General features: G+C 38.5%; 791 protein-coding genes, 1 tRNA gene, 1 other RNA gene, 3 pseudogenes and 2 riboswitches (1 of these 798 cut by a window edge). Of the genes and pseudogenes, 425 read left to right on the forward strand and 371 right to left on the reverse strand.

Features of this window, described 5'->3' with window-relative positions:
* The 5 genes from SJY45_RS00470 to SJY45_RS00490 all read left to right on the forward strand — a co-directional run.
* On the forward strand, positions 1-179 hold the final stretch of the coding sequence (locus SJY45_RS00470; protein ID WP_400072882.1) for a SusC/RagA family TonB-linked outer membrane protein. It extends 2671 nt beyond the left edge of the window; only the last 179 of its 2850 coding nucleotides appear in the window; its start codon lies beyond the left edge, outside the window; the stop codon is at positions 177-179.
* A 19-nt stretch (positions 180-198) separates the two neighbouring features.
* Entirely contained in the window at positions 199-1926 is a 1728-nt protein-coding gene (locus tag SJY45_RS00475; protein WP_400072883.1) for a RagB/SusD family nutrient uptake outer membrane protein, read from the forward strand.
* A 62-nt stretch (positions 1927-1988) separates the two neighbouring features.
* Entirely contained in the window at positions 1989-3014 is a 1026-nt protein-coding gene (locus tag SJY45_RS00480; protein ID WP_400072884.1) for a DUF5627 domain-containing protein, read from the forward strand.
* 9 nt (positions 3015-3023) lie between these two features.
* Entirely contained in the window at positions 3024-4613 is a 1590-nt protein-coding gene (locus SJY45_RS00485) for a carbohydrate binding domain-containing protein (protein WP_400072885.1), read from the forward strand.
* 211 nt (positions 4614-4824) lie between these two features.
* On the forward strand, positions 4825-6015 hold the full coding sequence (locus SJY45_RS00490) for a glycoside hydrolase family 5 protein (protein ID WP_400072886.1): 1191 nt from the start codon (positions 4825-4827) through the stop codon (positions 6013-6015).
* Here the strand turns inward: SJY45_RS00490 and SJY45_RS00495 are convergent.
* The gene (locus tag SJY45_RS00495) at positions 6012-7400 is read right to left on the reverse strand and encodes a DUF2225 domain-containing protein (RefSeq protein WP_400072887.1); all 1389 of its coding nucleotides are present in this window, start codon (positions 7398-7400) and stop codon (positions 6012-6014) included. The two genes, SJY45_RS00490 and SJY45_RS00495, sit on opposite strands and share 4 nt — an antisense overlap.
* Before the next feature lie 424 nt (positions 7401-7824).
* On the opposite strand from SJY45_RS00495, the gene SJY45_RS00500 reads away from it, so the two are divergent.
* Together SJY45_RS00500 and SJY45_RS00505 are read left to right on the forward strand one after the other, a co-directional pair.
* Positions 7825-9645: an arylsulfatase gene (locus SJY45_RS00500; protein WP_400072888.1), complete on the forward strand. Its 1821-nt coding sequence runs from the start codon at positions 7825-7827 to the stop codon at positions 9643-9645.
* A gap of 36 nt (positions 9646-9681) precedes the next feature.
* Positions 9682-10944 carry a glycoside hydrolase family 117 protein gene (locus SJY45_RS00505; protein WP_400072889.1) on the forward strand — a complete coding sequence of 421 codons (1263 nt, stop codon included), beginning with the start codon at positions 9682-9684 and terminating at the stop codon, positions 10942-10944.
* Positions 10945-11326: 382 nt separating this feature from the next.
* On the opposite strand, the gene SJY45_RS00510 is transcribed toward SJY45_RS00505, so the two are convergent.
* The 11 genes from SJY45_RS00510 to SJY45_RS00560 all read right to left on the reverse strand — a co-directional run bounded on the left by SJY45_RS00510 (position 11327) and on the right by SJY45_RS00560 (position 22075).
* The gene (locus tag SJY45_RS00510; RefSeq protein WP_303407317.1) at positions 11327-11545 is read right to left on the reverse strand and encodes a hypothetical protein; all 219 of its coding nucleotides are present in this window, start codon (positions 11543-11545) and stop codon (positions 11327-11329) included.
* A gap of 96 nt (positions 11546-11641) precedes the next feature.
* Positions 11642-12823 (reverse strand): putative Ig domain-containing protein, encoded by a 1182-nt coding sequence (locus tag SJY45_RS00515; protein ID WP_400072890.1) that lies wholly within the window; start codon positions 12821-12823, stop codon positions 11642-11644.
* A gap of 418 nt (positions 12824-13241) precedes the next feature.
* On the reverse strand, positions 13242-13772 hold the full coding sequence (locus tag SJY45_RS00520; RefSeq protein ID WP_400072891.1) for a DUF4269 domain-containing protein: 531 nt from the start codon (positions 13770-13772) through the stop codon (positions 13242-13244).
* A gap of 126 nt (positions 13773-13898) precedes the next feature.
* Positions 13899-14651, reverse strand: a complete 753-nt coding sequence (locus SJY45_RS00525) for a YoaK family protein (RefSeq protein ID WP_400072892.1) — start codon at positions 14649-14651, stop codon at positions 13899-13901.
* Positions 14652-14870: 219 nt separating this feature from the next.
* Positions 14871-15647, reverse strand: coding sequence for an agmatinase (gene speB, locus SJY45_RS00530; protein WP_400072893.1), 777 nt, complete (start codon positions 15645-15647; stop codon positions 14871-14873).
* A gap of 95 nt (positions 15648-15742) precedes the next feature.
* Positions 15743-17392 (reverse strand): amidohydrolase, encoded by a 1650-nt coding sequence (locus SJY45_RS00535; protein WP_400072894.1) that lies wholly within the window; start codon positions 17390-17392, stop codon positions 15743-15745.
* Positions 17393-17499: 107 nt separating this feature from the next.
* On the reverse strand, positions 17500-18639 hold the full coding sequence (locus tag SJY45_RS00540) for an amidohydrolase (RefSeq protein ID WP_400072895.1): 1140 nt from the start codon (positions 18637-18639) through the stop codon (positions 17500-17502).
* A 373-nt stretch (positions 18640-19012) separates the two neighbouring features.
* Entirely contained in the window at positions 19013-19528 is a 516-nt protein-coding gene (locus tag SJY45_RS00545; protein ID WP_400072896.1) for a hypothetical protein, read from the reverse strand.
* Positions 19529-19531: 3 nt separating this feature from the next.
* On the reverse strand, positions 19532-20443 hold the full coding sequence (locus tag SJY45_RS00550; RefSeq protein WP_400072897.1) for a helix-turn-helix domain-containing protein: 912 nt from the start codon (positions 20441-20443) through the stop codon (positions 19532-19534).
* Positions 20444-20451: 8 nt separating this feature from the next.
* Complete coding sequence (locus SJY45_RS00555) at positions 20452-21114, reverse strand: NAD-dependent epimerase/dehydratase family protein (protein WP_400072898.1); 663 nt, start codon at positions 21112-21114, stop codon at positions 20452-20454.
* Between the two features lie 10 nt (positions 21115-21124).
* Positions 21125-22075, reverse strand: a complete 951-nt coding sequence (locus SJY45_RS00560; protein ID WP_400072899.1) for an SDR family oxidoreductase — start codon at positions 22073-22075, stop codon at positions 21125-21127.
* Between the two features lie 353 nt (positions 22076-22428).
* Here SJY45_RS00560 and SJY45_RS00565 point away from each other — a divergent pair, with 353 nt between their 5' ends.
* From SJY45_RS00565 to SJY45_RS00580, 4 genes are all read left to right on the forward strand, one after another.
* Positions 22429-22683 carry an autorepressor SdpR family transcription factor gene (locus tag SJY45_RS00565; RefSeq protein WP_400072900.1) on the forward strand — a complete coding sequence of 85 codons (255 nt, stop codon included), beginning with the start codon at positions 22429-22431 and terminating at the stop codon, positions 22681-22683.
* A 2-nt stretch (positions 22684-22685) separates the two neighbouring features.
* Positions 22686-23339: an SdpI family protein gene (locus SJY45_RS00570; RefSeq protein ID WP_400072901.1), complete on the forward strand. Its 654-nt coding sequence runs from the start codon at positions 22686-22688 to the stop codon at positions 23337-23339.
* 55 nt (positions 23340-23394) lie between these two features.
* Positions 23395-23643, forward strand: a complete 249-nt coding sequence (locus SJY45_RS00575; protein ID WP_400072902.1) for a hypothetical protein — start codon at positions 23395-23397, stop codon at positions 23641-23643.
* Positions 23644-23715: 72 nt separating this feature from the next.
* Positions 23716-24141 (forward strand): type II CAAX prenyl endopeptidase Rce1 family protein, encoded by a 426-nt coding sequence (locus tag SJY45_RS00580; RefSeq protein ID WP_400072903.1) that lies wholly within the window; start codon positions 23716-23718, stop codon positions 24139-24141.
* Positions 24142-24512: 371 nt separating this feature from the next.
* Here SJY45_RS00580 and SJY45_RS00585 read toward each other — a convergent pair whose 3' ends face one another.
* The 4 genes from SJY45_RS00585 to SJY45_RS00600 form a co-directional block, all read right to left on the reverse strand.
* Positions 24513-25055, reverse strand: coding sequence for a GNAT family N-acetyltransferase (locus SJY45_RS00585; protein WP_400072904.1), 543 nt, complete (start codon positions 25053-25055; stop codon positions 24513-24515).
* An 8-nt stretch (positions 25056-25063) separates the two neighbouring features.
* On the reverse strand, positions 25064-25540 hold the full coding sequence (locus SJY45_RS00590) for a GNAT family N-acetyltransferase (RefSeq protein ID WP_400072905.1): 477 nt from the start codon (positions 25538-25540) through the stop codon (positions 25064-25066).
* 443 nt (positions 25541-25983) lie between these two features.
* A complete protein-coding gene (locus tag SJY45_RS00595) occupies positions 25984-26532 on the reverse strand; it encodes a hypothetical protein (RefSeq protein ID WP_400072906.1) in 549 nt (182 codons plus the stop codon).
* 541 nt (positions 26533-27073) lie between these two features.
* Positions 27074-27835 carry a hypothetical protein gene (locus SJY45_RS00600; protein WP_400072907.1) on the reverse strand — a complete coding sequence of 254 codons (762 nt, stop codon included), beginning with the start codon at positions 27833-27835 and terminating at the stop codon, positions 27074-27076.
* Between the two features lie 417 nt (positions 27836-28252).
* Here SJY45_RS00600 and SJY45_RS00605 point away from each other — a divergent pair, with 417 nt between their 5' ends.
* Positions 28253-28516 (forward strand): hypothetical protein, encoded by a 264-nt coding sequence (locus SJY45_RS00605; protein WP_400072908.1) that lies wholly within the window; start codon positions 28253-28255, stop codon positions 28514-28516.
* Positions 28517-28661: 145 nt separating this feature from the next.
* Here the strand turns inward: SJY45_RS00605 and SJY45_RS00610 are convergent, their stop codons facing one another.
* The gene (locus SJY45_RS00610; RefSeq protein WP_400072909.1) at positions 28662-29753 is read right to left on the reverse strand and encodes a Fic family protein; all 1092 of its coding nucleotides are present in this window, start codon (positions 29751-29753) and stop codon (positions 28662-28664) included.
* Positions 29754-30210: 457 nt separating this feature from the next.
* On the opposite strand from SJY45_RS00610, the gene SJY45_RS00615 reads away from it, so the two are divergent.
* Positions 30211-30756, forward strand: a complete 546-nt coding sequence (locus SJY45_RS00615; protein ID WP_400072910.1) for a DUF4442 domain-containing protein — start codon at positions 30211-30213, stop codon at positions 30754-30756.
* Between the two features lie 61 nt (positions 30757-30817).
* Here SJY45_RS00615 and SJY45_RS00620 read toward each other — a convergent pair whose 3' ends face one another.
* Positions 30818-32476 carry a sulfatase gene (locus tag SJY45_RS00620; protein ID WP_400072911.1) on the reverse strand — a complete coding sequence of 553 codons (1659 nt, stop codon included), beginning with the start codon at positions 32474-32476 and terminating at the stop codon, positions 30818-30820.
* A 261-nt stretch (positions 32477-32737) separates the two neighbouring features.
* Here SJY45_RS00620 and SJY45_RS00625 point away from each other — a divergent pair, with 261 nt between their 5' ends.
* The 5 genes from SJY45_RS00625 to SJY45_RS00645 all read left to right on the forward strand — a co-directional run bounded on the left by SJY45_RS00625 (position 32738) and on the right by SJY45_RS00645 (position 43713).
* On the forward strand, positions 32738-36652 hold the full coding sequence (locus SJY45_RS00625; RefSeq protein WP_400072912.1) for a two-component regulator propeller domain-containing protein: 3915 nt from the start codon (positions 32738-32740) through the stop codon (positions 36650-36652).
* 117 nt (positions 36653-36769) lie between these two features.
* Positions 36770-37825, forward strand: coding sequence for a 6-bladed beta-propeller (locus SJY45_RS00630; protein WP_400072913.1), 1056 nt, complete (start codon positions 36770-36772; stop codon positions 37823-37825).
* Between the two features lie 3 nt (positions 37826-37828).
* Entirely contained in the window at positions 37829-40132 is a 2304-nt protein-coding gene (locus SJY45_RS00635; protein WP_400072914.1) for a PSD1 and planctomycete cytochrome C domain-containing protein, read from the forward strand.
* Between the two features lie 16 nt (positions 40133-40148).
* Positions 40149-41603, forward strand: a complete 1455-nt coding sequence (locus tag SJY45_RS00640; RefSeq protein ID WP_400072915.1) for a DUF1501 domain-containing protein — start codon at positions 40149-40151, stop codon at positions 41601-41603.
* Positions 41604-41607: 4 nt separating this feature from the next.
* Positions 41608-43713: a c-type cytochrome domain-containing protein gene (locus SJY45_RS00645; RefSeq protein ID WP_400072916.1), complete on the forward strand. Its 2106-nt coding sequence runs from the start codon at positions 41608-41610 to the stop codon at positions 43711-43713.
* 3 nt (positions 43714-43716) lie between these two features.
* On the opposite strand, the gene SJY45_RS00650 is transcribed toward SJY45_RS00645, so the two are convergent.
* Positions 43717-44748 carry a LacI family DNA-binding transcriptional regulator gene (locus SJY45_RS00650; protein WP_215438845.1) on the reverse strand — a complete coding sequence of 344 codons (1032 nt, stop codon included), beginning with the start codon at positions 44746-44748 and terminating at the stop codon, positions 43717-43719.
* A gap of 333 nt (positions 44749-45081) precedes the next feature.
* Between SJY45_RS00650 and SJY45_RS00655 the strand changes: the two genes are divergently transcribed.
* From SJY45_RS00655 to SJY45_RS00690, 8 genes are all read left to right on the forward strand, one after another.
* On the forward strand, positions 45082-46566 hold the full coding sequence (locus tag SJY45_RS00655) for a xylulokinase (RefSeq protein WP_400074279.1): 1485 nt from the start codon (positions 45082-45084) through the stop codon (positions 46564-46566).
* Position 46567: 1 nt separating this feature from the next.
* The gene (gene xylA, locus SJY45_RS00660; protein ID WP_400072917.1) at positions 46568-47893 is read left to right on the forward strand and encodes a xylose isomerase; all 1326 of its coding nucleotides are present in this window, start codon (positions 46568-46570) and stop codon (positions 47891-47893) included.
* Positions 47894-47898: 5 nt separating this feature from the next.
* Complete coding sequence (gene fsa, locus SJY45_RS00665) at positions 47899-48552, forward strand: fructose-6-phosphate aldolase (protein WP_400072918.1); 654 nt, start codon at positions 47899-47901, stop codon at positions 48550-48552.
* A gap of 302 nt (positions 48553-48854) precedes the next feature.
* Positions 48855-52994, forward strand: a complete 4140-nt coding sequence (locus SJY45_RS00670) for a two-component regulator propeller domain-containing protein (protein WP_400072919.1) — start codon at positions 48855-48857, stop codon at positions 52992-52994.
* Between the two features lie 113 nt (positions 52995-53107).
* Positions 53108-53590, forward strand: a complete 483-nt coding sequence (locus SJY45_RS00675) for a hypothetical protein (protein WP_400072920.1) — start codon at positions 53108-53110, stop codon at positions 53588-53590.
* Positions 53591-54537: 947 nt separating this feature from the next.
* On the forward strand, positions 54538-55677 hold the full coding sequence (locus SJY45_RS00680; RefSeq protein WP_400072921.1) for an endo-1,4-beta-xylanase: 1140 nt from the start codon (positions 54538-54540) through the stop codon (positions 55675-55677).
* Between the two features lie 5 nt (positions 55678-55682).
* Complete coding sequence (locus tag SJY45_RS00685; RefSeq protein ID WP_289063445.1) at positions 55683-57140, forward strand: MFS transporter; 1458 nt, start codon at positions 55683-55685, stop codon at positions 57138-57140.
* Positions 57141-57165: 25 nt separating this feature from the next.
* The gene (locus SJY45_RS00690) at positions 57166-58188 is read left to right on the forward strand and encodes a glycoside hydrolase family 43 protein (RefSeq protein WP_303406035.1); all 1023 of its coding nucleotides are present in this window, start codon (positions 57166-57168) and stop codon (positions 58186-58188) included.
* Positions 58189-58220: 32 nt separating this feature from the next.
* On the opposite strand, the gene SJY45_RS00695 is transcribed toward SJY45_RS00690, so the two are convergent.
* The 4 genes from SJY45_RS00695 to SJY45_RS00710 all read right to left on the reverse strand — a co-directional run bounded on the left by SJY45_RS00695 (position 58221) and on the right by SJY45_RS00710 (position 67948).
* Positions 58221-61547, reverse strand: a complete 3327-nt coding sequence (locus SJY45_RS00695; protein WP_400072922.1) for a VCBS repeat-containing protein — start codon at positions 61545-61547, stop codon at positions 58221-58223.
* A gap of 123 nt (positions 61548-61670) precedes the next feature.
* A complete protein-coding gene (locus tag SJY45_RS00700; RefSeq protein WP_289063454.1) occupies positions 61671-63158 on the reverse strand; it encodes a RagB/SusD family nutrient uptake outer membrane protein in 1488 nt (495 codons plus the stop codon).
* Positions 63159-63168: 10 nt separating this feature from the next.
* The gene (locus SJY45_RS00705; protein WP_246560442.1) at positions 63169-66195 is read right to left on the reverse strand and encodes a TonB-dependent receptor; all 3027 of its coding nucleotides are present in this window, start codon (positions 66193-66195) and stop codon (positions 63169-63171) included.
* A 508-nt stretch (positions 66196-66703) separates the two neighbouring features.
* Entirely contained in the window at positions 66704-67948 is a 1245-nt protein-coding gene (locus tag SJY45_RS00710) for an MFS transporter (RefSeq protein WP_400072923.1), read from the reverse strand.
* 499 nt (positions 67949-68447) lie between these two features.
* On the opposite strand from SJY45_RS00710, the gene SJY45_RS00715 reads away from it, so the two are divergent.
* From SJY45_RS00715 to galK, 3 genes are all read left to right on the forward strand, one after another.
* Positions 68448-69788: a Gfo/Idh/MocA family protein gene (locus tag SJY45_RS00715; protein WP_400072924.1), complete on the forward strand. Its 1341-nt coding sequence runs from the start codon at positions 68448-68450 to the stop codon at positions 69786-69788.
* Between the two features lie 144 nt (positions 69789-69932).
* Positions 69933-71075, forward strand: coding sequence for a formylglycine-generating enzyme family protein (locus tag SJY45_RS00720; RefSeq protein ID WP_400072925.1), 1143 nt, complete (start codon positions 69933-69935; stop codon positions 71073-71075).
* Between the two features lie 12 nt (positions 71076-71087).
* A complete protein-coding gene (gene galK / locus SJY45_RS00725) occupies positions 71088-72215 on the forward strand; it encodes a galactokinase (RefSeq protein WP_400072926.1) in 1128 nt (375 codons plus the stop codon).
* Between the two features lie 52 nt (positions 72216-72267).
* Here the strand turns inward: galK and SJY45_RS00730 are convergent, their stop codons facing one another.
* Positions 72268-72969, reverse strand: coding sequence for a LytTR family DNA-binding domain-containing protein (locus SJY45_RS00730; protein WP_215914708.1), 702 nt, complete (start codon positions 72967-72969; stop codon positions 72268-72270).
* A 261-nt stretch (positions 72970-73230) separates the two neighbouring features.
* Here SJY45_RS00730 and SJY45_RS00735 point away from each other — a divergent pair, with 261 nt between their 5' ends.
* Complete coding sequence (locus SJY45_RS00735; RefSeq protein ID WP_400072927.1) at positions 73231-74076, forward strand: universal stress protein; 846 nt, start codon at positions 73231-73233, stop codon at positions 74074-74076.
* Between the two features lie 14 nt (positions 74077-74090).
* On the opposite strand, the gene SJY45_RS00740 is transcribed toward SJY45_RS00735, so the two are convergent.
* On the reverse strand, positions 74091-74789 hold the full coding sequence (locus tag SJY45_RS00740; protein ID WP_400072928.1) for a LytR/AlgR family response regulator transcription factor: 699 nt from the start codon (positions 74787-74789) through the stop codon (positions 74091-74093).
* A 257-nt stretch (positions 74790-75046) separates the two neighbouring features.
* Between SJY45_RS00740 and trxB the strand changes: the two genes are divergently transcribed.
* Complete coding sequence (trxB, locus tag SJY45_RS00745; RefSeq protein WP_215438869.1) at positions 75047-76012, forward strand: thioredoxin-disulfide reductase; 966 nt, start codon at positions 75047-75049, stop codon at positions 76010-76012.
* Between the two features lie 60 nt (positions 76013-76072).
* On the opposite strand, the gene SJY45_RS00750 is transcribed toward trxB, so the two are convergent.
* The gene (locus SJY45_RS00750; RefSeq protein WP_215438871.1) at positions 76073-76522 is read right to left on the reverse strand and encodes a hypothetical protein; all 450 of its coding nucleotides are present in this window, start codon (positions 76520-76522) and stop codon (positions 76073-76075) included.
* 71 nt (positions 76523-76593) lie between these two features.
* A complete protein-coding gene (locus SJY45_RS00755; protein ID WP_215438872.1) occupies positions 76594-77040 on the reverse strand; it encodes a hypothetical protein in 447 nt (148 codons plus the stop codon).
* 265 nt (positions 77041-77305) lie between these two features.
* Between SJY45_RS00755 and SJY45_RS00760 the strand changes: the two genes are divergently transcribed.
* Together SJY45_RS00760 and SJY45_RS00765 are read left to right on the forward strand one after the other, a co-directional pair.
* Positions 77306-80401, forward strand: a complete 3096-nt coding sequence (locus SJY45_RS00760) for a SusC/RagA family TonB-linked outer membrane protein (protein WP_400072929.1) — start codon at positions 77306-77308, stop codon at positions 80399-80401.
* A gap of 4 nt (positions 80402-80405) precedes the next feature.
* A complete protein-coding gene (locus tag SJY45_RS00765; RefSeq protein ID WP_400072930.1) occupies positions 80406-81905 on the forward strand; it encodes a SusD/RagB family nutrient-binding outer membrane lipoprotein in 1500 nt (499 codons plus the stop codon).
* Between the two features lie 17 nt (positions 81906-81922).
* On the opposite strand, the gene SJY45_RS00770 is transcribed toward SJY45_RS00765, so the two are convergent.
* The 7 genes from SJY45_RS00770 to SJY45_RS00800 all read right to left on the reverse strand — a co-directional run bounded on the left by SJY45_RS00770 (position 81923) and on the right by SJY45_RS00800 (position 88384).
* The gene (locus SJY45_RS00770; RefSeq protein WP_400072931.1) at positions 81923-82966 is read right to left on the reverse strand and encodes an aminotransferase class I/II-fold pyridoxal phosphate-dependent enzyme; all 1044 of its coding nucleotides are present in this window, start codon (positions 82964-82966) and stop codon (positions 81923-81925) included.
* A complete protein-coding gene (locus SJY45_RS00775) occupies positions 82963-83976 on the reverse strand; it encodes a dipeptide epimerase (protein WP_400072932.1) in 1014 nt (337 codons plus the stop codon). The genes SJY45_RS00770 and SJY45_RS00775 overlap by 4 nt, the downstream gene beginning before the upstream one ends.
* 162 nt (positions 83977-84138) lie before the next feature.
* Positions 84139-84870 (reverse strand): head GIN domain-containing protein, encoded by a 732-nt coding sequence (locus SJY45_RS00780; protein ID WP_215914700.1) that lies wholly within the window; start codon positions 84868-84870, stop codon positions 84139-84141.
* Positions 84871-84989: 119 nt separating this feature from the next.
* The gene (locus SJY45_RS00785; RefSeq protein ID WP_400072933.1) at positions 84990-86846 is read right to left on the reverse strand and encodes a PspC domain-containing protein; all 1857 of its coding nucleotides are present in this window, start codon (positions 86844-86846) and stop codon (positions 84990-84992) included.
* A 62-nt stretch (positions 86847-86908) separates the two neighbouring features.
* Positions 86909-87238, reverse strand: coding sequence for a PadR family transcriptional regulator (locus SJY45_RS00790; protein WP_215439474.1), 330 nt, complete (start codon positions 87236-87238; stop codon positions 86909-86911).
* Between the two features lie 214 nt (positions 87239-87452).
* On the reverse strand, positions 87453-87905 hold the full coding sequence (locus tag SJY45_RS00795; protein ID WP_400072934.1) for a nuclear transport factor 2 family protein: 453 nt from the start codon (positions 87903-87905) through the stop codon (positions 87453-87455).
* Positions 87905-88384, reverse strand: coding sequence for a DUF4870 domain-containing protein (locus SJY45_RS00800; RefSeq protein WP_215438886.1), 480 nt, complete (start codon positions 88382-88384; stop codon positions 87905-87907). The genes SJY45_RS00795 and SJY45_RS00800 overlap by 1 nt, the downstream gene beginning before the upstream one ends.
* 133 nt (positions 88385-88517) lie before the next feature.
* On the opposite strand from SJY45_RS00800, the gene SJY45_RS00805 reads away from it, so the two are divergent.
* From SJY45_RS00805 to nudK, 5 genes are all read left to right on the forward strand, one after another.
* Positions 88518-88973, forward strand: coding sequence for a DUF4442 domain-containing protein (locus SJY45_RS00805; RefSeq protein ID WP_289063489.1), 456 nt, complete (start codon positions 88518-88520; stop codon positions 88971-88973).
* Between the two features lie 72 nt (positions 88974-89045).
* Positions 89046-89843: a TIGR00266 family protein gene (locus tag SJY45_RS00810; protein ID WP_215914698.1), complete on the forward strand. Its 798-nt coding sequence runs from the start codon at positions 89046-89048 to the stop codon at positions 89841-89843.
* Between the two features lie 58 nt (positions 89844-89901).
* Entirely contained in the window at positions 89902-90558 is a 657-nt protein-coding gene (locus tag SJY45_RS00815; protein WP_400074282.1) for a DUF2461 domain-containing protein, read from the forward strand.
* Between the two features lie 95 nt (positions 90559-90653).
* A complete protein-coding gene (locus SJY45_RS00820; protein ID WP_400072935.1) occupies positions 90654-91073 on the forward strand; it encodes a two-component system response regulator in 420 nt (139 codons plus the stop codon).
* 54 nt (positions 91074-91127) lie between these two features.
* A complete protein-coding gene (gene nudK / locus SJY45_RS00825) occupies positions 91128-91712 on the forward strand; it encodes a GDP-mannose pyrophosphatase NudK (RefSeq protein WP_215438892.1) in 585 nt (194 codons plus the stop codon).
* A 15-nt stretch (positions 91713-91727) separates the two neighbouring features.
* Here nudK and SJY45_RS00830 read toward each other — a convergent pair whose 3' ends face one another.
* A complete protein-coding gene (locus SJY45_RS00830; RefSeq protein ID WP_400072936.1) occupies positions 91728-92996 on the reverse strand; it encodes a D-alanyl-D-alanine carboxypeptidase/D-alanyl-D-alanine-endopeptidase in 1269 nt (422 codons plus the stop codon).
* A gap of 153 nt (positions 92997-93149) precedes the next feature.
* Here SJY45_RS00830 and SJY45_RS00835 point away from each other — a divergent pair, with 153 nt between their 5' ends.
* A complete protein-coding gene (locus SJY45_RS00835; protein WP_215438895.1) occupies positions 93150-93347 on the forward strand; it encodes a hypothetical protein in 198 nt (65 codons plus the stop codon).
* A 90-nt stretch (positions 93348-93437) separates the two neighbouring features.
* On the opposite strand, the gene SJY45_RS00840 is transcribed toward SJY45_RS00835, so the two are convergent.
* Positions 93438-94376: a hydrogen peroxide-inducible genes activator gene (locus tag SJY45_RS00840; protein WP_215438897.1), complete on the reverse strand. Its 939-nt coding sequence runs from the start codon at positions 94374-94376 to the stop codon at positions 93438-93440.
* 107 nt (positions 94377-94483) lie between these two features.
* On the opposite strand from SJY45_RS00840, the gene SJY45_RS00845 reads away from it, so the two are divergent.
* Complete coding sequence (locus tag SJY45_RS00845) at positions 94484-94963, forward strand: Dps family protein (protein ID WP_215914695.1); 480 nt, start codon at positions 94484-94486, stop codon at positions 94961-94963.
* Positions 94964-95022: 59 nt separating this feature from the next.
* Here SJY45_RS00845 and SJY45_RS00850 read toward each other — a convergent pair whose 3' ends face one another.
* Positions 95023-95388, reverse strand: coding sequence for a TfoX/Sxy family protein (locus tag SJY45_RS00850; protein ID WP_400072937.1), 366 nt, complete (start codon positions 95386-95388; stop codon positions 95023-95025).
* A gap of 179 nt (positions 95389-95567) precedes the next feature.
* Here SJY45_RS00850 and SJY45_RS00855 point away from each other — a divergent pair, with 179 nt between their 5' ends.
* On the forward strand, positions 95568-96551 hold the full coding sequence (locus SJY45_RS00855; protein ID WP_400072938.1) for an NAD-dependent epimerase/dehydratase family protein: 984 nt from the start codon (positions 95568-95570) through the stop codon (positions 96549-96551).
* Positions 96552-96557: 6 nt separating this feature from the next.
* Here the strand turns inward: SJY45_RS00855 and SJY45_RS00860 are convergent, their stop codons facing one another.
* Complete coding sequence (locus tag SJY45_RS00860) at positions 96558-97166, reverse strand: FMN-binding negative transcriptional regulator (RefSeq protein WP_400072939.1); 609 nt, start codon at positions 97164-97166, stop codon at positions 96558-96560.
* A gap of 140 nt (positions 97167-97306) precedes the next feature.
* Between SJY45_RS00860 and SJY45_RS00865 the strand changes: the two genes are divergently transcribed.
* Complete coding sequence (locus SJY45_RS00865) at positions 97307-98140, forward strand: alpha/beta fold hydrolase (protein WP_400072940.1); 834 nt, start codon at positions 97307-97309, stop codon at positions 98138-98140.
* Between the two features lie 138 nt (positions 98141-98278).
* Entirely contained in the window at positions 98279-99379 is a 1101-nt protein-coding gene (locus tag SJY45_RS00870) for a peptidoglycan DD-metalloendopeptidase family protein (RefSeq protein WP_400072941.1), read from the forward strand.
* Here the strand turns inward: SJY45_RS00870 and SJY45_RS00875 are convergent, their stop codons facing one another.
* From SJY45_RS00875 to metE, 4 genes are all read right to left on the reverse strand, one after another.
* Positions 99380-100222 (reverse strand): endonuclease/exonuclease/phosphatase family protein, encoded by an 843-nt coding sequence (locus SJY45_RS00875; RefSeq protein WP_400072942.1) that lies wholly within the window; start codon positions 100220-100222, stop codon positions 99380-99382. It abuts the gene before it with no gap.
* Between the two features lie 187 nt (positions 100223-100409).
* Positions 100410-101723 (reverse strand): DEAD/DEAH box helicase, encoded by a 1314-nt coding sequence (locus SJY45_RS00880; RefSeq protein ID WP_289040424.1) that lies wholly within the window; start codon positions 101721-101723, stop codon positions 100410-100412.
* Positions 101724-101781: 58 nt separating this feature from the next.
* Positions 101782-103335: an NAD(P)/FAD-dependent oxidoreductase gene (locus SJY45_RS00885; protein WP_400072943.1), complete on the reverse strand. Its 1554-nt coding sequence runs from the start codon at positions 103333-103335 to the stop codon at positions 101782-101784.
* Between the two features lie 84 nt (positions 103336-103419).
* Entirely contained in the window at positions 103420-105744 is a 2325-nt protein-coding gene (gene metE / locus SJY45_RS00890) for a 5-methyltetrahydropteroyltriglutamate--homocysteine S-methyltransferase (protein WP_400072944.1), read from the reverse strand.
* A gap of 159 nt (positions 105745-105903) precedes the next feature.
* On the opposite strand from metE, the gene SJY45_RS00895 reads away from it, so the two are divergent.
* From SJY45_RS00895 to SJY45_RS00915, 5 genes are all read left to right on the forward strand, one after another.
* A complete protein-coding gene (locus SJY45_RS00895) occupies positions 105904-106365 on the forward strand; it encodes an Lrp/AsnC family transcriptional regulator (protein WP_215914851.1) in 462 nt (153 codons plus the stop codon).
* A gap of 124 nt (positions 106366-106489) precedes the next feature.
* Positions 106490-107833: a 2TM domain-containing protein gene (locus SJY45_RS00900; RefSeq protein WP_400072945.1), complete on the forward strand. Its 1344-nt coding sequence runs from the start codon at positions 106490-106492 to the stop codon at positions 107831-107833.
* Between the two features lie 146 nt (positions 107834-107979).
* The gene (locus tag SJY45_RS00905; RefSeq protein ID WP_400072946.1) at positions 107980-108273 is read left to right on the forward strand and encodes a 2TM domain-containing protein; all 294 of its coding nucleotides are present in this window, start codon (positions 107980-107982) and stop codon (positions 108271-108273) included.
* Between the two features lie 23 nt (positions 108274-108296).
* Entirely contained in the window at positions 108297-108632 is a 336-nt protein-coding gene (locus SJY45_RS00910) for a 2TM domain-containing protein (protein ID WP_400072947.1), read from the forward strand.
* 30 nt (positions 108633-108662) lie between these two features.
* Positions 108663-109418, forward strand: coding sequence for a LytR/AlgR family response regulator transcription factor (locus SJY45_RS00915; protein WP_400072948.1), 756 nt, complete (start codon positions 108663-108665; stop codon positions 109416-109418).
* Positions 109419-109496: 78 nt separating this feature from the next.
* Here SJY45_RS00915 and SJY45_RS00920 read toward each other — a convergent pair whose 3' ends face one another.
* On the reverse strand, positions 109497-110684 hold the full coding sequence (locus SJY45_RS00920; protein WP_400072949.1) for an LETM1-related biofilm-associated protein: 1188 nt from the start codon (positions 110682-110684) through the stop codon (positions 109497-109499).
* Positions 110685-110975: 291 nt separating this feature from the next.
* On the opposite strand from SJY45_RS00920, the gene SJY45_RS00925 reads away from it, so the two are divergent.
* From SJY45_RS00925 to SJY45_RS00935, 3 genes are all read left to right on the forward strand, one after another.
* On the forward strand, positions 110976-111656 hold the full coding sequence (locus SJY45_RS00925; RefSeq protein WP_400072950.1) for a DUF4331 family protein: 681 nt from the start codon (positions 110976-110978) through the stop codon (positions 111654-111656).
* A gap of 24 nt (positions 111657-111680) precedes the next feature.
* Positions 111681-112490 (forward strand): DUF4331 family protein, encoded by an 810-nt coding sequence (locus SJY45_RS00930; protein ID WP_246560448.1) that lies wholly within the window; start codon positions 111681-111683, stop codon positions 112488-112490.
* A gap of 93 nt (positions 112491-112583) precedes the next feature.
* On the forward strand, positions 112584-113867 hold the full coding sequence (locus SJY45_RS00935; protein WP_400072951.1) for a tetratricopeptide repeat protein: 1284 nt from the start codon (positions 112584-112586) through the stop codon (positions 113865-113867).
* Positions 113868-114376: 509 nt separating this feature from the next.
* Here the strand turns inward: SJY45_RS00935 and SJY45_RS00940 are convergent.
* A complete protein-coding gene (locus SJY45_RS00940; protein ID WP_400072952.1) occupies positions 114377-116620 on the reverse strand; it encodes an RND family transporter in 2244 nt (747 codons plus the stop codon).
* 96 nt (positions 116621-116716) lie between these two features.
* Between SJY45_RS00940 and SJY45_RS00945 the strand changes: the two genes are divergently transcribed.
* Positions 116717-117817: a BamA/TamA family outer membrane protein gene (locus SJY45_RS00945; RefSeq protein WP_400072953.1), complete on the forward strand. Its 1101-nt coding sequence runs from the start codon at positions 116717-116719 to the stop codon at positions 117815-117817.
* Between the two features lie 9 nt (positions 117818-117826).
* Here SJY45_RS00945 and SJY45_RS00950 read toward each other — a convergent pair whose 3' ends face one another.
* The gene (locus tag SJY45_RS00950) at positions 117827-118615 is read right to left on the reverse strand and encodes a DUF547 domain-containing protein (protein ID WP_400072954.1); all 789 of its coding nucleotides are present in this window, start codon (positions 118613-118615) and stop codon (positions 117827-117829) included.
* A gap of 164 nt (positions 118616-118779) precedes the next feature.
* Between SJY45_RS00950 and SJY45_RS00955 the strand changes: the two genes are divergently transcribed.
* Positions 118780-119490, forward strand: coding sequence for a TIGR04283 family arsenosugar biosynthesis glycosyltransferase (locus SJY45_RS00955; protein ID WP_400072955.1), 711 nt, complete (start codon positions 118780-118782; stop codon positions 119488-119490).
* A gap of 88 nt (positions 119491-119578) precedes the next feature.
* On the opposite strand, the gene SJY45_RS00960 is transcribed toward SJY45_RS00955, so the two are convergent.
* The 11 genes from SJY45_RS00960 to SJY45_RS01010 form a co-directional block, all read right to left on the reverse strand.
* Complete coding sequence (locus SJY45_RS00960; RefSeq protein ID WP_289063524.1) at positions 119579-120382, reverse strand: anti-sigma factor; 804 nt, start codon at positions 120380-120382, stop codon at positions 119579-119581.
* A complete protein-coding gene (locus SJY45_RS00965) occupies positions 120373-120921 on the reverse strand; it encodes an RNA polymerase sigma factor (protein WP_400072956.1) in 549 nt (182 codons plus the stop codon). The genes SJY45_RS00960 and SJY45_RS00965 overlap by 10 nt, the downstream gene beginning before the upstream one ends.
* A gap of 77 nt (positions 120922-120998) precedes the next feature.
* Positions 120999-121610 (reverse strand): superoxide dismutase family protein, encoded by a 612-nt coding sequence (locus tag SJY45_RS00970; protein ID WP_400072957.1) that lies wholly within the window; start codon positions 121608-121610, stop codon positions 120999-121001.
* Positions 121611-121808: 198 nt separating this feature from the next.
* Positions 121809-122444: a hypothetical protein gene (locus SJY45_RS00975; RefSeq protein WP_215914674.1), complete on the reverse strand. Its 636-nt coding sequence runs from the start codon at positions 122442-122444 to the stop codon at positions 121809-121811.
* A gap of 129 nt (positions 122445-122573) precedes the next feature.
* On the reverse strand, positions 122574-123794 hold the full coding sequence (locus tag SJY45_RS00980; protein ID WP_400072958.1) for an alpha/beta fold hydrolase: 1221 nt from the start codon (positions 123792-123794) through the stop codon (positions 122574-122576).
* Positions 123795-123830: 36 nt separating this feature from the next.
* Positions 123831-124529: a DUF2490 domain-containing protein gene (locus SJY45_RS00985; RefSeq protein WP_400072959.1), complete on the reverse strand. Its 699-nt coding sequence runs from the start codon at positions 124527-124529 to the stop codon at positions 123831-123833.
* Positions 124530-124800: 271 nt separating this feature from the next.
* Entirely contained in the window at positions 124801-125817 is a 1017-nt protein-coding gene (locus SJY45_RS00990) for a transporter (RefSeq protein ID WP_400072960.1), read from the reverse strand.
* Positions 125795-126847, reverse strand: coding sequence for a cytochrome-c peroxidase (locus tag SJY45_RS00995; RefSeq protein WP_400072961.1), 1053 nt, complete (start codon positions 126845-126847; stop codon positions 125795-125797). Before SJY45_RS00995 ends, SJY45_RS00990 begins: the two co-directional genes overlap by 23 nt.
* Before the next feature lie 73 nt (positions 126848-126920).
* Positions 126921-127721 (reverse strand): MbnP family protein, encoded by an 801-nt coding sequence (locus SJY45_RS01000; RefSeq protein ID WP_400072962.1) that lies wholly within the window; start codon positions 127719-127721, stop codon positions 126921-126923.
* A 196-nt stretch (positions 127722-127917) separates the two neighbouring features.
* Complete coding sequence (locus SJY45_RS01005; protein WP_289040385.1) at positions 127918-128295, reverse strand: hypothetical protein; 378 nt, start codon at positions 128293-128295, stop codon at positions 127918-127920.
* 77 nt (positions 128296-128372) lie between these two features.
* Positions 128373-128981: a methyltransferase domain-containing protein gene (locus SJY45_RS01010; RefSeq protein ID WP_400072963.1), complete on the reverse strand. Its 609-nt coding sequence runs from the start codon at positions 128979-128981 to the stop codon at positions 128373-128375.
* A 163-nt stretch (positions 128982-129144) separates the two neighbouring features.
* Here SJY45_RS01010 and SJY45_RS01015 point away from each other — a divergent pair, with 163 nt between their 5' ends.
* Positions 129145-132177, forward strand: coding sequence for a ThuA domain-containing protein (locus SJY45_RS01015; RefSeq protein ID WP_400072964.1), 3033 nt, complete (start codon positions 129145-129147; stop codon positions 132175-132177).
* A gap of 66 nt (positions 132178-132243) precedes the next feature.
* On the opposite strand, the gene SJY45_RS01020 is transcribed toward SJY45_RS01015, so the two are convergent.
* From SJY45_RS01020 to SJY45_RS01035, 4 genes are all read right to left on the reverse strand, one after another.
* Positions 132244-133860, reverse strand: a complete 1617-nt coding sequence (locus SJY45_RS01020; RefSeq protein ID WP_400072965.1) for a M1 family metallopeptidase — start codon at positions 133858-133860, stop codon at positions 132244-132246.
* A 138-nt stretch (positions 133861-133998) separates the two neighbouring features.
* Positions 133999-134574: a hypothetical protein gene (locus tag SJY45_RS01025; RefSeq protein WP_400072966.1), complete on the reverse strand. Its 576-nt coding sequence runs from the start codon at positions 134572-134574 to the stop codon at positions 133999-134001.
* A gap of 381 nt (positions 134575-134955) precedes the next feature.
* Positions 134956-135894, reverse strand: coding sequence for a nuclear transport factor 2 family protein (locus SJY45_RS01030; protein WP_400072967.1), 939 nt, complete (start codon positions 135892-135894; stop codon positions 134956-134958).
* A gap of 448 nt (positions 135895-136342) precedes the next feature.
* A complete protein-coding gene (locus SJY45_RS01035; RefSeq protein ID WP_400072968.1) occupies positions 136343-137266 on the reverse strand; it encodes an NAD(P)-dependent alcohol dehydrogenase in 924 nt (307 codons plus the stop codon).
* Between the two features lie 317 nt (positions 137267-137583).
* On the opposite strand from SJY45_RS01035, the gene SJY45_RS01040 reads away from it, so the two are divergent.
* Complete coding sequence (locus SJY45_RS01040; RefSeq protein WP_400072969.1) at positions 137584-138081, forward strand: hypothetical protein; 498 nt, start codon at positions 137584-137586, stop codon at positions 138079-138081.
* Between the two features lie 311 nt (positions 138082-138392).
* Here SJY45_RS01040 and SJY45_RS01045 read toward each other — a convergent pair whose 3' ends face one another.
* The 5 genes from SJY45_RS01045 to SJY45_RS01065 form a co-directional block, all read right to left on the reverse strand.
* A complete protein-coding gene (locus SJY45_RS01045; protein ID WP_252735992.1) occupies positions 138393-138869 on the reverse strand; it encodes a hypothetical protein in 477 nt (158 codons plus the stop codon).
* A 157-nt stretch (positions 138870-139026) separates the two neighbouring features.
* Positions 139027-139827, reverse strand: a complete 801-nt coding sequence (locus SJY45_RS01050) for a DUF3667 domain-containing protein (RefSeq protein ID WP_400072970.1) — start codon at positions 139825-139827, stop codon at positions 139027-139029.
* 138 nt (positions 139828-139965) lie between these two features.
* Positions 139966-141138 carry a nitrate/nitrite transporter gene (locus tag SJY45_RS01055; protein ID WP_400072971.1) on the reverse strand — a complete coding sequence of 391 codons (1173 nt, stop codon included), beginning with the start codon at positions 141136-141138 and terminating at the stop codon, positions 139966-139968.
* Between the two features lie 6 nt (positions 141139-141144).
* The gene (locus SJY45_RS01060; protein ID WP_400072972.1) at positions 141145-142332 is read right to left on the reverse strand and encodes a nuclear transport factor 2 family protein; all 1188 of its coding nucleotides are present in this window, start codon (positions 142330-142332) and stop codon (positions 141145-141147) included.
* A gap of 17 nt (positions 142333-142349) precedes the next feature.
* The gene (locus SJY45_RS01065) at positions 142350-144560 is read right to left on the reverse strand and encodes a bifunctional alpha,alpha-trehalose-phosphate synthase (UDP-forming)/trehalose-phosphatase (RefSeq protein WP_400072973.1); all 2211 of its coding nucleotides are present in this window, start codon (positions 144558-144560) and stop codon (positions 142350-142352) included.
* A gap of 102 nt (positions 144561-144662) precedes the next feature.
* Between SJY45_RS01065 and SJY45_RS01070 the strand changes: the two genes are divergently transcribed.
* Positions 144663-146465: a glycoside hydrolase family 15 protein gene (locus SJY45_RS01070; protein WP_215438937.1), complete on the forward strand. Its 1803-nt coding sequence runs from the start codon at positions 144663-144665 to the stop codon at positions 146463-146465.
* A 79-nt stretch (positions 146466-146544) separates the two neighbouring features.
* Here the strand turns inward: SJY45_RS01070 and SJY45_RS01075 are convergent, their stop codons facing one another.
* From SJY45_RS01075 to SJY45_RS01100, 6 genes are all read right to left on the reverse strand, one after another.
* Positions 146545-148341: an acyl-CoA dehydrogenase family protein gene (locus tag SJY45_RS01075; RefSeq protein WP_215914658.1), complete on the reverse strand. Its 1797-nt coding sequence runs from the start codon at positions 148339-148341 to the stop codon at positions 146545-146547.
* 31 nt (positions 148342-148372) lie between these two features.
* Positions 148373-149563, reverse strand: coding sequence for an acetyl-CoA C-acyltransferase (locus SJY45_RS01080; protein ID WP_215438939.1), 1191 nt, complete (start codon positions 149561-149563; stop codon positions 148373-148375).
* Between the two features lie 50 nt (positions 149564-149613).
* Positions 149614-149949 carry a four helix bundle protein gene (locus SJY45_RS01085; protein WP_400072974.1) on the reverse strand — a complete coding sequence of 112 codons (336 nt, stop codon included), beginning with the start codon at positions 149947-149949 and terminating at the stop codon, positions 149614-149616.
* Between the two features lie 44 nt (positions 149950-149993).
* The gene (locus SJY45_RS01090) at positions 149994-152399 is read right to left on the reverse strand and encodes a 3-hydroxyacyl-CoA dehydrogenase NAD-binding domain-containing protein (RefSeq protein WP_400072975.1); all 2406 of its coding nucleotides are present in this window, start codon (positions 152397-152399) and stop codon (positions 149994-149996) included.
* Positions 152400-152421: 22 nt separating this feature from the next.
* Positions 152422-152904, reverse strand: a complete 483-nt coding sequence (locus SJY45_RS01095) for a MarR family winged helix-turn-helix transcriptional regulator (protein ID WP_215438942.1) — start codon at positions 152902-152904, stop codon at positions 152422-152424.
* Positions 152905-153088: 184 nt separating this feature from the next.
* Positions 153089-154864: an AMP-dependent synthetase/ligase gene (locus tag SJY45_RS01100; protein ID WP_400072976.1), complete on the reverse strand. Its 1776-nt coding sequence runs from the start codon at positions 154862-154864 to the stop codon at positions 153089-153091.
* 254 nt (positions 154865-155118) lie between these two features.
* Between SJY45_RS01100 and SJY45_RS01105 the strand changes: the two genes are divergently transcribed.
* Complete coding sequence (locus SJY45_RS01105) at positions 155119-157716, forward strand: DUF6923 family protein (protein ID WP_400072977.1); 2598 nt, start codon at positions 155119-155121, stop codon at positions 157714-157716.
* 23 nt (positions 157717-157739) lie between these two features.
* Here SJY45_RS01105 and SJY45_RS01110 read toward each other — a convergent pair whose 3' ends face one another.
* The 4 genes from SJY45_RS01110 to SJY45_RS01125 form a co-directional block, all read right to left on the reverse strand.
* Positions 157740-158192 carry a GNAT family N-acetyltransferase gene (locus tag SJY45_RS01110; protein ID WP_400072978.1) on the reverse strand — a complete coding sequence of 151 codons (453 nt, stop codon included), beginning with the start codon at positions 158190-158192 and terminating at the stop codon, positions 157740-157742.
* 144 nt (positions 158193-158336) lie between these two features.
* Positions 158337-159170: a hypothetical protein gene (locus SJY45_RS01115; RefSeq protein ID WP_400072979.1), complete on the reverse strand. Its 834-nt coding sequence runs from the start codon at positions 159168-159170 to the stop codon at positions 158337-158339.
* A 95-nt stretch (positions 159171-159265) separates the two neighbouring features.
* Positions 159266-162949: a phosphoribosylformylglycinamidine synthase gene (gene purL / locus SJY45_RS01120; protein ID WP_400072980.1), complete on the reverse strand. Its 3684-nt coding sequence runs from the start codon at positions 162947-162949 to the stop codon at positions 159266-159268.
* A gap of 201 nt (positions 162950-163150) precedes the next feature.
* A complete protein-coding gene (locus tag SJY45_RS01125) occupies positions 163151-164365 on the reverse strand; it encodes an RsmB/NOP family class I SAM-dependent RNA methyltransferase (protein WP_215914650.1) in 1215 nt (404 codons plus the stop codon).
* Positions 164366-164437: 72 nt separating this feature from the next.
* On the opposite strand from SJY45_RS01125, the gene SJY45_RS01130 reads away from it, so the two are divergent.
* Positions 164438-165466, forward strand: coding sequence for a WD40/YVTN/BNR-like repeat-containing protein (locus SJY45_RS01130; RefSeq protein ID WP_400072981.1), 1029 nt, complete (start codon positions 164438-164440; stop codon positions 165464-165466).
* Positions 165467-165472: 6 nt separating this feature from the next.
* On the opposite strand, the gene SJY45_RS01135 is transcribed toward SJY45_RS01130, so the two are convergent.
* The 7 genes and pseudogenes from SJY45_RS01135 to SJY45_RS01165 all read right to left on the reverse strand — a co-directional run bounded on the left by SJY45_RS01135 (position 165473) and on the right by SJY45_RS01165 (position 172338).
* Positions 165473-165937 (reverse strand): hypothetical protein, encoded by a 465-nt coding sequence (locus tag SJY45_RS01135; RefSeq protein WP_400072982.1) that lies wholly within the window; start codon positions 165935-165937, stop codon positions 165473-165475.
* Positions 165930-166445, reverse strand: coding sequence for a hypothetical protein (locus SJY45_RS01140; protein ID WP_400072983.1), 516 nt, complete (start codon positions 166443-166445; stop codon positions 165930-165932). Before SJY45_RS01140 ends, SJY45_RS01135 begins: the two co-directional genes overlap by 8 nt.
* An 11-nt stretch (positions 166446-166456) precedes the next feature.
* Positions 166457-167011, reverse strand: a complete 555-nt coding sequence (locus SJY45_RS01145; RefSeq protein ID WP_215438951.1) for an RNA polymerase sigma factor — start codon at positions 167009-167011, stop codon at positions 166457-166459.
* 58 nt (positions 167012-167069) lie between these two features.
* Entirely contained in the window at positions 167070-168896 is a 1827-nt protein-coding gene (locus tag SJY45_RS01150; protein WP_400072984.1) for an ABC transporter ATP-binding protein, read from the reverse strand.
* On the reverse strand, positions 168896-170605 hold the full coding sequence (locus SJY45_RS01155) for a phospho-sugar mutase (protein WP_400072985.1): 1710 nt from the start codon (positions 170603-170605) through the stop codon (positions 168896-168898). Before SJY45_RS01155 ends, SJY45_RS01150 begins: the two co-directional genes overlap by 1 nt.
* A gap of 63 nt (positions 170606-170668) precedes the next feature.
* Positions 170669-171620, reverse strand: a pseudogene (locus tag SJY45_RS01160) (glycosyltransferase family 2 protein).
* 196 nt (positions 171621-171816) lie between these two features.
* The gene (locus SJY45_RS01165) at positions 171817-172338 is read right to left on the reverse strand and encodes a DUF4199 domain-containing protein (protein ID WP_400072986.1); all 522 of its coding nucleotides are present in this window, start codon (positions 172336-172338) and stop codon (positions 171817-171819) included.
* 175 nt (positions 172339-172513) lie between these two features.
* Here SJY45_RS01165 and SJY45_RS01170 point away from each other — a divergent pair, with 175 nt between their 5' ends.
* The 3 genes from SJY45_RS01170 to mtaB all read left to right on the forward strand — a co-directional run bounded on the left by SJY45_RS01170 (position 172514) and on the right by mtaB (position 175648).
* Positions 172514-172801, forward strand: a complete 288-nt coding sequence (locus SJY45_RS01170; protein ID WP_215438956.1) for a type B 50S ribosomal protein L31 — start codon at positions 172514-172516, stop codon at positions 172799-172801.
* A gap of 117 nt (positions 172802-172918) precedes the next feature.
* Positions 172919-174094 carry a GlmU family protein gene (locus SJY45_RS01175; protein ID WP_400072987.1) on the forward strand — a complete coding sequence of 392 codons (1176 nt, stop codon included), beginning with the start codon at positions 172919-172921 and terminating at the stop codon, positions 174092-174094.
* A 222-nt stretch (positions 174095-174316) separates the two neighbouring features.
* Positions 174317-175648 (forward strand): tRNA (N(6)-L-threonylcarbamoyladenosine(37)-C(2))-methylthiotransferase MtaB, encoded by a 1332-nt coding sequence (gene mtaB, locus SJY45_RS01180; RefSeq protein WP_400072988.1) that lies wholly within the window; start codon positions 174317-174319, stop codon positions 175646-175648.
* Between the two features lie 57 nt (positions 175649-175705).
* On the opposite strand, the gene SJY45_RS01185 is transcribed toward mtaB, so the two are convergent.
* Entirely contained in the window at positions 175706-175999 is a 294-nt protein-coding gene (locus SJY45_RS01185) for a GNAT family N-acetyltransferase (protein ID WP_215438959.1), read from the reverse strand.
* 169 nt (positions 176000-176168) lie between these two features.
* Between SJY45_RS01185 and SJY45_RS01190 the strand changes: the two genes are divergently transcribed.
* From SJY45_RS01190 to cls, 3 genes are all read left to right on the forward strand, one after another.
* Positions 176169-176831, forward strand: a complete 663-nt coding sequence (locus SJY45_RS01190; protein WP_400072989.1) for an alpha/beta fold hydrolase — start codon at positions 176169-176171, stop codon at positions 176829-176831.
* Positions 176832-177017: 186 nt separating this feature from the next.
* Entirely contained in the window at positions 177018-177983 is a 966-nt protein-coding gene (locus SJY45_RS01195) for a lytic transglycosylase domain-containing protein (RefSeq protein WP_400072990.1), read from the forward strand.
* A gap of 122 nt (positions 177984-178105) precedes the next feature.
* Positions 178106-179578, forward strand: coding sequence for a cardiolipin synthase (cls, locus tag SJY45_RS01200; RefSeq protein WP_400072991.1), 1473 nt, complete (start codon positions 178106-178108; stop codon positions 179576-179578).
* A gap of 47 nt (positions 179579-179625) precedes the next feature.
* Here the strand turns inward: cls and SJY45_RS01205 are convergent, their stop codons facing one another.
* Together SJY45_RS01205 and SJY45_RS01210 are read right to left on the reverse strand one after the other, a co-directional pair.
* The gene (locus SJY45_RS01205; protein ID WP_215914641.1) at positions 179626-180141 is read right to left on the reverse strand and encodes a DUF2892 domain-containing protein; all 516 of its coding nucleotides are present in this window, start codon (positions 180139-180141) and stop codon (positions 179626-179628) included.
* Between the two features lie 5 nt (positions 180142-180146).
* A complete protein-coding gene (locus SJY45_RS01210; protein WP_400072992.1) occupies positions 180147-181052 on the reverse strand; it encodes a DUF6263 family protein in 906 nt (301 codons plus the stop codon).
* Between the two features lie 185 nt (positions 181053-181237).
* Between SJY45_RS01210 and rpmH the strand changes: the two genes are divergently transcribed.
* Both rpmH and carB read left to right on the forward strand, forming a co-directional pair.
* Positions 181238-181405 carry a 50S ribosomal protein L34 gene (gene rpmH, locus SJY45_RS01215; RefSeq protein WP_072991142.1) on the forward strand — a complete coding sequence of 56 codons (168 nt, stop codon included), beginning with the start codon at positions 181238-181240 and terminating at the stop codon, positions 181403-181405.
* Between the two features lie 119 nt (positions 181406-181524).
* Positions 181525-184380 (forward strand): carbamoyl-phosphate synthase large subunit, encoded by a 2856-nt coding sequence (gene carB / locus SJY45_RS01220; protein WP_400072993.1) that lies wholly within the window; start codon positions 181525-181527, stop codon positions 184378-184380.
* A gap of 111 nt (positions 184381-184491) precedes the next feature.
* On the opposite strand, the gene SJY45_RS01225 is transcribed toward carB, so the two are convergent.
* From SJY45_RS01225 to gndA, 4 genes are all read right to left on the reverse strand, one after another.
* Positions 184492-184842 (reverse strand): ribose-5-phosphate isomerase, encoded by a 351-nt coding sequence (locus SJY45_RS01225; protein ID WP_400072994.1) that lies wholly within the window; start codon positions 184840-184842, stop codon positions 184492-184494.
* Between the two features lie 15 nt (positions 184843-184857).
* Positions 184858-187086 carry a response regulator gene (locus SJY45_RS01230; RefSeq protein WP_400072995.1) on the reverse strand — a complete coding sequence of 743 codons (2229 nt, stop codon included), beginning with the start codon at positions 187084-187086 and terminating at the stop codon, positions 184858-184860.
* A 145-nt stretch (positions 187087-187231) separates the two neighbouring features.
* Positions 187232-187789, reverse strand: a complete 558-nt coding sequence (locus SJY45_RS01235) for a DUF3124 domain-containing protein (RefSeq protein ID WP_400072996.1) — start codon at positions 187787-187789, stop codon at positions 187232-187234.
* Positions 187790-187837: 48 nt separating this feature from the next.
* Positions 187838-189250: an NADP-dependent phosphogluconate dehydrogenase gene (gndA, locus tag SJY45_RS01240; RefSeq protein ID WP_215438969.1), complete on the reverse strand. Its 1413-nt coding sequence runs from the start codon at positions 189248-189250 to the stop codon at positions 187838-187840.
* A 173-nt stretch (positions 189251-189423) separates the two neighbouring features.
* Between gndA and zwf the strand changes: the two genes are divergently transcribed.
* Together zwf and pgl are read left to right on the forward strand one after the other, a co-directional pair.
* Positions 189424-190956, forward strand: coding sequence for a glucose-6-phosphate dehydrogenase (zwf, locus tag SJY45_RS01245; RefSeq protein WP_215914637.1), 1533 nt, complete (start codon positions 189424-189426; stop codon positions 190954-190956).
* Positions 190957-191010: 54 nt separating this feature from the next.
* Positions 191011-191736, forward strand: a complete 726-nt coding sequence (gene pgl, locus SJY45_RS01250; protein ID WP_400072997.1) for a 6-phosphogluconolactonase — start codon at positions 191011-191013, stop codon at positions 191734-191736.
* On the opposite strand, the gene SJY45_RS01255 is transcribed toward pgl, so the two are convergent.
* The 7 genes from SJY45_RS01255 to SJY45_RS01285 form a co-directional block, all read right to left on the reverse strand.
* Positions 191717-192262 carry an acyl-CoA thioesterase gene (locus SJY45_RS01255; RefSeq protein ID WP_215438972.1) on the reverse strand — a complete coding sequence of 182 codons (546 nt, stop codon included), beginning with the start codon at positions 192260-192262 and terminating at the stop codon, positions 191717-191719. The two genes, pgl and SJY45_RS01255, sit on opposite strands and share 20 nt — an antisense overlap.
* The gene (locus tag SJY45_RS01260) at positions 192262-192627 is read right to left on the reverse strand and encodes a 6-phosphogluconate dehydrogenase (protein WP_215438973.1); all 366 of its coding nucleotides are present in this window, start codon (positions 192625-192627) and stop codon (positions 192262-192264) included. The genes SJY45_RS01255 and SJY45_RS01260 overlap by 1 nt, the downstream gene beginning before the upstream one ends.
* The gene (gene rmuC, locus SJY45_RS01265) at positions 192624-193970 is read right to left on the reverse strand and encodes a DNA recombination protein RmuC (RefSeq protein WP_400072998.1); all 1347 of its coding nucleotides are present in this window, start codon (positions 193968-193970) and stop codon (positions 192624-192626) included. Before rmuC ends, SJY45_RS01260 begins: the two co-directional genes overlap by 4 nt.
* A 66-nt stretch (positions 193971-194036) precedes the next feature.
* Complete coding sequence (locus SJY45_RS01270) at positions 194037-194819, reverse strand: ABC transporter ATP-binding protein (RefSeq protein ID WP_400074284.1); 783 nt, start codon at positions 194817-194819, stop codon at positions 194037-194039.
* Between the two features lie 12 nt (positions 194820-194831).
* Positions 194832-195704 (reverse strand): DUF1080 domain-containing protein, encoded by an 873-nt coding sequence (locus tag SJY45_RS01275; protein ID WP_400072999.1) that lies wholly within the window; start codon positions 195702-195704, stop codon positions 194832-194834.
* 133 nt (positions 195705-195837) lie between these two features.
* A complete protein-coding gene (locus SJY45_RS01280; RefSeq protein ID WP_215914633.1) occupies positions 195838-196869 on the reverse strand; it encodes an iron ABC transporter permease in 1032 nt (343 codons plus the stop codon).
* Entirely contained in the window at positions 196870-198018 is a 1149-nt protein-coding gene (locus SJY45_RS01285; protein ID WP_400073000.1) for an ABC transporter substrate-binding protein, read from the reverse strand.
* A 220-nt stretch (positions 198019-198238) separates the two neighbouring features.
* On the opposite strand from SJY45_RS01285, the gene SJY45_RS01290 reads away from it, so the two are divergent.
* The 4 genes from SJY45_RS01290 to SJY45_RS01305 all read left to right on the forward strand — a co-directional run bounded on the left by SJY45_RS01290 (position 198239) and on the right by SJY45_RS01305 (position 202885).
* Positions 198239-198688 carry an FKBP-type peptidyl-prolyl cis-trans isomerase gene (locus SJY45_RS01290; protein WP_215438978.1) on the forward strand — a complete coding sequence of 150 codons (450 nt, stop codon included), beginning with the start codon at positions 198239-198241 and terminating at the stop codon, positions 198686-198688.
* A gap of 87 nt (positions 198689-198775) precedes the next feature.
* Positions 198776-199004: riboswitch (cobalamin riboswitch) on the forward strand.
* A gap of 30 nt (positions 199005-199034) precedes the next feature.
* Positions 199035-200879, forward strand: a complete 1845-nt coding sequence (locus tag SJY45_RS01295) for a TonB-dependent receptor plug domain-containing protein (protein WP_400073001.1) — start codon at positions 199035-199037, stop codon at positions 200877-200879.
* Between the two features lie 15 nt (positions 200880-200894).
* Positions 200895-201953 (forward strand): YncE family protein, encoded by a 1059-nt coding sequence (locus SJY45_RS01300; protein WP_400073002.1) that lies wholly within the window; start codon positions 200895-200897, stop codon positions 201951-201953.
* 5 nt (positions 201954-201958) lie between these two features.
* Positions 201959-202885, forward strand: coding sequence for an ABC transporter substrate-binding protein (locus SJY45_RS01305; protein ID WP_400073003.1), 927 nt, complete (start codon positions 201959-201961; stop codon positions 202883-202885).
* 71 nt (positions 202886-202956) lie between these two features.
* Here the strand turns inward: SJY45_RS01305 and SJY45_RS01310 are convergent, their stop codons facing one another.
* Together SJY45_RS01310 and SJY45_RS01315 are read right to left on the reverse strand one after the other, a co-directional pair.
* Complete coding sequence (locus tag SJY45_RS01310) at positions 202957-204444, reverse strand: S41 family peptidase (protein WP_400073004.1); 1488 nt, start codon at positions 204442-204444, stop codon at positions 202957-202959.
* Between the two features lie 83 nt (positions 204445-204527).
* Positions 204528-206042, reverse strand: a complete 1515-nt coding sequence (locus tag SJY45_RS01315) for a S41 family peptidase (protein ID WP_400073005.1) — start codon at positions 206040-206042, stop codon at positions 204528-204530.
* 235 nt (positions 206043-206277) lie between these two features.
* Here SJY45_RS01315 and SJY45_RS01320 point away from each other — a divergent pair, with 235 nt between their 5' ends.
* From SJY45_RS01320 to SJY45_RS01345, 6 genes are all read left to right on the forward strand, one after another.
* On the forward strand, positions 206278-206787 hold the full coding sequence (locus SJY45_RS01320; protein ID WP_400073006.1) for an RNA polymerase sigma factor: 510 nt from the start codon (positions 206278-206280) through the stop codon (positions 206785-206787).
* A complete protein-coding gene (locus SJY45_RS01325; RefSeq protein ID WP_215914623.1) occupies positions 206774-207223 on the forward strand; it encodes a hypothetical protein in 450 nt (149 codons plus the stop codon). The genes SJY45_RS01320 and SJY45_RS01325 overlap by 14 nt, the downstream gene beginning before the upstream one ends.
* A gap of 16 nt (positions 207224-207239) precedes the next feature.
* Entirely contained in the window at positions 207240-207782 is a 543-nt protein-coding gene (locus SJY45_RS01330) for a DUF4252 domain-containing protein (RefSeq protein WP_289040293.1), read from the forward strand.
* Between the two features lie 58 nt (positions 207783-207840).
* Positions 207841-208386, forward strand: a complete 546-nt coding sequence (locus SJY45_RS01335) for a DUF4252 domain-containing protein (RefSeq protein ID WP_400073007.1) — start codon at positions 207841-207843, stop codon at positions 208384-208386.
* A gap of 54 nt (positions 208387-208440) precedes the next feature.
* A complete protein-coding gene (locus tag SJY45_RS01340; protein ID WP_400073008.1) occupies positions 208441-208977 on the forward strand; it encodes a DUF4252 domain-containing protein in 537 nt (178 codons plus the stop codon).
* 143 nt (positions 208978-209120) lie between these two features.
* Entirely contained in the window at positions 209121-209936 is an 816-nt protein-coding gene (locus SJY45_RS01345; protein WP_215438989.1) for a mechanosensitive ion channel family protein, read from the forward strand.
* Between the two features lie 82 nt (positions 209937-210018).
* Here the strand turns inward: SJY45_RS01345 and purB are convergent, their stop codons facing one another.
* From purB to SJY45_RS01360, 3 genes are all read right to left on the reverse strand, one after another.
* The gene (purB, locus tag SJY45_RS01350; protein WP_400073009.1) at positions 210019-211362 is read right to left on the reverse strand and encodes an adenylosuccinate lyase; all 1344 of its coding nucleotides are present in this window, start codon (positions 211360-211362) and stop codon (positions 210019-210021) included.
* Between the two features lie 125 nt (positions 211363-211487).
* A complete protein-coding gene (locus SJY45_RS01355; protein ID WP_400073010.1) occupies positions 211488-212054 on the reverse strand; it encodes an adenylosuccinate lyase in 567 nt (188 codons plus the stop codon).
* Between the two features lie 12 nt (positions 212055-212066).
* Positions 212067-212759 (reverse strand): SIR2 family NAD-dependent protein deacylase, encoded by a 693-nt coding sequence (locus SJY45_RS01360; protein ID WP_400073011.1) that lies wholly within the window; start codon positions 212757-212759, stop codon positions 212067-212069.
* A gap of 35 nt (positions 212760-212794) precedes the next feature.
* On the opposite strand from SJY45_RS01360, the gene SJY45_RS01365 reads away from it, so the two are divergent.
* Both SJY45_RS01365 and SJY45_RS01370 read left to right on the forward strand, forming a co-directional pair.
* Complete coding sequence (locus SJY45_RS01365; RefSeq protein ID WP_400073012.1) at positions 212795-213466, forward strand: TrmH family RNA methyltransferase; 672 nt, start codon at positions 212795-212797, stop codon at positions 213464-213466.
* A gap of 101 nt (positions 213467-213567) precedes the next feature.
* A complete protein-coding gene (locus tag SJY45_RS01370; protein WP_400073013.1) occupies positions 213568-214095 on the forward strand; it encodes an SRPBCC family protein in 528 nt (175 codons plus the stop codon).
* A 65-nt stretch (positions 214096-214160) separates the two neighbouring features.
* On the opposite strand, the gene SJY45_RS01375 is transcribed toward SJY45_RS01370, so the two are convergent.
* The 4 genes from SJY45_RS01375 to SJY45_RS01390 form a co-directional block, all read right to left on the reverse strand.
* Complete coding sequence (locus SJY45_RS01375; protein WP_400073014.1) at positions 214161-215876, reverse strand: alpha-amylase family glycosyl hydrolase; 1716 nt, start codon at positions 215874-215876, stop codon at positions 214161-214163.
* A gap of 50 nt (positions 215877-215926) precedes the next feature.
* The gene (locus SJY45_RS01380; protein WP_215438996.1) at positions 215927-216703 is read right to left on the reverse strand and encodes a carboxypeptidase-like regulatory domain-containing protein; all 777 of its coding nucleotides are present in this window, start codon (positions 216701-216703) and stop codon (positions 215927-215929) included.
* A gap of 102 nt (positions 216704-216805) precedes the next feature.
* Positions 216806-218590 carry a DEAD/DEAH box helicase gene (locus SJY45_RS01385; protein ID WP_400073015.1) on the reverse strand — a complete coding sequence of 595 codons (1785 nt, stop codon included), beginning with the start codon at positions 218588-218590 and terminating at the stop codon, positions 216806-216808.
* Between the two features lie 140 nt (positions 218591-218730).
* Positions 218731-219300 carry a non-canonical purine NTP diphosphatase gene (locus tag SJY45_RS01390; protein ID WP_303405945.1) on the reverse strand — a complete coding sequence of 190 codons (570 nt, stop codon included), beginning with the start codon at positions 219298-219300 and terminating at the stop codon, positions 218731-218733.
* An 87-nt stretch (positions 219301-219387) separates the two neighbouring features.
* Here SJY45_RS01390 and SJY45_RS01395 point away from each other — a divergent pair, with 87 nt between their 5' ends.
* The 5 genes from SJY45_RS01395 to serA all read left to right on the forward strand — a co-directional run bounded on the left by SJY45_RS01395 (position 219388) and on the right by serA (position 224053).
* Entirely contained in the window at positions 219388-219840 is a 453-nt protein-coding gene (locus SJY45_RS01395; RefSeq protein ID WP_400073016.1) for a methyltransferase family protein, read from the forward strand.
* Positions 219841-219922: 82 nt separating this feature from the next.
* Positions 219923-220531, forward strand: coding sequence for a SatD family protein (locus tag SJY45_RS01400; protein WP_215439000.1), 609 nt, complete (start codon positions 219923-219925; stop codon positions 220529-220531).
* A complete protein-coding gene (locus tag SJY45_RS01405; protein ID WP_215439001.1) occupies positions 220532-221230 on the forward strand; it encodes a DUF3307 domain-containing protein in 699 nt (232 codons plus the stop codon).
* Positions 221223-222017 carry an alpha/beta fold hydrolase gene (locus tag SJY45_RS01410; RefSeq protein ID WP_400073017.1) on the forward strand — a complete coding sequence of 265 codons (795 nt, stop codon included), beginning with the start codon at positions 221223-221225 and terminating at the stop codon, positions 222015-222017. The genes SJY45_RS01405 and SJY45_RS01410 overlap by 8 nt, the downstream gene beginning before the upstream one ends.
* Positions 222018-222160: 143 nt before the next feature.
* The gene (gene serA / locus SJY45_RS01415) at positions 222161-224053 is read left to right on the forward strand and encodes a phosphoglycerate dehydrogenase (RefSeq protein ID WP_215439002.1); all 1893 of its coding nucleotides are present in this window, start codon (positions 222161-222163) and stop codon (positions 224051-224053) included.
* Between the two features lie 166 nt (positions 224054-224219).
* Here the strand turns inward: serA and SJY45_RS01420 are convergent, their stop codons facing one another.
* Both SJY45_RS01420 and rlmH read right to left on the reverse strand, forming a co-directional pair.
* Positions 224220-225254, reverse strand: coding sequence for a bestrophin family protein (locus SJY45_RS01420; RefSeq protein WP_400073018.1), 1035 nt, complete (start codon positions 225252-225254; stop codon positions 224220-224222).
* A 102-nt stretch (positions 225255-225356) separates the two neighbouring features.
* Positions 225357-225830 carry a 23S rRNA (pseudouridine(1915)-N(3))-methyltransferase RlmH gene (gene rlmH / locus SJY45_RS01425; protein WP_400073019.1) on the reverse strand — a complete coding sequence of 158 codons (474 nt, stop codon included), beginning with the start codon at positions 225828-225830 and terminating at the stop codon, positions 225357-225359.
* Positions 225831-225960: 130 nt separating this feature from the next.
* Between rlmH and nadC the strand changes: the two genes are divergently transcribed.
* The 4 genes from nadC to priA are packed head-to-tail and all read left to right on the forward strand — an operon-like array spanning position 225961 to position 230697.
* Positions 225961-226818: a carboxylating nicotinate-nucleotide diphosphorylase gene (nadC, locus tag SJY45_RS01430; protein WP_400073020.1), complete on the forward strand. Its 858-nt coding sequence runs from the start codon at positions 225961-225963 to the stop codon at positions 226816-226818.
* The gene (locus SJY45_RS01435) at positions 226819-227787 is read left to right on the forward strand and encodes a YihY/virulence factor BrkB family protein (protein WP_215439006.1); all 969 of its coding nucleotides are present in this window, start codon (positions 226819-226821) and stop codon (positions 227785-227787) included.
* Positions 227784-228224, forward strand: a complete 441-nt coding sequence (locus SJY45_RS01440; RefSeq protein WP_215439007.1) for a DUF2147 domain-containing protein — start codon at positions 227784-227786, stop codon at positions 228222-228224. Before SJY45_RS01435 ends, SJY45_RS01440 begins: the two co-directional genes overlap by 4 nt.
* Positions 228225-228240: 16 nt before the next feature.
* Positions 228241-230697: a primosomal protein N' gene (priA, locus tag SJY45_RS01445; protein WP_400073021.1), complete on the forward strand. Its 2457-nt coding sequence runs from the start codon at positions 228241-228243 to the stop codon at positions 230695-230697.
* Positions 230698-230761: 64 nt separating this feature from the next.
* On the opposite strand, the gene SJY45_RS01450 is transcribed toward priA, so the two are convergent.
* The gene (locus tag SJY45_RS01450) at positions 230762-231454 is read right to left on the reverse strand and encodes a LytTR family DNA-binding domain-containing protein (RefSeq protein ID WP_215439009.1); all 693 of its coding nucleotides are present in this window, start codon (positions 231452-231454) and stop codon (positions 230762-230764) included.
* A gap of 228 nt (positions 231455-231682) precedes the next feature.
* Between SJY45_RS01450 and rpsF the strand changes: the two genes are divergently transcribed.
* From rpsF to hisS, 6 genes are all read left to right on the forward strand, one after another.
* Positions 231683-232021: a 30S ribosomal protein S6 gene (gene rpsF, locus SJY45_RS01455; protein WP_215439010.1), complete on the forward strand. Its 339-nt coding sequence runs from the start codon at positions 231683-231685 to the stop codon at positions 232019-232021.
* Between the two features lie 6 nt (positions 232022-232027).
* Entirely contained in the window at positions 232028-232324 is a 297-nt protein-coding gene (gene rpsR, locus SJY45_RS01460; protein ID WP_013991412.1) for a 30S ribosomal protein S18, read from the forward strand.
* Positions 232325-232336: 12 nt separating this feature from the next.
* Positions 232337-232789, forward strand: coding sequence for a 50S ribosomal protein L9 (rplI, locus tag SJY45_RS01465; RefSeq protein WP_289040253.1), 453 nt, complete (start codon positions 232337-232339; stop codon positions 232787-232789).
* Positions 232790-232891: 102 nt separating this feature from the next.
* Positions 232892-236029, forward strand: coding sequence for a carboxypeptidase regulatory-like domain-containing protein (locus SJY45_RS01470; RefSeq protein ID WP_400073022.1), 3138 nt, complete (start codon positions 232892-232894; stop codon positions 236027-236029).
* Positions 236030-236094: 65 nt separating this feature from the next.
* The gene (locus SJY45_RS01475) at positions 236095-236568 is read left to right on the forward strand and encodes a DUF6495 family protein (RefSeq protein ID WP_215439013.1); all 474 of its coding nucleotides are present in this window, start codon (positions 236095-236097) and stop codon (positions 236566-236568) included.
* A gap of 115 nt (positions 236569-236683) precedes the next feature.
* Positions 236684-238060 (forward strand): histidine--tRNA ligase, encoded by a 1377-nt coding sequence (hisS, locus tag SJY45_RS01480; protein WP_400073023.1) that lies wholly within the window; start codon positions 236684-236686, stop codon positions 238058-238060.
* Here the strand turns inward: hisS and SJY45_RS01485 are convergent.
* Positions 238055-238603, reverse strand: coding sequence for an NUDIX domain-containing protein (locus SJY45_RS01485; protein WP_400073024.1), 549 nt, complete (start codon positions 238601-238603; stop codon positions 238055-238057). The two genes, hisS and SJY45_RS01485, sit on opposite strands and share 6 nt — an antisense overlap.
* Before the next feature lie 43 nt (positions 238604-238646).
* The gene (locus tag SJY45_RS01490; protein WP_400073025.1) at positions 238647-239735 is read right to left on the reverse strand and encodes a M42 family metallopeptidase; all 1089 of its coding nucleotides are present in this window, start codon (positions 239733-239735) and stop codon (positions 238647-238649) included.
* A gap of 102 nt (positions 239736-239837) precedes the next feature.
* Here SJY45_RS01490 and SJY45_RS01495 point away from each other — a divergent pair, with 102 nt between their 5' ends.
* Positions 239838-240521 (forward strand): DUF4294 domain-containing protein, encoded by a 684-nt coding sequence (locus SJY45_RS01495; protein ID WP_215439017.1) that lies wholly within the window; start codon positions 239838-239840, stop codon positions 240519-240521.
* Positions 240522-240523: 2 nt separating this feature from the next.
* Here SJY45_RS01495 and SJY45_RS01500 read toward each other — a convergent pair whose 3' ends face one another.
* From SJY45_RS01500 to SJY45_RS01545, 10 genes are all read right to left on the reverse strand, one after another.
* The gene (locus SJY45_RS01500) at positions 240524-240766 is read right to left on the reverse strand and encodes a DUF6095 family protein (protein WP_400073026.1); all 243 of its coding nucleotides are present in this window, start codon (positions 240764-240766) and stop codon (positions 240524-240526) included.
* Between the two features lie 26 nt (positions 240767-240792).
* Positions 240793-241650 (reverse strand): hypothetical protein, encoded by an 858-nt coding sequence (locus tag SJY45_RS01505; protein ID WP_400073027.1) that lies wholly within the window; start codon positions 241648-241650, stop codon positions 240793-240795.
* Between the two features lie 4 nt (positions 241651-241654).
* The gene (locus SJY45_RS01510; protein WP_400073028.1) at positions 241655-244054 is read right to left on the reverse strand and encodes a carboxypeptidase-like regulatory domain-containing protein; all 2400 of its coding nucleotides are present in this window, start codon (positions 244052-244054) and stop codon (positions 241655-241657) included.
* 124 nt (positions 244055-244178) lie between these two features.
* Positions 244179-246398 (reverse strand): NADP-dependent isocitrate dehydrogenase, encoded by a 2220-nt coding sequence (locus tag SJY45_RS01515; RefSeq protein ID WP_400073029.1) that lies wholly within the window; start codon positions 246396-246398, stop codon positions 244179-244181.
* Positions 246399-247104: 706 nt separating this feature from the next.
* The gene (rplS, locus tag SJY45_RS01520) at positions 247105-247455 is read right to left on the reverse strand and encodes a 50S ribosomal protein L19 (RefSeq protein ID WP_215439022.1); all 351 of its coding nucleotides are present in this window, start codon (positions 247453-247455) and stop codon (positions 247105-247107) included.
* A gap of 142 nt (positions 247456-247597) precedes the next feature.
* The gene (gene trmD, locus SJY45_RS01525) at positions 247598-248272 is read right to left on the reverse strand and encodes a tRNA (guanosine(37)-N1)-methyltransferase TrmD (protein WP_215439023.1); all 675 of its coding nucleotides are present in this window, start codon (positions 248270-248272) and stop codon (positions 247598-247600) included.
* Positions 248273-248283: 11 nt separating this feature from the next.
* Complete coding sequence (locus tag SJY45_RS01530) at positions 248284-248727, reverse strand: GNAT family N-acetyltransferase (protein WP_400073030.1); 444 nt, start codon at positions 248725-248727, stop codon at positions 248284-248286.
* 42 nt (positions 248728-248769) lie between these two features.
* On the reverse strand, positions 248770-249390 hold the full coding sequence (locus SJY45_RS01535) for a tRNA (guanine-N1)-methyltransferase (RefSeq protein ID WP_215439025.1): 621 nt from the start codon (positions 249388-249390) through the stop codon (positions 248770-248772).
* 148 nt (positions 249391-249538) lie between these two features.
* Positions 249539-250987, reverse strand: coding sequence for a glyceraldehyde-3-phosphate dehydrogenase (locus SJY45_RS01540; protein WP_400073031.1), 1449 nt, complete (start codon positions 250985-250987; stop codon positions 249539-249541).
* 114 nt (positions 250988-251101) lie between these two features.
* The gene (locus tag SJY45_RS01545; RefSeq protein ID WP_303405902.1) at positions 251102-252493 is read right to left on the reverse strand and encodes a S1C family serine protease; all 1392 of its coding nucleotides are present in this window, start codon (positions 252491-252493) and stop codon (positions 251102-251104) included.
* A gap of 190 nt (positions 252494-252683) precedes the next feature.
* Here SJY45_RS01545 and dapF point away from each other — a divergent pair, with 190 nt between their 5' ends.
* The 4 genes from dapF (at position 252684) to SJY45_RS01565 (ending at position 255797) form a co-directional block, all read left to right on the forward strand.
* Entirely contained in the window at positions 252684-253460 is a 777-nt protein-coding gene (gene dapF / locus SJY45_RS01550) for a diaminopimelate epimerase (protein WP_400073032.1), read from the forward strand.
* On the forward strand, positions 253454-253978 hold the full coding sequence (locus tag SJY45_RS01555; RefSeq protein ID WP_215914597.1) for a GNAT family N-acetyltransferase: 525 nt from the start codon (positions 253454-253456) through the stop codon (positions 253976-253978). The genes dapF and SJY45_RS01555 overlap by 7 nt, the downstream gene beginning before the upstream one ends.
* A complete protein-coding gene (mltG, locus tag SJY45_RS01560) occupies positions 253978-255021 on the forward strand; it encodes an endolytic transglycosylase MltG (RefSeq protein WP_400073033.1) in 1044 nt (347 codons plus the stop codon). Before SJY45_RS01555 ends, mltG begins: the two co-directional genes overlap by 1 nt.
* A 146-nt stretch (positions 255022-255167) precedes the next feature.
* Positions 255168-255797 carry a hypothetical protein gene (locus SJY45_RS01565; RefSeq protein WP_215439031.1) on the forward strand — a complete coding sequence of 210 codons (630 nt, stop codon included), beginning with the start codon at positions 255168-255170 and terminating at the stop codon, positions 255795-255797.
* A 135-nt stretch (positions 255798-255932) separates the two neighbouring features.
* Here SJY45_RS01565 and SJY45_RS01570 read toward each other — a convergent pair whose 3' ends face one another.
* The 5 genes from SJY45_RS01570 to dnaA all read right to left on the reverse strand — a co-directional run bounded on the left by SJY45_RS01570 (position 255933) and on the right by dnaA (position 259856).
* The gene (locus tag SJY45_RS01570; RefSeq protein ID WP_215439032.1) at positions 255933-256322 is read right to left on the reverse strand and encodes a RidA family protein; all 390 of its coding nucleotides are present in this window, start codon (positions 256320-256322) and stop codon (positions 255933-255935) included.
* Between the two features lie 140 nt (positions 256323-256462).
* A complete protein-coding gene (locus SJY45_RS01575) occupies positions 256463-257026 on the reverse strand; it encodes a Crp/Fnr family transcriptional regulator (RefSeq protein ID WP_215439033.1) in 564 nt (187 codons plus the stop codon).
* A 213-nt stretch (positions 257027-257239) separates the two neighbouring features.
* Positions 257240-257965, reverse strand: coding sequence for an SAM-dependent methyltransferase (locus SJY45_RS01580; protein ID WP_215439034.1), 726 nt, complete (start codon positions 257963-257965; stop codon positions 257240-257242).
* 13 nt (positions 257966-257978) lie between these two features.
* Positions 257979-258425, reverse strand: coding sequence for a low molecular weight protein-tyrosine-phosphatase (locus tag SJY45_RS01585; RefSeq protein WP_303405895.1), 447 nt, complete (start codon positions 258423-258425; stop codon positions 257979-257981).
* 6 nt (positions 258426-258431) lie between these two features.
* A complete protein-coding gene (dnaA, locus tag SJY45_RS01590) occupies positions 258432-259856 on the reverse strand; it encodes a chromosomal replication initiator protein DnaA (protein ID WP_215439036.1) in 1425 nt (474 codons plus the stop codon).
* Between the two features lie 207 nt (positions 259857-260063).
* On the opposite strand from dnaA, the gene SJY45_RS01595 reads away from it, so the two are divergent.
* Positions 260064-260471, forward strand: a complete 408-nt coding sequence (locus SJY45_RS01595) for an acyl-CoA thioesterase (protein WP_400073034.1) — start codon at positions 260064-260066, stop codon at positions 260469-260471.
* A 255-nt stretch (positions 260472-260726) separates the two neighbouring features.
* Entirely contained in the window at positions 260727-265247 is a 4521-nt protein-coding gene (locus SJY45_RS01600) for a gliding motility-associated C-terminal domain-containing protein (RefSeq protein ID WP_400073035.1), read from the forward strand.
* 6 nt (positions 265248-265253) lie between these two features.
* Here the strand turns inward: SJY45_RS01600 and SJY45_RS01605 are convergent, their stop codons facing one another.
* From SJY45_RS01605 to ribD, 4 genes are read right to left on the reverse strand one after another with little or no spacing between them, the layout of a single operon-like run.
* On the reverse strand, positions 265254-265871 hold the full coding sequence (locus SJY45_RS01605; protein WP_400073036.1) for an IMPACT family protein: 618 nt from the start codon (positions 265869-265871) through the stop codon (positions 265254-265256).
* The gene (locus tag SJY45_RS01610; protein WP_400073037.1) at positions 265871-266734 is read right to left on the reverse strand and encodes an EamA family transporter; all 864 of its coding nucleotides are present in this window, start codon (positions 266732-266734) and stop codon (positions 265871-265873) included. Before SJY45_RS01610 ends, SJY45_RS01605 begins: the two co-directional genes overlap by 1 nt.
* Position 266735: 1 nt before the next feature.
* Positions 266736-267341, reverse strand: a complete 606-nt coding sequence (locus SJY45_RS01615; RefSeq protein ID WP_400073038.1) for an HAD family hydrolase — start codon at positions 267339-267341, stop codon at positions 266736-266738.
* Positions 267334-268419, reverse strand: coding sequence for a bifunctional diaminohydroxyphosphoribosylaminopyrimidine deaminase/5-amino-6-(5-phosphoribosylamino)uracil reductase RibD (gene ribD, locus SJY45_RS01620; RefSeq protein WP_400073039.1), 1086 nt, complete (start codon positions 268417-268419; stop codon positions 267334-267336). The genes SJY45_RS01615 and ribD overlap by 8 nt, the downstream gene beginning before the upstream one ends.
* Before the next feature lie 88 nt (positions 268420-268507).
* Here ribD and SJY45_RS01625 point away from each other — a divergent pair, with 88 nt between their 5' ends.
* From SJY45_RS01625 to ligA, 3 genes are read left to right on the forward strand one after another with little or no spacing between them, the layout of a single operon-like run.
* Positions 268508-268993 carry a GNAT family N-acetyltransferase gene (locus SJY45_RS01625; RefSeq protein WP_400073040.1) on the forward strand — a complete coding sequence of 162 codons (486 nt, stop codon included), beginning with the start codon at positions 268508-268510 and terminating at the stop codon, positions 268991-268993.
* An 18-nt stretch (positions 268994-269011) separates the two neighbouring features.
* A complete protein-coding gene (gene prmC / locus SJY45_RS01630) occupies positions 269012-269872 on the forward strand; it encodes a peptide chain release factor N(5)-glutamine methyltransferase (protein WP_400073041.1) in 861 nt (286 codons plus the stop codon).
* Positions 269873-269929: 57 nt separating this feature from the next.
* The gene (gene ligA / locus SJY45_RS01635; RefSeq protein ID WP_215914583.1) at positions 269930-271927 is read left to right on the forward strand and encodes an NAD-dependent DNA ligase LigA; all 1998 of its coding nucleotides are present in this window, start codon (positions 269930-269932) and stop codon (positions 271925-271927) included.
* A gap of 22 nt (positions 271928-271949) precedes the next feature.
* On the opposite strand, the gene SJY45_RS01640 is transcribed toward ligA, so the two are convergent.
* Positions 271950-273191, reverse strand: coding sequence for a hypothetical protein (locus SJY45_RS01640; RefSeq protein ID WP_400073042.1), 1242 nt, complete (start codon positions 273189-273191; stop codon positions 271950-271952).
* Between the two features lie 72 nt (positions 273192-273263).
* Here SJY45_RS01640 and SJY45_RS01645 point away from each other — a divergent pair, with 72 nt between their 5' ends.
* Positions 273264-273566: a hypothetical protein gene (locus SJY45_RS01645; protein ID WP_215439047.1), complete on the forward strand. Its 303-nt coding sequence runs from the start codon at positions 273264-273266 to the stop codon at positions 273564-273566.
* On the opposite strand, the gene SJY45_RS01650 is transcribed toward SJY45_RS01645, so the two are convergent.
* The 3 genes from SJY45_RS01650 to SJY45_RS01660 are packed head-to-tail and all read right to left on the reverse strand — an operon-like array spanning position 273567 to position 275668.
* A complete protein-coding gene (locus SJY45_RS01650; RefSeq protein ID WP_215439048.1) occupies positions 273567-274019 on the reverse strand; it encodes a GNAT family N-acetyltransferase in 453 nt (150 codons plus the stop codon). It lies immediately after the preceding gene.
* A 2-nt stretch (positions 274020-274021) separates the two neighbouring features.
* Positions 274022-274933 (reverse strand): bifunctional metallophosphatase/5'-nucleotidase, encoded by a 912-nt coding sequence (locus tag SJY45_RS01655; protein WP_400073043.1) that lies wholly within the window; start codon positions 274931-274933, stop codon positions 274022-274024.
* 15 nt (positions 274934-274948) lie between these two features.
* Entirely contained in the window at positions 274949-275668 is a 720-nt protein-coding gene (locus SJY45_RS01660) for a 5'-nucleotidase C-terminal domain-containing protein (RefSeq protein WP_400073044.1), read from the reverse strand.
* Positions 275669-275817: 149 nt separating this feature from the next.
* On the opposite strand from SJY45_RS01660, the gene SJY45_RS01665 reads away from it, so the two are divergent.
* The 13 genes from SJY45_RS01665 (at position 275818) to SJY45_RS01725 (ending at position 288360) form a co-directional block, all read left to right on the forward strand.
* Complete coding sequence (locus SJY45_RS01665; RefSeq protein ID WP_215439051.1) at positions 275818-276351, forward strand: DUF6913 domain-containing protein; 534 nt, start codon at positions 275818-275820, stop codon at positions 276349-276351.
* Positions 276351-277238 (forward strand): 4-hydroxy-tetrahydrodipicolinate synthase, encoded by an 888-nt coding sequence (gene dapA, locus SJY45_RS01670; RefSeq protein ID WP_400073045.1) that lies wholly within the window; start codon positions 276351-276353, stop codon positions 277236-277238. The genes SJY45_RS01665 and dapA overlap by 1 nt, the downstream gene beginning before the upstream one ends.
* A 121-nt stretch (positions 277239-277359) precedes the next feature.
* Positions 277360-278184, forward strand: coding sequence for an outer membrane protein assembly factor BamD (locus tag SJY45_RS01675; protein ID WP_246560469.1), 825 nt, complete (start codon positions 277360-277362; stop codon positions 278182-278184).
* Between the two features lie 12 nt (positions 278185-278196).
* Positions 278197-278529: a DNA-directed RNA polymerase subunit omega gene (locus SJY45_RS01680; RefSeq protein ID WP_197057960.1), complete on the forward strand. Its 333-nt coding sequence runs from the start codon at positions 278197-278199 to the stop codon at positions 278527-278529.
* Between the two features lie 3 nt (positions 278530-278532).
* Positions 278533-279738, forward strand: coding sequence for a bifunctional phosphopantothenoylcysteine decarboxylase/phosphopantothenate--cysteine ligase CoaBC (gene coaBC / locus SJY45_RS01685; protein WP_400073046.1), 1206 nt, complete (start codon positions 278533-278535; stop codon positions 279736-279738).
* Positions 279731-280618 carry a DUF4835 family protein gene (locus SJY45_RS01690; protein ID WP_400073047.1) on the forward strand — a complete coding sequence of 296 codons (888 nt, stop codon included), beginning with the start codon at positions 279731-279733 and terminating at the stop codon, positions 280616-280618. The genes coaBC and SJY45_RS01690 overlap by 8 nt, the downstream gene beginning before the upstream one ends.
* A gap of 55 nt (positions 280619-280673) precedes the next feature.
* Positions 280674-282326 (forward strand): DNA repair protein RecN, encoded by a 1653-nt coding sequence (gene recN / locus SJY45_RS01695; RefSeq protein WP_400073048.1) that lies wholly within the window; start codon positions 280674-280676, stop codon positions 282324-282326.
* Positions 282327-282479: 153 nt separating this feature from the next.
* Entirely contained in the window at positions 282480-283292 is an 813-nt protein-coding gene (locus tag SJY45_RS01700; protein ID WP_215439057.1) for an enoyl-ACP reductase, read from the forward strand.
* A 124-nt stretch (positions 283293-283416) separates the two neighbouring features.
* Positions 283417-284418: a glycosyltransferase gene (locus SJY45_RS01705; RefSeq protein WP_400073049.1), complete on the forward strand. Its 1002-nt coding sequence runs from the start codon at positions 283417-283419 to the stop codon at positions 284416-284418.
* A gap of 123 nt (positions 284419-284541) precedes the next feature.
* On the forward strand, positions 284542-285387 hold the full coding sequence (locus SJY45_RS01710) for a CdaR family protein (protein ID WP_400073050.1): 846 nt from the start codon (positions 284542-284544) through the stop codon (positions 285385-285387).
* Positions 285384-285971 carry a dephospho-CoA kinase gene (coaE, locus tag SJY45_RS01715; RefSeq protein WP_400073051.1) on the forward strand — a complete coding sequence of 196 codons (588 nt, stop codon included), beginning with the start codon at positions 285384-285386 and terminating at the stop codon, positions 285969-285971. Before SJY45_RS01710 ends, coaE begins: the two co-directional genes overlap by 4 nt.
* 83 nt (positions 285972-286054) lie before the next feature.
* Positions 286055-287638, forward strand: a complete 1584-nt coding sequence (locus SJY45_RS01720) for a sensor histidine kinase KdpD (RefSeq protein ID WP_215439061.1) — start codon at positions 286055-286057, stop codon at positions 287636-287638.
* 11 nt (positions 287639-287649) lie between these two features.
* Positions 287650-288360, forward strand: a complete 711-nt coding sequence (locus SJY45_RS01725; protein ID WP_215439062.1) for a response regulator transcription factor — start codon at positions 287650-287652, stop codon at positions 288358-288360.
* A 53-nt stretch (positions 288361-288413) separates the two neighbouring features.
* Here SJY45_RS01725 and SJY45_RS01730 read toward each other — a convergent pair whose 3' ends face one another.
* From SJY45_RS01730 to SJY45_RS01760, 7 genes are read right to left on the reverse strand one after another with little or no spacing between them, the layout of a single operon-like run.
* On the reverse strand, positions 288414-288908 hold the full coding sequence (locus SJY45_RS01730; RefSeq protein ID WP_400073052.1) for a gluconokinase: 495 nt from the start codon (positions 288906-288908) through the stop codon (positions 288414-288416).
* Positions 288898-289839, reverse strand: a complete 942-nt coding sequence (gene miaA, locus SJY45_RS01735) for a tRNA (adenosine(37)-N6)-dimethylallyltransferase MiaA (protein WP_400073053.1) — start codon at positions 289837-289839, stop codon at positions 288898-288900. The genes SJY45_RS01730 and miaA overlap by 11 nt, the downstream gene beginning before the upstream one ends.
* The gene (locus SJY45_RS01740) at positions 289839-290687 is read right to left on the reverse strand and encodes an ion transporter (RefSeq protein WP_215439064.1); all 849 of its coding nucleotides are present in this window, start codon (positions 290685-290687) and stop codon (positions 289839-289841) included. Before SJY45_RS01740 ends, miaA begins: the two co-directional genes overlap by 1 nt.
* A 3-nt stretch (positions 290688-290690) precedes the next feature.
* Positions 290691-292061 (reverse strand): exonuclease domain-containing protein, encoded by a 1371-nt coding sequence (locus tag SJY45_RS01745; RefSeq protein ID WP_400073054.1) that lies wholly within the window; start codon positions 292059-292061, stop codon positions 290691-290693.
* A gap of 52 nt (positions 292062-292113) precedes the next feature.
* Positions 292114-292770, reverse strand: coding sequence for a YggS family pyridoxal phosphate-dependent enzyme (locus tag SJY45_RS01750; protein WP_289040674.1), 657 nt, complete (start codon positions 292768-292770; stop codon positions 292114-292116).
* A 42-nt stretch (positions 292771-292812) separates the two neighbouring features.
* Positions 292813-293700: a 3-hydroxyacyl-CoA dehydrogenase family protein gene (locus tag SJY45_RS01755; RefSeq protein ID WP_400073055.1), complete on the reverse strand. Its 888-nt coding sequence runs from the start codon at positions 293698-293700 to the stop codon at positions 292813-292815.
* 17 nt (positions 293701-293717) lie between these two features.
* Positions 293718-294677: a Gfo/Idh/MocA family protein gene (locus SJY45_RS01760; protein ID WP_303405851.1), complete on the reverse strand. Its 960-nt coding sequence runs from the start codon at positions 294675-294677 to the stop codon at positions 293718-293720.
* A gap of 161 nt (positions 294678-294838) precedes the next feature.
* On the opposite strand from SJY45_RS01760, the gene SJY45_RS01765 reads away from it, so the two are divergent.
* On the forward strand, positions 294839-295480 hold the full coding sequence (locus SJY45_RS01765) for a protein-L-isoaspartate(D-aspartate) O-methyltransferase (protein ID WP_215439068.1): 642 nt from the start codon (positions 294839-294841) through the stop codon (positions 295478-295480).
* 11 nt (positions 295481-295491) lie between these two features.
* Here SJY45_RS01765 and smpB read toward each other — a convergent pair whose 3' ends face one another.
* Together smpB and SJY45_RS01775 are read right to left on the reverse strand one after the other, a co-directional pair.
* Positions 295492-295956: an SsrA-binding protein SmpB gene (gene smpB / locus SJY45_RS01770; protein WP_215439069.1), complete on the reverse strand. Its 465-nt coding sequence runs from the start codon at positions 295954-295956 to the stop codon at positions 295492-295494.
* 113 nt (positions 295957-296069) lie between these two features.
* Positions 296070-296627, reverse strand: coding sequence for a histidine phosphatase family protein (locus SJY45_RS01775; RefSeq protein WP_215439070.1), 558 nt, complete (start codon positions 296625-296627; stop codon positions 296070-296072).
* 99 nt (positions 296628-296726) lie between these two features.
* On the opposite strand from SJY45_RS01775, the gene SJY45_RS01780 reads away from it, so the two are divergent.
* Positions 296727-298529, forward strand: coding sequence for a PorP/SprF family type IX secretion system membrane protein (locus tag SJY45_RS01780; RefSeq protein ID WP_400073056.1), 1803 nt, complete (start codon positions 296727-296729; stop codon positions 298527-298529).
* Positions 298530-298654: 125 nt separating this feature from the next.
* On the opposite strand, the gene SJY45_RS01785 is transcribed toward SJY45_RS01780, so the two are convergent.
* Together SJY45_RS01785 and clpB are read right to left on the reverse strand one after the other, a co-directional pair.
* Positions 298655-299251 carry a TetR/AcrR family transcriptional regulator gene (locus SJY45_RS01785; RefSeq protein WP_215914568.1) on the reverse strand — a complete coding sequence of 199 codons (597 nt, stop codon included), beginning with the start codon at positions 299249-299251 and terminating at the stop codon, positions 298655-298657.
* A gap of 118 nt (positions 299252-299369) precedes the next feature.
* Entirely contained in the window at positions 299370-301970 is a 2601-nt protein-coding gene (gene clpB, locus SJY45_RS01790; RefSeq protein WP_400073057.1) for an ATP-dependent chaperone ClpB, read from the reverse strand.
* Positions 301971-302136: 166 nt separating this feature from the next.
* Here clpB and ytxJ point away from each other — a divergent pair, with 166 nt between their 5' ends.
* Complete coding sequence (gene ytxJ, locus SJY45_RS01795; RefSeq protein WP_215439075.1) at positions 302137-302532, forward strand: bacillithiol system redox-active protein YtxJ; 396 nt, start codon at positions 302137-302139, stop codon at positions 302530-302532.
* Positions 302533-302592: 60 nt separating this feature from the next.
* Here the strand turns inward: ytxJ and fahA are convergent, their stop codons facing one another.
* A complete protein-coding gene (gene fahA, locus SJY45_RS01800; RefSeq protein WP_215914565.1) occupies positions 302593-303885 on the reverse strand; it encodes a fumarylacetoacetase in 1293 nt (430 codons plus the stop codon).
* A gap of 112 nt (positions 303886-303997) precedes the next feature.
* Here fahA and glyA point away from each other — a divergent pair, with 112 nt between their 5' ends.
* Positions 303998-305272 carry a serine hydroxymethyltransferase gene (glyA, locus tag SJY45_RS01805; RefSeq protein WP_215439494.1) on the forward strand — a complete coding sequence of 425 codons (1275 nt, stop codon included), beginning with the start codon at positions 303998-304000 and terminating at the stop codon, positions 305270-305272.
* Between the two features lie 146 nt (positions 305273-305418).
* Here glyA and SJY45_RS01810 read toward each other — a convergent pair whose 3' ends face one another.
* The 8 genes from SJY45_RS01810 to SJY45_RS01845 form a co-directional block, all read right to left on the reverse strand.
* Positions 305419-306075, reverse strand: a complete 657-nt coding sequence (locus tag SJY45_RS01810; protein ID WP_303405843.1) for a hypothetical protein — start codon at positions 306073-306075, stop codon at positions 305419-305421.
* A gap of 148 nt (positions 306076-306223) precedes the next feature.
* Entirely contained in the window at positions 306224-306895 is a 672-nt protein-coding gene (locus SJY45_RS01815) for a response regulator (protein ID WP_400073058.1), read from the reverse strand.
* A gap of 41 nt (positions 306896-306936) precedes the next feature.
* Entirely contained in the window at positions 306937-308997 is a 2061-nt protein-coding gene (locus tag SJY45_RS01820; protein ID WP_400073059.1) for a tetratricopeptide repeat protein, read from the reverse strand.
* A gap of 72 nt (positions 308998-309069) precedes the next feature.
* Positions 309070-309594 carry a hypothetical protein gene (locus SJY45_RS01825; protein WP_400073060.1) on the reverse strand — a complete coding sequence of 175 codons (525 nt, stop codon included), beginning with the start codon at positions 309592-309594 and terminating at the stop codon, positions 309070-309072.
* Positions 309595-309736: 142 nt separating this feature from the next.
* Entirely contained in the window at positions 309737-310468 is a 732-nt protein-coding gene (locus SJY45_RS01830) for a LytR/AlgR family response regulator transcription factor (RefSeq protein ID WP_400073061.1), read from the reverse strand.
* A 287-nt stretch (positions 310469-310755) separates the two neighbouring features.
* The gene (locus SJY45_RS01835; RefSeq protein ID WP_400073062.1) at positions 310756-312294 is read right to left on the reverse strand and encodes a hypothetical protein; all 1539 of its coding nucleotides are present in this window, start codon (positions 312292-312294) and stop codon (positions 310756-310758) included.
* An 82-nt stretch (positions 312295-312376) separates the two neighbouring features.
* Positions 312377-312772, reverse strand: a complete 396-nt coding sequence (locus tag SJY45_RS01840) for an acyl-CoA thioesterase (RefSeq protein ID WP_400073063.1) — start codon at positions 312770-312772, stop codon at positions 312377-312379.
* Positions 312773-313825: a glutaminyl-peptide cyclotransferase gene (locus SJY45_RS01845; protein ID WP_400073064.1), complete on the reverse strand. Its 1053-nt coding sequence runs from the start codon at positions 313823-313825 to the stop codon at positions 312773-312775. It lies immediately after the preceding gene.
* 139 nt (positions 313826-313964) lie between these two features.
* On the opposite strand from SJY45_RS01845, the gene ffs reads away from it, so the two are divergent.
* The 3 genes from ffs (at position 313965) to fsa (SJY45_RS01860) (ending at position 315716) form a co-directional block, all read left to right on the forward strand.
* Positions 313965-314063: signal recognition particle sRNA small type (ffs, locus tag SJY45_RS01850), an RNA gene on the forward strand.
* 115 nt (positions 314064-314178) lie between these two features.
* Positions 314179-314988, forward strand: coding sequence for an SDR family oxidoreductase (locus SJY45_RS01855; protein ID WP_400073065.1), 810 nt, complete (start codon positions 314179-314181; stop codon positions 314986-314988).
* Between the two features lie 74 nt (positions 314989-315062).
* Positions 315063-315716 (forward strand): fructose-6-phosphate aldolase, encoded by a 654-nt coding sequence (fsa, locus tag SJY45_RS01860; RefSeq protein WP_400073066.1) that lies wholly within the window; start codon positions 315063-315065, stop codon positions 315714-315716.
* A gap of 84 nt (positions 315717-315800) precedes the next feature.
* On the opposite strand, the gene SJY45_RS01865 is transcribed toward fsa (SJY45_RS01860), so the two are convergent.
* The gene (locus SJY45_RS01865) at positions 315801-317183 is read right to left on the reverse strand and encodes a transaldolase (protein ID WP_215439098.1); all 1383 of its coding nucleotides are present in this window, start codon (positions 317181-317183) and stop codon (positions 315801-315803) included.
* A gap of 179 nt (positions 317184-317362) precedes the next feature.
* Here SJY45_RS01865 and SJY45_RS01870 point away from each other — a divergent pair, with 179 nt between their 5' ends.
* On the forward strand, positions 317363-318994 hold the full coding sequence (locus SJY45_RS01870) for an ABC-F family ATP-binding cassette domain-containing protein (protein ID WP_400073067.1): 1632 nt from the start codon (positions 317363-317365) through the stop codon (positions 318992-318994).
* A 143-nt stretch (positions 318995-319137) separates the two neighbouring features.
* Positions 319138-320277 (forward strand): hypothetical protein, encoded by a 1140-nt coding sequence (locus SJY45_RS01875; RefSeq protein WP_400073068.1) that lies wholly within the window; start codon positions 319138-319140, stop codon positions 320275-320277.
* A gap of 74 nt (positions 320278-320351) precedes the next feature.
* Here the strand turns inward: SJY45_RS01875 and SJY45_RS01880 are convergent, their stop codons facing one another.
* Positions 320352-321065: a hypothetical protein gene (locus SJY45_RS01880; RefSeq protein WP_400073069.1), complete on the reverse strand. Its 714-nt coding sequence runs from the start codon at positions 321063-321065 to the stop codon at positions 320352-320354.
* A gap of 195 nt (positions 321066-321260) precedes the next feature.
* Here SJY45_RS01880 and SJY45_RS01885 point away from each other — a divergent pair, with 195 nt between their 5' ends.
* Positions 321261-321824 carry a fasciclin domain-containing protein gene (locus tag SJY45_RS01885; protein ID WP_400073070.1) on the forward strand — a complete coding sequence of 188 codons (564 nt, stop codon included), beginning with the start codon at positions 321261-321263 and terminating at the stop codon, positions 321822-321824.
* A 50-nt stretch (positions 321825-321874) separates the two neighbouring features.
* Here SJY45_RS01885 and pheT read toward each other — a convergent pair whose 3' ends face one another.
* A complete protein-coding gene (pheT, locus tag SJY45_RS01890) occupies positions 321875-324301 on the reverse strand; it encodes a phenylalanine--tRNA ligase subunit beta (RefSeq protein ID WP_400073071.1) in 2427 nt (808 codons plus the stop codon).
* 130 nt (positions 324302-324431) lie between these two features.
* On the opposite strand from pheT, the gene SJY45_RS01895 reads away from it, so the two are divergent.
* Positions 324432-325655, forward strand: a complete 1224-nt coding sequence (locus SJY45_RS01895) for a TlpA disulfide reductase family protein (RefSeq protein ID WP_400073072.1) — start codon at positions 324432-324434, stop codon at positions 325653-325655.
* Positions 325656-325658: 3 nt separating this feature from the next.
* Here SJY45_RS01895 and leuB (SJY45_RS01900) read toward each other — a convergent pair whose 3' ends face one another.
* Positions 325659-326777: a 3-isopropylmalate dehydrogenase gene (gene leuB / locus SJY45_RS01900; RefSeq protein ID WP_400073073.1), complete on the reverse strand. Its 1119-nt coding sequence runs from the start codon at positions 326775-326777 to the stop codon at positions 325659-325661.
* A 142-nt stretch (positions 326778-326919) separates the two neighbouring features.
* Positions 326920-328092 carry a 2-isopropylmalate synthase gene (locus SJY45_RS01905; RefSeq protein ID WP_215914550.1) on the reverse strand — a complete coding sequence of 391 codons (1173 nt, stop codon included), beginning with the start codon at positions 328090-328092 and terminating at the stop codon, positions 326920-326922.
* A 306-nt stretch (positions 328093-328398) separates the two neighbouring features.
* Here SJY45_RS01905 and SJY45_RS01910 point away from each other — a divergent pair, with 306 nt between their 5' ends.
* The gene (locus SJY45_RS01910; protein ID WP_215439117.1) at positions 328399-329943 is read left to right on the forward strand and encodes a hypothetical protein; all 1545 of its coding nucleotides are present in this window, start codon (positions 328399-328401) and stop codon (positions 329941-329943) included.
* 3 nt (positions 329944-329946) lie between these two features.
* A complete protein-coding gene (locus SJY45_RS01915; protein ID WP_400073074.1) occupies positions 329947-330810 on the forward strand; it encodes a DMT family transporter in 864 nt (287 codons plus the stop codon).
* Positions 330811-331129: 319 nt separating this feature from the next.
* On the opposite strand, the gene SJY45_RS01920 is transcribed toward SJY45_RS01915, so the two are convergent.
* From SJY45_RS01920 to panB, 6 genes are all read right to left on the reverse strand, one after another.
* Positions 331130-331438, reverse strand: coding sequence for a DUF3817 domain-containing protein (locus SJY45_RS01920; protein ID WP_303405818.1), 309 nt, complete (start codon positions 331436-331438; stop codon positions 331130-331132).
* Positions 331439-331440: 2 nt separating this feature from the next.
* Positions 331441-331899, reverse strand: a complete 459-nt coding sequence (locus SJY45_RS01925; protein WP_400073075.1) for a hypothetical protein — start codon at positions 331897-331899, stop codon at positions 331441-331443.
* A gap of 71 nt (positions 331900-331970) precedes the next feature.
* A complete protein-coding gene (locus SJY45_RS01930) occupies positions 331971-332561 on the reverse strand; it encodes a TetR/AcrR family transcriptional regulator (RefSeq protein WP_400073076.1) in 591 nt (196 codons plus the stop codon).
* Between the two features lie 191 nt (positions 332562-332752).
* Positions 332753-333295, reverse strand: a complete 543-nt coding sequence (locus tag SJY45_RS01935) for a DUF4252 domain-containing protein (RefSeq protein ID WP_400073077.1) — start codon at positions 333293-333295, stop codon at positions 332753-332755.
* A gap of 33 nt (positions 333296-333328) precedes the next feature.
* Positions 333329-334027, reverse strand: coding sequence for an RluA family pseudouridine synthase (locus SJY45_RS01940; protein WP_400073078.1), 699 nt, complete (start codon positions 334025-334027; stop codon positions 333329-333331).
* Positions 334028-334059: 32 nt separating this feature from the next.
* Positions 334060-334878 (reverse strand): 3-methyl-2-oxobutanoate hydroxymethyltransferase, encoded by an 819-nt coding sequence (gene panB / locus SJY45_RS01945; RefSeq protein WP_215439130.1) that lies wholly within the window; start codon positions 334876-334878, stop codon positions 334060-334062.
* A 147-nt stretch (positions 334879-335025) separates the two neighbouring features.
* Here panB and SJY45_RS01950 point away from each other — a divergent pair, with 147 nt between their 5' ends.
* Positions 335026-335484, forward strand: a complete 459-nt coding sequence (locus tag SJY45_RS01950) for a nuclear transport factor 2 family protein (RefSeq protein WP_215439132.1) — start codon at positions 335026-335028, stop codon at positions 335482-335484.
* Between the two features lie 50 nt (positions 335485-335534).
* Here the strand turns inward: SJY45_RS01950 and SJY45_RS01955 are convergent, their stop codons facing one another.
* A complete protein-coding gene (locus tag SJY45_RS01955; protein ID WP_400073079.1) occupies positions 335535-337001 on the reverse strand; it encodes a Gfo/Idh/MocA family protein in 1467 nt (488 codons plus the stop codon).
* Between the two features lie 170 nt (positions 337002-337171).
* Here SJY45_RS01955 and SJY45_RS01960 point away from each other — a divergent pair, with 170 nt between their 5' ends.
* The gene (locus tag SJY45_RS01960) at positions 337172-338041 is read left to right on the forward strand and encodes a cation diffusion facilitator family transporter (RefSeq protein WP_289040673.1); all 870 of its coding nucleotides are present in this window, start codon (positions 337172-337174) and stop codon (positions 338039-338041) included.
* 147 nt (positions 338042-338188) lie between these two features.
* Complete coding sequence (locus SJY45_RS01965) at positions 338189-339121, forward strand: DUF1080 domain-containing protein (RefSeq protein ID WP_400073080.1); 933 nt, start codon at positions 338189-338191, stop codon at positions 339119-339121.
* Between the two features lie 62 nt (positions 339122-339183).
* Here SJY45_RS01965 and SJY45_RS01970 read toward each other — a convergent pair whose 3' ends face one another.
* The 3 genes from SJY45_RS01970 to SJY45_RS01980 all read right to left on the reverse strand — a co-directional run bounded on the left by SJY45_RS01970 (position 339184) and on the right by SJY45_RS01980 (position 342449).
* The gene (locus SJY45_RS01970; protein ID WP_400073081.1) at positions 339184-339981 is read right to left on the reverse strand and encodes a DNA/RNA non-specific endonuclease; all 798 of its coding nucleotides are present in this window, start codon (positions 339979-339981) and stop codon (positions 339184-339186) included.
* A 106-nt stretch (positions 339982-340087) separates the two neighbouring features.
* Positions 340088-340879 carry a DUF3050 domain-containing protein gene (locus tag SJY45_RS01975; RefSeq protein WP_400073082.1) on the reverse strand — a complete coding sequence of 264 codons (792 nt, stop codon included), beginning with the start codon at positions 340877-340879 and terminating at the stop codon, positions 340088-340090.
* A gap of 142 nt (positions 340880-341021) precedes the next feature.
* Positions 341022-342449 carry an L-serine ammonia-lyase gene (locus SJY45_RS01980; RefSeq protein WP_400073083.1) on the reverse strand — a complete coding sequence of 476 codons (1428 nt, stop codon included), beginning with the start codon at positions 342447-342449 and terminating at the stop codon, positions 341022-341024.
* Positions 342450-342725: 276 nt separating this feature from the next.
* Between SJY45_RS01980 and dnaK the strand changes: the two genes are divergently transcribed.
* Positions 342726-344633 (forward strand): molecular chaperone DnaK, encoded by a 1908-nt coding sequence (dnaK, locus tag SJY45_RS01985; protein WP_215439144.1) that lies wholly within the window; start codon positions 342726-342728, stop codon positions 344631-344633.
* 122 nt (positions 344634-344755) lie between these two features.
* Entirely contained in the window at positions 344756-345688 is a 933-nt protein-coding gene (locus SJY45_RS01990; protein WP_400073084.1) for a hypothetical protein, read from the forward strand.
* A 4-nt stretch (positions 345689-345692) separates the two neighbouring features.
* On the opposite strand, the gene SJY45_RS01995 is transcribed toward SJY45_RS01990, so the two are convergent.
* Together SJY45_RS01995 and SJY45_RS02000 are read right to left on the reverse strand one after the other, a co-directional pair.
* Positions 345693-346121, reverse strand: a complete 429-nt coding sequence (locus SJY45_RS01995; protein WP_400073085.1) for a YybH family protein — start codon at positions 346119-346121, stop codon at positions 345693-345695.
* A 91-nt stretch (positions 346122-346212) separates the two neighbouring features.
* Positions 346213-346920 carry a Bax inhibitor-1 family protein gene (locus SJY45_RS02000; protein ID WP_215914537.1) on the reverse strand — a complete coding sequence of 236 codons (708 nt, stop codon included), beginning with the start codon at positions 346918-346920 and terminating at the stop codon, positions 346213-346215.
* Between the two features lie 289 nt (positions 346921-347209).
* Here SJY45_RS02000 and SJY45_RS02005 point away from each other — a divergent pair, with 289 nt between their 5' ends.
* Both SJY45_RS02005 and SJY45_RS02010 read left to right on the forward strand, forming a co-directional pair.
* Positions 347210-348250, forward strand: a complete 1041-nt coding sequence (locus SJY45_RS02005) for a sugar kinase (RefSeq protein ID WP_215439152.1) — start codon at positions 347210-347212, stop codon at positions 348248-348250.
* A gap of 25 nt (positions 348251-348275) precedes the next feature.
* On the forward strand, positions 348276-348944 hold the full coding sequence (locus SJY45_RS02010; RefSeq protein WP_400073086.1) for a bifunctional 4-hydroxy-2-oxoglutarate aldolase/2-dehydro-3-deoxy-phosphogluconate aldolase: 669 nt from the start codon (positions 348276-348278) through the stop codon (positions 348942-348944).
* 2 nt (positions 348945-348946) lie between these two features.
* Here SJY45_RS02010 and uxuA read toward each other — a convergent pair whose 3' ends face one another.
* Entirely contained in the window at positions 348947-350149 is a 1203-nt protein-coding gene (uxuA, locus tag SJY45_RS02015; protein WP_400073087.1) for a mannonate dehydratase, read from the reverse strand.
* 50 nt (positions 350150-350199) lie between these two features.
* A complete protein-coding gene (locus tag SJY45_RS02020; RefSeq protein ID WP_400073088.1) occupies positions 350200-351006 on the reverse strand; it encodes an SDR family oxidoreductase in 807 nt (268 codons plus the stop codon).
* A gap of 378 nt (positions 351007-351384) precedes the next feature.
* On the opposite strand from SJY45_RS02020, the gene SJY45_RS02025 reads away from it, so the two are divergent.
* The 7 genes from SJY45_RS02025 to SJY45_RS02055 all read left to right on the forward strand — a co-directional run bounded on the left by SJY45_RS02025 (position 351385) and on the right by SJY45_RS02055 (position 367043).
* Complete coding sequence (locus tag SJY45_RS02025; RefSeq protein WP_289062901.1) at positions 351385-354465, forward strand: TonB-dependent receptor; 3081 nt, start codon at positions 351385-351387, stop codon at positions 354463-354465.
* A gap of 17 nt (positions 354466-354482) precedes the next feature.
* Positions 354483-356039: a RagB/SusD family nutrient uptake outer membrane protein gene (locus SJY45_RS02030; protein ID WP_400073089.1), complete on the forward strand. Its 1557-nt coding sequence runs from the start codon at positions 354483-354485 to the stop codon at positions 356037-356039.
* Positions 356040-356116: 77 nt separating this feature from the next.
* Positions 356117-358390, forward strand: coding sequence for a VCBS repeat-containing protein (locus tag SJY45_RS02035; protein ID WP_400073090.1), 2274 nt, complete (start codon positions 356117-356119; stop codon positions 358388-358390).
* Positions 358371-359624 carry an FG-GAP repeat domain-containing protein gene (locus SJY45_RS02040; protein ID WP_400073091.1) on the forward strand — a complete coding sequence of 418 codons (1254 nt, stop codon included), beginning with the start codon at positions 358371-358373 and terminating at the stop codon, positions 359622-359624. The genes SJY45_RS02035 and SJY45_RS02040 overlap by 20 nt, the downstream gene beginning before the upstream one ends.
* 28 nt (positions 359625-359652) lie before the next feature.
* Positions 359653-363885 carry a two-component regulator propeller domain-containing protein gene (locus SJY45_RS02045; protein WP_400073092.1) on the forward strand — a complete coding sequence of 1411 codons (4233 nt, stop codon included), beginning with the start codon at positions 359653-359655 and terminating at the stop codon, positions 363883-363885.
* 8 nt (positions 363886-363893) lie between these two features.
* Positions 363894-365717, forward strand: coding sequence for an arylsulfatase (locus SJY45_RS02050; RefSeq protein WP_400073093.1), 1824 nt, complete (start codon positions 363894-363896; stop codon positions 365715-365717).
* Positions 365718-365720: 3 nt separating this feature from the next.
* Positions 365721-367043, forward strand: coding sequence for a Gfo/Idh/MocA family protein (locus SJY45_RS02055; RefSeq protein ID WP_400073094.1), 1323 nt, complete (start codon positions 365721-365723; stop codon positions 367041-367043).
* A 3-nt stretch (positions 367044-367046) separates the two neighbouring features.
* On the opposite strand, the gene SJY45_RS02060 is transcribed toward SJY45_RS02055, so the two are convergent.
* Positions 367047-367910: an AraC family transcriptional regulator gene (locus SJY45_RS02060; protein ID WP_215439191.1), complete on the reverse strand. Its 864-nt coding sequence runs from the start codon at positions 367908-367910 to the stop codon at positions 367047-367049.
* A gap of 231 nt (positions 367911-368141) precedes the next feature.
* Here SJY45_RS02060 and SJY45_RS02065 point away from each other — a divergent pair, with 231 nt between their 5' ends.
* From SJY45_RS02065 to SJY45_RS02095, 7 genes are all read left to right on the forward strand, one after another.
* Positions 368142-371390 carry a DUF1553 domain-containing protein gene (locus SJY45_RS02065; protein WP_400073095.1) on the forward strand — a complete coding sequence of 1083 codons (3249 nt, stop codon included), beginning with the start codon at positions 368142-368144 and terminating at the stop codon, positions 371388-371390.
* 25 nt (positions 371391-371415) lie between these two features.
* Positions 371416-372930: a DUF1501 domain-containing protein gene (locus SJY45_RS02070; protein WP_215439196.1), complete on the forward strand. Its 1515-nt coding sequence runs from the start codon at positions 371416-371418 to the stop codon at positions 372928-372930.
* Between the two features lie 64 nt (positions 372931-372994).
* Entirely contained in the window at positions 372995-374098 is a 1104-nt protein-coding gene (locus SJY45_RS02075) for a 6-bladed beta-propeller (RefSeq protein ID WP_400073096.1), read from the forward strand.
* 151 nt (positions 374099-374249) lie between these two features.
* On the forward strand, positions 374250-375929 hold the full coding sequence (locus SJY45_RS02080) for a sulfatase (protein ID WP_289040101.1): 1680 nt from the start codon (positions 374250-374252) through the stop codon (positions 375927-375929).
* Positions 375930-376125: 196 nt separating this feature from the next.
* Positions 376126-376617: a heme-binding protein gene (locus SJY45_RS02085; RefSeq protein ID WP_215439201.1), complete on the forward strand. Its 492-nt coding sequence runs from the start codon at positions 376126-376128 to the stop codon at positions 376615-376617.
* A 7-nt stretch (positions 376618-376624) separates the two neighbouring features.
* Complete coding sequence (locus tag SJY45_RS02090) at positions 376625-378160, forward strand: Dabb family protein (protein WP_400073097.1); 1536 nt, start codon at positions 376625-376627, stop codon at positions 378158-378160.
* 22 nt (positions 378161-378182) lie between these two features.
* Positions 378183-378902 (forward strand): 3-ketoacyl-ACP reductase, encoded by a 720-nt coding sequence (locus SJY45_RS02095; protein WP_400073098.1) that lies wholly within the window; start codon positions 378183-378185, stop codon positions 378900-378902.
* Positions 378903-378943: 41 nt separating this feature from the next.
* On the opposite strand, the gene SJY45_RS02100 is transcribed toward SJY45_RS02095, so the two are convergent.
* The 9 genes from SJY45_RS02100 to SJY45_RS02140 form a co-directional block, all read right to left on the reverse strand.
* On the reverse strand, positions 378944-379285 hold the full coding sequence (locus tag SJY45_RS02100; RefSeq protein WP_215439207.1) for an L-rhamnose mutarotase: 342 nt from the start codon (positions 379283-379285) through the stop codon (positions 378944-378946).
* Positions 379285-380631 (reverse strand): L-fucose:H+ symporter permease, encoded by a 1347-nt coding sequence (fucP, locus tag SJY45_RS02105; protein WP_215439209.1) that lies wholly within the window; start codon positions 380629-380631, stop codon positions 379285-379287. The genes SJY45_RS02100 and fucP overlap by 1 nt, the downstream gene beginning before the upstream one ends.
* Positions 380632-380656: 25 nt before the next feature.
* Positions 380657-381451 (reverse strand): SDR family oxidoreductase, encoded by a 795-nt coding sequence (locus SJY45_RS02110; protein WP_215439211.1) that lies wholly within the window; start codon positions 381449-381451, stop codon positions 380657-380659.
* An 87-nt stretch (positions 381452-381538) separates the two neighbouring features.
* Entirely contained in the window at positions 381539-382366 is an 828-nt protein-coding gene (locus SJY45_RS02115; protein ID WP_400073099.1) for an amidohydrolase family protein, read from the reverse strand.
* 22 nt (positions 382367-382388) lie between these two features.
* Positions 382389-383837 carry a tagaturonate reductase gene (locus SJY45_RS02120; protein WP_400073100.1) on the reverse strand — a complete coding sequence of 483 codons (1449 nt, stop codon included), beginning with the start codon at positions 383835-383837 and terminating at the stop codon, positions 382389-382391.
* 39 nt (positions 383838-383876) lie between these two features.
* Complete coding sequence (locus tag SJY45_RS02125; RefSeq protein ID WP_400073101.1) at positions 383877-385529, reverse strand: UxaA family hydrolase; 1653 nt, start codon at positions 385527-385529, stop codon at positions 383877-383879.
* 47 nt (positions 385530-385576) lie between these two features.
* Complete coding sequence (locus SJY45_RS02130; protein WP_400073102.1) at positions 385577-386593, reverse strand: zinc-binding alcohol dehydrogenase family protein; 1017 nt, start codon at positions 386591-386593, stop codon at positions 385577-385579.
* Between the two features lie 173 nt (positions 386594-386766).
* Complete coding sequence (locus SJY45_RS02135; RefSeq protein WP_215914518.1) at positions 386767-388308, reverse strand: alpha-L-fucosidase; 1542 nt, start codon at positions 388306-388308, stop codon at positions 386767-386769.
* Between the two features lie 170 nt (positions 388309-388478).
* On the reverse strand, positions 388479-389318 hold the full coding sequence (locus SJY45_RS02140; RefSeq protein ID WP_400073103.1) for an AraC family transcriptional regulator: 840 nt from the start codon (positions 389316-389318) through the stop codon (positions 388479-388481).
* Between the two features lie 186 nt (positions 389319-389504).
* Between SJY45_RS02140 and SJY45_RS02145 the strand changes: the two genes are divergently transcribed.
* From SJY45_RS02145 to SJY45_RS02190, 10 genes are all read left to right on the forward strand, one after another.
* Positions 389505-390668: a cytochrome P450 gene (locus tag SJY45_RS02145; protein ID WP_400073104.1), complete on the forward strand. Its 1164-nt coding sequence runs from the start codon at positions 389505-389507 to the stop codon at positions 390666-390668.
* Positions 390669-390673: 5 nt separating this feature from the next.
* Positions 390674-390982: a 2Fe-2S iron-sulfur cluster-binding protein gene (locus SJY45_RS02150; protein WP_400073105.1), complete on the forward strand. Its 309-nt coding sequence runs from the start codon at positions 390674-390676 to the stop codon at positions 390980-390982.
* A 6-nt stretch (positions 390983-390988) separates the two neighbouring features.
* A complete protein-coding gene (locus tag SJY45_RS02155; RefSeq protein ID WP_400073106.1) occupies positions 390989-392245 on the forward strand; it encodes an NAD(P)/FAD-dependent oxidoreductase in 1257 nt (418 codons plus the stop codon).
* Positions 392246-392266: 21 nt separating this feature from the next.
* Positions 392267-393385, forward strand: coding sequence for a Zn-dependent alcohol dehydrogenase (locus tag SJY45_RS02160; protein ID WP_400073107.1), 1119 nt, complete (start codon positions 392267-392269; stop codon positions 393383-393385).
* A gap of 6 nt (positions 393386-393391) precedes the next feature.
* Positions 393392-394186, forward strand: coding sequence for an alpha/beta hydrolase family protein (locus tag SJY45_RS02165; RefSeq protein WP_289062931.1), 795 nt, complete (start codon positions 393392-393394; stop codon positions 394184-394186).
* A gap of 64 nt (positions 394187-394250) precedes the next feature.
* Positions 394251-395135, forward strand: a complete 885-nt coding sequence (locus tag SJY45_RS02170; RefSeq protein ID WP_400073108.1) for a phytanoyl-CoA dioxygenase family protein — start codon at positions 394251-394253, stop codon at positions 395133-395135.
* 174 nt (positions 395136-395309) lie between these two features.
* A complete protein-coding gene (locus SJY45_RS02175; RefSeq protein ID WP_252735942.1) occupies positions 395310-396914 on the forward strand; it encodes a sulfatase in 1605 nt (534 codons plus the stop codon).
* 658 nt (positions 396915-397572) lie between these two features.
* Entirely contained in the window at positions 397573-400590 is a 3018-nt protein-coding gene (locus SJY45_RS02180) for a SusC/RagA family TonB-linked outer membrane protein (protein WP_400073109.1), read from the forward strand.
* Between the two features lie 31 nt (positions 400591-400621).
* Positions 400622-402235 carry a RagB/SusD family nutrient uptake outer membrane protein gene (locus SJY45_RS02185; RefSeq protein ID WP_400073110.1) on the forward strand — a complete coding sequence of 538 codons (1614 nt, stop codon included), beginning with the start codon at positions 400622-400624 and terminating at the stop codon, positions 402233-402235.
* 144 nt (positions 402236-402379) lie between these two features.
* Complete coding sequence (locus tag SJY45_RS02190) at positions 402380-403840, forward strand: FG-GAP-like repeat-containing protein (RefSeq protein ID WP_400073111.1); 1461 nt, start codon at positions 402380-402382, stop codon at positions 403838-403840.
* Between the two features lie 2 nt (positions 403841-403842).
* Here the strand turns inward: SJY45_RS02190 and SJY45_RS02195 are convergent, their stop codons facing one another.
* Positions 403843-404427: a transglycosylase domain-containing protein gene (locus SJY45_RS02195; protein ID WP_400073112.1), complete on the reverse strand. Its 585-nt coding sequence runs from the start codon at positions 404425-404427 to the stop codon at positions 403843-403845.
* Positions 404428-404618: 191 nt separating this feature from the next.
* On the opposite strand from SJY45_RS02195, the gene SJY45_RS02200 reads away from it, so the two are divergent.
* From SJY45_RS02200 to SJY45_RS02260, 13 genes are all read left to right on the forward strand, one after another.
* Positions 404619-407999 (forward strand): VCBS repeat-containing protein, encoded by a 3381-nt coding sequence (locus SJY45_RS02200; RefSeq protein WP_400073113.1) that lies wholly within the window; start codon positions 404619-404621, stop codon positions 407997-407999.
* A gap of 73 nt (positions 408000-408072) precedes the next feature.
* The gene (locus tag SJY45_RS02205) at positions 408073-409647 is read left to right on the forward strand and encodes a hypothetical protein (protein ID WP_400073114.1); all 1575 of its coding nucleotides are present in this window, start codon (positions 408073-408075) and stop codon (positions 409645-409647) included.
* A 90-nt stretch (positions 409648-409737) separates the two neighbouring features.
* Complete coding sequence (locus SJY45_RS02210; RefSeq protein WP_289062936.1) at positions 409738-410529, forward strand: IclR family transcriptional regulator; 792 nt, start codon at positions 409738-409740, stop codon at positions 410527-410529.
* A 253-nt stretch (positions 410530-410782) separates the two neighbouring features.
* Positions 410783-411472: an AraC family transcriptional regulator gene (locus SJY45_RS02215; RefSeq protein WP_215439250.1), complete on the forward strand. Its 690-nt coding sequence runs from the start codon at positions 410783-410785 to the stop codon at positions 411470-411472.
* A 45-nt stretch (positions 411473-411517) separates the two neighbouring features.
* Positions 411518-412741 (forward strand): family 43 glycosylhydrolase, encoded by a 1224-nt coding sequence (locus SJY45_RS02220; protein ID WP_215439252.1) that lies wholly within the window; start codon positions 411518-411520, stop codon positions 412739-412741.
* Positions 412742-412756: 15 nt separating this feature from the next.
* Positions 412757-413773: a zinc-binding dehydrogenase gene (locus tag SJY45_RS02225; RefSeq protein WP_400073115.1), complete on the forward strand. Its 1017-nt coding sequence runs from the start codon at positions 412757-412759 to the stop codon at positions 413771-413773.
* Positions 413774-413803: 30 nt separating this feature from the next.
* Positions 413804-414568 carry an SDR family NAD(P)-dependent oxidoreductase gene (locus SJY45_RS02230; protein ID WP_215914840.1) on the forward strand — a complete coding sequence of 255 codons (765 nt, stop codon included), beginning with the start codon at positions 413804-413806 and terminating at the stop codon, positions 414566-414568.
* Between the two features lie 42 nt (positions 414569-414610).
* A complete protein-coding gene (locus SJY45_RS02235) occupies positions 414611-416005 on the forward strand; it encodes a sulfatase (RefSeq protein ID WP_400073116.1) in 1395 nt (464 codons plus the stop codon).
* Positions 416006-416009: 4 nt separating this feature from the next.
* A complete protein-coding gene (gene aldA / locus SJY45_RS02240) occupies positions 416010-417464 on the forward strand; it encodes an aldehyde dehydrogenase (protein WP_252735937.1) in 1455 nt (484 codons plus the stop codon).
* Positions 417465-418559 (forward strand): mandelate racemase/muconate lactonizing enzyme family protein, encoded by a 1095-nt coding sequence (locus tag SJY45_RS02245; RefSeq protein WP_289062941.1) that lies wholly within the window; start codon positions 417465-417467, stop codon positions 418557-418559.
* Positions 418560-418590: 31 nt separating this feature from the next.
* Positions 418591-419634 (forward strand): aldose epimerase family protein, encoded by a 1044-nt coding sequence (locus SJY45_RS02250; RefSeq protein ID WP_400073117.1) that lies wholly within the window; start codon positions 418591-418593, stop codon positions 419632-419634.
* Between the two features lie 59 nt (positions 419635-419693).
* Positions 419694-420710, forward strand: coding sequence for an L-rhamnose/proton symporter RhaT (locus tag SJY45_RS02255; protein WP_215914498.1), 1017 nt, complete (start codon positions 419694-419696; stop codon positions 420708-420710).
* Between the two features lie 115 nt (positions 420711-420825).
* Positions 420826-423363, forward strand: coding sequence for a glycoside hydrolase family 2 TIM barrel-domain containing protein (locus tag SJY45_RS02260; RefSeq protein WP_400073118.1), 2538 nt, complete (start codon positions 420826-420828; stop codon positions 423361-423363).
* 70 nt (positions 423364-423433) lie between these two features.
* On the opposite strand, the gene SJY45_RS02265 is transcribed toward SJY45_RS02260, so the two are convergent.
* Together SJY45_RS02265 and SJY45_RS02270 are read right to left on the reverse strand one after the other, a co-directional pair.
* On the reverse strand, positions 423434-424711 hold the full coding sequence (locus SJY45_RS02265; RefSeq protein ID WP_400073119.1) for a glycoside hydrolase family 117 protein: 1278 nt from the start codon (positions 424709-424711) through the stop codon (positions 423434-423436).
* Positions 424712-424797: 86 nt separating this feature from the next.
* Complete coding sequence (locus SJY45_RS02270; protein ID WP_400073120.1) at positions 424798-428178, reverse strand: VCBS repeat-containing protein; 3381 nt, start codon at positions 428176-428178, stop codon at positions 424798-424800.
* Between the two features lie 282 nt (positions 428179-428460).
* Between SJY45_RS02270 and SJY45_RS02275 the strand changes: the two genes are divergently transcribed.
* The 4 genes from SJY45_RS02275 to SJY45_RS02290 all read left to right on the forward strand — a co-directional run bounded on the left by SJY45_RS02275 (position 428461) and on the right by SJY45_RS02290 (position 436174).
* Positions 428461-431661 carry a SusC/RagA family TonB-linked outer membrane protein gene (locus SJY45_RS02275; protein ID WP_400073121.1) on the forward strand — a complete coding sequence of 1067 codons (3201 nt, stop codon included), beginning with the start codon at positions 428461-428463 and terminating at the stop codon, positions 431659-431661.
* A gap of 20 nt (positions 431662-431681) precedes the next feature.
* Entirely contained in the window at positions 431682-433433 is a 1752-nt protein-coding gene (locus SJY45_RS02280; RefSeq protein WP_400073122.1) for a RagB/SusD family nutrient uptake outer membrane protein, read from the forward strand.
* A gap of 248 nt (positions 433434-433681) precedes the next feature.
* Positions 433682-434986: an MFS transporter gene (locus tag SJY45_RS02285; protein WP_400073123.1), complete on the forward strand. Its 1305-nt coding sequence runs from the start codon at positions 433682-433684 to the stop codon at positions 434984-434986.
* A gap of 27 nt (positions 434987-435013) precedes the next feature.
* Entirely contained in the window at positions 435014-436174 is a 1161-nt protein-coding gene (locus SJY45_RS02290; RefSeq protein WP_400073124.1) for a mandelate racemase/muconate lactonizing enzyme family protein, read from the forward strand.
* A gap of 7 nt (positions 436175-436181) precedes the next feature.
* On the opposite strand, the gene SJY45_RS02295 is transcribed toward SJY45_RS02290, so the two are convergent.
* From SJY45_RS02295 to SJY45_RS02320, 6 genes are all read right to left on the reverse strand, one after another.
* The gene (locus tag SJY45_RS02295; RefSeq protein WP_400073125.1) at positions 436182-436970 is read right to left on the reverse strand and encodes a carbohydrate-binding family 9-like protein; all 789 of its coding nucleotides are present in this window, start codon (positions 436968-436970) and stop codon (positions 436182-436184) included.
* A 1-nt stretch (position 436971) separates the two neighbouring features.
* A complete protein-coding gene (locus tag SJY45_RS02300; RefSeq protein WP_400073126.1) occupies positions 436972-440274 on the reverse strand; it encodes a DUF5107 domain-containing protein in 3303 nt (1100 codons plus the stop codon).
* A 112-nt stretch (positions 440275-440386) separates the two neighbouring features.
* Positions 440387-442108 (reverse strand): phytoene desaturase family protein, encoded by a 1722-nt coding sequence (locus SJY45_RS02305; RefSeq protein WP_400073127.1) that lies wholly within the window; start codon positions 442106-442108, stop codon positions 440387-440389.
* A 106-nt stretch (positions 442109-442214) separates the two neighbouring features.
* Positions 442215-442901 (reverse strand): SGNH/GDSL hydrolase family protein, encoded by a 687-nt coding sequence (locus tag SJY45_RS02310; protein WP_400073128.1) that lies wholly within the window; start codon positions 442899-442901, stop codon positions 442215-442217.
* A gap of 13 nt (positions 442902-442914) precedes the next feature.
* Entirely contained in the window at positions 442915-443388 is a 474-nt protein-coding gene (locus SJY45_RS02315; protein ID WP_303405745.1) for a hypothetical protein, read from the reverse strand.
* A gap of 73 nt (positions 443389-443461) precedes the next feature.
* Complete coding sequence (locus SJY45_RS02320) at positions 443462-443746, reverse strand: hypothetical protein (protein ID WP_400073129.1); 285 nt, start codon at positions 443744-443746, stop codon at positions 443462-443464.
* Positions 443747-443893: 147 nt separating this feature from the next.
* Here SJY45_RS02320 and SJY45_RS02325 point away from each other — a divergent pair, with 147 nt between their 5' ends.
* The 8 genes from SJY45_RS02325 (at position 443894) to SJY45_RS02360 (ending at position 452832) form a co-directional block, all read left to right on the forward strand.
* Complete coding sequence (locus tag SJY45_RS02325) at positions 443894-445033, forward strand: Gfo/Idh/MocA family protein (protein ID WP_215914489.1); 1140 nt, start codon at positions 443894-443896, stop codon at positions 445031-445033.
* A 268-nt stretch (positions 445034-445301) separates the two neighbouring features.
* Positions 445302-446840 carry a hypothetical protein gene (locus tag SJY45_RS02330; protein WP_215439289.1) on the forward strand — a complete coding sequence of 513 codons (1539 nt, stop codon included), beginning with the start codon at positions 445302-445304 and terminating at the stop codon, positions 446838-446840.
* Between the two features lie 87 nt (positions 446841-446927).
* The gene (locus tag SJY45_RS02335) at positions 446928-448775 is read left to right on the forward strand and encodes a cytochrome-c peroxidase (RefSeq protein ID WP_400073130.1); all 1848 of its coding nucleotides are present in this window, start codon (positions 446928-446930) and stop codon (positions 448773-448775) included.
* Positions 448776-448889: 114 nt separating this feature from the next.
* Positions 448890-450005: a fasciclin domain-containing protein gene (locus SJY45_RS02340; RefSeq protein ID WP_400073131.1), complete on the forward strand. Its 1116-nt coding sequence runs from the start codon at positions 448890-448892 to the stop codon at positions 450003-450005.
* A 219-nt stretch (positions 450006-450224) separates the two neighbouring features.
* Positions 450225-451088 (forward strand): helix-turn-helix domain-containing protein, encoded by an 864-nt coding sequence (locus SJY45_RS02345; RefSeq protein ID WP_400073132.1) that lies wholly within the window; start codon positions 450225-450227, stop codon positions 451086-451088.
* A gap of 97 nt (positions 451089-451185) precedes the next feature.
* Positions 451186-451635, forward strand: a complete 450-nt coding sequence (locus tag SJY45_RS02350; protein ID WP_400073133.1) for a MoaF-related domain-containing protein — start codon at positions 451186-451188, stop codon at positions 451633-451635.
* Between the two features lie 129 nt (positions 451636-451764).
* Positions 451765-451962, forward strand: a complete 198-nt coding sequence (locus SJY45_RS02355) for a hypothetical protein (RefSeq protein WP_289040064.1) — start codon at positions 451765-451767, stop codon at positions 451960-451962.
* A gap of 21 nt (positions 451963-451983) precedes the next feature.
* The gene (locus SJY45_RS02360) at positions 451984-452832 is read left to right on the forward strand and encodes an NAD(P)H-binding protein (protein ID WP_400073134.1); all 849 of its coding nucleotides are present in this window, start codon (positions 451984-451986) and stop codon (positions 452830-452832) included.
* A 26-nt stretch (positions 452833-452858) separates the two neighbouring features.
* On the opposite strand, the gene SJY45_RS02365 is transcribed toward SJY45_RS02360, so the two are convergent.
* The 4 genes from SJY45_RS02365 to SJY45_RS02380 all read right to left on the reverse strand — a co-directional run bounded on the left by SJY45_RS02365 (position 452859) and on the right by SJY45_RS02380 (position 456329).
* Positions 452859-453953 carry an aldose epimerase family protein gene (locus SJY45_RS02365; RefSeq protein ID WP_400073135.1) on the reverse strand — a complete coding sequence of 365 codons (1095 nt, stop codon included), beginning with the start codon at positions 453951-453953 and terminating at the stop codon, positions 452859-452861.
* Between the two features lie 122 nt (positions 453954-454075).
* Positions 454076-455065 (reverse strand): type I glyceraldehyde-3-phosphate dehydrogenase, encoded by a 990-nt coding sequence (gene gap, locus SJY45_RS02370; protein WP_289040061.1) that lies wholly within the window; start codon positions 455063-455065, stop codon positions 454076-454078.
* 202 nt (positions 455066-455267) lie between these two features.
* Entirely contained in the window at positions 455268-455714 is a 447-nt protein-coding gene (locus SJY45_RS02375; RefSeq protein WP_215439303.1) for a DUF1348 family protein, read from the reverse strand.
* Positions 455715-455768: 54 nt separating this feature from the next.
* The gene (locus SJY45_RS02380; protein WP_400073136.1) at positions 455769-456329 is read right to left on the reverse strand and encodes a TetR/AcrR family transcriptional regulator; all 561 of its coding nucleotides are present in this window, start codon (positions 456327-456329) and stop codon (positions 455769-455771) included.
* Between the two features lie 367 nt (positions 456330-456696).
* Here SJY45_RS02380 and SJY45_RS02385 point away from each other — a divergent pair, with 367 nt between their 5' ends.
* From SJY45_RS02385 to SJY45_RS02395, 3 genes are all read left to right on the forward strand, one after another.
* Entirely contained in the window at positions 456697-457959 is a 1263-nt protein-coding gene (locus tag SJY45_RS02385; RefSeq protein ID WP_400073137.1) for a cell envelope biogenesis protein OmpA, read from the forward strand.
* Between the two features lie 172 nt (positions 457960-458131).
* Complete coding sequence (locus tag SJY45_RS02390) at positions 458132-459991, forward strand: PorP/SprF family type IX secretion system membrane protein (protein ID WP_400073138.1); 1860 nt, start codon at positions 458132-458134, stop codon at positions 459989-459991.
* Positions 459992-460715: 724 nt separating this feature from the next.
* Positions 460716-461357, forward strand: coding sequence for a response regulator transcription factor (locus SJY45_RS02395; RefSeq protein ID WP_215439307.1), 642 nt, complete (start codon positions 460716-460718; stop codon positions 461355-461357).
* 139 nt (positions 461358-461496) lie between these two features.
* Here SJY45_RS02395 and lpxD (SJY45_RS02400) read toward each other — a convergent pair whose 3' ends face one another.
* Together lpxD (SJY45_RS02400) and rlmF are read right to left on the reverse strand one after the other, a co-directional pair.
* A complete protein-coding gene (gene lpxD, locus SJY45_RS02400) occupies positions 461497-462492 on the reverse strand; it encodes a UDP-3-O-(3-hydroxymyristoyl)glucosamine N-acyltransferase (RefSeq protein ID WP_400073139.1) in 996 nt (331 codons plus the stop codon).
* A 282-nt stretch (positions 462493-462774) separates the two neighbouring features.
* Positions 462775-463728 carry a 23S rRNA (adenine(1618)-N(6))-methyltransferase RlmF gene (gene rlmF, locus SJY45_RS02405; protein WP_400073140.1) on the reverse strand — a complete coding sequence of 318 codons (954 nt, stop codon included), beginning with the start codon at positions 463726-463728 and terminating at the stop codon, positions 462775-462777.
* Positions 463729-463900: 172 nt separating this feature from the next.
* Here rlmF and SJY45_RS02410 point away from each other — a divergent pair, with 172 nt between their 5' ends.
* From SJY45_RS02410 to SJY45_RS02455, 10 genes are all read left to right on the forward strand, one after another.
* A complete protein-coding gene (locus SJY45_RS02410; RefSeq protein WP_400073141.1) occupies positions 463901-465199 on the forward strand; it encodes a DUF2254 domain-containing protein in 1299 nt (432 codons plus the stop codon).
* 152 nt (positions 465200-465351) lie between these two features.
* Positions 465352-465984, forward strand: a complete 633-nt coding sequence (locus SJY45_RS02415; RefSeq protein WP_400073142.1) for a nitroreductase family protein — start codon at positions 465352-465354, stop codon at positions 465982-465984.
* 71 nt (positions 465985-466055) lie between these two features.
* A complete protein-coding gene (locus SJY45_RS02420; RefSeq protein ID WP_215439317.1) occupies positions 466056-467246 on the forward strand; it encodes a DegT/DnrJ/EryC1/StrS aminotransferase family protein in 1191 nt (396 codons plus the stop codon).
* A gap of 121 nt (positions 467247-467367) precedes the next feature.
* On the forward strand, positions 467368-468153 hold the full coding sequence (locus SJY45_RS02425) for a DUF1080 domain-containing protein (protein WP_215439319.1): 786 nt from the start codon (positions 467368-467370) through the stop codon (positions 468151-468153).
* Positions 468154-468531: 378 nt separating this feature from the next.
* Positions 468532-471576 (forward strand): SusC/RagA family TonB-linked outer membrane protein, encoded by a 3045-nt coding sequence (locus tag SJY45_RS02430; protein WP_400073143.1) that lies wholly within the window; start codon positions 468532-468534, stop codon positions 471574-471576.
* Between the two features lie 17 nt (positions 471577-471593).
* Positions 471594-473129: a RagB/SusD family nutrient uptake outer membrane protein gene (locus tag SJY45_RS02435; RefSeq protein ID WP_400073144.1), complete on the forward strand. Its 1536-nt coding sequence runs from the start codon at positions 471594-471596 to the stop codon at positions 473127-473129.
* Positions 473104-473244: a hypothetical protein gene (locus tag SJY45_RS02440; protein WP_400073145.1), complete on the forward strand. Its 141-nt coding sequence runs from the start codon at positions 473104-473106 to the stop codon at positions 473242-473244. Before SJY45_RS02435 ends, SJY45_RS02440 begins: the two co-directional genes overlap by 26 nt.
* 106 nt (positions 473245-473350) lie before the next feature.
* The gene (locus SJY45_RS02445; RefSeq protein WP_400073146.1) at positions 473351-475405 is read left to right on the forward strand and encodes a glycosyl hydrolase 115 family protein; all 2055 of its coding nucleotides are present in this window, start codon (positions 473351-473353) and stop codon (positions 475403-475405) included.
* A gap of 13 nt (positions 475406-475418) precedes the next feature.
* Positions 475419-477728: a GH92 family glycosyl hydrolase gene (locus SJY45_RS02450; RefSeq protein WP_400073147.1), complete on the forward strand. Its 2310-nt coding sequence runs from the start codon at positions 475419-475421 to the stop codon at positions 477726-477728.
* 63 nt (positions 477729-477791) lie between these two features.
* Positions 477792-481829, forward strand: a complete 4038-nt coding sequence (locus tag SJY45_RS02455; protein ID WP_400073148.1) for a two-component regulator propeller domain-containing protein — start codon at positions 477792-477794, stop codon at positions 481827-481829.
* Between the two features lie 20 nt (positions 481830-481849).
* Here SJY45_RS02455 and ribB read toward each other — a convergent pair whose 3' ends face one another.
* The 10 genes from ribB to nhaC all read right to left on the reverse strand — a co-directional run bounded on the left by ribB (position 481850) and on the right by nhaC (position 492227).
* Positions 481850-482980, reverse strand: coding sequence for a 3,4-dihydroxy-2-butanone-4-phosphate synthase (gene ribB / locus SJY45_RS02460; protein WP_400073149.1), 1131 nt, complete (start codon positions 482978-482980; stop codon positions 481850-481852).
* Between the two features lie 8 nt (positions 482981-482988).
* Complete coding sequence (locus SJY45_RS02465; RefSeq protein WP_289063051.1) at positions 482989-484542, reverse strand: LptF/LptG family permease; 1554 nt, start codon at positions 484540-484542, stop codon at positions 482989-482991.
* A 31-nt stretch (positions 484543-484573) separates the two neighbouring features.
* Complete coding sequence (locus tag SJY45_RS02470; RefSeq protein ID WP_400073150.1) at positions 484574-485218, reverse strand: outer membrane lipoprotein carrier protein LolA; 645 nt, start codon at positions 485216-485218, stop codon at positions 484574-484576.
* 26 nt (positions 485219-485244) lie between these two features.
* Positions 485245-487635 carry a DNA translocase FtsK gene (locus tag SJY45_RS02475; RefSeq protein WP_400073151.1) on the reverse strand — a complete coding sequence of 797 codons (2391 nt, stop codon included), beginning with the start codon at positions 487633-487635 and terminating at the stop codon, positions 485245-485247.
* Positions 487636-488174: 539 nt separating this feature from the next.
* Positions 488175-488543 carry a diacylglycerol kinase gene (locus SJY45_RS02480; RefSeq protein WP_215439339.1) on the reverse strand — a complete coding sequence of 123 codons (369 nt, stop codon included), beginning with the start codon at positions 488541-488543 and terminating at the stop codon, positions 488175-488177.
* Positions 488536-489042: a thiol peroxidase gene (tpx, locus tag SJY45_RS02485; RefSeq protein WP_400073152.1), complete on the reverse strand. Its 507-nt coding sequence runs from the start codon at positions 489040-489042 to the stop codon at positions 488536-488538. Before tpx ends, SJY45_RS02480 begins: the two co-directional genes overlap by 8 nt.
* A gap of 175 nt (positions 489043-489217) precedes the next feature.
* Positions 489218-489475, reverse strand: coding sequence for a DUF6952 family protein (locus SJY45_RS02490; RefSeq protein ID WP_215439343.1), 258 nt, complete (start codon positions 489473-489475; stop codon positions 489218-489220).
* Positions 489456-489770, reverse strand: coding sequence for a co-chaperone YbbN (locus tag SJY45_RS02495; RefSeq protein ID WP_215439345.1), 315 nt, complete (start codon positions 489768-489770; stop codon positions 489456-489458). Before SJY45_RS02495 ends, SJY45_RS02490 begins: the two co-directional genes overlap by 20 nt.
* 93 nt (positions 489771-489863) lie before the next feature.
* Positions 489864-490508, reverse strand: coding sequence for a peroxiredoxin (locus SJY45_RS02500; RefSeq protein WP_215439347.1), 645 nt, complete (start codon positions 490506-490508; stop codon positions 489864-489866).
* A 237-nt stretch (positions 490509-490745) separates the two neighbouring features.
* Positions 490746-492227, reverse strand: coding sequence for a Na+/H+ antiporter NhaC (gene nhaC, locus SJY45_RS02505; RefSeq protein WP_289062983.1), 1482 nt, complete (start codon positions 492225-492227; stop codon positions 490746-490748).
* Between the two features lie 131 nt (positions 492228-492358).
* On the opposite strand from nhaC, the gene lpdA reads away from it, so the two are divergent.
* Positions 492359-493765 (forward strand): dihydrolipoyl dehydrogenase, encoded by a 1407-nt coding sequence (lpdA, locus tag SJY45_RS02510; protein WP_400073153.1) that lies wholly within the window; start codon positions 492359-492361, stop codon positions 493763-493765.
* A gap of 53 nt (positions 493766-493818) precedes the next feature.
* Here the strand turns inward: lpdA and SJY45_RS02515 are convergent, their stop codons facing one another.
* Positions 493819-494046 carry a CDGSH iron-sulfur domain-containing protein gene (locus tag SJY45_RS02515; RefSeq protein WP_215439353.1) on the reverse strand — a complete coding sequence of 76 codons (228 nt, stop codon included), beginning with the start codon at positions 494044-494046 and terminating at the stop codon, positions 493819-493821.
* Positions 494047-494259: 213 nt separating this feature from the next.
* On the opposite strand from SJY45_RS02515, the gene mgrA reads away from it, so the two are divergent.
* Complete coding sequence (mgrA, locus tag SJY45_RS02520; protein ID WP_400073154.1) at positions 494260-495270, forward strand: L-glyceraldehyde 3-phosphate reductase; 1011 nt, start codon at positions 494260-494262, stop codon at positions 495268-495270.
* A 100-nt stretch (positions 495271-495370) separates the two neighbouring features.
* Here mgrA and SJY45_RS02525 read toward each other — a convergent pair whose 3' ends face one another.
* Positions 495371-496555, reverse strand: a complete 1185-nt coding sequence (locus SJY45_RS02525) for a heparan-alpha-glucosaminide N-acetyltransferase domain-containing protein (RefSeq protein WP_400073155.1) — start codon at positions 496553-496555, stop codon at positions 495371-495373.
* Positions 496556-496773: 218 nt separating this feature from the next.
* Here SJY45_RS02525 and SJY45_RS02530 point away from each other — a divergent pair, with 218 nt between their 5' ends.
* Genes SJY45_RS02530 through SJY45_RS02545 form a run of 4 tightly spaced genes read left to right on the forward strand, consistent with a single transcriptional unit; the run spans position 496774 to position 501949 of the window.
* A complete protein-coding gene (locus SJY45_RS02530) occupies positions 496774-497307 on the forward strand; it encodes an NADPH-dependent FMN reductase (RefSeq protein WP_289040037.1) in 534 nt (177 codons plus the stop codon).
* A gap of 12 nt (positions 497308-497319) precedes the next feature.
* A complete protein-coding gene (locus SJY45_RS02535) occupies positions 497320-498615 on the forward strand; it encodes an anthranilate synthase component I family protein (RefSeq protein WP_400073156.1) in 1296 nt (431 codons plus the stop codon).
* 59 nt (positions 498616-498674) lie between these two features.
* Positions 498675-499982 carry a tRNA lysidine(34) synthetase TilS gene (gene tilS / locus SJY45_RS02540; RefSeq protein WP_400073157.1) on the forward strand — a complete coding sequence of 436 codons (1308 nt, stop codon included), beginning with the start codon at positions 498675-498677 and terminating at the stop codon, positions 499980-499982.
* Positions 499982-501949, forward strand: a complete 1968-nt coding sequence (locus tag SJY45_RS02545) for a cytochrome c biogenesis protein CcdA (RefSeq protein ID WP_400073158.1) — start codon at positions 499982-499984, stop codon at positions 501947-501949. The genes tilS and SJY45_RS02545 overlap by 1 nt, the downstream gene beginning before the upstream one ends.
* An 82-nt stretch (positions 501950-502031) precedes the next feature.
* On the opposite strand, the gene SJY45_RS02550 is transcribed toward SJY45_RS02545, so the two are convergent.
* Positions 502032-503189: a hypothetical protein gene (locus SJY45_RS02550; RefSeq protein WP_400073159.1), complete on the reverse strand. Its 1158-nt coding sequence runs from the start codon at positions 503187-503189 to the stop codon at positions 502032-502034.
* Between the two features lie 266 nt (positions 503190-503455).
* On the opposite strand from SJY45_RS02550, the gene SJY45_RS02555 reads away from it, so the two are divergent.
* Both SJY45_RS02555 and SJY45_RS02560 read left to right on the forward strand, forming a co-directional pair.
* Positions 503456-505849 (forward strand): penicillin acylase family protein, encoded by a 2394-nt coding sequence (locus SJY45_RS02555; RefSeq protein ID WP_400073160.1) that lies wholly within the window; start codon positions 503456-503458, stop codon positions 505847-505849.
* A gap of 42 nt (positions 505850-505891) precedes the next feature.
* On the forward strand, positions 505892-507427 hold the full coding sequence (locus tag SJY45_RS02560; protein ID WP_400073161.1) for a YifB family Mg chelatase-like AAA ATPase: 1536 nt from the start codon (positions 505892-505894) through the stop codon (positions 507425-507427).
* Positions 507428-508311: 884 nt separating this feature from the next.
* On the opposite strand, the gene SJY45_RS02565 is transcribed toward SJY45_RS02560, so the two are convergent.
* Positions 508312-508872 carry a hypothetical protein gene (locus tag SJY45_RS02565; protein ID WP_215439373.1) on the reverse strand — a complete coding sequence of 187 codons (561 nt, stop codon included), beginning with the start codon at positions 508870-508872 and terminating at the stop codon, positions 508312-508314.
* A 17-nt stretch (positions 508873-508889) separates the two neighbouring features.
* A complete protein-coding gene (locus SJY45_RS02570; RefSeq protein WP_353889258.1) occupies positions 508890-509234 on the reverse strand; it encodes a hypothetical protein in 345 nt (114 codons plus the stop codon).
* 380 nt (positions 509235-509614) lie between these two features.
* On the opposite strand from SJY45_RS02570, the gene pxpA reads away from it, so the two are divergent.
* The 10 genes from pxpA to SJY45_RS02620 all read left to right on the forward strand — a co-directional run bounded on the left by pxpA (position 509615) and on the right by SJY45_RS02620 (position 521774).
* A complete protein-coding gene (gene pxpA / locus SJY45_RS02575) occupies positions 509615-510361 on the forward strand; it encodes a 5-oxoprolinase subunit PxpA (RefSeq protein WP_400073162.1) in 747 nt (248 codons plus the stop codon).
* Positions 510354-511091: a 5-oxoprolinase subunit PxpB gene (gene pxpB / locus SJY45_RS02580; RefSeq protein WP_400073163.1), complete on the forward strand. Its 738-nt coding sequence runs from the start codon at positions 510354-510356 to the stop codon at positions 511089-511091. The genes pxpA and pxpB overlap by 8 nt, the downstream gene beginning before the upstream one ends.
* The gene (locus SJY45_RS02585) at positions 511084-511926 is read left to right on the forward strand and encodes a biotin-dependent carboxyltransferase family protein (RefSeq protein WP_400073164.1); all 843 of its coding nucleotides are present in this window, start codon (positions 511084-511086) and stop codon (positions 511924-511926) included. Before pxpB ends, SJY45_RS02585 begins: the two co-directional genes overlap by 8 nt.
* 435 nt (positions 511927-512361) lie before the next feature.
* Positions 512362-514038, forward strand: coding sequence for a dihydroxy-acid dehydratase (gene ilvD, locus SJY45_RS02590; protein WP_215439383.1), 1677 nt, complete (start codon positions 512362-512364; stop codon positions 514036-514038).
* 88 nt (positions 514039-514126) lie between these two features.
* Positions 514127-515860, forward strand: a complete 1734-nt coding sequence (gene ilvB, locus SJY45_RS02595) for a biosynthetic-type acetolactate synthase large subunit (RefSeq protein ID WP_400073165.1) — start codon at positions 514127-514129, stop codon at positions 515858-515860.
* Between the two features lie 44 nt (positions 515861-515904).
* Positions 515905-516486, forward strand: coding sequence for an O-methyltransferase (locus SJY45_RS02600; RefSeq protein ID WP_400073166.1), 582 nt, complete (start codon positions 515905-515907; stop codon positions 516484-516486).
* Positions 516487-516615: 129 nt separating this feature from the next.
* Complete coding sequence (gene ilvN, locus SJY45_RS02605) at positions 516616-517143, forward strand: acetolactate synthase small subunit (protein ID WP_215439386.1); 528 nt, start codon at positions 516616-516618, stop codon at positions 517141-517143.
* A gap of 97 nt (positions 517144-517240) precedes the next feature.
* Positions 517241-518716 carry a ketol-acid reductoisomerase gene (gene ilvC / locus SJY45_RS02610; RefSeq protein WP_400073167.1) on the forward strand — a complete coding sequence of 492 codons (1476 nt, stop codon included), beginning with the start codon at positions 517241-517243 and terminating at the stop codon, positions 518714-518716.
* 76 nt (positions 518717-518792) lie between these two features.
* Complete coding sequence (gene ilvA / locus SJY45_RS02615) at positions 518793-520043, forward strand: threonine ammonia-lyase (protein ID WP_400073168.1); 1251 nt, start codon at positions 518793-518795, stop codon at positions 520041-520043.
* Positions 520044-520193: 150 nt separating this feature from the next.
* On the forward strand, positions 520194-521774 hold the full coding sequence (locus SJY45_RS02620) for an NADP-dependent glyceraldehyde-3-phosphate dehydrogenase (RefSeq protein ID WP_400073169.1): 1581 nt from the start codon (positions 520194-520196) through the stop codon (positions 521772-521774).
* 80 nt (positions 521775-521854) lie between these two features.
* On the opposite strand, the gene SJY45_RS02625 is transcribed toward SJY45_RS02620, so the two are convergent.
* Positions 521855-523204, reverse strand: coding sequence for a hypothetical protein (locus tag SJY45_RS02625; protein ID WP_400073170.1), 1350 nt, complete (start codon positions 523202-523204; stop codon positions 521855-521857).
* 308 nt (positions 523205-523512) lie between these two features.
* Here SJY45_RS02625 and SJY45_RS02630 point away from each other — a divergent pair, with 308 nt between their 5' ends.
* Complete coding sequence (locus SJY45_RS02630; RefSeq protein ID WP_400073171.1) at positions 523513-524712, forward strand: MFS transporter; 1200 nt, start codon at positions 523513-523515, stop codon at positions 524710-524712.
* 107 nt (positions 524713-524819) lie between these two features.
* Here the strand turns inward: SJY45_RS02630 and leuB (SJY45_RS02635) are convergent, their stop codons facing one another.
* The 5 genes from leuB (SJY45_RS02635) to leuC form a co-directional block, all read right to left on the reverse strand.
* Positions 524820-525875 (reverse strand): 3-isopropylmalate dehydrogenase, encoded by a 1056-nt coding sequence (leuB, locus tag SJY45_RS02635; protein WP_215914444.1) that lies wholly within the window; start codon positions 525873-525875, stop codon positions 524820-524822.
* A 71-nt stretch (positions 525876-525946) separates the two neighbouring features.
* Positions 525947-526294 (reverse strand): four helix bundle protein, encoded by a 348-nt coding sequence (locus tag SJY45_RS02640; protein ID WP_303405653.1) that lies wholly within the window; start codon positions 526292-526294, stop codon positions 525947-525949.
* A gap of 55 nt (positions 526295-526349) precedes the next feature.
* Entirely contained in the window at positions 526350-527864 is a 1515-nt protein-coding gene (locus tag SJY45_RS02645) for an alpha-isopropylmalate synthase regulatory domain-containing protein (RefSeq protein WP_400073172.1), read from the reverse strand.
* A gap of 137 nt (positions 527865-528001) precedes the next feature.
* Positions 528002-528598 (reverse strand): 3-isopropylmalate dehydratase small subunit, encoded by a 597-nt coding sequence (gene leuD / locus SJY45_RS02650; protein WP_215439400.1) that lies wholly within the window; start codon positions 528596-528598, stop codon positions 528002-528004.
* Positions 528599-528637: 39 nt separating this feature from the next.
* Positions 528638-530053, reverse strand: coding sequence for a 3-isopropylmalate dehydratase large subunit (gene leuC / locus SJY45_RS02655; RefSeq protein ID WP_400073173.1), 1416 nt, complete (start codon positions 530051-530053; stop codon positions 528638-528640).
* Between the two features lie 302 nt (positions 530054-530355).
* Here leuC and SJY45_RS02660 point away from each other — a divergent pair, with 302 nt between their 5' ends.
* Positions 530356-531351: a hypothetical protein gene (locus SJY45_RS02660; protein WP_400073174.1), complete on the forward strand. Its 996-nt coding sequence runs from the start codon at positions 530356-530358 to the stop codon at positions 531349-531351.
* Positions 531352-531506: 155 nt separating this feature from the next.
* Here SJY45_RS02660 and SJY45_RS02665 read toward each other — a convergent pair whose 3' ends face one another.
* Entirely contained in the window at positions 531507-531971 is a 465-nt protein-coding gene (locus SJY45_RS02665; protein ID WP_400074287.1) for a DUF3592 domain-containing protein, read from the reverse strand.
* 69 nt (positions 531972-532040) lie between these two features.
* On the opposite strand from SJY45_RS02665, the gene SJY45_RS02670 reads away from it, so the two are divergent.
* Complete coding sequence (locus SJY45_RS02670) at positions 532041-533471, forward strand: right-handed parallel beta-helix repeat-containing protein (RefSeq protein WP_400073175.1); 1431 nt, start codon at positions 532041-532043, stop codon at positions 533469-533471.
* A gap of 172 nt (positions 533472-533643) precedes the next feature.
* On the opposite strand, the gene SJY45_RS02675 is transcribed toward SJY45_RS02670, so the two are convergent.
* The 15 genes from SJY45_RS02675 to SJY45_RS02745 form a co-directional block, all read right to left on the reverse strand.
* The gene (locus SJY45_RS02675; protein WP_400073176.1) at positions 533644-533997 is read right to left on the reverse strand and encodes a hypothetical protein; all 354 of its coding nucleotides are present in this window, start codon (positions 533995-533997) and stop codon (positions 533644-533646) included.
* A gap of 10 nt (positions 533998-534007) precedes the next feature.
* Positions 534008-538204, reverse strand: a complete 4197-nt coding sequence (locus tag SJY45_RS02680) for a DUF6531 domain-containing protein (RefSeq protein ID WP_400073177.1) — start codon at positions 538202-538204, stop codon at positions 534008-534010.
* Positions 538205-538357: 153 nt separating this feature from the next.
* Positions 538358-539692 (reverse strand): hypothetical protein, encoded by a 1335-nt coding sequence (locus tag SJY45_RS02685; RefSeq protein WP_400073178.1) that lies wholly within the window; start codon positions 539690-539692, stop codon positions 538358-538360.
* A gap of 11 nt (positions 539693-539703) precedes the next feature.
* Positions 539704-541479, reverse strand: coding sequence for a type VI secretion system Vgr family protein (locus SJY45_RS02690; protein ID WP_400073179.1), 1776 nt, complete (start codon positions 541477-541479; stop codon positions 539704-539706).
* Positions 541480-541719: 240 nt separating this feature from the next.
* Complete coding sequence (locus SJY45_RS02695) at positions 541720-542769, reverse strand: hypothetical protein (RefSeq protein ID WP_400073180.1); 1050 nt, start codon at positions 542767-542769, stop codon at positions 541720-541722.
* Positions 542766-544982 carry a DUF4280 domain-containing protein gene (locus SJY45_RS02700; RefSeq protein ID WP_400073181.1) on the reverse strand — a complete coding sequence of 739 codons (2217 nt, stop codon included), beginning with the start codon at positions 544980-544982 and terminating at the stop codon, positions 542766-542768. The genes SJY45_RS02695 and SJY45_RS02700 overlap by 4 nt, the downstream gene beginning before the upstream one ends.
* Before the next feature lie 10 nt (positions 544983-544992).
* Positions 544993-546786, reverse strand: coding sequence for a type VI secretion system Vgr family protein (locus SJY45_RS02705; RefSeq protein ID WP_400073182.1), 1794 nt, complete (start codon positions 546784-546786; stop codon positions 544993-544995).
* 311 nt (positions 546787-547097) lie between these two features.
* Entirely contained in the window at positions 547098-548957 is a 1860-nt protein-coding gene (locus SJY45_RS02710; RefSeq protein WP_400073183.1) for a hypothetical protein, read from the reverse strand.
* Positions 548958-549019: 62 nt separating this feature from the next.
* A complete protein-coding gene (locus SJY45_RS02715; RefSeq protein WP_215439424.1) occupies positions 549020-549451 on the reverse strand; it encodes a GPW/gp25 family protein in 432 nt (143 codons plus the stop codon).
* Between the two features lie 58 nt (positions 549452-549509).
* Positions 549510-551975 carry an AAA family ATPase gene (locus SJY45_RS02720; protein ID WP_400073184.1) on the reverse strand — a complete coding sequence of 822 codons (2466 nt, stop codon included), beginning with the start codon at positions 551973-551975 and terminating at the stop codon, positions 549510-549512.
* Between the two features lie 7 nt (positions 551976-551982).
* Positions 551983-552492, reverse strand: coding sequence for a type VI secretion system TssO (tssO, locus tag SJY45_RS02725; RefSeq protein WP_215439428.1), 510 nt, complete (start codon positions 552490-552492; stop codon positions 551983-551985).
* A gap of 8 nt (positions 552493-552500) precedes the next feature.
* Positions 552501-553643: a hypothetical protein gene (locus SJY45_RS02730; RefSeq protein WP_400073185.1), complete on the reverse strand. Its 1143-nt coding sequence runs from the start codon at positions 553641-553643 to the stop codon at positions 552501-552503.
* Between the two features lie 10 nt (positions 553644-553653).
* On the reverse strand, positions 553654-554520 hold the full coding sequence (locus SJY45_RS02735) for a TssN family type VI secretion system protein (protein WP_400073186.1): 867 nt from the start codon (positions 554518-554520) through the stop codon (positions 553654-553656).
* A 6-nt stretch (positions 554521-554526) separates the two neighbouring features.
* Positions 554527-555432, reverse strand: a complete 906-nt coding sequence (locus SJY45_RS02740) for a hypothetical protein (RefSeq protein ID WP_400073187.1) — start codon at positions 555430-555432, stop codon at positions 554527-554529.
* A gap of 2 nt (positions 555433-555434) precedes the next feature.
* A complete protein-coding gene (locus SJY45_RS02745) occupies positions 555435-556061 on the reverse strand; it encodes a C40 family peptidase (RefSeq protein ID WP_215439436.1) in 627 nt (208 codons plus the stop codon).
* 55 nt (positions 556062-556116) lie between these two features.
* On the opposite strand from SJY45_RS02745, the gene SJY45_RS02750 reads away from it, so the two are divergent.
* The 10 genes from SJY45_RS02750 (at position 556117) to SJY45_RS02795 (ending at position 565080) form a co-directional block, all read left to right on the forward strand.
* Complete coding sequence (locus SJY45_RS02750; protein WP_289064254.1) at positions 556117-557136, forward strand: PKD domain-containing protein; 1020 nt, start codon at positions 556117-556119, stop codon at positions 557134-557136.
* 430 nt (positions 557137-557566) lie between these two features.
* Positions 557567-557956, forward strand: a complete 390-nt coding sequence (gene tssD / locus SJY45_RS02755) for a type VI secretion system tube protein TssD (protein WP_215439439.1) — start codon at positions 557567-557569, stop codon at positions 557954-557956.
* Between the two features lie 312 nt (positions 557957-558268).
* On the forward strand, positions 558269-558721 hold the full coding sequence (locus tag SJY45_RS02760; protein ID WP_215439441.1) for a hypothetical protein: 453 nt from the start codon (positions 558269-558271) through the stop codon (positions 558719-558721).
* A 6-nt stretch (positions 558722-558727) separates the two neighbouring features.
* Entirely contained in the window at positions 558728-560086 is a 1359-nt protein-coding gene (locus tag SJY45_RS02765; protein ID WP_215439443.1) for a DUF5458 family protein, read from the forward strand.
* Between the two features lie 139 nt (positions 560087-560225).
* Entirely contained in the window at positions 560226-560615 is a 390-nt protein-coding gene (tssD, locus tag SJY45_RS02770) for a type VI secretion system tube protein TssD (protein WP_215439445.1), read from the forward strand.
* Positions 560616-560619: 4 nt separating this feature from the next.
* Positions 560620-561666 (forward strand): hypothetical protein, encoded by a 1047-nt coding sequence (locus SJY45_RS02775; RefSeq protein WP_215439447.1) that lies wholly within the window; start codon positions 560620-560622, stop codon positions 561664-561666.
* Positions 561663-562049 (forward strand): hypothetical protein, encoded by a 387-nt coding sequence (locus SJY45_RS02780; RefSeq protein ID WP_215439449.1) that lies wholly within the window; start codon positions 561663-561665, stop codon positions 562047-562049. Before SJY45_RS02775 ends, SJY45_RS02780 begins: the two co-directional genes overlap by 4 nt.
* Before the next feature lie 12 nt (positions 562050-562061).
* Positions 562062-563009, forward strand: a complete 948-nt coding sequence (locus tag SJY45_RS02785; protein WP_215439450.1) for a hypothetical protein — start codon at positions 562062-562064, stop codon at positions 563007-563009.
* Between the two features lie 524 nt (positions 563010-563533).
* Positions 563534-564547 (forward strand): DUF4138 domain-containing protein, encoded by a 1014-nt coding sequence (locus SJY45_RS02790; RefSeq protein WP_215439451.1) that lies wholly within the window; start codon positions 563534-563536, stop codon positions 564545-564547.
* The gene (locus SJY45_RS02795; protein WP_215439452.1) at positions 564544-565080 is read left to right on the forward strand and encodes a conjugal transfer protein TraO; all 537 of its coding nucleotides are present in this window, start codon (positions 564544-564546) and stop codon (positions 565078-565080) included. Before SJY45_RS02790 ends, SJY45_RS02795 begins: the two co-directional genes overlap by 4 nt.
* 165 nt (positions 565081-565245) lie before the next feature.
* On the opposite strand, the gene SJY45_RS02800 is transcribed toward SJY45_RS02795, so the two are convergent.
* Positions 565246-565617, reverse strand: coding sequence for a hypothetical protein (locus SJY45_RS02800; RefSeq protein ID WP_400074375.1), 372 nt, complete (start codon positions 565615-565617; stop codon positions 565246-565248).
* A gap of 444 nt (positions 565618-566061) precedes the next feature.
* Here SJY45_RS02800 and SJY45_RS02805 point away from each other — a divergent pair.
* Positions 566062-566478, forward strand: a pseudogene (locus tag SJY45_RS02805) (Ig domain-containing protein); the annotation flags it as partial.
* A 543-nt stretch (positions 566479-567021) separates the two neighbouring features.
* Complete coding sequence (locus SJY45_RS02810; protein ID WP_400074289.1) at positions 567022-570510, forward strand: PKD domain-containing protein; 3489 nt, start codon at positions 567022-567024, stop codon at positions 570508-570510.
* Between the two features lie 381 nt (positions 570511-570891).
* Here SJY45_RS02810 and recG read toward each other — a convergent pair whose 3' ends face one another.
* Positions 570892-572997 (reverse strand): ATP-dependent DNA helicase RecG, encoded by a 2106-nt coding sequence (gene recG / locus SJY45_RS02815; protein ID WP_400073188.1) that lies wholly within the window; start codon positions 572995-572997, stop codon positions 570892-570894.
* A 78-nt stretch (positions 572998-573075) separates the two neighbouring features.
* On the opposite strand from recG, the gene SJY45_RS02820 reads away from it, so the two are divergent.
* Positions 573076-575139 carry a M1 family metallopeptidase gene (locus SJY45_RS02820; protein WP_400073189.1) on the forward strand — a complete coding sequence of 688 codons (2064 nt, stop codon included), beginning with the start codon at positions 573076-573078 and terminating at the stop codon, positions 575137-575139.
* Positions 575139-576059 (forward strand): patatin family protein, encoded by a 921-nt coding sequence (locus tag SJY45_RS02825; protein ID WP_215442076.1) that lies wholly within the window; start codon positions 575139-575141, stop codon positions 576057-576059. Before SJY45_RS02820 ends, SJY45_RS02825 begins: the two co-directional genes overlap by 1 nt.
* Positions 576060-576121: 62 nt before the next feature.
* Here the strand turns inward: SJY45_RS02825 and SJY45_RS02830 are convergent, their stop codons facing one another.
* The 4 genes from SJY45_RS02830 to SJY45_RS02845 form a co-directional block, all read right to left on the reverse strand.
* Positions 576122-576643 carry a hypothetical protein gene (locus SJY45_RS02830; protein WP_400073190.1) on the reverse strand — a complete coding sequence of 174 codons (522 nt, stop codon included), beginning with the start codon at positions 576641-576643 and terminating at the stop codon, positions 576122-576124.
* A gap of 74 nt (positions 576644-576717) precedes the next feature.
* Entirely contained in the window at positions 576718-577488 is a 771-nt protein-coding gene (locus tag SJY45_RS02835) for a hypothetical protein (protein WP_400073191.1), read from the reverse strand.
* A 66-nt stretch (positions 577489-577554) separates the two neighbouring features.
* Positions 577555-579129, reverse strand: a complete 1575-nt coding sequence (locus SJY45_RS02840) for an FMN-binding glutamate synthase family protein (protein WP_215442079.1) — start codon at positions 579127-579129, stop codon at positions 577555-577557.
* A gap of 53 nt (positions 579130-579182) precedes the next feature.
* Positions 579183-580457, reverse strand: coding sequence for an amidohydrolase (locus SJY45_RS02845; protein ID WP_400073192.1), 1275 nt, complete (start codon positions 580455-580457; stop codon positions 579183-579185).
* Positions 580458-580717: 260 nt separating this feature from the next.
* On the opposite strand from SJY45_RS02845, the gene SJY45_RS02850 reads away from it, so the two are divergent.
* From SJY45_RS02850 to SJY45_RS02865, 4 genes are all read left to right on the forward strand, one after another.
* Complete coding sequence (locus SJY45_RS02850) at positions 580718-582580, forward strand: DNA topoisomerase IV subunit B (protein WP_400073193.1); 1863 nt, start codon at positions 580718-580720, stop codon at positions 582578-582580.
* Positions 582581-582605: 25 nt separating this feature from the next.
* A complete protein-coding gene (locus tag SJY45_RS02855; RefSeq protein ID WP_400073194.1) occupies positions 582606-585338 on the forward strand; it encodes a DNA gyrase/topoisomerase IV subunit A in 2733 nt (910 codons plus the stop codon).
* Positions 585339-585352: 14 nt separating this feature from the next.
* The gene (mscL, locus tag SJY45_RS02860) at positions 585353-585784 is read left to right on the forward strand and encodes a large conductance mechanosensitive channel protein MscL (protein WP_215442083.1); all 432 of its coding nucleotides are present in this window, start codon (positions 585353-585355) and stop codon (positions 585782-585784) included.
* 110 nt (positions 585785-585894) lie between these two features.
* Complete coding sequence (locus SJY45_RS02865) at positions 585895-586851, forward strand: sterol desaturase family protein (RefSeq protein WP_289042252.1); 957 nt, start codon at positions 585895-585897, stop codon at positions 586849-586851.
* A gap of 236 nt (positions 586852-587087) precedes the next feature.
* Here SJY45_RS02865 and SJY45_RS02870 read toward each other — a convergent pair whose 3' ends face one another.
* Together SJY45_RS02870 and SJY45_RS02875 are read right to left on the reverse strand one after the other, a co-directional pair.
* Complete coding sequence (locus SJY45_RS02870) at positions 587088-587465, reverse strand: DNA topoisomerase IV (RefSeq protein ID WP_400073195.1); 378 nt, start codon at positions 587463-587465, stop codon at positions 587088-587090.
* Positions 587466-587490: 25 nt separating this feature from the next.
* Complete coding sequence (locus SJY45_RS02875) at positions 587491-587874, reverse strand: helix-turn-helix domain-containing protein (protein ID WP_400073196.1); 384 nt, start codon at positions 587872-587874, stop codon at positions 587491-587493.
* 290 nt (positions 587875-588164) lie between these two features.
* On the opposite strand from SJY45_RS02875, the gene SJY45_RS02880 reads away from it, so the two are divergent.
* From SJY45_RS02880 to SJY45_RS02890, 3 genes are all read left to right on the forward strand, one after another.
* Entirely contained in the window at positions 588165-589274 is a 1110-nt protein-coding gene (locus tag SJY45_RS02880) for a M14 metallopeptidase family protein (protein ID WP_400073197.1), read from the forward strand.
* A gap of 115 nt (positions 589275-589389) precedes the next feature.
* Entirely contained in the window at positions 589390-589869 is a 480-nt protein-coding gene (locus tag SJY45_RS02885; RefSeq protein ID WP_013995861.1) for an Lrp/AsnC family transcriptional regulator, read from the forward strand.
* Positions 589870-589939: 70 nt separating this feature from the next.
* Entirely contained in the window at positions 589940-590458 is a 519-nt protein-coding gene (locus tag SJY45_RS02890) for a DinB family protein (RefSeq protein ID WP_400073198.1), read from the forward strand.
* A gap of 9 nt (positions 590459-590467) precedes the next feature.
* On the opposite strand, the gene SJY45_RS02895 is transcribed toward SJY45_RS02890, so the two are convergent.
* Positions 590468-590794, reverse strand: coding sequence for a hypothetical protein (locus SJY45_RS02895; RefSeq protein WP_215911907.1), 327 nt, complete (start codon positions 590792-590794; stop codon positions 590468-590470).
* A 130-nt stretch (positions 590795-590924) separates the two neighbouring features.
* Positions 590925-591989 (reverse strand): 3-dehydroquinate synthase, encoded by a 1065-nt coding sequence (aroB, locus tag SJY45_RS02900; protein ID WP_400073199.1) that lies wholly within the window; start codon positions 591987-591989, stop codon positions 590925-590927.
* 127 nt (positions 591990-592116) lie between these two features.
* Between aroB and SJY45_RS02905 the strand changes: the two genes are divergently transcribed.
* Positions 592117-593283, forward strand: a complete 1167-nt coding sequence (locus tag SJY45_RS02905; RefSeq protein ID WP_400073200.1) for a proline dehydrogenase family protein — start codon at positions 592117-592119, stop codon at positions 593281-593283.
* Positions 593284-593323: 40 nt separating this feature from the next.
* Here SJY45_RS02905 and SJY45_RS02910 read toward each other — a convergent pair whose 3' ends face one another.
* From SJY45_RS02910 to SJY45_RS02935, 6 genes are all read right to left on the reverse strand, one after another.
* Complete coding sequence (locus SJY45_RS02910; RefSeq protein ID WP_400073201.1) at positions 593324-593704, reverse strand: DUF4258 domain-containing protein; 381 nt, start codon at positions 593702-593704, stop codon at positions 593324-593326.
* Positions 593705-593846: 142 nt separating this feature from the next.
* The gene (locus SJY45_RS02915; protein ID WP_215442093.1) at positions 593847-595046 is read right to left on the reverse strand and encodes an alanine dehydrogenase; all 1200 of its coding nucleotides are present in this window, start codon (positions 595044-595046) and stop codon (positions 593847-593849) included.
* Between the two features lie 106 nt (positions 595047-595152).
* Complete coding sequence (locus SJY45_RS02920) at positions 595153-595536, reverse strand: hypothetical protein (RefSeq protein ID WP_400073202.1); 384 nt, start codon at positions 595534-595536, stop codon at positions 595153-595155.
* Positions 595537-595914: 378 nt separating this feature from the next.
* Entirely contained in the window at positions 595915-596175 is a 261-nt protein-coding gene (locus tag SJY45_RS02925) for a hypothetical protein (protein ID WP_215442095.1), read from the reverse strand.
* Between the two features lie 193 nt (positions 596176-596368).
* Positions 596369-596779 carry a tRNA (adenosine(37)-N6)-threonylcarbamoyltransferase complex ATPase subunit type 1 TsaE gene (gene tsaE / locus SJY45_RS02930; protein ID WP_400073203.1) on the reverse strand — a complete coding sequence of 137 codons (411 nt, stop codon included), beginning with the start codon at positions 596777-596779 and terminating at the stop codon, positions 596369-596371.
* Between the two features lie 13 nt (positions 596780-596792).
* Positions 596793-598334, reverse strand: coding sequence for a PglZ domain-containing protein (locus tag SJY45_RS02935; RefSeq protein ID WP_400073204.1), 1542 nt, complete (start codon positions 598332-598334; stop codon positions 596793-596795).
* Positions 598335-598478: 144 nt separating this feature from the next.
* Here SJY45_RS02935 and SJY45_RS02940 point away from each other — a divergent pair, with 144 nt between their 5' ends.
* From SJY45_RS02940 to hisIE, 20 genes are all read left to right on the forward strand, one after another.
* Complete coding sequence (locus SJY45_RS02940) at positions 598479-599708, forward strand: HD domain-containing protein (RefSeq protein ID WP_400073205.1); 1230 nt, start codon at positions 598479-598481, stop codon at positions 599706-599708.
* 23 nt (positions 599709-599731) lie between these two features.
* Positions 599732-600781, forward strand: coding sequence for a UDP-3-O-(3-hydroxymyristoyl)glucosamine N-acyltransferase (lpxD, locus tag SJY45_RS02945; protein WP_400073206.1), 1050 nt, complete (start codon positions 599732-599734; stop codon positions 600779-600781).
* The gene (locus tag SJY45_RS02950; RefSeq protein ID WP_400073207.1) at positions 600762-602147 is read left to right on the forward strand and encodes a bifunctional UDP-3-O-[3-hydroxymyristoyl] N-acetylglucosamine deacetylase/3-hydroxyacyl-ACP dehydratase; all 1386 of its coding nucleotides are present in this window, start codon (positions 600762-600764) and stop codon (positions 602145-602147) included. Before lpxD (SJY45_RS02945) ends, SJY45_RS02950 begins: the two co-directional genes overlap by 20 nt.
* Before the next feature lies 1 nt (position 602148).
* Positions 602149-602934: an acyl-ACP--UDP-N-acetylglucosamine O-acyltransferase gene (lpxA, locus tag SJY45_RS02955; protein WP_215442101.1), complete on the forward strand. Its 786-nt coding sequence runs from the start codon at positions 602149-602151 to the stop codon at positions 602932-602934.
* 82 nt (positions 602935-603016) lie between these two features.
* Complete coding sequence (efp, locus tag SJY45_RS02960) at positions 603017-603583, forward strand: elongation factor P (protein WP_215442102.1); 567 nt, start codon at positions 603017-603019, stop codon at positions 603581-603583.
* Positions 603584-603641: 58 nt separating this feature from the next.
* Entirely contained in the window at positions 603642-604574 is a 933-nt protein-coding gene (locus SJY45_RS02965) for a UDP-3-O-(3-hydroxymyristoyl)glucosamine N-acyltransferase (RefSeq protein WP_400073208.1), read from the forward strand.
* 70 nt (positions 604575-604644) lie between these two features.
* Positions 604645-605517, forward strand: a complete 873-nt coding sequence (gene sucD, locus SJY45_RS02970; RefSeq protein WP_215442104.1) for a succinate--CoA ligase subunit alpha — start codon at positions 604645-604647, stop codon at positions 605515-605517.
* Between the two features lie 116 nt (positions 605518-605633).
* Positions 605634-606380 (forward strand): 3-oxoacyl-[acyl-carrier-protein] reductase, encoded by a 747-nt coding sequence (fabG, locus tag SJY45_RS02975; protein WP_215442105.1) that lies wholly within the window; start codon positions 605634-605636, stop codon positions 606378-606380.
* Positions 606381-606450: 70 nt separating this feature from the next.
* Positions 606451-608478 carry a VWA domain-containing protein gene (locus tag SJY45_RS02980; RefSeq protein WP_400073209.1) on the forward strand — a complete coding sequence of 676 codons (2028 nt, stop codon included), beginning with the start codon at positions 606451-606453 and terminating at the stop codon, positions 608476-608478.
* A 10-nt stretch (positions 608479-608488) separates the two neighbouring features.
* Positions 608489-609304, forward strand: a complete 816-nt coding sequence (locus SJY45_RS02985) for a prohibitin family protein (protein WP_215442107.1) — start codon at positions 608489-608491, stop codon at positions 609302-609304.
* Between the two features lie 249 nt (positions 609305-609553).
* A complete protein-coding gene (hisG, locus tag SJY45_RS02990; RefSeq protein WP_215912128.1) occupies positions 609554-610411 on the forward strand; it encodes an ATP phosphoribosyltransferase in 858 nt (285 codons plus the stop codon).
* A 9-nt stretch (positions 610412-610420) separates the two neighbouring features.
* A complete protein-coding gene (locus tag SJY45_RS02995; RefSeq protein ID WP_400073210.1) occupies positions 610421-610858 on the forward strand; it encodes a GNAT family N-acetyltransferase in 438 nt (145 codons plus the stop codon).
* Between the two features lie 5 nt (positions 610859-610863).
* The gene (gene hisD, locus SJY45_RS03000; RefSeq protein ID WP_400073211.1) at positions 610864-612153 is read left to right on the forward strand and encodes a histidinol dehydrogenase; all 1290 of its coding nucleotides are present in this window, start codon (positions 610864-610866) and stop codon (positions 612151-612153) included.
* 679 nt (positions 612154-612832) lie between these two features.
* Positions 612833-613882 (forward strand): histidinol-phosphate transaminase, encoded by a 1050-nt coding sequence (hisC, locus tag SJY45_RS03005; RefSeq protein WP_400073212.1) that lies wholly within the window; start codon positions 612833-612835, stop codon positions 613880-613882.
* 25 nt (positions 613883-613907) lie between these two features.
* Positions 613908-615044 carry a bifunctional histidinol-phosphatase/imidazoleglycerol-phosphate dehydratase HisB gene (gene hisB, locus SJY45_RS03010; protein WP_400073213.1) on the forward strand — a complete coding sequence of 379 codons (1137 nt, stop codon included), beginning with the start codon at positions 613908-613910 and terminating at the stop codon, positions 615042-615044.
* Between the two features lie 83 nt (positions 615045-615127).
* Positions 615128-615715, forward strand: a complete 588-nt coding sequence (hisH, locus tag SJY45_RS03015) for an imidazole glycerol phosphate synthase subunit HisH (RefSeq protein ID WP_215911927.1) — start codon at positions 615128-615130, stop codon at positions 615713-615715.
* Positions 615716-615805: 90 nt separating this feature from the next.
* On the forward strand, positions 615806-616573 hold the full coding sequence (hisA, locus tag SJY45_RS03020) for a 1-(5-phosphoribosyl)-5-[(5-phosphoribosylamino)methylideneamino]imidazole-4-carboxamide isomerase (protein WP_215911928.1): 768 nt from the start codon (positions 615806-615808) through the stop codon (positions 616571-616573).
* 74 nt (positions 616574-616647) lie between these two features.
* The gene (hisF, locus tag SJY45_RS03025; protein ID WP_400073214.1) at positions 616648-617403 is read left to right on the forward strand and encodes an imidazole glycerol phosphate synthase subunit HisF; all 756 of its coding nucleotides are present in this window, start codon (positions 616648-616650) and stop codon (positions 617401-617403) included.
* Positions 617404-617431: 28 nt separating this feature from the next.
* Positions 617432-618124: an aspartate/glutamate racemase family protein gene (locus tag SJY45_RS03030; protein ID WP_400073215.1), complete on the forward strand. Its 693-nt coding sequence runs from the start codon at positions 617432-617434 to the stop codon at positions 618122-618124.
* A 10-nt stretch (positions 618125-618134) separates the two neighbouring features.
* Complete coding sequence (gene hisIE / locus SJY45_RS03035; protein WP_400073216.1) at positions 618135-618734, forward strand: bifunctional phosphoribosyl-AMP cyclohydrolase/phosphoribosyl-ATP diphosphatase HisIE; 600 nt, start codon at positions 618135-618137, stop codon at positions 618732-618734.
* A gap of 5 nt (positions 618735-618739) precedes the next feature.
* Here the strand turns inward: hisIE and SJY45_RS03040 are convergent, their stop codons facing one another.
* The 4 genes from SJY45_RS03040 to SJY45_RS03055 all read right to left on the reverse strand — a co-directional run bounded on the left by SJY45_RS03040 (position 618740) and on the right by SJY45_RS03055 (position 620813).
* Complete coding sequence (locus SJY45_RS03040) at positions 618740-619465, reverse strand: head GIN domain-containing protein (protein ID WP_400073217.1); 726 nt, start codon at positions 619463-619465, stop codon at positions 618740-618742.
* 56 nt (positions 619466-619521) lie between these two features.
* On the reverse strand, positions 619522-619716 hold the full coding sequence (locus tag SJY45_RS03045) for a hypothetical protein (protein WP_215442118.1): 195 nt from the start codon (positions 619714-619716) through the stop codon (positions 619522-619524).
* Positions 619713-620378 (reverse strand): hypothetical protein, encoded by a 666-nt coding sequence (locus SJY45_RS03050; protein WP_215911932.1) that lies wholly within the window; start codon positions 620376-620378, stop codon positions 619713-619715. Before SJY45_RS03050 ends, SJY45_RS03045 begins: the two co-directional genes overlap by 4 nt.
* 117 nt (positions 620379-620495) lie before the next feature.
* Positions 620496-620813, reverse strand: coding sequence for a helix-turn-helix domain-containing protein (locus SJY45_RS03055; RefSeq protein ID WP_215442120.1), 318 nt, complete (start codon positions 620811-620813; stop codon positions 620496-620498).
* A gap of 119 nt (positions 620814-620932) precedes the next feature.
* Here SJY45_RS03055 and SJY45_RS03060 point away from each other — a divergent pair, with 119 nt between their 5' ends.
* Together SJY45_RS03060 and SJY45_RS03065 are read left to right on the forward strand one after the other, a co-directional pair.
* Positions 620933-621445 (forward strand): lactoylglutathione lyase family protein, encoded by a 513-nt coding sequence (locus SJY45_RS03060; protein ID WP_215442121.1) that lies wholly within the window; start codon positions 620933-620935, stop codon positions 621443-621445.
* A gap of 199 nt (positions 621446-621644) precedes the next feature.
* Entirely contained in the window at positions 621645-622655 is a 1011-nt protein-coding gene (locus tag SJY45_RS03065) for a hypothetical protein (RefSeq protein ID WP_400073218.1), read from the forward strand.
* A gap of 73 nt (positions 622656-622728) precedes the next feature.
* On the opposite strand, the gene SJY45_RS03070 is transcribed toward SJY45_RS03065, so the two are convergent.
* The 3 genes from SJY45_RS03070 to SJY45_RS03080 are packed head-to-tail and all read right to left on the reverse strand — an operon-like array spanning position 622729 to position 624882.
* Positions 622729-623817: a hypothetical protein gene (locus SJY45_RS03070; protein WP_400073219.1), complete on the reverse strand. Its 1089-nt coding sequence runs from the start codon at positions 623815-623817 to the stop codon at positions 622729-622731.
* On the reverse strand, positions 623801-624340 hold the full coding sequence (locus SJY45_RS03075; RefSeq protein ID WP_400073220.1) for a hypothetical protein: 540 nt from the start codon (positions 624338-624340) through the stop codon (positions 623801-623803). Before SJY45_RS03075 ends, SJY45_RS03070 begins: the two co-directional genes overlap by 17 nt.
* Positions 624340-624882 carry an RNA polymerase sigma factor gene (locus tag SJY45_RS03080; protein ID WP_400073221.1) on the reverse strand — a complete coding sequence of 181 codons (543 nt, stop codon included), beginning with the start codon at positions 624880-624882 and terminating at the stop codon, positions 624340-624342. The genes SJY45_RS03075 and SJY45_RS03080 overlap by 1 nt, the downstream gene beginning before the upstream one ends.
* 244 nt (positions 624883-625126) lie before the next feature.
* On the opposite strand from SJY45_RS03080, the gene SJY45_RS03085 reads away from it, so the two are divergent.
* A complete protein-coding gene (locus SJY45_RS03085; protein ID WP_400073222.1) occupies positions 625127-627535 on the forward strand; it encodes a TonB-dependent receptor domain-containing protein in 2409 nt (802 codons plus the stop codon).
* A gap of 4 nt (positions 627536-627539) precedes the next feature.
* Complete coding sequence (locus SJY45_RS03090; RefSeq protein ID WP_400073223.1) at positions 627540-628385, forward strand: DUF4249 domain-containing protein; 846 nt, start codon at positions 627540-627542, stop codon at positions 628383-628385.
* A gap of 186 nt (positions 628386-628571) precedes the next feature.
* On the opposite strand, the gene SJY45_RS03095 is transcribed toward SJY45_RS03090, so the two are convergent.
* Positions 628572-629378 carry a DUF1853 family protein gene (locus SJY45_RS03095; RefSeq protein WP_400073224.1) on the reverse strand — a complete coding sequence of 269 codons (807 nt, stop codon included), beginning with the start codon at positions 629376-629378 and terminating at the stop codon, positions 628572-628574.
* Between the two features lie 151 nt (positions 629379-629529).
* Here SJY45_RS03095 and SJY45_RS03100 point away from each other — a divergent pair, with 151 nt between their 5' ends.
* From SJY45_RS03100 to SJY45_RS03110, 3 genes are all read left to right on the forward strand, one after another.
* Positions 629530-630927 (forward strand): Gfo/Idh/MocA family protein, encoded by a 1398-nt coding sequence (locus SJY45_RS03100; RefSeq protein WP_400073225.1) that lies wholly within the window; start codon positions 629530-629532, stop codon positions 630925-630927.
* 119 nt (positions 630928-631046) lie between these two features.
* Positions 631047-632204: a VWA domain-containing protein gene (locus SJY45_RS03105; protein WP_215911940.1), complete on the forward strand. Its 1158-nt coding sequence runs from the start codon at positions 631047-631049 to the stop codon at positions 632202-632204.
* A 63-nt stretch (positions 632205-632267) separates the two neighbouring features.
* Positions 632268-633737 (forward strand): AAA family ATPase, encoded by a 1470-nt coding sequence (locus SJY45_RS03110; protein ID WP_400073226.1) that lies wholly within the window; start codon positions 632268-632270, stop codon positions 633735-633737.
* Positions 633738-633811: 74 nt separating this feature from the next.
* Here SJY45_RS03110 and SJY45_RS03115 read toward each other — a convergent pair whose 3' ends face one another.
* On the reverse strand, positions 633812-635176 hold the full coding sequence (locus SJY45_RS03115) for a hypothetical protein (protein WP_215911942.1): 1365 nt from the start codon (positions 635174-635176) through the stop codon (positions 633812-633814).
* Positions 635177-635490: 314 nt separating this feature from the next.
* Between SJY45_RS03115 and SJY45_RS03120 the strand changes: the two genes are divergently transcribed.
* The 4 genes from SJY45_RS03120 to SJY45_RS03135 all read left to right on the forward strand — a co-directional run bounded on the left by SJY45_RS03120 (position 635491) and on the right by SJY45_RS03135 (position 640877).
* Positions 635491-637809: a chondroitinase-B domain-containing protein gene (locus tag SJY45_RS03120; RefSeq protein ID WP_215911943.1), complete on the forward strand. Its 2319-nt coding sequence runs from the start codon at positions 635491-635493 to the stop codon at positions 637807-637809.
* A 32-nt stretch (positions 637810-637841) separates the two neighbouring features.
* Entirely contained in the window at positions 637842-638900 is a 1059-nt protein-coding gene (locus SJY45_RS03125; protein WP_400073227.1) for a polysaccharide lyase family 7 protein, read from the forward strand.
* Between the two features lie 73 nt (positions 638901-638973).
* Positions 638974-640095, forward strand: a complete 1122-nt coding sequence (locus SJY45_RS03130) for a polysaccharide lyase family 7 protein (protein ID WP_400073228.1) — start codon at positions 638974-638976, stop codon at positions 640093-640095.
* A gap of 11 nt (positions 640096-640106) precedes the next feature.
* Positions 640107-640877, forward strand: coding sequence for an SDR family NAD(P)-dependent oxidoreductase (locus SJY45_RS03135; RefSeq protein WP_400073229.1), 771 nt, complete (start codon positions 640107-640109; stop codon positions 640875-640877).
* 113 nt (positions 640878-640990) lie between these two features.
* On the opposite strand, the gene SJY45_RS03140 is transcribed toward SJY45_RS03135, so the two are convergent.
* On the reverse strand, positions 640991-642484 hold the full coding sequence (locus SJY45_RS03140; protein ID WP_400073230.1) for an ATP-binding protein: 1494 nt from the start codon (positions 642482-642484) through the stop codon (positions 640991-640993).
* Positions 642481-643179 (reverse strand): response regulator transcription factor, encoded by a 699-nt coding sequence (locus SJY45_RS03145; RefSeq protein WP_289042167.1) that lies wholly within the window; start codon positions 643177-643179, stop codon positions 642481-642483. Before SJY45_RS03145 ends, SJY45_RS03140 begins: the two co-directional genes overlap by 4 nt.
* Before the next feature lie 238 nt (positions 643180-643417).
* On the opposite strand from SJY45_RS03145, the gene SJY45_RS03150 reads away from it, so the two are divergent.
* The gene (locus SJY45_RS03150; protein ID WP_400073231.1) at positions 643418-645781 is read left to right on the forward strand and encodes a T9SS type A sorting domain-containing protein; all 2364 of its coding nucleotides are present in this window, start codon (positions 643418-643420) and stop codon (positions 645779-645781) included.
* Between the two features lie 103 nt (positions 645782-645884).
* Here SJY45_RS03150 and SJY45_RS03155 read toward each other — a convergent pair whose 3' ends face one another.
* Both SJY45_RS03155 and SJY45_RS03160 read right to left on the reverse strand, forming a co-directional pair.
* Complete coding sequence (locus SJY45_RS03155) at positions 645885-646367, reverse strand: hypothetical protein (protein ID WP_215911950.1); 483 nt, start codon at positions 646365-646367, stop codon at positions 645885-645887.
* 201 nt (positions 646368-646568) lie between these two features.
* Entirely contained in the window at positions 646569-647006 is a 438-nt protein-coding gene (locus SJY45_RS03160; protein ID WP_215911951.1) for a hypothetical protein, read from the reverse strand.
* A 74-nt stretch (positions 647007-647080) separates the two neighbouring features.
* On the opposite strand from SJY45_RS03160, the gene SJY45_RS03165 reads away from it, so the two are divergent.
* The 3 genes from SJY45_RS03165 (at position 647081) to SJY45_RS03175 (ending at position 649882) form a co-directional block, all read left to right on the forward strand.
* Positions 647081-647878 carry a tRNA pseudouridine synthase A gene (locus SJY45_RS03165; protein ID WP_400073232.1) on the forward strand — a complete coding sequence of 266 codons (798 nt, stop codon included), beginning with the start codon at positions 647081-647083 and terminating at the stop codon, positions 647876-647878.
* 40 nt (positions 647879-647918) lie between these two features.
* Positions 647919-649010 (forward strand): magnesium/cobalt transporter CorA, encoded by a 1092-nt coding sequence (gene corA, locus SJY45_RS03170; RefSeq protein WP_215440245.1) that lies wholly within the window; start codon positions 647919-647921, stop codon positions 649008-649010.
* A 74-nt stretch (positions 649011-649084) separates the two neighbouring features.
* The gene (locus tag SJY45_RS03175; protein WP_400073233.1) at positions 649085-649882 is read left to right on the forward strand and encodes an alpha/beta hydrolase; all 798 of its coding nucleotides are present in this window, start codon (positions 649085-649087) and stop codon (positions 649880-649882) included.
* A gap of 19 nt (positions 649883-649901) precedes the next feature.
* Here the strand turns inward: SJY45_RS03175 and cysM are convergent, their stop codons facing one another.
* Positions 649902-650786, reverse strand: coding sequence for a cysteine synthase CysM (cysM, locus tag SJY45_RS03180; protein ID WP_400073234.1), 885 nt, complete (start codon positions 650784-650786; stop codon positions 649902-649904).
* Entirely contained in the window at positions 650776-651570 is a 795-nt protein-coding gene (epsC, locus tag SJY45_RS03185) for a serine O-acetyltransferase EpsC (RefSeq protein WP_215440251.1), read from the reverse strand. Before epsC ends, cysM begins: the two co-directional genes overlap by 11 nt.
* Positions 651571-651663: 93 nt before the next feature.
* Between epsC and SJY45_RS03190 the strand changes: the two genes are divergently transcribed.
* A complete protein-coding gene (locus tag SJY45_RS03190) occupies positions 651664-652344 on the forward strand; it encodes a DUF2461 domain-containing protein (protein ID WP_400073235.1) in 681 nt (226 codons plus the stop codon).
* On the opposite strand, the gene SJY45_RS03195 is transcribed toward SJY45_RS03190, so the two are convergent.
* Positions 652336-652743 carry a glyoxalase gene (locus SJY45_RS03195; RefSeq protein ID WP_215911955.1) on the reverse strand — a complete coding sequence of 136 codons (408 nt, stop codon included), beginning with the start codon at positions 652741-652743 and terminating at the stop codon, positions 652336-652338. The genes SJY45_RS03190 and SJY45_RS03195 overlap by 9 nt on opposite strands.
* Positions 652744-652901: 158 nt before the next feature.
* Here SJY45_RS03195 and SJY45_RS03200 point away from each other — a divergent pair, with 158 nt between their 5' ends.
* The 4 genes from SJY45_RS03200 (at position 652902) to SJY45_RS03215 (ending at position 656563) form a co-directional block, all read left to right on the forward strand.
* Positions 652902-654257, forward strand: a complete 1356-nt coding sequence (locus tag SJY45_RS03200; protein WP_400073236.1) for an NAD-dependent succinate-semialdehyde dehydrogenase — start codon at positions 652902-652904, stop codon at positions 654255-654257.
* A 240-nt stretch (positions 654258-654497) separates the two neighbouring features.
* Entirely contained in the window at positions 654498-655097 is a 600-nt protein-coding gene (locus SJY45_RS03205) for a hypothetical protein (RefSeq protein ID WP_400073237.1), read from the forward strand.
* 114 nt (positions 655098-655211) lie between these two features.
* Positions 655212-656108, forward strand: a complete 897-nt coding sequence (locus SJY45_RS03210; RefSeq protein ID WP_400073238.1) for a DUF72 domain-containing protein — start codon at positions 655212-655214, stop codon at positions 656106-656108.
* 56 nt (positions 656109-656164) lie between these two features.
* Positions 656165-656563 (forward strand): acyl-CoA thioesterase, encoded by a 399-nt coding sequence (locus tag SJY45_RS03215; protein WP_215440262.1) that lies wholly within the window; start codon positions 656165-656167, stop codon positions 656561-656563.
* On the opposite strand, the gene SJY45_RS03220 is transcribed toward SJY45_RS03215, so the two are convergent.
* Positions 656560-657849, reverse strand: a complete 1290-nt coding sequence (locus tag SJY45_RS03220) for a dipeptidase (protein ID WP_400073239.1) — start codon at positions 657847-657849, stop codon at positions 656560-656562. The two genes, SJY45_RS03215 and SJY45_RS03220, sit on opposite strands and share 4 nt — an antisense overlap.
* A 197-nt stretch (positions 657850-658046) precedes the next feature.
* Here SJY45_RS03220 and SJY45_RS03225 point away from each other — a divergent pair, with 197 nt between their 5' ends.
* The 6 genes from SJY45_RS03225 to SJY45_RS03250 are packed head-to-tail and all read left to right on the forward strand — an operon-like array spanning position 658047 to position 667182.
* Positions 658047-658781 (forward strand): Hpt domain-containing protein, encoded by a 735-nt coding sequence (locus SJY45_RS03225; protein WP_289062756.1) that lies wholly within the window; start codon positions 658047-658049, stop codon positions 658779-658781.
* 10 nt (positions 658782-658791) lie between these two features.
* The gene (locus SJY45_RS03230; protein WP_289042044.1) at positions 658792-659163 is read left to right on the forward strand and encodes a PleD family two-component system response regulator; all 372 of its coding nucleotides are present in this window, start codon (positions 658792-658794) and stop codon (positions 659161-659163) included.
* Between the two features lies 1 nt (position 659164).
* Positions 659165-662047, forward strand: coding sequence for a HEAT repeat domain-containing protein (locus SJY45_RS03235; RefSeq protein ID WP_400073240.1), 2883 nt, complete (start codon positions 659165-659167; stop codon positions 662045-662047).
* Positions 662040-663470, forward strand: coding sequence for a glycosyltransferase (locus SJY45_RS03240; RefSeq protein ID WP_215440272.1), 1431 nt, complete (start codon positions 662040-662042; stop codon positions 663468-663470). Before SJY45_RS03235 ends, SJY45_RS03240 begins: the two co-directional genes overlap by 8 nt.
* 8 nt (positions 663471-663478) lie before the next feature.
* A complete protein-coding gene (locus tag SJY45_RS03245; protein ID WP_400073241.1) occupies positions 663479-665866 on the forward strand; it encodes a sulfatase-like hydrolase/transferase in 2388 nt (795 codons plus the stop codon).
* 2 nt (positions 665867-665868) lie between these two features.
* Positions 665869-667182, forward strand: a complete 1314-nt coding sequence (locus SJY45_RS03250) for a YaiO family outer membrane beta-barrel protein (RefSeq protein WP_400073242.1) — start codon at positions 665869-665871, stop codon at positions 667180-667182.
* Between the two features lie 13 nt (positions 667183-667195).
* Here SJY45_RS03250 and SJY45_RS03255 read toward each other — a convergent pair whose 3' ends face one another.
* Both SJY45_RS03255 and SJY45_RS03260 read right to left on the reverse strand, forming a co-directional pair.
* Positions 667196-668488 carry an interleukin-like EMT inducer domain-containing protein gene (locus tag SJY45_RS03255; RefSeq protein WP_400073243.1) on the reverse strand — a complete coding sequence of 431 codons (1293 nt, stop codon included), beginning with the start codon at positions 668486-668488 and terminating at the stop codon, positions 667196-667198.
* 827 nt (positions 668489-669315) lie between these two features.
* Positions 669316-670179 (reverse strand): RNA polymerase sigma factor RpoD/SigA, encoded by an 864-nt coding sequence (locus tag SJY45_RS03260; protein WP_194527398.1) that lies wholly within the window; start codon positions 670177-670179, stop codon positions 669316-669318.
* Positions 670180-670349: 170 nt separating this feature from the next.
* Here SJY45_RS03260 and SJY45_RS03265 point away from each other — a divergent pair, with 170 nt between their 5' ends.
* The 4 genes from SJY45_RS03265 to SJY45_RS03280 all read left to right on the forward strand — a co-directional run bounded on the left by SJY45_RS03265 (position 670350) and on the right by SJY45_RS03280 (position 674815).
* Positions 670350-670859, forward strand: a complete 510-nt coding sequence (locus tag SJY45_RS03265) for a DUF6155 family protein (protein ID WP_400073244.1) — start codon at positions 670350-670352, stop codon at positions 670857-670859.
* 2 nt (positions 670860-670861) lie between these two features.
* Positions 670862-671791, forward strand: coding sequence for a 2-hydroxyacid dehydrogenase (locus tag SJY45_RS03270; protein ID WP_400073245.1), 930 nt, complete (start codon positions 670862-670864; stop codon positions 671789-671791).
* Between the two features lie 196 nt (positions 671792-671987).
* A complete protein-coding gene (locus SJY45_RS03275) occupies positions 671988-673499 on the forward strand; it encodes a DEAD/DEAH box helicase (protein ID WP_215440283.1) in 1512 nt (503 codons plus the stop codon).
* A 68-nt stretch (positions 673500-673567) separates the two neighbouring features.
* Positions 673568-674815, forward strand: a complete 1248-nt coding sequence (locus tag SJY45_RS03280; RefSeq protein WP_400073246.1) for a glycosyltransferase — start codon at positions 673568-673570, stop codon at positions 674813-674815.
* A gap of 1 nt (position 674816) precedes the next feature.
* On the opposite strand, the gene SJY45_RS03285 is transcribed toward SJY45_RS03280, so the two are convergent.
* The 3 genes from SJY45_RS03285 to SJY45_RS03295 form a co-directional block, all read right to left on the reverse strand.
* Entirely contained in the window at positions 674817-677051 is a 2235-nt protein-coding gene (locus SJY45_RS03285; protein ID WP_400073247.1) for a PAS domain S-box protein, read from the reverse strand.
* A gap of 106 nt (positions 677052-677157) precedes the next feature.
* A complete protein-coding gene (locus SJY45_RS03290) occupies positions 677158-677565 on the reverse strand; it encodes a response regulator (protein WP_215911969.1) in 408 nt (135 codons plus the stop codon).
* A 5-nt stretch (positions 677566-677570) separates the two neighbouring features.
* Positions 677571-680192, reverse strand: coding sequence for a PAS domain S-box protein (locus tag SJY45_RS03295; RefSeq protein ID WP_400073248.1), 2622 nt, complete (start codon positions 680190-680192; stop codon positions 677571-677573).
* 326 nt (positions 680193-680518) lie between these two features.
* Here SJY45_RS03295 and SJY45_RS03300 point away from each other — a divergent pair, with 326 nt between their 5' ends.
* Positions 680519-681361: a 1,4-dihydroxy-2-naphthoyl-CoA synthase gene (locus tag SJY45_RS03300; protein ID WP_400073249.1), complete on the forward strand. Its 843-nt coding sequence runs from the start codon at positions 680519-680521 to the stop codon at positions 681359-681361.
* Positions 681362-681635: 274 nt separating this feature from the next.
* Here SJY45_RS03300 and SJY45_RS03305 read toward each other — a convergent pair whose 3' ends face one another.
* Positions 681636-682964 (reverse strand): serine hydrolase domain-containing protein, encoded by a 1329-nt coding sequence (locus tag SJY45_RS03305; protein ID WP_400073250.1) that lies wholly within the window; start codon positions 682962-682964, stop codon positions 681636-681638.
* Between the two features lie 97 nt (positions 682965-683061).
* Here SJY45_RS03305 and SJY45_RS03310 point away from each other — a divergent pair, with 97 nt between their 5' ends.
* From SJY45_RS03310 to SJY45_RS03325, 4 genes are read left to right on the forward strand one after another with little or no spacing between them, the layout of a single operon-like run.
* Complete coding sequence (locus SJY45_RS03310) at positions 683062-684021, forward strand: 2-hydroxyacid dehydrogenase (RefSeq protein ID WP_400073251.1); 960 nt, start codon at positions 683062-683064, stop codon at positions 684019-684021.
* A 34-nt stretch (positions 684022-684055) separates the two neighbouring features.
* Positions 684056-684472 carry a 3D domain-containing protein gene (locus SJY45_RS03315; RefSeq protein WP_215440297.1) on the forward strand — a complete coding sequence of 139 codons (417 nt, stop codon included), beginning with the start codon at positions 684056-684058 and terminating at the stop codon, positions 684470-684472.
* Positions 684469-685155: an N-acetylmuramoyl-L-alanine amidase gene (locus tag SJY45_RS03320; protein ID WP_400073252.1), complete on the forward strand. Its 687-nt coding sequence runs from the start codon at positions 684469-684471 to the stop codon at positions 685153-685155. Before SJY45_RS03315 ends, SJY45_RS03320 begins: the two co-directional genes overlap by 4 nt.
* A gap of 8 nt (positions 685156-685163) precedes the next feature.
* Positions 685164-686630 carry a M14 metallopeptidase family protein gene (locus SJY45_RS03325; protein WP_400073253.1) on the forward strand — a complete coding sequence of 489 codons (1467 nt, stop codon included), beginning with the start codon at positions 685164-685166 and terminating at the stop codon, positions 686628-686630.
* 18 nt (positions 686631-686648) lie between these two features.
* Here the strand turns inward: SJY45_RS03325 and SJY45_RS03330 are convergent, their stop codons facing one another.
* The 3 genes from SJY45_RS03330 to SJY45_RS03340 all read right to left on the reverse strand — a co-directional run bounded on the left by SJY45_RS03330 (position 686649) and on the right by SJY45_RS03340 (position 689165).
* The gene (locus SJY45_RS03330; protein ID WP_400073254.1) at positions 686649-686825 is read right to left on the reverse strand and encodes a hypothetical protein; all 177 of its coding nucleotides are present in this window, start codon (positions 686823-686825) and stop codon (positions 686649-686651) included.
* A gap of 210 nt (positions 686826-687035) precedes the next feature.
* Positions 687036-687863 (reverse strand): OmpA family protein, encoded by an 828-nt coding sequence (locus SJY45_RS03335; RefSeq protein ID WP_215440303.1) that lies wholly within the window; start codon positions 687861-687863, stop codon positions 687036-687038.
* A gap of 216 nt (positions 687864-688079) precedes the next feature.
* Positions 688080-689165: a VWA domain-containing protein gene (locus SJY45_RS03340; protein WP_215440305.1), complete on the reverse strand. Its 1086-nt coding sequence runs from the start codon at positions 689163-689165 to the stop codon at positions 688080-688082.
* 407 nt (positions 689166-689572) lie between these two features.
* Here SJY45_RS03340 and SJY45_RS03345 point away from each other — a divergent pair, with 407 nt between their 5' ends.
* The 8 genes from SJY45_RS03345 to SJY45_RS03380 all read left to right on the forward strand — a co-directional run bounded on the left by SJY45_RS03345 (position 689573) and on the right by SJY45_RS03380 (position 697133).
* The gene (locus tag SJY45_RS03345) at positions 689573-690034 is read left to right on the forward strand and encodes a (2Fe-2S)-binding protein (protein ID WP_400073255.1); all 462 of its coding nucleotides are present in this window, start codon (positions 689573-689575) and stop codon (positions 690032-690034) included.
* 186 nt (positions 690035-690220) lie between these two features.
* The gene (locus SJY45_RS03350) at positions 690221-692320 is read left to right on the forward strand and encodes a molybdopterin cofactor-binding domain-containing protein (RefSeq protein ID WP_400073256.1); all 2100 of its coding nucleotides are present in this window, start codon (positions 690221-690223) and stop codon (positions 692318-692320) included.
* 48 nt (positions 692321-692368) lie between these two features.
* Entirely contained in the window at positions 692369-693379 is a 1011-nt protein-coding gene (locus tag SJY45_RS03355; RefSeq protein WP_400073257.1) for an XdhC family protein, read from the forward strand.
* Positions 693379-693987, forward strand: coding sequence for an NTP transferase domain-containing protein (locus SJY45_RS03360; protein ID WP_400073258.1), 609 nt, complete (start codon positions 693379-693381; stop codon positions 693985-693987). Before SJY45_RS03355 ends, SJY45_RS03360 begins: the two co-directional genes overlap by 1 nt.
* Positions 693971-695056 carry an amidohydrolase family protein gene (locus tag SJY45_RS03365; RefSeq protein ID WP_400073259.1) on the forward strand — a complete coding sequence of 362 codons (1086 nt, stop codon included), beginning with the start codon at positions 693971-693973 and terminating at the stop codon, positions 695054-695056. Before SJY45_RS03360 ends, SJY45_RS03365 begins: the two co-directional genes overlap by 17 nt.
* A gap of 98 nt (positions 695057-695154) precedes the next feature.
* The gene (locus SJY45_RS03370) at positions 695155-696171 is read left to right on the forward strand and encodes a M4 family metallopeptidase (protein WP_400073260.1); all 1017 of its coding nucleotides are present in this window, start codon (positions 695155-695157) and stop codon (positions 696169-696171) included.
* Positions 696171-696437 carry a protealysin inhibitor emfourin gene (locus SJY45_RS03375; protein WP_400073261.1) on the forward strand — a complete coding sequence of 89 codons (267 nt, stop codon included), beginning with the start codon at positions 696171-696173 and terminating at the stop codon, positions 696435-696437. The genes SJY45_RS03370 and SJY45_RS03375 overlap by 1 nt, the downstream gene beginning before the upstream one ends.
* Before the next feature lie 24 nt (positions 696438-696461).
* Positions 696462-697133, forward strand: a complete 672-nt coding sequence (locus SJY45_RS03380; protein WP_400073262.1) for a haloacid dehalogenase type II — start codon at positions 696462-696464, stop codon at positions 697131-697133.
* Here the strand turns inward: SJY45_RS03380 and SJY45_RS03385 are convergent.
* Positions 697130-697273 (reverse strand): hypothetical protein, encoded by a 144-nt coding sequence (locus SJY45_RS03385; RefSeq protein WP_215440314.1) that lies wholly within the window; start codon positions 697271-697273, stop codon positions 697130-697132. The genes SJY45_RS03380 and SJY45_RS03385 overlap by 4 nt on opposite strands.
* Positions 697274-697543: 270 nt before the next feature.
* Positions 697544-698170: a GntR family transcriptional regulator gene (locus SJY45_RS03390; protein ID WP_246560609.1), complete on the reverse strand. Its 627-nt coding sequence runs from the start codon at positions 698168-698170 to the stop codon at positions 697544-697546.
* Between the two features lie 174 nt (positions 698171-698344).
* Here SJY45_RS03390 and SJY45_RS03395 point away from each other — a divergent pair, with 174 nt between their 5' ends.
* On the forward strand, positions 698345-699139 hold the full coding sequence (locus SJY45_RS03395) for a hypothetical protein (protein WP_400073263.1): 795 nt from the start codon (positions 698345-698347) through the stop codon (positions 699137-699139).
* Positions 699140-699197: 58 nt separating this feature from the next.
* On the opposite strand, the gene SJY45_RS03400 is transcribed toward SJY45_RS03395, so the two are convergent.
* Both SJY45_RS03400 and SJY45_RS03405 read right to left on the reverse strand, forming a co-directional pair.
* A protein-coding gene (locus SJY45_RS03400) for an IS3 family transposase (protein ID WP_400073264.1) occupies positions 699198-700426 on the reverse strand; the annotation gives its coding sequence in 2 pieces (ribosomal slippage) (positions 699198-700078 and positions 700078-700426; 1230 coding nt in all).
* Positions 700427-700531: 105 nt separating this feature from the next.
* Entirely contained in the window at positions 700532-701992 is a 1461-nt protein-coding gene (locus SJY45_RS03405) for a hypothetical protein (protein WP_400073265.1), read from the reverse strand.
* 411 nt (positions 701993-702403) lie between these two features.
* Between SJY45_RS03405 and SJY45_RS03410 the strand changes: the two genes are divergently transcribed.
* Together SJY45_RS03410 and SJY45_RS03415 are read left to right on the forward strand one after the other, a co-directional pair.
* Complete coding sequence (locus SJY45_RS03410) at positions 702404-702859, forward strand: cold-shock protein (protein WP_215440318.1); 456 nt, start codon at positions 702404-702406, stop codon at positions 702857-702859.
* A gap of 73 nt (positions 702860-702932) precedes the next feature.
* Positions 702933-703616 (forward strand): DUF1080 domain-containing protein, encoded by a 684-nt coding sequence (locus tag SJY45_RS03415; RefSeq protein WP_400073266.1) that lies wholly within the window; start codon positions 702933-702935, stop codon positions 703614-703616.
* Between the two features lie 12 nt (positions 703617-703628).
* On the opposite strand, the gene SJY45_RS03420 is transcribed toward SJY45_RS03415, so the two are convergent.
* Entirely contained in the window at positions 703629-704225 is a 597-nt protein-coding gene (locus SJY45_RS03420) for a pseudouridine synthase (RefSeq protein ID WP_400073267.1), read from the reverse strand.
* 144 nt (positions 704226-704369) lie between these two features.
* Here SJY45_RS03420 and SJY45_RS03425 point away from each other — a divergent pair, with 144 nt between their 5' ends.
* From SJY45_RS03425 to SJY45_RS03455, 7 genes are all read left to right on the forward strand, one after another.
* Positions 704370-704999, forward strand: coding sequence for an SDR family oxidoreductase (locus tag SJY45_RS03425; RefSeq protein WP_400073268.1), 630 nt, complete (start codon positions 704370-704372; stop codon positions 704997-704999).
* Positions 705000-705134: 135 nt separating this feature from the next.
* Positions 705135-705995 carry a sugar phosphate isomerase/epimerase family protein gene (locus SJY45_RS03430; RefSeq protein WP_400073269.1) on the forward strand — a complete coding sequence of 287 codons (861 nt, stop codon included), beginning with the start codon at positions 705135-705137 and terminating at the stop codon, positions 705993-705995.
* A gap of 18 nt (positions 705996-706013) precedes the next feature.
* Entirely contained in the window at positions 706014-707216 is a 1203-nt protein-coding gene (locus SJY45_RS03435; protein WP_400073270.1) for a PQQ-dependent sugar dehydrogenase, read from the forward strand.
* A gap of 79 nt (positions 707217-707295) precedes the next feature.
* The gene (locus SJY45_RS03440; protein ID WP_400073271.1) at positions 707296-709032 is read left to right on the forward strand and encodes a DUF262 domain-containing protein; all 1737 of its coding nucleotides are present in this window, start codon (positions 707296-707298) and stop codon (positions 709030-709032) included.
* A 120-nt stretch (positions 709033-709152) separates the two neighbouring features.
* Complete coding sequence (locus tag SJY45_RS03445) at positions 709153-709953, forward strand: alpha/beta fold hydrolase (protein WP_400073272.1); 801 nt, start codon at positions 709153-709155, stop codon at positions 709951-709953.
* A 167-nt stretch (positions 709954-710120) separates the two neighbouring features.
* The gene (locus tag SJY45_RS03450) at positions 710121-710846 is read left to right on the forward strand and encodes a siderophore-interacting protein (RefSeq protein ID WP_400073273.1); all 726 of its coding nucleotides are present in this window, start codon (positions 710121-710123) and stop codon (positions 710844-710846) included.
* A gap of 129 nt (positions 710847-710975) precedes the next feature.
* Positions 710976-711731: a DUF4405 domain-containing protein gene (locus SJY45_RS03455; RefSeq protein ID WP_400073274.1), complete on the forward strand. Its 756-nt coding sequence runs from the start codon at positions 710976-710978 to the stop codon at positions 711729-711731.
* A gap of 20 nt (positions 711732-711751) precedes the next feature.
* Here SJY45_RS03455 and SJY45_RS03460 read toward each other — a convergent pair whose 3' ends face one another.
* Positions 711752-712126 (reverse strand): Fur family transcriptional regulator, encoded by a 375-nt coding sequence (locus SJY45_RS03460; protein WP_215440328.1) that lies wholly within the window; start codon positions 712124-712126, stop codon positions 711752-711754.
* A 106-nt stretch (positions 712127-712232) separates the two neighbouring features.
* Between SJY45_RS03460 and SJY45_RS03465 the strand changes: the two genes are divergently transcribed.
* Together SJY45_RS03465 and SJY45_RS03470 are read left to right on the forward strand one after the other, a co-directional pair.
* Entirely contained in the window at positions 712233-713141 is a 909-nt protein-coding gene (locus tag SJY45_RS03465; protein ID WP_400073275.1) for an NAD(P)/FAD-dependent oxidoreductase, read from the forward strand.
* 20 nt (positions 713142-713161) lie between these two features.
* The gene (locus tag SJY45_RS03470; protein ID WP_400073276.1) at positions 713162-713770 is read left to right on the forward strand and encodes a class I SAM-dependent methyltransferase; all 609 of its coding nucleotides are present in this window, start codon (positions 713162-713164) and stop codon (positions 713768-713770) included.
* Positions 713771-713924: 154 nt separating this feature from the next.
* On the opposite strand, the gene SJY45_RS03475 is transcribed toward SJY45_RS03470, so the two are convergent.
* Positions 713925-714527, reverse strand: coding sequence for an NAD(P)H-dependent oxidoreductase (locus SJY45_RS03475; protein ID WP_400073277.1), 603 nt, complete (start codon positions 714525-714527; stop codon positions 713925-713927).
* A 93-nt stretch (positions 714528-714620) separates the two neighbouring features.
* On the opposite strand from SJY45_RS03475, the gene SJY45_RS03480 reads away from it, so the two are divergent.
* Entirely contained in the window at positions 714621-715535 is a 915-nt protein-coding gene (locus SJY45_RS03480) for a LysR family transcriptional regulator (protein ID WP_400073278.1), read from the forward strand.
* Between the two features lie 92 nt (positions 715536-715627).
* Here the strand turns inward: SJY45_RS03480 and SJY45_RS03485 are convergent, their stop codons facing one another.
* From SJY45_RS03485 to SJY45_RS03505, 5 genes are read right to left on the reverse strand one after another with little or no spacing between them, the layout of a single operon-like run.
* Positions 715628-716305 (reverse strand): type 1 glutamine amidotransferase domain-containing protein, encoded by a 678-nt coding sequence (locus SJY45_RS03485; RefSeq protein WP_400073279.1) that lies wholly within the window; start codon positions 716303-716305, stop codon positions 715628-715630.
* Positions 716306-716331: 26 nt separating this feature from the next.
* A complete protein-coding gene (locus SJY45_RS03490; RefSeq protein WP_400073280.1) occupies positions 716332-717492 on the reverse strand; it encodes an iron-containing alcohol dehydrogenase in 1161 nt (386 codons plus the stop codon).
* Positions 717493-717520: 28 nt separating this feature from the next.
* Positions 717521-718516 carry an NADP-dependent oxidoreductase gene (locus tag SJY45_RS03495; protein ID WP_400073281.1) on the reverse strand — a complete coding sequence of 332 codons (996 nt, stop codon included), beginning with the start codon at positions 718514-718516 and terminating at the stop codon, positions 717521-717523.
* 18 nt (positions 718517-718534) lie between these two features.
* Positions 718535-719167, reverse strand: a complete 633-nt coding sequence (locus tag SJY45_RS03500) for a nitroreductase family protein (protein WP_289041965.1) — start codon at positions 719165-719167, stop codon at positions 718535-718537.
* Positions 719168-719195: 28 nt separating this feature from the next.
* Complete coding sequence (locus tag SJY45_RS03505; RefSeq protein WP_400073282.1) at positions 719196-719774, reverse strand: TetR/AcrR family transcriptional regulator; 579 nt, start codon at positions 719772-719774, stop codon at positions 719196-719198.
* Between the two features lie 186 nt (positions 719775-719960).
* Between SJY45_RS03505 and SJY45_RS03510 the strand changes: the two genes are divergently transcribed.
* Positions 719961-720437 carry a GAF domain-containing protein gene (locus SJY45_RS03510; protein ID WP_400073283.1) on the forward strand — a complete coding sequence of 159 codons (477 nt, stop codon included), beginning with the start codon at positions 719961-719963 and terminating at the stop codon, positions 720435-720437.
* A gap of 10 nt (positions 720438-720447) precedes the next feature.
* On the opposite strand, the gene SJY45_RS03515 is transcribed toward SJY45_RS03510, so the two are convergent.
* Positions 720448-721209 carry a DUF481 domain-containing protein gene (locus SJY45_RS03515; protein ID WP_400073284.1) on the reverse strand — a complete coding sequence of 254 codons (762 nt, stop codon included), beginning with the start codon at positions 721207-721209 and terminating at the stop codon, positions 720448-720450.
* Positions 721210-721445: 236 nt separating this feature from the next.
* Between SJY45_RS03515 and SJY45_RS03520 the strand changes: the two genes are divergently transcribed.
* On the forward strand, positions 721446-722660 hold the full coding sequence (locus tag SJY45_RS03520) for an ATP-binding protein (RefSeq protein WP_400073285.1): 1215 nt from the start codon (positions 721446-721448) through the stop codon (positions 722658-722660).
* Positions 722661-722671: 11 nt separating this feature from the next.
* On the opposite strand, the gene SJY45_RS03525 is transcribed toward SJY45_RS03520, so the two are convergent.
* The gene (locus SJY45_RS03525) at positions 722672-724132 is read right to left on the reverse strand and encodes a pyridoxal phosphate-dependent decarboxylase family protein (RefSeq protein WP_400073286.1); all 1461 of its coding nucleotides are present in this window, start codon (positions 724130-724132) and stop codon (positions 722672-722674) included.
* A 115-nt stretch (positions 724133-724247) separates the two neighbouring features.
* On the opposite strand from SJY45_RS03525, the gene SJY45_RS03530 reads away from it, so the two are divergent.
* Together SJY45_RS03530 and SJY45_RS03535 are read left to right on the forward strand one after the other, a co-directional pair.
* A complete protein-coding gene (locus SJY45_RS03530; RefSeq protein WP_400073287.1) occupies positions 724248-725132 on the forward strand; it encodes a LysR family transcriptional regulator in 885 nt (294 codons plus the stop codon).
* 563 nt (positions 725133-725695) lie between these two features.
* Positions 725696-726283 carry a thioredoxin family protein gene (locus SJY45_RS03535; protein ID WP_215440342.1) on the forward strand — a complete coding sequence of 196 codons (588 nt, stop codon included), beginning with the start codon at positions 725696-725698 and terminating at the stop codon, positions 726281-726283.
* A gap of 10 nt (positions 726284-726293) precedes the next feature.
* On the opposite strand, the gene SJY45_RS03540 is transcribed toward SJY45_RS03535, so the two are convergent.
* Positions 726294-727190, reverse strand: a complete 897-nt coding sequence (locus SJY45_RS03540; RefSeq protein WP_400073288.1) for an AraC family transcriptional regulator — start codon at positions 727188-727190, stop codon at positions 726294-726296.
* Between the two features lie 430 nt (positions 727191-727620).
* Here SJY45_RS03540 and SJY45_RS03545 point away from each other — a divergent pair, with 430 nt between their 5' ends.
* The 19 genes and pseudogenes from SJY45_RS03545 to SJY45_RS03635 all read left to right on the forward strand — a co-directional run bounded on the left by SJY45_RS03545 (position 727621) and on the right by SJY45_RS03635 (position 749492).
* Positions 727621-728295: an NAD(P)H-dependent oxidoreductase gene (locus SJY45_RS03545; protein WP_099192878.1), complete on the forward strand. Its 675-nt coding sequence runs from the start codon at positions 727621-727623 to the stop codon at positions 728293-728295.
* Between the two features lie 27 nt (positions 728296-728322).
* On the forward strand, positions 728323-729330 hold the full coding sequence (locus SJY45_RS03550; RefSeq protein WP_400073289.1) for a zinc-binding alcohol dehydrogenase family protein: 1008 nt from the start codon (positions 728323-728325) through the stop codon (positions 729328-729330).
* A 28-nt stretch (positions 729331-729358) separates the two neighbouring features.
* On the forward strand, positions 729359-730195 hold the full coding sequence (locus SJY45_RS03555) for a DUF4437 domain-containing protein (RefSeq protein WP_400073290.1): 837 nt from the start codon (positions 729359-729361) through the stop codon (positions 730193-730195).
* Positions 730195-731304 carry an L-dopachrome tautomerase-related protein gene (locus SJY45_RS03560; protein ID WP_400073291.1) on the forward strand — a complete coding sequence of 370 codons (1110 nt, stop codon included), beginning with the start codon at positions 730195-730197 and terminating at the stop codon, positions 731302-731304. The genes SJY45_RS03555 and SJY45_RS03560 overlap by 1 nt, the downstream gene beginning before the upstream one ends.
* A 263-nt stretch (positions 731305-731567) precedes the next feature.
* Positions 731568-733121, forward strand: coding sequence for a DEAD/DEAH box helicase (locus SJY45_RS03565; RefSeq protein WP_400073292.1), 1554 nt, complete (start codon positions 731568-731570; stop codon positions 733119-733121).
* 79 nt (positions 733122-733200) lie between these two features.
* Positions 733201-733470, forward strand: coding sequence for a UBP-type zinc finger domain-containing protein (locus tag SJY45_RS03570; RefSeq protein ID WP_400073293.1), 270 nt, complete (start codon positions 733201-733203; stop codon positions 733468-733470).
* 12 nt (positions 733471-733482) lie between these two features.
* On the forward strand, positions 733483-735126 hold the full coding sequence (locus SJY45_RS03575; RefSeq protein WP_400073294.1) for an FAD-dependent oxidoreductase: 1644 nt from the start codon (positions 733483-733485) through the stop codon (positions 735124-735126).
* 14 nt (positions 735127-735140) lie between these two features.
* Positions 735141-736007, forward strand: a complete 867-nt coding sequence (locus tag SJY45_RS03580; protein ID WP_400073295.1) for an AraC family transcriptional regulator — start codon at positions 735141-735143, stop codon at positions 736005-736007.
* 122 nt (positions 736008-736129) lie between these two features.
* Positions 736130-736975 carry an enoyl-CoA hydratase/isomerase family protein gene (locus tag SJY45_RS03585; RefSeq protein WP_276472470.1) on the forward strand — a complete coding sequence of 282 codons (846 nt, stop codon included), beginning with the start codon at positions 736130-736132 and terminating at the stop codon, positions 736973-736975.
* Between the two features lie 170 nt (positions 736976-737145).
* Positions 737146-738129: a zinc-dependent alcohol dehydrogenase family protein gene (locus SJY45_RS03590; RefSeq protein WP_400073296.1), complete on the forward strand. Its 984-nt coding sequence runs from the start codon at positions 737146-737148 to the stop codon at positions 738127-738129.
* A 207-nt stretch (positions 738130-738336) separates the two neighbouring features.
* On the forward strand, positions 738337-739299 hold the full coding sequence (locus SJY45_RS03595) for a 2OG-Fe(II) oxygenase (RefSeq protein WP_400073297.1): 963 nt from the start codon (positions 738337-738339) through the stop codon (positions 739297-739299).
* Positions 739300-739392: 93 nt separating this feature from the next.
* Positions 739393-740178, forward strand: a complete 786-nt coding sequence (locus SJY45_RS03600) for an SDR family NAD(P)-dependent oxidoreductase (protein WP_400073298.1) — start codon at positions 739393-739395, stop codon at positions 740176-740178.
* An 80-nt stretch (positions 740179-740258) separates the two neighbouring features.
* Positions 740259-740858 carry an NAD(P)H-dependent oxidoreductase gene (locus SJY45_RS03605; protein WP_215440354.1) on the forward strand — a complete coding sequence of 200 codons (600 nt, stop codon included), beginning with the start codon at positions 740259-740261 and terminating at the stop codon, positions 740856-740858.
* Positions 740855-742748 (forward strand): annotated as a pseudogene (locus SJY45_RS03610) (monovalent cation:proton antiporter-2 (CPA2) family protein). Before SJY45_RS03605 ends, SJY45_RS03610 begins: the two are co-directional and overlap by 4 nt.
* 238 nt (positions 742749-742986) lie before the next feature.
* Positions 742987-743946: a beta-agarase gene (locus tag SJY45_RS03615; protein WP_400073299.1), complete on the forward strand. Its 960-nt coding sequence runs from the start codon at positions 742987-742989 to the stop codon at positions 743944-743946.
* 358 nt (positions 743947-744304) lie between these two features.
* A complete protein-coding gene (locus SJY45_RS03620) occupies positions 744305-745423 on the forward strand; it encodes an alkene reductase (RefSeq protein WP_400073300.1) in 1119 nt (372 codons plus the stop codon).
* A 36-nt stretch (positions 745424-745459) separates the two neighbouring features.
* Positions 745460-746851, forward strand: a complete 1392-nt coding sequence (locus SJY45_RS03625) for an NAD-dependent succinate-semialdehyde dehydrogenase (RefSeq protein ID WP_400073301.1) — start codon at positions 745460-745462, stop codon at positions 746849-746851.
* A 242-nt stretch (positions 746852-747093) separates the two neighbouring features.
* Positions 747094-747819, forward strand: coding sequence for a phosphatase PAP2 family protein (locus tag SJY45_RS03630; protein WP_400073302.1), 726 nt, complete (start codon positions 747094-747096; stop codon positions 747817-747819).
* A gap of 197 nt (positions 747820-748016) precedes the next feature.
* Entirely contained in the window at positions 748017-749492 is a 1476-nt protein-coding gene (locus tag SJY45_RS03635) for a CotH kinase family protein (RefSeq protein ID WP_400073303.1), read from the forward strand.
* A gap of 91 nt (positions 749493-749583) precedes the next feature.
* On the opposite strand, the gene SJY45_RS03640 is transcribed toward SJY45_RS03635, so the two are convergent.
* Complete coding sequence (locus SJY45_RS03640; protein ID WP_400073304.1) at positions 749584-750081, reverse strand: hypothetical protein; 498 nt, start codon at positions 750079-750081, stop codon at positions 749584-749586.
* 383 nt (positions 750082-750464) lie between these two features.
* On the opposite strand from SJY45_RS03640, the gene SJY45_RS03645 reads away from it, so the two are divergent.
* The 7 genes from SJY45_RS03645 to SJY45_RS03675 all read left to right on the forward strand — a co-directional run bounded on the left by SJY45_RS03645 (position 750465) and on the right by SJY45_RS03675 (position 757145).
* Positions 750465-750905 carry a KTSC domain-containing protein gene (locus SJY45_RS03645; RefSeq protein ID WP_400073305.1) on the forward strand — a complete coding sequence of 147 codons (441 nt, stop codon included), beginning with the start codon at positions 750465-750467 and terminating at the stop codon, positions 750903-750905.
* 131 nt (positions 750906-751036) lie between these two features.
* A complete protein-coding gene (locus SJY45_RS03650; RefSeq protein ID WP_400073306.1) occupies positions 751037-752365 on the forward strand; it encodes a DEAD/DEAH box helicase in 1329 nt (442 codons plus the stop codon).
* Between the two features lie 6 nt (positions 752366-752371).
* Positions 752372-753685: a DEAD/DEAH box helicase gene (locus SJY45_RS03655; RefSeq protein ID WP_400073307.1), complete on the forward strand. Its 1314-nt coding sequence runs from the start codon at positions 752372-752374 to the stop codon at positions 753683-753685.
* Between the two features lie 201 nt (positions 753686-753886).
* A complete protein-coding gene (locus SJY45_RS03660; RefSeq protein ID WP_194527301.1) occupies positions 753887-754078 on the forward strand; it encodes a cold-shock protein in 192 nt (63 codons plus the stop codon).
* 228 nt (positions 754079-754306) lie between these two features.
* Positions 754307-754606, forward strand: coding sequence for a hypothetical protein (locus SJY45_RS03665; protein ID WP_400073308.1), 300 nt, complete (start codon positions 754307-754309; stop codon positions 754604-754606).
* 201 nt (positions 754607-754807) lie between these two features.
* Positions 754808-755395: a DUF6515 family protein gene (locus SJY45_RS03670; RefSeq protein ID WP_400073309.1), complete on the forward strand. Its 588-nt coding sequence runs from the start codon at positions 754808-754810 to the stop codon at positions 755393-755395.
* A 199-nt stretch (positions 755396-755594) separates the two neighbouring features.
* Positions 755595-757145 carry an SDR family oxidoreductase gene (locus SJY45_RS03675; protein WP_215440373.1) on the forward strand — a complete coding sequence of 517 codons (1551 nt, stop codon included), beginning with the start codon at positions 755595-755597 and terminating at the stop codon, positions 757143-757145.
* A gap of 11 nt (positions 757146-757156) precedes the next feature.
* On the opposite strand, the gene SJY45_RS03680 is transcribed toward SJY45_RS03675, so the two are convergent.
* A complete protein-coding gene (locus tag SJY45_RS03680; RefSeq protein WP_400073310.1) occupies positions 757157-757768 on the reverse strand; it encodes a DEAD/DEAH box helicase in 612 nt (203 codons plus the stop codon).
* Positions 757769-758112: 344 nt separating this feature from the next.
* Here SJY45_RS03680 and SJY45_RS03685 point away from each other — a divergent pair, with 344 nt between their 5' ends.
* The gene (locus SJY45_RS03685; RefSeq protein ID WP_400073311.1) at positions 758113-758934 is read left to right on the forward strand and encodes a class I SAM-dependent methyltransferase; all 822 of its coding nucleotides are present in this window, start codon (positions 758113-758115) and stop codon (positions 758932-758934) included.
* A gap of 60 nt (positions 758935-758994) precedes the next feature.
* Here the strand turns inward: SJY45_RS03685 and SJY45_RS03690 are convergent, their stop codons facing one another.
* Together SJY45_RS03690 and SJY45_RS03695 are read right to left on the reverse strand one after the other, a co-directional pair.
* Positions 758995-760032, reverse strand: coding sequence for an alpha/beta hydrolase family protein (locus SJY45_RS03690; RefSeq protein WP_400073312.1), 1038 nt, complete (start codon positions 760030-760032; stop codon positions 758995-758997).
* Between the two features lie 153 nt (positions 760033-760185).
* Complete coding sequence (locus SJY45_RS03695) at positions 760186-761088, reverse strand: EamA family transporter (protein ID WP_400073313.1); 903 nt, start codon at positions 761086-761088, stop codon at positions 760186-760188.
* Between the two features lie 221 nt (positions 761089-761309).
* Between SJY45_RS03695 and SJY45_RS03700 the strand changes: the two genes are divergently transcribed.
* The 3 genes from SJY45_RS03700 to SJY45_RS03710 all read left to right on the forward strand — a co-directional run bounded on the left by SJY45_RS03700 (position 761310) and on the right by SJY45_RS03710 (position 764784).
* Complete coding sequence (locus tag SJY45_RS03700) at positions 761310-762527, forward strand: patatin-like phospholipase family protein (RefSeq protein WP_400073314.1); 1218 nt, start codon at positions 761310-761312, stop codon at positions 762525-762527.
* A 117-nt stretch (positions 762528-762644) separates the two neighbouring features.
* The gene (locus SJY45_RS03705; RefSeq protein WP_400073315.1) at positions 762645-763892 is read left to right on the forward strand and encodes a hypothetical protein; all 1248 of its coding nucleotides are present in this window, start codon (positions 762645-762647) and stop codon (positions 763890-763892) included.
* 10 nt (positions 763893-763902) lie between these two features.
* A complete protein-coding gene (locus tag SJY45_RS03710; protein WP_400073316.1) occupies positions 763903-764784 on the forward strand; it encodes an esterase/lipase family protein in 882 nt (293 codons plus the stop codon).
* Positions 764785-764955: 171 nt separating this feature from the next.
* On the opposite strand, the gene SJY45_RS03715 is transcribed toward SJY45_RS03710, so the two are convergent.
* The 5 genes from SJY45_RS03715 to SJY45_RS03735 all read right to left on the reverse strand — a co-directional run bounded on the left by SJY45_RS03715 (position 764956) and on the right by SJY45_RS03735 (position 770926).
* Entirely contained in the window at positions 764956-765648 is a 693-nt protein-coding gene (locus SJY45_RS03715; protein WP_400073317.1) for a nitroreductase family protein, read from the reverse strand.
* A 174-nt stretch (positions 765649-765822) separates the two neighbouring features.
* Positions 765823-766683 (reverse strand): RNA polymerase sigma factor RpoD/SigA, encoded by an 861-nt coding sequence (locus SJY45_RS03720; protein ID WP_303406590.1) that lies wholly within the window; start codon positions 766681-766683, stop codon positions 765823-765825.
* A gap of 230 nt (positions 766684-766913) precedes the next feature.
* Complete coding sequence (locus SJY45_RS03725) at positions 766914-767477, reverse strand: DUF4494 domain-containing protein (RefSeq protein ID WP_215440382.1); 564 nt, start codon at positions 767475-767477, stop codon at positions 766914-766916.
* 157 nt (positions 767478-767634) lie between these two features.
* Positions 767635-768765 carry a glycoside hydrolase family 26 protein gene (locus SJY45_RS03730; protein WP_400073318.1) on the reverse strand — a complete coding sequence of 377 codons (1131 nt, stop codon included), beginning with the start codon at positions 768763-768765 and terminating at the stop codon, positions 767635-767637.
* Positions 768766-768847: 82 nt separating this feature from the next.
* Positions 768848-770926: a helix-turn-helix domain-containing protein gene (locus SJY45_RS03735; protein WP_400073319.1), complete on the reverse strand. Its 2079-nt coding sequence runs from the start codon at positions 770924-770926 to the stop codon at positions 768848-768850.
* Positions 770927-771147: 221 nt separating this feature from the next.
* Between SJY45_RS03735 and SJY45_RS03740 the strand changes: the two genes are divergently transcribed.
* Positions 771148-771735: an ankyrin repeat domain-containing protein gene (locus SJY45_RS03740; RefSeq protein WP_400073320.1), complete on the forward strand. Its 588-nt coding sequence runs from the start codon at positions 771148-771150 to the stop codon at positions 771733-771735.
* A gap of 28 nt (positions 771736-771763) precedes the next feature.
* Positions 771764-772873 (forward strand): acyltransferase family protein, encoded by a 1110-nt coding sequence (locus tag SJY45_RS03745; RefSeq protein WP_400073321.1) that lies wholly within the window; start codon positions 771764-771766, stop codon positions 772871-772873.
* Between the two features lie 128 nt (positions 772874-773001).
* Here the strand turns inward: SJY45_RS03745 and SJY45_RS03750 are convergent, their stop codons facing one another.
* The 6 genes from SJY45_RS03750 to SJY45_RS03775 form a co-directional block, all read right to left on the reverse strand.
* On the reverse strand, positions 773002-774342 hold the full coding sequence (locus SJY45_RS03750) for a DUF3526 domain-containing protein (RefSeq protein ID WP_400073322.1): 1341 nt from the start codon (positions 774340-774342) through the stop codon (positions 773002-773004).
* The gene (locus SJY45_RS03755; protein WP_400073323.1) at positions 774343-775779 is read right to left on the reverse strand and encodes an ABC transporter permease; all 1437 of its coding nucleotides are present in this window, start codon (positions 775777-775779) and stop codon (positions 774343-774345) included.
* A gap of 2 nt (positions 775780-775781) precedes the next feature.
* Entirely contained in the window at positions 775782-778280 is a 2499-nt protein-coding gene (locus SJY45_RS03760; protein ID WP_400073324.1) for a TonB-dependent siderophore receptor, read from the reverse strand.
* 5 nt (positions 778281-778285) lie between these two features.
* Positions 778286-778975 carry an ABC transporter ATP-binding protein gene (locus SJY45_RS03765; RefSeq protein ID WP_400073325.1) on the reverse strand — a complete coding sequence of 230 codons (690 nt, stop codon included), beginning with the start codon at positions 778973-778975 and terminating at the stop codon, positions 778286-778288.
* A 260-nt stretch (positions 778976-779235) separates the two neighbouring features.
* Positions 779236-779508 carry a hypothetical protein gene (locus SJY45_RS03770; RefSeq protein WP_400073326.1) on the reverse strand — a complete coding sequence of 91 codons (273 nt, stop codon included), beginning with the start codon at positions 779506-779508 and terminating at the stop codon, positions 779236-779238.
* A 174-nt stretch (positions 779509-779682) separates the two neighbouring features.
* Positions 779683-780984, reverse strand: coding sequence for a Na+/H+ antiporter NhaC family protein (locus tag SJY45_RS03775; RefSeq protein ID WP_400073327.1), 1302 nt, complete (start codon positions 780982-780984; stop codon positions 779683-779685).
* Positions 780985-781032: 48 nt separating this feature from the next.
* Positions 781033-781131: riboswitch (SAM-I-IV-variant riboswitch) on the reverse strand.
* 232 nt (positions 781132-781363) lie between these two features.
* On the opposite strand from SJY45_RS03775, the gene SJY45_RS03780 reads away from it, so the two are divergent.
* On the forward strand, positions 781364-782707 hold the full coding sequence (locus SJY45_RS03780) for an ATP-binding protein (RefSeq protein WP_400073328.1): 1344 nt from the start codon (positions 781364-781366) through the stop codon (positions 782705-782707).
* A gap of 44 nt (positions 782708-782751) precedes the next feature.
* On the opposite strand, the gene SJY45_RS03785 is transcribed toward SJY45_RS03780, so the two are convergent.
* A complete protein-coding gene (locus SJY45_RS03785; protein WP_400073329.1) occupies positions 782752-786138 on the reverse strand; it encodes a hypothetical protein in 3387 nt (1128 codons plus the stop codon).
* 304 nt (positions 786139-786442) lie between these two features.
* Here SJY45_RS03785 and SJY45_RS03790 point away from each other — a divergent pair, with 304 nt between their 5' ends.
* The 4 genes from SJY45_RS03790 (at position 786443) to SJY45_RS03805 (ending at position 789721) form a co-directional block, all read left to right on the forward strand.
* Positions 786443-787033, forward strand: a complete 591-nt coding sequence (locus SJY45_RS03790; protein ID WP_400073330.1) for a 2'-5' RNA ligase family protein — start codon at positions 786443-786445, stop codon at positions 787031-787033.
* A 198-nt stretch (positions 787034-787231) separates the two neighbouring features.
* The gene (locus SJY45_RS03795) at positions 787232-787831 is read left to right on the forward strand and encodes a DUF6642 family protein (RefSeq protein ID WP_400073331.1); all 600 of its coding nucleotides are present in this window, start codon (positions 787232-787234) and stop codon (positions 787829-787831) included.
* Between the two features lie 485 nt (positions 787832-788316).
* Positions 788317-789348, forward strand: coding sequence for a S1 family peptidase (locus SJY45_RS03800; RefSeq protein WP_215440402.1), 1032 nt, complete (start codon positions 788317-788319; stop codon positions 789346-789348).
* A 160-nt stretch (positions 789349-789508) separates the two neighbouring features.
* A complete protein-coding gene (locus SJY45_RS03805; RefSeq protein ID WP_400073332.1) occupies positions 789509-789721 on the forward strand; it encodes a hypothetical protein in 213 nt (70 codons plus the stop codon).
* Between the two features lie 13 nt (positions 789722-789734).
* Here the strand turns inward: SJY45_RS03805 and SJY45_RS03810 are convergent, their stop codons facing one another.
* Positions 789735-790091, reverse strand: a complete 357-nt coding sequence (locus SJY45_RS03810; protein WP_400073333.1) for a hypothetical protein — start codon at positions 790089-790091, stop codon at positions 789735-789737.
* An 18-nt stretch (positions 790092-790109) separates the two neighbouring features.
* Positions 790110-790622 carry a LysR family transcriptional regulator gene (locus SJY45_RS03815; RefSeq protein WP_400073334.1) on the reverse strand — a complete coding sequence of 171 codons (513 nt, stop codon included), beginning with the start codon at positions 790620-790622 and terminating at the stop codon, positions 790110-790112.
* Between the two features lie 126 nt (positions 790623-790748).
* Between SJY45_RS03815 and SJY45_RS03820 the strand changes: the two genes are divergently transcribed.
* The 4 genes from SJY45_RS03820 (at position 790749) to SJY45_RS03835 (ending at position 796056) form a co-directional block, all read left to right on the forward strand.
* The gene (locus SJY45_RS03820; RefSeq protein WP_400073335.1) at positions 790749-791450 is read left to right on the forward strand and encodes an aspartate/glutamate racemase family protein; all 702 of its coding nucleotides are present in this window, start codon (positions 790749-790751) and stop codon (positions 791448-791450) included.
* Between the two features lie 22 nt (positions 791451-791472).
* On the forward strand, positions 791473-792069 hold the full coding sequence (locus SJY45_RS03825) for a hypothetical protein (protein ID WP_400073336.1): 597 nt from the start codon (positions 791473-791475) through the stop codon (positions 792067-792069).
* A gap of 12 nt (positions 792070-792081) precedes the next feature.
* The gene (locus SJY45_RS03830) at positions 792082-792330 is read left to right on the forward strand and encodes a hypothetical protein (protein ID WP_400073337.1); all 249 of its coding nucleotides are present in this window, start codon (positions 792082-792084) and stop codon (positions 792328-792330) included.
* A gap of 270 nt (positions 792331-792600) precedes the next feature.
* Complete coding sequence (locus tag SJY45_RS03835; protein WP_400073338.1) at positions 792601-796056, forward strand: FG-GAP-like repeat-containing protein; 3456 nt, start codon at positions 792601-792603, stop codon at positions 796054-796056.
* Between the two features lie 504 nt (positions 796057-796560).
* Here the strand turns inward: SJY45_RS03835 and SJY45_RS03840 are convergent.
* From SJY45_RS03840 to SJY45_RS03850, 3 genes are all read right to left on the reverse strand, one after another.
* Complete coding sequence (locus SJY45_RS03840) at positions 796561-796884, reverse strand: hypothetical protein (protein ID WP_400073339.1); 324 nt, start codon at positions 796882-796884, stop codon at positions 796561-796563.
* A gap of 131 nt (positions 796885-797015) precedes the next feature.
* On the reverse strand, positions 797016-797354 hold the full coding sequence (locus tag SJY45_RS03845) for a hypothetical protein (RefSeq protein ID WP_215440420.1): 339 nt from the start codon (positions 797352-797354) through the stop codon (positions 797016-797018).
* Positions 797355-797783: 429 nt separating this feature from the next.
* Positions 797784-798110, reverse strand: a complete 327-nt coding sequence (locus tag SJY45_RS03850; RefSeq protein ID WP_400073340.1) for a hypothetical protein — start codon at positions 798108-798110, stop codon at positions 797784-797786.
* 142 nt (positions 798111-798252) lie between these two features.
* Between SJY45_RS03850 and SJY45_RS03855 the strand changes: the two genes are divergently transcribed.
* Positions 798253-798774 carry a YceI family protein gene (locus SJY45_RS03855; RefSeq protein WP_400073341.1) on the forward strand — a complete coding sequence of 174 codons (522 nt, stop codon included), beginning with the start codon at positions 798253-798255 and terminating at the stop codon, positions 798772-798774.
* Positions 798775-798879: 105 nt separating this feature from the next.
* Positions 798880-799842: a TerC family protein gene (locus SJY45_RS03860; RefSeq protein ID WP_400073342.1), complete on the forward strand. Its 963-nt coding sequence runs from the start codon at positions 798880-798882 to the stop codon at positions 799840-799842.
* 23 nt (positions 799843-799865) lie between these two features.
* On the opposite strand, the gene SJY45_RS03865 is transcribed toward SJY45_RS03860, so the two are convergent.
* From SJY45_RS03865 to SJY45_RS03915, 11 genes are all read right to left on the reverse strand, one after another.
* Positions 799866-800297 carry a hypothetical protein gene (locus tag SJY45_RS03865; protein WP_400073343.1) on the reverse strand — a complete coding sequence of 144 codons (432 nt, stop codon included), beginning with the start codon at positions 800295-800297 and terminating at the stop codon, positions 799866-799868.
* A 1-nt stretch (position 800298) separates the two neighbouring features.
* Positions 800299-800553 carry an acyl carrier protein gene (locus tag SJY45_RS03870; protein ID WP_400073344.1) on the reverse strand — a complete coding sequence of 85 codons (255 nt, stop codon included), beginning with the start codon at positions 800551-800553 and terminating at the stop codon, positions 800299-800301.
* Positions 800554-800589: 36 nt separating this feature from the next.
* Complete coding sequence (locus SJY45_RS03875; protein WP_400073345.1) at positions 800590-801864, reverse strand: beta-ketoacyl-[acyl-carrier-protein] synthase family protein; 1275 nt, start codon at positions 801862-801864, stop codon at positions 800590-800592.
* Complete coding sequence (locus tag SJY45_RS03880; protein WP_400073346.1) at positions 801857-802309, reverse strand: 3-hydroxyacyl-ACP dehydratase FabZ family protein; 453 nt, start codon at positions 802307-802309, stop codon at positions 801857-801859. The genes SJY45_RS03875 and SJY45_RS03880 overlap by 8 nt, the downstream gene beginning before the upstream one ends.
* Positions 802310-802322: 13 nt before the next feature.
* Positions 802323-803102, reverse strand: a complete 780-nt coding sequence (locus tag SJY45_RS03885; RefSeq protein WP_400073347.1) for an SDR family oxidoreductase — start codon at positions 803100-803102, stop codon at positions 802323-802325.
* A 20-nt stretch (positions 803103-803122) separates the two neighbouring features.
* Positions 803123-804178 carry a type III polyketide synthase gene (locus SJY45_RS03890; protein ID WP_400073348.1) on the reverse strand — a complete coding sequence of 352 codons (1056 nt, stop codon included), beginning with the start codon at positions 804176-804178 and terminating at the stop codon, positions 803123-803125.
* 16 nt (positions 804179-804194) lie between these two features.
* The gene (locus tag SJY45_RS03895) at positions 804195-804899 is read right to left on the reverse strand and encodes a methyltransferase domain-containing protein (RefSeq protein WP_400073349.1); all 705 of its coding nucleotides are present in this window, start codon (positions 804897-804899) and stop codon (positions 804195-804197) included.
* Positions 804899-806023 (reverse strand): NAD(P)/FAD-dependent oxidoreductase, encoded by a 1125-nt coding sequence (locus SJY45_RS03900; protein WP_400073350.1) that lies wholly within the window; start codon positions 806021-806023, stop codon positions 804899-804901. The genes SJY45_RS03895 and SJY45_RS03900 overlap by 1 nt, the downstream gene beginning before the upstream one ends.
* 85 nt (positions 806024-806108) lie before the next feature.
* Entirely contained in the window at positions 806109-806804 is a 696-nt protein-coding gene (locus SJY45_RS03905; protein WP_400073351.1) for an OmpA family protein, read from the reverse strand.
* Positions 806805-806811: 7 nt separating this feature from the next.
* Complete coding sequence (locus SJY45_RS03910; protein ID WP_215912091.1) at positions 806812-807294, reverse strand: lipocalin family protein; 483 nt, start codon at positions 807292-807294, stop codon at positions 806812-806814.
* A gap of 143 nt (positions 807295-807437) precedes the next feature.
* On the reverse strand, positions 807438-809414 hold the full coding sequence (locus SJY45_RS03915) for a thiamine pyrophosphate-dependent enzyme (protein WP_400074291.1): 1977 nt from the start codon (positions 809412-809414) through the stop codon (positions 807438-807440).
* A 129-nt stretch (positions 809415-809543) separates the two neighbouring features.
* Between SJY45_RS03915 and SJY45_RS03920 the strand changes: the two genes are divergently transcribed.
* The 7 genes from SJY45_RS03920 (at position 809544) to SJY45_RS03950 (ending at position 816322) form a co-directional block, all read left to right on the forward strand.
* Complete coding sequence (locus SJY45_RS03920) at positions 809544-810494, forward strand: isopenicillin N synthase family oxygenase (protein WP_215440434.1); 951 nt, start codon at positions 809544-809546, stop codon at positions 810492-810494.
* A gap of 2 nt (positions 810495-810496) precedes the next feature.
* Positions 810497-810826, forward strand: coding sequence for a translation initiation factor (locus tag SJY45_RS03925; RefSeq protein ID WP_215440435.1), 330 nt, complete (start codon positions 810497-810499; stop codon positions 810824-810826).
* A gap of 119 nt (positions 810827-810945) precedes the next feature.
* Positions 810946-811878: a DUF1835 domain-containing protein gene (locus SJY45_RS03930; RefSeq protein WP_289062645.1), complete on the forward strand. Its 933-nt coding sequence runs from the start codon at positions 810946-810948 to the stop codon at positions 811876-811878.
* Between the two features lie 4 nt (positions 811879-811882).
* The gene (locus SJY45_RS03935) at positions 811883-812755 is read left to right on the forward strand and encodes a nucleoside phosphorylase (RefSeq protein ID WP_400073352.1); all 873 of its coding nucleotides are present in this window, start codon (positions 811883-811885) and stop codon (positions 812753-812755) included.
* Positions 812756-812810: 55 nt separating this feature from the next.
* Positions 812811-814883: a polyphosphate kinase 1 gene (ppk1, locus tag SJY45_RS03940; protein WP_400073353.1), complete on the forward strand. Its 2073-nt coding sequence runs from the start codon at positions 812811-812813 to the stop codon at positions 814881-814883.
* 71 nt (positions 814884-814954) lie between these two features.
* Positions 814955-815812, forward strand: coding sequence for a substrate-binding domain-containing protein (locus SJY45_RS03945; protein WP_400073354.1), 858 nt, complete (start codon positions 814955-814957; stop codon positions 815810-815812).
* Positions 815813-815890: 78 nt separating this feature from the next.
* On the forward strand, positions 815891-816322 hold the full coding sequence (locus SJY45_RS03950; protein WP_400073355.1) for a hypothetical protein: 432 nt from the start codon (positions 815891-815893) through the stop codon (positions 816320-816322).
* Here the strand turns inward: SJY45_RS03950 and SJY45_RS03955 are convergent.
* Positions 816312-816977 carry a uracil-DNA glycosylase gene (locus SJY45_RS03955; RefSeq protein WP_400073356.1) on the reverse strand — a complete coding sequence of 222 codons (666 nt, stop codon included), beginning with the start codon at positions 816975-816977 and terminating at the stop codon, positions 816312-816314. The genes SJY45_RS03950 and SJY45_RS03955 overlap by 11 nt on opposite strands.
* Positions 816978-817103: 126 nt before the next feature.
* On the opposite strand from SJY45_RS03955, the gene SJY45_RS03960 reads away from it, so the two are divergent.
* From SJY45_RS03960 to SJY45_RS03975, 4 genes are all read left to right on the forward strand, one after another.
* Complete coding sequence (locus SJY45_RS03960; RefSeq protein WP_400073357.1) at positions 817104-817616, forward strand: DUF3124 domain-containing protein; 513 nt, start codon at positions 817104-817106, stop codon at positions 817614-817616.
* Between the two features lie 79 nt (positions 817617-817695).
* Positions 817696-819870, forward strand: a complete 2175-nt coding sequence (locus tag SJY45_RS03965; protein WP_400073358.1) for an endonuclease MutS2 — start codon at positions 817696-817698, stop codon at positions 819868-819870.
* A gap of 77 nt (positions 819871-819947) precedes the next feature.
* Positions 819948-820355: a DCC1-like thiol-disulfide oxidoreductase family protein gene (locus SJY45_RS03970; protein WP_215440444.1), complete on the forward strand. Its 408-nt coding sequence runs from the start codon at positions 819948-819950 to the stop codon at positions 820353-820355.
* A gap of 99 nt (positions 820356-820454) precedes the next feature.
* Entirely contained in the window at positions 820455-821240 is a 786-nt protein-coding gene (locus SJY45_RS03975; RefSeq protein WP_400073359.1) for a DUF1206 domain-containing protein, read from the forward strand.
* 12 nt (positions 821241-821252) lie between these two features.
* On the opposite strand, the gene SJY45_RS03980 is transcribed toward SJY45_RS03975, so the two are convergent.
* The gene (locus SJY45_RS03980) at positions 821253-822578 is read right to left on the reverse strand and encodes a dicarboxylate/amino acid:cation symporter (RefSeq protein ID WP_215440446.1); all 1326 of its coding nucleotides are present in this window, start codon (positions 822576-822578) and stop codon (positions 821253-821255) included.
* Positions 822579-822677: 99 nt separating this feature from the next.
* Positions 822678-823748, reverse strand: coding sequence for a chorismate synthase (gene aroC, locus SJY45_RS03985; RefSeq protein ID WP_400073360.1), 1071 nt, complete (start codon positions 823746-823748; stop codon positions 822678-822680).
* A gap of 349 nt (positions 823749-824097) precedes the next feature.
* On the opposite strand from aroC, the gene SJY45_RS03990 reads away from it, so the two are divergent.
* Positions 824098-824961, forward strand: coding sequence for a UDP-2,3-diacylglucosamine diphosphatase (locus SJY45_RS03990; protein ID WP_215912104.1), 864 nt, complete (start codon positions 824098-824100; stop codon positions 824959-824961).
* Between the two features lie 4 nt (positions 824962-824965).
* Here SJY45_RS03990 and SJY45_RS03995 read toward each other — a convergent pair whose 3' ends face one another.
* Positions 824966-827878, reverse strand: a complete 2913-nt coding sequence (locus SJY45_RS03995; RefSeq protein WP_400073361.1) for an FAD-binding and (Fe-S)-binding domain-containing protein — start codon at positions 827876-827878, stop codon at positions 824966-824968.
* Positions 827879-827965: 87 nt separating this feature from the next.
* On the opposite strand from SJY45_RS03995, the gene SJY45_RS04000 reads away from it, so the two are divergent.
* On the forward strand, positions 827966-828484 hold the full coding sequence (locus SJY45_RS04000; RefSeq protein ID WP_400073362.1) for a hypothetical protein: 519 nt from the start codon (positions 827966-827968) through the stop codon (positions 828482-828484).
* Between the two features lie 104 nt (positions 828485-828588).
* The gene (locus SJY45_RS04005) at positions 828589-829719 is read left to right on the forward strand and encodes a DUF4369 domain-containing protein (protein ID WP_400073363.1); all 1131 of its coding nucleotides are present in this window, start codon (positions 828589-828591) and stop codon (positions 829717-829719) included.
* A 56-nt stretch (positions 829720-829775) separates the two neighbouring features.
* Here SJY45_RS04005 and SJY45_RS04010 read toward each other — a convergent pair.
* The 3 genes from SJY45_RS04010 to SJY45_RS04020 all read right to left on the reverse strand — a co-directional run bounded on the left by SJY45_RS04010 (position 829776) and on the right by SJY45_RS04020 (position 833579).
* A protein-coding gene (locus SJY45_RS04010) for an IS3 family transposase (protein ID WP_400073264.1) occupies positions 829776-831004 on the reverse strand; the annotation gives its coding sequence in 2 pieces (ribosomal slippage) (positions 829776-830656 and positions 830656-831004; 1230 coding nt in all).
* 102 nt (positions 831005-831106) lie between these two features.
* Entirely contained in the window at positions 831107-832747 is a 1641-nt protein-coding gene (locus SJY45_RS04015) for a hypothetical protein (protein WP_400073364.1), read from the reverse strand.
* Between the two features lie 181 nt (positions 832748-832928).
* A complete protein-coding gene (locus SJY45_RS04020) occupies positions 832929-833579 on the reverse strand; it encodes a rhomboid family intramembrane serine protease (RefSeq protein WP_400073365.1) in 651 nt (216 codons plus the stop codon).
* A 57-nt stretch (positions 833580-833636) separates the two neighbouring features.
* Between SJY45_RS04020 and SJY45_RS04025 the strand changes: the two genes are divergently transcribed.
* Positions 833637-834524 (forward strand): lysophospholipid acyltransferase family protein, encoded by an 888-nt coding sequence (locus tag SJY45_RS04025; protein ID WP_400073366.1) that lies wholly within the window; start codon positions 833637-833639, stop codon positions 834522-834524.
* 274 nt (positions 834525-834798) lie between these two features.
* Here SJY45_RS04025 and glmM read toward each other — a convergent pair whose 3' ends face one another.
* Positions 834799-836187, reverse strand: a complete 1389-nt coding sequence (gene glmM, locus SJY45_RS04030) for a phosphoglucosamine mutase (protein WP_400073367.1) — start codon at positions 836185-836187, stop codon at positions 834799-834801.
* 74 nt (positions 836188-836261) lie between these two features.
* On the opposite strand from glmM, the gene SJY45_RS04035 reads away from it, so the two are divergent.
* Genes SJY45_RS04035 through SJY45_RS04045 form a run of 3 tightly spaced genes read left to right on the forward strand, consistent with a single transcriptional unit; the run spans position 836262 to position 839334 of the window.
* Positions 836262-836846 (forward strand): ACP phosphodiesterase, encoded by a 585-nt coding sequence (locus tag SJY45_RS04035; protein ID WP_400073368.1) that lies wholly within the window; start codon positions 836262-836264, stop codon positions 836844-836846.
* A gap of 55 nt (positions 836847-836901) precedes the next feature.
* Positions 836902-838605: a gamma-glutamyltransferase gene (gene ggt / locus SJY45_RS04040; RefSeq protein WP_400073369.1), complete on the forward strand. Its 1704-nt coding sequence runs from the start codon at positions 836902-836904 to the stop codon at positions 838603-838605.
* A 9-nt stretch (positions 838606-838614) separates the two neighbouring features.
* Entirely contained in the window at positions 838615-839334 is a 720-nt protein-coding gene (locus tag SJY45_RS04045; RefSeq protein ID WP_400073370.1) for a hypothetical protein, read from the forward strand.
* A gap of 26 nt (positions 839335-839360) precedes the next feature.
* On the opposite strand, the gene SJY45_RS04050 is transcribed toward SJY45_RS04045, so the two are convergent.
* The 12 genes from SJY45_RS04050 to SJY45_RS04105 form a co-directional block, all read right to left on the reverse strand.
* Positions 839361-840494 carry an MBL fold metallo-hydrolase gene (locus SJY45_RS04050; RefSeq protein WP_400073371.1) on the reverse strand — a complete coding sequence of 378 codons (1134 nt, stop codon included), beginning with the start codon at positions 840492-840494 and terminating at the stop codon, positions 839361-839363.
* 58 nt (positions 840495-840552) lie between these two features.
* Complete coding sequence (locus tag SJY45_RS04055) at positions 840553-840999, reverse strand: hypothetical protein (RefSeq protein ID WP_215440460.1); 447 nt, start codon at positions 840997-840999, stop codon at positions 840553-840555.
* Between the two features lie 73 nt (positions 841000-841072).
* On the reverse strand, positions 841073-841450 hold the full coding sequence (locus SJY45_RS04060; RefSeq protein WP_289062625.1) for a PH domain-containing protein: 378 nt from the start codon (positions 841448-841450) through the stop codon (positions 841073-841075).
* Positions 841451-841461: 11 nt separating this feature from the next.
* Positions 841462-842004: a DinB family protein gene (locus SJY45_RS04065; RefSeq protein ID WP_400073372.1), complete on the reverse strand. Its 543-nt coding sequence runs from the start codon at positions 842002-842004 to the stop codon at positions 841462-841464.
* Between the two features lie 5 nt (positions 842005-842009).
* On the reverse strand, positions 842010-842381 hold the full coding sequence (locus SJY45_RS04070; RefSeq protein ID WP_400073373.1) for an iron chaperone: 372 nt from the start codon (positions 842379-842381) through the stop codon (positions 842010-842012).
* 61 nt (positions 842382-842442) lie between these two features.
* The gene (locus tag SJY45_RS04075) at positions 842443-843696 is read right to left on the reverse strand and encodes a serine hydrolase domain-containing protein (RefSeq protein ID WP_400073374.1); all 1254 of its coding nucleotides are present in this window, start codon (positions 843694-843696) and stop codon (positions 842443-842445) included.
* 46 nt (positions 843697-843742) lie between these two features.
* Positions 843743-844258 carry a hypothetical protein gene (locus SJY45_RS04080; protein WP_400073375.1) on the reverse strand — a complete coding sequence of 172 codons (516 nt, stop codon included), beginning with the start codon at positions 844256-844258 and terminating at the stop codon, positions 843743-843745.
* A gap of 168 nt (positions 844259-844426) precedes the next feature.
* Positions 844427-846142, reverse strand: a complete 1716-nt coding sequence (locus SJY45_RS04085) for an amidohydrolase (protein ID WP_400073376.1) — start codon at positions 846140-846142, stop codon at positions 844427-844429.
* Positions 846143-846609: 467 nt separating this feature from the next.
* Positions 846610-847845, reverse strand: a complete 1236-nt coding sequence (locus SJY45_RS04090; protein WP_400073377.1) for a DUF418 domain-containing protein — start codon at positions 847843-847845, stop codon at positions 846610-846612.
* A gap of 529 nt (positions 847846-848374) precedes the next feature.
* Complete coding sequence (locus tag SJY45_RS04095) at positions 848375-849031, reverse strand: hypothetical protein (protein WP_400073378.1); 657 nt, start codon at positions 849029-849031, stop codon at positions 848375-848377.
* Positions 849032-849246: 215 nt separating this feature from the next.
* On the reverse strand, positions 849247-849750 hold the full coding sequence (locus SJY45_RS04100) for a hypothetical protein (protein ID WP_400073379.1): 504 nt from the start codon (positions 849748-849750) through the stop codon (positions 849247-849249).
* A gap of 212 nt (positions 849751-849962) precedes the next feature.
* The gene (locus SJY45_RS04105; protein ID WP_400073380.1) at positions 849963-850724 is read right to left on the reverse strand and encodes a hypothetical protein; all 762 of its coding nucleotides are present in this window, start codon (positions 850722-850724) and stop codon (positions 849963-849965) included.
* Between the two features lie 298 nt (positions 850725-851022).
* On the opposite strand from SJY45_RS04105, the gene SJY45_RS04110 reads away from it, so the two are divergent.
* Positions 851023-851466, forward strand: a complete 444-nt coding sequence (locus tag SJY45_RS04110; protein ID WP_400073381.1) for an META domain-containing protein — start codon at positions 851023-851025, stop codon at positions 851464-851466.
* Positions 851467-851598: 132 nt separating this feature from the next.
* Here SJY45_RS04110 and SJY45_RS04115 read toward each other — a convergent pair whose 3' ends face one another.
* On the reverse strand, positions 851599-852882 hold the full coding sequence (locus tag SJY45_RS04115; protein ID WP_400073382.1) for a serine hydrolase domain-containing protein: 1284 nt from the start codon (positions 852880-852882) through the stop codon (positions 851599-851601).
* Between the two features lie 228 nt (positions 852883-853110).
* Here SJY45_RS04115 and SJY45_RS04120 point away from each other — a divergent pair, with 228 nt between their 5' ends.
* From SJY45_RS04120 to SJY45_RS04135, 4 genes are all read left to right on the forward strand, one after another.
* Complete coding sequence (locus SJY45_RS04120; RefSeq protein ID WP_400073383.1) at positions 853111-854322, forward strand: winged helix-turn-helix domain-containing protein; 1212 nt, start codon at positions 853111-853113, stop codon at positions 854320-854322.
* A 165-nt stretch (positions 854323-854487) separates the two neighbouring features.
* Complete coding sequence (locus SJY45_RS04125) at positions 854488-855102, forward strand: MarC family protein (protein ID WP_215440474.1); 615 nt, start codon at positions 854488-854490, stop codon at positions 855100-855102.
* A gap of 39 nt (positions 855103-855141) precedes the next feature.
* Positions 855142-855519 (forward strand): nuclear transport factor 2 family protein, encoded by a 378-nt coding sequence (locus tag SJY45_RS04130; RefSeq protein WP_215440475.1) that lies wholly within the window; start codon positions 855142-855144, stop codon positions 855517-855519.
* Between the two features lie 106 nt (positions 855520-855625).
* Positions 855626-856060, forward strand: a complete 435-nt coding sequence (locus SJY45_RS04135) for a GNAT family N-acetyltransferase (RefSeq protein ID WP_400073384.1) — start codon at positions 855626-855628, stop codon at positions 856058-856060.
* A 6-nt stretch (positions 856061-856066) separates the two neighbouring features.
* Here SJY45_RS04135 and SJY45_RS04140 read toward each other — a convergent pair whose 3' ends face one another.
* Complete coding sequence (locus SJY45_RS04140) at positions 856067-856831, reverse strand: LexA family transcriptional regulator (RefSeq protein ID WP_215912313.1); 765 nt, start codon at positions 856829-856831, stop codon at positions 856067-856069.
* Between the two features lie 159 nt (positions 856832-856990).
* Between SJY45_RS04140 and SJY45_RS04145 the strand changes: the two genes are divergently transcribed.
* The 7 genes from SJY45_RS04145 (at position 856991) to SJY45_RS04175 (ending at position 868901) form a co-directional block, all read left to right on the forward strand.
* Positions 856991-858259: a putative DNA modification/repair radical SAM protein gene (locus SJY45_RS04145; protein ID WP_400073385.1), complete on the forward strand. Its 1269-nt coding sequence runs from the start codon at positions 856991-856993 to the stop codon at positions 858257-858259.
* Between the two features lie 47 nt (positions 858260-858306).
* Positions 858307-859080 (forward strand): TIGR03915 family putative DNA repair protein, encoded by a 774-nt coding sequence (locus SJY45_RS04150; protein WP_400073386.1) that lies wholly within the window; start codon positions 858307-858309, stop codon positions 859078-859080.
* A 188-nt stretch (positions 859081-859268) separates the two neighbouring features.
* Positions 859269-862109 (forward strand): excinuclease ABC subunit UvrA, encoded by a 2841-nt coding sequence (uvrA, locus tag SJY45_RS04155; protein ID WP_400073387.1) that lies wholly within the window; start codon positions 859269-859271, stop codon positions 862107-862109.
* 170 nt (positions 862110-862279) lie between these two features.
* Positions 862280-862966, forward strand: a complete 687-nt coding sequence (locus SJY45_RS04160; RefSeq protein ID WP_215912309.1) for a TIGR00730 family Rossman fold protein — start codon at positions 862280-862282, stop codon at positions 862964-862966.
* Positions 862967-862974: 8 nt separating this feature from the next.
* Positions 862975-865830, forward strand: coding sequence for a metalloprotease (locus tag SJY45_RS04165; protein ID WP_400073388.1), 2856 nt, complete (start codon positions 862975-862977; stop codon positions 865828-865830).
* 164 nt (positions 865831-865994) lie between these two features.
* Positions 865995-868406 (forward strand): thiamine pyrophosphate-dependent enzyme, encoded by a 2412-nt coding sequence (locus tag SJY45_RS04170; protein ID WP_400073389.1) that lies wholly within the window; start codon positions 865995-865997, stop codon positions 868404-868406.
* A gap of 120 nt (positions 868407-868526) precedes the next feature.
* The gene (locus SJY45_RS04175; RefSeq protein ID WP_400073390.1) at positions 868527-868901 is read left to right on the forward strand and encodes a DoxX family protein; all 375 of its coding nucleotides are present in this window, start codon (positions 868527-868529) and stop codon (positions 868899-868901) included.
* 1 nt (position 868902) lies between these two features.
* On the opposite strand, the gene holA is transcribed toward SJY45_RS04175, so the two are convergent.
* Complete coding sequence (gene holA, locus SJY45_RS04180; protein WP_215440484.1) at positions 868903-869904, reverse strand: DNA polymerase III subunit delta; 1002 nt, start codon at positions 869902-869904, stop codon at positions 868903-868905.
* Positions 869905-869930: 26 nt separating this feature from the next.
* On the opposite strand from holA, the gene SJY45_RS04185 reads away from it, so the two are divergent.
* The 3 genes from SJY45_RS04185 to SJY45_RS04195 all read left to right on the forward strand — a co-directional run bounded on the left by SJY45_RS04185 (position 869931) and on the right by SJY45_RS04195 (position 872347).
* Positions 869931-870377, forward strand: a complete 447-nt coding sequence (locus SJY45_RS04185) for a type I restriction enzyme HsdR N-terminal domain-containing protein (RefSeq protein WP_215440485.1) — start codon at positions 869931-869933, stop codon at positions 870375-870377.
* Between the two features lie 12 nt (positions 870378-870389).
* Positions 870390-871391, forward strand: coding sequence for a glycosyltransferase family 2 protein (locus SJY45_RS04190; protein ID WP_400073391.1), 1002 nt, complete (start codon positions 870390-870392; stop codon positions 871389-871391).
* A gap of 101 nt (positions 871392-871492) precedes the next feature.
* Complete coding sequence (locus SJY45_RS04195) at positions 871493-872347, forward strand: OmpA family protein (protein ID WP_215440487.1); 855 nt, start codon at positions 871493-871495, stop codon at positions 872345-872347.
* Between the two features lie 83 nt (positions 872348-872430).
* On the opposite strand, the gene SJY45_RS04200 is transcribed toward SJY45_RS04195, so the two are convergent.
* Positions 872431-873051 carry an L-threonylcarbamoyladenylate synthase gene (locus SJY45_RS04200; RefSeq protein ID WP_215440488.1) on the reverse strand — a complete coding sequence of 207 codons (621 nt, stop codon included), beginning with the start codon at positions 873049-873051 and terminating at the stop codon, positions 872431-872433.
* A gap of 186 nt (positions 873052-873237) precedes the next feature.
* Here SJY45_RS04200 and SJY45_RS04205 point away from each other — a divergent pair, with 186 nt between their 5' ends.
* Positions 873238-875163: a DUF5018 domain-containing protein gene (locus SJY45_RS04205; protein WP_400073392.1), complete on the forward strand. Its 1926-nt coding sequence runs from the start codon at positions 873238-873240 to the stop codon at positions 875161-875163.
* Between the two features lie 126 nt (positions 875164-875289).
* On the opposite strand, the gene SJY45_RS04210 is transcribed toward SJY45_RS04205, so the two are convergent.
* The 3 genes from SJY45_RS04210 to SJY45_RS04220 all read right to left on the reverse strand — a co-directional run bounded on the left by SJY45_RS04210 (position 875290) and on the right by SJY45_RS04220 (position 879437).
* Positions 875290-877617: an ATP-dependent helicase gene (locus SJY45_RS04210; protein WP_400073393.1), complete on the reverse strand. Its 2328-nt coding sequence runs from the start codon at positions 877615-877617 to the stop codon at positions 875290-875292.
* A 195-nt stretch (positions 877618-877812) separates the two neighbouring features.
* A complete protein-coding gene (gene ychF / locus SJY45_RS04215) occupies positions 877813-878907 on the reverse strand; it encodes a redox-regulated ATPase YchF (RefSeq protein WP_215912301.1) in 1095 nt (364 codons plus the stop codon).
* A gap of 176 nt (positions 878908-879083) precedes the next feature.
* Complete coding sequence (locus tag SJY45_RS04220) at positions 879084-879437, reverse strand: 4Fe-4S dicluster domain-containing protein (protein ID WP_215440497.1); 354 nt, start codon at positions 879435-879437, stop codon at positions 879084-879086.
* Positions 879438-879568: 131 nt separating this feature from the next.
* On the opposite strand from SJY45_RS04220, the gene SJY45_RS04225 reads away from it, so the two are divergent.
* The 9 genes from SJY45_RS04225 to SJY45_RS04265 all read left to right on the forward strand — a co-directional run bounded on the left by SJY45_RS04225 (position 879569) and on the right by SJY45_RS04265 (position 888010).
* The gene (locus SJY45_RS04225) at positions 879569-880609 is read left to right on the forward strand and encodes an acyl-CoA reductase (protein ID WP_400073394.1); all 1041 of its coding nucleotides are present in this window, start codon (positions 879569-879571) and stop codon (positions 880607-880609) included.
* A 75-nt stretch (positions 880610-880684) separates the two neighbouring features.
* Positions 880685-881749, forward strand: coding sequence for a 3-phosphoserine/phosphohydroxythreonine transaminase (serC, locus tag SJY45_RS04230; RefSeq protein WP_215440501.1), 1065 nt, complete (start codon positions 880685-880687; stop codon positions 881747-881749).
* 99 nt (positions 881750-881848) lie between these two features.
* Complete coding sequence (locus SJY45_RS04235) at positions 881849-882799, forward strand: D-2-hydroxyacid dehydrogenase (protein ID WP_400073395.1); 951 nt, start codon at positions 881849-881851, stop codon at positions 882797-882799.
* A gap of 262 nt (positions 882800-883061) precedes the next feature.
* The gene (locus SJY45_RS04240; RefSeq protein WP_289062593.1) at positions 883062-883694 is read left to right on the forward strand and encodes a DUF937 domain-containing protein; all 633 of its coding nucleotides are present in this window, start codon (positions 883062-883064) and stop codon (positions 883692-883694) included.
* 87 nt (positions 883695-883781) lie between these two features.
* The gene (locus tag SJY45_RS04245; RefSeq protein WP_400073396.1) at positions 883782-884246 is read left to right on the forward strand and encodes a DUF6146 family protein; all 465 of its coding nucleotides are present in this window, start codon (positions 883782-883784) and stop codon (positions 884244-884246) included.
* 30 nt (positions 884247-884276) lie between these two features.
* Positions 884277-884591 (forward strand): DUF6787 family protein, encoded by a 315-nt coding sequence (locus SJY45_RS04250; protein WP_215440508.1) that lies wholly within the window; start codon positions 884277-884279, stop codon positions 884589-884591.
* Between the two features lie 58 nt (positions 884592-884649).
* Positions 884650-884961, forward strand: coding sequence for a hypothetical protein (locus SJY45_RS04255; RefSeq protein ID WP_400073397.1), 312 nt, complete (start codon positions 884650-884652; stop codon positions 884959-884961).
* A gap of 70 nt (positions 884962-885031) precedes the next feature.
* Positions 885032-887425, forward strand: coding sequence for a TonB-dependent receptor (locus SJY45_RS04260; protein WP_400073398.1), 2394 nt, complete (start codon positions 885032-885034; stop codon positions 887423-887425).
* A 27-nt stretch (positions 887426-887452) separates the two neighbouring features.
* The gene (locus SJY45_RS04265; protein ID WP_400073399.1) at positions 887453-888010 is read left to right on the forward strand and encodes a type 1 periplasmic binding fold superfamily protein; all 558 of its coding nucleotides are present in this window, start codon (positions 887453-887455) and stop codon (positions 888008-888010) included.
* Between the two features lie 38 nt (positions 888011-888048).
* On the opposite strand, the gene SJY45_RS04270 is transcribed toward SJY45_RS04265, so the two are convergent.
* The 5 genes from SJY45_RS04270 to folE all read right to left on the reverse strand — a co-directional run bounded on the left by SJY45_RS04270 (position 888049) and on the right by folE (position 891983).
* Positions 888049-888939 carry a sterol desaturase family protein gene (locus tag SJY45_RS04270; RefSeq protein ID WP_400073400.1) on the reverse strand — a complete coding sequence of 297 codons (891 nt, stop codon included), beginning with the start codon at positions 888937-888939 and terminating at the stop codon, positions 888049-888051.
* A 39-nt stretch (positions 888940-888978) separates the two neighbouring features.
* Entirely contained in the window at positions 888979-889467 is a 489-nt protein-coding gene (locus SJY45_RS04275) for a monoheme cytochrome C (RefSeq protein WP_400073401.1), read from the reverse strand.
* Positions 889468-890688, reverse strand: a complete 1221-nt coding sequence (locus SJY45_RS04280; protein WP_400073402.1) for a sulfite oxidase — start codon at positions 890686-890688, stop codon at positions 889468-889470.
* A gap of 293 nt (positions 890689-890981) precedes the next feature.
* Positions 890982-891287, reverse strand: coding sequence for a hypothetical protein (locus SJY45_RS04285; protein ID WP_289039406.1), 306 nt, complete (start codon positions 891285-891287; stop codon positions 890982-890984).
* A gap of 96 nt (positions 891288-891383) precedes the next feature.
* On the reverse strand, positions 891384-891983 hold the full coding sequence (gene folE, locus SJY45_RS04290) for a GTP cyclohydrolase I FolE (protein ID WP_215440519.1): 600 nt from the start codon (positions 891981-891983) through the stop codon (positions 891384-891386).
* A gap of 174 nt (positions 891984-892157) precedes the next feature.
* Here folE and SJY45_RS04295 point away from each other — a divergent pair, with 174 nt between their 5' ends.
* Both SJY45_RS04295 and SJY45_RS04300 read left to right on the forward strand, forming a co-directional pair.
* A complete protein-coding gene (locus tag SJY45_RS04295) occupies positions 892158-892850 on the forward strand; it encodes an ABC transporter ATP-binding protein (RefSeq protein WP_400073403.1) in 693 nt (230 codons plus the stop codon).
* 25 nt (positions 892851-892875) lie between these two features.
* A complete protein-coding gene (locus SJY45_RS04300) occupies positions 892876-893640 on the forward strand; it encodes a TIGR02757 family protein (protein ID WP_215912290.1) in 765 nt (254 codons plus the stop codon).
* A gap of 28 nt (positions 893641-893668) precedes the next feature.
* Here the strand turns inward: SJY45_RS04300 and SJY45_RS04305 are convergent, their stop codons facing one another.
* Positions 893669-894541 carry an AraC family transcriptional regulator gene (locus SJY45_RS04305; RefSeq protein WP_400073404.1) on the reverse strand — a complete coding sequence of 291 codons (873 nt, stop codon included), beginning with the start codon at positions 894539-894541 and terminating at the stop codon, positions 893669-893671.
* Positions 894542-894720: 179 nt separating this feature from the next.
* Here SJY45_RS04305 and SJY45_RS04310 point away from each other — a divergent pair, with 179 nt between their 5' ends.
* Positions 894721-895116, forward strand: a complete 396-nt coding sequence (locus SJY45_RS04310) for a DUF983 domain-containing protein (protein ID WP_400073405.1) — start codon at positions 894721-894723, stop codon at positions 895114-895116.
* 15 nt (positions 895117-895131) lie between these two features.
* Here SJY45_RS04310 and SJY45_RS04315 read toward each other — a convergent pair whose 3' ends face one another.
* The 3 genes from SJY45_RS04315 to SJY45_RS04325 all read right to left on the reverse strand — a co-directional run bounded on the left by SJY45_RS04315 (position 895132) and on the right by SJY45_RS04325 (position 897147).
* Positions 895132-895698: a TlpA family protein disulfide reductase gene (locus tag SJY45_RS04315; protein WP_400073406.1), complete on the reverse strand. Its 567-nt coding sequence runs from the start codon at positions 895696-895698 to the stop codon at positions 895132-895134.
* A 62-nt stretch (positions 895699-895760) separates the two neighbouring features.
* On the reverse strand, positions 895761-896120 hold the full coding sequence (locus SJY45_RS04320; protein WP_215440530.1) for a pyruvate kinase: 360 nt from the start codon (positions 896118-896120) through the stop codon (positions 895761-895763).
* Between the two features lie 169 nt (positions 896121-896289).
* Positions 896290-897147, reverse strand: coding sequence for a sugar phosphate isomerase/epimerase (locus SJY45_RS04325; protein ID WP_303407197.1), 858 nt, complete (start codon positions 897145-897147; stop codon positions 896290-896292).
* Between the two features lie 165 nt (positions 897148-897312).
* Here SJY45_RS04325 and SJY45_RS04330 point away from each other — a divergent pair, with 165 nt between their 5' ends.
* Complete coding sequence (locus SJY45_RS04330) at positions 897313-897708, forward strand: YchJ family protein (protein WP_400073407.1); 396 nt, start codon at positions 897313-897315, stop codon at positions 897706-897708.
* Positions 897709-897879: 171 nt separating this feature from the next.
* The gene (locus tag SJY45_RS04335) at positions 897880-899715 is read left to right on the forward strand and encodes a sulfatase-like hydrolase/transferase (RefSeq protein WP_400073408.1); all 1836 of its coding nucleotides are present in this window, start codon (positions 897880-897882) and stop codon (positions 899713-899715) included.
* A 113-nt stretch (positions 899716-899828) separates the two neighbouring features.
* Here the strand turns inward: SJY45_RS04335 and SJY45_RS04340 are convergent.
* A tRNA-Ser gene (locus SJY45_RS04340) sits at positions 899829-899913 on the reverse strand.
* Between the two features lie 130 nt (positions 899914-900043).
* Between SJY45_RS04340 and SJY45_RS04345 the strand changes: the two genes are divergently transcribed.
* The 6 genes from SJY45_RS04345 (at position 900044) to SJY45_RS04370 (ending at position 905746) form a co-directional block, all read left to right on the forward strand.
* Entirely contained in the window at positions 900044-901051 is a 1008-nt protein-coding gene (locus tag SJY45_RS04345) for a glycosyltransferase family 2 protein (protein WP_400073409.1), read from the forward strand.
* 54 nt (positions 901052-901105) lie between these two features.
* On the forward strand, positions 901106-903085 hold the full coding sequence (locus tag SJY45_RS04350; RefSeq protein WP_400073410.1) for a BatA domain-containing protein: 1980 nt from the start codon (positions 901106-901108) through the stop codon (positions 903083-903085).
* The gene (locus SJY45_RS04355; protein WP_400073411.1) at positions 903082-904347 is read left to right on the forward strand and encodes a dihydroorotase family protein; all 1266 of its coding nucleotides are present in this window, start codon (positions 903082-903084) and stop codon (positions 904345-904347) included. The genes SJY45_RS04350 and SJY45_RS04355 overlap by 4 nt, the downstream gene beginning before the upstream one ends.
* Before the next feature lie 17 nt (positions 904348-904364).
* Positions 904365-904679: a DUF4870 domain-containing protein gene (locus SJY45_RS04360; protein ID WP_215440541.1), complete on the forward strand. Its 315-nt coding sequence runs from the start codon at positions 904365-904367 to the stop codon at positions 904677-904679.
* 87 nt (positions 904680-904766) lie between these two features.
* Positions 904767-905087, forward strand: coding sequence for a hypothetical protein (locus SJY45_RS04365; RefSeq protein ID WP_215440542.1), 321 nt, complete (start codon positions 904767-904769; stop codon positions 905085-905087).
* Positions 905087-905746 carry an alpha/beta hydrolase gene (locus SJY45_RS04370; protein ID WP_289062575.1) on the forward strand — a complete coding sequence of 220 codons (660 nt, stop codon included), beginning with the start codon at positions 905087-905089 and terminating at the stop codon, positions 905744-905746. The genes SJY45_RS04365 and SJY45_RS04370 overlap by 1 nt, the downstream gene beginning before the upstream one ends.
* On the opposite strand, the gene SJY45_RS04375 is transcribed toward SJY45_RS04370, so the two are convergent.
* On the reverse strand, positions 905747-906241 hold the full coding sequence (locus SJY45_RS04375; RefSeq protein WP_215912279.1) for a hydrolase: 495 nt from the start codon (positions 906239-906241) through the stop codon (positions 905747-905749).
* Between the two features lie 20 nt (positions 906242-906261).
* Positions 906262-907038, reverse strand: coding sequence for an MBL fold metallo-hydrolase (locus tag SJY45_RS04380; protein ID WP_400073412.1), 777 nt, complete (start codon positions 907036-907038; stop codon positions 906262-906264).
* A 77-nt stretch (positions 907039-907115) separates the two neighbouring features.
* Between SJY45_RS04380 and SJY45_RS04385 the strand changes: the two genes are divergently transcribed.
* Positions 907116-908582, forward strand: a complete 1467-nt coding sequence (locus SJY45_RS04385) for a TonB-dependent receptor (protein WP_215440548.1) — start codon at positions 907116-907118, stop codon at positions 908580-908582.
* A gap of 45 nt (positions 908583-908627) precedes the next feature.
* Here SJY45_RS04385 and bcp read toward each other — a convergent pair whose 3' ends face one another.
* On the reverse strand, positions 908628-909083 hold the full coding sequence (bcp, locus tag SJY45_RS04390) for a thioredoxin-dependent thiol peroxidase (protein ID WP_400073413.1): 456 nt from the start codon (positions 909081-909083) through the stop codon (positions 908628-908630).
* A gap of 48 nt (positions 909084-909131) precedes the next feature.
* Here bcp and nth point away from each other — a divergent pair, with 48 nt between their 5' ends.
* Positions 909132-909794 (forward strand): endonuclease III domain-containing protein, encoded by a 663-nt coding sequence (gene nth, locus SJY45_RS04395; RefSeq protein ID WP_400073414.1) that lies wholly within the window; start codon positions 909132-909134, stop codon positions 909792-909794.
* Positions 909795-910026: 232 nt separating this feature from the next.
* Here nth and SJY45_RS04400 read toward each other — a convergent pair whose 3' ends face one another.
* From SJY45_RS04400 to SJY45_RS04410, 3 genes are all read right to left on the reverse strand, one after another.
* Positions 910027-910608, reverse strand: a complete 582-nt coding sequence (locus SJY45_RS04400; RefSeq protein WP_215440554.1) for an RNA polymerase sigma factor — start codon at positions 910606-910608, stop codon at positions 910027-910029.
* Positions 910609-911022: 414 nt separating this feature from the next.
* Positions 911023-911166, reverse strand: a complete 144-nt coding sequence (locus SJY45_RS04405) for a hypothetical protein (RefSeq protein WP_215440556.1) — start codon at positions 911164-911166, stop codon at positions 911023-911025.
* A gap of 74 nt (positions 911167-911240) precedes the next feature.
* Positions 911241-911822: a sigma-70 family RNA polymerase sigma factor gene (locus SJY45_RS04410; protein ID WP_215912276.1), complete on the reverse strand. Its 582-nt coding sequence runs from the start codon at positions 911820-911822 to the stop codon at positions 911241-911243.
* A gap of 245 nt (positions 911823-912067) precedes the next feature.
* Between SJY45_RS04410 and uvrA (SJY45_RS04415) the strand changes: the two genes are divergently transcribed.
* Both uvrA (SJY45_RS04415) and SJY45_RS04420 read left to right on the forward strand, forming a co-directional pair.
* Entirely contained in the window at positions 912068-914845 is a 2778-nt protein-coding gene (gene uvrA, locus SJY45_RS04415) for an excinuclease ABC subunit UvrA (RefSeq protein ID WP_400074293.1), read from the forward strand.
* A 246-nt stretch (positions 914846-915091) separates the two neighbouring features.
* Positions 915092-916276 (forward strand): hypothetical protein, encoded by a 1185-nt coding sequence (locus SJY45_RS04420; RefSeq protein ID WP_400073415.1) that lies wholly within the window; start codon positions 915092-915094, stop codon positions 916274-916276.
* A gap of 78 nt (positions 916277-916354) precedes the next feature.
* Here the strand turns inward: SJY45_RS04420 and SJY45_RS04425 are convergent, their stop codons facing one another.
* The 5 genes from SJY45_RS04425 to SJY45_RS04445 all read right to left on the reverse strand — a co-directional run bounded on the left by SJY45_RS04425 (position 916355) and on the right by SJY45_RS04445 (position 922722).
* On the reverse strand, positions 916355-918658 hold the full coding sequence (locus SJY45_RS04425) for an FdhF/YdeP family oxidoreductase (RefSeq protein WP_400073416.1): 2304 nt from the start codon (positions 918656-918658) through the stop codon (positions 916355-916357).
* A 15-nt stretch (positions 918659-918673) separates the two neighbouring features.
* Complete coding sequence (locus SJY45_RS04430) at positions 918674-919042, reverse strand: DUF7009 family protein (RefSeq protein WP_400073417.1); 369 nt, start codon at positions 919040-919042, stop codon at positions 918674-918676.
* 53 nt (positions 919043-919095) lie between these two features.
* Complete coding sequence (locus SJY45_RS04435; RefSeq protein WP_400073418.1) at positions 919096-919872, reverse strand: hypothetical protein; 777 nt, start codon at positions 919870-919872, stop codon at positions 919096-919098.
* A 115-nt stretch (positions 919873-919987) separates the two neighbouring features.
* Positions 919988-921451, reverse strand: coding sequence for a lipopolysaccharide biosynthesis protein (locus tag SJY45_RS04440; RefSeq protein ID WP_289062566.1), 1464 nt, complete (start codon positions 921449-921451; stop codon positions 919988-919990).
* Positions 921451-922722 (reverse strand): glycosyltransferase family 4 protein, encoded by a 1272-nt coding sequence (locus tag SJY45_RS04445; RefSeq protein WP_400073419.1) that lies wholly within the window; start codon positions 922720-922722, stop codon positions 921451-921453. The genes SJY45_RS04440 and SJY45_RS04445 overlap by 1 nt, the downstream gene beginning before the upstream one ends.
* Positions 922723-922746 lie beyond the last annotated feature (24 nt).

Genomic DNA, 922746 nt, shown 5'->3' on the forward strand with positions numbered 1-922746 from the left:
AGCTAACGTTTGATTTGCCTGATCAATTGGTAGACAAATTAAAAATGAAGGATATTAACTTGTTTACTTCGGTGTCTAATTTGGCGGAATTTTCAAAAAACAAGGATATCAGGGAATTACAGTTAGGTTTTAATCCAATGTTCCGGTATTTCTCTTTTGGGGCAAGAATGAAGTTTTAATGTGAAAAATAAAATTGAAATGAAGAACATACTTAAAAATATAACCCTTTTCACGTTATTTTTATCCATAATGGCGTGTAGCTTGGTAGAACCCGTAGATGAAAATCTATTGGGGGAAGATCGTCTAAATTTTGATCCGGCCTTTGCCGAGGGCGTTTTGCTAAACGCATATGAGGGCTTGGTTAATCAACTCTATTTTAATGATGCTGCAACAGATGATGCCGTAAATAATTTTTTGAGCGGCTACCGCAGAATGGCCACGGGAGAATGGAATGCTCAAAACGCCTATACAAGTAAGTGGGGTATGTATGAGCAAGTATTATATGCCAATAAATTTATCACTTTAATAGAAGAGGTGCAGTGGAAGCGAGACGAGGAAACCAATGAATTGTTTAAAGAGCGTTTGTATGGTGAAGCCGTTGCACTTAGGGCACTTAGACATTTTTGGATTCTTCAGGAGCATGGGGGGCGTGGTGCTTCAGGGCAATTATTGGGCATACCTTACATTAACGAGTTCTATGAATTTGATGCCGATTTCAACACACCTAGGTTAGGATTTGAAGAAACGGTAGCCAGAATTGTGGCAGATTTTGATGAGGCACTGGAATACTTACCAATGGATTATGATGGTGATTTGGCCAAAAGACCTTCTAGGTATAATGATTCTGATGATGATAAGTATCAATTTGTTTTCGGCAAAGATCAGGACAACAGAATAAACGGAAGAATCGTAAAGGCGTATAAAGCTAAGTTGTACTTATTGGCGGCAAGTCCTGCTTTTATGAACGGCCAAGGAGGGTATTACCAAGAAGCGGCTAATCTTCTTGCTGAACTTTTAAATGATATTGGAGGTCTTGGTGGACTTGACCCTGAAGGGTATTATAATTTTTATGAATTTCCCATAGGAACACGAAATTTTCCTGAAGTACTATGGAGAAGTAACGCTTTTACCTCTATGACCTGGGTAGAAAGTCAGCATTTTCCACCTTCCTTAAACGGGCAAGGTCAACTTAACCCGTCTCAAAACTTGGTGGAAGCTTTTCCTATGTTAGATGGTTTTCCATTCTCGGAATCCCACCCAGACTATAATCCAGCCAATCCTTTTGAAAATAGGGATATGAGATTACAGCGGTACATACTTTATAACGGTAATGATTTAAATGGGAGGGCGGTAAGTATTACTAATGATGGAGGTGTTGATGGTATTGACCAAATTTCGCAACGGTCAACACGATCGGGGTATTATCTAAAAAAATTATTAGATCAAAGAGTAGTAATAAGTGCAGATGGATCAATCTCTAGCTCGGAGAAGATAAATGTTTTTGTACGGTATACAGATTTGTTCCTTATGCTTGCTGAGGCAGCCAATGAATTAGGAGGGCCGGATCAAATGGTAGGTGGCATGTCCGCTAGAAATATCATCGGGGCCATAAGACAGAGAGCTGGTATTGGACTGGATAATTCAGATGCGTATTTAGGTAGTATAAGTTCTCAAGAAGATATGAGAAACCTGATTCGTAACGAACGCCGTTTAGAACTTTGCTTTGAAGGCCATCGTTTGTACGATTTAAGAAGGTGGAACCTTTTTGACCAAACCCCGGATGCTAAAGGGTTACAGTTTGATGGGGGCGCATACGAAAGCTTTACGGTAGAACCAAGGCTCTATAATGCTAATGCCAATTATGCGCCTATCCCGCAAAATGAAGTTGTACGATTTAATTTAATTGAGCAAAACCAAGGATGGTAAGGCATTCAAAAAGGATATAAATTTAAGCTTCGGCCAAAATGTTAATTTAATTTTTTCATTTTATGAACACAAGATATTTCATTGGTATACTTTCAATCTTATTCTTGGGATCGTGTAGCAATACAGAACCTGAATTTGATGATTTTGATACGCAAACCGTCTATTTTCCATACCAAACACCGGCAAGAACCCTAATTCTGGGTAATTATGACCAAGGAATAAATGTGGAGGATAATGCCCATCGTTTTGAAATTACGGCTTTAATGACCGGGGTTTATTCTAACGATGAAGAAAGAAAAATTCACTTTGAGGTAGATAATAGTCTATTGGCCAATGTTGCAAATGTAAAACCACTTCCGGCAAGCTATTATACTTTTGAGAACATTAGTCCCGTAACCATATCTTCTGGAGATACCAAGGCGCGAATACAGGTACAGTTGTACGATGATTTTTTTAACGACACCTTATCTTTTGGAGCAACCAATACTACCAATTACGTAATTCCCCTTAGGCTAACACAGGCCGAAAATATAGATAGTATTCATTCAGGTGTGAGCTTTGAAGGTATAACCGATTTAGATAGGGTGAATGCCAATCACTGGGACATTCTTCCTAAAGACTACACGCTTTTTGGTATCAAATACATGAATAGGTTTCATGGAAATTATCTCCGAAGAGGAACTGATATGATTACTTCGGGAACACCCACTCTAGGTAGGGAATACAATGCAGAGTTTACTGTAGATGATGAAATAACCTTTGTGGCTACTAGCGGTTTTAACAAAGTACACCTAGAAAATATTATTGGACGAGGAGAAAACTCAAGTCCCGGAAACGTAGCTATGGAACTAACTTTTACAGAAGATAATTGCACCATTTCAAGCTATAAAGATGACCCTTATAATGTTAGTGGTACAGGAACATTTGTAGAAGGAGGAGATACATGGGGAGGAAAACCACGAGATGTTATTTATTTGGATTACACCTATACAGATGCGGATAATTCAGAAACTCATGCCGTTAAGGATACCTTGGTCATACGGGATAGGACCGCTGTTTTTGAAGAGTTTGAAATTGAATTAAAATAAGATCGGAAAATGAAATATATTCTAAATTTTGCACAGAACAGAATAGTATTACTGTTAATGGCATTAACGGTTTTCATATTTTCTTCCTGTAATAGTGATGACGATGCTGAGGTGGCCGATGGGTCCACGGTACGTATGAAAACCTTGCCCAAAGTGGCATATGTACTTGGAGAGGCGTTGGACCTTTCCGGTATTGTTATTTCTATGGATAAAGACGGGAGTGTTGTAGATGTTCCGTTTGCTTCTTTTGGTTCGGAAAACATTAGTACGGACCCCGCCAATGGTACGGTACTGGATTTTTCTCACCAACAAATAACCATTTCCGTTGGGGAATCTGGAACGGGGTTGATTCAGGCTATTAGTGTAACCAATAATGTGGTGGCTTTAGAAGTAAAGAACAAGGCTACCGAGAACTATGTGAATGGCCAAAAATTGGACTTGAGCGCCATGGTGGTTACACTAGTTAAGGAGGACGGCACCAAATCGGATGTCGCTTTTGCCGATTTTGATACGGAGATACTAGTAGCTCCAATGAATGGGGATGTCTTATCCGTAGACAATGCAGAAATTACCGTTACTTATGCTTCTACGAACGCTAAGGTTGCACAGGAAATTCAGGTACTGCCATTTGCTCCTTTAAGCGGTACGGTTACTACACCGCCTATTAAAAGTGAATATGAGATAGGGGAGCGGTTGAATCTAGAGGGCGCTGTTATAACTTATGAAATGACCGGTGGTCTAGAGGTAGTGGTTCCTTTTGAAGAGTTTGAAGCTTTTGAACTCATGGCAACTCCGGCAAACGAAACTAAATTGAAAGCTACGGATACCGAAGTTCAAATTGCACATTCTTCCGGAGTTTCCGTTGCCGTTCCTATTACGGTAAATATGCTGGATATTACAGGTATGGTTATGGAAACAAAACCGGAAAAAACACTTTATGCAGATGGGGAGACAATAGACCTTAAAGGATTGACTCTTAGATTATCCATTAATGGTAAGGAGGACCTTATTGTAGCAAGCGAAGATTTTGATATCTATGGCATTGTGTCCACTCCCGCACAAGGAGAAGTTTATACTGAAGGCACCAGTGAAATTGTAGTTTCCTATCCGGATTTACTGGATACCGTTTCTATATCCTTAGGGTCGGAGACCATTTACGAATCTGATTTTTCAGCAGGTGAAGATGGTTGGGCGGCCAATCAAAATGGGGGCGGTTCTGTTAACTTCTTTGCAGAAGATAATCTGCTTGTTGTAACTGATATTGTTGTAGGTGCTAATCCTTGGGATGTACAATTGTTCAAACCTTCAATAATTCTTGAGAAAGGAGCTAAGTATAAGCTTACGGTTATTGTAAAAGCATATCCAGGACAAGGAGATTTCTGGTTTTCACTTTCTGTTGGGGATGGCACCGGTAGAGATGGCTGGCAAGCGTATGATGGTGGAGGCGGCGTTTGGTTGGCCGGTGATACGGAATACCAAACCTATGAGAAAGAATTTGTAATGGGACAAGAGACCACAAATGGAGGTCGTGTTTTATTGGACATCGGAAACCAGACCAATGGTGTTATGGTGCAATATGTAAAATTGGAAAAGTTGTAGTTTATTAGTTTAGTAGTTAGTTAAGGTAATTTTTTGACAGAGTTGAGTTGTTTAGTTAGTCAATGATTGCAGAGGTAGGGCCGGTTTATTTTCATAATCAACCGGCTTTGTCCTTTCGTTTCGTACCTTATTTAAGTATTCTGTTTACAGAAGGTCAAACGGTTTTAGGTTTGTTAAAACCAAGTGCAATTCACTTTAAAATTAAAATCAGATGAAAAATACAGTACTAGTATGCATGGTTCTCAGCATTACTTTGGGTAGTTTTTTTGGATGTGCCCAAAATAATAAGGATGAAAATGATAATAGCAAAGATATGGATAATACGACCGATACTGTTGAAACGGAAATACCAGATGAGACAGAGGATGATGGTGATATGCGTGAAATAACCGCGCAGGAATTTGTTACGGATATGGGTGCCGGATGGAATCTTGGTAACGCTATGGATACCGAAAATGAGGATGAAACGGCTTGGGGAAATCCTATCACCACAAAGGCAATGATTGATGAGATTGCCAAAAAAGGCTTTAAAACCTTACGATTGCCTGTCACGTGGAGGTTTCATATGGGGCCTGCTCCAGACTATATTATAGAAGAGGAGTGGATGGATAAAGTGGAGAAAATTGCAAATTATGCATTGGATAATGGCATGTACGTTATCTTAAATATTCATCACGATGAAGCATGGATTATACCCACTTATGAAAAGGTACCAGCGGTTAAAGACCAGCTCACCAAGGTATGGACCCAGATAGCCAATAGATTTAAAGCCTACGGAGATTATGTGATTTTTGAAACGTTGAATGAACCCCGTCTAGAGGAGAGCCCCGAGGAATGGAATGGAGGTACTGCAGAGGGGCGTGATGCCGTAAACCAATATCACCAGGTAAGTGTAGATGCGATCCGGGCTACCGGAGGCAACAACGCCACCAGAAAAATCATGGTCTCTACCTATGCCGCCAGTACAACCCCCAATGCTCTTAGTGACTATAAAGTTCCCAATGAAGATGAAAATGTAATTGTTTCCGTTCACAGTTATTTTCCGTATTTGTTCTGTCTAGAGGGAACCGACCCTACATGGGGTACAGAGACTGATAAAAACGAGTTAGCCCAGGAATTGAATACGGTTCAGGATACTTTTGGAAAGAAAGGTAGAGCCGTTGTAATGGGGGAGTGGGGTTCTACATTTAGTAATAATCCACAAGACCGTTTGGCCCACGCGGAGTTTTATGCGAAAGCATGCATTGAGCGAGGTATTTGTCCTGTTTGGTGGGATAATGGAAATCTTGACGAGTTTGCCATTTTCAATAGAAATACGTTGGAGTGGACCTACCCGGAAATTGCGGATGCGATTGTAAAGGCAGTTATTGATGGCAGTGCCAAGGCTAATGGAAAGAACTAAATACCCGCAATATAACTCTCCAAATTATCTGACCGTTCCAACCCCATCTTTTTACGGATTCTAGAACGTGAAACGTGAACGCTATGTGGTTCTATGTTCAGGATTCTGGCCATTTCTTTGGTGCTTAAATTTAGTTTGATCAGGGCACAGTGTTTCTGCTCGGTAGAACTTAATTTGGGATGTAACGTTTTAAGCTTGTCATAAAAGGCCGAGTTAACTTGGGTAAATTGCAGATTAAATTCGTTCCAAAGGTCTTTGGAACCCTTTTTATATTTATTGAAAAGTGATTTGTATTTAGGTGAAGATTCCGTTTTTAGTAGCTCTAAAAGTTCGTCAATTGCACTATCCTTATCGATCAATTGCAGTGCATATGATGTTAACTCCCTACTTTTAAGTTCTATTTCGTTATGGCTTCTTTCCTTTATGAGTTTTGTTTGAAGTTCCGCCTCTTTTTTGTGTAAAAGGGTCTTTTTAAGTTTTAAGCGCATTTGAAATACAATAGCCAGAACAAGACCTAAAAGAACCAATAGAAAGAGTATAATTTTTAACCGGAATTGAATAGTGTTGTTCTCTTCAATAGTCCGTGTTTTTTGCTCTAACTGTTCGTTTTTTTCCGAAATGGATTTTAAATATGTGTCCTTTATTTGAAAAAGCTCACTGTTGGTTTGGTTCTTGGCCTGTAGTACCTGATCTGCTTTTTTTGTAGATTTCACAAGATAGTCGTAGGCAAGTTGCGTATCACCGTTTGTAGAATAAACTTCGGATATCTTTCGTAACACTTCGGCTTCTAAATCATTTCTAAAACCTTGGTTTTGACTTAGGGCCAGACTTTCATTGTAAAAGAAAAGAGCGCTGTCCTTTTGGCCAAGGTCCTTTTTTAAATCGCCCAAATACATAGAGATATTGGGTCTATAATTTAGTTTTTTTCCAAGCGTATGGTTTCGGGAAATATGCAAAAATGTATTTGCTTTTTTAAACTGATGCAGTTCTTGCATAATTTTCCCCTTTTCAGCATCCCAAAAGGGCATTTCTATACTTTTTTCCAGGGTAATAGAAGGAGTAACAAAACAAGAATCCAAGTACTGAAGCGCTTTTTGATAGTTGCCCATCTTTCGTTGTCGTACGGCCAAATACATATAACTAGAAATAAGATCGTCTATTTTTGTGGAATCTTGAACATAGATTTTCTTGGCAATTGTTACGGCTTCCTTTAAATATAAAACGGATTGCTCGTCCATGTTGAACTCATCGTACAATCTGGCTAAATTAATACGGGTTTGAACTTTCTGGGCTTTGCTTGAAACTTGATCACTTAAATATTTAGCCTGCCACAAGTGGTCAAAAGATGTACTGAATTTTCCTTTTTTCTTTTGAATGTCCGCCATGGCCAACAAACATTTTACCAAGTTGGATGTATCCTTTTTCCTTTCAAAATAGGCTTTGGAATTTGCTAGAACCTCATAGGATTCAGTAGGAAATAGATTAGAGTTGGCCAACGCTTTCCCAAATCTATCTGTATAGTATAAAGCACTGTCTTGTATACTATTTTTTGGGCTTTCAACTTGGCAATTTCCCGTTGCAATAGCAAGAATTAGAAATAATAATATATGTAGTTGTTTGTAATACAGTGTATTGTGATTTTTTTCGTTTGGTTAAATCAAGATATTAAATATTAGGGTGATAATGGCAATAATAGCATTTAAATCTAGTCTTGTATAATATTTGTAAAGTACATTTTTGGTCAATTATGCTTTTCTATGGTTAGTTTTGAGAGGTTTGATTATTCAATTCATTAGAATGTTACAGGAAATGAAATTTCACTTAAATATGATTACGCTACAGTTGTCTGGAAATAGGTATAAGCAATTACTTCTAATTTGCTTGTTAACGGTATGGGGCACCAACCTATTCGCGCAAGAAAAGAAACCGCCCAATGTAATTTTAATAATGACAGATGACCAAGGAATTGGAGATTTAGGCTGTCATGGAAACCCTTGGATAAAGACGCCTAACATAGATATGTTTTATAAGCAGGCGGTGCGTATGACGGACTTTCATGTTAGCCCTATGTGCACGCCAACACGTGCAGCGTTAATGACAGGAAGATATCCGGTAAATAACGGTACCTGGGCAACTTATAAAGGAAGGGACGCTTTAGCCGAAAACGCGATTACCATGGCCGATGTATTTAAGAACAATGGGTATAGAACGGCCATGTTCGGTAAGTGGCATTTAGGAGATAATTATCCGTCAAGACCCACGGACAGCGGTTTTGATGTAGCCGTGCATCATAAAGCTGGTGGAGTGGGAGAACTATCCGATTATTGGGGCAATAGTTATAATGATGACGTGTATTACCTGAATAATGAGCCCAAGCAGTTTTCAGGGTATTGTACGGATGTATGGTTCCAAGAAGCTATGCGCTTTATGGATGAGAATAAAGATGCTCCATTTTTTCTGTATCTACCTACGAACGCTCCCCATAGTCCTTTTATAGTCGCGGAAAAGTATGCGGCTCCTTATCGGCATTTGGTGGGAGATAAAATTGTTGGGGCTGAATTTTATGGTATGATTACTAATATAGATGAAAATTTTGGGAAGCTAGAAGCTTATTTAAAGGAGAAAAAGTTGGCTGACAATACCATACTCATCTATATGACCGATAACGGTTCCGGAGGTGGATTAAGTAACGATGGAAAATTAGGTTTCAATAAGGGGTTTAGAGGAAAAAAGGGACATCGCACAGAAGGTGGTCATCGTGTTCCTTTCTTTATTAGATGGAAAGATGGTAAGGTTAAAGGAGGGAAGGACCTCAATGAATTAACTGCTCATGTAGATTTGATTCCAACTTTGGCCGGACTTTGTAATCTTCAAATTCCAGAGAGTATGAAGTTAGACGGCATCGATTTTTCGCCCTTGCTCCTAAAAACCGGAAAACTAGATGGCAGTAGAACGGTCTTTGTTCATAATCGTCAAGATTGGCGCACTCCACATGACAAAGAAGAAACAGCAATTCTTAATGAAAAATGGAGATTGGTAAACGGAAAGGAACTCTACAATATTGAGGCGGATAAACATCAAGATAAGAATGTGGCATTAGAAAACAGAGAAGTAGTTGATGGTCTCCTGTCGCGTAACGAATCCTTTTTAGATAAAGCAAAAGCGGGGTATGAATATCAGGAATTTCCGGTGAGTATTGTTGGAAACGAAAGCCAAAAGGAGATAAAACTAACCATACAGCACGCCATAGGAGAGGACGGAGGTATTTGGAAACCGGAGCAGGTAGCATCAGGAATGAAAAATAATAACAATACACACCCCATAAAAGTAGAAAGAGCAGGTAGGTACAAAATATCATGTATGCGTTGGCCCAAAGAATGTCCGGGACCAATTTTAGGCATTCCAGAGGAAAATCCCAAGGACCAATATGTCTATAAAGCCATGCATCCGGAGAAGGTGCGCATCCAAATTGCCAATCAAATTAGAGAGCAAACTATTGAAGGTGACATGCAGAGTGCAGATTTTATATTAAACCTTCAGAAAGGGAAGACAATGTTGGTGAACGATTTTATTGAAAACGGGAAAACCTTTGGAGTATACTACACTTACATTGAATATTTGGGTGAATAATAAAAGATTTTTTTAAACCTTAAAACAAACCGAACAATGAAAAACATAATTACAATCCTGTCGCTATTTTTAGTTTTGAGCGCATGTAAGGAACAGCCCCATAAAGAGGTGGTGGAAGAAGTAAAAGAGAAAACAGAAGGTTTCCCGTTTAAGTTGCCAGAGGAGAAGCCCAATAGGCAAATGAGTGCTGCCATGGAACGTATTTACACGAATTATGAGTCTCCCGAACCCCATAAGAATGAACTTTTTAGTCAATTTAAGTATACTGAACTTAAGGGGTTTGACTACAATGGGCACGACGGAACCATTACACGAAGAGACCCCTCAAAAATACTCTTGCATGATGGTAAGTATTATGTTTGGTACACTTATAGAAACACTTCTACACCACCGCGTGGGGCCGATATGAGCAATGACACAATTCCATCATCGGATTGGGATCTTGCGGAGATTTGGTACGCTACTTCCAAGGATGGCATTACTTGGGAGGAACAAGGAGTTGCTATTGAAAGACCGGAAAAACCTTTGGTAGGGTGGCGTTCCGTTACAACTACGGATATTTTGGAGTGGAAGGGAAAATACTACCTATACTATCAAGGATTTATGGAGGCTAGCGGTAAAAGGGGGGATGATTGCCCGGTGGCCGTTTCCTATGCAGATTCTCCGGATGGCCCTTGGACAGCGTACAACAAAATAGTTATTCCCAATGGAAAAAAAGGGGAGTGGGACCAATATTCAATTCATGATCCGTACCCTTTGGTACACGATGGCAAAATCTATATTTATTATAAATCGGATTTTGGTGATCCTGACAAAGTACGTATGCAAGGGCTGGCCATAGCCAATGATCCACTGGGTCCTTTTACAAAGCACCCTTTAAACCCGGTAATTACATCTGGACATGAAACATCGTTGTTTCCATTTAGAAAAGGGGTAGCGGCCTTAGTGTATAAAGATGGGCCGGAGCATAACACCATTCAATATGCAGAGGATTGGGTAAATTTTGAAATAGCTTCCATTACAGAATTAATGCCTTATGCTGCAGCGCCTTATGTGCCCGATGCTTTCACGAATACAACGGACGGACGTGGAGTTACGTGGGGACTTGCCCATTTTATCAGTTTGGGTGGCAAGGACCAGTTTCATTCCAAACTTGTCCGGTTTGACTGTGATTTGAGTTTAGATCTGGATGATCCCGGTATGAAAAACCATAGGGTAAACCATGAACCGGATGTATATTATCGCCAAGGATTAAGTAAAAAACAAATGGAGCGTATACAATCTGAGCGTTTGGATTAATTACAACGTTTTCCACAATATATTTTAAAGGGCATCTTAAAAAGTGCTCTTTTTTTATGCGAAAAAACCATTCGTCTATAGGTATTTAGGGATTAATGTGTAGATAAACGGAGTTGACCGAAAATGAGGGTTTTTAACAGCAGCGAAGACGTAATTTTGGAGTAAGCAAATTAAAAAATGCTTAATCACTATTGGTTTTTAGTTCTTTAAAATGCGGACGATATATGTCTGATATGAAGTTTGAGAAAGGTCAGTTTTATTGTTTATGATAGAATGATATTAAATGTTCCCCCTTTTTGAAAAAACAGCAATTGACCGAGTTGAAACTATCGTTCGCATTTTATATTTTCTTTTCCCATATCCAAATTGGGAATTTACTCCTTTAAAAAGTTAGAACATTGGCCCATTTTAAAACACAAAGTACAAGAAGGGTAACTCCTGTACTAGTGTAAATGGCACCTTGCCAAAAATAGAGCCTTGTTCCCCATTGTTTCCAAAGTCTTTCTCCATATTCTTTTTTGAAATGTGCGCTCAGAAGCTTCCAAAAAAGAAAAGTGGTCAGAAAAAGTACTGCTAATGCAAAAATCCAGTTCGTTGCCATTTTTTTATTGATTAATGACTGGTAGTCAGGTGTTTATTAACTTAAGATACAAAAAAATACTTAACTGTGGTAGTACAACTTTTTCTAATAGCAAGATTATTGGGTAACAGTTATTTTTAATCTGTCTTCAGTAGAGTTTAAAGCTTTATCGGTTGCCGTAAAAATCAGTTCAAATTCTCCGTCTAGGGTAGGGCGTCCGGATAATGTCATGGTTTCATTATCAAAATTTAGCCAATTCAATTTACTCTTCGTGGTGTTCAAAACCAGTTGCGTATCATCTATGTCTTTAAAATAATCCGGGGGAAGCTGTAGTTCAAAATTTTCTCCTTTTCGTATGGTAATGGCGTCAAGCGGATGGTAAACGAAAGGATGGAAGACCTTTGAAGTGTATGACCAATAAATGTCAGATTCGGCTAAACCGTTTGAGGAAATTTGTAAACGCGTAAAGAATAGATACTTGTTATCTGCACTTACAAAAGGTCTCCGGTCCCAATCTTTGGAATTTATAGTGGGGTCAAGGATTTGTGGAGATGTCCAATTTCCATTGTGGTTACGGTAGCTAATATATAAATCTACAAAAGTTTCGCCATTAGTATATCTGCAAAAAATAAGGTACGTTTCATTAGGGGAGATAAATACACTTTCTTCATCATTGGCAGAATTTAGGTCGGCTATTTCACTTACGGATTGATACTTTTTGTCCAAGACTTTTGAAAAGAACAAATCTGCCGTAAAACAGTTTTCCTTTCCTTGGCAGTTTCTATTTGATGAGAAATAAAGGGTTCCATCCATAGTCATACTGGCACTAGCTTCCCTGCTTGTTGAGTTTATTGGGGTTTCTAGTTTTTCAGGGAGTCCCCAATGATTATCCACTTTTTTAACTCTCCCAATGTTCGTAATGTATAAGTTGTTGGTATCAGGTATGCTTTGAGCGTAGAGCAACGCTTGTCCGTCTGGCGTAAAATAGGGTAGAAATACGCTCCTATTTTCTAGTGGCTTAAAAGTCTGCGGATCGGACCATGTGTTATTATCTTTTTTTGAATAATAGATTTCTCCCCTAACACCAGTTTTATCCAAAATCCCAAAAGCCAATTCATTGGTATTAGGCGTAAATGAAATGCCATGCTCAAATCTGTTTTTAACAGAAATAACGTCCGGAGCAAATATTTCAGGAATGGCTCCAGGGTATTTTTGTCCAAAATAACTAGTTAGTTCAGTAGAGGATTTACAGCTCATTAACGCAATAATGAAAAAAAATGGTAGTATGGTCTTAATCATTAGGTTTTATGTTGTTTAGGAATTGATGAAGTTATGAGTAAACGAATTCAATAAATATGAGCTGTCCTTTTTCTACAAACCTAAAATAAATTTAGAAGATAAAACGGTTCATCTACAGATATGTAAGATTGGAGTACGGATAAACGGCATTCGTCTAAATTGTAGGATAATAACTACATGTATATTGTAATTTTGAAGTAAGCAAATCAAAGAATTCACTAGTAGAATTAAGGTTTAAGTTCTTTAATATGCGGACGATACGTGATGGATCGGATTTTTAGGAAGGCCTTTAGTACTGTTTATGATAGAACAGATGATGATGTTATCCCCGTTTGAAAAAACAGTGCTAAGGCCTATTTGAAGTTATCGTTCGCATTTTCTAATTTTACTTCCGCATTAGTTATAACTGCTGGCCCTGTTACTTTTCTTTAAGTTTAAATAATTCAAGATAGGGGTTGCCTTTTAGGCCTAATAATTGAGCAAAAGCGGGTTCGGTCTTTATTCCTTTAGATTTTAATTCTATTATCTTTTGCCTAAAGTCTGCTCCCTTTTCAAGTAAAATTTTATTTTCTATAAGCATGTGCCGGTAAGCGTTCTGTTTTTCGGTAGCTTTGTTCTGCCCAAAAATTTCGAATAGAAAATGCTCTGTTTTGAATTCTGCAATAGTGGATTCGGTACCGTTTTGAACCGTAGAATAGATCTTGAAACCCTTTTCTTGGGAAAATTGCTCCGTAATAAATATTGTGAACTCGGCATGGTTTTTACACTCACAAATTATATCCAAATCACTTTCAGGTAAATCAATACCAATGGGAATGGTACCGGTTAAAATTGGATTGTATTTTTTCAGTTTCCCAAAGACCTTATATTTTATGATTTCGGCATGGGCAAGCTGTTGTCTTTCCGTACCGGATTTTAAATATTCAATATTCTTAAAATCAATATTCATTTTTGGATATCAATGTTTTTGGCGATTTGTAACCGAAAAGGAATATATACGAAAACAATTTTTTGGGTTTTTCGTACAACTATAGCGGACAAAGTTTAGATACTAAAGTTTACCGCGGCAAAGGGGTTATACAAGTCTATGAGCATTTTTTCTTTGCCTATATTTCCTTTTGGTCCTGATTAGCCTATATCTTAAATCATCATAAAATAAGCTTGTAGCTAAAATTACAGCTCCTATGATTAACGTGTGCAATCTGAGGTCTAATCGGGAATAGAAGAATCCTCCGGAGATTCCACCAATAAAAAAGAAACAAATGATATAACTCCGCAGTTTTATAGTTGATTTAATTTTTTCTCTATTTGGATGTGATTTGGGAAAAAACAGTTGTGATAACTCAATTCCTAAATCTGTGAATAATCCTGTAAGGTGAGTTGTTCTTACCACGGCATTTGAAATTTTGGTTACAAAAGAATTCTGGAGTCCCATTGCAAAAAGTAAGGAGCAAACAATAAAATTAGGATATTCTAGGGCCGTTACAGTACTCAAAAAAGAAATGAAGGTAAGAATTAGACACTCTATAGCGGTGGGTAATACAAAGACATTAAGTTTTTTATTACCATTAAACTTTTCAATTAGAAAACTAGATAAAAAAGAACCTAGAAGAAAGGAGAAAATATATAAGAAATAAACTGTTCCCTTCCAAAACTCAAAGTTGGCTACATCGCTTATAAAGAGGGCAAAATGACCGGTTACATTTGTAGTTAATTGATGAAAAGCTAAAAAACCGGTAACATTTACAATGCCTGCAACGAATGACAAAATGGTGGCAATACGCAGATTGTGATTTAAAGTCCTGCTTTTACCTTGATGTCTAAACATTCTATATATCTTTGGTTAAACCCGAAAATTACCATAAAGGTATTACATAGGAATTGCCTAAAAGCATATACGCATTGATTTATGTTTTGGCTATTTGCAGAGCTTTTAAATTTCCTGTGGAAGGCTTTCTGAATATAAAGTCTAAGTAAGACTTTGCTACAATTTAGAGCTCACCAAATGTTTATTTTTTAGAGTTATATGGTATAAAAAATCCATGCTTTAAAGCATTTTTCCTAATAGTTCTTTCATCATTTTGGCAGCTAGAAAAGCAGTCATATTTTGAAAATCCCTATTTGGGTTGTATTCAACAATATCGGCTCCAATAATTTCGGTGTTTATATTTTGAATTATATGAATTACTTCTCTGGAGGTTAATCCTCCGGGTTCATGATGCGAGACTCCTGGAGCAAAGGCCGGGTCAAATCCGTCCATATCCAAAGAAATATACAAGGGGTTCTCAAATTTTGGAATTCGGTTTAAATCCAAATCCTTCATTTGATGAATTTCAACATTAAATTTATCTGCTTGTTCCGCTTGTTGTGTGTTCAATGTTCTAATTCCAACTTGAACTAATTTTATGGCAAAGCCGTTTTCCATAATCCTCGCAAAAGGGCATGCGTGGGAATATTTATCGCCTTCGTAATTATCGTATAAATCTGAATGTGCATCTATGTGAAGGATGTCTAGTTTGGGATATTTTTTGCTGTGGGCTTTAATTATGGGGAAGGTTATGGAGTGATCGCCCCCTAAAGTAAGGGTTTTGGCACCGGAGTCTATGTGCTTTTCAGTTATGCGTTCAATATCAAAATATTCGGTTATTTCAAAATTGCCTTTATCTTCAATTCTTGAATTTTCGATAGAAATCAAGTTTTCGGCATACATATTGGCAGAGCCACAGTTTAACGCTTCCCTTATCAAAGGAGGAGCTAATTTAGGGCCTTTCTCATATGAAGATTTTTCATCGAATTGTATTCCTTGTACGATTATTTTGCTCATTTTATGCTATTAAATACAACAATTAAAATTGATTAGGCCACTTGTAACAGGGACTTTAAAGGTTTTTCTGTTTAAAATTAGTTTAGTTATTACTTTTAATTACCTGTATAAACCTTTTGCCCGCCAACGTATGTTTCTAAAACTCTAACATCCTTTATTTTTTCTGGATCTATCTTGGTTAAATCATCACTTAAAATAACAAAATCAGCAAGTTTTCCTTTTTCTAAGGTTCCTTTTAAGCGTTCCTCAAATGAACTATATGCTGCATCTCTGGTATAAGCCGTTAGGGCTTGTTGTACATTTATTTTTTGTTCGGGAACCCAACCATTTGGGTTTTTATGATCTAAAGTTTTACGCGTTACGGCCGCATAGATACCTAATAGGGGAGAAGCGGGAACAACGGGCCAATCACTACCAAAAACCAATGTTGTATTGGCATCTAGCAAAGATTTAAAGGCATAAGTTGTTTTTATTCGTTCCGGACCGATCAAATCTTCTGCCCACCTACCATCATCAATGGCATGGTAGGGTTGCATACTTGCAATTACATTTAATTCTGAAAAACGGTCTATATCTTTACGGTCTAAATGTTGTGCATGTTCAATTCTAAACCTACGGTCTTTTTTTCCGTTGGATTGTATTACCGTTTCATAAGTATTCAGGAGGGTATTGTTGGCTTTATCTCCTATGGCATGTACCGTAATTTGTAAATTATTTTTGTCCGCCTCTGTAATCCATGTTTTAAGGCTATCTAAATTAGCGGTTAAAATTCCCTTATCCGTTGGCTGGTCCGAATAGGGTTCTTTAAATGCCGCCGAATGTGACCCTAGGGAACCGTCTACAAATCCTTTGAGCATTCTGTTTTTTAGCCATTTGTTATCTGATTTTTCCTTGTTGGAAAGTAGTTTCCAATTGCGTAGAGGATCAGCGGAATAAACACGGACCTTAAGCTCATTGTTGGAGTGAATTTTTTTCAAAATGTCAAAACCACCTAGGCTATCAACATCATGAATGCTGGTAATACCTTGGGCATTTAAATAATCCTGTGCCGCCTTAATAGCTTTTTCTTTTTGAGAATCGGATAAAGCGGGAATTTTGTTCAGAACCAAATACATAGCCTCACTTTTTAAAATTCCGGTGGGTTCACCATTTGAGTTTTTAACGATTTCCCCATTTTCTACGTCTGGCGTGTTTTTATCTATACCCGCGATTTTTAGAGCTGCTGAATTCGCTAAAATCATATGGCCGTCCATTCGGTACAGGGCAACAGGATTATCTTGCGTAAATTCATCTATCCACTCTCTCGTAGGAAGTTCACCGCCCCAAAGGGTATGGTCCCAATTGCCTTCTACGATCCATTGTTTAGGTTTTAGGTTTTTTGAAAATGACGCTATCCTTTTGATGAATTCTACCTTTGTGGCAGCATCTCTTAATTGAACACTTAAAAGGCTGTTTCCGCCCATTAATAAATGTACGTGGGAGTCAATAAAACCTGGGGTGATAAATTTTCCTTGAGCATCAACAATTTTGGTAGCATCACCTACACTTTTTTCTATATCCTCAAAAGAACCAATGGCCAAAATAGAATCCCCCTTAACAGCTATGGCTTGGGCATTTGGCTGATTTACATTTCCGGTCCAGATGTTAGCATTTTGAATGATGAAATCGGCCTTTGTAATTTCTTTTTGACAAGAAACAAAGAGAAAAGAAATAATTAAAATAGTTAATTGAAAATGTATTTTCATTTTTTGAGATATGTGTTAGGGCAGATGGTTCGTCTGCAGACTTTATAAAAGTGTGTGAACCATTTTTTATTTAAGCTGAAGCACTGGAAATCGTTGTTTTAATCAATTTATGACTCTTCCAAAATAGCTGAAATTATGGATCTGAACATGTTAATCCCGGTTTCTATAATTTCATCGGGAAAATCATAGTCAGAATTGTGTAAAGCGGGTGTCTCAATGCCTGCACCTAAACCGAACATTGCCGTTTTGTATTCTTTTGAAAACCATCCAAAATCTTCTCCAAATTTAAATGGATAAGGTCTTTTGATGATTTTATAACTGTTTTTTTCAGCAGCCTTTATTATATAATTGGTACTTTCTGTATGGTTTGTAGAAGCGGGAAAATATTCTAACCATTCTATTTCGTGCTTCAACTCATACTTTTCACAAGTATTTTCTATAACGGATGTTATTTGAGATTTTAGATGAGTGGTTTTTTCTCCGGACCATGTTCTCATAGTATAATGCAATTCTGCATTTTCCGGCGAAATACCGTAAGCAATTTGTCCCATGTTAATATGCACGGGTGTTATTAGGCTAAAATTCTCATCTTCTGGATCGGTTACTTCCAAGCTGGAAAGTAGGCTGATAATACTGGAAAGTGCCAATGCTGGATTGTTGCCATTTTCCGGTTCGGATGCGTGAGACTTTTTACCTTCGAGCCGCACAATAAAACTTTGTACTTCTGCCGAAAACCCTTTATCTATAACAATAATATTATGAAAAGGTTCCTTGGGGATGTTATGAAGCGCAAATACATAATCCGTGTTAAGATTTTTGAACCTTTCATCGGTTACGACCTCTTTGGCTCCTTTTCCATTTTCCTCTGCTGGCTGAAAGAGTAAAATGACTTCTCCAGAACTAAACGAACTTTTTTTTAACCAAAATAGTAATCCTGAAACTATTGCCATATGGCCATCGTGACCACATTTATGAGATATTCCTTTGTTTTTTGATTTATGGAGAAATTGATTCTCTTCCTGAATTGGTAATGCATCCAACTCACATCTAATAGTAATGGATTTTCCTTTTTTAGGAAATTTGTAGATAGCGGCAAACCCCGTTTCACCTATACCATCAAGAATTTCTGTAGGGTTATGCTCATTAATAAACCTTTGGATTCTTTTGGCCGTTTCATGTTCAAAACAAGATAATTCAGGATGTGAATGAAGCTCTTTTCTTAATTCTATTATTTCCGGATGAATCAATTTTGTTTTTCTTTTTAGATTAATACTTTAGATAATCAATCCAAAGCTAAAATAAATGGGGCTAATGGATAATTTTATTTTATTTGAGTATAGTAAAAATACGGAAATAGTGTGATTACACACTCAAAGCAGTATCGCTTTTAGAAGTTTAAATCAATAAAGAGAAAGTTATAAAACCGTAAGTTAAAGAGAAATATTCGGCTATAGGATTTTGTGAAAATTACTGAAAGAGTTTATTGGAAAACCTGGGGGTAAGGATGATTGGTACAGCACTTTTTACTGTTATATTTAATAGGTAAGCCAAAGCTTTTAGTTTTTATATATGTAGATCTATTAGTTTGGTGTAATCATCTTAATAACCGGCGGAGGATTGCTAGCGATTGTTTTCATTTTCTATATCCACCAACTTCAGCTCTTTATGGTAAGCTTCAATTCTTGAGTAAGCCGTTCCGTCAACCAATAAGATAACCGTCAACATTGCAATTGTTGTAATACTAATGGCTCTCCACGTTGGGGTAGGAAAAAAGAGAATAAGTAGTGCCGCTATGATAATGAGAATAGGTATGACCTTGAATACAACAGTGTATTCCTTTAAGGTACTTTCTGTACGTTCAATTTCTGAACTATAAAAGGCAGGGACATCTGTGTTAAAAGCTTTTTCAAATTGGGTAATTCTAGAAGTATTTGTAAAAAATAAACCGAGGCCTATAGTCATGAGTAATAGCCCTGCTACCAAGGTTGGAATTATGTAAGCCTTTGCTAAGTCGGTTTTTCCCAATTGCCAAAAACCAGCACTTGCTATTAGAAATAAAGTTGCAAATAAGATGAAGAAACGGGTTGAAAAAACCTCGGCCTTTGCCCACTCTGTGGCTAATTTTAATAGTTCCATATCTTAGTTAAGTTTATATTTTTCCCTGTACTCAGTAGGACTTATACCTTGTTTCTTTTTAAATAATCTAGAAAAGTAAGGCGGATATTCAAACCCTAGTTCATACGCTACCTCTGCAATACTTTTGTTGGGTTGTAACAGAATATTTTTTGCTTCATCTATTAAATGCAAGTGTAAATGTTCAGTAGTGGTTTTACCGGTTTCTTTTTTAAGCGTATCACTTAAATAACGCTGCGATACCAACATTTTATCCGCTATTTGTTCAATGCTCGGTATGCCCTTCTCCTGTAATTGTCCAGATTCTAAATAGGCAGCTATTTGCGCATTGAACTTTTCTAACAAATTATTGGACAATTCTTTTCTATTTAAAAATTGCCGCTCATAAAATCTATTGGCATACTTTAAAAGGGTACTCAATTGCGATATAATAATTTCTTTGCTAAAAGCATCTTGGTTGTTCTGGTACTCCATTTCAATATTTTCAACCAGCAGTTCTATTTGCTTTTCTTCTTTAGGCGAAAGGTGCAAAGCTTCATTCACGGAATACGAAAAGAAACCGTAATTTTTTATTTGTTGCGCCAATTCCGTACCTTTTATAAAATCTTCATGAAAGTTTATAGAAAAACCTTTTTGTTCAAAAACCACGCTGCTATCCCATTGTAACACTTGTCTTGGAGCAATACATATTAACGCACCATTTGTAAAATCATATTTGGTACGGCCGTAGTTTAATTCGCCTTTTACAAACTTTTTAAAACTGATGGAATAACAATCATTTGTAATTGCAGGCGAACTTTCCCTAGGACAGGGTAAAAAGCCATCACCTTTAGAGTTAAAAACACTTAACATAGGGTGCTCGGGTCTTGGCAATCCCAAATAATCTAAATACGATGCTAATGTTTTAAAGTGTTGCATAGTTTTAATCAGTTCAATAGTACTTCATTAATAGCTCTTCCACTCAAGATTTTTAAATTTTGAGGTCTTTCTACTAAAGCAATCATAGCTTTACCTATGGTTATAGTAGTAGTAACAGATTTCATTCTTTGCATTATAGGAAAAAATGGTCGTGTTAATATGTAAAAAATATTGTACAGTCTAGTTTTAGATTTAATTCCTCTTTTTGGCAAAATAACTCCTGGTCTAAAGGCATAGACATCTTTAAAGCCTTTGTTAAAAATATAATTCTCTGTTTTACCTTTTACTCTTGCCCACATGGTGCTACCTTTTTCAGTGCTGTCCGTGCCTTCCCCTGAAACATAAACAAAAGTTAAGTTTGGGTTGGCTTCATAGGTAGCATTGACCAAAGCCTCTGTAACGGTATAGGTTAATTTATAGTATTGTTCTTCTGTCATTCCAGCAGAAGAAACTCCCATACAATGAAAACAGGCATTATACGCTTCAAAAGTATGTTGAATGGCACTAAAATCAGTGAAATTCTGATGGATTATTTCTTCTATTTTAGGGTTTTTAATGCCTATAGAAGATCTATTTATTAAGAGGATTTTTTTAATTCTCTTATCATCTAAACATTCTAACAAAACACCTTTGCCTACCATTCCTGTAGCGCCCGTAATTGTTACGTTCATTTGCTTTGCTTTAAATATTCCATTTTACACCAGTTTCTTTTTCTGAAAGTTCCCATAGTCTTTTAGCTACCGTTTTATCTTTGGCATGGGGCTCCAATTTATGCGCCCCAACCGGACCGGTCCAAAAGTTTCTCCCCGTTGGGCCGTAAAAACCACTTTGGTCCAAATTTGGTTCTGTGGCACACATGAGTTGTGGGTAGGCCCCTTTTTCTGCCGATTGTGTCAAAGGAGATAATTTCATTAAGTTAAAGATAAATTTCATCATAAAACTACCACTGGAATTTATTAAGTTGGTTCTTGATGAACCCGGGTGACAAGCATATGCTTTTACCTCTGTTTTACCTGCTGCTGCCAATCTATCCTGTAGTTCATAGATAGTCATGATCTGTGCCAGTTTACTTTGGCTATAGGCATTATTAGGGGTATACTCTTTATTCCAATTTAAATCATCAAATTTTATGGTTTTAATTCCCATATCATAGCCCATACTTCCTACCGTTACAATACGTCCCTTGGATTTTTCAATGAGGGGAAACAATAATGCCTGAAGTGTAAAATTACCAAAGTAATTTGTCCCCATTTGACTTTCCCAACCGTCTACGGTTAGTGTTTGTTTTGGCACCTGAGCTATTGCGGCATTGCAGATAAGCGCATCTATTTGAGAAACTGTTTTTAGAACTTCTTGCGCTGCTTTTTTTACCGAAGCTTGTTCTGATAAATCCATTTTTATGGCCGTAACCTCTATAGCGTTACCAAGCTCTTGTTTTAATGTAGCAATAGTATCCGCAGATTTCTGTGGGTTTCTATTCAGCATTACCAGTTTTGCACCTTTAGACAATAGTATTTTAGCAGCTTCAAATCCGGTTCCGCTAGTGGTGCCCGTTATCACAAAGGTTTTACCGTTTAAATTTTCAATTCTATCCGGTGTCCAACCATTTTCCTCAAACTGATTTGTTGTCATTATTGCCTATTTTTTGATGATTAAAATAATAGGGCAAAGGTCGGACAGACGTAAACTTAAGTACGTATACGGATTTTCATATGTTGTATACTTTTTGGTAATTCCCAATCGTTCCGGACAGACCTATTGGAATGCGCAGACACTGAATTTTGCGATGTCCTTGAAAAGATAGGGTTACTCTAAAATTTACTTTCAATTTCTAGGACGGCATAAAAAAAACCCAGTAAAGAGGCTTATATGAATCTGTTTTTTAGTCTGACGGGAAGCAAATTTTGTTTACTTCTAAGAGAATTGTTTTAAATAAGACATTTATTAAAAATTTATTTAGATATTTGTCTAAATAACTAAACAAAATGAATTATTTGTTCAAAGCTCTTAATGATGAAACAAGAAGACGGATTATAGAACTATTGAAGGATAAGGATATGAATGCAGGGGAAATTGCAAATGAATTTAACATTTCTAAGCCCAGTATTTCACATCATCTCGATATTCTTAAAAGAGCAGATTTAATAATAAGTGAAAAGAAAGGGCAATTTGTCCAATACTCATTAAACACGAGCATATTGGAAGATTTACTAGCTTGGATATTAACCTTAAAAAAATAAACATGAAATTCTCAATACATAAAGAACTTCCTTTGATAAGTATGGTTTTATTGCCTTTCATATACTTGGCATATGTATGGAATGAACTACCACAAAAAGTTGCCGTACATTGGAACTTACAGGGCGAAATTGATAGATATGGAAGCAAGTTTGAATTAGTATTAATTCCAATTCTTTTACCCCTCTTAAGCTATGTCATCTTTCTTATTGTTCCATATATCGACCCAAAGGGAAAGATTAAAAATATGGGCGCTAAATATGGCCATCTCAAAATGTTGGTTACCTTACTTATGTCCGTTATTTCAATTTTTATTCTTTATAATGTAAAAAACCAACCTGGCTCTAGCCCAAATTATATAATTCCCTTACTTGGCGTTTTTCTAATAATTTTTGGTAATTATTTCCAAACATTAAAAGCTAATTACTTTATAGGCATCAGAACTCCTTGGACTCTAGAAAACGAAATTGTATGGAAAAAAACACACAGAATCACGGGTAAACTATGCTTTGTAGGTGGATTGGTACTTCTGCTTGGCAGTTCTATTTTAGATGGTCAAATTAGCATAAAGTTCGGCTTGGGGATAATAACCTTGATAAGTCTTTTTCCAATTTTATATTCTTACTTATTATTCAGGAAACTAAAAAACATTGCTTAGGATATGATAACCGAATCCATCTTCTTATGTACAAATAATTTTTGAAACCTTAAATATGCACAATAAGTTAAAACTAGGTTTGACACTATTTGGCCTGAGTATTCTAGGTATATTATCAATGCTCACGGTTACCTTTCCAGAGGATGGGATACCCAAGGAACTAGTTGAAGCCATACCGCTAGAAACCCTTAAGTATTTGTCATTAATACAACCAACAGTTTTGCTATTGATTGCTGTTTTTATTGGAATAATGCTTTATGATAAGGTCAATTTACAGGTGCCCTCTATTTCCAATGCGTTATAAATTGAAAGCCCTAAAAGATCATTCAGGGAACAAATTAAATTTGGAGTCTTATTTGGGATTATCGCTGGTATATTGACAACCACAGTTACATTGGTTTTAAAAACATCTATTCCTCAAGAGTTTGTAAAAATGCAAGAGAAAGTCCAATTTACCCCTATTGCCAGATTTTTATATGGAGGGATTACCGAAGAAATTTTAGTACGTTTTGGCTTTATGACATTGCTAGTTTGGTTAGCATTTAAAATCACCAAGAATTTAAATGATTTAACGTATTGGGTCGGAATTGTTTTGGCAAGTCTTTTATTTGCAATTGGACATTTTCCAACGGTGTTTAGCGTAGTAGCAAATCCATCCGCTTCATTTCTGACATATATTATGGTAGGCAATTCCATAGCAGGGTTATTTTTTGGTTGGCTTTATTGGAGAAAGGGACTGGAGGCTGCAATCATCGCTCATATCATGACCCATGTTGTTATGATGATGGGAGAAATGATTTAGTTTTCTCTTAATAAGAATTATCTGTTTTTTCAAGAACTTTCTTAAAGTTTCCACCTGTATGAATGAGAACTCCTGCGTAGCGGTTTTAATTCTTGTTAAGTAATAAGCCACTTAAAAGAGGCTTATATAAATCTGTTTTTGATACCGAGATGATTTCGGAATGTGATAAACATTTAATGTTTTCCTGTGATTTATTACCAGAAAATACCACTTTTGATAAAGCTTAGTGAATTAGAAACCTCATTTTGATCCATATAAGTATCACCCTTTTTTACATGTTTTGTTTCTGTCAACTTTAGAAAATCGTCTATTTCGTAGTCAGTAAATAGGTTAAAGGATTTTAGATAGTCAATCATTAGTACATGTAGTTTTTATTCGTTTAAAACAGCATATAAAACATGGTCTTGGTATACTCCAGCTTTATAGGTGTGGCACTTTAATATCCCCTCTTTTTTCATTCCTGCTTTTTCCATAACCCTTCCAGATGATAGGTTTGAGGTAAAGTGAGTTGCAAAAATTCTTTTCAACTTTAGTTCTTCAAAACCAAATTGAATTATTGATTTTACGGCCTCGGTCGTAAACCCATTATTCCAATATTTTTGGTCTAGCCAATATCCCAATTCGGCTTTATTAAACGGTTTGTCAATTCCCAAGTCAACTCCTCCAATTAATTCATTGCTTTCTATTAAGCGAATGGCGAAGATATACTGATCTTGATTTTTTAGTCCGTCATCAGCTAATTTCACCCAAAATTTTGCGTTGTCTAGGGTGTAAGGAAAAGGAATGTTAATTGTATTTTTTGAGTACAGTTCACTAGCATTCAGTATGGAACTTATTTTTTCCAAATCGTTTAAGCTAGGTTGATTTAGAATTAGCCTTTTGGTTATAATCTGGGACAATTGTATTCTAGACACGATTTTTTTTAATTATTGGCAACGTCATTAGTATTCTCTATTCCGCTATATACTTTCGGGTTATGTTTCTCCATATAAAATTCAGGATTAGGTATTTCTGTGAACCCAAATTTTTTATAAAGCCATTCAGCTGTATTAGTCAATAAAATCCAGCGTCTTAGGCCCTGAAGATTTGGATGTGCCATTATTTCATTAATTAGCCATTTACTTAATCCTTTTCCTCTGTATTCCTTTAGAACATAAACATCTCCTAAATATGCAATAGTGGAATAGTCCGAAATTATTCTAGCAAAACCAATTTGTTTGTTTTCGTGATAAAGCCCAAAATTTAAAGAGTTTTCAATTGATGTTTTTAAAGTATTGATTGGAATTCCGTTGGCCCAATCGGTTTCATTTGCAAGGAATTTGTGAATACTCAAAATATCTAATTTATCCTTGTCAGTTGAAATGGTATATTCGTTTCTATGAACTTCTCTAGTTTCCATTTTAATTTTCTTTGTTATAGCTAACGTACAAATTTGTTTATTAGTAAACCTATCTCTTTTAGATGGTAATTTAGTGAGTTCTTATATATCACTACTATTTGCAGGAAAATAAAAGATGCTAGAAATATAAAATGTTTTTATAATCGTCAAACCGGTTGAATAAAAACCCAAACAAAAACGGTCAAAAATTGGGTCAGGGTTACTTGCTTTTACCTTATATATAAAAAGTCTAAGGTTAGAGTTCCGTTTTTGATCGGACATAAAATAAGCCCCTTAAAAGGGGCTTATTTGAATCCGTTTTTTGCATGTAAATAGCTTATGTAACGGTTACTATTGTTGTAATCAGTAGTTATACGTTCGTGTAAGCACATTATTCTTTTTTATACCCTAGTAAAGTCCATCTGACTTTAACTAACTTTCTTGTATTCATAATCAAGTAAATTCTAATTAGTTAAAAAATACTGAACGTTTACAAGTTCTATATCATTGATCATACCTAAATCTAGGGAACTTTCTTGGTCATATAATAACGTACAACTGGATTTAGCTCCAAGTTGGAAGCAAGGTAAGGTTGTTTTATCTGAATAACTTTGACTGGACGTTAGCTCTCCTATCTTTACAGTTAATATAGGCAACCCTGTAACATCGTAAACATTTGGGTTATTTAATTGAATTTCAAATCGCCAACGCGAAGTATTATTTCCAGTATCAGGTGTAAACTCATAAAATAAGACATCGTAAGTAAAGCCATCTAACTCCGGTGGGTCAATTTGATTTAATGGTTCTGGATCAGGAAAGCTACAGGGTAGTTCAATAGTTTTATCAATGAAGTATTGTTGATTATTTAAGAAGTAAGTATCGCTAACAACAGCATTTTTTGTGCAATCTTCATCTTTAGAATCACAGCTACTGATAAGAATAATGCCGTAAAAGGAGAAAAAAAGTAATAGTGTAGAAACTGTGCGTGGTGAACGCTTTATGCTATTTTTCATTAATGAATATATTATAATTTAAGATTCTTGTTTTTGATTTTCGAAAGGTCAAACCTCACTCAGGGCGAGAATTCGAATATCATTTAAGTAAGAAAAATCTTAATCATATATATTTTGTTTTAGTGATGTCAAATGTATACAAAATAATAAAATGGAAACTTTTTTATACCTGTAATTAAAGGTTTTTTTTTATTGAGCTATTGATTGTAACGGCTTAACCAAGCGTAGTTCGGTAATAAGAAAACTTTTCGTTTCCGTATGCACACGAAGCTAGAGCTTTTGGTTTTGTTTTTTCTTTTTTGTTTAAATCAAAATCCCGAAGATTTTGCGGACTTTATAAAAATACGCAAACCTTTCGATTAAGCCCGAGGCCTTTATTTTTATAGGTTTTGTGCCTGTTGCACAAGCTGTAATTTCATAAGATTATTCATTTTTAGTTTTATGTAAATTTGTAACTATTTGATTTTTAGCTATTTTTTCTAAAAAATTTTGAAAATTATAGGGCTCAATTGAAAAATACAGTTGTGAAACGGTTACTGTTTTATTTTTCCACGGTTTTGTTCTCCAAACATGTAATCTTATAGTATTCGATAAAACTAGGTAAATCAGTTACGGTAATTCTTTTCTCTTTTAAGGCCGAAATCAAATCAGGGCAATCACTGAATTTTTCTTGTGAATTTTTAAGAAACCGTTTGTTTTTTTCAACCCGTAATAGTTCTGAAGTTCCATCTTTTAAAATATAATACCTTAAGGTAGGTGATACTCCAGAAGCTAGGCCATAGCTGTAATTGTAATAATATGAATATCGAATTGGGATTGCTAATTTTTTTCCGTTTATTAATTCCAGGGTATCCGATTTTTTAAGGCGTCCGGTACCGCCTTGGAATCTGATTTGCGCCATTATTTCTGGAATACTCTGTCTGTCAAAGTCCGAGTAAAAAAGTTCATCGGGATCTGTTAAACTAATATAGATGCTCAAAACGTCGGAATAAATAAGTTCAGTAAAAATATTGAATTTATTGTAATTATGTTTTAAATATTGAAATGTCCGTTCATTTTCTGTATCTGGATTGGTAACTATCATTTTTACTTTTTCATAGTCGATTTTCCTTTCCTTGTCGTTCTTGTTTTTCTTGAAGCGTAATTTAAAGGCGGAACTGGCCAATCTCAAAAGTCCTTCGTCAGAGGTACTGTCTTTATACACAATTTTACTCTCGATGAACGGGGTAATTCTCAACTCAAAATCTTGTGTAAAACCTTTGGACAAAAAAGAGAACAAAATTAGAAATGTGAATATTTTCATTAGTGTTTGGTTCTGCTAGGTGTAGTGCCGTAGTGCGGAGGCAAGGAAACCTTTCGTTTCCGTCTGAGCACTTAGCTAAAGCTTATTGTTTAGTTTTATTTTTTCTTGTCCAAAGCTAAATTTGAACATTTCGCTCACGCTTAATTTTCAATTTAGCGGCATTCTAAATATACACAGACCTTTTGATTTAGCCCTAAAGTCCGCATTACGCTTAGGCTGTGTGTGCCCAGTATGTGCATCTTTACCTTATAGCAATATAAGGATTTATTTAGAGGGTGTAAGTCCCTTATGCGCTGGAGTAACTTCTGGAAGCATTAGTAAGTCGCAAGGGTGGTAACTGCGAAGTTACATCTGAAGAAAGCGAGACTATAAAACTCGGTACCGACGAACAGGAACCGTATAGGGAGGCATATTTACTTGGGTAAGCAAGCACATCATTGTAACGCCCTAAGATTACAAAAGGGTAAGTATGTAGATACGGCGGTTATTGAGCAAAAGAAGGTGTTCTTACCTGGGGAGGTCTCCAAAGCTACGTGTAGCTACATGGAGAAGTCTGCAGAGGTCATAGTACTTACGGGCAATGAGCTAGGGCAATACCCTAGAGGTCTCACAAGTAAGGAAGGACCGAACGTAATTCTCTTCGAAATTCGCATAGGAGCACAGGTTGTAGCCTATGCCTAAATTAGAAGATAGTGCCAAGGGTGGAAAGAGCCTTGGTTTGATGATTTGCGAACCGCCGTATACCAGACCCGTAAGTACGGTAGTGTGAGGGGTGCACTCTCCTTTAATTAGGAGAGCCGTCTACTCGATTGGCAAATCGTTTTTTTTATCTTATAATTTTCATTAATTCGTCAAACACGTAAATTTTGTTTCGCTTCCCACCAGTTATTTCTACTAATATTTTCTCCTCTTGAAACTTATCTAGAAGATTATAAATTGTCTGATAGCTATTAGTATTGATTTTTGTTTTGATGTTTCTGAATGAAGTAACTGGGTTTTCGAAAATTATATCAAGTAAATTAATAGCATATTGCGAATTAAAATCTGATAGTTTTTCTTTGACGTTTTTATATAGTTCAAGCATGTTCAGAACTTTGTTTTGTGTATCCAAAGCTTGTTCTTTTATTGATTTAAGAAAATATTTAACCCAAGATTCCCAGTCATTTTCTTTATCAACTAAACGCAAATAAGCATAATAATCATTTCTGTTTCTTTCAAAATATTCACTTACATATAGTAATGGATATGAAAGTATTCCTTTTTCATAGAGCATAATAGGTATTAATAATCTTCCTATTCTTCCGTTTCCATCCATAAATGGGTGGATAGCTTCAAATTGATAGTGAGCAATTGCAGTTTGAACTAATACATCTGGCTCATCAATTGAATTCACAAATTTTCCCCAATTAGAAATTAAATCATTTAATTCTGTAGCTGATGGCGGAATGAAAATAGCATTTTCTATAGTCGCTCCTGGTTTCCCTATAAATACAGGGATTTTTCTGAAATTACCTTTGTCTTTATTAGTTCCTCTTACGGAATCTAAAAGAATTGAATGAAGTTTTTTTATGAAGTTTTCTCCAATTGGTTTTTCTTTCAATAGTTCGATCGCAATATGGATTGCAGTTCTATAATTAATAATTTCTCGGATGTCTTGTTCTTTTGAATCTTTTTCTGAACTTTTCCCATCTGCTTCATATCTAAAAACTTCTTCTATAGTAGCTTGAGTTCCTTCAATTTTAGAACTTGCAACAGCTTCTTTGGTCAAAAGAGGCGAAATCAATAAACTTTGATTAGGTATATTTGTCAATAATCCGTTTAAACTTCCTAAAATTCTATTAGCCTCACTTATCTCTTTGATTATAAGTGTATAGTCAATCTTCGGTGGTAATAATTCAAGTTTGTGATTTTCTGCCATTTTTCTTATTCCAGTCTATTGGAATTCAAAGATACGTTATTCCAGTCAAACTAAAAAATATGGAATAAGAAAAAATATATTCTATTTGATTGGAATAAGAGCTCTAAATATTATTTAATCCAGAAAGGGTTTGGTAAATGTTTGCCAACAACTGTATAAAGAAACTCAAGTACGTTTATGTCTATTTAAGCGGTAATTTACTTAAATCTTGGATACTGTCAATATTTGTAGGAAAATAAGAATATAGCATACGTATAATATGCCTTTACAAACGCTTAAAAACGGCTGGGCGTTTGTAGAATAATTACTTATCCCAGAACTTATCTTAACAGCTGACAAAACTTGGGTACCCCTTTTTTATGTTTTTCACTGTACCGCGTTTCTCATGTATATATTTCTTAAACACTTTTTAGAGTACTAAATTTGTGGTTTTATTACATAAAAAAACAGAGGGCAAATGTCATTTTATAGTAAGGTATCGGATTTTGGTTCACGGTTTATGGGCAAGCACACCCTTTTTAAACATGGGTTTAACTTATCGCCAATGTACCGCAGAACTACCGCTAGGGTAAAACACGTTTCTGAAGACCTTAAAAAGGTAACGGTTAAACTTCCTATTAGCTATAAAAACAGGAATTACGTAAATACTATATTTGGGGGCAGTCTTTTTTCGGCGGTAGACCCCATACCCATGGTGCAGTTAATTCATATTTTGGGCAATGATTTTGTGGTGTGGGACAAATCTGCGGAGATCGCTTTTAAAAGACCGGCAAAAGAGGACGTATACGCAGATTTTGAATACGACCAAGAAGAAATAGATGAAATTAAATTAAGGCTAGGGCAGGAAGAGGAGATAGATATCGTAAAGACAACCCTTTTAATGAATGCCGATCGTAATACTGTTTTCTGCGAAGTAAAGAAAACGATCTATGTAGCGAACAAGGAACACTACAAAAAGAAACGGGCGCTGGCCACCGCTCAAAAAAAGGAAGGGAAACAGTAGGTTGTTTACCTAAGTTACGTTTGGTTTTTTCTGCTTCGCACCACTGTGTGGTAAAGGAGCGTTAAGCTCCTTTCTCAGCAATTTTGGCCTGGTTCCCTTGCCAACCTTTATTGAATTGTTCCATAAGTTCTTTTACAAGCTCAGGCTGCTCCTTGGCAATGTTCACGGTTTCGGACGGGTCTTTTTCATGGTCATAGAGTTCTATGAAAATGGGTTCTGCTGTAGCGTCCGTGTAATCTTTCCAAACAATAAACCGATACTTTTGGGTACGCATAGAATAGCCCATGAGTCGGTTTTCAAATAGGTCGCGGTCCCATTTTTCGCCTTGTTGTTTTTTAATACGGCCCTCAACTTCCTCTATTAACGGTCCAAATGAAGTTTCCCGCATTCCTTTGGATAAGGGGTTGGCCGCCCATTCTCGTAGTGCTGGTGTGGGGAATTGAGAAAAAACCGCTGTTTTCCATTCTTGTTCGGGATTGGAAAGTAAAGGCGCAAAACTCTGGCCCTCTAAAGTTTCGGGCTTTGAAATAGCGGCAAGTTCACAAAGGGTTGGGTACATATCCACTAGCTCTACAAGGGCATCGGTAGATTTTCCTCTGGTTTCTTTTGCCATATCCGGAGTGCGTATAATTAATGGAACTCGTGTTGCAATTTCATAATTGGTGGCTTTCCCCCAAATACCCATATCGCCTAAATGCCAACCGTGGTCACTCCACAAAATAACAATAGTGTTGTCCTTAATTCCAGCATCTTCCAATGCGGCAAGCATTTTACCAATTTGGGCATCTACGTAACTTACGCAGGCTAGATAGGCATGTTTCAATTTTATGGCCTGTTCGGGAGAGATATCGCCTTTTTTAGGAATTCCCGCCCTGGCCCTTAATTCAAACGAAGCATGAAGCCCCATAGTAGCACCATTTTTAGGGGCTTTGTCCTGCTCGGCAAGTTTAATGTCCGCCTCATCGTACATATCCCAGTATTTTTTAGGGGCTACCCAATCCAAATGGGGTTTTTTCATGCCCATACCCAAGAAGAAAGGTTTTTCAGGATTTTTTTCCAACATATCTTTCATAGTGGCAATGGCCAGATCGGTATTGAAACCGTCTTCGTAGGCATTGTCGGGAAAATCGGCAAACTCATAGGAAGGCCCTTTACCAAGTCCGTTTCTAAGCGCATTCTCACCGTATTTGGCTACCATGGCTGCGCTATTTTCTTTTTGCATTTTAATGTTCTCGGGCAGTTTAAAACCGAATTTCACATCGCTTTTGCTCATGGCAACGGGCTCTCTGCTCCATGAAAGCTCTGGGTCGTTATATTTGCCGTGATAGATTTTTCCGGTGTAAACGGTCTCATAACCATTGGCTTTAAAATGCTGGGGAAGGGTCTGTATATCCGGATTTTTATTCCTGAAATACGTAAAGTTTTCAATTACCTGAATGGTTTCCGGCCGGGCACCGGTCATTAAACTGGCCCTGGAAGGACTGCAAATGGCTTGTTGGCAATATGCATTATTAAAACGAAGACCTTCATGGGCAAGTGCATCTATGTATGGGGTAATGGCAATTTCGGAACCGTACACGCCCAATTCCGGCCTAAGGTCATCTATGGCAAGAAACAGAATGTTAGGTTGTTTTGGTGTTTCTTTTGGTGCGGGAGTAGTAGAATTTTTGCAACCGAATAACAACCCAATACAGACAAGAGCAAGGATACGAATGTTCATTTTTAGCGTGTTTTATAAAACGATTTTGTAGTGCCCAGTTCTTAAAGTCACGGAAGGGCACATACAACGGTCTACAAAGTAACCTTAAAATGGGGAGTGTGCGTTTTCGTATTTTAGCAAGGGTCGGCACTATTTTACCCTCTTGGCTAACAGACGTAATTAGTAGGTTTTCACACCAGAAAGCGGTGTGTATTTTTAATTAGGGGCTTATAAATTTTAAAATTAATTTACCTTTCATGAGAATTGGTTTATATTCAAAACATGCATAACGTTTCTCGTTTTTTATTTCAATTTATAACGGTCTGTATTCTAGTTTTTTCTACAACGGTCTACGGGCAAGGTAAGGTTGGTAATTATGAAATTACTCATTTTCAACTGCCCATAGAAACGGAGGCCCAGGATATTTTGGAAGATCGTTACGGGTTTCTTTGGATAGCCTCTACCAATGGTTTATGGCGTTTTGATGGGGGTAATTTTAAGAATTATAGTAAAAATGAGCATGAGCAGACCAGTATCACGGACAATCATGTTTTTTGTCTGTTTGAAGATAGTGCGGGTGTTTTATGGGTGGGTACCTATGGTGGTGGTTTATTAAAATATGATCGGGAGTATGACCGTTTTCAGCGGTTTATACATGACGAAAATAACCCGGAAAGCCTCAGTTTTAATGAAGTTAGGGTAATTTATGAAGCAGCGGACAAAACTTTTTACATCGGGACGGATGGTGGCGGGTTAAATATCATGGACCGTGAGACCGGAACTTTTAAAAGGTTTCAATACAATGCACAGGACCCCATGAGTATTAGCCATAATAATGTGCTGGATATACAGGAAAGCCCGGATGGTCGCCTTTTTGTAGGTACATGGATCGGGCTAAATATGTTCCATTCAAATTCGGGGAAATTTACACGTTTGGTAAAAAATATAGCGGAGGGTTCCCATGCGTATCCCGTTTTGGGGTTTTATAATGATTTAATCGTTTCTAGCGGTAAGCTGTTTACCGTAGATAAAAAGAACCGATTCCACAGATTGAGTTTAACCCAGGACTGGGTGAGTGCCATACAGCCGGATGACGTAGGTAACTGTTGGATAGCTCATGGGGGAGAAATAGCGATTATAGATGACCAATTTAAAACCCAGAAATTAATAGCGCTAAATGAGCGGTTCAAGGATGGGGCTTTTTACATACGGCAAATATTTCACAACCCGGCCAAGGAAGATTCTTGGGCCTTGGACGGTACGGGCCATTTTTTCCACATTAAAAAATCGGCAGTCATTTTTAAGCCGTTCATAGCACCTGGGGTTAGCGGCAAAATCCTAAAAACAAATAGCAACTACTGGGTGTTTGATGGAGGTACCATTACCATCTATGACAAAGCTACTCACGAACAGGTTAAAACGCTAAAGGGGTTTTACCATAGAACGTATATGAGTTCCTACGACAAGGAAACCGTTTGGGTGGCAGATACCAATTCCATCTATCAATTTACCGAAGCAGGGGAAACGCTGTCCAAAACCGGTAGAAAACCTGCCGAGCTTTTTGGTCTTTTGGAGACCAGTTCCGGACTGGTTTGGACAGGAGAGGTTTTGGGTGCACGTATCTACGACCCCAAAACCGATGCCACCGTTTATTTTGACTGTGACCCCAATGACCCTAACGGTATCGGGTACTTTCACCGTGCCAATGAACTGTTCGAGGATTATAAAAATCAAATTTGGATCGGGACCAATGGCGATGGGGTAAAACGCTATCTACCGGAGAAAAATCAGTTTGTACACTACAGGCATGAGATTGGCAATACCGCAACGGTAAACAACAATTTTATAAATGTAATTTTTGAAGACGCAGACCGTACCCTTTGGGTGGGAACAAACTCGGGGCTTTGTAGTTATGATGCACAAAAAGATTTGTTTGTTCAGTATGATAATGCCCTCCTGAAAGATAGGATTATTAACAGCATTGAACAGGACGGCAAGGGCAACCTGTGGTTGGGTACAAGAAACGGACTTATAAAACTGGATGCGAAGAATAATGTGGTGCGTATTTTAAATGAGCAGGACGGACTCATTTCACAGAAAATCAATGTTTCTAGCGCGGTTACGGATAACGGGCATATGGTATTTTCCACCAACTCGGGCATTATGACTTTTGACCCGGAAAGGGTAGTGCCCAGCACCAAGACACCATCGGTCTATATTTCTAAATTATGGGTGAACAATGAACTGGTTACGCCGGATAGCGATTACATAAAAAAGAGTATTGAGGTAGAGGACCATCTACAGTTATCCTATAAGGACCAAAAGATAGAACTGGGTTTTCAGGCCATTCAGTACGAGAATACACAGCGGTGCCAATATGCGTATATGCTGGAAGGTTTTGATAAGGACTGGACCATGGCCAATGGTACCCGGGCAACCTATACCAACTTGCCCTCCGGGAACTATACCTTTTTATTAAAAGCTACCAACGAAGACGGCGTCTGGACGGATAAATTAAAACGATTGCACATTGAAGTGACCCCTCCGTTTTGGGAACGCCTGTGGGTTCAAATTCTAGCGGGAATTCTTGTGATTTTATTAGGGGTCTGGGCATTTCGCTACTTCTTGCTACGGGAAAGGACCCGGAACAAGTTTGAGATAGAGAAGCAACGCGTGTATCAATTTGAGGAGTTGGCACAGATGAAATTGAGGTTTTTTACCAATATCTCCCATGAGCTGCGTACACCCTTAACGCTCATTACCTCTCCGTTGGACAAGTACATACGTAAAGGTACCAAACCGGATACCAAGGTATTGCAGATGATGCACAGAAATAGTAACCGTCTGTTGGAGCTTGTCAATCAGATTCTGGATTTTAGAAAACTGGAAGGAAACCAACAATTGCGAATCAAGGCCCATGATGAACTATTGGTCTGTTCCAACATGTACACGGCCTATGAATATTGGGCAAAGGAGAAGAATATAAATTTTATATGTGATGCCCCGGAAACGGATTATACCCTTTATTTTGATGAGGATGTTATTGAAAAAATGGTGAGTAACCTAGTTTCCAACGCGTTTAAGTTTACACCAAAAAACGGAAAAATCACCTTGAAGGCATCGTACGAAAATCTTGAAATTGATACGGATGATAAAGTAAAGAACGGAAGTTTGTGTATAGAGGTCATAGACAACGGTTCGGGCATTCCGGCAAAGTACCAGGAAAAAGTTTTTGAACGGTTTTATCAGTTAGATGAGAACCCCAATAAAGGGTACAGTAGTGGTATTGGTCTTTCGCTGATTTCGGAATTGGTGAAATTGCACAGAGGGAGTATCGGCTTAAAGAGCGAAGAAGGTGTAGGTTCGCATTTTACCATCACCTTGCCTATAGGTTATAAAGATTATGAAACCGCCGTTGAAGAAAAAGCGGTTCCTATGGTAGAGAGTACAACGGGGGAAACCGTAGTGTTGCTTATTGAGGATAATGAGGATATCAGAAATTACCTGACCACAGAGTTGTCCGACGATTATGTAATTCTTCAGGCAGATAATGGCAAGGATGGTTTTCAGTTGGCCTTGGAGCATATTCCGGATATTGTAATAAGTGATATTATGATGCCTTTGTTCGACGGAATTCAAGTGGCAAATCAATTAAAGGGAAATGAATTAACGGCCCATATCCCGTTGATGTTCTTGACTGCCAAAACGGGCTTGGAAAACAAATTGAAAGGTCTGGAAACGGGTGCCGAAGATTATATTGAGAAGCCTTTTAATGTCTCGGAGATTAAAATGAAAATCCAGAACCGTCTAAAAAGTAGGCATAGACTCATTAAAAAATATCAAAAAGAAGAGTTGTTCATAGAACCTAGCTCGTCCGTTGATCAATATTTGACAAAGGTGAACGAAGTCATTGATGCGCATCTGGAAAACTCGGATTTTTCAATCGACTATCTATGTGATGAATTGGCTATCGGGCGTTCACAATTGTACCGAAAAATTCAGGCCTTGACCGGTAAAACCATAATTGAATATATCAATACCTATAAATTATCCAAAGCCATGCCCATGCTTCAGGAAGGGAATCTAAGCATAAAGGAAATTGCGTTTAAAGTAGGGTACAATGACAACCGGTATTTTAGTAGAATTTTTAAAAAGGAGTTTGGCCACCCGCCATCTCATTACGTATCCAAGAAGTAGGTTAAGTGTATGTAATACACAAAAAATGCACCTATTTGAGTAATAAGTCTACATTGTAAAAGAGGGAGTTAGGTATTTTTGAGAAGCATTTTGTATAACTGCACCAAAAATACTCAAATGAAAAACTCCAGACGAAACTTCATTAAACAGTCCGCTCTTGCAAGTGCCGCTGTAACCATACCCACTTATAGTTTTGGGATTATAAACAGGCCAAAATTATCCGATCAAATTATTGGTCATGGCAATTTTAAATATCGTGTCCATAAAGAGTGGGGCAACCTAAATCCGGCAAGCACTCCGGTGAAAAATTGCCATGAAATGGTAATGGACTCCAAAGGCAGATTGATCATGGTAACGGATGAAATAAAGAACAATGTTATTGTTTATGACAAGTCTGGAAAACTATTAAAAAGCTGGACTCATGATTTAAAATCCGCCCATGGTTTAACACTGTCCAAAGAAGGGGAAGAGGATATGCTTTTTATTACCGATAACGATGGGGCTATCTTAAAAACTACGGTAGACGGCAAAGTACTTATGCAATTGCCAAATCCGCATGAGATAGGGGTATATGAAAAGGACCAAAAGTACCGTCCTACGGAAACTGCTGTTGGTCCCAACGGAGACATTTATGTTGCTGATGGGTATGGCTCCGATTTCATTTTGCAATACTCAAAAGATGGAGAGTTTATCAGAAAATTTGGGGGGCACGGTCTTGAGGATCATCTGTTCAGTACGGCCCACGGAGTTACGATAGATGACAGAGATCCCAACAATATCACTTTATTATGTACCTCTAGAAAGCACAATTCGTTTAAACGCTATAGCCTGGACGGTAAATATCTGTCCAGTATTTTTTTGCCCGGGGCTTTTGTTTGTAGGCCGGTCATAGATGGTGAGAATTTGTACTCGGGCGTATGTTGGTCCAGACTTAAATATTTGGAGCAAACTCCGGATTCGGGTTTTGTTACCATTCTGGACAAGGACAATAAAGTAATCTCAAATCCCGGAGGAACTGCCCCTGTCTATAAGAAAGGGGAACTACAGCTTATGGTGCAAGCGGTGCCGTTGTTCAATCACTGTCATGATGTGTGTATTGATGATGATAAGAACATTTATGTCTGTCAGTGGAATGCCAATAAAACCTATCCTATAAAATTAGAAAGGGTATAGTTCATGAAAAAACAGGTTTTACAACTCCTAATTTTGGGCGTACTTCTGGTCTCTTGCAAGGACCAAGGGCAATATGCTTCCATTCCGCAGAAAAAAGTACCGGATAGGGTAGACTATAATTTTGATGTGCGTCCTATCTTGTCGGACAAGTGTTTTAATTGCCACGGTCCCGATGCCAATAAAAGGTCTGCAGACCTGCGGCTAGATACTCCCGAAGGGGCGTATAAGGCATTAAAGGATTCGGAAAACGAGTTTGCTATTGTGCCTAGGAATATTGAAAAATCCACGGTGTACCAACGGATTACGACCAAAGATAGTTCCAACCTTATGCCACCGTTGGAATCCAATTTAAAACTATCGGATTACGAAATAAAGGTATTGAAAAAGTGGATAGAGCAGGGAGCGGTCTATGACCCTCACTGGGCGTTCATACCTGTGAAAAAACCAAAAATTCCAAATACGGATTCAGATTGGGTGAATAATGAAATAGACCATTTTGTTTTGGATAAACTGAGTGAAGTAGGTCTTGAACCCAACGAAATTGCGGATAAGGAACGTCTGTTAAAAAGGGTTTCTTTGGATATTACAGGTTTGCCGCCCACTCCAGAAATGCGTAAAAAATTCATATCGGATAATGCTCCCGATGCTTATGGGAAAATAGTAGATGAGTTATTGTCCAGTCCTCATTATGGTGAGAAAATGGCGAGCCATTGGTTAGATGTGGCCCGCTATGCAGATTCGCACGGTTTCCAGAACGATCAGTTGCGTACCATGTGGCCATGGCGGGATTGGGTAATCCATGCTTTTAACGAAAATTATAGCTACAAAAAGTTTGTAACCTACCAGTTGGCGGGAGACCTGATGCCCACTAAAAACATAGAGACCATTTTGGCAACCGGCTTCAACAGGAATCATAAAATAAACCAAGAGGCCGGTATTATAGAAGAAGAGTTCAGGATAGAAAATGTAACAGATCGTACCAATACTTTTGGGAAGGCTTTTTTAGGACTCACTTTGGAGTGTGCCAAGTGTCATGATCACAAGTACGATCCCATTTCGCAGAAAGACTACTTCAGCACCTTTGCCTTCTTTGATAAGGTAGTGCATAGACCAAAACCAATGGGCGAAGTATTGGCAGAGCCTCCATTAATTACACTTACGGATGAGGTTGTAGAAAAGGAACTCCCGTTCGTGAACAAAAAGGAACCGGAAGATGTAGAGGTTATGGTTATAGAGGAGAAACCGGATATTAGAACCACCCATTTGCTAAATAGGGGTGTGTATGATGATAAAGGTGAAATTGTCCAGCCCAGCACACCGGAGTCGGTTTTAAAATTTGATACCTTGGTTTATGATCGTAACAGGCTTGGTCTTACCAAATGGCTTTTTGATGAAAAGAATCCATTAACGAGCCGTGTTTTTGTGAATAGGGTATGGCAAGAAATTTTTGGCGAAGGTATCGTTAGGTCTTCTGGAGATTTTGGTATGCAGGGAGACCTGCCCACGCACATAGGGCTATTAAATTGGCTTTCCGCAGATTTTATGGAGAACGATTGGGATATGAAACGTTTGGTGAAGCAAATAGTCATGTCATCTACCTACAGACAGTCTTCGGTGGTTGATGATAAAAAGCTGGCCATAGACCCGGACAACAGATACCTTTCGCACATGACGCGCTTACGGTTTAGTGCAGAAACGATTAGGGACCATGCATTGGCAACCAGCGGTTTATTAAATGATGAAATAGGAGGCCGTAGCGTAAAAGTATACCAACCTGATGGTATTTGGGAAGCAGCCAGTTCAGGACGTGGTATTTTGGCCAATTATGTGCAAGATCATGGGAAGGACCTGTATAGAAGGGGAATTTATATTTTTATAAAACGGACAACCCTGCCACCGGTTCAACTGACTTTTGATGCGGCCACACGGGATCAATGCGAGGTAAAGAGGCAGTCAACCATGACTCCGCTCCAGGCACTCATAGCCTTGAACGACCCTACCATTCTTGAAGCGGCAAGAGTACTGTCCGAAAGTTTAATACAGGAAAAAAGTACGGTAGATGAAAAAATAGAGAAAGCCTTTGAGCGCATTCTCTGTAGGAGTATAAAGCTCAAGGAAAAGGAAATGTTGGTAGAGTATTACCAAGATCAGGAAGAGGCATTTGCGAACGATACGCAGAAAGCAAAAGATTTTATTGAAGTTGGGGAGTACCCCATTTTAAAGGGTTGGGATGAGGTGAAAGTTGCCGCACTAATGCAGATTGTTCACACCATCTATAACCTGGAAGAAACCATAGTAAAAGGTTAACGTTCAATCAAAAGATATGGATAAAGAAGTTTTTGAACATTATTTGAATACGAACCGTAGACACTTTTTGGGTAAAATGGCCATGGGAGTAGGGGGTGTAGCCTTAGGTTCCCTTTTAATGCCCGATTTGCTAAAAGGTAAAAAAGCAGCAGAAGAACAGTTGCCCTTGGGATTAAAGCATTTTGCCGCCAAAGCCAAACGGATTATTTTATTGGTACAGAACGGGGCACCTTCCCAATTGGAGACTTTTGATTACAAACCCAAATTGAACGATATGTTCGGCCAAGAGCTACCGCCTTCAATTAGAGGAGAGCAAAAGTTAACGGGTATGACAGCGGGGCAAAAATCGTTTCCGTTAGTCGGGTCCAAATTCAGCTTTAAGCAATATGGGGAATCCGGTACTTGGGTAAGTGAGCTTTTTCCGCATATCGCCAAAATCACAGATGATATTTGCATGATCAAGAGCATGCATACGGATGCTATTAATCACGATCCGGCACTAACCTTTATGCAAACTGGGGCTCAGGTTGGGAATAGGCCCAGTATTGGTTCATGGTTCAGTTATGGCCTGGGTAGCGAAAACCAAAATTTACCGGCCTATTGTGTGTTACTTTCAAAGGGCAAGGGTAACGGTCAAGGTGTGTATTCAAAATTATGGTCTAACGGATTTTTGGACAGCTCGCACCAAGGGGTGCAATTGAGTGCCAGTGAAGACCCTATTTTATATTTGAACGACCCAAAGGGAATGGACCGTGAAACCCGGCGTAAGATGCTAGACCATTTGGCGTCTTTAAATCAGCTAGGGTACGATGAGTTTGGCGATCCGGAAATTCCGGCAAAGATAAAGCAGTATGAAATGGCTTTTAGGATGCAAACGGCCGTTCCCGAGATTACGGATGTATCCAATGAGCCCGATCACATCAAAAAAATGTACGGGCCGGATTGTATGGTGCCGGGCACCTATGCGGCCAATTGCTTGCTGGCAAGAAAACTATCCGAATCCGGAGTGCGTTTTGTACAATTGTACCACCAAGGGTGGGATCAGCACAATGATCTGGTAGGCGAGATTAAAGGACAGGCCAAAGATGTAGATATGGCTTCCGCAGCCCTGATCACCGATTTAAAACAAAGGGGACTTTTAGATGAAACCTTGGTGATATGGAGCGGAGAATTCGGTAGGACCAACTATTGCCAAGGAAAACTCACAAGAGACAACTACGGGCGTGATCACCACCCGCGTTGTTTCAGTATCTTTTTGGCCGGTGGCGGTGTAAAATCGGGTATCTCCTATGGTAAGACGGACGAGTTAGGGTATAACATAGTAGAAAGTCCGGTGCATATTCACGATCTACATGCTACCATTATGCATTTAATGGGCTTAGACCATGAAAAATTAACGTATAAGCATCTGGGTAGAAGGTTCCGTTTAACGGATGTTCATGGCCATGTGGTAAAAGATATTCTAGCCTAGCTATATGAAAAAAGCGGTTCCCTACGTTTTGAACGTTTTGTTCTTTCTGCATGTACTATTGGCATTTTTAGTGCTCTTTGAAAGCTATATGAAGATTCCCTTTTGGGTACAACCTTTAGGACGGATGCATCCTTTGGTATTGCACTTTCCGGTAGCGTTCATCGTACTTTTGGTAGTACTCAATCTGTTCAAAAAGCAATTGGAACCCGCCGCTTTTAAAAGGATAAACTTTGCGCTGTTATTGCTTACGTCCTTTACAACGGTTCTGGCAACCCTTATGGGGCTTTTGTTATCGTTGGAAGGGTATGATTCGGAGTTGCTAACGCTTCATAAATGGGTAGGCGTGGCCTTGTGCTTTGTGATCTATGCGCTTGTTTGGTGTTATTCCTATCCAAAAGTGTTTCAGGTATTACTGTATGTGGGTTTGATAGGTGTTATGGTAGGCGGGCATTTTGGTGCGGGATTGACGCATGGCACTAATTTTTTAATGGAGCCTATTACCGCTTCAAAAGAGGAAATTATAGATGAAAATACACCGGTTTATACGGCATATATTGCTCCTGTTTTAAAGGCGAAATGTACCAGTTGCCATAATCCGCAGAAACATAAGGGCGATTTGGATTTGACCGCAATCGAAGCTATAACCAAAGGAGGGGAAAATGGAGACTTGTGGTTACCCCATAATGCAGAGGAGAGTCTTTTTCTAAAAAGGGTAGCCTTACCACTTGATGATGAAGAGCACATGCCGCCCGAAGGAAAACCGCAACTTACCGAAACTGAAATTGAATTAATGCGGACTTGGATCCAACACGGAGCGGACCATCAAGTGAATTATGCGCAACTAAAAGAAGCCGATACCTTAAAGCAACTACTTGCCAGCAAATGGATAAAATCTACGGAAGAAAAAAAGTATGAATTCAGTTTTGTAAGTCCGCAGACAATTAAAGAACTCAATAATCCGTACCGTACGGTAGTTCAAAAGTCGCCTTCATCACCTGGTCTGGACGTTGCAATATTTGGGCGAAGCGCTTTTCAGGATGCCAATTTAACCGAATTGGAAAAGGTAAAGGATCAAGTGGTTTATTTAAATCTGGCGAACCTCCCCGTTAATACAGGTCATACGACAACCATAGGAAAGTTCGGGAACTTGGAGCATTTGGTACTCAATTTTACAGATGTAAATAGTGAATCTATTGCCGCGTTGGCGAGTTGTACCCAACTAGAAACTTTATCCTTGTCCGGAACTGATGTAGACGCCAGTGTTTTGGAGCACTTAAAAGGTCTAAAAAGTCTAAAGGAGGTGTTTGTTTGGAATACGGACTTGGAGGCAGAGGATATTGAGGCATTAAGAAATGGATTGCCCAAAGTGGTTATTAACGAAGGTTACATTCCAAACCCGAAAGAAGAGTTGGAGTTAACGCCACCAACTTTGGAGAACGAAGGCAATATTATAAGTTCTGGTGATTTGATTTCCCTAGGACATAAAATGAACGGAGTTGCTATACGCTATACTTTAGATGGTTCTCAGCCGGATTCTACTTCAACCATTTTTACAAAACCCTTTGCGTTAGATTTAAATGGCGAAAGAAAACAGATCATAAAAACATTGGCCTATAAAGACGGTTGGTTGGCCAGTAAACCGGTTTCCTATGAGTTTTATATTAGAGGTTTGGTTCCTGAGGGCGTAGAAGTTTTACACCCCGGGCTATTAAGTTCGTACACGGGCAATGCCGAGAAAATATTAACGGATGCCGTTCGCATCAATGAAAAAATAGGTTTCTCTAAATACTGGGCCTCTTTTAAGAAGGACCCGTTAGTGGCCGTTGTTGATTTTAGTGGCTCTGCACCGGAAATTGGGGAGGTGGTCTTAAGTTGCGGTATCCATTTTAAGCAAAAAGATTCGCCATTGGACTATGTAGCCGTTTGGGCCAGCGATGACAAGGAAGATTGGAAACTGATTAAACAACAGAGTTTTGCCCATGAAAATATAATGGAGCGACTTAAGGAAATATCTATGAAGCTTCCGAAGCAATCCTATAAATACTTAAAAATAGTAGCGCAACCGCAAAAAGGCCAGATCATACGCGTTAATCAATTGTTCTTTTTTTAAGGGTTAGGCTTTTACCAAGGGTATGGTAGAATCCCGTTCGATCATAGTGGTTTTGATTACTTCGGTTTCAAAAGCTTTGTCCGTTTGGGTTTGTTCTATCCGGCTCACCAACCGTTGGGCTGCGCGTTGCCCCATGTGGTACCCATGTTGACTTATAGAAGTTAGGCTGGGCCTTACATATTTGGGAAGCACCCCGTTGGTAAAACAGATTATGGAAAGCGCCTCGGGAATCTTCATGCCCAAAGAATTAGCGGTCAGCAAAGAGGTAACTCCTGCTTCTTCCTCCAATCCCAAAATAGCGTCTACTTTTCCGGCAGAGAGTAATTTTCGAATTTCTACCTCCATAAAAGACTTCTCCAGTTTTTCAAAAATTAAGCTCTGGTCCAGTTCTATATTGTGGTCCTTTAGGCATTGGTGGTACCCGTTAATTCTCAGTTTTGAAATCTCAAGGTCGCCCAAAAGCGAAACAACGGCAATACGCTTGCATCCGGATTTTATAAGATGCTCTGTTGCATTGTAGGCAGCTTTGGTATCATTTATGGTTACCTTATCGCATTCTAATTTTGAGGAAACACGATCAAACATCACCAACGGTATACCTTTGTTCAAAAAAGGTTCAAAATGGTCTACTTTGTCCATCTTTCCGGTTTCCTCGGCCAAGGAGACTAAAAGTCCGGAAATGGCACCTTTGCGTAACATCTCCGTAATGGCAACCTCTTTATTGTAAGATTCATTGGAGATACAGGCAATCATATTATAACCATGATCGTTCAGGACCTTTTCCACACCGCTAATGACCTGGGCAAAGAAGTAATTAAGAACATTGGGAATGATAACACCCACGGATTGCGATGATTCCTTTCTTAGATTAATGGCATTAAGGTTAGGGCGATATTTGTGTTCCTTGGCGTAAGCAACTATTTTGGCCTTGGTACGGGCACTGATCTCATGGCTATCGTTCAATGCTTTGGATACGGTAGATTTAGAGACCTTAAAATGCTTTGCAATATCGTCTAAACTAAGTTTTCGTTTCATAACTGCATCAAGATACTAAATATCATCAATACCATTTTACTTCTTTATTACCTTCCTGATCGCTAAAATACCATTTTGGCCCTACGCTTTTTACGAAACCCGTTTCGAAAAATGTAAAATATTGTAAATATCTGATTTTAAATAGGTTGTGATTGCGAAATTTTGAATTTATAAACGCTTGTATTTCGTATTTTTAGTACGGAAACGAATTATCTGGAACTCGTTTTAAGTTATAGTTTAAATTTGACAAAAGGGCTTGGTTTTTAATGGAATACAAAATATCCAATAGGGTAACGTTCAAAAAATAAAAGCACTTACAAACACCAAAAGATGATGTATAGTATAGGTTACGATATAGGAAGTTCGTCAATAAAAGCGGCCTTGGTAGAGGTGGGTACCGGTAAACCCGTAGCTGTAGTGAGCGAACCCAAAACAGAGATGGATATTCTGGCCATTAATAATGGTTGGGCGGAACAGGACCCGGATAACTGGTGGAAACATGTGTGTACCGCAACAAAAACATTGTTGTCCGAGAACAATATTAAACCGGAAGAGGTTACAGGTATTGGTATTTCTTACCAAATGCACGGATTGGTGGTGGTTGATGAGAATCTAAAGCCTTTGCGTGATTCCATTATCTGGTGCGATAGTCGGGCAGTGGGCATAGGTCAAAAAGCATTTGATGAATTGGGCAATGACCGTTGTAGTGAGAATTTATTGAATTCGCCATCCAACTTTACCGCTTCCAAATTAAAATGGGTAAAAGAAAACGAGCCGGAAACTTTTGAGCGTATCCATAAGTTTATGCTTCCCGGAGATTATATAGCTTGTAGGTTAAGCGGAACGGCAAACACTACCTTATCCGGCTTGTCCGAAGGTATTTTTTGGGATTTTAAAACGAATAGTCTGGCTACTTGGTTATTGGACTATTACGGATTGAACGAATCTCATGTACCTGAAATAGTAGATACTTTTTCGGTTCAAAGTAAAGTGTCCGAACAAGGTGCAAAAGAATCGGGTTTAAAAGAAGGCACGCCTATTTTATACCGCGCAGGAGACCAACCCAACAATGCATTATCATTGAATGTTTTTAATCCGGGGGAGGTAGCGGCTACAGGTGGTACATCTGGGGTAATCTATGCGGTTACGGATAATCTTTCGGTTAAGGAAAGCTCGCGGGTAAATAACTTTGCCCACGTGAATTATAGTGAGGCCAACAGGTTTGTGGGCAAGCTTCTTTGTATTAACGGAGCTGGTATTCAATACCGCTGGTTATTGAACAACTTAAGTGTTGCTTCATACGATGAAATGAACGATTTGGCCAATTCGGTACCACAAGGTTCGGACGGAGTAAAAATATTGCCTTTTGGTAATGGTGCCGAACGTATGTTGAACAATGTAGACCTAGGAACCAATATTTTTGGTATCAACCTGAACAACCACACCAAAGCCCATTTATGTAGGGCCTCATTGGAAGGTATTGCCTTTTCATTTGTGTACGGTATGGAAATCCTAAGGTCGGACGGCATTACCGCTACCAAAATACGGGCAGGAAACGATAACCTGTTTCGCTCGGAAATTTTCTCGAACACTATAGCGACACTTATTGATCGCGAAATAGAAATTTATAATACCACAGGCGCTATTGGCGCAGCTAGGGCCTGTATTTTACGCGATGGCGATTTTTCAAGCTTCGGAGAACAGATTATGGCCAATGATTATGTCATGAGCTATAAACCATCCGCAGAAAAAGAAGCATTGCAATCAGCATATTCCGCATGGAAAAAAGAATTAGAACAATTATTAAAAAACAAGTAACATGGCATTATTAGGAGACAAGGAGTACTTTAAAGGTATTGGAGACATTAAGTTTGAAGGGAAAGAATCAGATAACCCTTTGGCGTTTAAATATTACAACCCCGATCAAGTTGTTGCTGGCAAGACCATGAGAGAGCATTTTAAGTTTGCCATTGCTTACTGGCATACGTTCTGTGGGCAGGGTTCCGATCCATTTGGACCAGGTACGCAAAGCTTTGAGTGGGATAAATCTACGGATCCCGTTCAAGCAGCAAAGGACAAGGCAGATGCCGCTTTTGAGTTTATCAGCAAAATGGGATTTGATTATTTCTGTTTTCATGATTTCGATTTAATTCAAGAAGCATCAACTTTTACCGAGTCGGAAAAAAGATTGGCTACGATTACGGAGTACCTTAAGGAAAAGAAAGCGGCTTCAGGTATTAAATTATTATGGGGTACAGCTAACTGTTTCTCTAACCCAAGGTACATGAACGGTGCCGCTACCAACCCTGATTTTGATGTGGTTGCCAGAGCCGGAGGTCAGGTAAAAATGGCATTGGACGCTACTATTGCCTTAGATGGTGAGAACTACGTTTTCTGGGGAGGTCGTGAAGGATACATGTCCCTATTGAACACCAATATGGGAAGAGAATTGGATCACATGGCCAAGTTCTTGACCATGGCAAGGGATTATGCCCGTAAGCAAGGTTTTAAAGGAACTTTCTTTATTGAGCCAAAACCAATGGAGCCTACAAAGCACCAATATGATTTTGATACGGCTACGGCAATCGGGTTCTTAAGGGAGCACGGACTTGAGAAAGACTTTAAAATAAACATAGAGGTAAACCATGCTACTTTGGCACAGCACACTTTTCAGCATGAAATGGAAGTTGCCGCAAATGCAGGAATGCTAGGAAGCTTGGATGCCAACCGTGGTGATTACCAAAACGGATGGGATACAGATCAGTTCCCTAACAATATTCTTGAAACTACAGAAGCTATGTTGGTTTTCTTGCAAGCAGGAGGCCTACAGGGTGGTGGTGTTAATTTTGATGCTAAAATCAGAAGAAACTCGACCGATCTAGAAGATATTTTCTTGGCCCACATTGGAGGTGCGGATACGTTTGCAAGAGGTTTGATTACTGCAGATAAAATTATCCAGTCTTCGGACTACACCAAACTTCGCGAAAATCGTTACAGTTCTTTTGATTCCGGAAAAGGAAAAGAATTTGAAGACGGTAAGTTAAGCCTAGAGAACTTATACGATTTAGCGGTAACTAATGGTGAGTTAGAGCTTAAGAGCGGTAAGCAAGAATTGTTCGAGAATATTGTAAACCAGTACATCTAAGATATATGAAGTTTTTTATAGATACAGCAAATTTAAACGACATTCAAAGCGCCTACGAGTTAGGTGTTTTGGATGGCGTAACTACCAACCCTTCTTTGATGGCCAAGGAAGGAATTACTGGAAAGGACAACATTTTAAAGCATTACTTGGCTATTTGTGAGAAAGTTGAAGGCGATGTTTCCGCTGAAGTCATTGCGACGGATTATGACGGTATGATCAAGGAGGGCGAAGAATTGGCTGCCTTACACCCGCAGATCGTAGTAAAATTACCTATGATTGCAGATGGAGTTAAAGCTTGTAAATATTTTTCGGACAAGGGAATAAAGACCAACGTTACTTTAGTTTTTTCCGCGGGGCAGGCGTTATTGGCCGCTAAAGCGGGAGCTACCTACGTTTCTCCGTTTTTAGGAAGACTGGACGATATTTCAACGGATGGTTTACGTTTGATCGAAGAAATACGTTTGATCTATGACAACTACGGTTTTGATACACAGATTTTATCCGCATCCGTACGTCATACCATGCATGTTATTAACTGCGCCAAATTAGGGTCTGATGTAATGACAGGTCCATTATCAGCAATTGAAGGCCTTCTAAAGCACCCATTAACGGATAGTGGTTTAGAGAAGTTTTTGGCAGATTATAACAAAGGAAACTAATAAAAAAAACTTAAGAAAGTAGACCATGTAGCCATGGTCGCCCCAATGGTTAATTTTTGATTCAATACATGAAATTGCCGGTGGTCTGATCTACCGGCAATTTGGTTTGTGATATCTTTAGTATCCAGTATTAAATGTAGATGCTTTGGTGACAGCTTTTCCTTTCATGGTGCCAGAGCGTTGGCCAACTGTTCCGTTTGTGTGGATTGATCAATTGGTCTATCTTCAGGCAGGCATGAAAAGGCGTTCGTTTTAGAGTCAAATCGGTAATCTATAATTCATCCGCAAGGCGGTACTTATATATGAAGTTTGTAAAGGTAATTTTGGTCTTAATTTTTTGTGCGTTTTTTACGCAAGGTTGCCTGTATGCCCAAAATTCTGAAACGGAATATAATTTTGTAAGTATTGAGCAGGACAATACACAAAGAGCGGTCTCTACTATTGTTGAAGATAGTATGGGACTTATCTGGATAGGAACCAATGGCGTTGGGTTAAAAAAGTATAACGGCATTGATTTTATTACCTACAAACAAGATATAAACGAATCCAAGTCAATAAGTAACTCGCTTATACATACCTCGTATATAGACCGTTATGATAGACTTTGGGTGGGTACGGAAACAGGTCTTGATCTCTACAACACAGACCTTGATAATTTTGATAAAGTAGAACTTGGGAATGATACAGCAAGACAAGGAAGTATCCTTATTAGGGCCATTCAAGAAGGTATTAATGGAGAACTCTTAGTGGGCTCACATTATCATGGTGTATTTAGGGTAGACCCTTTGACTATGAAAAGTGAGTCAATTCCCATTCAATCTACTATAGATATAGCCACACTTCAGGTCAACTATATTTTAAAAAGCACCACGGGTAAAATCTATGTGGCCACAAATTATGGTCTCTTTGAGTATGATGGAGTTAAGGTAATACCCTCACAAATAGTAAATGAAAAGGGAGAGGAAGTCAAAAGTCTATCAAGGAATATCGAGACTTTATTCCAGGATAAAGAAGGGGCCATTTGGTTGGGAACCTTATCGGATGGTTTGGTGAAAATAAAATTCATATCCGGGAACAAATACAGTATAGACTCCTTTGAAATAACTCCGGAGCGGGTTTTTTCAATCGCTCAAGCTGCAGATGGTAATATTATCTGCGGTACGGAAAATGATGGCCTTTTTGTCCTAAAAGCAGATGGAAAGCTGATCAAGAACTATCGTTATGACAAGTTTGATGTAAACAGCATAAAATCCAATTCCATCTGGTCCGTATTTGTAGATAGCCAAGAGCGTATCTGGATCGGCTACTACAACAAGGGGGTAGGGGTTTATGACAAGTTGTACGATAAGTTCAGAGATATAAAGAGCTTGGCGAACATCAATAACTCTTTGCTGTTGCCTTCCGTTACGGGCATTGTGAGCGATAAAAAAGGAAAACTGTGGATAGGTTTGGATGGGGGTGGAATAGATGTATATGACACTAAAGACAATAGCATTGTACATTTGAAAGACCCTCAAAACGGGATAGCCACAAATCTGCATGCCGCTGCGGTTTCAGGGATGTTTTTTGACAGTAAGGGCAATCTCTGGGTAGGAACATGGAACTCGGGCATTTACTTTTTGGAAAAGAATGCTACAGCCTTTAAAAATTATAAAATTTCCAATACCAATGGCGGATTAACCAGTAACCGTATCATGACCTTTGATGAGGACAAAAACGGAATAATCTGGATCGGCTCCTATGTAACGGGTTTACATTCCTATAATCCTAAAACCCAAAAATTCACACCTCACCTTGACCGGATTTTTCATGACCAGGTACCCCATCACGGAGAGGTACGTAAGGTTCTGGTAGATAGCAATGGTTTTATCTGGTTGGGCACCACAGGCGGACTGTACAAAATTAAAAGTGATTTTTCCGAAGGAGATAAGGCTATTTCTTTGGTGGAGCGCATGCATGCAGATACGAGTCAACAGCTTATAGTAGATAGGATTGTATCTTTATATGAAGATAGTAACCGCATTATTTGGATAGGCACGGACGGCGGAGGTCTATGTAAATATGACCCTTTCAAAGACTCGTTTACTTGGTACGGAGATAGGAACGGTTTAACCCAACAGACCATAGCTTCTATATTAGAGGACAATAATGGCGCCATTTGGTTGGGGGGCAACAACGGCATCTCTAGAATGGATGTGGAAGAAGAGAATTTCAAGAATTTTGATGTTCACGACGGACTTCTGGCCAATGATTTCAATTTTAATTCCACTTTTAAGGATGAAGCGGGTATACTATATTTTGGGAGTTATGAGGGCGTAAATTCTATAGACCCGCAGAACCTGAATTTTAATGAGCACGAACCGGAAGTATATTTTACGGATTTTAAACTCTTCAATAAATCCGTGGTTCCGGGAACGGAAGACTCGCCTTTAGAGAAGGTAATTAATCGTACCAAGGCCATGACTCTTTCCCATGACCAGTCCGTTTTTACCATAGAGTACGCCGGAATTAATTTTACAAGGCCCAAAAAGAACCAGTACGCCTATATTCTGGAAGGGTTTGATAATAGATGGAACTATGTAGGCGGTACAAGGAGTGCCACCTATACCAATCTGCCTCCGGGCGATTATGTTTTTAAAGTAAAGGCCGCCAATAATGATGGGGTTTGGAACAATACCCCAACGGCAATGGTCATTACGGTTTTGGCGCCGTGGTGGAGTACCAATCTGGCCATATTTCTATATGTTTTGGCAATTCTTCTCATTACCTATTTCTTAGTGAATTTGGCCAGCCAGCGCATACGTGAAAAGCGCATAGTTCAGTTTGAACGTGAAAAACGACTGCAGGAAGAAGTGCTGAACGATAGAAAAATTCAATTCTTTACCAATATCTCTCACGAGTTTAGAACCCCACTTACCCTTATATTAAATCCTTTGGAAGACATTTTGCGAGATTCGGAACAGATGTTTTCAAAGAAAATGAAAGAGAAGTTGAGCATCATCCATAAGAATACCGATCGGTTAAAACGGTTGATAGATGAGCTGATGGATTTTAGAAAACTGGACATCAACAAGCTGAACGTTAAAGTATCTGAACTGGAAGCCGTGGCTTTTGTAAAGGAGATAACCGGTCATTTTGAGGAAGAAGCTATCTTAAAGGATGTGCATTTGGTGGTTGAGTCGGATGAACCGCCCATAACGCTATGGAGCGACCCTTCCATGCTAGAGAAAGTAATTTTTAATATTCTCTCCAATGCCTTTAAGATTACTCCGGATAAAGGCACCATTACCGTGGGTATTTATAAACGTGCCGATAAAATTATATTGCCACTTTTAAACGAGGAAGAGCCCGTTCAGGCCTTGGAAATTTATATTGAGGATACCGGTAGCGGTATTGGTAAGGACGAATTGGAAAAGGTTTTTGAGCGTTTCTATCAGGTTGAAAAAATGAACAGCCAGTATTATGGCGGTACAGGTATTGGTCTAGAAGTGGTAAAGAGTTTTGTTGATCTGTTAAAAGGAAAAATTACCGTAGAAAGCGAAGAAGGTATCGGAACCAAGTTCAGGATTTTCCTGCCGTTGGGGAATGCCCATTTTAAACCTAGCGAACTTTTCTTAAAACCAACACCTAAAACGGATGACTTACCACTGGCCAGGGTAGATGAAGATATAGTGGAAAGGCTTACCAATAAAGGCTCCGGTATTACTTTGCTCATTGTGGAGGACAATGCGGAACTGCGTAGCTACCTAAAAAGCGAACTTAAGGAGGAGTACACTGTTATTGAAGCCGTAAACGGTACAGAGGGACTAAAAGCTGCGGAAAAAAGAACTCCGGATATTATCCTGTCGGATGTGGTTATGCCCGAAATGGATGGTTTTGAGTTTTGTAGACATATTAGGGAAGACCTAAAAACAAGCCATATTCCTATACTTATGTTAACGGCCAAAACCATGACGGAGGATTGGGTAAAGGGAATTGATTCCGGAGCGGATATCTACCTGACCAAACCTTTTGAGATGACCGTTTTAAAAGCTCAATTAAAGCAGATTCTTAGCAGCAGACAGGTACTTTTTAATAAGTATTTAAATGATTCCAATAACGTAAAAGTACCCGAAAACACTTCCGAACTGGATAAAGGTTTCATTTCCAAAGTGCTGAATTATGTTACCGCCAACCTATCGGATGAAAACCTCAATGTAGAGCAGTTAGCAGAAGAACTGAACCTAAGTAGAAGTCAATTATACCGGAAGATTAAAGCGCTCACCGGTTACTCCGCAAATGAATTCTTGAGAAAGATAAGGCTTGAAAAAGCCAAGAAAATGATAGAGAACGGAAACGAATCTATCAGTGAGGTCTGCTTTAAAGTGGGTTTTTCCTCTCCTTCTTATTTCACCAAATGCTTTAAGGCCCAATTTGGGTTTCTACCTACAGAAGTAAAGTAAGGACTTGTTAATTTTTGTTGTAGTACAAATCTTAATTCTTCATTGGATTTAATTAAATTAGGGGTGAATAGGATTTGTAGTAGGTTTATTTAAGCATTGGTACAACTTAAGAAATGGAAGATTCAAATGAAATATTAAAGCAAATATTAGAATTACTGGCTAAGAATGAAGCTAGAATTTCGACCAACGAATTAACTTCTGAAGGAGATAAGTTGATTGAAAAAGTTGAAAAAGAAGGAGAAGAAGCAAGTAGAAAAATACAATCTACTTTTGATAGAATTCACGATAAATTATTTACTGTAAACGGAATTTTAGTTGCATCATTTTTTGGACTTGGGAAGTTCCCAACTGATAATCCTATTATTAGTTTATGGTTAGTGCTTTTACCAATTTCCGTTTTGTGCTATTTAATTTTTTTGGAACAACAACAAATGGAAATCTATCGACATTCATCACAAAGAATGAATTGGAATTTAGATAAAGATGTGGTTAAATATGGAGGAATGATTACCCGGCAGAATTCAAGGTCGTTATTTGCAATTATTATAACATTTGGATTATTTACTTATCTGGCAATAAAAGTAATAACCTATTAAAATTTGAGAAGAACTATTCTGTTTTTCATTTTGTTATCCTCTTTAAATTCCTGCCAATTAAACTGGTATGGAGATATTTATTTGGGTTCGGACTTTTACTATTTAGTTGAACCAGCTTATAATAGCATTGTGATTCCTGTAAACCCAAATGAACCGTAAAAATCAAGTATTTGCGTGATAAGAGATGTAGAAAGTGTCGGATTTAATAAAAAATATGTTTTAGCTACTTCAAAAAACATGCAAGAACTTAGGTATTGGCGGATTGATAAAATGATGGAAACGGAAAAATTAGGGTATGAAGAAAACTTTATAATGGAATTATCAAATGTTTCCAAAATTGACTCGACTGAATTTTATCATAAAACATTGTAAACAATACATTCCAACTCAATAGCATTAATTATATTTATTTAACTAACGTGACGAATTCTAGATATGGAAACTAAACAACAGAGTAAATGGTATAATAGCAGCACTACGGTAGATATCTTATTGTTTTTATTGCCACCTTTTGGTTTTTACGGACTGTATAAGACAAAGACAATCAAGTCCAATACATCCAAAATTCTTTACGGAGTAATGGCTTTTGTTTCTATGCTAACCTTGTTGATTAGTTTGTGAGAATAGGTATTGGTAATTTCCTCAATACTCAAAATAAGCCGTGAAAACTCACCTTATTTCAATCCGTTTTTACTTCAATTAAATTCGCTCCTGCCTTCTGTTTTTTCACTGTCCTAGGGCATAATTTTACACTCTCATTTTCGGCCTAGGGCCCAAATGCTTTGGTACTATTGCATTTGCAAAACAAAATGCCACAAATGTTCTATACTGCGCTTCATTTGTAGTATGGCCCACCTGCTTATTTTCCGACTTTTATCAAACTATAGTCTTCAAAACAGAAAGGAGCTATTATCAATTTCTTTATTTAACCTTTTTAAATTAATGATATGTTTAAATCCGTTGTATTATTTTTTGCGATTCTGTTGTTTTTGTTCGGTTTTGGAAAAATCAGGGAAAGCAATTTTCAAACCGAAGATGATGCTGCCAGTCTCAAGAAAGTATATGAAAAAGACTTTTATATTGGGGCGGCCGTAAACGACCGGATCATTACAGGAAACGATGCAAAAGCGCTTAAAGTCTTGAAAGGGGATTTCAATTCGCTAAGCCCGGAAAACGTTATGAAATGGGAAGCCCTTCATCCATCTCCCGATACCTATAATTTTGAGATGGCGGACAAATATGTGGCGTTGGGCAAAAAGAATAATATGCACATTGTAGGGCATACATTGTTATGGCATAGCCAAATTGGCCAATGGATGAATTCCGTCAAGGATAGCGCCCAAATGGCCAACTATATTAAAGAACACATTACCACGGTTGCAGATAGGTACAAGGGTAAGATAGACAGTTGGGACGTGGTGAACGAAGCGCTTAACGAGGATGGCTCTCTACGGGAATCCGTTTTCTTGGAAGTAATGGGAGAGCGCTATTTGGAGTTCGCTTTTAAAATGGCAGAAAAGGCCGATCCTTCCGCAGAGTTGTATTACAATGACTATAACATGTGGAAGCCTAAAAAGAGGGAAGGCGCCATTAGGCTTATAGAAAACCTTCAAAAGAACGGTGCTAAAATTCACGGGGTTGGTATGCAGGCCCACTGGGGTCTTACGGAACCTTCGTTGGATGAAGTAGAGGCAAGTATAGTAGCCTATGCCAAATTAGGGATTAAAGTAGCCATAACCGAATTGGACGTTACCGTTCTGCCCAACCCTTGGGAGCTGGAGGGCGCGGAAATAAGCCAGAACTTTGAGAACAGCGAGGAAATGAATCCATACCCGGATGCCTTGCCGGATTCTGTAGAAGTACAGTTGGCGGAGCGTTACCGAGATATTTTTAAGCTTTTCTTGAAGCACAGCGATAAAATTGACAGGGTTACGTTCTGGGGCGTGAACGATAGAAGCTCGTGGCTTAACAATTGGCCCATTAAAGACCGTACCAACTATCCGCTACTTTTTGATCGGGAGTACAAAACCAAAAAAGCATACTACGCTGTTACAGGCTTAAAAACCGATGCTACCAACCAACATTAATCTTCATGAATTTAGAATCTCAAAAATTATCCGTTAAGGAAAAAATAGGCTATAGTCTGGGCGATCTCTCGGCAAATTTGGTCTTTCAGACCTTAATGACGTACCTGGCCTATTTCTACACGGACATCTATGGCTTGGAAACCAACCATGCATCGGCCATTATGCTTACCGTAGGTCTTATTGCGGCCTTTGGTTTTAATCCTATTATAGGGGCTTTGGCAGACCGTACCACCTCCAAATGGGGTAAGTTTAGACCTTGGATTTTGTTTACGGCCATTCCGCTAGGAGTAGTGGCGCTGCTGGCGTTCAGTACACCTGATTTTGCCTATAAGGGCAAGGTCATTTATGCCGTGGTAACTTATACGTTGCTATTATTGCTGTACGCTGCGAACAACCTGCCTTACTCGGCCTTAAGTGGGGTTATTACGGGCGATATGGGCGAGCGAAACAGTTTGTCCGCTTACCGCTTTGTAGCGGTTATGTTCGCACAGTTTTTTGTTCAGGTTTTTATGTTACCCATAATTGAATCTGCAGGAGGTGGTGATAAAGCCGTAGGTATTGAAATTGTAATGACCTGGTTGGCCATTATAGGAACCGTAATGCTGATCATTACCTTTTTGACCACTAAAGAACGTATTGTTCCTACTTTGGAACAGAAATCTACACTTAAGGAAGATTTGGGTGACTTGTTCGGTAACAGGCCGTGGATCATTATGTTGGTGCTTACCACTTTGGTATTCATAACCTTGGCCATGAAAGGTGGCTCTTATGTGTATTATTTTGAAAATTATGTAAACGAAGAAAGCCTTACCCTTTTTATACAGCCCGTTCTTGATGGTTTGTCCGCTATTGGGGTCAACTTTTTTGGGGAAAATCCGGTATCCGCTGGTTTTGGCCTTTTTAATGCCGGGGGAATTATTTTTATGATTGTGGGTATTACGCTCTCAAAACGGTTCGCAGATACCTATGGTAAAAGGGATGTTTTTATGGTAGCCCTATTTTTATCAACACTGTTCATAGTTTTCTTTTACTTTTTTGCACCTACTTCTATTGGGTTGATTTTTATCTCACAAATTTTACACGGCTTCTTTTACGGTATCACCATACCCTTGCTTTGGGCTATGATTGCAGACGTTGCAGATTTCTCCGAATGGAAGAACAACCGTAGGGCCACTGCCATAATTTTCTCTGCCATGATGGTAGGGTTAAAAGGAGGTTTAAGTATAGGGAGCGCATTGGTAACCGCTATATTGGGTATGTACCATTATGTTTCAAAAGAAGCAGTGGTAGCCGGAGAAGCCATTGTGCAGCCGGAAACTGCAGTACAAGGCACCCGAATGTTAGTTAGTATCTATCCGGCCATTCCATTTTTGATAGGTATAGGTTTGTTGTTTTTCTATGAAATCAACAAAACAATGGAAACCCGCATAGAATTGGATTTAAAGAAACGAAGAGAAAAATAATATCTAAAACAAAACACAAGATTTCATGCCAGAAGAATCTATAGAAAATATCGATTTTGATAAGTTGAACGAAACGGCTATTTCCCAGCCATTGGTAAAGCACATATACACCGCAGACCCTTCTGCCCACGTTTTTAACGGAAAAATTTACATTTACCCATCTCATGATATAGAATCTGGGATTCCTTTTGATGACTTGGGAAGCCATTTTGCAATGGAGGATTACCACGTGCTTTCCATGAACGGAATAGCGGGTGAAACGGTAGACCATGGGGTTGCACTTCATGTTGATGATGTGCCCTGGGCGGAGAAGCAAATGTGGGCACCGGATGCGGCCCATAAAGACGGGAAGTATTATTTGTACTTTCCTGCTAGGGATTATAATGGAATTTTTAAAATAGGTGTTGCCGTAGGCGATGCTCCAGAAGGACCTTTTACGCCCCAACCCGAAGCTATTAAGGGAAGTTATTCCATTGATCCAGCAGTATTCGAAGACGAGGACGGAAGCTACTACATGTATTTTGGTGGAATCTGGGGCGGACAGCTCCAAAAGTACCGTAAAAATGCTTACGATAAGACCAATGAAATGCCCGAACCCCAAGAAACGGCCTTATTGCCTATCGTAGCCAAGTTAACGGACGATATGCTGGAGTTTGCCGAGGAGCCAAAAGAAGTACAAATTTTGGATGCCAATGGTAACCTTTTGTTAGAAGGGGATAATAACAGACGTTTCTTTGAAGCATCATGGCTACACAAATACAACGGCAAATACTATTTCTCATATTCCACTGGAGATACCCATTTCATTTGTTACGCTATAGGTGATAATCCATACGGACCTTTTACCTATGCCGGACGCATCTTGAATCCGGTTGTGGGTTGGACGTCTCACCATTCCATTTGTGAGGTAGATGGCAAGTGGTATCTGTTCTACCATGACTCTAGTCTTTCCCGAGGGGTTACACATTTACGGTCTGTAAAAGTTGCGGAGATTACTTATAATCCAGATGGGAGTATCGTAACCTTAGACCCATATAAAGAATTTTGATTGGATTTTATAATGAAGAAAAAGAGGGACTATCATTGTGGTAGTCCCTCTTTCTTTTTAAGTGCTATAAACTGCAAATAATCATTGTTTTTGGCCGCTAGAATGTAGGATTGGGAATTTACTTGAATAGGGGCCATATGCTTCACATCTCCGGTAACAAAAAAGCCGCTTTCAGAAGCTGTTATAGGTGTAAAACCTCCTTCTCCGTTACCTTCTAGGAAGAGTCCGTGGCTTGCATCGTTACGTGGAGTCTCAACTTCCGAGGCATAAAGGTTGCCCGCTACAAGAATATCTAGGTTTCCATCCTTATTATAATCGTCTACCAATATTTCGTTAATGCTAGAGGTTTGCGCTAACACCGGAAGCTTATGAACTATAAATTTCCCGTCCTTATTTTCTAAATAGATACTGGCAAAGGATTTTACTTGATAATGAAGCGCGGATTCCAGAGACTTTTCTGTGTAGACATCTTCTAAGGTTGCTTCGGCAAAACTCTCGTAATCCTGGAACTTCTGTTTTATAGCAGGAATCTGCTGTGACGAACATCCACGGCCACGAACAGGGTACTGTTTACCATCATTATAGTAACTAAGTACAATATCTTGGTTGTTGTCCTTATCAAAATCGCTCACGAAAATATCAAATGTTTCTTCTTCAGTGGCCTTATATTTATAGTTTTCACCATTGTTGCCCAAAACATAATCCATATCGCCATCCTTGTCAAAATCGCCTTGTTGAATGCTCCACCACCAGCCAGTAGTATCTTTAGTGAGCCCCCAAGACGCAGAAACTTCCTCAAAACCTTTCTCGGTATTTTGGAACAGGCGTATGGGCATCCATTCGCCCACAATCATAATATCCTGTCTGTTGTCATTATCAAAATCTGTAATTAGGGCGCTTGTGGCCATACCCAGATTTTGGAATTCTTGTGGTTGCATATCTTCAAAGACTTCAAAACTAACGTTGCCGTTTGTACTCGTGTTTTTAAGAAGGTAACTGGAAGTAGGGCTAGGGTAGTTTTTAGGAATCTGTCTGCCTAAGACCAGAAGTTCCGGTTTGCCATCTCCATTAAAATCGGATTGATAGACTTGGGAACTGCTAATTTTTAAATCCGGTAGGGCCGTGGCATCAGATTTTTGGAAATTGCCTTGGCCGTCGTTTAGATATAATCTATCTCGTAATGCATTAGAGTTTTCTGAAAATTCATATCCTCCACTTACCACGTAGAGGTCATTATCTCCATCCCCATCGGCATCAAAAATTAAAGAACCGGAATCCTCACTTATTATATCATCCTGTAAAAAGTTAGAAGATTGCTTTTCAAAGCCATCATCCGTCTGTAAAAATATACTACCAAGATTTCCGGAAGAGCCCCCTACGAAGTAGTCATCTAGACCATCATTGTTAAGGTCTCCAACAGCAAGAGTAGGACCAAAAGAGGACATTTTATGTGGGAGCAGAACCTGGTCCTCAAAATCATCGTATTCATTTTCTGTATGTTGATATTCAGGGAACTTTGAGTTGGTAACCGTGGCGAATAATTTGGTTTGAGATTCCTTTTTCTCCATATTCGTAACAGCACTCTCAAAATTTAAGGTCAGTGCTTGGTTGGCTTTTACCGCCTGCAGTTGTTGAACTTTTCCGTTAGGCCAAACCACTTTTAATCCGTCTACTTTAGAAGCGTTGCCCAATCCAAAATGAAGCATAGGAGCTACTGAAGACTGAAATCCTCTGGTCAGCGTTAATTCTTGCATTTGTGTCCGTCCATCAACCGTTACATATACACGGGCGCCTAGACCAAATGGATTGGTATTATTGCCTTTGAGCTGTATTTGTACATAATTATTGTTCTCCGAAGCGTTGTTCCTAAAAACCGAGGCTTTATCATCTATGTTATTGGTAACGATTTCCAAATCTCCATCATTATCAAGATCAGCATAGACCACGCCGTTGGAAAAACCCTTAAACTCAATGCCCCAATCCTTGTTGGCTCGTTTGAATTCTAAGTTTCCGTTGTTCTTAAAAATGAAGTTGTCTATTTTCTCAGATGGAATTTTTTGACTGAGTTCCAGTAGCGTATCATTCTTTATTTTGATGGATTTCAGTTTGTTGAAATAGTCATTATTATTGATTTCCCGTCGCGTACCGTTGGATACAAAAAGGTCTTTATACCCGTCATTATCAAAATCGGCAAAAAGAGGGCCCCAGCTCCAATCGGTTGAAGAGGTTCCGGTAATTCTAGAAACATTGGAAAAATGAGGAATGCCATCTTCAAAAACTCCAGAATTCATTTGCATACAATTGTGCATGTACTGGTAATGGAACCCGGCATCTACCACGTCCCAAAACAGTTGCGGATTCATGCTGGCCATATTGGCTTTTTTTCGTCGGTTTGATTTGGCGTCCATATCTACCTGGAAAATATCTAGGTTTCCATCGTCGTTAAAATCTGCTATATCGGCTCCCATACCATAAAACGCAGTATGGGATGTAGCTTGTTTTACCACTTCTTTAAATGTACCGTCCTGATTATTAATGTACATGAAATCAGGAGAATTAAAATCATTGGATACGTAAAGGTCCGGCCAAGTATCATTGTTGAGATCGCCTACGGTGGCACTTAAGGAAAGTCCGTACGCTTTAAGTCCCGAGGCTTCGGTAACATTGGTAAAGGTCTGTCCGTTGTTTTGGTACAAGTGCCCGGATTCATGGTCCTGGACATTTTTCATCTTATATGAATAAACAAAAGTGGGAGAGTCAAATTTAGTAGGAGGGTAGTTGGCTACGAACAGGTCCAAATCACCATCTTTATCATAATCAAAAAAAGTAGCTTGCACACTGTTGCCTATATCGTTAAGACCATATTCTGCCGCCTTTTCGGTGAAAGTACCATCTCCGTTATTCATGTAAAGTTCATTGTCCTTTGGACCGAATTTGCCACCTACGGAACAATAGATATCTAGAAATCCATCTGCATTTACATCGGCCATGGTAACTCCGGTATACCAACGGTTATCACCTGTTACGCCGGCCTTTTCCGTAATATCCTCAAATTGAAGATTACCCTTGTTCTGATATAATTTGTTAGAAACTTGATTTCCGGTAAAGTAAAGATCAACCAAGCCGTCATTATTAATATCCCCAGCAGATACGCCACCACCCATGTACAGGTACGAATAGGTAAAATAATTTAAGGAATCATTCTCCGTAAGGGTATTATTAAAGTGTAAACCACTAAGCTCCGGGTCTAAACCCGTAAATAATTTTGTTTCCACTTTATTGGATTCTATGGTGCAATTCACCAAAAAAAGAAGGATAATGGAGTATACCAGTGTTTTACCGTACATATTAAAATCCATTTGGATATGTGTTCAAATTTTTAAGATACAGCTTTTTTTAAATAGAATTGAAGCAAAAAAACAGTGTGTCGACCAAAACACACTGTTTTTAAAATAACTAACTCAAACTAACTCGTAAAATGTTTAATAGCCAGGATTCTGGTCTGCAGCAGAAATATTGATATTGGCATCAATCTCTGCTTGAGGTATAGGTAAAAGCTCATGCTTGCCTTCTTGGAACTGGGTCCCGGACAATTCTGTACTTGCAATTCCCCAACGGATAATATCATTGAACCTGCATTGCTCACCGGCCAATTCAACTTTACGTTCGTGTACCAAAGCATCAAAGACTTCAGCTTTGGATAATCCTGTAGGCAATGGGTCTAATGTAGCCCTTTCGCGAACTTGGTTGATGTAACCTATGGCTACATCTTGGTCACCTCCCGGTCTCATGCTCTCACACTCGGCCATCATTAACAAAACATCGGCATATCTTAAATATTTAAAGTTGATACCGGAAGTTTGATCCTCATTGGCATCTTTGTAATAGTTGTTGTATTTGGACCAGCCTGCATTGCCACCACCATTGCTAGGGAAAGCATCTACGGTTAATGAACCGTCAGGTCCAAACGTATCTCCGTTTACGTAAAAACTTTGCTCAAAACGAATGTCTCCAATTTCATATTCCTCCAATAAATCATCCGAAGGAAAAACATTGAACCAATCATTAAAGCCATATTCTTGACCTCTAAAAGTGGCCTCGTTAGGACCTTGACCGCTGCGGTCCGAGTTCCACTGTGCGCTGGTACCAAAATCATCATTATATTCAATTTCAAAGATAGATTCAACACCATGTTCGGTTTCTTCCATGAAATTGTCAAAGTAGTTGTCTTCCAATTGATAGCCGTTTAAAGCATTGAACTGAGCCAAAGCATCATCATATTGCTCCAAGAACAAGTATACTTTGCCCAGTAAGGCTTGAGCGGCCCCTTTTGTAGCACGGCCATTTTCTTCCTCACCCTTTACTTTAAGCACAGGAATAGCTTCTTGCAGGTCTTTGATGATCTGTGCATAAATTTCAGAACTAGGGCTCTTGCCTGGGCCGGAACCATCATCTGGGGGCAATGTAGTAACCAACGGCGCATCTCCATATCTGGTTACAATAAAGAAATGGAACAGGGCACGCAAGAACTTAGCCTCTCCAATGGCCTTTTGCTTTAGGGCATCGCTCATTTGAGAAGGTAGAATCTCATTGATTTTCTCTGAATTCTCAATAACGAAATTGGCTTTGTTGATACCTCTGTAGCAACTTTCCCAATAAGCTCCAATGGCGCCATGACTGGCATCAAATGAGAAATCAAGATATTGTCTTTTATCGGCCTCTAATTGGTTGTTTCCTCCGTTTTCATGAGACATATTATCCATCATAAAGAACATATGACGACTATAGAGGCCTCTGGTCTGCAAGTTAGAGTACACCGCGTTAACGGCAGACTGTACCTGGGTGCTGTTCGTAAAAAAGGTATCTGGCGAAAGTTCGTTCGGGTTGGTCAATTCCAATGAATCTTCATTACACGATAGCACCAGACCTATCGTAGCTATGACCGTTACTAATATTTTATTTCTTTTCATGATAATTTTTTTAGAATGATAGTTGAACTCCAAGTAATACTGATTTAGGCTGTGGATAGTTACCTCTATCTATTCCCAATTCATACTGGCTATTTCCACCATTATTTGTCAAAGGGTTTCCTATCTCTGGATCCAAACCTGAATAATCTGTTATAGTAATCAAGTTCTGACCGCTCACGTAAATTCTGCATTTAGAGAAGTAATCTTCCAAGGCAGTATTTTTTAAGGTATACCCCAGTGTTATGTTCTTTAATCTGGTAAATGAACCATCTTCTACGAAACGATCGGAAATGGAGTTGAAATTCTGGGCATTACCTCCTGCAGCAGGTACGCTATTTGATGTTCCTGGGCCCGTCCAACGGTTTAGGACATTAGTTCCTGCGTTGAACAACCTTGGCATACCTTCCAAGTCATAAATATTGGTGTTGTACACATCAACACCGGATACCCCGGATATGAATAGGTTAAGGTCTAACTGCTTGTAATTAGCGTTTAGGTTTAGCCCATAAGTGAAGTCAGGATATGGGTTTCCAATTTTCACACGATCGTCCGCATTAATTTGACCATCTCCGTTTTGATCTACGAATCTAATATCTCCAGGGTTAACCGGGAACTCACCATCAACAAGGGTTTGGTTTAGATTAGCGTCTACTTCTGCACGAGTTTGGTAAATACCGTCTGTTTCATAACCGAAGAAAAAGAACAAAGGCTCGCCCACTTCAATCCTTGAAATATCCTGAGACTCAAAAGTACCCCCAGAAAGCGACTCGTTAGATCCTAAGGATTTTACTTCGTTGGTAGACGTACCTACATTAAGATTGGCAGACCATGTAAAGTCTCCGTCGTAATCATTGTAACCAATATTAAATTCAACTCCATTCGTTTCAACAGAACCTACATTTTCGGTTACGGAACCAGAGTGAATTCCTAGTGACCCGGCAAGAGGGCGACTCATAAGTAAATCATCACTGGTGTTGTTGAAGTATTCAACGGCACCCGTTAGTTTACTATTGAACAGTTCAAAATCAAGTCCAATATTCATCATGGTAGTTTCCTCCCATTTTAAATCAGGATTAGCGAGTCCGCCTGCTGTTGTTCCAGTTGCCAATGTATCGCCAAACGGATAAAAGAAATCAGAAAGTAAGGTAGCGCTGTACTGGTAATTGTTAATACGGTCGTTACCCGTAATACCCCAACTACCTCTTAATTTTAAAGTGTTGAAAGCGGTGTCCGTAAGGAAATTTTCTTTGGCAATGTTCCAACCTAAGGCAACAGAGGGAAAAGTACCCCATCTGTTGTTCTCTCCAAATCTAGAGGAAGCATCGTGTCTGATTGATGCTGCAAAAATATACTTCTGGTCAAAGTTATAGTTTAACCTACCCAAATATCCTAAGCGGTTATATTCATACGTAAAAGACTGTAAGAATGCTTTTTCTGAAGATACTTGGTTAATATCATTGGTAATGGGGTTCTGACTATTACTGTTTAGAAGCTCATCTATGGTTTCTTGTTTCTCTGCAAGTACCAGTACATCAAAATTATGCTTGTCATTAACAGAGAAGGTATAGTTTAAGCTATTGGTAATCGTAATTGATTTTCTTAGGCTAGAATTTTTGGTAATGGCCGCAAATTCTGAGCTGTGCGTAGCTCCTTGACTATCATCATTATAAGAAGGTACAAAAATATTGGTATTGGCGTTTCTGTACTCTAGACCCACTTGACTTTTAAATTTAAGTCCGTCTATAATTTCAAATTCACCAAAAATACTACCAAGAACGGCAGATGATTTGTTCACGTGTTCCCCAAGGGTTTGAACTCTAATTGGGTTCTCGCCGTCTTGGCCGTCCGCATCATTATTTGGTCCCTGAAAACCTTGTAAGTTGTTAGGATTGTAAATAGGTAAATAAGGAGCGGCTTTTATAGCATGTTCCAAAAGGGACCTATCTCCTAGGTTTCTTTCAGGGTTTTGCTTTTGAAAGGAAACCGCCATGGTTTCGCCAAAATTAAATTTACCTACGGTAAAGTTACTATTGGCACGGAAAGAAAATCTTTCAAAGCCAGTTTCTATAATAGCTCCTTCCTGATCCATATATCCGGCAGAAAATCTGTAGTTGTTATTGTCACCACCACCAGCAAGTCCAAAATCTACTTTTTGCATAACACCCGTTCTAAATAGAGCGTCTTGAAAATCCGTAGTGTTCCCGTTAGATTGTGAAAGGGCGGAAGTTGGGGTAAACCCAAAAGCGTCCTGTGCGTACTGTAAGTATTGCTGTGTATCCAATAGGTCAAACCTTTGGTTTGAGAAATTAACCCCTGTATATGCATCAAGCGTCACTAAGGTTTTTCCGGACCTGTTTCCTTTTTTAGTAGTCACCATAACCACACCATTAGATCCCAAAGAACCATAAATGGCCGTTGTAGAGGCATCTTTTAGTATGTTGATGGATTCAATGTCATTAGGATTCAAATCGCCCAAACCGCCAGCAATAATACCATCAATAACATATAATGGATCATTGTTGTTCATAGTACCAAGACCACGAATACGAACTACCGGGGCGGTACCTGGAGAACCGGTATTTAAGACTGTAACACCTGCGGCCCTACCTTGCAAGGCTTGATCGGCACTAGCTACTGGTAATGCGGAGAGTTCTTCCGCTCCTACGGTGGCAATAGCTCCGGTTACTTCTGCACGGGACTGCGTACCGTAACCAACCACAACCACTTCATCCAAAGCTTGAGCGTCTTCTTGTAAGCTTACGTTTATAGAGGTTCTGTTTCCTACGGTAATGGTTTGTGATGTCATGCCTATATAGGAGAAAACTAAATTGTCCGAAGGGCTTACATTAGAAAGGGAATAGTTACCATCAAAATCCGTGGTTGTACCGTTTGTTGTTCCGGATACTAAGATTGTAGCACCTGGCAAGGGAGTTCCGCTTTCATCTGAAACCACACCATTAACGGTAGAGGTTTGAGAAAAAGCAAACTGTCCGATCATTACAAGACATGCAATGATCGCATGTTTAAGTTTAATCATAATCATTAAGTTTAGTTAGTTAATTTTTAGGATGTTGGTATCAATGAAAACATCACCGAAACAAATGTATGTGAAGGCTTGAACGAGAAGTAAAAGATTTGACGCATATGATGGAAATTTTGTTGCATTCCTTTTGTTATCCCAATATTTACGGGGTAAAAATGAGGAATTTAATAGTTTTGAGAGGTGAAAATTAGTAATGTGATATGTGTCTGAGAGGGCATAAATAAGAAGCGAAAAACCATATGTTATGCATATGTTTTACTTTGTATCATACAACTGCTAAATTGCTTTGAAAAAATCCTGAAATATAATACCAAGAAAACGGAGTTTATAGTGCAGCAAGGCTATGTTCGTAGTAACTAGAATATAGAGTACTTCAAAATACATAGAAACAAGTAGGGGAGAATGAAGGAGAGGACTTTAGGAGCAGCACTTAATGGGGAGGGATAAATAAAAAAGCCCGATGTATCATCGGGCTTTTCCATATAAATTATAAGGCTAAGATTTAAGCAACTTCAGCCTGAGTGTTTTCTTTTTTATTTTTCATCCAGAAATAGAGCAGGGTGAAAAGCACGATTAGAATACCAGGGAATATTGTCATTGTCAACAAAGTAGCTTGACCGGAAACCAAATCCAGTTCATCACCTGTAAAACCTTCCGCAGCAGCTTTTGCTTTATCGGCATCAATCCATCCACCAATAATTGGTTGAAAAATAGAGCTAGAGAACATACCTACGGCACCAACAATAGAAAGACCTAATGCACCACTTTTTGGAATTTTATCAGCAACAAAACCAATCATGTTAGGCCAGAAGTATGCAACACCTAGGGCAAAGAAAATAGCAGCAACATATGCCATAGCACCTGTTTGCGTGCTAAATAAGTAAATACCTAAAGTGGCAAGTACGGCAGAACCTAAAAGAACGCCGGTTTGGTTAAATCGCTTCACCATATTACCTCCAAAGAATCTTGCAATGGCCATTAGTCCCGCTGTTAAGGCAAGAATGATCATAGGGTTGGCTCCACTTTTAGAGAGGATAAGACCCACCCATTGGTTAGGGCCAAATTCGGAAATAGCCGTCAAAGACATACAAACCAACATAAAGATGAATAATGGCGATAACATAGCTTTTACGTTCCCGCCAAGTGTAGCGGCTTCTTCTACCTTAGCCTTAGGCCATGCTTGGCCAAAGAATAAATAGGCGTAGATTAAAGTAGGTATTAAAATAAGCCATATTTGACTTTCCCAGCTAAAGCTCATATCTGTCATAAAGCTTGAAATTAAGCTTCCTATAGCAATACCACCTGGGAACCACATGTGAAAACGGTTCATCATAGTACTCATCCTGTTTCCTTGGTATGCATTTGCAATCATAGGGTTACATGCGGCTTCGGTACAACCGTTACCCAAACCTATTAAAAGAGTAGAGATAAGAAGACCAGTATAACTACCGGAATAAATGGTAAGTATAATTCCTATAGCATGAGCAAAAAAAGCAAACTGCATTATGGCTTTACCACCAACTTTGTGGTAAATAAGACCCCCTATAACCATAGATAAAGGAAAGCCGATAAACCACATAGCGTTAATAAAGCCTAATTGTTCACCACTTAAACTGAGCTCTTCGCCCAATTGTGGTAAGATACCAGCCCTAATACTAAAAGAAAATGCGGTGGTAATAAGTGCAAAGCAACTCGCGTAAAAAAGTCTATTGGCGTTTGAAGCCATTTCATTTGTGTTTGTTTCCATATAATATTTGGTTTGTTGTTTTTGGTGTTCAGATTTGTAAAAGTAATTTTTATTAAAAGTTTTTTTACGAAAATCGAAACGAAAGATAATTTAAAAATATGTAATTGATAAAAAAAAAGTGAATTTAACAATCCTTGGTTTACTTGCCTAACACAGGAAAATTAGACAAAAAGTTCGTTTTTAAAATTCAAAATGTGTTAAAAGTACACTTAATTGAAATTGGAGGTATATCTTCAAGGTGCCAAAAGTCAGGTGGTTAGGAGTAAAAAAGACTTAAAGCTATTAAATGGCAGACTTACGGCTGAAAAGGTAGTTTGCGCCCATCCAATTGACTGGATATTCTTAAAACTAACAAATTTGTATTGCTTTGATAAAATAATGTTTCAGAAAGTGAGAAAAACGCAAATTTTGATGAAATAAGTTGGCTTATTATTTTTATATTCACAGTTGCTTCGTAGATGTACCAGCTACTGCAAATAATCCTAGAAATATACAGAAAATGAAAGTAGACAAGACCAAAACCAGTATGATCAAAAAATCCAGAAGAGATTTTGTTAGAAACACCGCCTTATTTACTGGCGGAGCATTGTTGTTGCCCAATTTACAGATGAGCGGTATGGCAAATGTATTAGGGGACAAGAAATTGAAATTAGCACTAGTAGGTTGTGGAGGTCGTGGAACCGGCGCAGCTGTACAAGCGTTGAATGCAGATGATAATATAGAGCTTGTGGCTATGGCCGATGCTTTTGAAGATCGTCTAAAAGGTAGTTTGGCCAATATTTCAAAGGCAATGGGCGAAACTAAAAAAATTAACGTGAAGGAAAAGAACCAATTTGTTGGTTTTGATGCAGCTACAAAGGCAATGGACCTAGCAGATGTTGTTATCCTAGCAACGCCTCCAGGATTTCGTCCGCAGCATTTTGAATATGCGGTAAACAATGGCAAACACGTCTTTATGGAAAAACCAGTTGCTACAGATGTACCTGGCGTTCGTAAGGTTTTGGCCGCTGCCAAAAAGGCCAAAGAGAATAAATTGAACGTTGTTGTAGGTCTGCAAAGACATTATCAAGATAGTTATCTATCTGCCATTGACCAGATTAAAAAAGATGCCATCGGTAAAATTGTTTCGGGACAGGTGTATTGGAACAGTGGTGGTGTTTGGGTTCGTGAGCGCCAACCACAGCAAAGCGAGTTGGAATACCAAATGCGTAACTGGTATTATTTTAATTGGTTATGCGGAGACCACATTTTGGAGCAGCATATCCATAATATAGATGTTGCCAACTGGTTTGTTGGTGAATACCCAATTTCTGCCCAAGGTATGGGTGGTAGACAGGTTCGCAACGGTAAGGACCATGGTGAAATTTATGACCACCACTTTGTAGAATACACTTATCCTAGTGGCGCGGTCATTGCTAGTCAATGTCGTCATCAGCCGGAAACTATGAGTAAGGTTTCGGAGTTTTTCCAAGGAACGAAGGGTACCGTTTATACAAAAGGGGATACCGCTACAATTACAGATTGGAGCGGAAACTCGGTCTTTGAACATAGAGGTAAGGATGATCCTAATCCATATGAAGTAGAACATGTAAAGTTGTTTGAATCCATAAGAAACGGAGGCGTAATAGCTGATGCCGAAAATGGGGCCAAGAGTACCATGAGTGCCATTATAGGAAGAATGGCAACGTATTCGGGTAAAGTAATTAAATGGGACGAAGCCATGCAATCTAACATTGATCTGGCACCTGATGATTTAACATGGGATTCTCCAGCCCCCGTACAACCTAATGCGGACGGTAGTTACAACATTCCAAAACCAGGTGAAACCGTAGTCATATAATTTATGAGTATCACAAAATAACAATGTCCCCGTCTTTTTCGGGGACATTTTTTTGTTTCCGTTTTAAAAGAAACAGACGGAATCCAATATAGTGGTTAACCGGAAAATAGGTTTAACTTTGTTTTCCATTTTTGAAATAGAATTATGCATAATACAATCAAAATACTTGCTTCTGTTGCGGTTTTATGTTTTGCCATAGGGTGCAAAGAAGATAAATCACAAAAGGCAGAGGTAGTAAAAACTCCAGAAAAGAAAGAGGAGTCCAAGCCAATTGTGGTAGATACAACGGTAGTTAAGGAAAAACCAGAAGATGTAACTACTCCCAAAGGAATGGTTTGGATTCCAGGAGCAGTTTTCTCACAAGGTGCCGTACCACAGGATAAAGGGGCAATGGAACATGAGAAACCAGCACATAAGGTTGCCGTTGATGGTTTTTTTATGGACATTACGGAAGTAACCAATAATCAGTTTAAAGAATTTGTAAAGGAAACAGGTTATAAAACAGTTGCCGAAAGGGAAATAGATTGGGAGGAAATGAAAAAGCAACTTCCCGAAGGCACTCCCAAACCACATGATAGTATCATGCAACCAGGGTCGCTAACGTTTAAGCAGGCAAAAAGTCCTGTGCCCAATCTTTATGATTTCTCACAATGGTGGAGTTGGACCATTGGTGCAGATTGGCAGCATCCTAACGGACCCAAAAGTTCCATTAAAGGAAAAGGGAATTATCCCGTAGTGCATATTGCTTATGAAGATGCCTTGGCTTATTGCGAGTGGGCCAACAGACGTTTGCCTACCGAAGCGGAATGGGAACGTGCTGCACGTGGTAATCACTTAACTACAACTTATTTCTGGGGAGATGAGGATACGAAATTATCGGAAAAAGCGAATACCTGGGAGGGTGAGTTTCCGGTAACCAATGTAGAAACGGATGGTTTTGGACTTCGGGCACCGGTAAAATCATATCCTGCCAATGATTTTGGTCTTTATGATATGGCCGGAAATGTTTGGGAATGGACCAATGACTGGTATAACACCAATTACTATAAAGAATTAAGCGCAACATATCCGGTAGCTAAAAACCCGTTGGGTGCGGATCAAGCCTATAATGAAAGAGACCCTTATGCAAGGGAGAAAGTTATGAAAGGCGGTTCGTTCTTGTGCAATGCCAGTTATTGCGCCAGTTATAGGATATCGTCTCGTATGGCTACAAGTTTAGATTCATCATTGGAACATTTGGGTTTTAGAACTGTTGCAACGCCCGATATGGTCCGCAATTCAAAATAAACAACTTCTCTTATGCAATTTTTAGAAAATTTTCAGCCAGAACTGGTTATATCATCACCGGGTAGAATTAACCTTATAGGTGAACATACGGACTACAACATGGGGTATGTGTTGCCTACGGCCATAGAAAAGAACATAACTTTTAGTTTTAGAAAGAACGGTTCTGACAACCAATGCCACGTGTATAGCAAAACTTACGATACGGGTTTTGAGATAGATTTGAATAAAATTGCAGTAAGCAAGGTAGAATGGGAGAATTATATCCTGGGCGTGCTGAACGAAATTTCAAAAAGAACCGATAAGGTAAGAGGTTTTGATTGTGTTGTAGAAAGTAATTTGCCTACGGGTTCAGGTCTTAGTTCATCTGCGGCCTTAGAATGTGGTTTGGCTTTTGGTCTTAACGAAATTTTTGACCTTGGACTATCAAAAATAGAAATGGTTCAGCTTTCACAAACCGCTGAACATACCTATGTGGGCACGCAGTGTGGAATTATGGATCAATTTGCTTCGGTTATGAGTGAGGCCGGTAATGTTATTTTATTGGATTGCCGTTCATTGGATTACGACCATATTCCAATAGATTTAAATCCGTATAAAATCATACTATTAAACACGAAAGTGTCTCATAATTTAGCTTCCAGCGAATATAATACACGTAAGCAAGAATGTGAACAGGGGGTAGCCATTATTCAGAAAAAACATCCAAACATAAAATCACTAAGGGATGTTGATAGCGAAATGCTCTTAGCTTCTAAAGAAGAGATGGATCCTATAGTTTATAATAGGTGTTCGTTTATTGTTAAGGAAAACGATAGGGTATTGGAAATGGTTAAAGCCTTAAAAGAGAACAATCTTAAAGAAGTAGGTCAGATTCTATATAAAGCTCACGAAGGAATTAGTACGGAGTATGAGGTGAGCTGTCCGGAATCTGATTTCTTGGTAGATTTCTCTAAAGGTAACGATCAGGTTTTAGGCGCTAGACAGACCGGTGGCGGTTTTGGAGGCTGTACCTTGAATATTGTACACGATAGTGCGGTAGAAGATTTTGTAAGTGCCGCAACCAAAGCATATAAAGATAAGTTTAATATTACTCTTGAAGCTTTTGAAGTCCGGCCAAGTGGCGGTACTTCCGCTATATAATTAAAAAGGCCGATTTAAAAAATCGGCCTTTTTTTTGTTTTAAACAATAGCTTTACGCCTGAGAGTTCATAAGTGCATCTTCCAATGCTAATTTTTTATGTCTGCTTAGCGGAATGGAATGCCCACATACTTCCACTTGGGAACCGTTAAATTTATCAACCCTATCTAAATTGATAATATAGGATTTGTGTACGCGCAAGAATCTATCCTTAGGTAGCTTCTCGGCAAAAGATTTCATGGTAGATAAGATTAAAATATTCTTTTCTTCGGTTACCACCTTTATGTAATCGCCAAGACCTTCGATCCATTTAATATCACCAAGAACGAGCTTTAATTTTTTAAGTTTGCTGTTTACATAAATGTAATCGTCCTCATTTTCCTCAACTTCAATATTATTTTGAAGGGCCCTTTTTATAGCAGTGTTAAAACGGCTTTGGCCAATGGGTTTGAGAAGATAATCCGTTACATCGTAATCAAAGGCCTGCATGGCATATTCTTCTTTTGCCGAAATTAAAATGATCTGCGGACGATTTTTTAAAGAATCCAAAAATTGAAACCCGTTAATGAGCGGCATTTCTATATCAAGAAAAACAAGGTCAACATTGTTCTTCTCCATATGTTTTTGAGCTTCTACCGCATTCTTGTAGTCGGCTAGAAAACGCAGGTTAATATGATTTTTTATAAGCTTGGCAACTGCGGTACGTTGTGTTTTAGAGTCATCTATAACTACGCACGTTAATTTTACAGAGTTCATATTAAGAGGATTGCTTAAAAAGTATGTAACTTCTTAAAGAGGTTAAATATTAATTAACTAATCACCTTCTTTTAACAGTTGTGGGGCCAGATAAAATAGGTTAGCTATTACAAATATATAGTTTAAAAATTTATTGGCTCCCCAGCTCATTTAAAATTAGACTTGACACCCGTAAAATTCCGAATATTTCATTCAAAGCTGATAGATGTCATGTTTTTTCTCTTTAAAAGGATATAGTTTTATTAAATCAAATCAAAAGTCATGCTAAAAGTCCTTTTGCCCACAGATTTTTCTGAAAATTCTAGAAATGCCATTGATTATGCCATGCGATTGTATGAGCATACAGAGTGTGTCTTTTATTTCTTGCACACCTATACTCCGGCAGCCTATAGAATAGATTACATCTTAGGTTCGCCCGCACAGGTAGGATTGGGAGATAATTGGCAATTGGAAGCAGAAAGTCAAATGCATGATTTCTGTACCAACATTGCAGAGGAGAACCAAAACCCAAGGCATACATTTATTGAACACATAGCTTTGGAATCCTTGTTAACCGAAATTCTAAAGTTATCTGCAAAAGAAAAAATAGATCGTATTGTTATGGGTACCCAAGGGGCAACAGGAGCAAAATCTGTTTTTTTAAGTACGAGAACGGTAAACGTAATTAAGATAGCGGCATGTCCGGTACTAGTAATTCCTAATGGATGCTTTTATAAAGAGCCTAAGAAAATAGCATTGGCAACTCATTTTAAAAGAAACTTCTCCGCAGACGTTTTGGAGCCTATAAAAGAAGTACTCAATAAGTACGAAGCCAGTATGCATGTAATGCATATAAATGAGGAGGAGCGGTTAGATTCTATACAGATTTCCAATAGAAATACCTTAGAAGCTTATTTATCAAAGTATAAACTCTCCTACCATTGGATGCCCAATTTTACAAACAAGACAAAGAGTATTCAGGTTTTTCTTAACGAGTTGGATATTGATATTTTGGCCATGATCAAACATGATCATGACTTTCTAGAGGGTTTAATGAGAGAGCCTGTAATCAAAAAAGTAAGCTTTTGCGTAGAAATACCTTTTTTGGTGGTGCCAGTTGCCAACTAAGCCAAGAGGTATCTTTAGGAAGTTCCTATGGCGTTCATAAAAGAATCCCTTCGGCTTCTGCTTAGGGTTATTTTTTTACCTTCAACCTCTACCATGGTGTTGTTGAATTTTTCTATTCTTTTTAAGTTGATGATATAAGATTTGTGAATACGTACAAATTGCGAAGTAGGTAGTTTTCCTTCAAAAGCTTTCATAGAGGATAATACAATGTGGTTAGATTTTTCGGTGACTAATTTTACGTAATCTCCTAAAGCTTCTATCCATTTAATATCCTTGTAGTTTATTTTTACTTTTCTTGAATTGCTTTTCACAAAGAAATGCGCTTCATCTTGCAAGATTGCTGTCAGTTTAGCATTTCGCAGTGCTTTTTCAATTGATTTGTTAAATCGTGAGGACAAAATAGGTTTCAGTAAATAATCGGTTACTTCATAATCAAATGCCCTAAAGGCATAATCTGGCTTACTGCTTACCAATATAATTTGCGGACTTTTTTTAAAGCTTTCAATTAAATCAAAACCGGTAATCAACGGTAATTCCACAGTCAAAAAAAGGAGATCAACATTTTCGTTCGCTCTATGGTTTTTTGCTTCTATTGCGTTTCTATAGGTTTTTTTTAACTTTAAACTCGTGTGTTGATGAATTAATTTTTCCAGTTGCTTGGTGTGAGCAAGAGAATCTTCAATAATTGCACATGTCAACTTTAAATTTTCCATAATAGCTTGTTCTTTTTCAACCAGTATTTACGAGATGCGCATATGAAGGGTTTGGTTTTTCAAGAACTTTTTGTTAATTCATCTTTCGTTTTTAAATGAAGAAAGCTTAAAACCTTAGTGTTTGTTGAAGGTCTGCGGCATTGTAAGTAAGCAGAACAAATACGACCAATCCCTAAAACTTTTAATAACTTTTAGAAGGGTCTTTTTGCAAAAAGGCTATTTTTGTTTTTTAACTATTTTAAAATGAGTATTTGATTATGTCTGAGAAAATAGAAAGGCTTAAAACGTTGATTATAGGATCGGGACCTGCAGGTTATACTGCGGCTATTTATGCGGCCCGAGCAGATTTAAAACCGGTTGTTTATACTGGAATGGAGCCAGGAGGACAATTGACCACTACAACTGAGGTCGATAATTTTCCAGGCTACCCTGAAGGTATAGACGGACCAAGCATGATGGTGCAATTGCAACAGCAAGCAGAACGCTTTGGTACTGAGGTACGTATTGGCATGGCTACCGCTGTTGAGTTGAGTGATACCGTTGGAGGTATACACAAAGTTACTATTGATGATTCTAAGACTATAGAAGCAGAGACTATCATTATCTCTACGGGAGCTTCTGCAAAATACCTTAATATCCCTAGTGAACAACGTTTACGTGGAGGTGGTGTTTCGGCATGTGCCGTTTGTGACGGATTCTTTTACAAAGGTCAAGATGTGGCTATTGTAGGTGCGGGAGATACTGCAGCGGAAGAAGCTTCATATTTAGCTAATATTTGTAACAAGGTTACTATGTTGGTGCGTAAGGACCATATGCGTGCTTCAAAAGCAATGCAACACCGTGTTGAAAGTATCAAAAATATTGAAATTAGATATAACACAGAGGTTGATGAGGTTCTAGGTGAACAAGTTGTAGAAGGCTTGCGAATGGTGAACAACCAGACAGGGGCAAAAGAGGATATTGCTATCACAGGACTTTTTATAGCTATTGGCCATAAACCGAATACGGATATATTTAAAGGTCAATTGGATATGGACGAAACCGGGTATATTATAACCAAGGGAAAATCTACCAAAACTAACAAACCTGGTGTTTTTGCCAGTGGAGATGCTCAGGACAAGGAGTACCGACAGGCCGTGACGGCAGCAGGTACAGGTTGTATGGCTGCGTTGGATGCAGAGCGTTATTTGGCTACGGTAGAAACTCCGCAGGAAGCAATCTAAGAATTGTAGGATATAAATTAGAAAAAAGCTGCTTTACGCAGCTTTTTTTATGGGTAATTGTTAATCTAAACGTTTATAATTTTCAGAATTTATCCTGTTTCCTTCTTCATCCCTAAAAATTTGACTGTACCTATCTTTTTCCAAATGTAATTCCATGTGCCATTTCATATCGGAATTGGCAATTTTTCTCATGGAGGCAGACATGTACTCTAACTTTTCCGTTAAGGTACTGTCCGTAGTTTCATAAGAACCATACCCGAACCACTCTACGGAATCGTTGGGTACGTAGCGGGTCCACATGACCTTACCGTTATAATACATTTTAATTTGTCGGTACCCGTCAACCGCAAGGAGTGTATCGGAAGGGTGTACGCCATCATTGTAGTTGTAGTGGCTAACAAGTTCCCAAGTCCCCTCAATGGAAGGGTGGTAGGGAGTGGATGGTGGTTCCAAGTTAGTAGCGGAAACAAGTAAAAAAGAAATACAGATTATAGTAATTAGTTTTTTCATGGCTAAGTGTTTTAAATGTTATTTGCGTTTTGATAAAACCAACTAAGAGGCATTAGCTTTATGGTTCTTAATTAATCAATGCGCCTATAATTTTCAGAAGCAATTCGCCCACCATCTTCATCTAATGAGATTTGGGTAAATGCGTTGTTTTCCAATTGTAGCTCCATACTCCATTGCATATCCGGGTTGGCAATTTTGCGCATGGAGGCAGACATATACTCTAGTTTTTCTGTAAGTGTGTTTTCCGTGGCTTCGTATGAGCCGTAACCAAACCATTCTACCGTTTTGTTTGGCGTGTAGCGTGTCCACATGACTTTACCGTTATAGTACATTTTAATTTGGCTGAAGCCCTTTTCCGGGGTTAGTGTATCTGTAACATTCTCACCATCATAGTTGTAGCGGCTAACCAGTTCCCATGTGCCTTCAATTGAAGGGTGAAGTTCAGTTTTAACAGTAGTAGTTCCTGTTGCGGAGATGAGTAGAAGCATCAATAAGGCCAATCCTAATAGTTTTTTCATAATAGTGTAGTTTAAATGGATAAGCGGTTTTGTACCAATAAGTTGCAACAAATTTTGTGAAAATCGTATTTTTTGTAACAAAAAAATAGGGTATTCTCAGTGTAGGTAAAATCTTCAATTATGGGTATTTGTAAATCTAAATTGAATAAAATAGCATATTGATAAATTGACGATTGTATATTATAGATGTGTCATTTCTGCTCTTTAGCCTGATGTTTTGGGCAAAAAATCCCTAAATTTAATAGATAAACTAACTCCAAAACACATGAAGAATATTACACTCGTAATGTTTGCCTTGCTTTGTTCATATACATCGTTTGGCCAAACAATTTCAGGAAATGTTACTGACACAAAAGAGGTGCCCTTGCCGGGTGTTTCTATTGTGGTCGTAAGAACTAACAAAGGTGCCACAACGGATTTTGATGGTAATTATTCCATATCAGCTTCGGAGGGTGATGTACTCAACTTTTCCTATATAGGTATGAAAAGTAAGACTGTCACTATTGGCGCGGACCAAACCATTAATGTGGTCTTAGAAGAAGACGCCCAACAACTTAATGAGGTTGTGGTTACGGCCTTGGGTATTAAAAAGGAAAAACGCTCTGTTGGTTATGCCATTCAGGAAATAGGTTCCGATGAGCTTAATAGGGATAACAACGGAGATGTTTTAAGTGGAATACAAGGTAAAGTTGCCGGGGTCAATATCAACTCTAGTAGCGGTGCTGCAGGAGCTGGTTCTAGCATTATAATAAGGGGTATTACTTCTTTGAACCCTTCAGCAAACAATCAGCCATTATTTGTTGTAGATGGTATACCTATAAGTAATGAAGCTACAACGGGTAATCTTTTGCCAAGCACAGGGTCTAATGCACCCTCTTCCTCAGAGCAGTTTTCTTTTACGAACAGAGGGGCGGATATAAACCCTAATGATATAGAAAGTGTTTCCATATTAAAGGGTCCTGCTGCTACAGCTTTATATGGTGTAAGGGCAGCTAACGGGGTAGTGGTAATTACTACCAAGAAAGGAAAGAATGGAGAAACCAAATTTAACCTGAGAACAAGTATTGGTTGGCAGGAAGTAAATAAAACGCCTGATGTCCAAACCAAATGGCGCGAAGGAAGAGGTGGTGAGATTATTTCTACATCCAATAACAACGCCCCGGACGGATATGATTTTGCTGGTGACAACAGTTTTGGGTTTTGGACACTAGGTCCTGAGTATGGCCCAAACGACAAGAATTACGATAATTTCAAGAATTTTTTCAATAGGGCTTTTACTACTAGTAGCTCTTTAAATATAAGTGGTGGTGGTGAGAGTTATACTTATTTTGGTTCCATATCGCGGTCTGATGATGAGGGCTTGGTACCCAATACCTATTTTGATAGAACCTCCCTTAAGCTTTCAGGTACTTTTAATATAACCGATAAGTTTACGGTAGAACCCTCTTTTTCATACATTATTTCAGATGGGAGATTACCAAATGGTGGCGATAAGTCTATAATGAGTTCTCTGTCCTATTGGTCCCCTACAATAGATGTAAATGATTATATCCTGCCTAACGGAGACGAAAAAAATTATACGGCAGGAGTGGTAGACAATCCTCGTTATTTTGCTGAGGTAAGCTATCTGGACAGTAGGGTAAACAGAATTTTAGCCAATACAAAGTTCAATTATAAATTTAATGATTGGGCTTCCGTGCAATATCAATTGGGTGTAGACAATTATCATGATTCAAGGCTTCGTTTTGTTCCGCCGGATATTGACCCCGGTTCTGCAACCCAAGGTTTTATTGTTGACGAAGCTTTAAATTACAATGAGCTAACATCTAATTTGTTCGTTACACTATCAAAGGATTTTAACGAAGATTTTTCTGGGTCTATCCTCGTAGGAAACCAAATATCGGATACAAAAACAAGAAGGCTTACGTTACGTGCCGAAGGTCTTGACCCAAACAATTTAACAGCCTTTGGCCAGGCAAATAACTTCTTTGAGGATATTGGTGGTGCCGAACGTAAGATTGTTGGTGTGTTCGGAGATGCAAGGCTGGAGTATAAGAATACTTTGTTTTTGAACGTAACGGGTAGAAACGACTGGTCGTCTACACTACCAAAGGAGAATAGAAGTTTCTTTTATCCATCTTTCAATTTAAGTTACGTTCTATCTCAAACTCTTCAAGATGCAGGAAGCTTACCGGACTTTTTAACCTATGCTAAATTTAGGGCCTCTTATGCTGAAGTTGGTAAGGATGCCCCAGCTTATGTAGGAGTTTATTATGATCAACCCTCTAACTTTCCGTTTGGCACTGTAGATGGACTTTCACGAGATAGCTCCGGAGGTTCAAGTACCCTAAAACCGGAACGCACGGCTTCTATTGAAGTTGGTGGAGAGTTTAAGTTTTTCAATAATCGATTTGGAATAGACTTTACTTACTACAAACAAAATAGTAAGGATCAAATTCTACCCGTGCCCGTTGCCCAATCTTCTGGTTTTGATACGTTTGTTCTAAATGCAGGTGAAATTGAAAATAAAGGATTGGAAGCATTGGTAAATATTGTTCCCATAAGGAACGATAATTTTCAGTGGGATGTTACTTTAAACTGGTCTAAGGTTGAAGCGGAAGTTATTTCATTACCTAACGGTATAGACGAAATTATATTTGCCGATAGTGGTTTCCCCGGGGTTGTTTCCAAATTAGAAGTTGGCGGTGCTCCCGGTGACCTTTTTGGATACGTTTATGCAACACATGAAAATGGTAGTCGGTTAATTGGTGATGACGGTTTTCCTACCATCGTGGCCAATAACCCTTCTGATCGTGTTAAAGTGGGTAATGCGCTTCCAGATTGGTTGGGAAGTGTAAGCAGCACAGTTAAGTATAAAGGATTGGCATTATCATTTTTGTTGGAAAGAAAAGAAGGAGGTGAGCTTTATGACTCAGGGCAACGAAACGGTATCCGTAACGGGGTTTTGGCCATTACTGAATTCCGTGATGCCGAAATTGTTTTGGACGGTGTTCTGGCAGACGGTTCCCCAAATAATATTCCTGTGCTTATAGATGAAAATTACTATAGAAGTTCTTCTGTGTACAATCGTGCTTCAGAAATATTGGTTCAAGATGCTTCTTGGTGGCGTTTGCGCAATGTTACCCTGTCTTATGACCTTCCTAGTAAATTGATAAAGAATACCCCTTTTACAACAATGGGCTTCAGTTTTACAGGCACCAACCTTTGGTTAGATACGCCTTTTAGAGGTTATGACCCAGAAGGTAGTCAGTTTAGTGCCGGTACAAATGCTTATGGCTTTACCGGACTTAATATTCCTAATACAAAGTCGTTCATATTTGGTCTTAACCTTAATTTCTAGAAAAATGAAAGTTTTAAAATATATATTCTCGGTTACGGTAGCGACCTCTTTTTTAATTGGTTGTGATGATTATTTGGGCGATAATGTAGACCCGAACAAAGAGCTTCCTGAAAATGTTACGGAAGCAGATTTATTGCCTACGGCTATTTACAATTCATCCTCTGCACATTACAGTATAGCCTTAAGCATATGCCAATATTCTCAGCAATTGGCCTCTTATTTTGAGCCTGGGGCAGATACTCAGGAAGAGGTTCAGATCAGTGGAGGATGGAGCAATATTTATTTGCAGGCCTTGGCAGACTTGGGTCAAGTAGTTGCAATAGCTGAAGAAAACGGTGCTAACCACTATTTAGGTGTGGCTAAGGTTTTACAGGCATTCAATTTAGGACTCGCAACGGATCAGTGGGGAGACGTACCTTTTTCGTCGGCTTTAAAAGGCGAAGATGATTTTAAGCCTTCCTATGATTCCCAAGAAAGTATTTACACTCAAATAAACAGCTTGTTAAATGAAGCAATCACTTTATTGGAAGCTTCGGGTTCCAGTACTATTGGTGAAGCGGATTTGATTTACAGCGGAGACCTGTCTAAATGGATAAAAACGGCTTATTTCTTAAAAGCTAAGTATGCGCTTCATTTATCCGAGGTAAACCAAACCGAAGCAATTGAGGGTGTATTGGCCAATGTATCTTCTAGCTTTTCTAGTAATGAAGATGATTTTCAGTTGGTATACAATGAAAGAAATTTTAACCCATGGAACTCAGGAGTTGTTTTGCCTAACAATACGGGAAATTTTTCAGTGTTATTGTCCGATCAGTTGGTAAGCTTAATGAATGGTACTTCAATACCATTTGCAACTATAGAACTAGACCCACGTTTGCCCCTAATTACTACTATAGGTGATGATACGGAGTATAGAGGAGCTATTAATGGTTCTGCAGGAAGTCATGAGCTGGCCGCATCGGAAGACGATGATGGAGTAAGTGCCAACACAGACCTTGGAGCTAATAATTTTTATTCCTCACAGACAGCTCCGGTACTATTAGGAAGTTATTCGGAACTCAGATTCATGGAAGCGGAAGCTCTATTCCTTCAGAATGGTGGTAACGCTACTTCTGTTGGTAGTTCTGTAGAAGCCTACAATGCTTATTTGGCTGGAGTTGAAGCTAATATGGATAAACTGGGGGTCTTGCCAGCCGATAAAGCGGCTTATTTAAGCGATGCGTCCGTTGCTGTTGGTGCTGATAATTTAACCATGGCGTTGATTATGCGCGAAAAGTTCATTGCTACTTTTTTAAATCCGGAATCTTTTGTTGATTTAAGAAGGTATGATTTTGACCCCAATGTTTTTATAGGCTTGGAATTGCCTGTGGGACATAATGAAATATTAAATGGGGAGTGGGTTAGAAGAGCCCAGTATCCTGCATCGGAGCAAACTAGAAATGGAGAACAAGTTGAGGCCGTAACCAAGAATATAAGTGAGCCTGTTTGGTGGGATAGGGATTAACCACTAAAGAATATTTTTTAAGGAAGGATATTGATGCAATGTAATACGTGCTCAATATCCTTTTTTTTATGGGCGGCACTCAATACGATTCTGCTCATAAGGGGAGCGCTTTCATCTGGATACGGAAAGCTGGTAACGATAATTCTATTGGCTTCAAGGTATTCGGTTAGTTGTACGTCCGAAAAGGAATAGGCAGGATGACCCGGCATAAAATGGAATTTTTTTCGCTTTTTCAGATGCCTAAAAAAGTGATTCATATTTCGTTGTAGTCGCTTTCTTTTTAGGTCATAAATAACACCCGCTTCTATAAGAGTGGCCATAGCTGCTGGTGTTGCCGGACTTGCACCACCATAAAAAGAGGTCTCGGTTAAAGAATTGATGCGCTCATCCGTACCAAAAATGGCACCTGCTTGAATCCCGAAACCCTTGCCCAATGACCCGCAAACAATAAGTTCTTTGATTTTTAACTTGGATAAAATAGAGAAAACGCCACCTCCATTTTCCCCAACTACACCCAATCCATGGGAGTCGTCTACCACTAAAATAATCTCTTCTAATGGCAGTACTTGTAATGCATCAAAACTAGGATAGTTACATCCTGAAAAATCAATACTGTCCAAAAATACAACCGGGGTAGTCTTACTGGAAGTTAGATGCTCGCGAACGGCAATATTCAATGCAGCAAAGGTGGTGAACGGTTTCCGTTTTACTTGGTATAGCGCAGAATGGGTGTTTGGTGCATAAAAAAAGTGATGTTCTTTGGAATTGAGGGCCTGAGCTAAAAACTGACCAGCCAAATATCCTGAGGATACGGTTATACATCCTTCGCTACCAGCTAAATTGGCCAGATAACGCTCGGCCTCATCAAATACTCTTAAGCGAATATTGGATTTTCTAGAAGCTCCGTAATTGGTGCCATATCTTTTAATGTTATTGATAAACAGTTTTTGAAAATCACTGTCCGTTTGAAGTGCAAGGTAGGAGGTGCCCCCAAAATAGAGATGGGGGACTTCGTTAATGATTACTTTTCTTCCGGGAAATGTATCTATATAATGATTCATGGCCTAAGGCTTACTCCGGTTCCGTTCAACTGAGGAAAAACAAGTTTTCCGTTGGGTAAAATTTTAACGCCATCGGCTATATCGTCCTTTAAAAGTAGTGGGCCGTCCATATCTACATAATCCAGTTGGGGAACCAATTGCGCTATAGCTGAAATTCCTACGGTAGATTCCGTCATGCAACCGATCATAACTTTTATACCCATATCTTTTGCTTGGGCGATCATACGTAGAGCAGGGGTTATGCCTCCACATTTGGTCAATTTTATATTTATTCCACTGTAATGCAGCGCGCATTTTTTTACATCTGACTCTACAATACAACTTTCATCGGCAATAACGGGTAGTACGCTATGATGCATAACTTTTTCCATTCCTTCCCAATCATCCGCCTTTAAAGGTTGTTCAAGAAATTCAACACCCAATTCTTTTAAAAGTGGGGCATTGGCAATAGTTTCATTAGCAGACCATGCACAGTTGGCATCTATTCTAAAAATAGCATCGGTATGCTTGCGCAGTTCCCTTACAATGGCAACATCATCTTCCGTTCCCAATTTTATTTTATAGATAGGCCATGGCATTTCTTTCATTTTCTCCAACATTTTTTCGACGGGAGCTATACCAATGGTATAGTTGGTTATGGGGTACGAGGCGTTACCGGTATTCCAAATGCTATACAATGGTTTCTTATTAAGTTTTCCATATAGGTCCCATGCGGCCAGGTCTAATGCGCAAATAGCAAAATTAGAAAGGTTTTTTGTGGTTAGGAAAGCGTGGAAATTTTCCGGATGGTCTATGTTGAACGCCTCTATTTCTGTTCTGATTTCTTCAATTTCCGCCATCATACTTTCAACCGTAATTTTATAGTACGGATTAGAGGTAGTTTCACCGTAACCGGTTTCGCCGTTCAATGAAAGTGCAACGATAAGGGTATCTTGAAAATCGTGTGATTCACGAGAAATACTAAAGGTGTGTTTTAAGGCTAGGACGTATTTTTTTAAATCTAACTGCATGGTTCAATTCTTTCTACTAATATAAAAAGACAAATAGGGTTTGTAGTTTTCTGCGCGCTTTTTTTCGGAAAGAAGAAAAGATTAACATTAAAGACCCTTTAAACCAAAAACAAGCTGCCAAAAATTTGACAGCTTGCATTCATGGTCGATCGTTTTTTGATTTTAATATTTATGTACGCTACCGGAAACCGATTTTTTTGTTTTTACACTGGCATTACCGGAGTAAGCAACATTGCCACCGCTGCTGGCATCGGCTACTAGGGTTTCTGAAACTAGAATTTTCATGTTACCGCCACTGCTGGCATCTGCGGTACAGGTTTTGGTAGAAAGTGTTTTTGCGTTAATATTACCACCGCTACTTACATCTACATCTGCACGATTAGCTTGGCCGGAGATGTTTAGATTGGCTCCACTACTGGCATCTATTTCAATGGTATTTGCTACAAGTTCTACGCTAATTTGAGCGCCACTGCTGCCATCAATTTCTAGATCATCACTTTCAATTGTGTTTTCAATACGAAGTTGAGAACCGCTAGAAGCATTTAAACTAGTTATTACGGGAAGCGAAACATATACAGTTTTGGTTGCTTTGCCAATGTTCTCTCTGGCATGAATACGCAATTTTCCATTTTTTATATCCGTAGCAATGAGGTCTATAATATTCTCATCCGCTTCTACCTTAATATCAAATTCATCGGCTTGGGTTACGTACACCATTAGCCCTTCAGAGGATGATACTTTGGTAAACTCGCCCGTTACTTCTCGGTTATCCGTTACTACGGTTCCGTTTCCTTTTTCTCCTGTTCCAAAATCTCCTATGTTTATGTCAAACCCACAGGATGATAGAAATAGCGCAACTAAGAATGCTATTGCAATGCGAATTAATGTTGTCATGATTGTTGTTTTTAGATTGATGTAAAATTGAACTATTGGTTGCTTTCTTACCAGATTTTCAGACTCAAACGTCATATTTTGATACTGAATTGATTACACTGGATAGATCGCCTTGATAATTATGTTTTATAATTGGTGTCCTCAGGTTCAGAACGGTTGTCGTCTATATCTATATCAATACCGTTTTCATCTATATTGATTCGGTTTTTACCATCAGAGCCATTTTCGTTGGATTTTATTTGTACTCCGTCTTCACCTATTTTCATTTTAAATGATTCACCATCTTCTTGAATGTCTATATCAATACCGCCTTCGTTAATTCTGATTTTGTTTCTTCCGTTATTGTCATCATCAAAATCATCCTCGTCCTCATCAACGAACTCCGGGCATTCTAGACATTTTAATTCTCCATCAGAGCCCATTTTCCATGTATATTCGCTTATATCGCAGGCATCCAGGTTTCTATCGTTTTGAATATGGAAGCGCCAGCATCTATAATCGCTATCATTTACATAGTTTAGAACAGTGCCTTCTGGAATGTAAAGGTTGATGCGAACCTCTTGGTTCATCATTTTATTCTCTCTGGCAGTTGTTAAAAAGTCCTGAAGGTAGAGCGTGCTGTTTTCAACCTTGTAACTATAGTTGATAGCTTCGGCATATTTTTCTGCCACCTCAAAAGAAGAACCATCGGATTCTTTTATAATCTCTATTCTAGTGATGGTATCTTTTGATTTTTCCAAATAGAAGCTAACATCATCTAACACCATTACTTCTTCACCAGATTCGTTTCTGCTAATAGTTACTCCGTTACCCATTTCAACTTTACGCTTGTTTCGGAATTTTCGGTTGTAGGATTCCAAGTTGATCTCTAAAGTATCTACCATGGTTGGAAAATGAATATTCTCCATAGTTACAGTAGATTCAGAAAATGCGCGCGCAGAAGCTTGTTTTATTCCAAAAACAATCAATAGTATTATGGAAATTAACCAAAGGCCTAATAATGAGAATTTAGCAATACTTCCAATAGATTTAAGGTTGTTGACCAAGATTTTCAATCCTAAATAAAGAAGAAAGAAAAACGGAATACCTATGGCAAAAAAGCCAAGTAGTGAAATCAACCAGATAGACATATCACTGGCATCCACAATATGGTACATGTTTATTCCTGGTACATGAACCATATCCGCAATACCTACAGTTATCATTCCTATAAACAGCCCAATAATAGTAGCCGCACCAATAAGGATCAGGAGAATACCAATAAACTTTCCAAAGATTTTGAAGAAAAACATTATGATATCTCCTAAAGTGTCAAAAAACGACTGACCGCCACTTTTTACTTTGTTACCTACACCTTCATAATCAACGCTCTTAATTTTTTGGGCAACATCATCAAAGCCTTCCTTGACCTTGCGTTCTATATTGCTGATGTTGATGTCCTCCCCCCGCATATCCAACTTTTGCGATGTAGTAACTGCTTCGGGAATCAATAACCAGAGTAGGCCGTAGATTAAAATAAACCCACCCGAAGAGCCAATGGTTAACAGTACCCATATTAAACGCACCCAAAGTGGGTCTATATTAAAGTAATGAGCCAGACCGGAAGATACGCCCGCTACATATTTGTGCTCCGTATCTCGGTACAGTTTTTTGGATTTTCTTGGTTCCGAATAACCACTTCTTGTATTAGGTTCGTCTTCAAAAATATCTTCGTCAACCATATAGTCTTCTGGTTGCCCCATGATGGCAATAACCTCGTCTACCTGTTTTTGGGTAATGACCTGGCGCTCGTTCTCAAGCTTTTCATGGAACAGTTCCGCTATACGGGCTTCAATATCTGCCAGTATCTCATCACTGCCGGGAGTATTCGCAAAAGAACGTTTAACGGACTCTAAGTAGCGCTGCATTTTGTTATATGCGTCTTCATCCATATGGAAGAGCATATTGGCTAGATTAATGTTTATAGTTTTGTTCATTTTAGTCGTTTTTTCTCTGTAAGTGCATAGTAAGTATGAAGTTGCAGAGTAGTTTTTTAGGTTTATTTATTATTGGTTACCAAATTTGTTGCTGTTCTTAGCTCGTCCCACGTACTGTCCAGTTCCTTTAGAAAAAGTTTACCGGTTTCTGTAAGTGCATAATATTTTCTTGGGGGACCAGAAGTTGATTCTTCCCAGCGGTAGCTGAGTAGTCCCGCATTTTTAAGACGGGTAAGCAAAGGGTAAATAGTACCCTCTACCACAAGCATTTTTGCATCTTTTAGCGTTTCAAGAATTTCAGAGGCGTATTTGTCCTTTCCGTTAAGGATAGACAGAATACAGTACTCCAAAACGCCCTTGCGCATTTGTGCTTTTGTATTTTCTACATTCATAATTTCTTTTTGCTTTTTATGCAGTTCCTTTAAATTGGGGGAACGTGATTGTTCGTAAATGGTACGCTGCATAGTTTGATTGTTCGTTTTTTTGCTATTCCGAATCCGTTTTGGTTAATGTCCCGTGATTAGTGGGACCCGTTGCGGATTTAGAATAAATTGATTGATGAATAAACTCCTTTTTGATTGGGTATGATGAGTACCCTTTTATATATTAATGAAGGCTAATGACCCTCGTGATTTTCCAATTAGAATCTGTGTTTTTCCATATCATTATAAATTTACCAGGCTTGGAAATAGCATCCGGTTCCTGGTTGTTGTGAAATTTGTGCATTCCTATTTCTACGGCGCCAAACCCGCTTATGGGGTATACCTCTATACTTCCTTCAACCAATTCGCGTGTTACTTTTCCGCAGATGTTCTTCTTTAAGCTTTCCAGCAAATCTTGTTTTGATGTGGATAATCCGCCTTTGTCATGATAGAACTCCAAATCTTCGGCATACATCGCGGCTTGTTTGTCCATATTACAGGTATTGTATGCCTCAAAATACTCGGTATCTAACCGGATAATTGTTTCCCTTAATTCCTTTTCGGAAGGAGATTGTGCTGTCACTCCCCAGAAGCTAGAAGCAAAAACAAGTGCGGTTATGGATGCGTACAATCTCATTATTTTAAAAACTTTATAGTTAGCGGATATGAAAATTCTTGACCCTCATTAGTACGGATAACGGCAAGTATGGTGTATACTACGTTCACTACAAAAAGGGCACCGTGGGCTAAACCTGCTATACCCAAAGGAAATAGCCAAGAACCAAAATTGAGACCTTGGCTCAAATCAAGATTAAGATTGTTGTAATCGTTTAAATGGTCAAGCCCCAAAAAGCTACTGTTTAACAATTCAGGAAAAAAACCTAGAAACATAGGAATACTGATTGCGCCAAGGACAATAGAGTAGAGTAAAAGGCTAATCTGAAAGTTTAAAACCTGTTTGCCGTTGTAGTCCACAAACGCATAATCCTTTTTATTGGCGGTCCATAACACTAACGGAATTATAAAGTTACCGAATGGAATAAAGAATTTTGAAAAAGAAGAAGCGTGCACGATTGCAGCTAAATTTCGTTCATGTTTTGTTATTGTACTTTCCATGGCTTAGTAATTTCTTATGCAAATATATATCTAAAAGAAGGTACTATGCAAAACAAAGTACTAAATATTAACATTATATTAACAATTGTAAACAGAAAAAAAATATCTACATTTAGGAAAAATATATAAGACAATGGCAGTATCTACGGGCAAGTTCAACACATTTACATTTTTTAAATTACCTTCTGCATGGTGGAGTGGGGTTAGGTTGCGTTATATGGATGAGAAGAAGGCTGTTGTAACCGTTACCCATAAATGGTTTAATCAAAACCCGTTTAAAAGTATGTTTTGGGCGGTACAGGGTATGGCTGCAGAACTAAGTACGGGGGCCATGGTCATAACCCAGATTAGAGAAAGTGGGAAGAAAATTTCTATGCTCGTAGCTAATAATAATGCCAATTTTTCTAAAAAGGCAACCGGAAAAATAACCTTTACGTGTGAGGATGGCCATCTCATAAAAGAAGCCATAGACAAAACTATTGCTACTGGAGAGGGACAGGCATTTTGGATGAAGTCCGTTGGTGTTAATGAAGATGGAGTAGTAGTATCTACCTTTAATTTTGAGTGGACTGTGCGGGTAAAACAATAAAAATTTTCACTCTATCTGTAACATTTTCCGCTTCATGGCCAACTAACACACATCAATAAAAAACGAAAAGAAATGAACGCACACGAAATAGACTACCAGATTTATGGTGAAGAAATGCAATATGTAGAAATAGAACTAGACCCGCAAGAAGCCGTAGTGGCCGAGGCCGGTAGTTTTATGATGATGGATTCCGATATTAAGATGGATACCATTTTTGGAGATGGCTCCAACCAAGAAACGGGTGTTTTAGGCAAGATTTTTTCCGCAGGTAAGCGTATCCTTACGGGAGAGAGTCTTTTTATGACCGCTTTTTTAAATATAGGACGAGGCAAGAAAAAGGTAAGCTTTGCATCACCCTATCCAGGAAAAATACTTCCCATAGACCTATCTGAAAAGCAAGGTAAGTTCATTTGTCAAAAAGATGCTTTTCTCTGCGCTGCTCAAGGGGTATCCGTTGGCATTGAATTTTCAAGAAAGCTAGGTCGTGGCCTATTTGGTGGTGAAGGGTTTATCATGCAAAAATTAGAGGGAGACGGCATGGCTTTTGTACACGCAGGCGGTACTATGGCCAAAAAGGAGCTTGCCGCAGGTGAGGTCCTTAAGGTAGATACCGGCTGTATTGTTGGTTTTTCACAAACCGTAGATTATGATATTGAATTTGTAGGCGGAATAAAAAACACGGTTTTTGGTGGTGAGGGTCTTTTCTTTGCCACATTAAGAGGTCCGGGAACCGTTTATGTTCAATCTTTGCCGTTCAGTAGGCTTGCCGGCCGTGTTTTAGCATCGGTGCCAAGAGGAGGTAAGGATAAAGGTGAAGGAAGTATATTGGGTACGCTTGGAGATATAGTAGGAGGGGATAATCGTTTTTAGGCGTTCTTACCGTATATAAATAACTTAAATGGTAAACGCCTCTTATGGCGATAATTTAATGGATTTTAAAAACCTAGTCGAATTTTTAAAGGCACTTCAACGGAACAATTCCAAAGAGTGGATGGATGCCAACCGTAAGTGGTATAAAGAAGTACGGGACGATTTTGTAAAATGGTTGGACCATATGAATCTTATCTTGGCAGAAATAGACCAAGAGTATTATGATACACCGGGTAAAAAGGGCATTAACCGGATTAACAATAACCTTATGTTTCATCCCAACAAGCCGGTATACAAAGATCACTTTGGAGCTGGTTTGGACAAAAGACCCTTTACGGCCGATTTTTATATTGAAATAGGAATAGAAAGATGCATCTTGGCCGGTGGTTTTTGGCGGCCTGATTCAGGAACGCTCAAGAGTATCCGTGAAGGTATTGACTATGATGGAGATTTGTTAAAGAATATCCTGGAGAAAAAATCATTTCAAAAGGCGTTTGGCGGACTTTATGAAGACGCGAAACTCATAAAGGCCCCAAAAGGATTCTCCAATTCCCATGAGCATATAGAGCTTTTAAGAAATAAAACATTTGCCGTAGCACATGAATTTTCTACAAATGAGGTATTTATGTCCGGTTTTGAGGAGAAAGTTGTTAATTTATATAAAGAAATGCTGCCTTTTAGGCGATATCTTAATAAAGCGGTGACTGTGATCTAAAAACGAAAGAAAATAAATGATTTACCTATTTTTATTTCATTTTTGAATTATTTTTCTAGTTTTGAAAGATTTTTCTGACTATATTTTGAGCGATTATGGAATTTGAAGAAGTTACCCCGTTAACAATATGGATTATAGATGACGATCTTGTATCGTTGTTTGCGGCTAGGTATGGCATAGAACAACTGGGGAAGCCTTATATAGTTGTGGATTTTGACAGCGCCGAAGTTGCTCTTAAAGTATTGTCCGATAGTCTTGAAGGTTCCACCGATCTCCCGGATATAATCTTACTGGATTTGGTAATGCCCAAAATGGATGGTTGGGAATTTTTGCAAAAACTGGAAAAAATGCCAGAACATGTAAAAGCTACTGACGTTTATATACTTTCGGCATTTTTAAGTACCAAAGAAAGGCAACGGGCCTCTCACCACCCCGAAGTAAAAGGATATTTTGATAAGCCTATCTCAAAAAGAGCTTTAGGCCGTATATTTGGAGAAAAAGAAGAAGCCCGGTAAGGTTTCTCTTTTTTTTGAACTAATCTCTCCTGTATAATCTCATACAATTTCAACGTGAAGAACGGTAAAATCAAGAATATTAAGAAAGAAGTATTATCGGACAATTGGTATACGCTTAATAAATATGTGTACGAATATCAAAAGGAAGACGGTTCTTGGGAAACTCAAGAAAGGGAAGCCTATGACCGGGGCAATGGGGCCGCAATTCTACTGTATAATAAGAAAAAAGGAACAGTTGTTCTAACGCGACAATTTCGTATGCCTACCTATGTAAACGGCAATACCAACGGCATGATGATCGAGGTCTGTGCCGGTCTTTTAGATGGTGATAACCCGGAAGATTGTATCCGTAAAGAGGTAGAAGAGGAAACCGGCTACCAAATAGAAAACGTTCATAAAGTTTTTGAATCTTATATGTCTCCAGGTTCGGTTACGGAGGTACTCCATTTTTTCGTGGGTGCCTATGAAGAAAAGATGAAAATTGGCGAAGGAGGAGGAGCGGATGATGAAACCGAAAATATAGAGGTTTTGGAATACCCGTTTCAAGTTGCCATGGGCATGATAACTTCAGGGGAAATTAAAGATGCAAAAACAATACTTCTTTTACAGTATGCAGCGGTGCATAAGCTGTTGGAATAATCACCTTTTAAAGCTTTAGTAAGTATCCGCAATTTGTTTGAGTACCAATTGCATTCTTCTTTTTACTTCGGAGGTTGGATTTTTGTAGTGATTGTTCATAAAACTAAAAATCAAGGTTTTTCCGGTTTTAGTAATGAGGTAACCGCTTAAGCAGTAGTTATTGCTTAAACTGCCAGATTTGGCATATAGCTTGGGATACCCGGCATTGTAATCCCATCCTTTTAATGTTCCTGAAACACCGTTCTGCGGAAAAATAGAGAACAATCGTTGTTGTGGTATGGTCCGGTACATTTTGTTAAGAACCATGACCATAGATTCTGGCGTAAATAAATTGTACCTAGAAAGTCCAGAACCATCAACCCACCTTGGTAGTTGCTTAAGGTCTGCAAGTTCATTTTCAAGTATATACTCGCGTGTTTTTTTGCCGCTTAAAGTATCTGATAGGGTAGAGGAAGACACTATAAGTAGTTGTTCTGCAATAAAATTATCGCTTTCGTGCATCATTTGTACGTATAAAGAATCGGATGCTTGCCCGTAAAGTATTTCCTTTTTACCAGCTATGGGTTTATTGGATAGGCTTATTTTTTGGTTTAAAGCAGATGCTAAGAGTTGTTTGCTCAAAACGGTATCGGTTCTAAAAGGAATTTCAATAGTGTCCTTGCGAGAAGGCGAAAAGTAGAAGGTATTACGCTCTAATTCCCTATTTTTCGTATACCATGTACGAACAACACTATCTTTAAATAAACCGGGTTTAACGTTTAGACCGTTTGTGTTAGATATACTTGTAACGTTTCCGTAGAGGGGAAATGAGGTCATCTCCGGTTGGTAGTAATATTGATAATCATCCCACGCCCAACCTTGGCCTAATTTTTCATCCACATAGTTATTCAGGTTAAAAACTATGGATTTGTACTTCTTTAGAAAATGGTATGCGGTACTATCTTGAAAATGTGGGTGAAGAAATGAAGGGTCTCCGGTTCCTTCTACATATAGCGTATTGTTATTAACACTATACTGTAAGGCGGGAACTTTCTCCGGTAATAATTGTAAAGCCGCAAAAAGTGTGAAGATTTTAGTGTTGCTGGCCGGCGTAAAGTATTTCTCACTTTGGTGGGCATACAAAGTGTCGTTCGTTTCCGGGTCCAAAACTAGTAACCCTACAAACTGATTTTTGTAAAAATTGGAAAGAACTATACCGTCCGTAGATTTTTTTATGGTCTTTTTGTATGAGGTACAGCTAGTTGCAAATATAAGCAGAGCAAAAATCAATAGGCTGTTTTTCATTTTTAATGGTGTCTTAACGCCCGCGTTACGGCTATTTAACAAGAATTTGGCTAACATTTAACAACGCATATGCAATATAGTAAATGCATTAATGTTTAACTTTATGGAGAGAGAATATCTCTTAAACAACTAATAACTTAAACATTTTGAAATATGGCTAGAGCTATGCTTGAATACTCTAAAACAGTATTGAAAAAAGTTAGTTTTGACGCAAAATTGTTCATCAAAGAACTACAAAAAGCAGTCTCAATGCTGCTACCTGAAGAAGTAGATGAACTTAAACTTTGGTTACAGCAGTTTATAACCGATAAACCGGAGCTAAAACAAACTCTTATTTATTTAAAAGCATAATAAAAAAGCCCTCCTTTAGGAGGGCTTTTTTTATGGACTTATGTTATCATACCCTAGTATAGTACAAGGGTTTGTTGGATTTAGGTCTATCTATTTGTTGATGGGACTTATGATTTGTACATCTTGAAAAGCGATAGCCCCTCGTACAATACTGGAGATAACATCTCTTAAAGCATCAGTAATCTGAATTTTGAGCTCACTTTTGTGATATATAAGACTTATTTCGCGGGCAGGAGAAGGTGCTTCAAAGTATTTTAGTTTGCTTTTTTTCTTATCGTCCAGAACCAAGGTGTTCAAATAAGGTAAAAGGGTCATACCTAGGTTTTCGTCCGCTAGATTAATTAGAGTTTCAAAACTGCCGCTTTCCAAACGGAACTGCTTATGGTCTAAATTCCGTGGGGCTTTGCAGAGGTTAATTACATTGTCCCTAAAACAATGGCCGTCTTGCAAAAGAAGAACATCGCTAATATCAAGGTCTTCGGGTTTTAGTGTTTCGGAATTACCCAATCTATGTTCTTTGGGTACATAACCCACAAAGGGTTCATAATATAGAGGGCGTTCTTTTATAAATTCAATTCCCAAGGGTGTTGCGGCAATTGCGGCATCTATATGTCCGTCTTGAATATTTCTAATAAGCGTTTCCGTGCTTTGTTCTTTTATGATCAAATTTACCTTTGGGTACTTGTTGATAAAAGACTTTAGGAACATGGGCAGCAAAGTGGGCATAATGGTAGGTATAATACCTAAAGTAAAATCTCCGCCAATAAATCCTTTTTCCTGATCTACCACGTCTTTGATTCTACTGGCCTCGTTTACGATATTTTTGGCCTGTGCAACAATTTTTGCGCCCACCTCTGTAATAGAAATAGGTTTTTTACTTCGGTCAAAAATTAAGATATCTAATTCATCTTCCAACTTCTGTACTTGCATACTTAGGGTAGGTTGGGTAACGAAGCTTTTTTCGGCGGCTAAAGTAAAATTTCTGTACTCGGCAACGGCCAGTACGTACTGTAGTTGAGTAATTGTCATTTGCTATAAGTTCGAACGATAAAAATATAAAAACTATCAATGATAACTATCATATTACAGGGGCTATTATTCAGTACCTTTATACCATAGAAAAAACAACAAGAATCATGAAACTAAATAGTATAGGATTAAGCGAAAAAGATTCAAAATCATTAAGTGATGATTTAAACGAACTTTTGGCTAATTTTCAGCGTTATTATCAGAATTTAAGAGGTATTCACTGGAACATTAAAGGAAAACGTTTCTTTGAACTTCACCCAAAATTTGAGGAGTTATATACCGAGGCAAACCTTAATGTAGACGAAATTGCAGAACGTATATTAACCTTGGGAGGAGTGCCGTTGCACACTTTTGAAGATTATATTGAAAAGGCAAAAGTACCTGTTGGGAAGAATGTTTCTCATGATGAGGAAGCTATTCGTTTAATAGTAGATTCCCTAAAGGAACTTTTAATTATTGAGAGACGTATTCTAGATGCTTCGGATGAATCTGGAGATGAAGGAACCAACTCTATGATGAGCGATTTCATTACCGGTCAGGAAAAGACAGTTTGGATGATGAAAGCTTGGTTGGCAGAAGAAATATAGTTTAGGTGATTATAGATAGAAATCCCCGATGGACTTATGGTTCATTGGGGATTTTTTTATTACTTATTTTTCTTTTTGCTCTTTTTTGCCAATGGGTTAAAATCCAGACAAAGTTGAATCCAACGCTCTAAATCTTCTTCGGTATCCAATCCATCCGCATCTACATAAATATAACCTTTCATCTTACGGCCGGTTAAATCCATAGGTCTGCAATGCGGCAATTGAAGTATTTCGTTTTGATTATCTTTTCCTATTCTTGCCATCATGCGAGAAGACTCACTGTCCTTATCAATAGTAATGGCAAAGCACATTTTATCATCTACCATAAAGCATAGGGTACCCATCATTTTCTTCTCTTGGGAATACACATGTTTTTGCTTTAATATTTGTCTACATCGGTCTGCAAGATATTCGTCGTAAGCCATATTTTATCTTTTAGGATAAGGAGGTTAGGGTAAAGGTCTGTCCGTTATTCAAAAGTACAGTTTTGTTTTAAATGGTTATGGCGCTAGGGTTGGAGTATCATGGAATTTCAATAAACCTATGACATTATGGGATTACCATTGCTAATGAGTATATTCGAACAACAAAAAATGACAGCGTAATGAAGGTTTTATTTATTGGGGGAACGGGAAATATAAGTACAGCATCTAGCCTTCTGGCGGTGGAAAGAGATGTTGACCTTTATCATTTGAACAGAGGTACAAATAAGGCGGGGCTGGCTGGTGTGAATACAATTTTAGGCGATATAAATAAACCGGAGGAACTTGCTGAATTACAAAAGCATACCTGGGATGTGGTAGTTAATTGGATTGCCTTTACACCCGAAGATATAGAGCGTGATATTCAATTGTTTCAAGGAAAGACAAAACAGTATATATTCATCAGTTCGGCATCTTGCTATCAGACTCCGTTGCAATATCCAATTATAACTGAATCAACGCCGTTATGCAATAATCTTTGGGATTACTCGCACGATAAAATTAGAAGTGAGGACCGTTTAATGAAGGCCTATAGAGAAACCGGTTTTCCTGTTACCATAGTCCGTCCTTCGCTAACTTATGATACGGTAATTCCTATTGCCATTGGGGGTTTTAGGGAATGGACAACGGCGGACCGTATTTTAAAAGGAAAGGAAATTATTGTTCATGGAGATGGTACTTCGTTATGGACCGTAACCCATGCCGATGATTTTGCAAAGGGTTTTGTTGGCTTGTTGGGGTTAACTACGGCCATTGGCCATGCGTTTCATATTACTTCCGATGAAATCTTAAGTTGGAATATGATTTATAAAATTCTAGCGGATGCCTTGGGCAAAGAAGCTAAGGTGGTACATATAGCCTCTGATTTTATTTGTAAAATGGAACCTTCGTTTACCGGTACGCTATTGGCGGATAAAGGGGAAAGTGTCATTTTTGACAATAGTAAAATAAAGACCTTTGTTCCTGGCTTTAAGGCTACCATTCCTTTTTCGGAAGGTATTAGAAGAACATTGAAATGGTTGGATAAAAATCCTGATAATAAAGTGATTGATTCCGAAACCGATGCCAAGATAGAACGAATTCTAAAAGCGTATAAATCAATATAAAAGGAATTAGGCTTTATTTTTCATGGCTTTGGCAATTTCAATACGCATGGGGTCTTTGGTGTCCTCAAGCTCGGCAATTATTTTGGGGTGGTCTTGCTCCCGGGTACGGGAAAGCTTGTACTGGGCCTGGATATCCGTAATCTCAATCTGAAAACCTACTACACCTTTTACTTGTTTTAAGGTGTGGGGAGACATGTTTTTTAGCGAAATTGGGTTCTTGGAGTTTGCTTCGTACTTATCTACTAGTCTGTGCATAGAAGCCATAACTTCTTCCTCACTTAAAATTTTCAACTTACCATACACGTGAACGGCAATATAGTTCCAAGTGGGGACCTCTTCTTCTTTGTACCAAGAGGAAGAAATATAAGAGTGCGGACCATTAAAAATACAAAGTACTTCTTCGTTTTGGTCAAATTCGCGCCATTGGGGGTTGGCTTTGGCAATATGTGCGGTAAGCACTTCTTTTCCATCTTCAGTAGTTTCTAGTTCCAAAGGAATATGGGTAGCCCAGGGTTTATTTTGGTATTGGCTAACAAGAATGCCAAAACTGTTGGCCTTTAAGAAGGCTCTTATTTCTGATGCATTATCGTTACGGTGGTGATCAGGTACGAACATAGGCTGTATGAATATTGATTCTAATGAAACTGGTCTTAAAGAAATTACAAAAGTATCTTTTTGGGGGAATATTATTAGGAATGAAGCAAGGTCTTTTACGAGTAATCTTGTAAATTTAAATTCACTTTAAAATTAAATATATGCCATTTATAAAGAACAGAAAAGGAAAAGAAGAAGTAGATATATTTTACGAAGATTATGGGTCCGGACAGCCGGTTATACTTATTCACGGTTGGCCATTAAGCCACAAAGCTTGGGAGCAGCAAGTTTGGAAAATAGTTGAGGAAGGCTACCGATGCATAGCATACGATAGAAGAGGTTTTGGAGCGTCTTCGGCTCCATGGGGCGATTATGATTATTCTGCCTTGGCCAGCGATTTGAATGCTATAATTGAGGACTTGGACCTGAAAGACGCCGTGATTGTAGGATTTTCTATGGGAGGCGGAGAAGTAGTGCGTTACATGACAGACTATGGAACGGATAAAATTGCAAAAGCTGTGTTGATCAGTTCCATAATTCCGTTGGTGAAGAAGAAAGATGATAATCCGGATGGTGTGCCCGAAGAGGCTCTTGACGGAATCAAAGATGCTTTACAGAACGATCGCGCTGGATTCCTAAAGGAAAAATTCCTAACCGGCTTTTATAATTATGATGACAACAAGGATAAGGTTAGCGAGGCTCAGTTAGAGTATGACTTTAGCATAGCGTCCCATGCTTCACCACGAGCAACGATTCAGGCGGCTTTATCTTGGATGCATACGGACTTTAGGCCTGAATTGAAAAATGTTACTGTGCCCACGCTTATTGTACATGGTGATGCGGATAATACCGTACCTCAGGCTACTTCTGCAGATCAAGCGGCAAAAGGGATTGCGGATAATCAATACGAAGTAATAAAAGATGCGCCACATGGGTTGAACCTTACGCATGCGGAAGAACTTAATCGTATTTTGATAGATTTTCTGAAGAAGTAATAACAAGATATTTTGAATAAAGCCGGGCCTTTGGCCTGGCTTTTTCGTTTCTAAAAATTAAAATGAGTATCAGAGTAAAGTTGATGAATGAAATATCTAGTGAACATATGTTTTATTATTGTAGTAAGCTGTTTGTTGGTGAATTGTAAACAAGTCAGAAAAGCTACTGATTTGATAACGAACCCTTCAGCAAGAGAACTGTATGCAAGGGATTTTGATGAAGACTCCGTATATTTTCCGCAATGGCAGAGGGCGTTTGATGCCAGCCGTAACGATAGTTTACGAATTGATTTGCCTTACTCGGAAACGGGCACTTATTTTTCTCAAAGTTATAGGTCTTACGCATATAATTTTCAACTTGAAAAAGGGGAGACCTTAATGGCAGAGGTTGAAACCGATTCCATTGGTAAAAAAGTATTTCTTGACTTGTACCGCACGACCACCGATTCTTTGTCGACCTTAAAGCACATAAAAAGTAACGATAAAGGAAAGGTTTCATTATCATACGTCGTAGAACAACCAGGAAATTATAAACTGATCGTTCAACCGGAAATGAGTATGACTACACGATTCTTTCTTAGACTGTATACTAAGCCTTTATTCGGTTTTCCCGTTGCGGGCAAAGACAATAAGGCAATTCAAAGTTTTTGGGGAGCTGCTAGAGATGGAGGCAAAAGGTTGCATGAAGGTCTAGATATTTTTGCGGACCGTGGTACACCGGTTTTGGCGGTGGCGGACGGTAGGGTTAGCTCTACAAGAAACCGGGGTTTGGGAGGAAAACAAGTTTGGCAAAGAACAGGCATTTTCGGGTATTCTTTATATTATGCGCATCTGGACAGTATATTAGTAAAATCAGGCGAAAACCTGAAAACCGGTGATACGCTAGGTTTGGTCGGGAATACTGGTAATGCTAGAACTACCAGTCCTCATCTTCATTTTGGCATTTACGAAGGCTACAATGGTGCTATGGATCCATTGCCGTTCGTGAAAACTTCAGAAATACCTGAGTTTGATTATTCGGAGGATTGGCAGGAATCCCCAATAATAATTATTAAAGCTGTTAGGGCAAATCTTAGGAATGCGCCAACTACCAGCGGTCAAAAAATTGGCGAGGCCATAAAAAATGATACAGTAGCCCTACTGGGTACAACCGATTCTTGGGCGCATATCCAGAATAAAAACGGTATGAAGTCATATGTGCATCTTAGTCTAACTTCCATACCTGAAACTATGGATTAGTTATTCGGCTTGTAAGCTTAATTTGGCCATTACGGGAAGATGGTCACTAATATGCTTGTTATTTTCCATCCGGTCATCTATGTGAAGGTAGTTTTCAACTTTCACTCCTTTAACAAAAATATAGTCTATGCGATGGTCCAGTACTCGTGAATGGTCAAACCCGCTAAATGTACCAGTAGGACCATAAAAAGGCTGTTGGGTAATTTCCTTGCCATCTGTCATTTCCTTTTTTAGAAATTGAATAGGTTCTGATTCTGGCTTCAAGTTAAAATCTCCAGTAAGCATCACGGGTATATTATCCGTATTTATCTCATTGATTTTTTTGATTATAAGTGCTGCGGATTTTTCACGGGCCTCCGTTCCTACATGGTCAAAATGCGTATTAAAAACCCAGAACCTTTGTTTGTTCATCTTGTTTTCAAATAGGCTATAGGTGCAAATTCGTTCCATAGCGGCATCCCAACCCACACTTATTTTTTCCGGTGTTGGTGACAACCAAAATGTATTGGACTGTAATAGATTATACTTTTTACTATTGTAAAGAATAGGGGAGAACTCGCCTTTTTTCTTACCGTCATCCCTACCTACACCAATGTAGTTATAGTTTTTTAGCGCCTCGTCCAAATAAGTTAATTGGCTAAACAGAACTTCCTGCATACCCACAAATTCGGGCGCATAATGCTGTAGCAGCTTAACCATAGGAGCTTTACGGTCGTTCCAATTGTTTACGGTATCGTTTACATTGTCATATTTAATATTGTAGCTCATTACTTTTATATCTTGGGCATGTGCTATGCTGAGAGTGAAAAATAGGAGCGAAGCAAAAAATGATTTTAAAGCCATATTTAGTTGAGATATATTCGTTTGCTAGGGCAATTTAAGTATTTTGTATTTCACTTCTCCCAATGGGAAATTAGGAAACTGTTATTTTAAATAATAGAAAAAGAAAAACCGTAAAATGAGTAGGCTGTATTATACGGCCCAAACATTTTACGGTAGTTTTTATTGTTCAAGAATGAACGGGATACTTTTAGTCTTCTCTACGGGAAGGCCTGCTGGAATTACCACGATTCCGGTTATTTGAATTCCTGTTGTTAGAATTTCCAGAACGATTTCTATTCCTGTTTCTATTTCTATTGTTTCTGGAGTTGTTTGAAGGGCGTCTTTGCTGAGGTCTTTTTTCCTCTGTAGTTTCTTCGCCTTCATCTCCATCAATAAATTGATGCTCCGGCATGCGAGGTACCTGTTGTTTGATCAACTTTTCAATATCTTTCAAATAAGCGCGTTCTTCCTTGTCGCAAAAGGAAAGGGCAATACCGCTGGCACTCGCACGTCCTGTTCTACCAATACGGTGCACATAGGTTTCCGGTACATTGGGCAAATCGTAATTTACCACTAAAGAGAGTTCTTCAACGTCAATTCCCCTTGCGGCAATATCCGTAGCGATCAAGACCCTTAATTTTCCGTCCTTAAAATCGCCTAAGGCTTTTTGTCTAGCGGTCTGCGATTTGTTACCGTGTATAGCGGCGGACTTTATATCTGCTTGTGCTAGTTTCTTGACTATTTTATTGGCGCCATGCTTTGTACGTGAAAACACTAAAACGGAATCCGTAGGACGCTCGTTGATTAGGTGCACCAATAACTTGGGCTTGTTAGGTTTGCTAACAAAATAAACACCTTGCTCTACTTTTTCGGCCGTGGCCTGTTGTGGTTTTATGGTAACCCGTTCAAAATCTCCTAAAAGCGTTCTGGAAAGCTCTACGATACTTGATGGCATCGTTGCCGAAAAGAAAAGCGATTGTCTCTGCTTGGGTAGCTTTGCAATGATTTTTTTAATATCGTGAATGAAACCCATATCCAGCATCTGGTCGGCTTCGTCCAAAACTACAAATTCAATATCCCGTAAAGAGATAATGTTCTGGTTCATTAGGTCTAATAACCGTCCTGGTGTGGCAATTAACGCATCCACCCCGTTGCGCAAAGCATTTACCTGTCGGGATTGCTTAACACCGCCAAAAATTACGGTATTCTTAATGTGGGTATGCTTACTGTAGGCCGTAAAGTTATCGGCTATTTGAATCGCTAGTTCGCGTGTAGGGGTAACGATAAGGGTTCGTATACGTCGTTTCCCTCTAGTTTGTTCTTGACTCTTGTGTAAATGATGTATAATAGGAATGCTGAACGCGGCAGTTTTTCCGGTTCCTGTCTGTGCAACTCCTAAAAGGTCTTTTTTGTTAAGTAAAATTGGAATGGCTTGTTCCTGTATGGGGGTCGGGTTTGTGTATCCTTGTTCCTCAATAGCTTTGAGTATAGGCAAAGCAATACCTAAATCTTTAAATGTCATGTATATTTAATAAGCGGCAAAGATACGGCTAATGTTTGGATAAGCCTATAAACACTAATTATAGACCCGCTACGGCAGCCTCTGCACACCGTTCACCGTCCATAGCGGCAGAAACTATTCCGCCTGCATAGCCACCACCTTCTCCGCAAGGAAAAAGCCCTTCCACTTCAGGGTGTTCCAGTTTTTCATTTCTGGGAATATTAACCGGAGATGATGTTCGGGATTCTACCCCTACGATATTCGCCTCAGCCGTGTAATACCCTTTCATCTTATCGCCAAAAGCTTTAAAACCTTGTCTGAGTCTTCCGCCGATCAGTTTTGGAAGTAGGGAATGTAACGGAGCGGAATTCAATCCAGGTTGATAGGAAGTGGGGTTGAGGTCCGCCGAAAGGTTTCCTTCTACAAAATCCGTTAGACGCTGTGCGGGTGCCGTTTGTGTTCTTCCGCCTGCGGTAAATGCCAATCGCTCCAAATCTTTCTGGTATTCCAGTCCCTTTAAGACCCCAAAACGTTCATATTTGTACAAATCTTCATCGGCATTGATCTCTACTACAATACCCGAATTGGCAAATTTGTTGTTTCGTTTTGAGGGAGACATACCGTTAACGACCACTTCTCCGGGAGCCGTTGCAGCCGGAACGATAAATCCGCCGGGACACATACAAAAAGAATACACTCCACGATTCTTTACTTGCTCTACCAAACTATATGCTGCAGCAGGAAGCAATTCATTGCGCTCGCCTGAACAATGGTATTGGATAGAATCGATTATATGTTGGGGATGTTCTACCCGAACGCCCATAGCAAAAGATTTGGCCTTCAGGCCGATTTTCTTGTTGTTCAGTAAATAATAGATATCCCGCGCGGAATGTCCCGTGGCGAGGATAACCCTATTCGCCTTCATTTCATTTCCGTTCTGCAACTGAAGACTTTCTATCTTGTTTTTTTTTACGGTGAAATTGGTAAGTCTTGTATTAAAATGGACTTCGCCGCCATGCTCGATAATGGTTTCCCTTATGTTCTGAACAATTTTAGGCAGCTTGTTGGTTCCGATATGTGGGTGTGCATCTACCAAAATTTCTTCCGTAGCGCCATGATGGACCAAACTTTCAAAAATACGGCGTACGTCTCCGCGTTTAAGGCTACGCGTGTATAATTTACCATCGGAGTAGGTGCCGGCACCACCTTCGCCAAAGCAGTAGTTGGAATCTTCGTTTACCGTATGGTCCTGATTGATGGCTTTTAGGTCCCGTCTCCTGTTTTGAACGTTGTTCCCGCGTTCTAGAACAATAGGTTTGTACCCAAGCTCCAAACAGCGTAGGGCGGCCCACATGCCCGCTGGGCCAAAACCAATGATATGAACTTCCTTGGCTTTGGAAACATCTTGGTACTTAAATTCGTAATCGGGAGCTTTTGAAGGTTTCTCGTTAATGTAGACCTCCATTTTGTAATTGAAATAGATGGTAGGTTTACGGGCATCAATAGATTTACGCAACACCTTAATGGTGATGTTCTTCTCGTCCTCACTCAAATATTTGGCGGTTTTCTGTAAGAGGATATTGGGCTTGCTTTCCTCTTTTAACGATACGCGTAACTGAATTCTTCTTACCATAATGCAAAGCTACTGCGCTTTATGGTATAAAAAAATGCATCCTACGAATTGTGGGATGCATTTTTGAACTTTAATTTGGGTTTGTTACGCTAGAACAGCACTGTTTTGGCGGCATTCTCTAGCTGCGGCTACCATTTCTATAAGGGCTTCCCTGGTTTCCGGCCAGTGTCTGGTCTTTAACCCGCAATCCGGATTGATCCAAAGCTGCTCTACCGGAATCTGTTTGGCAGCTTTTTCCATTAAAGCAACCATTTCCGCCCTTTCCGGAACTCTTGGTGAGTGAATGTCATACACTCCCGGTCCAATCTCGTTGGGATATTTAAAAGTTGCAAAAACATCTAAAAGTTCCATTTGCGATCGCGAACACTCAATGGTTATGACATCTGCATCCATATCCGCTATATTGGAAATGATATCATTGAACTCGGAATAGCACATGTGGGTGTGGATTTGCGTTTCATCCTTTACACCACTAGCGGAAATTCTAAATGCCTTTATGGCCCAGTTCAAATAGGTATCCCAATCTTCTTTACGTAAGGGTAGCCCTTCTCTAATAGCGGGTTCATCAATTTGAATTACCTGTAACCCGGCCTTTTCAAGGTCTACAACTTCATCCCGGATGGCCAACGCAATCTGTGTACAGGTTTCAGAACGTGCTTGGTCATTACGCACAAAGGACCACTGTAAAATGGTAACCGGGCCGGTCAACATTCCCTTTACGGGTTTCTTGGTCAACGATTGTGCAAAAGCGGACCATTTGACCGTCATAGGCGCTTCCCTGGACACATCTCCATAAATAATCGGAGGTTTTACACACCTACTACCGTAGCTCTGTACCCAACCAAAGCTGGTAAAAGCAAACCCGTTTAGTTGTTCCCCAAAGTATTCTACCATGTCGTTTCGCTCAAATTCACCATGTACAAGTACGTCTAGACCCGTACGCTCTTGGAATTCTATGGTTTCCTTTGTTTCCTTTTCCAAAAGAACATTGTACTCCTCAGCAGATAGGTTTCCTTTTTTGAAATTGGCCCTCCAGCTACGTACCTCTTTGGTTTGTGGAAAAGAACCAATGGTAGTGGTAGGGAACAAAGGAAGGTCTAAAGCTTCTTTCTGAAGTTTCTGTCGGGTTGGGAATGTGCTTTCCCTTTGGTCGTCTTTGGCGGTAAGGGCGCTTACGCGTTGTTTTACTTTTTGATTATGAATTAGCGTTGCCGTTTTTTTATTGGCAAGCGCTTCGCTATTCTTTTTTAGCTTTTCCAGACTTCCGGAAAGGTTCTCTTTATTGGCCAACTGTTTGATCGTGGCAACTTCTTCTAATTTTTGTTTGGCGAAAGCCAGCCATTGTTTGATTTCTTCGTTTAGATTCTTTTCATTTGATTCTAAATCCAAATCGCAAGGGGAGTGTAACAAGGAACAGGAAGGCGCAATAAGAACGCGTTCGGCACCCACATGGTCAATTGCTTTTTGAACCAGTTTAAGGGATTGCTCATAGTCGTTTTTCCAGATATTTCTACCATCAACTACTCCTAAAGATAAATGAGTGTAACTATTTAGTTTATTTGATTCTATAATATCATCTAATTGCAACGGGCAGCGTACTAAATCTAAGTGTAAAGTGTGTACAGGTAGAGCTAATGCTGTATCTATATTTTCGCCAAAACAGTCAAAATAATTGGCGACCGTTAATTTTAAACTAGGGAATTTGTTGGCGAAATATGAATAGGTTTGATGTATGGCGCGCTGCTCTTTTTCCGTAAGGTTGAGCGCCAAATAAGGTTCGTCAAATTGAATGTATTCCGCATCAACATCAACCAATTGCTGAAGAATTTCTTCATACGCGGGAAGAAGTCTTTCTAAAAGGTCTATTCTATGAAAGCCATTTTCCTTTTCTTTTCCCAATAGAAGGAAAGAAACAGGGCCGATCAGTACCGGTTTGGTTTTGATGCCTAAGTCTAGTGCTTCTTTGTACTCGTTTATGATTTTATCCGGAGAAACATTAAACACTTGGTTTTTAGTAAATTCTGGAACAATGTAATGGTAGTTAGTGTCAAACCACTTGGTCATTTCCATAGCGGTAATATCCGCTCCATCTTGTTGAATACCCCTTGCCATGGCAAAATAAAGGTCATGGCCGGAGAAAGACGGGTTGTTTGCCAGTGCAGTATAGCGCTCTGGAATACACCCTAAGGTTGTAGAAAGGTCCAATACTTGGTCGTAAAGGGAGAAGTCGTTACTCGGAATCAGGTCTATGCCCTGTTCTTTTTGTAACAACCAGTTTTCTTTCCGGATGTTTTTTGCCGTAGCCAACAAGGATTCAAGGTCTGTTTTTCCAGACCAATATTGTTCTAGGGCTCTTTTTAATTCTCTTTTACTTCCAATTCGGGGATAACCAAGGTTGGTAGTTTTCATTCTGTTGTTTTTCAATTAATATCTATGCAAAGCTATTGTAAAGGATATTTTATCCATAATTATGATTTTAATTAAGAATATTTAACTGTAAACAGGTATTTTTAAAGTGTAAATGAAAAGTAAATGTTCTATAAAGGATGTTTTAAAGACGATTTATCTATGGAAAATTTGGATTTGACCGATTTGAAATTATTAAAACAGCTTCAAAAAAACTCGAATATTACTACAAAAGAGCTGGCAGCTAATGTTAATCTATCTCCAACCCCGGTTTATGAGCGAGTGCGAAAATTGGAAAAAGAGGGGTATATTAAAGGGTATTCCGCTTTGTTGGATGCAGGAAAAATGGGGCTAGAGCTGATTGTTTTTTGTGATATCACCTTAAAACAACATACAAAGGATATTGGAAATCAATTTGTTGAGGATATTTGCGCAGTAAAGGAAGTAACGGAATGTTATAATATTTCCGGCGATTATGATTTTAGGCTGAAAGTGTTGGTGCGTGATATGAAGCATTATCAGGACTTTGTAATCAACACCTTGGGGGCTGTAAATAATATAGGGAGTGCGCATAGCACTTTTGTAATTGGGACTATAAAACAAGGGTATGGTGTTCCGTTTTAGTAGATGCGGACTGCAGTTTGGGGCGGTTTATCTACAGTTGGGTCATATTCATTTTTAAAATGGGCTATGGTTGGGCATCTTTACATCGCTAATTGGCATGGATGTTTTTTAGAAAACAAGAAAAATGGGTGGCAGTAGGATTTTAAAGGAGCTCTTTTGGGGTTTTGTTATCGGGAACATAGTGTTTTTTGGGTTTAATGCATATTGGTATTTTACCAATGAGCAAAGATTTGAATTGATTTTCGAAGATGTCTGGCGGGAGTATATGGTGAACATCATATTTTCGGTGGTGTTGTATATTGTAAATATGTATTGGTTCTATTTTCTTTTGAGGAAATATGAAAGAAATATATATACCATAAAGCGAATGGTGTTCGCGGTCTTGGGAAATGCGGTTATATCCTGTTTTGGTGTTTTTGTAGCCACTTTTATTGCAATGGTTTCTCTCTATGGTAAGTCCGTTCAAGAGGCTTTGGGATATCATTCAACGGATAATTACCTGCGTTCTACTGCAATTTCCCTGATAATAGCTATGGTTTTTTACGCTATCTATTATTACAGGTATAGGCAAGAAAATAAGGTAAAGGAGCAAAAAATAATAGCCAATACGGCATCGGCAAAATTTGATGCATTAAAGAATCAATTAGATCCTCATTTTTTGTTCAACAGTTTAAATGTGTTGTCTAGTCTTATAGAGGAAGACCCGTATCAAGCACAAAAGTTTACTTCTTCTTTATCAAAGGTTTATAGGTATGTACTTGAACAAAAAAGTAAAGACCTGGTTTTGGTTGATGAGGAGCTTAAATTTGCCAGAACGTACGTGCAACTCTTGAAAATGCGATTTGAGGACAGTATTGTTTTTGATATCCCAGAAGCAGCCTTGAACCCGGAATCCAAGATAGTGCCATTGTCACTTCAGTTATTGATTGAAAATGCGGTAAAACATAATGTGGTAACCTCTAGCAAGCCACTACGTTTACAGGTGTTTGAGCAAGAAGGAGAACTGATTGTAATTAATAACTTGCAGGAGAAACAGGTGGTAAAGAAGAGCAGTGGTGTGGGCTTGTATAATATACGTGAGCGCTATGCCCTTTTAACGGACAGGAAAGTTCATATAGATAAAACGGCAACCGAGTTCAGTGTCAAGTTGCCTATACTTTTAAAACAAATTTCAACTATGGAGGTGCAACAAGAGTATATTCAGGATAAACGCTATGAGAAGGCAAAAGAGCGTGTGGAGGCTATTAAAGGGTTTTACGGTAATTTATTGGCGTATTGTATTGTAATCCCCTTCTTGGCTTTTTTGAATTATAGGACGACCAGTTTTCCGTGGGTTATTTTTCCTGTAATGGGATGGGGTTTTGGAGTGGCTATGCACGCTATGGAAGCTTTTGGTACCAATCCGCTGTGGGGAAAACGCTGGGAGGAAAAAAAGATGCGGGAGTATATGGATGATGAAAACTTTTAGTTCGGCTGTAGTGGTGATTTATAACTTAAACGAATAGTTTGCAATTCGGTCTTAAAAAATTACAGTTCAGGAAGTAATATTTTAAAAATGGAGCATTTTGGACGAATTTTGACCCAGTAAACAATAACCGATAAAACACTTAAATTATGGATAGGGAAAGTAAATACATTAGAGCAAAAGAAAGGGTTGAGGCAGAGACGAAATTTTATACAGGGTTAATTTCCTATGTAGTGGCCATAAGCTTTTTGGCGGTCGTAAATTATTTGACGAACGGCTTTGCTTACCCTTGGTTTCTTTGGGCTGCATTTGGTTGGGGAATAGGTGTTGTTGTGGGTGCGATAAAAACGTTCGGAAATAATTCGTTGTTTGGGCGTGATTGGGAAGAGCGCAAAATAAAGCAGTTTATGCAGGAGGATGAGCAGAGAACTAAATGGCAGTAAGTATAATGTTAAAACAAATTAAAATGCATCAATCATTAGATAGAAGGAGTAAACAGGCTAGGGCAAAGAAACAGGTGGAGCGATTAAAAGGGTTTTATATTCATTTAACTGTGTTTGTTTTGGTGAATATCATGGTTATGACCGGAGCTGTAATCGGTAACATGAACAATGGCGAGAGTTTTACAGAGGCGTTCTTTAATTTCGGAACGTTTTCTACATTCTTCTTTTGGGGAATAGGGGTTTTGTTTCATGGTTTTAAGGTGTTCTCGTATAATCCTTTCTTTGGTAAAAAATGGGAGGAGCGCCAAATTCAGAAATATATGGAGGCCGATAAAAACGAAATGAAGAAGTACTTTTAGGTAACTAGATTTGAACCAATCCAACCCAGTATGAAGACCATAATTATAGAAGATGAAAAGCCTGCGGCAAGGCGGTTATCACGTTTGTTGTTGAATTTAGGTGTAGAGGTGTCGCAAATGCTTCACTCTGTTGAAGAGGCTGTTGAGTGGTTTCAAAGTAATACGCATCCTGATCTTATATTCTTGGATATTCAGCTGTCGGACGGACTTTCGTTTGAGATTTTTGACGTTGTAGAGGTGAAAAGTGCTATAATATTTACAACGGCCTATGATGAATATGCGCTACAGGCTTTTAAGTTGAATAGCATTGATTATTTGTTGAAACCCATAGATGATGAGGAGCTGGAGGCGGCTGTTGAAAAATATAGGTCCTTAAGGCCTGAAACCAAACCTATGACGCTCAACTTTGACGATATAAAAAACCTCTTGGTAAACCCGTTGGAGCGGGAATATAAAAAACGATTCACGGCAAGGGTGGGGCAGCACTTAAAAATAATCAATGCAGATGAAGTTGAAAGTTTTTATAGTGAAAACAAAGGAACTTATGCGGCAACTTCGGATGGTAGAAATTACCTTTTGGACACCACCTTGGAAAATCTGGAAAATGAATTGGAACCTCAAACTTTCTTTCGGGTGAGTCGTAAATTTTACATCAATATAAATCATATAAAAGACATTGTTTCTTACACTAATTCTCGGCTTCAAATCAAGTTAAATCACTTTAATGAGCAAGAAATCATTGTAAGTAGAGAGCGCGTCAAAGACTTTAAGTTATGGTTGGAGTAAAGTGATTTAATAGTTTTATTTAAAGTTAATTAATGGTGTGTATAGATTTTTCTTATAGTGCTTATTTTAGCAAAAAATCTATTTTTCTACACGATTTTCATCAAAAGATGAAGGAAGTAACTTTGGAATTAGTTTTATAAAAATGGGCAAGAGCACGGCACCTCCCGGAAGTATAAAAATAGCTAAGGAAGGTATGCTTTTAAAAATATCGATCAGTTGATTTTGTACCTTTTTCTTTTCTTCCGGGGTAAGATCTTTTAAGGTAGATTTTGAAATGAGGTAGACCAATTCTTTGCTTTCGGATAGTTCTTTTTGTAAGCGCTTGCTATTTCTTAAAATCAGTTTATTTACCATTTTGGACATGTTATCATAAAACTGAATCGCTAGATTGGTGTCTTTTAAAAAGGGTATAGTTTTAGAATTTTTTATAAAGAAAATTTTAATTTCCTCAAGGGAATTAAGAATATCCTTTTCTGCTAATTTCAAGTCCTTGCCAAGACCAAATATAAACTCTGATTCTTGGTATTCTAAAGACTTGTCTTCCCATACCGCTAAACAGGCTACATCTAAAAAATATCGGTTTTCAATTTCGGAACGGTTCTCAAGTAGTTTTTCACGGTATGAACCGTCAAAATTTTGGGAATCAATTTCAATAAAGGTCAATGAGGACGCAAATAGTTGTGCCAAACGCTCATCGCTCTTGTTCTTTTCTTTGGAGCTTAGGGCGTGATAGGTAATGTTTATGGTAAGGTACTCTACCAATTGTGCCTGCTCTCTTATGTTTATAGAATTGCATAAGTACCGCTTGAATAGAAGGACATCTATAAATAATAATGAATTGGTAATAATGCTGTTGAATGTCTTGCTAATTAAGTTATCTCCAAGAGAAACTCTAGAATCTATTAGTTTTTCTAACTGCGCAGCCGTTTGTGAGCCGGTAAGTATTTTGCTAAGAAGAGAAATATGACCAATCTCTAATTCTTTATAAAACCGAAAAATTTCTTCTAGAAAAGCCTTGAAGTCCGTTTTGCTGGTCTCCAGGGTGTAGGTACCGTAGAGTGCGTTTAGAAGGTTGATTTTTGCACACTCATCTTCGGAAAGTTTATGTTCGGCAACAATGAATTGTGGAATACCCATGTTGATACCGTAAACGAAACCGGTGCTTCTTAAGTCACGGTAGAGTGTATCAAAACTAGAGTAGCGGTCTCGCTCTTTTTCTACAAGCGAACCGAATTTATTGATCCAACCTGAAGCCGAAGGGTTCATAGTTTTATTGGTTTTTAGAGTGCCAAATTACGCTAAAATGAATAAAAACAATCCTCGTTGGGAATAGAATATGTTTAGATAGCCCATTTTTAAAAACGTAGGTGTATATGGGGTTGGGTATTGTCAAATTACTAATAATGAGAGGATTCAATTATGTATAAAAAGTAATAGGGCTTCTAAGGGAAATGTTTCCGCTGTATTTCATTTAACATTTTATTAACATTTAAAACCAAACCCTGCTATTAAAGTCCCGTAAGTAGGGGTGAATTAATAATCATTAAAAACTTAAAAATGAAAAAGACAAAATTTTTATTTGGCATGGGAATCCTCGCCGTTGTTGGTGCGGTTCTAGTGGCTGCGGATCATATTGATGCGCCAGGAACAACGGGCAATACTGCGGATATTGCGGATTTCTACGGATTTGAATCGCCTTCTAATCCAGAGAATACGGTATTTATTATAGATCTACAGACCAACGTACTTCCTGATTTGGCATATGGAACATTTGATGAAGATGTATTAACGGAAATCAATATAGATACAAATAATGACTTAATAGAGGATTTGGTTATTCAGGCCATCCCTAGAAAAGATACCATGTATTTCTTTGGTCCTGTTGTTCCTGCTGAAACCGGAAAAACCAGTGGTGTTATGGTTGGCACTCCATTAGGGCAAGTTGCTATATCTGGAGAAAGTGCATTAACGACTACTACAGAAGACGGTGTTTCTCTTTTTGCCGGACCAAGACAAGATGCTTTCTTTTTTGATTTTGGACAATTCAATAAAGTAATTGGCGGTACTGCACCAGAAGGTTTTTTACCAGAGGGCGAGGCTGTAGATACTTTTGATGGAGCCAATACAATGGCTTTGGTGTTGGAGATTCCTAATAGCATTCTAGGAGAAACTACGGCAACTAACGCATTAGGCTTAAAAGTGTACAAAACTTGGGTAACTACCAATAGAAAACAATAATAACTAATCTTAAAATCAATAAAAATGAAATTACATACTTTAAAATATATGTTTCTCTCGCTTTGTGCAGCTACCATGTTTGTTGCTTGCGATGATGATGACGCTTTAGAAATGGTAGAGACCAGCTGTACGGATGGTGTTATGAACGGTACCGAAACCGGTGTAGATTGTGGTGGTACTTCTTGTCAGCCGTGCGAAGATGGTGGCGGTGATGGAGATGGTGGTGACGGAATGATGGTTACACCTCCGGATTTTTCAGGAACCTACGCTCAAGTAGATTTTATGGGTAGACCAGGAATCAATACAGTATTGAGTATTCCTGATTTTAAAGATCCTTACAACCAGGCTGTACCGTCTACTATAGCTGAGTTTTATCAAAAAGATTTTGAAAATAGATTAGAAGGTTTGCATGATGTGTATGCAGAGTTGTTAGGTCTTAACCCGGAGGACGTTAATTATCAGCCTAATATTTTAGGAGATATTTTGAATGGTCCTGATAAGGATGGTTTTACTGACAATCCTGTGAGTGCGGAACTTTTAACCACAATTCTAGCGAACGATGTTCTGGAAGTTGCTCCAGATTTGCCAACTACCTATTTTAACCCGGGTACGGGTGCTCCAAATTATGAAGGAGCTATTGGTTTAACGGGTAGAACGTTACAAGATGATGTTATTGATGTTTCTCTAATTCTACTATTTGGTGGAGGTGATGGAGCACGTTTTAACGGACAAGAAGTAGAAGGTGTAGGTACTTTTCCAAGATTAGTTTCGGATGGTGTTGCTTTTACTGCACAACCTACAGATACATTCCCGTATTTGGGAGCTCCTGAATAAGGCGCAAGTCTATGAAAAAGAAGGAGTGGGGAGGATGGTAATCCCGTCCTCCCTTTTTTTAAACAATAATTTCCGAACCTTAAAAACTTGAAGATGAAATACATTACCCTTTCCCTATGCATTGTGTTGCTTTTTCTTTCCTCATGTAAAACCGAGGGAGAAGACCTGTTGACACATAAGGAAGATTATAACAAATATTTGACCTCTCAACCGGCCAACACAACTTCAAAGTATTTTGAACTTTGGAATTCAAAGATAAAACCGGATAGCTCGCAACTTATGAGCTTTGGTATAGTAGGAGGGGAGTATAACCGGTATTTTCAAAATACAGGAGACATACAGTACTTAAAAAAGGCCGAGCAGGTTCTGAAAAAAGCGGTAGATATAGCCGCTATAGGAAAGGCCGGTTATTATAGGGCTTTGGCCAGAAATTATGTATCGCAGCACCGTTTTAGAGAGGCCGCGCAACTTGCAGATTCAGCACGAACGGTAAACAGTGGAGTAGACCAAACTTTAGGGCTTTTGTTTGATGTGAATATGGAACTGGGTAACTACAGTAAAGCTGAAAGTTACTTGGATAGTTTAAAGAACATGAACGATTTTGGATATCTCATTCGATTGGCAAAATGGAATGATTACAAAGGCGACTTGGATACTACCATACGGTTTATGGAAAAGGCAAAACAAAAGGCCGATGATTCAAAAAATAAAGAGTTAAGGCTATGGGCTTACACCAATTTGGCAGACTATTACGGTCATGCCGGAAGAATTGAAGACTCATACAAGCACTACTTAAAAGCATTGGAGTTAGATCCTGGTAACGCATATGCCAAGAAGGGAATAGCATGGATCGTGTTCTCGCACGAAAAAAAAGCAGAGGAAGCCATGCGTATTCTTGATTCTGTTACAAAAACTTACAAAGCGCCGGATTATTATTTGTTGAAGGCCGAGATTGCAGATTTTATGGGAGATGATTTAAAAAGTCTATCCAATTTTGATGCATATTTTGAAATGGTGAAAAACCCGGCATATGGAGATATGTACAATGCCTATAACGTTTCACTTTATTTAGATCGTACGGACCAGTTTGATAAAGCATTGCAGCTCTCAAGAGAGGAAGTGGGTAATAGGCCTACTCCTGAAGCCTATAGTTTGTTAGCGTATAGTCATTTCAAAAAGGGAGATAAAGAGAAAGCCTTGGAAATTGTTCAAGAGTATATTGAAGGCAAAACTTTTGAACCCGGTATACTACTTTATGCGGCTGAAATTTATAAGGCGACCGGACAGGTAGAAAAGGCCGAAGAAATAAAAGCAGAATTGGTTGGTGCAGTTTATGAATTAGGACCTTCGTCAGAAAAAAGTATTATGAATTTGTAAAAGATAAATGGCTTGTTGAGGTTTTACTTCGCAACTGTTTGATTTTCACAGAGGTTTTTAGATTAGAGTTGTTGTTTAAGGTGTCAAAACAGTAGTTTTGGCACCTTTTTTAATGAAAAAAACAAATTAATTGTGTTTTTTTTAACTTTAGTGTAGGAAATTTCAAAACTAATTATTATGTTTACCTTCCAAATTACACATATGCTATTCTATGGTATTATACTATACCTTGAATAAGAACGATTTAACCTAAATAGTCCCCAAAATTAGTAGTGTTATGGAATACATTCTTTTCTTCGCTTGGCTTTCATTTATGTCTATTTTATTATACCGCGTCGTAATAGCTCGACGAGCCCTTAGAAAATCCCTTAAAACTGAAAAATAACCGTTATCGTTTTCTACGATAATACAGAATTGATGGGAGAGTTACATTTTGTTGGAACTCACAACATAAGTTGATACTATACGCGTATTTTCTGTTTAAGCTGTGTTTTTGCTCATTTCCGTCCTTATTTCAACCAAGATCTAATTAGAACGGGCAATAGCAGTAAATCCAGCACCAGTGCGGTTAATAAGGTTACACTTACCAATAAACCAATAGTAACGCTTGGGGCATGCGCCGAGAATAGTAAGATTGAAAAGCCAAAGAACAAGGTAAGCGTAGTTATTATTAACGCTCTACCGGTTTCCGAAAAAGTTATGTTTAGGGCTTCTTCTTTGTCCAACCCTCTATCTCTACATAACTTGTACCTTCCTAAAAAGTGAATGGTGTCATCTACGGCAATTCCAAAAACAATAGCAAAAACAACGGAAATTGTAGATTCCAAGGGAATACCGAAATATCCTAACAAAGCCCCTGCAAACAAAAGGGGAACTAGGTTGGGCAGTAATGAAATTAGTAGCAGTTTGTAGTTTCTGAAAAGAAGGGTCATAATAAGAGCTACAATCAGTAAACCTGCTAAAAGCCCGGATATGAGGCTATCTTGAATGTAATAAGAGTTTTTATCCAAGAGCACCCCACTTCCCGTAAGTTTAAATTTTACTTTGGAGGAGTCAGTTTGACTTGCGATAAAATTGTCGAATCTTTTATATAGTAGATTTAGAGTATCTGTGCCAACATCTAGCACTCTCGCCTTTATTCTGGCTTTGGTCTCGTTTCCGTTTACATATTTATTGTACTGTTTACGGCCCATTTTTTTGATGTCTCTTTTATAGATATCAAAAGTCTTATGGTCTTTGGGCAGTGTAAAATATTCCCTTTTATTTAGGTTGTGAGCTTTGTTAAGGGCTTTGTAAAATGTTGTAACGGATTGTATGTTTTTTATAGGTGCCTCTTGCGTCAGTTGTTGCTCTGCCATCTCAATTTGTTGGATTACATCAAAATCGGATATTTTACTGCTACCTTGGGTCATGATAGCCACTTCTAATGGCCTAAAACCGGAATAGTGGTCTTGAAAGAATTGAAAATCTGTGGCAATAGGGCTATTGGTCGGTAAGCTTTCTTTAATTTGATAGTTGGTATCTATTTTGGTAACTCCAAATGCACAGACTAGTGTAAATATAAAACTTCCGTAAAGTATAGGTCGGTGTCTTTTCTTGGTGAAATCATTCACCTTGCCCAGTAGCCCAGGCCATAGGTTAGATGTTGTCTCCTTAGGTAATAATAGCTCTTTTTTTGGTAGTAATATAAGAGCACTAGTTAGAAAAATTACTGTAACAAAAGCTGTTAAGACTCCCAAAGCAGCATTTGTACCAAAATCACTAATACTACTGGATTTTGACGTTAGTAATGATGCGAACCCTATTGCGGTAGTGGCAGAGGTTAAAAGCGTTGAGGTACCTACTTCTTTTAGTGCAGATAATAACGCGTTCTCTTTGGAAAGCCCTGCCTTAAGTTTGTTTAGATAATCATCTACGATATGGATTACATCAGAAGTGCCCACTATGAGCATTAAAATAGGGTAGAAAGCGGCCATTGCATTAAGCTCCTTTCCTAATACGGACAATAGCCCCATAAAGATCAAGAGCGCTATGGTTATAGAAAACAAGGCTATGAAAACAATGATGACTTTGCGGTAAATCAACAGTAAAACAATGAATATCAAGAGAATGGAGGCGATACTTGTTTTTATCACCTCTTGTTTTTGCATGGCCACCAACGCCTCATAAAAATAGGCGCGGCCCAAAAGGTGATGGTCGGGTAACTCATATTTAGCCAACAGTGCTCTAACTTCGGTCAAAAGAACAATGCTTTGCTCGTAGTCAAGTTTGTTCTCCGTTTCCAATGCCAGTACCAAAGACGTGGCATTTTCATCTATTAGCGCATTAACATATAGGTTGTCTTCCTGTATTTTTTCTAGATCCGTTTTATATTGAGAAGGGTCATCTAAATGGATAATGGGTAATTTGGTATAACCAAATGAGGTTTTTAAGGGATAAAAAAGAGTTGTTAGAGATTGGGATTCGGTTACGTATGGCAGCTTTCGGGCTTCTTTTGATAGTTCATGAAAACGTTCTAAAAACTCTTCTTCAAAAACACCGGAATTATTTTCTACGGCAACTAGTAGAAAATTATCATCGGTACCAAATTCCTCAATAAATTCATTATAAAAAACAAGGTCCGGGTCTCCTTGTGGGAAAAACTGACTAAAATCAAAAGAGAACTTTAAATCATTAAGAGACATTGCCGCTAAAACACTCAAAACACCAAAGGCAAGGAGTACGGTTTTCTTTAAAGCAAGTAATTTATGCATATGGAATATCTGCTGAACAATTATAGCGCTAAATTACCCCATTCAAAGACGATAATCAATTACTTTACTAAAACATAAGGTATCTTAAAACAAAGAATGACCAACATACAGAGAATATTACCCGCCTTGTTGCTTTGCTTAAGCGTTAATTTTGTAATCGCTCAAAAGCAGCAACAAAGTAGTCAAGACTCCATTGTCAAGAATTTAAAAATTTCTGCTTTTCCCGTAGCATTTTATACACCGGAAACCGCTTTTGGGTTTGGAGGAATAGGTATTGCCAATTTTTGGCTCAGAAACGAACAGAGAGAAACGAGGCCTTCATCCATACAGTTGGGCTTAAGCTATACTACCAAGAGTCAATTTTTACTATATATGCCTTTTGAGTTTTATAAGGATAATGAGAAATGGCGTTTTTTGGGTGAATTGGGTTTTTATAAGTACTTCTATAATTTTTATGGAGTTGGAATTGATAGTAAGGAGGAGGACGAAGAAGTCTACGAGGTTACTTTTCCTAGGGCTCGCTTGGCTTTGATGCGTGAGGTACTTCCCAGTTTTTCTATAGGATTGGGTTATGAGTTTGATAGCTTTAGTAGTCTGAAAATTAAAGAGGATGGAATTTTAGAAGCCTCGGACGTTCCAGGAAAGAAAGACGGTACAATATCAAACATTGGTATACAGGCGTTTTACGATACACGGGATAACATCTTTTTTCCAACCAAAGGATTTTATATTCAGGGAAGCATTTATACTTCTAGTAAAATTTTGGGTTCTAGCTTTAAGTATTCCAAATTTCAATTGGATAATCGCTTTTATCAGAAGGTGGGAAAAAAACAGGTAGTTGCTGCCAATGTTTTTTTAGGGGGAAGTAGTAAGAGCACTCCTTTTTACGATTTGTTTTATTTGGGATCCCCGCGTACCCGAGGTATCAACAACAGAAGATTTCAGGATAATTCGGAATTGAGTATGGCTTTGGAATATAGATTTCCAATTGCCGGAAGATTTGGTGGAGCGGTCTTTGGTTCTACTGGAACGGTAGCGCCCTCGTTTGACAATCTATTTTCATCGGCCTATAAAAATGCGGCAGGAGTAGGGCTTCGGTACATTATCAATAAGAGAGATGGTGTGCGTATACGCGCAGATTATGGTATGTCTAGCGAAGGAGGTAATTTCTATTTTACGATAAAAGAAGCATTCTAGGAACGGGGTTTAAAGGTTGGTCCAATTATCTAAATCCAAGGTCCAATCATAATCTTTATACTTTAAATCAATATTTTTTGTAGTTGGAATAATATTAAATTCCTTTAAAATATCCTTCACCCCACTTTTACAACCAAAATCTCCCCTAAACCAACTGAATAGGGAGGTCATAGCTACTTCTCCGGTTTTTTGGTTATAAGAAGAGGTCTTTGTTAAATGTGCGGCGGTACTTTGGTTGAGCTGTTCGTTTAGCTTGTCCGGATTGTATATCGCAACTGGCGGACAGTCTTTTGCTCCACAATTTAGTGCAAAATGAACTCTGTAGTCCCTTTGGTCTACCCTTAGTTTCCGTTCAAATTTATTCGGGAACCATTTACGTATAAGGCCCAGTCCCAAGTTCCACTGCGATTTTCTAATAATACCGTGCTCTATTTTCTCAAAAGAAACCAGCCGGCCCGCTATGGGTATTTGTTCTGAACTGAAAAAAGTTCTTCGGTCCTCATATTTTTCCGGGTAGTTGGATAGAATAACTTGAATATAGGCATTGTAAATATTGACCCAAAAGGCTATTTTTTTTTCATCCGTGTTTAGACCTTCTTCCAGATTTTCTAAAGTGGTATTGTAAAGTTGGGTTTGTATGTCATTAGTCTCCTGGTTATTACGTACCCTAGTTAAAAAGGTTTCCGAGAGTATATTCAGGTCTAAAATTTTGCTATTGTCCATTTGACCATAAATGGGGGCAATGAGCAAAATAAAGAATAATAAAATAACAGGACTTTTATATTGGATATCGTTCATGGGTTCTTGTTTAGAATTGTACTATTGTTACCTACGTAATATTGGAAACAAAGGTTTGGTTGCTAATTATAGCGAAACCTTTCTTTTAAAGTTACGTAGATATGGTTTGTAAGAGCAATTTTATTGATTAACAAATTAGCTCTTGAAAAAACTTATACAACGCTATGATATCCATTGTTATACCTGCTCACAACGAAAGGCAGAATTTGTCACATCTACTACCTTCACTTGAATTAAATTCTAACGGGGTTGTTTTTGAGGTTATTGTGGTGCTTTCTTGTGATAGCATGGATGGCTCGGAGAACTTGGAGGTCTCTTCACATATTTCATTTGTTAGATGTAAAGACAGGGGTAGGGCGGTACAAATGAATACAGGTGCTGCTTTGGCAAAGGGGACTATTTTGGCGTTTTTGCATGCAGATGTAAGACCCCCCAAAACATTTTTATGTGATATAGAAAATGCATTGAGAGGAAAATATGAGGCTGGATTTTTTTCGTACCAGTTTGATAAAAAGAGTTTTTTGTTGAATATAAACGCTTCATTTACCGGTAAGGATGGCATCTTTACGGGTGGAGGAGATCAATGCCTATTTATAGAACGCTCTACTTTTGATCTGCTCGGCAAATTTAATGAGCGGCAGATTTTGATGGAGGATTTTGAATTTTTTAAACGAATGAAAAAAAATCATATTCCGTACACCATCGTAAACAGTGATTTAATTGTTTCTGCTAGAAAATATGAAAGTAACTCCTACCTGCGCGTAAACCTAACAAATCTATTACTTGTAATTCTCTTTAGAATGGGGCTTCCTTCCAATAGGCTAAAATTTGTCCACAATTCACTTCTTAATAGGGACTATCAACATAAGACATGATAATTATTTGCGTATATAGCACAATCCTATGAATAAAAAGAGCTTTGCCGTTAATGGCAAAGCTCTTTTAGCTCAGAGTTATAATCTATTATGAAGATGCTACTGCTCCTAATGTATAGAGCTGCTCTAAATTAGGTGATTCACTACCACCTGCTGGCTCAAGTGTAATACCAAAAGCTTCGGTCTGGTTTGGATTGTCCAAAGTAAAAATCTTGTTTTCGTCTTCGGTGAAATCCTCTAGAAGTCCCATGCTGGTAGGCGTTAAAGGGTCTAGTTTTAGAGACCATACTTGGTACACCATACCGTCCGGAGGTTCCGGTAAACCTTGCGCATCTATATACACTTTGTCTTCCTTCTGGTTCCAATACGCCTTGGCATAGGAGGTAGGAGAAACTTCTTGACCGCCCAAAGGTGTAAGGATAATGTCTTTATCCCTAAGTTTAGTTAACAACTCATTGGTACTGGCCAATGATCCCCGTGCCTCAAAAATTTGCTGCTCCAGAATTTGGTTCTGTTGTTCAACAATATTAATATCTGATTTAAGTTGTGTATTTTCATTGTAGAACCACGCCACACCAACACCCAATAAAATGGCAGCGGCCCAACCTGTATAACTGCTCCAATTGGATTTTTCCTTAGGAAACTGAACTACTTTAGTGTCTTTTCTTTCACCAATACGTACCTTAACATCATCAAAACCTTTTCTTTTGGCCAATTTTGGAGCAACGGTTTTGGTCAACTCCAAAATAGATGCTTCTATAGCCAATATCTCTTCTCGTATTTCAGTATACTCACGAGCATATTGAAACACCTCCATATTTTGTTCTTCCGTGAGCGCTCCCGCCACGTAAAGTTCCAAAATTCCCGATGCTATATATTTGTCTACTTCCATTCTAATGTAACATTTTTCCGTAATTGGGAAATACAGCTTCTATTTCGTGTTTTTACGGTGCCTAAGGGAATATCCAGCTCTTTTGATGCTTCTGTTTGGGTGTAACCCTTAAAATAAAGCATTTCAATAATCTCCAGACATTTTTCCTTAAGGTTCAAAACCAATTTTTTAAGCGCGGAAGTGTCTATCTCTTCTTTGTCTTCTTCAGGACTATCCGCTCTGTTCAAAATACCTACGAAGTAATCTGCCGATAGGTTTTTTTTCTGGTCTTTATAGGATTTTGAGCGCACTTTATCGATGGCAGCATTTCGGGCAATATTCAAAATCCATGTAAAAAAACGTCCTTTTGAAGCATTGTAGCTGTCCGAATTGTTCCAAACCTTGGCAAAAACATCCTGACAGATTTCCTCTGATAAGCCCCTATCCTTTACAATAGTGTATATTACGCCACATATATTTTCCCAATACATATCGTAAAGCTTTTCAAAAGCCAGAATATCCTTTTTTTGGAAGCGAACGACCAAAGTGTCTAAATCCATAATTTATAGTAAATGAGTTAAAGATAGAAAAAACCGCTGGTAACAGCGGTTTTTGGTGTTAAAGTCTACTAATACGATTATTTGGTAATGCCGGCACAACCAATTCTAGAACCTGCATCTCCACTGGGTTGAGAAGTAAAATCGTCTTGACCTTTATGTACAATTACCGAACGCCCTATGATATTTTTAGTTTTATCATCACAACCTATACACCACTTATCGGTAGAGAACTCTACGGTAGCATTTCCGTCTGCATCGGCTGTAAAATTACCTATGTCACCTTTATGGAATCCTTTGTCCGCGCCCCATTTTCCATGTGGTTCGTCAGTAGGGTTCCAATGACCACCAGCAGATTTACCGTCATCGGATGAACAATCTGCGTTTTCATGTAAATGTATGGCGTGCGAACCTTTTTCCAAACCGGAAAATTTAGCTGTCATTTCAACTTCATCGCCATTTTGAACAAAGGTAATTTCACCGTTCATGTTACTATTGCTTTTAGAAGTCATCATGACGGTTAGTGTATTGTCCATGTCCCCTGTTTGCATTTCAGATGCACTATTCTCCATTGGCTCTGCACCTTTGTTCATGCCATCTGTAGATGTGTCTGCTGCATTCTTTTTGGTCTCTTTGCAATTAATCATAGTCAATGCAAGCATTGCTATAACCCCTAGTTTTATATTTTTCATTGTCTTGATGTTTTGTGATTAAGTTGAAATGTAATAAGAAATTAGGGTGCTTTCAACCTTACTAATCGTATGCGGCACGATTCTTTTTTATTGCGTTAAAAAATAGAGGGTATAAAAAATCCCCTTACCAAATAAGTACTGGTAAGAGGATAATTTTATGAGATACTAAAGGAAACTCAGGTACTTCCTTTTTATTTCTTAGTTCTTTTGAAGCAATACTTCTGCATGAACGGCTACTTCGCTCCATGTTTTGCTAACTCCATCCTTACCCGTATGTAATGCTTCACAGGCTTTGTTGATGGAAGCAACGGCATCTAGGGCATCCCACTCTTCTAGATTCATAACACCGTCAAAAACTAGAGAGGTATCCGAAACGGCTTTATGAGTCAAAGGAATAGTTGCAGTGTTACCGTTAAGTGTAACATCAATAAAATAATTGTTATCTTCTGAAACATTGAATACACCAGAAATAAGTTCAGTGTTCTCCATTACTCCAAAAAAGAATTCCAGAATTTTTGGGTCACGCGTGCCTGTAGCGTCGTTGGTAAACAAACTGCTTACGGGAATGCTAAATTCCGTACCATCCAAAGCAGCTATAGGAGAATCACCTTCGCCTGCTTTTGTAATATTTATTTTAGTGAACTTGCCGCCAACCGGTAATTTTTCAGTGGTCTTATAGGCCGTAAAGCTAACCTTAGTAGAGTCCTGTACCAGGCTATAAGTTTCTGTCGCAGCTTGTGCTTCGGTACTTTGCTCTTGTTCTTTTTTAGCTTCTTTACAGCTAAAAGCGCCAACTAACAGTAGTCCAAGGACTATCAATTTAATTTTTTTCATGTTCACTGTGAATTTTTAGGTTTGGCATCAAAGTTAATCATTCTTACAGCGAAACCAAGGTAGGATCAAGACGATTTTAACACATAAAACTGAATGGGTGCGTAGTTTTTAAAGAAGATATTTCTTGCCTCATTCTATAAGTGTGGTTACAACCTGTGTTTTGCTATGTAAGGTCTTGTGAACGGGGCACTTATCCGCAATTTGAAGAATACGTAATTTCTGTTTTTCGTCTAGATCGGCAGTAAGTTTTATTTCCCTCGTAAAAGTGTCAATTTTTGCGGCATCTGATTCACAATCTTTACAATCTGCGGCGTGACTACGACTATAGGAAGTATGCACTTCTATATTGTCTATTTTCCACCCTTTTCTTTTGGCGTACATCTGAACGGTCATTGCCGTACAAGCCGAAAGACCGGCAGAAACCAACTCGTAAGGAGAAGGTCCAAAATCGTTTCCGCCTACATCAACAGGTTCATCGGCCAGCATAAAATGGTTGCCTACTTTCATTTGAGTGGAAAAATCATCATCAAAATCTAAACTGGCCACTACTTGATGCTTTGTTTTTGGTTCTTCAGCGCGCTCTGTATCTATCTCTAGATATCGTTTGGCCCATCCGGAAATGACCTCACCGGCATATAGCGAGTCTTTTTTGTTAGATAGCAAATGGTCCGCGCCATCTAAGGAAACAAAACTTTTGGGATGGTGGGCGGCTACATATATTTCTTCGGCATTTTTTATTTCTACTGTGCTGTCTTGGGGCGAATGTAGAATAAGCAGAGGTTTACGGAGTTTGCTCAATGTTTGTGGTAGCGACTTATGCTGCAAGTCGTCCAAGAACTGTTTTTTAATGGTAAAGTCTCTACCACTAAGATTAATAACCGCTTTTCCCGTTTCCTCAATTTCCGGAATTCCACTTTGCAGTAGGTGCTCTATATGAACGGGATTAGACGGTGCTCCTATGGTTGCTAGGGCGTTAACGGAACTTATCTTATCGGCAGCAAATATAACAGCGGCTCCTCCTAATGAATGGCCTACCAAAAGGGTAGGGGCTTTGTAATTATCTTTTAGATAGGACGCGGCGGCAACAAGGTCTTCAACATTACCGGAAAAATTAGTGTCGGCAAAGTCTCCTTCACTTTCTCCCAAACCAGTAAAATCAAAACGTAAAACCCCAAATCCGTTTGCGGTAAGCGCCTTACTTATATTACGTACGGCAGCTAAATTTTTGGTACAGGTGAAACAATGCGCAAAAATGGCAAAATTATGCGGATGCCTGTTGGCGGGCAATTCTAACCTGCCTATTAGGCTCTGCCCGTCTTTGTTCTGAAAAGTAACCTTCTGAAGTTTCATTTACACTTATTTTCATAAAATGACACCTTGGTTTTACTATAAACTGCCGCTGTCATTTTTATTGAATATACCTCTTAGGTCGGGATTATAGAAAACACCTATCTGCAATCTATCAAAATTTGCCGAAGGGAAGTGGTTTTTAAGATAACCTGCCTGTATACTAAGGTTGTGCGTTACATTTACGCCAAGGGCCGCGTACAAGCGGTTTTGCCCAAACACTTCATCTTGGAGATTCAAGAAAATCTCATCATAAAAATTAAGGAAAAAAGTATTGGTCAGGGGCAGGGTAACCTGCAATCTATATCTAGCTCTGTGCTGGGTATCCGTAGTTTCCCCAAAATCCAAAAAACGTTGTTCAAGCCTATAACGGTGCTCAAATAGAAAATCGCCAACCTTGTTTTTTAGGATAAGTTGCTCAAAAATACGGTGTTCCTTGGAATTGGTCTCATCGGGGAATTCCTCAAAAGTGCCATCGGTAGTAATATACCCGTAACCCATAGTGGCTATGGCATTTGGGTTAATATGGTAGTTTAGTCCTGTACGCAATAAAAGCTGATTGAAGTTTTTTGCCTGTTCGTAATACCGTAGTTGGCCTTCCGTATGAATACTGAATTTTTCAGATATTTTATTCGTGCCAAAATACATATGCCAACTACCTAGGCTGTTCTCCCCAGTTTCTTGGGCATTGCTAAAAATTGAACATAGAAATGTGAGACTTAGTAAAATTCGCTTCATTAAAAATCGGGGATTTGGTTTTCCTTTGAAAACATGTTGAGTTTTTGGTAAAGTCATAAATATACCAAAAACTTTGAGTTTCAATTCTTAAAGGGGTGTTAAGGAGAAGGTGTACGTAAGGAAAAAATAAAACGTGATACGTTTAAAATGACATTAATGTAGTTTGGTTTACCTTGTTACCGGGGTGTTGTAGCTGCCATGTATAAATAAAACATCCTGCTTTCAAAATGATTACTACATACCGAAAGCAGGATTAGGAACAAAAAATAAACTATAAATTAATATTCAAGTAAACAGAGACCCTATTTCGGAGTTCTACTTTATCGCTATTTAAATTCTGGCTAATAGGTAGCATTCTTGTCAGTCCCAAAGCGTATCTATTGTAACTGGCTTCCACACTTAATTTTCCTAAGAACACATCACCTTTGGTATCCGCCACATCAAATCCCAGTTCTTTATTAGTACCATATATTTCTTCGGCCACACCAATAATTGGGGTTACAGCGAAATCCGAGATATAATAGGTTTTGAATGCGTTGATTCCCAAATTTAATTGATTTCCGAATTGGTAGTCTTTGGGGTTTTTGGTCTTAATGGTGTAATTGGCCATAGTGCTTATACCCCAATTTCTATAGGTGAAGCCATAATTCATGGCCAGTACATAATCCCAACTACCATTGCCCAGTTGAAAACTTGGGTTAACACTCCCCTCATTATTATCTTTGTCATATTTGCCGGTAGGCATTTTAATACCTCCTCCTAATTGAAGATAGTGTTCCGGTTTAATGGAAACGATAGTGTCCGGAGTGGATTTTAGTAAATTATAGTACCCTAGAACACTCATATCTCCAATACCGTTAATGTTCTGTTCCGTATTATTCGGAAGAACCCTGTTGTGGAATTGATAGGGCACAATAACATTTAGGATGGCTCTCTTGGTAATGGGTACATTGGCCCAAGCTTGTACGGTGTTGAAGTTTTCTGTAATCCAAGGAGAATCAGCAAAAATACCATCTCTAGACCGGTATTCTTGCCCAATATAGCGTATGCCTATAAAGTTATTGTTAAGTCCGGTGCCATACCCCATACTTCCTCCGCTACTGCCGCAACCGCAGGTGTCACAAAAATCAAAATATTCACCATCATAATGTATGTGTGTAGCACAATTGTTTGGAGTTGGGTCTATGTTTGTAATTTTATCATTACTGTAAGAAATGGCCGTAAAAAAGCCAACACATAGGCAAGTTAAAAACCGGTACCAGGTTTTAGTATTCTGAAAATCGTTCATTGTTTATATAAGTTTCATCGGTTAGTGTGTTTAAAAAAGCCACCAACACATTTTTTTCGTTTTTGGTAAGGGCTATGCCCAAAATACCGTCTTGTTTTAGAATAGGATCTAGAGTAGGAGAATCCGTAACCGCCCCGCTGTAAAAATCCAGTACCGCCTCTAAAGTACCAAATCTACCATCGTGCATGTATGGAGCGGTAAGGGCCACATTTCTTAAACTGGGCACTTTAAATTTGTAGCGATCTGTGGCATCTCCGCTAACTTCTTCACGGCCTATATCATTAAATGAAGGGTTTGGAGGCAGACCATTGTTTCTAAAAGCATCATCGCTAAAAAGATCAGTAGCGTGGCAGGATGCACATTTATTTTGAAAAACGGATAGTCCTTCCAATTCTTCCGCGGTAAAAGTCCCGCCTTCTTCTTGGCGTACGTATGCATCATATTTAGAATTTGAGGACACCATCATAACCATAAACTGGGCAAGGGCTTTAAGGAAATTTTCGTTATTTACTTCCCCATCTTCAAATGCGGAGGCAAACAAACGGTTGTATTCATCATCACTTTTAATTTTGTTTATGACATTGCTTACCGTTTCACCCATTTCTACTTCATTGGTAATGGGTATGATAGGAAACAAGTCCAAATGATTTGTGGCTCCGTCCCAAGCAAATTCTTTCATAAAAGCGGCATTCTGTATGGCAGGAGTGTTTCTAACGCCTTCCAAATCATCTATACCATGACTAAATTGATGACCATGATGCGTAAAAGCGGTTCTTTGTTCGTGACAAAAACCACATGATATAAACCCATTGCTGGATAGGCGGCCATCATAAAAAAGCTTCTTTCCAAGCTCAAAGCCTATTTTGGTAGGCGGATTGGCCTCCAAGTTATAAGTTGCCTCAGGAAAATTAGAAGGTACGGAGAACTCCAATGGTTCATTAATAGCTTGGTACTCATCTTCATCATAGGAAGTGCTACAAGAATATAAAACCAGCGATAGTAATGCTGTATATAGGATTGTTTTAAGCATTTTAATCTAATTAAGGCAACCGGCTATACAAAAACCGGTTGCCAATTATTGTTGCTGTAATAGCAGTACCTTTTTAGTGACCGTTACCGTTATGAATATGGTCTACTACAAAAATTTCAGAGGTGTTAACGGCAATCTGAGGAGATTTTTCAGCATCAACCATGATAACTTGCTTTTCAGTAAGTTCAATACTGTTGGTGCCACCTACCAATATTTTGGAGGCGTCAATTTTTAGGTGAATGTTAGAATCTATTCCATCTCCAACAACTACATTTTCCGGTAGTGCAAGGGTAACTTCTTTGTAGTTATCCAGACTTGACCCATGACTTCCCATATGAATTTTAAACTCTGTGGCTTCGGTTATAGTCTCGGAGGTAAACGTCCCTTCAAAGTTCAAGAATTTGTAGCCGGCTTGCCAAGACCACATCATATTGTTTTCTTCGGCTAGCGTTAAGAAATCACCTTGTCCTTCAGCACCTTGTAAATATTTTTCCTGATCAACGCCAACTCCAAATTTCACGGTAGTGTATTCGCCGGCAGGAATGTCTACAAGGGCAATTAGATCTTCTTCGGTTTCTTGATTGATAATAAAATAACTATCGTCTTTAGCGTAGATATACTCTTCCCCGTCTTTATTAATAAAACTAATGTTGCTTATAATGTAGCTAAAACGGTTTACGGTAATTACTTCGCCGTTGGCATTAGCTGCATTGGCAGTTCCTAAGACAAGGTCGTTGCCGTTATAGCCATTGTCAAATTTTAAAGATATTTCACCACTTCCGGTTAGGGTTTCCTCGTTTACGTCATCATTGTCTGAACAAGAGGTTAGAACTAGTGCGAATATGGCAGAAAGGGCTAATAATGATTTTTTCATTGGTAAATATATTATGTTGAATGGTTTGTCTAATGCAGTCTATTTTTTTCTGCATCAGGAACCGAATTCAATAGATTTTTTTGAATTATGTTTATGAAACGGATGCTCCAATTCCAAAAAGGTGAAGCATATTGAATATGTGCGCTTATCCCTGTTTATTTTTAAACATGGATAAAAGCAATTCTGTAGAAATGGATTAAGCCAACTCGGGTGGTTGGGCTATATCGGAAGTTAAGAGAAGGGAAATTAAATTGGATTCAGTTTTATAGTTCCCTTGTGGTGTGTAAAAGGTATCAACACCAAAATCTATTTGTAGGAGAGATTGAAAGAAAACAACGGTCTGTATCTCTACTTTTGACTGTTTTTCCCCAAAAGGGTTTTTACTATTTTCTTCGGATTCTTTGGCGAGCTGCTTGGCAAGATAACATTTACCGTCACAGTTAAGCATTGGTTTGTCTTTGTTCTCGCAGAGTACGTTTACAATATAATCGTAGTTGGCAATATACTCGGCCACTGGCCAAAGGGGTTTGACCATCATTACAAAAGTTACGAAAAGTACTACGTACTGCTTCATGGGGCAAAAATAGTTCCTTTTTTCAATTGATGACAGGATAAGGGCAAAAAGATGGTATTCTTAACAGAAAGTACCTCTTATTTTTTTTCGAAGATGCCAAATAGCTCGTTACCGCTCCTTGGCGGTATAGAATTATGGCATTTTGAAAAAGTTTTTGTTTTGAAAAACGGACTCAAATATTTTAAATACAATTCTTTATTACCTCCAAAGGGTCGTTTTTCCATGTTACCCGTCAATGGAATATCAAACCAAACCCCTACTAATTTTCCCAAAGGTTTTAAAAGACTGGCCATTTGTTGGGCATAGCGTGTGCGGTTGTCATCTGTAGGAACAAAGGAGCAGAAAAAGGTTTGTTCCAAAATAAGGTCGTACTGTCCTTTGTGGAGAAAGAAGTTTTCAAGAAGTAAATTGTTCTTTGGAAATTTAGGGTTTCGCTCTTCAAATTTCTTCAAGGGAATGTCGGAAATGTCCATTACATATACATTCTTAAATCCTTGCTCCCAAAGATATTCGGCTTCATAGGCGTTTCCGGCACCAGGTATTAAAATTGATAGGTCTTTATCCGCTAATTGATCAACGTATGTTTTTATAGGGGTGGAAGGGTAGCCTATATCCCATCCCGTGTTGTTTTCTTTATAGCGTTGTGTCCAATAAGTACGCAGCTCGTTCATCGTATTTTTTGCCATGAAATTAATCCGAAATTTCTAATGACTATAAAATTAAGGTCAAAGTGTATTAATTTTATCCCAAAATTGTATTTCTGACACTTCCTTTTGGGCGATTAGAAAGCTAATCCTTACATTTAAAACTTGTTTCTAAACTAACCCAACATATTCAAGTATATCATTTATGAAAAAAACAGTATCCATTTTGGTCCTGATGGTAGGACTGATTCTAGCCGGTTGTGGTGACGGTAATCAAAAAAGAGAAGGTAAACCTAAAGTTTTGGTCTTTTCCAAAACATCTGGTTGGAAACATAAATCCATTCCGGCCGGTATAGCTGCTATTCAGAAATTGGGAGGTGAACAAGGTTTTGAAGTGGACACCACAAAAAATTCCGAACTTTTTAACGAGGATAATTTAAAGCAATATTCCGCAATTATCTTTTTAAGCACTACGCTAAATGTTTTGGATGCCAAGCAAGAGGCCGCTTTTGAACGCTACATTCAAGCAGGTGGTGGTTTCGTTGGCGTGCACGCAGCAGCCGATACGGAATACGATTGGGGCTGGTACACCAAACTGGTGGGAGCACAGTTCCGCAGTCATCCTAAAGGCACACCGGAAGCCGATTTTATTGTTACGGACAAAAACTTTGGGGCAACGGAGTTTTTTACGGATTCCGTTTGGCACAGAAGTGATGAAATCTATAACTATAACAAACTAAACCCAGATGTTCATGTGGTCATGACCGTAGATGAGTCTACCTACGAAGGAGGAACAAATGGAGATAATCATCCATTTGCATGGTACCATGAATATGATGGTGGTAGAGCTTTTTACACCGGAGCGGGACATACGGACGAAACCTTTTCCGAAGAACTGTTCTTAAAACATTTACTTGGAGGTATCAACTATGCCATTGGTGAAAATAAAGTTTTGGATTACTCCAAGGCTACTACGCAGATACCACCGGATGTGGACCGTTTTACTAAAAAACAGTTGAGTGTAGGTGAATTTTTTGAGCCTACAGAAATGGCTGTATTACCTAATAATGATGTGTTAATCGCACAGCGTCGTGGTCAGATTGCTTTATATAGCGATGCTACCCAGGAGCTAAAGGAAATAGCCTCTTTAGACGTGTATTTTAAAACTTTGAATACCCCTGGTGTTAATGCAGAAGAAGGTTTAATGGGACTCCAGAAAGACCCTGATTTTGCTACGAACAATTGGATATACCTTTACTATGCACCCACCGGAGATGAATGGGTAAACCGTTTATCTCGCTTTAAGTATAAAGATGGGGTGTTGGATATGGATTCTGAGCAGGTGATATTAGATGTAGCCTCACAACGTGAAATTTGCTGTCATACCGGAGGGTCAATTGCATTTGGGCCGGACAAATTGTTGTATCTCTCAACGGGTGACAACTCCACTCCGTTTAACGAAAAAGGAGTAAAATACGTTAACAATGGGTATGCACCGTTAAACGATATTCCCGGTCATGAGCAATATGATGCGCGTAGGTCTTCTGGGAATACCAATGACCTTAGGGGAAAAATTATCAGAATAAAAATAAATGAAGACGGCAGCTATGATATTCCTGAGGGCAACTTGTTCGCGGAGGGAACGGAAAAAACGCGTCCGGAAATTTATACCATGGGACACAGAAACCCGTACCGTATTTCAGTAGACCAAAAGAATAGTACTTTGTATTGGGGTGAAGTAGGACCGGATGCTCGTAAAGACGAGTTTGAAACCCGTGGCCCTAAAGGTTATGATGAAATGAACAGAGCTACGGAAGCCGGTAATTTTGGTTGGCCCTTATTTATAGGAAACAACAAACCGTATGTAGACTATGATTATGAAAACGGGGAGAGCGGTATCACATTTGACCCAGAAAAGCCTATAAACGATTCTAAGAACAATACGGGGCTTCGTGAGCTTCCTCCTGCAAAATCCGCTTACATCTACTATCCGTACGATGAAACCAAAGAATTTCCTGAAGTGGGTACCGGTGGTAGAAATGCCATGGCAGGACCAACCTATTATTCGGATTTATATCCAAACGGAGGTAGTCTTCCCGATTATTTTAACGGAAAGACCATTATTTACGAATGGATGCGAGGATGGATGAAAGCCGTAAGTTTCTTTGAAGACGGTACATTAAATAAAATGGAACCGTTTGCTTCGGATATTAAGGTGAATAACTTGATTGATATGGAAATGGGACCTAACGGAAGAATCTATTTACTAGAATACGGAAGTGGTTGGTTTACCCAAAATGAAGATTCTGGTTTGAGTTATATTGAATATAATGGAGGAAACCGACCACCAATTATAGATAATATGATCGTAGATCATACTTCCGGTAAATTACCACTTACGGTTAACGCTAAAGTAGCGGCAAGAGATCGTGAAGATGATGCTATTTCCTATATATGGAACTTAGGTAACGGAGAAACGAAAGAAACTTCCGAACCGGAAATCAGCCATACATTTAGTACTCCGGGCGAATACAATATTTCTGTAGAAGTAAAGGATGCCCAAGGCGATGCCGTTAAAAGTAAGGTAGTTACTATTGTTGCGGGTAATTCCAGACCAGAGGTAGCTATTAACCTTGGAGATGGCAGTACCACTTTTGAAAAAGGGGTTCCCGTAAGCTATGAAGTAAAAGCTACGGATGCCGATGGGGATGCAATTGACCCTAAGAACATTTATGTATCGGTAGATTATTTAGAGAGCTTTGATGAACAAAGTATGTCTTTGGGTCATCAAGAGGTTTCCGCTGCTGTTACTGGAAAGGCTCTTACACAAGGTATGGATTGTAAGACCTGTCATAAAGAGTCCGGTCCTTCAATTGGTCCAAACTACACAGATGTAGCTAATAAGTATAGTAAGGACAAAAGAGCAAAGTCTTACCTTCAGAAGAAAATCGTTTCTGGTGGTGGCGGAGTTTGGGGAGAAGTGGTAATGCCTGCACACCCAAACATTACGCAAGACGAAACAAGACAAGTGGTAGAATACATTATGTCTTTAGCGGATACTTCGGCCAAGGTTAAATCGCTTCCTGCATCGGGTAGTATTGTACCTAAACCTACAAAAGATGATAAGGTTATGGTAATAACCGCATCCTACACGGATAAAGGTCAAGAAGGAACTATACCACTTACCGGTATGAAAACCGTTGTATTAAGAGCAAAGGAAACGGATTCATCCAAATAGTACGTTTTAAAAAGTAAAAAGGGGCCACATGTACATATGGCCCCTTTTTTTATGGTGTTTTGTGTATTACTTTACTTCTTTATGGTCTAGGTAATAATTGCGGTCTACAGTCAATGTAGAAAGCTTGCCCTTTAACTGTTGGGTTTGCCATTCGTTGGTTGGTGTAAGCGTAGTGGCCTTGCCATTGATCAAAACGTTGAGTGGCGTATGGAAACCATCAACTGTGTTGGTATATCTGTATTCTAGTTGGTTGCCCTTAATTTTATATTCAAAAACAGGAATCATGGTAGTACGTAAATACTGATCAAATACTTTGGACAAGTCTATTCCCGATTTTTTTGAAACATAGTCTTCAATTTGCTTAGTGGTTACGGTCTGGTGATAAAACTCGCTGTTTAAACCCCGTAGAATTTGTCGCCATTTTTCATCGTCACCAATCAATTGCCGTATGGTATGCAGCATATTGGCGCCTTTGTAGTACATGTCTCCCGAACCTTCTGTATTTACATCATATGGGCCAATAATAGGCTTGTCATTTTTTATAAGGGCACGGGTACCAACCACATAGTCAGAAGAAGCTTCTTTGCCTAGGTAAAAGTCTAAAAACAGATTTTCGGAATAGGCCGTAAAACTCTCATGAATCCACATATCCGCAATATCCTTGTAGGTAATATTGTTAGCGAACCATTCGTGACCAGCCTCGTGAATGATTATAAAATCGAATTTCATCCCCAAACCTGTTCCGGACAAATCTCGACCTAAATAACCCTTTTTATATTGATTACCGTAGGTAACGGAACTTTGGTGCTCCATTCCTAAATACGGAACTTCTACCAGCTTAAAACTGTCTTCATAGAAGGGGTAGGGGCCAAACCAATGCTCAAAGGCCTTCATCATTTTTGGAGCATCTTTAAAATGTTCTTTGGCCTTATCTAGGTTATCGCGAAGCACATAATAATCCATGTCCAACGTACCTTTCTCCCCATCATATTTTTCGCCAAAATGAACATAATCGCCAATGTTGACATTTACACCGTAATTATTAATAGGGTTTGAAACGAACCAATGGTAGGTATTTGTATCCTTGTCTACTTTTCTTAGCCTACCGTTAGAAACATCCATGAGTCCTTTTGGAGCTTTTACACTTATGAGCATACTATCTACCTCGTCATACATATGATCTTTGTTGGGCCACCATACACTTGCACCCAATCCTTGGTTAGAGGTGGCTACAAAGTCTTTTCCGTTGCTATCTTTTCTCCAAGAAAAACCACCGTCCCACGGGGCATTTACGGCTTCTTTTGGATGCCCAGAGTAGTATACTTTTATTTGGTTGAAATCGCCCTTTTTTTGCTTTTTCTTCAGTTGAACAAAATGGGCATTACCGTTAGAAACAACTTCAAGCTTTTTTCCGTCTTGAGTTACCTTTTCTATAGTTAATGGAGGTTGAAGGTCTACCTGCAATACTTGGTTTTTCTTCAACACTTTATAGCGGATGGTATTGCTTCCGGAAATAAACTTCTTATCCGGGTCTACGGCAACATCAAGATGGTAGTAGTTAAGGTCCCACCATTCCCGTTCAGGGGTAATGCTTCCTCTTAAGGTATCCTGTTCCGTAAATTCCTGACCAATAGCTGCCGATGTTATTCCCATCAGCATTAATGCTAGCATTTTTTTCTTCATAAAATCTTAAATCTTTTGAACAAGTTTCAAGATAGAGTTTTAAATTTTTTTGATGCCTCTTATTTATGTAGAATTTATTAGAAAATGCAAGGTCTCTATATCTCGCATTGGCCATAATTAATTTTAAATGGAAATAAGTTATCGGTTTATGGGAAAAGTAAAGCCCAGTGCCATTGCTCCTGAGACTTGTTCCAAAGAAGGGTAGGTGTAATTGGTGAATTCAAGTTCAAAATCGTGCTTTTTACCTATTGCGAGGCCTATACTAAAAGGAACATGAAATTGTACACCATTAGCTTTTATATGGGTTGCTGGGGTGTAAGTCTCAAAAGAACCTATAGACGTTCCAAGACCAAGTTCAAAGTAGGGAGCAACATAGGGTATGGGCGCAACTATACGGGCCTTGCCACCAATCATAAAGGCTTTGGCCGTAACCTTGTATTGTAGGAGGTTGGCGTCCGTAACGGTTTCGTTTGGAGAGGTAAAAATAACTCCGGCATAAGGTCTTATACCAAACCACTTGCGTATACCAATTACATATTCTCCTTGAGTGTAAAATCCAGAACCAGTTATGTTGTACTCATCTAGAGGCAAAGTAATGCCATAACCAATAGATGCCTTTATAAATCGTCCTTTATTGGGTTGGGCCTGAACAAAATGAATTGAACATAGGGTAAAGAGTAAGCAGAAAACAAACGACCTTAATGTAGCGGACATAACTATATATTTTAAGGGCGAATGTAATTTTTCCTACAAATATGTAATTTTAAAATCGATGAAATACTGCAATTAACGAACAATGGAAAAACGGATTTGGAAAGTAAATCTGGCACACGAATTTCTTATAATGATGATGTAATTTGTGTTGTAATTGGCTGAATAAATCCGCTAATTAGATATTGCTTTGTCTTTTTTTGAGTACCACTTTTTTATGCAATACACACTTAGTAAAACTGCAAATTCGCTTCAGGCAACCGCTTCATCCAATAGTCTCATACGACAAGGCTATTGCCGGTAGTGAAGGTGTTTAATTTTATAGTTGTGTTTTCATTTAATTTGAAAATGCCGTGAAGTACATTATACTTCACGGCGTAATTATTACTTTTCCAGTAGTAGTGATTTATTATAGTAAATAACTTCAGATGTTATTTTACCCTCTTCGTCAAAGTTATCATTAAGATGAATGGGTAAGTCTATTTCTTTCTTGTCCGATTTTCTGATAAGGTGAAAATCCCACCAAGATAAAACGGACCTTCCGTTGTCCATTTCGTATTCCAAATAGTCGGGATAGCCAATCATTTCAATGCTTTTAATTTCAAAATCGTCAAGAAATTTTTGCCGGATAGTTTTTACTTGATCTCGTGTTCCAGGAGTATTAAAATCGTCATTTATGTTATAAAAATAAGCGTCTTCGGAATAGTAATTTATAGCCTTGTCCAAATCTGAGTTTTCGAATGCATAGACAGCTTTTCTTACGGTATTGATATTGTCATGATGGTTGTAAATCGTACCGTTGGTACGGTCAGCAAAACTTGCTCTCAACTCATCAAAAATGCTTTCGTTTAGGTATTCGATCGTCATTTTAATTTTATTGTCCTTGGTAACTAAAACAAGACGATGCGTTGGCGAAGAAAATTTTACACCCGTAGTTTTATGGATGCCTTTTAATAAGTCCCATGTTTGAACCCAGACCTCATTTTCCTTATTATCCTCTTTGTACTCAATGGCATCGGGGTATGAACCAGGAAAATCAGAAACTGAAAAATAATCTAGCTCATCAAACCAACGGTACGAGTTTTTTACGAATTTAGCTTTTCCAGTGCCTTCGGGATTAGGGTCTTGGGAAAGACCGTTGTATGCCTTAAAATCTTCGGTTAGCATACTAGCTAACTTAGTAGAGTCTCCTTTTACAAATGCCTGAGTAAAACTAGCAACTACATCAATGGCCGGGTGGTCCTTATAAACTGTTCCGTTTTTCTTTTGGGCAAATGTGATGAGCGATGTCATCATAACGAGCGTAAAAATTGTTTTTCTCATTGTACTTGGTTTAAATTATTAGATTGGTTAAGCTTTTTGGAGTTTTTTTTTTTGAAACATTAAATATTTAATTATTACACTATCAGGTAATTATGGTATTCTGAAAATTACTTATATCGTACTTTTCGGGGGGTATCAATGTTAGGCTAAGGACCGGAGGGATAAATACTAATCGCAATTTTGGTGTTGCCTACTTATATGGTAACAGAGAAGGGCATAGGTGTCCCTTTTTTTATCTCTAAACAGCAGTGTCAACAATCCGATTATTATTTTAAAGAAATCGATAATTCTAAGAAGGAACTGTCCTTTGTGGACGAATAGGGTTTTAAACTGTCCGAACCCCAGGATTTACTTATCAAAGCATTGGTGGAAGAAGCGGTAAGGAACTAATTTTACGCTTGGTGCATGGGGAAATAAAAATAGCAACTAAATATGTAGTGAAGCTTATTTAAGAAGGTAATATTTCAATAACAACATTACCTTTTTTTCTTCCACTGTCAACATAAGTATGTGCTTTTACGATATCATCCAACTTAAAACTTCGGTCAATATAAGGAACCAGTTTTCCTTCCTCTGCCCATGTTCTAATTTTTGAAAGATGTTCCGTTTTTTCTTTGGTCATCATTTTTATGGTGACAAAGCTTCCTGCTTGATTTAAAACACTCTTGGCTTTTGTTTTGGAGGTCTTTCCCACTGCATCAAAAACAATATCAAATGTATGGTCAAGGTCAGAATAATCGGTTTTTTTGTAATCTATTAAATGGTCTGCACCAAGCGATTTTACCATTTCAAAATTTGAACCGCTACATACACCTGTTACAGTAGCTCCGTGATGTTTCGCTATTTGAACCGCATAGCTACCAACGCTTCCGGAGGCACCGTAGACCAATACCTTTTGAGCTTGACTTACATTTGCTTTCTCCAATAAGAATAGGGCTGTCATAGCGCCAATGGGTAAAGCCGCTGCTTCTTTAAAATTAAGGTTTTTGGGTTTAAAATCTACTACGCCATGTTTCCACTCTTCAGGTAAACATACGTACTCTGCATAGGAACCTCCGGAAAGCATAGTTGTTGTTCCAAAGACCTGATCACCAACTTTAAATTTGGTTATATTTTTTCCTATAGCCTCAATAACACCAGCCAATTCGTGACCAAGAATTCTTTTTTTGGGTCTAAAAAGCCCGAATATGAGCCTTGCCGGTAACCAGAAAATTGGAGGGAAGTCTGAACTACGAAGCCTTGCGTCACCAGAAGTAACCGTTGCCGCATGTATTTTTACTAAAATTTCATTATCAGCAGGGCTGGGCTTTTCAACTTCTGTTGATTTTAGAACCTCTGGAGGACCGTACTCCGTATAAACAGCAGCTTTCATAAAGGTTTTTTAGGTCTCAATTTGTAATGTAATGATTTCTGGGGAGCCATATGCAAATGGCTATTAATAGATTAACTAGACTTGCAACCTTATAAAAATACGTAAATCCTTTCACTTGGTTAGAAAATCATTATTTCTATGAATTTTGTCAATTTTAAATGTAAACAGTCGGTAGTGAATAGATAATCTTCTTTATGCCCACAATGTTACTACAATTTTCTTCATTACCAAGAATGACATTTATACATAATGGGTGGTCTCACTAAATAAATTGATTTTTTATTCGTTCAATTCTTTCTAAACTTAAAAAAAAATAGATGAAACGTAATTTCATTATCCCCAGTCTTGTTTTAGCATGCAGTACTTTTTTTATCTCTTGTTCAACAGACGAGACGGACGAAGAAGGTTCTAAAGAAGCTGAAATTAGTACAGCAGCGGTTTCCGGCTTAGTAAATTCTGTAGCCTTTACTCCTGCAACTACTCATTTTACAAAAGGAGAAAGTTTTGGAGAGGCAGGTTATGAATTTAAACTTTTTAGTGAAGTAGAGGAGTGTGATGAGTTTCAATCTATTGGAGATGTCTCCTTTTTCGTGGAGTCTGAAACGGAATTAGAACCAGGTGAGTACGAAGGAAACGGCCCTTATTTTTTCTATAAGGACGGAGAGGATTCTGGGACAGCTTCGTATTTTGGAGCAGAGGTTATTATTACGGAAGTTACCGAAACTACCATTTCTGGAAGAGTAAAAGGAGGAGATGCTGAAAAAGGAGAAAACAGTATAGATGGAGCCTTTACAGCAACACTTTGTCAAAAATAAAAGTGTAGTATTTTAAATAACAAAAAAAGGTAAAGCCAATAGCTTTTACCTTTTTTTGTTTAGCTAGTTTTTTCAATCTACTTTAATTTTCATCATTTTATAAGGCTCTAGTTTGTTTGTGTCTAGAATCTTATTTGTGTTACCGTCTAAATTATCTATTTGAGTATTAGTAATAAAATAGATGTAACCGTCGCAAATGTCAAAAGTGGTAGGAATTCTGAAACGATTTGTGAACTCTACAAGTTTTTTACGTTTTAGAACTTCAGTTCCAGTTGTGTTAAGTTCAAATTTGAACAGTCTGTTCCAACTTTTTAATCATTTCTATTTTTATCAATTTCATTTTGTATCATTTTTTCCGTTACCATAATATCTTTAATTAAGATTGTTAGGAGTTCTTTTTTACTTCTTTCTGTTTCATTTGTATTTGCGTAAAGAAAATTTAACAGGTATTCACTTTTTATTTGTAAAATTTCTTTTTGTTCTTCAATATTGGCCAAAGCAGAAATTTTCTCATAATCTATTAATTCAATTTTTGAATTGGAGATAGCTTTCCAGGAGTTAATTCTTATTGAAGGAATCTTAATGCCTTCAGCTTTTCGTATTATCTCTAAAATAGATGTTGAATCGTTTTTTAAGTAAAAGTCTACAGTATCAATAAGGGATTCATGTATGCCTAGTTTTTCGGTGATATCTATGTTGGTTTCGGCTAACTCTTTATTGATAGATGAAAATATTTGATTGATGTATTTCTTGTCTTTTCTGTCTTCATTCCAATTATTAATATACATAGCTATCAAAATACCGACTATAATTGGAACAATTTCTTTGATAAATGCCTTGATGTTTTTTTTTTCATTTTCAGAGATATTTTTAATTGTTGGCGTGATATAGTATAACTCAAAACGAAATCTACTTCATGCCATATGCAAAAGAAACTAGCTTTAATTATTTGTTACTAGGGTTCCATAAATAACCAATAAGTACTGATATTAAGAATAATAAAAGAATCACCCCAATAAACTTTAAAACGCTTAGCAATATTTGACCAAACTTGAGATGGTATAGCTTTTTGTATGTAAGAGAGTAATAAAATAAGGGTAAAATAAACATGCCTGTAAAGAACAGATTGACACCAACTAAAAGACTTGAAATAAATAGTAAAATGCCAAATAACCCCAGTATACTTTGTATAAATGTGTTGGTTACTAGATGTTCTCCAAAGTTGTAGGCCTTACCAAAGACAATACGAGAAATAAGTGTATAGAGAGGAAGAAGAAGAAAAGCTAAGAGGTTATAATATTTCAATGAATAATTCATAACATCACGGTTGATTTCATTTTTACTATTATTAAACTCAGCCGAAAAATTATTTTGTTCAATATCGGTAGGTAAATGGTTTTTATAAGTTTCTTCATAGGGTGAATTATGGTTATTTGACATCTTAATATATTGCTCAGAATATTGATTAAATAGCAATAAGGAAATAGCCGTGATAATTGCAAATAAAGAAAAAGGGTTCGCAAACTTCTTTCTTGTTCCATTTACGTATTCTAGGATAACTACTTGGGGTTTATAAATTAAGTACCTCAAGGTGACAACGAAATTGCTATCCCAGCCTAAAGCAGCAAGTAAGTGTGAGAATAATCTTTTTATTGTTATCCGCTCTTTAATTATTTGAGCACCACATTCATTACAATAATTATCTTCTTCATCAATTGTAGAATTGCAATTTTTACAGCTTGTCATCTATTACCCAAGAGTTATCTTCTAACCTAACGATATCAATTGACATAAGGCTATTAGTTTAAATTCTAAACTAAAATACAAATTTAGTTTACTTATACTAGTGCTAATTTCTTACAAGAGTTGTTTGTGATTTTTAACTCAACCGTTCTTTTGATTTTTCCCTAGTAGGCCTAAAAGTCCAATGGCTGGACCAAGGGCCAAAGCAGTAAATAGGTAAATAAGAGGTATGGTTTTGGCAAGCGTAGACAGTAACTGTATGCTAAAAATACTAACGGCAAAACCAATACAATTTACCAGGGTTAATGCGGTGCCTTTCAATTCTGGAGGTACTGAGCCGGCTACTAGGTTTGAGAACTGAGGTGAATCTGCCGTAACGGCCATGCCCCAAAAACTCCACCCCACTAAAAACAATTCTTTAGGAAGCATAAAGAGTAGGGGTGAAAGCAAACAAAAAAGTCCAGAAAGGAGTAATGAAATTACAGCTACTTTACGGCTGCCTGTTCGTAAGGAGATTAATCCGCCAAAAACACATGAGAGTCCGCCTAATGCAATAATAATTCCTGTAGACAAGGGAACGGACAATTCAGCACCGCTAATGGTGCAGTAGGTCTTAAGTGCCAATGGTGTAAACGCCCAAAAGGCGTAGAGCTCCCACATGTGCCCAAAGTACCCAAAAGCAGCTTGTCTAAAACTGGGTAGTTTAAAAAGTAACGGGCCTGCGCCCAAAGAAAGCTTGGCACTGGGTTTCCGAAACGGTCCATTGGGAACCAACATCCATAATAGAACACCACCTACAATAGCAAGGGCAGAGGTAATTTTTATTACCAATGTAAAATCACTACCTAAACTGGTGCCACTAACAAAATAGGGGAAAGCGGTTCCTAGAACAAGTGCACCAACTAAATACCCCAAAGCTTTTCCTAATCCTTCTTGATAATAATCTGCCGCTATTTTCATTCCTACGGGATAAATACCTGCAAGAAAAAAACCTGTGCCAAAACGGGCTAAGAGCAGCGTCCATTCAGAAAGGGTTTCTGAGAGCAAAAGAAAATTGCAGGCTGCCGCTAAAACGGAACAGGTCATAAAAACACGGGAAGGCGAGAAGCGGTCCGCAATCATAAAAAGACCAAAAACCAATGTGCCAATAATAAAACCGAACTGTACCGAAGAGAGCACATAGCCAATAATTTCGGGCCCTAACCCTGTTTTTAAGGTTAATTCATCTACAATGGCATTACCGGCAAACCATAAGGAGGTACAGGCAAATTGCGAAAGTATGATTATAGGGAGTATATGGGCTTTAGGCTTCAATATAAATTACTTGATAAAAGTAACCTTGGCAATTTTGCCGTTCTCCACTTCATAAATGGCAACGGCCCAAAACACTTTGCCATTGGCGGTAACTTTTTCTTTGTCTATGATTTTATTACCTAGAATAATACGGTTCCTAATTTTACAGTGTAAATCTGGCGTGGACTCAAAAAAGGTCTTGTATGTTTCTTTTAATTTGTCTTTTCCTTGGTATATGAGTGTATTGGGGTAATCGTAAACTTGTATGTCTTCCGAATACGTATTTAAAAAAGCGTTTAGGTTTCTGGCATTGTACGCATCTAGTTGATTTTGAACAATGGCTTCGGGTGTTTGTTCCACTACCAAGGTAAGGTGGCTACCGTTAGGGCTTACCGCAATCCGGCTAATGTTGTTCAGCCCCTTTTTGTCCAATCGCAAGAAGCGTTTCCACTCTTTACTTTCCTCTGGAGCTATCTCCATTAAGGTTTTGTTATCGGCAGCTATAATGTGGCCGTTGGCCAACCAACAGACATCATCAATATTTTTGAACATTGGGGTAATGGTCTTAATTTTTCCAGTTTTTGGGTCCAGGGATTTTACCTCCCAAGGGTCGCTATTTTTGCTAATAAAGCTGATGAGGTTTTTACCGGGAATTTTATGGAGCGAACGCCCCACGTTGTTATAGATGGTATCATGGCTGCCATTTTCTACATCGGAAATTACCAGATTAAGGCTGGTATTGCCCAAGGCCGCAGAAACAATGGTTTTTTCATCGAACCAAACATGATAACCTATTTTCAGATCTTTAAGGATTTCGGTAGAACTGCCGTCCCAAATACTATATTCATAGAGACGTTGTAGCCCTGTGGTGTCCAAACGAATTGCCGAGGTGGAATTTCTCCCTGGAATTTTTAACGGGGAATACTCGCTGCCCTGTGGTGTATCCGAAATGTATGTTAACGCCCCAGATTTTACATCGTACTTGGCAATATCCGTTTGGCCTTTCCGCGTAGATGAAAATAAAATAGTATTCTCATTGTAAAAAGAAGGTTGGTTGTCATAGCCTTCGTTATTACTTATATTTCTCGGGTTTACCATTTCGGTTTTACCGTTTACCGTTTTTATGTCCAAAAGATATACTTCCGTATTCTGTTGGGCGTAAATGTTAGGAATAGAAAACAGTAAGCTTACAATTAGAACGTATATTATTTTCATCTGATTGGGTTGGCTTATTACAGTTCAGCAAATTTCTGTAAAAGATCTCTAACTTTAAGGGTATTCTCCACGTAATATTTAGCTGAGGTTTTTTGGCGCCCTACTTTTACGGTTACGGTACGTTCCGGTAATTCTTGAAACATGAACTCATCCGTCCAATCATCGCCAATTGCAAAGACAAAATCATAATCGTCCTCTCCTAGAATACGCATAGAAGCTCGGCCTTTGTTTACATTGCTACTTTTTACCTCTACCACCTTGTTTCCGTTGAGCAAGCTTAAATCATCCGTACCAATAAGACTGGTCAGGGTTTCGGAAAGTTCTGTGGCTCTTTTGTCCCCAAAATCAGGGTCGGTTTTTCTGTAGTGCCATGCTAGGCTGTAGTTTTTCTCTTCAATAAAACTTCCCGGTGTACGATCTACAAAAGACTCCAAAACAGGACGTACGTGTTCCATCCAATCGTTCTTTACGTTTTCCAGCATTCTAAAAGGCTCACCTTCTTGAGATATCCAAACACCGTGTTCTACTATCATGTTATATTTCTTGGGCAAGAACCATTTGGTAAAGGTATCCTTGTCCCTTCCGCTTATTAAATATAATACGGTATTGGGTTGGTTATTCAGTGTATCCAACAATTGGTATAGCTGCTCGTCCGGACCGGCCTTTTGAGGGTCGTTGTTAAAACCGGCCAGAGTTCCGTCATAATCCAGAAACAATAGTCGCTTTTTGGCTTTGCTATATTTTTCGGCTATAGGAGACAATAATTTATCCGTTAGTTTACGGGATACGTTTGCCGCCTCGCGCTCGTTCTGGGATTTTAATGAGGTCATAAAATCATTGGCCCATTTTTCTACGTTATAGCGCGCCAACCTTTTTTGAAGGATGGAGTTTCTTGCTTTTTGCTCTTCCTTGGGCATGTTTATAGCCTCGTGCAGCGCATCTGCCGTCTGTTCAAAGTTATTTGGGTTGATCAATAGCGACTCGTTCATTTCGTTGGCAGAACCCGCCATTTCGCTCAAAATTAACACCCCGGTCTGATCCGTTCGTGTAGCAATGTATTCTTTTGCCACAAGGTTCATTCCGTCTCGTAATGGGGTAAGCCAAGCAATATCACTAGAGGTATATAGGTCTATAAGGTTTTCAAACGGCATAGATCGGTAGAAATACCAAATGGGCGTCCAGCTTACGGTAGAAAATTCACCGTTAATTCGCCCTACCAATTCGTCTATTTCTCTTTTTAATAATTGGTATTGCGGTACATTGGAACGGGAAGGTACAGCAAGAATAATCAGCCTCACCTTTTCTTTATACTGTGGATATTTATTTAAGAAGTATTCAAAAGCGTACAGTCGTTTGGCAATGCCCTTACTGTAATCCAAGCGGTCTATGGATAAAAAGAACTTTGCATCTGGGTCCGTTTTCTTGTGTGTGTTCAGGCGTTGCTGTAGCTCGGACTGTTCGTCTTCTGCTTTGTTATAATGTATTTCGGCCGCTTCGCTAAATTTTTTGTAGTCGATACCCATAGGAAACGAATCAACCTTTATCAAACGGTCGCCCATAGAAATATCGTTAAAGCTTACTTCTAGCCCTAACAATCGCCTTACGGAACTAAGAAAATGCCTTTCATAATCATAGGTGTGGAAACCGATAAGGTCCGAACCTAAAACCCCTTCTAGCAATTCTTCACGCCAAGGCAGTGTCCTGAAAATTTCAAAAGAAGGAAACGGGATATGTAAAAAGAAACCTATGGACACATTTGGTCTTTTTTCCCTAACCATTTGCGGTACCAACATTAACTGGTAATCGTGTACCCAAATCGTATCGCCATCGGCAGCATTGTCCAGAATGGCATCGGCAAATTTTTGATTCACTTTTTTGTAGGTGTTCCAGTAATCCAGTTGAAATTCTGAATACTCCAAAAAGTAATGGAACAAGGGCCAAATGGTTCTATTGCTAAACCCGTAATAAAACCCATCTACTTCGTCTTCCGTAAGCTTTACTTTAGAGGAACCGTGCTCCGCCAATGCCTCGTCTATCTTAGGTTCCAATTCGGGAGAGATATCTTCCTCGGTAAGGCCGCTCCACCCAATCCATAGGCTATCGCCCCCGGAATGAACGGATTTCATTCCTGTGGCTAATCCACCCACACTAGGTATTGCGGTAATGGCCCCATTGCTAATTTGTAACTGAACGGGTAGTCTATTTGAGATTATGATAGTTTTGCCCATAAATTGGATATTTTGCTGTGTTTTATATTTAATTTCTCTAAATTTCGTGAAAAAGAAGGGTAATTACAATACGTTACTCTATTGAATCAATAATTTTATTGAATGGATAATTTAGACTACGGAATAATAGGAAATTGCCGAAGCGCAGCGTTAATATCAAAAACTGGGAGTGTAGATTGGTGCTGTTTGCCAGAATTTGATTCTCCTTCGGTTTTTGGAAAACTTTTAGATGAAGAAATAGGGGGTAGTTTTGAAATCTTAGTTGATGACAGCTACAAAATTGAACAAAAATATGAATCTCGTACCTGTATTTTAATCACCAAGTTCACAAATGGTGATGATTGCTTTGAAATTCACGATTTTATGCCAAGATACCATAAAGAAGATGGTACCTATGTTGCTCCTCCCGAATTTATCAGATACGTAAGACTGGTAGAGGGAACGCCTAAATTTAAGGTGTTGTACAACCCTAAGTTAGAGTATGCTGCCGGGGAGACCAAGAGTTATATAAAAAAGGATTTTATAGCCAGCTTAACTCATGAAATTAAGTTTGATACGGTGTTTCTTTATACCTCTTTTGATAAAGAGGCCGTGCTAGAAGGCAAGGAAATTACATTAACGGAAGATGGTTTTTTCTTGATGGGATATAATGAAAAGATATTTCTGCCCAGTACAACAAAAGCGTATCTAGAACTAGAAAGAACAAAAGTATATTGGTTGACATGGTCGTCTCGAACCCCAAAGTACAAGAAGTTTAATGATGAAATTTCTCGTAGTGCTTTAACGTTGAAGCTTTTGAGCTATGACAAGACCGGAGCGGTATTGGCCGCCGCTACTACCTCTTTGCCGGAAACTATTGGCGAAGTTAGAAACTGGGATTACCGTTTTTGTTGGATTCGTGATGCTTCTATGGTAATCAAAGTGGTATCGGAGTTGGGGCATAAGAATATTGCAAGACGTTACCTTAAGTTTATAATCGATTTGATTCCGGACAAAGCAGAGAAACTGCAAATCATGTACGGTATTAACAAGGAGAAAAAATTAACAGAGGAAACTCTGGAACACCTTAGTGGTTATAAAGGTTCAAAACCGGTGCGCATAGGTAATGCGGCATACCATCAGAAGCAAAATGACATTTATGGTATTTTAATGGATGTTATTTACGAGCAGATGGTGAAATTTAGTGTGGACATTGAGAATGGAGAGGATTTATGGTCCATAACTAAAGGAATTGTTTGGATTGTAGGGAACAACTGGCATGAAGCGGATAAGGGTATATGGGAATTCCGTACGGAAGACAGACACTTTACATTTTCTAAAGTGTTATGTTGGACTGCATTGGATAGAGCCATTAAGGTGGCAGAAATGCTAGGAAAGACCCACAAGATTGAAAAATGGGAGCCGCTTCGTGAAGAAATCTGGAACGATATTTATGAGAATGCCTGGAACGAAGAAGTAGGTGCTTATACCCAATCATACGGTTCTAAGCATTTAGATGCTTCCGTTTTATTAATGGAATCCTATGGATGTGTTGATGCTTCCGATGAGCGTTACAAGAAGACTGTAAAAGCTATAGGTAAGGATTTAAGTAACGACGGACTTCTATACCGATATAAAAATGAGGATGATTTTGGACTTCCATCGTCTTCCTTTACCGTTTGTACTTTCTGGTACGTAAACAGTTTGTTTAAAATAGGTGAGCATGATGAAGCCCTAAAACAATTTGAAAAATTGTTGAGCTATAGCAACCATTTAGGATTGTTTAGTGAGGATTTGGACTTTAAGACCAAAAGGTTATTGGGGAACTTCCCACAAGCCTATTCACATTTGGCGTTAATTGAATGTGCCGTAAACTTCTCCAATAAAGAAAGCGCGGAAGAAATTAAAGAGTCTATGCGAAGCTAATTTAAGCGGATATTATAAATGAAAAAACACCCCAATTGGGGTGTTTTTTCGTCATAACAACAAACACTTGAGTTATATACTAATCGAAAGTATATGCGTTATCAGCAGCAACTTTGTCCGCAATTTCTGTACGAAGTGCTACTACGTTAGGATTGTTCGTGTATTTGGTAAAGCGTTTTAAGCCCATTAGCATCATACGTTGCTCATCACCTTCAGCAAAAGAGATAATGGCCTCTTTACCTTTTTGAATAATGGTTTCGGTAGCATTGTATAAGTATAATTTAGACATTGCTATCTGTGTTTTTTGAGATTCTTCACCAGAACGTTTGGCATTCTTTTCAGTTCTCAAAATAGTACTTTCCGCCATGTAAACTTCAATAAGAATATCTGCTGCGGATAACATCAATTGCTGATGCTTCTCTAAATCAGGACCATATTTTTGAACCGCGCTACCAGCTACCATCAAGAAGACTTTCTTTAATCGTTTGATTAAATCTTTCTCTTCGGCAAAAAGCTCGGAAAAATCAGGAGTATCAAAAGAAGGAATTCCCATTAATTCCTCTCCGACAGCAGTAGCCGGACCTAGTAAATCTACATGGCCTTTCATTGCTTTCTTGACCAACATACCAACTACGAGCATTCGGTTAATTTCGTTGGTACCCTCGTAAATTCTTGCAATACGGGCATCTCTCCATGCTTTCTCCATTGGGGCATCGGCACTAAAGCCCATTCCTCCAAAAATCTGAACACCTTCGTCCGTTGTGTTTTGAACATCCTCGGAAACGGCAACTTTTAAGATAGAACATTCTATGGCGTATTCTTCAACACCTTTTAATTCAGCTTCTTGATGCGTATTACCTTCGGCTTCGCGAATGGCTATACGGTCCTCAATATTTTTTGCTGCACGATAACTAGCGGACTCGCCAGCATAAGCATTGGTAGCCATATTGGCGATTTTAGCCTTAATAGCACCAAAATTCATTATCGGTGTTTTAAACTGGATACGCTCATTAGCATATACTACAGCTTCTTTAATAACTCTTCTTTGAGCATCCAAACAAGCTGCTGCCAATTTAATACGACCAATGTTTAGGGCGTTCATGGCAATTTTAAACCCATTACCACGCTCCGAAAGCATATTCTCAACAGGAACTTTGGTATCGCTAAAGAATACTTGACGGGTAGAGGAGGAGTGAATACCTAGTTTCTTCTCTTCGTCACCTAGAGATATACCATTATCCGGTTTGTTTTCAACAATAAATCCTGTTATGTTTTTGTCGTCCTCAATTCTTGCGAAAACAATGAACAAACTACAAAAGCCGGCATTGGATATCCACATTTTTTGGCCCGTAATGCTATAATGCTTACCATCTTCTGACAAAACCGCTTTTGTTTTACCTGAATTGGCGTCTGATCCAGCACCAGGTTCAGTTAAGCAATATGCGCCGAACCATTCGCCAGAAGCTAACTTTGGTACATATTTTTGTTTTTGTTCTTCGGTTCCATATAAAGTAATTGGCATTGTACCAATTCCTGTATGTGCCCCAAAGGCGGTACTGAATGAACCCGTAGCACCTGAAATGTAATCACAAACTAACATGGTAGAAACAAAGCCCATACCCATACCACCGTAAGACTCGGGAACGGCAACACTTAAAAGTCCAAGTTCACCTGCTTTACGCATACATTCTTCAGTATAAGCGTAATCTTTCTTTTCAAAACGTTCCCAATGTGCCCAAAGCTCGCGATCAACGAATTCTTTGGTACTTTCACGCATCATTTTCTGCTCTTCGTTCAAATCTTCTAAGGTGAAGATATCTTCGCAATTGGTCTCTTTTACGAGGAATTGCCCCCCACGTAGAATTTCTTTGCTCATAGTTTTTTTACTTAATGTTAGTTTTCTTGTGTTAGTTCAAAAATTCGAAAATTCCTGCAGCGCCCTGTCCGGTACCTACGCACATGGTTACCATACCGTGTTTGCCTTGCATATTTCGTTTTCTCATTTCATCAAAGAGCTGTACGGATAGCTTGGCCCCGGTACAACCTAAAGGGTGTCCCAACGCGATAGCTCCGCCGTTTACATTTACAATGTCCTGATTTAACCCTAATTCTCGAATCACGGCAAGCGATTGCGACGCAAAAGCTTCGTTCAATTCAATAAGTTCAATATCATCTTGTTTTAAACCGGCTTGTTTAAGGGCTTTAGGAATAGCTGCTACCGGACCAATACCCATTATTCTTGGAGGAACACCTGCAGCAGCGTAGTTGACCAAACGAGCAATAGGTTCAAGATTCAGTTCTTTCACCATATCTTCGCTCATGACCATAACGAACGCTGCACCATCACTCATTTGCGAAGAGTTACCCGCTGTTACGCTTCCGCCCGCCGCAAAAACCGGACGCAATTTATTCAGTACTTCTACAGAAGTTCCCTTTCTTGGACCTTCATCTTTTGTTACCGTATATTTTTTATTGGCTTTTTTACCATTTTCATCAATGTAAGTTTGTTCAACTTCAATAGGGACTATTTGATCTTGAAAACGGTCTTCCGCTTGCGCTTTTAGAGCTTTCATGTGGGAATTATAGGCAAATTCGTCTTGATCTTCCCGAGAGACTTTGTATTCATTGGCAACCGCTTCGGCCGTATTACCCATTCCCCAGTAATAATCCTCATGGCCTTCACTAACCAAATCGTAGTTCAATTCTGTTTTATAACCGGTCATAGGTACGGAACTCATGCTTTCGGCACCGCCAGCAATAATACAATCCGCCATTCCCGACTGAATTTTTGCAGTGGCTATTCCAATGGTTTCTATACCTGAAGAACAAAAACGGTTTACCGTTACCCCGGGAACATCAACAATATCCAATCCCATTAAGGAAATTAACCGTGCCATGTTAAGACCTTGCGAACCTTCTGGCATGGCATTACCAACGATAACGTCATCAATCCGTTTTTTGTCAAAATCGGGCAATTCTTTCATCATGTATTCAATGGTTTCTGCGGCGAGTTCATCTGTTCGCTTAAACCTGAAAACTCCTTTCGGAGCCTTTCCGACAGCTGTTCTGTATGCTTTGACTATATATGCAGTTTTCATATTATTTTGAATTGAGTATTGAGTGTATAGTATTGAGATTACAATGTTCTTTAAAACGAATAATTCATTTTTTGAATTTCAATACAAACATCAATTACGGGTTTTACTTTTTCTTTTTTTACCAAGTTTAATTCTATTAAGAGTATGAGTTGCGTATGTAGCTCATATGTCGAACCGTTTGCAATACTCAAAAAATATTTAAACTCCTTTTGAGAGTTTCTGCCAGCCCCCTCGGCTATATTCGAGGGAATTGAAACAGAACATCTTTTAATTTGAGAAACTAGTCCGTATTTTTCTTCCGAAGGTAATTCCGATGCCAGTAGATAAATGGATTTAGCTAGTTGAACAGCCTTTTTCCATATTTTTAAATCTTCTACCTTATGCATTTTATCCAATTACCTAATACTAATATCTCAATACTTCTTTATCATTAATTTCTTAGAGGTTTACCTGTCTTTAACATGTGTTGGATACGTTCTAGCGTTTTTCTTTCCGTACAAAGAGATAGGAAAGCCTCACGCTCTAAATCCAAGAGGTATTGTTCATTCACTAACGTAGGCTCGGATAAATCACCGCCAGCCATCACGTAGGCCAGTTTATTAGCAATTTTTTTATCGTGCTCACTAATGTAATGGCTCGCTTCCATAGAGTCCGTACCCACCAAGAACATACCTAGCGCTTGTTTACCAAGAACTTTTATATCACTTCGTTTAACGGGTTGGGTGTAACCGGCTTCGGCCATTAATTTGGCATGTGCTTTTGCCGTTGCAATCTGCCTATCTTTGTTCACTACAACTATATCTTTACCATGTTGAAGAATACCCAAGTCGTACGCTTCGTAAGCCGAAGTAGATACTTTGGCCATGCCAATGGTCAAGAAATATTCTTGTAAGACATTAAGCTCTACATCATTCTTTTTGAAAGTATCCTGTGCTCTAACGGCAAACTCTTTTGAGCCACCACCACCGGGAATAACACCAACACCAAATTCTACAAGACCTATGTAGGTCTCTGCTGCGGCAACCACTTTGTCCGCATGAAGCGAAAGCTCGCAACCGCCACCAAGGGTCATACCGTGAGGTGCCGAAATAGTTGGAATAGCCGAGTAACGCATGCGCATCATCGTATCTTGGAACATTTTAATAGCCATGTTAAGCTCATCATACTCCTGCTCAACGGCCATCATGAATATCATACCGATATTGGCGCCAACGGAGAAATTTGCTGCCTGGTTACCAACAACCAGACCTTGGAAATCCTTTTCGGCAAGGTCAATAGCTTTGTTCAATCCTGCCAGTACATCGCCACCAATAGTGTTCATTTTAGATTGGAATTCAACATTTAAAATGCCATCGCCCAAATCTTCAACTACAACGCCGCTGTTCTTAAATACTTCTTTTGATTTTCTGATGTTATCCAAAATGATAAATGCATCTTGACCAGGTATTTTTTCCATGGTCTTCTTTGGAATATCATAGAAATAAGAAGCCCCATCTTTTACAGAGTAGAAGGTGTCTTGCCCGGCAGTTTTCATTTCTTGCACCCAAGCTGCAGCTTCTAAACCTCCGGCTTTAATGAATTCTAACCCTTTGTCCAAGCCAACGGCATCCCAGATTTGAAATGGTCCGTGTTCCCAGCCAAAACCAGCCTTCATGGCATCATCAATTTTATAGAGTTCATCCGTTATTTCAGGAATCCTGTGCGATACGTAAGCGAACAACTGTCCAAAACTCTTTCTGTAGAACTCTCCGGCTTTGTCTTTTCCGCCAACTAATACGGCAAAGCGGTCTACCACTTTGTCAATAGTTTTTGTTAACTCTAACGTAGCGAACTTGGCACTTTTCTTTGAACGGTAGTCCATTGTGTCCAAATCCAAAGTCAGGATTTCTGTCTTTCCGTCCTTATCTTTTGATTTCTTGTAAAACCCTTGTCCGGTTTTGCTTCCCAACCATTTGTTCTCCATCATTGTATTGATGAAATCAGGAAGTTCAAAAAGCGCTAAACGTTCATCGTCCTTACAGTTTTCATGAATACCGTTAGCCACGTGGACCAAAGTATCCAGACCCACTACATCAACCGTTCTAAAAGTGGCCGATTTTGGTCTACCTATTACAGGTCCGGTAAGCTTGTCTACCTCTTCAACGGTCATGCCCATGTCTTTCACGGTGTGAAAAAGGCTCTGAATGCTGAAAATCCCGATTCGGTTTCCGATAAAAGCGGGAGTGTCCTTTGCAACTACCGAGGTCTTTCCTAAAAACTGTTCTCCGTATCCATTTAAAAAATCAAGTACTTCCTGCGAAGTTTCCGGACCAGGAATAATCTCGAATAATTTTAGGTAACGTGCTGGGTTAAAGAAGTGGGTTCCGCAGAAATGTTTCTGGAAATCATCGCTTCGACCTTCGGACATAAATTTAATAGGAATACCCGAAGTGTTAGAAGTAATTAAGGTACCAGGGGTACGGTGTTTCTCCAGACTCTCAAAAACCTTTTTCTTAATATCAAGACGTTCTACTACAACCTCAATAATCCAATCTACCTTGCTTACTTTAGCAATATCATCCTCTAGGTTTCCTGTGGAGATACGCGAGGCAAATTTTTGATGGTAAATAGGTGAAGGTTTTGATTTCAAGGCTGCCGTTAATGAATCGTTTACTAAACGATTGCGTACAACTTTGTCTTCTAAGGTTAATCCTTTTGCTTTTTCCTTATCGTTCAATTCTCTTGGAACGATATCAAGCAATAACACTTCTACTCCGATATTTGCGAAATGGCAAGCAATACCACTACCCATAATTCCGGATCCGATGACTGCTACTTTTTTAATATGCTTGTTCACGATGTAGTTATTGGGTTATTAATTAATCTGTTTCTGGTCCAAGTGTATCTTGACCGTTAATCAGGTTATCATTAGTATAAATAGTTTTTTCAGCTATAAGCTCATTTATGGTTTCCATAACCTCAAAAAAGCCGTTAATTTTTTCTTCGGAAACATGGTTTCTTACGGTTTCATTAAATCGTAAGACCACATTTTTTGAATCGTTTCTTTTCTCTAGACCAAATTCCGTTAAATAGATTAATACACCACGTCCGTCATTAGGGTTTGGTTTGCGTTCTATGAGACCTTGCTCCTCCATTCTTTTAAGAATACGGGATAAACTTGTAGCTTCCATGCCCATTTTTGGCCCAAGGGCCGTAGAAGGGGTCCCGGTTTTAGGGTCCACACTTAAAAGCGTAAAACCCACGGCCATGGTAGAATCAAATTTTTTAGCCTCTTCGTTATACATGCGAGCTACGGCTTGCCACGTGGCTCGCAATGCGTAGTCTATAGTAATGTCTTTCATACATAAGGTGGGTTGACGGTCACCAAATATACAAAAAATATATTATGCATGCATAATATATTTTTGAATTTTTAAATCAGAAAAGCAATGCTATTATGAGGAAATAGCTTTATTCTTAGATTGTGAAGACTTTTTTTAGGAAAATAATATTTTGTGTTGAAATTTATGACAAATGTAGGAAGCGCTATGAGCGTCCATAAATATCGTTATAAAGGTCCATATATTTTTCTTTTACAATCTTGCGGCGCAATTTAAGTGTAGGAGTAAGGTGCCCTTCACTAATGCTCCATACATCTGGGGTAAGACGGAATTGTTTTACTTTTTCCCATTTCGCAAATTTTTCATTGGCTTCGTCTACTTCCTGTTGGTAGCGGGCCAATACTTCTTCGTTTTGAATGATATCCGAATTTTCCGGGACCGTAATTTTATGTTTGGTGGCCCATTCATGTAAAAAGTCAAAATCTGGTTGAATAAGAGCTGCCGGCATTTTTTCACCTTCACCAACAACCATGATCTGTTCAATAAATCTAGACTGCTTAAAACGATTTTCCAATAGCTGGGGCGCAACATATTTACCGCCCGAAGTTTTGAACATTTCTTTTTTACGATCGGTAATCTTTAGGAAACCATCACTGTCCAACTCACCAATGTCACCTGTATGAAAATAACCGTCTATGATTACTTCTTCGGTCTTCTGAACATCTTTGTAATAGCCCATCATTACTTGTGGGCCTTTTATACAGATTTCGCCATCATTGGCAATCTTTACTTCGGTTCGTGCAATAGGCTTGCCAACGGTTCCAATACGGAAACCGCCATCGCGCATATCGTTCACGGAGATTACGGGAGATGTTTCCGATAGTCCGTAACCCTCCATAAGGCCAAATTCCGCAGCGTTAAAAATACGGGACAAACGGGGCTGTAGTGCCGCACTGCCCGAAGCAATAAGGCTTAGGTTTCCGCCAAGACCTTCTTTCCATTTACTGAATATAAGCTTTCTGGCCAAGGCCAATTGCTGTTCGTACCACCATCCATTAGCACCGTAGGGTTCATATTTAAGTCCCAGCTCTACGGCCCAAAAGAAAAGCTTTTTCTTAATACCTGAAAGCTCCGCTCCCTTGGCATAAATCTTGTCATAAACTTTTTCCAAAAGCCTAGGAACCGCGGTCATTACATGGGGTTGAGTTTCCTTTAAATTCTCACTGATCTTATCTAGAGACTCGGCATAGTAAATGGTAACACCTCTAAATTGGTACAAATAAATAAGCATACGTTCGTACACATGGCATAGGGGCAAGAAACTTAGTGCCTTTGTTTTTCCGTCCTCAATGGGAAAACGTTTAGAACTTTCCAGGGCATTGCTTACCAAATTCTCATGGGATAGCATGACACCTTTGGGCCTGCCCGTTGTGCCCGAAGTATATATAAGGGTAGCAAGGTCTGTGCTCTTTACCGCATCCTTTAACTTTTCTACTTCTTCTTGGTTTGATGTATCCGAGCCTAGCTCAAGTACTTTTTCCCAATTATCGCAACCGGTAACTTGGTCAAAAGAATACACATGTTCAAGACTAGATACTTGGTCTTGTATGGATTTTACTTTCTGAAACACTTCTCCACAAGAAACGAAACAATATTTGGCTTCCGAATGATTGAGAACATAGGCATAATCCTCTTCCGAAACAGTGGGGTAAACCGGAACGTTTTGAGCCCCAAGCTGAAGAATGCCAATATCCATAATGTTCCATTCCGTACGGTTGGTCATTGATATTACGGCAATTTTGTCATTAGGTTTTACCCCCATTCTTAGCAACGCACGACTAATGGTGTTTGCCATGTCTATATATTCCTTAGTGGACGTAGAAATCCACTTCCCGTCTTTTTTGGAGACGAGTGACTTTTTTAAATTGAATTTTTCCAACTGGTAGTGTGGAAAATCGAACAGACGGGAAACGTTTTGCATATTGGTATTTAAATGTCCTTGCAAAATAGTGAAAGAACACCGGATTTTAAAATTACATTAATAAATAAAATGTATTCTGATTACAAATATGACAATCTGTGTAGGCCTAAAGATATACATCGATTTTAACCATTCATCTACAATAAATTGTAAACGAACGGGTTATGATATCATTCCAAACGAATGTAAGAAAATTCCTTGAAACCTTGCATTAACTTTGTAATAAATCCTATGAACCCCAAATCGCAGAAATTATGAAGAAAAAATACACCATAGGTTTGGCCGCTAAATTTTTTGCGGTGTCCGTACTTCTCTTATTTTTTAATACTAAAACAGAAGCGCAGTCTACCCCGTTTGATTGCGACTATAATGCATATTTGTTTCAATATAATGATATTTATGCACTAGACTTGGCATCAGGCAGCTCTTATCTTGTTTCAGAAAACATTACTCCTGGTAATGTAAATGCGGTTGCTTACAATACTACAGATGGATACATCTGGGGATACTTGTCAACTCCATCTAGATCTATTGTTCGTATAGGAAAGGATTTTAAAGTGGATCAATATGAAATTCCTGAATTACCTACAGGTAACAAATATGTAGGCGATATTTCAACAGAAGGTATTTACTATTTTAAAGCAGGAGGCGCATCATACTATAAAATTGATTTGAATCCTGAATCTGAAAATTACCTTAAATACCTAGGGCAGTTTACATTAAGCAAGAGTCTATCCATTGCAGATTGGGCTTTTAATGCTCAAGATAATAAACTGTACACTGTGGAAAAGGGTACGAATATACTCTATAAAATTAGTGCCGATACCGGAGAAGTAGAAGCACTTGGAGTAGTTCCTATTCTACAAGGGTTGAACTACACTTTTGGTGCGGTCTATTTTGATGTAGACGGTAATTTCTACATTTCCGCCAACCAAACGGGAGCGGTGTATAAAATAGATAGGGTTCAAGACATTAGCCTTGGTTTAATAAAGTCCAATATTTTTGCTTTTGGCCCTGCAGCTTCTAGTAATGACGGGGCAAGATGTCCTACGGCACCAGTACCACAAGAGGATTGTATTAACGGAATTGATGATGATGGCGATGGGCTTGTAGATTGTGATGACCCTTCGTGTTCCGGTGTTGCCGCATGTCCCACAATTACCTTGACTTCCGGAGCTAATGATGGTGGTCTGGAAAGTAATGACCGTTTGTCTTCGCTTATTGGGGAGCGTAATTACAATAGAGCTAAAACCAATTATAAATTTGATAAGCTTACGGCAAAGAGAGTCATGAAGGGACCAAGTTATGCCAAGACCGGAAAATTCTCTGCAGATGCTATTCCGTTAACCCAACTTGTTCCTTTGGATGTAGTAGGGGAAACAAGTACTATTGAATCTTCTCCCGCAGATTTGCTGGATCTTACCAATGCTTCGGATATTTATTCGGTAGATTATCTTAGAAAAGATGACAATATTGGTGCTTTAATGGTCATAAAAACGGACAATAAGGTTTACGAACATAGTAAATTTATTTGCGACCGGTTTTTGGGAGCGCAACTTTTATCGGTTTCTACTATTCAATTACGCGAAAAGGATTTTATAAAGTCTATTATCAAGCAGCCAGATGGAAATACGGAGTTCGCATTAACTTTTTCCGCACGTTTGGATGCTAATGATCAATTTGTAGTGGAATCTCATTGGAATATTGATGCTTATGCAGATAATTCAGCTTATTACAATTTTCAAATATGGTCCAACACGGTAGATGACTTGCTTTTGTTGGCGGATGAAATTTTAAATCTTTTGGAAGTGCATGGCCCAATTTCAGAATATAAAGGTTCTACGCCACCACCCGTTTTTGTAAAATCGGCAAAATATGCCAAAGGAGAAGTTATCCTTAATCTGGTAAACAACAACAAAACAGAGAAAATTCAGCTAGAAGGTGGATTGAAAAAGACCGAAACCGGCACCACGGAAACCATGAAGTTGGCAGCTCCAATAGATGGGTATTTAGATTCTGTGGCCTTAAGTACCGGAAATATATTTGATTTTGGCTTTAGGGTAAGTATTGCTGATGGTACTCCGGACGACCTTTTTGTTGCCGATGCACCTTGGGGGCTAGATGGTTCCGCGGAAGGTACAACGGTAGAGAATTATGAGGTTACACCAGTGCAAGCGCCTTACATAGAAGATGGCTATCCTGTAGAACGTAATATTGAGTTAAGCGGAAAAACATCCAGCTATATTGGGGTGTATCGAGCGCTAAGTCCGCGATTTACTCCGGTTGATCTATCGGATTATGGTAAGCTGTCCTTTGAGGCTAGTGGCACAGGAACTTTAGAAGTAAAATTGCTAAAGGGCGATGGTACTACGTATACAACCACTGTAAATTTGACGGCTGAAGCGAAAACTTTTACGGTCTTGGATACGGACTTTAAAAACGCAACCAATGCAACAACAGATTTTTCTAGCTTAAAAGTAATCAACTTTAATCTGTTGTCCGAAGAAGGAAATGTTGAAGAAAAGCAAATGAGCCTTTCCAATGTATCATTCAATAATTTAGTGGAGGATAAGATTTTTATTTCAGACGATATTTCGGAATCTATAGTATATCCTAACCCGGTACGTACGGAGTCCAACCTCTATTTTTATGAAGAAAGTGCTGGGGCCTATACTTTTGAATTGTTTAACATGGCCGGTAAAAAAATATCTTCCCACGATATGGCGGGAGATTCAAAAGAAGGTCAAAATATGATCGTTGTGAAGAAAAACAACTTGACTCCAGGATTGTATTTCTACAAAATTACGAGTAGCAATGATAAAACGTGGAGTGATAAATTGATGGTAAAATAGTTTCCTAAAACTTTAGAGCGTAGTTAGAGATGTAATTTCATACCCTCATGGCTCGCCGTAAAACCTAAATTTTGATAAAATTTTAATGCATCGGGCCGTTTTTTGTCCGTAGTGAGTTGTACAACGTGTGCGCCTTTGTCGCCTGCGCGTTGTATGGCCCATTTAAATAACTGCCGCCCTATACCTTTGCTGCGGTAGTCCTCATGTACACGTACGGCCTCTATTTGAGCGCGAACACCTCCTTGGTACGTTAGGTAAGGAATAAAAGAGAGTTGCATCGTACCAATTACCTGTTCGGTCTCGTTTACAAAAACCATAAGTTCTTGGTTTTTATCTCCGTTAATGGCGTTAAAAGCATCGTAATATTTTTGGGGTAGGGGCACTTTATAGTCTTCCCGCAGCTTCCCCAATTTGTCATTGGCCAACAATTGTACAATCGAAGGAAGGTCAGATTCAGTTGCTTTTCGGATTTTCATATTCAATTGTTTGTTTATTTGTATTGAAAGAAACCTGATCTTTACTCCATTATTAAATGTTTAGAAAACTATGGGGGAAAATTTAAAAAGACAAGAGAGTTTGTTGTAATGGGATTCTCTATGTATTTTTCTTCTAAAGGCTATTTATAAATTAGAGATACTGGGTAATTCAAAAGTTCCATCAGGATTGATTTTAGTAACGATTTTTTTCTTTTCCAATCTTAGCGAACCTTTGTTATCATATGCGGTAAAAGTCTCTACCCTCTTAAGTTTTAAATACCTTTTTACCCCATCAGGTGTTATTGCAACGTTACACCCATCATCAGCGGCTCTTACGCTTGGATAAAGAATTGCTGGGAATTTGTCTCCAACTCTATTTCGTATTAGTTCAGAAAACGCAGCTGTTATTTTATAATCAATATTTGGATTATTAATATTAGCTTTTGAAAATTCGTTGGATAGGAATTCAATTATACTTTTGCTGGCTTCAGTGACACCCTCATGCTTTTCATAATTTTCCTTTAACTGATCAAAAAGTGGAAATCGCTTCTTATAAGCGCTGCCGTAAATTATAGGAAGGATTGGCAGATTTTCCTGAACCTCCCAAAACCCTGCAGTAAAATCCTTGGGAAAACCAATTTCATTCAATGATTTTTTGTTAAATATATTCATCCATTCACAAAAATTGGTGTCTAAAGTATCTAACATTTGGGGGCCTTGAAACGAGCCATAAAAAATAGGTTCATTTGGAATATTTGCACGACCATAATCTGTAGGGGTTGGGTTGTAGGAAATTTGATTTTCTCTTTTGAAAGGAACAATTTTAGATTGCCTTATACGTGAAATTAAAGTTCCTTTTGGAATATAAAAATCCATTACATATGTAATCTCAAGTTCTTCCAGAAGCTTGAAAACATGATTGTATTCTGTTGAATCAAGATTTTGAGACATATGCTTTAAAATCTCTAATTTCATCATAACTCCTTGATTGATTAAAGCTAAATTATAAAAAAAACAGCGTGCACATTTAAGTACACGCTGTTTTAAAATTTGAATAGATATATTTCTTTAGACTATTTAGTCTCCAAAATCCATTTTTTAGCATTTACAAAGGCCTCTAACCAAGGAGAAACGACGTCATTGTTTCCTTCTGTATAATAGGCCCAGTTCCAAGGGAAAATAGAACGCTCAATATGCGGCATGGTTACTAAATGGCGTCCTGTAACATCGCAGAGCATAGCGGTGTTGAAGTCACTTCCGTTAGGGTTGGCAGGATAGTCTTCATAACCATATTTGGCAACTATACCGTATTGATCTTCATTGTGCGGAAGGCTAAATTTACCTTCGCCATGCGAAATCCATACCCCTAAAGTTGTTCCCGCTAGACTGGATAACATAACCGAGTTGTTCTCCTGAATTTTAACCGAAGTAAAATTACTTTCGTGTTTATGGGAGTCGTTATAGGTCATTCTACCGTGAGTTTCGTGCTCGGGATTGATGAGGTCTAATTCCATGAACAATTGGCATCCGTTGCATATCCCAATGGATAAGGTATCAGGTCTGGCAAAGAAGTTTTTAAGAGCGGTATTGGCTTTTTCATTGTATTTAAAAGCTCCCGCCCATCCTTTGGCGCTACCTAAAACGTCTGAGTTGGAAAATCCGCCTACGGCACCAATAAACTGAATATCCTCCAGAGTTTCACGACCGGAAATCAAATCCGTCATGTGTACGTCTTTTACATCAAAACCGGCCAAGTACATGGCATTTGCCATTTCACGTTCAGAGTTACTTCCCTTTTCACGAAGTATGGCCGCTTTAGGTCTGTTTCCGGTATTTGATGGAATACTGCTCAAATCAACATTTTTAGGAAACTTGTACTGAAGCGGTTGATTTTTGTAGTTATCAAAACGGTCTTTGGCCAAATTATTTGCCGTTTGTTTGCTGTCCAATAAATATGAAGTCTTGAACCAAGTATCTCTTAGGGAGTTGATGTTCAAGCCCATTTCCATACCTCCATTTTTTATTTTTAGAATGGTACCGGAAACTACTTTTCCTATTTTCTTGAAATCTATGTTGAGGTCGCTTAATTTTTGCTCTACGGATGCGTCTTTCGCTTGAAAAACAATTCCCGAATTTTCGGCAAAAAGCAATTTAATGGTATCCGATTCGTCTAAAGTGGACAAGTCTAATTCTGCTGATAAATTGACGTCCGCAAAACAGAGCTCCAATAAAGTTGTAATCAATCCACCGGAAGCCACATCATGCCCAGCAACGATTTCACCTTCTTTAATCAAATCCTGTATACCGTTAAAAACAGTTTTAAAGTAGGCTGCATCTTTTATACTAGGTGCTTCGGTTCCTATGGCATTTCTAATCTGGGAAAAAGAAGACCCACCTAGTTTATAGTCATCTTTTGATAGGTTGATGTAGTAAATTGAGCCCGCATTCTTTTGTAGCACGGGTTCTACAACTTTGGTAATATCGCTACAATTTCCGGCAGCGGAAATAACCACTGTACCTGGAGCGATAACATCTCCATCTTTATATTTTTGTTTCATGGAAAGCGAATCCTTTCCGGTAGGTACATTTATACCTAATGCAATAGAAAAGTTGGATACCGCTTCAACAGCTTCGTACAAACGGGCATCTTCACCTTCGTTTTTACAAGGCCACATCCAGTTAGCGGATAGTGAAACGGATTTTAAATTGTCCTTTAGCGGAGCCCAGATGATGTTGGTCAGCGATTCCGCAATACTGTTCAAACTACCTGCTGCTGGGTCAATTAATCCAGAAATGGGGGAGTGGCCAATACTGGTGGCAATACCTTCCTTTCCTTTAAAATCCAAGGCCATAACACCACAATTGTTAAGTGGTAATTGTAATGGTCCGGCACATTGTTGCTTGGCAACACGGCCTCCCACACAACGGTCAACTTTATTCGTTAGCCAGTCTTTAGCGGCAACGGCCTCTAGTTGTAGCAATTGTTCCAGATAGTCGTGAAAGAATTCCAACGAATACTCAGGATTGGCATATGTCCTTTTTACGGTAGAATCCGTCATTACAGTTTTAGGAGAGCTCCCGAACATGTCCTCTAGGTTCAAGTCCATTGGCTTTTCGCCTGTAGTGGCCGACTCAAAAGTGAATTTGTGGTCTCCGGTAACATCGCCTACTTCATACATAGGGGACCGTTCACGATCGGCAATACGATGCAAAAGGTCTACATCATTTTTACCGATAACCAAGCCCATACGTTCTTGGGATTCGTTACCGATTATTTCTTTGGCCGATAGGGTAGGGTCGCCTACCGGAAGTTTATCCAAATCTATTTTTCCGCCCGTATCTTCAACCAATTCAGAAAGACAGTTGAGATGTCCGCCCGCACCGTGATCGTGAATGGACACAATTGGATTTACATCATTTTCTACCATACCTCTGATAGCATTTGATGCTCTTTTTTGCATTTCCGGGTTGGAACGTTGTATGGCGTTCAATTCAATAGCGGAACTAAATGCCCCCGTATCTGCACTTGAAACAGCGGCTCCGCCCATACCAATACGGTAGTTGTCACCTCCAAGAATAACAATTTTATCGCCATCTTTGGGCGTATCCTTTAAAGCTTGTTCTGCTTTGCCGTAGCCAATACCGCCGGCTTGCATAATCACTTTATCGAAACCTAGTTTTCTTGTGTTTTTTTGGTCACTATCTCTGGATTCGTCATGTTCAAAAGTCAATACGGAACCCGTAATTAGCGGTTGCCCAAACTTATTTCCAAAATCCGAGGCACCATTGGATGCTTTTATAAGGATGTCCATTGGAGTTTGGTACAGCCATTCTCTTTCCGGGAATGCCTTTTCCCAAGGTCTGTCTTCTTCTAAACGGGAATAGGCTGTCATATAAACAGCGGTTCCAGCTAAGGGTAACGACCCTTTTCCTCCGGCCAAACGGTCACGAATTTCTCCTCCGGAACCTGTTGCTGCACCGTTAAAGGGCTCTACGGTAGTAGGGAAATTGTGTGTTTCCGCTTTAAGCGAAATAACCGAATTGAACTCTGTTTCTTGATAAAAATCAGGTTTATCAGCGCTTTTTGGTGCAAACTGGGTCACTTTTGGCCCTTTTACGAAAGCCACATTATCTTTATAGGCCGAAACAATATCGTTAGGAAATTCTTGCGAAGTTTTCTTGATAAGCTTAAAAAGTGAAGATGGCTTTTCTACGCCGTCAATCACAAAAGTACCATTGAAAATTTTATGGCGACAATGCTCCGAATTCACTTGGCTAAACCCAAAAACTTCGGAATCCGTTAGTTTTCTGCCCAGTTTCTTTGCCAAGTTCTCCAAGTAGATAACCTCTTCATCACTTAAAGCAAGGCCTTCCTGTTGGTTATAATCGGCAATATTTTCTATTTCCAGAACGGCTTCGGGAGCCACATCTATTTTAAAAACAGATTGTGACAACCCGTTAAATTTTTCTGAGAGCATGGGGTCAAAATCCGTAAAATCTTCACTTACCGCTTTAAACTCCTCTATTCTAACAATGCCCTCAATGCCCATATTCTGAGTGATTTCTGTGGCATTTGTACTCCAAGGGGTAATCATTGCTGCCCTTGGGCCAACAAAAAAGGCGTCTATAGACGCCGTATTTATTTTTGGTAGGTTGCCAAACAACCATGTAAGTTTACTAATATTTTCCTGTGAAAGTTCTTCAACCGTTTGTACGGCAAAAACTTTTGTGGCTACATCCCCGAAGAAGTGAATCATTTAGCTTGTAAATTGATAGGTTTGAGAAAACGCAAATTTAACCTTTAAAAGGCGCTTTGTAAAGGAGTATCGTAATTTTTTCTGAGTAAAAGTTAACAGGTTGTTGATTACTTTGCACCCCAAGTTTCTCTTCTCCTTAAAGCGGAGGAGATAGTATGCCCATCAAATAATTTTTAAGCTATTGTTGCTGTATAAAAAGGACTAGCTTTTCTTTTCCAACAACGCCATATAGAATCCGTCAAACCCACTTTTGGAAGCGTAAATCTTGTTTTCCTTTACCAAACTAAAGTCTTTACCTTCTTCCGAAGCTAAAAAAGAAACCACTTGGTCGTTGTTTTCTTGAGGAAGAATTGAACAGGTAGCATACACCATTTTTCCACCAGGCTTTACTATTTTACTGTAGTTACGAATGATTTCGTGCTGTGTTTTCGTTATTTTTTCAAGAAATTCAGGTTGCATCTTCCATTTACTGTCCGGATTTCTGCGCAAAACACCAATTCCTGTACAAGGAGCATCTATTAACACACGGTCCGCACTTCCATAAAGTTTTTTGTAAACCTTTGTAGAGTCAATCTCGCGTGTTTCAATGTTGTGTGCATTGTTTCTTCTGGCGCGCCTTTTCAGTTCTTTTAGCTTGCTGCCATAGATATCCATGGAGATAAGCTGACCTTTGTTTTCCATGAGGGCCGCTAAGTGAAGCGATTTTCCACCTGCTCCTGCGCAAGTATCAACCACGCGCATTCCCGGTTTTACATCTAGATATTCAGACACCAGTTGTGAAGAAGCATCTTGAACTTCAAAAAAACCTTTTTTAAATGATTCCGTAACAAAAACGTTGGCACGCTCCGGTAAACGCAGTGCACTTGCATAACCTTTAATGGGTTCTACAACAATACCTTCGTCCAATAGAGTTTTACGTAGCTTTTCCTTATCTATGTTTAACGTATTAGTCCTAAGAATAACTTCAGCTTGTTCGTTAAGGGCAGCGCTTTCAGCCGTCCATAGTTTTTCTCCCAATGCCTTTTCACAGATTTCATCTATCCAATCTGGCATAGATTCGCGGAACTTCCTAATTTTTGAAAGCTCGTCAAAACGACCTTTGATACGGCGTTCCGGGGTTGGTTCTATCTGCTTCCAATCTGGAATTTTAATGCCTTTTAAAACGGCCCAAACCGCCCACATTCTAAACAGGTCCGGTCTGCTATAAGGGGCTTTTATTTCTGCAATTTCAGTGTACAAACGCTTGTAGCGTACCATTTCATAGGTGGTTTCGGCAATAAAACCGCGATCGCGAGAACCCCAACGTTTATCGAACTTTAGTACTTTCTGTACTACCTTATCGGCATATTCATTTTCATTAAAAATCAAGTTCAAGGCATCAATTACCGCAAATACCAAGTTTCTATGTAGCTTCATTACAAAAAATTAAGGCTGCAAAGGTATTGTTTTGCCACTGGATTACCTGTATTTTTGAGAAACTTTGTACGCATGCGTGTCCTATTACCTATTTTAATCGGTATTCTCCTAGTTTCTTGTGCCCAAGAACAGAAAAACAAACCCTTTACATCCGTTACAGTTGAAACCGTTTATGAAGACTCGGTAAGCATCAGAGCTATAGAACTTATGGGAAATAATCTAGTGTATGCCGGTAGTAACGGTATTTTTGGGAGTATAGATTTAACAACGGGAAAAGTGAGGGAGAGCATAGAAAAATACCATACTACCATTCCCGAATTTCGTTCTGTTGCACATACGTCTTCCGATTTCTTTATGTTGTCCGTGGCCAATCCGGCATTATTATACAAAACAGGTGAAAATGGGCGAATGGAGTTGGTCTATAAGGAGGAGGATGAATCTGTTTTTTATGATGCCATGACGTTTTGGAACGATACCGAAGGAATAGCGATTGGTGATAGTATGGATGGTTGTTTAAGTATTCTCATTACTAGGGATGGAGGTAACACTTGGGAAAAAATTCCCTGTTCACAATTACCATCAGGCATAGAGGGTGAAGGGGCTTTTGCTGCCAGTAATACCAATATTAAGGTTATAGGAGATAAAACTTGGGTAGCCACAACTAAAGGTCGTATCTATTTTTCGGGCGATAAAGGAAAAACATGGCAGATTCAGCAAACGCCCATAAAAAGCGAAGCAGAAACCCAAGGCATCTTTTCTATAGATTTTTATGATGAAAATTTAGGTGTTGCTATTGGTGGCGATTTTACCCGACCCGAAATTAACAGTGGGAACAAGGCACTCACCATAGATGGAGGTAAAACTTGGCAACTGATGGCAGATGGCCAAAATCCGCAATATAAAAGTTGTATTCAATTTGTGCCCGGATCTAAAGGAAATGGTCTGGTGGCAATTGGTTTTACCGGAATATCATATTCTGCCGATAGGGGATCTACTTGGACACAATTATCCGATGAACCTTTCTATACCCTTCGTTTTCAAAATACGAAGGTTGCTTATGCGGCTGGAAAAAATAGAATGGCCAAGCTTGTGTTTGATTAGAAACTTTTAAGGCTCGTTCTTATTTTTTTCTTCTCGCCTTTCATGGTATTTTCTAATAAGCTGCCTTTTAAACTCTTCTTCCGAACGAATTAACAACAACGTTTTTTTTGCCGTAATTACTTCCGCTGCTTTTTTGATAAAGTCTTTTCTGATGTCTTCTTCTTGTTGTTCCAGCTTTAGAAATAGTTCAATAACATCATTCGCCTCTTTCTCGGAAAGCTTGTCCGACTCTTTTATTTTATTACGAATCTGGTTGTGCTCTTTTTCTCTAAGCGCTCCTCGTTTTGCTTCGTAGTCATTATAAATGGGCCAGAAAGCTTGCGCTTCTTGGCTGGTCATGTTCAACCGTTCTGTTATAAAGGCTATTTTAAGCGACTTTATTTTATCATAATCATGTGTTCTCTGCGCGTGGAACTGCACGGAAACCAATAAAAACACCATGGTCACCATTAATTTTTTTAATCTATTCATTGTCTTCAAGATTTAATTCATCAAAATAATCTGTGTTCTCATTAAGGTATTCCAGCACGTTTTCTTCGCTAAAATTACTATCGAACATATCTGTTATTTCTAATTCGTTTACAGGTACGACCTCTGCCAATTCATAACTGGTAAGGTCCAGTTCATTTTGGTCAAAATAATATTCAATATCTGACTGGGCCAGGTCATCAAAACCAATTTCGTTTGTTTTGTTTAGGTTCAACGTTAAGGCTACAATCAATATTGCTGCAACTGCAGCCACTGCATAATAGTATTTTTTATAAGATTTTAAAGGAATGACCTTAGTTTCCTGTTCTTCTTTTAGTTTCTGTTGAAGCTTATCACCCAAAGAATCAAAGTAACTGTCAGGAAGTTTAAAACCTTCTTCTTTTGGTATTACCGAGTCCCCACTAGAGAGCTTTTCGAAAAGTTTTTTATCAAACTTATCAAAATAACCTTCGGGGGTCTTAAACGGATTTTTTTTATCTAATGGCTCCATAATCAATGGTTCTAAAGATATTCTTTTTGTTCTTTTAGGTATGCTTCAATCTTTTTAGTGGCCAGGTGATAAGAGGCTTTTAAGCCCCCTACGGACGTTTCAAGAATCTCTGAAATCTCTTCATATTTCAATTCCTGAAAATACTTCATATTGAACACCAATTTTTGCTTTTCCGGCAATGTGGCTATAGCTTGCTGTAATTTTAGTTGAATTTCATCTCCTTCAAAATATACATCGGCCTTTAGGTTTTCTACTAAACGGTCTTGTAATTCCCCTTCTTTTACACCCATCATCCTTGATTTGTTTTTAAGAAATGTGAGTGCCTCATTTGTAGCAATTCTATATATCCAAGAATACAGCTTACTATCACCCTTAAAATTTGAAATGTTTTTGTAAACCTTTATAAATGTGTTCTGCAACACATCGTCCGTATCATCATGATTTAACACAATTCTACGAATATGCCAGTACAGACGCTCTTTATAGGTCTCTACTAACACTCCAAAAGCGCTGGCCTGCGTTTCAGTTTGTTGTAATTGATTTACTAAGGTTTCCTCTGCAATCAAATGAATTGGGCTTAAATTCTATAGTTAAGACTATAAATTTAGCGAAAGGTTTAATGTCCTAGCCTAAAGATTGCATTTGCACCAGTTTTTTGTAGGCACCATCCTTTGCCATGAGCTCATCATGGGAGCCTTGTTCTACAATTTCACCTTTTTGAAGAACAACAATGGTGTTGGCGTTCTGAATAGTAGATAATCTATGAGCGATAACAATAGAAGTTCTGTTGCGCATCATTTTTTCAAGTGCATCTTGTACCAGGCGTTCACTCTCGGTGTCCAGGGCGGAGGTGGCTTCGTCCAAAATCATGATTGGAGGGTTCTTTAAAACCGCTCTGGCAATGGATAAACGTTGTTTTTGGCCTCCACTCAACTTGTTTCCGCTATCACCAATATTGGTTTCATAACCTTGAGGTAGGTCTGTAATAAATTCGTGGGCATTGGCTATTTTGGCGGCTTCCATAATTTCTTCTTTGGTGGCGTTTTCCTTTCCTAAAGAGATATTATTGGCTACGGTATCATTGAATAAAATGGAATCTTGGGTAACAAGCCCCAAAAGTCCTCGTAAAGATTTTTTGGTGATGTCCTTTATGTTGTGGCCGTCTATGGTTATTTCTCCATCATTAACGTCATAGAAACGGGTTACAAGATTTGCAATGGTACTTTTACCACTTCCTGACTGTCCTACCAAGGCTACTGTGTCACCTTTGGGAACAGAAAGGTTGAAGTTTTTGAGTACGTATTCATCTTCATATTTAAAAAAAATGTCCTTGATTTCCAAGGCTTTATCAAACGTTTTCTTGGTCAGTGCATTAGGTTTGTCCTCAATGGGGTTTTTGGTTTCAAGCACCTCAATTACCCTTTCGGCTGCAGCATTTCCTTTTTTAACACTGTAAGAGGCTTTACTAATTGCCTTTGCAGGTGTTAGAATCTGATAAGACAGTCCCATATAAGTAATGAAAAGCCCTGGCGCCAAAGTTTTTTCAACAAGCACCATTTGGCCACCGTACCAAAGGATTACTCCTATGGCTGCAATACCAAAAAACTCACTTGTGGGTGAGGCGAGGTTTTGTCTATTGAGCAAACTGTTGGAGTAATTATAGAAGCGTTTTGTTGATGCTTGAAATGTTCTGCCAAATCTAGATTCTGCATTGAACGCTTTTATAACTCGAAGTCCACTTAGGGTTTCTTCCAAAATGGAAAGGAAATGACCTTGTTCCTTTTGTACCTTGCCCGATTTTCGTTTAAGGGATTTTCCTATAAGCGAAATTAAAAATCCAGAAAGGGGAAGAAATAAGAATACGAACAACGTAAGTTTTGGACTTATGGATAGCATGGCTATAATCGTAAAGATTATAGTCAATGGTTCCCTTACAATCAGTTCTAAAATAGATAGAAATGAATGCTGAATTTCTAAAACATCAGAAGTTATTCGGGCTATGGTGTCACCTTTTCTTTTTTCTGAATAGTAGGAAATAGGCAGTTCTACGGTCTTATCGTAAAGCTCGTTACGCAAATCCTTAAGAACGCCGTTCCGTAAGTAGGTAATGAAATACATGGCCAAGTAATTGAACACATTTTTCATGAAAAACATACCGATGATCAATGCCACCATAAGCATTAGTACATCCCCAGAATCTCCTTGTTCGCTTCTTTGGGTGACAAAGAAATTAAGGTATTCCATTATATAATCCTTCATTTCGGAGAGACCGCTCCAAACCGGTTTTTCGTATACCGGCTTAGTATTGTCAAACATAACTGTTAACATCGGGAACAACGAAATCATTGCCAATGTTGAGAACAACGCATAAAGGATGTTCGAGATAATGTTCAAAAATGCAAATAATTTATACGGCTTTGCAAACCGAAGGATTTTTTTGAAATACTCCATTAACCGAGATTGAGTTCACTAAGAATGTCTTGAATTTTATCATCCAATTCTTTAGAGACCTTTTTGAAATCCTCAGCTTTTTCCAATTTTGTATTCGTACTAATATAAAACTTCACTTTAGGTTCGGTTCCGCTTGGTCTTGCCGCGATACGGGTACCGTCTTCGGTTTCATATATCAATACATTGGATTTTGGAATATCTATGGTTTTTTCTTCGCCGGTAAGTACATTTTTGGCTGTAGAAGTATTATAGTCTTCTATCCATTTTACTTTGGATCCAGCTACTGAAGAAACAGGATTCTCTTTAAAATCTTTCAACATCTGTTTGATTTCTTCTGCACCGCTCATTCCCTTTTTGGTAATTGAGATAAGCTTTTCTTTATAGAAGCCATAATCAACATAACAGTCAATTAGTTTCTTGTAGAAAGAACTACCGGTAGATTTGGCTTGAGCTGCAATTTCGCAGGCCAATAGGGTAGAGGTAACAGCATCTTTGTCACGAACAAAATCGCCCACCATATAACCAAAACTTTCTTCTCCGCCACCAACAAAGTTGGATTCAGGAAAGTCTTTTATCATCTTACCTATCCATTTAAATCCGGTAAGAGCTGTTTTGAACTCAACGCCGTAAGCTTTTGCCATGGCTTCCATCATAGGGGTTGAAACTATTGTGGTTGCAATAAATTCATTGCCTTTAAAGCCTTTTTGCTTTTGTTGCTCCAAAAGAAATTTGGTCATTAGAATCATGGCCTGGTTGCCATTTACGATTTCCATTTCTCCATCTAGGTTACGAACGGCAATACCCAAACGGTCACTATCCGGATCTGTGCCAACTACCATGTCCGCACCGATCTCTTCTGCTTTTGCAACAGCCATAGAAAGGGCTTCGGATTCTTCCGGGTTTGGAGACTTTACCGTTGGAAAGTTTCCGTCAGGCTTGGCTTGCTCCTCAATAATGGTAACATTCTTGTAATCGGCTCTTTTTAATACTTCTGGAATGGCCGTAATGGATGTACCATGAAGTGATGTAAAAACAATTTTAAAATCGTCTTTGCCGGCAGCGTTAAAATTTCCGTTAGCCACGGAAGCCTCTATAAACGCTTCGTCTACGTCTTTATCTATTAATTCAATAAGGCTATCGTTGGCTTTAAAGTTGATGTCCTCAAAAGATAGCGAATTGATTTCCGATATAATCTCACCATCCTGTGGAGGTACAATTTGCCCACCATCTGTCCAATACACTTTATAACCGTTGTATTCTGGCGGGTTATGGGAAGCGGTCAATACAATACCGGCATGGCATTCTAAATGCTTAACGGCAAAGGAAAGCTCAGGAGTGGTGCGGAGTTCCGAGAATAGAAAAACTTTTATTCCGTTAGCGGACAATACTTCGGCCACAGTTCTTGCCAAGGTGTCGCTATTATGGCGACAATCAAAAGCAATAACTACTTTTATATCTTCCTTCCCATAGGTTTTTATCAAGTAGTTACTAAGACCTTGGGTGCTTTTTCCTAAGGTGTATTTGTTTATTCTGTTGGTACCTACGCCCATAACACCGCGCATACCACCTGTACCGAATTCCATATTTTTGTAAAAACGGTCCTTTAGTTCGTCTGTATCGTTATCTATTAGATGTTGAACTTCTTTCTTTACTTCTGGGTCAAAAAAATCGGTTAACCAGGTTTTGGCGGTATTTAGAATGGCATCCATAATAGTGTCTGTATTATATGTGTTTATTAGCGCTTAAAATTACGAAGAATATTGCTTTGCTTTTTATTTAGGATTAATTTCTTCGGATATAGTATATCGTGTCTCGTTTTTTCGTGATCTTATTAAAATTTCGCCTAAAAATCCGGCTAAAAATAATTGCGTGCCAATAATCATTGCGGTAAGCGCAATGAAAAATTGAGGGCGATCGGTAATTAACCGTCCGTAGGGATTGATGAAAAGTTTGTCAATACCTAGATAAATGGCAAAACCAAACCCTATAATGAACATAATAACACCCAATGCGCCAAACAGAATGCATAGGCTGGCGGCCAAATTTAGATACGAACCAAATGGTGAGCAGATCTAGAAATCCGTTTATAAAGCGTTCCATACCAAACTTGGTCTTACCATATTTACGGGCTTGGTGTTTCACTACTTTTTCGCCTATATTGCTATAACCGGCATTTTTGGCCAAAACGGGAATGTAACGATGCATTTCCCCTGAAACTTCAATGCTTTTAACCACTTTCTTATTAAAGGCCTTTAATCCGCAATTAAAGTCGTGCAATTTAACCCCGGAAGTCTGTCTGGCGGCCCAATTGAATAATTTGGAAGGCATGTTTTTGAAAAGAACGGAATCAAAACGTTTTTTCTTCCAGCCAGAAACCAAATCAAAATTATCTTCCTTTATCAACCGGTACAGTTCAGGTATTTCCTCGGGGTCATCCTGTAAGTCTGCATCCATAGTAATCACCACATTGCCCTGCGCAGCTTTAAAACCGGCATGTAAGGCTTGTGATTTTCCAAAGTTCTTTTTGAACCGTAGCCCTTTTACATTGGGGTTGGATTGGGATAGTTCTGTAATAATTCTCCAGGAATTATCAGTGCTACCGTCATCTATAAAGAGAATTTCGTAAACGAAATTATTGGATTGCATGACGCTTATAATCCAATCATGAAGTTCTTTTAAAGATTCTTCTTCGTTAAGTAAGGGTATAATTATGGACAGATCCATGCAAAGTTTCTATATATCTGACCAAAAATACAATTTTGATATTGAAGTCATTTAAACTTTTCAGCTATAAAGCTGCTTTCTTTTTGGTTGTGTAAGATAGGTTTCAATTATCAACGCCCTGAATGTTTGTTCAGGGCGTTGATAATTAAAGAATTACATTCTTTTAAATAGAAAAGAGTTTCCATTTAAAAAGGGGTTAATAAGCTGGTTTATCTTTTTTTAGGACGAGTCCGGTAATAAGACCTACTATAAGCCCAATAACAATGTTTATGATAAGAATAAGCGGGTAGGACATCCATGCAAACGATTTTTGCATTTCTATGCCTTGGTCAATTTGTTCCTCGGTTAGTTTAGGGTTGTTGGCAAGAGCTTGTTGTTTTCCTAACTCGTACATATTATCCAGATATTCTGGTTCTACGTAGTTAGAAAACACATAAAAATAAAGTATGCCCAAGATACCTGCTATTAAGGCCACTCCAGCACCAACTTTTAAAGCTTCTGAAATATTTAGGTAATTTAAATTGGCTTTTTTAAACTGGTAGATGCCTAATATGATACCTGCTACCAAAATTAATGTTTGTGTTCCCTGTACGGCAAGCCCACGTTCATAATGCATGTCCATAGTGTAGAGCATGATTCCAAAGGTCACGCCCACTACACCAACTATTAAGCCGTAATTAAGTGAGAACTTTCCGGTTTTAGCTTGACTATCTTCCATTTTTATTGTTTTTGGTTGTTGTCAAAGTTAGTGCTTGTTTTCATTACTTTGTTACAGCTAAAATATATTTTTTTGTTTCTTTTGGTTATTTAGATTGTGGGTTCAAGAAAATTAATTAAATTTGCAGCCTTAAAATGAGTGCCTGTCGGAATGGGTGCGTAAAATTTTATTTATAATGAAAAAAGATATACATCCAGAAAATTATAGATTAGTCGCTTTTAAAGACATGTCTAATGACGAAGTTTTTTTGACTAAATCTACAGCAGTTACCAAAGAAACTATAGAAGTTGATGGTGTTGAATACCCAGTGGTAAAATTAGAAATTTCAAGAACGTCTCATCCATTCTATACTGGTAAAGCTAAACTTTTGGATACTGCCGGACGTATTGATAAGTTCAAAAGCAAATACGATAAGTTCAAGAAGAAACCTGCAGCAGCAAAAGCTGATAAAGAAGAAAAATAAATTCTTGTTCAAAATATATAGAAAGCCTCCACAATTGTCGGAGGCTTTTTTAGTTTATAACCTTGCCTTTGCAAATTAAAAAATCAGATTACCTATTTTTGCCAAAAATAACCAACCATGAACTATATTCTTTTTGACGGTACGGTAAGAGAAAATCTTTTGCCTTTTACTTTCACAAGACCTGTTGCGGATATCCGAGTAGGGATAATGACCATACGTGAAAAATGGGAAAAGTATTTAGGCAACACTACTACAACTATTACGGAGGAATATCTTTCTGAAAAGTTTCCCATGGTAGAAATGGAAGAAAATGTACTCATTAATGCTTCTTTTTTGCCCAACCAAAAGTTAGTGGACCTTGTTCAGGATTTAGGGAAGAATGAAGCTATTTTTCAGGGCGATGAAGTTATCGCCTTTTTCACGAACGAAAGTCAAGAAGAAGTAGATTTTACATCATACAAACATATAGAGTTTGATGAAGATGTGATTAGGATAGAACATACGTGGGATATTTTTTCCAAAAACGGCGAAGCTATTCAGGCAGATTTTGATTTCCTTACCGAAGAAAGAAAAAGTGCTCCTATTCCCAAGAGCAATACTTTAATTCATCCAGAGCGCATTTTTATGGAAGAAGGTGCGCAGGTTGAACATAGTATCCTAAATGCAACCGATGGGCCTATTTACCTAGGGAAGAATTCTGAGGTGTGGGAAGGCAATCTTATTCGCGGAGCTTTTGCATTATGTGAGAATGCCGTGGTTAAAATGGGGGCCAAGATTTACGGAGCTACTACCATTGGTCCTTACGGAAAGGTGTGTGGTGAAATAAGCAACTCCGTTATTTTTGGGTACTCTAGTAAGGGGCATGAAGGTTACTTGGGTAATGCTGTTTTGGGCGAGTGGTGTAATATAGGAGCAGATTCCAACAATTCCAATCTTAAGAACAATTACGCTAAAGTACGTTTGTGGAATTATGCTTCCGAAAGTTTTGAGCAGACAGGTTTGCAATTTTGCGGACTTATGATGGGAGACCACAGTAAGACAGCTATAAACACCATGTTCAATACAGGTACGGTAATAGGGGTGAATTGTAATATTTATGTACCTGGTTTTCCACGTAATTTTGTCCCTAGTTTCAGTTGGGGAGGAGCATCTGGTTTTTCAACCTATAGCACCTCAAAAGCTTTTGATGCGGCCAAAGTAATGATGGCCAGAAGAAATGTTGAGTTCAATGATGTAGAAGCCCGTATTTTGGAGCACGTATTTGAGCTTACTAAAAAGTGGCGTAATTATTAAGCATTGGCTTATAAGTTATATCGTATATCTTACTTTTCACTTGAATTTCTGGCTTTTAAAATTGATTTAAAACTTGGGTAAAAAGTCTCAGGTGTTATATCCTTGGGCGTTGATAAATTCAAACGCCTCAAGTTTGTAATGGGCTGGTAACAAGTTCGTATATTTGCATTCTCTAAAAAGTTATAGCATCAATTGAATACGAAAGCGGAAAGAGATAAGAGTATGAAAAAGAAAGTTGCCTTCTATACATTGGGCTGTAAACTCAACTTTTCTGAGACTTCTACAATTGCAAGAGGATTTCAGGAAGATGGTTTTGATCGCGTAGATTTTTCCGAACATGCAGATATGTATGTCATAAATACATGCTCCGTAACGGAAAATGCGGATAAAAGATTTAAGACCATAGTAAAACAGGCTCAGAAGATTAACCCGGAAGCATTTGTTGCCGCTATAGGTTGTTATGCGCAATTAAAACCAGAAGAACTAGCTGCTGTTGATGGTGTTGATTTGGTTCTAGGGGCCACAGAAAAATTCAAGATTACAGACTATATCAATGATCTTACGAAAAACGATTTTGGTGAGGTGCACTCCTGCGAAATAGAAGATGCGGATTTCTATGTGGGCAGTTATGCCATTGGAGACCGTACCCGTGCTTTTCTCAAGGTTCAAGACGGATGTGATTATAAATGTACGTATTGCACCATACCTCTGGCCAGAGGTATTTCCCGGAGTGATACGTTGCAGAATGTTTTGGATAACGCTGCAGAAATATCTGCAAAGGGTATTAAGGAAATTGTCCTCACTGGTGTAAATATCGGGGATTATGGAAAAGGGGAGTTCGGTAATAAAAAGCATGAACATACTTTTCTGGATTTGGTAAAGGCTTTGGATAGGGTAGAGGGTATTCACCGTTTACGCATATCGTCTATAGAGCCTAATTTGTTGAAGAATGAAACGATTGATTTTGTGTCTAAGAGCAATTCGTTTGTGCCTCATTTTCATATTCCTTTACAAAGTGGTAGCGATGCAATTTTAAAGTTGATGCGCAGGCGCTATATGAGCGATTTGTATGTAGACCGTGTTAAGAAAATAAAGGAAACCATGCCGGATGCCTGTATAGGTGTGGATGTTATTGTTGGTTTTCCGGGTGAGACGGATGAGCATTTCTTGGAAACCTATCATTTTTTAAATGAATTGGATATATCTTACCTACACGTGTTTACGTATTCGGAACGTGACAATACTACGGCAGCAGATATGGGAGGAGTAGTTCCTAAACAGGTTAGAAATAAGCGTAGTAAGATGCTGAGAGGGCTATCCGTAAAGAAGAGAAGGGCTTTTTATGAAGGTCAATTGGGTAAAACGCAACAAGTGCTTTTCGAGGGGGAGAACAAAGAAGGGTATATTCATGGTTTTACCAGTAACTATGTTAAAGTAAAATCACCTTGGAACCCTGAGCTGGTAAATACCTTGCATAATGTTCAGTTAAAGGAGATTGATGAGGATGGTTTGGTACGCTTTGAATTTAAAAAAAGCGCCGTTACCACAAACTAGGGTAAAAAAAATCCCGCTGTTTGCGGGATTCATCTTCAAAAAAACTCTGAAATACTGTTAGATTCTGATACCTACGGGCAACATTTCTTTGTATTGTCTGTTTTTGCGTAAAAAACCGGCAATTTGTGGACTCGTAGGAACTACTCTAAGATTTTGCTCCTGAATGTGATGAAGAACGGATTTGATAAAATCTTCTTTGAAACCATCTTTGGTGATTTCTTCAGGCACTACTAATTTTGTTAGAAATACTTTGCGTTCTTGCGAAGAATACTCGATCTTGGCTAAAGTGCCTTCAACCGTGGTTTCAAATTGACGCAAGAAACTGTTGTCAATAATTTCTACTTCATTCATATAGTTTGATTTTAGATGATGGCAAGAGGTAAGAAAATCACGGTGTTCTCAAATCGTAATTTTATATACTTTTGCTCAAATTTGTATAAACTATGGAAATCCCCCAAAGTCGATGACAAAAGTAGTGAAAATAATGTTAATTTCCTAACAATTCCTATGCTTTGTCATAATGAGAGATTCTAAGATTCACATATATTTTATGCCAGGAATGGCAGCAAATCCTTCCATCTTTAGATATATTATCCTACCTGAGGACAAATTTGTGCAACATCTTTTAGAATGGTTTGTGCCGGATAAAAATATGTCTTTGGAGGCGTACGCAAAAAAGATGAACGAGAATATTCATCATGAAAATGCTGTTTTGATCGGTGTATCTTTTGGTGGGATGTTGGTTCAGGAAATGGCAAGGTTTAAATCGTTCAGGAAAGTCATAATCGTATCTAGCGTAAAAGACAGTTCTGAATTGCCCGGGCGCATGATATTTGCTAAATATACTCATGTGCATAGGTTGTTGCCTACAGGGCTGGTCAATAATATGGAGCTTTTAGCCAAGTATGCTTTTGGAGAAACCGTGAACAAGCGTTTGGCACTTTACGAGGAATATCTGTCCATTAGGGATAAGTATTATATAGATTGGTCTATTGACCAAATTGTAAATTGGAAACCTAAAAAGGCAATTCCCGGCCTTGTGCATATTCATGGAGAGAAAGATGCGGTCTTTCCTATTGGTAAGATTAAAGAGTGTATAACTGTAAAAAATGGCACTCACACTATGATAATACACAGGGCTAGATGGTTTAACGAACACCTCCCCACAATTATTTTGCAATAAATGAGTTGTAATACTAAGCTCTTTTTTACCTTTTTTGTATTCACTGTATGCTTTGTGACCTTCTTTTTAATGGTCGATTAATAATCGGGTTTAAGAATTATAGTTAAAGCTCAATAAGAGTGCATTTGGTTTAGAAAAATTCAAAAAGAGTTTACTAACTTTGAATAAACCGTACAATACCAAAAAATGAAGATTTTAAAGAATGTATTGATGCTTTTGGGCGTCTTTTTTGTTGTGAGCACTTTGATATTTGCTGTACAGAGCAATGCCGAGCCTGCTAAGGGCGACGCAGATGTTCTGGAAAACGAAATGAAGGAAATAGATAAAAACGTTGCCGATGGGTACCGGATTTCGGCTATAGAGATTCCGGAAAATTTAAATTTTGCAGGTGAGATTGTTCCGCAGGATGACCCTGAGGTAATGGAGCGCATTGACCGTGAGTTTTTGGTAAACACCTATTGGCAATCCAATGCCGTTTTGTTGATCAAAAGGGCCAATATGTATTTCCCTATTATAGAGCCAATTCTGGCCAAAAATGGTATTCCAGATGATTTTAAATATTTGGCAGTGGCAGAAAGCGGACTTCAAAATGTGGTCTCGCATGCAGGTGCTGCTGGTTTTTGGCAGATAATGAAGGCTACAGGGCAGGAGCATGGCTTAGAGGTAAACAGAAACGTAGATGAACGTTACAACTTGGAAAAAGCTACTGAAGTGGCCTGTGAGTATTTGAATAGGAACTACAAAAGATATGGTAGTTGGACATTGACGGCGGCGTCCTATAATGCCGGAGCAGGTGCTATCAACAAATATTTGGGTATCCAGCAGGTGAGTGATTATTACGATCTTTTGTTGGGGCAGGAAACTGGTAGATATGTATTCCGTATTATGGCAATAAAGGAAATATTGAGTCACCCTGAAAAATATGGTTTTGATATAGATAAAGAAGATATGTATCAAGCTGTACCAACTTTTAAGGTCGAGGTAGACGAGCCCGTATTGAGTTTTGCCGATTTTGCGCAGCAGTATGAAATCAACTATAAAATTCTTAAAAGACATAACCCTTGGCTGCGGGAGGCACATTTAAATAACAGCTCCCGTAAAAAATATACTATTGAAATCCCAAATAAAGGATATTATAGGGTTGGCAAATAATCTAAAAGGCCTCAATACGGTTATATAAAATTCGTATTGAGGCTGTTTTACTCCATTTTATTCCCCATCTTTATATAGTAGCTGATTTTGGCTGAACTTGGCCTTATTCGGTGGTAAGAAAGATGGATGCAACACTAAATTTTTTTAATAATAATCTTTGGTTGATACTTTTGGGTATTAACTATGGGCTTGTTATTGTGCTGTCTTTCTTTATTCTTCTAAAAAATAAAAACCCGGTAAAAACACTTTCTTTTCTTTTTGCCTTGGCTGTACTGCCTTTTCTTGGGTTGATTGTATACTATTTGTTTGGGCAAGACTATCGGAAATCAAAGATTTTTGAAAAGAAGTATTTTTTGGACAATCAAAAGATAAAGGAATGGCGGGCTAACTTTCGGCTGGACTCTAGTGAGCGGGAAGATTTTGAGGAAACTTATGGGGAAGGTATTTTTAAAGTGTATAAGTTGCTGAAAAACAATGAGAAAGCGGTTCTTACTTTTGATAATAATGTTGAAATTTTAATAAATGGCGAAGAAAAATTTAAACGACTGTTCGAAGATTTAAGAAACGCGGAAAGTCATATACATCTAGAGTATTTTGTTTTGTTTGATGATGAGCTTGGAAATAAACTCATTAGTATTCTCATGGATAAGGCAAAATCTGGGGTTAAAGTTAGGTTGGTTTATGATGATGTAGGTAGTAAAATTTCAAATAGAGTAAAGAAAAAAATGAGCGAATCTGGAATAGAGCATTATGCCTTTATGCCGGTACTTTTTTCAAATTCTACGGGAAAACTCAATTATAGAGACCACAGGAAGATAATTGTGATAGATGGTAAGGTAGGGTATGTTGGCGGAATAAACTTGGCGCAACGCTATGATAACAGCTATAAGAACCCGCGTTATTGGCGTGATACACATTTAAGGTTGCAGGGTGGGGCAGTAGGTTCTTTACAGTCTTCTTTTTTGTTAAATTGGAACTTTGCCTCCAATAATGAAGTTGATATAGAGAAGTCTTTCTTCCCGCAGAATAAACCCGAAACAGAGAAACCTGTGGCAGTTCAGATTGCCGCTAGTGGTCCGGATACGGACTGGGCCAATATTATGGAAGCTATTTTTTGTGCTATTAGTTCGGCTAAGGAGCGTATTTATATTACATCTCCATATTTTATGCCTAATGATGCCATTTTAACAGCTTTGACTACGGCTGCAAGAAGCGGACTGGATGTAAGGGTTATGGTTCCTTATGAATCCGATTCATGGGCCGCACAGTACGCAGGTGATTCATATATTGAGCATTGTCTGGAATCGGGTATCAGAATCTACAGGTATTGTAAAGGTTTTATCCATGCCAAGACTATGGTAATCGATAATCAATTTTCAACGGTAGGAACGGCTAATTTAGATTATAGAAGCTTTTCTATCAATTTTGAAATAAATGCCATGATTTATAACCAAGAAATAAACCGCCAACTCGCAACCAACTTTTTTGATGATTTGGAGGAGTGCGAAGAGGTAGAACTTGAAAGATGGCAAAACCGCGGTTTACGCCGTAAGCTAAAAGAATCTTTTAGTCGGTTATGGGCTCCGTTGTTATAGTATTTTCACTAACCACTAACCACTAACCACTAACCACTAACTACAACCTAAATCTTCTTCATTTGCTGCTGCATCATTTTTATTTGGTCAGTAAGCATATTACTTTTATCAAGCTTTTTGGCTTCTTGTAGAAGTGTAGTGGCTTCTCTTTTTCTTCTTTTTTGCATTGCAATTCCCGCAAGGCTTAATTTGGCCATGGCTACATCATAATCCATGGTAAGACCAAGTTTTAGAGCCTTTTTAAAGTACTTCTCGGCTTGGGTAAGGTTTTTTTGAGAGTGAATAATACCGTGTAGGTAGTTAAAATACCCTTGCTGTTTTGTAACTAGGGCGGCCTCAGGGTTCTTTATTTTGCTCAACCACTTTTGTGTGCCTTCTAAATCTTGTTTTCTCATACGGAGAAAGGCCAATAGAATAATCTCGTTTCTGAAATAAAGAAAAATGAAGATTAGGGATAGTAGAATTAAAAAGATTCCATTACCAATATATCCTTCTATAAATTGATATACGGCGTAAGCTATAATAAGTCCTGCTATGACAAGTTTAAGATTTTTATTGAACATGTGTATTAATTATTGATCGGTTCGTTTAAATTCGTTAGAAGCTCATATGTAATGGTAGACTCTATGGTCGTAGGTATTTCCTGATCGCCCATTTGCGTCATTGTAGAGGATCCAGTGGAAACACCTTCTACAGTCATCTTTTTGATGAAACCAGTAGTTGCACTAGTGGTAATGTTCGTTTTTTGAGAGCCTTTAAGCTTCATTGTAGTTGCCGCTTCCGTTACGTTCATTGTAACTTTGGCCGCTCCTGTTATATTTATGGTATCTGCGTTTAAAGCTTTCAACGTCCATATGTTGTCTGCTTGCAATTTTCCTGTATACTGGTTTTTCCAAGTATCTCCCACTTTTACTTTTTTACGGGGATAAATGAAGGTCATTTGCTTATAACTGCTAGAAAGCGCCTCTGATCCAAATTCTTTTTGCAGTGACTTTTTCATCATATTCAATGAAAATTCATCTTTAAGGCCAGATGCTTCTGCCATTTTTACCACAAGACTATCTCCCCCTTTTACTTCAAGGATATCTCCTGTTTTGGCAAGGGTAATATTTACAGGCCTATTTAAAAGACTGTTGAATATTTGGGATTGCATATCATTTTCATTCACCTCTTGAGCGTGTACATCCATCAATTCACCTTGAATGCTAGAGGTCATATTTAAGTTTAGGTCCTTGAATTTTAAAGCTATTCTGTAGGTGGTGTCCCTTACTTCCAGTACCTTGAACTCTAAAACACCATTGATTCTATTGGTAAGGATGTGCGAGGCACCGTCCAGTTCTTGTGTTATAATTTGTTGTGCGTTTTGTTTTACGGTGAAGACAGCATTTTTCTTCAATTTGTACTCAAGTTGTGTCTGGGCTAAAGAAACGGTACTTGAAAGAACAATGAAAATAATGCTCAAAAAGTTTCTCATAGATTGATTTTATTGCGAAAATCCGATTTTGGCAAAAGTAATAAAAACCTATCGCTAGGCAGTAGGCATTCAATAAAAATATTTTTCAAAATGTATTTGCCAAAGAGAAAACTCTTTGTATATTTGCGCCCAGTTTTAGCGAGCGGTTTCGCAAACTTGTATCACACAAAGAAAAGGATAATACAATGCCCGGACAGAAAAGAACATATCAGCCTTCAAAGAGAAAGAGAAGAAATAAACATGGATTTAGGGAGCGTATGGCATCCGTAAATGGAAGAAAAGTTTTAGCTCGTAGAAGAGCTAAAGGAAGAAAAAAACTTTCTGTATCCTCTGAACCGAGACACAAGAAATAATGATATTATTTTTTAAGAAATATATAGGTGTTACTTTTTATAAGTAACACCTTTTTTTATGTCAGATTTGTACTGATATTTGTAACAATTTAATGCCAAAGTTTTAAAGAATACAACTAATGCCCAAAAGAAAAGATTTAAAATCCATACTACTGATCGGTTCCGGTCCAATCGTTATAGGTCAAGCTTGTGAATTTGATTATGCAGGTTCGCAATCATTACGTTCATTACGAGAAGACGGTATTGAAACTATTTTAATTAACAGCAACCCTGCTACAATCATGACGGACCCTTCTATGGCCGATCATGTGTATTTAAAACCGTTGACTACCAAATCGATCATTGAAATTCTAAAGGAACACCCTCAAATTGATGCAGTGCTACCCACTATGGGTGGTCAAACTGCTTTAAATTTATGTATAGAGGCAGATGAAAAAGGAATTTGGAAAGACTTTGGAGTAGATCTTATCGGGGTAGATATTGATGCCATAAATATTACAGAAGACCGTGAAAAATTTCGTGAGCTAATGCTTAAGATCGGTGTTGGCATGGCACCGCAAGCTACGGCCACTTCCTTCTTAAAAGGTAAGGAGATTGCACAAGAGTTTGGTTTTCCTTTGGTAATTAGAGCATCATATACCTTGGGTGGAGCAGGAGCTTCAATAGTTTACAAAGCAGAAGATTTTGATGAACATTTAAGTCGTGGTCTGGAGATTTCCCCTATTCACGAGGTAATGATAGATAAAGCCCTTATGGGGTGGAAAGAGTATGAATTGGAGTTGCTACGGGATAAGAACGATAACGTAGTTATTATTTGTACCATAGAAAATATGGATCCCATGGGTATCCATACCGGAGATTCCATTACGGTTGCTCCGGCTATGACTTTATCCGATAGAACTTTTCAAAAAATGCGTGATATGGCTATCCATATGATGCGTAGTATTGGAGATTTTGCAGGAGGGTGTAACGTTCAGTTTGCTGTTAGCCCAGATGATGAAGAGGATATTATTGCTATTGAGATTAACCCAAGGGTTTCGCGTTCATCGGCATTGGCCTCAAAAGCTACAGGTTACCCTATTGCTAAGATTGCTACCAAGTTGGCTATTGGGTATCACTTGGACGAGTTGGATAATCAGATTACAAAATCAACATCTGCTTTATTTGAACCAACACTAGATTATGTAATCGTAAAAATACCAAGATGGAACTTTGATAAATTTGAAGGTTCCGATCGCACGTTAGGTCTTCAAATGAAGTCTGTAGGTGAGGTTATGGGTATTGGACGTTCATTTCAAGAAGCGCTACATAAAGCAACTCAATCCTTAGAAATAAAAAGGAACGGATTAGGTGCAGATGGTAAAGGGTATAGTAATTACGACCAGATTATTCAGAAATTGACTGTTCCTAGTTGGGATAGGGTCTTTGTAATTTATGATGCCATTCAATTGGGTATTCCTTTGAGAAGGATTCATGAGATTACCAAGATAGATATGTGGTTCTTAAAGCAGTATGAAGAACTTCATTTGCTAGAAAAAGAGATTTCTACCTACACGATTGCAACGCTTAACAAGGAGTTGATGTTGGAGGCCAAGCAAAAAGGTTTTGCCGATAGGCAAATTGCCCATATGCTGGATTGCTATGAGAGCGAGGTACACAAAAAACGTACGGAAGAAATGAACATCAATAGGGTCTATAAATTGGTAGATACCTGTGCCGCCGAATTTAAGGCGATGACTCCTTACTACTATTCTACTTTTGAAGCGGAAATAGAAAAACCGGATGGAACACGTTATGTTGAGAACGATAGCGTTGTTACCGATCGTAAGAAAATTGTTGTTCTAGGTTCCGGACCAAACCGAATTGGACAGGGAATTGAGTTTGATTACTGTTGTGTTCACGGTGTACTTGCCGCTGCTGAATGTGGTTATGAGACCATAATGATAAACTGTAATCCTGAAACGGTTTCAACGGATTTTGATACGGCGGACAAGCTTTATTTTGAGCCTGTTTTTTGGGAGCATATCTATGATATTATCCGTCATGAGAATCCAGAAGGTGTAATTGTTCAATTAGGTGGGCAAACCGCACTGAAACTTGCGGAGAAACTAGAGAAATATGGTGTTAAGATATTAGGTACCAGCTTTAAGGCTTTGGATCTTGCGGAAGATCGTGGTAGCTTCTCAGAACTTTTAAAAGAAAACAATATTCCTTTCCCTGAGTTTGGGGTTGCAGAAACGGCAGATGAGGCTTTGGCTTTAGCGGATAAGCTTAATTTCCCATTATTAGTAAGACCATCCTATGTTCTTGGAGGTCAAGGAATGAAGATTGTAATCAACAAAGAAGAGTTAGAAGAGCATGTGGTGGATCTTCTTAGAAAGATACCGAACAATAAGTTGCTTTTAGATCATTACTTAGACGGTGCTATAGAAGCGGAAGCCGATGCAATCTGTGATGGTGAAGATGTTTATATCATTGGTATAATGGAGCATATTGAGCCTTGTGGAATCCACTCTGGAGACTCTAATGCTACCTTACCACCGTTTAACTTGGGCGAGTTTGTCATGCAACAGATAAAAGACCATACCAAGAAGATTGCTTTAGCTTTGAACACGGTAGGTCTGATAAATATTCAGTTTGCTGTTAAAGATGATATGGTTTACATCATTGAAGCTAACCCAAGAGCATCCAGAACAGTACCGTTTATTGCAAAAGCTTATAAAGAGCCTTACGTAAATTACGCTACCAAAGTAATGCTAGGGGATAAGAAAGTAAAAGATTTTGATTTTAAACCAGAGCTAAAAGGTTTTGCCATTAAACAACCGGTCTTTTCTTTTAATAAGTTCCCTAATGTAAACAAAAACTTAGGTCCTGAAATGAAGAGTACGGGAGAGAGTATTCTCTTTATAGATAGCTTAAAGGATGATGAGTTTTATAACCTTTACGCTAGAAGGAAGATGTATTTGAGCAAGTAATTTGTTTGAAGTAAATATCAGAAAAGCCGTAACAAGATAGTTGTTACGGCTTTTTTTTATAGCTTAAATATGTTCTGTTTTGTTCATGGAATTTGCTAGTGAAGTAGGCGATTAGTTAAACCATACCGCGTAACGTTTTCGGCGTAGTTCCAATGCTAGGGTTTCTTCCATTTTTAAAGCCTCTGCTCTGGTGTTTAGAGATTTAATATGGTTGTAAAGACTTGGTCTTAGGTAGGAACCGTATTTTTTTACAATGCTGGAAGAAAGATTGTGTCCCTTTTTGCTTAAGCTTCCCTTTTTATGTTGTTCAAAACGTTCTTTGGGTGTTTTGCTGGTCATACCTACATACAGACATTCTAAAACTCCATTAAATTGTGGATTTGCTTCACGAAAACGTCTGTTTTCCGTGAAAACTTTTTTAGAAAGTTCTATAACGTAAATCTGATATTGAGTTTTGGCCATTTAAAAATGGATTATTTAATGGGATAAATCCATTTCCTCTTTAGGAAGGTGTTTAAAAATAATTTTCAAAAATTCGGTAAGGTTATAGGGTTTGTGTATGACATCGTCCATTCCGGAATTAAGTATTTCCTGTGTTCCTTCTTCTAGCTCAACGGCTGTAAGTGCTATAATTGGGATGTTCTTATTGAATTTACGAATCATCATCGTGGCTTCCATACCATTTATATTAGGCATGTTGATGTCCATCAATATTAAATCGTATGCGTTGGACTTGCACATGGCAACGGCCTGTACGCCATCATTTGCTAAGCTGGACTTGATATGATGTTTCTCTAGGGTTTTCTGTGTGACCTTTTGGTTTATTTTATTGTCATCAACAATCAGAACATGGCTTGTATGGCCATTTTTTAATCTCTGTGATAAGTTAGTATCGCCATTAAGAATAGATACTGCTTTATGTTGCTCAGTTTGTTTTTCTAGTGTTAATTCAAAACTGAATTCCGCCCCTTCGTTAGGATGACTTGTAAGTTGAATTTCACTTCCGTAAAGGTCTAGAATCTTTTTTACAATGGTTAGACCTAAACCAGTACCTGTATAACTATGGTTTTTATTTTCTATTTGGGTGAACTCTTTAAAAATTTCCTTCTGCATATGCAAGGGAATCCCAAGACCATCATCCTTTATAGTGAATTTTACCACGGTGTTTTCATTCTTAGTAGTTTCAACTACAACGAGGCTTAGCCAAATATTACCGTTTTCGGTGAATTTAATCGCGTTGCCCATTAGGTTGATAAGCACTTGGGAAAGCCGTATAGGGTCGCCAATTAATTTATTGGGGATGTTCTCGTCAATATGAAGGTGCAGTTTGTTGCTGTTCTCGTGTAGCGTAAATTCAAAGGAACGTACTATATTCTGTATAAGGGTATCCAATTCGTAAGGCACTTTAGATAGGCTAATGGCTTCAGCATCCATCTTACTCAAAAGCAATACATCATTAATGAGCGCTAATAAGTAATCCGCAGAGAACTTTAAAGAATTTAAGTCGTCCGCATAGGCTTTTAGATTTTGGTCTTCTTTAAGCAATGTAGATATACCTATCACTCCATAAAGAGGGGTTCTAAGTTCATGACTTACGGTAGATAGGAACTTGGTCTTTACTTTAGAAAGTTTTTCGGCTTTTTCGTTGGCAAGTCTAAGCTGTTTGTTCTTTGCCATCAACCTATTGATGTAAATCTTTCGGGTTTTAAAGAAAGTAATAATGCCGAAAAGGGCTAAAACAAGAATAACAATGGCAATAATAAGAACAGTGGTAAGCGATTTTGATTTGGAGATTAACTCCTCTGCATAGGCTTGTTCCTTTAAGGCAGACTGTAGTTCTTTATGTGCTTGTTCTAAATCGTATTTAGCTCGTGCCTTCTCGGTTTCCTCTAGTTTTTTTAAGGTGTATGCCTTTTGCTTGTAGAGATTGTGTTGGTCTAAATTGGCAAAGGCTTTTTTATAATCATCCGTTTCACTGTAGAGTTTGGATAAATCTCCGTATGCCTCTATGGCAAGGTCTGTATTATCATTTTCATTGGCAAACGATGCAATTTTCTCCAACTTTTGAGTTGCCGCATCGTACTTCTTTTTAGCAAGGTAATATTTGCCATGTAGCAAATCCATGTACAATCTGTCCAGGGAATCTACTTCTTGCAAAGAAAGCTCCTCTGCTTTTTGTATGTAGTGAGCCGCATTATCCAGTTGATTGTTGTCTAAGTATGTCCAAATAAGATTTATGTACGTAAGGTATATTTCGTCGTAATCTTGGGCTTTTTGATTTAATTCTATGCTTTCCTTAAAATAAGCAATGGCCTTGTTATAGGTTTGTTTATTCTCGGAGTAAAGGATTCCCAAGTTTAAGGCTCCCCATGCTATTAAGCTGTCCGTTTCTGTGGCTCGTGCCAGCTCTAGGGCTTTTTCAGAGTAGATTTTGCCTTTTATGGTGTCTTCGGTTTCGGAATAAATTCCGCCTAAAATATCGTAGCCTAGGAACTCGTAATAATCATAATCGTACTCATGTCCTTTTTCTATTAGGGTAGCGGCGTATTTAATGGCGTCTTTATAGTTGTATTGATCGTAGGCCTCGTTTGACTTGTTTACGTAAAATTCCAAGGTATCCCGTTGCCATTCCGTTGAGTTTTGAGCTAAGGTGTTAGTCAAATGGGAAAGAAAAAAAACAATAATAAGTAATCTGAATGGGCTCATAAAATCTTAGGGGCCAATAAGAAATTTCGGGGTTGGCCTTTTTTGACGAGCTAATATAAGGATTTGCTTCACAATATATTACGAAGTAGTCAATAGATCGATGGAAGGTATCTTGAAAGATAGGACGTAATGGCCCTTAAGTATATTATTCTGCGTCTACTTCTATTCCCTCTGTAGTAAAGGAAAATGCTTGTGCACCCAAACCACCAACCATTACTGCTTGAAATAAGGGGTTTATGGGATGTTTGGAATACCAATCTATGATAAAATTGGCACCGCTACCTCCAGAAGTATCCTGTTGTTCTATAACATAGTCAATAGACTCCATAGGGCGGAGATAAATGGCTTGATCCAGGTAACTCCTAACCAGGTCACCTCCTGTATTGTAATAATCTATAGTGGTGATGAACAGGCTATCTTTTAAACTGGTATTTCTAATGCTTAATGTGGCCGTCAATAAAGTTCTTGAGTCTCTGGTCTGGTTATAAATATCCGAATAAATGGGTACGTAGACTTGTTTGGTAAGAGGGTCGACGGCAGCACCATCGACCCTTCTAGTTAAAGTATGTTCATCAAGAACCTTTACTGGTTGCTCTTCATTTGCTTGTTTGCAAGAGGTAACCAGAAAAATGAGTATAAGAACACAGGTCTGGCCCCAAATAGAATTTTCAATTAAAAAATCCCTATTGTTGTATTTGCTCATGCCTTTATTGTTCTAGTCTCATTGAGTTAGGTTAATGGTCAACTAATTTTATTCCCATTCTGTATGGAAAATACCCTCTTTGTCTAAACGCTCATAAGTGTGAGAACCAAAGAAATCCCGTTGTGCCTGAATAAGATTTAACGGCAATCTACTTGATGTATAGGCATCAAAATAGGTAAGCGAGTTAGAAAGGCCAGGTAAAGGAATTCCGTTTTTGGCTGCGTGTGCTACCAATTTTCTAGCAGAGCCAACACTGCCTTTTACTTTGTCTATAAACTGATCAGAAAGTAAAAGGTTCGGAAGGTCCTTGTCCGCTTCAAACGCATCTGAAATATCAGCTAATAATCCCGCACGAATAATACATCCTTCACGCCAGATTTTTGCAATTGTAGCTATATCCAAGTTGTAATTGTATTCTTTTGAAGCATCGGCTAATTGGTGAAGTCCTTGGGCATAAGTTATGATAAAGGAGAAGTAAAGGGCTTCTTCTGCCATTTTCTCTAATTCTTCCTTGTCTAATTTTTCAACTTCTGGACGGTCGTACAATTCGTCTGCCTTCACTCGCTCTTCTTTTAAGGCTGATATTTCACGCATGCTAACGGCAATATCTATAGAAGGAACGGGGATACCCAAATCCATTGCGTTTTGGCTGGTCCATTTTCCGGTACCTTTTTGTTTTGCACGATCAGATATCTGGTCTAAAAGCCCCAATTTACTTAAGTTAAGCTCATCTTTCTGAATAAAGATTTTAGAGGTAATCTCAACAAGAAAAGATTGTAAACGGCCCTCGTTCCATTTAGAGTAGGTAGTATGAAGCTCCTCGTTGGTATAATCCCCGGCCTTTTTAAGCAGGTCATATACTTCCGAAGTTAATTGCATAAGTCCATATTCAATACCATTATGAACCATTTTTACGTAGTTTCCGGACGATTTTGGACCTAAATATGCAACACAAGGTTCGCCTTTGTATTTTGCGGAAACCGCCTCAAAAATAGGTTTGATATGTTGGTAGGCAGATTTTGAGCCTCCAGGCATGATGCTTGGCCCTAGACGAGCACCTTTTGCACCACCCGAAACACCGGCTCCAAAAAAGTTAATGGCCTTATCATGAAGATAGGCTTCACGACGGTCAGTATCCGTAAAAAATGAGTTTCCACCGTCTATTATGATATCACCGCGATCTATATGAGGTAAAAGACTTTCTATAACTGCATCTACAATTTTACCAGCAGGAACCAAAAGCATAATTTTTCTGGGTTCCTTTAACGATTTAACGAATGTTTTGATGTTCGTAGAGGCATTAACCTTGGCCTCATGGCCTCCTTCTTCCTTTAAAGCCGCTACTTTTTCAGCGTCTAAATCGTATCCGTAAGCAGAAAAACCATTGTCTGCTACATTTAATATAAAGTTACGGCCCATAACACCAAGGCCTATTAATCCAAAATCATATTTTTCTTCCATTTCCTAATTTTAAAATTAAACGATCAACGTTCAAATTGTTCTTTTTTGGTAGGTACAACCAAAATTAAACGAAATTATTGAAATGTAAGATTATCTTAGGGTAAACTCGTTGGTATTACTGCATCTTTTCGATACTTTTAACCTTTCAAATAGTATTAGGATATTATCTCATTATGAATAAAACAGAAAATCAAATTCTTGTGATATTTGGCGCTTCTGGCGACCTTACGGCAAGAAAACTTGTACCCGCACTTTTTAATTTGTATCAGGCCAATCAACTTCCTGAAAATTTTGTGGTACTAGGGGCAAGTAGGAGTGATATGACCGATAGCGCTTTTAGGAATAAAGTGGTATTAGAGAGCACTTATTTAGAGGATAAACTTAAAGGTCTAAAGGAAGAGGAGGTAAAGAACTTTGCGGATAAATTCTTTTACGAAGATTTAGGAGGGAGTTATGACACGGACTATGGTCGCTTGAGAAAGAGGGTTGAAGACTTAAAGAACAAATACCAAACATCTGGTAATATCATATACTACCTTTCTACGCCACCTACATTATATGAAACAATAGCTCAAAACCTTGCAGATGCAGGTATGAGCACCCAAAACAATGGTTGGAAACGCTTAATTGTTGAAAAACCTTTTGGCTACAGTTTGGATACTGCCAAACAGCTTAATAGCGGCCTTCAGCAATTTTTTAAGGAACATCAGATATATAGAATAGACCACTATTTAGGTAAGGAGACGGTACAGAACCTATTGGTTACCCGTTTTGCCAACAGTATTTTTGAGCCTCTTTGGAACAGGAACTACATACACCACGTAGAAATTACCAATGCAGAGAGTGTTGGTGTGGAGAAAAGAGGAGGATATTATGATAAATCCGGTGCCTTACGGGATATGTTCCAGAACCATTTATTGCAGATTGTTTCTTTGATTGTTATGGAGCCGCCTATAAGCGATGCTCCGGAAGATATACGAAACGAAAAGGTAAAGGCGCTTAAATCGCTCAGGGTTATGAAAACCGAGCAGGAATTATTTGATAATACCATTAGGGCGCAATACACCAAATCCGTTATAGACGGAGAAGAAGTTAAAGGTTATCGTGAGGAAGAGGGAGTGGATAAAGATTCTACCACGGAAACCTTTGCGGCCATTAAGTTCTTTGTTGATAACTGGAGATGGAAAGATACACCGTTCTACGTTCGCACCGCAAAGAGAATGCCTACCAAGGCAACGGAAGTGGTGATTCACTTTAAAACCCCTCATCATCAAATTTTTCAAGACTCCGGGTTAGATAGCAAGGACAATAAATTGGTAATCCGTATTCAGCCAGATGAAGGTATTCTATTGAAATTTGGTGTAAAAGTACCAGGTCAGGGCTTTAAGGTAGAACGTGCTAATTTAGATTTTTACTATTCTAGTTTAGCTGAAACCCATGTAATGGATGCGTATGAGCGCTTATTGTTAGATGCTATGCAGGGTGATGCAACCTTATATGCGAGAGCTGATGAGGTTGAGGCGGCTTGGGAATTTGTAGACCCTATCTTAAAGTACTGGGAAAACGGCAAAGATGTGCGTATGTACGGGTATGCCGCCGGTGTTTGGGGCCCTGAAAATTCTCATGAGCTCATAGATGGTATTGGTGAGTGGAGAAATCCAGGTCCTAATCTTACGGACGACCCTGGTTTTTGTGTCATTTGCTAATTAAAGTAAAGGCCCTTTTTAAAGAAGGGCTCTTTTGTTCATTTAAATAAAAGTATGGAATTAAAGATATATCAAGATAAAGTTGAAGTTGCTCAAGAGTTTTCAAAGTATTTTGCAGAGCAGACCAAAGGAAACGAACCTTTTCATGTAGCGCTTTCGGGAGGAAGCACGCCAAAAATAGTTTTTGATGTACTGGCCGAAAAGTTTGGAGCTAGTATAGATTGGAAACTGGTGCATTTTTATTGGGGAGATGAACGCTGTGTACTTCCTACGGATGATGAAAGTAATTATAAAATGACCGTAGAGCACCTTTTGTCAAAAATTGATATCCCAGAGAGCAATATTCATAGGGTAGAAGGAGAGAATGACCCTGAAAAGGAAGCGGAGCGTTATGCTCAAGTATTGAAAAATGAACTTCCGGCCAAAAACGGATTCCCTCAATTTGATTTAGTTATTTTGGGTATGGGAGATGATGGTCATACAGCATCTATTTTTCCACATGAAATAGAATTGTGGGACTCAGAAAACCTTTGTGCAGTTGCCGTTCATCCAGATTCTGGTCAAAAACGAGTTACCATAACCGGGAATGTCATCAACCACTCTAAAACTGTAGCCTTTTTGGTAACAGGGGCCAGTAAAGAGGAAAAGGTAGGAGAAATTATAAATAAGGAAGGTTCGTACACTTCGTACCCTGCCAATTTAGTGGCACCTACAACAGGAGATTTACTTTGGTTTTTGGATAAGGCCGCGGCCGCTAAAATTACCGAAGGGCAAGTTTAACATTTTCGTTGCTAAGACTCTCTAAATGCATTTCCATTTTAAATTGTGAAGAGTCAAACTGAGTGTCTCTTGAAAAGGCCTCTTCTTTACGCTGTTTACTTCTGGAAAAACGTCTAACACCTTGTTCGTTTTCTAGAAGTAAGCCGGGTACGGGAACACTTTTCCCGTTTTCATCTTTCGCTACCATAGTAAAATAGGAAGAGTTGCAATGGCGCTTTGTACCCGTGGTTATGTTTTGCGATTCTACACGAACCCCCACGACCATAGATGTTTTTCCCGTATAGTTAATAGAGGCTCTAAGCGTTAACAGTTCACCCACTTCTACAGGGTGTAAAAAATCTACACGGTTAACGGATGCGGTTACACAGTACCGCTGCGAGTGTTTGGAAGCACAGGCAAAGGCAATTTGGTCCATAAGATTAAGAATATGACCACCATGAACCTTACCCCCAAAATTAGAATGGGAGGGGAGCATAAGCTCTGTTATTGATACTCTAGACTCGTTAGCGCTTTTAAACTTTTCCATTAGTTTCTAAAATGAGGTGATTGTTCTTTCTGTACGTCGGTAATGAAATATTTACTATCGCCCAACCAAAGAAAGGTGGCAAAGCGCTCTACATAGTGCAATTTTACATATTGGCCCTGATATTCTTGAAGCTTCTCTATTACTTCTTTATCCTTGTCCAATACAGAAAAAGAAAAGATTTGAGCTCCGGAAATACCTTGACTTATCTCGCCTTCCCAAGTTTTTATGATAACTCCTTTGTGGCTTATTTTTATTAGCTCTCCAGAGCGTATACCATCGCTATATGGTACAAAGTAAATAAAGGCATAAACAATAGCGAAAAGGGCTATAATAATGCCCAGAGTTACAAAAAGCGACTTTTTCATGGTTTCAGTTTTAGTTCGCTTTCAAAATCATCGTCTTGAGCGCGTTTTAATATGGGTTCGGGAATGGATTTTTTAGCCTTGGCACCCATTTTCTTCAATTTTTCTATGCTAATAACAATGTTGCCCCGCCCTTCTACAAGTTTGTTCATAGCTCCTTTGTATTCAGATTTGGCCTCGTCCATTTTCTTACCAACTTTGGTAAGGTCGTTTACAAAACCTTCGAACTTATCATAAAGAGCTCCCGCCTGTCTGGCAATCTCTATGGCGTTGCGCTGTTGCTTTTCATTGTTCCACATACTGTCTATGGTACGCAGGGTAGCAAGTAAGGTAGATGGGGTAACTATAACTATGTTCTGTTCAAATGCTTTGTTGTATAACGTAGGGTCATTGTTTATAGCAATGGCAAAAGCAGGTTCTATGGGTACGAACATGAGCACAAAATCCGGACTTTCCATAGCGTACAGGTCTTCGTATTTTTTTGAAGAAAGCTGGTCTACGTGACGCTTAAGGGAATTAATATGGTCCTTTAGGAATTTTTCGCGCAGGTCCTCTTCCGCGTTTACGTACCGCTCATAATCGGTAAGGGATACTTTGGAATCAACAACCATCTTTTTCCGATCGGGTAGGTTAATAATAACATCTGGAAGTACTCTTGAGCCATCTTCTCGGGTAAAACTTTGTTGCACGGAATATTCCCTGTCTTTTTCAAGACCGGATTTTTCCAATACACGTTCCAGAACCAATTCCCCCCAATTTCCTTGCATTTTGCTGTCGCCTTTTAATGCCTTGGTAAGGTTCTCTGCTTCTTGGGTGATTTTTAGGTTTTGTGTCTGCAGGTTTAAAAGTTGCTCTTTTAAGGCTGAATGTATGCTGATGTTCTCCTTTTGGCTCTCTTCAACTTTCTTTTCAAAAAGTTGTATTTTTTCATTTAAAGGGGATAGGATGTCTTTAATGTTCTTTTCGTTACGCTCCGTAAACTTTAAACTTTTCTCCTCTAAAATCTTGTTGGCAAGATTTTCAAACTCTTTGGTAAACTTTTCTTGAAGCTTTTCTACCTCGTCTTTTTGTTCTTTGTTTTTTAGTTGAAGGTTCTCTAAATCGGCCTGGTAACGTACAATCTGGTTGCCCAGTTGTTCTTTTTCACTCTGCAGTTGCAGTTTATGTTCTTCACTGTCACGTAGCCGTTGCTCCATAACACCAAGATTGGCATGTAATTGTTGTTCGCGTTCTTCAAGCGCACTCTGGCTGCTTTTTGTCTTTAAATTTTGAATATAGTTTCCTAGGAAATAACCTGCCGCAAGACATACTAGTCCTATTAATAAATATATAAGGTAAATGTTCATTTGTAAAATAAAGTGTTCGGGGGTAAAGATACGAGATTGGCTTTAAAACCAAACATCACTCTTACGTTACTTTTTTATCCTAAAAGAACCTGTCTTTGGGTCAAAAGCAACGGTATCGGAAGGGAATAACAACTCAAACGCTTTTTGTTCAATTAGTTCGCAAGGTTGTCCAAAATAATTTTCTTTTCCATCTAACAGAACCATTTTGTCGCACAGCTGAATAGCCATTTCAATCTCATGGGTAGTAAATAGCACAATTTTTTTTGTGGAATGTGCAATGGAACGAAGCAGTTTTAAAATCTGTATTTTATGGTAAAGGTCTAGATGCGTAGTGGGTTCGTCCAATAGGATGATAGATGTATCTTGGGCTAAAGCCCGGGCAATCATAACACGTTGCAATTGCCCGTCGCTTAGCTCATAACATTTTTTATCCTGAAGTTTTTCAAGCTGTAGGGATTTTAGGGCTTCTTTTATTTTTTGTTTGTCCGTTATTGTAAGAGTGCCCAGCCAATTGGTATAAGGCTGTCTTCCTAAAGCCACTAATTCAATAACGGAAAGGTTTTTAGAGGCAATAGGCTCCGTAAGAACCATGCTTATCTCAGCTGATAGGTCTTGCGGAGAGTAAGCGGCAATAGGTTTGCCCTTAACCGCTATATGGCCGGCCAGCTGAGGTTGTGAATTGCCCAGGGTTCGCAATAAAGTAGATTTTCCAATACCGTTCACGCCAACTATGGCCGTAAGCTCACCGGGCTCCAGGCCAAAAGTAATATTTTGGGCAATAGCATTGGAGCCATATCCAATAGATAGATTGGCAGATGAAAGCGTACTATGTTTTTTTAAGAGCCCTATGACGATTTTTTATTAAAGTTGTTTTTTGATTTTCTTTGGTAACTTGTTGATGTTCTTTATCTTGATATTCTTGTAATAAACCTCGCAGGCTTCGGACTGAAACTGTATTTTTCCTTTTGTCAGTGATTTTGCGATACCTTCTTTGTTGTATTCTTTTGCATTTTCTAGAACCATAACCACTTTTCCGTTTACAATATGGTAGGCCTTATCCTCTATGCAGATAAGTTCCAAACGGCTCCATTGCCCATGCGGATTTTCAAAATTAGCAATTCTTCTACAACGGCCATTACCGCCGGTTTTAAAAGTGCGCATTTCGCCATTTGGGTCATAGAACCAAAACTCTTTTCCGTTGTCCATTCGTTTTGTAGCCTTGATGTCCATGCTAACACCGGCCAGCGGAAAGAAATCACCACAATCCGTTTCTTGTACTTGCATTTCCGGGGCACGCATCCAAACGTTCCAGAACTGTCCGTGAGGTTCTTGGGCGTGGTAGAGTACACCACTGTCTCTTTTATCTTTTAAGCGTGGTTCGTATTTTTTCGTTCCCCATTTTATATCAAAGATCAAATGGTAGTTTTCATATTCTTTTTTGGTACTTAAACCTCCGTAAATTTCACCGCTTACATTTAAAATGGTTTCCTCGTTTTCCTGAGTGGTGGTAAAGACATTTAAAGGGTCATTGTTGAGTCCAATTGGTGTGCCGTGCATACCGTCTCCTTTTTCATAGCCTTCTAGGTCTAATGACGTATGAGGTACACCCATGAAAATATCCCAGTTCGTAAGGTCTTTGTCCAATAGGTTCTCCCATCCTTTATCGTTCTTTTGAGCGTTCAAGAAATAGGTTGTAGATACAAGAAGAAGCAGGTAAATTAGTTTAGTTTTCATTGGTGTTGTTAAGATTGATTTAAAGAAAAAAGTTCAATAGTTCATTACTTGTAAAACTATAGGATTAGGAACAACCAGAGTATAACATATGATCTTATATGTATAATTTAAAGCTTAAAGAAAGGAACAGTTGTTAAAACACCATCTTTCTTTTTCTAATTAACAACCAGATAACTACAGGAGCTCCTAGAATGCTTGTAATTGCGTTGATAGGAAATACTTCGGCACTATTAGGAAGTTGGGCTATAGTATCACAAATAAGCATTAAAATGGCTCCATAGATTAGAACGGCAGGAAGTAAAATGCGATGTTCCGTGGTATTAAAGATTTGGCGCGTTAAATGTGGTACGGCCAAACCTATAAAAGCAATGGGACCGGCAAACGCGGTAACTACTCCGGCCAATAAGCCCGTTGCAATAATAATTTGATACCGTGAACGAATTAAATTTACGCCCAAACTTTTTGCATAGTTTTCTCCCAGCAAAAGGGCGTTTAATGGTTTTATGCACAATATGGCAAGAAGTATTCCTAAAAGGATAATGATGAACAGTAGACCCAATTGGTGCCAAGATAGGTTGCCAACACTTCCAAAAGACCAGTACACGAACTGTTGAAGCTTCTCTGCATCCGTAAAGTAAGAAAGCACACTCACTATTGCAGCGCTAATACTCCCGAACATGAGTCCTATTATCAAAAGGGCCATAGTGTCCTTTACTTTGGAAGCCACAGTGATAACGGCCAAAAGCACCAGAAAACTACCTATACTGGAAACAATGGCCATAGATACATCCGTAACTAGACTCAACCCGAATAATGATGCCAATGTTGATGACCCCATAATTAAGAAAGCGGCACCTAAACTGGCCCCGGAGCTAATACCCAGTACGAATGGGCCTGCCAAGGGGTTCCTGAACAAGGTTTGCATCAAGAGCCCGCTTAAGGATAATCCTGCGCCTACCAATATAGCCGTAAAAGCTTTGGGTATTCTGTAGTTCCAAATGATATATTCCCAAGCGGTATTTTCTATTTCTTTGCCAAATATGGAATGTAATGTTTCCGAAAAGGGAATAGAAACCGACCCCAAAGAGACGTTGACCCCTAATGCAACTACTAAAATAGCAATCAGGAAAATAAATGAATTACGGTATGTTTTAGGGTCTTGCAATTAGTTTAAAGGCTTAAAGAAAAACAGTTCGTGGTCCGGAAGCAATTCTGGATGAAAAATGTGGATAAGGTCTTTTAGTACAAGGTCTGGCCGCATAGGCCCCAATTCATAGTATAATAAACCGCCTGTTTCTCCTTTGGCAATTGTATTGGAAAAAACGGTTTTGTCCTTGTAAGCCTTAAATTGAGTGTAATGTTTGTTGGATTCTTTTACTTCTTCATAGGAGGTAAGCATAGAAGGGTTTAGCCAATAATCTGCATCTTGTGCAGTGGCTAGAACAGATTCCAAGCTCAGGCCAATTCCCCCTGTTTCGGGAGTTTCTTTCCATAAATAATCGGTTTTGGCATCCCTTAAAAATTGTGCCATCCAGCTTTTTCCTCCAGCAACATGCCAAACGTCTTTGTATAGTCCGCCTGTAAGAACCGTAGGTTTTTTGGTAGTACGATTAGCAATATCTTTTGTTTGTAAGTAAGACTTTTCTATAGATTTAAATATACTGTCCGCTTTAGTTTCCAAACCAAAAAAAGGAGCAAAAAACTTAAGCCATTCCGCTTTTCCTAAGGGAGATTCCTCTGTCCAGTCTCCATTATAAACCACAGGAACATTAGAACGAATTAAGGTTTCGTACGCCTTATTCTGATTGTTAATACCAAAACCTACAACTACATCAGGTTTAAGGTTTAGGGTAATTTCTGTATTCAACGTTTCATTGTTCCCTAGTTCCTCTATATGCCCATTATCAATTCGTTTACGTGTCTTTTCAGAAGAAATTAAATCTGTATTGGGGAAGCCAACCAGTTTGTTGGTTACGCCCAAGGCTTCAAGGGCTGGTATATGAGTTGTAGAAGTTACGATCAACCGTTCTATGGGTACGGCAACAACAGCATCATATTCGTCCTTATTAAACGTAATTGAGGCCAATTTACTTTTTGGAATCAACGCATATTTAAAGGAAGTGTCCGCTCCAGGCCAAGCAGATGAGACTTCAATAGTGGTTAGTCCGTTACTGGAGGTCTCAATTGAAAAACCTTTGGCATGGCTAATTTCAATTTCTGTTGAAGGCTCAAGTGGTAATTGCGAGTCACTTTTTTTATCGGTCTTACAAGCGATAAAGAAGCAAAAAAATAGAATTAAGATGCTGTTTTTCAATGGGTTTGTTTTGTTTCTGTAGTTAAGGTATGGCTCTATTATGGCATTAAAGGTACATTCTTTATGCCCTAAGAAAAAAGTGGCGGGCTAAATATTTTTTGAAAGAGGAGGTACGTAACCCACTAATTGTCATTGTGCTATTAAATTAATTTTAAGGGAGTTTAAAAATAGTTTAAGGCCTGTTAATAGTTCATTATATTTGATGCTTAAAAAAATTGTAATGAAGAAAATTTTATTTGTTTTAGCCTTAGTTGTATTTGGCTCGTGTAGTGATGATGAAAAAGTAGATTATGTAGCCAAGAACGAGGAGGAGATAAAGGAATATATTGCGGCCAATGGTTTAAATGCCACCAGGAGCGATAGTGGACTCTATTATGTAGTTGAAGAAGAAGGAACGGGAGAACGACCAAATTTTAATTCGGATGTTACTGTGGCGTATAAAGGTTACTTTACGGACAAAGAAGTTTTTGATGAAAGTAGTGCGGAAGGTATTTCTTTTAACCTAAGACAGGTAATTGCCGGGTGGACAGAAGGAATCACCTATTTTAAAGAAGGAGGAAACGGTATTCTTTTGGTACCTGCGGCTTTGGGTTATGGAAACTCTGATAACCGTGGTATTCCTGGGGGGTCCGTACTTATTTTTGAGGTTAAGCTTTTAGCCACTAATTAAGACGTTTTTGTAAAAAGCACATCTATTTTGTTCTACATCGTTTGAGAACGGACTTTTTTTAGGGTTGCAATTTTGAACGAATTGATTACCTTCGCCGCGAATTTTGGTTCGATACGGTAGCATATACTTTGTCGATTAAAAGGGAATCCGGTTAAAATCCGGAACTGTTCCCGCAACTGTATGTTCTTGCCAAGAATTTCTTGGTACCTCTTAATGAGGGTGTTGTTTTCTTCTACACCACTGTCCATTTAAATGGATGGGAAGGTAAAATAACATGGAACAAGTCAGGAGACCTGCCAATTTCATAACCTTAAACAAGACTTTCGGGTAAAAGGTCTTTAACGGTATGAGAGATTATAAGCCATTTTTGATTATTCATATTTTATTATGCACTATCCTTTGTAATGCCCAACAGGAAAGCATAACTGTTTTGGATGAGGTCATTCTTACAGATGTTCGGCTTTTGCATTTTTCAAATGGAAAAGTAGACATCCTAAATGACTCTGTAGTAGACCGTAACGGTAGTTCCTTAACGGACCTGTTACAATTTAATTCTAATGTGTATTTGAAAGAAAATGGATTAGGAATGATTTCTTCTCCATCTTTTCGTGGAACTAACGCATCACAGACGGCGGTCATCTGGAATGGTATCAATATTAACTCACAACTTACTGGACAAACCGATTTTAATACAATTATACCAAGAAATTACGGGGCAGTAAGTGTTAGAAGTGGGGGTGGGAGTGTGCAATTTGGTAGTGGAGCAATTGGGGGTAGTATACACTTGAACGACTTGTTTAGATTCTATAAACATTCTGAACATGAGTTGCTTTTTAGTTACGGAAGCTTTGATACAAGGAATTTTAACTATCATACTTCTATTGGAGACGCGAAAACCACAGTGGGTTTTGGAGTAGGCTATCTTGAATCAGAAAATAATTATAAATATTTGGGAACAGACCAAAGAAATGAAAATGGAGCCTTTAATAATGTCAATGTCAATACAAACATAGGGTACCAAATAACTGACGGGCAATTACTAAAGTACTACCACAATACTTTTATTGGCAATCGTGACTTTTCAGGCACTATCACCGCACCTTCAAATTCTAACTATCGGGATTATAATTCCCGTAACCTTTTGGAATGGAGTAGCTTTAATGCAAGACGTATTCATCGGGTTAAGCTTGGTTATCTGTATGAAAAGTACAAATACTATGATAACAAGGAAAGAGAAGACTTTTCCTTTGGAAATACAAATACGTTTTTGGTCAATTATGATTATAAAATTAATTTTAAAAATGTTGTCCTTAATGGAATTGCCGATTATAATCATATTGAAGCAAAAGGGACTTCTATTGAAAATGGCAAGAGAGAAACACTTGCTGCAACCCTTTTATTTAAGCACGATTTAGGTGATAGAATTACCTATGGAGCTAACTTGAGAAAAGAATTTATAAGTGACTACAAAAGCCCATTAATTTACTCATTAAACGCTAGATATTCTTTTAGTCCTCAACACGCTGTTTATTTTAATGCTTCAAAAAATTATAGGGTTCCTACATTCAATGAAGTTTATTGGATTTTAGGTGGGGGGGCAGGTGGAAACCCGGATATTAGGCCGGAATCTTCTTTACAGGCAGAAATTGGGCAGGCCTTTAAAAAAGAGAGTTATACCTTTCAATGGGCTGCTTTTTATATTGATTCAGAGGACCTAATACAATGGAGACCTAACAATATGGGAATTTGGTCTCCGGTCAATATCAAAGACGCATTAAACTATGGTCTAGAAGTTTCTTTGATATTCTCGCAAAATTGGGGGAATCATGATGTTAATTGGGACAATAGTTACGCGCACACTAAGGCGGTAGATTCAGAGACAGATAAAACTTTAATGTATGTGCCCCAACATAAGGTAACTTCTAGTTTAACGTATGCATATTCGGACTGGCGCTTATTTTACCAATTATTTTTTAATAGTAGCGTATTTAGTACTTCGGATAATTCTGGGTCGTTGCCAGGCTATTCCGTTTCAAACCTAGGGTTTGGAAGAAATTTTAGAATGAAGCGGAAGTTGAATATGGAAGTGTTAATGCAAATAAACAATCTATATAATAAAGAGTATCAAAATGTGGCTTTTAGGCCTATGCCAAATAGAAACATACAATTAAAGTTAAAGTTGAAAATTTAAAAAAACAAAATGAAAATGAAAAAGGTATCAATTTTAGTAGCCATGGCGGCTTTATTTGCAGTTAGTTGTTCTGATGATGACGATGAGGTTATAATGGAAGAGGTGAAGGGAGATTACCAAAATGGAATTTTGATAAGTAATGAAGGTCCGTTTAACAATGGTACTGGAACTGTCACATATATATCAAATGATTCATTACTTGTTAAAGAGACTATTTTTAAGGCAGAAAACAATGAAGATCTTGGCAACATTGTGCAATCCATGGCTTTTGATGAAGACATGGCATATATTGTAGTTAACAACTCACATAAGATTCATGTGGTCAACCGGTATACGTTTAAAAGTGAAGCGATCATAGAAGACGGACTTTTAAACCCTAGGTACTTTACTGTTGCCAATGGTAAGGGATACGTTACAAACTGGGGTGATACGGCCGATGAAACGGATGATTACGTAGCCATTATTGATTTAGAGTCCAATGTAGTATCAAAATCCATTCCTACCGAGTTAGGACCAGAGGCAATTACTTCCAATGAAGATTTTGTATATGTTGCACATCAAGGGGCTTTTGGCCAGAACAATAAGGTTTCTATCATAGATGTCTCTACTGATGTGGTGTCAACTACGCTCACTGTTGGTGATTTTCCCAATTCTATGCAATGGGATAATGCTGGAAATTTATGGGTGTTAAGTAGTGGAGCTCCAGCATATACTGGAGAAGAGACCAATGGCACACTTGCAAAAATTAACACGTCAGACAATACGTTGGCACAGATTTTAGATTTTGAAACTACAGAGCATCCTGGCGATTTAAGTGTGGAAAATAACACATTATATTTTGGCATGTCTAATGCGGTTTATTCATTTGATTCTGGATCAGAGGCATTGCCAACCGAGGCTCATATAGCCGATGTCTCGTTTTATAGTATGACTGTTAATGATGGTAAGCTTTATGGTACAGATGCAAAAGACTATGTTAGTAAAGGAGACTTATATATTTATGATTTAAGTACTAAGGAGTTAATCAGCACCATTGCTGTAGGAATCATTCCAGGAGGTATATATTTTAATTAAACTAAATGCTCAAAGTCTGCTCTTTCATGCCCGCTGTTACGCAAATGCTCTATGATATGGGGTTGCAAGAGCATTTATATGGTATAACGTTTGAATGTCCGCCACAAGCACTAAAGGAGAAAAAGCCCGTAGTACGATGTATATTGGAAGGCAAAAATTATTCCAGTAAAGAGATAGACGTGTTTTTTTCCGAAAGTAAAAAAGAAGGAAAGAAACTCTATTACGTAGATGAAAAAGCACTGGCAGATATAGCTCCCGATGTAATCTTTACACAAGATATGTGCGATGTTTGCCAGATTGATACGGAATGTACCGCAGCGGCCGTTGCAAACCTTGAAAAGCAACCGGAGCTTATTTCAATAAGTCCATCTAGTTTTGACGATGTCTTTGAAAATGCTATTACCATTGCCAAAGCATTGAATAAGGAAGAGGTGGCCTATGCGTATTTGTCAAAGTTAAATGAACGAATAGATTATGTGGTAGACCAGCTAAGGGCGGCTAAAGTTCGTACAAAAAGAGTGTTGTTGTTGGAGTGGATAGAACCAATTTATAATTGTGGCCATTGGATTCCGCACCAAATAGGTTTTGCGGGTGGGGTGGATATGCTTTCCAATCCATCTGGGAACAGTGGAGTTCTTTCTTGGGACAAGGTAAAGTTGTATGATCCTGAAGTAATGGTCATTGCGCCTTGCGGTTTTAATATGAACAGAACATTAAAGGAAATGTACTTGTTACTATTAAAAGAAGGTTGGACTTCACTGGAAGCTGTACAGAAACAACAAGTTTATATTGCGGATTTTGATTTGTTTACGCAATCCTCTGCAGCTACCTTGGTAGATGGCGTAGAGCTTTTGGCGGGATTGTTTCATCCGGAAGCAATTTCTATTCCATCGCATTTAAAACGTAAGTATCAAAAGTTTTATGAATACTGAAGTTATAATGGATTATTAAAAAAAACGGCCTGTTGAATACAGGCTGTTTTTTAGTTTTAAGTTATATCAGGTTACCAGATTATAGGTGGGTCGGTAACGTACATATTATCCTTTAAAGGTGTAAACATTTTAGAATTGGTCATAGTTTCAATAGGGAATTCTACTTTCTGCACACCTTTTGCAGATGAACCGGTTATAAGTTCTATGGCTTTGGCCAAAAATGGCTCTTGTAAATCACCTAGAACCCCTAAATTGCTAAGGTCTTCTAGTAGCTCAACCTGAGGAGTGAGTCCGCTAGTGAATTCGGAAGAACCTTCCGCATTTTCATTTCTTCCCAGTAAAGGCTGAATGGCCCAATTATTTTTCTTATTTATTTTTCCTACTCGTTCCGGACTATAGATGTAGTTATTGTCCCTATCATCTACCATGGTTACACTGAATTCATTTTTTCCTCGTGTAGTGCCCCCAATTTGAATAACATCCATGTATGGGTCAAGTCCGTTAATAACTAGTTCACTTGCCGAAGCTGTTCCGCTAGTGGTCAAAATATAGACCTTATCTAAGTTTAAGGTGTTGATAGCTGTTCCTTTTCCTGTTTTTTCTGTAAAAAACTGTCTCAGTTCAGTATCATTGTCATCTAATATTTTTTGATATTTTTCATTATATATCGCCTTTAGAAAAACATCTTTGGAATTGGTACCGTATATCATGCTAGACAAAAGAACGGCAGTATTTACTGATCCGCCAGGGTTATACCTAAGGTCTAGTACAAGGTCTGTAACGTTACTTGCTTTAAAGCGCCCAAATACCCTATTAAGCTCTTCGTCATATTCATTGGTGAAACCTGTATAGACCAAATAGCCAATTTTCTTATCCTGTATCTCTATAATCTCATCTAGAAGAATAGGGTCTTCCATGAGGCCCACTTCTTTGGTTAATTGTATATCCGTACCATTTGGTTCTGCATTTTCCCCTACAATATCGGCCATATTTAAGGTATAGGTATCATTTTCGCCAAAAAGAAGTGCTATATAGTTTTGGTCGGTAAGGGTGGTGCCATTAACACCTGTAAAAAGGTCTCCTCTTTGAATGTTTTTTGTGGAAGCATTAGAGTTGGGTACAATGTATTGAACATAGCCATAAAGCTCACTACTGTTCTTGTTCTGTCTGGCAAGACCGAACATAAGGCCGTTGCTTTTGGAAATTCCGGCAAGAGATTGGGTAAGTTCTACATAATCATCCGAAAAGAAACTAAAGCGGTCTTTGGAAGACAGTAGCTTGTTGTCAAAAAACTTTCCTGGATCTGATTCGGATGCTAGAAATGCAGTGTAAGCTTCGGAACCCTCTGGAGTATTAGGAAACTTGGTGTCTGAAAGGTTCTCAACATCAGTTTGCCAGAAATACCAGAAATTCATGGCTTTCCACATAAAATCCTGTACTTCCACTCCTGCATCCGGGTCAGGGTCTACTGTGTCAGGAATGGAGAAATCATCACTTTTAGTACAAGAAAAAAATAGAAAAAGTGAAAGGAACAATCCTGTTGTTATACTTTTTTTCATAGCCGCTGATATAAGTTACTCGGGGAAGTTTTAAAGAACACCGTGAATAGAATATCACAACGTAAAAATTATAATCTTATTTTTTAATTTTTCCTTTTTAACGGTTTAAGTAAACCATCCATAACCATTGTGTTCGTTGTCAAAGAGAAAACCCTAGAATTTGAAAAGGGTTTGGGAGCTAATGAAGCGTTCAAATTTTGTTTGGCCGTATTGCCCGAAATTACTGATAAGGCCAATGCTAATAACGGCTCATCTTCTTGGCCAAGTACCCCCATATTTTCAAGATCCTCCCTTAATGGGTAATCAGGAATTAATCCACTTTCATAATCTGAAAACCCGTCTGCATTTTCATTTTTACCAAATAAGGGTTGTAGACCCCACTGGTTGTCAGGGTTGATAAAGTCTTCACGGTCTTCTGAATAGAAATAATTACTTTCACGATCGTCTACCATTGTATTTGAAAATTCGCTCTTACCAACGGTTACGTCTCCAATATGTACAACATCTACATATGGAGCCAGACCATTCATAACAAGCTCACTGGCGGATGCCGTTCTGTCTGTAGCAATAACAAAGACCCGTTTTAGATTTAGGGTGTTGAGAGGCATTTTTGAGTCATATGTTACATCCGTAAAATAATCCTCTCCATCTCCAGTTTCAAAAGTGGCCATAATTTTATCATTGTAACGGGCTTTTAAGAAAAGCTTATCCGTTTCTGTACCATATACCGCACTGGCGATTTGTATTGCAGAAGTTACTCTGCCACCACCATTGTATCTAAAATCTAAAATTAATTCTTGAACATTTTGTTCTTTCAGCGTACCAAAAACATCATTTAATTGGTCGTCATATGCGGCTAAAAAACCGTTGTACATTATGTAACCTATTTTTGTGCCGTTCTGCTCTATGATTTTACTCAAATGGATAGGGTTTTCCGCAAAATTCTCAATCTTGGTCAACGCTACCTCTTTACCATTTCCTATAAGGTCATCTTCAGACAAATCTGCCATATTTAGAGTATAACTCGCATTATCACTAAAAAGTAAATCTATATAGTTGCTAAGGGTAAGGGCTTGTCCGTTTACACCATTAAAGATTTCCCCTCTTGAAATATCCTTGCTAGCTGCATCTGAATCTGGTAAAATATAAGTGACAACACCGTATACATCAATCTCATTTTCTGCAAGATATAATTGAAATTCAAGACCGTTACTACTAGAAATGCCTTGTAACGAATTTACTAGATCTTTATAATTTTCAACAGCACGACTGAATCTGTCTTGGGCGGCACTCTCGCCAACAGCGTCAACATGATCTTTACATAAATCGTTGTAAAAAAAGCGACTAGGGTCATCCTCAGAAGCTAAAAACGAAATATAATCGGGATCCGCCAAGTCTTCAAACTTGTTATCCGAGAGATTTGGAACTTCGGCTTGCCAGAAATAAAAAGAATTCATGACCTGGTACATGAAATTTTGAGCAGGAAAATCAGATGCCGTCTTTACTTCTTCCGGTTCGTCAGGAAAAATATTGTCGTCATTTTTACAACTAGCGAATAGAAGTCCAACAGATAGGAGCGATAAGAAATACTTTTTCATAGTTTTTTTATGAGGCTATAACTACCGAATCAATTACCGTTCCAAAAAATGAGTGATAATATAATGGGGGAGTTTAAATTAAAAGTTCTTAATTAGTATACGTAGATGATTAGTAAAAGGTTGTAGCCTTTACTTACAAAAATGAAATATAAAAAATATTTGTAACATAATTAAGAGTGGTTCGTCTTCATTGTGTAACGTCTTTTAAAGATGTTTAAATAACTATACCAATAGAATGCAACAGGCAGATTTTTTAAAAATTGTTGGTCCTTTTCAGGATAAGCTATTTCGTTTGGCAAAACGGTTATTGGTGTCAAGAGAAGAAGCTGAAGATGCCACACAGGAAATTCTGCTGAAACTTTGGTCCAAAAGCAAGAATATGGGCCAATATAAGAATGTAGAAGCTTTTGCTATGACCATGACCAAAAACTTTTGTTTGGATCGCTTAAAATCCAAACAGGCCGGAAACCTGAAGTTGGTGCATACCAACTATGTAGAAAAAGGTAGTTCATTACAAAAACAAGTTGAAGCAAATGACAGTGTTTCATGGGTAGAAAAAATAATGGAAGATTTGCCGGAACAACAAAAAATGGTATTGCAGTTGCGAGATGTTGAGGAATATGACTATGAAGAGATTGCAAAAATGTTAGAAATGAAACCCACGGCGGTAAGAGTGGCCTTGTCCAGGGCAAGGAAGACCGTAAGGGACAGATTAATTCAAAAACACAGCTATGGAATTGGATAGAATAGAAAAATTGCTGGAAAAATATTTTGAAGCAGAAACAACAGTGGCAGAAGAAAAAGAGCTACGAGCGTTTTTTTCTAAAGGAGAGGTGCCTGAAAACTTGGAGCAGTATATTCCGCTGTTCAGTTTTACGAGCGGAGCTAAAAAGGAACAACTTTCTAAGGAAATTGTTTTGGAACCTAAGACTACAGGAGGTAACAGAAGTTTGTATAAATGGATGTCAATTGCTGCAGCGGTGGTACTTATGTTTGGGGTGTATTTGGGCAAAACCTATTATGATGAAAAAGAACTAGAGCAGCAACAGGCCCTTTACGCTTATAACGAAACCAAAAAGGCCTTGGATATGCTTAGCCAGAATATGGAGAGAGGCACGGAAAAAATGGGCTACCTAAACGAGTTTGTGGTAGCAAAACAAAAAATTTATAACAAGAAGTAAAATTAAAACCCGAAAAATGAAACAGATATTAATTGTACTAATGGTAGCAATGTTACCGGCCATAGGCTTTTCACAGTCCCTTTTTGATAAATATGAAGACCTAGATAAGGTAAGTGCGGTAGTAGTAAACCGTAGCATGTTTAATTTATTAAGTAAAATAGATGTTGAGGTAGATGACCCTGAGGCCAAAGATTTTATGGATATAGCCAAGAGTTTAAATAACCTAAAGGTCTTTATTACAGAAGACAAAGCTATTGCGGGCGATATGAAACTATCGGTAGATAAATACCTTAAATCGGCCAAGTTAGAAGAACTTATGCGCGTAAAGGATAAAGATGCCAACGTAAAATTTTACATCCGTAGTGGTAAAGACGATGACCATGTGAGCGAACTCTTGATGTTCGTAACCGGAATGAAATCTGACATAGATGTAAACGGAAGAAAATTTGAAACCGTATTGTTATCCTTAACCGGAGACATAGACTTGAACAAAATAGGTTCATTAACGAAAAAAATGAACTTGCCCGAAGAACTTAATGAGGCAGGTAAGAATAGATAATACAGAAATCATCATCAATTAATAATAAAAATCATCATTAATCTTAAAACGAACAGTCATGAAAAAATTAAGTGTAGTACTAGCATTGGCCCTTATGCCATTCTTCGGAATTTCGCAGTCCATATTCGATAAGTATGATAATATGAAAAATGTGGGGTCAGTAACCGTGAATAAAAGTATGATAAGGTTAGCGGGTAATATTGCTGCTTTTGATAAGGAAGACCAAGACGCCCAAGATTTTGCGGATATTGCTCAAGGTCTGGATGGTATTAAAGTTTTTATTACCGAAGATGTTAAAATTTCGGAAGACATGGGCAAAACGGTAAAAAAGTATCTAAAATCTTCTAATCTAGAAGAACTCATGAAAGTGAGGGATAAAGATGCCACCGTAAAATTCTATATTAAGCAGGGTAGAGATGAAGACCATGTTAGTGAACTTTTATTATTTGTGTCGGATATTAATAATGATGAACTTTATATGGACAACAGAAGTTTTGAAAGTGTGTTGGTTTCCTTAACAGGAGATATAGATCTAAATAAGATTGGGGCGCTAACTAGAAAGATGGATTTACCTGAAGAGTTAAACGAAGTAGGAGGAAGGTAATACTGGAGTCCCAAATAAACTTTTGGTAAAACTCAATCCTTTAAAAAGAATTATATGAAAAGAATAAATATGATTGTGGCGGCACTGCTTCTGGGTGTACTTGGTGCTTGTAATTCTACACCTAGCCTACAGCAGTATTATGTAACAAATTCAGAGAACCCTAATTTCCTGACCTTAGACTTGCCCGCGGGTCTGTTAAATATCAAGGAAGCAGAATTGTCTCCTGAACAAAAAGAAAGCTTAGGTTCGTTAAAGAAACTAAATGTTCTTGCTTTTAAGAAAACAGAGACCAACAAGGCAGATTTTCAGAAGGAGAAGGCTATTGTAAAATCTATACTAAACGCTGAAGGTTTTACTGAACTCATGAAAATGAATACAGATTTTGGCAAGGCTACCATAAAGTATTTGGGAGATGAAGATGCCATAGATGAGGTAGTGATTTATGGAGATAATGATGATAAGGGCTTTTTAGTGGTCCGGGTTTTAGGAAATAATATGAATCCGGCAAAAATGATTCAGTTTGTTCAAGCGCTTGAAAAATGGGAACTAAAAGAAAGTGAACTGTCTAATTTTGTGGATTTTATGAAATAAAGTACACCTCATATTATATTTTGAAAAAACAAATCAGTTCTTCTGGTTTGTTTTTTTTTGAATAAAATTAAAGTTTTAAGTGACCTTTTAAAATATTGGGTGTCTTACCTAGTATAACGTTAACCAGAAAACTATAAAAGATTATGGAACAAGCAGAAGTATGGATGAGCAAAGGAATTGACTTTGTTGTTGAATACGGTCCAAAAGTATTAGGAGCAATAGTAATTTACATTATTGGTTCATGGATTATCAAAAAAATAATGAACGTTCTTAGTAAAGGAATGGCTCGTAAGAGTTATGATGAATCTTTACAGAAGTTCTTATTGAGTTTAGTAAAATGGGCTCTTACAATTTTCTTGATCATAATGGTCATTTCAAAATTAGGAGTTGAAACAACTAGTTTTGCCGCCATTATTGCAGCAGCAGGTCTTGCTATTGGTCTTGCGTTACAAGGTTCTTTATCCAATTTTGCGGGTGGCGTATTGCTTATCATATTTAAGCCTTATAAAATTGGAGATTTGGTAGAAGCACAAGGAGTTTTAGGTTCTGTAAAAGAAATTGAAATTTTCACCACAAAACTAGTAACACCCCAGAACAAATTGGCCATTATCCCTAATGGTGCCATGGCAAATGGAAATATCATAAACTATACTGCGGAAGGTAAAATGAGAGTAGATACTACTATTGGAGTAGGGTATGGAGAGGATATTAAAACAGCCAAGGAAGTTTTGCTTAACGTTCTTTTGGCAGACCCAAAGGTTTTAAAAGATCCTGCACCCTCTGTAAATGTTTCGGAATTGGCAGATAGCTCAGTTAACTTTGCCGTACGTCCTTTCTGTAAGCCAGAAGATTATTGGGATGTATATTTTGGAACTTTAGAAAACTGTAAAATCGCACTGGATAAAGCTGGAATTGAAATTCCTTACCCACATCAAGTTGAGATTCAAAAGAAAGGATAATTTTTACATAAACACTAACCATTATCCCCCGAAGAAGGCCGCATTTGCGGCCTTCTTTTCGTTAGGGATATTTTTATAATCCTTAGATACCGGTATAATTACTTGGTGTTATTACTTTTAATTCTTTTTTGATTGCATCCGAAACATCAAGTGTATCAATGAAATCTGCAATTGAATTCTGGTCTATTTTAGCATTGGTACGGGTTAACCCTTTTAAAGCTTCGTATGGGTTAGGGTAACCTTCTCTTCGTAAAATGGTTTGGATAGCTTCGGCAACTACCGCCCAGTTATTTTCAAGGTCTTGTTCAAACTTATCTTTGTTCAATAAAAGCTTGTTCAATCCTTTCAAGGTAGATTGAAAGGCAATAACCGTATGGGCAAATGGCATACCGGCATTTCTAAGTACGGTGCTGTCCGTAAGGTCGCGCTGTAATCTTGAAACAGGCAATTTGGCGGATAAGTGTTCAAACAACGCATTGGCGATACCTATATTACCTTCTGAATTTTCAAAATCTATTGGGTTTACCTTATGTGGCATGGCAGAAGAGCCAACTTCTCCTTTTTTAATTTTTTGTTTGAAATAATCCATGGATACGTAAGTCCAAAAATCACGGTCCAAATCTAGAATAATGGTATTTATTCGTTTTAAAGTATCGAACAAGGCGGCCATGTGGTCATAATGCTCTATTTGTGTAGTAGGAAAAGAATGGTGAAGACCTAATTTCTCCTGAACGAATTTAGTTCCAAAAGCTTTCCAGTCAATAGATGGGTAGGCCACTTTGTGAGCGTTGTAATTACCCGTAGCCCCACCAAATTTAGCCGCACTGGGTATATCGTTCAATAGGTTGAACTGTTCTTTTAAACGAACCACAAAAACTTCAATTTCTTTGCCCAAGCGCGTAGGAGATGCGGGTTGGCCATGTGTTCTTGCCAGCATGGGTATTTCTGCCCATTCTGTTGCCAATTCTTGAATTTTGTCCAATAGCTTGGTGTACTCGGGTACATATACTTCGTTGGTGGCCTCTTTTATGGAAAGGGGAATTGCCGTATTGTTAATATCTTGGGAAGTAAGTCCAAAATGAATGAACTCCTTATGAGCGGAAAGTCCCAATTTGTCAAAAGCAGCTTTAATGAAGTATTCTACTGCTTTTACATCGTGATTGGTCGTTTTCTCAATATCTTTTATTTCCTGTGCATCTACGGTATCAAAATTCTGGTAGATTTCTCTAAGTGCCCCAAATTTGGAGTGGTCAAAATCGGCAAGCTGAGGTAGCGGAATTTCGCAAAGTGCTATAAAATATTCAATTTCAACACGTACTCTGTATTTTATAAGGGCTTCTTCCGAGAAAAACGGTGCCAATGGTTCAGTTTTACTTCTGTAGCGCCCATCTATAGGCGAAATAGCGTTCAAAGCGTTTAGCGACATAACGTTGTATAAGGTTGATTTTTGAAAAAAAGCAAAGATACCTTAAGATGGGTAGTTTTAAAAGGTTTTTAAGGTTCTTGTGGTAAAAAGTTGTACCTAAAAAGTTAATAACTCGGTTTTTAGGGCTAATGCTTCTTGAGTTTGGCCAAAGCATGTCTGGCTCTAGCTTTGTATGCGGCACTTCCATCTGCATAACTTTGCTCTAGGACCATTTTTAGTTCGGGGTGTATCCATGGGAATTTGTGCCCTAATAAATAAAGGGAAGTGATTGAATACGCTTTGGCGGCTACTTTGTAATCTCCTATCAGCCAATCAAAACAGGCAGTGGTTATTTGTTCTAGTTGATCTTCCGTCAATACTTGTTGCAGTTCATTCTTTTCCTTTGAGAAATAAGCCATGGTCAGGAATTCGCAAATCTTGGCAACTGGCCTAATGGCAGAATCAAAACGCACTCTGCTTAGGTTAGCGGTGAAAACATCTAGATGTGGGTAAATAAATGATAAGTTTTCTTTTGCCGTAAACTCCAGTACCCAGCATGCTCTATTGGAAATAGGGTCATCAACGGTAAAAGCAATTCGCAAAAGAGCATCCACCAATTGTGGGTTTTTACTGATTAGATTGGCCATTTCTGCCCGTTTTTCACGGGAGTGATTCACATAGTCCAGTGCTTTGTATAGTTCCTCTTGTGCCATTATAGCTTTATTTTAAGCCTGTTTCAGGAGTTCGTCAACTAAATTGGGGACACCTTCTACGGCTGTTTTTGCAATAACGGTCAGGTTGTTATAATGGTTTTTGGAAACGTTAGGGTTGGGGTCTATAAAATATATGGGCACGTTTTCCTGGGCGTAGTCAATTAAGCTTGCAGCAGGATAGACTTGCATAGAGGTGCCTATAATTATGACAATATCCGCGTTTTGAGTCGCCAAAGCGGCCTCTTCGAGTAAAGGTACCGCTTCCCCGAACCAAACAATATGCGGTCGTAACTGATAGCCTTTTTCACATAGGTCGCCTAAATTTAAATCTGCCTTCCAAGGAAGTACCGTGTTTTCGTTTCCTGTGCTTCTTGCCTTTAGAAGTTCTCCGTGAATATGAATAAGACTGGTGCTGCCCGCCCTTTCATGAAGGTCGTCTACGTTCTGGGTAACAATGGTAACATCATACGAATTTTCTAACTTAAAAAGTGCCTTGTGTGCTTCGTTGGGGAATACTTCGGGTAATTGTCTTCGCCTTTGATTATAGAAATTAAGCACTAGTTCTGGATTTTTAGCAAAGCCCTGGGGAGATGCCACCTCCATAACATCATGTCCTTCCCATAATCCACCGGCATCCCTAAACGTATTTATGCCGCTTTCCGCACTGATTCCGGCTCCTGTTAAAACGGTAATTTTTTTCTTCATCGTTATAAAAATAGAGTTTTTATTATATTCGATATATGGCAGATGAACAACTTCTTAAATATCTTGAAAATTTTATAACCGAAGAAAGAAAGCAAAGGTTTCTAGATGTACTAAAAGATCGTACAAAATTACTTACCGTAGCCATTGAAGATGTATACCAGATGCACAATACCAGTGCCGTAATCCGTAGTTGTGAAGTGTTCGGTATTCAAGAAGCGCATGTTATAGAGTCTAGGTTTGGTAAAAAATTGGACAGTGAAATAGCTATGGGAGCACAGAAATGGGTAGATGTGCACCGTCATAAAAACACTAGGGACTGTATAGAAAAGCTTAAGAACGAGGGTTATAAAATCATTGCTACAACACCGCATAACGATTCTAATTTGCTAGAGGATTTTAAGATTGAAGGAAAAACGGCCCTGTTGTTCGGGACGGAACGGAAGGGACTTAGCCAAGAGGCAATTGATATGAGTGACGGGTTTTTGAAAATTCCTATGATGGGCTTTACGGAAAGCTTGAACATATCCGTTTCGGCAGCGATTATTTTACAGCACTTAACGGTGAAAATGCGTGCTACGGATTTGGAATGGGGTTTGACCGAAGAGGAAAAGGCCAAAAAACAGCTGGATTGGACCAAAAAATCTGTGCGGAGTATTGATGACGTCTTGAAGCGATACGAAGCCGAAATTAAAAAAGACGGCGCATAAGTTACTAGCTATATTTAAAAAGGAGAATTCAGATTTTTGATTTGTTTAAAATCACGGGAGTTTTTAGTATATTTCTGTAATAACCAACAAATCAATCTATTATGTATACATTGCTTTATGTTGTAGTAAGTGTTGTCGTGTTAATTTTTGTATTATCACTAATTGCACCAAAAACCTATAATGTTTTTAGGACGGTGGAGGTGGCCAAGTCCAAACCAGAAGTTTTTCAATATTTGAAATCTTTAAAAAAAATGGATGAGTGGTCTCCATGGGCAAAAAAAGACCCGAATATGGAGAAGCGCTTTACCGGTACTGATGGCGAAGTAGGTTGTACCACTTATTGGAACGGCAACAAAGAAGTAGGGGAAGGAGAACAGGAAATTAAGAATATTCTAGATGGAGAACGCATAGAATCTGAACTTCGGTTTTTGAAACCTTTTAAATCGACGTCTGATTGTTATCTTCAGGTAGACGATGCGAGTAACGGAAATACTAAGGTAACTTGGGGCTTTTCGGGAAAGCATAAGTTTCCTATGAATTTTATGATGCTCTTTATGAGCATGGAAAAGGCCGTAGGAAAGGATTTTGAAGCAGGTTTGGCCAGTTTAAAGGAAAACTTGGAAAAGTAAATTTGGTGTAAAATAAAAAGAGCCCTTTGTTTTAAAGGGCTCTTTTTATTGCGTTTATTCTCTTTTTATTCTTTCAGTTCCAAAAGAGCAATATCATAATCATTTTCTAAGATTACTTTACCGTTTGCAACCACTACTTCTGTTTCTGAATAGGTATCGTAAAGTGTTGTGCCATCACCAAAGAAGCCTTTTACCCAAAGCGATTTTTTCCCTTTTGGTAAATCCAGCCCAACAACTACTTTGTCTTTGTAGTCACCGTCTACGTAGCTTCGGCTAAAAACATAAGGTGTTTTTCCCAGTCTTTTGTGTCTTCCTGCGCCAACTGCCAAATGGTTTCTTCTAAAAGCACCCAGTTTTTTCCAGTGCTGTAGTATTTCTTGAGTCCTTGGTAAGCTATCAAGTTCGTCCCAATTCATAAAGGAGCGTAGTGTGGCGTCTCCTTGTACGGGGTTATCTTCGGTGCCTTTAATGGTTAGATCTCGGGCCGTTTCATCTCCGTAATAGATTTGTGATGCACCAGGCGTAAGCAACAGTATGTTTGCGGCTTTAAATGGGTTTGTTCTCTCGGCATCAAAAGGCTGACCATCATCATGGGAGGTTAGGTAGTTTACCACACTTTTTCCGGAAAGCTGCGAGTGCAGTATTTTATTATACTTGCGAAAAATAGATTCGTAGTCTTTTTTGGCATCTTCCTTTAGTTCAAAATTGATGAGACTTTTAAATCCATGGGCAAAATAATCTACTTTTTTATCGCCAAAATCGTATTCCCTACCACCGGAAATACCATAATTGTACACTTCACCCACCATGTAGAACGGCTGGTCATCAAGTACCTTATCAGGATGCATCTTTTTCCAATTTTCAAAGGCGTGGGAAGCTTCTTTATAAAGTTCGGACCATGCATTTTCGTTAACATGTTTTACCGTGTCTACTCTAAAACCATCTATTCCAAGATTATTTACATAATCCGTAAGCCATTTTATGATATAGTATCTTGGAGCCCTTGGGTAACCGGTACGTTCAAAGAAAAGCTGAAGTTCATCTAGCTCCTGACTTAAGCGTCCTTCTTCTTTCCATTTGGCCAATAGGGCATCAGGCAGTTCTACGGCTTCATTGGATTCCGTTTTAACATCGGGTAAGTTAGCTACAAGGGTACACTCTACAGTAGTTTGGTAGGAACTGAAATCACAAGTAGGCTCAGTCCTAATCCATTCTTCAGGCCATGCTTCATCTATCTCCGTAACAGGTCCGGTGTGGTTCAGTACCACATCCATTAAAACTCTAATTCCGTTTTTATGGGCGGTTTTAACCATGATTTCCAAATCTTTTCGGGTCCCAAAATTAGGATCCAAAGCGGTCCAATCCTTTGCCCAATAGCCATGATAACCATAGGTACTTCCCGTACCTTCATCTGTATTACCGTGAATTTGTTCTATGACGGGCGTAAACCAAATGGCGTTGATACCTAAGTCTGAGAAATAACCGTCCTCTATTTTTTGGGTGATACCTTGAATATCTCCACCCATAAAACCTCTTAAAGGCCCGGTAGGTTGAGTTCTCTCAAAATTCACATCGTTTTCAGGGTTGCCATTATTGAACCTATCCGTTAGTAGAAAGTAAATATTGGCTGCATCCCATGTAAAGGGCAGTTTTTTTTGGGGTTCGATAGTTTTGGAAACAGTATCGGTTTTAATTGATACTTCTTCTATAAGATCCTTTCGCTTTTCTTTGCAGGCGATAAGAAGGGAGAAAATAACAACCGCAGAGAGCAGTCTTTTCATAAGTAGTCTATTTTCCCTAAAGCTATAAAATGCTGTGGAAAATAGAAAATTTATTTTTTACGATTTAATACTTTAAAATCTTCGTAACAACTGCTTATGGCATCTAGAATTTGCAGGTCATTGGCAGTTCTTATAAAGGACTTGGAGTAATTACAATTGTTTAGAATATCTTGAATGTCCAGTTTCTCTATCTGAAGTAGTTCTGTTAAGACTTCACGGTCAAACTTTGAAGCCAAGAGATCTCGTATCTGATCATCTTCTTTTATTTTGCGTAGCTTTTTCATCTGGTTGGGCTGTTTTCCAAAGAGATTACGCAATAAATCTGCGGGATTTAAAATGGCGCCCAACACTTTGGTAACGGCGCTTGGGTTTTTATTACCGCCTTCATAACCTACTGAAAGTCCTGAAATACTATATTGGTACGCATTATTTATAGGAGCGTTCTTAACGTCTATTTCAAGATAGCCGGTAAGTTGATACGGTTTAACAATCACCTCTTCCAATGCATACGCCAGTTCCGTTAAGGCAATTTTAGTGTCCTTAAATTTGAACATGTCATTGGTAACCCTGATTTTTTGTGATTTGAAACCTAAAAAAGAAAAGTAAAGGATATCGTCTACCGATGCTGAAATTGTAAATTCCCCATCTTCTTTAGTAATTGTTCCTTTTACCTTGTTCAAGTTTATAACATGAACATCACCCATAACCGCATCGGTTTGGGCATTAACAACTATGGCTTTTATTTCTTTTTCTTCTAAAACTTCTTCCTCTTGAGCAAATGAAAAGGTTGAGATAAATAGTAGAATAATTATTAAGAGTGGTTTCATTACTTTAAGCATACAGGTTTAAAAGTACTAAACAAAACAAAAAAATACGCCGAAGCGTATTTTTTAATATACAATTAACTTTAAAAATAAGTTTCTTGAGGTCTAGAAGAAATCGCTTCTACTTTTTGAGCTTCTTCTTTTTCCGGAATGACTTGGCTTTCCTTTAGAAGAGTTTCTGCTTCTTGAACGGCCACCACGATCGTTGTCACGATCTCTTTTTCTGCCACCGCCGCTTCTGCTTTTGCCACGACCACCGCCGCCACTTCCGCCAGGGTTTTTGGATACTTCTACGTTTATAAACCTACCTTCAAGTTTAAAGTCTGTGAAAAACGAAAGAATTTTATCTGTATGTTCGGCTTCGGTATTAAAGAATGAAAAAGAATCTTTAGTATCAACCTTGTAAACATCCTCTTTGCCTAAATCCAATGTGTCGCGCAAGAAATCTTTTAAGGACATCCAATCGTAACCATCTTTTTCTCCAACGTTTATGAAGTAACGTACAGAACCGTTTGAAGGTACGTGTGCGTTTCTTTCTCCTCTATCTCTGTCGCGACCACGGTCATCAGAGGTGTTCATGTCTTTCGTCTTATTGTAATAATTCGAAAAACGTGTAAACTCTACGGATACTATTTTTTTAATAAGCTCATCTCTGTCCAGACCTACTAGTACATCGTTAATGGCAGGAAGATAGTTTTCTACATCTGCATTAATTTCTGTTTCTTTGATTTTGTTGGCCAAGTGATATAGTTGAATCTCACAGATTTCTATTCCGGTCGGAATTTTCTTGGAGATAAAATCTTGCTGTATCTTTTTCTCTATAGCGTGAATCTTACGCATCTCACTTCTGGTAACGATAACCATTGAAATACCTGATTTCCCAGCTCTACCGGTACGACCGCTACGGTGGGTGTAGGTTTCAATTTCATCTGGAAGCTGGTAATTGATAACATGCGTAATGTCATCAACATCAATACCACGTGCCGCTACATCTGTAGCAACAAGCATTTGTATTTGTTTTTTACGGAAAGAGTTCATTACCAAATCTCTCTGGTTTTGACTTAAATCTCCATGTAAAGCACCTGCGTTATAACCGTCTTCAATTAGCTTTTCAGCTACACGTTGAGTGTCTCTTTTTGTTCTACAGAAAACTACCGAGAAAATATCAGGGTTGGCATCTGCAAGTCTTTTAAGTGCTGGGTATCTATCTCTACCCCCAACTACATAATACTCATGCTGTACGTTTGAAGTACCAGCATTTTTAGCTCCCACGGTAATTTCCATAGGGCTGTGCATGAACTTTTTAGCTATGGTAGCTACTTCTCTTGGCATAGTAGCCGAAAACAACCACGTAGATTTGTCTTTGGGAGTATTTGAAAGGATATCCTTTATATCTTCAAAGAAGCCCATGTTAAGCATTTCATCTGCTTCATCTAGAACGCAGTAGTCTATTTTGCTTATATCTACCAGGCCACGGCTGATCATATCTTTCATTCGCCCAGGAGTTGCTACAACTATCTGTGCGCCACGTTTGATCTGTCTTGCTTGTTCCGTAATACTTGCTCCTCCGTAAATGGCAACGGTATTGAGGCCTTTTACATATTTGGAATAAGCTTGCATCTCATTTGTAATCTGCAAACAAAGTTCACGGGTAGGAGAGAGTACCAAACCTTGGGTAGTTCTGCTGTTGTTATCTATTTTCTGAATTAACGGAAAACCAAAAGCAGCAGTTTTACCGGTTCCCGTTTGCGCTAGTGCAACTAGGTCGGTTTCACTTTCCAATAAAATAGGGATTGCTTTTTCTTGTACTTCAGATGGGCTTTCGAATCCCATATCCTTGACAGCGTCCAATATGGACTTGTCTAGCCCTAAGGCTTCAAATTTTGTCATAAAAAAGGTATACTTAATCGCTAATAGGTGTGTTGCATAGAGCGATTATCGTGTATAACCTTAGTACTCAGAGCAACACCTGCCATACCGGCGGCGTTAAAATTAAGGCGCAAAGGTACGTTTTATTATTGAAATAGCCGTTATTGGAGGAAATCTATTAATTTTCTCATGGCTCGGCCCCTGTGGCTAATGGCGTTTTTGGTTTCCAAAGGAAGTTCTGCAAAGGTTTCATTATAACCATTGGGAAGGAAAATAGGGTCGTACCCAAAACCTTTATCGCCTTTTTTCGCTTCTGTTATTTCCCCTTCTACGATACCGCTAAACTCATATTTTTCATTATCGATGTTCAGAGCTATAACGGTCTTAAAGTGTGCAGCGCGATTATTTTTGCTTTTTAGATTCTCTAAAAGCTTATTCATGTTGTCATCAGAATTTTTATCTGTGCCGGCGTATCTGGCGGAATAAACGCCTGGAGCACCATTTAATGCATCTACCAAGAGTCCTGTGTCATCGGCAAAGCATGCAAGGCCGTAGTTTTTGGTAACGTAGTCTGCTTTTATATGGGCGTTTTCTTCTAAGGTAGCCCCTGTTTCCGGAATATCGTCAAAGCAACCAATGTCCGTTAAAGAAACCAATTCTATATGAGGAGGTACGATTTTTTTAACTTCTTCAAGTTTATTTTTGTTATGCGTAGCGAAAACAAGTTTCATATAGACCAATTTTAAGATTGTTTTTCCTTGGATGCATTTAGCGGTCTCAAAAGTAGTAATTTTGATATGCTATAAATATTTCTTTCTATGGAATTGAAGATACCTCCAGCAGTTGTTTTCTTGATTTTTGCAGGTCTTATGTATTTGCTTGCTACTTTTTTGCCTTTTGGTTATTTTGATTTTTTTGGTAGATATTATTTGATTTATGGCTTATTGATCTTTGCCGGGCTTATAGCTGGTGTTGCTCTTTTTCAGTTTCTTCGCCAGCGAACCACTATAGACCCGACCAAACCTTCCAAGGCAAGTAAATTGATTGATGGAGGAATTTTCGCCTATTCTAGAAACCCTATGTATTTGGCATTGTTGGTATTTCTACTGGCTTTGGGCATTTGGTTAGGGAATGCCTTTAATACGTTATTGGCTGCCGGTTTTGTGGCGTATATGAACAGGTTTCAGATTATTCCTGAAGAAATGGCTCTTTTGGAGCTTTTTGGAAAGGAGTACAAGCAGTACTGTCTAAATGTGCGAAGATGGTTTTGATTATAAGCATTTTGACTTATAAAGAAAAATATTAGCGTTTTAGCTTATATTTTAGTATATTAGCGTTTTAGCTTATATTATTATGGTGGCAATAATAACAGGAGATATTATTAATTCCGAGGGTTACAACTCATCGGAGTGGTTGGGCATTCTTAAGGATTACTTATCCAAACTAGGTAAATCGCCAGTAGATTGGGAGGTTTACAGAGGAGATGAGTTTCAGTTAAAAATAGCAAAGGAAGATGCTTTGCAAGCGGCAATATATATCAAGGCTTTAATGAAGACCGTAAAAGGGCTAGATGTCCGTATGGGTATTGGTTTGGGTAATGAAACGTTTAAGGGGGTGGGGGTTAGTGAGTCTAACGGTCCGGCTTATCATAGATCCGGTAGAACTTTTGAATCACTAAAAGAGGATAAGCTTAATTTAACCATAGCTACGGGCAATGGCTTTTTTGATGACACCTTAAATCTTATGCTTAAGTTGGCCCTGCACTTTATGGATGATTGGAGCACCGTATCGGCAGAAATAATTGTATTGGCGCTAGACAATCCCAATGCTTCACAACGGGAAATCGCCGAAAGGCTAAATATTAAACAATCTGCGGTAAGTCAACGTCAAAAAAGAGCACGTCTAGATTTGGTTCTAGAGTTGCTTGGGTACTATTCAAAAACTTTAAAAGATTTAGGTTAGATGGTTCTGTTTACAAAACTTTTATTGGCACATTTAATAGGTGATTTTTTGCTACAACCCAACCGTTGGGTAGTTCATAAGGAAGCTAATAAGGAGAAGTCTAAATACTTGTACGCGCACGTCTTGCTTCACTTTGCCTTGACCATGCTTTTGGTCTGGGATTTTAATTTTTGGAAAGTAGCATTGGTTATTATGGTTTCGCATTATGTTATCGATTTGCTAAAACTATACTTAACTCCAAAATTCCGTCTCAAGAGCATTCCTTTTTTCATAGATCAGGTGCTGCATGTGACCGTACTATACTGTTGTGTATACTATGGAAACCTAACAGAGCATACGGTAGCTCTTTTTCAAGGTTTGGATTGGCCGTTGGTAACCGCTCTTGTATTTGTAAGTTCTCCTGCTGCGATTATTATGGGGAAGTTGTTGGAAGCCATGTCGGATAAAATTGAACTAGACCATAAATCTTTGCCCAATGCCGGAAAGTATATTGGAATAATAGAACGGTTATTTGTTCTTATGTTCATTATCATGGGCAGATGGGAGGCTATAGGGCTTTTGATAGGGGCAAAGTCTGTTTTTCGCTTTAACGATTTAAAGGAAAGCAACAACAGGAAACTTACGGAATATATTTTAATAGGAACATTGCTAAGTTTTGGACTTGCTGTAATTACAGGGATTATCTATGTTAATGTATAAGCGTACACTTCGTATTTTTCTTTTGGTGATGCCGTTCATGTTCGTTACCGAATTATCGGCTCAGACCCAATTTTTCAATTCGTTTGACGATACAAAAATAGCCTATACGGATGAAGGTAAAGGAGATGTTGTGTTGTTGGTTCACGGGTTCATAAATACCAAGGAATCGTGGGAAGATACAAGTTTAAAGGCTGACCTATTAGCCGAAGGTTTTAGGGTGGTTGCGCTTGATTTAAGGGGTAACGGAGAATCGGACAAACCGCAAACGGAAGATGCGTATAGCTTAGATTCAGAAATCATGGATATTATGTTTCTCATGCAGCACCTTAGGCTTAAAAAATATATGGCCGTTGGGTATTCTAGAGGGAGTATTGTGCTTGCCAAACTCTTGTTGAAGGATAAACGGGTGAAAAAAGCGGTATTGGGCGGTATGGGAATAGATTTCACCCATTACCGGTGGCCTCGAAAAATTAAGTTTATGTATGCATTTAACGGCAGGGTAACGGAAGAGACCCAAGAAGCGGTAGATTATGCTAAATCCGTAAATGCGGATTTTAGGAGTCTGTACTTGCAACAGCGTTTTCAGCCGTATACAAGAAAAAGTCATTTAAGTTATGTGCAGGCCAAAGTTTTGGTCATAGCGGGTAATGAAGATTTGGACAATGGCAGTCCGGAGGAACTACATCAAGCTATTCCCAAAAGCGAATTTGTAATTGTGGACGGAGACCATAACGGAACATATAAAACTCCTGCTTTTTCAAAGGCGATACTCTCTTTTCTAGATTAGCATAGTACGTTTTATCATTCTTATTAAAATGAAAATCCCTATCAAAAAGAACTAGATTAGTTATAAGGATAACTTTTAGCAACATTAGTCCAATTTGGACAGAAATAATCTTTATTTTTGTTGCTTAATTTTTTAGCAAAGACATGGTAGAAACAGGTAGAAAATACGTATTCGATTTTGATAGCACCTTAACAAGGGTAGAAGCTTTGGATGTACTGGCCGAAATGACCTTGGAAGGCAAGTCTAACCGAGACGAAATCATTAGTCAAATTCAAGAGATTACAAATCTGGGTATTGACGGAGATATATCCTTTACCGAATCACTTGAAAGACGAATAAAATTATTAAACGCCCATAAAGATGATTTAGGGCCGTTAGTTGAGGAGTTGCGCCATAAAATTTCAAAGTCTATTGCTTCAAACAAAGAGTTTTTTGAAAAATTTTCGGATGATATTTATGTCATCTCTTGCGGGTTTAAAGAGTTCATAGACCCTATTGTTAAGGAGTATAATATTCCATCGGATAGGGTATATGCAAATACCTTTGAATTTGATAAAGAAGGAAATATTATTGGTTTTGATGCTAAAAATGTGCTTTCTCAGCATAACGGGAAAATAGAATGTCTTAAAAACATGAACTTAGAAGGAGAAGTTCAAGTTATTGGAGATGGGTATAGCGATTATGTAATGCGCGAAGCCGGTATTGCCGATAAATTCTTTGCGTACACGGAAAATGTGCATCGCGAAAAAGCGGCAAAAAATGCAGATTATATCACACCTAATATGGATGAATTTCTTTTTGTAAACGATTTACCTCGTAATATCTCTTATCCCAAGAACAGAATTAAAATTCTTCTTTTGGAAAATGTTCACCCTGATGCGTTCAAAAACCTGTCAGATGATGGTTTTTCAGTAGAACTGGTAAAACACAGTATTGGAGAAGAAGAACTTATAGAGAAGATTAAAGGTGTTCATGTATTGGGTATTCGTTCTAAGACCCAAGTGACGCAAAAAGTATTGGATGCGGCGGATAAACTTTTGGTTGTTGGTGCGTTCTGTATCGGTACTACACAAATAGATTTGCTGCATGCCAAGAAAAACGGCGTTGTAGTCTTTAACGCTCCGTACAGTAATACCCGTTCCGTTGTGGAATTGGCTATTGGGCAAATCATTATGCTTATGCGTAGTGTATTCTCTAGAAGTAGCGAAATTCATAGTGGGCAATGGCAAAAAACCGCCGAAGGTTCAAGAGAGGTTCGTGGTAAGAATCTTGGTATTGTTGGTTATGGTAATATAGGTAAGCAACTTTCTATTTTGGCGGAAGCTCTAGGTATGCGTGTGTATTACTATGATGTTGAGGATAAGTTGTCCTTAGGTAATGCTAAAAAGTGCAATACGTTAGAGGACTTGTTGAATGTTTCGGACGTAGTTACCTTACACATAGATGATAACAAGGCAAACAAGAATTTCATTGGCGCAAGAGAAATTAGCCAAATGAGAAACGGCGCAATGCTTATCAATCTTTCTAGAGGTTTTGTTGTAGATATTGAAGCTTTGGCCAATGGTCTAAAATCCGGAAAAATTGGAGGTGCTGCAATTGATGTATATCCTGAGGAGCCTCGTAGCAATGGTGATTTCTATACACCGCTTCAAGGTTTAAAGAATGTTATCCTAACGCCTCATGTAGGTGGTAGTACTGAAGAGGCACAACGTGATATAGCTGATTTTGTTCCTAATAAAATTATGGACTATATCAATTCTGGGAATACGGTAGATGCGGTAAACTTCCCTAACATCCGTTTGCCAAAACAACAGAACGCACACCGTTTCTTGCATATTCATAAGAACGTTCCTGGCATTATGGCAAAAATCAACGAAGTATGTGCTACGTATGGTTTAAATATCTCAGGGCAATTCCTTTCTACGGATAGTGAGGTTGGCTACGTTATAACCGATTTGGATAAGGAATATAATAAAGACGTAATCAAAGCCCTTAAAAAGGTGGAGAATACTATTAAGTTTAGAGTATTGTACTAAACCGTTCTCTAAATGATAAGAATTGAAAAAGCCCTTTAATTAGGGCTTTTTTTATGTGTTATTGTGTAAATGTTTCTTGGCTTACCTCCGTTAAGGTTCGTTGCGACTCTAGGTAGGATGGGCATAAGCAACTTTTAATTCATAATGCTATCACTACAACATAAAACTACATAAGCACTCCTTTTTCTGCTTTTACCGGAGGTGGTAGTTCTGTTTCTCCCAACATTTCCCTAAGGTCTATTTCAATTGTTCTGCAAAGCGAAAGCATAGGAATATCATTCGCCATTCTCTGAAATGGATTTTCAGAATAATCCCCAATTAATTCCATCATAACATATATCCATCCTAATAACACGCAGATTGGTACGGCAAGCCATAGGTTGGCCGTTCCGGAATCTAGTACTTCGGGCATCATACTAAATGGCAATAGAAAAATGAATATCCCAACAAAATAATAGCTCATGTTTGCGTATTGGCGGGGGAAGGGAAATTTTTTGATTCGCTCGTTCTTACCTTGTAATTCATAAAAAGTACGTAAAACATCTTGCATCTTAATATGTCTAAAATCGTCAATTAACCCTTTTTTGCGTAATTCTCGTAAATCTCTGGATTGTTCATTTATAATTTGCGTAGCGGTATTGGCTTTGGTAACCAAACGTTCAAATTCTTCTTTAGAAAGAAAGTTTTTTAATTGACGGTATTCTAGATGGTCACTTATGATACCCACACCAAAGTTATCTTCAAGTCTTTGGGCGTGTTTGGTGGTCAAGCCACCTTGTGAAACATGTTCCCAAGAGGTAGATACCAATAATTGTTCTCTATGGGTGTAAAGCCATCCTATCTGCCTGTAAATAAGTCTTTTTTTAATGGCATGTAAGTCCTCTTCATTATGTTTTTCTACGGCATTCATGTTAGTTATGTACCCATCTACCAACATACCCCATGTACGGCTATCATTTACTATTCCTCCCCATATTTTTCGGGCTTCCCACATTCTGTCATAGGATTGATTGTTTTTAAAACCAACGTAAAAGGCAACAGCGGTACCAATTACGGAGACTGGTAACCAAGGAACTTCGTACGAAATAATATTAAATCGGTATAGCACGGCAACACTACCCATATATAGAAACAGCCAAATGATATGGTGGAAAGACAAATCAAATAACTTCTTAAACGGAATTCCTTTAGTAACAATCATGGCAATTTTTTTGTTAGACTGCTAATGTAGAAAAGTTGATTTGTTAATATGAGCTACAAGAGGTTTTTTTTAGATTGAACGGTTGAAGAATAGGGTATTGTTCTACCTGTGGTGATAAGGTTCGTTACGTAGAATGGTAAATGCCCTGTAAACTTGTTCTACCACAAATAAACGTACCATTTGGTGTGAAAAAGTCATTTTAGACAGACTTATCTTGCCCTGTGCCTTGTTGTAAACTTCTGGACTGAAACCGTACGGCCCGCCTATGACAAAAACTAGTTGTTTAAGACCGGCGTTCATTTTTTTCTGTAGATAGGCAGAGAAGTCTACCGATGAAAACTGTTTTCCGTTTTCATCTAGGAGAACCAGTGCATCCGTATTGGTCAATTGTTTTAAGATAAGTTCACCTTCCTTTTCCTTTTGTTGGGTTTCGGAGAGGTTTTTGGTGTTTTTAATGTCGGGTATAATGGTCAGATCAAATTTAACATAGTGCTTCAATCTATTCTCGTATTCGCTAATAAGTTGCAACAATGCTTGGCTATCCGTTTTTCCGATAGCGATGAGTTTTATGGTCATGCTACAAATATAATTTGAAATAATAAAAACTCGTTATTCTTATCCAAAGCAGTTCTTATAAATAACCCTTGGGGTAAAGTCTATAAACCCCCAACAATTTACTAATTTAGCTTTAAGTAAAATTTCATAGATGATTTCCAAAGAACAATTTCAAAAAGAAATAGAGTATATCATAACCAACGCCATTCGTGAAGATGTAGGAGATGGAGACCATAGTTCTCTAGCTTGTATTCCAGATACAGCAACGGGTAAGGCTAAATTATTGGTAAAGGACCAAGGTGTTATTGCGGGTGTGGAATTCGCTAAACAAGTTTTTAAGTATGTAGACCCTAGTATGGAGGTAGAAACACTTATAGAAGATGGTTCGGCGGTAAAACATGGTGATATCGTTTTTTATGTCACAGGAAAATCACAGAGCGTTTTAAAGGCAGAAAGATTGGTTTTGAATGCCATGCAGCGTATGAGCGCCATCGCAACCAAAACAAATTCGTTCGTAAAGTTACTAGAGGGTACGGGAACTAAAATTCTTGATACAAGAAAAACTACGCCCGGCATTCGTGCTTTGGAGAAATGGGCGGTAAAAATAGGGGGTGGAGAAAACCATAGATTCGCTCTTTATGATATGATCATGCTTAAGGATAACCATATAGATTTTGCGGGTGGAATTGGTAAGGCTGTTCAGAAAACAAAAGACTATTTAAAGGAAACCAATAGAGACCTTAAGATAATAGTTGAAGCTAGGGACTTAAATGAGATAGAGCAAATTCTTGAAGCCGGTGGTGTGTACCGTATTCTAATAGATAACTTTAATTATGAAGATACCCGTAAAGCGGTAAAGTTAATTGGTGATACGTGCCTAACGGAATCTTCGGGAGGGATAAACGAAGATACCTTGCGTAAATATGCGGAGTGTGGTGTGGATTATATTTCTTCTGGAGCGCTAACACATTCTGTCTACAATATGGATTTAAGCTTAAAAGCGGTGTAAATGTCGCAGGAGATAGAGGATAGAATTGAAAAAATTCCTGTCATTAACCGGCTTGCTCGTTTCTTAAAACGAATAAAATTACCGGCTTTTGAGGGGCTATCGCTCTATGATTTAATGGAAATGTATATTCTTGGTATTTTCCGTGGGGCTATCTCTACACGTGCCAGTTCCATTGCGTTTAGTTTGTTTTTAGCGCTGTTTCCCTTACTGATATTTCTCATCACCTTAATACCTTTTATACTGCCTTACGTAAGTGTGGGCAATGAAAATTTTGATTCTCAGTTCCTTGTTTTTTTAGAGTCTTTTTTACCTTCGGCTACAAGTGATTATTTTGGGGATATTTATCAGCAAATAAAAGACCAGAAAAGAGGTGGGTTGCTATCCTCAGCTTTTTTGTTTTCCATTTTTCTGATGGCCAATGGGGTAAATGCCATTTTTGGAGGGTTTGAAAATTCGTATCATGTAGAGCTTACCAGAAATTTTTTCCGTCAATATCTTTATGCTTTAATGGTGGGGCTTATCCTGTCCATTTTGCTCATTGTGGGTGCTGTTACCTACGGGTATTTTGAGTTTTATATTACGGATTACTTAAGTGTTTGGGCAGCCAAAACACGTGGTTATGATCTTACTGAGAATGATATTGTTGGAGCTCAGATAGGTAAGGTGCTCTTCTTTGTTATACTGTCCTATTTTACAACGGCTATATTGTATTATTTTGGTACGATGGAGGGTAAACATGCACGCTTCTTTTCTGTTGGAGCTTTAATGACTACCTTATTGTTTATGCTTACATCATATCTTTTTGGGGTATATGTTGAAAAATTTGCTAGATATAATGAATTATACGGAGCTTTAGGAGGTTTGTTGATACTTATGGTATATATCTGGTTAAATTCTAATATATTGTTGCTCGGGTTCGAGCTTAATGCTTCATTGAACTCTTTAAGAAAAACATATTCTAGAAGATGAGTGTAACCAATATTACGAGTTTAATTTTCCTGTTTTTATCAATGCTTCCAATGGGGCAGTCCCAAAGTGTATTCGGAAAATGGAAAACCATAGATGACCGCACCGGTAAACCAAAAGCCATTATCGAAATTTATGAAGAAGATGGAAAAATGCATGGTAAGGTGATTGAAATAGTGGAAGAAGGAAAAGAAAACTTTATTTGCACCAAATGCGAGGGAGATATGAAAGACAAGCCTGTATTGGGTATGACCATTATTGAAGATGCAGAACACCATGGGAACGGGGTTTATAAAGGAGATACTCTTTTTGACCCTCAGCAGGCAATGACCTTTAGATGTAAAATTTGGCTTAACCCGGATAATCCTGATGAACTTAAAGTAAGAGGGTATTTGGCCTTTATTTACCGCACCCAGACTTGGGTACGGGTAGACGGATAGATTTTCACTCCACTGTATGCAGTATTTTATTGATGTTATATTACCGATTCCTTTAGAGAAACTATTTACCTACACCGTTTCTGAAACCGAGGCTGAGTTTTTGCGTCCTGGTATGCGGGTAGGAGTGCCTTTTGGAAAGTCTAAGGTCTATACGGGCTTGGTTTACAAGGTGCATACCAATGCCCCTGAAATATACGAGGCAAAGGAGATTGACCGTATTTTGGATGAAGACCCAATTATTAATGCTATTCAGTTAAAACATTGGCAATGGATCGCTGAGTATTACATGTGTACTATTGGCGAGGTTTTCAGGAGTGCCGTACCCGGAGCGTTTTTATTGGAAAGTGAGACTCTTATTCTGCGGAACAGCAGTGGGGAAGTAGATGAATCTGGGCTAGAGGATGATGAGTTCTTGGTCTATGAAGCATTACAGCATCAGGCTGTACTAAAAGTGCAGGAGGTAAGCGCTATTATTGAACGAAAAAATATTCTGCCGGTATTGAACCGGCTAATAGAAAAGAATGTTATTCTTCTTAAAGAAGAAATGTACGAGCAGTATAAGCCTAAACTGGTTCGTTATGTAAAACTGGGCAAAGAATACCTTTCGGAAGAAAAACTAGAAGCTCTTTTAACCGATTTGTCCAGGGCTCCCAAGCAAAGCCAAGTGGTTCTATCCTTATTTCAATTACAAGCTACCAATAAAAAGCCGATTAAAGTTGACGAGCTTGAAAAAACCAGTGGGGGGTCAAAAGCGATTATAAAATCGCTAGTAAATAAAGGAATCCTGGAAGAGTACTTTATAAGAACAGACCGGGTCAATTATGAAGGAGAGGAAGAAAACTATAGTTTAAAGGATTTAAATGAATATCAGCAACAAGCTTTTGACGATATAACCGAGAGTTTTAAAGCGGACAAGGTTACTCTTTTACACGGAGTAACTTCGTCGGGAAAGACAGAGGTGTATGTAAAACTGATAGAAGAATGTTTGCAAAGAGGGGAGCAAGCGCTTTACCTTCTACCTGAAATAGCCTTGACTACCCAGCTTATTTCTCGTTTACAGAATTATTTTGGTGAAAAAATAACGGTGTATCATTCCAAATACAGTGTGCAGGAGCGTGTAGAGGCTTGGAACAATGTTTTGACCAGCAAAGATAAGGCGCAAATAGTCATAGGAGCGCGTTCCGCTTTGTTTTTGCCTTTTTCCAATCTAGGGCTTATTGTGGTTGATGAAGAGCACGAGAGTTCTTTTAAGCAGTTTGATCCGGCACCAAGATATCATGCGCGTGATGCTGCTATAGTGTTGGGTAAATTACATGATAGTAAAGTTCTGTTAGGGTCGGCTACACCAAGTATTGAAAGTTTTTACAATGCTAAAATTGGAAAATACGGATATGCGGCAATTACCCGGCGTTACGGAAATGTGCTTATGCCGGATATTGAATTGGTAGATATAAAGGAACAGAGCCGTAAGCGCCGTATGAAGGGACATTTTTCGGAACGCTTGTTTCTGGCGATCGAAGAAGCTCTGGAGGCAGGCGAACAGGTAATTTTATTTCAAAATAGAAGAGGGTACGCACCAATAATGGAGTGTACTACTTGTGGGCATTCGCCCCAGTGCCCCAATTGCGATGTAAGTTTAACCTATCATCAATATAAAAAACAATTACGTTGTCATTATTGTGGGTATCATATGGCATTGCAAGTAAGCTGTCAAGCCTGTGGTAGCCAGACTTTGGATACCAAAGGATTTGGGACAGAACAGGTGGAAAAGGAGCTGGAAACCTTATTTCCAGATGCTAAGACCTGGCGTATGGATTTAGATACCACTCGTGGTAAACATGGATATGAAAAGATAATAACTGCTTTTGAGCAACAAGAGATGGATATTCTTGTGGGTACGCAAATGTTGACCAAAGGGCTTGATTTCAGAAATGTGAGTTTGGTAGGTATTATGAATGCGGACTCTCTTCTGAATTTTCCGGATTACAGGGCGCACGAACGTTGCTTTCAACTATTGACACAAGTAGCGGGTAGGGCAGGGCGTACCAAAAAAAGAGGTAAAGTTTTAATACAGAGTTATAATCCGTACCACCAAATTTTACAACAGGTATCTACCCATGATTATGATACTATGTTCAATGAGCAGTTGTACGAGCGGGAACAGTATAAATATCCTCCCAGTAATAGAATAATAAAAATCACTTTTAAGCATAGGGAGTATAACCGTCTGAACGAAGCAACAGAATGGTTTGCAAAAGCACTTCGTGCAACTTTAGGGGGTAATGTACTAGGGCCAGAGTATCCGCCGGTGGCAAGAGTACGGAATCTTTTCTTAAAAAACGTATTGATAAAGATACCACATGCCCAATCTGTTGTAAAGACGAAAATAGCTATCAAGAGAATAGAAAAATCGTTTAATTCCGTTTCACAGTATCGTAGTGTACGGGTTATCTATAATGTAGACCATATTTAAGGGCGAATAAAAAAAAACCCGAACACCATTTGATGTTCGGGATTTATATTTTAAAGTAGAAGTCCTAGACATTGGCCAATGCTTCTGCTAACTCGGTCTTCTTGTTCCTGCTCAGAGGAATGGACCTTCCACTAACTTCAACATTTTTACTATTGAATTTTTCTATCTTTTCTAGATTCACAATGTAGGATTTGTGAATGCGCAAGAATTTATCTTCCGGTAGTTGCTGCTCAAATGACTTCATGGTAGATAAGATAACAATGTTGGCCTCATCCGTAACCAATTTAATATAGTCGCCAAGAGCTTCTATCCATTTAATATCATTTAATATAACTTTACGTTTTTTAAGGTTGCTCTTAACGAAAATATGTTCTTCGTCTTCTTGAACTTTATTCATTTGTTCATATTTGGCAACCGCTCTTTTTACCGAAGCATCAAATCTGGCAAGGGTAATAGGCTTGTGCAAATAATCGGTTACATCGTAATCAAATGCTTTAAGGGCATAATCTGGCTTACCTGTAATCAAAATTACTTGAGGACTGTTTTCTAAGGATTCGAGTAGGTCAAATCCACTGATGATAGGCATTTCAACATCAAGAAAAATAAGATCGATCTCGTTGTTCTTAATGCCGTTTTTGGCTTCGATCGCATTGCTGTACTCGGCCACCATAGCTAGGTTGGGATGACTGTTTACAAGCTTCGCGACTGCCATTCGTTGCATGGACGAATCGTCTACGATAATACTTCTTAATTTCATAAATGGGTCGATTTGTGGGGTTAAATCATCGACAAAATACTAAAAAAACGGGCTTAAATACAATAATATTGTAAACTTGGCCTGCTTTTTTGTGTAATTTGTAATGACATAGGTTAAGATTTGGTTATGTAAGATTTTAGGATTATCAAAGTATAACGAAGAAATTTCCGTTTTCTTGTAAAGTCTCATAAATATTATTACTTTTGCAACCCTAAAAAATATACATTTATGAACCATTACGAAACTGTTTTCATTTTGAATCCCGTGCTTTCTGATGATCAGATAGCGGAAACAGTTAAGAAATTTGAGGATTTCTTAATTAAAAATGGCGCCAAGATGGTCTCCAAAGAAAACTGGGGACTGAAGAAATTGGCCTATGCCATCCAACACAAGAAAAGTGGATTTTACCACTTGTTCGAATTTACAGCTACCGGAGAGGTAATTACTCCTTATGAGCAAGAGTTCAAAAGAGATGAACGTGTTATGCGTTTCTTAACGGTAAAACTAGACAAGCACGCAATTGAGTGGGCTGAGAAAAGAAGAACAAGGTTAAAAGCTAAAGCTTAAGGAATTATGGCAACATTACAACAACAAGCAAAAGGAAAAAAAGACGGTGAAATCCGTTATTTGACTCCATTGAACATTGAGACCAATACTAAAAAGAAGTATTGCCGTTTCAAGAAATCAGGTATTAAATATATCGATTACAAAGACGCAGACTTTTTAATGAAGTTGGTAAACGAGCAAGGTAAATTGTTACCTAGAAGACTTACAGGTACTTCTTTAAAATACCAACGCAAAGTGGCTCAAGCAGTCAAAAGAGCACGTCATTTGGCTTTGATGCCATACGTAGGAGATTTATTAAAATAAATTTAAGGCAAGATGGAACTTATACTAAAACAAGACGTAGAGCATTTAGGCTTTAAAGATGATGTCGTAAACGTAAAGAACGGTTACGGTAGAAATTACCTTATTCCAAGAGGTTTAGCCGATATGGCTACAGCTTCTGCTAAAAAGGTATTGGCAGAGAACTTAAAACAAAGAGCTCACAAAGAGAAAAAGGTTGTTGATGCTGCTAGCAAAACAGCTGAAGCTCTTAAAGCTTTGGAATTGAAAATTGCTGCTAAGACAGGTGCTGCCGATAAATTATTTGGATCGGTTACTACTATTGATCTAGCTGCTGCCCTTGAAAAAGAAGGTCACAGTATTGATAAGAAATTTATCAGCATTCAAGGTGGTGCCGTTAAACGTACTGGTCCTTATAATGCACAAATAAGATTGCACAGGGAAGTAATTGTAGATTTCCCTTTTGAGGTTGTTGCAGACAAAAAATAACGTTAACAGAACGTTAATAACCTTATGATAACTTAGAAGAGCTATGCTTGCATAGCTCTTTTTTTTTGCGCTCTTTTGTAAGACTAACTCAAACAGATGATTATGTCTAACAAACTTCATTTAAGTCTTGTGCTATTCCTTTCTTTCTTTAGCGCAATTGCACAGGTTACGACCTCCAACATGAGCGGATCGGTGGTTGATGATCAGAACTTACCTTTATTAGGTGCAAACGTAGTTGCTGTACATACCCCAACGGGTACCAAGTATGGCGCTATCACTAACGAAGATGGTCTATTTAGAATACTTAACCTTAGGGTGGGTGGGCCCTATACGGTTACAGTTTCTTATGTTGGTTTTAAGCCACATAGTTTAACAAATGTGTATTTGTCATTAGGGGAAACGTTTAATGCAAACATAAACTTAACAAGTGAAAGTCAGGCATTGGACGAAGTAGTTGTGGTTTCTGATAGGTCCGGGACATTTAATGGTGACAGAACCGGTGCGGAAACAAGTGTAGGTAGAAGGGAATTAACACGCCTGCCTACCATTTCTCGTTCTGCTCAAGATTTTACTAGGTTAGAGCCAACGGCCAGTGGCAATTCTTTTGGTGGACGTAATGATCAGTTTAACAATTTTTCTTTGGATGGGGCAGTTTTTAATAATCCTTTCGGGTTGGATGCAGCTACTCCTGGTGGGCAGACTGGCTCTCAACCCATATCGTTAGATGCCATTGAGCAAATTCAAGTTTCTACAGCCCCTTATGATGTTACACAATCTGGTTTTACCGGAGCTGCGGTCAATGCGGTAACTAAAAGCGGTACAAACGAGTTTCATGGAACAGTATATGGCTTTACTAGAAATGAAAGTTTAACTGGAGGAAAAATAAAAGGGGAAGATGTTACAAAACCCGACTTGAACCAAAATCAATACGGAATTAGTATTGGGGGGCCTATAGTAAAGGATAAATTATTCTTTTTTGCAAACTTTGAAAAAGATGAAAGAGATGATTTGGGAACAAATGGTTGGGTTTCAAACAGTGGGTCAGGTGCTATTAATGAATCTAGAGTTTTGGAGAGTGATTTGATTTCTGTTCAATCAGCCCTTGCAGCGGCGGGTTATAATACCGGCTCATATGATGGTTTTACGCATGCTTCGGAATCTACCAAAGGTATTTTTAAACTAGATTGGAACATTAACGATGATCATCGCTTAGCTGTTATTTATAATTTTTTAAGAGCATCTAAGGAAAAACCAGCGCATCCAACGGCTATTAATACGAGAGGGCCCAATGCAAATACATTGCAGTTTCAAAATTCGGGATATGAGATTAACAACAACTTAAATTCTTTTCAGTTAGAATTAAATTCAACGTTTTCCTCAACAACTACAAACAAGTTGCAAGTTGGGTTTACTCATTTTGATGATTTTAGAAACCCGTTCTCAACACCTGCTCCAGTAATAAATATTACCAAAGATGGCTCACCTTATATTATAGCTGGTCATGAACCCTTTTCTATTAATAATAAATTAGACCAAAAAGTTTTTCAGGTTACAAATAACATGAATTTCTTTAAAGGTAATCATACATATACAGTTGGATTTTCTTTTGAAAAATTTCAATTTGATAATTCATTTAATTTAAAAGGCTATGGCTTTGATGTCTTTGGTAGTGTAGATATTGCGGATTTTGATGCAAGTAATTATGACTTTGCTGCGGCGCAAGCTACTTTTAATACTAAAAATGCTTTAGGTGATGGAGCAGATGGAGGGTGGTTGTTGGCCGAAACGAATGTCGGTCAATTAGCTTTTTATGTACAAGACGAGTGGAATATATCTGAAAAATTCAGATTGACTTATGGCATACGTATGGATAAACCTCTATTTTTTGATACGGCGGATAAAGCCCAGGAATTTATTGATACGGATAATGGTGAGGTATATCTACCGGATACAGAATATTTTGACCCGGAAACGGGAGAAGCTCTGTTGATTGATTCTACAGAAATGCCTAATAATGATTGGTTGATATCTCCAAGAGTTGGTTTTAACTATGATATAAAGGGAGACAATACATTTAAATTACGAGGAGGAACAGGAGTATTTACCGGTCGTTTTCCTTTTGTTTGGGTAGGTAACCAAGTAAGTGGTGTGGATGCCTTTTTCTATCAGGCCGTAGATCCAGATTTTAAATTTCCCCAAGTTTGGAGAACCAACATTGGTGTGGATAAACGATTGGATAATGGTCTTGTTCTGACTGCAGATTTTTCTTATACGAAAGATATAAATGGTGTTCACGTTCAGAACTGGGGTTTGAAAGAGCCTTCAGGACAATTGCAAGGAGTTGATAATAGGGCAGTTTATTTAGACGGTGACCATGCAAAGGCTACTTTACCTTGGGGTGATGTTGTTAATGGAAACGCTTATGTAATGACAAATTCTGATAAAGGAAGAATCTGGAATGCTTCTTTAAAAGCTGAAAAATCCTTTACCAATGGATTGTATACAATGTTGGCATATAGCTTCTTGGATTCTAGGGATGTAAATTCAATTGAAGCAGAGATAACAGGAGATGCTTTTGCAGGAAACCCAGCTTTAGGTAATGTAAACAATGATGTTTTGGCCCATTCCAAGTATGGTGACAAACATCGTTTTATTGGAGTTGCAAGTAAGAAGTGGGACTACGGTAACGATAAATGGTCAACAACACTTTCCACCTTTTTTGAGTATGCGCAAGGTGCACGTTTTAACTACACTTATGGAGGGGATATTAACGGAGATGGTTCTAGTATTAATGATTTAATATATATCCCAACTACCAGTGAAATTGGAGCAATGCAATTTAGTGGTACGGATGATGCCGCAAGTTTAGAAAATTATATTTCCCAAGATGATTATTTAAATGAAAGAAGAGGTGAGTATGCTGAAAGGTATGGAGCAATATCACCTTGGAGAGGGAAGTGGGATGTAAAATTGTTGCAAGATTATAGAATTAAATGTGCCAATGGAAGAACAAATACCATCCAATTGAGCTTTGATATATTGAATATAGGTAATATGATCAATTCGGATTGGGGATTAATTCAACAACCAAATAGTGAGCAATTATTAGGGGTGAACTTTGATGCGGCCGGATTACCTGTATATACTTTTAATGGTAATGCGGAAAGTAGAACTTTTGGTTATGACTCAAGCTTAGCCTCTAGATGGCAGGCTCAAATAGGTCTACGCTATATTTTCTAGAACTAAAAATCATATTTTATTGAACAAAGGCCGTACTTATCGTACGGTCTTTTTATTTTTGCAGAATGAAATACATGAGGCTTACCAAACAGCAATTAGAAGAGCTGCATCAAGAATTTATAAACTTCCTGGCTACACAATCCATTACGGGTGATGAATGGGAAGAAATTAAAACGAACAGACCACAAGTCGCAGAAGAAGAGATAGATGTTTTTAGTGATTTGGTCTGGGAGGGCGTACTTACCAAAGTAGCGTATTTGGAAAATATCTCCGAAAAGCAAATGCATTTATTCTATTTGGCCGAAAAGGAAATGAAATTAATTTCGGTAAAGGTGATGAACCCAGAAATAGATTTGACCACTAATATTGGGTTTTCTTGGTTCAAGAAAAATTGGCAGTCAGACTTCGTAGAATATTTAACGGCTTCCAAGATGTATACTGAAGATAAAAACCTAGATAAATTTAAGCTTATCCAACAAGGTGCAGTTATTACAAAAGGTGATCTGTACCAATGGTTTGATAAGGTTATAGAGGTTTAGGCGAATCTTATTTTCATCGCACGCTAATTTTACAACAGAGGACGGAATTGGGATTATCTATATAATTCACTGCTCGTCTTTCTAAAATTTTATATTTGCACCACAATTACATCTAATGGCACAAAAACCGAGCATACCTAAGGGAACTAGGGATTTTACCCCTTCCGAAGTCATCAAAAGAAGCTACATTTTTGATATTGTAAAAAGGCATTTTCAGACCTTTGGTTTTCAGCCTATTGAAACCCCTTCTTTTGAAAATTCGGATACCTTAATGGGAAAATATGGTGATGAAGGTGACCGCCTCATTTTTAAGATTTTGAATTCTGGTGATTTCTTGAACAAGGTAGATGATGTTACCTACAGTTCTAAAAATTCAAGTTCTTTAACCCCAAAGATTTCTGAAAAAGCGCTCCGTTATGATTTGACCGTGCCTTTTGCTCGTTACGTAGTCATGCACCAGAATGAGATTGACTTTCCATTTAAACGCTATCAGATTCAACCGGTTTGGCGTGCGGATAGACCTCAAAAAGGACGTTTTCGTGAGTTTTTTCAGTGTGATGCAGATGTAGTTGGTTCTGATTCTCTTTTACAGGAAATAGAGTTTGTGCAGTTGTACGATGCCGTTTTTACTGATTTAAAGTTGGATGGTGTCAACATTAAAATGAACAACAGAAAAATTCTTTCGGGTATTGCCGAAGTTATAGGTGCACAAGACCTCCTTATAGATTTTACAGTTGCTTTGGATAAGTTGGATAAAATTGGTGAAGAGGGTGTGAAGAAAGAAATGGCGGAAAGAGGGTTGACTCCGGAAGCTATTGCCAAGGTAGAACCACTTTTTTCACTAACGGGTAGTAATTTAGAGCAGCTTCAAGCTTTAAGAGACCTGTTGAAGGACTCTGAAACAGGTAGTAAAGGAGTTGAAGAGCTGACTTTTATCGTGAGTACTATTGAAGAAATGGGTCTACAATCCGCTAAACTTTCTATTGATGTTACTCTGGCTAGAGGGCTTAATTATTACACAGGAGCTATTTTTGAAGTTGGCGCACCGGAAGGAGTAAAAATGGGGTCTATTGGTGGTGGTGGCCGTTATGATGACCTCACCGGTATTTTTGGTTTAAAGGATGTAAGTGGGGTTGGCATCTCTTTTGGCTTGGACCGTATCTATTTGGTCTTAGAAGAATTGGGCCTTTTTCCTGAACGTATTGATCAATCCCTGCAAGTACTTTGCCTAAATTTTGGGGATAAAGAAGGTTTGGCCGCGTTAAAATTGGTATCCGCTTTGCGTAAAAATGGTATTAAAGCAGATGTCTATCCGTCCAATGCAAAAATTCAGAAGCAATTCAAATACGCAAATAACAGAAATGTACCGTATGTAGTTTTGATCGGGGAAAAAGAATTGGAAGAAAATTCTTTTGTTGTAAAGCATATGGAAAGTGGTGAGCAAAAAACGTATGCTTTGAATGCCATTTCGGATTTTATAGCAACATTATAACCTCTTTTTAATCTCTTTAATAATTGTCTTATAGTATTCCGTACTATGAGGAACATATTTTTGGGTGTTGGCCAGCCCCCATGTTTCTTGAGAAAATTGAATTAAAGATAGTAGAGCCAAGTCTTCAACTTCACTTTCTTGTTTTTTTAGTTGATGTAAGGGCACTTTAAGTTCACATAAGAAGGTATGATGATATTCGCAGTCTAGCAACTGCTCGGAATGTCTGTGAACGGATTTAAAAATGCCGATTTTTTCCAAAGCTTCGGGTTGAACGCTTAGGCCTATCTCTTCTTCAATTTCGCGCGTTGCCGAAATCTCTATATTTTCTCCGGCCCCAATATGGCCTGCCACCGATACATCCCACAGTAAAGGAAATGCATCTTTGTTTTTAGACCGTTGCTGAAGCAAGATTTGTCCATTTTTGGTATACAACCAAATATGAACCGTTGGGTGAAATAACCCTTTTCGGTGAGCTTCGGATTTCATTGCCGTCTTTCCAGTGGTATTTCCATTGGAGTCGAGGATATCAATTAATTCATCCATATGTAAAAAATAAACCCTCCTTTTTGGGGAGGGTTAGATTTGTTTAATCGAAATAACTAAAAGTTTCTCCGTCTTTAATATTCAAGACCGTTTCGTAAATCAACCTGATTACGTTTTCAACATCGTCTCTGTGAACCGTTTCAACAGTGGTGTGCATATAGCGTAACGGTAAGGAGATAAGAGCGGAAGCAACGCCTCCATTGCTGTAAGCAAAAGCATCTGTATCCGTTCCGGTAGCCCTGGAAGCAGCCATGCGCTGAAAAGGTATTTTGTTAGCCTCAGCAGTTTCAATGATACGTTCTCGTAATTTGTTTTGAACCGCCGGGGCATAGGAAATTACGGGTCCGGCACCAATTTCGGTATGGCCTTGTGTTTTTTGCTCGATCATAGGAGTAGTGGTGTCATGGCAAACATTTGTTATGATGGCCACATTGGGCTTAATGGTCTGCGTAATCATCTCCGCACCACGTAAACCTATTTCTTCCTGAACCGAGTTGGTAATATATAGCCCAAAAGGCAACTTCTTCTTGTTCTCGTGAAGCAAACGTGCTACTTCGGCAATCATAAAACCACCGGCACGGTTATCAATGGCACGACAAACAAATTTGTCTCCGTTCAAGATTTGGAACTCGTCCGGATAGGTAATAACACACCCAACATGAACTCCCATTTTCTCTACTTCCTCTTTGTTTTTTGCTCCTATATCAATAAATATATTATCCAATTTAGGAGGTGTTTCCTTGCCCTTATCGCGGGTATGGATAGCTGGCCATCCAAAAATTCCTTTAACTATTCCATTTTTGGTGTGGATATTCACCCATTTGGAAGGGGCTATTTGGTGGTCACTACCTCCATTTCTAATTACGTACAGTAATCCGTTATCGCTAACGTAGTTTACGTACCATGATATTTCGTCTGAGTGCCCTTCTATTACCACCTTGAATTTGGCATCTGGGTTAATTACCCCTACGGCCGTACCGTATGTGTCCGTTATAAAGGTGTCCACATAGGGTTTAAGGTAGTCCATCCATATTTTTTGACCTTCCCATTCGTAGCCCGTTGGAGCTGCGTTATTCAAATATTTTTCAAAAAAATCAAGTGATTTTTTGGTAAGAATTTTCTTTGTAGCCATTAAATTTATATTTAAATACGAATTTACTAATATTCACTTTTATTTAATAATAAGCAGACCTATTTATCGTTAATTTGGCAAGGCTTTTGTATAATGTCCGTTATGAAAAAAACAATTCTGTTTTTATTTTTTACCAACCTCTTTCTTTTAGGGTATTCTCAAATAGAGGAAGAACCTTTGGACTCCATTGCGGAAAAGATGATTATCGTAGAAGGCGATTCTATATTTAGGAATTCTATAGATTTGGATGAAGTTTATCTGTTCGGGAAATTAAAATTCACTTCCTACAAGGATAAATTAAGGTATTATATTTTGAGAAGAAAGACATTAAAGGTGTATCCCTATGCCAAATTGGCGGCTGAGCGGCTAGAGGAACTTAATGACAGTATTACAAAAATCAAGAAGCGTAGGCACCAAAAGAAATATACCAAAGAAATCCAAAAGTTTATTGAAGAGGAATTTTCCGAAGAATTAAAAAAATTGACTCGTACGGAAGGTCAGATTTTGGTAAAACTGATATACAGACAGACCGGAGAAACGGCTTTTGACCTCGTTAAGGAGCTTAGGAGCGGTTGGCGTGCCTTTTGGTACAATACCACGGCAAGTATGTTTAAAATAAGCTTAAAAGAACGGTTTCAGCCTGATCAAGTACATGAGGATTACCTTATAGAAGATATATTGCAGCGCGCTTTCTCCGAGTTTAGGCTGGAGCGCCAAGAATCTGTACTAGATTATGATTATGCCCAGTTAATCAATAAATGGGGAGATGTAGGAAGCAAACAATAGAATTATTTTTTCTTTTTCTTACCGAACAGAGACTCCATAATTAACCGTAAACTGTAAAATGCCATTACTATTGCTCCAATGGCGAATATAAAACCTAATATTAGAACGGGCCAATATAAGGGATGGCTTTGGTTTTTAAAAGCTTGGTATATTACACCTGGAGCCAGGAACATTAGGAAAATTGTATAGGCAATATGTTTAAGCCCTTTTACCAGTAAATCTTTATCCGTTCTCTTTTGAGACATAGTTGCAAAATTCAATTTGGGTAAAATTACTCAATAGAAATGGACTTGGAGTACGTTTGGCAAACGGCAAAATATCCTAGGGCAAAATTCTCTTGGTCAACTAGGCTATCAAGATTGTCCAAATCCGAAATATCCTCAACATTAGTGACATTTATAATATTGCCTTTTACAGTGCCTGCTGGGGTTTGAAACGGACCTTGGTCTCCTCCGGACTGCACAATAAGTTGGTTCATGTAATTATAGAAACCCCTATCAACACCCAGTATACTTATATCCAGTACCATTCCGTCTTTTACATCATCATCATAAAAATAAGAGAACTCAAAAGTCTCTCCAGGGTAAAATGTATCTTCCGTGACCAAGTATTCGTTAAAATCAAAATCAAAAAGATAGAAATCGGTTCGGTTGGGTTGGTCCTTAAAAGCTACTACTATTTCTGTTTCTTCGCCTGAAAAAAGAGTCGCATCGCCCTGCTCTAATTTGGTAATTGGTACCGTAGGCACATAGGCAGTCTGCGCCGCATATCTAGAACCTTGATGTTCAATAAACAGAACCAAATCACCTGACGTCATAAAATCTGTGGTCGTTTCACTCTGGTAGACACCGCTACCGCTAAAGGTTTCAAAGAGGGGTATAGTTTCTTCGCTTTCCAGATTGGTAATGCTTATTTGGTCTAGTCGTGCAGGTTCTACAGATTCAAAAAAATTAGTTGACGTGCTTACTCTTACTTCGGCATAATATGTAGAGGAGGGCTGAGTAAGATCAATTCGCATTAAGGCATCTACGGTTAAGCGAGACTGGTCCGTTGGAACTTCTACTTCCACAACATCTTCACATGCGGATAAAAACGGAAGCAGGCAGAGTATATAAATAAACTTTTTCATGGCCTTAAAATTTAAAGTTATACGTTACCGCCGGTACCACGCCAAAAATTGATGTACGTACCGCTTCATTGGCTCCGGTATCCTCATTGCGACTAAAACTTATAGATGCGGCATTCCTGCGATTGTATACATTGTATACGCTGAAGACCCATTCGGTCTGCCATTTTCTGTTTTTGTTCTTTTTTGGGGTTAGGGTTGCGGAGACATCCATACGATGGTAAGCGGGCAAACGCTCTTCATTTCGTAGTCCGTAATAGGGAACGGTAAGCCCCTGAAAACGAAATTGACCTATAGGGTAATTGGTGGGTTGCCCTGTTTGAAATACAAAATTGGTATTAAAATTCCATTTTTGATTTAAATCATAGCTCGCATAGGCCGATATATCGTGGGTCTTGTCATACGGGGTATTGTACCAGGCTCCTGAGTTTATGCCAGTTTCCGTAAATGAAGTACCGTCTTGCAATTCAATGGTTCTTCCCGGTGTTCTTTGCTCAGATTTTGAAAGCGTATAGGCAAGCCAACCCTGAAACTTACCCTCGTTTTTGCGTAGTAAAAATTCCAGACCGTAAGCTCGCGCTTCGCCATTTAGAATAACTTGCTCAATGGCATCATTGGCAATAAGGTTGGCGCCATCTATATAGTCTATGCGATTTTGAACGACCTTATAAAAAGCCTCGGTTTCAAAAGAGAAATCACCATCCTTTAGATTTTTAAAATACCCCACGGCGTATTGATCAAGAATTTGGGGTTTTACAAAGGGGCCGCTTGGAGTCCAAACATCCAATGGAGTAGGAGAGCTCGTGTTGGAAAGTAAATGCAGGTACTGTGCCAAATGGGTGTAGCTGGCTTTTATAGAACTGCTGTTGTTTAAGGTGTATGCCAAAGATATACGTGGTTCCAGATTGTTAAAGGTAGCCAAGCTACCACTTCTTTTTACGTTATACTGGTCTATAGGTATGCCTTCCTGATATACTTGAAGTACCGGGTCAAAAAAGACAGGGTTATCATCTAAATAGACGTTTACCTCGTCTTGTCCCAATCGTAAAAAATTACTGAAGCGGAGTCCATAATTTAGACTCAGATTTTTGGTTATATCATGTTCAACATCAATGTAGGCAGCAAATTCATTGGCATACTTTTGTGTTAACTGCTCTTCTACTATACCGGAATCTTCATTACTAGGCTGAATTTTTCCAGGGTTAAAACGATAGTAGATATTATTGATGCCGTAATTAATTTGAAACTTGTCCGTGATATAGTGCTTCAGGTCGTATTTTATATTGAAGTTTTCAATACCCGAATTCCAATCGAAGCCTACAAAATCCAGTTTTAGACCATAGTAATAGTTGGAATAGATTAAAGAGAGGTTTGAAAATAACTTATCTGAAAAAAGGTGATTCCATCTAAAATTACCTACTGCGTTTCCATAAGTATTTACAAAACTATCGCTTATACCAAATACATCACGACCAAAATATCCTGATAGGAAAATACTGTTGTTATCGTTTATGTTGTAATTGAGCTTAGTATTTAAATCGTAGAAATAGGCGGTATTATCTACATCAAAAAGGGGTAGGAATAGATGAGCATAGGAAGCGCGGCCTCCAACAAGAAACGCAGCTTTGTCTTTTTTTATGGGGCCTTCTACCAACAAACGGCTGGCTACGGCACCTATACCTCCGTTTACTTTAATTTTTTTGCTGTTTCCTTCTTTTTGGAAAATATCCAGAACCGACGAGACTCTACCGCCATAACGGGCCGGAATTCCCCCTTTATATAGTTTAATATCCTTTATGGCGTCCGGGTTAAAGACAGAGAAAAAGCCGAATAGGTGGGAGGAGTTAAAAATAGTGGCCTCATCCAATAAAATTAGATTTTGGTCTACGGCACCGCCCCGTACATTAAAACCGGAAGCACCCTCGCCCGCGTTGGTTACACCGGGCAGTAAGAGAATGGATTTAATAACATCGGCCTCGCCCAAGATAACCGGAATTTTTTTAATGGTTCCCACAGATAAGGAGTTCACGCTCATCTGGGGTTTGCGTACATCCATTTTTTCTACGTCTTCCGTTACTACAACTTCTTGCAACTGTTCAGCGGATTCCATCAGCTGAAAGTTCATTTTTTTATCCGTATCCAGAGTAACCGTTTTTACAATATCCTGAAAACCCAGATACCTGACCAACAACTGGTAGGTGCCTTCTGGAAGGGTAATGGAATAAAAACCGTATTCATTGGTGGTAACCCCTGTTTCCAGTTCGGGGAAAACAATAGCCACCCCAATAAGAGTTTCGTTGCTGGAATCTTCTGAGATTGTTCCGCTTAAAGTGTATTGCCTTTGGGCGAAACTATTAAAAAAACAAAGTAGAAAGACACTGAGAACGACCTTGGTAAGTTGGTTCATCTAAGAGCAATTTTTTTATAAATGTAGCTAGAAAAAGACCTTTACAGAAAATGTTAACACTATTTTAAAAATAAAAAGGCCCTTGCAAATGCAGGGCCTTTTTATTGTACTTAACTCATAATGGTTATAATGTATCCAAGATAGAATTAAAAGTCTGACTAGGTCTCATTGCCTTAGCGGCAAGTTCTGCATCTGGCTTGTAGTATCCTCCAATGTCTTGAGGTTTGCCTTGAGCTTGCATTAGCTCCTCTACAATTTTAGATTCTTGAGATTGAATATCTTCATAGACTTTAGAGAAAGTAGCCTTTAATTCGGCATCCTTATCTTGGTTGGCCAAAGCCTCGGCCCAGTACATGGCCAAGAAGAAGTGGCTTCCACGTGTATCTATTTCTTTTACCTTTCTTGAAGGCGATTTATCATTAATCAAGAATTTTTCCGTGGCACTGTCCAAAGCATCACCTAAAATTCTAGCTTTTTCATTTTGGTTTTTTTCTCCGTAGAAATCCAAAGAAACTCCTAAGGCAAGAAACTCACCTAAAGAATCCCATCGTAAATGGCCTTCTTCTATGAATTGTTCCACGTGTTTTGGAGCTGATCCACCTGCACCGGTCTCAAAAAGACCACCACCGTTCATAAGTGGTACAATAGATAACATTTTAGCACTGGTACCCACTTCTAGAATAGGGAACAGGTCTGTAAGATAATCTCTAAGCACGTTTCCGGATACGGAAATAGTGTCTTTACCTTCCTTCATTCTTGCCAAGGTAAATTCAGTAGCTTTCTTAGGAGAAAGAACGCGAATGTCTAACCCGGTAGTATCATGATTAGGTAAGTAAGTGTTTACTTTTTTGATAAGTTCTGCATCATGCGCCCTATTTTCATCCAACCAGAAAACTGCAGGGTCATTTGTTGCTCTTGCTCTGGATACGGCCAATTTTATCCAATCCTGGATAGGAGCATCCTTAACTTGGCACATACGCCAGATGTCACCTTCTTCAACCGCATGTTCTTCTAAAACTTTACCAGAGTTGATGTCTACTACTTTTACGGCTCCAGCAGCGCCAATTTCAAAAGTTTTGTCATGAGAACCATATTCCTCAGCTTTTTGGGCCATTAAACCTACATTGGGAACGGTTCCCATAGTAGTAGGGTCAAAAGCACCGTTCTTTTTACAGAAATCGATTGTGGCCGAGTATATTTCTGCATAACTGCTATCCGGAATTACCGCTTTGGTATCCTGTGGTTTTCCTTGGGCGTTCCACATTTGACCAGAATTACGGATCATAGCCGGCATTGACGCATCAATAATAATATCCGAAGGAACGTGAAGGTTGGTAATACCCTTGTCCGAATTTACCATGGCCAAGTCCGGACCTTCATTTATAGCTTTTTGAATATCTTTTTCAATAGCCTCTTTTTTATCCGCTGGCAGCTCATTTAACTTGGCGAACAAGTTTTCAAGACCGTCGTTTGCACTAATTCCTAAAGTTTTGAACGTGTCTTCATATTTGTTGAATACGTCTGCAAAGAAAGCTTCAACGGCATGTCCAAAAATAATTGGATCGGAAACTTTCATCATGGTAGCTTTCATGTGAAGCGAGAACAACACACCTTGGTCTTTGGCATCTTGCACCTGCTCTTTCAAAAATGCGACAAGTGCATTTTTGCTCAAAACGGTAGCATCTATGATTTCACCTTCTAGAAGACCTAATTTATCTTTAAGAACTTGGGTTTCTCCATTGTTCTTGACCAATTCTATTCTTATATCCGTAGGTTGGGCAAGTGTCAATGATTTCTCATTGGCTTTAAAATCCCCATGGTCCATTGTGGCAACATGGGTTTTGGAATCAGGACTCCAAGCCCCCATGGAGTGTGGGTTTTGTTTTGCGTAATTTTTTACGGCGCGTGGAGCTCTACGATCGGAGTTTCCTTCTCGTAGTACCGGGTTTACCGCACTACCCTTAATTTTGTCATATCTAGATTTAATATCCTTTTCTGCTTCATTGGAAGGCTCGTCCGGATAGCTTGGTAAATCATAACCATTGTCTTGTAATTCCTTAATGGCTTCCTTTAATTGTGGAACGGAGGCACTAATGTTAGGAAGCTTTATAATGTTTGCTTCTGGTTTTTTAGCCAAAGCACCTAACTCTTCTAAATCATTTGCAATTTTTTGCTCATCTTTTAGAAAATCAGGAAATACTGCTATAATTCTTCCGGCCAAAGAAATGTCTTTGGTCTCTATGGTAACATTGGCCGTTTTGGTAAATGCTTTTACAATTGGTAAAAATGATTGTGTAGCTAAAGCCGGAGCTTCATCTGTTTTTGTATAAAAAATTTTGGACATGTAAGGAAAGGTTTAATTTAAAGCGGAGTAAATATACAACTTTATGTATTCTTCCAAGCCAAAAGATAAGGGGTTGTTTTGAGCTGTATCTCTTTATGGGCTATTTTAACAAAAACCTTGCGAATTAGGAAAAAAAAAGGCAAAACAAAAGCCATATCATTGTACTTGTACATTGATATGGCTTTTTAGAAACTGATATAGCAAACTTTCTTCCCTGTTCTTACGACAGATCGGCAACCATTGATTGCATTCGCATCACAATTTCAACGTTTGAGATGAATTGTACTTAATTATCGAACCAAGCTACAATTTATATCTCTTCATATTGTTTACACATTCTTTGTGCATATTTCCTAGACTTGCATCCGTTGAATATTTACAAATATGTTCACATAATCATTTCTCAAAAAGCGACAGCCTTTTGTTGATATGTTCGTTTTGCTAAATGGCGTACTCTGAAATACATCTTTAAACATTTATAAAACCTAAACAATACTATAAAGAACGCTACCTCTATAACAATTTCAGAAACTATCTTCGACAGATGTTTTCTTTAATTGTTTTATAAATGTAGGAAAAATAGTCTGAGTTACCAATTTTTTTAACATATTATAAATCAACAACTTATGAACTACTGATGTTAACAATTGTTCATAACCAAAAAATCCCGCTATTGCGGGATTTTTTTATTGTATGTATTCTTGGCTTAAGAACGTACCTCTTTAATACGTGCTTTTTTACCGGTAAGACCTCTAAAGTAGAAGATACGAGCTCTACGTACTTTACCTCTTTTGTTAACTTCAACCTTTTGTAAGGCTGGCATGTTTACTGGGAAAATACGTTCAACACCTACAGTACCTGACATTTTACGGATTGTAAAAGTTTCGGTAGCACCAGAACCTCTTCTTTGGATAACAACACCTCTAAAGAACTGAGTACGTGTTTTTTCACCTTCCTTAATTTCATAGTACACAGTGATAGTATCACCAGCTGAAAATTTTGGAAATTCTTTTTTTGGAACAAACTCGTCCTGAACGAATTTTAATAATTCTTCCATGATTTTTTTATTAATGATTATGTTATGGTCAACATTCACGATTTTCGTCAGAGGTTGATTTAACAGGCTGCAAAAATACTCTATAATTTAGAACTGACAATAATTTTTTTGATTTTTTGATATATCAAAATACATGGGACTGTTACTCCAGTAGATCGGGTCTACGTTCTTCCGTTCTTTTTTGTGCTTGGTCTTCCCTCCATTTCTCTATTTTGGGAAAGTTACCGCTCAAAAGCACTTCCGGTACTTTCATGCCTTTATATTCTGAGGGTCTGGTATAGACAGGAGGAGCAAGGAGGTCATCCTGAAAGGTATCCGTCAACGCCGATGTTTCGTTGTTTAAAACCCCGGGAATCAACCTAATTACGGCATCGCAAAGAATAGCGGCACCTAGTTCACCGCCAGAAAGTACATAATCGCCTATTGAAATTTCTCTGGTAATAAAGGCATCTCGTACTCTTTGGTCAACACCTTTATAGTGGCCGCAAAGTATGATTACATTGTTAAGTAATGAAATGCCGTTGGCCATTCTTTGGTTCAGGGTTTCCCCATCTGGTGTCATATAGATAATTTCATCGTACGTTCTTTCGGCCTTTAACTTAGAAATACACTTGTCTATAGGCTCTATCATAAGTACCATGCCCGCACCGCCACCAAACTGGTAATCGTCTACTTGGTTGTAGCTCTTGTCCGTGTAGTCCCGTATATTGTGCATGTGCACTTCAACTATGCCCTTTTCTATGGCTCGTTTTAAGATGGATGCGTTAAACGGGCTCTCCAGCAATTCCGGTAAAACGGTGATAATATCAATACGCATTTTAGTTTGGGCTATGAATTAGTGCGCCAAAAGTAGTGAAAAGAGTGCGAATCTTTTTTCCACCCCAGCTTTTCATAAAGCTTTTGTGCGGGATTATCCGTTGCCGTTTCTAGGGCTAAGCCTTTAAACCCTTTTTTTGAACAGAATTCTTGTGCTGTACTCAACAATGCGGAGCCTATGCCTTTTTTTCTTTGGATTTGGTCTACGTATAAATCGTTCAACACATAATAGGGGAGCATAGAAACGGATGAAAATGTAGTGTATAACTGGGTGAAGCCTACAGCTTCCTCATCAATAAAAGCCATGAAAACTATAGATTCCGATTGGGAAAAGCGCTCTTTAAGAAAAGAAGTAGCAGCATTTATATCCGAAGGTTGTTTGTAGAAAACCCTGTAACTATCGAACAAAGGTGCTAACAATGGTATATGCGATGAGTTGGCTTGAATAATTTTCATAACACAAAGAATAAAAAAAAGCTCCGTGAGGAGCTTTTTAGATTATTTCTGTTTTTTGTACTTGTTGATTTCATCTTGCAGCTGCCTGCTAATTTTTTGTTCCCTTTCTAAAGCCCTTCTACGGTGGTCTTCATACTCGGTTTCCAGTTCTGCTAAATTAGTCTTGGCTTCCTGGGTTAGGATGTTACTGTTTCTAAATCTATATATAAAGAAAAGTAACAGTGCCAACAGAGAAGCAATAACGGTCCAAAGAATACCATTATATGTACTTTTTGAAACCATAATACCTAAAAAGGACATGCTGTCTTTTTCCTCGGTTACGGCTACCAAGTTGTTGGTAGTCTCTTCCAATTTTTTGTTTAGCGAACCTATTGTAGATTCGTGTCCGCCAATAGTAGCTTTTAGTTCGGCAGCTCTTTTGTTATACCCTTTTAGTGTATCAAGAACATTTTGGCGCAGTTTGTCCAATGAAATCGTACGTACGACCTCATATTTTTTTCCATCTGCACGATAATTACCAGATTTGGTAAAAATGTACTCAAATTGACTATCTATAGGCCCTTTATCAAGTGACAACTCTTCTTGAGCTTCCGCTTCTTGGGCAAATTGTAGGTTATATGCTAATAAAGCCGTTATCAGTAACAGGATTCTTAAGCCTTTCATGTTGAAGTGATTCTGTGAATTAATTATTTAGAGCCGACTAAAGTAATTCAATAATATCAATTAATAAAAAAAATCAAGGATAAGGTTGCTATTTAGTAGGGAATACCTTCAAAAAAGCGGAAAGTATTCCCTTGTAAAGAGCTTAAAATCAATAATATGTATACCTTCTTACTTTTGATATGTATTTGGCCAAACGTATTACCTGGTGCGAATAACCATACTCGTTGTCATACCAAATATAAAGTATAATATTTTTTCCGCTGCCGTTAACAATTGTAGCGTTACTATCGTAAATGGAAGGTGCGTTTGTTCCTACAATATCCGAAGATACCATTTCCTTGCTCAAGGAATATTTTATTTGCTCTACCAAATCTCCCTCTAGGGCATACTTTTTTATAATGGCGTTAATACCATCTATGGAAGTTTTATTTTTCACTTCTAAGTTTAGAATAGCTAAAGAACCGTTGGGAACCGGTACCCTAATTGCATTAGAGGTAAGCTTGTCCTTTAATTCCGGTAGCGCTTTAGCTACTGCAGCACCTGCACCTGTTTCGGTTATGACCATGTTCAGAGCGGCTGCTCGGCCCCGTCTATGTTTGCTGTGCATGTTATCCACTAGGTTCTGGTCATTAGTGTAGGCATGAATGGTCTCCAAATGCCCTTTTGTAATTCCCAAGGAATCTTCAATAACACTTAAAATAGGGGTAATGGCATTGGTAGTACACGAAGCGGCCGAAAATATTTTAATGGTGTCCGGGTCATACGTTTTATGATTAACCCCATGAACTATATTGGGTACCTCTTTTCCGGGAGCGGTAAGGAGAACGTGCGAAGCACCTTCGGCTTCCAGATGTCTGGCCAATTCGGTTTTGGTTCTGAAAGCTCCTGTATTGTCTATTATCAATGCATCGTTTATTCCATACTGGGTGTAATCGATTTTCTCAGGACGATCGGCGCTGATCATGTGAACGGTAGTACCGTTAATTATCAGGGCGTTATTCTTTATATCTGTTTCTACCGTGCCGGAAAATTTACCGTGAACGGAATCAATACGTAAAAGATTGGCTCTTTTTTCCAGAATCTCATGGTTGTCCGCTTTTCGGGTTACGATAGCTCTTAAGCGCAGTTGGTTGCCTTGGCCGGTCTTTGCCATAAGCTCTCTAGCCAGAAGCCTACCTATTCTTCCAAAGCCATAAAGAACAATATCCTTAGGTTTTAAAGGTGGAGCATTGTCCGCATCTTTTAGTTTGTCAAACACAAAGGCTTTTATATCCGTATTGTGATTGTCATCTGAGTGGTATTCATAGGTAAGCTTGCCAATGTCTAATTTAGCAGGAGGTAGCTGAATATCGTTTATGGCCCGCAATATTTCGGTGGAATCGAAAATAGAAATGGGTTTTTGGACAAATTCACCTGCATATTCATGCAGATTTATAATGTCACTTACGTTTTTGTCTATCACCTGATTTTTGAAAAGCACGATTTCTATCGTCTTATCATACCAAAGGTCACTGACCAGTTTTATGAATTCGGTTGTAGCTTTTCTTCTATCAGCCTGAAAGGCTAATTCTTTTTCGTAAGAAGCGTTAGATTTCATTTTGTTGAGTTGAGTTATATTTTGGTATAAAAGTAGCTATTTAGTGTTGTTTGAAACAATAGTAAACAAAAAAACACCTCAATTGAGGTGTTTTTAATTTAGTGTTTTTATGTCTTATTGAAAAATCAGGCGTTCTCTTTCTCCTTTTTCGTTAATCATTGTGATACTGGTTTTACCGTATCTAGAGATGCTTCCAAAAAGGGTTCTGGCCTCTTCAATATCGTTTATTTCATTATTGTCAACCGAAAGAAGAACTTTTCCTTCCAACCCATAACCACGGTAGGTTTCAGGTACACCAACAATTTTCACACCTTGTTTGGTCTTAAACTTTTTGTTGTCCTCTTTTGTTAAGTTCTTTACTTCAAGGCCCATTACCGGAACTATTACGGTCTGCCTTTTCTTAAGCATGACAGGCACGGTAAATTCTTCTCCGTCTCTATCAATAGTAACCTCTACAGAGTCGTTGGGTCTTTTAGCGGAAAGATAACCGGTAAGATCTGCAAACTTGCGGATCTTGATATTGTCTACTTTCTTTATGATATCTCCTTCTATCAGTTCGGCTTCAGCAGCTCCAGTTCCTTCTTCAACCCCGGAAATGTATACACCCTCAATCTCATTAAGTCCTTTTTCTATGGCGTAAGGCGTGTTTATATTCAAGGTCTTAATTCCTAAAATGCCTTTTTGTACGTTTCCATATTCTAGGATATCATCAACTACTTTTTTGGCAATGTTGCTGGGAACTGCAAAGGAATAGCCCACATAGCTTCCTGTTTGTGAAGTAATAGCGGTGTTGATACCCACAAGATCTCCGTTCGTATTAACCAATGCCCCACCACTGTTACCAGGGTTTACGGCTGCATCGGTCTGAATAAACGACTGATTTTTTCCTAAATCACGAGCTTTTGCGCTTACGATTCCCGCAGTTACGGTAGAAGTTAGGTTAAAAGGGTTGCCGACAGCCAAAACCCATTCGCCTATTTTAACATCATCGGAATCACCAAAGGCCAAATAAGGCAGATTGCCCTCGGCATCTATTTTAATTAGGGCAATGTCAGAATTTGGATCGGTGCCAATAAGTTCGGCATCATAAGTTTTGTTATTGTTTAGGGTAACCTGTAATTGATTTGCTTTGCTAATAACGTGGTTGTTCGTAACAATATAACCATCTTGCGAAATAATTACCCCTGATCCGGTTCCTACTTGAGGCCTTTCATTTCCTCCGCTTCCATAAAAGAAGTCCATAAGGCTATGGGGGGTTCTGTTAATGGTTACATTTTTAACGTGCACCACGGCATTTACGGTGTTTTCTGCCGCAATGGTAAAGTCAACCTCATTAATTCCCGCTCCTTTTGCAGAGGTAGGTGTAAGGCTCGTATTAAAAACCGAATGTCCTTCATCTTGGGATATAACGGCGTAATTGGTGTTTTCAAAAAATAATTTGTAGCTGCCCAGTGTTATTGCTCCAGCAAAGAGGGCGATTAAAAAGGTACTGGCAATTTTTTTCATGTTATCGTTTTGTTTAAATTCTTTTGATATGTTAAAATTAGTCGTTTTTTAGGTGCGTTATATTTGCTTTAACTACTCTTTAACTGCTAAATATATCTTAATCCCTACTAATTCAGGTCGCTAAGTGGTGGACCAAAGAGGTTATTTCCGATAGGGATAAAAGCCTATATTTGTGTCTTTAAATAATTCTATGACACTTAATTTTTACAAATATCAGGGCACCGGAAACGATTTTGTGCTCATCGATAATCGACAATTATATTTCCCCAAAAACGATACCAAACTGGTAGCTTCTTTATGTGACCGCAAGTTTGGCATAGGGGCAGACGGTTTAATACTTCTGGAAAATGACGAACTGTCAGATTTTAAAATGGTCTATTACAACGCAGACGGCCGTGAGGGCAGTTTGTGCGGTAACGGCGGCCGATGTACCGTAGCTTTTGCCAATTTTTTGGGTGTTATAGATAAAGATACCGTTTTTAATGCTGCAGATGGCAAGCACCAGGCAACTATAGCTAATGGTATTGTTAGCTTGCAGATGCAGGATGTGTCCGAAATAAAAGAGAAACCGGAGTATGTATTCTTGGACACGGGTTCGCCCCACCACGTGCAAATGGTAAAGTCCGTTCAAGATTTTGAAGTTTATAAAAAAGGGAAAAAGTTGCGCTACGGATTGTACGGACAAACCGGAAGCAACGTTAATTTTGTTGAAACCTTAGATAATGACGCCTTTGCCGTGAGAACTTATGAGCGTGGTGTAGAGGATGAAACTTTATCCTGTGGAACTGGGGTTACAGCTGTAGCAATTGCTATGCATAATGCCGGAAAAACATTAGCAAATAGAATAAAAGTGAATACTCAGGGCGGTGAGCTAGAGGTAGAGTTTGCTAAAAAGAATGGTGTGTACGAGCAGATTCATTTAATTGGCCCTGCCAAACAGGTGTTCAAAGGAGAGATCGAATGTTAAGTTTAAATGGAGAACATATAAATCTGCGGGCTTTAGAACCCAATGATCTAGATTTTCTCTACGAACTTGAGAATAACACCCAGATGTGGGAAATAAGTGGTACGACCACCCCATATTCAAAACATGTACTAGCGCTTTATTTGGAAAACGCCCATAGGGACATTTATGATGTTAAGCAATTGCGGCTCTGTATCTGCAATAAGCAGAATTCAACAATTGGGCTTATTGACCTATTTGATTTTGATCCTAAGAATTTTAGGGCGGGAATAGGTATAGTTATTTTGGATAAAGAAAAGAGGAACCAAGGAGTAGGGGCAGAGGCCATTCAATTGGTGTGTGATTATGCTCATAAGGTCTTGAATCTGCGACAGCTTTACGCCAATGTATTGGAGGGTAATGACCCAAGCATTCATTTGTTCAAGAAGATGGGTTTTGAAGAGGTGGGAATTAAAAGAGATTGGATTTTTTCCGAAGGGAAGTATATAAATGAAATTTTGTTTCAAAAAATAAATACCTAATGTATATAAAACGTATTCTAGTATTTATAGCAATTGCCGGTCTTGTAGGCGGTGGAATCTTTGCTTACACGGTTTACAACGCTATTTTTGCGCCTAATACGGCTTTTGAAAATAACGAAGCCTTTGTATTTGTGCCTTCGGATGCAGATTTTAACGAAGTAAAGAATTTGGTATCTCCACTTCTTAAGGATATGGGTTCTTTTGAGAAAGTGGCACAGCGTAAGGGGTACGCCGCCAATGTAAGAGGAGGTAAGTACGCTATTAAAAAGGGGGCGAGCAATAATGATATTGTAAACTCACTCCGTAGTCAGAATATACCTGTAAAAGTTGCATTTAACAACCAGGAAACATTAGCGGACCTAGCAGGTAGAATAGCGATGCAAATAGAGCCAGATAGCATAGCCTTGTTGAAGGCATTTACAGATGAAGCTTTCTTGAAAGCTAACGGATTTAATAGGGATACGGAGTTGGCTATGTATATACCCAACAGTTACGAGTTTTTCTGGAATACTTCCGAGAAAGAATTCAGGGAGCGTATGCTGAAGGAATACAAACGTTTTTGGACGGATGCTCGTTTAGCCAAGGCAAAAGCATTAGGGCTTTCTCCCGAAGAGGTGATTACTTTGGCCTCTGTAGTACATAAAGAAACCGCAAAAGTTGATGAGCGCCCAAGAGTAGCAGGCGTTTACCTTAATCGTTTACGAAGGGGAATATTACTTCAAGCAGACCCTACGGTAATTTATGCCATAAAAAAGCACAGCGGCAACTTTAACACTGTGATCAAAAGAGTGCTTTATAAGGATTTGGAATTAGATTCTCCGTATAACACCTATAAGTACGCAGGTCTACCACCAGGGCCAATTGCTATGCCGGATATTACGGCTATTGATGCGGTTCTTAGTCCGGAAAAGCACGATTACCTCTACTTTGTAGCCAATGTGGAAAATTTTGGATACCACAAATTTGCTAAGACTTTAGCCCAGCACAACCGCAATAAAGCGCAGTATGTCCGGTGGATAAATGCTCAAAAAATTAATAGATAGGCATTTTGTCCGTAGTTTAATACTTGTTAACTAAAACGGTATATTTTTAACAAAGCATTCTAAAATGTAAGACTAAAACGGGCTTATCTTTGCCCCTCGTAATCTAAGCAGGTTAAATTTTCGTAAGTCTTAGGTAAATATAATGTATGAGAAAGTGGCTAGGATTTTCAAGCCCCCTAATCATTACCTTTATTTTATTGAGTTTCGGATTTGAGTCTAAAGAGGTGAAAGTGCCGGAAACCCTTAAAGTAAATCAACCTACTGAAGTTTTGTTTCCCAAAAACAAAACTATGCATTCAACGATATTGATAGCTCCGCCTTTTTTAGGGAGTTCTTATATCGGATTTAAAGAAGCTCTAGCGTTTAAAGAATCGCAGGGTAACTATTTTACAACAAATACACTTGGGTATTTGGGAAAATACCAGTTTGGTATTGGTACCTTACAGCTTATGGGTGTGTATAACGCAACAAGTTTCTTAAACGACCCAGTGTTGCAAGAAAGAGCTTTTCACACGAATGTAGCTCGTAATAAGTGGATTTTGAGAAGAGACATTGACCGTTTCGTTGGAAAACGAATAGGTGGTGTTGAAATTACGGAATCCGGAATGTTGGCCGCGGCCCATTTGGCCGGTGCCGGTAACGTTAAAAAGTATCTACGATCGTGGGGTGCGTTTGATGTATCGGACAGTTACGGAACAACAATAGCAATTTACATGAAAAAGTTTTCAGGATACGATATGTCATATGTTTCGCCAAGACGAAACCCTAAAGTGTAACTATCGCCTATTTAAGATTTAATGTACATATGAAAGTGGACGAGCCCCAATAGAAATATTGGGGTTTGTTTTTTTCCGGTCGTTTTCTATCTCGATTTTAGGGTATTTTTAATCGTGAATACCTTAATTCAGATGTTATTTTATGACTGTAGCTTCCAGTTCTATTTTTAATATTTCAAAAAGGCCTTTAACCTCCAGTAAGGTGCTTGCCTGCTGTATGTTGTGCTTGGTTGTCCAATTTTGGAAAATATCAAAACACGTAAACAGCTCTTCAGTTGAAGTTGTATAAAGGTTTAATCTCACAATATTTTTACATTCATATCCGGCATCCTCTATTACGCGTTCCAAATTTTCTATAGATTGAATTAATTGGGCTTTCATGCTAGCAGTGCTAGATTTACCTTCATCATCTATTGCGGTTTGTCCGGAAATATAAAGCGTGCCTTTTGGGTTCGTAACTTCTACGGCTTGTACATAACTTCTTTCGTCTTGCCATTTCCACGGGTTAATTATTCGTTTTTCCATATTGCTTTTTTTTGTGTACGCAGTAGCTAATTATATACTTTATTTGTTAATACTTGTGCTTTGCCATCTACACTGCAAATATTTAACTAATGGTATGGTTATAGCGTGACATACATCACAATTGTAAAGAAGCTCAAATTTTATGAGGAAAGGCGGCTAAGTGTCTCGCGGGACACACCTAAGTAAGAAGCTAGCAGAGTTTTGGGAACGCGTTGAAATAATATGGGGTACTGTTTAAGAAGTTGCTCATACCTTTCTTTAGCATTTGAAGTTAAAAAAGATAAGATTCTATTTTGCGATGCAATATGCCCTAAATTCGACTTTTGGAGAAAAAAATGCTGCATTTTGGGTAATTCATCGGATAGTTTTTGGTAATTGTCAAGACTTAGGGAAAATACTAAAGTGTCTTCAATGCATTGTAGTGCCATTTTAGCTTTAGTTTGTGAGAAATAGGCAGAAAAATCGCTTTCCCACCAGTTTTCCATGGCAAAGGATACAATATGTTGTTTCCCATTTTTGTCATCGTAAACTAATTTTAATAGCCCGGAAATCACAAAATAGCAATGCGTTACATGTTCTCCTTCTTTAATGATAAAATCATTTTTTTTGTGCTTTTCTAATGAGAAATGAGATAAAATAAAAGAGAACTCCTCGTCCGTAAGAGCTATCAAGTTTTCAATATTTTCTTTTAATCTATCTTTCATTAAGTAGAAATTCCAATTTGGGTGCTATATTAGAAAAAAAAGGTTAAGGATTAATGGTGTAATAAAGCAGCTACTTTAGAGTAACTTTTAAGAACACTAAAAATACTGGTTAATTTAGGCTTATATCAAAAGTCAGCTAGTAAAATGAAAAAATAATCTGGAGTGGAGTAAATAATTGTTCCAGAATAAGATTTAAAAACTCAAAAAGTAGAATTACCCTTGAATAATAAAGATAGCTGGGCGCTTATGAAGTGATTCTACTTTGGAGCGTTTCCAGTCGGCAATGGTTTTGGTTTGTATATATTCCTCAGGTAGGGTCACATCGCAAGCTATACATACTCTGGTGTTAGGGTGTAGTGTTTTAAGCAGCTCTGCAAAGAGCTTGTCGTTTCTATAGGGGGTTTCTATGAACAATTGCGATTGTCCGTAATCTTTGCTTAGCTTTTCCAACCTCTTAATGGCACTCTTACGCTCAGACCCGTCAATGGGCAGGTAACCGTTAAAAGCAAAGCTTTGGCCGTTCATGCCACTGGCCATAAGGGCCAATACAATAGAGGATGGGCCCACTAGGGGTACTACCTGAATGTTTTTTTCATGTGCTATTTTTACCACGTCCGCACCGGGATCGGCAATACCGGGGCAACCGGCCTCGGATAAGATTCCTGTGTTGAAACCGTCTAAACAGGATTGTAAAAATGTGGGTATTTCCTCGGCTTCTGTGTATTTGTTAAGAACGGATAATTGAAGGCTGGGCTGTGATTTTCTGGGGCTTATCTTTTTTATAAAGCGTCTGGCCGTTTTTTCGTTTTCAACAATATAATGGTCAATCTGTTCTATGGCCTGTTTTATGGAAATGGGTAATACTTCCAAAGGTTCATTATCGCCCAATGTAGTGGGTATTAAATATAACTTTCCCTGGTTTTCATTGTAGTTGGCCATAATCCTAAATGGGTTAAAGTTTTTTTACAATAGACGTGCAAGCGGTGTCTATAAGTTGAAATACCTTTTCAAAGCCATTGTCGTCCCAATAGGGGTCCGGCACTTCAATTACAGGTAATTCTACCTCCGTAAGTAATAACTTCACTTTTTTAGCATCATCAGGAGAATCGGCTAAATTTAGAATGTTGTTAAGATTGCTACGGTCCATAGCATAAATTACATCAAATTTTTTAAAATCCGACTTTTGAAATTGACGACAACGCTGATTTTCTATATTCAGTCCATGTTTCTTGGCAACGGCAATAGAGCGCGGGTCCGGTGGGTTGCCAATGTGGTAACCTCCCGTTCCGGCAGAATCTACAAAAACGTTTTCCGGGTCAACTTTAGCCTGTAGAATGCCTTCCGCCAATGGCGACCGGCAAATATTGCCAAGGCATACCATTAAGACTTTGGTTTTCATAAGGATTTAAGAAAATTTCTTGGTAAGGTCTTCTATGTATTTTCTGAATTGCTTATCGGTCTCTGCTAGGTTATCAACCGTTTTACAAGCGTGCAGTACGGTAGCATGGTCTCTTTTTCCTATTTGTGAACCTATACTGGCCAATGATGCCTTGGTAAACTTTTTGGCAAAAAACATAGCCAACTGTCTGGCCTGTACAATGTGGCGCTTTCTAGTTTTGGATTGAAGCGTTGCCACATCCATCTCAAAGTAATCTGAAACTACTTTTTGGATATAATCTATGGAAACTTCACGTTTGGTGTTCTTAACGAACTTCTCAACTACTTGCTGGGCCAGTTCTAAAGTAACTTCCTTTTTATTGAAAGAAGATTGGGCTATTAATGAAATAATGGCACCTTCCAACTCACGAATATTGCTCTTAATGTGTTTAGCAACATAATCTATAATGTCGTCCGGCATTTCAACCCCATCTCTATATAGCTTGTTCTTAAGGATGGAAATTCGTGTTTCGTAATCCGGGTTCTGTAACTCTGCCGATAATCCCCATTTAAAACGGGACAATAAGCGTTGTTCAATATCCTGCATGTCTACCGGAGCTTTGTCCGAGGTTAGGATAACCTGCTTTCCGTTTTGGTGCAAATGATTGAATATGTGAAAGAAAACATCCTGTGTTCCCGATTTTCCACTTAAGAACTGAACATCATCAATAATAAGCACATCTATCAATTGATAGAAATGGATAAAATCGTTTCTGGTGTTCTTTTTTACGGATTCTATGTATTGTTGCGTAAATTTTTCTGCTGAAATATAAAGAACGGTACGCTCTGGGTACTTGTCCTTAATTTCAACCCCAATGGCGTGGGCCAAGTGAGTCTTTCCTAAACCAACACCGCCAAATACCAATAATGGGTTAAAAGAAGTGCCCCCGGGCTTATTGGCCACGGCCATACCTGCTGATCTGGCCAAACGGTTGGAGTCTCCTTCTAAGAAATTATCAAAATTATAATTGGGGTTAAGCTGGGATTCAATTTTTATGTTTCGAATACCGGGAATCACAAAAGGATTCTTGAGCTCTGGATTTTTTGATTTAATAGGAACGTCCATTTCTTGTGGACTCATTGTAGCTCTATTGGAACTTGGAATCTTTTCCGTAAAAGGCTCTTTGTTGCCATAGGTGTTTTCCATTCTAATGATGTACACCAATTTTGCGGTCTCACCTAACTCTTTGGTAAGGGCTACTTTTAATAATTTTACGTAATGCTCCTCTAGCCACTCATAAAAGAATTTACTGGGTACTTGAATACTCAAAGCATTATCAGATAACTTAATTGGTTTAATAGGTTCAAACCAAGTTTTGAATGCCTGCGGTTGAATATTGTCTTTAATAAAAGTTAAACAATTGTTCCATACGGAAATAGCAGTAACACCCATGTGAAAGTTTATCTTATTTTTGTTGGTTAGTGATTTCGTAAGTCGGTTGAAAGTATATGGGATAATCCTTACTTTCTCGGAGGGCAAATATGTGAACAAAAAAACTAAAAAAAAAATCAAACTCTATTGAATTTACCCTTTTTTTTTTGCATGTTCAGAACGCGAAAATCGAAATCTTTTAAAGATATAATTTTTACATGATAATATATGGGTTTTAACAAAATTTCTTTTAGAGTACGATATTCGGAAACAGACCAGATGGGAGTAGTGTATCACGGCAATTATGCGCAATACTTGGAGATGGGAAGGGTTGAGTGGTTACGGAGTAAAGGTATTTCTTACAAAAAAATGGAAGAAAACGGAATTATGCTACCAGTGGTTTCTTTGTCGTTGAACTACAAAAAATCAGCCTTTTACGATGACCTCATCAGCGTTGAAACTAGGCTTAAAAAAACACCTTCGGTTAGGATAGAATTTGACTATGTCATCCGTAATGAAAAGCAGGAAATTCTTGTAGAAGCAAATACGGTTTTAGTGTTTGTTGATAAGAAAAGTAAAAGGCCTATTAGGTGCCCCCAAAACATCTTGGAGATTATAATTGAAAATGAAAAATAAGTCATTTTTGTTGCATTGATAATTATCTAAATTTAAGTGTTGATATACGCATTTGAATTTGGTTTTTATTTTGTCTGATATATTTTTTATCATCCAATTGAGGGTGAACGAAACGAAAATATAAATACATGTGTTTAATGGGGTTAGAACAGTAAGTGATATTCAACCGATTTTTTGTGCAATTTAATGTCTATATAGCAATACCTAGGATTTAGTAATCGTTAAGTGTTTTCATAAAGTATTGAATTCACTTATATGTCTAAACTTTTAGTATATATATTCTTGTTTTGTTGCACAACTCTCACGGCGCAGTTAGACCTTAATTTAACGCAATCCGAATCGGTTTGTTCTTCGGATGGAAGCATTACGGCTCAAGCTAATGGTGGTACGGAACCTTATCAATATAGAATTAGTAATGGTCCTGAACTTAGAGGTTTTCAATCCTCTGGCACTTTCTTGGCCTTGCAGCCCGGAATATATGACGTAGAGGTCAGAGATGCCAGTTTTGATGTTTTTACAGCGTCTATAGAAGTTTTGGGCAGTTATACCTTACCTAGTCTTAATGTAGCTATAACGCCACCATCGTGCTCCACAAGTTCGGACGGAGAGGCTGTTCTTAATGGAAGTGATGGGAATTTGATAGGAACGACGGCATTTCCCACTTATAAATATCGTATTGTAGATTTAAGTACAACGCCCCAAACTATAATTCAGGAACAGAATTCGGATACCTTTACCAATCTATCAGAAGGAACATATACTTTTCAAATTGAAGATGGATGTCAAAATACGGTTAGTGAAACCGTAACTATTTCAGCCCCTTCTATTGAGGCGTTAGATGGTGCAATTGATTTTATTGAAAAAGTGGGTTGTGATACTTATGAGGCTGAGTATTCTTCTTATGGTCGCGGAGTTTATCCACATGATATCACGGTTACCGAGGATGGAACAGGAACTGTTATTTTTTCAGGGACCGTTGGTAGTGACACTTCATATCCTATTGGAACCAATTACGATTTTGGTACGGCCTATACAGCCAATATTGTTGATGCCTGTGGACAAACGGAGCGTATAAATTTTGCATATTCTGCTGATATTGACATGTGGCGTCAAAAATCATTGGACTGTTCAGGAAATACTTCGTTTTTTGTTTTTGCATCCTTGGCTTCCAATAGTGTTCAGGAAAAGAGTGTACTGGTGCCGGCAACATTAACGTTGACCAATCAAACCGATGCGAGTGATGTTCTTGTTTACACGTTTACTGATCCTGATAATCTTGAGGCGGAAATTAGTCAGACTGATATTATGCTTGGGGCTACCTATGATGTTACTTTAGAAGATAGCTGTAGCACTACATTAAGCACCACTTTAACATTTGATCCTGTAGCACCTACTGTGTTTGAAGCTACTGTAAGACCTGAACGTGGGTGTATGGACGGAACAACGGGCATGTCCTTTCGTGTGAGAAATGGGGGGACAAATTACGGGCGGGTTACCATTCTATCCGGACCGGCAAGTTTTACTTCGGAAAGCGGAGTGGTTACAACGTATAGTTATCCTAGGGTATTTGAAAATATGAGCAACAGTTCTGTTTTTCCCGTAGCGTTTCCTCCTGGAAATTACGAAGCGGAAATTTCGGATGGCTGCGAATCCGGAAATGTAACTTTTGAGATTTTGCCTTCGGAAACTGTTCAACACGATTTTACATTGGATTTTTTACAAAGTTGTGGTAATTCCAATACTTTGATTATTAATCCAAATGAGATAAAAGCTTCTGGGTCATCATTTTATACGAATGTAAATGTGGTGAATTCGGATACGGGAAGTAATGTGTTTCGAGAGAGTATTTCCTTTTTTACGGAAGGAACCCCGGTAAGTGTACCTAATCTTCCACCAGGTAATTATCAGCTATTTCTAGAGTTTCAGAGTGGGGGTAGTTGTACTTCGGCGCTTCCATTTACTTGTCCTTGCGAACCTCAGACCGTTGATATTAATATTCCGGTATATGTTTCCACTTCGTTTGAAAACATAGTAGGGTATACCTGTACGGAGGGCTCGGGAGTTATTCTAGCGGAAGGATCCAATGGGGTAGCGCCTTATCAGTATGAAATTATTGATTCTTCAATTCCGGCAAATATCGGGCGAACTTCAACAGATGGTGTTTTTACGGGAACAGATGAAGGTACCTATACGATTAGAATTACCGATAGTTGTGGTAATTCTGCGGATGGTGCATTTGAAGTAACTCCTTACGTACCGGATTTAGTTGCTAATTGTGATGTAACGGGAACAAGGGTGACCTTAATGGCAAATCCCGTGCCGGATGCAGTATTTACTTGGATTGACTCCATGGGCACTACAGTACAGCAAGGCACGAGTAACGAACTTGTTTTTGACCCTTTTGACGCTTCTCAAGCAGGAGAATATACTTTGCAAGTGGCTGTTCCGGGATTAAGTTGTACGGTTTATAATGGTTCCGTTACCATACCCGATTCTCCTTGTCAAGCTAGTATAGATGTAAGTAAAACGGTTGTATCTGGTCCAGTATATAACAGTGCTACGGATGAATATACCGTTACATATAGGATTACGGCCGACAATAGTGGTGGGCTGGCTGGTGCGTATGATGTTGTGGATACGTTTATTCTAGGAATAGGATACACCTTAAATTCTGCAACTTTAGCTTATGGAGGAGAGAGCGATGGCATTGATGGAACTATTTTAAGTCCGTTTAACAGTGGAGATCAAATAATAACTTCGGAATCAATAGCGGGACTTCGTGCAGAAAGTTGGCTTGTAACCGCTATTTTTTCAGTAGATAAAAGTATTGTGGACCCAACCCAAAACTGTTCCAATGGTGGAGGGTTTAGGAATGATATAACCGCAACGGGAGATACGGACACTTCTAATAATAGCGCTTGTGTACCCGCGGCAATTGGAAACCTGGATATTACCAAGGATGGTGTTTACGTAGATTCAGATTCTAATGGTTTAACAAATATGGGAGACGCTATAAACTATACCTTTCTTGTGGTCAATACCGGTAACGAGATTATTTCGAATGTAATGGTGTCCGACCCACTTTTGGGAGGGGCAATATCTGGTCCTGCTTCTGGTGATGCCAATGGAGACGGAGCTTTGGATGTAACGGAGACATGGGTCTATAATGCATCGTACAGTATTACTCAGGCAGATATTGATAATGGCCAAGTAAATAACCTGGCTACCGCTAGTGGGGAAGATTCAAACGGAATTAATGTTGAAGGCACGTCTACAGATCCAACTCCTTGTGCCACGTGTACCATAGACCCGCTGTGTGTTGATTGTACAATGACGGCTTTGCCCAATACCCTTGATATTGCGGTAGCGAAAACCGTAAACTTGGATATTGTTGAGATAGAGGATGAAATATTTTTCACTATATCCGCTACAAATAATGGTGCGGTAACCGCAAATAATATTAGAATATTAGAAATACTTCCCAATGGATTTGAGTATATCACTCATATTACCTCGTTAGGAAATTACAGTTCTGCAACGGGCGTATGGGATATTCCTACGTTAGGCAATAGCCAAACTGCTAATCTAAATATTCAGGCGCGTGTAGTTGATGGGGCGGATTATGTAAACACAGCTCGGTTAACTGGTTTGGACGAAACGGATATAGACCCATCCAATGATGAAGCTAGTGTAGAAGTTGGTATTCGTGGAATAACTATTACCAAGGATGGTGTATATGTTGATTCCGATGCAGATGGTACAACCAATGTTGGGGATTCAGTTGCCTATACGTTTTCTGTAACCAATACAGGAACCGTGGAGCTAGCTAATATTGTGGTATCCGACCCACTGTTAGGAGGGGATGTAACAGCACTTCCTAGTGGAGACGTTAATGGAGATGGGCTTTTAAATACCTCTGAGACTTGGGTATATACGGTATCTTATGCAATTACACAAACCGATATAGATAATGGACAGGTAAATAACTTGGCTAGTGTTGCAGGGGAAGACTCCAATGGTATGGTTACAACAAATACTTCTACGGACCCTACCCCGTGCACGAGTTGTATTGTGGATACTTCTTGTATGGATTGTACTTTGACAGAACTTCCTATCTCCTATGTAGATTTAGCTTTGTCCAAGTCTGTGGATGCAAATTCTGCCGCAGTTGGAGACGAGGTAAATTTCACTATGACCGCACGTAATATTGGAACAGCTAGCGCTAGTAATATATCTATAACCGAAAGAATTCCTAATGGTTATTCCTATATTGAACACACAACAACGGCAGGGATTTATAATGTGTCTAGTGCTTTGTGGGATATTGAAACCTTAAGTAGCGGTCAATCCGCTGAACTGAATATACGGGTACGTGTTGTAGAAGCTACCGATTATTTAAATATCATAAGATTGATTCATGTAGACCAACCGGATACAGATGTTTCAAATGATGAAGCCAGCGCCCAGGTTGAAATTGACGAACCTGTTTGTCCTATCAATATTTTTAACGTCATTACACCAAATGGTGATGGTGCCCACGATGTTTTTCAAATTGCTTGTATTGAGAATTACCCCAATAATAGATTGATGATATACAATAGATGGGGGATAAAGGTGTACGAGCAAGAAGGGTATGCCAATACTTGGACCGGCATTTCGGACGGTCGTTCCACCTATGAAAGAGATGAATTGTTACCTGTAGGAACCTATTATTATGTTCTTGATTTGGGAGATGGTTCACAGTCTAGGGCTGGATATCTGTATTTGACTAGGTAAAAGGGGTTATGAGGTAATTGGTTTAACACCGATCTTATGCAACCCTTCAAAAGCTTTTAATAGGCTCTTTGCATCTCTTTTTCTAATGGAAACTATGATTTTACAGTCCATTTCCATTTGTTGGGATACAATGTTGCATTGTTTTTGCTTTAAAATACGCATTACTTTATCCATTTCGGAGTACTCAAAGGAAAGCTCAAAGGAATCTTCAATAAGTCGCTCTTCAATTTTTGAAGCTTCTAAGGCCATTTGTGCCCCGGTTCGGTAGGCAGAAATTAGACCTCCAACACCTAATTTTGTACCTCCAAATATTCGGGCAACGGCTACTAATACATTCGTAACTTCAAAAGATTGGATTTGTCCGTAAATAGGCATTCCGGCGGAGTTGTTGGGCTCTCCATCATCGTTGGCGCGGTAGCTAGGTTGTTCAATTCCCATTTGCCATGCGTAGCATACATGGTTGGCGCCGGGATGTTTCTTTTTTAATGCATCAATTATATCTTTAACTTCTTCCTCGTTTTCAACGGGAAACGTATATCCAAAAAACTTGCTCTTTTTTTCTTTGAACAGAATTTCTTCGGAGGGTTTGGCTATAGTTTTATATGTATCGGTTATTTCATCCATTAGCCAAAAGCAACTAAAATTATACTGGTTATGGCCAAAGCAATACCGCTCCAGTTTTTAGGACTTATCTTTTCCTTAAATAAAAGAATCCCTAAAAGTGTTGTGAACATGACTATGGCTACATTGTTTATGGTAAATACAGAGGCGCTGTTCAAGGTGTCGTTTTGCAATGCTTTTAAAAGAAAATAGATGGAAAAATAGTTCACCAGACCAAGTGCAATTCCACCAAATAGTGTGTTTAGATTAAAATTTGAGCGCAAATCCTTAAGTTTAAAAATAGTAATTATGAATCCCATCAACGCGGCTGACGCAAACACGGTTGCGGAAAATATTGGATAATCCTCTTCTTTAATGTGTATTTCCTGTATGTATTTTAGGCTAGCATCAATTATACCGGACCCCAAAAATACTAGGGCAGGAAGTATAAGGGATGATTTTTTGAATTTTATGGAAGAATCTTTCACAGAAGCGAAATAAACCGCTGCCAGGGCAAGCAAAATTCCTATTACTTTAAAGGTTCCCAATTCTTCATTATACAATAACAGGCCAAAAATAACGGGAATCACAAATGACATTTTGGTGGCTACGGAGGTAACCGCAACACCCACCTTTTGTGAGGCCATGGCCATAAGGTTAAAGACTACAATGAAAAGTATACCTAGAATAAAAGTGCCTAAGAACCAAGGTTTTTCCGGTACTTCGGTTATTTGGGTTGTACCTTCATACCGTATAAGACCTACACTGCAGGCCACGAAATAATTGGCAACTATGGCAAAAAGCGTATTGACCTTAAAGCGGGTATATAGCTTAAAAATAATGAAGATGAGGCTAGATGCCAATATACTTAATGCAAGGAACGCCATCTTATAATTTTGATTTCAATTGAATGATATCTTCTTTGCCCACCTGAATATTCCAACAGGTAATGCCTAATTTTTCGGCGGCATCCGTATTTTCCTTGGTGTCATCTATAAAAAATGTTTCTTCGGCCTTGAGTCCGTTTTCGTCCAAAACAAATTGATAGATTTCCGCATTGGGTTTTCTTAGGTTGATTTCATGTGAGAGGTAAAACTTCTCAAATGGCTTTTTAAAGCGTGCATAGCGGTCCGCACCCATTTTTTGTTCTACATGGGTAATATGCAGCTCGTTGGTATTACTGAGTAGAAAAAGTCGGTAATCGCCTTCTGTAGCAAGCTTTTCAATAAACTCTAGTCGTTCCTCAGGAAAATCCAACAGCATGGAATTCCATATGTTTTCAATTTCTGCGGTATTTGCTTTGGGATATTGCTTTTGGAGTTGGGTTACGAACGCTTCGGAGGTCATGCCGCCAACTTCATAAATTCCGTTCAATTCCAATAGTTCCGGTGATAAATCTATGGAGCCTCCAAATTTTTCCATTTCTCGGAAGATGACGCCTTTATCCAAATTGATGAATACATCACCAAAATCAAAAATAATGTTCTTAATCATTGCTGTATATTTTTAGGGTGTCCGTCTCAATGAATTTAGTGCTGTTAAGCCTTCCTTTAAATTTTGGGGCAGCTATTCCTGATTTAAAATGACTCATGCCCGTAAAGACCCTTGCTTCATCCCATAGGCCGGAATCAATAAAAGTTTGCAGGGTTTGGCTTCCTCCTTCTATGAGAATACTGCTTATATTTTCTTGGTAAAGAACATCGCATATTTGCTGTGCTACGTCCTTATCAAAATTAATTTGATGATAGGTTACACTTGCATTGGGTTGGGTGGTCTTGACTGCTTCGGTTAAAACTAAAGTGTGCACGCTTCCATCCAAAACATGATAATCGCTACTAATTTTTAGTTTTCGGTCCAATATAACCCGAATAGGATTTTTACCGGTGTGCAGCCTAACATCCAATTTTGGGTTGTCCTCAATAACAGTGTTCGTGCCTACCAGAATACTTTGCTCCTCACTTCGCCATTGGTGTACCAGTTGTCTGGAATATGAATTTGTAATCCAAAAGGGCTCGGGGTCGGTGGCCCGTTCTTCTTTTTTCGGAGCGATAAAACCGTCTGCAGTCTCCGCCCATTTTAAAATAATGTAAGGGCGTTTATTTTCTTGAAAAGTTAGAAATCGGCGGTGGTGCGTACGGCATTCGTTTTCCAGACACCCCGTTAACACTTCACTTCCGGCATCTTTGAGCTTTTGAATACCTTTGCCTGCTACTTTCGTGTGCGGGTCTTTTAATCCAATGACAATTTTGGGTATACCATGCTTGGCAATCAAATCTGCACAAGGCGGTGTTTTTCCATAATGGGAGCAGGGTTCCAAGGTTACGTAAATGGTGGCTTCTTTAAGAAGTGATTGGTCTACTACGGAATTTATAGCGTTCACTTCGGCATGTGGCCCACCGTACGGACTGGTGAAACCTTCACCAATAATAATATCGTTATGAACAATTACAGCACCTACCATAGGGTTTGGGGCTGTGGTTCCTAAACCGTTTTTTGCTATTTCCAAACAGCGAAGCATATAGGTTTCGTCTTTGGATATTGTGGTTTTTGATTTGGATTTATTGGTGGACATAAACTTTGTTTGCGGTGTTTTAGATACTTAGCATGCGCACATTTCTACGTATCTTCACACTGTAAAAATAGAATTTTATTTGTTGGAAATGGGTGTAGTGAACATTCGCGCTATAAGAAAAGAGGATAATGCCAAAGTAGCCGCATTGATTCGTAAGGTGTTAGTGGATTTAGGGGCGCCAAAGGTAGGCACGGCTTACGCCGATGTAACCCTTGGCAGCATGTTCGAAAATTATGAAAAACCGCGTGCCGCATATTTTGTGGTGGAAGAAAACAGTACTATTTTAGGCTGCGCAGGAATTGCACAACTGGATAACTGCGAGGATAACATTTGCGAACTCCAAAAGATGTATTTTTTGGAAGAAGCCCGCGGACGTGGGATTGGCGCTGAAATGCTGCAAAAATGTTTGGAGAAAGCAAAAGAATTTAATTTTGATAGCATCTATCTAGAGACTATGCCCTATATGAAAGCCGCCCAAAAACTTTATGTAAAAATGGGATTTGAATATATAGATAAACCGCTAGGCGATACGGGACACTATTCCTGTCCGGTGTATATGCTCGCTAAATTGTAATGTATAGCCCCAATAACAATGGTTTTAAGAGAAATAAAGAATATTTATCATAAAGAATTGGATGCCCTGTATCCAAAGGAAGAAGTAGATAGTTTCTTCTATTTGCTTATAGACCATTATTTGCAATTGGAGCGTTTTGTACTTGCCTTACAGCCCAATTTAACGTTGACAAAAGAAGAGGAGCAACCGCTTTTTGAGGCTCTGGCCGGTTTAAAATTACATCGTCCGGTTCAATATATTATGGGGAGTACAACTTTTATGGATCTTGATTTTAAAGTGAACGAAAATGTGCTTATCCCAAGACCGGAAACTGAAGATTTGGTCCGTTGGATTGTTGAGGAGGTTGGGAATAGTACTTTAAAAGGTGAAAGTATACGGATTTTGGATATCGGGACCGGCAGTGGCTGTATTGCTATCTCGTTGGCAAAGCTACTGCCACAGGCTAAAGTTTCCGCTTTGGATATTTTAGAAAAAGCATTGCAAACAGCAAAAAAGAATGCGGAAATTAACTCGGTTAAGGTTGAATTTATTCAAGCTGATATTTTGAATTTGGATGGGTTTGCTTCGGATTTTGATATCATTGTTTCCAATCCACCTTATGTGCGCGAACTAGAAAAGCGGGAGATGCACAAAAATGTTCTAGAACATGAGCCGGATATGGCACTTTTCGTTTCAGATGAAAATCCATTACTATTTTACGAGGCCATAACAAAACTGGCCAAAGAAAGTTTTTCGGAAAAGGGTAGGCTCTTTTTTGAAATCAACCAGTATTTGGCAAAAGAAACGGAAGCACTTTTACGGGAATATAATTTTTCAGAAATTGAGGTCCGAAAAGATATATTTGGTAATGACCGAATGACAAAGGGAGTTTTGGGGTAATTCGCCTTGAACAAAAACTTCAAACAGATATTAAATTAGAGTAACACTGAACAGGAAATGCAGATAAAAGAACAGATAGAATCCCTTCGTCAAGAATTGCGAGAGCACAACCATAATTATTATGTGCTTGATAATGCCACCATAACCGATTATGAGTTTGATGTAAAACTAAAGGAGCTGCAAACGCTTGAAGCAAAGCATCCGGAATTTTACGATGCCAGCTCTCCCACTTTGCGTGTGGGTGGTGGTGTTACCAAAAATTTTGAAACGGTTGTTCATAATGAGCGCATGTATTCTTTGGATAATTCCTATTCCAAAGAAGATTTAGAGGATTGGGAAAAGCGCATGCAGCGTATCTTGGGTGATGCCCAAGTAGAATTTGTTTGTGAGCTAAAATACGATGGAGCGTCTATCAGCATTACCTATGAGGATGGAAAATTGGTAAGAGCGGTTACAAGGGGAGACGGTTTTCAGGGCGATGATGTAACTACTAATGTAAAAACCATAAAGTCCGTACCGTTGCAGCTAAAAGGTGATTATCCACCTAAATTTGATATCCGTGGAGAAATTGTATTGCCGTTTGAAGGTTTTGCGCAAATGAATGCAGAGCGTGTCGAAAATGGTGAAGAACCTTATATGAACCCTAGAAATACGGCTTCGGGAAGTTTAAAGTTACAGGATAGTTCGGCAGTTGCGCAAAGGCCGTTAGATTGTCTGTTGTACAGTATTGTAGGAAAGGACACGGGAATAAGCTCCCAATGGCAAATGCTTGAAAAAGCCCGTGAATGGGGTTTTAAAGTCCCCGAAGTAGCAAAACTTTGCAAGACAACGGATGAAGTTATGGCATTTGTTAACGAATGGGATTCAGGAAGGCACAATCTTCCTTACGAAACCGATGGTGTCGTGGTAAAGATTAATAGTCTGCAGCATCAGGATGAACTAGGTTTCACTTCCAAATCACCTAGGTGGGCCATGGCCTATAAGTTTAAGGCGGAACAAGTTTCTACACATCTAAACGAAATCACCTATCAGGTAGGGCGTACGGGCTCCATAACACCTGTGGCTAATTTGGAACCTGTTCTTCTAGCTGGAACCACGGTAAAAAGGGCTTCGCTGCACAATGCCGATCAGATTGCAAAGTTCGATATTCGTGAAGGTGATACTGTATTCGTTGAAAAAGGAGGAGAAATCATACCAAAAATAGTGGGTGTTGATTTTACAAAACGTCCACAAGATTCAGAACCTACCCAATATATTATACATTGTCCCGAATGTCATGAGGAATTGGTCCGTACCGAAGGTGATGCCAAGCATTACTGTGTAAATTTTTATGGATGCCCACCTCAAATTACCGGGCGAATCCAGCATTTTATTTCCCGTAAGGCCATGGATATTGAAGGCTTGGGTAGTGAGACTGTAGAGTTGCTCTACAAAGAAGGGCTCATAAACAATTATGCCGATTTATATACACTCACAAAAGAGCAAGTACTGCCTTTGGAACGAATGGCTGAGAAGTCCGCCGAAAATTTGGTTCAAGGTGTTGCAGAGTCGGTAAAGATTCCTTTTGAGCGTGTGCTTTTTGCTTTAGGAATTCGTTTTGTTGGGGAAACCGTTGCCAAGAAATTGGCAAGAGCCTATAAGAATATTGATGCCTTGATGGCTGCATCGGAAGAGAGCCTCATTGCCGTTGATGAAATTGGCGGACGAATTGCCAGTTCCGTAGTGGAGTTTTTCAACAATGATACCAACCGTGAAATTATAGCTCGCTTAAAGACTTATGGATTACAGTTTTCCCTTTCCGAGGAGCAATTGGAAAATCAAACGGACAAACTAAAAGGGCTTACCATTGTGGTTTCAGGAGTTTTTGAGACGGTAAGTCGCGATGAACTTAAGAAAATAATTGAAGCGAACGGAGGTAAGGTTGGCTCAAGTATATCCTCAAAAACAGCCTATTTGGTAGCTGGAGACAAAATGGGACCTAGCAAACGGACCAAAGCAGAATCTTTAAATGTGCCTATCGTTACTGAGGGAGAGTTCTTGGAAATGGTAAAGTAGTTGGTCCAGAAGTAGGGTGTTTTTATAACAGCTCTTTTTTATTTGTTGATTTATAAAGACAATAGTGTATAGTCAGTAATAGAATTGTACAGAACAAGTATGCTGCAAAGTACGTGTTTTCACCCAGTCCAAGTTGTGGGTAATAGACAAAGCAGAATACAATGTTAGCGAATGTAATTGTTGTAAAAACAAGCATCATTCGCCAATTTTTCAATAAGCTATTGTAATCGTTTTTGCTTTTTAAAAAGGTTAGGTCGCTTCCAAAAAGCTGCATGAACATGGGCCAAACAAAAAGTAGGGGTAAGGCAAATAGTCGCGATTCCCTTGCAAAAGCGGTTAAAAAGACAATCGGTGTATTGATAGCTACGGTGAGTAGAAAGGCAAAAACAAACTTGTTCTGCCAACTAGGTCTGTTTTTTCTTTTTAAATAGAAATAGGTAAAGTAAAGAAACAGTCCTAAGGTAATAAAAATGGACACGACGGATTCAACGCTGTTCTTAATACTTTCAATATTCTCTAGAAAACAGGAATATCTACTGGCCATCTCAATATGGGTTGCGTGTAGCAACTTTTGATGGTAAATAAAAAAGACCACGTAGCACCCGTAGAAAAAAGTAGGTAGCAGAATAAGTAGGGCGTATTTTTTTAAGTTCGAAAAAATATTTTTTCCAAGATGATTTTCGGTGTTGGGAAGAAACAAGACCAATGCTGGGAGTAATAAAATACTAGTTTCACGGGCCACTAGGGCCAAGCTGAATAAGATAATATACCAAAGCCACTTACGGCGCACAAAGGCAATTAGTGCGAGAAGAAGAAAACAATATTGTAAAGGTTCATCATAAGTAAATACAGGAGGGAAAAATGCAAATAACACTGAAAATGACGTGAAAAATACCATCATATTGGTTAAACCGTGGGTTTTGGAAGCCTTGAGAACCCGGGAAAGCTTGTACACTAAAACACCACTGCAACCCAGCAACAAAAAATTAACCAAGATAAAAGCGTAGCCAGCTTTAAGCCCAAATATCTTTTGTGAGGATTCTATTAAAAATGTAGTTAACGGCCTTCGGGCAAAAGGGGCTATCTCCTTATGGTAATTGATTTGTGATTTTAGAAAAACATGGGAGATACGCGTATTGTTTTCGTTAAGCATACTGTCCACGCTGGGCAACATATGTATGCCCAATATGGTTAGGGCGCAGAGTAATGCCATTACATAGGGCAATGGCCTCCAGGGTAGTAAGCTTCGGGATAGTTGAACCATTAAAGCGCACAGTTAATTTCAATCGAAATTAGGTATTTTTGTGTAGGAAAAAACAAATGACACTATAAATAGATGGCAGTACCTACAAGTTACCAAGATTTTACAGAAACATTAACCCATGCAACCCCACCTACAGATTGGCCCGATGCATTGAAAGCTATGTGGTTTGCCGCGACCGATAATTGGGAGGCTTCACATGATATAGCGCAAGATATGTTCAATGAAACGGGGAGTTGGATTCACGCTTATCTTCATAGGGTAGAAGGAGATAAGTTTAATGCGGGCTATTGGTATAGGAAAGCAGGAAAACCTTTTCCGAATATATCATTGGAGCAAGAGCTTCAGGAGATTACAACCAATTTGTTGGAAAGGTAGTTAGGTCAGGTCTTTCTTAAAACATACACTATTTTCCATTCCCGCATACTGGCCGTAATTGGGAATCACTTGATAATTGCTTTTTTTGTAAAGAGCGATAGCCTCCGGTTGACGTTTTCCTGTTTCTAGGATGCAACTTTCATATCCGGATTCTGCAGCCCATTTTTCTAGTTCCGTTAAGATGCGGGTAGCAATACCTTTTCCCCGGATTTCAGGTGAAACATACATGCGTTTCACTTCCACAGAAGTAGGGTTGAATTCTTTTATGGCTCCGCAGCCTACAGGAACATCGTTTATAAAAGCAATAACAACCTGATTTAAATTTTCTATTCCGTTATATTGATGATAAAACTCATGTTCGTCCCCATCCGTTTGGCTTAAATAGGCGTCTAACTTGGCCACTAAGCCTGGAAAATGTTCATTTTGATATGTGGTCCGTTCAATTTTAATCATGCTTATACATTTATGGATATACCTGTGGCATTGCTGTTTTTTGAACCATCAAAATAAAAATCAATTCTACCCAGATTTATACCGAAGCACCCCACTTGGTTCACCAAAACATTTCTTCCCAACTTATTCTCTACGATAGTAGGCTTGTCTAGAAATGTGTGGGTGTGGCCCCCAATAATCAAATCTGTATATTCCAATGCGGCGGCCAAGGTTACATCTTGAGGTTTTTGCTTATTTTTATATTCATAGCCCAAATGGGACAGGCATACTATTAAATCGCAATTTTCCTCGTTTTTCAAAGCGCGCTCGGTATCCTGTGCTATTTCAAAAGGCTCTAAATATTGGGTTTCTTTATACAGTTTTTTAGTAACTAGGCCATTCAACTCAATGCCTAGACCGTAAACCCCTATTTTAATGCCATCAACTGTATAGATTTTGTAAGGCTTCACTTGCCCGTTCATGACCGTGTTGCTAAAATCATAATTGGCATTGATCATCTCAAAATTGGCATTGGGCATTTGGGCCAAAAGTCCGTTAATACCATTGTCAAAATCATGGTTTCCAATAGTTGCCGCATCATAATTAAGCATACTCATTAGCTTAAATTCCAGCTCACCACCATAGAAATTGAAATAAGGTGTACCCTGAAAAATATCGCCTGCATCAAAAAGCAAGGTATTCGGGTTTTCCTTTCTAATAGCATCAACCAAGGTAGCTCTCCTGGCCAATCCTCCTAAATTGGGAAATTCAGAATGATCGGTGGGGAAGGGGTCTATATGGCTGTGAACATCATTGGTGTGTAAAATGGTAATATGCTTTTTTACATCGTCAAAACAAGAACTTAGAGAAAGTCCGCCCAGCCCCACAAGGGCACTGGAAGCCGTAGTATTTTTGATGAATTTCCTTCTGTTCATAAAAGCTTGTCTTTTTTACTTTTGTAGTTTAATGAACCTGTTATCAACAATGGGCTTAAGGGTGTCTACTTTTTTAAAGTAGTCTATCATGGCATTTCTGATTAAATAATCGGTATTTATAATTTTTAGAGCCTCCTTAAAGAACACCATACTATCCCCACCGTTTACTAAATAATTAGATGTAGCTACGTAATATGCTTTGTTTGTGTCCAAAGGTTTGCCTTGTATGGAAATGGATTTTATTTCGTTTTCCGCATCCAAGGTCAGTTGCAACCCGGAAATGGGATGGGCGCGACCGGAATCTCTTAAATAGGCCGCTAATTTTAGGATAGAACTGCCTTTAAGTTCTGCAACAACAATAGAATTTTCAAAAGGCATTACTTCATAGGCCGTTCTTGAAGAAACGTTTCCTTTTGATATTAAGGAGCGAATACCACCGTGATTCAATAAAACAAGATCAATTGAATGTCCTGTTCTTGATTTGAATATGGGATTAGCTTCGGAAAATACAATGTCTGCCATAAGGTTTCCGGCAGTGGTGTTAAGAGCTCCGTCTGTTTTGGAAATAGGATAGGGGGCGTAGGCCAGAGTGCTGTCCAGTACATGGTTTATCCTTTCCCTGTAGGGCTTTACAAGAGTTTCAATGCTTTCTGTAGTTGCCAGTGAATTGTCAATAGGAACTTGTTTTGCATCTATTTTTTGAAGCGTAGGGTGTTGCTCGCTGCAAGAATGCAAAAATGTTAATGTTGTAAATATAACAAAGTGTTTTATTTTTAAAACCATATTTCGTTTTATCTTAGCGCCATATTATGCGTGGAGATTCTTTACATTTGTAGAAGCCATTCCATTTTTGCATACCAGAATGGTTCAAAATGTAAAAGTACATGTTTAAGGGAATAAAAGATAAGTTCAAATACAAATCGAGCGTTAAATTTCTGAAACAAGAACTGGCTAAAGATCCGCCGGTAATTGAAAGAAGTAAAGGTATTACTTCAATTGGTTGCATTGTAGATCTGGACAGTTTTGATGATGCGAACCAGTTTTATGCGTTCGTAGAAGATTATAATTTGCGACCGAATGCGGTAAAGATTATTGGTTATAAAAGTTATTACGACAAAAATTCGCCGTATGCCACCCCTGTTTTTTCGGATAAGGACCTTGGGTGGAACGGAGCTATAGAAAATAGTTACGCACTTGAATTTTTAAGTAGGGAGTATGATTTGCTCGTAAACTATTATACCTCCGATAATTTATTGCTACAGTTGATGAGCGTAAAAACTAGGGCCCGGTTTCGTGTAGGTTTCAAAGATGTGGATCTCATGTATAATGATTTGATAATGGATTCACCATTGAAAGATTTTAAGACCTTTAAATCGGAGCTTAAAAAATACCTTGGTGTATTAAACGAAATTGAATAATGAAGCAATTAATTGGTACAGGTGTGGCGTTGATCACTCCGTTCAAAACAGATTTTTCAGTAGACGTAGATGCTTTGCATAATATCGTTAATTACTGTGTGGACGGTGGTGTGGATTATTTGGTGGTATTAGGTACCACTGGTGAATCCGTAACACTTACTAAGGCCGAAAAACAGTTGGTTATTGATACGGTTACTATTGCCAATGCAGGCAGATTACCTTTGGTAGTTGGTGTAGGTGGTAATAATACGGTTGCCGTTATTGAGGAATTACAGAATTTAGACCTCACCAATTTTGATGCTGTTCTGTCAGTATCTCCCTATTATAACAGGCCAACACAAGAAGGCATCTATCAACACTTTAAGGCAATTGCCCAAGTGTCTCCAAAACCTATCATACTTTATAATGTGCCAGGAAGGACAGGTAGCAATATGCTTCCGGAAACCGTTGTACGTTTAGCTAATGATGTAGATAACATTGTAGCTATTAAAGAAGCCTCCGGAAACTTGATGCAAGTACAGGAGCTGATCAAAGGATGTCCCAAGGGATTCCATGTAATTTCAGGAGATGATGCTACGGCCTTAGCTACAGTGCTTGCTGGTGGTTCTGGGGTTATTTCTGTAATAGGGCAAGGACTACCTGCGGAGTTTTCCAATATGATTAGATCGGGATTGGACCGTAAGGTAGATGAAGCTTATAGACAGCATTATGAGCTTCAAGATGGTATGGGATTGATTTTCCAAGAGGGTAACCCTGCGGGAATAAAAGCTATTTTTGAGGTTTTAGGTCTTGCCAATGCCGGTGTTAGACTTCCGCTCATGGAAGCCTCCGAAAACTTGAAAAAAAGTATTGCAGACTTTGTAAAACCTTTTAAGGTTTTTGCCTAAGTGGTGTTAAATCTTCCCCAAAAGCATTGGTACAAGGGTTCTAGAATGCTATTTTTAGCTACTTTATTTTTTGTTTTTTATATCCGTTCGGAATCCGTAATTTTGCAAAATGCTTTTTAAAATGAGGTTATTAGCCCCTGTCTTATTGCTCGCTCTTATGACACAGTCATGTAGCGAATATCAGAAGGTACTTAAAAATGAAGAAGTTAAGCCCAAGTATGACCTGGCTCAGAAATTCTATGAGGAAGGTGATATGAAAAGGGCCAATCGTCTTTTTGAACAAATAGCACCTAAATATATCGGTAAGCCCCAGGGCGAACGTGTCATGTTTTTCTTGGCAGATACCTATTTCCAGAGGAAAGATTATAATATGGCGGGCTATCAGTTTGAACGTTTTGTGAAATCTTACCCTAAAAGTGATAAAGTTGGGGAGGCTTCTTTTTTAGGAGCTAAAAGTTATTTTGAACTTTCGCCATCGTATTCTTTGGATCAAACGGATACGGATAAGGCCTTGGCAAAATTGCAACTTTTCATCAACTCATATCCAGATTCTGAATATTTTGCCGAAGCGAACGCAATGGCAAAGGAGCTGACAACTAAAAAAGAACTAAAGGCGTATGAAATTGCCAAGCAGTTTAATAAATTGGGTCAGTTTGATTATACGTTCCTTACACCTGCAGTAGCAGCATTTGATAATTTTGTTTCGGATTTCCCGGGATCTATTTATCGTGAAGATGCCATGTTCTATAGGTTTGAATCTGCTTCAAGGTTTGCCTTGAATAGTTTTGAAAGATTGCAGGAAGAGCGTTTAAAAGAAGCTATTGCCGACTATAACGCATTAAAAAAGCAGTTCCCTAAAACAAAATATGCTGATAAGGCAGATAAGATACTTGAAAAAGTACAGTTACAATTACAGGGTTTTACCCAAGAGAAAGAAGCAAAATAAATTAGTTTGACTATGAATATGAACGATCTTAAGAATTCGAACGCTCCAGTGTCCACAGTAACGATTAACAAAAATGAGTTTGACCGTCCAACGGATAACATCTATGAAGCAATTTCAATTGCGGCTAAAAGAGCGGTACAGATCAATTCTGAAATTAAGAAAGAACTTTTAGAAAAGTTAGAGGAATTTGCTACGTATAGCGATAGCTTAGAGGAAGTTTTTGAGAATAAAGAGCAGATTGAAGTATCTAAGTTCTACGAAAAGTTACCTAAACCACATGCTCTGGCAGTAGAGGAGTGGTTAAATGACAAAATTTATCACAGAAATACGGAGAAAGACCAGTAATATATGCTAGGCGGTAAGAACATCCTTTTAGGCATTACCGGAGGGATTGCCGCTTATAAAACTACTTTTCTCGTACGTTTACTGATTAAAGCTGGCGCCAATGTCAAAATTATTTTGACGGAGAGCGCCAGCTCTTTTGTTTCCCCACTTACCTTAGCAACCCTTTCCAAGAACCCGGTGCTTTCTTCTTTTGTGAAAGAGGAAGAGGGCGCAACAGAATGGAACAATCATGTGGAATTGGGGCTCTGGGCAGATTTAATGCTGGTTGCTCCAGCAACGGCAAACACTCTTTCTAAAATGGCTGCGGGTACCTGCGATAATTTATTGCTCGCTACGTATTTGTCTGCTAAATGTCCTGTTTTCTTTGCGCCTGCAATGGATTTGGATATGTACAAGCATCCATCCTCTAAGAATTCTTTTGAGAAATTACAGTCTTTTGGGAATGTTATGATCCCGGCAACTTCTGGGGAACTGGCAAGTGGTCTCCATGGAGAAGGGCGCATGGCGGAGCCGGAAGATATTCTTGAGTTTGTTAAGGGCTATTTAAAAAAGGGACTTCCGCTTAGCGGAAAGAAAGTGCTCATTACAGCCGGGCCTACCTATGAGGCTATTGATCCTGTACGTTTTATTGGTAATCACGCTTCCGGGCAAATGGGGTATGAGCTGGCTTCGGTTGCGGCTAATCTAGGAGCTGAAGTAATCTTGGTGTCTGGGCCTTCTAAGTTTTCGGTTACACATGAATCAATAGACCTAAAAAAAGTTACCTCGGCTGAGGAAATGTACAATGAGGTGCATTTACATTATAAGGAGGTAGATATTGCTATTTGTGCCGCTGCGGTAGCAGATTACAGACCAAAAACTGTTGCAGACCAGAAGATAAAGAAGAAGGTAACCGAGTTTTCTATTGAATTGGTAAAAACCAAAGATATCTTGCTTTCACTGGGCGATCAAAAGCACAAACAGTTTTTAGTGGGGTTTGCTCTAGAGACAGAAAATGAGTTGGAGAACGCTAAAATTAAGCTTAAAAAGAAGAATTTAGATGCAATTGTTCTTAATTCACTGAACGACAAAGGGGCTGGTTTTGGAAAACCTACGAACAAAATTACTTTTATAGATAAGAATTCATCAATTAAGCCGTTTGAACTAAAGACAAAGGCGGAGGTTGCCAAAGACATTTTTGACGAAATCTTGAAAAGATACCATGCGTAACTTCATTTTTTTACTTTTAGGTTTATTCTTTATGGTGTCCGTATCGGCACAGGAAATGAACTGCGTTGTTACTATAAACGCCGATCAGGTATCGCAGACCAATCAGCAGATATTTAGTACGTTAGAACGGTCTCTGAACGATTTTGTCAATAAGAATAAATGGACGAATCGTACCTTCAAGGAAAATGAGCGTATTAATACGCAAATGTTCATTACCATTACCAAGTACGAATCCAATCGTTTTGAAGGGAACATCCAGATACAATCTTCACGGCCTGTTTTTAATACATCTTATGAAACGCCTGTTTTTAATTACAAGGACAATCAGTTGAATTTTGAGTATATAGAGTTTCAACCTTTGGTGTTCAATGAAAACGTATTCGAATCTAATTTAATTAGTGTGGTGTCTTACTACGTGTATATTATTTTAGGGTTGGATGCAGATACTTTTTCTTTGGAAGGCGGCACGGAATATTTTAGAAAGGCACAACAAATTACAACACAGGCACAAAGTAGTAATTATGCAGGCTGGGATCAGAATAGTGATCGCAGTAGGTTTGAGCTCGTGGATAATCTTTTGTCCAATACGTATCGCGAATATCGTATTGCCATGTATAACTACCATCGTAAGGGATTGGATATTTTGGGCGATAACAACAGTACGGGAAAACAGGTTATTGCCGGTACTATGAAATTGTTTGAAACTATGATCAAGCGTAGGCCCAATGCTTTTCTGGTCCAGACTTTTTTTGATGCCAAATCAGACGAGATTCAGAATATTTTCTCTGATGGTCCAAAAGTGGATATCGTTCAGTTGAAAGAAACACTTAATAGTATAGCGCCATTATACTCCAGTACTTGGAACGATATTAAGTACTAGTTGTTTCCGTACGGAATTATCAATTATCTTTACGGCACAAATCGAATAGAAAACTGTGCTAGTACACCTTTCCATAAAAAATTACGCATTAATAGATAATCTCAATGTAGACTTTACCAATGGGTTTACCTGTATTACGGGCGAAACCGGTGCCGGTAAGTCTATTTTATTGGGTGGTTTGTCTCTTGTTTTAGGCAAACGGGCCGATTTATCCTCGCTACGGAACAAGGATAAAAAATGTGTTATAGAAGCTGAATTTCAAATTGAAAAATACAACTTGAAACCGTTCTTTAAGGATAATGACCTAGAATATGAAGAGCGGACTATTATCCGAAGAGCGATACAGCCCAGTGGAAAATCCCGTGCCTTTATCAACGATTCTCCCGTTACATTGGATATTCTTTCGCGCTTGGGTAGCGGTCTTATAGATGTGCATTCTCAGCATCAGACATTACAGTTAACGGATAATGATTTTCAACTTAAAGTTATAGATGCTCTTGCGGGTAACAAGGCTCAATTAACAGATTACGCTTCAAAACTTCGCCTATATAGAACAACTTCAAAAGAGTTATCAGAACTTGTTGATTTTCAAAAAGAAGCGAACAAGGAGCATGATTATAATAGTTTTCTGTTAGAGGAACTTCAGGCCGCTCCTTTAAAATTGGGCGTGCAAGAAGAGTTGGAGGAGCAATATGAGCAGTTGAACAACGTAGAGAATATATTGGAGCTTATATCGTCCGGACACCAGCTTTTAAATGATGAGCAGGTGGGTATTGTGAGCTTGCTTACGGAGTTGAAGCAAGTGGCCAATAAATTATCCGGATTTGGTAGTCAGTACGCAGATCTTAACCAGCGTATACAATCGGTTTTTATAGAAGTTGATGATATAGCTTCCGAGCTTCAGAATTACCAAGAAGGTACTGAGGCCAATCCGCAATTGTTGGAAGAGACCAATACCAAGTTGCAGCAGCTATATGATTTACAAAAAAAGCATGGTGTTCAAGAAGTTTCCGAACTGCTACAGATCCGGGAAGACCTCTCTGAAAAAGTAAGCGTTACGGAAAACCTTGAGGCGGATATAGATAGAAAAGAAAAAGAGCTTGCGGATCAGAAAGTAGCGCTGCAAAAAGCTGCCGATGTTTTGACGGTTAGACGTAAAAAAGTAGTGCCGCAGCTTAAAAAGCAATTAGAAAGTTCTTTAAAAGCATTGGGTATGCCTAGTGCTACGTTTAAAATAGAACTTTTTAAAGCAAATGATTTCAAAGCAAATGGGGCGGACGGCCTTACATTTTTGTTCTCGGCCAATAAAGGTGGTGATTACGGGGAGCTGAAAAAAGTAGCCTCCGGAGGGGAACTGTCAAGGATAATGCTTACTATAAAGTCTATTTTGGCCAAGTATGAAAACTTGCCAACCATTATGTTCGATGAAATAGATACTGGTGTTTCCGGTGAAATATCCGGGAAAATGGGAGATATTATGCAGGCTATGAGCAAAAGTATGCAGGTATTCTCCATTACCCATTTACCTCAAGTAGCTTCAAAAGGAGATCATCATTTTAAGGTATACAAGCAGGAGGAAGGTGCTGTAACCAAAACCAATATGAAGCAATTGAACAATGAGGAAAGGGTAGTGGAATTGGCAGAAATGTTAGGGGGTAAAGAGCTTTCTGATTCTGCAATGGCCCATGCAAGACAACTTTTGAACTAGAATATAGGTTTAGTACCTAACTACAGAGGTTATATTATTAGTTTAAGGTCTATTTTAAGACTATAAATGTGTTTTTCTTCGCATGGCAACTATTTGTTGCCAACTTTTTAAATATCTTTGAAGCTTTAAGAACAACCAACAGAATCTAACACAATGTCGTATAATTTATTAAAAGGTAAGAGAGGAATTATTTTTGGAGCTTTGGATGAAAATTCTATAGCTTGGAAAACAGCAGAGCGCATTCATGAAGAAGGCGGTACTTTTGTTTTGACCAATGCACCCGTAGCCATGCGTTTAGGGCAAATTAAAGATTTGGCCGAAAAAACAGGTTCTCAGGTTATTCCTGCCGATGCAACTAGCGAAGAAGATTTAGCAAACTTGGTAGCCCAGTCTATGGAGATTCTAGGTGGAAAAATCGATTTTGTACTGCACGCTATCGGTATGTCCATCAATGTTAGAAAAGGTCGTTCTTACACAGATGAAAAATACGACTTTACAACTAAGGGGTGGGATGTTTCCGCCCTGTCTTTTCACAAAGTATTGCAAAGCTTATATAAAGCCGATGCCATGGCCGAATGGGGTAGCATTGTTGCCTTGACTTATATGGCGGCACAGCGCGTTTTTCCTGATTATAATGATATGGCGGATAATAAGGCCTATCTAGAATCGGTAGCGCGTAGCTTTGGTTATTTCTTTGGAAAGGAAAAGAATGTACGTGTCAATACTATATCTCAATCGCCTACGCCAACTACAGCTGGTCAAGGTGTTAAAGGTTTTGGAGGCTTCATTAGCTATGCCGAAAAAATGTCGCCTTTAGGAAATGCAACAGCATTGGAATGTGCGGATTATACGGTTACCCTATTCTCTGACCTAACTAAAAAGGTTACCATGCAAAACCTGTTCCATGACGGAGGTTTCTCCAATACAGGGGTTAGCCAAGAAGTTATAGAGCACTTTACCGAGTAGAAATAGAATACGTTTCAATAGATTTAATTCTGGCGAAGTGTTTGTTTTCGGCATAAATTTTGGGCATTTTACATTGCGAAAAAAAGTAATGTAAAATGCCCTAAGAATTTCCGTTAAAAAGCCCATGAATTTATCTTTTTCATTTATAGTTCCTGTTTATAATAGACCCGATGAAATTACGGAGCTATTAGAAAGCCTAACGCACCAGACCTATTCAAAGGATTTTGAAGTGCTGATTGTGGAGGATGGTTCTACGCTTTCTTCAGAAAGGGTGGTGGAAGATTTTAAGGATAGACTTTCTATATCGTACTATAAAAAGGCAAATTCAGGACCTGGTGATTCCAGAAACTACGGAATGGCCCGTGCCAAGGGCAATTATTTTCTGATTGTAGATTCGGATTGTATGATTCCGCCCCGGTATTTAGAAGCGGTTCATAATGTTTTGAACAAGGACTATGTGCATTGTTTTGGAGGTCCGGATGCGGCGCATGAATCTTTTGGTCTTTTACAAAAGGCTATTAACTATGCAATGACATCGGTACTTACCACGGGAGGTATTCGTGGTAATAAGAAAACAGTTAATAAGTTCCAGCCGCGAAGTTTTAATATGGGTATTTCCAAAACCGCATTTGAAACCGTAGGTGGCTTTGGTAAAATTCATCCGGGAGAGGATCCGGATTTTACCTTTCGTATTTGGGAGAAAGGGTATGAGACCAAACTAATACCTGAGGCATTCGTATATCATAAACGCCGTATTGATTGGAACAAGTTTTTTATACAGGTGAAGAAATTTGGTAGTGTACGACCTATTTTGAACAAATGGCATCCTAAGACATCAAAAATGACTTATTGGTTTCCAACGTTGTTTTGTTTGGGGTTTTTAGCATCTTTGGTGTTTATGGCGGTAGGTATACCCTTCCCCTTGTATTTATACGCTATATATTTTTCACTCATTTTTATAGATTCATTTTTGAAGAATAGAAATTTGGCCGTTGCTCTATTGTCTTTGGTGGCTGTGAGCATTCAATTTATGGGATATGGATATGGTTTTTTAAAATCGACCATCTTCCTTAACTTTAGCAAAAAGGAACCGGAAACATTGTTTCCATATTTATTTTTTAAATAATTGATAAACAAGGTAGTAGATTTTGTAAAAAAGGCACTTAAGAAGAGAAAAGTAAAAATATTTTTAGTGTTTTTGTTTTTTTCCACCTTGATATGGCTCATAAACAACCTTTCACGGAGTTATGTGAGTACGGCAAATTTTGATTTGGAATATGTGAACGTTCCAGAAGGGTATTTGTTTAAGGGTTCTACGGATAGTGAGCTAAAAGTGAAACTTAAGGCCGGTGGGTTTCAGTTTTTAGGTTTTAATTTTAAGCATGCAAAAATTGATATTGACCTAGCGGATGCCAAACAAAAGGACTCCATATTTTATATTCCCCAAAAGATTTATAGAAAACAAGTAGAAAAACAGTTGAGTGGATCAATGTCTTTGATAGATATTGAAACCGACACTCTTTTTGTGGGTATGTTGGCCGTTATTTCCAAGAAAGTACCGGTTAGACCAAATGTAGAGGTCAATATGGCCAGAAACTATTTGTTGGATGGAAAAATGGAAGTTAAACCGGATTCCATTACCATTACGGGGCCTTCAAAGGAAATAGATACTATAAATGTGGTCCGAACCCATAAAAGGACTTTACCAGATCTAGATACCAATTTTTCTGAAATGGTAGCGGTTTTTAAACCTGAAGAACTAAAAAACACCATGTACTCTGCAAGTGAGGTGGAGCTTACTGCAAAAATCGCGCGTTTTTCGGAAAAGGTTTTTGAGGTTAAAATTAAGACGGTTCACTTTCCCGGTAACATTGAGGTAAAAACGTTTCCAGATGAAGTAGGGGTAATATGTAAAGCCAAATTAGATCGTCTTAAAAAATTAGAAGTTTCGGATTTTGAGGTTATTGCAGATTATGGGCAGTTAAGAGATGGTAACCCGGAAAAACTTAAATTAGAATTAAGAAAAAAACCAAGTGGTCTGCATAGCGTAAAACTGCAAACAACCAGTGTGGAATATATATTGAATAAAAAATGACCATTGTAGGTTTAACAGGTGGTATAGGAAGTGGTAAGACCACTGTTGCCAAAATGTTCGAAGAGTTGGGGGTGCCGGTATACAATTCCGATAACCGGGCCAAAAGTTTAATGCAGGAGTCCCCTGAATTGGTCAAAAGCATTAAAGATTTGTTAGGAGAGGAAGCTTACCTTAACGGAATATTGAATCGGGCGTATGTATCACAGCAGGTATTTAATAACAAGGAACTTTTAGAGGCCCTCAATGCCATAGTTCATCCTGCAGTACGTCAAAATTTTATAGGTTGGGCCAAGGAGCAAAAATCAGGATATGTGATTCAGGAAGCGGCTATAATCTTCGAAATTGGTTCACAGGATTTTTATGATTGTATCATTTTAGTGACCGCTCCGGAGGAGACAAGAATAGAACGTGTTATGCAACGTGATAGTGACAATACCGTTGAAGGGATAAAAGCACGAATGAAAAATCAATGGGACGATGCTAAAAAAATAGAAGCTTCTGACTATATTATCCAAAACGAGAACATAGAGCAAACCAAGGTTCAAGTTTTAGACGTGCATCGCGATATACTTAATAAAATATAGGCCTCACGCAGTTTTAACATTTTTGTTAAGGTTTGGTTAAACCTACTATCTACTAGTTGTTAAATCTTTAATTTTGTTTTTAAATGAATAAGAGGTTATTTGTCCTTTTGGTGGCGTTGATGAGTCTCTCCTTGATAGGAATAATATCTGTTCAGTTCTTGTGGATAAAGCAGTCTGTAGAAGACAAGGAAGAACAATTTTCCAACACAGTGTCCGAAGTTTTGAACGAAGTGTCGGATAAAATTGAAGAAAGAGAGACAAAGGATTATTTTGAACGCTACATTAATATAAAAGATAGTGTAGGCGAGCCTAAAAGTTCCCATTTACGAAATATCTTTTTTATAGACCGTGATATAAACTCCAATGAGATTCGGTTTTATTCCCATGGTATTTTAGAAGAAGATTACAATATAGCATCTACGTTCTTTGATAACGGTAATGGTAGCGATACCGTAGCCACAATTAAAAACTATACGAGCAAGCGTTCCAAAACTATTTTTAAGGAAGATTTTGGATTGGACGGTAAGGAGTATAAGCTGAATGCGGTACAAAAACTTGAAAAAATTGGTGGACTTTCTGCAATAGAGAAGGCCCAGTTTGAAGACGTTTTTAGTGAATACGCCAAGAAAGTACCTATCCACAAAAGGGTTTCCAATCAAGAAATTCAGTTGCTTTTAAATCGTGAGCTAAAGAACAGGAACCTTAATATTGATTATGAATATGGGGTTTACAGTAGAGGGCTTCCTACCAAGGTAAAGTCCAGGAAATTCAAGTTTGACAAGGACATGCTTTATGAAACCGCTATCTTTAAGGATAGTGAGGGAGCAAGCAATTTTTCGCTCTTGATTTCCTTTCCAAAGAAGAAAAAGTTTTTGATTCAGTCTATCATAAAAATGGCGCTGTTGTCGCTGCTTTTTACTTTGGTCATAGTCATAGCGTATTCCGGTGCAATTTATCAGCTTATACGTCAGAAACAGATTTCGGAGATAAAATCCGATTTCATAAATAATATGACACATGAGTTTAAAACACCTATTGCAACTATCAATTTAGCGGTAGAGGCTATCCGAAACCCTAAAATAATAGGAGACCCGGAAAAAGTAGATAGGTATTTAACCATGATTCGTGAGGAAAACAAACGAATGCATGCCCAAGTAGAGAACGTATTGAGAATATCCAAATTGGAGAAGAACCAGTTGGATATTAGTAAGGATAGGGTAGATGTACACGACATAATAGAGGATGCAATTGCCCACGTAGAGTTGATTGTATCTGACAGAGGCGGATATATAGAAACGCATTTAAACGCAGGTAGAACTGAGGTTTTGGCCAGCGAAATGCACTTTACGAACGTTATTGTAAATATTCTGGATAACGCCATTAAATATTCAACAAAGGCACCACGTATAGATATATATACAGAGGTAGCCAAGAATTATATTGTAATAGAAATAAAAGACCAAGGAGCTGGGATGAGCAAAGCCGTGGTCAAAAAAGTATTTGAAAAATTCTACCGTGAACACACGGGAGATTTACATAATGTTAAGGGGCATGGCCTAGGGTTGGCATATGTAAAAAAGATTGTAGACGATCACCAAGGTGAAGTTTACGCAGAAAGTGAAAAAGGAAAGGGAAGTACTTTCTATATAAAATTGCCTTTAATCTAACTCAACAAGTTATGGAAACAATTAATAAAAAAATACTCTTAGTAGAAGATGATCCCAATTTTGGAATTGTGCTAAAGGACTATTTATCAATGAATGATTTTGATGTCACTTTAGCCAAGAATGGTATGGAGGGGTTTGAAAAATTCAAAAAGGATAATTATGACATCTGTATTTTAGATGTGATGATGCCTTATAAAGACGGTTTTACCTTGGCAAAGGAAATTCGTGAAAAGAATGAAAATGTTCCGATCGTTTTCCTGACCGCTAAAACCATGAAAGAAGATGTTCTAAAAGGGTATAAAGCAGGGGCTGATGATTATTTGAACAAGCCTTTTGATTCTGAAGTCCTTTTAATGAAAATTAGAGCTATTCTTCAAAGAAAAGCATCTAATACGTTGGCGGATAGCAAGAAGTTTGAATTTAAAATTGGAAACTTCCACTTAAACTCTAAACTTAGATTCTTAAAGTATAAAGAAGAGGAAGCTATTAAACTTTCGCCAAAAGAAAATGAACTTTTAAGACTTTTGGCTCTTCATGAAAATGATTTGATGCCAAGGGAATTAGCGCTGACAAAAATATGGAGAGATGATAACTATTTCACTTCCCGTAGTATGGATGTGTACATTGCTAAGCTAAGAAAGTACTTAAAATTAGATGATACGGTCGAAATCTTGAACATTCACGGAGAAGGTTTCCGTTTAGTGGTAAAAGAGGACGTATAGTAGTACTGCATATTTTATAAAAAAGCCCTGATATACGATATATCAGGGCTTTTTTAATTTAAATCGCTAATTATTTTAGCAACAATTTCTTCGGGTGTCTGCATAATGGATATTGTAATCGCCTCTTTTGGGACTTCTAAAGTGTTGAATTGGGAACGCAATAATTCTGGAGGCATAAAGTGATTTTTGCGCTGTGAAAGACGCTCCATAATTTCATCAAAAGTTCCTTTTAAGTATACAAACTGAAGTTCCTTATCTAGGCCGTTCTGTAATATAGTACGGTATTTATTTTTAAGTGCGGAACAAGCTATTACTGCTCCTGTGTCACTTTTTTCTATGGCTAGAAGATTCAGTCTTTCTAACCAGCCTTGGCGGTCATTGTCATCTAACGGATTGCCTTCGGCCATTTTTTTTACGTTGGCTTCCGGATGGTAATCATCCCCATCATAGAATCCTAAATTTAACTCTTTGGCCAAGAGTTTGCCAATCGTACTTTTTCCCGAGCCGGATACGCCCATGACGAATATTATGGGGTGTTTACTTTTCATTTGAAATAGTATTATTTAGTATCGCTATCAATTCTTGAAAATCTGCATTATAAGGAGTCCAGATGGTCTCCTCGTTTCGTTTGAACCAAGTTAATTGTCGTTTTGCGAATCTGCGTGTATTTTTCTTTATTTCCTCTAAGGCAAAGTTAAGGTCATTATGTTCCGGGCTATTATCAAGGTTTTCTTGTTTTTCAAAATAACTGAAAAGCTCTCGGTAGCCAACCGTTTGTAAGGCGTTAAGCTCTTTGTGCTTATCAAGTTGCCTAGCTTCCTCAATAAGACCTTCCTTAACCATAATGTCTACACGCTGGTTAATGCGGTCGTAAATTAGGGAGCGGTCTGCTTCTAAACCAATAGTGATGGTTTTAAACGGACGATTTTTTTTATTTTTTGATAGAAAGGAGGAGTAGGGGGTGTTGGTACCCATGCAAATTTCAAGTGCTCTTATGAGTCTATGCGGATTGTTTAAATCTACGGACGCGTAGTACTTGGGGTCTCTTTCTTGAAGTTCTTTTTGCAAGAATTCAATTCCTTTTTCGGCAAAATATTGATTAAGCTGTTCACGTATTTTTGGGTCTACTTTTGGAAAGTCGTCCAAACCTTCGGTTACGGCTTTGGTATATAATCCGCTTCCGCCAACCATGACCACTATATTGTTTTTTTTGAAAAGGGTTTCTAACAGTTGAAGGGCATCCCGTTCAAAATCGCCCACAGAATACGAATCAAAAATGCTGATATGTTGTATAAAGTGATGTTTGGCTTCACTTAGTTCTTCTGGTGTTGGTACAGCGGTACCAATTCTCATTTCTTTAAAAAACTGTCTGGAATCCGCAGAAATAATTTCGGTATTATAATGCTGTGCAAGAGAAATTGCAAGTTTGGTCTTGCCAATCGCGGTTGGGCCTACTACGGATAAAAGTATTTTTTCCATTACAGCTCGCTTCCACAATTATAACAATGGCTGGCATCGTCCCTATGACCTTCTTTAGCACAGTTCCTGCAGGCTTGAGTGTTTACATGTACAAAATGATTGTTGCCTACTTTTTTCTGTTCTTGTCCTCTTTTACCAAACTCTACCGTAACAATACCCGTAGGAACGGCAATTACACCATACCCGACCAACATAATCAATGTGGCTATAAACTGCCCTTGTGGTGTAATGGGCGCAATGTCTCCATAGCCAACTGTAGTTAGTGTTACTATAGTCCAATAGATGCTCGTAGGGATACTGGTAAAACCGGCCTCGTCTCCCTCTATTAAATACATGAGCGTACCCAATATTACAGAAAGAATAAGTACGGCAAATAGAAAAACGGTTATTTTGGCCCTACTGGCTTTTAATGCATTTTTAAGCTGAGAGGCCTCTCCTAAAAACCGAACCAATTTTAGGATTCTAAAGACCCTTAAAAGACGTAATGACCTGATAGCCAAAAGTACTTGCGACCCTGCGAAAATATAGGAAAGATATAATGGAATGGTAGATAACAGATCAATTATTCCATAAAAACTAAAAATGTATTTCTTAGGTTGTTTTATGCTGATGATTCTAGCAATATATTCAATGGTAAAAAGGATGGTTACCACCCATTCTAGTATAAAAAGTGTTTGGTGGTATTCTGCATCGATCCATTTTACGCTTTCCAACATTACCAGAAGTACACTGATGATGATTAGGATAAACAACAAAATGTCAAACCATTTACCCAAAGGAGTATCTGCTTCATAAATAATTTCATGAACTTTATACTTCCAGCCTTTATCGGGTTTATGTTCTCTCAAATTTTATTGATCGCTTAATTCTAGAATTTTTAAACTGTGCTTTTTACGTATATAGGTTTCAATTATGTGCGTGGTATTATGATTACCGCGCATAGGCACGATTATAGATTCTAAGATATGAATATTATTAATTTGATGATTCAAGTTATAATAACCAATACCCTTAAAGTCTCCATTTTTTATTAATACGGCACTGTATTCACCAATTTCTCGCCCCTTATCTACTATAACTACGTTTTTCTGGTTTAACGAGTATTTATTTACCGCTTGAGCGACTCGTTGGTTATACTCCTCAACCGGTTCTTTGGAAATGCAGGCACCAAGGCACGCATCATCATCGTAGTTGGAGCAGTTGCCCTTGGCTTCTGATATACCGTTTATTTTATCGCAGAGATTGAATTCACGGGTTAACTTATAAATAAAGTTAGAAGCTCCGGCAAGACTATTAAACGTAGCAAAAGACCCGTTTCTTTCTGTTGTTTTTCTGATTTTGAAAGTTGAGTAGCCCGCTTCATTTTTTTCAACATATATCCCGTGACTAAAAATAACGGCTTTGGGCCTGTGGTTATATTTAGGTCGGTTTCTTTTAAGCTCTTCGTTTTCCTTTAAAAGAGCAACCAATTCATTTCCGGTTCTTTCAAAAGTTACCTTTTTAGTCGCTTTTTGTAGTTGTCTTGAACGTCCGCCTGATTTGGTAAAATGCTGGTTTACCCTTTTCTTTATGTTGGTACTTTTGCCTAGATAGAGTATTTCCCCGTCCTTATCGTGCATATAATATACTCCCGTTTCGGAGGGTAAGGAGTCAACAATATCCAACTGCCGATCAGAAAGTTCACCTTCCGTTTCTTTGCGAATAACACTTTTTATGATTGTCTTGTCAAGGTCTTTAGAAAGTAATATTTTAAAGAGTTGAAGTGTTGCCAAGGCATCACCGTTTGCTCTATGCCTATCACTTACGGCAATCCCCAAAGACCTCACCAGTTTACCAAGGCTATGTGATTCCGCTTCCGGAATCAATTTTTTGGAAAGCTCTACCGTACACAAGGTTTTTCGCTCAAAATTATAGCCTAACCGTCTAAATTCAGTCCGTAATATTCTATAATCAAATTGTGCGTTATGGGCAATGAGTACCGTGTCTTCGGTTATTTCTACAATTCGTTTGGCCACCTCATGGAATTTTGGGGCGGTCTGTAACATTTTATTGTTGATACCGGTAAGTTTTACAACAAATGGTTGAATCTCTTTTTCCGGGTTTACCAAACTAATAAACTGGTCTACCACCTTATGTCCGTCAAATTTATGAATGGCAATTTCTGTTATGCCCTCTTCATTAAATTTACCTCCTGTGGTCTCAATATCTAAAATGGAATACATCTATCTGTTTTTGTACTGTGGTAGCGGTTTGGTCTTGGTTGAAAGTAGAATGTTAATAATTCCGCTTACCAAAGATACTACTTCCAATGCGTACCATGGTACTTCCTTCTTCAATAGCTATTTGATAATCTCCGCTCATCCCCATGGATAGGGTTTTTATTTTTGGATTTTCAGGTTGAATGGAATCAAAAATTGACTTTAATTGTCTGAACTCCCTTCTTACTTGGGATTCATCATCTGTAAAAGTGGCCATACCCATTAAACCTACCACATTTATATTTTTAAGTTCACGGTATGCTTCCGAATTTAGAATGGCATGCAGTTCCTCTTTGTCGAGTCCAAATTTAGTGTCTTCTTCTGCAATATGAATTTGAAGAAGACAGTCTAAGGTACGGTTGTTTTGCTCCGCTCTTTTATTGATTTCGCTCAAAAGTCTAAAGCTGTCTACACCATGAACCAAATTAACAAACTCAGCCATGTATTTTACTTTGTTGCGCTGTAAATGGCCGATCATATGCCATTGAATATCTTTTGGCAGGCGCTCCCATTTGCCTGTCATTTCCTGCACCTTGTTCTCTCCAAATATGCGTTGGCCGGCGGTATAGGCTTCCATGATGTCTTCGTCCGGTTTTGTTTTGGAAACGGCAACCAGGGTCACATGTTCGGGAAGTGTGTTCTTTATTTCTAAAAGATGATCTTTTATCATTATGTTACTTGTGGATTGTAGGTTCTACTAAGCTTGTTTTAGGTTTTATAAAAATTGGCTGGAAACCTTTTCTGCCTTTTTTGATTCGCTGTAATCATAAAAACCTTCGCCTGATTTTACCCCTAATTTTTTTGCCATTACCATATTTACTAAAAGTGGACAAGGTGCGTATTTTGGATTTTTAAAACCATCGTACATAACGTTTAGAATGGATAGGCATACGTCTAAACCAATAAAGTCAGCTAGTTGAAGCGGGCCCATTGGGTGTGCCATACCCAATTTCATAACCGTGTCAATTTCAGAAACACCGGCTACACCATTGTAAAGTGTTTCAATAGCTTCGTTAATCATGGGCATTAGAATCCTATTTGCTACAAAACCGGGGTAGTCGTTTACTTCTGTTGGGGTTTTGCCCAATTGCATGGAAAGCTCCATAATCTGTGCCGTAGTTTCATCGGAAGTGCTATAACCTCTTATGATTTCTACCAATTGCATGATGGGAACAGGGTTCATAAAATGCATGCCGATAACCTTCTGCGGCCGATTTGTAGAAGCTGCAATTTGAGTGATAGAAATAGAGGACGTATTTGTAGCTAAAATGGTGTGTTCATTGCAAATAGCGTCTAACTCTTTAAAAATACCCAGTTTAACATTTAGATTTTCGGAAGCGGCTTCAACTACTAAATCTACGTTGGCAACCCCATCTTTAAGCGTGGTAAAGGTTGAAATACGGTCTAGAGTTGCTTTTTTATCGCTCTCTGATATTTTTTCCTTAGCCAACATTCTATCCAGATTTTTAGAGATGTTAGTTAATCCCTTGGTCAACGAATCTTCTGAAATATCTATCAAATGTACATTGTGGCCGTTTTGCGCAAAAACATGGGCAATTCCGTTGCCCATAGTTCCTGCACCTATAACTGCTATGTTCTGCATAGGTTTTTTTTTAAGATTTAAAAAGAAGCAATAATCTGTAATGCTACTTTTAATGCTTGTGTGCCTTGCTTTAGGCTTACGATTGGGGTAGTGTCATTGGCAATAGCATCTGCAAAACTTTCTAATTCATCAAGAATGGCGTTATTGGTGCCCACTTCCGGATTTTCAAAATAGATCTGTTTCTTTTCGCCTTCCGCATTTTGGAGAACCATATCAAAATCGCCTACTTTTTCGGGAGCATCCTTCATTTTTACCACCTCAACTTTTTTCTCCAAGAAGTCTACGGATATGTAAGCATCTTTTTGAAAGAAACGTGATTTACGCATGTTTTTCAATGAAATTCTACTAGCGGTCAAGTTTGCAACACAACCATTTTCAAACTCTATTCGTGCATTGGCAATATCAGGAGACTTGCTTATGACCGAAACCCCACTTGCATTGATTTGTTTTACCTCGGATTTTACAACGCTAAGAATAGCATCAATATCATGTATCATAAGGTCTAGCACCACTGGCACATCCGTACCACGGGGATTGAACTCCGCCAAACGATGGCTTTCAATGAACATTGGGGTGTTAATCTGGTGTTTTACTGCAGAAAAAGCGGGATTAAAACGTTCTACATGTCCTACTTGGCCTTTTACGTTATACTTTTTTTCTAGTTCAAGAAGCTGTGCAGCTTCTTCAAAAGTATTGGTTATCGGTTTTTCTATAAAGATATGCTTCCCTTTTTCCATGGCCTTTTTGGCACAATCAAAATGGGAAAGGGTAGGGGTTACGATATCTACTACATCTACAGCTTCAATAAGTTTATTGATGTTGTCGTAATAATGGTACCCAAATTCATCCGCTACCTTTTTTCCGTTTATAGCATCGGCATCATAAAAACCGACCAATTCATATTTTTTTGATTCATTTAACAGACGTAAATGTATTTTTCCTAAATGACCTGCGCCTAATACGCCAACTCTGAGCATAAATTTCAATTTGTATCAAAAATAAGGATAGTTTCGGAGTTTTCGGGTTTCATTTAGGAAGATTAAAGTTTACGGATTTTAAAAAATGAAGGCTGACATTTAGTCGGTAGACTTGTGAGTTGAAATTTTACAAGTTAACTTTACCTTCCAAAACCAAACCATTGAGAGATACTTTAAAACATAGGGGAATGCGCAATAAGCTGGCCGAAGTATTGGTAGCTAAAGGCATTTCGGATAAAAATGTGCTGGAAGCTATACGTACCATACCCAGACATTTATTTATGGACAGTAGTTTTGAGGGACACGCCTACCAAGATAAGGCGTTTCCTATTGCGGCCGATCAAACTATTTCTCAACCCTATACCGTGGCTTTTCAATCGCAATTATTAGAGGTAAAACCCGACCAGAATATATTGGAAATTGGTACGGGCAGTGGGTATCAAACGGCAGTATTATTGCTTTTAAGGGCTAAGGTATACACTATAGAACGCCAATTGGAACTGTTCAAGAAAACCAAGATTTTCTTTAGAAAAATGGGCTATAGACCTAAAAAAATGATTTTTGGTGACGGGTACAAAGGGTTGCCGGAGCAGGCACCTTATGATGGTATCATTGTTACTGCCGGAGCTCCAGAAGTACCTAGGGCACTCATGAGCCAGTTGAAAATTGGGGGTAGATTAGTTATTCCTGTAGGTACGGACGATCAAATCATGACCTTGTTCATCAGAAAGTCCGAAAAAGAATTCGAGAAAAAGGAATTCGGTTCTTTTCGTTTTGTTCCTCTTCTGGAGAATAAGAACTAAACCACTTTTTTTTAGCTATTAAAGCTTTTCTTGATTCTGGATAGATTACGTTGATTGTCGCGATCTTTCAGGGTTTCTCGCTTGTCATAAAGTTTTTTACCCTTGGCCAAGGCCACTTTTAATTTTGCCAAGCCTCTATCGTTTATAAATAGGTTGGTGGGTACGATGGTAAAACCAGAAGTAGTAACCTCTTTGCGCAATTTTTTAAGCTCCCGTTTGTTCATGAGCAATTTGCGTTCCGCCTTTGGCTTGTGATTAAAATGAGAAGCATGGGAATATTCGTCTATCTGCATATTGATTACAAATAGTTCTCCCGCTTCATTAAACTCACAAAAGCTTTGGGTAATGGAAGCTTTTCCTTCACGAATGGATTTTATTTCCGTTCCGGCCAAAACAATTCCCGTTACATAGGTGTCTATGAACTCATATTCAAACTTGGCCTTCTTATTCTTTATGTTGATGTTCTTCTGAACCATACCGCAAAAATAGTGAAGTTCCCTAAATTATAGACTAATTCATGGGTATAGATATTTGATAAGGGCATATTAAAAACTTATACCGCTTTTCTCTGTGCCGTCAAAAAAGAAGATTACCGTTCTTTAGGACAATTACAGTTAATGTGAAGTCTTTGCGAAGTAGCTTGTTGGCCAACTATTTGTACAATAAAAAGACTTCCGTTATCGGTATCGTCCATTTCATAATATAGGTCTATGCCTATCATTTGGTTTACAAAATCAGGAGTGGTGTTACTATGGCCAACAACAAGAACGTTCTTGCCAAGATTGTCTTTTTTAAACTGCTCTATGTTTACGTTCTGAGGTTCGTAATACTTTACGTCAAGCTCTTTTTTTACGGCCGTTGGTGCGGCGGTCATAGAAGTTCTTTCGTAATCCGTGGTGTAAATAATATCTAGATCAACATCTTTTAATATCTCTGCCCAGTGCATAGCTCTTCCCAAACCGCGTTGGTTTAATTCCGGATCTACATTTTCAGGGTCCGTACGGTCTTTTTCTGCATGGCGAATAAAATAAAAAGTAGAAACTACACCATTTGTGTTGGTATCTTGATTAACTTTTGTATCGTCTTTACAACTTACAAAAATTAAGGCTGTAAGGATAATAATATATAAGGATTTGATCCGTTGCATAATAGGTAATAGTTTTTGGTTGAAAACTCTTGCATAATTGTTAACTAAATTTAGACAAAAAAAGTATGTAGGAATACTGGTTTTTGTTTTTTTGTAATCATGCTCAGAACTCTATACACATTTCTCTTTTTATTGTCTGTTTTGGTTCTGCGGAGTCAAGAGTCTCGTTTGCCTGCAGACTTAAGGCAACATAACTTAACAACGTACAACGCCAGTTTATTTAATCCCGCATTTTCTATGGATAGGAACAATGCCAATTCTCTGGCCTATTGGGTGCGTTGGCAGTGGCAGGCAATAGATGGTAATCCTACTACCCAGTTTTTAAATTACACTAGAAAATTAAATGGTAAGTCTGCGGTTGGCGTGGCATTCTTTCAGCAAAATACAGGTGTCTATTTTGATACGGGCGGGGTCATTAATTACGCGCACAGTTTTAATCTTAATGAAAGTGTAAAACTTTCGGTAGGGGCAAACGTATTTGGTTTTGTGCAGTCTCTTGCTGATGACCGTTTTACGGTAAATCCTGATTTTCCATTATTACAATCAGCTCCAACGGATGATTTTATACTACAGGTGGCACCAGGGGTGAGTTTGAGTGTGGAGCGACTTACATTAGGTTTTGCTTCCGAAAATTTAATCGATTTTAATTTTACCGAAAAAGAAGCGAATACGGAAAAAGAGGATAAGGTCTTTATGGGGATTGTTTCCTATGATTTTCCGGTAACTTTAGGTGCGGCACAAAATTCATTTATACGTCCGTCTATGTATTTGCGTACCATTCCCGGTGAGGCCAATCAAGTAGGTTTTAATGCATTATTGAACACGAATAAATATTGGGGACAATTAGGCTTCAACAATTTTTATGGATATGGCATTGGAGCGGGAGGCACATTTTTTAACCATTTGTCCTTAGGTGCGTTGGTAGAATTTGGAGCAAGTTCATCCGTGAGTTCCGAGCCTTCTTTTGAGTTGATGGCGGCTTACTTTTTTGGAAAGCCAGAGGAACGTCATAAGATGGTGGGGGCTGTTGATCTAGAGGAAAATGAGCTCGATCAAATAGAGTCAGAGACTATTGCCGACGCTGAAGAGGAAAAGAAAAATGAAGCTGTAGCCCAAGAATTGGAAAAAGCTGCGGAATTGGCTGAAGCTTCAAAAGATGAAGAAAAGCAGGCTAAAAAAGAAGAAAAGGAGCGTCGCAGATTAGAAAAAATTGCCCAAGATTCCATAGCTAAATCTGAAAAAGAACAAGCCTTAGCATTAAGAAAAGAGGAAAAACGACTTAAAAAGGAGGCTACCGAAAAAGCCAAAGAAGAGGAAGCACTTGCCCAAGCAGCAGAAAAACAAGCAGAAGAGCAAGAAAGTGTAATGGCTGAAAAAGCGAAAGCAGCAGAAGTTGCCAAAGCTGAACAAGAGGAGCAAAAAAGAAGACTGGACTCTATTAATAACGCCAAGGAAAAAGAGGCACTTGCTGCAGCCGAGAGTGTTGAAAAGAAAAGACGAGAGGCCGAAGCGGAAGCTCAAAAAGTAGCTCAAGAAAAGGCAAAACAAGAGGCGCTTGAAAAAGAGAAGGCGGCTCAAGAGGCTAAGCTAGCACAACAAGAAGAGGTGGTTGTTCCTAAAAAAGGTGAAAAATACGAAGAAGTAAAAACTGAGGATGGGCTAGAACCGGGGTACTATTTAATTGCCAATGTTTTTGGGACCAAAAAGTATTTTGATGCTTTTATGGCGGATATGAAGAAAAGGGGACTTCAGCCTAAATCTTTTGTGCGTAGTAAGAACAAATTCAATTACGTCTACTTAGGGCGCTATAACACTATGGGACAGGCTAGGCAGGCTAGAGATAGTAAGTTTGATGGTAAGTTTACAGGCAACACTTGGATTTTTAGAGTAGTTGGCAAGTAAGAAGATAAAAAAACCGAGGAATACTGGTTGGTTAAACTTTAAATCCTACTTAAAATTGAATAGGAGGTAACAGCTATTAAACTTCTAAAAGATTTAAGAAAGCTATGAATGGTAGGTGTAAAACTTTACTTCTTAAGTTCTTTCTTTATGAGCACCTCTAAATAAGCGATGGTATTGGTTAGGTACTTTTTATCAGTGGTCATAGTGGCCATGGCAATTGCACCTTGAATCATAGTAAAAAGTTGTTTGGCAAATTGCAGCGGAGTAACGGGAAGGTGTAGTTCATTATTCTTAGAACCGTTCTCAAGCACTAAGGCTATCTTGCCTTCCATTTCTCTAATAACTTCTTTGTTGGCAGCAACCAATAATCTATTGTTGTGCTGCGCATCAACCCCGGTATTTAAAATAGGGCATCCGCCCATGCTCAGGGTAAACGAGTCGTAGTTTCTATAAAAATCCGTGAGTTTAAAAAGCTTGTCAAGAGCATTGTTTTCTTCCGCAAGAACTTCATCTACTTTTGATAAGAGTAAGTTGCTGTTGTATTGATAGGCAGATAAAGCTAAAGCTTCCTTATTTTCAAAATTACCATAAATGGCCCCTTTGGTTAATCCTGTAGCTTCCGTAAGGTCGCTCATACTGGTTCCGATATATCCGTGTTTGTTAAAAACGGAGGCAACAGTTTCAATAATAAAGGCTGTAGTTCTTTCGGCTTTCGTAGACATAATGGTACAGTTTTATACGAAGATAAAGAAATTATATACTGTATGGTATATACCAAAGAAAAAAAAGCACCCTTTTTCGGGTGCTTTTAAAAACAAGTCTATTTTAAGAAAAATATACTTACTCTACCAGTTCATCTTGATTTCTAAAGACCAGTTCGTCATTAAAGGAATCAATAAGAACAATACTATCCGCTTTTATATTTCCGCTCAGGAGTTCCTTTGAAAGGTTGTTAAGAACCTCTCTTTGTATGACCCTTTTTATGGGACGGGCTCCGTACTGTGGGTCATAACCCTTGTTGGCTAGGTAATTAACGGCTTCTTCGGTAGCATCAATTGTTATATGCTGCTTTGCAATAGTTTTCTTTAAGCTGTTTAATTGTAGTCTAACAATTTTGGTAATATCCTCTCGGCTAAGCGGGGTAAACATGATAATGTCATCTATACGGTTAAGGAATTCAGGACGAATTGTTTTTCGCAACAATCCTAAAATCTCAACTCGTGCAGCCTCGGTGGCGCTATAAGGGTCTTTGCTGTTTTCAAATTTTTCCTGAATTATAGTACTGCCCATATTACTGGTCATTATAATAATGGTATTCTTGAAATCTGCAACTCTACCTTTATTGTCCGTTAATCTTCCTTCGTCCAATACTTGTAATAAAATATTGAATGTGTCCGGGTGTGCCTTTTCAATCTCGTCAAGCAGAACCACGGAATAAGGTCTTCTTCTCACGGCTTCCGTTAACTGGCCACCTTCATCATAACCTACGTATCCTGGAGGTGCTCCAACCAATCTACTTACTGAGTGGCGCTCTTGATATTCACTCATGTCGATACGCGTCATTGCATTCTCATCATCAAAAAGATAAGAGGCCAATGTTTTTGCCAGCTCCGTTTTACCAACTCCTGTGGTACCTAAAAATAGGAAGGATCCAATAGGTCTGTTCGCATCTTGTAATCCGGCACGACTTCTTCTAATGGCGTCGGATACGGCCTCAATGGCTTCGTTCTGGCCAACTACTCTCTTGTGAAGGACCGTTTCCAGCTTTAAGAGTTTTTCGCGTTCACTTTGTAGCATCTTGGTTACCGGAATGCCGGTCCATTTTGCCACGACTTCCGCTATGTCTTCACTGGTAACCTCTTCTTTTATTAAAGTATCGCCTAGCTGTTGTTCATCCAATACTTTTTGGAGTTCCTCCAGTTTTTCTTGTGACTCTTTAATTTTTCCATAACGTAGTTCCGCAACTTTACCGTAATCTCCATTGCGCTCCGCACGTTCCGCCTCAAGCTTAAACTCCTCAATATCCTGCTTGGTCTTTTGAATCTCGTCTACAATCGATTTTTCGCTTTCCCACTTGGCAAAAAGCTCATTTCTGTCTTCTTTCAGATTCGCTAGATCAACGTTTAACAATTTTAGCTTGGCCTTATCGTTTTCACGTTTTATAGCTTCAATTTCAATTTCTAATTGCATAATCTTGCGGTCCAGAACATCTAGCTCCTCTGGTTTGGAATTTATTTCCATACGTAATTTAGCAGCAGCTTCATCCATCAAATCAATAGCCTTGTCCGGTAGAAACCGGTTGGTAATGTACCGTTGCGATAATTCTACCGCAGCTATTACCGACTCATCCTTGATCCGTACCTTATGGTGGGCTTCATATTTTTCTTTAATACCGCGTAGAATTGAAATAGCACTTTCCGTATCCGGCTCGTTAACAACTACCTTTTGGAAACGTCTTTCTAGCGCTTTGTCTTTTTCAAAATATTTTTGGTATTCATCCAGTGTGGTGGCACCTATGGCTCTGAGTTCTCCGCGTGCCAATGCCGGCTTTAAAATGTTAGCGGCATCCATGGCACCTTGTCCACCACCAGCGCCAACCAACGTGTGAATTTCATCTATAAATAAGACAATGTCCCCATCTGATGAAGTCACTTCTTTAATGACCGATTTCAATCGCTCCTCAAACTCTCCTTTATATTTGGCACCGGCAATCAAAGCCCCCATGTCCAAAGAATAGATAATTTTATCTTTAAGGTTCTCGGGAACGTCGCCTTGAACAATACGGTGCGCTAAACCTTCGGCAATTGCCGTTTTACCGGTACCCGGTTCACCAACCAACATAGGGTTGTTTTTGGTTCTTCTTGATAAAATTTGAAGAATACGACGGATTTCTTCGTCGCGTCCAATTACCGGGTCCAATTTGCCACTGTCTGCTAACTGGTTAAGGTTACGGGCGTATTTATCCAAGGAGTTATAGGTGTCTTCCGCACTTTGAGAAGTTACCCTTCCTCCTTTACGCAGTTCTTCAATGGCTGCTTTCAAATCTTTTTCGGTAGCTCCTTGGTCCTTTAATATCCGAGCTATTTTACTGCTGGATTTTAAAATGGCCAATAAAAGATGTTCAATGGAAACAAATTCGTCATCCATCTTTTTAGCAATGGTACTGGCTTCGTTTAAAGTTTTCCCTGCTTCTCTGGACAGGATAATATCCCCTCCCGAAACCTTAGGGAAGCTTTTCAGTTCCTTTTCCAAGATTTGTTGTAGCAAGGAAACGTTAATATTTAGTTTCTTCAGTATAAAAGGAAGTACGTTCTCATCTACCTCCCAAATTGCTTTGAACAAATGTTCGTTTTCTATCTGCTGGTGGCCCAAGCTTTGAGCAAGCTGTTGAGCTTGCTGAATGGCCTCCTGAGATTTTGTGGTGAAATTATTAAAGTTCATATGTATATTGTTATCTGTTGTTATTGTTTATTTTTGACTGAAATAGGTCAACAATCTTACCAATGTAAGACACAGGACAAAATGTCGCTTATTGTAATAAAACAAAGGACATTTAGTCAGTTGTAAGGTTTTGGAGAACGTTAGACTGATACTATAAAAATACAAAATGGGTCTCTTTAATAATTTGTTTGGAAGTAAAAATGAAGGTGAAGAAAAAAAGGAAGCTAAAATTCCTTGGATAGCACTTACTTCTCTAGAGCAATTAGATGAAATTGAAAGGAAGTCTTTAACAAAGCCTCAAGTAATATTTAAGCATTCTACTACTTGCGGAATTAGCCGGATGGTATTGAATATGTTTACTCAGAACTATGCAGTAGAAGAGGGGCAGATGGACTTTTACTTCTTGGATTTGCATAGTTACCGTCAAGTTTCCGATGAAACCGGCTATAAATTTCAGGTTATGCACCAATCGCCTCAGTTGTTGGTGATAAAGAATGGCGGGGTAGTAGCTCATGATTCCCATGGCGCTATTACGGATATCAACTTAGAAAAATACCTTTAAACCCACCCGTTATAAGGGAGTGGTTTAAAGGTATCTTCAAGATTAAATATCTAGAGTTTATTAGCCTTTCTTTTTGGCCTCAAAAGGAGGTAAAAGCGTAGTTCTAACTTCTCCAAAACCAATACGGATATCTTTGTTGGAGCAATATCCTTTCATAATTACGGTGTCATTATCTTGAATGAACGTGCGTTCTGAGCCGTCGTTCAATTGTACCGGCTTGGTGCCTTGCCAAGATAGTTCTAACATGGAACCGTAGGAATTGGGGGTTGGGCCAGAAATTGTTCCACTTCCCATCATGTCTCCACTATTCACCTTACAACCGTTTACGGTGTGGTGCGCCAGTTGTTGGGACATGGTCCAATACATATATTTAAAATTGGATTCGGAAATGGTAGTTTCGGTACCGTTTTCAGGAGCTAAAGCTACTTCTAAGTTAATGTCGTAACTATGTCTTTTCTTTTGCTGCAAATAGGGTAGAGGAGTAGGGTCTTGTTTTGGACTGTCTACTTTAAAAGGCTGAAGAGCATCTAACGTTACAATCCATGGAGATATAGATGACGCAAAATTTTTGGCTAAAAATGGTCCAAGGGGAACATACTCCCATTTTTGAATGTCGCGCGCACTCCAATCATTAAAAAGTACCATTCCAAAAATATATTCTTCTGCCTCGTCTACGGAAATAGGTTCACCTAAGACATTGGTATCCGTGGTAATGAAAGCCATTTCCAATTCAAAATCTACTAAACGAGAAGGCCCAAAAACAGGAGTTTCCGCCCCTTTTGGCATGGTCTGCCCCATAGGTCTATGAATGGGGGTGCCGCTAGGGATAATGGTAGAGCTTCTTCCGTGATATCCTACAGGAATGTGAAGCCAGTTAGGTAACAGGGCGTTATTAGGGTCGCGGAACATGGTACCTACGTTAGTGGCGTGTTCTTTACTGGAATAAAAATCCGTGTAATCGCCTACTTGTACGGGCAATTGCATTTCAATTTCATCCATAGAGAAAAGCACTACGTTTTTATGGTCTTCGTTATTTTTTAGGGTGTCATTAGAAACTTCAAATATTTCACTAATACGGTTACGTACTAACCTCCAGGTCTTTTGACCATCCGAAATAAAATCGTTCAATGTATCCTGAAGAAAAATATCGTCCGTAAGGGGTATATCATTAAAATAGCCAAGTTGGTGCAAGGCACCAAGGTCAATGGCGGTATCTCCAATACGGGTTCCTATGGTTATGATATCATCACGAGTGAGAAAAACACCAAAAGGAATGTTCTGGATAGGGAAATCTGAATTATCGGACACGGGAAGCCATGTTCTCTTTGAAGGGTCATTGGCATGTATGGGCATAGCAAGATTGTTAATTTATATTTGATAAATTCTTGATCAAATATATTGTTTTATGAGTTTTAACAAGGGGCAATTCGTACTTTTGCATCTCAATTTAACAGAATATTTGCTTATGCAACGAGACAATCAGATTTTTGAACTAATAGCAGAGGAAAGAGAACGCCAAATAAGCGGTATAGAGCTTATTGCCTCTGAGAATTTTACAAGCCCACAAGTTATGGAGGCTGCGGGGTCAGTACTAACCAATAAATATGCCGAGGGATATCCCGGTAAGCGTTATTATGGTGGCTGCGAGGTAGTTGACAAAATAGAACAACTTGCAATAGATAGAGCTAAGGAATTATTTGGAGCGGCATATGCAAATGTTCAGCCTCACTCCGGTTCGCAGGCAAATGCGTCAGTGTACCACGCTTGTTTAAAACCAGGGGATACCATTCTTGGATTTGACCTTTCTCATGGAGGACATTTGACCCACGGTTCGCCGGTGAATTTTTCTGGTAGATTGTACAACCCTGTTTTTTATGGCGTTGATAAAGAAACAGGTATGCTAGACTATGATGTTATTCAAGAAATAGCAACTAAGGAAAAGCCAAAAATGATTATAGCGGGGGCTTCTGCTTACTCTCGTGATATAGATTTTAAAAGATTTAGAGCAATTGCAGATAGTGTTGGTGCTCTTTTGTTGGCTGATATTTCTCATCCAGCGGGGCTTATTGCAAAGGGCATTTTGAGTGATCCAATTCCTCATTGCCATATTGTAACAACAACTACGCACAAAACTTTAAGAGGACCACGTGGTGGGCTTATTCTAATGGGTGAGGATTTTGATAATCCATTTGGTATAAAACTAAAGAACGGAAATCTTCGTAAGATGTCCGCATTGTTGGATTTAGCAGTATTTCCAGGAAACCAAGGAGGTCCTTTGGAGCACATTATAGCGGCTAAAGCAATAGCTTTTGGAGAAGCTCTTTCTGATGATTTCCTCAATTATATGATCCAGGTTAAGAAAAATGCCGCTGCAATGGCGGCTGCTTTCGTAGCTAAAGGGTATAATATCATTTCTGGAGGCACGGATAATCACATGATGCTTATTGATTTAAGAAATAAGGACATTACGGGTAAGGATGCCGAAAAAGTTTTGGTAAAAGCAGATATTACTGCAAACAAAAACATGGTTCCTTTTGATGATAAATCGCCTTTTGTTACTTCTGGAATTAGATTTGGAACAGCTGCCATAACTACTAGAGGTCTTAAAGAAGCTGATATGAACGTAATTGTTGACTTGGTTGATGAAGTTTTGACCAATGCCGAAGATGATGCAAAAATTGAAGCTGTCAAGGAAAAAGTAAATGCCTTAATGAGTGGAAGAGAACTTTTTAATGTTTAGTTCCAACTTCTCAAAGCATAGCAAATAATCAATATAATCCCATCCCCCAATCTACTCAATTTATTGAGTAGAAAATGGGGGAATTGATTATTTTGGGGAATGGGCAGCTTATATTACTGTCATTTACCTCAAAAAACTTGTTTTAATCAATGGTTAAGCATAAATAGGTCACCGTGTTCTATTGTAGAGCTTTTTAAATCGTAGATGACAGCATCATCCTCAGATTCAAAATAAAGACCCCAATACTGAAAATAGTCTTTCTTGGTATTGTTATCTGCCTCTATATTCTGTATAAGAATTTCGTTTCCTTCATTGTTTTCTTCCTCAAAAACAGGAACATAGATTTCATAAGGTGTTTCTGTTAAACCCTTGCTGAAATGCACATAGTGCTTACATATTTCGGAAATAATCTTGTCTAATTGCTCAGGAATACTATTATCATAAATCTTGTTGATGATAATAGCGGTGTCCTTTAGGAAAAAGGTAAACTCTTCAATATCTACTGTGGAACCACTTTCTTTTACAAGATTGTTGAGCAATTTTATAAAAGAGGTTCTTCCAGGTTTAAAATTGCCCCAAGTACCTTTATTAAAGTGAAATAACATCTCTACCAACGAAATATTACAGTTTAGCTCAATGGCTAAATTGGTTTTTTCATCTTTATTGGTATAATTTAAAATGGTAGCATCTGCAAAAAACAATTTTTCCAAACTATTTGCGAAAGACTCCATTCCTTCCATTTGTGAATTTGGAGTATAACCATTGGAATGGTTGTTCCTAAAACTATCGTGGTATAGTGGCATATGATGTAGTTATACACTTTGTGCCAAAGATAGTTTTCAGTTCTGTTTGAACTTTAAAGAAAAACCCCATAAAAACTGGGGTTTTTTTGTTTTAAGAAAATAAACTAATGTGTAATTTATTGTTATTCAACAATGTATCTGTTATTTGTTAAATAAACCCACGTTTTCTGGCTTCTTCAATAAGAGCAAAGTCGTTACCGTTTTCAACATTGAAGATTACTTTCAACTGTCTTTTTCGGTTTTCAACGGTTGTGCTGGATGCTGCAACTAAAGAAGAGATATCCTTGGTTTTGGTTCCTATTGATAATTGATACAATATTTTTTTATCACGTTCATCAATTTGGTCTTCGTTTGCCATTTTTCTGCGTATGGCCTGCAATGCCGCTGCAGTGTAATAAGGAGGATTTTCAATAACCGTTCGTACCATATCTTGCAGCGTCTTTTCATCAACTTCGGATTTTACCATATATCCATCAGGATTTACAGTCTTTAGTACGTTGTTAATATGGTAGCTGTCACTAAAAGAAGAAAGAAAAACTACTTTAGAAGAGGGGGATATTTTTCTAACCAAAACCCCAAGGTCTACTCCACCTCTTTCTTCTTTAGCGCTATCCGGAAACATTTGGATGTCCAATAATACTATATCATAGGGCATGCGGTTTGCGGAACTTTCTATTTCTGCTTTGCCTTCATGATAACTAGGAGCAATATTTACGGTTACTTTGTACTTTTCAAAATCACACCCTTCAATGGTATACTTGTAACCTAGAACAATCATCTCATGGTCATCAACAGCTAATATTCTAATTAAATTATCCATAATTTCTTGGTCAGTCTACACTTAAAAAAAAATGCTTCTAACTAATTTCTTTTATTTAAAGGCACTTCCAATGTAACAGTGGTACCCTTGCCAGGTTTACTCTTAATCGTGTACGTTCCCTTTATTTTTTCAATTCTAGACGAGATATTACGCAAACCTATACCTTTTTTTCTGGAACTTGTTTTGAAGCCTTTTCCATCGTCTATGATTGTGGCCATAAAACCAGAATCTGTTTTACTAAGTTCCAAAATTACGTTTTTACATTGGGCATGTTTAACACAATTTTGTAAACTTTCCTGAATCATCCTATAAACATTAATTTTTATGCTTGCCCCGAGCGAATCCCAGTTAAAGGTCTCATTATAAACAAACTTATAGTCAAAATTGCCTGTAGCTTGGACGGTAAGCAATAAATCTTTTATAGAGTGTATAAAGTTTGGAATGTTTTGGTAGGCGGCATGGCTTAATTCATGTGAAATAGAACGGACCTCTTTTTCTACCTCTTGTAATGCGTCTATTGCTTTCTTTCTTTCAGAAATAGCCTCTTCTTCTGTTCTTTTGTTGAGACCTGTAAGTACCATGCGTGCTCCTAACATTTTACCTAGCACGCCATCGTGAAGCTCTTCCGATATCCGTTTTTGTTCAATTTTTTTTCCTTCTTCTAATTTTTCCTTTTGGGTAAGCATTAGATTAAAAATCTCCTGGTTTGCGGCTTGCTGTTGTTGTTGAAAACGAAGTTTTTGGTTTTTTGACCTTTGATCTAGAATGATGTAGGACATAAGTCCTAGCAGTAATATGGATACCGCTACACCGGTCCATAATTGTTTTTGTCGTGATAGTATTTCGTTTTCAGCTATAAATTCATCTGTCTCAAAACGTATACGGGCAAACTTATTTCGTGCTTGTCTTTCTACCTGCTGTAAACTGTCATTTAAAGAAATGTATTGTTGCGTGTAATAACTAGATTTTTCAGGTTCTAATTTAGCCAACAGTTGCAAACTCTTTAAAAATCGATCATTATTACTTGCAATTTTGGCATAACCCATAGCTTTTTTTGCTTGGGTTATGGCTTGTACAGTGTCTTGTTTACCTAAATAATAATCAGCAAAACAGTAGTAACTTCTTGAAATATCTTGAATTTCACCAATGCTATCTTGAATCTTTATGACCTTTTTGAAATTGGAAGATAGGTCCGATTTAAAATTAACTTTGGCTTTACTATACGTAAGATTATTTAGCGCCATGGCATATAGCGAGGGACGTTCCGTAGAGAGATTTTTGTCCTTTAAAACTTCTTCAAAATAGGGGATGGATTCTTTGTAGTTGCCCTGTTCCAAATAAACAACTCCAATATTATTATTAAGGCTTAGCAGATAATTATTTGGGGCGTCTATTTTCATTTGATATTGCAGAGCTGTGTTATAGTAATCTAACGCCCTATCAAACTCTTTTAGTTCTTTGGTAATTGAACCTAAATTATTGTAACAGAGGTACAGTCTTTTGTACTCTTCTAAGGGTTTTAAGATATCAATAGCCTTTATAGTGTTTATTTCACTACCGGTATAGTCTTTAATGTCTGCTTGGGTAACAGCCATATTGTAAAGCATACGTGCAGATTCATAATCCATATCAAGAGCTTCGTATATTTTTTGCGCTTCCGAGAAGTGAAGATAAGCACTGTCGGCTTTTGCATACAATCTATGAAAATCGGCCAAATCCCAATTGGCTTCGGCTAACGTTATGCTATCATTCAGTAGTTTGGATAACTCTAAGGTTTGTTGATTTGCTCTTCTAAAGTTTGTAGAGTCTTTAAGTACTAAATATCTAAGTGCAATTTTAGAAATCAGTTTATTCTTTAGAGAGTCATTCTCTATTTTATTGGTATGAGTTTCAGCTTTTTCAAGGAATAGTAGATGTTCGTTATGTGAAAATCTTGAGTTAGAAGAACTGTCTATTAATGAGAAAATGGAGTCTGCTTGGGTAGAAATTTGGTTATTACTAAGTTGGTTGTTTTTATTGTTGCATGAAACAAATACAAGAGCTAGCCAGAAACAACTTATAAAAAAAACTGACTGAGAAGGTCCATATTTGAAAGAAAACATGCGGAAAAATTCAGGTTAAAAAAAAGCCTTAAAAATTAATTTAAGGCTAAGATAATCTATTTTGATTGCATATTATGAACCACGTCTGTCAGTTGGTACATCGTCACCGTCTACTGAAGAACCGCGTCTGTCAGTTGGTACATCGTCACCGTCTACTGAAGAACCGCGTCTGTCTGTTGGCACATCGTCACCGTCTACTGAAGAACCGCGTCTGTCGGTTGGCACATCGTCACCGTCTACTGAAGAACCGCGTCTGTCGGTTGGCACATCATCACCGTCTACTGAAGAACCACGTCTGTCGGTTGGCACATCGTCACCGTCTACTGAAGAACCGCGTCTATCGGTTGGCACATCGTCACCGTCTACTGAAGAACCGCGTCTGTCTGTTGGAACATCGTCACCGTCTACGGAAGAACCACGTCTGTCTGTTGGAACATCGTCACCATCTACGGAAGAACCACGTCTATCGGTTGGCACATCATCACCGTCAACAGAAGAATCAACATTTACATCATAAGCTGAATCTGTTTCGGTTTCACATGAGATCACTCCAAATGACATAATCGTTAATGCTAAAATGCTTGCTACTTTTTTCATAATTAAACCAGTTTTAGGGGGTTGTTGTTATTTCTTACACTGCTAAACTATTATTGTTTAACAGCATATTAACTAACTGAAAAAATGTAGTAGTAAAAGCACCAGTTTTGAGAGTAAACGGGTGAGTTTCAATAGAATTTAATTAATTAAGGGCTGAAATTGTGTTTTTTGACAATAAATCTTTAAGACCATCAATGTTCTGTCTATAAGATTTAGAAAAAGGCAACTGCATTTTTGTTTGCTTTAAAGTGCAGTAAGATTTGCCATAGCTAATACGAGAAATAAAGTTGGTGTTCACAATATAACTCTGGTGTATTCTCACAAAATTTTTAGGCAGTTGATTTTCGAAGGTTTTTAACGTTTTGTAGGCGTTATTTATTGTTCCGTCCTTCATAACAAACTCTGTAGAATTGTTGTCTGCCTGAAGATAAAGAATGTCGTCTGTATTTATATACTGAAAATCTCGATATGATTTTAAGCAAAGGGTTTGGGGTTCCGCTTTTGCAGGTACTTGCTTTTTAAGACGTAGTATAGATTTCCTAATATCAAACTCATTATGAGGTTTTAGCCAATAATCAAAAAAACCGTTTTTGATGGCATCGTAGGCGTAATCCTTACTGTTGGATATACCTATTATAATAGGAAGCTCATTTATATATTGATGAAGCTCCATAACCATGTGAAAATACTCGTACGCACTTTCGTTCAAATTTATGAAAACTACATCTGGAGAGTATTTTAAAATTGTATTAATGCCGTCCGAACTATTCTGTGCCAGACCGGCACAGGTGAAGTCACCATAATCCTCCAAATAGTGCTGTAATTGCAAATTTGAAGTCGCATCTGAATCTATTATGGTGTAAGTATATTCCAAGACACATTATTTTGATGCAAATTAGTGACAGTAAGTTACATAGCTATAAAGATATTCCCCACAATATTTGGGGTTTTTATAGGGAATATAAAGGTTTTATTTATATTTGAAAGAAAAAGATTACATTATTTGTGTTAAATTTTAACCAAATTGTTAATTGGTACTTATTTGAATCCATTTGGAGTGCACTCATCAGATTTTTCGTAGGTAAAAACTGAATTGTAGAATATTGATTTAAGAGATTTATTCCTGTTGAAGGGGGGCTTAACATTAGGATTGTTTATGTTTTAGTCCAATTCAGAAAATTCGTAAGCCCCTAGGTCAGGAGACTCTGTACGCTCTGTTCCTAAGATGTCCAGAGGAATAGCAAGTGCATCTGTTTTGTCTCCAATATTGAGGGCTTCGGAAGTAGAAGTTAATCTGAAGTTGTTCTTTTGGGTATCTTCAAACTCAGGCAGCCCATTAATAAAGCTATTTTTATAAGTTGTATCATCTTCAAATTGGTACAATTCTCCGGAGTTGGGTGGAATGTTGTTTTCATTCACCGTAATAAGACAAGAACTGAATAGAAAATTATAGGCATTTGAGCCATTGGAACCATGTGAAATTTCAAAATCGCCATTTCCGTCAATGATACAATTTTTAAAATCAGCTTTTATTAAATCTGCCCCATTTGAATTATTTTGCCCGTCAGGTTCAAAATTGTTTATGGTCAATGCAGCGTTAGGTCTAAAGCTCTCTGTCCAATAATTGGCAATTGTGGTGTGTGTAAATGAATAGCTTCCTCCTAAGTTGCAATAAAGAGAACTGTTCCCGGCACTACCCAAAACAAGGTTCTTAGCTTCAATATACGCTGTTTTTCCCCATAGATTTATTTTGGAGCTATTGTAAATTTGAGAGTTTTCAATGGTCAAGGTAGGGGAGGATAACGAAGACCCACCCTGGGAGAAAATACCAGTCGTAGCATTTTTAAGGGTGAGATAATTAATGGTATTATTGCTGCTGCCCGCCTCTAAACGAATCCCATGCCATTGTCCGGCCACATTACCATATTCAGGTTCCAAACGGTCTCCTTCAAAAATAACTTCGTTCTCTAATAGCTCTTGATCGGAACTCAAGGCGCCATTGATCTTCAGGCTAGCTTTAGGGCGTACTGCTATTCCGGAGTTTTGATGAAAAAACACTCGCGCGCCAGGGTCTAAAATTAGTTGCTGTTCGCTGGGAACTACGGCAAACCCGTAAATGACATAAGGCTTTTCATTGGTAAAGTGTAATTGGTCGTTTTTAAGCTCAAAGCCGGGAGCGCTTATATTATTTCCATCTGCATCTACATCAATTACGACCATTTCTTTTTCTCCTTTGCTATTTCTAGTGGGATAGAGAAATATTGCGTCTTGCACTAAAGTAACCAGAGGGATTTGTTGACTGTTGCTGCCTTGGTCAAATTGTAATATATCCGTGTATAAAAATTGATTTGTATTCTGGAGGGTTACAGTAGTTTCGATAAAAATATAGAGACTGTCTTTGGCCATTAGGGGAATGTCCGAAAAATTTTTCCCGGCAACACCATCAACATTTAGGCGGTAAGAACTTGTTTCCCCTTGCTTTAATCCGATGAAGGGGATAGAAATATCATCTTTGCTCCGGTTGTATACTTTTAAACTGTATGTACTGCTGCCAATATTGGAAAAAATAGTATCCAAAAAAACGGTGTCTTTTGAGAATTCAAGGTTTCCGTTACTTGGTGCGTATTCAAAATCTTTACGGCAAGACCCAGTGGATATAAATAAGGCAAGTAGTGCTATTGTCATTAAGTATTGCCTCATATCTTTTGTCTAAATGTCTACTTTTAAAGCTGTTTTCAAACCATTTTTTCTAATTGCGAAATTATAGATTGACAACACTGGGCTATGAACAGGTAAAAAAATCCTTGATTTCATCCGATATGCGCATAGGTCTATATGTTTCGGCATTTAATAGACACCATTCTGTACTTGATTTTACTAACAGTTCTTTGGTCTTCTTATTGCGCATTTCTACAATTCTTACAGAAACGGCACCTTTGCTTTTTTGAATGTATGTGCTCATTTCAATAACATCACCTAGAACTGCAGCACTTTTGTAGGTGATATGATGTGTCATTACCACCCAAATAATTCCTTTGCGCATTTCTTCTGGAGCAGCTTTCATCCAATGTTCTTTAGATATATCCTGCATCCATTGAACGTACCGTACATTGTTTACATGGTCAAGGTCATCTAAATCGTCTTCCTTTACGGTAATCGCTTTTTGATAACTCTGCATTTATTTTTTTTGAATTTTCACCTCAAACATCTTGTCCCATTCTTTCCCGGTAACAAAAAACGTTTTCCTCTCCGGATGATATGCTATACCGTTTAAAACATTATCCGTATCGCTCCATGTAGCGTGGTGTGTAACCTTGCTGCTAAGCCCACCAAAATTGATAACGCCTTCAATAGCACCGCTATTGGCATCAATAATCATAACACTTGGTTTTTGGTATACATTGGCATATATTTTTCCATCTACATATTCCAATTCGTTGGCACTGTCATTTATAGATTTGTTGGTCACGGTTTCTATATGACCTTCTTCAACCAAAGTTTCCGGGTTTAAAAACCATATTTTTTCTGTGCCATCACTTTTAAAGAGTTTTTTTCCATCGTTTGTCAATCCCCAGCCTTCTTTACTTTCTCCAAACTGAAAATTGTCAATTTTATCCAAAGTCTTTAAATCATAGATAAAGCCAAGACCACTGCGCCACGTAAGCATGTAAATTTTATTGTTGAGAATAGTAATGCCCTCTCCAAAATAGGTTTGGTCCAAATCTACCTGTTGTAATACTTTGCCTGATTTAAAATCTACTTTTCGTAAAGAGGATCTTCCTTTTTTTCCTGTGCTCTCGTAAAGTGTATCGTTATAAAATTCAAGACCCTGTGTATAAGCTTTGTTATCGTGGGGGTACTCGTTTAGTATCTCGTAGGTGTAAATTTCCGGAGCATTTGGCGCCAGGAGTTTTAAATGCTTGGAAATCTCTACTGAGGCATCGTCATAGGAAACGGTTGCCGTAATTGTTTTGTCTCCTAAATGGGGCATGTTCAGTGAAATTTTGCCATCATTAACGGGAACCTCTTTACCATCAATTGCATACGTAACACTCTCAATGGTTTTATTATTTTTGTTTTTGATGGAAACCGCTACATTTTGTTTTTGCTGAAAGCTTTTACTGTTTCCTTCTAGTTGAATTTCGAATAGGGAAGAGGGAGAATTATCACCTCCACAGGCCATAAAAAGCATTAAAAAAAAGCAAAACGGGAAAAACTTTAAAGTTGTCATTACAAGATTAAATTTGGTTTAGCCTGATTTACAGGCATTTTTTAGTTGCACAAAAATAGCGAACTCAAAACAAATTGTTCATATAAAAATTAGAATGTAAAACGATTGCGAAAGAAACAAAAGGTTGTATATTTGCAGTCGGCAAGTCCTACACGACCAGCTCCTGTAGAATCCCCCAGGGTGGGAACGCAGCAAGGGTATACGGTTGTAGCGGTGCGATGTAGGTAGCTTGCCGATTTTTTTTGCTCTAAATTCTTCAAATTATAAGGGCATTTGTTAAGTTTCTGTTTCAGCGCTTCTTCAAGGTTTAATTTCTTTTCTACTACACTATATTATTGTTATTTTGCACCCTTATGGAGCAAAAAATAGTATTGATTACCGGGGGTTCTTCAGGTATAGGAAAGTCCATTGGGTTGTATCTCAAGTCAAAAGGGTTTAAAGTTTATGGAACTACCAGAAATTTGGCTAGGCATCAGGATTTTGAGGTATTTGACTTACTTCAACTTAATGTTACGGATAATGAGAGTATCGTTTCTGCCGTAAATCAAGTCATAGCTGCTGAGGGAAGGATCGATGTGCTGGTAAACAATGCAGGGGTTGGAATTACTGGTCCTTTGGAAGAAACGCCTCCAGATGAAGTACAAAAAGCTTTTGATACCAATGTGTATGGCCCACTTAGAGTGGCCCAAGCTGTATTGCCCCAAATGCGAAGACAAGAAGGAGGAGTGATAATAAATATAACCTCCATAGCCGGATATATGGGATTGCCGTATCGCGGAGTTTATTCCGCCACAAAAAGCGCACTTTCCATCCTCACCGAAGCTTTACGCATGGAAACCAAAGGATTTGGAGTAAAAGTTGCCACTTTGGCCCCAGGAGATTTTGCCACAAATATTGCAGCAGGACGTTACCATTCACCAGTTTTAGACAATTCGCCCTATAAGGAGCCGTATGGGAATACATTGAAGATGATGAACGAAGATGTATCTAACGGAGATGATCCTATTGCAGTTGCTAAAAAGGTTTTTGAAATCATTGAAAACAAGAAGCCCAAAGTGCATTACAACGTAGGTTCGCCATTGCAGAAATTTTCTGTGGTACTCAAGCGAATTTTGCCAGATAAAGTATACGAGAAACTCTTGCTAAACCATTATAAGTTGTAATTTTGTTTCTTGGGAATTTAAGATTCCGAAAAACTTTGTATATCTCTAATATTAAACCTAATAAACTCTAGAAAATGAAATTTTTTATAGACACAGCTAATTTGGATCAAATACGGGAAGCACAGGAACTTGGTGTTCTTGATGGTGTAACTACCAACCCTTCTCTTATGGCCAAAGAAGGCATTACTGGAAGAAATAATATATTAAAGCATTACGTAGATATCTGTAACATTGTTGATGGTGATGTTTCTGCCGAGGTAATTTCAACAACTTTTGACGAGATGGTGAAAGAAGGTGAGGAATTGGCTGAGCTACATGACCAGATTGTAGTGAAAATTCCAATGATCAAAGATGGTGTTAAGGCACTTAAATATTTTTCCGATAAGGGAATCAAAACCAACTGTACTTTAGTATTTTCTGCAGGACAAGCTTTGTTGGCAGCTAAAGCGGGAGCTACATATGTTTCTCCTTTCATAGGTAGATTGGATGATATTTCTACGGATGGTCTTAACTTAATTGCAGAAATAAGACACATCTATGACAACTACGCGTTCGAAACTCAGATTTTGGCTGCTTCTATTCGTCATACAATGCACGTAATTGATTGTGCTAAAGTTGGTGCGGATGTTATGACCAGTGGTCTATCTTCCATTACTGGACTTCTAAATCACCCATTAACGGATAGTGGTTTGGAGAAATTTTTAGCAGATTACAACAAGGGGAACTAATCTCGCTGTTTAATAAAAATTGAAAAAGGGATGCTATTTAGCATCCCTTTTTCTATACAAATATTTTATGTGTGGTAATCTAAATTAAAAAGAGGTATAGACATTTGCGAACGCATCTACAATGACCTTGTCATCTGTTATGATACACTTGTTTAATGGGTATATAATAAGTGACTTGGTCAACTCTTCAAAATCTGAAGACCGGTATTGTTTTGATTGATCCAAGCCGGACATCTCTAACATAGCCTTCCAGTTAGATTCGTTAGTTTTTATATTGATGCCTACGTAAGAATATTCAGGTTTTTTAGCAGAGAGGTGTTCAATTCTTCTTTTTATGTTCTCAAAATGCATCCTATCCGTGGCGGACCAAAAATAGAAAACCGTTTTATTGTTCTTGGCGGCAATCTCTCTCATAGTAAGTGTGGTGCCGTTTGTGCTCGTAACCGCTACATTGGGAATTTCTTTTTTAGGTTGAATGTTTTTAATGCCTTCGTACAAAGCATCTATTTCATTCATATGCCTATTGTTGTTGCTCAACTCTCTGAAACCGCTAATAAATTCTTCGTTGTTTTCTTCGGAGTCATGAACCTTCAACAAATAATCAAATGCCACATATCTAAAAAGATTGTCCTTTAGTTCTTTTTCCTGGACTAGGCTATCTATAAGGTGAAGCTTGTGTTTGTTAAAATGAAGCTGATTACGAACTACATTATTTTTTATGCTGCATGCATGTGAGCAAGTCATGAAAGACATATTACCAATATGGTTGATCATAAAATTATAATAAGGCCTTAAATAGGTTAAATCCTTATCATCAAAAACCAAATCTTTTCTGTAGTCGTAAAAATTAGAAGGAAGCTTTTTTAGTATTTCCTTTCCTGTAAGCCTTTTGTGTTTAAACGGGTATTCCTCTTTGTAGGTGTTGTAGTTGTAGTTTACACTGGCGCTAGCAATCTTAAGCTCATTTTTAGAAAGCTTGTCTTCACTTTTAATTTCGTCCAGTACATCTAACTTTAGTTGCTTTAAAGAGTCAATGCCTCGTTCAAAGTCTGTTGGATTCCATCGGTACATAGAGCGAACGGCACTTGCTTCTTCTTCATGTGCCAAAAATACTTCTAAAAGAAAATTGTTGAGTTCTTCTCCGTCTCCTGAAAATACCAAAGATTCATCAAAGTCTGATGTATTTAGGCGAACCACTAAGCTGTCTCCTTGCTCTAAGTAGACATATTGTAATTCCGGGTCATGATTAAAATGGTACAGGCCTTCTGAGATAGAATCCAGAGAAAAGGCAAACCGGTTATCCTCGTCCAATTCTGCCGAATCTATAACAACGTCTCCTTTTAATAGAACAATATGATTGCTGGTAGGATTAACAATTTCTCCAGAAAAAAATACAGTAGGGGAGCTTTTTTCTGCAGCACAACTTCCTAGAACAAGAAAAAAAAGATAGAGTAAATTTCTATTCATATAGGTATCGCTAACTGTGTAACGTTCAAAATTAAACAACCCTGTGGCAGTTTGCTGTTAATAGGGAGTTAAAAATGACAGGGTTGAGTTAAGGTTTAAGACAAAGTGAATGCTTTTTAAGTTTATTGGTCTAGGCCATTAAAATTCTGTATTTTTGCACGAATTTTAAAAAGAAAGCTATGCTGTCGGTATCAAATCTATCCGTACAATTCGGAAAAAGAGTCCTTTTCGATGAAGTTAACGTAACCTTTACTCAGGGTAACTGTTATGGGGTAATTGGAGCAAATGGAGCGGGAAAATCTACATTCTTAAAAGTTTTATCTGGACAAATAGAACCAACTTCGGGTCATGTAAACCTTGAGCCTGGTAAACGTATGTCCATCTTGGAACAGAACCACAACGCTTACGATGAGTCTACTGTTCTTGAGGCCGTTGTTATGGGGAATAAGCCGCTTTTTTCTATAAAGCAGCAGATAGATGCGCTTTATGCGGATTATACTGATGAAAATGCCGATAAAATTGGAGAGCTTCAGGTTCAGTTTGAAGAAATGAACGGCTGGAACGCAGACAGTAACGCTGCGGCCTTATTATCAAATTTGGGAATAACAGAAGAGTTTCATTATACCTTAATGTCGGATATAGATTCAAAACTTAAGGTTCGTGTATTACTGGCGCAGGCTCTTTTTGGAAATCCAGATGTATTGATTATGGATGAGCCTACCAATGACCTGGATTATGAAACCATCAACTGGTTGGAGAATTTCCTTGCAGATTATGAAAACACGGTAATTGTAGTTTCTCACGATAGACACTTTTTAGATTCGGTCTGTACCAGTATTGCCGATATTGATTTTGGTAAAATGAACCTGTATAGTGGTAACTATACATTTTGGTATGAAAGTAGCCAGTTAGCTTCTCGCCAGAGAGCACAACAGAATAAGAAGGCCGAAGAAAAGGCAAAAGAATTGCAAGAATTTATTGCGCGTTTTAGTGCCAACGTTGCAAAAAGTAAACAAGCCACTTCTAGAAAGAAAATGCTTTCTAAGCTTAAAGTAGAAGATATAAAGCCTTCCAGTAGAAGATATCCTGCCATTATTTTTGAAAGAGAGCGTGAAGCTGGTGACCAAATTTTGAATGTGGAAGGACTTTCTGCAAAGTCGGAAGATGGAGATTTGCTTTTCGAAAATGTGAATCTAAACTTGGCTAAAGGCGATAAAGTTGCCGTTATTTCTCGTGACTCTAGAGCAACCACGGTTTTTTACGAGATTATAAATGGTCAAAAGAAAGCTGAAAAAGGTTCTTTTCAATGGGGGATTACTACTACACAATCATATTTGCCTGCAGACAACTCTGATTTCTTTACAGAGGATATAAGCTTGGTAGACTGGTTGAGACAGTGGGCAAAGACCGAAGAGGAAAGAGAAGAAGTCTACATTCGTGGTTTTCTAGGTAAAATGCTTTTTAGTGGCGAAGAAGCTCTTAAGAAGTGTACCGTTCTTTCAGGAGGAGAAAAAGTACGTTGTATGTTAAGTAGAATGATGATGCTTAGAGCCAACGTAGTTATGTTGGATGAGCCTACGAATCACTTGGATTTAGAGAGTATTACCGCATTTAACAATAGCCTTAAGAATTTTAAGGGAACGGTCATGTTTACTACCCATGATCATCACTTTGCAGAGACGGTTGCCGATAGAATCGTGGAGTTGACCCCAAAAGGCAACATTGATAGATATTTATCGTTTGATGAATATATGTCTGACAAGACATTACGGGAGCAACGTAATAAAATGTATGACGTTGCTACGGTATAGCTTTTGTTAAACCAGTATTTTAAATGATGTAAGGGGGCGTTTTTTAAATTCAAGGACCCAAAACTTGAATTTAAAAAAGGCCCTTTTTTTGCTCAACTGGCAGGTGTTGGAAAAGTCATTTAGAATACATTAAAATGCAACAGATGAAAACCTACAATCTATTTTATGCCCTTATGGCGTTATTAGTCCTTATGGGTTGCAGCAAAACTGAGAGTGACTCACTTGGCAACGAAAAAGAGGAAGAAAAAAGCGTTCAAGCAGACTACACCTTGCTCGTTAACAACAAAGGAAGTTTAAGTGGTACATTGTTCAATGTAGAAGATGATGCCCTTACCATTAATCCGGAAAAGAGCAAATTTGCTTCCATGATGGTGCCTGATCTTTCGTTTCAAGAAAACAGTGTATTGACCACGTATCATAAAAAATCCAATTGTAGCGGTGAGCTATCAATTCACGACTTTAACGATGATAGCAGTAAAACGTACCAAGTTTTTTCAGATTTAGGAGCGTGCAGTCTTACGGCAAAGTCAATTTTACGAAAAGGAGATATGCTCTACATTGCATACGAGCTTCATGTGAGCCCTACGGTAGATGAGTTTTATGTACGTGTTTTAAACGTGTCTGCCTCAGAAACAACTTCTTTGGACGTGAAACTTGACCAAAGACCTATTGAACTGGCATATGCAAACAAACGGCTATTTGTTTTAGGCGTTGATGATAATGTTACCGATGAAAACTCTATTACAGTAATGGATGCTAATGCCAATGCTGTTGTTCATAGTAAATTGGTAGGTTTTGATGTAAGGCGAATTTTCACAAACCCGGATGATAATATTATCATTAGTTATGATGATTTGCATAGTACAATGAACAGTGTAAGTCTTGCTATAACACATACCAGCTATGGTGTTGGAAAAGAACCTAATTTCACAAAATCTGCTTCTTTGCATTTTGATACGGAAGGTAAGATGTACTATGAGATGACACCTACGGCACATAGTATATTTCCAGTAATACCGGCTATTTATGATTTTGGCAAAAACTTAACCGTGTTGTACGCTTACGAAAATTTCATGACGGAAACTCAGCTCAATTTTGAATTTGAAGTTGAAAAAACAACAATGGTAAGCTATGACGAGGAGAACAATGTACTGTTGATAGGGTACAAAAAGAAAAGCGGGGAGAACAAAGGAGGGCTCTTGCTGGTAAAGCCGGCTCCTGAACCAAAATTTTTGAACAGTATAGATGTGGCAGGTATACCAACCGCTATATTTATAAACTAAGTACACCTGTAAAAGTTTAAAGGGCATTCCATAATTTGGTGGAATGCCCTTTTTTTATGATGTATAATACACTGCTAAGCGTTGTAAAATTTACTGTTCCAAATGGCATGGTTAAAGTTTTTACCCAATGCAAAGCCATAAAAAATAGCCACCGACGCAGAACATTTGAATATAAAAAAGAAAATAATAAAAAATTGAGCGTTAGAGCTGTTCTTTGAAAATAGACCTTCAGGCACCAATAGGGCCATAAAAAAACTTAGGAGAACTATGAGCAAAATTAAGTTTACAATATTTTTAAAAGGCCACATGAGCCATTTTCTTAGGGGGTGAAGGTCATTTCCCCATTTATGAATCAGATAAAAATAGTTGTTACCTATGGGGGCGAATAATACGGGGTCGTCCTTATCCTCTAATTTAAAGAGCTTGGAAGGCGCAAGAATTCTAAAACCTTTTAATTCAATACTGTGAGCTTCTTCAATCCGCTTTATTTCTGCTATGGCCTCCGCAGGAATTTCTCCTTTAAAATAATTGGATGTTAAAAAGCGTAACCTGTAATCTACACAAATTTTCTTTATTTGCTCTACATGGTATATCCGGTTTGTTTCTAGTAAATCAAGATCAAAAGCGTTAGTAGCTGAACTGTTTTTATTTTGAAGGGTATTCCCGATTTTTTCTCTGCTTTCTATATCCCTGTTAAGAATCAGATATAATTCGCTTAGGTTTTTATGGTCCGTTTCGGGGCGTATTTTGCTCAGCTTTTCTTCTATATTAACCTTTTTGAGTAGCATAATAGTGCGGTATATCTCAAATTTAGAAAATTTAAGAGGGATGTTTGAATTCCAAAATCACAAGTATTTGTTAATAATTTGTTAAAAATTAACATAAGGAGAGGTTTAAATAAGAAGATAAATTTCATAAGTTGTAACTTGTCGAAGTATTTGAACCGTTAATCGACTACTTTAACAACTCCCTGCCTTATTTATATGAAATACCTTACTAAAGTTCTTTCTTGTGTGCTATTCTCTTCTTTTATCTCACTTACTGCTCAAGAAGGTGTAAGTAAATCAAATTCAACTTATAAAAAATCCGAAGTTGAAAAATCTATAGTTAACTCTACGGCCACTTCTAAGAATCATCAAACGCTTTTAGCGGTAATGAAGGCTACAGATTTGGAGGACTTACTTGATCATGCAGGACCTTTTACGGTATTTGCACCATCAGATTTAGCATTTCAAAAAATATCGGGAAAATCTGTTGAATATCTTTTGGATCCTGAAAACAGAAAAGAATTAAAAGACTTATTAACGTACCATATCGTTGCCGGCCATATAACTGCTTCCAAAATTTTAAAGGCCATGTGTAGGGGTGAAGGAAAAGCAACTTTTACCACGGTTCAAGGAGATATAATTACCGCAACAATGAAAGGTGTAGATATCATTCTTAATGATAGCTTTGGAAATACGGCAACCATCGTGGTGGCAGATTCAAAGCAGCGCAACGGCGTTATTCATGAAATTGATAACGTTATCCTTCCAGGGAAAATTTAAGAGCTTCTTAATTTCCCCTTTTGTTCAGTTTCTTTCTTATTACTACTAAATTACCGTAATTCGGCACCTAATTCGTTTTGGTAGGTTTTTTCAAGCTTGCCCATAATGCGGTCTATTTGCTTGTCCGTTAACGTACGTTGGCTATCTTGTAATGTGAAGCTTACAGCATATGATTTTTTGCCTTTGGGCAGTTTATCTCCAGTATATACGTCAAAAAGATTGATATTCTTCAATAGCTTTTTTTCTGTTTTTCTGCCTAGTTCGTACACGTTTTGGAAAGTAACGGAATCATCCAACAGAAGGGCAAAATCTCGTTTTACCTCAGGGTATTTGGGTATTTCACGATAGGTAATACTATTTTTCTCCGCATAGGATATAACATTGCCCCAGTTAAAATCAGCATAAAGAACCTCTTGTTTAAGGCTCATTTTTTTAAGAATCGACTTTTTAACAATACCAAAAGAAACCAATTCCTTGGCTCCAACTTTTAAGCTTAAACCTTCGGATAATGAGGTGTTGGAAGTAGGTTCTGGTGTGGCGTTGGTTATACCAAGACGGTTTAAAATATTAGTAACGATGGATTTCAAGAAAAAGAAATCGTTCACCTTATCCGTACCGGCCCAACCACCTTCATTACGGTTTCCGGTCAGATAAAGACAAAGGTGTTTGTCTTCTATATATTTAGACTTTTTCTGTTCGTAGGTTTTACCAAATTCAAACAACTTAAGGTTTAATTTCTTTCTGTTGTTGTTGTATAAAATGGTTTCCAACCCGGTAAATAACATGGAGCGACGCAAAACGGAGAGGTCGTTGCTCAACGGATTCAACATTGTTACACTTTCCTCAGGAGCATTGTCTTCCAGCATTTGTGCGTTACCCGGAGCTGTTAAGCTATTGGTCATGATTTCATAGAAACCTTGTGAGGCTAAAAAGTCTCCTATTACGCTCTGTAGCTTATAATCATCAAACTTGGAGACAAGCGCTGTTGAGGCGTTTAGTTTTGTACCAAAGTTGATGTTGTTATAGCCGTAAACACGTAAAATTTCTTCTATAACATCTACTTCACGTTGTACGTCTACCCGGTAAGTAGGTATGGAAAGCCCAAGGCCAGCTTCGGTAACACTTTTTACCTTGATGTCCAAAGAAGCTAATATAGATTTAATGGTATCCTGCGGAATTTCTTCACCTACAAGCGAGTATGTTTTTTTGAACGTTAGAAAAACCTGATGTTCATCAAATCTTTTTGGGTAAAAATCAATTATGTCCGAAGTAATGTCACCTCCAGCAATTTCCTTTATCAAAAGAGCGGCCCGTTTAAGGGCGTATTCTACATTTTCTATGTCTATACCTCGTTCAAACCGGAAAGAAGCATCGGTATTCAACCCGTGTCTTTTAGCAGTTTTTCTAATTGCTACGGGATTAAAATAGGCGCTCTCAAGAAAAATGGAAGTTGTTTTTTCTGTTACTCCTGTGTTTATTCCTCCAAAAACCCCCGCAATACACATCGGTTTTTCAGAATCACAGATCATAAGGTCATCTTCATGTAGCTCCCGCTCTTCACCATCCAATGTCATGAATTTGGTTCCGGCCGGAAGTGTTTTTACTATTACTTTTTTACCATGAATACGATCGGCATCAAAAGCATGCAGCGGCTGTCCTAAATCATGTAGTACATAATTGGTAGCATCTACAATATTGTTCATAGGGTTAATACCTATGGCGCGCAATCTATTCTGTAACCAGGTAGGAGATGGTTTAACTTTTAAATTACTTAGGGTGATACCTGCATAACGCGGTACCAATTTGCTATCATCTACCTGAACCTGTAGCTTAAGAGAACGGTTGTCTATATTAAAATGACTGATAGATGGAGTGATCAGCTCTTTGGTAATTTCTTTTTGTTTTAAACCGGCTTTTAAATCCCTTGCCACACCGTAATGACTCATGGCGTCCGCACGATTGGGAGTAAGGCCAATTTCAAAAACTTCATCTATCTCAACATCAAAAATCTCCGAACAAGGGGTGCCCGGTTTAAGTTTGGAGTCCAATACAAGAATACCTTCATGACTGGAACCTAGGCCCAGTTCATCTTCGGCACATATCATACCATGGCTTTCTTCGCCACGAATTTTCCCTTTTCCAATTTTCCAGGCTTTTCCTTCTGGGGTATATAGAGTAGTGCCAACAGTAGCTACAGGAACCTTTTGGCCCTTTGCCACATTGGGAGCACCACAAACTATATGTAACGGTGTGCCGGTACCAATATCTACGGTAGTAACTTTAAGTTTGTCGGCATTTGGGTGCTTTTCGCAAGTAAGCACATGTCCTACTACAATACCCTTTAATCCTCCTTTTATAGACTCAAAAGGAGTGATTCCTTCTACTTCAAGACCTAAATCGGTTAAAAGTTCACCTGTTTTCTGGGAATCCCAATCAAGTTTAAGAAAATCTTTTAACCAGTTGTATGAAATCTGCATCGGTAAGTTTTAGTGGCGGTAAAGATAAAACAATGCTTTAAGACATTCAATACACAGCGCTACTGAATTACTCATTTTTTTGTTGTAAGTTTTTGGCATGTATTCCGATTGTAAAAGAAAATAGGTGATAATGAAGAGATTATTGTTTTTGTGGATAGTGGTAATGGTGTTGGTTTCCTGTAGGGAAGACAAGACACAGGGGCTGTCCGAAGGTATTTGGTTAGGGAAATTGCAAGTTATAGACGGAGAAAAGCTTCCTTTCAATTTTAATCTGAAAAAAGCGGAGAGCGGCGCGTACGTAATGGAAATTTATAATGCCACCGAGGTAATAACAGTAGATGAGATTGTTATAAAGGGTGATTCCATACGCATTCAAACCCCGGTATTTGAGGGATACATTTCGGGAAAATTTAACGAAAAGCGCATAGAAGGGAACTTTGTAAAAGAAAGCTTGGAGAGGGTAGTGTCTTTCGAGGCAATTTATGGAGAGGAAGACCGCTTTTCCATTACTCAGCCAGTTTCTGTAAATGTTTCCGGTATTTGGGAAACGGAATTTAGCCCTAATACGTCGGAGAGTTACATGGGAAAAGGAATTTTTGCTGAAAATGCTGGCAAGGTAACTGGAACTTTTAGGACTACCACTGGCGACTATAGGTATTTGGACGGAGTGGTAACGGGAGATTCCTTAAAACTTTCGGCTTTTGACGGAGCTCATGCCTTTTTGTTCAAAGCTCAGATAACGGACAGTACTTTGAACGGTATTTTTTATTCGGACAATCATTTTAAGGAGCCTTTTGTAGCTAAAAGAAACGAAAGTTTTGAGCTTCCGGACGCGGACTCACTTACATTTTTAAAGGAAGGCTATGATAAATTTGCGTTTTCTTTTCCGGATGCAAAAGGAAATATGGTTTCACTAACGGATAAAAGGTTTCAGGATAAAGTTGTTCTAGTGCAAATTATGGGCTCATGGTGCCCCAATTGTCTGGATGAGACTAAATTTTATGTCAATTACTTAAATGAAAATAGGGTAGAAGACTTAGAGATAGTGGCCTTGGCGTTCGAGTATGCTAAAACAAAGGAACTTGCCTTTAAGAGTATTGAGCGTTTGAGACAGCGAATAGGAGTAGATTATCCAATTCTATTGGCTCAGTATGGTTCATCGGATAAAGAGGAAGCACAACAAAAATTACCAATGTTAAACCAGGTCCTGTCGTACCCTACCACTTTGTTCATTGATAAAAAAGGAGAAGTTAGAAAAATCCATACTGGATTTAACGGTCCTGCAACCGGAGATAAATATACCAAGTTCAAAAAGGAATTTGATGCGTATGTAAAAATGTTGGCGAATGAGTAGAAATTAAATAATGGTAGATTTCCCCAAACCAATATTCTCGTCGTTTATGCTTGGGTTTTCATCAGATTCTACAATATTTTCCGATATAAAATCGCCTACATAATCCGTTCCGTATTTACTGCTACCCAAAACATCTGTGGTAACTACCTTCTTCATAAAAGACTTGTGAACCGCAGCCACAATGGCGTTGGCTTCTTCGTTTAGATTAAAATGTTGCAACAACATAGCAGTACTTAAAATAGATGCTACAGGGTTGGCAATGTTCTTTCCTTTTGCTTGAGGGTATGAACCGTGAAAAGGCTCAAACATGGCGTTTTCGGCACCTACGGATGCGGAGGGCAACAATCCCACGGAACCAAGAATAACACTCCCTTGATCGGATAGGATATCGCCAAACATGTTATCCGTTAGAACCACATCAAATTGGCGCGGGTTGAGCATCATTTGAACTGCTGCATTATCAATAAAAAGGCACTCTAAAGTAACTTCCGGATAACTTTTTGAGATATCCGTTACCGTTTTTCTCCAAAGTCTAGAGGATTCCAATACATTGGCCTTATCCACTAAAGTCAGTTTTTTGCGTCTTTTTTTAGCGGTTTTGAACGCTAAATGTGCAATACGACTTATTTCTTCTTCGGAATAGGAGCAAAGGTCGGATGCAGTTGTACCATCTGCACTCAATGTTTTTTCCCCAAAATAAATACCTCCCGTCAACTCCCTGAAAATAACAAGATCGGTATTGTCTACAATATTTCTTTTAAGTGGAGAGTTGTCCAAAAATGCAGGAAACATTTTTATGGGTCTAATACTGGCAAAAAGACCAAGTTCTTTGCGCAAACGCAATAGTCCTTGTTCGGGCCGTACTTTAGCTTCGGGATTGTTATCGTATTCCAAGGAGCCAATAGAGCCAAAAAGAATAGCATCGGATTCTCTGCACAGTTGCAAGGTTTTGTCCGGTAAAGGTCTTCCTGATCCGGACATGGCAATAGCACCAACGGGCGCTTCAACAAGTTCAAACCTATGGTTGAACGTTTCTTCGATCGCTTTAAGGCATTTCACGGATTGGGCCAATACTTCTGGACCTATCCCGTCACCGCCAAGGAGGGCAATTTTTAGCTGCATCTAGAGAATTTTTAAAGTGCTACCTGAATAAAACCTACAAGAAAGTGATTTTAATCATAAGAAGCTAAGATTAAAAAATTTTAGGACATTAAGGCTAAAAAAAGATTAAAATATAAAAGGATCAGACCTCCAGTATATTTGCTTAGGAAATACTCTCTATAGTAATATTGCTGGCCTCAATGATTTTTGGAATATCTTGATCCGAAATTTCTTTGTGGCTATCTGCAAATTTCAAGAACTCTTGATATACCTCGTCTAGTTGAAGTTTTGTCAACTCATATCCTACTAATTTGGCCCTGTAAGCCAAAGCGGCTCTACCGCTTCTTGCAGTAAGAACAATAGAGGATTCGTTAACACCAACATCCGCCGGGTCAATAATTTCGTAAGTCTCCCTATTTTTTATGACACCATCCTGGTGAATTCCGGAACTATGGGCAAAAGCATTTGCACCCACAATAGCCTTGTTGGGCTGTACCATCATTCCCATTTTTTGAGAAACCATTTGGCTTGTGTCAAAAAGCAATTTACTGTTAATGTTCGTGTCTAGGTTTAAGCTAGGATGCTGACGTAAAATCATTACAACTTCTTCCAAAGAAGTATTTCCGGCACGTTCGCCAATACCATTAATTGTACATTCTATTTGGCGGGCACCGTTTATAACGCCGGCAATGGAGTTTGCTGTTGCCAAACCTAAATCATTATGGCAATGACAAGAAAGTGTAGCCTTATGTATTCCGGTTACATTTTCTTTTAAGTATTTCATTTTTGCACCATATTCTTCTGGCAAACAATATCCTGTTGTATCTGGAATATTTAAAACAGTGGCACCTGCCTTTACCACGGCTTCACAGACCCTGGCCAAGAACTCGTTGTCGGTTCGGCCGGCATCTTCAGCATAAAATTCAACATCCTCAACAAAAGTTTTGGCATAACTTACGGCGTCTACCGCTCTTTCGATTATGGCATCCCTATTGGAATTGAACTTGAATTTTATGTGAGAGTCAGAAGTTCCTATACCTGTATGTATACGAGGCCTTTTGGCATGTTTAAGTGCGTCTGCAGCAACTTCAATGTCTTTCTTTACCGCACGGGTAAGTCCGCAAACAGTAGCATTTTTAACGAGTTGCGATATCTGGGTAACGGATTTGAAATCACCAGGACTCGATACAGGAAAACCAGCCTCAATAATATCTACTCCTAAATAATCCAGTCGTTCAGCGATTACTAATTTTTGTTCAGCATCTAATTTACAACCGGGCACCTGCTCACCATCACGAAGTGTTGTATCAAAAATTTGTACCTTATCTTTACTCATTATATCTTGTAGTTTAGCTAACTTAGGAACTGCTTGCAATAATTTCTTTGTCTACAAATATCATATTTTGTACTGTTATATCAACATTTTTTAATAACCTTAGCCCTGTCTTTTGCCAAAACGGGTAGATTATTGTACAAACGTCTATATGTTAAGATCCAAACAAAAAATGGCAATAAAGTTCAATACGAATATATAACCAATAGAGCGAACCACCTAGTACCTGCATTAAATAGTACAACGTTAAGCTGGTTTTTTGGTTGTTTAATATATTGATAGTAAGTAAATTAAATAATATTTTTTACGATGACAAATGCGCACAGAGATGCTTTGTTCGTGCTGGTGAAATCTCTTTCAAAATCCGAAAAGCGCCAATTCAAATTATACGTGGGGCGATTGGGGGTAAATACCGATGCTAAATTCTTGGCTTTGTTCAACCTAATGGACAAGCTTAGAAAGTATGACGAAAAGGCGATTTTAGATAGTGGAATCGTTAAAAAAGCACAGTTATCTAATCTTAAAGCGCATCTATATAAACAAATTTTGGTGAGCTTAAGGTTGAATCCGGTGAACCAAAATATTCGGGTTCAAATACGGGAACAATTAGATTTTGCTACAATTCTTTATCAAAAGGGACTTTACAAACAAAGCCTAAAAATTCTTGACAAGGCAAAATCTACCGCCATAGAGAACGAAGAGAAGAATATAGCTTACGAAATAGTGGAACTGGAGAAAATTATTGAAACCCAGTATATTACCCGTAGTATTCCAGATAGGGCAGATGAGTTGGCCATACAGGCCAAAGAGCTTTCCGCACAGAATGTAATGACCAGTAAATTGTCTAATCTTTCTTTGCAGCTATACGGTATTATGTTAAAAGTAGGCTATGTTAGAAGTGATGAAGACTATAATCGTGTAAAGACTTATTTTGAAACCCATTTGCCCAAATATCAATTAAAGGATTTAGGTTTTAGGGAGAAATTATGGTTATATAAGGCACATCTTTGGTACAGTTTTTTAACCCAAGATTTTCTGTCTTCGTACAAGTATGCTACTAAATGGGTAGATCTTTTTTATGAGCACGAAGAACAAATACATCTTAATCCGGTTTTCTTTTTGAAGGGAAATCACTATTTGCTAGAGTCTATTTTTTATGTAAAATACAGTTCTCACTTTAGGGAAGTTTTAGAACGGTTGGAAGCCGTAGTGGAGAGTAAGAGTTTTCCAAAAAACGATAACATTGCGTCCTTATCATTTCTGTACATTAATGCGAATAAATTAAACCTTCATTTTTTGGAAGGGACTTTTAATAAGGGCCTGTATCTGGTTAAAATTGTTGAATACGGAATAAATAAGCACAAAGACCGTATAGATGCTCATCATATCATGGTGTTGTACTATAAAATAGCCTGTTTGTATTTTGGAATTGGCGATAATAAAACTTGTATACAATACCTGAAGAAAATAATAAATAACAAGAACTTGAAAATGAGGGAAGACCTCATGTGTTTCGCACGGGTTTTAAGTTTGGTGGCGCATTATGAGGCGGGAATGGACTATCATTTAGAAATTCAGTTAAAGAGTACCTATAAGTTTCTTTTAAAGATGAACGATCTACACGCGGTTCAAAAAGAGATGATAAAGTTTCTAAGAAACCTCGGAAACATTTTCCCCAACGAACTAAAAAACGAATTTCAAAAATTGCACACGGAGCTTAAAAAATATGAGGATCATCCTTATGAAAAGAGGGCTTTTCTGTATTTAGATATTATTTCTTGGTTAGAAAGTCATTTAGAAAACAGACCTGTGGCAGAAATTATTCGTGAAAAGGCTATGGCCGTAAAAAGATAACATTTGGGGTCCAATACTTCTTTTAACATCAAGAACTTTCTAGAAATTAACTTGGCCATGGTGCTATTAAGCACTTCTGGTCCTTTAGGTAGGTTTATAGAGCTGCCCGTACCTATAACCATTGGTATTAGATCTTTAATAGCACTTCTGCTGTTGTTTCTCTATTGCCGTGTAAAGGGAATTTCATTTGGGTTGAGTAGTAAAGATAAGATGCCGGTACTAGTAAGCGGAGTCCTTATGGGGGTGCATTGGTTGGCTTATTTTATGGCTTTACAAAAATCCAATGTGGCCATAGGTATGCTTTCATTATTTACGTATCCTGTGATTACCGCTTTTCTAGAGCCCCTGTTTCTTAAGACAAGGTTTCAGAAAATGCATTTGTTGTTGGGAGTTTTGGTGCTTTGTGGCATCTATTTCTTGGTGCCTGATTTTAGTTTTGAGAATAGTTATACCGTGGCCATTGGTTTTGGTGTGTTTTCTGCACTGTGCTACGCCGTCCGTAATTTAATACTTAAGAAACAGGTAGATACTTATCCAGGATCGGTTTTAATGGTGTATCAAATGGCAATAATTTGTTTAATGCTTGCGCCAGCTTTTTTTTATTACGAACTAGAAGCTATACCTAGCCAATGGGCGGGACTGTTAGGATTGGCGGTAGTGACTACGGTCTTTGGTCATACCATGTTCGTAAATTGTTTCAAATACTTTTCTATTACCACTATTAGTATTTTGAGTAGTATTCAACCGGTTTATGGAATCCTAATCGGTGCTTTGGTTCTATCGGAAATCCCGGCATGGTCTACTGTTATAGGTGGATGTTTGATACTTACCTCGGTTATCGTGGAGAGTGTCCGGTCGTACAGGTAAGTTTTCTAGTAAAGAAACGAAGGATGCTAATCATATTTATTCGAGTTCCTTACAGTTGAAATTCTGAATTTTCAATAAATCTATAACGGTTTTGTTTGAGCAGTTTTTGCTCTCTATGCGAAGAATATTATCGCAATCCTCTAGATCAAAATTCCAGTGAGATTCGCCAAATAAAATGTCTAAATATGGTTTTAAGTTGGCGACTTGGGTTTTGTTTTGAACGCTCGTTTTAAAAACGTGTACCATGTTTTAAAATTTAATAGGCCGGTTTGAGTAAATAATAACTGATTTTAAGAATAAGCAAGAATCAGAAAGGAACTCACGGTTGCAGTTTGCTAAGGATTTTATTGTCAATATAAAAAGTACCGAATGGAATAAAACACGCTAAAATTACTTTCCATGTCGTGGTTCGGAATTTCCAATTTTGCTCAATTCCAACGCTCAAGGTATTTATAACAAAGAGCATGAAAATAGCACCGTGAATAGGGCCTAATGATTTTGTTAGACTTGGTTCGTTAAAATAATGTTTCATAGGTGCAGCAATGAAAATAAGCACCAAAAGTGAAATGCCTTCTATGAAGCCAATTATACGTAAACGACCCACTTTTGAGTTAAGTAAATTCTTCATAATTATCTGATATAAGGTCTGTTTGCTAATGGTGAAAATGGCCATGGGATGGCAATACATATGATACATAGGGCAATTAGGAACCAAATGAGAATGGTCCGGAATTTTTCTTTATCCGTTGGTTTTCGTTTTGCCATAGCAGAACCAATAGTAATCAAGACTATTGCAGATAACATTAGAATCATGTGCAATAAGCTATAAAATAGGGCTTCAAGGTTGTTTACGGCTTCATCTAAATTCTTCCAGAAATATTTTATGATAGGACTTTGGGAGTAAAGAATAAGGCCGATTACAAGTTGAAGGTGAGCAATTGTCGCCGTCCAATGTCTAATGAGATTATCAAGTTTGGAGAATTTTAAGTTTTGAAAATAACCTCTATAGGCCTTAAAAATAGAGATGATTAGAGAAGCAAGAACAAACCATCGTATGATAGAATGATAGTACAGGAGCGATTGATACATTGGTGTTTCATTAAAATCAATGCAAATCTAATAAAAAAACATACTACATAGTATGTTTTTGTTTGTCTAAGTTATTTCAGGTGGTCTAAATATGTTTTAAGTTCCTCTAAATAAGAATGATAAATTTCTGCACTGTTAAATATTTTTCCTAAGTTACGAACGCCCCAATAGCCAGATAATATAAAATGGGCTACTTGTTTTGGGTTTGCATTTCCAGATAAAGCTCCGCTATCAATTCCCATTTGTATGCTATTTTCTAGACTTGTTTGCCATTCCATTACCAATTCATTAAGTGCTCCGGAAAATTTAGGGTTCCATGGTGTCATCTCTTGGGCTAAGTTGCTTATGGGACAGCCATTTTCAAATTGTAAGAAAGGGGTTTCCAGCAAAAGAGATTTTATTAAAGCGTAAATACCTTCTGTTGGATCTTTGGAATTTTGCAATGGGGCTAGAAATGCCGACTGTATCTCTGGCTTAACGATTTCGTTTATAATTGCTATTCCCATTTCATCTTTTGTTCTGAAATGGTAGTAGAACGCACCTTTAGTAACTTGTGTGGTAGCTATTATTTCATCAATACTGGTAGTTTGGTACCCTTTTTTATATATAAGTTGAAAGGCCTTTTGAAGGATAGTGTTACGTGTATTTGATGCTTTGCCCATAAAAGATACTAATTAGTATGATTCTGCAAAGTAACCAAAAAAAACGCTCATAAGAATAGATTTCCTTACGAGCGTTTTTTAGAATACATTCAAGTCTAAGTCTGTAAATGATAAATAGAAAGCTAATCTTATTCCTGTTGGAAATTAACTATTCTATTCATGGCTTATAAATAAAATCGACTGTAAGCTATTTAATTACTTTTTTCTTGGTTGATGCCAGGAGTAAAATTTCCACCCTGATATTGGTTGATAAGTCCATCTCCCAGTTTTTGAAATTCTTCGTTCTGAGCCATTTGACGCACTTTTACCGGGTCAAAGTTCCCGTTAAAATATAGAAAAGAGCCATTTTGATTATTGTTATTATAAATCAGGATTTCTTTTACGGCATCCCTTTTTTCACGTATGCTTACCACATTACGCTTTAGTTCATCGTTTTTTCGGTATACTTCAATAAAAGAACTACCCGTTATGCCGTTCATTTGTTTGTTTAAAAATTCGGTTTTCGCAGCAGTTGTGCTGGGAAAAGACATGTAACGCAAATCTTTGGTATTGCCAACAAGGGATTTCATTTCAGGAGAGATGCCACTAATGAGCGAGAGCATAAAACGGGGCACCCGTACGGCCGTTACATGGTCATCTTCTTTGTGGGCGTTGTAGAAAGTGTCTATTGAATTATAAGTACCGCATGAGGCAAGCAGTACAAGGCTGCAAAGGATTAGTGTTCTTTTGATCATGGTCTTGTGTTTATACAGTTAAATATACTGTTTTTAACAACAAGCGTTCCAAACTGGGTCATTAGGGGGCGGGGCCACTATTTCTAAAGCTTCTTTTTTTACTGGATGCACAAACTTTAGTTTACGGGCGTGCAAATGAATACTGGCATTGGGATTGCTTCGGTCAAAACCGTATTTTAAATCTCCTTTAATAGGACAACCTATAGCAGCCAATTGTGCCCTAATTTGGTGATGGCGACCGGTATGTAAATCTATTTCAAGAAGGAAATAACGGTCTAGTTTTTTTATCACCTTATACTCTAGAACCGCTTTTTTACTATCCGGAACTTCTTTGGAATGGGCGTAGGATTTATTTTGTTTAGGATTACGCTTCAACCAATGTGTAAGGGTATCTTGGCTTTTGTTAGGTGCATTTTTTACGATGGCCCAATAGGTCTTTTTCGCTTCTTTTTCGGCAAACAATTTGTTTAGACGGGGTAGGGCCTTTGACGTTTTTGAAAAGACCACAATACCCGAAGTGGGGCGGTCTAGCCTATGGGCCACCCCTAAATAAACATTCCCCGGCTTATTGTACTTTTCTTTTATATACAGTTTAACCACCTCGCTAAGCGGCATATCCCCGGTCTTATCGCCCTGCACAATATCTCCCGGCCGCTTGTTTATGGCAATCAGGTGATTGTCTTCGGATAGAACCAATAGATTTTTGGGGTCGGAAATAACTTTATTGGCCACTGGAGCAAATAATTAGAGTTGGTAAAACGGACTTAGTATTGCTCGTCATCGTTAGGGAAATCCCTGTTCTTTACATCGGTAACATATTGCGAAATGGCACTTCCCATTTCTTCATAGAGATTCATATAACGGCGTAAAAACCTTGGGTTAAACTCATGGGTCATACCTAACAAATCATGAATTACAAGTACTTGTCCATCTGCATGCTTACCACCGCCAATACCAATGGTAGGTATAGAAATACTTTCGGAAACTTTTTTGGTCAATGCTGCCGGAATTTTCTCCAGAACAATGGCAAAACACCCTAGTTTCTCAAGGAGTTTGGCATCTTCTATTAATTTTTCAGCTTCCTCTTCCTCTTTGGCGCGAACCGTATAGGTGCCAAACTTATAAATGGACTGCGGTGTAAGCCCTAAGTGGCCCATAACCGGTATGCCCGCATTCAATATTCTCTTTACAGATTCTTTAATTTCTACACCACCTTCCAGTTTTACGGCATGTGCACCACTTTCTTTCATAATTCTAATAGCGGAGCGGAGTGCTTCTTTAGGATCGCTCTGGTAACTCCCAAAAGGAATATCCACAACCACCAAAGCTCTTTCTATAGCACGAATAACGGAAGTAGCATGATAGATCATTTGATCCAAGGTAATAGGCAGGGTAGTTTCGTGGCCCGCCATAACGTTACTTGCGGAATCACCTACAAGAATAACATCTACATTGGCAGAATCTACAATCTTGGCCATAGAATAATCATATGCAGTAAGCATAGATATTTTTTCGCCGTGCTTTTTCATGTCCACTAAAGACTTTACCGTTACTCTCTTATATTCTTTCTTTGCCGTTGACATAGTAGTTTTGTTTTGGTGGGATAAATGTAAGGAAAATGTTGGGTTTAGAGGCTAAACGCCGTTGCCTTCTAGTATATAGAGATACAAGGGTGGATAACTTGCTAGTACTAAATGGAATATTTATTAAGTTTGATAAAACAGATAGCGATGAAAAACATTTTTAAAATACTATTTTGCCTTTTCTCATTGTCTGTTTCTGCTCAGGAAACAGAAGAAATAGCCATTAAGAAGACCATTGAAGCTTTTTTTGATGGATTTCATCAACAAGATTCGGTTCAAATTAAAAATACAGTTTCCAATACCGTAATCATGCAAACCATTGCAACGGATGAAAAAGGAAACCCACTAGTAAAGACCCAAGAGTTTTCAGATTTTTTAAAATCGATAGTCAGTATTCCCGAAAGCACAAAATTTGAAGAGGTTATAACTGATTATTCCATTCAAATAGATGGTCCAATGGCCAATGCTTGGACGCCTTATATCTTTAAAATCGATGGTGCGTTTCATCATTGTGGGGTCAACTCTTTTCAATTGGTAAAAGAGGACGAGAAAGATTGGAAAATAATCTACATTATAGATACTAGGAGAAAGGAAAATTGTAAATAAAAAGGCGGGTTGTTAAACCCGCCTTTTTTCAATCTTTACAAGGTGTCAATTTAAACTTTCCAGCCATCACGGTAGGTTCTACCTACAAATTGGTTGGCTTCTTCTAGATTGGTAATGCGCATGTTTTCGCCGTCCCATAAAAGTTTTTTCCGGGCATAGAAATCCATTTTGCCTGCACTGTCTTCTTTTCTCAACAAATAGCTTCTAATGGCCAAGTTCCCCATAAGAACGGTTTCAGTCATAGGACCGGCATAATCGAAAGAGGAAGTTAAACCTTTATGTTCGTCACTGTTAAAACCGGCTTTACAGGCATCTACCCACTTGCGCTGATGTCCGTATTCAGGTTCTTCGTTAGGCTCAGTTTCAGGACCAAAATCAGTTGTACCATCGTTCAAGTATAATTTTGGAGTAAGCGGACTACTATCGTTTATGTTGGTAGAGATAATTCCTTTTTCTCCAATGATTAGAACTCCATTATAGCTTCCTGGTCCACCTATGTCATTATTGGCCGGTATAATATCTGGGTGCGAAGGTCTAATTCCACCATCGTTCCAGGTCATTTCAATTGGAGTTTTAGTTTTTTCCGTGGCATCAAAATGAAGTGTAATGAACGAGGAAGCTGGGCAACCTTCAGGATGATAATCCGCATTCCACATTTGTGAATATACAGAACTAACACTGGCCTCGGCATCCGTAGGATACTTTAATCCTAATGTTCTAAACGGAATATCTATCAAATGACAACCAACATCACCTAAGGCTCCAGTACCATAATCCCACCAACCTCTCCAGCTAAAAGGGTGCAAGTTTGGCGTGTAAGGTTTTTCGGGTGCCGGGCCTAGCCAAAGGTTCCAATCTAGGCTATCTGGTTTTAAACTAGGGTCGGGAGCTTGCATGGCACCACCTTGCGGCCATACAGGACGATTGGTCCATACCTGGACTTTGGATACGGCACCAATAGCGTCATCATCTATCCATTTTTGAACCATACCTAAAAGCGGATTGGAACCTCCTTGGTTTCCCATCTGACTTACAATTTTGTTGTCCCGTGCCATTTGGGTCAGGATTCGCGCCTCGCGTATGTTATGCGTCATGGGTTTCTGTACGTAGACATGTATGCCTCTTTCCATAGCATACGCTGCAGCTGGGCCGTGAATGTGATCAGGTGTAGAAATGGTAACAGCATCAATACCCTTTTCTTTATCCAACATTTTGCGGTAATCGGCATATAGCTTCGCCTTTGGAAAATTTTCTACGGATTTTTTGGCAGAACCGCCAAAATCTACATCACATAAAGCAGCTACTTTTTCGCGGCCGTTTACGGAGGCATTAAAAATATCGCTAGAACCTTTGCCCCCAGCGCCAATGGCAGCAAGATTTAAACGGTCGCTTGGGGCCAAGTAGCCCACACCGCCCAAAACGTGCCTAGGGACAATGAAAATTGAGGATGCGATTGCTCCTTTTTTAATAAAGGATCTTCTAGAACTGGTTGAGGAGTTGTTTTTTTTGTGTGCCATTAATTTTTGGTTTTAGTTGTGAAAGGCTTCTAAAGTTACTTAAATTTCCTGCACTTTGAAGAAAAGTTAAAACTTCATAATACTAGAGGTATCAGTTAAGCAAATACAAGGTGAACCATATGTATTTGCTACCTTTAAAATTTACATGACGAGTAACCTAAAAAGCAATGATGACCAACGAGCAAATTGGCATACGCACCACCTATCTTAGTATTTTTGGGAATGTAGTTTTAGCACTTATAAAAGGGCTTGCCGGTATTTTTGGAAACTCTTATGCTTTAATTGCCGATGCCATAGAGTCTACTACGGATATTTTTTCTTCGGCTCTAGTTTTATTGGGTTTTAAGTACGCAAAACGCCCGGCAGATTCCAACCATCCGTACGGTCATGGTAAAATTGAGCCCTTAATTACTTTTGGGGTGGTAGCCTTTTTAGTGACTTCGGCAACCATTATTGCCTATGAGAGTATACAGAACATACAAACACCCCATAAGGTTCCAAAAGCGTGGACACTTATAGTTTTAGCGGGTATAATTTTATGGAAAGAAATTCTATATCGTTTGGTTATCAAGAAAAGTAAAGAGACCCATAGCTCTTCTTTGAAAGCCGATGCTTGGCACCATAGAAGCGATGCCGTAACTTCTATAATGGCCTTTATTGGAATCTCAATAGCTATTATTTTTGGTAAGGGGTACGAAACTGCGGATGATTGGGCAGCTTTGCTGGCTTCGGCATTTATTCTTTACAATAGCTATTTGATTTTTAGACCTGCACTTGGTGAGATTATGGACGAGCAATTATATGATGACATATTGGTTAGGGTCCGAGAAAAATCTATGGAAGTGAGCGGAGTGCTGGATACTGAAAAATGTTACATTAGAAAAGCGGGAATGAAATACCATGTAGATTTGCACGCTAGGGTAAATGCTACTATTTCCGTAAAGGACGGACATGAAATTGCCCATAACCTAAAGGACCATTTAAAATCAGAAATACCAAATTTGGGCCATGTATTAATTCATATTGAGCCACATGAATAAGATGAAGTTGAAAATCACCCAACTTCATCTGAGGAACTGCTACCGAATTAAAAATAATCTATAAATTTAGCACCTTATACTAATTCAGAATTGGTAACGGGGACCTCAGCTAACCGGACCAATCTAAAAACAACTCAATTAATGAAAATGAAGTCAAGATTAATGATGGCAGCTACAGTTTTATTACTGTGGACAGGAAATGTGTTACAAGCGCAAGATGAAAACCCATTAGAAGGAAAGTGGGATTTGGTAATTGAAAAGGATGGAACCCAGCTTCCCTCGTGGCTAGAGATTACCCATTCCGGAACAAATACTTTGGTAGGTCGTTTTGTGTATGCATTTGGTAGTGCAAGACCAATTTCGGAAGTGGTGGTAAATAATGATGTTTTTAGTTTTGTTATACCTAAGCAATGGGAGCCGGAAGGAACGGATATGACCTTTACCGGAGCTTTGGATGGCGAAGGTCTTAAGGGAACTATGATTTATACGGATGGGCAACCTTATAGTTGGACCGCCGTTAGGGCACCAAAATTAGATTACGTAGCAAAAGCCAAATGGGGTAAGACCAAAGAGCTTTTTAACGGTAAGGATTTAAGCGGATGGAAAGCTATTGGGGAAAACCAGTGGGTAGTTGAAGACGGTATTCTGTCCAGTCCAAAGTCTGGTGCCAACTTGGTGTCCGAAGAAAAGTTCAAGGACTTTAAACTACATGCAGAATTTAAAGTACCATCTGGAAGTAATAGCGGTATTTATCTAAGAGGACGTTACGAAGTGCAGATTACGGACGATAAGGGTTCTGACCCTTCAAGTGTATTGTTTGGAGGTATCTACGGCTTTCTAACCCCAAATGAAATGGCGGCTAATGATGCCAGTGAGTGGCAAACGTATGATATTACGTTAATTGGCCGTCGTGTGACCATTGTGGCAAACGGAAAAACGATTATAAACAATCAAAATATTCCAGGAATAACCGGTGGGGCGCTAGATAGTAAGGAAGGAGAGCCGGGTCCGTTTTTAATTCAAGGAGATCACGGTCCTATAATGTTCAGAAAGTTTGAGGTAACTCCAAGAGTAGAGTAGTGCTTCAATAAGAATACTTAGAAAACGCCTACCGCCTTTGAGCGGTAGGCGTTTTTGTATTGTTACCAGTTAATTTCGGAAGAAAGTGTCAAAGGCTTACGTTCCGTTGTTATAATAGAATTTAAATCAAATTCATTGGCTTGGTGAATAGCCTCGTCAAAAGTAAAGTCGCATTTGGCTTCAATTTCTGACGGATCCACTTCGTACGTTTTAAACGCTTCCAAATCTAGAAAGGACAACCTGCTTAAATCTTGCGTCAATATAAATGATTTGGTCTTTAGCTTTCCGTTCTCTTCGTACATAACGGTTTTGTAGAATTCCGAAGGGATTTTATAACCTCGGTATTCACGGTCATCCTCATTAAAAATGCACCCACCAATAATGCTAACACGAGACCTATCCATTTCTGTTTGATCGTACAGGGAATTTTCAAGTTCTCCCCAAACACCGCCTTTTCCACTTTGGTTAAAACTGTCCATTTGTGGCGCTATATTGGTGAAAACAAAAGAATCAGAGTTTGCTTTTTTCGCCTCGGCATAACTGCCCCAGTTTAAATCCACTCTACGGGCAAGGTGGCCACGATCTAAAGGATTGCTTTTGTACAATTGGTTTCCTGCTTGATTTTCTGATGATATTCTTGAGTCCTCAAAAAAGCTTGCACCCTTTCGGGGGACTTTTTTAAGGTTTCGGCCATCTATATTCCATGCCACCCAAATTGCAAATTTGGTGCGGCTACTTAACGCCAAAGAAAAATGGGTGTAATCTACTATTTCAGAGCCTTCCAATTGATAAGCAGCATCTATGTTATTTAACTTTGGAGGGTGTATAGGGGTGTTCAAAAAATTACTATCAAAAGCCATAAATAGGTGTGTTACTAAAGTTAAGACATCAAAAATGCAAAACTTTAGTAGTTGAATGGTTATTCTACGTTTTAAATTATGTTTGTTTTTACGTAAGCTTGCGTCCTTACAAAGCGTTTTTTAATGCGGTTTTATTTCTTGTTATAGCTTCGTCAATAGCATCCCATAGTTTTATGCGATTATTCAGGGCTTCTTTGGCAACGGACAATGTTTCTTGCCATTTTTGTTCGTCATGTCCGCAAAGTTCGGAGACCATTTGCAAGGAGAGTGGGCCATGTTCATCACCATCTAGCTCAATATGTCTTTCTAAGTAGTATACAAACTTGTTGTACTCTTTATTTTCTGCATCGGCACTTTTTAGAACTTCCATAAACATATCCGGAATAACATCTTCCCTGCCAAACGTAAATGCAGATGCTACTAAATGCGGTTTTCCGGTAGCGATGGTCTCAAATGAGAAACGAACAAAATCTGCTACCTTTTTGGGAATGTCTATTTTTTGTAATGCGTCGTTTACCTTAACCCCTTGTTCTAGATAGCGAATAAAAGTTTTGGATTTTGAAATGTCAGCTCCCAATTGCTGCATAGCTTCCAAATACATCTCAAAATGACTTTTAGGCTCTCCTAATTCGTTTATATCACTTTCTTCACCATGTACTATTTCATTAATAAACCGTGCTAAAACAGGATTGGCACTGGGGGTCCATGGAATGCTAACATTGGTCAATGATATCTGAAGAGACTTTAGCAGCGACATGAAGTCCCAAACTGCATACACATGGTTTTCAGTAAAGGTTCTAATATCTTCTATACTGTTGAGGTTATTGTAAAGGGGGTGATTTTGAAGTTGATTTCGTAAATCGTTGATTTCATTCTCAATAAATTTAATTTGATACATAGGTTCTGTTTGTTTTATTAGCTCTGGGGCTAAATATCATGAGTATAATAGATATGATTAAAATAGGAATAATCTTATATTTTAGAAAGAATTACACTACTTTTTAAATAAATGTTTGACATATTAAACATTGGTACAGGTATTAGCAATCACTCATGTTGATACCCACTGCGAGTCCACCTTCCGAAGTTTCTTTGTATTTGGAGCTCATGTCTTTTGCCGTAGCCCACATGGTTTCAACTACCTTGTCCAGCGGAACCTTAGCATCTTTAGGGTCTGAGACTAATGCTAACTCTGCAGCGTTAATGGCTTTTATGGCACCCATACTATTGCGCTCTATGCAGGGTATTTGTACGAGACCGCCTATGGGGTCGCAAGTTAGGCCAAGATGATGTTCCATGGCAATTTCGGCCGCCATAAGGACTTGCTCTGGAGAGCCACCAAGTAATTCAGTAAGAGCACCTGCCGCCATGGCACTCGAAACACCAATCTCTGCTTGACATCCACCCATTGCTGCAGAAATGGTAGCGCCTTTTTTAAAAATGCTGCCAATTTCACCAGCCACGAACAGAAATTTTTTGACGTGCTCAAAATGGGCCTCATGGTTTTCTATCACCATATAATACATAAGAACCGCAGGAATGACTCCTGCACTGCCATTAGTGGGAGCTGTTACCACGCGCCCCAACGAAGCATTTACTTCATTGACCGCTAAAGCAAAACAACTTACCCATTTTAGGATTTGGCGGAATTTAACTTCTGTATTGCGAATGGTGGTTAACCAAGCTCGGGGAGAATTATAAGTGGTAGAATCTCCCAATAAATTTTTGTTGAGCTCAAAAGCACGACGGGTAACGTTGAGTCCCCCGGGTAATTTACCTTCGGTATGACAACCAATGTACATACATTCCAACATGGTTTGCCAAACATCATTTAACTTTTGATCTATTTGGGCATCATCACGTAAGGAGCGTTCATTTTCCTGTACTATTTCTGAAATACTCTTGTTTTCGCTAGCACAGTATGCCAAAAGTTCGGCGCCTTTTTGAATTGGAAAAGGAAAACTGTCAAAAGTAGCTATGTTGCGTTTGGCATTTTTTCGCTCTTTAACAACTACAAATCCGCCTCCTATAGAATAATAGGTGTTCTTTTTAGTTTTACCCGATTTTAAGGTAGCCTCAAACTGAAGTCCGTTGGCATGAAATTCTAGAAATTTTTTATGAAATATAATATCGGTTTTAGGGTGGAAGGGAATTTCTTTACATGCTCCAAAGTTTAATACATTGTTTTCCTGTATGTGCGATATAATGGAGTGAATGGTATCAACGGGAATTTCAACCGGATCGGTGCCGGATAGACCCAGCATTACGGCATAGTCCGTAGCGTGCCCCTTGCCTGTTAGGGAGAGAGAGCCGTACATATGTACTTTTACGGCAATAACCTCATCAAAGATTTGCGCAGACCGTAGTTCGCTAATCCAACGTTCGGCAGCTCGCCACGGACCTAAGGTATGGGAACTAGAAGGGCCTACACCGATCTTAAGCATATCAAAAATACTGATGGACTCCATAAACTTAATTTATGGTGTAAAGATAGATAAAGCATGCTTCTGGCAAAGTCAAAAACAGGAAGCCAAAAACTTAAGAAATAGCAATACCCGTTTAAGTCAATTGTTGCTTTTTTGCCCTAAGTTGTCGGTTTTAGCAGTAAAAAAGGGTTGTTCTGGCGTGTTCTTCGCTATAAAAAAAGTAAAAATGACATCATGTCAGGTTGTGGACGGTTGGCATATTGTTTGTCATTTAGAAACCGATTATAAAAATTAGCACTAATATTTAAAACATATAGCATGAGTAAAATTATAGGTATTGACTTGGGTACTACCAACTCCTGTGTTTCCGTTATGGAAGGTAACGAACCGGTAGTGATCCCTAATGCAGAAGGAAAGAGAACAACACCCTCTGTAATTGCGTTTGTAGAAGGTGGAGAAATTAAAGTTGGTGATCCTGCAAAAAGACAGGCGGTAACCAACCCTCACAACACTATATATTCTATTAAGCGTTTTATGGGAAACAAATTTTCGGAGTCTAGTAAAGAGGCCGAAAGAGTTCCTTATAAAGTAGTAAAAGGAGATAATGACACACCACGTGTAGATATTGATGGCCGTTTGTATACGCCACAAGAACTTTCTGCTATGATTCTTCAGAAAATGAAGAAAACTGCAGAAGATTATTTAGGGCAGGATGTTAGCCGTGCGGTAATTACCGTTCCAGCATATTTTAACGATGCACAACGTCAGGCAACTAAAGAAGCTGGTGAGATAGCAGGTCTTACTGTAGAAAGAATTATCAACGAGCCTACCGCAGCTTCTTTGGCTTATGGTATGGACAAGAAAGATACGGATCAGAAAATAGTTGTTTTTGACTTTGGTGGTGGTACACATGATGTATCTATCCTAGAGTTGGGTGACGGTGTTTTTGAAGTATTGTCAACAGATGGTGATACACACCTTGGTGGTGATGATGTTGATCAAAAAATTATTGATTGGTTAGCGGATGAGTTCAATAAAGACGAAAGCATAGATTTGCGTAAAGATGCTATGGCATTACAACGTTTACGTGAAGCTGCTGAGAAAGCTAAAATTGAATTGTCTTCTTCTGCACAAACTGAAATCAACTTACCTTATGTAACGGCTACCGCTACAGGACCTAAGCATTTGGTACGTACACTTACAAGAGCCAAGTTTGAGCAATTGATCGAAGATTTGGTAAAAAGAACTATTGAGCCATGTGAGACAGCACTTAAATCTGCTGGACTTTCTAAGAGCGATATTGATGAAATTATCTTAGTAGGTGGTTCTACAAGAATTCCAGCAGTACAAGAAGCGGTTGAGAAATTCTTTGGTAAGAAACCTTCTAAAGGAGTAAACCCGGATGAGGTTGTTGCAATTGGAGCAGCTATTCAAGGTGGTGTTCTTACAGGAGATGTTAAAGATGTATTGTTATTGGATGTTACTCCATTATCCTTAGGTATTGAAACTATGGGTAGCGTAATGACCAAGTTGATCGAGGCGAATACTACGATTCCAACAAAGAAATCTCAAGTATTTTCTACGGCAGCGGACAATCAACCATCAGTAGAGATTCATGTATTGCAGGGTGAGCGTCCAATGGCATCTGACAACAAGACAATTGGTCGTTTCCACTTAGACGGTATTCCACCAGCACCAAGAGGAACACCTCAAATTGAAGTAACTTTTGATATTGATGCCAATGGTATCATCAAAGTTTCTGCAACGGATAAGGCAACGAACAAAACGCAGGATATCAGAATTGAAGCTTCTTCAGGATTAACAGAGGAAGAAATCAAGAAAATGAAAGCTGAAGCAGAAGCTAATGCTGAATCTGATAAAAAAGCAAAAGAAACTGCTGACAAGTTGAACGAAGCAGACGGAATGATTTTCCAAACGGAAAAGCAACTGAAAGAATTTGGTGAAAAATTATCAGATGATAAGAAAAAACCAATTGAAGAAGCTTTAACCGAGTTAAAAGCAGCATACGAATCTAAAGACCTAGCAGTTATTACGCCAGCTTTGGATAAGATCAATGAGGCTTGGAAAGTTGCTTCTGAAGAAATGTACAAAGCTCAAGCAGAAGCACAGCAAAACGGTGCAGCTCCTGAGGGCGATACTGCTTCGGCGGAAGAGCCTAAAGAAGGTGATAACGTAGAAGATGTAGACTTTGAAGAAGTAAAATAAGTATAAGCGTTTAGCGCTCTACATATAAGACCCGTCCAGTTTTCTCTGGGCGGGTCTTTTCGTTTTGTCAATTTGGTACGTGTTTTGTTTTCAGTTGACAGAATATCAAGTAGTTTTGTAGTATGATTAAGAAATTCTTGTTTGTGTGTATGGTATGGGGCATATCCTCAATGGTATTTTCCCAAGACATCGAGATTTTTAAAATTTCGGATTTTAATCTAAAGGGAAATGTCAAATCCTGTTTGGTAATTACGGACTATGGTAAGGAAGAATATTACTTTAATCCAGAGGGCTTTTTAACCAAATCGGTTACCCGTTATAATGATACGGATTATGAAACCACGTATTATAAGTTTAAGGACGGTTTTTTAAAAGAACGTAGGATAGAGAATTATATGGATGGCGTTTTTGATTATGCCACTTCCATTGCCAGTCTTTATGAGATAGATACCGTAGCAAGAAAGATAACGGAGAAAATCGTTTCTTATGAAAAAAAACAATTGGAAAAGAACGTTTATAGTTATGATACGGATGAAAAATTAGTAAAACTTGTACGCACCAATACCAGCGGTATAGATGAAATAGACTTTGAATATGTTAAGAATGATACCGTCGATACGGTTTCTAAAAAGGTAAATGGTGTATTATCTAAATTGGTTACTACCACTTCTTTTGTAGAGAATGACCGGAAATTTAAAAAGGTAATTTCAAAAAACTATATGGAAGGCAATCTTGCTTCTAAAACCGTTGAGGTTTTAGAAGCAAAGAGCAAGGTAATACAGCATAAAGAGTTCATGTTTGATGGTTCTACAGAAAAATGGATATCATTGAACGATGAAAGTTATCAATACGATGAAAACGGATTTCTTTCTGTTGTCACGACCAAAAAGCGCTTTGGTGAGCTTACTCAAGAATACATTTATCAATTTGATGGTACTTCTGCCAATAATTGGGTGAAAGAAATAATTACACCTAGCAACACGTATACTACAAGACGTATAAAATATTACCCGCCGGTTGCAGATCAGACCGTTTTGGAAGAACAGAAGAATTGAAATATTAGCAGGAAGAATCTGCTATAATTTTCCACTCACCATTTATCCGTTTAAAGATTATCATAAATGTGCCATTGGCATCACCTACGTCTCGTACTAAAAAATATTGCCCCATAACGTAGTAAGAATCTTCGGTTATTTTGGAAATCTGGTCAATTTTAAAATTTAATGTTCCTATTTCGGCTTGGGTGGGGTATCCTTTCTTGTAATTATCCAAAGTGGTTTGCCATCCTTTTGTGATTCTACCACCACTGTAATAGGTAAGGTCTTCGGATTTCCAGTAACCTTCCATGAATCCTTCTAGGTCTTGATCAGACCATGCCTTTTCTTGATTGTGAAGAATATTTTTTATGGTGTCAATATCACTATTTTGGGCGTAAAGTGTTCCTGTTGTAGTCAACAATACAAAAAAGAATAAAGTGGTACTTTTCATTTTTTAGTGGTTTTACGATATACAGGGGTAAGGTATAAAAAAGCCCCGCAAAATTTCCGGGGCCTCTCTCAAAATAAATAAACACTAAAAATTAATCATTTGTATGTAAGTTCAGTATATACCAAAAAAGCAACATAAGACTGGCAAAGAGTCCTAAGGAAGCTGCAACATACTGGTTGGATTTATATTTATGGACCAGGTTTGAGGTCTGGTACAAAATAGACCCCGACGCCAAAATTACCATGGCGGCACTAAATAGAAGCCCTAGGTTAAAACCAAATAATATACCTGCTACAATGAGTCCTAGAGCAATGGCAAAACCCACGGCCAATATTGATTTCAGGAAGGAAAAATCCTTTTGGGTCAGCAGTACAATAGCAGAAAGCCCTGTGAACAAAGATAAAGTCATGATGGCAGCTTGGTTTAAAATATCAAGAGAGCCACTTTCCGTCATTGTTATGGCAATAAATATTAATGGAATAAATATGAATGCTTCGGCAACAACATAGAGGAGAAGACCCCAGTAATGCGTACTGTTCTTATCGCTCTTCAAAGCCAAACGTTCTGCGTAATTGGTAATGAATAAAAAACCTCCCAACATAATCAACCAGCTATACCCTTGCGTTAGCGAAAGTGCAAAATTCAATAGTGGGGGAATCTGAAAAAATAGGGTTTCAATAAGAATGAACAGTAACACGGCGCCAGCTAAATGGGCATAGGTTTTTCTGTAAAAAGCGGCTTTTTCTACCTCGGTAAGGGTATTTACCAAAGCGCCGTTAGTGGTTTGGTGGTTTTTCATGTCTATAGTTTTGGCTCAGGACACAAATAAAAAAATATTATTAGAAGTAAAGATGGTTTTTGGTTGAACGGTAGTTATATTCGTTTTTTGTGTAAACTCCTTATTATTAGTAGGTATTGGTAGGGGTGGCTTATATCTCAAAAGCTATGAATATTGTTAAACGTATAGAAAGTTAAATAATTGACCAGTTTTTACGGTTAATTAGTTTGTGGGAAATCTTAGTTTTGTAGCTGTCAAAAAAATAACAACTATTTTCGTAAACTAAGAACTAAATAACCTAATTGTTAAAATGAAAAAAGTAGTCACTTTCGGGGAAATTATGTTGCGTTTGGCCCCTGCAGGATTTTTAAGGTTTTCTCAAGCCACCAGTTTTGATGTAATTTACGGTGGAGGGGAGAGCAATGTAGCCGTTTCTCTAGCTAACTATGGTGTACCAGTTGATTTTGTAACACGCTTGCCAAAGAATGATATTGGTGAATGTGCACTAATGGAAATGCGAAAGCGTGGCGTTGGTACCGATAAAATTGTTTTTGGAGGTGACCGTTTGGGAATTTATTTCCTAGAGACCGGAGCTGTTAGCCGAGGGAGTAAGGTAGTTTATGACCGCGCTCATTCCGCTATTGCTGAAATAGAAAAAGGAATGATTGATTGGGATGCCGTGTTTGAAGGCGTAGAATGGTTCCATTGGACAGGTATTACACCAGCTATCTCTCAAGGTGCTGCAGATGTTTGTTTGGAAGCGGTAAAAGCGGCCAGTGAAAAAGGAATTACTATTTCAACCGATTTGAATTACAGGGCCAAGCTTTGGAATTACGGTGGTGATAGAGAAGCTATCATGACCGAACTTACATCGTATTGCGATATAATTTTAGGGAACGAAGAAGATGCAGAGAAGCACTTTGGTATTCACCCTGAAGGTTTGGATGTTCATAAGGATGGCGCTGATGTTAAGGCAGAAGCGTTCTTGTCCGTTTGTAAGCAAATGATGAAAAAATTCCCTAAAGCTAAAAAGGTAATTACAACTTTAAGAGGCTCTATTTCTGCTTCTCACAATACGTGGGCAGGTGTATTATGGGACGGTTCCAAAATGTACGAAACACGTCAATACCAAATTACGGATATTGTTGATAGAGTAGGAGGAGGTGATTCTTTTATGGGCGGTTTGATCTACGGATTGTTGAAATACCCAGAAGATGACCAAAATGCATTGGACTTTGCCGTTGCTGCTTCCTGTTTGAAACATACAATTAAAGGAGATGCCAACTTGGTAACCGTAAGCGAAGTTGAAAAATTGATGGGTGGCGATGCTTCCGGTCGTGTTGCAAGATAAGAACATTAACTACAAACAATAAAATATGGCTCAGTATTCAAGAATAGAGGTTGCATCCGTAATGAAAGAAAACGGTATGGTGCCTTTGTTTTATCACCCAGATGTAGAGTTGGGTAAAAAAGTTTTAAAGGCATGTTATGATGGTGGATCACGTTTAATGGAATTTACCGCTCGCGGAGATTTCGCTTATGAGGTGTTTCTGGAATTGAACAAGTATGCGATAAAAGAACTTCCTGGAATGGTTATGGGAGTTGGTTCTATTACTGATGCCGCTGCTGCTAGTTTGTTCATGCAAATGGGGGCTAACTTTATTGTTACGCCATCACTTCGTGAAGATATAGCAATTGCCTGTAATCGTAGAAAGGTGCTTTGGTCACCGGGATGCGGTTCTTTGGCAGAGATAAATAGAGCGGAAGAAATGGGATGTGAAATCATCAAACTTTTTCCAGGCTCTACTTACGGACCAGGGTATGTTAAGGCTATAAAAGGCCCGCAACCATGGACTAGTGTTATGCCAACAGGAGGTGTAAGTACAGATGAAGCTAATCTAAAAGGTTGGTTTGATGCTGGCGTTACCTGTGTAGGTATGGGTTCTCAGCTAATCAGTAAAGATATTCTGGCCAACAAGGATTATGCTGGCCTAGAAAATCGTGTAAGAGAAACTTTGACTTTGATTAAAAAGCTAAGATCTTAATACTATTCGAAAAACGCTTTTCGAATTCCTAATTCCAATCCTCGTAATTCTGCTAAACCGCGCAAGCGGCCAATAGCTGAGTAACCGGGATTGGTTTTTTTATGAAGGTCATCTAGCATCTGGTGACCGTGGTCCGGTCTCATAGGAATTATGGCATCTTTCCTTCCTTCTGTTTGTCTTCTTTTTTCTTCAGCAAGAATCAATTTAATCAGATCATACATGGGAACATCACCTTCAAGATGGTTAGCCTCGTAGAAGTTTCCGTTCTCATCACGCTTGGTACTTCTAAGGTGCAGGAAATGTACACGGTCAGAAAAACGTTCAAACATTTTCGGCAGGTCATTATCTGCCCTGGCCCCTAAAGAACCCGTACAGAAAGTAATACCGTTGCTTATAGATGGTACTTTATCAAAAATATAGGCGTAATCCTCTTCGGTGCGCATAATACGTGGCAATCCTAATATAGAAAATGGCGGGTCATCTGGGTGAATACACATGAGTATGCCGTTTTCCTCAGCAGTAGACATTATGGAATTTAAAAAATAAACAAGGTTACTGCGCATATTATCCTCATTCATGCCCTTATAGGTGTCTAAAGTCTTCTGAAACGGACTTAAATCAAAACCTGTCTTAGGTATGTTATATGTTTCGGAAGAGCCAGGGAGACCGGCTATAATTGTTTTTACTAGTTTATGTACGTCCTCTTCGGACATAGCATCATAATAAGATTTTGCCGCTTTAGTTTGTGATGGGGAGAAACTTTTTTCGGCATCAGGTCTTTTTAATATAAATAGGTCAAAAGCGGCTAGAGCGGTGGCATTAAAAAAAAGAGCCTTGGACCCATCTTCCACTTCATGGTCTAGGCTGGTGCGCGTCCAGTCCAATACAGGCATAAAATTGTAACAAACTACGTTGATGTCGCATTTGCCAAGGTTAATCAAACTCTGTTTGTAATTTTCTATAAGTTGTTCAAAGCCATCTTGCTGCGTCTTTATACTTTCATGAATAGGTAAAGATTCTACTACGGACCATACCAACCCATTATTTTCTAATAGATTTTTTCTTTCCTCTATTTCGGCTACAGTCCAAACTTCGCCATTAGGTATGTGGTGCAAAGCAGTAACGATTCCTGTGGCACCCGCCTGTTTAATATCCTGTAAGCTTACTGGGTCATTGGGCCCATACCATCTCCATGTTTGTTCCATATTAGGTACTTATGATTGTTGATATATGATTTTAAAATTTTGATAGGTAACTATACTCCGCTGAAAGCACTAAATCCACCATCTACAGGAAGAACAATGCCGGTAATAAACTTAGAAGCATCACTGCATAAAAACTGTATGGCACCATTTAATTCTTCAACTTCTCCGAAACGCCCCATTGGTGTGTTTCTAATAATGGTTTCACCACGCTGGGTAAATGAGCCATCCTCATTTGTTAGTAGGGCCTTATTTTGTTTTCCGATGAAGAAACCTGGGGCTATAGCGTTAACCCGTATACCACTACCAAATTTCGTAGCCATTTCAACGGCCATCCACTTTGTGAAGTTTTCCATTGCTGCTTTTGAGGCGGAATAACCGGCCACTCTGGTTATGACACGGTCAGCGGCCATAGAGGAGTAGTTAATAATGACACCCTCTTTTTGTTCGGACATCACTTTTCCGAATATTAGAGAGGGGATAAGGGTTCCGTTTAGATTAAGTTCCGTAACCTTTTTAAAGTCATCAACTTTTATGTCAAAGATGGTTTTGTCGGGAGCCACTGTAGCTCCAGGAAGGTTGCCTCCGGCGATATTAAGAAGGATATCTATTTTTCCAAAATCAGCTATAATTTGGTTTTTTGCACTTTCAAGAGATTGTTCACTCAAAATATCAGCCTCGTAGGCATTAGCGTGTACGCCCACGGTTTTAATTCCATCTAATAAGGATTGTACCGATGTCTTCTTTCTCGTTAACAAGGCCAATTTAACTCCAGACTTTGCCAAGCTTTTGGCAACGCTACCGGCTAAAGCACCACTCGCACCTGTTATGACAGCAACTTTATTTTCTATGTTGAACATAATGTATTCATGTTTTATATTAAAAGGCCAAGATAAAACAATCTAATTTAAATGATAGAAGTGGAGGTTTGAAATCTAGTTTTTAACGGAATTTAATAAGGCAAAATATTCATGAATACTGCAACATTTAAATAAAAATAACTAAAAATTTGTTTAAAATAAGTGTGGGATTATACTTTTTAAAGGCTATTTGAGTGTAGGTTATTTCTTTATTACATGGGCTTTTAGCGTATATATTGTGTATCTAGTACACTTAAAAACACTTCTGAACCATTTGTTATAGTCATCTGATCATTTGTTGTTAAGGAATAGTTAAATAAAGTTCACATTTGGGGAAACTTAAACAAATGTTAACTGCTCAATTAAACTTTTTAACTTATGAATGGAACTAACTTTAAAATTAAAAACTGGCTACCCCACAGATATCTGTCGGGATTGTTATGGCTTTTGGCCATAGCGTATGGCCATGCTCAAGAGATAACCGTAAGCGGAACGGTTTCGGATGACACAGGAATTCCTTTAGCGGGTGCAAATGTACTTGTGAAGGGAACAACCAGCGGTACCCAAACAGATTTTGATGGTAACTACACTATTACCGCAGAAGGAGATGCAACTTTGGTATTCAGTTATATTGGCTTTACCAAGCAAGAGGTTGCTGTTAATGGTCAGACAGTTGTTAATGCAACCCTGGCGGAAGATGCCAGCCAATTAGAAGAGGTTGTTGTAATTGGTTATGGTTCTCAGAAAAAGTCAGATTTGACTGGGGCGGTAAGTACTGTAGACAGCGAGGAAATAAATAAATTTACTTATAATGATGCTGCTCAGGCTATTCAAGGTCGTACAGCGGGTGTGAGAGTAGAGGCCAATGGAGGTTCTCCCGGTGCAAATGCCCTGGTCACCATTCGTGGCTCCAGTACCTTGTCAGATGCAGGTCCATTATATGTGATTGATGGTATGCTTACGGGAGACATGACGTCGTTGAACCCAGGTGATATAGAAAGTATTTCCGTATTAAAGGATGCTTCTGCCAGTGCTATTTACGGTTCTAGGGCGGCTAATGGTGTTATTATCGTTACTACAAAAAAAGGTACCCGTGGAGGTATAAAAGTAGATTTGGATTATAGCTATGGTCTTCAATCATCTGTAAAGACTATTGACTGGGCCAACTCAAGAGATTATGCTACCATTGTTAACAGGGCTAGGGATAATGATGGAAACGCAAGGTTTCCGGCAAATGACGCTCAGTTCAATCCTAGTATAGATAGTGATATTCAAAAGGAATCACTACGTACTGCTGGCGTAATGAATGCCAATGCAAGAATTTATGGTGGTACTGAAAATAGTACCTATAGCCTTTCTATGAACCATTACGATCAAGAGGGTATTGTAAAGCAGTCAGATTATAAAAGAACTACTGCGAGAATCAACGCTACATTGACGAAAGGAAGGTTTAAATTAGAAAACACGGTAGGTTTAACACGTTCTATTGATAACCCTAACCCGTATTTCAATAAGGAAAGAGACTTGGTGCCAACTATCCGTATATACGATGATGAAGGTAACTTTAGTGCTACTGATCAGCCAGCTGATGTAGCGGTAGGAGCATTTTATGGTGTTGGAAACGTAGGTAACTCCTTAGGTCTGGCAACTGTTGAAGATAGAACGGTTACTCGAAACAGTATATTAGGTAATATTGCCGGTTCGTTTGAAATTATCGATGGGCTGACCTATAAACTAAATTTAGGTTTGGATTATTATGCGAACAATAATTATAGGTTTACTCCAACTTATGTATTCAATTCTGCCACGTTTGGTAACAACCAATTTGCTGAGTTGGCCGAAACGAATACAAACTTTCTTTCAACCTTAATTGAACACACTTTAACTTACAGTAAGGAGTTCAATAAACATAATATAAACTTTGTAGCTGGTTATACAGATCAAGTTTCAAATACAAGGTCTCTTGGAGCTTTGGCTAGAAAATTTCCTTCTAACGATGTGCGTGTAGCTTCTGCTGCTGAAGATAAAGTTAATTTCCCATCGCAAGATTTAACTAAAACTATTCAGAGTTACTTTGGTAGGTTGAGTTATGCTTATGATAGCAGATACTTGTTAACGGCTACCATACGTAGAGATGGTTCTTCATTGTTCAAAGAAGATCTTAGATGGGGTACTTTTCCTTCATTTGCTATAGGTTGGAATTTAGGTAATGAAAGTTTTATGGAAAACTTTACAGCTATTACTGATATAAAAATTAGAGCAAGTTATGGTGAAGTTGGGTCGGATAACGTTCCAATCTATTCATTAAGTCCAGAATTGAATCTTAATAGTGAATATCCAATAGGTGACGGTCAGGAAAGAGCTACGGGATACTCAATTACTAAAGGTATTAATGACCAAATTACTTGGGAAACCAGTAAGACAACCGATATAGGTTTGGAATTTAGGGCATTAAATCAGAAGTTGAGTATAACAATGGACTATTTTCAGAAGAAATCCGAAGATGTATTGGTTGAGTTGGGATTACCATTATATACTGGGTTTGGAAACAGAGTACCATTTAATACGGCAAGTATTGAAAATACTGGTTTTGAATTTTTGGCAAATTATTCGGATAGTTTAAGTGAAGATTTTTCATTTAATATTAGTGGAAACTTCACAACATTAAACAACGAAGTTACGGCTTTGGGTGATGCTACTCCAATTATAGAAGGACAGTTTACATCAAATGGATTAAGAGGAACTAAAACAGATGTTGGTCAACCCGTTTCTTCTTTTTATGGATATATTGTAGATGGAATCTATCAAACAGATGCAGAAGCTCTAGCGGCAAATGATAATAATAACCCACAAGCGGGAGATTTAAAATTTAGAGATATCGCTGGTCCCGATGGTTCAGGGCCAGATGGAATTGTTGATGAAAATGACCAAACCTTTTTAGGGAATCCCGCTCCTAATTTTGAATACGGTTTCAATATTTCCGCGACATACAAAGATTTTGATTTAAGTCTTTTCTTTAACGGCGTTTCAGGTAACAAAATTTTGAACGGTAATATCTATCGAGGATATTTTGATACAGAGGGGAACTATCTTACGGATGCTCTAAGAGCTTGGACACCAACAAATACGAATACAAACATTCCAAGAAATACACAGTCAGATCCAGGTTTCAACAGAAGACCATCTGATTTTTATTTAGAGAATGGTGCTTACTTCAGATTAAAGAATATGCAGTTGGGTTATACTATTCCATCTGATATCTCTGAAAAAATGAAGATGACGAAGTTGCGTATATACGGTTCTGCTACAAATCTGTTTACAATTACAGATTATACAGGTTATTACCCTGAGGTAGGTAGAAACACAAGATCGTCTAGAAGAATTTTTAGCTCGGGTGTAGATGAAAGTGCTTATCCAACAGCAAGAACTATTCAACTGGGAGTACAGGTTTCATTTTAATTCTAACAAAAAAAGACATGAAAAATAAAATAATATCAAGAAGTCTATTGGCTGCACTGGTATTGCTGCTAGTAATATCATATAGTTGTCGGAAAGACATATTAGAACAGGAAAATCCAAACGCGGTAACACCGCAATCATTTTGGAAAACAGAGGATGACGCCAATAAAGGTATCATTGGGGCTTACAGTCCGTTTACACATATCTGGTACTATACACGTTTTGAAATATTCCTTTCGGATTATAGAGATGACGTTGTGAATGCTTTCGCAACATCAGAACGTACTGCAGCGGGATCTTTTAATGGAATTCCGCAAAGTAACGGTGCATTTTGGGTTTGGAGTGCTATGTTTCAAGGAGTAACCCGTGCCAACGAAGTATTGGCCAATGTTCCCGATATAGAAATGGATGCTACGGCCAAAGAAAATATATTGGGCGAAGCCTATTTTATTCGTGCTTATAACTATTTTAACCTTGTAAACGGTTGGTTAAATGTGCCGCTTATTACGGAACCGATTTCAGATTTGGAAAACCCTAAGGCGGTTCCGCAAGCAGATCCTGCAGAAGTATGGGCACAAATAGAAAGCGATTTAAAGGAAGCTCAGGCTATGGCGCCAGAATCATGGCCGTCTGATATGAAAGGAAGGATTACTTCTGGTACCGCAACAGGTTTCTTGGGTAAAGTTTATTTATATCAAAAGAAATATGCTGAGGCCAAAGCGGAATTTGCCAAAATAATGGACGGCAGATACGAATTGATGGAAAACTACGCGGATAACTTTACCGAAGCTTCGGAAAACAATAAGGAGTCATTGTTTGAAATTCAATTGGTAAACGATGGAAATACTGGTTGGGGAGGAGATGCTCCTGGAGCTGGTAAAGGTGCTGCTTTTCATCCGGATATAGCTCCTAGAGGATTTACAGGCCAGGATGGTATGCGTATCAATGATTGGGTTCTAGATTTATTCTTAGATGAAAGAACCGTAAATGATGAAATAGACCCAAGAGCTTTTACAACTTTATTTTTTAATACGGACGAGTTTACCGTTTATCAAGGAGATACATTGGTTTCTCAGACGTATGGAGATAAAAGTTATAAAGAGGTGTTTCCAGATACCGATTTAGTTTGGGGTAACAAGTGGTTGGATATAAAATTTGACGATAAGACAGGTTCTCAGGATAACGGATGGCATCAGTCAGGTAACAACTTAAGGTTGTTACGTTATGCAGATATCCTATTGATGTATGCTGAGGCCGAGTTTATGTTAAACGGCTCTACTGCAGATGCTCTAAATGCTATTAATGAAGTACGGGCAAGAGTTGATATGCCGGCATTAACAAGCATTACAATGCAAGACATAGAAGATGAAAGAGTTAAAGAGTTGTCTTTGGAAAGAACCAGATACTTTGATATTCTAAGATGGGGTAAAGTAGAGGAGTATATTGTAAACAAACCAGAGTTAAAATCTGAGAGTGCAGGTACAAGCTCATATAGACCTGGTCGTGAATATATTGCTATTCCTCAGAATGAGATAGATGCTAACCCTGTATTTAAACAAAATCCAGGATACTAATTTATTGTTGTTTATTTTTAAAGGAACCATTGCGAGATGGTTCCTTTTTTTTTAAATTGAATTTTAGAATTATGCCCTTGAAGAAATTACTATTTATAGCAAGTTTGATTTCCTTTATATCCTGCGATAATCAACAAAAACAATTTCAGCTGGTTTCTGAGCGTGATTCAGGTATTGATTTTGCAAACACGATAAACGAAACCGATGAACTCCATTATTTTAGTTTCCCCTACATCTATATAGGAGGAGGTGTTGGTGTGGCAGATTTTGATAATGATGGCCTTAATGATATTTTTTTTGCGGGAAACGTGGTTTCATCCAAGATTTACAAGAATACTGGAGATTTTAAGTTTGAAGATGTTACCCAAAGTTCGGGTATTGCAGGCAGCTATTGGGCTAATGGTATATCAGTAATTGACATTAATCAAGATGGTTTGATGGATGTGTATGTCTCTGTTGGAGGTTTTGCTACTGAGGCTGAGCGAAAAAACAAACTTTATATAAATCAAGGGAACTTTAAGTTTACAGAGCAAGCAGCAAATTATGGTATAGATGATTCCGGATATTCTACTCAAGCCGGATTTTTTGATTATGACAGAGATGGGGATTTAGATTTGTATGTAATGACTCATGCAAATGAACCGCCAAAAGAAATAGAAAAGCTATATACAAAAAATGATGGTTCAGGACCAAGTACGGACCGTCTATATGAGAATAAGGGCGTGGGAGCAAATGGCTATCCTCAGTTTGAAAATGTCTCGGAAAAAGCTGGTATTTTAATAGAGGGTTATGGTTTGGGACTTGCAATAACGGACATTAATAAAGACGGTTGGCCGGATATTTATGTAGCCAATGATTTTGTTGCTAATGACCTTTTATATATTAATAACCAGGACGGTACATTCTCGAACAAATTATCTCAATATTTTCAGCATACATCAAGAAATGGTATGGGTATAGATGTTTCGGACATAAATAATGATGCCCTGCCTGATGTACTGGTCATGGATATGCTACCGGAGATTAATAAGCGTCAGAAAACCATGACCGCCAATATGAACCATGAACATTTTAAACAAACCCTTAGGGAGGGGTTTTCGCCACAGTTCATTAGAAACACACTGCAATTAAATCAAGGTAACGACGTACAAGGTACGCCTGTTTTTAGTGAAATAGGTCGCTATTCTGGTTTGCATCAAACAGATTGGAGTTGGTCTCCGTTAATTGCAGATTTTGATAATGATGGGTTTAAAGATGTCTATATAACCAATGGCTTTAGGCGGGATATAACCAATCACGACTTTATGGAATATTCAAGTCAGGCCGGGATATTTAAAAATGGAACGGGTAGGGCCTCCGAAAAGAAAATAGTAGAGCGCCTAAAAAAGTTGGATAGTATATTCCTGCCTAATTACGCTTTTTCCAATGATGGGAGTTTAAAGTTTACGGATAAGACCCAACTATGGGGACTTGAACAGGCATCTTTATCCAACGGTGCTGTATATGCAGATTTTGATAACGATGGAGATTTGGATTTGGTCGTGAATAATATTAATGCTCCGGCCTTTCTCTATAAAAATAATTCTGATAAGACTCAGGAAAACCACTATTTAAGAGTGCGGTTAAATGGAAATAAGAATAATGTTGAAGGTATAGGAGCAAAGGTCATTGCTTTTTTATCCAGTAAAGAAAAACTTTATTATGAATACAACCCCGTAAAGGGTTATATGTCATCGGTAAGTTCTGCCATTCACATGGGGCTAGGTAAACAAAACCATGTAGATTCTTTAAAAGTTATTTGGCAAGATGGTACTCAACAGCTTCTTGAAAATATTCGTGTAGATACATTATATAACCTTAACAAGAACGAAGCATCAACAATCAATAAGAAAAATCAAGTTCCTGCTGCCAGAATGTTTACGGAAATTGAAGATGCAAATGTTATAGGGTATAATCACTTTGAAAATGATAACAGTGATTTTAGAGGAGAACCTTTACTATTGCATTTAAATGATTTTAATGGTCCTGGAATAGCAACAGGAGATATTAACGGTAATGGTAAAAGGGATGTCTATGTTGGTGGGGCAAGAAATTACCCCGGTAAAATTTTTCTTAACAGGTCAAACGGTATTTTTGATTCTATAAGTCTTCCGGGCTCCGAAAAATATGAAGACCTTGGGGCTCTTTTCTTTGATGCTGATGGAGATGATGAACTTGATTTATATGTCGTTAGCGGAGGTAGTTCTGTAAAATATTTTGATAAAGGTCACTATCAAGATAGGCTGTACATTAATAAGGGAAATGAAGTTTTTGAACATAAAACAGAATGCATTGCCAGAAATAAAGGCTAGCGGATCTTGTGTAGTAGCTGCCGATTTTGATTCGGATGGTGATTTGGATTTATTTGTTGGGGGTATGATTGTTCCAGGAAATTTTCCGGACACACCAAATAGTTATTTGCTCGAGAATGTTAATGGAAAATTTATAGATGTTACTGAAAAGAAAGCGGAAAAACTGCGTACAATAGGGTTGGTCAGTTCTGCTCTATGGACAGATTATGATAATGATGGCGACTTGGACCTTATGGTGGCTGGAGAATGGATGCCAATAACCATATTTGAAAATAAAAATGGTAGATTGGAGCATAATACTCAAACTGGGCTGGAGAATTATAGTGGATTTTGGAATAGCTTAATCGGTAAGGATTTTGACCATGATGGAGATATAGATTATATAGCAGGTAATTTAGGGGAAAACACCGCATATAAAGTAACCGAAAAAGAACCAATGAGGGTATACGCCAAGGATTTTGACAAAAATTCTAGTATAGATCCTATAATTACAAGATATATTAAAGGGAAGGAAGTACCCTTGGCTCCTAGAGGTGAATTGGCAAAACAATTGGTTTCCATTAAAAAAATATTTCCTAATTATGATCAATATGCAGAGGCTGATATGCCCAAAGTACTAAAGGCATTAGATACTACTGGAATGAGAGTGTTGAAGGTTAATTATATAAGCTCTAGTTATATTGAAAATTTAGGCAGCGGAAAATTTACTGTAGTCCCATTACCTCAAAAAGCACAGCTGTCTCCACTTTTTGGTTTGGATACAGGTGATTTTAACTCAGATGGTTCGGATGATATTTTGGGAGTTGGAAACTTTTATCCTACCGAGGTAATCTCAGGCTGGTATGATGCTGGAAAAGGTGTTGTGCTTAGCGGGGATAATCAAGGGAACTTCACATCGGTTTTACATACTAAAACTGGGTTTAAAGTTGAGAATGATGCACGTGCTTTGGTGAATGTGGTTCTAAATGATTCTACCCTTTTGTGGTTAGCATCGGTAAATTCCAATAAGGTAAAACGTTTTAGACAAAATCTCAAGTTACCCATTGTGCAGTTTGAACCGGGGGAAACTAATGCCGAGATATATTTTAAAAATGGAGATGTAGCCAAGCAAGAGTTCTATTATGGTGCTGGTTATTTATCGCAATCGTCAAATAGTATTCAGGTTCACGAATCAATGGATAAGATTTTAATTTATGATGCTGAAGGTATAAGTAGAGAGGTTGTTCTAGATTAAAGGAAATAGAAAAGAAGGGGGCACATATATGAAGATGAGAGTAAAGCTTTTTGATTATATAATTATAATTGTTTCAGTTTTGTTTACCATTGTTGGTAATGCCCAAAGCCACATTAGCTTTAAACACATTACAACAAGTGATGGTCTTTCGCAAAGTGATATTAACGCCATTTATCAAGATAAACAAGGTTTCATGTGGTTTGGTACGCATGATGGTCTAAACAAATATGACGGGTATAAGTTTACGGTCTATAACCCTAGTGCCAATTCACCAAATCAGATTAGCAGTAACCTTATTGGAGCCATAACTGGGGATGATCAGGGTAACTTATGGGTGGGAACCACAGGGAGTGGTCTTAATTTTTATAATGCTGCTACAGGTACGTTCACATCTTATAGGAATGAGGATGAAAATTCAAATAGTCTCATAGGTGACCATGTAACTGCCTTGTTTAAGGATAGTAAAAACCGCTTGTGGGTAGGTGTTCGTGACGGTTTGGATATGGTAGACCTTAACGTTTCGCCAGAGAATATAAAATTTCAGCATTTTAATTCCGAACAAGACCCTTTTATTATTGGTTGGGACGGTAGCTCTATCTACAGCATTTATGAAGATAAGAACGGACAAATACTGGTTGGTGGGGCAACTGGTATTTTTAAATTAAAAAAAGATTCAAATGGGAAGGATTATTTCGGGAACGTAAACAATTCATTAGGACTCCCTGATTGTATTGTTAGGAGTATTTTTGAAGATAATTGGGGCCGATTAATCATTGCTACTAACATTGGTATATTTTGCCAAGTAAAAGGCAAGGGTAGAGAACTTGTAAAAATTCACGACACCAATTTTAACAACCTTCTAGTTGACAATAACAACCGCATTTGGGCAGGGTCCAATGAGGGACTCTTTTATTTTGAGAACACGTCTATTGAGAAAAAACCCAAATTTGTCAAACGCTTTACGTATGATTCTAGAGATATAGGTAGCATTAGTAAGAATATCATAAAATCACTATATCTAGATAAGACGGGTATCATTTGGGTCGGGACCAACGGTGGCGGGGTCAATACTTTTGATCCAGGTAAAAAACAATTCCTAAATGTAAGAAACACACCGGACCCTAAGAGTTTAAGTTATGATAAGATTAGGGCAATGTACGAGGATAGCAATGGAACCGTATGGGTAGGCACAGAAGGTGGCGGCCTAAATATGTTATTGGAAGAAGATGATGACGGTAATTATAATAAATTTGAACATTTTAATTCTATTTCCAGAACATTTGCAATTACAGAAACAACAATTGCAAATAAGAGAACTTTATTAATTGGATCAGAAGGCACACCAGGTCTGTATCTTCTGGATATTAGTAATCCAAATGCTATTAAAGAATCAAATCTAAAATCCCAAGGACTAATGCACGGTGTGTTCAGTCTTTTGAACGATTCTAACGAAAATATATGGATTGGGACTTATACTTCAGGTATTCATAGGTGGATTAAGGAGGATAATGGCAAAGACTATCTTAAATCAACTTTTAAAAGTTACCCCAAGCAACCCAACGCTTTACCTAGCAACATCATTAGGGATATTCTTGAAGACAGTAATGGTACTATCTGGTTTGCAACTGGAGATGGTTTGAGTAGTCTTAATAAGATAGAACGTTACAAGAAACAACCAAAATTCAAAACCTATAAATCGGACCCGAATCAAAAAGGGGCAATAAGCCACAATTATATTCTTTCCTTGTACCAAAGTACCGCGGGAGATTTATGGGTAGGTACTTTTGGTGGTGGATTAAACAAATTCATACCAGGTGAAAACGGAAATGATGATAGTTTCATTTCTTATTCGTTAAAAGACGGACTGCCCAATAATGTAATTAAAGGTATTCTAGAGGATCGTGAAGGTAACTTATGGTTTTCCACCAATATGGGGCTTTCTAAATTTGACCCTGTAAACGAGACGTTTAAAAACTATAATGAAAGTGATGGTCTGCAAGATAATGAGTTTCAGGAATTGGCGTGTGTTAAGCGGGCAGATGGGGAAATGCTTTTTGGCGGTATAAACGGATTTAATGCGTTTTACCCAGAAGAAATAAATGATAATGAACAGCCCGCAGAAACAGTAATTACGGATTTACTCGTATCCAATAAATCCGTAAGGGTTGGTGAGAAAATGAACGACAAGGTCATTCTGAAAAAAAACATAAATCAAATTAGTGATATTGAACTTAGCTATAAACAGAATAATTTTTCCTTTGAATTTGCGGCCTTACATTATGCAGCACCTTTGAAAAATAAGTTCGCTTATATGTTAGAGGGTTTTGATAAGGATTGGATACAAACTACTTCGGATAAACGCTTTGCTACGTATACAAATTTAGGACCGGGAGATTATACTTTTAGGGTAAAAGCGTCCAATAATGATGGTCTATGGGATCAGTCTCCTTCGGAAATAAAAATTAAGATTACACCGCCAATTTGGCAAACTTCTGCCGCTTATTTGTTTTATAGCTTTTTAATGTTGGGTGTTTTATGGTTATTCTGGAGATACACGTTTATCAGGACTAGTAAAAAGCATCAATTGGAACTGGATCATCTTGAAAAAGAGAAATCCGAAGAAATGCAACGTGTAAAACTTGAGTTCTTCACCAATATCTCGCATGAGTTTAGAACACCGCTTACGCTCATAAAAGGTCCGCTAGAATATTTAAGGAAGGATGGGTTAAAGGTAAGCCAAACTAAAGTTCAGGAGCAGTACAATATCATGTACAAAAACACCAATTATTTATTGAAATTGGTAAATCAGCTTTTAGACTTTAGAAAGATAGATCAGGGAAAAATGCACTTGGTAGTGCGTAATAGTAATGTTGTTGAATTTATTCAAGAAGTTTGTCAGCCCTTCCAGTTTCTAGCTCACAAGCAAAATGTAGATTTTAATATTTCCGCTAGTGATGACGCTATTGTATCATGGTTTGATCATGATGCTCTAGAAAAGATTATGAACAACCTGTTATCCAATGCTTTTAAATATACTCCTGATGGAGGACATATAAACGTAGAGATATCAATAGAAAGAGAAAAGAGTGGTGAAACTGAGGAAAGTAACAGAAACGTAGTTATTAAAGTTCGAGATTCTGGGTTTGGAATAGCAAAAAATAGAGTGAACACTATTTTTGAACGTTTTAATACTCAGGATAAAAAAGACAGAAGAAATCTTCAAGGGGCGGGTATAGGATTATCGTTTACTAAAAATTTGATCGAGTTACATCAAGGTTCTATTGTCGTTAAGAGTAAACCGAATAAAGGGACTGATTTTATAGTACGACTTCCAATGGAAAAGGAAACCTTTATGAACATTCCAGAGGTGAGTATCAAGGAGGTTTCGGAAAGCGATTTCTTGGTGCGCTCTTCGGAAACTGAGTCGTTTGCCATTGGGATAAATGATGAAATTCTTGATGAAGATGTGTCAAAATCACGCCCTAAACTCCCTATTCTACTTATTGTTGATGACAATGAGGATATTCGCACTTTGGTAAAACAAGCTTTGGAAACCGAGTATGTAATATACGAGGCGGAAAACGGCAAACAAGCTTTAAAATTAGCTAAGAGTCTCATGCCCAATATTATCTTAACGGATATTTTAATGCCCGTAATGAACGGTACCGAGTTCTGCGAAAAACTCAAGACCAATAAAGAAACGAGTCATATTCCAGTGGTAATGCTTACGGCAAAAGCATCCGAAGAAAGTGAAATAGAAAACCTGAAATTGGGTGTGGAAGGATATATACGTAAACCTTTTGAAATGGAGCTGCTACAACTAACGCTCTCTAATATTCTTAAACAAAGGGATCAACTTAGAAAGCAGTTTACTAGGAATATTACGCTGCAACCTACGGAAATCGCCGTTACTTCGGTAGATGAGTCTTTTCTGCAGACTGCTATTGAAATTGTAGAAAAACACATGATGAATACGGACTTTAACGTAGAAATGCTTGTAAAGGAAATGGGCTATAGCCGAAGTAACCTTTATATGAAATTTAAAGAGATTACCGGTCTATCTTCCAGTGAGTTCATTAGGAACATTCGTCTAAAAAGAGCGGTTCAGCTTTTTGAGCAGAGCGATTTGTCCGTCAAAGAAATTATGTACAAAACAGGTTTTAATACGGCTTCTTATTTTTCTAAGTGTTTCAAAAAGCAATTTGGCGTAATTCCTAGTGAATATGTTGCCAACTTAAAAGATAAAAAAACAACCTCATAACTTTAAAAATGAAAAATAAATTAGGTAACAAGTTTGGCCTTTTAGTCTGTTTTCTAGCCCTACTATCTTGTGGGCAGAAAAACAAAACCGAAACCGTATCCGTTATTGAAACGGACGACCAAAAACCAAATGTGATTATTGTATTTACAGATGATCAAGGTTATGGAGATTTAGCATCACATGGCAACCCTATACTAAAAACTCCTAATTTGTCTGCTTTTGGTAAAGAGGCTTTGGAACTTACAAATTTTCACGTGGGCACGACTTGTGCGCCTAGTCGGGCAGGACTTATGACAGGACGTAACGGCAATAGGAACAATGCTTGGCATACTATTGGTGGATGTTCTATCTTGTTGGAAGATGAAACCACCATAGCGGAAGTGTTTGAAGACGGGGGGTATAAAACAGCTATGTTCGGAAAATGGCACTTGGGGGATAATTACCCATACAGACCTTTTGATAGAGGGTTCCAAGAAACGCTTTATAATGGCGGAGGAGGTGTGCAGCAAACTCCGGATTATTGGAACAATACCTATTTTAACGACACCTATTTTAGAAATGGTGTTCCGGAAAAGGTGGAAGGATACGCAACGGATGTCTGGTTTAATGAGGCCATTAAATATGTACAACGTACGAAAGAAGAACCTTTCTTCCTGTATTTACCACTTAACGCGGCACATTCACCCTTTAACGTTCCGGAAAGTTATGCCAAACAATACGAAGATGCTCCGTTGACCGATGTTCAGAAGCGTTTTTATGGAATGATTACCAATATTGATGAGAACTTTGGAAAGTTGGTCAATTTTTTAAAAGACGAAAAATTATTTGATAATACTATAATCATATTCACAACGGATAATGGTACTGCTGCAGGAATAGCAAAAAGCAAGGATGGAAGTGTTTTAGGTTACAACGCTGGTTTGCGGGGTACTAAAGGTAGTCACTATGACGGTGGGCATAAGGTGCCATTTTTTATAAGCTGGCCTAAAGGCAATATAAAAAAGGGGACTACAAGTAATGAATTGGTAGCCAATGTAGATTTGTTACCTACACTTTCCAAAATGGCAGGAGTATCTTTTCAGCCTAAAAAGCCTTTGGATGGGGCAGATATGTCAGCCGTATTAAAGGAGGGTGCAGAAAGTAAGGAGCGTATGTTGGTTATAGATACGCAGCGTGCTCAATGGCCTGAAAAAGGTAAGAACAGCTGTGTTATGAATACGGAATGGCGATTGATCGGTGGTACCGAGCTATATAATATTGTTGATGATCCGGGACAAAAAAATAACGTTGTGGACCAACATCCGGACATGGTTAAAAAAATGCAAGCTTTTTATGATCAGTGGTGGTCCGGTATAGAACCCGAAATGAGATATGCCGAAATTCCTATTGGTCATGAAGAAGCAAATCCTGTTACGATTACAGTTCATGATATGCATACAAAAGAGAACATACCTTGGAACCAAGTTCAAATTCGTGAGGGGGAGTTTTCTCCGGAAGGCTATTATAGCGTGAATATTGTTGAAGATGGTGAGTATGAGTTTAAATTGTATAGATATCCACCAGAATCGGGCTTGTCTCTTAATGCTGCTTCAGATGTTATTATGGGATCATCAACGGTAAATGAATTGCCTGTAGGAAGGCGCATCAATTTTAAGGGTGCTCAAGTGAAACTAGGTGATGTTTCTCTAGAAGGAAATGTTGACCTGGACAAACCCTATGCACAGCTACAGGGGGAATTGAAAAAAGGAAGCTACGAGCTTAATAGTCATTTTATTACGGATGAAGGAAACGCGTTTTCCGCATATTATATAGTAATCGAAAAAAAAGGATAATCCATGAAAAAGGCCAAGAAAAATATTGAAGCAAATTCAAAAAAGACGGATTCATTATCCCGAAGGTCATTTCTTTCTAAAACGGCTCTAGCTGCGGGTGCTATAAGTATTGTTCCCAGACATGTTTTAGGTAGGGGTTTTGTCGCGCCAAGCGATAAGGTAAATTTAGGATACATTGGCCTTGGTAAGCAAAGTATAACGCTGTCCAATGCTTTTTTAGAAAATACAGACGAAGCGCAAATCGTAGCTGGTTCCGATGTGTGGACAACTAAAAACGATTGGTTTAAGGCACATGTAAGTAAATTGTATGCAGATAAGCGCAAACAGAATAACTATAAAGACCTTACAACAACAGGAAATTATCTTGAAATTTTAGAAAGAGATGATATAGATGCCGTAGTGGTTGCAACACCTGATCATTGGCATGCCATACAGGCCATTGGGGCTATGGAGGCTGGCAAGCACGTGTATTGTGAGAAACCTTTAACGTTAAAGATTCAGGAAGGCATAGACATGGTGAGCACCGTTAAAAAAACGGGTAAGGTTTTACAAACAGGGAGTATGCAGCGTTCGTGGGCCACGTTCCAAAAAGCTACGGAAATGGTAAGGAACGGTCATTTAGGTGATATCAAAAAAGTACTTGTTAATGTGGGTGACCCTGCTATTCCATTCAATATGGATTCTCAGCCGGTACCTTCTCAAATAGATTGGAACCAATGGTGTGGTCCGGCACCGTTGTTGCCCTATAATGAAAGGCTTGCGCCACAGGAGAGTAAAGCGTTCTTTCCGGATTGGAGACTGTTTAGTGAGACCGGAGGTGGCATATTAACGGATTGGGGCGCTCATATGTTTGATATTGCCCAATGGGGATTGGGAATGGATAGAACTGGTCCGGTAAAATTTATTCCTCCTGCGGACAAAAAAGCGGTAAGAGGTATGCAGATGTTCTATGAAAATGGAATTGAAATGGTTCACGAAGATTTTGGTAGGGGATGGGGTGTTCGGTTTATAGGGACCAAAGGTAATTTGGATATTAGTAGAAGTTATTTGGAAACTGACCCGCCTAAGATTTTAAAATCTCAGGTAACGGATAAAGAGGGGCTGAAATCTAGAGGCAATCATTATCAGAATTGGATAGATGCCATAAAAAAAGGTACCCCCCTTATTTCCGATGTTGAAATAGGCCATCGTTCCGCGAGTGTGGGTAACATTTGTAATATAGGGTATCAATTGGGCCGCACCTTGGAGTGGGACCCAAAGAAAGAAAAATTTATAGGTGATAGTGAAGCCAACAAAATGAAGAGTAGAAAAAATAGAAAATACTAAAAATCAACCTCCGGGTCTTTCTTTTCTGAACGTTCCGGGGGTGATTCCATTTTTTAATTTGAACATTCTAGAAAGATAGGAAATGGTGCCTAGACCGGTCTTTTCCGCAATTTCCGCTAAGGTATTGTTTGTGGTGAGTAATAAGGTTTCCGATCGTTCAATACGTATGGTCTGTATGTATTTGCTGGGCCTGATTCCAAATTTCTGCTGAAAAACCCTAGAAAAATGATCGGCACTCAGGTTACTGTGTTTGGCAAGGTCCGCTACGGTAAGGGGCTCGTGTAAATGTTCTTTAATATAGTTGAGTACCTCGTGAAAATCACTTCTAATATTTAACTTGGAGCTTTTACTGTTTTGTATAAATGAAGCAAACAAGAGGTGAAGAAGTCCCTGAGTCTCAATAAACGACTTGGTAGAGAGCAAATCGTTCTTTTTCACGGTGTCAAGTAGAAATTTTTGCTTGTCATAAATAGTAGGGTCATCGTCTACCAAATAACGCTTTGGGTGAAGTTCTATAACCTTTTTAAAATATCCATAATGGTCGTTATTAGCTTCAATGGCATATCTAAAATCTTTCATGTCATAAATGGAAAGCCCATCGCCAACCTCTTCCAAAAAATGAATGTAATAAAGTTCTAAATGGTCATCACACCTATACCGGCTGTAGGTAAAGCTGGGTACAAGATATAGGTAACCTGGTTCTAGATCAAACTCTTCGTAACTGTGGTATATTTTGGCGGTTCCTTTTGTTACCAAATAAAGCCGGGAAAAAGGGCTGATTACATTGTCGTAATCCCACGTGGAATCTAATTTTCCGTATCCACCATGTAGAAAGGTCAATTTTAAGGATTGCAGAATTTTATTCATACACTATTTACTTCTTATCGGATTTTATGCACCTATAATCGTCACGTAAAGATAGTAATTATGCTTTCAATAATTGATTTTCAGGGCTTTTTGAGTTGTAAAGTATTTTTATACATAATGCGTCCGTGATTTATAAATGTCGGATTTGTACAACTCATAGCCTGATTTATGCAAGAAATTGATAAAACAAATGCTTTAAGTTTGTGGAAAACATAAAATTTCTCATAAAGAATGTTCAAATTATCAAATTATTTCTTTTTTTCTTTGGCTTTGGTGCTATTCTCTTGTGGTGGCCCGGACCTTCCAGAGGATGTTGAACAAGCTTATGAGACGCTTCCGGAAAAGGTAGATTTCAATCAGCATGTAAAACCTATTTTATCCGATAAATGTTTTATTTGCCATGGTCCGGATAAAGCAAAAATAAAGGGTGGCTTACAGTTGCATGACCCTGAATTTGCATATGCCGAATCCATTAATACACCAGGGTTGTTCTCTATTGATCCCGGAAATCCAGGAAATAGTGAGGTGGTTAAAAGAATCTTGACAGATAATCCGGAAACCATAATGCCTGCGCCTTCGTCGCATTTAAACTTATCGGCCTATGAAAAGGCTATGCTGGTAAAGTGGATAGATCAAGGTGCGGAGTACAAAGATCACTGGGCATTTTTAAAACCGGAAAAGCATGAGGTTCCAAAAGTAAAACAGACCGACTTTGTCCAGAGTCCTATAGATAATTTTGTATTGGCCAATTTAGAGGAGAAAGGAGTTTCTCCATCTAAAAAAGCGAGTAAGGAGCTGCTACTAAGAAGGGCTTCTATTGATTTAACGGGCTTGCCTCCAACTTTGGAGGAAATGGAAGCTTTTGTAAACGATGAAGCACCGGATGCTTTTGAAAAACAGATAGACCGTTTATTGGCTTCTCCGCATTATGGGGAACAGATGACTTTGGACTGGATGGATGTTGCCCGTTATGCAGATACGCATGGGTACAGTAACGATAGATATAGAGATACCTCGCCATGGAGAGATTGGGTTATAGATGCATTTAATAAAAACATGCCTTATGATGAATTTCTCACATGGCAATTAGCGGGAGATTTATTTGAAAACCCCACACGAGAGCAAAAACTGGCCACTACTTTCAACAGGTTGCACCCTCAAAATCTGGAAGGTGGTATTATAGATGAAGAATTTAGATCGGAATATGTTGCGGATAGGACCGCTACGGTAAGCCAAGGTGTATTGGGATTGTCGTATGCTTGTGCTAAATGTCACGACCACAAATACGATCCTATTTCTCAAAAGAACTATTTTGAGATGTATGGCTTTTTCAATAACGTAGATGAGACGGGATTGATTCCTTGGGATTTAGCTACTCCGGTTCCGGCGATGTTGCTTCCTACTGAAGAACAGGAAGGGGTGCTTGCTTATCTAGATAAAATTGTTGAGGAATCCGTAGATAAAGTTGAGCGCACCGCTAAAACCGAAAATGAAAAGTTTGAACAGTGGTTGGCGGGTAATTCTTTTAAGAACATTCCGGTTAAAGGTAAGCCGCGTGGGTTGATTGCTTCTTTTAATTTTGATAACCAAAAATTGGTGAACACCGCTGGCGGAAATGGCAAAAACCATATTCGTATGCGTCAGCAGTTTGTAGATAACGAGAAACCTGTTTTTAAAGAGGGAGCTACAGGTAAAGGGCTATTTATGGATGGGGACACTTGGTTGGACCTAGATAAAATTGGAGTCTACAAACGTAACCAGCCTTTTAGCGTTTCTATAAAAGTCTTTATTCCCAAGGACCTTGAAGATGGAGTTATATTTCATAAGATGCAAGGGCCTGAATTGCATAGTTTTAGAGGGTATCACTTAAAAGTAAAAGAGAACAGGTTAGAAGCGTTGTTTGCCCATGTGTGGCCAGATAATTCAATGGTAGTAGAGTCGGTTAAGGAGATTCCAAAGGAAAAATGGGTTCAGGTTACGCTTACCTATGACGGTTCTAGTAAGGCAATGGGAATAGGGATTTATATGGATGGCGAAAAACTTGAAACCACTACTTCTTTTGATAACCTGTACAAGGATATTGTTTTTAACAATATGAACAATTATATCTATAAAGAAACCGTAGAGCCCGGTTTAAGAATTGGTGCTATATGGAGAGGAAAGGGCATTGGTAATGCTGTTGTAGATGATATAATGGTTTTTGATAATGAATTGAGTGCTGTTGAAGTAATGCAAATAAGCACTACGGATCGGCTTAAAAACTTAATAGCCAAATCAAAAGAAACACTTACCGAACAAGAAAAAGAGCAGCTGGCTCAATACTATTTGTTCAATAAATCTCCAAAATACAATGAAGCTCTTGCTGTTTTGGAGGAGAATCGTAAAGCCTTAGTAGATAGTATAGAACCTATTAAGCAGATAATGGTGATGAAAGAACGTAAAACACCTAGACAGACCTATATTTTGGATAGGGGTAATTACGATTCACCAACAGATTCGGTATTTCCAAATGTTCCAACGGAGATATTTCCAATGGCAGATAGTTTACCTAAAAATAGGTTGGGCCTTGCTAAATGGATTACAGATAAGGACAATCCGTTAACGGCTAGGGTAGCGGTAAACCGTTATTGGCAAAATCTCTTTGGAAGAGGATTGGTAAAGACTTCTGAGGATTTTGGTAATCAAGGTGAATTGCCAAGTCACCCTAAACTGTTAGATTGGTTGGCTCTTGAATTTGTAGAGTCCGGCTGGGATGTTAAGGCGTTGCATAAAACCATAATGTTGTCTAGTACGTATCAACAAAGTTCCGTGGTTAGTGAGGAACATTTAAAATGGGATGGTGAGAACAAATGGTTGGCAAGAGGACCTTCCACACGATTGTCCGGGGAAATGTTAAGAGATAATGTACTGTATGCGTCCGGTCTGTTGAACGAGACCATAGGAGGAGAAAGTGTTAAGCCGTACCAACCAGAAGGACTATGGAAAGTAAACGGAGATACTTATGTCCAAGACGGAGAGGAGGGCCTTTACAGGCGAAGTATGTATACCATTTGGAAGCGTACGGTGCCTAATCCTACAATTTCAACTTTTGATGCCCCTACAAGGGATTTATGTACCAGCAGAAGGCAAAAAACCAATACACCGTTACAGGCCTTGGTAATTTTGAACGACCCTACTTATATTGAAGCTTCAAGGGTTTTAGGAAAACAAATGGCGGAGGCCAAAGACGTAGAGACCGGTATTGCCCAAACCTTCATGAAATTAGCAGGAAGAAGTATTACGAACCAAGAACTTGAGGTTCTTGCTCAATTACGGGAACAGGAATTTGAAAAGTTCAATCAAAATTTAGATAAGGCCAAAGGTTGGTTGCAGACCGGGGCGTTTAAAATTTCCGAAACCGATGATAAGGCGGCTATAGCTGCAAACGCTGTAGTGGCAAGTACCATTATGAATGCCGATGCCAGCATCACCAAACGATAATTGTTAACAGCAAACAAAAGAAACTATGTGTAATCATCATCACAATAAACTGACTTCCAATAACCAGGATTTACAAAAAATCGAAAGGCAACTGGATAGAAGACATTTTCTTAAAAAGACATCACTTGGTATCGGTGCCATGGCGTTGGGAAGTTTACTGGGCGCAGAAAAGGCATTTGCCGGTATAGGCAAGAATAGTACGGAAGAAGAGATTTTAAAGGTTTACAATAAAAACCGATTAGGTCTACCGCACCATGCGCCAAAGGCCAAAAGAATTATTTATTTATTTCAGAGTGGAGGCCCATCTCAGATGGATCTGTTCGATTATAAGCCAAAGCTTACCAACATGTTCGGTCAGGAATTACCACCGTCCGTGATAAGTGGTCAAAGACTTACGGGTATGAGCGGTAGCCAAAGTACATTGCCTATAGCGCCGTCTACTTTTAAGTTTCAGCAATACGGGGAGTCTAGAGCTTGGGTAAGCGATGCTATGCCGTACCTATCCGAAGTGGTAGATGATCTGTGTTTTATTAAAAGTATGCAAACCGACCAAATTAACCATACCCCGGCCATTACATTTATGCAAACGGGTAATCAATTACCAGGTAGGCCTGCTATTGGTTCTTGGTTAAGTTATGGTTTAGGTTCAGACAATGAAAACTTGCCAACTTTTATTGCATTGGTTTCTAAAAACGGAAAAGGACAGCCTCTAAAAGCAAGTTTATGGGGGAACGGCTTTTTGCCAACAGAGCACCAAGGAGTACAATTTAGGTCGGGTAAAGACCCTGTTCTCTATTTGAGCGATCCAGAAAATTATGATGGTAATGACCGTAGGGATATGCTGGATTATTTAAAGAATTTGAACGACCTACAGACGGATGCCTTTGGTGACCCAGAAATTCAATCCCGTATGGCCCAATACGAAATGGCCTTTAAAATGCAAACTTCCATACCTGAGGTAACCGATCTAACAAACGAGCCCGAATATATTTTTGATATGTACGGCAAAGATAGTAGGGATCCCGGTACGTATGCGGCAAACTGCCTAATGGCAAGAAAACTGCTTGAAAAAGGGGTTAAGTTTGTACAACTGTACCACCAAGGTTGGGATCAGCACAACTATTGTCCAGGAGGAGTAAAAAGTCAATCTAAAAAAACAGATCAGGCCACTGCTGCCTTGATCAAGGATTTAAAGCAAAGAGGTATGTTTGAGGATACCCTTGTAGTTTGGGGAGGAGAGTTTGGACGTACGGTGTATTCCCAAGGTCAGTTAACGAGCGAAAATTATGGTAGAGATCACCATCCAAAAGCATTTACCATGTGGATGGCCGGAGCAGGAGTGAAGCCTGGGTTTACCTATGGGGCAACTGATGACTTTAGTTACAATGTAACCAAAGATCCTGTTCACGTACATGATTTTCACGCTACGCTTATGCATCTATTCGGTATAGATCATGAGAGGTTAACGTTTAAGCATCAAGGAAGGCGCTATCGTCTAACGGATGTTCACGGTCATGTAGTTAAAGATTTATTGACCTAGATTTACCTGTTTTTGACCAGTATTCATTGTATTTTACCATCAAAATAAAAATCATCAGTATCCTATGAACGACAGAAGGAGTTTTTTAAAAAAATCCGCCTTGGGCGCCACAGCTTTATCCACAACATCATCTTTCGGGTTTAATATTCTAAAAAAAACCGTTCTTGAGGACCAAATTATTGGTCATGGAGATTTCAAATACAAAGTGGTGAAAGACTGGGCCCAGATGTCTGTTGCACATAATCCAATTTTAAACTGTCATGAAATGCAGATGGACAGTAAAGGCAGGCTCATTATGTTGGGAGACCATACGGATAATAATATTTTGGTTTTTGATAAATCCGGAAAATTGTTGGATTATTGGGGTACGCGCTATCCTGGTGGGCATGGGCTAACCCTTCATGATGAAGGGGGAGAGGATATGTTGTATATCGTAGACTGTGGCTGGTTTGTAGACCGTACCGGAAAATGGAGTAAACAAGCAGGTTCTGTTAGTAAGACTACTGTAGACGGGAGGCTTTTATTTAATTTGCCCGATCCACATACTATTGGTGTATATACCAAAGAGCAAGAGTATTTACCCACGGAAACTGCCATTGGCCCTAATGGCGATATCTATGTAGCAGATGGTTACGGGTCTGATTTTATTCTTCAGTTTAGCCCTAAAGGCGAATTTATCCGTAAATGGGGAGGTCACGATAACAGCGATAAAAACTATGATTTGCATAATGCCCACGGAGTGGCAGTAGACTATCGTGATAATCAAAACCCGGTACTTGTGGTTACATCACGTTCGGACAAGAGCTTTAAATTTTTTACGCTTGATGGTAAGTTTATCAAAACCGTAGAGTTGCCCGGGGCCTATGTATGTAGACCCGTGCTAGACGATGATAATATCTATGCTGGGGTATGTTGGTCAGAAAATAAAGCAGGCCACCGCTTTAGTAATTCGGGGTTTGTGACCATTATGGATGGTAGTAATAAAGTAGTTTCCAATCCTGGGGGAGATGCGCCTGAATATAAGAATGGCAAGCTTCAACAAATGTATCAATCGGAAAAGGCCATATTTAATCACGGTCATGATGTTTTCGTTGATGAGGATAAGAACCTTTATGTCTGTCAATGGAATGCCAACAGAACGCCCCCAATCAAATTAGAGCGGGTGTAAATTCTATATTTTTTTTCTACGCGTAGGGATAAAGCCATTTGTGGTAATCAAATGATCATATCTTTTAGCACCCTCTATGAAATATGTGTAATTTTCGAGTTGAAGTCTGCAAACTTCGATCAAACACTTATAAACTAAATTCAAAAGTTAAATGCGCAGCAAAAAAAACAATGTACTGTATGCACTGTTGCTACTAATTGTGTTTTCGTCCTGTAAAGAGGAAAAGGCAGTAATTACCGAAAAAAAACCGAACATCATCTACATTATGGCGGATGACCATACCACTCAAGGTTTTGGTATCTATGGAAGCCGCTTGGCTAAGCTAAACCCTACGCCAACTCTGGATAAAATTGCCAATGAAGGAATGATTTTTGACAATTGCTTTGTTAGTAATTCTATCTGTACGCCCAGTCGCGCCGCTATTATCACCGGACAAAATTCTCAATTGAACGGGGTTCTGGATTTAGATGGTCGTATAGAGCCGGCACGCCAGTTTTTACCAATAGAAATGAAAAAGTTGGGGTACCAGACCGCTGTAGTGGGTAAATGGCACTTAAAAGAAGAGCCTGCGGCTTTTGATTATTATAAAGTTTTACCGGGGCAAGGAAAATATTTTGATCCTGAATTTAGGGTTCGTGGTGATCAGCCATGGCCTAAGAATACGGTTCAGACCAAAGGTCATTCATCAGATATGGTTACCGATATTTCTTTAGATTGGTTAAAGAACGAAAGAGATCCTAACAAACCTTTCTTCCTAGTGCATCAATTTAAGGCTCCGCATGACGATTTTGAAAATGCACCGCGTTATGAAGAGTATTTGGCCGATACGTTTATTCCTGAGCCGGAGAGCCTTTACGAAAGAGGAAACAACGGTTCTGTTGCCACAAGAGGAAAGAATGATTCTTTAACCAGAATTATTGGTTCATCCGTGTCACATAGAAACTTGATTCGTAATCAGGCTATGAATATTTATGTGGATAGCTCCATTCACCGTTCATACCGCGATGCGGATAAAATTAGGCCTGAAGAGTATGTAAAGTGGGAAATGGATGATGAAGAAAGAAAATACACGAGTAAAGTATACCAAGACTACGTAAAGAAATATTTACGTTGTGTAAAAGGAGTAGATGATAATGTAAAACGCTTAATGGACTATTTAGAGGCCGAAGGTCTAATGGATAATACTATTATTGTTTACACTGGTGACCAAGGATTTATGTTGGGAGAACATGATTTTATTGATAAAAGATGGATGTACGAGGAGTCTATGCGTATGCCGTTCTTTGTGCGTTATCCAGAAAAAATTAAAGCGGGAACCCGTACCGATGCAATCATCAATAATACGGATTTTGCTCCAACGCTAATTGAATTGGCCGGAGGAAGCACTCCTGATTATATGCAAGGGAAAAGTTTTAAAACCATCTTAGAAACAGGAGAAGAACCGGAAGATTGGCAAAAATCTACCTACTACAGGTATTGGATGCACATGGCTCACCGTCATCAAAACCCGGCACATTTTGGAGTACGCACCAAAGATTATAAATTAATATTTTTCTATGGAAAATATTATGTAGATACTACAGACCCCAATGCGGAATGGGATAGGGAAAACTGGGGCAATGATTTTGATACCGATACCCCTGCGGGTTGGGAATTTTATGACTTAAAGAAAGATCCCAAAGAAATGAACAACGCCTATGCAGATCCAGTATATGCGGAGACCATTGCAGGTTTAAAGAAAGAATTACTTAGACTTCGTGAGGACTTGAACGAAACGGATGAGAAATATCCTCATATTCAAAAAGTTATTGATGCCCACTGGAACGACTAAATAGGGCTTTTCTTGAACCCTAAAATAGAGAAAAATCAGCTGCTATCCAATTTATAAGGATAGCAGCTTTTTTTATTGAATAATGTTTCTGAGAGGAGCAATTCGGTTAAAAAATTTTGGGACAGTTGAACTAGTTCAACTTTTTTGTAACAGAGGTTTTTGATTTTTGTAAGTATTAATCTTTAACTACTAAATCATGTTTTACAAATCGATTAAAATTTATGCGACACTCTTCTTTTTAATGGTATCCGTAGTTCAACTAAAAGCACAAAACCCGTATGATGTTAGCACAGAACAGGCTTTAAATTCTTTACAAGCTGCTAAGAAAAAAGCGGAAGAAATGAATGTTTTGGTCAATATAGCGGTGGTAGATGCAGGTGCGAATCTAAAGTCTTTCGTAAGAATGGATAATTCCTACTTAGGCAGTATAGATGTCGCCATAAAAAAAGCCAAAACCGCTCGCTATTTTGATATTGATACGGGCAAGTTGGGCGAATTAACCCAGCCGGGAGGCATCATTTATAACATTGAACTTAGTAATAATGGCCTTATTACCTTTCCCGGAGGTGTACCCATTAAAAATAAAGACGGTAAAATAATTGGCGCCATTGGTGTAAGTGGCGGCACCATAGAAGAAGATAGAATTATTGCTAACGCAGGCGCAGATTTCCTTTTAACTGAAAACTAAAATACTGATGAGAACTATTACTAATATTTTTTTACAAGCTATTGCAATCTTAGGCTGTGGCATAATTACGGCCCAAGATTTAAGCGACCCTATGTTGTATCGTAAAGATTTTAAAGATATTTCTGGAAAAAATACGGTTTCTATTACCAGTTATGAGAAGAACGGAAAGCATTATGTGTATGCTGGAGGTGCTGGTAATGTAGATGTCTATCAAATTGATGCAGATGGCATACTTACGCCTGTGAGCAATCACGAATTGTATAAGCAAAAAGGGCCGGCCAGGGGCATGGTTGCTGACAATATTGGTGGAAACGATTTTCTTTTTGTAGCCAACAAGTTTGGTAATGTAGTAGAAACCTTTAGAATTTTAGAAAGCGGTTCTTTGGAACGTGCCGCTATGATAGAAGATACTGAAGATACTCATCTTGCGGTTGGTATCACCCTACAGGTTGTTCACATGAAGAATGCATCTTTTTTGTTCGCAGGTGGTTTAGAAAGAGAAACCCCGGGGTTAAGTTCTTTTAAAATAAATATTGACGGAAGTTTAACCCATGTTCAATCAATGAAAGATACGGATGAGTTACACACCGATGGAATTATTGGTATGTTCGTTCATAAAATAAAAGGGAAAACCTATCTGTATACCAGCGGATTTCAGGACAATGGTGTAAGTAGTTTTAGAGTTTATGACGATGGTACATTTAGAAATGTGAACAATATCCATGACAATACAACAGACCGCTACCTAACAGGAGCGTATCCAGTGACTGGTGCAACACTTGGAGGCAATCATTATGTGGTAGTGGGCCATAGACATCATAAATATTATGATTATGCCCCTAAATTCATTAAAAACAAAGATTTTACATACCACGGAGATGGGGTAAGTGTGTTCAAGGTGAATAGAAAAGGCGCTTTGGTTCCGCATTTTGTTTTAAAGGATGATGAGTTAACCAAACTACGAGGACAGACCCGTATTGAAGTAGTTTCTGTGGAGGAAGACTATGCCATTTTTGCGGTAGGTACTCGGGATGATGCTAGTGTTCAGCTAGTAAAATTAGATGCACAAGGTACATTAACGCCCTTAAATTATTTAGAAACGGGTTTTCCTATCTATTACGGTTTAAGAAGTTTAACAATCGAAGGCAACCCCTTATTGGTAGCGGGCTCTATGAGTTTTGATCTTAATAAAGTAGCAAGTTATCAAGTAGCGCCTAAAATTGATAGAGGAGGCAAGCAATTGCGCCATATTGTCAATTTAAAATATAATGAAGAGGCTACCCCAAAACAGGTAGAAGAGGCCGTACAGACCTTTTTAGATTTAGAAAAAACCATTCCTGAAATTGTTTCTATTGAATGGGGAGAGAATGATAGCACGGAAGGTCATAGTGATGGTTTTACCCATACTTTTATTCTTACGTTTAATGATGAGCATGGACGAGAAAAATACCTGTTCCATAAAACCCATTTAGACTTGGTTAAAAAGGTAGGCCCTATAATCGGTGGCGTTTTAGTGATGGATTACTGGACAGCGAAACAATAAAAAAGGTTTAAAATTTAGATTGATGGAAAACTTAAATACAAAAACAGCTCTTGTTACAGGAGGTAGCAGGGGATTAGGAAAAGCTACCGCTTTGGCATTAGCTAAGGAAGGGGTAGCCGTTGCCATAACCGGAAGAAATGAAGCAACACTAAAAATAACCGTAAAAGAAATAGAAGCATTAGGGGTAAAAGCTACCTATGCTGTTTTTGATGTAGGGAATTACAAGGCTGTAAAACGAGGTATAAAAACTATCATAGACGCTATGGAACACATAGATATTCTCATAAACAATGCAGGTATAGCAGGTGTTGGTTCTTTTTTAGACATGCCAGTGAACGACTGGGAACAAATGATACAAACCAATCTAATGGGTATGTATTATGTTACTAAAGAAGTTTTACCCCAAATGGTAGCACGTAGTGAGGGGGATATTGTCAATATTTCTTCTACCGCCGGTATTAATGGTAATCCAAATGTTTCGGCATATTCGGCATCAAAATTTGCAGTCATCGGTATGTCAGAATCCTTGATGAAAGAAGTGAGAAAGCACAATGTACGTGTAATCACCATGACACCAAGTACTATTGAATCAGATATGACCATTGATCTCGGATTTGCACAAAAAGGGAGCGAAGAGAATATCTTACAACCTCAAGATTTTGCGGAACTCATTGTATCGGGTTTAAAATTACCACGTAGGGCGATTTTAAAATCTGCCGCATTGTGGTCTACAAATCCTTAAAAAGTAAAAAGCTACTCAAAGAGTAGCTTTTTTTTAATTGACTATAATTGAAAAATCTTTTCTAAGGCTATCCATTTCTCACCGTTTTTGGCCCAAGGAAGCTCTTGCTGGTATTTCCACATAAGTTGTTCCCATTCCTGTACTGCAGGGTTGTTAGCGTCCATCTCAGCTTTCTTTTCAGGGTCAAAAGTTTCATTAACTTCCATAATCATGAACATGCGGTTTCCTGTCAAGAAAATTTGCATATCCACGATACCGGCATCTTTTATACTTTTGGTTATAGCGGGCCTAGCATTACCTTCTGCATGATACTCTTTGTATTCCGCAATAAGCTTTGGGTCATCCTTAAGGTCACATGAATAGCAATATCTGGTAGTTTTCATTATGCTGCAATTTTAGTTTTGGTTACTTTATAGGCGTACATACCGTAGAAAGCTACAAATAGAAGACATATCATTGGTAACAGGAAAGAAAAATGAATTTCGGTAATGTTTCCGGCTATTTTATCACCAAAAACTTCCTGTCCATTTACAGTATCACCAAAGTCCATTATACTGGCTTGTAGCTTTGGTAAAAAGGCACCTCCTACAATAGCCATAATAAGTCCGGATGAGGCCAATTTGGCTTCCTCGCCCATATCTTTAAGGGCAAGTCCATATATTGTTGGGAACATAATAGACATGAATACAGAAACGAAAACCAAGAATACCAAACTAATGATACCGGTAGACATGATAATACCGCCACACATAAGGGCAGCCGCAATACCAAAATAAGCCAACATTTTTGCCGGGTTTATTTTTTTCATCAAAGCAGTTCCTATAAAACGGGTGGTTACAAAAGATACCATTGCGGTTATGTTCCACCAAGTGGCATCAACTCCTAAACTCTGCGATTCGTTAAGATACTCTACCAATTGAAAAATGGCTGTCCAGCACATAATCTGTGCTCCTACGTAAAACATCTGTGCAATGACCCCCAATAGAAAGGTCTTACTTTTAAAAATTCTGTCTAAAGATTCTTTAATGGATAAATGGTCTCCCATGACCATGGCCGGAATTTTAGTTTTCCAAATGACAAGAAAAACCAAGGCTACAAAGATACCAACCGCTATGTACGGGCCGCTAATTACATTAAGATCAAAGGCCTTTATTTCAGCGGCCTTTTCCGTACCTAAAGCCACAATTTCAGAACTGTCTGCATAATCTGCGGAAAGGATTCTATCCAAAACAACAAATTTAGCGATCAGCATACCCGTAAGTGAACCGATTGGGTTAAAAGACTGCGCCAGGTTTAATCGTTGGGTGGCAGTTTCTTTGTCTCCCATGGAAAGAATAAGTGGATTTGAAGTGGTTTCCAAAAAGCCTAATCCGCAAGTGATGACAAACAATGAAATTAGAAAATACGTGTACGAACCATTTTCTGCTGCAGGATAGAAAAGGATAGCTCCAAGCGCATAAAGGGCCAGACCAAGTAATAATCCAGATTTATAACTAAACTTACGGATAAACAATGCGGCAGGAATTGCCATAACACCATACCCAAAGTAAAATGCGAACTGTACGTTGTAAGCTTCTTCGTTTGAAAGAATCATAACCTTTTTAAAGGCCGCTACCATAGGGTTTGTTAAATCGTTGGCAAAGCCCCATAGTGCAAAAATTGAGGTTGCAGCAATAAAGGGAACGAGCAAATTCTTAGGAACTACGGGTGTTTTGGTGTTCTTTGTCATTGGTATATTTTTAAGTTGGTTGCGTTTAATCTTCGGTAAGTAGCGAACGGTCTAAATGCACATAGCCACCGTCTACAAAAATAAACTGACCGGTAGTGTGAGATGATCTGTTTGAGATAGTGAACAAGCAAGTATCTGCTATTTCGTTGGTACTCGTCATTCTATTTTCTAAAGGAATTTTCTTTACAATAGACTGAAGTTTTTCTTCTCCATTAGGCAGCGTGCGAATCCAAGTATCATACGACGGAGTCCAACTTTCGGCAATTATAATGGCGTTGGAACGAATATCATGTTTTATTAAATCAACCGCCCATTCACGGGTTAGACCAAGAACTCCACCTTTGGAAGCGGCATAACCCGAAGTCCTTCCTTGACCGGTAAGGGCTACTTTAGAGCCAATGTTCAGTATGTTTCCTTTAGATGCTATTAATGAAGGCAACGCGTGCTTAACGATAAGAAAATAACTTACCATATTCAGTTTTAACGAATCCATAAACTCTTCGTAAGTGGCATCAAGCCCAACTCCATCATTTACACCAACGTTATTAATGACAACATCTATACGGCCATACTTTTTTACAATGGTAGAAACAGCGTTTTCAATCTGGACGGGATCAGTTACATCAGTTTGACAGAAAATGGCATCTATTCCTTTCTCTTGAATTTTCTCAACATACCCAAAACCTCGGGCATTACGGTCAATTACGGCCGGTATGGCTCCTTCTTCGGCTAAACGCTGCAATATGGTTTCGCCAATACTGCCTTCTTTTCCGGCAGCTCCGCTAATTACAACTACCTTATCCTTTAAATTTAAATCCATTGTTTTGTTGTTTTATAAATCACTCAGAGTATAATTTGAGGTGTTTCAGTAATTGAAAACTATCTCATTTTGCCCTGCATAATTTGTTTATAGATTATAGAATGCCTGAGCATTTCCCCCCATGATCATCTCTTGGTCTTGACTGCTAAGCGTTGCAATAAAATGGGTTACAATGCTTTTTACTTGGCCGTAATTTCCAGCTACGAGGCAAACGGGCCAATCAGACCCGAACATGATGCGTTCACTGCCAAAAGACTCTAGAACAAGGTGCATGTACGGTTGTAGTTGTTCTGAAGTCCATAGTTTATAATCCGCTTCGGTAATCATCCCGGAGATTTTACAGTACACATTTTCCTGTTTTCCTATTTCTTTCATCAAAGCGGCCCATCCGTCGTAAAAACCATCTTTAATGTAGGGTTTGGCTATATGGTCAATAACAAATCTTTGATTTGGAAATTTTTTTACAAACTCTAGAACAGAGCCTAGCTGATGCGGGAAAACCAAAATATCATACGTATGGTCATATTTTTCAAGTTTGGAAATTCCTCTTAAAAAATCTGGTCGTAACAAGAAGTTATGATCGGCTTCACCTTGTACTACGTGTCTCCACCCTTTAAGATTTTTATCAGTACTATATTTTTCCAATACGGAATCAATAGTTTCGGATCTTAAATCTGCCCAACCAACAACACCTTTAATGAAATTATTCTGCTTGGCCAGATCCAATAAAAAATCGGTTTCTTCCAGAGTTTGGTCCGCTTGCACCGCTACACAACCATCAATTGAATTCTCTTCGTATACCTTCTTGAGGTCATTGGGAAGAAAATCTTTCCGAATAGCTGCCATGTTATCATCTATCCAAGAATGTTTAACCGGCTCATAGTGCCAAAAATGTTGGTGACTATCTATTGTCATTTTTCTTTTTTTAGAACTTCAATTATAGTTTATTCAGACAAGCAGCAACTCCTTCTGTTTCAATACACTCAATATTTCTCGAAACGTTATTTTCTAGTCCGTTAATCTGCGTTAGGTCTTCTCCCCAAATGGAGGCGTTCTTAAGTACATTGTTCGTAAATGTGCTCAAGCTAGAGGTACCATCATCTACTTTTTGCCATTCGGAAGCAAAAAATTGAAGCACTTGTTTGTCATCGTTAAGAGCAATAGACTTTCCATTGAATTCCCCTTTATAAAACCGAAGCATAGCCGAAAGACCAAATGCAATACGTTTGGGTAATTTGCCTTGCGCATTGTTGTAGTCTTTTAGGGTAGGTAATAGGCGCGCTACAAACTTAGAAGTACTGTTTAAGGATATACTAATGAGCTGATGCTTTAAAAGTGGGTTTCTAAAACGATCAAGTACGTCCGCTACAAATTTGTTTTTTACGTCATCTGGAAAATCCAGTGTTTTTGCAGCTTCCTCTAAAAGAAGACTTTCTACAAAATGGCTTACCTCTTTATTTTCCATGGCTTCTTTTACAAAACGGATGCCCGCCAAATAGCCTACAGGAACCATAGATGTGTGTGCCCCGTTTAAAATGCGCACTTTCATCTCACGGTAGGGGGCAAGGTCGTTTACAAACTCCACATTAAGATCGGTTTGAGCGAACGGAAGTTCTTTTTGAACTGTTTCGTTAGCTTGAATTACCCAGCTATGGTAATACTCGCCTGCAACTAAAAGTTCATCTTTATAACCTAGTTTTTGTTCAATTTCATTTGTCCTGTCAGATGGATATCCCGAAACAATACGGTCTACCAATGTGCTGCAAAAATGATTGGCCGTCAGGATCCAGTTTTTAAAACCTTCTTCTAGCTCCCAATGGTCTGCGTATTGCAAAACCGTCTGTTGAAGAGCGGTACCATTGTCCTCTATAAGCTCACAAGGAAGCAGAATACATCCTTTGGAAATATCTGCTTTAAAGTGTTTGTAACGGTGGTAAAGCCATATCGTTAGTTTAGCGGGAAACTCCTTTGGCGGCTCCCCATTAAACTTATCCTCGGCATTAAATTTAATACCTGCTTCCGTAGTGTTGGAGACAATAAAACGTAAGTCTTCGGTTTCGGCCAATTTAAGATAGGTAGCCCATTCATTATAAGAATGAATCACTTGCTGAACCTCTGTAACCAATGTTTTTTCGGCAACGAGTTCTCCGTTTTTTATTCCGTCAAGAACTACGGTAAAAAGACCATCTTGTTCTTTTAGTTCGGCATAATCTCCACCAGCTGTTGGTTTTATTATAACAATGTCACCGTTAAAATCAGTTTCTTGGTTAAGTACGTGTACCATCCAATCTACAAAGGCACGTAAAAAGTTTCCGCCGCCAAACTGCATTACCTTTAATGGGCGTTGCACTCTTTTTGGTACGGTTGTATGATTTAAAATCTGCATTAAATAGCTGTTTGTCAAGTTAAAATTTAGTTGAGATATTTAAAGTGATATACCTCTTTTCCAAGGAATAAAGTCTTCCTGGCCCAAACGTACGGCCGCAGGAACAACTTCTCCGCTGGCTACTTTAATAATGTATTCCAATAACTCTTCGCCTTTGGTCTCAATAGTATCCTCTCCCGTAATTACCGTTCCGGTATTAAAATCTATGATATCTTTCATGCGGCTACTTAGCGTATTGTTGCTAGATAGTTTAATGACCGGTGCAATAGGGTTTCCGGTAGGAGTTCCTAAACCTGTTGTAAAACAGATTACGTTGCATCCCGATCCGGCAAGACCGGTAGTACTCTCTACATCATTTCCGGGAGTACATAAAAGGTTCAGTCCTTTTTTTCTAACCGGCTCCGTATAATCCAGTACATCGGTTACGGGGCTTGTGCCCCCTTTTTTGGCAGCACCGGCAGATTTCATCGCATCGGTAATAAGTCCGTCTTTTATATTTCCAGGTGATGGATTATTTTCAAATCCAGACCCAACGGATACGGCCTTATCCGAATAGGCGCGCATAAGTTCCGCGAATTTGGTTGCATTTTCTTCCGTTTCGCAACGGTTGATGAGTTCTTGCTCAACACCGTTAAGTTCAGGAAATTCCGAAAGCACCGTAGTGGCACCCAGCGCCACTAATAAATCCGATGCATAGCCCAATGATGGATTTGCGGATATTCCCGAGAAACCATCTGAACCACCACATTCCAAACCTAGAACAAGTTTGGTAAGTGGTGCCGGTTTTCTTTCTATTTTATTGGCTTCAATGAGCCCAACAAAGGTCTTTTTAACCGCCTCTTCAATAAACTGACGTTCTCCGGAACTCTTTTGTTGTTCAAGTATGTAAAGTGGCTTGTTAAAACTAGGGTCAAGCTTGGCTATAGCCGCTTCCAATAATTTGAACTGTGCATTTTGGCAACCCAAACTAAGAATAGTAGCACCTGCCGTATTTGGATGGGTAATGTACCCTGCCAAAAGATTACAAAGGGTTTCCGAATCTTGGCGAATACCACCGCAACCGCCATCATGGTTAAGGAACTTAATACCGTCCACATTCGGGAAAGTGCGGTTTTGTTTGATTTCTTCGGGGGTTTTAATAATATCCGAAGATAAAAGTTCATCATCGGAAGCACCATTTTTATACTGATTGACAAGTACTTCAGTATCTACTACAAAATCCGTTGTGGTATGGTAGCCCAAGGATTTTAAAAGAGCGGATTTCATTACGTCTACGTTTCTGTTCTCACAGAAAACCAAAGGAATTACCAACCAATGATTGGCCGTGCCAACTTTACCATCCGTTCTATGGTATCCATTAAAAGTTACGTCTTTCCATTTAGTTACGTCAGGTGCGGTCCAGCTCAACTTCTCTTGACCAACAGCATACTCGGAAGATGCATGTACTACATTTTCGGTAGTAATGGTCTCTCCCTTGGCAATTAGTTTAGTGGCCTTGCCCACTAATGAACCGTACATAATAATAGGGTCCCCAACATTTAGCTGGGTAGTAGTGAATTTATGTTTTGCCTTTACGTTCAGGATTACCTGAAAGCTGTCATTGTTATGAACAATATCAGAACCTTTAGGAATATCGGTAAGGGCTGCCAGAACGTTATCTTCTGGATGAATTTGCAAAAATTGCTTGGACATAGTGTTCTTTACTTTTGTCTGTGCTTAATAGTTTGGTTGATGAACGTCTATTCAAAATCAACAGTAGCCTTGATAACTCCGTTAGCTGGGTCTAACCAGCCATCAAAGTTGGCAATCATTTCTGTATAAGGGACATTATGGGTAATGAAGGAGTCTATTGGAAACTCGCCTTTTTCCAAAACGGAAATAACATGTTCAAAATCTTCCAAAGTAGCATTTCTACTACACATAATAGTTGTTTCCTTGGCATGGATCTTAGGGTGCGTAAATACCAGTTCTCCTTTAGAAAGGCCAACTAAAACGTATCTTCCACCATGTGACATATAATCCGGGCCTGCTTCAAGAGCTCCTTTGTGACCTGTAGCATCAAAAACCGCAGTAGCTAAATCACCATTGGTAATTTCGGACACTTGTTCTACAGCGTCTTTTCCTCCTAAAACCACATAATCGACACCAATGTCGTTTTTAGCATAGTCCAAACGTTGTTGGTTCATGTCTATGGCAATTACTTTTGCCCCGGCAATTTGTGCCAATTTCATGATACCTATACCAATAGGGCCACAACCTACTACCACAATGGTTTCACCAGGTTGAACATTGGCACGACGTATAGCGTGCGCTCCAATAGCCAACGGTTCAACTACGGCCATTTGGTCATCTGTTAATTGTTGTGCAGGTATAAGCAAGTTGGTAGGAACCGTAATTTTTTCTTGCATGCCACCATCTGTATGAACCCCTAGTACCTTAATGTTGGTACAACAATTGGTTTTGCCTTTTCTACAAGCAATACATGTACCACAGCTTACATAAGGCATAACCACAACATTGTCTCCCGCTTTAATACCTTGAGGATTCTCATCTATTTCCACTACTTGCGTAGCTAGTTCATGACCAAGGATTCTTGGATAGGTAAAAAAGGCTTGATTACCAGCATAGGCATGTAAGTCCGTTCCGCAGATACCCACTTTTTTAACTTTTAATATAGCTTCACCGGCTTTTCTTGTTGGTTCATCTTTCTCTTTAAGAATGAACTCTCCCGGCTTCTCGCATACAATATATTTCATGTGTTTAATTTGTTTTTGGTCACATTTATATGAAAACAAGTTACTTCTCTTAATACTATCCAGTTTTTGAAATCTACACCTATTGCAATTGGTGTACTACTGAAAAAGAGCGCACCGTTATGGTGCGCTCCTAAATTAAAAAAACTAACTCAACTAACTTCTTTATTAAGGTGCTATAACGATATTTCAAGCACGTGTGCAAAATCTCCGGATTTACTTCCTAGATTGGAAATTGAAAGCGCATCGTCTTTCACATCAAAGGAAATTTTAGCATCACTACCCAGTAATTTTACACTTTTGATATTTAGGTCTTTACCATATTCACTGGCTTTACCTAAAGACTTAATATCTACTTTGTTTCCTTCTGGCCATTCCATCATGATAGCGTACAACTTATCGCCTTTTTTGGTGAAACGAATATCTTGGCCTGTAAAGTCTTTGTTCTGACCTTCGCTATGGTGACCTTTTTTAACTTCGGTAGGACCTTCGCCAAATGTGCTCCAGTACTCCGTATCATAAATAGCTTCGCCATTAACTTTTAACCAATCGCCTATTTGAAACAATATTTCTTTTTGGTCCTCTGGGATGGTACCATCCGCTTTTGGTCCTACATTAAGTAATAGGTTTCCGTTTTTAGAAACAATATCAACTAAATCGTCAACAAGACTATTTGCTGTGCGCGACTCCCAATTGGTTACGTAGCACCAAGAATTCTTTCCTATGGACGTATCTGTCTGCCAAGGCAATTTTCTAATACCAGGAAGCTTACCACGTTCCAAATCATAGATTACGGTGCCTTCAGGAAAGGCTTCATGGTCAAAATTCTTATCGTTGATAACTACTTCTTTACCCCATTCAATACCTTTATTGTAGTAATAAGCGGCAATTTTAGGACGGTATTCTTTGTAATCTGGGATATCCAAATAGAAATCGAACCAAAGAATGTCCGGTTGATAATTATCGATTAGATCCACGGTTCTGTCCCACCACATTTTTTTGAATTCCTCAGATACAGGCTCGGTAAGGTCTTTTCCTTTTGGAGAGTATAAGTCTGCGTATTGTGGGTCTGTCGTGTCAAACTTGTCCTTTTTATTGTAGAAAGACCAGTTAAAGGCATAGTGCGAAGACGCTCCCATAATCATACCTTGCTCGCGACCTTCTTTAAAAAGTTCACCTAACACATCACGTTTTGGGCCCATGTCTACTGAATTCCATCGGGTTGTGTTGGATTTGTACATGGCAAAACCATCATGATGGTCCGCTACAGGGATCACATATTTAGCACCGGATTTCTTAAAAATATCTATCCATTCCTTAGCATCGAATTTTTCGGCTTTGAACATGGGTATAAAGTCCTTATAACCAAATTCCTTTTGGTCACCATATGTTTTTTTATGGTGAAGGTATGTTGCGTTAGGTCCTTTTTTACCAAGGTTTAGCTGGGCACTGAATGTGGCCGTGTCCATATACATTTGGCGTGGGTACCATTCCGATCCGTAAGCGGGTACGGCATAAGCCCCCCAGTGAATGAATATTCCAAATTTACTATCATTGAACCATTCCGGGTCTTTATAGTTTTTCTTAATGGATTCCCAGTTGGCTTCGTATACAGCCGCAGTTTCTTGGGTTGCTGGTTCTTCTTTCTTCTTCTCCGTTTTTGAACCACATGAAGCAAGAACAACTCCGGTCAATATAAGTGTGAATATTTTATTCATTAAAAATAATTTATAAGGTTGGTTAGTGATGGGCGACACAGGCGCTTTTAATGAGTTGCTAAATTGCAATTTAATAGCGCAAACGAAAGAACGAATTGTTCAAATAACTATAACAAATGGTTAAATATTTGATTTGTAGTGTTTTTGATGAGTTGTTAAAGTGCATTAATTTAGGGCTTTGCGTATTTTCTTTGGTAAGACAGAGGTGAAGAACACATGAATTTTTTGAATTGCCGGTGGAAAAAAGGCAGGCTCTCATAACCACATGCAAAGGCTATTTGGGAGACGGAATCATGAGTGTCCAAGAGCATTCTAGCGGAAATATTAATGCGGTATTCGTTTAAGAAAGTAAAGAAGGGGCGTCCCATCATTTTAGTAAAGAATCTGGAAAAAGACTGTTCGGACATGTTCACTAGATCGGCCAGTTCTTTCAAGTAAATTTTGCGGCTGTAGTTTGCACTAACAAAATCGTGAACTTGTGCCATACGATTACCATATTCAGAAGGGAGGTCTTCTGTAAAACTGGCACTGGATAACGTCTTGTAACCACAACTGGATAGCTTTACTAGAATTGTGAGCAGTTCTATATATAGGTCATGCGCTTCTAGTTCCGGGCATTTTTCTAAACGGGATAGGAGTGGGGCTGTATCCTTAGTATTGAACAATAGGCCTTTGGAGGAAGTCCTTAACATTTGGAATAGCGAGGCCAATTCCGGAACTTTGGGAAATACACCTAAATTCCATTGGATGACTATAGATTTGGACAACCCTTTTTGTTCTGTGTTGTTCTTCCAGCAATGGGGAAGATTGGAACGCAATAAAACCAGTTCACCAGGCTCATAGGGTCCAACGTAATCACCCACAAACTTTGTACCTACGCTTTCTTCAATATAGGTAAGCTCGTGTTGAGGGTGAAAATGCCAAGGCGTATCAAAATCTTTTTTAGAATGATAAAAACTGGTAATGGTACGCTTATCATCTAAATGTATGGGCTCTAAAATAGGTTCCATATCGCTAAGGATAAATAAAGTTCTGGGCTTTGGTGATGTTGTTTATTTTGTTTCAAATTACGTAAAATTTAATGGATTGATACAGAATAAGGTACTTATTTGCTAAAAAAGGCAATTATTAGTCTTAAAGAAATAATCAAATTTGTAGCTCCACAAAATGTCGATACTTAAATTAATGTCGTTGATATGAAGAAAAGTGAATTTCCCGACCCATTTGAAAGTAAAAGAGAATCAAAGGGTTATGGTGAGATGGACGATCAAAATGACCCGGTAACCATGCTTTTACGTCATAAGGATGTTCGTAAAACTGCACATAACTATAAAACATTTCAATCCGGTGCCGTTCCTGGGCGGATCGTTGTGCCTTCGGAAGTCAATATTCGTGAAACCCGCCAAATACCTTTTGAGGTAGATCCACCGGTTCATGGTATTTACAGAGCTTTGGTAGAACCTTGGTTTAAAAGGCCTTTGCAACCGGAATATCAAGAGAGGTTAGCGGAACAAATTAAAAGTTTAGTTGATGACGTTCTCCAACAAGATTCAGTTGAAGTGGTAACTGAATTTGCGTTAAAACTACAGTCACGGGCACTAACCTTACTTTTAAACACACCTTATTCTGAGTCGGAAACTTGGATTTCTTGGGGAACCCATGTCTTTAGGAGTGAAGGCGAAGCATTAGATGGCGATAAAGCAAATATTCTGTATGATTATATAGATGCCGAAATAGAACGTGCCAGTAAGAACCCAACGGGAGATATGTATTCCATACTTCTTGATTCTGAGTTTGAAGGTCGAAAGTTGACTAAAGAAGAAGTAAAGGGCGTAATGGTGTTAACTTTTGCGGGCGGTAGGGACACGGTCATAAATGCCGTTACCAACGCCATTGCTTATTTGGCCGAACATCCGGAGTCTTTAGAGCGTTTACGAAATGAGCCGGAAATTACAGGAAAGACCGTTGAGGAAATGATTCGTTATTTTTCCCCACTTACCCATATGGGGCGCGTAGTTACTGAAGATACTTTTGTGTGCGAACATGCGGCAAAAGCAGACACCAGGGTATCATTATGTTGGGCCTCTGCCAACAGGGATGCTAATGTGTTCGAGAACCCTAATGAAATTGTAATGGACCGTAAAATCAATCCGCATGTAGGCTTCGGTTTTAGTCACCATAACTGTTTAGGGGCAACACATGCTCGTCAGATAATGAAAACTTTGCTTATGACATTAGCGGAAAAAGTGGCTTCCTTCGAAATATTTGATTGCAAGGAGAATATAGAAGACTTGCATCACTTTAAACGTAAAGTAGGTTTCCACAGTATTCATATGAAATTCAACCCATTAACAAAATAACAACCATGGCAAAAATCACATTTATAACCAGTGACGAAGAAACAATAACCCTAGAAGGAACCTCCGGTTCAGTAATGGCCTTGGCCGTTGAGAATGGAGTACCGGGAATTGATGGCGATTGTGGAGGAGTTTGTTCTTGTGCTACCTGTCATGTGCATGTAGCTCCAGATGATATGGATAAAACAGGGAGCGCTAGCGAAATTGAGACTGATATGCTTGAGCTTGATGATAATGCAGATGAATATAGCCGTCTTTGTTGCCAAATAGATATTACAGATGCTATTGATAGTGTCGTGTTGAAAGTGGCCAAATAAATTGTAATGTCTGAAAATACAACTCATACTCAAAATTGTGTGGTAATTGGCGCGAGTCACGCCGGAGTGAACTTTGCGTTCGTTCTACGGCGGGAAGGTTGGCAGGGTTCTATAACCTTAATAGATATAGACCCAACGTTGCCCTACCATAGGCCGCCATTATCAAAAGCATATTTAACCAGTGAGGACGGTATTGAGAAAAACCTCCTTAAGTCCGAAGAAAGTTATAAAAAAGAGAATGTTGAACTTAGGCTTGGGGTTTGGGTGGATGCCATAGATTGCAAAAACAAAACTGTTAATCTAGCCGATGGCAGTGCATTACCCTATGATAAATTAGTGTTAGCTACGGGAGCGCGGCCCATTATGCCGCCGATACCGGGGTTAAATACTGCTCAGAACCTCTTTCCGCTTAGGTCAGCGGCCGATGTGGCCAATATTAGGAATACAGTAGTTGCGAATAAGTCACTTAAAGTGGTTATTATTGGTGGGGGGTATATAGGACTTGAGACTGCTGCGTCGCTCAAAAAGTTGGGTGCAGATGTTACGGTTTTGGAACGGGAGTCACGAATTCTCGCCCGAGTTACAGCTCCTGAAATGTCCGCTTTTTTTCAGAAACTTCACGCTGATAATGATGTTGCGGTGCTGACAGAAAAGAACGTAATTTCTATAGAAAACAATCAGAATAAAAACACGGTGATCTGTTCGGACGGGACTAGTTATGAGGCCGATATGATTATTGTGGGTGTTGGTATTCACGTAAACAAGGAATTGGCCGAAAAGGCTGGTTTGACTATTGAAAACGGTATTCGCGTAAATGAAAGGGCGCAGACCAATGATGCATCTATTTATGCTATAGGTGATTGTACGTTTCACCATAATTTACACTACAACAGATATATCCGGTTGGAGTCTGTGCAAAATGCTGTGGACCAAGCTAAAATTGCTGCGGCTGCCATTGCCGGTAAAGAATGTTGTTATAATGCTATACCTTGGTTTTGGTCCGATCAATATGATGTAAAACTACAAATGGTAGGTCTTTCCGAAGGTTATGATCAGGTAGTTGTACGTGAGGAAGTAGATAAGAAAAACTGTTTTTCCGTATGGTATTTTAAAGGGGATGCACTTTTGTCCGTAGATGCGGTAAACAATGCAAAAGCCTATGTATACGGTACAAAATTCATAAAAGGCGGAGAGAAAATCGATAAAGAAAAATTGAGCGATCCAAAGGCGGAGTTTAAACCGGCCAACTTTATAGCTCAATAACAACATATTAAAGTATAGTACATGTCTATTCAATCAAAAAGTGCAGTTGCCAAAGGAGACGGCACCTTTGTTATTACCAATGTTACTCTTGCCGAACCAAAGGCAGACGAGCTGCTTATAAAAATGAAGGCCGCCGGTCTTTGTCATACGGACTATGATTCGCTTACGTGGGGAAAGCCAATTGTAATGGGCCATGAGGGTGCAGGAATTATAGAAAAAATAGGCTCAGGAATAAAAGGTTTAAAAGTAGGGGACCAAGTTCTTTTGAACTGGGCCACACCTTGTTTGAGCTGTTTTCAATGTCAAGAGGGCAATCAGCATATATGTGAAAACAATTCTCCGGTAGTGGCCGGTGGAAACGGTCATACTCCTGGTCATGCCCATTTAGACGGTAGCCAATGGGAGGGAAAACCTATTGAACGGTCATTTAATTTGGGTACTCTTAGTGAGTATGCTTTGGTCAAGGAATCTGCTGTGGTAAAAATAGAAGAGGAAAATTTGAATTTCTCATCCGCCAGTATAATCAGTTGTGGGGTAATGACCGGCTATGGTTCGGTGGTAAACTCTGCAAATTTAGCAGCAGGAAGCTCGGCCGTAATATTAGGTTGTGGAGGAGTTGGACTTAATGTAATCAATGCCTGTGAAATCTCAGGAGCTGGTAGAATTATAGCGGTAGATATCAACCCCAATAAACTAGAGCTTGCCAAACAGTTTGGTGCTACGGATGTTATTTTGGCGGATAAAGAAGATATAGGTTTGGCCAATGTTGCAGAGCAGGTAAAAACCATGCTTGGTGGTCGTGGGGCCGATTATGCTTTTGAGTGCACTGCTATTCCAGCTTTGGGAGCAGCACCCTTGGCAATGGTTCGTAATGCCGGAACGGCCGTTCAGGTGAGTGGTATAGAAGAAGATATCACCATTGATATGCGTCTTTTTGAATGGGATAAAATATACATTAATCCGCTTTATGGAAAATGTAGACCCCAAATAGACTTTCCAAAATTAGTTCGACTTTATAAGAAGGGCGACTTGAAATTGGATGAAATGATTACGAAAGAATATAAACTAGATGATTTGCAACAAGCCCTAGACGATATGTTGGCGGGTAAAAATGCAAAAGGAGTAATAGTTTTCGATTAGAAAAACATGTTTAGAACCACCGAAATTTCAGATGCTGCTTACGAGAGTGGAAACCTTAGGTTTATAACCGTTAAGACTAATAAATTAAAGGGAAGAGGGGATATTTGTGTGTTTGTGCCACCAATGGCGGACCTAGAAAATCTACCACTTGTAATTTTGTTACACGGAGTTTATGGCAGTGCTTGGGTATGGTCCCAAAAGGCGGGAGTCCATATTTCGGCGCTTGAGATGATGCAAAAAGGAGAGATTCCGCCTATGGTTATAGCTATGCCCTCAGACGGACTTTGGGGAGATGGTTCCGGTTATCTTCCGCATAATCAAAAAGATTTTGAAAGTTGGATTGTAGATGATGTGCCTAACGCTGTTATCGAGAATATTCCATCCGTTAGTGAAAAATCGGAATTGTTCATTTCCGGGCTTTCCATGGGAGGCTTTGGAGCCTTGCGTTTAGGGGTAAAATACGCGAATAGATTTAAGGCCATTTCAGGGCATTCGTCCATTACGGATGTTGAGCAAATGAACCTTTTTGTAGAAGAGCCGTTGGAGAATTACTATCAAGAAAATACCAAGGAAAACTCTGTGTGGGGACAGATAGACCAGAACCGTGATAGGCTGCCAAAATTACGATTTGATTGTGGTACAGAAGACCAACTTATAGCGTACAATCGCGAGTTGCACCAGCAATTAAAAGAGAACCATATACCCCACGTCTACGAAGAATTTGAAGGAGCCCATGAATGGGTGTATTGGAGAGAACATGTTAGGGATACGTTACGTTTTTTTGCATTACACTGTAAATAGTGAATAAAGAACGATTTAAAGGATTTATATAAATAATTGATTTATAATTTAAAAACCACGGGTAATGCAAATAGTAAAAGATTTGGCTGATCGTCACGAATTGATTTCAGACCTTTTTAAGCAACCAAGAACGCCCGAGGAATGGGAACAGTATAGGCTTAGTGATGAACAAGTAGCACATTTTCACGAGTATGGCTATGTTTCGGGAATAAAATTATTAGATGATACCCAGATTGAGGTGTTGAGAAAGGAATTAGAGGAAATCCGTGACCCCAAACACCCTGCACACGGACTTTTTTATGAGTTTCACGGAAACCAATCTACGGATCCCAATACGGTGCTTTTTCATTCTTTAGGACACTGGCGAATTACAGAAGGTTTTCATGATTTGTTATGGAACCCAGCTTTTACGATGGCCGCAAGTCAATTACTTGGTAATAGTAATGTCAGGTTTTGGCATGATCAGTTGTTCTGTAAACCCTCCAACCATGGTGGCGTAGTAGCGTGGCACCAAGATTATTCTTTTTGGATCAGAACCGTGCCTATGCAACATTTAACCTGTTGGACGGGCCTTGATGATGCCACCACCGAAAACGGCTGTCTTTACTATGTGCCCAAAAGTCATAAATGGGGACTTTTGCAAAAGCCGGAACTTGCAGGAAAAATGGAAGGTCTTATGGAATTTATGACCGATGAGCAAAAAGCAAATTTTAACCCTGTGCCCATTGAGCTCAAAAAAGGATATGCTTCTTTCCATCACCCTTTAATGATTCATGGTTCCTACGAGAACAAGTCCAATTTTAGCAGAGGAGCTTTTGTTTTGAATGTATTCGCAGATGGCACCGTTAGTGATACCGATGGGGAAATGCTCAGGGGCACACCCATTAAGGTGCCTAAAGGAGAAAAAATGGACGGAAAATTCTTTCCTCTTCTTTTCGATAAAAAATAGAGTTCTTATAAAGCTGCCCCTATTAATGGGGCAGTTTTATTTTATGCATTGTTACTTCGGGTCTAAATTACTTTTTCCACTATGTTGAAATTGTAGATGTCAAAAAATTGACAATACTATTATTTAGTATCTTTCCTCTTGTAAAAGATTTCACCATAAAATTTTTAGAAAGATATGAAGTATTTTCTCTGCTCTGTTCTCGCAGTAACCGGTATGGTTCTGACAAGTTGCAAGAACAATGAAAGGAAAGTTGAAGAAACAGCCATTAAGCCCAATGTGTTGTTCATTTTAGCAGATGATTACGGGTATCATGACTTGAGTGTTTCAGGTAGTAAATTCTACGAAACTCCCAACATTGATAGAATTGCCAACGAGGGGATGAATTTCACCAATGGCTATGCAACTAGTAGGGTTTGTAGCCCGTCAAGAGCCAGTATTATGCTGGGGACTTTTACCGCTAGACATGGTATTACCGATTGGATTGGAGCCAAAACAGGAACGGATTGGCGCAAGGCCGGTCGCTTTAATAGATTGCTTCCTCCTGAATACGAACATAATCTGCCGGCGGAGGCTATAACTTTACCCGAAGCTATGAAAGCGGCTGGGTACAAGACTTTCTTTGCTGGAAAATGGCATTTAGGAGAAAAGGGTTCGTGGCCGGAAGACCATGGTTTTGATATCAATAAAGGCGGATGGGATGTAGGTAGTCCTAATGGAGGTTATTTTGCACCTTTTATCAACCCAAATTTGGAGCATCATAAAGATGGCGAGAACTTAACCATGCGTTTAGCGGAGGAAACCGTAAACTTTTTTAAAGAGAACAACCCAGCGGAAACAGGTCAGCCAGTTTTTGCCTATCTCTCTTTTTATGCCGTTCACGGCCCTATACAGACCACCAAGGAGAAATGGGCAAAGTATCAGAAAAAAGCCGAGGAAAACGGCATAGCCGATACAGGATACAAAATGGCAAAATTCCTTCCAATACGCCAAGTACAGGATAATCCTATTTATGCAGGCTTGGTAGAGACTATGGATGATGCCGTGGGGAGAGTTTTACAAACGTTGGATTCTTTAGGCTTAGATAAAAATACAATGGTGGTCTTTACTTCTGATAACGGAGGAGTTTCCGCTGGAGATGCGTTTTCAACATCAAACCTACCGCTAAGAGGAGGAAAGGGCTATCAGTTTGAAGGAGGTATTCGTGAGCCGTATTTCATTAAAGCTCCATGGTTATTGAAAAGTGGCGCATCTTCTTCCGAACCTGTTACCGGAGCAGATTTTTACCCCACCATTTTGGATATTGCCGGAATTGATTTAAAACCGAAACAACATATAGATGGAAAAAGTTTATTACCAATTCTTAAAGGTGAGAGCATAGGGGAGCGGCCTTTATTTTGGCATTACCCACATTACGGTAATCAGGGAGGAGAACCGTCTTCGGTAATAAGAAAAGGAGATTGGAAGTTGATTCACTATTATGAAGATGATAGAGAAGAGCTTTACAATTTAAAGTATGATATAGAAGAGTTGACGGATGTTGTTAAAGACCATCCGGATTTGCAAAAACAGTTAAGAGAACAGCTGTTTGCCTATCTAGACGAAGTTGGAGCTCGTTATCCGTCAAAAGACCCCGAGTATAGTGTGGAAAAGGAAAATGCCTATCTCAAGAAAATAGTAGACAAAAAATTGCCATCACTAGAACAACAAAGACTGGAATTTCTCTCTCCGGATTTTGACCCAAAAAATGATTGGTGGGGCAGTAAAGTGACCAATGATTAAAATGAAACCGGTCTAAGGTTTAAACAATTTAAAATAAGCGAGTTAGGAAAAGGAGGCGATTTTCGCCTCCTTTTTTTGTTCTATTGATAAAGATATGGTTCGTTAACATAATATTTGCATATAATAAATACCAAAATTAGCACAACATATGTTCAAAAGGTAAAATAGTGCTACGATAGGTTAATCATCAGCTATAATCTAGTATTGTCTAGTATTAAGTTTAATTGTAATTGGTTTTCAATTTTTTTGTTGTGATAAATTCTATTTTTTTTTTCGAATGTAGGCAATGATGAATGAATTATCTTTTTAAGGTAAGATGTGGTGATTTGTTTATAAAATATTGTTTATCAGATTTTTATATTGAAATTGTTTTAAATTGTTGTAGTGTTGTCAAATTAAAAGGAAGGATTTGTATTGATTTGATTTTACTATTTGAAATTCATAAATAATTACATCTGTCTAGTTTTTGTCTAGGATGATAATAGCAAATGAATACTCAATATTCATAATTTCACCTATGTGTCGTTGCGGTATTCTTAGTTTTGAAGGCAAAAAAATGCTAACTTTCTTTTAAGGAATATTTAAGAAATTAAACAACGGCAAGCATACTAAATAACCAAATTCTATTAACTCAAACTATTTAAACAAAAGAACGATTATGAAAAAACACTTAAAATTATTATTAAGAAAAAGTTGTCTTTTGGCACTCTTTCTAATAACTGTAAGCATGCAAGGGCTGTATGCGCAGCAGAATGTAACAGGTAATATAACAGATGAGAACGGAACCCCTGTTCCCGGGGCAAATATTTTGGTAAAAGGAACCACAAATGGGACACAATCAGATTTTGACGGAAATTTTACCATAGAAGCATCTGCTACCGACGTCTTGGTAATATCTTATATAGGTTACGCAACAAAGAGCATTACCGTTGGTGATCAAACATCTATGAATATTCAGTTAGCGGAAGATGCCAGTAAACTAGAAGAAGTTATTGTAATAGGTTACGGAACAACAAAGAAAAAGGATGTTACCGGTGCAGTTGCCCGTGTGACATCAGAGTCGTTTGAAAATCAACCTCTGACCAGAGTAGATGAAGCCTTACAGGGTAGGGCGGCAGGTGTAACGGTTGCTAAAGCAAATGGTGCCCCTGGTGCAGGAATTAAAGTGCGTATTAGAGGGGTGAATTCTATTACAGGAAACAACGACCCATTAGTAGTTATTGATGGGGTTTTAGGAGGGGATTTAAGTACACTGAACCCTAATGATATAGCTTCTATGGATGTATTAAAAGATGCTTCTGCAACTGCTATTTATGGTGTGAGAGGTTCTAATGGTGTAATTCTTGTAACTACAAAAAGAGGGTCAGGTAGAGGAAAACTAAATGTGGATTTCTTTACAACGGTTTCACAGGTGCCGGATAACTTACCAACTTTAGCTGACGATGTAGCTCAATTTGCCAGAATAGAAAATTTGCGAAAATTGAATATTGGTCAGAACCCTACATTTACCGACGCTGAAATTTCAAATTTATCTACTGGCGGAGGTACAAAATATCAGGACGAAGTTTTGAGAACTGGTTTTAGCCAAAATTTACAAATCTCCGCAAACGGCGCGGATTCAGAAGGTAAGCTTCGTTATTTCTTATCAGGAAATTATAGGAATGAAGAAGGAATTGTAATTAATACCGGATATCAACAATTATCGGTAAGGTCAAATTTAGAGGCTCAAGTCAATGATAGATTAAAAGTTGGTTTTAATATTTTTGGTATTAGGGGTGAGACAAAAAATAATTTTGAGAGATTCGGCAATGGTCAAGGAAGTATAATTGCAAAAGCATTAACGTGGGATCCAACTACACCCATTTATGATGCTAACGGAAATTACAATAGACGTTCCATAAGGGGGATCGGTTCATTAAATTTGAACCCCGTTCTAACATTGAATGAAACTGATGTTGCTGATATAAACGAGCGTTTAAGCGGTACGTTAAATGTAAATTATAAATTCAATGAGAATTTTAGTTATACCATGGTGGCCGGTACACAAGTTAACAACTTAAATGTAGAACGGTATACTGTAGAAAATAGTAATGACACTCCTGCGGCAAACTTTAGTACAAATAAGTTTACATCATTTCAATTGAGTAATATATTTACTTGGCAGAAGGTATTTAGTGATATTCATGATATTAAATTGACAGGGGTTCAAGAATATTCTAACAACAAGACATCTTTTAATAGCTATAATGCGGATAATCTTTTATTGCCAAATGGATTTTACTTTGCGGAAACAGGAGAAGGCTTTTCAATAAACAACAATTTTTCGGAAAGGGAATTATCATCTTTCATGCTAAGGGCTGAATATGTCTTGAATGATAATTTATCGATTACCGCTACAGGGCGTTACGATGGTACATCGGTTTTTAGAACTGGTAATAAATGGGGTTTCTTTCCTTCTGTAGCTGCAGGATATAGCATTATTAACCCATCGCAAAGCACTGGTTTTATTAGTAATTTAAAACTAAGGGCCGGTTGGGGTCAGGTAGGGAACCAAGGTATCGATACCTATGGGACTTTTGCCAATTTAGCTGGCAACATTTATGCCTTTGATGGCGGAGCTCCAAATCCGGGAACGTTCATTACTAGTTTTGCAAATGAAGAACTTACTTGGGAAACCACAACACAAACCAACGTAGGAATTGACCTTGGGTTTGATAACGGTAGAGGTAATTTTAGTATAGATGGTTTCAAAAAACTTACTTCCGATTTGCTACTTGAGGTACCTGTTTCCGGAACCAATGGTGGCGGAACAGTTTTCCAAAATGTTGGAGAAGTAGAGAATTATGGTATTGATATTTCCTTGGGCTACGATATTATTCAAACTGATGATTTTGTTTGGAATGCGAATTTGGCAGGTTCATATGTTCAGAACGAAGTAACCCAGTTGTTCAATGATCTAGAACAAATACAAGGTTTAGTACAAGTTCCTGGCGGGCAGGCTAGAGTTGCCAATATTATAGAATTGGGAGAGCCATTAGGGCAGTTTCAAGGGGCTACCTTTCTAGGTACTTGGAAGAGTTCCGAAGCTACTGATGCAGCAGCATTTGGAAAAGTACCGGGCGATGCTAAATACTTAAGGGATGAAGATGGAGAAATTGTGTTTGGAGCCATAGGAAACGGTACACCTAATCTAACTTGGGGTTTCAATAACACTATTACGTACAAAAACTTTGACCTGAACATTTTCCTGAATGGTGTTCACGGCTTTGACGTTTATAATTTAATGCAAGCGCAGATTACCGGTGGAGCTGGAGATTCAAGAAGTTTTTTGGCATCGGAACAAGTAAACCAATGGACAGCTAGTAACGAAACAGATGTTCCTGCCACTGTGCAATTATTCAACTCTTCTAAATATGTTGAGAAAGGAGATTTCATAAGGTTAAGTAACCTTACCATTGGATATACTTTAAGAAATGTATCTTGGTTGGGAGATACTTCAATTAAGATATATGGTGGTGGACAGAACTTATTTCTTATTACCGACTATAGCGGATATGATCCGGAGTTATCATCTAGAAGAACCGCAGAAGGAAACGCAGATGTGGCTCCTGGTATAAACGTTGGGGCTTATCCTAACCCTAGAACATACACCTTAGGGGTAAAAGTTGGATTCTAATAAATAGCTAATAGAAAAATACATCATAAATATGAAAACAATAAAAATATATAAGTCAATAAAAGAGCTATTGAGCCTCTTAGGTCTGTTGGCCGTAGTACTTGGGCTCAGTAGCTGTGAGCAGTTTGATCTTGAAGAAAACCCTGCAGCTTCGCAGTTACAGGTGGTTACCTATAGTTCTATGCCGCAGCTAGAATTGGGGGTTACCGGTATATATGGTAAGTTGAACAAGGCGGCATGGATGTCAACTTTTTATGTGAACGGTTGGTCAGGAGATGATATCACTACCCACGTGGCCAGTAACAAGGCAGATTTTAGAGAGTATGACCAACGTTTTGTAACTCCTGAAAACTCAAGAACCTTAACAAACTGGGAAGGTGTTTATGAAATGATACGTGCTGCAAATACAGTTTTTCAAAGTATAGAAGGGGTTACCTTATCTGACCCGGACCCTAATAAACAAGAGAGGTTAATAGGGGAAACTTATTTTCTGAGGGCCATCATGTTCAATCATTTAATGCGTATTCATGGAAGAATTCCTTTGGTTCTAGAGGTTGATCCGTTCCAACAGCCTCCATTGGCTTCTCAGCTTGAGGTATTTGAACAAATAGAAAGCGACCTTTTGGAAGCGGAGGCAAGATTACCTGAAAGTACAAATGTAGGTTCAACTAGACCTAGCAGTGGAACGGCAAGAGCATTTTTGGCAAGATTATATATGGACTGGGCAGGTTTTCCATTAAAGGATCAAAGTAAATATGCAATGGCCGCTTCAAGTGCAAAAATGGTTATGGATAATGCATCGGCACATAATTTTGGATTAGAACCAGATTTGGCTAAACTATGGTCATTGGCTGGCAGATTTACCCAAGAAGGAGTCTTCACTATTGCATATAGCAATGCTGCTGGAAATTTAACAAACCGTAAAATGGGCAAATTAGGCCTTCCTTCTGATCCAGGTCTTAATGGTTGGCAAGAAACATTTGCTGAAATTCGATTTTTTGAGGATATGCCAGAGGGAGCAAGAAAAGAGGCTACCTATTATGCAGAATTACCTGTTGGTGATGATGGAGCTATTAATTTAGAGGCTCCTACGAAAATGCTGCGTTGGGAAGAATTTAAAGATCAACAAAACCCTATTTTAAGAAAAATTGTAGGAGACTTGGCAGATGGAGATTGGGCTCAATTCCAAACCCTTAGAAGTGATTTGTATATGAGATATGCAGAGGTTCTATTGATATATGCTGAAGCTTCAGGTGAAGCTGGTACAGCTGGCGCTGATGCTTGGGAGGCATTGAATATGGTGCATAGAAGAGCAGAAGGTTTAGATATCAATGCTATGTCTCCAAGTGATTTAACGGCGAGCGATGGTACCATTCAAGATTTGGCCTTCACTGAAAGAAAATGGGAATTTGCCGGAGAATTTATTCGTTGGAATGACTTGGTACGTAAGGAAAAGGTTCAGGAAGCTCTTGGAAATAGAAACCCACAAGTTTCTATTGGTACTGAATTTGATGCCGATGGAAATGGTTCGCCAAAACCATTGACCACTGCGCAAAACCCAATATTAGGGTCATTGGGAACAGATAATTATTATGCGCCAATTCCGCTGCAAGAAATAGAACAAAATCCTAATCTTGCTAATTAAGATAAAGTTTGTTGAGTTAGTTTGAGTAAAACGGTAAGATTTTTTAAATCTTACCGTTTTTTCTTTTTATTGGAAATTCAAGCGTTATTTTAGAGCAACCTTTTGTAACAAAAAACAAGAATTTTTAAAAATCAAAGACTTTAAATGAACGTAATAACTAATTGGATTATTAATATCATTTTTGGAATCATAACTTTTTGTTTTCTAGTGAGCTGTACCGAGAAGGATAGGCATGAAGAAGGCGAGAAATTGGCCAAGGTGCATTGTGCATCATGTCATATGTACCCGGCTCCTTTAACCTTGCCTCGACGAATTTGGGGGGAAATGATATTACCTAATATGGGCTTAAAAATGGGTATATCCCACGGTCCAATTTATAGTTATGATAATTCCGGGACTCAAATCAATTTGGATCCTATGCTTACTCAAGAAGAATGGGATAAAATAGTTCATTACTATTTAAATAAATCGAGTAATGATTATTCGCAACGTTCCGTTAAAAATCTAGAAATAAGCAGCTTGTTCAAAACGCATCTGTTTTCTTATGATTCTCTATCCGTTATTTCCACGACTTTTTATGATAGTAAAAAACAAAAAGTTTTTTTGGGGAATGCTAGTTCTTCTGAGTTACTTACGGCAGATAACGAAGGCCGAATCCTTAACACTGAGAAATTGGAAAGTCCGCCGGTTAAGATAGTCGTTAAGGATTCTCTGGATTATATTTTAACCATTGGAAGCATGAACCCGTCCGATGTGGCAAACGGCAAATTAAAAATTGGCAGTAAAAGTATAGATAGTTTAAGGAGACCTGTAGATTTTTTAATTCATGATGTTAATTCTGACGGATATGATGATGTATTTATATGTAACTATGGCAACAATATTGGTGATTTTTCTCTATTCGAGAATTTAAAAAATGGAACTTACAGCAAAAAGATAATTCATCCTTTGTCCGGAGCAATAAAGGTGCAAATGGCTAATATGGACGACGATGATGAAGATGAAATTGTGGTTTTGTTTGCTCAAGAACATGAATATATCATGATTTGGGATTACGAGAATAATATCTTTAGCGGTCAAAAAGTGGTTCAATTTCAACCAGCCTTTGGCTCTGTAGATTTTCAATTAAGAGATATGAATGGTGATGGGCTAAAGGATATTATTATAGGTAATGGTGACAACTCAGACCTGTCTACGGTTCTTAAAAATTTTCATGGAGTACGGGTTCTGTTGAATATGGGCAATAAAAGCTTTACTGAAGATTATTTCTATCCTATTCACGGAGTAAGTAAAGTAGTGGTAGAAGATTTTGATTCAGATGGAGATAATGATATTGTTGCAATTTCAAATTTTGGCAATTTTACAGATTCAAATTTTAAAAGTGTTCAACTTTTATTGAATGAAGGAGAATTAAAATTCACACCAAAATCTATTAACGGTCTACCAGATTTTAGATGGCAAACAATAGATGTAAAAGACTATGATAATGATGGTGATTTAGACCTTTTGTTAGGAGCGTTTAATTTGGATATTGGGCCAAAAGAGTCAAGTATTTCTAGTAATCAAAATATTTCCTGGGTAAGATTAGAAAACACTTTGCATTGAATTTAATGCAAATCCTCATTAGATCGATCAGGGACATTTACAATACTAGGTTTGCGCATTAATGCGATGATGTCTTTAAGCTCCCTTTCACTAAGTTTAGAAACTTCTTTCTTGTAATAAAAATTGGCAACCTCATTTATTCCATGGATGTAGAGGTCAAATTTATAATTTTCAAGAACCCAATTCAAGCATTCTTTTTGAGTTGTCTCTTCTTCTAATTTCCAAGCTAGAACGTAAGCCTTTTTGTTTGACAATCTTGTAGTATCTTCTTCCTGTCGGCTGTATTCAGAAATCATAGCGGCCAAAAGGCTTGGACTTTTGATAAAGTCTTTTGAAAAAAAACCTCTCCCTAATTGTTGATTTAGGCTAGAAGTTAAAATTTGGGGGTGTTCTTGTTCGTACAATTCATAAAATTGGTCCGGTAACTCTTTTGCGAACTTTACTTTGGTAACAAATTCTGTCAATTCTTTTTCACTAATAAAATTATCCCAAGTGCTCCTCAAGTAATAATAGTAACCAATAAAAATCACGAGAAAAATGACCAATACAAAAAAAGCAGATTTCAGTATTTTTTTCTTTGAAGTCATGATATTTATTCTTTAGCTCGGATGGTTTTATGCAGAAAACGAATCTAATTAATTATCAATTTATCACCAAATTATAGACCAGTCAAATAGAGGTTGTTTTAATCTATAAAAATGGCGATAGAATAAGGCTTTTAGCATTAAACTTTGTATTTTGTGGGTAACAAACCAGCAAATTTTTTAAATTATTTTTTATGGTTCTCTCCAGAATAAATTACGGGCTAAAAAGTTCAGTTTTTTATATTTTTTCAAGTTTGGTTTCTCTAGCTTTTTTCTCGTGTGGAAACACGAAAGACGATAAAGAAAAGGTAAGTGAAAAAACTCTAAAAGAGTATTTGTTCGCTTCAATATCTTCGGAACAAACAGGCATCGATTTTGTAAATCATCTAGAGGAATCATTAGAGTCCAATTACTATAAATACATGTACACCTATATTGGAGGAGGTGTTGCTGTGGGGGATATAAATAATGATGGTTTTGATGATATTTATTTTACCTCAAATTCATCTGATGATAAATTATATCTCAATACGGGAAATCTCAAGTTCAAAGACATTACGGAAGTAGCAGGTATTGAGCAAAAACCTGGTTTTAATACTGGTGTGACCATGGTTGACGTTAACGGAGACGGACTTTTGGATATTTACGTATCTAGAGGCGGATGGAAGGATGAAGAGGGTAAATTCAAAAATCTACTTTATATTAATAATGGACCTTCTGGGGAAACAGGTGTTTCTTTCACGGAGCGTGCCGAAGAAATGGGGCTGGCCGATGCCAACAGAACCATTCAAGCTACTTTCTTTGATTTTGATAAGGATAATGATTTGGACGTTTATATTTCGAACACTCCGGATATAACCAGTAGAACGGAAATAATAGATTTAAATGAAGTTCAAAATGACCTTAAAAGTTTGGAGCTAAAGGGAAGTGATAGGCTCTATCAGAATGATGGAACGGGACATTTTACGGATATCTCCAAGAAAGCAGGTCTGCTTTATGATATAGGTTTTGGCTTGAATCCTCAAGTGGGCGATTTAAATAATGATGGTTGGGACGATATTTACATCAGCAATGATTTTAATGTGCCTGATTTGGCTTACGTCAATAATGGGGATGGGACTTTTACTGAGTCTAGGGATAAATTGTTTAAGCATATGTCCTTTAATAGCATGGGTAGTGATATGGCAGATATTGATAATGATGGGCTTCTGGATTTAATGACCTTGGATATGAACCCGCAAGATTATGTGCGGTCTAAAACTACCATGGCCATGACATCTGTGGCGGATTTTGAAAACATGGTAGAAAATGGGTATCACCACCAATACATGCATAATATGTTACAGGTCAACAACGGTAATGGTGCTTTTAGTGAGATTGGAAATATGGCCGGTATAGCCAATACAGACTGGAGTTGGGCACTTTTGTCTGCTGATTTTGACTTGGATGGTTTTAATGATGTTTTCATTACTAACGGTGTGTTTAGAGATGTTATTGACCGAGATAAAAACAATGAAATTTTAGAAATTTTACGAACCAACAAAAGAAAACCTACGGATGAGGATTTTCTAAAATTTGCACAGATGCTACCACAACAAAAACTAAGGAATTTTTTCTTTAGGAATAATGGGGATTTAACTTTTGAGGACACAAGTGAATCTTGGGTAGATAGTGCGCCCTCATTTTCTAATGGAGCTGCATATGCAGATTTTGATAATGATGGAGATCTGGATATAGTTGTAAATAACATAAACGATAAAGCTACTTTTTTAGAAAATAGAGCCGTTGATAATCAGCGTAAGCACTATTTGGAGTTAGACCTGATTGCTGCCGGAAATAATACTTTTGGAGTTGGCGCTACCGTAAACTTATACTTTGATGATGGTACAAAGCAAACACGCCAAGTTACGCCAACAAGAGGTTTTTTGTCCTCTGTTCCAAGCTCCCTTTACTTCGGTCTCGGGAAACATTTATCCGTAAAACGGCTGGAGGTTATTTGGCCTGACGGAAAAATTCAGGAATTGAAAAATGTTGATGCCAATCAATCCTTGCAGTTGAATTATCGCTTAGCGGAAACTAAAGTAAATGAGAAAAGTACGGGAGATTTACTTTTTACCAAAGTCACTTTTGATTACCATCATTCAGATCCGTACTTCAATGACTTTGACTTGCAGGTTCTTCTACCCCATAAATTATCACAACTGGGTCCCGCTTTGGCAAAAGGAGATGTTAATGGAGATGGGCAAGAAGATATATTCATTGGCGGGGGAAGAGAGCAAACAGGGCGGCTACTGGTAAATACATCGGGTTCATTTAAGAATATAGCTTCCCAAGCTCTTATAGGTGATAAGGGGTATGAAGATATTGGCGCCGCTTTGTTTGATGCAGACGGAGATGGGGATAATGATCTTTATGTTGCTAGCGGTAGTTATGAGTTTAAAGAAAACCCAAGGATGTTGGTAGATAGGTTGTATTTGAATGATGGCAAGGGAAATTTCAGGAAAGCTGAAAATGCAATTCCTGAAGTTGGTATCTCCGGTTCTGTAGTAGTGCCATCTGATTATGATAATGATGGCGATATTGATTTATTTATAGGCGGAAGGCTTATTACGGGTAAATATCCGCATCCTGCGAGTAGCTTACTTTTGATTAATGATGGAGGTAAATTTACGATACAAAATGATAGGTTGGCCCCTGAATTACAAGGGTTAGGTTTAGTAACTGACGCTAAATGGATTGATATAAACAATGATCAACAAGTAGATTTGGTAATAACGGGAGAGTGGATGGGAATTCAGGTTTTTCTAAATGAGAACAATAAACTTAAGCGTAGTGACGCATACCCAGAATTGGCAAATGCAGTAGGTTGGTGGAACGAGCTCTTAGTTGAAGATATAGATGGGGATGGTGATAAAGATATTGTTGCAGGCAATTTAGGCCTCAATTCAAAATTTCACGCTTCTTATGAGAAACCGTTTGAAATCTATACGTCAGATTTTGATATGAATGGATCTGAAGATGTTATTCTTGCCAAGGAATATGATGGCAAACAGGTTCCCGTTAGGGGTAAGGGGTGTATGACTCAGCAGTTACCGCATTTAGCGCAAACCATACCAACTTATACTGATTTTGCTAGTAAGGATTTAAAGGGAATAATGGGCGAAGGCCTGCAGACCGCACTCCATTATAAGGCTACAGAGTTTAGGTCGGGAATATTTAAGAATGATGGTGATAAGTTCAGTTTTGAGCCATTTGAAAATAGATTGCAAATAGCGCCTATTAACAGTGTTTTGTTTGAAGATTTTGACGGTGATGGTCTTAAGGATTTAGTATTGGCCGGTAATAATTATCAGTCCGAAGTAGAAACTACACGGTCCGATGCAGGGGTGGGAAGTTTCTTGAAAGGTAATGGTAAGGGAAAATTCCGCTATACTAATAGCTTACAGTCTGGCTTTTTTGCGGATAAAGATGTTAGGAATATAACGAGTTTGAGTACAAAAAAAGACAGATATCTACTAGTAATCAATAATAATGACCTTCACGATTTGTTTAGGGTAAATACCGTGACCAATTAAAAGTATGCGGCTGTTTACAATAATTATACGGTTTTTCTCATTTTTCTTTTTGGTTTTTTTGGCAACGGAAAACATGGTTGCACAAGATGATTTTCAGAAAGAAAATGATTCTTTGGTAGAAGTATTTTTTAGCGAAACCAAAAAACTAAGACGTGATAACCCGGATAGTGCTTTGGTACTTCTACAAGATAAGCATGAGGAATTTTTAAAAAAAGGAGATACGGTAAATGCCGTAAAAGCCTTGCTCGAAATGCCTTTTATTTATGGGCAGCACGTAGATTATACCAAATCTTATGATACGCTTTGGTTTGCATTATTCTTAGCTGATAAATCTAAAAATGATGAACTAAAGGCTTCTGTTTATAATTGGCTGGGAAGGCTATACAGTTTTTTTAAGCGGAAAGATCAAGCCTTGGAATATTTACAGACATCGCTAAATATTAATCGAAAATTAGTAGAAAAGGGACGGCTACAAGAGGCGGATTTGGTAATGAATTACTATCTGTTGAGTGCAACACATCGCATATTGGGCCAGACGGAAATGGCAAAGATTTATTTAGATAGTTGTTTTAGTCACTATGCCCCTGTAAGAGGTCAGTTACCTATGGCTTACCTTAATTTTGAAAAAGCCTTTCAGCTTTCAGAGAGTAACAAAAATGAAGAGGCTCTAGAAATATTAGAAGAAGTAGAGCCTTGGTTTATAGAAAACAGGCCTTCCTATTTGGTTTTGGTGTATTCTGATATGGGCGATGTTTATGCGAATCTATCCAACTTCGGACAAGGAAAATTGTATTATAAAAAAGCTTTGGAAGTGTCCAGTAAATATAACAGTCACGTTGATTTTTCTTCTTTGGTACATGAAAAGTTAGCTACTCTGTTTGAAGAAAACGGAGAGTTTGAAAAAGCATTTGAAAATCAAAAAAAAGCTAAAGAAATAGATGCTCAGTTTTTTGATAGTAGAACAGCAATAAATCAAAGTTTGTTGGAAATCAAAGATGAATTTAGGGTTGAAAAAGAAAAGCAGGAACGGTTAGTTCAAAAGGAACGTTTAGAAAAATTAGAGCAAGCAGATGAAATCTACATGTTGCAACGAATAATTTTAATGGGTTCTTTGGTTTTCTTGATTATTATAGGGATTACTTTTTTTAAATATCAAAAATCCAGACATCTGGCAGAAAAGCAACTTATTAGGAAAAACAAGCAGCTAGAAATTAAAAAAGGTAAAGAGCTTCTAGCTTTAAAGAACAAAGAATTGGCAGTTACTGCTTTACAAATGGTTGAGAAAGATGAATTCTTAAAAGAAATTGCAGAGCGTCTAAAAGAAGCGGAAGGGAGCGTGGATAAGCCAGAAATTAAACAAGTTTTAAAATCTATTTCTCACAATAAAAATGATAATTGGGAAGAATTTAGATTGAGATTTACTGCGGTAAACCAAGATTTTTATACTAAAATAACAACACTTTACCCCAAATTAAGTCAGGCAGACCAAAAAATATGTGCTTTGATTAAACTCAATTTTTCCAGTAAGGAAATGGCTAGGCTTTTAGGTATTTCTGTAGAATCGGTGCACACCACTAGATATAGGTTACGAAAGAAAATGAAACTGAATAGGTCTGTAAATTTAGAGGAATATATATCGTCTATATAAGTAGATTTCAATGAAAATGCTTTTCATGTTAGTGATATTTTTTATCAAAATATCAAGAAGAGTGTTAAATTGCGGGTATAATATTTTGTAATGAAGAAAGCGAAAGTAGAGATAAAATCAACTTATAATGTCCCAAATTTAGAAAGAGGTTTGTCTATTATAGAATTGCTGGCTACCCGTACCAAGGGTATGACCCTTGCGGAAATTATAGAAACACTTTCCATTACAAAGTCCAGTGCTTTTCGTATCGTAAGCACTTTGATTTTTAAAAATTATCTTCAGAAAAACGAAACAACCAAGAAAATTACACTCTCTAGAAAAATGCTCACCCTGGGAATATCCTCCATGAACGAGCAGAGTATAGTAGAGCAGTCCATAGACGTAATGCGTGCGCTTCGCGATGAGTTAAAAGAATCGGTAATGCTGGGCGTGCTTTTAGGGGCTACGGGTACTATCTTGGAACAAGTACCATCTTCGCATCCCGTAAAACTTTTTGTAGAACCGGGAACCCAATTTGATTTACATAGCTCCGTAGGAGGTAAATGTATTCTGGCCAATGTATCTGGAGAAGAGGCAGATGAAGCCTTAAGGGGAAAAACGTTAAGAAAATATACCGAAAACACTATTACTTCTAAAAAGGAATATAAAACCGTTCTTAAAGAGGTTAAGGCCAAGGGTTTTGCTGTGGATAACAGTGAAGACATACAGGGAATAAACTGTGTAGGCGCTCCCATTTTTAATGAACACGGTTACCCAGTTGCCGCACTATGGATTACAGCTCCTTACGGACGTCTCCCGGCATCGGAATTTGAGGCCAAGGGCAAAATCGTTAAGCAATACGCATTGGAGATTTCTACAAAACTGGGATATCTAACCCATTGATTATCATAATTAGTTTTCTTAAATAGTCCTAAGGTATAGATCTTTAGGGTAATATTCTGCACTTTTTCCTTATTATTTTTTGTAGTGTTTTTCAACGCTAATGGTCTCGTGTGCAAGAATTTGATGTTTTTTAGGGGGTTTGTGAAGTAAATCTTAAAAAAATAGCATCCAAATATATGGATATGTCAAATTTTTATATATTTTTGATTCAAATATGAAACTAGTTTCTTATTTGAATCAAAAACAACACCACATGGAAGCAACTATTTTAAATGAAAAGAATGCTCCTAGTACTATTGAAAATGGTGAGGGAGTGTTCGAAAATGGAGAACTACGCATAAAAGTTGATTTTATAGACGATTGTGGAGCCGATGTACCTGTATATAACGGAGTGTTCAATAAGGGTTTGAATATGCCGGCAATAATATTGGGTGCATTGAACTCATTAGGTGTAAAGTTGAAAGTTTTGGAAACGGAGATTGGAGAAGGCTCAACTAAGCGGTTGCGTGTATTTAAGGAGAAGTCTGAAAAAAAGAACACGGTTAAGGAAATTAGCGTTCAGAAAACTTTCTTAGAAAAAAAGGAGGCGGAGGTTTCGTCTTTAAGTGTGCGTGATAGGGAATTCTTGAACAGAATTACGCTTTTTATGGAAGAGAATATGTCCGATGATACCTATTGGGTAGATGACCTTTCTTTTGATATGAATACAAGTAGGTCTACGTTTTTTAGAAAATTAAAAAAACTTACAGGTCATGCGCCTAAAGATTATATGAAGAATATAAGGCTTTTAAGGGCTGGTGAATTGTTAGAAAAAGGGCAATTGCGCATTGCGGAGGTAAGCTATCAAGTAGGGTTTAGTGACCCCAATTATTTTAGTAAGTGTTTCAGAAGATTTTATGGTACTTCACCTTCTGATTATAGCATGTTAAGCAGTGCCAGTTAGTAAAGAAATAGGTATATTTAATTATAGATCAAGTAACCGATAATCATGAACAAATACTCACATTTTTTAATTCTTGCTGCGGTGCTAGTTTCGGCCTGCAACTCTCCCAAAACATCTAATGAAATGAAATCTACCACAGATTGTGATGATAAGGTAACTTTTACCGCAGAACAAATAGACCATCTTGGTATAACGGACACCAACCATTTAAGTGCAGCATCAAAAAGAGCTTTAAAGTGGCCAACGGATTTGGGTAATGAATGGTTTATTCAGTTTGGTCCACTTCAACCTTTAAAAGGGGATTTGGCTTATGAAGAAGGTGTTGTTCGTCGTGACCCGAGCGCCATCATTAAGGAAGACGGCAAGTATTACGTTTGGTATACGAAAAGTACGGGTCCAACCCAAGGTTTTGGTGGTGATATTGAAACGGAAAAAGTGTTTCCTTGGGACCGTTGCGATATTTGGTATGCAACTTCTGAAGATGGGTGGACGTGGAAAGAAGAAGGTCCTGCAGTTACTAGAGGTGAAAAGGGCGCTTATGATGACCGTTCTGTCTTTACGGTAGAGATTATGAAATGGGAAGATAAATATTACCTCTGCTATCAAACGGTAAAATCCCCATATAATGTTCGGGTAAAGAATCAAGTAGGCCTGGCTTGGGCAGATTCACCAAACGGACCATGGACCAAAAGCGAAGAGCCTATTTTGAGCCCTGCGGATAATGGAATTTGGAAAGGTGAGGAGCAAAACCGCCATTTAGTTGAGAAAAAGGGAGATTTTGATAGTCATAAAGTTCATGATCCTTGTATTCTACCGTATAAAGGAAAATTCTATCTGTACTACAAAGGAGAGCAAATGGGCGAGGAAATTACTTTTGGTGGAAGACAAATTCGTCATGGGGTGGCAATAGCGGATAATCCTAAAGGGCCGTATGTAAAATCACCTTATAACCCGATCAGTAATAGTGGTCATGAAATCTGTGTATGGCCTTACAATGGCGGTATAGCATCTTTGATAACTACGGACGGTCCGGAAAAAAACACCCTTCAGTGGGCACCGGACGGTATCAATTTTGAAATTAAATCTGTAATTCCGGGAGTTAATGCACATGCCATTGGTTTGAATAGGACGGCAGATGTTGAAAAAGAACCTACGGAAATTTTACGATGGGGTTTAACACACGTTTATAATAATAGTGATTATCAAAGTATAATGCGGTTTTCTTCAGAGAGAAAAACGTCTCACACAGCAAAAGGCGAATCTAAATAATAGAGAATATAGTTAATGAAAGCAACAGTTTATAAAGGAAACAAAACGTTTTCTGTAGTAGAAAAGGAGATTGAAGAACCTGTAAAAGGTGATGTCAGAATCAAAGTGGCTTACTCAGGGGTGTGTGGTACGGATGTGCACATCTATCATGGTATGATGGATAAAAGGGTTTCCATGCCTCAGACCATTGGTCATGAGATGTCCGGGGTTATTGATGCTGTGGGAGAAGGAGTAGAAGGTTTTGAAGTGGGGGACAAAGTAGTTGTTCGTCCTTTGGATGACCGTAAGGTTAAGGCTTCTGATAAAGGATTCAATCATATTTGTGAAGAATTAAAATTCATTGGTATCGATAGTCCGGGCTCTATGCAACAATATTGGAACGTACCTTCATTTGTACTTCATAAACTAAAAGCGGAAACCGATTTAAAATTGGCCGCATTAATAGAGCCATTATCGGTTGCTACACATGATGTTCGTAGAAGTGGATTGGTTGCAGGGGAAACTGCAGTTGTTCTGGGTGGCGGACCAATAGGTCTTTTGGTGGCTATGGTGGCCAAAGATGTAGGGGCAAATGTTATTATTTCGGAAGTAAACGAAAAACGTATTGCCAAAGCTGAGTCTATGGGGTTACATGCCGTAAATCCTATGAAAGTTGATTTGGTTGAATATGTTAAGGAGCAAACCGATAATCGCCGTGCAGATGTGGTTTTTGAAGTTGCAGGTGTACAGCCCGCTTTGGATATTATGTGCGAGGTAGCCGGTATTCGTGGTAGAATATTGATGGTAGCTATTCACGGAGAGAAGAAGCCAGTGGACCTTTTCAAATTTTTCTGGAAAGAGCTTAGTTTGATTGGAGCCCGAGTTTACGAGAAAGAAGATTACGAGAAATCCATTCAGCTTATTACGGAGAATAAACTTCCTTTTGAAGATATGATAACGAACGTACAGCCGCTGACCAATATTCAACAAGTTTTTGAGAACATAGATAATAATCCTGACGGTATGAAAGTACTAATGGACTGTCAACAATAATTAAGAGAACCAACGCATAAGAAAATGAGCATATTAAATCAATTTAGCCTAAAAGGTAAAACAGCTTTAGTAACAGGTTGTAAAAGGGGTATTGGTAAGGCTATGGCCGTAGCATTGGCAGAAGCCGGTGCAGATATAATTGGTGTGAGTGCTTCTCTGGAGAAGCATGGTAGCATGGTAGAACAAGAAGTAGAAGCTACCGGAAGAAAGTTTAAGGCCTATACGTGTGATTTCAGTAATAGGGAATCATTGTACGAGTTTATAAAAGAGGTGAAAAATGATTTCCCTAAAATTGATATTCTTGTCAACAACGCAGGTACTATTCTTCGTGCCCCTGCAGTTGAGCATTCTGATGAATACTGGGATAAGGTTATTGAAATCAACCAAACTGCACAATTCGTTTTAACTCGTGAAATAGGTAAGGAAATGGTAGCTCGCGGTGAAGGCAAGATTATTTTTACCGCTTCATTGCTAACGTTCCAAGGAGGTATTACGGTACCGGGCTATGCCGCTAGTAAAGGGGCAATTGGCCAAATGACCATGGCTTTCGCCAATGAATGGGCTGGTAAAGGTGTTAATGTAAATGCTATAGCGCCAGGTTACATCAGTACGGATAATACTGAGGCACTAAGAAATGATCCGGATAGGTCTGCATCTATTTTGTCTAGAATACCAGCAGGTAGATGGGGCAAGCCAGAAGATTTTGCAGGACCCATAGTCTTTTTAAGTTCAGATGCAGCAGCTTATATGAGCGGTGTTACCATGTTGGTAGACGGCGGTTGGATGGGTAGATAATCAACTCAAAAAGAACAAAAGATCCAATAATAAATACGGAAAATGAAATTGCCAAGACAGGTTTTCTTGCTCTTTGCGTCCCTTTTTATGCTTCTAAATTGCTGGGCGCAAGACAAACCGAACATAGTTTTTATACTATCGGATGATGCTGGTTACGCAGATTTTGGGTTTCAGGGAAGCAAAGAATTTAAGACCCCTGAACTTGATAAATTCGCTAAAAGTTCGGTGCGTTTTACCCAAGCATATGTTTCTGCGGCCGTATGTGGTCCCTCACGAGCGGGACTGCTGACAGGAAAATATCAGCAGAAATTCGGGTTTGAAGAGAACAATGTTCCTGGGCTTATGAGTAAAAGCGGACTCACCGGAGATGATATGGGGCTTCCGCTGGATCAAAAGACTGTGGCAGATTACCTTAAAGAACAAGGCTACAGAACAGCCTTGTTCGGCAAGTGGCATCAAGGCAATGCAGACCGGTTTCACCCTACTAAAAGAGGTTTTGATGAGTTTTACGGTTTCCGCGGAGGCGCAAGAAGTTATATGCCTTACGGAACGGAAAATCAACTTAAAAGAAATGAGGATAGGTTAGAAAGAGGTTTTGGGGAGTATGAAGAATATGAAGGTTACCTAACGGATGGATTAGCAGATGAGGCTATTTTATTTATGGAAAGGAACCAAAAAAATCCCTTTTTTATCTATTTGTCTTTCAACGCGGTACACACCCCAATGGAGGCAAAGGAAGAAGATTTGGTAAAGGTTCAGGACCTAACGGGTAAGAGAAAAACATTGGCGGCTATGGCTATCGCTATGGATAAAGCCTGTGGCAAAGTTTTAAACCGAATTAGGGAATTGGGTCTGGATAAAAATACTCTTATTGTTTTTACAAATGATAATGGCGGACCGTCTGATTCAAACGAATCCTCTAACCATCCGTTAAGTGGTACCAAAGCAAACCATTTAGAAGGTGGCATTCGCGTTCCTTTTTTAATGTCATGGCCGGGTAAATTAAAGCCAAATACCGTTTATGACAACCCAATCAGTACACTAGATTTACTACCAACTTTTGTTACTGCAGCTGGTGGTAATGTAAGTGATATTAAAGGTTTGGACGGTGTGGACCTTATTCCGTTTCTAACGGATACCAAAACGGGAAAACCTCATGAGACCCTGTATTGGAAGAAAGAGGCTAGAGGAGCTATTAGGCATAACGACTGGAAATTGGTACGCTTTCCTGATCGTCCTGCAGAACTTTATAATATTAAAGAGGATATCTCCGAGGTTAACGATTTGGCCACGGAGCACCCTGAGAAAGTACGGGAACTTTACAAAATGCTTTTTGATTGGGAACTTACTTTAGAACGACCGCTTTGGCAACTCGAAAGAAGGTTTGAGGGCAAAGCAGCAACAAGAATGGACACATATAGAAAACATAAATCATAACATCATGTCAGCAATTAAAGAATACCAACTATTTATAGACGGAAAGTGGGTGACATCTACGTCTGGAGAAACCATTGACATTGTAAACCCTTCTACAGAGGAAATTGTAGCACGGGTTCAAAACGGAACCGTAGAAGAGGCGCAACAAGCACTTCTTGCAGCGGATAAAGCTCAAAAGGAGTGGAAAAAACTACCGGCGCGTTCACGTGCGGAGTTATTGTACAAATTGGCAGATGAGATAAAGGCTAATTCTGATTTCCTGGCGGAGCTTTTGGTAAAGGAGCAAGGAAAATTATTGAAAGTAGCAAAGGGCGAAGTTGCCGTTACGGCCTCGTTTATTGAGTATGCCTGCGAAGGAGCAAGAAGAATTGAAGGGGATATTGTTCCTTCGGATAATCCAAATGAGCAAATTTGGATTCAAAAAATACCTCGCGGGGTAGTGGTTGCCATAACGGCTTGGAACTTTCCGTTAGCATTGGCAGGACGTAAGTTAGGACCAGCTTTGGTCGCAGGAAATACTATCGTTATCAAGCCAACTTCAGAAACACCGCTAGCAACACTTGAGTTGGGTAATTTGGCCAAAAAAGTGGGTATTCCAGATGGCGTTATCAATATTTTGACCGGTCCGGGTAGGGCTATGGGTAATGCACTTGTTGAAAGTCCTATTACCAAGATGGTAACAATGACCGGGTCTACTCCTGTTGGGCAGGCTATTGCAAGAAATGCTGCGGAAAACCTGACCCACGTTCAATTGGAACTGGGAGGTAAAGCACCATTTATTGTTTTTGAAGATGCGGATATTGATGCTGCTGTAGATTCAGCATTACATTCCCGTTTTGACAACTGTGGACAGGTTTGTACCTGTAACGAAAGAATGTATGTGCATGAAGGTATTTATGATACGTTCATGGAAAAATTCCTAGCTAAAACAAAGGCCATAAAAGTGGGAGATCCAATGTTGGAGGATACGGACATGGGACCTAAAGTAAATGCTTCGGAATTAAAGCATATGGAGCATTTGGTAGCGGTAAGCCTTGAAGAAGGAGCTACTTTGGCTACCGGAGGTAAAAAACCGGAAGGAAGTGCTTTTGAAAAAGGATATTGGTTTGAACCAACCGTTTTGACCAACGTAACGCAAGATATGACCATTGTTCATGAAGAGTCTTTTGGACCTATTCTACCCGTATTGAAATTCAAAACTTTTGAAGAAGTGGTTGGATATGCCAATGACTGCGAATACGGTCTTGCGGCTATGGTGTTTACCAATGACATGAATACGATCATGAAATGTAACGATGAGCTTGAGTACGGCGAAATATACGTAAACAGAGGTCATGGAGAGCAACACCAAGGATTCCATAACGGCTACAAATTAAGTGGTTCTGGTGGTGAAGATGGTAAGTATGGCTTTGAGCAATACATGGAGAAAAAGACATTTTACATTAGACATAAGGCATAGATGAGCACAAGTATCAAATCGGTTGATTGTAAGTTGTTCAGGGTTCCGCTACCGGAAGTCATGAACGATGCCAAACACGGAGACCATACGCATTTTGAGTTGGTTACCTCTACCATTACTTTAGAGGATGGAAGCACGGGTACGGGCTATACGTATACAGGTGGAAAAGGCGGAAACGCCATTAAAGCCATGGTAGACCATGATATAGCTCCGGCATTGATAGGTAAGGACGGTACGGATGTAGAAGGAATTTATGATTTCCTAGAATGGCACATGCATTATGTAGGCCGCGGTGGAATAGTTTCTTTTGCTGTTTCTACAATTGATATTGCTTTGTGGGACATCCGCTGTAAAAAAGCAGAAAAACCACTTTGGCAAATGGCCGGTGGTGCTGGAAATACGTGCAAAGCCTATTGTGGTGGAATAGATTTACAGTTCCCTATTCCTAAGCTTTTGAAGAATATGGAAGGATATTTGGCCGCAGGTTTTAACGCGGTCAAGATTAAAATAGGGCGTGAAAACCTAGATGAGGATATTGAGCGCATCAAAGCAGTGCGTGAATTTATTGGTCCAGATGTAACGTTTATGGTAGATGCCAATTATTCCATGACCGTAGACAAAGCCATTGAAGCTATCAATCGCTTTAAAGAATACGATATTACATGGTTTGAAGAGCCAATTATACCTGATAATTACATGGGGTTCTCTCAAATTGCAGATGCCACGGGCTTTCCGTTGGCTATGGGCGAGAACTTACACACTATTCATGAATTTGAATATGCCATGGACCAGGCAAAACTATCTTTTGTACAACCGGATGCTTCCAATTGTGGTGGAATCACAGGTTGGTTGGCCGCAGCAAGATTAGCTGATAAGCACAATATTCCGGCATGTTCTCACGGTATGCAGGAGCTACACGTAAGTTTGGTATCCGCACAGCCTAATTCGGGCTGGTTAGAGGTGCACAGTTTTCCTATTGACCAATATACCAAGAGGCCTTTAGTTGTTAAGAACCATCTTGCCGTAGCACCGGATTCACCGGGAACGGGAGTGGAGTTTGATTGGGAGAAACTAGCTCCATATCAATCTAAATAATAGCTATTAATATATCAAAACGCTTACGATAATGAAAACAACACAAATGGATTTTGGTGTATTGGATGGAGAAACGATTCACCAATACACATTGGAAAACGATAATGGGTTAACTGTAAAAATTTCTAATTACGGTGCTACCATTACTTCAATTCTTTTACCTCAAAAAGAGGGTAGTACAGAAGAAATTGTTTGTGGTTTTGATTCGTTCAACGGTTATTTTTCCGATGCGTATAAAGCAAACGCTCCTTACTTTGGAGGTACGGTAGGTCGTTATTGTTCTCAAATAAAGGATGCCAAGTTTTCTCTGAACGGAAAGGAATATGAGTTGGCAAAAATTGTTGGAGAAAACAACCTTCACGGAGGTAAAGTTGGTTTTGATAAAAAAGTGTGGCAAGTAAATTCTTTCTCCAATGATGCGGCACGAATTGAAATGGAACTGAAAAGTGAGCATCTAGAGGAAGGTTTTCCAGGTAATGTAACGGTAAAGGTAACTTTTTCATTAACCGATACTAACGAACTTAAAATAGAGTACGCGGCCATAAGTGACCAAGACACTCCTTTTACGATAACCAATCATACGTACTTCAATCTTTCCGGATTTTCTGAAAATGTTGAAGGTCATTCGGTTATGGTAAATTCAAATCGCAAACAAGTGTGGGATGAGACGGGCGCTGCCACGGGAGAAAATGTTTCGGTAGATGGTAAAGCCGATGATTTACGGTCCGAAAAAACTATAAAAGAGGTTCATGATGCCATGGGGGATGGTTTTGAACATTTTTATCTGTTTGAGAACAAAGGATTTAAGCTTGATAAAGTGGCGGAAATTAAAGAACCTAAAAGTGGGCGTTCCATGGAGGTTTTTACTTCGGAACCGGGAATGTTATTGTATACCGGCAAATATACTTCTGATGAACTAAAACGTGAATCTGGGCTTCAGTATGGAAAATACCGTGGTTTCTGTTGTGAAACGCACCGCTATCCCAATGGTATGAATATTCCGGATGCTCCCAAAAGTATATTAAGGGCGGGGGAATCTTATGACAGTACCACTATTTTCAAATTCAACTGGTAAATAAAAAATGGTCCCGTTTGCAGTAAGGGTAAGTCGGGTCTTAATTAAATATTCAAATTATGACTGAAGGAGTATTATTGGCGATTTTCGCTGGATTGATGTTGGGCCTTTATGCCCTTCCTGAAAAGTTCACAAAGGGTTTTAAGTATGAAAATACATGGAGTCTCTTTTTTCTCTTAACGATGTTCGTTGTACCTATTATTGCCTCTGTTACCTTAATTCAGGGGTTTGGGGAGATTTTTGGAAACATGCCAACGGATATTTGGGTAAAAATGGGACTTACCAGTTTTCTTTGGGGTATAGGGGTTATGATGTGGAGTAAGGCTATTAACCATATTGGGCTTTCCCTTGGTTTTTCTATTTTTATCGGGACTATTATTTTGGTAGGATCCTTATTACCTTTCATAGAGGATGGACTACCACCTTCCAACGTGTTGACCTATATTTTGGTAGGTATCTTAGTGGTATTATTGGGAGTTATCTTAAATGGTAAAGCTGGCCTTACCCGTGAAAAAGATGAAGCAAAAATGGCATCTGAGGGCACTCCGGCCAAAGGATCTATGGTTACGGGTATTATGATTGCCATTGTGGGCGGATTATTGGCTACAGGCTTCAGTTATGCCAATGCTGCCGGTAGACCTTATTTACACGAAGCAAGTGTAGCGCAAGGCAATGCCGATTGGATTACTGCCGTAGCGGTTATGTTCCCTATTTTTATTAGTGGAGGTATTGTTATGACGGCCTATTTTCTATGGCAACTTAATGCCAAAAAGGCTTGGGGAGATTTCAAGACACCTGCGTTTGGCAAAAACCTGTTCCTTATTTTAATTATGGCCGTATTCCATTATGCCGCATCTGCACTATTTGCATACGCTGCTTTTAAACTTGGAGCTTCTGGTAATACCGTAGGCTACGCTATATTTAATACAGCATCTGTGGCCACGGCAATTGTTAGCGGTTTGGTCACTAAAGAGTGGGTGAGTGCCTCGCCTAAAGCAAGGAACTTATTGTACGGAGGCCTTGGTTGTATGATTGCCGGAATTGTAATTGTTGCTTATGCCAATGGCTTGGGATAGAAAATAGTTTGGTTTAGGCAGTTGAAAATATTGTTTTTAGTAGTAAGTCCGGTTGTTTCTATTCCTGTTCAATCGGACTTTTTTTTAGTGCTGTTTTTTATCATAAGAATTACATATGAAAAAATACTTTTTCTATTTAGTAGGTATGGTTTTCCCGTTGCTGGCATGTAATGAGCAAGTATCAACTGAAGCTTCACCTCACACCATAACCGATTTTAATTTTGATTGGGAATTTCGCTTGGTTGATATAAACGGGCAAACGGCCGATTGGAAGGATGTGAGGCTTCCTCACGATTGGAGCGTAGAGGCCTCTTTTGATTCTATAAACGGAGAAGGTGCTACGGGTTATCTCCCCGGTGGTACGGGAACCTACCGTAAAAAATTCCCTCTTCGGCTTAAGCCCGATGAAAAGGCTTATGTTTTGTTTGACGGGGTTTATAATAATTCTGAGGTTTCATTAAATGGAAAAAAGGTAGGGGAACACCCCTACGGATATTCTCCGTTTTACTATGATATTTCCCCTTATTTGAATTCGGAAAAAGATTCGAACATTATAGAGGTAAATGTAGATAGAACCCGCTATGCGGATAGTCGCTGGTATACCGGTTCGGGAATTTACAGAGACGTAAAACTTTTGGTGAAGAACAAGTTGCATATACCGGTTTGGGGCGTGTTTGTGACTACTCCAAAAATAGAAGCAGGGAAAGCCCAAGTATCTGTTTCGGTCTCAATTAAGAATGATTTTTCCGAAGGTAAAAAAGCGGAACTACGAACGGAAATTTACAATCAAACAGGTCAAAAGGTCAGTACTGAAATCAGCCTAATAACTGTTGATGGAAATGAACAATTCGTTCAAGGGCAATCCGCTGTCATTGAAAATCCTGTTTTGTGGGATATTGATGCTCCTTATCTCTACAAAGCTGTAACCTCTATTATTTATAATGGAGAAGTAGTGGATCAACAAGAAACTAATTTTGGCGTACGGTCCATACGTTTTGACCCTAATGAGGGCTTTTTTCTTAACGGTAAGAATAGAAAAATTAAAGGGGTTTGCCTGCACCATGATGGAGGTTTAGTAGGTGCAGCTGTTCCCGATGATGTATGGAGAAGACGTTTGGGCAAATTAAAAGAAGCAGGGTGTAACGCTATCCGTATTTCACACAATCCCGGTTCGGAGGCATTTTTGAATTTATGTGATGAAATGGGCTTTTTGGTACAGGATGAGTTCTTTGACGAATGGGATAATCCAAAGGACAAAAGAAAAAACATGAATGAGCAGAGTGTAGATGCTATAACTAGGGGGTATACAGAACATTTTCAAGAGTGGGCCAAAAAGGACTTGACCAATACCGTTTTAGCACATAGAAATCATCCTAGTATCATACAATGGAGCATTGGGAATGAGATAGAGTGGACCTATCCTAGAAATGCGGACGCCACCGGTTTTTTTAACAATATGGAATGGCAGGGCAATTACTTCTTTTCGGAACCACCGTTCTCCGTAGAGCAGATAAGGGAAAAATTGAATACTTTGCCTAAAGGGAAATATGATATAGGCGAAACCGCGAAAAAATTAGCAAAATGGACAAAAGAGCTGGATACTACACGTTATGTAACGGCCAATTGTATCTTGCCTTCAGCGAGTCATTTATCCGGTTATGCCGATGCTTTGGATGTAGTAGGCTATAGTTACCGAAGGGTAATCTATGATTATGGTCACAGAAATTATCCAAACAAAGTTGTTATGGGAACGGAGAACCTTCCCCAATGGCATGAATGGAAGGCGGTTATGGAACGTCCGTTTATTTCTGGACTATTTTTGTGGACAGGAATAGATTATATGGGAGAATCCAATGGAGGTTGGCCTAAAAAGGGAACTCAGAGCGGGTTGCTAGATCAGGCTGGTTTTGAAAAAACATCATACCACATGATGAAAACTTTATGGAACAATGCTCCACATTTACACATGACAACGCAGTCTTTGGAGAAATCTATTTATAAATTGAACAAAGCTGGAGAACCCATAGAAAAGAAAGAAAACGGGTGGGAAAAAGCGTTATGGTTTTGGCACGAGAGTAATGAATATTGGAATTATGATTCTAATGAACTTACGGTTGTAGAAATATATTCCAACTGTGATGAAGTAGAATTGTTTTTAAACGATGCTTCACTGGGAATGAAGAAACTAGCCAACTTTGACGACCATATTTACAAATGGGCCGTTTCATTTAGTGCAGGAGAACTTAGGGCAGAGGGATATATTGATGGAAAAAAAGTAGAGTTCCAAGCACGGATGCAAACTGCCGAAGCTCCATACGCCATAGAACTTTCCGTAGATAAAAGTGAATTATCTGCCAATGGTAAAGATGTAGCTCACGTAGTAGCGCAAATAGTGGATAGTAAGGGAAATCCCGTGAAAAATCTTAATGCCAAAATTTCTTTTTCCGTTACCGGAGACGCAAAAGTATTGGGTGTGGATAATGGTTCTGCCAGAAATATTCAGGATTATCAATCTACCCAAATTACAACAGATAAAGGTCGTTGTTTGCTTCTCCTTCAATCCAATCTCAATTCGGGTAATATTACGGTTAATGCAGAATCGGAAGGTTTAAAAACAGGCCAATTTATATTGAAAATCAAAGCTGATAAATAATAGAGAAAGACGATAAAAACAAAAGCCCAATTTCTTAGGAAATTGGGCTTTTACAATTTAAGGAGTCACTCTAATTAGTCTGTTTAATTCGGTTTAATTGCTCTTCTGAAAGACCAAATTGAAAATAGATTTCAGGGTGATTAAAAATATCGGTTTCTTTCATATGTGGGTCATTTACATCTAAGCTCAGGTCACAATCAAACCTTGCAAAAAAGCTATGGCTTTTACCTTCAGCTTTTCCTACATTCCTAAAATGGCAGAGGCCCCAGGAAATCCCTCGACCATCTTTGGTGTCGGTAAAGGCATCTGGAACATAGGGGCCAGGGGCAATGGGCATTAATCCGGTGATGGCGGCCACCTCAAAATTAACACCGTCCTGTGCGTACTGTATGGTATTGTGCTCTAGACCATGGCGGCTCACCAATGCCGCCAATCCTTCTTTAAAAGGGAAAAGAGCCGTTTCGTGACCGGAGTTTATTACCGGGTTTAACGGGTGTTTTTCAAACGGACCAAAAGGGTCTTCTGAAATGGCTAAACCTTGTGCACGTACTTTGGGGTCACCACCCATCTCACCTTTGTAGTAAATATAAATTTTTCCATCGCGAACTAGAGGGTAGGGGTCATGTATTACGTACTGGTCCCACGAGCCTTCGGGTCCATTGTCTAGAACCACTTTATTGGAAGGTGTCCATGGACCATTTGGCGAATCGGAGACAGAGGCCGCTACGGGGCAATCATCTCCTTTAGTGCCTGGGCCTCCGGGCATATTTAAGTATGCCTGATAATACAAATAGTATTTACCTTTATAGATTAAAATATCAGGTGTTGAGACGGAACGCCAACCTGGGTTTGGTTTTTCGGTTCTGGGAACGGCTACACCTTGTTCTTCCCAAGTAAAACCATCTTTACTTGTTGCATACCATATTTCGGATAGATCCCAATCTCGTGAAGGAATGGTATCGTTTCCGCCATTTTCATTGGGAGGAACACCGGTCTCACGGTGGGTATACCAGAAATAATAGGTGTCATCAACCTTTACTATTTTGCTGGCATCTCTTCTGGATACCGTGCCATCATGACCGTGGTAATCAAAGCCTTTTAAAGGCGTGTATTTAAAGTTCGAAAAAAGTTCATTAGAGCTTACTTCCAGCCCGCCATAGGTACCATCATAAATTCGTTCAAAAGCAGAACTTAGATTTCTGTCCGGCTTCTCACGGGGCACATTACCGTAAGGAAAATCTTTTTGAACTATTTCTTGTTCTACGGGCTTACTTTTGGACTCTTGCTCTTTTTGATTACATGATATTAATACGGTTAGTGACACTATACTTAACAGTGTTTTTTTCATTTTTTGGAGTGAGTTTGGTTATTAATTGTTGCGTTTATTTTTTGGGGTAACTGTTGAGTTTTTGGTCTAAAAATGACTTGTCACTATTAGTTGTACTCCACAAGCTGAAGGTAATGGTCGTTATTACCGATTAGAATATTGGATTTGCCCTTTTTCTTAATAATTTTCATGTTTTTGACATCAAATGGGGCATAAAACCCACTTTGGGCAGTTGTTATAGGAAAAAAATCTCCTTTGCCGTTGCCTTTCAGGAAGAGACCTATACCGGCATCATTCCTTGTGGTCTCAATTTCGGAAGTAAATAGATTTCCAGCAATTAGAAGGTCTTTATGACCATCTCTATCAAAATCTTCAGCTAAGATGCTATTAATACTAGAAACCTGTGCCAATTTGGGAAGTTCGTGCAGCGTAAAGGATTTTCCGTCTTTATTTTCAATATAATAGGAAGCAAAGGTATATGCGGATAAATGAAGGGCATCATTGAGTTGGTCTCCATAAATGTCCTTTAAATCAGAATCTCCAAATGATTCAAACGTTGGGAATTTGGCATCCAATTCGGGAATTTGCTCTACGGAGCAAGACCTTCCGCGAATAGGGTAAACCTCACCTTCTTCAAAATAACTAAGAACAATATCCTGTTTTCCGTTTTTATCAAAATCGGCGCTATGGACTTGAAAAGGATGTTCCGGTGTAGCTTTGTATTTGTAGTTCAATCCTAAATTCCCGACAATAAAATCATCATCACCATCATTATCCATATCAGCTTTGGTAACACTGTAATACCATCCATTGGTCTTTTCTAAACCTTTTATAGTAGAGGGTTTAAAAGTTCCATTTTTGGTTTGTAGGAATGTTGTAATGGGCATCCATTCACCTACAACAATTAAATCCAATTTATCATCATCGTTAATGTTTGCCCATTGAGCGGAGGTTACCATTCCCAAATTCATAAAACGAGGAGCTTTTGCCTCGGTAACGTTTTTTAAGTAGCCATTGTCGTTCTCCAATAGCATGCTGTTGGCCGGTGAAGGGTACTTGCCCGGTATTTGTCTGCCAGCCACAAAAAGGTCAAGATCTCCATCATTATCATAATCTGCCGAAATAACTTGCGAGCCGCTTTCTGAGTATTTTGGCAACCTGCTGTTATCTTTGCTAAAATATCCCGTACCGTCATTAAGGTAGAGGCGGTCTTGAAGGTGTTTACTGTTTTCCTGAAATTCATAACCCCCGCTGATCACAAATAGATCTTGATCTCCATCATTATCTATATCAAAAAAGAGGCTCCCTAGATCTTCAGATGTTTTATCGATAAGAAAATCTTTTTGTGGAATGGAATCAAACTGACCTCGGGTATTCTGGACGAACAACATTCCACTTTTTCCCGAAGCACCACCAACATAAAAATCTTCTAATCCGTCTGAATTAACATCAGCTACAGCTATTGTTGGTCCAAATTGAGACATTTTGTGCGGTAAGAGTACTTGTTTTTGGTAATCATCAAACGTATTTTCCTGATGTTTGTATTTTAAGTTGGTCTGTACGGTATTTTCTTTAAAAATAGGTTTAATGGAAATGTTTGAGGTATTTACGAATTCTTCGTTTTTCTGATGAATATCCAAACTTTGGTTGGCCTGAATATTTTTTAGTTCACTTACCTGACCGTTGGGCCATTGGATGCGTATTTTTTCAACATTCATTAATTCACCTAATCCAAAATGAACCGTATTTTCACTTTTGGACATATACCCTCTTACATTGGTTACCTCTATGGTTTGCCAAGGGTGAGTATCTCTATAAACAACTACTCTACTGCCTAAAGCTTCGGTTTGGGTAGAAGGAAAAAGGTTTATTCTAAGATAGTTTCCCATGTTCTTGTCTACCGTGTGGTTTTCATAGATAAATGCTTTTTCATCAATGTTGTTTACGACCAAATCTAAATCGCCATCTTGGTCAAGGTCTGCATAAGCGGCTCCATTTGATAAAGTCTCCAATTCAAAACCCCATTTCTTGTTTTGTTTTTCAAAAGTCAGATTTCCGTTATTTTTATAGATATAATTTTGAAGTTTGTCTTCCGGAGCAAGTTTGGCTAATGACAGTACATCTACCACTTCTTCAAATTTTTTATTCTCTTTTTTGGCTAGATTATCAATGCTGTCCAATAGGCGTTCATACTTTTTGTTTACATCGCTATTGCGCATATTGCGTTTAATACCATTGGTAACGAACAGGTCTTTTAGTCCGTCATTATCAAAATCGGCGATTAGTGGCCCCCAACTCCAATCAGTATTGGAGACTCCCGCCATCTGAGCAACATCACTAAAGCTTCCGTTGCCATTGTTTTTCTGTAGCGTATTGAACATATATTGGTAGTGACCACCTTCTGCAACAATGTTCCAAAAACTTTTAGGGTTCATGCCCCCCATATTGGTTTTAATACGCTTGTGGTCTTCCGCAACCATATCCAATACCATAATATCTAGATTACCGTCATTGTCAAAATCGGCAATATCAGTACCCATGCTAAAATTTGAAATATGCTTAAAATGAGTTTTTAGACTTTCTTTGAAAGCTCCCTTTGTATCGTTTACATAATAGAAATCTGGTTCATTGTAATCGTTGGCAACATACATATCTTGCCACCCATCATTATTGAGGTCGCCAACGGCTACCGATAGACCAAAAGCCAAATTTTCAGTTTTAGACATGGGGGAGACCTCAATAAAACCAATATCAGGCCCTAGGTTTCTATATAGCTTATCACTGTACATTGGATTTGTGCCCGTTTTTCTTTTCTTACCACCTTGTCTGTTGCCATAGCCTGGTGGCTGGTTTATAACGTAAAGATCAATGAGTCCGTTTTTATCGTAATCCAGAAAACTAGCTTGTATAGAAAATCCTTTATCATCTACACCATAGTGCTCCGCCATTTCCTTAAATGTACCGTTACCGGAATTTATATAAAGTAAATTGGTGCTTTTATCCCTGTTTTTTTGTTCGTTCTTACAGACATAGATGTCCTGGAGCCCATCACTATTTACATCTGCAAAGGTTACTCCTGTGGACCAGCTATTTGTTTTTAAAATACCCGCTTTTTCGGTAATATCCTCAAACTCCATATTTCCTTTATTGAGGTAAAGTCTATCGTGAACTTGATTGCCGGTAAAATAAATATCAGGAAGACCATCATTATTAATATCCCCAATGGCCACTCCAGCTCCGGTAACAAAGTTTTCATTCAACAAGTGGTTTTCCTCTGCCGTTTCCGTAAGCGTATTTGCAAAGTCAATTCCTGAATTTTCAGAAGTTACCAAGGTGAATAAAGTTGTGGCATTATCAATAGGTTTCTCTATTGATTTGTTACAAGAAGCAGAAAGGACAAATAGAACGCATACCAACCTTAAAGACCATTTTTTAATCAATGGAAATAAGATTGTATTTGAATCAGCTTTTATGTACGAATGAAGCATTACCAATTTTATATATAAGGGTCAAAATACGGAAACAAGTTCAATGAATCGGGTAAAATAGGTTCATGCTTAGGTAATTACAGGTCATAAAAAATACATGTGACCTATAATTACCCGATTTTGATCAATTAGTACCGACTGCTAACTAATACAATATACTTTCTTTGATCAAATAATTATTGATTCCTCATTAGAAGATAGTTTTGAAAGTGAAAATCCTAAATTTTCAGAGCATCTTCTGTTGTTTAATCAAAATACTAACTAACAAAAACAGACATTATTATGAAAGAATGTTTATTTAAACAACTAACAAAACGCAAGCATTGGTTGCTGTTTGGGCTTATGTTGACTTGTGTCTCTATGGGATACGCACAAGATTCCAACGTAAGTGGAACCATAACCGATGAACTTAATCAACCCATGTTCGGTGCCAATGTTTTAGTAAAAGGCACCACCAATGGTGTTGTAACGGATTTTGATGGTAATTTTACGTTGGCCGCAAAGTCTGGGGATGTCCTGGTTATTTCTTACACAGGATATACCACAAAAGAAGTAACTGCCGAAACCGGCGTTAGCATCAATGTACAACTACAACCTGACTCCCAATTGTTGGACGAGGTTGTTGTTATTGGTTATGGGTCAAGAAAAAAGGCCGATGTAACAGGTGCTGTAAGTACCGTAAAAACGGCTTACATAGAGCAACAAGCTTCTGCCGATGCAACAAGGGCACTTCAAGGTAGTGCAGCTGGTGTAACGGTAAATGCTTCGGCTAGACCAGGGCAGAATGCTCAGGTAAGGATTCGTGGTTTAGGTACTATTAATGGTAACGGTCCTCTCTATGTTGTTGACGGGGTTTTTGGTGCAACGCCACCACCAACTAGCCAGATTCAATCTATGCAAGTTCTTAAGGATGCTTCCTCAACTGCTATTTACGGTTCAAGAGGTGCAAACGGTGTAATTCTTATAACCACGGTCTCTGGTAGAAAAGCGCAACCGGCAAAAGTAGATGTAAGTTTAAGAAGTGGTATGGGTACATCAACAGCAGGTTATGAATTTGTTACTGACCCCAACTTAATAGGTCAGCAGATTTGGTTGGAGCAGACTAATGACGGTATTACTCCTAATCACGCTCATTTTCGTTTTGACCCTAATAATATAAGAGCTACACAGGTAAATGATTACTTATTTCCAAACGGAGCTTCAATAGGAGACCCTTCTACGAACCCGGCTTTGTACCAAGAAAGAACATATCCCATTACCTTGACCAACAAAGCAGGTACAAACTGGATGGAAGGACTTTACCAACCCGCATTGATACAGGATTTTGTAGTTTCCGTTTCGGGTGGCTCAGAAAAAACAACATATGCCTTTAGTGCAAACTACTTTAAGGAAGATGGTGTTTTACGTGATAACTCTTTTAACCGTTACGCAATTCGTTCCAACGTAGATTCTGAAATAAAGGATTGGTTGAAAATAGGTGAACGTTTGGGGGTTACCCTTAGTGAGTCTAAAGGTAATACCGTTGGTTTTAACAGTATAATTGAAACAAGCCCATTAATTCCTGTGAGAGATGTTGCTGGAAATTTTGCAGGAGGTGTTGTTGGCGGTGGATTAAATGATGGTCCTAACCCAGTTGGAAATAATTTTAGACAACGAAAAGATAAACGTACAACGTTGAACGTTACAGGTAATGTTTTTGTTGAAGTAAAACCAGTTAAGAACCTAACGTTTAAAACGCTTTTAGGATATAACATGAATTGGTTCGCTAATCATGACCCACGTTTTGCTGATCCAGAAAACACCAATGGTACCACAGGTCATACACTTACAGAAACTAGGAGTAATGATTTAACTTGGAACTTTACCAACACGCTTAGCTATTCAAAAACATTTAACGATAAGCACAACTTAGATGTGTTGTTAGGAACGGAATCTACCCGTTTTAATTATGATCAAATTAGTGCCGGGAGAGAAAGTTTTATTTCTACGGATGATGATTTCTTTTTGTTGAGTTCCGGTTCGGAAAATCAAACAAACGGTTCTCAAGCCGCTGCATGGGCACTGAATTCATATTTCGCAAGACTGTACTATTCTTATGATGATAAATACATGGTTGAAGCTACGGTGAGACGTGATGGATCATCTAGATTTGGTGCCAATAATAGATGGGGTAATTTCCCCGCAATATCCGGTGGTTGGGTTGTGTCAAGAGAAAACTTCTTGGCAGATAGCAGCTGGTTAAATTACTTAAAACTTAGAGCAGGTTGGGGACAATCAGGTAACGATCAAATAGGAAATTACAATGGTTTTAGCACCTTCGGTTCTGATTTGGGAAGCTCTTTTTACGGCCTTGGTGGTTCGGATAATACTATTAAACAAGGTTTCCAGTCTACCGCAATCGGTAATCCTGATGCAAAATGGGAAACTACAACCTCAACAAACTTCGCTGTTGATGCAACTTTGTTCAGTCATGTAAACCTTACCGTAGACTTATGGAGAAAGGATACGCAAGACATGTTGTTCCCAATAGCTATTCCTGCAGTAGAAGGTTTTGCTACGGCGCCAAGTGTAAATATTGGAGACATGGAAAACAAAGGTGTTGATATTGAACTAAGTTATAATGGAGGTGGCTCTGAAGAAGGAGACTTTAAATATAATGTGGGTGTAATTTTCTCTACCTACAAGAACACTGTTAAAAAACTTAGTGGTAATGAAGATGAATTTATTACAGGTAGAAGTCAAAGAGCTCAGACCTATTCAAGAGTAGAGCAAGGAAGAGCATTTCCGGAATTTTATGGCTATATTGTAGATGGTATTTTCCAGACTCAAGCAGAAGCAGATGCCCATCCAGAAAATGGTACTTACAATCAACCGGGTAATCTTAAGATTAGGGATTTCGATGGTAGTGGTGACATTACTCCTGATGATAGAACCTTTATAGGAAATCCAAATCCGGATTTCACCGCGGGTCTTAACTTGGGAATGGAGTACAAAGGTTTTGATTTTAGAGCAAGCTTATATACGAGCCAAGGTAATGACGCTATTAACTACTATAACCGTTTTACCAGATACGGATTGTTTCAAGGACCGAAAAGTGCAGACCGTTTATATAGATCTTGGGGTAGCCCATATTTAGATAACAATGCAGATGCAGTATTGCCAAAAGCTTCTTCTCAGACCAGTTTTGAGCAGAATACACATTCAGATTTAGTTGAAGATGCATCTTATATACGCTTGCAGAATGCACAGATAGGGTTTAATGTGCCGCAACGCATATTGGACAAGACAAGCCTTACTAAAATGAGAATCTATGTTATGGGAACAAATTTGTTCACTATAACGGATTACTCTGGTCTTGATCCGGAAATAGCTTTGTATAATGATCCTGATTCTAACTTCTCTAGTGATATAGATAGAGGTTTGGATTTGGGTACTTGGCCTTCCCCAAGACAGATCATTTTTGGTCTTAACATCTCATTATAAAACATAAAATTGCAAAAAAAATGAAAAATAATATAGTTATAAAAACGGGATTGCTCGCTATGGTCACGGCCCTTTCATGGTCGTGCGGAGAGGAGTTTCTTGAAGAAAAACCAAAAGGAGCTGTAAGTGAGGAAATATTAACCAACGCAGATGGCGTAGACCTTTTGCTCGTTGGGGCTTATTCTAGGATAGATGGGTATTCTGCTGGTGAAGCAGGCGGTCAGGGAGAAGCATCTGCAACCAACTGGGTTTGGGGAGATGTACCATCTGATGATATGCACCGTGGCGATCAAACTGGGGGGTGGAGTCCAATTAACCTTATTGAAAGATATGAGACAGATGCGGCCAATCCATGGATAGAAGGTTTATGGGCGGCAAATTATGATGCCATTGCCAGAGCTAATGATGCTATTCGTGTTCTTAAAAAAGCGGGAGAGAATGTAGACCCCGCAGATGCCATACAACTAGAGGCGGAAGCACGTTGGTTGCGCGCATGGTTCCATTTTCAACTGCGTAATAAAATTGAGAAGATTCCATACATAACGGAAGATGTTGTTGCAAGTGAAGTGACCAATAACGAGGAAGTATGGGACAAAATTGAAGCCGATATTAAGTGGGGAATAGATAATGGTATGGCCGAAGATGTTGAAATAGGACGTGCCTCTCGTTGGGCCGCCAAAGCGCTTTTGGCACGTGTTCATATGTTTCAACAAGAGTTTGCCGAAGCAAAACCTTATTTGGATGATATTATTGATAACGGTCCTTTTGAATTAATGGATCATTACTATGATAATTTTGACGAGGAAAAACAAAATAATGCTGAGAGTATTTTTGAAGTTCAGTATACGGTAAACGATGGTGCAGGCGATGCCAATAGTGGAGCGGACCACAGAACTTTGTTTCCTAGAGGTAGTGAAGTTGGGTCATGTTGTTCGTATAGTGCACCAAGTTTTGATTTGTTCAATGCATTTAAAACAGATACGGACGGTCTACCGTTGTTAGATAATTTTCAAGATGACCTTTTATTGGAAGATTACGGACTGTTGGATACTGAACCTTTTACACCCACTGATGTTTCTTTGGATCCAAGAGTAGATTGGACCATTGGTAGGCGTGGTATTCCTTTCTTGGATTGGGGACCAATGTCCGGTAGTGATTGGATGTTGGATCAAGCAGGGATGGGACCTTTCTTAAACAAGAAAATTATGTTCTATAAGAGAAACAAAGGGGTTATATCCATTTCTAGTCCAATTTGGTCAAATGGTCTTAACGGGAATAACTGGCGTCTATTTAGGTTAAGTCATATCATTTTGTGGAGAGCAGAGGTAGCTATGGAAGAAAATGACCTTGGTAGGGCAAGAGACTTAGTAAATGAGATACGTGAACGTGCTCAAGACGATTTAGTAATGGGTAAAGTAAACAATACAACTTTTGAAAGTGATGCTGAATTGGATATTGATGAAGATCAACCTGCGGCCAATTACAATCTTGGTCTGTACCCTTCATTTCCAAATCAAGAGTATGCTAGAAAAGCTATATATCATGAAATGCGTCTAGAATTTGCTTTGGAAGGAATGCGTTTCCAAGACTTGGTAAGATGGGGAATAGATGATGTTACCATCAATAAATACCTAGACTCTGAGTTAAGTAATGAAAAATTACCATGGTTACAAGGTTCTACTTACACTGCAGGACAAGATGATCACTGGCCTGTACCACAAACCCAGATAGATTTACAGCCTGGTGTATTAACGCAAGACCCAGCTTATTAATAAGGGTAAAAATAAACTAGTTGAGTTAGTTGTTTGAAAACGGTGGCAGACTTTTAGGTCTGCTGCCGTTTCTTTTTTCTAACTAAATTCTTGTAATTGAATTTATTTTAAACAGAAATATTTTATTCCAAGAAATATTAATTGTTATCTTGACACTTTTTTTAATTGGGGTGTAAAATTATCCTGTTATAGTTTTTGAAAGGCTAATTTTTAATCGCACGTATTTCTAAATAATTGAACCAAAATTCATGATTGACTTAAACCAAAAGGAGAATTCTTCACGAAAACGTTACAATATACTAGCCATGATTTTTATTACGGTGGTCATAAATTATCTAGATCGAAGTAATATTTCGGTTGCCGCTTTTGCCATGAAAGAAGATATGGGGCTTAGCAATGTGCAAATGGGGTATGTTTTTTCGGCTTTTGGCTGGACTTATGCTTGTCTTCAGATTCCAGGTGGTATTGTTGCGGATAAACTTCCTACACGAATCTTATACTCTGCAATAATGGCTTTATGGTCCATTGCAACACTTATACAGGGTATGGTAAGCTCTTTTGCGGCATTACTAGGCTTGCGTGCCAGTATAGGCGTATTTGAAGCGCCTTCCTACCCAATCAATAATTTAGTGGTTACCAGATGGTTTCCTGAAAATGAAAGGGCATCTGCTATTGCCGTTTACACATCGGGTCAATTCTTGGGGCTTGCTTTCCTAACGCCCGTTCTTGTTGCTATCCAAAATTATTTTGGTTGGAGAGGACTCTTTATTATTTCCGGTATTATAGGCCTAGTATGGGCGGCAATATGGTATTTTTTCTACAGAAACCCACAAGACCATAAATCCATAAGCCAGAAAGAGTTGGAATATATTGAAAAAGGTGGCGGACTGATTGGTAAGAACGATGTAAAAAAAGAAGAAAAGAAAAAATTTGATTGGCACGATTTTAAACAGGCTTTTATCTACAGAAAGTTGTGGGGGCTATATATTGGTCAATTTTGTTTAGGAGCCACCACCATATTTTTTCTAACCTGGTTCCCAACATACTTGGTAGAATTTAGAGGATTAGATTTCCTGAAATCAGGATTTTTGGCGTCAATTCCATTTTTGGCGGCCTTTTTTGGAGTACTTCTTTCAGGATTCTCTTCTGATTTTATGATTAAAAAGGGGTATTCCGTTGAAATTTCAAGAAAGACTCCCATCATTATTGGTATGTTACTTTCCACTTGTATTATAGGGGCCAATTATACAGAGAGCACATTTTTCGTCATATTATTTTTGGCCATTGCATTTTTTGGAAATGGTCTCGCCAGCATTGCATGGGTCTTTATTTCACTCATGGCTCCAAAGAAACTCATAGGGCTTACCGGTGGTGCTTTTAATTTTATAGGCGGACTTGCAGGAATAGTTGTTCCCATTGTTATTGGGTATTTGGTAGAGGATGGAGATTTTAGTCCAGCACTATTCTTTATTGGTGGTATAGCATTGCTTGGTTTTATATCTTACACCTTTATTGTGGGTAAGGTTGAGCGTATCGTACCAAAATCAAAATAAACTCAAACACTAGTAAATACAAATTTTATGAAAATATCAGCTATTAAAACTTTTCCTATCAATGTAGGTTTCGGAAGCCAGTTGGTCGTTAAGATCGAAACCGATTCAGGAATCTACGGTTGGGGCGCTTCGGGACTTTCCGGAAGGGAATTGGCAGTTATAGGTGCAATAGAACATTTTAAGGGTTTCCTGATAGGTAAGGATGCACGCAATATTGGTGCACTTTGGCAAGAAATGTACAGAGGGCAATATTTTGAAGGCGGAAGGGTGCTTACAGCAGCTATTTCAGCTATAGATATTGCACTGTACGATATAAAGGGAAAAGCTTTGGGCGTACCCGTATACGAGCTATTGGGAGGGAAACATCGCGACCATGTAGACTGTTTTGCTTCGGTTCGTTTTAGAACACGAGAAGAACTTTTCGAGTATTCTAAAATATGTATAAAAGATGGTTGGAACATGTTGCGTTTGGCTCCTGCAGAATTTGAAGCAGAAGGCGATAAGGAACTTTTTGAACCACGAGAATCCATTGCTGTTATAGCTGAATGGCTTACGGACTTAAGAAAAGAAGTTGGTTCTGCAGTAACCATTGGTATAGATTACCATACGCGTCTTACTCCTGCGCAGACCTATTCATTTATAAAACGTATGCCACCGGGAACGTTGGATTATATTGAAGAACCTATTCGCGATGAAAATCCAGAAGCCTATGAGAATCTTAGGAAAATGGTTGATATACCTTTTACGATAGGAGAGGAATTTTCAAGTAAATGGCAGTTTTTACCATTTTTAGAACGAAATTTAACTCAATATGCGCGTATTGATATTTGTAATGTAGGTGGAATTACCGAGGCGATGAAAGTAGCGAGTTTAGCGGAAGCACATTACATTGATTTGATGCCCCATAACCCATTAGGGCCTATATGTACAGCTGCTACCATTCACATGGCGGCTGCTAGTCCTAACTTTGGTTGGTTGGAAGAAATGAATACACCTGCACAATATATGGGTACGGATGCTCCGGAATTTTATCCGGTACGTCCTATTTTGGATGGACCAACTTATCCTGTATTGGATACACCGGGATTGGGAGTGGAGTTCAATGAGGAATTAGCTTTGGAAAAAGGTTTTAAACCTATTGAAATTCCAAGACTAAGACGCAAAGATGGTTCGTTTACCAACTGGTAACATATTTTTATTCAACGAATTCCATTAAGCCAAAACGGTTGGCTTGATGTACATTCTTGGAAATATCATAAATAGGGAAAATGGTTGAAGTAGACCGCCTGTTGCCCTTGGCATCATTACGGTCTTGCCTAATAGCAAGAAAAGCCCATCTATTACCGGGTTTAATCGTAACAACTTCACCAAGCTCACCAAAATTTGAATAAGGGATGGCCATTTCCATGGTCCATCCCTTATCAATATCAGAATTATCATTTATAGTACCGTTATAAGTAACCTCAACTTCAAAGTCTGGGTTAAAAGATTTGTAGACTACATCTTTTCCTTCTGTATAATCATTGAAATAAATGAAGTCGTTTACAGCCTTGTTGAGATTAAGTTCATATCCAAAATGTGTATCTAAACTATCGGGTGCGGTAATAAAAAATATTTCGGCACAATCATCAAAGTAAGGTTGTCCATCTCTTTTAGTTTCCCTGGCAGTTATATATTGGTCTTCCATTTCAAAAAATACATAGAACTTTTCTTTTCCCCAAAGCATTCTAAAAGTTGATTTTTGTTGGTCGGTAGGTTTTTCTATCCTATAAAAATAATCTAACGTTCGGGCTTCTGTTTTGGACCAACTTTCTTCATTCAGCTTTCCATCAATAGTCATGGGTTCGCCAGTTTTAAATACCTTGTAGATAACTTGTTCTCCCAAGAAAAGTTTTGCTTTCTCTTGGGCAAACAAACAAGTTGACAATAACGAGAGAATTACCAACACCCAGATTTTGGGGTGTGCTGATATAAAATACTCCATATTAATTTTGCATCATTACTTTAGCCCACAGATGATTAGGATAAATGTCTAACGCCTTTTGTAATTTCTTTTTTGATTCACTCGTATTGTTCAATCCGGCATTGCCCAAAGATTCCAAGTAGTAGGAGTTAGAAATAAATTTGTTGTTTGTTGCCGATGCCTCCTCAACAGCAATGAGGGTATTACCAGTACCATTTTCACGCATTGCGCTTCCTTTTTCAATTAAGCTTTGGAACATAGATGTAGCTTTTGCTGAATCTCCTAGTTTTTCAAAGGATTTTGCTTGAAAATATAAAAGGTTGTTCATACCTCTTCCGTTTTGGGCAGCGGCACTTTTTTGATAACTGGATTTTGCTTTTTTAGTATCGCCCAGCTGAGTATAGGCCTCACCCATATAATAGTAAATCATGGCGTTCTTCTCATCATGGGTGGGTTTCCCTACCTCAAGATTTTCTGGATAAAGTAATGCGCGTTCTAAGTGTGTAATAGCCTCTTTAGCCTTTTGGTCGGCTATGAGTTGTTTAGCTTTTAAAGTGTGCGCATCAACATAGTGCCAATAGGTTTCCCTGCCGCCTTCCCAAGTTCTAAAGTGATGCTCGTCTAGAAATGCAATTGCTTTATCATAATCACCGGCAAGGTTAAGTAGCTCTACATAGGTTTTAGGTGCATCCACATCTTCTTTGGCAATGGAAAGGTTACGCTCTAGAATGTCTAGGTTTTTCTTGAAATCGGCATCGGATTCATCATAATATTTAGAAAGTTCCGAATACCATAAGGGGTTTGAATTATCAAGAGCGATTGCTTTAGTCATGTAATCTATGGCCTGTGATGGATTTTTCTGGTGGTAGAAAGCCCCAAATGCCAGGTTACGCCAAACCATAGGAATACTTGTGTCTATTGCTCCAGCCTTCTGCCAATACATTAGTGCATCATCAGGTCTTTTATCATACAAAAGGTTACCTAAAAGATAAAAGGTAGTAGCATTATTGGCATCTATTTCCAATGCCTTGTTTAAAACAGTTTCGGTTTCCGAACGATATGGAAAAGCGTAATCCAAAGATGCTCTTTTTGCTGTTGAAATGGCATTGGTAGCTTGCTGCGAATTCCCTGATTCAGAATAGAACCAAGCCTTGTAGTACCCGGTAAGCGGGGTTGATTCATTTTTTATACTAGTTAACAAGGCAAGCCCGTCTTCAATAAGGCCTGCGTTCATGTAATTGGTAGCAATCTCCAAATAATTATTTTCAGGATTTTGCATGCTTTTTTTCCATGAGTCCATTGAGCTACCACCTTTTCCCAACTCTATTTCATACAGTACAGAAAAATCTAGAGGGTCATAGGCAATTTGCTTTTCTAATATTATATTGGCTTCATTTTGACGGTTTAGTTTACGTAGTAAAGCAGCGTTCAAAACCACAATTCTTCCGTCTCTATTATTGGTTGAATAAGCTTCTTGAGCATATTCCAAAGCCTTTGAATAGTTGCCCTTTGCACTCTCTATTTGGGCCAGTTTAAAGTTACCTGAAGAGAACCATTGATAGTACCAGGTAGCTCTTGCAAAATTAGAATAGGCTTCTTCTTCATGACCCAAGGCCTGGTGAGCCATTCCCAGATAATAGAATATTTCACCTTCCAAAGGTTGATAGTATTTTATCTTTAATTTATCCGCAGCTGTTTGTAAATATTCTAGCGCTTCTTCATATTTTGTTTGTGTTATTCGGCGAATGCCCAAAGCAATATTGGTGCGATAATCCGTAGGTGATTTTTCTAATGCTGCTAAATAATAATCGTCTGGTTCTATACCGGGCCTTCTAAATTGTTCCACGAAACGGCCGGTTAAATAAAGGTCTTCAACTGTTTTTAGTTCTTCCGGTTTTTTTACTTTTTCTTGAATTTCAGGAAGCTGTGGTTCGGTTGGTTTGTATGGGGAATAGGATATAAGCTCACTGCCATTTGCATCTTGGATGGTAACGGTAAGTTGATATTCATCTAAAGGTTTTCTGTTTTTATATGTACTTGTAAACGGATGGGCAGGGCCAATATCTATTGTTTTTTCTTCTAAAACGTTTGCACCGTTCTTTAGAATAACTTTTGCTCCTTTAAAATCTTTTGTTGTGTTGAAGCCATAAAAGACCGTTTTTGCATTTCGCATTTGAAGGGTGACGGAAGCATCTGTATTTGAATTTTTGACCACTTCTAAATCACGTAAAGGGTACCAGTAGTTTTTTGCGTCTTTAACGGAATGGGGAAGTATCCAATTATAATCTGGTTGATTATTAGAAAAGGTCCCTGTCATTAACTCTACATATGCCTTTCCATCATCAGTTAATTTTCTTCTTGCATTTTGTCCTTGTAACCCTGGTCCAAATTGCCATAATTTAGAGGCATTATTCTCAAATGGGTCACCAACATGAACCGTTCCTGCTTTTTGTCCGTAATCATATCCACCTATAAATCCTTCCTTTATATCCCACATGAAAAATGAAACGGGATTAGGATGGTTTTTCCACCAAGTAAGGTCTACGCCTTCTTCGTAACTAGTACGCCCATAATCATCGGTTTTGTTAGATAAAGGCCATTTTATAAAACTGCTATTATTGTGGAATACTCCAATTTCTTGACTAGGAGGCCAAAACGTTCTAAAATCGTCGTTTGCCGTAATGGCAACGTTGGCCCAAAATAGAAAGGTCGTAGTTACATCACTAGTGTTGTTAATGCGATAATCAACCTCTATGTATGAACGGCCAGGCTTTAGGGTCATACCTACAACGCCACGCATATCCCTAGTTTTTTCGGTTTCTCCAATCCAAACTGTGGCACTCCCGTCTTCATTATTTATCATTCTATAATCGCTGGGGAGCATAGTAGTTGTACGGTGATGATGGGGAAAACACCATTCAATTCCTCCTGAAACCCAAGCACCCAAGGTGCCAATCAAATCAGGCTTAATCACACTGTTGGTATGGAACAATTCGTGACCGTTGGTCTTATCAATTGCCGAAAAAAGTCGACCACCAAATGCGGGTAACACCTTTACACGTATATATTCGTTTTCTAAGTATACCATGTCGTAGGTAACATCAACCAAGGAATCGCCCAATTTGGTTTGTGAAGCGTATGGGTAGACTTTACCCTGGGCACCTTGTACACCTCTACCCGTATAAAAAATGGGACTGACCTCGTCCGTGCCAATTTTATAGGTGGGAATTGTTTCTTGGCCCTCGTAAACTTTTACTTGTGCGTGGAGTTGATAAATGGAAAAAAATAACAGTAAGACTGAATAAAAATGATTTTGGTTTGGCATAATTTGTCTGTATAATAATGTTCTTCTTAAAATTAAGAAGTATTATTAAAATATGATAGAACAAATGGTCTGCCGAGTACAATAAATTGACAAAAACGACCTAGTATATATTTTATGTATTAATTTCTTCGCTTTTGTTTTTGGCCCGAGCAGTTTTGACCGCTATTTTTTTCAACATCCACTCAGGGTAATCTGTGGAATCTTCAGCCTCGTAGATTCTAATATGTTGGTCTTCTTGTGGTTTTTTAAGGTCATCCGGATCACATTCCAGAATTTGGGCTGCGGTATCTACACCTGAATGGGAAACTCCTGCTACGCCATGGGAAAGAATACTGGCCCCGCACAAATAGAGGTTCTTAATTTCACTTTTTGCTTTATAGGCAAACGGACCAATATGCTTTAAACTTTTTTCAGTACCATAGATATTACCGTCCGTGGTGTTCACGTAAAACTTATTGGTCAAAGGTGTGCCTAAGTCTTTCTGAATTATGTGCTTGCTAATTCCCGGAATGGCTTTTTCCAGACCGTTTATCATTTTTTGCATCAATAATTCCTTAAAATCCAAGTATTCTTGTGAGCGCTCCTGGTTTTCGTTCTTAAACATCTCAAATGCCTTATAATCAACGAGGGTGATAGCCTCAATGCTATGATGTTTGCCGTCAAAGCTAGATGGATCTTTTAAAGTAGTACAACTAATGAACATTCCTTCAAAAGCATCTCCTTTTGAAATGTCCGATGCTAACATACTATCGTAAAAATCATCCGTGTCCTTATTGGGCATCATCCAGATGTTTCCGGAATCCAATCCTGCCTTGCGCAAATCCATATCTACAATCAAGAACAGCATTAAAGAAGTGCTTGAATATTTGGTATTAGCGAGCTTCTTTTGAAATTTAGCACTTAAATTTTCTTTTCCCACTAAATCATTATACGTTATGCCCACATCGGCATTGGATACGATGGTATTGGCATAAAGCTGTTGTCCATTTTCCAGAACAACACCAACTGCTTTTTTTTGCTGATTTCCTTCCAATACTATTTTGGTAACCGCCGTACTGGTACGAAGTTCACCACCGTGTTTCTTTAACGTATTGGTCATTGCTTTGATTAGGGCCCCACCACCGCCCATGGGGTAATACCCACCTTGAAAGTAATGGTACATTAAAGCACTGTGCAGTACAAAGGGAACTTTTTTGGGTTGCACGCCGTGATCACCACATTGTATATTCAATATGTTTTTTAAAAGCGGATTTTTTATATGCCAACCTATAACTTTCCTTACGCTGAACATCCCATATTTGCCAAAATGTTTGGTTTTGAACGGTATGGTGAGTTTTTGCCAAAACCCCTTAAAGTAGGGGAGGGAATACAATTCTTCACTTACTTTTCGGGTAAGGTGAAGGTATTTGTGAATTTGCTTTTTTTCTTCGGGAAACCTTGATGATAACCGTTCGATAAGTAAATCAAGATTAGCGGGAAAATCAAAACGTTCTTTGCCTATCCGTACATGTTCATAAGCATCCGGGTTCATTCTAAAAAAGACCAAATCGTTGGCAATACCTAAACCTCGGTATAGGTCATTGGTTGCTTCACCCTCGGCCATCAGGCCCACATAATGCACTCCAGGTGTAAATCTATGTCCGTTTAGGTAAAAGCTGTGGCACCAGCCCCCAGGAACGTCGTGTTGCTCCAATACTATAACTTTCTTACCTGCCCTGGCCAAGCAAATAGCTGTGGCCAAACCACCTGCTCCAGACCCAATTATTATAGAATCATATGTGTTGGATGAATCTTGGGAATTTGTTGAATCGGAATTTTGTACTGTTTCTTGCATTTGCAGGTTTAAAGTGTAGGATTCAAAAATAGAATCACGACCGAAGATATGTATAAACAGCTATTTTTTTGTGTTCAGCACATGTTCCGCAGCAAATAAGTTTATTTTAATTATTCAAAGCTTGGGCAATAGCTTCTTCTACTAACGGTTCCATGACTTTGTAACCTTCAACCGTTGGATGAACGCCGTCCTTGGCATATTTCTTTGGTAAACCATTTCTTTCGTCCGCTAATGCAGAAAAATAGTCCAAATAAATATGGCCTTTTTTCTCGGCGAATGCCTTGATCATTTTATTCAGCTTAACTATTTTTTGAGCCGGTTCCATGCCGGGCTTCCACGGGTAGTCAAAAGCGGGAAGCGTAGAGGAAAGCACTACTTTTATGTTGTTGGCCTCGGCTATATCTGCCATAGATTTTATGTTGTCCATAATCATTTCTAAAGTAGATGGCCCTGTATTGCCAGCAATATCGTTAGTGCCGGCCAAAAGAACCATGACCCTAGGTTCAAGGTCTACCACATCTTGTCTGAAACGAACAAGCATTTGTGGTGTGGTCTGGCCACTAATACCTCTGTTAACATAAGGTTTGTTGGCAAAAAACTCCGGACGAGAATTTATCCATCCTATGGTTATGGAGTTTCCCATAAAAACAACTCGGTTTTCATTGGCAGCTGGTTTAGCCAGTTTTGCATTGGCGTCTTGAAATTCACTTAAATTTGGCCAATCCTGTCCTTTTATTCCATTGATTATTCCTAGTCCCATTAATAAAGCGAGTAACGTTGGTTTTAGTTTCATTGTGTTTGTTGAGTTATCTGTTTGGTGGGTTGTTGAATTCCTTTTTGTCCTCTAGTGTAAGCGGAACTTCTTCTAGGAACTTTCTTTGGGAAGGTTTTTGCATGAAGAGGTAGACCACTAAAAATATAGCAATGACCAAGAATAGAGCATTACCGTTAAACCCGTAAGCAATTATGGCCAAAAAAGCAGGACCTTCTATAAGAGCGTATTTTACAATGGTAGCCGCTTGATATTTTTGCATTTTTAAAAGAAGACTATCCGTTTTTTTTATGGCTTGCAATTGTTTTTTGAATATAAACTGACTCATGAAATAACCAAATGCACCTACAATGGGTATGACATAGATAAAGATGTCATTGGGGTCTGCATTGGCTATAAAAGTACCGTTGTTTAGGTATTTAAATGTCCCAAAGGCGATAATGCCACCAACCAGTGCCAAATGAATTATAGATAACGTTTTGAAATATGAGGAAGGTTTGGCAGACATTAAATTTTTAAGTTAAGAAAGGCTTATAAAGGTAGCCTTTCAACCGGAAATATAAAAATTAATTGAGCAAGGGCTATATAAAAAAAGCCCAATAGATATAGAATAGAATTATAAAGGTCAGGACTATTGATAAAACGTAAATCATGATTTCAATGCGCAAGTTGTTTTTATGCTGCATTCTAATATTTTGTTTCAATATTGCCCATTCTCGGGCACTTAGTTTTTTAAATTCAACTTCCGTTTTACTCGTTCCATTTTGACAAAGCTCCTTTAAGTCCTTAAAATTACGCTTCTTTAAAAGTGACCTGTTGGTTCTTAAACTCGTAATTGCATGTGCCATAAAACCTTCACCTGCCATATGTTATTTTTATGTATAGGTAGTTAATTCTTTTAAGATGTTACGGGTATTGGAAAGAATTTATTTTCTATTTTGAATTTGAGATGCTTCACTTTAGAAGCCAATATTATCTGTATTTTAGGAGGGGAAATTTAAAAGGGACATAAAATGAAAAAAATATCAAGAAGAAGTTTTAATTCTAAACTATCAAAAGGTATCGCAGGAACAGCTGTTTTGAGCAGTGTTGGATTAGGTTATGGTTTTTCTTCGGGAAAGGAAAAGAAAAAACTGGGTATAGCTTTAGTAGGCTTGGGCAGTTACAGTAGCGGACAATTAGCTCCAGGCTTACAGGATGCCGAGAATTGTTATCTAGCAGGAATCGTGACCGGAACTCCGGAAAAGGAAAAGGTGTGGATGGAGAAGTACGGCATACCTAAAAAGAATGTGTACAACTATGATAATTTTGATTCTATTGCCAAGAATAAGGATATTGATATAGTCTATGTAGTTCTACCCAACAGTATGCACGCGGAGTTCTGTATTCGTGCAGCAAAGGCAGGAAAGCATGTTATTTGTGAAAAACCAATGGCCATAAGCGTAAAGGAATGTGATGCTATTATTGATGCGTGCAATGAGGCTGGAGTAAAATTATCTGTTGGTTACCGTATGCAATCTGACCCTTATACCAACGAAATTAAACGACTGGTAAAGCAAAAACCTTTTGGTAGCGTACGCTACGTTTCTTCCGATGCGGGATATATTTCTAGGGGAAATCCTGACCAATGGCGATTGAACCATGCGCTTTCCGGTGGTGGGGCATTAATGAATATGGGTGTGTACAGCATACAGAGTAACATATACGGTACGGGTCAAAACCCAATATCCGTTGCTGCACAGGAGTTTAGTTCTAGACCGGAGTACTTTAAGGATACAGATGAGAGCATTACCGCACAGATGGAATTCCCTGATGGGGTTGTGGGTAACTTATTTACTTCACATAACGCCAATGCCAACCGGCTTTTTGTGTCTTTTGAAAAAGGTTGGGCAGAACTTAATCCTTGCCATAATTATGGGCCGCTGAGCGGACGCACATCAGACGGAAAGGAAATAAAATTCCCGCACCAGAGTCAGCAAAAAGTTCAGATGGACGATTTTGCAAAACATATTATGCTGGGGACTACAAACTATGCACCTGGTGAAATGGGCAAACGAGATATGATTATTGTAGAAGCTATTTACAAATCAATTAAAGAAGGAGGAAAAAAGATTCCTTTGGATTTAGGTGATATGGGTATCGTTCGCGAGTAGGTTATTACAGAACTTAATAATGATAACTAGGATGGTGTAAAAGCCATCCTTTTTTTTATTTTATAATTCCATGTGGCATATTATAAATCCGTTTTTCATGCCAAAATCAGCTGCTATTTAGAATCAAAATAAATGGTAACGTTAAGCTAACGATTTAACACAAACTTGAACTTTAGTTTAAAGTATGACCACGGTCAGTTAACAATATTTGGGATTTGCTAAGATATTTTTGTTCAAAATTAGTATAACTAATAACCAAAAGAACAAAATGAAAACAGTATCTAAATTGTTATTACTAGCAGGTTTGGTAGCTACTACTTCCTGTGAAAAATTAGAAGAACATGTTGGGCATGGTGGTCCAAAAGAAGATGAAGGAACAATGTTCGAGAACAAATCGAATCTTGAGCCTTTAGTAGTAATGAATTCAAACTTTAACTTTGTAAAACCTTATTCTTTAATCAGTTCTACTGATATTTTAGAGGACGGTTTTCAATTGGTAGGTGCTCAAGATGGAGCCGGTTTCTTAAAAGAAGGTAACGGTTACATGTATATTGTAAATGCTGAAGATGATTATGCGGTTAGTCGTATCCATTTAGATAAAAACTTAAACCCTACAGGCGGTGAGTGGTTATTGAACTCAGGGGTTGCAGATTTCGCTCGTCAGTGTTCTGGTACTATGTGGGAAGCTGCCATTCACGGTGGTGCAAAAGATATTTTTCTTTCTGCTTCAGAAAGCTTTCACTATGATGTTAAAGGTATAGACCCTCATGTTGCCGTACCTACGCCAACTGCGGATTTTGGTTTAGATGCTTTAGGTGAGTTCTCATGGGAAAACGCTGTTCCTTTACCAAGAGATACGTATAAAGGTAAAACGGTAATTATAGGAGGTGATGATGACTCTAGCGGTTCGGAAGGTCAGATTACTCTTTATTACTCTGAAAATGGGGATGCCGATTTAACCAATGGTAAAATTTACGTTCTTAAATTAAAAGAAGTTGCTTCTGGTTCTACAGATGCAGACGGTAACCCGATTGCGCCAATGGCTGTTGAAGAAGGTGTTATCTATAACGAAGGTCAGTTGGCTTTTCAAGAAACATATGCTTTCGAATTCGTTGAAATCGAAAACGGTGCGGCTATGACAAAAAATGAAATGGAAGATGCTTGTGTTGCTGTAGGTGCTTCTGCTTTTATGCGTGTTGAAGATGTTGATTACCAAAAGGGTTCTGTTGACAATGCAAGAAATGTTTTCGTTGCCGTAACAGGAAGAGGTCCAGGAAGAGGTACTTACAACGATTGGGGTACAGCTTACAAATTGGAGCTGGATGAAGAATCTCCATTGACTGGAAAAATCACTCAAATTATTAGTGGTAATACAGATACGAATAACATGGATGGTAACCTTCCTGAGCTTCAGAGTCCTGATAATATTACGGTTACAGAGAACTTTGTATACCTTCAAGAAGATCCTAACTCTTTCGATAGAAACCACTCGGCCGCTATTTATCAAACGGATTTAAACGGAAACAATGCAAAAACAGTTTTGGAATTATTGATCAGAAATGATCTTGATCCATCAGGAAGCACTGGTTTCAGTGGAGAATTTGGTGCATTGGTAGATATCTCTGACAAGGTTGGTGTTGATGATACTTTCTTGTTGAACCTTCAGCCACACTACTGGCAGAATGATGATTACAAGAGCAAAGATGGTCACGATATGGAATCTGAAAACCCTGATGCAATTGCAGCAGGTGCTAGAGAAGATAACCAAGGTGGTCAAATCATTATCTTAAAAGGTTTGCCTAGATAAGACGATACTATTTTATGGTGAAAGACCTCTATCTCTTGATGGGGGTCTTTCCCTATTTTATAATTTTTGTTTCAACTTACTTCTGTTATGAATAAATTTCTCCTCTTTTTTTTATCGATATTTTGTATTCTTTCCTGTAAAAATAAAAATGAAGAACTAGCAAAGGTTGACCATGTCAAAACTAACGACTGGAGTTATGCACAAGAGTTCTATATAAAAAATATGACCAAGGCGGTAGATTTGATTGATACCTTGAGTAAAATGGATGCAGAAAGCGATGAGGCCAAAAAAATCTTCAAAGAGCTCCGAGTTGCCTTTAAAAAAGCAGAACCCTATGCATCATATCTAAACCCAGAAGTTGGGCACCGTGCCAATGGACCCGCTTTACCCGTTTTTGCAGAAGATACGGAACGTATATTGAGCCCTATTGGATTACAGAAAATAGAAGAGTCTATTTATGAAGGCGGCGAATCACCCGCCGTTTTTAAAAAAGAAACGGTTCTGACCAAAGGTTTAATGGTTAATTTATTGAAAAATGTTACCGAACGGGATTTAAGTGCCGAGCGTTTTTTTATAGCCACTCATCAACAACTTTTACGAATCATTAGTTTAGGTATATCTGGTTTTGATACACCGGTAAGCGGTTTGGGACTTTCGGAAAGTGAGGTCTCGTTGCGAGGGTTGGAAGAGGTGTATAATCATACGTTGCGTGATATCATACAGGTAAAAAATAGTGATTTAGATACTGAATTTCATCAAAATATAGCAAAAGCGGTCAGTTTTCTTCAAAAAAACAACGATTTCAACACTTTTGACCGTTACACATTTATACGGGATTATATGAATCCTATTACGAGAAATTGGGTCAGCATAAGAAAGGAAAGCGGACTTTGGAGCGGTGTAGATAACAAACCTTTTAATTTTGATGCGCCTACTTTTTTTGAAAAGGATGCGTTTAACCTAACCTATTTTACGCCACCTATAAATAGAAATCCATCCGAAAAACAAATTGCTTTGGGCGAAAAACTGTTTTTTGACCCTAATTTGTCGCAAACGGGTAAAATGGCCTGTGTAACTTGTCACATGCCGGAAAAAGCCTATACGGATGGTATACCTGTGAATACGGGTAACAATGGAAGCCCTTTACAGCGTAACGCACCTACATTAATAAATGTTGCGTTTCAAAAAAGCTTCTTTTGGGATGGCCGTGCAGAGAATATTTTGGATCAAATTTCATCCGTATTCAATAATGAACAGGAATTTAATACAGGTGTGCATGAATTCTCTACGGACATATTAAAGGATACTACTTATCACGTTTTATTTGAGGAGGCTTTTGGAAGAATTTCCAATAGGAACACAGATATCATTAAAGCTATTTCATCTTATATATCTACTTTAAACGGATTTGATTCTAAGTTCGATAAGAATATGAGAGCCGAAGAAGATTCGTTTACTTCCCAAGAAAAATTGGGTATGAATCTTTTTATGGGCAAGGCGTTATGCGCTACATGTCACTTCATGCCGCTAACAAATGGAACAGTGCCACCATTTTATGCAGAGACCGAAAAAGAGGTCATAGGAGTTCCGGAAACGGCCGAAAACAAAATTTTGGATGACGACCTTGGTTTTTACTGGCGTTATAATAAACCTGAGCATTTGGGAATGTTCAAAACTCCTACCGTACGTAATTCGGAATTTACGGCACCCTACATGCACAATGGGGTGTACAATACGCTGGAAGAGGTTATGGATTTCTACAACAAAGGCGGTGGTGGCGGAATGGGCTTTGATTTGGAACACCAGACCTTACCTTTTGATGAATTGAAACTCACCCAAGAAGAACAAAAGGCCATTATAGCATTCTTAAAGACCATGTCCGATACAAACGTAGATGATGAAAAAACGGCCCAATTGGTTGTTGCCGAGCCCTAATTCAGTTTTTTTCATAGTTAGATTTAAAGTTTAGCTAACCTAGAATTAAACTAAGGCTAGGCTATGAATTTTAATAAAGAACTAATTTGTCGCCCAGATAAAACCGTTATGAAAATGATACGTACAACCCGCTTTACTAAAAAATTATGCATGCTCTTTTTGGGGGTGTCCATGGCTATAGGATGTTCCAAAGGAAGTGATATTTCAGATGATATAGAGAATGAGATTGGAAAAGAAGAGGACAAGACCGAGGAACCGGTAACCGAATCTCCAAAGGAGGAGACACCAGAGGAAACCTTGTTGAATGCCGCGGAATTTATTAAATCCGTAGATAGTTTAACCATCTCTGCCAATGCGTTGGATACTATAGATGATTCGTTAGTAAACATGCTTTCCGATGAAAGCGAAAAGATTACATTTTTTGTACCTAGCAATGAAGCGTTCACAGGATTTTTGGCTTCTTTAAAAGAGTATACGGATGTTTTGGATTTTGAAGAGGATTTGGAAAAGGAAATCCTTTCGCAAGTATTAAAATACCACGCCATTATTGGAGGAGCTAATTTTTCTACTGAACTTTCAAATGGTTCCATTTTAGAGACGCTACAATCCGAAGAAATTAAAATTACGGTAGATGGTGATGTGTATATCATAGATACTACGGAGATAGATGCTAGAATAACTGCAGCGGATATTGAGGTGGCCAATGGTGTTGTTCATATCATAGATAAGGTTCTTATACCCGAATCCGTTTTGGCAGATTTGTTCCCCAAAAGTACCTTGATTAATTTAGTGAACCAGACCGAGGAATTATCCTTGTTTGCAGAAGGTATTGCAGAAGCTGGTTTAGAAGATATATTCAACACTGGCGAGTATACGGTTTTTGCACCTACCAATGCAGCTATAGAACAGTTATTCAAAACTTTGGGAGATGATTACAATTCATTTTCGGATTTTACCAATATTTTGGAGCAACAAGCGCTTAAAGAAATTATTTTAGGTCATGCCGTAAAAGAGGTAATTGCTCGTAATGACTTAAAAGTAGGCATATTGGCCACTTTAATTGAAGATGATTCGGTAGGTGTTGTAGAAGGAGCCGCAGGTTTGGCGCTTCAAGATGCTTCTGAGTTTAAAGCTAGTTTTGTTGAATTTGATATTGAAGCTTCCAACGGGGTTATCCATACTATAGATAAGATTCTTATCCCTCAAAAAGCACTTTTGCTTATTAATTAAGCAAAGTTTCCCAAGATTCTTTTGAAATTTTTAAACCGCCCTATTTAGATGTTATGCATTGGAATAGGGCGGTTTTATTTTGATTTTTTGTTTGGTAAAGTTAATAGGCGGATTCAATGATTGGTTGGTAATACCTTTCTATGATGCTATGGTCCTTCTTTATTCTTAATTTCCCTATCTTCAATCTATAATCGATATTACAGTAGAAAAAAAAGACGGGTGATTGATATTCCCAACATAGCATTTGATGGAGAGGAACACATTAAGGATTTTGATGTACTGACGATATCCGACTTATCGGCAAAAATAGATAGAGGTTTAGACCATGACCCTAAAAAGCCCCATCGTATCCACTTCTTTGCTTTGCTCGTCATTACTGAAGGGGAGGGGTATCATGAAGTTGACCTGCAAAGGTATCAGGTAAAAGTAGGTTCAGTATTGAAAATAGCAAAAGGGCAAGTGCATGCCTTTCAGCAAAAAATTGGCTATAAAGGTTTCCTTGTCATTTTTACAGAAGATTTTATTCTTAGATTTTTTTCAAAACCTTCAATTGAGTTCATTTCCCATTTATACAATTACCATATTTCTGACCCCTTGGTCCAAAGTAGTGGTTTAAATGATTCTTTTGTCCATCAATTACGGGAAGAATTACAGGTAGAATACAGTTATGGACAGCAGAATATTCTAGCCAAAATACTGGAACTGTACCTGTTAAAGTTAGAACGCATTTCTGGGGCTAAGCGAATCTCCAATCAGGATAGAGATTACTATCCGTTGTTTCTTCAATTTAAAAACCTTGTAGAAAAAGACTTTGCCACAACTAGAAACGTGAAGGATTATGCTTCTAAGATGCGTATCTCTACCAAGCATTTAGGGAAACTAGTGCATATTTTTACATTGAACACCCCTAAACATTTCATTGATCAGTATGTAGTTCTGGAGGTAAAACGTGCTATACTAAGTACGGATAAAAGCCTAAAGGAAATAGCCTATGACATGGGTTTTGACGAGGTAACCAACTTCACCAAATTCTTTAAAAAACACACAGAGGTAACTCCAAAACGGTTTAAAGCAGACTTGTAGATCTTTAATCTCATATTTACCATTCTTTTTTAACGATTTACCTACTCTATAGGTGGGTATTTTGCCAATTTTGTACTGAACTTTTAAATCAAAGAAAATGAATTCAAAATTAGTAATCTGTATAGGCCTGGTCCTGTTTAGTGTTGGATTTAGTTTTGGTCAACACAAGACCCCCGAAGAAAGTAAATATCAATTTGGAGAGCCAGAACATTTTTTGGATGGTTATTCCTTTAATTTTCAATATCAAAACGGTACCGCTATTCATATGGAATTTGATGAAGGAAAAGCCAAGTATGAATGGGTTGCAGGGCCATCAAAAGGTAATGGAAACAAGGATATTTCCTATAAATCCCTTAAAATGGGAGACGAACTATATATGGTAAGTTGGCATGAAACGGATTTAAAGGATTATTTGACCCTTGTTTTCGATTTTAAAACATTGACCGTCCACAACTCTATCATTATAGGTTATCAGAATAAACCGGAAAGAAAACTTAGAACCATTTCTCAGAGTGGAAAAATTGATCACTTGAAACTAAAGGAATAGGGATATTCCTTTAGTTCATGATGGTGCCATGATTTTAAGGTGAATTCCCATATGTACCATTTTTGTGCAGGGATTCACCTTTAACCGTGATTCGTGTTTTATAAACTTTGCACAACAAAATATTGTATTATGAGTCAAGTAGCGATATGCCCCACATGTGGTAGCAAATCTAAAGTAAAGGAAAAGGAAGGCGTTGTTACCTATCAAGCAGTTCAAGACGAAGAGGCCTTCAAAAAAATAGGTCAGATGAAAAAGGCCATGGAAAAATTCAAGAAGAAAGCAGAAGAGCTAGAACAGGAGCTTGAAGCTTTAAAATTAAAAATGTAATCTACCTAAAAACATACGATTATGAAAATTGCAGTTACTTCAGCCAGCGGTCAATTGGGTTCTTCAATTGTAAGGCACCTTATTGATGCGGTAGGAAAAGATAAAGTTATAAGTATAGCTAGAACTCCTGAAAAGGCAGAATCTCTTGGGGTTGAAATTAGAAAGGGAGATTATAATAATCGTGAGGATTTTGATGTTGCTTTAAAAGGTGTAGATGCGGTTCTGTTAGTTTCTGGTATGGACGACCCAAAGAAAAGAATAAAGCAGCATAGGAACGTTATTGATGCGGCCAAGGCAAACGGTGTTAGAAAAATAATATACACCAGTATCGTTGGAGAGGAGAAAGCGTCTGCATTTAGCGCTGTGGTAGAAAGTAACAGACAGACCGAAAAGGATGTGAAGGATTCGGGAATGCAGTGGGTCATTGGCAGAAACGGAATTTACATAGAACCGGATTTGGAATATATAGATACATATATAAGTGAAGGTGAAATCAGAAATTCTGCGGATACCGGAAAATGTGGTTATACCAGTAGGGAAGAATTGGGGTATGCCTATGCGCAAATGCTTTTAAAGGCAAATCATAATGGTCATATTTACAATCTGGTGGGTGAGTCCATTACCCAAAAGCAACTGGCAAATTACATAAATGATGCTTATGGTACGGATTTAAACTATACTTCCATATCCGTTGAAACTTATGAGAAGGAACGGAAAGAAGCACTAGGAGGGTTTATAGGCACAATAATAGGCGGCATTTATCAAAGTATGAGAAATGGAGCTTATGATGTACCGTCCGATTATGAAAAAGCTGCGGGAAGGCCACATAAATCACCCAAAGAAATGATAGCCTACTTTAAGAATGGTTAAAGGGAATGGATAACAATATCCTCCCTTTATTTTTCAATCCCGAAATCGTAAATTATAGTTTCCGTATATTTTTCTCCAGGTTTTAATAGGGTAGAGGGAAAATTAGGATGATTCATGGCATCGGGAAAATCTTGGGTCTCTAAGCAGAGTGCCATGTGAGGTGTATAAGCGATATTGTACTTTCCCGTAATATTATCAAGGCCGTTACTGGCGTAGACCGTTATTCCCGGCTGTGTGGTAAATACTTCTAGTTTTCTGCCGGATTTGGGTTCTATAACTTCAGCGGCCTTCGTCATTTCATCACCCTTTTTGTTCAATACGTAGCAATGGTGATACCCGTTAAGGGGAATATCATGAACTTTATCACCTACTCGTGTAAAGTTAGAAAGGTCCCAAGCTGTACCTTTTAAAAGGGGCAATCTTCCTGTAGGGGTAATGTCTTCATCAAATTCGGTATACCTGTCTGCATCTACCATAACCCTATGGTCATAGATTAAGTCCTTGGCACCATTCAAGTTGAAATAACTGTGGTTGGTCATACTTACATGCGTGTTCTTATCGGTTTTGGCTTCAAAGGTGATATAAATTGAATTGTTCTTCGTTAGAAGGTAAGTGGCATAAACATCAAGATTACCAGGAAAACCAAAAGAACCATCTGGAGATAAATAATGGAACTGTAAACCATCGCCTTTTTCGTTGGAGACAACCTTGGCGTCCCAAACGGCATCCCTAAATTCATTGCCGCCGTGAATAGCAGTGCCTTCTTCGTTTGCAGCAAGTTTATAAACGGAATCGTTCATGATAAACTGCGCATTTTTTATTCTATTGGCATACCTACCCACGGTTGTACCAAAACTAGGGTGGTCTTGCAGGTAATCATCCAAATTGTCAAAGCCCAAAACTACATCGTCTAGTTCTCCGTTTTTATCCGGTACAAAGAGCGAAGTAATGATGCAGCCCATATTCATAATCTGCATTTTCATACCCGTAGCATTGGTAATGGTGTAAAGAGAAACCTCCTTACCTTTTACCGTTCCCCAATGTTCTTTTTTTATGGACTGTGCATTTACGGTAAAGTTAACCAACGTTAAAAAGGCCCCAATGTATAGTGTTTTTTTCAAAATTTGAAATTTAAAAATCGCATCAAATTACGAAAAACAAAAAGGCGCATAAAGTAAAAACAGGTCAAACTATAAAGCTTGACCTGTTTTTTGAAATTGAATTATGAGTAATTCAGTTCTATTTATAAACTCTGTATTTGGCGTATCATCTGATTGGTGAAACCCCATTCGTTATCATACCATGCCAAAACTTTGAGTAAATCCCCATCTACTACTTTGGTAAGGGAAAGGTCTGCAATTGAACCATAAGGGCTTTTAATAATATCGCTAGAAACCAAAGGCGCATAAGTGGTCTGTAATACCTTTTTGTAACGGTCCGTTTGTGCTTCTTCCTCCAATATGGCATTGATTTCCTCTGCAGTCACGGTTTTTTCGGTTACAATAGTAATGTCCGAAATAGATCCAACCGCAACAGGAACGCGTACCGCCATACCATCAAACTTACCCGCATATTCTGGCAATGCTTTTGTGGTAGCTACAGCAGCTCCCGTGGTGGTGGGTATGAGGTTATTGATACCGGAACGTCCCATTCTAAAGTTTCCTTTGCTAGGAGAATCTACCATGGCATTAGAACTGGTATCAGCATGTATGGTAGTCATTATAGCCTTTTTTATACCCACGCGACGCCCTAAAATTTCTATAATAGGGCTAATGTTATTGGTGGTACAACTGGCACAGGAAAAGATACTGGTCTTACCATCCTCAGAATTTACACCGTGAACAACAGTTGGTATTTCAGGACTTTTAGCCGGACCTGACAGAACTACGGTTTTGGCTCCGGCTTTAATGTGCCTATCTGCATCGTTATATTTGGTAAAAATACCGGTACTCTCAATTACAACGTCTATATCCAGTTCTTTCCAGGGGAGGTCTTCTGGATTTCTTTCGTTAAAGAATTTAATGGTATTGCCATCTACTATAAGTTTACCCTCTTCAAAATCAACTGATTTTTCAAACTTACCATGAACACTGTCAAACTCCAATAAGTAGGCAATGTTCTCAATACTGGCAATATCATTTACGGCTACCACCTCTAATTCCGGAGTTTCAAGTAATACTTTTAATGCGGTACGGCCAATACGGCCCATTCCATTTATAGCTATTTTTTTCATAGTCTAATTTCTATACTATTAGTTTTTAGGTTTAGTAGACAGCCATTATTTATTGTATGTCATCTACACTCGATTTGTCGTAAATGAACCCTGAAACCAACAATCTCTTCGTTAAATTGAAGTTAATGCCAGGGTTTTGTTTTACGGTTCCATAGTACAGAATAGGAATGCAAATGTTGCGCTCAATAAAATATTTTATGTGTTATAAATCTTGTAAAATATTATGTAGGTCTTGAGATATAGGTCTTGCACTATCTTCTATAGAGGAATGGTTAATTCTCATAATACATTTTTCTATGAGTCCTTCTTCATCAAATTCAAAGATTTCGTTTCCATAGGAGCAAAACCATTTGTTATTTTCAATTCTGTAGTCATAATCAAATTGAACCGCTATGCTTTTATCCGTATGGGCCATATAGGTTTTAGTTACTTCAAAATCCAATTCTTTCTGCCATTTGCGTTCAAGGAACTCTTGAACTTCTCTACGGCAGGATAGAAGGGTAGATTCGTTAACATACCAATTGCAGTCCATGGAGTATATCATGGAAATTTGGTGAGGGTCTTTTGTACTCCAAGTCTCTTCAATTAAATGAACTTTTTGCTTGGCTGTTTCTAGGGTGAAGGGTGGGTTTTGTAGTAGTTGTTTCAAAATGCGTTGGTGTTAGTTCTACAGATTGCTCTGTATGATAGTTTTACATAGTGTTTAACGGTTTAATAATTTTTCACAAGCTTTTCTGCCGGCCAAAATGGGCCAATTATTTTTTTGGATTTGAGAAAGGATAATAGCTCCTTCCCATAGTACTAGAATTTCATCGCTCAATTCCTTAATATCCATCTCATTTGGTTCGGCTTTATTTAATTCATTATATACAAGTTGCCGAATTTCATTTTTGTTCATATAGACCATCTCTTTAATAGAGTTCTGATCTTTTGGGATATCCGTAAAAATATTCTGAAAGCCACATCCTCTGTATCCTGATTCCTTTAACCAGTCAATTAAAAAATCAAACATGGAAAGAACCGCATCTGCGCCAGGCTCTTCTTTGTCCATATTACTCTTTAAAAGAGACATCACCATTTTGTGCTGCCTTTCCAAATACGCAACGGCAATAGCTTCTTTAGATTTAAAGTGCCGGTACATACTATCCTTTGATACTTCGGCGACTTTTAAAATCTTATTGATTCCTGTTTGGTTATACCCGTCTTTGTAAAACAATTCACAAGCCGTTAATAGTATCTTATCCTTTACGGTTTCTTTTCCCATGAATTAAAGGTAGCAGGACTATTATAAACAGACAAGTCTGTACGCTTCAACAAAAGTAGGAAAAATATTAATATGCTACACTATGCTACTTGTTAAAATTTTTACACTTGTTCTTTTCTGAGTTGATTTTTAGTCCTTTAGTGATTTTTTGATATGAACACTCTTTTAAAGATTACTAGTAGTTACTAGTAATAAAAATGTTCTTTAATCTGATTTTTTTGCTCTTGAACCGTAAAAAATGCAGTTTATCGATGATTTTAACATAAAAAAACACGATTTAAGTAAAAACCTATGAATTATTACTAAGTATAGATAGGAGAGTTTTATAGAACTTTGTCGAAGATATTAACCCCTAATCGAATTTATTATGAAAAATGCGCTAACCTACAATGTGCTTTTTGCCTGCGTTTTTTCGTGCTGTTGCAGTTCTATGGACGCTCAGTATTCTAGTAGTAGTAATGCTACCGAGATTCACCAGGCTAACAACAAGAGGATGGAAAATTACCAATACCTTAAAAAACAAGGGTATAAGGATAAAGCCATCTTTGAAGACTTGGGTAATGCCAACTTCTTGAACAAAAACTACGATACCGCCTTGTTCTGGTATGATAAGTTAAAAGAAGTAAGCAGTACCGGCTCTTTAAGTAAGAATTATCAGAAGCGTTATGACTACGCTATGGCCAAATATCAAAATATTGGATCAGCTACCAGTTCCGATATGAATGATTGGGTCGCTCAAATTGAGTCTGATTATAAAGTAAAAAAACAAAATTCTAAAAATATTTTAGATCAACCTTTAACAGAAAGGTATAGAGAATTGGATTTTCAACGTAAGGACGGTCAGTTTATAGTAGATGACCAGACCATAGTTGAGAATGAACTAAGGACTTTCCTAGGTGAGGAGACCGAAGATCATAATGGGTATAAGATGCCCGTTGCCGTAACTCCGGACGGACAGACGGCTTACTTTAGTAAAAAAGTGAAAATAAAACCCTTGTACGGTGTTTTTTCCAAAAGTGAAGAGGTGCATAAAATCTTCAGGGCAGATAAAGTAAATGGTGAATGGAGGAACCTTAAAGAAGTGGCCGTAGCTCCCAAACATGCGTCTGCAATGCATCCCTCTATATCATCGGACGGTAAACGTTTATTCTTTGCCTCCAATATGCCAGGAACTTTTGGTGAGTATGATATTTATGTATCTGCGATTCGTAAAGACGGTAGCATGGGTGTAGCCAAAAACTTGGGTCAAAAGGTAAACACTAAAAAAGATGACCTGTATCCTAATGTAGTTGGCACCAATACATTGTTCTTTGCTTCCGAAGGAAGAAAGGGCCAAGGCGGACTGGATGTTTATATGACGCAAGTTGGTCAAAAAAGTGTAGACCTAGCCGTTAATCTTGGTAGCCCGATCAATAGTGGTGAAGATGATTTTGCCATATCGTTTACATCGGACAATGGTAAAGGCTATGTAATGTCTAACCGTGGTAACAATAAATCCTCGGTTCAGAAAGTAGCTTTCACCTATGCCAACAAAAGACGCGTAGAAGACGAGGGCGAATATAGAGCGCTAGAAGCTTTTAATGTAGATTCCAAAGCAACGTATACTTCCAATTTGTTTGAAGAAGATTAATAAAAATGGGGGATAAGATAAAGCCGGCGATTACCGTCGCCGGTTTATAACCCAAATTTAGGTAATCTAAATGTTCTAAGAAATGCGGACATCTACCACAAGAGTTCCAAATTTCAAAACTATAGAATTCACCGTATTACCACAGTTTTCAATAATCCCAAATATCACTACCATGAGCCACAAAAAAAATAATATCAATACAATTTTTCTGCTCCTTTTACTAGCTACCATCTTTGGTACGCAGTCTAACTACGGACAAGAAGCAGTTACAGAGATCAATACTAAGAGCACCTATCACAACCAGTTGTTCTTTAACAGATTTTTGATCAACCCAACGTTTTCGTTGGTTAGAGAGAACAAATCGTACATAAACATTCTTCACAGAAACCAATATGCTACGTTTGAAGATAATAACCAGAACTACTTTTTAGGTTTTAGTAATAAGCTTAACGATCATGCTGCATTAGGAATTAGTGTATATAGCCAATGGTCCGGGGTTGTTCAGGAATTTGGGTTCAACGCCAATTACGCTACGGCCGTAAAATTAGGAGATGAGAGCAAATTAACTTTTGGTACGAACATAACCTACTATACAGAAGGGCTAGACCAAAATAGAATAGTTGTAGCAGATACGGATACAAAAATTTCGGATGCTAAGAAGGAAAGTAAGGTAGCGGTACAACCAGGGGTAACCTTGTCATTGGGCGGGTTTGATTTTGGACTTTATGCAACTGACCTTTTTAAATATAACCAAACTACCAATGAATTTTTAACGAACTTAAGTACCAAGAGTGTAAAAGCTTCGGTACAGTATTCTCACCAGTTTTTGGCCAATAGAGGTCTTTTTGCCAACGCTCGTTTAATGCCTATGGTTCAAGTTGGTAAGAACAAGGATGGCGGATTGGGATATGTAGGTTCTATATTGTTGGACTTGCCTAGCTACGGTTGGTTTCAAACAAACTTTGATGATGATTATGGCCTTTCCTTAGGTTTAGGTTTTAACCTTAGTAAGCGTATGTCCTTAGGGTATTTGTTAGAAAAGGATTTAATGACAGATGATGCCGATTTAGGATGGAACCATGAGGTATCCTTAGCCTATACTTTTGACAACCATGGCTCTAGTATGGACACCTTTGCAGATGGTTCTGAAGATGCTAAAGTAGACCGTATCGTAAGAAATTATGAGGAACAGATTTTAAGATTAAAGGAAGAGAGTAAAAAGAACAGTCAAAGAAACAATACATCTCTGGCAAATAGAAGCTTTAAAAATACAATTTCTACCGAAATAGAAGATGAAATGAGCGGTATGGCTTACGAAAACAGATTGATTTTGGATGAGATGATCTTAAGACAAGACTCTATTGATGCGGCAAGAGATGCAGCTTTTGAAGAACGCTTAAAGTCTTTGGTAGACGTATTGAAACAAGAAATTAAAGAGAACCTAAAACCACAAGTTGAAGAAGATGTGGTGCCTGTTCCACCAGAATACACGGCTTTGGCTGCAAATACAGAAAATAATACTTCTAAGAAAACAATAGCTAAGCAAGACAATGATGCAAGATTTAATGATGTACAGGATTTCTTGGCCGCCAATGACACGCAAATGTCAGATAGTACTAAAGAAGTAGAGAAGACTGTAGAAGTAGTGGCAGAGACTGAAACAAAGCCAATTGTAGAAGAAGGCGCAGATAAGAAAGAAATTAAGGATTACGTAAAGCTTCCTATCAAGATATTGAACCAGTCAGATATAGTGGGTGTAAAGTCAGGATATTACGTAATAGCCAATGTTTATAAGAACAAAAAGTATTTAAATGCCTTTATGGAGACTTTAAAGGAGCAAGGTCTTAACGCTAGACAGTTTTACAACAAAGAAAACGGTCTGCACTATGTATACTTGGCAGATTACAATTATAAAGAAGATGCAAAAACAGCTTACGTTTCCAATTTAAACGGAAAATACAACGACGAAAAATGGATTATGCAAGTAGATGATCATTCTGCAGTAGTGAACAACATGTACGAAGATCAATAACAATATTAACTTATGGTTAGTGGGACCTGATTTTTTGGTAGAAAATTAGGCTATAAACAGCGGGGGAGGCTCCGCTGTTTTTTTGTTTTTTACCACTATTTTAATAGGTTTCACACCTTTTTTAACTCTTTTTTTAATTTTTAAATATCGATAATTGGTACGAAATTACCGATATAATGCAATGAGATAGGGACTTTAGCGGTAGTTTAACGAAAATGGGCGATCATACAGTAAGCGCATAGGAAATAATTCTTAAGTTTGATTATAATCATACCAAAAGTAACCTATTTATTAATCCCCAAATCTCACAAACCATGTACCATTATTACCTACAACAGCACCACAAGCAAAGCACACTTGACCACTTCATAAAAGTGCAACATCTCTGCGTCTGATAGAGATAAAATTTCAAAGCAATCATTTTAGGTTTTAGCGCCTTACCTACAGCACTAAAACATAACGATTCACCCAGCGTATAACGCGTATATCTGTTTTAGCTTTAAACTAAGACCCGGCAGAATACTGTCATAACCATAGGTTTTTTTCTAAGCTTTAAAAGAACGGATAACAAAATCTCTTGATTTTTTGATCACAGGGAAAGAGCCTTCTTACGCCCAAATTTGAAAAAAATGTCGCTTTACCGAGCGATTATCTATTAATAGTTAACCCAAATTTAACCAGGTATTCTGTTGGTTTTCAATAGATGCCAAAAAATCCCACTACCATGGAATCAAACATTTTAAAAATTATCGTGATCGATAATGATGTAACATCGCATGAATCTTATGAAATGTATTTTAGCTCTTACACGGAGTATTCTTTAAAAGGAATCTATACTTCGGTTAAAGAAGCTTTGGCAGATTACGACCGTATTTCTCCGGATATTATTTTTTCCGAGGTTTCATTGCCGGAAATTAATGGCATAGAAGGTATCCGTCTTTTTAGAAAGAAAGATCCCAAGGTGAAGATTATCATGCTCAGCGCCCAGAACAATTTTGACTTGGTGAAAAAGGCGTTCAAAAATACCGCAAATGGCTACCTATCCAAACCGGTGACTGAACGCGCCCTTTATAATGCCCTAGATTCGATCAAGTCAGAAGGCGCTACCATGAGCAATGATATTATTAGTCAGATCATTTCAAAGTTTCAGCGTAAATCCAATGAATTTTTCTCTGAAAGAGAAAACCAGGTAATAGATTATTTGTGCCAAGGAGCCACATATAAGACCATTGCCGAGAAATTATTCGTTACCGCAAGTGCAATCAATTTTCATGTTCAGAACATCTATTTAAAATTAGATGTCAATTCCAAATCGGAAGCGCTTAGAAAGTTACAAGAATTGGAATATTCCAATGCACTGGTATAAAAGTAGGAATAGTTGCTTTTCCTTGGAGGTTCAATAGGAGGACCTCCAGCTTATAAAGAAAGCTTTACATCTTGTATGTAAAGCTTTTTTTAATGAAGTCTGTTTTGGATATTAGGCTTTCTTTTTACTGATAAACATGCTATTTATTTCTTACTAGCCTTCTTATGGATGCCCATTCTTTAAGCATATCCCTAGCATCTTGGGCAGGGTAGCCCAAAACGGTTTTTCCTGCTTCTACATCGTTCATGACACCGGACCCGGCCCCAACGCTTGCTCCGGAATGTATAGTAGTGTGATCTTTGATTGAAGCACTGCCCCCAATGATAACACCATCTCCTAATGTAACAGATCCGGCAAGTCCGCTATGTCCCGCCATTATACAAAAACGGCCCATAACGCTATTATGCGCTATTTGAACTAGGTTATCAATTTTACAACCATCTCCAATAATAGTGGCACTGAATTTTGCCCTGTCTACACATGAATTGGCACCAATTTCAACATAATTTCCAATGATTACATTTCCTATTTGAGGTATTTTCACCAGCCCACGACCATCATCACTTGGTCTATATCCAAAACCATCTGCGCCAATGCTTACGTTGGTATGAAAAATACAGTGACTGCCAATAACGCAGCGTTCGCGTATGACCGTTCCTGACCAAACTATTGTACTGTCTCCAATTAAGGTTTCATCAAATACGCATACACTAGGGTACAAAATTACATTTGCCCCTAATTCTACATCTTTGCCTACGTAACAATTGGCTCCAATTTTACAGCCATCACCAATTTTTGCGGTTTCATGTATAACGGCGGTAGGATGTATGTCCGTATCAAAACTGGGAGTAGAAGGTTTGAAAAGGGTTAAGATTTCGGCCATTGCCAAATCCACATTTTTTACCCTGATAAAGGCCCGGTTATCTCCGGGTTCAATGGTAGATTTTGGACATACAAGTGCCGCACAGGCATTTGAGGCAGCCCAAAATTTAGAATATTTGGTATTTCCTATAAAGGTAATTTGATTGTTATTCGCTTTTTTTATTTCTTCAGGACCTTCTATTTGTTGACTGGTTGAGCCAATTAATTCGCCTTTTAGAATGTGGTTAATTTCACTTATTGAATAAGATGTCATTGGTTTAAGGTTGGTTAGTTATTAATTAAACAGAAAAGTGAAATCAATATTGCTTTAAAAGCAAGGATGTTACTGTTGGTTATGAATTCATACTTAGTTATTTAGCAGGTCTTTAGTGTAATGTTGAGAGGACTTGGCCATTGAATTATCAATTCTAGGTGTTCTGATAATTCATAGCGAATATACAATGTGATAAACATTGCTATTTGTCACATTTTCACGGGAATATAGTCAAAAAATAGTTGGTTGATGATAAAACTATCAATTAGAAATCAATATTCGTTACCATCTACTCTTTCGCCATTGGTCTTGTTCTTCAGCCGAAAGAAAGCTCCAGGCAACAATTCGGCTAGATTTATTGCCAGTTCCCATAGGGATTGTTTTAACAGTTTGTGCTTCAACTTTTTCCAATAATTTATAAATCCGCTTAAGGTTGGATTCTTTTGATACTAAAGTTGAAAAAAGAAAACAGCTCTGCGCTAATTTTCTACTTTCCCATATCATATTTTCTATGAACTTGGCCTCGCCACCATCATAAATGAGTTCGTTTCCAGCCCCAGAAAAATTGAGTTCCGGTGTTTTTACCTTTTTTCCAGAAAGGTTTTTGATTTTTCTTCGTGTTCCTTTTTGTGCCTCTTCAATTGAAGAATGAAAAGGAGGATTGCTTATGACCAAGTCAATTTGCTGTTCTGGGGAAAGAACCCCACGAAAGATATCCCTGGCGCTCTTTTGTAATCTGCATTCAACTTTTCCCCTGAGCGATGGGTTGGAACTAACAATTTGTTTTGCCGATGCAATTGATTTTGGGTCAATGTCGGAACCAAAGAATTGCCAACCGTATTCTGTAACTCCAATAATAGGGTAGATACAACTGGCCCCAATGCCTACATCAAAACAAGAAATTTTTTCACCAGTAGGTATTGTTCCCAAATTAAATTTGGCCAACGCATCTGCAATGTGGTGAATATAGTCCGCTCTTCCGGGAATAGGAGGGCATAAATTTTCATCGGGAAATTCCCAGTTTTTAATACCGTAATAATGGTTGAGCAAAGCTGTATTCAAAACTTTTACCGCACGCGGATTGGAAAAATCTATGGATTCCACCCCAAATTTATTCGGTTTTATAAAGCTTTTTAATTCAGGGTTAGATTTTTTTAAGGCTTCTAGATCATATCGTTCCCTATTTCTGTTGCGAGGGTGTAGACGCGCTTTTTCTGCTGATTTTTCTGAGGACATGATTTACTTTAGAGTTATAAAGATTTTCAATAGTGCCTAAATTTAATAGCTTATTTACGCATATTGTTGGTTGTTAAAGTGGCAAGATATAAATAACGGGCCAACTTTTTGGATTGGGTTACTTTAATAATATCCAACAAGCTAAAAAGGGTGCTAAAATCTGACTGTAAGAATGAAAAGAATTATAAAATTTTTACAAAGAACATATAGACATGTGTTACGGAGTATTGCTTTTTATCCAGTCCTTATTTCCGTACTATGTGTAACTCTTGCTGTCTTGGCTTTAACGGCCGAAAATTGGGAAGTGGTAAGGTCTATTAAAGATAAGGTACCTTATTTGTTTATTCAGGATTATGAAACGGCCCGTTCTATTTTATCGGTTTTTATTGGAGGGATAATTTCACTTACTGTATTTAGTTTTTCAATGGTTATGGTTGTGTTAAGCCAGGCATCATCCAATTTTTCACCCAGATTACTTCCCGGACTGGTTTCTAACAGTAGACATCAATTTATTTTAGGTATGTATGTTGGTACGTTGCTTTACTGTATCATTATCATTACTTCTTTGGGTGCTCGCGGTATAGATGCAGATACTATGGGGCTTTCTACCATGTTTGCCGCAATACTTTCGTTAACCTGCATAGGATTGTTCGTTTATTTTATACACAGTATTTCAGGAGCCATTCAAATTCAGAATATAATCGATAAAATTTTTAAAAGGTGTAATGCTTATGCAGATAATGTTTTAATGAATGCCGATACAAAAAAAATAGCCCTGCAGTATGTTGATACCTCGGGCTGGAAGGTCTTAAACAGTAACAAGACCGGTTATTTCAGAGGATTTGATAGCAAACTGCTTCAAAAGTCAATTGAGAAACAAGAAAATCAGATTGAGGTTCTACCATACCTAAATAAACATCTATGGGAAGGAATGCCCATATTAAAAGTAAAGGATACAGTTTCTGACGAGGAGATAGAAAACTTAATGTTCTGTCTGGATATTTCATCTGACCGTCATGAGGATGATAAAGGTGTAGGAGGGATGATTAAATTAATGGAAATTGCCGTAAAGGCTATGTCTCCAGGTATTAACGATCCGGGAACGGCTATTGATGCTATTGCCAAATTAGGAAGGTTGTTGCGTAAATATCTGCAATTTCCGCATATAACTTCACAACCCGTAGAGAATGGTAAATGCGTTTTAATATATCATAGTATAACAGCTGCGGAACTAATGCGCACTTTGGTGCAGCCCATAAGGTTATATGCAAAACAGGATAATACCGTTATACATGAATTAATAGGTGCACTTCATTTTGTAACTAACGGCGCCAACATTTCGGACGAAAATAGAAAGGTTGTGTATATGGAGCTTGAAAATCTAAAAGAGGATATTAAATCGAACATTGGTAACGAGACCGATAAAAACCAACTTTTAGCGCTTTATGAAAATGGGATAAACCAATTTTAGACAAGGTTGCAGTAGATTGGGCGATGTTTTATAATTATCCTATTTTTGCGGAAGATTGGCTAAGAAAACATAGTACACCGTTGTATGTATGCTTCTACCCAGAATAGGGCCAATTATCATTTTCTGTCAAAACGGAAACTAAATAAAGTAATTTGGATTCTATAAAATATTTGGAGTGGCGTTATGCCGTAAAAAAGTTCGACTCGGAAAGAATACTTTCAGAAGAGAAAATCGAACGATTAAAACAAGCTTTTAACCTTACCGCAACTTCTTACGGCCTACAGCCCATATCCTTGGCCGTGATACACAATAAAGACCTTCAAAATAAACTGGTAGAGCATTCTTTTGGTCAACAGCAAGTTGGGCAAGCGTCTCATGTCTTGGTTATTTGTATTCAGAATGACATAAACGAAGATTATATTAATCGCTATTTTGAGCAGATTAGAAAGGTGAGGGGAACGAGCGATGAAATTTTAAATCCGTTCAAAAATGCCATGATGGCCGATTTTTCTAAAAAAGAGGGACATGAAATAGAGCAATGGTCTAAAAACCAAGCCTATTTGGCTTTGGGAAATCTTTTAACGGTCTGTGCCATGGAAAAAATAGACTCTTGTCCTATGGAAGGTTTCATTCCTTCCGCCTATGACGATATGCTGAATTTAAAGAAAAGCGGACTCACATCTGTTCTGGTACTTCCCGTGGGATATAGAGCAAATGATGATATGTTTTCGGAATTCAAGAAAGTACGCAAGAATATAGAAGAAAGCATCATTGAGATAAATTGATGTTTTTTCACCTAACACCTAACACCTAACACCTAACACCTAACACCTAACACCTAACACCTAGAACACATATGCCAGGATTTGAATTATTTGGAGACAAGGAACGCCAACAAGTAAATGACGTATTGGATTCCGGAGTGCTCATGCGTTACGGTTTTGACGGAATGCGTAATGGCCACTGGAAGGCACTTGAACTGGAGAAAGTCCTTGCTGATAAAATGCTGGTGAAACATGCCCAATTGGTGAGTAGTGGTACCGCGGCGTTAACCGTAGCCTTGGCAAGTGCTGGGGTTGGAGCTGGTGATGAGGTCATAATGCCCACATTTACTTTTGTGGCTAGTTTTGAGTCTATTTTGGCCATTGGTGCCGTTCCTATTTTAGTTGATGTAGATGATACACTGGCGTTAAATCCCAAAGCGGTAGAAAACGCCATAACGGAACGAACAAAAGTGGTTATGCCTGTACACATGTGCGGTTCTATGGCAGATTTAAAAGCCTTAAAGTCCATTTGCGACACGCATAATTTGTTATTGCTGGAAGATGCATGTCAGGCAATAGGAGGTACTTTTGAAAACAAACCTTTAGGAAGTTACGGAGACTTAGGTTGTTTTTCTTTTGACTACGTGAAAACCGTTACTTGTGGGGAAGGTGGAGCTGTAATAACCAACAACGACGAATATAAGACCAATGCCGATCATTATTCCGATCATGGTCATGACCATGTAGGAAAAGATAGGGGAGCGGAAACTCATCCGTTTTTAGGATATAACTATAGAATTTCGGAATTGCATGCGGCCGTAGGTTTGGCCCAAATAGAAAGGTTAGACGAGTTTCTGGCTATTCAGAAGAACAATTATTTGGTCTTAAAAGAAGCTTTACAAGACTTGGCCAATGTAGAATTTAGAAGAGTTCCAGAAGGAGGAGAGGAGAGTTATGCATTCCTAACGTTCTTTCTTCCGGATGCCCAAACAGCAAAAAAAGCCCATGTGGAACTAGGTAAAGCTGGAGTGGACGCCTGTTTTTATTGGTATGATAATAACTGGCACTACTATCGTGAATGGCAACACTTAATAGAGAAAAAGTCCTTAGGCAAACTACCTTCGGAAGTGTACCGGCAATTACCAGATTATTCAAAATCCGATTTTTCAAAATCGGACCATTGGGTAGGTCGTACCGTTTCTTGCTTAATCAAATTAGGGTGGTCCCAAGACGAGGTTGGGCAACGTGCTCAAAAAATGCGAGAGGTAATTTCTAAGCTTTAATCTATTAACTGAATAGTACGGGGCATATTTCTTCAAGAGATAAAATTTCCTTTTAAGAAGTTATAACTATATTTAGTTTTTTTAAAATAATACTGAACCAAAACAAAATGTAATTACCATTATGAACTCAAAAAAATATTTTTTCTTTTTGGCCGCTGCGGCCCTTTCGTTTCAAGTAACGGCACAGAAACATTCTAGTACTCCTCCGGAAGTATCACCAATGCCCATGAAGCCGGAAATGACCGAAATCTGGGAACCAGAAGTCCCTGTGGTAACTCCCGCAAAAACTTTGGGCGATGCCCCTTCCGATGCCATTATTCTGTTTGATGGAAGTAGTCTTGATCAATGGGTTAGCCAAACAGACAATACTAAGCCCGCACCATGGAAAATTGTAGATAACGATCATTTTGAGGTAGTACCTGGATCGGGCGGTATCAGCACAAAAATGAAATTTGGTGATTGCCAGTTGCATATTGAGTTTAGTGCACCGGATAAGGTAGAAGGAGAAAGCCAAGGACGTGGCAATAGCGGTCTATTTTTACAAAATAGATATGAGCTACAGATTTTGGATTCGTACAATAATAGAACCTACCGTAACGGACAAGCAGGAAGTATTTACAAAGACCATGCGCCTTTGGTTAATGCAATGCGTAGCCCATTAGAATGGAATACTTACGATGTGATCTACAGAGCGCCAAGGTTTAAAAAAGATGGTACATTGGATTCAAAAGCTGAAATTACGGTGCTTCATAACGGTGTTTTGATTCAGAACCATACCGTAATAAATGGAAATACCTATTATATAGGCCTTCATAATTACCCTTCTGCTCATGGAGATGATGTTATTTCATTGCAGGACCATGGTAACAAAACCCAGTTCAGAAACATTTGGTTAAGAAAATTATAGAACACAAATTTTCGTCTGAACAGACGGTAATTTAGAGTCTTTTTTAAACTGAAAAACCTCTTGGATTCACATGAATTCAAGAGGTTTTTTTTGAGGATTTGGGTTGGTTGGTGATAGAGTTTTGTATGGTTGTAGCATTCATGTAATAAAGGAAGCAAAATCCTTTTTCTATAAATATGAGCTCTAAAATTGAATGATTAGCAATGATTTGATGGAAATTTTATAAAACTGAAGGTTTTTTATAAGTATTTGAGATATATGTTAACCCCTTGTAACATGGGGTGTTGCGGGATTCATCCATGTTTTTGAATAATATGTCCATAAGGTTGGGAGGTAAGAAGCTTAGGTTTGGACTAATGTTCAACTAACTTAATTAAAATGAAAAAACTCAAACTTTTAATGGCATTCCTCTTTATAGGGGTGACAACTGTTTCATGGGCACAGACACAAATTTCGGGTGTCATTGTTGATGAGGCAAATGTACCTTTGCCAGGTGCCAGTGTTTTAGTAAAAGGCACCAGTAACGGTGTTGTATCTGATTTTGATGGAAATTTCACGATTTCGGTAGCTGATGGTAATGGAATTTTAGTGGTTTCATATATTGGTTATGAAACCAAAGAAGTTGCTCTAGGAAGCGCATCAACATATACCATAGAATTGGTAGAAGCCTCAACGGGCCTTGATGAAGTAGTGGTCATTGGTTATGGTTCCGTAAAAAAGAGCGATTTAACCGGGGCGGTGGCTTCATTGGATACGGAAACTTTAACGGAACAAAAGAAAACGGATATAGGCCAGGCCATACAAGGTAGGGTTGCCGGTGTAGATGTGCGTACGTTGAGTTCTAAACCGGGGGCGCCACTTTCCATAAAAATTAGAGGTAACACGGTAATTACCAACACCAATGCAAGTCGTGATGGTGTAAGTGATAATCTCAACGATGACCTTTCTAAACCGTTGTACGTAGTAGACGGTATTTTCTTTGAAGATATTAACGTGTTGAATCCTGCGGATATTGAACAAATGGATATTCTTAAAGATGCTTCGGCCACGGCAATATATGGGTCTAGAGGTGCAAATGGGGTTGTAATCATTACAACTAAAAATGGTATTGAAGGTAAAACCGTTTTTACATATGATTCTTCTTTTGGCCTTCGTACCGCTACTAATATTCCCGATTTATTTGACGGTCCAGAGTATGTACAATATGTTGACGATGTTTTAAGGGCAAGAGCTTGGAAAGGAAATGGTTCCGTAGCGGATTACAATAATGTGGTTATAGACCGCTCTACAGAATTCCAAAGTTCCAATGAGGAAGCGGATAATGTTGCCAACGGTAGGTATACGGATTGGATGAAGCTTTACCGTAAAGCAGGTATTCAAACAAGTCACACTTTGGGAATGTCCGGAGGCGCTAACGGTCTGGTCTACAATGCATCTTTAGGATATTTAAGTGATGAAGGTGTAATGGGGATTGAGGGATACGAACGGTACAATATAAGTGCTTCAGTTTCAAAGAAAGTTTCGGACAAAGTTACGGTGGGTGTTAAGGCCTATTTAGCATTTGCCGAGCGTGAGGAAGGTAGTAGGGAACTGTTTAGAAGTACGCTTCGTTTGGCGCCAACCGTAAACCCTTTCGATTCGGACGGAGAACCTATTTTGTTTCCAGATGATCAAGATCTTCGTTTCGTGCACCCAACTTATGATGCAGAAGGGGCTTGGAGGTTGAACACAAAGACTTTAGACGTAATCGCAAACGTATTTTTAAACTATAAGCCTACAAAATGGTTGAACTTCAAAACACAGTTTGCGCCTAATATAACTTCGCAACGTTTTGGCGAGTACCGAGGCCTTTTGACCAAATCATCGCGTAACGATCCTAGTAGAATACAATCTCACTACCAGTCGGATTTTAATACTGCTTATACGTGGGATAATATATTGGATTTTGATTTTGATTTGGCTCCAGATCATAATTTAAAGACCACTTTAATTTCTTCCATTTATTACAACAATAAAGAAGGTAGCGATATACAGGTCAGAAATTTTGATACGGATGCCTATCTTTTCTATAATACCGAAGGAGGTACGGATATACGCAATTTTGGTAGTTTCTATCAAAAAGAAACCTTAGCTTCCTTTGCAGGTCGTTTAAATTACTCTATTAAAGATCGGTATTTGTTTACGTTTACCGGAAGATATGATGGTTCTTCAAAATTATCTGCTGGTAACAAGTGGAATTTCTTCCCATCAGCTGCATTCGCTTGGAGAGCTAGCGAAGAAGCTTTTCTTCAAAATGCAGATTGGCTTAACAACCTAAAGTTACGTGTTAGTTATGGTGAGGCCGGTAATGACAGTACTGTAGATGCATACAGTTCGTTGGCGTTTCTTTCCGCCTCAAACTATCTTTTTGGAGAGAATGCCAGTGTAGGAAAGACCGTTGCTGGCTTACCTAATGAAAATTTAACTTGGGAAGTGTCAAAGGAATACAACTTAGGTTTAGACCTTTCTATTATCAACAATAGAATAGGTTTAGGTTTTGAATATTACAACAAGAAAACAGAGGGAAGTATTCTGGCCAGAACCTTATCCAACATATCCGGTTATAACAGTGCTCTTGGTAATTTTGGTTCTGTTCGTAATAGCGGTATAGAGGTAACTTTAAATACGGTTAATTTTAGAACGGATAATTTTTCATGGAGAACCAACTTCAACTTTACAAAAAACAAAAATGAAATTGTGGAGATTGATGGTGATTTGGATGAAATTCCCTTTGGTGATCATGGAGTTTTAAAAATTGGTGCACCTGTTGATGCTATCTGGAATACTGAAGTTGCTGGCATTTGGCAAGTAGACGAAGCTGCAGAAGCGGCTAGTTTTGGTGACCTTCCCGGTCAGTACAAATTTGTTGATCAGAACAATGACGGAACAATTGATCAGGATGATAAGGTGTTGCTAGGTCAAAACTCTCCGGATTGGATTGGGGGTATGACCAATACTTTTAACTACAAAAACTTAGAATTAAATGTACAGGTGTACACCAGACAAGGTTCTTACGGACATTCTGAGTTCTATCAGAATTTCTCAACATCGGGAGACGGTGCCGTTTTTAATAGTTTGGACTTAAACTATTGGACACCTAACAACCCAGATGGTACTTACCCCATTCCAGATTATGGGGATACAGGTTGGACGTACGAAGACCTTTCTTTTGTGAGGGTGGGTAATATAGGTTTAGGCTATCAATTTCCGCAAACTTTGGCGGACAAGTTAAGAATGTCAAGATTAAAAATGTCCTTGGATGTACAAAACCCGTTCACATTTACGGATTACAAAGGGCCTGATCCAGAGACTGCGCTTCAGAACTCTTACAACATGACCTATGCGGTAAAAACAGTTTTATTAGGTCTTAAACTTGCCTTTTAACATTATAAAAAATTAAGATGAAACTAGATATAAAAATAAAGCATATAGGCGTCGTACTACTTGGTATGATTACTTTTAGCGCATGCGATAGTTATATTGAAGAAGATATTTTTTCTGATATAACAAGTGAAAATTTTATTGATGAAGGTACGGCCGATCAGTTGGTTGTAGGTGTATATTCCACCCTGAGGGAAGTATATAAAGACTATAATCTGCAATTTTTGGGAACGGATTTATTTACGGTCAAAGCCGAATTGAATGCTGTTTCTGCAGTCAATGATTATTTTGGTTTTGATTCCGGTGTTGGGGGCTCCTTATGGACAAAAAATTACAATGTGGTGGCCAAGGCCAATACTGCCATTAACCGATACGAAAACCAGATAAGTTGGTCTGAATCAAAATTGGGCGATAAAGCATATGGTATTGCTCAGGCAAAGGCGTTACGCGCTCTGGCATTCTTTAATATGGTACAACAATATGGCGGGTTGGTTCTAGATTTAGAAGAACCTACTAGCATTCGATCGGATTATACGAGAAGCTCGGAAGAAGAAACTTATAATTTGATTATTAGTGATTTAGAAGACGCTATCCCAGTTTTACTAGATGAGCCTGAAACGGGTAGATTCTCGAAAAGAGCCGCTCAACATTTATTGTCAGAGGTATATTTAACAAGAGCATATACTTCATTCGGAAGTACGGATGATTTTAATACTGCGGCAGCTCTTGCCGAAGAAGCAATCGGGTCATACGATATTAGAAGTCAATCTTACGCCGAAGTTTTTGCATATGACAATCAGGAAAACGATGAGATTTTGTTCGCTATTCAATGGGGTACCAATGGGCTTGCTACTGATCAAGTGAATACCAAGCATTCCATTTTTATGAATCAGGTAGCTAATTATCCAGGAGTGAATAGAACTACAACTCCCTATGGTTTTAGTGATTTTAATGCAATGCCTACTCCGTTTTTCTATTCCCTACTTGCGGACAACGATAGCAGGGACGAAGCAACACTACACAGGGCCATACTTGCAGATGGGGATGAGCCGGAAGGGCCTGACCCAATTGTAGCCGGAGATACGATCGTATACTACCCTAAAGTAGCCTTGGATGCCGTAGAATTGGCAGAACGCTTGGACAGATACTGGGTTTACCAACCCGATCAGTATTTATTTGGACAACCGGAAAATGTACCTGGTGTAAATTATTTGTACTCTTTGAACCCGGAACGTACCAACTTTCCTATTTTCAAAAAGTTTGATGATGAAATTTTTAGTGAAGCCACGGATGGCGCCCGCGACACCTTTGTATTTAGGGTAGCAGGAACGCACTTACTGGCTGCCGAGGCTTACTTGGGTGCTGGAAATCCTTCAGCGGCTTTAACCCATTTAAATATCGTTAGAGAACGTGCCACCGGAGTAGCTAATGAATACACATCAGTGACCATAGATGATATTCTAGATGAGAGGGCTGTGGAACTAGCGGGTGAAGCCAACAGAATGGGCTGTGCTAAAACGTACGGGAAAATTGGAAGAACGTATAAACGCCCATAATCCACATGTACAGGATCACGGTGCTTTTGACCCTAACGTTCATCTTTTGAGACCTATTCCTTCTAGTGAGTTGGAACTATCGGATGGTTCTTTGACCCAGAACCCCGGATACTAGAATAATTGAGTTTAGTTAATTTGAGTTGATTGAATATGGGCGGGAGTGGTATTCCTGTCCATATTTTTTAAAAGGACGCTAGTCCGTACATGTATATTTAAGATTCATGATGAAGATGTTACCATTTAGCCAAAGATTTTGTGCGCTATTCTCGCTGTTAGGACTGTTTCTTTTGTCTTCCTTTAGCATAGAACCATCACCAATTTGCTATGTTGTTATCGGAAAGCAAGTAAGTAAAACTGAGATAAATGTAGCCGAAGATTTACAAAAGGATTTGGAAAAGGTGTTATCGGGAGAGGTGGCAGTGGTAAATGATATCAATATAGTTCCTGAAAAAGCGCCGGCAATTCTTATAGGAACGCCACAGTCAAATTCTTTGATAGCCACTTTTAATCAATCCAAAAAAATAAATATTACTACTGAAAATCCCGGTCCCAGAGGTGGCATTTGGTCAAAAGTAACTAGTAAGAAGAGGAAAGAGATAATTGTATTGGCCGGTTCCGATGTGCAAGGGCTCCAATATGCCATTTATGACTATGCCCAAGAAATTTTGGAGATTGATCCATTGCAATATTGGACAGGAAAAGAAATTCCAAAGAAGAAAGCAATTGACCTTTTTACCTTTTCGGAAAGGAAAATAGTACCGCCTAAGGTGCCGATTCTTTGTTATTTTGAGAATGATGTAGATGAGCTGGCCAATTATAGGGGTAAGCTGTTGGAGTATGATTGGGAGAGTTATACGGAGATGATAAATTCACTGGTAAGACTCAGGTACAATGCTATTCAATTATTTGATATGTTGGGCAGACCGGAGTTTTTTATTCGTCCTGAATACAAAGACCTAACGGACTATAAAGTAGATGTGGACTATGTTGAAAAGATGATAGACTACGCGCAAAAAAAAGGAATGAAGGTGGCGATAGATTTTGCGCTGGGCTATCAAATACATCCTATGTCCGCAGATAAAGCTACCTGTTGGAAAGACTATAAAGAAGATTGGTTAACGGCTTGGCGCTATTATTTAGAGGAAACCCCACTTAGAAAAACGGATATTTTTATTCTTAGACCACGACATCAGGTATGGGATTGGGAGTATGAAAGTAGTTGTGGAGAAAGTAAAATTGAAGTATTCAATCAGGTTTACAAGGCTTTTGGGGATTTGGTAGATGAGTATAAGCCCAATGCAGATAAAGTGTTGGTGTGTTACTCAGACGGTATGGAAATGTGGAACAATGGCTTTAGACCGCCAAAGGATTGGATTGTTGCCTGGTCCGACCATGGTTTTGGGGATTTTGAGCATCTCCCAAAAACCACGGACAGCTATAACTTTGGGACCTATATGCATGCAGGTTTTTGGCTGAACCATACGGTGCACAATCCCTATCCAGAGAAGGTAGAATCTGTAATGAAGGATATGTTCAGTACCTATGATGCAGATAAGTTCTGCTTGGTAAACGGACAGAATTTTAGACCCTTTCTACTAAATATAGAAGCCTATTCCGAGGTCTGTAATGACCCTGATAATTTTAAAGCCACTTCATTTTATAGCAAATGGACCAAACGCTATTTTAATGACAACAGTGCTACTTTGGCCGTATCTTCCATGAAGTTGTTGTATGAGGCACAACCCAATCGGATTGGTTATGTGCAGCACCTTTGGGAAATTAGGGAGGCCATTTCTTATCTATCGGACAGCCCTATACAAAGACCGGGGAAATCACCTGTCTCTCATGATTACAACAGAGTTGAAAATGATTTGGAACATGTACAAATCATTCAAGAGCGTATAAATCTAGCGGTAAAAGAAGCTGAAAAGGGCCTTGAGCTTGCTACGGAAAATGAGACTTTTTTCCATGACTATATTTATTTGCCTGCGGTATTATATCAAGATTTAATTCAATTTGAAAGAACGTTGCATCAAATGTCCGTTTTAAAGAAGGAGTATGAAGATGTTCCTAATAAAGACTTACTTACGGATATCAAAGCTTTATTGCCTCAAGCGAAATTGCAGTTAAAAGAAATCTATGAAAATAGAAACAGTGGCGATAAATCAGCAAAATGGGATAATTGGTACAACCCTAAAATTAGAAGACCTAACAATGGTTTTCCAACTTTTAAAATGTTGGAACAAATTGAATCAAATCTCAATTCAAAAAGTTAAAGAAACGTATTATATGAGTTTATTTTCAAAAATTTCTTTCTACGGAATCTGTCTCCTGCTAATAATGGCATTCACATCTTGCGAGACTAAAGTAGAGTCCAAACCAAAGGTAACCGCTTTAGAGCCTGTAGATTTGGTCTACCCTCAATTAGACACTGAAAATTCAAGATGGTTTTTCTTTTCATCTGCCAGTAGACCTTTTGGCATGGTTAATCTAAGTCCGGATACAGAGGTAGACGGTGCTTGGGGAAGTGGTTACCGATATAAGGTGGATACCGTTCAAGGATTTAGCCATATTCACGCTTGGCAACTTTCCGGTCTGTCCGTCATGCCCGTTACCGTTGATGATTCAAATGCAAAATCCATATACACAGATTTTAAATCGAAATTCAGCCATGACAAAGAAAAAGTAGCTCCAGGCTATCACGCCTTGGAACTGGAAAAATATAATATAGATGTAGAGCTTACGAGTACCAAAAGGGTAGGGCTACACAAGTATTCCTTTCCTAAAAACGGAAAGAGGGCAGCCGTACTTTTTAATCTAAACGGAATGTTGGGCCCAAATAAAAATACAGATGGAGTACTGGAACAAGTAAATGAAACTTCGTTACAGGGCGAATTGCTTATTGCGGAAACCAGTAGGAGGCCTAAGCCCACAAAACTTTTTTTTACTATCGACTTAAATACGGAGATTGCTTCCCTAGAAAAAGATGATCAAACCGGAAACTATTTAGTTTTTTTGAAAGAAGGGGCAGATGAAGTTCTTATGAAAGCGGGTATATCCTATACCTCAATTAAGAATGCCAGAGGTAATACCGATACGGAATTACAGCACTGGGATTTTGACCAAGTAGTTAAAGACTCTCAATCAGAATGGAACACGTTACTGAGCCGAATAAAGGTTGAGGGCGGTACTGAAATTGCTCAAAAAAGATTTTACACGGATTTGTGGCATGCATTGCAAGGCCGCAGAATAATTAGTGATGCTAATGGTGCCTACCCGGATAATACAGGAGAATCTTTTAGGGTAGGTCAAGTACCGCTCAACGAGAATGGAAAACCTAAATTTAATCATTACAATTCGGATTCGTTTTGGGGCGCTCAATGGACTTTGAACACCCTGTGGGGCTTGGTGTATCCTGATGTTATGGAAGAGTTTGTCTATTCTATGTTGCAATATTATAAAGATGGCGGAATGGTGCCAAGAGGACCATCTGGCGGAAATTATACCTATGTTATGACAGGAGCATCATCAACGCCATTTATAGTTACGGCAATCCAAAAAGGAATCATCACGGAAGATTTAGATGGTATTTATGAAGCCTTAAAGAAAAATCATATGTCCGGTGGTATTATGGCAAAAGCGGGCTATGAGCACAATACCATACTTGGAGGTGGACTGGAGTACTATTTGAAAAATGGATATGTGCCGCACCCCATACCTGAAGGTAAATTTGGGGGGCACCAAGACGGGGCAAGTATGACCATGGAATATGCCTACCAAGATTGGACCTTGGCACAGTTGGCGAAAAAACTGGGAAGAAAAGAAGATGTGGACTATTTTTTAAAACGTTCGCAGAATTATAAAAATGTATTTGACACTTCCATAGGTTGGATGAGACCTAAGGATGTAGATGGCAAATGGCAGGAAGATTATAGTCCCTATGAGCATGAAAACGGGTTTATAGAGTCCAATGGCGCACAATCTACTTGGTTCGTACCACATGACCCGGAAGGGTTGGCCCAATTAATGGGAGGAAACTCGACAGCCGTAGAAAAATTAGACCAACAGTTTAAAACGGCCCAAGAATTGGGGTTTACGGCAGGGAATTCCCATGCACAGGAATTGCATCCGGAGTATAGAAACATTCCTATAAATTACGGAAACCAGCCTTCTATCCAGACCGCATTTATATTTAATAAATTGGGTAGGCCAGATTTAACGCAATATTGGTCGCGACAAGTAACAAGTACTGTCTTTGGAGGACTTTCCCCATCCACGGGATATAACGGAGATGAAGATCAAGGTCTCATGGGTAGTTTAGCGGTATTGATGAAAATAGGGCTGTTCCAAATGAATGGCGGAACAGAGGAGAACCCTAAATATGAATTTGGAAGCCCCAGTTTTGAGAAGGTTAGCATAACGCTTCAAAATGGTAAAAAACTGATTCTAAATTCTCTAGGTGCTAGTAGTGGCAATGTTTATGTGAAAAACATTCAATTGAACGGAGAACCCTATGATCAATATCATATTACGCATGATTTGCTTAGTAAAGGGGGTACACTAGATTTTGAAATGGCTGCGGATGCTATTCTAGAATAAACGCGGTTAATCTTGGTGTTGTTTTTTAAAAGCTTAAATTGTGTAGTAGCAACGCAAAAACCAATGAACTATCTGTTAACGTGTGTATTCTGGTTGGTCTTCTCACTATGGGGACTATACGCTCAATCGTTAAAATTTGAGCATTATGATGATGCCAGTGGAATTTCGCACAATTCAGTAAGACACATTGTTCAAGATAATGAGGGATTTCTTTGGTTCGGTACCTTTTCTGGTCTTAATCGGTTTGATGGGTACGAGTTTAAGTCGTACACCAGTGCTACTCCGGCATTAAATACAATTCCCAATGATGATATAACAGCATTGGAATTTGATAAAGAAGGAAACCAACTCTGGATCGGAACACGTGATGGGCTTACCCTTTTGGATTTAAACACCTACAAGTTCAAAGTTTTTCTGCCGGATCCTAATAGAACGGGCTCAATACAGGATAAGGAAATTAGGTCCGTACATATTGACCGCTTAAAAAGGGTATGGGTTGGTACTAGGGATAAAGGTTTGTTTTTATATGACCCTAAAAAAGAAAGTTTCAGTAAAGTTGATTTAGATGGGTTTACCTATGTAAAAGAAATTTTTGAAGATTCCACAGGGCGTTTGTGGATAGGTAGCTATGGTAATGTGGGCATAGCTAGAATTTCGTTGGATAACTTAGGCTCAATCGTACAAATAAAGCACTATTCGTTATCTGACCAAAACACAATTGAACCCAGTCCTTATTTAAATTTTATTTACGAAGACCATAAGTCGGATATTTTTGCAGGAAGTAGAAATGGCCTGTACAAATTGAATACAGCTGATGACCGTTTTCAAAATCTATTTATTGAAGACTCCGAGGTACGGGATAAACTAGGACCCTATTTTATATCCGTAGCAAAGTCATCAAGCGGAAAGTATTGGCTAGGTACTCTAGGAGGAATACTAAGGGTAGACCAACTTGAAGATGTTCGGGAGCAAGGCTATGATTGGTATTTTTCGGAATTGTCGGATGATGATTCTTTGGTTGATAATTTGGTATCTGCACTCTATTTTGATGCCTCAGGTGTACTTTGGGTAGGTACAGAAGAGGGACTGGACAAATATGATCCTTATGAGAACCAGTTCAAATACAATACCTCTATAAGCAGGTTTATAGATAATCAAATTCCTCGTATACGGGATTTTTCTAAAACGTATGATAATAAGATAGTTGTGGCTACCAGGCACAATGGTTTGTTTATATCTAACGGAGAAAGTTATATCCCGCTTTATCGTACACAAGAAGATATTTCCAGTATGTTTTCCCCGGACGGGAAAACATTCTATTGCGGGCTTTGGAACGGAAAAGTACTGATTTTCGATTATCAGAAAAAAACGGAAAAGGTAATTGACGTTGGTTTTGAGCATGCCCCTATTTTGGCTTTTGAACCTATGGGTAATGATGAAATGGTTATTGCTTCGCATGGTGAGGGAGCTGTAATTTTGGATTTAAACACCAACAATGTAAAGTCCTCGTATGGTAATTTGTTGCCCGGAGTAGATATTAATTCTATTAAGGTAAGTGAGAACGGCAGAATTTGGTTCGCTACTCAAACAGGGGTCTTTTGCTATAATCGTTCTTCTATGAAAGTCAGGGCGTATGAAGCGCAATCTGATGACAAGATTGGTTTGCCCCATAATAATGTAAGCGATATTGCTATAGATGAAACCGGAAAAATCTGGGCAGCTACCCGTAAAGGTTTGTGTTATTATGATCCGGCATTGGATGATTTTTCGGCGGTAGACGATATTGATGGGGTAAAAAATAGGTGGATTACAAATCTTGTATCTAGGAAAGATGGTTTTCTATGGTTGAATATGAACAATAATAATTTGGGTAAGTATGATATAACTTCCCAAGAATTAAAACTCTTTCATACGGAAAGTGGCAACCGGCTGGATGTTTTTAGCACTAGAGGGTTTTATTTTGCAGATGAGACGCATATGTACCTTGGAGGGAAAGAAGGTGTTATTAGCTTTTCCCCAAAAGAACTTTCGGTAAATGGGTACGCACCAGAACCTATAATTACAAATATACGGGTGCAGAACAAGGCTGTTGAAATTGGTTCAGTAATAAACGGACAGGAAATACTTAAAACCGACTTAAACCTAAACCGCAGTTTGGTTCTGGAAAATGCCAACAAAAACTTTTCGCTCACCTTTTCTAGTCCATCCTATGTAAATGGCAGACAGAACAGGTACAGTTATATTTTAGAAGGTTTTGATGAAAACTGGAATACCGTAGATATGAGGCAGCGTACGGTTCAGTATACCAATTTGTTTTCGGGGGATTATGTCTTCAAGGTAAAGGCTATGAACAGTCACGGGGTGTGGAGTGCTACTTCTGAATATCAGATTAAAATACTTCCTCCTTTTTGGTTTACCTATAAAGCACTGTTTATACTACTGTTGATACTGGCACTGGCTTTTTATTTTATCCGTAAACAGATCAGGGAACGTATTGTTTTAAAGCAACAATGGTTGATGGAAAAAGTAAAACGAGAACGCGATGAAAAACTGAATAATGAAAAATTGCGCTTCTTTACCAACATATCCCATGAACTTAGAACTCCGCTCACTTTAATTTTAGGGCCCGCAAAACAGTTAATGGAGGACGGTAAGGATTCCGGGAATTATTTTCAGCAGAGTCGTTATAACCTTATTCATCAGAACGCCAACCGATTGTTGAATCTGGTAAACCAAGTGTTGGATTTTAGAAGGGCCCAATCAGGGGAATTGCGCCTAAAGGTTACCAAGACGGATATTCTTCTGTATACCCAAAATACCTTTCGATCATTTGAAGAATTGGCGGACGATAAAAAGATAAACTTCAACCTAATATCGGAAAAAGAGGCGATGGAAGGGTATGTTGATCGGGACAAGTATGATAAAATGTTATATAATCTCCTGTCCAACGCATTAAAATTCACCCACAATTATGGCCATGTAGATCTTTTTATAGAAGTAAAAGAAGAGGAGGGGAAGGCTTTTTTAATGGTTGAAGTGAGTGATGACGGAATAGGAATTCCAAAAGAAAGTCAGCAAAAAATATTTTCGCGTTTTTATCAAGCACCCAATAGTTCCGGTCTTAATACGGGTTCAGGTATTGGCCTATCTTTGGTTAAGGCTTTGGCAGAATTGCATAAAGGCTCTATAACTGTGGAGAGCGAACTGAACAAAGGAAGTGTATTTACGTTAAAACTTCCTGTAAGCCGCAACGCATATGGAGATGATGAAGTTTTTGAATATGAGAAAAACCAGGTTACCGAAGATTCACCACAACTGATAACAGCCAAGAAAATTATACAGAGTACACATTTAAAAGAGCGTATTCTGATTATTGAGGACAATGCGGAACTACGGAATTATTTGGTGGATTTCCTATCGGACTATTATAAGGTCTTTGAAGCGGAAAATGGCGAAAAGGGATTGGAAGTTTGCCTAAACGTAAAACCTGCTATTTGCATAGCGGATATCATGATGCCGGTTAAGGACGGTTTGGAATTTTGTAAAGTATTGAAGAACGATGCGGATATTAGTCATATTCCGGTTATTTTATTAACTGCCTTATCGGACAATGACGATAAAATAAACGGCTACAGCTCTGGCGCAGATGGCTATTTGGTAAAACCGTTTGATCCGGCTTTATTAAAAACACGAATTGAGAATATCATCAATTCAAGAAAAGAACTAAAAAGTAGATTTTCCGAGGAAATCGAAAGTCAGGTAAACACTTTAACACACTCGCCCATAGATCAATCTTTTATGGAAAATCTAACGGAACTGATTCACGAAAATATGGGCAATAGCCAGTTAAATACTTCTTTTCTGTGTAAATCATTGGGTATGAGCTCTTCAAAACTATACCGAAAAGTAAAAGAACTAACAGATTTGGCACCTAATGAATTTGTGCGAACAATTAGGTTGAAAAAATCGGCACAATTATTACGTACCAAAAAATACAACGTATCCGAAGTAACCACATTAATAGGGTTCAGCGATCCCTTATATTTTAGTCGCTGTTTTAAAAAACAATTTGGGTATCCGCCCAGTCAGTTAATAAAATAGATTAGAAATAAGAGCAGGATCTAGTAGGCTACATACTCCACAATCTCTAGGCCATAGCCCACAATACCAACTCTTTTGGTTTGTGGCGAGTTTGATAGGATTCTCATTTTAGCAATATCCAAATCATGTAGAATTTGTGCCCCAATTCCAAAATCACGGGCATCCATATCAATTTTTGGTGCTTTTTGAATTCCTTTCTTTTGTAGCTCTTTTAACTCTGCCAACCGGGATAAAAGATTTAATGATTCTGAATCTTGATTTATAAAGACAATAGCGCCTTTTCCTTCTTTATCTATCGCCTTGAACATATCTTCAAGTTTGGCATCTGGGTTATTGGTCAATGTTCCTAGAATATCATTGTTGACTAAAGTAGAGTTGATACGAGTCAAAACTTTCTCGGATTTGCTCCAGGCACCTTTGGTCAATGCGATATGTACGTGGTTATTGGTGGTCTGTTGATACGCTCGTAAACGAAACCTCCCAAAACGAGTGTCTATATCAAAATCTTCCTTTTTGGCTATAAGGCTGTCATGTTCCATTCTATAGGCAACCAAGTCTTCTATAGAAACAATTTTTAAGTCAAACTTTTTAGCGACTTGTACCAATTGCGGAAGACGGGCCATACTACCATCTTCGTTCATGATTTCTACAATGTAACCTGCAGGTTGTAAACCTGCCAATCTAGCAAAATCAATAGCAGCTTCTGTGTGTCCTGTTCTTCTCAGGACACCACCTTCTCTAGCTACAAGTGGAAAAATGTGTCCGGGCCGAGCTAAGTCATGGGGTTTTGTGTTGTCATCGGTTAAGGCAAGTACGGTCTTGGCCCTGTCCGAAGCCGAAATACCAGTAGTAACTCCGCCACCACGTAAATCTACTGAAACGGTAAAAGCCGTTTCCATGGGGTCCGTATTGTTATTGACCATCATGTGCAGACCTAATTCTTTACATCTACCTTCGGTTAACGGGGCGCAGATAAGACCTCTACCGTGAGTGGCCATAAAGTTTACGGTTTCTGGTGTTGCTAGTTCTGCAGCGGCAAGAAAATCTCCTTCGTTCTCACGATTCTCGTCATCAACAACGATAATGACTTTTCCTTTTCTTATTTCTTCAATAGCTTCCTCAATAGTATTCAATTGAATTTTCTTTTCCATATCGCTATTTATTCTTCTTCAGTTTTGTCTTTTTTTGAAAAAAGTTTTTTGAAAAAGTCTATGACATTTCCAAAATTCATCATTCCTTGGTCTGCCGTAGCTTGTCTCGTTAGATAAACGCCTAAAGGTAGCATAACCATTGAAGATAGCCATGCTCCTATAATGGGGTGAATATTTCCTTTGTAACTATAATTTTCTGCAAAAACACCTAAAAAGTAATAGACAAGAAAAAGTAAAATGGCTATTACCATTGGTAGTCCTATACCTCCTTTACGAATAATAGCTCCCAAAGGAGCACCTACAAAGAATAGGATAATACAGGAAAGGGCCAAGGCATATTTTTCGTGTAATGAAAAAATATGTCGCCTATGTATTTCATAACGCTTGTTCAATTCTTGTTTCTTTCCTTCAATGGAAGTCATAATGTTGGAAACCGAATTTTTGGCGGAGTTCATTACCTGTACCTTCTGCCAGTCTTTAAACAATGAAATGATTTCCTTAGGAGCCGTTTTCTCTTCAGACTTAATAACATTACTAGTTTGAGTAACTGAATCTATTTGGGCTGCTTCTTTATTTTGTACTGTGTTAGTATCAACCGCAGTTGTTGTCATAGACTTGCTAGAGGCTTCTTTTTGGCGCAACAGGTTCATTTTTTCCGTAGCAGCAGTGTCTTTTGGGGAAAGCGGAATAAAACCGCCCATACGATATACAATGTTTTTTGAAAACGCTTGAACTATTCTCTTGTTATCCTTTTCAATGGAATCCATATCCTTAATCAATCGGGAAACATTTTTCATTTTCTCACGATTGGATACATTCTCTTCTTCAAGATCTTGTTCCATTTCCGGAATTTCAATGTTCATCCGGTAAATTTCAAAATTACTTTTGGCAAAAGGATATTTTCTTTTTTCGGTGCTTTTCTTCTTATCCATGTCACGATAATAATGACCATCGCGCAGAACCAATTGAATAAGTTCCGAATCTTCACTACTGATAAGTTCGCCGGTTTTGGCTTTTATTACCGTACTGTTTACGTTAGTAGGCGTTTTTTGATGAATAATTACATTTTTTAGAAAACGGTCTTTTTCACCATACTTTTCATCTACTTTGATGCTCATGCCCTCAAAGTCGCTAAACACCCCTTTTTCAATAGCTGCGGCAGGTTTAACCTTGGCAATATTACGCCGCATATTGTAGATTTTCTGTTCGGATGCAGGAATAACGCTATTCGCAAAATAAAAGGTAACGCCACCTAGACCTATCATAAAAATAATAAGACTGAGCATAGAACGCTGCAAAGAAATTCCAGAGGCTTTCATTGCGGCAAACTCATAATTCTCGGCCAGAGTTCCAAAAGTAAGTATTGATGCAAGAAGCACGGTAAGCGGGAGTACCTTTTCCGTTAAACTGGGCATCATATAGAAGAAAAACTTTCCAATAATACCCATATCCAGACCTTTCCCAGCAAAGTCATCAATGAACAACCATATCGTCTGAAATATGAAGATGAACATCAATATTACGAACGAACTCAAAAAATTATAAAGGAACCGCGATAATATATATCGGTCTAGAATTCTCAATGTGGTAATATTAGTTTCTTACTATGTAGTACCCGTCGTTTTTGTACTTGGCCTCGTCAAAAGTAAATAAGGTTTTTGACAAAGGTTGATTAGTTTTGAAAGAATTAACGGTAATGGTCGTAGTGGTACCATTTTTACCGGTTTCTATCAGTTTGTAAATATGCTTTGTTTCCGCATCAATACCCAATAAAATGGTCTTTATTTCAGAATCTGTATCAATAGGGGTAAGCTTTACATACTGTATTTTTCTTCCGTTTACGTTTTGAAGGATATCCATTTCGTAATTATGGCCTTCTCTGTAGAACGTTAACATTTTAGCAGGGGTCAGTGCACTGCCATCGTCAGATTTGTCTTCTATGGTCACTTCTTCGTTCTCTGGAATAATGGTATAGACTTTAGAGCCGTCATACAATAGTGTAGTGCCAAAGAAGTTGCCAATAAACTTATCTCCTTGTAAAGTAACCTCGCCACGTGTTTCTTGATTTATACCTGCTTCTGAATTGTTAAGTACGTATTTAAAATCTACGTAAATATTGTCATAGCTTTTAACCTTGGCGTATACATCTTCTAATAGGGCTTTTGCTTTTTCTGAATTTTGGGCAAAAGTTACGTTTGAAAGTAACACAAGGGTAAATACTAAAATAATCTTTTTCATTTTACTGTTTAAGTTAATAGTTCTAATTAGGAGCGTTCGTTGCTCAGCAATTGATCAAGGGCTACAAGGTCAGGTACTAAAACCTGGCGCGCTTTACTTCCTTCAAAAGGCCCTACAATTCCGGCCGCTTCCAACTGGTCTACGATACGACCTGCACGGTTGTAACCCAATTTCATTTTTCTTTGAATCAAAGATGCGGAACCTTGTTGCGCCGTAACAATTACTTCGGCGGCATCACGGAAGAGGGCATCCCTGTCCGCTATATCAACATCAATACTTGTGCCAGAATCCTCGCCCGAATATTCTGGCAGTTCATGGGCATTTGGATAGGCGCGTTGCGAACCTATATATTCTGTTATTTTGGCTACTTCCGGGGTGTCTACAAAAGCACACTGAATACGGGTAACATCGTTTCCTTGTGTGTAGAGCATATCTCCACGACCAATAAGCTGATCAGCTCCTTGTGCATCCAAAATAGTTCTTGAATCTATTTTAGAGGTTACCCTAAACGCAATCCTGGCGGGAAAATTCGCTTTGATAATACCTGTTATAACGTTTACCGAAGGACGTTGCGTAGCAATGATCAAATGAATACCAATAGCCCGTGCCAATTGGGCAAGACGCGCAATAGGGGTTTCTACTTCTTTGCCCGCGGTCATGATCAAATCTGCAAATTCATCTATCACCAATACAATGTACGGTAAGAATTTATGTCCGTCATTGGGGTTAAGCTTTCGGGCCTTGAATTTTACGTTGTACTCTTTTAAGTTACGTACTTGGGCATGCTTTAATAACTCGTATCGGTCATCCATCTCTATACAAAGGGAGTTCAAGGTATTGATAACCTTTGCATTATCCGTAATGATGGCTTCTTCAGAATCTGGTAATTTCGCAAGAAAGTGCCTTTCTATCTTATTGTAGATGGAAAGTTCCACTTTTTTAGGATCTACCAAGATAAACTTTACCTCGGCCGGGTGCTTTTTGTAAAGAAGCGAGGTAAGCACCGCATTTAATCCAACGGATTTACCTTGACCTGTAGCACCAGCCATTAAAAGGTGGGGCATTTTTGCCAAGTCTACAACAAAAGTTTCGTTGCTAATGGTTTTTCCAAAAGCAATGGGCAGTTCCATTTCCGCTTTTTGGAATTTACTGGAAGCTATGACCGAACGCATAGAAACGATTGTCGCATTTTTGTTGGGCACTTCAATACCAATGGTTCCTTTTCCCGGAATAGGTGCAATAATACGTATACCCAGAGCGGCAAGCGACAGGGCAATATCATCTTCTAGGTTCTTAATCTTGGATATCCGTACACCGGCTTCGGGAACTATTTCGTAAAGGGTTACGGTTGGACCAATGGTAGCCTTGATTTGAGAAATACCAATTTTGTAGTTCTTAAGGGTATCAACAATTTTATTTTTGTTTTCCTCAAGTTCTTCTTGATTTATGGTGATACCACCTGTTACACCGTGCTGGTCTAACAGTTCCATTGTGGGGAATTTATAGTTGCCCAATTCTAGGGTGGGGTCAAATTCACCAAAATCCTCCACTAGTTTATCCGCTATATTATCAGTTTCTTCTTGCTCTTCCACTATCTTCTCTACTTCCATAGAAAGTTCATCTGTGGTTTCTTCTTCTACAGGAACGGTAACTTCAAAATCATCTAAAGGTACCTCTTCCTTTTTTAAAGGCGGAATGTCTTTTTTATGGGTGTATGTGTCAAGTACTATTGGCTCTTCCTTTTCGGTCTTTTTAATGGATTCCTTTACGTCTCTAACCGTATCGGATGCTTCTTTCGTTGTAGATTCCAATTCAGATTTTAAGGTTGATGTCTTTTTGCGGAAAAACTGGGCCATTCCTTCAGGAGTAAAATGGAAGAAACGCACTAATATGAATACCAGGCCAAAAAGAAGAATAAGTACCACACCTATATTACCTGTGTAATCTCTTAAAAAGTCGTTCATTTCATAGCCTACAAGTCCGCCCAATAAGGGTTTGGTGTCTGCTAGAAAACCTAGGGCAATAGATATCCAAATCATAAAGATAAGACCCCATATCCATTTTTTTAGAAGCCCTTTTTTCTCCAAGCTTAAGAACAGGTGTAGCCCCGTAATACAAACTAAGACTGTTAGGATAATAGAAGCCACACCAAAACCTTTGTAAACAAAAAAGTGGCTTACACTGGCCCCAAACTTATTGAGCAGGTTTTTGGCTTGTTCGTTTCTATTGGCAAATTCTGATAATAGGCTTTGGTCATCCTGCCAAGTGAAATAAAAAGACACAAATGAGAAAAACAGTGCCATACTGAAAAGTATCAGTAGGCTCCCTAAAATAATCTTGTTCTTTTTGGATACCTTAAGACCAGCCTTCTTGGTGGGCGTCTTTTTTTTGGTTGTCGTTGTTTTCTTTTTGGCCATTATTTTTTTTCCACTGGATGCAAAAATACGTATTACGAAGTTTTCAAAGTAGGGATTGTGAAAAGTCTTTTCGTTTTTATAAAGTACATACTCCCTAAAAGGGGGTTATGGTTTTTTTGATACTTGATTTTTCGCCCTTGAAAGCCCTAATGAAAACTGCTTTCCGTATGCTATTGAACATAGCTTTTTGCTATCTTATTTGTCCTTTTTTGTTTTTAACGGGTTTTTCTGGATTATGTTGTTCTATGGGGTCTTATCGATAACCTGCAGAGTCTTAAACTACTTAATTACGGATTTTGTAGCAGCAAATTTTATAAAGGTGATTGATTGGGGATAGGGTAGGCAAATGCGAAATTTAGAATTTTTGAAACATCATTTAGGAATCATAAGTAGCTAGCTACAGCGATGAAAATGTTCGTTGAGGAATGGTTTTTGGTTGATATGGGAGTCTTTCGTTTGACACCAGTGTGTGATGGGTTTGGCATTGTATAATGGAAAATTGCAACCAAACAGAATTGCAAATGCAGATGAAATAGGGACTAAAATACTTTTGGGATATAGATAATACAGCCAACAATAATTGCTCCAATGGATACAAGCATTACAGCGCCAGCGGCTACATCTTTAATAAAACCGATTCTTTCATCAAAATCCGGATGAATAAAATCACACAATTTTTCTATAGCCGTATTGGCCCCTTCAATGCCTACGACCATAGAAATGGCAAAGACTTGAAAAATCCATTCCGTAGCAGAGATTTCGTAATAAAACCCGGCAATAGTAACGGCAATGGCCAAAAATACCTGGATTTTTATACTGGCCTCCGTCCTAACTAAAAGAAGGGCTCCACGCAAAGCGAAGCCCACACTTTTTATTCTGTTTACTGCAAACGACTCTTCTTTAGGCATCGGCTAAAGCTTCAAGAGCCGCTTTGTAGTTGGGCTCATCTACTGTTTCGGTAACTTGTTCCGTATGAATTACTTCACCGGACTCATTAAGTACCACTACCGATCTAGATAATAAAGAGGCTAGGGGACCATCGGAGAAGGCAACTCCGTAGTCTTTGCCAAAACTTCCGTCACGGAAATCAGATAACATTTCTACATTTTTAATACCCTCAGCGCCACAAAAACGGGCTTGGGCAAAAGGTAAGTCTTTGGACACGCATAGAACTACGGTATTGTCCAGTTCGGCAGCTTCTTCGTTGAACTGTCTAACGGATTGGGCACAAGTACCCGTGTCTACACTAGGAAAAATATTTAAAACCACTCTTTTTCCGGAGTAGTCAGAAAGAGTTGCAGGTGAAAGGTCGCTTTTTGTTAATGTAAAGCTAGGAGCTTTGCTTCCGTTTGCTGGAAGATTTCCTAAAGTATGTATTTCGTTTCCTTTTAAGGTTACTGTTGCCATGATATGTTCTATTTAGATTCGCTGTGAAAATATAAAATTATAGCTAATTAAAGGTGTTGCATATGATAAATGTGGTTTATGAAAACGTATAAAATGAAAAAAGTGAAACAACTTAATTGATTCTTTTAAAAAATCAATAGTTACTTCACTTTAAATCGTTGTAAAATGGGGTGTTCTATTTGTCTATAGAGCCCATTACACGTTGCATAAATTCGTTCAAGGCTTCCTTCTGCGGTTTACCTGCTTTAATACCTTTCTGTACCTCAAGAGCGCCGTACATATTAGATATAAGTTCACCAATAACATCAAGTTCCTCGTCCTTTAGAGAAGGCACTTCGGTCAATGCTTCTAAGGTCTCAATGGTTTCAATAACAAAATCCTCATCGTTCTCTTCAATGAAATTTGTTAAGTGCTTAATTACTGGAAGCTTCACTAATCAATTCTTTTAGAACATCATATTTGTTCGTTTGTACTTGATTTTTAAACTCTCCGTTGGTGAAAGTTGCAAAAGTAGGCAAGTTGTCTACATTGGCCAATTTTCGACTTTCAGGGAATTTCTCGGCATCGGCTATAACGAAAGTGAAATCTTCGTTAGCAGAAGCTTCTTTCTTAAATTTAGGCTTCATGATACGGCAGTTGCCACACCATCCGGCAGAATATTGTACTACTACATTTTTCTTCTCTGCTATGATTTCTTGCAGATTATCTTGTTCCAATTCCAATACCATATCTAAAGGTTTTAAAATTTATACTTATTTAAGTTAAAAAAGTACCGCTTGCACTAATTGTACAAGCGGTTAACTTGTAACTAAAGCAATTATTTAGTTGCTATGTGCAGAAAGGTATTCGGCAACACCTTTTCTATCAGCGGTCATTGCTTCTTTTCCTTCTTCCCAGTTTGCTGGACAAACCTCACCTTTTTCCTGTACATGCGTATAAGCATCAATAAGACGTAGGTACTCGTTTACGTTTCTACCTAATGGCATATGGTTGATGCCTTCGTGGAAAACAGTACCTTCTTCATCAATAAGGTATGTTGCACGGTAGGTTACATTGTCTCCTTCAACAGTAACAACACCGGTTTCTTCATTGTACTGCTCATCAGTAATGTCCAAAATACCTAAAGTGGAGGCAAGGTTACGGTTACTATCCGCCAAAAGAGGATATGTAACTCCTTCAATACCACCGTTATCTTTGTCTGTACTTAACCAAGCAAAGTGAACCTCTGCGGTATCGCAAGACGCACCAATTACCAATGTATTTCTTTTTTCGAATTCACCTAAAGCAGCCTGAAAAGCGTGCAATTCAGTTGGGCAAACAAATGTAAAGTCCTTAGGGTACCAGAAAAGAACAACCTTCTTGTTGTTTTTTTGAGCCTCCTCTAAAACGTTTAATTTGAATGTGTCTCCCAAATCGTTCATTGCGTTTACACTCAGATTGGGGAATTTTTTACCTACAAAAGCCATATGATATAGTTTTTTAATGTTTCAATTTGATTACAAAATTACATCAATATTATGGCGATAAAAGTAATGTGTATTTAAAAAATTGATAGAAGAATAAGTATTGTAGATGCGATGTATTTCATTTGACATAAAGTGTTAAATCGGTAAAATCAAACAGCTTAAATTACCAAATTCTTAGTTTAATAACCTGTTATTTTGATATTCACATTTAAGCGATTTTAAGAAATCTTTATTTTTTTAAGACGATGTAGTCAGTTGCTTTAATTTGATTTGTAATGCAGCAAAAATAAGCGTCATAATTGGACTCAGCCAATTGAAAACGGCAAAAAGGGCGTACTCAGCGGTTCCAACTCCAAGAACACTACTATGATATGCTCCACAGGTGTTCCAAGGAACAAGCACGGAAGTTACCGTTCCGGAATCCTCTAAAGTCCGACTTAAGTTTTCAGGGGCCAAATTTTTATCGGCATAGGCCTTGCTGAACATTTTACCGGGAACAACTATTGCAAGGTACTGGTCTGATGCGGTAATATTCAATGCCAAACAGCTTCCTACAGTACTGGCAAAAAGCCCGAATGTAGTTTTTGCCATTTTTAATAAGGATTTTGTAATACGGTCCAATGCGCCAATACCATCCATAATACCACCAAAAACCATGGCGCAGATAATGAGCCAAATGGTACCCATCATTCCTGTCATTCCTTTTGATGAGAATAGGTCGTTAAGTGCAGCGTTATCCGTTGGTACGGAGGTTTGAACGGTTATGGCTTTAATGACGCCTTCGTAACCTGATTTAAATGTAAGTGTCTTTGCCTCCGTAATACCTGCTACAACATCGGGTTGGAAAATAAGGGCGAATATTGCTCCCAATAAAGTTCCTATGAGCAGGGCGGCCAATGGCGGAGTTTTCTTAACGATTAGAACTACTACGGCTATAGGTACAAGAAAAAGCCAAGGTGTAATGGTGAAAGCGGAATTAATAGAGGTTAAAATGGAATCAATATCCGCGGCCCCTTTCGTTTCAATTGAAAATCCTAATATGATAAAAAAGATCAAGGTAACGCTAACCGTTGGCACTGTAGTGTAGAGCATATATCTAATATGTTCAAAAAGCTCTCCGCCCGCCATGGCAGGTGCTAGGTTGGTAGTGTCACTAAGAGGAGATAGTTTGTCCCCAAAATAGGCTCCGGACAATACGGCGCCGGCGGTCATTCCTAATGGTATGCCCAGTGCTTCGCCAATACCTATAAGGGCTATGCCTACTGTGGCGGAAGTAGTCCAGCTGCTTCCTGTGGCAATGGATATAATGGCGCAGATAATGACACTTGCAGCTAAAAATATAGTGGGATTGAGAATCTGAAGTCCGAAATAGATCATGGCGGGAATGATGCCACTTATAAGCCAAGAACCCGCTAATGCCCCTACCATTAGTAAAATGAGCAATGCTCCGGTGGTAGATTTCAGGTTTTCTGCTACCTCTGCCATCATTTGCTTGTAAGACACCTTGTTCATTACACCTACAATGGCGGCAACGGCGCCTCCCAAGAGGAGAATAAATTGGTTGGATCCGCTAAGCGCATCATCTCCAAATACATAAACATTATAGGCCAGCATAGCTACTAGGGCTATAACGGGGGTGAGTGCTTCCCAGATATTTAATTCTTTGTTTTTAACGATGTTTTCGTTCTCTCTGTGCTCCCCTGAATTTTGGTTTGTCATTAATAACGGTTTAGCTATTAGGTAATATTACAATTTTGATGGGGTTTGTGCAACTTTTGTATAAATCGATAAAGGGTACCTTAAACCGGAAAATAGTATTAATTTTGTATTTCAAATTCAAAGAAAATTTTATGAGTTCATACGATGTGGCCATTATTGGCTCAGGACCAGGAGGATATGTGGCGGCTATTCGTTGCGCACAATTGGGGTTGAAAACAGCTATAATAGAAAAGTACAGTACTTTAGGAGGAACCTGCCTTAATGTAGGTTGTATACCGTCTAAAGCTTTATTGGATTCTTCTCACCATTACGAGGATGCCATTAAACATTTTTCGGATCACGGAATTGATATTCCTGGCGAGATAAAGGTAAACTTGGAGCAGATGATCGCCAGAAAGGCGGCTGTTGTAAAACAGACGTGTGATGGGGTCAAGTTTTTGATGGACAAAAATAAAATTGATGTTTTTGAAGGATTGGGTAGTTTTAAGGATGCTACACATATCAATATCAAGAAAAATGATGGGACTACGGAAACCATTGAAACTAAAAATACAATTATAGCTACAGGAAGTAAACCATCTACGCTTCCTTTCATCAAAATAGACAAAGAACGCATAATTACATCTACAGAGGCCTTAACGCTAAAAGAGATACCTAAGCACTTGATTATTATAGGTGGAGGGGTTATTGGTTTGGAGCTCGGTCAAGTTTACAAGCGTCTTGGCGCGGATGTTACCGTAGTTGAATATATGGATCGCATTATTCCTACTATGGATGCTTCGCTTTCCAAAGAATTGACCAAGGTTTTAAAGAAACAAAAGGTAAAATTCAACCTTTCCAGTAAAGTGAAGTCCGTTGAGAGAAGCGGAGACGAGGTTATAGTTAAGGCCGATGATAAAAAAGGTCAAGAGATAGAGTTGAAAGGTGACTACTGTTTGGTTGCTGTGGGCAGAAGACCTTATACCGATGGATTGAACGTTGAAGCCGCTGGTGTTAAATTGGATTCTAGAGGTAAAGTAGAGGTGAACGACCATTTACAAACTTCGGCTTCTAACATCTACGCTATTGGAGATGTTATTCGTGGTGCCATGTTGGCCCATAAAGCAGAAGAGGAGGGAACTTTGGTTGCCGAACAATTGGCAGGTCAAAAACCTCATATAGATTATAACTTGATTCCAGGTGTGGTTTACACTTGGCCAGAAGTTGCTTCTGTTGGTAAAACGGAAGAAGAACTTAAAGAAGCTGGTGTAGCATACAAAGTGGGACAATTTCCAATGCGTGCCTTAGGTCGCTCTCGTGCCAGTATGGATTTGGACGGGTTTGTAAAAATATTGGCCGATAAGATAACGGACGAAGTTTTAGGAGTTCACATGATTGGTGCCCGTAGTGCGGATTTAATTGCCGAAGCGGTTACTGCTATGGAATTCCGTGCATCTGCTGAGGATATCTCTAGAATGAGCCATGCACATCCTACTTTTGCCGAAGCGGTAAAAGAAGCTGCTCTTGCAGCTACGGATAACCGTGCATTGCATATTTAGACTTCACAAAGTATTGTAAAAAAAATCCCGTCTAGCTTCTAGACGGGATTTTTTTATTTGTGGCTTCCATCACAATAAGGTGGGTTGCTTGTAAGCTTGCAAGTGCAGATTCTGGCGTCTTTATCTTCATCAACTTGAAAAACTAAAGAGCCGGGTTTCTGGTGTTGTTTATGAGAGCCATCGCAAAAAACATTCGTTTCGGAATGGCCGCAGGTACACCAGGCATATCTCTTATCTTTTTCCAATGCCAATTTAACGGGGGTAAACTTTTTATCGCTCATGTTTGCTATTGTTTTGTTTTTAGTTGAAGGGATAAAAATAGTAGAATCCTTTCAAGGGTTTATGTTTTGCTTTCTATTTTGATTCAGTCCTAATAACCTTTTGCTTCGGATGTGTAAAGTTGATACTATTTTTATGGATCCGGTTCTGAGCTGTGGCATCTCCATTCGTAATTTCTATGTAGCTTTAGGTTTTAGTAATTAAAACATTTTTCAATGCATATAAATGACAAGTCAGGTATTACGGAATACACTGCAGATTCTAAGAGGTATGACACAATGAAATACAATCGCTGTGGGAAAAGTGGTGTTTTGCTGCCCGCTATTTCCCTTGGTTTGTGGCATAACTTCGGTTTTATAGATAATCAGCATAACGCTAGGGAAATTTTAAGAACAGCGTTCGATTTAGGGATTACTCATTTTGATTTGGCCAATAATTATGGACCTCCTTATGGTTCGGCAGAAGAAAATTTTGGGGTGCTTTTTAAGAAAGACTTTAAAGGGTATAGAGATGAGATGTTCATAGCTTCTAAAGCGGGATTTGATATGTGGCCCGGTCCTTACGGCAATTGGGGCTCTAGAAAGTATCTAATGGCCAGTATAGATCAAAGTCTAAAAAGAATGGGATTGGATTATGTTGATATTTTTTATCACCACAGGCCTGATCCGGATACGCCCTTGGAGGAAACTATGGTTGCTCTTGCGGATATTGTTCGTCAAGGAAAGGCTCTTTACGTGGGTATTTCCAACTATCAGCCTAAAGAAACGGCAGAAGCAGCTGCGTTATTAAAGGAGTTAAAGGTTCCGTTTGTGCTGCACCAAGCTAGGTATTCAATTTTTGATAGGTGGGTAGAAGATGGGCTGCTAGATACTTTAGAGGATGATGGAGTGGGCTGCATTGCTTTTTCTCCTTTGGCACAGGGAATGCTTACCAACAAATATGTAAATGGTGTGCCGGATGACTCTAGAGCAGCAAAAAATCTGACCTACCTGGACAGGGAACAAGTGGAAAAAAACCTGGATAAGATTAAAAATTTGGCAGCTCTTGCGGATAAGCGAGGTCAAAAGCTATCTCAAATGGCCATTGCTTGGCTTTTGAATAGGCCGGCTATTTCTTCTGTATTGGTGGGGGCGAGTTCTGCTGGTCAACTAAAAGAAAATGTAAAAGCGTTGGATAATTTGACGTTTACGGAAGAAGAGATGAAGGTAATCAATGCAAATTCGTAGTGTATCGTTAAAATGAACAGCGCAATGCTTTGCTGCTCAAAAGAAAAAAATCCGAGCTATAAACTCGGATTTTTTTCTTTTATTTTAAAGATGGCAGAAATTAATTCTTAGCCAAACCAACTCTCCTTAAGAATCTAAAAAATCTACTTTTTGAAAGTTGAAATATATAGATTGAAGTAATCTCTATTTTTGTCAAAACAAATCTTAGGGCAGTGGTAATTCTTAGTTTTATATGCTCCTTATTTTCTTCATAAACAAGAGCGGAATAAGTACAGACGACCATAAACGTTAGAGCTCCTAAAATAACCGTTACAGGGGAAAGGGAATGGTGTAAAAACCGATATAATCCTAATCCTGTAAATGTGCCGTATAGGATAATAAAATGTATGATGTAAATTGATAGGGTGCTTTGTCCAATTTTTAAAATACTCTTGTTTCTAAGTAGGCTTCTAAATAGCATAAATACGCTAAAAACAAGCAGTACATCACCTAGTCTTATGAATAAGTAATTGTTGAAATAAATGTTTGCAAAAAGCTGTAAACCTGTATGTTTTGACGCGAGTAAAAACAAATCAGATGAGTAGGCTATTAATGTAGCCCCTGTTGCGGCAAAAAGAGGAATGGCTATGAAATACAAATATTTCAAGTTTTTAAACTTCGTAAAAACAACCGACAAAAAAGCTCCAAATGAAGCATAGCCAAACCATGGGAGAATGGTAAAAACAGAACCGTTGCTTTTCGTTAGGTAATTGGCAAAGGCATCCGGTAAAAATGAGAATTCCCAGGTCTTGTAAGTGGGTTCAAATATGAATAAAACCAAGGTTGCGCTCAACAGTATAGTTGGGAAAACAAACTTCTTTCGTTTTTCAGTGAATAGATAAATACCAATGATTCCAAGTAAAGAAAGTCCTATGCAATGCAGTACATCGATCAGGTAGAAGGAATCATAGATTTTTCCTTGTAGAAGACCTAGAAGGTTCGTTCGCAATAAATAGCCAATAAACAAGAGTTCAAGCCCTCTTTTTATGCCCTTTTTTACCCTAGGGTTCTGAAGTCCGGTTTTATCGCCTTTAATTAAAAGATAGGTAAAGATAAACCCTGAAACCGTAAAGAATAAGGGAGCGGTAATGCCTCTAAAGTATTTCCAGATAGAAAAAGCAGTATTGGATCCATCTCTATAAACAGGGTCTAGCAATCCATCTATAAAATGCCCTTGGAGCATCATTAGAATGGCCCATGCCCTCATGGCATCAATAAAATACAATCTTGCTGTCTTATTTTCCACTGCAAATACGATCAATAGTTGGCAAAAGCATCATTAAAACTTAAAACTTTGCATTTTAGTACTTCTGTTCGCTGTACTGCTCCTTTGTTAATAGGAGTAACTGTCATATATACTTGTAATACAGTTAGTTTGGATGTTTGCGCTGCAAAATTAGATAAAATACTCGCAATTCAACTCTATTTGCTATATTTTCGCTAAAACACATCTAACTACTAATTATGGCAACGCTATTAGCATTCGCAGGAAGCAATTCCTCTAAATCAATAAATTATCAATTGGTAAAGCATACCGTCTCTCTTATTGAGGGTTATAATGTTCAATTATTGAACATGGTAAACTTTCCTTTTCCTATGTTCAGTGAGGATTATGAGAGAGAAAATGGATATTCAAACTCTTTGGTAGAGCTTAAAAATGACATTCTTAAGGCAGATGGCGTCATTATTTCGGTTAATGAGCATAACAGTGGTCCTTCGGCATATTTTAAGAATTTAACAGACTGGTTGTCACGTGTTGAGCGTAAGTTTTTAGAGGATAAACCTGTGTTGTTGATGTCTACCTCAGGAGGACAAAGAGGAGGTATGACAGCTCTGGAAACCACGGAAAAGGTTTTGCCTAGATTTGGAGCTCAAGTAGCCGCTACTTTTTCTTTACCTTCTTATCAAGAAAATTTTAAGGAAGGGGAAGGTATAACGAATACTGAGCTTGCTAAGGCACACCGCGCTGCTGTAGACCAGTTTTTAAGTAAATTCTAAAGTCTCTTTCATTTGCGTATTTCTACTACGTTCACGGTTTCTGAAATTAAAAAGTTTAAGGAGGACCTATTGCTTTGGGCGCAACAGTTTGAAGAAGTGATGTGGTTGGATGGCAATGGGCACAATAGCAAGTACAGCTCTTTTGATGCTTTACTGGCTGTAGATGCCTTAACGACCATTAAAACTGATAGTGAAAAGGCTTTTGAAAAATTAAGGGAGTTTCAAGATAGGGCCAAAGACTATATTTTTGGTTATCTCTCGTACGACCTTAAGAATGATGTGGAGCACATGTCATCTAAAAATCACGATGGACTAGGGTTTGCGGAGTTGTTCTTTTTTCAACCAAAGAAAATTATCAAGATAAACGGGAATACCGTGGTTTTTGAATATCTGCGGATGGTAGATGATGAAATACAGTCCGATTTTGACTTGATTTCCGGTGGAATTCACGAGAAGGAAAGCATCTCGGTGACGGAAAACATTAAAATAAAGCTCCGTATTTTTAAGGACGAATATTTTAAGCAAGTAGGTAAAATGTTGTCCCATATTCACCGGGGTGATATTTACGAAGCAAATTTCTGTCAAGAATTCTATGCAGAAGACACGAAAATCAACCCTTATAAGACCTATCAAAAGCTAAATAAGATATCAGAAGCGCCTTTTGCATCTTTTTTAAAGGTCTATGACCAGTATTTGCTTTCGGCCTCTCCAGAGCGTTATTTACGTAAAGAAGCGGGGAAGTTAATTTCGCAACCTATTAAAGGGACTTCTAAACGAGCCAAACAGCCGGAGGAAGATAATAAGCTGGTCAATGCCCTTAAAACCGACCCTAAAGAAAGAGCTGAAAATATAATGATTGTAGACTTGGTCCGTAACGACTTGTCTAAAAGTGCCCTAAAAGGTAGTGTGGTGGTTGAAGAGCTTTGTGAGGTCTATACCTTTCAACAGGTACATCAAATGATATCCACTGTGGTGGCTCAAGTTCCGTCAGGCACTAATCCTGTTGATGTAATCAAAGAATCCTTTCCTATGGGTAGCATGACAGGAGCTCCAAAAGTATCGGCCATGAAGATTATTGAGGAATTGGAGGCTTTTAAACGAGGGTTATACAGTGGTGCTGTGGGGTATTTTACGCCCAACGGAGATTTCGATTTTAATGTAGTCATAAGAAGTATCCTTTATAATGCGTCCAAAAAATACGTTTCCTATTCCGTGGGAGGTGCCATTACGGCAAAGGCCATTCCGGAAAAAGAGTATGAGGAGTGTTTGCTGAAGGCAAAAGCTATGCGAGAAGTCCTTGAAGGCTAAGCCTGTTTAAAGATGCGCATTGTGACCTCCAAATTCTAATTCTTGCTTACCTTTATATCGTGTTAGAAGAATTCCAAAAACATATTGAAGCTAATTTTCAAAACCTTGTAAAGACCAAGTTTTTATTGGCCTGTAGCGGAGGGTTGGATAGTGTGGCTTTGGTTCATCTTTGTGTTAGGTGTAAATTGGATTTTGCCATTGCGCACTGCAATTTTAATTTGAGGGGAGAAGCTAGCAACGGCGATGAAAAATTTGTTCAAGAATTAGCATCGAGTAATGATATTCAATTTTTTGTAACTAATTTTAATGCAATTAGTTATATTGAAAAAAATAAAGTTTCAGTTCAAGTTGGTGCAAGAGAGCTTAGGTATCGTTGGTTTGCTGAAGTCATGCGTGAAAATGATATTAAAACCTTGGTAACTGCCCATCATGTGGATGATAGTTTGGAAACGTTTTTAATCAACCTTTCCAGGGGAACGGGTATTGACGGGCTGTCCGGAATTCCGGAAAAGACGGAGACTTTGTCAAGGCCGCTACTTCATTTTTCTAGAAGTCAGATTTTGGAATATGCAAAGTCTCAAAACTTAAAGTGGAGAGAGGATGCCACTAATGCGGATACCAAATATCTTCGGAATAAAATCCGGCATGAAATTGTGCCTTTGCTGAAAGATTTAAACCCTTCTTTTTTAAAGAATTTTACAAAAACACAAGAACACCTTTCGGAGAGTGCAGCGCTTATTGACGCCCATGTTCTGGAATTGAAGTCGCGCTTGTTTCAAGAAAAGGAAGGTGTAATTCGTATTCCCACTCAAGCATTACTGGATTTAAAGCCTATTTCAGCACATATACATGCTCTGTTTAAGGTATATGGGTTCACGGAGTGGAATGATGTGGAAAATTTAATAACTGCCATGAGCGGGAAGGAGATTTATTCTAAAACCCACCGCTTGCTTAAGGATAGGGAGTTTTTATTGTTGACGGAAGTTTCTGAGAAAGTTGATACCGAGTTTTATGCTATTTCGGAAGAGCAAACCGAAGTTTTAGAGCCCATCCATATTACAATTGAATCGGTAGATAGTTTGTCAAGCAAGGGTCTCCACACACTGTACGTAGATAAAAAAGCGTTAAAGTATCCGTTAACGATAAGGAAATGGAAAAATGGCGACTACTTTTATCCTTTAGGAATGCAGGGAAAGAAAAAGCTGTCCAAGTTTTTTAAGGATGAAAAGATTGATGTTGTTTCCAAAGAGCGCCAATGGTTGCTTTGTTCCGGTGAAGATGTAGTTTGGATAATAGGTAGGCGGGCAGATGAGCGTTTTAAGGTAAAGGGAGATACAAGTGATATTTTAAAATTTATATTAAATTAATGAAATATATAATAGTATTTATTGCATTGTTTTTTAATTCTTTAGGTCTTTTTTCTCAGGATGATGACAATCCCGTGAAATGGTCTCAAGAAGTAAAAAAAATTAGCGACACAGATTATGAGTTGATTCTGAAAGGAGACATTGCGGAAGGTTGGCATGTGTACTCTCAGTTCACTTCTGAAGGAGGGTCCTTGCCAAGTGAATTCAGTTATAAAAATGCAGGTGAAAACTATGAGCTTGTTGGTGAAACTTTAGAGAGCGAAACCATTGTTGAGTACAGTGATATTTTTGAGGTAGACGAAACCTATTTTAAGGAAACGGCCGTTTTTACTCAAAAAATAAAACTACTTAATCCGGATGTCAATCAAATTGACATCAACTTTTTCTATCAGGTTTGTAAAGAGGTCTGTATTCCGGTGGATGCAGATTTTAGTTTTGTTCTAGATGGAGGGGTGGCTGTAAAGGAGGAGAAGACTATAGATGAACACAGTAAATCTTTGAGTTCGGCTTTAAAAATCGATTTAAAGAATAAGGAACTTTTAGGGAGTACGCACGAGGTAGGTGAGGCAAGTTCCGGTCTTTGGATGATTTTTGGCTTAGGGTTTTTAGGAGGATTAATTGCATTGTTGACGCCCTGCGTTTTTCCTATGATTCCGCTTACGGTATCGTTTTTTACCAAACACTCGCAAAAAAAATCCAAAGGCATTATAAATGCCCTGTTGTATGGCTTTTTCATTGTTTTAATATACTTTTTACTGAGTCTGCCTTTCCATATTTTTGACTCGGTAGACTCCCAGATATTAAATACCATAGCTACCAATATTTGGTTGAACATTGCTTTTTTCTTGATTTTCGTGTTCTTTTCGTTCTCTTTTTTCGGGTACTATGAATTGACTTTGCCTAGTTCTTGGGCAAATAAGATGGATGCTGCTTCTTCCAAAATAGGTGGCGTAATAGGTATTTTCTTTATGGCGATAACATTGGCCATTGTTTCATTCTCATGTACAGGGCCTATTTTAGGCGGACTTTTAGGGAGCACCGTATTGGAAGAGGGAGATGTAGCTGTGAACCTTTCAGCGGGCATGACCGGTTTTGGTGTGGCGCTGGCTCTGCCGTTCGCTCTTTTTGCATTATTCCCTGCTTGGTTGAATTCATTGCCAAAATCCGGTGGGTGGATGACTACGGTTAAAGTGGTGTTAGGTTTTCTAGAACTGGCATTAGCACTTAAATTCCTTTCCAATGCAGACCTTGTAGGTAATTGGGGCATTTTAAAACGTGAAATATTCTTGGGTATATGGGTGGTATTGTTCGTATTGCTTGCGCTTTATCTTTTTGGATTATTTAGGTTTCCGCATGACGGGCCAAAACAAAAGCTTTCAGCGGGAAGAAAAGTTACGGGATTGGTAAGTGCCGCTTTTTCAATTTATATTCTTTTGGGACTTATAGGGGTTTCTAACCTTAAGCTTTTGAGTGGTTTTCCGCCACCAGCGTTTTACAGTGTTTTTGAAACCGAGAGCGACTGTCCGTTGGGAATAGATTGTTACAAGGATTTTGATGAGGGAGTAGCTCATGCAAAGAAAGTAAATAAGCCTATTCTGTTGGACTTTACCGGTTGGGCCTGTGTGAACTGTAGGAAGATGGAAGAGAATGTTTGGAGCGAACCTGATGTGTATGCTATTTTAAAGCAGGACTACGTTCTTATTTCTTTGTACGTAGATGACCGAAAGGAACTTCTTGAGGCAGAGCAATTTGATTTTAAATATGATACCGGCCGAGTAAAACATATTGAGACCATAGGACAGAAATGGGGTACTTTTCAGACGGTTAATTTTAATGCGGCTTCTCAGCCGTATTATGTTCTAATGTCGCCAGATTTGGAAATCTTGAATAATGCCGTTCAGTACACTGATAGTGATGTGTATCGGGAATGGCTTTTAGAAGGGCTGAATAACTTCGAGGAAAAATAGAACTTATCTTGCACATATTGTATAGAAAATAAAAAGGCCGCTCTATAGAGGCGGCCATTTGTATTAAATAACTATAAAATAATTATTTGGTGACACTTCTTGGTGCTGCCGTATTCGTAATTGAGTTTAACTCTGCAAGAAAAGCGAGGTGTACAGCTTCTTGACTAAGAATCTTACCTTTTTTCTTAGCTCCGTTGGCTAAGTCATAACCAGCTTTGGCTGCGGCTAAACGTTGTGCAGGCGTACCATGATGGCCAGGATTTTCAAAACCACAATCACCTATATTAAAAAAGGCGGATAAAAAGTCTTCAACGCGTTTCCAGTTGTACGTAGCGCCTCTTTTATGGGTTAGATAGTAACCGGTTATAAAATCAGCTTCTAGTTCAGTCATTCTTGTAGATTCGGGTGTATTACTAAATGCAGGTATTGGGTACTCCCAGTTGTCAAAGTTTAAGAATTGTATTTGGTGTCCCCATTCATGGGCTAAAATGCTTGACCAAACTACTTTGGGGTCTAGACCGGTGTCTTCAAGTAATGTTACTATACCGTCGCCAATTACAATTGTCTTGTCAGAGGTAGCAAAACCGTCTGATGCAAAAAATGGATTTTCAGGTATTTGGTCGCTTCCTATATTAAAAGTCTCTGCTATGTTTAAGATATAATCAATTTCTTCTGGAGCTGCATCTGAGTAATTTTCATAAATGTACCGGATAAAGTCTAAATCTTCTAGTGTAGCTGTGTGTTGACCGTTAACAGTTATTGAATTGCCCATATCCCAAAACTTTTCAAGACTTCTGGTGCGTTGTTTTACGTAGTTCGTGTACTCTCCATCTGCTCCAAAGTAATCAGTGTTCTTATTTTCGTATGCCGCTGCAATTTGGTTTATGGCAAAATAGTCTTCTAAAATAATTTCAATGGCGTCAGGATTACCATCCCAAGCAGAGATAAAACCATCTATTAATAAGTTGTTGTAATAATCCGCCACCTCATTAAATGGAGTATCTCCGCACTCACTAGGCTCAACTGCAGCAGATAAATTTAGGTCTATCTCAAATTCTCTTACAGCATTAGAGAAGTCTAAATTAAAATGACCTTTTGAAGGTGCTTCAATTGAAGCTTTTGCACTTACGGCCGAAGGTGCGGTAGTTTCATCTATTTGGATAATGTCATCTGAGCAGGAACCTAACATTAGACCTGTGGCAATCGCGAAGGATAGAAGTTTTCTTTGGTTTTTTTTCATTTTTAGTGTTTTTTATGATTTCACCCGAAAGTATTAACTTTTTTTAACAAGAAATGTTAAATAACAAACAAATTCAGTAAGAATTAAGAAGAAAAATTGTAATTATTTCTCTTTTAGATATATAGTGTTTAGAATTTTGAAATATTGCTATTTTTAGTATTGTTCATAAGTGTATAACTCTGTTTGGAAGAACATAATAGTAGTTCATCTATCAGGTTTATACTCCTTCTAAATAATTCTTATATTAGGTCAAAACTTAGACTTGAATGAGAAAACTTAAGCGCTTAGGGTGGGGCTTCCTTACTCTTATTGGTGTGCTAGCTGTTATTGTAGGAAGTTTCACCTATCATTTAAAACCTGACTATGATGGGGAAAAGTCCCTTCAAAATCTTTCCGGAGAAGTACAGGTATATTATGATACTTATGGGATTCCTCATATTTATGCGGAAAATGATACGGACGCATTTAAAGCCCTTGGGTATGTTCATGCCCAGGACAGATTGTGGCAAATGGAGCTTTTGCGGCGTATAGGAAAGGGTGGTTTGTCAGAGGTGTTCGGGAAAGACTTGTTGGGTACGGATAAGTTCTTTCTGGCTTTAGGAATAGATGAGTATTCTACGGAGACTTTGGCAAGACTTAATTCATCCGATGTGGCGGTGCAACTATCTCAAGCGTACTTGGATGGCGTAAATGAATTTGTAAAGGAAGGACCCACTCCCGTGGAGTTTTATCTAACAGGTTTAGAAAAAACACCGTTTGAACTAAAGGATGTCTACAATACCCTTGGGTATATGGCTTTTAGTTTTGCTATGGCTCATAAAACGGATCCGTTATTGAGTAAAATAAAGGATAAATTGGGGTTTGAGTACTTAAAGGATTTGGCGGTTCATAGTGATACTACAACGTTATGGATAAAAAACTACCCCAATACTATAAACGATTCCATACGTAAATCTATTTCAGAGGTGATGTCTTCTCTAGAAAAACTATCAATTCCATTGTTTGAAGGTAGTAATGGTTGGGCCATTGCTCCAGAAAAAACAAAAAGCGGAAAGGTAATCTTTGCGAACGACCCACATATTGGATATTCGCAACCATCAGTTTGGTACGAGGCTCATGTAAGTACGCCAAGTTATGAGAAATACGGGTATCATCTTGCCGGAGTTCCTTATCCCATCTTGGGTCATAACCGAAAGCTGGCCTATGGCATGACCATGTTCGAGAATGACGATGTGGATTTCTATTACGAGAAAACACATCCAACGGATCCAAGAAAATATAAAGAGGGTAGTGGGTGGAAGGATTATGAGGTTATCTCAAAAAACATTAAAGTGAAGGATTCTGAGAATGTTCAATTTTTTTATAAAAAAACGAATAGGGGTCCGGTATTAAATGGTATTGCTGATCAAATTACCGGTGATAGACCCATTTCTATGTGGTGGATTTTCACTAAAGTTGAAAATAAGTTACTTACTTCTCTTTATAATATGTCGTACGCCAAGGGGTTGGATGGTTTTGAGCAAGCTTTGGTGGATTTACATGCCCCTGGACTAGGTATTGTTTATGGTGATGCCGATGATAATGTGGCATGGTGGGCCGCAGCTAAGCTTTATGAGATTCCGGACAGCGTAAATACCAAATTTGTATATGAAGAAGGAAAAGGTCTGCCTGTAGAAAAGAAATATTTGGATTTTAGTAAAAATCCGCATGCGATAAATCCACCGTGGCACTATGTGTACTCCGCTAACAATCAACCGGATTCTATTGCTGGTATGTTGTACCCTGGTTATTATTTGCCTGAAAATAGAGGGCGAAGAATTGAGGAACTGTTAGAGGGTAAAGACGACTGGGACAAGGAAGCTGTGAGCGATATGATAACCGATAACACCTCGCCTGTAAATGTAGAAATAGTATCCCAATTGCTCAAAAAGGTGAATGTTGAGGATCTTAACGATAGTCATTTGCAAATTCTGGATAACCTTAAAGCTTGGAAAGGCGATTACCCTGTGGAAAGTATAGCTGCAACGGTATACCATAGATGGATGTATTTTATTTTAAAAAATACATTTAAGGACGAATTAGGGGAAACACTTTTTGAGGAGATTTTAAATACACACTTTATAAAACGGACCATAGCGCCCATAATAGGTAAAGAGAGCTCTATTTGGTGGGATAATACAAATACATCCGGTACCATTGAAAGTCAAAGCTATATTGTTACCATTTCTTTTAAGGAAGCAATGGAAGCTCTTGGTGATCAATTGAGCAAAGATACAACTGCATGGGTTTGGGGTAACGTGCATACCCTTGAACACGGGCATCCTATAGGTCAGGTTGAAGCGCTAAAATCTTTTTTTAATGTAGGTCCGTTTGCTATAAACGGAACTCGGGAGGTTATTAACAATACCTATTTTCCGTATACGGAAGACGGCATTAATAAAGTTAGTTCCGGGCCATCAACAAGAAGGGTCGTAGATTTTTCGGATGTGGAGAATAGTATGAGCATCCTGCCTACGGGACAATCGGGAAATCCTTTTAGTGAACATTATAAGGATCAGGCGGAAATGTATGCAAAGGGAGAGTTTCGTAAAATGATGCTCAATAAAGAGGAGATACTTTCCACATCAAAGTCTCAACTTATATTAACGCCAAAGAATTAACTTGAATAAAAGCCAACTATAGAATTTAAATAGATAAAGATTATGCTCACCAAAGTTTTTGGAAGTGCCGTTTTTGGCGTAGATGCAACAACTATCACGGTAGAAGTCAATGTAGATAAAGGCGTTGGGTACCACTTGGTAGGGTTGCCGGATAATGCAATAAAGGAAAGCAACTACCGTATTGCGGCAGCACTATTGAACAATGGCTATAAAATTCCCGGCAAGAAAATAACGTTGAATTTAGCTCCGGCAGACCTTAGAAAGGAAGGTTCTGCGTATGACTTGACTTTGGCTATAGGAATTCTAACCGCTTCGGGACAGATTAAGTCGGATAATGTAGAAAAGTACATTATCATGGGCGAACTTTCTCTAGACGGTAGTCTTCACCCTATAAAGGGAGCATTGCCCATAGCCATAAAGGCGCAAGAAGAGGGTTTTGAAGGTTTTATTCTACCTAAGGAAAACGCCAAGGAAGCGGCTATTGTTTCTGATTTAAAAGTTTTTGGAGTTGATAACATATCGGAAGTAATAGAATATTTTGACAACGGAACACCGTTAGAGCAGACCATCATTAATACTCGCGAAGAATTCTATAAAACCCTTGATTTTCCGGAGTTTGATTTTGCCGATGTAAAAGGTCAGGAAAGCATCAAGCGGTCCATGGAAATTGCGGCGGCAGGTGGGCATAATATTATTTTAGTAGGTCCTCCAGGCGCGGGAAAAACGATGCTTGCGAAGCGATTACCTTCTATTTTGCCACCTATGACCTTGCATGAGGCACTTGAAACTACCAAGATTCATAGTGTTGTAGGTAAGATAAAGAATATGGGGTTGATGAGCCAGCGTCCGTTCAGAAACCCACATCACACAATAAGTTCAGCAGCATTAGTTGGAGGGGGAAGTTACCCACAACCGGGAGAAATTTCATTATCGCACAACGGAGTACTGTTTTTAGATGAGTTGCCAGAGTTTGAACGTAGGGTGTTAGAGGTAATGCGCCAGCCCATGGAAGACCGTGAGGTTACTATTGCCAGAGCACGTTTTACGGTTACCTATCCAAGCAGTTTTATGCTGGTGGCAAGTATGAACCCTAGTCCGGGCGGATACTTTAATGACCCGGATGCACCCGTAACTTCGTCTCCCGCTGAAATGCAGCGCTATTTAAGTAAGATATCCGGGCCTTTATTGGATCGTATAGATATTCATATTGAAGTTACACCGGTTCCTTTTGATAAATTGTCAGAAGATAGAAAAGGGGAAAGCAGTGTGGAAATCCGGAAACGGGTAACTGCTGCAAGAGAAGTGCAGACCAAACGCTTTGCCGAATTACCTAATGTGCATTACAATGCCCAAATGAACACCAAACAGATTCGGGAATTTTGTAGATTGGATGAAGCTTCTAAGGAACTGCTCAAGAATGCTATGGAGCGCTTGAATCTTTCAGCAAGGGCCTATGACCGTATTTTGAAGGTTGGGCGTACTATTGCTGATTTAGAAGGTGTAGACGCTGTAAATGGCACTCATATAGCGGAAGCTATTCAATATCGTAGCCTGGATAGAGAGGGTTGGTTAGGGTAATTTGGTTAGACTGCGTACAAATAAAGAAAAAGCTCCTATCTGTAAACAGAGTAGGAGCTAGATAATCTAAGCTTGAATTTTAAGGGACTCCTAGAACGGGTGATTTTTGTATAGGAAAATCGCCATTACGATTATAAAAATTACATTGAATGCAACATAGGCGTAAGTGAGTTTGTCTCTTGTCTTCATAGAATATTTATCTGTTGTTCCTTCACAAAAATAAAAGTATACACGGATAATAGAACAAAGAAAAACCCCACAATTTTTGGGTTATTTTTTACAAATAGTTGAGGTATTTGGTTATTGAGTTGAGTTTAATACCTCGTAGCCTATGACTAATGCTATTGCATATGGGTTCTTACAGGTACTTATGTCACTGTTGTGTAAAAGATGACATACAAAGACCATAAAAAACAAAAAGCGCAGAAAGCATAAACAAGGTAATCATTAAGAGTAGTTTTTTCTTTCATAAGAATTGGGTTTGTATATAAAACGTTTTTATGGGCTAGTGACACCTTTATCAATCGGGCAAAGGGGATTAAATTCGATTGAAAACATGAATGTCGGTAAGTGGTATTTATAGCTCCACAAACGGAATAAATGTAAAAACACCTTATCCTTTTTTTTAAGCAATACAACCTAAGGTTTGAGCTCTAATTGATAGTTTGTGTTCTTTGTTTTTTGGAATAAATCTAGATAGAAAAGAGAAATGATATAATGAGCCCTTTGGAACAGTAGATGTTTCTGTCTAGGGGCTTGTAGTTAGTTCAGATAAGTTCTTCAGACAAGTTAAGAAGAGGTGTTTAAATAGGCTGGTGTTCAATTTTGAAAACGAGTAAATAGAGAAAGAGTGGTGTTGAGTAAGAAGTTGTATATATATGCTATTACAATTGAAGCTCTCCGTTGCCGTGACCTTCTTTTCCTTTGTTGTTGGCAAATACGTCCTTTAAAATGTAAGCAATAATTATAGTTATTCCTACAGCTAGAAGCGGAATGGCATAGGATTCGTTTAACATATTCAAAAGACTTCCGGCTATAATGGCAAGAGCTCCAACTACCATGGCTAAATTCCACAGTACACGGGCCATATTGTTTTTTTGTCTGCGGTCCTCGTCCAGAAAATAGGCAGTTCCTTCCATAATAAACCAAGTAATGAAAGAGATAGCAATTAGTATTTGAAAGAGTAGGGTAAACGGTAGGTCAACTATCCGGAAAAGCCCATTAAGTGCCCAACTGGTTACCATTACCATTTTAACGATATCAATAAACAGTTTGGTTTCCTTTTTCCAAAAACGTATAGTATATAGGATAAGAATGGCTGTAAATGCCAAGAAGATAGTTTCTGACGCGTACGGCCAATGAAAAATGCGAGATAGCATGCCCAACAACAAAATTGCGATTGAAATTCTCAATGGAGTCTTTAAAATCTTTGTATTATTTGACATGGCAATAGGTTTTAAGTTTATATCGCTTTGATATGTACACGCAAGCCTTCCATTATCCCTAGAATATTTGTAACGGTTTCTTTAAGATAATATTTTATAAGTACATGGGGTATTCGTATGGTGGTAAAGCCATTTTTAAACGAATGCATGGCTTCTTCCAAGTCGTTAATGGCTTGTTCATGGGTCATCATATGATATTCCGTATCTATTTCAATATTGAGTTTTACTCTAGATATGGCAATATCTATTGATTTTGAACCGTCCCACCATTCTAACATAGAAGGCACTCCGGCTTCTTTTAATCCATAGTATAGTTGTATGGCTTCACGAGGGGTATCGTTAAGTTCTACTAGTTTTATCATTCTTGGTCTATGTTCACTACACAATTCAACACCAAGAAGGTCCATTGAGTGTTTGTGATCTGTATAACCAAGTTTTCTATTACATTCTAAACAATTCATTTCAGTAGGTCAATTAGGCCCCGATTAAAATGAGGGGGAAGTTCGATTTGGGATAATAATAACCCGTAATTTTTCTGGATATTATGTAGACTCGATATACGGCACCCTAGTTTTAGATGAACTGCAATTTTTTAGATAAACGGCATTAAAAAATGTTAAAACTGTGGTGAAATGAGGGGTTGCGAAAGAAGTGTTGGTAATTGTTTAGTGCGTTAATAGAAGGTCGTTTCTGACAGGAAGTCTTAAAGTTTATCAGTATTTTCGAAATTAGAAATTCCAAAATGGCAAATACTTATATTGATTTAAATTCTGATGTGGGCGAAGGTGTTGGTAATGAAAATGAGCTGTTGCCTCTATTGTCTTCCTGTAATATTGCATGTGGAGGTCATACGGGGGATAAGGAGACTATGACTGAAGTAGTACGGCTGGCTAAAGCACATAATGTGGCTATTGGGGCTCATCCCTCATATCCGGACAAGTCTAATTTTGGGCGGTCTTCCATGAAAATGGATGCCAAAGCACTTATGGAGAGCATAAAGTTTCAGGTACAAAGTTTGGTTGAGATTATAAAAACGGAGGATGCAAGACTAAGTCACATTAAGCCTCATGGAGCACTTTATAATGACATAGCAAAAGATGGCTCCTTGGCACTTTGTTTTTTAAAATCGATTGAAAAATATAAAGGTGAGGTGTCTGTTTATGCGCCATATGGTTCGGCAATCGCAAAAGAGGCTGTGGAGTTAGGTTTTAAGATAAAGTACGAAGCGTTTGCAGACCGTAACTATGAACCAGATTTAAGTTTGGTTTCCAGGCAAAAACCAAATGCGCTAATAATTGATAAAGAAAAAGTTTTAGCACATGTGGTTAAAATAGCAAAGTTCAATAGAGTGAGAACTATGGGAGAAACTGAACCATCAATTTTGGCAGATACTTTTTGTATTCACGGAGATACTCCATCGGCATTAGAAATAGTATTGTATCTTACTAAAGAATTACCCAACCATAATATTTATTTAAAAAGTGAATAAGTACTCCATTTCAATACGGCCCTTTGGTATCCATGCAATCTTGTTAGAGTGGCCTGTTAGGGTAGATGTTACTATTCTTGAAGATATACTTCAATTTACCCAATACCTTAAAGAGTGTTGCTTAAAGGATAAGGATTGGGAAATAGTACCGGCCTATAACTCAGTAGCCCTTATCTATAGAAAAGAACCTATAGATTTTGTTGAGTTAAAAACCAAACTGCTTAATTGGTACAAAGAAGATATTAAAGCAGTAGCGCGCGAACAGGTTTTATGGCGCCTTCCCGTCTGTTATGATAAAGATTTTGGTATTGATTTAAAGGAAATTTCTCAAAAATCCGGTCTGTCCGTTACGGAAATAGTGAGCCTTCATACATCTCATGTCTATACTGTTTTCGGAATTGGTTTTCTTCCTGGGTTCACATATTTAGGGGGGCTTCCTCAGGTTTTGGAGTTTAACAGAAGGCCTCAACCACGTTCAAAGGTTGTAAAGGGGTCCGTAGGTCTAGCGGGTAAACAAACAGGAATTTATCCTCAAGATTCACCGGGAGGTTGGAATATTGTGGGGAACTGCCCTGTGCCTATGTTCGATCCCAAGGCGGAAGAACCTTGTTTTGTAAGTGTGGGTGACCAGGTTCAATTCTATGAAATAACAAAGGCCGAATATGATTTGCATAAGATAGAAAACGAAGTAGGCATTTATAAACTTGAAAAAATTATAGTAAATGCTTAAGATTCTCAAATCAGGACTTTTTACTACGGTCCAAGATAGCGGTAGATATGGGTATTTGAACAAGGGAGTGCCCGTGGCGGGTTATATGGATGCATTTTCGGCCAGAAAGGTGAATCAGCTTTTGGATAATGAAGATGATGCTGCCGTATTGGAAATAACCATGACCGGACCTACTTTGTTGTTTGAAAAAGAAACCTATGTTAGTATGGGGGGAGCTTTGCTTTCGGCAACTTTAAATAATGAACCCGTAGGTAATTACGAGGTGTTGAAAGTGAATAAAGGTGATATTCTTTCTTACGGAAAACTCGAAAAAGGTTTTCGTAGCTACCTTGCCGTAAAAGAGGGCTTTAAAACGCCGGTGGTTTTAGGTAGTCGGTCGCTCTTTTCCTCGGTAACCCAAAAGAATCATTTTGTAGATGGGGATGAGGTGGAATATGACGCCTGTTCTCATTTTGAACCTAGGATAAGTAAGTTAAAGGTGGATTCTTTTCTAAGCGAAACGGATTTAAAGGTTACCCGAGGGCCTGAGTATGAAAGCCTTTCGGATAGACAATTAGAAATGTTGTTTGCGAAAAAGTTTAGCATATCCAACGAAAATAATAGAATGGCTTATCAGCTAGAGGAAAAAATTGAAGGCATTCAGAATTCAATGATTACATCGGCCACGCTTCCCGGAACGGTTCAGTTAACACCGTCCGGTAAACTCATATTGTTAATGAAAGATGGGCAGACTACTGGGGGGTACCCTCGTGTACTGCAGCTCTCAGACAAAGCCCTGTCAATACTGGCGCAAAAAAAATATGGAGACGAAATTCAGTTTAAATTAAATTCATAAATAAAAGGGGGTATTTCTGCGAATAATTTATTGTTAAACCCTATCTTTTTGATTAATATTGTTCTAATGAAAACAAACACACATACAATTGTTGTCGTAAACGTCATTCTCGTAAGGGGGTGATGCAGTTTTTCATTGTTTAGAAAGGCCTGTATCCAATTGATTCGATACAGGCCTTTTTTTGTTATTGAAGCCCTGGTATTGTGAAAACCGTTGATAAGAGGCAGATTTAATGATGTATTTTGATGAATTAATGTGAATTGAATATGATAAAATATATTGGTTAAAAATCTGTTAATCAACATTTTATATATTTTTTTTAACTATTGGATTTAGATACGAAAGACACACGGCAAATACCAAAATAAAGAAAACAATACCTTTGAATGTAAAGAGTACATATTGTAAACTGAACAACCAATTATATAGCGCTTAATGGAACTGAATAAATACAGTAAAAACGTAACACAAGATTCAACACAACCAGCTGCACAAGCAATGCTTTATGCAATAGGTTTTAAAGATGAAGATTTTAGCAAACCATTAATTGGTATCGCAAGTACCGGTTACGAGGGCAACCCTTGTAATATGCACTTGAACGATTTGGCCAAGTTGGTAAAAGAGGGTGTCAATTCAAAAGAAACGGTTGGCCTTATTTTTAATACTATTGGAGTTAGTGATGGTATTTCAATGGGAACTCCGGGTATGCGTTTTTCACTTCCATCAAGAGATATCATTGCAGATTCTATGGAGACCGTTGTTCAGGGTATGTCCTATGATGGTCTTGTTACCGTAGTAGGTTGCGATAAAAACATGCCTGGTGCGTTAATGGCTATGTTGCGTTTAAATCGCCCTTCAATTTTGGTGTACGGTGGTACCATAGCTTCAGGATGTCATAACAGTAAGAAATTAGATATCGTTTCCGCTTTTGAGGCATGGGGCGAGAAAGTTGCGGGTACTATGGAAGAGCCCGAATATAGAAGTATCATTAAAAAATCCATTCCTGGGGCGGGCGCCTGTGGTGGTATGTATACCGCTAATACTATGGCTTCTGCAATAGAGGCCTTGGGTATGTCCTTGCCTTACAATTCTTCAAACCCTGCTATTAGCAGTAATAAAGAAGAGGAGTGTATTGCTGCTGGTAAGCAAATGCGCATTCTTATAGAAAAGGATATTAAACCTTTGGATATCGTTACACGTAAATCCCTAGAAAATGCTATCCGTTTAGTTACTATAATGGGTGGGTCTACCAACGCTGTATTGCATTTCTTGGCAATAGCAAGAGCTGCGGATATAGATTTTACGCTTCAGGATTTCCAACATATTAGTGACACTACTCCGTTTATAGCAGATTTAAAACCAAGTGGTAAATACTTAATGGAAGATGTTCATAGAGTAGGTGGTATACCTGCTGTTTTAAAATATCTTTTGAAAAATGGATTACTTCACGGGGACTGTATGACCGTAACGGGAAAAACTTTGGCGGAGAACCTAGAGGAAGTTCCAGATTTGGAAGAAGGGCAAGATGTAATTATGCCTTTGGATAACCCTATTAAGGCTACGGGGCATTTGCGTATGTTGTACGGAAACCTTGCTAAAAATGGTTCTGTAGCAAAAATAACTGGTAAGGAGGGTTTACTCTTTAAAGGAACGGCTAAAGTTTTTAATGGGGAATATGCCGCTAATGACGGTATTCGTACTGGTTATGTCAAAAAAGGAGATGTTGTGGTTATTCGTTATGAAGGTCCAAAGGGTGGTCCTGGTATGCCGGAAATGCTTAAGCCTACGGCTGCTATTATGGGAGCGGGTCTTGGTAAAGATGTAGCTCTTATTACAGATGGACGTTTCTCCGGGGGTACACACGGTTTTGTGGTTGGGCATATTTCGCCTGAAGCACAAGAAGGAGGTAACATTGCCTTAATAGAAGATGGTGATATTATTACGATTGACGCGGAGACCAATTCAATTAATGTTGAGGTTTCGGATGAGGAATTGGCAAAGCGTAAAGAATCTTGGGTAGAACCTGAGTTGAAGTTTAAAAAAGGAGTATTGTATAAATATGCACGATCTGTGTCATCTGCTGCGCAAGGTTGCGTAACTGATGAGTTTTAATGAACATGAAAGGGTTTCTTGAAAATGTGATGAGAAACCAAGAGCAGAGAGGTCTCTGCAAATTAGCTATTATAAGGAATGAAGACCTATGGAAACAGTTAAAATAAAAACCGAAGTGAACCCAAAGAAAACAAAGCTTAAGATTAGTGGTGCAGAAGCCATTATACATTGTTTGTTGGCTGAAGGAGTGGATTTGCTATATGGTTACCCAGGTGGTGCCATTATGCCCGTTTATGATGAATTATACAAGTTTCAGGATAAACTTACCCATATATTAACCCGTCATGAACAAGGTGCTACGCATGCGGCACAGGGGTATGCTAGGGTTTCCGGTAGAGTGGGTGTGGCTATGGCTACGTCCGGACCTGGGGCTACAAACCTTGTTACGGGATTGGCCGATGCTCAGATAGATTCTACACCAATGGTGTGTATTACGGGGCAGGTTACCCGTCATTTGTTGGGGTCGGATGCTTTTCAGGAGACTGATATTATCGGTATTTCTACACCGGTTACAAAATGGAATTACCAGATAACCGAAGCTTCTGAAATTCCTGAAATAATGGCTAAGGCATTTTACATTGCCAGGTCGGGTAGACCGGGTCCGGTGTTGGTTGATATTACCAAAAATGCACAGATTGATGAGTTTGAATTTAGTTATGAAAAGTGCACTGCTGTACGTAGTTACAACCCTGAACCTAAACCAAAAGTTGAATCTATAGAAGCTGCGGCCCAACTTATAAATAACGCTAAAAAACCGCTTATTGTTTGGGGTCAAGGTGTTATTTTGGGTAAAGCCGAAGAAGAGTTGAAAGCTTTGGTTGAAAAGTCCGGCGTGCCGGCAGCATGGACCATAATGGGGGCTTCGGCCATGGATAATGAGCACCCCCTAAATGTGGGTATGGTGGGTATGCATGGTAACTATGCACCCAATATGTTAACGAACGAATGTGATGTTCTCATTGCCATAGGTATGCGTTTTGATGATCGTGTAACTGGTAATCTGGATACTTACGCCAAACAGGCCAAAGTAATTCACTTTGAAATTGATAAAGCTGAGATAAACAAGAACGTTCATGCAGATGTGGCGGTTTTGGGGAATTCAAAAGAAACTTTGGGTCTATTGTTGCCCTTGATCAAGGAGAACAAGCATGAAGCTTGGCGCAATGAGTTTGAGAAATTGTATAAAATTGAATTTGATCAGGTAATCAAAAACGATATTCACCCTACTAAAGAAGGGTTGACTATGGGTGAGGTTATTGAGCAAATAAATGTAGAATCTGAGCAGAAAGCTGTAATCGTAACAGATGTAGGGCAACATCAAATGATTGGTTGTCGCTATGCGAAGTTTAAACAGACTAAAAGTAACATTACTTCAGGTGGGTTAGGAACCATGGGTTTTGCCCTTCCAGCGGCAATTGGTGCTAAAATGGGAGCTATGGAGCGTGAGGTGGTCGCTATCATTGGTGATGGTGGCTATCAAATGACCATTCAGGAGCTTGGCGTGATCTTTCAGCATAACGTACCTGTAAAAATAGTGGTATTGAACAATGATCACTTGGGTATGGTACGCCAGTGGCAAGAACTTTTCTTTGATAGGAGATATGCTTCAACTATTATGACCAATCCGGATTTTGTTAAGATTGCCGAAGGTTATAGTATAGAGGCTAAAAGAGTAAGCACCCGAGAGGAACTTACAACTGCCGTTAAGGAAATGATTGCTTCTAAAGGACCATATTTCTTAGAAGTAAAAGTAGAGAAAGAAGACAATGTATTCCCTATGATCCCTTCTGGGGCATCAGTTTCTGAGGTTCGTTTAAAATAACCGATTGATAATAGGCGAACACGTAACATTTATAAGCGAAAGAAGTGATAGATTCCAATATACAGGATAAACCTGCAATCCATCAGAAAATCGAACAAAAGTCAGAAGAAATTGGTTTTACCATGCCTTCGGATTTGTACATAGGTACATTGTTAAAAACGCTGGTATCCTCTAAGCCAAAAGGAAGCTTTTTGGAATTGGGTACGGGAATAGGGTTGAGTCTATCTTGGATGGTAGATGGTATGGATGCTGAGTCTAAATTAATTTCGGTAGATAATGACCCAAAGTTGATCTCTATTGTCAAAGACTATTTTGAGTCTGATAAAAGAGTTCAATTGTGTTGTGAAGACGGTTCGGAATGGATAAAAAACTATACGGGTGAAAAATTCGATTTAGTCTTTGCCGATGCGTGGCCGGGAAAATACAGCGAAATTGATGAAGTTTTAGATTTGGTAAAAGTGGGTGGTTTTTATGTAATCGATGATATGACCGCTCAACCCAATTGGCCAGAAGGACATGAGGATAATGTGGAGCGTTTATTGGCTTATTTGGAAAATAGAAAAGACTTTACACTTACCAAATTAAACTGGTCTACAGGGTTGGTTCTTGCGGTAAGAATGAGTTAGTTAAAGTGTTTGTGAGTGAAAATAATGGGTTGTTCTAAAAGAAAATCCGCTCTCAAGTGCAGTTGAGAGGTTAAAAAAATACAATGTTAGTTATCGGCTGCGCTCGATAAAACCCTATTAAATTGAACAATGGAAAAACAATGGTTTACCATATCGGTATATTCGGAAAACAATGTGGGTTTACTGAATAGAATTTCTGGTATATTCTTAAAGAGACACATTAATATAGAGAGCTTAAATGTTTCAAAATCAGAAATAGAAGGTGTTTCTAAGTTTACGATAGTTGTGCATACTACCGAGAAGTGGACGCGTAACATCGTAGGGCAAATAGAGAAACAGATAGAGGTAATAAAGGCCTTTTATCATACAGATGAGGAAACCATTTATCAAGAATCGGTTCTATTCAAGATTGCTTCTAATCTACTTTTTGATGAAAGACAGATTCAGAATATTATAAAAGACAACAATTCGCAGATCGTTACGGTTGCCAGGGACTTTTTTGTAATTGCAAAATCGGGCAGGAGAAACGAAATCAATGAAATGTACGATCAACTGAAGCCCTTTGGTATTATGCAGTTTGTACGTTCTGGGCGTATTTCAGTTTCTAAAGAAGAAATGCAGATTACCGCTTTGCTAAAAGAATTTTATCAAGACTAATAACTAAATAAAAATCAATAATTAATTTAATAAAGGATTCAGGTCCAAAGTTATACTGGTATAACTTTGGACGGAATTTGAAAAACACGATTGAAAAATGGCAAATTACTTTAATACATTATCATTAAGAGATCAACTGACGCAATTGGGCAAGTGTAGGTTCATGGATGCTTCAGAATTCGCAGATGGTGTATCAGCTTTAAAAGGAAAAAAAATAGTTATTGTTGGTTGTGGAGCCCAAGGTTTGAACCAAGGTCTAAATATGCGCGATTCAGGTTTGGATATCGCTTATACCTTGCGTGATGCTGCAATTAAAGAAAAAAGACAATCCTTTTTAAACGCTAGCGAAAACGGATTTACCGTTGGTACTTACCAAGAATTGATTCCTAGTGCCGATGTGGTTATCAACCTAACTCCGGATAAGCAGCATACTGCTGTGGTTGGTGCAGTAATGCCATTAATGAAAAAGGGAGCTACGTTATCCTATTCTCACGGTTTTAACATTGTTGAAGAAGGTACTCAGGTTCGTGAGGATCTTACTGTAATAATGGTAGCGCCAAAGAGTCCAGGTTCTGAGGTGCGTGAAGAATATAAAAGAGGTTTTGGTGTACCTACTTTAATTGCCGTTCATCCAGAGAATGACCCAGAGGGTAAAGGTTTGGAGCAAGCTAAAGCATATGCCGCAGGTACAGGTGGACATAGAGCTGGTGTTCTTGAGTCTTCTTTTGTAGCGGAAGTAAAGTCGGATTTAATGGGTGAGCAAACTATCCTTTGTGGATTGTTGCAAACAGGAAGTATCCTTTGTTTCGATAAAATGATCGAGAAAGGTATAGATGCTGGTTACGCTTCTAAATTGATTCAATACGGATGGGAAACCATTACCGAAGGAATGAAATATGGTGGTATTACCAACATGATGGACCGTTTGTCCAATCCTGCAAAAATTAAGGCTTTTGAACTTTCGGAAGAATTAAAAGATATCATGCGTCCACTTTTCCAAAAACATATGGACGATATTATGACCGGTCATTTCTCTAAAACCATGATGGAAGACTGGGCCAATGACGATAAAAACTTATTGACTTGGCGTGCAGCAACAGGTGAAACTGCTTTTGAAAAAACTCCTGCAGGTGATGATAACATCTCTGAACAAGAGTTTTATGATAACGGTGTGTTAATGGTAGCTATGGTTAGAGCTGGCGTTGAGTTGGCTTTTGAAAGTATGACGGAATCTGGAATAATTGGTGAGTCTGCTTATTATGAGTCATTGCATGAAACTCCGTTAATTGCCAACACAATCGCAAGAAAGAAATTATTTGAAATGAACCGAGTGATTTCAGATACGGCCGAGTACGGTTGTTATTTGTTCGATCATGCGTGTAAACCATTATTGACCGATTTCATGAAGAAAATAGATACGGACGTAATTGGTAAGGCATATGCCGGTGACAAAGGTAACGGTGTAGATAACGCAAAATTAATTACGGTTAACAAGGTACTTCGTGATCACCCGGTAGAAATTGTAGGAGCAAGACTTCGTGCCTCTATGACGGCTATGAAGCCTATTGTATAATTAATAGAACAACCCTGTCCGGTTATTTTATCTTCCTTATTATGAGGAATTAAAATTCTAGACAGGGTTTTTTAATATGACCTATTTTCCAAATATATCTGATGTAAGAAGGGCGGCAGAAACTATTGCCCAAGTGGCCACGGTTACGCCTTTAATGTCCAGCATACGCCTATCCAAAATGTATGATGCCAATGTTCTACTCAAAAGAGAAGATTTGCACAGGGTACGTTCGTATAAAATTCGTGGAGCGTTCAATAAGATAAGTTCGCTTTCGGAAAAGGAAAGACAAAACGGGATTGTTTGTGCCAGTGCTGGAAACCATGCGCAGGGAGTAGCTTTTGCATGCAATCACTTAAAGATTCAGGGTACGGTATATATGCCATCCGTAACTCCTAAACAAAAGATTGAACAAACCAAAATGTTTGGTGGTGAGTGGGTAACGGTCGTGTTGGAAGGAGATACTTTTGATGATTCTTCCAAGAGCGCTAAAACGTTCTGCGAAAACAATTCAAAAACGTTCATTCATCCTTTTGATGACCCTAAGGTAATAGAGGGGCAAGGTACTGTAGGTTTGGAATTATTGGAACAATCCAAAGAGCCGATAGACTATATTTTTGCTGCAATAGGTGGTGGTGGACTGGCCTCAGGATTAATAGGTGTTTTTAAAGAACTATCTCCCAATACCAAAATTATCGGGGTAGAACCGGAAGGGGCGCCCTCTATGAAAACTTCCATAGAAAACAATAAGAACACAGAGCTTTCTAAAATTGACAAGTTCATTGATGGTGCTGCAGTGCAGAAAGTGGGCGATCTTACTTTTGAAATCTGTAAGAACGGACTCCATAACATGGTTACCGTTGCAGAAGGAAAAGTATGCCAAACCATTCTAGACCTTTACAATAGGGATGCTATTGTGGTTGAGCCTGCAGGAGCTTTGACCATTGCTGCCTTAGATGGCTTTGCTGAAGAAATAAAAGGGAAAAATGTAGTTTGTATTCTTAGTGGAAGCAACAATGATATCACCAGAACTGCAGAAATCAAAGAGCGTGCACTACTTTATGGCCAGCTTAAGCATTATTTTATAGTTAGGTTTCCGCAAAGACCTGGTGCTTTAAAAGAATTTGTAGCTGAGATTTTAGGTCCGGACGATGATATTACCCATTTTGAGTATTCTAAAAAATCCAGTAGAGAAAATGCTCCAGCTATTGTAGGTATTGAATTGAAAAGTCGGGAAGACTTAAAACCATTGGTGCAGCGTATGAAAGCCAATAATTTTTATGGCGATTATCTAAATGATAAACCAGACCTTTTTCAATATTTGGTCTAGGGTTTCACAATTTGCGACTCTTTTATGAAAATCTGAAAAGCTAGGCTTATTTAAAATTTTCATAACCTTATCTAATTTGTTAATTATGTATTTTCGTTATAACTACTTTCTTAGAGGTAGTTTACATGACTATAATAAACCATTCCTAAAATGAAAGCAATACCCGAAGAATACCAAATAGACAATACAATAGACCAAAGAAAGTATTTGGTAAATGGCGAACTAAAAACGTGGTCCGGTAATACTACCGAAGTATACTCAACTATATCATCTACAGAAGAATACAAGCCTACATTATTGGGTACTATTCCAGATATGGGGGAACCGGAAGCAATCGAGGCTTTGGACGGGGCCATGAAAGCTTTTAGTAGAGGACAAGGAGTATGGCCAACTATGCATGTAAAGGACCGTATTGAGTGCATGGAAAATTTCGTGCGCCAAATGAAGACTAAGAGGGAAATCATTGTAAAACTTCTGATGTGGGAAATTGGGAAATCTTTACCTGATAGTCAAAAAGAGTTTGATCGTACCGTAGACTATATAAACGATACTATAGAAGAATACAAGCAGTTAGACCGTAACTCCGCTAAGTTTCAAAAGCAAGATGGAGTTTATGCTCATATAAAAAGAGGTCCGTTGGGTGTTGTATTGTGTTTAGGACCTTACAACTATCCTTTAAACGAAACCTTTGCTTTACTTATTCCCGCTATAATCATGGGGAATACCACTATTTTTAAACCCGCAAAACATGGGGTCTTGTTGATTACACCATTGTTGGAAGCTTTTCAATCTTCCTTTCCAAAAGGGGTGGTGAATATTATTTTTGGTAGAGGTAGAGCAGTGGCGGCACCTATCATGCAAACGGGAAAAGTAGATGTCCTTGCGCTTATAGGGAATAGTAAATCTGCCAATGCATTACAGGAACAACATCCTAAGAGTAACAGACTTCGGTTGGTTTTAGGGTTAGAGGCTAAGAATCCGGCAATTATTCTGCCCGATGCAGATTTAGATTTAACTATTGATGAATGTATTGCAGGCACCTTATCCTTTAACGGGCAGCGTTGTACGGCACTTAAAGTAATATATGTACACGAAGATATAAGGGAGGAGTTTTTAAAACGTTATGGCAAACGGGTAGATGCTTTAAAATTTGGAAACCCATGGGACAATGGGGTGAAGCTGACCCCTTTACCAGAGCCTGGAAAACCGGATTATATTCAAGAGTTGATAGACGACGCTGTTACCAAAGGAGCAAAAATAAAGAACAAAAAAGGAGGCCAGCGGTTTGATAATTATATATGGCCAGCAGTTTTATACCCAGTTACAAAGGATATGAGGGTGTATCAAGAAGAGCAGTTTGGTCCTATTGTACCGGTACTTTCTTTCTCGGATATTGAAGAACCATTAAATGATATGGCCGAAAGCAACTACGGTCAACAGGTGAGTTTATTCGGGAAAGATGTATACGCGCTTTCGCCACTTATAGACACTTTGGTGAACTTGGTATGTCGTGTAAATTTGAATAGTTCTTGCCAGCGTGGGCCGGATATGTATCCGTTTACCGGAAGAAAAGACTCAGCTCAAGCTACTTTGAGCGTTCATGATGCTTTGCGTTCATTTTCAATTAGAACGTTTGTGGCCTTCAAGGATAACGACCTAAACAATGAGACTATTCAGCAGTTATTGGAAGCAAAACTATCCAACTTTGTTAGTACGGATTATATATTGTAGTTATTTAGCTTGAAAAGCTACTTCATGTTTTTTAAAAATAAGAAGAATTCGTTGCAATGGTTATGAAAATTCTTTTCTGATCATTGCTTCACATATATGAAAGCATTTTCAAAACTTGTTTGTTGTGTATTGGTCTCGTAATCACTTTCGATATCAGTCAAATAGGATGCTCCTTTTATTTTCAAAAGAGTAGAAGAAAATATCATTGAATTGATATTTAGGTCAGGGTGGGAATCCATAATATCATCGGGTAATTTTTTAAAGTTAATATTTGATTCTGAACTTGAATCTGAATGCACGGTCCATAAGGTGTTAGAGTTGGTATTCTGGTCTAAGTCAGAAGTCCAAAAGTTGGTCTTTGAAACGTATTCGGTAGTGGTAGCGAAACTAAAGTTATATATAGATGAATCGTCATATGTAATGATCGGTTTGGCCGGAATTTCCAATACATCAGTTTTTGGGCCTTTCTTCTGATAGCTGTATGTATAGTCTCCTAAGTCTAAACTGATGCCAACATCGTAAGTTGCGTATTGATCAAGATATCCTATTTTGATAAAATCCAGTCCTTTAAACCAATAAGCACTATTAAAATAATGACTTAAAGTAAATAAACTTTGAGTTGTTTCATTTTCATCTTTTAACATATATACTGCCGGATCTGATTTGGTGATCGTGGGTAGTTCAATATTTAAATAATCATCAAAATCGTTAAAATCTGAATAATCTAAATGAAGAGTCTCTTGGTCTTGAATATGTTCTAGTTCTATGTATTTTAACGATTGGTTCTCATCTAGAATGATTAATATGTAATGGTCTTGCTCATGTAAATTAGTATTTTTTATGTGTAATTTCCAGTGTGTGGGTTGCAGGTCTGATGTTGTTATTTCAGAAATTGCGTTACTTATGACATTTATGCCAGAAAGGTAGTGTCTATGAATATTAGGTAAATTTTCTACGATAATATCAAATGTTCCTACTTTTGGGTTAGGTGTTAATGGTAGCTTGCTTAAAACAGATTTTTTAAAATTCCAAGTACTGTTTTTAGGGATACCGGTATGGCTTTCTAAACGATATTCTTTGGTTAAATCGGTAGAAGTCACAACATTTAATGTAGTAATATGTATGATATCGGTAACCTCTTTTTGCAATGCCTCAAAAGTTAGGGTTATTCCGTTTGCAAAGCTTTTATGAGCTAACAATTCTCCATTTTCATCATGAATTACGATCCAATTATCAATTGAATCTTCGCTGAGCCAATTTGGAGCAACATTCAAAGTAAAATAGGTCTCAGTAACTTGCTCCGGAGCCTCTGGTTCTTCTTCTATGTTAATATTTTGTTGATTTTCGGGAAGCATTTTCTCTTCGCTTTTAGAACAGCCGGCTAAAAACAAGGTGAACAGAAATAAACAGCATAGTCTTAGGTATATCATAGGGTTAGGTCTTATCAAGATTGAAAAAAGATAACAATTCTTCTATACTTTTATAAGTGCATTATAACTTTCAAAAATAGGTAATTGTAACGAAAAAATGAGGTGAGCATTAGCTTCATATTAAATCTTAACATAAAATCGATTCTTATAAGCTCAATTAGGTTAATATTGCAAACATATTGGATAAATGTGTAAAGTCATTTTCCATACAAGTGCTGTAATTTTGTATTAACAAATTAGACAAAGGTCCCATTAATTCATTTTAAGGATTAAGAGAGATTTAATTTGAACCTACAAATTGGAATATTATGAAAACAAACACAGCAAATAGAAAAGCGCTAATTTCATTAGCGATAGGAGGTTTTGGTATTGGATTGACCGAGTTTGTTATCATGGGGATTCTTCCCGATGTAGCAAAAGGTTTACATATAACTATTCCGGAAGCGGGTCACTCTATAGCCGCTTATGCTTTAGGCGTAGTAGTGGGAGCTCCATTATTGACGAAAATAGGGGCCAAGCTAAATTCACGAACAGTTCTTTTGTTATTAATGGCATGGTTTACCCTTTTCAACACGCTGTCCGGTTTTGCGGATAGTTATGGGACTTTATTGGTTACTAGATTCTTGTCCGGTTTACCACATGGTGCTTTCTTTGGAATTGGAGCCGTTGTAGCAGGTAAGTTGGTAAAGGCTGGTAAGTCTGCTCAAGCAATAGCTGTAATGTTCTCGGGGCTAACGATTGCCAATGTTATTGGAGTGCCAACAGGCACTTATATTGGACACCATTATGATTGGAGCATTTCTTTCTTTATGGTAGGTGTCGTTGGGTTTTTGGCGATATCGAGTGTATTTTTCTGGATGCCTAAAATTGCCCCTGAATTGCCTAAACCGCGTTCAAAGGACAATAAGGGATTGAGAAATACGGAACTTTGGGCGCTAATCGCCCTTACAACTATCGGTACAGGAGGATTTTTTGCTTGGTACAGCTATATAGCACCCTTGGTGACCGATGTAGCAGGATGGGGTGAAAATATGGTAAGCTATGCCATGATACTTGCTGGACTGGGCATGGTGGTTGGAAACTTTCTAGGGGCCAAAATGGCAGAATGGTTTGTTCCTCTAAAGGCGGTGGCCATTAGTTTAAGTTTTATGGTGCTACTTTTATTAATAAATGCTGTAGTGGCAACTAATCCAAATGTTTTACTGATTATGACTTTTTTAATTGGTCTTGCCTCTTTTACGGTATCTACACCCATACAAATGGCAATAATCAATACCTCAAAAGGAAACGAAATGTTGGGTTCCTCAATGAACCAAAGTGCCTTTAATATGGGAAATGCCTCGGGTGCTTACTTGGCCGGTTTGCCAATAGCCTATGGTTTTGGAGTAGTATATTCTGGAGTTGTTGGTGCTGTATTAGCGGGTATTGGAGTAGGTATGGCAGTTGCTATTCTGATATATAGAAGACAAAGGGCCAATAAATATCGAAAACTGGCTTATAATAGTTAGGCGAAGTATATAGTGTAGTCTAAAATATAAATTACATTATTGATGATAATAAAAAACCTCCCCAGTTAATCTGGAGAGGTTTTTTTGTAATATCGATTATAATCTACTTAAACGTTCTTGGCCAACCAATCACCAACTTCGCTTGTTTTGTACGATTTGGCGTCTTCGGATAGGTCTTCGGTTACGATGCCTTCGGCTAAAGATTTGTTTACTACACGACGGATATCCTCAGCTTCTTCCTGTAGACCGAAATCTTCAAATAGCATAGCTGCTGAAAGTACGGTTGCCAATGGGTTGGCGATATCCTTTCCTGCGGCTTGTGGGTAAGAACCGTGTATAGGCTCGTACAATTTTGTTTTTTCACCTACGGAAGCAGAAGGCATTAATCCCATAGAACCTGAAATTACAGAAGCTTCATCCGTTAGGATATCTCCAAATAGGTTTTCAGTGATGATTACATCGTATCCTTTTGGCCATTGTACCAAACGCATGGCAACGGCATCCACAAATTCATAAGAAACTTCAACCTCAGGATAATCTTTTTCCATGGCCTGTACGGTTTCTCTCCATAAACGTGAAGATTCCAAAACGTTGGCTTTATCAACGCAACAAAGACGTTTAGACCGATTCATGGCCATTTCAAAACCTTTTTTTGCCAAACGCTGAATTTCGGCTCGAGTATAGGTCATGGTGTCAAAAGCTGTATTCCCATCATCTTTTCTTCCGCGTTCCCCAAAATATACACCACCTGTTAACTCACGAAGAATTATCAAATCGGTGCCTTCTATACGTTCGCGTTTTAAAGGCGACTTATCAATTAAAGAAGGGAATGTAAAAGTGGGACGTACATTGGCAAAAAGACCCAATTTTTGTCTCATTTTCAATAGACCTTGCTCAGGACGCACCTTAGCGGAAGGGTCATTATCAAATCTCGGGTGACCTATGGCTCCAAAAAGAACGGCATCTGCACTGGCACAAACTTCGTGGGTTTCATCTGGATAAGGCTCTCCAACAGCATCAATAGCAGCAGCACCTGTTAGTGCAGGTTTCCAGCTGATTTCGTGCTTATATTTTGTTGCGATAGCGTCGCAAACTTTTACGGCTTGGTCAATAACTTCGGGGCCGATACCATCTCCGGCCAATAGTGCAATGTTTAATTTCATTCTTTTTTAGCTTTACGCTACACGCCAATAGCTTTATTTAATATTATCTATTTGTTGGTGTGTAAGGTTAATTAAATTTTATTAATCAAATTATTTAAACTTCTCCTGATTCTATCAACCTTGTTATTAAGGTCTGAAAAAATTTGGTTTTCAATATATCCTAAATCCTGCGCTAGAACTGTAAAGTATTCCAATTCATTGGCCGAGCCTTGTGAAATTATAAGAAATCTTTTGAACTCAGCGTCTGATTCCCTTCCACATCCCTCTGCAATATTTGACGGAATTGAATACGCAGCTCTTCGCATTTGACTTACTATTCCATATATTTCATGTTTAGGGAAATCTTTGGTTAATTGATAGACCATTAAGGTTATTTCGTGGCCTAACTCCCAAACCTTATATTTTCTATAATCCCTCATTTTTTATTCAACTCTCAATTTTAATCATGCTATTAGCGTATGGCGATTAGCATGACTAAATAATATTAAGCATCTTTTCTGTTGCTTTGATTGCGGACACCGTTTGATCGGAATCCAAACCTCGAGTAATCAATTCTTTACTTCCATTCTGCCAAGTAATTATAGTCTCACACAAAGCATCGGAATTACTTCCTGGCGGAATCCTTACGGCATAATCGACTAAATTAGGCAATTCTATTTTTTTGGAAACGTATAGTTTTCGGAGAGCGTTCATAAAGGCATCATATTGCCCGTCTCCTTGTGCATGTGCCTCCAAAAGTTCTCCATTAATTTCTAAAGAAACGGTTGTAGACGGTCTTAAGCCCATCGCATGGGTAAGAACATACGATTTTATAAAAACTTTTTGTTGATGATTTCCGCTATCTAAAATATCGGAAATGATATATGGTAAATCGTCTTTGGTAACTTTTTCTTTTTTATCACCCAGCTCAATAATTCGTTGCGTAACCTTCTTTAGCTCCTCGTCATTTAAGGTGAGCCCAAGCTCCTGAAGGTTTTTTTGAATATTGGCTTTTCCAGACGTTTTTCCAAGAGCGTATTTGCGCTTTCTTCCAAACCTTTCGGGTAATAGGTCGTTAAAATAAAGGTTATTTTTACTGTCTCCATCCGCATGTATTCCAGCGGTCTGGGTAAATACATTATCACCAACGATTGGTTTGTTGTACGGTATGCCTACACCGGTGAATGCAGAAACAAGTTTACTTACTTTATATAATGAAGATTCGTTTACATTGATTTTAACATCCGTCAAAAAATCATTTATTACCGCTACGGCACTCGCCATAGGAGCATTTCCTGCTCGTTCGCCCATTCCGTTCACGGTAAGGTGTAGTCCGTGGCAACCAGCTTTGACCGCTTCCATAACATTTGCTACGCCAAGGTCATAATCATTATGACCATGAAAATCAAAATGTGTATTAGGGTAGCGTGCGACTATTTCCGAAATAAAATCAAATGTTTCCGTGTGTGTCAGAACACCTAAAGTATCCGGAAGTAGGATACGTTTAACCGGCTGTTGCGTAAGAAAATCCAAGTATTGAAAAACGTATTCTTTGGAAGTTCGCATACCATTACTCCAGTCTTCAAGATACACATTGGTGTCAATGTTATTTTCGGAAGCCAAGGCAATTGCCTTTTCAATATCGGAAAAATGTTCTTCCGGAGTTTTTTTGAGCTGATGGGTAAGGTGGTTCAATGAACCCTTGGTAAGCAAGTTTTGTACTTTAGCACCTGCCTTTTTCATCCAATCTATTGAAACACCACCGTCTACAAACGTAAGAACCTCTACCTTATCAATACAGTTTTCTGCCGAAGCCCATTCCGCTATTTGTTTAACGGACTCTAGTTCCCCATCGGAAACACGTGCCGAAGCTACTTCAATACGGTCTACTTTTAATTCGCCTAAAAGTAATTTGGCCAAGGTGAGTTTTTCGGAAACGGAAAAGGATACGCCAGAGGTTTGTTCGCCGTCGCGCAGCGTGGTATCCATAATTTCCAGTTTTCTTTTCATTTGCTCTAGGGTTTCTTTAGAACTGTATTTGTATTAAGGTGATGTTGTAGTAATTGGTGTAAAGGAAAAAACAACCTGCCGAAACTCCAATGGTCCGGCAGATTGCGGTAATCGTTTAACAGGTCTGCAATGGAAGGTTATAAAGGTCTATCCGCTGCAAATTCCTTGATTTCTTCCTGAATGTTCAAAAGGTAGTCAATGTCATCAAAACCGTTCAACATATTTGCCTTTTTGTAAGCGTTTATGTCAAAGCTTTCGGACTCTCCGCTGCCTTCTATGGTAATGGTTTGTTCCGGTAGGCTAACTTCAAAAGTTGCTTCTGGATTAGCTTCTATCGCCTTGAATATTTTATCAAGAAAGTCTGCGCTCACCTGAACGGGAAGCACGCCAATATTTAAACAGTTGTTTCTGAAGATATCTGCGAAGAAACTGGAAACCACACAACGGAACCCATAATCATAAACAGCCCAAGCAGCATGTTCACGAGAGGAACCTGAACCAAAGTTTTTTCCTCCAACTAAGATTTTACCACTGTAGGTAGGATTGTTAAGAACAAAATCCTTCTTTTCGGAACCATCGCCGTTATAACGCCAATCTCTAAAAAGATTATCGCCAAAACCTTTACGCTCGGTAGCTTTTAAGAATCTAGCCGGTATAATTTGATCGGTGTCCACGTTCTCTATAGGAAGTGGTACTGCCGATGATTTTAAAGTATTGAATTTATCGTATGCCATAATTTCAAATTGTAATTCTGATTTTAGATATAAATAAACTTAGGCGGTTTCAACTTCCAATAATTCCCTTGGATCGGTAACCTTTCCTGTAACAGCTGCCGCTGCTGCAACTAGCGGACTTGCCAATAGGGTTCTGGAACCTGGGCCTTGTCTTCCTTCAAAGTTTCTGTTAGAAGTACTTACCGCGTATTTCCCGGCAGGAACTTTATCGTCATTCATTGCCAAACAAGCGGAACAACCCGGTTCGCGAAGTTCAAAGCCGGCTTCGTTCAAAATGGCCAAAAGACCTTCGTCTTTAATTGCTTTTTCAACTTTATGAGAGCCAGGAACCAACCATGCCGTAACGTTAGGCGCTTTTGAGCGTCCTTTTACCAATGAGGTAAATAATCTAAAATCTTCAATTCTACCGTTGGTACAACTTCCCAAGAAAACAAAATCGATAGGTTTGCCCATCATACTATCGCCTTCATTGAAGTTCATATACTGCAACGATTTTTTATACGTAGCAACACCACCTTCTACAGCATCCGCTTGCGGAATACCATTAGAAATTCCGATGCCCATACCAGGGTTGGTACCATAGGTAATCATCGGTTCTATATCGGCAGCATTAAAAGTAATTTCTTTATCGAACTCAGCACCTTCTTCGGTAGGTAGGGATTTCCAATAAGCCATAGCTTTGTCCCATGCTTCACCGGTTGGTGTAAATTCTCTGCCCTTTACATATTCAAAAGTTTTTTCGTCCGGAGCGATCATTCCACCACGGGCACCCATTTCAATACTAAGGTTACAAACCGTCATACGGCCTTCCATGGTCATATCACGGAAAACTTGACCGGCATATTCTACAAAGTAACCTGTAGCACCAGAAGTCGTTAATTGTGAAATAATATAAAGTGCAACGTCTTTAGGTGTAACGCCTTTACCCAAGCTGCCTTCAACATTGATTCGCATGCTTTTTGGTTTGGTCTGCATGATACACTGAGAGGCCAAAACCATTTCTACTTCCGAAGTACCGATACCAAAGGCAATTGCCCCAAACGCACCGTGAGTAGATGTGTGAGAATCACCACAAACAATAGTAGCACCGGGTTGTGTAATACCATATTCCGGTCCTACAACATGAACGATACCGTTTTTTTCATGGCCAAGTCCCCAATATGAAATACCAAATTCATTGGAGTTTTCTTCTAGCATACGCAACTGATTTGCAGATAGAGGATCCTCTACAGGCAAATGTTGGTTAATGGTAGGGGTGTTATGGTCTGCCGTAGCAAACGTCTTTTCAGGATACATCACTGGAATGCCCCTAGATTTTATACCTAAAAAAGCAACGGGACTTGTTACTTCGTGCACCATGTGGCGGTCTATGAAGAGCACATCTGGTCCATTTTCTATGTGTTGTACCACATGTGAATCCCAAACTTTATCGAATAATGTCTTTTTTGTATTCATTTTATTTAAATTCTAAGCACACAAATCTAATGAAAGTGGACGTTGTTAAGAAATTAATGTAGTTTAAAATTACGATGTTCAACTTATGTAACACCCAATTATTTTTGTGTTATGTAATTTTATTTTAGGGTAGTTTATCGATTATATTTCGATGAAAATGTTGCATTTGGTCGGTAAAACAAATTAAAGAATCAGGACAACGAAAAAATTGTGAGAACTAAACAAGAGGTTATAATTTTAACGCGCTACGTGCCTAAACGGCAAGGTATAATATCCCAAACTACCTTAAAACCTACTTGTTTATGAAGCTGAAAAATACATTTTTTGTTTTGTTCATTGCGTTTACTACAATTGCAATGAAAGCGAACAACTTGCCTATACCTGTTACCGTAAATGAAAGTATAACGGTTACTTTGTTTTTTCCTTCGGCAATTGAGAAGGTAATTGAGCCAGCTCCCCATTATAAGTTTGATTATGAGCCTAACGCAACAATGGCCACTCTTGTAGCCAGAAAAGGAGCAACAAGTAATCTTACCGTGATTACCAAGGATGGGAGTATTTTTTCGTTTTTACTGCAATATGATAATGAGGTGAACAACTTTACGTATGTGTTGGCCACGGATCAAGCTATTGGAACGTTAAAAGGTTCTAGTGCTGTTGCAGTCAGTAGTAATAAAAATGAAGATGTAGTTCACCATAACGAAGAGCCCAACAACAAAAAGCCGGTTGTGGAGGCTGGCTCTAACGAACCGTTAACACGCACCACATCCAAAGAAAAAAGAAATGTAAATAAAAAGACTCCAGCTAAGGAAGAGATCTATGACTCTGTAGAGGACGAAACGCCAGAAAATACAGGAAGCAGTCTCTACAATTCGGATAGGGAAAGCTATTATCAGATTTTTTGTGAAAATAGTTATTTAAAAAAATCCCGCTTTAAGAAAAGCTCCAACACTATTAATTTAATAGGGCTACACCTAAACAATATTATCAAGGACCATAATGATTTGCATTTTGTGATGGAAATTAAAAACGATTCGTGGACCGATTTTAAAGTGAAGTCATTGAAGTTTTTTATAAAATCACTAAAAGGGAATCACGAAATAGAAATGAAAGAATTATTCGTTTATAACTTACAAGAATCCATAGCTGCCCACAGTGCCAATAATCTTGTATTTATCTGTAAAGATTTTGCTTTGGGCAAAGGCCAGAATATTTATGTGCTGCTCAAAGAAGAGGAGGGTAGGGAACGCTCTGTAATGTTAAGTTTAAATGCGGAACAAATTAAGCCTGGCAAGTAATATGTATCTATAACCTACAATTGGTTTTGTTTTAATTGTAGGTTACTAATTCTTCCATGGGAAAACAACTTTCCTATACACGTTTCAACTCACTGGGCTTTTAAGCTTGTGATATGATGTTTCTCCATACCCAATACACTACAATAGCAATTGTATTAAGTAGCGTTGCTCCCCATTTTTTTTCTGAAATTGTAGAGCGTAAATAAGATACCCAGACCAATTAAAAGGTAAAGCCCGTAGGACTGTATAAAAGATGTTTCGGGAGATTTTGCCAAAGTGGGATTTGCGGAATCATAATAAATCGTTACCGAATCGTCTACCGATTTTAAAGTGCCAATAAAAGGGATTGCCAACAGTTCAACCCTACTTTTATATTGGTTGCCATCTTCATCCATGTAGGAAACCGTAGCAAACGACCTTGTGCCCCTTGCCTTTATATTGTTGTGTATTTCGGTAATCTTGGCTTTGGTTTCAATCCAGTTTTCAGAGGTGTTCTGTGCATTTAAGGGCCAGTAGAGTAGTGCGGACAGGACAACGAGTAGGGAAATTTTCATTAGGGCTGTTATTTGTATAAATATGGCTTCAAGGTATAGTTTAAAGACAACAAATACAATTATTATTAGTTATCTAATCTAAACGCTTACTGAAGTATGTCCCTATTTTTATAAGTAAACCTAAGAATTAGATTTATGGCTAGAATTCAACATAAACCGATGTACTCCAATGCAATAGTACTAATAGTTGTATTGATAGCAATGTTATCGGCTCTTAGTTCTTGCTCAACAGAAAGTGATGGCCCCAGCCAAATAAGCGAAGCAGAGGGTTTGCCAGAGGAACCGATTTTTGAAACAGAGGCAAAAATAACCGAATTCACTTTTAAATCCGTTGATAACGAAGGACTTTCTACCGACATAATTGGAACCTTGAATGAAGACGATAATACCATCCATGTTACGCTCAATTCCTTAATGGTTTCCATTGAAGAACTGACACCAACAATTACAGTTAGTTCTGGAGCCGATGTTAGTCCGCCATCAAAAACTGTTCAAGATTTTAACAATGAAGTCACTTATACCGTAACAGCAGAAAATGGAACAGCGGTAACCTATAAAGTTTTACCTAACATTACTAGTAATCTCTGTAAATCTAATTTACAAGAATCCGGACCTATTGTTGTTAACGAGGATTATCAACAAATAGAAAATCTATTTATTAAAACATCTAGTCAGCATGGTATTGAGATTAATAACTACAAGGGCGTGGTAATCTCTAATTGTATTATTGAATATACAGGTGCATACATGGGAATTAAATTTTCGAACGCCGATAACCTGACCATAAAAAATTGCTACGTTAAGTATACCAATGCACCTTCTGCAGGGCCTTTAGAGGATTTTACCAGAAACTGTATTGAAGGCTTTAATTCTCCTAATCTGGTCATTACAAATGTAAAAGTTGAAGATGGTTCTACCGGAATTCGATTAAACCAATGTGATGCATCTGAATTAACGTACATAGAAGGGCATAATATGAGAGGTCCTTATCCTAGAGGGCAATTTGTACAGTATGACAAATGCATAGGCGGCTTACTTGAGAATTTTTCTGTCATCAATGACCGCGATGTTGCTTGGACAGAAGACAATATAAGCATCTATAAAAGTGCAGGGCAAGAAATAAAGAAAGGTCTTATAATAGGGAATAACAGTCCAACAGGCGTGGGTGTTTTATTTGAGGACCAAAATACAGAAGGTGCCCGTGGCGGTTACGGTGGTGTAGTAGAGGATGTGGACTTTTTAGAGATGGGTAACGGCGTTGTTTCTTCCGTAGAAGGTTCTAAAAATGTTACGTTCACTAGAATTCGCGCTAAAGAAATCATTTGTGGCGAGCTTGGACAAGGAAGAGGGAATCCTACCTCTAACTCCTTAATATTCGCTGCATTTGGTACTGCCGAAAACACAGGAAACAATAAAATAATAGATTGCCTTGTTTATGATTCCTGTAACCCGACCAATATCGTCTGGCCCGAGCATAATTTTGAGGTTATAGATTATAGGGATGATATTAACTTTGAGCCAAGAAGCCCAATAATTCTTAATTTTGATTGCTTAGCCGATGATTAGAATAAGTCAAGTGATGTTATAGGGTTTGCTTGGGCCATTCTTTCAGGAAATCCCAACTTTAGTTCTCGTCTAAAAATACAAAAGCTATCTAAATGTTTAGATAGCTTAGTTTGTTGTTTCTTACGCTGAACGGCACTCGTTACAAACGAGCGCTAGCGTTGGGCTTTTGGTATTATAGTTCTTGTTGTCTGTCTGTTTCTCTGTCATGTATTCCTAAAATATTAGCTAGAGTTTTATTGTCTATTTTTAGAAATTCGGGTTCATCTAAATCATTAAATTCTTCTTCTTCTTCCAATTCGTATATATTTACACTTGTACCTAATGATTTCAAATCAATAATGAGATTAATCAAACTTTTAGCTACTTCATTATGATTGTTGTAAAAGAGCTTTCTTTCTAAAATAGGTTGATTTTCAGATATCCTTGATTTTATCTCAGACATTCCAACTTTTTCTATTTTTGCAATACTTCCAATAGTCCTAGGTAGGTTGGTATATTTTTCTATTTTCAATACAATTTTCGACATAACTTTAAAATTAAAATTCTTCTGGGAAGGATGAGTCTAATGGTTTCCCAAAAGTATCATTTTGATAATTCCCGCCATGCCATCTACTAAAATGTTCGGCATTAGTTGCGGGATAAATATTATTTGCATCATCAGCAATTTGAGGGTGGTCTAAAGCATTATATTTATGATGACCTTCTATAGGGTCTCCGTTGTGTTTAGGTGTCTTTCCTGACACTATATCAGCTCTTTGCTCAGGTGACCAATTTCTTGATCCCTGTCCACCCTGTTTTAATGATCTCCTTTCTTTAGCCCAAAACCTACTAACGCCTCTCGAACGTCTATTTGAGAATCTCCTATCCCAATCTAGATGTTTATATTCATCCTTGGTTATAGTACGATTTTTTAATTTATTTCTTAGGGTTTTTCTTCTTTTTTGTGATAGCGGTTTGAACGGTGTTGCATGAGTAGGAACACAATCTAAACCTAAAGGATCAATCCAACTATTACAATCTACAACGTAGGCATAAAAATTAGGGTTTGAACCTTCTAAACGGATTGGGTCTTGACTCAAATAAACTCCTTCTTCAGACGCGTAATACCTAAAACCGTTATAATACAACCCAGTCTCCGAATCCTCATACTGCCCTTGATACCTAAACGGACAATCTTCCAAAGAACCTTCAACAAGTTTACGTACTTTTCCGTAAATATCATACTCCACTGCCCAAGTTCTTGCGCCCTGAGCGTTGTACATTTCAATGGGGGTACCCAAATAATCCGTGATGATACTAAAGTGTTCACCATCTACAATCTTGGCGGCAGGTTTAAAGGTACCTTCATCAAATACCCAGGTAATTAAATTCTCAACGGGTTCTTCTTTATCCTTTGTAAGCATGCCCCATTCATCTACCATCCATTCTGGGCGGTCCTTTAAAGGGTACTTCCATTCATGTAGCGGTACGTTGCCGTCCCAAACAAAGCGCGTTATGCCGCTTCTCGACTTGGCCCGTGCCGGTATTACATTTTTAGCCGTACGCCTTCCTAGGGCGTCGTATTCAAATTCTACTCTTTCTCCATTGGTTTTGGTTACCGCTTGTAGCATACCATTGCCGTACCAATCGTATACTTCGGTTCTGTTCGGCGAACGTTTTTCGATGAGGTTGCCTTCGTCGTCGTATTTAAAAGTGGTACGGCCATCTTGCAATAATTGTCCACCTGCACCGTATTTACGGTCGCTTTTGCCTTGGCTCCTATAAAGGTTGCCCACTTCGTCGGGCAACTTATAATCCATATCATTGTTCTCGTACTTAGCAGAGGCCAAATTACCGAACTGGTCATGGGTGTAAGAGACTTGTCCTTTGGTCAATTGGTCCACCATTATCTTAAGCCGGTCGTTCACGCTCCAGTTGTAGGTTCTATGGCGCATTTCGCTACGGCCGCGGGTAACTTTTTGGCGTACGGGGCGCCCAGCCTCGTCATATTCCATCTCGGCCCTTACTCCGCCCGGAAGTAGGCGTTCTATTTCCATGCCTACACTGTTGTAGGCGAAATTGGTACTCCATGTTTTTGGTTTTTGGGTGACCCCGGTATTCTCTTTGGAATGTATATCGTTCACCTGGGCGTTCATCGTTTCAATCTGGCCCATTTTGTTTCGCAATAGGTCTATTTCCGCGCCTAGACTACTTGTAATTTGTATCCGGTTGCCTAATTTGTCATAGGTACTTTCAACAAGGTGCCCGTCTTGGTTTTCAGCAACAACTCTTCCGGCATTGTCGCGGATGAGTTGTACGGTACTATTTTGGTTAACGGCTTCAATAAGATTGCCGTTACGGTCGTAACTATAAGTCTCCCACGTACCATCACTATGTTCGGCCCTAGTAATTCTACCATTGTTGTCATATTCATATTCGGTAAACTTGCCACCGGGGCGGTTGACTCGGTAAACTTTTCCCGCGCGATCGCGTTGGTACATGCGGGTAAGGCCATCAAAACCGGTTTCGGTAATAATCTCCCCATTGGGGTTGCGTTTAAAGCGGTAGCGCTCTCCATGTTCGTTATCTATGTAACGTAGTTGTTCTTCCGTATCATAATTAAAGAATACTTTTCTCCCGCGTTCTTCTCTCATTTTGAGGCTTCCCATAGGGGTGTATTCAAACTTTACCTTGCCATTTTTTTGATGTAGCTCCGTAACCTCGTCATAAGCGTTGTACTTGAACTGTACGGCATTATTATCGGCTTCTACCACTTGCTTTAGCCGATCTAGCTCGTCATAATCAAAATTCTGTTCGTGTCCGGCGGCATTCTTGGTTTTATGACAACGGCCCCAAGCATCGTATTTCCAAGTGGCTACTGCTTTGTTGGGCAGTATCATTTTAGAAAGGTTAAAGTCTATATCGTAGGCTAGGGAAGAGGTGTTTCCGGCATTGTCACGTACCTCGTTAATGAGCCCGTGTTCGTTATAATCAAAAGAGGTTACCCCGCCATCAGCGGAAATAATAGCATGTAGGCGGTCTTCTTTAAAAGTGCGTACCGTAGAACCGCCAATAGGTGGTTTTGTCAGTACCAAACGGTCTTTCTCATCGTACACAAAAGTGGTTACAGCGCCATCCGGACTGTGCAGCCCCACCAAGTTTCCACGTTCATCATAGCTGTATCCGGTAATATTACCTTCTTCATCTATATCTCTGTACGGTTCCATAAATGGGGTGTATTCATGAAAGATGTGTCCGCCCATTGGATCGGTGACCTGGGTACAGAGATTCAAGTCATTGAAGTAATAAATGCTTGTTTCACCAAGTGAATTGGTAATCATATTTCTACCCTTGCCATATTCCAAAGTTCCGGAAAGTATATCACCATCGCCACGGGTGGCAATACATTTGGCACCTGTTTTTTCACCATCATATTCCCAATAGAAGGACTGTCCGTTACGGTCGGTCTTTTTAACCATCAAATGGTTTTCATATTCCATTGTAGTATACTGGTCTAAAGCATCGCCAATTCCTATAAGGTCACCTTCTTTATTGTACCTATAAGAGACCAATTTTCTGTATTGACCACGGTGTTCGGCAGAAATTTCGGTAATTCGGTTTTTATTGTCCAACCGCATCTCTACAGTTCTGCCAACACTATCAATTATTCGGGTAAGCGCATTACTTGCGTTATATTCCAGTTGCAATTTAAAACCGTCCGGATTTCTTATTTCCGTAGGCTTGAATAGGGCAGGAGTACGTTTGCTATAGACATAGGTAAGTTGCTCTTCATGATTTTCTATTTCATAGGTGTTTCGGTCTATGTAGGTAAGTGTAAGCTTTTCACTACGGTGATAATATTGTTCTCCGGGTATTGCTAATATAGGCATGACTGTAATCCGGCCATCTGCCAAGCGCAATACGGAAGCATCTTCTTTTTCGTCTATGTGGAGGGCTAAATCATAATTTGAATGAAAACCATGCCCCATTAACCCTTCGTACCTTGAATCTGAATACCAGTTGCGTTCCCATGTTATTGGGATAGGTCCCGTAAGACTAAAATCCTCTCCATCATACACCATGCGTCCGGTTACCAGGTCTACGGGTTCAAAGCCCATTTTACAAAGCTTTTTGCTTAAACCTTCGGTTGCTGGGAATTTTTTAATGACAGAATGGTTCAGTTTTTTAAGGCCTTTGCCCAAACCTTTACCCACCCCTTTCATAAGGGCACCAAAACCGAAACTCATTGCCAGTCCTGTTAACATACCCAAAAGATCGGGTGCATAAGGCCCACCCACCATAACCGGTTGGCCCATGGGTAAGGGAATGGTCATTGATGACGGAAGATACATGCTTGGTATGGGCTTCAATTTTTTTCCTGGAGCCAACGTTAAGGGCAGGCCAATATCATTACAGGTCATTAGCATATGGCCAGATGGAGAAAAATAGTTACCCTCTGTACTTACCGTAGTACTACCAAAAAAGTTAACGGAATCATGGCCGATCATGGGAGCCATTAAAAATGGCCCTCCCATTGGAATATGAAAATAAGTACCCAAAATACCCGCTGTTTGGCTATTGCCTTTAGGAACACTGTTTACGTTTACCGTAGATCCAATAAAGGGAATATAGTCCATTGGGTCCATTACCATTCCGATAAAGGGATGAGGCAGGGGCGTAGGAACACCGAATAAAACAATAATGTGAATATCTATTCCTAAAACCGGTGTAAAATGTTTGTTGGCCAGTAGCATTTTCTGTGGGCTTATTCGTTAGTTAAAACTGTTATACTGATCGGGCATTTGCTCTTAAAATTATCTGAATTGCAAAAGCTGTTCATTAATGAAATAATCTTGGACTTGCACTTAAAAGCATTAGCCGTATGATAAAATTCGTATGACCCTTCATCAGGCAGAAACACTTGATTTAAGGTTATGTTCCTGCATTTCCAATTGTTCTTTCCAATTTTTGTCCTCCAGTTCTGTCATGAAGGAATCTATTTGTTTTTGGACCTTTAGGTCTGAGAGCGAATGATGTTCCAAGGCTATATGACCTATTGGACTGGTTTTTAACGCTTCGGGAGTAAGGGTTTGCGCAAAGTTGTAGGCTTTAGCCACTATTTCCCGATAACGTAATGTATTCTTCTTCTTTACTAGGGTATAGGCGGTCATGTAGGCGGATAATGCTTGTTGTACCATTTTAAAAGATATGGCCAATTCAGCCTGCTGGCAAAATAAATCTGCCGCTTTCTCAACTTCTTTTTGGTGCTGTTTGCTGGCTGCCATAAAACCATAAGTCTGTAAAAGTATGGGCTTTACGGAATCATCTCCCGATGAAAAGGCCTGCTTGGCTATGGTCTGAGCTCTTTTCAACAATTTGTCAATTGTATCAAACTCCTTAAAATTGAACAACATACCAGCATAAACGGTATGTGCCGTTGCAAACGAGGCTTTATTTCCTGTTTTTTGGGTGACCTCAATTCCCTTTTCGCCCCACTGGTGAAGGCGTTTTCTGTTGTTTTTTGCTGCACTATTGCCCATTTCGAGCATGCACTCCCTAAATTGTACTTCCGGGTCGTTCGGGTCACCGGAAAGGGCCAGTTTTTTGGTAGCAGCCTCTAGGTCCAGGTCAACCATGAGCGATTTAGCTATATCCTTATGCTTTATTTGTATGGGTTCAAAATAATTTTCAGGACTGTGGTCAAAAACCATTAGTCGAACATTGTTGGGTAAACCGCTAGTAAGAATTGTATTCATCCATTCTCTGTAGTCTTCTGTTGATTGTACCGTATAGGGTAGTAACGAAAGAACTAAATGCTGTCTGGAATTGGGCAACGACTTTTGAAAATTTTCTAGCAGTTCGATTAAGAGTAAGTCAAAATTAACATCATCTTTCTGGAGTTGGTTTTGAAAATAATCCTTGTTCCAGGTCAATTTTAATTTTCCTGATTTTATCTGTTCCTGAACTTTTTTATCCTTTTCATAATTGTCCAACCAATCTTTTAAGAGCGCTTTGCTATATGACTTGCTGTCTTCAAAAGGACTAAGAAGTACAATGGGAATATCGGGTATAGCCCCATGTGAAGTTGACTCCAAACGAAGAAACCCCTCGTACAATCGGGCATGGTCAGGCTTAATAATCCACCGGACCCATTGAATATGTTCGTGTGGACTTACCTCTGAAATCCATTTTTGTTGAATCCGGGTTACCAATTGTGCTACCGGATTATGCTCGTTATTCATAATTCCAGGTCTCAATTAAGATTTAAAAGTCCGCCTTTGATGTTTGTCATGGTCGTGCCATCTGCATCTAGAATACCATCACTTTTCAACTTAAGTTCAGCGCTGCCTTCTACTTGGGTACTAGGTGCGGTCATCTCTACTTTTGCAGCACTATTCACCGTTACCTTAGATGTGCCGTCGGCCAATACTTCCTTAGAGTTTATATTTACATTATTTGAGCCATCTATATTGACAGTCTTGGATGCTATTATATTTATTTCCTCTGAATTGAGGGTTAGTTTTTTGTTTGCCGAGATTGTAATTTCTCCCTTTCCGTTCATTACTACCGTGTTACCATCGGCATCGGAAATGGTTACGCTCCCGTCTTTATCGTTCATAATAACCTCGTTCCCACTACGGGTTTTTATTGCCTTGAGGTCATTGTCAGAATTATAATAATCACTTTTAGATTTCGTATTGAAGCCTGCACTTATTACATAAGGTTTTTCAGGGTTGCCTCCCTCAAAACCTACCAACACCTCTTCGTCTTTTTCCGGGATAAAATAGAACCCTTTTCCATTACCAGCGTAAGGAGTAGTCATTTTAATCCACGGTGTAGTTGTAGCCATTGGTTTTTGCCATGGGAACTGTACTTTTATCCTACCTAATCCTTCAGGATCGGCATTGTCTAGTACAAGCCCGCGTTGGTCGGCAGCCCGAGGCATAGCAAAGCTATTAGAATAGGGTAAGTGTTCGGTACCTTCGGGTACGCCCTCAAAGGAATTACTGTAATGTCCGCTATGGTCAAAACGGTGCACTACTTTTATAATATCGTAAGATCCGTAAGGGTCTTGGTTTTTGGGGTTCGAAAAATTAAGTCCGTTTAAAGAAAGCGTATCACCTACTCGCAAAGCTACGATTTCGGAAGTACCTGAAGCGGTAACCATACCCGATGCCCTTCCAAAGGTGTTTACCTTAGCAGCTGTATCAAGTCCGGATTGGGCACTATATTCATGCTGGCCCATGGTATAATCGTAACTACTTTTTTTATTAAATACAGTATCCGATTCGCCTTTGACAGGGGAGAGGTAAGGATGAGACGAACTAGCTATGTGGGACGTTGAACTTGCTTCCAAAAGCGTGTCGTTTACCCAATCATGGCCTTTAATATCAAAAAACTGTTCTTTTAACGAAGTGGATAGGTTAAAGGATAGTACGTCAACTCCATACACTCCATTGAGGGTGGTGTTATCTTTTCTCCCTATGCAAAAATCTCGGCCGTTGTGATAAAGCCAAACTCCATAACGACTACAGAGCCTTTGTAAGAATGACAAGTCGCTCTCGTTGTATTGCACGGTATAGGGCAATGTAACATCCGTACCAGTTCCTATGCCTTTTTTAAGAATATCGGTGTTGTGCCCTTTTAGGGTATCTTCTACTACTTGTGATAACGAAGTGCCCTCATCGTAACTGAAGCACTGTACCGAGTTGGCCAACAAAACGGATGGTCCATGGCCTGAAATAACTAGGGTGCCCGCTGCACCGTTTCCTTTTTGAAGGTCTACATTGGTGATAATACCCGTAAATTCCATTTGCCCCGAATTAAGCTCAATAGACATTTTCTTGCCGATATATCCGAGGGCATTTTCCATAAGGGGCCCTGCATAGGTCTCCGTCGCATGAGCAGGAAAAGCGATACGGAAAGTACTATGGCCCCCTATAGCCTGTTCTATTGAAACGGAATAACCAGATTTTGGAAGAAAAGTATTACCATTTAAAATAAGCTTGATTTCTACGATTTTAGACATGCGGTTGTGTTTAAGCGGTTTAAGGTATTTAGAATTATACGAGTTACCAAAAAACCAGAATTGAAATCGATGAACGGCATTTCGTACAAGTACTCTTTTTACATACGGATGAATGTAGGTTAAGGGATGGCGTGGGTTTTAGTTTGTAAACTTAAAAAAGGAGAAAGAGTATAATAATTCTTAGTACCTACTCAACTCAGCACTCGTTACAGATGAGCGCTAGAGGGGAATTTAGAAGTTTCAATCCTCCATTGGTTTTAGAAACTTCAATTCTGGATCTGTTCCTCCTTTTATAGAATTGTATTGACTAGCGTAGCTATCGGCGCTGCTTTCGTGTGGACCGTACTGCTTTTGGTCCAAATTACGAGGTCGCACCACATACATACCACCCAGCTCCCTGTCCGGGTACATTTCGTTGGGTTCCTGAACAATGAAGACCACGTCGTTGCGCCCGCCTTGGGTAACGGGAATTTTGTAGAACTGCATATTTACCCCCATACTGCCGTGGCGCTTAATTTTTATAGTATCTCCCAATGGCATGTATAGATTCAGATAATAGTTTCCGGCCGAGTACGAAATGGGGTTAATGCCCGAACCTTTCTCGCTATCGGTCTCTTCATAGCCCACTATATCTACAAAGGAGGTATCCCGTTTATCCCTGGATTTGAAAAAATCGGGGCAAAGGTCGCGGAGTTGTACCATTCGTACATTCTGATTTTGTCTAGGGGGGTGCTGAGCTACAAAATCATCGTTTACCACATCTAGATTGTATTTTATTTCGTACCACGAACCGTCGATTTTAAAATAATAGTTCCATGAAGTTTCATATATATAAGAAGCGGAGTTATAGAGTTCTTTAAATTTTTGCAACCAAGATTCAGCATTTTTTTGTTCCTCACTCGTTAAGGGATTGATAAAATCATGCTTTGTCTTGTCACCATTGATTATCCAATTAGAATAATAATCATAGGCTTTCATTGTACCATCTTTTAGTATTCCATCAATTTCATAGTTATCTATAATTTTTCCGTTGGTGTTTACCTTTAAGCTCTTAAAAACACTATTTTTCCCTGTAGTTGATTCGTAATAAGAATCAACTACAATGTGATGTCCGATAGTGTCAAAATGAATATAACCGGCTTCATTCTGTTCAGGGACAATGACGGTTACCTCATAATTTTCACTTCCCTCATGCTTATGTAGTTCATTATAATCCTTGTAATCCTTGTTGTTCATGGTACAATTATAAGTTAACGCAATTAGTAGGATATAGGAAATCACTTTTTTCATCCTCTGGTTTTATCTGGTTCGTGGTATAATTTTTCATCCTCAATTTTTACATTTCCATTAATATAGGCTTCAATGACATTATTGATGTAAGGCGTATCCACTATTGATGTACTGATCAGTCTGGACTTTAATTTTCCTTCTATTTCTTCTTTTTCCTTCTCTCTCTTTTTTTCTTCTCTCATTTCTATTGCCTTTTTGGGATTAGGGTCATATTCAACCCTATAAAACACTTTTTCTCCGACCTTTTTAATCCGTTCCCATACACTTTCAACGGTTCCAACGATATCGTCGCCATATTCCGTGAAATCGGATACGAGCTTTTTATGGTTGATGAGACCTACGGGACTAAAGTGGGCATATAGGTCCGCCGTCTGTAAAGCGGAATATTTTTTTAACATATGCTCATAGGCACGGGATGCCGCTTTGTGCAGCTTTAGTTCCAACTCACTCTCCGGGGGGCGGTCCTCTACAAAGGGCATATTGTCATAAAGCCAATTGTTAAAGTTGTTTATCCGGTTCTGGGCAAGATTGCGATAATGAAATGTTTTATTGGTTTTTACCTCGTATATCCTTTTGGCTGATTTATATTGGTAGAAGGCGATTCCCCAACGTACGGCCACTGTTTTGTATTTTCCCCATTCGTCTCCAAACTCTAGCTGTTCTGCCGTTGGGCTTTTCTCTTTTTTCAAAAATTCAAAATCAAATCTACGGTTGGCTATATAGGGAGGTAGAACTATAAAACCTTTGGCGTCACCTTCTTGTGATAAGTCTATTATCGTTTTTCTAGAGGCGTCTTTAATACTGCTTCGTTTAGAGTAAAATTCTACACTAAGTAAAGACGTATCGCTTTGAGGGTCACAAGCACTTTTTATTTGGGGAATATCACCATCTCTTAGTACCAGATCTCCTCTATCATTGGTAAAAGTGAATTGTACGGCCCTGTTCTTAAAACTTTCCCAATCTCCTAGAATCTTTGTTAAATGTTCGAAAATGCCCCTTTTGTTTTCGATTTTATTATACTTTTCTGAAAAGATGTCGGATATACTGTTCAACAATTCCAGGCCATGATCTTCTTTTTCACCTTTGATGTTGGGAAAAGTTCTATTTACTTCCATCAGGTCAACTTTTTTATAAAGTAAATCTTTGTAAGCATCTCCAGTCAAGTTTTTGGGTTGGTGCACTCCCAGATATATCATGTTTAAAGGTACTTTTTCCCAACCCATGTCCGCTGCATATTTTAAAACTCCAATTGCCACTCCCGCAGCCATGGCTGCCCCTTGACTGTGACCAATTACCGTAACAGGCTTGTAATAAGGGGAAAAACTAAGCATAAAGGAATTTTCGTCATGAAGATCACCTGTAACATCTGGCGGAAAAATAAACCAATTCTGTTTTGCCCATGTATATCCAAGTGCAATACCATGGTCAATACGGTGTGCGGCGTTTGAACCTAGACCATGGGAGCCATTGATGTAGTGTTCATTCTTGCCTGCGTTAAAATAAGTGCAATAATCCGAAGTAGCCCTTAGTTTGTTAGATTTAGCGTTCCAATAGCCCCAGTATTTTTGCATTGGGGTAAATTTAAAAATGTTGTTGTATTTATGCCTATTGTACCAAGGCATATTCTCTTTTTCTTCTTCCCTCTTTTTTTCTTGCACAAGTTCATCAGCGGAGAAGATATCATCTTCATGCGTACGGATATGCTCATCGGTATTTTCTCCTTTTTTAGCACCAGAATCCGGATGGTCAGGGTTTTTATCATTTATGGCATTGTAATGAGATTCCATGTTAGTAACAGGATTGCTCAGGTAACCGTTTACGAAAATTACTTCACCTTGTAATTCCGGCAGCATTTCTTCTAGCTCATCTTCTTTTTCTCCGGTAGCTACCACATTTTGGTTTACGTCCTTCACAGTTACAGTACCACCTTGACTGCATTGTATTTGTGAGTCGTTCATTAAAAAACTCTTTTTGCCCATTGCAGTTTTCTTCCCGGGTATCTGCCAATCCAAAAACGCTGGTGAACATGGAGGGTTTGGTGATTTACAAGTACAATTGCCAAAAAATGGGGGTTCTAAAAGTTTATCCTTGTCCGTTGCTTTAAGTTTCCCATCAATTGACAATAACATTTGAGAGGTAACGGTAAGTTTACCTGGTGAAGTACCAAGAGTGCATTGCAGTTGTGCACCTTCGACTACGTATTTCCTTTCCATAACTTTCCGTTTAATTTCCGTAATCTATACCTTGTTTACTTTGGATGGTAACTTTTCCTGTGCTATTCAATAACATCTCACCCTGACTTGTATGAACAACTAATTCTGCAGAAATCTGTTCTGTTTTTTTACCAGTATTTACTTTTTTGTTTTCTGCTATATGCTCCGTACTGTTCTTAGCGGAGGTCTCTAAAGTTTCCATAACTGATTCCCTCATGTTCCTTCCCACTTCGAAATTCATATCCTCCTGAACATTAAAACGTACATTCTTGGCATTGAACTCCATATCACTTTGGGCGGTAAAGGTCATATTTCCCTCTGAAGTATTAATATGTATGCTATTGCCGTTTTTGTCGTTAATCGTAATACTCTCCCCTCCATCCGTATCATTCAGCTCAATTAAATGCCCACTTCTTGTTTTGATGGCTTTGATGTTGTTATCGGCATTTGCAAAACCGCTATTGGCACTACTATTAAAACCGGCACTGAGTACAAAGGGTTTTTCAGGATTATCGGCCTCGAAACCTACCAAGACCTCTTCCCCCTTTTCGGGGATGAAGTAAAAGCCTTTATCGCTACCTGAGTAGGGGGTAATCATCTTAATCCAAGGGGTACTGGTGCCCATGGGTTTTTGCCAAGGGAACTGTACCTTGATACGGCCCAGTCCTTCCGGGTCTGCATTGTCCAATACCCAACCTCTTTGTGCGCCCGATCGGGGTGTGGCAAAACTGTTGGAGTAGGGTAGGTGCTGCGTACCTTCTGGTACGCCCTCAAAAGAATTGCTGTAATGTCCGCTATGGTCAAAACGGTGCACCACTTTTATAATATCGTAAGATCCGTAAGGATCCTGTGTTTTGGGGTCCGAGAAATTAAGGCCTTTCAATGAAAGCGTATCACCTACGCGCAATGCTACAAGTTCGGAGGTACCGGAAGCCGTAACCATGCCCGATGCCCGCCCCAAGGAGTTTACTCTGGCAGCGGTATCCAGGCCGCCCTGAGCACTATACTCATGTTGGCCTATAGTGTAGTCGTAACTACTTTTTTTATTGAACAAAGTATCGGATTCACCTTTTACGGATGCAAGATAAGGGTGGGACGAACTGGCCACGTGGGAAGTTGAACTAGCCTCCAAAAAAGTGTTGTTTACCCAATCATGCCCCTTAATATCAAAAATCTGTTCTTTAAGCGAGGTGGATAAATTAAAAGAGAGTACATCTATTCCGTAAACACCGTTAAGGGTGGTATTATCGGCTTTTCCAACACAAAAATTCCTGCCGTTGTGGTATAGCCAAACCCCGTAACGGCTACAGAGCCTTTGTAAGAAAGAGAGATCGCTCTCGTTGTATTGAACGGTATAGGGGAGCGAAACATCCGTTCCCGTTCCCATGCTTTTTTTAAGAATATCGGTGGAATGCCCTTTTAGGGTGTCTTCTACCACTTGAGATAACGATGTGCCCTCTTCGTAACTTAAGCATTGCGCCGAATTGGCCAATAGCACCGATGGTCCATGCCCTGAAATTACTAGGGTGCCCGCTGCACCGTTTCCTTTTTGGAGGTCTACGTTGGTGATAATACCTGTAAATTCCATTTGGCCCGCATTTAGCCCAATAGACATTTTCTTGCCGATATAGCCCAAGGCATTTTTCATAAGGGGGCCTGCATAGGTCTCCGTGGCATGCGCTGGAAAAGCGATACGAAATGTACTATGGCCGCCAATGGCCTGTTCTACGGAAACGGAATAGCCTGAATTAGGAAGAAAAGCGTTACCGTTTAAAATAAGCTTGATATCAACAATTTTAGACATGCGGAGGTTTTTAGGCTGATTAAGGTATTTAGAATTGTACGGGTTACCAAAAAATCAGAATTGAAATCGATGAACGGTATTTCGTACAAGTTTTAGTGTATATGTTGATTATTGAGATAAGAAATCCAATTATTTTTTGTTTTTTGAACCGAAAATACTGTTGAATATGCAACTGATTTTCAAGTCATTTTTTACAGGCTTGCCCATTTCCACCAAACACCAATTAGTAACATACAGAACAGAAAAAGAACTAAGAATTTATCTTACTAACTAATATTCAACGGTAAGAGAGATTAACTAGTTGTATATTTCTAGGTATAGAAAACCCGAAAAGGCAAAACATTGGCCGATCTGGTCTTTATTCCTATAAGTAACTCTTTTTTCAAGTGCTCCCAATCTGTCTCGCTATAATCCGCATCTGCGCTCCGAGTTATATGAATATCAGTTGTAGGGGTGTAGCCTACGCCATAGTTCTGTGAAACCATAACTCCCTTTTCTACGGTTACCTTTTTAATGGCGTCCTTAAAAACGGCATAGCAATGGTGTATAATATCCTGCCGCGTTATAATACGTCCTCTTGATAAAATCTGTTCCCTATAGGCATAAATCTTCTCGCTAGGGTTGGGTTCGTCATGGCCGCCCAAGCTACCGGTTATAAACACTAATGTATCCGGTTTAAAAGCGGTTCCCGAGTACTGGAACAATTTGCTGTAAGGGTTTATTTTGTTCGCTTTTTCCCCTGTAGTCGTCCAATAATCGGTAAAGACAATTTTGTCCCTATTCTTCTCTACACTATTTCGGTTTACTATTAAATAAGGAATTTTGTGTTTTCTGAAATTGCGCAGTTCTATCTGTTGTTCAATCCGTGAAACAATCTGTTTAAGGTCTTTTAAGTTTGAATTGATAAAATCATCGCCCATGGCCGAAAAAGCTACGCTGTCTTCTTTAAGTAGGTCTAGGGTGTAATTTAACAGTTCCGAAGCATCGCGTTCGTCAAATCTGCTCACTCCACCATAACGCAAATAGGCTTGAGGTCTTGCATCATCCTTTTTGTTTCTATCTCGAACATAATATTCGTTTCCGCTATCACCCAGTACGTTTTGGACATCTAAAAAGAAATCGTCTCCAGATTCCAATGGAATGATATTAAAGTTGGGCTGTAGCCTTTTATTAACATTGTGCAATTTCTTATTCAACGCAGGAAAACAATTCACGTGAAAATGTAGATTGTCCAGCATTTCGGCAGAAACCACTGTAGAAAATTCTATTTTAATCCATAACAGCGGAGTAGTAAGAGCATCAAGATCTTTTTGGTTCATGAAGGCCTTGAAGGCTTCAGGGTATTTTTTGAGCTTTCCTTTTATGTCAATACTTCCTTCTACGGTGTAAAAATGATTTCTATAGAACTCTCTTACGTATTCCTCGTAAAATTGAATCTTACTTTGAATGCTTTCGTTAATGTAGGCGCTATAATCGTCTTTAACGATTTCTCGCTGGGCATATCCCTTGGATACATTTAATGATTCCCCGTTTATAGACCAGTCTGCAATACCTAGGTGGTGTACCAAAAGCTCTTTATTTGCAAAATTTAGAAGGTCAAAATAACACAGTAAATCATCAAGGGTTTTTACACCAGGGGCGGGCTTTATACCAATATAAATACTGGAGTTTTCAGTGCTACCTTCAAAATCGGAGCTTTTAAGCCAAGGTGTGGTCCGGTGATTTTGGTGCGAGACCACTTTATTGGGATAAGCAATATAATTTAGTTCGCAGTTGTTTACGGTAAATTCACCCGATGGGCAAAAGAAAAAATCCTTAAAATCTTCCTTTCCGCTATCTCTGAACAAGGGCATTCTTTTTCGGTGAAAGAACTGGCTTCGTTCATTGATTACCATCTTATCATCAATAGGCAAGGCATGCATAATGGCATGCGCTGGCTTGGCGGTTACTGATATTTCTGGGGTAAGGAGGTCTACCAAACGTTCCGTGACTTTGGTACGGCTCGTTTTTATGGTATCTGAAATACGTTCAAACTCATGTGCACAGGCATCAAAAAGAATACCCACAATAGGATCAAAGGAGTATTCTATTTCCATATCGTCCACACCCCAATGATCTGCGGCCCTGCGAATAAGCCTATCTTTTATTTCTTCTTTTGTAAGGCTTTTCATTTAGTTACGTTTTTGGCTGATAATTGAATTTGGACTTTTCGCTATCATTTACTGCGTGGTATCTATTTATAGGATAAAGGAGCTAAATAATAATCTCCATTGAACGTAAAAGGTTCATCTGTTTTTACAATGGTTCCCTTAATAGTTATATAGAGGTATTTTTTTAAACGTACCTTATTGGTCTTTGATGATAGGCTTTCCATCAATTCAATATTCAAGTCTACGTTAGACAAACGTTTTTCATAGGTTTTGATTTGTTTGGTCAATGACTTTTTGATTCTTTCTTTTAGAACGTTGGTATTGACTAAAAGGTCAAAATCTGTTTCCCATATTTCACTGCCAAACTGCTCATCAAAAGTATATTCTTCAAAATAGGTGGTTATAATAACACTTATGAACTGAGAAATAGAATCTTGGAGCGATAGTTTTTTAAGCTCTTTTTTCTCAAAAAAACGCTTAAAATCAAATGGTGCTTGGTAATACGGTTTCGCCATTGTTTTAAAATCAAATACGATTAGTACTGCTTGCTAAACTACATAGAACGGTATCTATCTACTTTTTTATTACTTTAAAGTCAAGGTCACCTTTTTTTAACGTAATTTTTACCGTTTGTGGTGCCTTTATCTCTCCAGAGATAATCATTTTGGACAACGGCCTTTTTAGTTTATTACGAATAACGGCCTTTAACGGTCGTACCCCATAAGTAGGAGAGAACCCATCCAAAGACAAATGGTCTTTGGTTTTTTTGTCTATTTCCAAGGTGATTCCCAATCTTTCTGTGAGCACCAATAATTCTTTTTTCAAATGGAGGTCAAAAATGAAAGGGGCATTTTTTTCGGAAATTGGAGCAAAAGGCACAATTTCAGTGATACGGCCTAAAAATTCAGGTCTAAAATAATTGGACATAATCTCCAATAACTCATTGGATTTAGGGATTTTGCCTCCTTCAATAGACTTACTAATAAAATCTGAGCCAATGTTGGAGGTAAATAGGATAACGGCATTTGAAAAGTCTCCTACCTTTCCTAAACGATCGTTTAATTTTCCTTCATCAAGAATTTGTAAAAACACATCAAAAACGGATTGATGGGCTTTTTCAATTTCGTCAAAGAGGACTATTGAATACGGTTTTTGGCGAATTTTGTTCACTAAAACTCCTCCTTCTTCATAACCTACATATCCTGGAGGCGCTCCATATAATAATGCTGCAGAATGCTCTTCTTTAAATTCCGACATGTCAAAACGAATAATGGCGGTCTCATCGTTAAACAGAAATTCTGCCAACGATTTTGCCAATTCCGTTTTTCCTGTTCCGGTAGGCCCTGAAAAGAAAAATGAGCCAATGGGCTGCCCACCTTTTGAAAGTCCGGATCTAGATTCTATAATTGCTTCCGAAACCGTTTGTATGGCGTTATCTTGACCAATAACCCGTTTCTTTAACGTGTCTTCCATTTCTAACAAACGCTCTCTTTCCTGGCTCTGTACTTTACCGGCCGGAATACCCGTAATACCAGCAACCATGGCTGCTAGGTCTTCTTCGTTTACTGCTGTTCGTTTTTCTTTTGAATGGTCTGTTATACCTGAAAGTATTTTTTTTATGTAAGCCGATTTCTTTTCATAGGTAGGTAAACGTAGGCTATCTTCCGTATCAAATTTGCCCGTTACAATTGGGCTTAATCTGTTTTTTAATTCAATATAGACCCAATCTATAGCTTGGATTTTGTCCGATTCCTGTTGTTTTTCAGTTTCTGACTCTATTTCAACAAGTTTGGTGTTCAAATCTTCCAAATCGGTCGGTAAAGATTGCGTAGAAACATTTGCTGCGGCCATAGTTCTATCAACCAGGTCCAAGGCAGAATCTGGTAGGCTTTTTTCTTTTAAATACCGTTTTGATAAACGAATGGATTCCTTTAAGGCTTCATCATCAATATCAAGCGCATGATGTTCTGTATAGGTTTGGCCCACACTTTTTAGTATGCGAAAAGCCATTTCGGAATCGGGCTCTTCCACAGTGACAGATTCAAACCTTCTGTTGAGTCCATCATCATTTGCAATGTGTTTCCTGTAATTATCCGCAGTAGTTGCACCTATCAAAATGACTTCCCCTTTGTTCAATTCTGATTTTATGACGTTTAAAATGCCTTGGCTGGCACTTGCATCTTGTAATAACACATGAAAATCATCAATGAACAAAATAGGTTTTACCAAATTTTTAGCTTCGTTAAAGATGCTTTGCAAGCGATCTTCTACCTCGCCTTTATAGGATGCACCCGAAAGTAATACGGCAGTGTCTATTTCTAGTAAACTGGCTTCTTGTAAGGTGCCCACAATTTTTCTGGAATAAATTTCTTGGGCCAGATTGTTAATTAAAACGGTTTTGCCCACGCCGGACTCTCCTTGGACCATAACATTGGGTTTGGATTTTCGGCTTAAAATCTCGGCAATTTGTTTTAACTCACGATCACGATTAATAATATGGTCATAATCACCGTTGGAAGCTTCAATAAGTAAATCGTTAGTGTATTTTTTTAGGATATCTGTATCCGGAGTAAAGTCACTAGTACTGTTGACGGCTTTTTTGTTTGAGCCTCCGGAGGTGTTAATTCCGGCCGAAAAACTATCGAACAGTTCCGAACTACTTACAGGCAGTGATTTTACTTGGTCAAAACTGAAGCCTACTCCAGGTGTAATTGCGGATATGAACAAACAAACAAGATCAACATCAGATCTATTCAATTTGGTTTGTACTTCTTCCGCTTCAACAAAAACCATCTTGGCCTCTGAACTAGCCTTTACCGATAAGGTACGACTAGTGCGTTTGGGATGGGATTCCATATTGACATCGGCCCATTCTTCAATGAAATATACATCTACTCCTTTTTCATGTAATATACGGAGTAAAGAAAGGTCTCTGTTTAATGAAGCTTTTATTAAATGTGCGGGACCAAAACTTTCATGTTGATGCTCTTCTGCAAGTTGCGTGGCAATGTGTATAGCTTTCTCTAGTTCGGTATTCATGCAATGGTTAGTTTCGGTTCATACGTTTAGCAAGATCTAATGCGGTATTGAGTCTGCTGATTTCTTTTTCATAATCTGCGACTTGTTCCTCAAGCTCATTTATTTCATGTCTTGCACTTTCTACCTGTTTTAAATCTCTCTTGGCATCTACAAGTTTATTATAGGTCAACACCAAATTCTCGTACATACTGCGATCGTCCAAGGAATCTTTTGGAATATCACTTCTAAGGTCTATTAAATTCTTGATGATAGATTGTTCTACAAAGAACCAGCCTTCTTTTACCGTGTCTAGTGAGTCTATTTGTTTGTCTACGCCCTCTAAGGCTTTTATAAATTTCTTTTGGTAAAGAAATTCATATTGCATTTTTTTATTGTCCTCACGTAATACGGCATTTTCTTTCCACGGCAGTTTATAACTGTAGAAAAATGCAGTAAACAGAATACCGACCGTTATGGCGAACATTAATAAAAATAGTAGAAAAGAAGAGGTTCTTTCCTTTTTGTTAAGTATTTCCATAGTATGTTTTATTCAGATAAAAACGAAGGCTTGTTTGATTTATCTTGTTTGTTCTGTACTATATTTTCATTTACGAAAATTCCCATATCCCTTCGTTTTCCAATATAATCTACTTGTGTTAGTACAGTAAGTAAACGATCAATAACGTTCATAAAACCAGTAGCTAAAAGTACATTTTGGTTTACATCGTTATGATTGTATTGCATGTTGATTACATCTGTAAATATCTTTTCATAATCACCTCCTTTTAGATCGGTCCATTCTCCAAAATAATTAAAAAGTTCTTCTTTGTTTTGTGGAGAGGAGACATCTACGGCTCCTTTAAAGACTCTTGCAAAACTTACTATGATCTGTAAAAGTTCTTTAGGGTGCATGTCATATTCTTCCCATTTTATCTTGGTAATCTGTTGTGCGAGATAGCCATAAGCTTTGTCAACGGCCAAGTGCATGGCATCTGCAATAGGATTGTCGCTCTGCTTGGCCATTATCTTTTGAACGATCAAGATTGCATTTCGCTCCGTCATCTTTACAAAGTTATCGGCATCATTATAAAAGTCTACTAAACTTTCATGAGCACCTAGAGTTAAACTGGGAGGAATATAGTCTGTTGCAATGGATAGGCTTTTACCTTCTTTATGAATTTTGGCGATCGGTAACTGGTTGCCGGATAATCCTGATTTTGCCAAATCATCACTTGTAATAAAAGTGAAAAATTGACCATTGGTCAAAAATGGGTGCCTTGGAGGCATTTCTTTAGGGTCTTGCTCTCCAAAAGGTATGGTTTTCTCCGTATCTAAGTTTATAAGTAAAAAACCTTCATCCAACTTATTGTCGGCCAATTCATCAACAACAATTTCTTCTTTTACGGATGGTGTATTTTCCGTAATTTCTATTCGGTTACCGTTTGGGGTAATTGCCCGTAATTTTTTGATGCTTACTTTTAGGCTTTTGTGAATATCTAGATTAATAGCATATTCATTGTTGCCATTAAGATAGGAAGCCAAGAACCCATGACCGTATCTGCCTTTACGAACCACATACGCATCCTTTATGCTGTTTTCGGCAAAATTTTGAAGGCTTTCAAAATGCTCCTTGGAGATTTTCATGCCATCTACCCAATTGATTTTAAAATTTTTGATATCCTCTATCATGATGTTCTTTTTATATGCGTTGGCAAATGACTACATCGCCATCTTTTAGGTTATTATCTTCTACTGTAAGCTCTGAATCAATATGTTTAGAAGCCCCGTACCACTTAGGTTTGCTATAAAAATACCAGCCGTGCGGGTCATCGGCCGTGTCAGTAAGTTCTATTTTTGTGGTTGCTTTTTTGGCATTGTAATCGTTAATAAAAAAATAGAACAATCTACCGAACTCCATATTTTTTGGAGCTTTGGCCTTAAAGCTAGTCATATTTCCCGCTTCGGTGTTTTTATAGAACATGAAGTTGAGTATAATCATGTTCTTTAGCTCGTAATGCTCCGGTGTGTCATATTTTTTCTGAAGGGGGTAGTACCATTTTGTATATAACTTTACAGGAATGGAAACGGAATATTTATAGAGTACAAAAAAGCTAGTAGGTACTGTAAATGCAGCCATCGTCAAAAAATAATAGGACAAATACTGCAAATCTTGATAGTGTGCTGCAATCATGATCACAGGAACCATTATAGCAAAAGAGGTAATTATGCCAAAAAGTAATTCTTTAAGACCCTGGTTGGAATCGAATTTATCAAAGAGATAGCGATAGAAAAACACGTGAAGCCCACCTATAATTGTAGCAAAGGCAAGCATCCAGAAATAACGGAACATTACTGTAGACTGCCTTAAGTTGTATATAATGGCTAAAAATATACCCATTACCGCAATTAATGCCGCAAGATAATAGTAGTATTTTTTCCTTCTTTTTTTGAACCCAGGGGTTTTTCGACCAATTAGGCCAAGCGCCAACAAAATAAAGACCAAGACAATCGCAAAAGGAATCAAGGCCTCTATGTTTATAAATCTCTTTAGGTAACTTCCAATCATAGGGGTCTAAATTGTAGCGGATACTCCAAGTCTTCCGGAATATACATCTTCACTAATCACAAATTTTCTTTTCTTTTCGGCCAGTGTAAATTTTATTTCAAAATCGGCTTCATAGGGCAATGTATGTTCTAAAAAGAATTGAATTAGCGTATTAATTTTTCCATTTGGCATGTAATCAACTATTTTATCAGGTCTTCTAATGTTATTAATGATAAAAATGTATTTTGGAAGAAACGTAACGGGTTTTCCTTCTGTTGCCATGTTAATGCCCAATTGCCACGGTTCCTGTTTGGTTTCCGCTGCTATTGTGGCGTAATCCTTCTCAATTATTAACTGTTCTTCAATAATATTTTCCAACACTATTTTTAACAACGGTAAATTACCTGCTATCTTATACATGAAGGGCATAGTCTTTAAAATCTTTGCGGCTATGCTCCCTGGAATTCTTGAGTCTATCTGCCATAGATTTAATAAAAAATCTACTAGTTCTGGACTACCTAAAGATTTAAAGGTAAGGTCTTCTGCCGATTCTATAGCAACCCGCTGCAAGAAAAACTCAGTTTCCAGAGGGCTGAAAAACTTTCGAGCATTTTCTTCCTCAATTTTTCTTCCGTTGTAATCGGTAACCATTGTTTCCACATACGGCGTACTAGAGTAGGTGCGATGAAAAAAACGTTCAGGAAAAATATTGTAAAAACTTCTACGGCTAAGTTTAACCTCTAAAGTGTTTTTTTTGTCTAGACTTTCTTCTATTGAGGTGATGTCCTTACTAAAGCGTCTTTTGAAAAAATCAGAGAGTACAATATCTAGTTCGGTCTCTTCATTTATGTAAGAAATAAAAGTTTCGGCCTTTAGGTCAAAATCAAGGTCAAATAACTCTTGTCGTATTTTATCTGGAGATAAGGGGGTCATTTTTAAAGGTTTTTTAGCAAGCGTGCGCCGGAGACGAACCTATCTTGCCAATATTTTGAGTTCAAATCAGCAATTTGAACTCCAGTAGGGGAATTTGAGCCTGTAAATTTTCCGTTTTGAAGGTAAATGCCCACATGGGAAACCACTTTATCTTCATCTTTTAACCTAAAGAAAAGCAAATCTCCTTGCTGCAAAAACTTTTGACCGGAAAAGTGTGCTTTAATATCCAAATTAAATTGTTCTATGGAAGTTCTTGGGAGCTCAAAACTATATACTTTTTGATAAATATCCCTCACGTACGCAGAGCAATCCACTCCACTTTTGGTAGTGCCGCCCCATAGGTAAGGTGTGTCCATCCATTCATATATACTCGCATATAGTTTTTCGTTTTTAATTTCTTCGTACGGGATTTCTAAAAGTTCAGAAAAATGTAATCTTTGTTCTTTGCTAAGATATGAAGGTTCAACAGTAACTATTTGTTTGTTATCTTGTGCTTCTTTTTGGGCAGCTAAACGTTTTGATTTTTCCATTTCTTGTCTGTAATACTCGCCTTGACCCGCTACCGAGGATTTATTGGCACAACCGGTAATCAATGCAATAATTAAAAGAAAAGACAGTTTTAATTTCATATTAAAAATCGTACATTTAATTGAAAGGAAGAATGGATAAAATTAGAGATTAATTATGAATAATAAAAGTATTAAAACTCACTTTGATAGTAACGTGTTTATCACTTTTTTAGTATTGTTATTTGCTGGATTGGCCCTTTTTTCTTTTCGTTTGAACAGTGAGGTAGATTGTAGTAATGTAGATTTTGAGATTATTTCAAATTCCTACACTACAGAGGATTTAATTGAGTTTAAAAGTACAGATGCTTCAGGGTTTAATTGGACTTGGAATTTTGGGGATAATGAACCGGAAGCGTACAGGTCCGATGTTGTTCATCAATTTAAGAAACCCGGTAAATATTCCGTTTCCTTAAAAATGAACGGTGAGTGTGTAGCTTCACGTGAAATAGTAATTTCCAAAGACAAAATAATACGTGATGCAAAGCTCATACCTAATATTGTTCTACCAAAAAAAGTTAGGGTAGGAGACGAAGTTGAATTTTTTAACGATTCTAAATTTGCCACTTCATGGCAATGGAGCTTTGGCGAAACTGCAGCAGTAGATGGTAATGACAGAAGGGAGAAATATACGTATAAAACTCCTGGCGAGAAAACAATTCTATTGGTCGTGAATGGCGATCGTAGACATGAAGCTAAACGTATTTTAACTGTATATCCTTCAAAAAAGAAAGAGCGTATTGGTAGAAGCAGAAATGCAAGTGCCCCTATAGAGAATGTACTGGCTACAATTCCGGAAGCGCCAAAAGAGGAGGAGCCTGTAGTTGAAGATAAGGACAAGGTAGATGAACCACCTTATATTGAAATTTCAAGCGGAGAAATAGAGGATATGTTATTAAGGTACTCGGTAAGAAATCTTGATGACATTAGTATTCGGAATTATTTTTGCGTAACGAATATTCCCGTTTTCAATAAAAGCGGAGATCGCTTTACCGTTAGTCAGTTCTTTAAAGCTGTTAGGGATGTTAAGATTGAGATTAAGAGTCTTAAACTCTACAGGGACAAGAAAACAGGTTGCATAAAAAGTATGACCGTAGATATGCGCACCAAAAAAGGATTGTTTTGGAAGAATTTTTAGTGAGTGCATATAAGCAAGGACAATCATAAAAAATGTATTTGACGAACAAATTTTGTCTAAACCGATAAATGGCGGCCAATTTGGTTTTTTAATAAAATTGGATAATTTCTTTTCTACGGAACGAAGAATCGGTTTTTAGAATAAGTTTATTTTGTGGATTTATACCTATAATAGAGAGTAGGGTTAGACTCCATAAAATTCAGTGTTGAGATGATGTTTTTACAGTGAATTTAACTTCAAAATTCAGTTGTATTTAGTTCTTTGAAAATAGCTTTTTTCCTACTTTATTTTTTAAGCAGAATAATTTTAAAAGCTTGCACTTTATCGAAAAATGTTTGGAGAGTATCAGATATTTAATAGTTTAGCATTGTCTTATTGACGTTTATATAAACTTTTAATCAGGTATTATTTACCACAAAAATCATTTTTTATGTCTTTTAAAGCTAAATTAAATTTAGGAGGAAAAGAGTACAACATCTTAAATTGTAACTACGATCTTTTTCAAGAAACAGATCCAACAGGTCGTCCGTCTTCTGTAACAAGAGGAGGTAAGATTACTGTTACTGTAGAGTCCAATGATGACACCGCTGGTGTTGAGTTAATGATGGATAACTTTGGTAAGAAGGATGGTTCTATAACGTATACAAAAAGAGATACGGATGCTACCCTAAAAGAAATCAAGTTTACTGAAGCCTATATGGTAAAGTACAGAGAGAATTTTGATGCTACTGGAACCAATCCTTTAACGGAGACTTTTACTTTGTCTGCTAAGGAATTGAGTATTGGTGGTGGTCAGCACCAGAACGAATGGGTAATGTAATCCATTTTGCAATATTTTTTTGAAAAGGAGGCAAGCAAACGCCTCCTTTTTTTTACTTTTCAAATGAATGCGCCAAGCTTTTACAATTGTATATTTTGCTTTTTAGCTGATCAAAATGATTTCTAAATAGTAATAATGCCCGTGTATGGCAACACGTTACCGGTTTGGTGTTTTAAAATGCTTTAGTTGTGTTTTTGTTGTAGATGATATATGAAGCGTAGTAAAGAAAAAACTTACTCAGGCTCATTCAGGTACTTTGTTTGCGTATAACATTTTTTTGAGTAAATTTAAAACTTAAAACAATATATAAATATGGCTATTGATAACGTAGGTATTGGTGGTAATGAGGTAAAAGGTGACGCTAGTGAAGCCTTAAACAGCATTCCACAGAACAGGGCTTTAATTGCCGGTAAACTTACCCCTAATGCACCAGTAAAGCCTGAAGTGGTGGAAGGTCTTAGAACTGTTGAAGATATTTTTGAGCATTACGAACCCGAATTAAAAATCCCGTTTGAGGACAAGAACGGCGGTACCGTAAATGAAACCTTGAAGTTCAGAAATCTTGGTGATTTCGGTAAAAAAGGCATTATCAATAATAGTGTTTTCTTAAAAGAGCTTGAAATAGAGAGCGATCAATATAAAAAAATGATCAAGCAATTAAAGACTAATAAGATTTTAAAGGCTGCTTTGGAAGATCCAGATGCTAAAAAATCTTTGGTCGACACCATAGATGCTTTAATCGCTGAAATTAAAAACGCTAAATAATTCTACATGGCCGATACACAGAACAACCAAAAAGCCGCACAGTTAAGTGAAAAACCTTATGCGGAACAGATAAAAGAAAAATCGGATGGACTTGTCAAATATGGCGGGTACGATCTTTTGGAATCTGCCATTGATGATGTACAGAATCTGAACCCCGATCGTAAGGCACGTCGGAAAATGTTCCTTACGGAAAACACCAAAAAACAAGAGCGTAACGATCTCTTGAAAAAATTGGAGCTTTGGTCAGAAACACTTAAATCTGGTGATGATATCATAGATTTAGTACAGGCAGCAGATGATAAAGCAGCTTTATCGCAGCAGGTACTAACAAAAAATTTAAAATCTGCTCTTGAGGAAACTCGTGAACTTGAAACTTCCTACCGTTCCGTAGCCTTGTTCTATAAGAATACAGATTTACCATCTTTAAAAAATGTTTCCATTATTAATGCGGAACTTGATCAATTAACGGATTTGGATAATACCCGTTTCTTTGATCATATAAGAGAAGAGTTGGTTTCTAAATACGATCGTTTGGATCTTCGTGAAAACTACTCCCTTATGGTTCTTCCTGGGTATTTGGGTTCTAAATCTGTTGTGGATAAATGGGCAAAAGTAGCACACGACAATAAAGTTACCTTAGTGACAGATTTTGCACATTTAGATGAGCCAGACGATGTAATGGAAATGTTTGAAAGTGCCAATTTAGCTAGTGGAGATATGTATTTGTCTAACACTATCATGACCTGTAACTGGTTGGTAGGCCGTGGCAAACACGAAGAAGTAGGCGAAGAAGAAGACGTACATGTACCGCCTTCTGGAGCCCTTGCCGGTAAAATATATAAAACCTTAATGTCTCAGGTAACCGCAGGTAAAAAACACGGTGGTTTAAGTGAGGTAGATGGTGTAAGTTTTGATTTGAGAAAAAGTGAAATTGCCAATCTAGAGAACCTAGGTCTTGTACCTATGGTTAATGAATATGGTAAGGTCATGGCCTTTTCTGCCAAGACACTCTTTAACGGAGATAACTTAGGCCTTCAAACCTATTCTGTAGTACGGGTGTTTGATTATGTCGCCAAAGTATTAATGGACTTTTTAAACCGTAGGGCTTTTGAAAACTTTAGCACAAAGACCCGTAATGAAATACAATCACAGATTGTGCGGTTTTTAGATGATATTACAGGGCCGGACAAACTAATTGAAAATTTTGAGATTAGAAGGTTTGAGCAAGACCCGAACCAAAAAGACCGTATTTATTTAGATGTACGCCTAAAACCTTATTTCCCGGCTAAAAACTTTATGATCAAAATGGATGGTCAAAAAGGAGACGAAGGTACGGATTGGGATACAGAATACGCACAACAGTAAGACAGCTCTAAACGAAGTTGTATCTCCTAAGATCTTGTTATAGAGAATAATAAACAAAAACTTGGGTTTTGTAAAGGAGGCTTTTGCTTAAAAGTTAACTTGTAAACAGTAACCCACTACTTTAAAAACCTGAAAAATTATGTCATTTTTAGCAAAGCTTACTGTTGATGGACAGATATATAATGTGCTTCATTGTATTTATAATTTTGAACAACCCATGGATGGTACGGGAAAACCTGCGGGAAAACCTTTGGGTGGGCAGATTTCTGTAACCATTGAGTCACAGGGTAAATATGACCTTTTTCACTGGATGAAAGAGCCAGAGCAGACAAAAGATGGTTCCATTGTATTTTTTAAACGTGATGCCTTATCAAAGCTGCAAGAGGTAAAATTCTCTAAAGCGTATTGTGTTAGTCTTGAGGAAGAGTTTGATGCAAATGATGAAATGCCTATGCAAAAAAGGATAGTTATCTCAGCAAAAACAATTACCGTGGGAGATATGGTTTTTGAAAATAGTTGGGGGGAGTAGAACTATGGATGTCTTAACCCAAAAATCAAGACAGCAGAGGTTAAAGCGAGAATTTAACAAATCGCTAGGAAGCGTACGTCTTTCAAAAAGTAAAAAGCTGACTTTAGCCGATAAAAGTAAGATTAAAAAGGCGGCAGTTAAGAGCCTACAGCGTTATTTGACCGCAGAGTTAAAGAGGACGAATACAAAAACTTACGACTGGTATTTTACAGAAATGGAGAGTGACCGGATCCGAGCGGAAACCCCTCGTAGAAATAACCTTGGTTATAATCGATATTATATAATTGATTATGTTAATATTCCAATTAATAGTAAAAACTCCTATTCTTCGTACTATACTCAAGAAAGGGTTAGGGAATTTAGTATTTCTAGTAAGGAAATAAGAGATATCATATCGGGATCAGCAAAGCTCTTTGCACATATGATGAAGATAACCGTTAGTGAAAAGGAAGATGCAAAAATATATGCAGCCTACGATAAGGTTGATGAAAAAACTATTATTACAGTTGTTCTCGGTTTTCCTGTGGCTGTCGTAGGGGCGGTAGAGGCGGTACCTCTTTTATATGCTGCTAGTCAATACTCGGTACCTGGTTTAGGAAAGGCGCTAACAATTAATTCAGGCAGGGTAGCTGCTGTTAATGGGGCTTCCAATTTTGGAGAGCAATATGTTTCTACGGGTATTTCAAAAAATATGTGGGGTATGAATAATTTACGAAGATTGGATTTGTTTGACTTGGGTGTAACTACAGCATTTGGTGGTTTTGCCAGCACACCATTAAAATCAGAATTTGATTATACACTTGAAAAAAGTTTTAATACGAACGGTTTCAAGGAATTTTCAGAGAATATGGTTGTTAGTGGACTAAGTAATCAAGCTAGTAAATCATATGGTTCTGCAGTAGGTAAACCAATGTCCCAATTTGGAGGGGCTATAGGAGAAGTTTTTAGTATTGGAGGATTATTTACCTTGAAAACGACTATATCTACTGGGAAGAAAAAGATTAAAGATGAAAATCAACCTCAAAATAAATATAAAAACCCCAAGAAATGACGCTTACCAAGAGTCAAAAAGGTACACTTTTATTTGTAGGAATTTCTGCGGTAATTATAATTTGTATTACGCAATATATTAAAAGTAATGTAAAAAATAATTCGGAGTATGCTATAGGTTATGTTTTTGATTCTATGAATGGCCCATCATCTGGTCCTGCAATTTATTATTATTATTATGTAGACGGTGAAAAATATGACAATAGTGATTATATAAATTCTGATTATAATGTTCGCGTTGGAGAATTTTATTGGGTAAAATATTCATCAGAACACCCCAACTGGGCTGAAATACAACAAAATCTTCAAGTTATTGATATAGATAAAATTAAAAAAGCGGGATTTTCTTTACCACAAAAGAAAAGAAATCAGTTTCAAGAATAAAATTTAGTTGAGATGAAACAGAAAAATCTTAAGATATCTTTGTGGTTAATTTCATTATTTCTTTTTACATCGCTTTGTTCGTCTCAAAGGAACCTTGTCAGCCATAAAACAGAAGGAGGTCTAACGTTAATTCCTGGTACGAGAATATACCTTGAACCCCCTTCAGGGTTTCAACTATCAAAAGATTTTATTGGTCTTGAAAACGGTGATAATGAGATTATCCGCTTTTATGATATGTATGGTACAGATTATTATGCTAATTCTAACAAGTATACCAAAAAAGCATATGAGAAAATAGGAGCAATTGTATATGACTTTGAAGAAACGATAATTGATGATTACTATGGAAAAGTGCTCGTTACCAATAGTGACTATGCAAACCGAGCGGTTACCTTAGTTTTTGGCGATGCTTTTTTTTCTGTATTAGGGGTTGCTGTTACGAACAATACAAATAATACTGAAGTTAGTCATCTAATAAATTCATTTAAAAGCATAAAGTATGACAAAGACCGAGAAATAGGCTCGATGGAAGCTGCATTTTTTTCCGTTGATGTAGAAAAAAGTGGCTTCGAATTATTTTTTCAGGCTAATGAAATATTTCACTTTACTGAAAACGGCGAATACCCCAACGACACAAGTTCTTCATATGTTATAAACCAAATACTCGTCGATCCCACTAACCCAAATTTGAAACTCGTAGTTGATAATATCATCAATTCCAGTATTGAGAAAGGGTTTAAAGTTACCAGCAGAAAACAGACTTCTAAAAATAAAATCAATGGTTATGATTGTTTTCAGGAAATGGTCTATGGCGAATCCGAAGGAGTGAAAACCCAGACTGTCTTTACGGCAATCAATAATGGGAGAAGAGCGGTTGTTATAATGGGAAGTGCCAAAGAAAACTTCAAAGAAAATATAGAAAAGTTTAATGAAATAACTTCTTCGCTAAAATTCAACTAATTTTATTTTAGAGTGTAAGGTTGGATTAATTATACATTTTAATTAGTTGCCATTGAGTTACGGTTTTCTGTTTTACATTGTTTTAATATGGTTCATTCCTAAAATATCACCTTATTATAATTGATATAATTTTTAAGGTCAAAGATCTTGATAGTTTAGTTAAGACTTATTTTCAAATATAGGTGATGGTTACCAACATAATAAAACATAATTGCCTCACGCAAAACTTATGGATATATACCTATAATTAAAGAAGTCTTAGAAAATACTTGAAGGGATGATTGTATTAGATTACGCAACAGGTTAACCCTTCGTATTCAGTATGGATTATTGGGTGAAAAGAGTGTATTGTAATTGTTTCTTTTGGTATCATTCCTCTTGTATATTAGGTTTACAGTACCTAAACCCCTTAAATCCCTCTCTTAATCGATTATTTGGATAGTTGTCCAGTTAATTAGTATTTTTGTGTTTTTCATTCTCGTGTAAGACACTAAATTATTCATTGAAAGAAATTACACCTACTTATGAAGTCGTTCCCTATAAAACTTATTTTTTTTCTGGGTAGCCTGTTATTTTCGAGTCATATCCTTTGGTCGCAGACCCCAATTTCTGTAAAAACCAATGATTTTGTAACTACAACTATATTTTTTCCATCTACTATTAAAAAAGTAGTTGAGCCTGCGGCAAATTTTAGTTTTAGCTATGAAAGTGGTTCTAACATTGGATTGCTGAAAGGTAGGAAGGGTAGGGCAAGCAATCTTTTGGTTATTACCGAACAAGGTTATATCTACTCGTTTGCATTGAGTTATGCAGAGGAAGTTCCGGAATTCAGTTTTATTCTAACAACAGATCAAGCAATCAGTAAAACCATGTCAGGTAATGGCGAGAGCTCTAAGAGGCCTGAAATTGTTGAACAACCTTCTGGTAATGACAGTCAAGAAACTGTGGAAACCAACGAAATTCCTATTGAAAATGTCACAGCAAACAATCAACCAAAAAATAAGTTAAGCGAAGCACTAACTACGAATATTTCAGAAAGACAAAAAGATACGATTGTTCAAGAACCGGTGTACATGAGTAATGATGATACGGAAGAAAAAGATTTGTATGATGTAGATCGTGAAGAGTACTATCGCATTTTTTGTGAAAATAATTATCTGCAGAAAACCGTATTTAAACGGAGTTTTAGACAAAACAAAAAAATTGCTGTTCGGCTCAATAATATCTTGGTGGATCGGAACGAGAAGTATTTTGTGGTGCAAATAGAGAATAACTCAAAAAGGAAATATGATATCGCGGGACTCAGCTTTTTTAAAAAAGCAAAAGTGGGGCAACTTGAAAAAATCATGAACCCCCTATACACTTTTAATCTTCAAGAAAGTATAGATCCAGAAGGCATAAATGAGGTTGTTTATGTGTTTAAAAATTTTAATATTAGTGCCAAGGAAAAAATTTCTGTAGTTTTAGCTGATGCAAATAGTGACAACTTGGTGATACTGCCACTCGATTATTTATTAATTAATTCTCCCTCGAATTGAAACATATCACAATTATATTTTCATTTCTATGTTTTCCAATACTAGCTTTTTCTCAAACTTATTCCAATACTTTCTCGGTATCTGGGGGGCTATTTGGTGATGGTTATGGAGGAGAGATAACGTATAATACCAACTTAAGTGAAACAACCCATACTCAAATAGCTTTGAACGGTACGTATGCTAACTATAAAAGTGGAGCCGTACGTATTCCGTATATGAGCGTAACAGCCAGTTATTCCTATTTTATAACGGTTTATAGTAGAAACAGGAAAATGCAGTCACTTTCTTTGGGAGGAGGAGCCTTGGCAGGATATGAGTCAGTTAACAACGGAAACTTGCAGTTAAGCAATATCGTATCCGTTGATGGGGAGAGCAAGTTTATATACGGCGGTGTAGTTACGGCAGATTTGGACATTATACTTACGGAACATCTTTCGTTATTGATAAAGACCTCTGAGTTCTATCACGTTAATAGTGATTTCGGTAATCTTACGAACTATAGCGGTTTGGGTATCCGTTACTATTTTAACTGATTTATAGCGGTATGGACTTAGATTGTATTTTCGTCTTATCCAAGAAAGGATACGTTTCATCGTTGTTCATTATCAAAAAAGTTCCTTGGTTATGCAGGGTTGGAACGGATTGCATATCTTGTAGGACTTTCTTTTAAAAGCGAGAGTTTTATTGTTTACGGATAGTTAAAAAAAGTCGTTGGTCCCCATACTGGAAAAATGAAGAACTACATAAAGATCCCGATATCCTTTTTTTGTCTTTTTTTGTTGGCCCTTGCCTGTACCAAGGAGGTAGGGCTCATCACCGAGGTGGAGTTCGAGCTCAGCGAGCAGCACACCGCCGAGGGCTATGTGAACCAGGGGCTTCCCAGCACCTTTACCATCGTTCCCGAGGAGGTACTGGAGAACTACGAATATACCATCACCTATGAGATACTCGACGGCGAGGGCCATTTCGAGGACATGGAGGGCAACCGCGTGGAACCCGGGAAGGGGTGGCCCGTATCCGAGGGCCTTTCCGCGCCTTTGGTGTACATGGGTTCCAAGACCGGCGGGCACAGGGTAAAAATAACCGGGGCGGACAACTTCGGGATCTCACAGGATATAGAGGTCTCCTACGAGCTCTCCGATGTACCGGTGGTCTGGGAGGCCTCCAGCGAGCTCTCGGAGCTCGAACTGGAAAAACCGGTGGACGTTTCGCTGGTGTTCGAAAGGCTGGACACCGATCTGGAGATCGGCTACCAAGCCGTGTACGGGCTCGGTTCGGGCGCGGGAAGCCTGGTGCCCTCGGAGGAGAACGGTTACGCCCCAGGGGGGGAATACGGCCCTATCGTCCCCGGCACCTACCCGCTCGTCTTCACCCCTTCGGAGATAGGCCCGCAGCAACTGGTCTTCACCCTGCGAGACAGCAACGGACAGGAGATCGAGGCCGGTGTGGACTTCAACGTGGTGGAATTTATAGAGGTAATATCGATAACCCTTTCGAGCCAGGATACGATCAAGATGAAGCTCGGGGACGAGATACCCCCTGCGTTCACCTTCGACCCGCCCAATGCTACCGATCAGGAGGTAACGGTGGTCTCCAGTGACCCCGATGTCGTTTTCATAGACGAAAACAATGTATGTATCGCGGTAGGGCTGGGCACGGCGGAGGTTACCGTAACCTCCGTTTCCAATCCCGATGCCAGCGATACGGTCACCGTAGAGGTGATCCCCCCGGACAGGGTACCGGTAACGGGCATTTCCGTTTCACAGGCGGACCCCGGTGCCACGGGAGCGCAGCGCCAACTGGCGGCAACGGTCCTCCCCGAGAACGCGACGGACCCAAGTGTGACCTGGTCCTCTGCCGACGATACCATAGCGACCGTGGACGAAAACGGTCTTTTGACCGGTCTTTCCGCGGGAACGGTCACGATAACGGCCACCTCGGTCTCCGACCCGGAGGTCAGCGGAAGCGTCCTTGTCGAGATCACGGGGGTATCGCTACAATCGGCGAACGATATAGAGGCCTTCGCACTGAACGGCCAGATAGAGACCGCAACCATAGATACGCAGGCCCATACCGTTTCGGTGACCGTTCCCGAGGGCACGCCGCTGAACGTGGCCCCCGTACTGTTGATAGTCTCGGAAGGCGCCACCCTGGCACCCGCCCTCTTACAGGAACGCGATTTCACTTCTCCTGTGCAATATACCGTCACATCCGGCAACGGTACCGGGCAGGTCTGGACGGTAACGGCCAAGGTACTGGTACTGCCCGTTGCGGGGGATACCGATATCACGGCCTTCGGACTTCCGGGCCAGAACGGTTCCGACATCGATACCGGGAACCATACGATAACCGTCAACGTACCCGACGGAACCGACCTTAATATAGCCCCGGAAATACTTGAGGTCTCCCCAGGGGCGAGCGTGGCACCGGCCATCGGCCAGGTCCGGGACTTCTCCGGGGCCGTTGCCTATACGGTGACCCCCGAGACGGGAACGCCGCAGGTATGGACGGTGAACGTGACCGTATCCCAGCCCACGGGCAGTGGGGAGAACGCCATAACGGCATTCGAACTTCCCGGCCAGACAGGCGCGGACATAAACGCTACCACATTTACCATCAACGTTACGGTACCCGATGGTACCGACTTGACCGGTGCCCCTTCGGTACTGGACATATCGGCGGACGCCACGGTATCCCCGGCAAGGACCGTCGTTCAGGATTTTTCCGGTGCCGTTACCTATACGGTCACAGCGGAAAATGGCGATACACAGGAGTGGACGGTCAATACCACCGTATTGCCGCCTACGGGGAGCGGGGCCAACGACATAACCGCATTCGGGCTTCCGGTCCAGAACAGTGCGGATATCGACCCGGGCACCAATACGGTAACGGTGAACGTACCCGACGGAACGGACCTGAACGTCGCCCCACAGGTCCTAGGGGTCTCGCCCGGGGCCACGGTCTTGCCAGCGATAGGTGCCGTACAGGATTTTAGCGGACAGGTGCTCTATACCGTTACCGCGGAAAACGGAACGCCGCAGGTATGGACCGTGAACGTGACCGTATCCCAGCCCACGGGAAGCGGCCTGAACGCGATAACGGGCTTCGAACTGCCCGTTCAGAACAGTGTGGCCATAAACGATGTTAACCATACCATAACGGTGAACGTACCGAACGGAACGGACCTGAACGTAGTTCCCTCCATATTGGATGTTTCCATTGGGGCAGGCATAGACCCCGGGCCGGCATCGCAACAGGATTTCAGCCAGCCCGTGAACTATACCGTGACCGCAGAGAACGGTAACCCACAGGTCTGGACCGTGAACGTTGTCACGGAAACCAGCGGCGAAAAATCAATTGACAGTTTTGTGATTGATGGGGTATCGGGAACATTCAACGGTACGGATATATCGGTGACCTTGCCTTTTGGAACGGATGTAACCGCATTGTCCCCTATTATTGAGTTTTTTGGACAGTCTGTCAACCCACCTTCAGGGACCCCCACTGACTTCACCAACAATGTAACCTACACCGTAACCGCCGAGGATAACACTACATTGGACTATACCGTGAACGTTACGGTGGATGCCGCACAAAACGTGGCTCCCCAAGCGGATGCCGGTCCCGACCGGATCATCACCCTGCCTACGAGTTCCGTTACATTGGACGGTTCTGGAAGTAGCGATACGGCCCCCGGTACGATTGCCTCTTACGCCTGGACGCAGGTCAACGGTCCCACAACGGCGACCATCGTTTCCGCGAGAGGTGCAAGCACATCGGTAACGGGCTTGACCATAGCTGGAGACTACACCTTTAGGCTTACGGTGACCGATAACGGAACCCCGGCACTCAGCGATACGGACGATATCATCGTTACGGTGGATGCCGCACAAAACGTGGCTCCCCAAGCGGATGCCGGTCCCGACCGGACCATCACCCTGCCTGCGAGTTCCGTTACATTGGACGGTTCTGGAAGTAGCGATACGCCCCCCGGTACGATTGTCTCTTACGCCTGGACGCAGGTCAACGGTCCCACAACGGCGACCATCGTTTCCGCGAGCGGTGCAAGCACATCGGTAACGGGCTTGACCATAGCTGGAGACTACACCTTTAGGCTTACGGTGACCGATAACGGAACCCCGGCACTCAGCGATACGGACGATATCATCGTTACGGTGGATGCCGCACAAAACGTGGCTCCCCAAGCGGATGCCGGTCCCGACCGGACCATCACCCTGCCTGCGAGTTCCGTTACATTGGACGGTTCTGGAAGTAGCGATACGCCCCCCGGTACGATTGTCTCTTACGCCTGGACGCAGGTCAACGGTCCCACAACGGCGACCATCGTTTCCGCGAGCGGTGCAAGCACATCGGTAACGGGCTTGACCATAGCTGGAGACTACACCTTTAGGCTTACGGTGACCGATAATGGAACCCCGGCACTCAGCGGTACGGACGATATCATCGTTACGGTGGATGCCGCACAAAACGTGGCTCCCCAAGCGGATGCCGGTCCCGACCGGACCATCACCCTGCCTACGAGTTCCGTTACATTGGACGGTTCGGGAAGTAGCGATACGCCCCCCGGTACGATTGCCTCTTACGCCTGGACGCAGGTCAACGGTCCCACAACGGCGACCATCGTTTCCGCAAGCGGTGCAAGCACATCGGTAACGGGCTTGACCATAGCTGGAGACTACACCTTTAGGCTTACGGTGACCGATAATGGAACCCCGGCACTCAGCGATACGGACGATATCATCGTTACGGTGGATGCCGCACAAAACGTGGCTCCCCAAGCGGATGCCGGTCCCGACCGGACCATCACCCTGCCTACGAGTTCCGTTACATTGGACGGTTCGGGAAGTAGCGATACGGCCCCCGGTACGATTGCCTCTTACGCCTGGACGCAGGTCAACGGTCCCACAACGGCGACCATCGTTTCCGCGAGCGGTGCAAGCACATCGGTAACGGGCTTGACCATAGCTGGAGACTACACCTTTAGGCTTACGGTGACCGATAATGGAACCCCGGCACTCAGCGGTACGGACGATATCATCGTTACGGTGGATGCCGCACAAAACGTGGCTCCCCAAGCGGATGCCGGTCCCGACCGGACCATCACCCTGCCTACGAGTTCCGTTACATTGGACGGTTCGGGAAGTAGCGATACGGCCCCCGGTACGATTGCCTCTTACGCCTGGACGCAGGTCAACGGTCCCACAACGGCGACCATCGTTTCCGCAAGCGGTGCAAGCACATCGGTAACGGGCTTGACCATAGCTGGAGACTACACCTTTAGGCTTACGGTGACCGATAACGGAACCCCGGCACTCAGCGGTATGGACAATATCATCGTTAAGGTAAATCCTGCACCGAACGACGCCCCTGTAGCAAGAGCCGGGCTCGACCGGACCATCACCCTGCCTGCGAATTCCGTTACATTGGACGGTTCTGGAAGTAGCGATACGCCCCCCGGTACGATTGCCTCTTACGCCTGGACGCAGGTCAACGGTCCCACAACGGCGACCATCGTTTCCGCGAGCAGTGCAAGCACATCGGTAACGGGCTTGACCATAGCTGGCGACTATTTCTTTAGGCTTACGGTGATCGACAATAATGGAGCTCAATCTAATGATTTAGTTGTTGTGACAGTTAATCCGTTAGAGCCAAGAGCAACTTTTAGTAATGGTTCCAATGTTAGTTGTTCGAATAGAAGTATAACGGGTAGATTGACGATTGTAGGAGGGCCAATAGCATTCCAACTAAGTGCTTTTGGTGGATCTGGGGGAACTTTTGTGACCGCAATTATTGATGGAAGCACCTATTACGTTTCTGCTCCAGCGGGAGGACAAGGTATAAGCGATGAAACTCCACCTCTTCCTCCAGGTGAATATGATTATACTTTAAGTGGCAGTTTTAGTGGATGTAGTGGTAATGGCGGAAGTATTGTTTATAAATAAAAATATAGAAACTTTTAAATCGTACGGTATGTCTTTTACAGCTGTATAGTAATATAGCGTGAAGTTATAAATATATGGTTGTCTTTTATTTTAAATTATACAAATGTGTTCGTGATTTTTAATTTTGAATTAAAGGATGCTCTGTGTCACAGCGTCAGGAAACTAAAACTTGATTTGACTCACGATCAATACGAATGAGTATAACTTTAAACTGTATTTTAACTGATTACATAAGTGGAGGAGTGTTCATTCTGTATAAAAGTGTAAGGGTTGGATACGTCTATTTTTATAATGGTCCTGTATAAATTATAAAAATTAATTTTTTTTGCAACTTTACATATTTTATTATCACACAACCTCAAAAGTAGTCCAAGCGAAAACTCAACTTATATAATTCCAAATATTCTTATACTTCACAAGTTGAGAATAAGCATGTCTTATGACCAGGTTTTCTGGTTTTTCAAGCGAGGGGTCATTTTTTAAAAGTTGCATGGCATGGAAGCGCGCAGTCTTGAGAATATCGTTGTCTTTTACAATGTCTGCTATCTTTAGGTTGAGTACACCACTTTGTTGGGTACCCATAATATCTCCTGGACCCCTTAGTTTTAAATCGACTTCTGCTATCTCAAAACCATCATTGGTTTGTACCATGGTCTGTAGGCGGGTTTTTGCTTCGGTAGAAAGTTTGTGACTTGTCATTAGAATACAAAAACTCTGATCAGCACCTCTACCTACACGACCGCGAAGCTGATGTAATTGCGACAATCCAAATCGTTCCGCACTCTCAATAATCATTACCGAAGCGTTTGGAACATTTACACCTACTTCAATTACAGTAGTAGCAACCATGATTTGTGTTTCCCCTTTTACAAAGCGTTCCATCTCATAATCTTTATCTGCTGGTTTCATTTGACCATGAACGATGGAAATTTGAAATTCCGGCATAGGAAAGTCACGCGCGATACTTTCATACCCGTCCATTAAATCCTTATAATCCAATGCTTCGGATTCTTGAATAAGCGGATATACAATATAAACTTGTCTTCCTTTTTTGATTTCGTCCCGTATAAATTGAAATACCTTTAATCGATTACTGTCATATCTATGGACTGTTTTTATAGGTTTACGCCCAGGAGGAAGCTCATCAATAGTAGAAACATCTAAATCGCCATAAAGACTCATTGCCAACGTGCGGGGAATAGGCGTTGCGGTCATTACCAAAATATGCGGGGGAATATTGTTTTTATGCCAAAGTTTTGACCGCTGGGCTACACCAAAACGGTGCTGTTCATCTACAATGGCCAAGCCTAGATTCTTGAATTTAACCTTATCCTCTAGAAGTGCATGTGTGCCGATTAAAATTTGGAGTTCTCCGCTTTCTAATTGCTCATGAATAGGGGGGCGAGCCGATTTTTTAACGGAACCGGTTAAAAGCGAGCAGGTAATTCCGGTTCCTTTTAAAAGTTCAGCAATTCCGGTATAGTGTTGATTGGCCAGAATTTCTGTTGGGGCCATCAAACAAGCTTGAAAGTCATTATCGATTGCCAATAGCATGGCCATGACTGCAACTATGGTTTTGCCGGAACCTACATCACCCTGCAGTAATCGGTTCATTTGGGCGTTACTACCTAAATCGCTTCGTATTTCTTTGATTACTCTTTTTTGTGCCCCGGTAAGTTCAAAAGGTAAATGGTTTTTATAAAACTCATGAAAAATTGTTCCTACCTGATCAAAATTAAAACCTTTTATTTTTTGCTTGTGCAGCATGTTCTTTGCGATCAACTGCATTTGAATATAAAACAGTTCTTCAAACTTCAATCGGAATTGCGCCTTGGCCAACAGCTCTTGATTCTTTGGAAAATGGATATTGAACAAGGCTTCGCTCTTGGACAACAATTTTAGTTCATACAAAAGCTTATCGGATAGTGTCTCGGTAAATCGACCTTTAGTTTCAATAAATACTTGCTGTATCAATTTACTGATGACCCTATTGGAAATACCTTTGTTGCTTAATTTTTCCGTAGAAGGGTAGACTGGTTGCATGGTTACTTTTAACCCTTGCTCATGGTCTTTTAAAAGCTCCATTTCTGGATGTGGCATAGAAAATTTGCCGTTGAACCAGTTGCATCTACCAAAAATCACATAGGGCGTATTGAGCTTTATATTTTCCCTGATCCATTTTTGTCCTCTAAACCAAACCAGTTCCATTTCGCCCGTCTCATCAACAAAACTGGCAACCAAACGCTTGCCTTTCTTTTGCTCTACGGTTTTAATATGTACGATCTTACCCACTATTTGTACATCTGCATTGCTACGTTGTAGCTGTCCTATTTTATAGTATTGGGTCTTGTCTATATAGCGGTTCGGGAAAAGATTGAGTAAATCTTGAAAGGTGTGTACGCCCAGTTCAGACTGTAAGGTTTCTGCCCTATTGGGGCCTACACCTTTAAGATATACGATAGGGGTCTGAAGAGAATTAGCGTTCATGCGACTAAATTAGGGGATAGGTACAATTGCGACAAACTAAAATGCTAAATTTGGTCTACTATTTGTTCGTAACATTTCATGAAAAACCTTTTTATACTCTTTTTTTACTGTTCCTTGTTTGTCGGTTTTGCCCAACACCAAGATAAAGTAGACTTTACACAAGCTAATATTTATATAAAACCTATTCCTGCTACAGAAGAAATAAAGGGCGGTGTAGTATATCGGTTTAATGTACTACAAAATGTAGATTCGGTCTTTTTGGATGCAAAGGATATGATATTTTCCAAGGTTGAGCTCAACGGAAAAAAAGTGAAACACCGTAAAACGGATAAAACCATTTCGATTTATAAAAAATTCGAGCAAGGAACATCGCACAAGCTTGTTCTGGACTACATAGCAAAACCGAAACAGACCGTATACTTTTTGGGTTGGAATGATGAAATAAAGGGAAACGAGCAAATTTGGACCCAAGGCCAGGGTAAATACACGAGCCATTGGTTGCCCAGCTTTGATGATATGACCGAAAAAGTAGCTTTTGACATTACCATTCATGCGCCACAAGCATATGAGGCAATTGCGAACGGTAAATTGACCATTAGGCCCTTGGAGGAGGATGAAAACCCAGTATGGAATTTTGATATGAAAAACCCTATGAGCAGTTACCTTTTGGCTTTTGCAATAGGTGATTATAGTAAACAGGAACTGAAATCCTCTAGTGGCGTATCCATTAAAAATTATTATTATCCGGAGGACAGTACAAAAGTTGAACCTACATATCGTTATACGAAAAGAATATTTGATTTTTTGGAGGATGAAATAGGTGTTCCGTATCCGTGGCAGAACTACAAACAGATTCCGGTACGGGATTTTCTGTATGCAGGGATGGAAAATACAGGAACTACCATATTCTCTGATGGATATGTCATTGACTCCACAGCATTTATAGATAAGAATTACGTAAATGTCAACGCCCATGAAATGGCACACCAATGGTTTGGTAATTTGGTAACGGAGCAAGATGGAAATCATCATTGGTTGCATGAAGGTTTTGCTACCTATTATGCTTATTTAGCTGAAAAGGAAATCTTTGGCGATGACAATTTTTATTGGAAGCTTTTTAATACGGCCAAAGAACTTCAAGAAATATCGGAAGAAGGGCAGGGGCAGGCATTGGTGGACCCCAAAGCCAGTAGTGCAACCTTCTATGAAAAAGGGGCTTGGGCATTAGTATTATTAAAAGATAAAGTAGGAGAGAAGGCCTTTAAAACTGGAGTATCTACATATTTGAACAAACATCAATTTAAAAATGTAACCATTGATGACTTTATTCAGGAGATAGAACTGGCTTCCGGTCAAAACTTAGATGATTTCAGGGGAACATGGTTGCATTCAACAGACTTTCCGGTTGAAGATGTAAAATCATATCTTATCGGTCAAAATGAATCCATTCGATTGTTTTATGAGGTAAAAGCGTCTGATTTTGATTTAAAAAAATGGCTTAGTGATGCATTACCTGTGGACTTTAAAGTAGCCTTAATCGAAAAATTTCAAAAGCAAATAGTAGATAATCACTTGGAACCTTTATTGGCACAAGACTCAAATTTAGAAATTAGACAAAAGGGAATCCAGTTCATCAATAAGATAGCAGAGAGTCAAAAGGAAGTTTTTGAGCCATTATTGAACGACCCAAGTTATGTTACTCAGGAAATGGCCTTGTATAAACTATGGTCTTCCTTTCCGGAAAACCAAAAGACCTATTTAGATGCTACCAAAGGAGTTGAAGGATTGCCCAATAAAAATGTTCGTTTGTTATGGTTGTTGCTAGCTATTGCAACAAATGATTATGAGGCTCATAACACAACCCGTTATTTTGCAGAGTTAAGCGCTTACACTTCTCCGGAGTACGGATGGGAAGTGCGGATAACAGCCTTTCAATATTTACAGGAAATTGGTTTTACGGATGAAGCTTTGGTTAATTTAATAAAGGCTACGGAGCATCATTCATGGCAGTTTAAGAAATTTTCGAGAAATTTAGCGGACAAACTCCTAGAGGATAACGATTACGAAACGCGTATCTTGAAATTGGTGAGCAAACTAAATAAAGAGGAATCACGTTATATAAATAAAAAACTGAACGAATAATGAGGGCATTGGTCATATCTGGTGGTGGTAGCAAAGGGGCTTTTGCCGGAGGGGTAGCGCAATACCTTATGGAAGAACTCCATTTTAAGTACGACCTGTTTTTGGGTACATCTACAGGTAGTTTGCTTATTTCTCACTTGGCCCTACAGAAAGTTGAAAAAATCAAAGAAGTTTACACCAGTGTAAACCAACATAGTATTTTTAGCAATTGCCCATTTACCGTTCAAAAGAAACATGGAGTTCATACCATTGGTATAGACCATTGGAACGTACTAAAGAATTTTTATAAAGGACGAAAGACTTTTGGAGAAAGCAGAAACCTGTTGAAGCTTATAAAAAACACTTTAACAGTAGAAGAATTTGAAAATTTAAAGAACGGCCCAAAAGAAATTATTGCTACGGTTTCCAACCTATCTTTAAATCAGGTAGAGTATAAGAGTATTAATGATTGTACCTATGAGGAGTTTTGTGAATGGATATGGATTTCCTGTAACTACACACCCTTTATGAGTTTGGTGCGCAAGAATGGTTGTGAATATGCCGATGGTGGACTGGGAAATATGGTGCCTATTGAGGAAGCTATAAAACGAGGGGCAAAAGAGGTAGATGTTATTGTACTGCAGACTGAAGTAAGCCACTTAAACCGACTTCCCTCTAGAAATGCATTTTCACTATTGACAACCATGTTTGAATATATGCTTGATAGGATAGAACACCAAAACATAAGAATTGGTAAATACGTAGCCAAGCATAACGATGCTATTATCAACTTTTACTATACACCTACGGTGTTGACTACAAACTCATTGATTTTTGATAAGGAAAAAATGACCGTTTGGTGGGAGAGTGGCTATAATTTTGCCAAGTTTAAAAATACTGAACTCAACCAGATAGAGCCTGAAAAAGGAGAAGTGTTGTAAAAAAGAAAACCCGCTTAAATTAAACTTTATGCGGGCTTGTATTTTCAATATATGATTTTGGATTATTCCCAGAGATAACCTATTTCTTTTTTAATGAAAGATAATGCAGTTGCGGAGGGCGATTGTTTTTCCATAGTTTCCGTTAGGATGTCTTCCCTTAATTTATCCGCAGAATCGGTTTCGCTCATTGCTGCTTTACGAATCATTTGCACTGTAGCGCTCTTTGCTGCTTTTATAACGTTCCAACATTCATCGGTCATGTAAATTTGCTGAGAAAGATTGTGCTCAAATTCGTTTTCAACACTTTTTATTAAAAGACTTTCGTAAGCATTTTTATCCGAAGATTTTGGTGCCACCCTCACTACTAGACTAGGAATTGCTATTCGCTCAAGAAAAAGTGCCATACGTTCGTAGGCCTGTAGGCGAACCGGTATGGTGTTCTTTTGAGAATCTTTGTGCAATAGAAAGCGTCTACGACCATCCTCGTTTTTAGTGTGTAACTTAAAAAAATAAAAGGTAACGACCCCTGTAACTACTGCTGGCAATAAAAAGCCGAACATTTGTAAAATTCCTTCTCCAGACATTTTTTCGGTATTTGGTTATTTGGATACTAGAACGGAGGATTTTATCAAAAATTATACGATTTTTCGTATAATTTTTAGTTCTTCATTTGCTCTCTTACCATTAAATAGAATTTGTTGAAGTCAGGATGAATATTGACTTGAACCCCTTCTTTAAGGTTTCCGTCTCTTCCTAGAGCTGTCATACGCTCAGAAGCTATAGCAAACTTGTTTTGTAGGGCCGCTGCAATAGTCATACTCTGTTTAGCGGGAGTTTCTAGGTCTCCGGTCATGCTAAGACCCTCTATAGTAACCGATGTGCTAGGGTTTGCAATCAGGATGTTCGCAATTTTCTCCACCCAAGCTTCACCTTCGGCAGTTAGAGTTGTGCCCGTATCGCTTCCATATAAGCTAGATAAGTCCGAAGATACTACTACGGCGCCTCCCGAAACCGCAATTTTTGCGTTTTCTCCCATGGTTTGTTTTACATTGGTTAAAACAACTATAGTGGTAGAATCATTAGTGGCAATGGCATCTTTTATTGCTTTAAGCTGATTTTCCTTGGCTTCCAAGCTGGCCATGGCAGTTGTTACCATGTTTGAATTTTTATTGGAAACCTCAGCAAAACTGTTCAAGTTCTTCATTAACGTGTTGTTGGCGTTTTGAAGTTCGGTTACTTGGATTTCAAACGATTCCGCTTTTGCAACAGCTACTTTTTCATTTTTTCTCGCATCAAAGACCTGGTCGTTCACAGAATCCAATTGCATTTTTAATTGGGCTATTTCTTCTAAAAGGTCGCTTTTTCTTTGGGCTTGTACGGATAGACACGTAAAAATCAAAAGGGCAAGGGTAAGTAGGGGGTGTTTCATAAATAACTCGGATTAAAATTCTTATTTCTCGATTTGGAATACTTTTTTATTATAAACAAATGTATATTATTCTTTGCTGTTTTCACAATGCTTTCCGCCCAAGTGGATACAATCATATAAATTTTGCATACTCTCAAAAGGTACCTTGGCCTTGTTGTAACCGTATGAAGAGGCCAAACTACGGTTCAGGTCGTTGTCATCAACATTTAGTTGAATATCATCCATTGTGTATTGGCAGGGGTGTTCATATCCCGAGGCATGTGTAATTTCTAAGAACTCCTTCCTAAACGTCATAAAATATTGTGCCAAACGGTCAGATTTTAATGGAATGTCAATTCCTTTTTGCAGCCATTTGTTTTGAGTGGCCACCCCTGCCGGACAGCGGTTAGTGTGGCACACTTGGGCCTGTATACAGCCAATACTCATCATGGCTTCTCGGGCAACATTAATACAGTCAACCCCCATAGCAAAAGCCATAGCTGCTTTGGCGGGAAAACCTAGCTTTCCACTACCTATAAATACGATACGCTCCGTTAGTCTCCTTTTTAAGAACACCTTATAAAGACTGGAAAAACCATAGACCCACGGTAAAGAAACATGGTCCGCAAAAGACGGAGGGGCGGCTCCTGTTCCGCCTTCACCACCATCTACTGTAATAAAATCTGGACCTTTACCCGTTTTTTCCATTAAATCGGCCAACTCCTCCCATTGCTCAAGTTTGCCAATGGCTCCCTTTATACCTACGGGCAACCCGGTCTCATTAGCAATACTTTCAATAAATTCTAAAAGTTCGGGCACGGTATTAAATGCCTTATGGGTAGCTGGCGATATTACATCTTTACCAACTTCAACGCCTCTAATCTCTGCTAATTCCGGTGTTATTTTGGCCCCTGGAAGTACGCCTCCCTTACCAGGTTTGGCTCCTTGAGACAATTTAATTTCAATTGCTTTTATAGTTGGATTCTCGTCAACCAGTTTTTTCATTTTTTCCATGGAGAAATTTCCATCTGGAGTACGTACCCCAAAATAACCTGTACCAAAATGAAAAATAACATCCCCTCCTTGTTTGTGGTAATTGGAGAGTCCGCCTTCACCTGTATTATGGTATGCGCCAGCTTTAGCAACACCTTTATTCATTGCTTCTACCGCTGCAGCGGATAACGAGCCAAAACTCATGGCCGAAACGTTTATAATGGAACCAGGACGAAATGGTTTTCTCCGCCCGTTATGGGCACCCATCACCTTAGCGCAGGGAAGAAACGTTTTATCCGTGGCATTTATATGGGTATCAGGTACCTTATATGCCATCATCTGATTCTTTACAAAAATATGTTGGTGCGCATAGATGTCACGGTCGGTACCAAAACCTTCGTAATTATTTTCCTTCTTTGCGGAGGCATAAATCCACCCTCTTTCAATACGGTTAAAGGGAAGTTCTTCACGGTTGTTCGCTACAAAATATTGACGCATTTCCGGACCAATGCTCTCCAGCCAATATCGTAAATGGCCAACTATGGGAAAGTTGTGGGAGATGGTATGCGAACGCTGAAAAAAGATATCTCTTAATGCGACTATCAAAAGGAAAATAAGAATCCATACCCACCAAGAAATACTTTGTAAAATTGAAATAAGTTGGTCCATATATAAGCTAAAAATAGTTTAAAGTAATAATTGATATAGAAATTAACAAGTAGTTATTTATCAAGAAAATCTATGCTCATTTCAGTTAGCGCTTTTACTCCAAGTAACAAACCGCTGTCGTCAATAACGAAATCCGGTGTGTGATGTGGAAATGACTCCGTTGTTCCTGGCGTCATTCCTCCTAAAAAGAAGAAAAAACCAGGAACTTCTTTTTGAAAATAAGAGAAATCTTCAGCTCCTGTAACGGCCTTTTGTGTTTGTACATTGTTCGCTCCCGCCACTTTGTTCAATGTAGGTAGCATTTGTGTGACTAGTTCGGGGGCATTATACGTAATATCTGTTGCATCTTTGATTTCAATAGTGGCTTCGCCTCCATATGCTTTGGCGATAGTGGGTACCATTTCTTGCATACGTGTATTGATTAGAGCTTTCATGTCATAATCCAAAGTGCGTATTGTACCAATCATTTCTGCACTTTCGGGAATGATATTGAACCGTACGCCACTGGTTATTTTTCCAACAGTGATTACAGCAGCTTCATTGGTGAGTTCGGCTTCTCTGCTTATAATGGTCTGCAAGCCATCAATAATTTTTGCGCTAATTAAAATAGGGTCTACTCCGGACCAAGGTCTTGCGCCATGGCTTTGTTTTCCTTTTACATGGATGGTGAATTTCTGGGCAGCCGCCATTGTGCCGCCTGATTTATAGCGGATTACCCCAACTGGGGTTTGGGAATTGATATGAAGCCCAAAAATAGCATCTACCTTGGGGCTATTAAGAACACCTTCTTTTACCATGAGCAGTGCCCCGCCTTCTTCGCCCTCTGGTGGACCTTCTTCCGCAGGTTGAAAAATAAATTTTACGGTACCTTTTATTTTATCGGTATGCTTAGAGAGAATTTCTGCAACCCCCATAAGAATAGCAGTATGGGTATCGTGTCCGCAAGCATGCATAACGGGTACTTTTTCTCCTTTGTAATCCGTTGTAACGGTAGACTTATAGGGTAAATCATTCCGTTCAAATACGGGTAGGGCGTCAATATCTGCACGCAAGGCTATAACCTTGCCTGGCTTTTTTCCTTTTAAAATCCCAACAACCCCGGTATGGGCTACTCCGGTTTGTACTTCTATACCTAAGGTTGTAAGGTGCTTTGCAATTTTTTCCGCTGTCTTAAATTCACGGTTAGAGAGTTCGGGGTTTTGGTGTATTTCCCTTCTCCAATTTATAACTTTACTTTCTATAGCCTCGTATTCCTTTTCAAAATTTTGGGCTACGGAAGAGGTAATGGGTGCAATTACAAAAAGTAGGCCTAGTAGTAGTTTGTTCATTCTGCGGAGTATTAAATGGCGTAAAAATGATTCCCTTAAATTATTTCGTTGGATGCTTTTGGTCTTAAAAAAACCGAAGGATTACAGATTTTTCGATTTTTTGACCAAATTAGCCTTGTTTTGGGTTGAAATATGACTTATTTAGCGAATATATCAACAAAATGGCTAAAATCATTGTTAATTACTTTAACAGTTTGGGGTTTCATCTTTTTAATTGTCGTCTTATCTTTAGCGGTACTTTAGTTCCAAACCCCTGATTTATGTCCGAGAATTCCAATTATACAGAAGATAATATACGTTCACTTGATTGGAAGGAGCACATCCGACTGAGACCTGGTATGTATATTGGTAAGTTGGGTGATGGTTCTTCTGCTGATGATGGTATATATATCCTTCTAAAAGAGACCATAGATAACTGTATTGATGAATTTGTAATGGGAGCGGGTAAGACCGTTGAGATTTCCATTCAAGGAGAACGTGTTATAGTTCGTGATTACGGTCGTGGTATACCTTTGGGCAAGGTGGTAGATGTGGTTTCTAAAATGAACACGGGGGGTAAGTATGACTCGCGTGCGTTTAAAAAATCCGTTGGTCTAAACGGTGTTGGTACCAAGGCTGTAAATGCTCTTTCCAGTTATTTTCGTGTAGAAAGTACAAGAGACGGGAAGTCCAAATCTGCCGAGTTTAAAACAGGTGAGCTTCAGAACGAAGAACTTCTGGAGGAAACAACAAGAAGGCGTGGTACCAAGGTCAGCTTTATTCCTGATGAGACCATTTTTAAAAAGTTTAAATTTAGAAATGAGTACGTAGAGCGCATGCTCAAAAACTACGTGTATCTTAATCCAGGGCTTACCATTGTTTTTAATGGGGAGAAGTTTCATTCAGAAAATGGTTTAAAGGATTTGTTGGAGGACAATAACAATGCTGAAGATATCCTGTATCCGGTCATTCATTTAAAAGGGGATGATATAGAAGTGGCCATTACCCATAGTAAAACCCAGTATAGTGAGGAGTACCACTCTTTTGTAAATGGTCAGCACACTACCCAAGGAGGTACGCATCAGGCTGCTTTTCGTGAGGCTCTTGTGAAAACTGTCCGTGATTTCTATGGGAAGAGTTATGATGCTTCGGATATTAGAAAATCCATTATTTCGGCAATTTCCATTAAGGTGATGGAGCCTGTTTTTGAAAGTCAAACAAAAACCAAATTGGGGTCTACCGAAATGGGAGGTAATTTTCCAACGGTGCGGACGTACATCAATGACTTTATTGGAAGGTATTTGGATAATTACCTTCATAAGAATCCTGAAACAGCCGATAAGTTGCAACGTAAGATTGTAATGGCCGAAAAGGAGAGGAAAGAATTGAGCGGTATTCGTAAACTTGCTCGGGACCGAGCCAAAAAAGCCAGTCTTCATAATAAAAAACTAAGGGACTGCCGGGTGCATTTGGGCGATATGAAGCACGATAGGCGATTGGATAGTACTCTTTTTATTACGGAGGGGGATTCCGCTTCCGGTTCCATTACCAAATCAAGGGATGTGAATACGCAAGCCGTGTTTAGTCTTCGTGGGAAGCCTTTGAATTCATATGGGATGTCTAAAAAAATCGTATACGAAAACGAGGAATTCAACCTGTTGCAGGCTGCTTTGAACATAGAGGAATCTATGGAAGACCTACGTTACAATAATATTGTAATAGCTACTGATGCAGATGTTGATGGTATGCACATACGCTTGTTGTTAATTACGTTCTTCTTGCAGTTCTTTCCTGAATTGATAAAAGAGAACCATTTGTATATTTTACAAACCCCGCTGTTCCGTGTTCGAAATAAGAAGGAGACTATTTATTGTTATAGCGAGGAAGAACGAAAAAATGCGATTCAAAAACTATCGGGCAAACCGGAAATTACACGATTTAAAGGTTTGGGGGAAATCTCCCCAGATGAGTTTCAGCATTTCATAGGGGATGATATTCGCCTAGAGCCTGTAATGCTGGACAAGGCTATGTCCATAGAACAATTGTTGAATTTTTACATGGGAAAGAATACACCAGACCGACAAGAATTTATTATAAACAACCTTAAAGTAGAGGTTGACCTTATAGAAGATACTAAATTATAAACCAAAGAAATACGATTTTTTCTGAATGGAGGAAAATGACGAACTGAACGAAGCTGAAAATCAAAATTCGCCCGAAGACCAATCCAACGGAACGGCCGATGATGGGCAAGAACAAATCAATAGTTCCGAGGCGGTAAATGGCGAGGAACAAAGTCCTGATGATGCACTTACCCGTGTTACGGGAATGTACAAAGACTGGTTTTTAGATTATGCGTCCTATGTTATTTTAGAGCGTGCCGTTCCTGCTATTGAGGATGGGTTTAAACCAGTGCAGCGTCGTATCATGCATTCTCTTAAGGATTTGGATGATGGCCGCTATAATAAAGTGGCCAATGTGGTTGGGCACACCATGCAGTATCACCCTCACGGTGATGCTAGTATTGCCGATGCCATGGTGCAGATAGGGCAAAAAGATCTATTGATAGATACGCAGGGTAACTGGGGGAATATTTTAACCGGGGATCGCGCTGCAGCCTCAAGGTATATAGAAGCTCGTCTTTCAAAATTCGCTCTGGAAGTTGTTTTTAGTCCTAAAATCACGGAATGGCAACAATCGTATGATGGTCGAAAAAAGGAACCGGTAAACCTCCCGGTTAAATTTCCGTTGCTTTTGGCTCAGGGGGCAGAGGGTATTGCGGTGGGGCTTTCCACTAAGATTATGCCTCATAACTTTGTTGAGCTTATTGATGCTTCCATTAAGCATCTAAAAGGGCAACGATTTAAATTGTTTCCTGATTTTCCTACTGGGGGAATTATAGATGTTTCTAACTATAACGAGGGTCTTCGTGGTGGGAAGATAAGAGTGCGCGCGCGAATAGCACAACATTCTAAATCTACACTGATTATAAGTGAGATACCTTATGGTACTAACACTTCTTCTTTAATAGATTCTATCCTTAAGGCGAACGATAAAGGGAAAATAAAAGTCAAGAAAATTGAGGATAATACGGCTGCAGAGGTTGAGATTTTGGTGCATCTGCCAACTGGCATTTCTCCAGACAAAACTATAGATGCGCTATATGCATTTACGGCTTGTGAATCTTCTATTTCGCCATTGGGTTGTATTATTGAAGACAACAAACCGCTCTTTATTGGTGTGGTGGAAATGTTACGCCGATCTACGGACGCCACGGTTGAGTTACTGCGACAGGAACTTGAAATACAGTTAGCGGAGCTTGAGGAGCAATGGCATTTTGCGTCGTTAGAGAGAATCTTTATTGAAAATAGAATCTATCGGGATATTGAGGAAGAGGAAACTTGGGAAGGAGTAATTGCTGCAATCGATAAAGGTTTAGCTCCATTTACTAAGCATTTAAGACGGGCCGTCACAGAGGAAGATATAACCAGGCTTACGGAAATAAGGATAAAAAGAATTTCAAAATTTGATTTAGATAAGGCACAGCAACATCTTGATAATCTGGAAGAAAGAATCGCGGAGGTGAAGCATCACCTAGCGCATTTGGTAGATTATGCCATTGCGTATTTTCAGCGATTAAAAGATACGTATGGCAAGGGTCGCGAGCGTAAATCAGAGATTAGATTATTTGATGATATTGAGGCTACCAAGGTAGTTATGCGCAACACAAAGTTGTATGTAAACCGCGAGGAGGGTTTTGTTGGAACTTCTTTAAAGCGGGACGAATATGTAACGGACTGTAGTGATATTGATGATATAATCGCTTTTACCCAAGATGGTAAGATGATGGTCTTTAAGGTAGATTCCAAGACTTTTGTGGGAAAGGGTATTATTTATGTGGCCGTCTTTAAGAAAAAAGATAAGCGTACCGTTTATAATATGATTTATAGAGACGGTAAAGGTGGCGCAACCTATATTAAACGTTTTAACGTTACCAGTATTACGAGAGATAAGCATTATGAAATGGGTAGCGGTAAGGCAGGTACTTTTGTGCATTACTTCTCAGGAAACCCAAATGGCGAAGCAGAAGTGGTAACTGTTAATCTTAGGCACGTAGGAAGTATTAAAAAGCTGAAATGGGATATTGATTTTGCAAATATCATGATCAAGGGGCGTGCTTCCAAAGGTAATATTGTCACTAAGTATTCGGTAAAACGTATTGAATTAAAAGAAAAAGGGTTGTCTACCTTAAAACCGAGGAAGTTGTGGTTTGATGAAACCGTACAGCGTTTAAACATGGATGACAGAGGTGAGTTTTTAGGTGAATTCACAAGTGAAGACCGTTTATTGATAGTAAATCAGAGCGGACTTGTAAAAACTGTTATTCCGGAGCTTACCCTTCATTTTGATGAAGATGTAGTTGTTCTTGAAAAATGGATTCCTAAAAAGCCGCTTTCCGTAGTGTACTGGGAAGGAGAGAAGGAATTGTATTATGTAAAACGTTTTCTGATCGAGAATCCTGATAAAGAGGAGAATGTGCTTACGGACCATCCTAAATCCCAAATTGAAATCATTAGCACGGACCACAGGCCAATGATTGAAGTGGTTTTTGCTAAAAAACGGGGTCAGGACCGGAAGGATAATTGGGAGCTAAGTCTAGAGGAATTTATTTCCGTAAAGGGGATAGGTGCTATGGGCAACCAGCTGACAAAGGAAAAAGTACTTGAAATCAATATGCTAGAGCCTTTGCCTTATGAAGAGCCGGAGCCTCAAAAAACTGAAGATATTGAGGTTGTTGATGAGCAAAATGTACCTAAAATACCTAGTTCTAATGGAACTGAGTCCGGAAAGCCTAATAAAGGTGATGACGGGGATGAAGTCCAAACTTCTTTGTTTGAATAAAGTAATTGTCTAGTATGGGAAACTTTATACAGGAATTTAAAAATTTTGCCATAAAAGGTAATATGATTGACATGGCTGTCGGGATTATTATTGGTACCGCGTTCAACAATGTCATTAATACGTTGGTCAAAAAGATTATCATGCCTCCTTTATCTCTTTTGACGGATGATGTTAACCTCAGGGATAAAAAATATATTCTTAGGGAAGCTGTTGGAGAAGCGCAGGAAGTTGCTGTGGGTTACGGGGAAATGCTAGAAGTTTTAATAGATTTTTTGATAATAGCGCTTACCATATTTGTTGTAATAAAAGGGTTTCATAGGTTTAAGTCAAAGGCGGAAGACCCTGAAAACAAAGAAGTTGAAACCCCTAAAAATATACAGTTACTAGCTAGTTTGGAAAAGCTTATGCAAGAGCAGAACGCTTTGCTTCAAAATAAGAAAAAGTAATAGGATTTTAACCACTGCATGTGTATTCACTATACCGTCATAGCTTTAAAAAATAATCAGAATGTAGATTAGGTCTTATTAATGCTATCTTTGCAAAAAATTGTTTTAAAATGGATTTAACGAACCCCCTAATTTATGGAGTACCCTGCTTTATAGCGTTTATATTGCTGGAAATCACTTACAGTCACACCCATGGAGACAAAGATCTTTATGTGTGGAAAGATTTTATGGCTAGTGGAGCAATGGGTATTGGTTCGGCAATTTTAGGTCCCCTTATTAAGATTACGGTGCTTATAACCGTTTTTACATACACTTACGAGTTTTTTAATCCTATAGTAGATGGTGTTCGTACCAATATTATGGGATATGAGTCTTTTGGGTATGCGTGGTATGTGTTTTTACTTTGTCAATTGGCCGATGATTTTACGTACTACTGGTTCCACAGGGCAAATCATGAGATAAGAATTTTGTGGGCCGCGCATATTGTACATCATTCCTCGGACCATTTTAATCTAGGTACTGCCATTCGTAATGGTTGGTTTACGCTTTTGTACAAGCCTTTCTTTTATATGTGGATGCCTGCAATTGGTTTTCCGGTGGAAGTTGTAATCTTTGCTTTGGCCATAGAGTCTTTTTGGCAGTTTCAATTGCATTCGCAATATGTTCCTAAAATGGGATGGGTAGAAAAGATTTTCAATACACACACCATGCACCAAGTGCACCATTCTCAGAATGTGGAGTATTTGGACAAGAACCACGGAGGGTTTTTGAATATATTTGATAAGATATTCGGGACTTGGAAAGAGTTGGATGATGATGTAGAGGTTAAATTTGGAGTAATTCACGCTCCAAAATCATACAACCCTCTTGTGATTTTAACTCATGAGTTTAAGGATATTTGGGCAGATGTAAAGAAGGCTAAGAAATTTTCGCATAAACTTATGTATATTTTTGGCCCTCCTGGCTGGAGCCCGGATGGTAGTACCCTTACAGTTAAACAACAACAGCGACTGTTTAAGCAACACCAGAAGAAGAGTCCAGAGGTTGCGTATAGTAGACCTAACTAAGATAAATCAGAATAATAAAATTGCCGACTTTAAAATGTCGGCTTTTTTTATGGTTTCACCTCTAAGGCTTCGCTTATGACAATAAATTTTACTAAACAAGGCTCTGTGTTCAAAATAATGATTCACTCTCGGAAAAGGCTTTAAATTGACTGTTTTTATAGCTTTTTCTTTCGAGGTGAAGTGTATTTTTGTAAAACACTCTTTTTGCCTGTCTCTGCGTAAAGAATAAAATTGTATTACTCTGTCCTTGTAGCAGTGCCTCTGGAGCGCTTGCTGTCTCCCACAATATTAAATTCAAATGTGTACGAGTCATCCGTAGTAGATAATATCTTCATGTGAACGGATTGCTCTTCGGACTTGTTCTTTGGATTGATTTTCTTTACAATGTATTCGCAATCGTTTATCCATCTAACGAATGCTGAATCTGCCTTGCCTTCAAAGTAATCAATCTCTAAATCACCGTTGCGAAGAAAAATGGTTGTCTTTTCCTCTCCATCTATAGTGGTTGTAAAGGCGTATTTACCGTCCTTAAAATCGGAGCAATTTCTTTCTGGATTGTAGCAAGAAGCCGTAAGGATAAGGATTAAAAGTATGGGGAATAGTTTCTGTATCATCCCAACAAAAATAAAGAATTAAAGTCTATTCATTGTTATAGGCTTCAAAACTTCCATCCGAATAAAAAATAACAATTTTTTCAATAGTCTTTTTAGGGTTGCCTGTTGGTTTTATGGGTAAAGTATTAGGTGTCGGATTTGCTTTTGGCAGTGCTTTGGTTTTGGCGGGGGGGGGTTCTGCATCCGTTGGAAAAGAGCCTTTTCCATTCAGTAGCCAATATAAGTTTACATCCGGAAAAACATTCACCACCTTAAGTACAAAATCTAAACTCGGTTTGTTTCTGCCGGATAACAGATGGGAAATGCTAGAGCGTTGTACGTTAATTTTATCGGCAAAACTAGATGCGGAAAGTCCGTAATACTTTAAAAGATGCTCAAGACGCCCAATAAAATCAGAAGTGTTTACCATTGTAATTTATATTACCGTAAAAATAGCTAAAAGTTGCTAAAACCACATTAAAAATAGCAAATAACATAACTTAAGATGCACTTTTTTGTTTACATGAATACATATAAACAGCTGATTAGTAATATTTTAACACTATATTCAGAAGCATGTTGATTTTAAGTATATTTTCAGGTTACATTTGTATACTTCAGCTAGGAATACTTTAAATATAATGTTTACAAATGTGTATTTTTAAGATTACAATTGTAAATTATTAAGGAGTTATTTTTGTATCCAAATTTAAAAGTCAAATGAGCATTTTAAAAGATGAATATAGTTTTGTAAAGGAAAAATCCGTTAGCGGGCGATATGTAATTAATGAGCAAATTCTAGAGTTCTTGGAAAAGAACAGGGAAAATTTGTTGGTGAAAACAATTGGTGAGTCCGTTCAAAAACGTAAGATAAAAAGTCTTCAACTTGGGAACGGTTCTGTAAAAATATTTATGTGGTCGCAAATGCACGGAAACGAATCTACAACCACAAAAGCCGTTTTGGATTTCGTTAATTTCCTAAACGGAAAGTCGGTTTTGGCTCAGGAGATTTTGGAAAAATGTACACTCTTAATTATTCCAATGTTGAACCCTGATGGTGCTGCAGTCTATACACGGGTAAATGCAAATGAGATTGATTTGAATAGGGATGCCCAAGATAGGACCCAGCCGGAAAGTGTGATATTGAGAAATGTTTTTGATGAGTTTAAACCAGATTATTGTTTTAACCTTCATGATCAACGTACCATATTTAATGTAGGCGAAACCTCTAAACCGGCTACCGTATCATTTTTGGCTCCTGCTCATGATCCCGAAAGAAGTATTTCAAAAACGCGGGGAATTAGTATGCAATTGATTGTTGCCATGAATACGGTTTTGCAAAAAATGATTCCGAACCAGGTGGGGAGGTATGATGATGGATTTAATGCGAATTGTGTTGGGGATAGTTTTCAGATGTTAAACGTACCTACCATATTATTTGAATCAGGACATTTTCCTAAGGATTATGAAAGAGAGCAGACTAGGGCTTATATTTTTCAAGCCATTGCAACTGCAGTAACTACTATTGCGCAAGATACAATTAATGAATATGAGCAAGATGACTATTTTAAAATTCCAGAAAACGGAAAGCTTTATTTTGATGTGTTAATAGGGAATGCTCAAGAACTTGATTCAGAATTAGAAAATGGAGATGGTATTGGAGTGCTTTATAAAGAAGTTTTAAGAGAGAATACTATTGAGTTTGAGCCTAGAATTGAAAAAAAAGGTAATCTTGATGCCTTTTTTGGCCATGAAACATACAATTGTATTGATAAGGCAGATTTAGATAAGTTAAGGCAACAGTCTTTTTATCAGTTGATTAAAGATTAATTTTTTTGAGCATTATTTTTTAAAATCATTGAATCTTTACGTTTTTGTTAAAAAAACATAACTTTTAATGCGTATTATTTCTTAATTTTTTATTTTTGCCGAAAACACAGCCACAATGGGAAAAGTAAAGTTAGACGAAATTGATCACCAGATTCTGGATATGTTAATTGATAACACCAGAACTCCATTTACAGATATAGCAAAAAAACTCTTGATTTCGGCAGGAACAGTTCATGTTCGTGTTAAGAAAATGGAAGAGGCAGGTATCATAAAAGGATCATCACTTACATTAGACTATGTAAAACTTGGTTACGCCTTTATTGCTTACGTTGGTATATTTTTGGAGAAAACACACCAGACAAAATTTGTGTTAGAGCGTTTGGAGCAGATTCCAAATGTTACCGTGGCACATATTACCACTGGAAAATTTAATATTTTCTGTAAAATTAGGGCTAAAGATACCAATCACGCTAAAAACATTATTTTTAGAATAGATGATATAGATGGAATCAGTCGTACGGAAACTATGATTTCACTAGAGGAAAGTATTAATGATAAGAAGAGGTTAATGCATACAATTTTTAACGAATTGTAACGAACCGCTTTAAACAGTAATCTAAATTCCTGGGCGGTTATTCTTCTCAGGAATTTTTATTTTATAGCCTATGAAAACTTCGGAGCTTAAACTGGTAGACCCCATCCCTTTTTATAAAACCTATATTGATGTACTGGGGGAGGTAGAGTTGTTGGATATGTTGGAGAGGCAACTTCAGAACTTTCCTGATTTTATTAAAAGTATTTCTGAAAACAAATTATCTCATGCATATGAGGTAAATAAGTGGACGGTTGCTCAAGTGTTATTACATATTATAGACTCGGAACGAGTTTTTCAGTATCGTGCCTTGCGGTTTTCAAGAGGGGATGAAACGGCCCTTCCAGGTTTTGATGAAAACATTTATGCGTCAAATTCCAATGCGGAAGCGCGTTCAAAGAATAGTCTTATAGAAGAATATATAGCGGTGAGAAAATCCACTATTACCCTCTATAAAAGCTTTGCTCCGGAAACGCTACAAAAAACAGGTGTAGCTAGTAACCTGCCATGGAATGTGGCTGTGTTAGGTTTTGTTATTTGTGGGCACCAAAAGCACCACCGTAATATTTTACGGGAGCGTTATCTTTTGTAAAAATAGAGGTTAATCTTGGTCCTCTGATTCAAATTCCGTTTCGTTGTTGGATTCGTAATCTAAGTTTCCTGCTTCTTCTAAAATGGGCTGGGAATCCGTATCTAGTTCCTTTTCCATGTTTTCTTCAAAATTTGCTATAAAATTAGACAAGCTCTTGCTTATTTTGACCAAATAGATAGTGTCATTGGTTCTTAATTCTACAGCTTCAATTGTTTCGCCTTTAAGGTTTTTGAAGATAATAATGTCATCATCACCATAACCGTCTGAGTAGGTTTCTATTAGCAATGAGGCGAGTTCGTGGTCTAACTTCTTGTAGTCAACTAATTTTCGTAACATAGTAGGTTGGTTTTATCCTGATTTATTTCAGGAGGTTTTTGATTTGGTTTATAAATCTTAACCTAAACTATGTATTTTTTACGATGAATTCCTTAAAGAGTTGTCAAATAAGGAGAATTAGTATATGTAGCTATTGTTCAGCGTAGTATGCAAAAGCATCTTCATATAATTCATCAGGAATGGTAATGTCTATATCCGGCTCTCCAATTGCAGATATCAACACAAAATTAATGTTGCCATGTGAATTTTTCTTATCGAACTTCAATAAAGATAAGATGGTTTTTATGTCTTCTTTGGAGAAGGTTACCTTTTCGTAATGAGAAAGGAATGTAATCTTAATGTCTGCTAATTCTTCGTCCGAAAGCCCTAAAAGACTTTTGGAAAGGTAAGCTTCAAGAATCATACCTACACCTATAGCTTCGCCGTGCAAAAGGGTCTTATGTACTTTGCTTTCCAAGAAGTAAGACTCAATGGCGTGGCCCAATGTATGTCCGTAGTTCAATATTTTTCGTAAATGTTGCTCCGTAGGGTCTTGTAGTACCACTTCGTTTTTAATAACAACGGAATCGTATATTAAATCATCAATATTTAAAAAGTTGGTAACTTTTTTAAGTGCTTCCCAGTAGCTTTTGTTTTGGATAAGTCCATGTTTAAGCATTTCTGCAAAACCACTGCGCAACTGCCTTTCTTCCAAAGTTTTTAAGAAACTGGTTACTATCAGTACCATTTCGGGTTGGTTGATTACTCCGATCTGATTTTTTAATGGACCAAGGTCAACCCCTGTTTTTCCTCCCACGGAAGCGTCAACCATAGAGAGTAAGGTTGTGGGTACATTTATAAAATCTATACCTCTCTTAAAAGTAGATGCAACAAAGCCTCCTAAATCGGTTAGGACCCCACCACCTAGGTTAATGACGAGACTTTTCCGGTCACCATCAAGTTCGCTCAGGGCTTCCCATACGCCTGTACAGGTGTCTATGTTTTTGTTTTCTTCACCAGATTCAATCTCAATAATCTCAAAATTATAATCGCCCTGTATTTGGGTCATAAATGACGGCAAGCAATGTTCGTGCGTGTTTTCGTCTACAAGAATAAAGATTTTGGAATACGCCTTGCCGGATAAGTGAGCATTGAGTGCGTCGTAAGCTCTTTGATTAAAATGTACGGCGTAGGAAGAAGTTGTTATAGACTGCATTAATAGGTGATTTTTTATTCCGCTAAAGCGAAGTTTTTTAACGACTGATGTGCAAAATAAAGCATATTTTTTATCTAAAGAATACAATTTCTGTCTTTATATTTGGTCCCGCTAGAAATCACAATAAATGAAACGAATTTTTGAAGATACCGCAACTGCTTTTGCTTTGAAAACCGACTCTGAGTTGGAGCGTGCTTATTTTTTGTTCCGTATGATTGCCAACGAACCCCTTGTTCGTATTGGAACAGCAATGACAAATTTTGCCATTAAAGCGCATCTTCCTGTGGAGGGGTTGATAAGGGCAACTGTGTTTGACCATTTCTGCGGAGGTGTTAATGAGAAGGATTGTATGCCGGTCGTGGATCGGATGTACACTAAAAATGTATGCTCCGTTCTGGACTATTCTGTGGAGGGTAAGGACACGGAAGATCCTTTTGATGACGCTATGGCAATGATTTTAAAAGTTCTGGATTTCGTTAAGGAGAAAGATGCTATTCCTTTTGCGGTATTCAAGCCTTCGGGTTATGGTAGGTTTGCTCTTTTTCAAAAACGCAGCGAGGGTAAAGAATTGACCGATAAAGAGGAAGAAGAGTGGCAAAGGGTAGTGGGCCGTTTTGATAAAACGTGTAAAAAAGCACATGATTTGGATGTTTCCTTGCTTATAGATGCAGAGGAAAGTTGGATGCAGGATGCTGCTGACCAGCTTGTGGAGGATATGATGCGTAAGTATAATAAGAAGAAAGCCATTGTATTCAATACATTACAAATGTACCGTTGGGATAGATTGGACTATTTGAAACAACTTCAGCAACGAGCTAATAACGATGATTTTAGAATAGGAATGAAAGTGGTTCGTGGTGCCTATATGGAAAAGGAGAATGATAGGGCCGAAGAAAAAGGTTATAAATCCCCAATATGCAGTTCAAAGCAAGAAACGGATGAAAACTTTGATAACGCCGTTGCTTATATGTTGAATCACTTAGATACTGTTTCCATTTTTGCTGGCACCCATAACGAAGAAAGTTCTTATAAGCTGATGGAACTTATGGCAGAAAAAGCCATTGCAAATAATGATAACAGGGTATGGTTTGGGCAGTTGTACGGTATGAGTGATCACATTTCCTTTAATCTAGCCGATCAAAATTATAACGTAGCCAAGTATTTGCCTTTTGGCCCTGTGCGGGATGTAATGCCTTATTTAATTCGTCGTGCGGAAGAAAATACTTCGGTGGCAGGGCAGACTACAAGAGAATTATCCCTGCTTAAAAAGGAGCGGCAACGAAGAAAAATTTAAGTTTTATAGTGCCTGGAAAAGTAGTTTTGGGCGTTCTTTTTTAATATGAAATAGATTCTAAAAGAGCTTTCTCTTTGCAATTTCTGATTTTTAGAACTGCTTCTTTATCCTGTATTGTACCTTCAATAATATATGTTTTGCAGGGTGTAGTCTTTGTTTGGCTATTGGAAAAATCTACATCGCCGTTTCTTAAGATGTTGGCGATGTCTACTGTATCTATTTGTTTTTCGCTAAATAAACGGCTTACGTCATCAGAATAAGACATTGGCTTGGAGCGAATGTCCTTTAGGGTCCTGCAGTTGGGAAAATAGCAAAATTCCGTACCTGTTTCTTTTGATTTTTTCTTCAGAAAAAACGTTAAGAAAACAATTCCGATTGATAGTCCAATGAGGTAAAAACCTAAACGTTTTAAAAAATCCATGGTTTGCTATTGCTGAGGTTAGTGTCCTGTGTCTTAAGTTAAATTGTGAATTTAAATTATCACTACTTCTTAAAACGGTGGCAAAAATAGCAATAAACCGTCTATTTATGGGGTCTATGCTTTGTGTATGTTCAAAAAGTCTTTAAAAAATTAAAAAGTTGATGTCACTATACTGTAAATCAAACCATTCGCCAACGGATTTATTGGTTAATATCCCGTGGTACATGTAAAGTCCGTTTCTTAGTCCTTTATCAAACCGTAGTGAATTCTCCAATCCGCCATTTTCTCCTAATTCAAGCAAATAAGGAGTGAAAATATTACTGATAGAAAGTGTTGCCGTTTTTGGATAGCGAGAAGGAATGTTAGGCACCCCATAGTGGATTACTCCAAATTTCTCAATAGTGGGTTTGTTGTGGGTAGTTACGGAACTGGTTTCAAAGCATCCGCCCATATCAATACTTACGTCAATAATAACCGCGCCTTTTTTCATATGCTCTACCATGGAGCTGGTAACGACCACAGGCGAGCGGTCCTTACCGCGTGTAGCACCAATGGCTACATCACATCTTTTTAATGACTTTAACAGGTTCTTAGGCTGAATGGTAGATGTGTATACTGTTTGTCGTAATTTGGATTGGATGCTACGCAATTTTGAAATTGAATTATCAAAAATTTTGACATTGGCACCAAGTCCTAATGCAGACCGCGCGGCAAATTCACCAACGGTGCCTGCTCCAATTATAACTACTTCTACTGGGGGTACGCCACTTATATTTCCAAACATGAGTCCGTTACCGTCATTGGTGGCTGCCATTATTTCTGAGGCTATCAGAACTGAAGATATACCCGCTATTTCACTCAGTGATCGTACGGCTGGATATTTGCCATCTTCATCACGAATGTATTCAAAAGCTATGGCGGTAATTCGTTTTTTGGCCATTTTTTCAAAATAGGCCTTGCTTTGTGTTTTAATTTGTAAAGCAGAAATGATGGTAGCTTGTGGGTTCATCATTTCAATTTCCGATAGAGTAGGTGGTTCCACTTTCAATAAAAGTGGGCAGGAAAAAACCTTTTTTGTATCGCGGGTTATTTCTCCACCAGCATTTGTGTATTCTAAATCTGTATAATTAGCGCCGTCCCCAGCACCTGACTCAATTAGGACCCTGTGCCCGTTAGAGGTTATGGCGTTAACCGCATCTGGGGTAAGACAAACACGTTGTTCTTGATACTGGTTCTCTTTTGGGATTCCTATAAAAAGTTCGCCCTTTTGGCGAAGAACTTCTAGGGTTTCCTCTTGTGGAAGCAATTGCTGTTTGCTAAAAGGAGAAGAAGGTTGGTTCATAGTTTTTACGTCTAATCGTGTAACACGCGATTAACAGTAAAAATACGATATTTTGATGAATTTTAAGTGATAAGTCGCTTTACAATCCTGCAAATTTAGTCCGAAATTAAAATTTTAAGTGAAGCCAATTGTTTACTCGGTTCTGCACTTGCTTAAAAGTGGATTCCATACTTCCCGTGGATAATTTAGGGTCTGCTGCATCCGGTGTAGATTGGTAATCGGAAGAAGAATTATTTGCAGTTTCAGATGAAATAAATTTATCTAGTTTTTTATTGTCTGATCGAGCGGCTTGCTTTTTCTTTAAGGCCGTTAGTTCTGCCTCCATGGCTTCTAGGTCTATGCCGTGTACATATTTGTCATAGAGTTTAATTCGAATAAAATAAACTAATGGTATAACCACCATACAAACGGGAAGTAGCCATAAAATATTTCTTGTATCAATATATGTGTCGTCTGTATAAAAAACCTCAAAAATTTGAAAAGCGTACATTAATAAGGGTATCAGAATTATATGATACCACCAATGTTTACACGTTAAAAACCAAATAAATAACAAAGCAAGGGGGACTGTTTTTCCAAGTAGGAACCATGCATAGGTGTTTAAGTTTGCAAACCCGTTTCGGTCAACAGTAAGTCCGAATAAATTTATTGTTGCTTCGGGGTCAGTAGGAAGGTATTCGTGAAGCTTGAAAATAAATGGAGAAGCGGCAATGAAAAAAATAACGACAGATTCAACAATAAATCGTACTCTTATTTTTTTATTTTCAGGGGACTTTTTCATTGAAGCATCAATTCCTATATATGGGGTAACGAAAAAAAGGGTAATTTATTGATTACCCTTTTAAAAAAAACATTTTTTATTTTATTTCTATTTTTTTCTGTTCGATGTGGTGATTTTACTTCTGTCTACAGATTGTCTGTTAGATACGGTAATCTTGCTTCTGTCTACAGATTTTCTATTTGTTGTGGTAATCTTACTTCTGTCTACTGATTTTCTGTTGGTTGTGGTAATTTTACTTCTGTCTACGCCTTCTTCATAAACTGAATCATCAGAAGCAACATCACTAGATTCACAAGAAACGGCTAAAAGAGATGCGCATGCTAAAAGTCCAAATACTAATTTTTTCATTTTCAGGGGTTTTAAGTTATTAAAGATTAATTAGTTATAGCGCAAAAGTAAGAGAAAAAACTCGCCAATGTACGTTTTTAAATGTTAAGGCTAAGCAATTTGTCCGATTTATTTTACACTTTAGCCAATTTAACAAGTTTCGTACAATAAAGTTGTACGAAAAACGATGTTTTCGACCAATGGTAAGATTTGTTTAAGAAATTTTCAAAAGTCGTGTATTTGGGTCTAGTATTTCAATGTGTATTTGGGTGCTGTTTTCAGGAAGGAAAGAGGAGATTTTTTCGGGCCATTCAATAAAAACCCACACATCTTGATGTAAATAATCTTCCAAACCCATGTCCAAGGCTTCAAGTTCATTGTTCAGACGATAAAAATCAAAATGGTAGGCCAATAATTCTCCTTCAGTATTTTCATATTCGTTAACAATGCCAAAGGTTGGGCTGTTTCCGGCATCGGCGGCACCAAGCTGATTGGCAATGGCCTTTATCAATGTAGTTTTTCCTGCTCCCATAGGGGCGTCAAAAAGAAGTACTTTGTCCGTTGCTTTTTCAATAACCGTTGCGGCAACATTTTTTATCTCATTTTCGGTGTAAGTGATATTCATAATCTTTACTAAACTATTTTGGTGACAAAACTACAAACGGAATAATCATTTCTTCTAAAGAAATTCCTCCATGTTGGTAGGTGTTCCGGTAATAGCTCACATAATGGTTGTAGTTATTGGGATAGGCAAAGAAAAGGTCATTCTTCGCGAATATAAACGAACTACTCATATTAATACGTGGCAAATGTATGTGAGCGGGGTCTTTGGCGGCCAGAACATCCTTTTCTTCATACGTAAGGCTTCTTCCTGTTTTGTATCTTAGGTTAAGGCTGGTTTCTTTATCTCCTATGACTTTTGATGGTTGCTTTACGTTAATTGTACCATGGTCTGTGGTAATAATCAACTTCATGCCCATTTGTTGGGCCTGTTGAATTATTTCTAATAACGGAGAGTTTTTAAACCAGCTTTGGGTGAGGGACCTGTAGGCTTTGTCGTTGCTGGCTAATTCTTTAATGACTTCCATTTCTGTTTTTGAATGGGAAATCATATCCACAAAATTATACACCAGTACAGTTAGGTCGTTGTCTTTCTGGGATTTAAAATTTTGGCACAGGTTTTTACCTTGTTTAAGTGTACTTATTTTATGGTATTCCCACTTTAAATTTAACCCTAGTCGTTTAATCTGCTCACCTAAAAAATCTGCTTCGTGAAGGTTTTTGCCTCCCTCGTCCGTATCGTTTTTCCACCACTGAGGATATTTTTTTTCCATTGCCATTGGGGTTAGACCGGAAAAAATGGCGTTACGGGCGTATTGCGTTGCGGTGGGCAGGATACTAAAATAAGATTCCTCCTTATTCTTTTTATAGAAGGAACTTACGGTGTCCTCAAACGCATACCATTGGTCATAACGTAGGTTGTCTATAACAAGAAGCAACGTGCGCGAATCTTTTAGTTCTGGTTGAACAAGTTCCTTGAATAAAGTGTGGGAGAGAACAGGCCCGTTACCCTCAAACCAATTTTGATAATTTCTATCTACAAATTTCCCAAAATGGTTATTTGCTTCGGTTTTTTGGGATTCCAGTATCTCGAACATACTACTGTCCTCAATATCTTCTAAGCGTAGTTCCCAATAGATTAATCGTTTGTAAAGGTCTACCCATTCCTCAACTGAATTCACCATAGAGAGGTCCATGGCAATTTTTCTAAATTCTTGTTGATAGTTGGATGTTGTTTTTTCTGAAACTAGGCGTGAGTGATCTAAATTCTTTTTTAGTGATAATAGAATTTGATTAGGGTTTACGGGTTTAATAAGATAATCGGCAATTTTGGAGCCAATAGCTTCTTCCATAATAAACTCTTCCTCACTTTTGGTGATCATTACCACAGGAATGGAGGAGTCCAATACTTTTATTTCCCCTAAAGTTTCAAGGCCAGATATGCCGGGCATATTTTCATCTAGAAAAACAATATCCACCCTGGTTTGTTGTAATTCTTCCAATGCTTCTTGTCCGCTTTGGCTAGTGATTACATCATACCCTTTTCCTTGTAAAAATATAATATGTGGTTTGAGTAGGTCTATTTCATCATCTACCCATAATATGGTAATTTTATTCATTTAATAGGTCTGTTATTTCAATTTTAAATGGTGTAAAATAGCTTTCAACTAAAGAAATAGGACTCAAAAAATTAATTTACCCAGTTTATTACTTTGTCTTTTAACTAACTTTACCGCCGTGAACACTGCAAAGCAATCCTCATTTTGATAAACTCTAGAAAATTGAAAATTTTTAATGATCCAATTTACGGATTTATTACTATTCCCAACGGACTAATATTTGACTTGATCGGACATCCTTATTTTCAGCGTCTGAGACGTATTTCTCAAATGGGGTTATCTTATTTGGTATATCCTGGGGCTCATCATACGCGTTTTCATCATGCTCTGGGGTCAATGCATTTAATGCAGAAGGCTTTGCAAGTTCTTAAGTATAAAGGGGTAGAGGTTAGTGCGGCGGAGGAAGAAGGTTTGTGCATCGCTATTCTTTTGCATGATATAGGGCACGGTCCTTTTTCTCATGCTATGGAGCATAGTATTGTAGAAAGTACAGATCACGAACACATTTCTTTGCGGTTTATGGAGGCTCTTAATGAAATCTTTAACGGAAGATTAACGCTTGCCATTTCTATTTTTAAGGGACAATATGAAAAACGCTTCTTGAATCAGTTAGTCTCAAGTCAATTGGATATGGACCGTTTAGATTATCTTAAAAGGGATAGTTTTTATACAGGGGTTGCCGAGGGTAATATTAATTCCGAACGATTAATTACCATGCTCAATGTGGTTGACGGTAATCTTGTAGTTGAAGAAAAGGGGATTTATTCTGTTGAAAAATTTCTAATGGCCAGAAGGTTTATGTACTGGCAAGTGTATTTGCATAAAACGGGAATCGTAGCCGAGCAATTGTTGATACGTATTCTTAAGCGTGCAAAAGAGATTATGCATGGGGGACAGGTTGTGGTCTGTAGTGATGCCCTTCGTTTTTTTATGGAGAACCGAATTGAAAAACAGGATTTTGATGCGGAAATTCTGAACACCTTTTCTAAATTGGACGATGTAGATGTGCTGGCCGCTATAAAATCATGGCAAGACCACCCAGATTTTGTGTTGTCCAAGCTTTGTGAGATGCTTATAAACCGTCGGTTTTTGAAAGTGAAACTTAAGAACAGTCCTGTTGATAGTAGTATTTTTAAAAAGCATTCCACACGGATAAAGGAAAAATATAACCTTTCAGACCAAGAAACCGCATATTTTGTGTTTAAAGGGAAGATTGAGAACAAGGCGTATGATCGTCATCATCAGAACATCAATATATTAAAGAAGAACAGGAGGTTGATAGATGTAGCCAAGGCTTCAGATCAGTTGAATCTAAAAGCGCTTTCAAAAACGGTTACAAAATATTATATCTGTTATCCCAAAGATTCTGTTTAACTATTTTTCTTACTTTTGTGCTCATGGTATTTACAGCAGGTCAAATTGCAGGTATTTTAGAAGGTGAACTACAAGGAAATCCAGAGGTTACCGTTCATAAATTGGCCAAAATAGAGGAGGGCGAAGAAGGAGCCCTGACTTTTTTAGCCAACCCAAAATATACTTCCCATATTTATACGACAAAAGCGTCCATTACAATAGTAAATAGGGATTTTGTTCCTGAGCATGAGTTATTGACTAACCTTATTAAGGTAGACGATGCTTACGAAGCGTTTTCAAAAATATTGGAATTCTACAATCAGGTAAAGAACAATAAGACTGGTATAGAAGAACCCGTATTTAAATCCGAAACGCTTACGTACGGTAGCGACTTTTACCTTGGAGCTTTTTCTTATATAGGAAATAATGTTACTATAGGTGATAATGTAAAGATTCACCCTAACGTATATATTGGCGATAATGTTTCCATAGGTAATAACGTAAGCATTTTTGCGGGAGCTAAGATTTATTCGGAAACGGTAATAGGGAATAATTGCGTAATCAATAGCGGTGTTGTTATTGGTGCGGACGGATTCGGTTTTAGTCCGGATAAAAATGGAGAGTATCAAAAAGTACCGCAAACCGGTAATGTTATCCTAGAAGATAATGTTGATGTAGGTGCGGGAACTACTATAGATAGGGCAACACTAGGTTCTACCATATTAAGGAGAGGGGTGAAGCTGGATAATCAGATTCAGATTGCACATAATGTTGAAATAGGGGAGCATACCGTTATAGCCGCTCAAACCGGAATTGCTGGGTCAACCAAGATTGGAAGACGATGTATGATTGGTGGTCAAGTTGGTATTGTAGGTCATATCACCATTGGTGATAATGTAAAAATACAAGCACAATCGGGAATCGGCCGGAATATTAAGAGCAATGAAGTGTTGCAAGGGTCTCCTGCCCTGAACTACGGTGATTATAACAAATCGTACGTTTACTTCAAGAATTTACCGAAGATTTTAAATAGAATTGACGAACTGGAAAAAAACTACAGCGATCAATACAAGAATGAAACAGAGAACCATTAAAAAAGAGGTTATTCTAAAGGGCGTTGGTCTTCATACCGGTGCCGAGGTAACCATGAAATTTGTTCCCGCACCAGAAAATCACGGGTACGCATTTAAAAGAGTAGACCTAGAAGGTGAACCGATTATTGAGGCAGACGCCAATTACGTAATCAATACGCAACGAGGGACCAACTTAGAAAAAAGAGGGGTTAAAATCCAGACTTCGGAACATGTTTTGGCAGCTTTCGTGGGCTTGGAGGTAGATAACGTACTTATTGAATTAGATGCTCCGGAACCTCCAATTATGGACGGTTCTTCTAAATATTTTGTTCAAGCTATTGAAGAAGCCGGTATTGAAGAGCAAAATGCGGAACGCGAAGAGTATATTGTAAAGGATGTTATCTCTTTTAAGGATGAAGCAACTGGTAGTGAGATTACTGTGATACCATCGGAGGAATATCAAGTAACTACTATGGTAGATTTTGGAACCAAGGTTTTGGGTACTCAAAATGCAACTTTGGAGTGCTTATCAGACTTTAAAAGTGAAATATCCGAAGCACGTACATTCAGTTTTCTTCACGAGTTAGAAATGCTTTTGGAAAACGGACTTATTAAAGGTGGAGACCTTAATAATGCTATTGTATATGTAGATAAGGAGATTTCCGAAGAAACCATGAAAAAACTAGAAAAAGCTTTTGATAAGAAAAAGCTTTCTGTTAAACCTAATGGTATTTTGGACAATCTTACTTTGCACCAACCAAATGAAGCCGCACGCCATAAATTATTGGACGTAATTGGTGATATTGCTTTGGCAGGAACAAGGATCAGAGGTAAAATTATTGCCAATAAGCCTGGTCATTATGTAAATACCCAGTTTGCCAAGAAAATTTCAAAAATCATAAAATTAGAGAAACGTAATAAAGTTCCTCAATATGATTTAAATCAACCTCCTTTGATGGATATTCATCAAATTATGGATATGCTTCCGCATAGACCTCCATTTTTGTTGATTGATCGTATCTTGGAATTATCCGACACCCATGTTGTGGGAATGAAAAACGTGACCATGAACGAAAATTTCTTTGTTGGTCACTTCCCAGGAGCGCCTGTAATGCCTGGTGTTTTACAAGTTGAAGCCATGGCTCAAACGGGTGGTATTCTGGTTTTGAGTACGGTTCCGGATCCAGAAAATTATTTGACCTTTTTCATGAAAATGGACAATGTTAAATTCAAGCAGAAAGTACTTCCGGGAGATACGTTAACTTTTCACTGTAGCCTTATTACGCCAATTAGAAGAGGTATCTGTCACATGCAAGCCTATGCTTACGCAAATAATAAATTAGTGTGCGAAGCAGAATTAATGGCACAAATAGCTAAAAAGAAATAGAATGAATCAACCTCTTGCCTATATTCACCCGGGCGCAAAAATTGCTAAAAATGTTGTAGTAGAACCGTTTACTACAATTCATAACAACGTAACAATAGGTGATGGTACTTGGATCGGTTCTAACGTAACCATAATGGAAGGAGCCCGCATTGGAAAAAATTGCAACATTTTTCCCGGTGCCGTTATTTCCGCTCCACCGCAGGATTTAAAATATAATGGAGAAGATACCATAGTTACCATTGGTAACAACACTACTATTAGGGAGTGTGCAACCATTCACAAAGGTACTTCTGACCGTAACAAAACCGTAATTGGTGAGAATTGTTTGATTATGGCCTATTGTCATATTGCTCATGATTGTATTGTGGGTGACAACTGTATTTTTTCCAATAATTCTACCCTTGCGGGGCATGTTACTATTGGAGACAATGTAATTCTTGCCGGTTTGGTTGCCGTACATCAATTTGTATCAGTGGGTCAACATGCGTTTGTAACAGGTGGTTCGTTGGTAAGAAAAGATGTGCCTCCTTTTGTAAAAGCGGCACGTGAACCTCTTTCTTACGTGGGTATCAATTCTGTGGGCTTACGAAGACGTGGTTTTCAATCGGAGAAAATTAGGGAAATACAGAATATCTATCGTATTCTTTACCAAAAGCATTATAACAATTCACAGGCCACTCAAATCATAGAGGCTGAAATGGAAGCTACTCCGGAAAGGGATGAGATTCTTCAGTTTATTAGAGATTCCCAACGTGGTATTATGAAAGGATATTTCAGCAATAATTAATTAAGGTTTTTAAGGTGCGTAGTTCAGTTGTTTATAAAAGAGCTACCATTGATAAAATCACACAATAAATAGCAAACTAGAAATGGCATCAACATCAGATATTAGAAAAGGACTATGTATTCGCTACAATAACGATATATACAAAATCATTGAATTTTTACACGTTAAACCAGGTAAAGGTCCTGCTTTTGTTCGTACCAAATTGAAGAGTATTTCCACTGGAAAAGTTTTGGATAATACGTTTTCAGCAGGTCATAAAATTGAGGATGTTCGTGTAGAGACACGTTCTTACCAGTTTTTGTATCCTGAGGGTGAAACCTATCATTTCATGAATACGGATGATTACAACCAAATAACGCTTCAGGAAAGCGCATTAGATGCTCCAGGATTATTGAAAGAAGGTGAGGTTGTAAAAATTCTTTTCAATACGGAAGATAGTATGCCTTTATCCGTAGAAATGCCCGCTAGTGTTGTTCTAGAGGTAACGTATACGGAGCCAGGAGTAAAAGGAAATACGGCTACCAATGCAACCAAGCCAGCTAAGGTTGAAACCGGAGCAGAGGTAAATGTGCCATTGTTTATCAACGAGGGTGATAAAATAAAAATAGAAACGGATAAAGGTACGTATATGGAGCGCGTTAAGGAATAAGCGCTATTCATTACTGATTTATATCGATTTTAAAAATACTAACTGATACTTTGCTCCTTTGAAATTTCCAAATCCTCAGCGCCTAAAGACTATTGCCTCCATAATTAATTGTGAATATGTGGGTGCAGACGATTTTCAGGTTTTGGGCATGAACGAAATTCATGTAGTTGAGAATGGGGATATTGTTTTTGTAGACCACCCTAAATATTACGATAAGGCTTTAACTTCAAAGGCTACTATTGTTTTGATAAACAAGAAGGTGGATTGTCCTGAAGGAAAAGCCCTTTTGATTTCTAATGACCCTTTTCGCGACTTCAATAAGCTTTCGGTACATTTTAGACCGTTTGAAAGAGCAACTGCATCGGTTGCGGTTTCGGCAGAAATAGGAGAGGGAACCATTATTCAGCCCAACGTATTTATAGGTAACAATGTAAAAATTGGCAAGAACTGTTTAATTCATGCCAATGTCTGTTTATATGATAATTGCGTAATTGGGGATAATGTTAGTATTCATTCAGGTTCAGTTTTGGGAGGGGACGCCTTTTACTATAAAAACCGTCCAGAAGGGTTTGATAAACTAATTTCCTGCGGAAGAGTAGTTATTGAGGATAACGTTGATATTGGTGCGCTTTGCACTATTGATAAAGGTGTAACCGGTGATACTACTATAAAAAAGGGAACAAAATTAGACAATCAAGTACATGTTGGGCACGATACCGTAATAGGTGAAAAGTGTCTAATTGCTTCACAAACCGGAATTGCGGGTTGTGTAGTCATAGAAGATGAAGTTACGCTTTGGGGCCAAGTTGGTACCAATAGTGGGATTACCATAGGAAAAAAGGCGGTAATTATGGGGCAAACAGGAGTGACTAAATCCGTTGCTGGCGGTAAGAGTTATTTTGGTACACCCATTGAAGAATCGCGAGAAAAGCTAAAACAATTGGCTTATGTTAAAAAAATTCCGTCCATTCTAAAAAAATTAGAAGAATAATATGCAGTCTAAGTTCAGATTTCATTTGTAAACCTATATTTTTGTCACATTAAAATAAACTAGAGAGTATATGAGCGTTTTAGTCAATAAAGATTCCAAGATAATTGTTCAGGGATTTACAGGTAGTGAAGGTACTTTTCACGCAGAACAAATGATAGAGTACGGTACCAATGTTGTTGGTGGTGTAACCCCTGGAAAAGGTGGTCAAGAACATTTGGGAAGACCTGTTTTTAACACGGTTGAAGAAGCTGTGGAGAAAGTAGGTGCAGATACTACAATTATTTTTGTGCCGCCCGCTTTTGCTGCTGACGCTATCATGGAGGCTGCTAGTGCAGGTATTAAAGTAATCATTACTATTACAGAAGGTATTCCTGTTGCCGATATGGTAAAGGCTTCTAACTATATTAAAAATATGGATTGCCGTTTGGTTGGTCCTAACTGTCCTGGTGTAATTACTCCAGAGGAGGCTAAAGTAGGTATCATGCCAGGCTTTGTTTTCAAAAAAGGAAATGTTGGTATTGTATCTAAATCAGGTACGTTAACTTATGAAGCTGCGGATCAGGTAGTTCGCCAAGGTTTAGGTATTACTACAGCTATTGGTATTGGCGGAGATCCTATTATTGGAACTACAACCAAAGAAGCGGTTGAGCTTTTAATAAATGATCCAGAGACTGAGTGTGTTGTAATGATCGGTGAGATTGGTGGTCAATTAGAAGCGGACGCGGCTAAATGGTACAAGGCAAGTGGTAGTAAAAAACCAGTTGTAGGATTTATTGCCGGTGAAACTGCTCCAGCGGGTAGAACTATGGGTCACGCAGGTGCTATTGTTGGCGGAAGCGATGATACAGCTCAGGCAAAAAAGAAGATTATGAGGGAGCATGGAATTCATGTTGTGGATTCTCCAGCAGAAATTGGTGTGAAAGTAAAAGAAGTTATGGGTTAATTCCCTTAAGGATATAAGAATCCCGTTTTCGACTTATCGGAAACGGGATTTTTTTATAGCCCTTTTATAAAACAAAACTTATATTTGAAGTAGAACAAAGCAAATCTATATAGAGGATGAAATTGTTAGAAGGAAAAAATGCCATTATCACGGGTGCCAGTAGAGGAATTGGTACTGGTATTGCCCGAGTTTTTGCTGAAAACGGGGCCAATGTAGCTTTTACGTACAGTTCAAGTGAAGCGCCTGCTTTGGCACTTGAGAAAGAATTGTCCGGTCTAGGGGTAAAAGCCAAGGCGTACAAAAGTAATGCGGCAAGCTTTGAAGCGGCAGAGCAATTGGTAGCCGGAGTTCTGGAAGATTTTGGAGGAATTGACATTTTGATCAACAATGCGGGCATAACCAAGGATAACTTGCTTATGCGTATGTCAGAAGCTGATTTTGATAGTGTTATAGAGATTAACTTAAAGTCCGTTTTCAATATGACCAAGGCGGTTCAACGTACCATGTTGAAGCAGCGTAAAGGAAGTATTGTAAATATGAGTAGTGTGGTTGGTGTTAAAGGAAATGCCGGACAGACCAATTATGCGGCTTCAAAAGCAGGTATGATCGGGTTTACTAAATCCGTTGCTTTGGAGTTAGGTTCCAGAAATATTAGATGTAACGCTATTGCGCCTGGATTCATCGAAACCGAAATGACGGATAAGCTGGATGAAAAAGTGGTTCAGGGCTGGCGAGATGGTATTCCACTAAAAAGAGGTGGCTCTCCTGAAGATATTGCAAATGCGTGTCTGTTTTTTGCTTCAGACCTTTCGGCCTATGTTACCGGTCAGGTACTGAATGTAGATGGCGGCATGCTTACATAAGATATACTTTTAAGGGGAAGGCATGAGTCCTTCCCTTTAATTTGTTATAGCTTAAAAAGAAACTTCCTTAATGAATACCCAGACGATTCTTCTTATAATCTTAGCCGTAATAGTCTCGTTGGCGCTGGTGTTATTTCAGTATTACTATAAAAACAAACTTAGGGGTAAGCTAAGCATTGCGTTATCTTTTTTACGCTTTATTACGTATTTCTGCGGTTTTCTACTGCTTATAAATCCCAAGTTCACAAAAAACGAATACACAACGGAGAAAGCTAACCTTATAGTTTTGGCCGATAATTCTTCTTCGGTAGCCACGGCAAAAGAAGAAGTACATCAAACTATAGAAAATCTTAAACAGAGTGGAGCTGTTCAAAAACGCTTTGTGGTGGATACCTATAATTTTGGCAGCTTTTTAAAGGAAGGGGATAGTCTTTCGTTCCAAGAAAAGAATACGAATATTTCGCAGGCTCTGTCCGCCTTAAAAGACATATATGCCACTACAAATTCTGCTGTTGTTTTACTTACGGATGGTAACCAAACGTTGGGTCAAGATTATGATTTTAATAGTAGTGGCAGGCAATTACCCATATACCCTATAGCGGTTGGTGATACTACCCGTTATGAAGACCTTGCCATATCTCAGGTTAACACGAACCGATATGCTTTTCTCAAGAATAAATACCCGGTTCAAATTTATGTGTCCTATTCAGGAAAACGAGATGTCACGGTTCCGGTTCGTATTGCATTAAATGGGAAATCGGTTTTTAGACAAAACGTTTCATTTTCCAGTATCAATTCCAGTGAAGTAATCAACACATTGTTGAATGCAAATTCCGTGGGAACCAAAAATCTTAAGGTTACCATAGGAAACCTGGAAAATGAAAGGAATACGGCCAACAATACTAGGGAAGTGGTAGTAGAGGTTATTGATGAAAAAACAAAAATAGCTTTGGTCTCTACTGTTATGCACCCAGATATTGGAGCGCTTAAAAAATCCATAGAAAGTAACGGTCAACGGTCGGTTTCTATCTTGAGTCCTACGGACGATTTAAAGAAGTTTGAAGGGGTAGACCTTTTTATCTTATATCAACCTGGCCCAAATTTTAAAGGCGTTTTTGATTATATCGAAAATACAAAGGCAAATACGTTTACCATTACAGGACCTAAAACCGATTGGAATTTTCTAAATGGGGCACAAAAAAGTTTTACAAAGAACAGCTACAATCAAACCGAGGAGGTTTTTGCGGTTACCAACTCCGGTTTTGGACTTTTTAATATAGCAGATTTTTCCGTGGAAGATTTCCCACCTCTTCAAAGTAGTTTGGGAGACATCGTATTACATGGGAAAAACGATATTTTGCTAACACAGCGTATCAAAGGAGTTGATTTGAACCAGCCTTTATTGGCTGTTTTTGAAGAAGGAAAAAAGAGAGATGCAGTACTTTTTGGAGAACATATCTGGAAATGGCGCATGCAGAACTACCGAAATGAACAGAGTTTTAAGAATTTTGATGATTTAATTGGGAAGCTAACGTTGTATTTGGCCAGTAATAAATCGCGAGAGCGACTAACCTTGGACTATGAAAATACATATACGGGAAGTGGTGACGCCAGAATTTCCGCAACTTATTTTGATAAAACTTTTGTGTTTGATGCCAATGCGGAAATGCTTCTAAAGCTTAAAAATTCTGAGACCAAAATTACTTCCGAGATTCCTATGTTGTTGCGTGGTAATTATTATGAAGCAGATTTAAGTAATTTATCGGCTGGTAAGTATGATTTTACGGTTTCGGTTAAAAAAGAAAATCTATCAAAGTCGGGAAGTTTTACCATACTTGATTTTGATGTCGAAAAACAGTTTTTGTCTACTAACTATGAAAAACTACAACGTTTGGCCCAGAACACTGGCGGAAGCCTGTTTTATCCCAATCAAAACCAAGATTTAATACAAGATTTGTTAGGAGACGATAGGTTTCTTCCAACCCGGAAAAACAAGCAAAATGTTGTATCTTTGATAGATTTCGGACTGCTGTTAGGGCTTATGGTTATTGCCCTTGCTGCAGAATGGTTTTTAAGAAAATATAACGGACTAATATAAATTACAATAAATGGACAAATTACCTAAGATTGCTTTACCAGTAATATTCGCTTTTATTTTTATTATTATTTTAATTTCAAAATCTGCGGTCACCATAGGTTCCGGTGAGGCGGGTGTGCTCTATAAAACTTTTGGTGGTGGTGTAGTAACGGATGAGGCGCCTTTAGGTGAAGGTTTTCATATTGTAGCGCCATGGAACAAGGTTTTTATTTATGAAGTAAGACAGCAAGAGGTTCTTGAAAAAATGAACGTATTGTCCAGTAATGGTTTGGATATTAAACTAGAAGCGTCTGCTTGGTTTGAGCCTATCCGTGGTGATTTGGGTAAGTTGCATCAAGAAAAGGGTGAGGCTTACGTACAGAGAGTTTTGTTGCCTACGATACGTTCGGCCGCGCGTTCTGTAGTAGGGCGCTATACACCTGAGCAATTATATTCCAGTAAGAGAGATGCCATTCAACAGGAAATCTTTGATGAAACTCAAAAAATTGTTTCCGGGCAATATATTCAGTTGAATGAAATATTGGTAAGAGATGTTACTTTACCGCCCACTATTAAAGATGCTATTGAGCGTAAATTAAAGCAAGAGCAAGAGTCCTTGGAATACGAATTTAGATTGGTTACGGCTCAAAAAGAAGCGGAAAAGGTAACAATTGAAGCGCAAGGTAAGGCGGATGCCAACAGAATTTTAAGTGCTTCGTTAACGGACAAGATTTTACAGGATAAAGGTATAGATGCCACATTAGAATTGTCTAAGTCTCCTAATGCAAAAGTAATTGTTGTTGGGGGCGGAGAATCAGGGCTGCCCTTAATCTTAGGGAATAACTAATCTGTGTTAAGTAAAAGGTAGTTGCATTGTTTTTGTTTATTTTGGAACTATTCTTTTGAGAATTGAAAAATAGATTTTACTTTTACCTCATAATGAAAAACAGAACTACACATCATCATTTCCATATTCACGCTCAGGCGAGGTAGGAATGTATTGTAGTAGTGCAACATATTTAAAAACCCGTTTGAGCAATCAAGCGGGTTTTATTTTTAGAGCTCTTTTGATGGCTTGAACACAATAAAAAAGAAAATGACAAAAATTAGGATTGCAATTCAAAAATCAGGTCGGTTAAACGAAGATTCCCTTCAGATATTAAAGGATTGTGGAGTGTCTATCGATAATGGAAAAGACCAGCTAAAGGCCTCGTCAAGAAACTTTCCCCTAGAGGTATTTTACCTTCGTAATGGTGATATTCCCCAGTACTTAAGAGATGGTGTAGTTGATATTGCTATCATAGGGGAAAATGTACTCATAGAAAAAGGAGAGGATATTGGCATAGCCGAAAAACTAGGTTTCTCAAAATGTAAAGTGTCTTTGGCGGTACCTAAATCGGTAAAGTACAAATCCGTTCAGGATTTTGAAGGAAAGCGTATAGCTACTTCTTACCCTAATACAGTTCAAAAATATTTAGAAGGAAAAGGGGTGAAAGCAGATTTGCATATTATCAATGGTTCTGTGGAAATTGCCCCAAACATTGGTCTTGCAGATGGTATTTGTGATATCGTTTCCAGTGGAAGTACCCTTTTTAAGAATAACCTTAAAGAGGTAGAAATCATGCTTACCAGTGAAGCTGTTTTGGCCGTGTCACCTAATATTGACGAAGAAAGAAAGGAAATTCTAAAAAAGCTTCAGTTTAGGATAAAGTCTGTTCTTCAGGCACGCCAATCTAAATACGTATTACTGAATGCACCTAATGATAAGTTGGATAAAGTATTGGAGTTGTTGCCAGGAATGAGAAGCCCAACAGTTTTACCATTGGCAGAAGAAGGTTGGAGCTCGGTTCATACGGTAATTAATAAAGATAAGTTTTGGGATGTAATAGATGAGTTGAAACAAGCCGGTGCAGAAGGTATTTTGGTTTGTCCAATTGAAAAGATGGTACTTTAATTTTCCGGTATGACGGGCGATTTAAATTTAGAGTTGATTCCGTATGATAAAATGGAATCTGTTCTGCCTTTGATTTTTGAATTGAATCAAGGTAAACTTTCCGAGGAAATACTGAAAAGTCGTTTAAAGGATATGTTGGCTATGGGCGGATACCAATGTCTGGGAGTCTATGATAAACAAAAGTTGATTGCCTGCTGTGGTATATGGCTTTTACAAAAGTTCTATAAGGGCAAACACTTGGAGCTGGACAATGTATTTGTAAGTGAAGTATATCGTAGTAGAGGAGTTGGTAGGTTAATGATGGATTGGCTTTCGGAATACGGCAAAAGTATGGATTGTGCCAGCTTGGAGCTGAATTGCTACTTGCATAACGAAAAAGGAGTAAAGTTTTGGAAACGTCATGGTTTTGAGCCTTTAGGATACCATATGATTAAGAATTTAGAGTAAAGAAAATGAACAAAATATACAATCCGGATAGGGCAGAGTGGAGCACTGTTTTAAAACGTCCAACGCAGACCGTAGCGGATATTGAACAGACGGTTGAAGACGTTTTTAAAGAAGTGCAAAGCAGTGGGGATAGCACTTTAAAGAAATACACTCAGAAGTTTGACGGTGTACTTTTAGAAGATTTAGTAGTTTCGGAAGAAGAAACCCAAGAAGCTTCTAAACTGGTATCGGAAGAGCTAAAGAAAGCCATTCAACTTGCTCAAAATAATATTGAAGTATTTCACAAGGCACAAAAAACCACAAAGGTTTCGGTACAAACTGCAAATGGGGTACAATGTTGGCAAGAAAAAAGACCTATTCAAAAAGTGGGACTTTACATTCCCGGTGGTACGGCACCTTTGTTTTCCACAATTCTGATGCTCGCTGTGCCCGCTACCATCGCAGGTTGTGAAGAATTAGTGTTGTGTTCTCCACCAAATAAAGAAGGTAAAATCAATCCGGCTATTCTATACACCGCTAATTTATGTGGGGTCAAGAAAGTCTTTAAGGTGGGCGGCATCCAAGCAATTGCCGCTATGACATTTGGTACGGAGAGCATTCCCGGAGTGTACAAAATATTTGGTCCGGGTAACCAATATGTAACGGTTGCCAAACAGATTGCAACGAAATACGGAATTTCAATAGATATGCCTGCAGGACCTAGTGAGCTTTTGGTTTTGGCGGACGATTCTGCCAATCCAGCATTTGTTGCTTCGGATTTGTTGAGTCAAGCGGAGCATGGTGTAGATAGCCAGGTTATTTTGGTTTCGACTTCAAAAAACATGATTGATGCTGTAGAGAAGGAAGTGGAAAAACAACTGCAGGAACTACCTAGAAAAGATATTGCCGAAAAAGCCATTGCCAATAGCAAATTGATTTATGTTGCGGACGACCAAGCGGCAAACGATTTAATCAATGAATACGGTCCCGAGCATTATATTGTTTGTGTAGAAAACGAGGATTTCTTTATTGATAATATCAAGAATGCCGGTTCTGTATTTATCGGTAACTATACACCGGAAAGTGCGGGAGATTACGCTTCTGGAACCAATCATACTTTACCTACCAACGGTTACGCCAAGCAATATAGTGGTGTTAATTTAGATAGTTTTATGAAGAGTATGACGTTTCAGAAAATAAGTGAATCGGGTATACAGGAAATTGGCAATGCAATTGAAATCATGGCGGAAGCAGAAGGACTTCAAGCCCACAAAAATGCGGTAACGCTAAGACTCAACAGTTTAAAGGATGAATAGGTAGTTTTTTAATAAATGGTATATGGACAATTCAATTAAGACGTTCTTTTCGTTTTTAGTCAATAAGGATGAAAAAATTTTAACAAAGTTGTTTTTTTCCGTAATGGTCTTGATACTCATATTACTGTTAAACAACATTTTTGGATTTTCCTTTTATTACAACAGTGACAAGAAAATTAATCAGATTAAAGAGGTCAATTTAGTTTTAAATGATAACGATATTTCTAATGAGGTTCGAGAGGGTTTACTGGCTCTGAGGCACGATATTCTGTATCGTAAAGATATTTTTGAAAAAATTGGAGAGTTAAAATTAAGAAAAAATACAAGTCAGGCTCAGGAGAATTATATAAAATCAAGTACTCATAAGGTCTTGAATTTTTTATCATCCTCGTGGTATTTTATTTTGGTTGTAGTGATATTTCTAGTCAAATCGTTTAGGACTAGAGATTTTAGTTTAGTCAATGTGTTGATATCATTGTTTTTTGGATTAATGATTTTTGGGGTTTGTTTGGCCTTATATTTTATAATGGATTTAATTCCTATAATTTACTCTAAAATGATATGGTTGAACTACGTACTGAATGCGTTAGTATTATTAATAATATTTTATCCATTGATAAAGTTGGATTATGAAAATAATTTTAAGTAAGATTATCTATTTTGGATAGAGATTTATAAAATGAAAGAAAAATTCAATATACAAAACCTGATTCGGGAAAACGTAAAAGGCTTGAGTCCGTATAGTTCCGCTCGTGACGAGTATGTTTCGGATGGCTCGGATATGGTGTTTCTAGATGCCAATGAAAATCCGTTTGAAAACGGGGTAAACAGATATCCGGATCCGCAACAAAGAGGTTTAAAATCGGTATTGGCGGAACAGAAGGGTATTGCTGTGGAGAATATCCTTTTAGGAAACGGAAGCGATGAAGTACTGGACTTGATTTTCAGAACTTTCTGCGAGCCTAAAATAGATAACATTATTTCCTTGCCTCCCACTTATGGCATGTACAAAGTGCTGTCCGGAATAAATACGGTAGAGAACAGAGAAGTTTTGTTAACAGATGATTTTCAGCCAGATGTAGAGGCTATTTTGAATGCTGCAAATGAGCACTCCAAACTGTTGTTCCTATGTTCGCCTAACAATCCTACCGGTAATGTTTTCAAAGAAGAAATCATGGTGGATTTATTGAATAAGTTCAATGGTCTGGTTGTAATTGATGAAGCGTATATTGATTTTTCGGGAAGCGAAAGTTGGGTGACAAGATTATCTGAATTCCCCAATCTAGTGGTGACGCAAACGCTTTCTAAGGCGTACGGTATGGCCGGAATTCGCTTAGGAATCTGTATTGCTTCTAAAGAAGTTATAGCGGCAGTGAATAAAATTAAACCGCCTTATAATGTCAATGAGCTAACGCAACAGAAGGCGCTCCAAAGGGTCCTGGATACAAACGCGGTCAAAAGTGAAATATCCAATATTTTAAGCGAAAGAGAGCAATTACTTAAAGCGTTACATGAAGTGTATTATGTGAAGCAAATCTATACTTCCGACGCCAATTTTGTGCTCGCAAAAGTAGATGATGCCACCAAAAGATACAATCAACTGTTGAAGGAAGGTGTGGTTGTACGGAACAGAACAACGCAGCCATTGTGCGAAAACACATTGCGGTTTACAGTGGGTACACCAACCGAAAACAAAAAATTAATAGAAGTATTAAAAAAGCTAACCTAAACCAATAGCTCAAGAAACTCATACCATGGCGAAGAAAGTTTTATTTATAGATAGAGACGGTACAATTATAAAAGAAACTGTAGATGAGCAGATAGATGCATTTGAAAAAATGATTTTCTATCCTAAGGCATTTACGTTTTTAGGTAAAATAGCCAAAGAATTAGATTATGAATTGGTCATGATCACCAACCAAGACGGCTTGGGAACGGATGTTTTTCCAGAAGATACGTTTTGGCCGGTCCATAATTTCATCTTGAAGTCTTTTGAAAACGAAGGAGTCGTTTTTGACAAGGTCTTTTTGGATCGCACGTTTCCACATGAAAACGCCAATACCAGGAAACCGGGTACGGGTTTGTTGACGGAATATTTTTCCGAGGATTATGATTTAAAAAACTCATTCGTAATCGGTGATCGGTTAACGGATATTGAGCTGGCCAAAAACCTAGGTTCAAAAGGTATTTTTATAAATGATGAAACCAATTTGGGTACGGGTGAAATTACGGTAAAGCGTGATGAACTGGATTCTGTCATTGCTTTGGAAAGTAATGATTGGGAGAAGATATATGAGTTCTTGAAATTGGAGGAGAGAGCATCGGAAACGCATAGAAAGACCAATGAAACCGACATTTACATTAACCTAAACCTAGACGGAACGGGTAAGAGCGATATAAAAACGGGCTTGTCTTTCTTTGATCATATGTTGGACCAATTGGCTCGTCATGGTCAAATGGATTTGGAGATAAAGGTAGATGGGGATTTAGAGGTAGACGAGCATCATACAATTGAAGATACCGCAATTACCCTTGGAGAAGTATTTCATACTGCCTTGGGTTCTAAAATGGGCATTGAGCGTTACGGCTTTTGTCTGCCGATGGATGATTGTCTTGCTCAGGTAGCCATAGATTTTGGTGGTCGCAACTGGTTGGTTTGGGATGCCGATTTTAAACGTGAAATGGTAGGCGATATGCCAACGGAAATGTTCTATCATTTCTTTAAATCTTTTACGGACGGTGCAAAGGCCAATTTAAACGTAAAGGCAGAAGGAACCAATGAGCATCATAAAATCGAAGCCATATTCAAAGCGTTTGCAAAAGCAATAAAAATGGCCGTAAAACGTGATGTTGAAAAAATGGTGCTACCAAGTACAAAAGGAGTTCTATAAAAATAGTAGCGAGTACTGATTGCAAAGTATTAAGTTGTCAATAATTGCTTTGTTCTCATTACTTGATATTCAATGCTAAATAAATGAAAATAGTAATTATAAATTACGGTGCAGGAAATATTCAGAGCATCAAATTCGCTATTAAGCGTTTGGGCTACGAAGCTGTTCTGAGTAGTGATGTAGAGGAGATTCAATCTGCTGATAAAGTTATTTTTCCCGGTGTAGGAGAGGCCAGTAGTGCCATGACAAAATTGAGGGAAAGTGGTCTTGATAAGATAGTTCCAAATTTAAAACAACCTGTTTTAGGTATCTGTTTGGGAATGCAGCTCATGTGTCATTCTTCGGAAGAAGGCAACACCACCGGCTTAGGTATTTTTGATGTAGATGTGGTAAAGTTCAATAACGGGGTTAAAGTGCCGCAGATTGGTTGGAACCAGATAACAAATTTAAAGTCAGGGCTTTTCAAAGGAATAGATGACAAAGAGCACATTTATTTGGTACACAGTTTTTATGCGCCATTATGTGAAGAAACCATTGCACAATCTGAATACGGACTAAAATACAGCGCTGCGTTGGCCAAGGATAATTTTTACGGCACCCAATTTCACCCGGAAAAAAGTAGTGGTGTAGGCGAAAAGATTCTGGAGAATTTTCTTAATCGTATTGATTAATGAGTTTAGAGATTCTTATAATTAAACTGAAATTTATAGATTTTACTAACTACTAACTACTAACTACTTAATCCCTTTTATAAAAAAAATATGAGAATAATACCCGCAATAGATATCATAGATGGTAAGTGTGTACGTCTTTCAAAAGGAGATTACGACACCAAAAAAATATACAATGAGAATCCGTTAGAGGTAGCCAAGGCCTTTGAGGCACATGGTATTCAATATTTACATTTAGTAGATTTAGACGGCGCTAAGAGCAAGCATATTGTAAACCATAAAATTTTGGAACAAATAGCTTGTGGAACTATGTTGAATATAGATTTTGGAGGCGGACTCAAATCCGATGATGATTTGCGTATTGCGTTTGAGAGTGGTGCCAATCAGATAACCGGAGGGAGCATTGCCGTTAAGGATAAGGAAACCTTTTCAGGCTGGATTCAGACCTATGGTGCCGAAAAAATTATTTTAGGTGCCGATGCCAAGGATGAAAAAGTAGCGGTTTCAGGCTGGCAGGAAGAATCTACGGAAGAATTGATTCCGTTTATTTCCGAGTATCAAGAAAAGGGAATCGCTTATGTAATCTGTACGGATATTTCCAAAGACGGTATGCTAGAAGGTCCTTCTTTCGACTTATATAAAAAGATTTTGGAAGAATGTAAGGTTAATATGAGCGAAGTTGGTGGAAATGTTACCCAAGGCCTAAAATTGATTGCAAGTGGCGGAATATCAACTTTTGATGAACTGCCAAGACTTGCCGAAATGGGTTGTGAGGGAACAATCATTGGTAAAGCTATTTATGAAAATAGAATCAGCTTAAAGCAGTTAGAGGATTTTATCCTGCAAATAAGAGGTTAATCTTAAAGGGAGTAAACTAATGAACGGAGGAGTAGAGGTTTTTGAAATCCTTTTCAAAGTTCAAATTTTAAAATATGTTAGCAAAACGAATAGTTCCTTGTTTGGATATAAAAGATGGTAGAACGGTAAAGGGCGTAAACTTTGTTGATTTACGTGATGCCGGAGACCCAGTTGAACTGGCCGAAATTTACAGTAGGGAAGGAGCCGATGAGCTTGTTTTCTTAGATATATCGGCCACGGAGCAAAAACGTAAGACCTTGGCAGATTTGGTATACCGTGTGGCGGAAAAGGTTAATATTCCGTTTACTGTAGGTGGTGGAATTTCTTCGGTTGAAGATGTTGATATTCTATTGCAGAATGGCGCGGATAAAGTATCTATTAATTCATCAGCGGTAAAAAATCCGCAATTGATCAATGACTTGGTTGCAAAATTTGGCTCGCAGTGTATTGTGGTCGCCATTGATGCTAAACAGATTGAAGGCGAATGGATTGTTCATTTGGTAGGCGGAAAGGTTCCAACTGAACGTAAATTGTTTGAATGGGCCAAAGAAGTTGAGGAACGTGGTGCAGGTGAAATTCTATTTACATCAATGGACCATGACGGTACCAAAGATGGCTTTGCCAACCAAGCTTTGAGTAAACTAAGTACGGAATTGAACATTCCTATAATTGCATCCGGAGGCGCAGGTAATATGCAGCATTTTACGGATACCTTTGTGGAGGGTAAAGCTGATGCGGCCCTTGCAGCCAGTGTTTTTCATTTTAAGGAAATCGGTATTAAAGATTTAAAAGAAGAATTAAAGGAAAACGGTATTCCGGTTCGGTTATAAAATTTTTGGCTGATAAAAATTTAAAGTGATGAAAAAAATTGGACTTATAGGGGGGATTACTTGGCAATCTACCCAATTGTATTACGAGTTGTTAAATACCAAGGTAGCGGAGCTTTTAGGCGATAAAAATTCCTGTAGCTGCATTACTGAGTCCGTCAATTTTTCTGAAATATCGGATAAACAAGGTAAAGGCGATTGGGATTCGTTGCACGAAAAGATGTCCGATATAGCCCTGGGATTACAAAATGCGGGAGCAGAAATACTTTTGATCTGTGCCAATACCATGCATCTGAGTGTCCCTAAAATAGAAGAGAAAATAGAAATACCGGTATTACATATTGCCGAAGTTGCAGGAGAAGCCGTTACATCTAAAGGGTGTAAAAAAGTACTGCTATTGGGAACCAAGTATACCATGGAGCTGGATTTCTATAAAGACATCTTGAAGAATAAGTTTGGTATAGAGGTATTGATTCCTTCAGCAGAAGACAGAGATACGGTTCATGGTGTAATTTATAATGAGCTCGCTAAAGGAATCATTAGCGAAGAATCAAAAAATAAATATTTAGATATTATTGGCAAGGCCAAAAAAGAAGGCGCAGAAGGCGTAATTTTGGGATGTACCGAAATACCGATGTTGGTACAGCAAAAGGACTGTGATATTGCGGTAATAGATACTACTTTGGAACATGCGTACGCCGCGGTAAATTTTGCCCTTGCTTAAAACAAACAGAATGAAAATAGATTTTATTAAAAACGAAGACGGACTAGTACCTGCTATAATTCAAGATGCAGTAACTAAGAATGTGTTGATGTTAGGTTATATGAACCAAGAGGCTTTTGATAAAACGCAAGAGACCAAAAAGGTAACCTTCTATAGCCGTACAAAAAAGCGTTTATGGACCAAGGGAGAGGAGAGCGGAAACTTTCTTGAGCTTCTTGATATCAAGAATGATTGTGATAATGATACGTTGTTGATTTCCGTTAAACCCATAGGGCCAACATGTCACACCGGTTCCGATACGTGTTGGAATGGAGAAAATACCTCAAACTTTGGTTTTTTCTCTCAGCTGGAAGAAGTTATTAAACAGCGTCGTGAGGCTTCGGATTCGAGTAAATCATACGTTGCCTCTTTATTTGAAAAAGGCATTAACAAAATAGCCCAAAAGGTAGGGGAGGAAGCGGTGGAAACTGTAATAGAGGCCATGGATGATAACGATGACCTCTTTTTATATGAAAGTGCCGATTTGCTTTTTCACTACCTAATGTTACTTCAGGCAAAAGGTTTTACCTTAAAAGACATAGAAGCAGAACTGGTAAAGCGACACAAATAGTCGTTTTACTTGTTCCTGTTTTTTAATTGCGAAGCCCCCTTTATGCGTTCGTGGTTAATGACAGCGGTACCTTTATAGTTTAAAGTACTTGCTCCTGTAGCTTCCACGTTTATTGATTCCGTTGCGGTAAGAAAAGCTTCACTTGCTCCGGAGAGGTCAATATCAAGTCGTTCAACTTCAAGATCGTAATCCCGTAAATCACTACTTCCGGAGAGGTCTGCATGGAAAGATTTTACCTGCCCATAAACATCGGCCTCAGAAGCTCCACCCATATCAACATCAAGATAGTCCGCTATAATTTCGCCGGTTATATCCGAAGCTCTTGAAAGTTCTATCTTTGCTCTTGCAATGTCCCAAGGGTTTTCAAGGGTTACACTTGCCGCCCCTGAAAGGTCAAATTCCGAAATGTTCTTAGCGGTTACAAATGCTTTCAAAGTAGGGTTGCCGGCAACCGTTGTATACTTTTTTAACTTAATGATAAGCTCGTCTCCTTCTCGGGCCACTACAATACGTTCGTGTAGATTTTCATTCGCTTCAATTCTAATCTGTTCTTCTTCATCCGAAAAAGTAACGTAGACATCAAAGGCATTGGAAACTTTTAATTGATCATAATCGGAAATTGTCAAATCTTTGGTGGTGATTTCACCTGAAGCTTTTATGTGATCATAATCACAGGAGGTTAAAATTAGGCATACCATAGCCATGGCGATGAACATCGTTCTTGTTTTCATTTTTGATTGATTTTAAGCTTGCTCTATAGCAAAGCAGGTTGATGAATTGTACTGTTTTAGGCGTGAGTTAAACGCTCTTGTAGCTGCACCACGGGAATCCACTGAAAGTTGATGGGAGACCACTCTACTTCCACTGTGGAATTACTGGTGAAATTGTTCTTAAGAAACACTTGATTGTTTTCACTGAATACGTGCTGTGTTTCGATTACGTCATGACAATGTGCGCAAATTCCTTTGTTCGTTGCTTTCATTGGATGTTCTTTTTATAGCGGTTTCTACCCATGTTAAAAATGCCCACCTTTATTCCTAGTCCGGCAGAGAAGCCGTTTATGCGGGTAGTACGTGTTGGGGGAAGTTCTATTCTACTGGAAAATCTGTATTTTACACCTGCTTCCAATTGCAGATAGCGGGAGACATTAAAGAGAGCACTTATTCCTGGTTCGGCCACGAAGACTACATCAAAATCGTCTTCGGTAAGTTCTTCTTCATAATCTTCGTCATGAAAGTTATTTTCAATATAGCCTACACCACCGGCACCTACCAATAGTGGAAATGAAAGGTTTACGCGCTTTTTGCTAAAAAAAATAGGCTCTAGATGAAGACCTCCGTAAGCTCCTATTAAATCTTCGTTGCGAGAAAGACTATTGTTAAATACATCCTGTTCTGAATAAAGAAAGGTACCTGCAAAACCAACCTCAAATTGTTGGTTGGCCACATAGGCAACTTTTAATCCGCCGGTAAAAGAAGGTTCGCCATCTATCTCTCCGGCGCCAAGGTCAAGTCCCAAATAAACCCCATGCACCACATTATTGCGGTCGTTGAACTCTAGGTATTCGTCAGATTCATCTTGTCCAAAACTTGAAAAGGTAACTCCTGATACAAGAAAAAGGAGACTCATTTTAAGTAGTTTCATCACTGTTCGTTTTTCGATTGATTACCTAATAGACAACCGAAACCCTAAAAAGTTGCATATAAAATGAATTTTTTTTGAAAAAAAAAATTACATACATTAAAACAAATGTAAATAGGCTCATTTTCTTTGTTGATGGTCTTGTGCTCCCCATTCATCCAAACTCCTTAAAATACCTTCAAGGGATTTACCTCTTTCACTTAAATCATATTCCACCCGTGGGGGCACGACGGGAAAAATTTTACGGTCAACAAGTCCATCTTTTTCTAATTCGCGTACTGTTTGGGTAAACATCTTATTGGAAATACCCGGCACTTTCTTTTGTAAAACTCCCGAACGCAATGGGCCTTCTAAAAGATGAAACAATACTAAAGGTTTCCATTTGGTGCCTATTAAATTCATTGTATAATCTAAAGGACAGTATTTTGTTGAAATCATATTTTGTATTAACTATTTGTAAATCAATAATTAACCCTTTTTGGTAACTATAGTACTTTTAGGTAAGTTATTGTTGTTAAGGTAAATATAGTCTTAATTTGTGCTATAAAATATAAGTTATGAATACAAATAGGGATTACCCCAAATCATTCTCACATATTGGAATTACCGTGCCAAAAATAGAAGAAGCAGTTAAATTTTATTCTGAAGTGATGGGATGGTATGTAATTATGCCTCCATCTAAAGTAAAAAAAGAGGCGGATACAGCTATTGGTCAGATGTGTATAGATGTATTTGGTGAAGATTGGGAAGAGTTTGAAATTGCACACATGTCTACTTCCGATGGTGTTGGCATAGAGTTGTTTTCCTTTCCGCATGGTGTAAAAGAAGCTCCGGAATTTAATCCGTTCAATACAGGCTTATTCCATTTTTGTATACAAGACCCTAATATTGAAGATTTGGTAACTAAAATTGTGGAGTATGGAGGTAAGCAACGCATGCCCATACGCTCTTATTACCCTAACGAAAAGCCATATAGGATGTGTTATGTAGAAGACCCGTTCGGTATAGTATTTGAAATATATACGCATAGTTATGAGCTTACGTATTCCTCTGGGGCGTACACTAGCTAGAAATGTATATGCATTTTGTAAAGCGATTGGTTTGTTATCAAATCAATCGCTTTTTTGTAACTATATATGATTCATTAAATACTATAAAAAAACACCGTATAATTGATTTCTTGTTAACTTATAGCATCATTTTTTTAATTAATTTTAGCTTATAATCAGTCTGTTGCATCTGGTAACGGACACTAACCGACCAACCAAAATGAAGATTATAGGTTTTTTTTCCAAACTTTTAACGGTAACTCTAGTATGGTTTTTATCTACGTCTTTCATAGGTAGCCCAATGGATAATATGGTCTCATCCAATGAACCGCAAACACTGGAGTTTAATGTAGACGGACTTTATTTTTCGGAGTTCTACGACTATATTTTTAGAGGCCATTTTGAAGAGATCACCATGAAACGCGAGGATATGGAATTTCTGATGATTTTTGGTCAATACCTTAGGGCGTATGGTGGTCGTTGTGCAAAATACCTACCGGAAGACAAGGTTGAGATTATGGATCAGGTATGCGTCACAGAAGAAGTAACTAGAGATGGTTTTGGTACGGAAATCAGTCGGGTTTGCGTACGTTATGAATGGGTAGGCTCCGGACTTTATGCACGCCCTGATTTGTACGAAGCTAAAATGGAAGTTGAGGGCATACAGCGTTCAGATGGTTTGCGTACCACCATGCAAATGATTCTAGACCCAAATTCAATGGGGAATTCCGTGGATATGATACACAAGACAAAAGGACTTCAAAATGATATGGTTCAACTGTATAAATTGAATGCTTGTGATAGCCCGGGATTAAGACGCTTTGAAGAAAACCTGAAGCGTTTTGCATTAAACGAAGCCTCAATTCGAACCAAGGAAAGTAGCAAGTATACTGAGATGAAGGCGTCTGGAGGCCCTACTGGCACTCAGAATTTTACAAAATTGGTAGATGACTTGGTGGGTGATCAGGCTAAAACTTGGGCGTTTAACCGCTATGTGGCGGGTAGTGTATCTGGGGTAACCGTATCTTCACGAGATGGTCAAGGCAGACCCACTCAGTTAAGTGCAGGTTATACCTATTCGGGTTTTAGCGGAAATAGTAAGGGTTCGGTTCGTATTACTTTTGAAAACGGACTACCTAAGTGTATCTATCTCTTTGATTTCCCCAGAAATTGCAAAACGCCCAATAGTAGTATTTCGGCCTCTTATGCCCAAGGGGATTATACTGAGTAATTTGTTTTTTATAGTTCGAAAAGGAATCGTACTCAATTCTCACTACTCATTACTCTTTACTCAATACTAATCACTATAGCTCCTTCAATAAAACCACTCCTTTGTTTCCAGTAATAGAAATACGCCCTATTGGATTTTTACCGTAAGTGGCTTTAATTTCACGTAATTTCTTGCCTTTGTCCAACATATGGGAGTCTACATCGTAAAATGATTTGGGCAAACGTATCAAGCCTTCTTCTACCACCGCTGTAAATTGGTGCGGGAAGTCCATAATATTAAGGCTTACTTCCGATGATTCTTGTTCAATGGCAATTTTACTACTAGGGTTTATGATGTTCTCCACTGAAAAATCCGATATTTTTAAAATCAGGTCAATGTCATTTGCTAACCGACCTAAGCGTAGGTTACTGAATTTAAGCATTCCGTACAACGTGTTTACTTCTTCAAGGTCTACTTCGTCTTTATTTGAATAAAACTCTAAGGAACCAACCGTATGCAGGTCTATTTCACTACCTGCACTGTTCAGTCGCATGGTTTTGGAATCGTCCATATCAAGTCCACCATTTTTCAGGTCCAGGTTGCCGTAATTAATATTTTTGGCCCTAAGCTTTCCGTATTTGATTACCACATCGGCTTTGTTCAGGTTGTCATTGATCCACATATCGCCATGCTGCACATCGGCTTTTAAAATACCGATCCAGTCTTCAATAAAAACATCACCAAACTTATTTATGATTTCCAATTCAGCCTTTTCCGGCATATACACTTTGTAATCTATTTGAACATTACTTCGATCAAAGTCAAAAGGGTTGGCCTTATCAAAAAGGTTGGAAAAGAATCCCGAGCTGGTCTCACCAATTTCATAGCCCATAGAAATAAAGTTTTCACTGTCCTTGATCACGGGGCGTATGCGCTCCAAAAGTTCTTGGGCATTGTCTTTCTTTTTATGGGTAACCGTAATATTAACGGTAATGGAGACCTCGTTTTTTGTCCACCCATAGATGTTTACGTTGCCGTATTTATTATCCAAATGAACTTCACCTGCATTGGTAAACCCATATGTTTTTGTTACTTTTTTAGACACCTTTTCCTGCGCCATGACCGGAAGGCCAAAGACTATCGCCGCAGCGAAAAGGAGCAGTTTTTTATAAAGTGTATCCATAGTCGTCATCATTTAATTTTGATTCGTTTAACTGGCGCAAAAGATTTTCAATGAGCTCTATGCGCTTTCTGTAGTTGGAAACAATGGCTTCCAGTACCAGTTCATTATCTAGGTTGTTCTGCATCTCCAACTTTAGCTGGTCATATTCCTTATCTAGGTCATCCATAAAGGATAGAAATTCGGTTTTATCCGCATCCGAGAGATTCTCGTTTTTCCGCACCAATTGTACTTGGTAGGACACTAAATCTTGGTAGTGCATATCTATATCCTGTAATTCATTGGAAACAAATGTGTTATCATTGGCGGAGCTGCCTAAAAAGGTAATGCCAATAAGACTTGAAATCCCCAAAATAATAAGCACAGTGGCTGCTACCCGAAATACGGGCGATTTCCATAACGGCACCACTTTGGGTTTGGGCGGGTCTAATTTAGCTTCTATGTTAGCCCAGAGCTTGGCACGGTCTGCTTTGTGGTCATCAAATGCCGCCCTGTTCTCCCTGATATGTTTTTCAAAATTGTCCATTATAATGTGTTTATAATTTCAACGAGTTTCTTTTTTGCCCTGTGGTACTGTGATTTTGAGGTGGAGGTTGAAATGCCTAGCACTTCTCCTATTTCCATATGGTCATAGCCTTCCAACAAGTACAGATTAATTATGTTTTTATACCCCAAAGGCAGTTTTTCTATACCTCTTTTTACCTTTTCCACATCCATTTTATCTACCGGTTCGTTGTTCGGTTCTTCCGTAAGGTGATATTCATGGTCGTCCATTGCGGCAAGAGGTAGTCGTTTGACTTTTAAATGATTAATGCTTTTGTTGATGACTATCCGTTTAAGCCATGCTCCAAAGGTGCTTTCGTATTTAAAGTTGTGTAAATTCTTGAATGCATCTACAAAGCTGTCCTGTACAATATCTTCCGCGTCTTCTTTTATCCCCAAAAATCGCATACCAATATTGTACATGGCATCTACATAGAGTTCGTACAGTTGGTACTGTGCTTTTCTATCGCCAGACTTGCTATTTTCAACAAGTGATTTGTGCCTAAAACGAATATCGGTTTCCAATTAATTTAAGAGGGTTGATTGTACTCTAAATTACATTTCAATAACAAAGACAAGCAAAAGTTGCAAGGGTTGCATTTGGTGAGAAATATTTAACACTAAGGTATAAATATACGGGTACTTATCCTTTAGCTATGTATTAGCTTCGCAACTTTAATCATTTTAAATAAAAATGAATAGGCATGCAACCTTCTTAAAAACCAGTTGTCCATAGAGGTGTTCATCAATCAAAACTAAAAAAAGTAAAATGACAAAAAAAGTAACGAATAGTTTATGGGCATTACGGCTAACGGCCGTTCTGAGCGTACTGCTATTATTGATAAGCGCACATGGTTTTGCGCAAGAGAGTTATACGGTAAGTGGTAAAATTAGTGATAAGGCAGATGGCGAAACCCTTTTTGGGGCTTCCGTATTTTTGGAGGGAACAACTATTGGGGTAGTCACCAATGAGTACGGGTTTTACTCCATTACCGCTCCAGAAGGAGAGTACCGCTTGCTTATTTCCTATATGGGGTATGCTGAAAAGTACCAAGAAGTAATCTTGGATAGAAACCAAAAGTTCAATTTTGAAATCTCGGAATTGTCTACTGAACTAGAGGAAGTTGTGGTTACGGCAGACGAACCTGAACGGGCAATTTTGCGTAAGCCGGAAATGAGCGTGGTTAAAATGAACATTGCCACCGTAAAACAAATGCCCGTAGTTTTAGGGGAAGTAGATATTTTAAAATCGCTACAGATGCTTCCTGGCGTGACCAATAATGGGGAGGGCACCGGTGGCTTTCACGTACGTGGGGGCGCAGGAGACCAAAACCTGGTGCTATTGGATGAGGCTATTATTTATAATACCTCACATATGTTCGGTTTTTTCTCAGTTTTTAATGCCGATGCTATTAAGGATGTAAAATTGTACAAAGGAGGTATTCCGGCCAGATACGGCGGAAGGGTTTCATCCGTATTGGATGTGCGCCAAAAAGATGGTAATAGTAAGCAGTTTGCAGCAACAGGAGGAATTGGAATAATTTCTAGCAGGTTGGCTCTAGAAGGCCCTCTGTTCAAAGAAAAAGGTTCCTTCTTAATAGCTGGGAGACGTTCATATGCGGACCTCTTGTTAAAGGCGGCCGGAGAAGATAATAGCGTTAGTTTTTACGATTTAAACTTAAAAACGAACTACAAAATCAATGCGAACAATAGGTTGTTTCTTTCGGGGTATTTTGGAAGGGATGCCTTTGAATTGGGTGAAAACTTCACAAGTAGCTATGGAAATTCAACAGGTAACTTACGTTGGAACCACATTTTTAATGCCAAGCTTTTCTCCAACCTATCTGCGGTGTACAGTAAATATGATTATGATTTGGGTATAACCACGGCAGAGTTTGACTGGGTTTCTTCAATCACAAATTATAACCTGAAGTATGATTTTAAATACTACTTCAGCGATAAGTTTAAGTTGGATTTTGGAGCAAGTGGCATATACTATGATTTTGATCCTGGTGAAATTAGGCCTACTTCAGAAACATCTGCCGTAAACCCTCTTAAACTTGATCAAAAAAGAGCTTTGGAAAGTGGGGTATACGTAAATGCCGAACATAAATTAACGGATAAATTAACGGCACAATACGGATTGCGTTATAGTGCATTCTCAAGATTAGGTGGTCAACCTATGGTTGATTATGCCAATGATCAACCGGTGGTCTACAATTCTGAATTGGGTATCTATCAACGTGGTACGCCTATAGGGGAGACCAATTATGAAAAAGGAGATGCCATAGAAAAATTTGGCAATTTAGAACCAAGGGCTTCGCTAGCGTATATATTAAACGAAAACTCTTCATTAAAAGTCGGCTTTTCCAGAGTGGCGCAATACATTCATTTATTGTCCAATACATCTTCTGCAACGCCATTGGACGTGTGGACGCCAAGCGGACAGTTCATAAAACCGCAATTGTCCAATCAATATGCATTGGGGTATTTTAGAAACTTCAAGGATAAAGCCTATTCTATGGAGGCAGAAGTGTATTTTAAAAATACCGATAACAGAATCGATTATATTGACGGATCGGATTTAATAGGTCAAAACACTATTGAAACCGAAATTTTAACGGGTGAATCAAGAGCGTATGGTCTGGAGTTGTTACTTCGTAAAAACGAGGGTGATTTTACTGGATGGATTGCCTATACATTATCAAAATCCGAACAACGTACTCCAGGAGGTATAGCTGGCGGGTTAGGCATTAATAATGGCGAATGGTACAATACCCCATACGATAGAACACATGATATTTCTATTTCAGGATCATATAAGTTGAATGAAAAATTAAGTTTTGGTGCCAATCTTGTTTTTCAAACTGGTAGACCGGTAACTTACCCAAACGGGCAGTATGAGTACGAAGGGATTTCTGTGGCCAGTTATGCCGATAGAAATTCTGATCGCTTACCCGCTTACCATCGCTTAGATTTATCAGTGAACTATAAACCGAATAGAAAACCACAAAATAGACTTAAGGGAGAGTGGGTGTTAGGTATTTACAATGCATATAATCGTAAAAATGCAGCTTCTATTTCCTTTGGTCAAAACTTGGAGACCGGTGCAAACGAAGCTACCAGAACCGCTATTTTTGGAATTGTTCCTTCCTTAACTTATAACTTTAAATTTTAAAAAAATGCGTAATTACATAAAAATAACAGCACTCTCTTTGATGGGGTTACTAGCATCCTGTACGGATGTTGTTGATGTAGAAGTTCAGCAAGGCCCGACCCGTTTGGTGATTCAAGCATCGCTAGATTGGGAGAAAGGTACTACGGGAAACGAACAGCTGGTGAAGCTGAGCACCTCAACCGAATTTTTTGATACAACCAACAACACTGCCGTTACGGGAGCATCGGTTTCGGTTACTAACGATACCAGTGGAGCGGAATTTATTTTTACCGATCAGAATAATGGAGAATATACTACCACTGAGTTTGTGCCTGTTTTAAATCAGTCATACACCTTAAATGTTGTTCATGACGGAGAAACCTATACGGCACAGGAAACATTGATACCCGTAACGGATATTACAGATTTGTACCAAGATAGGGAAGATGGTTTTGACGATGAAGAATTGGAGTTACATGTTGAGTTTACGGACCCAGCCAATGAAGAGAATTACTATTTCTTTAAATTTCAAAGAGAAGGGGACCTACTACCTGAGTTTGAGGTAGGGGACGATGAATTCGTTAACGGAAATGAAATTGATTGGTGGTATGAACTGGAAGAAGATGAGGATACCGATAAAATTGATGTTTTAAAGCCTGGAGATGTGGTGGCCATAGAAATGTACGGTATTTCTGAAGCGTATTATGATTACATGGATATTTTAATTGATCAAATAGGTGGGGTTGATATTTTTTCGGCTACGCCTGTAGCGGTAAAAGGTAACTGCATCAACTTAACAAATCCCGATAATTACGCCCATGGCTATTTTAGGCTAACGGAAGTAAACAGAACAAGCTATACGTTTGAGTAAATTAAGTATGGAGTATTTAGTAGTTAGTATTGAGTTTTTGGCTTAAAAGTGAATGTTGTGGGGTCTTCTGTAGGTAGTGTAAGATTCATTTCAAGATAAATAATTGCTGCAAACTTGTTTGCTTAAATTCAATATCATTAAATTCTACTAACTACTAACTACTAACTACTAACTACTAACTACTAACTACCACCACACCACGAAAAATTTTTCAAATTCAGTATTTGTTTTTTTCATCCAGAGCATGGGGGCATTTTGGTTCAGGGTGCGCAGGTTTACGTCCATCAAAGTTTCAAAATGAGATGAATATCTTACATTTTTGTGTGGAGTAACGACCCATTCGGATTTGCTGGGTATATAGTATTTGTACTTTTTATAATCACCATTTTCAAAGTCCTCAAACCTTAACCAATAGCCGTAGATACAATCTCTATTTAGAGGAGTAATGTCTACATGGGCATTGGTATGGGGCATAAAGAGTTGGGCTTTGTAACACGCTTGGTGCGTTATATCGTCATGGTTAATTTGGTTTTCGGATAACGTTCTAATTCCATTGGTAGAGTGCAAAAGAGGAAACTGTTTGTCCCTGATTTTTTCCATTTTGGTAAAGAACATATCCCTACGGTTGGGGCCTATTAACCGGTGTATGGGTTCCGATATACTTGGGTCAATGATATAGAATTTATAAGTCAATTCAATATGTAGGAGTCTTTCCGTTTCTTTATGCCTTAGTATAAAATCAATTTCACCAATGGTACGGTTTTCCTCTTTTACAGCTTTGTTATGAAGAACAAGGTCATATGTGTTATTTCTGACGAGCAATTGAGTGAAAACATGCTCCATTTGGTGACCCAAACGTAATTTTTTTGAAATGGGTTTTGGCAGAAAACGTTTCATATGAAGCTCAGGAAAAACAAACTGTTCTATACCAAATTGTTCACCTGTCCACAGTGGTGGTGTTTTTAAAAAGCCAAGACATTGTTCTTTTATCATCTTACACGAAGGTATGATCTCTTTGTGGGCTGTCAAAAAAATAATGCATCATTGTAAGACTTTGTTAATAGCGGAGGCGTGCGTGTTTAAGTTCCCTAAAACTTCTTTATATTGTAGTTTCATTCAACAACAACTCACAAAACAAACACAAATGAATTCCAACAGAAGAAACTTCCTAAAAAAAACGTCATTGGTAGGAGCTGGTATTGCCCTAACGCCAAATATTTCAAAAGCTAATTTTTTAGGAACGGAACGGCCTTTTTCTGCGCAATATATGGGAGGTTTTAAGGCTCCTAAATTGGATCAGGTACGTTTTGCGTTTATTGGTGTAGGGGCAAGAGGTTCAGGTCATGTGGCACAAATTGCCGCGATTGAAGGCACTGAAGTGGTTGCCATTTCAGATCTTTATGAAGATTGGGCCAAAAAATCTGCAGATGTCTGCAAAGAGGCAGGAAAGGGACAGCGACACAAAAAAGTAAAACTGTATACCAATGGTGAGAACGATTGGAAAAAAATGCTAGAAGAACAAAAACCGGACGCAGTTATTATAGCAACACCATGGGGTTTGCATGCGCCAATGGCCATTGCAGCCATGAATGCCGGTAGCCATGCCTTTGTAGAAGTCCCATTGGCCTTGACTTTAAAAGAAATGTGGGATATAGTTGACACTTCCGAAAAGACAAAGAAACATTGTATGATGATGGAGAATGTTAACTACGGTAGAGATGAGCTGTTGTATTTAAATATGTGTCGCGAAGGGGCTATAGGCGAACTTTTACACGGAGAGGCAGCTTATATTCACGAGTTACGTTTTCAAATGAACGAGGTAGACCGTGGTACGGGTTCTTGGAGAACACCACATTATGCACACAGAAACGGAAACCTTTACCCAACGCATGGTTTAGGGCCTGTGGCGCAATACATGAATATTGGGCGGACTGATGATAACTTTAAATTCATCAATGCTTTTTCATCGCCTGCCAAAGGAAGGCAATTATATGCGGAAAAGAACTTTCCTGCAGACCACAAATGGAATAAATTGGACTATAAGGGCGGTGATATCAATACGTCCATTATAAAAACAGATTTAGGTAGAACGATTATGGTGCAGTGGGATGAAACCAGCCCACGACCATACACCCGCCATAACATGATTCAAGGAACAAAAGGTACTTTGGCAGGTTTCCCAACCCGTGTGGCCTTGGAAGGTGGGGTTGAAAGTGCTACGGAAGACCACCATCATTGGGCACAAGGTGATGCCTTGGCAAAAATCTATGAAAAATATGAACATCCTTTGTACAAGCGAGTAGGTGATCTCGCCACTAAAATGGGCGGTCACGGCGGAATGGACTTTATGATGTTGTTTCGTATTGTAGAGTGTTTAAGAAATGGAGAGCCTTTAGACCAGAATGTGTACGAGGGTTGCTTATGGAGTGCGGTTTCTCCTTTAAGCGAGACTTCCGTTGCTGCAAATGGCGCACCACAGGAATTCCCGGATTTCACTCGCGGTGCTTGGAAGACTACGGCACCATTAGGAATCATCAGTTAAAAAGACCATTTCTTTACAAAATAGCAAAACAGCAATGCTTTGTGAAAGGCAATAGCCTATAACCGTTAACATTTCCTAAAAAGGGAGGTGTTGACGGTTTTATTAACTAATTTTATAGTATGGCTATGAACACAAGAAAAGGGTTTCGGTTTTCAACCTATGAAGCACCGGAACAAACTCCTTTTGAAAAACTTTTTGATATTTTTCAGGAACTCATTACCCATACATCGGGAGATTTTGATGAGGCCATTGATTGGTTGCGTGAACTGGATAAGGAGTATGAGCTAACAGATGATGAATATACGATTGATGATTTCATAGAGGAGTTAAAAGCAAAAGGATACATTCAAGAAGAATTTGACGATGATGCTGCAGGTGGAGAAGGGGAAGAAGGCGATGAAAACGGCAGAAAGGGAAATATTTCCATTACCGCTAAAATGGAACGCTTGATTCGCCAACGTGCGCTAGACCAGATTTTCGGTAAAATTAAACGTAGCGGCTCAGGTAACCACAAAACCGGAAAATCCGGTCAAGGAGATGAGCATACGGGTGATTTAAGAGAATACCGTTATGGTGATGGTTTAGAACATATTTCAATGACGGAGAGCCTTAAAAATGCCCAGATCAACCATGGTATGGGTAGCTTCACTTTAAACGAAGATGATTTAGTAGTTGAGGATACGCAACACAAGGCACAGATGAGTACGGTGTTAATGATAGACATTAGTCATAGTATGATTTTGTACGGCGAGGACCGTATTACACCAGCTAAAAAAGTAGCGATGGCACTAGCGGAGCTCATTACTACACGCTATCCAAAAGACACCTTGGATATTCTGGTTTTTGGTAACGATGCTTGGCCCATACCTATAAAGGACCTTCCGTATCTGAAAGTTGGACCCTATCATACTAACACGGTAGCGGGACTTCAATTGGCAATGGATATGCTACGCAGGAAGCGTAATACCAATAAACAGATTTTTATGATTACGGACGGAAAGCCTAGTTGCTTGCGGCTACCTGATGGAACATATTATAAGAATAGCGTAGGTCTGGATGACTATATTGTTGAGAAGTGCTATAATATGGCACGCCAGGCTAGAAAATTACATATTCCTATTACCACGTTTATGATAGCCCAAGATGCTTATTTAATGCAGTTTATTCGCCACTTTACGGAAGCGAACAAAGGCAAGGCATTTTTTACCGGGTTAAAAGGTTTGGGTGAAATGATTTTTGAAGATTACGAAGCGAATAGAAAAAAACGATTGAAATAAGATAGACCAATTCCTCTTCATTTCAGACGGACTTGATTTTAAAAGAAAAAGAGATTGCTATATATGAAATTAGATAACAAGAAAATAAAAACACTTGGCGAGTTAAAAGAAGCTGGCTATAAAGTAAAAAGTGTTAAGGACGAATTACGTGACAATCTTATTCAAAGGATAAAAAAAGGAGAAGAAACTTTTCCTGGAGTTTGGGGATATGAAGATTCCGTTATTCCAGAGTTGGAGCGAGCTATTTTATCTAGGCATAATATTAACTTACTAGGTTTACGGGGACAAGCTAAAACACGTTTGGCTCACTTAATGGTCAATCTTTTGGACGAGTATATCCCTGTGGTAGAAGGTTCGGAAATTAACGATGATCCGCTTAAGCCCATGTCAAGATACGCCATGGAATTGATAAAGGAAAAAGGGAATGATACCCCAATTTCTTGGTTGCACAGAGATGCTCGTTTTGCTGAAAAACTAGCAACACCAGATGTTACCGTAGCCGATTTAATTGGCGATGTAGACCCCATTAAAGCGGCAAACCTGAAGTTATCCTATGCAGATGACAGGGTTATTCATTTTGGAATGATCCCACGGGCCAACAGATGTATTTTTGTAATTAATGAATTACCGGATTTACAAGCTAGAATTCAAGTTTCACTTTTTAATATATTGGAGGAAGGAGATATACAGATTCGTGGGTTTAAATTGAGGCTGCCGTTGGATATTCAATTTGTGTTTACGGCAAACCCTGAAGATTATACCAATAGAGGAAGTATCGTTACCCCACTTAAGGATAGGATTGGCTCACAAATATTAACGCACTATCCGGATGATATTGAAACCGCTAGAAAAATTACTGAACAGGAGGCGAAATTAGATTCGCGCCAAACGGATTCAATTTATGTGCCGGACTTGGCCAAGGATCTTTTAGAGCAAATTATTTTTGAAGCAAGGGATAGCGAGTACGTAGATGCAAAAAGCGGTGTCAGTGCAAGAACAAGTATAACCGCGTTTGAAAATCTTTTGAGTACAGCGGAAAGAAGGGCCTTAGTAACTGATGCCGATAAAACCATGGTACGTTTGAGTGATTTTATGGGTATTATTCCGGCCATTACCGGTAAGATTGAATTGGTTTATGAGGGGGAGCAAGAAGGTGCTGATGGCGTAGCCGAAATATTGATAGATGATGCGGTAAAAAGTTTGTTCCCTAAATATTTCCCGGCCATAAACAAGTTGGAAAGAAAGGATGCAAAAACTCCTTATGATGATTTGTTAAGTTGGTTTTTTCAAGGAGAAGGTTTTGAACTTCTAGATGAATTTACAGATGAAGAATATAAAAGAACCTTAGATAGTATTCCTGAACTTAGCCAGTTGATAAAAGAACATCAACCTGATTTTCCTAAAGAAGATATGTACTTTTTAAAGGAATTGGTTTTATGGGGGTTGGTATCACATAAGAAACTTAGCAAAAACAGATTTGCAGAAGGATACCAATTCAAGGACCTTTACGGAAGTTATATAGACGGGTTGTAGAAATTCACAATCCTAATAAAAGTAAAAAGCCCCTGCATATTTTAAAGGGGCTTTTTCATTGTCATAAAATGTAGTTACTCAATGACCCAAATATCATTGTAATGAGTTCTACTTGAATCTTCTTTGTTAATATTCAATCCTCCAGAAATAAGTATTTTATTCTCAAAAACTACAGAGGCATGTCCCATTCTTGGTTGGTATAAGTCATTGGTAGTTAACTTATTCCATTCGCTACCGTTTTCGGAATACCAAACGTCTGCAAATGTGGTAAGCTCTTGCTCGGTAGTTTCTTCATTCGTTACCGCTTGCCAACCTCCAATGACCCACATTTTGTGGTCATAGATTAATGAGGAATGATTGGCACGAATTTCAAATACAGATTCTGTAGTTACTTCTGTCCAGTTTACACCGTCTGTAGACGTGTAAATGTCATTGTAAAACAGTGGTGAAAAACCCTTTACGGCAGTTCCTCCCATAACATACATCTTACCATCAAACACTACGGTAGTATGGTCTGTACGTGGAGAAAATTGAGCACTTTCGGTAGCTTGATTCCAAGTAGCTCCATCTTCGGAATACCACACGTCGTTCATTTGCTCAGAACCTTTGTTACCGCCAATTACCCAAAGCTTATCATCATAAACAACTGTTGTATGTCCTTCTCTAGAACCGAATGCACCAACATTTTCGTTTCGCACCCAGTCTTTTCCGTTCGTAGAAGACCAAATATCACTAAAACCACCACCTATTATCCAAAATTTTTCTTTGAATACAATAGCAGTGTGATTGTTTTTGCTAAAAAAGTCAAAAGGATTTTCTACTTCTAACAGCCAATTTTCACCATCAATAGAGGACCACACATCCTTGAAGCCAGACGAGTCGTTTCCTCCACCGATCATCCAAAGTTTCCCATTAAATTCAGTAATGCTATGATTTCTTCTGGAACTAAACCCGGCATTAGCAGTCAAAGCCGATTCGGAAAAAGATAGACCTTTAGTACTAAAGCTAAAAGTTTGTGCGCTTTCCGTTGCGCCTCCGTTAGTATCACTAGCAACAACTTTCCAGTAGTAAACCTTATTTTTTTCTAAACCTTCAACAATATTAAATTCTGGAGTTGTAAGGTTTTCTGCAAGAATACTTTGCGGTGTTTCTTCTTCGTCTAAAAGAAGAGTATATGTAATATCATCTCCATCAGAATCAATAGCTGCTGACCAAGATAGTGTAGGGTTTAGGCCAACATCGGCCGTGCCATCTTCTAACATGGTTAGACTAAAAGAATCCGGAGCGGCATTTTCAGGTTGTTGTTCTTCTTCCTTTGGCTGTTCTTCCTCTGATTGTTCTGTTTCCTTTTCGGGGATTTCTAATGGTAAATCGTCATCGGAACAGGCATTAAGGGCGACTAAGGAGATGCCGATTAAAAAGAAATTTTTAAAAGTCATAATAGGGGTTTTTAAGTTCAACAACATAACTGTGGTGGTATAGTAATATTGCAGTGGTTCAATGCGATTAGACCAAGTGTTCATTATTCTAGATTTAGGTCGTGTTTACAATCCAGAAGAAAATTTTAGCAAGTTAAAGTCTGTGATATTTCTATTTAATAAAGGCGATAGTCTGTAAATAATTTGTTTGGTATGATTAAATGATTATATTTGGTAAACCAGTTTGGTAAACCAATTGAAAATTGCAGCTTAACACTGTGCATTCTCAACAATGTAAAGTATCCAATTGAACTACATCTCAACACATCTGAATAATGAAAACTAACCTGATAATCATAAGTGCAGCGCTTTTATTTCTCTCTTTTTCACAACCCCCAAAACAAGAAGGGGCTTACGTAAAAGATATTATAGAACTCCATAAGGCAATAGGCAATGCAGGTCCTGGTGACGAAATTATCATGGCCAATGGAGATTGGAACAATGTTCAAATCCGTTTTGTGGGTTACGGAAAAGAAAATGCGCCAATTACCTTACGTGCCGAAACAGCAGGTAAAGTGGTTATTGGCGGAAAATCCGATTTAAAACTGGGCGGAGATTATCTCGTTGTTAGTGGTTTAAACTTTGTTAATGGTTCATCTCCTTCTGATGCGGTCATTGAATTTGCCATTAGTGAAGATACGGTGGCCAATCATTCTCGGGTTACAAATTCCGTGATTCTGGATTTTAATAAGTCCCAAAAAAACCAGACAGATCTCTGGGTTCTATTTAAAGGGAGACATAATGAGTTGGATCATTGTTATATAGCGGGTAAATCCAATAGAGGACCTACTGTACGGATTGATCTTGCAGGGAATAACAGTATAAAGAATTACCATAAGATACACCATAACTATTTTGGGCCTAGACCTCCTAAGGGTGGTCCTAGTGCAGAAACCATACAGCTTGGCAATAGTTTTACCTCCATGGCGCCTAGTTATACCCTTGTTGAAAACAATTTTTTTGATAAATGTAATGGTGAAGTAGAGATTATTTCCAGTAAATCAAATTTTAACGAGTTCAGGAATAATGTCTTCTATAAAAGTGAAGGCTCATTGGTAACGAGACACGGGAACTACTGTATTGTTGACGGCAACTACTTTATAGGTGATGCGGATTCTGAGCAAATTGGGGGCGTACGTTTAATTGGTACGGGACATTGGGTAACGAATAATTACTTCTACAACCTAAAAGGAAAAACATTTAGGAGTCCACTTGCTGTAATGAACGGTATTCCAAAATCACCACTTAACAGGTACATACAGGTAACCGATGTGGTAGTGGCCTATAATACTTGGGTAGATTGCGATTCACCATTACAGTTTGGGGTAGGTTCCAATATTGATCAGAAAGATATTTTGCCTGCTTCTGAAATAAGGTCCGAGAGGCCTATTAGGACCATTGTTGCCAATAACCTTATTTATAATAGCACGGGGGATGAACAGCCGGTCGTGGCCCATGACTCATTAGATGGAATAAATTTTAAAAGCAATCTTATAGATAATCAAGGGGTTTCGTTTAAGAAAATTCCTGGCATTAAAACTAAAGATTTTGCCGTTTCAGAATTAGAAAAAAACATATGGATTCCTAAAAGTGACTTAACCGATTCAGAACTTTATAATGGTTTTGAGTTCGATTTAATTAAGACCGACCTTTTTGGTAATTCTCGAAAGGAGGTAAACTCGGTAGGAGCCGTAGTTAAAGCACCTGCTGAAAAGCCAAATCTTATGGATGTATCTCAATATGGTCCAGATTGGTATCCAGCTAAATCTTCAAAAAAGGCTTCGCCTAAAACCTATTCAGTAAGTTCAACGGCCAAGTTGGTCAACGCCATTCAGAATGCGAAAAATGGAGACACCATAGTATTGACTTCCGCTAAGTACAAAGTGAAAACGTCTTTAAAGATTGATAAACTTCTCACGATAAAATCTACGGATGCCAATAAGAAAGCGACTATCCATTACGCGGGCGCACCGGAAACCCCGGCATTTGAGATGAATCCTAAAGGCGAATTGACTCTAAAAGGAGTGGTTCTAAAAGGAACAAAAACTCAATATGCTTTTGCCGGTTTAAAGAATAATATGTCCAGTTTGTACAACCTAACTATAGTTGATTCCGAAATATCTGATTTTGACTTTGTTTTAAAGGCTTACAAGCATTCTTTCTCGGAGTATATTCAACTGAAATCTACGGTTATCAAAAATTGTAATAACGGTTTGGAACTGTCCGAGGAAACAGATGATAAAGGTGAATACAGTGCAGAGAATATTGTTATTGCCAATTGCACGTTTAAAGGAGTGGATAAAAATGTAGTGGATTATTACAGAGGAGGATATGATGAATCTACTGTTGGGGGTAACCTTGTAGTCACCAATAACAGTTTTACTCAATGTGGAGCCAAAGAAGAAGATGGAATTTTATTGAATACTTACGGTATTATAAATGTGGAAATTTCAGGGAATACTTTTGCAGATAACCCGGTAAAGTTTGTTGCCCGCTTGTGGGGCGCCAAAAACAATACCCATTCCAACAACGATATTAAAAATTCAGGAGAGCTGATTGTAGAAGAAAACCTTCCGCTTAAACTCATGTATTAATTAATCTCAATTAGAAAAATATCAATTCATAAATGAAAAAATCAGTAATTACGGTAGTCATGGTTTTAGCGCTGATCGGGTGTAAAAACAACTCCAAGTCTACCTCTTCAAATAGTTTGGAGCCCACAGTTTCAACTGAAAATAAAATAAAATACCCGAGTGATGTAATACCGTTTATGGAAGAATGGAAAATTCTTTTAGGTGATGGCACTCGCTCCGAAGAACTTTTAAATTTTGAAAAAAAAGATTTTTTCTATGTTGAGAATGAAGGTGTAACGGATTGGGTAGTCTATAAAACCCCAAACTCTGGGGTAACTTCACGCACATCTAGCAATACACGAACTGAATTGGGACAAAAGAAACACTGGATTCCCGAGACAGGAGGTAAACTAACCGGAACGCTTAAAGTGCAACATGTTTCTACTTCAGGAGACGCTAGGGTTGCTGCGTCTTACTCCGTAGTAGTGGGGCAGATTCATAGTGATGAGGGTCATGAGAACGAGCCTATCAAAATCTTTTATAAGAAATTTCCGGGGCATACCAAGGGGTCCGTTTTTTGGAACTATGAAATAAACACCAAAGGAGATAATTCAAAACGATGGGATTATTCTACGGCAGTTTGGGGTAATGATATGTCCGTTGTTGGAGCTACGGCTACTTCATATCCAGAGGAGCCAAAAGACGGTATTGCACTGGGCGAAGAATTCAGTTATGAAATAAACGTCTACAAAGGTATAATGTACCTTACTTTTTCCAGTGATGGACATGAGACGGTAAAATTCACGAAAAACTTATTGGAATCCGATTTCACTAAAAAATCAGATATTCCCGAACAAATAAGAGCCTTGTACGCGTCTATTGGTAGGGACGGAGTAGAGCGCGAAAATGCTTATACCGGAGAAATACAGTATTTCAAACAAGGTGCTTACAACCAAACTAATGGTAAAAACCCTGAAGACAACATGGTTTGGAGTACCGGTTCGGAAACTTATGGAGGAGATATTGCCAAACAATATGAAAACGGCTGTTATGCAGAGGTTTGGTTCAAGGAAGCAACTGTGGGAGCAGGAACACCTTCCCAAAAAGAATAAACGATAGAGCGCCAAAGTAAATTTTAAAACTCAGCTTAGACCGAAAAATAGAAGTAAAATCAAATCACAAGAAATGAATACAAAAAAAACAGTCTCTCTAACAACGTTTTTAGTCTTTAGTTTTTTTCTAATACTTAGCAGTTGTAAAACCGAAACAAAAAAGAAGGACACTGCAGGTGCACCTGATACGGGTAAAAAGGAAGAAACAAAGACAGTTTACGCAAGTGATGTGATTCCATTTTTTGATGATTGGAAATTGATTTTGGGCAATGGTTCAAATGTGGGACATGCCAACAACTTTGAGAATAAGGATTTCTTCTTTACTACAAATGATGGCACCAATGAATGGGTGGTTTTTAAAACACCCAATGGGGGCAACACCCATGGAACTTCAAACAATACCAGAACGGAATTGGCGCAAGTAAAAAAGTGGTATCCTAAAACCGCAAATGATAAGTTGACGGCAACTTTAAAAGTAATGAATGTCTCCGCTACCGGTGATGCTAGAGTAGCGGCCACCCATGCTGTTGTGGTAGGTCAAATTCATAGTGCCGATGCACATGAAAACGAACCGCTCAAAATATTCTATAAGAAATTTCCGGGCCATACAAAAGGTTCTGTCTTTTGGCATTATGAAATAAATACGGCTGGAGATGATAATTCAACTAGGTGGGATTATTCAACTGCTGTTTGGGGCAATGATTTTTCCGTTGTGGGCACAAATGCAAGTACTTACCCTGAAGAACCTAAGGAGGGAATTGCTTTGGGAGAGGAGTTTAGCTATGAAGTTGAAGTTGTTAACGGTATCATGAACTTAACCTTTACAAGTAAGGGCCATGAAACCAAAACATTTACCAAAAATTTAATCGAATCCGAATATACAACCACTGCGGATATACCGGAGCAAACTCAAAAATTATTTGTGCCAATTGGCCAAGATGGGGTGGAACGTAAAGAAGCGTATACAGGCGAAGGTTGTTTCTTTAAACTAGGCGCTTACAATCAGACTAATGGAAAGTCTCCCGAGGTGAACAAAAACTGGTGTTCTGGAGCAGAAACTCATGGTGGTGATGTCCAAAAACAATATGCAGACGGTAACTATGCGGAGGTGTGGTTTAAAACTGCAAGCTTAACTGTAAGTGACAATGCTGTTTCTAATGAAGGCTACTTTGCCAAAAACGATAAAATCAAATAGTAAAAAATAGAATGGGGAAGAATACAAAATTAACCGGTAAGAATGTGCTGATAACCGCTGGTGCACAAGGAATAGGAGAATCCATAACCCAACACTTTATTGATAGTGGTGCCAATGTTGCCATTCATTATTTTTCTAGTGCGGATACTGCCAATCAGTTGGTTGAATACGCAACTGCGAAAGCCCAAAAAGCAGTGGCTATATCAGGAGATTTAACTAAGGAGGCCGATGCAAATACTCTTGTTGGAAAAACGGTAGAAGTACTTGGCGGTCTTGATATATTGGTCAATAATGCCGGCTCGCTTGTAGCACGTAAAATGCTTGGTGAAATGGAGGCCGAATTTTGGAACAAGGTAATGGATATTAACCTTACGTCTATGATGTTCGTAACGAGGGCTGCATCACCACATCTTGCAAAAAACGATAACAGTAGCATTGTTAATTTGGCTTCGCTCGCAGGACGAAAAGGAGGGCATCCGGGGTCATTGGTCTATTCAACAAGTAAGGGAGCAATTTTAACTTTTACCCGTGCACTATCTTCGGAATTAGGCCCACAAGGCATTCGGGTCAATGCCGTGGCTCCTGGGCTTATTTTAGGAACTTCCTTTCACAATACCCATACGACCAAAGAGTCGGCAGCAGAAACCGTTGCCGGTATTCCAATTCAACGCGCCGGTAATGCTGCTGATGTAGCACGGGCGGTTACCTACCTGGCATCTGAGTACGATGGTTTTATAACTGGGGCAACACTGGATATTAATGGAGGGGTATACAATATGTAGGTCCTATTAACTACGGAATATATATTCATGAAAATAATTTCTTGAGCATTTGGGATTTTTAACCACTTTGCTCAAGAAATTGCGATATAAATTTTTAGGTAATCGGTTAAGAGTTAAACCTGATAAGCAGGAAGGTTGAAGATAAAAGAACTTCCTTCTTTTGGTTTACTTAAAACGGTGATGGTAGTATCATGCAGATCCATGATTTTTTTAACGATTGCCAAACCAAGTCCATATCCTTGCTTTTTGGCGCTTTTGTCTACCTGTTTGTAACGGTCAAATATAAAAGGCTGCTCATTTACGGCAATTCCCGTACCAGTATCCGTAATATTTATCTCTACGTTTTTTCCTTTCTTTTGAAGTGATAAAGTTACTTTACCATTGGCTTCAGTATATTTTAAGGCATTTTCTATTAAGTTCTGAAGTGCCCTTTCTACAAGGCTTACATCGGCATAGACCATGCAATTTTCTTCCGGATTGTCTAGCTGAAGGTCTATCTGTTTCTTTTCGGCTAAAACCTTGAACTTGGCTATCAGGTCATGGGAAAGTTCCGTAATGGAGAAGGGTTCTTTAACGGGAGTAACTTGCTCGGCTTCTAATTTAGAATACTCAAAAAGTTGGTTGATTAAGTTGGACAATTTATCTACGTTGTCATGCGTAATCTGTAGGTATTCTTGTTTTTGTTCCTCGGTTAAGGTTTCGTTTTTAATCTGTAGGGTTTCAATATACCCCTTTAGAATTGCTAAAGGCGTTCTAAGATCATGGGAAACATTGGCAATCAACTCCCTGCGCAATAAATCAACGGACTGCATTTTATCCATATTCCCAACAATACTATCTGCCATTTCATTAAATGATTTTGCAAAGACTTCAATATCCGAATTTTCAGGATTGGCAATTCTTGCCTGTAGATCTCCGTCATGGAATTTCCTGACCGTCTTTGTAATCAGGCGTAAATTCTTAGTTAAGAACCAAATGGCCAAAAGACCAATTATGAGCGAAAAAAGCATGGTGAGCATGGTAGCGCCAATGCCTAATTTAGTAAAATATTGACTCAAAAGGTTGTCGCTAACTTCTTGGAATTTTTTCCCGGCAAGTACAATATAGATATAGCCGTTCCTACCGTCTACGGAGTAGGGAGCTACGGAGAATATTTTTTTCTCTCCAGAATTCCTCGGGTCATCACCAAGTACAAAACGCTCTCCATTATTTTTAATGAAAAACTCTATTGGGGCCAATGAAACACTCTTTATTGAACTTTTATCTCCATGATCCAAAACCACGGAATACAGAACTTCGCCGGTTTCATTTAACAGATAAACCTCAATACCTTGGTTTACGGCCATCATGTCATGCATTAAGTCACCAAAAAGAGGTTTGTTAACGCTGCCATCTTCAAGAAACGGGGACGCGTCCTGAAATTTTTCGGCAATTACATGGTGCGCAACATCTGCGTTAAGACGTTGTGTTGTTTCTTGGCTGTATTTATTGGCAAAGTAACCGGTAATGAATATGTAGGATGCCCCCATGAGTAATACAAGTAGGACAAAGGCCAACCAAAGTTTCTTGATCAGCTTGGGGGTCAAGGTTTTTTCTTTTTGGCTCATAATGAGATGTCTTCGTTAAATTTATAACCTACGCCCCAAGTCGTAAGAATATAGGTAGGATTTGCCATATCTGATTCGATTTTGGCACGTAAACGGTTAATGTGAGAATTCACCGTGTGTTCATAGCCCTCAAAGTTATAGCCCCAAATCATATTCAACAGTTCTGTCCTGGAATAGTTCCGTCCTGGGTTGGATGCCATAAGGACCAAAAGCTCAAATTCCTTGGGAGAGAGTTCAATTTTCTTGTCGTTCAACAGTACTTTTCTCTTATCGATATCTATAAAAAGGCCTTCGTACCCAATAGTTGCTGTATTCTCCTCTTTAACCTGTTGTGCATCTGTACGCCGCATAACCGCTTTAATTCGCGCTAGCAACTCTCGTATACTAAATGGCTTTGTAATATAGTCATCAGCACCTATCTCTAGACCAAGTACACGGTCTATTTCTTCGGACTTGGCAGTGAGCATAATAACCGGAGTATTTTTTTCTGCTCTTAGTTTTTTACAAATCTCAACACCGTCCATGCTCGGGAGCGTAAGGTCCAGAAGTATTAGGTCATAATCATGGTTTAGGGCCATTAATAATCCTTGGGCACCATCCATGGCCTTGGAAGTCTTATAAATGAGATCGGTAAGGTGTATCTCTAACAATTTGATGATTTCTGGATCATCTTCTATAATCAATATTTCTTTCATAATTCAGAGTACGAATGAAGTTAAAAAGTATCACACAGTTATCACAGGATGTTTAAAATAGATAAACGGTAAGGAAAAGTCCATAATCGTCTTTACAATCCTAGTATTATTGATAACCTGAAGGTTAAGTCGTAAAAGTTCACAAAAGTATCACGGAATTAGAGAAAAAGTTTAGCATTTTGTGATTTCTCACATCAATATAACAATTAGTTTGGATACGAATTAAAAACACGTAATTATGGAAAGAAAATTACTTTTTTGTTTGAATGCGAACAACAGACCACGGACATTGTCTTGGTCTGCACTTTTGCTAACGTTAGCAACTTTGTTGGTTGCACCTAATGTTTTAGCGAATGATATAGATACGGCATCTTATGGGGGAACAATTAGTGGAGGCCCGTTTGAATTCTGTGTAGGAGATGATTATCCGGACCATGTTTCTGGAGTTACGGTTAGCGAGAATAGTGGAGAAAATTCACAATGGGTAGTTACCGATGAAGCTGGGAAAATACTAGGACTTCCACCTAATCCCGAAGCTGTTAACTTTGATGGAGCTGGTGCCGGTACTTGTTTTATTTGGCATTTAAGTTATATGGATGGATTAAAAGGCCTGGAGGGCGGAATGAATGTTTCCGGTTTAGAGGGCGATTATGATTTTTCCAATTCTATAGCTGTGTACCGAAATCAACCGGATGCAGGCACCTTAACGGGCGGACCCTTTGAGTTCTATGTGGACGGTACCCCTGACATGGTCAGCGGAATAGCGGTCACGGGCAAGCGCTCGGGTAAGAACAGTACGTTCGTTATCACGGACGAGGAAGGCAAGATACTCGGCATCCCACCCTCATTGAAAGCAGTGGAAGGAGTGGATTTCGATGGAGCGGGAGCGGGTACCTGTTACATCTGGCACTTGCGTTACGAGGACGGACTGCAAGGTGCGGAAATGGGGCTCAACGCCAATGACCTTGTTGGGTGCTACGACCTATCCAATCCTATTGAAGTGGTGCGTAAGGAGAAAACGATGGTAGAAGCAGGGGAGCTTTCCGGGGGTCCTTTCTATTTCTGTGTAGACGGCACGGAGGACATGGTCTCAGGAATTACCTTGGGCGGCGATGCCATGGGAAGCAACAGTTCGTTCGTAATTACGGACGATACGGGCAAGATATTGGGACTTCCGCCAACACTGGAAGCTGTTGAAGGCGTAAACTTTAACGGTGCCGGGGCGGGTACCTGTTATATCTGGTACCTGAGATATGAGGACGTACTTGAAGGTGCCGAAATGGGGATGAACGCGCACGAGCTGAAAGGTAACTTTGACCTGTCCAACCCCATTAAAGTAGTACGCACGGAAACGGATGCAGGCACCTTAACGGGCGGACCCTTTGAGTTCTATGTGGACGGCACCCCTGACATGGTCAGCGGAATAGCGGTCACGGGCAAGCGCTCGGGCAAGAACAGTACGTTCGTTATCACGGACGAGGAAGGCAAGATACTCGGCATCCCACCCTCATTGAAAGCAGTGGAAGGAGTGGACTTCGATGGAGCGGGAGCGGGCACCTGTTACATCTGGCACTTGCGTTACGAGGACGGACTGCAAGGTGCGGAAATGGGGCTCAACGCCAATGACCTTGTTGGGTGCTACGACCTATCCAACCCTATTGAAGTGGTGCGTAAGGAGAAAACGATGGTAGAAGCAGGGGAGCTTTCCGGGGGTCCTTTCTATTTCTGTGTAGACGGCACGGAGGACATGGTCTCAGGAATTACCTTGGGCGGCGATGCCATGGGAAGCAACAGTTCGTTCGTAATTGCGGACGATACGGGCAAGATATTGGGACTTCCGCCAACACTGGAAGCAGTTGAAGGCGTAAACTTTGACGGTGCCGGGGCGGGTACCTGTTATATCTGGTACCTGAGATATGAGGACGGACTTGAAGGTGCCGAAATGGGGATGAACGCGCACGAGCTGAAAGGTAACTTTGACCTGTCCAACCCCATTAAAGTAGTACGCACGGAAACGGATGCAGGCACTTTAACTGGCGGACCTTTCGAGTTCTATGTGGACGGTACCCCTGACATGGTCAGCGGAATAGCGGTCACGGGCAAGCGCTCGGGCAAGAACAGTACGTTCGTTATCACGGACGAGGAAGGCAAGATACTCGGCATCCCTCCCTCATTGAAAGCCGTGGAAGGAGTGGATTTCGATGGAGCGGGAGCGGGTACCTGTTACATCTGGCACTTGCGTTACGAGGACGGACTGCAAGGTGCGGAAATGGGGCTCAACGCCAATGACCTTATTGGGTGCTACGACCTATCCAATCCTATTGAAGTGGTGCGTAAGGAAGCTCCAATAGTTGAAACAACATCAAAAGCATACCCTGTTCCGGCCTTAGATGTATTGAATGTTTCGTTACCGGATTTTACTTCTAGAAGCGTGGATGTTTCATTGTTCGATACGGCAGGAAACCCTGTTAAAAGAGGAGTAAGTCAAGTAGAGGATAAGAAAATAGCTTTTAATGTGCAATCGGTGCCGGGAGGTTTATACCTTCTACGAATTAGCCAGCCAAATGGTAAGACGTTTACAAAGAAGATTGTAATCAAATAACCATTATGATTGCCGTTAAATTTTGAACACTTTAGAACTGTTCGAAAAAAAGAAACCCCGTTGAAAAACGGGGTTTTGTGCTTCTATAAAAATAGTTTGGTCGTTATTCCCAAGAATCTATGTGTTGGTTCATGTCGTCAAAAACGTATGGCCCCACCATATCCCTACGGTATTTAATAGCAAGTAAGGTAAGACCTAATAATAGTACGTGTAATAGAAAAATCAATATTCCAACCGGAAAAAAACTTGCAGGAATAATATGGTTTTCAAAATCAGAATAACTGGTAAGAATATACAAAGATTCAAAAGTCTTAAAAACGTATACGGCAAAAACAACATACAAAATGTATTCTATATTTCTCATCTGAGGGTCGGTCAGCTCGTCTTCTTTAATTTTAAACCACAGCACGTACAAAAAAGTAATGTGGGATAACGTCAACAACGGAAAAATGTAGTTATTGGGTTTAAAGAGGTGAAAAGTGTTGGTGTATAGGCCGTAAAAACTAAATATAATCAAGACAGCTATAACGGCAATAGAAATGTGAATTGTTCTTTTCCAGGGGAATATTCTTAAAATGAACTTCATAAAAAGTTGTTTTCCAGAGGTTGGGGGTTAAAAATAGGAGACTAAAAAACGTCTTTTTTCCTACTTTATTCAAAAAAATCGTTAAAACGCAGCATGCTTTGTTCATCTCATTAAAAACAACAGTTTTCAATTAAGCATTAAGGAGTTAGAACCTGTAACTTACGAATGCTGTTCTAACGTAATTAACTCTTGCTTACAATATTATGAAATCCACCCTTTAGAAGCACTAGATTTTGCAAATAAATAAAGTGCGATACTTACAACAATAATCATTATTGGTAGGTATATGGCACTAGGCCCGTAAACTTCAAAAGTATTGCTCAAGAAAAACTGATACACATTTTGAGCCAGCACGCCAATTAACGAGAGTAGCAGAAAAGTTTTTGCCCATTTTTTTCGTAGCAATAGAGCTATACATCCTAGTGCACCCGCCCAAACGGCAATGGCATAAGCAGACGTAACCCATATGGGTCTTGACTCATAAAGTAGTCTTTGGTCTTGTGTTAGTTTTCCTAAGTCTTCTACACTCATAAATGCTTCCATTAAATAGGCGGAGACGCCCATTAGGTTCCACAAAAGAGCAATTACGCTGATTATCCAAAACCACGCCGGTGGTCTAATTTCTGTATTTAAAGTCATTTTTGTTGGTTTTAAAAGGTTGTTCATTACAAAATACAAAAAAAATAGTAGCTTGGTCTTAAAGAGAAAATTGCATGCAAGTTGCCCGTTATTGTTATTTGGTACGTCTACAATATTTAGGTTTCCGCTATAGCGGATGGCAAAAACAACCTGGTCAAAAAACAATAGAGGCCATGTTGACCAAAACCTTAAAGTTTGTATTACCTGCGCAAAAGTTTAAAATTTTAGGAGCTGGCCGTACGGATGCTAAAGTTTCGGCGCTGTCTATGGTCTTTGAGTTGTTCATAGAGGATGAGCCAATAGCTCATGAGGATGAGTTTTTGGAAATCTTTAATAGAAACCTACCACCGGACCTAAGGGTAATGACCATTACGGAAACGGAGAGCTCCTTTAATATAATTCAGGATGCCAAAGTAAAGGAGTATGTGTACCTTTTTTCCCATGGGGAAAAAAACCACCCTTTCTGCGCTCCATTTTTGGCTAATATCTTGGATAAGTTGGATATTGATATAATGAAAAAGGGCGCGAAATTATTTGAAGGAAGTCACAATTTTAAAGTGTATACGGCAAGACTTCAGGAAAACACAAAAACCGAACGTATCATAATTTCTTGTGAGTTAAAAGAGAATGAACTGTTACAAGCCAATTTTTTTCCTGCCCAGAGCTATGCACTGCATGTAAAAGGAAAAGGCTTTATGCGTTACCAAATCCGTATGATGATGGGGGCGCTAATTCAGTTAGGTAGAGGGGATTTATCCTTAGCGGATATAAAAGATTCGTTGCAACCGGATAGCGGAATAAAACTTACGTATGTAGCACCGGGTTCGGGGCTGCTTTTGCACGATTTGCAGTTTTCAAATCATAAAATCTAGTTGTACGCTTCTTAGTATATTTATAAAAATTAATCCGTTCATGGCGAAACGAAAAAGGTCAGGGAAAATACTTCCCAAGAAAACATCAAAATTTCAAAAGAAAATGGGCAAGGCTCCAGGAACTATTACCTATATGGGGCGTAGGGAAGGAGGAACCAGCGAAGTTAACATTTTGGAATACAATGAAAACGTATATAATGAACATATTCCCGGAGATATTGATGCCATTGTAGCACAGAAAGAATTACCGGAAATCTCATGGATAGATATTGTAGGTATTAGTGACGAAGCATTTATTGATAGGGTAGGTAAGCGTTTTGGGCTCAACCCCTTGGTTCTTGAGGATATTGTAAACACCCACCAGCGGCCCAAAATAGATGAATATGAAAATTACATCTTTGGGGTGTTCAAAATGCTGTATATCAATGACGAAAATCAAATTGTATATGAGCACGTTGCCATGGTGCTTTTAGACAATTGCGTTCTTGTTTTTCAAGAAATGCAGGACGATGTTTTTAAAGGAGTGCGCCAGCGTATTACCAATAAGTCCGGAAGAATTAGAACGCGAGGAGCAGATTACCTATTCTTTGCACTTTTGGATGCTATAGTAGATAACTATTTTGTGGTTTTGGAGCACATGAACCACAGAATAGAGAGTTTAGAAGAAATCGTATACGATAATCCCACACCTGAAATAGCTCACGAAATCCAACAAATAAAGAAAGAAGTGCTAAAAATAAGGCGATGGATCTTTCCTGTAAAAGAATTGGTCAGTAGGTTGATCGATACTGAAAATCCTTTGATTACTAAAGATACAAAAGTATTCTTAAGGGATGCTTTGGACCATTCCTTAGAAATAAACGAGAGCATTCAGATTTATCGTGAGATGTCTATGAGCCTTATGGAAATGTACATGAGCAACATGAGTAATAAAATGAACGAAGTTATGAAGGTACTTACCATTATGGCTTCAATCTTCATTCCATTAACGTTCATTGCCGGTATTTATGGGATGAACTTTGACCATATGCCAGAACTACACTATAAAAACGGATATTACTACGTTTGGGGAGTTATGATTGTCCTCTTTATTGGTATGATGGTTTATTTTAAAAGGAAAAATTGGTTGTGATAGCGTTAACCACATTCAATTGCATATTTGTATTTTTCCAGAAATAAAAGGTAGTTATAAAAATTCTGTAGTTCATGCGAAGATTAAAAAAATGGGGCATTATACTTGTAATCGTATACGTTTTAATAGCCTTTTTGGCGTACACTTATCAAGAACGATTGGTTTTCTTCCCTTCTAAAATGCCTCTTAATCATACCTACGATTTTTGTCAGGATTTTGAGGAATTCAATTTAACTACAGATGATGGTGCTAAACTGAATGCCGTTCATATTAAGCAAGATAGCAGTAAAGGTTTAATTCTTTACTTCCATGGAAACTCTGGAAATATATCGCATCTTATTCACGTAGCTAATCTCTTTTCGGCAAAGGGCTACGAATCCATTTTGGTTGATTACAGAACTTATGGTAAGAGCACGGGTAAGGTGAGTGAGGCGGCATTGTACACAGATGCTCAGTTATTCTATGACTATGCTAAACAACGGTACCAAGAAAAAGAGATTATACTGTACGGGCGCTCTTTTGGTACAGGAATAGCCACATGGTTGGCTTCTGAAAACGAACCCGAAAAACTAGTTTTGGAATCTCCCTTTTATAGTGCGGTGGCACTGGGTAAGCATCGCTTTCCGTTTTTACCCATAGATTGGTTGTCAAACTTCAGGTTTCCGTCCAATGAATATATAAAACAGGTAGAATGTCCCATTTATATTTTCCATGGAAAAGAAGATAACGTAATTCCTTATGAATCAGCGGAAAAACTCTTTGCCGCCATTCCTGGTAATAACAAAGAGCTTTTTAGTATATCAAATGCAGGACATAATTATCTACAGGACTTTAAAGTCTTTAAAGAAGGTATGAACAAGGTTTTGGATTAGTGTTCAATCCTGAATATCCTTAATCAAATAAGTCCGAAGAAAGGTAGCGGTCTCCCCGATCACAGACAATGGAAACTATGATGCCACTGTCAAGTGTTTCGGCCAATCTTAATGCTGCTGCTGCGGCACCGCCACTACTCATACCTGAAAATATACCTTCTTCCTTCGCAAGTCTTACGGCCATTTGTTTGGCTTCTTCCTGACTCACCTCAATGGTTTGGTCTACCTTTTTTGCATCAAAAATTTTTGGTAAATATTCTTTTGGCCATTTTCTAATGCCCGGTATACTAGAGTTATCCGTAGGTTGAACACCTACAATCTGAATATCCTTATTTTTTTCCTTCAAGAAAGTAGAAGTACCCATAATGGTTCCTGTAGTGCCCATAGCCGAAACAAAATGAGTGACTTTTGCATCCGTGTCTCTCCAAATTTCTGGACCGGTAGAATGGTAATGTGCCTTCCAGTTATCATTATTTGAAAACTGGTTGATCATTACATAACCTTCGTTCTTAACTTTGGCTTCGGCATAATCCCTAGCACCTTCAATACCAACATCGGCAGGGGTAAGGGTAACCTTTGCGCCATACGCCTTCATGGTTTGTACGCGCTCAATGGTACTTTTTTCCGGCATTACCAGTTCAATGTCCAGACCATAGATTCCTGCAATCATGGCAAGAGCAATGCCTGTATTACCACTGGTTGCTTCGATCAATTTGGAATTTTTATCGAAATCACCACGTTCCAGTCCGTTTTTTATCATGTTGTATGCAGCACGATCTTTAACGCTACCACCCGGGTTGTGCCCTTCCATTTTAAAATATAGCTTAACGTTGGGGTTCTTGTTCAATACTTTCGATTCTACCAATGGGGTATTACCGATAAGATCTAGAATACTATGAGACATGCGGAAGTGTTTTTATTTTTATTTCAGGTGTGTGAAAAACAGTTGAATTAGGAGGTACGGATGCTGTTAACCAAGCATTACCCCCAATAATGGAATTCTCACCAATGATAGTTTCGCCGCCCAATATGGTGGCGTTTGCGTAAATGGTAACGTTATTTTCAATGGTCGGGTGTCTTTTTGTGCTTTGTAAGTGTTTGGCAACATAAAGACCGCCCAAGGTAACTCCTTGGTATATTTTTACGTGGTCTTTGATTATAGCCGTTTCTCCAATTACTACACCCGTGCCATGATCAATATGAAACGAATTACCTATTTGCGCCCCAGGATTGATATCTACACCAGTTTGTCTATGTGCGTATTCCGTCATTAGTCTGGGAACCAAAGGAAAACCTTCGGAATATAGCTCATGTGCCAAACGATAGATGGCAATGGCATAAAAGCCCGGATACGCCATATATACTTCCTCAACGGATAATGAAGCGGGATCACAATTAACGGTAGCTTCGGCATCAAGGTTTAATCTTTGTAATATACTGGGCAACTTGGCTACATAGTTTTCCCAGACTTTTTTACAGGGTTTATTGGTATCCCAGCAAGCCAAATCAACAACATCATCAAACAGTAGTTCTAGTTTGTCCAGGTTTTTTTCCACGGGCGTATCAATGTCAAAGAGGGTGTAGAAGAGTAAATTGGTAAATTCCTCAACCTTTTCTTTAAGCTTGTACCTTAAATTGGGTTGTTTCTTGTGCTTGTTTATTTTATCAATGATAGAGGTATGGTCCATATGTTTTTGCTGAAAGGGCTAAATTACTCATAAATCTAAAAGCCGATTTCCTAAAAAGGTTAACTTTATCTAAAATAACAACATTTAGGTCGTATGTTAGATCCCATAATTACGAAAGAAACACTTAGTTTTTTAATTGAGCTTAAAAATAATAATAACAGAGAATGGTTTACTGAAAATAAAGCTGAATTTAAAGGTCATGAACAGAGCGTAAAAGCATTTTTTGATGCCGTAGCGGGTAAATTGGGAACTCATGATGAGATTGAAAGGGTAAAGATGTTCCGTATTTATAGGGATGTACGTTTTTCTAAGGACAAAACCCCTTACAAAGCCCACCTTGCAGGTTCTTTTTCACGTGCAGGAGCTCAGCGTCGTGGCGGCTATTATCTACATATAGAACCTGGAAAGTCTTTTCTGGCCACTGGTTTTTGGAACCCGAACAAGGAAGATTTACTCCGTATCCGGAAAGAATTGGAGCAAGACGCATTTGAATTTAGGGAAATCATGGCTCAGGACGATTTTAAGACCATTTGGGGACAACTTGAAGGTGATGAACTAAAAACGGCACCTAAAGGGTTTGATAAGGAGCATACGGACATCGACTTGATTAAGAAAAAACAATATATTTTCACCAAAAATTTTACGGACAAACAAGTGCTCTCAGCAGGCTTTGCTGATGACGTTAGCGAATCGTACAGGGCGATTAGGCCCTTTTTTGATTTCATGAGCGATGTGCTTACAACTAATTTAAATGGAGAATCGCTCTTAAATTAGAACGGGCTCTTCAAAAAGTTGTATTTGATCTTTTAGTCGATCAATCACCATGTTCATCATTCGCTTGTTCAAGGCAGAGGAGTTTTTAATATAAATTTCATACTCTTCCACGGTAAAATGCCCGATTACAATTCCCTTTAATGAATTGCGGAACTTAATGTCTTTCTGGATGGCGTTTTCAATGAACTCAAAACGTTTTTCTAAAGAAAGCTCGTAAAAACTGTTCTTGTGTTTGGCTATGTAGTTCTTGAAAACGGCTATAAAAATGGCGTTCTGCAGTTTTAAAATAGGACGAAAAGTTAGGTTTTGAAACCTTTCGTTTTCGCTCATGTCATCAGTAATTTTTGCAGTGGGAATTTCGGGACGAATACGTAAAAGACTGTGAGATCGATCGCTCATAATACAGGTTTTTATAAAGGTAAGGATAAAGAGGTCTAGCCTTTTTTGTGTCAAAATTAGTTTTTAACGAGGTTATGAACAGTGGTGTAAATCTGTTATTTTGTAATTGAAGTTCATTTGAACAAAACACAAAGTAGATTTTAAAGAAAATAGATATAATGAAAGAGTCCATAAACCCATTTAACGGAGAGAAAATATATGAGTTTAATGAATTGTCTAGTAGTGAGTTAGATGATAAAATTAAAGTAGCGCATGAATGCTATGAAAATTGGAAGAATGTCTCTTTTAAGGATAGGTCAAAATTAATGCATAAGGCTGCAAAGGAGTTAAAGAACAATAAGGACAAGTATGCTGAAATAATCACCAAGGAAATGGGTAAACCTATTTCTCAGGCTATTGCAGAAGTAGAAAAATGCGCGTGGGTATGTGATTACTACGCGGAGAATGCTGAAGACCAATTACAGGATGAAATCATAGAAACCGATGCTGAAACCAGTTATGTTAAGTATCAGCCCTTGGGGGTTGTTTTGGCCGTAATGCCTTGGAACTACCCTTTTTGGCAAGTGTTTCGTTTTGCGGCGCCAAATCTTATGGCCGGTAACGTTGGTATTCTTAAACATGCTTCAAACGTTATGAAATCTGCAGAAATGATCCAAGAAGTGTTTGAAAATGCCGGGTTTCCAAAAGGATGTTTTCAAAATTTAATATTGAGTAGCGACAAAATCAAATCGGTAATTGAACATGAACTGGTACAAGCGGTAACCTTAACGGGAAGCAAACCTGCGGGGGCTTCCGTAGCCTCTATTGCAGGAGAAAATATTAAGAAATCGGTACTTGAACTTGGGGGGAGTAATGCACTGGTTGTTTTTGATGATGCCAATATGGAAGAAACTGTTGAAACCTGTGCTAATGCCCGTTTTCAAAATACTGGCCAGAGTTGCATTGCGGGCAAACGCCTATTGGTACATGAGAACATAGTTGATGAGTTTACCCAAAAGTATCTTGAAAAAGTTAAAAGCTTAAAGGTGGGAGATCCTATGGATAAGGAGACTTATATAGGTGTTATGGCTCGGGAAGATTTGGCAGAGGATTTAGAAAAACAAGTTCAAGGTTCTGTTAAGATGGGAGCAGAAGCTATTTTAGGAGGAAGTAGAAAAGGAACCTTTTTTGAGCCTACCATACTTACAGGAGTTACCCAAGATATGCCAATTTTTAAAGAAGAAACATTTGGCCCCGCAATAGGAATAACCACTTTTAGTACGGATGAAGAGGCAGTAGAACTTTCCAATAATTCCATATTTGGGTTAGGGGTGAGTATGTTTACATCCTCTAAAGACCGAGTTGAAAACCTTGTACCAAAATTTGATGAAGGTGCGGTTTTTGTGAACGAACTTGTAAAGAGTGATCCAAGGTTACCATTTGGGGGAATTAAAATTTCCGGATATGGCAGAGAGCTTTCTTCGCATGGTATCAAAGAGTTCGTGAATAAAAAAACGGTATTTATAAAATATTAACTATCAGTTTAAGTTTTGTTTTTAGTGATTTGATACATAGTTGTTTATGTGATTATTTTTCATTGATGTTTACAGTTTGAAAAGGATGACTTTTCATAAAATTGATACAGTACACGAACATCTGTATTGACTTTGAAAACTCCGGTTTGTATTAAAAATAATGTTGGAAAAAAGAATAATGTTGTACATTTTTCAAACCTTCGTATCTTGTAAGAATATTAACCAATTAACTATATTCAGATGCGTAAGTTCGTAGTAATGGCATTATTGGTCGTATCGGCCAACTCTTTTGCCCAAAAAATGAAAGTAAGTAAAGGCGACATTAAAAACTTAAAAGATATCTCGGCCTATACTTTAGAATTTGATTACAGTAACCTTGAGATTCCTAAGTATGATTCCGAAGACGATTTCCTTGCCGATAAAATGGCAAAAAGGGAAGAAAAGGAAGCAGGTAAGGGCGAGGAGTTTAAAAAATCGTGGTTTGCAGACCGCCAAGACCGGTACGAGCCTAAATTCATTGAATCTTTCAATAAACGTTTTGACGATGGAGAAGTGAGTGTTTCTATGGAAGATGCGGCTTACACAATGAAGATTCATACCAACAAAATTTATGCAGGGTACAATGTGGGCGTAGTTCGTAAAAATGCAGAAATTGATGCTACTGTAACAGTCTATGAAACAGCAAACCCTAGCAATGTATTGCTGGAAGGCAAGTACTCAGATGTTCAAGGTTACGGAGCCATGGGTAATGATTATAATAGCGGGTACCGTATTTCAGAATGCTACGCTAAACTAGCTAAGAACATGGCCAGTTTTATTATAAAGAAGGCGTTAAAGTAATTTTTAAGTTTAATGAGTGAAAAGCGACTATTTAAATAGCCGCTTTTTTGTTTTAATAAAGGCAGGGTATTCGCGTTATAGGAATAATTGCGTGACAAATGAAAATAATATTAGATGAAATTCGGAAAAGTAGAACACCCAGAACATGTTGATTTTACACTACCGGCCGACCATATAGATACCGCCGGTGTACTGGCCAAAACGGATAAAAGTCAACCTCTCAATATTTCTGTGGGTTGCGCCAAATGGAACCGTCAAGATTTAAAAAACTTCTATCCACGGGGAACAAAAGATGAGTTGGTGTATTACAGTTCCCAATTTAATAGTATTGAGCTCAATGCTACGTTTTATCGCATCTTTCCGGCGGAACAATATGAGAAGTGGTACGACAAGACTCCGGAAGGATTCAAATTTTACCCTAAGATTTCTAGGGATATAAGTCATTTAAGACGTCTTAACGAGGCCTCACTTCCCATAGTTGATAGATATTTAGAAGTTACTTTAAACCTCAAAGAAAAGTTAGGGACCATCTTTTTGCAAATGCACGATAATTTTGGGCCTAAGAATTGGGATAGGGTGGTACGTTTTGTAGAATATTGGCCAAAAGAGTTTCCCCTAGCTATGGAGTTTAGGCATACAGATTGGTTTAATGATGAAAAAGTAAGTCAAGAGTTGTATCATCTTTTGCAAGAAAACAATATTGCCAACGTTGTGGTGGATACGGCAGGAAGAAGGGATATGCTGCATATGAGGTTAACGAATAACGAGGCTTTTGTACGCTATGTTGGTGCAAACCACGTTACCGATTATGACCGTTTGGACGATTGGATCGAAAGATTGGATAGTTGGAAAAATCAAGGCCTTAAGAACATTAATTTCTTTGTGCATCAAAATATGGAATTGGAATCCCCTTTATTATCGGCACAATTTATTGCCAAATTGAATAAAAAATGGAGTACTCATCTTCAAATTCCAAAAACGTTACAAGATTCTACAGGTAAACTATTTTAGGGTTTCTTTCTTTCCTAATTTTATAAAAAATTCAACACACTTAAACTATAAACATCATGAGATTTCATTCTAGAAAATGGGTTAAACCCGGAGATTTGAATGCTAACGAGACCTTGTTCGGTGGGCGCGTACTGGCGTGGATAGATGAAGAGGCTGCACTGTACAGTATTATTCAGTTAGAGAACAAAAAGGTAGTTACCAAATACATGTCGGAAATCAACTTTATGAGTTCTGCCGTAAAGGGAGACATAGTAGAGATTGGTATTGAAGTAGTAAAGTTTGGAAAATCTTCGTTAACCTTAAATTGTGAAGTAAGGAACAAGATGACCCATGAGACCATTGTAACGGTAGATAACATCATCATGGTAAACCTAGATGATGAGGGTAAACCAAAACCACACGGAAAAACAAAAATTGAATATGTTGTAGACCGTTTGGCTTCCGAAGAGGATTAGGAAGTTTGCATGGTTTTGGCAATAGCTTCAACCTCATCTAGAACCCGTAATAGGTTTTCGCCCCAGAGTTTGGCAATTTCTTCTTCGGTGTAGCCACGTTTTACGAGCTCTAAGGTTACGTTAAAGGTTTCAGAGGCATCTGACCATCCTTTAATACCGCCACCTCCATCAAAATCAGAACTGATACCTACATGGTCGATTCCTATTAAATCGACCATGTAATCTATATGATCAACAAAATCTGATACGTCTACCATAGGAGGGGCATCTGCAGATTTATCGGCAATAGAAATCCCTATTTTCTTAACCTTAGGATAGTTTTTTATAAAGGTTTCTTTCTGTGCTTCGGTTAAAGAAGAAAATTGTTCTCTTGAATACCACTCAAGTCCCATAGAGTCTGCTACTTTCTTCAATATAGTTTTGATATATGCGCTGTAAGCTTCGTCTTTCTCGGTATTCAAATACGAACTAAAAGCAACCGTCTGTACAACGCCGCCATTTTCTTTCATGAGTTTTAACTGTTCATCGTCTAGGTTTCTGCTGTGGTCACATAATGCTCTGGCGGAAGAATGAGAAGCGATTATAGGGGCTTTGGAAAGGGTAATCATCTGTTTCATAGCCTCTTTGGACGGATGGGAGACATCTACCATAATCCCTAATCTATTCATCTCTTTTACAGCTTCTTGGCCTAATTTACTTAAACCGTTATGTAGCCATACGCTATCATTTTCTCCGGTGTTGGAATCGCTAAACTGATTATGTCCGTTGTGGGACAATGAGATATAACGGGCGCCAAGGTTATGGTACTTTTTAAAATTCGCTAAATCCGTACCCATAGGATATGCATTTTCCACACCGATCATGGCTGCCTTTTTCCCCGAAGCATGAATACGTCTTACATCTTTGGAGTTAAGGGCAAGTTCAATATCGTTTGGTGCAATGTCTTCACATAAACGGTGTATGGCATCAAATTTTGAAATTGCATTTTTTTCGGCTTTGGCGTACCCTTTTTCTGTTAGGGAATCTTGCCCTGTATAAACTATAAGCCAAGTAACATCTAATCCCCCTTCATCCATTTTGGGCAAATTAATTTGTGTTTCTAGCCGTTGGGTATAGTTTACGCTGTCTGTGAAGTTATTGATATTGATGTCATTATGCGTATCTATCGTAATTATTTTTTCATGTATACGCTTGGCCTTCTCTTGCAGGGTTTCCTCTGTTTTTTTCTTGCTTTCGGAACAGGAAACTATAGATAAAATGCTCAATAAATAGATAAAATGCCTCATAATAGGAAGAGTTAAACCTACAATTTATGCATTTTGACAACACTTTAGGCCCTGTAGGGAACATTTAGTTGTGTGCACTGTGCTAAAAAGGGAATTTTACATAGAATCGAATAAACATGTCAAATAAACAAACACTAGATAAATGTAACGAAACACCATAAATCAGTCCCACTCTTATTAACCTAAAACTACCTACATTGAAAACGAAAAACCTACTTTTCCAATTATCGGATTTAGAGTCGCACCTTAATGATTTTTCTACTGAGAAATTATCTACCGATGAGGCTTTCCATTTAAAAATATCTTTCCAGCATTTTAAAAAGAACCTTTTGGAGATGGTTTTCCTTACCGGGGAGAACATTAAAGAAACGGAAGGTGCCAAGGAAGATAAAAAATCTTTCGCGAAAATTAATGAGTTTGAAAAGGCCTATCCGGAATTGGACCTAGAGACCTATGAAGCCATTATAGAGCATCATAAATCTTACGGGAATGTTTTAAAAGAACTTCAAATTGATTCAGCTATGGATAAAAAAGATATTTTAATTCTCAACGGAAAGACGAACAAAGGAAAAAACACCGATGTTGAAATAGATTTACAGGTGGTATTGGACGAATGTATGGGAGAAATGAGCCTTTTACGAGAGTTAATAACCCTTTTTATCGGAAATGCCCTAGAGTTCATGGGAGCTGCCAAAATACATCTTCAAACACAAGATTTTGATCAGTTGGATTTAGCCGCACACAAAATAAAAGCTGGTCTGGCTATGATGCGTACAGATGATTTGCATGAAATTGTCACCCAAATCCAAAAGGGCTGTAAACTAGACCAAGATCCCAAACACTTAGAATTTCTTTGTAAGTGTTTTAGCGAAGAATTTCCAAAAGTTAAGACGGCATTAGACCGCGCATATGTAGAGCTTACGAATAACTAAACACCTAACAATGGACAAAAAAAGACTATTGTTAGCAGAGGATGATGAGCTACTGGCTTCTTTGCTCAACTTTCGGTTAAAGAAGGGAGGGTACGAAGTAAACCATAGCACCAATGGAAAAGAGGTAAAGGAATTTCTTTCCAAAAACATGCCGGACATTATTGTGAGCGATATTATGATGCCCTATTTCTCGGGTATGGAACTTATAGCTTATGTGCGTAAAGAACTTAAATCCCAAGTGCCTATTATTATCATATCATCTGCAGGCAATGAGGAAAACGTTCTTAATGCATTTGAACTGGGAGCAAACGACTTTATATCCAAGCCGGTAAGTCCGTCTGAACTTCTGGTACGCGTTGCCCGCGAGCTGAAAAAAACTTAATTTGTTAGAAACCTATAAAACATATCATGGGGCTGCTTTTATTACGCCGCCTAAAGTAGACACGGACATTCTCTGGGGATTATCCATCTTGTTCGTTGTTCTTGCTGTGGTATATTTTATCTGTGTTTTCTTTTTTAGAAACAAAATATCCGCGACGGCCTCACGTACCAAGCAGCGAAAGAAAGAACTTTCTCCAATGATCAGTGAGTTCTTGTTTTATGAGGCAGATGCGGACAAGGGAGAAAAATCTAACTATATCTCCTTAAAAATAGAAATCAGGGAACTTCTTAAGGATGATTTTAATAGAAAGGTATTGGTGGAAGTATTGCTAGATCTTAGAAAAGATGTTTCCGGTGATACGCAAGAACGACTTTTTGCCCTTTACCAAGATTTAGGACTTGAAAAAGATGCTTTTGAAAAGTTGAAAAGCTGGCGATGGGAGATAATTTCTAAAGGCATTTTAGAACTCACTCAAATGCAAGTGGAGTCGGCCTATAGTTTTATCACCAAGTTTATCAATCATAAAAAGGGAACTATAAGAAAGCAGGCCGAGATTGCTACGGTTACCCTTAGACCGGAAGGAATAAATTATTTCCTGGATACTACGCGCTACAAAATATCCGAATGGCAACAGCTAAAGTTGTTGGATGTATTAAGAAACAGGGAAAATTATGACCCACCTAGGTTTAGAACCTGGTTGACCTCAAAAAACAAACATGTAGTGTTATTTGCCCTAAGGCTTATTAAATATTACAATCAAAATGATGCCAATGCGTCATTAATAGAGTTGGTCAAACATAAAGATTATCAAATAAGAGAAGAGGCAATTGGCTGTATTAAAGAGTTTTATGTGGTTGAGTCTATACCTGCGCTTAAAGCAATATTTAGAAAATGCAATACGGATAGTAAGATTGCAGTGTTGGGAGCTATCTCAGAGTTAGGAAGCGCCAATGATATAGATTTCCTAAAATCAGTAGCAAAAAAAGAAAGCAACTTTTCCGTTTCCAGTAAAGCCTTAGCAGCAATAAATATGATTGCTCCGGAAACAGTTATGCCTACGGAGGGATTGGAAAAACCAAAACCATACAAGGAAGATTTTGCCGAGGTAGAATTAATAAATGAAACTACTATTAAGGCTGCATCTCCACCGGTAACTCCTATACAGAGCGAAGAAGAAGTAGACCACATAGTTGAAGATTTGCAGTTGCCGGATACAAGTTTCAACCAATCTTCGCAAGAGAGCGAAGAGAATACTGTTGAGAACAGTCCGGTAGAGGAGACCGTTGATACTGAACTACAGTTCTTCACAGATGCCAAATCCGTAGAGACAGAAGGGTTTGTTAACAGCGATAGTGCAACTTCAATTACCGAAACTCCAGTAGAAAAAGAAGTTAAGGAAGAGGTAAAAGAGCCAATAGAACAGCTTGAAATAACAGAGCTACTTGTTATTGACCCAATTATCGTCTCAGGTTTTGTATCAAAAACCATAGACCCACAAGCCGAAATATTTTCAGAACCTTCATTACGATTTGATTTCTTACCAATTGTAATAGCCGATTCAATACAAACTAACCAACCCACTACAAAATATAGACCCATGGCCAATTCAGATAACCACAGCCCGGATATTAATAATATTGAAGTTGAATATGTGGTAGTAAGTTCTACACTTCAAAAAGGGGCCAATACCGGAAAGCCATTTTTTGATATTGCTAATATTGATTTTCTCCCAATTGTAGTGGAGGATAAAGATTTAGAGGATTTAGAGTCCAATATAATAGATGAAGTTAATGAGCTGGATTTTCTTCCTATCGTTTTAGATAATGATGTGGAAATAGAGGAGGAGGTGCATGACGAAACTACGGAAGAATTGGTTTTCTCAAATACCACTAGTTTGGACGGATTCACGTTATCGGATTTTGAAGTAGATTTTGCCAATGCCCAAGAGGTAAAAACCTCTGAAGGTGATATAACTCCGGATAAGACTTCGCAAACCGATTTGGAAGGGCCAAAAGCTGCGGAATTGGAAAACGAAGATGTACTGTCCTGGTTAATGGCAGAGAATGAGTTAAGAGAGATAGAATTGGAATACGAGACTGTAAACTCAAACGAAACCACCAAGCCTTTTCTAGACTTGATTCCGGAGCCTGTCTACTATGATGAACATGAAACCTATATGATGGGCCTTCTAGATGATTTGGAGGAAATGGGAGATCATCGTGAGGTGCCTTTGTTGAAAGAACTTCTGGCAGAAGAGACTAGAGGCTTTATAAAAGACCGTATTAATAGTCTCATTGAGCAATTCTCCTCTTTTGGCAACATGATAAATAAAATTGGAGATAGAGCGCCTGAGGAGCCTATATTGGATATGCCTGCATTTAGTGTGTTTGCAGACTTGTTCAAAAATATAGGAACGGAGTCCAAACTAATTCTTTTGGACGAAATTGTTTCGGTTGGAGACGAAAAGGAAATCGATTTTTTAGATGGGCTTTTAGAGGATCCTGATTTACGAATACGGAAAAAGGCACAAAATGCCCTTAAGTTGTTAGTGGAAAAAGTATCGAGAAAAAGCGACTTTGAAAAAGACCTTTTACCCAAACCTGTTGAGGAACTTCCTATTGACCTTTCCATTTTGGAACCCTTCACGCAATCAAAACCCAACAAAACGGACACAACAATAAAAAGCGCCGTAAATACGCAAGACAACCAAGAAATTATCAAGTTTGATTTTGAATTGGAAGATACGAGAGTACTTGATAAGAAGTACGATAAAAAAACATTGAATATCAAGGTAGATGCTATTGAGGTATCTCCTAACGAGAGTTCGTTTTTTACTTCCATCATAGATTTCCCAAGAAAATTCATTGGAAAATTAAATGGATAGTACCTTTTTTAATATCCTCTTAGATTACATAAACATCGTTTTTCTGTTGTTTACGGTAATTCTATTCACCCTATTCACTATTATGGGGGTATTATCTACTAGAAACTCTATTCATTACAGAAAGAAAAACAGTTTTGGCAGCCTTTCAAAAATTATGGCATCGCCTTTATCTCCAAGTATCACAATAATTGCCCCGGCTTATAATGAAGGTCTTACCATTGTTGAGAACATACGGTCATTAATGTCGCTTCGCTATGTAAACTATGAGGTCATGGTCGTTAACGATGGAAGTAAGGATGATACGCTCCAGAAAATGATAGATGCCTATGACCTTGTTAAAATAGATCAGAAAATAGACCCCAACTGGAAAAATAAACCCATTAGGGGAATTTATAAATCGCCGCACAGGGCTTTTTCCAAGTTAACGGTAATAGACAAAGAAAACGGTGGCAAGTCAGATGCTCTAAATACGGGTATGGCCCTTTCCACCAACCGTTACGTAGGATGCATAGATGTAGATTGTCTTTTACTCCCGGATGCATTGTTGCATGTGGTAAAATCATTCTATCAGCGTTCGGAAAAACGGGTGATAGCCGTTGGTGGTGTTATACGTGTGGCCAATTCTTGTGTAATAGAAGGCGGGCAGTTAGAGGAAATACGTTTACCTACAAATTGGTTGGCGAGGTTTCAACTGTTGGAATATACCCGTTCCTTTATTTTAGGTAGGATGGCTTGGGGAAGTATAGACAGTCTTCTTATCATCTCGGGAGCCTTTGGTTTTTTTGATCGTGAAATAGCACTTGCGGTAGGAGGTTATGATACTGGAACCGTGGGTGAGGACATGGAAATTGTCTTTAAGATGAGAAGGTACATGCACGACAGAAAGGAACCTTATACCATAGAATATATTCCTGACCCATTGTGCTGGACAGAAGTGCCTGAGGATTTAAAAATACTGGTAAACCAAAGAGATCGGTGGGCCAGGGGTAATCTGGAAACCCTGTTCAAACATAAGGACATGTTCTTTAATTCCAAATATGGGCGTTTAGGATTGTTGAGTTATCCGTATTGGTTTTTTTATGAGTGGCTAGCTCCACTCATGGAGTTTTTTGGCTTCTTCACCATTATCCTTTTTATATATCTGGGCATTTTAAATTGGGACTTTTTTATCGCCATAACGGCAATGGTCTACCTGTTCTCTATAATGTTCTCGTTTTATGCCATTCTATGGGATGTGTACAGCTATAATGAGTATAAGAAAACCAAGGATATCCTAACACTTATGCTGTGCGCCATTATAGAGCCGTTATTTTTTCACCCCATAGTGGTGTGGTCTGCGGTACGTGGGAATTATAAAAAACTATTCAAAATAAAATCGGGCTGGGGATCCCAGGTTCGTAAAGGCTTTGCCAAGGCCACTTAAAAAGTAAAATGAATACAAGTAAGATAGATAGATATTCTCTAAAGCATTACACCAGATTGATGATTTCTTTCTTTGGTAGTCTTTTGGTGCTTACTATTTATCAATATACAACGCTCTACTTCAAGGGGGTTGTAGATATCATATTCGGAACGAGTTTTCTTATAGCTGTGGTCCATCAAATTGGTTATACATCTTTGGTGGGGGTCATTCTGGCGTTTCCATTTAATTTTTGGGAAAACCTTCGTCCGCGCTATGGTTTTAATTTAGTCTTTGTTTTGCTTTTTATCCTATTGATCATAGAAGCTATGCTCATTAGCTATTTCTGTACGGCATTGGTACCCTTAGGTTCGGATTTATTAGGATATAGTTTTGAGGATATAAAAATGACGATTGCCAATTCCGGGGGTATTTCGTGGGTGCTTCCTTTAGGGCTTGTAATTATCATAGCCATGTTTTTTGGCTTTTATAAATTATCCTCCAAGCACTATCATCACATTAATCGCATGTATCCGTTTACCATTATTTTGTTTAGCATGTTCATTGCTACGATGTTTATAGAAGGTAAACCGATCAACCATAACAAAACACAGTATCTAGCCCTTAATCTTTATGATACGTCTACAGAGGACACCTCCTATAATTCGGATATAGAATACCCTTTGATCAAATCAAAACCCATACAGAATGTTCTAGGTGAATATTTTGAGCTTAAAAACCAAAAGCCCAATATCGTTTTTATTATGGTAGAAGGGTTAGGTAGGGATTTTGTAGGAGCAGGGGCGGAGTATGGCGGCTTTACTCCTTTTTTGGATTCGCTTACCACCAAATCTCTGTACTGGGAAAATTGCCTGAGCAATACGGGCCGTACGTTCGGGGTTTTACCGTCACTATTGGGCTCCTTACCCTTTGGTAAAAGCGGATTTATGGAGCTAGAGAAGTATCCCAACAAGTTAACACTGTTCAGTATTCTGAAAAATAATGGATATCATACTTCATTCTACCAGGGAACAAATAGTTCTTTTGATAATGTAGATCGTTTTTTATCTAGCGAGAACCTTGACTTTGTATTGGATAAATCCGGGTTTGGAAACAAGTATAAAATGCAGGCAGAAGATGCTGCCGGTGCTTCTTGGGGCTATCCGGATAGGGAGCTTTTCAAAAAGAGCATGAGTTTGCCGCGAGATGCAGAGCAGCCACGTATGGAGGTCTATATGACTATTAGTACGCATGAACCGTTTATACCGCCCAATCAGGAGTTTTATGAAGATAAAGTGGCCAAATTGCTCTCACAGCGCGACTATGAGAATCGGGTTGAGAATGTTATAGAAAAGAATGACAATGTATTCGCAACGCTACTGTATACGGATGATGCCCTAAAGTATGCTTTTCAGGAGTACCAAAAGCAACCCAATTATGATAATACCATTTTCATAATAACAGGGGATCACAGATTAATTCCAATACCTCAGCGCAATAACCTCAGTCGTTTTCACGTGCCATTGATTATGTATAGTCCGCTTTTGAAGAAGACCAAAAAAATGAGTGCCGTTAATTCACATTTTGATGTCACACCAACCTTGTTATCCCTTCTTGAAGCAAAGTATGAACTAAAAATGCCTAAAAAAGTGGCTTGGATGGGAAGCGCTTTAGATATGGGTGAAGAATTTCGCTCCGTAAAGAACATTCCGCTTATGCGTAACAAAAACGAACTGAAAGAGTTTGTTGATGCTGAGAAAGTATATTCAAATGGTTCCATTTATAGTTTGGACAAAAATATGGATTTAGGTTCTTCCTTTGGAGGTTCAAAGACAGAGAGCAAGTTAAAGGCCTTTAAATCCATGAACGCCTATGTAACCAATAATGACAAAATTATTCCGGATAGTTTGGCCATTTTCTCGGTTAAGAAGGAAAAGTTCACAGACTCTGAAATTGTATGGATAAATAGTGTTTACAACGGACAGAATTTTGACAAGGTGTATATGATTGCTAGAGAGCTGGCTTTTGAAAGGGAATATGAAAAGTCATTGTTGCTAAGCCGTTACATACTTTCCGAAGCACCAAGTCATATTGACACTAAGGTTTTAACCGGACGGGTAAATGTATGGATGGGCAATTATGAAAAATCCATTGAAATATTGAAAGCATGTATTAAGATGAATCCCAATTATATTGATTCTTATTCTGCCTTATTTGATGTCTATTTCTGGTCAGAGCGTTCAAAAGAAGGGTTGGAACTGGTAGAATTGGTAGAAGCAAATAGTTCCAGCGCCCATGAAATTAAGAATAAAATAGAAAGGGCTAAAAGACAGGCGCAAAAGAATAGAAGTACTGTGTACCTAGAAAAAATAAGAGACCCCCATACGGAGACCGCCGTAAATACGTTTGAAATAGAATGAGTATGAAAACTACATACCTATTTGCGTTCTGCCTTTTCATTGGCCTTTGGGTTAACGGACAAGATACGGACTATAATAATTTAGGTGATGTAAGTTTTGACACCGCTCGTAACTTAGCTTATGAAGGGGATTATAGGTCGGCCAACATAATGCTGACCAAATTGGTAAAACCGGACTCCAAAGATAATTCAGCTAGGTCGTTATTGGCCAGTACATATAGTTGGAACGGCGATTATGATAAAGCACGAGATGAGTTTAATATAATTCTTTCTTCGGATAAGGGAGATAGAAACATATGGATAGCAGCCGTTAAGAACGAGCTTTATGCCAAAAACAACGCAACGGCAATGGGCCTGGCAAATAAGGCTTTAGTCTATCTTAAAAGCGATGCTGAGGTTGAAAGGTTAAGAACGATTGCCGAGGAAGGGTTAGCCCTAACAGAGTACCCTGAATCCGGATGGTTCGATCAGGATGATGGCATTGCTCCTCAAAAAGAAATAGCATCCACTAAGGAAGATAAGAAAACCATAGCTCCTAAAGTAGTAGATACGTTAGCAGCTAAAACGCCCGTTGCAGAAGAAGTGTTGAAGAATAGGGTCTCCGTAAGAAATTCAGCAACTATATACGACACAAGGTATGATCCTATGTTTTATTCCACTATTTCATACCAAAGGCAAACCTTGGCAGGAAGTATCATTCCAAAAATAAATTACAGCAATCGTTTAGGCACTTATGGTGTTCAATATGATTTGGATTTTTACCCCAAATTTTCAAAGCGTTTCTATGCGTATATGAACTACGGATTTTCCAATGCCTCAATTTATCCAAAACACAAACTAGGAGGAGACTTGTATGCCAATCTTCCCGGTGCATTTGAAGTTTCTGCCGGAGGCCGGTATATTACTTATGACAACACCAATGTATCCGTTATCACCAATTCGCTGGGGCATTATCGTGGTAATTATTATTTCTCTTTACGTTCGTACATTACACCAATGCCCGATAATCTAACACGTTTTTCTGGAAACTTGTTGGTTAGAAAATATCTGAAGGATGCGGAAAACTATTTGGGATTGAATGTGGGTATGGGGTATTCTCCGGAGCTGAGACAATTAACTTCGGGTGATGAGCTTTTAGCCGAAACACTTTTGTATGTAGAGTCTCAACGTTTAAGTTTGGAATATCAGTTTACAGGTAAGAACAGCCCAAATATTTACAGGGCCAATGTTGGTGCTTCAAGGCAGGAATTAGCCTTTGCTTCCGGCAAGTTCTTTTATGGGGTTTCCGCAGGTATTACCTACGAGGTAAAATTTTAAGTTTACCCTTTCTTTATTTGCTGTCTTTGGGAGTATGGGGGTCGAACATCCACTTATCTGCGTACATGCCATAAACAAGACCTATTTCGTTTTCTTGCACGTATTTTTCATCCTTGCCGGGGTCAAAGTTCACATTGTACACATAAACTTTAATGTCGTTATCTCTCAGTTGAAGCATTAATTTGTTTTGTGCGGAAAGTATTCTACGTGAGAGTGCAACATGTTTTACATTGTTTATAGCTAACCATCTAAGCTTATCTCCTTTTATTTTCATTAAGGGCTCTTGAGATATCATAGCGGAAATGCCATGTTGAGACGCTTCTTCTATGGCCATAGGACTAAAGAGCTCCATGAGCAATCGTTTTTTGTCTACAAATTTGTTGGCAAATCCTATTGGGTCGTTAATTTTATCGGTTACCAAGGTAGCATCGGGATGGGCCTTGAACCAGGCGTTTATTCCCTTAAGGTCCAAAGTAGTATAATCCCCATAAATCTTATGTTTCATGAATTCTGAATGGGAGGGAGGCAATTCACCTGTAAAATCCGTAAAACGCGCCCACATGGCCCAATCATGCGCTGCAACCAACTCTCCGTCCGAAGTTTCAATAATATCAAGCTCAAACAACCTAAATCCCTTTTTGTAATTCTCGTCAAGGGCATTTTTGGTGTTGGTAGATTTAAAGCCGTTTATTTCACCACCTGCATGGGCAATATACCGGTTATTGTTAGGTTCAAAATCATAGGTGATTCGTGGGAAATAAACGGTACTATCTTTAATAAGCTTTGGAATATTTTCTGAAATTGTTGCAGAGTTATCGTTAACCTCTTCCGTTATTATGCCATTAAAGTTATGCATAGCATAAGCTTGACGACCTTTTAAAGTGGCTAGTTTTTCAAACCCCATTCCTGATAGTTCTGCGGATGGTTTAAGCGAACCATTTACCGCCGAATCATGTGCTAGGATGGCAAAAGTGGTTTTGTTGGCCTGCATTTTCTTTAAGAGGACCACCAATTTGGTCACTTCGTCAGGGCTAGAATATGTGTCAAAGGTCTTGAATTCGTAAGTGTCCGAAGAGTTAAAGTGCACCACAGTAAGTCCACGTTCAACATGTTCTGTTTGGCCTGCTATGGTAAAGCTGCTTTTTTGTTTGGCATTAAAACTATGGCTGCTCAACTTCAAGGTCGTTTCTTTATTGGATTTAGTTATGATGGTAGGGGTGGTTTTTGCCAAACCTATTTCAGTAGATCCCAAACACAGAATAGCGTAAAGGGAAACTAGACCGATAATTTTTATTTTCTTTTTCATTATATATGAAGAATATGAGATAACAAGAATTTAGAAGTCACTCTAGAGACACAAAATTGTAAAAGAGTAACACTATAAAATATAACGTTTTACGAACCGTGCTTATTGCTACAGTATTGTAGGAAGCTAAAATTGATTTTTCTCGGTTTATTAATAGAATTAGGATGCTTTAAAACATACACGACCTAATCTTCGGTAAAACGAGTGGCACAGGGTAGTATAAATGGTAGGGTTGTAGTTAAAATCGTTATAAACCCCTATAAACATTAGGGTTGATGAAGTGTAAATAATTGATAGACAGAGAGTATTGGATGAAATGAGATATTTTTACGATGAATTACGCACCTGTTTTGTTCAAGAAATGAGCAATTTTACAGGATTAACAGGTTTTACAACATTTTTCATTCGTTACACCACAATTTGTTGTTTGAGGCTCTCTTTATGAATAAGTTTACATCATAATAATTAAGACACCAAATCAAAATAGTAACTTAACCTATACAAATCATGCTTTACGATACCTACGGAGAAGAGTACTTATCATTCCTTCAAGACTTAAACGAAATCTTAAGTTTAAACGAATTAGTAGAATTAGATTATATGTAATCAGGATCCCAAATCCATCAACTTTTAATACCTACAACTATGGCAAATCAAAACCCAGACAACGCAGCTTACATGAATTTTATTGAAAATTTGAATGAAATTCTAAACAGTGAAGAAATTAACAAGTTAAATTTTTCTTAGTTATTTAGTGAATATTAGTTGTTCAAAAAAAGCCCTGACGTTCAATCGTCAGGGCTTTTTTATAGGGTACTGTTTTCTATCTATCCTAAATATGTTTTCAGTAATTTACTTCTTGAATTATGACGTAGCTTTCTAATCGCTTTTTCACGAATTTGACGAACCCTTTCCCGTGTAAGGTCAAAAGTTTGTCCAATTTCGGCCAAGGTCATAGACTGTTGGTCACCTATACCGTAATATAATTTAACCACATCTGCCTCTCTGGGAGATAAAGTTTCCAATGCACGGTTAATTTCCGTATTCAATGATTGCTGCATTAAAATTTTATCCGGCTTTGGAGATTCTCCACTACGAAGTACATCATAAAGATTGGAGTCTTCCCCTTCTCTTAAAGGCGCATCCATAGAGACGTGTCTTCCTGAGTTTTTCATGGATTGTTTCACCTCGCTTACGGTCATCTCCAATTCCTTGGCAATTTCTTCCGCAGAAGGTGGCCTTTCATGAGCTTGCTCCAAATAAGAAAATGTCTTTTTAATCTTATTTATAGAACCAATTTTATTTAAGGGCAGGCGCACAACACGAGATTGTTCCGCTAGTGCCTGAAGAATGGATTGGCGAATCCACCACACGGCATAGGATATAAATTTAAAACCACGAGTCTCGTCAAAACGTTTTGCAGCTTTTACGAGTCCTAAGTTACCTTCGTTAATTAAATCCGGTAGTTTTAAACCCTGATTTTGATATTGTTTGGCCACGGAGACCACAAAGCGTAAGTTGGCTGTAGTTAATTTTTCTAGGGCTACTTGGTCCCCAGCTCGGATCCTTTGTGCGAGTTCTACTTCCTCAGACGCATTGATCAGATCAATTTTACTGATATCTTGCAAGTACTTATCCAATGATTTTGATTCACGATTCGTAACTTGCTTGATAATCTTTAGTTGCCTCATATATCTAGTATGTTTAGGATTACTACAAGAGTACAGTATACATTTTTATTATCGATTTTCCAAAGAGATGTCAGTATTCTTATACAAAATTTATGAGAAGTTTAAGATTTCAAGTACGAATCTAGGCGGATTCTATGGGTTCCGTTATTTTTGACCACAAATAAAGAGAAATGAGCAAGCGAAAGCTGAAAAAATACCTCTCTGAAATTGATAAAGAGGCAATAGAAGAACAACTTCTAGACCTCTATGAGCGGTTTCCGCAAGTAAAAGAGTATTACAATTTTATATTTAACCCTAAGGAAGACAAGCTTGTTCAGGAGGCTAAGACCAAAATCAGTAACGAATATTTTCCTGTAAGACGGAAAAGACCTAGGGCACGCCGCTCCGTGGCACAGAAATTCATAAAGCACTTTATAAAATTAGGCGTAGATCCGCATCTCATAGCAGATGTAATGCTCTATAATTTAGAGATTGCACAGGTATTTGAAAAAGATAGGAATACACCTGATGCCTTTTATAAGAGTATGATGAATTCGTTTACGGAAGCAGTTCATTTTATTTCTATAAACGGGTTATTGTCCGAGTATAAGGAGCGGATAGTTAGAATTTACACGATTACACAAGAACAGAATTGGCAATTTGGCGAGGGATTTTCCCGCGCATTAGATATTATAGATTAGGTATGGCAATAGTAATTATTAGACAGGATGATAAAATTGAGTTATGGAAAAAAGCACTTTTAGCACAGCAACCAGATTTGGAGGTCTACAGTTATTTGGAAGAGCATCCTAAAGAAAAAATAGACATGGCTTTGGTTTGGAAGCACCCCAACGGTGCATTGGCTCCTTACCCTAATTTAAAATTGATTGCCTCTAGTGGGGCAGGAGTGGATTTTATTTTTGAGGATGATACCGCTCCTAAAAACCTACCTATAACCCGTGTAGTAGATGATATGCTTGCCAAAGACATGAGTGAACATGTGCTAGCGGTAATTTTAAGTCACCTAAAGAATTTGGATAGGTACAGGGTTAATCAGTTAAAGGGAATCTGGCAACCTATGCAATATCATAGAATTTCAGATTTTACAATAGGTGTTTTAGGATTAGGTGCACTTGGCAAGGAATTGGCGAGCGATTTGGTTAAATACGGGTTCAAGGTTCAGGGCTGGTCAAATTCACAGAAAAACATTCAAGGGGTAACCAGCTTTGTTGGCGAACCTGGTTTGGGTGAGTTTCTTAAGACTACTCAGATTTTGGTGTGTCTTTTGCCATTAACGGAAGCTACCACTGGGATTTTGAACAAGGAGCTTTTTCAACAACTGCCTAAAGGAGCTTTTGTAATAAACGTAGCTCGAGGAGGGCATTTAGTGGATGAAGATTTACTCGAAATGCTAAATAACGGTCACCTTTCCGGTGCAGGGTTGGATGTCTATCATCAAGAGCCTTTGCCAAAAGAACATGCATTTTGGAATCATGAGAAGATTCAGATGACACCTCATTACGCAAGTGTATCCGATACGGATTCCGTAGTTCCTCAAATTTTAGAAAATCATAATAGGTTGTTGAACAACAAACCTTTACTGAATGAGGTAGTAATGGGTAAAGGCTATTAAGGCTTTATCCATTTTCTATGCGAACCCCCAAAAACGTTATTGTTTTAAGGAAAAGGCAGGGCATTTCTTTTTTCTTTTTATCGATTTAACCAGAATAAATTTCAGATAAGTACAAATTTCCTTTAATTTTGTAAAATTGAGAATTTTAGGAACCCCACCTATTTACACTAATTGAACGCTAAATTTTAGACCCTACTTGGAGTTAAAAAAAGATACCACCGAAAAGCAACTATACGATTATCAGGAAGAAGACCTGAATACCATTTTCAAGCATTTGGAAGATCCTGAAGAGAAGGGAAATTTGTTGTACCAGTTACCTACAGGTGGTGGTAAGACCGTTGTTTTTTCTGAGATTGCCCGTCGTTATATCCAAAAAACAGGCAAGAAGGTCGTGGTTTTAACACACCGTATTGAGCTAAGCACGCAAACTTCTAGAATGCTTAACAGTTTTGGTGTAAAGAACAAGATTATCAATAGCGAAGTAAAGGAACTTACCGATCAGGATAAGTTCATGTGTTTCGTTGCCATGGTAGAAACCCTAAATAATAGACTACAGGAAGAGAAAGTTGAAATTAACGATATTGGGCTCGTTATTATTGATGAGGCCCACTACAACTCGTTTAGGAAGCTTTTTAAATTCTTTAAGAAATCTACTATTCTAGGGGTGACCGCTACACCCTTGAGTTCAAATATAAAATTACCCATGAAAGACAACTATCAAAAGTTGATCGTGGGCGAATCTATTGGTTCTCTGATCAAGAAAAACTTCTTGGCCAAGGGAAACATGTATAATTATGATGTAAGTCTGCAGAGTCTTAAATTGGGTATAAGCGGTGATTATACGGTAAAATCATCTGATGAACTCTACAGTAACCAGAGTATGTTGGGTAAATTACTTTCTGCATACAAAGAAATAGCCGAAGGTACCAAAACGTTAATTTTCAACAACGGTATTAATACGTCTCGTTACGTATATGAAACGTTTAAGAAGGCCGGCTATAATATTCGACATTTAGACAATAAGAACACGGCAACGGAGCGTAAGGAGATTTTAGAGTGGTTCTCCAACACACCGGATGCTATACTTACATCAGTCAGTATTCTTACTACTGGTTTTGATGAACCATCCGTAGAAACCATAATATTGAACAGGGCTACACGATCACTTACATTATATTTTCAGATGATTGGTCGTGGGTCACGTATTTTACCTAATAAAAGTGAATTTACCGTAGTTGATTTAGGGAATAATGTTGCACGTTTTGGTCTTTGGGATGCGCCTATAGATTGGCAGGAGATTTTCCATTTTCCGGATTTCTATCTGGAAAACATCAAGAATGATGAAGAAATTGAGAAGGAGTTCGTTTATGAAATGCCTGCTGCCCTTAGAGAAAAATTCAAAAACTCTACCAATATTGAGTTTAATATAAAAGAGGAATATAAGAAGGTCTTTGCACAAGGATTACGGTCCAAGATTGTGTTGGAGCGTAGTATTGACCAACACGCACAAATTTGTGTGGAAAACTCCGAAGATGTTTTTGATGCACGTATTTTGGCTAAAGAACTTAAAGAGGAAATTAAGTATCGTGTAAGACAGTATTCTTATTGTATTATGAACAATACCAAAAACTACAAAGAGTGGTTGGAAGAGGATTACGAACGCAAGTTACGCTCAAGTATTTCTCGTATGTTCGCTGCTAAGATGTAACGTGCTCTCTTTCTAAAAGGAGCTGATTAGGAAAGCAATATATTCACAGAATAGAAAAAAAGTTAAGGGTGAAGCAAAGTGTCCTTTTGGTAATAGGATTTACCTGGCCTGAACCCGCATCTACGGCTGCGGGAAACCGTATGTTGCAGCTTCTTCTTTTTTTTAAGAGTGAAGGGTACAAAATAATCTTTACAAGCGCTGCATCTAGAACAGAACTCTCACTTGATTTGGAGGAACTTCAAATAGAAACAAAGTCCATAGCACTTAATGATTCCACCTTTGAAGCAGTTTTAAAGGAAATAAACCCGAACATAGTTCTTTTTGACCGTTTTTTAACTGAGGAACAATTTGGTTGGCGGGTATCCGAAAATGTGTCCCAGGCGCTAAAAGTGCTTGATACAGAAGATTTGCATTCCCTTAGAAAAGTGAGGGAACTTGCACATAAAAAAGGAATTCCTTTTGCAGTTAAAGATTGGGTAAAGGATGATATAACCAAGCGTGAAGTAGCAAGTATGCTAAGGTGCGATCTTACGCTAATGGTTTCTTCATTTGAAATGAAATTATTGACTAAAACTCTAAAGATTGATAAAAGCTTACTCTTGCACCTTCCTTTTCTCTTAGAGCTCATAACACCGGAAACGCAAGAAGTTTGGCCAAAATTTAATGAGCGGAGTAATTTTGTTTGTATTGGCAACGGAAAACATTCTCCAAACGTAGATGCCGTTAAATGGTTGTACCATGATATATGGCCTTTAATACGAAAAGTGCTACCAGAAGCTCAAGTGGCCATTTACGGAGCATATATGCCGCAACAAATAACCCAATTGCACAAACCGGACATGGGTTTTTTTATAAAGGGATGGACAGAAGATGCGATAACCGTACTAAAGCAAGCAAGAATAAACCTTGCTCCATTACGCTTTGGAGCAGGTATTAAAGGGAAACTTACCACAGCAATGCAAAGTGGAACCCCAAGTATAACCACGACTATTGGGGCAGAAGGCATGCGAGAAGATTTGAACTGGAGCGGTGCAATTGCCGAAACTCCCCAGGAATTGGCCCGTGAGGCTGTACGACTTTATACTTCGGAGAAAAATTGGCAAGAAGCACAGCGCAATGGTGTAATTCTAATAAATGAACTTTATAATCAAGAGAAATTAGGTGAGCGATTAGCTTCTTCATTACATACTATTCAGGAAAAACTTAAAGAACACCGCGAGCAAAACTTTATGGGTAGTTTGCTTCAACACCAAAGCATGCAAAGTACCAAGTACCTTTCTAAATGGATAGAAGAGAAGAATAAGAAGGTTTTGTGACTTAGAATTGAATACTAAAAGTAGTGCCCTCATTTACCTTGCTCGCTATTGATATGGTTCCTCCCATAGCTTCAATTTGAGTTTTGGTCATAAACAGACCAATTCCTTTAGCTTCTGGGTGCTTATGGAAAACTTTATTCAGCCCGAATATTTTATGACCATGCTTATTAAGGTCTATACCCAAACCGTTGTCCTTGAAGTTCAAAACAACATTGCCATTGTTTAGTTCTGAGGTAATTTCTATACGGGGTAATCTGTCTTGGGATTTGTATTTTAATGAGTTGCCTATCAAATTTTGAAAAATACTTTCCAAATATATTTTGGGATATTTTATGGTGTCCGCTTTGGTGAAGTCACTTGTAATTACTGCGTTAGTTCTAGTGATTTCGGCAGTGAGAATTTCTTGGGTCTTTATCAGGGTTTTACTAAAACTAATATCGCTTCTTGAAATGGCGGTGTTGCTTTTAGCGGATAAAGCTTCAATTAAGGTGTTAAGGGTTAAGGTAAGATGATCTATTACCGTTTCAAATTTTTGAAACAGTTCTTTTCGTTCTTCCTCGTTGTCAACAAGTTTATATATATCTACGAGCGAATTTAAATTGCTTACAGGCGCGCGTAGGTTGTGAGATGTTATTTGGGTAAAATCCGCAAGCTGCAAATTCTGGGCGGTAAGCTCTTCGGTAAGAATCTCAAGTTCCTCTTTTGCCCTTAAAATTTTACGTTCGTAACGTTTTTCTGCGGTAATATCCCTTATGGCCATAGAAATAAGCAAACCTTCATCGGTCTCTAAAGGGCCTAGGGTTACCTCAACAGGAATCTCTTTTCCTGATTTATGAATCATATAGAAGTCTTCGCCAAGATCAATTTTTTGGACTTTGGGATTGGCTAAGAATTTTTTACGATGTGGCGCTCTCTTTTTTTCAAATCTGGTAGGTATTAATAATTCAACGGATTTCCCTACTAATTCTTCAGGGGAATACCCAAAAAGGTTTTCGGCCTGTTTATTGATTATCTGTACCATATTACCGCTACCTATTATTAGCGTAGCACTAGGTGCGGAATCAACCAGTCCCTTAAATTTTATTGCTTGTTGTTGCTGTTCGGTTACATCTTGACAGGTGCCAACAAGCTTTGTAATCTCATTTTTTTCATCAACAATTACTTCCCCTAACAATAATATCCATTTTAGAGTGCCGTCTTTTAATAGAATACGATGGATAATCTTATTGAACACCTTGTCCTCAATAGCATTATTAAAATGTACCGTTACAGCTTGCTGGTCTTTTGGATGCACGTAACCAAAATAAGTATCGAACTCTAGTTTGGAGTTTTCTTCTTGCTTAAAAAGATAATACAAGTTGGCAGACCAAAAAACTTCATCTGTTTTTATATTCCATTGCCAATGGCCTAATAATGCCTTTTGTTCCGCAAAAGCCAGAAGTTCATTCTTTTTGATTACCTCTAACTCAATTTTCTTATAAGCAGTAACATCTTGCGAAACACCAAGAATATTAATGATATTGTCATCTTTATCCAAGTAAATATCTCCTGAAACTTCAATGGTTCTTATCTCTCCGTCATAGGTAACGAGTCTATGTGTAAAATTTTCAAAATACTTGTTTTTGAGGTTGCTTGCCAAGCGTTCCTTAACATATTCCTTATCGTCCGTATATATATTATTCAGAATAGTGTTTAGGGGAATTTGTGTATTAGTATCAAAGTCCAGTATACGGCACATATTTTCAGAACAGGTAAAAGTATCAGTTTTAAAATCCCAATTCCAATGGCCTAACCTTGCTTTTTGTTCGGCAAGATTTAATAATTGATTTTGCTGAAAAAGTTTATTCTCCCTATGTTTTATTTTGGTAATGTCCTGGAGTATACCCACAACTTCCGTACAAATGCCGTTTTCTAATTTTCGCATGGCCAAAATATGAAGCCACCTTTTGTTTTTTTTTGGTGTTGTGAACTCTAATTCATAATCAAACGGGATGCCCAATTCTATTAGATTGTTTAAACCCTTTTCAATTTGTTCCGATGTTTTTTTAGGTCGGTCTAGTGGTCCATTTTGTCCACGGTGTAATATAGTGCCATAGGGAATTTCTAGGATGTCATAGGCGGCATTATCAAAAACATAAGCATTGGTTTCCAAATGTAACTTCCAAGTGCCTATTCGGAGCAAAGCTCGAATTGCGCTGGCATTGTCTGGGCCAATAATATTTTTATGATCTTTCATGCTCCGTATTTGGGGGCTTAGGCCTATATCATCAAGTATAGATTTATAAGTTACGTTTAATTTGCGATATAACTCAAATGAATAATTCTCTCATGCTCTGGTAATTCTATTTAACGAGATATTTTTCTATTATAGCTTTGAGTTGTTCACTTTTTAAAGGCTTGGATAAATAATCTATAACAGATGTATAACTTTTGGCCTTTTCAATATCTTCTGGGTCTACAGAAGAGGAAACCATATAGATGGCAATTTTCTTGCTTATTTTGTCCTCAAGAGCTTGATAAGCTTTTAAAAACTGAAAACCATCCATTATGGGCATATCAATATCCAGTAGTATTAGGTGGGGTAAAGCCTCTACATTGTTTTGATTTTCTGTTATATAATTTATAGCTTCTTCTCCATTGGGAAAGACCGAGGTCTTATGTTCGATTTTTAAGAATTTTGCGGACTGAATAATTGTAAACCTATAGATATCATCGTCATCAACAATACAAAGGTGAAAGGGGTTTTTCATATGTTTTAAAAAAAATTAATAATAAAGGTGGTGCCTTCGTTTACTTTACTGTCTATGGATATAGTTCCTCCCATAGCTTCAATTTGAGTTTTGGTCATAAATAGACCAATGCCTTTTGCTTCAGGATGATTATGGAAAACTTTGTTCAAACCAAAAATTTTATGACCGTGTTTATCAAGGTCTATACCCAAACCGTTATCCTTAAATTTTAAAATTACGTTGCCATCATTTATTTCCGAGGTAACTTCTATTTGTGGTATACGTTCTTTGGATTTGTATTTTAAAGAGTTGCCGATTAAATTTTGAAAAACACTATCTAGATATATTTTGTGGCATTGTATAGTGTCTACTTCAGAAAAATCACTTTTTATTACGGCATTGCATTTTGAGATTTCAGCAGTAAATATCTCTTGTGTTCTCATAAGTACTTCGCTAAAAGAAACCTCGCTACGCTCTACGGAAGTATCATTTTTTGTACTCAATGCTTCAATGAGCGTATTAAGGGTTAGGGTGAGATGAGAAATTACAATTTCAAATTTTTCGAACAGCTCATTTCGTTCTTCCTCATTATCAATCAACTTATAAATATCTACAAGTGAATTTAGATTACTTACCGGTGCGCGTAAGTTATGAGATGTTATCTGGGTAAAATCTGCCAGTTGTAGATTTTGGGCCGTTAATTCTTCTGTGAGTACTTCTAGTTCTTCTTTAGCTTTTAAAATTTTATGCTGGTAATCTTTTTCTGCCGTTATATCTCTTACTACTACAGATAAAAGAAAGCCTCCCTCCAATTGTAGAGGTCCCAGAGTTACCTCAACGGGAATTTCATTTTTCTGTTTATCGTACATATAAAAATCATCACCAATATCATAAGTTTTTATTTCTGGATTGGCGTAAAAGGCATCTCTCAGAGGAGCGCGTCTTTCATCAAACCTAGATGGAATCAAAAGGTCTATGGATTGGCCTACCAGCTCCTGCGGCGTATAACCAAACAGACGTTCTGCCTGTAAGTTTATCATTTGTATAATGTTGTCCTTACCAAGAATAAGTGTTGCGTTAGGAGCGGATTCCAATAAAGCTTTAAACTTCATTTCCTCTGCCCGTTGTTCACTTACATCTTGCAAAGTACCCAGCATTTCAGTAACATTATCAGAACGGTCAATGTTTACAGTAGCTAATAATTCTACCGTTTTTATCTTACCATTTTTTAGTACAATCCGGTGTACAACTCCCTCAAATTTTTTGTGCTCTATTAATGCATCTATTTTGGTTGTAACCCTTTCTTTATCATCCGGGTGAATAAAACCAAAATAAGTATCAAAAAAAATGGGCGTTCCTTCGTCAACTTCAAAAATGCGGTAGAGATTGGCTGACCATTTTATGTGGTTAGTGGAAAAATCCCACTGCCAGTTACCAATTTTTGAAATTTGTTCAGCAAAACCTAAAAGTTGATTGTTACTTCTAAGCTCATTTTCAATAATTTTTTGATCGGTTACATCTTGGGAAACTCCAAGAACATTTACAATCTCACCACTTGAATCTTTTATGACCTTCCCTTGTACTTTAACATAGATTAGTTTGTTATCTATTATGACGCGATGCGAAAAACCGTCAAAATATTTTTTCTCGATAATTTGTTTTAGACTGGTTCTTACGTGGTCTTCGTCTTCCGGATGTACATCTTTTAATAAAGTATCTAAAGTAAACTTTGAGTTTTCTTCTACTTTAAGAAGACGGGCCATATTCTCGGAGCCTATTATAGTATCACTTGCAACCTCCCATTGCCAATATCCAAATTTAGCTCGCTCTTGAGCAACTTTAAAGAGTTGATTTTTTTCTAAAAGTTCATCTTCAAATTGTTTTATTTTGGTAATGTCTTGAGAACTACATATAAAACCTTTTAAATCAGAATTCTCGTCTAAGATAGGTTCTCCCAAAACTTGAATAATTCTTTCAGAACCATCATCTAGTAAGAAACGATGAAAAAATGTTTCAAATTTCTTGTTTTTAATAGCATTATTGAGACAAGACCTAACGTCTTCAATATCTTCTGGATGGATGGCTTCCGTTAATTCATCAATTGTAATGCGTTTTCCATAAGGCACTTTTACGATTCGCGATATATTTTTGGAACAAGTAATTAGATTCGTTTCCAAATCCCATTTCCAATGGCCAATACTTGCTTTGTTTTCTTGGAAATTTAGAAGCTCGTTTTTTTCTATTAATTCGTTCTCCGAAACTTTACGGACAGTAATATCCTGTATCATTCCAGAAACTTTTATTCGCTTATCAGAGGATTTAATGCGTTTACCAATTAACAGTACCCAAATTGAAGTTCCGTTGGGAACTTCTAATTCAACTTCATGGTTAAAGGATGTGTTGGTTTTAGCGGAATTTGCTATAATTTTTTTAATAAATTCCCACTTGCTTTGGTTCCTACAATACCCGGTAGTTTTTTCATCACGTAAATCAATGCCATTTGGCCATTGCAGTATTTCATAACAAACTTGGTCAAGATTATATGTACCTGTGTCAATATCAAAAATCCAATAGCCTATTCTGGCTATAGCATTCAACTCTGCTATAGCGCTATCTAAATTTTGTATTTGAAAATTTTCAATATTCATATAACTAAGCTTGTACCTTTGCAAGCAACTAGGGTTTAATTGAATAAAGTATTTCTGTTCGAAATTTTATAAAATTGATACCCAAGGTACACATTAACTAATTCGACATTAATTGAGCTAATTTATTGTATATTAATATAGTTAATATCTTACAATAAATGAATTTTTTATCACTTATACGTATTTTTTAAAATCTTTTCTCAAAACATTAAAAGACCGTAACAATTTTTTTGATAATGTGCATCTTAAACAACAATATGATGCTTCAACAATACTAATTTGTTTTTTCAAATTGCTTTACTTTGCAAGAGCTTAAAAATTACCTCATGCAAAAACCAAGTTGGAAGACAGCAATTGAATTTGAAGATATAACCTATAAAAAATCTAATGGTGTGGCCCGGATAGCCTTTAATAGGCCAAATGTGCGTAATGCGTTTAGACCAAAGACTACAAGTGAACTTTACCGGGCTTTTTATGATGCTCAGGAAGACACGTCTATTGGAGTGGTTCTACTTTCGGCGGAAGGACCTTCGAGCAAAGATGGTGTATATGCTTTCTGCAGTGGTGGAGACCAAAAGGCTAGAGGGGAACAAGGATATGTAGGGGAGGACGGTATGCACCGTCTTAACATTTTAGAAGTACAGCGGCAGATACGTTTTATGCCCAAAGCGGTTATTGCGGTAGTACCGGGTTGGGCCGTAGGAGGCGGTCATAGTCTTCATGTAGTTTGTGATCTTACTTTGGCCAGTAAGGAACATGCTATCTTTAAACAAACCGATGCGGATGTAACCAGTTTTGACGGTGGTTATGGGTCGGCTTATCTGGCAAAAATGGTAGGGCAGAAAAAAGCGCGTGAAATCTTTTTCCTAGGTCGTAATTACTCTGCTCAAGAGGCATATGAAATGGGAATGGTAAATGCTGTAATACCGCATGATGAACTTGAGGATACCGCTTATCAATGGGCTCAGGAAATACTTGAAAAATCGCCTACGTCTATTAAAATGCTAAAATTTGCAATGAACCTAACGGATGATGGTATGGTTGGTCAACAAGTCTTTGCAGGTGAGGCTACTCGTTTAGCGTATGGTACTGAAGAAGCAAAAGAGGGGAGAAACGCATTTTTAGAAAAGCGGAAACCTAACTTTGGAAAGAATAAATATATTCCATGATGCTTTGGTGAAGCATTTCTTTATGTCTAACTATTGAAACACAACCCTTTTAAAACCAGAAAAAGCCCATCCGGTAAGGAAAAGGCTCTTTCATCGAGAACACTATATGAAAATGAAAAAATTTACTTTTTGTTTTTTGTAACACTGTAAACTTACGGCAAGGTTGTAGTTTCTCTAAACTATTGTTGCGAGCCAAGGTAAAATTGTTGTGTAACGACGCAAAAAGGATATTTAAGTTTTTTCGTACGTGTTTCGTGAGCCTAAAATGATGGATTTATTTGATTGCGGCTAGTATATTTTTGAGGAAAAGGTTAATGTCAAAATCGGGTTCTTCGGCAAGTCCGGTCCGTACCACTACCAAATCTTTTGATGGAATGATAAAAACACGTTGGCCCTGATAGCCATTAGCGGAATAAAGGTCTCTGGGTACATCTGGATATTTTCCGTTGGCATTAAGCCAGAAATGGCCGCCATAGGTACCGTCTGAGTGCAAAGTGGGTTTGGAAACGTAGTCCACCCAAGAAGCATCAAAAAGTTGTTCTCCGTTCCAGTTACCCTTGTTAAGGTATAACAGGCCAAATTTGGCCCAATCCCGTGTTGTGGCCCATGCGTAGGAAGATCCTACAAAATTTCCTTTCATATCGGTTTCAATGAGCATACTGCTCATTCCAATTTTATCAATTAGGGCTTTGTAAGGAAAGTTAATGTACTCTTGATGCGTTTTAAACCTTTTCCTTAAAATGCCGGATAATAAGTTAGAAGTGCCCGAGGAGTAGTTCCAGATTTCAGTTGGCCCAGCAATAGCTTCTTTCTCTCCTTGTGCCTTGGTCATGTCGGCATCCATAAAAAGCATGCGTGTAACATCGGATATAGCGGTATAATCCTCGTCCCAAGCAAGTCCGCTTTGCATACGTAACAAATGGTTCAGGGTAATATTCTTTCTGTTGTCCTTGTCCCAGTTCTTTAAAAGTACGGGCGTATTCAGGTCTATTTTTCCATTGTATTCTAAAATGCCGTATAAGGTGGCCAATACGCTTTTGGTCATGCTCCAGCCCAATATGGGGGTGTCTTTGGTAAAACCCTGCAGATATTTTTCTCCTATGATGTGGTTCTTATGGGCAACAAGCACCGTTCTGGTCTTTTGTATGTCATTGTTAGAGAAAGCATGGTCCAGAGCTTTCTGCACCTGGTCATAATCTACATTGCTGAAAATGGTGTCTTTGGCTTCTTCATCCCCATAAGGGAATTTTAAATTATTGTTTTGTTTAACACGCTGCGGAGTGGGAATTATGGTATTTGGGTCATAATCGTCATTTACTAATGTACAGCCCAAACCTTCATTACAGATGGCTTTTCTCTCCATAAGCCCAAAAACAGAGGCCGAGGCACTCTTGCCGTCCGTCTCAACATCGGCAAGTTTTATGAGGGGAACATCATTATCGTTAAGTTGAACGGATTCGGCACTACGGTCCGTAATAAAAACGGTTGATGCCATATTTTTTGAGGCATAACCAGAAATGAAGTTTAGTTTGGGGAAATTGAAATATACGGCCACGGTAAGAAGTACAAATAAAATTAAAAGGATGCGTTTGAAAATTTTCATGGAATTTCTGGGATGTTGAGATGAAAAATACACCAAAAAAAGTGTAAAAGTAAATGAATTTGTAAAACAGTCTGTTAGATTTTATAAATTGCTTACCATGAAAATACTAGTACCTCTAAATATACCCGACAAAGGCATTGATTTGCTGAAAAGCGAAGGTCTTGAAGTAACTAAATGGACCAAGGACCGGCCCATGACCAAAGAAGAGCTTTATGAAGCAGTAGCAAAACACGATGCATTATTAAGCACTAGTAACTACAAATTGGATGCCGATTTTTTAAATGCGAACAGTCATCTAAAAATCATATCGCAATATGCGGCAGGTTATGATAATATTGATGTTGAGGAGGCAAAAAAGCTCGGTATTCCTATTGCCAACGCCCCCAACTCTATGACCGATGCTACGGCAGATATGGCCTTTGCACTCGTTTTGGCCGTATCCCGAAAAATGTTCTATATGCACAAGACCATTGCTAAAGGTGAATGGCAACATTTTAGACCTCAAGCCAATTTGGGCATTGAGCTTAAAAATAAAACTGTTGGTGTTTTTGGATTGGGGCGGATCGGGTTGGAATTTGCCCACCGTTGCAAAGGTGCCTATGGAATGAACGTAATTTATTGCAATCGTTCTACAAACAGAGAAGCGGAAGGGAAGCTTGGGGCAACAAAAGTAGATTTTAACACACTTCTAAAGCAGAGTGATGTAATTTCTGTGCATTGTGCACTTACCCCGGAAACAAAATGCAAGTTTAATGCCGAGGCATTTAAAAAAATGAAACCTACAGCTATTTTTGTTAATACCGCAAGGGGGCAGGTCCATAATGAAAAGGACTTGATTGTTGCTTTGGAAAATAAGGAAATATGGGGTGCAGGGCTTGATGTTACCGATCCTGAACCTATGCAAGAAGACAACCCTTTATTGTCTATGGAGCAGGTAGCGGTTACACCACATATTGGTTCTGCAACTGTTGAAGCCCGTGATCAAATGTCAGTTTTTGCGGCACATAATATTTTGGCGTTTCATAGAGGGGAACCTATACCTTATCCTGTATTTTAAAAATTATGTAGCTTTAGAGGAAATCCTTTTAGCTATGTTCAGAAAGATAATAGTACTTCTATTGCTTCTTTTTCTGTACCAATCATGTACAGAAAAGGAGAATGAGTATATCTGGAAAACGAAGGAAGTGCATGTTTCCGCTTATAATTCCGTTCATTGGCAAACAGATGACCAGCCCAGTTTGGCAGCTTGGGGAGACACACTTTCTCCGGGCATGAAAGCTATTGCCATTTCTAAGGATTTATTGGATTTAGGGCTGGAACGTGGTACCCATGTAAAAATTCCGGGTCTAGAGGGAGTTTATGTGGTGATGGATAAGATGAACAGCAGATGGAAAAATAAAATTGATGTTTATATGGGTTCCGATGTTGATAAAGCTAGGGATTGGGGTAAAAAGAAACTTAAAATTAGATACCGTGTTAAGCGGGAAGCCGATATTAAAAAAGAATGATTAAAAAATTTAGAACACTTATAGCGCTTTTATGCTGTGTAGTTTTTATGCACTGTAAGCCCGTAAAGGAAACAGTACGGTCTCCCAAAATTGTAGATAAGCCCATAATCTTTGATGAAACCCGCAGACAACTAAGCTTGGAGTATCTTAAAGATCGTTACGGGTTGGAGCAAAGCAAGCCCACTATCAATCCCAAAATGATTGTTTTGCACTGGACTGTAATACCAAGCCTAGAGGAGTCTTTTGAAGCTTTTAACCCACCAACCTTACCCAATTGGCGACCTGATATTAAAAATGTAAGTGGTTTAAATGTGTCTTCTCAATTTATGGTAGACCGCGATGGTACCATTTACCAACTTTTACCGGAGACCACAATGGCCAGACATGTTATTGGTCTTAACCATTGTGCTATTGGAATAGAGAATGTTGGAGGTACGGAGGCCTTACCACTCACTGAAGCACAGCTCAAAGCCAATATTGAACTAGTTAAATATTTGGCTAATAAATATGCTATAGATTTTGTTATAGGGCATTATGAATATACTAATTTTGAAGGGCATCCTTTATGGCTGGAAAAAGACAAAGGTTACCGTACCGTAAAAACGGATCCCGGACAAGATTTTACGAACAAGGTAAGACAGGCCGTTAAATATCTTAATTTTGAACCCGTACCCCAAAAATAGATTACCCAATGAGAGTATTTTTTTCTGTATTATTTCTGCTGACAAGTTTGTATTCTACCGCGCAGCAGCAAGATTTGACCACCTCACTTTATGAAACTTACGAAACCTACAAAGAGCCGTTACTAGAAAAGCGACGCATTAAGCATAAGGATATACAGCCTTTGATAGAGAAGTGCAAAACCAATCCAAAATTTAAAGTGGCAAAAGTTGGTACTTCAATAGAAGGCCGTTCGTTATCATTGATTAGCATTGGAGAAGGCGAAACGGATGTTTTTTTGTGGTCACAAATGCATGGGGACGAGCCAACGGCTACACAAGCTATTTTTGATATTTTCAACTTTTTGAACAGTGATGACTTTTCTTCCGAAAAACAGGAAATTCTAGCCAATTGCACCTTACATTTTCTACCGATGCTAAATCCGGATGGAGCGGAAGTTTTTCAACGTAGAAACCGTTTGGGAATTGATATTAATCGGGATGCATTACGATTGCAATCCCCCGAAGGGCAAACGCTAAAACGAGTACGTGATAGTTTGGATGCCGATTTTGGTTTTAACCTGCATGACCAAAGCACGTACTACAATGCGGAAAGAACCGAAAAACCTGCTACCATTTCCTATTTGGCGCCAGCATACAACTACGAAAAAGAAATAAACGAAAAGCGGGGCAACGCCATGAAGGTTATTGTCTTTATGAACAATATTATCCAAAAATATGCCCCAGGACAAGTGGGGCGTTACAATGATGATTTTGAGCCAAGAGCTTTTGGGGACAATATTCAAAAATGGGGCACAAGTACTATTTTAATTGAGTCTGGAGGCTATCATAACGATGTAGAAAAGCAAGAAATCAGAAAATTGAATTATGTTTCTATCCTATCAGCTATCTATACGATTGCGAAAGAAAATTATAAGGATATTGCTATTTCCGAATATGACAAAATACCGGAAAACGACAGGAAACTCTTTGATCTTAAAATTGAAAATGCAACATATCCTCTTTTGGGAAAAGATTACATTTTAGATATTGGAATGAACCGTTTGGAGGTAGATAAAAAAGGGCATAACGATTTCTGGTACAGCAGTAGGATACTGGACCAAGGAGACCTTTCTACCTATTACGGATATGAAACTTTAGATGCTACAGGGCACACCATAGTTCAAGGTAAAGTATACCCTAAATTATTGAGTTCTATAGAAGCCTTGGGTGGCTTGGATATACACGCTCTTTTAAAATCCGGTTATGCCTATGTACGTGTCGAAAATATACCTACAACAAAATTGGCATCTCCTTTTCCTATCCATATGATTGGCAAGAGGTATGAGGTGCCTGATTTTTCAATAGAAGTAGGGCTAAACCCAACCTTTCTTCTTAAAAAGGATGGGGTCTTTACGCATGCCGTAATAAATGGTTTTCTTATCGACTTAAATAGTGATAAAAAAACGAATTTTAAAAATGCAATGATTTACCGCTAAGGGTGTTTTGACTAGCTGTTAATAGCCAAACCGCATAGCCATTTCGGACATTTCCGAAGCGTGTATAGCAATTCTAAAGTACATTGTAATTGCCATTGTTGCAATTAATGCAAATAACGAAAGGGTCAAGGCCTGGTACCATTTAGGCATTCCGTTTAAAGCGGTGTTTTGAATAATAACTGTTAATACATCCATGTGTTCTAATTTTGCCATTTAGCATAGCACGTGTTCTTAGGATGTAGGTATTCATTTTCGAATATGGGGTACTCGTTGTTCTTTAGACAACGAAGTAGCCAAAAACCCTACTTAATATTATTTTAATTCGTCAAACGGCACAAAAAAAGGGAGAACGGTATGTTCTCCCTTTTTTAACCATCAAGTTTATTAACTTAGGTTTATTTTCTGTTAAAGCGATTCTGCATCTAAAAGAGCAAAGAACTTGTTTAAGTTAGGAATGATAACAATTTTAGTACGTCTGTTGATCGCTCTGTTTTCTCTTGTATCATTATCTACTAAAGGCAAGTAGCTACTTCTACCGGCAGCGATCATTTTGGTTGGATCTACCTTGTATTTGTTCTGTAGGATATCTACAACGCTAGTAGCACGCTTTACGCTCAAATCCCAGTTGTTACGGAACATTTCAGTGCTAATGGTTTTAGAATCTGTGTGACCTTCTACCATAACTTCCATACTTGGTTCAGAATTGATTACTTGAGCCAATTTTTCAAGAATTTTGTTGGCCTTACTGCTTACACGGTAGCTACCGCTGTTAAAAAGAAGCTTATCCGAGATGTTTATCATAACAACAGTCTTGTCTATGTTCACATCTACATCATCTTCATCATCAGAAATAGATTTCTTTAGGTTGTAAGAAATAGCCAAGTTCATTGAATCTTGCAACGTTTTAGCTTCGGCCAATTTAGAAGGGTCAACTTTTGCAAGTGTGGCTCTCATTTTAGCTTTGGTGTTGTTGCTCATTACGGCAACATCATCAACAGAAGTCATTTGGCTATCGTTAATTTCCTTTAAGGAATTGATTTTAGAATTATATTCTACAACGCGAGCTTCTATCTTGGCCATTTTACCTTCAAGTTCTTCTTTCTCAACTTGAGTCTTCGTTAATGCGCTCTGCGTTTCTGATAAATTATTCTCAAGAGCTACATATTTCTTCTTAGAAACACAAGATGCCATTAACGTAACGGCAAGCGTACTTAGGATGATCGATTTTTTCATTTTAAATGTTTTGTTATAATATTGATTACTAGTAATACGAAGCAGGGCTATAATTAGATGTTAAAGCCTATTAACATTTTTCGATTATCTGTTCTAGAAACAGGTTGAATAGCAGCGTAATTATTTGATATTGAGATGCCACAGTTTTAATATGGCCATAAAAAAAGACACCTAAATTAGGTGTCTTTTTTTTATATTTTGATAAGAACCAAAGTCTTATTCACAGCCTCCAGTAAAGCCGTCAGCATTAAATTTCGTCTGAACGGCGCCTTGTAAGCTTCCTTTTTTAACTTGAATTGCTAAGTTATTGTCACCACCTCTTTTTGGGCTACAGTACTCAAAAAGGTAAAAACTACTTGCTCTTTCGGAAACCAAATCGGATATCTTATTAAAAGTATCCTCCAATTCTTCTTTGTTTGCCGCAAACTCACTAGAGGTTTTTCCAATAGCGGTCAAAGCTTCCGTATCTATTTCAGCTCCTAAACCAATAGTGAAAAAAGAAATATTGGGGTCCGCCGTATCAACCTTTTTCTGAGCGGCTTCTTTAGAGTAGCGTGAAGCTTGGTCTCTACCATCTGTAAATATAACTACGGATGCAGCTCCAATTTTATCGCCTTTTGTACTTTCGCTCAGTAAATCTGAGGCTATATCGGTAGATTTAATAACAGCTCCGTAAAGGTCTGTAGAAACATCACCGCTTATATCTTTATTGAGTCCGGCAATAGCTTCGGTCAATTCAGATTTTTCAGAAGTTAGAGGGTTAAGTTCGTGCAGGACATCTTCACCATCAAACCAATAGATGGCCATTTTGTACGATTCCTGAGTAGTGGCTGGCATTACCGTGTTAACAAAGCTGGTACTAGCACTTTTCAATTCTTCCAGACTACCGCTTAAAACACTATTACTTAAATCTAGTATTAACAAGGTGTTGCTAGAAAATATTTGCTCGTTAGGAGAAATTCTGGCATTGGACTCCGAAGTTGAAATAGTATTGAAACACTCATCATTTCGGCCTTGCTCATAAATAGTAAACTGGTCTGCGGTCAATCCTGATACCGGTGTACCGTCACTATTGGAAACTTTAAAGAAAACAGAAACTTTTCCGGGGTCTTTAGTAAACTGATCTTGTATGGAAAGTATTAAGTCATTTTCCCCAAGGTCAAGACATTTGTCAACTGGCTGTCCTTTTCCGAGTCCATCGCCCGTATTCAAGGCATAATTTACATCATCATCGGCATTTCCACAGGAAACGAACAATACAATTGAGAATAAAAATAAAATACGATTTAAGGAGGAATTCATTTTCAAGGTTTTTACGTTCAACCATCACAACGCAAATTTTCAATTAAAAGTATGACGACGGAAAAAAAAGATGTTAAAGAATGTTAATGACAAGCTTTGGTATGGATTTTTGGAACCGGTCAAAACTATTTTTGGATATCCTTTGTTTAATGGAATAAAAAATGAAATTCAGGCAAGCACATGAAAAATCAACATCAAACTCTGTAAATGATAGAAGTAAAATCCGTTATATGTGTGTTTTAATTGTGTGAGTGAGAACTTTATACACTGGTGATAAGGGAATTTTGAAAAATTCGTGTTGAAATAGTGCTAGTTAAAGCTAAAGAAATTGTTAAAATACGATTGAAAGATTAAAATTTTAATACCTTGTAAAGGTTAAAGTCAGAAACTTAATTAAAAGAAAATATATGCCAACCTATCAACTCACGGTAAACGGAAAGTCCCATACGGTAGAAGCAAGTGAAGATACCCCATTATTGTGGGTGTTACGCGACCATTTAAATATGGTAGGCACAAAATTTGGTTGTGGAATTGCTCAATGTGGTGCATGCACGGTTCATGTAGAGGGTAACGCTACTAGAAGCTGTTCTTTACCTGTAGCCTCAGCAGAAGGGATGTCAATCACCACAATAGAAGGTTTGTCCGAAGATGGTTCTCATCCCGTACAACAAGCATGGAAAGAAGTAGACGTGCCACAGTGTGGTTACTGCCAAGCCGGTCAAATGATGACGGCTTCTGCTTTTTTGGCAAAAAATCCAAATCCGACCGAAGAGGAAATAAAAGATGCAATGAACGGTAACATTTGTAGATGTGCCGCATATAACCGTATCAAGAAAGCGGTTGGTGTTGCTGCCGAAAAAATGGCCTAAAAATTCTATTATGCTTTTGAATTGAACAAAAGCCGCAATTCTATAACAAACTGCTCATGTCACAATCATCCATACAATTTAGTCGAAGAAATTTTTTAAGAACGTCGTCGTTGGCGAGTGGTGGCCTTTTAATAGGTTTCAACCTTTTTACAGCCTGTAAGTCAGAATGTAAAACCTCCAGTGGATTTGGCGGATTTAAATTACAATGATTTTAACGCCTTTATAAAAATAGCCAAAAACGGTGCGGTAACTATTTTTTCGCCCAACCCGGAAATTGGACAAGGTGTAAAAACTTCAATGCCTATGATCATAGCCGAGGAACTAGATGTTTCTTGGGATAAGGTATATGTGCAACAAGGGGCCTTGGATACAAAGAACTATACAAGACAAATTGCAGGCGGTAGCCAGTCTATTCGTTTTGGATGGGATGCTTTGCGTCAAACAGGGGCTACGGCCAAGCAAATGTTGCTGAATGCCGCTGCGGCACGTTGGAATGTAGATGCATCGGAACTGTCGGTAAGCGAAGGAATAATTACAAATAAAGCAGGCGAGACCTTAAGTTACGGTGATGTTGTAGATGAAGCCGCTGTTTTGGAAGTACCTGAAAACGTTACTCTAAAAGAACCTAAGGATTATAAGATCATAGGTACGGATAGGCGTAATGTAGATATTGATAAAATTGTTACGGGTCAACCATTATTTGGTATTGATTATAAGGAAGAAGGAATGCTTTATGCTTCCGTTCTTAGACCTCCTGCTTTTGGGCAAGAATTAGTCTCTTTTGATGCTACAGAGGCTAAAGCGCTTCCGGGAGTTGTAGATGTTATTCAGATTGGAGACAAAGCAAAAGCTTTATTAGGTGGGGAAAAAGTAAACTGGACTGCCCAACTTAGTGGGTCAGGTAAAGTTGTGGTTTTGGCAAAAACTACCTGGGATGCTTTTAAAGGTAAAAAAGCGATTAAAGCTACTTGGAAAGAGGCTACTCCTTTGGAGAGCAATGAATTTCATGATGAAAAATTAAATGCCCTTTTAGATGGTAAGGAATTTGTTACCATGCGTAAGGATGGAGATGTTCATAAGGCATTTGCACAAGCGGATAAAGTTTTGGAACGCACTTATGAATCGCCTTTCTTGCCTCATAACTGTATGGAGCCCATGAACTTTTTTGCCAACGTAACCGATGAAAAAATTCATTTGGTAGGTCCTGTGCAAACTCCAGAGGACGCGGCCAATACCGTAGCAGAACTTTTAGGACGTGATGTAGAGGACATTCACTTGGAAATGACCCGAATGGGAGGTGGTTTTGGTAGAAGGCTCTATGGCGATTTTGTATACGAAGCTGCAGAAATTAGTAATGCCGTAAGAAAACCAATTAAAATGGTTTCTTCACGAGAAGATGATATGTCTACCGGTGTTTACAGACCGGCCATTAAATATAGGATTAAAGCCGCTATTAAAGATGGGCAATTAACCGGTTATCAATTGAAAGAAGCGGCCATTAATGTGAACATGTATGGTCTAATTCCTAATTTCTTTCCAGCAGGTGCCGTAGAGAACTATCAGGTAGATGTAGCCAATTATAAAAGTAATATTACCACTGGGGCATGGCGTGCACCATATACAAACTTCCTAGCATATGCGGAGCAAAGTTTCTTTGATGAACTTGCCGAAGAAATGGAAGTTGATAAAATTAAGATGCGTTTAGACCTTTTGGAAAAGGTAAAAGGTACGGAAGATGAACGAATTCAATATTCGCCGGAGCGCATGCAAAATATTATAAAAATGGCCGTTGATAAATCCGGTTGGGGAAAACAGCCTAAAGGAACTTACCAAGGGTTTGTGGCATACTATTGCCATAATACGCACGTTGCGGAAGTTGCCGATGTTCAGATTGAAAATGGTCTACCGGTAGTTAAAAAGGTAACCTGTGTTGTAGATTGCGGAATTGTAATCAACCCAATGGGCGCGTTAAACCAAATTGAAGGTGGTATTGTTGACGGTATAGGACATAGTATGTACGGCAGTTTTGGATTTGAAAATGGACAGCCTACGGCCAACAACTACGATAAATACCGTTTGGGACGTATGAAAGAAGCCGCTGTGGTAGAAACACATTTGGTGCAAAATGAACTTTCTCCAACAGGATTGGGAGAGCCAACGCTGCCGCCAGCAGGTGGGGCCGTAGCTAATGCGCTAAAAGCTGCAACGGGCAAAAGGGTATACAAGCAACCTTTTATCCAAGACGCAGAATTGTGGAAGGTAAAAGAAGAAGAGATATTGGGCTAGAAAATAGACCATGATAAAATCATTTTCTTTAATCCGATTACGGTTTATATGACGCATGAACTAAAAAACATAGTTAGGGCTTATAAAGCCGCTAAAAAAAAGAAGCAAAAGACCGTCCTCGCGACGGTCGTTGCTTTGGAGGGCTCTTCGTACCGTAGGCCTGGGGTGCGTATGCTCATTCGAGAAGACGGAAAAAGAGTTGGGGCCGTAAGTGGTGGTTGTGTAGAAAAAGAAATTGTTAGGCAGGCAGAAACAGTTTTTAAGGACGATGTGCCAAAAATGATGATTTATGATGGGCGCTATCGCTTGGGTTGCGAAGGTATATTGTATATTTTAATAGAACCGTTTGTTCCTGAGGTTGATTTTCTCAATGCTTTTGATTTCATTTTAGAAAGTAGAAAACAGTTTAAAATAATTTCGTCCTATACAAAGGAAGAAGGAAGTTATGCGGACCTGAGTTCTTTTTTGGTGTTTAACGGAGAAAAAATTGGATTTAGGGCTACTGCGCTTTTGAACGGTGATAGAATGGTATTTGAACAAGATATGAAGCCTTGTTTCAAATTGGTTATTATTGGTGCCGAACACGATGCGGTTCAACTATGTTCCTATGCTTCGCTAACGGGTTGGGAAGTAACGGTTGTAGCTTCGGCGGCAGAGGAAAAAAGTATAACGGACTTTCCCGGAGCCAACATATTTATAACCGAAGAGCCTGAAACTTTATCCGTTCCTGATATAGATAAACAAACGGCAATTATCTTAATGACACATAGTTACGTTCGTGACTTAAAGTATTTGTTAGCTATTAAAGAATTAGCTCCTGTGTACTTGGGCTTATTGGGTCCCGCAAAGCGAAGGGAGAAGTTATTGAATGAATTCATGGATTATTGCCCTGAAGTTTCGGACACATTTTTTGATATGATTCATGGTCCAGCCGGTTTGGATATTGGAGCGGAAACCGCTCAGGAAATCGCATTGGCAATTTTATCGGAAATACTTTCAGTTACAAGAAATAAGGAGCCTATTATGCTCAAGAACAAATTGGGAAGTATACATACTTAATGAAGAAGACCCCTGACCACATTGCTATTCTAATTTTGGCCGCAGGAGCTTCTTCGCGAATGGGTAGGCCAAAACAATTGTTGCCTTGGGAAAACACGTCGTTATTGGAACACGCGATCCGGACAGCAAAAGCCTCAAATGGTACGGAAGTGATGACGGTTTTAGGAGCTAATGCCCGCATGATACAATCTCATCTAGAAGAAGGGGAGCGTTGTGTAGAAAATCCCTTGTGGCAATCCGGTTTGGGCAGTTCCATTGCTTGTGGTGTAAGAGATTTGCTGCAATCGGGAAACACTATTTCGGGAGTACTCATAATGTTGGCGGATCAACCTTTAATCAATTTTAAGTATTTAAACTTGTTGATTGAGGCATCGTCCGATAACCAAAATAGAATAATCGCTACGGCTTATAAGAATAGGGCGGGAGTACCAGCTCTTTTCCCCAGAAGCTATTTTGACGAGCTTTTAAAGCTGGATAAGGATTTTGGGGCAAAACAGCTGCTGGAACGGGAAAAAATTATAACAATTTCCGCAGGTGACTGTATAGTGGATATTGACACGGCAGAAGATTATGAACAACTAAAACAGAGGAATGAACCTGAAACTTAATATTGCGTTTTTAGTATTGGTCAGTGGTGGCCTAGCGGCTCAAGAAATGAGATTTGAGGAATACAACCCAAAGTCTACGTTGGTTGTTCCCAGTCATGAGATAAAGCGGGCCAAGTATCCCTTTATTGATATTCATAGTCACCAGAGAAATATGAGTGCACAAAGTCTTAAAAACTTGGTTGCCGATATGGATGCCCTAAACGAAGGAGTCATGGTGAACCTAAGTGGCGGTTCCGGTAATGAACTTGCAAAAAGTGTAGAAAATATTGCGGAGAAGTACCCCAATAGGTTTGTTGTTTTTGCTAATGTAGATTTTGATGGCGCCGGAAAACCTGGTTGGACAGAAAGAACGGTGGCACAATTGGAAGCTGATATTGAAAAAGGTGCCAGAGGTTTAAAAGTTTTTAAAAGTTTGGGCCTTCGGAATCTAGATAGTGATGGAAAACGCCTAGCCGTAGACGATGCCCGTTTAGACCCTATTTGGGCAAAATGTGGGGAACTAGGAGTGCCGGTGTTGATTCATTCCGCAGATCCAAAATCATTTTGGGATGATATGAATTCTGATAATGAACGTTGGTTGGAGCTGAAAACACACTCACGCCGTAAGCGTTCCGATACAGACCCAGCGCCGTGGCAACAGATAATTGATGAACAGCACCGTATGTTCAAAAAACATCCCAAAACAAAATTTATAAACGCCCATATGGGTTGGTATGCCAACGATTTACAGCAATTAGGAAAGTTTTTAGACGAAATTCCCAATATGTACGTAGGTATAGCGGCCGTCATTGCAGAGTTAGGGCGTCAGCCGCAAAATGCGCGAGCGTTTTTCATCAAGTATCAAGACCGCATTTTATTCGGAAAGGATAGCTGGAAACCGGAAGAATTTCCAACCTATTTTAGGGTCTTGGAAACAAATGATGAATACTTTCCTTATTATAAAAAGTATCACGCGTTTTGGGCAATGTACGGTTTAAACTTACCGGATGAAGTTCTTAAGAAAGTCTATTATAAGAATGCGCTTAGTTTGGTCCCTGGATTAGATAAAAGCTTGTTTCCGGTTGACTAATCGGCTTTACAATATCCGTAGAAAATCTTAACGCTTATTTTTTGCGAATACGTTAAAATCGAACGAAATTAAAGCCCTAAACCCTAAACCCTAAACCCATGTGCTCAAAGACCCACTGCTTTATAATTCCGCCTTATTTACTTGAAAAATTGGCAAAACACGGTAATACCAGTTGTAAAAGAGCTTTAAACGATTCGGCTAGAATTGTTGATCGCAGACGAAGCAGTCTAAACAATCTTTTGTTACGGAACGAAGCAGAAGGTAATGGAGAGCGTTTTATCTATGATTCTAAAAATCAGTTCGAGCAAAGGTTGGAGTTGGTGCGAAAAGAGGGGCAAGATGATGTAGAGGATGAAAGTGTGAATAAGGCTTATGAGACCTCGGGTTTTGTACGTGATTATTTTAGAGAGACTTTTGGTCTTAATTCCATTGATGGAAACGGTTTGGATATTATTTCTAATGTGCATTATGGCGAAGCATATAATAACGCCTACTGGGATGGCGATGAAATGACGTATGGTGACGGTGACGGTAAAGAATTCACTGATTTTGCCAGTGCCATAGATGTTGTAGCCCATGAGTTGGTACATGGCGTAACCCAGTTTTTCGCCAACTTGGAATATCAAAGTCAACCTGGGGCGCTCAACGAACATTTTTCGGATGTTTTTGGTACGGTCATCAAGCAAAAGTATCTAAAACAGGATATTTCCGAAGCGGATTGGCTTATTGGAGATAGTGTGGTAACGGAGGCATTTCCCGGGGTGGCCATTCGTTCTATGAAAGCTCCCGGTACGGCCAATGATTTTGATACACAGCCGGACCACATGGACAATTATTACAACGGAGCAGGGGATAACCAAGGGGTGCACATCAATTCAGGTATACCCAATAAAGCTTTTTATCTCTGTTGTTTGGAAATTGGCATTGATGATTGTGCATTAATTTGGTTCGAAACATTAAAATCACTCTGGCGTACGGCAGATTTTAATGATATGGTAGAAACATTGGTAAGTACCGCACAGCACCTGGTGTCGGAAAATAGAGTTGCTGAAGCCGCTGTTGAGGCAGTAAGTACGAGTTTTTCGCAAGTAGGTCTAACCCCAATTGTTGTCTAATGAAATATCATATAAACATAGAAGGCGGATTTACGGGAATTCCCAAACAGTTTGAAGGTGAAATAGACTTGGATAAATCCAAGGAAGAAGAAATGCTGAATGCCCTTGCGGAAAAGCAAGAAAAAAATAGTCAAATACGGGACGGTTTTACGTATACCGTAAAGCTTATGGATAATAACGGAGTGTATGAATCTCAGTTTGATGAGTCCAATCTTCCGAGTACCATCCGCACTTTTATTACGGATATTCAAAAAGGAAACAACTGAACTGCAGGTTCATTAAAATATAAAATGACAAAACCTAAACTGCTTATTTTTGACATAAACGAGACACTTTTAAACATGAAGCCCTTGGAGGAAGCTATAAACACGGCTTTGGCTTCTCAGCATGCTTTTTCATTATGGTTCAGGACCCTGTTGCATTATTCCTTGGTGGAGACCCTAACTGGCAATTATGAAGATTTTAGTGCTGTGGGAAAAGCTACGTTACAAATGACTATGAAAAAGTTCGGTAAAAACCTTTCAGATGCTCAAGTAGATAGCATTTTGGGGAATATAAAAAAATTGCCGGCGCATGGTGATGTAAAAGAAGGTCTAAAACTCTTAAAGGAAGCAAATATAAAGTTGGTAGCGTTTTCTAATGGAAATGAAAAGGTTTTGAACGAGCAATTGGAGTTTTCTGGTTTAACATCCTATTTTGATGCTATTATATCCGTAGATGTTGTTGCGCGTTATAAACCTGAAGGCTCATCATATAATTCAGTTCTGGCAAAGATGAGTGAATCGGCAGAGAACACTATGATGGTGGCAGCCCACGGATGGGATATTTTGGGAGCTAAACGGGCCGGTTTACGAACAGCTTTTGTTGCACGAGAAAATCACGCCATTTATCCGTTAAAGGGTACGCCTGAGATAGAGGGCAAAACTATTCTAGAGATTGCCCGTGTAATTACAAAAAATTAAAGCTTTGCTAGACTTTCTTTTTCGTCTAGATTGCCATAATCTTGAAAAATACCACAAGAATATTCCTTCTTGATCAATGATTTTTCTTCTTGTTTTTTCTTTCTGGCCAAAACTTCTATTTGAGGAGATAAGTAACCCATGTTTTCTATTTTTTAAGGTATCGTTAAAACGTCTTCAGTTTAAAATTGTTGTCTTTCTTTTCGATTTTTAGTCGAATTACAAGTCAAATGTAAATCGGTATTTTAAAAGGGGATATCATTTTACAAAAACTTTGTGATTTGATAATTGAACCCTTGAAAATGAACAGTATAAAGGTATGTAACGATTTGTGTGATATCGCATAGAATACTGATTCAAAAACACAAGAATGGCTTAAAAAAAGAAGTGATTTAAGAATATTGTTGAAGAATCTATAAAACTACAAGTTGCTTTTCTATGTAACTTTTAACGAGCATTAAATTCATTTTTAGAACCAATGCTGCCGAAGGAATATTGTCATCTTCAATGGCGGAGATTATGGCATCATGTTGATCGTTGGAGTTGTAATGAAAAGAATCATTGGACATAAAAGCTCTCTCATAGAAAAACACACGGGTTTTGAGGTCTTTTAGAATCTGTTGAAAAACGGGATTTTTGTAATTGGAAGTTAGTAACCGGTGAAACTCCATATACGCATTAACACGTTCCAGTGCATCTACCGCATTGGCAATGGCGTCTCTTTGTTTTTTGAGTTTATTAATGGCACTTTCGTTAAACGTAGATTCCTCCAGGGCAAGAACTTCTAAATGGGCCACAAGCTCATATAGGTTTTTGGCCTCTTCCGGATTTACGGCGGCAATTACAAAACCACGGTTGGGAATGGCCCGCACAATATGGGACTGCTGTAACTGAGTTAGTGCTTCACGAATAGGGGTAACGCTCACGTTTAACTTACGGGATAAGGCGGCAAGGTTAATACCTTGTCCGGGTTGTAAATCTCCCTTTTGCATTTGTCGTAAAAGGTGTTCCCGTACTTTATCGCGTAATATGATACTCATTCCCATATCGTAAATATAGTTATCGTATACGATTTTACAATGTTTTTTTAAGTGAACTGATTTCAGGTTTGTTGTTCATTGAACTTGGAATAGTGTATTTGGTCTTAAAATGCCCCTGAACTATAATAAAATACAGGAATACCCGTTCTGAGAGCAAAACCTATAAATTTGATTATGAGCTATTTGTTTAAAAATGTTAGACCTTATGCACTAGTGGTAGCCACTAGTCTTTTGGCGTTCAGTTGTAGTGATGATGCCAACGAAATTCTAGATAACGAGCAAGATCAGAAAATTGATCAGACCGAAATTAAGACCGTTCTTGAAACGGATGAAATGTCCAGTTCGGCTGATATGATCGTTCAGGACTTATTCAGTAATAGAGAGTCCGGTAAATCTGCCAAGGATGCTTCATGCTATGAAGCGGAATATTCCGATACAGGTTTTACGGTAAGTTTTGACAATTGTTCCGTAGAGGGCAATGACGAAGTCTTAAACGGTTCATTAAGTGTGTTATATGGTTCGGATAACGATTCATACGCCTATTCCGTAACGTATAATGATTTGATGGTGGGCGGAATTGGTTTAGATGGAACCAGGGCCTTTGCCATAAGCCAAGGAGAAGATGATTCTCTTGTTTTTGATGTAACTGTTGATATGACGTTAACGCTTGAGGACGATAAAAAGATTTACGAAAAAGGAACCAAATCTTTTGCTTTTGTTTTTGGTGAAGAAAAGAACATGCTTACTATTGATGGTGATTGGATTCTAAAATCAGACAAAGACACCTATACTATTGGTATTACCTCAGATTTAGAAGCTGAATTTACGTGCGATTATATAGGAAAGGGTACTATGGATTTAGATAAAAATGGTTTAGCTGTTTCTGTTGATTTTGGAGATGGCACTTGTGATGATACCGCTACACTTATATACCCGGACAGTACAGTTGAAACTATTTCTTTAAAATAGGATTAACACGAACAATGAGTCGTCCTAAAATAGGTTGACAGTTTTTAAATAATAAATATCAAACCAGAGAAGCTAGCTTCTCTGGTTTTTTTTTGTGTATAAAGTTAGGTGTTTTCATATTAAGGCTCAAGTGTGGTCTTTTGCCGTTATAGGTTCTTATCGATTCGGCTATGAGCTTTTTCAATTCTTTTCCATTGTTACATTTATAGATTAGGAATTCACCTTTCAATATGCCGTTTATCCGTTCCGCCAAGGCATTTTGGTAGCAATCATACCCATCCGTCATCGATGGGGCCATGCTATTTCTTCTCAGTTCTTTTTGGTATATGGCCGAGCAATACTGCAATCCCCTATCGGAATGATGGATCAGGTCTTTGCTCGTCGATCTATTGCCGTTCGCCATTTTTACCGCCTTTACCACATTCTCCGCACTCATATCGTCACTAAGGTGGTACCCCATTATTTTTCTACTATAGGCATCGGTCACCAAGGACAGGTAATGTGTCCGCTCCCTGCTTTTAATGTACGTAATATCACTGACAAAGAACTCCTCCGGTCCGCAAACTTCGGTTCCCTTCATCAGATTGGGATGTTTTCTAAGCCAATGCTTGGAGTTCGTTGTCCTGGTGTAATTCTTCCTTGGCCTTATCAACATCGATTCCGAGCGTAAATATCCGAACAGGGCATCTCTTCCTATCTTTAAATTGTGCATTGCGAACTCGTCCTTTAAAAGGAAATACAATTTTCGTGTACCGAGCCTGGGCATATCCTTGCGGACACCTTCGACCAGGTTCTTTACCTTTAAAAAATCTTGTTCTCTTTTAATGGTACGTTTTTCTCCTTGGTAGACGGCCTGTCTACTTATCCCAAACAATCGACAACAACGGGATAGACTTAATCGTTGTTCTTGTCGGATGCGCTGGATTGATTGGGTGAATGCTTTTTTCTGATAGCGGTACCATACTGCTTATCGGCGATATCGATCATGGTATTGAGAATTTTGTTCCGTAATCTTTCATCGGAAAGCTCTCTCTCCAAGCGTTTGATCTTCTGTGCAGGTGTTTCTTTTGATTTTGGCATTTGACGGCGTATTGGTTTGCTCCAATCCAATGTACCATGTTTTCTCAACCAAACCAAAACCGTGCTCCTGCCTTGAATACCATAAGCCTTTTGTGCCTGCTTATAGGTCATCTCGCCTTTTTCGACCTGCTGGACAACACTGAGTTTAAAGCCCAGATTGTAATCGCGTTGAGTACGCTTTGTTACCGTAATACTTGAATGTTTCATAAATAAGTCAATTTTATGTCAACTTATTTCAGGACGGGACACAATAAAACAAAAAGCCCTTATCCGTTCGGATAAGGGCTTTTTTGATTTTTAATCGCTAAGTATCTATAGGGTTTTTAAATATTCAATTAAAGCGGTGCGCTGTGTATCGCTAAGGTCATCTCCAAAAGTATGCCCACCATTACCGTAGCCTTTTATGGTGGTATCATAGGTTTCTTTGTCCACTTTAGAAGTTTCTTCTGTGTAGTTCCATCCTAGGTTCTCTTTGTCATAATCGGTACTGCTGTAGCTTCGGCTCCAATATTTAGGACGTTCAGAGCTGTTCAAAACTTCGGCAATAGTTGCTACAGAACCGTTGTGGAAGTAAGGCGCGGTTGCCCAAACGCCATCTAAGGGAGGAGCAATATATCCGCCTTCAGCGTTAAATTCCAATCCATTGGCGCCTGTACCGAACCATCCCGTATTGAACCAATCCAGAAAATAATCGTTTAATTCCGATGGTTCCGTGTAAAGTTTTGATAATTCAGGGTCGGTTCCTATTGTGGAAAGGGCAACCAAAAGGTTGGGATACGTTTCGTTATCGCCATAAGAACCATGGCATTTTACACAATTCTCTTCAAAAACCGGTTTCCCTTCTGCGGCTAGGTTAGCATCAATTTCAAAAGGATAGTCGGGAGCTTCAATGCTGTAAATGTAAGCTAGAACATCAGGCATTTTTGGGTCTAGTTCCTCCGCTTTGGCTTTGTCGTCCAACGTAAGCAGGCTAGAACCAATAAATGATTTACAAAAATCTTTACGTCCTATTGCGTGGTAGAACATAGCATTTTTCTTTTTCAACAACCACCAAGCCGGAACATCCGTAGGAATGACCTCGTCCGGCACACCAACATTGGGTTCGTCTGTCCACTCCAAAGTATTTTTATCTCTGTACGCTGCTAAAACACGGGTAATCTTATCGGCGGGATTGGCTCCCCTGGTTTCGGTGAGTGTCTTGGGACCAATTGCTTCTATACTTTTTCTGAATTGATCAAAAGCCTCCCATTCATCACTATCTTTTCCACCGTACAAAAATGAAATACCTGTACTTACTAAATCCATATTCACGGCCCTATTGATAGTAAAATCCGCCGCATGGCTACCTAATCCTAGCACAAATTCATTATTTATAAAACCGGCATGGCAAGACATACAATTGGGAGATACTATCCTAACGCCGTTGGCCGCATCTACGGCCGTGTATTCATAGCCAATATTGGCGTTATCTCCACTACGGTTCAAAACATTGCTATTGTCAGCTCCAAAACCCTGTAAAAAAGCTTCGTAAGGTACGCCGGAGCTCATGTAGTTTCCTGAAATTAAAAACTCATAGCCAATTGTGGCATCGCCGGTTCGCTGTGCGGATGCAGGAATAGCATCAACTTCTATTATGGGTTCCGGGTTTGGATCAGGAGTTGGATTAGGGTTTTCTTGATCGGGTAAGGGTTCATATTCATTGCTGTCACTAGAACAGGCATACCCGGTTATCAATAGAACCATTAGGACAAGGATGTTGATAGGTCTTTTCAAAATATAAAGTTTTATTCGCTTGAAACAGAAGGATATAATGCTGTTGAAAGATACTAATATATGCCGTTAATGTATGTTTTAACTCGTGAAGGACAAAAATAATAGATAAACCGAAAACTAGGAGGCGTAGAACCGACCTAGGTAATAATTTGCAATTTAATTTTCGGAATTCCCTCTTGCTATCGCTCCACAGCCATGATTTGTTATTGGGTAAATGAAAAGAAACATAAAAGCAGAATTCTTTCTTGTGTGAAAATTATCTGCAAGTATTTGTTAATGAGTTGACTAAATCCACTTTTTTGAAGTAATTCGGATGGTTTGTATCCTCTAATTTCTTAACATGAGAATCAGAATAAAATAAAAATAAATCCGTACCTTATCAACCTAATTTTAAAACAAGAAAAATACCGAATGGCTAAATCGCAGCAAACTTACAACAAGACTGAAAAAGAGAAAAAACGTCTAAAGAGACGAGAGGAAAAACAGAAGAAAAAAGACGCACGTAAAGCTGCTGCAAAAGAAGGTGGAGAAGGAATCCCTTTCGCCTATGTTGACCATAACGGTAACCTTGTAGATACCCCGCCAGATCCATCCCAGAAAGTTCAGGTAGATGCCGAAGACATTGTTTTGGGTATTCCTAAAAAAGAAGAAGGAGATGAAGAAGAGTTTGACCCAGTACGTAACGGTAAGGTGTCGTATTTTGACTTCTCAAAAGGGTTCGGTTTTATCATTGATTCCGAAAATCAAGAAAAGTATTTTGTTCACGTAAGCGGTCTTATTGATGAAATCAATGAGAACGATAAAGTATCTTATGAACTTGAAAAAGGGATGAAAGGTATGAACGCGGTACGAGTAAAGAAAATATAACTTTTTTCTCCTTCCTGGTTGTCGTAACGTATCCTAATTAAGCAAAACCCTTAGGGGTTTGTTTTCTATAACTATGAAAAAGTTCCTAACTCTTTTTTTAGTAGTACTTACTACCTTCTGGTCTTGTACCCCTACGGCAAAAAGCCTGTTTAATGGTAAAGACTTGAGCGGTTGGCATATAGATGTGCCTGCAATGGACAGTACGGATGCAAGAAACCCTTTTATTGTAAGAGATGGCATGTTGGTAAGCTTAGGCACGCCGGCAGGCCATATCATCACGGATAAAACTTACGAAGATTTTAGATTGGATGTTGAATACCGTTTTGCCGGGGAACCCGGTAATTGCGGAGTTCTTGTGTTTGCCTCTACGCCACGCTCACTTTACAAAATGTTTCCTAAATCTATAGAAGTGCAGATGATGCATGAAAATGCGGGTGATTTTTGGTGTATTGTTGAAGATATTACGGTAGACGATATGCTGGAACGCCGTGGGCCCAAAGCGGAATGGGGCATTACAGAAGGCAAAAAACGTAGAATCCTTAACCTTACCGATGGTTCTGAAAAACCGGTAGGTGAGTGGAACCGTATGACCATAGAGTGCCTGAAAAATGAAATAAAAGTTTGGGTGAACGGAGATTTGGTCAACCATGGTTACAACGCTACGGCCCAAACAGGGCAGATTGCATTGCAGGCTGAGGGTTCCGAAGTAGAGTTCCGTAAAGTAGAACTACTACCTATTTCTCAATTAACGGAGTAACTTTTAGGTTACTCAATCTTCCAAATTCAATACAACGGGCAAATCGGGAAAGTCTACCACATCGGAAGGATTCATTCCTTTAAGTGTGACGGCTCCTATACGCACCCGAACCAAGCGCAAGGTAGGAAACCCCACTAGGGCCGTCATTTTCCGTACTTGTCTAAACTTACCTTCCGTTAAGGTTACGGAAAGCCATGAATTAGGTCTATGGGTACCCACGCGGAGCAAATGGTGCGGTTCCGGAAAATCCGGTTCTTCGGTAATCAGTTTAGCTTGGCAGGGCTTGGTCAAATACTTTTTGCCTTCAATGCCTATTTCTACTCCTTTTTGTAATTTTTCAATGGCTTCGGGGGTAATGAGGCCATCCAATTGGGCGTAATATTCCTTTTCTATTCCGGAGCGGTTAACTGTATCGCTTAGTTTTCCATCGGTAGTCATTAGAAGGAGTCCCTCGGATTTTAGATCCAATCGGCCTATGGCCATAACCGCATCTTCAAAAGGGTATAGTTCGCTTATAAAACGTTTAGATCGTTTTTCCTTTTTATTGTTGGAATCCATTTGGCTGATATAACCAAAGGGCTTGTACATTTTAAAATGTTGGTGGGCCATTCAAAAAAAATTATGGCGTAAAGGTAATGAAGACTTAGGGTTAAAACCTAGGCCGGTTGTGCTTCTGGGTTAAAAATGAATTATTCTGCATCAAGCTGCAGAACCCTTGCTACTTACCTTTGTAATAACTAAAAAAATGATGAAATGGAAAATGTATTAGTAGCGGGTGCCAATGGTACCACAGGAAAAAAAATAGTAACACTTTTAAACCAATCCCAATATTTCACTCCAATTGCCATGGTTCGTAAAGAATCCCAAAAGGAGCAATTTGAGAAAGAGAACATTACTACGGTTATGGGCGATTTGGAAGAAGATATATCGCATACGGTAAAGAATATAGATAAGGTAATCTTTGCGGCCGGTTCTGGCGGAAAGAAGGTCAAGGAAGTAGATCAAGAAGGTGCCAAGAGAATGGTAGACGCGGCAAAATCCGGTAATCTAAAGAAATTTGTTATGCTAAGCTCTATGGGCGCGGACAATCCGGAACAGGCAAGTGACCTTCAGGAATATTTAAAAGCAAAACATAATGCAGATGTCTATTTAAAGGACAGTAATCTTACGTACGCCATTGTGCGCCCCGGTTCATTAACGAATGATAAGGGCACGGGAAAGATAAAAGCGGCCTCTAGTTTGGAGAAATCAGGTTCTATTAGTAGGGCCGATGTTGCCCAAACCTTGGTTCGCGCATTGCATGATGATGCCGTTAAAAATACCACTTTCGAGATTTTAGCAGGAGATACTTTAATAGGTGAGGCCATAGATTCGGTTTCATAAATTGTAGATATTTTCGTTCGTACCAAAAGATTGTAATATCTTAGGGTTTGCTTTTAGGCAGACCCTTTTTTTTGTCCAATTTAGAAATTACAGTTAGGAAGTATGCGCAGAAGAGATTTTATAAAACAGAGTAGTATGGCTTCGGCTGCAACCTTACTTCCGGTTACCGGTATTTCTTTAGGAAATTCATCAAAATATAAAATGGGATTGCAGTTGTTCACTATTCGCGATGCCATGAAAGCGGACCCACTGGGCAGTCTTAAAAAGGCCCGGGACATGGGTTATGAAGATTTGGAAATCTATGGGTTTGACCCCGAGACCATTGGTTATTATGGCTATGAGGCAAAGGAATTCAAACTTATTTTAGACGATTTAAACCTTACCACCACCAGTGGGCACTATGATTTTTCGTCCTATTTCAATAAGCCAAAAGATGAACTTAGGCGCTATTTGGATGCCTGTATCCAAGGGGCGTATATCTTGAACAAACCTTATATTACTTGGCCTTGGCTGGCACCTGAATTTAGAACCATTGAAAATTTTAAGGTGCTGAGCGAAAAACTAAATTGGATGGCCGAGCAGGTAAATTCCGCGGGACTCAGCTTTGCCTATCACAACCATGATTTTGAGTTTACGGACCACAATGGGCAAACCGGTTATGATATCATCTTAAAAGAAACCAATCCGCAATTGGTAAAACTGCAGATGGATATGTATTGGGTAATGCATTCCTCTAAAAAGACCCCTCAAGAATGGATTGCAGAGCAGCCCGGACGTTACGTAATGTGGCATATAAAAGATATGGACAAGCTCACTAGAGATTATACGGAGCTGGGCAATGGCTCCATAGATTATGTGGACATGCTTTCTAAAATAGATACGAATGCCCTAGAATATTACTATATAGAACAAGGAAGTAATTTTGCAAAAGACTCCATGACCAGTATAGCGGACAGTGCAAAATTCTTCAAGAAAAACTTAAAACAATACCTCTAATAACACAAAAACAAACACATGAAAAACTATTCCCTTAAAGCAGTTTTGCTTGCCGCTGCGCTTGTAGGTTTTACGGCCTGTAACGAGAAAAAACAAAAGGCCCAAGAAAAAGAGCCCATGGTAACCTATGATGAACCGGAATCCAAATTGCCCATAGATCGTCTGAAACTGCCGGACGGGTTTAAGATTGAGGTGTATGCAGATAGTGTTGATGGCGCGCGCTCCATGGCTATGGGAGATGACGGTACTTTGTTCGTAGGCACCAGAAACGAGAAGAAAATATATGCCATTCAGGACCGTGATAGGGATTTTAAGGCAGATAGGGTAATTGAGTTGGATACCACTTTGGAATCCCCTAACGGAATTGCCTATAGAAACGGATCGCTTTATGTGGCAGATGTAAGTACTTTGTACCGCTACGATAATATTGAAGCTAATCTGGACAGTGTTCCCGAACGCAAAGTTATTTATGATGATTATCCGGAAGCGTTTCACCATGGATGGAAATACATTGCTTTTGGTCCTGACGATAAATTGTATGTACCGGTAGGAGCACCTTGTAATATTTGTGATTCTACCGTAGTGGACAAACGTTTTGCCTCTATTACCCGTATGGATCCTGACGGAAGCAACCGTGAGATCTATGTGCATGGTGTACGGAATACGGTTGGGTTTACCTGGCACCCGGAAACCAAGGAAATGTACTTTACGGATAACGGTAGGGATATGATGGGCGATGATATTCCCCCATGTGAGTTGAACCGTGTTACGGAAGCCGGCCAGCATTTTGGATATCCGTTTTGTCATGGCGGAACCATTAAAGACCCTGAATTTGGAGACCAACGCCCTTGCTCGGATTTTGTGGCGCCCGTACAGAATTTAGGTGCCCACGTAGCTCCGTTAGGGGTAAAGTTCTATACCGGAGATATGTTTCCTGAGAAGTACAAGCAGTACGCTTTTATAGCGGAACATGGCTCTTGGAACCGTTCCAAAAAATCTGGGTACCGTATTTCTTTGGTAAAGTTTGAAAACAATGAGGCGGTAGCTTATGAAACCTTTTTAGAAGGTTGGCTGGATGAAGAAAGTCAAGAAGCATTTGGTAGACCCGTTGATGTACTGTTCCTAAAAGATGGCTCTTTATTGATTTCCGATGATTTTGGTGATGCGATCTACCGCGTAAGTTATGATGATGGAAGTAGCCAAGTGGCGAGTGTGGAGTAACAAGCAGCTCAACTAATTTGAAATGACTTATTTCACAAAGAGTTTTATATAATAACAATTAGTAAGTCAATAAAAACTTATGAATAACTGGATAACTGACAGTCAGGATGAACAGTGTATTGAGGATTTATTTCGAGATGCAGACCAAATTCATATTCCTATATTCCAGAGAGAGTATGTTTGGAAACAGAAAGAATTTGATTTTTTAATTCATGATATCCAATTAATCAAAGATTCCGTTGAGAATTCTCAATTTTTGGGAGCTGTAGTGGCTTATGAAAGACCAAGAGATTCATCAATTGTTGGTAGACTTAGAACTTTAGATATTGTAGATGGACAGCAACGACTGTTGACTTTGTATATATTTATTTTAGCGATTGCCGAGAGAATTCACTTTTATGATAAGCAGGCAGCATCCGAAATAATTCAAGAATTTCTTTTGCTGCCACAGAGAAGAGGCCTGACATATAACACTAGAATAATACCTTCATTTAAAGATAGAAGTCAATTTAGGGCGATATGGGATAGGATAAATACTCCTGAAAACTTAAAAGAAACGCTAAAAGATAACCCACCGAAACCTCCTTTACCTTCAGGAAACACTAGGGGTAGTCTCACTAAACAATATGAGAGAATAATACTTTGGTTAAAAAAAATGGCTCCGTCTGAACCTCAGCCTGTTCTAGATTTCCTTCAGGAAACTTTGACCATTATAACTAGAGACTTAACATTTGTTCATCTTAAATTAACTGATGCTGTGGTAGCTACCAAGATTTTTGAACGGTTAAATTTTAGAGGAGTAAAAGTTGGTATAGTTGATCTTGTAAGAAATGAAATTTTTTCAAGAATTAGTCAAAATCCAGAGAAATCATTTAATACATATGAAACAGAATGGCGGCCATTTGAGGCACATTTTGAAGATAGAGAAGATGGTTTCTTTTTCCCCTATACCCTTATACACAATTCTTCGGTTAAGAAATCAGAGTTGTTTTCTGAGTTACGGATAATTTGGAAGGATTTAGATCCAACGCAAATTATCAACCATATGAAACCTTATCAGAAAGCATATTTAGACGTAGTGTTAGGTAATCCTTCATACCATTCAGATGCTCTAAATCGTCAAATACAAAATTTAAATGCGATAAGAATTCCTTCCGCGACATATCCATTTGTTATTAAGGTTATACAAGAAGTGGAAGCTAAAACTCTAGATTTAAAAAAAGGAATTAATCTTCTTCAGTTTCTCGAGTCTTTTCTAGTACGAAGAGCAATTTTGGGTTTTGAACCGACTGGTTTACATGCTATATTTAAAGGCGTATGGCATGAGATAAAACTTAATCCAACAGTTCAAGCTTTAAAGATTGAAATCCAAAATCGAACAACTGTTCAGTATCCATCTAATAAGGAAATAGTAAATGCAGTTAAGACTAGGCCTCTTTATAAGTCTCGAATAACTGGGTATTTACTCAGGGAGTTTGACATCTCACTTGAAGGTGATACTCCTAAAGAGAGTTTTACTATTGAGCATGTTATGCCAAACTCATGGCAAGAGAACGATGATTGGTCGAAAGTAATATCAAAAGATAAACATGCAGAGTTAAAGGATACTCTTTCCAATTTGATTCCATTATCTGGGGAGTTGAATAAAACTGTCCAAAGAGATAATTATTCAAAGAAAAGAATTCGATTTAGGAAAGAGTCTATGTTTAAAACTCCTAGGGATTTCGCTGAAAAATGGGAAAATTGGGATGAAAAAAGTATAAATGAGCGCGCAATAATATTATCTGACTGGATAAATAGAAGATGGAAACAATAGAATTTATTGTCTCTATCAACATTACAGCTAGTCAAGCATCTAACTCGTACTAAAAGCAATCAAAATCATCGTCTCTATTTTCAAATACAAACCTTCAACCCATATTAACTCAACCAAAAAATGAAACAAAAAACCACCCATATTCTTGTTCTGATTGCGCTTTTTGTTTCGCTAACGGCCTTTGCAAAAGACTCGGTTTTTTCGGAATATGAGGTAAAAGAGTTTGTGTTTCAGGGGCGTGATGCCAAGGTGGTATTTCCCAAGAAAGCAAATGCTAATGGCTACTGGATTTGGCGTGCCCGTTTTTGGGGTGCTGAACCACAGGTAGATAAAGCCCTTCTGGAAAAAGGGTTTCATGTGGTTTACGTAGATGTGGCGCATTTATTCGGGAATGAACGGGCCGTACAGCTCTGGAACGATTTTTATGCCTATTGCATTTCAGAATATAACTTGAACAAAAAAGTGGTGTTGGAAGGTTTGAGCCGTGGCGGACTCATCATATACAATTGGGCGGCACAAAACACGGATAAGGTTTTTACCATCTATGCCGATGCCCCGGTCTGCGATATTAAAAGTTGGCCAGGAGGTCTGTACAGCGGAGAAGGAAGTCCCAAAGATTGGGAACGTTGCTTGGCGGCCCATGGGCTGGACTCGGTTTCCGTAAAAAGTTTTGAAGGCATTCCCATCCATACAGGTGTAAAGGTGGCAGAAGCCGGTATTCCTGTTCTACACGTATATGGAGCTGTAGATGTGGTGGTTCCTTTTGAGGAAAACACGGCATTGCTCAAAGAAAAATTTGAAGCTGCCGGAGGTACCATAAAGCTTATCCGAAAAGAGGGGGTAGGTCATCATCCGCACAGCTTGGAAGATCCCGCACCTATTGTAGATTTCATACTTGATAGTGTAGATTATACGGAATAGTTAAAACACAAATTTCCATTAAACCATTACGTACGTCATTAGTCCAATTGGAATCAATCCGTTGATTGCAGCATAGGAGCATCATTTGGATTTTTCATTAGGTTGTGATATACAAAAGTCATGGCCGTTTATTAAAAAATAATTATAATTCGCATAAAATATACCCCATGGGAATAGTTGAGACTCTCATAAAAAAAGTACTGGAAAAAGGAACGATTACCTATAAAGAGCAATTATCGGAATCCGTTTATAAAGTTAGGATTAAAGGTGCCCATATTAGGAATGTAAATTTTAAACCAGGCTATTTTGTTCGTTTGGGGGTTGGTATAGGTCAAGAAGATCCGTCCATAAAGGACAAAGTAAGGAGCTATAGCGTTTGGGATATAAATCGCGAAAATGAGACCATAGACCTAGCCATCGCTACCCATAGTGGTGGAATAGGGGCGAATTGGGTCAAAAACTGCCAAACGGATACCACGGTACATTTTAAATGGAAAAAAGGGAATTTTCTGTTGGATGACCAAGCGGATAGTTATCTCATGATCGGAGACTTATCGGCCTTGTCGCACCTTTATATGATCAAACGCAATTTACCCGCAGAGAAACAGATAGAAAGCATTATTTACAGTCAAGATATGACCGAACTCTTTGCGGACGTAGACGGAAAAACACCTTTTAATTTCTACGAAATGGAGCAAAACCCATTTGAAGAAATACAATTAAAGCTGGAAGAATTACTGGCTAAGTTAAAAGGTACAAAGATGGTCTATATTGCTGGGGATAGTAGACTTTGTCTAACCCTGAACCAGTATTTTAGAAAGCAACTTAATTGGAGCACCAAACAAATTAAGACCAAACCTTTTTGGAACCCGGAAAAAAAAGGGCTGGAATAGACTTCTTTTGATGCATAGAAGACAGAGCCATCTTGCTTTGGGTATCACATTTACCACCCATTACCTTCTTTTACCTTTATTCGGGCAAGTGTAAATTACATCTTTGCTTGTCAAAAAAAGCATATCCAAATGAGTGAAATTCCACCGAAAAAGAAAACTTCAAAAATTAGAATCTACGTAGATCTGTTCTTCTTCGCGCTAATGATTTTGGTACTCGTACCGCAGACCACGGGAATTCCAATTCACGAATGGGGTAGCTTTGTAATTATTTTACCGTTCTTTCTGCACCTTATCATCAATTGGAACTGGATAACAACAAACTCAAAAAAGTTTTTTAAGAAAGCGCCTAATAAGACTCGTTTTGACTATTTTCTAAATTGGACGTTGTACCTGTTTATGATTGTGCTAACGGTTTCGGGAATCGCCATATCGGAGTCGGTTTTACCACTTTTTGGAATGCATCCTCAACCAGATAATTTTTGGACTAAAATCCATGACGTGAGTGCTGCGCTCTTCATGCTTATTTTTGGAATTCACATTGCCCTGCACTGGCGCTGGATAGTAGGGGGCTTTAGTAAACTCAAGTTTAAGGCAGATGTACATCACCTGACCTACGTGGGCACTATCCTTGCCAATAGGTCCCGCCAGCTGATGTTTCTGTTGGGTTTGAGTATAATACTGTCTATCTTGATTTATTTTGTAGAATATAGTTCTTGGGCCGAAGGTTTTAGGGAAGGTGTGCAAATCTCTACAGGCGAAGAACCCAAGAAACCAGGAAAAAGTTGGATGCGATACGTGTTGCCTTTTGTTAAGGTAGCCGTTCTTACTGCAGTCCCGGCTCTGATTACCGGAGGTATTGTTCGGATTAAAAAGAAACTAAAGTAAAACTAGGGGGAGTAGTGGCATTAACTACAGTCGTTACAAACCCCGGTAAGTACACAATTTACACTTTGCACATCATAGCCTTGGTCCAGTGCAAAGTTTACGGGAACGGGCAAACATTCTATAGTCTCGCATTGGGTGCACCTAAAATGAAAGTGGTGCAATGGTTTCTCCTTTTCATCGCACTTTATACAAAGGGCAAAATACTGCTTGCCATCATCTGCTACCACCTTATGCAGGACTCCATCATCACAAAAGCGGTTCAATACCCGGTAAATGGTAGCCCGGTCAATGTCCATGTCTATTTTTTGCTCAATGGCATTTTGGCTCATGGCTTTGGTGGTAGAGCTTAAAACAGAAAGTACCGCTTCCTTGGTTGGTGTATTTCGTCTTTTCATGATAAAAGCATTTTAAAATTAAATGCAACTGTGTTGCAATAATACAAAAATCTGCTATATTTGCAAAGTATGCTAATGCGACAAATTCGCATTAAAAAATAATGTTATGACTACAGATACAAATTTTGATGTAATAATAGTAGGTGGAAGTTACGCAGGACTCTCGGCGGCAATGGCTTTGGGACGTTCCTTAAGAAACGTACTTATTCTAGATGGCGGTAAGCCCTGTAACAGGCAAACGCCACATTCCCATAATTTTATAACCCTTGACGGGGAAAAACCAAGTGCTATAACTGAAAAGGCCAAGTCTCAGGTGTTAGCCTATGAGACGGTTACTTTTGTTAATGATATTGCCGTAACGGGAAATACATTGGGTGAAAATTTTCAGATTATAACACAATCAGAAAAAATATATACAGGAAAGAAAGTAATTTTTGCTACTGGAATTCATGATGAAATGCCCAATATAAAAGGCTTTTCTAGCTGTTGGGGAATCTCGGTTGTTCATTGTCCGTATTGCCACGGATATGAAATCAGGAATAAAAAAACAGGTTTGATGGCCAATGGAGATAGGGCAATGCACTTGGCTTCTTTGGTTCATAATCTTACGGATGACCTCACGGTTTTAACCAATGGACCAGCCGATTTTAATGAGGAACAGCTGTTGAAGCTCCAAAAGAATAACATACGCATTATTGAAAAAGAGATATCCGAGATCGAACATGAAAATGGGTATATTAGAAATGTGATTTTTAAGGATGGAAGTAAAGAAGGTTTTGACGCTACTTATGCGAGTCTACCCTTTACACAACATTCAGATATACCGGCTCAATTAGGTTGTGAGTTGAACGAACAAGGTTATATAGAGGTGGATGCCATGCAAAAAACCACAGTTCCCGGATTGTTTGCGTGTGGGGACAATACTACTCGCTTACGGTCTGTAGCATCGGCCGTTGCAGAAGGTAATAAGGCCGGTGCAATAGTGAATATGGAGCTGGCCCATGAGGAATTTTAAAACAAATACAACCCGTTAAAATGGCTGAATTTTGGGAAGATAATTTTGTGAACAAACAAGAAATGTGGGGCTTAAGGCCTGCAAAATCCGCTTTGTTGGCCAGAGAACTTTTCGTTGGGCAATCCGCCAAAAACATCCTTGTTCCAGGTGTTGGTTATGGCCGAAATGCACAACTTTTTGTAGAGAAAGGTATGCAGGTTACCGGCATTGAAATATCCAAAACCGCTATAGAACTAGCCAAAAAAAATTACGGCAATACTATGAGTTTTCATTGCGGTTCAGTAGGAGATATGCCATTTGACGACGTGAAGTACGACGGAATTTTTTGTTACGCCCTCATCCATTTATTGGATGTTAAGGAACGCGCCAAGCTTCTTCAGGATTGTTATAATCAATTGACGGAAAATGGGACTATGGTGTTTACGGCCATTACAAAGGACGCCCCTAATTTTGGAAAGGGAAAATTAATTGGTCAGGACCGATACGAATTTCACCAAGGCGTACAATTATTTTATTATGATAAGGCATCTGTACAAACGGAGTTTGAAAATTACGGACTCTTTAAAATTACAGAGGTAGAGGAGAGCCAACCTATGTATTTCATAGAATGTAAAAAAACGGCTGTTTAGTCCAACTTTATAAGTAAACTATAAGAGCTTACCGGTTTTTCCGGTAAGCTCTTTTGTTTGATTGGAATATATATATGCCTATGGGACTTCAAAACTCAACTGCTGCGTAATAAATTTCAATTAGTAGCCTGAGATTTATGAGATATTCAACAGTTTATACCCCTTGAAGTTGTGTGACTTCATTTAAAAAAGTGTTGTATTTCTCCAGTTCTAAGGGTACGTTGGCATTTTTCTCCATATCGTGAAAATGATGTGTAGCTAAGCGTTCTAAACCCGCAAAAGCATTCATTTTATGAAAACCGAACATAACCCCATCGTCAACACTTTTTTGCTCAAAAAATTCATTTTCCAAAGTAAAAGCAGCTTTAGGGGCATTCCAACTTGTGGTTAAAATGTATTTTTTTCCATGCATTAAACCTCCGGTTCCGTAATTGATATCCGGATTTTTACTGCTTCGGCCATCACTGGTATAGATACCGTTTTGATGTCCTTCCGTAAATACCACATCAATATATTGCTTAAAACCAAATGGCAATTGAAACCACCAAATAGGCGTGTGGTAAATAATCAAATCTGCCCATTTAAACTTTTCAACTTCTTCCAATGGGTCATAGGAATCACCCACTTGTGTAGTCTGTACGGCGGTATCATCTAACGCCTTAAAATAGGTAACCGTAGTTTCAAACAGGGACTCGTTGAACTTTCCTCCGGAATGCGCAAAAGGATGGCTTCCATTTATAATAAAAATATTTTTCATCTGTCTTTTTTTAAATCCAAGACAAAATTAAGGCCATTACATCTATTGTAAAAATAATACAAATCATACCTTTGTATCAATAAATTTATAGATATGGTGAATTTAGAATGGTACCGAACGTTTAAGGAGATATATGAAAACGGAACTTTAACTAAAGCTTCCGTAGCGTTATATGCCTCGCAGCCTGGGGTAAGCGTCCACCTAAACGCCTTAGAGGCCTATGTGGGTAAAAAGCTATTTGAACGCACCTCAAGAAAAATGATTCCAACGGAAGAGGGCAAGTTTTTGTACGAGTACATCATAGAATCTATTAACAAGCTAGAGATAGCGGAACAACATTTTAAAAAAACTACCCAAGAAAAAAATCCATCGTTACATGTGGGGATGTGTTCCGAAATGTTCCAACACAGTATTGAGCACGAAATTCCCAAATTAGAGTTTGATTTGGTTGCCAAGTTTGGAGCACATACGGATTTGATAAAGGACTTAAACAATGGATTATTGGATTTAGTAATTACACCAAGAAAACAAAGTGATAAAAAATCTCTAGTAGAATACACGGCTTTTTCAAAAGAGCGGATTATTTTAATTGCTGGAATCAAGACAGATACCTCTGCGGTAGAAGCCCATATAAAGTCCCACAATTATAAGGAACTGGAAGAAGAACTTCAGCGGAATACATGGTATAGTGCGTCTAATGAAATGGAGCACTTTAGGCGTTTCTGGTATGAAAACTTTAAAAAGCGCCCTAGTTTTAAACCCAATTATATTCTGCCCAATATTGGCTCTATTATAAGGTGTTTGAGTAACGAAAATGGGTTGGCCCTAGTTCCTGATTTTTTATGCCATGAGGCAATTTCCAATAATGAAATCAAGCGTATTTGGGACGGAAGAGTAAAAACGGAAAACACCTTGTATTTTGCATCCCGAACCGATTTAAAGTATAAGAAAGAGTTGAAAGTGCTCCAAGGTATATTCAGGACAAAAATGAAAAGTGAGGTAGACTAGAGGTGTAAACAAGAGCCGTTTAATTTTTTAGAATTAAAAAAAGCTTACCGGTTTTACCGGTAAGCTTTTTTGGAAAATCGGGGGAACTACAATTAGTTTAAACTAGCTAAAAGTTTTTCGGCTACGAGTTCAGATGAAGCAGGATTCTGACCTGTAATTAGGTTGCCGTCTTGCAATGCGTAAGCTGCCCAATCTTCACCTTTAGAGTAGATACCTCCATTTTCTTTTAATGCATCCTCAACCAAGAACGGAACAACATCCGTAAGCTGAACAGCATCTTCTTCTGTATTTGTGAATCCGGTAACTTTTTTACCTTTTACCAAGAATTCACCGTCATTTCCTTTTACGCTTTTTAGAGCGGCGGGAGCGTGACATACAAAAGCGATAGGTTTTTTCTGCACATTGAATTTTTCTATCAAAGCGATAGAATTGGCGTCATTTGCCAAATCCCATAACGGACCATGGCCACCGGGATAGAAAACCGCATCAAAATCATCGGCATTCATATCTGCCAATACTTTTGTGTTCTTGATTTTTTCCTGTGCTACCGGGTCTTTCTCAAAACGCTCTGTATCTGCAGTACTTGCGCCTGGAGTATTACTGCTCGGGTCAATGGGAGCAGCGCCACCTTTTGGTGTTGCCAAGGTAATATCTGCACCTTTGTCCAATAATGTATAGTATGGATTTGCAAATTCTTCTACCCAAAATCCAGTTTTTTTACCTGTATCTCCCAATTTATCGTGAGAGGTTAAAACGAATAGTATTTTCATCTTTTAAGTTTTTAAAGTTTTATTTATTAATATGCCATTTTTACGATTTTCTCGGCATCCTGTGGGGTTAACGCCTGGCGCTCGCCAAGACCTTTCCAGCCACGATCGGTAAAGCGTTGCGCAATTTTTTCACCTGTACCCTCATACTCGGAAGTATAATCGGATAGTTTGGTGTCAATGCCCAACTCCTTAAAGAAGGCTTCCGTTTTTTCAATAGCGGCATACGCTTTGTCATCTATACTACCTTCGGTAATATTCCAGACACGTTCGCCATATTGAGCCAATTTCTCCTTTTTAGATTCAAAATTGTATTTATAATGACTTGGCGCAACTACCGCCAAAGTTCTGGCATGATCAATTCCGTACATTGCGGTAAGCTCGTGGCCCATCATGTGCACGGCCCAGTCACCCGGAACACCTTGTTGGATAAGTCCGTTTAATGCCATGGTACAGCTCCACATAAAGTTGGATGCCGCCTCATAATCACTAGGGTCTTTAATTACTCTAGGAGCAATCTCAATAAGAGTCTGTAAAATACTTTCTGCAAAACGGTCTTGTAAAAGTCCGCCCGCCGGATACGTCATATATTGCTCAAGAACATGAGTAAAAGCATCAGTGATACCGTTTACTAACTGTCTTTCTGGAATAGAAGTAATTACCTGGGGATCCAATACCGAAAACTGTGGGAATAGGGCAGGACCTCCAAAAGCTAATTTTTCCTGGGTCTCTTTTCTGGAAATTACCGTTCCCGAATTCATCTCTGAACCAGTAGCCGGCAACGTCAAGACCGTTCCAAAAGGCATTCCTTTTTTAATAGGCTCTCTTTTCTTTACAAAGTCCCATGGCTCATCACCTTCATAAACCGCAGCGGCCGATAAAAACTTGGTTCCGTCAATAACCGAACCACCACCAACAGCTAGCAAATAGGTAATATTCTCTTCTTTGATCACCTTAAGGGCATCCATAAGAACTGCATATTCCGGGTTGGCAGGTATACCACCAAATTCAACCAAATCAGCATTGGATAATGCTTTTTTAACTTGGTCATAAATTCCGTTCTTTTTGATACTTCCACCACCGTAAAGCAATAATACTTTGGCATCAGAAGGAATTTCTTCCGTTATTTTCTTAATCGTATCTTTTCCAAAAATAATTTTGGTAGGATTCTTAAATTCAAAATTTGTCATAGTTTCTTCTCTTTTTTTTCTTCGGTCATTATATTTTAACGACCATTTTCCCCTTGTTTTTTCCATCGAACAAATCGATAAAGGCTTGAGGGATATTTTCAAAACCTTCTACTATAGTTTCGCTATAGGTCAATTTTCCTTCGACCAACCAAGTTGATAGTTGTTGAAGCGCCTCAGGGTATTTTTCCTGATAATTGAAAACAATAAACCCTTGCATAAGTGCACTGTTCTTCACTAAAAAGGGTTGAACGCTTACACTCTTAGGTAGTTCTGTATTGTTGTAAACCGATATGGCACCACAAATAACCATCCTTGCAAAATGATTGATATTGAATAACACCGCATCCGAAATAGGACCGCCCACGTTATCAAAATAAACATCTACTCCGTTTGGTGCTGCTTTGGCAATGGCCGCAGTCATATCTTCAGTAGTATTGTAATTGATGCCCTCATCAAAACCGAATTTAGATTTTAGCATCTCTACCTTCTCATCGCTACCTGCAATACCAACAACATGAAGCCCCAGTATTTTACCAATTTGGCCTACCACACTACCTACGGCACCGGCCGCACCGGAAACCACTAAGGTTTCCCCTTTTTTAGGTTTCCCAATTTCGTTGAGCCCTAAATATGCTGTTAAACCGGTCATTCCCAGAATACCCAAATAGGCACTCAACGGTGCTTTGTCCGCATCAACTTTAGTAAGTCCTTCTCCATTGGAAACCTGTTGGGTTTTCCAATCCAAGGTGCCCGCAAGGTAATCTCCCTCCTTAAACTCTGTGTGCTTAGATGCTATAACTTTTGCTACAATACCTGAATGCACGGGTTTGTTCAATTCAAAAGGAGCCACGTACGATTTGGCATCGTTCATTCTTCCCCTTAAATAAGGGTCTACTGAAACGTATGCTGTTTCCAAAAGCAACTCTCCGTCTTTGATTTCCAAAGAAGAATTATCCTCTATAAATTCAAAATCCGAAACCGAAGGTTTCCCTTTAGGTCTATTTTTTAATAAGATAGTTTTCATAGTATTCTCTTTTTGTAATTAGTCCATTACGGTAACTAAGTCCTCTGTGCTCTTTCTTACCTTGACCAAGTTGGCCAACCAATCTTCTTCCGTTTTTCTATAACCAATCGGTAGTAAAACACAACTACGCAATCCTTTTGCCCTAAGACCAAGAATTTCATCTACGGCATCTGGGTCAAAACCTTCCATAGGCGTGGAGTCTACTCCTTCAAAAGCGGCAGCGGTAAGGGCTTCGGCAAATGCTATGTAGGCTTGTCTAGCGGCATGCTGGAAGTTTACTTCCGGGTCACGTTGTGGGTACATACCCAATAGTTGTTGTCTGTAATTTTCCCAACCTTCGTTTTTAAAACCACGAATTTCATTGGTAAGGTCAAACATCTTATTGATGCGTTCCTCAGTATAATTATCCCATGCGGCAAATACCAACAAGTGAGATGAATCTGTAATCACGGATTGGTTCCAAGCCACTGGCTTTATTTTTTCCTTTAACTCTTGATTGGTCACCACTATAATTTCAAAAGGCTGCAATCCACTAGAAGTAGGGGCAAGGCGGGCCGCTTCTAAAATACGGTCCACTTTTTCCTGTGGTACGGTTTCGCCGTTCATTGCTTTTGTAGCGTATCTCCAATTTAATTTATCAAGTAATTCCATTTGTATGTTGTGTTTAAAATGATTGTGTTTATATTTTTATACTGTTCCAGGCAGATTGATAGGCTTCTTCCAAGTGGTCTTCGTTCAGTTGAAAACGTCCTCTTTTTTGGGTAATCATCAAGAAGGATAAAGGATTGATGGAGTAGGCATACAAGATGTAATCCGATAACGGTTTAATCTTGCCTTCCTTCTTACCGCGCTCCCACAAATCCAATAAGGGTTGTAAGTGCCTAATCCCTTCTTCTCGACTTTGCTCGTCTATCATAGGCGTATTGTCGCACTGTGCCAAGAACATTGCTTCTTCGCATTCTTTTAGTTTAAAATCGGCAATACGTTTCCATATAACCTCAAAGCCTTCCTCAACTTCCATGTTGGGGTCATATGTAGCAAACGCATATGTTGTAAAAGCTGCCTTTACCTCTATGTACACCTTGTTTACCAAATCCTGTTTGTTTTCAAAGTAGAGGTATATGGTAGCAGGCGATACATTGGCCATTTTAGCTATTTTAGACATTGGTGCAGCGTGAAAACCACTGTTGTTCACCAATTCAATTGTAGCTTTGACCAGTGCGTTTCTCTTAATTTGACTCTTTGTTAATTCTGCCATTGTTTCTAATTCTAGTACAAAGTTAAGAATAAAAATGAACGTTCATTCTTTTTTAACAAAGGTTTAGTTTTTCAATGTCAATAGGGTGGGACTATCTAGGGATTACTTTAGTAGATTTGTATGCAGGCCGGTCTGGCCTAAGAAACTTTAAGGAGACAAACCATCTATTTAGTAAACATCAAGAATATGAGTGATAAGCAAGAATTGACCGTAGACCGTATTTTAACAGACCTAAAGCAGCCTACCATAGATTGGCAGCAAGTATTGGAAAATGTAATTAGCGTTTTTGACTGTAGCACGGGAACCCTCCATTTCTTAAATCAAAAAACAGAACTATTACAATTACAAGCTCAGAAAGGCATTCCTCCATTTTTAATACCTAAACTATCTATAATCCCCATAGGCAAAGGAATGGCAGGTATTGCGGCAGAGCGTAAAGAAGCCGTAGAAATGTGTAATTTACAGACAGATGATTCCGGTGTTGCCCGTCCTGCTGCCAAAGAAACCAAAGTAGAGGGTTCCATTGCCGCGCCCATGTTACTTGACGGAAAATTATACGGCACCTTGGGCATAGCCAAACCGGTGCCCTATGATTTTACGGAAGACGAGCGCAATAGTTTGCTTAAAATTGGAGAAGCTATGAGCAAGGCCGTGGTAGGTTAGGTCTATTCTTTTAGAGGGAAAACGTCAATCCCAACTTTAAGTTAGATGAACGGTCACTTTCGGTAGAGGTCGAAAAGCTGCTATACGAATAATTATATAAGGCAGAAATGCTTAAGTGTCTCGATAAGGGCATTTCTGCTTTAAGCTGACTTAATACGCGATGGTTGGCTATATAACGGTATAAGGGCTGAAAGTACAAGGTTCCCGTAAAGTCAAGTCCCGTTTTGGGAAAGGCGTAAGTGGCGGAAAGGTAACTACTGTTCCGGTGATTGTTGAACTGTACCTCGGTATCTTTTTCAATTTCAATTTCATACATGTAGGCATTACCAAAATAGACTTTGGCATTATCTTCCGAAACTAATTTTAAGCGTACACCAGCGCCCACCAAGCTCCTGTTGCGTATGGTGAGCAAAGTATTGTTCTGGTTTTGAATAAAAGCTTCCAACCTAAATAGGTCCGTTATTTTTTGATTGTACCTAACATGAAAAAAGTAAGAGTTTTGAAAATCTTCGTCCTTACTTCTAATAAGATTATAGTTGCCTATGAAAAAGAAAATTTTCTTAAGGTCTTTGGATTTTACCTGTGTGGTTAGATTGGAACCTACCTGAAGAATGTAAGCCCCATTATTGTCCGTATAGTTAAAAAGCAAATCGCTCTTTAAGGCAAAACGAACGGAATCTTTCTGCATTCGTTTAGATTCAATATTTACCAATTGGGCACTAGAACTATAAAAGAAAAGAAGGGCTATGCATATAGGTAAAAATTGTTTCATGCGGCAAGGGATTTTTTTCAGCTGCAAAACTATCCAATTTCTATGTGATATAGGGAATTTAGGTGCTTTACAGATTAATTTCAATGAAAAAAAATGGGTTTCCAGAGAAAAAAATTAAAGTAAAATCGTATTATTGGTATAAATCGGTTTGGAATTCCTTGTTTCTACGCTTGTCGTAATCCTTTGTGAAACCCAAGTTAGAGAAGCATAATGTTAAGTTTTGACTAGAGATACGTATGGAAATAGTAGGTGCATTACAGAAAGATATTGAAGATATCCAATCCATTAGCATAGTGCCCACTATTTTAGATGTGGTTTGCAGGGCTACAGGTATGGGCTTTGCGGCCATTGCCAGAGTAACCGATGAAACATGGGTAACTTGTGGGGTTTTAGATGCTATACCCTTTGGGCTTTCCGTAGGTGATGAACTTGAAATAGAAACTACTTTTTGTAAGCAGGTGCGTGAGAGCGATAAACTGGTAGTTATAGACCATGTAGAACAGGATAAAGTATATCATAACCATCCTATACCTGCTCAGTATGGTTTTCAAAGCTATATTTCCGTACCTATTGTTAGAAAGAACGGCGAGTTTTTTGGGACACTTTGTGCACTGGATACTAAACCGAACAAGGTGAACAACCCGGAAATTATAGCTATGTTCTCTATGTTTACGGAATTGATCGCTTTTCATTTAGATGCCCTAGAGACCATGCGTAGGCAAGATACTGCAATAAAGAAAAAGGACGTTGAACTTGCAACCTATGATTTTATTTCTAGTCACGATTTGCAAGAGCCGTTACGTAAAATCCAGATTCTAACTAGTACGTTAGAAAAGAAAGAAGAAAAGAATCTTTCGGAGAAAGGGAAAAAATATTTTAAGTCGATTAAAAAGGCGGCCACAAGAATGCGCAACATTCTTAATGACCTTTTAACGTATTCTGAGACGGAGTTTAAGCCTAAAAGTTTTAAGGAACTAGATTTAAATGTTCTTGTAAATCGGGCAAAAGCCAGGTTAAGTACACAGTTGGAAGAATCCAACGCTATTATTAATACCAATGATTTGTGCACGTTAAATATTGTTCCCATTCAAATGGAGCAACTCTTTTATAATCTCTTTGCCAACAGTTTGAGCTTTAGAAGTGATAAAAGACCGCTGCTGATCGAGGTGGATAGTAAGCAAGGTTTGGGCCAGTCTTTTGGTGTTCAAGGTCTAGAGGAAGCTAAAATGTATTGCGAAATCACAGTTAAGGATAATGGTATGGGTTTTGACCAGCAATACAGTGAGAAAATATTCGACATATTTCAACGTCTAAAAAGCAAGGAGAACGATAAATCTACAGGAATAGGACTCTCTATTGTAAGGCGTATTGTAGAAAACCACAATGGAAAAATTATAGCGATAGGCAAACCGGACCATTTTGCCATTTTTAAGATATACCTACCACTATAACTAATTGTTCGCTAAGCCATAGCGGGAGTGGCTACAGGTATTGAAAAGGCTAATTTTTCAATTTCATCCAACAATTCAATAAAATCTCTTTTAGAAGTTAACGGGTTCATAACGGAACATCGCAAAGTGCGTTCGCCATTAATTGTAGTCTGTACAATATAGAATTTTCCCGAAGCGATCAATTGCTTCCGTATTTCACCATTTAATCCGTTCAGTTCCGTGTTGTTTAATTTGTTACTTGTAATGTACCTGAAATTTACAATATTGGATTCCGGTTCGTGTACCAGTTCAAAATTGGGTTTTACCTTAATAAGTTCCGATAAAACCTGTGCCGAATCATAGAGCTGATCTACATTTTTTTCAAAGATATCGTTACCGTACGTTTTCAGGAGTACATATACTTTTGCCGAAAGAAAAGGTTTGCTGCACTCAAAAGTACGTTTAGCGGAATTATACCATTCTTCGGTTTCGGGAGAATCCCATAAGTATTGTGCTCTTTGGGCAAAAGTCCTGTAAATTTTGTTTCCTTGTCTGAACAATAGGGCGGTGCTCAGAACCGGTGTCATCAACATTTTGTGAAAATCAATGACAACGGAGTCCGCTTTTTCTATTCCCTTGGTCAGTCCCTTATATTTTTTAGAAAATACGACCGCTCCACCGTGGGCGCCATCTATGTGTAACCAGATATTGTTAGCTTTACTGAAAGTTGCAAGAGCTTCCAAATCGTCATAGGACCCGGTTGCCGTAGATCCGGCGCATCCTATTATACAGAAAACATGAAGTCCTTTTTTCTTTGCTTCTTTCAAGTATTGAGGGAGAAGGTCTGTCCGAATTTTAAAGTTCTCATCTACAGGAACTTTTATGATTCCGCTATCGCCCAAACCTAGAATTCGTGCCGACCGATCAATGCAATAATGCGCTTCTTCGGAAACCATTACCGCCAATTTTTCATTATGGCCTTCTTCCCAAACGTTCTGTGGTGCTTTATCTTTTCTAGCAGCTAGTAAGGCGGTAAGGTTTCCCAAACTTCCACCGGAAGTCATAAGGCCCGAAGCTAAATCTCCATAACCTATTTTCTTGGCTGTAAAATCTGTTACTACCCGTTCCATAGCATTTGAAACTGGTCCCATTTCATACACTCCCGTACTATTATTGATTAAATCCGTTACCAGTCCTGTTAAAGCGGTTATAGGTGCGGGTACAGCGGTCTGGTGCCCCATATATTTAGGGTGCTGTGTTTGTTGAGACCTTTGGAGCAAGGTGGTTAAAGTGGTTATGGGGTCGGAAGGTTGTTGAAGATCGTTCTCCCAGAACTGTAGCTCGTCTTCTGGAGCATTGTTTGGATAGACCGTTTTGGTTTCCTGGCTTTGCAGATTTCCCAAGTGGTTGGCAAGGACATCGATCACTTCTTTTCCTACCGCTCTAAATTTCTCCGCGTCATAAACATTTGTAAGACTTTGATCATTGGTCATAATGAATAGCTTTATGGTTCAACATCATCCTTTATTCCACACAAAGCTAGATATCTTTACTTATAAATATAAATACTTAATTTTGATCAATTAATAACAAATATGTATTACTGAAATGGATTTACAACATATACGTAGCGCCGTACTGCTCTCCAAGAAATTAAACTTTACCAAGACGGCAGAAGCGTTACATATTGTTCAGCCCGCCTTGAGCCGGAAAATAAAACAACTGGAAGAGGCTATTCAGGCGCCATTGTTCAAACGAAATAAACGGAACGTAGAGTTGACGAATGCGGGAAACTATTTTATTCCTGAAATGGAGAAGTTGTTACTTCAGTATGAATTCATTTTAAAACGAACCCATCAAATTCACAATGGAGAGGTGGGAGAACTAAAGATAGGTTTTACCCATTCCGTAATGCAGTCCATTCTACCGGAAATTCTCATTAGCATTAGGGAAAATCTACCGGGCATGAAGACTATATTAAAAGAGCTTAACAACCATGACCAATATATACGTTTGCAATCTGGTGAATTGGATATTGGTTTTGCCACCAACCCTCTTGTCCCAACAGGTTTAAAGAGTAAAGTTTTGCATATAGATAATTATGCGGTATTGGTGCCCAAAGGTTTTGATATAGACCGGTTACAAAAGAAAGGGTTTTCTATGTTTGCCAAAGAACCTTTTATATTCCCATCAAAAACAAATGGACCTAACTACGTGAACATTATTGAATCTATTTGCACCAATGCCGGCTTTATACCTAACGTGGTACATGAAACAGATTCTGTCAGTACTAGTATACGGTTGATAGAGGCTGGTATGGGAGTTTCGTTGGAGCCAATTTCCTCGCTTCGCGGATTAAACTTGCCTATTGATTTTTATGAATTGGATGATACTCCTCAAAAAGCGCAATTAACTATGATTTGGAATCCGAAACTTGAAGTAGAACATCCCAAACTGTTCACACTTTTACATGATACCTCTAAAACTTCTTAAAAATTGTGGCGTTAAAAATCGCCCTTTACGGTGCATTTTCCTTGCATTGCTAGTATATTTTTTAGAAAAACACTTCTCTATGCTACCGTTCATTCGCCTGATACTAGAATCGTTATTGTTAAAATATTGACAAATTGTAATTTTTATAACAATTATTTGAATTTAAACTGCGGGATTAGGAATTAAAACTTTTTGTTGCATTTATATCTTATCAGTTTTACTACAATTTTGTATAAAAAAAGGAAATAATACCTAGATTAATTAACGAATAGGCATTAAATACACAAATACCTCTCATTTTTATAGGTAACATAGCATAGCATACCGAAAAATATTGCATAAAACCTTTAAAAGTACAATTTTTCCTCATAAAAATTTCTACCTTAATAGGGTGGAACGAGGGGTGTAGTTTAGTGTCCTCTCTTCTCATCAAAAATTCGTTTAAAAGTTCTTTATCGGAATTGAGGTTACATATAGTATTTGAACCGACCCGATTAGAACTGTAATTCAGAATTTATCAGTGAGTAAAATTAATGGATATTAACCCCGCTAAAAATGAAACCATGGCATTTGTACTTTCAAGCATGATGGAATTGGGGAAAAGAGCCCCAGACTTTAAGTTGCGTGATACCGTATCAGGTAAGGTATTAACTTTGGACAAACTAAAATCTGATGTAGCTACAGTTATTTTTTTTATCTGTAACCACTGCAGCTATGTACATCACATAAACCCAAAACTTGTAGAGGTTGCCAATAAATATCAAGCCCAAGGGGTACAATTTATTGCAATAAGCAGTAATGATATAAAGCAATTTCCCCAAGATGCCCCTGTATTTATGGCACAAATGGCCAACTATCATAAATACCCGTTTCCTTACCTCTATGACGAATACCAAGATGCAGCAATAAGTTATGGAGCGGAATGCAATCTTGATTTATTTGTTTTTGATAGTGATTTGGCCTGTGTTTATACCGGCCGCTTTGATATGACCCGACCCAACATTCAACCAGCTACCGGAGCAGACCTTTCCGCTGCCTTGGATGCAATATTAGCTGGAGAGGAAGTAGACTCCAACCAATATCCGAGCATGGGTTCTAGTATTGCATGGAAACGAGGAGTGCCTAGAAAGAACTTAGAAATGTATTACTAAAACCACAAGTTTAAACTGTAGTGGTAGCGGAGCAATCGGTTCGTTTTAGCAACATATATTCTCCATTATTTTTAAACTGGCGTAAAGAAGTACCTGAGTAACGTTTGAAGGTTTTGGATAAATGGCTTACATCTGTAAAACCTAGGTCATCTGCTATCTGGGTAAGTGTGTAATCGGAATTCAACAAACGTATTTCTACGAGTTTCAATTTTCCTTTAATGATGTATTCCCGAAGCGACATATTTACTTGTTTCTTGAAAAATTCACTTACATAGGTAGGGGACATCATGAAAACCTCTGCCAAATTCCCAACTTTCAGTAATTCCGGTTGATCTATATGTTCATTGATATAAGTGAGCATTTTATTTATGCGATCATCAGTATTGTTCTTTGGTATTTCATAAAAATTGCCCTCCTTAATGTTTCTAACGAGGATTTCCATAATACATACCATTAGACTCTTAACCAAGGCAATGGATTCGTTTCTGTAGGTCATGGACTCCTGTAAAATCATGGTAGTTAAAATAGACAGGTGCTGCCTGTCCATCTCACTTTTAATAATATCACCGGGTAATTGATTGTAATTACTAAGGATGTAGGAAGCCTCTTTAAACCATTCATTTCTTTCTTCCGAGTTTCGTTTTCCGCTTTTAAAAAAAGAGTCCGTAAACTTTAGAAACACGAATTTTGTAGGTTTTTCAATGGTAAAAGAATGGCATCGTAATGGTGGAAGTAAAAAGATACTTCCCTTGCTGTAGCTGTGATGGTTATAGTTAATGCACTGCGTACCTTCACCATCTCTAATGAGAACTAGTTCAAAAAAATTATTCTTAACAGGACGTTGTTTCCAGTCTGTTAATTCAATTTCTTGTATTTCAAAAGGTTTTTTTGCTTCTAGTATCTGCATAGCGTAAGCGTTCTACTCCAAAAATACAAAATTGTGCCCACACGGTCATTTACTTTAACTTAAATAACCTTTAAAAATACACTATTGTTCAGGTTTAATCTAGTGAAAAACGGACTATGGCATCACTCTAGCTAACTTAAGCTTCATTTTCATGTACAAAGAGTGCTTGTAAATTGAGCGTTCAAAATGTATTTAGGCTAGGAAAAGTCCATGATTAAAGAGATGATCGTGACCTAAATAATTGAAGGAGTAATCTACTATTTTCTTCAGCTAATCTTGAATTTAGACAATGGAATTAAGGAAATTTTAAGGCTTTTGAGCTCCAAAACCTCGATTCTTACCAACATCCCCTTTTATTATACTCTAAAATGAACGAGGTAAGCGCTTAAATTTGCACCAACAAAACAACAACAGACATAAAATATATATAATGAGCACACCTAATATTGCCAAAGAAGACATACTAAACGCTTTTAATTACAGACACGCTACCAAGGAATTTGATGCTACAAAGACCATTTCTGATGCCGACATGAAATTCATCTTAGAAACGGCACATTTATCGCCTAGTTCATTTGGTTTTGAGCCTTGGCATTTTGTGGTCGTACAAGACAAAGAGTTAAGAGAGCTTTTAAAACCGGTTGCTTGGGGCGCACCTTTAAAATTAGATACTGCCAGTCACTTTGTTTTAGGTTTGGCTATGAAAGCACCAATGGTAAAACACAATGCGCCTTACATAGAACACATGATGAAAGAGGTAAAACAAATGCCTGCCGAAGTTATAGAAATGTACTCTAAATTTTATAGGGAATTTCAGGAGCGCGATTTTAACCTGGATACGGATAAAAAGTTATTCGATTGGTCTTCTAAGCAAACCTATATCGCATTGGGTAATATGATGACATCAGCGGCATTAACAGGCATAGATTCTTGCCCAATTGAAGGATTTCATCAAGAAAAAGCAGAGGCTTTATTACAAGAGAAATTTGGAATTGATACCGATAAATACGGACTAGCTTTTATGGCCGCCTTTGGATATAGAAAAGCAGACCCGGAGTTTCCTAAGTCTAGAAGAAATTTTGAAGATATTGTAACTTGGAAATAAGCACAAGTTCACTTAAAAATCACATTTATGAAAGCAATAGGATACAAAGAAAATCTTTCCGCAACAGATGTTAATTCGCTTCAAGACATAGAAGTAGAAAGGCCTAAAGCAACAGGAAAAGATATTTTAGTTGAAGTAAAAGCCATTTCGGTAAACCCTGTAGATTATAAAATTAGAGCCAACAGACCAGCTCCAGACGGAGAATGGAGTGTTATTGGATGGGATGCCACAGGTATTGTTAAGGAAGTAGGAGAAGATGTATCTCTTTTTAAAGTAGGTGATGAAGTTTGGTATGCCGGTGATTTAAACCGACAAGGTAGTAATGCCGAATATCAGTTGGTTGATGAACGTATTGTGGGTAAAAAACCTGCAAGTTTATCATTTGCAGAAGCCGCTGCCTTACCATTAACTACGCTAACGGCTTACGAAATGCTATTTCATAGACTAGAGGTTTCTAAAGATGATGCCAACAAATCTATTTTGGTAATTGGTGCTGCTGGTGGCGTGGGTTCTATTTTGGTGCAAATGGCTAAAAAGCTTACAAAATTGAATATTATTGGTACCGCTTCTAGAGAAGAAACTACTTCTTGGTTAAAAGAATTGGGTGCAGATACGGTAATTAATCACAGAAATAAGCTTAGCGAGGAATTTGAAAAATACAACTTGCCAGCACCAGAGTATGTGGTGAGTTTAAATGCTACGGAACATCACGTAGATGAAATTGCTAAACTGATTAAACCACAAGGGAAATTCGGATTCATAGATGACCCAAAATCGTTAAACGTGATGCCTTTTAAAGGTAAAGCGGTATCTACTCATATAGAATTGATGTTTACGCGCTCTATGTTCCAGACCGATGATATGATTGAGCAACATAACATTTTAAACGAAGTTTCCGAGCTTATAGACAACGGAACAGTAAGAACCACTTTGGGAGAAAACTTTGGAGCAATAAATGCTGAAAATCTTAGAAAAGCTCATGCTTTCTTAGAGACAGGAAAAGCAAAAGGTAAAATTGTTTTAGAAGGATTTTAGACTCTATGAGTCAAATAAATTAAGTAAAATGAAAAATATATTATCAATTTTAGCTGTAACGGCTGTATTTGCAAGTAACAAGATAACTGCACAAACACCAACAACAGACAATATTAAGTCTGTAAACGAAGTAGTTACCGCAGATAATGTAGAATGGGGTTGGTTAAATCCATTACGAGGAGATAAGAGTCCGGCTGCAGGAAAACTTTGGGGAGACAGAACTAAAAACGAACCAGCGGGATTTTTGGTGAAATTCAAAAAAGGATTTTCATCGCCGCCTCATATTCATAACATAACGTATAGGGGAGTAGTCATTAAGGGGCTATTGCACAACGATGATGAAAATGCCGAGAAACAATGGCTGCCAGCAGGTTCTTATTGGCAACAACCAGCAGGAGAAGCGCATATTACTGCTGCTGACGGTGAAGAAAATATGGCGTTTTTAGATATTCAAGAAGGACCGTATTTAGTAAAACCAATAGCAGAAGCTTTTGATAATGGCGAAAGACCTGTAAATGTTGATAAAACAAACTTGGTTTGGTTAAACGCTAACGACATCCAATGGGTTTCTGAAAAGAGCAATGTAGAAACCGCATTTTTATGGGGAAGTCACAAAGAAAATCAATTACGTGCCACGCTATTAAAATTGCCTGCAGGCTTCAACGGAAGCATAAAAAATTTGAGCCAAAACTTTAGAGCTGTAGTCATTTCTGGAGGAATATCTCATCAATTCAAAAAAGGAGTTAAAAATCAATTAGATGCGCCTTCTTATTTTGGTGCGGAAGAGAATGCGACTTCTTTAATTTCGACAGAAAAGGAAACAGTGCTGTACATAAGAAGTAACGGTGATTTTGAAGTTAAATAATGATGAAAAAGATAAGTATCATATTAAGTTTAGTTACTTCAGTTATGGCAGTGCAAGCACAAAAAACCATCTCTGAAGTAGAAACTTACGCCACTGTAGACCAGGCGGTAGGTAATATTGCTTTTACTAATGATGGGGAATTGGTATACAGTCATCACCCATTTTTTGGACCAGAAATTAGAGTGGTAAAGTTTAATAAAAAGACGAATACTACTACGCCTTTTCCCAACTTGGAATGGAACACACCAAAAGACACTGACGATAATTATTTAAGTTATGTCTTGGGAATTCGAAATGATGAAAACGGTGTTATTTGGATGATAGATATGGCGCAACGTAATAATGTAACGCCTAAAATAGTTGGTTGGAATACAGAAACCGACGAATTAGAGCGTATTTATTACTTGCCAAAATCTTCAGTTCCAAAAATCGCACAACCTAATGATATGATAGTCGATACTAAACATGGTTATTTCATTATTGCTGATGAAGGCATTGGTAATGGTGGAGATGGAAGCAGGGCAGCTTTTATAATTGTAGATATGAAAACCGGTAAGACACGTCGGGTTTTAGAAGGTACAAGGTCTACAATACCAGAAAACACACCGACAATAATTGATGGTAAGCATTTGGCCGTAAACGGAAAAGATTTGTTGATTGGTAATGACGGAATTACTGCTGATGCTAATTTTGAATACATCTACTACGGACCGTTAAACGGACGAAAAATCTATCGTATTAAAACAGTTGATTTGGTAAATGAAACGTTTACAGATGTAGATTTAGATAGTAAAATTGAAACCTATTCAGACAAACCAAACAATGGAGGAATGTCCATTGATAAAGAAGGAAACTTATATTTAACTGCTCTTGAATCTAAAAGCGTAGCTGTGGTGTTAGCGAATGATAGAAATGTAGAAACCATGGTGCAAGATGAAAATATGGTATGGCCAGATGGTGTAAGTTTTAATCACGTAGATGGGTATATGTATGTTTCTGCTGCACAGGTAAATAGAGGAGCTCCCTTTAATGATGGAAAAAGTGTAGCAACTAGACCGTTTTATATTTTCAGGTTTAAACCTATTAAAGAAGGTGTTTCTTTTAGGTAAACTTAAAGAAATATGCATTAATGGAATATATAGAAAACCGCTTTTTTTGGTGTTTTTTTGTATTGGTACGCTTGAAGTAGATTTAATGAACTAAACTATATGAAAATTTAAAGAAGGGTTCAGTTTCCAACAACACTCAAATTACTTTGAACGGGTTTTTATTATTTATGACGAATAAAGTGAATTGTTTATGGAAAGCCTGACGATATATTAGCAATAAGTTAATGAAGGTTTTACCTTTGCATGCTTTAGAAAAAGATATAATGAAAGAGCCCTTATTTGAAATACAGGAAAAGAAAACGGATAAAGAACTATATAGTTACCAGCAAGGTGCCATTAGTCGAATATTCGAAAAATTCGATAATGAAAGAGATGACTACCACTTATTGTATCAATTACCTACTGGAGGCGGAAAGACTGTTATTTTCTCGGAAATAGTCCGTCAATACCTTAAAAATCACTCAAAAAAGGTCTTGGTGATGACCCACCGTGTAGAACTTTGTAATCAGACCTCAAAAATGCTTACTAGTTTTGGGGTGATAAATAAAGTAGTCAACAGTATGGCCAATCTAGACGACCAAGAACGTTATAACTGTTATGTGGCCATGGTGGAAACCTTAAATAACAGGCTTAATGATGGTATATTGGATATCTCTGATGTTGGTTTGGTCATTGTAGATGAGGCCCATTATAATTCCTTTACAAAACTGTTCAAGTTTTTTGAAAATTCTTTTGTTCTTGGGGTAACAGCAACACCTTTGAGTTCCAATAAGGACTTACCCATGAATAGCAATTACGATGAGTTAATTCCTGGGGAATCCATAGAAAACTTAATAGAAAACGACTTTTTGGCCAGGGCGGAAACTTTTCAGTATGATATGGGATTGACTTCTTTGGAAGTAGGCTCCAACGGGGATTACACGGTTAAATCTTCTGCGGACCTGTATACAAGTCCGTCTATGTTGAACAAACTGCTGGAAGCTTATACCAAGCATTCCAAAGGTAAAAAGACGTTGATATTCAACAATGGTATTGAAACTTCAATTCAGGTATATCATACTTTTAGAAATGCGGGATTGCCCATTATGCATTTGGATAATACTGCCACAAAAAAACAACGAAAACAAATTTTAAAATGGTTTCATGAAACTCCGGATGCCATATTAACATCCGTAAGTATTCTAACCACTGGTTTTGATGAACCCACTATAGATACCATTATCCTTAACAGAGCCACAAAGTCTTTGACTTTGTATTACCAAATGATTGGTAGAGGTTCGCGGGTATTGAACAACAAATCCAAATTTACCGTAATTGACTTAGGTAATAACATCTATCGTTTTGGCCCATGGGGTGCGGACTTAGATTGGGAGGCTATTTTTAAATCGCCTAACTTCTATATAGACCGTATTAAGGATGATGAGGAAATTGAAGGTAGCTTTAAACATGAGTTGGCAGATGACATTAAATCTGAATTTTCAAAATCCAAAGATACTTATTTAGATATTAAGGCTTTATATAAAGATGCCACCTTTTCGGGGCAATCTTCTAAAGTGGTACTGGAAAAATCCATTGAGCAACATGCTTACATCTGCATAGAAAACAGTGAGGATTTATACGACGCTCTTGCCCTAGCAAAATTACTTAAAGGAGATATAGATAATAGGATACAGGTTTATAGCAAGTGTATAAGTAAAAGCACCTATAATTTTATTAGTTGGCTAAAACTGGATTATCAGAAAAAGCTGAACGCTTATCTTCGGGAAAACTTTGATTCCGTTTTTGAGCAAATTCATGGTCATCCGCCAGAAGGTTAATTTAGTTTAAGATGAAATGTAAGTGGTAAGTATCAAGTTCTTTCGCTAAATTTAAAGAACTCCATAAAAAGAAGTTAGTATGCAGCAAAAATCTTGCGACCACATAAAAGCGATTTCCGAAATCAAAACTGCTACTGAGCTTGTTTGTGAGGAATGTATTAAACTTGGTGATGGCTGGGTGCATTTGCGCACATGTCAAGAATGTGGTGTAACACTTTGTTGTGACGATTCTAAAAATAAACATGCTACGGCACATTTTCATGCAACCAAGCATCCGGTTATAAGTTCCGCAGAACCTAATGAAAAATGGTTTTGGTGCTATCTTGATAATGCTTTTGCAACCTTTTAAACCAAACCAATTATGATCGATCCAAAATTTCCTGAATTAACAAATGTTCAGGTAGAAAAACTTAAGAAGTACGGTGAAATAGAGTTCTATAAGGAGCCAACGGTCGTATTAGATTTTGGAGATCGGCATTATGATTTTTTTGTGGTGCTCACTGGCGGAATCAGAATTATTGATCCTGACAAAAAAGATGAAAATATTGCCATTCATACCAGGCATCAATTCTCAGGTTCAAGTAGTATTCTTTCGCACAGAGCCGTTGGGGTTTGTGGTGAAACCTTGGCAAATACGCAGCTTATAAGAATAAGTCCTGAAAATTTAAAAAGTGCCATTGCCAAGTTCAGTGATATTAGCGATGTACTTCTGAATGCATTTTTATTGCGTGAAGACGCGCTTAAAAACAACGTTCAGGGTATTAAGCTAATTGGTTCTGAACACTCCAATGAAACCTACGCTATCCGTGATTTCATGGATAAGAATGATATTTGGTACAATTTTATTGATTCCGATAAGGAAGACGGATTGGTGCAACTATTAGAAACTTTCAATTTAAAAGAATCTGACCTGCCAGTTTTGATCAATAGTCAGAATGAGATTTCCGTTCGCCCATCCATAGATGAAATTGGTACGTGTACCGGTGTTCGGTTGCAATTGGATGATGATATTTATGATGTTCTGGTGGTAGGTGCTGGTCCCGCTGGCTTGGCTGCTAGTGTTTATGCCGCTTCAGAAGGCTTAAAAGTGTTGACCATAGACAGTAATTCCCCTGGCGGACAAGCCGGTAAAAGTTCTAAAATTGAGAATTATCTAGGGTTTCCTACCGGAATTTCAGGACGTGACCTTGCCAATAATGGCTACATACAGGCACAAAAGTTTGGTTGTACCATATCCGTGCCGCATAGGGTAGAGGGCATAGTGCGCAAAGATGGTTATTACGAAGTTAATTCTAACAACACATCTATATTAAAGGCTAAAACGGTCATTGCCGCAACAGGTGCCGCGTATAGAAGACTGCCTTTAGAAGGTATTGAAAAATTTGAAGGTTCCGGAGTGTACTACAGCGCCACTTCAATGCATGCCAATATGTGTAAGAATAGCGAAATAGGCATTGTGGGCGGTGGCAACTCCGCAGGTCAGGCGGCATTGTTTTTAGCAAGCCATGCGCATAAAGTATATGTAATCATCAGAAACGAGGATATTGGCGCAAAAATGAGCGACTATCTAGTGCAGCGAATTTTCGCATGTGATAATATTGAAGTTTTAACGGGTAGTAATGTCGTTAAGGTTGAAGGGGATACATATTTGGAAAAGGTAGAAATCAAACAAAACGATACTTTAGTCCAAAACAACATTAATTACCTATTTACATTTGTTGGCGCAAAACCATGTACGGAGTGGTTAGACAATATTATAGATACGGATGCTAAAGGCTTTGTACACACAGGGCTCACTATTTGCGACAATGCTTTAAATGGCGAATCAGTTTTCAAACATAGAAAGCCTTACACTTTTGAAACCAGTTTACCAGGACTTTTTGCTGTTGGCGATGTGCGTTCCGGGTCGGTTAAACGTGTAGCTTCGGCAGTAGGTGAAGGGTCTATTGTAGTTAGTGACATCCATAAATTTTTAGCGCTTGAAACCGAAGCAAAAATTATATAGTACTTTTAATCCCTATGCCACGTACCATAATCGAAAATATTGTAATTCAAGAATACAAAGACCAAACCTTTTTTGAGTTTTGTAAGTATACTACCATCAGGTTTTTTGAGATTGTGTATTTTGAAAAGGGTAACGGCACCATAAAAATTAATGGAAAAACGGTAAACTATTCGGCTAATAGTATTTTTGTTTTTGTGCCAGATGATATTTATATCGTAAACCCAGAATCGGAAACTACTACCATTGCCATTAAATTCTTGAAAAGCTTTTTTAGGGGAGATGCACCGCAAAATGCAAATCTTCCGGTGAACGATTGGTTTCGTAAAATTGAAGGGATTTTAAACAGTGAGAGTCATCAATTACGTGAAATGCGTTTTGAAACCGAATCTGACAAAATACATTTACTTTCATTGATAAAAATGGTGGCGGCAGAAAACGATAAGAAGAAATCATACGACCTGTTTATAATTCAAAATTCACTTTCTGTAATTCTTCACCTTATTGCACGTAACATTCAGTTTTTAAATGCTGATATGAGTACCAAAATAGTGGAGTCCTCCAAAATTCAGCAAATCATCAACTTTATTCACGCCAATATTTACAATCCGGAATTGCTGACCACCAAAAACTTGGCAGAGGAGTTTCATATGGCGGACAATTACATCAGTGAATATTTTAAAAAGCATACTGATGTGTCGCTAAAAAAGTACATTCTTAATTACAAATTAAAACTCGTAGAAACCCGATTAAAATATACCGATCTGCAGTTCTCAGAGATTGCAATGGAATTAGGCTTTACAGATTCTAGTCACCTTAACAAGACTTTCCAAAGTTATAAGGGAATGACTATTGGTGCTTATAAGGCAAGTATTTCTCAATAAATTACCATTTACCTCTTTTTTTACTAAAAGCCCTGTGTTTTTTACTTATCCAAAGCTTGAGTGCCTAGGTAACTTTGTACTGTAATACTAACAGAACAATAATTAACCAAAAACTCAATACTATGGAATACAAGAATTTTCAAACATTTACGGCAGAACAAAAAGGAGGAATTTTAACAGTGACCATCAACTTTGGACCAGTAAACGTACAAGGACAAGAAATGCTAGCAGATTTAAGCAGTCTTTGTTTACGATTAGAGCGCGATAGAAGTGTAAAAGTAGTGGTTTTTGAATCTTCAAATCCAGATTATTGGGTATGTCATTATGATACCAACTTACTTAGAGATATGTCTATGGAAGCGGTACCGAGAAACGAAGTACAGTTATTAGACTTACAAGCAATTTTAGAAAGATTGAGCAACGTACCACAAGCAACTATAGCTAAAATTGAAGGTTTTGCGCGCGGTGGCGGACACGAAATGGCATTGGCACTGGATATGCGTTTTGCAGCAAGAGGTAAAGCCAAATTTATGCAAATGGAAGTAGGTATGGGCATTTTACCTTGTGGTGGCGGAGCTTCACGTATGGCTAGACAAACAGGTTTAGGAAAGGCACTGGAAATTATTTTAGGTGCAAAAGATTGGGACGCAGACGAAGCTGAAAAGTTCGGAACTATTAACAAAGCATTAGATGCAGATGAAATAGGACCTTATGTAGATGCTTTGGCAGAGCGCATTTCTAAATTTCCGGCAGATTCTATTGCGGCTAGCAAACGTGCGGTATATGCGTCTATAGACTTACCAATAAAGGAAGCTTTAAAAGAAGAAGCCTATCAATTATTTCAGGCTACAAGCAGAACACCAGCTATAAAAAGATTCACCTACGCCGATGAGAATGGCGCTCAGTTTGACCATAACAACCAAAAGAATTGGGAACAAATGGTAATGGATATTCAAGAAGTAAATTAATGGCGCCGAGTGCCTTGCGCTATACGCTTTACGCCAATCGCATATCGCAGTTTGCGTAGAGCGTGTTGCGCACAGCGAATAGCGAATAGCGAATAAAATAAAGTCTCTGTCCTAAGGCTAGAGATATTTCCACAGATAAATAGATTATAACAATAAAAAGAAGAAAGATTATGAAAGCAATGCTTATAAACAACTACGGAGAAAACGGAAATTTCGAAGTATCAGAAATTGAAAAACCAACAGTAAAGGCAAATCACGTATTGGTAAAAATAGCTGCATCTAGTGTAAATACAATTGACACTATGATCAAAAATATGGGAACCGATTTACCATTATCACCAGCTACACCAGCCTTATTAGGTATGGATTTCTCAGGAACTATAGAATCGGTTGGAGATGGTGTAGAAGGTTTTAAAGTAGGCGATGAAGTATACGGTTGCGCTGGCGGATTAGCCGATTTACCAGGAACCTTAACGGAGTATATTGTAGCAGATAGCTACCTTGTAGCGCACAAACCAAAAGGCTTAACAATGCGAGAAACTGCAGCCTTACCTTTGGTAGCTATTACAGCTTATGAAGGTTTAACAAGAGCAGGCGCAAAAGCAGGTCAGAAAGTATTGGTACACGGTGGTTCTGGTGGTGTTGGTCATTTAGCGGTACAATTGGCAAAGTATTTTGGAGCAGAAGTTTTTGCTACAGGTACTGGTGATAATCAAAAAGCTATTGTTGAAAAATTTGGCGCAACTTTTATCGATTTTAAAACTGAAAAGGTAGCAGATTACACAGCAAAATATACCGATGGTGGTTTTGATGTGGTTTTTGATACTGTTGGTGGGGCAAACCTGACCAATTCTATTGAAGCTGTTGCCTTAAACGGACACATTTCTACTACGGTGTCGTTGTGTGAGTTAGACTTAACTCCGTTGCATTTTAAAGGAGCATCATTACACGTGGTATTTATGCTAATACCAATGTTGCACAATTTTAAAAGAGAGGAACACGGCAATATTTTAAAGCGTTTGGCTGAAATTTCTAATGAAGGACATTTAACACCAATAGTAGATGAAAACAAATTTTCGTTAGAAGAAGTTGGTGATGCTTACGCACATTTACAAAGCGGAAAAGCTATTGGTAAAATAGTAGTTGAGAACTAAAAACAAATAAGGATTTGCAATGTATCCTTATGGTTGATTAATAGTGTCAAATGCCTCTTTTTAGAGGCATTTTTCATTTAAAAATAGCAAAACCTTGTTTTTTACTAAAACCACCATTTTTACTACCAAAGCAGAACAGCCGGTTGTGCGTAATTTTGTTATAGATAAAAAATACAATAGCAGTAGCTATACTTAAAACATATAATTATGAAAACAATAGAACATACAAATGCACTTGCTGAAGCTCGTGCTTTAGAAGTACCATCAAGAGAATTATCATTAAGACGCGATCCATTTGTTTCTCAATTTTGGAATGAAAACCGTAAATTGTTAGAAGCTGCTTGGGCAGAATGGGAAATAGAAAACAAAGACGAATTACTAGTTCCTGACGAAACTTTGCTTGACCCACGCTTACGTAAAGCTATTAAAGACGCTTGGGAAAATCCTGAAAAAGAATCTGCTGTTGCCGATTTATGGGAGGAAGTTATACCTGGAGTTTATGTCGCACAGTTTTTTGATGTAGATCGTTTAGCGGATTTCCGCAACTACTTAGAAGCTGTTGCAAACTCAAGAGTGCCAAAACGTGCGCCTTACGGTATACAGTTAAACCGATATGGTATGATGCTAGACCCTCGTTCTGAAGGGCATTTGGCAGCACCTAATTTTCAGGCTTTTTATAATGATATGATGGACCGTTTTATGCGTCCGATAGCACGTTTATTATTGGGAACTTACGGTTATGACAATCAGACTTTTGGATTTTCAATACAATACAATCCAGATAAAGACAAGGATTTACACGCACATACCGATGCTTCTGCGGCTACCTTGAATATCAACATTAACTTACCGGATGAAAAGTTTACAGGATCTGAAGTAGATTTTTATGATAAAGCTTCTGGAAAAACGGTACAAGCTATTTTTGAGCCAGGAAAAGCCATTATCCATAGAGGTAATGTGCCACACGCAACACACCCAATTACAAGCGGACAACGTAGTAATTTAGTGGTGTGGCTATATGGAGACCGTATGCAAATACCACGTGGTAGTACTAGTAGTTATGGGAATAGTAACAGTGACACCATTAAAGATGTTGCCTTGGAAAGTGTTACGGCTCGTCAACGTTGGAGTTTACCTGATGGTCCTAAAGATACCGTTGCACCATTTTAATTACAGCAAGCGTAGTTTATTATATTAGATAAAAATAAAATTATAAAACTGGCAATAGTTATATTGCCAGTTTTCATCAACATAAAAAATACAATGAAACATATATTAATAACAGGAAGCACAGACGGTATAGGTAAATTACTAGCCTTGCGTTTGGCTAAAGAAGGGCACTTTGTTGTCATTCACGGTAGAAGTGATGCTAAATTAGCCGCTACTTTAAAAGAAATCAAACAGCAATCTAGCAATGAAAATGTAATAGGCTTTTTAGCGGATTTTTCAGACTTAAATGCAGTTAAAATAATGGCTGAAGAAGTTGTAGAAAAAATGCCAGTAATTGATGTTTTAGTCAATAATGCAGGCGTTTTAATGACAAACGGTAGTAGTGGGACTACAGATATACGGTTTGTGGTAAACTACTTTGCACCTTATGCATTAACTAATGGCATATTAGCAAATTTAAAAGCATCGGACGCACCAAGAATTGTGAATTTAAGTTCCGCCGCACAATCCACTATAAATATACATGCGTTAGAAGGCAAAACAGGCTTGGGTGCCAACGAAGCTTACGCACAAAGCAAACTGGCATTAACAATGTGGAGTTTTTATTTAGCAGAACAAGAACCATCAATTACGGTAGTGGCAGTAAATCCAGGTTCATTATTAAATACTAAAATGGCTAAAGAAGCGTATGGACAGCATTGGTCACCAGCAGAAAAAGGGGTTGACATTCTGTACAATTTAAGTATGACAGATTTAGCAAAATCAGGTGAGTATTTTGATAATGACCGTGGTGGATATAACAAAGCTCATGCGGATGCTTATAACAACGTGAAAATTGAAGAGTTGATTAAACTTACGGATGCTATAGTTATGCATTAGAGTAGATTAAGTAGAGGTTATTTCTTTTAAAAAGAAAAATGGATGGATTTTTACATGTCATTTTCACCTAAATTCGCAAAATGAAAAAGATTTTGGTTTTGTTTTCGCATCCTAAGTTTGAAAAGTCTAGGGCAAACTCCATTTTGGTAGATAAGATTAAATACAAAGAAGGTGTAACATTTCATGACCTATACGAGAAATACCCTGATTTTAACGTAAATGTAGAGGCCGAAAAAGAGCTCATAAGTGAACATGATATTTTAATTTGGCACCATCCCTTTTATTGGTACAGTTGTCCTCCCTTAATGAAGCAATGGATAGATATGGTGCTGGAATTTGGTTGGGCTTATGGGCCTAGCGGTAAGGCATTGTACTCAAAAAAATGTTTAAACGTAATTACCACGGGAGGCTCCAGGGCATTGTACTGCGAACAAGGAACCAATAGTTTTTCTGTAAAAGAATTTTTAAGACCTTTTGAACAAACGGCAAATTTATGCGGTATGCAATACTTTCCGCCTTTTGCTGTAATGGGTACCCATAGAATTGAGGATAAGGAATTATACGATTACGCCCATAAGTATGATAAATTGATTGATTTGCTGCAAAGTGATATGTCCCTATCAGACGTAGGCAACTTTTCGTTTATCAATGATATTCCACAATTAAATCCGCAGATATGACAGGTAGTATACTTTTTGAAGCTATTGTATTCTTATTGGGAGCCATTATTTGCGTGTCTATTGCCAAACGTCTTGGACTAAGTTCAGTATTGGGGTATTTAATGGCAGGCGTATTAATAGGTCCCTACGTTTTAGGTTTTATAGGAAATGAAGGAGAAGACATTCTTCATTTTGCCGAGTTTGGTGTAGTTATGATGTTGTTTTTGATTGGTCTGGAAATAGAGCCTAAAAACTTCTGGAAAATGCGAAAGACCATTGTAGGCATGGGAAGTTTACAGGTTATGGGGACTATTATACTTTCTTATTCGCTATTTATTGTATTGGGTTTTGATTGGAAAGTAGCCTTAACTTTTTCAATGGCGGTGGCCTTGTCATCTACCGCAATTGCATTACAGACGATTAAAGAAAAAGGCCTGTTGAACACCACTTTTGGACAGTCTTCATTTTCCATTTTATTGTTTCAGGATATCATTGTCATTTTTATGTTGGGTGCTTTGCCCTTATTGGCAAACACGGAAAAAGCTCCTGTAGAGAATGGTGATACTCACGCTAATTTACTTCAGAATTTACCATTGGGATTGCAGACCTTGTCCATTTTGGTCTCGGTTTTCGCTATAGTGGTAGCAGGAAAATATCTAATAGTGCCTATGCTCCGTAAAGTGGCCAAAACCGGTGTTAGGGAATTATTAATCGCTGCTGCACTACTCATTGTTTTCGGAATTTCTTTTTTGATGGAGCTCGTTGGGTTAAGCCCTGCTCTTGGGGCTTTTTTAGGTGGCGTAGTCTTGTCCAATAGTGAATTTAAGCATGAACTGGAAAGTACTTTGGAGCCTTTTAAAAATTTACTCTTGGGTCTGTTCTTTATGGCCGTAGGAGCTTCAATAAATTTTATCGTAATAGCAAAGAGTCCGCTTACTATTGGTGGCATTTTACTGTCCGTAATCGTTATTAAAGCTTTGATTTTGTTTATCACTGGCGCGGCCTTTAAGTTGAAACTAAATCAGAAATTGCTGTTGACGTTTAGTTTGGCACAAATAGGGGAGTTTGCTTTTGTACTGTTGTCCTTTGCGTTTCAGTTAAATATTCTGGAGCAAAACCAAATGGATATTATGTTGGTGGTTACCGCCTTGACTATGACAGTTACACCCATTATTGGTATGGTGAACGAGCGAGTGCTTTTACCTCATTTTGGGACCAAAGAATCTATAAAAAGACCTATGGATCACATTGCAAAATCGCAAAAGATCATCTTGGTAGGTTTCGGTCATTTTGGAAGTACTATTGGGCGTTTTCTTAGGACTCATGGTGTGGAGGCCACTATTTTGGACCACGATTCCAACCGGGTAGATTTTTTACGTAAAATGGGTTTTGATGTGCATTATGGCGATGCTACCCGTATGGATTTGCTCGAATCGGCAGGTATAGCCGAGGCTAATTTTCTTATTTGTGCTATGGATAACCCAGAATGTGATAAAGACCTTGGCAAAAACGGTAAAAAGTAACTACCCAAAGGTTAAGGTTATGGTTCGGGCCAAAAATAGGTACGCCGCCTATGAATTCCTGAACATGGAAATAGACCATATTTATAGGGAGTCTTTGGAAACTTCCTTAAAATTGGCCAGTGAAGTTCTTAGTCAAATGGGCTTTAGAAAATACACCTTACAGCGTCAAGCACAGAATTTCATTAAGTATGATGAAGATAGTTTAAGACGATTGGCCAAAGAAACAAAGATAGGTGATGAGGACTATATCTTTAAGGCAAGGAAAGAGCTGGAACAACAAGAAAAATTACTGGAACAAGATTTAAAAAGAGGCGTAGTAGAGTTTGATAACCATTGGGATAGTGAACAAATTAGAGCTATGCTCAGCGGTACGAACATTCTAAAATAGACTTGTTTTAGAATTGATACATCATATTTTTCAAGGCAATAGAAACTGATTTCGGCTACTACAGGCAGGCTCAATAAAAACAGTATTTATATTGATAGTCAAGGTTTTATAATTTTTTGATTAGAAATTGTAGGGTTGCTTTATGAGCTTGTCAAGTTTTTATTGAGTGTTTTTTCATGGCGTGTAGGGTCTATACAATTACATTCGGTTTTGTATTAATGACTCAACATTCTCTTCTATGACCTTTCTCAAAAGCGCAGTGATTTTATTCATCATTTTATGTATTTCTTGCAAAAGCGAAACGGCCCCAGAAGTAGATGAATTAAAAACAGAGGAGAAACTACCTAACGAGGAAGAATTAACACCTACAGAAGAAGAAGAGGAGACCGAAGAACCCGTTTCCGAGAATATAGAATATGATTTTAGCGGACAAACACCACCGCCAGCCCCAGAAGGAATGGAGTGGAAGTTGGTATCTGAACTTTCGGATGAGTTTAACGATACTTTTGATGATACAAAATGGACGAAGTCTTTGTGGAATTATGGCGTACCGGTAAATATGGTTGCTGAAAACTCTGGTGTAAATGATGGAAATTTATGGATTAAGGCAACCTTGGCCGAAAATGAGGAACGTTGGTTTCAGTCTTCTCGTGTAATGTCCAAAACACGAATTAACTATCCCATGTACACGGTCAGCCGTATAAAAGGAGCACACATATCCGCATACAATACATTTTGGTTGAACAACGGTAATATCTCAAACCGAAACGAGATTGATGTGATTGAGAACAATTCCAACCCGTCATGCGATTGTCAACCTGATTTTCCATGGCAAATGAACTCCCAGTATTTTCACGTAATCAATGATGACACCAAGCGCAACAAAGGTAATTTTGATAATAGGGAACTCTCCAATGACAATCCGCTTAAAGGAATACAGTGGAATGAGGCCTACCACACTTTTGGTGTTTGGTGGAAGGACGAAACACACATTCAATTTTATTTGGACGGTGAACCAGCAGGGAATGTGGTTTCCGCACGCAATTTTACAAGGGAATTAAATATCATTTGGGACTTGTGGACAGTTGATGCAGATTGGCTAGGAGGACTGGCTAAAAAGGAGCATCTGCAGGATAGTATTATGAATACAATGAAAGTAGATTGGATACATACCTATCAACTGGTAAAAATGGAATAGAACAATATTGTTGAGTTGTTAGTTTAGTAGGAGTAGGGCATGAACACTTGTTTTTGCCCTATTTTTTTATCTATAACCTAGTATTGCAGTTTGATGTGAGAAAGGTTTTCTTGTATTGAGCAGTATATTATGTCGTAGTTCTATTTCAATTATCAAACTAATGATGGTATTTATTAAATGCTTTATAGAGCACTTATTTATAGTGTGTTGCTAAATAGTGGCACATCACATTTTCAACCATTACATATAAGCTAAAATCAATTTTTATTGAATCATTGAGCCCTTTTCACCTTCCTTAACTTCACGAACTAGACTTTTAAAGATGAACAGTCTTACTTAGAATTTTAAAGAAGGAAATATGAAAGAACAAAGTATTTTAAAGCCTTATATTTTAGGCAATATAGAATTACCCAACCGTGTTGTAATGGCACCAATGACGCGTAGTAGGGCAAATAATAATGAAAATGCACCTACAGAAGATTTGCATGTACCCTATTACACTCAAAGAGCGACTGCCGGACTCATAATAACAGAAGGCACCCAAGTGTCTAAGAGGGCTGTTGGCTATATTAATACACCTGGAATTTATTCAGAACCACAGGTAGAAGGATGGAAAAAAGTGACACAATCTGTTCACAAGGTCGGTGGAAGAATTTTTGCTCAACTTTGGCATGTAGGTAGAATTTCGCATCCTGATTTTCACAATGGTGAACTTCCTTGGGCACCGTCCGCAATTAATCCGGAAACAGAAGTGTTTACGCCCGAAGGCAGCAAAAAAACGGTTACTCCAAAGGCAATGACCCAAGAGGATATCAAAACCACTAAGAATGAATTCGTTCAAGCGGCCAAAAATGCAGTTGCCGCTGGTTTTGATGGTATTGAAATACATTCATCCAATGGTTATTTATTTCATCAATTTTTTAATGGAACCAGCAATATTAGAGAAGACGAGTATGGAGGTAGTATTGAAAATAGAGCTCGCTTTTTCTTTGAGGTTTTAGATGCTGTTAAAGAAGTAATTCCTGAGATAAAAATTGGGGTTCGGTTTAACCCCTCATTACATAACATTTTTGGGATGACAATGGATGAAGAAACCATTCCCACCTTTGATTATATTATTGAGAAGTTGGATAAGGAATATGACCTGGCCTATATCCATTTATCCGAACCTTTTAATGATGTGTCTGAAGTTGAGTTTGCCGAGCAACACATAGCTAAACGCTACAGGCCGAAATACGATGGAACCTTGATGATAAATAGTGGTTTTGACCAAGAGAAGGCCAATGCTGTTTTAGAAGAAGGAAATGCAGATTTGATAGCATTTGGAAAACTATTTATATCTAATCCCGATTTGGTAGGTCGCTTTCGGGAAAACGTAGAAATTTCAGAATGGGACAAAAATACTTTTTATACAACGGGTAAGAAGGGCTACACTGATTATGATGCAAAAACAAGAGAACTAATCCCCAACCAATAGACCAGAGAGAATTTAACCTTAAAATCTAAATTGAAAATGGAAACTTTAGTAAACGGATTTTCTACAATAAACCCAACAACGGGAGAGGAAATCAAGGAATATGAATATATGAGCAATGAAGAAGCTCAAAATGCAGTTGAAAAATGTCATACTGCATTTAAAGAATGGCGCTTAAAATCACTTGCTGAGCGTGCAAAAATAATAAAGGCCATTGGCGAAGAGCTGAAAAAAAATAAAGACAAGTTTGTCAAACTGATGACCCAGGAAATGGGTAAAGTCTTAAAACAAAGTGCTCAAGAAATAGATTTGTGCAGTGCTATTTGCGAATACACAGCAACCGAAGGTCAAGAGCATCTAAAAGATGAAGAGCGAGAATTGCCGAACGGGGGCAAGGGGATAATCTCCTATTCTCCAACCGGGGTAATTTACGGTATACAGCCATGGAATTTCCCGGCTTACCAAGCGGTACGTTATTCAATTGCCAATTTAATGGCGGGTAACGGGGTTCTTTTAAAACACTCCAGTGGTGTAACGGGATCAGCACTGCTACTGCAAGAGATTTATGAGCGTGCGGGCTTGCCTAAGAATCTATTTACCGTTCTGCTTATAGAACATGACCAGTCCGATGCAATTATTGAAAATGAACTTGTTCGTGGTGTAACCCTAACCGGTAGCCCGGATGCAGGAAAAATAATTGCCAAAAAAGCAGGGGCCGCACTAAAAAAGACGGTACTTGAATTGGGTAGTAATGATGCGTATTTGGTGCTTGATGATGCAGATATTGAATTGGCTGCCAAAACCAGCGTAATGGGCAGGATTTATAATAACGGGGAAACTTGTGTAGCGGCTAAACGATTTGTTGTAGTTGAGAAAGTCTATGATGAGTTTCGTGATGCTTTTGTAAAAGCGATGAAAGAAGTTAAATTGGGAGACCCTACAAAAGAGGATTCGGATTTAGGGCCAATGGCGAGAGAAGATTTACGTGAAACTCTTCATGGGCAAGTTCAGGAGAGTGTAAAAAAAGGAGCTAAAGTTCTTATTGGCGGTGAGATGCCGGATACTGATGGATTCTTTTACCCTGCAACGATTCTAGAAAACTTGGAACCCGGACAGCCAGCTTATGATGACGAGCTTTTTGGGCCGGTCGCTTCACTGATTAAAGCAAAGGATAATGAAGATGCCATGCGTATAGCTAATGATAGTAGGTTTGGATTAGGAGGAGGAATTTTCTCCAAAAATGAAGACAAAGCGTTTAAATTAGCCAAGAAACATTTTGATACGGGAATGGTATTTATCAATTCATTTGGATTGGCCACGCCCAATATGCCTTTTGGTGGAGTAAAAAACTCTGGTTATGGTAGAGAGCACGGTGGGTTCGGAATTCGTGAATTTGTGAATGTCAAAGCTGTAATGAAAATTAATATGTAAGTTGCTTAATAACAGCGTTTTTTAAAACAAAAACAGGGTCAAGGGTATGTGGATTTTCCCATCTCTTGGCCCTGTTTTATGTACAATCATAGAGGGTTGCCCCTCAAACCTAAAGCAAACAAAAATAAAGCGAACGGAGAATTCTCTTAAAACATTTAGTATATTGTTTTGGTTCTAAAGTCTTGGAATATAGTATTGTTCTGGATAATAGGAATAAAAAACCACCAAGACAGTACCCCCGTATGAGAAAAAATTGTATCCTCCTATTAGTATTTTTCACCTTAGGAAACCTATGTGCCCAAAAGGATAGCATCGTGCCACCACGCAAGAACAAATTACTGAAAAGGACAATTTTACCCCTCTCCTTACTTACAACAGGAATACTTTTGTCCGATAGTGGTTTTGAAATATCATTGCATGAAACAGCTCAAGGTTGGGTGGGCAATGACTTTCGCACCCACTTGGATGATTATACACGGTATGCCCCGGTGGCCACCCTTGTCGTAGCCAATGTAGCTGGAGTTAAAGCACAACATCATTGGTTTGATCAAACAAAAAATTTGGCGGTATCCATGATTCTAACGGATGTATTTACCAGGGCAATTAAAAATTCCGTTGTTAAGTATAGGCCCGATCGCTCTAATGATAACGCATTCCCCTCCGGTCATACATCCATTGCTTTTGCATCAGGTACTGCAGTTTATGAAGAATATAAAGGCACCAATGCCTATCTAGCTTACAGTGGCTTTGGTTTTGCGGCTGTAACGGGTGGCTTAAGGCTTTTCAACAACAAACACTATATTTCAGATATCCTTGCAGGCGCTGGTATAGGAATATTGGTGACAAGATTGGTTTATCATTTTGACTATTTGTTCAAGTGGAATCCGTTTATAAAATCTAAGAATATCTCTCTAATTCCCCGTTATTCGGATGGCTCCGTGGGCCTCTACTTTTCTAAGTCATTCTGATTTACTTTTTACATTAAAACCAATATCTCAGCTGCCTAAAGCTAAGGATTGGTTTTACAATTCTACTTGCAAAAACACCCCACCGTATAGTTTTAAGCATTCACTGAAAAGTATCCGTCATTCACAGATTCTTCAAATAGGGTGCAATTCAAATAAGCACCTTTGTTTCATAGATTATAACTCAAAATACATTTACAATGAAAAAAATAAGCCTGTTGGTCCTGCTGGCAATGCATGTTTCGTTTACAATTTCTTGCTCGGATGATGATGCCATAACTACTACGGAAGATGGTGTAGAGGTAACCGACGAATCTAACGAAGAAACGGAGGATGACGAAGTTTATGTGGAATCATATGCCGATAGTGATTTTGAAGCTATGGATTGGACGGATGCCACACATAGCAAATCTGCCGATCCTAATTTTGATGTGGTTTTTGAAGATAACACCGTAAAGCGCTTAGACCTAATTATTACAGAAGATCGCTGGCAGAGTATGTTAGATGATATGACCACTCTATATGGAGAATTTGGTGGTACAGGTGGCAGACCGGGCCCTGGTGGACCAGGTGGTGGTGGACTTGTTGAAACTGACGAAGACCCAATTTTTGTGCCTGGAGAAGTTCTTTTTGAAGATAAGGAATGGTACCGCGTAGGTCTACGTTTTAAAGGAAACTCTAGTTTGCAATCCAGTTGGTCCGCAGGAATATTAAAACTGTCCTTTAAGCTAGATTTTGATGAGTTTGAAGACGAGTACCCACAAATTGATAACCAGCGTTTTTACGGGTTTAAAAAATTGAGCCTGAAAAATAATTACAATGATAAATCTATGCTGCGCGAAAAAGTAGCTACGGATTTGTTTAGAGAAGCCGGTTTGGCCAGCTCACATGCCGCTATTTATGAAGTGTACGTAGACCATGGTAACGGCCCTGAATATTTTGGCGTGTATACATTGGTAGAAGAGGTAGATGATACGGTTATAGACATCCAATTTTCCGATAATGATGGTAATTTGTACAAACCTGATGGCGATGGTGCAAGCTTTGCGGATGGCTCTTTTTCTGAAGATGTATTCGTTAAGAAAACCAATGAGGACGAAGCTGACTTTTCTGATATAGAAAGCCTTTTTGCCGCTTTGCATGCAGATAACCGTACCACTGATCCTGATGCGTGGCGTACCCAACTAGAAACCGTTTTTGATACGGATACATTCTTGAATTACTTGGCGGTAAATACGGTCATCCAAAACTGGGACACCTATGGAAGAATGACACATAATTACTTTTTGTACAACAATCCCGATACAGAAAAACTGGCGTGGATTCCATGGGATAATAACGAAGCATTACAACGGGGCAATCAACAAGGTGCTTTGGCATTAGATTTCTCGGATTTAAATGATACAGAGTGGCCGTTGATTGGATACATGTATGAAGATGCCACGTACAAGGCAAAATATGATAGCTATGTACGGGAGTTTGCCAATAACGTTTTTACAGTTAGCGCAATGCAAACCAAATACGCTGCCTATACTTCATTAGTTGAACCGTATGCCACCGCGGAAGTTGAGGGATATACGTTCTTGAATTCCAGTGCGGACTTCCAAGCGGCCATAAGTGAATTGAATAGCCATGTGTCCGAAAGGGCGGCGGCAGTAAATAATTATTTGAATTAGTGAGTTTTTATGACGTGAGATGATGTAGGGGTTAGTTTTGAGAGAAAATCCGGTTGCCGTTGGTAGCCGGATTTTTTTGTATTTACGGCCATCAGAATCTAAACCGTATGGACAATAAAAACTGATTTGTTGGGGGAAGACTAGGTATGTTGGTCTTACCGGCTATTATGCCTACTTCCAGTACTTGTTTTTCCTTTATTCTGTAACCAATACCTAAATTCACATTTATTAAGGCACTCTCAGTACTTCCGGTGCGTTGGTCAATATCAAAGGTCTTCCCGGTACGTGCATAGAGATAGGTCTTCTCATTTACATCATATTTAAGAACTATAGCACCCGCAATTTGCTCGTGGGTACCAAACTTGGCGTAATTACGTTCTAGGCCGGCGCTAAATTTTTCGGATATCTGGTAATCAAAATAACCGGTTTTAAAAACTTCTTCATTTAAATTCAAGGGGGCTTCAAAACGGTATTGAGATAAATTTTTTATGAGTAAAGAATCTAGCGAAATCTTTTCTTTCGGGACTATTTGACTATATGCGGTAAGCGGAAAATAGAAACAGAAAACCGAGAAAAGAAGATTCTTCATAAACAAAGGTTTTGGCTCATCTTATTTCAAATATAGGAATTGGACTACGTTTAACTTAAGTAAGAACTGTTTTTTGGTAGAAGTTTAACAGTAGTGTGAATTCTAGGGTTACCCCAAAAATCCCGTCGATAAAAACAGCAGTTTCGTATAGTCAAATGGGTCAAACTTCTATTCCCTTTTCATGTGTGCGCCTATAGTTTCACTTTTGAAGTGTAAATTAAAAACACGCATAAATGAAACTATATATAATTCTTGCCATAGCTTCTTTTCACCTGCCAAAACACCCTAAAAACGGTTTAATTTCAACCCTTTAAAAAAAGGCAAAATTATCGGTAAGTGGTTCAAAATAAAGACGTAGCTTCGCCGCTTCAAAAATTGGGTCTATGAAACGCATTAGTCAGTATAAGAAGTTGTTCGGAATTGAAAAGGAGATTGATCTTAAGATACTTAAGACCACCTACCGTAATTTGGTTAAGGAATGGCATCCTGATAAGTTTCAAGAAGGAGATGCTAAGCGCGAAGAGGCAGAAGTTAAAAGTCGAGCTATTATTGACGGCTATCACTTTTTGGTGAGCATTGCTCCTGAAACCATTGCGGCCAACCTTGATGCCTATACGGAAACCATTACCAATTCCGGTATTGCGGACTATGTTCACAAGGGTATGTTGTTGGAGATTACTTTTATGGATGGTACCACTTATGAGTATTTTGGAGTAACCAAATCCGTTTATATTAAAATGGTAAATTCCAATAAATTGAACCGTTTTGCCAAGCGTAGCATTTACCCAAAATACATTTACAGAAAATCCAAGCGTACGCTATAGGAAGCGTAAACCTTATTTTTATACAATTTCAAAAGGGGGCTTATTTCTAAAGCCCCTTTTTTCAATTAAATAGTACATCTTTTAATACCTTTCTGGGGCCAGGTGTACTTATCTTTGTTTAAATCCATTTTATGTCTACATCATTTTCCGATTTAGGAATCAACGAGCAAGTACTTCAAAGCTTAACCGATTTAAAGATTTCCGTTCCTACGGATATTCAGAAAAAGACCATTCCCATTCTTCTGAAACAGAAAGAAGATGTAGTGGCATTGGCCAAAACGGGAACCGGTAAAACAGTTGCTTTTGGCTTGCCTTTGCTTCAGTTGGTCAATACGAAAAAAACAGAGGTGCAGGCCGTAATACTATCACCCACCAGGGAATTGGGGCATCAAATTTATGAGAATTTGGTTTCTTTTGCTGCGCACAGCCCTGCTATTTCTATAGCTTCGGTTTGTGGTGGTATACCTATTAAACCTCAAATTGAACGGCTTAAGGAACCTACCCAAATAATCGTGGCCACACCAGGACGGCTGATCGATTTAATCCAGCGTAAGGCGGTCAGTATAAATAAGATAAAGTTTTTAGTATTGGACGAGGCCGATGAAATGGTAACAGCATTAAAGACTGATTTGGATAAGCTTGGCGAGGAAATGCCAAAATCCAGAAGAACATTATTGTTTACCGCAACCATGCCCGGCACTGTAAAGCAATTGGTACAGAACTATATGTCCAAACATGTAGTGCACATAGAAGCGGATATGGCACAGATGGGCAACCAAGGTATTGACCACAAATATATCGTGGTAGAGCCTATAGAAAAGTTAGAGGTCCTACTTCATTTTTTGAACACCAAGGAAGGGGAACGTGGCGTTATTTTCTGCAAAACAAAAGCGGCCGTTAATAAATTGGCCAAAAAGCTGGCCATCAACAAATTTTCTTCGGGGTCTATTCATGGTAGCTTAACCCAGGGAATCAGGGACCGCATCATGGGGCAATTTAGGGAAGGTCATATAGACATCCTTGTTGCTACGGATTTAGCGGCCCGTGGTATTGACGTAAAAGAGATTTCATATGTGGTAAATTATCACCTGCCGGATACTTATGAAGCCTATGTGCATAGAAGCGGGCGTACGGCTAGGGCAGGAGCAAAAGGGCTTTCGCTCAGCATTATACAGGAGGAGGAGCGAAAGGACATACCGGAGTTTGAAGAAGAATTGGGACTGGTTTTCAATGAAATGAAGAAACAGGATGCTCAAGATAGGGAAGAAACCAATCTGACGCTTTGGGCCAAACGCGTTTTTAAAACAAAACCCAATCGTAATGTATCCGTAGAAACAAAGGATAAGATAAAGACCATTTTTCATCATTTAACAAAGGAAGAACTGATAGAGAAGGTATTGGCAGATCATATTGTACAAAATACTCCGGCCACTCCAAAATTGGAATCCCTAAAAAAATAAGCAGCTATGTCCAATACAATTCGTACGCAAGCGGATATTTTAAAGAAACTGGGAATACCAAGTCTTAATCCCATGCAGGAGGAAGCTTTATCGGTCATCGGTAAAAATAAAAATACCGTGCTGTTGTCACCCACGGGAACGGGTAAAACCTTGGCTTTTTTATTGCCTCTGTTGGAAACCTTAGATGCGGAATGTTCGGAAATTCAGGCATTGGTACTGGTGCCGTCGCGTGAACTGGCGATACAGATAGAACAGGTGGTGCGTGATATGGGCTCCGGTTTTAAAGTAAATGCAGTATATGGCGGAAGACCCATTTCCAAAGATAAAATTGAATTGAAACATACCCCAGCTATATTGATAGGCACGCCCGGAAGGATAGCGGATCATTTTGGGGGAGACCGATTTTCAAAACAGGATATCAAAACCTTGGTGTTGGACGAATTTGATAAATCTTTGGAAACAGGTTTTGAAGGTGAAATGAGCGCCATCATCAATCAACTTCCTAATTTGGAAAAGCGGATTCTTACTTCCGCCACGCAGGGAGTTGAGATTCCTAAGTTCGTTAAGCTGGATAACCCGGTGGTTATTGATTATCTGGATTCAAAAAAGGAATCTAAACTGGCCATCAAAATGGTTGTTTCCCCAGATAAGGACAAGCTGCAGACCTTATTGGATTTGCTATTGTATATTGGCAATCAGCCAGGAATTATCTTTTGCAATTACAAGGACAGTATTGAGCGGGTAAGCACATTTTTGAATAAAAATAAAATCAACCATACTTGTTTTTCAGGAGGTATGGAGCAAAGAGATCGCGAGCGTTCCTTAATTAAGTTCAGAAACGGAACCTGCCAAGTACTCATTGCAACAGATTTAGCGGCTAGAGGTATAGATATTCCCGAAATGAAGTATATCATTCATTATGAACTTCCCAGGGCTATAGAAGAATTCACGCACCGTAACGGCAGAACTGCTCGTGTAAATGCTAAGGGTACCGCTTATGTTTTAAGGTCTAAAACGGAATTTATACCGGAATTCATTAAAGATGTGGCTACGGTAGATATTTCTAAAAAAGCAGCCTTTCAATCTCAATATTGGGAAACCCTCTTTATTTCAGGTGGGCGAAAGGATAAAATTTCAAAAGGGGATATTGCCGGTCTGTTCTTTAAACAAGGTGGACTAAATAAAGACCAATTAGGGATTATTGAACTAAAACAGGACTGTGCATTTGTTTCCGTACCCGTGTCCCTTGCTGATAAACTGACTAAAAAATTGAACAATTCCCGTTTAAAGAACAAGAAAGTTAGGGTAGCGGTGCTGTAATTCCTTCTTTTTTGTAATGTCGAAACTGCTCTTAGCTCAATACAAACCCAACGTTTCTAGGGGGTTGGGGGCGAAGTGGGGAAAGGACAAGAAGGTACTGTGATAATAAGTTGAAAATAAGTGAATTAAATTACCATTACTAAAAAAATTGGCGTCATCTTTGTCCTTTAATAAGCAGTATAAATTTTTAATTACATTACAATGAGTAAAGGAACAGTAAAATTTTTCAACGATACCAAAGGTTTTGGTTTTATCACTGAAGAAGGCGTTGAAAAAGATCACTTTGTACACGTTTCAGGTTTAGTAGACGAAATTCGTGAAGGCGATGAAGTTGAATTTGATCTACAAGAAGGTAAAAAAGGCCTAAACGCAGTAAACGTAACAGTATTATAATTCTATATATACTTTAAGTTTTACAAAAAGCCCATCTTAACGGATGGGCTTTTTTTATGGCCAAAAATGCCATCAATATACACTCCTAGATCAAGAGAACTGTTTTAAATTTTTTCATCTATAAATACGGCATTTATGTAGTGCAAAATGTAGCGTACGTATATATCTTTTCTCTTTTCCCATAGGTGAAAGTATTTTTGTGCTTATACAAATTTAAAACACAAAACCATGCAAAAAGCAGTAGCATCATTTGTACTTATAGCCGTATTGACCAGTTGTAACAGTGTTAAGAACGTAAATACGTCCACTGCATCTCAGGCAGCTTCCTTATTAAGTTCATTAAGTTCTAATTCAACGGTACAGCAAGTGGCTAGCTTGTTCAGTTTGTTGGATACCGATAATAATAGTGCTATAAGTTCTACAGAGGCTATGGGTTCGGTTTCAGAGAATTTTGACACTTTGGATACTGATAATGATTCAAGTTTAAATCTTACCGAATTGGAAGGCATCTTGGCTTTGCTGAAATAATATTTGAGTTGAGTTTAGTATAAAAGCGTGGTCTCCGGATTGCGCTTTTTTCTGTCTATAAAATTCTAATGTTCGTAGATAAAAATAGCCAACTCGTCTATTATGTCCCAAATATGGGCTTTTCAAGTTAAACCAGGCTCAATAATTGTTGTCTTAGTATCGAATGATTAAGTGAAAGTTTAACTTTTAAATGTATGACCCATGAAAACAATTACTAAAAAATATTATGCATTAGCGCTTTTAATAATCGGATTCTCTTTTGCGGCAAATGCCCAGACCCGCAAACGAACCACTACAAAAACTACGGTTACAAAAACGGTAGCAAACAACACACCACGTAGGGTGTCCAGTAAAAAAGTGGTTTACAAAACCCCAAAGAAGAAAGTGGTAGCGGTAAGAACGGTACCTAATAAAAGGGTGGTAAAGTACCAAGGTCAGAATTACTATTATGCCAATAATAGGTTTTACACTTCTTCCAGAGGTCGTTATATTCCAATTGCACCTAAAATTGGTTTTAGAATAAGCTCTTTGCCAGTAGGGTATAATAGAGTCAGGTATAACAATCGAGTGTATTTTAATGTTGGGGGCACTTTTTATACTGAAGTGGGTAATGAATATGAAGTGGTAGAACCGGAAATTGGTACGGTAGTTTATGAATTACCGGACGATTATGAAAAGGTAACTATAGACGGTCTTAACTATTACGAGTATGCCAATGTACTGTACGAAAAAATACAGGTTAATGGTACCAGAGCTTATGAAGTTGTAGGTATTATCGATATGGAATAAATAGGGGAATAGTACTTTACGAAACAATACGCTTGTCCTTTGGACAGGCGTTTTTTGTTCGCGTGTGATTCTGTTTTTCTTAGCGGACAGCGAATCTTTGTTTTTGTAGAATTTAAGTACAACGGTACAAATAAAGGTGTAATTTCGCGCGGCGTAAAATAGTGTTCGGTTAGTGGGATGCTAAAGAAAAATAGGCGGAATGAAGAGTGAAGAATTGCAGGATAATCAGGAGGTTTCTTTAGACGAGGTAAAACAAGCCATAGCCGTTCTAGAGCGATTGGTAGCGAATACCGATCAGATATTTGAAATTCCCAAAGCGCAACGTACCGCCTTGATCAAAGCTTCGGGGCAATTGTCCCGCCCCAGTAGGGAAGAGTTTTCGCGCAGAAAGAAAGATGCTAAAAAAGCGGCAAAGCGTAAACAGGCAGCAAAGGATAGAAGTGCACGTAACGAAACTGGAATTCGGTATGCGCGTGAAGCTTCGGTATTTGTTGCGCCAAAATTATTGGCTGCGGCCGATTTGGCCCAAAAGGACACACCTGAATTGGAATCGCCCCGTGATTGTTATGTCTGCAAGGCCAAATTCACCAAACTCCACCATTTTTATGATACCATGTGTACAGATTGTGGAGACCTTAATTATGCCAAACGTTTTCAAACGGCCAATGTTAAGGGGCAAGTAGCGGTCATTACCGGTTCCCGACTTAAAATTGGGTATCATATTTCGTTAATGTTGCTCCGTGGAGGTGCAACCGTTATTGCTACGACACGTTTCCCTGTAGATTCTGCATTACGTTTTTCAAAGGAAGAGGATTTCATGGAATGGGGACATCGCCTGAAAATACACGGCTTGGATCTTAGACACATTCCCAGTGTGGAAATATTCTGTAATTACATTGAGCAGAATTATGAAAAACTGGATATTCTCATTAACAATGCGGCCCAGACGGTACGCCGCCCTGCAGGGTTTTATGCCCACCTTATGCAGAATGAGGAACGCCCATTTGAATCCCTGCCAAAGTTCGCGCAAGGAGTTCTAAAGGACCATATAAATTGTCTGGAAGAACTGAATACGTTAACTACTGCAGCTTCTTCCAACAAAAATATGCCGGTTTCTTGGCACGGTCCCGAGCCTGGCATCGGGTTACGGTCATCTGCAAAACTATCTCAGATTCCGTATAGTTTTGATGCGAGCTTGGTGGCACAGGAAGTATTTCCGGAGAGTCAGTTAGATGCCGATCTACAACAAGTAGATTTACGGAAGACCAACAGCTGGCGCCTAAAATTGGGTGAAATTGAAACCACCGAAATGGTAGAGGTGCAACTGGTGAATTCCGTGGCACCTTTTGTTCTCTGTAACCGACTTTCGGAAGTCATGAAAAAGGAAAATACGGGGCAAAAGCACATTATAAATGTAACCGCTATGGAAGGAAAGTTCCATCGGTTTTTTAAGGAATCGCGTCACCCGCACACCAATATGGCCAAAGCGGCCTTGAATATGCTTACCCATACCGCTTCCGGGGAATTGGCAAAATATGGCATTTATATGAACGCCGTAGATACCGGTTGGGTTACGGACGAGGACCCTGCGGAACTGGCCAAAAGAAAGCAGGAAGTACACGATTTTCAGCCGCCGTTGGATATTGTTGATGGTGCTGCTAGGGTAGTAGACCCGCTTTTTGATGGCATCAATACCGGAAAACACTGGTGTGGAAAGTTCTTAAAGGATTACTTTCCTATTTCTTGGTAATAGTTTCTGGTTTAAGACTTTACGGTTCTGGAGTGCTCCATAAAGTGGTTCTCTAAACGCTGTAATTGGGGATGCGGTTTTTCGGCGTAAATGACAAACTGACTTTTTTTGATACTTGCCGCCATGGCGATCAGGCCTGTGGATTCTTTTTTGTTGGATAGGAATTCGGCATCGTCCACACTAACTATTTTTAGTTCGGAAATACTTACTCCATTGGTCAAAAACAGGTTGTGTAATGTTTTAGGGGTGGTAATCAGAATATCTATACCCAAGTATATTTCAGATTTTTGAACGTCAATATGCAATTGTTCGTAACTGGCATACACACGTAAGGAGCTGTATTTGGTAAATTCAATAAAGGTTTGGTATAATTCCAATACTTTTTCTTTGCTTTCAACCATAACCACTGCTCGGGGTGCGTCTCCCACAGCTTCACATTTTAGTTTTTGCAAGGTGGTTAACACCAAAGTGGTGGTTTTTCCGCTGCCTTTTTTAGCAAAGGCAAAGACATTGATGCCACTTTTAATTACGGGAATGCTACTTTTTTGAAAAGGGGTTGGTGCTTCAATCTCCAATCGCTCTAAGTTCTCCAATAAGTGCGGGTGTAATTTTTTAAATGGCATACGCTATAGCTACTAAAATTATGGTTTTCAAAGAAACCGGTTACAAATGCAAAGATAGGCACAACACCTTAGGTTTGAATCTTATTTTTGGTCGCATTTATAATTTTAATTAATATATTTATCACCTGTTTTACTAGTACTACATATAAATTCGGGTCTTAAGCTAAAGACTATGCTCCACTTGAGGGCTGCATTGAAGTGTCTAAACTTTAATGTGCGGATATGTTCTTTCGAGATATAATCACAAAACTTTAAATTGTAAATCAACTGGATAAAAAACCAATTGACATAGCCTGTACCTTAACTACTTCGTTTGGGCAGGGCGTAAATACTAGTGTGTTAAAATGTATGACAAATCATTAATAAGTAGGGATATAGAGCTTTTCTATACCAATGCATCCGAAGAGACCCGACTGGATAAAGGAATGGGTGTCTTTGAATTTGAACGTATAAAATCGTTAATCGAAAAGTATATTGAAAATCCAAAATCTACGATAGTGGATGTAGGTGGCGGTACCGGAAAATATTCGGAATGGTTGGCCAAAAAAGGACATCAGGTGCACATGATAGACCCGGTTCCCAAACATATATCCTTTGCGGAAAATAGAGCCCACAAACTAAAGAACAAATTTTCTGTCCGTTTGGGCGAGGCCAGAAAACTGGATTTCCCTGATAATTATGCAGATGTAATTATTTTGCACGGTCCGCTTTATCACCTGCAGGAAAAGAAAGATAGGGAAGCGGCCATTTGTGAGGCTAAAAGAGTGTTAAAAACGGGCGGTGTATTATTGGGCTTCGCCATAAATTATTCGGCAACTACTTTGGTAGGCCTTTTAAACGGACTCATTCACAAGCCCAGCTTTTTTGATATGTGCAAGGAAGAATTACAAACGGGAATCCATAACCCACCTGTGGATTTCCCTTGGTTGTTGGCGGAAGCCTACTATCACAGACCGGATGAACTAAAGGGCGAATTCATAGAACAAGGATTGAACTATATAAACATACATGCCGTGGAAGGCATGGTTTGGCTGGATAAGGATTTTTTTGGCAGTATGGCCAATGAAAAAAAGAAAAATAATTTACTTCAATTGATGGACCTTACGGAGAACGATAGCAATCTGTTAACGTTCAGTCCGCATATGATGATAGCGGTCAAAAAATGATAAAATGGAAAACAGGGGGTGTTCTAATTTTATTCCCTAGGAATACAAAATTTAAAACCCTCACAACGAACTATTGAAAAAATCCAATGCCAATTGCAATGTTTTGTCATGAATGTTTTTTCTGTTGACGCTGGGGTGGTCAACGGCTATTTCGGGTACTATTTCCTTCCCTAAAGTCGTAGATTCATTTAAAAACACATAGTGCCCAACGTTTTCATCAAAAAGATACATTTTACTGGTGTTAATTAATTCATGATACTTTTTGGCATTGGTACCTACAGGTGCTACTGAATCTCCCTTTCCGGCAACTATATATATTGGAGCTGTAATTTTATGGGTCTGCTCTTTGGAATGAAAGCCGAATCCTATTGCCGGAGCCATTACAAAAAAGGCCTTTATCCTATCATCTTTTACTAGATTACGATATTGAATGTAGGACGAAACGATAAGGCTATCATTTTCATAATCTATAATTTCATCCGTATCCGGGAATTCCGCTGGCAATTCCCGCTCTTCGGGTTTTTCATCTTCGGTTACGGTTCTGTCAACATAGCCACCCGCCAAAGCGATATTGGTGTAACCACCCAAGGAAAAACCTACGCCACCAATTCTAGTCGTATCTATTTTTGTCCCCATTTCGGTGTCCTTGAGAACTTCGGTCAGCACATATTGAACATCAATGGCCCTTTCCCACCATTTTACGAATTCCCTTGGTATCTTGTTGAAAGTAGAATTTCCATAATGGTCCAGTGAAACCACTACGTAGCCTTCTTTTACCATTTCTGCTATGAACCAAGTAAGAGAAAACCGATTTCCTCCAGTTCCGTGAGAGACAACAAGTAACGGGAATTTCTCATCAGGAATAGTGGCATTTGCTACTGTTTCTATATTTTTAAAAAGCTCCTTTGGATTCTCTTTTGGCTCTTTATGAATTAAAGTATCTAGAGTGGGATACCATATTTCAGCCGGTAACGGTCTGTCTCTGGATTGATCAACAAATGTTACGGATTTTTGACCGATGCTATATTTTGTTTCTTTTTGTTGAGTACAAGAGGTTAGTAGGAGTACGATGAAGATAAGCAGTGGTGTATTTCTCATGGGTTGGTCATTCGTTTCGCCTTAAAGACGAGACTAACCAACGTTTGTTACAGTATTTTAAAATTGACCTTTCACTACTTTAAGAATTTGGGTCCTTTTGAAAATACCGTTCCATCTAATCCGCAAATGAGGAAATACTGTAGGCTAACAACCTCAGGTAGCATACAAAATTAAGAACACCCCGATCATAATGCCGGCCAAAGGAACCAGTTTCTTGCGTTTGTTCTGTTCCTTAAAGATGAGTCCGCCTACCACTACGGCTATGATAATCTGACTCCTTTTAATGGCGGAAAGCAACATAATCAATGCATCTGGGTCTTGTAGCGCTTTAAAATAGAAGTAATCCGCTATTTGCAACAGTATACCCACCAACGGAATGGACCACCGCCATTTGAACGCTTTGCGCTTTTCCGCATTCGGGAACCAGGTAATGCTTAAGATGACCAACAATATGAGAATGGTATAAAAGCAAAACCAGAATTGCAGCGTCTGCGGATTCAAAGTAAGGCTCTGAATCAGGAATTTATCGTACAGTCCGCTGGAAGCCCCTAAAAAGGTAGCGCCTACAATAGCGAAAATCCATTTATTCCTTTTAAAGTGAATGCCCTCTTTTTTTCCTATTCTGGAATACAGCAATACCGAAAATATAATCAGAAAGAATCCTATCCACTGCCAGCCGTTCGGTTTCTCCTGGTAAATGGTAATAGCACCTATAAAAGTGAAAAACGGACCTGCAGACCGTATGGGCGTAACAATGGTAATGGGCAAATGCTTTAGCGCTTGGTAGGCCAATAACCATGAGGCTGCCATGATAGCGGACTTTATAAAGATAAACCCATGGGTTTTTAGGGGAATATCCGTGACATACAATTGCAAATCCAGCATTTTGGCGGGAAACCAAATAGAACCCAAATAGCAAGGAAGCAGCAATAGAAAGCCCGAAGAAATGGTACCCAAAAGCACCGGAAACACTTCGTTGCCCTGAACGGCATGTTTTTTAAGAAGGTTGTGAAACCCTAAGAATAAAGCGGCCAAAAGCCCAAGATACATCCACATAGCGGGCGCGAAGATATTGGTTTTTTAGGGTTTGTTCCGCATGGAATACGCCGTATTTCCAAAAAAGTGAACCCAAAATGTAACCCGTATTAAATTTGGCTGTGGTTGGGTACGTGTTCCTGTAAATTGGTGTTGGGTATTACGTCTTTCTGTAATCGTTTACGTATTAAATTTATATATTTATTCACTTCAAATCAGCAGTTCATAGAACCAACCAATTCATGTATAAAATCTTATCGTTAGACGGTGGTGGCAGTTGGGCCATAATACAATTGCTTACCCTCAGGGACCGCTACGGAAATATGAACGGCCATGAGGTGCTCCGTAAGTTTGACCTGGTCATTGCCAATTCTGGGGGAAGTATTGTTTTGGCCGCATTGGCCGAAAATTATACCATAGACAAAGCCATTAGTTTATTTAGGGCGAAGGAAAATCGAGAGCGTATTTTTCATAAGAACGCCTTTTGGGACCGCTTTTTTCCGGTAGATTACCTGCGTTTTGTGGGTATTGGTTTTGGCCCCAAGTACAGCGCTACCAAAAAGAAAGAAGCTTTTGAATACCTATTTCCCGAGATAGATAAAGTACAGATGAACGAGTTGCCAAAAATTATAGGCAAGGAGTCTCTAAAAATTGTGGTCTGCACCTATGATGCGCTAAATAATAGGGCCAAGTTTTTCAAGTCCTATGCGCTAACGCCTTCCCGTTATGATTCCGTGCGGCTTACACAGGCCATTAACGGTTCTTCCAACGCCCCGGTACAGTATTTTGATTTTCCTGCGCGCTTCAAGGCCAAGGAAAGCGGCGTTTTCTTTGAGCTTTGGGATGGCGCTTTGGGCGGTTTCAACAACCCTATTCTGGCCGGGATTATAGAAGCTTATAAATTAGGTATAGACCTAAAGGACATACAGATAGTCTCCTTGGGCACTAGTAACCCTTTAATGTCTTCGGATACCAAGGAAAACTTTTATAATTGGAGGTTGGACTCGCAAAAATATAGAAGAAAGAAGCTGTTCCTACACAAGTTTAAATCACAAGTGAGTTTCTTTATGGAAACCGTTTTTAACCAAGCCAAAACCATTTTATATCAACCGCCGGACACCGCCAATTATATGGCCATGATGTTCTTTAGGGCAACAACGGGCAAGAATCTAAACGATAGCATCATACGGTTATCACCATTGATTCATTATGACGATAAACTTTCTACGGAAGCCGTACCCCTCATAAAACAACTGTATGCACTGGATATGGACCTGACCAAAGACGCGCAAGTAGACTTGCTCCTACAATGTTTTGACGCATGGAAAGCCGGAAATATCTACAACCAGCCCATAGAATTTGAGGTAGAACGAAACAATGACCTGCTTTTTCTTTCCGGTGACCGATGGTATCAGGATGGAATGGATCGGTGGATTAGTTGGGAAATGGATGAGTTTTGATAATCATCAAACTGAAATTGTTTTATAAAGTTTATGGCACTGAAAATTAAATTTAAAATCAGAAATCAAATTTTACACTTAAATTGTAAGAAAATAATATAGTATAGGGCTGTTAAAATGAAAAAAGATACAATAATTAATTTGTTAAGTGAGCTTGAACCTAATAGTGGTGAAGTAAAAAAAATAAGTTATAAAGGCAAACCACTGGAAAGACCAGTAGTAGAGATTCCTCTGGAATATCTTACTTACAACAAATATAATGGAAGAATTAAGGCAATAACATTGTCTTATGAGAAGGAATTTGGGGAAATTGATCCAATTAAAAATAAAGACTTAATAATTTCCTTTTTATGGAATAGTGCAGAAGCCCGTAATAAACAAACTAAAGAGAGTATTGAACATTTCGGTCAGAATGAACCAGGAATTGTTACAAAAGACGGAATTATAATTGATGGAAACAGGAGAGCTTCTATTATTTCCAAGATTAACGAAGGTATAAAAGAAGATGAAGATAAGATTAAATTTAGGGCAATCATACTTCCTGATGAACTTGAAGATAGTAAAAAAGATATCATATACTTAGAAACAGTATATCAGATTGGAGTTGATTCAAAAGTAGATTATGATCCAATTGAAAAGTATCTGAGATGTAAAGAACTTGTTCTGTTAGGCTTCGACCATTCTGAAATTGCTGATATGATGGCAGTAAAGGAGCAACGAATAATTGAATGGTTAGAAATACTTGGCTTGATGGAGGATTATTTAATGAATTACGGTTATGACAAGTTATATACAAGACTAGACAAACGTGAAGGTTACTTTGTTGATTTATTCAAATATTTGAAAGTCTACAATGGTGTTTATGGTAAAGATATAGTAGATTGGAGTTATAGCCCAAAGGATATATTAGACCTAAAGAATACCTATTTTGATTATATTAGAATGAGAATTCCTGTTTCACAAGCAAGAGAAATAGGAAGGACATCAAATGCTAAAAGCTTTTTTACTTATGAAAAACTTTGGAAAGATTTTTTAAACAGTCATAAAGCTATTGTCAATAAATATGAAGAGCCATTAATAAAAGATTTAAAGAAGGAAAATCCTGACGCAAGCTTTTCTGAGTTAGCATGGAAAAAGGACCAAAAATGGATAACCGAATTAAAATCCTCTTCAGATGAAATTCTAAATTATTATGGTAAAAAATTATATGAAAAGAAAAAATCGGATAAGCCTCTTGAAATACTAAGGTCAATATCTTACTCCCTTGAAAATTTAAATACTCAATCATTAGATGAGCCGAATCGAGAAGTGTTCCTTGTTTTGCTTGGTAAGATTTCAAGACAAATCGATGAATTAGGCAAGTAACTCTATTCATATGATTTCTAGAATCGGTGATAAAAATGGCACAGCTGAAATTGCAGTAGTTTTCATTCATGGCTTAGGCGGGAGCAAGGAGACATGGAAAGATTTTACTATTGCACTTAACAAAAAGTGGACTAAGTTTACTCCTGTTGACTTATTATATGTCGTGTACACTCCTGAGGATAAAAAAAGCTTCGTTGGGAAAACGATATTTAAAAGTCCCGATATATATCGGCTTTCAAATTTTTTAAAAAATTATCTTGATGAGGCTGGTAAATCTTATTCTTATGTCCTTTTAGTTGGACATAGTATGGGTGGTCTTATTGCTCGTAGATATGTAGTTGATAACATGGATAATGAAAATTTCAACGTAACTGACTTATTGACCTACGCAACGCCTCACAAGGGTTCTGTTATACCCTTTTACATACTATTAGTTTTACTTTCTCTCCCTTTTACTTACTTATTTATAAACTGCAGTTGGATTACTTTCTTTAAAATGTTGGGATTAGACTTTATTTTTATTTTAGTAACCTATCTGTTTTCCAATCCTCAAGTGCGCCAGTTAGCTTTGAAAAGCAGGTTTATTACTAAGCTTAATGAAGATTGGACAAAGAAAAAGGCATTTAATAAGGTGTTGTTTTATACCATAACTGCTGGGATGGATTGGATTGTAAAATTGGATAGTTCAAATCATTACGATGATGACGTTACTTTACATGAGGACGCAGGTAAGAGTCATTCTACGATTTTAAAACCAGTTGATTTAACTGATTATTCATTATGTAAATTGTATAATACAATCGAAGAAAGAATTGCAGTTATTTTAGCAGATGAAATAAGTGATGAAGAAGATATTGAAACTGAAGATATTGATGATTCCCCAATATTTTGAAACTAGTTAGGACACTATATAGCAAATTATAATTTTGGAATAGTAAATAGTGCATTTAAAAGGTTTGCAAAGGCGAATATTCAGATAACTTAAATATAGCAATAAAGATATATTCATAAAAAATGCCCAAACTGCGGCACTTCAATATTTTTAGAATTCTGAGTTAAATTCCTACTCATAAAACTCCGCCACCTCATCCAAAGGTTTTCGCTCAATATCCGGCACGTATGTGGGTGATTTCGGATAGCCTACGGGCAACAATAGAAATGCACGTTCATTACTGGGGCGGTTCAGCAATTTGGCCAGAAAATTCATAGGGCTAGGGGTGTGGGTCAAAGTGACCAGACCTGCGTTGTGTATAGCGGTTATGAGCATGCCACAGGCAATACCCACAGATTCATTTACGTAGTAATTGTTTATTTTTTCGCCTTCATCACCAAGGTCATGTACCTTTTTAAACACCACGATCAACCAAGGGGCAATTTCCAAAAAGGGTTTGTGCATGTCCGTGCCCAGAGGTTCTAAATCTTTTTTCCAACGGTCGCTCATCCTACTTTCGTAACTTTCTTTTTCTTCGGCCTCGGCGGCTTCCTTAATTTGGGTTTTAAGGGCAGGGTTGGAGACCGCACAAAACGTCCATGGTTGTTTATGGGCTCCGGAAGGGGCTGTGGAGGCGGTTTTGATCAAGTTTTCTACCACTTCTTTAGGAACCGGAGTATCTGCATATTCCCTAACCGAACGGCGTTGGTCCAACAAGGAATAAAAAGCTTCGCTCTGTTTGGCCAGTTCTTCTGGAGAAAGTGGATTTTCTTGGTAAATAACGTGCGGGTGACCGTTAACGGTAATATAGGATGGAGATGACATGGTTCTGAATGCTATTTAATATCGCGTTTGACCCAAAGGTATCGATTTTTCAGAAGTTTGAGCGCGCCATTTTTTGGAGCAATTGCATCTTAGCGTACGTTCGTCTTCCTCCATACATCAAAAAAAAGTCCGACGTATAGTAGTCGGACTTCTCATAATGCTATTTATGCAATGCTACAGATAAGCCTGAAGAATATCGGTCTTTCTACGGTTTCTAAGGATTCTAATGGCTTTTTCCCTGATCTGTCTTACACGCTCTCTGGTAATATCAAAGAGTTCACCAATTTCGCTCAGGCTCTTTGGGTTTCGCTCACCAATACCGTAGTATAATTTAATAACCTCACTTTCCCTGTTGGGCAGTGAACTTAAGATAAGGTCAAGGTCCGTCTTTAGTGAATCGTTCATCATGTTGGCATCCGGACTGGTGGCATCGGTAGATTGAATTACTTGATACAGATTGGAAGATTCACCCTCTTGAAAAGGCGCATCCATAGACAAATGTTTTCCGGAATTCTTTAAAGCCGTTTTTACCTGTGTGGCGCTCATGTCCAATTCACGGGCAATTTCCACGGCACTTGGCGGTCTCTGGTGCGATTGTTCCAAAGAGGAGTACACCTTGTTTATTTTACTTATTTGGCCAATTTTGTTCAAGGGTAACCGTATCATACGGGAATGTTGTGAAATGGCTGATAATATAGCCTGTCTGATCCACCATACGGCATAGGAGATAAATTTAAAACCACGTGTCTCATCAAAACGTTTAGCGGCTTTTACCAGCCCTATATTTCCTTCGTTAATAAGGTCCGAGAGTAGTAGTCCGCTTCCTTGGTATTGTTTGGCGGTAGAAACCACAAAACGTAAATTGGCGTTTACTAATCTATTTAGGGCAACCTGATCTCCGTTACGTATTCTTCTAGTGAGCTCTACTTCCTCATCTGCAGTAATCAATTCTATTTTTGATATTTCTTGAAAGTACTTTTCTAAGGATTTAGTGTCTCTGTTCGTAATTTGTTTCGTGATCTTCAGTTGCCTCATATATTTTGATTTATTTTTAATTCGTTACTATATAATACAATTTTTATTGAATTAATCCTAATAATTTTGCAGATAATATGAATATTTTTCAAACAAAATGAGTTACGTAACAATTTTAAAGAATACTACATGAAGTTCGCGGTTCCACACGAATTGTGCCGAGTATAAAACGTAAAAAAGGCTGCCCGAGAAGAAACCGGACAGCCTTTTTATATATTTATAGATGGAATTTATTCTTCCTCTCCGCCAGAAAGTACATCTGCTAATTCCAGCTCCTCATCCATGTCAAGGTTTACGGGAACCGAATTTTTTAATGCGGTGAATTTCTCCAAACGCTCCATTTCATCTTCTTCACCTGAAAAATAAGGGAAGACATCCATTATAGGCGATTCCGATATGGCGGGAATGGTATATTCTCCCATGGTATCCTTCATAACGCCCACCGTATTATCATACGCTTCCTTTACGTCATTGGCCTGTACCAACAGATATTGGTTGGTTTTACGTTCCTTACCGCTTTCCTCGTCAAAAGCAATTAAAGACACCCTGGATTTGAACCAACGGTCCGAATTTTCAAAAGGGTGAATCTCCGCATAATTGGCCACTTTAATATTGGTGATCTTTATTTCATCCGTATCACTTAAATACACGGACATTTCTTCCGTAATTCTGCTCTCGGCCTCAGTATAGGAAATAGCATCTACCAAAAAAGGTTCTGTCTTTACCTTTTGTGTTCCCGATGTTTCGTCTAGCTTTCTATATTTTACTTTACACTCGTACCACGTTGCACTCATAACTTTTTCTTTTAGGGGAGCCAAATATAGGGGTAAGCATTAGTCGGTAAAATCAAAAAAGGGAATAGATATTCACAATTTCAAGTTCCGTTTTACACCCCTTTAAGCACGAGGGAGTTAGGGATTTTAGTCCGTACGATTTTCCCAATAGTTAGGTCTATTGAATATCCTTATTTAGAAGAATGAGGTCTTTGTCCACAAATTTCTTGAACGAGTTTTCAGAGGAATGCCCCAGAAAGGGAACGTAAAAATGGGTCTTGACGGCATTACGCCAGACCATGGCATAGGTAATGCCACTGCTTCTAATGGCCTTGTACAAGTTTTCCGTATACCAATCTGGTTGTGGTAAGTTCTCTAGACCGGTTTCGGTAAGTGCAAAGAGCATGTTCTTTTCCATGGCGATCCGCTCAACGATTTTTAGGTTATGAATCGCTTTTTGTAAAAAGCCACCGTTTTCAAAATCATAGACATCAATACCCAAAAGGTCTACATAGGCATCACCGGGATAGTTTTTTAAATACTCCTCCCTACGCGAAAATTGATTGGGCGCATAGATGTACAGTAAATTATGAACATTATAATCTTCCGTAAGAATAGTAACCGTATCCCTGAACAATTGTTTAAACTCCTCTGTTGTTCTTAGGCCTTCTCCCCAAAAGAAAAAATCGCCGTTCATCTCGTGCCACGGTCTAAATAGTACCGGAATTGGGTTTCCGCTGGAATCTTTTAAATCGTTGAAAAATAGGGCCAAACGCTCCATATGCTGAAGAAACACTTTACGATGCGAACCATTTTCCAACATTTGGGTTACTGCGGGAACCTTACTAAACGAATTTTGCCTTGTAATAGGATTGCTTGCATGCCAGGAAATGGTTATGATGCTTCCGTTTTCATGGGCCTTTACAATAAATTCCTTTCTGAAATCCCTGAAGGAGAGATTGGGATTTAATGGGTCATTAAACTCTAAGCTTTCTAAATCAAAGCCAATAACGGCAGGGAAATCTTGGGCAATAGCACTAAAATCGCTTTCCAGGCTATTGGGGTCAAACGCTTCAATACCACCGCCAATAGCTTCTTGTTGACCAAAGGCGATACCCTGCTGTGTTATGGACCGTAACCGTGTGTGTAGGTCTTTTGCTTCTTGAACCAAGTTGGGGTCCGCAAAGGACACCTCACCAACTACTTCTGCCGGAACGCGTATGGCATTGGGGTCAAATAAATTATCATCGGTAGTACAGCTAAAAAAAAAGAAAACACTGAAAACCACTACCACCAAACCCTTATTCATCAACGTTTTTTTTGACTGTGTCGTGAAAAGAAAGCTAAACTAACGGGGAAAGGCTCTATTTTCGCTAGAAAGTACTGATTTTCTAGAGTAGGTTTTTGGTTTCCAAGGTTTCTTGGAGCCGATTGTGGTTCTCCCAAAACCGATCTTCGATTTTTTGTATTACGGATTTAAATTCGGGATGCTTTTCTAAAGGCTCAATCACGGGATCCAATTTCATAAACAATAAAATCCAATACTGATAATGGTTTTTGTCGGCAAATTCCCTGAGCTGGTCAATAGCCAGATCCAGTTTTCCCTCATGGACATATCTCACGGCCATACTGGCCGGCTTATAAATGGATTGATCTTGCTCACAGTAGTCTACATACAATTGGAAAAACCGGGAAGCTTCTTTGGTAAGTCCCATTTTTTCATACACTACGGCAAGTTTAATATCTTCTTGGGGGTAGATTGCCAATCCTTTTGTTGTTCTAATTTCATCAAACCGTTTGTAATAGTGATAAGCACTGTCGTATTCCCTTTTAAAATAATGCAACTTGGCGGTTTCCTGTAAAATATCCAAACGGGCAGGGTCTTTTTGCAATTCCCTTTTAATATGGGTAAGGGTTTGTTGCAAATCCCTGTCTTTAGCATACAAAATATAAGCCTTTACATAAGGTGCATAGTAATTTTGCGGGTCAAACTGTAGAGACTTTTCTATATAGCTTAAAGCCTCTTCCGTAAAGCCCGATTGAACCAGGGCGTTGCCCAAATTTAGATAGATGTAACTCTTTCCTACGGAATCATTGGCAGCAATATCCAATTGAATTCCCTTCAGGGCATATTCCAAGTATTTCCCGGTATCCGGAATTAAATTGGAATAGAGAAGCGCCAGCATCTGTACCACCGCCGACGAATTTGGATTGTATTCCAAGGCTTTTTGAAGGTGGGGCACTGCCAAACGATAATCGCCAGTATGTTGATAGTAAAGGGCTTTGGCAATAAGGCTTTCAGTGAGTTTAGAATCGTACAAAAGTGCCTTATCAGCGTAGTTGTTAATCTTTTCTGTGTACTTCTTTTCCTTTTTATAAAGGTCCAAATAATAGTAGGTAATGGCCAGATCGGCATAGACCAAGGCAAATTCAGGATCCTCTTCCAGAGCTTTTTCAAACAAGGGAATAGCTTCTTGTAAGCCTGCTTCCGTTCTTTGTATAAAAGGTTCTTGAGCCTTTAGAAAATAATCATATGCCACAAGGTTATCGGTAGGTTTTTTATCGATTTGTTCCCATTCCGAAGGGGTAACATTGGCCTCAACGGCGTTGGCGATTTTTTTGGCCACTTCGTTCTGCAGGGCAAAGATGTCTACCACCTCGTGTGTATATTGTTGTCCCCAAATACGGGAATCGGTAGCGGCATCTATCAACTGTATGTTCAGCAGTACCTGATCGCCCACTTTCTGCCCGCTGCCCTCCACAATATAATTGACGCCTAAATCAGAGGCTATCTCTCCGATGTTCTTATTAGAATTACGATATTTTTCTGCCGACGTACGACTAACCACCCTTAGGTCTTCAATCTTCTGCAAGTTCCCCAATGCCGCCTCCATCAGACCGTTTACAAAATAGAGATTGGTAGAGTCGCTGCTCTCGTTTTTAAAGGGAAGTACCGCAATTGATTTTTCAATTTCTGGAAGCGCTCTCTTTTGGGCTTCAGAAGAACTTCTTTTTTGAATCACTAAATAGAGGAAGACCAACAATAGGGGAATTCCTATCGCTACGACCCATTTGTATTTTTGCAAAAAGGAAGGTTGGTGGATTGTTTCTTCGGGTGGAGCGAGTGCCTCGATGGCCTTTTTTCCCACTTCCCCAGGAGGGTAACCATAAGCCTCCCTAAAGCATTTGATAAAATAGGAAGTACTACCAAAACCCACACGATAGGAAACCTCGGAAACCGTAAGGTCGGAATCCTTCAACAGCTCCATCGCCTGTTGTAGGCGTATCTGCCTGATAAACTGACTAGCAGATAGTTGAGTCTGTTTTTTACATTTCCGCAAAAGGTTGGACCGGCTCATGTGCATGGCTGCTGCCAGTTCCGATACTCCAAAATGCTCATCGCTCAAATTCGCTAAGACCAAGGCTTCGGCCTGCTCAGTAAAAGGACTTTTTTTAAACGGGTCTGGCATGGTATTTTTTTGGTGGCTGGCCATTGGTTCAAACAAATATAAATGAATACGCGCCAAGATAAAAATAAGGGAGTTGCGTCATAGTTTATAGGGTTGCATCATAATTTTTATCGCTTCCGCAAGGCTTATATACATTGCCCCATAGGTGATTAGTACTGCGTCAGCGTTCGATGGACCTTTGAAACATCAAATAAAATGTTGAATCACTAAAAAGTAAAATCATGAGAAAACAAGAAAACCGTCCCGCTAAACAAATGAGTTATCTACTACTTATTATTGCCATGTGCTTAGCCGCCTGCGGACAACAAAAACAGAAAAGCAATGATCAAGCGATAGCCAAGACCGAAGTAAGCGCACCGGATATTCCCCTAACACAGGCCGTGATAACTGGTAACCTAGAAGCTGTTAAACAGCATATTGAGGCCGGTACCGACCTTAACGAAAAAGATGCCCTAAGTGGGGCGACCCCTCTAATCTCGGCCATAACCTTTGATAAAATAGAGATTACCGCGGCCATTATCGATGCCGGTGCCGATCTTGAAATAAAAAACAACGACGGTTCCACCGCCCTTCATGTAGCCGCATTTTTTGGTAGGGTAGAACTGGTACAGTTACTAATGGATGCCAAGGCCGACAAAACGGCCAAGAATAACTATGGGGCCACCGCCCGGGAAACGGTCTCCGGACCTTTTGAAGACATGAAGCCCATCTATGAAATGATGCAACAGCAATTGGGGCCTATTGGATTGGACCTAAACTTGGCCGAACTGGAAAAGGCACGTCCTGTCATTGCAATAATGCTACAATAACCCAATAACCATTCAAGAAACGACAGTCATGAAAACCGTTAGACGTTACGATATAGACTGGCTAAGGGTCATCGCCATAGCCTTATTATTAATCTACCATATAGCCATTGTTTTTCAGCCCTGGGCCATGTTCGTTGGTTTTGTACGCAGCGAAAACGCCCTTGAAGGATTATGGGTACCCATGACCATGCTCAACGTTTGGCGCATTCCAATCCTGTTTTTTGTATCGGGAATGGGACTCTTTTTCGCCATGCGAAAGCGCAACTGGAAACAACTGATAGGGGAACGCACCCAACGTATCCTTGTGCCCTTCCTATTTGGTATTGTGGCCATTTCACCCTTGCACATGAATCTTTTTCAAGCGTTCTACAAACAATCTTTAAGTTACTACCCCCATACGGGCCATCTGTGGTTTTTGGGCAATATTTTTATTTATGTCCTTCTATTTCTACCTGTTTTTCTTCTATTGAAACATCGTGGAGAAAGGCTTAAAAAGCTATTGGAGAAACTTATGGGTAACGTGGTGGGGCCACTGACCGTATCTTTATTCTTTGTACTGGAGGCCATTTTGGTAAAGCCACAGATTTATTCGCTCTATGCCGAAACCTGGCACGGCTTTTTTCTGGGAGCCCTAGCTTTCTTTTTCGGATACCTGTTCGTCTATATAGGCAGTGCGTTCTGGAACACCTTGAAAAAATGGAAATGGGCCTATTTGGCACTCGCTGTAGGCTTGTACACCCTGCGACTAATATCATATCATATGGAAGCCCCTGGCTATTTGATGGCCATGGAATCTACCTGTTGGATATTCGGTATTTTTGGACTCGTGTTCCACTACCTTAACAGGCCCAGCCGACTATTGGAATATTTAAGCAAGGCGGCCTACCCGGTGTATATTATCCATATGTTCGCGTTGTATTTGGGAGCTTGGTTGATTCTTCCCTTACAAATACATCCTGTCTTACAGTTCATTGTCATTACCGTTTTTACCTTTACAATCTGTTTTATCCTCTATGAGTCTTTAATTCGTAGAAATGAGGTTTTACGACCTTTGTTCGGACTACGAATGGAAAAATGGCCAAAGCAAAAATCATTGGAAGGTAATCCTACGTCCAAAGAAGCCAGTACTTATCCATAGCTGAGACCGGGCTCCGATAGAAAGAAGCCATTCTGGCGGCTTAAGGGATGGTGATATGCAATTGGAGCAAGAAAGCAGTTTCTATTTTAATGAAATAAAAAAGGGCCGAAAAATATCGGCCCTATCACTTATAATTTCTTTAGGTTCATCCTTCCTAAAACCCCTATGACAAGGGTTATAAATAAGGTGGGGAGTATTAATTTTAGCCAACTAAAACTCCGGTTGGCTTCATAAAATTTAATGTTATAGTTTTTCCAATCTACAGATTCAGCCGGTTGGTTTTTAAAGATTTTGGGATAAAAATCCAAGCGTAGCTTTTCATGAAACTCGGTAAGTTGTTTTAAAAACCCCAAGTGACTGATCATATCCGTTCCGGCCAAATGATTAAAACTGAGTTGCGCATGCATGGTAGGAACAAAAAGCGCCACTGTTTCGCTTACCGTGTTTCGTAACATTACTTTTTCGGTCATTTCGGTACTGGTATCATAAGATTCTAAATCGCCCATATGCTGCATACCGTAATACCAAAGCCAAGAAAATTCATCTTCGGGAACAGGATAATTTTTAAACTGTGGGTAAGCTTCCAAAAACCCGTCCATTGTAGCGCTTTTTTCCAAATCCCATTTTTCATGGTAGCCATCGCGTTGTTCAACCATGGCATCCAATGCTTCGGGAACTTGATATTTGTTCAGCACATAATTATTAATCATTGCGGGAAATAAAATGGTCAAGACCACCCAAATAGATATCAATGCCAGGGCATTAAAACTAGAACTCTTTAAAAACGAAACCATCCAAAAACAGAGCGTACTCCAAAATAATAGGTACAAAAGGCTTTGTAAAAATATACCCCAGAAATTTTGGTCCATCGGTATTTGTAGGATAACGCTCGATAGGAGCAGAAGCACTACGAGCACCGCAAAAACAAAGAGTACCCTAACCAAGAGTTTTTTGAGTAAAAAGGCCGCTTTTCCAGAAGTTTGCGCGGCCAAAATACGCCACGTACCCCATTCCTTTTCTTCAGAATATAAATTAAAGGTCATGGCTATCAATACTAAAGGAAACAAATAGATAATGACAAACCCCAAATCTAAATTTCCCGACATGAGCAAAGACGGATTCTCAAAATCGGTATCATATTTTTGCCCTTCCAGACCGCGAATGGTGACTGCTTGCAATAGCGGATTTACATCACTCTGACCAATAGAAAGAGCGTTTATATTGGCTGGTTTCTTAATTAAGGTAAAACGAAGGTAATACAACAACAATCCCAGGTCATCATTATGATAGGTTACATTTTTATGTATACTTTCTTCCTGAAACTTTTGAGCGGCAACAATAGTGTTCTCCTGTTTTACCAAATACTGCTTGCCAATTAGAATACTGATAAGACCAACACTCATGAGCAACACCAGACTTACCAAGAATATTTTCGTCCTAAAAAATGATTTAAACAATAAACTATACATTTATATGGCTTTTAGGTTAATTGATAATCTTAAGAGTCCAAATAGCGCCAAAACACCCCACAAAAGCAGCGCTATGATGGAGATGAGCTCGTTCTCAAAAAGTTCCGAAATACTTAGAAATTCATAATGAAATGGCGGAAAATTTTTCCAGTAATCGCTGGAAATAACATCCGGTCCCGCTTTACCCTTGTTAGGAATCAAATCCATTTGTAACTGGTTCATTTCCTGCGCTAAATCATATCGATAATTTTCTGCCTGATCCTTAAAATGTAGAAAAGATTGAAAATCGGTTCCCGAGAAGGCCATGGATAGATTTTTAATAGCCGTATATGGGTTGATAAAAGCAGAATACCGTTCTAGATTGTTCTGTTTTCCGTAGACTTCATACAGCTGACTTTGGTGTTTGTGATACACCGCAGCACTTAAGGCCTCGCCTTTTGCCATTACAAACCCTCCATAGTTAAAGGGAAGGTCTGCCACATCGGTAACATTATTGGCCGCAAGGACGGAATCTTTTAAAGCCTTAAAATGCGGATCGTCCGGATTATGGCTATCCCCAAGTTGAACCAAATCGTGTTCTACCGCAGTCTCCATTTCTATTTTTGAGGGTGTAGGGTAGAGGTAATACCCCATTGCCTGCAATGATTTTGGAACGATAATGATGAACAGCAACCAAATACCCAAGAGCTTCACCAATGCCCCCTTAGCAGTTTTACTAAATGCCGATACAAAAACGGTAATAGCGCCTAGAATGCCAAAAAAGAGGAGGTAGGAAACAAAAAGTACCAAATACCTTAACAAACCACCGGCATGTACTTCATGCCGTTCCAATACCATAAAAAATAGGAGCACGAGAAAGACGGAAAAAAGAAAGATCAAGGACAAACTCCATAGTCCCAACCATTTTCCAAAAACAATTTCTTTTCTGGTAATACCTTGGCCTATCAGTAATTTTAAGGTGCCGTTTTCCCGTTCCTGAGCTATGGTGTTGAACCCCAGATAGAAAATTAAAAGGGGTACGATTACCTTTAATAACATGGCTAGACTAACTTCTCCGAAACGCAATAAACCGGTGGACATGCTTGCTTCCGAAAAATTGACGGTATTCTGTTTGTGCGCCTCCAAAAACATGGCGTTGCCCACAAAATTTTCCATCCCGAGGTCAAAAATACTTAGTACATGCTTAATTCTAAAGGCAAACGAACCGTAATGGGCCATTCTATGTGGATGCTTGTCCGGATTGTTTTCCCAACTTTCTTGAACCTCATGTTGAATTTCATGGCGGGTATGGTTTTGGTCGTTATAATTCTGCCATCCGCTATAGGCCGAAAATAATAATAGTCCACCCATTAGCACCGAAGCTATTAAGAGCACTTTATATCTAAAGGCATCTTTCCATAATTGGCGCGCCAATAGATAGATTACATTTTTTCTCATACTTAGAATTTATAGGTTGCATTCAGCAATACATTTCTTGGAGCTCCAGGCCCCAATCTAGATGGGTTTAGCCCACCTAACCAATATGTTTCATCAAATAAGTTGTTGAACTTTAAGGTCAATTGCATTCCTGTGTTATTTGGCTTATAATAAACCGCAGCATCAAATACGGTATAGGAAGGGAGGAGTAGTCTATCCGTATCATAAGTAGGGTTATACCATGTATACCGCTCATCCATATACTGGGCACCCAAACCAATTCCGATACCTTTTAAGGTTTGATTGGTGAAATCATAACGACCCCAAATATTTGCATTATGCTTAGGGGCACCACCAATAGGCTCGCCAATGAATTCCTCTATGGCATCCTCAATAATTTCGGCATCGGCAAACCCATAAGATGCCGTAAGTTGAAAGTTCGAAGCTATATAACCGGATACATCCATTTCAAAACCTCTACTTCTTTGTTCACCTCTGGTGGTTAGGTTGTCCAAATCATAGGTGTCTCCAAGAAGGATGTTTTTTTGAGTAATATTGAAAATGGCAAGGTTGGCGAATATTTTTCCGTTTAAAAATTCTCCTTTTGCGCCAAATTCCGTCAAGCTACTTTCCAACGGATCAAATCTACTTGGGGAAGTGGCCCAAAAGAAACCTTCTGCCGTTGGTGATAAAGAAACTGTATTGGTGTGCGGTTGAAAGCCTTCTAGGTAAGTGGCATATGCACTAACGGTTTTTGTAACTTCATAGGTTAGACCGAATCTAGGTACAATGGCATCGTTTGTAAACTCTTGCTCATCTCCTTCATAATCAAAAATATCCGTAAAACGCTCATATCGTAAGTTTACCAAAGCTGAAAATTTTCCCACCTTAAACTGGTTTTGAATATAGAAACCATTTGAAGTATTTAGGTTTGCAGGAATACTTAGTTCCGCAAGATTGTACGCATTGGTATTCCTAGCGCCGTTAAAAGGGTCTTCTAAGTTAAAATGAGGAACCGCAGGCACGGGTATGGTAACACCATCTACCACCGTTTGCTGAAAGTTATCCGGATTACTGGGGTCATAATTAGCCTGACCACCATCTACCGTTAAGTATCTTCTGGCACGAAGGAATCCGGCTCCAATTTTCCGCTCCCAACGTGTAGCATCATAACCCACCAAGGTTTTATTGGTAATCTTATCGGTTTTTATGTCATAAGTAAAATAGGTACTAAAGTTGTCCGTTTCCCAAAATTGCTGTCTCTCATCATATCGCATTCGCGCCAGCGTAGGAATTACATTCCCATCAATATCCACGGCTGCACCATCCACTCTATGCTCGGCTAAATCTTCGTCCCAGGTTTGTTTCATGTACTGTGCATTGAAACCTAACCGATCCGTAAACCTTTTGCTAAAGTTCGCCATTAAAATGAGCTCTTTATTTTTGTAGTGATCGCTTGAAGCACCCACGTTCATTGTAATTGGAGTACTATCTATATCATAGTTCCCATTTATAGCGCCAAAAATAGGTTGGCCTCTATCTAAGTTACCTTCGGCATTGCTATAAATCATCTCTACGTTAAGTGAGGTAGTCTCGTTTGGAATATAACTTAAAGAAGGTGTAAAAAGAATAGCATTATTGTTCACAACATCCCTAAATGAATCCGCCTCTTGAATTGCAGCATTTAAACGATATAACAGGGTTTTAGATTCGTTTAAGGGTCCCGTAAAATCGGCTGTAGCCCTTATGGTTCCAAAACTACCCGTAGTTAAAGAAACCTCATTACGTTTTTCAGCCAATGGTTTTTTGGTAACCATGTTTACAGTACCACCGGGATCTGCACTCGAAAAAGTAACCGATGAGGGACCTTTTATCACTTCAACACGTTCTAAGTGTGAGGTAATAGGCTGAAGGAAGTAATATTGACGGGTACGCATTCCGTTTAATACTTGTCCGTCATCCGCTTGCGTAATACCACGAATATTATAGTGATTGTACAACCCTGTAACGGAAACATTACTTACCGTCTTAACGGCATCGGGTACCTGAAAGGCAAGACGATCCGCAATTAATTCTTTGGTTACAGAAGTAATGGCTTGTGGTAGCTCTTTGTTGGCAATGGCCACTTTTGTAGCCGAGAACGAATAATCACTATTATAATCCGTTCTTGCCCGACCAACCACTTCTACGGACTGTAGCTGTTCTACATTTTCCTGCAATACCAAAGTTCCTAAATCGTAATCTTTTAACTCATCAAAGGTTTTTTTAATGGAAATAGACTTCATCCCTATGTAACTCACCGTCAGTTGAAAGGTGCCGGTTTCCGAAATCTCAAAACTAAAATTTCCGTTCGCTTCGGTGGTGGTTCCCCTTTTATTTCCCCTAGCCGTATTGGAAAATGAAACAGTGGCCCCATAAACGGGTAATCCGTTCGTATCGTTAACCTTACCATTCACTTTTATTTGACCGTACGTTGCGTTGCACAGTAGTAAGGCCAGTATTATTTTTATATAGTGGTTCATCTTTTCTAAATTGTTTCTAGGTAAAGTTGGTTTAATTCATTTGCGTTAATTTCATTGGCCTTTAACTGTTGGGCCAAAACTCCTTCTTTCATAATACCAATGGTGGTGCCCAGTTCTACGGCATTAAAAATATCGTGGGTGGCCATAAAGATGACCTTACCCATACTGGCAAGTTCCTTACAGATTTGAGTAAATTCCGCTGTGGCTTTAGGATCAAGGCCAGAAGTGGGCTCATCCATGAAAATAACTTCGGCATTTTTGGCCAGTGCCACAGCAATACCCACTTTTTGCCGCATTCCCTTAGAGTAGGAGGAGAGCCTTTTATGCTGTGCATCCAACTGCAGGCCTGTTTTAGATAGAAACGCTTCCAGCTCTGCCGTGGTGTATGTGAATCCTGCTAAACGGCTAAAGAAATCCAAGTTTTCTACGCCACTAAGGTTACCATAAAGTTGTACCGTTTCGGGAATATATGCGGTAAGTTTATTAGTATTGTCCTTTCCTACTTCTTTATCGGCAATAAAGGCTTGGCCGCCATCTTTTGATATAAAGCCTAAAAAAATATTGATCGTAGTGGTTTTTCCTGCGCCGTTCTGACCCAAAAGACAAAATATTTCGCCTTTGGAAACTTCAAACGAAACGTCTTTTAAAGCTGCCTTTCCTTGATAAGACTTGCTTATGTTCGTTGCTTTCAACATAATGGTATAACTAAATTAAGAGTATAGGTAAATCGTGTAATCATCCTTATACACAGCAATTTGCGGCATTAGGATATAAATGAAAATAAGATGTCCTTACGAAAAATACAGGTCCATATGTATATTCAACACTTAGCTTTCAGCATACCGTATTCGGGTGTGCGACAAATCAAAAGAAGTGTGACAAACAAAGAATATGACGAATGAAAAGGGCATACCGGTCCTATAAAAATTGACGGTACTACATACAAAATGGACTGTTAAACTTGTGGAGGAGGCCGCGTAAAGCGATTATTGCCTAAAAATTGGTTCTCAAAAACAAGCTGTGGCGCATTGCTGGAGAACTTTTGTTCAAAAAAATAGAATTCCGTTTGCGGTAGAACAGGAGATTCCGTTTTTAAAAGCGGTGTAAAATTAACCGCTGTGGTAATGTGACAAACCTCGCAATGTTGCGCGTCGGAATCGTCAATATGATGCGTAAGCGCATGCAGTCCTGCCACTTTGAATACCAAAAACAAAGCGACAAAAAACATAGAAACAAAATTCTTGCTGCTTTTCATCATAAGCGACAAAAGTAAATAATACTTTAAATTATTAATGAGAATTTGAACAAAAATTACTTCGGTATCAATTTAATCGCAGTTGGAGTATAAGGATATAAAACTTCGTGAGAACACTACAAGGGCCATTTTATCTTCAAAACATGCTTAGCGGACACGTAATGGTATAAAGTTTATGAATACGATGGTGTAAATGGACAACAAGAGTAAATACCAGGTATTGGAAACCAAATCTATATAGTCAATCTTTCCGTTTGAAAAGCTTAAAATCATTAAAACCTGAGCTCCATAGGGCAGTAGACCTTGAAAAATACAGGCAAAAATATCTAAAATGGAAGCGGTTTTCTTGTTATCCAATCCGTATTCATCATTAATGGTTTTAGCAATGGGGCCAGCAATGATGATAGAAACCGTATTATTGGCAATCGCCATATTAATAGTACTCACTAATGAGGCAATACCTAGCTGTGCCGTTTTTTTGTTCTTGATAAGCTTCTTTATGTTGACCAGTATAAACTCTATGCCTCCGTTTCGTTCTACTAAAGCAGCCAATCCTCCTGTTAATAGAGACAACAAGAAAATTTCTGTCATGTTCGTAAATCCAGAATAGGCAATTTTAGTAGATTCTATAAGGGTAAAATCACCATAAACAATCCCCAAAAGTCCAGCGAATACTGAACCTAATAGTAAGGTTACAAAAACGTTCACTCCTACAATAGATAGAACAATGACCAAAAGATAGGGCATAATTTTGATGATGGAATAACTATAAACTACAGTCTCCGTTTCGGCGGACTTTAATCCCAAACCTTGAAAGATTAAAATAGCTATAGTGAATAGGGCAGCGGGTACGGCAATTTTAATGTTCTGCTTGAATTTATCACTCATTTTACAACCTAAGGATTGTGTAGCGGCAATGGTAGTATCCGAGATTACCGATAAATTATCGCCAAACATGCTACCACCTAACAGTGCACCACATAAAATGGCCAAATCCGCACCGCTCTTATCGGCAAATCCCACTACAATAGGAGCCAAAGCAACAATGGCACCCACCGAAGTTCCTGTAGAAACCGATAAGAACCCTGCAATAATAAAAATGCCAACGTAGATGTATTGAATGGCTATAAAATCCAATCCCATATTAACAATGGCATCAACACTACCGGTTTCGTTGGTAATTGCAGCGAATGCACCTGCTAACAAGTAGATCAAACACATGGTTAATATTTTATCATCTCCACAGCCTTTTAAAACGGTTTTTATTTTAGAATTTATAGATTGCCCAAACATTAGGAAGGCAGCAATTATCCCCACAATTACTGCAATGGGAGCAGGTAACGCGTAGAAATCGTTTTGATATATACCCACACCCAAAAAAGTAAATACAAAAATGAATAGGGGTACGAGAGCAGAGAATTTTGGAGTTCTATCTTTGATGTTTGCCATTTCTTTCTTTATGCTAAAAAAGGAAGTAGAAGCAAATAGATAGACATATGGGTTAACATTTGTTCCAACTAATTGGCTTATCTCTTTAGCACCTTGCTCGTTATTGCAGGTTGCTATCTCCTCTTTTTGAGATTCTTGATAATTATTTAAGGCGGCAAAAATAAGGTATAAGAACTACCTGCAACTCATAAAAAGAGTTAATTTATATCATACTTTTTTTTGGTCAATTAGAAGAAATCCTAAACTTTTGAGTTAATAAGTAGTATAAATCGTATGTAAATGGTACGTCAAGTAACGTAATACATATTTTTTAACTTAGTTTGTAACTTCTAACCAAGGGATAAAAAAGTCTATTTATCTTATTATTTTTAATAGTGGAATGAAAAAACAAGACTTACACGCTGAAAATCAACTTTCAACAACCAATGAAGGTGATAACCATACAACTATTAGTCAGCTAGAAAAAGACAAAATCATTGAAAGACAACTGCGTTTTCAGGATTTGTTAATCAGTATCTCTACAAAACATATTAATTCCGATTTATCGGATATTGATAAATTGATCAGAGCATCCCTAAAGCAAATTGGCGAATTCGTAGAATCGGACAGAAGCTATATCTTTTCTTATGATTTTGTAAATAACACCACTTCAAACACTTATGAATGGTGTTCTAAAGGTATAGATCCGGAAATAGAGAACTTACAGAATGTACCTGTAGACTTTATTCCGCAATGGATAGAAGCACATAAAAAGGGAGAGCCGTTCTTTGTGGAAGATGTAAGTGAATTACCAGAAGACGGAGAACATGGTTTACGAGCCGTTTTAGAGCCACAGGGCATTAAGAGTCTAATTACTATTCCAAAAATCAAGAATAATGAGTTGATCGGTTTTATCGGTTTTGATTCTGTCAAAAAAATTAATAAGTATGATGATAATGAAAAGGACATCCTTTTTGTTTATGCCAATATGCTGGTTAATGTCATACAGCGTAAAGAGAGTGAAGAACGGATAAAGGAGCAAGAGAAGAAGAAGGAAGAACTATTAAAAAATCTATCGCTTCAAAATGAAGAATTAAGTGAATATGCCCATGTGGTATCTCATGATTTAAAAGCCCCTCTCATTAATATTCACACTTTGGTGAGTTGGTTTATAGATGACAATAAGGAAGCTTTGGGAGAGGATACCATACAACCTTTACATCAGGCCTTGTTCAATGTAGAAAAGATGAATTTCTTAATAAAGGGAATTCTGGATTATTCCACTATAGATAAAATAGAATCAGAAGACAAACAGGTTGATTTTAATATCCTCATTAAAGAAGTCTTGGAAACTATTTTAGTGCCCGGCCATATAAAGGTTACGGTTCAAGAGAACATGCCAAGTTTGTACGGGAATACCTGGAGATTTAAGCAGGTTATTCAAAACCTGATTCAGAATGCAATAAACTATGGCGATAAGGAACAGGGCACCGTAGATGTGGGCTATATTGATAAAAGTGACCATTATGAGTTTTTTGTAAAAGATAATGGTATTGGGATCAAATCCGATTATTTTGAAAGAATATTTAAAATCTTCACCAAATTAGAAAGCACTGGTTCCTCATCTGGAATAGGTCTGTCCATCGTTAAAAGAATCATTAAATATTATAACGGTTCCATTTGGTTAGAAAGTGAAGAGGGCGTAGGCACCACCTTTTACTTTACACTTTTGAAGACCACGTAGGTGTTGGTTCCTATGAATAATATATTTAAATCTCTATTGCCGTTTTATTGGCTACAGCTACCGTATGAAATATCGTTTACTGTAGGATTATAAGCATTCTGTTCAATGAATACATCCGTATAACTGCCATTGATCATAAAATTGGTTAATGCGCAAAAATCGGTTAAGTTATAATTGCCTCCATAGGCCATATTAAAATCTTCATCAAACGATGCCCCAATAGTAATCACGCCACCAACAGAGCTAAGATTTTCAAAGCCGTTCAATGAGGTAATCTTATTCTCATGTAGCGATAAATCAGAACCTACTGTAGTAAGGTTTTCTAAATCCATTATAGTTGCAAGCTTATTATTTCTATACACCTCTAATTTATATTGTACAGATGCAATGTTGTTTAGTCCTTTTAGAGAAATAAGTTCGCTGTTTTTTGAAATTTGTAAATGACCGTTAACCGCAGTAACGTTTTCCAAGCCTTCAAGTGTAGCTAGTTTTGCATTGTTCCTAACAACCAAATCACCTTTTAACGCTGTAACATTATTTAAGCCTGCAAATGAAGTAAGTTCAGAATTGGTCGTAATTTGTAATCCTACGGTATTATATTCGCTACCATAAAGCGTAATACCTTGTCCGATTGAATTTAAACTATTCAGTCCTTGCAGAGAAGTTAGTCCCATGTTCTGGGTAATAATAAGCGCAAGATCAATAGATGTAATATTCCCCAAGCCAACTAATGAGGTAAGGCTTTGGTTATCAGCAATTCTTAATTCCCCATTTATCCTAGTTAAATTATCCAGACCCGACAAAGAAGTAAGATCAGAATTATTACTGATGTTTATATATCTACCCTCTATGGCCGTAAGATTATTTAAGTCCGTAATATTGGTTAAATTGCTGTTATTGCTAATAGTCAAACGATTGCCGATAGATGTAAGATTTTGTAAACCTTGCAAATTGGTTGCCGCTGTTTTAGAAATGGTCAATGAGCCACCAATTGTAGTTAAGTAATCCAGGTTTGCAAGTGAGGTAATAGTTGGTGTAGCAGTATCCATTATAATCACATCTCCAGTAACTTCGGTATAGCCTATTGTTCCAAAGTTCTCTATGTCTTCCTGAGAGGTTAAAGTAATGGAGCCTTCGTATATACCACCGCTTTGGGGCAGTTCTTCACATTCTCCGTTATATATATCATTAAAAGATGGATTGTATTTATTATTTGAGATACTTACTGTACTAAAAGTACCGGTTGTGAATAGATTGGTCAGTGCACAAAAATTTTCAAGTTTAGGGTTGGGACGGAAACTATCACCTATTACGGTTTGGTTGCCAACTGAATTAAGATTTTCCAAACCTGTAAGAGATAATAGATTTTCATTACCCCTAATATGTAAATTTCCTCCAACAGAAATTATATTATCCAATCCAGTTAGTGTGTTAAGCTTATTATTATTTCCGATGGTTAAGCCGTTCCCAACTGAGGTTACATTGTTCAAGCCTTGTAACGTAGTAAGATTATTGTTGTCCAATACAAACAAATATTCCTGAACTGAAGTTATGTTTTCTAATCCTGTTAGTGTAGTAAGGCTACCGTTACCATTTATTTCAATTCCATTAAGAGAAGTTAAGCTTTCTAAGCCTGTTAGCGACGTAAGTTTAGTATTTATTGTAAACCGTAGATTACCTCCTATAGAACTTAAATTTTCAAGTGCAGATAACGTAGTTAGATGTATATTAAAAATGAAAGCCAAATTACTGCCAACAGTTTCAAGTTTTTCTAAACCATTTAAGTTTTTAGCTCCTGTTTCTATATAAAATTCCCCTCCAACAACCATTAGGCTAGATAAACTTTCTAAGGAGGTAATGCTCTGTTGCCCATCTAGCTTTATATCTCCAGTAATCTCACTATAACCAAAAGCACCAAAAGCATCTACTTCTTCTTGAGTGGTCAAGGTTATTGACCCTTCATATATAGTACTTCCTTGATTAGGGCAGGTTTGTATTTGTCCTAAATTGGTAATACCATTCGCAATACTGGATAAGGTAATTTCATCTGAAGTTTCATCGGTATCAACATCTACTACAACAATGACGTAGTCCGCGTCATTACAATACACTAATTGTTGTTCAATTTCACCATTAGTTATGGGGAGTATTTTAAAGTCACTTATATCATTAGTGGAATGTATAAAAGCATAACCATTGGTCAAAGGCGCATTGTTACAATTGGTTACGGTAGCGGATAAGGTTGTGATGGAAACATCTGCCAAGTCGTCTATATTAATGGTGATGTTCAAACCATCTTCTGTAAAAGGACCAAATTCTTTAGACCCTGCCGGGCTTTCCGGATCACAATCACTAAACAAGGTAATTTCAAGGGTTTCTTCTTTAGGGAAAAGACCACAATTTTGACCCAGTTCATTTGTATAACCGGAATATACAAGCTGATCATTGGAAGCCCTGGTAATTTCAAAATAAGAGTTAGGTAATGCTCCGTTTTGTTTCAACTCAAAGCACGCCCTAATAGTGTTTAACGGTAAATCGCAATTCCACCAGGTAAAGTGAGATACTTCACCCACATACTCTCCGTCTATAATTGTTGCAGCACCTTGTTCTTTCCAATACCCAACAGCTTCATCAAAATACCAAAGTGGTATGGATGACGGAGCATTTGGTGTGCTAGAAGAAACAGGAAAATATAGTTTTGCAGGCGTATCTTCTGAAATATTCAAAATCTCTCCATTAGGGGAGTATAAGTTAACAGACAGCATACCGTAGGTTTCCATAGCAGTGGCTTCGTTATTTTCCCTTTTTCCAAAGAGGGAACCTGGCATTTGGGAAAACGTTTCTGTTTGGTTGGGTTCCAAATAATGCATAGAAACTTCTACTTTTCCGTTATATGGAGCCCCGGAAGCATCTATAAAACTTCCTCCAAAATTTACCTTTGCACCATTATCCAAGCTTACCTCCGAGGTTTCACCAGAATTCACGGTCTCAATAGTATTCTTTTTAAGTAGCGTAATATTTACAACATTACTACCGTTGGCCGATGGTACTATACTTCTGGAACCTAAAATATAGCCTTCCGTTTCTGCTTTGATATAAGCAAATTTTTCATTTACAGTAACCTCATTTAAGACAAAGACACCTTTAGCGTCTGTTATTACAGATTGACTCCCGATGGTTACCTTCACTTGCCCTAAAGGCTTAGCGTCAATATCCGTGATTTCTCCAATAAAATTACTTGTTAGGGCAGCTCCAAAATTTTTAGCCTCAAATTCTATATCGCTAATGGCATCAATAGCTACTGTTGTGGTATCTACCGCAATGGTATCATTTATAACCTCATTTACTAAAGTTTTTTCTAAAGAATCATCATCATTTGTGCAAGAAGTGATTAATACACAAACTAATATAAGAGCTTGTAAGTACTTCATGGGGTGGGGTGTAGGTTGGTTTTGGTTTAGTCTTTATATCAGCCCGTAAGCGGATACTAAAGAATTATATAAACTAAAAACACTAAAAAAGATTGTATCTGCCGAGTTTTACTCCAGTATTTTCGATGATCGGTAATGAGTTGAAACCTAGCCACAAATGAGATTTTTATCTTGAATGTCGTTGTTATGCAGGTTAGAAACATGGGTGAGGATATGATATTATTTTTTGGAATAAATCCAACTTTCAGTATAAATTCCATATTTTAGGAGTTTTTACTAATATTGATGAAACCCTCATTACGCAATGCACAATTTAGAGTTGGAAAAACGAACATGGTGTTTAACGGAAGGTCTTAGAGAGTACCTGATTATTATTAGTCCGCCAGCTCATATCCAAAGTGACCTGTTCGATTTTAAAAAAGATTTTATGTGTCGTTTTGGTACAGCCAGATATATTCATTCCATAGCCCACATTAGCCTAAGCAATTTCATGATTGAAAGTATTCCGGAGCTAACCATTTTAAATGAATTGCGTTATGCTTTGGGAGGTAAAGAGCGATTTGAAGTTCATGCCAATGGGTTTCAAAAATTTATTGGCTCAAACACTTTATGTATAGGTGTTATGGGAGCCGAAATTATCAAGCTTCAAAACCTTATGGCGGCAGTGTTGAGAAAGAGAGCGAAAATTGGTAACAGGGGCACTCAGAAAATAGGAGTCCCTCATATGACTATTGCAAGTAAAATTCCGGATTTAGAATTTGACCGAAGCTGGGCGTACTTTCGAGAAAAATCATATTCCAAAGTTTTTATTGTAAACAAGATAACCGTATTGAGGAAAAATCATTCATTGGGAGAAAAGGTATATAAGATGGCATTTGAAATTGAGTTGGAATAGTACTTTCAGCAAATTAGATTAACGATACGTAAGGGCCATTTTTAGCTGTATATTATTCACTTATATGGACATCTTTCCATAGATGCCGGATCCCAATTATATATAAAGATAGTAATGAATTTAATCCAAAAAACGCTTAAAAGAATGGCTGGGTTATTTTAATTTTGCGTTTCGTTCACCCAGTTTAAATTCAAGAGCTTGCTAGAGAAAAGACCTCAGTTGCCCCAAGAACAACCATTAGATGAAGACCATTTTGTGTACTGTTTAGAGGGAGTAGAAGATATAGATTCCCCAAAAGTTACCGAAACGCAGTTAACACTGGAGCAACTGGCCATGAAATACGGTATTGCTAGCATCTATAAAACCTGCGACACTATAGAAGGCCTAGAAGACAGCTTAAACGCACTGGTCTTAGATGACCATAATTTTAAGGACTATGAGATTATCTATTTGGTTATGGCGGGAGAAGCCAATAGCATTTGCCTAAATGGGTATTACTACAGTTTACAGGAAATTGCAGAACTGTTCGAAGGCCGGTTAAAAGGAAAGATTCTACATTTTTCCAATGCAAAAATCCTAGATCTGGACGAAGAAGAAGCACAATATTTCTTGGACATCACCAATGCTAAAGCCATCTCTGGCTACGGTAACGTCTTTAACGGTATAAGCAGTGCCAATCTGGATAAAGTATTCTTTAACTTATTTAAAGAAGATGATGATATGTTTGAGGTAGTTGAAGAGCTTCACCAAAGACATTACAATGTCTGTAAATTGCTAGATTTCAGATTGTATTATTGAATTTGAGACGAATGTCAGGCATCCTAAGATTAGCTATAATCCGATAGTGACTTTGGAGAAACGAACACTTCTAGAAAGCCATTCTAAACTTGTAAACAGACACTTATCATGCGAACCAACTAGGGGAGCGGAGTGTACTAAGTACGGTTTTATGCTATTGTTAATCTATACATAAATCCTAGCAACTCATACATATTTAGCTCATAAGCAATTGATTACATTTACTTTTGTTGTGGTCATATAAAGAAAAAGTCATTCTATCTTTTAATGATTTATAATTCACGGTATTGAAAAAGCTTTCCTGATTTTTTACAGCTGTCAGTCCGTACTTTCCTCCGACAATATCTCCCCGAGCAGTACCATCCCCCAGCAGTATTCATTTTGAATTTTAAATACCAGCGGTTTAAGATAAAAGTAAATCGTACAAACAATCGTCATGCTAACCTAGCGCTGGGAGTGTATAGTATGGCATAAAAATAAATGTTATGGTTAATCAGACATTAGATGAAAAGTCGTTAAAAATTGCAGACGTTCAAAGCAAGCATCAAGATGAGTTGCTTAGTTTGTCAAACGTGGTAGGAGTTGCCATTGGGAACAAAGTAAAGAATGGGGTGGAAACTAACAAGCCTGTACTTTCAGTACTTGTAACCCATAAATTGGACCCCAGTTTATTAACACAGAAGGATTTGGTCAATCAAAAAATTGGCGGAATCGAAACAGATGTGGTGGAAGTAGGCACCTTGTTTGCGGGTAACGCATATTGCGAAGCTCAAAAAGAAGCACAAAAAGTAGAGCCCGAAACCCGGGATGTTGCTCAAGCCAATGGGTTTGTCCCTTCTTTAACAAGAAGAATTCGCCCTGCAATGGGTGGCTTTAGTGTGGGACATTATAAAATTACCGCAGGAACTTTAGGAACCTGCTGTTATGATTTATCTCCGTTCCCGAGCAAACCGGGCAGTTACTACATTTTAAGTAACAATCACGTGTTGGCCAATAGTAATGATGCACGTATTGGAGACCCTATTCTTCAGCCAGGGCCTTATGATGGCGGAAAATATCCGCAAGATGTTATCGCAAGGTTGAGCAGGTATATTCCTATCAAATTTATTGATGGAGACAATGCACCTTGTAATTATGTAGATGCTGCTATTGCAGAAGGCAATCTGCAAGATCTGAACAGGGAAATCTATTGGGGCGGACATGTTAAACGTCTATACACAGCGCCAAAAGTAGGAGACATTGTGCAAAAGGCAGGCAGAACTACAGGCTTTACTACGGGCAAGGTGACCAATATTAACGCAACCGTTAATGTAAATTATGGAGGTGGAAGAATAGCCAAGTTTTGCCGTCAGATAATAACCACGGATATGAGCGCCGGTGGCGACTCCGGAAGTTTGGTTTGCGACACCAATGAAGGTGCCGTAGGGCTTTTGTTTGCTGGCTCCGCAACAAGAACCATAGTGAACAACATTTTATATGTGCAATCCATGTTGCGCGTAAGAGTAACGGAAATATAATGTGAATGGTCGCTTAGAAGTAACATTGAATAAAAAGCTCAGGGTGACATCTAGTTTACCCTGAGCTTTACAATTGCGCTCTGTTTTAATTATCTTTATATGAGGAGCTTGGCTGCACTTGTATAAAAACAACAAATACTAATTTTATAATAACATAACCATGAACATAGAAGACGCTTTAAAAGAGATACAATCTTGGTTACACCTTAACGGAATTGAAGGCGTGGCCCAAGGAGAATATGACGGTAAACCCTGTATAACGGTTTTTGCTTCCTTAACTGAGGTAAAAAATACGCTGCCGGAAACATACAAAGGCTTTAAGGTGGTAATAGAATCTACTACTGAATTTGGAATACAAGGAGGGGCGCTTTAAGCCATAAAGTTTTTTACATTAAAAATTCCTCTTCAAAACTTGATATAAAATCATGAATATATTTTTTATTCCGCTGTTGTTTTTTAACAACCATGTAATGTTTTCGTTTTAAACCATTTTTACCAATACGCTTAAATATCAATTCTTTTGATAATTTATAAGGTCTTAATTGCCATTTTGGAGCACACATAATACCCATATTGGCATTTATCATTGATAATGTAATTTCAGTAAACGGAATTGCAGAAATTTTGATTGGGTTTATTTTATTTGGTTTCAGAAATTGTTCATAAACGGCAACACCTTCCAAAGGAAAAGAATTAATCAACAAGTGCACATTTTCAAAATAGCTTGCATCTAGGTAATCCATTTTGTTCAAGTGGTTTTCTTAATGCATAATCGCAAAAACTTCATCTTCAAAAACTAGTATACTTGAAAGGTCTTCAGAATCAGGTTTTGAAGTTACAATTGCTATGTCTATATCCTCAGATAATACTTGTGATATGCTTTGAAGTGTTGCTCCAAGTGTTACATCAATGTCTATCTCAGGATATAGCACACCCATTTTTTGAATAAACGAGGGAATAGTATGAAAAAAAGACTGACATTCAGCACTCAATTTAATCGTACCTTTGGAGCCTTCTTTGATATGTTTTATAGCGCTAAAACCCTCTTCTATGGAGTTGAACAGTTTGTTAGCCAATTTATAAAGCTCAGTGCCTTCTTGGGTCAATTCCCATTTATTTCTTGTTCTATGAAAAACCTTAAAGCCTAATCGCTCCTCTAACTCACGTAATTGATGACTTAAAGCTGACTGCGTTAAAAAGAGGCGTTCAGTAGCATTGGCAAGACTACCTTCTTCTGCAATGGTTTTTATTAATCTGAAATATTTTAATTCCATAGGTCAAAGATACAAGACTATTTAGAGCAATGTAGTTGAGAAAATTTCAACCATAACCTCAAAAGTATTCAAATTACTTTCTTATTCAGTGTTTATCATCTAGTTAGTTTTGTCCAAAAGACAGGTATGAAAACAATAGGATTAATAGGTGGTATGAGTTGGGAATCCTCAAAACTGTATTATGAGTTTTTAAATATTAATGTAAAAGATTTATTAGGAGGCTCACATTCAGCAAAAGTTATTATGGTATCTGTAGATTTTTCAGAAATTGAAAAGTTAACGTTTCAAGGTGATTGGAAGGCTATTGGAGAACTTATGAAACTAGCGGCGCAACAGCTAGAAAGGGCCGGAGCAGATATTATTCTACTTTGTACGAATACCATACATTTAGTAAGTCATTATATCACCCAAAATATTACTATTCCTTTTTTACATATCGCTACCACTACTGGTGAGGCTATATGCGACTTAGATTTAAACAAAGTAGGTTTATTAGGCACAAAATTTACTATGGAAAAGGACTTTTATACCAAGACCTTAATAAATGATTTTGGACTTGAAGTCATAATTCCTGAAACAAATGACAGGCAGGTAGTACATGAAATTATTTATAATGAATTGGTAAAAGGACAATTCACAAAAGCTTCAAAACAAAAAGTTATTGAGATTATAAATAAAATTCAAGTTCAGGGCGCAGAAGGTGTTATTCTTGGCTGTACAGAACTGCCAATTCTAGTTTCAGAAATAGATTCTCCAATTCCCACATTTGATACTGGAAAGATTCATGCATATAAAGCTAGTGAATGGAGTGTAAAAAATTTAGCATGAATTTTATAATGAACAAAATAGTATGAAAACAAAGCGTCTTTTATCCGCAGTAGGGTTATTATTTTTACTAGTCACCAACACCACTTTTTCGCAAAATAGTGCTTTAAAGGAGCATGTCCTTTTTTACAGTTCTTTTGATGGTAAAGCAGCTGCAACTATTGCCGTTGGTGATGCAAATATATATACAGCTGAAAATTATAAAGAAGAAGTAAACACTACAAAAGGTTTAAACGATGCTAATGTTGTAATAGCAAAGGGGAAAGGACTTTTTGGAGATGCAATGCACTTTAAAGCAGCAAAAACTTCTGCTGTATTTTATAAGGCCTATAAAAATGTAGGCTACAACATTACATCATGGAGCGGCACTATATCTTTTTGGTTACGATTAGACCCCAATAAAGAACTTCCGCCTTATTATTGTGATCCTATTTGTATTACAGATTCTAAATGGAGTGATGCAGGCTTGTGGGTAGATTTCACAGATCATAATCCAAGACAGTTTAGATACGGAGCCATGGGTGATTTGGTGGTGTGGGACCCTAATAATGATAGTGATGAAACTGATTGGAATAAGCGCACAGTTACAGTAAACCCATCTCCGTTTCAGTCAAAAAATTGAACGCACGTTGCAATGGTTTTTTCCAAGGTAAATACAAAAACAGAGTCTGAATTTAAATTATACTTAAACGGTAAGTTACAAGGTGAAATAAAAGCTATTAATGATCCTTTCACTTGGGACCCTGAAAAAGGTAAAATAATGATGGGTCTTGGTTATATTGGCTTTATGGATGAGCTTGTAATTTTTAATAAACCGCTAGAAGTTAACGAGGTGAACTCTGTTTTCCAGCTGAAAGATGGAATAAAAACTTTATTCAAATAAGAATATAAGCAATGGTCTGTCTTTAAATAATTACTTAAATCCGACGATAGAAGGGGAGGGTAATGTGTGTATGGAACGGGATACTACATTTACTATATCAAAACTAAGAATCAAATTAAATTCATCCTAAGTTTATACTAGTTCGTCGTATATGTAACTAATTATCAATAGCACCCATATATATTTTCTATTTTAGTGGCAATCGAGATTGTTAATTTTAATCTAAAATTTCTTTTTGAAGTCAATTTCAAAAAGTGTTTACTATGCCTAATGAAAAGATTCTTACTCTCCTTTAGTTTTATTTTTTTATTATTATCTCATTCCATTTCACAGACCAATCAAGAGCTTGTTGTTTCGTCTTTGAATCCAACTAATTGTTCTTCCGATGATGGTCGAATTGCGATTAATTTACGTTCATTAGGATCAACCTGCGAAGATATTTTTAATTATCAATCCATTCTAAAGTCTACTACTAAAATAACCGCATATACTACAGCAGATATTAATCAAGATGGGAAGCTAGATATATTATATGCCAACGCCGAAAAGATTGCGGTTCTTTTTAACATTGGTAATGGTCAGTATAATGAAATAATTATTGATGATTCAATTACACGAACTAGTAAAATTGGTTTTTCTGATATTGATGATGATGGCGATATTGACGTAGTTGCTAAACAAAGTTCTTGGAGTTTTTACTATTTGTTAGAAAACGAAACATTCACAGAGTTTGCCCTATATGCTTCAGATGAATACTTTGTCGAGGTTTCGTCTATATTGGCTTCTCCGAAATTTGAAAAAATTGACATTGAAAATGATGGTGATATAGATCGTCTTAGAATAACTACTAACAATTTTGATGATGAACTTGTAGAATTAAGAGAAAACGATGGTTCTGGAAATTATACAGATAGGATACTTTTAGATTTTATAAATAGAGATATTATAGACATTAAAGTCTTTGACTATGAAGGCGATGGGGATGAAGATATATTTCTTTTGTATCGACAAGGCACTACAACTAGTGGAGTGGAGTTTCATTTAAATGACGGTTTTGGAAACTTCGAACGCATAACGGTTTATCGTGAAACAAACCTATATTTTTATGAATTAAAGATTGTTGATTATAATATAGACGGTAAAATTGATATCATCGGAGCAGGCCCAAGCAATATGACCTATATAAATGATATAAATAACACCTTTATACGAAAGGAACTAAAGCCCGTAGAAGGCGTAACCCGTTATTTTGAAATATTTGATGTCGATTTGGACGGTGTTAATGAACCTGTTTATTTTGATGATTATAATATTTATTGGTTTACAGCTATTTGTAGTTCCCGATCCAATACGTTTAAGTATGAATTTTCTATTGATGGAGGCATTACCTTCCAAGAGAGCAATGTATTTAATCAATTAGGTATTGGCCAATATCAAGTAGTAGCTCGGGAAATATCAAATTCATCTACAATTGGCTTCGCTAATAATCCAATTAATTTGACGGAAAATAAGCCCAGTGTAATTAGTATTGATATTACGGACTCCGAATTTTGTGATGACGGCAATGGTAAAATTGCAGTCAATGCTACAAGTTTAAAAAGAACCGATTCTGTGTTTGATGAAGTATTTCACATTGGTGATTATGCATCTAATTATACTGATTTTGATAATGATGGTGATATTGATATTATTGGCGTAGATGATAGTCGAGATAACGATGTTGTGTATTGGTACGAAAATCTAGAAAATGGTCAATTTTTTAGACACTTTTTAACTTCTTTACCATGGTTTGATGAAAGTATAGAAAGTGTATTTCCAATGGATATTGATAATGATAAAGACAATGATTTAGTTATAAATCTTGGTGATGGGGAGTATGTAGTTGTCAATGATGGAGAATTCAATTTCGAGAAAAGAGAAATGAATCTTGTAGGCGCTTTTGACAGCCCCATGCCAATTTCAGTGGATATAGATTTAGATGGTGATTTAGATATAATTACAGAAGCAAGTCAATATAATGAATTGGCTTGGCATGAAAACACACTAGATTTTTCATTAGGTTATTTCCATTTCACTAGACATAAGATTTTTACCGGTATATCTGAAATCACAAAAGTAATTCCGATTGATTTTGACAATGACAATGATATAGATTTTGTAGTTTCAACGGAGAATAGAGGAAGTGATGATGTCTTGGGTGGTATTTATTGGTTTGAAAATGATGGAAATCAAATTTTTGAAAGTCATCTCTTAATTTCTGATATTGATGTAACCTTCTTTTTGGTTGAAGATTATCAAGAAGATAATGACTATGATATTTTTTATTCTGCGCCTGACCTAGAAGAAATTAGAATTTTAAAAAATGATGGCAATTTAAATTTTACTGATATTTTAATCAAAGAAATAGATATCACATATTTTGATGTTGATGATTATGATATGGATGGAGATTTGGATATTATTTTAAACCCAAAACAAAACGTGTCTATTCTTCAAAATCAAGAGAATCAGTTGTTTGAAATTAGGGTTATTTCGCAAAATGAAAGTGAGTTTTTAAATCTGAGTTCTTGGAATAATACCCTAGTAATGTCTGAAGATTTAGATCATGATGGAGATAAGGATATTTTATTCAATACCAATTATATTTTAAATGAAAGCACATTCACTGAGAGCGATGATGAACTAAGTTATTCAATTGATGGCGGTATTACTTTTCAAAATAATTCAATCTTCAATAACTTGGCCCCTTCGTCTTATAATCTAATTATTAAAAACAATGATTGCTCTTTTGAATATGAAACCCCAATAGTAATCAGCAAGATAGGCGATGTCTGCGATAATAGTGAATCTTTAATCGCTACGGCAACATTAATAAATTCAATTAGTTGTAATGGATTGACTGATGCAATTATTGAGGGGGAAGCAATAGGTGGAACAGCTCCCTATACATATAATCTGTTAGATTCAAATAACACATTAGTTAAGACACAATTACAAGGTACCTTTAATGATATTGCTGCTGGTGTTTATAGCCTTCTTATCGTCGATGATAATTCAAAAGAGGCAACTGCAACGGGCATAACAGTAAATCAGCCTAATGTGCTAACTCTCAATATTTCAAAAACCGATGTTTCTTGTAAAGGGACAAATGATGGTAGTCTAGAAATTATTGTTTCTGGGGGTACAGCACCTTATGAATTCAGCATAAACGGCTCTGCTTTTATTTCTAATAACATATTTGATATCCTAGGTCCATCCGAAAATTCAGTCATAGTAAAGGATGCTAACGGATGTACAGAAGAAAGAAAAATTATTATCGTTGAGCTTGATACAGCTGATTTTGATAATGATGGTTTAGGAGATGCATGTGATGATGATATTGATGGCGATGGGGTCGAAAATACGATTGACATTTGCTCAGAAACACCCCTTGGGAGTACTGTTGAAGCTGATGGTTGTCTAAAAACACCAAATATAGATAGTCGTGTAATACTATTTCCAAACCCCATAGAGAGTGGAGATATTACGATTGCCCTTCCAACTCCATATTCTGGTAATGCACAGTTAGTACTGTTTTCCAATATAGGTACACTCTTAACTAGTTTAACTGTTGAAGTAGTTAACGGCAACCTTATGTTAAATATGGACGGATGGGCATCTGGTGTTTACTCCGTTCGTATAGAAACTACAGAAGAATCATTTAATCAAAGAATTATAAAGAAGTAGAGGACATTCTGTGAAAATTTGCAATAACTTATCGCTAATTGATTTAATGACGGATTATAGAACATTTTTTTTCATAATGTACCGCGTTAAGTAATTTGAGCTTTGGTTACGATATACTAATGAAGATTAAAAATCTCTATTATTTCACCGAGATGGTGCGCGGGCAAAGTTGTTACAATCTTTTTTTATTTTTTTATTTCTAAAAACTTTCTTCTCATAAGGCAATGAAACCGAGGTACGAGGTTCATGAACTCCTTTAAAAGCAATAAACAAGCATCGAGAATAATTATCGTTTACGAATATGAATAAACATTCCAGCAAAACGGCTTTGACATAATATCTGCCGATATGAACCTAAAGGCCTCATATCTGATATTATATCAAATGCAAGCATGCGCCGTTTTACAACATAAACCAATCTGTACTATAACTTATATTATGTAAAATAGAATATTTTAAACCCACTATTCTTTCCTTCAAACCAATTGCAACTAAAATAAAATGTTATACGCTCTTTACGTAACGGTCCACGTCATTTACGAACACATCAAAGCCTTGTACGTAGTTTAAGAAGAGACGGTAACAACGCGCTGAGGCATTTGGGTCTTGACGTAACTTTTGGCTAATGTTTATGTTGGTATCCCGTAAGATTCGGGCTTCGGCTTTTAAATCATCCAAACGCATGAACTGGTCATACGTTTGCGGTTCACACATATAAGAACATAATTTGGCGTACAGCTGCGCTACAACCTTTAAATTTCGTTCTAATCTTTGTAATTGTAGTTCCGTGGTTTGAATGTCTTCTTGCCTCGTAAATGTTCCTTCCATATCAAACCTAATCTATAGTGTATCCTTGATTTTACCGTCGTCAAAGATACACTACAAATAGGCAGATAAATACTACAAACAATTAATTAACTTAACATTTACATTTGCTTAAAAATCAACTACATAAAGTATTAGTGGCTGGTGCAAATGTCCAGGTATTCGGCCACACCGTCATTTAATCTTCTAAATTCCGTAAGCTGTCTTTTAGCGCGTTCCAAATGAACATTTACGGTTTTACGGGTGTCTTTTAAGGAGTTAATGATCTCACGGTTAGAATGGGTTAAGGAATCCATTGTAGTCCGTAAGGTTTCTATTCGTTCATAAAGTGAATAGGTTTTTGGTTCGCAACGGTAAGAATTGAGCTTGGTCCGTAATTGTACCAAATCTTTTTGGTTGCGTTCGAGTCTTACGACAATAGCATTTTTGTCATTTTCCTCTACTCTTGATGCGGGCTGTTGAGTTGTTGTCATAGGTGCAGGATTTTGGGTTGTTGAGATAAACTGTGTTACTCTAAGTTATAAAAAAAATCCTACAATTTTAGACTTAACTATCATATAATCAGACTTTAACATTAAATTAATGTTCTTTGCTATACTATGTCATCAGTCCAATTTCAGTTTTTATCCAAAAGTTATTAACAGCTAAACTACTGGGTTCTAGTTGTTCATGACCGTCTTTCAGCAATAAAAATTCACCAATAACATAGTTTGCTCAAAATCGTATTTTTCAATGCTAAAGGGTGTTAAAATTTCATTTCAGACCAAAAGGGACTCAATTTTTACTTCTGGAACTAGCTAAAATTCAGCTTAAAAGGTCAAAAAGTGAAGTGAACAGCAAAAAAATACCCTCATAAAGCAGTGCGCTCCATGAAGGTATTCTAGTTTAGGTGGTCTTTGCTCTTATTCTTCGTCTTCAAATTCAATTTCGGCCATGGTCCGGTTCAACCGGTTAGAAAATGGCTCGGTTATCAAATCCTCAAGCAATCGTTGTCTTTTTCGTTCGGAAATATCCAAGGTATCCAATATTTCACGTCTACGTTCTGTTTTAGCTATCCGTTCTTCCCTTAATTTCGTGCGCTCCTCTACGGTTAGAATGGCTTTGGGCTCAAAACGCTCCATGACCGTATATTTTGTGATCTCAGATTTTTTTTCTTTGATCTCTTGTGCAGACAATCCGCATGTACCTGCAAGAACGCAGGCAGCTATCATAAAAAGGGGGTTTTTCATAATTACTTCATATTAGTTCTTTTATAAAGATAGTGATTTACCCAAAATAGTACTATTTTGCACCTCAGATTCCGTTTACAGCGATAAATTTGTTCATATTATCGGTAATTTATACTAACTTATTTTCCAAACCTTGATTATCATGCGTGTCAAATTCATACTACTCTTTATTGTTGGTCTCTTATTTTTTAATGCTTCGCTTCAGGCACAGGACCAGGTTTCCATTACTTCGGCAAAAATTACCTTTCATTTTATTTCAAAGGATGTTGAAGGCAGTTTGTCCGGGTTTGAATCTTCTTCCAAAATTTATCCAGACCGTATAACGGAATCCAGTTTCAAAGGCGCCGTACAAGTGGAAACCATTAAAACAGGGAATTTCCTCAGGGATTGGTCCTTAAAGAGCGGAAAATATTTTGATGCGGACACCTATCCCACTATTACTTTTGAAAGTACCCAAATTACCAAAACAAGCAACGGGTTTACCGTTACCGGAACACTTACCTTGAAAGGAACCGCTAAAACCATTAGCTTCAACTTTACGGAACAGGCCTCCAAACTCGTGGGGACCACTACTCTATTTTCATCGGATTTTGGAATTGACATTAAAAAAGAACGCCAAGATAATAAGGTAAATGTGAGCTTAACACTTGATTTGGGCAATTAAAACATTCTAAATTCCGCTTCTTTTGAATTGAATCAAAGGCTTTTGCAAATGCGCCTGAAACGAGTGTGAAAATGAAGTATCTTCGCAGGCGTAAAAATGCATTATATGTGGGTCTGGATTCTTTTTATTGCTTTGATCATTGTTTTTCTTGCGCTGGATTTAGGCGTATTTAACAAGAACGAACACGTTATTAAAACCAAGGAAGCCGCCATCTGGACTACCGTTTGGGTGTCCGCGGCCATGGCATTCAGTGGGGTCATTTACTGGCTCTTTAGTCAAGGTCTGGTGGAAAACCCTACCAATCTAACCCCAAATAATGCGGTTCTAAAATACGTTACGGGTTACCTTATAGAACTGTCCCTGAGCATAGACAACGTATTTGTTATTGCCGTAATATTTTCCGCGTTTAAAATTCCCGCACTCTACCAACACCGGGTGCTTTTTTGGGGTATTCTTGGGGCCATTGTTTTTAGAGGGTTGATGATTCTCTTTGGTGTGGCACTGATTACCAAATTTGAGTGGATTATTTATGTCTTTGGGGTGTTCCTTTTATGGACGGCTTTTAAGATGCTTAAGGGCGATGACGAAAACTTTAAACCCAAGGATTCATGGATATTCAAGCAAATAGGAAAAATTTATCCGATAACATCGGACTTTCACGGGCATGACTTTTTTGTAAGACTGAAAGGTTTGCGTGCCGCTACTCCCCTTTTCGTAGCTTTAGTGGTTATTGAGCTTACGGATGTGTTGTTCGCTTTGGACAGTATTCCCGCTATTTTAGCCATCACAGCCGACCCATTTATTGTTTTTAGCTCCAATATTTTGGCCATACTAGGCCTACGGTCCATGTATTTTTTGATTTCCAGAATGTTGGAAAAGTTCCGTTATATCAATTACAGTTTGGTGGTTATTTTAGCATTTGTGGGACTTAAAATGTTGTTTTCCCATCAAGTGGAATTGCCGGAATGGTTATCCCTAGCGGTAATATCGGTAGCGTTGCTTTCCGGGATTGCAGCCTCATTGTTGATTCCTGAAAAGAAAAAGGAAGAAATAGAACCGGAGAATTAACCAAGAAAGGTTTCAATTGAACGTTAAGACTGCTTAAAGAGGCTTTTGTACAGCTTTTCTACGGCCCAATTGCCCAAAGGAAAATACAGGGCAAAGAACAACGCCATGCCTAAACTAAAGTTCCGGATACCAAAGAACTGGTCCATAAGATTGTTTGGGTAGGCATATGAAGTTTCAAAATAATACCCACCAAATTCCAGAAAACCCATAGCCACAAGTCCGTAAGCATATTGGGTATGAAAAGGGAGATTCCTAAGCAATAAAGAAACGGGAACCATATATAAAATGTAGCAAGTGATTACTTGCCACCAATAGGTGAATTTGGCAATTTCAACCGTGGCTCCAAACCAGTTCATAACCATTCCCCAACTAAAATAAACAATACAATACAGCGCAATTAATCGCTTGTCTGCTAATAACTTAGGTTTCGACCAACTCCAGAAATCAGATATCATTTTACTTGGTTTCTAGTTTTGCATCAATAATGAAAAGTGCGTCCTTTACCGTTTGCATTTGGTCTATATCGTCATTTTCGAGCATGATATCAAACTCGTCCTCAACGTCCAGTACAATGTCCACCAAATTAGCGGAATTTATATTGAGTTCACTTATAAAATTGCTCTCTAAATTAATGGCATCTACCGAAACATCTTCGGGCAGATACACCTTTATAATATCCTTGAGTTTATTGTATTTTGTTTCTTCGTTCATAGTTGTCAGGTCGATAAAACTTTGTGGACTTCTGGTTTAGGAATTAAATCGTTTAAAAATAACACAAGCATTTACATCTCCAAAACCGAAACTTGCTTTTGCTAAAACAGTAGGTTGATGTGGAATGGTTTTCTGTGGAATACAATCAGGAGCTATTAGGTCTGTAATTTCCGGGTGCAAGTCCGTACTGTTCACATTTCCAAAGGTTTGAGAGGTGTTAAACTGAAGCAATGCAGCTACACATTCAATACTCCCCGCCGCCGATAAGCAATGCCCGAACATTCCTTTAAATGAATTGATAAAGGGAAAATCACTACCAGAGCGCTCCAAAGCGGTACTCCAATTGGCAATTTCCAGCGCATCTTTACTCGTAGCTGTCAGATGCCCGTTAATAACATCTATATCAGAATTTTGAATGCCGGAATTCCGTACCGCTTGACTAACACAACGTTGTACAGCTTCGCTATTGGGAGCGGTCATAGTACCATCACCACGTTGGCCACCACTGTTTACGGCTCCCCCTAAGATTTCGGCATAAATCTTTGCGCCACGGGCTTGGGCACTTTCTAGGGATTCAAGAACCAAGGCCCCTGCCCCACTTCCAGGAACAAATCCTGCAGCACTAGCACTCAAAGGCCTGCTGGCCGCTTCTGGGTTATCGTTATAATTTCTGGGGAGAATACGCATGGCGTCAAAACCTGCCCAGACGTACGGGCCGCTATCGCTACAGCTTCCTACCAACATACGTTCTGCCTGTCCGTTTGCAATACGCTCATACCCCATTAAAACCCCTTCCGTACCAGTTGTACAAGCGGAAGAGTTGGTGGTAACCTGATTTCCACAGCCCAAAATACCACCTAAATAGGCGCTTACGCCACTTGCCATAGTTTGAACAACGCTGGTACTTCCCAAACGCCGAACGTTTTTGGCATCAATCTGATAAATGGCTTCACGGAATTTATCCACACCCAAAGTGCCGGAACCAAAAATGATACCACTGTCCCAATCTGCTTCCTCCTTTTCGGCAATGTCCAGACCGGCGTCTTTCCATGCATCGGTGCCTGCAATAACCCCGTATATAATACCCGTAGCGCTGAGCCCGCGTAGTTGCAGTGGAGTAAAGTAACGCGATAGAAGTTCATCGCTTACCTCCGGTTTCCCCGCAATCTGACAACCGAACCCCAGCTGTTCCAACTCTGGTTGAAACCGAATGCCACTTTGGCCCGTGGTAATAGCTTCGGTAAAAGCAGCTAATCCCGTTCCGTTGGGAGCACAAACGCCCAGCCCTGTTACAACCACTCTTCTACGCATGGGCACTGGTTTTAAACATTCCGGATATTTCGCCTGTACAGACCAATTTCCCTTCCGTATTATGCATTTTTACAGAACACTTCAATTTATTGAACCTAAAGTATATTTTTTTTGAGGTCACGGTTACTTTTTCATTCGGTTTAACCGGTAATAGAAATTCCATTTGTGTACTACTCATACCTATTTGCATTCCTCTTGGTGGCAATTTGGTTTCGTTTTGTAAAAGATAAATTCCCAAGCATACGACTCCTATCTGCGCACAACATTCCGTTAGAATTACACCGGGTGTTACGGGAGCGTCTTTAAAATGCCCTTTATAAAAATATGAATCCTCAAGAAAGGTATAAGTCCCGACCACCCCATTTTCGGTAACCTCCATCAGTTCATCAACGAACAAAAAAGGTTCTGTGTACGGCAAAACATTGGTTATATGGTCATAGTTCATAATCTGTCAATTTCTATTGCAAGCTTTCACCTCCATCAACCTTAATTATAGTTCCGGTTATCCATTTGGCTTCATCCCTGCTTATCAAATAAACGGCATTGGCTACATCTTCAGGGGTAGTTAAACGATTATGGGGATTACGCTCTAACGCATTTTTCTTTAAGGTCTCGCTGTTGGGAATCATAGCAAAAGCCTTTGTTTCCGTGGTTCCCGCTTGAATACAGTTCGCCTTTATCCCCTTTGGAGCATATTCCAACGCAATGCTTCGGGTGAGTGCCTCAAGGGTAGCTTTTGCCGCGGAAACAGCGGCATATCCTTCCCATGCCTTGGTACTTCCCTCACTGGTAAAAGCAACGATACGGGCATCATCATTGAACAAAGCCGCTTCAAAAATAGCTCTTGTCCAATCATAAAGACTCAATGCCATAGCGTTTAAAGTGATTTCAAAATCTTGATGATTCAAGGTTATGCTATCATCCGATACCATAGGTTTTAAACTTCCCTTGGCTATGCTATGAACCATCATTTTTATCTTTCCTGCAGTAGAAAGTGCAGTCTTTATAGCATCAATGGTTTCGTTTCTTTTCTCCGCATTTGTAGCATCAATATTGAAACTTAACAATTTAACTCCCCTTGAAGTGATTTCTTGAAAATTAGCGTTAATTTTCTTTAAATCAGACCTTCTATCTCTATGAACTATAATAATATGAAATCCATGACTTGCCATTTTTTTGGCAGTTGCCAAACCCAGACCACTGCTTCCGCCAAGAATAAGAACCCATTGTTTTGCCATGTTTGATTTTTAAAATTCGTTTACCATTCCAATAGAACACGCTGCGCCGAAAAACCCGGGCCAAAGCTAAGAATGAGTCCTTGGTCGCCTTCCTTAATATCTTTTTCCATAAAGCGTTCCAAGACATACAGAACAGTAGCACTGCTCATATTTCCATACTGACGCAGTACTTCCCGAGTATCGTCTATATTCTTTCCCATTGCCCCAAATAGTTCTTCCACAGTTTGGACAATTTTTTTGCCTCCAGGGTGAAAAATAAGATGGTCCACCGACTCAATGGAGGTACCGTGCTTTTCCAAAAAAGGATGTACAATGTTAGGAAAATGAGCCGAAATAGTCTCCGGTACGGTAACATCCAAAATCATCTTGAGTCCGTGATTGGTCAAATCAAAGCCCATCATGTGCGTGGCATCCGTAAAATGGTACATTTCCCCTCCTTTTATTTTTGGGCCTCTGGCATTTTCCTCTGAGGATAAAAGGACACAAGAGGCGCCATCGCCAAAAATAGCGGCACTGACCATGTTCACCATGGAAAAATCATTAAGCTGAAAAGTTGCCGTGGGACTTTCAACTGCGATTACTGCAGCGCGTTTACCTGGATTGGACCTTAAAAAGTTCTGTGCATATATCAATCCTGAAACTCCGGCCGCACAACCCATCTCCGTTACCGGAAGTCGCACTACATCTTGCCTAAGCCCTACATCGTTTATTAAATACGCATCTAGCGACGGAATCATAATGCCCGTACAGCTAACGGTAATGATATAATCCAGTGAATCCGCTGCCCAATCACCGGCTTTTAAAGCCTTTTCCAAGACCTTTTTTCCCAATTTTTTGACCTCACGCATGTAAATGGTATTTTTTTCCTCAAACGAGGTTGCCGTAAAAACCTCCTCCGGTTTCATAATGCTGTAGCGCTTATCAACCGCCGCTCCTTCAAATATTTTAACGACTTTTCTACGGAAACGGTCTTCTTGACCCGAAAGCCAAAGGTTCACCAAGGGTATTATTTCTTCGGTAGGCTTGCAATAATCGGGCAATTGCTTGACCGTTTTTACTATTCGTACTTCGCTCATATATTTTAGTCGGTCGTTAATGTTGCGCTACCCATACAATTCTAAAAGCCCATTTTTTAGTTATGCTATGTTTCATTTTTGGTAATTCTACTGCAATTGCCTGTAATTCCTTTTTAAGAAATCCACTTTTAATGGAGGTAAGTCCGTCTTTTTTGGCAATATTCGTTCGTATAAAAATAGTGCTAAACAGTTTAAAAAGTTGATATGAAAGTGCACTTCGTTGCAAATCGTTAATAATAAAACCGATTCGGCTCAATTTTGAAAACTGATTTAGAAATTGTGGAATTTCATGGTTTTTAAAGTGATGCATGGTTAAGGTGCAAAGCAAAATATCACACTGTAACTCATCTTGCTTCAGTTCTAAAATATCTTGTTTTATATATTGAATTTCTGGAAATTTAAGGGATTGCTCCCGTGCAATTTCTAGACTCTTTTCATTTAGGTCCACTCCAATACACTTTAAATTAAAATGATGCTTTCGTGACCAAAGAACTAGGGTTCTAAGCATACTTCCGTTGCCGCAACCCATATCTAAAATCGTATATGATTCATTGTTTTTATACCGTATTAAGCTATGTACGGCCTGTACAGTTAAATTATTTCCGTTTAAAAATGAATTGGCACGGTCAATATCCAACAAAACCTTTTTAAGCTCTGTCCGATCTAGGGACAGGTCGTCCATCAACTCGGTTTCGGTACTTCTTTTAGAAAAATCACCCATTACTGAATTGGTTTACCGTGCGTGTTCTTAATCAGTTGTCTCAAAAGCCAAGGTTGTTTTGCTACCAATGCTATGGCCCAATCTGCCAAACTAGGATTTAGCAATACAGATTGAAGTCGTCTACCCCACCATAATCTTCTTTTAAAAGTACGGTTCCATGCTTTAACATAAGCACGTTCCATCTTCGTACGGTCAGTTTCTTTTCCCGTTAAAAAATCATGAATCAGTTCCGAGGCAATTTTAGCGCTATGGATAGCCATGGCCATACCATTACCGCAGAGCGGATGAATTAGGCCCGCTGTGTCTCCACACATGAGAACATGGTCCTCTATCGGGTTTTTGGAACGAAAGGAAATTTGGGCAATGGTCAGCGGTTTTTCAAAAAGTGGTTCGGCTTTGCTTAAGAAGTTCTCTAAAATGGGGTTCTCCCTGACTACCTGCTTATTAAAACGCTCAATATCCTTTTCTTGCTGAAAACTATTGTAGGATGCTAAATAACAGAAATTTACTGCACCGGATTCAGTTTTGGAGAGTCCACCATAACCACCTCTAAAATTGTGTAAACCGACTTTATCTTCGGGAAAATCATTGAACTGGTAATGGCATTTAACCGCCAGCCAAGATGATTTTTGTTGTATAAAATTTCGATTCAATTGCTTATCCAGAGTGCTTCTTTTACCATATGCACCAATCGCTATTTTTGAAGTAAAGGTTTTATTTGTTGATGTAACTATTTTAAATACAGGTTTTTGAAAAACCACAGAAGTTGCGCTCTCAAAAACAAATTCAACCCCAAGTTCCGCTGCTCTTTTATACAACATAGCATCAAATGCATAACGACTGATTCCCGTTCCTCCTAAAGGTAATTTAGCGTTTAGCACGGTTCCCGTAACCGTCGAAAATTCCAAAGTATCAATTGAAACCGCCCCGGATTGCTTTAAATCAATTCCTAGACTTTTTAGATACGGAAGCACTTCGTTGGAAACATATTCGCCACATACTTTATGATGTGGATAGGGTTCCTTTTCAATAACCAAAACGCTATGTTCCGCTTTCGCTAAATGAATAGCGGCTGTTAAACCCGCTAAACCACCTCCAACTATAATAACATCATACTGCTCCACTAGGGGAAGATAGTTAATTAAACAAAAAAAATACCGACATGAACTGCCGGTATTTTTATAAAATTATAGGTATGGGTATGTAATATTAGCCCTTGACTTTTTGTTTTGCCTCTTGTTTCAAAGCTTCACTGGCAACAATAGCAAGTTCTACCCTACGGTTTTTAGCTTTTCCTTCTTTGGTAGTGTTATCTCCCAAAGGTTGTGTTTCACCATACCATTTCGTTTCTAAACGGCTTTTATCTATTCCCTGGGAAATTAGGTAATTGGTAACCGATGTAGCTCTTTGTTCGGATAAGGTCATATTATAATCATCCGGTCCGGCACTGTCCGTATGACCCTCGACCAATACGTTAGATTTTGGATAATCCTTCAAGATTTTGGCCAAACTGTTCAATGTAGTTTGCGAAGTACCTTTTACATCGGATTTGTTGGTGTCAAAATAAACACCTGCATCTTCGTTAAAGGTTACATTAATACCTTCACCAACACGGCTCACCTCTGCCCCTGGAATTTCCTCTTCAATACGTTCTGCTTGGCGGTCCATTCGGTCTCCAATATAACCACCGGCAACTCCACCAATGGCGGCGCCAAGAATGGCTCCCAATACCGTATTGTTACCGTTACCCACATTATTTCCGATAACGCCACCAATAGCAGCACCACTACCCGCACCTATTACAGCTCCTCTTTGTTTGTTGTTTGAATTCTGTATAGTCTTACAACCTACTACCATGGTCAACGCCATGACGATATATGCTGATTTTAGAATTACTTTCTTCATAATTATTTTATTGTTTTGTAAAATTATATATAACGGAAACCGGACTTCCATCCACGTTTACATCAGATTTTAAAGTCATTTGAGAAGGGGTCAATGAAAGAATCTCCAATCGGTATCCTGTTCTTCCATACAAGTCTTTTTTCTTTTCATCAATGTATTTGAACTGCAATTGATCGTTCCCATTTTCGTTTTCCAGAACGGACCATCTAATATTCCTTACACCTCCAGCGCACGCACTATTTGAGGTAGGGATGGTGTAACTTCCGGTACTATTGTTTTCCAGAAAGTACCACGTACTTCCCTCAAAACAGAACCCATTGGCATCATTAAAAAGCATGGATTTAAAAGAACCTTCACTAGCTTCATACCCCACATTTTCCAGTACCCAGTTACCATTAATGGTCTTGCGTTGTTCACGCACGTTCTTAGAAAGAGAACAGGAAGTCAAAACTAGGGCGCAAACGAACAGTGCAATACTATTCTTCATCATAATTTTAATTTAAGTTTTGTCTATATACGAGTGGAAATCCTTAAATGTTTCCAACAAATCGTTAAACAAATATTAATACGGACAAAGTTGCTGCATTACAGTTGTTTGGGTTGATGGAAAAAATAAAGATGTTTGCTCAATGACTAATACGCAAGAAGTTCTTTAAGGGCTGTAAGGAATCTTTCTTTGGGCAAGTAATCGTCTTCAAGCTTTTTAGCAAAAGGGATTGGGGTTTCCATACTGGCCACACGCTTTACAGGACCATCTAGATATTGGAACCTATTTTCCATGACCAATGCAGAAATATCACTGGCAATACCTCCAAATAAGCTGTCCTCTTGAAGTATAATCAGTTTTCCTGTTTTTTCTACGGAAGAATACACAGATTCCATATCCAAAGGTGCCAACGTACGAAGGTCAATTAGGTCCGCCGAAACATCAGGATTCTTTTCAAGAGCATCCAATGCCCAATGAACACCTGCGCCATAAGAAACAATGGTTATATCATTTCCTTCTTTTAATAGTGCCGCTTTACCAAAGGGCAGTGTATAGTAATCTGCAGGTATGTTCTGGTATACGCTACGGTACAAAGCCTTGTGCTCAAAAAAGAGTACCGGATTGGGGTCATTAATAGCTGTAGCCAATAATCCCTTTGCATCATATGGAAAAGCCGGATAGGCCACTTTTAGTCCCGGAGTCTTGGTAAACCACGCTTCATTGGTTTGGGAATGAAAAGGACCGGCCCCTACATCTCCTCCGCAAGGCATACGGATAACTACATCCGCTTTTTCATTCCAACGGTAATGGGATTTGGCCAAATAATTTACAACGGGATTAAAACCGCTACTTACAAAATCGGCAAATTGCATTTCAACAACGGCTTTCATTCCGTTTATGGAAAGCCCCATGGCCGCCGAAACAATTCCTGACTCACAAATAGGAGTGTTCCGAACACGTTCCTTACCAAAAGCCTCCATAAAACCTTCGGTAATTTTAAATACACCGCCATAATCGGCTACATCTTGTCCCATTATGACCAAATTGGAATGCTTCTCCATAGATTGCCGCAATCCTTTAGAAATAGCATCTACCAATCTAATGTGTTCCACCACTTTGCCCGGTTTGGTTTCTTCATATTTAAAAGTAGCGTATACATCCAATAACTCTTGAGCAGGCTCGGATTCAACTTCCTCTTCATCAAAAGCAAGTTTGAGGTTTTCGTTTATCTCGGATTCGATTTCATTGCGTAAGGCTTCAATTTTTTCCGAGGTTAGAATACCTTCTTTTAAAAGAAAAGTTTCATAGTTGGCAATGGGGTCTTTCTTGCTCCATTCCGTCATTAATTCCTCGGGTACGTATTTGGTGCCACTAGCTTCTTCGTGTCCACGCATGCGGAAAGTCTTGAATTCCACCAGAACCGGACGCGGATTTTCCCTAAGGTCCGTTGCGATCTCGCTCAATTTGGCGTAAACCTCTAAAATATGATTACCATCAATCGTATACGATTCTATGCCGTAACCCAGTCCCCTATCGGATAGGTTCTTACAGTTGTATTGTTCCCTTGTGGGTGTTGAAAGTCCGTATCCGTTATTTTCGATACAGAAAATAACGGGCAAATCCCATACGGATGCAATGTTCAGGGCTTCATGAAAATCGCCCTCGCTCGTTCCGCCTTCACCTGTAAAAACTGCCGTGACCGCTTTGTTATTTTTAAGCTTTTCGGCCAATGCAATTCCGTCCGCTACACCCAATTGCGGACCGAGGTGACTGATCATTCCTATAATTTTATAGTCTTGGGTGCCAAAATGAAAACTACGGTCACGCCCTTTGGTAAATCCGTTCAATTTTCCCTGCCATTGGGAGAAAAGGCGATGCAATGGTATACCGCGTGTTGTAAAAACGGCCAAGTTTCTATGCATAGGAAGAATGTATTCATCATTTTTCAGGGCATTGGTAACCCCCACCGAAATGGCTTCTTGGCCAATACCACTAAACCATTTGGAAATTTTTCCTTGACGTAAGAGAATCAACATTTTCTCTTCTATCATACGCGGCCCCAGAAGGTCCTTGTATAGTTTAAACAAGGTCTCTTCGCTTAAATTCCTTTTATCGTATTGCATAAAATTCTTAAGGTGAAATTGCATTTTGGAAGATAAAAGTAGCAAAAATACCACATCTAGCGTCTGGATTGTTATATTTAATAGTTGGGCATATTTTACTAACTTTGATAAAATTTATAAAGCAACATCATGAGTGCAATACCTAGTGTAGATTTACAGGATTTTGTTTCGGATAGTCCCGAAAGAAAAGAGAAATTCATAAAAGAAATCGGTTCCGCTTTTGAGAATATTGGTTTCGTAGCCCTAAGTGGCCATTTTTTATCAGATGATTTGGTAAAGAACCTTTATGATGAAATTAAAAAGTTTTTCAGCCTTCCACAAGAAGTAAAGGATAGCTACGAGATTGAAGGAATAGGTGGCCAACGCGGGTATACTTCGTTTGGAAAAGAACATGCCAAAGGAAAAAAAGAAGGAGACCTAAAGGAATTCTGGCACTTTGGACAATATGTACAGGATAATCCAAAATTGGAAGCGGAATATCCGGATAATGTTATAGTTAGTGAGTTGCCAACATTTAATGCGGTTGGTAAGGAAACATACCAGATGTTGGAAAAAACGGCTAAATACGTGCTTAGGGCATTGGCCATTCATTTGGATTTGGAGGAAACTTATTTTGATGATTACATAAAGAACGGGAACTCAATTTTACGCCCCATTCATTATCCACCTATAACTTCCGAGCCTAAAAATGCAGTACGTGCCGCCGCCCATGGCGATATTAACCTTATCACCTTGCTTATGGGAGCACACGGTCGTGGACTTCAAGTTAAAAACCATAAAGGCGAATGGGTTGACGCCATTGCCAGGCCCGACCAACTGATGATTAATGTTGGTGACATGCTATCTAGACTTACCAACAACAAATTAAAGTCTACCATACACCAAGTGGTGAACCCTCCAAAGGAGCTTTGGGGCACTTCTAGATACTCCATTCCATTTTTCATGCACCCTATTAGTGAAATGCCGTTAAATTGCCTTGATAATTGTGTTGATGATGCCCATCCAAAACAATTTGAAGATATTACGGCAGGCGAGTTCCTTCATGAGCGTTTAATTGAATTAGGACTTATTAAGGCATAATCATGGATTTACAAGATCAGCTCAAAAACCTTTTTCCAGACCATGAGCCGGAAGAAACGGAAGCTACTCCCCAAGAGAAAAATACTATTTGGCTGCAGGATGACCCCATTATTTGTAAATACGAGAAACGAAAAGGGAAGCCTATTACCATTTTAGAGGGGTATAACGGAGCGGACAGTGATTTTAAAAAACTGGCCAAAGAACTTAAAACCAAATTAAGTGTAGGAGGGTCATTTAAAAACGGTCAAATCATAATACAAGGCGATTATAGAGATAAAATTATGGCGCTGTTAAAAGAAAAAGGATTTGCAGTAAAACGAGTTGGAGGATAACCGGTTTAAATACAGTGTTTTACAATACAATTAAGACAATTTCGTTATTGTGTTAATTATTTTTGGTTTTTTTTTAATTATAAGTACTTTTAATCTCTAGAACCTAATTCACATCCTACATGAGTTCCCTTTTACACATCACCAACGGAGATAGTTTTACGGAGAGAATAAAATCATTAAAGCTCAAGGGAGATATTATTACCTGGCGCGAGATGCTCTGCGAGGGTAAAACCTTGACCAATGTGGGAAGCGAATCTTTCTGGAAAGCCCGTTTTGAATTCTTAAACAAAAACTACAAGGTGTCCAAGTCATGGTTTATTGAAAAAACCTTGAAAGAATACAGATCCCTTTGTAATCATAAACAACAAGATGAGATTGTGCTCTGGTTTGAGTACGATCTCTTTTGTCAAGTAAACATGATTGCCGTACTCAGTTGGTTAAAGACCAACCGCAAATATGCCCAAGTTTCTTTGGTCTGCAGCGGTAAAGAAGACGATACTGATAAAATGTACAGTCTTAATGACTTAACCGATGAGCAATTGCTTAAATTATACAGCAACAAAGTTGAGCTATCACAAGACGATATTGAATATGCGGACTATGTATGGCAACTTTATTGCAGTGATAACCCTATAAGATTAGAGAATCTGTCCGATTTTGGCGAATTTCAGTTCAATTATTTGGGAGATGCGGTTCGTACGCACTTACACCGTTTTCCGAGTATTAAAAACGGACTTAATGAAATGGAAAATACCATCCTAAGGCTGGCCGTAGACAAAAAGCCTACCTCAAAAGGTGCTTTTGTTTCTGAAATTCTTCAAAATCAGGGTTTATTGGGCTTCGCCGATACGCAGTATGATAGAGCCTTAGGAAGACTTAAACCTTTATTTTCCTCTTTCAATCCAGTAAGACTCACCAAAAAAGGAAAAGAGATACTGGAGAACAAAACCAGTTACTACTCTTGCATTCAAGACAATGATGTTTATCTAGGCGGTGCCTTAAAATACAATTTCCTTTACAACACCGAAGCTAGTAGAATTTTAAAGCTGTAATAGCATGCAATTAAGCCCCTCTGAGCTTATCCTAAATGCCGACAAGAGCATTTATCACCTTAATTTATTACCAGAAGACATAGCAGAAACCATAATCACCGTTGGCGATCCTGACCGTGTAAGTGATGTTTCCCGTTTTTTTGACACTATTGAAGTGAAAAAAGGGAAACGAGAGTTTCATACCCACACCGGTACGTTAAACGGTAAGCGAATTTCTGTAATCTCCACAGGCATTGGCACGGACAATATTGACATTGTTTTTAATGAATTGGACGCCCTTGTCAATATTGATTTTGAGACCCGTACCCTAAAACCGAACAGAACGGTTTTGGATATTGTTAGAATAGGTACCTCCGGTGCCATTCGTTCGGATATTCCAATCGATTCTTTTTTAATGAGTGAATATGCTATGGGCTTTGATGGTCTTTTGCATTTTTACGACAGTGATTCGGTTCAGGAGCCAGAGGTATCCAAAGCTTTTGTTGAACATACCAATTGGTCCGCTAGCAAATCAGTGCCCTATGTAGTAAAATATGATAAGAACCTTGGTGATAAGCTATTTTCAAATCGTATACGATTAGGGGTCACTGTTACCAATATAGGCTTTTACGGACCTCAAAGTAGAGTATTGAGGCTAAAACTGAATGACGAAGGGCTTCAGGATAAATTAGCCTCATTTGAGCACGATGGTATTAAAATCACCAACTTGGAAATGGAAACTTCAGGAATCTACGGCCTGGCAAAATTGTTAGGGCACCGTGCGGTTTCTATGAACTGTATCCTGGCCAACCGGGCTAATGGTGAATTTAGTGCCAATCCTTCCCAATCGGTGAAAGAACTGATTCAATATACCCTGGAAAAGCTAACAAAAGCTTAACTACTTAACACTAAATTTAGATTCTTGAGATAACGATTGGTTATTTTTGTTTTCTATGGAAAACGGAAATTACAAACATCGAGATGTAAATTGGCTATATTTTAATGAAAGGGTGCTGCTAGAAGCTGCAGATTCCACTACTCCCCTTTTAGAACGTTTACGATTCTTGGCCATCTTCTCTTCCAACCTTGATGAATTCTTTAAGGTACGGGTGTCACAGTTACGACAGTTAAAATCGGTAGATAAAGAATTACGACGAAAACTCGTTCTAAAGTCCAATAAGCGGCTCAAGAAGATTCTTCGCATCATTGATAAGCAACAGCAACGGTTCGGAATTATCATGGAGGCTATTTTCAAAGAACTCCAAAAACAGGATATTCATTTTTTAACCGATACTACCTACACATCGGAACAGACTACCTACCTCAATGCTTATTTTAATAGTATTTCTGCGGATTGCACCCTTTACAAGGCACAGGAAAACCCTAAACTGGCAGATGGAGGCTTATATTTTTTTGTGGCTTTGGCCGATGAAACATATTATTTTGTAAAAATACCAACGGATAGTCACGAACGCTTTATTAAAGTGCCCGGAAAAGGTCGTTCATATGTTTTTTTGGATGATGTGGTTCGCATGCATCTGAATCATTTATTTCCGCAAAGCGAAGTGATAGCTAGCTATTCCATAAAACTGTCCCGCGACGCAGAGCTCTATTTGGAAGATGATTTTGGTGATACCCCATTGGCCGACCAAATTTATGATGCGCTTCACCAACGGCAATCCGGACAACCCACACGATTGCTTTATGACGCACAAATGTCTGAATCGAATAAGGAAATCATTAAAGAGGCCTTAGGCATTTGTGCAATTGATTTGTTTCCCGGTGGGCAGTATCATAATCTTTCGGATTTTTTCGGTTTTGAAAACCCCGTTGAGAATCAAAATTTGATTTACAAGGCTCAACCTGCCTTACCGCATCCGGTTTTATCAACCACTAACGATTTTTTCGGTGCCATTGCAGAAAGAGATCAACTGGTTCATTTCCCATATCAGAGTTTTAGTGTTGTGGAGAATTTTATCGCTGCAGCGGCAAAAGACAATACGGTCACGCATATCAAAATTTCCCTTTACCGAATCGCTAAAGCCTCAGTACTTACAGATGCGTTGCTCTTAGCGCTAAAGAATGGAAAAAAGGTGACCATTTTTGTGGAAGCCAAAGCGCGGTTTGACGAAAAAAATAACATTGAATGGGGTAAAACATTCGAAGATAATGGAGCCAAAGTTTTCTTTAGTGTCCCCAACATTAAAGTACATTCCAAAATCGCTTTAATAGAGCGTACGGAAAATGACAAGCTTAAACGATATGCATACATTGGTACAGGTAACTTTAACGCTAAAACTTCAAGAATTTATTGTGATCACGGACTTTTTACTGCTCACAATCAGATAACTGAAGATTTGAGTCAAGTTTTCCTAACACTGGAAAGACATTTGATTATCCCTAAACTAAAACGCTTGTTGGTATCACCTTTTAACACTAGAAATGTATTTCTACAATCAATTGAAACCGAAATAAAAAACAGCAAAAAAGGACTGCCCGCCAAAATAACGGCAAAGATGAACAGCCTTGAAGACCGGACCATGATAGATGCTCTGTATCGTGCTAGTGAAGCAGGAGTTGAAGTGCGCCTTATAGTCCGTGGGTTTTGTTGTCTTGTTGCAAGACCGGAGAATGAGCTTCCATCTGGAGCTAAACCAATAATAGTGACCAGTATAGTTGATCGTTATCTAGAACATGGCCGCATCTATCTGTTCCACAACAATGGCGAGGAAGAAATGTATATGGGCTCTGCAGATTGGATGACCAGAAATTTGGATAGACGTATTGAAGTACTGACGCCCATTTTAGATGAAGCCGTTTTTAATCAACTAAAGGCTATTTTAGAGCTTCAGATAAACGATACGGTAAAAGCACGTTTTCAAGATGCGAACGATACAAACGAGCATGTAGCATCGCAAAAAGAAATTTCAATTCGCTCACAATACGCTATTTATGACTATTTAAAAAACGTAAGTGATTCTGGGGCTCTGGCGAACACTCCCCTTGTCGCAGCAAATAGAGCATAACCATGCTTTTTTACATAGGTCGATGACTTACTTTTTCTTAATTTTACGAATACAAGCACAATCCTTACCATATGAAAACAGTACGAATAATAGGCGTTCCGGAACATTTTAACCTGCCATGGCACATGGCTATAGAAGAAGGCGCTTTTGAAGAAAGAGGCATTGACCTTCAATGGACGGAAGTACCGGAAGGCACAGGTAGAATGTGCCAAATGCTTCAAAATGATGAAACGGACTTAGCCATTATTCTTACCGAAGGTCTTGTTAAGAGTATAACGGAAGGAAATCCTGCTAAAATCGTTCAAGAATACATTTCTACCCCTCTGCAATGGGGAATTCACGTGGGTGCTGAAAGCCAATACAAGTCCATAGCCGATTTAAAAGGAACAAAGGCTGCCATTAGCCGTATGGGCAGTGGTAGTCACTTAATGGCCTTTGTAAACGCTCAGAACGAAGGTTGGAGTACGGATGCGCTTCAATTTGAAATTATAAATAATCTGGACGGAGCGGTAACAGCCTTGACCGAGGGGCAAGCCGATTATTTTATGTGGGAACATTTCACCACTAAACCTTTGGTGGATCAAGGTGTTTTTAGACGTCTAGGAGATTGCCCAACACCATGGCCTTGCTTTGTGATTGCCGCAACGCAAAAATTCCTAAACGAGGAAAAGGCCATTTTAAAGCACATTTTAGAAGTTATTAATACATACACGGTGGAGTTCAAACAAATACCGAGCATAGACCGCAATCTGGCCAATAGGTACGGACAACAGTTGGAAGATATTAAAGAATGGTTAAAAATAACCCGCTGGGGACAAGCCCAAATTAATCCACAAACCATTGAAAAAGTGCAAGATACACTCATCGACTTAAAGTTGATTGATAAAAAGATTAAGACAGACGAACTTTTACAAAGTTTTAGCAGTTAATTACTTGACAGGCAGTTGTATGTGTTTTAATTTTATAGGGAATTGGCGAAACTAAAGTTGAATTAATTCCTAATGAAAATGAAAACAAAACTACGTAGTATAACTCTATTTTTGTCTGTGGTATTATTTTTCTGGGGTGTTCATTTTGCCCAGGCACAGACCTATTACGCTTTACAAATAGACCGGAATATTCGCATGAAAGCAGAGGATATTACCGCCGAGTATCAACCTAGGTTGGTCATGGGTACGGAACAGGCTCTAGAATTTCGGAATACCGTGGCCAAATACATAGTTAAGAAAAGGTCGGTTGAGAACAATCCTGATATCACAAACGGGCAAAGACGTTATCGACTAAAACTTCTGTCCAGTCACGAAAGTTCTGAAATGGCTAATGTGCTCTACCCCTATCAATGGCAAGAATATTTACGGGTTAAACCCGAAATTCAGCCTTTACCCAATGAAGAGTCACGATTTGATGATGCTATTGCAGATAATCAGTCTACCAATTAATAGGCTCAAGATCTTTGTTTTTTAGAATTTCGTTGACTTGACTAAAATGCCGGTTTCCAAACCAGTAACCACGATTGGCGCTTAACGGAGAAGGATGTCCGGAGGTTAAGATATGGTGCTTGTTTTCATCTATCAACTTGGCTTTCTTTTTTGCAAAACCGCCCCACAATAGAAAAATCAGGTCTTGTTTTTCGTTGGATAGCTTTTTGATTACCGCATCCGTAAAGGTTTCCCATCCTTTTTTTTGATGACTACCGGCCTCGTGGGCCCGTACGGTAAGCGTAGCATTGAGCAAAAGCACCCCTTGGTCTGCCCAACGCTCTAAATTTCCGCTTTGTGGATAAGGTTTGCCTAAATCCGTTTCAATTTCCTTAAAGATATTGATTAAAGAAGGAGGGTGCGGAATACCGTCCTTAACCGAAAAACAGAGTCCGTTTGCTTGATTAGGGCCATGGTAAGGGTCTTGCCCAATGATGATTACCTTGGTTCTGTCAAAAGGGCTATGGTCAAAAGCGGCAAAAATGTCCTTTCCCTTGGGATAACACGTGTTTTGAGTATATTCAGCCTTTACAAATTCTATGAGCTGTTTAAAATAAGGGGCTTCAAATTCTTGAGAAAGCGGTGGTATCCAGCTTTTATGTATTTGTACTGTCATTTATTATGATCATTTTTGTATTACAACGGTAAATAAACTTGTGGCAAGTAGATTTCGCCGTTTTCAAAAATACTTAAAAATTAGAGTGCAAAGACTACGGAAAGTCGGCTTTAAATATCCAGAAAAATGAAAAAGTGTGTTTTATCGCTATTGGTTGTGTCGTTACTAATGAGTTGTATTGAGGATAAAAAGGAGATCAGCTCTATTAATCCTGAAAACTGGTCTAAGCGCAAAATAAATATTAGCGCGAAGGATTCGCTGGAATACGGTAAATCATATTTGTCCGTTTACTCCCAGATTTATAGCATGACAGAGCATAAAACACACAATTTAACCGCTATGGCAAGTTTGCGGAACACAAGTGATAAAGACACGATATACTTGACCAAGGCCGAATATTTTGATACGCACGGAAAATCGCTTCGCACTTATTTTTCACATCCCATTTACTTGGCCCCAATGGAAACTACCGCCATTATTATTGATGAAATAGATATTGAAGGTGGTACGGGTTCCAATTTTTTAATCGAATGGAAAATACCAAAAAACTGCCCAGAACCTCTTTTTGAGGGAGTTATGAACTCTACCATGTCCCAACAAGGTCTTTCGTTCACTACACAGGCCAAACGTATTGAATAACAAAGCTTATATATAGCCAAGCCAATGGATTTCACATCTCGCCGCCATTGACTACCTTTGCCGTCGCAATTAAATAAGAATGGCAAATATTCACCCTAAAACGGTACAAGATCTTGAATTTCCCACAGTTTTAAAGCAGGTTTCTGCCCGATGCTCCACGGAATTGGGAAAAGAACGTGCTTTGGAAATAACACCAATGACTGACAAGGAGGCTGTAGAGAATGTCTTGGGACAGACCGCAGAATACTTATCCTCTTTCGTTAACGAAAACCGAATACCGCCGCATGGTTTTGATGCAATAAACAAAGAGCTACAACTCCTTCGTATTGAAAACACAACCCTTGAGGTATCTAGTTTTAAGAAGATTGCCACTATCTGTACTACGGTAACAACCCAGAAAAAGTTCCTCAAAAAGTTCAAGGAATACTATCCACTGCTTTTTGAGGTATCCGAAAAAATTCAGCTGAATACGGATATCCCTAAGGAGATAGATGTGGTTATAGACCGATTTGGAGAAGTAAAAGACCGCGCATCGAACAAACTTTTTGATATACGCCGCCAAATGAACCAGGTAAAAGGAAAAATCGGACAGAGCTTTGCTTCTGCCCTGAATACTTACCACGGTTCTGATTATTTGGATGATATACGGGAGTCCGTTGTGGAGAACCGCCGTGTTCTGGCGGTAAAGGCCATGTACCGTAGAAAAGTAAAGGGAACGGTTATGGGTACCTCCAAAACCGGAAGTATTGTTTACATTGAGCCGGAAGCCACTTTAAAATATAGCCGAGAGCTGAACAATTTGGAGTACGATGAAAAAGAGGAGATTCAGCGCATTCTAAATGAACTCACTAACCAGATTCGCCCTTTTGCTTGGCTATTGGCCGAGTATAAAGAGTTTTTGGCCCATATGGATATTACCTCGGCCAAGGCTTCTTACGCAAGGGAAACCAATTCGTTACTCCCCAAAATAAACGATGAGAAACGATTATTTTTACGTGATGCGTATCATCCGCTGCTCTATCTGAGCAACAAATTGCAACGTAAAGAGACTTATCCGCAGACTATAGAACTGCACTTAGAAAACCGGATTATTGTCATTAGCGGCCCTAATGCCGGCGGTAAAAGTATCACCCTAAAAACGATAGGATTACTTCAAGTAATGCTTCAATCAGGACTCCTAATTCCCGTTCATGAAAGAAGTTCCGTTTGTTTGTTCGATACGATTTTAACCGATATAGGAGACAATCAATCTATAGAAAACCATTTGAGTACCTACAGTTATCGTCTTAAGAACATGAAGAACTTTTTGCGAATCTGTAATGATGAAACGCTTTTTCTTATTGACGAGTTTGGTACCGGAAGTGATCCAGAATTGGGTGGTGCCCTAGCGGAAGCGTTTTTGGAAGTCTTTTATGAGCGTGGCGCTTATGGAGTCATAACCACGCATTATGCCAACTTAAAGGCTTTAGCGGACGAGCTGCCCCACACTACGAATGCCAACATGGTCTTTAACAGCAAAACTTTGGAACCCACCTTTCAATTGGTTCTAGGGGAAGCCGGTAGCTCATTTACATTTGAAGTGGCTCAAAAGAACGGCATTCCCTACAGCTTGATAAACAAGGCAAAGAAGAAGGTAGAACGAGGCAAAGTGCGATTTGATGCCACGATAGCCAAACTTCAGAAAGAACGCAGCAAAATGGCTAAAACAGGCTCTAGACTTCAAGAAGAGGAGTCCAAAGCGCGTGAAGAAGCCGCTCGTTTGGAAAAACTGAACGCCAAGGTCAAGAGTAAATTGGAGAATTACCAAGAATTGTACGATCACGACCAGCGTATGGTGCAGTTGGGCAATAAAGTAGATAAGGCTGCTGACCGATACTTCATTGACAAAAAGAAGCGCCCGTTGGTATCCGAGCTTTTACGAATTGTGGAGACCGAGAACAGCAAACGCAAGAAAAAGACCGCCAAGGAAGCCAAAGTTGAGCGTGCGAAAAAAGCACAGGTAGTTCAAGAGGTGCAAAAGGAGGTCAAGGTAATACGGGAGAAAAAGATAGTTGAGAAGAAAAAGGCGATTATCAAAGAAAAGAACAAACCACGCCCCATTTTTAAGGTAGGCGACCGTGTACGTATGCAAGACGGGAAATCCGTGGGTACCATAGATAATCTTGAAAAGAACAAGGCTATCGTAAACTACGGCATTTTTACGACTAATGTGAGTGTTGATCAGCTGGAGTTGGTGGAACGGGTTAAAAAGTAATTCCGAACCTTAATTACGGTTTGAAAACAAGGAGTTGTAAATTGAAATATATGCCCTGGTCTTCGTAACTTTACACTGTGAAAAATTCAAAACAAATCATTCTTTTTGATGGCGTTTGCAATCTTTGTAATGGGGCCGTTCAGTTTATCATTAAACGGGACGAAAAGGATGTCTTCCGTTATGCGGCATTGCAAAGTGACCTTGGCAAGCAGTTAATGTCCGAGCGAAATATTGATGCTTCGCAGATAGATTCCATTATTTTAATAGATCCGGGAGTGGCTTTTTACATTAAATCCGATGCCGCACTAGAAATAGGAAAACAACTTAGTGGTTATGGCGTCATTTCGTCTGTTTTACTATGGATTCCTAGCAGTATACGCAATATCGTATACGATTTTATAGCGCGCAATCGCTATAAATGGTACGGCAAAAAAGAAGAGTGTATGATTCCTACGCCCGAGTTGAAAGCCAAATTCCTCTCATAGGAATCGCAAACCCTTCTTATCTCATTCGTTTAAAACTTATTGTAATCGGGCTAATTGCTAATGAAAGTTTAAATTATCATTAGTGAACTTCAATACGCCATGAACAATAAAATAAAACAAGTAGCCTATGTTGGCTTTGTAGCCAAGGGCTCCGTATACGCCATTACTGGAATATTAGCTTTTCTTGCAGCTTTTAATTTGGGAGGTCAAAAAGCGGGGAAATTACAGATTATTGAATTTCTGGAAAAGCAGCCTTTTGGCAAGTTCTTACTAGCCGCTCTTGGGGTTGGTTTAATTTGCTATGCATTGTGGCGCTTTATCCAAAGTATTCAGGACCCGGAAAATATGGGTACTGATGGCAAAGCCCTGGTAAAAAGGGTTAGCTTTTTTATTAGTGGTCTAATTTATTTGGGGCTGGGTATTTTTGCAATTGTGGATATCTTTTATGAACCGGATTCTGGCTCTGGAGGGTCGAGTTCTTTATTAACCGGAGATATTAGGACCTATTGCTTTATTGTCATTGGTATCGCTCTGGCTGGAAAAGGTATTTATCAATTCATAAAAGTATATAAGGGAGATTTCCTTAAGAAATTTAACCTCACGTCCCTCTCCGATACAACTCAACGCAAGTTCATAAAAAATGTGGGCTATATTGGACTCATGGCTAGAGGTATAATGACGAACATTATATCTTACTTCTTCTTAAAAGCAGGCTTTAGCTTAGCTGGAAGTGATTCGTCTAGCATGAAGGGTACTACGGAAGCCTTTCAGTTTATTCAACAAAACTCATCTGGCCCATGGTTAATGGGTATAGTGGCAACGGGACTAGTATGCTATGGAGTATATATGTTCACCAAGGCACGGTATCGTCAGTTTAGTAATTAAGTTTATCGCCGTTTATTTAACTTTGTCGTAGTTATCGTCCCAGTTCTTCACTTTCGGCTTGCCCAGTTTTCCAACAGATTTGGCAACCATCATAGCAACACAAGCATCACCGGTAACATTAACTACGGTTCGTAGCATATCCAATGGTCTGTCCACTGCAAAAATAAGAGCTAAGCCTATCGCCAATTTATCTTGAGGAAAACCAATGGCTTCCAGAACAATTACCAGCATTACCATACCTGCGCCAGGAACCGCTGCCGAACCTATAGAGGCCAATAAGGCGGTAAGTACAATGGTAAGCTGTCCGGAAAAGGATAAATCAAAACCTAGCGCCTGTGCAATAAAGACTGCGGCAACACCTTGATAAAGGCTTGTACCGTCCATATTTATTGTTGCGCCTACAGGAAGTACAAAGCTGGAAACCTCCTTATCTACACCAATATGCTCTTCAACCCTTTCCATAGTAACCGGTAAAGTGGCGGCACTAGAACTTGTGGAAAATGCTAAAAGCTGTGCTGGGCTCATTTTACTCAAGAAAGTCCATGGGTTGTAGCGTGTAAAAGTTCCAACTATCAAACTATAGAAAACAATCATTAAAATCAAACCAAGTGTTACTACGCCAGCATATTTTAAAAGAGCTAGCAAAAGATCCGAATCTCCGGAAGAGACCACAACATTCGCTAAAAGCGCAAATACTGCTATGGGAGCCGTAAGCATGATCAAATCTACCATTTTCAATACCACATCATTTAGTGAATCAAAAAAATCCTTTAAGGGCTTGGCTTTTTCCTCGCCTATCAGCAACATAGAAATACCCATAAATATGGTAAAGAAAATCACCTGAAGCATTAAGCTATTGTTACTTAAAGCGTTAAATGCATTGTCTGGTACCATGTCCTCTAGAAACTGTAACGGACCACTATCTTTTTGCCTTGAAGCTTCCTCTAGTTTGGAAGTAACTCCGCTATCATTGGAATATGTTTCGGTTAATTTGGTAATGGTATCTTCGGATATGCCTTCGCCCGGTTTGAGCAAATTCACTAAAATAAGACCTATAGATATGGCAATTACCGTAGTACCAATGTAGATGGCAATAGTTCGCAAACCAATATTCCTGAACTTTGAGATATCCTTTAAATCAGATATTCCCTTTATCAGCGAAGCTAAAATAAGCGGAATTGCAATCAGTTTTAGAAGTTTAACGAAGATGGTCCCTAAAGGGTTTATCCAATCTAGGACAAAATCTTTGCCCCAATCCACATAAGTCATTCCAAAACCAAAGAGAATACCCAAAACCATTCCGATTAGGATTCTCCAGTGTAATTCCAATTTTTGCATGCATCAAAAGTTTAAGCAAGTAATATACTGCTTTTGATTTGAAAGCAGAAAAACAACCTACAAATCGCCTTTGGATTTAATGAATTGCCAATAAATTGATTATGAATTTGCCTTAATAGTACGATTTAGCAAGCTAAAATCCGCCATTACCAATGCGGCCATAGCTTCTACAATAGGAACGGCACGTGGTACCACACATGGATCATGACGTCCTTTTCCTTTGGTCTGCACAAAATTACCTTCCTTGTCTATGGTTTGATAAGGCTGAATGATAGTTGCCACAGGTTTGAACGCTACATTAAAGTAGATATCCATTCCGTTACTGATCCCACCTTGTATACCTCCGCTAAAGTTGGTTTTTGTAGTACCGTCTTGATTGAACTGATCATTATGCTCGCTACCTTTCATAGCAACACCTGCAAATCCGCTTCCGTACTCAAAACCTTTTACGGCGTTTATGGAGAGCATAGCTTTGCCCAATTCTGCATGAAGTTTGTCAAAAGCAGGTTCTCCTAGGCCAATAGGTACATTTTGTATTACACAGCTAATGACGCCACCAACGGTATCCCCTTCTTTACGAATATCCTTAATGTAATCTTCCATTTTGGCGGCCATTTCCGGGTCTGGACAGCGCACAGGATTCGCTTCAGTTTGATTAAAGTCCAAATCTTGATACGGGGTTTCCATCTTCATGTTCCCTACTTGAGAAACATAAGCGTTTATTTTCATTTCGCCCAAAAACTGCTTGGCTATAGCTCCTGCCACTACCCTGCTGGCCGTTTCCCTTGCTGAACTACGACCACCGCCACGGTAGTCCCTAAAACCATATTTCTGATCATACACATAATCTGCATGCGAAGGACGGTAGGAGTCTTTGATATGTGTGTAGTCGTGAGATTTCTGATTGGTATTGTGAATGGCAAAACCAATGGGTGTTCCCGTGGTCTTTCCTTCAAAAATACCGGAATAGAACTCAACCGCATCCGGTTCTTTTCTTTGGGTAACAATAGCAGATTGCCCCGGTTTTCTTCGGTTCAGTTCATTTTGAATGGCTTCAAAGTCGATTTCTATTCCTGATGGACATCCATCTAAAACGCCTCCTATTGCTACACCATGAGATTCTCCAAACGTTGAGAGTTTAAATAGGTTTCCAAAAGAGTTTCCTGCCATTCTAAAATATTAAAATTAATTGTTGCTAAACCGTATGTAGCCAAAACTATAAAACTGAACCATATATGGGGGTGCAGTGGTTTTGGCTAGCGGTAAAGATAAATCTTAAATCAATGACCGCAAAATTAGGTATTGGGTATTCATGAATAAGATGTGTATTGTGGTTCTTAATGTTTATTTAATGGTTTCAAAATCAATTGATATTGCCAATTTCACATTGGTTTTACATAGGTGTGGTTAATTTGGATATCCTTTTAAAAGTCAGAGAAAAACAACTACTCCCCTATGTTCTTTCATTGACTCCTTGGAACCCTCAAAAAGGTGTTTAACAGAGTTTATAAAATCTTGGATGAAAAAACGAAAAGTAGATATCGCTGTAATTTCGGACGTTCATTTGGGTACGTATGAATGCCACGCCGATGAGTTATTAACCTATTTGAGCAGTATTCAGCCCAAAACACTTATACTAAATGGGGATATTTTAGATATAAGACGATTCAATAAAAGTTATTTCCCTACGGAACACAGTAAGGTTTTACGAAAAATAATTACCCTGTCCATGAAGGGTACAGAGGTGTATTACATTACGGGAAACCATGATGATATGATGCGTAGATTTTCTGGGATTTCATTGGGCAACTTGCATATTGTAAATAAATTGATTCTGAATCTACATGGTAAGAAAGCCTGGTTTTTTCATGGCGATGTGTTTGATATTTCAATACGAAATGCCAAATGGTTCGCAAAATTGGGCGGATACGGATACGCACTACTCTTTTTTGCTAACCGAACATTAAACTGGTCATTGCGAAAGCGAGGAAAGGACAAATATTCCCTTTCCAAGAGAATTAAGAAAAACGGTAACAGAAGCTTAACCTATATTGCAAACTTTGAAAAGTCGGCCACAGACATTGCCATTGAAAATGGACATGACTACGTAATTTGCGGTCACATACACCAACCTAAGAAAATCAGGCATGAAACGGATAAAGGTTCTTGCACCTATTTAAACTCGGGAGATTGGGTGGAAAACCTGACCGCATTGGAGTATTCCTTAAAACGGTGGAAAGTTTACCGTTACAATCACGATAAACTTTCCCCTTTTTTTATGGATGAGGAATTAAAGAACATGAACATGCAAGACTTGGTGAACTCTATTGCCGTAGCAAAGCAAAAACCTTCAAAAGAAGGTGAAGCCCCGCTTGATAATTAAAGTTTTAAGCTAAAAGCGCATTCTTTAAAATGGTTACAGGGTGAAGCGCCTCCCGCTTGGTACCATCGTAAATCTGATGCCTACAACTGGTTCCGTTTGCCGAAATAATGGTGTCTTCCGGTGATTTTCTAACCGATGGAAAAAGCTTTAGTTCACCCACCTTCATACTCACCTCATAATGCTCCTTTTCATACCCAAACGAACCGGCCATGCCACAACAACCAGAACTTATAATGGAAACCTTATAATTTTCAGGAAGGTTCAATACATCAAAAGTCACCTTTTGGTTACTCAATGATTTTTGGTGACAGTGCGCATGTATTTTTACCGTTTTGGCTTCTGTTGTAAATAAATCCGCCGTGATTTCCTTTTTCAGTATTTCCGCAGCAAGAAACTCCTCAAGCAGGTAAGTGTTCATTGCTATGGCATTGGTTGTTTCTGGATCTTGGGAAAAGCGTTTGTACTCATCACGGAACGTAAGCACTGCTGAGGGCTCCAAACCAACAACTGGAATACCCTCATCTGCAAATCTCTTTAGTTTGGGAATATTTGCCAGTGCCAATTTCTTAGCTTGCTTCAGGAAACCTTTAGACAAGTAGGTTCTTCCGCTTTCACCATAAAAAAGTTGTACGTCATACCCCAATTTCGTTAGCACTTCAATAGCATCCTTTCCTAGCTCAACATCTAGATACTGACTAAATTCATCAATATATAAAACTAATTTTTGTTTTGTTGCAGTATGTTGATTTTTAAAAGATTGCAAGTATTTATCAAAATCAAAACTATAAACCTTTGGAAGACTTCTTTCAGGAGCGACACCCGAAGATTTCTTTAACAAACCTCCTAAAAATTTAGAGTCATAAACGGCATTGGTCAACCCTGGGACTTTACTGCCAAGTTTGTTTAGCTTGGTGTTGTAGGCAAATAATTTGCTGCGCAAGGGGTAACCGTTCGCCTCTTGATATTGATACAAAAACTCCGCTTTTAAGGTGGCTACATCTACATTACTTGGGCATTCCGTAGCACATGCTTTACAACTCAAACAAAGGTCAAAAACCTCCTTTAATTCCTTTTGGTCAAAGTTGTTCTTTTTCTGTCCTGTAGTTAAATATTCCCGAAGCGCGTTTGCCCTACCCCTTGTTGTATGCTGTTCGTCTCGGGTAGCATGAAAACTTGGACACATGGCTCCAGCGGCTTGTTCCGTTTTTCTACAGTCACCACCACCGTTACATTTCTCGGTAGCTTTTAAAATTCCTTCACTATCCGAAAAATCAAGTAAGGTTTTAATCTCAGGCTCCTGGCGGTCCACTTCATAGCGGAGCGACTCGTCCATGGGGTATGCATCAACTATTTTTCCTGGGTTAAAAATACCTTCGGGGTCAAAAAAGGATTTCACCCTTCTCAATAACTGATAGTTCTCTTCCCCGATCATGATGGGAATAAACTCCGCCCGGACAATACCATCTCCATGTTCGCCACTAAAAGAACCTTTGTATTTTTTGGTCAAATGCGCTACATCCGTAGTAATATCCCGGAACATAACCACATCATCCTTCTTCTTTAGATTCAATATGGGGCGTAAATGCAATTCTCCCGCACCTGCATGGGCATAATAGACCGCAGATTGTTTATAGCGGTCCATAATCTGGGTGAATTCACCTATAAAATCTTTTAAATCGGCTACAGCAACCGCTGTATCCTCTATACAGGCCACAGCTTTACGGTCGCCCACCATATTACCAAGTAAGCCCAGCCCCGCTTTTCGCAGCACTACGGCCTTATTTACATCATTACCTCTTAATACAGCTTCGGAATAACTAAGTCCTGAAGCTTTTACCGTACCTAGAAGTTCATTAATTTGTCTTTGCAGATCTTCTTCGGTATGCGCTTTCACCTCTAACATTAAAAGTGCTGCCGGATCACCTTCAACAAAAAACCGATTCTTTAATTGCTCCCTATTGTTTTTTGTACAATCCAGAATAACCTTATCCATCATTTCGCAAAGGTGCAGGTCGTGTTCCATTACCGGAGCAACATCGGACAAGCAGTCTTCCAAAGATTTGTAGTGCGTTACCACCATAGCGGATAGTTTAGGAGGCAACTCGTCTAACTGAAAAGTTATTTCGGTAGTAAAGGCCAACGTACCTTCGCTCCCACTTAAGAGCTTACATACATTTATTTTTTCATCGGTACCACCAAATACATTGGTATTCAATAATTCGTCTACCGCATAGCCTGTATTTCTCCTGTGGATTTCCGGTTTTGGAAACTCATTAAAAATACGTTCTTGTACTTCTTTTGGGGATAATTCTTTATAAATCTCCCTATATATAGTCCCTTCAAGGGTATTTAGACTCTTTTTTTCTTCAAACTCACTCGTGGTAAGTGCTTTGAATTCTACTTCGCTTCCATCGGATAATATAGTTTTTAGCGAAACAATTTTTTCGCGCGTAATACCGTATTTAATTGATGTTGTTCCAGAGGAATTGTTTCCTACCATTCCCCCTACCATACAACGGTTGGCCGTAGACGTATTGGGTCCAAAAAACAGACCAAAGGGTAATAAATATTGGTTCAGTTCATCACGAATTACTCCAGGTTGTACCGTTACCTGTTTGTTTTTCTCATCAAGACTAACAATTTTTGTAAAGTGTTTGGATGTATCCACAACAATACCTTCACCAACTACCTGTCCGGCCAAGGAGGTTCCTGCCGTACGAGGAATAAGCCCAACTTTATGTTGGTTTGCAAAGTGTACTAGGGTCTGGAGGTCTTTGGTCGTCTCCGGAAAAGCAACAGCTGTAGGAATTTTTCTATACACCGAAGCATCCGTAGCATATAGCGTTTTGGTTAAACTATCCGATAAAACACGACCTTGCAGTGAATTAGCTAATTCTTGAAGTAAATTTTTATTCAACGGTAAACAATTTAGAACGCTAAATTAAGTTTTTATGCTTGAAAGGCGAACGTAAAACGCCTTTTTAGAACCAAAAATCACAAGAATATGAAAAAATGGAAATTTTTATTTTTTATTTGCCTTAGCTCCACCGCACTTTCCCTTCAGGCCCAAGAAATAGCAGACAACGCCCTAGGTTTAAGGCTTGGCGACAGTGATGGGTTTGGAGCCGAAATCTCTTACCAAAGGTCCCTAGGCCGCTATACCCGTGCCGAGTTGGATCTTGGTTACCGGGACAGTCGTGAATTTGATGCCGTGAAGCTAACCGGCGTATACCAGTGGATATATGAGATTGACCAAGGGTTCAACTGGTTCTACGGTGCCGGTGGAGGTCTCGGAAGCGTAGATTTCGCTCCCGTACCCAACAGAAATAACCCTACCATTGCCGAAGACCCAGATGGCGGACTCTTTGTTTTTGTTGCCGGTGATGTGGGTGTAGAATACAATCCTGACCTGCCTATTGTTGTCTCTTTGGATTTTAGGCCAGAACTGGGTTTGATAGGTTTTAAAAACTTTGATAACAAGTTTAATTTTGACATTGCCCTGGGCATTCGTTACCAGTTCTAAAAACAAAATAACCATAAAACGCTTTTAAGCTCTTGACTCGTAATGTTAAGGGCTTTTTTTTGTTCCGATATATACCTACATTTACCTGATCTTAAACAAAAAGAATGAAAAAAGTAGTATTATCAGTCTGTATCTTACTAGGTGTAATAGCCTGTAATCAAAAGCCCGAAGGGTATAACTTTAAAGGAAACATAACCGGAGAAGTTGAAAATGGAACTAAAGTGTTTCTAAGAGCTATGGGTGAAAATGGCCAACCTGTAGATATTGACACTACCACCGTTGAAAACGGAAGCTTTGTTTTTACAGGTACTGCAGATTCTCCTGAGATGCACTATGTTTTTGTTGACAAGCTCATGGGATACACCGCGGTTATTTTAGAAAATGGCGATATAGAGCTTAGTGCCCAAAAAGATAGCTTAGGTTTTGCCAAAGTAAAGGGTTCAAAGCAAAATGAGGTGTTCATGGATTACATGGACCAGTCTAAGAAAATAACGGCACAGGCACAATCTATCCAACAGGATATGCAAAAAGCCCAACAATCTGCTGATGAAGCTACAGCTAATTCACTGCGAGACGAAATGATGGAGCTTCAAGAAGAATACAAAGATTTTGAGCTTACCTATATTAAAGAACACCCAGAAGCACTTATTTCGGTTCTTTTGATCGATAGGGCTATTGGAGCACGTGCGGTAACTGCCGAAGAAGCACAAACTTTGTATGACGGACTTTCACCTGAAATAAAGGAAACAAAGGCGGCCGCTTTAATTACTGAAAAATTGGATGCTCAAAAGAAAGCTGAGGAAAGCCAAAAAAGTACCGCTATAGGTGCTAAGGCCCCTGCTTTTACCGCTCCTACCCCTGACGGAAAAGAATTGGCCCTTGCCGATGCTTTAGGGAAAGTTACTTTAATAGATTTCTGGGCCGCTTGGTGCAAGCCATGCCGTGCCGAGAATCCTAATGTGGTAAATGTGTATAAAAAATACCATGATAAAGGGTTGAACATTATAGGTGTGTCTTTGGATAAAACAGAAGACGCTTGGAAAAAGGCCATTGCCGATGACGGCCTAACCTGGAACCAAGTTTCTAACTTGGCCTACTTTAATGACCCAATTGCCAAGTTATACAATGTAGATGCTATACCTGCCGCTTTTCTATTGGATGAAAATGGCGTAATTATAGCTAAAAACCTAAGAGGTCCCGCTTTGGAACAAAAGGTTGCAGAGTTACTGCAGTAAAATATATTTTTATTGAGTCGTCCTAAAATAGGTTGACAGTTTTTAAATAATAAATATCAAACCAGAGAAGCTAGCTTCTCTGGTTTTTTTTTGTGTATAAAGTTAGGTGTTTTCATATTAAGGCTCAAGTGTGGTCTTTTGCCGTTATAGGTTCTTATCGATTCGGCTATGAGCTTTTTCAATTCTTTTCCATTGTTACATTTATAGATTAGGAATTCACCTTTCAATATGCCGTTTATCCGTTCCGCCAAGGCATTTTGGTAGCAATCATACCCATCCGTCATCGATGGGGCCATGCTATTTCTTCTCAGTTCTTTTTGGTATATGGCCGAGCAATACTGCAATCCCCTATCGGAATGATGGATCAGGTCTTTGCTCGTCGATCTATTGCCGTTCGCCATTTTTACCGCCTTTACCACATTCTCCGCACTCATATCGTCACTAAGGTGGTACCCCATTATTTTTCTACTATAGGCATCGGTCACCAAGGACAGGTAATGTGTCCGCTCCCTGCTTTTAATGTACGTAATATCACTGACAAAGAACTCCTCCGGTCCGCAAACTTCGGTTCCCTTCATCAGATTGGGATGTTTTCTAAGCCAATGCTTGGAGTTCGTTGTCCTGGTGTAATTCTTCCTTGGCCTTATCAACATCGATTCCGAGCGTAAATATCCGAACAGGGCATCTCTTCCTATCTTTAAATTGTGCATTGCGAACTCGTCCTTTAAAAGGAAATACAATTTTCGTGTACCGAGCCTGGGCATATCCTTGCGGACACCTTCGACCAGGTTCTTTACCTTTAAAAAATCTTGTTCTCTTTTAATGGTACGTTTTTCTCCTTGGTAGACGGCCTGTCTACTTATCCCAAACAATCGACAACAACGGGATAGACTTAATCGTTGTTCTTGTCGGATGCGCTGGATTGATTGGGTGAATGCTTTTTTCTGATAGCGGTACCATACTGCTTATCGGCGATATCGATCATGGTATTGAGAATTTTGTTCCGTAATCTTTCATCGGAAAGCTCTCTCTCCAAGCGTTTGATCTTCTGTGCAGGTGTTTCTTTTGATTTTGGCATTTGACGGCGTATTGGTTTGCTCCAATCCAATGTACCATGTTTTCTCAACCAAACCAAAACCGTGCTCCTGCCTTGAATACCATAAGCCTTTTGTGCCTGCTTATAGGTCATCTCGCCTTTTTCGACCTGCTGGACAACACTGAGTTTAAAGCCCAGATTGTAATCGCGTTGAGTACGCTTTGTTACCGTAATACTTGAATGTTTCATAAATAAGTCAATTTTATGTCAACTTATTTCAGGACGGGACATATATAACTAAAAAGCCCCGAACGGAAATCCCTCGGGGCTTTTTGTATATCTACAAGTATCTTAGAACTTGTTTCTTACATCTCTAAACGTACCTATTACGGTTGCGCTTCCTAATTTTTTAACGCTACCAAATACATTTGCAACGGAGTCGTCTCCAATAAACTCAAGTGTAGCTCCATCGTTAAGAATGATATCTCCATAAACCGTTAGGTTCCCTTCAATTCTTAGTTTGGCATCCTTGTTAACGGTAATGTTCTTTCGTTTGTTGTTTCTTCCAATGTACAATGTACCGTTCATTTCAAACAAACCATTACTGTTTATATAACTGCTGTTGTTTACTGCCCAAGTTCCGCATAACAACAATGAACCGTTTACGTTAACCGAGTTAAAGTACTTAGAACCTTTAAACTCTTTGGTCTCACCTTGGTTTACGGATAAGTTGGAACTTCCGTAGTAGTATGATAATTCTGCACAACGGCTTTCTAAACTCTGATCAGGTCTGTTCAACTTTACAATTTGAAGTCCAGCTTTACCCGAAGCAGCAAAAATATAATCACCTTTAGAAGCTACATAGTTAATAGAACCATCTAAATCTACCACCCCAATAATATTGGTCTGTCCGTCTTTATCTTCCGATAAACATAGACCGGCACCACCATTGGCCATAAGTAGAACATCTTCATTAATGGCAACAGCATTGGTTACAATATTTTGAGTTTCTGTTCCCTCTGGATTTAAAAGAATTGGAATATGTTCCAGTAAATCGCCACTGGTCATATTATAAACACCAGCTCCTTTAGATCCTTCTGAAACGTATATTTTTTCACCTGAAAAATCAAGGGTTCTTTTACTGTTATCTCCAAAATCCGAACTAATGGCAATTGTTTTGCTTACCGTAAAGCTTTTATCCATGATGCTAACACCTTGACTCGCATCTAGTACAGCAATAGTTCCGTTGTTTTGCGCTACAGAACGTAAATCGGAAAAAGAAGCATCGTTCTGTGTAGAAAGGTCCGAGATTTTATAAGACGTTAACAAACCATCTTTTCCACTCGTTACCAATACCCCATCTGAAGTTACTTTAACATCGTTTGCAGTAAAACCTTCTTGAAAACCGTAGATTAACTCTCCGCTTACATCCAATTTACCACTAGAAGCAGGTATTTTTACCACAAATGAATTTGAAGTAGCTCTAACTGATTTTTCAGAATCCACACCACCAACAGCAAATACATAGCCATTAGCATAAGCAATAGAATTGATATCAGCATTGGAATAGTACAATCTAGAAGTAACTTGAGGGTTGTTAGGGTCACTAACATTTATAATGTCTATACCACCCGCATAACCGTCTTCAACAGTATTATAGGATACGTAAGCGTAATCTCCATCTACATCCACATGAGATGCGGTAAGATTTTCTGCTCCGCTGTAAGAAGGTGGGTCTACCCGGGCAATAAGGGTTAACGGGTAATCTCCCGCCATTTCTTCTCCACTTTTGGATGTTTTTCCGGTAGTACTGCCATCTTCTTTCAAAATTTCTAACACACCAGCATCATCATAAAGAATACTGTTCTCTAAAACAGACTCTTTTGCTTCAATTGAAATATTGTCTTCGGTGTCGGTAAAAACTGTAGTCTCATCGCTACAAGATGTAGCAAATGCAACAGCCGCTAATGCGGCAAGTGAAAGTCTTTTCATTATAAGTAGGTTTAAAAGCTATTAGATTTGGGTTCTAACAGAACGTAAAACTACGGTGAAGTGTATACCCAGCTCAATTATTTTCGATGAATTACCTATATAAGGGGCTTTTCTTGCCATTTTAACGAAAATTTTATGCGCTAACTAGGAACTTTAATAAGGAAGATCGATGAACGGTAACTTATAATTTACCCATCTTGGCCATAATTAGAAGTATTACAATAGGTAATGCCAATAAGCCAACCATAAGGGGCTCGTTCACCAATAATTGGGGCATGAACAGTAGTGTGCTAACATAACCCCCAATAGCGCCACCAAAATGAGCGGTGTGGCCAATATTACCCAATCGGCTTTTCATCCCATAAATAGAATACAATAGGTAACCAATACCAAAAACATAGGCTGGTACCGGTAACGGTATGAACATAATGCCCAACTGCATATTAGGCTGAAGTAGTATAGCAGCGTACAACACTCCGGTTACAGCTCCACTTGCACCTACGGCACTATAATGCGGCTCGTTCTTATGAAAAAACATGGCCAATAAACTACCGGCCAACAAACTAATAAAATAGACACCTAAAAATTTACCTGATCCAAACCAATTGACCACCACAGGTGCAAAGAAATATAGGGTAAACATATTAAAGAAGAGGTGTGCAATGTCTACGTGCAAAAAGCCGGAAGTAAGCATTCGGTCTTTCTGCCCAGCCTGAATCTGGCCAATGCCAAACTTGTAACGTTCAAAAAAAGCGGTATCGTTAAATCCTTTTAAGGAGACTAAAACATTAGCAGCAATCACCACGATTGTGGCAATATCCAGGTTGTTCATAGGGTGCAGTTAATTTCGGTTCAAATATAGTTATATTTGTCTACTTAAAATGTCTTGATGCAGTTGCTTGTTTTTATTTTAGTATATCCATTGCTGTGGATAATTTCTATACTTCCCTATCGCCTTTTTTACGGATTTTCGGATTTTGTATTCTTTTGGGTCTATCGTGTTGTGGGCTATAGAAAGAATGTGGTACAACAAAACTTGGAGTTGGTCTTTCCCGACAAAACGGAATCAGAAATAAAGGACATCCAGAAAAAGTTTTACCACCATATGTGCGATATGTTCCTGGAAATGGTAAAAACAATGAGTCTTTCCAAAGCGGCAGTTAAAAAGCGCTATGATGTTCAGAATATTGAAGTTCTACAAGAAATTGAAAAGGAAAAAAGTATTTTGGTTGTTTGTTCGCATTACGCGAATTGGGAGTGGAACGTTAGCATGAACAATTATGTCAACTCCAAAGGTTACGCAGTTTACCAAAAAATAAGCAACACCTATTTTGACCGATGGGTGAAAAAAGTCCGTGCGCGTTGGAACACAACACTTATTACCAAAGAGGAAACGGCCAAAACCGTATTGGTCAACTATAAAAACAACGTAAAGGGAATTTTTGGTATGGTAAGCGACCAATCTCCACAACGTAGCCGCGCGCATTATTGGACCGAATTTATGGGCGTAAAAGTACCAGTGATTAACGGTGCGGAAACTTTAGCCCGAAAAATGGATTTGGCCGTAGTTTTTTTAAAAGTGTCCAAAGTTAAAAGAGGCTATTACAAAGCGGAATTAATACCTATTACCACTTCAGGAGCCTCTACCGAAAAAAATGAAATAACGGATACCTTTTTAAGACTCGCCGAGCAACAGATAAAAGAACAACCGGAATACTACTTGTGGACACATAGACGCTGGAAACACAGAAATAGTGTTCCTGTGGAGTTTCAGTAATCCTCTCCCTTCGACTGCGCTCAGGAAGGTATTACTTCAACTGAGAGAGAAACTTTTTGGCCGGCTGTGCTCAGGAAGGTATTGCTTATTAATATAAATCATTTAAAATAGGATTGTGCTGAGTAATATAAGGCTTAGAGCAGACTAGCTCCGGGAAAAATATTTCTTGATTAAACATGAAAACGCTCGGAATGAAAATGAGAAGAAACTCAATCATTTCGAGCGTTTTATTATGAAGCACCATCCTTAGGCTGCACTCAGGAAGGTGCGGATTTTACAAACCGGCTACAGTTTTTATCTCTCCAATTATACGATCGGCAAGTTCGTCTGCTTGAGACTGACTTTTAGCTTCGGTATAAATACGGATAATTGGTTCTGTATTTGATTTTCTAAGGTGTACCCAATTTTCGGCAAAATCTATTTTTACACCATCAATGGTAGATATATCTTCGTTTTTATACTTTTCGGCCATAGCCTTAAGAATACCGTCTACATCTAGACCCGGTGTTAATTGTATTTTCTTTTTGCTCATAAAATACGAAGGGTAGCTTGCGCGAAGTTCTGCAACCGTTCCACCTTTTTCGGTCATCAGCATTAAGAATAAAGCAGTACCCACCAAAGAATCACGGCCGTAGTGACTTTCAGGATAAATGATACCCCCGTTACCTTCACCACCAATAATGGCATTGTTCGCTTTCATTTTCGTTACCACATTAACTTCGCCCACTGCAGCAGCTTCATAAGTGCCGCCATGCTTTTGGGTAATATCTCGTAACGCACGTGAAGAAGAAAGGTTAGAAACCGTGTTTCCTTTGGTCTTGCCCAAAACGTAATCTGAGCAGGCTACTAAAGTGTATTCTTCACCAAACATTTCGCCAGTGTTATCAATAAAAGCCAAACGGTCTACATCTGGGTCTACCACGATACCAAAATCGGCTTTTTCTTTTACTACCAATTCACAAATATCCCCTAAATGCTCTTTTAAAGGCTCTGGGTTATGCGGAAAATGACCTGTTGGGTCACAATATAGTTTTACAACTTCAACACCAAGTTCTTCCAGTAGTTTTGGAATGGCAATTCCCCCTGTGGAATTTACCCCGTCTACAACTACCTTAAATTTTGCCTTGCGAATAGTATCTGCATCTACCAAAGATAAATCTAGAACTTCGTCAATATGAATGTCTATGTACGAATCGTTTTTGGTAATACTCCCTAGGTCATCAACCTCAGAGAAATCAAAATCTTCCTTTTCGGCTATATCCAAAATTTTAGCACCTTGGGCCGCATCTAAAAACTCCCCTTTTTCATTAAGAAGTTTAAGGGCGTTCCATTGTTTTGGATTGTGGCTGGCGGTTAAAATAATCCCACCATCGGCTTTTTCCAAAGGCACTGCTATTTCCACCGTAGGTGTAGTGGACAAATCTAAATCAACAACATCTATTCCAAGACCTACTAAAGTAGATACTACAAGGTTTTGGATCATTTCACCTGAAAGGCGAGCATCTCTACCAATAACTACTTTTAATTTTTCTTTTTTAGAATACGCTTTTAACCAAATACCATATGCTGCAGCAAATTTAACCGCATCTATGGGGGTTAAGTTATCTCCCGGGCTACCTCCAATAGTGCCTCGTATACCTGAAATCGATTTTATTAATGTCATATTTTTTAAAATAGTTTCTGCAAATATACAGGTCTAAGGCCAATACTATGTTTGCAATTTGTAAATTCGAGCTTATGAACTTTTTAGCACACATTTATCTCTCTTTTGACGACCCAGAAATTACTTTGGGAAATTTTATTGCGGACAGTATACGGGGCAACAAATTTAAGCACCTGCCGGAAAGGGTTCAAAAGGGAATTCTATTGCACCGGGAAATTGACACGTTTACGGATACACATGAAATTCCTAAAATCAGTAGCAAGCGTTTGCATAAAAATTACAGTCATTATAGTCGGGTGATCGTAGATATTTTTTACGACCATTACCTTGCCAAGAACTGGAGTACATATAGTAAAACACCTTTGGATGCCTATGTTGATAATTTCTATGATCTACTGGAGGACAATTACCCCATTCTACCGGTGGGTGTACAACGCATGATGCCTTATATGATTTCGGATAATTGGATATACAACTATTCCAAAATGGAGGGAATAGCAAAGGTATTGAAAGGCATGAACCGTAGGACCAATAATAAATCCAAAATGAATTTTGCCATTCTGGATCTAGAGGAACATTATGAAAAGTTTGAAGAAGAGTTTGCTGCTTTTTTTGATGAACTCATGGTGTTTTCAAAACAAAAATTTATTTCACTTTAATATCAAGGCAGATAGAAATTAATAAAAAAAGTACAATCCTTTAAACCGACCGCGTATGAAACCAACACGTCTAATTCTTTTAAAGACCCTTGTTCTCCTTCTTTTTGTCAATTGTAAAACCGAACCTCCAAAACCGGCAAAACCCACGGGTGTAGTTGCCGAGAAGGCTATGGTAGTTTCTGCTCGCGAAGAGGCGTCTACCATAGGTGCTACAATTTTAAAACAAGGAGGAAATGCTTTTGACGCCATGGTTGCTACGGAGTTGGCACTGGTAGTATCCTATCCGTTCGCCGGAAATATAGGCGGTGGTGGTTTTATGGTATATCGCAAAGCGGATGGTTCTATAGGAGCATTGGATTACCGAGAAAAAGCACCTTTATCCGCTACAAAAGATATGTATTTGGATTCTCTGGGTAATGTTATTCCGGGTATGAGTACCAAGGGCGCTACCGCAGTTGGTGTTCCCGGAACGGTAGCCGGCATTGTAGAAGTACACAAGAAGTTCGGTTCTATGCCTTTAGAAGATATCCTTGCCCCTGTTATTGCTTTGGCAGATGAAGGTGTTATCATAACAGAGAAGCAAGCCGAAAGGTTCGCCAACTATAAAGAGATAATTCTTGAGGTTAACGATAGTGTTACAACCTTCCCGATAGGCTGTAAAGCTGGCGATTTGGTAAAATACCCTGCATTGGCAAATACACTCAGGCGCATTGCTAAAGATGGCAGGGACGGTTTCTACAAAGGGGAAACCGCAAAAATATTAGCGTCTTTCATTCAGGAAAAAGGTGGATTTGTCACCGAAGAAGATTTGGAGCAATATGAGGCCCGCTGGCGCGAACCTGTCGTTTTTGATTACAAAGACCTTCACATTATATCTATGAGTCCGCCTAGCAGCGGAGGTATGACCATCAACCAAATTTTGAGGATGATGGAACCGTATGACGTTGCCAAATTTGGGCACAATTCCGAAAAGACCGTTCAATTGTTTACAGAAGCTGCGCGCCGTGCCTATGCTGACCGTAACTACTGGTTGGGCGACCCTGATTTTGTGAGCATCCCAATGGACCAACTTCTAAGTCCCGAATATCTGGATGAACGTATGGCCGATTTTTCCTTTGATAAAGCGACAAAATCCGAGGACATTCGCGAAGGGAACTTTCAAATGGCCGAAAGTATGGAAACTACCCACTACTCCATTGTAGATGCAGAGGGCAATGCGGTTTCCGTAACTACCACTTTAAACGGAGCTTATGGTTCAAAGCTGTATTGTGATGAACTTGGCTTTTTCTTGAACAATGAAATGGACGATTTTAGTGCCAAGGCCGGTGTACCCAATATGTTCGGTCTGGTTGGTGCCGAGGCCAATGCCATTGCACCAGGTAAGCGTATGCTTAGCAGTATGACCCCTACCATTGTAGAAAAGGACGGTAAACTTTGGATGGTAGTTGGTACGCCCGGAGGTTCTACTATAATTACTGCAGTGGCCCAAACCATTCTAAACGGATATGAATTTAATATGAGCATGCAAGAGGCGGTGAACGCCCCTCGTTTTCACCACCAATGGTTACCGGACGTGGTTATATTTGAGCCCGAAGGCTTTTCGGAAGAACTTAAAGAGAATTTAAAAACTAAAGGTTATCATATTAATGAAGACCGTACCCCTATAATTGGAAAGGTTGATGCCATACGTGTATTGCCCGATGGAACTTTAGAAGGTGGAGCGGATAAACGAGGTGATGATACCGCCGTAGGATTTTAGAGCATTTAGATGATAAAAAGAATATTGAAGGTTGTGGGGAAAGGAATCATAATCCTTTCCGCCGTTTTGCTTATTGGTTTTGGAATTGTTTATTTAATCTATAACGAACCTCTACCAAAAGGGATTCCCGGTACAGAGGCCGATGCCTTGGCCGAAAAAATGCTAAAGGCTGCTAATTACGAAGCGTATAGGAACACCAACTATTTAGAATGGAGTTTTGCCAATGGTGCACATTCCTATAAGTGGGACAAGATAAACGGAGAGGTGGATGTAAAATGGGATGCCTATCGCATACTATTGAATCTAAAACACCCGAACAAAAGCAAGGTGTTTGAAAATGAAGCCGAGGTTATTGGCAACTCCCGAAAAGAACTTATTACCAAGGCCGAAGGTTATTTCAATAATGATTCCTTTTGGTTAGTGGCCCCGTTTAAAGTTTTTGACCAAGGCACACAACGTAGTGTGGTAAACTTGGAAGACGGTACCAAAGCACTAATGATTACCTATTCTTCTGGCGGTAGTACGCCAGGAGATTCCTATCTCTGGCATTTAGGCCCCAACGGACTACCAGAAGGTTACCAAATGTGGGTAAGCATTATTCCCATAGGCGGACTCCAAGCTACTTGGGACGATTGGAAAATTATGGAAACTGGAGCTTTCTTGCCCACCTCCCACAAGCTTGGACCAATAACTTTGGACATGGGCGAAGTTCGTGGATACAATGATTAGAATATCAACTATTTAAGAACCCGATTTTATAGGTTTTTCCACCAGTTGGGATAAGTAGTAACGGAATCGGTAACAATAATTTCTTGGCCAATTTTTGGGGCAATTACCTTAACTTTCAATTCTAACGCCTTTTTCTGTACCCGCCTTATGGGGTCTTTCCAATCATGGAGCGCCAATTTAAAACCGGCCCAATGTATAGGCATGATTTTTTTGGCATTAATATCCAAACCTGCCTGTGCCGTTTCCTCAGGCATCATATGTATATCCGGCCACAGCTCATTGTATTGTCCACATTCCATTAAGGCCAGATCAAACGGTCCGTACAAGTCCCCTATCTGCTTAAAATGCGATGCATAACCGCTGTCTCCACTAAAATAGACGTTTTCTGAACGGGATTTCACGACCCAAGAGCTCCATAAGGTGCTTTGCCCGTTACTCAACTTTCTGCCGGAAAAGTGTTGTGCCGGTGTGCAGGCCAAAGTTATATTGCCCAATTCCTTTTCTTGCCACCAGTCCATCTCCGTTATCTTGTCTGCTGAAATTCCCCATGCTTCCAAGTGAACCCCTAGCCCAAGTGGTACAAAATAGTGATCAGTTTTATCCTTTATCGCTAAAATGGTCTCATAATCCAAATGGTCATAATGGTCATGGGAGAAAATGACCGCATCAATGGTGGGCAACTTTTGTACGTCCAAAGGCATTTCTTTATTAAAGCGCTCATCTCCCAGCCATGCGTGTGGCGCAGGAACCATACCGAACATGGGATCCAAAAGTATGTTCTTGCCATCCATTTGCAACAAAAAAGAGGAATGCCCAAACCACACTAACCTGGCTTTACTGCTATAATCGGCTACTTGGACGGAATCTAGTTTCTCAACTTTTAAATCTTCCTTAGGTCTGCCATTTGGTACGTTGGCCGTAAAAAAGGTATAAGCAAGACTCAAGGTTTCCCCTAGGCTTAAATCTTTTGGAACGGCTTTGACATTAATGAACTTTCCGTCTTTAAACTGTTTTGAATTCTCGTATACCACTTGCCTTTCTTCATCAACATCACCACCAAAACTTGGATAAAAACTATTGAACAATAGGTATGCAACTACCAATACGCCAATTCCTATTAGAACTGCAAATACCACCTTCTTCAAAATTTTTATCAGCATATTGAATCAAACATTTTTGCAAAAATAGGGTTTGCCCGAAATATACTAGACCCATAACTTAATTCAATTTTCTATAAACCTCAATATTCTTAAAAACGGTATCATTGCGCTCATAAGTATTTATCTGCTTATAAGTGTTGTTACTGCGTTCTATGGGAATTACATACGTATTTACATCACTCTGCATAGACTTGGACATTGAAGTCAGGGTTTCTGTAATAGTATCATTTTTAAAAGTGTAGGTACCATAGCCATGCCATTCAGAAGCATCCGCAGCTGGGTCCGTATTCCAGATAACATGTCCGTCTAAATAGATTTTATGTTGCACTTTACTGGTGTCAACACTTAGCGTATCTCCGTTACCTAGGTTATAGAAATGGCTTAATTCCCACACACCATCAATCGGGCTGGAATTTACAGAAGGCTTATTCACGCGAGATGTACAGCAAGTGAATAGAAATACTATAGCAAAAAGTAACGCCTTAACAGGGATTTGCTTTTTCATGATTGGAGGTGGGTGGTTAACAGGTTAGGTATTCTCGTGGGCTCTTCCCACGAAAATGGTATCACCCATAAAGTTAACCTAAAAGTTTTTCACTTAGGAATTTTCCCACCTTTTTAATGTTTAGTGATTTTCTGAATTTGATTTCAAATACCCCTACTCCGCTCACCCAAATCTTAAAATCACTATCGCCATCAAAAGTGCCGGCAGTTTCAACTGAAAACGAGCTTATTTTTGAGTAAGGGAAAGACTTAAACTCCTTCTTACTTCCGGTAAGTCCTTGAACATCCATAGCTATGATTCTTTTAGAGGTAAACCAAACTTTGTCACGAACATGGGAATAGGCCAATTCTATTTCTTCGTTGTCTATAAGAATGTCTGCTACTTTGGCCCTACTGGCCTCTGAATTTTCTTCTTTGGTAACGCTAAAAGTTACTAGTAAATCAATCTTCATAGGGTGTTTGTTTATTGAAAAAGGACGTATCTAGGCGGTGTAAGTCCGTTTAAACGCATAGAAACGAGCATTTGTGCTCTGTGGTGGGTGATGTGATCTGCCAGCAACATCAAAATTTGCCGTTTACTCCTATTAAGACCAAAGTAGTCCAAATGGTCATCTAATTGAGTGGTATCAAACTCGCTTATCAACTTAATGGTTTCATCAAATGTGATGTTAATCAGTGCTATCATTTCTGCTTTGGACTTTGTGCTCACTTTAAAAATGGTGTCCGTTTGCCAGTCTCTGGATGCCCTGCCTCCTAACAAAGATTGACTGTGCCAATCCATGGCATAGCCAATATGCAGCAAATTCTCTGCAAAACTTAGGGATTCCGGTGTGGCCTTAAAACTATACTTGTCTTCCGGCATGGTTTCCGCTACCAGAACTATGTATTTACGCGAATTTTCCAACCGTTCCAAATAGTCATTTATATAGCTGTCTCCTTGCGCAAAAAGAGGTGATGTTGCCAGACCAAAGCATATTGAAATTGCACAAATCATCAGGTTTTTCATGGTTTTTAATTTTTTAATAATTCAACCCGGGACTTTACCATTCGTATGATAAGTTCTTTGGGTAAAGGTTTGTTTAATGGAAACTGAACCGAACCTTTAGCACGTTTGTAATCGGTCAATTCCGAGTTGAATTTTTCTATGGTTGTCGGGTGCGGATAAAACCCCACGTGCTTCTTATAGCCCGCAATCATAATCTGTTGTTCACGCTTCCCATTTTCGATTAAAGCATATGCCGGAATGTTGTAGTTAAGCAATTCCGTTGCATTGGGCTCTGCTTTTAGAATACAGGTTTTTAGTTCCAAAAGCATGTTTCTTACGTTCTGCGGTTGAGCGTCAAAATATGCATCTACATTTTTAAATTCTACTTTTTCACTCATTTGTAGTCTTGTTTTATGACTTATCAATGCTCTGTAGAATGGTTACTGGTGTTGTACACAGTTATTGATTCAGTTTAGAAGTATATTCACCTAACTTTTTCCAGATATCATAAAATTGACCAGGCCCCTTTTCATCATCACTATTGGTATTTCGTATTAAATACCTACCTGTTTTGGTTTCTTTATCAAAAAACATAAATGATACGACTCCTGCATCTCCTCCCGTATGGCCAATATATCCTTTGGCGCTAAAACCCATAAAAATACCGGTGTTATATTCATCGTTATAGGGGTTTTGCTCATTTCGTTTATCAAAGTTTTCTTCGCTTAAATACTGAGTAAATAAGGTTTCATAGTTTTTTTTGTTGAGTAAAGTGCCATTGCCTGTATATCCTTTAATTAATTCTGTTAGATATTTTGCCATATCATTACTTGAAGCTATGAGCATTCCGTCTGGATAAGTTATGGCAGTATAAAATGGTAATGGTATATCTAAGTCATAATATAATCTAGAGTGCTTGGTTACATCAACTTCATCTAATGACCATCCTGAGGACTTCATTTCTAAGGGTTGGAGTATGTATTTCTTCGTAAATTCATTAAAAGGTATTCCCGTAGATTTTTCAATAATTAAGGCCGTTAGTGTAGCTCCAATATTAGAATACTCAAATTTCTCTCCAGGTTTGTCCTTTAAAAAACCATTTTCTTTATCATAATATTTGCCCTCAACCGTAAGAATTTCTTTTAAAAAACTCTCCATTGATATTTCTGAAGTTGAAGGATTTAAACGTTGGTAAGGATAATTTTCATAAACTTTGGATAAATCTTGATTAGGTGTGATTATCCAAGCATTTTCCATATAATGTTTTGTGTCTACAATGGTTGAAGTATGTGTAGCTAAATGTTGTATGGTAATCTTTTCATTGGGGTAATTAGGATTTAAAACATTAAATGAGATGTATTTATCTATAGGGTCATCTAAGTTTAATTTACCTAATTCATGCGCTTTCATTAATGCTACCCCAATTAAGGTTTTAGAAATAGAAGCTATATGTTGTATTGTATTTTCTGTGTAAGCAATCTGATTTGCTTTATCGGCCCACCCAAATCCATTGCTATACAAAGTTCCTTTTTCATTAACTATAGCGACTCCAAAACCGTTTGTGAGCCCTTCTGCATAAATATCCTCCAATTCAGTTGTTAGAGAATCTCTAACTACTTGCATAGGGTCTAACAACTCATTGGTTTGACGTTTTTTTTGATTGCAAGAAATACAAATGTTTATTCCTACAATTAGTATTATTATTTTTTTCATTTTTTAAAACCTACTTGCTGATTATGTTCTCTGTTCCTAAGAGTAGCTATTTTTTTATTTCATTTTTTAAGTCCAACAATTTTAATGCTTTGTGGTAGTTCTCAATTCTTGATTGTGCATTTCCGTCAATTAATAAAATGACCATTAACATGGAAAGAGTTGTAATACTAATGGCTCTCCAAGTTGGTGTATTAATGCATAGAATTAATAATGCTGCTATGGTGATTAATATTGGAACAACTTTAAATACCACTACAAATTGCTTAATAGTGGATTCAGAACGTTCAATTTCTGACTTATAGAAAGCAGTTTTATCGGTATTAAAATCCTTTTCAAATTGTTTAACTCTTTTAATATTAGCGTAGTTAGTACCGCTGCCAATTATTAACAGTAATATGCCTGCTACTAATGTTGGAATGATATAAGCCTTTGCTAAATCTGTTTTTCCTAATTGCCAAAATCCAGCACTTGCTATTAAAAAGCCAATCGCAAAGAAAATAAAGAAACGTGTTGAGAATACTTCGGCTTTTGCCCATTCTATTGCTAGTTTTAATAGGTCCATAGTTTCAGTGTTTTAATAGCCAAAAGTTATACGTTTCCCAAGAATAACGTTCGGTCAGGTTTTCATTCTGTATAATATAAAAATATCGATTTCGAATTTACCTAAGCTTAAGTTTCTGCTTTCAAACCAATCCACAATAAGCAACTTCCAACATCTATTAGAGTTTATTTAATCAACTTTTTCATCATCAAAAACTACTTCTCCTCCAATAACTGTCATAGCGACCTTAGTTTCTAAGATTTGATTTTCCGGAATTGTCATTATATTTTTGTCAAGTATGGTGAAATCTGCCCATTTTCCAACTTCTATACTCCCTTTGTCATTTTCTTGAAATGCAGCGTAAGCGGCATCCAATGTATAAGATCTGAGCGCTTGATTCCTAGTCATTTTCTGTAGTGGTTCATAACCACCATCAGGCATGCCCTTTAGAGTTTTTCTGGATACTGACGCATAAAAGCCAGCCATAGGATCAATGGGTTCTACGGGTGCATCGGTTCCGTTCACAATCTTTGCTCCAGACTTTAATAAGGTCTGCCATATATAGGCACCTTCCGTAATACGTTTCTCTCCTAGACGATCAATGGCCCAAGGTCTATCCGATGACATATGAATAGCCTGCATTGCTAGAATAACATCCAATTCCGCAACCCTAAGAATGTCCGCTGGATCAAAATGTTGGGCATGCTCTATCCTAAATCTTGCATCTTTTGGACTATTTGTAGATTCAGTCTTAAATGTGTTCTCATAAATATCCAAAACCTCACGAGTTGCCCTGTCTCCTATGGCATGTATACCCACTTGAAAACCATTTTTGTAGGCATTATTGACAATTTTATTAATATCCTCTAACGGTGTAACATTATGACCATGCTCTCCCGGCGCATCTGTATATTCTTCCAATAACCAGGCACCTCTAGAGCCTAAAGCCCCATCTGCCATTAGTTTAATAGATCTGATGGTTAGTTGATTGTCATATAGGTTCTCTTGAATACCTTTCTTAAAACAATATTCCAGAAGTTCAGGTTGTGTTCCGCGAAGCATAACATACAGCCTTAGTTTAATTAGGTTTTGTGAGGCCATTTCTTCATAAAGGTTTACCATATAGCCCCCCGAACCTGCATCATGAAATCCGGTGATACCATTTTTATAGCACTCTTCTAAAGCTAGAATTAATGTCTCTTTTACATCATCCTTTGTAGGTTCAGGTAAAAACTTGAACACTAAATCTCCTGCAGTTTCATTAAGAATTCCGGTGGGTTCACCATTTGAATCTAAAACTATTTCGCCGCCATCCGGTTGAGGTGTCTTTGAATTTATACCTGCAATATCCATCGCTTTATGGTTTATAATTATGATATGTCCAGAAGCATGTACAAGAATAACAGGATGATCTGGTACGGCAGCAGATAGTAACTTATTTGTAGGATACCCATTAACTAATGTAGGTTTTGTAATCCACTTATCATGATGCCATCCGTTAGCTATAATCCATTCTCCTTTTGGCGTGTTTTTTGCTTTTTCAGCAACTTTTTTAATGGCCTCCTCATAACTCGTAGTTCCACTCAAGTCAACTTCCAATAAATTAAGACCAATACCATACAAATGGGCATGCCCCTCTATTAAACCAGGAACCATGGTCTTGCCTTTTAAATCAAAAAGTTGGGTTTTATCCCCTTTTAACTTCATGATATCTTCCTTACTTCCCACAGACAGAATTGAATCGGCTTTTACGGCCACAGCTTCCACCATAGGGCTGTTATCGTTCATGGTATAAATCTCTCCATTAAAATAAATTTGATCTGCCAATGTGCCAAGTTCACTGGTTTGTGCCTTTGAGATTACGGTAATAAGTAAAAAGAAAATAAGTAATTGCGTTGATTTCATTTTGTGTTTGTTTGGAGTCCAAGATTATTAGACTTGTTTAAAGTTTGGTTATAAATTTTAAATTGTGCCTAACAGTCCGGGGGGATATTTTCCGTAAGACGCAGCCTACCGAGGGAAAGATTGCTGTGACTTCTAGAGTATATGACAGTTGTGTGTGGTTGTCTAAAGTAGGTAGTAAAGTTGATAAAAGCAATAGAGCCCTAATTAATATAGCGGCATACGCGGACCGTTTTGGAAAATAAGTGCTACGGGACACGTGAAAAAGAGGCTATTTATGCAGTATGTGTTTTTTTGCAGCGGAGTAACATGGCCTTCTGGTCATCTCCCTAACGGTTAGCATAAGTATAGTAGCCGACTGCGTGGTGCTTACTTTACAAGTTACAAGAAAGTTGAAGCGGACTACAAATCTTGAATTTACTACTATTTAGGCTATTATTTTATTACATTATCACCAAGGGTTAATTCCATCATTTGGCTGAATAGTAATTTGGATAACGGAGATTTATCCTTTTTTTATAAGTCAGGCTACGCCAAATCCATTCCAAGGGGCCAAATTTGAAATGTCTTAACCAAATATGGCTAAGAATAATTTGTGAAACTAAAATAAGAATAGCAATACCTGATGTATGCAGTAAACCAATTTTACCAATTAAGTTAAATCCAAAATTGTAAAATATAATTATCATGATTATAGTCTGAAACAGGTAATTGCTCAGAGCCATTCTCCCCACAGGAATTAAATATCCAAATGCTCTTTTACCTATAGAAGTTTGAACAATTTTAGATATGGAAGTTATATAGAAAATGCACATAAATATTTGGCCGGCTAACACTAAGAACTTATAAAGCATATTTAACGGAGTTGATGGGAACATATAGGAACTTCCACCAATTATTTTAGCTGAAAAAGTAGCCAAAAGACCTACGATTAAACTGGTTATTAATAATGATGTTTTTGTTTTTTTTGTAAACAATTCAATTGAAGCGAAATAGTAACCAAGAAGAAAAATTCCAAGGAATTTAAAATACCCCCCTGATGGAATATAACCTAAGTATTTCCAGACAAGATTATGAATGTTTAAAAAGAATAGGTCTAAAATTGAACCATTCTGGAATGTACGTATAACTGCTTCAACGGTCATATCCGGATATTGAACATGGGCCAGGGCAGCCGTTTTTTCAGGACTAGCAGAACTTAAAGCCTCAGAAAATGGCAAGAGACATAAATCGATTAAAAGTGGAAATAGCAGGAAAAATATCGACCAGAGAATAAGATTCTTCGACTTGACATTACGGAATAAAATGAGGATAAAACCAAATATCGAATAGACAAGTAAAATGTCTCCAAACCAAATTAAACTGTGCAAAAATCCTATTAACAACAGAAAAAATAGTCTTCTTCTATATGTTTTTAAAAAATTAATGGAATCTTCTTTGTTCTTTTCATATTGAATATAGAACCCTACGGCAAAAAGAAGTGAGAAGAGGGTGTAAAACTTTCCTGTGACTATGACATCTAAAAACGAATATAATTTTTCATCCAATTGAAAGTCAGTTATTTGTTCAAGGTCATCAAAGGGCATAAAAACGTATCCGCTAAAAAATCCCATGTTCATGAAAATGATTCCAAGTAAAGCGAAACCCCTAAGGATGTCCAGAATTTCAATTCTTTGTTTAGGTTCTATTGGTTGGTTAGAGGTCATTGGTTCAATATTTTATTTGAGAGAAACTATATTCTTGGCAAAACTTTCAATAACGTGATTTTGACCTTAATGCAAGGTAACAGTCCGGGGGGATATTTTCCGTAAGACGCAGCCTACTGAGGGAAGGATTGCTGTGACTTCTAGAGTATATGACAGTTGTATGTGGTTGTCTAAAGTAGGTAGTAAAGTTGATAAAAGCAATAGAGCCCTATTTAAAATAGCGGCATACGCGGACCGTTTTGGAAAATAAGTGCTACGGGAGTCGTGAAAAAGAGGCTATTTATGCAGTGTATTTTTTTTGCAGTGGAGTAACATGCCTTTAGGTCATCTCCTTCAATGTTTTAGCTGTGAACAGTTAGGGGAACGCGGTCTGCGACAGCAGCGGGCTGGTGGCGCGCTGGCCATTTTACGTCTAAGTAATAAAATTAAAACCTATTGTTAAGTTCTATTTTTCTTGTCAAAGCTAAATCCATACGATGCAACGACTGGGTAAATATACATAGACCTCAGAGTTCAAAGCCCGTATTTTTTATAGGTTTTGTTGTGCTTTCGTTATTTCCGCTCGCAATTCATTTCCGATATTTACCCATTCCGTTTTGTCCGTCAATTCGAGTATAACAGAACATTCAGTTTTAATAACACTTAAAATATGCAAATACCATTCTAAATAACTCCAGTCCGTTGGTTTTGGCGAGTAAAGAGTTTTTTTGTCCTTATCCCAATGAACTTCAGTTGCCGACCGGTAAATCATTGGATAAGTTGTTGAATAAGGTCTAATGTTTAATTTACCTTTCTCATCAATTTCAACGAATAATATTTTATCTCTACACATTATTCCTTGAACTTGAACGAAATATGCAGAGTTGCTAAATTCATCGACTCCAACGTATGTATAGTATTCAGATAGGCATTTACTACAAACAATTTTGTCAAATACAGGAAATCCACCATCTTTCGATTTTTGCGACAAACCAATGTTGTAATGTTTCTTCAATCCTTCATATTCTTGTTCGCTTATATTTTCCGTTTTACCTGTCCAACTATTTTCGATTTGGACTTTATAATTCAGTTTTAACTTATTTTCACAGGATAAACAATCGAAATCGTAGAATTCAATCTTGTCCTTTTTTCCTGTTACAAAATCAGGATTCTTAATATATGTTGGTTTTAAAATTTCCTCTTTCATTTTTTTATAATGAAGCACAACGCATGAGCTATGAACAGTACGGGCGCAAACTTGCGTTTGCTTTCCGCCACGTACATAGCGAAATCTTATTGTTTTGATTTATTTTTCTTGTCCAGAGCAAAATCCAAAAGATTTTACTGACTTTATAAAAATACACAGACCTTTAGACTTAGCCCAAAACCCAGCATTACGTTTAGGTTTTGTTAGGCACTAGCTTATTTTAGTCCATTTACCAGGTCAAAATATCCATTGCGCATTTTTGAACTTTCGCCAGATATTGATTTAAAGTAAACAGTATAGGTTTTATTTTTAATGGACTTCGTATTGAATATTAAGGAATTTGGAATTGAATCAGATTTTACCATAAAATTGTAAGTCAGGCTTTTATCATTTGTTTCATCTCCGGTTTTGGCCTGTAAAAGAATTTCATATTTTTCAGAAATTTTTTTTTCAATTAATTCCATATCCAATTCTTTGGATAATACCCATATACTCGGATGGTTATCTTTTTCAAAATAATCAGAGTATGATTTGTCAAGAACAATTTTTAATCCTTGTTCTCCGAATATTGGGTCAATTCCATTGATAACACTATCAATATTTAGTCCATCAGAATCTGTTATTATAATTTCATTTTTGTCCAGTAAATATTTAGTCCCTGACGGGCTACTTTTACAGGCGAAGAAAATAATAAGAAAGAATAATGGTAATTTCTTCATAGTTTTTCAGCTTGTGCCTAACGACTGAGCTATGAAAAGTAAGGAAGTAAACTAGCGTTTGCTTTCCGTCACGCACATAGCAAAATCTTTTTGTTTTGTTTTCTCTTTTCCTGTCCAAAGCAAAATCCAAAAGATTTTGCGGACTTCATAAAAATACACAACCCCTGCGATTAAACCCTAAGCCCGTATTGTTTATAGGTTGTGTTTAGACTTTATTTTTCCATTCTCGTATTAATATGAAAACTGGATATACTGTCATACGGATTAGATAGTTTAAAGCTTTCGTTTTTTTGATAAGGCCATATTCTTATGTTACTTTCATTTTTATCTAAAGGGATTTGGTACTTTTTTTCTTTAAGTCCATTATAGTGAATAATTTTTATCCCTATTTTATTTATTTGTAATGAGATAACATAGGAATTATTCCTCAAGTCATATGGGTCTGATTTTTCATAATCTGTTGTTTTGAAACTCTCAAAAGAAATATTGGACTGATTCCACATTAGAAGGTCATCGGATTCTATAAGGCATATGTCAACTTTTATGTCTTTGGGTAATTCTCTATATTTAAACAAATGATTGAAATGCAAGTCTGGAATTATTTGACGGTAATTTGTACCTGCATTTATCATCATTGCGGTCTTTAGACCCCATAAACAAATTACCCTTCTTTCAGATTTAGATAAATGTTTTATCTTATTATAATCGGATTCAATTTCGAGATAAATTGGACGGAACTTATTTTCAAGTTCCGCCATCCATCCATTATTGCAACTAGCACAAATATTCCCGTAGACTAGAGATTCTCCTGATTGATTTCGTTCACTAATTGTACCGAATGGCATACCTAAATGTATACCCTTGAAGTGCGATTTAGTATTTCCAATTAAATGTTTCTGGAGCCACCTAGGCCATATATGTTCCTTGGATTTTTCTCTGTTAACATTGCAGAATCTGCAAATTACTTTTCCCATTTAATTTTGGTAGTTTACACACAACAATTGTATATAGCAACTAGTTGCTATATACCTCTCTATATAAATATAAACCAACTAAGATACACCCATTAACAAATAGTACCTTACAGATTAGCGTAAGGTTTTTAACAAAAAGCGTTAATAACAATACTTTAGAAATAGGAAACCAAAATTAACAAAGTCTTTGCTCAGGAGTTTTTTCTGTTCTATTTTATTGGTTTAATTTTCGTTCTCAAATAAGCGCCTGCCAGTGGTTTTCAATCCACAGGAAAGGCTTAACGGATAATTAAATCTCATGAAAACAGGTATCTCTATTCTATTGCTAACAATAGCCTTAATATTTACTTCCTGTTCCACTACTAAAAAAGTTGCAGATACCCCATTGTACGGTACACTTTGGGAACTGGAATACCTTTCCGGACCACGCATTGCGTTTCAGGGGCTCTACCCTGACCGGAAACCACAAATAACTTTTATGGAGGAGACAGGCCGTGTACAGGGTACGAGCAGTTGCAATGGCTACTCGGCGCCGTTTACGGTAAAGGGTAAAGAAATTTCTTTTGGAGAGCCCGGGCCTACTACCCTAATGTTCTGTGGCCAAGGCGAAAAATTCTTTTTGAATACGATTAAAAAAATAGACGCCTATAAAATAGATGAGGACGGCAAGCTGGTTCTTTTAATGGACGGTGTTGCCATGATGCGTTTTAAAGCCATGAAAACAGAGGGTCAGAGCAATTAAATTTAAGAATGCTAAAAGAATGGGATATAGTTCTAACATGCCATGTCCTTAACCAAAGGTATGTGCCCCAAATAGCATTTTTCAACTGTGGTATAGCTTTATGCTCTTTTGCCAAAATAGCCGAACAAGAACTTAGAGCATTTTACGGGCAGTAACATCATCCTTTTGATAAACTTCCTTAACAATTTGGTACAAATCAGGAATGACGGTCTTGGCCACGGGAGACATATTGTTCAGCAATACGCAAATACCTAAATCCGCTTCCGGGTAAATGGCTATTTCGTTTCGGTAATTGTTAACGCTTCCGCCATGGTGCCAGATGGTTTTCTCAAAATTGCTATTGTCTTCCGTAAACTTATGAATGCGCCATCCAAACCCGTAATAAGATCGGGTGTGGCCTGGCCAGCGCTGGTAATATTTGCTGTGCCCGGAAATTTCAATAAACGGGTTAAACGCTTCGTTAATAGCAGAGCTCTCCATAATCTCTGGGTTGTGGCCCAATAGAAACCGCATCCAACGGCCCATGTCATGCGCATTTGAACTGATTCCGCCCGCCGCAACGGCGTTGTAATAGTTATCACGAATATGTGCCGCTCTCCAGCCGTTTCTGATTCTAACGTGGGGCATGGCAATATTCAATTCGTGTGTCAAGGTTTCAAAGTCCGTTGTAGTCGTACACATTTCCAAAGGCTTAAAAAACCGATCGTCCAAAAGTGTATTTATCTTTTTTCCGGTTGCTTTTTTCATCATCTCACCACAAAGTGCGAACATCGCATTTTGGTAGCTGTACATGATTCCCGGTTTGCTAATGGGCATAACCTCTTTAAAACGCTTGGCAATATCCGTTAGGGGAATTCCCGCTTCTACCAAATTGGTGTAGCTGTGGTAAGGTGTTCCAGAAGTGTGCGAAAGAATATTGGCCAGGGTTACATTTTTTGTATTGGTACCGTCGCCCAACTCAAACTCGGGAAGGTAATCACTTACCCTATCCGTCCAATCTAACTTTCCTTCATCCTTAATATTGGCGGCCAACATTCCGGCAAATCCCTTGGACAGGGAACCTAGCCTAAACACAGTTTCACCATTTACAGTACTGCTCTCCACACTATTTTTTCTCCCGAACCCTTCGGAAATCATAATAGAATCGCCTTTAACGATACTTACAGCGGCCCCAACTACATTTCCCTTGGCAATGGCTTTCTTAAAATAGGCGTTTAATGCAGTGTGTAATTCTTTTTGTCTTGAAGCGTACAGATGCGCTTCTTTTTTATTTCGGGGAGTTTTTTCTACGTTGGTAACAGCGGTTTCCGCTTTTTGGGGAGTATCGGTAGTTTCAGAATGAAATACCCGGGAAGTAAGCGCTGATAAGGTAAAAACGATAAGCGCAGATGCGATCAGTATTTTATATCTCTGCATTGATGAAAGGGTTCTTGGTTGTTTGAGATGAACGAAAATAGGATGAATTGCTTAAATAACGGATGAAATACACTTTTTCTTATGTTTTTTGAGCTCTTTTTATAATGTTTTTAACATTATTCATTAAATGGGCTACTTTTTAAGCATATCTAATGGTCTTTGCCCTAAAAAATAGTAAAGATGTTAGTATTTTTACTTTCTTATCAAAGCTGGCCCTGAATTATTTAGATGAATTTAGAAAAAGAAAAACTTTCACTTCGCGAAGCCCAAAAACTAGTCTTGTTATCTCAGCGACTACCGGGCATAAAGGCAACAGGTTCTTCCGTAAATGCAACACTGGAAACTATAGAGCATTTAGGTTATGTTCAGATTGATACCATTTCGGTAATAGAACGGGCACACCACCATACCTTATATAATCGGAATCCGCGGTATCAATCCTCACATTTGGATGCGTTGGTAGCCGATAAAAAAGTTTTTGAATATTGGTCCCATGCCGCTGCCTATCTTCCCATGGAAGAATATCGTTTTAGCCTACCCCGTAAGTACGCCATTTCTACCGGGAAACAAAAACACTGGTTTAAACAGGATACTGCGGTTATGCAATGGGTTGTGGACCGTATTAAGGCTGAAGGTCCGCTAATGGCCAAAGATTTTGATAAAAAGGGAGTGAAACATGGGGAATGGAAAACGGCTCCCAAAAAGCAAGCGTTGGAAAATTTATTTATGCAGGGCGATATAATGATTTCCGAACGGGTGAATTTTCATAAAGTGTACGACCTAACCGAAAGGGTACTGCCCCTAACTGTAAACACTACCCTTCCAACAGAAATGGAACATGCCCGTTTCCTTGTGAAAAAATATTTGCAGACCAATGGATTGGGAAGACTTTCCGAGATGACGTACCTGCTTAAGAACGTAAAAGGTACAGTTGCCAAAGCGTTGGACCTTATGCTCAAGGATGGCGAAATACAAAAAGTACAGGTTTCCAAGACCGATTATTTTGTTTTACCGGAATCGCTTGAATTATTGAACAGACCGTTAGCTCGAAAAAAACTCAAAATTTTATCACCCTTCGATAATTTGCTCATTCAACGAAAACGAACTCAGGAGATTTTTGGATTTGATTACCTGCTGGAATGTTATGTACCCCAGCACAAACGAAAACATGGTTATTTTACCTTGCCTATTTTATGGAATGGAAAGCTAGTGGCCCGGATGGACAGCAAAGCCGATAGAAAGAAAGGCATATTGAATATTCTTCAGCTGACCTTGGAACCCGATTTAAAAAAAATAGAAGAATTCTCCAGTGCTTTGAACAAAGAGTTACAAGCATTCATGAAATTCAATAGTTGTAAAAGTATCCGCCTACACAAAACAATTCCGTTAGGCTTTAAAAAGGAATTTGAACGTAGTTATCCATCCCTGTTTAGGGTCTAATCTTTTGTGATATTCCATTTATAATAATCTCTTTTATTGCTTATACAAGGTGCCATTTATTTTAACTAACTTGTAAATCCTAACCTTAGATGGGAAACTGAGAGAGTTAAATGTCATGTACAAAAGAGTGATATTAGCTTTCTTTTAAAGAAATTAGAATTTTAAATGGACAACCTTCTTACCTTTTCAATTACTGTGTTCACTGGTTTTTTCGCCATAATGAATCCACTTTCCAACATGCCTATTTTTTTATCCTTGGTTGAAGGAGCGGATAGAAAAACACAACGGAACATTAGCAAAAGAGCCACATTTACGGCTTTCATTATTGTAACCGTATTTCTTGTTCTAGGAAAGTTTATCTTTCTTCTTTTCGGTATTACCATACCTGCATTTAAAATTACAGGAGGTATTTTGGTTTTTGTAGTTGGGTTTGATATGCTGCAATCCAAAAAATCCAATGTAAAGCATTTAAAAGAAACGAATATTGATGAAAACATTGCCATTTCACCTCTAGCCATACCCATACTGGCAGGCCCCGGTACTATAGTGACCGGCATGAACTTTGTTTCTAACGCGGGCTACATTAAAATAGGAATGGTCATACTTATTTTCGGACTCTTATGTTTTATGACCTATTTTACTTTTATGTTAAGTGAATGGTTTATCAAAAAAATCGGGAACAACGTTATATCCGTAATCGGGAAAATCATGGGTTTGATCATAGCTATCATAGGAACGGATATGATTATCCAAGGTATTAAAATATCGTTCTCCCTCTAGCTAAGGGTTATATACTTTTCAACTTAAATTTTGGGGAATATGAACACTAAAAGAAACAAACAAAATGCCATAGCTTTTTATAAGATGGCCTACGAAGGAAACCCCAAAGCTGCTATTGAAACTTATTGCGGGGGTACTTATATTCAACATAATCCGCATGTTGCCAATGGCCCACAGGGGTTCATTGATTATTTTGAAAGAATGCAACGGGAATACCCTGAGAAATCTATTGAATTTGTACGCGCCGTTGCCGAAGGAAATTTAGTAGCCCTGCACACTCACCAAATTTGGCCGGATAATGATCAGTACGTCACCATGGATTTTTTTCGTTTTGACGATTACGGAAAAATATGTGAACACTGGGATTCCATTCAGCAAATTCCAAAAACATCGGCCAATCCTAACACCATGTATTAATACGGAGCTGTATTGAAACGAGCTTATTTTGTGTCAATTTTAAGAATAGCGAATACCTTTATCACCAATATATTCTTAGTTTTATCTTACTAAAACACTACAACACATGACCATTGAAATATTACACAAATACAACCTTAACGACCAAGTACAAGTTGAAATTCAGAATTTGTATAAACAACTGAATGACAAGAACAAACAAAGACCATTGCATCAAATACTTCAAGATGAAAATCATGTGATTTTAGCGGCTTGCAAAGACGAAGGTCATATTGTGGGCATTGCTCTATTGGCTACCTACAAGGTAATTTCCGGTTATCGCGGATTGGTTGAAGATGTAGTTGTGGACAGTGAATACCGTGGAAAAGGCATCGGTAGAAAATTGATGGAAAAACTATTGGGAGAAGCCAAGCATCTGAATCTTGATGAGATTATTTTATTTTCCGGCCACCATAGAACACCGGCAATTTCGCTCTATAAAAGTCTTGGTTTTACATTAAGGAATAGCGGTGTTTACAATCTTAAAATAGCAGAATCTTAGATTTGCTTACACTTTTTTAACGTGGCGAAGTTGGCTTTTAAGTTCGTCCATAGATTCTTGCAATTGTCTTAATAGCCCTTTTTCCGTTGTAGCATCTTCGCCAAAAGTAATTCTACTGCTTACTTCCCAAATTTCCTGAATTTGAAACGGTTTAATATCGTAAGGTGGATAAGTTTCATTGAGTGAAACCAAGGTTACATTGTTGGAATTAGGTCTCCTTTCTACTTTTTTAACCAAGACGGCGTCTTCTAGCACCACAACATACATTTTGTTTTGACTCACATCATCTATGTGCTCTACGGCCTTGGCCAATACCCACTCCCCTGACCTAAGATTGGGCAGCATACTATCTCCATCTACCTGAAATCCGCGATATGTGGCATTTCTAAATTCCGGAATGGGCAAATCAAACGCAGGAAGCTGTTCGTACCAACTTGTATCTTGAATGTTCTGTGGGTAACCTGCTGCTGCCTTGGCATTAACCAAAACCATATTATCGTTTCCGGCATTATCTACGGTTACCACTTTTGGAATTACACTTACCTTGGAAGTCTCCAAATATTGGTTTTCGCTATCACCGAATAACCATAGCGGATTGATTTTAAACTGTTTTAGAAGTTCCATCACTACTTTTCCTGAAAGTTTGGTCCGCCCACGTTCAATATCCGCCGTGGTACTGGACACCCCCAAAAGTTTGGCAAACTCGGCTTGCGTATAACCTAGTTCTCGTCTAACATCGGTAAAACGCTTTAAAGTGATTTCATTTTCCATACAATTCTGAATTATCAATAATTGAAGAAAAGATTAGAACTCGGCCTTAACCTTTCCCCTTCAAATATACACAATTTGGACATACTCCAAAATATTATTTGGATTATATCCATAATGTGGAATTTTTCCATAAATTTGGATTAAATACAAAATTCGTTTATGTCTTTATCTTTTGATAGAATCAAGGAAAAATTGAACATCCTGGCTGATGCCGCTAAATATGATGTTTCCTGCTCCAGTAGTGGGAGCGTCCGCAAAAACAGCACCCAAGGCCTTGGAGATAGCAGTGGTATGGGTATATGTCACAGCTATACCGAAGATGGCCGCTGTGTTTCACTATTGAAAATATTACTTACCAATCACTGTATTTTTGACTGTGCCTATTGCGTGACCCGTAAAAGCAATGATGTTAAGCGGGCCGCTTTCAAAATTCAAGAGGTGGTAGATTTGACCATCAATTTTTATAGACGCAATTATATAGAAGGTCTTTTTCTTAGCTCGGGCATTTTCAAAAGCCCAGATTATACTATGGAAAGATTGGTTGCCGTGGCCAAAAAATTAAGATTGGAAGAGAATTTTAATGGGTACATCCACTTAAAATCCATTCCCGGTGCCAGTGATGAACTTATGCGGGAAGCCGGTCTGTATGCAGATAGACTCTCCGTAAATATTGAGGTCCCTACCATTTCAGGGTTAAAACTATTGGCTCCCGACAAGAAGCACGAAGACTTCACAAAACCTATGCTAAAGGTCAAAAATGAGATTATTCAATATAAATCTGAGAAGAAAATAATTAAAAGCACGCCCAAATATGCTCCTGCAGGACAAAGCACCCAAATGATTGTTGGTGCAACCGGGGAATCGGATAAGGATATCATGTACTCTGCTACCCATTATTATAAAAACTACAATATGAAGCGGGTCTACTATTCCGGTTATGTTCCCGTTGCCGAGGATAGCAGGCTTCCGGCTATTGGAACCCAAGTGCCCATGCTCCGTGAAAACCGCTTATACCAAACCGATTGGCTTTTGCGCTTTTACGGATTTGGTGTTCAGGAAATCCTAAATAACGACCACCCTAATCTAGATATGGATGTAGACCCCAAATTAGGCTGGGCCCTACGTAATATGCAATATTTTCCTGTTGACATCAATAAGGCTGATAAGAGTGTATTGGCCCGTGTGCCTGGCTTAGGAATGAAATCGGTACATAAAATTATTCATGCACGTCGTTTCAGAAAGCTAAACTGGGACCATTTAAAGAAAATAGGTGTTGCCTTGAACAGGGCGAAATACTTTATTGTTTGTGACTCTAATAGATGGGAACACAAGGATATGGAAGGAGCTAAAATAAAAGGACTTATACTTCAAAACTCCGTTGGAAAATTTAGAAAGGAATATAGTAATCAATTGCAGTTATTCAGTTGATTTTTGGTTGACAGAAACAGTTTACGAACAGAACAAAATATAGAACTATGAATGCTACAAAAACTTTAATTTACGATGGAAGTTTTAACGGATTTTTGACAGCTATTTTTGTAGCTTTTGATGAAAAAGTTCAAATAGCGGATATTCAAAAGAACACAGCTTCACAAAGCGGACTCTTTTCTGAAACTGAGACTATTTTTACCCAAATGGACAAAGCAAAACGGGTCTGGAACGGTATTGACAAAAAGAGCCATACCGCTATTAAAGATGTCTATTTTGCTTTCTTAAGCGAAATCAAGGGAATTGAGCTGTTATTGTACCGTTATATTCGAAAGTTATTTGCTTCCGATAGTTCTGTAGCGTCTGATTATTCGGATGGGGTTGTTCTAAAAATTAGTCAAACTGCAAGGTCCGTTGGTCGCGAAAAGCACCGCATGGAAGCTTTCGTTCGGTTTCAGTTGACAAAGGACGATATCTATTTCTCCAACATAGAGCCGGATTTTGATGTATTGCCATTAATCTCAAAACACTTCCGGTCCCGTTACGCTGATCAACAATGGTTAATTTATGATGTAAAGCGTAAGTATGGTATTTTTTATGATTTGAACAAAGTAGAAGTTGTGTCTTTGGATTTAGAGGACATCTACACAAATAGCCTAAAAAAGAGTGCTCATTTTACTGATAGTGAGTATGATTACCAAGACCTTTGGAATAATTACTTCAAGAGTACAAATATTAAATCACGCATCAATTTAAAGTTGCACAAACAACATGTTCCCAAACGTTACTGGAAATATTTAAGCGAGAAAAAAGCGGTCTAATTACACGTTCCAATTTCTCAAATGGGAGTAGCTAATGAAATTGGATTCTATCCGATAAAATTTTACTTCATTTACCCATTATCACCTGCAACTGCACGTTTTTCAAGGGTTTCCTTAACATAGACATAAGTAACGGGACTTTCTTTGTTAAAGGTCAAAAACGTACCTTTGCAACTTTGCTATAGAAAATGATAGATTACGAAGAAAATATTGAGGTTCAGGGCGCTCGGGTCCATAACCTTAAAAATATAGATGTTACCATACCTAGAGAGAAACTGGTAGTTATAACCGGTCTTTCAGGAAGTGGTAAGTCCTCACTTGCTTTTGACACGATTTATGCCGAAGGGCAACGGCGTTACATTGAAACGTTCTCGGCCTACGCCAGACAGTTTCTAGGTGGCCTGGAAAGACCCGATGTGGATAAAATTGATGGTCTATCTCCCGTTATCGCCATTGAACAGAAGACCACGTCAAAATCTCCCCGTTCCACAGTAGGTACAATTACCGAAATTTACGATTTCCTTCGCTTACTTTTTGCACGTGCCGGAGATGCTTACAGCTATAACACCGGAGAAAAAATGGTGAGTTATAGTGATGAGCAGATAAAGGAGCTTATCAAAAAAGATTACAACGGTAAAAAGATAAATGTCTTGGCTCCGGTCATTAAATCCAGAAAAGGGCATTATAGAGAGCTTTTTGAGCAGATTGCCAAGCAAGGTTTTGTAAAGGTTAGAGTTGATGGCGAAGTAAAGGATATTACCAAAGGGATGAAAGTGGATCGGTACAAGACCCACGACATTGAAATTGTCATAGACCGCCTTAAAGTAACTGATTCCGAAGAGATGGATAAACGCCTCTCCGAAACCCTAAACACCGCCATGTATAGCGGTGACAATGTTCTTATGGTACTGGAAGAAGGAGAATCTGTGGCACGGTATTTCAGCAGGGACCTCATGTGCCCCTCAACCGGTATATCCTATCCAGTTCCTGAACCGAACACTTTTTCTTTTAACTCCCCAAAAGGTATGTGCCCCAACTGCAACGGATTGGGTCACGTCTACGAAGTAAACGAGAAAAAGATTTTCCCCAATAAGAAGTTATCCATAAAGTCCGGGGGAATTGCTCCGTTAGGGGATTATAAAAAATCATGGGCCTTTAAGCAAATAGAGACCATTGCCCAACGGTACGGATTTGAACTTACGGATCCCATTTCCAAAATTTCGGATGAAGCTATTAATATATTGCTTCATGGAGGGCATGAAAGTTTTGAGGTAGATTCCAAGACGTTGGGAGTTAAACGAAACTATAAAATTGACTACGAAGGCATTGCCAATTTTATCAAAAACCAATATGAAGAGGCCGGTACAACAGCTCTAAAGCGTTGGGCCAAGGAATATATGGATAAAGTTTCTTGTCCTGTATGCGAAGGCTCCCGCTTGCGTAAGGAATCACTTTATTTTAAAGTTGATGAAAAGAATATAGCGCAATTGGCCCATTTGGATATTGCCGAACTAGCCCTTTTCTTTAAAGGGTTGGAGAAAAAACTGGAAGGCAATCAACTGAAGATTGCCGAGGAAATCATCAAAGAAATCAAGACCCGAATTCAGTTTCTTTTAGATGTAGGCCTAGATTATCTTTCCTTGAACCGAAGTTCAAAATCCCTTTCCGGAGGGGAAGCACAACGAATACGATTGGCTACTCAGATTGGCTCCCAATTGGTGGGCGTCCTCTATATTTTAGACGAACCTAGTATTGGTCTGCATCAACGGGACAATACCCGTTTGATTCAATCGCTGGAAGCACTAAGGGATATTGGCAACTCGGTAATTGTTGTGGAACATGACCGTGATATGATCGAATGTGCCGATCATGTTATAGATATTGGCCCAAGGGCCGGAAAACATGGAGGTGAAATTATATCTCAAGGTACCCCGGAAGGCCTTAAGAACGAAAATACACTTACAGCGGACTATATAACTGGAAAAAAACAGATTGCTGTTCCCGAAAAACGCAGAAAAGGAAACGGAAAGAAAATCACACTTTCCGGATGCACGGGGAACAATCTTAAGAATGTATCCATATCATTACCGCTAGGGCAAATGATAGGTGTTACCGGAGTCTCGGGCAGTGGAAAATCCACATTAATAAACGAAACGCTCTACCCTATTATGAACGCCCACTATTTTAACGGGGTAAAAAAACCTATGCCCTATAAAAAAATAACGGGCCTAGAACATATAGACAAGGTAATTGATATTAACCAGTCGCCAATAGGAAGGACTCCTAGATCAAACCCAGCCACCTATACAGGTGTATTCGGTGAAATCAGGTCCTTGTTTGCGAAAACACCCGAAGCTGCCATACGAGGTTATAAACCCGGTAGGTTTAGTTTCAACGTAAAAGGTGGTAGATGCGAAACATGCCAAGGTGGTGGTCTACGGGTAATTGAAATGAATTTTTTACCGGACGTTTATGTAGAATGCGAAACCTGTAACGGGAAGCGTTTCAATAGGGAAACCTTGGAAATACGATATAAGGGCAAATCCATAGCAGATGTTTTGGAAATGACCATTAACGAAGCCGTTGATTTTTTTGAGCTCATTCCAAAAATTCATAGAAAATTAAAAACCATTCAAGACGTGGGTCTTGGTTACATCTCTTTAGGCCAGCAATCCACAACCCTTTCAGGGGGTGAGGCGCAACGGATTAAGTTGGCCACGGAACTCTCGAAACGGGACACCGGTAACACATTTTATATTTTGGATGAGCCTACTACAGGTCTTCATTTTGAAGATATTCGTGTTTTAATGGAAGTTTTGACCAAATTAGTAGACAAAGGAAATACCATATTGGTAATTGAGCACAATATGGATGTCATTAAAATGGCCGATTACATCATCGATATTGGTTACGAAGGTGGTCGCGGCGGCGGAAAAGTCGTAGCAAAGGGAACTCCTGAAGAAGTGGCACAAGACAAAAAAAGTTACACGGCAAAATACTTAAGGCCCGAGTTAAACATCCCCGATTAGGGGAAGATTCAATTATAATTGAGCCTAGTTTACGTAGAATGAAATAAAAGCAATAAATTCATTCGCTGTAATAAAAAGAAGAAATAAAAATAACATACACTTAAATCTCTATCAAAACCGTTAGCTGTTTTGTGAAGTGGATTATTTTAGATAAATAATAGGAATTATACATGAGAAAAGAACAACACCATAAAGGTTGGAACGAAATAAAAACTAACGATTCTTGGGCCATATTTAAGATAATGGGCGAGTTTGTAATGGGGTTTGAAAAGATGGGGAACATAGGTCCCTGTGTTTCCATTTTTGGTTCCGCTCGTACCAAGGAAGGTGATAAATATTATGAATTGGCCGTTAGTATTGCTAAAAGTATAGCCGAAGCCGGATATGGTGTAATTACTGGAGGTGGTCCCGGTATTATGGAAGCAGGGAACAAAGGAGCCCATTTGGCAGGAGGTACTTCAGTAGGTTTGAACATAGACCTTCCTTTTGAACAGCATGACAACCCATTTATTGATTCTGACAAGAGTCTGGATTTTGACTATTTTTTTGTTAGAAAGGTCATGTTCGTAAAATACTCACAAGGCTTCGTGGTCATGCCCGGTGGTTTTGGAACCTTAGATGAGCTGTTTGAGGCCATAACGCTTATCCAAACCAACAAAATTGAAAAGTTCCCTATTATTCTTGTTGGAAGTGAATTTTGGACGGGTCTTATGGACTGGATTAAAAACACAATGTTGGAAGTAAAAAACATAAGTGCCCATGACCTGGACCTTATTAAAATTGCCGACACTGAAGATGAAGTTGTAGATATTATTGATGCATTCTACAAGGGCCGAAACTTGAGTCCTAATTTTTAATAGTATACTTGAAAATCAAATCCCTCATATTTTATTTTTGCCTTGGAACCGTTTTGTTTAATGGTTGTCAACAATTGGCTGCACAGCATGAAAATGTCCTGACCGCCACTCTTGACGGAGAAAGCAAGGAAATACAAATTCAACAGGAATTTACGTATAAGAACAATTCCAATGTAACGTTGAGTACTTTGTATTTTAATGACTGGGCCCATGCTTATGCCAGTAAAAATACAGGTTTGGCAAAGCGCTTTTCGGAGGAATTCAAGAAAAGCCTTCACTTAGCCAAAAAAGAGGAAAGAGGGTATACGAGCATCATGAGTGCTGTGGACGATGAATACAGAGGTCTTCATTGGAAACGCACCACTGGTGAGGACATTTTAAAAATTGATTTAAACAGCCCACTACCTCCCGGTGAATCTGCAAAACTCTTTTTAACGTATACGATTAAACTTCCCGAAAACAAGTTTACGCCCTACGGGTATGACAAGAGAAAAAATAGCTACTACTTAAAAGATTGGTATTTAACACCAGCCTATTTTGATGGAGCTTGGCATTTGTACTCCAATAAAAATTTGGAGGACCTATATACCGGTGTAACAGAAACCACGGTAAATTTTGTCTACCCAAGAAACTTGAACTTGGCTTCTAATTTCACCGTATTGGGCAACAACTCCATTTCAAACGGACAAATGGCCCAATTGACTGCAGAACAGCAAAAAAACTGCGAAATTTTGCTTAGCCCGGAGAAGCGATTTATGACTCACGTTACTCCACAAATTACGGTAATTACCGATATTGAAGCGGTGAAGTACGAGGATGTTTTTAAGGGGCTGTCCATTAACAGGGTTACTGAGTTTATAGAGAATAATTTAGGACAATACCCTCATCGTCAGCTTTTGGTAAGCCAGCTTGATTATGAGAAAAATCCACTTTACGGTATCAATCAATTACCGTCGTTTATTCGCCCTTATGAAGAGCAGTTTCAATTTGAAATGAAGTTCTTAAAAACGGCGCTTATCAACATTTTAGAAGAGACTCTTTTCTTAGACCCAAGAAAAGAGCAATGGTTAAGTGATGCTATTGCCAACTATCTTATGATAGAATTTGTAGAGCAGTATTACCCGGACCAAAAATTATTGGGAAAATTATCCAAAATTTGGGGCATACGGAGCTTCAATCTGGCTAAAATGGATTTCAACGAGCAGTATCCATTCTTGTACATGCTTACCGCACGTACCAATTTAGACCAACCGTTAAGTACTAGTAATGATTCCCTTATCAAATTCAATCAAAAAATAGCCAATAAATATAAAGCTGGGCTTGGTCTCGCCTATTTGGCCAGTTATATAGGAAAAGATAAAGTAGATAAAAGTATAAAGACTTTTTACAAGCACTATAGGCTTAGTCAAGTAAAAACGTTGGATTTTGAATCCATCCTAAAAAGGGCCTCGGAAAAAGATATTGACTGGTTTTTTAAGGATTATGTAACCACGGACCGTAAAATAGATTTTAAGATTAAAAAAGTAGAGAAAACCGAAGACTCTTTGCGCGTAACCATAAAGAATAAAAAAGGCACAAATGTACCTATTTCTCTGTTCGGGCTTAAGAACGATTCTGTAGTGTCTAAATATTGGTTTTCGGATATTGGCGATATCAAGACCGTTACCATTCCTAAAAATGAGGAAAAGCGTCTTGTTCTAAACTACGACCAGAAAATTCCGGAGTTCAACCAGAGGGATAACTGGAAATCTTTAGGAGGTTTTTTCTCGGGGAATAAGAAGCTGAAGTTTACTTTCTTTAGGGATTCTGAAAACCCGTATTACAATCAGGTTTTTTATGTCCCAATTCTAAACTTCAATATTTATGATGGCTGGACTCCAGGGATGCGCCTGTATAACAAAACATTACTGGAGCGCCCTTTCGTATACGATTTTGCCCCCTCCTATTCTTTTAGGGAAAAGTCTTTTGTAGGTTCGGGAAGAGTTTCATACCGTAAATATCTTAGCAAAAGCGGGCTTTATCTAGCCAATTACAGTCTGGGAGGTTCTACGTATCATTTTCAAGAAAACTCCAGGTATTCTACCATAACCCCTTCCATCACTTTTGGATGGAGACCGGCAAACTTGATTTCCAATAAGCGGGAGTTTCTACGTTTTAGATATGTGAATGTTCTGCGGAATAAGGCCGAAGAACTGGGCGACTTTGAAACTCCGCCCGATTATAGTATTCTTAACGTAAGGTACACCAATAGAAACCCTGGGATTATTGACTATGTTTCTTGGTTTGCAGATGCCCAGCATGCAAGTGATTTTACAAAAGTAGCCTTTGAATTAGAGTACCGTAAACTGTTTGAAAACAACCGACAGTTCAACTTTCGTTTTTATGCCGGTAAATTTATACGTAATAAAACAACGGATTATGCAGACCCTAATTACTATAGTTTTGCGCTAGACCGTCCTACGGATTATTTATTCGATTATGGTTATTTGGGCCGATCGGAAGACTCAGGAATCTATAGCCAGCAAATAATTATTGCCGAGGGAGGTTTTAAATCCTTTCTCCCTGAAGAATATAGGTTTGCCAATGACTATCTAACTACCATAAACACCAGTGTTAATCTTTGGAAATGGATTGAGGTTTATGGAGATTTAGGTTATGTTAAAAACAAAGGTCTTAGTGGAAAGTTCGTTTATGATTCAGGGGTTCGTTTAAACCTTCTAACCGATTATTTTGAACTTTACTTCCCTTTATATTCCAATAATGGCTGGGAAGTATCCCAACCATTGTATGGCGAGAAAATTAGATTTATTGTTACCGTAAGTCCAAAAACTCTTATTGGCCTATTTACCCGAAAATGGTTTTAGTATTTGATTGTTGAATTCATAATATAATCTCAATTTATCAAACTTCAATTATCAATATACTATTGGTTTCCTTCCTTTTTTAAATATATTTTGATCAACTAAGTTGTGCAAGCATTGTAAAAATGCTAGCAGTTTGCTATTTTTGTAAAAACTCATACAGCTTAATGGATACATCGCCTAAAACCAGTAATGATATTACGTTTGATGATTTCAAGACCCAAATTATAAGCGATTACAAAATTGCTGTTCTTAGTAGAACATGTAGCTTATTGGGTAGGAAAGAAGTTTTGACCGGAAAAGCAAAATTCGGAATCTTTGGAGATGGCAAGGAACTACCACAGTTGGCCATGGCCCGATCTTTCAAGGACGGAGATTTTAGAAGCGGCTATTACCGTGACCAGACGTTTATGATGGCACTGGGCCTTCTTACTCCAAAAGACATTTTTCACGGACTTTACGCCACTACGGATATTGAAAAGGAACCTATGAGTGCCGGTAGGCAAATGGGTGGGCATTATGTAACGCATAGCCTTAATGAGGATGGAAGCTGGAAAAATCTAACCGAACAGAAAAATAGTAGTGCAGATATTTCCTGTACGGCAGGACAAATGCCCAGATTACTTGGTCTTGCACAGGCTTCTAAGATGTATAGGAACCTGAACAATGTAGACGCCACTAACTTTTCCAACAACGGCAATGAAGTAGCGTGGGGCACCATTGGAAACGCAAGTACCAGTGAAGGAATGTTTCTAGAGACCATTAATGCAGCAGGAGTACTTCAAGTACCTATGGTAATCAGCATTTGGGACGATGATTATGGTATTTCCGTACCTGCGGAATACCACACTACAAAAGAGGATATTTCCGAAATCCTAAGTGGTTTTAAGCGAACCGAAGAACAGGAAGGCTATGAGCTGTTAAAAGTTAAAGGGTGGGATTACACTGCCCTGATGCATGCCTATGAAAATGCTTCGGACATAGCACGAGAGGAACATGTACCCGTTATTATTCATGTAACCGAGCTTACCCAACCGCAGGGACATTCTTCTTCCGGTTCTCACGAACGTTACAAAGACAAAGCCCGACTGGAATGGGAAAAAGAGAATGATTGCAACAAGCGTTTCCGCGAATGGATTTTAGAAACAGGCATTACAACGGATGATGAGCTTAAGGCTATTGAAAAAGCCATTGTACGAGAAGTTAGATCTGCTAAAAGAGAAGCCTGGTCAGAATACTTGGAAAGTCACAAGACTCTTAAAAAACAATTGGTAGCTATACTCGACAGGGCATCGGCAAAAAGTCAGAATAAAAATTTTATAGCCAAAGTAAAGAATGACCTCATAGCGATAGAAGAGCCCATTAAAAAAGATTTAGCCGTTAGTTCAAGAAAAGCGCTCAGATATCTCATAGGCGAGTCTTTTCCAGAGAAACAAGAACTTGTAGAATGGACGAATACCTTTCTTGCCGAAACACAACCCTTATATAGCGCCGACCTTTATAATGATGGGCCTACAGGGGCGTTAAGCGTAGCCGAAGTAAAGCCTAAATATGCGGACAACACCGAAAATGTTGACGGCCGTATTATTCTCCGGGACAATTTTGATAAAATATTTGAGAAATACCCAAACGCCATAGTTTTTGGTGAGGACAGCGGAGCCATTGGAGACGTAAACCAAGGTCTTGAGGGTTTACAGGAAAAATATGGTAAGTTTCGCGTTGCGGATACCGGTATACGGGAAACAACTATTATAGGACAAGGTACAGGCATGGCTCTAAGAGGACTTCGCCCTATAGCTGAGATTCAATATTTGGATTACATATTCTATGCACTGGCAACCTTAACGGATGATGTGGCCTGCTTACGCTACAGAACCTTTGGAAAGCAAAAGGCACCTTTAATTGTACGTACAAGAGGGCATCGCTTAGAAGGTATTTGGCATTCAGGCTCTCCTATGGGAACATTGATACATTCACTTCGCGGTATGTACATCTTGTCTCCTAGAAACATGACCCAAGCGGCCGGTTTCTATAATACACTGTTAAAGACCGATGAGCCTGCTCTAGTAATTGAAAGTCTTAACGGCTATAGGCTTAAAGAACCAAAACCGATTAATTTAGGGGAATTCTATACGCCAATAGGAAAAGTTGAAACCATAAAACATGGAACCGATATTACCATTGTTTCCTATGGCTCTACGCTAAGACTTGTGCTAAAAGCTGCAGAAGAACTAAAAGAAGTTGGGATTGATGCAGAGGTTATAGACGCACAAACATTATTACCTTTTGATGTGTATCACGATACTCTAGAGAGCATAAAGAAGACCAATAGGGTTCTAGTGGTAGACGAGGATGTACCAGGAGGATGTTCCGCTTACATACTCAATGAAATTATAGAAAAACAAGGGGCATATGCTTATTTGGATTCTGCACCACAAACGCTTAGCGCGCAGGCTCACAGACCCGCTTATGGTACGGACGGCGACTATTTTTCAAAACCTAATATAGAGGATGTTTTTGAAAAAGTATACGCCATAATGAATGAACTAGACCCTGAAAGCTTCCCTAAATTACGCTAACCTATTCGTAATCAACAGAATTCAAATGTGACGTGTTTTGACAAAAATATTTGTTGCAAATGTATTTGGGCTAATTCATAAAAAAGAATACTTTTATCTTTAATGTAAACTCAAAATAACATGTCAAATTCACTTTTGAAAGATATTGGCTTAGCTCTATTACGAATTGCAGCGTCTGCTATGATGGCTGTTCACGGATATGGAAAATTGCAAATGTTGATCAACGGTGTAGAATTTGGCGATCCAATAGGAATGGGCTCCACTCCTTCTTTATTTTTAGCTGTACTAGCAGAATTGGTTTGTCCTATATTAATCATTTTTGGTTTTAAGACCAGATGGGCTGCAATTCCAACGGCAATTACTATGGCTGTTGCTGCATTTGTCGTACATGGTGCGGACCCTTTCCAAAAGAAAGAGCTGGCCCTTATTTATTTTGTGATATTTGTGGCTATTATCTTATTAGGCCCTGGGAAATACAGTGTAGACAAAAGATAGTTTAAATAATCTTTACCAGAAGTTCTTTCAGCAAATCTTCCTGAGAGTTAACATTGGCCCCTACCCCTTTGGCCTTTAAATCCATTTCTCTTAAAGCTGAAACGATACCGCTCACCTTTTTCATAGGATAGTTACGTGCGGCTGTCTGAAATTCGCCCACAAAATAAGGATTAATACGCAAAGCACTTGCTACACTTTTGGGCGAATGATCCTTTAACCCGTGATACTGTAAAAGCTGAGAGAAAAAAGTATGCAACAAAGTAACGGTCAACACAAAAGGGTTGTCTTTTGGATTTTGAGCAAAGTAATTTATAATACGTGTTGCTTTAAGCACATTTCTTTCGCCAATGGCTTTTTTCAGCTCAAAATTGTTATAGTCTTTGCTAATACCAATATGAGCTTCAATTTCGGCAGGCGTAATCTCACTCTGCTTTGGTAATACCAACTGTAACTTTTCTATTTCGTTGTTTATTCTACTTAAATCCGTTCCTAGATATTCAGTAAGTAATATGGCCGCCTTGTGAGAAATACTATATCCCCTGCCCTGCAAGTTTTTCCTTATCCAATCGGAAACTTGGTTTTCGTACAGCTTCTTGCTTTCAAAAAGAACACCTGCCTTTTGTACGGATTTATATAATTTTTTCCGCTTGTCCAGTTTCTTATATTTATAACAAACCACCAATACCGTTGTCATTTGGGGGTTGTCTACATAAGCCGTTAAATTCTCTATGGTGCGCACAAGATGCTGTGCTTCCTTAACGATAACGACTTGACGCTCGGCCATCATAGGATACCGCTTGGCATTTGAAACAATATCATCTATAGTAACGTCCTTACCGTACAGGACCATTTGGTTAAAACCTTTTTCCTCCTCAGCTAGAACATTTTTCTCAATGTACGAGGCAATGGCATCAATATAATAGGGTTCTTCCCCAAATAAAAAATAAATGGGTTTGATTGTACCGTTCTTAATATCGCTAACTATTTGTTTTGCTTCATCCATCCAAAAAAAATCATCAAATTTGCTATATGGAACCCCTTAATTTTCCGGAGTATAAATTCCGATTCAAAAGTAGCGAAAATAACGTGCTTATTTTTGACAGTATACGCAAAAAATTTGTTGTGCTACAACCAGAAGAATGGGTAAGGCAACACGTTGTTAATCATTTGCTCTTTGAGAAAAAGTATCCTATCAGCCTTATAAACGTTGAAAAACAACTCATTATTAATAATATTAAGAAGAGGTACGACATTGTTGTTTTTAACTCTGACGGAAGTATTCATATTTTAGTGGAATGCAAAGCGCCTAAAATTACCATAGACCAAACTACCTTTGATCAAATAGCACGCTATAACCTGCAACTTAAAGCAGATTACCTAATGGTAACCAACGGGCTCAACCATTTTTACTGCAAAATGGATTTTACTTCAGAAAAATATTCGTTTCTCAGGGATATTCCTGATTTTAGCCGTTAATTTGCCATCGTTTTGCGCATTGCCATAGTCATATTAAACTGGAACGGAGAGGTACTTCTTGAAAGATACCTTCCCTCTGTTGTACAGTATTCCCAGGGTGCTGACGTTTATGTTGTAGATAACGCTTCTACTGATGATTCCGTGGCGTTTATAAAAGCAAACTATCCTACTATACAAATTGTTCAGAACAAAGAAAATGGTGGGTTTACCAAAGGGTATAACATTGGACTAAAAAATATAGATGCTGATGTTTATTGTCTTCTAAACTCTGATGTAGAGGTAACCGAAAATTGGTTGCCCCCAATATTGCAAGTTTTTTCGAAAAACAAGGAAGCTGCAATCATACAACCCAAAATTTTGGATATGATGCGTCCAGAATATTTTGAGTACGCCGGAGCGGCAGGGGGCTTTATAGATAAATTGGGATACCCTTTTTGCAGGGGGCGCATATTTCAAGAATTGGAAAAAGACAACGGGCAGTATGATGATGTTCTAGAAATATTTTGGGCCACAGGGGCATGTATGTTCATTAGAAAAGAGGTCTTTTGGTCCGTTAACGGGTTTGATGAACATTATTTTGCCCACCAAGAAGAAATAGACCTATGTTGGAGAGCCAAAAACAAAGGTCACAAGGTATTTTATGTTGGTGCTTCTAAAGTATATCATTTGGGCGGATCTACTTTAAGCAATATGAACCCCAAAAAAACCTATCTGAACTTTAGAAACTCCCTTTTTTCCATAACAAAGAATTTACCTCGGAAAAAAGCCCTGACTATTATAGGATTTCGTCTCTTACTGGACGGAATTGCAGCATTACGTTTCATTTTTCAGTTTAAGTTTAACCACTGCTTTGCAATTCTAAGAGCTCATTTAAGTTTCTATAGGAATTTTGGAAAGATGTATAAAGTGAGGGAAAAAGCTAATTTTATCCCAAAGTATTACCTTACGAAGTCCATAGTATGGCAGCATTTCGTACATCATGTAAAGAATTTTAACGATTTAGTAAAACATTAACTAATTTTACAAATACTAAATTTGGCGATTATCTAATTTTGTCGCTTATTGACACTAATTAAAATCAAATAACAATCATTAAATACTTAGTAACTCTCATTATGAAAAAATTAATTTTAGGCTGTTTAGGAGTGACCTTGTTGTTGTCTTCATGCGTATCACAAAAGAAGTATTCGGATTTAGAATCAAAACATAAAGAAGCACAAGATCTTTTGAATTCCGCAACGGTTAAATTGAACGATTGTTTAGAGGAAAAGGCAACTGCCAGTTCTCGTCTAAAAACATTACAAGACCAAAATTCATTCTTAAAAGCTAACAACCAAGAGTTGATCAATAACATGGGCAACTTAACTACTTTGACCTCAAAAGGTGCTGAAAACCTTGAGAAGTCTTTGGAAAGCTTAAAAGAAAAAGATCTTACTATTCGTAAATTACAAGATGCAATCACTAGAAGAGACTCTGTAAACCTTTCATTGGTTCAGAGCTTAAAAGGTGTGTTGGGTAACTTAGATGACGAAGACATTGAAATCAGCGTTGAAAAAGGTGTTGTCTTTGTTTCTATCTCAGATAAGTTATTATTCAGCAGCGGTAGCTACAATGTTACTAGCAGAGCTAAGGAAATCCTTGGTAAAGTTGCACAGGTTGTGAACAACAAGCCAGATTTTGAATTTATGGTAGAAGGTCATACTGATGATGTACCTTACGGAAGACACGGTGTTCTTTTAGACAACTGGGATTTAAGTGTTAAGCGTGCTACAGCAGTTGTAAGAATTCTTCAAAATGATTACAATGTTGATCCTAAGCGTATGACAGCGGCCGGTAGATCAGAATATGTTCCTGTTTCTACTACTGAAAAATCAAAGAACAGAAGAACTCGTATTGTTGTTCTTCCTAAAATTGATCAGTTCTACAGCATGATCGAAGAAGGCATGAACGATCCTGCCATCAATAACTAAGCAGTTAATATTAGAGATACAAAAACCGCAACTTTAGAAGTTGCGGTTTTTTTTATATCCTTTTTGTAGTTTCGATTAAATATTTAGAAAATATCCAAACTTCCCTTTCCCTCCCTTAAAACAGTAGGTTCCCCGTCTGACAAGTCTATTACCGTAGATGCCACGTTATCTCCATAACCACCGTCAATAACTACATCAACTAAATTATCCCATTTCTCATAAATAAGTTCTGGATCCGTAGTATATTCCAACAAATCGTCATCATCCCTAATAGATGTAGATACAATGGGGTTACCTAGACCTTCTACGAGCGCTTTTGCTATTGAATTATCTGGAACCCTTATACCTACCGTTTTTTTCTTTTTAAAGTCTTTAGGCAGATTAGTATTTCCAGGCAGAATAAATGTGTAAGGGCCCGGAAGCGCTCTTTTCAAAATTTTAAAGGTGGCCGTATCTATTTGCCTGACATAATCCGATAGATTGCTTAAATCAGCACAGATAAAGGACCAATTGGCCTTGGCAAGTTTAATACCTTTAATACGTGCAATTTTCTCCAAGGCCCTAGAATTGGTAATATCACACCCAAGACCATATACCGTATCCGTAGGGTAAATGACCAACCCTCCTTTACGCAAAACATCAACAACCCTCTGTATTTCCTTTGGATTGGGATTTTCCTCATATATTCTTATAAATTCCGCCATAGTCTATCACCTTTCGTTCACTCCGAAATTAATACATTTTTTTTTATCCTATTAGCTATCCTGCTTTACATGAGCGCTCTATTAAAAAGCAGCCAAAATACAGAAAACCGTTGGTCGAATTATTTCAATAAAATCTTTATAACATCGTTCAGGGATTTGACAGATTTACATAAAAAACATAAGTGTATGAAATTTTCCTCCCTAATTGCCCTATCTGCATGTTTTCTGCTATTTTTTGTTTCCTGTTCCAAAGATTCCGATGAGACCGAAGAAACACAATCAAAAAGCGACAAGAATGAACTTCTAGAATTTAGCATAAGTATTCAAGACACAAAAAATCAACTGATAATCAATTCTAACGAAATTCGTCACGCATTCCCTTCTACTGTTGACCTTACGAGTTTAACTCCTGAAATCACCATTTCTGAAAAAGCCACAATTTCTCCAAAATCAGGTGTTGCTCAAGATTTTTCCAAGGAAGTAGTCTATACGGTTACCGCCGAAGACGGGTCTACTAACAGCTATAAGGTTAATCTTAAGAATGAAGACGAAGCAGCAGAAAATACACATGTAGCTTTTAGTTTCACGAATCTGCCTGAAGGTAGAAGTAATTTTAATCATGTTAAACAACCGGAAGCCGAGGCTGACTCTATTCAATTTCGTATTCCGTACCTAAGCAATATTCCTGCGCTGAAGCTTCATCTTAATCTGCCTGAAGGAGCCACTAGTGTTCCTAAGTCTGATGAAACCTTAGATTTTACCAAACCAGTTACTTATACCGTTACTTTTAACTCAGGAGACACTAAAAAATATATTGTTAGCGTAGACAATCGTCTTGATCAGGTTGAATTGCCTCCTTTTAGTATAAATATGTTTGCCGATAAAGCACCTGGCGAAACCATTACTTTTAACGCCTATCCTACTAATCCAGTTTTGGACAGTGTTAAGGTCAATTTGATAAACAGCCATACCCGCGAAAGCATACCGTTAAGTGTTGAAAAAATTGAAAATGTATCCTACAAAAGTGATGCCGTCACAGCAAGGTTGCCGGAATCATATTTAAATGGAAGGTATGAGATTGAAATTTTTATAGAACATGATAATAGCACAGAAACTAATGATAGTGATCTTCGTTTTACCAAAGGAACACCTAATTTTAGCTATGCTAGTGTTAACGGCGAATTGGACAGGGTTATAAGCCGACCTGGCGCTCATATTTCTGCGAATTTATACTTAGATCATTCTCGCTTAGAAGATTACACTTTTAGCCTCAAAAAAGATGGTATAGCATATGAATTTACGAACGCAACCTATAGCTCTGGGTCCGGTAATGAGAGTTTTGTTCTTACCCTTCCTGACCTGGATATTGCAGACGCGCCCAATGGCACCGATTACAAATTTGGTATTCATCTAGATGGAGAAACGTATGAGTACGATCTTATTGACTACTGGGGAGAAGCCATACCAGTGGTTTCCGGAGGAAGTCCAAAAAATACATCTATTAATAAAACCATTTACACAAAAGGTGATATGCTAACCGTTACCGGTGAAAACCTATATTTTGAGAATAAGGGGGAATATATATTTAGAGAACTATCTGAAATTGTTTTAATATCTACGGAAGCTAGCGGAAAAGACCTTTTGTATCGCTTAGGAACAGAATCAACTAGCGAAAATAGCCTGAGCGTTCGGATTCCAGACGAAGTTCAAAGTGGTAGTTATGAACTTAGATTAAGAAATAATCTAATTGGGTACAATAACCATAACGATGCTGAGACCGGTATAGAAATTGAAGTATTACAACCTGCATCAACACATCCTACACTAGTTATTACCGAAGCTATAATAGGGATTAAATCCGATAAAGCATTCTACAAACAAGCAAATATAACGTTCAACCAAAATATTGAAGGGCTACAGGTTAATGAAATTCTTTTTGTAGAAAACTCATTGAGCGTCAAAAACTTCCTTACCCACCCCAACTCAATAGTTACTGGTCAAATAGAAGATCAATACCTAAGTCAAATGGACGATAAAAGTGATGGCAAGGTCTTGGTTACGGATAATGGAGTAACCTATGAAATCCCCTTCTCAATTGTTTTTCAACATTAACATACCTCATTCACATATACATCTATAACAAATAGAAAAGCCCTAAGAATTGACTTTTAGGGCTTTCCTATTTATTCTAAATTACCTCAGGGGATTTAATCTCAATTATCGAAAAATGATTAAGAATTAACCTACCACCTCCAACTTAGCAAAGCGAAGCAACAATTTTTTTATATCTCCTTTTACAAACTGTATTTCAGCTTTTCGGTCATTACCCATTCCTTCAATCTTTAACACTTTACCTTGACCAAAACGCGTATGGTTAACAATACTGCCTTCGGCTAAATTAGGATCTACCGAATTTGTATTGCCTACAGGCGTAGCTAGTTCCGGTTTTAACTTTCTTAACTTCTTAAGCTGACTTTCATTAGGCCCTTTCCGGCTAGGAGGTGTACCCCCCACAGGTTTAACCTGCCGTAACTTACTTTTGTCAACTTCACCAAAAATATCACTGTCCACCAGAGGTTTATACCTATAACCCGTATCTATTGGAGTAAGGTTTTCTACATATTTCTCATCAATCTCCTCAAGAAAACGGCTTGGTTCCGCATCTATTAATTTCCCCCATCTATATCGGTTCTGTGTATAGGTTAGGTAGGCTTGCTTTTCGGCACGCGTAAGTGCTACATAAAACAACCTTCGCTCCTCCTCTAGCTCACTACGGGTATTCATACTCATACCGGAAGGAAAAAGGTCCTCTTCCATCCCAACTATATATACATACGGGAACTCAAGCCCCTTAGCTAGGTGAATTGTCATTAGGGCCACACGGTCATCATCACCTTTATCATTGTCCAAATCTGTAGCCAAGGCTACATCCTCTAGAAACTCACTTATACTTCCCGTGGCATCGGCAATTTCTTTTTGCCCTTCAACAAAATCCTTTATACCGTTCAAAAGCTCTTCTATATTCTCCATCTTACCAATACCTTCCGGCGTCCCGTCCTTTTTAAACTCCAAAAGGAGACCGGACTTTTTGGCAACATGTTCGGCCAGAACGAAAGCATCGGTGGTTTCGTTCATGATTTGAAAACTTTGAATCATGGTCGTAAAATCCTGAAGCTTTCTTTGCGTACCCGCATTGATCTTTAAATTGATTTTGTCCAAATTCTGGATTACCTCAAAAATAGACCGGTTGTAATGATTGGCGGCAACGGTCAATTTGTCCAAAGTGGTTTGCCCAATACCTCTTGCCGGAAAATTAATGATTCGCTTAAGAGCTTCCTCATCTTTAGGGTTTATGACTAAACGCAGGTAACTTAATACATCCTTAATCTCTTTTCTTTGATAGAATGACAGTCCGCCATAGATACGGTACGGAATATCCCGTTTTCTCAAAGCATCTTCAATAGCCCTGGATTGGGAGTTGGTACGGTAAAGTACCGCAAATTCACCATTACCCAATTGTTCGTTCATCTTATGGTCCCAAATGGAACCTGCCACGAACCTGCCTTCTTCGGCATCCGTAGTACTCCTATGTATTTTTATGCTACCCCCATCATCATTGGAAGTCCAAACTACTTTTTCTAACTGCTCTTTATTGTTAGCAATAATGGAGTTGGCAGCGTTTACAATATTCCGGGTAGAGCGGTAATTTTGCTCAAGACGGTACATACCCACATTATCATAATCTTTCTGAAAATTCAGGATATTGCTAATGTTCGCTCCACGGAAAGAATAAATACTCTGCGCATCATCCCCTACCACACAGATATTATGATAGCGATCTGCAAGAGCCTTTACAATTAAATATTGCGAATGGTTGGTATCTTGGTACTCATCTACCAAAATATACCGGAAACGGTCTTGGTACTTGGCCAAAACCTCTGGAAAACGGTTTAAAAGTTCATTGGTACGGAGTAAAAGGTCATCAAAATCCATTGCACCGGCCTTAAAGCACCGGTCTACATAATTTTGGTATATCTCCCCCATTCTTGGGCGTTTGGCCATAGCATCGGCCTCTACTAAATCTGGGTCGTTTAGATACGCCTTAACCGTAATCAAGCTATTTTTAAAGGAAGATATGCGGTTCTGTACTTGTTTGTATTTATAGATATCCTTGTCTAGTCCCATTTCCTTAATAATGGAAGCCAACAAACGCTGTGAATCCTGAGTATCATAAATCGTGAAATTACTTGGAAAGCCAAGTTTGTCCCCATCATACCGTAGCAATTTGGCAAAAACGGAATGAAACGTTCCCATCCAAAGGTTCTTGGTCTCCGATCTACCTGCAATTTTAGCAATACGCTCCTTCATTTCACGTGCCGCCTTATTGGTAAAGGTAAGCGCCAAAATATTAAAGGGGTCTACCCCTTGCTGCATTAAATAAGCAATCCTAAAGGTAAGCACCCTTGTTTTACCGGACCCAGCTCCTGCAATAACCATTAACGGCCCATCTTTATGTAGAACCGGTGCTCTTTGGGCATCGTTCAATTCATCTATAAAATTCTTCAATGTACTAGAGTGTTTTTTAGAGTCGTGAATTTAACCATAAATAGGCTTATCCTAAAATGATGTTGATTTCTTTTATAAACAAGAAGTTCTGTTATCTTCTAAAATTGATAAAGACCACATAAGGCATACCCATGTGGTCTTAAAATCATTGCTGCCCCTAAAGGATTGGCAACATTATTTCTTAATGTCCTAAAACTATACGTTGAACCTAAAGTGCATGACATCGCCATCTTTAACGATGTACTCCTTACCTTCAACACGCATTTTACCGGCTTCTTTTACTTTTGCTTCACTACCATACTGTACGTAGTCATTATACGCAATAACTTCCGCACGAATAAATCCTTTTTCAAAATCGGTATGAATAACACCAGCGGCCTGAGGAGCGGTTGCGCCAACAGGAATGGTCCATGCACGGACTTCCTTAACGCCAGCGGTAAAATAAGTTTCCAAATTCAGTAACTTATAAGCTCCACGTATTAACTTGGCAGAACCTGGCTCGTCCAACCCAAGGTCTTCTAAAAACATTTGGCGTTCTTCATAGGTTTCCAATTCGGTAATATCCGCCTCTGTTCCTACGGCCAACACAATTACCTCTGCATTTTCTTGGGCAACGGCAGCTTTTACTTTTTCCACATAATCGTTTCCTGTAGCGGCAGCACCTTCGTCTACGTTGCAAACGTACATTACGGGCTTGTCCGTTATGAATTGTAATGGTTTTACAAATTCATCTCTTTCATCATCAGAAATATCTATAGCCCGTACAGAAGTTCCGGCTTCTAAGCCTTCTTTTAACTTTAAAAGAACAGCTTCTTCCTTTTGTGCTTCTTTATTTCCGGTTTTTGCAGCGCGTTTTACCTTATCTAATTTCTTCTCAACAGTTTCAAGGTCTTTTAACTGCAGCTCCATATCTATGGTTTCTTTATCCCTAATAGGGTCTACGGAACCATCTACATGAACAATATTATCATCGTTAAAACAACGTAATACATGAAGAATAGCATCGGTTTCACGAATGTTTCCCAGAAACTGGTTTCCCAACCCTTCGCCTTTACTCGCTCCTTTTACCAAACCGGCAATATCCACAATTTCTACAGTTGCCGGTAGAACGCGCTCTGGATCTACTAAGGACTCTAATTTCTGTAATCTAGAGTCGGGTACATTTACAACACCTATATTAGGCTCTATAGTACAAAAGGGGAAATTGGCACTTTGTGCCTTGGCGTTGGAGAGACAATTAAAAAGGGTTGATTTTCCTACGTTTGGCAACCCTACTATACCTGCTTTCATGTATTTTAACGTTAAATTTTAGACGCTATGGATTTGTTCGGTCTTTTATTTTTTCTTTTTCAGGATGCAAAGATAACGTATAAAGCCATATATAGACCCCAAAAGTTAAGAAACAAAAAACCCGGACATAGTCCGGGTTTTCATTTACGATCCTAAGACCAATACGTTTTTACATATTAACCATCTGGGTGCATGAATTTTTGCTTGGCCAAAAGGGTCTCTTCAGACTCTACATGGTCCTCATCCGGCACACAACAGTCTACAGGACATACTGCGGCACATTGGGGTTCTTCATGAAAGCCCATACATTCCGTACATTTATCAGGTGCAATGTAATATATCTCATCACTGATCGGTTCTTGAACTTCATCAGCGTTTACCGCTTTCCCATCAGGAAGCACTACATCGCCCTCTAGAGAAGTCCCGTCATTATAGCGCCATTCATCGGCTCCTTCATAAATTGCAGTATTCGGACATTCCGGCTCGCAAGCTCCACAATTAATACATTCATCCGTTATAACTATTGCCATATTATTCAATTTAAGCTGAACAGGTCTAAAAGCTGTTCGTTATATTTTCATTTCGTATTCAAAAAGAAAAATCAATTCAGTATTCTTACTTTTGCACAAAGGTACTTCGGAATACAATTTTGAACAAATATATGAACGACCATCATAAAACTTTTATTGCATTTGTTAAACTGGGCCACTTTCTTAGAGAGTTTGTTACATTGGAAACACCAAATGACGAATGGTCTCAAAAATTAGAGGAGGCCATTGCGCTGTCCAAACATAAAAATGGTTGGTTTACCCGCGAGAACGTAATCCATGCGTTGGAAAGCTGGGGGCAACTCTTAACGGAAGAAAAACTTTCCGATTGGCTTAAGCCTTACGACCTGGACAAAAACAAGCCTAAAAAAGTAGCGCTTATTATGGCAGGTAATATTCCACTGGTTGGTTTTCATGATTTTATGTCCGTTCTAATTACGGGCAATAAAGTGCTTGCCAAATTATCTTCAAATGACAATGCACTTATTTTATTTATAAAAGATTATCTTATTTCAATTGAACCTTTACTTAAAGATACGATTGAAATTTCAGATGGTAAAATGGAAGGCTTTGATGCCGTTATAGCCACAGGTAGCAACAACACTTCTCGCTATTTTGAGCACTACTTTAGCAAAGTGCCCAATATTATTAGAAAAAACAGAAACTCCATAGCCGTTCTGACAGGAAGGGAATCTAAAGAGCAAATCAACGCCCTAGGTGAAGATATTTTTAGGTATTACGGGTTGGGATGCCGCAGTGTTAGCAAAGTTTTTGTGCCCGAAAACTATGATTTCGCTACGCTTTTTGAGGCTGTCTATTCCTATCATCCGATAATTGAGCACGTAAAATATGCCAACAATTATGATTACAATAAAGCAGTTTACCTGATGTCCGAATTTAAAATACTGGACAATGGTTTCCTCATTTTAAAAGAGGATAAGAGTTATAGCTCCCCTATTGCCTCCTTATTTTATGAGCGTTATGACAGTCTAGACAATTTAAAAGAACGGCTATCACAAGATACGAACGAGTTACAATGTATTGTAGGCGAAGGCATTATTGACTCTGAAATTGCTTTTGGAAACACTCAACAACCTTCTTTGACAGACTATGCGGACAATGTAGATACTGTTGATTTCTTGTTGAGAACGTAATAGAAATTTTTGTTAATAGGGAGTTGCGTTTCCCTTAAATTCAAGACCTTTATCTCTTAATTTTTTACAAACCTTATGAAAAAACATAATTTTAGTGCCGGCCCCTGTATATTACCTCAAGAAGTATTGTTGAAATCTTCTGAAGCATTAATGGATTTTAATGGTTCCGGTCTTTCCCTTATTGAGATATCTCATAGAAGCAAAGACTTTGTAGAAGTAATGGAAAAGGCGCGCAGCTTGGCCCTTGAACTTTTAGGTCTAGAAGGAAAAGGTTATTCCGCTCTTTTTCTTCAAGGAGGTGCCAGTATGGAGTTTCTTATGGTTGCCTATAACTTTCTAGAGAACAAAGCGGGATACCTGAACACAGGCACTTGGAGTGAAAAAGCCATTAAGGAAGCCAAAATATTTGGCGATGTTATTGAAGTTGGCTCTTCAAAGGATAAAAACTTTAATTACATTCCCAAAGGATATACGGTTCCTAACGACTTAGATTACCTTCACCTTACCTCCAACAATACCATTTTTGGAACCCAGGTAAAGGAATTCCCAAGAACCAATGTACCGTTGATATGTGATATGAGTTCCGATATTTTCTCTCGTCAACTTGATTTTTCTCAGTTTGATTTGATTTATGCCGGAGCACAAAAAAATATGGGTCCTGCCGGAACAACCCTTGTGGTCGTAAAAGATGATGTACTTGGAAAGGTATCCAGAAAGATTCCTAGCATGCTAGATTACCAAGTGCATATTTCAAAGGATAGTATGTTCAATACCCCACCTGTATTTGCCGTTTACACCTCTATGCTAACATTGGAGTGGCTTAAAAATTTAGGAGGGATATCCGCTATTGAAGAAGTTAACGAAAAGAAAGCTCGGTTACTGTATTCTGAGATTGATTTAAACCCTGTTTTCAACGGGTTTGCCAACAAGGAGGATCGTTCTAACATGAATGCTACTTTCAATTTAGCCGATGATCGATTAAAAGATACTTTTGACGCACTTTGGAAAGAAGCGGGTATTAACGGCCTTAACGGTCACCGTTCAGTTGGTGGGTACAGAGCATCTATGTACAATGCCCTTTCATTGGAAAGCGTAGGCGTGCTTGTAGATGTAATGAGCGAAATGGAAAGAAAAGGGTAACCTGCCCCAATTCATTAAACATAAGAATTCGTCCGTTGGCCAACCGCTAACGGACGCTATTTTAATATACTATAGTACTAAATAAATTTTCCGAATAGAATGAAAATACTTGCAAATGACGGATTGGCCCAATCAGGAATAAAAGCGCTTGAAAACTCTGGTTTTGAAGTGATAACTACACGGGTTGCCCAACAACAGTTACAAAATTTCATAAACGAAAACGGAATAACCGGATTATTAGTAAGAAGTGCCACCCAGGTGAGGAAGGAGCTTATAGATAATTGCCCCAGCCTTAAACTCATTGGAAGAGGCGGTGTTGGTATGGATAACATAGACGTGGTACATGCCAAAGAAAAAGGTTTGCACGTAATAAACACCCCTGCAGCCTCATCATCTTCAGTGGCCGAACTGGTTTTTGCACACCTTTTTGGAGGAGTTCGTTATTTGCATGACGCCAACAGAAATATGCCACTTGAAGGGGATAGCAATTTTAAACAACTAAAAAAAACATACGGGTCTGGAACCGAGCTTCGCGGCAAGACTTTAGGTATAATCGGTTTTGGAAGAATTGGCCAAGCAACCGCAAAAATTGCCCTAGGTGTTGGTATGAAGGTTGTTTACCACGACCCTAACCTAGATAAAGCTTCAATTGAAGTTCCTTTTTTTGATGGACAATCCATAACTTTTGATTTTGAATCGGAAAGTAAAGAAACGTTGGTTTCCACATCGGACTTCATTACGCTTCACGTGCCTTCACAAAAGAACTATATTTTAGGAAAAGATGAGTTTGAAATGATGAAACCGGGTGTAGGTATCATAAATGCTGCCCGTGGCGGTGTTCTTGATGAAGTTGCCCTAGTTGATGCCCTAGAGAACGGAAACGTAATTTTTGCAGGGCTTGATGTATACGAATCAGAGCCTAAACCGGAAATTAGAATTCTTATGCACCCCAATATTTCATTAACTCCACATATTGGTGCAGCTACCGGTGAAGCACAAAACCGCATAGGAACGGAATTAGCGGAACAGATTATCACACTTTTAAAGTAACCTTACTTTATAACCATATCAAAACCTCGTTGAGCAGATAATTGCACAACGAGGTTTTTTGTTTTTTATATCTGAGCACAAACTTGTTTAGTTTTAATTTAAAAATTTACATAAAAACACATAACAAACTGTAATTTAACAATATAATACTAAATCAGCTTGTTGTTTTCTTGCACTATTAAGCGGTTCTTTTTTAATAGCTCCTCCGTTTTGACCGAATCTTTTTTGTAAATTGTTGTCCAATTATAAAACACTAAACATTATGTCAGGATTATTAGACCTACTAGGCAGCCCAATGGGCAAACAATTAATAAGTGGTGTTGCCGGCCAGACCGGTAATTCTACCGATCAAACCGGAAGCGTATTAAGTATGGCCTTGCCTATCTTAATGGGCGCCATGAAGAAAAATGCAGCAACACCAGAAGGAGCACAAGGGTTAATGAGTGCTTTATCAGGAAAACATGACGGTAGCATCTTGGATAACCTAGGCGGACTTTTTAACGGAGGAGTTGACCAATCCGTTATGGATGACGGCGCTGGAATACTAGGTCACGTTTTAGGCGGAAAACAGGCTACCGTAGAAAATGCACTAAGTCAGAAATCAGGAATGGATGCAGGTTCTATTTCTACCATATTAAAAGTAGCGGCCCCTATTCTTTTAGGATATTTGGGCAAGCAAACCAAAGAACAAAATGTTAGCGACTCTAACGGAATAGGTAATCTTCTTGGCGGTCTTATGGGTGGCGGTGATGCTGGCAACCAACAACAATCCCTTATAGAATCTTTCTTGGATTCAGATGGAGACGGTAGCATCCTTGATGATGTAGCCTCTATGGCGCTTGGTGGTAACAAAGGAGGTATTGGCGGTCTTCTAGGCGGCTTATTTGGTAAATAGAATCCTGATAACAAAATAGTACACCTAAGCCGCTTGTTGATTCAAGCGGCTTTTTTTTGTAAATTAGAATAACAGGTCTTAATAGTTATGAAAAAGAAAAGAATACATACCATATGCAGTGCAATCGTGCTTGTAGCAACTGTAATAGCCAGTAGTTGTTCCAGTACAAAAGAAACGGTTACTATTTCGGAAGATGAAAAATCAGCTTTTCATCAAAAAGAGGGCGATACCGTAAAAATTGCGAGTGAAGAAACGGAGTACGAAATAATAATTATTGAGCCAGGCTTTAATTTTTGGCTCCAAAGCATAGCCAGACCCCGTAATTTCTATTCGCAATCGTATATGGAGAACCGAAATCAAATTTTTGTAACCAATTATAACCAAAGAGTGATGCAACCTTTAAGATATAACCCCGACCTTTATGAACTGCAAATTAACTATGACCCCCACACGGACTATGGTTATGAGTTAAATTACAAACTTTACAACTACTTCATTTATTTTCAACGAAAATACAATCAACGCTTAGGACCTTTTGTACCCCGCATATAAAAAGTATATTTGCCGAATTCAATAATTACCATGCAGAAATTAAAAGAGCGCTGGGACGTTACCAGCAATTTTCAGTTGATTATCATCTTTATCGTTTTCGCCATTACCGGCTCTTCTTCCGTATATGTAGCAAAACCTTTTTTGAATTTAATTGGCTTACATCAAGCAAATTTCTCCGATTCTTGGTGGGGAAGCACACTTTATTGGATTTTACGAATTCTACTTATTTTCCCCTTTTATCAAGTGTTATTGGTAATTTATGGCTGGCTGTTCGGGCAATTTAAGTTCTTTTGGGCCTTTGAAAAAAAGATGCTTAAGAGAATTGGGCTTGGTTTTCTATTTTAAATAGTTTTGTTAGGTCTTATTTAACACTCAGTTCTACTTCTTTTAGTATTTTTGCGCCGTGAAGAGTTCAATATTTAAATATTTCTCTGTATTTGTATTGTTTAGCCTTATACTTGTTAAGGTTACTTCTTTTCACGTCTACGTTCACCAAGATGACCCGGCCGATACTATAGAAAATTGTAGTATTTGCGATGTGGCCATTCAGAATCAAAATCCTGAATTCACTTTCGCCCCCACTTTCTTGGTACTGATTCTTTTACCCCTGATCATTCATACGGATAAAAAAATTTCGTCTTTAGTTTCTTCTAAGACTTCTTCATTTTACGTTCCGTATACACGTTTTGGCAGGCCTCCTCCTTGTCAAAACTAGAACGCCACATCCTTAAAAAATAAATCGATTTATAGTCTGAATCGATATCTTTTTCGTGCAAAACTTATATATGAAGTATTATTTATTTGTTTTCGCAATCTTTTGCAGTTCAATTATTTACGCACAAGATTGCAATTCAATATTACTAGGAGAAATAGTTGATTTCCATGACAACAGTCCGTTGAGTGGCGCAACTATTTCTATCACTGGAAAAAACGTTTCCACTGTATCCGGAGAGAACGGAAAGTTCAGCTTTAAAAATCTCTGTGATGGTGTGTTGGAATTGGAAATATCTCACCCAGAATGTACAACAAAATTTCATGTGGTTACCGTAAGTGGCGATACCTATTCAGAGATTAGACTTGAACATCATTTAGAGGAGCTAAAGGAAGTGAAAGTGGTAGGCAATGTACCCAAAAACACAAACTCCGGTCAAGAAAATACCCTTTCTCAAAAAGATGTTGAACGTAACAGTGGAAATAGTTTAGGTGATGCCCTAAAAAAGATTTCCGGGGTATCTACCTTAAATACCGGTGGCAACATTGTTAAACCCGTTATACAGGGGTTAAATGGTAGTAGAATCTTGATTCTGAACAACAACGTTAGAATGCAAGATATGGAATGGGGAGAAGAACATGCTCCCAATGTAGATGTAAACGCAAACCAGAACATCAGTGTAATTAAAGGTGCGGCCGCCATTGAGTATGGTGGTGATGCCATTGGTGGGGTTATTGTTTTAGAACCCTTACCCATTATTAGAACCGATTCTTTATTTGGAAAAACACAACTGAACCTTTTCTCCAATGGTCGTGGCGGTAATATCACATCATCCATTACAAAGTCTTTTGAATCCGGTCTCTACATAAAAGCACAGGGCTCTTACAAAAAACTGGGAGACTTAGAAGCTCCGGACTACCTTTTATCCAATACGGGCATAAGGGAAAGTGGATTCTCCCTAAACATTGGAAAACGAGATTTTGTACAGGGTTGGGAAGGGTATTACTCCTATTTTAATTCTGAAATAGGAATCTTAAGAGCTTCCCATATTGGTAATGTAGATGATTTAATATTATCCATAAATAGCCAGACACCCAGTATTGTAAACGATTTCACTTATAATATAATCCACCCCAATCAAGAGGTAAGCCATCATTTGGCAAAACTAAATTACTATAGAAGGTTTGAAGGTTTTGGAAAATGGACCGTTCAATATGATTTTCAAAAAAACAGAAGATTTGAGTATGACATTCGCGTAGGAGACGATGCGGACAAAGCTTCGTTAGACCTCCAACTAACCACACATTCTGTTTTATCCGACTTAAAGTTGGATGCAAAACAAGGCTTAGATGTAAAAGTTGGGGTCATGGGAAGGTTTCAATCCAATTTTGCAAATCCGGATACCGGAGTTAGAAGATTGATTCCTGATTATGATAAATATGATTTTGGATTATTTGCCATTGGAAGCTATGAACTAAATACCGATTGGACCTTAGATGCGGGAGCACGCTACGATTTTAGTCGGATTGATGCAAAAAAATTCTATAGGGAATCTCGTTGGCAAGAAAGAAGTTATGATTTAGATTTTGCCGATATAGTCCTAGAAGATGTAGGAACCCAGTTGCTTACCAATCCGGTATTTGATTATCATAATTTTTCGGGTACGGCAGGTTTTCACTATGAAATTAACCAAAAAGACCATTTACGGTTTAATTACGCTTTTTCACAAAGAGCTCCCAACCCATCCGAACTATTTAGTGATGGCTTGCATCATTCCGCTGCTCGTATAGAACTTGGCGACCTTAGAATCAAAAGTGAAACATCATCCAAGCTCTCAGCCTCTTTGGAAAGAAACACGGACAAATGGGGATACACTTTGGCACCTTACTTGAACAACATTAATGATTTTATATTATTAGAGCCTACAGGGGTTGAATTCACAATTAGAGGAGCATTCCCTGTGTGGAGTTATCGGCAAACCAATGCCGTAATGGTAGGAATTGATGCATCCTTATACAACAATTGGTCGTCCCATATAAGAACGGACCATAAGTTTGCCTGGGTAAAGGGTTCAGATAAAGAAAAGGACATCCCCCTAATAAACATACCTGCTGCCAATTTCACTAACAGTATTAGCTATACGAATCCTAAATGGAACAATTTTTTGGTGAGCTTAGAGAGCCAATTTGTATTTGAGCAAACTAGGTTCCCACCTAACATAGAGGTGTTTTCACCACAACAACAGGAAAATGTGGTTTTAGACATAAACACCCCTCCAGATGCTTATCATCTACTGTCTTTAAATACAGAGGCATCTTTTACTCTCAAAAACACAAACGATTTAACCGTAGGCTTAAGTGCCGCCAACCTGTTGAATACCAAGTATCGCGATTACTTAAATCGCCAACGGTATTTTGTGGACGATATGGGTAGAAACATAAGCCTGCGCCTAATTTTCAACTATTAATATAATTTAAACCAAAAAGTAACAACTATGAAAAGTAACAACGTATTAAAAAAAGTTCTAGCACTAAGCTTAATGGCATCAGTAATGACATCATGTTCTAGTGATGACAACAACCCGGATGCCGTAGATGAAGAAGAGGTAATTACCACAATAAAGGTGGCCCTTTCAAGTGAAGGTGGAGACACTGCTTCACTTCAATCTCAAGATTTAGACGGAGACGGCCCAAACCCTCCAGTAATTACAGTGGATAATCTAATAGCAAACACCACTTATACGGGTACCATAGAATTATTGAACGAAACGGAAACACCTGCAGAGGATATTACCGCTGAAGTAAATGAAGAATCAGATGAGCATCAGTTTTTCTTTGATGTAGATGGATCTATTACATCAACTTCATATGGAGATACTGACGAAGATGGAAACCCACTTGGTCTTTCCTTTACCCTAATGACTGGTGATGCCGGCCAAGGAACCTTACAGATTACATTGCGTCACGAGCCTAAAAAACCAAACGATGGTACTTTGGCCGATGCTGGTGGGGAAACTGATATTGCACAAACCTTTACTGTAACGGTAGAGTAAGCCACTTTCATTAAAACAAAAAAAAGCCTTTAGATCAATCAATCTAAAGGCTTTTTCTTTTTATACCTAAACCCATGAACCATTTGCCCTAGAAAGGTTTTAGGCATTTTAGTATCACCTTCATACCCCAGTGGAACAAGACCGCTATCTTCAGGAATATAGTCGGTTTTAAAAAGGTAATCCCACATACTGAGACTAATACCATAATTTACCCCGTTCTTTCTGTCTTCAGGAAGCTCATAGGCATGATGGTACAAATGCATTACAGGATTGTTGAAAATATATTTTAATGGTCCCCAAGTTAATTTGATGTTGGCATGATTTAAATGACCAATGGCAATTGCGAAAAAATGGACAATATAAGCCTGCTCAGGCTCAAACCCTCCTAAAACCATTACAGCAAATGTTTTTAGCGGTTTGTAAAAAATATTTTCCATCCAATGGTATCGCATGTGAGCGGCAAAACCCATTTCCTTTACACTGTGGTGCACTTTATGAAACTCCCATAAAAATGCATATCTATGAAGTAACATATGGGTAAACCACTGTACAAAATCCAAGAGCACAAAAAATACGAACAATTGTAAAATAGATGGCCATTCCGATAGGTTTATAAGAGCTAAAGAATCTATTGCAACATTAAACTCTAAAAACAGCAATTCCAAACACTTATAAAATCCACTTATAGCAATTGTGAACAAGAAAAAATTAAAAAATATATAGAACGCATCCAACCAAAAATCTTTTCTGAAAATAGCTTGATTTTTACGCCATGGGAACGCTATTTCCAAAAACCATACTATTAGTGAAAGTAGAATTATACCATAAAAATAATTGGTATACCAAGGAACTTCAAACACTATAGATTTATAGGTCCAACTTAATGTACCCATAAAGGAATTTACAAATGCATCAAAGTATTTTTCCATTACTCTCTGGCTTGCCAAACATTGGTCGGTAAAAAGTACTTAATCTTTCAACTCATACCAATCAATATCGGTCAGAACTTCCCTTCTACCCTTCTTCTTTGGAGGATAATTGGTAACGAGATAGTCAATAATGACATCTTCGTTCGCTCCCAAATCCCAAAGGTTTTGGGTTTCTTGCATCCATTTTATGGTAGTCTTCCACCTTTCTTTGTTCATACGGTTCTGCATAACCAATTTAGCGGAATGACAATTGGTGCAGTTTTGAACGGTTTCCATCATCCCTGGAGCATCAATAAAACCTGTTCGTACGTGAATCCCATTTTCTACTTTATCATAGTCATCATCATCAACTGGCACAGCAACCAGTTCCGTATCCGTTTTTTTACTTTTAAAAGAAGTTAAATTAGGGTCTATCATTAGGTAAACCATGGCTACGGAAAAAAGAGCTACGATTACACAGGAAAGGACCAGTATTCTGTAGAACCCCCGAAACTCATGCTTCAGTTTGTCGTGATTTTCCTTTTTCATCTATGCAATTTTTACGGCTATCCTATGACATGCATTGTTTAAATATCCTTTGGGGTTCCAACCGGGCAATAACATTGGCTGAGCAAACCCGTTGGAATCCGTGGCCTTTGCCCAAACCTCGTAATAACCTTCTTGAGGAAAGTCTACTTCTGCAGAAAAATGCTGCCATGCTAAGCGATTTACTGGCTTTTCTAGTTTACAGGTTTTCCAAGTGGAACCAAAATCTATGGAATACTCCATTTTAACTACTTCCAACTCACCTGCCCAAGCGTGTCCTCTAATGTTTAATTTTTTTCCTTTGGAAATCGTTGCTCCGGATTTTGGATAAGTAATAAGGGATTTTACCGGCATAGACTCTATGATGCACATATCTTCGTCGGCCACTTTTTCTCCAGGAGCTACAGGTTTACAAGGCACCCTGTAGGCAGTACCCGTCATTTTAGTGCCGTCGTGCACTATATTTCTAATACTTATGCGTTGCAACCACTTACCGGATACCGAAGCAGGCCAGCCACCAGCAATTACACGAAGCGGATAACCATGTGCCAAAGGAATATCCTCTCCGTTCATCTTAAACGCCAATATCGTTTCATCTTGAAGCGCTTTTGCCATTGGAGCTCCCCTGGATATAGGTTCTTTAGAAGGGTCCCTACTCAAATGAATATCTGCCGCGTGGTAACCAAAATAAACGGCATCATCCTTTATTCCCACATCTTCTAGAACATCCCTAAGTCGTATCCCTGTCCAAGTTGCACAATATACCGCACCAACCGTCCACTGGTTTCCTTTTGCAGGTGGATCAAACTCACTTCTGCCATTGCCACCACATTCCAACGTTAACTGGTATGTATGTTGTTTGAATTTTGACTTAAGCTCTTCTAAAGTATAGGTCTTTTTTTGTTTAACGGATTCACCATCTATAGTAAGCGTCCAGTTTTTTACATCTATTTCTTCCGGTATGAGTCCGTTGTTACGAACAAAAATGTATTTGTTGGGCGTAACCTTATCATCCAATAAATGAGCTTGGGCCTCCATATTCCATGGTTTGTCATTTAAGACAACCATTTCCTTGTCCTTATTAAACAATTTAAATGGATCAGGGTCTTGTAGAGCTAACGGAATATAATTAGCTGACATTTTGGAGCCATAAACAATATCAGCTCCTACAATACTGGCCAGAGAGGCAAGTGCAGCTTTTCCAATAAACTTTCTTCTTTGCATAAAATTTTGGTCTGGGTTCAAACCAAAGTTAGAGATATTTGATGTACTCCTCTATGCTATTTTATGAATTTAATTTTTTTTTAAGGGTTTGGTTGGTGAATTTACAATAAAGCTTAAACAAAATTAAGAAGTAAGGCTAAGCCCTTTAAACAAAGGGTTTCCCAGCATCGCCATGGCGCTTCAACTTAAACTACTAGAAATGAGATTTGTAGAAAATCCCTACTAATTCTATAGATTTTTAAGACCATTCTTGTTCCGTAGAATCAAGGCCCTTATTTATCTTTTAAGATAAATTAAACATTTACCTCTATGGTTTCTGTTTCACTGGATTTTTTAAAAACATAGGTATACAACCACATTAAAGTAAAAGTGGGTATTACATCTAATCCAGGCACAATTTCTTCCAAAAAAGTAATAAGTCCGGCGCCCTGCCCAATTTTGCCCTTATACATGCGGGTCATAAGCCAACCGGCCAGTGGTGCCCACACAATATCCGAAAATTCACCTACAAACGGAATAGCAAAAGAAAGCATGCCAATTCCATCAAAAAGCAAACCTAGAAGTAGTTTTTTATATTTATCGTCTTTAGTTTTTGACATAATGAAAAGTATTTATTCCTACTATCAAAAGCAATAAGAATGCCAAAAAACAATCCAAAAAGTACCGTTTTGCAGAAGCCGATAAAAAGATGCCTCTTACGATAGGTCCGAACTGATTAACTTAAGGAATTCATTCCTAGTTTCCTGTTTCTCAAACTGCCCCCTAAATCCAGAGGTAGTTGTAACCGAATTCTGCTTTTGAACCCCACGCATCATCATGCACATGTGCGACGCTTCAATGACCACAGCAACACCTTTTGGTTTTAACGTATTATTGATACATTCCAAAATATCATGTGTTAAACGCTCCTGTACCTGTAAACGACGAGCAAAAACATCTACCACACGCGGAATTTTACTTAACCCCACAATATGACCATTGGGAATATAAGCTACGTGGGCTTTTCCAAAAAACGGCAACATATGATGTTCGCAAAGCGAATAAAGTTCAATATCCTTTATGATAACCATATCATCATAATCTTCCTTGAACATGGCTCCTTTAAGTATCTCTACCGCATCTTGCTGGTAGCCCTGCGTAAGAAAGAGCATAGCCTTGGCCGCTCTCTCAGGTGTTTTTACCAACCCTTCGCGAGTAACGTCCTCCCCTATTCCATCAATAATTTTTGAAAACCGGTCTTTTACCTCTGTGGTAATTTCCAAATTGTACTCTTCTAAATTTCTATAGGGTGCCATAAAGCTATCTTGTTTATTGTAATGGTAAAAATAGTGAACAAAAGTACGATTTTCTGTACCAAACCGCCAATTTAATCTTTTTGGACCAGAAAATGGTTTTTCCTTCTATCGGTTCGTAAACATCAATTTTCATTACTTTTACGATTAATAAATTTCTTGAACAAGATTCGATATATGATCAAAGCCAATAATATTAAAAAGTTTTACGGTGATTTGGAGGTGCTTAAAGGTGTTGATCTTCATATTAAAAAAGGCGAGGTCATTTCAATAGTGGGTGCTTCCGGAGCGGGGAAAACCACTTTACTGCAAATATTGGGAACGTTAGATGTGCAATCCAACCCATCCGATAGTAGTCTTTTGATAAATGATACCGAAGTAACGCAATTGTCCGATAAAAACTTGGCCAAGTTCAGAAATGAACATATTGGTTTTATTTTTCAGTTTCATCAACTACTACCGGAATTTACAGCTCTGGAAAATGTATGTATTCCTGCTTTTATTAAAAAAACACCAAAGGCCCAAGCTGAAACAAAGGCTAAAAAATTATTGGATTTTTTAGGACTTTCTGCCCGTTACAATCATAAGCCCAGTGAACTTTCCGGTGGAGAACAACAACGTGTGGCCGTAGCCAGGGCCCTTGTAAATGACCCATCAATTATTTTTGCCGATGAGCCCAGTGGAAATTTAGATTCCGAAAGTGCGGATAACCTTCATAAATTGTTTTTTGAGCTTCGGGATGAATTTGGACAGACCTTTGTAATCGTTACCCACAACGAGCAATTGGCCGATATGGCAGACCGTAAACTAACCATGGTAGACGGTCTTATAGTTAACAAAGAAGTAGTTATTGATACTTTGGAACACTAAGAATTTATCTTTCAATCCATATTTGATGAATCGCACAGAACTAAAGCAGTTTTTAGACGCCAAGGTATTGGAATATGAACACCCAAAATTCTTGGAAACCGACCCGATTCAGATTCCTCATAAATTTTCCCGAAAAGAAGATATTGAAATCAGTGCTTTTCTTACGGCAACCATTGCTTGGGGCAACAGAAAGAGTATCATTAACAACGCCAATAAGTTAATGGACCTCCTGGGCAACTCACCCTATGATTACGTTTTGGAGTATACTGAGGATAATAATGAAGAGCTCTCGACCTTCGTACACCGGACATTTAATGGTGAAGATCTAAGCTATTTTATACGAAGCTTGCAAAATATTTATGTTAACCATGGCGGATTGGAAGCTGTTTTTGCAAAGCATGCCCAAGAGCAATCTATGCAACTTGCTATATCGGCCTTTAAAAAAGTTTTTTTTGAGCTTTCCCACCCATCACGCACGCAAAAGCATGTAAGTGATCCTTTAAAAGGTTCTGCTGCAAAGCGTATAAATATGTTCTTGCGATGGATGGTACGCTCCAACGCTACTTCAGTAGATTTTGGCATCTGGGAGCGAATTTCCCCCAGTCAATTATCCTGCCCTCTGGATGTGCATTCCGGAAATGTGGGTAGAAAATTAAAATTACTTACCAGAAAACAGAACGACGCAAAGGCACTGGCCGAACTGGATAAAAATTTACGCAAACTAGACCCCAACGACCCGGTAAAATATGATTTTGCCTTATTTGGCCTTGGCGTTTTTGAGAAGTTTTAGGCTTCTCTTTTTATCAACCTTAAACTCCCTATAAATAGCGTTTCTTAAACTCTAAAGGGGTGGTTTGGTTCTTTGCCTTAAATACCCTTGAAAAATAGGCGTAATCTTCATAACCCAATGATTCCGCAACTCGGGACAAGGGATTTTCCGAGTGTACAATAAGTCGTTTTGCTTCTAAAAGAATACGTTCCGTTATCAGTTCAGTAGTAGTTTTTCCTAAGGTTGTTTGTGTTACGCGGTTTAAATGTTTTGTTGTAACATTCAGTTTATCTGCATAAAAATGTGCTTTTTTTTCAGTTTTATAATAGCGTTCAATAGCATGTTCCAAATCTGAAAGGATTTTTAAATAGGTAGACGAAAGTGTACTTTCAGAGACATCAAAAGCGTACAGCCTACTCAAATCAATGTAAGTCAGATTGATAAGACTGGCAAGCTTTTGCTTTTTGTAAACCCCACTACCTTGGTATTCTACATTAATTTCCTTAAACCTAGTTGCTACTCTCTCCTGTTCCGAAGTTGATAAATTTAGATGCGGAGGGTTCTTATAGGAGTAATAGAATGGAAATTGATTCAACTTTACATCAGCAACACTTAATTCAAAAAATGATTGGGTATGAAAGAAAATATAACCTTGCGGCGGAGCATTGAATGACCAACTATGGGTTTGGCCCGGTTTAAGGAAAAACAGACTTCCATCATTTATAGGATACGAACTGAAATCTATTTCATGAGTGCCATTTCCCTTTTCAAACAATACACAAAGAAAAAAGTCGTGCTTATGTGGCCTGTGCACTATTTTTCTGTTTGTTTCTAGATGCTTGGACAAATTATTACTATAAAACTCAACCAAAGCATTTTCTTCTTTGAATTGCTCTATATGTAATACCGGTACAATTTGCATAAGACTTAATTATGTCCTAAAAGTACAAAAACCTGCGATAATATAGCATGGATATAACATGGGGAAGTCTTTAAATTTGTGCGGTGACAGAACAATCTCTATCACAAGTGACAATTATAAGGTTTTAAAAGTGCAATAAAACCTTTTAAACTAATTACAAATAAATTAAGAAAGAGCATATGGAACTTTTAAAAGGCACTAAAGTGTATAGCATATTTACGGGAACCTGTCCTGTTTGCCAAAATGAAAGCATGTATCTGGAAGCCAATCCTTATAAAATATCCAAAACTCTAAAAATGAAGGAGCGTTGCGGCCATTGCCACACCAAATACAAAATAGAACCTTCATTTTTTTATGGAGCTATGTATGTTAGTTATCCCGTAGGTCTCACTTTTGCCAGCGTAGCCTTGTTTCTTTGCTTCTTTATCTTTGATATGGACCTACTGAACACCTTTTTTGTTATTGTAATAGAAATGATATTGGTTCTACCCATAGTACTACGTTTATCCAGAAATATCTGGATTAATTTTTTCATGCATTACGGCGAACACCTAAAAACTAAGCAAAGGGCTTAAAAGTTAGGAGAGACGCTATTCAAGAAGTAAATTTTCCAGTATCTCCCTAGTGTTCTTAGAATTCCAGTCAGTTGAGCCTGTTTCTTTAACCACTATAGTACCCTCTTTATCAATAATATAATTAGTAGGTATGCTTTTTTCAAAAAGTGCTTCTGGAGCACTCATTTTGGGAATATACACAGGTAAATTGAATTCCTTCTTATGTAGAAATTTTGTTATAACCTCCGGCTCTTCGTTAGTTAACAGTATAAAGTTGACCTTATCTCCATAATCATCATACAACTTCTGAATACTGGGCATTTCCGCAATGCAAGGCGGACACCAAGTTGCCCAATAACTGATAAAGGTTACCTTATTTTTTCCTACACCCAAAGTAATATTCTTTCCATCCAAAGTTCTTACCGAGTAGTTAAAAGGCTGTATAACTTTCCTGTCTTCGTTTTCTAATACAGATGGAGAAAAAAACTGTAATTTAATTTGGTTCAATGCAACTTGGATGGGCTTTCTAGTCTGCGGGATAAGCAATAGCAATAAAAAAACCAGTAGTAGAACATCACCAAAACTTAATTTTCTTTTTTTCATTTGAACTACTTCTGAAGGGAAAAATGAAATCCTGCGGACACTAATTTAAACTATGGCAATCCTTATTGATTGGATTCGTTCAACTTTTTGAACTGCCTATAAATCCACTGTTTTTCCTTTAGCGAAAATTCCTTGTTCTCAAACCAATCGTGAGCTGCTATTTTCTCATTTTCTATTTGTGCCTTTCGTATGGCCTCAATGGAAACCAAGTGCCAATGTACCCCTTTTTGACGATTGACCGAATAACCAATACTCTCGGTTATGTACGATATTTTTGGTCGATTAATCAGCTTTACACCATTCCTTAAAACTGCTAAAGTTTTGGTGAGCTTAACGACTTCCGAAAAGGAATATCGCACAAAATCGTTAAAACCTTCTTGCTTAGTGTTATATAGTTTGTCGCCTACTTTGAGTTCTTCCATGGTATAAAAAGCAAGTAAAATTAATGGCTTCAAATGGTTTTCAAAGAATTATGATGTAAGAAATTATCAACAATTCCTGCCGAGAGAAATTTTAACATTTACCCAATAACATGCCACAAAAAAACCACCGTCAAATGACAGTGGTTCTATAAATAAAGTATGTGTTTTTTTAATGGAACCCAAATTTTTTCAAGCCCTTACGACTTACTTTAATAGCTTCCAAAGGTTCCATTTTAAAGGTTTTATCCTGCTCTACCATATAGTACTTCATACCTGAGAGTTTCTTTTGTGCTAGAATCCGAGCAAAATCAATACTGCCCGTTCCTACGGGTGCAAACCACCCCTCCTCGTTCATATCTTTAACATGCCAAATCTTAAACCGTTTTGGATACTTTTTAAAGTAAGCTACTGGGTCTGCTCCCGCTTTTGTAACCCAAAATAAATCCATTTGAAAATTCACCAACTTAGGGTTACAATTTTCTAAAAGATAATCAATTACCACTACTCCATCATCATCTGCCTTAAACTCAAAATCATGGTTATGATAAAGAAGTTTTAATCCTGCTTTTTTACATTTAGCACCTAATTCATCAAGAATGTTCGCTAAGTTTTCAGCACCTCCGGTCATTCCCATTTTCATACCTTCTTCTTCAAAAGTAAAAAGTCCCATTGGAGGGATAGGAATAACAAAATATTTAAAACCTGCCGCTTTTACATCCGCTATCATAGCATCTGCATTCTCAAGAGTTACTGTTGATTGATGACTGCTTATTGGCTTTAAACCCATTTCTTTAAGAGTGCTCTTGAATTCCGCAGGGGTCATTCCATAGAACTTTCCGTCATTATAACCTGCGGCTTCAATGTATTTATAGCCTGCATCCGCTACGGCCTTAAGCGTAGTTTTTGCGTCTGAGGCCATATCATCCCTTAAGGTATATAAAGCCAAGCCTCCATAAGTGTCTTGAGCATTGATAATCGTAGTCGCCCCCATAAGAAGACAAAAAAGTAATAACTTAATTTTTTTCATTATTGTTTGTGTTTTGTGTAGCCGACTAATATACTATATCTCTTCAAAAATTTAATGGCTAGGGATGCTAAAATATTTTAGGTGCTAATTAATTTAAGAATTTGTATGCAAGTCTATTTATATTAGCTCCTAAAAGGTAAAACCATAGTCTTAAAGAAGCTACAAATGAAATGTCCTTGCAACCCTAATGTAATGTACAGTGTTTGCTGTCAAAAAGCTCACGCAAATATTAGCAGTGTGGCTACTGCCGAAACCCTTATGCGATCACGCTATAGTGCCTTTGTACTTGCTAATATAGATTACTTGCAAAAAAGTCACCATAGTCTAACGCGTCCCAGTAAATCCGAAAAGCGTAAGATTGAGGCTTGGGCAAAATCCGTTAACTGGGTGAAATTAGAAATCTTACATACGTCAAAAGGAACTAATAGCGATACAGAAGGTACTGTAGAGTTTAAAACGTATTATATAGAAAACGGGCAAATGGGAGTCATTCACGAAAACTCAAATTTTAAAAAAGAAAATGGGCATTGGACCTATATAGACGGCTTGCATAAACCGTAGTAATTCTAGAGCTTAAAAATTCACATAGCGCTGCCTACCTTAAATCCATGTTTTTTTTCATTAAACAGAGTTATACATCTTCTATACAACACCATATTTGACCAATATAGACTATCAAAAACTCACCACATCTCCTAATTTTAAAAGACCAACAAATTTGTCTCTTTTAAAATGAAAAAGTTCATCTATTGCATTCTATTTTTACAACTGTTCCCTTCGGGCATTTTAGCACAAGATGCCCCCAATATCTTATGGATTATAACGGACGATCATCGGCCAGACGCCATTGAAACGTACAACCAAGCTACAACTGGTAAAAGTGAAAGCCCTTTAGGCTATGTATCCTCGCCCAACATAGATAAATTAGCAGAGGAGGGTACAATGTTTGTAAACGCTTTTTGTAATTCCCCCGCTTGCGGCCCTTCTAGAGGTTCGATAATTAGTGGAAGATATCCATTTAGAAATGGGCATTATGCATTTGAGCAGACACATCAAAACCCAGATTTTGTAAACCCCACCTTCCCACAAACACTTCAAAAGGAAGGTTACATTACAGCCGTTTTTGGAAAAACCGGTTCCTACATTTATAAATGGGGACCAGGGCAGGGTTTTAGGGATGCAGGTCACTACAATTATGTGATGCACTTTAAACATAGTTTGCAAAAAAATGGCGTTGGTGACCTTTGGACCGTTAGCCCCTACAAATTGGTTAATGGCAAAGGAGCGTACCAAGGTGTGCAGGAGCATGTGAAATTTGCAGATGGAAGAACAGAGCGTTACTACCTTTCCAAAAAGGAGGGTGCTATTACCAATGAAGATATTGCCAAACGTAAAGCAGTAGAAAAGGAGCTTGGCATTTTACGTTCATACACAAGGTATAACAAAAACCTGATTATTGGCGGGCAGAATCCTATGCCTGCCGGACAAACGGTTGATGCGAAAATTGTGGAAGAGCTCAAAAAATATCTTTCTAATAGCAATTCAAATTATATTACCAGTTATGGAGAACAAGTAAAAGGTGCAAACAATCAGAAACCCCTTATGGTCAATTTAGGATTTCATCTGCCACATACCCCAATTTTACCACCAAAAAGCTATCGTGATGAATTTCGTCAAAAAACCTACAAGGTGCCTGAATTTGATGAAAATGAGCTGGAAAAATTCACTCCACAGCTAAAGCAGTTGCATAGAAATTTAAATATGTCACAAATGACCGATGCCGAAAAGCAGCAGGCCATTCAAGATTACTACGCATTTTGTGCTTATGGCGATGCCCTGATCGGTGAAGCGGTTGAAGCCTTTAAAGAATATTGCAAGAAGAACAACCAGGAATACTTAATCGTCTTTACCGTAGGTGACCATGGTTGGCAGTTGGGCGAACAGGGTATAGAGGCCAAATTTGGGCCTTGGAAACAATCTACCAATGGAGCCATAATTATGGTATCATCTGACAAAAACAAGGTTCCAGCAGGAAAAATCAGTCAACAATTAATAGAATATGTTGATATTGCCCCAACCCTACTTTCTACCGCCGGAATAGACATTCATAAAAGCGAATACGATTATCTAGATGGACTAAACCTTCTTGATTTTATTAAAGACCCTAAAGAAAAGCGAGATTATACTGTGGGAGAAATTAATTTAGTTGTCGGACCAAGAGCATATATGAGAAGTGAAAATTTCTCATTTTCTATGCGAACTAGACCAACGAACAGAATAGATCTAAACAAAGACATAAAATGGGCATTGGAGTGCCCTACCGAAAAAGCCGAACTTGCTTTGTACGACCTTAGAGTAGACCCATTGGAGCGGAATAACATAGCTATGAATGGAGATTACCGGAAATTGGCTGACTGGTTTAGAAATAAATTAGGAAGTATTGTATTAGGAGACGGTCGTGTGGAGTGCGATTGGTCTAAAGCCAATACTTACGACATAAGCAACTTTGCAAAAGGAGCACATGACCGCCGTCTAAACATACCCAAAAAGTTGATTCCGAAATTGTAGATAACCAGTATTCAACAACTTAATCCTTTTGCAATAAACCAACGTTAGCAAAAAACCAGTTTTCTACTTAAAAAAGAAAACCCCGTAAACTCATGTTTACGGGGTTCTTTATGCGGAGAAAGAGGGATTCGAACCCCCGGAGGTGTGACCCTCAACAGTTTTCAAGACTGCCGCATTCGACCACTCTGCCATTTCTCCTGAGTGCCTCATCAGGTATTCCCTGAATGCGGGTGCAAATATAGCAACCTTTTTCTAGTTGGTAAAATGTTTTTTTATTTTTTATTCTGAACAATCAAAAATGGGCATCAATTTTCCTAAATTGCCACCTATGCAACAGCCCCTTGTTAGTATTCTTATCCCTTTTAGAAACACGGAATCATTTCTAAGTCAATGCCTTAACTCCATAGTAGAACAGGAATACAGGAATTGGGAGGTGCTAGCGGTAAATGACAAAAGTTCAGACGGCAGTCGTAATTTGGTGAATTCGTACGCAAAAAATGACCAGCGCATACAGCTCTTTGATAATGAAGGAAGTGGCATCATTGAAGCGCTAAGAACAGCATACAAACATAGTAAAGGAAAGTTTATTACTCGCATGGATTCTGATGATATTATGGCAGCGGAAAAGCTAAAAGTCATGGTAGAAGCGCTTTTAAATCATGGGGAAGGACACGTAGCTCTGGGGCAGGTACGCTATTTTTCTCATAGGGGTATTAGCAACGGTTACGAACGTTATGAAATATGGTTAAACAGCTTAACTGAAACGGGTAACAATTATTCGGAAATATATAAAGAGTGTGTTATCCCCTCCCCTTGCTGGATGGTTCATAAAGATGATTTGGACCTGTGTGGTGCTTTTAGACCCAATCTCTACCCTGAAGATTATGACCTTACTTTTCGGTTCTATGCAAACGGCCTTAAGTGCATACCTTCTTCTAAACTATTGCATCTGTGGCGTGATTATGACACCAGAACATCTAGAACCAGTGAACATTACGCTCAGAATTATTTTCTCCAAATCAAACTTCATTATTTTTTAAAGCTTAATTATGACCCCAAACGACCATTGACGGTATGGGGAGCCGGTGCCAAGGGAAAAGAAATTGCAAGGGCATTACTGGAACAGAATATAGATTTTTATTGGGTTTGCGACAATCCTAGGAAAATTGGGAAACATATTTACGATAAAGAAATGTTTCATTTTAGTAAATTAAAAGAGCTTCCTAACGCCCAGAGCATTATTAGTGTTGCAAATGCAGATGCACAGACCTATATAAAAAAGTTCTTCACGGGCCTTGACCATAAACCAATGAAAGACTATTTCTTTTTTTGCTAAAAACTGAGTATCAGGCTTAATTTATCGTTTCTAAAAATGAAGTAAAATATCTTTTTGACTACCGTAGCAATAAAGTATGAAATGCCTATCTTTGGCAACACAATTCAGGAAATGCAGTTTAAATATCCAGAACTCTTTTGGGCCCTTTTTCTTCTCCTGATTCCTATTTTCATTCATTTATTTCAATTACGTAGGTTTAAAAAAACACCTTTTACGAACGTTAAGTTCCTGAAAAAGGTCGTCTCGGAATCCAGACAAAGCAATACGTTAAAAAAATGGTTGCTTCTTTTTACAAGAATGCTTCTACTCGCTGCATTTATTTTTGCTTTTGCACAGCCATTTTTTGCTAAAGAAACAGCATTGAAGTCAAAGGAAACGGTTATCTATCTAGATAACTCTTTTAGCATGGAACTAAAGGACGATGGTGCTACACTTTTAGAAAACGCCGTTCAAGAACTAATTAAGAACCTGCCCAAAACGGAGCGTTTCACACTTTTTACAAATACCAAAACATTCAGAAATACTACTTTATCAGAAGTTCAGAATGAATTTTTAGCTCTTGCCGCGAGCAATAATCAGTTGCAACTAAACGAAATTTACTTAAAGGGAAACACCTTATTTTCTACGGACAATTCTACCGAAAAAAATCTGATAGTGCTATCGGATTTTCAGCAAAACATGGTCGGTTCACAGTTAGATAGCCTGCAAAATGTGAACGTCCATTGGGTAACCTTACGTGCTGAAGAAACAATAAACGTTGCCATTGATTCCGCCTATATAGAATCTGAATCTTCTGAAAACTTGAATCTTTTGGTTAAGCTCTCCGGGGCTGGAGAGGTAACCAACATTCCGGTTTCTTTGTTTAATGGCGATAAGCTTGTTGCCAAAACATCTACATCCTTCAACGAGTTCAAAAAAGGAACGGCCAATTTTTCCATTCCTAAAAACGAAGCTTTTGACGGTAAGATTAAAATAACAGATTCCGGATTAACATATGATAACTCGCTTTATTTTACGATTGCCGAAAAGGAAAAAATTAAAGTACTCGCTATAGGTGACACCCAAAACACCTTCCTTAACCGAATTTTTACAAAAGATGAGTTTGTTTACACTGCGAGCGAATTGAAAAACCTCAATTACAGCGACCTGCCAGCTCAAAATTTCATTGTCCTCAATAATTTGGAACAAATTCCCTCATCATTGACTACTAGTCTAAAAGCGTTTACTGATAACGGTGGCCATTTGACAATTATTCCATCTACAATTAGTAATATAGACTCCTATAATGCACTGACTAGCAACTACGGCGCAACCACTTTTTTACAAAATATACGGGATGAGCGAGAAATAACCAACATCTCATTTTCTCACCCTCTGTATCGGAATGTTTTTGAAAAAAAAGTAACCAATTTTCAGTATCCAAAGGTTTCAGCATATTATGAAATTAAAACCGTTGCCCCTACCGCACTGGCTTTTCAGAATAATGAACCCTTCTTAATAGGTAACAATACGTTTTATTTGTTCACCTCGTCCCTATCAACTGAAAACTCCAACTTTATTAATTCCCCAATAGTAGTCCCAACCTTCTATAATATGGCTTCTGGAAGTCTTAATTTACCCCCTTTATATTCGGTTTTAGGACAACCTGTTTCAGTAGATGTCCCTACTTCCTTAGCTCAAGACGATATTCTTAAATTAAAGAAAGGGTCTTACGAGTTTATTCCACAGCAACAATCGCTCAGTAATAAGGTTTCACTTTCCTTTAACGAGAGTTTGCAGGAAGATGGTACTTATGAAATACGGCAAGACGAAGAAACTATAAAGAACATCAGCTTTAATTACGATAGAAACGAGAGCAATCTCACTTATTTAAACATTCAGGACCAAAAAACCGCATCTACATCAACTTCTATATCTTCCTTGTTCCAAACCATTGAAAAAGATAGCACGGTAACCGAGCTTTGGAAATGGTTTGTTATTTTAGCGTTGGTGTTGCTGTTTATTGAAGTACTTATTCAAAAATATCTTAAATGAACATTCTCTTAAAATCGGCAAAAATTATTGATAAGCATAACGAATCGCTTCATTTAAAGACTCGTGACATTCTTATTAAAGACGGAATAATTGCCAAAATAGCTGCAAAAATAGAACCCGAAAGTAAAACCCAAGTGGTAAAACACAAAAACTTGCATGTTTCCATTGGCTGGTTTGATAGTAGCGTTTCTTTTGGCGAACCGGGTTACGAGGAAAGGGAAACCATAGAAAATGGATTACGCACTGCAGCCTTGAGTGGCTTTACGGATGTTGTCCTTAATCCAAGTACCCACCCCTGTCCGGATAGCAGTTCGGATATTGTATACCTTAAAAATGCAGCAGCTGGGCAACTCACCAATCTTTATCCACTTGGTACTTTAACGATGAAAGCGGATGGCAACGATTTGGCCGAGTTGTACGACATGAAAAATGCTGGAGCGGTGGGCTTTTATGATTACAAACTTCCCATGACCAATGCCAACCTCCTAAAGGTTGCCTTGCAATATGTACAAAATTTTAGTGGATTGGTTTATTCCTTTCCCTTGGATACCAAAATTGCGGGAAAAGGCATTGTAAATGAAGGAGCGGTCTCTACCCAATTGGGATTGAAGGGAATTCCGGCTTTGGCAGAAGAACTCCAAGTAGCCAGAGACCTTTTTATTTTAGAATATACCGGAGGTAAATTACATATACCTACAATCTCTACGGCCACTTCTGTTAAACTCATTGCAGATGCGAAGAAAAAAGGATTGGACGTGAGTTGTAGTGTTGCCATTCATAACCTGGTCTATACAGACTCCGTTTTAGAAGAGTTTGATTCTACGTATAAGGTGTTGCCGCCTTTGCGCACAAAACCTGATGCCAAAGCACTTTTAAAAGGTCTAAAAGACGGTACTATAGATTTTGTAACCAGCGACCATACCCCTATGAACATAGAGGAAAAACGAATTGAGTTTGATAATGCTTCTTACGGAACTATTGGTTTAGAAACAGCCTTTGGCAGTCTTAACCAGCTTTTAGATATGGAAGCTGTAGTTAATCTTTTAACCAAAGGACGTGAGCGTTATGGCCTAAAATCACCTGAAATAAAAGAAGGGGAAACCGCTTGTTTAACGCTTTTTACCCCGGAAGGAAGCTCTACCTTTAATGAAGAAGATATTGAGTCTACATCCAAAAACAGTATGTTTTTAGGCTCTGAAATGAAAGGTAGCGTATACGGAAGCATCAATAATAGCATACACCTAACCACCAATACTAAATAACACAAAACAACAACATTATGGACCACAACACCATTGAAGAAGGAAAAACCATGGCCATCATAAGCTACGTAACGCTAATAGGCACACTTGCAGCTTATTTTATGAACAGGAATCAGAAAAATGAATTTGCCACTTTTCACATAGGCCAAGCACTTAGAGCATGGATTACAGGAATAATCGTATCATTTATAGCCGCCTTGTTGATTATGTTTACTGGAATTGGTGCATTGAGCTATTTGCAATATGCAGGCTTGATTTTAGCAATCATTGGCGCCATAAATGCAATGAACGGTAAAGTGGAAAAAATTCCTTTAGTAGGGAATATAGGCTAGATGACCTAAATTATAGCATTCACAAAGAGACCCAAAACAGGGTCTTTTTTTTTGTGCAAGACTACAGCTTAGATTAACTTTGCCGCCATGAACACAGCAAAGGAAGGAAAAACAGCAGCTATAACGGCCTATTTTACTATAGTAGGTTCGCTTATTGCCATTAGCATGAACTCGGAAAGCAGAAATGAATTTGCTCGTTTCCATATTAGGCAAGCATTAGGATTACATTTATTTTTTATAGGATTTGCCCTATTTTTAAGTCAATGGTTCAATGAGTATGCTTGGTACGGCTTGTACATTTCTTATTTTGTGCTATGGTGGTATGGCTTTATAGGTGTGCTAAAAGAAGTAAAACAGTCCGTTCCACTTGTTGGCGCTTTTTTTCAAAAATGGCTTAAATTTATCTAATGACTACAGCCCCCCTTTCCTTAGAACACCTGATTAGACCTTCCACAGTAAAAGAAGGCAAAGCCCCGGTTCTATTTATGTTTCATGGCTACGGAAGCAATGAAGAAGATTTGTTTTCCTTTGCCCCGGAACTACCAGAAGAACTCTGTGTAATTTCAGTTAGGGCACCCTACCCTATGGAGCCTTATGGTAACGCTTGGTACGCCATTAATTTTGACGCGGAACAAGGCAAATGGAGCGATGACGAACAAGCAAAACAGTCTAGGGATAAAATCATAGCCTTTATTGATGAAGCCTGTAACACTTATGGCCTTGATGCCAGTAATGTGACTATTCTTGGTTTTAGCCAAGGCACCATATTGAGCTATGCCGTAGCCCTTTCCTATCCCGAAAAAATTAAAAATGTAATTGCCCTAAGTGGCTATATCAACGAAGCAATTTTAAAAGAAGGCTACAAGGAAAAGGAGCACTCCCAATTAAAAATATATGCGTCCCACGGTCAAGTAGACCAAGTGATTCCTCCGGAATGGGCGCAGCGGGCACCAGAATTCCTTAAAAATTTGGGTATTGACCATGTTTACGAAGAATTTCCAGTAGGCCATGGTGTTGCCCCTCAAAACTTCTATTCTTTTAAAAAGTGGCTGGAAGACAAAATTTAATTATTGGCTTCGTGTGTACAGCAGGTGGTCAAGCAGGGTGAAATCTACACCTAAATCATCTTTAAGCTCATACTTAATAAGAAGCTCTCCCCAGTATTTTCCATCGGAGAAATCGGTTAAAATCCATTTATGGTTTAAAACCTTTATTTTATTTATTTTGAAGTCGTTCTCCATACCTTCATAAGGTACAAGGGGATTATTACCTTTAGTTTCATTGGTTTCCAACAATTTATCGGCAATGTATCTAGATGGGTCATTAAGATCCAAGTGATCATAATAAGCCAATGCATCGTCATTGTTTTCTAAAGAGAAATATTGCATTTCTAGCACCTTTAACTGAGTGTTCTTTACTGAATCCTGCAACTGAACTATTTCTGCTTCCAGTTTAGCAATACGTTCATCCTTTACGTTTGCCATCTTTCCGTTACTTACAAAAAGGTAAAGACATATAAGAGATACAAAGATTAACAGGTAAAAAACTATTCTACTTTTCATAAATGAATGTGGTTTGTACTTTAAACTGTAATGGTTAGATTATCGTATGCCAAATGTACATTTTTAGGCAATTTTTTCTCAACTTCCTCATGAAAACCCAGCATATGGCTAATATGCGTGAGATAAGCCGTTTCCGGTCTTACTTGTTCTATGAAAGCCAAGGCTTCTTCTAAATTAAAATGCGAGTGGTGTGGCTCCTCACGTAATGCATTAACCACCAGTACTTTTGAGTTTTTTACTTTTTCCATTTCCACAGATGTCATGGTCTTTACATCCGTTAGGTAGGTTAAATCTTTAATTCTAAAGCCCAAAACTTTTATACGGTTATGACTTGCCTCAATGGGTGTCACTTTTATTCCTCCAATAGAAAAGTGGCGGTCTTTATCAATAAGGTTTACAGCTACTGCAGGTGCTCCTGGATACCTGTTTTCATCGGCAAAAATATAATCAAATCGTCTTTTTAGGGAATCTGCAACACGTTTATGCGCATATATAGGTACATCTCCCTGTCTAAAAAAGTAAGGCCTAATATCATCCAGGCCGGCCGTATGATCAGAATGTTCGTGGGTAAATAAGATACCATCTAATTTAAGCACCTCATTTGTAAGCATCTGCGCTCTAAAATCAGGACCGCAATCTATTACATAATTATAATCCTCCCATGATACCAGAGCGGAAACTCTAAGTCTTTTATCTTTTGGGTCAATACTCTTGCAAACCGGGTGATTACTGCCTATTACAGGGATTCCCTGAGAAGTGCCCGTACCCAAAAAAGTAATTTTTAACGTATTGCTCATCTAGAATCAAATTTATAACTAAAAAATTTAATAGGTAACCCGAACTTGTTAACTTTGTTAAAAGCAAAATCGACCAAATGGCTTCAGTTTTAAAACGAGACACTGTATTTGAGAATATCCCTTCAATCAAAGCCAAGACTTTGAGAATCAACTTAAATCCAGACATTTACGGAACGTTTTCCGAAATAGGTGCCGGCCAGGAAACGGCGCGTCATTTCTTTCGCTCCGGAGGTGCGTCAGGCACCATTGCCAAGGCAATGAGCGCGTATGACAAGGATTTTAGCGATGCCATTTATGGTATTGAAGATGATGGGCGTTATGTAACACAATCGCGATTAAAAAAGATGCTTTCGCATGAGATGACACTCATGGAAGAACGTATTAGCCGTGAAACGCACCCAGAGCGACTTTTCTTTTCGTATGCCAACACAGTGGCTACTATAGATTTCTCCAAAAGATATAAAGGTCATGGTTGGGTTGGAATTCGATTTCAATTAGACCCCAACCAAAAAGAGCTTGATGAAATTATACTTCACATTCGTTTTAAACAGAACGAAGCGCGTTTACAGCAAGAAACTCTTGGTATATTAGGTGTTAACTTAATTTATGGTGCTTTTTACAAATACCATAAACCACGAAAAATGCTGAAATATCTTTATGACCATATTGATAAGGATACCGTGGAGATTGATATGGTGAACTTTTCTGGGCCTAACTTTAAAGAAGTAGACAACAGGTTAATGAGTCTTCAGCTGATTCGTAACGACATGACCGATGCGGTTATGTTCGGACCTGACGGCAATAACTTTTTACCTGCCGCAGCGCTTTACAAAAAGAACATTTTGGCATTGCGCGGAAGCTTTAGACCAGTTACCAAAGTAAATATGGATATGTTTCATAAGTCTTATGACATATTTGTTCGCGATCCGGCCGTAAACCAAGAAAGTACCATGGTTATTTTTGAAATAACCCTTTCTAACCTAAAAGCATCCGGAGAAATTGACGAACAAGATTTTATGGACCGTGCCGAGCTATTATGTTCTTTAGGGCATACGGTAATGATATCTAAGTTTCAAGAGTATTTTAGACTTGTGGAATACTTCAACAGGTACACAAAGGCCAAAATTGGCCTTACTATGGGTGTCAACAATTTGGTAGATATATTTGATGAGAAGTATTACAGACATTTATCCGGAGGTATTTTGGAAGCTTTTGGAAAACTGTTCTTTAAAGATCTTCAGGTTTACCTTTACCCAATGAAAAATGCGGAAACCGGTCAGATCATGACTAGTAACAATATTAAGGTTCACCCAAGAATGAAAGAGCTTTACAAGTTCTTTAAGTATAATGGCAAAGTAATGGACATTATAGATTATGATCCTGAAATTATGCATATTTTCTCCAGGGATGCCCTTAAAAAACTGATAAACAATGAAGAAGGATGGGAAGAAATGCTTCCTGAAGGTATACCTCAGATAATTAAGGATGAAAACCTGTTTACTAGGAAATTACTTAAATCAGAAAAAGAAGATAAGGTAGAATAAAAAAAAGGGGCTGAGCCCCTTTTTTTATATCTTATAAAATAGCAACTAGCTCTCCAGTAACTGGGCTGCGTGATCTTTGGTCTTTACTTTATCTATTACTTTAGTAACAGTAGCCTCAGCATCTACTACAAATGTTTTTCTGTGAATACCATCATATTCACGTCCCATGAATTTTTTGGGTCCCCAAACACCAAAAGCATTTATTACCGTATGGTCTTCATCTGCTAATAGCGGAAATGGAAAGTTATATTTGTTCTTAAAATTGGTCTGTCTTTTTTCAGAATCAGCGCTTACTCCTAATAGTTCGTAACCTTGAGATTGGAGTTCCTCATAATTGTCTCTCAAATTACATGCCTCAGCGGTACAACCTGGCGTACTTGCTTTGGGGTAGAAAAAGACAATTAACTTCTTGCCTTTATAATCGGATAATTTAATTGTATTGCCATCTTGGTCTTTAGCTGAAAAATCGGGTACTTTGTCCCCTACTTGCAATGTATTCATAGCACTTCTTTTTTGTGTTTCAATTTTCGTTGCTAAAATTAGACAAAAATGACAAAAGCGGAAAAGGTTGATTTTACTATTAAGACCCTAAAGGAGATTTACCCCACTATACCGGTTCCTTTAGACCACAAAGACCCCTATACTTTATTGATTGCGGTTTTATTATCCGCCCAGAGTACAGATGTTAGGGTCAACCAGATTACGCCATTGTTGTTTGAAAGAGCAGACAATCCTTATAACATGGTAAAGCTATCGGTAGAAGAAATCCGGGAGATTATAAAACCCGTTGGGCTTTCACCTATGAAATCAAAAGGAATTCACGGGCTATCTAAGATGTTGATTGAAAAATACGAGGGTATAGTTCCGCGGGAAATAGAACTTTTAGAGGAGTTTCCTGCCGTTGGGCACAAAACTGCAAGCGTTGTGGTGTCTCAGGCTTTTGGGATTCCGGCATTTCCGGTAGACACCCACATTCATAGATTAATGTACCGCTGGGGCTTTACGAATGGAAAAAATGTAGTGCAAACAGAAAAAGATGCCAAACGTCTGTTCCCAAAGGGAATTTGGAACGACTTGCATCTTCAGATTATTTGGTACGGTAGAGAATATTCTCCAGCCAGGGGATGGAATTTAGAAAATGACATCATTACCAAAACTATTGGAAGAAAATCCGTCATAGACGAATATTACAAAGCAAAAAAGACCCGTTAAAATCGGGTCTTATATATTTAGTTCAAGCTATTTTCAAATTGAAAATTCTTGTACTCAACTATGTGAAATTGCTTTGAAAAACTAAGCAAAAAGTTGATTGTTTCTTTTGTGGCTTGAATAGTTGCACCTCTTTCAAGATTCTCAGAGTAAATTTTTTCCATAATAGTAGTATTGTTATACAAAGGATAACGCAACTAGAATGGAAATATTGTTATGTATTATTAGTGATCTATTAATTAGTTAACACTATGTTATTCTTGTCTATGATTTTTCTAAGGTTAATTAACGCGTAACGCATTCTACCTAAGGCAGTATTGATACTTACTCCAGTATTTTCGGAAATCTCCTTGAAACTCATATCTTTATAGATACGCATTACTAAAACTTCTTTTTGATCATCCGGTAATTCTTCGATCAAGTGCTTTAAGTCAGATGTTATCTGGTCTTTAATTATCTGTTTTTCAGCATTTAATTTATCATCACCTATTACAGAAAAGATGTTAAAATCATCACTACCTTCAAACATTGGCATTCTTTTGTTCTTTCTGAAATGGTCAATAATTAAATTGTGTGCAATACGCATTACCCATGGTAAAAATTTACCTTCTTCACTATAAGACCCTCTTTTTAAAGTTTTGATTACTTTAATAAAGGTATCTTGAAAAATATCTTCAGTAACATCTCTATCTAAAACCTTAGAGTAAATAAAGCTAGAAATTCTTTGGTTATGACGGTTAATTAAAACTTCAAGCGCTTTTTCATCGCCGCTAATGTAATCTCTTACTAGTACTGAATCTTCGATCTGTGAACTCATGGTGTAGGGTTTTTAGTTTTAGACTTGAGACTTTCTAAAGAAAGGCTTTTGTTATTTAGTTCTTTTTGAGTGTTTTGTTATCCTTTGGTGGATGACCTTGTTGTTAATTATGATATAAAACTAGATAATAGAGGCCTCTAGAAAAAAACATTGTTGTAAAACCGCTAGTTTTTGATGTGAAATGCTACTTTTCTATTTTTCTGCAAAATAAAATGGATTGAAGTGCGTTAGCCACACAAAATCAGCTCTCTGTAGAATACCTCAGAACTACCTTGCTAATGCCAACAAATGTTACTAATAGGACATAACGTATACCTTACGCTATAAAAACAGCTATTTACACTAGTTATTTCCTACAAAAAAGCCCTGCCAATTTTCATTGACAGGGCTCTATATACTTTAAAGGAACTAAGCTTAGTTCAAATTAGATTCAAATTGTAGGCCGTTTGCTTCTGTAATTTCTAAAGCTTTTGAATAATCCAATAGAAACTTTACTGTTGAAGGTTTTGCTTTAGCCAATCTACATTTGTCCGATTCTGTAGCGTAAATTTTTTCCATATCTATTTTAGTATTGTTACAATGGTATAACGGCACTAATATAAATATAATGAATAGCTTCGACCTACCGCCTATTAATTCGTTAAAACAATATTGTGCTGTTCTATTATCTTCCTTAGGTTAATAAGGGCATAGCGCATTCTCCCTAATGCCGTGTTTATACTAACACCGGTGTTTTCCGAAATCTCCTTGAAACTCATATCCTTATAGATACGCATAATCAACACCTCTCTTTGGTCTGCAGGCAATTCTGCCACCAGCACCTCTAGGTCACAATCTATTTGATCTTTTATCAATTGGCGTTCTGCATTAAGCTTATCATCGCCAATTAAAGAAAAAATGTCAAAACTATCCGCTCCTTCAAACATAGGCATGCGACTACTTTTTCTAAAATGGTCTATAATAAGGTTGTGCGCAATACGCATTACCCAAGGCAAGAACTTACCCTCTTCATTATACGCTCCGCGGCGTAATGTTTTTATAACCTTAATAAAGGTATCTTGAAAAATGTCTTCAGTAATATTACGGTTGTTCACTTTAGAATAAATGAAACTACTTAACCGCTGATTGTGCTTCTCAATCAGAATTTCCAATGCTTTTTCATCACCGGAAACGTATTTTTTAATAAGAAGGGAATCTTCCGTCAATATATCCATAACAATTACTTTAATGGTTAAAACGAGACGCCTTCCCTATGGAAAGGTCTTGTAGATAATGTTTTAAACTTTCTAAAAGTAATTTTTTGCTATAGGCGTATTAACATTTTATTAGGGCTCAAATATAGAAAAAATTAAATGACTTTAGAAAATTTCTATCGTTATGCACACATTTTTTAATGCCATTCATACAATTTTAGTTATTGAATTCTCCATATTGTATCTTTGCATACTTAGATATGAAAATGGTCGAAATAGTAGATGTAAACCCCAAGCACAACATTATAATAAAGGGTGCAAAGCTGCATAACCTAAAGAATATAGATGTTGTTATACCCCGTAATAAATTAGTTGTTATAACCGGTCTTTCCGGATCAGGAAAGTCTAGTTTGGCTTTTGACACACTCTACGCAGAGGGTCAAAGACGTTACGTAGAGAGTTTATCCTCATACGCCAGGCAGTTCTTGGGTAAACTTGACAAACCTAAAGTAGACTATATAAAAGGTATAGCCCCGGCCATTGCCATTGAGCAGAAAGTAAATTCTACAAACCCGCGATCTACCGTGGGTACCACTACGGAGATTTATGATTACTTAAAATTGCTATACGCCCGTATAGGACGTACCATATCCCCTATTTCTGGCCGTGAAGTAAAGAAGGATACGGTTACAGACGTTGTGGACCATGTAAAGAAATACGAAGAAGGAACCAAATTACTCTTACTGGCTCCTATAGTTATTGATGAAAATAGAGAACCTTTAAAATCACTTCAATTACTTTCTAAACAAGGATATGCTAGGATAAAATATAATGATGAAGTCTTAAGCATAGATAATGTGCCGGAAGATATTGGCAGAAATTTTGAGTTAGTGGTTGATAGAATTATCGTAAAAGACGATGAGGATTTCTACAACCGATTGGCCAATGCCGTTGATACCGCTTTTTTTGAAGGAAAAGGAGAATGTGCTATAGAAGAACTGGCCACAGGAGAAAAAATTCCGTTTAGTAACAAGTTTGAACTAGATGGTATGTCTTTCTTAGAGCCTAACGTGCATTTGTTCAGCTTTAATAACCCTTATGGAGCATGCCCAAAATGTGAAGGTTACGGAGATGTAATTGGTATAGACGAAGACCTTGTTATTCCCAATACTGCCTTATCCGTTTATGAAAATGCCATATTTCCATGGCGAGGTGAAAGTATGGGGTGGTATAGAGATCAACTGGTAAACTCGGCTTATAAGTTTGATTTTCCCATTCACAAACCTTGGTTTGAGCTTTCGGATGAGCAGAAGCAATTGGTTTGGAACGGGAATAATCACTTTATTGGACTCAACAAATTTTTTGAGCAGCTAGAGGAAAAAAGTTATAAAATACAGAATAGGGTAATGCTTTCCCGTTACCGCGGTAAAACAAGATGTAATGTTTGCCATGGGAAACGGTTACGGAAAGAAACCGATAATATTAAAGTTAACGGAAAAAACATTTCCGATTTGGTGGAGCTGCCCATTAAAAAATTGATTCCGTTTTTTGACGAGCTGGTTTTGGATAAAACCGATGAGAAAATTGCTTCTCGCTTATTAAAGGAAATCAATACCAGATTAGGCTTTTTAAATAAAGTAGGTTTAAGCTATTTGACTATTAACCGAAAGTCCAATAGCCTATCCGGCGGAGAGAGTCAGCGTATTAATCTAGCAACCTCATTGGGCAGTAGCCTTGTGGGAAGTATGTATATCCTAGATGAGCCCAGTATAGGTTTGCACCCCAAGGACACAGAGAACTTAATAGATGTTTTACTATCCTTGCGCGACCTTGGCAATACGGTTATTGTTGTTGAACATGATGAAGATATCATGAAAGCAGCGGACGAAGTTATTGACATTGGCCCAGAAGCAGGTACACATGGCGGAGAAGTAGTTGCGCATGGGACTCTTAATGATATTTTAAAATCAACCTCCTTAACGGCTCATTATTTGAACGGAACAGAAGAAATTCCCGTTCCCAGTAAAAGAAGAACTTCTACAGATTACATAACTATTATAGGAGCTCGGGAAAATAACCTTAAGAATATTAATGTAACGTTTCCGCTTCATATGCTTACCGTGGTAACCGGTGTTTCCGGTAGCGGAAAAAGCACTTTGGTCAAAAAACTGTTGTATCCCATTATCTTGAAAGAAGTAGGCGGCTATGGAGAAAAAGCAGGACAGTTTACCAAAGTTGAAGGAAAATACAAGACCATCAAGCACGTTGAGTTTGTAGACCAAAATCCAATAGGGCGGTCATCACGCTCAAACCCGGTAACCTATATTAAAGCATATGATGACATTAGGAGTCTTTTCGCTTCGCAAAAACTTAGTAAAATAAGAGCATATCAAGCCAAGCATTTTTCTTTTAATGTTGATGGTGGCCGATGCGAAAAGTGTAAAGGTGAAGGTGAAATTACTGTAGAAATGCAGTTCATGGCAGATGTTCACTTGGAATGCGACACCTGCGGAGGAAAACGTTTTAAAAAGGAAGTGTTAGAGGTCAAATTCGAAGATGCCAGCATAGATGACGTCTTAAACATGACCATTGACGATGCCATTGCCTTCTTTGAAAAGTACAAACAAACCAAAATTGTTACTAAACTGAAGCCTTTACAAGATGTAGGTCTTGGCTATGTAACCTTGGGGCAGTCCTCCTCTACACTATCAGGTGGAGAAGCACAGCGTATTAAACTTGCTTCATTTTTAGTAAAAGGCACCACAAAAGACAAGGCGCTCTTTATTTTTGATGAACCTACTACAGGTTTGCATTTTCATGATATTAAAAAGCTTTTAAAATCTTTTGATGCTCTTATCTCAAAAGGACATTCCGTAATTGTTATTGAGCACAACATTGAATTGATTAAATGTGCAGACTATATTATAGACCTAGGCCCCGAAGGTGGTGAAGGAGGTGGAAACTTATTAGCAGAGGGTACTCCTGAAGAGGTTGCAAAAAGTAAAACTTCTTTTACGGCTACCTATTTAAAAGAGAAACTATAGGAGAATAAAGATTTTACCTAATAGAATATAAAAGACCATATTTTCTGTAAAAAGAGAAATATGGTCTTTTACTTTTTCACTTTTTCAAACCTATCTAAAGGAAACCCCTTCTTTTTACATCGACCTTAAAACTTATAATTAACTCATTATAAGATGCTTGTATGCACCTTCTGTTTTTTGGCACGCTGTTTGTTTATTACAATTCGAATGTAAATAATTACACTCAGGAATTTAAAACCTTATATCATGAGAAACTTACTACTCTTTTTTTCGGCCCTAATTTTTAGCACTTCTGGTGTTATGGCCACAGGTACAGTTGAAGATAAGGTTGCAGAACGCAATGCTTATAGATACAACGACTCATTTATTTTTGTTGAGAATGGCATTACGTTTTCGGTATACCCAGATGGTGAATTCGATTTTTACATAGACAGTCGTGTAAGCGGCCGTAGAAACGGGGTTACCTTTAATTCGGGATTTAATTATAGTCCGTATGCCCAGTACGATGATTACGGTGCTGTAATACAAGTTGAAAACGTACCTATTTATTATGACTATTATGGTCGTGTTACACAAATTGGAGATGTGGATATTAGCTATAATAACAATCGCGTACGTAGTGTAGGTGGAATGTATGTGTACTATAACCGTAGAGGTTTATATGATTATCACACCGGATACATCAATATTTATAATAGAAATTATGTATACAGACCTTTTCATGCATTCTTTGCAAGACCTACATTAGGCTTTTGTTTAGTGTTCAATAGACCTTATAGAAGATTTTACAGCCCTATTCGTTACACCTATTACAATCCTTATAGATATAATACTAGACGTGCTTATGCCAAAATTGGAAGAACGCATAGATATAATAAAGTAAGAAATGATAGGTCTAGAATCTATAGAAATGACAGAAGAGTAGCAGTTAGAACAAATAACTCAAGAAACAACAGGTCTGTTTCAAAGAGAAATTACGCTACTACTCGTACGAACAAGTCGGTTGCAAATCGTGATAATTCAGCACGAAGAACCGTTTCAAGAAGTAGTGCCACACGTTCTAATAATACGAATCGTAAAATTACGAACCGTAGCACAACGGTGAGATCTAGAGCAAACACCCCGTCTAGAAATAGTTCGGTAGCAAGGAGGTCTACTGCAGTAAGAAAAGCTAATGGCAATACGGTGAACAAAAGAACAGTAACCAGATCACCACGTAGCACGACGGTAAAAAGAAGTACGACTACTTATAGAAGTCCGCAGAATAACAGGAGTACAAATAGAACTGTTAGAAAAGCTCCTTCGCAAAGTAGAAGTAACGTTAGTACAAGAAGTTCTTCTAGAAGGTCTGTAACTAAGGCCCCATCTAGAAGTAGTAGAAATAATACCTCTTCAAGAGCTACAACATCAAGAAGTTCAAGAAGATATTAAGATAGTTTTTAGGTTGGTTAGTTGTTGCCCCCGCAGTAGATTTATTTGCTGCGGGGGTTTTTCTTTTCAGTAATGGAATTAGCCCACCTTTGTTACAGTAACTTTTATGGATTTACTAATTGGCGTTTTACTTTTATCCGCATACTGATCATGAGGAATAAGAACATTGGTCTCTGGATAGTACGCTGCCAAATCCCCGGAAGGGATATTGTAAGGCACCACCAAAAACTTATTGGCCGTACGCACCTCACCATTATATGAACTGCTAATATTTATAACGTCTTTTTTCTTAAGCCCCTGTTTTTCCATATCCTCCGGATTCATGAACAATACCCGTCTTTCATTATAGATTCCGCGGTACCTATCATCCATACCGTAAATAGTGGTATTGAACTGGTCATGAGACCTAATTGTCATTAACATGAACTCCTCTTCCTTTAAGTTATGTTCCGGCAAAGGGTTAACGGTCAATTGGGCCCTGCCATTAGGAAGCATACTAAAATCAAGGTTACGAACATTGTTCGGTAAATAGTAGCCTATACCCTTAGATCTCTCTTTTGTATTTTCAAACCCCTTAACTACCTTATCTATACTTTCCCTAATAAGTTCGTAGTTCTCGCCCATAGCTTTCCAATCTACAGAGTGTCTACCACCAAAATAAGTATGGGCCAATTCGGCAATAAGTTCAGGTTCACTTTTAATGTTATCTGAAGTCGGTTTTAAAAGTCCACGAGATTGTCTTACCCGCCCCATACTATCCTCCATAGTCTGATAGCGTAACGTGCCATCTTTCATATCTTTTTCAGATCTACCAAAAGTGGGCAATATAAGTGCCGTTTTTCCAGTAACCAGATGAGAGCGATTCAACTTTGTACTTACCTGTACAGTAAGTTCACAATTTTGCATTGCTTGTGCAGTATACATAGTATCCGAAGCGGCCATCAGAAAATTTCCGCCTAAACAAATAAACACTTTACCCTTTTCATTGTGCATGGCCTTAATAGCTCCTACAACATCTACACCTTCTTTATCTGGAGCAGTAAACCCTAAGTGTGTCTTTATACGCGCGTTTAGTTCTTCATTCACAAAATGCATAATACCCACAGAGCGATCCCCTTGCACATTGCTGTGACCACGCACCGGGCAGGTACCTGCATTAGGTTTTCCCAAAGACCCTTTTAATAACAATAGGTTTAAATATTCGCATATGGTAGCTACCCCATTTTTATGCTGAGTTAACCCCATGGCCCAACATACTACGATGTTGCTACTTGTTGCCAAAAGGGCTACCGTTTCATTAATTTTTTCGTCACTAACGCCACTCAAGGCTAATAGTGATTCCTCATCATAATTCTTAAAGTCTGAAATCAAGGATTCATAACCATCTACATATTTAACCATAAAATCATGGTCAAAAACCTTTTGCCCACTCTCATCCAAAGCGGCAAGTCTCATTAAGATGAGCTTCATTAAAGCGATGTCTTGATTGATACGGACTTGCAAATGAATATCCGTTAGGTCTTCCCCACCACCAATTAAACCATTTAAATGTTGTGGATTTTTAAAATTTATTAGACCGGATTCCTCCAAAGGGTTAATACTAATTACCTTTCCCCCATTCTTCTTGCATTTCTCCAATGCCGATAGCATCCTAGGATGGTTCGTACCTGGGTTTTGACCTGCAACAATAACGACATCCGCACCATATAAATCCTCTAATTTCACAGAACCTTTTCCAATACCTAAAGTTTCCGAAAGGGCTACTCCACTAGATTCGTGGCACATATTGGAACAGTCGGGCATATTATTGGTCCCAATGGCACGCGCAAACATACCGTATAAATAGGCTGCTTCATTACTTGACCTACCTGATGTATAGAAGATGGCGTCGTCCGGTGAATTTAATTTATGTAGCTCTATAGAAATAAGTTCATAAGCCTCTTCCCAAGAAATGGGTTCATAGTTTACGCTGCCTGGTCTTAGCACCAACGGTTCTGTAATTCTACCAAATTTGTTCAGTTGATATTCCGTTAATTTGGAAAGTTCCTCTACAGAGTATTTTTTAAAAAAATCACGACCAATTTTGTCCGTAGTGGCCTCATCGGCAACGGCCTTTGCCCCATTTTCACAGTATTCTGCAATAGACGACGGATGTTCCGGGTTGGGCCAAGCACAACTTGGACAATCAAAACCATCTTCTTGGTTAAGTTCCAAAAAGGCACGCATAGAGCGTACTATACCCATTTCTTTAAATCCGTGGCGTAAAGCCTCGGTAACCCCTAATTTCCCTGCTGCATACTTAACAGGTTCTTTAATCTTAATATTTGAAAAATCTTCGGAACCTATTATTGTAACATTCCTTTGATTGTCTTTATGTGACATACTTAACTTCTATTTCTAGTGTTTCAATTTCGGGTTAGGGTAATTATCGGATTCATCTTCTCCCCTGTCTTCTAGACAAGTAAAATCCTTTTCTACCAAAAGAGATAGAGTTTTTCCATCTTTAAGAGGTACTAAATTACTAAACCCTACCATTTTACTGTTTTCCCAACCCTGAATCGTTTCCGAAGGCAAAATCAAAGTAATTTTATCATTCTCAAAACTAGCTGTAAGCGAAGTTGCTCCGGTTTGGCTGCTTAAAGCATATGTAAATGTGCTATTTACAAATTGTGTTTCTTCTTGAATATATCCTTCTTTACAAAGTTGCGACACTTCTGTTTTGGTAATACGCACACGTATAGAGTTACCTTTTATCCGTATTTTCATTGAGGTACTTGTTGATACTGACTAGTAGAAATAGCCCGAAATTATAATTAATGCTAAATATACAAGTCAATATTGAAACAACGCGGAATATTTTTTCTTTCTTCCGTTCTACCTACCGCTCTATTCTCTTCATATAACAAAATACCATCAGAAGTTGTAATTTTAAAATAGACACCAGGCCCAGGCATGGAAGAAATAGGGGTTTCTATACTTATAAGTGGAGAAAGGTATGTTTGCTTGTAATCTATACTGTTGTAATCTATTCTAAATTTTCCGTTGCTATCCGTAACGGCGCTTCCTAAAAAGTCGTCTTTAATCCAGTCTACATCCATTGCGGAGATAAGCACTTCTTCTATAGGTGTTTTCCTATCTTCAATAGACTTAACACTTCCTATAATGGTCCAAATATCAAAATGATGTCTTACTTGGCTCCACAATTGAAAACCAAAACTGTAGTTCCAACTAAATTCCTTAAGTTCTTCATTACTTCTCCATACAGGCATTAACCTTTTGACCGTAAAATGGATAGGGTCTTGTTTTTTCTTTTTACGCCCTTGTTTATCCTTTACCACAAGATCAATCTCTATGGCACCTTCATTGTACGAATCGCACACATCAACTGCATAATTTCCTTCGGAATCTGTAAAACCACTTCCCAAAAGATTTTTAGATTTATCTAAAATGGCATCCGAAGATAAAATGCGCAGTTCATTTTTGTAATCGTGAGTAACTTTTGAACCACTATCTACTTTGTAGATTTTTACTTCTGCATGCTCCAAAGTTTCATAGACGTCCAAATACAGACAAGCCCTAAGATTACCTTTAACCATGTAGCCCATTTCATTTAACATTACAAGGTGATAAAATAAAAAATAACAGTCTATTCAACAGACCGGTACATGTAATTAGGGAGCTTTTTTAACGAAACTGAGTGTTAAGATATAGTTATTGACCTTTCTTTCCAAATACTTTTGAAAGCACTTGGAAAACATCTTCCGAGATTTTAAACTTATATAGAACCCCAACATAGAGCAAGGTTATCCCCAAACTTTTTATCATAATGCTTATGATAGGATGAAAAGGTAGGCGGATAAAATAGAAAGTAAGCAAGGTAATGGCCAACAATACCGAAATTTGAACGGTTTCTTTAGTAAAGGGAAGCATGTTGAATTTCATCTTAACATAAATCAATTTTACCGTGTTATAGATGAAGAAAGCTGAAAAACTGGCAATTGCAGCACCATCTAGACCATATGCAGGAATAAGCCAAACATTGAGCAATACGGTTACGATAGCCAAAAATATTCCCATATATAAAACCGCCCTGTAATAATCCGAATTATATAAAATGGAATTGTTGTTCCCCAACAGGGCATCATAAAGCTTAGCTAGGCCCAACCATACAAAAATTACATATCCATTACGATAAGCATCTGGTAGTAATTCATAGAGGTCATTGAGATTCAAAAATATAAGAGCAAACAAAAGTCCGGATATAATATATAGTGTTAGCGAGCTTTTTTGATAGAGCCTGCTTAATCCCGCCAAATCATTCTTGTTCATAAGCTCCGCTGTAAGCGGATACATTATTTGATGCATGGAACGTGAAGGCACGGCTATCACCAAAGCTATAAAGCTGGCTACGCTATAATAGGCTACGTTTTCAATTTTTATAAACTGATTGATCATTACCTTATCAATCTCTAAAAGAACAATAGCAACTGAGCCACCCAAAATAATCAATGCACTATACACCAAAATTTTACGTGTGTTACTAGGGAAATCAAAAACCAATCTTGGCCTGTACAAGGTATATGCGTAGATTTTCATAAAAAGCATCCGCAGTACATATACCACCACTAGACCATCTATAAAGGAGGTTACCGAAATTACGTCAAAATACAAAAGCACCAAAAGAACGGATTGCCCTACCCGACCGAAAATTTCTTTCATGAAATTACCAAAGACCGATTTCATATGGACTCTGGCCCAAGCATAAAAAACTTCAAAATAGGCCATGGTCATAGCTACAAAGAAAATATGCCAGACATACCCTCTTACAATTGGGTTTTCCTTGGATAAGAAGTTTGAAATACTATCGTTCACTACATAGGTTATGCCCGCAATGGGTAGCATTAATGCCAATGGCAAGAAAAGCATAAGGGTAAGAAAACCATCTTTTGATTTAACATCCGTGAAACCACTATAAAACTTTACCAAGGTATTGGGTACTCCAAAAGCAAGTAATGGCATTATGACCACTGAAGCCGATAACACAACCTGTAGCAACCCATAATATTCGGGTTCCATAAAACGTAGATAAAGCACTAAAGTATTTAGTGCCCCAAGACCAAAACCCAAATATGTAATGATCGAATTGTTCAGTGATTGTTTAAATACCACTCCCATTACAATAATTTTGAAAGTTCTTGAGTAAGTGCCTTTCGGCTGTACTTCTCAATATGAATAGATTCTGAAGTAATTGTCCCTTTTTTAAAGTCGTTATACCACTTAAGTATAGTTTTTTTGAGCTCTGCATCGGCATCATAATCAAATACCTTTCCAGCCACGGTCTGTTCTATAATCTTACCTGCCTCCCAATTCTTTGGCCCCATCGCTAAAATAGGCCTTTTGGCAACCATGTATTCAAAAAGCTTGCCCGGTATAATTCCCTTAGTTTCCTCACTGTCTATTTCTATCATAAGTAGTAGCTGAGACCTTTGCTGTCTTCGTTGGGCTTCGGCGTGAGAGCCATACCCTCTCATTTTTATATAAGGACCTAACTCATATCTATACATTGAATCCATTACATCTTGACTTACTACCCCCATAAATTCCAATTGAAGGTCTCCACGGAAAACTGCATTTTCCGCAGCAATTTGAGATAATACCTTCCATAGGTTTTTAGGATTTCTGCCCGTTAATAAGGATCCAATATGGGAAATTGTAAAATTGTTATCTAAATCTGCATCATTCTCATAATCGGAATCATACCCATTGGTAATTACAGAAATAGGCTGTTTTGTAATTTGTTCAAATTCTAATTTGGTCGTAGCACTGGTCACAAGAATTCTATCCGCTTCGTTCAACACGGCATACTCCAACTCCTTGTGTTTTTTTTCGGAACTTTTGGTCAGTTTTAATTCTTTGTGATACCCAATAGAAGTCCATGGGTCCCTAAAATCGGCCAACCAAGTTAGCCCTTTATCCTTTTTTAATTGTCTACCGATCAGATGAACACTATGCGGTGGCCCAGTAGTGATTATTGTCTCAATCCCTTCTTTAGCAATGATATCCGACAAATATTTTACCGAAGGCTTAATCCAATATTTTCTAGCATCGGGAATAAAAAAATTTCCTCTAACCCATAGCATGGCCTTTTCAAAAAACGATTGGTTCTTGGTTTGAATAATACCAGAGCTAATACGTTTTGTTTTTTTTGAGGACAACACCTTTGCCAATCCATAAGGTTCAAAAAGGGGCTGTGAATAGATTGTAATGTCCTTAGGAACTTCAGCAATTAGAGTGGCATCCTCTATTGGGTAATGCGGGTTTTCCGGAATGTAAACTATGGGTTCCACATTAAAATCGCGAAGGTACTTTACAAACTTTAACCACCTCTGCACACCTGGCCCACCAGCAGGAGGCCAATAATAGGTGATAATGAGGACTTTCTTCATAAGCTTAAATTACTAGATGTAAGA

The organism is Zobellia russellii (assembly GCF_044597075.1).
GTDB lineage: Bacteria > Bacteroidota > Bacteroidia > Flavobacteriales > Flavobacteriaceae > Zobellia > Zobellia russellii.

What these genes read in the sequence shown, in the direction of transcription:
- SJY45_RS01595 (WP_400073034.1), top strand. Translation starts at nt 260,064, where the DNA reads ATGGGTTTTAACAAAATTTCTTTTAGAGTACGATATTCGGAAACAGAC.
- SJY45_RS04175 (WP_400073390.1), top strand. Translation starts at nt 868,527, where the DNA reads ATGTCAAATTCACTTTTGAAAGATATTGGCTTAGCTCTATTACGAATT.
- SJY45_RS01255 (WP_215438972.1), bottom strand. Translation starts at nt 192,262, where the DNA reads ATGGAAAAGTTTAAAAGCGCTAACGAGTCTAGAGTATCAATAACAGAG.
- SJY45_RS03125 (WP_400073227.1), top strand. Translation starts at nt 637,842, where the DNA reads ATGAAAAAATCAGTAATTACGGTAGTCATGGTTTTAGCGCTGATCGGG.
- SJY45_RS02185 (WP_400073110.1), top strand. Translation starts at nt 400,622, where the DNA reads ATGAAAACAATAAAAATATATAAGTCAATAAAAGAGCTATTGAGCCTC.
- SJY45_RS03835 (WP_400073338.1), top strand. Translation starts at nt 792,601, where the DNA reads ATGAAAAGATTCTTACTCTCCTTTAGTTTTATTTTTTTATTATTATCT.
- SJY45_RS00640 (WP_400072915.1), top strand. Translation starts at nt 40,149, where the DNA reads ATGGATAAAGAAGTTTTTGAACATTATTTGAATACGAACCGTAGACAC.
- SJY45_RS03500 (WP_289041965.1), bottom strand. Translation starts at nt 719,167, where the DNA reads ATGGAATTACTTGATAAATTAAATTGGAGATACGCTACAAAAGCAATG.
- SJY45_RS04025 (WP_400073366.1), top strand. Translation starts at nt 833,637, where the DNA reads ATGCAGTTGCTTGTTTTTATTTTAGTATATCCATTGCTGTGGATAATT.
- SJY45_RS01035 (WP_400072968.1), bottom strand. Translation starts at nt 137,266, where the DNA reads ATGAAAGCTGCTGTTTATACGGAGTACGGTCCTCCAGAGGTTCTAAAA.
- SJY45_RS01340 (WP_400073008.1), top strand. Translation starts at nt 208,441, where the DNA reads ATGAAAAGAATAAATATGATTGTGGCGGCACTGCTTCTGGGTGTACTT.
- glmM (WP_400073367.1), bottom strand. Translation starts at nt 836,187, where the DNA reads ATGACATTAATAAAATCGATTTCAGGTATACGAGGCACTATTGGAGGT.
- SJY45_RS02165 (WP_289062931.1), top strand. Translation starts at nt 393,392, where the DNA reads ATGTTTAGAACCACCGAAATTTCAGATGCTGCTTACGAGAGTGGAAAC.
- SJY45_RS03880 (WP_400073346.1), bottom strand. Translation starts at nt 802,309, where the DNA reads ATGAACTATGACCATATAACCAATGTTTTGCCGTACACAGAACCTTTT.
- SJY45_RS03630 (WP_400073302.1), top strand. Translation starts at nt 747,094, where the DNA reads ATGAGAAAAAATTGTATCCTCCTATTAGTATTTTTCACCTTAGGAAAC.
- SJY45_RS02255 (WP_215914498.1), top strand. Translation starts at nt 419,694, where the DNA reads ATGACTGAAGGAGTATTATTGGCGATTTTCGCTGGATTGATGTTGGGC.
- SJY45_RS01125 (WP_215914650.1), bottom strand. Translation starts at nt 164,365, where the DNA reads ATGAAGCTACATAGAAACTTGGTATTTGCGGTAATTGATGCCTTGAAC.
- SJY45_RS04280 (WP_400073402.1), bottom strand. Translation starts at nt 890,688, where the DNA reads ATGCAAAGAAGAAAGTTTATTGGAAAAGCTGCACTTGCCTCTCTGGCC.
- gndA (WP_215438969.1), bottom strand. Translation starts at nt 189,250, where the DNA reads ATGGAAGAAAAATATGATTTTGGATTAATAGGCCTTGGTGTTATGGGC.
- fahA (WP_215914565.1), bottom strand. Translation starts at nt 303,885, where the DNA reads ATGCCCATACATGCCAATGACCCTTCAAAGAGAACATGGCTTCCCGTG.
- aroC (WP_400073360.1), bottom strand. Translation starts at nt 823,748, where the DNA reads ATGGCAGGAAACTCTTTTGGAAACCTATTTAAACTCTCAACGTTTGGA.
- SJY45_RS04375 (WP_215912279.1), bottom strand. Translation starts at nt 906,241, where the DNA reads ATGAAAAGTAGAATAGTTTTTTACCTGTTAATCTTTGTATCTCTTATA.
- SJY45_RS01950 (WP_215439132.1), top strand. Translation starts at nt 335,026, where the DNA reads ATGAAAAACATTTTTAAAATACTATTTTGCCTTTTCTCATTGTCTGTT.
- SJY45_RS03055 (WP_215442120.1), bottom strand. Translation starts at nt 620,813, where the DNA reads ATGATTTCAACAAAATACTGTCCTTTAGATTATACAATGAATTTAATA.
- SJY45_RS02910 (WP_400073201.1), bottom strand. Translation starts at nt 593,704, where the DNA reads ATGGATTTTTTAAAACGTTTAGGTTTTTACCTCATTGGACTATCAATC.
- SJY45_RS04235 (WP_400073395.1), top strand. Translation starts at nt 881,849, where the DNA reads ATGAAAATACTTGCAAATGACGGATTGGCCCAATCAGGAATAAAAGCG.
- SJY45_RS02085 (WP_215439201.1), top strand. Translation starts at nt 376,126, where the DNA reads ATGTTTTACAAATCGATTAAAATTTATGCGACACTCTTCTTTTTAATG.
- SJY45_RS02000 (WP_215914537.1), bottom strand. Translation starts at nt 346,920, where the DNA reads ATGAAAAACCACCAAACCACTAACGGCGCTTTGGTAAATACCCTTACC.
- SJY45_RS00925 (WP_400072950.1), top strand. Translation starts at nt 110,976, where the DNA reads ATGAAAAAGACAAAATTTTTATTTGGCATGGGAATCCTCGCCGTTGTT.
- SJY45_RS04095 (WP_400073378.1), bottom strand. Translation starts at nt 849,031, where the DNA reads ATGAAAGAGGAAATTTTAAAACCAACATATATTAAGAATCCTGATTTT.
- speB (WP_400072893.1), bottom strand. Translation starts at nt 15,647, where the DNA reads ATGAGCAAAATAATCGTACAAGGAATACAATTCGATGAAAAATCTTCA.
- SJY45_RS00490 (WP_400072886.1), top strand. Translation starts at nt 4,825, where the DNA reads ATGAAAAATACAGTACTAGTATGCATGGTTCTCAGCATTACTTTGGGT.
- SJY45_RS00850 (WP_400072937.1), bottom strand. Translation starts at nt 95,388, where the DNA reads ATGGCTTACGACGAATATCTTGCAGACCGATGTAGACAAATATTAAAG.
- SJY45_RS01370 (WP_400073013.1), top strand. Translation starts at nt 213,568, where the DNA reads ATGTATACATTGCTTTATGTTGTAGTAAGTGTTGTCGTGTTAATTTTT.
- SJY45_RS04360 (WP_215440541.1), top strand. Translation starts at nt 904,365, where the DNA reads ATGGACCACAACACCATTGAAGAAGGAAAAACCATGGCCATCATAAGC.
- SJY45_RS01865 (WP_215439098.1), bottom strand. Translation starts at nt 317,183, where the DNA reads ATGAATAGAAATTTACTCTATCTTTTTTTTCTTGTTCTAGGAAGTTGT.
- SJY45_RS03890 (WP_400073348.1), bottom strand. Translation starts at nt 804,178, where the DNA reads ATGAGCGAAGTACGAATAGTAAAAACGGTCAAGCAATTGCCCGATTAT.
- SJY45_RS02660 (WP_400073174.1), top strand. Translation starts at nt 530,356, where the DNA reads ATGAAGCTGAAAAATACATTTTTTGTTTTGTTCATTGCGTTTACTACA.
- SJY45_RS02835 (WP_400073191.1), bottom strand. Translation starts at nt 577,488, where the DNA reads ATGAAACACCCCCTACTTACCCTTGCCCTTTTGATTTTTACGTGTCTA.
- SJY45_RS01815 (WP_400073058.1), bottom strand. Translation starts at nt 306,895, where the DNA reads ATGGATAATTTAATTAGAATATTAGCTGTTGATGACCATGAGATGATT.
- SJY45_RS03805 (WP_400073332.1), top strand. Translation starts at nt 789,509, where the DNA reads ATGAACATAGAAGACGCTTTAAAAGAGATACAATCTTGGTTACACCTT.
- SJY45_RS00750 (WP_215438871.1), bottom strand. Translation starts at nt 76,522, where the DNA reads ATGAAAAAACTAATTACTATAATCTGTATTTCTTTTTTACTTGTTTCC.
- SJY45_RS00710 (WP_400072923.1), bottom strand. Translation starts at nt 67,948, where the DNA reads ATGGAAACAAACACAAATGAAATGGCTTCAAACGCCAATAGACTTTTT.
- SJY45_RS03955 (WP_400073356.1), bottom strand. Translation starts at nt 816,977, where the DNA reads ATGACAGTACAAATACATAAAAGCTGGATACCACCGCTTTCTCAAGAA.
- SJY45_RS01585 (WP_303405895.1), bottom strand. Translation starts at nt 258,425, where the DNA reads ATGAAAACCAAAGTCTTAATGGTATGCCTTGGCAATATTTGCCGGTCG.
- purB (WP_400073009.1), bottom strand. Translation starts at nt 211,362, where the DNA reads ATGTCGCTAAACGCTTTGAACGCTATTTCGCCTATAGATGGGCGCTAC.
- SJY45_RS02640 (WP_303405653.1), bottom strand. Translation starts at nt 526,294, where the DNA reads ATGAGGGATTATAGAAAATATAAGGTTTGGGAGTTAGGCCACGAAATA.
- SJY45_RS03785 (WP_400073329.1), bottom strand. Translation starts at nt 786,138, where the DNA reads ATGAAGTACTTACAAGCTCTTATATTAGTTTGTGTATTAATCACTTCT.
- SJY45_RS01190 (WP_400072989.1), top strand. Translation starts at nt 176,169, where the DNA reads ATGAGAGATTCTAAGATTCACATATATTTTATGCCAGGAATGGCAGCA.
- SJY45_RS02935 (WP_400073204.1), bottom strand. Translation starts at nt 598,334, where the DNA reads ATGAATAAAATTACCATATTATGGGTAGATGATGAAATAGACCTACTC.
- SJY45_RS03070 (WP_400073219.1), bottom strand. Translation starts at nt 623,817, where the DNA reads ATGGATACACTTTATAAAAAACTGCTCCTTTTCGCTGCGGCGATAGTC.
- SJY45_RS02115 (WP_400073099.1), bottom strand. Translation starts at nt 382,366, where the DNA reads ATGACAATAGATAGTCACCAACATTTTTGGCACTATGAGCCGGTTAAA.
- SJY45_RS02765 (WP_215439443.1), top strand. Translation starts at nt 558,728, where the DNA reads ATGGCCGATACACAGAACAACCAAAAAGCCGCACAGTTAAGTGAAAAA.
- SJY45_RS01930 (WP_400073076.1), bottom strand. Translation starts at nt 332,561, where the DNA reads ATGGGCAAAGCATCAAATACACGTAACACTATCCTTCAAAAGGCCTTT.
- SJY45_RS03310 (WP_400073251.1), top strand. Translation starts at nt 683,062, where the DNA reads ATGAAAATACTAGTACCTCTAAATATACCCGACAAAGGCATTGATTTG.
- SJY45_RS03120 (WP_215911943.1), top strand. Translation starts at nt 635,491, where the DNA reads ATGAAAACTAACCTGATAATCATAAGTGCAGCGCTTTTATTTCTCTCT.
- SJY45_RS00690 (WP_303406035.1), top strand. Translation starts at nt 57,166, where the DNA reads ATGCCAGAAGAATCTATAGAAAATATCGATTTTGATAAGTTGAACGAA.
- SJY45_RS00905 (WP_400072946.1), top strand. Translation starts at nt 107,980, where the DNA reads ATGGATAGGGAAAGTAAATACATTAGAGCAAAAGAAAGGGTTGAGGCA.
- SJY45_RS00565 (WP_400072900.1), top strand. Translation starts at nt 22,429, where the DNA reads ATGAATTATTTGTTCAAAGCTCTTAATGATGAAACAAGAAGACGGATT.
- SJY45_RS04200 (WP_215440488.1), bottom strand. Translation starts at nt 873,051, where the DNA reads ATGGCGGAATTTATAAGAATATATGAGGAAAATCCCAATCCAAAGGAA.
- SJY45_RS01065 (WP_400072973.1), bottom strand. Translation starts at nt 144,560, where the DNA reads ATGGGCAAAACTATCATAATCTCAAATAGACTACCCGTTCAGTTACAA.
- SJY45_RS02555 (WP_400073160.1), top strand. Translation starts at nt 503,456, where the DNA reads ATGAGAAAACTTAAGCGCTTAGGGTGGGGCTTCCTTACTCTTATTGGT.
- SJY45_RS03135 (WP_400073229.1), top strand. Translation starts at nt 640,107, where the DNA reads ATGGGGAAGAATACAAAATTAACCGGTAAGAATGTGCTGATAACCGCT.
- SJY45_RS04130 (WP_215440475.1), top strand. Translation starts at nt 855,142, where the DNA reads ATGAACACTAAAAGAAACAAACAAAATGCCATAGCTTTTTATAAGATG.
- SJY45_RS01110 (WP_400072978.1), bottom strand. Translation starts at nt 158,192, where the DNA reads ATGAAAATCCGAAAAGCAACTGAATCTGACCTTCCTTCGATTGTACAA.
- SJY45_RS04435 (WP_400073418.1), bottom strand. Translation starts at nt 919,872, where the DNA reads ATGGTTAAAGGTAATCTTAGGGCTTGTCTGTATTTGGACGTCTATGAA.
- SJY45_RS03845 (WP_215440420.1), bottom strand. Translation starts at nt 797,354, where the DNA reads ATGACAACAACTCAACAGCCCGCATCAAGAGTAGAGGAAAATGACAAA.
- SJY45_RS00600 (WP_400072907.1), bottom strand. Translation starts at nt 27,835, where the DNA reads ATGAAAATATTCACATTTCTAATTTTGTTCTCTTTTTTGTCCAAAGGT.
- SJY45_RS03515 (WP_400073284.1), bottom strand. Translation starts at nt 721,209, where the DNA reads ATGAAACAATTTTTACCTATATGCATAGCCCTTCTTTTCTTTTATAGT.
- SJY45_RS03965 (WP_400073358.1), top strand. Translation starts at nt 817,696, where the DNA reads ATGGCAAATATTCACCCTAAAACGGTACAAGATCTTGAATTTCCCACA.
- SJY45_RS00535 (WP_400072894.1), bottom strand. Translation starts at nt 17,392, where the DNA reads ATGAAAATACATTTTCAATTAACTATTTTAATTATTTCTTTTCTCTTT.
- SJY45_RS02875 (WP_400073196.1), bottom strand. Translation starts at nt 587,874, where the DNA reads ATGGTAAACACTTCTGATTTTATTGGGCGTCTTGAGCATCTTTTAAAG.
- SJY45_RS01395 (WP_400073016.1), top strand. Translation starts at nt 219,388, where the DNA reads ATGGAATTGAAGATACCTCCAGCAGTTGTTTTCTTGATTTTTGCAGGT.
- SJY45_RS02735 (WP_400073186.1), bottom strand. Translation starts at nt 554,520, where the DNA reads ATGATTGGAAGTTACCTAAAGAGATTTATAAACATAGAGGCCTTGATT.
- SJY45_RS03100 (WP_400073225.1), top strand. Translation starts at nt 629,530, where the DNA reads ATGAATTCCAACAGAAGAAACTTCCTAAAAAAAACGTCATTGGTAGGA.
- coaE (WP_400073051.1), top strand. Translation starts at nt 285,384, where the DNA reads ATGACCATTGTAGGTTTAACAGGTGGTATAGGAAGTGGTAAGACCACT.
- SJY45_RS00790 (WP_215439474.1), bottom strand. Translation starts at nt 87,238, where the DNA reads ATGAATGTAGAAAATACAAAAGCACAAATGCGCAAGGGCGTTTTGGAG.
- SJY45_RS02180 (WP_400073109.1), top strand. Translation starts at nt 397,573, where the DNA reads ATGAAAAAACACTTAAAATTATTATTAAGAAAAAGTTGTCTTTTGGCA.
- SJY45_RS02350 (WP_400073133.1), top strand. Translation starts at nt 451,186, where the DNA reads ATGAATTCAAAATTAGTAATCTGTATAGGCCTGGTCCTGTTTAGTGTT.
- SJY45_RS03315 (WP_215440297.1), top strand. Translation starts at nt 684,056, where the DNA reads ATGTTCAGAAAGATAATAGTACTTCTATTGCTTCTTTTTCTGTACCAA.
- SJY45_RS02420 (WP_215439317.1), top strand. Translation starts at nt 466,056, where the DNA reads ATGCCAGGATTTGAATTATTTGGAGACAAGGAACGCCAACAAGTAAAT.
- SJY45_RS00695 (WP_400072922.1), bottom strand. Translation starts at nt 61,547, where the DNA reads ATGGATTTTAATATGTACGGTAAAACACTGGTATACTCCATTATCCTT.
- SJY45_RS00940 (WP_400072952.1), bottom strand. Translation starts at nt 116,620, where the DNA reads ATGCATAAATTACTTGCTTTAAAGAAAACCGTACTCCTTGCCTTTGGT.
- SJY45_RS02775 (WP_215439447.1), top strand. Translation starts at nt 560,620, where the DNA reads ATGGATGTCTTAACCCAAAAATCAAGACAGCAGAGGTTAAAGCGAGAA.
- carB (WP_400072993.1), top strand. Translation starts at nt 181,525, where the DNA reads ATGCCCAAAAGAAAAGATTTAAAATCCATACTACTGATCGGTTCCGGT.
- SJY45_RS01870 (WP_400073067.1), top strand. Translation starts at nt 317,363, where the DNA reads ATGCTGTCGGTATCAAATCTATCCGTACAATTCGGAAAAAGAGTCCTT.
- SJY45_RS01440 (WP_215439007.1), top strand. Translation starts at nt 227,784, where the DNA reads ATGAGTGTAACCAATATTACGAGTTTAATTTTCCTGTTTTTATCAATG.
- SJY45_RS01290 (WP_215438978.1), top strand. Translation starts at nt 198,239, where the DNA reads ATGAAGAAAATTTTATTTGTTTTAGCCTTAGTTGTATTTGGCTCGTGT.
- SJY45_RS03730 (WP_400073318.1), bottom strand. Translation starts at nt 768,765, where the DNA reads ATGAATAAGGGTTTGGTGGTAGTGGTTTTCAGTGTTTTCTTTTTTTTT.
- SJY45_RS03860 (WP_400073342.1), top strand. Translation starts at nt 798,880, where the DNA reads ATGTGGGTCTGGATTCTTTTTATTGCTTTGATCATTGTTTTTCTTGCG.
- leuB (WP_400073073.1), bottom strand. Translation starts at nt 326,777, where the DNA reads ATGCAGCTAAAAATTGCCCTCCTTGGCGGTGACGGGATAGGTCCAGAA.
- SJY45_RS01970 (WP_400073081.1), bottom strand. Translation starts at nt 339,981, where the DNA reads ATGGCTTTTGATAGTAATTTTTTGAACACCCCTATACACCCTCCAAAG.
- SJY45_RS03160 (WP_215911951.1), bottom strand. Translation starts at nt 647,006, where the DNA reads ATGACTTTAAATACAGAAATTAGACCACCGGCGTGGTTTTGGATAATC.
- SJY45_RS03760 (WP_400073324.1), bottom strand. Translation starts at nt 778,280, where the DNA reads ATGAACCACTATATAAAAATAATACTGGCCTTACTACTGTGCAACGCA.
- sucD (WP_215442104.1), top strand. Translation starts at nt 604,645, where the DNA reads ATGAGCGTTTTAGTCAATAAAGATTCCAAGATAATTGTTCAGGGATTT.
- SJY45_RS04335 (WP_400073408.1), top strand. Translation starts at nt 897,880, where the DNA reads ATGAAAAAGTTCATCTATTGCATTCTATTTTTACAACTGTTCCCTTCG.
- nhaC (WP_289062983.1), bottom strand. Translation starts at nt 492,227, where the DNA reads ATGACAAACCAAAATTCAGGGGAGCACAGAGAGAACGAAAACATCGTT.
- hisB (WP_400073213.1), top strand. Translation starts at nt 613,908, where the DNA reads ATGGCGAAGAAAGTTTTATTTATAGATAGAGACGGTACAATTATAAAA.
- SJY45_RS04185 (WP_215440485.1), top strand. Translation starts at nt 869,931, where the DNA reads ATGGAACCCCTTAATTTTCCGGAGTATAAATTCCGATTCAAAAGTAGC.
- SJY45_RS04430 (WP_400073417.1), bottom strand. Translation starts at nt 919,042, where the DNA reads ATGAAAATACGGATAAAAGGTAACTCTATACGTGTGCGTATTACCAAA.
- SJY45_RS03870 (WP_400073344.1), bottom strand. Translation starts at nt 800,553, where the DNA reads ATGAACGAAGAAACAAAATACAATAAACTCAAGGATATTATAAAGGTG.
- SJY45_RS04355 (WP_400073411.1), top strand. Translation starts at nt 903,082, where the DNA reads ATGAACATTCTCTTAAAATCGGCAAAAATTATTGATAAGCATAACGAA.
- SJY45_RS03150 (WP_400073231.1), top strand. Translation starts at nt 643,418, where the DNA reads ATGGAAAGAAAATTACTTTTTTGTTTGAATGCGAACAACAGACCACGG.
- SJY45_RS02100 (WP_215439207.1), bottom strand. Translation starts at nt 379,285, where the DNA reads ATGAAAACTACCAGATATTGCTATTCATGTGACCTTAAGGATGACCCA.
- SJY45_RS03655 (WP_400073307.1), top strand. Translation starts at nt 752,372, where the DNA reads ATGTCCAATACAATTCGTACGCAAGCGGATATTTTAAAGAAACTGGGA.
- SJY45_RS01140 (WP_400072983.1), bottom strand. Translation starts at nt 166,445, where the DNA reads ATGGAGCCATTAGATAAAAAAAATCCGTTTAAGACCCCCGAAGGTTAT.
- SJY45_RS01910 (WP_215439117.1), top strand. Translation starts at nt 328,399, where the DNA reads ATGACAAATGCGCACAGAGATGCTTTGTTCGTGCTGGTGAAATCTCTT.
- SJY45_RS00875 (WP_400072942.1), bottom strand. Translation starts at nt 100,222, where the DNA reads ATGGCTTTAAAATCATTTTTTGCTTCGCTCCTATTTTTCACTCTCAGC.
- SJY45_RS03600 (WP_400073298.1), top strand. Translation starts at nt 739,393, where the DNA reads ATGAAACATATATTAATAACAGGAAGCACAGACGGTATAGGTAAATTA.
- SJY45_RS00945 (WP_400072953.1), top strand. Translation starts at nt 116,717, where the DNA reads ATGACCAACATACAGAGAATATTACCCGCCTTGTTGCTTTGCTTAAGC.
- ilvC (WP_400073167.1), top strand. Translation starts at nt 517,241, where the DNA reads ATGGCAAATTACTTTAATACATTATCATTAAGAGATCAACTGACGCAA.
- SJY45_RS04110 (WP_400073381.1), top strand. Translation starts at nt 851,023, where the DNA reads ATGAAAACAGGTATCTCTATTCTATTGCTAACAATAGCCTTAATATTT.
- SJY45_RS02095 (WP_400073098.1), top strand. Translation starts at nt 378,183, where the DNA reads ATGGAAAACTTAAATACAAAAACAGCTCTTGTTACAGGAGGTAGCAGG.
- SJY45_RS03260 (WP_194527398.1), bottom strand. Translation starts at nt 670,179, where the DNA reads ATGAGGCAACTAAAGATTATCAAGCAAGTTACGAATCGTGAATCAAAA.
- SJY45_RS03710 (WP_400073316.1), top strand. Translation starts at nt 763,903, where the DNA reads ATGATTTCTAGAATCGGTGATAAAAATGGCACAGCTGAAATTGCAGTA.
- SJY45_RS00855 (WP_400072938.1), top strand. Translation starts at nt 95,568, where the DNA reads ATGAAGGTTTTATTTATTGGGGGAACGGGAAATATAAGTACAGCATCT.
- SJY45_RS01330 (WP_289040293.1), top strand. Translation starts at nt 207,240, where the DNA reads ATGAAACAGATATTAATTGTACTAATGGTAGCAATGTTACCGGCCATA.
- SJY45_RS02885 (WP_013995861.1), top strand. Translation starts at nt 589,390, where the DNA reads ATGGGAAAAGTAAAGTTAGACGAAATTGATCACCAGATTCTGGATATG.
- SJY45_RS04225 (WP_400073394.1), top strand. Translation starts at nt 879,569, where the DNA reads ATGAACGACCATCATAAAACTTTTATTGCATTTGTTAAACTGGGCCAC.
- SJY45_RS03670 (WP_400073309.1), top strand. Translation starts at nt 754,808, where the DNA reads ATGAAAACAATTACTAAAAAATATTATGCATTAGCGCTTTTAATAATC.
- SJY45_RS03745 (WP_400073321.1), top strand. Translation starts at nt 771,764, where the DNA reads ATGAAAACCGTTAGACGTTACGATATAGACTGGCTAAGGGTCATCGCC.
- SJY45_RS01135 (WP_400072982.1), bottom strand. Translation starts at nt 165,937, where the DNA reads ATGAATAGATTAAAAAAATTAATGGTGACCATGGTGTTTTTATTGGTT.
- SJY45_RS02235 (WP_400073116.1), top strand. Translation starts at nt 414,611, where the DNA reads ATGAAATTGCCAAGACAGGTTTTCTTGCTCTTTGCGTCCCTTTTTATG.
- SJY45_RS02780 (WP_215439449.1), top strand. Translation starts at nt 561,663, where the DNA reads ATGACGCTTACCAAGAGTCAAAAAGGTACACTTTTATTTGTAGGAATT.
- SJY45_RS01645 (WP_215439047.1), top strand. Translation starts at nt 273,264, where the DNA reads ATGGCAGTACCTACAAGTTACCAAGATTTTACAGAAACATTAACCCAT.
- SJY45_RS00675 (WP_400072920.1), top strand. Translation starts at nt 53,108, where the DNA reads ATGGAAGATTCAAATGAAATATTAAAGCAAATATTAGAATTACTGGCT.
- SJY45_RS01720 (WP_215439061.1), top strand. Translation starts at nt 286,055, where the DNA reads ATGAATAAGAGGTTATTTGTCCTTTTGGTGGCGTTGATGAGTCTCTCC.
- SJY45_RS01115 (WP_400072979.1), bottom strand. Translation starts at nt 159,170, where the DNA reads ATGATGAAATTAGAGATTTTAAAGCATATGTCTCAAAATCTTGATTCA.
- SJY45_RS03615 (WP_400073299.1), top strand. Translation starts at nt 742,987, where the DNA reads ATGACCTTTCTCAAAAGCGCAGTGATTTTATTCATCATTTTATGTATT.
- nth (WP_400073414.1), top strand. Translation starts at nt 909,132, where the DNA reads ATGACAAAAGCGGAAAAGGTTGATTTTACTATTAAGACCCTAAAGGAG.
- SJY45_RS03990 (WP_215912104.1), top strand. Translation starts at nt 824,098, where the DNA reads ATGAAAAAACGAAAAGTAGATATCGCTGTAATTTCGGACGTTCATTTG.
- SJY45_RS03360 (WP_400073258.1), top strand. Translation starts at nt 693,379, where the DNA reads ATGAAGAAGACCCCTGACCACATTGCTATTCTAATTTTGGCCGCAGGA.
- SJY45_RS02070 (WP_215439196.1), top strand. Translation starts at nt 371,416, where the DNA reads ATGTGTAATCATCATCACAATAAACTGACTTCCAATAACCAGGATTTA.
- SJY45_RS02495 (WP_215439345.1), bottom strand. Translation starts at nt 489,770, where the DNA reads ATGGTATTGGAATTGGAACAAGATAATCTGCAAGAAATCATAGCAGAG.
- SJY45_RS04260 (WP_400073398.1), top strand. Translation starts at nt 885,032, where the DNA reads ATGAAGTATTATTTATTTGTTTTCGCAATCTTTTGCAGTTCAATTATT.
- SJY45_RS01375 (WP_400073014.1), bottom strand. Translation starts at nt 215,876, where the DNA reads ATGAAAAGACTGCTCTCTGCGGTTGTTATTTTCTCCCTTCTTATCGCC.
- SJY45_RS01235 (WP_400072996.1), bottom strand. Translation starts at nt 187,789, where the DNA reads ATGAGCAAATACAACAATAGGGATTTTTTAATTGAAAATTCTATTTGG.
- SJY45_RS02320 (WP_400073129.1), bottom strand. Translation starts at nt 443,746, where the DNA reads ATGGCAGGTGAAGGTTTTATGGCACATGCAATTACGAGTTTAAGAACC.
- SJY45_RS02390 (WP_400073138.1), top strand. Translation starts at nt 458,132, where the DNA reads ATGAGCCACAAAAAAAATAATATCAATACAATTTTTCTGCTCCTTTTA.
- SJY45_RS00740 (WP_400072928.1), bottom strand. Translation starts at nt 74,789, where the DNA reads ATGGAAAATTTAAAGTTGACATGTGCAATTATTGAAGATTCTCTTGCT.
- SJY45_RS03190 (WP_400073235.1), top strand. Translation starts at nt 651,664, where the DNA reads ATGTTAGATCCCATAATTACGAAAGAAACACTTAGTTTTTTAATTGAG.
- SJY45_RS04140 (WP_215912313.1), bottom strand. Translation starts at nt 856,831, where the DNA reads ATGGAAAATGAAATCACTTTAAAGCGTTTTACCGATGTTAGACGAGAA.
- SJY45_RS03155 (WP_215911950.1), bottom strand. Translation starts at nt 646,367, where the DNA reads ATGAAGTTCATTTTAAGAATATTCCCCTGGAAAAGAACAATTCACATT.
- SJY45_RS00920 (WP_400072949.1), bottom strand. Translation starts at nt 110,684, where the DNA reads ATGAACCCTTCGGCTTCAGGTTGGATCAATAAATTCGGTTCGCTTGTA.
- SJY45_RS02690 (WP_400073179.1), bottom strand. Translation starts at nt 541,479, where the DNA reads ATGTCTAAAATCGTAGAAATCAAGCTTATTTTAAATGGTAATACTTTT.
- SJY45_RS01545 (WP_303405902.1), bottom strand. Translation starts at nt 252,493, where the DNA reads ATGAAAAAAATTGCCAGTACCTTTTTAATCGCCCTCTTTGCTGGAGCA.
- SJY45_RS00755 (WP_215438872.1), bottom strand. Translation starts at nt 77,040, where the DNA reads ATGAAAAAACTATTAGGATTGGCCTTATTGATGCTTCTACTCATCTCC.
- SJY45_RS03205 (WP_400073237.1), top strand. Translation starts at nt 654,498, where the DNA reads ATGCGTAAGTTCGTAGTAATGGCATTATTGGTCGTATCGGCCAACTCT.
- SJY45_RS01540 (WP_400073031.1), bottom strand. Translation starts at nt 250,987, where the DNA reads ATGAAATCTAACGCTTCTTACGAAAAAGAATTAGCCTTTCAGGCTGAT.
- SJY45_RS02855 (WP_400073194.1), top strand. Translation starts at nt 582,606, where the DNA reads ATGGAGGAAAATGACGAACTGAACGAAGCTGAAAATCAAAATTCGCCC.
- SJY45_RS02385 (WP_400073137.1), top strand. Translation starts at nt 456,697, where the DNA reads ATGAAAAATGCGCTAACCTACAATGTGCTTTTTGCCTGCGTTTTTTCG.
- SJY45_RS04105 (WP_400073380.1), bottom strand. Translation starts at nt 850,724, where the DNA reads ATGGGAAAAGTAATTTGCAGATTCTGCAATGTTAACAGAGAAAAATCC.
- SJY45_RS03380 (WP_400073262.1), top strand. Translation starts at nt 696,462, where the DNA reads ATGACAAAACCTAAACTGCTTATTTTTGACATAAACGAGACACTTTTA.
- SJY45_RS03595 (WP_400073297.1), top strand. Translation starts at nt 738,337, where the DNA reads ATGAAAACAATAGAACATACAAATGCACTTGCTGAAGCTCGTGCTTTA.
- SJY45_RS03635 (WP_400073303.1), top strand. Translation starts at nt 748,017, where the DNA reads ATGAAAAAAATAAGCCTGTTGGTCCTGCTGGCAATGCATGTTTCGTTT.
- SJY45_RS00505 (WP_400072889.1), top strand. Translation starts at nt 9,682, where the DNA reads ATGAAAAACATAATTACAATCCTGTCGCTATTTTTAGTTTTGAGCGCA.
- SJY45_RS00760 (WP_400072929.1), top strand. Translation starts at nt 77,306, where the DNA reads ATGAAGAATATTACACTCGTAATGTTTGCCTTGCTTTGTTCATATACA.
- SJY45_RS01385 (WP_400073015.1), bottom strand. Translation starts at nt 218,590, where the DNA reads ATGACAAAATTTGAAGCCTTAGGGCTAGACAAGTCCATATTGGACGCT.
- SJY45_RS02360 (WP_400073134.1), top strand. Translation starts at nt 451,984, where the DNA reads ATGAAAATTGCAGTTACTTCAGCCAGCGGTCAATTGGGTTCTTCAATT.
- SJY45_RS03090 (WP_400073223.1), top strand. Translation starts at nt 627,540, where the DNA reads ATGCGTAATTACATAAAAATAACAGCACTCTCTTTGATGGGGTTACTA.
- SJY45_RS02340 (WP_400073131.1), top strand. Translation starts at nt 448,890, where the DNA reads ATGATACGTACAACCCGCTTTACTAAAAAATTATGCATGCTCTTTTTG.
- rlmF (WP_400073140.1), bottom strand. Translation starts at nt 463,728, where the DNA reads ATGTCCTCAGAAAAATCAGCAGAAAAAGCGCGTCTACACCCTCGCAAC.
- SJY45_RS04120 (WP_400073383.1), top strand. Translation starts at nt 853,111, where the DNA reads ATGAATTTAGAAAAAGAAAAACTTTCACTTCGCGAAGCCCAAAAACTA.
- SJY45_RS01960 (WP_289040673.1), top strand. Translation starts at nt 337,172, where the DNA reads ATGACCAACGAGCAAATTGGCATACGCACCACCTATCTTAGTATTTTT.
- lpxD (WP_400073206.1), top strand. Translation starts at nt 599,732, where the DNA reads ATGGTATTTACAGCAGGTCAAATTGCAGGTATTTTAGAAGGTGAACTA.
- SJY45_RS02300 (WP_400073126.1), bottom strand. Translation starts at nt 440,274, where the DNA reads ATGCCAAACCAAAATCATTTTTATTCAGTCTTACTGTTATTTTTTTCC.
- SJY45_RS00845 (WP_215914695.1), top strand. Translation starts at nt 94,484, where the DNA reads ATGAAACTAAATAGTATAGGATTAAGCGAAAAAGATTCAAAATCATTA.
- SJY45_RS02145 (WP_400073104.1), top strand. Translation starts at nt 389,505, where the DNA reads ATGAAGAAAAGTGAATTTCCCGACCCATTTGAAAGTAAAAGAGAATCA.
- trmD (WP_215439023.1), bottom strand. Translation starts at nt 248,272, where the DNA reads ATGCGTATTGATATTATCACCGTTTTACCGGAATTGCTGGAGAGCCCG.
- SJY45_RS01600 (WP_400073035.1), top strand. Translation starts at nt 260,727, where the DNA reads ATGTCTAAACTTTTAGTATATATATTCTTGTTTTGTTGCACAACTCTC.
- SJY45_RS00860 (WP_400072939.1), bottom strand. Translation starts at nt 97,166, where the DNA reads ATGTTCGTACCTGATCACCACCGTAACGATAATGCATCAGAAATAAGA.
- SJY45_RS00880 (WP_289040424.1), bottom strand. Translation starts at nt 101,723, where the DNA reads ATGACATTTAAAGATTTAGGTATTGCTTTGCCTATACTCAAAGCTATT.
- SJY45_RS02980 (WP_400073209.1), top strand. Translation starts at nt 606,451, where the DNA reads ATGAATACCCAGACGATTCTTCTTATAATCTTAGCCGTAATAGTCTCG.
- SJY45_RS03665 (WP_400073308.1), top strand. Translation starts at nt 754,307, where the DNA reads ATGCAAAAAGCAGTAGCATCATTTGTACTTATAGCCGTATTGACCAGT.
- SJY45_RS03675 (WP_215440373.1), top strand. Translation starts at nt 755,595, where the DNA reads ATGAAGAGTGAAGAATTGCAGGATAATCAGGAGGTTTCTTTAGACGAG.
- SJY45_RS02920 (WP_400073202.1), bottom strand. Translation starts at nt 595,536, where the DNA reads ATGTACGCTTTTCAAATTTTTGAGGTTTTTTATACAGACGACACATAT.
- SJY45_RS03605 (WP_215440354.1), top strand. Translation starts at nt 740,259, where the DNA reads ATGAAAAAGATTTTGGTTTTGTTTTCGCATCCTAAGTTTGAAAAGTCT.
- SJY45_RS01755 (WP_400073055.1), bottom strand. Translation starts at nt 293,700, where the DNA reads ATGCAGAACATAGCAGTTATAGGTGCAGGAACTATGGGCAACGGAATT.
- SJY45_RS01825 (WP_400073060.1), bottom strand. Translation starts at nt 309,594, where the DNA reads ATGAAAAAAGTAGCAAGCATTTTAGCATTAACGATTATGTCATTTGGA.
- SJY45_RS01575 (WP_215439033.1), bottom strand. Translation starts at nt 257,026, where the DNA reads ATGAAAGATAGATTAAAAGAAAATATTGAAAACTTGATAGCTCTTACG.
- leuB (WP_215914444.1), bottom strand. Translation starts at nt 525,875, where the DNA reads ATGAAATTAAACATTGCACTATTGGCCGGAGATGGTATCGGCCCCGAA.
- tssD (WP_215439445.1), top strand. Translation starts at nt 560,226, where the DNA reads ATGTCATTTTTAGCAAAGCTTACTGTTGATGGACAGATATATAATGTG.
- SJY45_RS04125 (WP_215440474.1), top strand. Translation starts at nt 854,488, where the DNA reads ATGGACAACCTTCTTACCTTTTCAATTACTGTGTTCACTGGTTTTTTC.
- SJY45_RS01780 (WP_400073056.1), top strand. Translation starts at nt 296,727, where the DNA reads ATGCTCAGAACTCTATACACATTTCTCTTTTTATTGTCTGTTTTGGTT.
- SJY45_RS04090 (WP_400073377.1), bottom strand. Translation starts at nt 847,845, where the DNA reads ATGACCTCTAACCAACCAATAGAACCTAAACAAAGAATTGAAATTCTG.
- SJY45_RS02845 (WP_400073192.1), bottom strand. Translation starts at nt 580,457, where the DNA reads ATGAACAAACTACTACTAGGCCTACTTTTTGTAATTGCACCCATTACC.
- SJY45_RS02745 (WP_215439436.1), bottom strand. Translation starts at nt 556,061, where the DNA reads ATGAAATTAAAACTGTCTTTTCTTTTAATTATTGCATTGATTACCGGT.
- SJY45_RS00960 (WP_289063524.1), bottom strand. Translation starts at nt 120,382, where the DNA reads ATGGAAGTAGACAAATATATAGCATCGGGAATTTTGGAACTTTACGTG.
- SJY45_RS03935 (WP_400073352.1), top strand. Translation starts at nt 811,883, where the DNA reads ATGCAATTAAGCCCCTCTGAGCTTATCCTAAATGCCGACAAGAGCATT.
- SJY45_RS04405 (WP_215440556.1), bottom strand. Translation starts at nt 911,166, where the DNA reads ATGGAAAAAATTTACGCTACAGAATCGGACAAATGTAGATTGGCTAAA.
- SJY45_RS03690 (WP_400073312.1), bottom strand. Translation starts at nt 760,032, where the DNA reads ATGAGAAATACACCACTGCTTATCTTCATCGTACTCCTACTAACCTCT.
- uvrA (WP_400073387.1), top strand. Translation starts at nt 859,269, where the DNA reads ATGATAGATTACGAAGAAAATATTGAGGTTCAGGGCGCTCGGGTCCAT.
- SJY45_RS01975 (WP_400073082.1), bottom strand. Translation starts at nt 340,879, where the DNA reads ATGTATCAAATTAAATTTATTGAGAATGAAATCAACGATTTACGAAAT.
- SJY45_RS02750 (WP_289064254.1), top strand. Translation starts at nt 556,117, where the DNA reads ATGAATAATAAAAGTATTAAAACTCACTTTGATAGTAACGTGTTTATC.
- SJY45_RS03565 (WP_400073292.1), top strand. Translation starts at nt 731,568, where the DNA reads ATGAAAGAGCCCTTATTTGAAATACAGGAAAAGAAAACGGATAAAGAA.
- SJY45_RS02410 (WP_400073141.1), top strand. Translation starts at nt 463,901, where the DNA reads ATGAAAAGAATTATAAAATTTTTACAAAGAACATATAGACATGTGTTA.
- SJY45_RS01990 (WP_400073084.1), top strand. Translation starts at nt 344,756, where the DNA reads ATGATTAAGAAATTCTTGTTTGTGTGTATGGTATGGGGCATATCCTCA.
- SJY45_RS02250 (WP_400073117.1), top strand. Translation starts at nt 418,591, where the DNA reads ATGAAAACAACACAAATGGATTTTGGTGTATTGGATGGAGAAACGATT.
- SJY45_RS03210 (WP_400073238.1), top strand. Translation starts at nt 655,212, where the DNA reads ATGAAATTCGGAAAAGTAGAACACCCAGAACATGTTGATTTTACACTA.
- dnaK (WP_215439144.1), top strand. Translation starts at nt 342,726, where the DNA reads ATGAGTAAAATTATAGGTATTGACTTGGGTACTACCAACTCCTGTGTT.
- SJY45_RS02175 (WP_252735942.1), top strand. Translation starts at nt 395,310, where the DNA reads ATGAAGTATTTTCTCTGCTCTGTTCTCGCAGTAACCGGTATGGTTCTG.
- SJY45_RS02625 (WP_400073170.1), bottom strand. Translation starts at nt 523,204, where the DNA reads ATGATATACCTAAGACTATGCTGTTTATTTCTGTTCACCTTGTTTTTA.
- SJY45_RS02850 (WP_400073193.1), top strand. Translation starts at nt 580,718, where the DNA reads ATGTCCGAGAATTCCAATTATACAGAAGATAATATACGTTCACTTGAT.
- SJY45_RS03230 (WP_289042044.1), top strand. Translation starts at nt 658,792, where the DNA reads ATGGACAAAAAAAGACTATTGTTAGCAGAGGATGATGAGCTACTGGCT.
- SJY45_RS02720 (WP_400073184.1), bottom strand. Translation starts at nt 551,975, where the DNA reads ATGAATACCGAACTAGAGAAAGCTATACACATTGCCACGCAACTTGCA.
- SJY45_RS02585 (WP_400073164.1), top strand. Translation starts at nt 511,084, where the DNA reads ATGCTTAAGATTCTCAAATCAGGACTTTTTACTACGGTCCAAGATAGC.
- SJY45_RS02310 (WP_400073128.1), bottom strand. Translation starts at nt 442,901, where the DNA reads ATGAAACTAAAACCAACGTTACTCGCTTTATTAATGGGACTAGGAATA.
- SJY45_RS03625 (WP_400073301.1), top strand. Translation starts at nt 745,460, where the DNA reads ATGGAAACTTTAGTAAACGGATTTTCTACAATAAACCCAACAACGGGA.
- SJY45_RS03270 (WP_400073245.1), top strand. Translation starts at nt 670,862, where the DNA reads ATGGCAATAGTAATTATTAGACAGGATGATAAAATTGAGTTATGGAAA.
- SJY45_RS03335 (WP_215440303.1), bottom strand. Translation starts at nt 687,863, where the DNA reads ATGAAAAAATCGATCATCCTAAGTACGCTTGCCGTTACGTTAATGGCA.
- SJY45_RS02190 (WP_400073111.1), top strand. Translation starts at nt 402,380, where the DNA reads ATGAACGTAATAACTAATTGGATTATTAATATCATTTTTGGAATCATA.
- SJY45_RS04385 (WP_215440548.1), top strand. Translation starts at nt 907,116, where the DNA reads ATGGCTTCAGTTTTAAAACGAGACACTGTATTTGAGAATATCCCTTCA.
- SJY45_RS01325 (WP_215914623.1), top strand. Translation starts at nt 206,774, where the DNA reads ATGGAATTGGATAGAATAGAAAAATTGCTGGAAAAATATTTTGAAGCA.
- SJY45_RS04050 (WP_400073371.1), bottom strand. Translation starts at nt 840,494, where the DNA reads ATGCTGATAAAAATTTTGAAGAAGGTGGTATTTGCAGTTCTAATAGGA.
- SJY45_RS01565 (WP_215439031.1), top strand. Translation starts at nt 255,168, where the DNA reads ATGAGAAAGTGGCTAGGATTTTCAAGCCCCCTAATCATTACCTTTATT.
- SJY45_RS04295 (WP_400073403.1), top strand. Translation starts at nt 892,158, where the DNA reads ATGATCAAAGCCAATAATATTAAAAAGTTTTACGGTGATTTGGAGGTG.
- SJY45_RS01070 (WP_215438937.1), top strand. Translation starts at nt 144,663, where the DNA reads ATGGATAATTTAGACTACGGAATAATAGGAAATTGCCGAAGCGCAGCG.
- SJY45_RS00820 (WP_400072935.1), top strand. Translation starts at nt 90,654, where the DNA reads ATGGAATTTGAAGAAGTTACCCCGTTAACAATATGGATTATAGATGAC.
- rpsR (WP_013991412.1), top strand. Translation starts at nt 232,028, where the DNA reads ATGGCAACATTACAACAACAAGCAAAAGGAAAAAAAGACGGTGAAATC.
- SJY45_RS03840 (WP_400073339.1), bottom strand. Translation starts at nt 796,884, where the DNA reads ATGGAAGGAACATTTACGAGGCAAGAAGACATTCAAACCACGGAACTA.
- SJY45_RS00615 (WP_400072910.1), top strand. Translation starts at nt 30,211, where the DNA reads ATGTCATTTTATAGTAAGGTATCGGATTTTGGTTCACGGTTTATGGGC.
- SJY45_RS03050 (WP_215911932.1), bottom strand. Translation starts at nt 620,378, where the DNA reads ATGAAACTACTTAAAATGAGTCTCCTTTTTCTTGTATCAGGAGTTACC.
- SJY45_RS03800 (WP_215440402.1), top strand. Translation starts at nt 788,317, where the DNA reads ATGGTTAATCAGACATTAGATGAAAAGTCGTTAAAAATTGCAGACGTT.
- tssO (WP_215439428.1), bottom strand. Translation starts at nt 552,492, where the DNA reads ATGGAAATACTTAACAAAAAGGAAAGAACCTCTTCTTTTCTACTATTT.
- SJY45_RS00575 (WP_400072902.1), top strand. Translation starts at nt 23,395, where the DNA reads ATGCACAATAAGTTAAAACTAGGTTTGACACTATTTGGCCTGAGTATT.
- SJY45_RS01785 (WP_215914568.1), bottom strand. Translation starts at nt 299,251, where the DNA reads ATGTCTACGAAAGCCGAAAGAACTACAGCCTTTATTATTGAAACTGTT.
- SJY45_RS01305 (WP_400073003.1), top strand. Translation starts at nt 201,959, where the DNA reads ATGCTCAAAGTCTGCTCTTTCATGCCCGCTGTTACGCAAATGCTCTAT.
- SJY45_RS03485 (WP_400073279.1), bottom strand. Translation starts at nt 716,305, where the DNA reads ATGAAAATACTATTCGTTTTAACCTCTCACGATAAATTGGGAGATACA.
- SJY45_RS01775 (WP_215439070.1), bottom strand. Translation starts at nt 296,627, where the DNA reads ATGCAACGGATCAAATCCTTATATATTATTATCCTTACAGCCTTAATT.
- SJY45_RS02425 (WP_215439319.1), top strand. Translation starts at nt 467,368, where the DNA reads ATGAACTCAAAAAAATATTTTTTCTTTTTGGCCGCTGCGGCCCTTTCG.
- SJY45_RS01410 (WP_400073017.1), top strand. Translation starts at nt 221,223, where the DNA reads ATGTATAAGCGTACACTTCGTATTTTTCTTTTGGTGATGCCGTTCATG.
- SJY45_RS03825 (WP_400073336.1), top strand. Translation starts at nt 791,473, where the DNA reads ATGAAAACAAAGCGTCTTTTATCCGCAGTAGGGTTATTATTTTTACTA.
- SJY45_RS01615 (WP_400073038.1), bottom strand. Translation starts at nt 267,341, where the DNA reads ATGATTAAGAACATTATTTTTGATTTTGGTGATGTATTCATCAATTTG.
- SJY45_RS04370 (WP_289062575.1), top strand. Translation starts at nt 905,087, where the DNA reads ATGACTACAGCCCCCCTTTCCTTAGAACACCTGATTAGACCTTCCACA.
- SJY45_RS03790 (WP_400073330.1), top strand. Translation starts at nt 786,443, where the DNA reads ATGCACAATTTAGAGTTGGAAAAACGAACATGGTGTTTAACGGAAGGT.
- SJY45_RS01080 (WP_215438939.1), bottom strand. Translation starts at nt 149,563, where the DNA reads ATGAAAACTGCATATATAGTCAAAGCATACAGAACAGCTGTCGGAAAG.
- SJY45_RS03325 (WP_400073253.1), top strand. Translation starts at nt 685,164, where the DNA reads ATGAGAGTATTTTTTTCTGTATTATTTCTGCTGACAAGTTTGTATTCT.
- SJY45_RS04100 (WP_400073379.1), bottom strand. Translation starts at nt 849,750, where the DNA reads ATGAAGAAATTACCATTATTCTTTCTTATTATTTTCTTCGCCTGTAAA.
- SJY45_RS02045 (WP_400073092.1), top strand. Translation starts at nt 359,653, where the DNA reads ATGAAGATGAGAGTAAAGCTTTTTGATTATATAATTATAATTGTTTCA.
- SJY45_RS03220 (WP_400073239.1), bottom strand. Translation starts at nt 657,849, where the DNA reads ATGAGGCATTTTATCTATTTATTGAGCATTTTATCTATAGTTTCCTGT.
- SJY45_RS03430 (WP_400073269.1), top strand. Translation starts at nt 705,135, where the DNA reads ATGGCTTCGGCTGCAACCTTACTTCCGGTTACCGGTATTTCTTTAGGA.
- SJY45_RS04115 (WP_400073382.1), bottom strand. Translation starts at nt 852,882, where the DNA reads ATGCAGAGATATAAAATACTGATCGCATCTGCGCTTATCGTTTTTACC.
- SJY45_RS01705 (WP_400073049.1), top strand. Translation starts at nt 283,417, where the DNA reads ATGAATTTATCTTTTTCATTTATAGTTCCTGTTTATAATAGACCCGAT.
- SJY45_RS02545 (WP_400073158.1), top strand. Translation starts at nt 499,982, where the DNA reads ATGAAATATATAATAGTATTTATTGCATTGTTTTTTAATTCTTTAGGT.
- SJY45_RS01260 (WP_215438973.1), bottom strand. Translation starts at nt 192,627, where the DNA reads ATGAAAAAGTCGCTTTTTGTAACTCTGGGCATTATTATAGCCCTTTTC.
- SJY45_RS03385 (WP_215440314.1), bottom strand. Translation starts at nt 697,273, where the DNA reads ATGGGTTACTTATCTCCTCAAATAGAAGTTTTGGCCAGAAAGAAAAAA.
- SJY45_RS00485 (WP_400072885.1), top strand. Translation starts at nt 3,024, where the DNA reads ATGAAATATATTCTAAATTTTGCACAGAACAGAATAGTATTACTGTTA.
- SJY45_RS04275 (WP_400073401.1), bottom strand. Translation starts at nt 889,467, where the DNA reads ATGAAAAAGGAAAATCACGACAAACTGAAGCATGAGTTTCGGGGGTTC.
- SJY45_RS00510 (WP_303407317.1), bottom strand. Translation starts at nt 11,545, where the DNA reads ATGGCAACGAACTGGATTTTTGCATTAGCAGTACTTTTTCTGACCACT.
- SJY45_RS02435 (WP_400073144.1), top strand. Translation starts at nt 471,594, where the DNA reads ATGAAACTAGATATAAAAATAAAGCATATAGGCGTCGTACTACTTGGT.
- hisS (WP_400073023.1), top strand. Translation starts at nt 236,684, where the DNA reads ATGGCACAAAAACCGAGCATACCTAAGGGAACTAGGGATTTTACCCCT.
- SJY45_RS03555 (WP_400073290.1), top strand. Translation starts at nt 729,359, where the DNA reads ATGAAAAATATATTATCAATTTTAGCTGTAACGGCTGTATTTGCAAGT.
- leuC (WP_400073173.1), bottom strand. Translation starts at nt 530,053, where the DNA reads ATGAATACAAAAAAGACATTATTCGATAAAGTTTGGGATTCACATGTG.
- SJY45_RS03905 (WP_400073351.1), bottom strand. Translation starts at nt 806,804, where the DNA reads ATGAAGAAAGTAATTCTAAAATCAGCATATATCGTCATGGCGTTGACC.
- SJY45_RS00590 (WP_400072905.1), bottom strand. Translation starts at nt 25,540, where the DNA reads ATGGAAACTAGAGAAGTTCATAGAAACGAATATACCATTTCAACTGAC.
- SJY45_RS02025 (WP_289062901.1), top strand. Translation starts at nt 351,385, where the DNA reads ATGAATGGAACTAACTTTAAAATTAAAAACTGGCTACCCCACAGATAT.
- SJY45_RS03215 (WP_215440262.1), top strand. Translation starts at nt 656,165, where the DNA reads ATGAGATTTCATTCTAGAAAATGGGTTAAACCCGGAGATTTGAATGCT.
- SJY45_RS01005 (WP_289040385.1), bottom strand. Translation starts at nt 128,295, where the DNA reads ATGAAGCAGTACGTAGTACTTTTCGTAACTTTTGTAATGATGGTCAAA.
- SJY45_RS00495 (WP_400072887.1), bottom strand. Translation starts at nt 7,400, where the DNA reads ATGGCGGACATTCAAAAGAAAAAAGGAAAATTCAGTACATCTTTTGAC.
- SJY45_RS03895 (WP_400073349.1), bottom strand. Translation starts at nt 804,899, where the DNA reads ATGGGTGATTTTTCTAAAAGAAGTACCGAAACCGAGTTGATGGACGAC.
- SJY45_RS00990 (WP_400072960.1), bottom strand. Translation starts at nt 125,817, where the DNA reads ATGAACGATTTTCAGAATACTAAAACCTGGTACCGGTTTTTAACTTGC.
- prmC (WP_400073041.1), top strand. Translation starts at nt 269,012, where the DNA reads ATGGTTTTAAGAGAAATAAAGAATATTTATCATAAAGAATTGGATGCC.
- SJY45_RS02865 (WP_289042252.1), top strand. Translation starts at nt 585,895, where the DNA reads ATGGATTTAACGAACCCCCTAATTTATGGAGTACCCTGCTTTATAGCG.
- SJY45_RS01640 (WP_400073042.1), bottom strand. Translation starts at nt 273,191, where the DNA reads ATGGTTCAACTATCCCGAAGCTTACTACCCTGGAGGCCATTGCCCTAT.
- SJY45_RS03620 (WP_400073300.1), top strand. Translation starts at nt 744,305, where the DNA reads ATGAAAGAACAAAGTATTTTAAAGCCTTATATTTTAGGCAATATAGAA.
- SJY45_RS03105 (WP_215911940.1), top strand. Translation starts at nt 631,047, where the DNA reads ATGGCTATGAACACAAGAAAAGGGTTTCGGTTTTCAACCTATGAAGCA.
- SJY45_RS01300 (WP_400073002.1), top strand. Translation starts at nt 200,895, where the DNA reads ATGAAAAAGGTATCAATTTTAGTAGCCATGGCGGCTTTATTTGCAGTT.
- SJY45_RS03550 (WP_400073289.1), top strand. Translation starts at nt 728,323, where the DNA reads ATGAAAGCAATAGGATACAAAGAAAATCTTTCCGCAACAGATGTTAAT.
- SJY45_RS00520 (WP_400072891.1), bottom strand. Translation starts at nt 13,772, where the DNA reads ATGAATATTGATTTTAAGAATATTGAATATTTAAAATCCGGTACGGAA.
- SJY45_RS01450 (WP_215439009.1), bottom strand. Translation starts at nt 231,454, where the DNA reads ATGAAATTAAGAAGTATTATCGTAGACGATTCGTCCATGCAACGAATG.
- SJY45_RS04325 (WP_303407197.1), bottom strand. Translation starts at nt 897,147, where the DNA reads ATGAAAAAAATTAAGTTATTACTTTTTTGTCTTCTTATGGGGGCGACT.
- SJY45_RS03480 (WP_400073278.1), top strand. Translation starts at nt 714,621, where the DNA reads ATGGTGAATTTAGAATGGTACCGAACGTTTAAGGAGATATATGAAAAC.
- SJY45_RS03300 (WP_400073249.1), top strand. Translation starts at nt 680,519, where the DNA reads ATGCAAAAACCAAGTTGGAAGACAGCAATTGAATTTGAAGATATAACC.
- SJY45_RS04020 (WP_400073365.1), bottom strand. Translation starts at nt 833,579, where the DNA reads ATGAACAACCTGGATATTGCCACAATCGTGGTGATTGCTGCTAATGTT.
- SJY45_RS03770 (WP_400073326.1), bottom strand. Translation starts at nt 779,508, where the DNA reads ATGTTTTTTGTCGCTTTGTTTTTGGTATTCAAAGTGGCAGGACTGCAT.
- SJY45_RS03695 (WP_400073313.1), bottom strand. Translation starts at nt 761,088, where the DNA reads ATGTGGATGTATCTTGGGCTTTTGGCCGCTTTATTCTTAGGGTTTCAC.
- SJY45_RS03465 (WP_400073275.1), top strand. Translation starts at nt 712,233, where the DNA reads ATGACTACAGATACAAATTTTGATGTAATAATAGTAGGTGGAAGTTAC.
- fsa (WP_400072918.1), top strand. Translation starts at nt 47,899, where the DNA reads ATGAAGTTTTTTATAGATACAGCAAATTTAAACGACATTCAAAGCGCC.
- SJY45_RS01010 (WP_400072963.1), bottom strand. Translation starts at nt 128,981, where the DNA reads ATGGCAAAAAATACGATGAACGAGCTGCGTACTTATTGGACACAACGC.
- SJY45_RS04425 (WP_400073416.1), bottom strand. Translation starts at nt 918,658, where the DNA reads ATGTCACATAAAGACAATCAAAGGAATGTTACAATAATAGGTTCCGAA.
- SJY45_RS04080 (WP_400073375.1), bottom strand. Translation starts at nt 844,258, where the DNA reads ATGGACCTATTAAAACTAGCAATAGAATGGGCAAAAGCCGAAGTATTC.
- SJY45_RS02315 (WP_303405745.1), bottom strand. Translation starts at nt 443,388, where the DNA reads ATGTCTGCCAAACCTTCCTCATATTTCAAAACGTTATCTATAATTCAT.
- SJY45_RS02285 (WP_400073123.1), top strand. Translation starts at nt 433,682, where the DNA reads ATGATTGACTTAAACCAAAAGGAGAATTCTTCACGAAAACGTTACAAT.
- SJY45_RS04345 (WP_400073409.1), top strand. Translation starts at nt 900,044, where the DNA reads ATGCAACAGCCCCTTGTTAGTATTCTTATCCCTTTTAGAAACACGGAA.
- SJY45_RS00885 (WP_400072943.1), bottom strand. Translation starts at nt 103,335, where the DNA reads ATGGTAAGAAGAATTCAGTTACGCGTATCGTTAAAAGAGGAAAGCAAG.
- leuD (WP_215439400.1), bottom strand. Translation starts at nt 528,598, where the DNA reads ATGGCATACGATAAATTCAATACTTTAAAATCATCGGCAGTACCACTT.
- SJY45_RS03455 (WP_400073274.1), top strand. Translation starts at nt 710,976, where the DNA reads ATGAGTGAAATTCCACCGAAAAAGAAAACTTCAAAAATTAGAATCTAC.
- SJY45_RS00800 (WP_215438886.1), bottom strand. Translation starts at nt 88,384, where the DNA reads ATGGAAAGTACAATAACAAAACATGAACGAAATTTAGCTGCAATCGTG.
- SJY45_RS04300 (WP_215912290.1), top strand. Translation starts at nt 892,876, where the DNA reads ATGAATCGCACAGAACTAAAGCAGTTTTTAGACGCCAAGGTATTGGAA.
- SJY45_RS02840 (WP_215442079.1), bottom strand. Translation starts at nt 579,129, where the DNA reads ATGGACCAACTTATTTCAATTTTACAAAGTATTTCTTGGTGGGTATGG.
- SJY45_RS01965 (WP_400073080.1), top strand. Translation starts at nt 338,189, where the DNA reads ATGAAGTCAAGATTAATGATGGCAGCTACAGTTTTATTACTGTGGACA.
- SJY45_RS00770 (WP_400072931.1), bottom strand. Translation starts at nt 82,966, where the DNA reads ATGAATCATTATATAGATACATTTCCCGGAAGAAAAGTAATCATTAAC.
- rmuC (WP_400072998.1), bottom strand. Translation starts at nt 193,970, where the DNA reads ATGAACATTTACCTTATATATTTATTAATAGGACTAGTATGTCTTGCG.
- SJY45_RS02890 (WP_400073198.1), top strand. Translation starts at nt 589,940, where the DNA reads ATGAAAACTTCGGAGCTTAAACTGGTAGACCCCATCCCTTTTTATAAA.
- SJY45_RS00975 (WP_215914674.1), bottom strand. Translation starts at nt 122,444, where the DNA reads ATGAAAAAAATTAAATTGATAGTCCTTGGACTACTGTTAGTTGGCGCT.
- SJY45_RS01580 (WP_215439034.1), bottom strand. Translation starts at nt 257,965, where the DNA reads ATGGCCAACTACAATGAAAACCAGGGAAAGTTATATTTAATACCCACT.
- SJY45_RS03285 (WP_400073247.1), bottom strand. Translation starts at nt 677,051, where the DNA reads ATGAAAGATCATAAAAATATTATTGGCCCAGACAATGCCAGCGCAATT.
- SJY45_RS03755 (WP_400073323.1), bottom strand. Translation starts at nt 775,779, where the DNA reads ATGAGAAAAAATGTAATCTATCTATTGGCGCGCCAATTATGGAAAGAT.
- SJY45_RS00500 (WP_400072888.1), top strand. Translation starts at nt 7,825, where the DNA reads ATGAAATTTCACTTAAATATGATTACGCTACAGTTGTCTGGAAATAGG.
- SJY45_RS00735 (WP_400072927.1), top strand. Translation starts at nt 73,231, where the DNA reads ATGCTAAAAGTCCTTTTGCCCACAGATTTTTCTGAAAATTCTAGAAAT.
- SJY45_RS00700 (WP_289063454.1), bottom strand. Translation starts at nt 63,158, where the DNA reads ATGAAAAGAAATAAAATATTAGTAACGGTCATAGCTACGATAGGTCTG.
- SJY45_RS01885 (WP_400073070.1), top strand. Translation starts at nt 321,261, where the DNA reads ATGAAATACCTTACTAAAGTTCTTTCTTGTGTGCTATTCTCTTCTTTT.
- SJY45_RS03345 (WP_400073255.1), top strand. Translation starts at nt 689,573, where the DNA reads ATGCCAACCTATCAACTCACGGTAAACGGAAAGTCCCATACGGTAGAA.
- hisF (WP_400073214.1), top strand. Translation starts at nt 616,648, where the DNA reads ATGTTAGCAAAACGAATAGTTCCTTGTTTGGATATAAAAGATGGTAGA.
- SJY45_RS04060 (WP_289062625.1), bottom strand. Translation starts at nt 841,450, where the DNA reads ATGAAGATTGATTTACTAGTAACTTTTAGCGTTACCAAAGAAGAAAAT.
- SJY45_RS00980 (WP_400072958.1), bottom strand. Translation starts at nt 123,794, where the DNA reads ATGAAACTTCAGAAGGTTACTTTTCAGAACAAAGACGGGCAGAGCCTA.
- hisH (WP_215911927.1), top strand. Translation starts at nt 615,128, where the DNA reads ATGAAAATAGTAATTATAAATTACGGTGCAGGAAATATTCAGAGCATC.
- SJY45_RS00985 (WP_400072959.1), bottom strand. Translation starts at nt 124,529, where the DNA reads ATGAAGCGAATTTTACTAAGTCTCACATTTCTATGTTCAATTTTTAGC.
- SJY45_RS03040 (WP_400073217.1), bottom strand. Translation starts at nt 619,465, where the DNA reads ATGAAAACAAGAACGATGTTCATCGCCATGGCTATGGTATGCCTAATT.
- SJY45_RS02245 (WP_289062941.1), top strand. Translation starts at nt 417,465, where the DNA reads ATGAGCACAAGTATCAAATCGGTTGATTGTAAGTTGTTCAGGGTTCCG.
- SJY45_RS04135 (WP_400073384.1), top strand. Translation starts at nt 855,626, where the DNA reads ATGACCATTGAAATATTACACAAATACAACCTTAACGACCAAGTACAA.
- rlmH (WP_400073019.1), bottom strand. Translation starts at nt 225,830, where the DNA reads ATGACCATAAAACTCATCGCTATCGGAAAAACGGATAGCCAAGCATTG.
- SJY45_RS02450 (WP_400073147.1), top strand. Translation starts at nt 475,419, where the DNA reads ATGAGTTTATTTTCAAAAATTTCTTTCTACGGAATCTGTCTCCTGCTA.
- SJY45_RS01170 (WP_215438956.1), top strand. Translation starts at nt 172,514, where the DNA reads ATGAAAAAAGATATACATCCAGAAAATTATAGATTAGTCGCTTTTAAA.
- SJY45_RS02275 (WP_400073121.1), top strand. Translation starts at nt 428,461, where the DNA reads ATGAAAGAATGTTTATTTAAACAACTAACAAAACGCAAGCATTGGTTG.
- SJY45_RS03735 (WP_400073319.1), bottom strand. Translation starts at nt 770,926, where the DNA reads ATGCCAGACCCGTTTAAAAAAAGTCCTTTTACTGAGCAGGCCGAAGCC.
- SJY45_RS02090 (WP_400073097.1), top strand. Translation starts at nt 376,625, where the DNA reads ATGAGAACTATTACTAATATTTTTTTACAAGCTATTGCAATCTTAGGC.
- SJY45_RS04195 (WP_215440487.1), top strand. Translation starts at nt 871,493, where the DNA reads ATGAAAAAATTAATTTTAGGCTGTTTAGGAGTGACCTTGTTGTTGTCT.
- SJY45_RS01380 (WP_215438996.1), bottom strand. Translation starts at nt 216,703, where the DNA reads ATGAAACCACTCTTAATAATTATTCTACTATTTATCTCAACCTTTTCA.
- rpmH (WP_072991142.1), top strand. Translation starts at nt 181,238, where the DNA reads ATGCCCGGACAGAAAAGAACATATCAGCCTTCAAAGAGAAAGAGAAGA.
- SJY45_RS02210 (WP_289062936.1), top strand. Translation starts at nt 409,738, where the DNA reads ATGAAGAAAGCGAAAGTAGAGATAAAATCAACTTATAATGTCCCAAAT.
- corA (WP_215440245.1), top strand. Translation starts at nt 647,919, where the DNA reads ATGGCGAAACGAAAAAGGTCAGGGAAAATACTTCCCAAGAAAACATCA.
- SJY45_RS02685 (WP_400073178.1), bottom strand. Translation starts at nt 539,692, where the DNA reads ATGAATAACGAGCATAATCCGGTAGCACAATTGGTAACCCGGATTCAA.
- ychF (WP_215912301.1), bottom strand. Translation starts at nt 878,907, where the DNA reads ATGAAAGCAGGTATAGTAGGGTTGCCAAACGTAGGAAAATCAACCCTT.
- SJY45_RS01675 (WP_246560469.1), top strand. Translation starts at nt 277,360, where the DNA reads ATGAGGTTATTAGCCCCTGTCTTATTGCTCGCTCTTATGACACAGTCA.
- SJY45_RS02705 (WP_400073182.1), bottom strand. Translation starts at nt 546,786, where the DNA reads ATGTCTAAAATTGTTGATATCAAGCTTATTTTAAACGGTAACGCTTTT.
- ilvA (WP_400073168.1), top strand. Translation starts at nt 518,793, where the DNA reads ATGACCTATTTTCCAAATATATCTGATGTAAGAAGGGCGGCAGAAACT.
- SJY45_RS03505 (WP_400073282.1), bottom strand. Translation starts at nt 719,774, where the DNA reads ATGGCAGAATTAACAAAGAGTCAAATTAAGAGAAACGCACTGGTCAAA.
- priA (WP_400073021.1), top strand. Translation starts at nt 228,241, where the DNA reads ATGCAGTATTTTATTGATGTTATATTACCGATTCCTTTAGAGAAACTA.
- SJY45_RS01155 (WP_400072985.1), bottom strand. Translation starts at nt 170,605, where the DNA reads ATGGATGCCATTCTAAATACCGCCAAAACCTGGTTAACCGATTTTTTT.
- SJY45_RS03245 (WP_400073241.1), top strand. Translation starts at nt 663,479, where the DNA reads ATGAATACAAGTAAGATAGATAGATATTCTCTAAAGCATTACACCAGA.
- SJY45_RS04160 (WP_215912309.1), top strand. Translation starts at nt 862,280, where the DNA reads ATGAGAAAAGAACAACACCATAAAGGTTGGAACGAAATAAAAACTAAC.
- SJY45_RS02295 (WP_400073125.1), bottom strand. Translation starts at nt 436,970, where the DNA reads ATGGAGTATTTTATATCAGCACACCCCAAAATCTGGGTGTTGGTAATT.
- SJY45_RS02630 (WP_400073171.1), top strand. Translation starts at nt 523,513, where the DNA reads ATGAAAACAAACACAGCAAATAGAAAAGCGCTAATTTCATTAGCGATA.
- SJY45_RS01855 (WP_400073065.1), top strand. Translation starts at nt 314,179, where the DNA reads ATGGAGCAAAAAATAGTATTGATTACCGGGGGTTCTTCAGGTATAGGA.
- SJY45_RS02475 (WP_400073151.1), bottom strand. Translation starts at nt 487,635, where the DNA reads ATGGCCAAAAAGAAAACAACGACAACCAAAAAAAAGACGCCCACCAAG.
- SJY45_RS02740 (WP_400073187.1), bottom strand. Translation starts at nt 555,432, where the DNA reads ATGACCCCCTTATCTCCAGATAAAATACGACAAGAGTTATTTGACCTT.
- bcp (WP_400073413.1), bottom strand. Translation starts at nt 909,083, where the DNA reads ATGAATACATTGCAAGTAGGGGACAAAGTACCCGATTTTTCAGCTAAA.
- SJY45_RS00570 (WP_400072901.1), top strand. Translation starts at nt 22,686, where the DNA reads ATGAAATTCTCAATACATAAAGAACTTCCTTTGATAAGTATGGTTTTA.
- SJY45_RS01400 (WP_215439000.1), top strand. Translation starts at nt 219,923, where the DNA reads ATGGTGGCAATAATAACAGGAGATATTATTAATTCCGAGGGTTACAAC.
- SJY45_RS03810 (WP_400073333.1), bottom strand. Translation starts at nt 790,091, where the DNA reads ATGGATTACCTAGATGCAAGCTATTTTGAAAATGTGCACTTGTTGATT.
- SJY45_RS02020 (WP_400073088.1), bottom strand. Translation starts at nt 351,006, where the DNA reads ATGTTCAACATAGAAAATAAAGTTGCTGTCATAACAGGTGCGAGTGGT.
- fucP (WP_215439209.1), bottom strand. Translation starts at nt 380,631, where the DNA reads ATGACAAAGAACACCAAAACACCCGTAGTTCCTAAGAATTTGCTCGTT.
- SJY45_RS01040 (WP_400072969.1), top strand. Translation starts at nt 137,584, where the DNA reads ATGAAACGTAATTTCATTATCCCCAGTCTTGTTTTAGCATGCAGTACT.
- SJY45_RS03740 (WP_400073320.1), top strand. Translation starts at nt 771,148, where the DNA reads ATGAGAAAACAAGAAAACCGTCCCGCTAAACAAATGAGTTATCTACTA.
- SJY45_RS04310 (WP_400073405.1), top strand. Translation starts at nt 894,721, where the DNA reads ATGGAACTTTTAAAAGGCACTAAAGTGTATAGCATATTTACGGGAACC.
- SJY45_RS01880 (WP_400073069.1), bottom strand. Translation starts at nt 321,065, where the DNA reads ATGCTACTCAAAAAGGTTAATATAGAAGAAAAGCTGAGCAAAATACGC.
- SJY45_RS00670 (WP_400072919.1), top strand. Translation starts at nt 48,855, where the DNA reads ATGAAGTTTGTAAAGGTAATTTTGGTCTTAATTTTTTGTGCGTTTTTT.
- SJY45_RS01075 (WP_215914658.1), bottom strand. Translation starts at nt 148,341, where the DNA reads ATGAGCAAAGAAATTCTACGTGGGGGGCAATTCCTCGTAAAAGAGACC.
- SJY45_RS03030 (WP_400073215.1), top strand. Translation starts at nt 617,432, where the DNA reads ATGAAAAAAATTGGACTTATAGGGGGGATTACTTGGCAATCTACCCAA.
- SJY45_RS01895 (WP_400073072.1), top strand. Translation starts at nt 324,432, where the DNA reads ATGAAGAGATTATTGTTTTTGTGGATAGTGGTAATGGTGTTGGTTTCC.
- ribD (WP_400073039.1), bottom strand. Translation starts at nt 268,419, where the DNA reads ATGTCCACCAATAAATCCAAATCAAAAACCACAATATCCAAAGACGAA.
- SJY45_RS00610 (WP_400072909.1), bottom strand. Translation starts at nt 29,753, where the DNA reads ATGGCAGAAAATCACAAACTTGAATTATTACCACCGAAGATTGACTAT.
- pxpA (WP_400073162.1), top strand. Translation starts at nt 509,615, where the DNA reads ATGGCAAATACTTATATTGATTTAAATTCTGATGTGGGCGAAGGTGTT.
- smpB (WP_215439069.1), bottom strand. Translation starts at nt 295,956, where the DNA reads ATGGTTCAGAAGAACATCAACATAAAGAATAAGAAGGCCAAGTTTGAA.
- SJY45_RS01295 (WP_400073001.1), top strand. Translation starts at nt 199,035, where the DNA reads ATGAGAGATTATAAGCCATTTTTGATTATTCATATTTTATTATGCACT.
- SJY45_RS02645 (WP_400073172.1), bottom strand. Translation starts at nt 527,864, where the DNA reads ATGAAAAGAAAACTGGAAATTATGGATACCACGCTGCGCGACGGCGAA.
- SJY45_RS04240 (WP_289062593.1), top strand. Translation starts at nt 883,062, where the DNA reads ATGTCAGGATTATTAGACCTACTAGGCAGCCCAATGGGCAAACAATTA.
- SJY45_RS04220 (WP_215440497.1), bottom strand. Translation starts at nt 879,437, where the DNA reads ATGGCAATAGTTATAACGGATGAATGTATTAATTGTGGAGCTTGCGAG.
- SJY45_RS02305 (WP_400073127.1), bottom strand. Translation starts at nt 442,108, where the DNA reads ATGCAAGAAACAGTACAAAATTCCGATTCAACAAATTCCCAAGATTCA.
- SJY45_RS01175 (WP_400072987.1), top strand. Translation starts at nt 172,919, where the DNA reads ATGAACTATATTCTTTTTGACGGTACGGTAAGAGAAAATCTTTTGCCT.
- SJY45_RS00865 (WP_400072940.1), top strand. Translation starts at nt 97,307, where the DNA reads ATGCCATTTATAAAGAACAGAAAAGGAAAAGAAGAAGTAGATATATTT.
- SJY45_RS03165 (WP_400073232.1), top strand. Translation starts at nt 647,081, where the DNA reads ATGCAAGTTGCCCGTTATTGTTATTTGGTACGTCTACAATATTTAGGT.
- SJY45_RS01835 (WP_400073062.1), bottom strand. Translation starts at nt 312,294, where the DNA reads ATGAGGCAATACTTAATGACAATAGCACTACTTGCCTTATTTATATCC.
- SJY45_RS02905 (WP_400073200.1), top strand. Translation starts at nt 592,117, where the DNA reads ATGAAACGAATTTTTGAAGATACCGCAACTGCTTTTGCTTTGAAAACC.
- SJY45_RS03250 (WP_400073242.1), top strand. Translation starts at nt 665,869, where the DNA reads ATGAAAACTACATACCTATTTGCGTTCTGCCTTTTCATTGGCCTTTGG.
- SJY45_RS03420 (WP_400073267.1), bottom strand. Translation starts at nt 704,225, where the DNA reads ATGGCCCACCAACATTTTAAAATGTACAAGCCCTTTGGTTATATCAGC.
- SJY45_RS02120 (WP_400073100.1), bottom strand. Translation starts at nt 383,837, where the DNA reads ATGCAGATTTTAAATCATACAACCGTACCAAAAAGAGTGCAACGCCCA.
- SJY45_RS01095 (WP_215438942.1), bottom strand. Translation starts at nt 152,904, where the DNA reads ATGAAAGACATTACTATAGACTACGCATTGCGAGCCACGTGGCAAGCC.
- SJY45_RS00555 (WP_400072898.1), bottom strand. Translation starts at nt 21,114, where the DNA reads ATGAACGTAACAATTACGGGCGCTACAGGAATGGTAGGCAAAGGTGTT.
- SJY45_RS03330 (WP_400073254.1), bottom strand. Translation starts at nt 686,825, where the DNA reads ATGGATGTATTAACAGTTATTATTCAAAACACCGCTTTAAACGGAATG.
- SJY45_RS04245 (WP_400073396.1), top strand. Translation starts at nt 883,782, where the DNA reads ATGAAAAAGAAAAGAATACATACCATATGCAGTGCAATCGTGCTTGTA.
- folE (WP_215440519.1), bottom strand. Translation starts at nt 891,983, where the DNA reads ATGGCACCCTATAGAAATTTAGAAGAGTACAATTTGGAAATTACCACA.
- SJY45_RS03585 (WP_276472470.1), top strand. Translation starts at nt 736,130, where the DNA reads ATGGAATACAAGAATTTTCAAACATTTACGGCAGAACAAAAAGGAGGA.
- SJY45_RS02290 (WP_400073124.1), top strand. Translation starts at nt 435,014, where the DNA reads ATGAAAATATCAGCTATTAAAACTTTTCCTATCAATGTAGGTTTCGGA.
- SJY45_RS01935 (WP_400073077.1), bottom strand. Translation starts at nt 333,295, where the DNA reads ATGATCAAAAGAACACTAATCCTTTGCAGCCTTGTACTGCTTGCCTCA.
- SJY45_RS01515 (WP_400073029.1), bottom strand. Translation starts at nt 246,398, where the DNA reads ATGTCCAAAATTTTTTATACAAAAACAGATGAAGCTCCGGCTTTAGCT.
- SJY45_RS00835 (WP_215438895.1), top strand. Translation starts at nt 93,150, where the DNA reads ATGGCTAGAGCTATGCTTGAATACTCTAAAACAGTATTGAAAAAAGTT.
- SJY45_RS02760 (WP_215439441.1), top strand. Translation starts at nt 558,269, where the DNA reads ATGGCTATTGATAACGTAGGTATTGGTGGTAATGAGGTAAAAGGTGAC.
- SJY45_RS02155 (WP_400073106.1), top strand. Translation starts at nt 390,989, where the DNA reads ATGTCTGAAAATACAACTCATACTCAAAATTGTGTGGTAATTGGCGCG.
- SJY45_RS01185 (WP_215438959.1), bottom strand. Translation starts at nt 175,999, where the DNA reads ATGAATGAAGTAGAAATTATTGACAACAGTTTCTTGCGTCAATTTGAA.
- efp (WP_215442102.1), top strand. Translation starts at nt 603,017, where the DNA reads ATGGCATCAACATCAGATATTAGAAAAGGACTATGTATTCGCTACAAT.
- SJY45_RS03850 (WP_400073340.1), bottom strand. Translation starts at nt 798,110, where the DNA reads ATGAAAAACCCCCTTTTTATGATAGCTGCCTGCGTTCTTGCAGGTACA.
- SJY45_RS01570 (WP_215439032.1), bottom strand. Translation starts at nt 256,322, where the DNA reads ATGGAAAAACGAATAATTAACCCGTGGAAATGGCAAGACGAAAGAAGT.
- SJY45_RS01210 (WP_400072992.1), bottom strand. Translation starts at nt 181,052, where the DNA reads ATGAGAAACTTTTTGAGCATTATTTTCATTGTTCTTTCAAGTACCGTT.
- SJY45_RS02205 (WP_400073114.1), top strand. Translation starts at nt 408,073, where the DNA reads ATGGTTGCACAAGATGATTTTCAGAAAGAAAATGATTCTTTGGTAGAA.
- SJY45_RS03560 (WP_400073291.1), top strand. Translation starts at nt 730,195, where the DNA reads ATGATGAAAAAGATAAGTATCATATTAAGTTTAGTTACTTCAGTTATG.
- SJY45_RS03885 (WP_400073347.1), bottom strand. Translation starts at nt 803,102, where the DNA reads ATGGCAAAACAATGGGTTCTTATTCTTGGCGGAAGCAGTGGTCTGGGT.
- SJY45_RS03545 (WP_099192878.1), top strand. Translation starts at nt 727,621, where the DNA reads ATGAGCACACCTAATATTGCCAAAGAAGACATACTAAACGCTTTTAAT.
- SJY45_RS03820 (WP_400073335.1), top strand. Translation starts at nt 790,749, where the DNA reads ATGAAAACAATAGGATTAATAGGTGGTATGAGTTGGGAATCCTCAAAA.
- SJY45_RS03290 (WP_215911969.1), bottom strand. Translation starts at nt 677,565, where the DNA reads ATGAAAAACCCCTTTCACCTTTGTATTGTTGATGACGATGATATCTAT.
- dnaA (WP_215439036.1), bottom strand. Translation starts at nt 259,856, where the DNA reads ATGGGTGTTACTGCTATTTCCGTATGGAACAATTGTTTAACTTTTATT.
- SJY45_RS01015 (WP_400072964.1), top strand. Translation starts at nt 129,145, where the DNA reads ATGAAAAAAACAGTATCCATTTTGGTCCTGATGGTAGGACTGATTCTA.
- SJY45_RS02530 (WP_289040037.1), top strand. Translation starts at nt 496,774, where the DNA reads ATGGCAACGCTATTAGCATTCGCAGGAAGCAATTCCTCTAAATCAATA.
- SJY45_RS03960 (WP_400073357.1), top strand. Translation starts at nt 817,104, where the DNA reads ATGAAAAAGTGTGTTTTATCGCTATTGGTTGTGTCGTTACTAATGAGT.
- SJY45_RS01485 (WP_400073024.1), bottom strand. Translation starts at nt 238,603, where the DNA reads ATGGATGAATTAATTGATATCCTCGACTCCAATGGAAATACCACTGGA.
- SJY45_RS03340 (WP_215440305.1), bottom strand. Translation starts at nt 689,165, where the DNA reads ATGAATTCCTCCTTAAATCGTATTTTATTTTTATTCTCAATTGTATTG.
- ilvD (WP_215439383.1), top strand. Translation starts at nt 512,362, where the DNA reads ATGGAACTGAATAAATACAGTAAAAACGTAACACAAGATTCAACACAA.
- SJY45_RS00550 (WP_400072897.1), bottom strand. Translation starts at nt 20,443, where the DNA reads ATGCAACACTTTAAAACATTAGCATCGTATTTAGATTATTTGGGATTG.
- SJY45_RS03355 (WP_400073257.1), top strand. Translation starts at nt 692,369, where the DNA reads ATGACGCATGAACTAAAAAACATAGTTAGGGCTTATAAAGCCGCTAAA.
- SJY45_RS03720 (WP_303406590.1), bottom strand. Translation starts at nt 766,683, where the DNA reads ATGAGGCAACTGAAGATCACGAAACAAATTACGAACAGAGACACTAAA.
- SJY45_RS03875 (WP_400073345.1), bottom strand. Translation starts at nt 801,864, where the DNA reads ATGCGTAGAAGAGTGGTTGTAACAGGGCTGGGCGTTTGTGCTCCCAAC.
- SJY45_RS03510 (WP_400073283.1), top strand. Translation starts at nt 719,961, where the DNA reads ATGAGTGATAAGCAAGAATTGACCGTAGACCGTATTTTAACAGACCTA.
- SJY45_RS04365 (WP_215440542.1), top strand. Translation starts at nt 904,767, where the DNA reads ATGAACACAGCAAAGGAAGGAAAAACAGCAGCTATAACGGCCTATTTT.
- SJY45_RS03530 (WP_400073287.1), top strand. Translation starts at nt 724,248, where the DNA reads ATGGATTTACAACATATACGTAGCGCCGTACTGCTCTCCAAGAAATTA.
- SJY45_RS00480 (WP_400072884.1), top strand. Translation starts at nt 1,989, where the DNA reads ATGAACACAAGATATTTCATTGGTATACTTTCAATCTTATTCTTGGGA.
- SJY45_RS03865 (WP_400073343.1), bottom strand. Translation starts at nt 800,297, where the DNA reads ATGATATCTGATTTCTGGAGTTGGTCGAAACCTAAGTTATTAGCAGAC.
- serC (WP_215440501.1), top strand. Translation starts at nt 880,685, where the DNA reads ATGAAAAAACATAATTTTAGTGCCGGCCCCTGTATATTACCTCAAGAA.
- holA (WP_215440484.1), bottom strand. Translation starts at nt 869,904, where the DNA reads ATGGATGAAGCAAAACAAATAGTTAGCGATATTAAGAACGGTACAATC.
- SJY45_RS02430 (WP_400073143.1), top strand. Translation starts at nt 468,532, where the DNA reads ATGAAAAAACTCAAACTTTTAATGGCATTCCTCTTTATAGGGGTGACA.
- SJY45_RS03095 (WP_400073224.1), bottom strand. Translation starts at nt 629,378, where the DNA reads ATGATAAAAGAACAATGTCTTGGCTTTTTAAAAACACCACCACTGTGG.
- SJY45_RS02215 (WP_215439250.1), top strand. Translation starts at nt 410,783, where the DNA reads ATGGAAGCAACTATTTTAAATGAAAAGAATGCTCCTAGTACTATTGAA.
- SJY45_RS01555 (WP_215914597.1), top strand. Translation starts at nt 253,454, where the DNA reads ATGTTAAGTTTAAATGGAGAACATATAAATCTGCGGGCTTTAGAACCC.
- SJY45_RS02500 (WP_215439347.1), bottom strand. Translation starts at nt 490,508, where the DNA reads ATGGCTTTTGTAGGTAAAAAATTCCCCAATCTGAGTGTAAACGCAATG.
- SJY45_RS02560 (WP_400073161.1), top strand. Translation starts at nt 505,892, where the DNA reads ATGCTCACCAAAGTTTTTGGAAGTGCCGTTTTTGGCGTAGATGCAACA.
- SJY45_RS02470 (WP_400073150.1), bottom strand. Translation starts at nt 485,218, where the DNA reads ATGAAAAAGATTATTTTAGTATTTACCCTTGTGTTACTTTCAAACGTA.
- SJY45_RS03910 (WP_215912091.1), bottom strand. Translation starts at nt 807,294, where the DNA reads ATGATGAAGAATAGTATTGCACTGTTCGTTTGCGCCCTAGTTTTGACT.
- SJY45_RS03920 (WP_215440434.1), top strand. Translation starts at nt 809,544, where the DNA reads ATGAGTGCAATACCTAGTGTAGATTTACAGGATTTTGTTTCGGATAGT.
- SJY45_RS04330 (WP_400073407.1), top strand. Translation starts at nt 897,313, where the DNA reads ATGAAATGTCCTTGCAACCCTAATGTAATGTACAGTGTTTGCTGTCAA.
- epsC (WP_215440251.1), bottom strand. Translation starts at nt 651,570, where the DNA reads ATGGACCATACCTCTATCATTGATAAAATAAACAAGCACAAGAAACAA.
- SJY45_RS00805 (WP_289063489.1), top strand. Translation starts at nt 88,518, where the DNA reads ATGGCAGTATCTACGGGCAAGTTCAACACATTTACATTTTTTAAATTA.
- SJY45_RS03685 (WP_400073311.1), top strand. Translation starts at nt 758,113, where the DNA reads ATGTATGACAAATCATTAATAAGTAGGGATATAGAGCTTTTCTATACC.
- rplS (WP_215439022.1), bottom strand. Translation starts at nt 247,455, where the DNA reads ATGGAAGAATTATTAAAATTCGTTCAGGACGAGTTTGTTCCAAAAAAA.
- SJY45_RS01905 (WP_215914550.1), bottom strand. Translation starts at nt 328,092, where the DNA reads ATGAGTAAAGATAAGGTACAAATTTTTGATACAACACTTCGTGATGGT.
- lpxD (WP_400073139.1), bottom strand. Translation starts at nt 462,492, where the DNA reads ATGACATCTTATTCAATAAGTGAAATTAACCACATTCTAAAAGGCGAA.
- SJY45_RS02080 (WP_289040101.1), top strand. Translation starts at nt 374,250, where the DNA reads ATGCGCAGCAAAAAAAACAATGTACTGTATGCACTGTTGCTACTAATT.
- SJY45_RS04285 (WP_289039406.1), bottom strand. Translation starts at nt 891,287, where the DNA reads ATGTCAAAAACTAAAGACGATAAATATAAAAAACTACTTCTAGGTTTG.
- SJY45_RS01980 (WP_400073083.1), bottom strand. Translation starts at nt 342,449, where the DNA reads ATGGAGTCCATCAGTATTTTTGATATGCTTAAGATCGGTGTAGGCCCT.
- SJY45_RS01875 (WP_400073068.1), top strand. Translation starts at nt 319,138, where the DNA reads ATGAAAACCTACAATCTATTTTATGCCCTTATGGCGTTATTAGTCCTT.
- SJY45_RS02160 (WP_400073107.1), top strand. Translation starts at nt 392,267, where the DNA reads ATGTCTATTCAATCAAAAAGTGCAGTTGCCAAAGGAGACGGCACCTTT.
- SJY45_RS03045 (WP_215442118.1), bottom strand. Translation starts at nt 619,716, where the DNA reads ATGAAAGCAACGAACAAAGGAATTTGCGCACATTGTCATGACGTAATC.
- SJY45_RS01360 (WP_400073011.1), bottom strand. Translation starts at nt 212,759, where the DNA reads ATGAAGAAAAAAATTACCGTTTTAACAGGAGCCGGAATCAGTGCGGAA.
- SJY45_RS00730 (WP_215914708.1), bottom strand. Translation starts at nt 72,969, where the DNA reads ATGAACTCTGTAAAATTAACGTGCGTAGTTATAGATGACTCTAAAACA.
- SJY45_RS04085 (WP_400073376.1), bottom strand. Translation starts at nt 846,142, where the DNA reads ATGAAATCAACGCAATTACTTATTTTCTTTTTACTTATTACCGTAATC.
- SJY45_RS03265 (WP_400073244.1), top strand. Translation starts at nt 670,350, where the DNA reads ATGAGCAAGCGAAAGCTGAAAAAATACCTCTCTGAAATTGATAAAGAG.
- SJY45_RS03540 (WP_400073288.1), bottom strand. Translation starts at nt 727,190, where the DNA reads ATGCAGATACTAGAAGCAAAAAAACCTTTTGAAATACAAGAAATTGAA.
- SJY45_RS01020 (WP_400072965.1), bottom strand. Translation starts at nt 133,860, where the DNA reads ATGAAGAAAAAAATGCTAGCATTAATGCTGATGGGAATAACATCGGCA.
- SJY45_RS01680 (WP_197057960.1), top strand. Translation starts at nt 278,197, where the DNA reads ATGAATATGAACGATCTTAAGAATTCGAACGCTCCAGTGTCCACAGTA.
- SJY45_RS01530 (WP_400073030.1), bottom strand. Translation starts at nt 248,727, where the DNA reads ATGAAAATTATTCAAGCCAACTCATCGCATATACCATTGTTAGCACCT.
- SJY45_RS04145 (WP_400073385.1), top strand. Translation starts at nt 856,991, where the DNA reads ATGTCTTTATCTTTTGATAGAATCAAGGAAAAATTGAACATCCTGGCT.
- nadC (WP_400073020.1), top strand. Translation starts at nt 225,961, where the DNA reads ATGATTTCCAAAGAACAATTTCAAAAAGAAATAGAGTATATCATAACC.
- SJY45_RS02140 (WP_400073103.1), bottom strand. Translation starts at nt 389,318, where the DNA reads ATGGAACCTATTTTAGAGCCCATACATTTAGATGATAAGCGTACCATT.
- SJY45_RS02985 (WP_215442107.1), top strand. Translation starts at nt 608,489, where the DNA reads ATGGACAAATTACCTAAGATTGCTTTACCAGTAATATTCGCTTTTATT.
- SJY45_RS02125 (WP_400073101.1), bottom strand. Translation starts at nt 385,529, where the DNA reads ATGTCCAAGCAATTTTTGCAAATTCATCCAGAAGATAACGTTCTGGCA.
- SJY45_RS00935 (WP_400072951.1), top strand. Translation starts at nt 112,584, where the DNA reads ATGAAATACATTACCCTTTCCCTATGCATTGTGTTGCTTTTTCTTTCC.
- SJY45_RS03085 (WP_400073222.1), top strand. Translation starts at nt 625,127, where the DNA reads ATGACAAAAAAAGTAACGAATAGTTTATGGGCATTACGGCTAACGGCC.
- SJY45_RS01335 (WP_400073007.1), top strand. Translation starts at nt 207,841, where the DNA reads ATGAAAAAATTAAGTGTAGTACTAGCATTGGCCCTTATGCCATTCTTC.
- SJY45_RS01165 (WP_400072986.1), bottom strand. Translation starts at nt 172,338, where the DNA reads ATGGAAGATAGTCAAGCTAAAACCGGAAAGTTCTCACTTAATTACGGC.
- SJY45_RS02130 (WP_400073102.1), bottom strand. Translation starts at nt 386,593, where the DNA reads ATGAAATATATTGTATGCGAGAAGCCGGGAGAGTTCATTCTTAAAGAG.
- galK (WP_400072926.1), top strand. Translation starts at nt 71,088, where the DNA reads ATGCAATTTTTAGAAAATTTTCAGCCAGAACTGGTTATATCATCACCG.
- SJY45_RS03320 (WP_400073252.1), top strand. Translation starts at nt 684,469, where the DNA reads ATGATTAAAAAATTTAGAACACTTATAGCGCTTTTATGCTGTGTAGTT.
- SJY45_RS03305 (WP_400073250.1), bottom strand. Translation starts at nt 682,964, where the DNA reads ATGAAAATTTTCAAACGCATCCTTTTAATTTTATTTGTACTTCTTACC.
- SJY45_RS01420 (WP_400073018.1), bottom strand. Translation starts at nt 225,254, where the DNA reads ATGATTGTTACTAAAGGAATTCCGTTTAAGAAGTTATTTGATTTGTCT.
- SJY45_RS00475 (WP_400072883.1), top strand. Translation starts at nt 199, where the DNA reads ATGAAGAACATACTTAAAAATATAACCCTTTTCACGTTATTTTTATCC.
- SJY45_RS04400 (WP_215440554.1), bottom strand. Translation starts at nt 910,608, where the DNA reads ATGAGTTCACAGATCGAAGATTCAGTACTAGTAAGAGATTACATTAGC.
- SJY45_RS02790 (WP_215439451.1), top strand. Translation starts at nt 563,534, where the DNA reads ATGAAGTCGTTCCCTATAAAACTTATTTTTTTTCTGGGTAGCCTGTTA.
- SJY45_RS00910 (WP_400072947.1), top strand. Translation starts at nt 108,297, where the DNA reads ATGCATCAATCATTAGATAGAAGGAGTAAACAGGCTAGGGCAAAGAAA.
- SJY45_RS01810 (WP_303405843.1), bottom strand. Translation starts at nt 306,075, where the DNA reads ATGCCACTATACCACGATAGTTTTAGGAACAACCATTCCAATGGTTAT.
- ilvN (WP_215439386.1), top strand. Translation starts at nt 516,616, where the DNA reads ATGGAAAAACAATGGTTTACCATATCGGTATATTCGGAAAACAATGTG.
- SJY45_RS02565 (WP_215439373.1), bottom strand. Translation starts at nt 508,872, where the DNA reads ATGTCAAATAATACAAAGATTTTAAAGACTCCATTGAGAATTTCAATC.
- lpdA (WP_400073153.1), top strand. Translation starts at nt 492,359, where the DNA reads ATGAGTTCATACGATGTGGCCATTATTGGCTCAGGACCAGGAGGATAT.
- SJY45_RS03725 (WP_215440382.1), bottom strand. Translation starts at nt 767,477, where the DNA reads ATGAGTGCAACGTGGTACGAGTGTAAAGTAAAATATAGAAAGCTAGAC.
- SJY45_RS02280 (WP_400073122.1), top strand. Translation starts at nt 431,682, where the DNA reads ATGAAAAATAATATAGTTATAAAAACGGGATTGCTCGCTATGGTCACG.
- hisC (WP_400073212.1), top strand. Translation starts at nt 612,833, where the DNA reads ATGAAAGAAAAATTCAATATACAAAACCTGATTCGGGAAAACGTAAAA.
- SJY45_RS01225 (WP_400072994.1), bottom strand. Translation starts at nt 184,842, where the DNA reads ATGGCCAAAACTCAATATCAGATTTACGTTATAGAACTTTCTAAAAAA.
- SJY45_RS02710 (WP_400073183.1), bottom strand. Translation starts at nt 548,957, where the DNA reads ATGAAAAGCCTTACAAAAGAAGAAATAAAAGATAGGCTTATTCGCAGG.
- SJY45_RS01725 (WP_215439062.1), top strand. Translation starts at nt 287,650, where the DNA reads ATGGAAACAATTAATAAAAAAATACTCTTAGTAGAAGATGATCCCAAT.
- ligA (WP_215914583.1), top strand. Translation starts at nt 269,930, where the DNA reads ATGCAGATAAAAGAACAGATAGAATCCCTTCGTCAAGAATTGCGAGAG.
- pheT (WP_400073071.1), bottom strand. Translation starts at nt 324,301, where the DNA reads ATGCAGATTTCATACAACTGGTTAAAAGATTTTCTTAAACTTGATTGG.
- SJY45_RS01345 (WP_215438989.1), top strand. Translation starts at nt 209,121, where the DNA reads ATGGAACAAGCAGAAGTATGGATGAGCAAAGGAATTGACTTTGTTGTT.
- SJY45_RS01665 (WP_215439051.1), top strand. Translation starts at nt 275,818, where the DNA reads ATGTTTAAGGGAATAAAAGATAAGTTCAAATACAAATCGAGCGTTAAA.
- SJY45_RS02715 (WP_215439424.1), bottom strand. Translation starts at nt 549,451, where the DNA reads ATGGCGAAACCGTATTACCAAGCACCATTTGATTTTAAGCGTTTTTTT.
- tssD (WP_215439439.1), top strand. Translation starts at nt 557,567, where the DNA reads ATGTCTTTTAAAGCTAAATTAAATTTAGGAGGAAAAGAGTACAACATC.
- SJY45_RS03775 (WP_400073327.1), bottom strand. Translation starts at nt 780,984, where the DNA reads ATGGCAAACATCAAAGATAGAACTCCAAAATTCTCTGCTCTCGTACCC.
- coaBC (WP_400073046.1), top strand. Translation starts at nt 278,533, where the DNA reads ATGCTAGGCGGTAAGAACATCCTTTTAGGCATTACCGGAGGGATTGCC.
- SJY45_RS00625 (WP_400072912.1), top strand. Translation starts at nt 32,738, where the DNA reads ATGCATAACGTTTCTCGTTTTTTATTTCAATTTATAACGGTCTGTATT.
- SJY45_RS03930 (WP_289062645.1), top strand. Translation starts at nt 810,946, where the DNA reads ATGAGTTCCCTTTTACACATCACCAACGGAGATAGTTTTACGGAGAGA.
- SJY45_RS03475 (WP_400073277.1), bottom strand. Translation starts at nt 714,527, where the DNA reads ATGAAAAATATTTTTATTATAAATGGAAGCCATCCTTTTGCGCATTCC.
- SJY45_RS02355 (WP_289040064.1), top strand. Translation starts at nt 451,765, where the DNA reads ATGAGTCAAGTAGCGATATGCCCCACATGTGGTAGCAAATCTAAAGTA.
- SJY45_RS01320 (WP_400073006.1), top strand. Translation starts at nt 206,278, where the DNA reads ATGCAACAGGCAGATTTTTTAAAAATTGTTGGTCCTTTTCAGGATAAG.
- SJY45_RS03590 (WP_400073296.1), top strand. Translation starts at nt 737,146, where the DNA reads ATGAAAGCAATGCTTATAAACAACTACGGAGAAAACGGAAATTTCGAA.
- SJY45_RS01820 (WP_400073059.1), bottom strand. Translation starts at nt 308,997, where the DNA reads ATGTTTTCTTTCAAATATGGACCTTCTCAGTCAGTTTTTTTTATAAGT.
- SJY45_RS02225 (WP_400073115.1), top strand. Translation starts at nt 412,757, where the DNA reads ATGAAAGCAACAGTTTATAAAGGAAACAAAACGTTTTCTGTAGTAGAA.
- SJY45_RS00630 (WP_400072913.1), top strand. Translation starts at nt 36,770, where the DNA reads ATGAAAAACTCCAGACGAAACTTCATTAAACAGTCCGCTCTTGCAAGT.
- SJY45_RS04410 (WP_215912276.1), bottom strand. Translation starts at nt 911,822, where the DNA reads ATGGATATATTGACGGAAGATTCCCTTCTTATTAAAAAATACGTTTCC.
- SJY45_RS01495 (WP_215439017.1), top strand. Translation starts at nt 239,838, where the DNA reads ATGAAAAAAACAATTCTGTTTTTATTTTTTACCAACCTCTTTCTTTTA.
- SJY45_RS03445 (WP_400073272.1), top strand. Translation starts at nt 709,153, where the DNA reads ATGAAACAAAAAACCACCCATATTCTTGTTCTGATTGCGCTTTTTGTT.
- SJY45_RS03110 (WP_400073226.1), top strand. Translation starts at nt 632,268, where the DNA reads ATGAAATTAGATAACAAGAAAATAAAAACACTTGGCGAGTTAAAAGAA.
- SJY45_RS02950 (WP_400073207.1), top strand. Translation starts at nt 600,762, where the DNA reads ATGAAACAGAGAACCATTAAAAAAGAGGTTATTCTAAAGGGCGTTGGT.
- SJY45_RS02335 (WP_400073130.1), top strand. Translation starts at nt 446,928, where the DNA reads ATGAATAAATTTCTCCTCTTTTTTTTATCGATATTTTGTATTCTTTCC.
- ggt (WP_400073369.1), top strand. Translation starts at nt 836,902, where the DNA reads ATGAAACCAACACGTCTAATTCTTTTAAAGACCCTTGTTCTCCTTCTT.
- SJY45_RS03365 (WP_400073259.1), top strand. Translation starts at nt 693,971, where the DNA reads ATGAACCTGAAACTTAATATTGCGTTTTTAGTATTGGTCAGTGGTGGC.
- SJY45_RS03855 (WP_400073341.1), top strand. Translation starts at nt 798,253, where the DNA reads ATGCGTGTCAAATTCATACTACTCTTTATTGTTGGTCTCTTATTTTTT.
- SJY45_RS02330 (WP_215439289.1), top strand. Translation starts at nt 445,302, where the DNA reads ATGAAAACAGTATCTAAATTGTTATTACTAGCAGGTTTGGTAGCTACT.
- SJY45_RS04055 (WP_215440460.1), bottom strand. Translation starts at nt 840,999, where the DNA reads ATGAAAAAGCAAATCCCTGTTAAGGCGTTACTTTTTGCTATAGTATTT.
- SJY45_RS03520 (WP_400073285.1), top strand. Translation starts at nt 721,446, where the DNA reads ATGGAAATAGTAGGTGCATTACAGAAAGATATTGAAGATATCCAATCC.
- SJY45_RS04270 (WP_400073400.1), bottom strand. Translation starts at nt 888,939, where the DNA reads ATGGAAAAATACTTTGATGCATTTGTAAATTCCTTTATGGGTACATTA.
- tsaE (WP_400073203.1), bottom strand. Translation starts at nt 596,779, where the DNA reads ATGAATATCACTTACACCGAAAATGAGATAAAAAATGTTGCCGCAACG.
- recG (WP_400073188.1), bottom strand. Translation starts at nt 572,997, where the DNA reads ATGAACGCTAATTCTCTTCAGACCCCTATCGTATATCTTAAAGGTGTA.
- SJY45_RS02515 (WP_215439353.1), bottom strand. Translation starts at nt 494,046, where the DNA reads ATGAGCGATAAAAAGTTTACCCCCGTTAAATTGGCATTGGAAAAAGAT.
- SJY45_RS01390 (WP_303405945.1), bottom strand. Translation starts at nt 219,300, where the DNA reads ATGAAACTTGTTTTCGCTACGCATAACAAAAATAAACTTGAAGAAGTT.
- SJY45_RS02995 (WP_400073210.1), top strand. Translation starts at nt 610,421, where the DNA reads ATGACGGGCGATTTAAATTTAGAGTTGATTCCGTATGATAAAATGGAA.
- SJY45_RS02445 (WP_400073146.1), top strand. Translation starts at nt 473,351, where the DNA reads ATGATGAAGATGTTACCATTTAGCCAAAGATTTTGTGCGCTATTCTCG.
- SJY45_RS00650 (WP_215438845.1), bottom strand. Translation starts at nt 44,748, where the DNA reads ATGAAACGAAAACTTAGTTTAGACGATATTGCAAAGCATTTTAAGGTC.
- SJY45_RS03750 (WP_400073322.1), bottom strand. Translation starts at nt 774,342, where the DNA reads ATGTATAGTTTATTGTTTAAATCATTTTTTAGGACGAAAATATTCTTG.
- gap (WP_289040061.1), bottom strand. Translation starts at nt 455,065, where the DNA reads ATGAAAAAAATAGCTATAAATGGAATGGGCCGTATTGGCCGTACCGCA.
- miaA (WP_400073053.1), bottom strand. Translation starts at nt 289,839, where the DNA reads ATGGAAAAAATACTTTTATCCGTAGTAGGCCCAACCGCGATTGGCAAG.
- SJY45_RS03495 (WP_400073281.1), bottom strand. Translation starts at nt 718,516, where the DNA reads ATGAAAACTATCTTATTAAAAAATAGACCTAAAGGGAAACCTTCGGTT.
- SJY45_RS03535 (WP_215440342.1), top strand. Translation starts at nt 725,696, where the DNA reads ATGGCATTTGTACTTTCAAGCATGATGGAATTGGGGAAAAGAGCCCCA.
- SJY45_RS02170 (WP_400073108.1), top strand. Translation starts at nt 394,251, where the DNA reads ATGCAAATAGTAAAAGATTTGGCTGATCGTCACGAATTGATTTCAGAC.
- SJY45_RS01920 (WP_303405818.1), bottom strand. Translation starts at nt 331,438, where the DNA reads ATGAAGAATTTACTTAACTCAAAAGTGGGTCGTTTACGTATAATTGGC.
- SJY45_RS01030 (WP_400072967.1), bottom strand. Translation starts at nt 135,894, where the DNA reads ATGAGAAAAACAATTTTTACGCTCGTTATGATGACATCGCTCATCACA.
- SJY45_RS00560 (WP_400072899.1), bottom strand. Translation starts at nt 22,075, where the DNA reads ATGACAACAAATCAGTTTGAGGAAAATGGTTGGACACCGGATAGAATT.
- SJY45_RS04320 (WP_215440530.1), bottom strand. Translation starts at nt 896,120, where the DNA reads ATGGAAGAACTCAAAGTAGGCGACAAACTATATAACACTAAGCAAGAA.
- SJY45_RS02030 (WP_400073089.1), top strand. Translation starts at nt 354,483, where the DNA reads ATGAAAAATAAAATAATATCAAGAAGTCTATTGGCTGCACTGGTATTG.
- zwf (WP_215914637.1), top strand. Translation starts at nt 189,424, where the DNA reads ATGAATAAAACAGAAAATCAAATTCTTGTGATATTTGGCGCTTCTGGC.
- hisA (WP_215911928.1), top strand. Translation starts at nt 615,806, where the DNA reads ATGAGAATAATACCCGCAATAGATATCATAGATGGTAAGTGTGTACGT.
- SJY45_RS03645 (WP_400073305.1), top strand. Translation starts at nt 750,465, where the DNA reads ATGAAACGCATTAGTCAGTATAAGAAGTTGTTCGGAATTGAAAAGGAG.
- SJY45_RS01845 (WP_400073064.1), bottom strand. Translation starts at nt 313,825, where the DNA reads ATGACAACTTTAAAGTTTTTCCCGTTTTGCTTTTTTTTAATGCTTTTT.
- SJY45_RS03375 (WP_400073261.1), top strand. Translation starts at nt 696,171, where the DNA reads ATGAAATATCATATAAACATAGAAGGCGGATTTACGGGAATTCCCAAA.
- SJY45_RS02050 (WP_400073093.1), top strand. Translation starts at nt 363,894, where the DNA reads ATGAAAAATAAATTAGGTAACAAGTTTGGCCTTTTAGTCTGTTTTCTA.
- SJY45_RS00715 (WP_400072924.1), top strand. Translation starts at nt 68,448, where the DNA reads ATGAAAGTAGACAAGACCAAAACCAGTATGATCAAAAAATCCAGAAGA.
- SJY45_RS04380 (WP_400073412.1), bottom strand. Translation starts at nt 907,038, where the DNA reads ATGAGCAATACGTTAAAAATTACTTTTTTGGGTACGGGCACTTCTCAG.
- SJY45_RS04250 (WP_215440508.1), top strand. Translation starts at nt 884,277, where the DNA reads ATGCAGAAATTAAAAGAGCGCTGGGACGTTACCAGCAATTTTCAGTTG.
- SJY45_RS02110 (WP_215439211.1), bottom strand. Translation starts at nt 381,451, where the DNA reads ATGGATTTAAATTTAAAGGATAAGGTAGTTGTAATTAGCGGAGCTGCC.
- SJY45_RS03815 (WP_400073334.1), bottom strand. Translation starts at nt 790,622, where the DNA reads ATGGAATTAAAATATTTCAGATTAATAAAAACCATTGCAGAAGAAGGT.
- hisG (WP_215912128.1), top strand. Translation starts at nt 609,554, where the DNA reads ATGACAAAAATTAGGATTGCAATTCAAAAATCAGGTCGGTTAAACGAA.
- SJY45_RS00900 (WP_400072945.1), top strand. Translation starts at nt 106,490, where the DNA reads ATGGGTGGCAGTAGGATTTTAAAGGAGCTCTTTTGGGGTTTTGTTATC.
- SJY45_RS02925 (WP_215442095.1), bottom strand. Translation starts at nt 596,175, where the DNA reads ATGAAAAAATTAGTATTTGGACTTTTAGCATGCGCATCTCTTTTAGCC.
- SJY45_RS00795 (WP_400072934.1), bottom strand. Translation starts at nt 87,905, where the DNA reads ATGAGATTGTACGCATCCATAACCGCACTTGTTTTTGCTTCTAGCTTC.
- lpxA (WP_215442101.1), top strand. Translation starts at nt 602,149, where the DNA reads ATGAATCAACCTCTTGCCTATATTCACCCGGGCGCAAAAATTGCTAAA.
- SJY45_RS04205 (WP_400073392.1), top strand. Translation starts at nt 873,238, where the DNA reads ATGAAATTTTCCTCCCTAATTGCCCTATCTGCATGTTTTCTGCTATTT.
- SJY45_RS03240 (WP_215440272.1), top strand. Translation starts at nt 662,040, where the DNA reads ATGGATAGTACCTTTTTTAATATCCTCTTAGATTACATAAACATCGTT.
- SJY45_RS01700 (WP_215439057.1), top strand. Translation starts at nt 282,480, where the DNA reads ATGTCGTATAATTTATTAAAAGGTAAGAGAGGAATTATTTTTGGAGCT.
- SJY45_RS01315 (WP_400073005.1), bottom strand. Translation starts at nt 206,042, where the DNA reads ATGAAAAAGTATTTCTTATCGCTCCTATCTGTTGGACTTCTATTCGCT.
- SJY45_RS03075 (WP_400073220.1), bottom strand. Translation starts at nt 624,340, where the DNA reads ATGGACAATTTTGAAAAACATATCAGGGAGAACAGGGCGGCATTTGAT.
- SJY45_RS00895 (WP_215914851.1), top strand. Translation starts at nt 105,904, where the DNA reads ATGGAAAATTTGGATTTGACCGATTTGAAATTATTAAAACAGCTTCAA.
- fsa (WP_400073066.1), top strand. Translation starts at nt 315,063, where the DNA reads ATGAAATTTTTTATAGACACAGCTAATTTGGATCAAATACGGGAAGCA.
- SJY45_RS02200 (WP_400073113.1), top strand. Translation starts at nt 404,619, where the DNA reads ATGGTTCTCTCCAGAATAAATTACGGGCTAAAAAGTTCAGTTTTTTAT.
- SJY45_RS01625 (WP_400073040.1), top strand. Translation starts at nt 268,508, where the DNA reads ATGGGTGTAGTGAACATTCGCGCTATAAGAAAAGAGGATAATGCCAAA.
- SJY45_RS00775 (WP_400072932.1), bottom strand. Translation starts at nt 83,976, where the DNA reads ATGCAGTTAGATTTAAAAAAATACGTCCTAGCCTTAAAACACACCTTT.
- SJY45_RS01535 (WP_215439025.1), bottom strand. Translation starts at nt 249,390, where the DNA reads ATGAAAGGCTTAAGAATCCTGTTACTGATAACGGCTTTATTAGCATAT.
- SJY45_RS04170 (WP_400073389.1), top strand. Translation starts at nt 865,995, where the DNA reads ATGGATACATCGCCTAAAACCAGTAATGATATTACGTTTGATGATTTC.
- SJY45_RS03470 (WP_400073276.1), top strand. Translation starts at nt 713,162, where the DNA reads ATGGCTGAATTTTGGGAAGATAATTTTGTGAACAAACAAGAAATGTGG.
- clpB (WP_400073057.1), bottom strand. Translation starts at nt 301,970, where the DNA reads ATGAACTTTAATAATTTCACCACAAAATCTCAGGAGGCCATTCAGCAA.
- SJY45_RS03700 (WP_400073314.1), top strand. Translation starts at nt 761,310, where the DNA reads ATGTATAAAATCTTATCGTTAGACGGTGGTGGCAGTTGGGCCATAATA.
- SJY45_RS02395 (WP_215439307.1), top strand. Translation starts at nt 460,716, where the DNA reads ATGGAATCAAACATTTTAAAAATTATCGTGATCGATAATGATGTAACA.
- hisD (WP_400073211.1), top strand. Translation starts at nt 610,864, where the DNA reads ATGAACAAAATATACAATCCGGATAGGGCAGAGTGGAGCACTGTTTTA.
- SJY45_RS00810 (WP_215914698.1), top strand. Translation starts at nt 89,046, where the DNA reads ATGAACGCACACGAAATAGACTACCAGATTTATGGTGAAGAAATGCAA.
- mscL (WP_215442083.1), top strand. Translation starts at nt 585,353, where the DNA reads ATGGGAAACTTTATACAGGAATTTAAAAATTTTGCCATAAAAGGTAAT.
- glyA (WP_215439494.1), top strand. Translation starts at nt 303,998, where the DNA reads ATGCAACGAGACAATCAGATTTTTGAACTAATAGCAGAGGAAAGAGAA.
- SJY45_RS03575 (WP_400073294.1), top strand. Translation starts at nt 733,483, where the DNA reads ATGATCGATCCAAAATTTCCTGAATTAACAAATGTTCAGGTAGAAAAA.
- SJY45_RS03450 (WP_400073273.1), top strand. Translation starts at nt 710,121, where the DNA reads ATGGGAATAGTTGAGACTCTCATAAAAAAAGTACTGGAAAAAGGAACG.
- SJY45_RS01150 (WP_400072984.1), bottom strand. Translation starts at nt 168,896, where the DNA reads ATGGAGTATTTCAAAAAAATCCTTCGGTTTGCAAAGCCGTATAAATTA.
- SJY45_RS01205 (WP_215914641.1), bottom strand. Translation starts at nt 180,141, where the DNA reads ATGTTCAATAAAAATCTTAAACTTGTCATAGCAGGACTTATTATAGCT.
- rplI (WP_289040253.1), top strand. Translation starts at nt 232,337, where the DNA reads ATGGAACTTATACTAAAACAAGACGTAGAGCATTTAGGCTTTAAAGAT.
- SJY45_RS03255 (WP_400073243.1), bottom strand. Translation starts at nt 668,488, where the DNA reads ATGAAAAAGAAAATAAAAATTATCGGTCTAGTTTCCCTTTACGCTATT.
- SJY45_RS02055 (WP_400073094.1), top strand. Translation starts at nt 365,721, where the DNA reads ATGAAAAAGGCCAAGAAAAATATTGAAGCAAATTCAAAAAAGACGGAT.
- SJY45_RS00950 (WP_400072954.1), bottom strand. Translation starts at nt 118,615, where the DNA reads ATGAACGATATCCAATATAAAAGTCCTGTTATTTTATTATTCTTTATT.
- SJY45_RS02670 (WP_400073175.1), top strand. Translation starts at nt 532,041, where the DNA reads ATGGCTAGAATTCAACATAAACCGATGTACTCCAATGCAATAGTACTA.
- SJY45_RS01475 (WP_215439013.1), top strand. Translation starts at nt 236,095, where the DNA reads ATGAAATACATGAGGCTTACCAAACAGCAATTAGAAGAGCTGCATCAA.
- SJY45_RS02915 (WP_215442093.1), bottom strand. Translation starts at nt 595,046, where the DNA reads ATGAACCAACCTTCTTCTCCTTTTAGCAAACAGCAATTGCTTCCACAA.
- SJY45_RS04000 (WP_400073362.1), top strand. Translation starts at nt 827,966, where the DNA reads ATGAAAAAATGGAAATTTTTATTTTTTATTTGCCTTAGCTCCACCGCA.
- SJY45_RS00840 (WP_215438897.1), bottom strand. Translation starts at nt 94,376, where the DNA reads ATGACAATTACTCAACTACAGTACGTACTGGCCGTTGCCGAGTACAGA.
- SJY45_RS03390 (WP_246560609.1), bottom strand. Translation starts at nt 698,170, where the DNA reads ATGAGTATCATATTACGCGATAAAGTACGGGAACACCTTTTACGACAA.
- SJY45_RS01355 (WP_400073010.1), bottom strand. Translation starts at nt 212,054, where the DNA reads ATGGCACAAGAGGAACTATACAAAGCACTGGACTATGTGAATCACTCC.
- ytxJ (WP_215439075.1), top strand. Translation starts at nt 302,137, where the DNA reads ATGGGTCTCTTTAATAATTTGTTTGGAAGTAAAAATGAAGGTGAAGAA.
- SJY45_RS04075 (WP_400073374.1), bottom strand. Translation starts at nt 843,696, where the DNA reads ATGAAAAAAATAATAATACTAATTGTAGGAATAAACATTTGTATTTCT.
- SJY45_RS02075 (WP_400073096.1), top strand. Translation starts at nt 372,995, where the DNA reads ATGAACGACAGAAGGAGTTTTTTAAAAAAATCCGCCTTGGGCGCCACA.
- SJY45_RS03945 (WP_400073354.1), top strand. Translation starts at nt 814,955, where the DNA reads ATGAAAACAGTACGAATAATAGGCGTTCCGGAACATTTTAACCTGCCA.
- SJY45_RS00915 (WP_400072948.1), top strand. Translation starts at nt 108,663, where the DNA reads ATGAAGACCATAATTATAGAAGATGAAAAGCCTGCGGCAAGGCGGTTA.
- SJY45_RS03950 (WP_400073355.1), top strand. Translation starts at nt 815,891, where the DNA reads ATGAAAACAAAACTACGTAGTATAACTCTATTTTTGTCTGTGGTATTA.
- SJY45_RS02265 (WP_400073119.1), bottom strand. Translation starts at nt 424,711, where the DNA reads ATGAAAAAAACACTGTTAAGTATAGTGTCACTAACCGTATTAATATCA.
- SJY45_RS00680 (WP_400072921.1), top strand. Translation starts at nt 54,538, where the DNA reads ATGTTTAAATCCGTTGTATTATTTTTTGCGATTCTGTTGTTTTTGTTC.
- metE (WP_400072944.1), bottom strand. Translation starts at nt 105,744, where the DNA reads ATGAAAACTACCAACCTTGGTTATCCCCGAATTGGAAGTAAAAGAGAA.
- SJY45_RS03915 (WP_400074291.1), bottom strand. Translation starts at nt 809,414, where the DNA reads ATGCAATACGATAAAAGGAATTTAAGCGAAGAGACCTTGTTTAAACTA.
- SJY45_RS04065 (WP_400073372.1), bottom strand. Translation starts at nt 842,004, where the DNA reads ATGAAAAACCTGATGATTTGTGCAATTTCAATATGCTTTGGTCTGGCA.
- pgl (WP_400072997.1), top strand. Translation starts at nt 191,011, where the DNA reads ATGGAATTAAAGATATATCAAGATAAAGTTGAAGTTGCTCAAGAGTTT.
- purL (WP_400072980.1), bottom strand. Translation starts at nt 162,949, where the DNA reads ATGATTCACTTCTTCGGGGATGTAGCCACAAAAGTTTTTGCCGTACAA.
- SJY45_RS03295 (WP_400073248.1), bottom strand. Translation starts at nt 680,192, where the DNA reads ATGAATATTGAAAATTTTCAAATACAAAATTTAGATAGCGCTATAGCA.
- SJY45_RS01195 (WP_400072990.1), top strand. Translation starts at nt 177,018, where the DNA reads ATGAAGATTTTAAAGAATGTATTGATGCTTTTGGGCGTCTTTTTTGTT.
- SJY45_RS00965 (WP_400072956.1), bottom strand. Translation starts at nt 120,921, where the DNA reads ATGGATTTAGACACTTTGGTCGTTCGCTTCCAAAAAAAGGATATTCTG.
- SJY45_RS03925 (WP_215440435.1), top strand. Translation starts at nt 810,497, where the DNA reads ATGGATTTACAAGATCAGCTCAAAAACCTTTTTCCAGACCATGAGCCG.
- SJY45_RS01490 (WP_400073025.1), bottom strand. Translation starts at nt 239,735, where the DNA reads ATGGCTACAAAGAAAATTCTTACCAAAAAATCACTTGATTTTTTTGAA.
- SJY45_RS00720 (WP_400072925.1), top strand. Translation starts at nt 69,933, where the DNA reads ATGCATAATACAATCAAAATACTTGCTTCTGTTGCGGTTTTATGTTTT.
- SJY45_RS02195 (WP_400073112.1), bottom strand. Translation starts at nt 404,427, where the DNA reads ATGACTTCAAAGAAAAAAATACTGAAATCTGCTTTTTTTGTATTGGTC.
- SJY45_RS02675 (WP_400073176.1), bottom strand. Translation starts at nt 533,997, where the DNA reads ATGTCGAAAATTGTATTGAAAATAGAAAAATATACCAACCTACCTAGG.
- SJY45_RS00705 (WP_246560442.1), bottom strand. Translation starts at nt 66,195, where the DNA reads ATGATTAAACTTAAACATGCGATCATTGCATGTCTTGTAATGATCGGA.
- SJY45_RS03680 (WP_400073310.1), bottom strand. Translation starts at nt 757,768, where the DNA reads ATGCCATTTAAAAAATTACACCCGCACTTATTGGAGAACTTAGAGCGA.
- SJY45_RS01130 (WP_400072981.1), top strand. Translation starts at nt 164,438, where the DNA reads ATGCGTGTCCTATTACCTATTTTAATCGGTATTCTCCTAGTTTCTTGT.
- SJY45_RS03580 (WP_400073295.1), top strand. Translation starts at nt 735,141, where the DNA reads ATGCCACGTACCATAATCGAAAATATTGTAATTCAAGAATACAAAGAC.
- SJY45_RS02325 (WP_215914489.1), top strand. Translation starts at nt 443,894, where the DNA reads ATGAAAAAAATATCAAGAAGAAGTTTTAATTCTAAACTATCAAAAGGT.
- SJY45_RS01505 (WP_400073027.1), bottom strand. Translation starts at nt 241,650, where the DNA reads ATGAAAAAGTTTATTTATATACTCTGCCTGCTTCCGTTTTTATCCGCA.
- SJY45_RS04070 (WP_400073373.1), bottom strand. Translation starts at nt 842,381, where the DNA reads ATGAGTGAAAAAGTAGAATTTAAAAATGTAGATGCATATTTTGACGCT.
- SJY45_RS00595 (WP_400072906.1), bottom strand. Translation starts at nt 26,532, where the DNA reads ATGAAAAATAGCATAAAGCGTTCACCACGCACAGTTTCTACACTATTA.
- SJY45_RS01760 (WP_303405851.1), bottom strand. Translation starts at nt 294,677, where the DNA reads ATGCTCAGAGTTGGCGTATTAGGCGCAGGTCATTTAGGAAAAATACAT.
- SJY45_RS02455 (WP_400073148.1), top strand. Translation starts at nt 477,792, where the DNA reads ATGAACTATCTGTTAACGTGTGTATTCTGGTTGGTCTTCTCACTATGG.
- SJY45_RS02150 (WP_400073105.1), top strand. Translation starts at nt 390,674, where the DNA reads ATGGCAAAAATCACATTTATAACCAGTGACGAAGAAACAATAACCCTA.
- SJY45_RS03765 (WP_400073325.1), bottom strand. Translation starts at nt 778,975, where the DNA reads ATGTTGAAAGCAACGAACATAAGCAAGTCTTATCAAGGAAAGGCAGCT.
- SJY45_RS00515 (WP_400072890.1), bottom strand. Translation starts at nt 12,823, where the DNA reads ATGATTAAGACCATACTACCATTTTTTTTCATTATTGCGTTAATGAGC.
- SJY45_RS00785 (WP_400072933.1), bottom strand. Translation starts at nt 86,846, where the DNA reads ATGAACAAAACTATAAACATTAATCTAGCCAATATGCTCTTCCATATG.
- SJY45_RS03830 (WP_400073337.1), top strand. Translation starts at nt 792,082, where the DNA reads ATGGTTTTTTCCAAGGTAAATACAAAAACAGAGTCTGAATTTAAATTA.
- SJY45_RS04305 (WP_400073404.1), bottom strand. Translation starts at nt 894,541, where the DNA reads ATGCAAATTGTACCGGTATTACATATAGAGCAATTCAAAGAAGAAAAT.
- SJY45_RS00955 (WP_400072955.1), top strand. Translation starts at nt 118,780, where the DNA reads ATGATATCCATTGTTATACCTGCTCACAACGAAAGGCAGAATTTGTCA.
- SJY45_RS03415 (WP_400073266.1), top strand. Translation starts at nt 702,933, where the DNA reads ATGAAAAAGTTCCTAACTCTTTTTTTAGTAGTACTTACTACCTTCTGG.
- SJY45_RS02820 (WP_400073189.1), top strand. Translation starts at nt 573,076, where the DNA reads ATGAAAAACCTTTTTATACTCTTTTTTTACTGTTCCTTGTTTGTCGGT.
- SJY45_RS00995 (WP_400072961.1), bottom strand. Translation starts at nt 126,847, where the DNA reads ATGCTTAAAACAATCCTATATACAGCATTACTATCGCTGGTTTTATAT.
- SJY45_RS03640 (WP_400073304.1), bottom strand. Translation starts at nt 750,081, where the DNA reads ATGAAGAATCTTCTTTTCTCGGTTTTCTGTTTCTATTTTCCGCTTACC.
- SJY45_RS03115 (WP_215911942.1), bottom strand. Translation starts at nt 635,176, where the DNA reads ATGACTTTTAAAAATTTCTTTTTAATCGGCATCTCCTTAGTCGCCCTT.
- SJY45_RS00655 (WP_400074279.1), top strand. Translation starts at nt 45,082, where the DNA reads ATGTATAGTATAGGTTACGATATAGGAAGTTCGTCAATAAAAGCGGCC.
- SJY45_RS01745 (WP_400073054.1), bottom strand. Translation starts at nt 292,061, where the DNA reads ATGTATTCCATTTTAGATATTGAGACCACAGGAGGTAAATTTAATGAA.
- cls (WP_400072991.1), top strand. Translation starts at nt 178,106, where the DNA reads ATGGATGCAACACTAAATTTTTTTAATAATAATCTTTGGTTGATACTT.
- SJY45_RS03780 (WP_400073328.1), top strand. Translation starts at nt 781,364, where the DNA reads ATGAAAAAACAAGACTTACACGCTGAAAATCAACTTTCAACAACCAAT.
- mgrA (WP_400073154.1), top strand. Translation starts at nt 494,260, where the DNA reads ATGCATATAAATGACAAGTCAGGTATTACGGAATACACTGCAGATTCT.
- SJY45_RS02700 (WP_400073181.1), bottom strand. Translation starts at nt 544,982, where the DNA reads ATGGAAAGGAAATACGTAGTCGAAGGTGCACAACTGCAATGCACTCTT.
- SJY45_RS04005 (WP_400073363.1), top strand. Translation starts at nt 828,589, where the DNA reads ATGAAAAAAGTAGTATTATCAGTCTGTATCTTACTAGGTGTAATAGCC.
- SJY45_RS01100 (WP_400072976.1), bottom strand. Translation starts at nt 154,864, where the DNA reads ATGCAAAACGTTTCCCGTCTGTTCGATTTTCCACACTACCAGTTGGAA.
- SJY45_RS01435 (WP_215439006.1), top strand. Translation starts at nt 226,819, where the DNA reads ATGTCGCAGGAGATAGAGGATAGAATTGAAAAAATTCCTGTCATTAAC.
- aldA (WP_252735937.1), top strand. Translation starts at nt 416,010, where the DNA reads ATGTCAGCAATTAAAGAATACCAACTATTTATAGACGGAAAGTGGGTG.
- SJY45_RS01955 (WP_400073079.1), bottom strand. Translation starts at nt 337,001, where the DNA reads ATGGCACACAAAAAAAACAACTCCTCAACCAGTTCTAGAAGATCCTTT.
- SJY45_RS04440 (WP_289062566.1), bottom strand. Translation starts at nt 921,451, where the DNA reads ATGGGAGTGGTATTTAAACAATCACTGAACAATTCGATCATTACATAT.
- SJY45_RS01730 (WP_400073052.1), bottom strand. Translation starts at nt 288,908, where the DNA reads ATGAAAAGTAAACACCCCATAATATTCGTCATGGGCGTATCCGGCTCG.
- SJY45_RS00545 (WP_400072896.1), bottom strand. Translation starts at nt 19,528, where the DNA reads ATGGAACTATTAAAATTAGCCACAGAGTGGGCAAAGGCCGAGGTTTTT.
- SJY45_RS02220 (WP_215439252.1), top strand. Translation starts at nt 411,518, where the DNA reads ATGAACAAATACTCACATTTTTTAATTCTTGCTGCGGTGCTAGTTTCG.
- SJY45_RS03435 (WP_400073270.1), top strand. Translation starts at nt 706,014, where the DNA reads ATGAAAAACTATTCCCTTAAAGCAGTTTTGCTTGCCGCTGCGCTTGTA.
- uxuA (WP_400073087.1), bottom strand. Translation starts at nt 350,149, where the DNA reads ATGGAACAAACATGGAGATGGTATGGGCCCAATGACCCAGTAAGCTTA.
- SJY45_RS03705 (WP_400073315.1), top strand. Translation starts at nt 762,645, where the DNA reads ATGAAAAAAGATACAATAATTAATTTGTTAAGTGAGCTTGAACCTAAT.
- SJY45_RS03410 (WP_215440318.1), top strand. Translation starts at nt 702,404, where the DNA reads ATGGCTAAATCGCAGCAAACTTACAACAAGACTGAAAAAGAGAAAAAA.
- SJY45_RS02785 (WP_215439450.1), top strand. Translation starts at nt 562,062, where the DNA reads ATGAAACAGAAAAATCTTAAGATATCTTTGTGGTTAATTTCATTATTT.
- SJY45_RS02270 (WP_400073120.1), bottom strand. Translation starts at nt 428,178, where the DNA reads ATGCTTCATTCGTACATAAAAGCTGATTCAAATACAATCTTATTTCCA.
- SJY45_RS04315 (WP_400073406.1), bottom strand. Translation starts at nt 895,698, where the DNA reads ATGAAAAAAAGAAAATTAAGTTTTGGTGATGTTCTACTACTGGTTTTT.
- SJY45_RS01045 (WP_252735992.1), bottom strand. Translation starts at nt 138,869, where the DNA reads ATGTATATTAATAATTGGAATGAAGACAGAAAAGACAAGAAATACATC.
- hisIE (WP_400073216.1), top strand. Translation starts at nt 618,135, where the DNA reads ATGAAAATAGATTTTATTAAAAACGAAGACGGACTAGTACCTGCTATA.
- SJY45_RS03490 (WP_400073280.1), bottom strand. Translation starts at nt 717,492, where the DNA reads ATGACAAATTTTGAATTTAAGAATCCTACCAAAATTATTTTTGGAAAA.
- SJY45_RS03460 (WP_215440328.1), bottom strand. Translation starts at nt 712,126, where the DNA reads ATGAAAAGACGAAATACACCAACCAAGGAAGCGGTACTTTCTGTTTTA.
- tpx (WP_400073152.1), bottom strand. Translation starts at nt 489,042, where the DNA reads ATGGCAACAGTAACCTTAAAAGGAAACGAAATACATACTTTAGGAAAT.
- SJY45_RS03140 (WP_400073230.1), bottom strand. Translation starts at nt 642,484, where the DNA reads ATGAGCCAAAAAGAAAAAACCTTGACCCCCAAGCTGATCAAGAAACTT.
- SJY45_RS01995 (WP_400073085.1), bottom strand. Translation starts at nt 346,121, where the DNA reads ATGAAAAGTACCACTTTATTCTTTTTTGTATTGTTGACTACAACAGGA.
- SJY45_RS02895 (WP_215911907.1), bottom strand. Translation starts at nt 590,794, where the DNA reads ATGTTACGAAAATTAGTTGACTACAAGAAGTTAGACCACGAACTCGCC.
- SJY45_RS00830 (WP_400072936.1), bottom strand. Translation starts at nt 92,996, where the DNA reads ATGAAAAACAGCCTATTGATTTTTGCTCTGCTTATATTTGCAACTAGC.
- SJY45_RS00685 (WP_289063445.1), top strand. Translation starts at nt 55,683, where the DNA reads ATGAATTTAGAATCTCAAAAATTATCCGTTAAGGAAAAAATAGGCTAT.
- SJY45_RS02005 (WP_215439152.1), top strand. Translation starts at nt 347,210, where the DNA reads ATGAAAAAAGTAGTCACTTTCGGGGAAATTATGTTGCGTTTGGCCCCT.
- SJY45_RS02870 (WP_400073195.1), bottom strand. Translation starts at nt 587,465, where the DNA reads ATGATACAGAAACTATTCCCCATACTTTTAATCCTTATCCTTACGGCT.
- SJY45_RS03650 (WP_400073306.1), top strand. Translation starts at nt 751,037, where the DNA reads ATGTCTACATCATTTTCCGATTTAGGAATCAACGAGCAAGTACTTCAA.
- SJY45_RS03715 (WP_400073317.1), bottom strand. Translation starts at nt 765,648, where the DNA reads ATGTCATCTCCATCCTATATTACCGTTAACGGTCACCCGCACGTTATT.
- SJY45_RS02620 (WP_400073169.1), top strand. Translation starts at nt 520,194, where the DNA reads ATGAAAGCAATACCCGAAGAATACCAAATAGACAATACAATAGACCAA.
- SJY45_RS01060 (WP_400072972.1), bottom strand. Translation starts at nt 142,332, where the DNA reads ATGAAAATAATATACGTTCTAATTGTAAGCTTACTGTTTTCTATTCCT.
- SJY45_RS00645 (WP_400072916.1), top strand. Translation starts at nt 41,608, where the DNA reads ATGAAAAAAGCGGTTCCCTACGTTTTGAACGTTTTGTTCTTTCTGCAT.
- SJY45_RS02570 (WP_353889258.1), bottom strand. Translation starts at nt 509,234, where the DNA reads ATGATAAAACTAGTAGAACTTAACGATACCCCTCGTGAAGCCATACAA.
- SJY45_RS02260 (WP_400073118.1), top strand. Translation starts at nt 420,826, where the DNA reads ATGAAAAAATACTTTTTCTATTTAGTAGGTATGGTTTTCCCGTTGCTG.
- aroB (WP_400073199.1), bottom strand. Translation starts at nt 591,989, where the DNA reads ATGCAGTCTATAACAACTTCTTCCTACGCCGTACATTTTAATCAAAGA.
- SJY45_RS03660 (WP_194527301.1), top strand. Translation starts at nt 753,887, where the DNA reads ATGAGTAAAGGAACAGTAAAATTTTTCAACGATACCAAAGGTTTTGGT.
- ppk1 (WP_400073353.1), top strand. Translation starts at nt 812,811, where the DNA reads ATGGAAAACGGAAATTACAAACATCGAGATGTAAATTGGCTATATTTT.
- SJY45_RS01650 (WP_215439048.1), bottom strand. Translation starts at nt 274,019, where the DNA reads ATGATTAAAATTGAACGGACCACATATCAAAATGAACATTTTCCAGGC.
- SJY45_RS03195 (WP_215911955.1), bottom strand. Translation starts at nt 652,743, where the DNA reads ATGAGCGATCGATCTCACAGTCTTTTACGTATTCGTCCCGAAATTCCC.
- SJY45_RS01500 (WP_400073026.1), bottom strand. Translation starts at nt 240,766, where the DNA reads ATGTCTCAAAAGAGAACGGATAAAGATTTACTGGTAAAAGGGCTTAAA.
- SJY45_RS03065 (WP_400073218.1), top strand. Translation starts at nt 621,645, where the DNA reads ATGAAGATTATAGGTTTTTTTTCCAAACTTTTAACGGTAACTCTAGTA.
- SJY45_RS04420 (WP_400073415.1), top strand. Translation starts at nt 915,092, where the DNA reads ATGAGAAACTTACTACTCTTTTTTTCGGCCCTAATTTTTAGCACTTCT.
- SJY45_RS01655 (WP_400073043.1), bottom strand. Translation starts at nt 274,933, where the DNA reads ATGAACAGAAGGAAATTCATCAAAAATACTACGGCTTCCAGTGCCCTT.
- SJY45_RS03980 (WP_215440446.1), bottom strand. Translation starts at nt 822,578, where the DNA reads ATGCAAAAATTGGAATTACACTGGAGAATCCTAATCGGAATGGTTTTG.
- SJY45_RS01025 (WP_400072966.1), bottom strand. Translation starts at nt 134,574, where the DNA reads ATGTCCGCTACATTAAGGTCGTTTGTTTTCTGCTTACTCTTTACCCTA.
- dapF (WP_400073032.1), top strand. Translation starts at nt 252,684, where the DNA reads ATGACACTTAATTTTTACAAATATCAGGGCACCGGAAACGATTTTGTG.
- SJY45_RS01230 (WP_400072995.1), bottom strand. Translation starts at nt 187,086, where the DNA reads ATGAGCCCATTCAGATTACTTATTATTGTTTTTTTTCTTTCCCATTTG.
- SJY45_RS01610 (WP_400073037.1), bottom strand. Translation starts at nt 266,734, where the DNA reads ATGGCGTTCCTTGCATTAAGTATATTGGCATCTAGCCTCATCTTCATT.
- SJY45_RS03175 (WP_400073233.1), top strand. Translation starts at nt 649,085, where the DNA reads ATGCGAAGATTAAAAAAATGGGGCATTATACTTGTAATCGTATACGTT.
- SJY45_RS01510 (WP_400073028.1), bottom strand. Translation starts at nt 244,054, where the DNA reads ATGAACCAACTTACCAAGGTCGTTCTCAGTGTCTTTCTACTTTGTTTT.
- SJY45_RS02065 (WP_400073095.1), top strand. Translation starts at nt 368,142, where the DNA reads ATGTTCAAATTATCAAATTATTTCTTTTTTTCTTTGGCTTTGGTGCTA.
- SJY45_RS01275 (WP_400072999.1), bottom strand. Translation starts at nt 195,704, where the DNA reads ATGAAAACTAAACTAATTTACCTGCTTCTTCTTGTATCTACAACCTAT.
- ilvB (WP_400073165.1), top strand. Translation starts at nt 514,127, where the DNA reads ATGGAAACAGTTAAAATAAAAACCGAAGTGAACCCAAAGAAAACAAAG.
- SJY45_RS04265 (WP_400073399.1), top strand. Translation starts at nt 887,453, where the DNA reads ATGAAAAGTAACAACGTATTAAAAAAAGTTCTAGCACTAAGCTTAATG.
- SJY45_RS00635 (WP_400072914.1), top strand. Translation starts at nt 37,829, where the DNA reads ATGAAAAAACAGGTTTTACAACTCCTAATTTTGGGCGTACTTCTGGTC.
- SJY45_RS00930 (WP_246560448.1), top strand. Translation starts at nt 111,681, where the DNA reads ATGAAATTACATACTTTAAAATATATGTTTCTCTCGCTTTGTGCAGCT.
- SJY45_RS03370 (WP_400073260.1), top strand. Translation starts at nt 695,155, where the DNA reads ATGTGCTCAAAGACCCACTGCTTTATAATTCCGCCTTATTTACTTGAA.
- SJY45_RS00815 (WP_400074282.1), top strand. Translation starts at nt 89,902, where the DNA reads ATGGATTTTAAAAACCTAGTCGAATTTTTAAAGGCACTTCAACGGAAC.
- SJY45_RS00525 (WP_400072892.1), bottom strand. Translation starts at nt 14,651, where the DNA reads ATGTTTAGACATCAAGGTAAAAGCAGGACTTTAAATCACAATCTGCGT.
- SJY45_RS02825 (WP_215442076.1), top strand. Translation starts at nt 575,139, where the DNA reads ATGAGGGCATTGGTCATATCTGGTGGTGGTAGCAAAGGGGCTTTTGCC.
- SJY45_RS01605 (WP_400073036.1), bottom strand. Translation starts at nt 265,871, where the DNA reads ATGGATGAAATAACCGATACATATAAAACTATAGCCAAACCCTCCGAA.
- mltG (WP_400073033.1), top strand. Translation starts at nt 253,978, where the DNA reads ATGTATATAAAACGTATTCTAGTATTTATAGCAATTGCCGGTCTTGTA.
- SJY45_RS01405 (WP_215439001.1), top strand. Translation starts at nt 220,532, where the DNA reads ATGGTTCTGTTTACAAAACTTTTATTGGCACATTTAATAGGTGATTTT.
- SJY45_RS03425 (WP_400073268.1), top strand. Translation starts at nt 704,370, where the DNA reads ATGGAAAATGTATTAGTAGCGGGTGCCAATGGTACCACAGGAAAAAAA.
- fabG (WP_215442105.1), top strand. Translation starts at nt 605,634, where the DNA reads ATGAAATTGTTAGAAGGAAAAAATGCCATTATCACGGGTGCCAGTAGA.
- SJY45_RS03145 (WP_289042167.1), bottom strand. Translation starts at nt 643,179, where the DNA reads ATGAAAGAAATATTGATTATAGAAGATGATCCAGAAATCATCAAATTG.
- SJY45_RS02830 (WP_400073190.1), bottom strand. Translation starts at nt 576,643, where the DNA reads ATGTCTGGAGAAGGAATTTTACAAATGTTCGGCTTTTTATTGCCAGCA.
- SJY45_RS02680 (WP_400073177.1), bottom strand. Translation starts at nt 538,204, where the DNA reads ATGCTACTGGCCAACAAACATTTTACACCGGTTTTAGGAATAGATATT.
- uvrA (WP_400074293.1), top strand. Translation starts at nt 912,068, where the DNA reads ATGGTCGAAATAGTAGATGTAAACCCCAAGCACAACATTATAATAAAG.
- SJY45_RS01000 (WP_400072962.1), bottom strand. Translation starts at nt 127,721, where the DNA reads ATGAAAAAATCATTATTAGCCCTTTCTGCCATATTCGCACTAGTTCTA.
- SJY45_RS02380 (WP_400073136.1), bottom strand. Translation starts at nt 456,329, where the DNA reads ATGGGAAAAGAAACCGTAAAGGATAAGATACTATTAACGGCTTGTGAA.
- dapA (WP_400073045.1), top strand. Translation starts at nt 276,351, where the DNA reads ATGAAGCAATTAATTGGTACAGGTGTGGCGTTGATCACTCCGTTCAAA.
- mtaB (WP_400072988.1), top strand. Translation starts at nt 174,317, where the DNA reads ATGAAAAAGAAAGTTGCCTTCTATACATTGGGCTGTAAACTCAACTTT.
- SJY45_RS03440 (WP_400073271.1), top strand. Translation starts at nt 707,296, where the DNA reads ATGAATAACTGGATAACTGACAGTCAGGATGAACAGTGTATTGAGGAT.
- SJY45_RS03395 (WP_400073263.1), top strand. Translation starts at nt 698,345, where the DNA reads ATGAGCTATTTGTTTAAAAATGTTAGACCTTATGCACTAGTGGTAGCC.
- SJY45_RS01470 (WP_400073022.1), top strand. Translation starts at nt 232,892, where the DNA reads ATGTCTAACAAACTTCATTTAAGTCTTGTGCTATTCCTTTCTTTCTTT.
- SJY45_RS00765 (WP_400072930.1), top strand. Translation starts at nt 80,406, where the DNA reads ATGAAAGTTTTAAAATATATATTCTCGGTTACGGTAGCGACCTCTTTT.
- SJY45_RS01310 (WP_400073004.1), bottom strand. Translation starts at nt 204,444, where the DNA reads ATGAAAAAAAGTATAACAACAGGATTGTTCCTTTCACTTTTTCTATTT.
- rpsF (WP_215439010.1), top strand. Translation starts at nt 231,683, where the DNA reads ATGAACCATTACGAAACTGTTTTCATTTTGAATCCCGTGCTTTCTGAT.
- SJY45_RS03060 (WP_215442121.1), top strand. Translation starts at nt 620,933, where the DNA reads ATGAATACAAATAGGGATTACCCCAAATCATTCTCACATATTGGAATT.
- SJY45_RS03200 (WP_400073236.1), top strand. Translation starts at nt 652,902, where the DNA reads ATGAAAGAGTCCATAAACCCATTTAACGGAGAGAAAATATATGAGTTT.
- SJY45_RS00780 (WP_215914700.1), bottom strand. Translation starts at nt 84,870, where the DNA reads ATGACAACATTAATTCGCATTGCAATAGCATTCTTAGTTGCGCTATTT.
- SJY45_RS04445 (WP_400073419.1), bottom strand. Translation starts at nt 922,722, where the DNA reads ATGAAGAAAGTCCTCATTATCACCTATTATTGGCCTCCTGCTGGTGGG.
- SJY45_RS02480 (WP_215439339.1), bottom strand. Translation starts at nt 488,543, where the DNA reads ATGCCTAAAGAAGAGTCGTTTGCAGTAAACAGAATAAAAAGTGTGGGC.
- SJY45_RS01050 (WP_400072970.1), bottom strand. Translation starts at nt 139,827, where the DNA reads ATGACAAGCTGTAAAAATTGCAATTCTACAATTGATGAAGAAGATAAT.
- SJY45_RS02060 (WP_215439191.1), bottom strand. Translation starts at nt 367,910, where the DNA reads ATGAATAAAATTCTGCAATCCTTAAAATTGACCTTTCTACATGGTGGA.
- SJY45_RS03975 (WP_400073359.1), top strand. Translation starts at nt 820,455, where the DNA reads ATGAACAATAAAATAAAACAAGTAGCCTATGTTGGCTTTGTAGCCAAG.
- SJY45_RS01365 (WP_400073012.1), top strand. Translation starts at nt 212,795, where the DNA reads ATGGCAGATGAACAACTTCTTAAATATCTTGAAAATTTTATAACCGAA.
- SJY45_RS04015 (WP_400073364.1), bottom strand. Translation starts at nt 832,747, where the DNA reads ATGAAAAGACTTTCACTTGCCGCATTAGCGGCTGTTGCATTTGCTACA.
- SJY45_RS02550 (WP_400073159.1), bottom strand. Translation starts at nt 503,189, where the DNA reads ATGAAAAAAAACCAAAGAAAACTTCTATCCTTCGCGATTGCCACAGGT.
- SJY45_RS01690 (WP_400073047.1), top strand. Translation starts at nt 279,731, where the DNA reads ATGCGTAACTTCATTTTTTTACTTTTAGGTTTATTCTTTATGGTGTCC.
- cysM (WP_400073234.1), bottom strand. Translation starts at nt 650,786, where the DNA reads ATGTCTCATAGTATTCTAGATCTTATCGGTAATACCCCATTGGTAGAA.
- SJY45_RS03570 (WP_400073293.1), top strand. Translation starts at nt 733,201, where the DNA reads ATGCAGCAAAAATCTTGCGACCACATAAAAGCGATTTCCGAAATCAAA.
- SJY45_RS02730 (WP_400073185.1), bottom strand. Translation starts at nt 553,643, where the DNA reads ATGATAGAGGATATCAAAAATTTTAAAATCAATTGGGTAGATGGCATG.
- SJY45_RS01105 (WP_400072977.1), top strand. Translation starts at nt 155,119, where the DNA reads ATGAAGAAAAAATACACCATAGGTTTGGCCGCTAAATTTTTTGCGGTG.
- SJY45_RS04035 (WP_400073368.1), top strand. Translation starts at nt 836,262, where the DNA reads ATGAACTTTTTAGCACACATTTATCTCTCTTTTGACGACCCAGAAATT.
- trxB (WP_215438869.1), top strand. Translation starts at nt 75,047, where the DNA reads ATGTCTGAGAAAATAGAAAGGCTTAAAACGTTGATTATAGGATCGGGA.
- SJY45_RS04150 (WP_400073386.1), top strand. Translation starts at nt 858,307, where the DNA reads ATGAATGCTACAAAAACTTTAATTTACGATGGAAGTTTTAACGGATTT.
- SJY45_RS01925 (WP_400073075.1), bottom strand. Translation starts at nt 331,899, where the DNA reads ATGTATCAATCGCTCCTGTACTATCATTCTATCATACGATGGTTTGTT.
- SJY45_RS00620 (WP_400072911.1), bottom strand. Translation starts at nt 32,476, where the DNA reads ATGAACATTCGTATCCTTGCTCTTGTCTGTATTGGGTTGTTATTCGGT.
- SJY45_RS04045 (WP_400073370.1), top strand. Translation starts at nt 838,615, where the DNA reads ATGATAAAAAGAATATTGAAGGTTGTGGGGAAAGGAATCATAATCCTT.
- ribB (WP_400073149.1), bottom strand. Translation starts at nt 482,980, where the DNA reads ATGGAAAAGAAAATTCAATTGAATACTATTGAGGAAGCTATTGAAGAA.
- panB (WP_215439130.1), bottom strand. Translation starts at nt 334,878, where the DNA reads ATGTCAACGGCAAAGAAAGAATATAAGAGAGTAACGGTAAAGTCTTTA.
- SJY45_RS02880 (WP_400073197.1), top strand. Translation starts at nt 588,165, where the DNA reads ATGAGCATTTTAAAAGATGAATATAGTTTTGTAAAGGAAAAATCCGTT.
- SJY45_RS03525 (WP_400073286.1), bottom strand. Translation starts at nt 724,132, where the DNA reads ATGACCAATGATCAAAGTCTTACAAATGTTTATGACGCGGAGAAATTT.
- SJY45_RS00970 (WP_400072957.1), bottom strand. Translation starts at nt 121,610, where the DNA reads ATGAAAAATATAAAACTAGGGGTTATAGCAATGCTTGCATTGACTATG.
- SJY45_RS01085 (WP_400072974.1), bottom strand. Translation starts at nt 149,949, where the DNA reads ATGCATAAGGTAGAAGATTTAAAAATATGGAAAAAGGCTGTTCAACTA.
- serA (WP_215439002.1), top strand. Translation starts at nt 222,161, where the DNA reads ATGGTAGAAACAGGTAGAAAATACGTATTCGATTTTGATAGCACCTTA.
- SJY45_RS02010 (WP_400073086.1), top strand. Translation starts at nt 348,276, where the DNA reads ATGGCTCAGTATTCAAGAATAGAGGTTGCATCCGTAATGAAAGAAAAC.
- SJY45_RS02695 (WP_400073180.1), bottom strand. Translation starts at nt 542,769, where the DNA reads ATGAAAAAAGTGATTTCCTATATCCTACTAATTGCGTTAACTTATAAT.
- xylA (WP_400072917.1), top strand. Translation starts at nt 46,568, where the DNA reads ATGGCATTATTAGGAGACAAGGAGTACTTTAAAGGTATTGGAGACATT.
- SJY45_RS02135 (WP_215914518.1), bottom strand. Translation starts at nt 388,308, where the DNA reads ATGAATAAAATATTCACACTTATATTGACCGGAGTTGTTCTTGCTTCA.
- SJY45_RS01840 (WP_400073063.1), bottom strand. Translation starts at nt 312,772, where the DNA reads ATGCAGAGTTATCAAAAAGCGATTACCGTAAAGGAAGACGATTTAGAT.
- SJY45_RS03130 (WP_400073228.1), top strand. Translation starts at nt 638,974, where the DNA reads ATGAATACAAAAAAAACAGTCTCTCTAACAACGTTTTTAGTCTTTAGT.